This is a genomic window from Micromonospora sp. FIMYZ51 (genome assembly GCF_038246755.1).
Classification (GTDB): Bacteria; Actinomycetota; Actinomycetes; order Mycobacteriales; family Micromonosporaceae; genus Micromonospora.
In genome coordinates, this window is record NZ_CP134706.1 from 4,157,480 (window position 1) to 5,080,225 (window position 922,746).

General features: G+C 70.6%; 727 protein-coding genes, 1 tRNA gene, 15 pseudogenes, 1 CRISPR repeat array and 2 riboswitches (2 of these 746 only partly in view). Of the genes and pseudogenes, 319 read left to right on the forward strand and 424 right to left on the reverse strand.

Annotated elements, in window-relative coordinates; translation table 11 throughout:
- The 3 genes in view from QQG74_RS18950 to QQG74_RS18960 are tightly spaced (each overlapping or abutting the next) and all read right to left on the reverse strand, a layout consistent with a single transcriptional unit that may run on beyond the window.
- Positions 1-1,221, reverse strand: partial view of a beta-ketoacyl-[acyl-carrier-protein] synthase family protein gene (locus tag QQG74_RS18950; protein WP_341716100.1) — the 5' portion only. Its footprint begins 54 nt before the window's first position; only the first 1,221 of its 1,275 coding nucleotides appear in the window; the start codon lies at positions 1,219-1,221; the stop codon falls past the left edge of the window.
- On the reverse strand, positions 1,218-1,616 hold the full coding sequence (locus tag QQG74_RS18955) for a cupin domain-containing protein (protein ID WP_341716101.1): 399 nt from the start codon (positions 1,614-1,616) through the stop codon (positions 1,218-1,220). The genes QQG74_RS18950 and QQG74_RS18955 overlap by 4 nt, the downstream gene beginning before the upstream one ends.
- On the reverse strand, positions 1,609-2,373 hold the full coding sequence (locus QQG74_RS18960; RefSeq protein ID WP_341716102.1) for an SRPBCC family protein: 765 nt from the start codon (positions 2,371-2,373) through the stop codon (positions 1,609-1,611). The genes QQG74_RS18955 and QQG74_RS18960 overlap by 8 nt, the downstream gene beginning before the upstream one ends.
- A gap of 390 nt (positions 2,374-2,763) precedes the next feature.
- Here QQG74_RS18960 and QQG74_RS18965 point away from each other — a divergent pair, with 390 nt between their 5' ends.
- From QQG74_RS18965 to QQG74_RS18975, 3 genes are all read left to right on the forward strand, one after another.
- Complete coding sequence (locus tag QQG74_RS18965) at positions 2,764-3,573, forward strand: bacterial transcriptional activator domain-containing protein (protein WP_341716103.1); 810 nt, start codon at positions 2,764-2,766, stop codon at positions 3,571-3,573.
- A 199-nt stretch (positions 3,574-3,772) separates the two neighbouring features.
- Entirely contained in the window at positions 3,773-4,729 is a 957-nt protein-coding gene (locus tag QQG74_RS18970) for a helix-hairpin-helix domain-containing protein (protein WP_341716104.1), read from the forward strand.
- Between the two features lie 143 nt (positions 4,730-4,872).
- Positions 4,873-5,079 (forward strand): hypothetical protein, encoded by a 207-nt coding sequence (locus tag QQG74_RS18975; protein ID WP_341716105.1) that lies wholly within the window; start codon positions 4,873-4,875, stop codon positions 5,077-5,079.
- A 136-nt stretch (positions 5,080-5,215) separates the two neighbouring features.
- Here QQG74_RS18975 and QQG74_RS18980 read toward each other — a convergent pair whose 3' ends face one another.
- The 4 genes from QQG74_RS18980 to QQG74_RS18995 form a co-directional block, all read right to left on the reverse strand.
- On the reverse strand, positions 5,216-7,306 hold the full coding sequence (locus QQG74_RS18980) for an amino acid transporter (protein WP_341716106.1): 2,091 nt from the start codon (positions 7,304-7,306) through the stop codon (positions 5,216-5,218).
- An 85-nt stretch (positions 7,307-7,391) separates the two neighbouring features.
- Positions 7,392-7,787 carry a hypothetical protein gene (locus QQG74_RS18985; protein WP_341716107.1) on the reverse strand — a complete coding sequence of 132 codons (396 nt, stop codon included), beginning with the start codon at positions 7,785-7,787 and terminating at the stop codon, positions 7,392-7,394.
- Between the two features lie 157 nt (positions 7,788-7,944).
- Positions 7,945-8,715: a DUF5995 family protein gene (locus QQG74_RS18990; protein ID WP_341721282.1), complete on the reverse strand. Its 771-nt coding sequence runs from the start codon at positions 8,713-8,715 to the stop codon at positions 7,945-7,947.
- Between the two features lie 156 nt (positions 8,716-8,871).
- Positions 8,872-11,748 carry an AAA family ATPase gene (locus QQG74_RS18995; RefSeq protein ID WP_341716108.1) on the reverse strand — a complete coding sequence of 959 codons (2,877 nt, stop codon included), beginning with the start codon at positions 11,746-11,748 and terminating at the stop codon, positions 8,872-8,874.
- 200 nt (positions 11,749-11,948) lie between these two features.
- Between QQG74_RS18995 and QQG74_RS19000 the strand changes: the two are divergent.
- Positions 11,949-13,124: pseudogene (locus QQG74_RS19000) on the forward strand (adenylate/guanylate cyclase domain-containing protein); the annotation flags it as partial.
- A gap of 564 nt (positions 13,125-13,688) precedes the next feature.
- Here QQG74_RS19000 and QQG74_RS19005 read toward each other — a convergent pair.
- Both QQG74_RS19005 and paaI read right to left on the reverse strand, forming a co-directional pair.
- Entirely contained in the window at positions 13,689-14,255 is a 567-nt protein-coding gene (locus QQG74_RS19005) for a dienelactone hydrolase family protein (protein WP_341721283.1), read from the reverse strand.
- Positions 14,256-14,325: 70 nt separating this feature from the next.
- Positions 14,326-14,751: a hydroxyphenylacetyl-CoA thioesterase PaaI gene (gene paaI / locus QQG74_RS19010; protein ID WP_341721284.1), complete on the reverse strand. Its 426-nt coding sequence runs from the start codon at positions 14,749-14,751 to the stop codon at positions 14,326-14,328.
- Positions 14,752-14,993: 242 nt separating this feature from the next.
- Between paaI and QQG74_RS19015 the strand changes: the two genes are divergently transcribed.
- Positions 14,994-15,752: a class I SAM-dependent methyltransferase gene (locus QQG74_RS19015; RefSeq protein ID WP_341716109.1), complete on the forward strand. Its 759-nt coding sequence runs from the start codon at positions 14,994-14,996 to the stop codon at positions 15,750-15,752.
- A gap of 60 nt (positions 15,753-15,812) precedes the next feature.
- Here QQG74_RS19015 and QQG74_RS19020 read toward each other — a convergent pair whose 3' ends face one another.
- Positions 15,813-17,084 carry an MFS transporter gene (locus tag QQG74_RS19020; protein WP_341716110.1) on the reverse strand — a complete coding sequence of 424 codons (1,272 nt, stop codon included), beginning with the start codon at positions 17,082-17,084 and terminating at the stop codon, positions 15,813-15,815.
- 160 nt (positions 17,085-17,244) lie between these two features.
- Here QQG74_RS19020 and QQG74_RS19025 point away from each other — a divergent pair, with 160 nt between their 5' ends.
- Together QQG74_RS19025 and QQG74_RS19030 are read left to right on the forward strand one after the other, a co-directional pair.
- Positions 17,245-18,228 carry a LacI family DNA-binding transcriptional regulator gene (locus QQG74_RS19025; protein WP_341716111.1) on the forward strand — a complete coding sequence of 328 codons (984 nt, stop codon included), beginning with the start codon at positions 17,245-17,247 and terminating at the stop codon, positions 18,226-18,228.
- A gap of 120 nt (positions 18,229-18,348) precedes the next feature.
- Positions 18,349-19,065 carry an FAD-dependent monooxygenase gene (locus QQG74_RS19030; protein ID WP_341721285.1) on the forward strand — a complete coding sequence of 239 codons (717 nt, stop codon included), beginning with the start codon at positions 18,349-18,351 and terminating at the stop codon, positions 19,063-19,065.
- A 60-nt stretch (positions 19,066-19,125) separates the two neighbouring features.
- On the opposite strand, the gene QQG74_RS19035 is transcribed toward QQG74_RS19030, so the two are convergent.
- Positions 19,126-19,557, reverse strand: coding sequence for an NUDIX domain-containing protein (locus tag QQG74_RS19035; RefSeq protein WP_341716112.1), 432 nt, complete (start codon positions 19,555-19,557; stop codon positions 19,126-19,128).
- Positions 19,558-19,613: 56 nt separating this feature from the next.
- Between QQG74_RS19035 and QQG74_RS19040 the strand changes: the two genes are divergently transcribed.
- Together QQG74_RS19040 and yidC are read left to right on the forward strand one after the other, a co-directional pair.
- A complete protein-coding gene (locus tag QQG74_RS19040; RefSeq protein ID WP_341716113.1) occupies positions 19,614-19,895 on the forward strand; it encodes a DUF6412 domain-containing protein in 282 nt (93 codons plus the stop codon).
- A gap of 176 nt (positions 19,896-20,071) precedes the next feature.
- Positions 20,072-20,953: a membrane protein insertase YidC gene (gene yidC, locus QQG74_RS19045; RefSeq protein ID WP_341721286.1), complete on the forward strand. Its 882-nt coding sequence runs from the start codon at positions 20,072-20,074 to the stop codon at positions 20,951-20,953.
- A gap of 48 nt (positions 20,954-21,001) precedes the next feature.
- On the opposite strand, the gene QQG74_RS19050 is transcribed toward yidC, so the two are convergent.
- The 4 genes from QQG74_RS19050 to QQG74_RS19065 are packed head-to-tail and all read right to left on the reverse strand — an operon-like array spanning position 21,002 to position 26,537.
- Positions 21,002-23,332, reverse strand: coding sequence for a glycoside hydrolase family 3 N-terminal domain-containing protein (locus QQG74_RS19050; protein WP_341716114.1), 2,331 nt, complete (start codon positions 23,330-23,332; stop codon positions 21,002-21,004).
- Positions 23,333-23,368: 36 nt separating this feature from the next.
- Complete coding sequence (locus tag QQG74_RS19055; protein ID WP_341716115.1) at positions 23,369-24,235, reverse strand: carbohydrate ABC transporter permease; 867 nt, start codon at positions 24,233-24,235, stop codon at positions 23,369-23,371.
- Positions 24,232-25,230, reverse strand: coding sequence for a sugar ABC transporter permease (locus QQG74_RS19060; RefSeq protein ID WP_341716116.1), 999 nt, complete (start codon positions 25,228-25,230; stop codon positions 24,232-24,234). The genes QQG74_RS19055 and QQG74_RS19060 overlap by 4 nt, the downstream gene beginning before the upstream one ends.
- Complete coding sequence (locus QQG74_RS19065) at positions 25,227-26,537, reverse strand: extracellular solute-binding protein (RefSeq protein ID WP_341716117.1); 1,311 nt, start codon at positions 26,535-26,537, stop codon at positions 25,227-25,229. The genes QQG74_RS19060 and QQG74_RS19065 overlap by 4 nt, the downstream gene beginning before the upstream one ends.
- Positions 26,538-26,677: 140 nt before the next feature.
- On the opposite strand from QQG74_RS19065, the gene QQG74_RS19070 reads away from it, so the two are divergent.
- Positions 26,678-27,685, forward strand: a complete 1,008-nt coding sequence (locus tag QQG74_RS19070; protein WP_341716118.1) for a LacI family DNA-binding transcriptional regulator — start codon at positions 26,678-26,680, stop codon at positions 27,683-27,685.
- Between the two features lie 192 nt (positions 27,686-27,877).
- Here QQG74_RS19070 and QQG74_RS19075 read toward each other — a convergent pair whose 3' ends face one another.
- From QQG74_RS19075 to QQG74_RS19085, 3 genes are read right to left on the reverse strand one after another with little or no spacing between them, the layout of a single operon-like run.
- Positions 27,878-28,342: a hypothetical protein gene (locus QQG74_RS19075; protein ID WP_341716119.1), complete on the reverse strand. Its 465-nt coding sequence runs from the start codon at positions 28,340-28,342 to the stop codon at positions 27,878-27,880.
- Positions 28,317-28,949, reverse strand: coding sequence for a sigma-70 family RNA polymerase sigma factor (locus QQG74_RS19080; RefSeq protein ID WP_341716120.1), 633 nt, complete (start codon positions 28,947-28,949; stop codon positions 28,317-28,319). The genes QQG74_RS19075 and QQG74_RS19080 overlap by 26 nt, the downstream gene beginning before the upstream one ends.
- Before the next feature lie 22 nt (positions 28,950-28,971).
- Positions 28,972-30,291 carry a S8/S53 family peptidase gene (locus QQG74_RS19085; protein WP_341716121.1) on the reverse strand — a complete coding sequence of 440 codons (1,320 nt, stop codon included), beginning with the start codon at positions 30,289-30,291 and terminating at the stop codon, positions 28,972-28,974.
- Between the two features lie 190 nt (positions 30,292-30,481).
- On the opposite strand from QQG74_RS19085, the gene QQG74_RS19090 reads away from it, so the two are divergent.
- Entirely contained in the window at positions 30,482-33,091 is a 2,610-nt protein-coding gene (locus QQG74_RS19090) for a CHAT domain-containing protein (protein WP_341716122.1), read from the forward strand.
- 16 nt (positions 33,092-33,107) lie between these two features.
- On the opposite strand, the gene QQG74_RS19095 is transcribed toward QQG74_RS19090, so the two are convergent.
- Genes QQG74_RS19095 through QQG74_RS19120 form a run of 6 tightly spaced genes read right to left on the reverse strand, consistent with a single transcriptional unit; the run spans position 33,108 to position 39,020 of the window.
- Positions 33,108-34,010, reverse strand: coding sequence for a PmoA family protein (locus tag QQG74_RS19095; protein WP_341716123.1), 903 nt, complete (start codon positions 34,008-34,010; stop codon positions 33,108-33,110).
- Complete coding sequence (locus QQG74_RS19100) at positions 34,007-34,642, reverse strand: hypothetical protein (protein ID WP_341716124.1); 636 nt, start codon at positions 34,640-34,642, stop codon at positions 34,007-34,009. Before QQG74_RS19100 ends, QQG74_RS19095 begins: the two co-directional genes overlap by 4 nt.
- Positions 34,626-35,510, reverse strand: a complete 885-nt coding sequence (locus QQG74_RS19105; RefSeq protein WP_341716125.1) for a carbohydrate ABC transporter permease — start codon at positions 35,508-35,510, stop codon at positions 34,626-34,628. The genes QQG74_RS19100 and QQG74_RS19105 overlap by 17 nt, the downstream gene beginning before the upstream one ends.
- Positions 35,510-36,493 carry a sugar ABC transporter permease gene (locus QQG74_RS19110; protein WP_341716126.1) on the reverse strand — a complete coding sequence of 328 codons (984 nt, stop codon included), beginning with the start codon at positions 36,491-36,493 and terminating at the stop codon, positions 35,510-35,512. The genes QQG74_RS19105 and QQG74_RS19110 overlap by 1 nt, the downstream gene beginning before the upstream one ends.
- A 34-nt stretch (positions 36,494-36,527) precedes the next feature.
- Positions 36,528-37,871, reverse strand: a complete 1,344-nt coding sequence (locus QQG74_RS19115; protein WP_341716127.1) for an extracellular solute-binding protein — start codon at positions 37,869-37,871, stop codon at positions 36,528-36,530.
- Between the two features lie 18 nt (positions 37,872-37,889).
- The gene (locus tag QQG74_RS19120; protein ID WP_341716128.1) at positions 37,890-39,020 is read right to left on the reverse strand and encodes a LacI family DNA-binding transcriptional regulator; all 1,131 of its coding nucleotides are present in this window, start codon (positions 39,018-39,020) and stop codon (positions 37,890-37,892) included.
- A gap of 236 nt (positions 39,021-39,256) precedes the next feature.
- On the opposite strand from QQG74_RS19120, the gene QQG74_RS19125 reads away from it, so the two are divergent.
- From QQG74_RS19125 to QQG74_RS19140, 4 genes are read left to right on the forward strand one after another with little or no spacing between them, the layout of a single operon-like run.
- On the forward strand, positions 39,257-40,585 hold the full coding sequence (locus QQG74_RS19125; RefSeq protein WP_341716129.1) for a Gfo/Idh/MocA family oxidoreductase: 1,329 nt from the start codon (positions 39,257-39,259) through the stop codon (positions 40,583-40,585).
- 24 nt (positions 40,586-40,609) lie between these two features.
- A complete protein-coding gene (uxaC, locus tag QQG74_RS19130; RefSeq protein WP_341716130.1) occupies positions 40,610-42,037 on the forward strand; it encodes a glucuronate isomerase in 1,428 nt (475 codons plus the stop codon).
- Positions 42,034-43,335, forward strand: a complete 1,302-nt coding sequence (locus tag QQG74_RS19135; RefSeq protein ID WP_341716131.1) for an enolase C-terminal domain-like protein — start codon at positions 42,034-42,036, stop codon at positions 43,333-43,335. Before uxaC ends, QQG74_RS19135 begins: the two co-directional genes overlap by 4 nt.
- Positions 43,326-44,816 (forward strand): mannitol dehydrogenase family protein, encoded by a 1,491-nt coding sequence (locus tag QQG74_RS19140; RefSeq protein WP_341716132.1) that lies wholly within the window; start codon positions 43,326-43,328, stop codon positions 44,814-44,816. Before QQG74_RS19135 ends, QQG74_RS19140 begins: the two co-directional genes overlap by 10 nt.
- Here the strand turns inward: QQG74_RS19140 and QQG74_RS19145 are convergent.
- Positions 44,764-45,234 (reverse strand): hypothetical protein, encoded by a 471-nt coding sequence (locus QQG74_RS19145; protein WP_341716133.1) that lies wholly within the window; start codon positions 45,232-45,234, stop codon positions 44,764-44,766. The two genes, QQG74_RS19140 and QQG74_RS19145, sit on opposite strands and share 53 nt — an antisense overlap.
- On the opposite strand from QQG74_RS19145, the gene QQG74_RS19150 reads away from it, so the two are divergent.
- The 5 genes from QQG74_RS19150 (at position 45,215) to QQG74_RS19170 (ending at position 52,576) form a co-directional block, all read left to right on the forward strand.
- On the forward strand, positions 45,215-46,390 hold the full coding sequence (locus QQG74_RS19150) for a Gfo/Idh/MocA family oxidoreductase (RefSeq protein ID WP_341716134.1): 1,176 nt from the start codon (positions 45,215-45,217) through the stop codon (positions 46,388-46,390). The genes QQG74_RS19145 and QQG74_RS19150 overlap by 20 nt on opposite strands.
- A 211-nt stretch (positions 46,391-46,601) precedes the next feature.
- On the forward strand, positions 46,602-47,963 hold the full coding sequence (locus QQG74_RS19155) for a polysaccharide lyase family 1 protein (protein ID WP_341716135.1): 1,362 nt from the start codon (positions 46,602-46,604) through the stop codon (positions 47,961-47,963).
- A 154-nt stretch (positions 47,964-48,117) separates the two neighbouring features.
- Positions 48,118-49,683 carry a pectate lyase gene (locus QQG74_RS19160; RefSeq protein WP_341716136.1) on the forward strand — a complete coding sequence of 522 codons (1,566 nt, stop codon included), beginning with the start codon at positions 48,118-48,120 and terminating at the stop codon, positions 49,681-49,683.
- A gap of 95 nt (positions 49,684-49,778) precedes the next feature.
- Positions 49,779-51,536, forward strand: coding sequence for a hypothetical protein (locus QQG74_RS19165; protein ID WP_341716137.1), 1,758 nt, complete (start codon positions 49,779-49,781; stop codon positions 51,534-51,536).
- Positions 51,449-52,576 carry an AAA domain-containing protein gene (locus QQG74_RS19170; RefSeq protein WP_341721287.1) on the forward strand — a complete coding sequence of 376 codons (1,128 nt, stop codon included), beginning with the start codon at positions 51,449-51,451 and terminating at the stop codon, positions 52,574-52,576. Before QQG74_RS19165 ends, QQG74_RS19170 begins: the two co-directional genes overlap by 88 nt.
- A 103-nt stretch (positions 52,577-52,679) precedes the next feature.
- Here the strand turns inward: QQG74_RS19170 and QQG74_RS19175 are convergent, their stop codons facing one another.
- The 3 genes from QQG74_RS19175 to QQG74_RS19185 form a co-directional block, all read right to left on the reverse strand.
- Positions 52,680-53,003, reverse strand: coding sequence for a hypothetical protein (locus tag QQG74_RS19175; protein WP_341716138.1), 324 nt, complete (start codon positions 53,001-53,003; stop codon positions 52,680-52,682).
- Positions 53,000-55,189, reverse strand: coding sequence for an EAL domain-containing protein (locus tag QQG74_RS19180; RefSeq protein WP_341716139.1), 2,190 nt, complete (start codon positions 55,187-55,189; stop codon positions 53,000-53,002). The genes QQG74_RS19175 and QQG74_RS19180 overlap by 4 nt, the downstream gene beginning before the upstream one ends.
- Before the next feature lie 232 nt (positions 55,190-55,421).
- Positions 55,422-55,985: a restriction endonuclease gene (locus QQG74_RS19185; RefSeq protein ID WP_341716140.1), complete on the reverse strand. Its 564-nt coding sequence runs from the start codon at positions 55,983-55,985 to the stop codon at positions 55,422-55,424.
- A 580-nt stretch (positions 55,986-56,565) separates the two neighbouring features.
- Between QQG74_RS19185 and QQG74_RS19190 the strand changes: the two genes are divergently transcribed.
- Positions 56,566-57,375 carry a phosphohydrolase gene (locus QQG74_RS19190; protein WP_341716141.1) on the forward strand — a complete coding sequence of 270 codons (810 nt, stop codon included), beginning with the start codon at positions 56,566-56,568 and terminating at the stop codon, positions 57,373-57,375.
- Positions 57,376-57,389: 14 nt separating this feature from the next.
- Here the strand turns inward: QQG74_RS19190 and QQG74_RS19195 are convergent, their stop codons facing one another.
- Positions 57,390-57,938 (reverse strand): hypothetical protein, encoded by a 549-nt coding sequence (locus tag QQG74_RS19195; RefSeq protein WP_341716142.1) that lies wholly within the window; start codon positions 57,936-57,938, stop codon positions 57,390-57,392.
- 139 nt (positions 57,939-58,077) lie between these two features.
- On the opposite strand from QQG74_RS19195, the gene QQG74_RS19200 reads away from it, so the two are divergent.
- Positions 58,078-58,809, forward strand: coding sequence for a hypothetical protein (locus QQG74_RS19200; protein ID WP_341716143.1), 732 nt, complete (start codon positions 58,078-58,080; stop codon positions 58,807-58,809).
- 67 nt (positions 58,810-58,876) lie between these two features.
- Here QQG74_RS19200 and QQG74_RS19205 read toward each other — a convergent pair whose 3' ends face one another.
- Positions 58,877-59,545, reverse strand: a complete 669-nt coding sequence (locus QQG74_RS19205; protein ID WP_341716144.1) for a hypothetical protein — start codon at positions 59,543-59,545, stop codon at positions 58,877-58,879.
- 652 nt (positions 59,546-60,197) lie between these two features.
- Between QQG74_RS19205 and QQG74_RS19210 the strand changes: the two genes are divergently transcribed.
- Both QQG74_RS19210 and QQG74_RS19215 read left to right on the forward strand, forming a co-directional pair.
- Entirely contained in the window at positions 60,198-60,425 is a 228-nt protein-coding gene (locus QQG74_RS19210; RefSeq protein WP_341716145.1) for a hypothetical protein, read from the forward strand.
- Between the two features lie 201 nt (positions 60,426-60,626).
- Positions 60,627-62,069, forward strand: coding sequence for a cellulase family glycosylhydrolase (locus QQG74_RS19215; RefSeq protein ID WP_341716146.1), 1,443 nt, complete (start codon positions 60,627-60,629; stop codon positions 62,067-62,069).
- 183 nt (positions 62,070-62,252) lie between these two features.
- Here the strand turns inward: QQG74_RS19215 and QQG74_RS19220 are convergent, their stop codons facing one another.
- Both QQG74_RS19220 and QQG74_RS19225 read right to left on the reverse strand, forming a co-directional pair.
- Entirely contained in the window at positions 62,253-63,284 is a 1,032-nt protein-coding gene (locus tag QQG74_RS19220; RefSeq protein ID WP_341716147.1) for a sporulation protein, read from the reverse strand.
- Between the two features lie 189 nt (positions 63,285-63,473).
- Entirely contained in the window at positions 63,474-64,913 is a 1,440-nt protein-coding gene (locus tag QQG74_RS19225) for a glucose-6-phosphate dehydrogenase (RefSeq protein WP_341716148.1), read from the reverse strand.
- Positions 64,914-65,260: 347 nt separating this feature from the next.
- Between QQG74_RS19225 and pgi the strand changes: the two genes are divergently transcribed.
- The 8 genes from pgi (at position 65,261) to QQG74_RS19265 (ending at position 73,434) form a co-directional block, all read left to right on the forward strand.
- The gene (gene pgi, locus QQG74_RS19230; protein WP_341716149.1) at positions 65,261-66,895 is read left to right on the forward strand and encodes a glucose-6-phosphate isomerase; all 1,635 of its coding nucleotides are present in this window, start codon (positions 65,261-65,263) and stop codon (positions 66,893-66,895) included.
- A gap of 271 nt (positions 66,896-67,166) precedes the next feature.
- The gene (locus QQG74_RS19235; RefSeq protein WP_341721288.1) at positions 67,167-68,198 is read left to right on the forward strand and encodes an AAA family ATPase; all 1,032 of its coding nucleotides are present in this window, start codon (positions 67,167-67,169) and stop codon (positions 68,196-68,198) included.
- Positions 68,195-69,169, forward strand: coding sequence for a DUF58 domain-containing protein (locus tag QQG74_RS19240; RefSeq protein WP_341716150.1), 975 nt, complete (start codon positions 68,195-68,197; stop codon positions 69,167-69,169). Before QQG74_RS19235 ends, QQG74_RS19240 begins: the two co-directional genes overlap by 4 nt.
- Entirely contained in the window at positions 69,166-70,116 is a 951-nt protein-coding gene (locus tag QQG74_RS19245; protein ID WP_341716151.1) for a VWA domain-containing protein, read from the forward strand. Before QQG74_RS19240 ends, QQG74_RS19245 begins: the two co-directional genes overlap by 4 nt.
- A gap of 61 nt (positions 70,117-70,177) precedes the next feature.
- Positions 70,178-71,098 (forward strand): trypsin-like peptidase domain-containing protein, encoded by a 921-nt coding sequence (locus QQG74_RS19250; RefSeq protein WP_341716152.1) that lies wholly within the window; start codon positions 70,178-70,180, stop codon positions 71,096-71,098.
- A gap of 7 nt (positions 71,099-71,105) precedes the next feature.
- Positions 71,106-71,804 (forward strand): response regulator transcription factor, encoded by a 699-nt coding sequence (locus tag QQG74_RS19255; RefSeq protein ID WP_341716153.1) that lies wholly within the window; start codon positions 71,106-71,108, stop codon positions 71,802-71,804.
- Positions 71,801-73,006 (forward strand): HAMP domain-containing sensor histidine kinase, encoded by a 1,206-nt coding sequence (locus QQG74_RS19260; RefSeq protein ID WP_341716154.1) that lies wholly within the window; start codon positions 71,801-71,803, stop codon positions 73,004-73,006. Before QQG74_RS19255 ends, QQG74_RS19260 begins: the two co-directional genes overlap by 4 nt.
- A 128-nt stretch (positions 73,007-73,134) precedes the next feature.
- The gene (locus QQG74_RS19265) at positions 73,135-73,434 is read left to right on the forward strand and encodes a BON domain-containing protein (RefSeq protein ID WP_341721289.1); all 300 of its coding nucleotides are present in this window, start codon (positions 73,135-73,137) and stop codon (positions 73,432-73,434) included.
- A 118-nt stretch (positions 73,435-73,552) separates the two neighbouring features.
- Here QQG74_RS19265 and QQG74_RS19270 read toward each other — a convergent pair whose 3' ends face one another.
- Positions 73,553-74,095: an STAS domain-containing protein gene (locus QQG74_RS19270; RefSeq protein WP_341716155.1), complete on the reverse strand. Its 543-nt coding sequence runs from the start codon at positions 74,093-74,095 to the stop codon at positions 73,553-73,555.
- 210 nt (positions 74,096-74,305) lie between these two features.
- On the opposite strand from QQG74_RS19270, the gene QQG74_RS19275 reads away from it, so the two are divergent.
- On the forward strand, positions 74,306-75,412 hold the full coding sequence (locus QQG74_RS19275; protein ID WP_341721290.1) for an L-dopachrome tautomerase-related protein: 1,107 nt from the start codon (positions 74,306-74,308) through the stop codon (positions 75,410-75,412).
- Positions 75,413-75,519: 107 nt separating this feature from the next.
- A complete protein-coding gene (locus QQG74_RS19280) occupies positions 75,520-75,690 on the forward strand; it encodes a hypothetical protein (RefSeq protein WP_341716156.1) in 171 nt (56 codons plus the stop codon).
- Between the two features lie 7 nt (positions 75,691-75,697).
- Here the strand turns inward: QQG74_RS19280 and QQG74_RS19285 are convergent, their stop codons facing one another.
- Positions 75,698-77,290, reverse strand: coding sequence for a glycosyltransferase 87 family protein (locus QQG74_RS19285; RefSeq protein ID WP_341716157.1), 1,593 nt, complete (start codon positions 77,288-77,290; stop codon positions 75,698-75,700).
- 194 nt (positions 77,291-77,484) lie between these two features.
- Between QQG74_RS19285 and QQG74_RS19290 the strand changes: the two genes are divergently transcribed.
- Both QQG74_RS19290 and QQG74_RS19295 read left to right on the forward strand, forming a co-directional pair.
- Complete coding sequence (locus tag QQG74_RS19290; RefSeq protein ID WP_341716158.1) at positions 77,485-78,858, forward strand: PHB depolymerase family esterase; 1,374 nt, start codon at positions 77,485-77,487, stop codon at positions 78,856-78,858.
- A gap of 113 nt (positions 78,859-78,971) precedes the next feature.
- Positions 78,972-80,582, forward strand: coding sequence for an RICIN domain-containing protein (locus QQG74_RS19295; RefSeq protein WP_341716159.1), 1,611 nt, complete (start codon positions 78,972-78,974; stop codon positions 80,580-80,582).
- A 102-nt stretch (positions 80,583-80,684) separates the two neighbouring features.
- Here the strand turns inward: QQG74_RS19295 and QQG74_RS19300 are convergent, their stop codons facing one another.
- The 4 genes and pseudogenes from QQG74_RS19300 to QQG74_RS19315 form a co-directional block, all read right to left on the reverse strand.
- Entirely contained in the window at positions 80,685-81,278 is a 594-nt protein-coding gene (locus QQG74_RS19300; RefSeq protein ID WP_341716160.1) for a sugar O-acetyltransferase, read from the reverse strand.
- A gap of 107 nt (positions 81,279-81,385) precedes the next feature.
- Positions 81,386-82,842, reverse strand: a pseudogene (locus tag QQG74_RS19305) (endo-1,4-beta-xylanase).
- Positions 82,843-83,104: 262 nt separating this feature from the next.
- Positions 83,105-84,139, reverse strand: a complete 1,035-nt coding sequence (locus QQG74_RS19310; RefSeq protein ID WP_341716161.1) for an acetylxylan esterase — start codon at positions 84,137-84,139, stop codon at positions 83,105-83,107.
- A gap of 24 nt (positions 84,140-84,163) precedes the next feature.
- Entirely contained in the window at positions 84,164-85,195 is a 1,032-nt protein-coding gene (locus QQG74_RS19315; RefSeq protein ID WP_341716162.1) for a substrate-binding domain-containing protein, read from the reverse strand.
- Positions 85,196-85,517: 322 nt separating this feature from the next.
- Here QQG74_RS19315 and QQG74_RS19320 point away from each other — a divergent pair, with 322 nt between their 5' ends.
- The 5 genes from QQG74_RS19320 to QQG74_RS19340 all read left to right on the forward strand — a co-directional run bounded on the left by QQG74_RS19320 (position 85,518) and on the right by QQG74_RS19340 (position 92,349).
- Entirely contained in the window at positions 85,518-87,902 is a 2,385-nt protein-coding gene (locus tag QQG74_RS19320) for a glycoside hydrolase family 3 N-terminal domain-containing protein (protein ID WP_341716163.1), read from the forward strand.
- Positions 87,899-88,879 carry an ABC transporter permease subunit gene (locus QQG74_RS19325; RefSeq protein WP_341716164.1) on the forward strand — a complete coding sequence of 327 codons (981 nt, stop codon included), beginning with the start codon at positions 87,899-87,901 and terminating at the stop codon, positions 88,877-88,879. The genes QQG74_RS19320 and QQG74_RS19325 overlap by 4 nt, the downstream gene beginning before the upstream one ends.
- Complete coding sequence (locus tag QQG74_RS19330) at positions 88,876-89,811, forward strand: carbohydrate ABC transporter permease (protein ID WP_341716165.1); 936 nt, start codon at positions 88,876-88,878, stop codon at positions 89,809-89,811. Before QQG74_RS19325 ends, QQG74_RS19330 begins: the two co-directional genes overlap by 4 nt.
- A 48-nt stretch (positions 89,812-89,859) precedes the next feature.
- Positions 89,860-91,494: an extracellular solute-binding protein gene (locus tag QQG74_RS19335; protein ID WP_341716166.1), complete on the forward strand. Its 1,635-nt coding sequence runs from the start codon at positions 89,860-89,862 to the stop codon at positions 91,492-91,494.
- Between the two features lie 171 nt (positions 91,495-91,665).
- Positions 91,666-92,349: a DUF624 domain-containing protein gene (locus tag QQG74_RS19340; RefSeq protein WP_341716167.1), complete on the forward strand. Its 684-nt coding sequence runs from the start codon at positions 91,666-91,668 to the stop codon at positions 92,347-92,349.
- A gap of 17 nt (positions 92,350-92,366) precedes the next feature.
- Here QQG74_RS19340 and QQG74_RS19345 read toward each other — a convergent pair whose 3' ends face one another.
- The 4 genes from QQG74_RS19345 to QQG74_RS19360 all read right to left on the reverse strand — a co-directional run bounded on the left by QQG74_RS19345 (position 92,367) and on the right by QQG74_RS19360 (position 96,659).
- Positions 92,367-93,032, reverse strand: coding sequence for a methyltransferase domain-containing protein (locus QQG74_RS19345; RefSeq protein WP_341716168.1), 666 nt, complete (start codon positions 93,030-93,032; stop codon positions 92,367-92,369).
- 16 nt (positions 93,033-93,048) lie between these two features.
- Positions 93,049-93,888, reverse strand: coding sequence for an LppX_LprAFG lipoprotein (locus QQG74_RS19350; RefSeq protein ID WP_341716169.1), 840 nt, complete (start codon positions 93,886-93,888; stop codon positions 93,049-93,051).
- Positions 93,889-94,062: 174 nt separating this feature from the next.
- Complete coding sequence (locus tag QQG74_RS19355; RefSeq protein ID WP_341716170.1) at positions 94,063-94,557, reverse strand: DinB family protein; 495 nt, start codon at positions 94,555-94,557, stop codon at positions 94,063-94,065.
- A 47-nt stretch (positions 94,558-94,604) separates the two neighbouring features.
- Positions 94,605-96,659: an alpha-glucuronidase gene (locus QQG74_RS19360; protein ID WP_341716171.1), complete on the reverse strand. Its 2,055-nt coding sequence runs from the start codon at positions 96,657-96,659 to the stop codon at positions 94,605-94,607.
- A 175-nt stretch (positions 96,660-96,834) separates the two neighbouring features.
- On the opposite strand from QQG74_RS19360, the gene QQG74_RS19365 reads away from it, so the two are divergent.
- Positions 96,835-97,224: a DUF2267 domain-containing protein gene (locus QQG74_RS19365; protein WP_341716172.1), complete on the forward strand. Its 390-nt coding sequence runs from the start codon at positions 96,835-96,837 to the stop codon at positions 97,222-97,224.
- Positions 97,225-97,240: 16 nt separating this feature from the next.
- On the opposite strand, the gene QQG74_RS19370 is transcribed toward QQG74_RS19365, so the two are convergent.
- Both QQG74_RS19370 and QQG74_RS19375 read right to left on the reverse strand, forming a co-directional pair.
- Positions 97,241-97,648, reverse strand: a complete 408-nt coding sequence (locus QQG74_RS19370) for a roadblock/LC7 domain-containing protein (protein ID WP_341716173.1) — start codon at positions 97,646-97,648, stop codon at positions 97,241-97,243.
- Positions 97,649-97,953: 305 nt separating this feature from the next.
- Positions 97,954-99,219 carry a hypothetical protein gene (locus QQG74_RS19375; protein ID WP_341716174.1) on the reverse strand — a complete coding sequence of 422 codons (1,266 nt, stop codon included), beginning with the start codon at positions 99,217-99,219 and terminating at the stop codon, positions 97,954-97,956.
- A gap of 105 nt (positions 99,220-99,324) precedes the next feature.
- Between QQG74_RS19375 and QQG74_RS19380 the strand changes: the two genes are divergently transcribed.
- The 12 genes from QQG74_RS19380 (at position 99,325) to QQG74_RS19435 (ending at position 110,981) form a co-directional block, all read left to right on the forward strand.
- Positions 99,325-99,897 (forward strand): RNA polymerase sigma factor, encoded by a 573-nt coding sequence (locus QQG74_RS19380; protein WP_341721291.1) that lies wholly within the window; start codon positions 99,325-99,327, stop codon positions 99,895-99,897.
- Positions 99,890-100,624, forward strand: a complete 735-nt coding sequence (locus QQG74_RS19385) for a hypothetical protein (protein WP_341716175.1) — start codon at positions 99,890-99,892, stop codon at positions 100,622-100,624. The genes QQG74_RS19380 and QQG74_RS19385 overlap by 8 nt, the downstream gene beginning before the upstream one ends.
- Before the next feature lie 493 nt (positions 100,625-101,117).
- Entirely contained in the window at positions 101,118-102,302 is a 1,185-nt protein-coding gene (locus tag QQG74_RS19390) for an extracellular solute-binding protein (protein WP_341716176.1), read from the forward strand.
- Between the two features lie 10 nt (positions 102,303-102,312).
- Positions 102,313-103,335 carry a sugar ABC transporter permease gene (locus tag QQG74_RS19395; RefSeq protein ID WP_341716177.1) on the forward strand — a complete coding sequence of 341 codons (1,023 nt, stop codon included), beginning with the start codon at positions 102,313-102,315 and terminating at the stop codon, positions 103,333-103,335.
- Complete coding sequence (locus tag QQG74_RS19400) at positions 103,335-104,201, forward strand: carbohydrate ABC transporter permease (protein ID WP_341716178.1); 867 nt, start codon at positions 103,335-103,337, stop codon at positions 104,199-104,201. Before QQG74_RS19395 ends, QQG74_RS19400 begins: the two co-directional genes overlap by 1 nt.
- A gap of 95 nt (positions 104,202-104,296) precedes the next feature.
- Complete coding sequence (locus tag QQG74_RS19405) at positions 104,297-104,602, forward strand: DUF6403 family protein (RefSeq protein WP_341716179.1); 306 nt, start codon at positions 104,297-104,299, stop codon at positions 104,600-104,602.
- Positions 104,599-105,963 carry a hypothetical protein gene (locus tag QQG74_RS19410; protein ID WP_341716180.1) on the forward strand — a complete coding sequence of 455 codons (1,365 nt, stop codon included), beginning with the start codon at positions 104,599-104,601 and terminating at the stop codon, positions 105,961-105,963. The genes QQG74_RS19405 and QQG74_RS19410 overlap by 4 nt, the downstream gene beginning before the upstream one ends.
- Positions 105,960-106,868, forward strand: coding sequence for a hypothetical protein (locus QQG74_RS19415; protein ID WP_341716181.1), 909 nt, complete (start codon positions 105,960-105,962; stop codon positions 106,866-106,868). The genes QQG74_RS19410 and QQG74_RS19415 overlap by 4 nt, the downstream gene beginning before the upstream one ends.
- Before the next feature lie 60 nt (positions 106,869-106,928).
- A complete protein-coding gene (locus tag QQG74_RS19420) occupies positions 106,929-108,059 on the forward strand; it encodes a histidine kinase (protein ID WP_341716182.1) in 1,131 nt (376 codons plus the stop codon).
- Entirely contained in the window at positions 108,056-108,766 is a 711-nt protein-coding gene (locus QQG74_RS19425) for a response regulator transcription factor (protein ID WP_341716183.1), read from the forward strand. The genes QQG74_RS19420 and QQG74_RS19425 overlap by 4 nt, the downstream gene beginning before the upstream one ends.
- A gap of 99 nt (positions 108,767-108,865) precedes the next feature.
- Positions 108,866-109,555, forward strand: a complete 690-nt coding sequence (locus QQG74_RS19430; protein WP_341716184.1) for a DUF2306 domain-containing protein — start codon at positions 108,866-108,868, stop codon at positions 109,553-109,555.
- 208 nt (positions 109,556-109,763) lie between these two features.
- Positions 109,764-110,981, forward strand: coding sequence for an MFS transporter (locus QQG74_RS19435; RefSeq protein ID WP_341716185.1), 1,218 nt, complete (start codon positions 109,764-109,766; stop codon positions 110,979-110,981).
- Between the two features lie 64 nt (positions 110,982-111,045).
- Here the strand turns inward: QQG74_RS19435 and QQG74_RS19440 are convergent, their stop codons facing one another.
- Together QQG74_RS19440 and QQG74_RS19445 are read right to left on the reverse strand one after the other, a co-directional pair.
- Positions 111,046-111,840, reverse strand: a complete 795-nt coding sequence (locus QQG74_RS19440) for a TIGR02452 family protein (RefSeq protein ID WP_341716186.1) — start codon at positions 111,838-111,840, stop codon at positions 111,046-111,048.
- 112 nt (positions 111,841-111,952) lie between these two features.
- Positions 111,953-113,140 carry a Tat pathway signal protein gene (locus tag QQG74_RS19445; RefSeq protein ID WP_341716187.1) on the reverse strand — a complete coding sequence of 396 codons (1,188 nt, stop codon included), beginning with the start codon at positions 113,138-113,140 and terminating at the stop codon, positions 111,953-111,955.
- Between the two features lie 501 nt (positions 113,141-113,641).
- Here QQG74_RS19445 and QQG74_RS19450 point away from each other — a divergent pair.
- The 4 genes from QQG74_RS19450 to QQG74_RS19465 all read left to right on the forward strand — a co-directional run bounded on the left by QQG74_RS19450 (position 113,642) and on the right by QQG74_RS19465 (position 117,440).
- Positions 113,642-114,793: a helix-turn-helix domain-containing protein gene (locus QQG74_RS19450; protein ID WP_341716188.1), complete on the forward strand. Its 1,152-nt coding sequence runs from the start codon at positions 113,642-113,644 to the stop codon at positions 114,791-114,793.
- Between the two features lie 91 nt (positions 114,794-114,884).
- Positions 114,885-115,949, forward strand: coding sequence for a DUF2332 domain-containing protein (locus QQG74_RS19455; RefSeq protein ID WP_341716189.1), 1,065 nt, complete (start codon positions 114,885-114,887; stop codon positions 115,947-115,949).
- A gap of 127 nt (positions 115,950-116,076) precedes the next feature.
- Positions 116,077-116,409 (forward strand): PadR family transcriptional regulator, encoded by a 333-nt coding sequence (locus QQG74_RS19460; protein WP_341721292.1) that lies wholly within the window; start codon positions 116,077-116,079, stop codon positions 116,407-116,409.
- Positions 116,406-117,440 (forward strand): hypothetical protein, encoded by a 1,035-nt coding sequence (locus tag QQG74_RS19465; RefSeq protein WP_341716190.1) that lies wholly within the window; start codon positions 116,406-116,408, stop codon positions 117,438-117,440. Before QQG74_RS19460 ends, QQG74_RS19465 begins: the two co-directional genes overlap by 4 nt.
- Here QQG74_RS19465 and QQG74_RS19470 read toward each other — a convergent pair.
- The 5 genes from QQG74_RS19470 to QQG74_RS19490 form a co-directional block, all read right to left on the reverse strand.
- Positions 117,429-117,956 (reverse strand): AAA family ATPase, encoded by a 528-nt coding sequence (locus tag QQG74_RS19470; RefSeq protein WP_341716191.1) that lies wholly within the window; start codon positions 117,954-117,956, stop codon positions 117,429-117,431. The genes QQG74_RS19465 and QQG74_RS19470 overlap by 12 nt on opposite strands.
- Before the next feature lie 75 nt (positions 117,957-118,031).
- Entirely contained in the window at positions 118,032-118,892 is an 861-nt protein-coding gene (locus QQG74_RS19475; protein WP_341721293.1) for a hypothetical protein, read from the reverse strand.
- A gap of 111 nt (positions 118,893-119,003) precedes the next feature.
- Positions 119,004-119,717 (reverse strand): hypothetical protein, encoded by a 714-nt coding sequence (locus QQG74_RS19480; protein ID WP_341716192.1) that lies wholly within the window; start codon positions 119,715-119,717, stop codon positions 119,004-119,006.
- Positions 119,714-120,499, reverse strand: a complete 786-nt coding sequence (locus QQG74_RS19485; RefSeq protein ID WP_341716193.1) for a hypothetical protein — start codon at positions 120,497-120,499, stop codon at positions 119,714-119,716. Before QQG74_RS19485 ends, QQG74_RS19480 begins: the two co-directional genes overlap by 4 nt.
- Complete coding sequence (locus QQG74_RS19490; protein WP_341716194.1) at positions 120,496-121,212, reverse strand: ATP-binding cassette domain-containing protein; 717 nt, start codon at positions 121,210-121,212, stop codon at positions 120,496-120,498. Before QQG74_RS19490 ends, QQG74_RS19485 begins: the two co-directional genes overlap by 4 nt.
- A gap of 133 nt (positions 121,213-121,345) precedes the next feature.
- Here QQG74_RS19490 and QQG74_RS19495 point away from each other — a divergent pair, with 133 nt between their 5' ends.
- The 4 genes from QQG74_RS19495 (at position 121,346) to QQG74_RS19510 (ending at position 124,977) form a co-directional block, all read left to right on the forward strand.
- A complete protein-coding gene (locus QQG74_RS19495; protein ID WP_341716195.1) occupies positions 121,346-122,206 on the forward strand; it encodes a histidine kinase in 861 nt (286 codons plus the stop codon).
- On the forward strand, positions 122,203-122,892 hold the full coding sequence (locus QQG74_RS19500) for a response regulator transcription factor (protein ID WP_341716196.1): 690 nt from the start codon (positions 122,203-122,205) through the stop codon (positions 122,890-122,892). The genes QQG74_RS19495 and QQG74_RS19500 overlap by 4 nt, the downstream gene beginning before the upstream one ends.
- Before the next feature lie 153 nt (positions 122,893-123,045).
- Positions 123,046-123,570 (forward strand): SigE family RNA polymerase sigma factor, encoded by a 525-nt coding sequence (locus QQG74_RS19505; RefSeq protein WP_341716197.1) that lies wholly within the window; start codon positions 123,046-123,048, stop codon positions 123,568-123,570.
- A gap of 3 nt (positions 123,571-123,573) precedes the next feature.
- Positions 123,574-124,977, forward strand: a complete 1,404-nt coding sequence (locus QQG74_RS19510; protein ID WP_341716198.1) for a hypothetical protein — start codon at positions 123,574-123,576, stop codon at positions 124,975-124,977.
- 62 nt (positions 124,978-125,039) lie between these two features.
- Here the strand turns inward: QQG74_RS19510 and QQG74_RS19515 are convergent, their stop codons facing one another.
- The 9 genes from QQG74_RS19515 to QQG74_RS19555 all read right to left on the reverse strand — a co-directional run bounded on the left by QQG74_RS19515 (position 125,040) and on the right by QQG74_RS19555 (position 137,948).
- Entirely contained in the window at positions 125,040-125,663 is a 624-nt protein-coding gene (locus QQG74_RS19515) for a hypothetical protein (protein ID WP_341716199.1), read from the reverse strand.
- A 46-nt stretch (positions 125,664-125,709) separates the two neighbouring features.
- A complete protein-coding gene (locus QQG74_RS19520; RefSeq protein WP_341716200.1) occupies positions 125,710-128,121 on the reverse strand; it encodes a family 43 glycosylhydrolase in 2,412 nt (803 codons plus the stop codon).
- Positions 128,122-128,209: 88 nt separating this feature from the next.
- Positions 128,210-130,804, reverse strand: a complete 2,595-nt coding sequence (locus QQG74_RS19525) for a family 43 glycosylhydrolase (RefSeq protein WP_341716201.1) — start codon at positions 130,802-130,804, stop codon at positions 128,210-128,212.
- A gap of 151 nt (positions 130,805-130,955) precedes the next feature.
- On the reverse strand, positions 130,956-133,103 hold the full coding sequence (locus QQG74_RS19530) for a copper resistance CopC family protein (protein WP_341716202.1): 2,148 nt from the start codon (positions 133,101-133,103) through the stop codon (positions 130,956-130,958).
- Positions 133,104-133,233: 130 nt separating this feature from the next.
- Positions 133,234-133,368 (reverse strand): hypothetical protein, encoded by a 135-nt coding sequence (locus QQG74_RS19535; protein ID WP_341716203.1) that lies wholly within the window; start codon positions 133,366-133,368, stop codon positions 133,234-133,236.
- A gap of 162 nt (positions 133,369-133,530) precedes the next feature.
- Entirely contained in the window at positions 133,531-134,622 is a 1,092-nt protein-coding gene (locus QQG74_RS19540) for a hypothetical protein (protein WP_341716204.1), read from the reverse strand.
- 30 nt (positions 134,623-134,652) lie between these two features.
- Positions 134,653-135,780 (reverse strand): SPFH domain-containing protein, encoded by a 1,128-nt coding sequence (locus QQG74_RS19545; RefSeq protein WP_341716205.1) that lies wholly within the window; start codon positions 135,778-135,780, stop codon positions 134,653-134,655.
- Positions 135,781-135,920: 140 nt separating this feature from the next.
- The gene (locus QQG74_RS19550) at positions 135,921-137,354 is read right to left on the reverse strand and encodes a hypothetical protein (protein ID WP_341716206.1); all 1,434 of its coding nucleotides are present in this window, start codon (positions 137,352-137,354) and stop codon (positions 135,921-135,923) included.
- 12 nt (positions 137,355-137,366) lie between these two features.
- The gene (locus QQG74_RS19555) at positions 137,367-137,948 is read right to left on the reverse strand and encodes a LemA family protein (RefSeq protein ID WP_341716207.1); all 582 of its coding nucleotides are present in this window, start codon (positions 137,946-137,948) and stop codon (positions 137,367-137,369) included.
- Between the two features lie 187 nt (positions 137,949-138,135).
- Between QQG74_RS19555 and QQG74_RS19560 the strand changes: the two genes are divergently transcribed.
- The gene (locus QQG74_RS19560) at positions 138,136-138,462 is read left to right on the forward strand and encodes an amphi-Trp domain-containing protein (RefSeq protein ID WP_341716208.1); all 327 of its coding nucleotides are present in this window, start codon (positions 138,136-138,138) and stop codon (positions 138,460-138,462) included.
- A gap of 60 nt (positions 138,463-138,522) precedes the next feature.
- Here the strand turns inward: QQG74_RS19560 and QQG74_RS19565 are convergent, their stop codons facing one another.
- Positions 138,523-138,921: a hypothetical protein gene (locus QQG74_RS19565; protein WP_341716209.1), complete on the reverse strand. Its 399-nt coding sequence runs from the start codon at positions 138,919-138,921 to the stop codon at positions 138,523-138,525.
- A 140-nt stretch (positions 138,922-139,061) separates the two neighbouring features.
- On the opposite strand from QQG74_RS19565, the gene QQG74_RS19570 reads away from it, so the two are divergent.
- Positions 139,062-140,408, forward strand: a complete 1,347-nt coding sequence (locus QQG74_RS19570) for a glycoside hydrolase family 6 protein (RefSeq protein WP_341716210.1) — start codon at positions 139,062-139,064, stop codon at positions 140,406-140,408.
- Positions 140,409-140,447: 39 nt separating this feature from the next.
- Here QQG74_RS19570 and QQG74_RS19575 read toward each other — a convergent pair whose 3' ends face one another.
- Together QQG74_RS19575 and QQG74_RS19580 are read right to left on the reverse strand one after the other, a co-directional pair.
- Positions 140,448-140,747, reverse strand: a complete 300-nt coding sequence (locus tag QQG74_RS19575) for an STAS domain-containing protein (protein WP_341716211.1) — start codon at positions 140,745-140,747, stop codon at positions 140,448-140,450.
- Positions 140,744-144,898, reverse strand: a complete 4,155-nt coding sequence (locus tag QQG74_RS19580; protein ID WP_341716212.1) for a SpoIIE family protein phosphatase — start codon at positions 144,896-144,898, stop codon at positions 140,744-140,746. The genes QQG74_RS19575 and QQG74_RS19580 overlap by 4 nt, the downstream gene beginning before the upstream one ends.
- Before the next feature lie 337 nt (positions 144,899-145,235).
- Between QQG74_RS19580 and QQG74_RS19585 the strand changes: the two genes are divergently transcribed.
- Positions 145,236-146,192, forward strand: a complete 957-nt coding sequence (locus QQG74_RS19585; RefSeq protein ID WP_341716213.1) for a LysR family transcriptional regulator — start codon at positions 145,236-145,238, stop codon at positions 146,190-146,192.
- Here the strand turns inward: QQG74_RS19585 and QQG74_RS19590 are convergent.
- Genes QQG74_RS19590 through QQG74_RS19625 form a run of 8 tightly spaced genes read right to left on the reverse strand, consistent with a single transcriptional unit; the run spans position 146,153 to position 154,334 of the window.
- Positions 146,153-147,346 carry a VWA domain-containing protein gene (locus QQG74_RS19590; protein WP_341716214.1) on the reverse strand — a complete coding sequence of 398 codons (1,194 nt, stop codon included), beginning with the start codon at positions 147,344-147,346 and terminating at the stop codon, positions 146,153-146,155. The two genes, QQG74_RS19585 and QQG74_RS19590, sit on opposite strands and share 40 nt — an antisense overlap.
- The gene (locus QQG74_RS19595) at positions 147,343-148,170 is read right to left on the reverse strand and encodes an SRPBCC family protein (RefSeq protein WP_341716215.1); all 828 of its coding nucleotides are present in this window, start codon (positions 148,168-148,170) and stop codon (positions 147,343-147,345) included. The genes QQG74_RS19590 and QQG74_RS19595 overlap by 4 nt, the downstream gene beginning before the upstream one ends.
- Entirely contained in the window at positions 148,167-149,066 is a 900-nt protein-coding gene (locus tag QQG74_RS19600; protein WP_341716216.1) for a MoxR family ATPase, read from the reverse strand. The genes QQG74_RS19595 and QQG74_RS19600 overlap by 4 nt, the downstream gene beginning before the upstream one ends.
- On the reverse strand, positions 149,063-149,647 hold the full coding sequence (locus tag QQG74_RS19605) for a nucleotidyltransferase family protein (protein ID WP_341716217.1): 585 nt from the start codon (positions 149,645-149,647) through the stop codon (positions 149,063-149,065). Before QQG74_RS19605 ends, QQG74_RS19600 begins: the two co-directional genes overlap by 4 nt.
- Complete coding sequence (locus QQG74_RS19610; protein ID WP_341716218.1) at positions 149,644-150,513, reverse strand: XdhC family protein; 870 nt, start codon at positions 150,511-150,513, stop codon at positions 149,644-149,646. Before QQG74_RS19610 ends, QQG74_RS19605 begins: the two co-directional genes overlap by 4 nt.
- 10 nt (positions 150,514-150,523) lie before the next feature.
- Positions 150,524-152,914 (reverse strand): aerobic carbon-monoxide dehydrogenase large subunit, encoded by a 2,391-nt coding sequence (locus tag QQG74_RS19615; protein ID WP_341716219.1) that lies wholly within the window; start codon positions 152,912-152,914, stop codon positions 150,524-150,526.
- Complete coding sequence (locus QQG74_RS19620; protein WP_341716220.1) at positions 152,911-153,459, reverse strand: (2Fe-2S)-binding protein; 549 nt, start codon at positions 153,457-153,459, stop codon at positions 152,911-152,913. Before QQG74_RS19620 ends, QQG74_RS19615 begins: the two co-directional genes overlap by 4 nt.
- Positions 153,460-153,461: 2 nt before the next feature.
- Positions 153,462-154,334, reverse strand: a complete 873-nt coding sequence (locus tag QQG74_RS19625) for a xanthine dehydrogenase family protein subunit M (protein ID WP_341716221.1) — start codon at positions 154,332-154,334, stop codon at positions 153,462-153,464.
- A gap of 117 nt (positions 154,335-154,451) precedes the next feature.
- On the opposite strand from QQG74_RS19625, the gene QQG74_RS19630 reads away from it, so the two are divergent.
- The 3 genes from QQG74_RS19630 (at position 154,452) to QQG74_RS19640 (ending at position 159,206) form a co-directional block, all read left to right on the forward strand.
- Positions 154,452-155,525, forward strand: a complete 1,074-nt coding sequence (locus QQG74_RS19630) for an XdhC/CoxI family protein (protein WP_341716222.1) — start codon at positions 154,452-154,454, stop codon at positions 155,523-155,525.
- A gap of 73 nt (positions 155,526-155,598) precedes the next feature.
- Complete coding sequence (locus QQG74_RS19635; RefSeq protein WP_341716223.1) at positions 155,599-157,956, forward strand: helix-turn-helix transcriptional regulator; 2,358 nt, start codon at positions 155,599-155,601, stop codon at positions 157,954-157,956.
- A 104-nt stretch (positions 157,957-158,060) separates the two neighbouring features.
- Entirely contained in the window at positions 158,061-159,206 is a 1,146-nt protein-coding gene (locus QQG74_RS19640; protein WP_341716224.1) for a hypothetical protein, read from the forward strand.
- A 70-nt stretch (positions 159,207-159,276) separates the two neighbouring features.
- Here QQG74_RS19640 and QQG74_RS19645 read toward each other — a convergent pair whose 3' ends face one another.
- Complete coding sequence (locus tag QQG74_RS19645) at positions 159,277-161,679, reverse strand: CARDB domain-containing protein (protein ID WP_341716225.1); 2,403 nt, start codon at positions 161,677-161,679, stop codon at positions 159,277-159,279.
- Between the two features lie 53 nt (positions 161,680-161,732).
- Entirely contained in the window at positions 161,733-163,118 is a 1,386-nt protein-coding gene (locus QQG74_RS19650) for an alkaline phosphatase family protein (protein WP_341716226.1), read from the reverse strand.
- Between the two features lie 181 nt (positions 163,119-163,299).
- Between QQG74_RS19650 and QQG74_RS19655 the strand changes: the two genes are divergently transcribed.
- Genes QQG74_RS19655 through QQG74_RS19700 form a run of 10 tightly spaced genes read left to right on the forward strand, consistent with a single transcriptional unit; the run spans position 163,300 to position 185,560 of the window.
- A complete protein-coding gene (locus QQG74_RS19655; protein ID WP_341716227.1) occupies positions 163,300-171,549 on the forward strand; it encodes an SDR family NAD(P)-dependent oxidoreductase in 8,250 nt (2,749 codons plus the stop codon).
- 5 nt (positions 171,550-171,554) lie between these two features.
- Positions 171,555-176,225, forward strand: coding sequence for a beta-ketoacyl synthase N-terminal-like domain-containing protein (locus QQG74_RS19660; protein WP_341716228.1), 4,671 nt, complete (start codon positions 171,555-171,557; stop codon positions 176,223-176,225).
- On the forward strand, positions 176,215-176,511 hold the full coding sequence (locus tag QQG74_RS19665; RefSeq protein WP_341716229.1) for a phosphopantetheine-binding protein: 297 nt from the start codon (positions 176,215-176,217) through the stop codon (positions 176,509-176,511). The genes QQG74_RS19660 and QQG74_RS19665 overlap by 11 nt, the downstream gene beginning before the upstream one ends.
- Positions 176,511-178,136: an alkaline phosphatase family protein gene (locus tag QQG74_RS19670; protein ID WP_341716230.1), complete on the forward strand. Its 1,626-nt coding sequence runs from the start codon at positions 176,511-176,513 to the stop codon at positions 178,134-178,136. The genes QQG74_RS19665 and QQG74_RS19670 overlap by 1 nt, the downstream gene beginning before the upstream one ends.
- Before the next feature lie 12 nt (positions 178,137-178,148).
- Complete coding sequence (locus QQG74_RS19675; protein ID WP_341716231.1) at positions 178,149-179,000, forward strand: alpha/beta hydrolase; 852 nt, start codon at positions 178,149-178,151, stop codon at positions 178,998-179,000.
- Between the two features lie 3 nt (positions 179,001-179,003).
- Positions 179,004-179,942: an SDR family oxidoreductase gene (locus QQG74_RS19680; protein ID WP_341716232.1), complete on the forward strand. Its 939-nt coding sequence runs from the start codon at positions 179,004-179,006 to the stop codon at positions 179,940-179,942.
- Complete coding sequence (locus tag QQG74_RS19685; protein WP_341716233.1) at positions 179,942-181,255, forward strand: glycosyltransferase; 1,314 nt, start codon at positions 179,942-179,944, stop codon at positions 181,253-181,255. The genes QQG74_RS19680 and QQG74_RS19685 overlap by 1 nt, the downstream gene beginning before the upstream one ends.
- Positions 181,252-182,124, forward strand: a complete 873-nt coding sequence (locus QQG74_RS19690; protein WP_341716234.1) for a class I SAM-dependent methyltransferase — start codon at positions 181,252-181,254, stop codon at positions 182,122-182,124. Before QQG74_RS19685 ends, QQG74_RS19690 begins: the two co-directional genes overlap by 4 nt.
- On the forward strand, positions 182,124-183,470 hold the full coding sequence (locus tag QQG74_RS19695; protein WP_341716235.1) for a glycosyltransferase: 1,347 nt from the start codon (positions 182,124-182,126) through the stop codon (positions 183,468-183,470). The genes QQG74_RS19690 and QQG74_RS19695 overlap by 1 nt, the downstream gene beginning before the upstream one ends.
- A complete protein-coding gene (locus tag QQG74_RS19700) occupies positions 183,467-185,560 on the forward strand; it encodes a hypothetical protein (protein WP_341716236.1) in 2,094 nt (697 codons plus the stop codon). Before QQG74_RS19695 ends, QQG74_RS19700 begins: the two co-directional genes overlap by 4 nt.
- A 57-nt stretch (positions 185,561-185,617) precedes the next feature.
- Here QQG74_RS19700 and QQG74_RS19705 read toward each other — a convergent pair whose 3' ends face one another.
- Complete coding sequence (locus QQG74_RS19705) at positions 185,618-186,250, reverse strand: HNH endonuclease family protein (protein WP_341716237.1); 633 nt, start codon at positions 186,248-186,250, stop codon at positions 185,618-185,620.
- Positions 186,251-186,400: 150 nt separating this feature from the next.
- Positions 186,401-187,735 (reverse strand): hypothetical protein, encoded by a 1,335-nt coding sequence (locus QQG74_RS19710; RefSeq protein ID WP_341716238.1) that lies wholly within the window; start codon positions 187,733-187,735, stop codon positions 186,401-186,403.
- Between the two features lie 196 nt (positions 187,736-187,931).
- Here QQG74_RS19710 and QQG74_RS19715 point away from each other — a divergent pair, with 196 nt between their 5' ends.
- The 21 genes from QQG74_RS19715 to QQG74_RS19815 all read left to right on the forward strand — a co-directional run bounded on the left by QQG74_RS19715 (position 187,932) and on the right by QQG74_RS19815 (position 213,963).
- Positions 187,932-188,519, forward strand: a complete 588-nt coding sequence (locus QQG74_RS19715) for a response regulator transcription factor (protein ID WP_341716239.1) — start codon at positions 187,932-187,934, stop codon at positions 188,517-188,519.
- A gap of 208 nt (positions 188,520-188,727) precedes the next feature.
- Positions 188,728-192,447 (forward strand): VWA domain-containing protein, encoded by a 3,720-nt coding sequence (locus QQG74_RS19720; RefSeq protein ID WP_341716240.1) that lies wholly within the window; start codon positions 188,728-188,730, stop codon positions 192,445-192,447.
- Between the two features lie 4 nt (positions 192,448-192,451).
- Positions 192,452-193,078 (forward strand): DUF4255 domain-containing protein, encoded by a 627-nt coding sequence (locus QQG74_RS19725; RefSeq protein ID WP_341716241.1) that lies wholly within the window; start codon positions 192,452-192,454, stop codon positions 193,076-193,078.
- A gap of 5 nt (positions 193,079-193,083) precedes the next feature.
- Positions 193,084-195,189 carry an AAA family ATPase gene (locus QQG74_RS19730; protein ID WP_341716242.1) on the forward strand — a complete coding sequence of 702 codons (2,106 nt, stop codon included), beginning with the start codon at positions 193,084-193,086 and terminating at the stop codon, positions 195,187-195,189.
- A gap of 118 nt (positions 195,190-195,307) precedes the next feature.
- The gene (locus QQG74_RS19735; RefSeq protein ID WP_341716243.1) at positions 195,308-196,060 is read left to right on the forward strand and encodes a DUF4157 domain-containing protein; all 753 of its coding nucleotides are present in this window, start codon (positions 195,308-195,310) and stop codon (positions 196,058-196,060) included.
- 142 nt (positions 196,061-196,202) lie between these two features.
- Entirely contained in the window at positions 196,203-199,715 is a 3,513-nt protein-coding gene (locus QQG74_RS19740; RefSeq protein ID WP_341716244.1) for a hypothetical protein, read from the forward strand.
- A complete protein-coding gene (locus QQG74_RS19745) occupies positions 199,712-200,806 on the forward strand; it encodes a HEAT repeat domain-containing protein (RefSeq protein WP_341716245.1) in 1,095 nt (364 codons plus the stop codon). The genes QQG74_RS19740 and QQG74_RS19745 overlap by 4 nt, the downstream gene beginning before the upstream one ends.
- Before the next feature lie 208 nt (positions 200,807-201,014).
- Positions 201,015-202,544 carry a phage tail sheath subtilisin-like domain-containing protein gene (locus QQG74_RS19750; protein WP_341716246.1) on the forward strand — a complete coding sequence of 510 codons (1,530 nt, stop codon included), beginning with the start codon at positions 201,015-201,017 and terminating at the stop codon, positions 202,542-202,544.
- Between the two features lie 24 nt (positions 202,545-202,568).
- Positions 202,569-203,012, forward strand: coding sequence for a phage tail protein (locus QQG74_RS19755; protein WP_189047989.1), 444 nt, complete (start codon positions 202,569-202,571; stop codon positions 203,010-203,012).
- A gap of 4 nt (positions 203,013-203,016) precedes the next feature.
- Positions 203,017-203,466, forward strand: a complete 450-nt coding sequence (locus QQG74_RS19760) for a hypothetical protein (protein ID WP_341716247.1) — start codon at positions 203,017-203,019, stop codon at positions 203,464-203,466.
- Complete coding sequence (locus QQG74_RS19765) at positions 203,463-203,621, forward strand: DUF6760 family protein (RefSeq protein WP_341716248.1); 159 nt, start codon at positions 203,463-203,465, stop codon at positions 203,619-203,621. Before QQG74_RS19760 ends, QQG74_RS19765 begins: the two co-directional genes overlap by 4 nt.
- Positions 203,622-203,625: 4 nt before the next feature.
- Positions 203,626-204,225: a hypothetical protein gene (locus QQG74_RS19770; RefSeq protein ID WP_341716249.1), complete on the forward strand. Its 600-nt coding sequence runs from the start codon at positions 203,626-203,628 to the stop codon at positions 204,223-204,225.
- A gap of 20 nt (positions 204,226-204,245) precedes the next feature.
- A complete protein-coding gene (locus QQG74_RS19775) occupies positions 204,246-206,438 on the forward strand; it encodes a hypothetical protein (RefSeq protein ID WP_341716250.1) in 2,193 nt (730 codons plus the stop codon).
- Between the two features lie 136 nt (positions 206,439-206,574).
- Positions 206,575-207,012, forward strand: coding sequence for a phage tail protein (locus QQG74_RS19780; protein ID WP_204034411.1), 438 nt, complete (start codon positions 206,575-206,577; stop codon positions 207,010-207,012).
- Positions 207,013-207,016: 4 nt separating this feature from the next.
- Complete coding sequence (locus tag QQG74_RS19785) at positions 207,017-207,787, forward strand: LysM peptidoglycan-binding domain-containing protein (RefSeq protein ID WP_341716251.1); 771 nt, start codon at positions 207,017-207,019, stop codon at positions 207,785-207,787.
- Positions 207,777-209,519 carry a VgrG-related protein gene (locus QQG74_RS19790; protein WP_341716252.1) on the forward strand — a complete coding sequence of 581 codons (1,743 nt, stop codon included), beginning with the start codon at positions 207,777-207,779 and terminating at the stop codon, positions 209,517-209,519. Before QQG74_RS19785 ends, QQG74_RS19790 begins: the two co-directional genes overlap by 11 nt.
- Before the next feature lie 42 nt (positions 209,520-209,561).
- Complete coding sequence (locus QQG74_RS19795) at positions 209,562-209,843, forward strand: PAAR domain-containing protein (protein ID WP_341716253.1); 282 nt, start codon at positions 209,562-209,564, stop codon at positions 209,841-209,843.
- Positions 209,844-209,848: 5 nt separating this feature from the next.
- Positions 209,849-210,259: a GPW/gp25 family protein gene (locus tag QQG74_RS19800; RefSeq protein ID WP_341716254.1), complete on the forward strand. Its 411-nt coding sequence runs from the start codon at positions 209,849-209,851 to the stop codon at positions 210,257-210,259.
- Positions 210,259-212,214: a putative baseplate assembly protein gene (locus tag QQG74_RS19805; protein WP_341716255.1), complete on the forward strand. Its 1,956-nt coding sequence runs from the start codon at positions 210,259-210,261 to the stop codon at positions 212,212-212,214. Before QQG74_RS19800 ends, QQG74_RS19805 begins: the two co-directional genes overlap by 1 nt.
- Before the next feature lie 28 nt (positions 212,215-212,242).
- On the forward strand, positions 212,243-212,770 hold the full coding sequence (locus QQG74_RS19810; RefSeq protein ID WP_341716256.1) for a phage tail protein: 528 nt from the start codon (positions 212,243-212,245) through the stop codon (positions 212,768-212,770).
- Positions 212,771-213,216: 446 nt separating this feature from the next.
- Complete coding sequence (locus QQG74_RS19815; protein WP_341716257.1) at positions 213,217-213,963, forward strand: hypothetical protein; 747 nt, start codon at positions 213,217-213,219, stop codon at positions 213,961-213,963.
- On the opposite strand, the gene QQG74_RS19820 is transcribed toward QQG74_RS19815, so the two are convergent.
- Complete coding sequence (locus tag QQG74_RS19820) at positions 213,878-216,772, reverse strand: BTAD domain-containing putative transcriptional regulator (protein WP_341716258.1); 2,895 nt, start codon at positions 216,770-216,772, stop codon at positions 213,878-213,880. The genes QQG74_RS19815 and QQG74_RS19820 overlap by 86 nt on opposite strands.
- A gap of 275 nt (positions 216,773-217,047) precedes the next feature.
- On the opposite strand from QQG74_RS19820, the gene QQG74_RS19825 reads away from it, so the two are divergent.
- The 3 genes from QQG74_RS19825 to QQG74_RS19835 all read left to right on the forward strand — a co-directional run bounded on the left by QQG74_RS19825 (position 217,048) and on the right by QQG74_RS19835 (position 220,097).
- Complete coding sequence (locus QQG74_RS19825) at positions 217,048-218,394, forward strand: MFS transporter (RefSeq protein WP_341716259.1); 1,347 nt, start codon at positions 217,048-217,050, stop codon at positions 218,392-218,394.
- A gap of 135 nt (positions 218,395-218,529) precedes the next feature.
- Positions 218,530-219,723 carry a D-arabinono-1,4-lactone oxidase gene (locus QQG74_RS19830; RefSeq protein WP_341716260.1) on the forward strand — a complete coding sequence of 398 codons (1,194 nt, stop codon included), beginning with the start codon at positions 218,530-218,532 and terminating at the stop codon, positions 219,721-219,723.
- The gene (locus QQG74_RS19835) at positions 219,720-220,097 is read left to right on the forward strand and encodes a sensory rhodopsin transducer (protein ID WP_341716261.1); all 378 of its coding nucleotides are present in this window, start codon (positions 219,720-219,722) and stop codon (positions 220,095-220,097) included. The genes QQG74_RS19830 and QQG74_RS19835 overlap by 4 nt, the downstream gene beginning before the upstream one ends.
- Before the next feature lie 12 nt (positions 220,098-220,109).
- Here the strand turns inward: QQG74_RS19835 and QQG74_RS19840 are convergent, their stop codons facing one another.
- Entirely contained in the window at positions 220,110-221,357 is a 1,248-nt protein-coding gene (locus QQG74_RS19840) for a cytochrome P450 (protein WP_341716262.1), read from the reverse strand.
- A gap of 307 nt (positions 221,358-221,664) precedes the next feature.
- Complete coding sequence (locus QQG74_RS19845; RefSeq protein WP_341716263.1) at positions 221,665-222,306, reverse strand: response regulator transcription factor; 642 nt, start codon at positions 222,304-222,306, stop codon at positions 221,665-221,667.
- 64 nt (positions 222,307-222,370) lie between these two features.
- Here QQG74_RS19845 and QQG74_RS19850 point away from each other — a divergent pair, with 64 nt between their 5' ends.
- From QQG74_RS19850 to QQG74_RS19880, 7 genes are all read left to right on the forward strand, one after another.
- Entirely contained in the window at positions 222,371-223,147 is a 777-nt protein-coding gene (locus QQG74_RS19850) for a HAMP domain-containing sensor histidine kinase (RefSeq protein WP_341716264.1), read from the forward strand.
- Between the two features lie 84 nt (positions 223,148-223,231).
- Entirely contained in the window at positions 223,232-224,101 is an 870-nt protein-coding gene (locus tag QQG74_RS19855) for a manganese catalase family protein (RefSeq protein ID WP_341716265.1), read from the forward strand.
- 32 nt (positions 224,102-224,133) lie between these two features.
- Positions 224,134-225,465, forward strand: a complete 1,332-nt coding sequence (locus QQG74_RS19860) for a putative manganese transporter (protein ID WP_341716266.1) — start codon at positions 224,134-224,136, stop codon at positions 225,463-225,465.
- 222 nt (positions 225,466-225,687) lie between these two features.
- Complete coding sequence (locus tag QQG74_RS19865; RefSeq protein ID WP_341716267.1) at positions 225,688-226,800, forward strand: iron ABC transporter permease; 1,113 nt, start codon at positions 225,688-225,690, stop codon at positions 226,798-226,800.
- A 26-nt stretch (positions 226,801-226,826) separates the two neighbouring features.
- On the forward strand, positions 226,827-227,807 hold the full coding sequence (locus tag QQG74_RS19870) for an ABC transporter substrate-binding protein (protein WP_341716268.1): 981 nt from the start codon (positions 226,827-226,829) through the stop codon (positions 227,805-227,807).
- Positions 227,804-228,589 carry an ABC transporter ATP-binding protein gene (locus QQG74_RS19875; RefSeq protein WP_341716269.1) on the forward strand — a complete coding sequence of 262 codons (786 nt, stop codon included), beginning with the start codon at positions 227,804-227,806 and terminating at the stop codon, positions 228,587-228,589. Before QQG74_RS19870 ends, QQG74_RS19875 begins: the two co-directional genes overlap by 4 nt.
- A complete protein-coding gene (locus QQG74_RS19880) occupies positions 228,586-229,281 on the forward strand; it encodes a class I SAM-dependent methyltransferase (RefSeq protein WP_341716270.1) in 696 nt (231 codons plus the stop codon). Before QQG74_RS19875 ends, QQG74_RS19880 begins: the two co-directional genes overlap by 4 nt.
- A 21-nt stretch (positions 229,282-229,302) precedes the next feature.
- Here the strand turns inward: QQG74_RS19880 and QQG74_RS19885 are convergent, their stop codons facing one another.
- Complete coding sequence (locus QQG74_RS19885; RefSeq protein ID WP_341716271.1) at positions 229,303-230,856, reverse strand: helix-turn-helix domain-containing protein; 1,554 nt, start codon at positions 230,854-230,856, stop codon at positions 229,303-229,305.
- A 131-nt stretch (positions 230,857-230,987) separates the two neighbouring features.
- Between QQG74_RS19885 and QQG74_RS19890 the strand changes: the two genes are divergently transcribed.
- Positions 230,988-232,250, forward strand: a complete 1,263-nt coding sequence (locus QQG74_RS19890; RefSeq protein ID WP_341716272.1) for an FAD-dependent oxidoreductase — start codon at positions 230,988-230,990, stop codon at positions 232,248-232,250.
- 24 nt (positions 232,251-232,274) lie between these two features.
- On the opposite strand, the pseudogene QQG74_RS19895 reads toward QQG74_RS19890, so the two are convergent.
- Positions 232,275-232,454, reverse strand: a pseudogene (locus tag QQG74_RS19895) (hypothetical protein); the annotation flags it as partial.
- Between the two features lie 72 nt (positions 232,455-232,526).
- Positions 232,527-232,832: pseudogene (locus tag QQG74_RS19900) on the reverse strand (hypothetical protein); the annotation flags it as partial.
- 210 nt (positions 232,833-233,042) lie between these two features.
- Here QQG74_RS19900 and QQG74_RS19905 point away from each other — a divergent pair.
- Positions 233,043-233,309, forward strand: a complete 267-nt coding sequence (locus QQG74_RS19905; RefSeq protein WP_341716273.1) for a hypothetical protein — start codon at positions 233,043-233,045, stop codon at positions 233,307-233,309.
- A gap of 121 nt (positions 233,310-233,430) precedes the next feature.
- On the opposite strand, the gene QQG74_RS19910 is transcribed toward QQG74_RS19905, so the two are convergent.
- Positions 233,431-234,612, reverse strand: a complete 1,182-nt coding sequence (locus QQG74_RS19910) for a helix-turn-helix domain-containing protein (protein ID WP_341716274.1) — start codon at positions 234,610-234,612, stop codon at positions 233,431-233,433.
- A gap of 382 nt (positions 234,613-234,994) precedes the next feature.
- Between QQG74_RS19910 and QQG74_RS19915 the strand changes: the two genes are divergently transcribed.
- Entirely contained in the window at positions 234,995-235,228 is a 234-nt protein-coding gene (locus QQG74_RS19915) for a winged helix-turn-helix domain-containing protein (protein ID WP_341716275.1), read from the forward strand.
- Between the two features lie 72 nt (positions 235,229-235,300).
- Here QQG74_RS19915 and QQG74_RS19920 read toward each other — a convergent pair whose 3' ends face one another.
- The 7 genes from QQG74_RS19920 to QQG74_RS19950 form a co-directional block, all read right to left on the reverse strand.
- Complete coding sequence (locus tag QQG74_RS19920; protein WP_341716276.1) at positions 235,301-235,471, reverse strand: hypothetical protein; 171 nt, start codon at positions 235,469-235,471, stop codon at positions 235,301-235,303.
- Between the two features lie 285 nt (positions 235,472-235,756).
- Positions 235,757-236,950 carry a helix-turn-helix transcriptional regulator gene (locus QQG74_RS19925; protein ID WP_341716277.1) on the reverse strand — a complete coding sequence of 398 codons (1,194 nt, stop codon included), beginning with the start codon at positions 236,948-236,950 and terminating at the stop codon, positions 235,757-235,759.
- A 186-nt stretch (positions 236,951-237,136) separates the two neighbouring features.
- The gene (locus QQG74_RS19930) at positions 237,137-238,336 is read right to left on the reverse strand and encodes a helix-turn-helix transcriptional regulator (protein WP_341716278.1); all 1,200 of its coding nucleotides are present in this window, start codon (positions 238,334-238,336) and stop codon (positions 237,137-237,139) included.
- A 200-nt stretch (positions 238,337-238,536) separates the two neighbouring features.
- Entirely contained in the window at positions 238,537-239,031 is a 495-nt protein-coding gene (locus QQG74_RS19935) for an SLATT domain-containing protein (protein ID WP_341716279.1), read from the reverse strand.
- A 367-nt stretch (positions 239,032-239,398) separates the two neighbouring features.
- The gene (locus QQG74_RS19940; protein ID WP_341716280.1) at positions 239,399-242,302 is read right to left on the reverse strand and encodes an immunoglobulin-like domain-containing protein; all 2,904 of its coding nucleotides are present in this window, start codon (positions 242,300-242,302) and stop codon (positions 239,399-239,401) included.
- Between the two features lie 246 nt (positions 242,303-242,548).
- Positions 242,549-243,748, reverse strand: a complete 1,200-nt coding sequence (locus QQG74_RS19945; protein WP_341721266.1) for an IS110 family transposase — start codon at positions 243,746-243,748, stop codon at positions 242,549-242,551.
- Between the two features lie 182 nt (positions 243,749-243,930).
- Entirely contained in the window at positions 243,931-244,572 is a 642-nt protein-coding gene (locus QQG74_RS19950) for a disulfide bond formation protein DsbA (protein WP_341716281.1), read from the reverse strand.
- A gap of 294 nt (positions 244,573-244,866) precedes the next feature.
- Between QQG74_RS19950 and QQG74_RS19955 the strand changes: the two genes are divergently transcribed.
- Positions 244,867-245,175, forward strand: coding sequence for a metalloregulator ArsR/SmtB family transcription factor (locus QQG74_RS19955; protein WP_341716282.1), 309 nt, complete (start codon positions 244,867-244,869; stop codon positions 245,173-245,175).
- A 220-nt stretch (positions 245,176-245,395) separates the two neighbouring features.
- Here QQG74_RS19955 and QQG74_RS19960 read toward each other — a convergent pair whose 3' ends face one another.
- From QQG74_RS19960 to QQG74_RS19985, 6 genes are read right to left on the reverse strand one after another with little or no spacing between them, the layout of a single operon-like run.
- Entirely contained in the window at positions 245,396-247,795 is a 2,400-nt protein-coding gene (locus QQG74_RS19960; RefSeq protein WP_341716283.1) for an RICIN domain-containing protein, read from the reverse strand.
- 60 nt (positions 247,796-247,855) lie between these two features.
- On the reverse strand, positions 247,856-248,728 hold the full coding sequence (locus QQG74_RS19965) for a sugar phosphate isomerase/epimerase family protein (RefSeq protein WP_341716284.1): 873 nt from the start codon (positions 248,726-248,728) through the stop codon (positions 247,856-247,858).
- A gap of 6 nt (positions 248,729-248,734) precedes the next feature.
- Positions 248,735-249,916: an ABC transporter substrate-binding protein gene (locus tag QQG74_RS19970; RefSeq protein ID WP_341716285.1), complete on the reverse strand. Its 1,182-nt coding sequence runs from the start codon at positions 249,914-249,916 to the stop codon at positions 248,735-248,737.
- A gap of 13 nt (positions 249,917-249,929) precedes the next feature.
- A complete protein-coding gene (locus QQG74_RS19975; protein ID WP_341716286.1) occupies positions 249,930-250,913 on the reverse strand; it encodes an ABC transporter permease in 984 nt (327 codons plus the stop codon).
- Positions 250,914-250,915: 2 nt separating this feature from the next.
- Complete coding sequence (locus QQG74_RS19980) at positions 250,916-251,890, reverse strand: ABC transporter permease (RefSeq protein WP_341716287.1); 975 nt, start codon at positions 251,888-251,890, stop codon at positions 250,916-250,918.
- Positions 251,887-253,395 (reverse strand): sugar ABC transporter ATP-binding protein, encoded by a 1,509-nt coding sequence (locus tag QQG74_RS19985; protein ID WP_341716288.1) that lies wholly within the window; start codon positions 253,393-253,395, stop codon positions 251,887-251,889. Before QQG74_RS19985 ends, QQG74_RS19980 begins: the two co-directional genes overlap by 4 nt.
- Positions 253,396-253,739: 344 nt before the next feature.
- Between QQG74_RS19985 and QQG74_RS19990 the strand changes: the two genes are divergently transcribed.
- On the forward strand, positions 253,740-257,303 hold the full coding sequence (locus tag QQG74_RS19990) for a ThuA domain-containing protein (RefSeq protein WP_341716289.1): 3,564 nt from the start codon (positions 253,740-253,742) through the stop codon (positions 257,301-257,303).
- Positions 257,304-257,630: 327 nt separating this feature from the next.
- On the forward strand, positions 257,631-258,065 hold the full coding sequence (locus tag QQG74_RS19995) for a hypothetical protein (protein WP_341716290.1): 435 nt from the start codon (positions 257,631-257,633) through the stop codon (positions 258,063-258,065).
- A gap of 124 nt (positions 258,066-258,189) precedes the next feature.
- On the opposite strand, the gene QQG74_RS20000 is transcribed toward QQG74_RS19995, so the two are convergent.
- From QQG74_RS20000 to QQG74_RS20025, 6 genes are all read right to left on the reverse strand, one after another.
- Positions 258,190-258,999, reverse strand: a complete 810-nt coding sequence (locus QQG74_RS20000) for a methyltransferase domain-containing protein (protein WP_341716291.1) — start codon at positions 258,997-258,999, stop codon at positions 258,190-258,192.
- 66 nt (positions 259,000-259,065) lie between these two features.
- A complete protein-coding gene (locus tag QQG74_RS20005; protein WP_341716292.1) occupies positions 259,066-260,055 on the reverse strand; it encodes an aldo/keto reductase in 990 nt (329 codons plus the stop codon).
- Positions 260,052-261,263 (reverse strand): mandelate racemase/muconate lactonizing enzyme family protein, encoded by a 1,212-nt coding sequence (locus tag QQG74_RS20010; RefSeq protein ID WP_341716293.1) that lies wholly within the window; start codon positions 261,261-261,263, stop codon positions 260,052-260,054. Before QQG74_RS20010 ends, QQG74_RS20005 begins: the two co-directional genes overlap by 4 nt.
- Position 261,264: 1 nt before the next feature.
- The gene (locus tag QQG74_RS20015) at positions 261,265-262,089 is read right to left on the reverse strand and encodes a carbohydrate ABC transporter permease (RefSeq protein WP_341716294.1); all 825 of its coding nucleotides are present in this window, start codon (positions 262,087-262,089) and stop codon (positions 261,265-261,267) included.
- Entirely contained in the window at positions 262,089-262,991 is a 903-nt protein-coding gene (locus tag QQG74_RS20020; RefSeq protein ID WP_341716295.1) for a sugar ABC transporter permease, read from the reverse strand. Before QQG74_RS20020 ends, QQG74_RS20015 begins: the two co-directional genes overlap by 1 nt.
- A gap of 76 nt (positions 262,992-263,067) precedes the next feature.
- Entirely contained in the window at positions 263,068-264,333 is a 1,266-nt protein-coding gene (locus QQG74_RS20025) for an extracellular solute-binding protein (protein WP_341716296.1), read from the reverse strand.
- A gap of 148 nt (positions 264,334-264,481) precedes the next feature.
- Between QQG74_RS20025 and QQG74_RS20030 the strand changes: the two genes are divergently transcribed.
- Complete coding sequence (locus QQG74_RS20030) at positions 264,482-265,252, forward strand: FadR/GntR family transcriptional regulator (protein WP_341716297.1); 771 nt, start codon at positions 264,482-264,484, stop codon at positions 265,250-265,252.
- A gap of 89 nt (positions 265,253-265,341) precedes the next feature.
- On the opposite strand, the gene QQG74_RS20035 is transcribed toward QQG74_RS20030, so the two are convergent.
- The 5 genes from QQG74_RS20035 to QQG74_RS20055 all read right to left on the reverse strand — a co-directional run bounded on the left by QQG74_RS20035 (position 265,342) and on the right by QQG74_RS20055 (position 272,636).
- Positions 265,342-266,736: an RICIN domain-containing protein gene (locus tag QQG74_RS20035; protein WP_341716298.1), complete on the reverse strand. Its 1,395-nt coding sequence runs from the start codon at positions 266,734-266,736 to the stop codon at positions 265,342-265,344.
- Positions 266,737-266,956: 220 nt separating this feature from the next.
- A complete protein-coding gene (locus QQG74_RS20040; RefSeq protein WP_341716299.1) occupies positions 266,957-269,200 on the reverse strand; it encodes an ATP-dependent RecD-like DNA helicase in 2,244 nt (747 codons plus the stop codon).
- Positions 269,201-269,260: 60 nt separating this feature from the next.
- Complete coding sequence (gene katG / locus QQG74_RS20045) at positions 269,261-271,537, reverse strand: catalase/peroxidase HPI (RefSeq protein ID WP_341716300.1); 2,277 nt, start codon at positions 271,535-271,537, stop codon at positions 269,261-269,263.
- A 23-nt stretch (positions 271,538-271,560) separates the two neighbouring features.
- Positions 271,561-271,989, reverse strand: a complete 429-nt coding sequence (locus QQG74_RS20050) for a Fur family transcriptional regulator (RefSeq protein ID WP_341716301.1) — start codon at positions 271,987-271,989, stop codon at positions 271,561-271,563.
- Between the two features lie 161 nt (positions 271,990-272,150).
- Entirely contained in the window at positions 272,151-272,636 is a 486-nt protein-coding gene (locus tag QQG74_RS20055; RefSeq protein ID WP_341716302.1) for a MarR family transcriptional regulator, read from the reverse strand.
- Positions 272,637-272,668: 32 nt separating this feature from the next.
- On the opposite strand from QQG74_RS20055, the gene QQG74_RS20060 reads away from it, so the two are divergent.
- From QQG74_RS20060 to QQG74_RS20070, 3 genes are all read left to right on the forward strand, one after another.
- Positions 272,669-273,913, forward strand: a complete 1,245-nt coding sequence (locus tag QQG74_RS20060) for a MalY/PatB family protein (RefSeq protein WP_341716303.1) — start codon at positions 272,669-272,671, stop codon at positions 273,911-273,913.
- Positions 273,914-273,993: 80 nt separating this feature from the next.
- Complete coding sequence (locus tag QQG74_RS20065; RefSeq protein WP_341716304.1) at positions 273,994-274,596, forward strand: dihydrofolate reductase family protein; 603 nt, start codon at positions 273,994-273,996, stop codon at positions 274,594-274,596.
- A 14-nt stretch (positions 274,597-274,610) separates the two neighbouring features.
- Complete coding sequence (locus QQG74_RS20070; RefSeq protein WP_341716305.1) at positions 274,611-275,060, forward strand: GNAT family N-acetyltransferase; 450 nt, start codon at positions 274,611-274,613, stop codon at positions 275,058-275,060.
- Between the two features lie 67 nt (positions 275,061-275,127).
- Here QQG74_RS20070 and QQG74_RS20075 read toward each other — a convergent pair whose 3' ends face one another.
- The 3 genes from QQG74_RS20075 to QQG74_RS20085 form a co-directional block, all read right to left on the reverse strand.
- The gene (locus QQG74_RS20075; RefSeq protein ID WP_341716306.1) at positions 275,128-275,955 is read right to left on the reverse strand and encodes an SAM-dependent methyltransferase; all 828 of its coding nucleotides are present in this window, start codon (positions 275,953-275,955) and stop codon (positions 275,128-275,130) included.
- 216 nt (positions 275,956-276,171) lie between these two features.
- Positions 276,172-277,239, reverse strand: coding sequence for a lytic polysaccharide monooxygenase (locus QQG74_RS20080; RefSeq protein WP_341716307.1), 1,068 nt, complete (start codon positions 277,237-277,239; stop codon positions 276,172-276,174).
- A gap of 209 nt (positions 277,240-277,448) precedes the next feature.
- Positions 277,449-278,048: a TetR family transcriptional regulator gene (locus QQG74_RS20085; RefSeq protein WP_341716308.1), complete on the reverse strand. Its 600-nt coding sequence runs from the start codon at positions 278,046-278,048 to the stop codon at positions 277,449-277,451.
- A gap of 68 nt (positions 278,049-278,116) precedes the next feature.
- On the opposite strand from QQG74_RS20085, the gene QQG74_RS20090 reads away from it, so the two are divergent.
- Positions 278,117-280,108, forward strand: coding sequence for an acyl-CoA dehydrogenase (locus tag QQG74_RS20090; RefSeq protein ID WP_341716309.1), 1,992 nt, complete (start codon positions 278,117-278,119; stop codon positions 280,106-280,108).
- Positions 280,109-280,170: 62 nt separating this feature from the next.
- Here QQG74_RS20090 and QQG74_RS20095 read toward each other — a convergent pair whose 3' ends face one another.
- The 15 genes from QQG74_RS20095 to QQG74_RS20165 are packed head-to-tail and all read right to left on the reverse strand — an operon-like array spanning position 280,171 to position 293,388.
- Positions 280,171-281,025 (reverse strand): 3-hydroxyacyl-CoA dehydrogenase family protein, encoded by an 855-nt coding sequence (locus QQG74_RS20095; RefSeq protein WP_341716310.1) that lies wholly within the window; start codon positions 281,023-281,025, stop codon positions 280,171-280,173.
- Between the two features lie 11 nt (positions 281,026-281,036).
- On the reverse strand, positions 281,037-282,020 hold the full coding sequence (locus tag QQG74_RS20100; RefSeq protein WP_341716311.1) for an NADPH:quinone oxidoreductase family protein: 984 nt from the start codon (positions 282,018-282,020) through the stop codon (positions 281,037-281,039).
- A 30-nt stretch (positions 282,021-282,050) separates the two neighbouring features.
- Positions 282,051-283,184, reverse strand: coding sequence for a CaiB/BaiF CoA-transferase family protein (locus QQG74_RS20105; protein ID WP_341716312.1), 1,134 nt, complete (start codon positions 283,182-283,184; stop codon positions 282,051-282,053).
- Positions 283,181-283,462, reverse strand: a complete 282-nt coding sequence (locus tag QQG74_RS20110) for an acyl-CoA dehydrogenase family protein (protein WP_341721294.1) — start codon at positions 283,460-283,462, stop codon at positions 283,181-283,183. Before QQG74_RS20110 ends, QQG74_RS20105 begins: the two co-directional genes overlap by 4 nt.
- Positions 283,405-284,199 carry an acyl-CoA dehydrogenase family protein gene (locus QQG74_RS20115; protein WP_341716313.1) on the reverse strand — a complete coding sequence of 265 codons (795 nt, stop codon included), beginning with the start codon at positions 284,197-284,199 and terminating at the stop codon, positions 283,405-283,407. The genes QQG74_RS20110 and QQG74_RS20115 overlap by 58 nt, the downstream gene beginning before the upstream one ends.
- Positions 284,196-284,981 (reverse strand): enoyl-CoA hydratase-related protein, encoded by a 786-nt coding sequence (locus tag QQG74_RS20120; protein WP_341716314.1) that lies wholly within the window; start codon positions 284,979-284,981, stop codon positions 284,196-284,198. Before QQG74_RS20120 ends, QQG74_RS20115 begins: the two co-directional genes overlap by 4 nt.
- Positions 284,978-285,847 carry a 3-hydroxyacyl-CoA dehydrogenase family protein gene (locus QQG74_RS20125; RefSeq protein ID WP_341716315.1) on the reverse strand — a complete coding sequence of 290 codons (870 nt, stop codon included), beginning with the start codon at positions 285,845-285,847 and terminating at the stop codon, positions 284,978-284,980. Before QQG74_RS20125 ends, QQG74_RS20120 begins: the two co-directional genes overlap by 4 nt.
- A 12-nt stretch (positions 285,848-285,859) precedes the next feature.
- Complete coding sequence (locus tag QQG74_RS20130) at positions 285,860-286,738, reverse strand: 3-hydroxyacyl-CoA dehydrogenase family protein (protein ID WP_341716316.1); 879 nt, start codon at positions 286,736-286,738, stop codon at positions 285,860-285,862.
- Positions 286,735-287,976 carry an acyl-CoA dehydrogenase family protein gene (locus QQG74_RS20135; RefSeq protein ID WP_341716317.1) on the reverse strand — a complete coding sequence of 414 codons (1,242 nt, stop codon included), beginning with the start codon at positions 287,974-287,976 and terminating at the stop codon, positions 286,735-286,737. Before QQG74_RS20135 ends, QQG74_RS20130 begins: the two co-directional genes overlap by 4 nt.
- Entirely contained in the window at positions 287,973-288,785 is an 813-nt protein-coding gene (locus QQG74_RS20140; RefSeq protein ID WP_341716318.1) for an enoyl-CoA hydratase-related protein, read from the reverse strand. The genes QQG74_RS20135 and QQG74_RS20140 overlap by 4 nt, the downstream gene beginning before the upstream one ends.
- Positions 288,782-290,074 (reverse strand): CoA transferase, encoded by a 1,293-nt coding sequence (locus QQG74_RS20145; RefSeq protein WP_341716319.1) that lies wholly within the window; start codon positions 290,072-290,074, stop codon positions 288,782-288,784. The genes QQG74_RS20140 and QQG74_RS20145 overlap by 4 nt, the downstream gene beginning before the upstream one ends.
- A 24-nt stretch (positions 290,075-290,098) precedes the next feature.
- Positions 290,099-290,479 carry a MaoC/PaaZ C-terminal domain-containing protein gene (locus QQG74_RS20150; RefSeq protein ID WP_341716320.1) on the reverse strand — a complete coding sequence of 127 codons (381 nt, stop codon included), beginning with the start codon at positions 290,477-290,479 and terminating at the stop codon, positions 290,099-290,101.
- The gene (locus QQG74_RS20155) at positions 290,472-290,915 is read right to left on the reverse strand and encodes a hypothetical protein (RefSeq protein WP_341716321.1); all 444 of its coding nucleotides are present in this window, start codon (positions 290,913-290,915) and stop codon (positions 290,472-290,474) included. Before QQG74_RS20155 ends, QQG74_RS20150 begins: the two co-directional genes overlap by 8 nt.
- Entirely contained in the window at positions 290,912-292,591 is a 1,680-nt protein-coding gene (locus QQG74_RS20160; RefSeq protein ID WP_341716322.1) for an AMP-binding protein, read from the reverse strand. Before QQG74_RS20160 ends, QQG74_RS20155 begins: the two co-directional genes overlap by 4 nt.
- A gap of 35 nt (positions 292,592-292,626) precedes the next feature.
- Complete coding sequence (locus QQG74_RS20165) at positions 292,627-293,388, reverse strand: SDR family oxidoreductase (protein WP_341716323.1); 762 nt, start codon at positions 293,386-293,388, stop codon at positions 292,627-292,629.
- Between the two features lie 299 nt (positions 293,389-293,687).
- Here QQG74_RS20165 and QQG74_RS20170 point away from each other — a divergent pair, with 299 nt between their 5' ends.
- Together QQG74_RS20170 and QQG74_RS20175 are read left to right on the forward strand one after the other, a co-directional pair.
- Complete coding sequence (locus QQG74_RS20170) at positions 293,688-294,362, forward strand: FadR/GntR family transcriptional regulator (protein ID WP_341716324.1); 675 nt, start codon at positions 293,688-293,690, stop codon at positions 294,360-294,362.
- Positions 294,363-294,469: 107 nt separating this feature from the next.
- Complete coding sequence (locus QQG74_RS20175) at positions 294,470-295,243, forward strand: SDR family oxidoreductase (protein ID WP_341716325.1); 774 nt, start codon at positions 294,470-294,472, stop codon at positions 295,241-295,243.
- Between the two features lie 101 nt (positions 295,244-295,344).
- Here the strand turns inward: QQG74_RS20175 and QQG74_RS20180 are convergent, their stop codons facing one another.
- On the reverse strand, positions 295,345-295,704 hold the full coding sequence (locus QQG74_RS20180) for a hypothetical protein (RefSeq protein WP_341716326.1): 360 nt from the start codon (positions 295,702-295,704) through the stop codon (positions 295,345-295,347).
- On the reverse strand, positions 295,697-297,040 hold the full coding sequence (locus QQG74_RS20185) for an MFS transporter (RefSeq protein ID WP_341716327.1): 1,344 nt from the start codon (positions 297,038-297,040) through the stop codon (positions 295,697-295,699). Before QQG74_RS20185 ends, QQG74_RS20180 begins: the two co-directional genes overlap by 8 nt.
- Positions 297,041-297,232: 192 nt before the next feature.
- Here QQG74_RS20185 and QQG74_RS20190 point away from each other — a divergent pair, with 192 nt between their 5' ends.
- The gene (locus tag QQG74_RS20190) at positions 297,233-297,604 is read left to right on the forward strand and encodes a YciI family protein (RefSeq protein ID WP_341716328.1); all 372 of its coding nucleotides are present in this window, start codon (positions 297,233-297,235) and stop codon (positions 297,602-297,604) included.
- 22 nt (positions 297,605-297,626) lie between these two features.
- Here QQG74_RS20190 and QQG74_RS20195 read toward each other — a convergent pair whose 3' ends face one another.
- The 5 genes from QQG74_RS20195 to QQG74_RS20215 form a co-directional block, all read right to left on the reverse strand.
- Positions 297,627-298,835 (reverse strand): DUF6596 domain-containing protein, encoded by a 1,209-nt coding sequence (locus tag QQG74_RS20195; protein WP_341716329.1) that lies wholly within the window; start codon positions 298,833-298,835, stop codon positions 297,627-297,629.
- Positions 298,836-298,978: 143 nt separating this feature from the next.
- The gene (locus QQG74_RS20200; protein ID WP_341716330.1) at positions 298,979-299,779 is read right to left on the reverse strand and encodes an alpha/beta fold hydrolase; all 801 of its coding nucleotides are present in this window, start codon (positions 299,777-299,779) and stop codon (positions 298,979-298,981) included.
- Positions 299,780-299,784: 5 nt separating this feature from the next.
- Positions 299,785-300,720 (reverse strand): TauD/TfdA family dioxygenase, encoded by a 936-nt coding sequence (locus QQG74_RS20205; protein WP_341716331.1) that lies wholly within the window; start codon positions 300,718-300,720, stop codon positions 299,785-299,787.
- Positions 300,721-300,907: 187 nt separating this feature from the next.
- Positions 300,908-302,353: an MFS transporter gene (locus QQG74_RS20210; protein WP_341716332.1), complete on the reverse strand. Its 1,446-nt coding sequence runs from the start codon at positions 302,351-302,353 to the stop codon at positions 300,908-300,910.
- Positions 302,320-303,249: an ornithine carbamoyltransferase gene (locus QQG74_RS20215; RefSeq protein ID WP_341716333.1), complete on the reverse strand. Its 930-nt coding sequence runs from the start codon at positions 303,247-303,249 to the stop codon at positions 302,320-302,322. The genes QQG74_RS20210 and QQG74_RS20215 overlap by 34 nt, the downstream gene beginning before the upstream one ends.
- 19 nt (positions 303,250-303,268) lie before the next feature.
- Between QQG74_RS20215 and QQG74_RS20220 the strand changes: the two genes are divergently transcribed.
- The gene (locus QQG74_RS20220; RefSeq protein WP_341716334.1) at positions 303,269-303,514 is read left to right on the forward strand and encodes a pentapeptide repeat-containing protein; all 246 of its coding nucleotides are present in this window, start codon (positions 303,269-303,271) and stop codon (positions 303,512-303,514) included.
- On the opposite strand, the gene QQG74_RS20225 is transcribed toward QQG74_RS20220, so the two are convergent.
- The 8 genes from QQG74_RS20225 to QQG74_RS20260 form a co-directional block, all read right to left on the reverse strand.
- Positions 303,495-326,843 carry an amino acid adenylation domain-containing protein gene (locus tag QQG74_RS20225; protein WP_341716335.1) on the reverse strand — a complete coding sequence of 7,783 codons (23,349 nt, stop codon included), beginning with the start codon at positions 326,841-326,843 and terminating at the stop codon, positions 303,495-303,497. The two genes, QQG74_RS20220 and QQG74_RS20225, sit on opposite strands and share 20 nt — an antisense overlap.
- Complete coding sequence (locus QQG74_RS20230) at positions 326,840-331,882, reverse strand: amino acid adenylation domain-containing protein (protein ID WP_341716336.1); 5,043 nt, start codon at positions 331,880-331,882, stop codon at positions 326,840-326,842. Before QQG74_RS20230 ends, QQG74_RS20225 begins: the two co-directional genes overlap by 4 nt.
- Before the next feature lie 45 nt (positions 331,883-331,927).
- Positions 331,928-332,137, reverse strand: a complete 210-nt coding sequence (locus QQG74_RS20235; protein ID WP_341716337.1) for an MbtH family NRPS accessory protein — start codon at positions 332,135-332,137, stop codon at positions 331,928-331,930.
- Positions 332,134-333,168: a 2,3-diaminopropionate biosynthesis protein SbnB gene (gene sbnB / locus QQG74_RS20240; protein ID WP_341716338.1), complete on the reverse strand. Its 1,035-nt coding sequence runs from the start codon at positions 333,166-333,168 to the stop codon at positions 332,134-332,136. The genes QQG74_RS20235 and sbnB overlap by 4 nt, the downstream gene beginning before the upstream one ends.
- A complete protein-coding gene (sbnA, locus tag QQG74_RS20245; RefSeq protein ID WP_341721295.1) occupies positions 333,162-334,130 on the reverse strand; it encodes a 2,3-diaminopropionate biosynthesis protein SbnA in 969 nt (322 codons plus the stop codon). The genes sbnB and sbnA overlap by 7 nt, the downstream gene beginning before the upstream one ends.
- Positions 334,131-334,240: 110 nt before the next feature.
- Positions 334,241-335,593 (reverse strand): condensation domain-containing protein, encoded by a 1,353-nt coding sequence (locus QQG74_RS20250; RefSeq protein ID WP_341716339.1) that lies wholly within the window; start codon positions 335,591-335,593, stop codon positions 334,241-334,243.
- Positions 335,590-335,844, reverse strand: coding sequence for an acyl carrier protein (locus QQG74_RS20255; RefSeq protein ID WP_341716340.1), 255 nt, complete (start codon positions 335,842-335,844; stop codon positions 335,590-335,592). The genes QQG74_RS20250 and QQG74_RS20255 overlap by 4 nt, the downstream gene beginning before the upstream one ends.
- A 31-nt stretch (positions 335,845-335,875) precedes the next feature.
- Positions 335,876-336,823, reverse strand: coding sequence for a beta-ketoacyl-ACP synthase III (locus tag QQG74_RS20260; protein ID WP_341721296.1), 948 nt, complete (start codon positions 336,821-336,823; stop codon positions 335,876-335,878).
- Between the two features lie 189 nt (positions 336,824-337,012).
- Between QQG74_RS20260 and QQG74_RS20265 the strand changes: the two genes are divergently transcribed.
- A complete protein-coding gene (locus QQG74_RS20265; RefSeq protein ID WP_341716341.1) occupies positions 337,013-337,900 on the forward strand; it encodes an SDR family NAD(P)-dependent oxidoreductase in 888 nt (295 codons plus the stop codon).
- Here the strand turns inward: QQG74_RS20265 and fabG (QQG74_RS20270) are convergent.
- The 4 genes from fabG (QQG74_RS20270) to QQG74_RS20285 all read right to left on the reverse strand — a co-directional run bounded on the left by fabG (QQG74_RS20270) (position 337,872) and on the right by QQG74_RS20285 (position 341,477).
- Positions 337,872-338,618: a 3-oxoacyl-ACP reductase FabG gene (gene fabG / locus QQG74_RS20270; protein WP_341716342.1), complete on the reverse strand. Its 747-nt coding sequence runs from the start codon at positions 338,616-338,618 to the stop codon at positions 337,872-337,874. The genes QQG74_RS20265 and fabG (QQG74_RS20270) overlap by 29 nt on opposite strands.
- A gap of 12 nt (positions 338,619-338,630) precedes the next feature.
- Positions 338,631-339,080, reverse strand: coding sequence for a beta-hydroxyacyl-ACP dehydratase (locus QQG74_RS20275; RefSeq protein ID WP_341716343.1), 450 nt, complete (start codon positions 339,078-339,080; stop codon positions 338,631-338,633).
- Positions 339,080-339,448, reverse strand: a complete 369-nt coding sequence (locus QQG74_RS20280; protein WP_341716344.1) for a hypothetical protein — start codon at positions 339,446-339,448, stop codon at positions 339,080-339,082. Before QQG74_RS20280 ends, QQG74_RS20275 begins: the two co-directional genes overlap by 1 nt.
- Before the next feature lie 169 nt (positions 339,449-339,617).
- Positions 339,618-341,477: a BTAD domain-containing putative transcriptional regulator gene (locus QQG74_RS20285; RefSeq protein ID WP_341716345.1), complete on the reverse strand. Its 1,860-nt coding sequence runs from the start codon at positions 341,475-341,477 to the stop codon at positions 339,618-339,620.
- 267 nt (positions 341,478-341,744) lie between these two features.
- Here QQG74_RS20285 and QQG74_RS20290 point away from each other — a divergent pair, with 267 nt between their 5' ends.
- The 3 genes from QQG74_RS20290 (at position 341,745) to QQG74_RS20300 (ending at position 348,052) form a co-directional block, all read left to right on the forward strand.
- Complete coding sequence (locus QQG74_RS20290) at positions 341,745-344,798, forward strand: type 2 lanthipeptide synthetase LanM family protein (RefSeq protein ID WP_341716346.1); 3,054 nt, start codon at positions 341,745-341,747, stop codon at positions 344,796-344,798.
- The gene (locus QQG74_RS20295) at positions 344,791-345,027 is read left to right on the forward strand and encodes a hypothetical protein (protein ID WP_341716347.1); all 237 of its coding nucleotides are present in this window, start codon (positions 344,791-344,793) and stop codon (positions 345,025-345,027) included. The genes QQG74_RS20290 and QQG74_RS20295 overlap by 8 nt, the downstream gene beginning before the upstream one ends.
- A gap of 115 nt (positions 345,028-345,142) precedes the next feature.
- Positions 345,143-348,052, forward strand: a complete 2,910-nt coding sequence (locus tag QQG74_RS20300; RefSeq protein WP_341716348.1) for an AAA family ATPase — start codon at positions 345,143-345,145, stop codon at positions 348,050-348,052.
- Between the two features lie 32 nt (positions 348,053-348,084).
- Here the strand turns inward: QQG74_RS20300 and QQG74_RS20305 are convergent, their stop codons facing one another.
- Together QQG74_RS20305 and QQG74_RS20310 are read right to left on the reverse strand one after the other, a co-directional pair.
- Positions 348,085-349,230 carry a DUF6596 domain-containing protein gene (locus tag QQG74_RS20305; RefSeq protein WP_341721297.1) on the reverse strand — a complete coding sequence of 382 codons (1,146 nt, stop codon included), beginning with the start codon at positions 349,228-349,230 and terminating at the stop codon, positions 348,085-348,087.
- Between the two features lie 8 nt (positions 349,231-349,238).
- On the reverse strand, positions 349,239-349,646 hold the full coding sequence (locus tag QQG74_RS20310; protein ID WP_341716349.1) for a YciI family protein: 408 nt from the start codon (positions 349,644-349,646) through the stop codon (positions 349,239-349,241).
- Positions 349,647-350,001: 355 nt separating this feature from the next.
- On the opposite strand from QQG74_RS20310, the gene QQG74_RS20315 reads away from it, so the two are divergent.
- From QQG74_RS20315 to QQG74_RS20325, 3 genes are all read left to right on the forward strand, one after another.
- Positions 350,002-350,790, forward strand: coding sequence for a GntR family transcriptional regulator (locus QQG74_RS20315; RefSeq protein ID WP_341716350.1), 789 nt, complete (start codon positions 350,002-350,004; stop codon positions 350,788-350,790).
- A 144-nt stretch (positions 350,791-350,934) separates the two neighbouring features.
- Positions 350,935-351,060: a hypothetical protein gene (locus QQG74_RS20320; RefSeq protein WP_341716351.1), complete on the forward strand. Its 126-nt coding sequence runs from the start codon at positions 350,935-350,937 to the stop codon at positions 351,058-351,060.
- Entirely contained in the window at positions 351,057-352,202 is a 1,146-nt protein-coding gene (locus QQG74_RS20325) for a helix-turn-helix transcriptional regulator (protein WP_341716352.1), read from the forward strand. Before QQG74_RS20320 ends, QQG74_RS20325 begins: the two co-directional genes overlap by 4 nt.
- A 17-nt stretch (positions 352,203-352,219) precedes the next feature.
- Here the strand turns inward: QQG74_RS20325 and QQG74_RS20330 are convergent, their stop codons facing one another.
- Positions 352,220-353,116: a LysR family transcriptional regulator gene (locus tag QQG74_RS20330; RefSeq protein ID WP_341716353.1), complete on the reverse strand. Its 897-nt coding sequence runs from the start codon at positions 353,114-353,116 to the stop codon at positions 352,220-352,222.
- Positions 353,117-353,198: 82 nt separating this feature from the next.
- On the opposite strand from QQG74_RS20330, the gene QQG74_RS20335 reads away from it, so the two are divergent.
- Positions 353,199-354,215: an EamA family transporter gene (locus QQG74_RS20335; protein ID WP_341716354.1), complete on the forward strand. Its 1,017-nt coding sequence runs from the start codon at positions 353,199-353,201 to the stop codon at positions 354,213-354,215.
- A 44-nt stretch (positions 354,216-354,259) separates the two neighbouring features.
- Positions 354,260-354,469 (forward strand): hypothetical protein, encoded by a 210-nt coding sequence (locus tag QQG74_RS20340; RefSeq protein ID WP_341716355.1) that lies wholly within the window; start codon positions 354,260-354,262, stop codon positions 354,467-354,469.
- Here the strand turns inward: QQG74_RS20340 and QQG74_RS20345 are convergent.
- Positions 354,441-355,172 carry a DinB family protein gene (locus QQG74_RS20345; protein WP_341716356.1) on the reverse strand — a complete coding sequence of 244 codons (732 nt, stop codon included), beginning with the start codon at positions 355,170-355,172 and terminating at the stop codon, positions 354,441-354,443. The two genes, QQG74_RS20340 and QQG74_RS20345, sit on opposite strands and share 29 nt — an antisense overlap.
- A 194-nt stretch (positions 355,173-355,366) precedes the next feature.
- On the opposite strand from QQG74_RS20345, the gene QQG74_RS20350 reads away from it, so the two are divergent.
- Positions 355,367-355,795 carry an SRPBCC family protein gene (locus tag QQG74_RS20350; protein WP_341716357.1) on the forward strand — a complete coding sequence of 143 codons (429 nt, stop codon included), beginning with the start codon at positions 355,367-355,369 and terminating at the stop codon, positions 355,793-355,795.
- 80 nt (positions 355,796-355,875) lie between these two features.
- Here the strand turns inward: QQG74_RS20350 and QQG74_RS20355 are convergent, their stop codons facing one another.
- Positions 355,876-357,090, reverse strand: coding sequence for a hypothetical protein (locus QQG74_RS20355; protein WP_341716358.1), 1,215 nt, complete (start codon positions 357,088-357,090; stop codon positions 355,876-355,878).
- A 658-nt stretch (positions 357,091-357,748) separates the two neighbouring features.
- On the opposite strand from QQG74_RS20355, the gene QQG74_RS20360 reads away from it, so the two are divergent.
- From QQG74_RS20360 to QQG74_RS20385, 6 genes are all read left to right on the forward strand, one after another.
- On the forward strand, positions 357,749-358,243 hold the full coding sequence (locus QQG74_RS20360; RefSeq protein WP_341716359.1) for a hypothetical protein: 495 nt from the start codon (positions 357,749-357,751) through the stop codon (positions 358,241-358,243).
- A gap of 264 nt (positions 358,244-358,507) precedes the next feature.
- Positions 358,508-358,990: a hypothetical protein gene (locus QQG74_RS20365; RefSeq protein ID WP_341716360.1), complete on the forward strand. Its 483-nt coding sequence runs from the start codon at positions 358,508-358,510 to the stop codon at positions 358,988-358,990.
- 8 nt (positions 358,991-358,998) lie between these two features.
- A complete protein-coding gene (locus tag QQG74_RS20370) occupies positions 358,999-360,207 on the forward strand; it encodes an MAB_1171c family putative transporter (RefSeq protein WP_341716361.1) in 1,209 nt (402 codons plus the stop codon).
- A 21-nt stretch (positions 360,208-360,228) separates the two neighbouring features.
- A complete protein-coding gene (locus QQG74_RS20375; RefSeq protein ID WP_341716362.1) occupies positions 360,229-361,452 on the forward strand; it encodes a family 1 glycosylhydrolase in 1,224 nt (407 codons plus the stop codon).
- Positions 361,453-361,497: 45 nt separating this feature from the next.
- Positions 361,498-362,301 carry an SDR family oxidoreductase gene (locus QQG74_RS20380; protein ID WP_341716363.1) on the forward strand — a complete coding sequence of 268 codons (804 nt, stop codon included), beginning with the start codon at positions 361,498-361,500 and terminating at the stop codon, positions 362,299-362,301.
- A gap of 277 nt (positions 362,302-362,578) precedes the next feature.
- Positions 362,579-363,784, forward strand: a complete 1,206-nt coding sequence (locus QQG74_RS20385; protein ID WP_341716364.1) for a hypothetical protein — start codon at positions 362,579-362,581, stop codon at positions 363,782-363,784.
- Positions 363,785-363,827: 43 nt separating this feature from the next.
- Here the strand turns inward: QQG74_RS20385 and QQG74_RS20390 are convergent, their stop codons facing one another.
- Positions 363,828-364,604, reverse strand: a complete 777-nt coding sequence (locus QQG74_RS20390; protein ID WP_341716365.1) for a hypothetical protein — start codon at positions 364,602-364,604, stop codon at positions 363,828-363,830.
- A gap of 141 nt (positions 364,605-364,745) precedes the next feature.
- On the opposite strand from QQG74_RS20390, the gene QQG74_RS20395 reads away from it, so the two are divergent.
- The 3 genes from QQG74_RS20395 to QQG74_RS20405 all read left to right on the forward strand — a co-directional run bounded on the left by QQG74_RS20395 (position 364,746) and on the right by QQG74_RS20405 (position 367,883).
- Complete coding sequence (locus tag QQG74_RS20395; protein WP_341716366.1) at positions 364,746-364,964, forward strand: hypothetical protein; 219 nt, start codon at positions 364,746-364,748, stop codon at positions 364,962-364,964.
- Positions 364,965-365,144: 180 nt separating this feature from the next.
- On the forward strand, positions 365,145-366,542 hold the full coding sequence (locus tag QQG74_RS20400) for a DEAD/DEAH box helicase (protein WP_341716367.1): 1,398 nt from the start codon (positions 365,145-365,147) through the stop codon (positions 366,540-366,542).
- A 42-nt stretch (positions 366,543-366,584) separates the two neighbouring features.
- Positions 366,585-367,883, forward strand: a complete 1,299-nt coding sequence (locus QQG74_RS20405; protein WP_341716368.1) for an MFS transporter — start codon at positions 366,585-366,587, stop codon at positions 367,881-367,883.
- A gap of 36 nt (positions 367,884-367,919) precedes the next feature.
- Here QQG74_RS20405 and QQG74_RS20410 read toward each other — a convergent pair whose 3' ends face one another.
- Positions 367,920-368,759 carry a helix-turn-helix domain-containing protein gene (locus QQG74_RS20410; protein WP_341716369.1) on the reverse strand — a complete coding sequence of 280 codons (840 nt, stop codon included), beginning with the start codon at positions 368,757-368,759 and terminating at the stop codon, positions 367,920-367,922.
- 80 nt (positions 368,760-368,839) lie between these two features.
- The gene (locus QQG74_RS20415) at positions 368,840-369,280 is read right to left on the reverse strand and encodes a VOC family protein (protein ID WP_341716370.1); all 441 of its coding nucleotides are present in this window, start codon (positions 369,278-369,280) and stop codon (positions 368,840-368,842) included.
- Between the two features lie 308 nt (positions 369,281-369,588).
- Here QQG74_RS20415 and QQG74_RS20420 point away from each other — a divergent pair, with 308 nt between their 5' ends.
- The gene (locus QQG74_RS20420) at positions 369,589-370,368 is read left to right on the forward strand and encodes an SDR family oxidoreductase (RefSeq protein ID WP_341716371.1); all 780 of its coding nucleotides are present in this window, start codon (positions 369,589-369,591) and stop codon (positions 370,366-370,368) included.
- Between the two features lie 61 nt (positions 370,369-370,429).
- Here QQG74_RS20420 and QQG74_RS20425 read toward each other — a convergent pair whose 3' ends face one another.
- Positions 370,430-371,569, reverse strand: a complete 1,140-nt coding sequence (locus QQG74_RS20425; RefSeq protein ID WP_341716372.1) for a GDSL-type esterase/lipase family protein — start codon at positions 371,567-371,569, stop codon at positions 370,430-370,432.
- Positions 371,570-371,744: 175 nt separating this feature from the next.
- Here QQG74_RS20425 and QQG74_RS20430 point away from each other — a divergent pair, with 175 nt between their 5' ends.
- A complete protein-coding gene (locus tag QQG74_RS20430) occupies positions 371,745-372,344 on the forward strand; it encodes an MOSC domain-containing protein (protein WP_341716373.1) in 600 nt (199 codons plus the stop codon).
- A 93-nt stretch (positions 372,345-372,437) separates the two neighbouring features.
- On the opposite strand, the gene QQG74_RS20435 is transcribed toward QQG74_RS20430, so the two are convergent.
- Positions 372,438-372,944 carry a CGNR zinc finger domain-containing protein gene (locus tag QQG74_RS20435; RefSeq protein WP_341716374.1) on the reverse strand — a complete coding sequence of 169 codons (507 nt, stop codon included), beginning with the start codon at positions 372,942-372,944 and terminating at the stop codon, positions 372,438-372,440.
- Positions 372,945-373,032: 88 nt separating this feature from the next.
- Between QQG74_RS20435 and QQG74_RS20440 the strand changes: the two genes are divergently transcribed.
- On the forward strand, positions 373,033-373,899 hold the full coding sequence (locus QQG74_RS20440; protein WP_341716375.1) for an alpha/beta hydrolase: 867 nt from the start codon (positions 373,033-373,035) through the stop codon (positions 373,897-373,899).
- Between the two features lie 243 nt (positions 373,900-374,142).
- Here the strand turns inward: QQG74_RS20440 and QQG74_RS20445 are convergent, their stop codons facing one another.
- A complete protein-coding gene (locus QQG74_RS20445; RefSeq protein ID WP_341716376.1) occupies positions 374,143-374,856 on the reverse strand; it encodes a hypothetical protein in 714 nt (237 codons plus the stop codon).
- Positions 374,857-375,068: 212 nt separating this feature from the next.
- Here QQG74_RS20445 and QQG74_RS20450 point away from each other — a divergent pair, with 212 nt between their 5' ends.
- Entirely contained in the window at positions 375,069-375,209 is a 141-nt protein-coding gene (locus QQG74_RS20450; protein WP_341716377.1) for a hypothetical protein, read from the forward strand.
- Positions 375,210-375,302: 93 nt separating this feature from the next.
- On the opposite strand, the gene QQG74_RS20455 is transcribed toward QQG74_RS20450, so the two are convergent.
- A complete protein-coding gene (locus tag QQG74_RS20455; RefSeq protein ID WP_341716378.1) occupies positions 375,303-375,947 on the reverse strand; it encodes an alpha/beta hydrolase in 645 nt (214 codons plus the stop codon).
- A 405-nt stretch (positions 375,948-376,352) separates the two neighbouring features.
- Between QQG74_RS20455 and QQG74_RS20460 the strand changes: the two genes are divergently transcribed.
- Both QQG74_RS20460 and QQG74_RS20465 read left to right on the forward strand, forming a co-directional pair.
- The gene (locus QQG74_RS20460; protein WP_341716379.1) at positions 376,353-377,813 is read left to right on the forward strand and encodes an endo-1,4-beta-xylanase; all 1,461 of its coding nucleotides are present in this window, start codon (positions 376,353-376,355) and stop codon (positions 377,811-377,813) included.
- A 199-nt stretch (positions 377,814-378,012) separates the two neighbouring features.
- The gene (locus QQG74_RS20465) at positions 378,013-378,531 is read left to right on the forward strand and encodes a hypothetical protein (protein ID WP_341716380.1); all 519 of its coding nucleotides are present in this window, start codon (positions 378,013-378,015) and stop codon (positions 378,529-378,531) included.
- Positions 378,532-378,607: 76 nt separating this feature from the next.
- On the opposite strand, the gene QQG74_RS20470 is transcribed toward QQG74_RS20465, so the two are convergent.
- On the reverse strand, positions 378,608-379,975 hold the full coding sequence (locus tag QQG74_RS20470; RefSeq protein WP_341716381.1) for a hypothetical protein: 1,368 nt from the start codon (positions 379,973-379,975) through the stop codon (positions 378,608-378,610).
- Complete coding sequence (locus QQG74_RS20475; protein WP_341716382.1) at positions 379,947-380,690, reverse strand: hypothetical protein; 744 nt, start codon at positions 380,688-380,690, stop codon at positions 379,947-379,949. Before QQG74_RS20475 ends, QQG74_RS20470 begins: the two co-directional genes overlap by 29 nt.
- A 715-nt stretch (positions 380,691-381,405) precedes the next feature.
- Here QQG74_RS20475 and QQG74_RS20480 point away from each other — a divergent pair.
- A complete protein-coding gene (locus tag QQG74_RS20480) occupies positions 381,406-381,987 on the forward strand; it encodes a sigma-70 family RNA polymerase sigma factor (protein WP_341716383.1) in 582 nt (193 codons plus the stop codon).
- A 44-nt stretch (positions 381,988-382,031) separates the two neighbouring features.
- Complete coding sequence (locus tag QQG74_RS20485; protein WP_341716384.1) at positions 382,032-382,556, forward strand: hypothetical protein; 525 nt, start codon at positions 382,032-382,034, stop codon at positions 382,554-382,556.
- A gap of 40 nt (positions 382,557-382,596) precedes the next feature.
- On the opposite strand, the gene QQG74_RS20490 is transcribed toward QQG74_RS20485, so the two are convergent.
- Positions 382,597-384,030, reverse strand: a complete 1,434-nt coding sequence (locus QQG74_RS20490) for a S8/S53 family peptidase (protein WP_341716385.1) — start codon at positions 384,028-384,030, stop codon at positions 382,597-382,599.
- Between the two features lie 153 nt (positions 384,031-384,183).
- Between QQG74_RS20490 and QQG74_RS20495 the strand changes: the two genes are divergently transcribed.
- Complete coding sequence (locus QQG74_RS20495) at positions 384,184-386,901, forward strand: CHAT domain-containing protein (RefSeq protein WP_341716386.1); 2,718 nt, start codon at positions 384,184-384,186, stop codon at positions 386,899-386,901.
- A 54-nt stretch (positions 386,902-386,955) separates the two neighbouring features.
- Here the strand turns inward: QQG74_RS20495 and QQG74_RS20500 are convergent, their stop codons facing one another.
- The 37 genes from QQG74_RS20500 to QQG74_RS20680 form a co-directional block, all read right to left on the reverse strand.
- Complete coding sequence (locus QQG74_RS20500) at positions 386,956-388,602, reverse strand: DUF6345 domain-containing protein (RefSeq protein ID WP_341716387.1); 1,647 nt, start codon at positions 388,600-388,602, stop codon at positions 386,956-386,958.
- Between the two features lie 129 nt (positions 388,603-388,731).
- Positions 388,732-389,961, reverse strand: a complete 1,230-nt coding sequence (locus QQG74_RS20505) for an MFS transporter (protein WP_341716388.1) — start codon at positions 389,959-389,961, stop codon at positions 388,732-388,734.
- A complete protein-coding gene (locus tag QQG74_RS20510) occupies positions 389,958-400,703 on the reverse strand; it encodes an amino acid adenylation domain-containing protein (RefSeq protein WP_341716389.1) in 10,746 nt (3,581 codons plus the stop codon). Before QQG74_RS20510 ends, QQG74_RS20505 begins: the two co-directional genes overlap by 4 nt.
- 85 nt (positions 400,704-400,788) lie before the next feature.
- A complete protein-coding gene (locus QQG74_RS20515; protein WP_341716390.1) occupies positions 400,789-401,229 on the reverse strand; it encodes a lasso peptide biosynthesis B2 protein in 441 nt (146 codons plus the stop codon).
- Entirely contained in the window at positions 401,229-401,483 is a 255-nt protein-coding gene (locus QQG74_RS20520; RefSeq protein WP_341716391.1) for a lasso peptide biosynthesis PqqD family chaperone, read from the reverse strand. The genes QQG74_RS20515 and QQG74_RS20520 overlap by 1 nt, the downstream gene beginning before the upstream one ends.
- Positions 401,484-401,498: 15 nt before the next feature.
- Entirely contained in the window at positions 401,499-403,322 is a 1,824-nt protein-coding gene (locus tag QQG74_RS20525; RefSeq protein WP_341716392.1) for an asparagine synthase-related protein, read from the reverse strand.
- 258 nt (positions 403,323-403,580) lie between these two features.
- Positions 403,581-404,510: a hypothetical protein gene (locus tag QQG74_RS20530; RefSeq protein WP_341716393.1), complete on the reverse strand. Its 930-nt coding sequence runs from the start codon at positions 404,508-404,510 to the stop codon at positions 403,581-403,583.
- Positions 404,497-404,826 carry a hypothetical protein gene (locus QQG74_RS20535; RefSeq protein ID WP_341716394.1) on the reverse strand — a complete coding sequence of 110 codons (330 nt, stop codon included), beginning with the start codon at positions 404,824-404,826 and terminating at the stop codon, positions 404,497-404,499. Before QQG74_RS20535 ends, QQG74_RS20530 begins: the two co-directional genes overlap by 14 nt.
- On the reverse strand, positions 404,826-405,389 hold the full coding sequence (locus tag QQG74_RS20540) for a flavin reductase family protein (protein WP_341716395.1): 564 nt from the start codon (positions 405,387-405,389) through the stop codon (positions 404,826-404,828). Before QQG74_RS20540 ends, QQG74_RS20535 begins: the two co-directional genes overlap by 1 nt.
- A 24-nt stretch (positions 405,390-405,413) precedes the next feature.
- Entirely contained in the window at positions 405,414-406,616 is a 1,203-nt protein-coding gene (locus QQG74_RS20545; protein WP_341716396.1) for a PLP-dependent aminotransferase family protein, read from the reverse strand.
- Between the two features lie 38 nt (positions 406,617-406,654).
- Positions 406,655-408,649 (reverse strand): amino acid adenylation domain-containing protein, encoded by a 1,995-nt coding sequence (locus tag QQG74_RS20550; protein ID WP_341716397.1) that lies wholly within the window; start codon positions 408,647-408,649, stop codon positions 406,655-406,657.
- Positions 408,636-409,436 carry a hypothetical protein gene (locus QQG74_RS20555; RefSeq protein WP_341716398.1) on the reverse strand — a complete coding sequence of 267 codons (801 nt, stop codon included), beginning with the start codon at positions 409,434-409,436 and terminating at the stop codon, positions 408,636-408,638. The genes QQG74_RS20550 and QQG74_RS20555 overlap by 14 nt, the downstream gene beginning before the upstream one ends.
- A 120-nt stretch (positions 409,437-409,556) precedes the next feature.
- Positions 409,557-414,188 carry an SDR family NAD(P)-dependent oxidoreductase gene (locus tag QQG74_RS20560; protein WP_341716399.1) on the reverse strand — a complete coding sequence of 1,544 codons (4,632 nt, stop codon included), beginning with the start codon at positions 414,186-414,188 and terminating at the stop codon, positions 409,557-409,559.
- Positions 414,185-418,789, reverse strand: a complete 4,605-nt coding sequence (locus QQG74_RS20565) for an SDR family NAD(P)-dependent oxidoreductase (protein ID WP_341716400.1) — start codon at positions 418,787-418,789, stop codon at positions 414,185-414,187. Before QQG74_RS20565 ends, QQG74_RS20560 begins: the two co-directional genes overlap by 4 nt.
- A 46-nt stretch (positions 418,790-418,835) precedes the next feature.
- Positions 418,836-420,005: a pyridoxal-phosphate dependent enzyme gene (locus tag QQG74_RS20570; protein WP_341716401.1), complete on the reverse strand. Its 1,170-nt coding sequence runs from the start codon at positions 420,003-420,005 to the stop codon at positions 418,836-418,838.
- A gap of 122 nt (positions 420,006-420,127) precedes the next feature.
- Positions 420,128-421,888 carry an ABC transporter ATP-binding protein gene (locus tag QQG74_RS20575; RefSeq protein WP_341716402.1) on the reverse strand — a complete coding sequence of 587 codons (1,761 nt, stop codon included), beginning with the start codon at positions 421,886-421,888 and terminating at the stop codon, positions 420,128-420,130.
- Complete coding sequence (locus QQG74_RS20580) at positions 421,885-423,543, reverse strand: ABC transporter ATP-binding protein (RefSeq protein WP_341721298.1); 1,659 nt, start codon at positions 423,541-423,543, stop codon at positions 421,885-421,887. Before QQG74_RS20580 ends, QQG74_RS20575 begins: the two co-directional genes overlap by 4 nt.
- Before the next feature lie 186 nt (positions 423,544-423,729).
- Positions 423,730-425,043, reverse strand: coding sequence for an aspartate aminotransferase family protein (locus tag QQG74_RS20585; RefSeq protein WP_341716403.1), 1,314 nt, complete (start codon positions 425,041-425,043; stop codon positions 423,730-423,732).
- Between the two features lie 23 nt (positions 425,044-425,066).
- The gene (locus QQG74_RS20590; protein WP_341716404.1) at positions 425,067-425,318 is read right to left on the reverse strand and encodes an acyl carrier protein; all 252 of its coding nucleotides are present in this window, start codon (positions 425,316-425,318) and stop codon (positions 425,067-425,069) included.
- Positions 425,318-426,253, reverse strand: a complete 936-nt coding sequence (locus QQG74_RS20595; protein ID WP_341716405.1) for a 3-hydroxyacyl-CoA dehydrogenase NAD-binding domain-containing protein — start codon at positions 426,251-426,253, stop codon at positions 425,318-425,320. The genes QQG74_RS20590 and QQG74_RS20595 overlap by 1 nt, the downstream gene beginning before the upstream one ends.
- Entirely contained in the window at positions 426,250-427,077 is an 828-nt protein-coding gene (locus QQG74_RS20600; RefSeq protein ID WP_341716406.1) for an LLM class F420-dependent oxidoreductase, read from the reverse strand. The genes QQG74_RS20595 and QQG74_RS20600 overlap by 4 nt, the downstream gene beginning before the upstream one ends.
- A 42-nt stretch (positions 427,078-427,119) precedes the next feature.
- Positions 427,120-428,328, reverse strand: a complete 1,209-nt coding sequence (locus QQG74_RS20605; protein ID WP_341716407.1) for a hypothetical protein — start codon at positions 428,326-428,328, stop codon at positions 427,120-427,122.
- Between the two features lie 186 nt (positions 428,329-428,514).
- Positions 428,515-429,480, reverse strand: coding sequence for an alpha/beta fold hydrolase (locus QQG74_RS20610; RefSeq protein WP_341716408.1), 966 nt, complete (start codon positions 429,478-429,480; stop codon positions 428,515-428,517).
- Positions 429,481-430,923 (reverse strand): amino acid adenylation domain-containing protein, encoded by a 1,443-nt coding sequence (locus QQG74_RS20615; RefSeq protein ID WP_341716409.1) that lies wholly within the window; start codon positions 430,921-430,923, stop codon positions 429,481-429,483.
- On the reverse strand, positions 430,920-432,185 hold the full coding sequence (locus QQG74_RS20620; protein ID WP_341716410.1) for a cytochrome P450: 1,266 nt from the start codon (positions 432,183-432,185) through the stop codon (positions 430,920-430,922). Before QQG74_RS20620 ends, QQG74_RS20615 begins: the two co-directional genes overlap by 4 nt.
- Entirely contained in the window at positions 432,182-434,065 is a 1,884-nt protein-coding gene (locus QQG74_RS20625) for a CocE/NonD family hydrolase (RefSeq protein WP_341716411.1), read from the reverse strand. Before QQG74_RS20625 ends, QQG74_RS20620 begins: the two co-directional genes overlap by 4 nt.
- Entirely contained in the window at positions 434,062-437,580 is a 3,519-nt protein-coding gene (locus QQG74_RS20630) for an amino acid adenylation domain-containing protein (RefSeq protein WP_341716412.1), read from the reverse strand. Before QQG74_RS20630 ends, QQG74_RS20625 begins: the two co-directional genes overlap by 4 nt.
- A 21-nt stretch (positions 437,581-437,601) precedes the next feature.
- Complete coding sequence (locus QQG74_RS20635) at positions 437,602-438,360, reverse strand: alpha/beta fold hydrolase (RefSeq protein ID WP_341716413.1); 759 nt, start codon at positions 438,358-438,360, stop codon at positions 437,602-437,604.
- A complete protein-coding gene (locus QQG74_RS20640; RefSeq protein ID WP_341716414.1) occupies positions 438,357-438,599 on the reverse strand; it encodes an MbtH family NRPS accessory protein in 243 nt (80 codons plus the stop codon). The genes QQG74_RS20635 and QQG74_RS20640 overlap by 4 nt, the downstream gene beginning before the upstream one ends.
- 30 nt (positions 438,600-438,629) lie before the next feature.
- Positions 438,630-445,424, reverse strand: coding sequence for an SDR family NAD(P)-dependent oxidoreductase (locus QQG74_RS20645; protein WP_341716415.1), 6,795 nt, complete (start codon positions 445,422-445,424; stop codon positions 438,630-438,632).
- 244 nt (positions 445,425-445,668) lie between these two features.
- Positions 445,669-449,016: an amino acid adenylation domain-containing protein gene (locus QQG74_RS20650; RefSeq protein ID WP_341716416.1), complete on the reverse strand. Its 3,348-nt coding sequence runs from the start codon at positions 449,014-449,016 to the stop codon at positions 445,669-445,671.
- Positions 449,013-456,917: an amino acid adenylation domain-containing protein gene (locus QQG74_RS20655; protein ID WP_341716417.1), complete on the reverse strand. Its 7,905-nt coding sequence runs from the start codon at positions 456,915-456,917 to the stop codon at positions 449,013-449,015. The genes QQG74_RS20650 and QQG74_RS20655 overlap by 4 nt, the downstream gene beginning before the upstream one ends.
- A complete protein-coding gene (locus QQG74_RS20660) occupies positions 456,914-463,288 on the reverse strand; it encodes a MupA/Atu3671 family FMN-dependent luciferase-like monooxygenase (RefSeq protein WP_341716418.1) in 6,375 nt (2,124 codons plus the stop codon). The genes QQG74_RS20655 and QQG74_RS20660 overlap by 4 nt, the downstream gene beginning before the upstream one ends.
- Before the next feature lie 58 nt (positions 463,289-463,346).
- On the reverse strand, positions 463,347-464,501 hold the full coding sequence (locus QQG74_RS20665) for an acyl-CoA dehydrogenase family protein (protein ID WP_341716419.1): 1,155 nt from the start codon (positions 464,499-464,501) through the stop codon (positions 463,347-463,349).
- Between the two features lie 227 nt (positions 464,502-464,728).
- Positions 464,729-467,863 carry an AMP-binding protein gene (locus QQG74_RS20670; RefSeq protein WP_341716420.1) on the reverse strand — a complete coding sequence of 1,045 codons (3,135 nt, stop codon included), beginning with the start codon at positions 467,861-467,863 and terminating at the stop codon, positions 464,729-464,731.
- Entirely contained in the window at positions 467,860-468,585 is a 726-nt protein-coding gene (locus QQG74_RS20675; protein WP_341716421.1) for a hypothetical protein, read from the reverse strand. Before QQG74_RS20675 ends, QQG74_RS20670 begins: the two co-directional genes overlap by 4 nt.
- Before the next feature lie 668 nt (positions 468,586-469,253).
- Positions 469,254-472,544 carry a hypothetical protein gene (locus QQG74_RS20680; protein WP_341716422.1) on the reverse strand — a complete coding sequence of 1,097 codons (3,291 nt, stop codon included), beginning with the start codon at positions 472,542-472,544 and terminating at the stop codon, positions 469,254-469,256.
- A 145-nt stretch (positions 472,545-472,689) separates the two neighbouring features.
- Here QQG74_RS20680 and QQG74_RS20685 point away from each other — a divergent pair, with 145 nt between their 5' ends.
- Positions 472,690-473,160, forward strand: coding sequence for a hypothetical protein (locus QQG74_RS20685; protein WP_341716423.1), 471 nt, complete (start codon positions 472,690-472,692; stop codon positions 473,158-473,160).
- On the opposite strand, the gene QQG74_RS20690 is transcribed toward QQG74_RS20685, so the two are convergent.
- Genes QQG74_RS20690 through QQG74_RS20720 form a run of 7 tightly spaced genes read right to left on the reverse strand, consistent with a single transcriptional unit; the run spans position 473,128 to position 481,864 of the window.
- Positions 473,128-474,408 carry a HAMP domain-containing sensor histidine kinase gene (locus tag QQG74_RS20690; protein ID WP_341716424.1) on the reverse strand — a complete coding sequence of 427 codons (1,281 nt, stop codon included), beginning with the start codon at positions 474,406-474,408 and terminating at the stop codon, positions 473,128-473,130. The genes QQG74_RS20685 and QQG74_RS20690 overlap by 33 nt on opposite strands.
- Positions 474,408-475,079, reverse strand: a complete 672-nt coding sequence (locus QQG74_RS20695; RefSeq protein ID WP_341716425.1) for a response regulator transcription factor — start codon at positions 475,077-475,079, stop codon at positions 474,408-474,410. The genes QQG74_RS20690 and QQG74_RS20695 overlap by 1 nt, the downstream gene beginning before the upstream one ends.
- Positions 475,080-475,131: 52 nt before the next feature.
- A complete protein-coding gene (locus tag QQG74_RS20700; protein ID WP_341716426.1) occupies positions 475,132-476,400 on the reverse strand; it encodes a cation:proton antiporter in 1,269 nt (422 codons plus the stop codon).
- The gene (locus QQG74_RS20705; RefSeq protein WP_341716427.1) at positions 476,397-477,737 is read right to left on the reverse strand and encodes a cytochrome P450; all 1,341 of its coding nucleotides are present in this window, start codon (positions 477,735-477,737) and stop codon (positions 476,397-476,399) included. Before QQG74_RS20705 ends, QQG74_RS20700 begins: the two co-directional genes overlap by 4 nt.
- Positions 477,734-478,810, reverse strand: coding sequence for an alpha-hydroxy acid oxidase (locus QQG74_RS20710; RefSeq protein ID WP_341716428.1), 1,077 nt, complete (start codon positions 478,808-478,810; stop codon positions 477,734-477,736). The genes QQG74_RS20705 and QQG74_RS20710 overlap by 4 nt, the downstream gene beginning before the upstream one ends.
- Positions 478,797-480,359, reverse strand: coding sequence for an NAD(P)-binding domain-containing protein (locus QQG74_RS20715; RefSeq protein WP_341716429.1), 1,563 nt, complete (start codon positions 480,357-480,359; stop codon positions 478,797-478,799). The genes QQG74_RS20710 and QQG74_RS20715 overlap by 14 nt, the downstream gene beginning before the upstream one ends.
- On the reverse strand, positions 480,356-481,864 hold the full coding sequence (locus QQG74_RS20720; protein ID WP_341716430.1) for an aromatic amino acid ammonia-lyase: 1,509 nt from the start codon (positions 481,862-481,864) through the stop codon (positions 480,356-480,358). The genes QQG74_RS20715 and QQG74_RS20720 overlap by 4 nt, the downstream gene beginning before the upstream one ends.
- Before the next feature lie 63 nt (positions 481,865-481,927).
- Between QQG74_RS20720 and QQG74_RS20725 the strand changes: the two genes are divergently transcribed.
- Entirely contained in the window at positions 481,928-483,472 is a 1,545-nt protein-coding gene (locus tag QQG74_RS20725) for an NAD(P)-binding domain-containing protein (RefSeq protein WP_341716431.1), read from the forward strand.
- Positions 483,462-484,940, forward strand: a complete 1,479-nt coding sequence (locus tag QQG74_RS20730) for a fatty acid--CoA ligase family protein (RefSeq protein ID WP_341716432.1) — start codon at positions 483,462-483,464, stop codon at positions 484,938-484,940. The genes QQG74_RS20725 and QQG74_RS20730 overlap by 11 nt, the downstream gene beginning before the upstream one ends.
- A gap of 186 nt (positions 484,941-485,126) precedes the next feature.
- Here the strand turns inward: QQG74_RS20730 and QQG74_RS20735 are convergent, their stop codons facing one another.
- A complete protein-coding gene (locus QQG74_RS20735; protein WP_341716433.1) occupies positions 485,127-486,095 on the reverse strand; it encodes a glycoside hydrolase family 6 protein in 969 nt (322 codons plus the stop codon).
- A 269-nt stretch (positions 486,096-486,364) separates the two neighbouring features.
- Between QQG74_RS20735 and QQG74_RS20740 the strand changes: the two genes are divergently transcribed.
- The 5 genes from QQG74_RS20740 to QQG74_RS20760 all read left to right on the forward strand — a co-directional run bounded on the left by QQG74_RS20740 (position 486,365) and on the right by QQG74_RS20760 (position 495,284).
- Positions 486,365-487,378, forward strand: a complete 1,014-nt coding sequence (locus QQG74_RS20740) for a LacI family DNA-binding transcriptional regulator (protein ID WP_341716434.1) — start codon at positions 486,365-486,367, stop codon at positions 487,376-487,378.
- Between the two features lie 314 nt (positions 487,379-487,692).
- Positions 487,693-488,622 (forward strand): ABC transporter ATP-binding protein, encoded by a 930-nt coding sequence (locus QQG74_RS20745; RefSeq protein WP_341716435.1) that lies wholly within the window; start codon positions 487,693-487,695, stop codon positions 488,620-488,622.
- The gene (locus QQG74_RS20750; protein ID WP_341716436.1) at positions 488,622-489,344 is read left to right on the forward strand and encodes an ABC transporter ATP-binding protein; all 723 of its coding nucleotides are present in this window, start codon (positions 488,622-488,624) and stop codon (positions 489,342-489,344) included. Before QQG74_RS20745 ends, QQG74_RS20750 begins: the two co-directional genes overlap by 1 nt.
- Positions 489,345-489,351: 7 nt before the next feature.
- Positions 489,352-492,534: a permease gene (locus tag QQG74_RS20755; protein WP_341716437.1), complete on the forward strand. Its 3,183-nt coding sequence runs from the start codon at positions 489,352-489,354 to the stop codon at positions 492,532-492,534.
- On the forward strand, positions 492,531-495,284 hold the full coding sequence (locus tag QQG74_RS20760; protein WP_341716438.1) for an FtsX-like permease family protein: 2,754 nt from the start codon (positions 492,531-492,533) through the stop codon (positions 495,282-495,284). Before QQG74_RS20755 ends, QQG74_RS20760 begins: the two co-directional genes overlap by 4 nt.
- Before the next feature lie 154 nt (positions 495,285-495,438).
- Here QQG74_RS20760 and QQG74_RS20765 read toward each other — a convergent pair whose 3' ends face one another.
- The 3 genes from QQG74_RS20765 to QQG74_RS20775 all read right to left on the reverse strand — a co-directional run bounded on the left by QQG74_RS20765 (position 495,439) and on the right by QQG74_RS20775 (position 497,681).
- Positions 495,439-496,260 (reverse strand): alpha/beta hydrolase, encoded by an 822-nt coding sequence (locus QQG74_RS20765; protein WP_341716439.1) that lies wholly within the window; start codon positions 496,258-496,260, stop codon positions 495,439-495,441.
- Positions 496,261-496,279: 19 nt separating this feature from the next.
- Entirely contained in the window at positions 496,280-496,849 is a 570-nt protein-coding gene (locus tag QQG74_RS20770) for a DJ-1/PfpI family protein (protein WP_341716440.1), read from the reverse strand.
- 88 nt (positions 496,850-496,937) lie between these two features.
- A complete protein-coding gene (locus tag QQG74_RS20775) occupies positions 496,938-497,681 on the reverse strand; it encodes a GntR family transcriptional regulator (protein WP_341716441.1) in 744 nt (247 codons plus the stop codon).
- A 102-nt stretch (positions 497,682-497,783) separates the two neighbouring features.
- On the opposite strand from QQG74_RS20775, the gene QQG74_RS20780 reads away from it, so the two are divergent.
- The 7 genes from QQG74_RS20780 to QQG74_RS20810 all read left to right on the forward strand — a co-directional run bounded on the left by QQG74_RS20780 (position 497,784) and on the right by QQG74_RS20810 (position 506,202).
- The gene (locus QQG74_RS20780; protein ID WP_341716442.1) at positions 497,784-499,367 is read left to right on the forward strand and encodes an extracellular solute-binding protein; all 1,584 of its coding nucleotides are present in this window, start codon (positions 497,784-497,786) and stop codon (positions 499,365-499,367) included.
- Positions 499,368-499,417: 50 nt separating this feature from the next.
- Positions 499,418-500,314 carry a sugar ABC transporter permease gene (locus QQG74_RS20785; protein WP_341716443.1) on the forward strand — a complete coding sequence of 299 codons (897 nt, stop codon included), beginning with the start codon at positions 499,418-499,420 and terminating at the stop codon, positions 500,312-500,314.
- A complete protein-coding gene (locus QQG74_RS20790; protein WP_341716444.1) occupies positions 500,314-501,225 on the forward strand; it encodes a carbohydrate ABC transporter permease in 912 nt (303 codons plus the stop codon). The genes QQG74_RS20785 and QQG74_RS20790 overlap by 1 nt, the downstream gene beginning before the upstream one ends.
- Positions 501,225-502,292: an ATP-binding cassette domain-containing protein gene (locus QQG74_RS20795; protein WP_341716445.1), complete on the forward strand. Its 1,068-nt coding sequence runs from the start codon at positions 501,225-501,227 to the stop codon at positions 502,290-502,292. The genes QQG74_RS20790 and QQG74_RS20795 overlap by 1 nt, the downstream gene beginning before the upstream one ends.
- Complete coding sequence (locus QQG74_RS20800; protein ID WP_341716446.1) at positions 502,292-503,368, forward strand: ABC transporter ATP-binding protein; 1,077 nt, start codon at positions 502,292-502,294, stop codon at positions 503,366-503,368. The genes QQG74_RS20795 and QQG74_RS20800 overlap by 1 nt, the downstream gene beginning before the upstream one ends.
- A 21-nt stretch (positions 503,369-503,389) precedes the next feature.
- Complete coding sequence (locus QQG74_RS20805; RefSeq protein ID WP_341716447.1) at positions 503,390-504,850, forward strand: NAD-dependent succinate-semialdehyde dehydrogenase; 1,461 nt, start codon at positions 503,390-503,392, stop codon at positions 504,848-504,850.
- Between the two features lie 134 nt (positions 504,851-504,984).
- Entirely contained in the window at positions 504,985-506,202 is a 1,218-nt protein-coding gene (locus QQG74_RS20810) for an iron-containing alcohol dehydrogenase (protein WP_341716448.1), read from the forward strand.
- A 95-nt stretch (positions 506,203-506,297) separates the two neighbouring features.
- Here the strand turns inward: QQG74_RS20810 and QQG74_RS20815 are convergent, their stop codons facing one another.
- From QQG74_RS20815 to QQG74_RS20860, 10 genes are all read right to left on the reverse strand, one after another.
- Positions 506,298-507,326, reverse strand: a complete 1,029-nt coding sequence (locus QQG74_RS20815; protein ID WP_341716449.1) for a hypothetical protein — start codon at positions 507,324-507,326, stop codon at positions 506,298-506,300.
- A 195-nt stretch (positions 507,327-507,521) separates the two neighbouring features.
- Entirely contained in the window at positions 507,522-509,912 is a 2,391-nt protein-coding gene (locus QQG74_RS20820; protein WP_341716450.1) for an ATP-binding cassette domain-containing protein, read from the reverse strand.
- On the reverse strand, positions 509,909-510,853 hold the full coding sequence (locus QQG74_RS20825) for an ABC transporter permease (RefSeq protein ID WP_341716451.1): 945 nt from the start codon (positions 510,851-510,853) through the stop codon (positions 509,909-509,911). The genes QQG74_RS20820 and QQG74_RS20825 overlap by 4 nt, the downstream gene beginning before the upstream one ends.
- The gene (locus tag QQG74_RS20830) at positions 510,850-512,415 is read right to left on the reverse strand and encodes an ABC transporter substrate-binding protein (protein ID WP_341716452.1); all 1,566 of its coding nucleotides are present in this window, start codon (positions 512,413-512,415) and stop codon (positions 510,850-510,852) included. Before QQG74_RS20830 ends, QQG74_RS20825 begins: the two co-directional genes overlap by 4 nt.
- Positions 512,416-512,444: 29 nt before the next feature.
- Positions 512,445-513,248, reverse strand: a complete 804-nt coding sequence (locus tag QQG74_RS20835; RefSeq protein ID WP_341716453.1) for a class I SAM-dependent methyltransferase — start codon at positions 513,246-513,248, stop codon at positions 512,445-512,447.
- Positions 513,245-514,486 carry an MFS transporter gene (locus QQG74_RS20840; protein WP_341716454.1) on the reverse strand — a complete coding sequence of 414 codons (1,242 nt, stop codon included), beginning with the start codon at positions 514,484-514,486 and terminating at the stop codon, positions 513,245-513,247. The genes QQG74_RS20835 and QQG74_RS20840 overlap by 4 nt, the downstream gene beginning before the upstream one ends.
- Complete coding sequence (locus QQG74_RS20845) at positions 514,483-515,505, reverse strand: enolase C-terminal domain-like protein (protein ID WP_341716455.1); 1,023 nt, start codon at positions 515,503-515,505, stop codon at positions 514,483-514,485. Before QQG74_RS20845 ends, QQG74_RS20840 begins: the two co-directional genes overlap by 4 nt.
- Complete coding sequence (locus QQG74_RS20850) at positions 515,502-516,578, reverse strand: PLP-dependent cysteine synthase family protein (RefSeq protein ID WP_341716456.1); 1,077 nt, start codon at positions 516,576-516,578, stop codon at positions 515,502-515,504. The genes QQG74_RS20845 and QQG74_RS20850 overlap by 4 nt, the downstream gene beginning before the upstream one ends.
- A complete protein-coding gene (locus tag QQG74_RS20855) occupies positions 516,572-517,420 on the reverse strand; it encodes a DUF364 domain-containing protein (protein ID WP_341716457.1) in 849 nt (282 codons plus the stop codon). Before QQG74_RS20855 ends, QQG74_RS20850 begins: the two co-directional genes overlap by 7 nt.
- Positions 517,417-518,691: an ATP-grasp domain-containing protein gene (locus tag QQG74_RS20860; RefSeq protein ID WP_341716458.1), complete on the reverse strand. Its 1,275-nt coding sequence runs from the start codon at positions 518,689-518,691 to the stop codon at positions 517,417-517,419. The genes QQG74_RS20855 and QQG74_RS20860 overlap by 4 nt, the downstream gene beginning before the upstream one ends.
- A gap of 344 nt (positions 518,692-519,035) precedes the next feature.
- Here QQG74_RS20860 and QQG74_RS20865 point away from each other — a divergent pair, with 344 nt between their 5' ends.
- Together QQG74_RS20865 and QQG74_RS20870 are read left to right on the forward strand one after the other, a co-directional pair.
- Positions 519,036-519,641: a YdeI/OmpD-associated family protein gene (locus tag QQG74_RS20865; RefSeq protein WP_341716459.1), complete on the forward strand. Its 606-nt coding sequence runs from the start codon at positions 519,036-519,038 to the stop codon at positions 519,639-519,641.
- 258 nt (positions 519,642-519,899) lie between these two features.
- Positions 519,900-521,576 (forward strand): cellulose-binding protein, encoded by a 1,677-nt coding sequence (locus QQG74_RS20870; protein WP_341716460.1) that lies wholly within the window; start codon positions 519,900-519,902, stop codon positions 521,574-521,576.
- Between the two features lie 138 nt (positions 521,577-521,714).
- Here the strand turns inward: QQG74_RS20870 and QQG74_RS20875 are convergent, their stop codons facing one another.
- Together QQG74_RS20875 and QQG74_RS20880 are read right to left on the reverse strand one after the other, a co-directional pair.
- Positions 521,715-522,941 carry a hypothetical protein gene (locus QQG74_RS20875; RefSeq protein ID WP_341716461.1) on the reverse strand — a complete coding sequence of 409 codons (1,227 nt, stop codon included), beginning with the start codon at positions 522,939-522,941 and terminating at the stop codon, positions 521,715-521,717.
- Between the two features lie 215 nt (positions 522,942-523,156).
- Entirely contained in the window at positions 523,157-523,840 is a 684-nt protein-coding gene (locus QQG74_RS20880; RefSeq protein ID WP_341716462.1) for a TetR/AcrR family transcriptional regulator, read from the reverse strand.
- A 123-nt stretch (positions 523,841-523,963) separates the two neighbouring features.
- Here QQG74_RS20880 and QQG74_RS20885 point away from each other — a divergent pair, with 123 nt between their 5' ends.
- Positions 523,964-524,743: a glucose 1-dehydrogenase gene (locus QQG74_RS20885; RefSeq protein WP_341716463.1), complete on the forward strand. Its 780-nt coding sequence runs from the start codon at positions 523,964-523,966 to the stop codon at positions 524,741-524,743.
- A 76-nt stretch (positions 524,744-524,819) separates the two neighbouring features.
- Here QQG74_RS20885 and QQG74_RS20890 read toward each other — a convergent pair whose 3' ends face one another.
- Positions 524,820-525,593: an SDR family oxidoreductase gene (locus QQG74_RS20890; protein ID WP_341716464.1), complete on the reverse strand. Its 774-nt coding sequence runs from the start codon at positions 525,591-525,593 to the stop codon at positions 524,820-524,822.
- A 158-nt stretch (positions 525,594-525,751) separates the two neighbouring features.
- Here QQG74_RS20890 and QQG74_RS20895 point away from each other — a divergent pair, with 158 nt between their 5' ends.
- Positions 525,752-526,657, forward strand: a complete 906-nt coding sequence (locus QQG74_RS20895) for an AraC family transcriptional regulator (RefSeq protein ID WP_341716465.1) — start codon at positions 525,752-525,754, stop codon at positions 526,655-526,657.
- Between the two features lie 105 nt (positions 526,658-526,762).
- Positions 526,763-527,548: a hypothetical protein gene (locus QQG74_RS20900; RefSeq protein ID WP_341716466.1), complete on the forward strand. Its 786-nt coding sequence runs from the start codon at positions 526,763-526,765 to the stop codon at positions 527,546-527,548.
- Positions 527,549-527,586: 38 nt separating this feature from the next.
- On the opposite strand, the gene QQG74_RS20905 is transcribed toward QQG74_RS20900, so the two are convergent.
- The 6 genes and pseudogenes from QQG74_RS20905 to QQG74_RS20930 all read right to left on the reverse strand — a co-directional run.
- Positions 527,587-527,745 (reverse strand): hypothetical protein, encoded by a 159-nt coding sequence (locus tag QQG74_RS20905; RefSeq protein ID WP_341716467.1) that lies wholly within the window; start codon positions 527,743-527,745, stop codon positions 527,587-527,589.
- 436 nt (positions 527,746-528,181) lie between these two features.
- Positions 528,182-528,592: an arsenate reductase ArsC gene (locus QQG74_RS20910; RefSeq protein ID WP_341716468.1), complete on the reverse strand. Its 411-nt coding sequence runs from the start codon at positions 528,590-528,592 to the stop codon at positions 528,182-528,184.
- Between the two features lie 9 nt (positions 528,593-528,601).
- Entirely contained in the window at positions 528,602-529,234 is a 633-nt protein-coding gene (locus QQG74_RS20915; protein WP_341716469.1) for an arsenate reductase ArsC, read from the reverse strand.
- Positions 529,231-530,352: an ACR3 family arsenite efflux transporter gene (arsB, locus tag QQG74_RS20920; RefSeq protein WP_341716470.1), complete on the reverse strand. Its 1,122-nt coding sequence runs from the start codon at positions 530,350-530,352 to the stop codon at positions 529,231-529,233. The genes QQG74_RS20915 and arsB overlap by 4 nt, the downstream gene beginning before the upstream one ends.
- Position 530,353: 1 nt before the next feature.
- A complete protein-coding gene (locus tag QQG74_RS20925) occupies positions 530,354-530,716 on the reverse strand; it encodes a metalloregulator ArsR/SmtB family transcription factor (RefSeq protein ID WP_341721299.1) in 363 nt (120 codons plus the stop codon).
- Positions 530,717-530,761: 45 nt separating this feature from the next.
- Positions 530,762-531,064: pseudogene (locus QQG74_RS20930) on the reverse strand (metalloregulator ArsR/SmtB family transcription factor); the annotation flags it as partial.
- Positions 531,065-531,258: 194 nt separating this feature from the next.
- Here QQG74_RS20930 and QQG74_RS20935 point away from each other — a divergent pair.
- Both QQG74_RS20935 and QQG74_RS20940 read left to right on the forward strand, forming a co-directional pair.
- Entirely contained in the window at positions 531,259-532,980 is a 1,722-nt protein-coding gene (locus tag QQG74_RS20935; RefSeq protein WP_341716471.1) for an FAD-dependent oxidoreductase, read from the forward strand.
- Complete coding sequence (locus tag QQG74_RS20940; protein WP_341716472.1) at positions 532,977-534,251, forward strand: MFS transporter; 1,275 nt, start codon at positions 532,977-532,979, stop codon at positions 534,249-534,251. The genes QQG74_RS20935 and QQG74_RS20940 overlap by 4 nt, the downstream gene beginning before the upstream one ends.
- Before the next feature lie 472 nt (positions 534,252-534,723).
- On the opposite strand, the gene QQG74_RS20945 is transcribed toward QQG74_RS20940, so the two are convergent.
- The 11 genes from QQG74_RS20945 to QQG74_RS20995 all read right to left on the reverse strand — a co-directional run bounded on the left by QQG74_RS20945 (position 534,724) and on the right by QQG74_RS20995 (position 547,026).
- Positions 534,724-535,632 carry an ECF transporter S component gene (locus QQG74_RS20945; RefSeq protein ID WP_341716473.1) on the reverse strand — a complete coding sequence of 303 codons (909 nt, stop codon included), beginning with the start codon at positions 535,630-535,632 and terminating at the stop codon, positions 534,724-534,726.
- On the reverse strand, positions 535,629-537,260 hold the full coding sequence (locus tag QQG74_RS20950; RefSeq protein ID WP_341716474.1) for an ATP-binding cassette domain-containing protein: 1,632 nt from the start codon (positions 537,258-537,260) through the stop codon (positions 535,629-535,631). Before QQG74_RS20950 ends, QQG74_RS20945 begins: the two co-directional genes overlap by 4 nt.
- Positions 537,257-538,468 carry an energy-coupling factor transporter transmembrane protein EcfT gene (locus QQG74_RS20955; protein WP_341721300.1) on the reverse strand — a complete coding sequence of 404 codons (1,212 nt, stop codon included), beginning with the start codon at positions 538,466-538,468 and terminating at the stop codon, positions 537,257-537,259. Before QQG74_RS20955 ends, QQG74_RS20950 begins: the two co-directional genes overlap by 4 nt.
- A gap of 34 nt (positions 538,469-538,502) precedes the next feature.
- Complete coding sequence (locus QQG74_RS20960) at positions 538,503-539,465, reverse strand: hypothetical protein (protein ID WP_341716475.1); 963 nt, start codon at positions 539,463-539,465, stop codon at positions 538,503-538,505.
- Positions 539,462-540,934 (reverse strand): cell wall anchor protein, encoded by a 1,473-nt coding sequence (locus tag QQG74_RS20965; protein ID WP_341716476.1) that lies wholly within the window; start codon positions 540,932-540,934, stop codon positions 539,462-539,464. The genes QQG74_RS20960 and QQG74_RS20965 overlap by 4 nt, the downstream gene beginning before the upstream one ends.
- Positions 540,935-541,051: 117 nt before the next feature.
- Positions 541,052-541,194: riboswitch (cobalamin riboswitch) on the reverse strand.
- Between the two features lie 77 nt (positions 541,195-541,271).
- Positions 541,272-541,760, reverse strand: coding sequence for a hypothetical protein (locus QQG74_RS20970; protein ID WP_341716477.1), 489 nt, complete (start codon positions 541,758-541,760; stop codon positions 541,272-541,274).
- Between the two features lie 37 nt (positions 541,761-541,797).
- Positions 541,798-542,841, reverse strand: a complete 1,044-nt coding sequence (locus tag QQG74_RS20975; protein ID WP_341716478.1) for a peptidase — start codon at positions 542,839-542,841, stop codon at positions 541,798-541,800.
- A 95-nt stretch (positions 542,842-542,936) separates the two neighbouring features.
- A riboswitch (cobalamin riboswitch) is annotated at positions 542,937-543,073 on the reverse strand.
- Between the two features lie 135 nt (positions 543,074-543,208).
- Entirely contained in the window at positions 543,209-543,355 is a 147-nt protein-coding gene (locus QQG74_RS20980) for a hypothetical protein (protein ID WP_341716479.1), read from the reverse strand.
- 163 nt (positions 543,356-543,518) lie between these two features.
- Complete coding sequence (locus QQG74_RS20985) at positions 543,519-544,862, reverse strand: MFS transporter (RefSeq protein WP_341716480.1); 1,344 nt, start codon at positions 544,860-544,862, stop codon at positions 543,519-543,521.
- The gene (locus QQG74_RS20990) at positions 544,859-545,686 is read right to left on the reverse strand and encodes an SDR family NAD(P)-dependent oxidoreductase (protein WP_232511420.1); all 828 of its coding nucleotides are present in this window, start codon (positions 545,684-545,686) and stop codon (positions 544,859-544,861) included. The genes QQG74_RS20985 and QQG74_RS20990 overlap by 4 nt, the downstream gene beginning before the upstream one ends.
- On the reverse strand, positions 545,683-547,026 hold the full coding sequence (locus QQG74_RS20995; protein WP_341716481.1) for an NAD(P)-binding domain-containing protein: 1,344 nt from the start codon (positions 547,024-547,026) through the stop codon (positions 545,683-545,685). Before QQG74_RS20995 ends, QQG74_RS20990 begins: the two co-directional genes overlap by 4 nt.
- A gap of 126 nt (positions 547,027-547,152) precedes the next feature.
- On the opposite strand from QQG74_RS20995, the gene QQG74_RS21000 reads away from it, so the two are divergent.
- Positions 547,153-548,283 (forward strand): helix-turn-helix domain-containing protein, encoded by a 1,131-nt coding sequence (locus QQG74_RS21000; RefSeq protein WP_341716482.1) that lies wholly within the window; start codon positions 547,153-547,155, stop codon positions 548,281-548,283.
- Here QQG74_RS21000 and QQG74_RS21005 read toward each other — a convergent pair.
- Both QQG74_RS21005 and QQG74_RS21010 read right to left on the reverse strand, forming a co-directional pair.
- On the reverse strand, positions 548,210-548,497 hold the full coding sequence (locus QQG74_RS21005; RefSeq protein ID WP_341716483.1) for a hypothetical protein: 288 nt from the start codon (positions 548,495-548,497) through the stop codon (positions 548,210-548,212). The two genes, QQG74_RS21000 and QQG74_RS21005, sit on opposite strands and share 74 nt — an antisense overlap.
- Positions 548,498-548,615: 118 nt before the next feature.
- Positions 548,616-549,209 carry an SMI1/KNR4 family protein gene (locus tag QQG74_RS21010; protein ID WP_341716484.1) on the reverse strand — a complete coding sequence of 198 codons (594 nt, stop codon included), beginning with the start codon at positions 549,207-549,209 and terminating at the stop codon, positions 548,616-548,618.
- Between the two features lie 184 nt (positions 549,210-549,393).
- Between QQG74_RS21010 and QQG74_RS21015 the strand changes: the two genes are divergently transcribed.
- Positions 549,394-550,089, forward strand: a complete 696-nt coding sequence (locus QQG74_RS21015) for a TetR/AcrR family transcriptional regulator (RefSeq protein ID WP_341716485.1) — start codon at positions 549,394-549,396, stop codon at positions 550,087-550,089.
- A gap of 142 nt (positions 550,090-550,231) precedes the next feature.
- Here QQG74_RS21015 and QQG74_RS21020 read toward each other — a convergent pair whose 3' ends face one another.
- Positions 550,232-551,443, reverse strand: coding sequence for a serine hydrolase domain-containing protein (locus QQG74_RS21020; protein ID WP_341716486.1), 1,212 nt, complete (start codon positions 551,441-551,443; stop codon positions 550,232-550,234).
- 736 nt (positions 551,444-552,179) lie between these two features.
- Here QQG74_RS21020 and QQG74_RS21025 point away from each other — a divergent pair.
- Entirely contained in the window at positions 552,180-552,338 is a 159-nt protein-coding gene (locus QQG74_RS21025; protein WP_341716487.1) for a hypothetical protein, read from the forward strand.
- 849 nt (positions 552,339-553,187) lie between these two features.
- Here the strand turns inward: QQG74_RS21025 and QQG74_RS21030 are convergent.
- A complete protein-coding gene (locus QQG74_RS21030; RefSeq protein ID WP_341716488.1) occupies positions 553,188-553,715 on the reverse strand; it encodes a DUF6036 family nucleotidyltransferase in 528 nt (175 codons plus the stop codon).
- Positions 553,712-554,098: a hypothetical protein gene (locus QQG74_RS21035; RefSeq protein WP_341716489.1), complete on the reverse strand. Its 387-nt coding sequence runs from the start codon at positions 554,096-554,098 to the stop codon at positions 553,712-553,714. Before QQG74_RS21035 ends, QQG74_RS21030 begins: the two co-directional genes overlap by 4 nt.
- 102 nt (positions 554,099-554,200) lie before the next feature.
- Between QQG74_RS21035 and QQG74_RS21040 the strand changes: the two are divergent.
- From QQG74_RS21040 to QQG74_RS21065, 6 genes and pseudogenes are all read left to right on the forward strand, one after another.
- A pseudogene (locus tag QQG74_RS21040) lies at positions 554,201-554,572 on the forward strand (aminoglycoside phosphotransferase); the annotation flags it as partial.
- A 15-nt stretch (positions 554,573-554,587) separates the two neighbouring features.
- Positions 554,588-554,923, forward strand: a pseudogene (locus QQG74_RS21045) (IS701 family transposase); the annotation flags it as partial.
- A 141-nt stretch (positions 554,924-555,064) separates the two neighbouring features.
- Complete coding sequence (locus tag QQG74_RS21050) at positions 555,065-555,628, forward strand: CYTH domain-containing protein (RefSeq protein WP_341716490.1); 564 nt, start codon at positions 555,065-555,067, stop codon at positions 555,626-555,628.
- A gap of 120 nt (positions 555,629-555,748) precedes the next feature.
- Positions 555,749-556,366: a DUF6244 family protein gene (locus tag QQG74_RS21055; protein ID WP_341716491.1), complete on the forward strand. Its 618-nt coding sequence runs from the start codon at positions 555,749-555,751 to the stop codon at positions 556,364-556,366.
- Positions 556,367-556,427: 61 nt separating this feature from the next.
- Entirely contained in the window at positions 556,428-556,868 is a 441-nt protein-coding gene (locus QQG74_RS21060; RefSeq protein ID WP_341716492.1) for a DddA-like double-stranded DNA deaminase toxin, read from the forward strand.
- Positions 556,865-557,272: an Imm1 family immunity protein gene (locus tag QQG74_RS21065; RefSeq protein WP_341716493.1), complete on the forward strand. Its 408-nt coding sequence runs from the start codon at positions 556,865-556,867 to the stop codon at positions 557,270-557,272. The genes QQG74_RS21060 and QQG74_RS21065 overlap by 4 nt, the downstream gene beginning before the upstream one ends.
- Positions 557,273-557,568: 296 nt before the next feature.
- Here QQG74_RS21065 and QQG74_RS21070 read toward each other — a convergent pair whose 3' ends face one another.
- Positions 557,569-557,976 carry a DUF2267 domain-containing protein gene (locus QQG74_RS21070; RefSeq protein WP_341716494.1) on the reverse strand — a complete coding sequence of 136 codons (408 nt, stop codon included), beginning with the start codon at positions 557,974-557,976 and terminating at the stop codon, positions 557,569-557,571.
- 266 nt (positions 557,977-558,242) lie between these two features.
- Between QQG74_RS21070 and QQG74_RS21075 the strand changes: the two genes are divergently transcribed.
- Entirely contained in the window at positions 558,243-558,401 is a 159-nt protein-coding gene (locus QQG74_RS21075) for a hypothetical protein (protein WP_341716495.1), read from the forward strand.
- A gap of 218 nt (positions 558,402-558,619) precedes the next feature.
- Positions 558,620-561,097, forward strand: a complete 2,478-nt coding sequence (locus tag QQG74_RS21080; protein WP_341716496.1) for an ATP-dependent Clp protease ATP-binding subunit — start codon at positions 558,620-558,622, stop codon at positions 561,095-561,097.
- Between the two features lie 91 nt (positions 561,098-561,188).
- Here the strand turns inward: QQG74_RS21080 and QQG74_RS21085 are convergent, their stop codons facing one another.
- Both QQG74_RS21085 and QQG74_RS21090 read right to left on the reverse strand, forming a co-directional pair.
- A complete protein-coding gene (locus tag QQG74_RS21085; protein WP_341716497.1) occupies positions 561,189-561,485 on the reverse strand; it encodes a hypothetical protein in 297 nt (98 codons plus the stop codon).
- Between the two features lie 10 nt (positions 561,486-561,495).
- On the reverse strand, positions 561,496-562,155 hold the full coding sequence (locus QQG74_RS21090; protein ID WP_341716498.1) for a DUF1345 domain-containing protein: 660 nt from the start codon (positions 562,153-562,155) through the stop codon (positions 561,496-561,498).
- A 952-nt stretch (positions 562,156-563,107) separates the two neighbouring features.
- On the opposite strand from QQG74_RS21090, the gene QQG74_RS21095 reads away from it, so the two are divergent.
- The 3 genes from QQG74_RS21095 (at position 563,108) to QQG74_RS21105 (ending at position 567,412) form a co-directional block, all read left to right on the forward strand.
- Positions 563,108-563,527 (forward strand): hypothetical protein, encoded by a 420-nt coding sequence (locus QQG74_RS21095; RefSeq protein WP_341716499.1) that lies wholly within the window; start codon positions 563,108-563,110, stop codon positions 563,525-563,527.
- Positions 563,524-564,291: a hypothetical protein gene (locus tag QQG74_RS21100; RefSeq protein ID WP_341716500.1), complete on the forward strand. Its 768-nt coding sequence runs from the start codon at positions 563,524-563,526 to the stop codon at positions 564,289-564,291. Before QQG74_RS21095 ends, QQG74_RS21100 begins: the two co-directional genes overlap by 4 nt.
- Positions 564,292-566,401: 2,110 nt before the next feature.
- The gene (locus QQG74_RS21105) at positions 566,402-567,412 is read left to right on the forward strand and encodes a mechanosensitive ion channel domain-containing protein (protein ID WP_341716501.1); all 1,011 of its coding nucleotides are present in this window, start codon (positions 566,402-566,404) and stop codon (positions 567,410-567,412) included.
- Between the two features lie 1,248 nt (positions 567,413-568,660).
- Here the strand turns inward: QQG74_RS21105 and QQG74_RS21110 are convergent.
- From QQG74_RS21110 to QQG74_RS21140, 7 genes and pseudogenes are all read right to left on the reverse strand, one after another.
- Positions 568,661-568,885: pseudogene (locus tag QQG74_RS21110) on the reverse strand (ISL3 family transposase); the annotation flags it as partial.
- Between the two features lie 56 nt (positions 568,886-568,941).
- A CRISPR array of direct repeats spans positions 568,942-570,594; the repeat unit is 37 nt; unit sequence GTTGCGATCCTCGCCCGGCGCGGTGACCGGGCGCAGC.
- Between the two features lie 126 nt (positions 570,595-570,720).
- Positions 570,721-571,011: a CRISPR-associated endonuclease Cas2 gene (gene cas2, locus QQG74_RS21115; protein ID WP_341716502.1), complete on the reverse strand. Its 291-nt coding sequence runs from the start codon at positions 571,009-571,011 to the stop codon at positions 570,721-570,723.
- 28 nt (positions 571,012-571,039) lie between these two features.
- Positions 571,040-572,371, reverse strand: a complete 1,332-nt coding sequence (locus tag QQG74_RS21120; RefSeq protein ID WP_341721301.1) for an IS701 family transposase — start codon at positions 572,369-572,371, stop codon at positions 571,040-571,042.
- Positions 572,372-572,487: 116 nt separating this feature from the next.
- Complete coding sequence (locus QQG74_RS21125; protein ID WP_341716503.1) at positions 572,488-572,919, reverse strand: hypothetical protein; 432 nt, start codon at positions 572,917-572,919, stop codon at positions 572,488-572,490.
- Positions 572,916-573,290 carry a CRISPR-associated endonuclease Cas3'' gene (locus QQG74_RS21130; RefSeq protein ID WP_341716504.1) on the reverse strand — a complete coding sequence of 125 codons (375 nt, stop codon included), beginning with the start codon at positions 573,288-573,290 and terminating at the stop codon, positions 572,916-572,918. Before QQG74_RS21130 ends, QQG74_RS21125 begins: the two co-directional genes overlap by 4 nt.
- 1,555 nt (positions 573,291-574,845) lie before the next feature.
- Complete coding sequence (locus QQG74_RS21135; RefSeq protein ID WP_341716505.1) at positions 574,846-575,271, reverse strand: hypothetical protein; 426 nt, start codon at positions 575,269-575,271, stop codon at positions 574,846-574,848.
- A gap of 955 nt (positions 575,272-576,226) precedes the next feature.
- The gene (locus QQG74_RS21140; RefSeq protein WP_341716506.1) at positions 576,227-576,526 is read right to left on the reverse strand and encodes a hypothetical protein; all 300 of its coding nucleotides are present in this window, start codon (positions 576,524-576,526) and stop codon (positions 576,227-576,229) included.
- A 130-nt stretch (positions 576,527-576,656) separates the two neighbouring features.
- On the opposite strand from QQG74_RS21140, the gene QQG74_RS21145 reads away from it, so the two are divergent.
- From QQG74_RS21145 to QQG74_RS21160, 4 genes are read left to right on the forward strand one after another with little or no spacing between them, the layout of a single operon-like run.
- A complete protein-coding gene (locus QQG74_RS21145) occupies positions 576,657-577,523 on the forward strand; it encodes an ABC transporter permease (protein ID WP_341716507.1) in 867 nt (288 codons plus the stop codon).
- Between the two features lie 10 nt (positions 577,524-577,533).
- Positions 577,534-578,556 (forward strand): ABC transporter substrate-binding protein, encoded by a 1,023-nt coding sequence (locus QQG74_RS21150; RefSeq protein WP_341716508.1) that lies wholly within the window; start codon positions 577,534-577,536, stop codon positions 578,554-578,556.
- Positions 578,543-579,313 (forward strand): ABC transporter ATP-binding protein, encoded by a 771-nt coding sequence (locus QQG74_RS21155; RefSeq protein WP_204027326.1) that lies wholly within the window; start codon positions 578,543-578,545, stop codon positions 579,311-579,313. Before QQG74_RS21150 ends, QQG74_RS21155 begins: the two co-directional genes overlap by 14 nt.
- 2 nt (positions 579,314-579,315) lie before the next feature.
- Positions 579,316-580,200, forward strand: coding sequence for a TauD/TfdA family dioxygenase (locus QQG74_RS21160; protein ID WP_204014233.1), 885 nt, complete (start codon positions 579,316-579,318; stop codon positions 580,198-580,200).
- Here the strand turns inward: QQG74_RS21160 and QQG74_RS21165 are convergent.
- The 11 genes from QQG74_RS21165 to QQG74_RS21215 all read right to left on the reverse strand — a co-directional run bounded on the left by QQG74_RS21165 (position 580,167) and on the right by QQG74_RS21215 (position 592,872).
- On the reverse strand, positions 580,167-581,294 hold the full coding sequence (locus QQG74_RS21165; protein ID WP_341716509.1) for an LLM class flavin-dependent oxidoreductase: 1,128 nt from the start codon (positions 581,292-581,294) through the stop codon (positions 580,167-580,169). The genes QQG74_RS21160 and QQG74_RS21165 overlap by 34 nt on opposite strands.
- 13 nt (positions 581,295-581,307) lie before the next feature.
- Positions 581,308-582,375, reverse strand: a complete 1,068-nt coding sequence (locus tag QQG74_RS21170) for an LLM class flavin-dependent oxidoreductase (RefSeq protein WP_341716510.1) — start codon at positions 582,373-582,375, stop codon at positions 581,308-581,310.
- Positions 582,372-583,730, reverse strand: coding sequence for an NtaA/DmoA family FMN-dependent monooxygenase (locus QQG74_RS21175; protein ID WP_341716511.1), 1,359 nt, complete (start codon positions 583,728-583,730; stop codon positions 582,372-582,374). The genes QQG74_RS21170 and QQG74_RS21175 overlap by 4 nt, the downstream gene beginning before the upstream one ends.
- A 15-nt stretch (positions 583,731-583,745) precedes the next feature.
- Positions 583,746-584,954: an LLM class flavin-dependent oxidoreductase gene (locus QQG74_RS21180; protein ID WP_341716512.1), complete on the reverse strand. Its 1,209-nt coding sequence runs from the start codon at positions 584,952-584,954 to the stop codon at positions 583,746-583,748.
- Positions 584,955-584,966: 12 nt separating this feature from the next.
- Complete coding sequence (locus tag QQG74_RS21185) at positions 584,967-586,616, reverse strand: ABC transporter ATP-binding protein (RefSeq protein ID WP_341716513.1); 1,650 nt, start codon at positions 586,614-586,616, stop codon at positions 584,967-584,969.
- Entirely contained in the window at positions 586,613-587,503 is an 891-nt protein-coding gene (locus QQG74_RS21190) for an ABC transporter permease (protein WP_204014203.1), read from the reverse strand. Before QQG74_RS21190 ends, QQG74_RS21185 begins: the two co-directional genes overlap by 4 nt.
- 2 nt (positions 587,504-587,505) lie before the next feature.
- Entirely contained in the window at positions 587,506-588,441 is a 936-nt protein-coding gene (locus tag QQG74_RS21195; RefSeq protein ID WP_204014200.1) for an ABC transporter permease, read from the reverse strand.
- A gap of 1 nt (position 588,442) precedes the next feature.
- Positions 588,443-590,086: an ABC transporter substrate-binding protein gene (locus tag QQG74_RS21200; protein WP_341716514.1), complete on the reverse strand. Its 1,644-nt coding sequence runs from the start codon at positions 590,084-590,086 to the stop codon at positions 588,443-588,445.
- Between the two features lie 415 nt (positions 590,087-590,501).
- Positions 590,502-591,410: a zinc-binding dehydrogenase gene (locus QQG74_RS21205; RefSeq protein WP_341716515.1), complete on the reverse strand. Its 909-nt coding sequence runs from the start codon at positions 591,408-591,410 to the stop codon at positions 590,502-590,504.
- A gap of 68 nt (positions 591,411-591,478) precedes the next feature.
- Positions 591,479-592,012 (reverse strand): flavin reductase family protein, encoded by a 534-nt coding sequence (locus QQG74_RS21210; protein WP_341716516.1) that lies wholly within the window; start codon positions 592,010-592,012, stop codon positions 591,479-591,481.
- 32 nt (positions 592,013-592,044) lie between these two features.
- Positions 592,045-592,872: a DUF1684 domain-containing protein gene (locus QQG74_RS21215; RefSeq protein ID WP_341716517.1), complete on the reverse strand. Its 828-nt coding sequence runs from the start codon at positions 592,870-592,872 to the stop codon at positions 592,045-592,047.
- A gap of 765 nt (positions 592,873-593,637) precedes the next feature.
- On the opposite strand from QQG74_RS21215, the gene QQG74_RS21220 reads away from it, so the two are divergent.
- Genes QQG74_RS21220 through QQG74_RS21230 form a run of 3 tightly spaced genes read left to right on the forward strand, consistent with a single transcriptional unit; the run spans position 593,638 to position 597,387 of the window.
- Positions 593,638-594,417, forward strand: coding sequence for a GntR family transcriptional regulator (locus tag QQG74_RS21220; protein ID WP_341716518.1), 780 nt, complete (start codon positions 593,638-593,640; stop codon positions 594,415-594,417).
- A 3-nt stretch (positions 594,418-594,420) separates the two neighbouring features.
- A complete protein-coding gene (locus tag QQG74_RS21225; RefSeq protein WP_204014186.1) occupies positions 594,421-594,648 on the forward strand; it encodes a ferredoxin family protein in 228 nt (75 codons plus the stop codon).
- Between the two features lie 39 nt (positions 594,649-594,687).
- Complete coding sequence (locus QQG74_RS21230) at positions 594,688-597,387, forward strand: fumarate reductase/succinate dehydrogenase flavoprotein subunit (protein WP_341716519.1); 2,700 nt, start codon at positions 594,688-594,690, stop codon at positions 597,385-597,387.
- 61 nt (positions 597,388-597,448) lie between these two features.
- On the opposite strand, the gene QQG74_RS21235 is transcribed toward QQG74_RS21230, so the two are convergent.
- The 8 genes from QQG74_RS21235 to QQG74_RS21270 form a co-directional block, all read right to left on the reverse strand.
- Positions 597,449-598,513 (reverse strand): LLM class flavin-dependent oxidoreductase, encoded by a 1,065-nt coding sequence (locus QQG74_RS21235; RefSeq protein ID WP_341716520.1) that lies wholly within the window; start codon positions 598,511-598,513, stop codon positions 597,449-597,451.
- 168 nt (positions 598,514-598,681) lie between these two features.
- Positions 598,682-599,881, reverse strand: a complete 1,200-nt coding sequence (locus tag QQG74_RS21240; protein ID WP_341716521.1) for a vanadium-dependent haloperoxidase — start codon at positions 599,879-599,881, stop codon at positions 598,682-598,684.
- 74 nt (positions 599,882-599,955) lie between these two features.
- On the reverse strand, positions 599,956-601,020 hold the full coding sequence (locus QQG74_RS21245) for an aldo/keto reductase (protein ID WP_204014177.1): 1,065 nt from the start codon (positions 601,018-601,020) through the stop codon (positions 599,956-599,958).
- A gap of 20 nt (positions 601,021-601,040) precedes the next feature.
- Positions 601,041-602,372: an LLM class flavin-dependent oxidoreductase gene (locus QQG74_RS21250; protein WP_204014175.1), complete on the reverse strand. Its 1,332-nt coding sequence runs from the start codon at positions 602,370-602,372 to the stop codon at positions 601,041-601,043.
- Positions 602,373-602,375: 3 nt separating this feature from the next.
- A complete protein-coding gene (locus tag QQG74_RS21255; protein WP_341721302.1) occupies positions 602,376-603,092 on the reverse strand; it encodes an ABC transporter ATP-binding protein in 717 nt (238 codons plus the stop codon).
- On the reverse strand, positions 603,089-603,925 hold the full coding sequence (locus tag QQG74_RS21260; RefSeq protein WP_204014171.1) for an ABC transporter permease: 837 nt from the start codon (positions 603,923-603,925) through the stop codon (positions 603,089-603,091). The genes QQG74_RS21255 and QQG74_RS21260 overlap by 4 nt, the downstream gene beginning before the upstream one ends.
- The gene (locus QQG74_RS21265; RefSeq protein WP_341716522.1) at positions 603,922-604,986 is read right to left on the reverse strand and encodes an ABC transporter substrate-binding protein; all 1,065 of its coding nucleotides are present in this window, start codon (positions 604,984-604,986) and stop codon (positions 603,922-603,924) included. The genes QQG74_RS21260 and QQG74_RS21265 overlap by 4 nt, the downstream gene beginning before the upstream one ends.
- On the reverse strand, positions 604,987-605,499 hold the full coding sequence (locus QQG74_RS21270; RefSeq protein WP_204014169.1) for a flavin reductase family protein: 513 nt from the start codon (positions 605,497-605,499) through the stop codon (positions 604,987-604,989).
- Positions 605,500-605,970: 471 nt separating this feature from the next.
- On the opposite strand from QQG74_RS21270, the gene QQG74_RS21275 reads away from it, so the two are divergent.
- Genes QQG74_RS21275 through QQG74_RS21290 form a run of 4 tightly spaced genes read left to right on the forward strand, consistent with a single transcriptional unit; the run spans position 605,971 to position 609,484 of the window.
- Positions 605,971-606,996 (forward strand): amino acid ABC transporter permease, encoded by a 1,026-nt coding sequence (locus QQG74_RS21275; protein WP_341716523.1) that lies wholly within the window; start codon positions 605,971-605,973, stop codon positions 606,994-606,996.
- A gap of 11 nt (positions 606,997-607,007) precedes the next feature.
- Positions 607,008-607,760, forward strand: a complete 753-nt coding sequence (locus QQG74_RS21280) for an amino acid ABC transporter ATP-binding protein (protein ID WP_204014227.1) — start codon at positions 607,008-607,010, stop codon at positions 607,758-607,760.
- An 18-nt stretch (positions 607,761-607,778) separates the two neighbouring features.
- On the forward strand, positions 607,779-608,738 hold the full coding sequence (locus tag QQG74_RS21285; protein WP_204014164.1) for a transporter substrate-binding domain-containing protein: 960 nt from the start codon (positions 607,779-607,781) through the stop codon (positions 608,736-608,738).
- Between the two features lie 11 nt (positions 608,739-608,749).
- Positions 608,750-609,484 (forward strand): GNAT family N-acetyltransferase, encoded by a 735-nt coding sequence (locus tag QQG74_RS21290; protein ID WP_204014161.1) that lies wholly within the window; start codon positions 608,750-608,752, stop codon positions 609,482-609,484.
- A 3-nt stretch (positions 609,485-609,487) separates the two neighbouring features.
- Here QQG74_RS21290 and QQG74_RS21295 read toward each other — a convergent pair whose 3' ends face one another.
- The 9 genes from QQG74_RS21295 to QQG74_RS21335 form a co-directional block, all read right to left on the reverse strand.
- Positions 609,488-610,027: a DUF4395 domain-containing protein gene (locus QQG74_RS21295; RefSeq protein ID WP_341716524.1), complete on the reverse strand. Its 540-nt coding sequence runs from the start codon at positions 610,025-610,027 to the stop codon at positions 609,488-609,490.
- 171 nt (positions 610,028-610,198) lie between these two features.
- Positions 610,199-610,714 (reverse strand): NAD(P)H-dependent oxidoreductase, encoded by a 516-nt coding sequence (locus QQG74_RS21300; RefSeq protein WP_341716525.1) that lies wholly within the window; start codon positions 610,712-610,714, stop codon positions 610,199-610,201.
- Positions 610,711-611,880, reverse strand: a complete 1,170-nt coding sequence (locus QQG74_RS21305; RefSeq protein WP_204014154.1) for an LLM class flavin-dependent oxidoreductase — start codon at positions 611,878-611,880, stop codon at positions 610,711-610,713. Before QQG74_RS21305 ends, QQG74_RS21300 begins: the two co-directional genes overlap by 4 nt.
- A 4-nt stretch (positions 611,881-611,884) precedes the next feature.
- Positions 611,885-613,072 (reverse strand): SfnB family sulfur acquisition oxidoreductase, encoded by a 1,188-nt coding sequence (locus tag QQG74_RS21310; protein ID WP_341716526.1) that lies wholly within the window; start codon positions 613,070-613,072, stop codon positions 611,885-611,887.
- Positions 613,069-613,200 carry a hypothetical protein gene (locus QQG74_RS21315; protein ID WP_341716527.1) on the reverse strand — a complete coding sequence of 44 codons (132 nt, stop codon included), beginning with the start codon at positions 613,198-613,200 and terminating at the stop codon, positions 613,069-613,071. The genes QQG74_RS21310 and QQG74_RS21315 overlap by 4 nt, the downstream gene beginning before the upstream one ends.
- A gap of 124 nt (positions 613,201-613,324) precedes the next feature.
- The gene (locus QQG74_RS21320) at positions 613,325-614,041 is read right to left on the reverse strand and encodes an ABC transporter ATP-binding protein (RefSeq protein ID WP_341716528.1); all 717 of its coding nucleotides are present in this window, start codon (positions 614,039-614,041) and stop codon (positions 613,325-613,327) included.
- Positions 614,014-614,838, reverse strand: a complete 825-nt coding sequence (locus tag QQG74_RS21325; protein WP_239093667.1) for an ABC transporter permease — start codon at positions 614,836-614,838, stop codon at positions 614,014-614,016. Before QQG74_RS21325 ends, QQG74_RS21320 begins: the two co-directional genes overlap by 28 nt.
- Complete coding sequence (locus QQG74_RS21330) at positions 614,835-615,671, reverse strand: aliphatic sulfonate ABC transporter substrate-binding protein (protein ID WP_341716529.1); 837 nt, start codon at positions 615,669-615,671, stop codon at positions 614,835-614,837. The genes QQG74_RS21325 and QQG74_RS21330 overlap by 4 nt, the downstream gene beginning before the upstream one ends.
- A gap of 621 nt (positions 615,672-616,292) precedes the next feature.
- A complete protein-coding gene (locus tag QQG74_RS21335; RefSeq protein ID WP_341716530.1) occupies positions 616,293-616,868 on the reverse strand; it encodes a helix-turn-helix domain-containing protein in 576 nt (191 codons plus the stop codon).
- 99 nt (positions 616,869-616,967) lie between these two features.
- Between QQG74_RS21335 and QQG74_RS21340 the strand changes: the two genes are divergently transcribed.
- Entirely contained in the window at positions 616,968-617,894 is a 927-nt protein-coding gene (locus QQG74_RS21340; protein ID WP_204027301.1) for an NmrA/HSCARG family protein, read from the forward strand.
- 200 nt (positions 617,895-618,094) lie between these two features.
- Here QQG74_RS21340 and chrA read toward each other — a convergent pair whose 3' ends face one another.
- Positions 618,095-619,474 carry a chromate efflux transporter gene (gene chrA, locus QQG74_RS21345; protein WP_341716531.1) on the reverse strand — a complete coding sequence of 460 codons (1,380 nt, stop codon included), beginning with the start codon at positions 619,472-619,474 and terminating at the stop codon, positions 618,095-618,097.
- 172 nt (positions 619,475-619,646) lie between these two features.
- Positions 619,647-620,693: pseudogene (locus QQG74_RS21350) on the reverse strand (beta family protein).
- 531 nt (positions 620,694-621,224) lie between these two features.
- On the opposite strand from QQG74_RS21350, the gene QQG74_RS21355 reads away from it, so the two are divergent.
- The 3 genes from QQG74_RS21355 to prfH all read left to right on the forward strand — a co-directional run bounded on the left by QQG74_RS21355 (position 621,225) and on the right by prfH (position 624,769).
- The gene (locus tag QQG74_RS21355) at positions 621,225-622,592 is read left to right on the forward strand and encodes a recombinase family protein (RefSeq protein WP_341716532.1); all 1,368 of its coding nucleotides are present in this window, start codon (positions 621,225-621,227) and stop codon (positions 622,590-622,592) included.
- Between the two features lie 369 nt (positions 622,593-622,961).
- Entirely contained in the window at positions 622,962-624,164 is a 1,203-nt protein-coding gene (locus tag QQG74_RS21360; RefSeq protein ID WP_341716533.1) for an RNA ligase RtcB family protein, read from the forward strand.
- A complete protein-coding gene (gene prfH, locus QQG74_RS21365) occupies positions 624,161-624,769 on the forward strand; it encodes a peptide chain release factor H (RefSeq protein WP_341716534.1) in 609 nt (202 codons plus the stop codon). Before QQG74_RS21360 ends, prfH begins: the two co-directional genes overlap by 4 nt.
- A 274-nt stretch (positions 624,770-625,043) precedes the next feature.
- Here the strand turns inward: prfH and QQG74_RS21370 are convergent, their stop codons facing one another.
- The 3 genes from QQG74_RS21370 to QQG74_RS21380 form a co-directional block, all read right to left on the reverse strand.
- Entirely contained in the window at positions 625,044-625,496 is a 453-nt protein-coding gene (locus QQG74_RS21370; protein ID WP_341716535.1) for a SitI3 family protein, read from the reverse strand.
- 12 nt (positions 625,497-625,508) lie between these two features.
- Positions 625,509-625,919, reverse strand: a complete 411-nt coding sequence (locus tag QQG74_RS21375) for a hypothetical protein (RefSeq protein WP_341721303.1) — start codon at positions 625,917-625,919, stop codon at positions 625,509-625,511.
- 167 nt (positions 625,920-626,086) lie between these two features.
- Positions 626,087-626,617: a DUF6244 family protein gene (locus QQG74_RS21380; protein WP_341716536.1), complete on the reverse strand. Its 531-nt coding sequence runs from the start codon at positions 626,615-626,617 to the stop codon at positions 626,087-626,089.
- A 1,804-nt stretch (positions 626,618-628,421) separates the two neighbouring features.
- Here QQG74_RS21380 and QQG74_RS21385 point away from each other — a divergent pair.
- Complete coding sequence (locus tag QQG74_RS21385) at positions 628,422-628,592, forward strand: hypothetical protein (RefSeq protein ID WP_341716537.1); 171 nt, start codon at positions 628,422-628,424, stop codon at positions 628,590-628,592.
- Here the strand turns inward: QQG74_RS21385 and QQG74_RS21390 are convergent.
- Together QQG74_RS21390 and QQG74_RS21395 are read right to left on the reverse strand one after the other, a co-directional pair.
- A complete protein-coding gene (locus tag QQG74_RS21390; protein ID WP_341716538.1) occupies positions 628,587-629,507 on the reverse strand; it encodes a DUF5753 domain-containing protein in 921 nt (306 codons plus the stop codon). The two genes, QQG74_RS21385 and QQG74_RS21390, sit on opposite strands and share 6 nt — an antisense overlap.
- A gap of 1,155 nt (positions 629,508-630,662) precedes the next feature.
- Positions 630,663-630,911, reverse strand: coding sequence for a hypothetical protein (locus QQG74_RS21395; protein WP_341716539.1), 249 nt, complete (start codon positions 630,909-630,911; stop codon positions 630,663-630,665).
- A gap of 934 nt (positions 630,912-631,845) precedes the next feature.
- Between QQG74_RS21395 and QQG74_RS21400 the strand changes: the two genes are divergently transcribed.
- Complete coding sequence (locus QQG74_RS21400) at positions 631,846-632,157, forward strand: transposase (RefSeq protein ID WP_341716540.1); 312 nt, start codon at positions 631,846-631,848, stop codon at positions 632,155-632,157.
- Positions 632,154-633,101, forward strand: coding sequence for an IS3 family transposase (locus tag QQG74_RS21405; protein ID WP_341716541.1), 948 nt, complete (start codon positions 632,154-632,156; stop codon positions 633,099-633,101). The genes QQG74_RS21400 and QQG74_RS21405 overlap by 4 nt, the downstream gene beginning before the upstream one ends.
- On the opposite strand, the gene QQG74_RS21410 is transcribed toward QQG74_RS21405, so the two are convergent.
- The 8 genes from QQG74_RS21410 to QQG74_RS21445 form a co-directional block, all read right to left on the reverse strand.
- Entirely contained in the window at positions 633,067-633,837 is a 771-nt protein-coding gene (locus tag QQG74_RS21410) for a type II CAAX endopeptidase family protein (RefSeq protein WP_341716542.1), read from the reverse strand. The two genes, QQG74_RS21405 and QQG74_RS21410, sit on opposite strands and share 35 nt — an antisense overlap.
- 80 nt (positions 633,838-633,917) lie before the next feature.
- Entirely contained in the window at positions 633,918-634,136 is a 219-nt protein-coding gene (locus QQG74_RS21415) for a hypothetical protein (protein ID WP_341716543.1), read from the reverse strand.
- 81 nt (positions 634,137-634,217) lie between these two features.
- Entirely contained in the window at positions 634,218-635,108 is an 891-nt protein-coding gene (locus QQG74_RS21420; RefSeq protein WP_341716544.1) for a hypothetical protein, read from the reverse strand.
- An 86-nt stretch (positions 635,109-635,194) separates the two neighbouring features.
- Entirely contained in the window at positions 635,195-635,788 is a 594-nt protein-coding gene (locus QQG74_RS21425) for a GNAT family N-acetyltransferase (RefSeq protein ID WP_341716545.1), read from the reverse strand.
- A gap of 23 nt (positions 635,789-635,811) precedes the next feature.
- Positions 635,812-636,468, reverse strand: a complete 657-nt coding sequence (locus tag QQG74_RS21430) for a GNAT family N-acetyltransferase (protein ID WP_341716546.1) — start codon at positions 636,466-636,468, stop codon at positions 635,812-635,814.
- A 16-nt stretch (positions 636,469-636,484) separates the two neighbouring features.
- Positions 636,485-637,978, reverse strand: a complete 1,494-nt coding sequence (locus tag QQG74_RS21435) for an APC family permease (RefSeq protein WP_341716547.1) — start codon at positions 637,976-637,978, stop codon at positions 636,485-636,487.
- A 52-nt stretch (positions 637,979-638,030) separates the two neighbouring features.
- Positions 638,031-638,762 carry a GPP34 family phosphoprotein gene (locus tag QQG74_RS21440; RefSeq protein WP_341716548.1) on the reverse strand — a complete coding sequence of 244 codons (732 nt, stop codon included), beginning with the start codon at positions 638,760-638,762 and terminating at the stop codon, positions 638,031-638,033.
- A 226-nt stretch (positions 638,763-638,988) separates the two neighbouring features.
- Complete coding sequence (locus QQG74_RS21445) at positions 638,989-639,264, reverse strand: hypothetical protein (protein ID WP_341716549.1); 276 nt, start codon at positions 639,262-639,264, stop codon at positions 638,989-638,991.
- Between the two features lie 680 nt (positions 639,265-639,944).
- Here QQG74_RS21445 and QQG74_RS21450 point away from each other — a divergent pair.
- The 4 genes from QQG74_RS21450 (at position 639,945) to QQG74_RS21465 (ending at position 645,304) form a co-directional block, all read left to right on the forward strand.
- Positions 639,945-641,213 (forward strand): hypothetical protein, encoded by a 1,269-nt coding sequence (locus QQG74_RS21450; protein ID WP_341716550.1) that lies wholly within the window; start codon positions 639,945-639,947, stop codon positions 641,211-641,213.
- Positions 641,214-641,225: 12 nt separating this feature from the next.
- Entirely contained in the window at positions 641,226-641,942 is a 717-nt protein-coding gene (locus tag QQG74_RS21455; protein ID WP_341716551.1) for a creatininase family protein, read from the forward strand.
- Between the two features lie 485 nt (positions 641,943-642,427).
- Positions 642,428-643,903, forward strand: coding sequence for a toll/interleukin-1 receptor domain-containing protein (locus tag QQG74_RS21460; protein ID WP_341716552.1), 1,476 nt, complete (start codon positions 642,428-642,430; stop codon positions 643,901-643,903).
- Between the two features lie 18 nt (positions 643,904-643,921).
- Entirely contained in the window at positions 643,922-645,304 is a 1,383-nt protein-coding gene (locus tag QQG74_RS21465) for a hypothetical protein (protein ID WP_341716553.1), read from the forward strand.
- 913 nt (positions 645,305-646,217) lie between these two features.
- Here the strand turns inward: QQG74_RS21465 and QQG74_RS21470 are convergent.
- The 3 genes from QQG74_RS21470 to QQG74_RS21480 all read right to left on the reverse strand — a co-directional run bounded on the left by QQG74_RS21470 (position 646,218) and on the right by QQG74_RS21480 (position 650,090).
- Positions 646,218-647,180, reverse strand: a complete 963-nt coding sequence (locus QQG74_RS21470; RefSeq protein WP_341716554.1) for a hypothetical protein — start codon at positions 647,178-647,180, stop codon at positions 646,218-646,220.
- Between the two features lie 98 nt (positions 647,181-647,278).
- Complete coding sequence (locus QQG74_RS21475; protein ID WP_341716555.1) at positions 647,279-649,507, reverse strand: hypothetical protein; 2,229 nt, start codon at positions 649,505-649,507, stop codon at positions 647,279-647,281.
- Position 649,508: 1 nt separating this feature from the next.
- On the reverse strand, positions 649,509-650,090 hold the full coding sequence (locus QQG74_RS21480; RefSeq protein ID WP_341716556.1) for a toll/interleukin-1 receptor domain-containing protein: 582 nt from the start codon (positions 650,088-650,090) through the stop codon (positions 649,509-649,511).
- 961 nt (positions 650,091-651,051) lie between these two features.
- On the opposite strand from QQG74_RS21480, the gene QQG74_RS21485 reads away from it, so the two are divergent.
- Both QQG74_RS21485 and QQG74_RS21490 read left to right on the forward strand, forming a co-directional pair.
- Positions 651,052-651,936, forward strand: a complete 885-nt coding sequence (locus QQG74_RS21485) for a hypothetical protein (RefSeq protein WP_341716557.1) — start codon at positions 651,052-651,054, stop codon at positions 651,934-651,936.
- Positions 651,937-652,055: 119 nt separating this feature from the next.
- Entirely contained in the window at positions 652,056-653,429 is a 1,374-nt protein-coding gene (locus tag QQG74_RS21490; protein ID WP_341716558.1) for an IS4 family transposase, read from the forward strand.
- Between the two features lie 89 nt (positions 653,430-653,518).
- Here QQG74_RS21490 and QQG74_RS21495 read toward each other — a convergent pair whose 3' ends face one another.
- From QQG74_RS21495 to QQG74_RS21505, 3 genes are all read right to left on the reverse strand, one after another.
- The gene (locus QQG74_RS21495; RefSeq protein ID WP_341716559.1) at positions 653,519-654,298 is read right to left on the reverse strand and encodes a transposase family protein; all 780 of its coding nucleotides are present in this window, start codon (positions 654,296-654,298) and stop codon (positions 653,519-653,521) included.
- An 80-nt stretch (positions 654,299-654,378) separates the two neighbouring features.
- Complete coding sequence (locus QQG74_RS21500; RefSeq protein WP_341716560.1) at positions 654,379-654,741, reverse strand: hypothetical protein; 363 nt, start codon at positions 654,739-654,741, stop codon at positions 654,379-654,381.
- Between the two features lie 79 nt (positions 654,742-654,820).
- Positions 654,821-655,180: a class IV adenylate cyclase gene (locus QQG74_RS21505; RefSeq protein ID WP_341716561.1), complete on the reverse strand. Its 360-nt coding sequence runs from the start codon at positions 655,178-655,180 to the stop codon at positions 654,821-654,823.
- Positions 655,181-655,955: 775 nt separating this feature from the next.
- Between QQG74_RS21505 and fxlM the strand changes: the two genes are divergently transcribed.
- From fxlM to QQG74_RS21530, 5 genes are all read left to right on the forward strand, one after another.
- The gene (gene fxlM / locus QQG74_RS21510) at positions 655,956-657,194 is read left to right on the forward strand and encodes a methyltransferase, FxLD system (RefSeq protein ID WP_341716562.1); all 1,239 of its coding nucleotides are present in this window, start codon (positions 655,956-655,958) and stop codon (positions 657,192-657,194) included.
- 15 nt (positions 657,195-657,209) lie between these two features.
- A complete protein-coding gene (locus QQG74_RS21515; protein WP_341716563.1) occupies positions 657,210-657,356 on the forward strand; it encodes an FxLD family lanthipeptide in 147 nt (48 codons plus the stop codon).
- Positions 657,357-657,429: 73 nt separating this feature from the next.
- Positions 657,430-660,171 (forward strand): lantibiotic dehydratase, encoded by a 2,742-nt coding sequence (locus tag QQG74_RS21520; RefSeq protein WP_341716564.1) that lies wholly within the window; start codon positions 657,430-657,432, stop codon positions 660,169-660,171.
- Positions 660,168-661,244 carry a lanthionine synthetase C family protein gene (locus QQG74_RS21525; RefSeq protein WP_341716565.1) on the forward strand — a complete coding sequence of 359 codons (1,077 nt, stop codon included), beginning with the start codon at positions 660,168-660,170 and terminating at the stop codon, positions 661,242-661,244. Before QQG74_RS21520 ends, QQG74_RS21525 begins: the two co-directional genes overlap by 4 nt.
- A 15-nt stretch (positions 661,245-661,259) precedes the next feature.
- Complete coding sequence (locus QQG74_RS21530) at positions 661,260-662,051, forward strand: thiopeptide-type bacteriocin biosynthesis protein (protein WP_341716566.1); 792 nt, start codon at positions 661,260-661,262, stop codon at positions 662,049-662,051.
- A 91-nt stretch (positions 662,052-662,142) separates the two neighbouring features.
- Here QQG74_RS21530 and QQG74_RS21535 read toward each other — a convergent pair.
- Positions 662,143-662,247: pseudogene (locus QQG74_RS21535) on the reverse strand (transposase); the annotation flags it as partial.
- 700 nt (positions 662,248-662,947) lie between these two features.
- Between QQG74_RS21535 and QQG74_RS21540 the strand changes: the two are divergent.
- The 4 genes from QQG74_RS21540 (at position 662,948) to QQG74_RS21555 (ending at position 665,795) form a co-directional block, all read left to right on the forward strand.
- On the forward strand, positions 662,948-663,463 hold the full coding sequence (locus tag QQG74_RS21540) for a hypothetical protein (protein WP_341716567.1): 516 nt from the start codon (positions 662,948-662,950) through the stop codon (positions 663,461-663,463).
- A complete protein-coding gene (locus QQG74_RS21545; protein WP_341716568.1) occupies positions 663,421-664,464 on the forward strand; it encodes a pentapeptide repeat-containing protein in 1,044 nt (347 codons plus the stop codon). Before QQG74_RS21540 ends, QQG74_RS21545 begins: the two co-directional genes overlap by 43 nt.
- 195 nt (positions 664,465-664,659) lie before the next feature.
- Positions 664,660-665,547, forward strand: a complete 888-nt coding sequence (locus QQG74_RS21550) for a sugar phosphate nucleotidyltransferase (protein WP_341716569.1) — start codon at positions 664,660-664,662, stop codon at positions 665,545-665,547.
- A 122-nt stretch (positions 665,548-665,669) separates the two neighbouring features.
- The gene (locus QQG74_RS21555; RefSeq protein WP_341716570.1) at positions 665,670-665,795 is read left to right on the forward strand and encodes a hypothetical protein; all 126 of its coding nucleotides are present in this window, start codon (positions 665,670-665,672) and stop codon (positions 665,793-665,795) included.
- A 366-nt stretch (positions 665,796-666,161) separates the two neighbouring features.
- Here the strand turns inward: QQG74_RS21555 and QQG74_RS21560 are convergent, their stop codons facing one another.
- The 8 genes from QQG74_RS21560 to QQG74_RS21595 form a co-directional block, all read right to left on the reverse strand.
- Complete coding sequence (locus tag QQG74_RS21560; protein WP_341716571.1) at positions 666,162-667,469, reverse strand: hypothetical protein; 1,308 nt, start codon at positions 667,467-667,469, stop codon at positions 666,162-666,164.
- A complete protein-coding gene (locus QQG74_RS21565; protein ID WP_341716572.1) occupies positions 667,466-668,176 on the reverse strand; it encodes a GGDEF domain-containing protein in 711 nt (236 codons plus the stop codon). The genes QQG74_RS21560 and QQG74_RS21565 overlap by 4 nt, the downstream gene beginning before the upstream one ends.
- A gap of 217 nt (positions 668,177-668,393) precedes the next feature.
- Complete coding sequence (locus QQG74_RS21570) at positions 668,394-669,140, reverse strand: hypothetical protein (protein ID WP_341716573.1); 747 nt, start codon at positions 669,138-669,140, stop codon at positions 668,394-668,396.
- A gap of 101 nt (positions 669,141-669,241) precedes the next feature.
- Positions 669,242-670,243, reverse strand: coding sequence for a DUF4192 domain-containing protein (locus QQG74_RS21575; RefSeq protein ID WP_341716574.1), 1,002 nt, complete (start codon positions 670,241-670,243; stop codon positions 669,242-669,244).
- A 129-nt stretch (positions 670,244-670,372) separates the two neighbouring features.
- Positions 670,373-671,554 carry a hypothetical protein gene (locus QQG74_RS21580; protein WP_341716575.1) on the reverse strand — a complete coding sequence of 394 codons (1,182 nt, stop codon included), beginning with the start codon at positions 671,552-671,554 and terminating at the stop codon, positions 670,373-670,375.
- Positions 671,551-671,754 (reverse strand): hypothetical protein, encoded by a 204-nt coding sequence (locus tag QQG74_RS21585; protein ID WP_341716576.1) that lies wholly within the window; start codon positions 671,752-671,754, stop codon positions 671,551-671,553. Before QQG74_RS21585 ends, QQG74_RS21580 begins: the two co-directional genes overlap by 4 nt.
- Positions 671,755-672,061: 307 nt before the next feature.
- Entirely contained in the window at positions 672,062-672,916 is an 855-nt protein-coding gene (locus QQG74_RS21590) for a DNA methyltransferase (RefSeq protein ID WP_341716577.1), read from the reverse strand.
- Positions 672,909-673,370 carry a hypothetical protein gene (locus QQG74_RS21595; RefSeq protein ID WP_341716578.1) on the reverse strand — a complete coding sequence of 154 codons (462 nt, stop codon included), beginning with the start codon at positions 673,368-673,370 and terminating at the stop codon, positions 672,909-672,911. Before QQG74_RS21595 ends, QQG74_RS21590 begins: the two co-directional genes overlap by 8 nt.
- A gap of 395 nt (positions 673,371-673,765) precedes the next feature.
- Between QQG74_RS21595 and QQG74_RS21600 the strand changes: the two genes are divergently transcribed.
- Positions 673,766-674,539 carry a hypothetical protein gene (locus tag QQG74_RS21600; RefSeq protein ID WP_341716579.1) on the forward strand — a complete coding sequence of 258 codons (774 nt, stop codon included), beginning with the start codon at positions 673,766-673,768 and terminating at the stop codon, positions 674,537-674,539.
- A gap of 345 nt (positions 674,540-674,884) precedes the next feature.
- Positions 674,885-675,853, forward strand: a complete 969-nt coding sequence (locus tag QQG74_RS21605; RefSeq protein WP_341716580.1) for a hypothetical protein — start codon at positions 674,885-674,887, stop codon at positions 675,851-675,853.
- Positions 675,854-676,094: 241 nt separating this feature from the next.
- On the opposite strand, the gene QQG74_RS21610 is transcribed toward QQG74_RS21605, so the two are convergent.
- Positions 676,095-676,901 carry a hypothetical protein gene (locus QQG74_RS21610; protein ID WP_341716581.1) on the reverse strand — a complete coding sequence of 269 codons (807 nt, stop codon included), beginning with the start codon at positions 676,899-676,901 and terminating at the stop codon, positions 676,095-676,097.
- A 597-nt stretch (positions 676,902-677,498) separates the two neighbouring features.
- Between QQG74_RS21610 and QQG74_RS21615 the strand changes: the two genes are divergently transcribed.
- From QQG74_RS21615 to QQG74_RS21630, 4 genes are all read left to right on the forward strand, one after another.
- On the forward strand, positions 677,499-677,789 hold the full coding sequence (locus QQG74_RS21615; protein ID WP_341716582.1) for a pilin: 291 nt from the start codon (positions 677,499-677,501) through the stop codon (positions 677,787-677,789).
- Positions 677,790-677,803: 14 nt separating this feature from the next.
- Positions 677,804-678,724 carry a conjugal transfer protein TrbL family protein gene (locus QQG74_RS21620; RefSeq protein WP_341716583.1) on the forward strand — a complete coding sequence of 307 codons (921 nt, stop codon included), beginning with the start codon at positions 677,804-677,806 and terminating at the stop codon, positions 678,722-678,724.
- 61 nt (positions 678,725-678,785) lie between these two features.
- Positions 678,786-679,679 carry a PrgI family protein gene (locus tag QQG74_RS21625; RefSeq protein WP_341716584.1) on the forward strand — a complete coding sequence of 298 codons (894 nt, stop codon included), beginning with the start codon at positions 678,786-678,788 and terminating at the stop codon, positions 679,677-679,679.
- Positions 679,676-681,439: a DUF87 domain-containing protein gene (locus tag QQG74_RS21630; RefSeq protein WP_341716585.1), complete on the forward strand. Its 1,764-nt coding sequence runs from the start codon at positions 679,676-679,678 to the stop codon at positions 681,437-681,439. Before QQG74_RS21625 ends, QQG74_RS21630 begins: the two co-directional genes overlap by 4 nt.
- Positions 681,440-681,481: 42 nt before the next feature.
- Here the strand turns inward: QQG74_RS21630 and QQG74_RS21635 are convergent, their stop codons facing one another.
- Genes QQG74_RS21635 through QQG74_RS21645 form a run of 3 tightly spaced genes read right to left on the reverse strand, consistent with a single transcriptional unit; the run spans position 681,482 to position 684,658 of the window.
- Entirely contained in the window at positions 681,482-683,254 is a 1,773-nt protein-coding gene (locus QQG74_RS21635; RefSeq protein WP_341716586.1) for a hypothetical protein, read from the reverse strand.
- The gene (locus QQG74_RS21640) at positions 683,251-683,568 is read right to left on the reverse strand and encodes a helix-turn-helix transcriptional regulator (RefSeq protein WP_341716587.1); all 318 of its coding nucleotides are present in this window, start codon (positions 683,566-683,568) and stop codon (positions 683,251-683,253) included. Before QQG74_RS21640 ends, QQG74_RS21635 begins: the two co-directional genes overlap by 4 nt.
- 4 nt (positions 683,569-683,572) lie before the next feature.
- Complete coding sequence (locus QQG74_RS21645; RefSeq protein ID WP_341721116.1) at positions 683,573-684,658, reverse strand: tyrosine-type recombinase/integrase; 1,086 nt, start codon at positions 684,656-684,658, stop codon at positions 683,573-683,575.
- A gap of 188 nt (positions 684,659-684,846) precedes the next feature.
- Here QQG74_RS21645 and QQG74_RS21650 point away from each other — a divergent pair, with 188 nt between their 5' ends.
- The 11 genes from QQG74_RS21650 to QQG74_RS21700 all read left to right on the forward strand — a co-directional run bounded on the left by QQG74_RS21650 (position 684,847) and on the right by QQG74_RS21700 (position 694,724).
- Positions 684,847-687,309, forward strand: a complete 2,463-nt coding sequence (locus QQG74_RS21650; protein WP_341716588.1) for a DUF87 domain-containing protein — start codon at positions 684,847-684,849, stop codon at positions 687,307-687,309.
- Between the two features lie 207 nt (positions 687,310-687,516).
- Positions 687,517-688,374, forward strand: coding sequence for a replication-relaxation family protein (locus QQG74_RS21655; RefSeq protein WP_341716589.1), 858 nt, complete (start codon positions 687,517-687,519; stop codon positions 688,372-688,374).
- Between the two features lie 318 nt (positions 688,375-688,692).
- On the forward strand, positions 688,693-689,382 hold the full coding sequence (locus QQG74_RS21660) for a hypothetical protein (RefSeq protein ID WP_341716590.1): 690 nt from the start codon (positions 688,693-688,695) through the stop codon (positions 689,380-689,382).
- Between the two features lie 96 nt (positions 689,383-689,478).
- Positions 689,479-690,210 (forward strand): hypothetical protein, encoded by a 732-nt coding sequence (locus QQG74_RS21665; RefSeq protein ID WP_341716591.1) that lies wholly within the window; start codon positions 689,479-689,481, stop codon positions 690,208-690,210.
- Between the two features lie 13 nt (positions 690,211-690,223).
- Entirely contained in the window at positions 690,224-690,817 is a 594-nt protein-coding gene (locus QQG74_RS21670; RefSeq protein WP_341716592.1) for a hypothetical protein, read from the forward strand.
- A gap of 179 nt (positions 690,818-690,996) precedes the next feature.
- Positions 690,997-692,256: a helix-turn-helix domain-containing protein gene (locus QQG74_RS21675; protein ID WP_341716593.1), complete on the forward strand. Its 1,260-nt coding sequence runs from the start codon at positions 690,997-690,999 to the stop codon at positions 692,254-692,256.
- Between the two features lie 72 nt (positions 692,257-692,328).
- On the forward strand, positions 692,329-693,318 hold the full coding sequence (locus tag QQG74_RS21680) for a DUF932 domain-containing protein (RefSeq protein WP_341716594.1): 990 nt from the start codon (positions 692,329-692,331) through the stop codon (positions 693,316-693,318).
- A gap of 125 nt (positions 693,319-693,443) precedes the next feature.
- The gene (locus tag QQG74_RS21685) at positions 693,444-693,845 is read left to right on the forward strand and encodes a hypothetical protein (RefSeq protein WP_341716595.1); all 402 of its coding nucleotides are present in this window, start codon (positions 693,444-693,446) and stop codon (positions 693,843-693,845) included.
- Positions 693,842-693,964, forward strand: a complete 123-nt coding sequence (locus QQG74_RS21690; RefSeq protein WP_341716596.1) for a hypothetical protein — start codon at positions 693,842-693,844, stop codon at positions 693,962-693,964. The genes QQG74_RS21685 and QQG74_RS21690 overlap by 4 nt, the downstream gene beginning before the upstream one ends.
- Positions 693,965-694,060: 96 nt before the next feature.
- The gene (locus QQG74_RS21695; protein ID WP_341716597.1) at positions 694,061-694,285 is read left to right on the forward strand and encodes a hypothetical protein; all 225 of its coding nucleotides are present in this window, start codon (positions 694,061-694,063) and stop codon (positions 694,283-694,285) included.
- A gap of 91 nt (positions 694,286-694,376) precedes the next feature.
- Positions 694,377-694,724 carry a hypothetical protein gene (locus QQG74_RS21700; RefSeq protein ID WP_341716598.1) on the forward strand — a complete coding sequence of 116 codons (348 nt, stop codon included), beginning with the start codon at positions 694,377-694,379 and terminating at the stop codon, positions 694,722-694,724.
- Here QQG74_RS21700 and QQG74_RS21705 read toward each other — a convergent pair.
- From QQG74_RS21705 to QQG74_RS21720, 4 genes are all read right to left on the reverse strand, one after another.
- Positions 694,690-695,337 carry an IS3 family transposase gene (locus QQG74_RS21705; protein WP_341716599.1) on the reverse strand — a complete coding sequence of 216 codons (648 nt, stop codon included), beginning with the start codon at positions 695,335-695,337 and terminating at the stop codon, positions 694,690-694,692. The genes QQG74_RS21700 and QQG74_RS21705 overlap by 35 nt on opposite strands.
- Positions 695,338-695,632: 295 nt before the next feature.
- A complete protein-coding gene (locus tag QQG74_RS21710; RefSeq protein ID WP_341716540.1) occupies positions 695,633-695,944 on the reverse strand; it encodes a transposase in 312 nt (103 codons plus the stop codon).
- A gap of 560 nt (positions 695,945-696,504) precedes the next feature.
- Entirely contained in the window at positions 696,505-697,599 is a 1,095-nt protein-coding gene (locus tag QQG74_RS21715; RefSeq protein WP_341716600.1) for a hypothetical protein, read from the reverse strand.
- Between the two features lie 534 nt (positions 697,600-698,133).
- On the reverse strand, positions 698,134-698,466 hold the full coding sequence (locus QQG74_RS21720; RefSeq protein WP_341716601.1) for a hypothetical protein: 333 nt from the start codon (positions 698,464-698,466) through the stop codon (positions 698,134-698,136).
- Between the two features lie 194 nt (positions 698,467-698,660).
- On the opposite strand from QQG74_RS21720, the gene QQG74_RS21725 reads away from it, so the two are divergent.
- Positions 698,661-699,161, forward strand: coding sequence for an HAD domain-containing protein (locus QQG74_RS21725; RefSeq protein WP_341721304.1), 501 nt, complete (start codon positions 698,661-698,663; stop codon positions 699,159-699,161).
- A gap of 134 nt (positions 699,162-699,295) precedes the next feature.
- Positions 699,296-699,823 carry a hypothetical protein gene (locus QQG74_RS21730; RefSeq protein ID WP_341716602.1) on the forward strand — a complete coding sequence of 176 codons (528 nt, stop codon included), beginning with the start codon at positions 699,296-699,298 and terminating at the stop codon, positions 699,821-699,823.
- A 63-nt stretch (positions 699,824-699,886) separates the two neighbouring features.
- Here the strand turns inward: QQG74_RS21730 and QQG74_RS21735 are convergent, their stop codons facing one another.
- The gene (locus QQG74_RS21735) at positions 699,887-700,366 is read right to left on the reverse strand and encodes a barstar family protein (RefSeq protein ID WP_341716603.1); all 480 of its coding nucleotides are present in this window, start codon (positions 700,364-700,366) and stop codon (positions 699,887-699,889) included.
- A gap of 371 nt (positions 700,367-700,737) precedes the next feature.
- On the reverse strand, positions 700,738-701,664 hold the full coding sequence (locus QQG74_RS21740) for an aminoglycoside phosphotransferase family protein (RefSeq protein WP_341716604.1): 927 nt from the start codon (positions 701,662-701,664) through the stop codon (positions 700,738-700,740).
- A 345-nt stretch (positions 701,665-702,009) separates the two neighbouring features.
- Between QQG74_RS21740 and QQG74_RS21745 the strand changes: the two genes are divergently transcribed.
- From QQG74_RS21745 to QQG74_RS21760, 4 genes are all read left to right on the forward strand, one after another.
- Entirely contained in the window at positions 702,010-702,705 is a 696-nt protein-coding gene (locus tag QQG74_RS21745) for a hypothetical protein (protein ID WP_341716605.1), read from the forward strand.
- 94 nt (positions 702,706-702,799) lie between these two features.
- A complete protein-coding gene (locus tag QQG74_RS21750; RefSeq protein WP_341716606.1) occupies positions 702,800-703,273 on the forward strand; it encodes a hypothetical protein in 474 nt (157 codons plus the stop codon).
- Between the two features lie 236 nt (positions 703,274-703,509).
- Complete coding sequence (locus tag QQG74_RS21755) at positions 703,510-704,376, forward strand: tyrosine-type recombinase/integrase (protein ID WP_341716607.1); 867 nt, start codon at positions 703,510-703,512, stop codon at positions 704,374-704,376.
- Positions 704,377-704,496: 120 nt separating this feature from the next.
- Positions 704,497-704,676 carry a DUF397 domain-containing protein gene (locus QQG74_RS21760; protein WP_341721305.1) on the forward strand — a complete coding sequence of 60 codons (180 nt, stop codon included), beginning with the start codon at positions 704,497-704,499 and terminating at the stop codon, positions 704,674-704,676.
- Positions 704,677-704,707: 31 nt separating this feature from the next.
- Here QQG74_RS21760 and fxsT read toward each other — a convergent pair whose 3' ends face one another.
- The 4 genes from fxsT to QQG74_RS21780 all read right to left on the reverse strand — a co-directional run bounded on the left by fxsT (position 704,708) and on the right by QQG74_RS21780 (position 710,420).
- Positions 704,708-706,780: an FxSxx-COOH system tetratricopeptide repeat protein gene (gene fxsT / locus QQG74_RS21765; protein ID WP_341716608.1), complete on the reverse strand. Its 2,073-nt coding sequence runs from the start codon at positions 706,778-706,780 to the stop codon at positions 704,708-704,710.
- 92 nt (positions 706,781-706,872) lie between these two features.
- Positions 706,873-707,280 (reverse strand): hypothetical protein, encoded by a 408-nt coding sequence (locus tag QQG74_RS21770; protein WP_341716609.1) that lies wholly within the window; start codon positions 707,278-707,280, stop codon positions 706,873-706,875.
- 1,325 nt (positions 707,281-708,605) lie between these two features.
- Positions 708,606-708,938 carry a hypothetical protein gene (locus QQG74_RS21775; RefSeq protein WP_341716610.1) on the reverse strand — a complete coding sequence of 111 codons (333 nt, stop codon included), beginning with the start codon at positions 708,936-708,938 and terminating at the stop codon, positions 708,606-708,608.
- A gap of 570 nt (positions 708,939-709,508) precedes the next feature.
- Positions 709,509-710,420 (reverse strand): NAD-dependent epimerase/dehydratase family protein, encoded by a 912-nt coding sequence (locus tag QQG74_RS21780; protein WP_341716611.1) that lies wholly within the window; start codon positions 710,418-710,420, stop codon positions 709,509-709,511.
- 160 nt (positions 710,421-710,580) lie between these two features.
- Between QQG74_RS21780 and QQG74_RS21785 the strand changes: the two genes are divergently transcribed.
- Together QQG74_RS21785 and QQG74_RS21790 are read left to right on the forward strand one after the other, a co-directional pair.
- Entirely contained in the window at positions 710,581-710,874 is a 294-nt protein-coding gene (locus QQG74_RS21785) for a hypothetical protein (protein ID WP_341721306.1), read from the forward strand.
- A 613-nt stretch (positions 710,875-711,487) separates the two neighbouring features.
- The gene (locus tag QQG74_RS21790) at positions 711,488-713,224 is read left to right on the forward strand and encodes a recombinase family protein (protein ID WP_341721307.1); all 1,737 of its coding nucleotides are present in this window, start codon (positions 711,488-711,490) and stop codon (positions 713,222-713,224) included.
- On the opposite strand, the gene QQG74_RS21795 is transcribed toward QQG74_RS21790, so the two are convergent.
- Positions 713,180-713,263, reverse strand: a tRNA-Leu gene (locus QQG74_RS21795). The two genes, QQG74_RS21790 and QQG74_RS21795, sit on opposite strands and share 45 nt — an antisense overlap.
- Before the next feature lie 195 nt (positions 713,264-713,458).
- Between QQG74_RS21795 and QQG74_RS21800 the strand changes: the two genes are divergently transcribed.
- From QQG74_RS21800 to QQG74_RS21820, 5 genes are all read left to right on the forward strand, one after another.
- Positions 713,459-715,795, forward strand: coding sequence for a tetratricopeptide repeat protein (locus QQG74_RS21800; protein WP_341716612.1), 2,337 nt, complete (start codon positions 713,459-713,461; stop codon positions 715,793-715,795).
- Between the two features lie 273 nt (positions 715,796-716,068).
- Entirely contained in the window at positions 716,069-718,690 is a 2,622-nt protein-coding gene (locus QQG74_RS21805) for a fibronectin type III domain-containing protein (protein ID WP_341716613.1), read from the forward strand.
- 25 nt (positions 718,691-718,715) lie between these two features.
- On the forward strand, positions 718,716-719,711 hold the full coding sequence (locus QQG74_RS21810; RefSeq protein WP_341716614.1) for a MoxR family ATPase: 996 nt from the start codon (positions 718,716-718,718) through the stop codon (positions 719,709-719,711).
- A gap of 15 nt (positions 719,712-719,726) precedes the next feature.
- Entirely contained in the window at positions 719,727-720,911 is a 1,185-nt protein-coding gene (locus QQG74_RS21815; protein ID WP_341716615.1) for a DUF58 domain-containing protein, read from the forward strand.
- Positions 720,905-723,280: a transglutaminaseTgpA domain-containing protein gene (locus tag QQG74_RS21820; protein ID WP_341716616.1), complete on the forward strand. Its 2,376-nt coding sequence runs from the start codon at positions 720,905-720,907 to the stop codon at positions 723,278-723,280. The genes QQG74_RS21815 and QQG74_RS21820 overlap by 7 nt, the downstream gene beginning before the upstream one ends.
- Positions 723,281-723,385: 105 nt before the next feature.
- Here QQG74_RS21820 and QQG74_RS21825 read toward each other — a convergent pair.
- From QQG74_RS21825 to QQG74_RS21840, 4 genes and pseudogenes are all read right to left on the reverse strand, one after another.
- Positions 723,386-724,357, reverse strand: a pseudogene (locus QQG74_RS21825) (LLM class F420-dependent oxidoreductase); the annotation flags it as partial.
- A gap of 74 nt (positions 724,358-724,431) precedes the next feature.
- The gene (locus tag QQG74_RS21830) at positions 724,432-725,124 is read right to left on the reverse strand and encodes a maleylpyruvate isomerase N-terminal domain-containing protein (RefSeq protein WP_341716617.1); all 693 of its coding nucleotides are present in this window, start codon (positions 725,122-725,124) and stop codon (positions 724,432-724,434) included.
- Positions 725,125-725,147: 23 nt separating this feature from the next.
- Complete coding sequence (locus QQG74_RS21835) at positions 725,148-726,023, reverse strand: phosphatase PAP2 family protein (protein WP_341721308.1); 876 nt, start codon at positions 726,021-726,023, stop codon at positions 725,148-725,150.
- A 493-nt stretch (positions 726,024-726,516) separates the two neighbouring features.
- The gene (locus tag QQG74_RS21840; protein WP_341716618.1) at positions 726,517-729,417 is read right to left on the reverse strand and encodes a glycoside hydrolase family 48 protein; all 2,901 of its coding nucleotides are present in this window, start codon (positions 729,415-729,417) and stop codon (positions 726,517-726,519) included.
- A 965-nt stretch (positions 729,418-730,382) separates the two neighbouring features.
- Between QQG74_RS21840 and QQG74_RS21845 the strand changes: the two genes are divergently transcribed.
- From QQG74_RS21845 to QQG74_RS21855, 3 genes are all read left to right on the forward strand, one after another.
- The gene (locus QQG74_RS21845; protein WP_341716619.1) at positions 730,383-731,894 is read left to right on the forward strand and encodes a GH1 family beta-glucosidase; all 1,512 of its coding nucleotides are present in this window, start codon (positions 730,383-730,385) and stop codon (positions 731,892-731,894) included.
- 159 nt (positions 731,895-732,053) lie between these two features.
- The gene (locus tag QQG74_RS21850) at positions 732,054-732,185 is read left to right on the forward strand and encodes a hypothetical protein (RefSeq protein ID WP_341716620.1); all 132 of its coding nucleotides are present in this window, start codon (positions 732,054-732,056) and stop codon (positions 732,183-732,185) included.
- Positions 732,186-732,194: 9 nt separating this feature from the next.
- The gene (locus QQG74_RS21855) at positions 732,195-733,427 is read left to right on the forward strand and encodes an MFS transporter (protein ID WP_341716621.1); all 1,233 of its coding nucleotides are present in this window, start codon (positions 732,195-732,197) and stop codon (positions 733,425-733,427) included.
- 90 nt (positions 733,428-733,517) lie between these two features.
- Here QQG74_RS21855 and QQG74_RS21860 read toward each other — a convergent pair whose 3' ends face one another.
- The 3 genes from QQG74_RS21860 to QQG74_RS21870 all read right to left on the reverse strand — a co-directional run bounded on the left by QQG74_RS21860 (position 733,518) and on the right by QQG74_RS21870 (position 737,954).
- Positions 733,518-733,931 (reverse strand): roadblock/LC7 domain-containing protein, encoded by a 414-nt coding sequence (locus QQG74_RS21860; RefSeq protein WP_155218583.1) that lies wholly within the window; start codon positions 733,929-733,931, stop codon positions 733,518-733,520.
- A gap of 5 nt (positions 733,932-733,936) precedes the next feature.
- Positions 733,937-736,444 carry a nitrate- and nitrite sensing domain-containing protein gene (locus QQG74_RS21865; protein WP_341716622.1) on the reverse strand — a complete coding sequence of 836 codons (2,508 nt, stop codon included), beginning with the start codon at positions 736,442-736,444 and terminating at the stop codon, positions 733,937-733,939.
- 124 nt (positions 736,445-736,568) lie between these two features.
- The gene (locus QQG74_RS21870; protein WP_341716623.1) at positions 736,569-737,954 is read right to left on the reverse strand and encodes an FGGY family carbohydrate kinase; all 1,386 of its coding nucleotides are present in this window, start codon (positions 737,952-737,954) and stop codon (positions 736,569-736,571) included.
- A gap of 253 nt (positions 737,955-738,207) precedes the next feature.
- Here QQG74_RS21870 and QQG74_RS21875 point away from each other — a divergent pair, with 253 nt between their 5' ends.
- Positions 738,208-740,121 carry an anthranilate synthase family protein gene (locus QQG74_RS21875; protein WP_341716624.1) on the forward strand — a complete coding sequence of 638 codons (1,914 nt, stop codon included), beginning with the start codon at positions 738,208-738,210 and terminating at the stop codon, positions 740,119-740,121.
- A gap of 188 nt (positions 740,122-740,309) precedes the next feature.
- On the opposite strand, the gene wrbA is transcribed toward QQG74_RS21875, so the two are convergent.
- Positions 740,310-740,927, reverse strand: a complete 618-nt coding sequence (wrbA, locus tag QQG74_RS21880) for an NAD(P)H:quinone oxidoreductase (protein ID WP_341716625.1) — start codon at positions 740,925-740,927, stop codon at positions 740,310-740,312.
- A 230-nt stretch (positions 740,928-741,157) separates the two neighbouring features.
- On the opposite strand from wrbA, the gene QQG74_RS21885 reads away from it, so the two are divergent.
- The 3 genes from QQG74_RS21885 to QQG74_RS21895 all read left to right on the forward strand — a co-directional run bounded on the left by QQG74_RS21885 (position 741,158) and on the right by QQG74_RS21895 (position 744,240).
- On the forward strand, positions 741,158-741,745 hold the full coding sequence (locus QQG74_RS21885; protein ID WP_341721309.1) for an HAD family phosphatase: 588 nt from the start codon (positions 741,158-741,160) through the stop codon (positions 741,743-741,745).
- Positions 741,746-742,094: 349 nt separating this feature from the next.
- Positions 742,095-743,165, forward strand: coding sequence for a winged helix DNA-binding domain-containing protein (locus QQG74_RS21890; RefSeq protein ID WP_341721310.1), 1,071 nt, complete (start codon positions 742,095-742,097; stop codon positions 743,163-743,165).
- Between the two features lie 70 nt (positions 743,166-743,235).
- On the forward strand, positions 743,236-744,240 hold the full coding sequence (locus tag QQG74_RS21895; RefSeq protein WP_341716626.1) for a reductase: 1,005 nt from the start codon (positions 743,236-743,238) through the stop codon (positions 744,238-744,240).
- Between the two features lie 45 nt (positions 744,241-744,285).
- On the opposite strand, the gene QQG74_RS21900 is transcribed toward QQG74_RS21895, so the two are convergent.
- Entirely contained in the window at positions 744,286-744,666 is a 381-nt protein-coding gene (locus QQG74_RS21900) for a helix-turn-helix domain-containing protein (RefSeq protein WP_341716627.1), read from the reverse strand.
- Between the two features lie 129 nt (positions 744,667-744,795).
- Between QQG74_RS21900 and QQG74_RS21905 the strand changes: the two genes are divergently transcribed.
- Complete coding sequence (locus QQG74_RS21905; protein ID WP_341716628.1) at positions 744,796-745,215, forward strand: RidA family protein; 420 nt, start codon at positions 744,796-744,798, stop codon at positions 745,213-745,215.
- A 25-nt stretch (positions 745,216-745,240) separates the two neighbouring features.
- On the opposite strand, the gene QQG74_RS21910 is transcribed toward QQG74_RS21905, so the two are convergent.
- From QQG74_RS21910 to QQG74_RS21920, 3 genes are all read right to left on the reverse strand, one after another.
- Positions 745,241-746,101 carry an alpha/beta hydrolase gene (locus QQG74_RS21910; RefSeq protein WP_341716629.1) on the reverse strand — a complete coding sequence of 287 codons (861 nt, stop codon included), beginning with the start codon at positions 746,099-746,101 and terminating at the stop codon, positions 745,241-745,243.
- A 178-nt stretch (positions 746,102-746,279) separates the two neighbouring features.
- Positions 746,280-746,480 (reverse strand): DUF397 domain-containing protein, encoded by a 201-nt coding sequence (locus QQG74_RS21915; protein ID WP_341716630.1) that lies wholly within the window; start codon positions 746,478-746,480, stop codon positions 746,280-746,282.
- A complete protein-coding gene (locus QQG74_RS21920; protein ID WP_341721311.1) occupies positions 746,471-747,238 on the reverse strand; it encodes a Scr1 family TA system antitoxin-like transcriptional regulator in 768 nt (255 codons plus the stop codon). The genes QQG74_RS21915 and QQG74_RS21920 overlap by 10 nt, the downstream gene beginning before the upstream one ends.
- 425 nt (positions 747,239-747,663) lie before the next feature.
- On the opposite strand from QQG74_RS21920, the gene QQG74_RS21925 reads away from it, so the two are divergent.
- Positions 747,664-747,912 (forward strand): flavin reductase, encoded by a 249-nt coding sequence (locus tag QQG74_RS21925; protein WP_341716631.1) that lies wholly within the window; start codon positions 747,664-747,666, stop codon positions 747,910-747,912.
- 105 nt (positions 747,913-748,017) lie between these two features.
- On the opposite strand, the gene ugpC is transcribed toward QQG74_RS21925, so the two are convergent.
- From ugpC to QQG74_RS21945, 4 genes are read right to left on the reverse strand one after another with little or no spacing between them, the layout of a single operon-like run.
- Positions 748,018-749,223 (reverse strand): sn-glycerol-3-phosphate ABC transporter ATP-binding protein UgpC, encoded by a 1,206-nt coding sequence (gene ugpC, locus QQG74_RS21930; RefSeq protein ID WP_341716632.1) that lies wholly within the window; start codon positions 749,221-749,223, stop codon positions 748,018-748,020.
- 10 nt (positions 749,224-749,233) lie between these two features.
- Positions 749,234-750,064: a carbohydrate ABC transporter permease gene (locus QQG74_RS21935; protein ID WP_341716633.1), complete on the reverse strand. Its 831-nt coding sequence runs from the start codon at positions 750,062-750,064 to the stop codon at positions 749,234-749,236.
- Position 750,065: 1 nt separating this feature from the next.
- Positions 750,066-751,067, reverse strand: a complete 1,002-nt coding sequence (locus QQG74_RS21940; protein ID WP_341716634.1) for a sugar ABC transporter permease — start codon at positions 751,065-751,067, stop codon at positions 750,066-750,068.
- 28 nt (positions 751,068-751,095) lie between these two features.
- On the reverse strand, positions 751,096-752,385 hold the full coding sequence (locus QQG74_RS21945) for an ABC transporter substrate-binding protein (protein WP_341716635.1): 1,290 nt from the start codon (positions 752,383-752,385) through the stop codon (positions 751,096-751,098).
- 310 nt (positions 752,386-752,695) lie between these two features.
- Between QQG74_RS21945 and QQG74_RS21950 the strand changes: the two genes are divergently transcribed.
- The 3 genes from QQG74_RS21950 (at position 752,696) to QQG74_RS21960 (ending at position 759,652) form a co-directional block, all read left to right on the forward strand.
- A complete protein-coding gene (locus QQG74_RS21950) occupies positions 752,696-753,274 on the forward strand; it encodes a DsbA family protein (RefSeq protein ID WP_341716636.1) in 579 nt (192 codons plus the stop codon).
- A 101-nt stretch (positions 753,275-753,375) separates the two neighbouring features.
- Positions 753,376-758,808, forward strand: coding sequence for a LamG-like jellyroll fold domain-containing protein (locus QQG74_RS21955; protein ID WP_341716637.1), 5,433 nt, complete (start codon positions 753,376-753,378; stop codon positions 758,806-758,808).
- A gap of 130 nt (positions 758,809-758,938) precedes the next feature.
- Entirely contained in the window at positions 758,939-759,652 is a 714-nt protein-coding gene (locus QQG74_RS21960) for a VOC family protein (protein WP_341716638.1), read from the forward strand.
- A 10-nt stretch (positions 759,653-759,662) separates the two neighbouring features.
- On the opposite strand, the gene QQG74_RS21965 is transcribed toward QQG74_RS21960, so the two are convergent.
- Entirely contained in the window at positions 759,663-760,121 is a 459-nt protein-coding gene (locus QQG74_RS21965) for a MarR family transcriptional regulator (RefSeq protein ID WP_341716639.1), read from the reverse strand.
- Between the two features lie 31 nt (positions 760,122-760,152).
- Here QQG74_RS21965 and QQG74_RS21970 point away from each other — a divergent pair, with 31 nt between their 5' ends.
- Positions 760,153-761,235, forward strand: a complete 1,083-nt coding sequence (locus tag QQG74_RS21970) for a bifunctional NAD(P)H-dependent oxidoreductase/GNAT family N-acetyltransferase (protein ID WP_341716640.1) — start codon at positions 760,153-760,155, stop codon at positions 761,233-761,235.
- 70 nt (positions 761,236-761,305) lie between these two features.
- Here the strand turns inward: QQG74_RS21970 and QQG74_RS21975 are convergent, their stop codons facing one another.
- Entirely contained in the window at positions 761,306-762,022 is a 717-nt protein-coding gene (locus QQG74_RS21975; RefSeq protein ID WP_341716641.1) for a TetR/AcrR family transcriptional regulator C-terminal domain-containing protein, read from the reverse strand.
- A gap of 115 nt (positions 762,023-762,137) precedes the next feature.
- Here QQG74_RS21975 and QQG74_RS21980 point away from each other — a divergent pair, with 115 nt between their 5' ends.
- The 3 genes from QQG74_RS21980 (at position 762,138) to QQG74_RS21990 (ending at position 764,083) form a co-directional block, all read left to right on the forward strand.
- A complete protein-coding gene (locus tag QQG74_RS21980) occupies positions 762,138-763,127 on the forward strand; it encodes an NAD(P)-dependent alcohol dehydrogenase (protein ID WP_341716642.1) in 990 nt (329 codons plus the stop codon).
- 207 nt (positions 763,128-763,334) lie between these two features.
- Positions 763,335-763,766 (forward strand): hypothetical protein, encoded by a 432-nt coding sequence (locus QQG74_RS21985; RefSeq protein WP_341721312.1) that lies wholly within the window; start codon positions 763,335-763,337, stop codon positions 763,764-763,766.
- Positions 763,767-763,813: 47 nt separating this feature from the next.
- Complete coding sequence (locus QQG74_RS21990) at positions 763,814-764,083, forward strand: hypothetical protein (protein WP_341716643.1); 270 nt, start codon at positions 763,814-763,816, stop codon at positions 764,081-764,083.
- Positions 764,084-764,515: 432 nt separating this feature from the next.
- On the opposite strand, the gene QQG74_RS21995 is transcribed toward QQG74_RS21990, so the two are convergent.
- From QQG74_RS21995 to QQG74_RS22005, 3 genes are all read right to left on the reverse strand, one after another.
- On the reverse strand, positions 764,516-765,490 hold the full coding sequence (locus QQG74_RS21995) for an acetyltransferase (protein WP_341716644.1): 975 nt from the start codon (positions 765,488-765,490) through the stop codon (positions 764,516-764,518).
- A 274-nt stretch (positions 765,491-765,764) separates the two neighbouring features.
- Positions 765,765-766,541 carry a TetR/AcrR family transcriptional regulator gene (locus QQG74_RS22000; protein ID WP_341716645.1) on the reverse strand — a complete coding sequence of 259 codons (777 nt, stop codon included), beginning with the start codon at positions 766,539-766,541 and terminating at the stop codon, positions 765,765-765,767.
- Positions 766,542-766,715: 174 nt separating this feature from the next.
- Entirely contained in the window at positions 766,716-769,421 is a 2,706-nt protein-coding gene (locus QQG74_RS22005; protein WP_341716646.1) for a glucosidase, read from the reverse strand.
- Between the two features lie 42 nt (positions 769,422-769,463).
- On the opposite strand from QQG74_RS22005, the gene QQG74_RS22010 reads away from it, so the two are divergent.
- The 11 genes from QQG74_RS22010 (at position 769,464) to QQG74_RS22060 (ending at position 783,733) form a co-directional block, all read left to right on the forward strand.
- Complete coding sequence (locus tag QQG74_RS22010) at positions 769,464-771,395, forward strand: amylo-alpha-1,6-glucosidase (RefSeq protein ID WP_341716647.1); 1,932 nt, start codon at positions 769,464-769,466, stop codon at positions 771,393-771,395.
- Positions 771,396-771,535: 140 nt separating this feature from the next.
- Positions 771,536-772,867, forward strand: a complete 1,332-nt coding sequence (locus tag QQG74_RS22015; protein ID WP_341716648.1) for a glycosyltransferase family 4 protein — start codon at positions 771,536-771,538, stop codon at positions 772,865-772,867.
- A 60-nt stretch (positions 772,868-772,927) separates the two neighbouring features.
- Positions 772,928-773,587, forward strand: coding sequence for a DUF1707 domain-containing protein (locus QQG74_RS22020; RefSeq protein WP_341716649.1), 660 nt, complete (start codon positions 772,928-772,930; stop codon positions 773,585-773,587).
- A gap of 95 nt (positions 773,588-773,682) precedes the next feature.
- Positions 773,683-774,486 (forward strand): class I SAM-dependent methyltransferase, encoded by an 804-nt coding sequence (locus tag QQG74_RS22025; protein ID WP_341716650.1) that lies wholly within the window; start codon positions 773,683-773,685, stop codon positions 774,484-774,486.
- 176 nt (positions 774,487-774,662) lie between these two features.
- Positions 774,663-775,472: a metal-dependent hydrolase gene (locus QQG74_RS22030; RefSeq protein ID WP_341716651.1), complete on the forward strand. Its 810-nt coding sequence runs from the start codon at positions 774,663-774,665 to the stop codon at positions 775,470-775,472.
- A 278-nt stretch (positions 775,473-775,750) separates the two neighbouring features.
- Entirely contained in the window at positions 775,751-776,812 is a 1,062-nt protein-coding gene (locus tag QQG74_RS22035; protein WP_341716652.1) for a LacI family DNA-binding transcriptional regulator, read from the forward strand.
- Between the two features lie 77 nt (positions 776,813-776,889).
- A complete protein-coding gene (locus tag QQG74_RS22040; RefSeq protein ID WP_341716653.1) occupies positions 776,890-778,185 on the forward strand; it encodes an extracellular solute-binding protein in 1,296 nt (431 codons plus the stop codon).
- Positions 778,186-778,261: 76 nt separating this feature from the next.
- A complete protein-coding gene (locus tag QQG74_RS22045; RefSeq protein ID WP_341716654.1) occupies positions 778,262-779,233 on the forward strand; it encodes a sugar ABC transporter permease in 972 nt (323 codons plus the stop codon).
- The gene (locus QQG74_RS22050; protein WP_341716655.1) at positions 779,233-780,111 is read left to right on the forward strand and encodes a carbohydrate ABC transporter permease; all 879 of its coding nucleotides are present in this window, start codon (positions 779,233-779,235) and stop codon (positions 780,109-780,111) included. The genes QQG74_RS22045 and QQG74_RS22050 overlap by 1 nt, the downstream gene beginning before the upstream one ends.
- Positions 780,108-782,339, forward strand: a complete 2,232-nt coding sequence (gene yicI, locus QQG74_RS22055; RefSeq protein WP_341716656.1) for an alpha-xylosidase — start codon at positions 780,108-780,110, stop codon at positions 782,337-782,339. The genes QQG74_RS22050 and yicI overlap by 4 nt, the downstream gene beginning before the upstream one ends.
- On the forward strand, positions 782,336-783,733 hold the full coding sequence (locus QQG74_RS22060) for a GH1 family beta-glucosidase (protein ID WP_341716657.1): 1,398 nt from the start codon (positions 782,336-782,338) through the stop codon (positions 783,731-783,733). Before yicI ends, QQG74_RS22060 begins: the two co-directional genes overlap by 4 nt.
- Positions 783,734-783,844: 111 nt before the next feature.
- Here QQG74_RS22060 and QQG74_RS22065 read toward each other — a convergent pair whose 3' ends face one another.
- The 9 genes and pseudogenes from QQG74_RS22065 to QQG74_RS22105 all read right to left on the reverse strand — a co-directional run bounded on the left by QQG74_RS22065 (position 783,845) and on the right by QQG74_RS22105 (position 792,549).
- Positions 783,845-784,438 carry an NTP transferase domain-containing protein gene (locus tag QQG74_RS22065; protein WP_341716658.1) on the reverse strand — a complete coding sequence of 198 codons (594 nt, stop codon included), beginning with the start codon at positions 784,436-784,438 and terminating at the stop codon, positions 783,845-783,847.
- Between the two features lie 498 nt (positions 784,439-784,936).
- Positions 784,937-785,023, reverse strand: a pseudogene (locus tag QQG74_RS22070) (polysaccharide deacetylase family protein); the annotation flags it as partial.
- A gap of 101 nt (positions 785,024-785,124) precedes the next feature.
- Positions 785,125-786,759 carry a bifunctional 3'-5' exonuclease/DNA polymerase gene (locus tag QQG74_RS22075; RefSeq protein ID WP_341716659.1) on the reverse strand — a complete coding sequence of 545 codons (1,635 nt, stop codon included), beginning with the start codon at positions 786,757-786,759 and terminating at the stop codon, positions 785,125-785,127.
- A 105-nt stretch (positions 786,760-786,864) separates the two neighbouring features.
- Positions 786,865-787,260 carry a hypothetical protein gene (locus QQG74_RS22080; RefSeq protein ID WP_341716660.1) on the reverse strand — a complete coding sequence of 132 codons (396 nt, stop codon included), beginning with the start codon at positions 787,258-787,260 and terminating at the stop codon, positions 786,865-786,867.
- Positions 787,261-787,494: 234 nt separating this feature from the next.
- The gene (locus QQG74_RS22085; protein WP_341716661.1) at positions 787,495-788,427 is read right to left on the reverse strand and encodes a carbohydrate ABC transporter permease; all 933 of its coding nucleotides are present in this window, start codon (positions 788,425-788,427) and stop codon (positions 787,495-787,497) included.
- Between the two features lie 13 nt (positions 788,428-788,440).
- Complete coding sequence (locus QQG74_RS22090) at positions 788,441-789,352, reverse strand: sugar ABC transporter permease (protein ID WP_341716662.1); 912 nt, start codon at positions 789,350-789,352, stop codon at positions 788,441-788,443.
- 30 nt (positions 789,353-789,382) lie between these two features.
- The gene (gene ngcE, locus QQG74_RS22095) at positions 789,383-790,816 is read right to left on the reverse strand and encodes an N-acetylglucosamine/diacetylchitobiose ABC transporter substrate-binding protein (RefSeq protein ID WP_341716663.1); all 1,434 of its coding nucleotides are present in this window, start codon (positions 790,814-790,816) and stop codon (positions 789,383-789,385) included.
- 24 nt (positions 790,817-790,840) lie between these two features.
- A complete protein-coding gene (locus tag QQG74_RS22100; RefSeq protein ID WP_341716664.1) occupies positions 790,841-791,590 on the reverse strand; it encodes an SIS domain-containing protein in 750 nt (249 codons plus the stop codon).
- On the reverse strand, positions 791,587-792,549 hold the full coding sequence (locus QQG74_RS22105; protein ID WP_341716665.1) for a MurR/RpiR family transcriptional regulator: 963 nt from the start codon (positions 792,547-792,549) through the stop codon (positions 791,587-791,589). Before QQG74_RS22105 ends, QQG74_RS22100 begins: the two co-directional genes overlap by 4 nt.
- 187 nt (positions 792,550-792,736) lie before the next feature.
- Here QQG74_RS22105 and QQG74_RS22110 point away from each other — a divergent pair.
- The 5 genes and pseudogenes from QQG74_RS22110 (at position 792,737) to QQG74_RS22130 (ending at position 800,715) form a co-directional block, all read left to right on the forward strand.
- Positions 792,737-793,725, forward strand: a pseudogene (locus QQG74_RS22110) (BadF/BadG/BcrA/BcrD ATPase family protein).
- Between the two features lie 92 nt (positions 793,726-793,817).
- On the forward strand, positions 793,818-794,186 hold the full coding sequence (locus tag QQG74_RS22115) for a hypothetical protein (protein WP_341716666.1): 369 nt from the start codon (positions 793,818-793,820) through the stop codon (positions 794,184-794,186).
- Entirely contained in the window at positions 794,176-795,039 is an 864-nt protein-coding gene (locus QQG74_RS22120) for a pentapeptide repeat-containing protein (RefSeq protein ID WP_341716667.1), read from the forward strand. The genes QQG74_RS22115 and QQG74_RS22120 overlap by 11 nt, the downstream gene beginning before the upstream one ends.
- Complete coding sequence (locus QQG74_RS22125; protein ID WP_341716668.1) at positions 795,036-799,304, forward strand: hypothetical protein; 4,269 nt, start codon at positions 795,036-795,038, stop codon at positions 799,302-799,304. The genes QQG74_RS22120 and QQG74_RS22125 overlap by 4 nt, the downstream gene beginning before the upstream one ends.
- Complete coding sequence (locus QQG74_RS22130; protein ID WP_341716669.1) at positions 799,258-800,715, forward strand: acyltransferase; 1,458 nt, start codon at positions 799,258-799,260, stop codon at positions 800,713-800,715. The genes QQG74_RS22125 and QQG74_RS22130 overlap by 47 nt, the downstream gene beginning before the upstream one ends.
- Here the strand turns inward: QQG74_RS22130 and QQG74_RS22135 are convergent.
- Together QQG74_RS22135 and QQG74_RS22140 are read right to left on the reverse strand one after the other, a co-directional pair.
- Positions 800,687-802,177: a CoA-acylating methylmalonate-semialdehyde dehydrogenase gene (locus QQG74_RS22135; RefSeq protein ID WP_341716670.1), complete on the reverse strand. Its 1,491-nt coding sequence runs from the start codon at positions 802,175-802,177 to the stop codon at positions 800,687-800,689. The genes QQG74_RS22130 and QQG74_RS22135 overlap by 29 nt on opposite strands.
- Positions 802,174-803,484 carry an aspartate aminotransferase family protein gene (locus QQG74_RS22140; RefSeq protein WP_341716672.1) on the reverse strand — a complete coding sequence of 437 codons (1,311 nt, stop codon included), beginning with the start codon at positions 803,482-803,484 and terminating at the stop codon, positions 802,174-802,176. Before QQG74_RS22140 ends, QQG74_RS22135 begins: the two co-directional genes overlap by 4 nt.
- Positions 803,485-803,920: 436 nt before the next feature.
- Here QQG74_RS22140 and QQG74_RS22145 point away from each other — a divergent pair, with 436 nt between their 5' ends.
- Positions 803,921-804,880, forward strand: a complete 960-nt coding sequence (locus tag QQG74_RS22145; protein ID WP_341716673.1) for a hypothetical protein — start codon at positions 803,921-803,923, stop codon at positions 804,878-804,880.
- Between the two features lie 95 nt (positions 804,881-804,975).
- Here the strand turns inward: QQG74_RS22145 and murD are convergent, their stop codons facing one another.
- Positions 804,976-806,325 (reverse strand): UDP-N-acetylmuramoyl-L-alanine--D-glutamate ligase, encoded by a 1,350-nt coding sequence (gene murD / locus QQG74_RS22150; protein WP_341716674.1) that lies wholly within the window; start codon positions 806,323-806,325, stop codon positions 804,976-804,978.
- 119 nt (positions 806,326-806,444) lie between these two features.
- Between murD and QQG74_RS22155 the strand changes: the two genes are divergently transcribed.
- Positions 806,445-807,788, forward strand: a complete 1,344-nt coding sequence (locus QQG74_RS22155; RefSeq protein WP_341721313.1) for a hypothetical protein — start codon at positions 806,445-806,447, stop codon at positions 807,786-807,788.
- A 154-nt stretch (positions 807,789-807,942) separates the two neighbouring features.
- Here the strand turns inward: QQG74_RS22155 and QQG74_RS22160 are convergent, their stop codons facing one another.
- The 5 genes from QQG74_RS22160 to QQG74_RS22180 all read right to left on the reverse strand — a co-directional run bounded on the left by QQG74_RS22160 (position 807,943) and on the right by QQG74_RS22180 (position 813,679).
- The gene (locus QQG74_RS22160; protein ID WP_341716675.1) at positions 807,943-809,667 is read right to left on the reverse strand and encodes a PucR family transcriptional regulator; all 1,725 of its coding nucleotides are present in this window, start codon (positions 809,665-809,667) and stop codon (positions 807,943-807,945) included.
- 52 nt (positions 809,668-809,719) lie between these two features.
- Positions 809,720-810,529 (reverse strand): RNA methyltransferase, encoded by an 810-nt coding sequence (locus QQG74_RS22165; protein WP_341716676.1) that lies wholly within the window; start codon positions 810,527-810,529, stop codon positions 809,720-809,722.
- Positions 810,530-810,697: 168 nt separating this feature from the next.
- Positions 810,698-812,062 (reverse strand): cellulose binding domain-containing protein, encoded by a 1,365-nt coding sequence (locus QQG74_RS22170; protein ID WP_341716677.1) that lies wholly within the window; start codon positions 812,060-812,062, stop codon positions 810,698-810,700.
- 217 nt (positions 812,063-812,279) lie between these two features.
- Positions 812,280-812,819 (reverse strand): RNA 2'-phosphotransferase, encoded by a 540-nt coding sequence (locus tag QQG74_RS22175; RefSeq protein WP_341716678.1) that lies wholly within the window; start codon positions 812,817-812,819, stop codon positions 812,280-812,282.
- Positions 812,816-813,679 (reverse strand): LysR family transcriptional regulator, encoded by an 864-nt coding sequence (locus QQG74_RS22180; protein ID WP_341716679.1) that lies wholly within the window; start codon positions 813,677-813,679, stop codon positions 812,816-812,818. Before QQG74_RS22180 ends, QQG74_RS22175 begins: the two co-directional genes overlap by 4 nt.
- Positions 813,680-813,750: 71 nt before the next feature.
- On the opposite strand from QQG74_RS22180, the gene QQG74_RS22185 reads away from it, so the two are divergent.
- A complete protein-coding gene (locus QQG74_RS22185; protein ID WP_341716680.1) occupies positions 813,751-814,287 on the forward strand; it encodes a hypothetical protein in 537 nt (178 codons plus the stop codon).
- Here the strand turns inward: QQG74_RS22185 and QQG74_RS22190 are convergent.
- Positions 814,284-815,267 carry a helix-turn-helix domain-containing protein gene (locus QQG74_RS22190; RefSeq protein ID WP_341716681.1) on the reverse strand — a complete coding sequence of 328 codons (984 nt, stop codon included), beginning with the start codon at positions 815,265-815,267 and terminating at the stop codon, positions 814,284-814,286. The genes QQG74_RS22185 and QQG74_RS22190 overlap by 4 nt on opposite strands.
- A gap of 445 nt (positions 815,268-815,712) precedes the next feature.
- Here QQG74_RS22190 and QQG74_RS22195 point away from each other — a divergent pair, with 445 nt between their 5' ends.
- Complete coding sequence (locus QQG74_RS22195; RefSeq protein ID WP_341716682.1) at positions 815,713-817,623, forward strand: thiamine pyrophosphate-requiring protein; 1,911 nt, start codon at positions 815,713-815,715, stop codon at positions 817,621-817,623.
- A gap of 72 nt (positions 817,624-817,695) precedes the next feature.
- Here the strand turns inward: QQG74_RS22195 and QQG74_RS22200 are convergent, their stop codons facing one another.
- The 9 genes from QQG74_RS22200 to QQG74_RS22240 form a co-directional block, all read right to left on the reverse strand.
- On the reverse strand, positions 817,696-819,876 hold the full coding sequence (locus tag QQG74_RS22200; RefSeq protein ID WP_341721314.1) for a transglycosylase domain-containing protein: 2,181 nt from the start codon (positions 819,874-819,876) through the stop codon (positions 817,696-817,698).
- A 95-nt stretch (positions 819,877-819,971) separates the two neighbouring features.
- A complete protein-coding gene (locus QQG74_RS22205) occupies positions 819,972-820,361 on the reverse strand; it encodes a hypothetical protein (RefSeq protein WP_341716683.1) in 390 nt (129 codons plus the stop codon).
- On the reverse strand, positions 820,358-823,078 hold the full coding sequence (locus QQG74_RS22210; RefSeq protein ID WP_341716684.1) for a hypothetical protein: 2,721 nt from the start codon (positions 823,076-823,078) through the stop codon (positions 820,358-820,360). Before QQG74_RS22210 ends, QQG74_RS22205 begins: the two co-directional genes overlap by 4 nt.
- A 65-nt stretch (positions 823,079-823,143) precedes the next feature.
- Positions 823,144-824,640 (reverse strand): class I SAM-dependent methyltransferase, encoded by a 1,497-nt coding sequence (locus tag QQG74_RS22215; RefSeq protein WP_341716685.1) that lies wholly within the window; start codon positions 824,638-824,640, stop codon positions 823,144-823,146.
- 13 nt (positions 824,641-824,653) lie between these two features.
- Positions 824,654-825,535, reverse strand: a complete 882-nt coding sequence (locus QQG74_RS22220) for an L-histidine N(alpha)-methyltransferase (protein ID WP_341716686.1) — start codon at positions 825,533-825,535, stop codon at positions 824,654-824,656.
- A gap of 336 nt (positions 825,536-825,871) precedes the next feature.
- Positions 825,872-826,885 carry a hypothetical protein gene (locus tag QQG74_RS22225; RefSeq protein WP_341716687.1) on the reverse strand — a complete coding sequence of 338 codons (1,014 nt, stop codon included), beginning with the start codon at positions 826,883-826,885 and terminating at the stop codon, positions 825,872-825,874.
- A gap of 277 nt (positions 826,886-827,162) precedes the next feature.
- Positions 827,163-827,963 carry a hypothetical protein gene (locus tag QQG74_RS22230; protein ID WP_341716688.1) on the reverse strand — a complete coding sequence of 267 codons (801 nt, stop codon included), beginning with the start codon at positions 827,961-827,963 and terminating at the stop codon, positions 827,163-827,165.
- Between the two features lie 172 nt (positions 827,964-828,135).
- Positions 828,136-829,245, reverse strand: a complete 1,110-nt coding sequence (locus tag QQG74_RS22235) for an SPFH domain-containing protein (protein WP_341716689.1) — start codon at positions 829,243-829,245, stop codon at positions 828,136-828,138.
- Between the two features lie 4 nt (positions 829,246-829,249).
- Positions 829,250-829,720, reverse strand: coding sequence for an NfeD family protein (locus tag QQG74_RS22240; protein WP_341716690.1), 471 nt, complete (start codon positions 829,718-829,720; stop codon positions 829,250-829,252).
- A gap of 83 nt (positions 829,721-829,803) precedes the next feature.
- Between QQG74_RS22240 and QQG74_RS22245 the strand changes: the two genes are divergently transcribed.
- Entirely contained in the window at positions 829,804-831,123 is a 1,320-nt protein-coding gene (locus tag QQG74_RS22245; RefSeq protein WP_341716691.1) for a serine hydrolase domain-containing protein, read from the forward strand.
- A 4-nt stretch (positions 831,124-831,127) separates the two neighbouring features.
- On the opposite strand, the gene QQG74_RS22250 is transcribed toward QQG74_RS22245, so the two are convergent.
- Positions 831,128-832,417, reverse strand: a complete 1,290-nt coding sequence (locus QQG74_RS22250; protein ID WP_341716692.1) for an AI-2E family transporter — start codon at positions 832,415-832,417, stop codon at positions 831,128-831,130.
- An 86-nt stretch (positions 832,418-832,503) separates the two neighbouring features.
- Positions 832,504-833,316, reverse strand: a complete 813-nt coding sequence (locus tag QQG74_RS22255; protein ID WP_341716694.1) for a DUF3097 domain-containing protein — start codon at positions 833,314-833,316, stop codon at positions 832,504-832,506.
- A gap of 205 nt (positions 833,317-833,521) precedes the next feature.
- Here QQG74_RS22255 and QQG74_RS22260 point away from each other — a divergent pair, with 205 nt between their 5' ends.
- Positions 833,522-834,316: a hypothetical protein gene (locus tag QQG74_RS22260; RefSeq protein WP_341716695.1), complete on the forward strand. Its 795-nt coding sequence runs from the start codon at positions 833,522-833,524 to the stop codon at positions 834,314-834,316.
- Between the two features lie 10 nt (positions 834,317-834,326).
- On the forward strand, positions 834,327-835,103 hold the full coding sequence (locus tag QQG74_RS22265) for an alpha/beta fold hydrolase (RefSeq protein ID WP_341716696.1): 777 nt from the start codon (positions 834,327-834,329) through the stop codon (positions 835,101-835,103).
- Positions 835,104-835,268: 165 nt separating this feature from the next.
- Here the strand turns inward: QQG74_RS22265 and QQG74_RS22270 are convergent, their stop codons facing one another.
- From QQG74_RS22270 to fabG (QQG74_RS22285), 4 genes are all read right to left on the reverse strand, one after another.
- Positions 835,269-836,048, reverse strand: coding sequence for an HAD-IIA family hydrolase (locus QQG74_RS22270; RefSeq protein ID WP_341716697.1), 780 nt, complete (start codon positions 836,046-836,048; stop codon positions 835,269-835,271).
- Between the two features lie 39 nt (positions 836,049-836,087).
- Positions 836,088-837,119, reverse strand: a complete 1,032-nt coding sequence (locus tag QQG74_RS22275) for a ferrochelatase (RefSeq protein WP_341716698.1) — start codon at positions 837,117-837,119, stop codon at positions 836,088-836,090.
- A 114-nt stretch (positions 837,120-837,233) separates the two neighbouring features.
- Positions 837,234-838,001, reverse strand: coding sequence for an enoyl-ACP reductase FabI (gene fabI / locus QQG74_RS22280; RefSeq protein WP_341721315.1), 768 nt, complete (start codon positions 837,999-838,001; stop codon positions 837,234-837,236).
- 89 nt (positions 838,002-838,090) lie between these two features.
- Positions 838,091-838,795 (reverse strand): 3-oxoacyl-ACP reductase FabG, encoded by a 705-nt coding sequence (gene fabG / locus QQG74_RS22285; RefSeq protein ID WP_341716699.1) that lies wholly within the window; start codon positions 838,793-838,795, stop codon positions 838,091-838,093.
- Between the two features lie 429 nt (positions 838,796-839,224).
- Between fabG (QQG74_RS22285) and QQG74_RS22290 the strand changes: the two genes are divergently transcribed.
- The gene (locus QQG74_RS22290; RefSeq protein ID WP_341716700.1) at positions 839,225-839,383 is read left to right on the forward strand and encodes a hypothetical protein; all 159 of its coding nucleotides are present in this window, start codon (positions 839,225-839,227) and stop codon (positions 839,381-839,383) included.
- A 35-nt stretch (positions 839,384-839,418) separates the two neighbouring features.
- On the opposite strand, the gene QQG74_RS22295 is transcribed toward QQG74_RS22290, so the two are convergent.
- Together QQG74_RS22295 and QQG74_RS22300 are read right to left on the reverse strand one after the other, a co-directional pair.
- Positions 839,419-839,670, reverse strand: coding sequence for a hypothetical protein (locus QQG74_RS22295; RefSeq protein ID WP_341716701.1), 252 nt, complete (start codon positions 839,668-839,670; stop codon positions 839,419-839,421).
- 2 nt (positions 839,671-839,672) lie between these two features.
- Positions 839,673-839,984, reverse strand: a complete 312-nt coding sequence (locus QQG74_RS22300) for a hypothetical protein (RefSeq protein ID WP_341716702.1) — start codon at positions 839,982-839,984, stop codon at positions 839,673-839,675.
- Between the two features lie 448 nt (positions 839,985-840,432).
- On the opposite strand from QQG74_RS22300, the gene QQG74_RS22305 reads away from it, so the two are divergent.
- Positions 840,433-840,657, forward strand: a complete 225-nt coding sequence (locus tag QQG74_RS22305; protein WP_341716703.1) for a winged helix-turn-helix domain-containing protein — start codon at positions 840,433-840,435, stop codon at positions 840,655-840,657.
- A gap of 22 nt (positions 840,658-840,679) precedes the next feature.
- On the opposite strand, the gene QQG74_RS22310 is transcribed toward QQG74_RS22305, so the two are convergent.
- From QQG74_RS22310 to QQG74_RS22330, 5 genes are all read right to left on the reverse strand, one after another.
- A complete protein-coding gene (locus QQG74_RS22310) occupies positions 840,680-840,838 on the reverse strand; it encodes a hypothetical protein (RefSeq protein WP_341716704.1) in 159 nt (52 codons plus the stop codon).
- A 459-nt stretch (positions 840,839-841,297) separates the two neighbouring features.
- On the reverse strand, positions 841,298-841,921 hold the full coding sequence (locus QQG74_RS22315; RefSeq protein ID WP_341716705.1) for a DUF4145 domain-containing protein: 624 nt from the start codon (positions 841,919-841,921) through the stop codon (positions 841,298-841,300).
- 146 nt (positions 841,922-842,067) lie between these two features.
- Positions 842,068-843,018, reverse strand: coding sequence for a VWA domain-containing protein (locus QQG74_RS22320; RefSeq protein ID WP_341716706.1), 951 nt, complete (start codon positions 843,016-843,018; stop codon positions 842,068-842,070).
- Positions 843,015-844,022 (reverse strand): DUF58 domain-containing protein, encoded by a 1,008-nt coding sequence (locus QQG74_RS22325; RefSeq protein ID WP_341716707.1) that lies wholly within the window; start codon positions 844,020-844,022, stop codon positions 843,015-843,017. Before QQG74_RS22325 ends, QQG74_RS22320 begins: the two co-directional genes overlap by 4 nt.
- The gene (locus tag QQG74_RS22330) at positions 844,019-845,125 is read right to left on the reverse strand and encodes a MoxR family ATPase (RefSeq protein ID WP_341716708.1); all 1,107 of its coding nucleotides are present in this window, start codon (positions 845,123-845,125) and stop codon (positions 844,019-844,021) included. Before QQG74_RS22330 ends, QQG74_RS22325 begins: the two co-directional genes overlap by 4 nt.
- Before the next feature lie 238 nt (positions 845,126-845,363).
- Here QQG74_RS22330 and QQG74_RS22335 point away from each other — a divergent pair, with 238 nt between their 5' ends.
- The 4 genes and pseudogenes from QQG74_RS22335 (at position 845,364) to QQG74_RS22350 (ending at position 849,529) form a co-directional block, all read left to right on the forward strand.
- Positions 845,364-845,636, forward strand: coding sequence for a hypothetical protein (locus tag QQG74_RS22335; RefSeq protein ID WP_341716709.1), 273 nt, complete (start codon positions 845,364-845,366; stop codon positions 845,634-845,636).
- 153 nt (positions 845,637-845,789) lie between these two features.
- The gene (locus tag QQG74_RS22340) at positions 845,790-846,329 is read left to right on the forward strand and encodes a PH domain-containing protein (protein WP_341716710.1); all 540 of its coding nucleotides are present in this window, start codon (positions 845,790-845,792) and stop codon (positions 846,327-846,329) included.
- A gap of 432 nt (positions 846,330-846,761) precedes the next feature.
- Positions 846,762-848,075: a PH domain-containing protein gene (locus QQG74_RS22345; protein ID WP_341716711.1), complete on the forward strand. Its 1,314-nt coding sequence runs from the start codon at positions 846,762-846,764 to the stop codon at positions 848,073-848,075.
- 255 nt (positions 848,076-848,330) lie between these two features.
- Positions 848,331-849,529: pseudogene (locus QQG74_RS22350) on the forward strand (IS110 family transposase).
- A 45-nt stretch (positions 849,530-849,574) separates the two neighbouring features.
- On the opposite strand, the gene QQG74_RS22355 reads toward QQG74_RS22350, so the two are convergent.
- A complete protein-coding gene (locus QQG74_RS22355) occupies positions 849,575-850,639 on the reverse strand; it encodes a phosphatase PAP2 family protein (protein WP_341716712.1) in 1,065 nt (354 codons plus the stop codon).
- Between the two features lie 111 nt (positions 850,640-850,750).
- Between QQG74_RS22355 and QQG74_RS22360 the strand changes: the two genes are divergently transcribed.
- Both QQG74_RS22360 and QQG74_RS22365 read left to right on the forward strand, forming a co-directional pair.
- Positions 850,751-851,152, forward strand: a complete 402-nt coding sequence (locus tag QQG74_RS22360) for a hotdog domain-containing protein (RefSeq protein ID WP_341716713.1) — start codon at positions 850,751-850,753, stop codon at positions 851,150-851,152.
- Positions 851,149-851,979, forward strand: a complete 831-nt coding sequence (locus QQG74_RS22365; RefSeq protein WP_341716714.1) for an MBL fold metallo-hydrolase — start codon at positions 851,149-851,151, stop codon at positions 851,977-851,979. Before QQG74_RS22360 ends, QQG74_RS22365 begins: the two co-directional genes overlap by 4 nt.
- A 65-nt stretch (positions 851,980-852,044) precedes the next feature.
- Here the strand turns inward: QQG74_RS22365 and QQG74_RS22370 are convergent, their stop codons facing one another.
- The gene (locus QQG74_RS22370; protein WP_341716715.1) at positions 852,045-852,980 is read right to left on the reverse strand and encodes a PfkB family carbohydrate kinase; all 936 of its coding nucleotides are present in this window, start codon (positions 852,978-852,980) and stop codon (positions 852,045-852,047) included.
- Between the two features lie 383 nt (positions 852,981-853,363).
- On the opposite strand from QQG74_RS22370, the gene QQG74_RS22375 reads away from it, so the two are divergent.
- Positions 853,364-854,482, forward strand: a complete 1,119-nt coding sequence (locus QQG74_RS22375; RefSeq protein ID WP_341716716.1) for a lytic polysaccharide monooxygenase — start codon at positions 853,364-853,366, stop codon at positions 854,480-854,482.
- 68 nt (positions 854,483-854,550) lie between these two features.
- On the opposite strand, the gene asnB is transcribed toward QQG74_RS22375, so the two are convergent.
- The gene (gene asnB, locus QQG74_RS22380; protein ID WP_341716717.1) at positions 854,551-856,512 is read right to left on the reverse strand and encodes an asparagine synthase (glutamine-hydrolyzing); all 1,962 of its coding nucleotides are present in this window, start codon (positions 856,510-856,512) and stop codon (positions 854,551-854,553) included.
- Positions 856,513-856,646: 134 nt separating this feature from the next.
- Between asnB and QQG74_RS22385 the strand changes: the two genes are divergently transcribed.
- From QQG74_RS22385 to QQG74_RS22395, 3 genes are all read left to right on the forward strand, one after another.
- On the forward strand, positions 856,647-858,128 hold the full coding sequence (locus QQG74_RS22385) for an aminopeptidase P family protein (RefSeq protein ID WP_341716718.1): 1,482 nt from the start codon (positions 856,647-856,649) through the stop codon (positions 858,126-858,128).
- Between the two features lie 275 nt (positions 858,129-858,403).
- Positions 858,404-860,047: a right-handed parallel beta-helix repeat-containing protein gene (locus tag QQG74_RS22390; protein WP_341716719.1), complete on the forward strand. Its 1,644-nt coding sequence runs from the start codon at positions 858,404-858,406 to the stop codon at positions 860,045-860,047.
- A 323-nt stretch (positions 860,048-860,370) separates the two neighbouring features.
- Positions 860,371-862,044, forward strand: coding sequence for a hypothetical protein (locus tag QQG74_RS22395; protein ID WP_341716720.1), 1,674 nt, complete (start codon positions 860,371-860,373; stop codon positions 862,042-862,044).
- A gap of 82 nt (positions 862,045-862,126) precedes the next feature.
- Here QQG74_RS22395 and pulA read toward each other — a convergent pair whose 3' ends face one another.
- The 5 genes from pulA to QQG74_RS22420 all read right to left on the reverse strand — a co-directional run bounded on the left by pulA (position 862,127) and on the right by QQG74_RS22420 (position 870,558).
- On the reverse strand, positions 862,127-867,604 hold the full coding sequence (gene pulA / locus QQG74_RS22400) for a pullulanase-type alpha-1,6-glucosidase (RefSeq protein WP_341716721.1): 5,478 nt from the start codon (positions 867,602-867,604) through the stop codon (positions 862,127-862,129).
- Between the two features lie 145 nt (positions 867,605-867,749).
- A complete protein-coding gene (locus tag QQG74_RS22405; RefSeq protein ID WP_341716722.1) occupies positions 867,750-868,487 on the reverse strand; it encodes a cellulose binding domain-containing protein in 738 nt (245 codons plus the stop codon).
- Between the two features lie 91 nt (positions 868,488-868,578).
- Complete coding sequence (locus QQG74_RS22410; protein WP_341716723.1) at positions 868,579-869,337, reverse strand: hypothetical protein; 759 nt, start codon at positions 869,335-869,337, stop codon at positions 868,579-868,581.
- A gap of 92 nt (positions 869,338-869,429) precedes the next feature.
- Positions 869,430-869,819 carry a hypothetical protein gene (locus QQG74_RS22415; protein ID WP_341716724.1) on the reverse strand — a complete coding sequence of 130 codons (390 nt, stop codon included), beginning with the start codon at positions 869,817-869,819 and terminating at the stop codon, positions 869,430-869,432.
- Between the two features lie 37 nt (positions 869,820-869,856).
- The gene (locus QQG74_RS22420; protein ID WP_341716725.1) at positions 869,857-870,558 is read right to left on the reverse strand and encodes a hypothetical protein; all 702 of its coding nucleotides are present in this window, start codon (positions 870,556-870,558) and stop codon (positions 869,857-869,859) included.
- 19 nt (positions 870,559-870,577) lie between these two features.
- On the opposite strand from QQG74_RS22420, the gene QQG74_RS22425 reads away from it, so the two are divergent.
- Positions 870,578-870,766, forward strand: a complete 189-nt coding sequence (locus QQG74_RS22425) for a hypothetical protein (protein WP_341716726.1) — start codon at positions 870,578-870,580, stop codon at positions 870,764-870,766.
- A 5-nt stretch (positions 870,767-870,771) separates the two neighbouring features.
- Here QQG74_RS22425 and QQG74_RS22430 read toward each other — a convergent pair whose 3' ends face one another.
- The gene (locus QQG74_RS22430; RefSeq protein ID WP_341716727.1) at positions 870,772-872,445 is read right to left on the reverse strand and encodes a right-handed parallel beta-helix repeat-containing protein; all 1,674 of its coding nucleotides are present in this window, start codon (positions 872,443-872,445) and stop codon (positions 870,772-870,774) included.
- A gap of 671 nt (positions 872,446-873,116) precedes the next feature.
- Between QQG74_RS22430 and QQG74_RS22435 the strand changes: the two genes are divergently transcribed.
- Together QQG74_RS22435 and QQG74_RS22440 are read left to right on the forward strand one after the other, a co-directional pair.
- On the forward strand, positions 873,117-873,776 hold the full coding sequence (locus QQG74_RS22435; protein WP_341716728.1) for a C39 family peptidase: 660 nt from the start codon (positions 873,117-873,119) through the stop codon (positions 873,774-873,776).
- Between the two features lie 348 nt (positions 873,777-874,124).
- Complete coding sequence (locus QQG74_RS22440; RefSeq protein ID WP_341716729.1) at positions 874,125-876,980, forward strand: aconitate hydratase; 2,856 nt, start codon at positions 874,125-874,127, stop codon at positions 876,978-876,980.
- Between the two features lie 275 nt (positions 876,981-877,255).
- Here QQG74_RS22440 and QQG74_RS22445 read toward each other — a convergent pair whose 3' ends face one another.
- The 7 genes from QQG74_RS22445 to QQG74_RS22475 all read right to left on the reverse strand — a co-directional run bounded on the left by QQG74_RS22445 (position 877,256) and on the right by QQG74_RS22475 (position 885,354).
- On the reverse strand, positions 877,256-877,852 hold the full coding sequence (locus QQG74_RS22445; protein ID WP_341716730.1) for an ATP/GTP-binding protein: 597 nt from the start codon (positions 877,850-877,852) through the stop codon (positions 877,256-877,258).
- Positions 877,833-878,219 (reverse strand): DUF742 domain-containing protein, encoded by a 387-nt coding sequence (locus QQG74_RS22450; RefSeq protein WP_341716731.1) that lies wholly within the window; start codon positions 878,217-878,219, stop codon positions 877,833-877,835. The genes QQG74_RS22445 and QQG74_RS22450 overlap by 20 nt, the downstream gene beginning before the upstream one ends.
- A gap of 5 nt (positions 878,220-878,224) precedes the next feature.
- Positions 878,225-878,647 carry a roadblock/LC7 domain-containing protein gene (locus QQG74_RS22455; RefSeq protein WP_341716732.1) on the reverse strand — a complete coding sequence of 141 codons (423 nt, stop codon included), beginning with the start codon at positions 878,645-878,647 and terminating at the stop codon, positions 878,225-878,227.
- 83 nt (positions 878,648-878,730) lie between these two features.
- On the reverse strand, positions 878,731-881,376 hold the full coding sequence (locus tag QQG74_RS22460; RefSeq protein ID WP_341716733.1) for a nitrate- and nitrite sensing domain-containing protein: 2,646 nt from the start codon (positions 881,374-881,376) through the stop codon (positions 878,731-878,733).
- 95 nt (positions 881,377-881,471) lie between these two features.
- A complete protein-coding gene (locus tag QQG74_RS22465; protein WP_341716734.1) occupies positions 881,472-883,085 on the reverse strand; it encodes a prenyltransferase/squalene oxidase repeat-containing protein in 1,614 nt (537 codons plus the stop codon).
- The gene (locus QQG74_RS22470; protein ID WP_341721316.1) at positions 883,082-883,939 is read right to left on the reverse strand and encodes a terpene synthase family protein; all 858 of its coding nucleotides are present in this window, start codon (positions 883,937-883,939) and stop codon (positions 883,082-883,084) included. The genes QQG74_RS22465 and QQG74_RS22470 overlap by 4 nt, the downstream gene beginning before the upstream one ends.
- Before the next feature lie 77 nt (positions 883,940-884,016).
- Positions 884,017-885,354 (reverse strand): cytochrome P450, encoded by a 1,338-nt coding sequence (locus QQG74_RS22475; RefSeq protein WP_341721317.1) that lies wholly within the window; start codon positions 885,352-885,354, stop codon positions 884,017-884,019.
- Positions 885,355-885,933: 579 nt separating this feature from the next.
- On the opposite strand from QQG74_RS22475, the gene QQG74_RS22480 reads away from it, so the two are divergent.
- Positions 885,934-886,182 carry a DUF2630 family protein gene (locus QQG74_RS22480; protein WP_341716735.1) on the forward strand — a complete coding sequence of 83 codons (249 nt, stop codon included), beginning with the start codon at positions 885,934-885,936 and terminating at the stop codon, positions 886,180-886,182.
- A 225-nt stretch (positions 886,183-886,407) separates the two neighbouring features.
- Here the strand turns inward: QQG74_RS22480 and QQG74_RS22485 are convergent, their stop codons facing one another.
- Both QQG74_RS22485 and QQG74_RS22490 read right to left on the reverse strand, forming a co-directional pair.
- Positions 886,408-887,340 (reverse strand): RIO1 family regulatory kinase/ATPase, encoded by a 933-nt coding sequence (locus QQG74_RS22485; protein WP_341716736.1) that lies wholly within the window; start codon positions 887,338-887,340, stop codon positions 886,408-886,410.
- A gap of 169 nt (positions 887,341-887,509) precedes the next feature.
- A complete protein-coding gene (locus tag QQG74_RS22490) occupies positions 887,510-888,154 on the reverse strand; it encodes an HAD family hydrolase (protein WP_341716737.1) in 645 nt (214 codons plus the stop codon).
- 158 nt (positions 888,155-888,312) lie between these two features.
- On the opposite strand from QQG74_RS22490, the gene QQG74_RS22495 reads away from it, so the two are divergent.
- The 6 genes from QQG74_RS22495 (at position 888,313) to mug (ending at position 892,631) form a co-directional block, all read left to right on the forward strand.
- Entirely contained in the window at positions 888,313-888,885 is a 573-nt protein-coding gene (locus QQG74_RS22495; RefSeq protein ID WP_341716738.1) for a helix-turn-helix domain-containing protein, read from the forward strand.
- 92 nt (positions 888,886-888,977) lie between these two features.
- Complete coding sequence (locus tag QQG74_RS22500) at positions 888,978-889,907, forward strand: TIGR04222 domain-containing membrane protein (RefSeq protein WP_341716739.1); 930 nt, start codon at positions 888,978-888,980, stop codon at positions 889,905-889,907.
- Positions 889,904-890,722: a DUF692 domain-containing protein gene (locus QQG74_RS22505; RefSeq protein WP_341721318.1), complete on the forward strand. Its 819-nt coding sequence runs from the start codon at positions 889,904-889,906 to the stop codon at positions 890,720-890,722. Before QQG74_RS22500 ends, QQG74_RS22505 begins: the two co-directional genes overlap by 4 nt.
- A complete protein-coding gene (locus QQG74_RS22510; protein WP_341716740.1) occupies positions 890,719-891,123 on the forward strand; it encodes a hypothetical protein in 405 nt (134 codons plus the stop codon). The genes QQG74_RS22505 and QQG74_RS22510 overlap by 4 nt, the downstream gene beginning before the upstream one ends.
- Positions 891,124-891,222: 99 nt before the next feature.
- Complete coding sequence (locus QQG74_RS22515) at positions 891,223-891,984, forward strand: SDR family oxidoreductase (protein WP_341716741.1); 762 nt, start codon at positions 891,223-891,225, stop codon at positions 891,982-891,984.
- Between the two features lie 122 nt (positions 891,985-892,106).
- Positions 892,107-892,631, forward strand: a complete 525-nt coding sequence (gene mug / locus QQG74_RS22520) for a G/U mismatch-specific DNA glycosylase (RefSeq protein WP_341721319.1) — start codon at positions 892,107-892,109, stop codon at positions 892,629-892,631.
- A gap of 16 nt (positions 892,632-892,647) precedes the next feature.
- Here the strand turns inward: mug and QQG74_RS22525 are convergent, their stop codons facing one another.
- The 5 genes from QQG74_RS22525 to QQG74_RS22545 form a co-directional block, all read right to left on the reverse strand.
- Positions 892,648-893,853: an NAD(P)/FAD-dependent oxidoreductase gene (locus tag QQG74_RS22525; RefSeq protein WP_341716742.1), complete on the reverse strand. Its 1,206-nt coding sequence runs from the start codon at positions 893,851-893,853 to the stop codon at positions 892,648-892,650.
- 158 nt (positions 893,854-894,011) lie between these two features.
- Entirely contained in the window at positions 894,012-894,830 is an 819-nt protein-coding gene (locus QQG74_RS22530; protein ID WP_341716743.1) for a helix-turn-helix transcriptional regulator, read from the reverse strand.
- Positions 894,831-894,874: 44 nt separating this feature from the next.
- Positions 894,875-896,851 (reverse strand): ABC transporter ATP-binding protein, encoded by a 1,977-nt coding sequence (locus QQG74_RS22535; protein WP_341721320.1) that lies wholly within the window; start codon positions 896,849-896,851, stop codon positions 894,875-894,877.
- A 203-nt stretch (positions 896,852-897,054) separates the two neighbouring features.
- The gene (locus QQG74_RS22540) at positions 897,055-897,822 is read right to left on the reverse strand and encodes an enoyl-CoA hydratase/isomerase family protein (protein ID WP_341716744.1); all 768 of its coding nucleotides are present in this window, start codon (positions 897,820-897,822) and stop codon (positions 897,055-897,057) included.
- 46 nt (positions 897,823-897,868) lie between these two features.
- Positions 897,869-898,096: a helix-turn-helix domain-containing protein gene (locus tag QQG74_RS22545; RefSeq protein ID WP_007072022.1), complete on the reverse strand. Its 228-nt coding sequence runs from the start codon at positions 898,094-898,096 to the stop codon at positions 897,869-897,871.
- Positions 898,097-898,368: 272 nt separating this feature from the next.
- Between QQG74_RS22545 and QQG74_RS22550 the strand changes: the two genes are divergently transcribed.
- Complete coding sequence (locus QQG74_RS22550) at positions 898,369-898,968, forward strand: cadmium resistance transporter (RefSeq protein WP_341716745.1); 600 nt, start codon at positions 898,369-898,371, stop codon at positions 898,966-898,968.
- A 67-nt stretch (positions 898,969-899,035) separates the two neighbouring features.
- Here QQG74_RS22550 and QQG74_RS22555 read toward each other — a convergent pair whose 3' ends face one another.
- Entirely contained in the window at positions 899,036-900,640 is a 1,605-nt protein-coding gene (locus QQG74_RS22555; RefSeq protein ID WP_341716746.1) for an ABC-F family ATP-binding cassette domain-containing protein, read from the reverse strand.
- A 231-nt stretch (positions 900,641-900,871) separates the two neighbouring features.
- Between QQG74_RS22555 and QQG74_RS22560 the strand changes: the two genes are divergently transcribed.
- Positions 900,872-901,783: a neutral zinc metallopeptidase gene (locus QQG74_RS22560; RefSeq protein WP_341716747.1), complete on the forward strand. Its 912-nt coding sequence runs from the start codon at positions 900,872-900,874 to the stop codon at positions 901,781-901,783.
- A 34-nt stretch (positions 901,784-901,817) separates the two neighbouring features.
- Here the strand turns inward: QQG74_RS22560 and QQG74_RS22565 are convergent, their stop codons facing one another.
- Positions 901,818-902,375, reverse strand: a complete 558-nt coding sequence (locus QQG74_RS22565) for a hypothetical protein (RefSeq protein ID WP_341716748.1) — start codon at positions 902,373-902,375, stop codon at positions 901,818-901,820.
- Between the two features lie 134 nt (positions 902,376-902,509).
- Between QQG74_RS22565 and QQG74_RS22570 the strand changes: the two genes are divergently transcribed.
- The 3 genes from QQG74_RS22570 (at position 902,510) to QQG74_RS22580 (ending at position 905,341) form a co-directional block, all read left to right on the forward strand.
- Positions 902,510-903,736: a hypothetical protein gene (locus QQG74_RS22570; RefSeq protein WP_341716749.1), complete on the forward strand. Its 1,227-nt coding sequence runs from the start codon at positions 902,510-902,512 to the stop codon at positions 903,734-903,736.
- 77 nt (positions 903,737-903,813) lie between these two features.
- Positions 903,814-904,263, forward strand: coding sequence for a hypothetical protein (locus tag QQG74_RS22575; RefSeq protein ID WP_341716750.1), 450 nt, complete (start codon positions 903,814-903,816; stop codon positions 904,261-904,263).
- A 49-nt stretch (positions 904,264-904,312) separates the two neighbouring features.
- A complete protein-coding gene (locus QQG74_RS22580) occupies positions 904,313-905,341 on the forward strand; it encodes a hypothetical protein (protein ID WP_341716751.1) in 1,029 nt (342 codons plus the stop codon).
- A gap of 21 nt (positions 905,342-905,362) precedes the next feature.
- Here the strand turns inward: QQG74_RS22580 and QQG74_RS22585 are convergent, their stop codons facing one another.
- The 11 genes and pseudogenes from QQG74_RS22585 to QQG74_RS22635 all read right to left on the reverse strand — a co-directional run bounded on the left by QQG74_RS22585 (position 905,363) and on the right by QQG74_RS22635 (position 917,780).
- On the reverse strand, positions 905,363-906,019 hold the full coding sequence (locus tag QQG74_RS22585; RefSeq protein WP_341716752.1) for an acVLRF1 family peptidyl-tRNA hydrolase: 657 nt from the start codon (positions 906,017-906,019) through the stop codon (positions 905,363-905,365).
- A gap of 127 nt (positions 906,020-906,146) precedes the next feature.
- Positions 906,147-909,839 carry a M12 family metallo-peptidase gene (locus QQG74_RS22590; RefSeq protein WP_341716753.1) on the reverse strand — a complete coding sequence of 1,231 codons (3,693 nt, stop codon included), beginning with the start codon at positions 909,837-909,839 and terminating at the stop codon, positions 906,147-906,149.
- Between the two features lie 224 nt (positions 909,840-910,063).
- A pseudogene (locus QQG74_RS22595) lies at positions 910,064-910,827 on the reverse strand (LysE family transporter).
- A gap of 340 nt (positions 910,828-911,167) precedes the next feature.
- On the reverse strand, positions 911,168-911,548 hold the full coding sequence (locus tag QQG74_RS22600; RefSeq protein WP_341716754.1) for a metal-sulfur cluster assembly factor: 381 nt from the start codon (positions 911,546-911,548) through the stop codon (positions 911,168-911,170).
- Positions 911,545-912,021, reverse strand: coding sequence for a Fe-S cluster assembly sulfur transfer protein SufU (gene sufU, locus QQG74_RS22605; protein WP_341716755.1), 477 nt, complete (start codon positions 912,019-912,021; stop codon positions 911,545-911,547). Before sufU ends, QQG74_RS22600 begins: the two co-directional genes overlap by 4 nt.
- A complete protein-coding gene (locus QQG74_RS22610) occupies positions 912,021-913,325 on the reverse strand; it encodes a cysteine desulfurase (protein WP_341716756.1) in 1,305 nt (434 codons plus the stop codon). Before QQG74_RS22610 ends, sufU begins: the two co-directional genes overlap by 1 nt.
- Before the next feature lie 26 nt (positions 913,326-913,351).
- Positions 913,352-914,125, reverse strand: coding sequence for a Fe-S cluster assembly ATPase SufC (gene sufC / locus QQG74_RS22615; protein ID WP_341716757.1), 774 nt, complete (start codon positions 914,123-914,125; stop codon positions 913,352-913,354).
- Positions 914,125-914,469, reverse strand: coding sequence for a non-heme iron oxygenase ferredoxin subunit (locus QQG74_RS22620; protein ID WP_341721321.1), 345 nt, complete (start codon positions 914,467-914,469; stop codon positions 914,125-914,127). The genes sufC and QQG74_RS22620 overlap by 1 nt, the downstream gene beginning before the upstream one ends.
- The gene (gene sufD, locus QQG74_RS22625; protein ID WP_341716758.1) at positions 914,469-915,611 is read right to left on the reverse strand and encodes a Fe-S cluster assembly protein SufD; all 1,143 of its coding nucleotides are present in this window, start codon (positions 915,609-915,611) and stop codon (positions 914,469-914,471) included. The genes QQG74_RS22620 and sufD overlap by 1 nt, the downstream gene beginning before the upstream one ends.
- An 82-nt stretch (positions 915,612-915,693) precedes the next feature.
- Complete coding sequence (gene sufB, locus QQG74_RS22630) at positions 915,694-917,124, reverse strand: Fe-S cluster assembly protein SufB (RefSeq protein ID WP_341716759.1); 1,431 nt, start codon at positions 917,122-917,124, stop codon at positions 915,694-915,696.
- Entirely contained in the window at positions 917,121-917,780 is a 660-nt protein-coding gene (locus tag QQG74_RS22635; RefSeq protein ID WP_341721322.1) for a transcriptional regulator, read from the reverse strand. Before QQG74_RS22635 ends, sufB begins: the two co-directional genes overlap by 4 nt.
- A 225-nt stretch (positions 917,781-918,005) precedes the next feature.
- On the opposite strand from QQG74_RS22635, the gene QQG74_RS22640 reads away from it, so the two are divergent.
- A complete protein-coding gene (locus QQG74_RS22640) occupies positions 918,006-918,968 on the forward strand; it encodes a COX15/CtaA family protein (protein WP_341716760.1) in 963 nt (320 codons plus the stop codon).
- A 33-nt stretch (positions 918,969-919,001) separates the two neighbouring features.
- On the opposite strand, the gene QQG74_RS22645 is transcribed toward QQG74_RS22640, so the two are convergent.
- From QQG74_RS22645 to QQG74_RS22655, 3 genes are all read right to left on the reverse strand, one after another.
- Positions 919,002-919,949, reverse strand: a complete 948-nt coding sequence (locus QQG74_RS22645; RefSeq protein ID WP_341716761.1) for a hypothetical protein — start codon at positions 919,947-919,949, stop codon at positions 919,002-919,004.
- A gap of 120 nt (positions 919,950-920,069) precedes the next feature.
- Positions 920,070-920,405, reverse strand: a complete 336-nt coding sequence (locus QQG74_RS22650) for a hypothetical protein (protein ID WP_341716762.1) — start codon at positions 920,403-920,405, stop codon at positions 920,070-920,072.
- 304 nt (positions 920,406-920,709) lie between these two features.
- Positions 920,710-921,666 carry a heme o synthase gene (locus QQG74_RS22655; RefSeq protein WP_341716763.1) on the reverse strand — a complete coding sequence of 319 codons (957 nt, stop codon included), beginning with the start codon at positions 921,664-921,666 and terminating at the stop codon, positions 920,710-920,712.
- A gap of 267 nt (positions 921,667-921,933) precedes the next feature.
- Here QQG74_RS22655 and tkt point away from each other — a divergent pair, with 267 nt between their 5' ends.
- Positions 921,934-922,746: the start of a transketolase gene (tkt, locus tag QQG74_RS22660; RefSeq protein WP_341716764.1), read on the forward strand. 1,326 nt of this gene lie beyond the right edge of the window; only the first 813 of its 2,139 coding nucleotides appear in the window; the start codon lies at positions 921,934-921,936; its stop codon lies beyond the right edge, outside the window.

The following is a 922,746-nucleotide window of genomic DNA, read 5'->3' on the forward strand; positions in this document are numbered from 1 at the left end:
GCCGAAGCCGCTGCCGACCGAGAGCGCCACGTCGACCGGCACCTCCCGGGCGGTGTTCGGCACGTAGTCCAGGTCGCACTCCGGGTCCCGGGTGGCCCAGTTGGCCGTCGGCGGCACCACTCCGAACTCGATCGCCAGGGCGCAGGCGGCCATCTCGATCGAGCCGATGGCGCCAAGCGAGTGTCCGACCATCGACTTGATCGAGCTGATCGGCACCCGGTACGCGGCCGGCCCGAGGGCCCGCTTGAACGCGGCCGTCTCGTGCCGGTCGTTCTGTCGGGTGCCGGAGCCGTGCGCGCTGATGTAGGAGATCTCCGCGGGATCCAGCCGGGCCTGGCGCAGCGCGTCGGTGATGGCCAGGCCCATCTCCCGACCGTCCGGGCGCAACCCGGTCATGTGGTAGCCGTTGCTGCGGCTGGCGTAGCCGGCGACCTCGCAGTAGACGTGTGCGCCGCGCCGCCGGGCGTGACCGGCCTCCTCCAGCACCAGCACCGCCGCCCCCTCGGCCAGCACGAAGCCGCGCCGGTCCGCGTCGAAGGGTCGGGAGGCGTGCGCCGGGTCGGCGTTGTCCGGGCTGGTGGCCTTGATGGCGTCGAAGGAGGCGACGGTGACCGGGGAGATCGGCGAGTCGGCGGCTCCGGCGAGCACGATGTCCGCCTCGCCGTCGGCGATGAGCTGGTGGGCGTACCCGATCGCGTCGATGCCGGAGGTGCAGCCGGTCGAGACGACCTGGGCCGGGCCGTGCAACCCGTGCCGGCAGGCCACATCGGCGGCCAGGCTGCTGGGCACCAGCGCCGGATAGAGGTACGGTCCGCCGAGCGCGGCGTCGACAAGCCAGTTCCGGCCGCTGTCGCTGACCGTGACGTACTCCTGTTCCAGGGCCATGGTGCCGCCGACGGCGGTGCCGAGCACCACGCCGGCCCGGTCCCGCTCGGCATCGGTCAACTCCAGACCGCTGTCGGCGACCGCCTCGGCGGCACAGGCCAGCGCGAACTGCACGTACCGGTCGGCGCGTCGCTGCTGCTCGGGGGTGAGCCCGGCGGCCTGCGGGTCGAAGTCGCACTCGGCGGCGATCTGCGAGCGGAACGGCGCCGGGTCGAAGAAGCTGATCCGTCGGGTCGCCGTACGCCCCTCGGTGATGTTCTTCCAGAACCGGTCCCGGGTGCCGCCGCCCGGGGCGACCACCCCGATCCCGGTGACCACGGTGCGGCGGCCGGTCATGACCCGTCTCGCTGCTCGACCAGTTCGGTGTCGACGTGGCCGAGTTCCGGCCGGGGGGCCAGCGGTCCGAGGTGGAAGACCACCTCGGCGGGGTGGTCGCCGGTGTTGCGCAGCCGGTGCCGGACGTTGCGGGCCACGAAGAGCGCCTCACCGGCGACCAGCGGCACCGGTTCGTCGTCCAGGTCAACGGTGATCGCGCCGTGTACGAGGTAGAGGAACTCCTCGCTGTAGGGGTGGTAGTGCTCGGCGATCCGCTCCCCCGGCGCCATGCTGGCCACCCCCATGAAGCCGGAGGTGCTGCCGACGGTACGCGGGCCGAGCAGGACGCGCAGCTCGCCGCCGCGGCGCCGGTCGGCGGGCACGTCCCGGGCGGCGACCAGGGCCAGCTCACTCATCGTCGTCCCCATTCCGGTCGGTACGCGCCAGCCGCTCGATCCGCTCCTTGATCACCGCCAGCTGCACGACGCTGTTGGTGTTGATCCGCTCGGTCATCCCGACGTTGTCCACCGGCGCGGTCGGCTTCATCGCGAAGTCCTGAATCCAGGTCATCCGGACGCCCGCCGGCTCCTGCCGGTAGATCCAGTGGATGTTCATGTACTCGAACGGTCCGGTCTCCACCCGGCGGGCCCGCACCTGCCAGCTGGTCGGGTCGGGGGTCCGCTCGCTGACCCAGCTCCAGGCCACCCCGTTCTCGTCGGGATGCATGGTCAGCCGGAAGCGGACGGTGTCGCCGTCGCGGCTGATGATCTCGGCCCGCGCGTACTCGGTGAACAGCTCGGGCCAGCCGGCGACGTCGTTGGTGACCGACCAGACCAGCTCCAGCGGCGCGGCGATGAGAATGCTGTTCTCGGTGTGTCCGGGCGCGACGGTGGCCGGTGGATCGGCGGGCTCGGGCCGGGCCGCCGGTTCGGCACCCCGGGCGACCAGGTCGGCCACTGCGGGAATGCTCAGCTGAGTGGCCTGCTCGGGAATGGTCACCCGCCACCGGTCGGCGACGACCGCAGCCAGTTCGAGCAGCGCGAGGGAGTCCATCCCCAGCTCCTCCAGCGAGGCGGTCGGCGCGCGGGCGGCGACGTCCGGGTCCAGGCCGCAGTTGGTCACCAGGATGTCGGTTATCTCGCCGGTCAGCGAGCGGCCGTCCGTGACGGTCATCGGTCCTCCTCGGTTGTGGCGGTCACAACCGCCTGACAACTTCCGCCACGATGCGGCGGCCGGTGTCACCCGAGCGTCACCGCAAGACAGCGCGACGATCGCCAATGGTGACGCTACGTTGACGTAAACTGTGGATGGGCTGTGCGCTGAGCGCTCGCGTGATCGACAAGGTTTGTCCAGTTCAGAGCCGAACTCACGGATGATGAAGAGGTCGCCTTACCGACATCGACGTTGACTCAGAGTAATCGCTATTGATAATCTTCGCGACGGCCAGACCCGGCTGGCGCAGCCACCCACGCGCGGTCCAGCAGTGTCGACGGTGGCGTCCCGGCGGCCACGCCGGGACCCGGCCGAGACCCGCAGCCGACGTGTTTCGCAGGGGGTGCCTCCTTGGCCGCCGATCCGCCCGCCCCGACCACCGGAGAACGCCGGCACGTCGAGGTAGCCCTGCACCTGCTCGGCGGCTTCCGCCTGACGCACGGCGGCACACCGGTGCTGGTGCCCCGGGGCCTGCAACGGGTGATCGCGCTGATCGGGCTGCGGTCCGGCGCGACCCGTACCCACCTCGCCGGGTTGCTGTGGCCGGAGGCCACCGAGGAACGAGCCCTGTCGTCGCTGCGCACCGCGCTGTGGCGGCTGCGCCAGGACCCGTACTGCCCGATGATCATCACCGCCGACACCGTCCGGCTCGACCCGACGGTACGGGTCGACGTCGACGAGCTGGTCGCCACGGCGGCCCGGGTCCGCGACGGCCAGCCACCGGAGGACGCCACGCTGGCCCTCACCGCCGGCCGACACGACCTGCTGCCCGGCTGGTACGACGACTGGGTGCTGACCAACCGCGAACGGTTACGCCAGCTCCGCCTGCACATGCTCGAACAACTCGCCGGCCAGCACCTGGCCGCCGGACGGCACGGCGAGGCCCTCGACGCGGCACTTGAGGCGATGGCCGCCGAGCCGCTGCGGGAGACGCCGCACCGGCTGGTGGTCCGCATCCATCTCGCCGAGGGCAACGCCTTCGAGGCGGTACACGCCTTCTACGTCTACCGGGACCTGCTGCTGCGGGAGCTACGGCTGGAGCCGTCCCCGGCGATGACCGCGCTGCTCGAGGAGACACTCGGACCGATCCGGCGCGCGAGCCGGCCGGTACCCCGGCCGCCGGGGCAACCGTCCACCCGGCCCACGTCCCAGGCCCGCTGACCGGCCGTCACCGGGACGGCGTTCGCCGCACCTTTCCGCGTCCACACCGTCCGTCCCGTACCGGGCACCTGTGGTGACCCTCCCGGCCTGAATACGGACTGTTACCGAGCCTGCCTGTTGCCTCTGCGTCACGTGTGAAAAGCTGCGGCGAGCTTTTTTCGCGACGACGATCCGGACGTGACCTTCAGGGAGGTTTGCCGTGGGCGATTCCTTCGGAAACTGGCTGATACTGCTCGTGGTGCTGCTGGCCGGGCTGGCCGGCGGCTGGCTGTTGCTGCGCGGCCGGCGCAACGACGCGCCCGCGCCGACAAGTGACGCAACCACGCAGGCGAGCGCGCCGGCAGCAGCCACGACCACCGACACCCAGCCACCGAGCAGCACCAGCGCAGCACCCGCCGAGCCGGTCGCCGCCGAACCGACCACTGTGGAGCCGGTCGCCGCCGAACCGACAGCTGTCGAACCGGCCACCAGCGCCGCCCCGGCCACCAGCACGCCCGCCGCCACGCAGCCGGCTGCCACCGAGCCGATCGCGACCGTGGTGGACACCGCGACCGTGGTGGACACCGCATCGACGCCGGCCGTGGTCACCGAGCCCGTCACCACCGACGCCACGACCACGGACGCCACCACCGTCGACGCCACAGCCGCGGACGCCACGACCACCGACGCCATCGCCGCCGACGTCAGCACGCCGGAGTCCGCACTGAGCGAGTCCACCGCGAGCGAGCCGGCCGGGACCGCAGCGACGACCGGGACCGCAGCGGCGACCGAGCCGACCGAGAGCACGCCGACGACCGTCGATGCCGCCCCGGCGCGCCGCAAGCCGGCCACCAAGCGGGCTCCGGCCGCCAAGAAGACGCCGGCTGCAAAGAAAACACCGGCCGCCGCACCGACCGCCGCTGTCGAAGAGGCCGCCACGTCGGCCGCCGCCGTCGCGGAGGCCGCCGACGACTTCCGCCGCATCCAGGGTGTCGGGCCGAAGATGGCCGCCGCCCTGCACGGCGCCGGCATCCGGACCTTCCGGCAGCTGGCGGACCTGGACGAGGCCGGGCTGCGGGAAACCATCCGGGGCGCCGGGCTGCGGGCCACGGCCAGCGTGGCCACCTGGCCGCAGCAGGCGAAGATCCTGGCCGCCCAGGCCGGCGACGAGGTCTGACCAGGGTCGCTGAGCCGCCGCCGGTACGGGGGACGGCGAGCGCGCAGGCGGATGGTCGCGGCGCGGGCCGGTCATCGTTAGCCGGACGGCCCGGTTGGGTACAAGGCCCGTCACCTCGTACCCACCCTCGACTGGAGGACGCCATGCGTGGCACGTCGATATTCGGAGTTCTCGTCGTTATCTGGCTCATCATCGGCGCCGTCGCCGCCGGCCAGCGCGGCTACTACAACGACGAGGAGACCAACTGCGCCGAGTTCGGCACCATTCTGGTCACCATCGTCGCCGGACCACTGAACTACGTGGGCGCCAACCCGAAGGTCGACTGCGAGCTGCCCCAGCCCTCCCAGTGACGTGGGCGGGAAACAACCACGCCCGGCTCCGCCCGCCGCCGGTCAGCGCGACCGGCGGCGGGCGGGGATCTGGCCGGGCGGCGCAGGGCTAGCCCGGTTGACGTAGGGCTAGCCCGGACTAGCGGATTGGCGAGGGCTAGCCGCCGACGTGGATGCCGGGGCGTCGGGCCGGATCGGGCTCGGACTTGCGCAGGATCTCCCGAACCACCGGCGGAGTGTCGCCCCGGCCCAGGATCAGGTACCGCAACAGGTGCGCGATCGGGTTTCCCTCCGACCACTCGAAGTGCGCGTGCGGGCGGATCCCGGTGGCGTCGCGCAGCGCCAGCAGGATCGCCGCGATGGCGTTTGGCGCCGCCGGGCTGCTGGCCCGCAGCACCCGGTATCCGCCCACCTCGACGCCGCGTACCCGCAACACGTGCCGGAACCCGGACGGATCGAGCACGTCGATCTCCAGGAACAGCACATCGGTCGCCCCGGGCACCGGATTGAGCCCACGCTGCGCCCGCTCCTTGACGGTGTACTCCTTGACTGCGCCGCTGCGCGGCTTGTGGGCGATCACGTGCAACCGGCCGTCGTGGGCCACCGAGTCGGCGATGAACCGCCGCGCCGCCTCGTCGAACTCCACCCGCTCCGCCCGCAGCTCGGTCGTCCGGGTGACCCGGGAGACCAGCGACACCGCGATGATGCCGAGGATGAACAGGCCGGAGATGGCGATCCCGTCCGGCTTGGCGATCACGTTCTCGACAAGCGCGTACAACAGGACCAGGGTGAGGACGGTGAAGCCGGCGGCGACGCCGCGCTGCCGGTGCCCGGCGGCGGCGATCGCCACCGCCACCGCGGCGGAGACCATCATGGCCAGAATACCGGTCGCGTACGCCCCGGCCTGGGCATCGACGTCCGCCCGGAAGAGCACGGTCAACACGATGCAGACAAGCGTGTAGACGATGACCACCGGCCGTACCGCCCGCGCCCACTCCGGTGCCATCCCGTAGGCCGGCAGGTAGCGCGGCACGATGTTGATCAGACCGGCCATCGCCGACGCACCGGCGAACCACAGGATGAGGATGCTGCTGACGTCGTACACGGTGCCGAAGACCTCGCCGACCTGCTGGTGGGCGAGGTAGGCCAGAGCCCGACCGTTTGCGGCCCCGCCGGGGGCGAACTGGTCGGGCGGAATCAGCACGGTGGTGACGAAGGTGGTGCAGACCAGGTAGACCGACATGATCAACGCGGCGGCGGTGAGCAGCCGTCGGGTGTTGCGGATCCGCGCGGCCAGCCGCGCCTGCGGGTCCGGCCCGGCCCCGGCGACCAGGGGCATCATGCTGACCCCGGTCTCGAAACCGGAGAGGCCCAACACCAGCAACGGGAACGCCAGCGCCGCGGTCAGCGCCACCTCGCCCGGGCCACCGCCCGCCCGCAGCGTCCCGGTCCAGTCCGCCAGCACCCCCGGGTTGTCGAAGACCTCGCCCAGGGCCGCCGCCACGATCACCGCGTTCAGGACCAGGAAGGCCACGACCAGCGGCACGGCCACCGCCACCGCCTCCCGGAAGCCGAGCAGGAAGACCCCGCCCAGCACCAGCAGGAGCAGCACCGTGACGGCGACCGCGACCGTGCTCCCGCCGAACCCCGCCGGCAGGTACGGATTCTGCAACAGGTGCACGGTGGCGTCGGCCGAGGAGAGGGTGATGGTGACGAGCCACGAGGTGGCGACGAAGCCGAGCAGGACCAGCACGAAGATCTTGCCCCGCCAGAACGGCAGCAGCCGTTCCAGCATCGCCACCGAACCCTGACCGTGCGGGCTCTCCTGCGCCACCCGGCGGTACATCGGCAGCATGCCGAAGAGGGTCAACGCCACGATCAGCAGGGTCGCCAGCGGCGACAGCGCCCCGGCCGCCAGGGCGGCGATGCCGGGCAGGTAGGACAGGGTGGAGAAGTAGTCCACACCGGTCAGGCACATCACCCGCCACCAGGAGTGCGACCGCGCCTGCCCCTCGCCGGTCTCCGGACCGACCGGCTGCACCTGGTGCACCAGCAGCCAGCGGCGCAGTCGGCTCGGCGGGGCGGCGGTGCCGCGCGGGCCCACCGCCACCCGGTCCGGCACGCTCACCCGCCGCCCCGCCCGTTCACCCGGCCGGGTGGGATCCCGCGCCGCACGCAGCCCGGGATCCGGCGTACCGGACGCCAGCCGGCGTTCCCGGCCACGTCGCGCTCTGGTCCTGTCCCCCATGTCCCGCCCGCCCTCCGGCGTTCCTGCCCCGACCGTAGGCGGTCGAAGAACGCGACTTCGCCCGAACCGGGAAAGCGGACCGCGCTCAGCCGCCGCCCGGATCCGTCAGGGCGCGGGCCAGCCCGGCCGGGTCGGCGACGGTTACCGTCAGCCCCGGATGGCGCGGCCAGCCACCGGGCACCAGGGCGGGTACCGGCCGGACGAACCGTACGCAGAGCCCGGCGGCGACACTGCTGCCGAAGGTCACCCCGAGGTCGGAAGCGGACAGCCGGGGCCCGATCGCCCACCACCAGCGGTACGGCCCGCCGAGTTCGACGCCGGCCACGTTGTCCCGGCCGGTACGCAGCCGCCACGGCCCGAACCGCACCGCGAGATCGTCGGCGGCCACCCGAACCCAGGCGGTCGATGGTCGAACCCCGAGCAGCACCAGTAACGGGCGAAACTGCGGATCGAACCGGAACTCGAAGAGTTGTCCGGGCATGGCCGTCGGGTACCCCACGAGGACCGGCCGACACCCCCCGGGGCCGGCCGGCCCCCCTGTCCCCCGTGCGCTGTTCCGGGCGTCGCCGCCCGGTCGGGTCGGACCGCCCCCGCACTCCGCCGCTGGTGCGACGGAGCGCGGGGACCCCCCGTCCCGGCTACTGCAAGAACGCCCCGAGGGGCGAAAGCAGCAACCGACCGAGCGCCGCGGCTGCGTCGTCGAGCCGCTTGCGCTCGCGTTCATGCCGATGCGGATCGTGCCGGCAGCGCCAGATCCGCTGCGCGTTGCGCCAGGCCACGTCGCGGGTGTAGCCGATCAGCTCACCCTGGTACCAGTCGTCGATGTCGCCGTTGAGCATGTCGAAGAGCAGTTGCCACCGGTCCAGATAGCCGCGCCGCAGCTCAGGGATCTGGTCGGCGAAGATCTTGTTGATCTCCAGATAGTCGTGGTGCTGATCGCTGCCGTTGACCGGCTCGGACTCCAGGTGGTCGAAGGTGGTCACCAGCGCGAACGGCAGGTCGAAGTTGATGTGCGCGTTCACGCCGGCCGCCGCCGAGGGCAACGGTCGGGCGTCCGGACCGCACATCCGCTCGAACAGGCAGGCCCAGGCTTGCGGGATGGCAGGGCTGCGGTCGCTCCACAGTCGCAGCGCGTCGAAGTAGCGCGCGGCGAACTCGACGTCCAGCCGGGACAGAAAGACCGGGTCGACGAACCGGTCGGCGTAGAGGCCGTCCAGCACGCTGCTGGTGATGACGAGGTACAACCGGTTGAAGTCGGCCAACGGGCAACTGTCCAGCAGCGGCGGCAGCCGGACCAGCAGTTCCTGCAACCGGGCCAGCTGATCGACCACTGCGGGCACGTCGGTCGGATGCTCGGCGAGCAGGTCCACGACGTCCTGGTGCACCGGCCCCCAGACCGGCCCGGTCAGGTCGTCCCGTCGCTCCGTGTCGTCATGGGGCGCCACCGCGCCGAGCCCGGTGACTCGCTCACTCATGCCTGCTCCGCCCTGTCCGCCGACGCCGTCGTCGCTTCGTCGGCGCCGGACTCAGCCTTTCAGGCAGGCAACCCGGCGACATCAGTAGAACTACGTATCCGACACCTGCGGGCGGCTACGTAGGAAGATGGTGCTCGCCTGGACCCGGGTGCGCACCTGGAGCTTGTCGAAGATGTGCGAGACGTGGACACCGATGGTCCGCTCGCTGATGAACAACCGTTGGCCGATCTCCTTGTTGGTCAGGCCCTCGGCCACGGCGGCCAGCACCTCCCGCTCGCGGGCGGTGAGCGCGGTGAGTTCGTCGCCGGTCGGCGGCACCACGTCGGTGCTCCGTTCCTCAAGCGGAATCCGGGCCCGGCCGGCGAGGGTACGGATCTGGGCGCACATCGGCACCGCACCGAGTCCCTGCGCCGTCTGGTACGCCTGGCGCAGCAGCTTGCCGGCGGTCGCGGTCCGCCGCCGACGGGCCAGCAACGCCTCGGCCTGCCGCAGTCGGGAATACGCCGCCGGATACGGATGGTTGCGGCGGTCCCACTCGGCGGCGGCCCGCGCCCACAGCTCCGGATCCGCCCCGTCGAGTCGACTCACCTCGGCCGCGCAGAGCGCCAGGTAGCCCTCGACGACGTCGCGTACCGGCCGGGCCGCGTGTGCGCTCCTGCCGGCCACCCGGTCGGCGATCTCCCGCAGCCGGCGCACCGCGTCGTCGTCGACCGCGACGGTACGGCTGGCGTGCGCCTCGGCCTCGGCGCGCAGGCCGTGCCAGACCAGTACGGCGAGGATGACCAGGTCGTCGGAGCGGGTCTCGGTGAGGCCGCGGCGGACCGCCTGCCGGGCCACGTCATGGCGCCCCTGCCACATGGCCAGCCCGGCGCGCAGGGTGAGCAGGGGGATGACGTGCCGGGCGCCGCCACCGGCGAGCATGGTGGCCACCGCGTCGAGATCCCGGTGGGCGGCCTCGACGTCGCCGTAGCCGACCGAGAGCCGGCACCGGGCCAGCAGCAGCTCGACCGCGTCCGCGCCGGAGGGCCGGTACCGCAGCGCCGCCGCGACCACCTTCTCCGCCTCGGACCACTGCCCCACCCGGAACAGGCCGTTTGTCGCGATGGCCAGCAACCGGGTGCCGTAGCTGCGGCCCAGCCCCAGTTCGGTCACCCGTTCGGCACCCCGGCGGGCCACCACCACCCCCTCTTCGCAGGTGTTGAGGGGACCGGTGAGCAGCTCGGCCAGGTGCAGGTAGGCCAGCGCCACGTCCTCCGGGCGGCCGGCGCGTTCGGCGGTCGCCAACGCCCGGCGCAGCACGGTCAGGCCCTCCTCCGGATCCTGGCGGAACGCCTCGGAGAAGCCCAGCGCCATGCTGGCCAGTACCACCTCGGTGGTGGCCCCGTCGACCTGCTCGGCCAGGGCCAACGCCTCCCGTGCCCACTTGCCGGCGTCGGCGTACCGGCCCAGGTGCAGCAGCAGCTCCGCCAGGCGGGCGGCGGCGGTCGCCCGCTGCCGCGAGGTGCAGTCGGCAGCCGCCAGGGCGTGCTGGTACTCCGCCTCGGCAAGCGCCGACCGACCTGCGGCGGCGAGATAACGGGCCCGCCGGATGTGCAGCTCACAGGCGGGAAGTTCGGTGTCGGCCCCGGCCAGCTCCTCCAGCAGGGCCAGCGCCCGGGCGTACTCACCACAGTGGTGGGCGGCCTCGGCCGCGTGCCCGAGCAGGGTGGCCCGGTCGACACCGGGCAGGCCCTCGGCCAGCTCGACGGCGACCGACCAGTGCCGGTGCGCCTCGGCGTAGCCGTACAGCCGCTCCGCCTCCGCCGCGGCGGCCAGCGCCGCCGGCAGCGCCCGTTCCGGCTCTCCGGCCAGCCGCCAGTGATGCGCCAGCCGCGCCTGGTGCAGCTCGCCGGACGCCGAGGTCAACGCCTCGGCGTAGCGGCGGTGCAGCAGGGCACGTTCGGCCGGCAGCAGCTCGTCGGCGAGCACCTCCGCGACGAGCCGGTGGCGCAGCCGGTAACCGTCGTCGGAGCCGGCCAGCAGCCGGTGCGAGACCGCCGCGCGTACGGCGTCCAGCAGGTCGGACTCGGGTAAGTCGACGACCCGGGCGAGCAGCCGATGCGTGACCGGCTCCACCCCGGCGGCGACCGCGTGCACCACCCGGTGCGCCGGCCGGGGCAGGGCGTCCACCCGGGCCAGGAAGACCTCACGCAGGGTGTCGGAGAGACCGTCCCGCCCGTCGCGCAGGTCCCGGGAGAGCTCCTCGACGACGAAGGGGTTGCCCCCGCTGCGCCGCCACAGCTGCTCGGCCGCCTCGGGGGCCAGTGGACGGCGCATCACCGCCGCGGCGAGTTGCTCGGTCGCGGCCCGGTCCAGCGGGGCCAGGTCGAGCACCCGCACCGCCCGGAGCCGGCGTAGTTCGGTGAGCACCCGGCGCAGCGGATGCGCGCCTTGCAGCGACTCCGAACGCACCGCCGCGAGCACCGACAGTTGCAGGTCACCCAGGCCGGCGAGCAGGTAGAGCAGCAGTTGGCGGGTGGTCCGGTCGACCCACTGAAGGTCGTCCAGCACGAGCACCACGGGACGTCCCTGGGCGATCAGGCTCAGCCCACGCGAGACCCGCTCCAACAGCGCACCCGCGCCGTCCGGGCCGGTGACCTCCTCGGCGAACACCGCCAGCAGCGCCCGGACCGAGGCCGTGGCGGGCGGGGCCAGGTCGGCATCGAGCCGGCGCAGCGCCTGGCGCAGCGGGTGCAACGGTGAGGCGTCGCCGATGTCCAGGCAGGAGCCGGTGAGCACCAGGGCACCACCGTCGCGCAGCCCGGCACCGACCTCGTGCAGCATCCGGGTCTTGCCGACACCGCTCTCTCCGGTGAGGAAGACGGCCGCGGTGTGCCCCGGCACCACCTCGTCGAGCAGCGCGGCACGCACCGTCGCCACCAGATCGGCCCGACCGACGAGCGGTGTGGTGTCCAGGTCGCTGGCCATGGCTCGCAGCCTAGCCACCGGCTCCCTTCCCGCTCTAGCGCCGCGTCACCCCGTTCCTCCGGCTCGCGCCAACATTGCGACCAATGGCGGTGTACGGCCGACATACGTCGTTCTGCCGATCCGCCGTCGGACCAGGGGTGACAAGCTGCGGACAACGTCGACACGTACGGGGGGAGAGAGGCGGGTGCGTCTCCATGCCCATGTCCACCCTCGTCGCCACGCCGGCATCGGTCCGGCCGATCAGCTGGCCGGTCACCGAGGAACGACGGACCGTGACCGTCCTTTTCGTCGACATCGTCGGTTCGACCGGACTGGTCGAGCGGCTCGATCCGGAGGACGTCCGCGCCCTGCAACGGGTCTACTTCGGCACGGTCGCGCGGGTGCTGCGGCAGTGGCACGGCGCGGTGGAGAAGTATGTCGGTGACGCCGTGATGGCCCTCTTCGGCGCACGGGTCGGTGACGGATGGGAAGCGTACCGAGCGGTGCGAGCCGGCCTGGAGCTTCAGCGGGCGCTCGACCGCAGGCCGGTCGCGACCGCGCCCGGCCTGCGGGTCCGGGTCGGGGTGGCCACCGGCGAGGCGGTGGTCGATCTCGCGGCCGGACACGACGGCGGACACGGCATGGCCAGCGGTGCGGTCATCACACTGGCCGCCCGGTTGCAGGAGTACGCCCCACCCGGCGGCGTGGCGGTCTGCGCGGTCACCCATCGGGCCGTCGCCGGGCTGATCACCCAGCGGCGGATACCGGCGGTCACGGTGACCGGCAAGGCCCTCCCGGTGGAGGTATGGCATGCCACGGGCACCCGGCTGGCCCGTCCTGCCCGGCCGGACGGTCCGTTGATCGGCCGACGTGGCGAACTGGCCGCCGTACGGGAGCAGCTCACCGAGGCGGTTCGGGGATCCGGTCCGCAGCGGGTGTTCCTGACCGGGCCGGCCGGCAGTGGGCGCAGCCGGTTGTTGCACGAACTGGTACGCAGCACGCCCACGCTCGACGGGGTCACGGTCCGCTGGTGCCGGACAACCTGTCCGCCCTACCCGGACGGTCCGCTGGCGCCCGTCGCGGAGCTGATCCGTACGCTGGCCGGCGCCCGCGTCGTCGATCCACCGGAGACGGTGGGCCAGCGGCTGGCCGGTGCCCTGGACGGTCTGGTGCCGTCGGAGTCCCTGGCGGCGGTACCGGGCTGGATGCGCGATCTGGTCGCCACGGTCGGCACCGCAGCGGGCACCCGGGCCCTCGCCGGCTGGCGGGAGATGATGCTGAGCCTGGCCCGACGGCAACCCGTGGTGCTGGCGGTGGACGACCTCGACCGGGCCGCCCCGGGACTTCGCCGGCACCTGGACACGCTTGTCGACCGGGCCACTGCGGACCGCCTGCCGCTGGTGCTGGTCGCGACCGGCAGCCCGGGGGTCGACGGGCCGGCCCGAGCGGCGGCCCTGCTCCGGTTGCCGCCGCTGGACCCGGTGACCACCGGGCGGCTGCTGCGCCGGCTGCTGCACCGCGCCGGCCGGTCGGCCGCTCTGGTGCGGCAGTTGATCCCCCTGGTCGGCGGCAACCCCGGGCACGCCGTGGCGTACGTGCGGGCGCTCGACGTCGACGATCCGGCGCGGCTGCCCGTACCGGAGAGCGTCCGTCGGGTCGCCGAGGCCCGGCTGGATCGCCTCGACGGTCCGCTGCGGGCCACGCTGATGGCTACCGCCGCCCTGTCGCCGGGCTGCACCGCGCCGGAGTTGGCCCGGGCGCTCAACTGGTCGGTGGCGTACGCGAGGTCGGTCCTGGACGAGCTGACCAGCGCCGGTCTGCTCGTCGCGCAGTCCACCGGCGGGCACACCGTCGCCGACGAGACGTTGCGTCAGGTCGCCGGTGCCCGGCTGCCCCGGGCGGTACGCGCCGCCTTCATCCGTCGGGCCGCCACCGCGCGCCCGCCGCAGCCGGTCATCGAGTCAGTGACGATCCAGAAAGGCCAGGGCGCGGTCCCAGGTGAGGTCTGCGGCGACCGGGTCGTGATCGGCGACGGTCGGGTCGGTGAACAGGTGACCCGCCCCGGGATAGCGGTGCACCACCAGGTCGGCCCCGGCCGCGGTCAGCTCCCGCTGCCACTTGTCGACCTCCTCGGTCGGGTCGTAGGCGTCCGGATCGGCCAGGTGCAGCTGGACCCGCAGGCCGGGCCGGACCTTGGCGGGCGAGCCGCCGGTGCCGTGCAACAGCAGCAGACCGGCCGTGTCGGGGCGTTCGGCGAGCATCGCACCGGCCACCCCGGCGCCCATCGAGAAGCCCGCCAGCACGGTCTCGGGCGGCAGCCCGTCGAGCGCGGCCCGGGCCCGGTCGAGGACGGTCCGCTGACCGATCCGGTCGAGCAGGGCGAACCCCTCCTCGACGGTGTCGACTGGCGGCTCGGCGTACAGGTCGGGCGTGTGCACCTGATGCCCGGCGGCGCGGAGCCGGTCGGCGGCGGCCAGCACGGCCGGCCGCAGCCCGTACACGGAATGGAAGAGCACGACATGTCCCATCGGGACATCGTGCCGGACGGCTACGACCGAATGGTCCCGGCGCGCGGCGGGCCGGCCGCCGCCGGACCGGTCAGTTCCGGTCGCGGTCGACCGGCCCCCGCTTTCCCGGTGCCGAGGCGTCGGAGGTCGGCCGCAGGGCCCGGCTGTGTCCACGGAACTCGGCGATCACCTCCGCATCCGCGCGGGTCACGGTGACGTCGTAGATCCCACTGCGGCCGTACCGGGTGCGTTCGGCGGCCCGGGCGACCAGCAGGTCACCCTGGCGGGCCGGCCGGACGAAGGTGATCTCGCCGCTGGCGGCGACGGTGACCGGACCGTGGCTGTTGCAGGCCAGCGCGAAGGCGGTGTCGGCAAGCAGGAACACGAACCCACCATGCGCGATCCGGTGGCCGTTGACCATGTCCGCGGTGATCCGCATCTGCGCGACCGCCGCGCCGCCACCGGCGCTGATCAGCTCGATGCCGAGCCGGTTCGACGCGACGTCGGCGTCGAACATCTCGTGCGCGGCGGTGCGCTGCGGGTCCACGCTGGCTCCTGGGTCCGGTCGGCCGGGCAGTCGCCCGCCCTCGGTCGGACATCATGCCATCGCCGGTCCCGGTCACGACCTCGGCACGGTGTGGGGGCCGCCGAGCACTGCTTCGACGGCCCCGCGATCATCGCATCGCCATTCTCTCGCAATTGCCAATCCTTGGCAACAGGACTGGACAACCGCTCACCCAAGTAACTAGCGTGCTCGCTATGACTCCTTACATCGGCGACATCGATGCCTGGCAGGAAAGCTGGGATCGGCAGCAGGAGGCGTACCTGCCGGACCGGGAACACCGGTTCGCCGCCATGCTCGACGCGGTCGACGCGATACGCGACACCGGCCCACTGCGGCTGCTCGACCTGGCCGGCGGCACCGGCACCATCTCGCTGCGTGCGCTGCGCCGCTTCCCCGACGCCGAACTGACCCTGGTCGACCTCGACCCCGCCCTGCTCGCCCTGGCCACCGCCGCACTGCGTGACCGAGCCACCATCGTCACCGCCGACCTGGGCCGACCCGACTGGCACCACGCACTGCCCCACCGTCGGTACGACGCGGTGCTCACCGCCACCGCGCTGCACTGGCTGCCCGCCGACCGGCTGGCCACCCTCTACGGCGAGCTCTGTGACCTGCTGCGACCAGGTGGCCTGCTGGTAAACGCCGACTACATGCCCGACGACGCCCTGCCGGAGCTGACCAAACGCCTGCTGGCCCGCTCCCGGGAGCGCCGGGAGGCCCGCTACGCCGCAGGCGCCGCCCTTTCCTGGTCGCAGTGGTGGGAGCAGGCGGAGCAGGACGAGACGCTGCGCCCACTGGTACGGCAGCGGCACGGCATCTATCCCACCGGCCACAGCCCGGAGTGGAACCCGCCCGTCTCCTGGCACCTCGACGCCCTTGCCAAGGCGGGCTTCGCCGAGGCCGGCACCCTCTGGCGCGGTGGCCCGGACGCCGCCGTCGTCGGCCTCCGCTGATCCGGCCCCTTGCCGGCGGGTGGTCTTCGGCCGCAGGGGGCACCGCACCCTGCGGCGCGCCTACGCCTGCGGCCCGGGTGATGAGCCCGCCCGCACCGGCACCCCCGTGCTGCCGGTGGCGGGCGGGCGGACCGCGGGGATCAACAACAGCGTCGGCAACAGCAGCAGCGGCACGACCACAAGCGCCCGCAGCGTGCCGACGTGGTCGCCGAGCAGGCCGAGCAGCGGCGGTCCGGCGAGGAAGGCGGTGTAGCCGACCACGGCGACCACGCTGACCCGGACGTGGGCGTGCTCCTCCTCGTCGGCGGCGGCGCTCATGCCGACCGGGAAGCCGAGCGAGGCGCCGATGCCCCAGAGCGCCACGCCGACCACCGCTACCGGACCGGAGCCGGCGAGCACCGCCAGGCCGGCACCGACGATGGCGAGCACGATGGTGGTGGCGAGCACCGGGACCCGTCCCCACCGGTCCAGAGCCACCGTGCCGAGGGTGCGGCCAAGCGTCATACCGACGACGAAGAGACCGAAGACCGCCGCGCCGGCCGCCTCACTGAAGCCGTACCCGTCGATGAAAGCCACCGCGAGCCAGTCGTTGGCGCTGCCCTCGGCGAAGGCCGCGGCCAGCACCAGCAGGCCGATGAGCAGGGTGCGGGGCTCGCGCCACGCGGCGAGCAGCCGGCGGCGCCGGCTGGCCGGGGTGCCGGCCTCGGCACCCGGCTCGGCCGCCAGAAACGCCCGTGCCCCGAGCAGGGTGCCGGCGAGCACCAGCGCGGCGAGCACGCTGAGGTGTGCGCCGACCGGTACGGCCAGCCGGGCGGCACCCGCGCCGAGACCGGCACCGGCCACCGAGCCGAGGCTCCACGCGGCGTGGAAACGGGGCATCACGGTCCAGCCGAGCCGACGCTCGACGGCGGCCCCCTCGATGTTCATCGCCACGTCGCAACTGCCGGAGCCGTAGCCGACGGCGAACAGCCCCACCGCCACCCCGGCCAGCGAGCCGAACAGGCTGGCCGAGAGGCCGGCGACGGTCAGCCCGAGCGACAGGATCAGGGTGGCCAGCGCCACCGCCCGGGCCGCGCCGAGGCGTTGGGTGACCAGCCCGGCGGTGGGCATGGCGACGATCGCGCCGGCGGACATGGCGAGCAGCAGCAGGCCGAGCCGGCCGGGGCTGAGGCCCAACTCGTCACGGATCGCCGGGACCCGGGAGAACCAGGTCGCCACGGCCAGGCCGTTGAGGGCGAACACCACCGCGACGCCGTTGCGGGCGGACAGTACGGCGCGGGACGGTCCCGAACCGGGCGGGGGTGTCGCGGGGGCGGTGACTGCGGGGTCCACGTACGTTCCGGTCCTCTCCTCAGCGGCTGGTAACGATCAGACACCTGGGAGCGCTACCAGCACAATCTGTTTCAGGTGCTTACCGCGATGATGGCGGGCGCGGCATGATGTGAGCGTCCGCGCCCACCGAGGCGGACGACCGGTAACAGGGAGAAACATCATGACAACGGCACGCCGGCCGGCCACCCTCGACGACGTCGCCCGGGTGGCCGGGGTGTCCCGCTCGACGGCGTCGCGGGTCCTCGCGGGCAACGGCTTCGCGTCGCCGATCGCCCGCGAGCGGGTGCGTACCGCCGCCGACCGGTTGGGTTACGTGCCCAACCCGGCGGCCCGGGCACTTGTGCACGGCAGTGGCGTACGCCTGCTGGTCGCGGTGGCCGGCACCAGTCCGGAGGTCCTCGACGACAGCTACGTCGACCAGGTGGTCAGCGCCGTGGCCCGGGCCTGCGCGCCGCACGGGCTGGGCGTGACGCTCCAGTGGGTGCCGCTGGACGCGCCGGCACTGCTGACCCGGCTCACCGACGATCGGGCGGTGGCCGGCCTGGTACTGGTCAACACCACAAGCGCGCTGCTCGACCTGGTGCCGCGCCGGCTGCGGAGACGGACCGCGTCGATCGGGATCGGCTCGGCCACCGTGCCGTCGGTGGACATCGACAACGCCAGCGGCACCGCCGCACTCGTCCGGCACCTGTACGCCAGTGGCCGGCGACGGATCGTGATGGTCACCGGACCCCGCTGGCTGGCCTGCGCCGACCGCTCGTTGCAGGCGTACCGGCGGCTGCTGCGTGACGCCGGCCTGCCGACCCGGGAGGTGGTCGGCGACTTCACCGCCGCCCGGGGCCGGCTGGCCGCCCGGGAGGTGCTGCACCGCTGGCCGGACACCGACGCGATCGTCGGGATCAGCGACGCGACCGCGCTCGGGGTGATCGGCCAGCTACGCGCCGAACGGGTGCGGGTGCCCGACGACATCGCGGTGACCGGATTCGACGACATCCCGCTGGCCTCGGCCACGGACCTGACCACGGCGAGCCATCCGGTGCGGCAGATCGCCACGGCGGCGGCGACAATGGTGCTCCAGCGGTGCCCGGAGCCGGGCAGCAGCACCATGTTCCCGTCCGCACCGGTGCTCCGCGAGAGCGCCTGACCGACGCCGACCACCGCGCTCGATCCGCCACCGACGCCGCGCGGCGGACTGGGGTTTCCGGTGCCGACGTGCGACCGCCGGGGCTCAGGTGGTGAGCGCGCGTAGCAGGTCACGCACGAGCTGCACGCCGACCTGGTGGTCGGCGCCGACGGGCTGCGCAGCGCGCTACGGGCGGCGCTCTGGCCGCAGCTTCCGCCCCCGGCCTACGGCGGCTCGACCGCCTGGCGGGCCGCCATCGCCTACCACGGACCGCCGGTCGCGGCGGTCAGTTGGGGGCCCGCCGCCGAGTTCGGCATGGTGCCGCTCGGCGAGGGCCAGTTCTACTGGTACGCGGCGATCAGCTCGCCGCCCGGCCGGACCGCCCCGGACGAACTGGCGGCGGTACGCGAGCGCTTCGGCGACTGGCACGATCCGATTCCGGCGCTGCTCGCCGCGACCCCGCCGGAGGCCGTGCTGCGCAACGATCTCTACCAGCTGGCCGCCCCGCTGCCCAGCTTCGTGCAGGGCCGGGTGGCCCTGCTCGGCGATGCCGCCCACACCATGCTGCCCCACCTGGGGCAGGGCGGCTGCCAGGCGATCGAGGACGCGGTGACGCTTGGCGCGCTCGCCGACCCGGCCGGCGACGTGCCGGCGGCGCTGCGCGCGTACGACCGGGCGCGCCGACCCCGCAGCCAGGCCGTCGCCCGCGCGGCGGCCCGGACGGCGCGCTTCGGCCAGCAGCTGCGTCACCCGGCGGCGATCGCGGTACGCGACACGGTCATGCGGTTGACGCCGGCCCGGATGGCGCTGCGCGGGATGGCCCGCCACGCCGACTGGCACCCACCCCGGGCCGCCTGAACGCCTCAGGCGCCCGGATGCTCGCCGCCGGGTCGGATCCAGTCCGAGTCGTGGCCGGGCTCAGCCGGCGGCGGCCAACGAGGTGAGTTCGGCGTACTCCGGCGAGGCCAGGAAACGGGTAAGCATCTGGGCCGTGCCCGGGGTGTACGGTCGCCCGTCCAGCACCTCGTCGGTGGAGAGGAAGACCAGGGCGGCGCCCTCGCCGAGCACGATGTCCTGCTGGCGGGCCCGGGTGGGGGCGCAGAAGTAGTGCTTCACCCGATCCTGGTCGGGCAGTTCCTGGCGGGCGTACAACCGCAGTCCGTCCGCCACCCGCAGCCCGGTCTCCTCCTGCAACTCCCGACGGGCGGTCTTCTCCGGGGTCTCCCCCGGCTCCCCGTGCCCGCCCGGCAGACCCCACACGTTCGGTTGGTACGGGGCGTACTCGTCGCGCAGCTGCATCAGCAGCCGCCCGTGCCGGTCCACCAGGAGGATGCAGGAAATCGGAATCATGGCTACAAACTAAGTCCCCGTACGCCTCGGACTCCACTACCGGCTATGGTTGTCCAGTGATCGGTTTCGGCATGCTCTGGTACCTCGTCGGCGTATTGGCCGACGTCGGTGCGTCGAGCATGCTGTCCGGCACGGCCGCGGCGACCGGCGTACTGCTCAGCGTCGTGCTCGCCGCCTCGAATCTGCTGCACCGGGTGGTCACCGAACCCGAGCTGCGGATCACACGCCGGGTGCTGCGGGAACGCTCCGGACGCACCGGCATACCCCGGCATCGCGATCCCGATGCCGCCGGCCGGGCCCGCCCCAGGGCCCCGACGGCGACCCTCGCGGTCGCCTGAGCCTTCACTTCTCCCGCTCGCCAGCACGCCGCTGATCGGCGACCGCAAACCGACTGTTCTGCCCTTTTCGGTCACAGGTCGCCTTTCGAGGGGTGCATTTTGCCTAATTCATTGATTTTCATCGGTTGTTCGAACGCCACCGGGGTCGCCCGGTGAGTACGATCTTCAGCCCGCTGATGGCAGTGATCTACGGAGCCATCTCGGCAATCCTGCTTTTCTGGCACGCCGCCTGGCAGCTGCTCTTCGGCGACGCGATGGTGCTGGGCACCAACTGGTCGTGGGTGCTCGGCATCGTCTTCCTGGTGCTCACCGTCCGGACCGTCCTGTTCCCGGTCTTCGTCAAGCAGATCAAGTCACAGCGGGCGATGCAGGCTCTCCAGCCCCGGATCCGGGAACTTCAGGAGAAACACAAGGACGACCGGGAGACCATGCAGAAGGAGATCCTGGAGCTCTACCGCACCGAGAAGGCCAACCCGCTGATGGGCTGCCTGCCGATGCTGGTGCAGATCCCGGTCTTCCTCGGCCTGTTCCACGTGCTGCGGCACCTCAAGCCGACCATGCCCGAGCACATGAAGACGCTGTACGGCTGGACGGTCACCCAGTTCGACAGCGCGTCGTCGGCGAAGTTGTTCGGGGCCCCCATCGCCGGCAGCTTCCAGTCCACCGCGGAGCAGCTCGCCGTGCTCGGCGCCGACGGCGTCACGGTCAAGGTGGTCGCCGGGATCCTGATCGTCACGATGATCGTGACGACCTATCTGAGCAGTCGCCAGCTGATCCTGCGTACCGGCTGGGCCGAGGATCCGCAGCAGAAGATGGTGCAGCGGCTGATGCTCTACGGCATCCCGCTGTCGCTGCTCGTCTCGGGTCTGATCTTCCCGATCGGCGTGATCATCTACTGGGTGATCACGAACCTCTTCTCCCTCGGCCAACAGACCTGGGTGCTGCGCAAGTATCCGCCACCGGCCCCGAACGGCCCGCCCGCACCGAAAACGGTGCCGGACGCGCCGGGATCGCTCGCCCCACGAGTCGGCGCGAAGCCGACGCGCCCCAGGAAGTGACAGGCGATCCTGGTACGTCACGCGCGCGGTGACGTACCAGGATCCGCCTCAGTGGATCAGGGTCGTGGTCCAGCGCGGGGAGGAGTGGGTGACGGGGGCCGGGTCACCGGTCAGGGTGGTCGACGCCGCGGTGTCGCGCTGGGTGCTGGTGCCCACCCAGAGGTCCACGTCACCGGGCTCGACGATCCGGTTGAGGCTGCGGTCGGAGAAGGCCAGCCGGGTGGTGGGCACCGCCAGCTCGACCGTGACCGACTGACCCGGCGCCAGGTGGATCCGCCGGTAGCCGAGCAACTGCGCCACCGGCCGGGTCACCGAGGCCACCCGGTCGTGACCGTAGAGCTGGACCACGTCGTCACCGGCGACCGTACCGGTGTTGGTGACACGTACGGTCGCCCGGATCGTGCCGTCGGTGGGCACCGTGGCGGGCACCGACAGGTCCGCGTGCGCGAAGGTCGTGTAGGACAGGCCGTGGCCGAACGACGCCGGGGGCGTCGTCGCCAGGTTGGTCACCTCGTTGCCCTCGCCGAGCGCGGGATGCAGGTACGAGTACGGCTGAGCCCCGGCCGAGGCAGGCAGGCTGATCGGCAGCTTGCCGGAGGGGTTCACCCGTCCGGAGAGCACCCCGGCGATCGCGCCGGCACCCTCCTCGCCCGGGAAGAACGCCTGCACCACCGCCGCGCACCGCTCCAGCGCCCAGCCGACCGCGTACGGCCGGCCGGTGAGCAGCACCAGGACCACGGGACGACCGGTGGCCAACACCCGCTCGACCAGCTCCCGCTGGACGCCGGGCAGTTCCAGGTCGTCCCGGTCACAACCCTCGCCGACCGTGCCGCGCCCGAACAGGCCAGCGTGGTCGCCGACGACCAGGACGGCGACATCCGCGGCGGACGCCGCCGCGACCGCGGCACCGAACCCGGACCGGTCGTCGCTGTCCACGTCGCAGCCCTGCGCCGAGCTGACCAGCTCGGCACCGAACTCGGCGCGGACCGCGTCGAGCACCGTCGGCACCTCGATGCCGGTCTCCACGTCGGGGTGCTGGGCGAGTACGTGGTTGAGGAAGGAGTAGCACCCGAAGAGGGCGGCCTGCCGATCGGCGTTCGGACCGATGACCGCCACCCGCCGGCCGGCCGGCAGCGGCAGGATCTCCTGGTTGCTGACCAGGATGATCGACTCCTCGGCGAGGCGGCGGGCGATCGCCCGGTGCTCGGGCGAGTCGAGGTCGATCGACTGGACCGGCTCGTCGGTGAAGGTGGCGTCGAGCAGCCCGAGCTCAAGCTTCTGGCGCAGCACCCGCAGCACCGAGCGGTCGACGAGGGCCTCGTCGAGCCGGCCGGAGCGCACCGCCTCGACCAGGGTCAGGTACGCGTCGCCGGTCGGCAGTTCGATGTCGACCCCGGCGGTCAGTGCCTGCACCGCCGCCTCGGCGTGGTCCACCGCGACGTGGTGCAGCAGGTTCAGAAACGCCACGCCGAAGTAGTCGGCCACCACCGTGCCGTCGAAGCCCCACCGCTCCCGCAGCAGGTCGGTGAGCATCGTCGGGTCGGCGGCGACGGGCACACCGTCGATCTCGGCGTAGGAGTGCATGACCGACCGGGCGTCGCCGTCGAGGATCGCCATCTCGAACGGCAGGAGCAGCACGTCGGCGAGTTCCCGCGGGCCGGCGTGCACGGGGGCGAAGTTGCGCCCGGCCCGCGAGGCGGAGTAGCCGACGAAGTGCTTGAGCGTGGCGTGCACCCCCTGGGACTGCAAACCACGCACGTACGCCGTACCGACGGTGCCGACCAGGTACGGGTCCTCGGAGATGCACTCGTCGACCCGGCCCCAGCGCGGATCCCGGATCACGTCGAGCACCGGGGAGAGGCCCTGGTGCACGCCGAGCGCCCGCATCGACGCGCCGATCGCGGCGGCCATCTCGGTGACCAGTTCGGGATCGAAGGCCGCGCCCCAGGCCAACGGGGTGGGGAAGGTGGCCGCCTTCCACGCCGAGAGCCCGGTCAGGCACTCCTCGTGGACGATCGCCGGGATGCCCAGCCGGGTGCCCGTCACCAGATCCGCCTGGAACTTCCACAGCCAGGCCGCGCGGGCGGCGGCGTCGACAGGGCGGGTGCCGTAGGCCCGGGTCAGGTGGCCCAGCCCGTGCCGGGAGAAGGTCTCCAGCTTGCCGACGTCGCCGAACTCGCCCTGCAACGGGGCGACCGCCTCGCCGTCCTCCTTCTCCCAGAACCCGACGAGCTGCGCGATCTTCTCCTCGATCGTCATCCGGCCGAGCAGCTCGCGTACCCGTGCCTCCCCCGCCGCCCGGTCGGGCCGGTCGTGGCTCGGGCCCGGCTGGGCCGGCGTCGCCGCCGGCCCAGCCACCACCCCGTGGAGCTCAGTCATGCTGTGTATCCCCTTTGTTGCTCGTGCCGCTGTCGCTCAGCCCTTGACCGCGCCCTGGAGGCCACCGACGATCTGTTTCTCGGCGAACGTGAAGAAAAGTAGTGCCGGCAGCATCGCCAGCGACGTGAAGGCGAGGATCCCCGCCGTGTCGGAGGTGTACTGACTGGAGAAGTTCTGTACTCCCAGGGGCAGGGTATGCAGGCTGGCGTCACCGAGCACCAGTAGCGGCAGCAGGAAGGCGTTCCAACTCGCCACGAACGCGAGGATCCCGACGGTGACCATCGCCGGCCGCGACAGCGGCAGCACGATGCGCCAGAGGAAGCCGATCCGGCCGGTGCCGTCGATGGCGGCGGCATCCTCCAACTCGCGGGGAATGGCGGCCAGGAAGGGCCGCAGGATCACGATCGTGATCGGCAACTGGAAGGCGATCTGCGGCAACATCACCGCGTAGTACGAGTTGATCAGGTTGAGGTCGCGCAGCATGAGGTAGAGCGGCAGGATCGCCGCGCCGGCCGGGAAGAGCAGGCCCAGGGTGAAGAAGGTGAACAGCGCCTCGCGCCCTCGGAAGGTGTACCGGGCGAGCACGAAGGCGGCGCTGACCCCGAGCAGCACGACACCGAGCGTCGTACCGAGGGCGATCACCCCGCTGTTGAAGGTCTGCTCCCAGAAGTTGCTCTGCGTCAACACCCGCCGGTAGTTGTCCCAGACCCAGGGGTCGGGCAGACCGGCCGGATCCGCGACGATCTGCGGAGTGGTGCGGAAGCCGCCGACGATCACGTAGACCACCGGGGTGATCGACACGGCGGCGACCGCGAGCGCCAACGCGTAGGTCAGCGGGCTGCTCCACGCGAAGGGTCGGCGGGCGGTGGACGAGGACGGCATGGTGTTCGCGGTCATAGTCACTTCGCCCTTCCGGTGACGGCACCCTGGATGTCGCGGCGCAGCAGGAAGCGCTGGAAGAGCAGTGCCGCGACGAAGGAGATGACGAACAGGATCACGGCCACCGCGTTGCCGTAGCCCCACAGCCGGGCGAAGAACCCGTTGTCCACCATGTACGTCGCCATGGTGGCCGATGCGCCGAGGGACCGTACCGCAGGCACCGAGGTGACCCAGATGATGTCGAAGACCTGCAACGAGCCGATCATCGACAGGAACATCCAGATCCGGATCGTGGGGCCCAACAGCGGCAGGGTGATGTGCCGCTGGGTCTGCCACCAACTCGCTCCGTCGATCGCGGCGGCCTCGTTCAACTCCTGCGGCACGTTGGACAGACCGGCGAGCAGGAGGATGATGGCGAAGCCGACGTACTTCCAGGTGAGGATGAACAGCAGCGTCCAGATGACGATGTCGAGGTCGGCGAGCCACGCCTGCACCAGGCCGCCCAGGCCCAGCGCCTCCAGGAAGGCGTTGAACGTGCCGGCGTCGGAGAGCAGCAGCTTCCACATGATGCCGACGGTGACCTCGGCGAGCACGTACGGCACGAACGCCAGCAGCCGGAACAGGGTGCGCCCACGGAACTTCCGGTTGAGCAGCAGGGCCACGCCCAGCGCGACGGGGCCCTGGATCAGCAGCGACCCGAACACGATGATGGCGTTGTTGCGCAGCGCGTCGAGGAAGATCGGGTCCTGGAAGGCCAGGACGTAGTTGTCGAACCCGACGAAATCGGTGGGCGGCCCGACTCCCCGCCACCGGAAGAGGCTGTAGTAGAAGGCGAAGCCCATCGGCACCAGCACGAACATCACGTACACGATGACCGCTGGCGTGGTGAGACCGATGATCTCGTACCACTTGCGTCGGGTCTCGGCCGCGCGGTGTGGCGATCGCCTGGCGGGCCGGCGCCCCGCCGGCGGCGCGGTCGCGCCGCCGGCGAGGTCCAGGGTTGGGTTGGTGGAGGTCACTTGCGTGCGGCCGCCTTCATCGCCTCGACGACCTGTTCGGGCGTGCCGTTGCCGGCGAAGATGGCCACGATCGCGTCGTTCATCGCGTTGCCGACGGTGCTGCCGAAGGCCGTGTCCAGCCAGAGCTGCACGTAGGTCGCCCCGCTGGTGGCCTCCAGGATGGACTTCAGCGCGGGGTCGGCGACACCGGCCTCGGCGCCCTTGGTCACCGGCAGGCCGGTGCCGGTCTCGGCGTAGCCCTTCTGCACCTCGGGGCTGACGATGTACTTCAGGAACTCGACGCACTCCGCCGGGGCGTTCTTGGCGCAGGCGAAGCCGTCGCCACCGCCCAGGGCCGCCTTCGGGTCACCGGGGGAACCGCTGATCGCCGGCACCGGGAACCAGCCGATGAACTTGTTGAGCGCCTCCTTGTCGGCGGCGACCGTGTCCAGCGTGCCCTTGTTCCAGTCGCCCATCAGCTCCATCGCGGCCTTGCCGTTGGCGAGCAGACCGTTGGCGCTGGTCGGGTCGTTCTGGCCGGGGGTGGCGATGAAGTTGTTCTGGAACGGCTTGGTGTCGATGAAGGCCTTCAGGTCCTGGCCGGCCTTCACGAAGCACTGGTCGTCGAAGGAGAGGTCCGTGGAGGCCTTCTTCAGGGTGTCGACCGAGCAGGCACGCAGCGCGAAGTTGTACCACCAGTGCGCGGCGGGCCACTTGTCACCGGCGCCGACGGCGATCGGGATGACGTTTATCGCCTTGAGCTTGGTGACCGCGTCGTTCAGCTCTTCGAACGTGGTCGGCGGGGCGGCGATGCCGGCCCGCTGGAACATGTCCTTGTTGTACCAGATGCCCTCGATGCCCATCCGGTACGGCAGGCCGTACTGCTTGCCGTTGGCCTGCCAGATCTCGGCCGCGCTGCCGATGTTGGCAACCTCGTCCTTGACCTGCTCGGTGATGTCCTTGAGGTAGTCGGCCTCCACCTGCTCGCGGAGCTCGCCACCACCCCAGGACTGGAAGATGTCCGGCGGGTCGCTGCTGAGCAGCGCGGCAGGGAGCCGGGTGCGCTGGAGCTGGTTGGTCTCGATGCCCTCGACGTTGATCGTGACCGTCGGGTGCAGCGCGTTGAAGTCCTTGGCGACCTTCTCCCAGTAGGTCTTGCCCGGCCCGTCCTGGGAGGCGTTGTGCCACCAGGTCAGGGTTACCGGGTTCTTGAACAGTTCGTCTGCGGGTGGCGCCTCGCTCTCACCGCCGCCGCCACAGCCGGCGACGAGCAGTGCGGTGGTCAGGGACAGCGCTAGGACGGTGCCTGCGCGGCGCTTTATAGCCATCAGTGGTCTCCTCGACTAGGCAGTCGCGGTGCTCGGCCTGCGGGGGAGTTTTACAGCCACGTAACGCAGTGTCAATCGGTGTCGATAACGTTTTCGACTCGGCTGGGACACCGCCCGAACCGCCCTCTATCATCATCACCGTGGCGTTCCCGCAGCGTGTCAACATGTCGGACGTGGCCCGCGCGGCCGGCGTCTCCGTAGCCACCGTATCGAAGGTCGTGAACGGCCGGTACGGGGTGGCACAGGCAACCGTGGAGCGCGTTCAACAGATCATCCACCAGCTCGGTTACGAGGCCAGCCTGGGTGCGCAGAGCCTGCGCAGTCACCGCACAAACGTGCTGGGCATCCTGGTCGCCGAGTTCGAGCCCTTCTCCACGGAGCTGCTCAAGGGCGCCTCCAGTGCGGTGGCCGGCACCGGCTACCAGTTGCTGGCCTACTCCAGCGGCGACGTCGCCGGCACCGCCGTCGGCTGGGAGCGCCGCTCCCTGGCCCGCCTGTCCGGGACGCTCATCGACGGAGCCGTGATCGTCACGCCGACGGTGGTGGAGACCAAGCAGGGCTTCCACGTCGTCGCCGTCGACCCGCACACCGGCCCGTCGGGCCTGCCGACCGTCGACTCGGACAACTTCGCCGGTGCGGTCATCGCGACCAACTACCTGCTGTCGCTCGGGCACCGCCGGATCGCGCACATCAGCGGGCGGCCCGACCTCGAGTCGTCCCGCCTGCGGGAGGCGGGCTTCCGGCAGGCCATGGCCGACGCCGGGGTGGGCGTGGACGAGCGGCTGGTACGCGTCGGCGGGTTCCGGATCGAGAGCGCCGCCGGCACCGCGGGCGAACTGCTCGCCCGCCCCGACCGGCCGAGCGCGGTCTTCGCGGGAAACGATCTCTCCGCCATCTCCACGATGAACGTCGCCCGGGAGATGGGCCTCACCGTGCCCGACGACCTCTCCGTGATCGGATTCGACAACATCCCGGAATCTGCCCTGGTCAACCCGCCACTGACGACGATCATGCAGCCGCTGCAACGGATGGGCGCGGAGGCGCTGCGGCTGCTCGTAGACCTGATCGCCGGCGTGGAGCGCGACATCCACATCCGGCTGCCCACCGAGTTGGTCGTCCGCGCCTCCTGCCGCGCCCTGCCCGACTGACCGGGCTCACGCTGCTCTTCTCGGCCGGGGCCGCCTCGAACCGGGAGATCGCGTTCAACGTGACCCAGTTCGGGCCGGACACCTCCGGCGCCAGGCGGGCCGATCTCGGCGGTGTGCAGTATCCGCTCAGCACGCAGCGGCGGTAGCTGACACCCTCGCGGGGGTCGTGGGCCGTCCGGCCCGCGGCCCTCGTCAGCGTAGGCAGACCCAGTCGGTGACCACGGCGTGTCCACCCGCCTCGGCCCGCAGCTGGATCGGACCGGGCGGCGGTACACCCAGCGAGAAGAGACCCACCGCGTCGACCGGGGCCTCGTCGTAGGTGCCGCTGGCGGTGCGGGCGGTGACCCGTCCGCCGCCGGCCGGGGAGAGCTGGCCGACGATCCCGGCCTCGCTCACCTCGATCTCCACCAGCATCGGGCCGTAGCGGAAGGAGAGGGTCCGCGCGGAACCCGCCGACCTGATCCGCCCGACCGGCTCCGCCTCGCCCGCCGAGTCGAAGACCAGCTCGGCCAGGGCCAACTCGGCGTCGACAGTCCGCCAGGCGAATGCCGCCCGCCCCGCCGTGAGGTATTCCTCGGGAACTCCGCCGGCGTCCCAGAGCGCCGCGCCCAGCTCCGCCGTCAACCGGTCGTCATCGACCGGCGGCCACGGCTCCATCGCGGTCACCTCCCTTCGTCCCGGCGGTCCCAGCCGGGCTCAGGTACGGCGCGAGGGCCGGGCAGTCGCGCAGCCGGCGCAGGCAGCGGGCCTGGGTGGGCCCGATGCTGCCGATCGGTACGCCCAGCCGGTCGGCGGCGTCCCGGTAGCTCAGCGGCGGATCGGTCGTCAGCAGGGAGAGCAGTTCCTGGCAGCGCGGCGGAAGTTGGGCGAAGCCCTCCCGCAGCGCCTGTCGCCGCTCGGCCCGCAGCAGCTCCTCGTCCGGCGCGGCGACATCGGTCCAGCTTCCGTGGTACGCGTCGAGGGCGACATCGGTCGGGTCGACCGGTTGGGTGCGCCGACCGAGCCGGGTCATCCGGTAGCACTCTCGCCGGGTCGTGACGGCCAGCCAGGCGGCCAGCGCCTGCGGATCGCGCAGCCGGTCGAGGTATTCCACCAACCGCAGCCAGACGGTCTGGTTGACATCGGCCGCGTCGGCGCCGCCGAGATCATGGGCCCGGATCACCGAGTAGACCAGTGGGGTGTAGCGGCGGACCAGTTCGGCCCAGGCCGCCTCGTCCCCGCGTGCCGCGGCCGGAACCAGGACGGTCACGCTCCGGTCACTCATCACGGCACCGCCGTTGCGCGAATCATCCGACGAACACCCCGTAGTGGGGATGCCAGCGTGGCGCCGCGAGCAACGCCAGCCGTGCCGCGTCGGCGCTCATGTCACCGGCGGTCATCAGGGCGGCGAGTCGACCGGAGACGTGTGCGGTGGCGAACGAGGTGCCGGCCCAGCTGGCGAAGCCATGGAACAGCCGGGTCGGTCGGCCCGGCAGCGGCATCCGGCCCGCGACGTAGGTGCTGTCGCGCCGGCCGAGGGCGCAGGCATCGACCCACGGGCCGAAACCGCTGTAGGTCGCCGGCAGCAGACCGGCAACACCCTCGGTCACCGCCGCGACCGCCAGGACCCGGTCCAGGGCCGCCGGCCAGACCGGCCGGCTGGTCCCGGCGTTGCCCGCCGCCGCCACCACCGCGGTGCCCTGCGGCAGCGCGGCCACGGCGTTGGCCAGCGGCAGCGAGGGCTGATCGTCGAGGGTGAAGCCGCCCAGGGAGAGGTTGACCACGCAGACCTCCGGCGCCAGCCGGCCCAGGGCGGCCACCAGCATGGCCTCGTCGCCGACGCCGGTCGGGCTCAGCGCTGACTCGGGGTCGACGCGTACGCCCGGCGCGGCCTGCCGGACCACCCCGGCGACGAACGTGCCGTGGCCACCCTGCGGGGCGAGCACGTCGGCGTGCAGGTAGAGCGGGTCCTCGTCGTCGGCCTCCGGCAGGTACGCGCCGCCGAGCCATTGCGGGTGAACCACGCCGGCCTGCCGCCAGATGCCGGTGTCGCAGATGCCGACCGTCACCCCCGCTCCGTCGCCGCGCCGGTTCGGATCCGGCGGTGGTAGGGCGGCGACGGCCCTGGGTGGTCCGCCCGGATTGCCCATGATGTTGCCCAGCCCGAGCAGCACATGATGCGGTTGGACGGCGGGCACCCGCTGGCCGGGCCACTGCTGGGGGTCGCGCAGCTTCGTCACGATCGCGGGAATGTCGGTCTCCCCGGCGAACAGCAGCCGGGTGACGCCGGCGAACCGGTCGGCGAGGGTGGCCGGGTAGCCGGCTTCATCCAGCCAGGCGGCGACCCGCCGGGCATCGGCGTCGGCGGCGAGCAGTTGCCGGGGCCGGTAGAGGATCTCCTGGCCCGCGACGGTGTGCCGGCGCACGCCGCGATCGGCGCTCAGCGCTTCGGCGAACGCGAGTTGATAGGCCCTGTCGTCATCGGCGTCGCTGTCGCCGAACGCTCGGGCGGGACGCAGCCCGACGCCGACCGGCACCGCCACGGCGGCCAGGGTGGCGACCGCCAGTAACCGCCGTCGGGACAGCCGGGAACCAGCGCCGGGCGCGTTGGGGTAATCAGGAAGCACAGGGTCCTCCAGGAACTGTCCGGGCGGCGGCACGCGCTGGTGGTCGGCGCGGCGGATCTCCCCGGACCTCTTCGATTCTTCCAAATGATCGGCATATGTCAATGAGGTGACCGACCAGGCCGTTCCGGAAGTGCAGATAGGGCCAGTACGCGACATTGACGCCAGGCCATGGATGGTGAACTCTTTGTCCATGCCCGACAGCACCGATGCCGGTGCCGGGATCGCCCAGGCGGCGCTCGACACCGTCCAGCGCTGTCCGCGCGAGGCGATCGCGATCGCCCAGCGGGTGCTTGCCGCCAGATCCGCCGACAACGACACGAGGTCCACCGCCGACCGGGCCATCGGCCTGGCCCTGCGCGAACTCAACGATCTGCCCGGCGCGCTGCGCCACCTGCGCCGGGCGGTACGCATCGCCGACACTGCCCGGGCCCGCGCGCTGGCCCGGATGAGCCTCGGTTACGTACTGGCCAACGCCGGCAGCACCGCGGCGGCGCTGCGGGCCGTGACCGCCGCACTGCCCGAGTTGACCGCAGCGGACGCCGGGCGCGCCCGGATGCAGCGGGGGGTGGTGCTGCACTACCGCGGCCGTTACGACGAGGCGGTCCGCGACTACGGCCACGCCATCGACATCGCCCAACGCGCCGGTGACCTGCTGTTGGAGGCTCGGGCCCGGAACAACCGGGGCCTGCTCAACGCCCACCGGGGCAGCGTGAACGGCGCCGACGACCTCTCCCGGGCGGCGGAGGTCTTCCACGAACTCGGTCTGGACCTCGCCGCGGCCGACGCCCGCTGGAACGGCGGGATCGCGGCCGGCCGGCGGGGCGACATTGCCGCCGCGCTGCGATGCTTCGCCGCCGTCAGCGAGGAGTACCGGCGACTCGCCGTGCCCCGGCCGGCGTTGCTGCTGGACCGGGTCGAGTTGCTGCTGTCGGTGCCGCTGGTCGACGAGGCGGTGCAGGTCGCCGCCGTGGCGATCCGGGAACTACGCCGCCGAGGGATGGCCAGCGACCTCGCCGAGGCGCTGCTGGCCCAGGCGCGGGCCGCGTTGCTCGCCGGTGACCTGGACACCGCGACCGCAGCCGCAGCGGCGGCCCGGACCCGGTTCCGACGTCAGGGCCGCCGGACCTGGGCCGCCTTCGCCCGGCACGTCGAGCTGCGGGCTGAGTTCCGCCGGGGAACCCGCTCCCCCGCCCTGTTCCGGGCGATGGTCCGGACCGCCGACCAGCTCGACGCCACCGGCTGGCCGGATCCCGCCCTGACCACCCGCATCGATGCCGGACTGCTCGCCGCCGCGACGGATCGCACCGACCGCGCCATGGACCTCTTCGCCACGGCCGCCCGCACGCGCGGCCGGGGCACCGCACCACGGCGGGCCCAGGGCTGGTACGCCCTGGCGCTGTCGCGCCGACTGGCCGGTGACGAACCCGGTGCGGATCGGGCGCTGCGCCGGGGGTTGGCCGTACTCGACCGGCACCGCACGTCCCTGGGCGCCACAGAGCTGCGGGCCCACAGCGGGGCGTACGGACAGGAACTGGCGGCCGAAGGTCTCGACATCGCCGTCCGGGCCGGCGCGCCGGCCCGGGTCCTGGCCTGGGCGGAGCGGTGGCGAGCCAACGCGCTGCGGATGCGCTCGGCGCTCCCGCCCGACGACCCGGATCTGGTCGCCGCCCTCGCCGAGCTGAGGCTGGTCAGCAGTCTGCTGGAGGACGCCGTACTGGCCGACCGTCCGGTGCGCGCCTTGCGGGGCCGGCAGGCCCGACTTGAGCAGCGCATCCGTGACCTGGCCCGGCGGGTGCCCGGCGGTAGTGGGGTGACCGCCCCGCCTGCCGTACGCACCCTGGCCGAGCGGCTCGGCGGGCGGGTGTTGGTCGAACTGGTGGCGCACGGCGACCGCCTCCGGGCGGTGCTGGTCCGCGACGGCCGGGCCAGCCTGCACGATCTCGGCTCGCTCGCCGAGGCGGAGCGGCTGGCCCGCTGGCACCGGTTCGCGCTGCGCCGGCTGATCACCACCGGGGACTCGGCCACCGCGCGGGCCGGTGCCGAACACGTCGCGGCGGCACTCGACCGGCAACTCTTCGATCCGATACGGCGACGCCTGGCCGACCGGTGCATGGTGATCGTCCCGGTCGGCGTGCTGCACGGTGTCGGCTGGGCCGGGCTGCCGACCTGTGCCGGCCGCCCGGTCACGGTCGCACCGTCCGCCACGGTCTGGCTCGCAGCGGAGCGGCGCACCGCCCCGGTCGGGCCACCGGTCCTGGCCAGCGGCCCGCGCCTGCCGGCCGGGCAGGCCGAGGTCCGCCGGCTGGCCCGGGTGCTGCCGGGCGCCCGGCTGCTCACCGGGCCGGCCGCCACCGCCGACGCGTTGACCGCTGCCCTGGACGACGCCGGGATGGTGCACATCGCGGCCCACGGCAGGTTCCGCGCGGACAATCCCCAGTTCTCCACGTTGGAGTTGGCCGGCGGGCCGCTCTTCGCGTACGAGTGGGAACGGGTGGGCCGCCCACCCGGCTGTGTGGTGCTCTCCGCCTGCGAGTCGGGGCTGACCGGCCTGCGCCCCGGCGACGAGATCATGGGTTTCGCCGCGGTGCTGCTGGCGCTGGGCACCCGCTGCCTGGTCGCCACGGTGCTGCCGGTACCGGCCGAACCGACCACCGCGCTCATGCTGGACCTGCACCGACGGATGCGGGGCGGCGCCCGCCCGGCGCAGGCCCTCGCCGACGCCCAGCAGGCGTTCGTCGCCTCCGGCGACGGCACCGCCCGAGCCACCGCGGCGGCCTTCGTCTGCCTCGGTGCCGGCTGACCGACGCAGCGGCGGGTCAGCGGACGAGGGCGGCGGCGGTGTCGCGGTCCAGCGCCCCGTCGGCGATCACCACCCGGTAGCGGCCGGGCCGGCTGGTGCCGCCCGCGATGGTGGCGGTCCGCTCGAAGGCGAAGGCCACGCACACCCCGGGATACCTGCTGCTCCGCACGAACCACCGGTCGCCCGGCCCCAGGCCGGTGAAGACCAGGGTGTACGCGCCACCTGCCGGGGCCCGCCCACGCATCGCCACCCACGGCTCGGCGCAGCCGTTGACCGCCTCCTCGCCGTCACGCGAGGCGGTGAACACCTCGGGCGGCTCGGCCGCCACCGCCCGCCAGAAGAACCCGCCGTAGCCGGCCCCACCGGGCCGCCCGTTTGTCGCCGGGCTGCCCAGCACGACATCCCGGTCGGCGGGGGCGGTCAGCGTGCTGTCGAGGTCGAGCCGCCAGGCGTACGGGTGATCCGGCAGCGCCGAGGCGGTGAGCTTGCGCCGCTCGGTGAGCAGGACCGCGCCGGCCGGATCACACCAGTGCAGCCGGTGGTCGAGCCGGTCGGCCGACCGGTGTGCCCAGCCGGTGTGCACGATCCGGCCGTGGTCGGCGCGCCAGGTGTACCCGAGGTCGCGGACGTAGGTGCGCCCGCCCCAGAGGTTTGTGCCGTTGACGTCCTGCACGGCCAGCGAGGCTCCGAGGTGCCAGACGTGGTCGGCGGGCAGCGCGTCGGTGACCGGGGTGCCGGCAAGCGTACGCACCGGGTGCAGGTAGGGCCGGGGCCCGTGTTTGGCGTCCAGGTCGGCAGCGAGCACGTACCGGGCCACCGGGGTGTCGCCGACCAGCAGTTCCTGGTCGACGCAGGTCGGGTCGGCGGCGGTCGGATCGATGCAGGTCGGGTCGGCGGCGGTCGGGTCGGTGGCGGTCACGACAGTTCCGCCCGGACGACCGGCCGGCGGCGGGCCACGGCGTGCACGGCGGCCAGCGCGTACCCGGCAAGGATCGGCACCGCCACCGGGGTGACCAGCACCCCGAGCAGCGCCGCGACCACCGCGGTGCCGGCCAGGCCGGCCCAGGTCGCGGGGTGGTCGAGGCAGGCGCGGGCGGCCCGGATGGCCGCCGACCGCCACCCGGTGCCGCCGGTACGGCCCACCTCGACCACGAGCGCGGCGGCGTACCCGAGCAGGGCCGCCGCGACGACGGTGGTCAGGCTCAGCGCCACCGCCCCGCCCGGCACCCGGCCGCTGGCCAGCGCGACCAGGTCCGCGACGAGCAGGCCGACGACGGCCAGCCCGAGCAGGGTCGCCGGCAGGCCGGGCAGCAGGCCCCGGCCGAACCGGGCCAGCGTGCGCCGGGCGGTGGGCCAGGTGCCGGTGCCCAGCCAGTCGTGCACGGCCGCGCTGGCGGTGCCGACCGCGGCGCCGGCGGTCAGCACCGGCGCCGCGGCGAGCACGGTCAGGATGCCCAGCAGCGCCAGGTCGGCGGCGTCGCGGACGGTGTCCCGCCAGTCCCGGCCCGACGCCGCCGACCGGCCGGTGCCGGGTTCAGCCCTTGAGTCCACTGGTGTTGATCCCCTCGACGAGCATCCGCTGGAAGGCGACGAAGAACACGAAGACCGGCAGCAGTGAGAGCACCGCCATGGCGAACATCGGGCCGACCGCGCTCTGGCTGGTCGAGTCGATGAACAGGGTCAGTGCCACCGGCACGGTGTAGTCGCTCAGGTTGGACAGGAAGACCAGTTGCCGGAAGAACTCGTTCCAGGTCCAGATGAACGAGAAGATCGCGGTGGTGACCAGGGCGGGCCGGCTCAGCGGCAGGATCACGTGCCGGAAGATGCCGAACGGACCGGCCCCGTCGATGCGTGCCGCCTCGTCCAGTTCGCGCGGAATGCTCCGCATGAACTGCACCATCAGGAAGACGAAGAACGCCTCGGTGGCCAGGAACTGCGGGATCAGCAGCGGCAGGTACGGCCAGTCGCCGCCGACCAGGCCGAAGCTGCGGAAGAGGATGTACTGCGGCACGATCAGCACGTGACTCGGCAGCAGCAGGGTCCCGATCATCACGGCGAACCACACCTTGCGCAGCCGGAACCGCAACCGGGCGAAGGCGTACGCGGCCAGCAGGCAGCTCACCGCGTTGCCGACCACGGTGAGCAGGCTGACCATGGCGCTGTTGAGGAAGAACCGACCGAAGCTGACGTCGAAGTTGCCCCAGCCGTTGGTGTAGTTGCCCGGGGTGAATTTCTCCGGCAGCAGCCCGATGTTGTTGACGATCTCCTGCTGCGACTTGAACGAGGTGCCGACCATCCAGATCAGCGGGTAGAGCACGACCGTGACGATGGCCAGCAGGATCACCAGCCGCAGCCAGGAACGGCTGCGTGGGCGTTGCGGACGGGCTGACACGGTCGGGGCAACGGTGCTCGCCACCATCAGCGATCCTCCCCGTCGGAATAGTGCACCCAGAACCGGCCGGTGCTGAAGAAGACGGCCGTGATGAGGGCGATGGCGATCAGGAAGACCCAGGCCATCGCGGAGGCGTAGCCCATCTGTAGCTCGGTGAAGCCGGTGATGTAGAGGTTGAGCGTGTACATCAGGGTCGAGTCGACCGGCCCGCCGGTGCCGTTGCTGAGCACGAACGCGGCGGTGAAGCCCTGGAAACCGTTGATGGTCTCCAGCACCAGGTTGAAGAAGATCACCGGGGAGAGCATCGGCAGGGTCACGTTGACGAACTGCCGGAACTTGCTCGCCCCGTCCACCGAGGCGGCCTCGTACAGCTCGGTCGGCACCTGCTTCAATCCGGCCAGGAAGATCACCATTGGTGCACCGAACTGCCAGATGGCCAGCACCATCAGGGTCTCCAGCGCCCAGTCCGGGTCGTTGACCCAGGGCTTGCCCTCGATGCCGAACAGGGCGAGGAAGGAGTTGAAGGCCCCCTCGCGGTTGAACATGTTCACCCAGACGATGGCCAGCGCCACGCTGCCGCCGAGCAGCGACGGCAGGTAGAACAGGCCACGGAACAGCCCGACCCCGCGCCAGGCCCGGTTGAGCAGCAGCGCCACCCCGAGCGCCGCGGCGAGTTTCAGCGGTACGGCGATCAGCGCGAAGCTGAGCGTGACCCGCACCGAGTGCCACCACGACGGATCGTTCGTGAACATCCGCTCGTAGTTGGCCAACCCGACCCACTCCACCTCCGACCAGGGGGTGAGGATGTCGTAGTTGGTGAAGCTGAGGTAAAGCGACAACAGCATGGGTATCGCCGTGATGGCCAGCAGACCGATCAGCCAGGGCGACAGGAAAACGTAGCCGGCCAGACCCTCCCCGTGCCGGATCCGCCCGATCCTGCCCCGAGGGGCGGGAGGTCGGACGGATCCGGTGCCGCGGCGGGTCGGGTCGGGCGCCGTGGTCAGGGCCACGAACTGCTCCTCTCCGGGTGGTGCTGCGGCGGGGTCAAGAGGCGATTGCCGCCTTGCATGCCTCGACGAACTGGGCGGCGGCCTCGGCGGGGGTGGCCCGACCGTACTGGGCGTTCTCGGCGGCCTTGGTCAGCTCGGAGCGGACCTTGCTGTGCCCCTTGATCGGCACCTGCGGCGCCTCACCGAACGTCTCGGCCAGTTTGTTCTCGACCTCGATGGACTGCTTCATCGCCGGGTCGGTGGTGTCGTCGCTGACCACCCGGCGCAGGTCCATGTTCGAGGGCAGGCCGCGGTCGGTGCCGAGCAGCTTGACCGCCTCCGGGTCGTTGGCCAGGAAGTTGATCACGTCGACCGCCACCTCGGCGTGCTTGCTGCCCCGGAAGACCGACCAGTACATCGAGGCGCGGGCCCACTGCCCGCTCGGGTCACCCGGGTACGCGATGACGCCCAACTCGTCGGCGGTGTTCTTCTTCAGCTCCGGCATCTGGTTGACCCAGACCCAGGAGGTGGCCGACTTGCCGGTCACCACGAGCTGCTTGGTGATGTCGGTGGCGTTGCCCTCGTGGATGACGTCCGGGGTCGGCGTGGCACCCCGGTCCCGGGCGCCCTTCCACAGCTCGAACCACTTGGTCGCGTCCTCGGCGGTGAAGCCCAGTTCGTTGCCGGAGTACAGGTCCTTGCCCTGCTGGCGCAGCCACACCCAGAACGCCTTGTAGTCGGCGCTGGGGTCCTGGGTGCCCGGTACCTTCGTCTTCTTGCTGACCTGCTCCGCCCAGGCGATGTGCTCCTCCCAGCTCATCCCGGTGGTCGGCTCGGGCAGCCCGTTCTTGGTCAGCAGCGTCTTGTTGTAGACCAGGCCCTGGGTGTTCTCCCCGGCGGCCACACCGGCGAGCTTGCCGTCGACCTCGCCGTACTGGAGCAGGCTGGGCGGGAACTTGCTGGTGTCGAGGTCGCCGGAATCCTGGTACTTCTTCAGGTCCAGGGTCGCGTTGCGGGCGGCGTACTCGGCGAGGTAGTTGTCGTCGATCTGGAAGATGTCCGGCGGGTTGCCGCCGGCGGTCAGGGTGGCCAGCTTGTCGAAGTAGCCCTGGTTGGCCTGCCAGACCTTCTCGAACGTGACGTCCGGGTTCTTCTTCGTGTAGAGGTCCAGCGCCTGCTCGGTGAGCTGGGCCCGGGCCTCGCCGCCCCACCAGAAGATGGAGAGCTTGACCTTGCCGTCGGACGCGGCGTCGTCGCCGTCGCCGCAGGCCGCCGCCGCGCCGACCAGCGGCAGGGCGACGACGGCGGCGAGCAGGCCGCGCAGCAACCGGCGGCGCAGCAGGGGGGTACGGTAGGTGCGCCCGTCGGGGACGCTGGTGGGGGACGTTGCGGGGTGCATTGCGCTCACTCCTTGGCGTTAGGAGGCGACGACGTCACCGGCGACCACGTCCGGGGCGCCCGGGTCCGCACGGCGATGCGGGCCCGGGCCTACGGCAGTGGCACCGGGAACTTCCCGGCCGGCGTAGGGGCCCGGCGCGGTGGAGTCGCGGATGACCAACTCGGTCTGGAGCATTACCTGTGCAGTGGTGCGACGAGCGCCGACAGCCACGGCGGCACCACTTCCCCGCCCGGTACGCGGGAAGGCGGTGTCCTGTTGCAGCAACATGTCGACGGCCGTCCGGCCGGCGGCCGCGGTCGGCGTGGCCACCGTCGTCAGCTTGGGGCGGGTGAGTCGGCTCAGGGTGATGTCGTCGACCCCGACGACACTTATCTCCTGCGGCACCCCGACCCCTAGTGCGTCGAGCCCTTCGAGCAGGCCGATCGCCATCAGGTCGTTGTAGGCGAGCACGGCGGTGACGCCGGCCCGGCGGACCTGCTCCGCCTGGGCCAGGCCACCGGCCTCGGTGGGTGGGTTCGGGCCGAGCACGGTCAACTCGGCCCCGGCGGCCCGCGCCGCCGCACCCGCGGCCCGCCGGAGTTCCCGACTGGTCCAGGAGCCGCGCGGGCCGGCGAGCAGGGCGATCTCCCGGTGCCCCAGCCCGGCCAGATGCTCGATGGCCGACCGGGCGCCCTGCCCGACATCCATCAGTACGCAGGGCAGGCCGGCCAACTGGCGGTTGACCACCACCAGCGGAACCTCCCGGCTGAGCTGCTCGATCAGGCTGTTGCTCATCCGGGGGCTACAGAGCAGCACCCCGTCGACCTGCTTGGCCAGCGCGTGGACCAGTTCCTCCTCCACGGCCGCGTCCTCGTTGGTGTCGGCCACGAAGACGTGGTAGTCGCGGTGGCGAGCCTGACTCTCCGCCGCCTTGATCAGCGGCGGGAAGAACGGGTTGGCGATGTCCGCGATGATCAGCCCGATGTTGTGCGTACGGCCGGTGATCAGGGCGCGGGCGGCCCGGTTGGGCCGGTAGCCCAGATCCTCGGCGCACGCCAGCACCCGTACCCGGGTTTCCGGGTTGACCAGGTGGGGTGCGGAGAAGGTGCGGGAGACGGTGGAGATGTGCACGCCGGAGGCCCGCGCCACGTCCCGGATGGTGACAGGCATTCAGGCCCCCTTCGGCGGTGTGTCGGCGGTCACGGTGCCAGCAATTAATGCAAACGGTTGCTCCAGTGTCAACGGCGAATGGTTACAGCTGTGTTGCGGCAGCGCCCCCACCATGCCCTCTAACGATCACCAACAGGGACAAACGACGCGGATTCGCGATGCTTTGTTGACGCAGCAGGATCGATCGTGGTTACTTCACTGCAAAGGTTTGCACAAAGATCGAGGAGGATCGCTAGGTGTCACCGCAACCCGGCAGGCCCGCCCGGTACGCCGTGGTCGGCACCGGCGCCCGCGCCGAGATGTTCGTCCGCGCGCTGGTCCGCGACCACGCGGACACCGCCGAACTGGTCGCCTTCGCCGACGTCAATCAGCTCCGGATGGACGCCCACAACCGGTGGCTCGGCGCGCTGGGACACCCGGCGGTACCGACGTACCACGCCGGTGACTTCAGCGCGATGCTGGCCAAGGAGCGGGTCGACGTGGTCCTGGTGACGTCGGTGGACGTCACCCACGACGAGTACGTGGTGGCCGCCCTGGAGGCCGGCTGTGACGTGGTCACCGAGAAACCGATGACCACCGACGCACCGCGCTGCCAGCGCATCCTCGACGCGGTACGGCGTACCGGCCGGCGGGTGACGGTGGCCTTCAACTACCGCTACAACCCGCTGCACGAACAGCTGCGCCGGCTGCTCGCCGAGGGCGCGGTCGGCGAGATCGGCTCGGTGCACTTCGAGTGGCTGCTCGACGTGCGCCACGGCGCCGACTACTTCCGCCGCTGGCACCGGGACAAGGCCAGTTCCGGCGGCCTGATGGTGCACAAGGCCAGCCACCACTTCGACCTGGTCAACTGGTGGCTGGACGCGACACCCGTGCAGGTGTACGCCGCCGGCCGGCTGTTCTTCTACGGCGAGAACGGTAGGCGGCACGGCTACGCCCGGGACTACGACCGGGCACACGCCTCCCCCGCCGCCGACGACGACCCGTTCGCGTTGCGCCTGGCCGAGCATCCCCGGCTGCGCGAGCTGTACCTGGACGCCGAAGCCGCCGACGGCTACCAGCGGGACCGCAACGTCTTCGCCCCCGGCGTGAGCATCGAGGACGACATGGCGGTGCTGGCCACGTACTCCACCGGCGCGACCATGACCTACCACCTCACCGCGTACGCGCCGTGGGAGGGCTACCGGGTCATGATCAACGGCAGTCGCGGGCGGCTGGAACTGGAGGTCACCGAGAGCGAGTTCGTCAGCCCCGCCGCAGCCGGCGCGCTCAAGGGCGCCGCGCTGCACGGCGCCGAGGCCGCCGCCGAGGGTGGGGGCGCCACGCTGACCCTGCGCCCCTTCTGGTCAGCGCCGCAGCGCATCGAGGTCGACGGGTACACCCGGCACGGCCACGGCGGCGCGGACGCCCGGATGACCCAGGTGCTCTTCGGCGGCGTACCGGATCCGCTGCACCGCGCGGCCAGCGCCCGCGACGGAGCGTTGGCCCTGCTCACCGGCCTGGCCGCAAACCGCTCCTTCGACACCGGCGGACCCGTGCGGGTCGCCGACCTGCTCACCCTCGACTGATCTCGACCACAGGAGCCGCACCCCGTGCCCACCTCGACCCGACCCGACCTGCTCCTCCCCGCCGAACCGGGCCAACGCGCGCTGGCCCGGGAGCTGTACGCGCTGGTGGAGCGGCTACCCATCATCTCCCCGCACGGGCACGTCGACCCCGCGCTGCTGGCCGAGGACCAGCCCTTCCCCGACCCGGCCCGGCTGCTCATCGTGCCGGACCACTACCTCACCCGGATGCTGCTCAGCCAGGGCGTCGCCCCGGGCGAGCTGGGCGTACCAAGCCGCGACGGCAGCCCGGTGGAGACCGACGGGCGCCGGATCTGGCGGCGCTTCGCCGAGCACTGGCACCTGTTCCGGGGCACCCCGTCCCGGCTCTGGCTGGAGCAGACCCTCACCGAGGTCTTCGCCCTCGACACCCGGCTGTCCCCGCAGACCGCCGACGAGGTGTACGACGCGCTCGCCGCCAAGCTCGCCGAACCGGACTTCCGGCCCCGGGCGCTCTTCGAACGGTTCAACATCGAGGTCCTCGCCACCACCGAATCGCCGCTGGACGACCTGGGCCGGCACGCCAAGCTCGCCGCCGACGGCTGGGGCGGACCCGGCGGCCGGGTGGTCACCACCTTCCGCCCGGACAACGTGGTCGACCTGGAATTCGAGGACTGGTCGGCAAACGTCGACCGACTCGGCGAGATCACCGGCGAGGACACCGGGACGTACGCCGGCTACCTGGCCGCGCTGCGCGCCCGCCGGGAGGCGTTCATCGCCGCCGGGGCCACCTCGTCGGACCACGGGCACCGCACCGCCCGCACCCTCGACCTCGGCGCGGACGCGGCGGCACTGTTCGACCGGGCCCGCCGGGGCCGCGCCGAGCCGGGCGACACCGAGGCGTTCTGCGCGCACATGCTGCTGGAGTTCGCCCGGATGTCGCTCGACGACGGGCTGGTCATGCAACTGCACCCCGGCGCGGTACGCAACCACAACCGGTGGCTGTACGCCCGGCACGGCCGCGACGTCGGCGGCGACATCCCGCAGGTCACCGAGTACGTGCACGCCCTGGCGCCGCTGCTGGACGCCTACGGCAACGACCCACGGCTGCGGGTGGTCCTCTACACCCTCGACGAGGACACCTTCACCCGCGAGCTGGCGCCGCTGGCCGGCGGGTACGCCGCCCTGCTGCTCGGCGCGCCCTGGTGGTTCCTGGACTCCCCTGAGGTGCTGCGCCGGTTCCGGGAGACGGTCACCGAAACCGCAGGCTTCTACAACACCGCCGGGTTCGTTGACGACACCCGCGCGTTCTGCTCCATCCCGGTCCGGCACGACGTGGCCCGCCGCATCGACGCCGGCTTCCTGGCCCGGCTCGTCGCCGAGCACCGGCTGCCCATGGACGAGGCCGCCGACACCATCGTCGACCTGGCGTACCGGCTGCCCAAGCGGGTCTTCAAGTTCGGAGAGGCTGCATGACCACCATCACCGACGTGACAGTGCACGACGTACGGTTTCCCACCGCCGCCAGCGGCGACGGCTCCGACGCCATCAACCGGGGCGACTACTCGGCCACCTACGTGGAGCTGACCACCGACGACGGGCCGACCGGCGCCGGGTTCACCTTCACCAACGGCCGGGGCAACGAGATCACCTGCGCCGCGGTACGCGCCCTGGCCCACCACGTCCTCGGCCGCACCGTCGCCGAGCTCACCGCCGAGCCGGTGGCGTTCTGGCGCTCGCTCGTGGCCGACGTACAGCTGCGCTGGCTGGGCCCGGAGAAGGGGGTCATCCACATGGCCACCGGCGCGCTTGTCAACGCCGTGTGGGACCTGCGGGCCAAGCTCGCCGGCAAGCCGATGTGGCGCTACCTGGCCGAACTGCCCACCGACGAACTCGTCGCAAACGTCGACTTCACGCACATCACCGACGCGCTCACCCCCGACGAGGCCGCCGCCACCCTGGACAAGGGACGCGACGGGCTCACCGACCGGCTCGCCGTGCTGGAACGCGACGGCTTCCCGTCGTACACCACCTCGGTCGGCTGGCTCGGCTACCCGGACGACAAGGTGCGGGCGCTGACCCGGACCGCGTACGCGGCCGGGTGGCGGGCGATGAAGATGAAGGTCGGCGGTCCGCCCGCCGACGACCTGCGCCGGGCCCGGATCATCCGGGAGGAGATCGGCCCGGACGCGCTGCTGATGATGGACGCCAACCAGGTGTGGGACGTCGACGAGGCGATCGCCAACATGACCGCGCTGGCCGAGGTCGACCCGTACTGGATCGAGGAGCCGACGCACGCCGACGACATCCTCGGCCACGCCCGCATCGCCCGCGCGGTCACCGAGCTGACCGGCGGCCGGTGCCGGGTGGCCACCGGCGAGGTGGCCGCCAACAAGGTCATCTTCAAGCAGTTGCTCCAGGCCGAGGCGATCGGCGTGATGCAGATCGACGCCTGCCGGGTCGGCGGCGTCAACGAGGTGCTCGCCGAGATCCTGCTGGCCGCCAAGTTCGGGGTGCCGATCTGCCCGCACGCCGGTGGCGTCGGGCTCTGCGAGTACGTCCAACACCTGGCGATCTTCGACTACCTACGGGTCGGCACCAGCCTGGCGGGCCGGATGGTGGAGTACGTCGACCACCTGCACGAGCACTTCGTCGACCCGGTACGCACCCGCGACGGGCGGTACCTGCTGCCGACCGAGCCGGGCTACAGCGCCACCATGCACCCCTCCTCGATCGCCACCTTCCGCTTCCCGGACGGCCCGACGTGGCGGTGACCGTGGGCGCGTCCCGGCTCGACCTCGGCGCGCTGCGCCGGCTGCCGGCCGAGGCGCGTCCACTGATTCGGCCCGGCACGGCGGACGCCGGCGTGCTGCACCTGGGGCTCGGCGCGTTCCACCGGGCCCACCAGGCGGTCTACACCGAGCAGGCGATGGCCCTGGCCGGCGGCGACTGGGGCATCGTCGGCGTCGCCCCGCGCAACGCCGAACTGGTGCGGATCCTCGCCGCGCAGGACAACCTGTTCAGCGTGAGCACCCTCTCCGCCGCCGACCGGCACACCCGGGTGATCGGCGCGCTGGCCGGGGTCCGGCTGGCCGCCGCCGACCCGAACGCGGTGGTGGCGCTGCTGGCCGACCCGGCGATCCGGGTGGTCACGCTGACCGTGACCGAGAAGGCGTACCAACTCGACCCGGCGGGCGGGACGCTGCGGCCGGATCCGGCGCTGGTCGCCGACCTGACCACCGACCGGCCACCGGCCACCGTGCCGGGGCTGCTGGTGCGTGGCCTGCTGGCCCGCGCCGCCGCCGACGCCGGCCCGATCGCCCTGGTCAGCTGCGACAACCTGCCCGCCAACGGCCGCCGGCTACGCGGCCTGGTCAGCCAGGCGCTGGCGTACGCGGGCACGCCAGGGCCGGTGGTCGACTGGGTCGGTGCCCAGGTCGGCTTCCCCGGCACCATGGTCGACCGGATCGTTCCGGCCAGCACCCCGGACACCCTGGCGGCGGCCCGGCACGCGCTCGGCGTCGAGGACCTGGCCGCGGTGGCCGCCGAGCCGTACACCCAGTGGGTGATCGAGGACGACTTTCCCGGCGGGCGTCCCGCCTGGGAGCGGGCCGGCGCGGTGCTCTGCGCCGACGCCGGGCCGTGGGAGCGGCTGAAACTGCGTGCGCTCAACGGGGTGCACTCGGCCACCGCGTACCTCGGCGCGCTCGCCGGCTGCGAGACCATCGCCGACACCCTGGCCCTGCCGCACCTGGTCACCGTGCTGCGCCGGCTCATCGCCGAGGACGTGGCGACCAGCTTCACCCCGCCCGACGGCGTCGACGTGGTCGACTACGGCGAGCAAGTCCTGGCCCGCTTCGGCAACCCGGCGATCCGGCACCGCACCCTCCAGGTGGCCATGGACGGGTCGCAGAAGCTGCCGCAGCGGATCCTGCACACCATCGCCGACCTGCGCGCCGCCGGCCGCCCGGCACACTGGGCCACGCTGGTGCTCGCCGCCTGGATCAGGTTCGCCCAGGGCGCCACCGACGCCGGCCGCCCGCTCCCCCTGGACGACCCCCTCGCCACCCGGATCCGTGCGGCCCTGGCCGCCGCGCCGCAGACACCCACCGGCGCGGTCGACGCGATCCTCGCCCTCGACGAGGTCGTCCCACCCGAGATAGCCACCGACGATCAGGTCCGCGCCGACGTGACCACCTGGCTCACCGACCTCCAGACCCACGGCGTCCCAGCAACCCTGGCCAGCGCCACATGAGTGAAAGGAAGGGCCCCCTATTAACGTCTGGTGTAGAGGAAGGGCCCCTTATTAACACACCACACCCGCCGGGCACGCCAACGCCGCCGGGCACGGCGAAGCCGCCGGGCACGGCGAAGCCGCCGGGCACGGCGAAGCCGCCGGGCACGGCGAAGCCGCCGGGCACGGCGAAGCCGCCGGGCACGGCGAAGCCGCCGGGCACGGCGAAGCCGCCGGGCACGGCGAAGCCGCCGGGCACGGCGAAGCCGCCGGGCACGGCGAAGCCGCCGGGCACGGCGAAGCCGCCGGGCACGGCGAAGCCGCCGGGCACGGCGAAGCCGCCGGGCACGGCGAAGCCGCCGGGCACGGCGGGTGCAGGCAGCGCGCGGAGCGTACCGGGCGGTGGTGGCGTACCGCGGGTGGCGCTGGTCGGGGCCAACGGTCACGGGCGCTGGCATCGCCGGGTGATCGGCCCGCTGCACGACGCCAGCCGGCTGCGGCTGGCCGCGCTTGTCGACACCCGGCCGATCGAGCCGGAGCCGGCCGCACCGGTACCGGCCGGAACCCGGGTCTTCACCGATCATCGGGCGATGCTCGCCGAGGTCGCCCCGGACGTGGTGGTGATCTGCACGCCGCCGCACACACATCTGGCGATCGCCCGCGACGCGGTGACCGCCGGTGCCGACCTGCTGTTGGAGAAGCCGCCGGTGCTCTCCAGTGCCGAACACGAGGAACTGGCCGACCTGCTGGCCGACACCGACCGGGTGGCGCAGGTCGGTTTCCAGGCCCTCGGCTCGGCCGCGCTGACCGCGCTTACCGACGCCGTGGCGGCGGGCAAACTCGGTACGGTCACCGGCATCGCCACTGTCGCCGCCTGGCAGCGGCCGGACGCGTACTATGCCCGGGCCCCGTGGGCCGGCCGGCGCGTCCTGGACGGCCGCCCGGTGCTCGACGGCGCGCTGGCCAACCCGCTGGCGCACGCGGTGATGCAGTGCTTGGCGGTGGCCGAAACGGTGGCGGGTGAGCCGGTGGAGCCGGTCACCATCGAGGTGGAGCGGTACCGGGTCCGGCCGATCGAGGTCGAGGACACCGCCGTGCTGCGCGTTCGGCCCCGGCACGGTCCGCCGATCGTGGCGGCGGTGACGCTCGCCGGGGAGGAGTTCGTCGCCGGCGAGGTGATCGTCACCGGCGACACCGGACGGGCGGTGTTGGAGTACCCGACCGACCGGCTGCTGCTGCCCGGCGACGACAGTCCCCGCGAGATACCGGGCCGCCGCAACCTGCTGGAGAACCTGCTTGAGCACCGGGCCGATCCCGGGGTGCCGCTGATCGCGCCGCTGGCCCGTACGGCTGCCTTCACCGCCGTGCTGACCGCCCTACGGGCCGCGCCCGAACCGACGCTGCTCGACGGCGACCTGGTCGACGCCGTCGGTTCGGGCCCGCAACGGGTGCTCCGCATCCGGGGAGTCAACGCCGTGCTGCGCCGGGCCGCCGGGGCTGGCGCGCTGCCGTCGGAGTGGGGCCTGCATTGGGCGGTCGGGCCGTGGCAGGTGGCACCGGCGGATCGCGGGGGATCTCGGGAGACGACGGAATAGGAGAAGCGCAAAGCCACTGCAAACAACCGGTCCAACCAGGATCGACATCACGCCGATGACCAGTGGTTTCCCGACCCGAGCAGGTCGGGTCAATTCCGGCCGAAGTTAATTACTGCAACAAAGCTGCATATCATTAATATTGACCCAGATAAAACCTCAACCGTAACCTTCGTCACAAAGGCGAAACACGACGAAGGAACGGGACGAGTCAATGCACAAACTCGCCGCGGGCGCGGCATTGATCATGCTCATCCTTGCCGCTGCTCCCGCCCCGGCAGCGGCCCACCCGCCGGCCGGCGGAGGCGGCCCGGCAAAGCTGTCCCCGCTCGCCCGACAGCTCGGAAAGCAGCACCTACCGCCCGGCGACGGTTGGGCCGCCGCCGGGCCCGGCACCACCGGAGGCGCGGCAGCCACCGCCGACCAGATCCACGTGGTCACCAGCCGCACCGAACTGGTCGCCGCACTCGGTGGAAACAACGCCACAAACGCGACGAACAGCACCCCCAAGATCGTGTACGTCAAGGGCACCATCGACGGTTTCGAGGACACCGACGGCCGACTGCTCGACTGCACGGACCTGGCCGATCCCGGGTACTCGCTGGCGGCGTACCTGGCCGCGTACGACCCGGCGGTGTGGGGGCGGACGGCGCCCAGCGGGCCGGTGGAGGAGGCCCGGGTGCGGTCGGTGACCAACCAGACCCGACACACCCAGATCAACGTCGGCGCCAACACCACCCTCATCGGGCTGCGCGGAGCACGGCTGACCGGCCTGACCCTGATGATCGACCGGGTCTCGAACGTCATCGTCCGCAACATCACCTTCGACGACGCCCGGGACTGCTTCCCGGCCTGGTCCCCCACCGACGGCGAGACCGGCAACTGGAACTCCCAGTACGACCAGATCTCGGTACGTCGCAGCGAGAACGTCTGGGTCGACCACAACACCTTCACCGACGGGGACAACCCGGACAGCGCCCAACCAAGCTACTTCGGTCGCCCGTACCAGGTGCACGACGGGGCGCTGGACATCACCCACACCGCCAGCCTGGTCACCGCCTCCTGGAACCGGTTCGACGGGCGGGACAAGCTGATGCTCATCGGCTCCTCCAACACCGTCGGTCCGGACGTCGACCGACTCAAGGTCACCCTGCACCACAACCTGTTCGACGGGTCGTTGCAGCGGTTGCCCCGGGTGCGTTTCGGCCAGGTCGACGTCTACAACAACGCGTACCGGCTCGGCGGTGACGGCTACGAGTACGCCATCGGCGTCGGCGTGCAGTCCGCCGTGTACGCCGAGAACAACCACTTCACCCTCGGTGCCGGCCTGAGCCCCGCCGATCTGCTCTACGACTGGGGCGGCACCGCGATCACCACCCGGGGCAACTGGGTCAAGCCAGCCGGTGGGCCGGCGCGCCCGGTCGATCTGGTGGCCGCGTACAACGCCGTACACGACCCTGATCTGTCGCCCGACGCCGGCTGGACCCCGGCGCTGCGCCACGGCCCGGTGCTGCCGGCTCCGCTGGTGCCGCTCGTGGTCGGACCGCTCGCTGGCGCCGACCGCCTGCCGCTGTAACTCGCGGCCGGCCGACCCGCTGTTAAGAAGGGGCCCCTCCTATACACCAGGCGTTAAGAAGGGCCCCTTCCTTTCACCGCATCGCACCGCACCGCATCGCACCGCATCGCACCGCATCACACCACCAGCAGATTGAGGACGAGGTGAGACGAGGATGAGACGACCAGTCGCGCTACGGCTCCTGGCGGCACTCGCCACGGCAGGGATGGGGGCCACGGTCTTCGTGGCCGTCACGACGCCCCAGGCGTCGGCAGCCGTCGGCAGCGCCACCGGCTTCGCGGCCAGCAACGGCGGCACCACCGGCGGTGCCGGCGGGCAGACGGTACGCGCCACCACGGGTACCCAGATCCACGCGGCCCTGTGCAACCGGGCCAGCAGCAGTACGCCGATCACCATCCAGGTCGAGGGCACCATCAACCACGGCAACACCACAAAGGTGTCGGGGTCGAGCTGCAACACCGCCGCCGACGTGATCGAGCTGAAGCAGATCAGCAACGTCACGATCCTCGGGGTCGGTAACGGGGCGGTCTTCGACCAGATCGGCATCCACATCCGCGAGGCCAGGAACATCATCATCCAGAACGTGACCGTCCGGAACGTCAAGAAGTCCGGCTCCCCCACCTCCAACGGCGGCGACGCCATCGGGATGGAGTCCGGCGTCCGCAACGTCTGGGTCGATCACGTCACCCTGGAGGCGTCCGGTGGCGAGTCGGAGGGCTTCGACGGCCTCTTCGACATGAAGAACGACACCCAGTACGTGACGCTGTCCTACAGCATCATGCGCAACTCCGGTCGTGGTGGCCTGATCGGCTCCAGCGAGAGCGACCGCTCGAACGGGTTCGTCACGTTCCACCACAACCTGTACGAGAACCTCGACTCCCGCGTTCCCCTGCTGCGCGGCGGGGTCGCGCACATCTACAACAACCACTACGTCAACATCCGGGAGTCCGGCATCAACTCCCGCGCCGGTGGCCGGGCCAAGGTGGACAACAACTACTTCCGCAACTCCAAGGACGTGCTGGGCACCTTCTACACCAGCGAGGCCGGCTACTGGCAGGTCAGCGGCAACACCTTCGACAACGTGACCTGGTCGGCCCGCAGCGGCGACAACAACCCGGCCGGCCCCAACCCGACCTCCAACACCACCGTCAGCATCCCGTACTCCTACCGCCTGGACGCGGCCAGCTGCGTACCGAACGTGGTCAGCCAGACCGCCGGTGCGAACAAGGGCATCCGGACCTCGGACGGCAGCTGCACGCCGACCAACCCGACGACGGGGCCGACGACCGGCCCGACCACGCCCCCGCCCGGACCGACGAGCAGTCCCACCCCGGGCCCGACCTCGCCGCCGAGCGGCACCAACCTCAGCATCGGGGCCGGCTCCGACGGCTCCAGCAAGGCCAGCGGAACCAGCTACGGCGACGTGCGGGACGGCAACATGAGCACCGCCTGGTCGCCGTCGGGCGCGACCGGACAGATCTCCATCAAGTGGGACGCCGCCACCCGGGTGTCCCGGGTCAACATCCGTGAGGCGTCCGGTGCCGTCGGCAACATCCGGTCCTGGCGGCTCATCAACCACGACACCGGCGCGGTGCTCGCCACCGGCAGCACGGCCGGCGTGATCAGCTTCACCGCGACCTCGCTCCGCAAGATCACCTTCGACATCACCAGCTCGTCCGGCACCCCCCGGGTCGCCGAGTTCGAGACCTACGCCAGCTAGCAGCCAGTTCAGCTGGGGGCCGTCGATCCGGCGGCCCCCAGCCACGCTGTCCGGCCGGCTCCGACCATCAGCGCGTACGGCAGAATCTGCGGGCGATGCACGCGGCGGCCATCCTCACCGCGCTCGCCGACCTGGCTCCGGCCGGTGCCGAGCGGGTCTTCGACGTGTCCGGGACCGGCCGGCCACTGGTCTGGTTGCCGGAGCCGCACCGGGGCCCACGCGGCGCCCGGCTGGACCGGCTGGCCGCACTGGACGCGCTGCACCGCGAGGAGCGTCTGCTCCGCCGGGGCCTGGCCTTTCTGGTCGGCGGGGCAGACGTGGACGGGGGACGACGGCGGGTGCGGCTACCGCTGCTGGCCCAGCCGGTACGCCTGGAGCGCGGCCGGCGCGGCTACCGGGTGGTCCCCGCCGGTGACCTCGAACTGACCCCGCTGATCGCCGACCGCGACCTGGCCGCCCGCTTGGAGGCCGCACCCGGGCTCGCCGGTCCCGGCTGGCTGACCGCGCCCGGCACCACCGCATGGATCACCACGGCGGCCCAGGCGGCCGGGCTGAAGGTGGCCGGGGTGCTCGCGCGGCCTCCGCGCAGCATCGACGACGAGGCTCTGACCGGGGTCGCCGCGGCAGCGCTCTTCGTGACCCGCGACGTGTTCGCCGGCCGCCTGCGGGACACCCTGCTGAACTGGGCGGGCCGTCCCGGGCTGGCGGAAACCGCGCTGAGCCGGCTCTACCTCGGTACGCCCCAGCCACCCGTCCGCGCCGGTGACGACGAGGACGAGGTGCTCTCGCCGCTGCCACTCAACGCCGCCCAGCGGGACGTGGTCCGACGAAGCCGCACCGAGCCCGTGGTGGTGGTCTCCGGCGCGCCCGGCAACGGCAAGAGCCACGCCCTGGTCGCCGCCGCGCTGGACACCGTCGACCGGGGCGGATCGGTACTGGTGGCGACGCAGTCCGTCCACGCCGCGGAGGTGCTGGGCACGCTGTTACGCCGGCACCCCGGCCCCGCCCCGGTGCTCTTCGGCGACGCCGAGCGGCGCGAGGCGGTCGCCGCCGAACTCGCGGCCGGGGCCGCCGCCGGGGTGGACGCCGCGCAGTTGCGCACCGACGCCGCCGCCGTGTCCGCCGCCCGGCACCGGGTCGCCGCGACCCGAGCCGGCATCGCCGCCGCCCTGGACCAGGAACGCCGCGCCGCCGCACTGCCCGACTGGCAACCGCTGCTGCCGGCGCTGAGCCACGACGCCCCGGGACTCTTCGAACCGGACGCCGACCTGACCGCGATCCGGGGTGCGCTCGCCGACGCCGACCCGGACAGCGCGAACGCCGGCCCAGGCGGTGCCGGCTGGTGGCGGCGGCTGCGCCGATCGTCCGCCCTGCGGCGGCTGCGCCGGTTGACCGGCGCCGCTGCCGGCGTACCCTCGATCGGTTGCAGGCGGCGGTGCAGGCCGCCGAGGCGGTCCGGGCGTCGGCGGGACCACCCGCGCTCAACGGCACGGAACTGGCCGCCGCCTGGCGGGCGCTGGCCGAGGCGGACGCCGCGCTCGCCGAAGCGGTCGGCACGGCCATGCGGCACCAGGCCACCAGCGCCCGTCGGTGGACCGCAGCCGCCCGGCGCGCCGCCAGCGGGCTCGGCACCGCGCTGCGGGCCGGCCGGAACCGACGCCGGGAACTACTCGCCGGGCTGGACGCCGACGCCCTGGTGCGGGCCCTGCCGCTCTGGGTGGGCACGGTGGCCGACGTCGAAGACCTGCTGCCCCCGGTGGCCGGCATGTTCGACCTGGTGGTGCTCGACGAAGCAGCGCACGTCGACCAGTTGCGGGCCGCCCCGGTGCTGGCCCGGGCCAGGCGTACGCTGATCGCCGGCGACCCTCGGCAGCTGCGGTTCGTCTCCTTCGTCTCCGACGTGGACGTGACCGACACGCTGCACCGGCACGGCCTGGAGCGGCTCGCGGACCGGCTCGACGTCCGGCGCTCCAGCGCCTTCGACCTGGCGGCCGGCGCGGCACCGGTGACCTGGCTCAGTGAGCACCACCGCTCGGCACCGCACCTGATCGGCTTCTCCGCCGAACGGTTCTACGGTGGCAAACTCGAACTGGTCACCCGGCACCCGCGCAACGAGCGGACCGACGCCATCGACCTGCTGACGGTCCCCGCAGCCCAGGTGACGGACGGCGTCAACCAGGCCGAGGTGGACGCCATCATCGAACTGATCCGGAGGCTCGCGACCCGGCCACCCACGGGCGGGATCGCGGTGATCAGCCCGTTCCGGGCCCAGGCGGACGCGATCGAGGCGGCGCTGCTGTCCGCGTACGACGTCGACGAGATCGAACGGCTCGGCCTGCGCTCCGGTACCGTCCACGCCTTCCAGGGCAGCGAGGCGGACGTGGTGATCGCCTCCCTCGGGCTGGTCGACGACGACCCACCGTCGCGGCACCGGTTCCTGGCCGAACCGAACCTGTTCAACGTCCTGATCACCCGGGCCAGGAACCATCTCACCGTGGTCACGTCGCTACGCTCACCCGAGGGCATCGTCGCCGACTACCTCCGGTACGCCGACCGGCCACCGCCAGCGCCGTCGGGCCCGGGTAATCTCGCGCCAGATCCGTGGACCCGGGCCCTCGCCGTCGAACTCGACCGGATCGGGCTGCCGGTCCGGGCCGACTACCCGGTCGGCCGCTGGCGGATCGACCTCTGCGTCGGCGACGACGCGGAAGCGGTAGGCGTGTTCTGCCGGGTGCACCCCGACGGCGTGGCCGCCCACATCGAGCGGCACCGTACGCTCACCCGCGCCGGCTGGCACCTGCACGACGTGTTCGCCAGCCACTGGACCGACGACCCCATCCGCGCCGCCCTCGACCTCGCCACCCGAATCGCTGTCACAGATAGGCGAACCTGACCGGCCCGGTGCCGTAACCACCCATGCCGACCTGGTGACTGACCTCCTTGACAAGCAGGCGGACGGGGTACTCCACGGCGGTCGCCCACCGGGTGAGGTCAGCTCATCCGCGGTCTTCGAACAGCGGTCGCAGACATTCGAGCAGCATTGCGGTGTCGACGTTCCGGGGCAGGTCAACTCGAATGTCGACACCGCGACCTTTGACCGTCAACACGACCGTCGGGCGCTCGTCGCGCAGCCTCCAGTTGCGGATCGCGACGACAAGCGCGCTCAACTGTGGCTGCACGGCGGCGAGGGTGGCGAGATTGGCCATTACGGCAACCCCTTCGATGGCCAGCGTGATGGCGTCCACGCCACGGATGCCCTCGTCCGGCAGGTCGACCTCGTCCAGCACCTCCGGCGGCAACTTCAGCTTGACGACACTCATCGTTCTCCTTTGACCTGCGCGGCAATTTCCTCTTGGATGTCCCGGTCCAGGGGACGCAGGCTCGTCGAGGCGACCGCGTTGCAGAAGTACCCCTGGACGTGGTGGATGCCGAGATCCCAGATCTGCTGCAAGGTGACCGGCGCCTCCTCGTCGTAACCTTCGACCACAACAGCCCGCGGATATGGGGCTTGCCCTTGGTCTCGGGCATATCGGGCCACCTTCGTCACCAGCCGCAACTCGTCCAGGGCCAACGGGTGGTGCAGCACCGCCCGATCGACCTTTATCTGGGTAAGCCGTAGTTCGGCCATCCGCGCCAGCGATGCGTGTCCGACCCCGAAGTCATCGACAGCGAAATTGATGTGCAGCTTCGCAGCCAACTCGGTGAGCCTGCGGTGGAAGTAATCCAAGGGCTTCTGCGGCCAGTCCTCACCCGGTCCCGGCATGATGGGGTCCTGCTCGGAGATTTCGAGCGTGAGGATTCGCGGGTTGACATCCGCCTCGGTGAGGGCCTTGCTCACCTGCTGTAGATAGGTGTCACGGAGCAGCGAGCGGACCGCTACGTTCACCGCCAGTGGTTTTATTCCCTGCCAGTTGGCGGCAGCAGCGGCCTCGGCATACGAATGGATAGCCTTCGAGACGAGCAGTGCATCGCGTTCGATGATGAAGCGGTCGCCCCAGTCGTACGCCATCCGCAGAGCCGCCAGGGGCGCGCTGATCTCTCGCTCGTTGCGGCGGGCCAACGCCTCGAAGCTGTGCACGCCGACTCCAGCGGGATGTCTGCTCAGCTCCACCACGGGCTGGAAAACCATTGTCATCGAGTCGATGAGCTTCTGGTAGCTGGTGAACGCGTACTCATAGACCGGCGTGGGCAGACGCCCGAAGGCGTTGCGCAGCGCCGTCATCACGGCCATCTCCGACTCCACCGGATCAGCGACCGGGTCGGAGTCCCACACCGCCCGCAGGATCACCGCCAGCGGTTCCCCCATCTCCAGTTGCGCCGGAGCAGGATCGACTACCACGAGGGCAGCGACCCGCTCGTTCACATACTTGACGGGTACGCAGAGCATCCGCCGCCGGGCACCTTCGGAGACGACGTGGCCGGGCATCGAGGTGCGGTACTGCACGGCCTCGTCGGCGGCGAGTTCCAGCATCGGTCGCAGCAGTTCCCTATCGAACCGCGCGGTCCTGTCCAGCACACTGAAGTCGTCCCCGGCGAACTCCACCACGGCCACCGAATCCGCGTCGACGGCATATCGGACGAGTTCCACCCGCTCACCATGACCGCCCTGCTGGGCGTGGTGCCGCGGCCGGCTGGCGCCGCGGAAGATCCGACCGAGTAACTGCGTGATCGAGTTGCCGTGGTCCTCCAGCGGATTCTTGCATGGGCCGACGATGCCTGGGTTGGCCGGCGTGTTGAGTGCCTGCCGGTCATGCCGCGACACCGGCGGCTGGGTCAGAGGTATGGCGGGTCCGTAGGTCTTCACCCACTGTGCCGGCGGCGGGTCGATACCTTGCTCCGCCACGAAGGCTGCCATCCGCGCGAACGACACGCGGCGAGCCTCATCCGCTGCTTCGCCCCGCAACGCCCGCAGCACATGATGAGTCAGCACGCCGTGCCCGTAATCCGAATTCTCCCGGGCCACCGCACCCCTGGGACACGCCAGCAGGGCGCTGTGCCGGTCGACCTGGGTACGGTACGACTCCATTGCCGCGGCGTGCCGCCGGTCGGCGTCGGCGTAGATACCCGCCTGGCAGCAGTCCAACACCAGGAACGAGGTGCCGGTGAACGCCTCGAAGACATCCCGTTTGAGAAACGACATGCGCAGCCCGTTGTCCGGCTCCCGGGGTAGCACCTCCGGGTCCAGATCGGCGGTGACCAGGTACGCGTCGAGCTGGTCGTTCCATTCCGGTACCAGCGCGTGACCGGCGAAGTAGACCAGCAGCACGTCCGACGGCCGAGACTCGAAGGCGATTTCCCGCAGGTACGCCTTGATGTCACGCCACTTGGCCTCGGCCCCGATGAACATCTTGACGGCACCGTCGTCAAAGGTGCCATAGTCCTGGTCGAGCAGTACCCCCCGCAGGTCTTGTGCGTCGCTCTCGGCATAGCGCAGGGACGGTAGTTGCACGTCGTAGCCGCACTGATTGACCCCAATCAACACGGCCTGTCGCTTGCTCGGCGCCATCGCACACCCCCGAGGCGATCCGTCGGACGGTCACAAGGTGAAGTGTCGTCGACTCCGCAGGTGACCTTATCGGTTCGAGTGCACGAGGCGGCTCATCGTCAGATTCCTGTCAAACGCCCGGTTGGGTGCCGTCGCGCCGAGGATGCAATGCCACAGACGAGTCCGAAGACGGCCTGGCCCCGGTACGGCCCACCGCTGCTGGTCCGCTCGGCCGACTCCGTTGTGCATCTGGTCACCGAGGTAGGACTCCGGTAGGTGGTACTCCGGTCCAGGCCCACATCTCCAGCATGCTGCGGTCGACCAGAGTGATGTTGAGTTGGCGGGCCAACTGGGCACCGTCGCCGGTCGTAAAGAATCCGTTGGTCACGATCATGCAGATCTCGCCCCGGTGGACCTCCCGGCAGGTGCCGGCGAAACGTTGGATCGCGGCACTGCCGACCCGGTGATTGAGGCTGTGCCGCTTGCACTGCACCACCACGCGCCGTCCATCGGGCGCGAGCGCCGTGATGTCCGCTCCCCGGTCACCGGCACCACCGCAGACCCGCACCTCCCGGAAAGCCGAGGCGGCGAGAATCCTGGCGAACCACTGTTCGAACTCCGCTCCGCTCATCGCATCGGTCACCGAGATCAAGCGGTCCCGCTCGGCCTGCTCCGCTCGCACGCGAGCCCGCTGATGCGACACCGCGACGAGCACCGCGGCAGCCGCCACGAGCACGAGGAAGAGCAGGAACGCCGACCAGTACGGATGCCGTCGGACAAAGTCGAAAATGATAGCGACCAGCACCAATGCCAGCACGCCCCACAGCAGATAGTTCCCGCCGGCTCCCGAGTTCCCGGAACCGGAGGAGCGGCGGGCGGCTGACCTTCGGCGAGTAGCACCCGCACGTCGCCGACGATAATGCCCCCGGACGCGTGCGCCGCTCTTCCGGACATGCGATCTGACGTACGGCATGAGACGCTCCCGAGTCGAAGGGGAGCCTCAGTCTCACCTCGAGCTACGACACGTTCAACGCTCGACCAGCGATAACGTCGGCTTCCCGACAGCGACACCATCGAGGCGAGCACGACCGGGGCGTCAGCCGTTGGAACGGTACGCCGCTCGGGCACCAGGCCTGCGGCTGGCCAGCACGGCGAGGGTCTCCCGGCGTACCTCCTCGACCTCGTGCGCCAACCTGCGGTGGGGTGAAGCGGACGACCTGAATGCCGAGGGCAGCCAGCTGGGCGTCACGCCGCAGGTCGATCTCGCGCTGTCGCGGGTCACCGTGGGTGGTGGCGGCCCAAGGCAGCCGAGGCCCATCGGTCGGAAGCAGGGGGCAAGGCGGGGTGGGGGCGGTGGGTGGGGCCTTGGTGGGGGTGGGATCGGGTATAAGGGGCGGGTGGAGTTGCCGCCTTATCTGGCCAGTATGCCGATGCACGCGATCACCGAGATGTACGGGGAGGTCGGGCTGCGCGAGCGGTTCCGGCTGGAGATTGAGGTGTTCGAGGCGGAGGAGCGGGACCGGCTGGGTGAGGCGTTGGAGTTGGCCGCCAGGCTGCACCACGCAGACCGGCGGTCCCGTGAGCCGTACCTCAACCACCTGCTCCGGGTGGCGATCCGCATGATCCACTACTACGAGGTACGCGACGTCGACGTGATCGTCGCCGGGCTGTTGCACGACGCCGTGGAGGATCACCCGGTCGAGTTGGCGGGCGGAAGCGCACCGAGCGGAAGCGCACCGGGCGGGAGCGCACCGGGCGGGAGCGCACCGGGTGGGAGCGTCGAGGGCGGGAGCGTCGAGGGCGGGAGCGATCCGAGCGCGGCGGCGTTGGCGGTCCTCGGCGAACGGTTCGGGGGGCGGGTGGCGCGGCTGGTGGCGGCGGTGACCAACCCGACCTGGGATCCCGGACGCGACCGCAACGAGCAGTACCGCGAGCACCTCGCGGTCAGCCTCGACCGGGAACCGTGGGCACGGGTCATCAAGGTCTCCGACTTCACCGACAACGGGGTCGGCGTGATCCACTCGGTCGGGCCGAAGGTCGAGTCGTCGGCACGCAAGTATCGCCCGCTGGTGCCGCTCTTCCGGGACCTGGTCACCCGGCCGGACACCCCGCTCTCCGCGCCGGTTCGGCAGCACATCCTCGGTCAGCTCGACCTGGCCGAGGAGCGCTTCAGCGCGATTCTCGACCAGCCTGCCCAGCACGCCTGAGCTGGGCTGTCGGGTCAGGCGTTTGTGGAGGTGCTGGTCGGTGCGGTGGTCTTCTGGTAGAGGCGGCTCTCCAAGAGGCTGGCCTGGGCGACCGAGCCGCCGCCGACGCCGAGGCCGCTGCGAGCCGCGTGGTAGAAGTTGTCCCGCGCCTCGTTGGCCCGATGCAGCAGGTCGGGCAGTTCATGTTCGGACGGCATGCCTCGGGCGAGGCGTTCGATCGCCCAGACCGCATCGCGCCACGAGCGGGCCGCGGTCACCGTGGGGCCGTCACCGAGCAGGAGTACGTTCTCCCAGGCGATGGTGTGCCGGAAGGATGCCTCGGTCAGCGCGGCGTGCTCCTGTTCCCGGTCGAGGTAGCCGCCGATCATCCGGCTGGCGATCGTGTGCACCTCCTTGAGTGCCCGGGCGAACTCGGCGTACGCGTCCAGCCGCCGCTCGTCCCACCGCACCGTCTGGCGGCGACGCCACCGTGACCGGTCGGCGAGTGAGGTGGCGACGATCGTGCCGATGGTGCCGACCAGCACACCGAGCAGGGCCGGCAACTGTGTGACGAGGCTCCCCATGGCGTCAGCCTGCCAGCCGCCGGCAATCCCGGACGCCCGGCCCATCCGGCGTCTGATCCGGTGCAAGCCAAAACGGGATCACCGGATGCGTGCCGAACTCTTATTCTTGGGCGTTCGAATTTCTAGGGGGGGTTTCATCGTGCGTGTTGCACGCGTACTCGCGCCTGCCGCGATAGCGCTCGTCCTGCTCGCCGGCTGTGGTGACGACGGCGGCGATGCGGGGTCGTCCACCCCGTCCAGCACCGCACCCGCCAGCAACGGAATCGCGGATCAGACGGCGGAGGAGATCCTGGCGGCGGCGACCGGCGCGTTGGAGAAGGCAGGCTCGTACCGGGTCAGCGGCGAGGCAAAGGATGGCGGCGAGATCACGTCCATCGACTTCAAGGTCACCGGCGACGATCTGTTCGGCACGATCGGCATGGAGGGCACCTCGATCCAGCTGCTCATGGTCGGCAACAAGTCCTACTTCAAGGCGGACGCCGAGTTCTGGACGATGATGGGTGGTCCGGAGGGCAAGACGATGGCCAAGCTGATCAACGATCGCTGGGTCAAGGTGGCGCCGGACGACGACATGTTCTCCGGCATCTCCGAGCTCGCCGGGATGGCCGACCCGAAGTCGCTGCTCAAGCCGGACGGAAAGATCACCAAGGGCGAGGTCAAGGAGATCGAAGCCGGACCGGCCATCGCACTCGTCGACGAGTCGGACAAGAGCAGTCTGTACGTGGCGACGACCGGCGAGCCGTACCCGTTGCTCGTCGAGTCCTCCGACGGAGACGTGGCGATCAGCGGTTTCGGGGAGTCCTTCCCGGAGCTCAAGGAGCCGACCGAGAAGGAGATTGTCGATCTCAGCGAGATGACCGCCGGCAGCTGACCGCGCGGTAGCCGAAGACGAGCAGCGGCGGGGCGGGACTTCGGTCCCACCCCGCCGCTGTTTACCGTCAGGAGGTGAACTTTTCCAGGGCGAGTTCGAGGGCGGCGGTGTCCGGCTGGGCGTACGCCTTCATGGTCTCCTTGTTGTAGGAGACGAAGCTCGGGCAACGGACGGCCGGGGCGTTGATCCGTCCACCCTCGCCGATCTTCTCACCGGTCTTCGCCGCGTAGAAGGTAAGCGTGTAGCGCGAGGAGACGTAGTCGACGGTGACCTTCTTGTCGTCCCGGTCCTTGTACTCGCACTTGCGCGCTTCGCCCTCGCTACCCTGCTCGAAGGCGAGGCAGCCGACGACGGAGACCGAGGCCCAGTCCGAGGTCCGGGCGTGGTACGGCTTGTCGAAGCCGACCGACTTGCTCAGCCAGGATTCCGGCCGCTCCGGGGAGTTGGCGAAGGTGTAGACCTTGGCGCCCTTGGCCGCGGTGTAATCCGCGGCGTTCAGGATCGGGCTGCCCTCGCAGACCGCCGACATGTCGCTGGAGTTGCGGGCGGTGATGGCGTTGTTGTTTTGCGGCTGCTCCTCGGGCGACGGCGGGGCCGCGGGAGACTCGCTCGCGGCGGGCGAGCTGGTCCCGCCGGTGGTGACCGTCGGCTCGTCGTCGTCGCCGGAGAACACGAAGAAGCCGATCAGCCCGCCACAGGCGACAAGCACCGCCATCACCACCGCGCCGATGCCCACGCCGAGCCAGAGCCCGTTCTTCGAGGAACTCTTCGGCGCAGCAGCGTAGGACGGCGGCGGGAGGGGCGCACCGAACTGGGAAGGGTAACCGGGCTGGCCGGGCTGTCCGACCGGAGAGCCGGGAGGTAGGGGTTGGCCGACCGGGGAGCCGGGAGGTAGGGGTTGGCCGACCGGGGAGCCGGGAGGTAGGGGTTGGCCGACCGGGGAGCCGGGCGGGACCGGCTGACCCACGGGAGAACCGGGCGGGGTGCCCCAGGCGGCGTTCGGATCCGGCTGCCCTCCGTGCGGAGGGTAACTGTCACTCATGTGTGGCCCTTGTCAAAGTCGAGCGGTTCACTTGCACAAGATCAGAGCCAGGGTAGTGAGCGAGGCAAATCGGGGCGCCGGCTCCCCTCGGTCTTGTTCCGCAGCGTGGACACGGATGGTGACGAAGCCGGACCATCCAGACCTGAGTGCGCGCCGCCGACGGGTCTCGCTCCGCCCGTACCCGCCGGGTCTCGCTCCGTCCGCTGCCGGGTCTCGCTCCGCCCGTACCCGCCGGGTCTCGCTCCGTCCGCTGCCGGGTCTCGTTCCGCGCGCCGCCGCCCGGCGTCCGGTGTGGCCGGGCGGCGCAGCGGGTACCTGACCGGAAACCGGCGAGGAGGAGGACGAGATGACCGACCCGAGGTACACCCCGATCGCGGTCACCGCGGCCGGGCTGGTCGACGACGCCAGCGACGCGGACGGCGGTGCGGTGGTCGGCGCGGACGACGCGGCGGCCGACGCCGCCCGGGCGGGTGCCGACGTCGATCTCAGCGGCGCGCGGCGGGATGTCGACCCGACTCCGGTCGGCGCGGCCGACGCCGAGGCAGACCGGCGGCGCGCCGCCAACGAGGTGTGACGGCAAACTCGCAGTACGCGGCAGGTAGACGCCCCGGGACCGGATTACCGGGGCGTCGCCTTCTCGACACTTTGATAGATGGAAATATTGCGTGACTGTTTCGCGGCATCGTAGGCTGCCGTGGGAGCGCTCCCGGCCATTCCGTCCGACCGCGTGGGAGCTGCCGTACCCACCACCACGACCAGATTGCGACGGTCCCCCATGAAGCATCCTCCCCGCCGCACCCGCCGCCTGTTGGTCGCCGCCGGTGCCGTCGGTGCGCTGACTCTCGGCGCGCTGGCGTCGCTGCCCGCCACCAGCGCGATGGCCGCGACCGGCTGCTCCGTGAGCTACACGACGAACAGCTGGTCCGGCGGATTCACCGCGAGCGTGACGATCACCAACCTCGGCGACGCGGTTTCCAGCTGGAGCCTCGGATTCTCCTTCCCGGACAGCGGCCAGCGCGTCACCCAGGGCTGGTCGGCGACGTGGAGCCAGAGCGGCAACGCCGTCACCGCCCGGAGCGAGAGCTGGAACGGCTCATTGGCGACCGGTGCCCGTACCAGCATCGGCTTCAACGGCAGCTTCACCGGCGCCAACCCGGCCCCGACCTCGTTCACCCTCAACGGGACGGTCTGCACCGGCTCGACCGCTCCCACCACGCCAGCACCGACGACTCCCCCGCCGCCCACGACGCCCCCGCCGACGACTCCCCCGCCCGGCGGGCAGACTCCGGTGGCCATCAACGGACAGCTGCGGGTCTGCGGAGTCAACCTGTGCAACCAGTACGGTCGGCCGATCCAGCTGCGTGGCATGAGCACCCACGGCATCCAGTGGTTCGGTAACTGCTACAACAGCGCCTCGCTCGACGCCCTCGCCACCGACTGGCGGTCCGACCTGTTCCGGATCGCCATGTACGTGCAGGAGGACGGTTACGAGACCGACCCCGCCGGCTTCACCAACCGGGTGAACAACCTGGTCGAGGAGGCCACCCGGCGCGGCATGTACGCGATGATCGACTTCCACCTGCTCACCCCGGGTGACCCGATGTTCAACCTGGAGCGGGCCAAGACCTTCTTCGCCGCCGTCTCCGCCCGGCACGCCGCGAAGAACAACGTGATCTACGAGATCGCCAACGAGCCAAACGGGGTGAGCTGGTCGACCATCAAGAACTACGCCGATCAGGTCATCCCGGTGATCCGGGCCAACGACCCGGACGCGGTGGTCATCGTGGGCACCCGGGCGTGGTCCTCGCTTGGCGTCTCGGAGGGCGGCAACCACACCGAGATCGTCAACAACCCGGTGAACGCCAGCAACGTCATGTACGCGTTCCACTTCTACGCCGCCTCGCACCGGGACAACTACCGGGCCGAGGTGGAGCGGGCGGCGGCCCGGCTGCCGCTCTTCGTCACCGAGTTCGGCACGGTGGACTACACCGGAGACGGCGCTGCCGACCTGGCCAGCAGCACCCAGTGGCTGGACCTGCTGGACCGGCTGAAGATCGGCTACGCGAACTGGACCTTCTCCGACAAGGCCGAGGGCAGCGCCGCGCTGCGGCCCGGCACCTGCAACGGCAGCAACTACACCGGCACCTCGATGCTCACCACCTCCGGTGCCTTCATGCGGGACCGCATCCGTACCCCGGACGACTTCCCGACCAGCTGAGTCTGTACCACCACCACGGCGGCCCCGGCGTTGCACCGCGCCGGGGCCGCCCCCTGTGCCGATCAGGGGCGGGACCGCCCCCTGCGCCCGCCGGGACGGGACCGCCCGGCCACCAGTGGGGAGCCTGGTGGCCGGGCGGTCGGTACGGGGTGGTCAGCTGCTCGTGGGGACAGCCCGCGGGTCCTATTCCTCGCCGCCGTCCTCGCCCTCGTCACCGCCGAAGGAGTCGAAGACCTCCTCGGCGACCATGCCGCCGGCGAAGCCGAGCGCCGCGCCACCGACCACCCCGGCGGCCACCGCGCCCATTCCCGACCCCCGCCGCTCGTGGTGCTCCTCATAGTGCCCGTAGCCGGGCTGATGCGGAGGGTAGCCCATCGGCGCACCGTAGCCAGCCGGTCCCCGGTGGCCGGTCGGCGCACCGTAGCCGGGGTGCTGGGTCTGGTACTGCTGCAACGCCTCGCGCAGCCAGCGGTCGACCTCGGCGGCCCAGTCCAGCCCGTCGGCGTCGGCGTGCGCGACCCGGTATCGGCCGTAGGAGTCGTGGCTGCCCATGAAGAGCCCGGTCTGCCGGTCGAACTCCAGCACGATCTCCACGCCCTGCTCGTCGGCGAGGAAGGTCAGCTCGACCTGGTTGACGCCGTGGGCGTACTGCGGCGCGGCGAAGTACTCGATCTCCTGGTAGAAGGGGAGCGTCTGGTGCGCCCCGGCGATGTACCCGTGTTCCAGGTCAGCGCTCTTGAATCGGAAGCCGAGCTGGCCGAAGGCGGTCAGGATCCGCTCCTGCACCGGCAACGGGTGCACGTGCACCGGGTCGAGATCGCCCTTGTCGACCGCACCACGGATGGCGACCTCGGTGCGTAGGCCCAGGGTCATGCCGGGCAGCCGCTGCCCGTAGATGTCGGTCACCGGCGTCTGCAACGGGATCGGGAGCTGGAACGGAATCGCCAGCTGCTGCCCCTGCGCCAGGCGCAACCCGCTGGCGACCGGGACCCGGTGGAACTCGACGCTGGCGTCGTGGTCTGCCTCCGCGCCGTCGACCTCCACCCGGGTCACCAGCCCCAGCACGATCTGGTCGATGTCCGCGTCCTGGCTGCCGCCGGTGAGGTTCACCTGCCCGTCGAGCGTCAGGCCGGGACGGGTGTTCGGATTGGACAGGACCGTGTCGACGCTGGGCGCGCCGATCCCGAAGGCACCCAGCATCTTCTTGAACACCACGAGTCTCTCCCTCGACAGTGAGCGGGCGCGACGCACGGCAGAAACGTGAAACTTTCACGCACAACCCCTGCGCCACAACGGAATCAGCGCCGTCCATGATGGATTCCGTCGCGCCGGGAAGCTAGCACCGACACCTGAAAGATAGCTGAGAGAGATCAGGGTGTCACCATAAGTGAGTACGGCGATCGGTCAGCCCGGCACCGGACCGAGCAGCGAGTCGGCAGGCCCGGTGGAACCCGCGGGGTACTCCCCCAGCGGCACCGTGCCCGCCTTCCAGGCGGCCAGCACCGGCTCGACGATCCGCCAGCACTCCTCGGCGACGTCACCGCGTACCGACAGCGTCGGGTCGCCCTCGAACGCGCCGCGCAGCACCTCGCCGTACGCCGGCAGTTCCCCCGGGCCGAAGTCGGCCGTCAGCCGGACCCGGTCCAGATCGAAGGGGTTACCGGGACCGTTGATGTTGAGATCGAGGCCGAGGCAGTCCGGGCCGAACCCGATCCGCAGCCGGTCGGGATGCTGGTAGCCGATCAGCCCGTCGGGCACCCGGGCCGGCTGCTTGAAGGTGATGATCGCCTCCTTGCGCATCTCCGCCATGGCCTTGCCGGACCGTAGCCGGAACGGCACCCCCGCCCAGCGCCAGGTGTCCACGGTGAGCACCATCTCGGCGAGGGTTTCGGTGTGCCGGCTCGGGTCCACGCCCGGCTCGTCGACATAGTTGGGCAGCCCGCGCCCGGCGATCTCGCCCGCCGTGTAGCGGGCCCGCCGGCTGGCCGCCGCCGGGTCGTCGTCCCAGAGCCGGGTGGCCCGCAGCACCTGCGCGGAACGGCCGCGCAACTCCTGCGCTTGCAGGGTCGGCGGCGGATCCATCGCGAGCAGGGCGAGCACCTGGAGCAGGTGGCTCTGCACCATGTCGATCAACGCACCCGCGCGGTCGTAGTAGCCGGCCCGGCCCTCCAACCCGAGGGTCTCGTCGAAGACGATGTCCACGCAGGCCACGTGCGTGGCGTTGAGCAGCGGCTCGAAGATCCGGTTGGCGAACCGCAGGCCGAGCAGGTTCAGCACGGTCGATTTGCCCAGAAAATGGTCGATCCGGTGGACCTGGTCCTCCGGTACCAGGGTGGCCAGCAGGTTGTTGAGCGAGTGGGCCGAGATCCGGTCGACGCCGAACGGCTTCTCCAGCATCAGCCGGGTGCCGGGCGGCACGCCGATGCGGGCCAGCGCCGCCGCCGCGCGGGCGGTCACCATCGGCGGCAGCGCGAAGAAGATCACCACTGGCCCGGCGCAGTCGGCCAGCAGCCGTCGCAGGCCGTCCTCGCTGGTCACGTCGGCGGTCACGTACCGGCTGTTCCGGATCACCTCGCTTTCGGCGGGTCCGTCGGCACCGACGGTGGCGAACGAGTCGGCCACCCGGCGACGCCAGCGCTCGTCGTCCCAGTCGTCCATGCCACTGCCGATCAGGCGCAGACCGGGGACCCCGCCGCTGGCCAGCAACACCCCCAGACCGGGCAGCAGCAGCCGCCCGGTCAGGTCACCGCTGGCACCGAGCACCAGCAACGTCTGCCGGATGGGCCGGGTGGTGGCGGAACTCACGGGAGCGGCTGCGGGGGCGCTGGGAACCGGCGTCGTCATGCCTCCACCTTGCCCTGTGCCGATCAACGGCCCGGCACGGACCCCGCCGACCGGCCCGGCGCGGGACCCGACGGCCCGGCGCGGGACCCGACGGCCCGGCGCGGGAGCCGACGGCCCGGCGCGGGACCCGATGGCCCGGCGCGGGACCCGATGGCCCGGCGCGGGGTCGCTGACAGGTGCCGTCGAGCCGCGCGGCGTGGTCAGAGGCCGGGCGCTCGGCTGCCGACGGTTACCGGTCCACCGCGTCCGGCTCGCGCCACGATCTTCGTGTGGCAGGCTGGTCCTACCTCCGCCGGTGCACCACGACGCCGGCGACGCGCCGACCCTGCGAGGAGACGATCGATCCGATGGCTGCGGACGTCACCACCACCGACGAGTGGCAGGCCCTGCGCAAGCACGCCGACGAGATCCGCGCCACGCATCTGCGGGACCTGTTCGCCGCCGACCCCCAGCGCGGCGAACGGTTGACCGTCGAGGTGGCCGACCTCTACATCGACTACAGCAAGAACCTGGTCACCGACGAGACGCTCGGGCTGCTGACCGCGCTGGCCGAGCGGGTCGGGCTCACCGACCGGATCGCCGCGATGTTCGCCGGTGCGCACATCAACGGCACCGAGGACCGGGCCGTGCTGCACACCGCGCTGCGGCTGCCGCGCGAGGCCACGCTGACCGTGGACGGTCAGGACGTGGTGGCCGACGTGCACGGCGTACGGGAGCGGATGGCCGAGTTCGCCGAGCAGGTGCGTTCCGGGCGGTGGCGTGGGCACACCGGCGAGCGGATCCGCACCGTGGTCAACATCGGCATCGGCGGCTCCGACCTCGGGCCGGTGATGGCGTACGAGGCGCTGAAGGCGTACCGCGACGGCGGCCTCAGCTGCCGCTTCGTGTCGAACATCGACCCCACCGACATCGCCGAGACCACCGCCGACCTCGACCCGGCGACCACGCTGTTCGTGGTGGTGTCGAAGACCTTCTCCACCCAGGAGACCCTGGCCAACGCCGAGCAGGCCAAGCGCTGGCTGCTGACCGGGCTCGGCGTCGGCGAGGAGGCGGTGGCCAAGCACTTCGTCGCGGTGAGCACCAATGCGCAGCGGGTGGGCGACTTCGGCATCGACCCGGCGAACATGTTCGGCTTCTGGGACTGGGTGGGCGGGCGGTACTCACTGCCCTCGGCGGTGGGCCTGTCCGTGCTGCTCGCCATCGGGCCGGCCCACTTCGACGACCTGCTCGCCGGCTACCACGCCGTCGACGAGCACTTCCGCACCGCACCACCGGCCCGTAACGCGCCGGTGCTGCTCGGGCTGCTCAACGTCTGGTACGCCAACTTCCTCGGCGCGCAGACCCACGCGGTGCTGCCGTACTCGCAGTACCTGCACCGCTTCCCGGCGTACCTGCAACAGCTGACCATGGAGAGCAACGGCAAGTCGGTGCGTACCGACGGGCAGCCGGTGTCGTACGACACCGGGGAGATCTTCTGGGGTGAACCCGGCACCAACGGTCAGCACGCCTTCTACCAACTGCTGCACCAGGGCACCCGGCTGGTGCCGGCGGACTTCATCGGGTTCAGCGCGCCGAATCACGACATCGGCGAGATGCACGACCTGTTCATGTCCAACTTCCTCGCCCAGACCGCAGCGCTGGCCTTCGGTCGCACCGCCGAGCAGGTGGCCGCCGAGGGCACCCCGGCGGATCTCGTGCCGCACCGGGTCATGCCCGGCAACCACCCCACCACCACGATCATGGCCGAGAAACTCACCCCCGGCACCCTCGGCCAACTTGTCGCCCTCTACGAACACATCGTGCTCACCGAGGGCGTCATCTGGGACATCAACCCCTTCGACCAGTGGGGTGTGGAACTCGGCAAGGTGATGGCCAACCAACTTGCCCCCCTGCTCACCGGGGACCGGGCCGACCTGTCCAACCTGGACTCCTCCACCGCCGCCCTGATCTCCCGCTACCGCACCCAGCGCCGCCGCGACTAGGAAGTCGACCAGGAGGTTGTGGTCACGGCGCGCCGGTCCGCAACCTCCTGGTCAACTCCGGCGAGGGCGGCACGGCACGGTGCGCGGCCCGTTCGCCGCCTGACTCGATCTCGACCGTAGCCCGGCTGCGACCGTGGCGCTGGTCACGGGATTCGGCGTTCGGTTGTTTTTCGGTTCGCTCTGGCCCAATGGGTCACGAGCGGGTGCCCGGCCTGGGTCGGGTACCGCGTCCCTGACGCGACCGAGGAGCACGTGCGTGACGACGACCGACATCCGCGAATTCCACGTCATCGGCGAACGCGCCGAGGACACCAGGCTGCTGGAACAGACCCTGTTCGAGGTGAAGCGGGTCATCGTCGGGCAGGACCGGTTGGTGGAACGACTGCTTACCGCGTTACTGGCCCGAGGGCACTGCCTGCTGGAGGGGGTGCCCGGGGTCGCCAAGACCCTCGCGGCGGAAACCCTGGCCACCGCGGTGGGCGGCAGCTTCGCCCGGATCCAGTTCACCCCCGACCTGGTGCCCTCGGACATTCTGGGTACCCGGATCTACCGGGCGTCGAAGGAGAGCTTCGACGTCGAGCTGGGACCGGTGATGGCCAACCTGGTCCTCGCCGACGAGATCAACCGGGCACCGGCAAAGGTGCAGTCGGCGTTGCTTGAGGTGATGGCCGAGGGTCACGTCTCCCTCGGCGGCCGGACGTACCCGATGCCGACCCCGTTCCTGGTGCTGGCCACCCAGAACCCGATCGAGTCCGAAGGGGTCTACCAGCTGCCCGAGGCGCAGCGGGACCGGTTCCTGATGAAGGTCGTGGTGGACTATCCCACCGACGACGAGGAGCTGGGCATCCTCTACCGGATGGGCACCAGCGTTCCGGCCGCCCGGCCGGTGCTGGATCCGGGCCGCCTGGTGGCCTTGCAGGCGCGGGCCCGCGCGGTGTTCGTCCACCACGCCCTGGCCGAGTACGTGGTCCGGCTGGTGCTGGCCACCCGGGATCCGCAGCGGTTCGGGCTGGCCGACGTGGCCGCGCACCTGGCGTACGGTGCCAGTCCGCGCGCCACCCTCGGCCTGGTCGCCGCCGCCCGGGCGCTGGCCCTGCTGCGCGGACGCGACTACGTGCTGCCCGTCGACGTGCGGGAGATCGCCACCGACGTGCTCGCGCACCGGCTGGTGCTCTCCTTCGACGCGGTCGCCGACGACGTCGACCCGACCGAACTGGTGCGGCGCGTCGTCGAGGCCGTGCCACCGCCGCAGATCGCCCCCGCCCAGCAGGACCAGGGTCCGGGTCTGGGGGCGGCGGCATGAACTCCGACTCGACCCGGCTCGGACAGTTGGCGCCGCAGCGCCGGTTGCGTCGGCTGGAACTGACGATCAGCCGCCGGCTCGACGGCCTGCTGCACGGGCAGCATCTGGGCCTGCTGCCGGGGCCGGGCAGCGAGCCGGCCGGCAGCCGCGAGTACCGCCCCGGCGAGGACGAGGTACGGCGAATGGACTGGTCGGTGACGGCGCGGACCGCGGTGCCGCACGTGCGTACCGTCGACGCCGATCGGGAGTTGACCACCTGGACGCTTGTGGACGCGACGCCGAGCATGGACTTCGGCACCGCGGAGCTGGAGAAGCGGGAGCTGGCGGTGGCCGCGGTGGCCGCGGTCGGCTTCCTCACCGCCGGTGCCGGCAACCGGCTCGGCGCGCATGTGCTCGGCGCGGCCGGGGTACGCCGCTTCCCCGCCCGCACCGGCCGCTACCACCTGCTCAGCCTGCTGCGTACGTTGCTGGCGGTGCCTCGGGGCCGGCCGGCCAGCCAGCCGGTGTCGCTTGCCGACGCGATCGACGGGCTGCGCCGGTCGGCCAGCCGGCGGGGCCTCGCGGTGGTGGTCTCCGACTTCCTCGACGGCCTGCCCGACGAGGGGATCGGCGCCGCGCCGCCGGACTGGGAGCGGCCGTTGCGCCGGTTGGCCGCCCGGCACCAGGTGCTCGCCGTGGAGGTCCGCGACCCGCGCGAGTGGGAACTGCCCGACGTCGGCCTGATCACGCTTGTGGACCCGGAGAGCGGACGCCGCCGTGAGGTGTCCACCGGCAGTCGCCGGCTGCGCGAACGGTACGCGGCGGCGGCTGCCGCCCAGCGGCTGACGGTGGCCCGGGCGCTGCGCCGGGCCGGCGCCGCCCACCTGCCGCTGAGCACCGACCGGGACTGGATCGGCGACATCATCCGGCACGTGCACGCCCAACGCCGCCTGTCCCGCACGCCCCGACCCGCCAACGGAGGTGCCGCATGAGTTGGGCGTCGCCGGAACGATTGTGGCTGCTGGTCGGGGTGGCCGCCCTGACCGTCGGCTACCTGCTGAGGCAACGACGACACAGCCGGTACGCGGTCCGTTTCACCAACCTGCGGTTGCTGGACAAGGTGGCACCGGCCCGCCCGGCGTGGCGGCGGCACGTGCCGGCCGGGCTCTTCATCGCCATGCTGGCGCTGCTGGTGGTGGGCTTCGCCCGCCCGACCGACGACGTGCGGGTGCCCCGGGAACGGGCCACCGTGATCGTGGCGGTCGACGTGTCCCGCTCCATGCTCGCCGACGACGTGCCGCCGGACCGGCTGATCGCGGCCAAGGACGCCGCCCAGGAGTTCGTCGCGGACCTGCCGCAGGAGTTCAACGTCGGGCTGGTGGCGTTCGCCGGCAACGCGTCCGTGCTGGTGGCTCCCGGCGGCGACCGGGAGTCGGTCGCCGCCGGCATCGACCGGCTCGACGAGGGCATCACCAGTCTCCAGGGCACGGCGATCGGCGAGGCCATCCATTCGTCGCTGGAGTCGATCCGCAGCCTGGACGCCCAGGCCGTGGAGGAACCGCCGCCGGCCCGGGTGGTGGTGCTCTCCGACGGGGCGAACACCTCCGGGCGCGACCCGGTGTCGGCCGCCGCCGACGCGGTGGCGGCCGGCGTCCCGGTCGACACCATCTCCTTCGGTACGGCCGACGGCCGCATCGGCGGGGCCCAGCCGGTCCCGGTCGACGGGGAGACCCTGCGTACTGTCGCCGAGCAGGCGGGCGGCGGCTACTACGAGGCCGGCAGCAGCGACGAGCTGCGCGCGGCGTACGCCGACATCGGTTCCTCGGTCGGCTACCGGTTGGAGCGGCAGGACGTCTCGGCCCGGTTCATCGGCGCCGGCCTGGTGTTCGCCCTGCTGGCCGCCGGTGCGTCGATGCTCTGGTTCTCCCGCCTGCCCTGACGGCTGCTCCCCCGGCCGCTGCGACCAGGCCGCCGGACGTCCACCTAGGAGGGACATCGCCATGCCGAGCACGATTGCGGGCCTCGGCGAGCCGCGCGGGCCGCGGTTCGTCTCACCCGCCCTGACGCCCGAGGGCGGCCCAGCCGACCCGTACGGCGGACCTGATGGGATCGCCGGGCCCGACGACGTGCCAGGCGGGCCGGCGGCACAACCGCCGGACTCCCCCGGCCCGGCACGCTGGCCCCGGCTGCTGTTGACCGGGTTGACCCTGGTGGCGGTGTCGGCGGGGACCGGCGGCGTCGCCGGTCACCTCGCCGCCCGCGACGACCCACCGGAGGCGGTCGCCGGGGCACCGCCGGCCGTCGTACCGCCGGGAGCCGCCGGTGACCTGGTCGCCGCCGCCGACCGGGTCCTGGCCGGGGTGGTCTCGGTGCAGGTCTCCGGCAGCGGTCGGGGGGCCTCCGGGTCCGGGTTCCTGATCGACGACCGGGGGCACGTGGTCACCAACAACCACGTGGTGGCGCGGGGCGGCACGATCAACGTGATCGGCCAGGACGGTCGGCGGCTCACCGCACGGTTGATCGGCCGTGACCCGGGTACGGACATCGCTGTGCTGCGCGTCGATCCGGGCAACGGACTGCGTCCGCTGCCGTTGGCGGCGAGCGGTCAGCCCCGGGTCGGTGAACCGGTGCTCGCCGTCGGTTCGCCGCTGGGCCTGTCGGGCACGGTGACCGCCGGGATCGTCAGCGCCCTGGACCGGCCGGTACGTCTCGGTGGTGGTGCCCGGCAGCCGGCGGTGCAGACCGACGCGTCGATCAACCCCGGCAACTCGGGCGGCCCGCTGGTCAACGGCCAGGGTGAGGTGGTCGGCGTGAACACCGCCATCGCCACCCTGGAGGGCGGTGGCAACATCGGTATCGGCTTCGCCATCCCGATCGACCGGGCGGCACAGGTGGCGCAGCGGCTGATCGCGAGGGGATGAGGCGGACATGCGGCTACTCGTGGTGGAGGACGAGGAGGATCTGGCCGGCGCGCTGCGCGTCGGGCTGACCCGGGCCGGCTACGCCGTCGACGTCGCGGCCGACGCGGCGGAGGCGTACGAGTTGTTGCAGGTCAACGCGTACGATCTGATGCTGCTGGACATCAACCTGCCGGACGTGGACGGCTTCGCGCTGTGCCGGGCGGTCCGCCGCGGCGAGGTGGCGGTGGCCGGCGGGCCGGAGCTGCGGGTGCTGATGCTCACCGCCCGGGGCGCGCTGGGTGACCGGGTCCGGGGCCTGGATGAGGGCGCGGACGACTACCTGGTCAAGCCGTTCGCCCTGGCCGAACTGCTGGCCCGGGTACGGGCACTGCTGCGCCGGGACACCGGCGGCACGTCGGCGGTGCTCTCGGTCGGTGCGCTGACCCTGGACACGGCCCGGCACGAGGCCCGGCGGGGTACCCGCCGGCTGCACCTGACCCGCAAGGAGTTCGGGGTGCTGGAGTACCTGATGACCCGCCCCGGGCTGGTGGTGCCGGCGGAGGAGTTGCTGGAGCACGTCTGGGACGCCAACGCCGACCCGTTCACCGAGACCGTCCGGGTCACCGTCGGCACGCTGCGGCGCAAGCTCACCGCCGACGATGACGACCAGGCCCCGATCGAGACGGTGATCGGCCGGGGTTACCGCCTCCGGGAGGTGGCCGCGTGACGATCTTCCGGTCGATCCGGTTCCGCCTGACGGTGCTCTACTCGACACTGCTGTTCGCGCTTGCCGGCGCGGGTCTGCTGGTGGCGTACCTGGCAGTGGACCGGGCGGTCGACCCGAAGCCGATCACCGAGCGTTACCAGGCGCATCTGGTCAAGCTCAAGGCCGACGGTCGTACCGTGCCGACCGGCACCACTCTGGAGGTGGCCGAGGTGCAGCAGATCGAGGACGAGGTGAACCTGCGGCTGCTGGAGACGGTCCGGGACTATTCGTTGATCGCCCTGGGCGGGCTCTTCGTGGCCAGTCTCGGCATCGGCTGGGTGCTCTCCGGCCGGGCGTTGCGGCCGGTGGGCGCGATCGCCCGGACCGCCCGGGACATCCAGGCCACCGACCTGTCCCGCCGGATCCGGCTCGCCGGTCCCCGCGACGAACTACGCGACCTCGGCGACACCATCGACTCGATGCTGGACCGCCTGGACCAGGCGTTCCGCGCCCAGCGGCAGCTCATCGACGACGCCTCGCACGAGCTGCGCAGCCCGCTGGCGATCATCCGGGCCAACCTGGACGCGTCCCTCACCGCACCGGAGGCCACCGAGGCGGAGCGCGCCGCCGCCGTGGCGACCGTCGACCGGGCCACCACCCGGATGTCCCGGCTGGTCGAGGACCTGCTGGCCACCGCCCGGCGGGACGCCGACTCGATGGCCGACACCGACGTCGATCTGAGTGTCGTCGCCCGGGAGGCGGGCGAGGACTTCACGCCGCTGGCCGCCGGGCGCGGGCTGCGCCTGCGGTACGCGCTCGGCACCGACCTCACGCTCGTCGGCGATCCGGACGGGCTGCGCCGCGCCGCGGCGAACCTGCTCTCCAACGCGGTACGCCTCTCCCCGCTGGGCGGTGCCATCGTGGTGGCGACCGGCCGGGTGGGCGGCTGGCTCTGGCTGGCCGTGGTCGACGAGGGGCCCGGCATCGCCGAGCCCGACCAGGCGCGGGTCTTCGACCGGTTCTGGCGGGGCGAGGGTGGCCGGAGCGGCTCCGGCGACCGACGGACCGGGCTGGGACTGGCCATCGTCCGGCAGATTGTCGAGTCCCACGGTGGGCAGGCCGCGGTGCACTCCGTGCCGGGCGCGGGCAGCACCTTCGTGCTGTGGCTGCCGGCGGCGGACCGGGACGATGACGCTGCGCCACCGGCCGACTCGCCGTGGTGATGCCGCGATCTGTCATCCAACTGTCATCCAACCGTGCGGTCGACTCCAAGGTTGGTGCGCAAGGTGGTGGTCGATCGGGACGGCGCGTCTGGCCGCCGGCATCGACGACGAAGGAGACCGCTGTGGTGATGCCGTGGCCCTGGCCCATGCCCGACGACCACTCCTTCCGAGCGCTCTGGGACGAGCCGCAGGGGCACGACGAGGACGTCCGTCTCGCCGCCCTGGTCGCCCAACGACTCAGCGCCGACTGGACGACCCGGCGGCAGCAGATCACGGTAATGGTGCAGAACCGGGTCGTGATCCTCACCGGCCTGGTGGCCGGGGCCGAGACCCGGCGCGCCGCCGGTGAGCTGGCCTGGGACGTCGAGGGCGTACTCGATGTCTGCAACGCTCTGCGGCTGGCCGGTCACCGGCGCGGTCGCCGCTGACCTCCGGTCCGCCCGCGCCGCCCGGCACCGGTGGCGCGGGCGGACCGGCTCCTGCCGCTGAGATGGCGGGACGTCGCGTTGGCGCCGCCGCTGGCGGCCCCTCCGGCGGCGCGGGTGGTTACTGCGGCCGGTTCTCCAGCAGGGCGAACGCCTCGGCCCGGCTGCCGGCGACGCAGAAGACCTCGGCGAGGCGGGTGGCCTGGAAGACCTGCCGGATCAGCGGCGAGATCGTCACGACGCAGAGCCGCGCGCCGCGCTCGGCGGCGTGGCGATGGGCGCGGGCGAGCAACCCGAGGGCGGTGGAGTCGACCAGATCGGTGCGACCCAGGTCGACGACCACGTGACCGCCCATGTCGGCGGCGTGCCGGAGCGCCTGCCGCAGGGTGTCGCCGGTGTCGAGGTCGACATCACCGGCGACGGTCACCACCGTGACGCCGTCGACGTGCTCGATGCCGAGGATGCCGCCGGGTACGCCGCCGGTGGCCGGCCCGCAGTGGGCGCACCGGTGTGGTCCGGCGGCGAGCGGCGAGCCGCTCCAACCGTGCTCGGCGAGCAGGGTCCAGGCCACCTCGCCGTCGGACGGCACGCGGGGACCGGCGACGGTGTCACCGCAGCTGTCACAGGTCAAAGTGACCAGGTGATCGTCCAAGGCGACGGCCATGGCGTGCTCCTTCCCAACGTCGAGTGATCGGTCCCCCACCCTGCACCGGTCAGGTGGCGGAGACCGCGCGGGCAGATGACGGTTAAGTGACGAATTGATGTCCTGGTCCTTGGGTCGGATGCCCGACCGCCGACGCCAAACACGCCGCTCACCTAGGAATATGACGTAAGGGATTGATTCGATTACGTTACGCGACTGGAGGTGGCGGAGATGTGGACCCGGCTACCCACCGACGAACCCGTCGGCACTCTGGAGCTCGTCCACCGGTTCCGTGGGCCGATGCCGACCGGGGTGACCGTCGCACACCGGGGACGAATCTTCGTCAACTTCCCCCGGTGGGGTGACGAGGTGCCCGCGACCGTCGTCGAGTTGCGCCGTGGGCGCGAGATTCCCTATCCCGACCTGCGCTGGAACACGCCGTCCGGCAACGACGACCCGTCGGCTTTCGTGTCGGTGCAGAGTGTCGTGGTCGACCCCGCCGACCGGCTCTGGGCGCTCGACACCGGCAGCCCGTTGTTCGCGCCCACCACGCCCGGTGGTCCGAAACTGGTCCGGATCAATCTCACGACCGACACCGTCGAGCAGGTGATCACCTTCCCGCCCGACGTGGTGCTGCCCACGTCGTACCTCAACGATGTGCGGTTCGACCTGCGGCGCGGCGAGGCCGGGCTGGCATACCTCACCGATAGCGCCGACGCTGCCCCGAACGCCATCATCGTGGTGGACCTGGCGACCGGGGCGTCGTGGCGCCGACTGAACGACCACCCGTCCACCAAGGCGGAACCGCTCGCGGACTTCCGGCCGGTGGTCGAGGGCCGTCCGTTCCTGGTCCGTCCGCCGGACGGGCCGGCGCAGCCGGTGGGCGTCGGTGCCGACGGCATCGCCATCTCCGCCGACGGCGCCCGCCTGTACTACTGCGCCCTCGCCTCGCGGCGCTGGTACAGCGTCGCCACCGACGCGCTTGCCGATCCGGCGCTCGACCCGGACGAGGTCGCCGCGACAGTCGTCGACGAGGGTGACAAGGGCGGTGGCGCCGACGGGCTGGAGTCCGACGACGCCGGCCGGCTCTACCTCACCAACTACGAGCACAACGCGGTGCTGCGTCGGCGCCCGGACGGCGGGTACGAGACGGTCGTGCACGACCCGCGACTGCTCTGGCCGGACACGTTGAGTGTGGCCACCAACCGGCACCTGTATGTCATCGCCAACCAGGTGCACCGGCAGCCACCGTTCAACCGCGGCCGGGACCTGCGCCGCAAGCCGTACGCGCTGTTCCGCACCCGGATCGACGCCGGACCGGTACTGCTGCGGCCCTGACCCGGCCGGCGCACCCGATCGGGTGGTCGCGACGGCCGCCCGCAGTGCGGTGGCGGACCCGCCCCGTAGCGTCGGGAAGCAGTGGCCACGAGGTGAGGAGCGGGTCGGTGACCGAGCCGGAGGAAGACCGCGAGAAGAGCGCGAAGACCGATCCCGTGCTGTTCTCCCCCGACGGCGACCCGCACCACAACCTGGCTCAGGCGGCGCAGCCCGACGAACACCTGCCGCCGCGGTTCATCCACGACGGCGAGACCGAGATCGTCGACGACGAGCAGTAGCGCCGGCTCAGTCGTGCCGGGCCAGGGCGGCGGTCAACTCGTCGTCGTAGCTGGCAAGTTGACGCCCGTCCGCGGCGTACGCGATCAACCGCCCGTGGATCATGGTCGCCGACCGGAACGAGAAGGTCCGGACGCCCGGGTAGGCCGCCAGCAGCGGGATGGCGCGTGGTGGGCCGCCGGGGGCGGAGTGGTATTCGAGCCGGTCCACCTGCTCGGAGACCACACCGTTGACGCGTACCTTCGTCTTCTCGCTGCGGGTGTCGAAGGTGACCGGAGCGGCGGTGCCGAAGTCGGCGCACTCGGCCGGGCCCCGGCAGACGAAGAAGTAGCGCGGGTTGACCAGCTCCGCCGGACCGTACGCCTTGAAGGTGGGATCGGCCCCGGCGGGCAGCGGCTGCACCGCGAAGAACGCCAGGACGCCGGCAGCGGCGACGCCCACCCGCAGCCAGGCCCGCCGCAGCGCGGCCCGGCGGGCCGGCCGGGCGACGACCGCGACCGTGCCGAAGCCGGCCAGGCAGAGCAGACAGACGCCGAGCGTACGGGCGTTCTCGAAGAGGAACTGCACGCCGGGTCGCATCGAGACCGGCCCCAGCACCACTCCCAGGGAGAGCAGCATGCTGGTCAGCAGCGCGGCACCGGCCACCCGCCGGGTGACCCCGGCGGCGCCGATCAGCAGCATCGCGGCAAGCACCGGCCAGACCTGGTGATGCGTCCAGGAGACCGGGGACGCGGCCACGGTGGCACAGCCGACGAGCACCGTCGCCTGCCCGGTACGTCCCTGCCCGGCCAGTTGCCGGGCCCGGAGCAGGGCCACCGCACAGACGACGGCCACCAGCGCCGCCCAGACCAGTGGCAACGCGGCATCGGGCAGGCCGAGGCGGAGCAGCATGCCGTGCACGGACTGGTTGCCCAGCGACGCCAGGTTGCCGATCCGGGAGGTCTGGGTCACCGTGCCCGCCCAGTAGGTCAGGCTCTCGGTGGGCAGCACGATGAGGGCGAGCGCGCCACACGCGACGAACGTGGCGCCCGCGCGGGCGGCGTCGCGGTACCGACCGCAGACCAGGAAGTAGGCCACGAACAGCAGCGGGGTGAGCTTGATCGCCGCCGCCACCCCGATCAGCATCCCGCGTACCCGCGACGGCCGACCCATGCCGTCGAGCAGCGCCAGGAGCACGAGGAAGATGCTCACCTGGCCGAAGCGCAGGTTGCTCTGCACCGGTGCGGAGAGCATCAACACCACGGCCACCGCCGCCACCGCCATCGGGCGGCCGGCGCGCCCGGTGGCCAGCGCGCGACCGACGGGTACGGCGAGGGCGACCACGGCCGCGCAGGTCGCCACCATCCAGGCCGCCTCGACCACACCGAGCGGCACGGTGGTGATCGGCCAGAGCACGAGTGCCGCGAACGGCGGGTAGGTGAACGGCCCGCCGTTGGCGGCCACGTACTCGTAGAGCGGGCGACCGGCGCGCAGGTCGACCAGGGCACCGTGATAGATGTGCAGGTCGGACAGGCGATCCGGGCGGCGCAGCACCAGGGCGACGGAGACCAGGGCGGCCACCGCGAAAGCGACCCACAGCAGCACCAACCGACGATCCCGCATGGACCGAGAATAGGCAACGGACGTCGATCCCGACGCCCCCGCGCGGCCGGCGGCGTCCCAAGGTCAGCTGACGCCTTGCCGCGAGCCCCCGCCGACACTGACAATCATCTATGTTCCTGAGCCGGACGAGATCGGGCGCCGGGCAGCCCTCGATCGGAACACCGCCCTGTCCAACTCCGTCCGGAGGACATTTCATGAGCAAGACGATCAGACTGTGGTGCGCCGCCCTGGCGGCCGTCGCCCTGACCGCGCTGGCCGCGCTCTCGGTGCCGGGTCCGGCGTCGGCGGCGACGCTTACCGAGGTGACCAACTTCGGCACCAACCCCAGCAACCTGCGCATGCACCTGTACGTGCCGGACCGGGTCGCACCCCGACCCGGGCTACTGGTCGTGGTCCACTACTGCACCGGCAGCGGACCCGCGATGCACACCGGCACCCAGTTCGCCTCGCTTGCCGACCAGTACGGCTACCTCGTGGTCTACCCGTCGGTGACCCGCAGCAGCCGCTGCTTCGACGTCTCCTCGCCGCAGGCCCTGCGCCGGGGCGGCGGCAGCGACCCGGTGGGCATCATGTCGATGGTGGACTACGTGCGGGCGCGCTATCCCGTCGACCCGGCCCGGATCTTCGCCACCGGAACGTCCTCGGGCGCGATGATGACAAACGTCCTGCTCGGGCTCTATCCGGACGTGTTCGCCGCCGGTGCCGCCTTCGCCGGCGTGCCGTTCGGTTGCTTCGCCACCACGAACGGTTCGGAATGGAACAGCGAGTGCGCCAACGGGCAGGTCATCCGCACCCCGCAGCAGTGGGGTGACCTGGTGCGCAACGCGTACCCGGGCTACACCGGCCCGCGACCGCGGATGCAGATCTGGCACGGCACCAACGACGACACCCTGCGCTACCCGAACTTCGGCGAGCAGGTCAAGCAGTGGACCAACCTGCACGGGCTGAGCCAGACGCCGACCTTCACCGACAGCCCGCAGTCGGGCTACACCCGCACCCGCTACGGCAGTTCCGGAGGCAACGCTCCGGTCGAGGCGATCAGCATGCAGGGCGTGACGCACAACCTGCCGGTCGACGCCGCCCAGGCCGTCCGCTTCTTCGGCCTCAACTCCCCGACGCCGACGTCGTCGCCGACCCCGACGTCGAGCCCCACCCCGTCACCGAGCCCGACGTCGTCACCGGGCCCCACCCCGTCGCCGACGGTGACCCCGACCAGCACTCCGCCGCCGAGCCCGACCCTGCCACCGGGCACCGGATGCCGGGTCGGTTACACGGTCAACGCCTGGAACACCGGGCTGACCGCCTCGGTGACCATCACCAACACCGGCCCCACCAGCGTGAACGGCTGGAGCCTGGCGTTCACCCTGCCCGGCGGGCAGAGCATCACCAACGGCTGGAACGCGACGTACTCGCCGACCTCCGGCGCGGTGACCGCACGCAACGTCTCCTACAACGGCACCATCGCCCCGAACGCCTCGACCACCATCGGCTTCCAGGCCAACCACAGCGGCAACACCGCCAGCCCGACCTCGTTCACCCTGAACGGAAACCCCTGCTCGATCGGCTGACCCCCGGAACCACAAATCCGCGCTGCTCTATATATTTGGCTGGAAAGCGCTTGCCCCGTCCCGGTCTCCAGCGGGCAGGCGCGCCACCACCGACCCGTACCGGAGGAACCCGCATGCTGTTCCGGACAAGGACCCGACGACCACGCCGCTGGCTGGCCGTCGCCGGCACGCTGGCCATGCTCGGCGCCGCCACGGCGGTCGCCGCGCCAAGCGCGCTGGCCGCCACCGTCGACCCCAACGCCACATACGTGATCGTCAACCGACACAGTGGCAAGGCGATGGACGTGTGGAACTGGTCCACCGCCGACAACGCCCCGATCAACCAGTACGCCCGCAACGACGCCGCGGTGCAGCAGTGGCGCTTCGTCGACGTCGGCGGCGGCTACTACCAGATCCGCTCGGTGCACAGTGGCAAGGTCCTCGAACTGCCAAACGCCACCGACGGCGTACAACTGGTGCAGAACGCCTCGGCCAGCGGCAACAACCGCCAGCACTTCCGGCTGGCGGACTCCGATGCCGGCCACGTCCGCTTCATCAACCGGCACTCGAACAAGGCGCTGGACGTCTGGGGTTGGTCCACCGCCGACGGTGGCATGATCTCCCAGTACCAGGACGTCAACGGCGCCAACCAGCAGTGGCAGCTGATCGCCCTCGGCGGCGGCAACGGCGGCACCGGCTGCGGCAGCGGCGCCTTCCAGGCCGAGGCTGTGCTCAGCGGCGGCACGTGGACCGCCCGCAACGGCGGCAGCACGGTCTACACCGGCGGCGACATGCGGGCGGCCGTGCAGGCGGCGGTGAACAGCCTCAGCGCCGGGCGCACCAGCAAGCAGCGGGTCGTGGTACGCGGCTCCGGCTCGATCAGCGCCGGATCCCGGATCTCACTGCCCAGCTACACCACGATCGACGTGTGCGGCACGATAAACGTGACCGGCTCCGGCAGCGGCGACCAGGCACCTATCTACTCCCGCGGCACCACCCAGGTCGAGGTGCAGCACCTCACCGTCACCGGTTCCCCGTTGTACGGCATCTTCCTGCGCAACGTCACCGACGTGGTGCTCGGTCAGATCGACATGCGGCTCTCCGGCGGACTGGGCGTACGCATCGACAACCGGGGTGACACCAGTCAGTGGACCCGCAACGTACGCATCGACAACGTGTACGTCTCCGGCGCCAGTTCGCACGCGGTGGAGACGTACGGGGTGGACGGGTTGACCGTCGGCACCGTCACCGCCCGCAACGTCGGTGAGTCGGGGCTGCTGCTCAACCAGACCATCAACGCCACGGTGACCACTGTCGACGCCGAGAACGCCGGCAGCGGCACCGGGTACGCCGCCTTCCGGATCGCCAACCGGGCCGGCCGGATCGGCTCCGGCTACCCGACCAACATCCGGGTCGGCACCGTACGGGCGCGCGGCGGTGGCCGGGGCATCTTCTGCGTCTCGGAGTCCGGCGGGCTCGCGGTCAACCGGGTGGACATCGCCAACACCGGCAACAACGCGATCCTGCTGGAGAACTGCTACGGCGTGGACATCGCCGCGGGTGGCGGCACGATCAGCGGCGGCGGTGAGGTGCGGCTGGCCGCCCGCACCGAGTTCCCCGGCAACCGGGATCTGACCCTGCGCAACTTCACGCTGGTCAACAACCGGATCCTGGAGAACCCCTGCACCACCAACCTGACCATCAGCAACATCACCCTAAACAACGCCACCATAACCCGCTGCTAACCCCACCCCCCACCCCTCCCCTCCCCTCCCCCACCCTCCCCTCCCTGTTGATCATGAGGTTAGCGGCACTAGTTGATCTTCAAACTGCCGCCAACCTCATGATCAACGGGGTAGAAGGTGCCTGCGCTGGACGGCGCTTGTTGGTGTGACCAGGCTTAGCGGCGGCACATCCTTCGCGACAACGGCGCCCGCGCCGACGACCGAGCCCCGACCGATTGTCACTCCGGGGGTGACCGTGGCTGCGGCGCCGATCCACACGTCATCCTCGATGACGATGGGCGCGTGCGTGATGAAGTCGTACCGCTCGTTGAGCTCGACGGGGTGCCCGGCCGTGCTCAGAGTCACTCGGGGACCAATCAGGACGCGATCCCCGATGGTGATGCCGCCGTAGTCGAGGAGAAAGCATCCCTGGTTGATGAAGACCCGCTCGCCGAACGACGTTCCGAGCCCATAGTCGCAGTAGAACGGCGGCAGGATGGAGAGCGAGCCGGGGATGGGGCCACCGAAGATCTCGGCGAGCACCGTTCTGCGCGCGTCAAGGTCGTCAAACGGCAACGCGTTGAGGCGCGCGGTCAGGTTCATGACGAGCTGTACGCGCTCCGCGAAGGCTCGGGATTCCGGCGTCCGTGTTCGTAGCCGTTGCTCGTTGCGCACCAGGCATCTTGGCACGGCGGGCAGCGCACCGTTGGCCGCCATGGCGGTCAGGCGATCGATCCGGGTGCCGGCGCGGGCCAGTGGGGCTGAGGCGTTAAGAAGGGCCCCTTCCTATGCACGAGGCGTTAGGAAGGGGCCCTTCCTTTCACTTAGCTGCCGGAGCAGGTGGGGGTGGCGGAGGGACCGGTGCCGGTGCCCTGGAAGCCGAACTCGGTGGTGGTTCCAGCGTTGACGGTGCCGTTGTAGCTGACGTTGCGGAAGGTGACGTTGCCGCTGTTACCGGACGCCTGGGCATTCCAGGTGTTGGTGACACTGCTGCCACCGGGCAGCGCCAGGCCCACCGACCAGCCGTTGAGGTTGGCGGAGCCGGCGGTGACCCGGATTGTGGCGACGTAGCCGCCGTTCCACTGGTTCAGCGAGACGGTGGCGGTGCAGCCGTTGCCGCCGGGCGGCGGAGTCGTCGTCGGCGGCGGGGGCGGGGTGGTGGTGGGCGGCGGGGCGCGGTGGTGGTCGGCGGCGGGGGCGCCGTGGTGGTGGGCGGCGGCGGGTTGGTGCCGCCCGCGTTCAACGCCTCCAGGGTGGCGTTGTACGCCTGCTTCTTGTTGCCGTTGTTGTCGAAGAGCAGCGGGGTGCCGTAGGAGCGCCAGGAGTCGCTGTCCCGGATGCCCCACACGGTGATGCCGTTGCAGCGCGGCACCGCGAGGCAGTCCTGGACCACCCGGCGGTACGTGTCGGCCTGCTGGGTGCCGGAGCCCTCGATGTCCAGCTCGGTGATCTGCACGTCCACCCCGAGGGCGGCGAAGCTGGAAAGCGTGGTGCGGTAGTTGCTGTTGTACGCCGACTGCGCGTTGAAGTGCGACTGGAACCCGACGCAGTCGATCGGCACGCCCCGCTGCTTGAAGTCGCGCACCATCCGGTAGACGGCCTGGGTCTTGGCCCAGGTCCAGTTGTCGGTGTTGTAGTCGTTGTAGCACAGCTTGGCGCCCGGGTCGGCGGCCCGCGCAGCGCGGAACGCCGCCTCGATCCAGTCGTCACCGGTGCGCTGGAGGTTCGAGTTGCGCCGGGCTCCGTTGTTGCCGTCGTCGAAGGCCTCGTTCACCACGTCCCACGAGTCGATCTTGCCCCGGTAGTAGGTGGCGACCTGGGTGACGTGGTTGAGCATGGCCGAGCGCAGCGCTTGCCCCTCCATCCGCTCCATCCAGGAGGGCTGCTGCGAGTGCCAGGCCAGAGTGTGGCCCCGAACCTTCCAACCCCGGGAGAGGGCGTGGTTGACGATCCGGTCCGCGGTGCCGTAGGTGAAGACGCCCTGCTGCGGCTCGAGTGCGTTGATCTTCATCTCGTTCTCGGCGGTGACCGAGTTGAATTCGCGGTTGAGGATGCCCACGTAGGTGGAGTCGCTCAGCTTGTGCGCCGCGATCGCGGCCCCGAAGTACCGGCCGCTTTCCGCTGCGGCGGCACCCAGAGTGGTCGCCGCGCTTGCGCTGGAGGCCGTCACCACCACGCTGGCGGCGGCGAGAGAGACACCGACCACGGCCGAGATCAGCGCGGAGCGTGATCGCAGTCGGGTCGCCGGACGCCCGCTGGCGCGGGCGAACGCGTTGTTCATGGCATGAGCCTTTCGACGAAGCCGTGCTGATGGGAAGCCGGCCCCGACTACCGCCCAGCACGGTGGCCTTCCGTCACTCGCGCGGTCGCCCGGATGCCGCGCAAGCCGGTGCACTCAGCCGGCCACCATGAGTAGATCGAGGCTGTTCTATCGAAAACAGTATCGAAACACGTCCGTAAGCTCAACGTGCCCCGACCGTCTTCTGCGCGACCGGCGCACGCCACCGCGCCGGCTCGATCCGCAGTAAACCACAGCCGACTCCTCAGCCGGCCGTTATCGGAACGGCCGGAAGTTTCGGACCGTCCGCCGACTCGGTGAGCAGCGCGGCCAACCAGCTCAGCTGACGTCGGACGTGGGTGGCGTCGCCGTGCTCGTGACCGTTGAACGGGTACACGTGCATGCTCCGCGCCGGTGCCGGGCCGCCACTGGCCGCGCCGTACTGGTTGTACGCGGCGAAGCCGGTGCTCGGCGGGCAGACCATGTCGCGCAGCCCGATCCCGAAGTGTGCCGGCGCGGTGGCGCGACGCGCGAAGCAGACCCCGTCCATGTAGGACAGGGTGTGGCGCACCGCCGCTTCGACGTCCCGGTTGACCGCGAGGTAGTTGACGATCTCGCCGTACACGCCGACCTCGGTGATCTCGATGGCCCGTTGCAGGTGACAGAGGAACGGCGCGGTGGCAAGCACGGCGGCGAGATCCGGCACCAACCCGGCGACCGCGAGCGCCAGCCCGCCGCCCTGACTGTTGCCCGCGACGACCACCCGCTGCGGGTCGACGCCCGGCAGGGCACGGGCCGCCTGGACCGCCCGCACCGCGTCGGTGATCAACCGGCGGTAGTAGTAGCCCTGCGGCGACAGGATGCCCCGGGTCACCGGGCTGGGCCCGCCCGGCGCGCTGCCGTGCGGATCGGCCGTGTCACCCGCGCCGAACTGCCCGGACTGCCCCCGGGCGTCCATCAGCAGGTGCGCGTATCCGGCGACCGGCCAGGTCAACCGCTCGTGCGGCAACCCCCGGCCACGCCCGTAGCCGACGTACTCCACGATCACCGGCAAGCGGCCGTCGACGCCGGCCGGCCGGTGGTACCAGGCCCGGACCGGGTCACCGGCGAAGCCGGCGAAGGTGACGTCCCAGGTGTCGACCAGGCGCAGGTCGGTCGGCTCGGGACGGACGTCGACAAGCACCGGCAGCTTCGCCGCCGAATCCAGGGTGCTCCGCCAGAACCTGTCGAAGTCCGCCGGCTCCGCCACCGTGGGGGCGTAGTCGCGCAGTTGGTCGAGGGGCAGGTCGAAAAGGGGCATGGCTCCTCGCAGGTGGTAGGGCGGTCAGGTACGCCGGGGCGGCGCGGTGCTCTCGCGTACCACCAGCTCGGCGACCAGGTCGATCCGGCTGCTGGGCAGGGTCACCTCCCGCGCGAGATCGAGCAGCATCTTGGCGGCGGTGCCGGCCATGTCGCGCAGCGGCTGGTTGACCGTGGTCAACGCCGGCCCGATCCAGCGGGACAGCGGCAGGTTGTCGTACCCGACCACGGAGACGTCGGCGGGGACGTTGATGCCGAGCTGCCGGGCGGCCCGCAGCACCCCCACCGCCTGTAGGTCGGAGCCGGCGAAGATCGCCGTCGGCCGGTCCGGCCCGGTCAACAGCTCCATGCCCTGGCGGTAGCCGGCGTCGGTGTGGAAGTTGCCGGAGCGGACCAGCCGGGGATCGACGGGTACGGCGAACTCCTCGTGGGCGCAGCGGAAGCCCGCGGTGCGCGCCCGCGCGCAGAGCACGTCCCGGGGGCCGGAGATGATCGCGATCCGGCGGTGCCCGAGTTCCAGCAGGTGGCGGGTGGCGAGCAGGCCACCGTTCCAGTTGTTCGAGCCCACCGTGGGTACCGAGGCCGCACTGGCGCTGTCGGTGTCGACCACGACAACCGGGATCGCCTGGCGCCGCAACTGCTGTCGCTGCTGGCCGGTCAGGTTGCACATGACCAGCACGACCCCGAGCGGACGCCGGCCGATCACCGCGTCGAGCCAGGACTGCGGCGGCCGGCGGGCACCGCCCAGTTGCGACAGCACCACGTTGAGCCGCTCGGCGGCGGCCACGGCCTCGACCCCGCGGATGATCTCCAGCGCCCAGTCGGAGCCGAACTCGTGGAACACCAGGTCGATCTGGCCGTCGGCGGTCGTACGTCGAGCGCGGCGGCGGTAGCGGTGCCGTTCCAGGCTGGCCTCGACGCGCGCCCGGGTGCCGGCCGCGACGTCCGCCCGGCCGTTGAGGACCTTCGAGACCGTCGCCGACGAGACGCCGACCTCCCGCGCGATCGTCGCGATCGTCGCGGAGCCGAACGCCGTCGGCGGGCGGTCTGCGGTCATCGGAATCCCTGGAACCGGTCGGCGAAAATTTCGGGGAACTGTAGCACGCTGGCAACCTTTGCCGATGACACCGGTCGATGGCGAGGCGGCCACGGCCAGGCGACAGGAAATCGCTTGCCAGCTCCGCATCACCCGCGTGGTCAGTGTCTTTCCGGCTCTTGACACGGATTCATCAACGCCTTTAGGTTCCGGACACAGGTGTCGATCTGGTTTCCGAAATTTTCGATAACCGCCGTGCCGCACGGTGGTCGTTCCCACGTCGTCGTGACGGCGACTGGTACGGCCGCGGGGCGACCTCGCGGGCGCGGCCGGAGGGGTGCGCATGACAAGTCAGCTACCCGTCGATGATCGATTGGCCCCACCGGATGCCGATCGATGGCGTGACCCGACGCTGCGACCCGACGAACGGGCCGATGCGCTCATCCCGCTGATGTCGCTTGAGGAGAAGGTGGCCCAGCTGGTCGGCCTCTGGGTCGGCGCCGACGCCTCCGGTGAGGGCGTCGCGCCCCACCAGAACGACATGGTCGAACACACCCCACCCTGGCCGGAGGCGATCCGGCACGGACTGGGCCAGCTGACCCGGCCCTTTGGGACCGCACCGGTCGACCCGGCCCTCGGTGCCCGCTCCCTGGCCGCCTCCCAGGCCCAGATCGTGGCGGCCAGCCGGTTCGGGATTCCGGCCCAGGTCCACGAGGAGTGTCTGACCGGCTTCGCCGCCTGGCGGGCCACCGTCCATCCCGCGCCGCTGAGCTGGGGCGCGGCCTTCGATCCCACCCTGGTCGAGGAGATGGCCGGCTGGATCGGCCGGTCCATGCGGGCCGTCGGCGTCCACCAGGGACTGGCGCCGGTGCTGGACGTGACCCGCGACTACCGCTGGGGACGCACCGAGGAGACGATCGGCGAAGACCCGTACCTGGTGGGCACGATCGGCGCGGCGTACGTGCGCGGGCTGGAACAGGCCGGCGTGGTGGCCACGCTCAAGCACTTCGCCGGATACTCGGCCTCCCGGGGCGGACGGAACCTGGCCCCGGTGCCGATGGGCCCCCGGGAACTCGCCGACGTGATCCTGCCCCCGTTCGAGATGGCGCTGCGGCTGGGCGGCGCACGGTCGGTGATGCATTCCTACGCCGAGATCGACGGCGTGCCGGTGGCTGCCGATGAGCAGCTGCTGACCCGGGTGCTGCGCGAGCAGTGGGGATTCGGCGGCACGCTGGTGGCCGACTACTTCGCGGTGCGTTTCCTGGAGACCCTGCACGGCGTCGCCGCCGATGCCGGCGAGGCGGCCGGCCTGGCGTTGCGCGCCGGCATCGACGTGGAGCTGCCCACAACGGACGCCTACGGTGCGCCGCTTGTCGCCGCCGTACGCGCCGGTGCGGTCGACGAGGCGCTCGTCGACCGGGCCCTGCGCCGGGTGTTGATCCAGAAGGTCGAGCTGGGGCTGCTCGACGAGGAGTGGCCGGGGCGGCCCGCCGACCTTGACGAGGTGCGCCTGGACGACGAGGGCAGCCGGGAGACGGCGCTGCGGCTGGCCCGCCAGTCCGTGGTGCTGCTGCGCAACCGCGACGGGTTGCTGCCGCTCGCCGCCGACCGGCACGTCGCGCTCGTCGGTCCGGTCGCGGACGATCCGATGGCCATGCTCGGCTGCTACTCGTTCCCGCTGCACGTCGGGGTGCATCACCCGGAACACGGCGTCGGGGTGGAGATCCCCTCGCTGCGCGCGGCGTTGCAGCGGCGGCACCCCCGGCTCACCCATGTGCCGGGCACCGACATCACCGGTGACGACACCTCCGGCATCGCCGCCGCCGTCGAGGCCGCGGCCGAGGCCGACGTCTGCGTGCTCGCGGTGGGCGACCGGGCCGGCATGTTCGGCCGGGGCACCTCCGGCGAGGGCTGCGACGCGGCCGACCTTCAGCTGCCCGGGGTCCAGGCCGAGTTGGTACGCGCGGTGCTCGCCACCGGGACACCGGTGGTGCTGCTGGTGCTCTCCGGCCGCCCGTACGCGCTCGGCGCGGCGGTGGACGACGCGGGCGCCATCGTCCAGGCGTTCTTCCCCGGCCAGCTCGGCGGTCAGGCGCTGGCCGAGGTGCTCACCGGCGAGGTCAATCCGTCCGGGCGGCTGCCGGTCAGCGTGCCCCGGCACGCCGGGGGCCTGCCCGGCACCTATCTCGCCCCGCCGCTGGGCCGCCGTACCCGGGTGTCGTCGGTGGATCCGACACCCGCGTTCCCGTTCGGCCACGGCCTGAGCTACACCACCTTCGAGTGGTCCGACGCCCAGGTGACCGGGGGAACCGGCGCCACCGACAGACCGGTCGACTGGCCGGTGGACGGGGAGGTGACGGTCGGCGTCACGGTCCGCAACACAGGTGCCCGGTCCGGCACCGAAGTGGTGCAGCTCTACCTGCACGACCCGGTGGCGCAGACCACCCGACCGGTGGTCCGCCTGATCGGTTACGCGCGGGTGCCGGTGGCACCGGGCGCGGCGGCGCGGGTCACCTTCGTGGTCCCCGCCGACCTCACCTCGTTCACCGGCGTACGTGGCCGGCGCGTGGTCGAGCCCGGTGCGGTGTGGTTACGGCTCGGCCGGTCCAGCGGCGAGACCGTGGAAAGCCTGGCGCTGCGGCTGGTGGGCGACGAACGCGAAACCGGTCACCACCGGCAACTCGTCTGCCGGGTGAGCGTCGAGCCGATCCCGGAGCACCTGCGATGAGCAGCCCGACAACGCTGACGTCCGCGCCGGTGGCGGGCCCGCCGACCGCACCGCCCGCTCCCCCACGGGCCGCCCGCAACACCTGGCGCCGGGCGCTGCGGCGGGACTGGCAGCTCTACTCGCTGGCGATCCTGCCGCTGCTGTTCTTCCTGATCTTCCGGTACCTGCCGATGCTCGGCAACGTGATCGCCTTCCGCCGGTTCCAGCCCGGCGGCAACATCTTCGGCGAGTACTGGGTGGGTCTGCGGTACTTCAAGATGTTCCTGACCGACCCGACGTTCTGGAACGTCTTCACCAACACGCTGGTGCTTGGCGGGTTGACGCTGCTCTTCTGTTTCCCGCTGCCCATCGTGCTGGCGCTGCTGCTCAACGAGGTACGCACCGGCCGGCTCAGGCGCTTCGTGCAGTCCGTGTCGTACCTGCCGCACTTCCTGTCCATCGTGATCGTGGCCGCCATGGTCATGCAGTTGCTCGCCGTGGACGGCACGGTCAACCAGCTGGTCGGCGCGGCCGGCGGGGACGCCATCCCGTTCCTGCAACGGCCGGAGTGGTTCCGCACCATCTACGTCTCCTCGGAGGTCTGGCAGACGGTGGGCTGGGGCACCATCCTCTACCTCGCCGCGCTCACCACCATCGACGACGACCTCTACGAGGCGGCCCGGATCGACGGCGCCAACCGGTGGCGGCAGACCTGGCACGTCACGTTGCCGGGCATCCGGCCGACAATGGTGACCCTGCTGATCCTCAACATCGGCACCTTCATGGCGGTCGGGTTCGAGAAGATCCTGCTGCTGTACAACCCGCTTACGTACCCGACGGCGGACGTCATCTCCACGTACCTGTTCCGGGTGGGCTTCGCGTCCAGCAACTTCAGTTACGCCGCCGCGATCGGGCTGTTCGAGGCGGTGATCGGGTTGATCCTGGTCCTGTCGGCGAACCTGATCGCCCGACGCACGGTGGGGACGAGCCTGTGGTGACCATCGACGCCGCCGAGCACCCCACCGAGACCGTTCCCCGTCCGCGTCGGCGGCGCGGCATCCGGGAGACCCGCGGCTACCGAGCGTTCCAGGTGGTGAACGGGATCATCCTGACCGTCGTGGTGGTGGTGACGCTCTACCCGTTCGTCAACATCGTGGCCCGCTCGATGAGTCACGAGGCGTACATCATCGCCGGCGAGGTGAACCTCGTGCCGCGCGGGTTCACGCTTGACACGTACCAGTTGCTGATGTCCGATCCGCTGTTCTGGACGAACTACCGCAACACGGTGTTCTACACGGTGACCGCCACGATCATCTCGATCACGCTCACCACCTGCTACGCCTATGTGCTCTCCAAGAAGCAGCTCAAGGGACGCAGCGCGCTTGTCGGCATCGCGGTGTTCACCATGTTCTTCACCGGCGGGCTGATCCCCAACTACGTGCTGGTCACCAGCCTGGGACTGAAGAACAGCGTGTGGGCCATCGCGCTGCCCAACGCGATAAGCGTGTTCAACCTGCTGGTGATGAAGGCGTTCTTCGAAAGCCTGCCGAACGACCTGGAGGAGGCCGCGGCGGTGGACGGCCTCAACACGTACGGCATCCTGCTGCGCATCGTGCTGCCGCTGTCGAAGGCGATCGTCGCCACGATGGTGCTGTTCTACGCGGTGTCCTTCTGGAACTCCTGGTTCGCGGCCTTCCTCTACATGGACCGGCAGGAGCTGTGGCCGGTCACCGTCTACCTGCGCAACCTGATCGCCGGTGCCACCGGCGCGGAGAACGTCGGGACCATCTCCGAGGCCAACGAGGTGCAGGCCGAGGCGACCCTCAAGGCCGTGACCATCGTGCTCACCACCCTGCCCATCCTGCTGGTCTATCCCTTCGTCCAACGGTATTTCGTCCGCGGCATCATGCTCGGCGCGGTGAAGGGCTGAGACGGGCACCCACCCCCCTCCCACCATCGAAATTCGAAAGGACCCGCCATGTTCCGCAGATCGTGGCGTCACGCGGCGGCAGCCACCGCCGCGCTGCTCGCCCTCTCCAGCGTCACCGCCTGTGGCGACGATCCGTCCGAGAACCTGTCCGAGAACCGGGCTGGCGCGATGGACAACTACGCCACCGGTACGCAGTTCAAGGCCACCGAGCCGGTCTCCTTCTCGGTCCTCTACAACAACCACCCGAACTACCCGCTGAAAAACGACTGGCTGTTCTGGTCGGAGTTGAAGTCCCGGACCAACGTCACGCTCGAACCGGTCGCGGTGCCGCTGAGCGACTACAACCAGAAGCGCAGCCTGCTCATCGGTGCCGGTGACGCGCCGATGCTCATCCCGAAGACGTACCCGCCGGACGTGCACGCGTACGTCTCCTCGGGGGCGATCCTGCCGGTAAGCGACTACCTCGACCTGATGCCGAACCTCAAGGACAAGATCGAGAAGTGGAACCTCCAGCCTGAGCTGGACACGCTGCGCCAGGCGGACGGCAAGTTCTATCTGTTGCCCGGCGTGCACGAGAAGCCCTGGCACGAGTACTCGCTTGTGGTCCGCACCGACATCCTCGACGAGCTGAACCTGGAGATCCCGAAGACCTGGGACGACGTCTACGCCATGCTCAAGGCGATGAAGGCGAAGTACCCGGACGTCTACCCGTTCTCCGACCGGTACAGCCAGCCCCACCCGGCCGGCAACCTGCTCAACCTGCTGGCCGTGTCGCATGGCCTGGAGGGCGCGGGCTGGAACTTCCAGCACGTGAGCTGGAACGCGCAAGCGCAGAAGTTCGAGTACACCGGGGCGACCGAGCACTACCGGCACATGTTGGAGTACCTCAACAAGCTGGTCGCCGAGAAGTTGCTGGACCCGGAGAGCTTCACCCAGACCGACGACCTCGCCCGGCAGAAGCTCGCCAACAGCAAGTCCTTCGTGATCAGCGGCAACGCCCAGGCACTGGTGAACGACTACCGGCCGGACCTGGCCGCGACCAACCCGAAGGCGAAGGTCACCAAGATTCCGCTGCCGGTCGGTCCGGCCGGGGAGATCAACCCGGCCAGCCGGCTGGAGAACGGCATGATGATCTCCTCGAAGGCCCGCGACAGCAAGAACTTCGTGGCGATGATGCAGTTCGTCGACTGGCTCTGGTACTCCGACGAGGGCCAGCAGTTCGCCAGGTGGGGCGTGGAGGGCACCACCTACGTCAAGGACGCCGCCGGCAAGTCGAGCCTCGCTCCGGACGTCGACATGATCGGTCTCAACCCGGGCGCGCCCAAGCACCTCCAGAAGGACTTCGGCTTCGCCAACGGCGTCTTCGCCTACGGCGGCAAGCCCGAGCTGGTGCAGGCCTTCTTCTCCGCCGAGGAGCAGGAGTTCCAGCAGGTGATGAACGCCCGTACGCCGAAGTCGCCACCGCCGCCGTACCCGCTCAGCGACGAGGAGCGCGAGCAGGTGTCGCTCTGGGAGACCCCGCTGAAGGACCACGTGTACCAGGCGACGCTCCAGTTCGTCCTGGGTCAGCGTGACCTCGCCCAGTGGGACACCTACGTGGCGGAGCTGAAGAGCAAGAACATGGACGCCTACCTGGAGACGGTCAACAAGGCGTACGAGCGCTACCGCGAGGAGCACAGCTGAGGTCGGGCCGGTCCGGTCGAATCGGCGTGACCGGACCGGCCACCCTCTCCGCACCCCCGCTCACCCGCCGCAAGCGATGAGGACACCGATGCGCATCACCGTTGCCGAGCAACCCGACGGCCGGCTCTGCGAAGCGTGGCGGTTCACCGTCCGCACCGGCGCGGGGCCGTCATGAGCACCGCCACCCGTCGGGAGTTCGGCGCCGGGCCGCTGTCCCGCGTCGCCGCGCTGGTCTACACGCTGCTCGTGGTCGAGCTGCTGCTGTTGCTCTGCGCGGCCCCCGGTCTGGTCGCGCTCTTCGCGTTGGAACGCCACGTGAGCAACCTGCCGCTTGTCGCCGTCTGTGCGGTGCCGCTCGGTCCGGCGCTCGCCGCCGCGCTGTACGCGCTGCACCACCAGCGTCTCGACCTGACCGAGCTGCGCCCGGCGCGGCTGTTCTGGCGCGGCTACCGGGCCAACCTGGCCGGGTCGCTGCTGGTCTGGGTGCCGATGCTGCTGTGGTTGACCATTCTCGCGGTCAACCTGGTCAACCTGCGGTCGGCCGGGCTGTCCGGGTGGTGGGCGGTGCCGCTGGTGCTGGTCGGCGCGATGGTGGCGGTGGTCGGGGTCAACGCCCTGGTGATCACCTCGCTCTTCACCTTCCGGTTGCGCGACGTGATCCGGCTGGCCCGATACTTCGTCCTGCGTACCCCTCAGGTCGCGGTCGGCACCGCGTTGCTGCTGGTGGCGGCGACGGTGCTCACCCTGGTCGCCTCCGAGGCCGCACTTGCCGCGTTGGCTTCGGTGCTGGCGTTGGCGCTGGTCCGGGGCAGTGCGCCGATGACCACCGCGATCCGGCAGGAGTTCACCCGATGACGCTGCCGGCGACGGCGTCACGCCTGGTCAGGATCTGAGACGTACGCCGGTGCGGGCTTTGTGGCGTGGACGCGCTCGATCAGGCCGGCCTTCGATCGATCGGTCTCCTCGATCCGGAAGCCGGCGGCCCGTACCAGCGGCAGTTGGCGGCGGGTGAAGTGTTCTCCGGCGGTACGGATGGTGAACCGTTCGACCAGCCATTGCAGCGCGTACACCGGCGGCCAGGTGCTGCCGACATGGTCGAGCAGGAGCAGCCGGCCGCCCGGGACGAGGACCCGGTGCATCTCGGCGAGCGCCGCGGCCGGTTCCGGGATGGTGCACAGCGACAGCGCGCAGACGGCGGTGTCGAAGGAGGCGTCGGGGAACGGCAGCCGTTCCGCGTCCCCCTCCCGCAGGTCGACGCGGCGGCCGAGGTCGGCGGCCCGCTGCCGGGCGATGGCGAGCATTTCCGGGCTCAACTCGATGCCGGTGATCTCCACATCCGCCGGGTAGTGGGGCAGGCTGCGGCCGGTGCCGATGGCCACTTCGAGGACCCGGCCGTGGGCACGGGTGCCGAGCCACTCCCGCGCACCGGCGAACAGGTGCCGTTCGGCGAAGCCGATCTGCCGGTCGTAGCTGTCGGCCATCCGGTTCCAGACACGCCGCTGCCGGGCGGTCGGGTCTTCCTGTCGGCCCTGCCTCATGCCTGCCCCACCAACCTCAGTCGTTGCCGGGGTTCTGCATTTCCTCGATCATCTTGGCCAGATCGAGAGTCTCCGCGTCCGGCGGCGTCTCGATGGTAACCGCCTTACCGTAGTCGCTGTAGTCGATCGTCATGTCGGTCACCGTGCCCATGACCAGGGCCGCCCGCCGTGGCCGGTACTGCTCGTCGACCCAGAGATCGATCTTGATTTCCTTGACGCCCTGCTCGGTCAGCTGCCCTTCGACGGGCCCGCGCAGCTTGGGATCGACCTGCTCGAGGTACTTCCCCAACGGGGTGGTGACGGTGTAGTGGACGGTGGGCGTGCCGTCCAGCGTCTCCTCGCCGACGACCTTCACGCCCTCGCTGGCGAGCAGCGCCTTGACCTGCTTGGCCGGGTCGACGTCATCCAACTGCTTGCTGAACTCCAGGCCCTGCTGCTCACCGCTCGCGGTAGGGTCCATCTTCATCCAGCTCTTGCCGTTCATGCTCGCGCGCTGATCCGCCGGGATCTCGACGAAGACCACCGTGTCGATGATCCGGACGGTGATCGTCTCGTTCTCCGCACTGGTGGTAATCAACTCGGCCTTGATCGGATCGCGCAGGTCCACCGCGCCCTGTATCGAGACCTTCTCGCCGCCCACGTTGCCCTGCATGGCCAGGGTCACCGAGTCGCTCTTCTCGGTGCTCTCGACCGTTTTCTGCAACGAGCCCTTGAGATCGGTGGCAAGCAGTTCCAGCACGCTGGACTGCGCCGGTGCGTCGGCATCCGCGTCGGACTCAGCGCCGCCACAAGCGGTCAACGCGGCGGCCGTGACGACGGAGACCGCCAGCAGGGCGGGCCTCTTCCAAACTGACATGTACAGCCTCTTCCCAAATCAGTGTGGCTCTGCGCAGGCGATTCGAGCAGCACGCTATGTCAGGCCGTCAAGCGCGGTGGGTGCCGGGCCCCGAGCTCGCTGAGCCCACCTGCCGGTTGCCGTACCCGGCCTCTGTGTCGGCCGCTGAGGCGCTCGCGTCGAGCCCGGCCCGTCTCACCGCGGCCCGAGCCCGGTCCGTCCGTCGATGAGTTCGCGTGCCACGTCGAGGTGACCCGCGTGCCGGGCGGTCTCCTCGATCATGTGCAGGATGATCCGGCGCAGGTCGGTGGTCTGTGCGGCCAGCGGCTCACCCGGATGCCGCCCGGCCGGTGACGCCGTCAACGCGGTGACCGCGATGATCCGGTCGGAGAGCTCGCACTGGTCGCGGTAGAAGTCGAAGACCACTGCTGGCGAGCGGGACGTGGTCAGCGGCGCGTCGCCGGTGTCGGGCCAGGGCAGCGGCGCGACCGAGCCGGTGAGCACCTCCTGGAACCAGTGCCGCTCCGCGTGCGCCAGGTGCTCGACGAGCCCGAGCGGCGTCCAGCCGGAGGGAAGCACCCGCATCCGCAGCGCACGCTCGTCGAGACCGGACAGGATCGCCCGGACGCTGTCGCGTTGGCAGGTAAGGAATTCGTGCAGTGCCGCCTTCTCCGCATCGACATCGACCATGACGTCACGCTAACGAGTGGGACCGACAGCGCCGCTCGGGCAGCTGCTCAATACAGCGGACGGCCACGGGCGTCGGGGGTGCCGGACTTGCGGTGGAAGTAGGCGTTCACCTGGTCGCGCCACTCCCGGGCGCAGCGCAGCTGCTCGGTCAGGCGTTCGGTGACCTGGGCGTGCAGGTCGGCATCGACCAGGCCGGCGAGACGCTGCCAGCGGGCGGCCATCTCCTCGACCTCCCGTACGCCGGCGAAGTGCGTGTCGTAGATGTGCTGGATGACCGTGCTGCCGCTGTGCAGCACGTGGTCGTACGGCACGTGGTGGAAGAAGAGCAGCAGCTCGTCGGGGCACCGGTCGAGCGACTCGTAGACCTCGGACCAGGGCGACGGGTACTGGCCGGTGAAGCCGGTGCCGGTGGCCCGGGTACGGTCCACGCCCACCCCGTCACGGTCGGCGAAATGGTAGGTGCCCCACGGGGTGTACTCGTACCCGTCCACGTCGGGGCCGTAGTGGTGGCCGGGGCGGACCATGAAGCCCACGCCCAGCGGGGCGGTGTACCGCTCGTAGGTAAGCCACGAATCGTCCATGATCTGGTGCAGCGTGGTACGCAGCCGCACGGGATCGGCCGACGCCGTCGGATCGAAGGTCAGGTCGATCCACTCGTCGAGCACCGTCTCGGGATCCAGCCGGGGGTCCCAGGCGAGCCGGCCGAAGGCGTACAGGTTGGCCTGGGCCAGCGGGTGCCCGGTCCAGAACCGGTCGTCGCCCACGTTCGAGACCGCGACCAGGTCGGCGGCCACGTCGGCGACCGACCGGTCACCCTCGCCCCAGGGGGTGAACCGCAGCACCTCGCTCCACCAGGGGGCCAGGTAACAGACGTGCCGCTGCTGGCCGGTGTACTCCTGGGTCACCTGGAACTCCACCGCCAGCCGGGTGCCGGGCATCGCGGCGATCACCGGCGAGACCGGCTCCCGCGGCTGGAAGTCGATCGGACCGTACTTGACCTGCACGATCACGTTGTCCCGGAACTGGCCGTCGAGCGGGGCGAAGTGGTCGAAGGCGGCCCGGGCCCGGTCGGTCGACCGATCCCGCCAGTCCTGCCGGTGGTTGTAGACGAAGGCCCGCCAGTGCACCACGCCACCGTGCGGCGCCAGCGCCTCGGCCAGCACGTTCGCCCCGTCGGCGTGGTCCCGGCCGTAGCTGAACGGCCCCGGTTGGCCCTCCGAGTCGGCCTTGACCAGGTAGCCGCCGAAATCCGGGATGCGGGCGTACACCCGCCGGGTGGTCTGCGCCCACCAGGCGCGGACCGCCTCGTCGAGCGGGTCGGCGGTGGGCAGGCCGGCGAGGACGACGGGCGCGGCGAAGGTGACCGAGAGGTGCAGCCGGATGCCGTACGGCCGCAGTTCGTCGGCGATCTCGGCGACCTCGTCGAGCCGCTCGGTCAGCAGCCGCGCCTCGGTGGCGTGCACGTTCACGTTGTTCACCGCCACCGCGTTGATCCCGCACGCCGCCAGCAGTCGCGCGTACGCCCGCAGCCGGGCCCGGTCGCGTCGGGGCCGTCCGTCCCGCCAGAAGATCGACCCCCCGGCGTACCCGCGCTCGACCTGCCCCATCACCGGATGCACGTCGACGTTGTCCCAGTGGTCCAGCATCCGCCGCCGCAACGCCGGACGGTGCACGCGCACCGGCTGCGGCGCACCGAACGCCGCCGCACCGATCCGGACCACCTGGAACAGCCCGTAGACAAGCCCGGCGGGCGCCTCGGCCAGCACCACGGTGACCTCGCCGGTACGGGTCAGCGCGAAGCCCTCGGCACCGAGCGGCCCGGCATCGGCGGCGACGAGTTCGGCGTGCGCCACCCGCACGACGTCGAGATCGTCGTGTGAGGTCAGCGCGAGCACCAGGTCGGTCGGCTGGCCGTCGGGGTTGTCGGGCGCTCGCCGCACCGTGCCGCCGTGTTCGGCGCAGGCCCGCTCGACCTCCCGGAACACCGTGTCGACGAGCGTCCCGGCACCGAGCACGAGGGTGTGCCGGGCACCGACGGCTCGAAAGGCCGATGGCGGCAGCCAGGCCGGATGCGCGTCGGAGGCGGGGACAGGGGCGGTCACGGGCACTCCCGGCGATACCGTCGCATTGCGCAGATCGTAACGATTCCCGCGAATGCGTCAAGGTGCTTCCGGAAGTCCCGTCCCGCCCCCTCCCCCCGCACGACCGGCCCTAGGCCGTTTGGCGGGGCCCGGCACGGGTAGACGCACCATCCGTGGCGAGAAGGGGGCCGGCGAGGTGGACGACAACCAGTTCATCGACTCCGTGGCGGACCGCACGGGTGCGTCAGCCGAGCAGGCCACCGCGATCGCGCGGGCCACGCTGACCACCCTGGCCGAACGGATCGACGGCGGCGAGGCACGGGACCTCGCCGACCGGCTGCCCGAGGCGCTGCGGGCGTACGCCTTCGCCTCCGGCGAGACCGCCGAACCGTTCGGACTCGACGTGTTCGTGCAGCGCGTCGGCGGCCGGGCGGACGTCGAGCCCGACCTGGCCGAGGCCGGCATCCGGGCGGTCTTCGACACCATCCGCGACACCATCGGGGCGGGCGACTACGACGACGTCATCGCGCAGTTGCCCGCCGAGCTGTGGCAGGTGGCCGACCCGAACCCGCCGTACGACGGGTAGCACCTCGGGACGGGGCCTACGGAAACGCCGGTTCCAGGTACACCGGCAGATGGTGTCCGGCTTTGGCAACGAACATGGCCACCTCGTAGGCCATGTCGCCGACCTCGGCGTCACCGTCGATGCCGACGGCGAGGATCGCGCCGTTGCCGGTCGTCGCGTGGAACAGAAACGCCCGCGACATCTGCACCACGACCTGGTGCAACTCGCCGTCACCGCAGACCCGGGCGGCGGCCAGGCCGAGCGACTGGAGGCCACAGACCATGCTGGACAGCTGCGTGGCGAGTTCGTCGTCGATGTCGCGGGACGCTCCCAGCAGGATCCCGTCCGGCGAGAGCACCACCGCGAACTGGGCACCCGGTACCCGGTCGACGATGTCGTCGAGCGCGCGACCGAGGTTGTCGGCGGTGGCCACAGCAGGGGTCATGGGCTGTCCTCTCGTTCGGGATCGGTGACACGCGTTCTCGGGCGTCCGGTGCGGCCGGAGCCAACGGTCACGGCGCTCGGCCGGTTCGCCGGATGCTCCCACTTTCGTACCAGAGTCACTCCGGCATCAGGAGCCCCAACCACCGCCAATTCCGCTCCTCGCTCCGCCCAACGTACGACGTCCCTGCTCACCCCGATCGGACGGGTCGGACCTTTTGCTCGTTCCCGCGCGTCGGCGTGCTCACGGTCGGTAGCACGAGCACGTTCACGGTGGGTAGCGCGGTCCGGTCGATGCGTGGCGTGCCGTCAGAGCGATCGGGCCGGGCCGCGCAGCCCCACCAGACCCGGCACCGTCACCCGGCCGAGTTCGCCGCCGGTGGCCGCCGGGTCGTGCCAGCTCACCGCCGCCCGCTGGCCGACGTAGAGCCGGTCGGCGGCGGGGCTCAGCGCGAGGCCACAGACCGGGTCGGCCACCGACCATTCGGCGACGCTGCCCAGTTTTTCGAGGTCAGCGGTCCACACGGCCGGTCCGGCGGCGACGAACAGCCGGTCGGCGCCGGCCACCGCGTACGCGGGGCCGGTGCTGGCGACGAAGCTGGCGGTGCGGCGTACCGTCAACTCCTCGGTGGAGATCTCGGCGACGCGACCCGAGGTGACGTCGACGACGTGGAGCCGGCTGCCGTCCGGGGTGATCGCCATCGCGTGCCCCTCGGCCGGGCCCTCGCCGAACGGGTGCGGCAGGTCGACGCAGTACGCCCAACGCTGCTCAAGGTGCAGGGTGTGTACGAAGGCGTGCACGTCGCTGCCGGGCCGCCCACTGATCCGGTCCCGGGTGTGCCGGTGGTCGGGCTGGTGGGTGTAGAGCGTGTAGAGCACGGCGCGGTCCTGGTCGAGCACCGCCTGTCGCCCGTCGCCGCGCATCTCCTCCTCGGCACCGGGCGGGATCGGCTGCTTGAGTCGGGTGCCGAGCGGGCCGGCGGTCCCGGTGGCGAGATCGACCTCCCGGACCCGGTAGCGGTCCGGCGCGTTCGGCGGCAGCCACTCCAGCACGAAAAGCCCGTTGTGGTCGCTGGTGAACGCCTCCGGCACGACGTTGCCCGGCAGTGCCAGCCGCCGCCCGACGCCGTCGCCGTTGACGATCAGCACCGGAGTGCTCTCCCGCCCCGGCGGGCGTTCCTTCGTGACGCTTACCTTCTCGGTGGTCAGCGCCACAATCGTCCCGTCGGCAGAGACGGTCTGCGGCACCCATCGGCCGGGCAGCCGCACCCGGTCGGTGGCAGTGCCGCTGACGGCCTCGACGCGCCACAGCGCGGTGTCGGCACCGGCGGGTTCGCTGGCGTGGATCAGCCGGCCGTCGGCGGTGGCCACCGCCGACCGGATGGTCTGTCGGCCGGTACCGCGCAGCACGCCGAGTGCGCCGTCGACCTCGATCAGCAGCGGGTCCGGGAGCGGAACGGCAGCGGTGGGGGCCGCCGGGCGGCGAACCGGATCGCAGCCGGCCAGCGCCGCGGCCCCCGCGCCGGCCAGGGCGGTCAGCAGGGTACGGCGGGAGAACGTGCTCTTCGGCATCATGCCCCGGTGACACCACCGGACGCGCCGAGGTTCCGTGCCGCGAAAGCCGAGGTTCGGTGCCGCGAAAAGTGGAACCGGCGGGACGTCGGCGGTGTCAAGACAGTGATCGCACCGGAGGTTCCCCTGGACGACGAGGAGTTCGTCAGCCGAGCTCAGGCCGGCGACCTGGCGGCGTACGAGTCGCTTGTCGCCCGGCACACCGCGTCCGCGTACCGGACCGCGGTGCTGCTCGGCGCGGGTTCGGACGCCGAGGACGTCATCCAGGAGGCGTTCGTGAAGGGCTACCGGAAGCTGTCCCGTTATCGGGGCGACTCGTCGTTTCGCTCCTGGCTGCTGGCGATCGTGGCGAACGAGACCCGCAACCTGCACCGGTCCCGGGACCGGCGGCACGGCCTGGTGTTGCGGGCGGCGCGGGTGGCACCGGGTGCCGAGGTCGGCGAGGACTCGGCGGTCGGCAGCGTCCTCGCCGGGGAGCGGCGGGCGACGCTGGTGCGAGCCCTGCGGCAGCTTCCGGACCGGGACCGGGAGGTGATCGTCTGCCGGTACTTCCTCGACCTGAGCGAGGACGAGACCGTCGCGATGCTCGGCTGGCCCCGGGGGACGGTCAAGTCCCGGACCTCGCGCGCTCTGGTGAAACTGCGCGCCCTGCTCGACGTCGAAGCGGTCCGGCATGGATGACCTGGAGCGGGAGCTGCGCGAACTGTCCGGGTGGCTGGCCACGCCCGAGCCGCCCGACGTCACGGCCCAGGTACGCGCCCGGATCATCGCCCCACCCCGCCCGGCCGTCGACAACCGGCGACGCCGATGGCGGTACGCGGTGGGCGCGGCGCTGGCCGTGCTGCTCGTCGCGCTGCTGCCGCCCGGCCGGGCGGCCGTCGCCGACGCGGTCACCGGGCTGCTGCGCTTCGCCGGGGTCACCATCACCACCTCTTCGGCACCGGTGCTGCCGACCGGCTCCCCCGCGCCGTTGCCCGGACAGCGGCCGGCCGGGCTGGACGAGGCGCAGCGCGCGGTCCGGTTCCCGATCCGGGTGCCGGCGGCGCTGGGCCCACCCGAGCGGGTGCTGGTGGCCGATCCCGACGGCACCGGCGGTCACCGGGTGGCGAGCCTGCTCTACCGCGGCGGCACCGTACGCCTGGACGCCTTCGACGGTGGGCTCGACCCGGTCTTCTTCAAGCAGGTCGCCGGGTCGGGTCCGGAGTGGACGCAGGTCGGTGCGGCGTCGGCGATCTGGATTTCCGCACCGCATCCGGTGTCGTACGTTGATCGTGCCGGCACGGTACGGCAGGCGGACGCCCGGCTCTCCGCCGCCACCCTGATCTGGGCAGACCTGGGTGTTACCTACCGGCTGGAGGGCGAGCTGACCAGGGCCGAAGCGGTCGCGATCGGCACCTCGTTGCGCTGAGCGGGCTACGGATCGACGCCGAGTAACGCTTACCGGGATTTTTCCGATAGGGAATCATTCCGATTTCCTGACACAGAGACGCAAACTGGACCCCAGCCCCACCGCGCCACACTCTCACCCGCTGCCAACATGCTCGACAATCGCGGGTGGAAGTTTCGGAAACGTGTCTTGTTTTTTTCGGTTCGGTCTGCGACTGTTTTGGCCGTCGGTGGCCCGGTCTTTCCGGTCGACCGCGATGCGAGCGACCGCGAGCCAAGCCCGGACCAGCGCCTGTCGGCAGTGGGACGCCCTCCGTCCTCCGTCGATGAATGCCCTGGTCGGTAGCTCCGTTCGCTGGAGCGAGCGACAGCTGGACAGTCTCGGCAGGAGAGGAAGTCTGATGAGGGCGAGAAAACTACTGGCCGTATCGGTAGCTCTGGCAACGGGCGTGCTGGCCACGGCCGCTTGCGGGGCCGGCGATTCGGAGAACCGCGACAGTGACGGCAACGTCACCATGAGCTTCTGGCACAACGCCTCCACCGGGCCCGGCAAGGCCTTCTGGGAGAAGACCGTCGCCGACTTCGAGGCGGCCAACGGGGGCGTGAAGATCCAGATCCAGGCGATTCAGAACGAGGACCTGGACGGCAAGCTCCAGACCGCGCTGAACTCCGGCGATGCCCCCGACGTCTTCATGCAGCGCGGCGGCGGCAAGATGGCGGCGATGGTCAAGGCCGGCCAGCTGCTGGACATCACCGACTCGATCACCGAAGACACCAAGAAGGTGATCTCGGAGGGCTCGTTCACGGCGCAGACGATCGAGGGCAAGGTCTACGCGATGCCGGTGGCGGTACTGCCCGGCGGCTTCTTCTACAGCAAGGACCTGTTCGCCAAGGCCGGCATCACCGAGACGCCGACCACGCTCGCCGACCTCCAGGCCGCCGTGCAGAAGCTGAAGGCGGCGGACGTCCAGCCGATCGCCCTCGGTGCCAAGGACGCCTGGCCGGCCGCCTTCTACTACTACTTCTTCGCGCTGCGCGAGTGCAGCTCGGACACCATCACCAAGGCCGGCCAGACGATGAACTTCGACGACCCGTGCTGGTTGAAGGCCGGTCAGAGCGTGCAGGACTTCGCCGCCACCCAGCCGTTCAACAACGGCTTCCTGACCACGTCGGCGCAGCAGGGTGCCGGCAGCTCCGCCGGTCTGCTCGCCAACCACAAGGCGGCGATGGAGCTGATGGGCGCCTGGAACCCCGGCGTCATCGCCTCCCTGACCCCGGACGAGAAGCCGCTGCCCGACCTGGACTGGTTCCCCTTCCCCAGCGTCGAGGGCGGTGCCGGTGAGCCCGGCGCGATCCTCGGCGGGGTCGACGGGTACTCCTGCTCGGCGCAGGCCCCCAAGGCAGAGTGCACCGCCTTCCTGAACTACATGGCAAGGACGGACGTGCAGAAGGCCTACTACGAGGCGTTCAACGCGCCGCCGGTGAACAGCGAGGCGCAGGCCGCGGTCGAAGAGCCGCACCTGAAGTCCATCCTCGCCGCCTACAACCAGGCGCCGTTCGTCTCGCAGTGGCTCGACACCGTCTACGGCCAGAACGTCGGCAACGCCCTGAACACCGCAGTGGTGAACATGCTGGCCGGCAAGGGCGACCCGCAGAGCATCGTCGACGCGGTCAAGACCGCCGCCAAGAAGGCGCAGTAGTTCAACCGCCATGTCTGACACGCAACACGAGAGCGTGCGACTCGCGCCGGACCCGGCGCCGGGTCTGACGAAGGTCGGGGGTGACACGCCGGTCGTGTCGCCCCCGGCCGGGCGCCGCAAACGCAAGGGCATCGGCTGGCCGGCCCGGCTGGAAATCGCGCTGATGACAGGGCCGACACTTGTCGTGTTCCTGTCCTTCGTGATCCTCCCCGTGGCGATGGCCGCGTACTACGGCTTCTACAGCTGGCAGGGGTTCGGCCCACCCACCGAATTCGTCGGCTTCCGCAACTACGTGTTCATCTTCGAGGACGGCACCTTCCTCGCCGCCCTGCGCCACAACGGCGTGATCGTGGTGCTGTCGCTGCTGCTCCAGGGCCCGGCAGCCGTCCTGCTCGCCCTGCTGCTGAACCGGCAGATCCGGGGGCAGACCCTCATCCGGGTGCTCGTCTTCATCCCGTACGTGATCTCCGAGGTGGTCGTCGGCACCGGCTTCAGCCTGATGCTGCACTGGGACGGCGTCGTCAACGCCGCCCTCGGAAAGATCGGGCTGGGCTTCCTGCAAGCCGAGTGGCTCTCCGATCCGAACATCGCGATCTGGACGCTGATGGGCATCCTCACCTGGAAGTACATCGGCTTCGCCGTCATCCTCTTCCTCGCCGGGTTGCAGGGCATCCCCGAGGAGCTGACGGAGGCGGCGGCGATCGACGGGGCGTCGTACTGGCAGATCCAGCGTCGGATCACCCTGCCACTGCTCGGCCCGACGCTCCGGATCTGGGCGTTCCTGTCGATGATCGGCGCGCTCCAGCTGTTCGACCTGGTCTACATCATCTGGGGCCAGTACATCGCGGACACCGCCGGCACGTCGACGATGGCCACCTACATGGTCGCCAACGGCCGAACCGCCGGAGAGTACGGGTACGGCAACGCGGTCGCCGTGGTGCTGTTCTTCGTCTCGCTCGTCGCCGCCCTGTTCTACCAGCGATTCATCCTGCGCCGGGACACCGAGGGCGCGATCACCGGAGGGAGGAACTGATGGCCGCGACTGCCGTGTTCGGGCGCCGGGCGAGGCGACCCCGCCAGCGACTGGCGTGGGGCAACCCGTCGGTCTACTTCGTCGCGCTGCTGCTCATCGGGACGATGCTGGCCCCGGTCATCTACATCATCCTCGGTGGCTTCCGCACCAACGCGCAGATCACCACCGACCCCGCCGGCTGGCCCAGCCCGTGGCGGGTCGACAACTACCTCGACGTGCTGACCGGCACCACGTTCTGGCGTCAGGTGTTCAACTCCACCCTCGTCGCCCTGTTCACCACGGCGGGCGTGGTCATCCTCGGCCTGATGACCAGCTTCATCATCGCGCGGTACAAGTTCCGAGGGCGGGGGGCGATGTACTCGCTCTTCGCCGCCGGCCTGATGTTCCCGCTGACCGTGGCGATCACCCCGCTCTACATCCTGGTCAAGAGCCTCGGGCTGATGAACACGCTGCCGGGGGTGATCCTCCCGCAGATCGGCTTCGGCATCCCGATGACGATCATCATCCTGGTGCCGTTCGTACGGGCCATCCCCGACGAGATCCAGGAGGCCGCCTCGATCGACGGGTGCGGCCGACTGGGCTTCTTCTGGCGGATGGTGCTCCCGCTGGCCATGCCGGGAGTCATCACCGTGGGCATCCTGACGTTCATCCAGAGCTGGAACGGCTACCTGCTGCCGCTGTTCATCCTGAACCGGGAGGAGACCTTCACGCTGCCGCTCGGCGTACAGGCCTTCGCGTCGCAGTACTCGGTCGACACGGCAAAGGTGCTGGCGTTCACCTCGCTGTCGATGATCCCGGCGCTGCTGTTCTTCAGCCTGTTCCAGCGACGGATCGTCGGCGGCCTGACCGGCGCCGTGAAGGGCTGACCGACCGAGCGCTACCCAGGGGGTGAGGTGCGGGCACTGGCACCGTTCGACTAGACAGGTAGCCGTACCTGATCTTCCTCGGACGGCGGGAGCGCATGTCACCATCCCTGCTCAGCTGGCTGGCCGGCGGTGTGCTGCTGCTGGCCGCCGGCCTCGTCACCACCCTGCTGCCCCGCCGCCGGGCCCGCGCCGAGCGGGCCCGGTTGGCCTGGTCGACCGCGCGGGCCGCGATCGACAGTGCCACGGTCAGTCGCGACGCCAGCCCGGCCCGGATACCCGAGGCCGAACGCCTGCTGGCCCGCGCCGAACTGCTCGCCGCCGAGCGGGGCGGCGCGGCGGCGGCCAGCGCGGCGGCCGAGCACGCCCGCCGCGCCGACGAGTTGTGGCAGGCGCGGTCATGACGGCCCGATTTCCGGTACGCCGCCTTGACCTGCTGCGGTGGGCGCTGCTCGGCGTGGCCGCGGTCGTCCTGGTGGTCTTCCTGCTGGCCCAGCGGCAGAGCGTCGACGTCAGCTACGGCCGGTCCCCGGCACCGTCGGCCCGCATCGAGGAGGGCTCGGCCGGGGAGTTGAGCGACGCCACGGTGCCCTCGACTCAGGAGATGACCGCGCTGGTGGCCGCCGACCCGGTGGTCCGGCTGCCCGGTGCCGTGGCCCGGTGGGACGAGCAGCGGGTCCGGGACGCGATAGGCGACGACGACATCCGGATCCTGGTCGCCCCGCCCGGTCTCGACGAGGCCGAACGCAAGCGCGTGCGGGAGGTCGAGAACGCCACCGTACGGGTGGTCGGCACCCAGGTCGGCGGCGGCGCGTACCTGGCGACCCCGGACAGCCTCGACGGTTGGCGGGCCCAGTTCGCCAACCGCGACGTGACCGGCCAACTGGTCACCATGATCGCCAAGCTGCGGGACGTACCGGCCGACGCCGACCGGGACGAGCCGCAGTGGCGTGACCCGTCCGACGCGGAGCTGGCCACCGTGCTGGCCGACCTGCGCGCCGACGGGCTGCACATCGGCCCCGGTGCCAGCCTCACCCAGCTGCCCGAGGAGGCCAGCCGGTCCGCCTTTCCCGACGGGGCGTGGTACGTCGTCCTGCCCGCCCAGCCGTACGGCGAGCCGCTGCCCGGGTACGGGCCGGCGTTGACCCGGCTCGCGCCGGACCGCCCGATCCTGGTGATGTACGGCGAGTGGATCGAGTACCACGGCCCGGCCGCCGCGGAGTTCGCGGAGCTGGCCGGGGCGAGCTTCTACGCCCAGTTCGGCGACCGGCTCAGCCGGTACGACTATCCACAGCAGAACGTGCTCGGCGCGTACCTGGGTCGGGTCACCGACATCAGGTACGCGGGCCTGTTCGACCGCCCACTGCCGTACCGGCCGCTCGACCCGCTGCGGGTGGCGCTGCCGGCGCTGCCCTGGATCTTCGCGGCCTGCGTGGCGGGTTTCGTGGTGCTGTCGGTCCGCTCGCTGCACCGCTCCGGCGTGCTGGGCGGTGGCCGGCGACAGGCGGCCAGCCCGGCCCGACTGGCCGGCCTCACCGCGCTCGCGGTGGAGGTGTCGCTGCTTACCGACGCCCGCAGCAACCCGGCGCTGACCCGGGGCATCGGCAAGCTCCAGGCCGCCCGCGCGGCGCTGGAGCAGGGCCTGCCCGCACCGCACGTGAGCCGGCTGCTGGACGACGCGACCGCCGAACTGGACGAGACCGCCCGGCTGGTGGGCATCTCCAGCTATCGGCCCGACCACTACCTCCAGGGCAGGCTCTCGTGACCGCCACGCTGCGCCGCTGGCTCGGCAACCTCGTCGGTACCCGGTTCGGCCGTGCCGTGCTGGCCTGCCTGGCGCTGGCCGGATGGGCGTTGTGGACCGGCGGGATCTTCGACGGCCCGATCGCCCGCGAGGTCCGCTCCTCGTCGGTGTACGTCGCGCCCGGGGTCGACCTGGACCGGGCCGCCGCCGAGCGGGCCATCGGAAACCGCCGGCTGGTGGTGCTGCTGATGGCACCGGGGGACGACCTGCGGGCCGCCTGCCGGCAGACCGAGCGCGCCGCAGCGGGCACCGTCGTGCTGGTCATGAGCCGCGCCGGGGACGACTGGGACACGTACGGCTGCTCCCGCATTGCCCAGCACGACGACCGGGACCTGGGCCGGGCGATCGTGGTGGAAACGACGATCGGCCAGGGTACCGACGCCTTCGTCGACCAGCCGGTGGAGGCGGTGAAGATGATCGTGCTCAACTACGACCGGTTGGTCCGGGCCGGCATCGTCCCCGACGGCGCCCGGACGATCAGCCCGTCGTTGCCCCGGTACGTGCTGGCCGGCGCGGCGGTCGGTGGCGTGGTGGCCGGTGCGACGATGCTCTGGCTCATCGGACGCCGGGCCGGCCGGCTCGCCGACGCCCAGCGGGCCCGCCGCACCGCGCGGGCCGACGACCGGGCCGCGCTCACCGCCGCCACCGCCGCCCTCGCCCAGCAGATCATCGACCTCGACCAGCGGTACGCCAACCGCCCAGGCGGCGACGCCCGCCCGGCGTTCCTGCGGCTGGCCAGCGACTACACCCGACTGCTCGACGATGTCACGGCGGTCGACGGCGACGACGAGACCGCGGTACGCCAGCTCCGCCGCCAAGTCGACGCGATCAGCCAGCGGGCGGCCCGGCTGGCCGGCGAGTCCTGAGCACCCTGGCTCGTACTTTGGGCCGATCCGGGCTGCGGTGAGGATTCCTACCATTGGTGCGTGCCCGCTCTGCTGCGCTCCGTGTGGGACGAGCCGCGCCCGGCCGGCGCGCCCCGCCGCGGTTGGCGGGACTGGCTGCTGCTCGGCCTGCTCGTGCCGGCCGCGCTGCTCGAAGGGCTGCTCCGGCCGGAGCTTGCCTGGCGGAGCGGCACGGTGATCGTGACGGTGGCGCTGATCCCGACGCTGCTGTGGCGACGGACCCACCCGCTGCTGATGGTGGCGCTCGCCTTCGGGCTGCTCGGGCTGTTGCCGCTGCTGACCGGCCCGGAGGTTACCGACCTGGCCGCCGGGGCGTTCGTCCTGCTGCTGGCGTACGCGCTGTTCCGCTGGGGATCCGGGCGTGAGGCGCTGCTCGGTACGGCGATCATCGTGGGCAAGGTGTGCCTCGGCGCCGCGATCGGGCAACTCGGGCTCGCCGACCTGGTCGGCGGCTTCGTCGTCCTCTTCGCGGTACTGGCCGCAGGGGCCGCGCTGCGCTACCGGACCGGTGCCCGGCAGCGCGAACTCGACGCGGCCAAGCTGCTCGAACGGGAACGGCTGGCCCGCGACCTGCACGACACCGTCGCCCACCACATCTCGGCCGTGGCGGTCCGCGCCCAGGCCGGGCTCGCGGTCGCGGCGACCCGCCCGCAGGCGGCCACCGAGGCACTGCGGCTGATCGAGGTCGAGGCGTCCCGGGCGCTCGCCGAGATGCGTGGCCTGGTCCGGGTGCTGCGCGACGGCACGCCACCGGAGCTGACGCCGACTCCGCAGGTGTCGGATCTGGCCCGCCTCGCCGAAGGTGCACCGGCCGAGCCTGCCGTGCACGTGGAGATCGTCGGTGACTCCGCAGCCCTTGATCCGGCGGTCGGCAGCACGGTCTACCGGCTGGCCCAGGAGTCGGTGACAAACGCCCGCCGGCACGCCCGGCACGCGACCCGCATCCAGGTCCGCGTGCAGGTCGACGAGCGCACGGTACGGCTCCAGGTGACCGACGACGGCGAAGCCGCCGGCCGATCCGGCGGCTCCTCGGGGTACGGGCTGGTCGGCATGACCGAACGGGCCGGCCTGCTCGGCGGCACCTGCGAGGCCGGTCCCGGCCCGGAGCGGGGCTGGCTGGTCGTCGCGGTACTGCCCCGGACGGCGGCGTGACCGGCCCGCCGCCCGGCGCACCGGTGCCCGCCGGTGAGCGGCCGATCCGGGTGGTCGTCGCGGACGACCAGGAGATCGTCCGGACCGGGCTGGCGATGATTCTCGACGCCCAGCCCGGCATCGAGGTCGTCGGCCAGGCAGCCGACGGTAGGCAGGCGGTCGAGCTGGCCCGGCGGTTGCGCCCGGACGTGTGCCTGTTCGACATCAGGATGCCCGGCGTCGACGGCATCGAGGCCACCCGCCAGCTCGCCGGACCGGCGGTGGCCGAACCGCTCGCGGTCGTCGTCATCACCACCTTCGACCTCGACGAGTACGTCTACGCGGCGCTGCGCGCCGGTGCCCGTGGTTTCCTCCTCAAGGACGCCGGCTCGGCCCTGCTGGCCCAGGCGGTGCATGCCGCCGCCAACGGCGATGCGCTGATCGCCCCCAGCGTGACCACCCGGCTGTTGACTGCCTTCGCCGACAGTGGACCGACCACACCGCCGCCGCAGCCGGTCGATCCGCTCACCGACCGCGAGGAGCAGGTGCTCACCGCCGTGGCCCGGGGACGAACCAACAGCGAGATCGCCGACGAGTTCCACATCAGCCTCAGCACCGTGAAAAGCCACCTCGCCAGCCTGATGGCCAAACTCGGGGCCCGGAACCGGGTCGAGATCGCGATCTGGGCGTACGAGACGCGCCGGGTGTCTGGCGGTGGCCGGCGCTGACGTCGGACTTTGGTACGACGACGTCCTCGCACCATCGGCCGGGACGGCCGGAGCCTGCGCGCCGATGAGTTCAGGCCGCCGGGATCGCACGATCGGGGTATGTCCGCGAAGCGTCTCGGTCGCCGGGAGTGGCTGATCCCCGCCGGCCTGATCCTGCTCAGTCTCGTACCGGTGGTCGCCGGTGCCGTCCGCGTCGTCCAACTCTCGGTCGGCGTCGCGGTGACGCCGGAGAACGCCCGGTTCGTCGGTGACCCGGCACCGGTCGTCGTGCACATCGTCGCCGCGACCCTGTACTGCCTGCTCGGCGCGTTCCAGTTCGTCCCCAGCCTGCGCCGTCGGCATCCACGCTGGCACCGGGTCGCCGGGCGGCTGCTGGTCCCGGCCGGCATCGCCGCCGCCCTTGCCGGGGTGTGGATGGCCCTGTTCTACCCGCTGCTGCCGATCGACGGTGCGCTGCTCATCGGGCTGCGGGTGAGCTTCGGCGCCGCGATGGCGGTGAGCATCGTGCTCGGCTTCGTCGCGATCCTGCGGCGTGACCTCGTCCGGCACCGCGCCTGGATGATCCGGGGGTACGCCATCGGCCAGGGCGCCGGCACCCAGTTCCTGACCCACCTACCGTGGCTGCTGGTGATCGGCCCGCCGAGCGAGCTGACCCGGGCGCTGTTGCACGCCGCCGGCTGGCTGATCAACATCGCGGTCGCCGAATGGATCATCCACCGCAGCACCGCTCGCCGGACGCCCGTGCCGCCGCGTCGCTCGCAGCCGGTCGTCCACGCCGCACCGCAGTGACGGAAGCTAGGCAACGCCATATGCTGCCGACGTCATCGAGCCACAGATGGGAGCCACGATGCGCCTCGACATGGTGACGGTCCCCGCTTCGCCGCGAGAGCACGCCGGGCGCTGACCGGTCCGCCGCCGGGCCTACCGGCGGTGCGCTGCTCCTCGCCGCGAAGCGGTCCGGTGTCGACCGTTTCCCTTCCTGGCTCGAGGAGCATTCTTGCCTGCCCTGTCATCCGCGCGTCTCGGCGCGGACTTCACCAGACTGTGGGCCGCTTCGGCGGTCTCCAACATCGGCGACGGAGTCACCATGGCGGCCGGTCCGCTGCTGGTGGCCGCCGTCAGCGACGACCCGGCCCTGATCGCCGGTGCGGTCTTCGCCCAGCAACTGCCCTGGCTGCTGTTCGCCCTGGTCAGTGGCGTCTACGTGGACCGGCTCGACCGGCGTCGGCTGGTCGTGGCGGTCAACCTGCTGCGGGCCGCCGCCCTCGCTGCGCTGGCCCTGACCGTCGCCACCGGCACCGTCACCGTGGCGGTGATCTACGCGGTGGTCTTCCTGCTCGGCACCGGGGAGACCCTCGCCGACACCGCGCTGGGCGCCCTGCTGCCGTCAGTGGTCACCGCCGACCGGCTACCCGCCGCCAACGCGCGCCTGGCCGCCACCTTCACCATCGGCAACCAGTTCGCCGCCAAACCGCTCGGGGCCTGGCTGTTCGTCATCTCCGCCGCCGTGCCGTTCGGCCTCAACGCGCTGACCTTCGCCGTCTCGGCGGCGTTTATCGCAACCCTGCGGCCGGCGCAGGCTGAGCCGATCAGGCCCGCGCACGTCCCGCCGGTGGGGTCGCTGCGCGGCGACATCGCCGAGGGCATGCGGTGGCTCTGGCGACACCGCCTGCTGCGGACCCTGGCCGTGAGCATGGGCCTGGCCAACGTCGCCTTCTGCGCGGCGTTCGCCGTGTTCGTGCTCTACTGCCGGCAGCGACTCGGTCTGTCCGATCTCGGGTACGGCTTCCTGCTGACCACCTTCGCGGTCGGCGGCCTGGCCGGCACCACGGTCGCGGCCCGGCTCGGGCGGACGTTCGGCAATCCGATGGTGCTGCGGACCGGCCTGCTGATCGAGGTGGCCACCCATCTGGTTCTGGCGGTCACGACGACGCCCTGGGTGGCGGCGACCGCCATCGTCCTGTTCAGCCTGCACGGCATGGTCTGGGGCATCACCGTCGCGTCGATCCGGCAGCGACTGGTGCCCGATGCACTGCGCGGCCGGGTGGGCAGCACGTACGCGCTGCTGGACCTGGGCGGCGCCGCACTCGGTTCCCTGCTCGGTGGCCTGCTCGCCAGCGCCGGGACGGTCACCACGCCGTTCTGGATCGCCGCCGCGACGGTGGCGGTCGTCGCCGCCCTCGCCTGGCGTCCGCTCGGCGAAGCAGCCAGGTAATCACCCGAGACCCGGCCCGCGAGCAGGCTCACCCCTCCTCGCGGGCCGGGCCGCACGGCCCGAATCAGCGCAGCGCATCGGCGAACGCGGCGTACGTCGGGGTGCCGGATTGGCGGTCCAGGACGGCGAACACCACCTCGTCGAACCAGGGCATGTCGCGCAGGGCGGTGGCGAACGCGGCGGCGACCGTGCCCGGCTCGTTACCGAACACCCCGCAGCCCCAGGCACCCAGGACGAGCCGACGATGGCCGTGGGCGGCGGCGACCTGAAGGATCCGGGCGGCGCGGCGGGCCAGCACCGCCGGCAGGTCGGGAAGATGCTGCGGCTGGTTGCGGACGATCGCGGACCGGTTGGGCGCGGCGGCGGTCAGGAACGACACCGGATACGGCGCCGGCAGCAAACTTCCGCTGTCGTCGCGGAAGACCGGCACGGCCGGCGAGTAGATCACCCGGTCGCTGTAGGTCAGCTCCGGGTGGCTGCGGTGATGGGTGTAGAAGTCCTCGGCCGCCCGCAGGCAGGGGTAGAGCGCCGACGAGCGGGCCACGCTCTCCTCCTGGGCCTGGGCACCATTGAGGAAGCCGCCACCGGGGTTGCGCGCCGAGGCGAAGACGAGGCAGGCGAGGTCGCCGCCGAGCCGGCTGGTCGCCGAGAGGGTCGACTCGTTGGTCACCTCGACCGCCGGCACGGTGTCGGCCGGCGCGGGCGCCGCCAGGGCGTCCGTCGGCAGGTACAACCGGGTACCGGCCACCGCCCGCACGACCTCGGCGGCGATGGAAACCTCGCCGTCGGTCGTACGGTAGGCGCCACGCTCGGCGATGGCGACCGTGTCCTCGGCGATGGCGCGCAATCGGCTACTCACGACGCGACAGCCTGCCCGACATCCCTGCCGAACCGCGAGCGAAATACCTCCGACACTGTCGCCTGCCTAATACCTGAGCCGGGGATCGTGGTGACGGCTCGGTGGCATTCCCTCAGGTTCGTTCACCACCTCGCCGGCCTGCCGCGTCATTCAGAAAGACCGCAGCCCGCCGATCGAGCTGCTTCGCGAATACAGGCAGGCGGGAGCCGAAGCTGCCGAGACGGGTTCGGATGTTCCTCACGGCGACCGCCGCTCGGCCGGATCTGACTCCCGCCATCGCATCGATGGCATGGTTCCAGTTCTCGGTCGCCTCGTGGAGTCGTCCTTGGGCGCATTGCACATCAGCGAGGTTGGCCAGGGTCAGGCTGTGGATGCGCCGATACGCCTCAGAATTCCGGGTGGCGATCGACCGCCGGAATTGGGCTTCGGCCGCAGGCAGGTCACCGAGATCGCGAAGGGCCTGGCCGGCTTGGCTGGCCAGGGAGGTCTCAGTGAACCCGCTGGTCCGGATCCAGATCGGCTCGTCGTCGGGCTCGGCGTTTGCGAGGTGAGCCTCGGCCGCCGTTATCGCCGCCGAGGTACGCGCCTTGTCGTCCGTCGCTGCGTGACCCCGCGCAGTCAGGACGGTGAAGAGCGCAGTCGCCGCCGGGGTCGCCCTGCCCCTCGACCATTCGAGCGATGAGGTTGCGAGTCGCAGCGCTTCCTGTCCATGGCCGAGGTCAACGGCCTGGTGTGCCATCGCCCGCAGCGTGAAGCCGGCGAGCGGCCGGTCGTCCGCCTCGTTCGCCAAACGCAGCGCTTGGACGTAGTACCGCTGGGCCAGCCCGTGTAGCGACGAATCGAAGGCTTTCCAGCCGGCAAGGTAGGTCATCTCGGCCGCGACACTGAACATGGCCCTGCGGTCCTGGTCGGAGGAGAAGCGCCCCTGAAGAAAGCCCGCCACGTCGGAGGTTAGGTACTGAACAACAGCGAGGCGAGCATGACCACCGCCGAACCGCTCGTCCGCCTTGCTGAACACCGCCAGCATGTCCCGTACGGCGTCGATCTCGCGATGGCCCACGGCGATCCCCCCGCCCCGAGCCTGCCGCCCCCGGTCCGCGATCTCCTGCCATTGGTCAAGCGGTACGGCCAGCGCTGCCAACGAGTACAGGGCGCTAAGCCCGAACTCTCGTCGCTCCAAGTCGGCCCTCCCGACTGTCAGGAGATCGGTGACAGGTGCATGCTCCCACCAATCCAGGCCGCCAAGGTCGGGCTCCAGATTACCGCCTTCGAGTAGGCCGAGATCGATCGGATTCATCACCCGGCCGAGTCTGCGAGAGATCGCTTCGGCCAGGAATCGGCAGGTCCTGCCATGGGGCTTCACTCCGGCGACCCAGTGTCCGATGTGGGACCGGTCGCAGGACGAAAGATCGTCCCCATTCTCACGAGCGACCACTCGAAGGGCTGCGGCACAAGCCTCGTACGACCACCGACAGTCTCTGATGGCTGCCAGCAACTTCTCGTTGCGCTGCCTGGGTGCCCGCGCCATCCGCTGGCCTTCCCTCTTGAATCTGGCGTTCAACACGTTCAACATGCCCGCTGGCCCCTCGGGCTACCGAGGAACCCAACGAGCCACTTCACTTTATGTAGACATTACGACACAGGAGGTGAGGGTGCTCGTGGCTGCCAGGGCCGTGTTGGTGGTGCTCGGTGGGCTGCTGCCGGGCTTCTTACTCGGGCTGTTCGCGTTTCGGATCAAGTCCCGCTGGTGTCCACGCTGTGGGGAGTCCACTGCGGCCATGACACCGGTGGAGTGGAAACGATGAACCGCCCCCACCGGCGCGATCACAACGCGGTTCCACTCGGGCGGCGGGTGGCCGAGCTACGCGCCCGCCGGGGCATGAGCCAACAAGCCTTCGCCGACCGACTCGGCAAGTCGAAGAGCTGGGTCGACAAGGTCGAACGCGGCGTACGCAGGCTCGACCGCTACTCGGTGATCAGGGAGATCGCCGTCGTGCTGCGCCTCGACCCGGAGATCCTGCTCGGCCCCCGCCATCCTCCACCGCCCACGACGGCTGGCCTCGACGGGGTCGACGCCGTCCGCGCTGCGCTGGCCAGCTACCACCACCGATCGGAGCGAACCGGCACGGCGGACCAGGCCCGCCGGCAGGTGGCGCACGCCTGGCTGAGCTACCAGCACGCTCGCTACCCGCAACTCCTGAACGCCCTGCCCGCCCTGCTCGACGCCACCCACGGCACCCGAAGTCTGCTCGTGGCCACCTATCGGATCACCGCCGCCGTGCTTGTCAAACTCGGCGAACCCCACCTCGCCTGGCTCGCCGCCGACCGCGCCGTGACGAACGCTGCCGGCGGCCCAACCCTCATCGGCACCGCCAGCATCGCCGTCAGCGCAGCACTCCGCGCCCTCGGGCAACACCGCCTCGCCCTCACCGCCGCCCTCGCGGTGGCGGACGCCGTAGACGACGACGCCGTACGCGGCAGTCTTTTCGTCCAGGCCGGACTCGCCGCCGCCGGCACCGGCGACCGCCGCAACACCCATGACCTGCTCGATCACGCCGCAGATCTCGCAGACCGGCGTCCCAGTCATCCGGATCCGCAGCACACCGGTTTCGGCCGCAGCGCCGTCCAGTTGGCCCGCTGCCTCGCCGCACTTCACCTCGGCGACCTCGGCGACGCCATCCATCGGCATGAACACGCCATCCGCCAGCACGGCTGGCGACACCTACCACCCGAACATCGAGCCGCCCACCTCATCGAGGCTGCCCGTGCCTACCTTGATACCGGCGACGTCGGCAAGGCGGGACAGAAGCTGGTCGAGGCAGACGGCGTTGCTCCCGCCGAAGTCCGCTGCCGTCCCACCGCCCGTACGCTTCTCGCCGAAATCACCCAACGCGGACCGGTACCAGCCGACGTCGCCCGACTCGGCACTGTCCTCCACGACCGGCCCTTATAAATCTTGGACGGAATACGCCCTTCCGAGGGCGGTTCTGGACCAAGATCCATTCGGCAGCGGATGGAGCGGACGGCTCGGTTAGGGTCGGGGGGTGCAGGACCTCGACGGGGTGGCGGAGGCGTTTCGGACGGCGCGGGGATTCGGCAGCTCGGCGCTCTACAGTCATCTGCTTGCGGTGGTCGCGGACGATCCGGGGCTGCTCGAACTGGCGGCGCGTACCCGGGCAGGACAGCAGCCGACGTTCGCGCTCTTCGGTGCCGTCCATCATCTGCTGTTGGGCGGCACCACCGACCCGCTGGCCGAGTACTACCCCTCCGTCGTCGGTGACCGGGCCAGGGCGGTCGACGGGGAGACCGGCCCGGCCTTCGCCCGGTTCTGTGCGGCGTACGCTGCCGAGATCGCGGCGCTGCTCGCCACCCGGCTGGTGCAGACAAACCAGGTGCAGCGCGCCCTGGTGACGCGGCTCGGGTTGGCGCTGCTGCGCCGCGCGCACCCGGGGCCGGTCTGCGTGGTCGAGGTGGGGTGCAGCGCGGGCCTGAACCTGCGCGCCGACCGCTACGCCTTCACCGTGGGCGGCACGACAATCGGCGCGCCCACCGCGCCGGTGCGGATTCCGGTCGACGTGCCGGACGCCCACCTGTTGCCGGCGCTGGACGGGGTGCCGCGCATCGTCGACGCCGTCGGCGTGGATCTGGATCCGCCCGATCTCACCGATGCGGCCGACCGGGCGTGGCTGCGTGCGCTCGTCTGGCCGGAGAACGCGCACCAGGCAGCGTTGCTGCGGGCGGCGATGGCGGCGGTGGCCGCTGATCCGCCCCGGGTGCTGCGGGGCAACGTGATCGACATCGGTGCCGACGTCGCGGCGAGCCTGCCGCCGGGAGTGCCACGGCTGGTCGTGCACACCGCGACCCGGATCCACGTGCCGGTCGAGCAACGCCCGGCCTTCGACGCGGCCATCGCCGGCTTCGCGGCGGGCGGGCCGATGCTGCACCTCGCGCTGGAGGACGACCAGCGCACCGCACCCTCCGGACGGCCGGGCGTCGGGCTGACCGCGACCGATTCGACAGGCAGCCGGACCATCGCGGTCGCCGACGGTCACCTGGCCTGGCTGGAACCGCTGCCGGCGATGAGCGAGCTAGGGCTCGTCCGGCGATGAGCGAGCTAGGGCTCGTCCGGGGATGAACGAGCTACGGCTCGCCTGGGAGTGACCCGGGACGACACCTGGTCGCGTCGTCACTATATCTTGCGCGGCAAGATATAGTGATCGCATGAGCTCCCGGGCAATGAGCGAACCCGCGTTCTTCATCCTCACCGCACTTGTCGACGCCCCCCGGCACGGGTACGGCATCGTCGCGGAGACGACCGAACTCTCCCAGGGCCGGGTACGGCTGAAGATCGGCTCCCTCTACGGGGCCCTGGACCGGCTCGTCGGTGACGGCCTGGTCGAAGTGGACCGTGAGGAGGCATGGCAGGGGCGGTTACGTCGGTACTACCGGCTGACCGAGCGTGGTCGCCATGCGCTCGATGCGGAGGCCCGCCGGCTGGCCGCCAACGCGCACCTCGCCTCGGCCCGACTGGCCAACTCTGGCAGACCGGTCACGGGAGAGTCGTCGTGAGCCGCCTGGAGGAGCGCTACCGCCGGGTGCTGCGCCTGCTGCCCGCCGCGTACCGGCAGGAATGGGAAGACGAGATGGTCGCCGCCTTCCTGGAGAGCATGACCACCGGCGATCCGGAGACCGACGAGTATCTCGCGGACTACGGCCGGCCGAGCCTGCCGGAGGTCGCCAGCGTGCTGTCGCTGGCCGCTCGGCTGCGGCTCGGCGGCGTCGGTGCACCACCGCGGGCGTACGCCTGGGGCCAGGCCGTGCGACTGGCGACGCTGATGGGGGTGCTGGCCAATGCCGTCATGGCCACCGCCGGGATCAGCATCATGCTGTGGCTTGCCGGGCGGATCCCCGGGTTGCCAGCACCGGAGGCGACCCTCACGGTGCCGGCGCAGAGCTGGCACACCACCTGGCAACTCGCGAGTTACGCCTGGCTGCCGGCCTACCTCGCGCTCGTCCTGGGGCACCGACGGGTGGCCCAGGCGGTCGCCCTGATCGCCGTCGTCCCCCCGGTCATCACCGCCGTGATCGAGGCCGTCGGCGCCTCGCCATTGTCCGTGACGACCTGGGCCATGCGGATCACCGACATCGTGCTGCTGCTGGCCATGTCGACCTTCCGCCACGACTCCCCTGCGGTGCCACGCCGTCCCTGGCTGCTCGCCGTGCCGGTCGGCATCCTGCTGGTCCCGGTGCCACTGTTCGTCGTCCAGACCAGCACACCGGCGCTCCACCTGCTGGACTGGCCGGGCCTGGCCTGCCTGGTGGTGACCGCCGCCATCGCGGTCCACCTGGCGGTGCGCGGGGTCGGTCGATCGCCCGGCGCCGCGCCCTGGTCGCTGGCGTTCAGCCTGCTCGCCACGGCAACGCTCATCGTCCGGGTCGCGACCCTGCTCGACTACCGCAACCAGGTGCAGCACGTCGCCCTGGCCACGCTCGGCTCGATCGAGGCGGTCGCCGTGGTGGCCGTCGGCGTGCCCGTCGCCGTACTCGCCGCCCGAAGGTTGCGCCAGCTGCCACCGGCCAGCACGGTGTCAGCGGGGTAGCCCGGCCAGCCAGCGCTCCAGCGCCTCGGGGGTGTCGACGAGCAGCACCGGTGGCCCGGACGGGTCGGCGTGCCAGGCCCGCATCCGCCGCCGTTCCCGGGCGTACCCGGTGAGGTGCCAGCGCAGCACGGAGTCCCAGGAGAGCACGCTGCCCAGCGACTCACGGTTGCCGTTGCAGATCTCCTCCCCGGTGCGCAGCCGGCGCATGGTGCGCCGCCACAGTCGACCGAAGGAGAGCCCGCGCGGGTAGTCCAGGCCGATGACCAGGTCGGCGCGGGCCAGCGGGACGTCGCGCCAGCCGTGGTAGGCGCCGTCGAGGATCCAGCGGTCCCGGCGGCAGATCGCCTCGATCCGGCTGCGCTGCACGGCGACCGGCACCTCGACCCAGCCGGGCTCCCAGAGCAGGTCGTCGACCGGGTACCAGGGCACGCCGAGCCGCTGCGCCAACTGCTCCGCGAGGGTGGACTTACCGGAACCATGCACCCCGTAGACGAGGATGCGAGACGGCGCGTTCATCGGGCGGCAGCCTAGACGCTCCGGTCCGGGATCCGCCGGGCGGCCGGTGGGCAGGTCGGCCGCCCGGTACACCGGTCAGCTCTTGTTCGCCAGGTCGCCGCAGTCGGTCTCGTCGGGCAGCAGCGGGCGCAGGGTGACCGTCCACCGCTTGCCCTCGGACACCCACGGGGTGAGCGCGTTGGCGCTCGCGGCGGCGGTAAGCATCTTCCGCGCCTGGTCACCGGTGACCGTCACACAGCCGATCCCCAGGTCCTTGCCGAGTTCCGCGCCGGGCAGGGCCGGGCCGGGCCAGGCCAGCTCGGGCTGCTCGCCGAGTTCGTCGTTGGCGACCCACGGCTCGGCGACGGCCGCCACGGCGGTCGGTGCGTACGCCTCGGTGGTGGTGTGTGCCGTGCCGAGCGGACCTGACTCGCTGGTCAACGACTCGGCGAATTCGCGTAGCTTGTCGCGGGCCGTCCGCTGGTCGGCGGTCAGACCCGCCTCGGCAGCCGGGTCGTCGGCACCGCCCATGGTAAGGGCCTGCACCTCCAACTCCTGCATCCCACCGGTGTCGAAGACGGCGAACCGGGTGGACGGGACGTCGGCGACCGGTGGCGTGCCCAGGTCGCTCACCGTGCCGACCCCGGCGGCGTGCGCCGACTCGACAAGCTTCTCCACCTCCTCGGCGCTGATCGTGCCGAGCTGGAGGTTGGGCAACGCCGGACCGGGATAGGCCAGGGTCATCGGCCCTTCGGTGATCACCCGCCCGTCGCCGTAGACGCTTATCGCGGGCAGGCGGGCGGCCCGCATGGTCGGCGTCACGAACCCGCCGACATGATCCATGCGAAAGACCACGGTGTCGGCCGAGTAGAACCGCTCGGCAGAGCCGGTGTCACCGGCACCTGCGGAATCGCTCTGCTGGCCACAGGCCGATGAGGTGAGCATCAGCAGGGGCAGCAGAGCCAGCCACCCACTTCGGGAAGTTCTCATGCCGCTTGGACGTACGCGGACCCGACTTGGTTGCGTCCGCGTACGGGTCGTCGGCGGGGTGCGGTGCCGTGGGTACGCTCAGGCGTCCCGGTGCAGGAAGGCCACCACCGCCACGGTGCCGACGGCCAGTATCCACCCGAGCAGCACGAGCAGGCCGGTGGCCGGGGTGAGCACGTCGTCCGACCCGGGCCGGTAGAGCAACTCACCCGCGCCCGGCAGATAGCGGGCGTGCCGGGTGACCCCACGCAGCAGCGGCGTCAGGATCAGAACCAGGCAGAGCATGCCGATCAGGGCGGGTAGGAGTCCTCGGGTGAGCACGGCGAGGAACTGGGCGAGCAGCCCGATCAGCACGAGGTAGGCGATCGCGCCGACGACCGGCCACGAGGTGCCGGTGGCCGGAACGCCCCGAGCGGCCAGTACGACGTGGGCGGTCAGCCACCCGGCGAGCACCGCCGCGATGGCGGTGCTGCTGGCCCAGGCCAGGTAGGCGAGGGTTTTGCCGCTCAGCATGACCCAGCGGTCCGGTACGCAGGCCAGGCTCGTCCTGATCTGGTCCCCGGTGTACTCCGTCCCGACGGCCAGCACGCCGAGCAGGATCGTGCCGGCCTGTAGGTACGGCACCGCCTGGAGCACGATCGCGGTGGCCCGCTCCGCCCCGACCTGTGCCCCGGCCAGCGCCGCGGTCATCACGATCGCGGCACCGACCGTGCCGAGCACGGCGGCGACGACGGCCGGCAGGCCACCCAGCTTGACAAGTTCCGCCGTGACCGCCTGCCGAAGCACCCGGCTCATGCGTCCCGCCGAGCGAACACGACACCGGCGAGGACGAGCAACCCTGCCGTCCAAGCCGCCATGACGAGACCACCGGCGAGCGGGGCGAGCGCGTTGTCCAAGGCCAGCAGGTCACCGGCGAACAGGCTGGCGCCCGCGAGGTCCGGCAGGTACCTCGCCAGCGGGGTGAGGTGGGACAGCAGGTACGAGACGGAGACGAGGGAGCTGTTGGCCACGAGCACGATGACCGGGATGATCCCGCTGCGGGTGAAGACCGTCACCGCCAGCGCGATCAGCGCCGTGAGCGCCCAGTAGACACCGGCGCCGACCAGACGGGCTGGGGCGTCGGCCGGACCGGGTGTGCCGTCGGTGCCGAGGATCCCGCCGGCCAGGGCCAGGGAGGCGGGAATGGCCACGACGGCCGCTGCCGCGACGAGCAGCACGACTGCGGTGGCCTTCGCAGCCAGCACGGTGACCCGGCCGGTAGTGGCGGTGAGAGTGGTGGTGATCTGTCGTCCACCTCCCGTCCTGGTGCTGTTCGCGGTGTACTCGCTGCCCATGGCGACGACGCCGAGCACCACGGCGCCGACCGCACCGAGCGGGACGGCGGAGAGAACCGCCTCCGCGGCCGTGCTGTAGGCGGTCAGCTCGGGCCGTCCGGCCCGCAGCACGCTGCGGATGGACAGAGCGTTGAGCAGCGTTACCCCGGCCGGACCGAGCACCGCGACGGCCAACGCCACGAGGGCCGCGGGCAGGGTCAGGGTCTTGCGTAGCTCGGCCGCGACGACGTACGGGAACCTCATCGGGCACCCGCCGTCGGCTCGGTGTCGGTGAGTGCGAAGAAGGCCGCTTCCAACGTCGGATGTCCCGCCGTGACCTGGTCGATCGGGCCGGCGGCGACCACCCGGCCACGGGCGATGACGACGAGATCGTCGGCGATCTCGGCGACCTCGCCCATCAGGTGACTGGAGAGCAGCACGGTGCCGCCGGCGTCGGCGTGTCCACGTAACAGTTCCCGCAGCCAGCGGATGCCCTCTGGGTCCAGCCCGTTGACCGGCTCGTCGAGCACCAGCGCCTCGGGTTCACCGAGCAGTGCGGTGGCCAGCCCGAGGCGCTGTCCCATGCCCAGGGAGAACCGGCCGACGCGGGTACGGCCGGCGGCGCCGAGACCGACCTGTTCGAGCAGATCGGCCACCCGTCGCCTCGGGATGCCGTTGCTGCGCGCCACCCAGGTGAGGTGGTTGCGGGCGGTACGGGAGCGGTGCGCGCCGGAACCCTCCAACATCGACCCGACGGTGCGCAGCGGGTCACGCAGCGACCGGTAGGGCCGACCGTTGACCAGCGCCGTACCGGCGTCGGCCCGGTCCAGGCCCAGCAGGATACGCAGGGTGGAGGACTTTCCCGCGCCGTTGGGTCCGAGCAGGCCGGTCACCCGGCCCGGTACGGCCCGGAAGGTGACGTCGGTGAGGATCTGGCGGGAGCCGCGCCGCTTGGCCAGGCGTTCGACTGACAACATGACCACCATGTCAGTCCATGGCCGGGGTCGGCGTCATCGGGCCGTGGCCCGGACTCCGCCGCCGCCACCCCGACCGGGGGCGCTCCGACCTAGGTCCGATGGCATGCGAGGGGTTGTTTCCTAGACTCGTGACGTGGCACCTGGCGAGCGTCCGGCACGGCGACCCTGGCTGTCCGTCGTCGCCGCCACGGTGCCGGCGGGCCTGGTCCTGTGCCTGGTGACGACGGGTGCCGAAGGGCCGGTCGGGGTGCTCCTGCTGGCAGTGATCACCGTCCTCGCCGTCGCGGCGTCGGTGTGGGCGCTGGTTCGTGCCCGGCGTCAGCACCGGCGGTACGAGGACCGACTGACCGCCTGGGCGGCCGAGCGGGCGGCCACCGCGGAACGTCTGCGCATCGCACGTGAGCTGCATGACCTCGTCTCGCATGGACTCGGATTGGTCACGGTGCGGGCCGCCACTGCGGCGCGGCTCACCGGTCCGGCCGGCGAGACCGAGCGGCTGACCGCGTTGGCCGACATCGCGCGGGTCAGCCGGGAGACCACCGCCGAGTTGCGGCGCATGCTCGACGTGCTGCGCTCGCCCACCGGTGAGCCCGCTCCCCTGCGGCCGATCGACACGCTCGACGCCCTGCCCACGATCCTGCGTGAAGCGAACGACGCCGGCCTGGCGGGCACGCTCGACGTACGCGAGGTGGGGGCGGTATCGCCCGGCGTTCAGCTGGCCGTCTGCGCGGTCGTCCGGGAAGGGCTGAACAATGCCGCCCGGCACGCGGGCCCGACCAGGGTGTGGGTGAGTGTGGCCCGCGACGGCGACGCGGTCGTGGTCGGTGTCCGCGACGACGGCCCGCGCGACGGCTGGCGGTCCAGTCCGGGGGCGGGTCGAGGGCTGGACGGGCTACGCGAACGGGTGTCCACTTTCGGTGGGAAGGTTTCCGCTCGGCCAGCCGGGCCAGGTTGGCATCTCACGGCGCGCCTGCCTGATCGGGAGCCCGGATGAGCGTCGAGCCGTCGGGGCGGCAGCACAGCGACATCCGGGTGCTCGTCGCGGATGACCAGCAACTGTTGCGGCACAGTCTCGCGATCCTCATCGACAGCACCCCCGGCCTCGCCGTGGTGGGCCAGGCCGCCACCGGCGACGAGACCGTGACGCTCGCCCTGGAACGCCGGCCGGACGTCATCCTCATGGACATCCGGATGCCCGACGGCGACGGCATCGAGACGACCCGCCGCATCACCGGGCACGCCGAGCTGCGTCACAGCAGTGTCGTCGTACTCAGCATGTTCGCCCTCGACGAGTACGTGTCCGCCGCGCTGCGGGCGGGAGCCCGTGGCTTCCTGCTCAAGGATGCGCACCCGGACCGGCTCATCGACGCGATCCGTCGGACGCATGCGGGTGAATCTCTCTTCGCCCCGAGCATCCTCACCCGCTTCGTCACGCACTATCTCGACCGTCCCGGCCCACCCACGGGTGGACGGATCGGGGTGCTCACCGTGCGCGAGACCGAGGTGCTGTCGCTGGTGGCGCGCGGCCTGTCCAACGACGAGATTGCGCGATCGCTCACCATCTCGGTCAAGACCGTCAAGACCCACATCGGCAATCTGCTCACCAAGCTCGGTGCCCGCGACCGGGCGCAGCTGGTCATCGCCGCTTATGAGAACGGTCTGGTGGCGGCGGCGCGCTGATCGGCGGTCGGTAGCTCCTCGGCGACCGGATCGGTGGCCGCTCCCTGGCCGGGAGACGTTGATCGGGAGAAGCCACGAGCCCGGCGAGGCAACCTTTTCCGTCGTCCCCGGCTCTTCCTTTCGTCGGTGACCTCCGAGGACTGGAGAGTGCAGGTGACGGATGACAGTTTCCGTGAATTCGTCGAGATCCGGTACGCGGATCTGGTCCGGACGGCGTACCTGCTGACCGGTTCGCGGCACTCGGCCGAGGATCTGGTGCAGAGCGCGCTGATGCGGGCGATGCGCCGCTGGCGGCAGGTCAACGACCCGATGGCGTACGTCCGCCGAATCATGGTCAACGAGCGGGTCAGCCTGTGGCACCGGTTCGGTTCCCGGGAGTTCCTGGCCGGGGTGACCGGCGCCTGGCGGCTGCACGCCGACCGGGGCCGCGGTGCCGACGTGGCGGACGGCGTCGTGGTGCGCGACGAGGTACTCACCGCGTTGCACAGCCTGCCGCCCCGGATGCGGGCCGTGCTGGTGCTGCGCTACTGGGAGGACCTCTCCGAGGCGCAGATCGCCGACACGCTCGGTTGCTCGATCGGCACGGTGAAGAGCCAGACGTCGCGGGGGCTCACCCGGTTACGCGCGGTGCTGCCGGCCTCCTCTGCCGAGCCGGTCACCACGAATGGAGAGGTGTGAACGATGGCTGATGACATCAGGCAGGCATTGACGAGGCTCGCCGAGCCGGTGGTTCCCGGTCCCGACCCGTACCAGCGGCTGCTGGCCCGGGTGCGTCGGCGCCGGCAACGGCGGGTGGCCGTGCTGGGGGTGGCCGGCGTGGTGGCGGCGGCGATGGCCCTGCCGGTCTTCGGCGCAGCCGGCCGGCTGACGGTCACCGGCGTGGCCTCCTCGCCACCGCCAGCGGCCGGGACCTACCAGCCGGCGAGCCCGATCGACAAGCCGATGGCGCGGCAGTTGCTGGACTCGCCGACCCGGGGCAACCTGGCCGACGACCGGACGCTGATCGCGGAGATCGAGCGGCAGTACCGGGCGTCCCGCGCCGAACTGCTGGTCGACCCCACGCTCGACGAGGTGAAAGTGCTGCTGGCTCACGACATGCCGGACTCCCGGACCGTGGTGGTGGCCTTCCTGGACGCCTCACACGCGTTGATCCGCAGAGGAGACGGGCAGGCCGGGGCGTCCGTGCCGGAACTGCTACGCAAGACCGGCACCCCGGTCGAGCCGCAACCCTTGGAACCGTACGTCTTCCTCAGTCGACACTCGCCGGTGAACGGCGGCCGCGTCACCGACCTCACGGCCGGGCTCGCACCTGCCGGGTGCCTCGTCGAGGCTTCCACCGACGGCCGGCTCCAGCCGGACGGATCGGTCGCCCGGAGCTGGCAGGTGGTGAGCACCGAGGGCTACGTGGTCCGGGGCCCGGGAGAGGGTGCCGAACGGTGGCGGTTCACCTGCCAGGGCGTAGTGCGATACGACGGTCCGGCAGGCGGTGGGAGCATGATCGTCTACCCGGAGGAAGCGGCTCCGCCGGTTCCCACCGATGGTGCACGCGGCTCGGTGGACGCCACGCTCGCCGCCACCGCAGCGCGCGAGTTGGACCGCGAAATGAAGGGCCAAGGACTCCTCGGACCGGTGCCACAGGTGATCTGGGGCGGGCAGTTGCCCGACTGGGTGCCCGGCGCACCGGCTGCCGTGCTGGTACGTTCCTGCTCGACCGACGCCGGCTGCGCCGCAATGCTCAGGGTCGAGGTCGAGCCCGGACGGTCACCGCAGCAGCCGGGCTTAGGGGCTCCGTCCGACTACTGGACGACCAAGGGGGGCCCTGACCTGACCGTCGTTCCGGTGCCGGGAGGCAGCGGCGGTGTGCTGGTCTTCGGGCCGGAGTCGGCAACCGACGTCAAGTTCCTCGACGGAAAGAAGAAAACGATTGCCAGCGGCCGACTCGACAGCGGGGTGGGCGTGATCCACATCGACCCTGACCAGGTGGCTGAGGTGCAGGTCTTCGACAAGGGCGGCCAGCTTCTGGAGACCGCGAACCTTCGCGCCGACTTCGGCCAGCTCGGTGAGCCGACGGTATGGGCCTGGTGACGCCGGCCCGTTGAACGCGACAGGTGGGGGCCACCCGCTCGGGCGGCCCCCACCTGTGCGACTCACTCGAACAGGGAGAGGGTCAACGTCGAGGCGTACTCACCGGCCGCGACATCAGCCGGCGTACGCAGGAACAGCTCGGCGTTGACGGTGAACTCGCCACCGGCCACGGCACCCGAGTCGAAGGTCGAGACCAGCAACTCCTGGTCGACCAGACCCACGTTGTTACCGGGCTGCGTCGGCTCGTCGACCACCGTCACGACCTCCTCGCCCTCGCTGACCAGACCGGTGTCCCCACCGTCGAGCAGCTTCGGCCGCCAACCCAGATGCCCGGCCCCGATCGGCTCCTGACCATCGGCACCGACGAAGTCCGACGCCGAACCCAGCACCGCCCACGCCGAACCCGCCGGCACCTCGTCGGCGGTACGGGTGTCGGTCACCGTGACGGTCGGCAACGTGCCGACGAACTGGCGGACCAGCAGCGTCGACCCGTCCTCCGACAGCGCCACCGAGTCGGCCGCCACCGACATCGCCAGCACCCCCGGCTCCTCGACCTCCTCGATGTCGACGGTCACCTCGACATCGGCGTTGTCACCCGGCTCGGCCGACGCCGGTGCGGCCATCGCCACCGAGCCGACCACCATCGCCCCGGCGGCCACCGACGCGAACAGCTTGCTTCTTTTCATCCCCACGCTCCGTTGTCAGTTTCCTGGTTGCTGGACAGGGTGCCGGTCAGCCGGCGCAGTTGACGCCGGAGTAATTGGCGGTGACGATCCTCGTCACGTCCCGGCCATCGACCGACCCGCTGGCGCGTACGGTCACCGAGCCGGCCGCGACCTCGGCCGTGCGGGTTGCGAACTGCTGGTAGGCGTTGCCGCCCGGCGCCACGTCCGCGAAGGACCGCTCGCCGTACGCGGTCTCCACGGCGATGTCCACCGGCGCGTCATGGGTGTTGCGGGCCTGCACCGCGACGTACGCCTTACCGGCGACGCAGCGCGCCTGCGCGCTGACCTCGACCGGCAGTTCGGCGGCGGAGGCCGCCTCGAAGGCCCAGGTGTCGATCTCGAAGAGATCGCTGCCCTGCGGGCCCGAGTAGGTGAAGTAGACGTCGTGCACGCCAGCCACGCCGTCGAGCGAAGCGGTCAGCTCCGTCCACTCGCCGATCGGCGCGTCGACCGGGATGGTCCCGACCACCGGTCCGGTGACCTCGTCCAGCCGGATCTCGATCTTCCCGCCGGCCGCCAGCGGGCGGACCTTCGCCGTCACGCTGCGGGCACCGTCACCGAAGTCCACCGACGACAGGGCCGTCCAGTCGCCGTTGTCGATGTCACGGACCACCAGGTTCGGTGCCGTCGTGCCGAATTCGGCGGACGGGCCGTCGATCTTCGCGGTCGCGACGCCCTTGCTCCAGCCGAACGTCTCCGCCTCGAACACCCGGTACGGGTCGAAGTCGCGGACCTGCGAGGCACCGGCGTAGGTGCCGACCACCTGCTGGATGGTGCCGTCGGCGTTGAACGCCAGCTCCTGGATGTGCGGGCTGCGGTAGCCCTGGGTGGTGTTGCCGTTGATCCGCTTGTTCAGCGTCGGGGCGTGGTACGTGAAGTAGTACTTGCCCTCGTACTCGAAGGCGGACTGGTGGTTGTTGCCACCGGTGCCGGCGCCGAAGAACTGCGACTGGTTCGGGAAGAGCACACCGGCGTAGGTCTCCTTCGGCCACGACATCGGGTCGTCGGAGATCATGTAGCCGATCTGGCCACCGCCGGGGTAGCCGGGCAGCGGCGTCTGGTTGCCGCCGAAGTCGTTGCCGCCGAAGTGCGACGAGTACGACAGGTAGTACTTGCCGTCACGCTCGAACACCTGGGCCGCCTCGAAGGCCACCGGGGCGTCCACGACCGCCGCCGTGCCCTCGGTCGACACCATGTCGTCGCCGAGCTTGATCGCCCGCAGGTTCTTCGGGTTGTTGAACCGCTCGGCCGGCGGCATGCTGGTCGACGCCGGTCCGCCACCGAAGTAGAGGTACGCCTCGCCGTCCGAGGTCACCAGCGGCGCCGGGTCGAACTTCCAGGCGACGGCCTCGGCACCGGGGGTGCGGCCGTCGATCAGCGTGCTGGTGCGCTCGCTGGTCCACGGGCCGACCGGCGAGGCGCCCGTGATCACGTTGCTCGAACTGCCGTTGTTGGCGTAGTAGAGGAAGAACTTCTCCTCGCCGTTGACCACCTTCTTGGCCATGCCGGGCGCCCACGAGTTGGTGGTGAAGGGCGCCACGCCGTTCGGGCCGGCGACCTGGATCTCACCGTGGTCCGTCCAGTTCACCAGATCCGTCGAGGAGATCACGGTGATCTGGTTGATGTGGCCGTAGTTGATGCCCGGCGAGACGCCGGTGACCGGGTCGGGCGCGTAGCCCTGCGTGTCGTTGGTCATGTACATGTAGACCCGGCCGTCGTGCACGAAGCCGAACCCGTCGGCACCGAACTTGTGCCCGATCAACGGGTTGTGCTCGCCGGGCAGCTTGCCGACGACCTCGATGGTCTTCGACGGCGGCGCGGGTGGTGCGGCACCGACGACGGAGACGTCGTCGAGCTTGAAGTCCATCAGGTGAACCCCCGGGTCAGTCGACGGCGTGCTCGTCCAGGGCGTCTCGAAGAAGAGCCGCGCCGTCGTCACGTTCTGCCCCGCCGGGATGGTGAACTGACCGTTGAACTGCGCCCACTGCCCCTTGGTGGCGGTCACGCTGACCAGGTTGGTGTAGGTGCTGCCGCCGTAGTGCATGGTGGCGAAGAACTGCTTCGTCGCAGGGCTGTCGGGGTTCTCGTACTTTATTCGGGCGGTCAGGGCGTACGTCTGCCCGGCCTGCACCTTGCCGGAGAGGTCCTGCATCGGGCCGGAACCGGTGGTCTGCCGGTTGGTCACCAGCACGGCGCTGGATCCGGAGTAGGCGTCCGTGGTCGGCGAGAGGGTGGCGCCGTCGGTCGCGTTGCCGTTGTTCACGAACCAGTTGGCGAGGCCGTTCTCGAAGCCGCCGTTGACGATGAGATCGGTCTCGGCGGCGTTGGCCGGTGCCGCGACGAATCCGGCCAACAGCAGGCCGGCCGTCGCGATCGCGGCGATGCGTCGTCGGGTCGGCCTCCGTAATGTCCTTGTCACCAATGTCCTCCTTGGTCAATGACGGGATGGGATCATCGGACCCCGGGGCCGGCATGTGATCCGGCCCCGGGACAGATCGGATGGGTTGTCAGCCGCCGCAGGTCGCGGCGGGGTATTCGGCCGTGCGGACGGTCGTCACGGCTTTGCCGTCGACCGTTGCGGTGACCCGGACGGTGGCCGTACCGGCCGGCGCCGACGCGGTCCTGGTGGTGAACTGCTGGAAGGCGTTGGCCCCCGGCGCGACCCGGGTCACCGACCGCTGGCCGTACGGCGTCTCCAGCGTGATGTCCACCGGCGCGTCATGGTCGTTGCGGGCCTGCACCGCCACGTACGCCGTACCGCCGATGCACCGCGCCTGCGCGCTGACCGTGACCGGCACGTCGGGCGTGGCGGACCGGAGCACGCCGAGCCGGGCCAGTTGGTAGCTCAGCGCCCGCTCCGGGGCGTCGATCTGGTTCTGGGTACCGAACTCGCCGGCCCGCGCCGCCGTCGCGTCGGCGAGCGCGGCCCGCATCGCCGCCCAGGCGTCCGCCGGGTAGTCGGACTCGGTGAGCGTGCCCGCGTACGCGATGGCCGCTTCGAGTTCGCCGGTGTCGAGCGGCCGGTTCTGCGCGGTGAGCGTGTCGCTGAGCAGGTAGTGGTCGAAGTCGACGTGCCCGCCCGTGCCCTGGGTGGCGTAGTTGAACAGGCCGACCCGGTGCCCCATGAAGTGCGCGAGGCTGCCGTCGAGGGTCTGCGGGCCGACCCGGTTGCCCAACTGGGTCCAGGTCAGCCCGTCGAGGCTGTAGTAGAAGGTCGTCCAGAGTTGGCCGACCGGTGCGGCGAAGTCCAGGTCCGCCTTCAGGTGCACCTCGCGCGCGTCGCCCAGCGACACCGTCGTGCCGGGCAGGAAGTTCTCCAGCGTCGCCTGGTCGAGGTCGACCGCGAAGGGCTGTCCCCGGTTGACCACGCCGAGGGTGTTCGTTCCGCCCGAGCGCTTGACCGCGACGTAGGAGAAGCCCCGGTTGTAGGCGGCCAGACCGGCCACGTCGCCGTCGCGCATGCCGGAGATGTCGAGCTTCGTCTCCACCGACTGCCGGGGCCCGAACGTACGCTGCGAGAGCGTGTTGCGCGCTTCCTCGAACCAGGCCAGCTCGGCCCGGTTGGACAGCTTCGTGTAGACGTAGTTGCCGGTGACCACCTTGCCGTTGGTCAGCCGCAGCCAGCCGTCGCGGTCGGTGAGCGACCAGTACCGGTTGTCCGGGGCGTGGTTCCACTCCCAGGCCATGTCCAGCCGCGACCCGTTGGGCGCGATCTCGGCCGCGACCGCCGGGTCCGTCGTGGTCCATTCCTCGTCCAGGTACGCCTTGTGCGGGGCGTCGTTGGCGAAGTCGTCCGAGGCGACGATGCTCTTCTGGCGTTCGAGGAGTTCCTCGGCCGGGCTGAGCCGGATCGGCTTGTCGAACAGCCCCTCCACCGGCACCGAGCCGTTGTTGCCGAAGGTCGGCCAGCCGTCGCGCCAGGTGGCGGGGATGAGCGCCGGGATCCGCCCGATCGGGAAGGTGTCCCGGAAGAACATGCCGTACCAGTCGAGGTCGCCACCGGAGCGCTCGATCGGCACCAGGCTGCCCTGGGCGAAGCCGTTGGAGTTGAGCACGCCCCGGGCCTCGTAGGTGTTCACACCGCCCGAGGTGTGCCGCCCGAGCAGTTCGGGCGAGCGGAGCATGACCACCTGCCGACCCTGACCGGACGGCCAGGTGATCACGACGACGTAGTAGTGCCCGTCGATGTAGTAGAACTGGGCGCCCTCGAAGAGGCCGCCGATGAAGGGCTGGCCGGCGTAGTCGTTGGCGCTGAACACGTTCGGGTAGTCCTGCACGATCGCGGTCAACCCGGCGTTGAGGCGTACCGCGCTGATGGTGCCGTTGCCGTAGAAGATGTACGGCGTACCGTCGTGGTCGAAGAAGAGCGACGGGTCGTGCAGCCCGCGCCCGAGGGCGGTCCGCTGCCAGGCGCCGTTCTCGATGTCGTCGGTGCGGTAGATGTACGCGCCGCCGAGGTTGTTGGTGTTGAAGGCGACGTAGAACGTGCCCTCGTGGTAGCGCAGCGAGGACGCCCACTGGCCCTGGCCGTACGAGTTCTGGCCGTTGCGCAGCGAGAACGAGTCACCGATGCTCGCCCGGTCGAAGACGTAGTTGACGATCTCCCAGTTCACCAGGTCGTAGGACTTCATGATCGGCGCACCGGGGCTCAGGTGCATGGTCGTGCTGATCATGTAGTAGATGTCCCGGCCCTCGGCGTTCTCGGCGGCCGGCACCCGTTCCACCCCGATGTCCGGCACGTCGGCGCGCAGCAGCGGCACGGAGTACCGGCCGTCTCCCAGGTCCGTCGAGGTGTACGCCGAACGGGGCGACCACTCGTCGGCGGCGGATGCCGCACCCTCGGTGGCGGCGTGCGCCGCACCCTCGGTGGTGGCGTGGCCCGCACCCTCGGTGGTGGCGTGCGCCGCGCCGCCGGTGGCGGCCACGCCCGCGCAGAGCAGCGTGCTGATCGTGGTGAGCGCGATGGTGCGGCGCCGCCGACGCGGGTTCAGCGCGGCGGCCAGCCTTCTCAGCGTGGTGGTGAGCGCCGGCCGCACGGTTGCCGCGCGGGCCGGTCCGGTTCGGGAGCGTGGGTCGGAGGCAGCAGCGGTGGACACCTGCATGGAAGTCTCCAGATGCGAGTGTTGGGGTCCTCCATATTTGTGAGCGTTAACATTGACCGTCAAGACCTTCGCCGAGACTCGTCCGAAATATCCCTGAAACACCCGGCCCAGCCGCGCAGCCGAGCCCTCCCCCGGCGCTCGCCGAATCAGGTCAGGTCAGGTCGATCGTGTACGTGGCGGTGTGCACGGTGCCGTCCACCTGGAAGTCGAAGAAGGCCCGGTACCGGCCGGGGCTCGGCGCGGTCAGCCAGAAGGTCACCGCGCCGTCGACGAGTTCCGGCTCCGGATGGACGTGCACGTACCCGAGGTCGCCCTCGCGTACCACGACCAGGTGCCCGTACGCGCCCAGGTAGGGCTCCGGCTGCACCGGGGCGAAGGTGCCGGCCCGACCGATCCGGAAGGTGATCGGCGCGCTCACCGCGACGGTGGGCGTACCGTCCATTGTCACCTGGAACGGCCCGCCGGTGGCCTGCGGCTGCGGCGGCGGGAGCGCGGCCGGGGCGTACCCGCCCGGTACGTGATGGTCGATGCCGAGCACCAGGGGCAGTGCGGTGCCGTCGGCGGTGATCACGGAGAAGTCGGCGTAGACGCGGTAACCGCCGGGCCGGGCCAGGTTCAGCGGCACGCTCCAGGTGCCGTCGGCGGCCATGCTCGGGTGCAGGTGCTGGTATCCACCCAGGTCGCGACCGACCACGATCAGGTGCAGCGGTCGCTCGTGGACGGTGGCGAAGGTGGTAGCCGGTTGCCGGTCCGGGCCGACGATCTGAAACCGGTAGTCCGCGGGTACGCCGACGCGCTGGGACCGCCGCACCGGTTGCAGGGTGTAGCCGGCGGCGCTGGTCCATGCCCCGGTCGCCTGCGTCTGGTCCGCGCCGTCGCCGGGGTGGGTGTGCGCCCCGGTCCCCGGCGCGTGCTGGTGCCCGTCCCCGGCCGAGACCGGCGCACCGGCGCCGGCCACCGTGCTCGGTCGCGCGCCGGTGCTGCCGCCCGCCGGATCGTCGGTGCCGAGCCGACCCAGCCCGAACCCGGCCAGCAGCGCGACCACAAGCCCGCCGACGAGCAGCCCGAGCCGGGCGTTGCCCAGCCGGGCGGCGGGTGCCGGAGCCCCGGCCTCCGCCCCGGACGCCGCCGTCGCATCAGCCGCCGTCGCACCAGCCGGCGTCGCATCAGCCGCCGTCGCACCAGCCGCCGTCGCACCAGCCGGCGTCGCATCAGCCGGCGTCGCACCAGCCGGCGTCGCACCAGCCGGCGTCGCACCAGCCGCCGTCGCACCAGCCGGCGTCGCACCAGCCGACGATGCGGCGGCCGAGGAGGCCGTGACCGGTGACGTGACAACCGATCCCCCAGCAGCCGACGTGGCCGGTGCCGTGGGCTTGGCCTTCGCCCCGGCCGGCCGCCCGGAGCCGGCCTTCGACGTGGCCGGCCGGCCGGAGCGGGCCTTCGACACGGCGGCCCGTCCCGAGCGGCTTTTCCGCGCCCCGGCACCGGGGCGGGCGCCGGTCCGAACCCGGGCGTTGGGTCGGCGGGCTGGCCTGCTCGACAGGCCGACCCGGCCGAGGATCGTGGCCACGGCGGCCGGCTGCCGCCGCCAGGCGACCAGGGCGACCAAAGCGAGCCCGAGCAGCACCGCACCGGCGGCCCAGACCCATCCGGGCAGCCCGTCCTCCTCGACGGGCATCGGCACCGCGGCCACCGGCGGCGGCGCGGCCCCGGACGGCGCGGCGGATTCCTGGGTGGATCCCGCGTCGTGCCCATGCTGCTCAACCGCCGCCACCAGCGCCGGGTCCGGCTGGTCGGTCGGCGGACGCCAACCCTGCGGCGCGGCGGTCACCGGGCCGGCGTACTGGAAGCTCATCGTGCCCCGCACCGGCTCGCCGTCCGAGGCCACCGACAGGTAGCTCACCGTGTACTTCCCCACCGCTGGCAGGTGCGCCACGGTCACCACCGCCGGGAAGCCGGTCGTGTACTCGCGCGGCTCGAACTTGCCGTCGACCAGGAAATACTCCCGTACCGGCCGGTCCAGGGGGCGGGGCTGTCCGGGCGTCCAGCCATTGTCGACCCGGCCGCCACCCGGTGCGCTTACCGTGAAGTAGGCGTTTGGCACCACCTGCTCGGTGAAGTAGAGCTGCACGGTGGTAAGCGGCTCGGAGACCGTGGCGTCCGCCGCCGGAGTGGACATCGCCAGGCCACCGTGCGCCGACGCGGGCGAGGCGGACCCGAACAGGCCGACCGCGGCCACCACGATCAGCGCGAGCAGACCCGACACGACGCGCCCGGGGCGCGGAGCGAGATGGCGCATCGGATCAATCCTCCCGACAATGCGGCTTCGGGCAAGAGGCGGTCATCTTTCCGCCCGGATGGCAAAAGTCATGGTGCTACATGACTCAATCGCAGCACCATAGATGCGAAACCCTCTATTTGTTCGGCGGTCAGCTTCCCACCGCAGTGGCGGCCGGCGCCACCACCGTCGGCCGGCTGCGGCGCAGTCCCGGGGTGAGCAACAGGGTGCTGACCAACGACATCCCGGCCAACACCGCCACCTGGGTCGGCAGGAGATCGGCCACAGGAACCGCCCGACCAGCACGTCTCCGGTGAGCATGCCGAGGGCACCGGCGGCGAAGAGGAAGCCGGCCCGGTCCCCGGCGTACGGCAGGAACAGCGCCTCGCAGCCCACCACCAGACCGTTGGCAGCCAGAGATTGAGGTAGAGCGAACGCCGGCTGAGCGCTATCCGGCCATCGCGAAGGCCACCACGATCGCCGCGATCACCGCCAGCGCGGCCAGCACCGCCGCGGCGATCTTGGCCTTGCTGTACGGGCGCTCGCCGATCACCTCGCCGGTGCGGGCGTTGACCAGGACCTGGTACGACCGGCCGGCGTGCAGGTAGGCGGCGATCCACACCGGCAGCAGGAGCAACTTGTACGTCACCGCCGAGTAGCTGGTGTCCACGGAGTTGACCTGCTGTTCGTCGCCGCCGATGTCCGAGCGGCAGTCCCGCTCGATGACCGGTGCCATGCGGGCCTTCGCCTCCGTCAGCCCGGCCTCCGGCTCGGTGTCGTAGCGCAACGCGTGGTAGCCGGCCAGGTAGTCCCGGTCGAAGGCGACCGCCTCGCCCAGCGGCCACGGGGCCAACTCGTCGAGTTGCTTGGTCGGCAGGTGCGTCGTGGCGGGCACGAGGACGTCGTCGAAGTCCCGGCGCACGGTGCCGCTGGCCGGATGCCACCGGGTGTGCCGTACCTGGCGGGTGCGGGTCTCCGCCTTGCCGTCCACCGTCACCGTGTACGTCTCGGTGACGTAGTAGTGCTCGCCCCGCTGGCCCCGGTAGTCCGAGACGGTCCGCGCGTCGAACGTCCAGTGCGGCAGGTAGGTGCCCTTGAGCGTTTCCGCCTCGCTCACCTTCTTCAGGCTGCCCGGGGCGAACCAGCGGCTGCGGCACCACGTGCTCAACGCGGTACGCACGCCGGCCCGGTCGACGGTGAACGGCAGCACCGCCTCCGGCGCGATCAGCTCTTCCGCCGCCTGCTGCGGCACCAGCGGGGTGGCGCAGAACTGGCACCGCTGGGCGAGCGCCTCGCTCTCGGTCTGCGCGCCGCAACCCGGACAACCGAAGACGTACGCGCCGACGGTGGCGGCCGGTTTGCGGGGCAGGGTGGCCAGTTGGTCGTACGAGTGCTCGCGCACCTCACGCGCGGCAGCGGCGATCTGGTGCTGGTGCCCGCAGTAGGGGCACTGCAACACGGTGGTGCCGGGTGCGTGTTCCACCCGGGCACCGCACCCCCCGCAGCCGTACGACGGCAGGGCGACAGCGGCGTCACTCATCGGCGTACCCTTCGATCCCGTACCGGATGGTCACTGCGGCGGCAGCGGCGGCGGAACGCTTGCCAGCACCGAGGCAAGTTCCGGAACCTGCCCGGCCGGCTGCCACTGGGCCATGCCGGCCCGCCAGATCAGCGTCTCCGGGCCGAGGTTGCCGGCGCCCACCTGCGCGGCCAGCCCACCGAGGTCGAACGGGCCCTGTCGCTGCCCGCCCACGCCGATGAACCACTGCGTCTGGTTCGGTAGCGGCGGCGGCTCGGCAGGTGGTGCGGCGGCCGGTGGTGCGGCAGGTGGTGCGGCGGCCGGCTGTGGCTCGCCCGACATCGACCTGGCCATCTGCTGGCCCAGCGCCATGCCCATGCCCATGCCGATGCCGGCGCCCGCCTCGCCGCCCGGGTTGTTCGCCGCCGCCTCAAGCGCGGTGGCCGCCTGGTAGCGGGTGAACCGGTCCAGGTCACCGACCGCGCCCATCTCGGTCCGCTTGTCGAGCGCCCGCTCCACCTCCGGCGGCACGGAGACGTTCTCGATGACGAACTTCGGAATCGCGATGCCGACCTCGGCGAGTTCCTCGGTCAGCACGCCGGCCAGTTGCCGGCCGATCGCGTCCTGGTGGGCCGCCAGGTCCAGCAGCGGCACCCCGGCCCTGGCCAGCGCGCCGCCGAGTCGACCGACGATGAGCTGACGCAGGTACTCCTGCACCTCCTCGGTGCGGAACTGCGGGTCGGTGCCGACCAGCTCACGCAGCAGCCGTTGGGCGTCCACCACCCGGGCCGCGTACGCGCCGAACGCCCGCACCCGGACCACCCCGAACTCGGGGTCGCGCAGGATCACCGGGTTCTGGGTGCCCCACTTCATCTCGGTGAACTGGCGGGTGTTGACGAAGTACACCTCGGCCTTGAACGGCGAGTTGAAGCCGTACTTCCAGCCCTTGAGGGTGGCCAGGATCGGCATGTTGCGGGTCTCGAGCGTGTACGTGCCGGGCGGGTAGACGTCGGCGACCTGCCCCTCGTTGACGAACACCGCCGTCTGGGACTCGCGGACGACCAACTTGGCGCCCATCTTGATCTCGTTCTGGAAGCGGGGGAAACGCCAGACGATCGTGTCCCGGCTGTCATCGAGCCATTCGACGATGTCAACGAACTCGCTCCGCAGGCGGTCCATCAACCCCATCGCGTCCCCCAATTCCGAGATCAACTGTGTGGCGGCGACGATAGCAACCCCTCGCCACCTGCGGTTCCACCTGCCGTCCGGCGGGAATGAGCCGCTTGGCGAACCGAGGGCCGGCTGATCGGCCCGCAGGCTCACCTGGTATCCGACCCGCTCAGGCGGCGCGTTCGGCGGTGGCCTACCACCGACAGGCTCACCACCCGCCGGCTCCACGGGCGGACCCGGATCGTCACCGTGTCACCGTCGTGGCAGTCACCGGCCCACTGGCTCGGCAGTCCCCAGGCGGTCGTCCGGTCGCCGCTGCCGTCGTCCACCGCCACGTAGTGCAGCCAGGGCCGGGACGGCTGCCCCTCCCCCTGGGCTTTCGACTTCCACACCTGAACCCAGAGCAGCTCACCGGTGATCGTGCGCTCGGTGACGAGATCACCGAGGCCACGCAGCAGCGTCCAGGCCCCGGAGAGCAGCACCCACACCGCCACGACCACGATGCCGTCGACGACCAGGGTGAAGGCCCGCACGAACGGGTAGCTGGCCGAGGGGCTGAGGTCGAACGACGGGCCGAAGACCTTCAGCAGGAAGCCACCCACCACCAGCCTGATCACCGCGCTGAGCAGCAGCCTCGGCATGCTCTGGCCGTAGCGCGGCCAGAACCACGGGTAGCGCACCCGTACCCGGCGCCAGACGCCGCCGTACGACGACCACACCCGCGTCCGGTCACCCAGACCCAGGTCGAGCACGGCGCTGGTCAGGCGGGTCGCACCGACGGCCGCGCCGTACCCGAGGTAGCGATCCCAGACCGCCACCGAGGCCGGCGGCAGCTGTTCGAACTGCTCGTGCCCGCGCAGCCAGTCCCGCACCCCGAGCCAACGGGCCGCCACCTGGCGGCCGAGGGGCGTGTCGCGCTCTCCCGGCGAGAGCCCGGCGATGCTTGACAGCACGGCGAAGGTGATGAAGCCGACCGCGAGACCGCGATTGTCCGCAGCCTGACGCCAACTGCCGTGGTGTCCGGCGGCCAGACCGACGATCACCCCGGCGACCAGCGCGGCGGCGGCCAGCAGGCTGCCCACCCGCGGTCCGAAGCGACGCCGGGACAGCCCCGCCGCCCGGGCGTCCGCGATCACCTGCGCACTCAGCCGCTTGTTCCACTCCTTGGCCCGCGCCGGGTCTCGGAAGGTCAGCGCGGTGATCGGCAGCACGCCGTGCACCGCGAGGCCGCGTATCCGGTCGAGCACCTGGCGCTCGTACGGCCGCAGCCCGCTGTCGTCCGGCGGCGTCGACGGCAGGTGCAGGGTGGTCTCCATCGGGTCGTCGCCCGGCTGGCGCAGCTCGACGAAGCCCCGCGCGGCGAGGTCGAGCAGCGTCGACTCGGCCGCGTCCTCGGTGACCGACCAGCGGTTGACCAGCAGGCTGACCACGGCGGGCGGTTCGGGCCCGAGTTCCATGGTGGCCGGTGCAGGCGTCGCGGTGACCGGCCGGGTGACCAGCCGGACGACGCCGTAGGCGGCGAACCAGCCGGCGAGCGCCAGCGCGCCCACCGCCAGGTCGAACAGCAGGCGCGAGTCAATCATCGGCCGGCGCCATCAGTAACGCACCCGGACGGTTGCGCGTTCGCCGTCCAGAGCCTGGAAGAAGTCGGTCGCCCGAAACCCGCCGAGCCCGGCGATCAGGTTTGTCGGGATGGTCTGCACGCTTGTGTTGAAGGTCTGCACGGCGCTGTTGTAGAACTGCCGGGCGTACGCGATCTTGTCCTCGGTCCGGGTCAACTCGCCCTGCAAGGCGGCGAAGTTCTGGTTGGCCTTGAGCTCCGGGTACACCTCGGCCAGCACGAACAGCCGCCCCAACGCCTGGGTGAGGACGTTCTCGGCCGCCTCCCGACCAGCCACCCCGGGGGCGCCGGCGGCGGCGATCGCGCCGCTGCGGGCGGCCATCACCGCCTCCAACGTGCCGCGTTCGTGCCCCGCGTAGCCCTTGACCGTCTCCACCAGGTTCGGGATCAGGTCATGGCGCCGCTTGAGTTGCACGTCGATCTGCGCCCAGGACGCCTGCACCTGGTTGCGCTGCCGGACCAGCCGGTTGTAGGCGACCAGCGCCCAACCCACCGCAACCACCGTCAGCAGGCAGCACAGCCCGCCGACCAGGCCCAGCATGAGTCGTACGTCCAATTGCGCCCCCGCCCCTGGATCATCGTGCTCGGATGATGCGGGGCCCGCGCCACGCTACGCAATCAGGCAAACGGCCGGCACCCGGACGTCGGCGGGCAGCGCCGGCGCGCCGCGCCGTCCACTCTCCGGGTGGGGCGACGGCCGACCCTACCGGCCGAGCCGTCAGGCGGGATGTCAGCATTGCGGCATGGATATCTACGAGGACGAGCGGACCGTGTCGCGGGCGGACCTGGCCGCGTGGTTGCGGCAGGTGGCGAGCCAGTTGGAGACCGGCAAGGTCTTCTACGGCGCCGCCGGCAGCATCGCCGTCGCCGATCAGGTGCACTGCGAGTTGGAGATCGAGCAGGAGGGCAAGGACGAGTTCTCGATCGAGATCGAGTTCTCCTGGGTCAACCCGAAGGCCGCCGCGCCGGCCGAGGCCGCCCAGGAGGCGGAGCAGGCCGACGAGGCCGAGTCGGCGGAGACGGACGCGGACGAGGAGCCGGCAGCGATCACCTCCTCCCCCGCCGCGTAGCGGCGCCCGAACCGCTCGGGGCGGCCGACGGGCCCGCCCCGGGCGGAACCTGCGGCACGGTCAGCGCAGCCGGCGACCGCCGCCGAGCCAGTCGCGGGAGGCGCGGGTGTTGAGCGCCCAGAGCACCCAGGCCAGCAGGGCCAGGCCGACACAGGTGATCGTGCCGAACAGACCGAGCGAGGCCGCGGCCAACAGCCCCGCCAGGGCGTACGCGGGATAGGGCGCCCAGCGGCGGCCGGCGGCCAGGCTGAGTGCCACAAGCGCGCAGGCCACCGCCAGCACGGCGAAGAAGACGACGGCACCGAACGAGCCGCCCTCGGCCACCAGGCGGTGCACCGTCGCCAGGAGGAACAGCAGCGAGAGCAGCGCGAAGACGAGCACGGTGACCCGGAGCGGGGTGGGCATCGCGGGGTACCGGAACATGTCCCCGTAGCCGCCGCCGGGGGCGCGTACGACCATACGGACAACGATGGGCGGCTATCGGCACGCGCGGGTGGCACTGTCGGAAAGGCGACAGTACGCTCTCGGTCCGGACCCACTTGCGCTCATTTCAGCGATAGCAGTCAATGGATGGAGTGGATCGGACACGGGGAGTTCACATGCCTGCCACGGGGAAGACCCGCCGCCTGCTCGCCGCCGCCACGGTCGCGACCCTCATCGGCGCCGCGGTCGTCGCCGGACCGGCCCGGGCCGGCGCCCGGGCCCCGCACGTCGACAACCCGTACGCCGGAGTGTCGGGGTACGTCGATCCGCAGTGGCGGGCCCGCGCGGAGAGCGTGCCGGGTGGACACCGCGTGTCGGGCCACCCGACCGGCATCTGGCTGAACCGGGTGAGCCAGATCGCCGGCGAGCCGGGCGAGTTGGGACTGCGCGCCCACCTGGACGCCGCGCTGGCCCAGCGCGCCGGGTACGTGCAAGTGGTGCTGAACAACCTGCCCGCCCGCGACTGCGCCCGGCTGGCCCCGCACGGCGAGTTCGCGGTCGGCGAGGTGCGCCGCTACCAGCGGGAGTTCGTCGACCCGATCGTGGCGATCGAACGTGACCCGAAATACCGCCGGCTACGGATCATCAACGTGGTCGAACCCAACGCGGTGCCCGCCCTGGCCACCACCATCGGCCTGAGCGCGCGATGCGCGGACGTGGCCCGCAGCGGCGACTACGTCGAGGGCATCCGGTACGCGCTTGACCGGTTGCGCCCCTACGCCAACATCTACACCTACCTGGGCTCCGGGCACCACGCGGAGCTGGGCTGGGACGAGAACCGGTCGACCGGGGTGCGCCTGATCACCGAGATCGCCGCCGGCAGCCGGGCCGGCGTACGCGGCCTCGACGGCGTCATCGTCAACACCGCCGGGTACGGCGCGCTGGTCGAGCCGTACTTCACCGTCAACACGACGGTCAACGGGGTGTCGGTGCGGCAGACCCGCTGGGTGGACTGGAACAACTTCGTCGACGAGCTGCCGTACGCCCAGCGGCTGCGGCAGGATCTGGTCGCCGCCGGGTTCCCGGAGCAGATCGGCGTGCTGATCGACACGTCCCGCAACGGGTGGGGCGGCCCGCGCCGGCCGACCGGCCCGGGTGTCGCGTCCAGCGTGGACACGTTCGTCGACCAGTCCCGTGTCGACCGGCGTACCTCGGCGGTGAACTGGTGCAACCAGTCCGGTGCCGGCCTCGGTGAGCGGCCGGCCGTGGCGCCGCAGCCCGGCGTCGACGCGTACGTCTGGATGAAGCCGCCCGGCGTCTCCGACGGCGCCAGCGACCCCGCGCAGGCCGCCGACCCGCGCAGCGGTTTCGACCCCAAGTGCGATCCGGACTACCGGCCGCCGACGGGCTCCGGATGGCCGCCCACCGACGCGCTGCGCGGCGCGCCGCCGGTCGGTGCCTGGTTCCCCGCACACTTCACCGAACTCATGGCGAACGCCCACCCGCCGCTGCCGGCGACCTGACCGCCCTCCGGCGGCACCGACCAGCGGTGCCGGCCCGACTCACGGTCGGTGCACGGTGGTGAGGTCGGCCAGGCCGGAGATGGTGAGCAGCGGCTCCAGCAACGGGGTGACGACCAGCTGAATGCGTTCGGCGTGCGGAAACAGGGCGGCCAGGCCGGCACTGTCCAGGTACTCCACCTCGGTGAGGTCGACGACGAGCGGGGTGCCGTCGGCGTCCACGGCGTCGGCCAGCCCGGCGGCGAAGGTGGCGGCGTTGCTCATGTCGATCTCGCCGGTGACGGTCAGGATCCGCGTACCGTCGGAGCGCCGACTGGTGGCGAGGGAGAGCGCGGTGGTCATCGGGTAATCCTTGCCTGCATGTCGACAGTGGTGCCGGACGTGCCGGCGGTGACGGTGATCTTGTCCATCAGGGCCCGCATGAGGACCAGTCCACGGCCACGGTGGGTGTTGGCCGCCGGCTGCGGCGTCCGCCACCGGCCGGTGTCGGTGATGCTCAGGCGCAGGTCGTCCGCGGTGGCGGCGGCGCGCAGCAGGATCCGCCCGCCGGGCGAGTCGCGGTTGCCGTGCTCGATGGCGTTGGCGCAGGCCTCGCCGGCAGCCACCAGGACGTTGTATGCGCTCGCCGGGGCCAGCCCGCAACGGTCGAGCCAGTTACGCAGCGCGCTGCGCACCGGGGCCAGATGGGTCGACTCGGCGGGAAACTCCAGTTCCAACGGCCCGGGATGGCGGTAGAGCAGCAGCGCGACGTCGTCGTCGTAGCCACCGTCCGGTGCCATCTGCTCCATCACCTCCGTGGCCAGGTTCTCGATAGGTGCGGTGCGGCCGGTCTGGACAGCGGCGGCGGCGTTCGCGATGCCGACGCTCAGCGGTTGGCGGCGCCGTTCCACCAGGCCGTCGGTATACAGCAGCAGGGTGGCCCGCGCGGGCACCACGCAGGCGGCCTCGGGCCGGTCGAGACCCGGGCGGACGGCGAGCGGACGGGAACGTCCCTGGTCGAGCAGGTTGGTGGTGCCGTCGGAGTGAGCGATCACCGCCGGTGGATGACCGGCGCTGGAGTAGCGCAGCTCGCCGGTGAGGAGGTCGAGCACGCCGCAGAACACGGTGGCGCAGGCGGCGCCGGGCAGCAGCGCGGCGAAGCGGTCGAGCGCCATCAACGTCTGGGCGGGGCTGGCGTCCTGGAGCAGCAGTGCCCGGCAGGCACTGCGCAGCTGGCCCATGACGGTGGCGGCCTGTAGGCCGTGGCCCACACAGTCGCCGACCACGATGCCGATCCGACCGTCGGGCAGTTCGACGGTGTCGTACCAGTCGCCGCCGACCTTCAGCGGGCGGGTGGCCGGCGCGTACCGCACCGCGAAGCCGGCGGGCAGCTGCGCCGGCCCGAGGATGGCCCGTTGCAGCGCCAGGGCCGTCTCCCGCTGCTGGTCGATCTGGTGGACCCGGTGCAGCCCCTGACCGAGGTGCCCCGCCAGCAGGGCCAGCAGGGTCTGGTCCTGGTCGGTGAAGGGCCGTTTCTCCCCCAGGTCGATCCAGATGGCCATGGTGCCGTGCGGGTGCTCCACCGCGATGCCCGCGCCACCCGCCGGGTCGGCGACCGGGGTGAGCAGCGGCCGGTCCGGTAGCTCGGTGAGGCCGCGACGCCGCTGCTCGGTGAGCCCGTCCCAGCGCAGCTGCGGGTCGGTGGCGGTGATCACGGGAGCGTGGGAGCCGTCGAACACGGCCGCGAGGACGCTTGCGGCCCGCCAGAGCTTGCGCAGCTCGTCCAGGACGCCGTGCAGGGCGTCGGTCAGGTCCTCCGCCTGCGACAGGCGCATGCTCAGCGCCGCCAGGGCGCTCTCGCGCTGCACGGCGTAGTGCTCGGCGGTCACGTCCCGGAAGGTACCGACGATCATGCGTCGGCCGGTGTCCGGGTCGTCGACCTGGTTGAACGTGGCGGCGACCCACAACCGGTGCCCGTCGCGGTGCGTGACGGGCACGGTGTAGCTGCCCTGGGTCTGCCCGACCAGCACCTCGGACGCCTCGATCACCTGGCGGTACGCCTCCGGTTCCGCCTCCTGGTCCGGCCACCACGGCTGCGCCGGACCGCTGCGCAGATCCTCCGGCCCGTAACCGAGGATGTCGGTGAACGCCGCGTTGATCTCGATGACCGTGCCGTCCTGCGCACAGACGAAGAACGCCTCCTGCAACGAGTCGACAAGCGCCGTACGCCAGCGGGCGTGGTGGTTGCGCAACCGCGCCAGTTCCACGTTCGCGCGTACCCGGGCCAGCAGTTCGGCCGCCGAGAACGGCTTCACCAGGTAGTCGTCGGCACCGGCCTCCAACCCCTCGATCGAAGCCTCCTGCCCGGCGCGGGCCGACAGCAGCAGCACCGGCGTACCTGCCGTTCGGGGGTCGGCGCGTAGGGCGGCGACCAGCCGCAGGCCGTCCAGGCGGGGCATCATCACGTCGCTGACCACCAGGTCCGGGGTCTCGGCGCGAGCGGCCTCGAGCGCGTCCAGCCCGTCGGCCACCGCGTCCACCCGGTGGCCGGCGCTGCGCAGCAGCCGGGTGAGGTACTCCCGCATGTCGGCGTTGTCGTCGGCGACCAGCACCCGGGCCGGCGTGGCGGTACGCAGATGCTCGACCGCGGGCGGGTGGTCGGGTGCCACCTCGGTCCCGGGCTGCGCCACGCCGGGCAGCCAGCGCATGGCCTCCTCGACGAACGGTTCGGCGGAGGCGGACACCCCCACCGTGCTGGTGACGGCGGGCACCAGGGAGTTGGCGGGCAGGTGTCCGGTGCCGAAGGGCAGCCGGATCGTGAACACCGTGCCCTCGCCGAGGGCGCTGTCGGCGGTGATCGTGCCGCCGTGCAGCGCGACGAGTTCCTTGACCAGCGCCAGACCGATGCCGCTGCCCTCGTTCGACCGCGACTGGGCGTTCTCGATCCGGTGGAACCGCTCGAACAGCCGCGGCATCTCCTCCTCGGGTACGCCGATGCCGGTGTCCGCGATCCGCACCACCGCCTGCCCGTCCTCGGCGCGCAGGGCCACCCGCACCGAGCCGTGGAAGGTGAACTTGAGCGCGTTGCTGAGCAGGTTGAGCAGGACCTTCTCCCACATGCCCCGATCGATGTGCACCGGCTCGGGCAGTGGCGGGCAGTCCACCTCGAAGGCCAGGCCGGCGCGTTCGATCGCGGAGCGGAAGACGCTGGCCAGGTCGACGGTGGCTGCGGCCAGGTCGACCGGCTCGTAGCGCGCCTGCATCCGGCCGGCCTCGATGCGGGAGAAGTCCAGCAGGCTGTTCACCAGCTTGCCCAGCCGCAGCCCGTTGCGGCGGATGGCCTCCAGTTCCTCCTGCACCGGCTGCTCGGCGTCGTGCAACCGGTGGCGCAACTCCTCAAGCGGACCCATGATCAACGCGAGAGGGGTGCGGAACTCGTGGCTGATGTTGGAGAAGAAAGCGGTCTTGGCCCGGTCCAGCTCAGCCAGTTCCTCCGCCCGCCGCTGCTGGGCCTCGTAGCTGCGGGCGCTGGCGATGCCCGCCGCCACATGCCCGGCCGCCAACTCGATGAACCCTCGGTAGCCGTCGCCAAGCTCTCGGTAGCGGTTCGTCCCGGCCACCAGGAAGCCGTACGGCGCGCCGCCCTGGCGCAGCAGCGGCACCAGCAACGCCTCGGCGGGCGGCTTCGGCCAGTCCCCCGTCGGCAGCTCGGCGAACGTCGCCTCGTCCAGCGCCACCCGCGCCGACTCGCCCGCCAGCAGCGTCCCCGCCGGCCACCGGGCATCCGGATCGGTGCTGGACAGGGTCTGCGGAGCGGCGGGGTGCCCGGCCGCGATCCCGGTGGCGGCGGCCAGCCGGGCCGGCCCGTCCTCCTCGAACAGGTAGGTCAGGGTGAACGGCAGGTCCCGCTGGTTGCGCGCCAACTGCCGCCCCGCGAAGGCGAGCATCTCCTGCTCGGTACGGACCACGCTGGGGTCCGACCCGAGGTCCCGCAACGTCGCCATCCGGCGCTCGCCGATCACCCGGTCGGTGTCCTCCCGAACCACACAGAGCATGCCGACCAGCGCACCGGCGTCGTTGCGCAGCGGGCTGTAGGAAAACGTGTGATACGTCTCCTCCCGGTAGCCGGACCGCTCCAGGAACAGCAGCAGCGCCTCGTCCCAGGTCGCCTGCCCGGTGGTCAGCACGGTGTCGATCCGGGGACCGATGTCGTCCCAGATCTCCGCCCACACCTGCCGCGCCGGGCGACCCAACGCCCACGGATACTTACGGCCCAGCGTGTCGCGCCGGTAGGCGGCGTTGCAGAAGAAGGTCAGCTGCGGCCCCCAGGCCATCCACATCGGGAACCGGGACGACAACAGGATGCGGACCGCCGTCTGGAGGCTCTGCGGCCAGTCGGCCGGCAGCCCCAGCGGCGTCTGGGCCCAGTCCACCCGGGCCAGATCGCGACCGATCTCCTCGTCGACGGCGAACACGTCGGCATTGCCGCGCGGCTGCCGTTCACCACTGCTCATCGCGTCGACGTCTCCCTCAGCCTGAACCTGCGACGTTCCGCCGCCACCCGCCCGCTGCCCCGCCTGCAAAATACGTCGTCAGATGCGTTCCGGCATCCTGGCCAGCGCCCTGGCCCGCACCTGGTCCCCACCGAGCACCTCGGCGGGCCGCATCAGCACGATAGCCGCGGGCACCGAGACCAACCGCGCGAGGCTGCTCCACCCGGTACCCTGCTGCGGCCTGCGCCACTCGTGACCGTCCGCATCGACGGGGTAGCGGTGGGGCGGCGGAGCGGGCATGATCGAACGTCGTTCGCGAATAGTCGTTTCGATCGGGGTGGGAAGAGGTCCGACGTCGATGACCCCGGCACAGCTGCGTGCGTACGTCGCGGTGGTCCGGACGGGCTCCGTCAAGCAAGCCGCCGCGCAGCTCGAGGTCTCCGAATCGGCCATCTCGCTACACATCGCCCAGTTGCGCAAGGAGTTCGGCGACCGGTTGTTCTCCCGCACCTCGGTCGGGCTCGCGTTCACCCCGGGTGGCCTGCGGCTGGCCAGCCGCGCCGCCGAACTGCTCGGCCTACAGGACCGTACGGTGGCGGAGGTGAACGCCGCGGCCCGGGGGCGTCGGCTGTTGCGGGTCGCCGCCTCAAGCATGTTCGCCGAACTGGCCGCACCGGGGCTGATCGAGCTGTTCACCAAGCGCGCCGCCGACCTCGACGTCGAGTTGAGCGTACGCAGCCCGCGTTCGTTCGAGACGCTGCTACTCACCCGCGCCGCCGACCTGGCGATCGGACCGCAGGCACCGGTCGTCGACCAGGCGATCGTGTCCCGGCCGGTGATGAACTACCGGTTGGTGATCGTCGTCGGGCCGGACCATCCGCTGGCCGGCCAGCGGGCCTCGGCCGCCCAGTTGCGCGAGCAGACCTGGCTGCTCGGGCCGTCGGCCGCCACCGAACAGGGCGCGGTCCAGGCGATGTTGCGCCGGCTCGCCGTACCCGACGACCGGCAGCAGATCTTCCAGAGCCACGCGGCCGCGCTCGGTGAGGCGAAACGTGGCAAGGGGGTGGCGCCGGCCCTGTCGTTCACCGTCGCGCCGGAGGTGCGTACCGGCCACCTCGTGCTGCTGGACGGCCCGCACACGACGGTCGAGGCGGTCTGGCACTCGCTGGTGCTCACCGGCCCGGGCGCGCTCTCGGCCGCCGCCGAGCTGTCCCGGTTCGCGTGCACGTCGCGGGCGATCCAGGCGATGATGCGCGGCACGGGAGTCAGCCTGGGTCACTTCCGGCCGGCGGTGCACGTGACGCTCTGGAGCTGACCGGCGGCGGCCAGCAGTTCCTGGAACGTGCCGGCCGGCAGGAGCCGGTCGCAGTAGGGCAGGGCCGCGGCCATGCCCGCCACCCGGGGCGCGAAGCCCGGCACCCCGGCCCGGGGGTTCAACCAGACGACGAGGTGCGCCCGGCGGCGCAGCCGCGCCATCGCGGCGGCGAGTTCGGCGGGCGGATCGCTGTCCCAGCCGTCCGAGCCGATCACCACCACCGCGCCCCGCAGCGCGTCGCCGTGCCGGGAGCCGAGGAGCGTACGCAGGTTCGTGGCGATCCGGGTGCCGCCGAACCGGTCGGTCACCACCGCACCGGCCTGGGTGACCGCCGCGACGGGTGAGGTGTGCCGCAGCGCCACCGTGAGTCGGCTGAGCGTCGTACCGAACGCGAACACCTCGGCGTCGGCGACCGCCGCGAACGCCCGCATCAGGTGCAGGTACGCCGTCGCCTGCGCCCGCATCGACTCGCTGACGTCGCAGAGCAGGACGACCCGACGGGGTCGCCGCACCTGTCGTTCGCGTACCACCTCGACGGGTTCCCAGGCGGTGCGGCGGGCGCGGGCGATCGTCGGCCGCAGGGCGAGGCGCCGGCCGGAGGGGCGCACCGCGTGTCGCCGGGTACGCCGGGTCGGCCAACCGGTGACCGCCGCGCGCAGGGCGTCGCCGAGCAGCGCCACCTGTGCCTCGTCGAGTTCCTCGAACGGCCGGTCGGCCAGCCCGGCGAGCGCGGCGGGACGCCGCTCGGGAAGCCGCAGGGCGCTGTCACCCTCAGCCGCCTCGGCCACGGCCGGTGGCAGTGTCGCCCAGGGCAACCCGCCGCCGGGTCCCGCCTCGGCGTTGGCCGCCGGCACCGGGACGTGCACGTCGTCGCGGCGGCCGGGCGGTGCCGCGGGCCGCGCCGGTGGCGGCGCGGGCGTCTCGGCGAAGACCGCCGCGAAGACCCGGTCGAATACCTCGATGTGCTCGTGCCGGCGGACCAGGCTGATCCGGGCGGTCCAGTAGAGGGTGGACCGGCGTACCGGTGGATCGGCGGCGAGCGCCCGGACGAAGTCCTCGACCTGGGTGAGCCCGGCCGGGACGCCGGCCCGCCGCAGCCGCTCGGCGAGCGCCACCGCGAAGGCCGCCAGGTCGATGCCGCCCAGCCGGCTCACCGTCGGGCGACCAGCCAGGCGATCACCGCGCCGACCGCGACGACGCCGACCAGTACCGGCACGAGCCGCTTGGCCACCGAGCCGCCCGCGACGTCGAGCAGGTCGAGCGCCTCCGGCTCGGCGGCCGGTTCGGGCCTGGCCGCCGTACGCCCGGCCGGCGCGGCGGCGGGTGCCTCCGGGCGGCCCGCGACGGCTGCGGCGGACGGCCCGCCCGGCGACTTTTCGCCGGCGGCGCTGGCCGACGTGCCGGAGCTGCCAGCGGAGGCGGAGGTGCCGGCGATGGCCGACGCGGCGGAGGTGCCCGAGGCGGTAGCGGTGGCCGAGGTGGCCACGGGCTCGACCGGCGCGGCTGCGGTGGGCAACGGCTCGACCGGCGCGCCTTCGGTGGCGAGCTTGGCCTCCAGGTTGGCGACGAACTGGGCGAGCAGTTTGCCGGACACCTCCTTGATCATTCCGCTGCCGAACTGGGCCAGCTTGCCGGAGATCTTCAGGTCGGTGTCGACGCTCACAAGCGTCCGATCGCCCTCCGGCCGCAGCTCGGCGGTGATCACCGCGGCGGCGTTGGCGGCCGACCGGGCGTCGCGGCCCTTCGCGTCGATCACCGCGCGCCGCCGCACGTCGTCCTTCTCGACGAACCGGGCGGTGCCCGCGAACTCGGAGACGACCGGACCGACCTTGACCTTCACCTTGCCCTTGTGGACGTCGCCGTCGACCCCGGTGAGCTGGGCGCCGGGCAGGCAGGGCGCGATGCCTTCCAGGTCGGTGAGCACCGTCCAGGCCCGCTCGACCGGGATGTTCACCGCGAACTCGTTGATGATCTTCATGGTTGACTCTCCTGATGGGTGCCGAGGGCGGCGGCGACGGCGGCCCGGTCGTCGGGGGTCTTGGCGATGGCGCCGATGGTGCGCGGCACCTCGGCGGCGGCAAGGTCGACGACGCCCAGCACGGACAGCGCGGCGACCCAGTCGATCACCTCGGCCATCCCGGGCGTCTTCTCCAGTTCCAGCTCACGCACGCCGCCGACGAACGCGGTAGCGGTACGGATCAACGGCTCGACCGCACCGGGCACCGCCCGGCGGACGATCTCGGCCGCCCGGGCCGGCTCCGGGAACTCGATCCAGTGGTAGAGGCAGCGGCGGCGCAGCGCGTCGTGCAGTTCCCGGCTGCGGTTGGAGGTGAGTACGACGATCGGCGGCGTACGCGCGGTGAAGGTGCCGAGTTCGGGGATGGTGATGCCGGACTCGCCGAGGAACTCGAAGAGCAGCGCCTCGAACTCGTCGTCGGCGCGGTCGATCTCGTCGATCAGCAGCACCGGCGGTACCGGCCCGCAATGGCGTACCGCCCGCAGGATCGGCCGTTGCTGGAGGAACTCGGCGCTGAACAGGTCGGCGTCGGTGAGCCGCTCCTGCTGTGCCTCGGCGAGCCGGATGGCGAGCAGCTGCCGCTGGTAGTTCCACTCGTAGAGCGCCTCACCCGCGGTCAGCCCCTCGTAGCACTGCAACCGGATCAGCGTGGTGTCCAGCGCCCGGGCCAGGGCCTTGGCCGCCGCCGTCTTGCCGACCCCGGGCTCGCCCTCCAGCAGCAGCGGCTTGCCCAGCCGCAGCGCCAGGAAGAGCGCCATCGCCATGCCCTCGTCGACCAGGTAGTCCACCGCGTCGAGGCGGCGGGCGACGGCGGCCGGATCGGGCAGGGTGACCCGCCCGGGCGCGGAGTCGTTCATGACACCTCGCCGGTCAGCAGCCGCTGGTAGTCGGCGCGGGTGTCCACGTCGATCGGCACCGGCCCGTCGACGGGCACCTCGGTGACCGGGTGCCGGCCGGAGTGCAACAGCTTCCACACGGCCTTGTCGCCGTGCAGCTCGGCCAGCTGCGGAAAAACCTCGCGGGAGAACCGGAACGGATGGCCCAGGCCGTCGGCGTACCGGCAGACGGCTAGCGCGGTCGGTGCCCCGGCGACCCGCCGCACGTCGGCGGCCCGTACGCCGGGCTGGTCGCCGAGGAGCAGCACCAGCCCGTCGGCGCGCGGGTCGACCTGCCGCACCGCGCTGCGGATCGACGACCCGCAACCGGTGCTGAACTCGGTGTTCTGCACCACCTGGACCCCGGTCAGGTCGACCCGGGCGCGGACCTGCTCCGCCGCGCCGCCAAGCGTCACCAGCAGCTGGTCGAAGCCGCACGAGCGGGCCAGGTCCAGGGTCGCGTCGAGCAGCGTGCGTCCCCGGTACGGCAACAGCTGTTTGGCCTCGCCGAGGCGCACGGACGCGCCGGCGGCGAGCACCAGGCCGGTCAGGAACACCGTCATGCCGCCGTGAAGGCCGCGCGGCAGCCGGGACAGCAGAACCAGTGCTCCTGCCCGTCCCGCGAGACGTGTGGCGTCTCCGCCGCGATCATCACGGTCATCCCGCACACCGGGTCCACCGCCTGCCTCGGTCGTGCCGTGGGCGAGGTGGCGGGCGGCGCCAGGCCGTCGCGCCGCACCGCCCGGACCACCTCGGCCAGGATGGACAGGGCGATCTCCGGCGGCGTACGCGCGCCGATGTCCAGCCCGGCCGGCGAGTGCACGCGGGCCCGCTCGGCGTCGGTGAGGTCCATCTCGTCGAGCAGGGCGGCGGCGCGCCGGCCGCTGGCGACCAGCGCGACGAAATCCACCCCCGCGTCGAGCGCGGCCCGGATCGCCTCCGGTTCGCCCTTGCCGAGCCCGGCCACCACGACCGCGGTGGCGCCCGCGAAGTCACCGGAAGTGCAGACCTCGAAGTCGAGGAACCGCGCCAGCGTCGCCACCGCGGCGCTGATCGGGGTGTCGCCGGCCAACCCCAGCACCGGCGCCGGCAGCACCGGCCGCAGGAAGATCTCGATCGCGCCACCGGAGTGGCACGGGTTGACCACCACCCGCGCCCCCGGCGTCTCGGGGAACGTGGCCGCCCCGTCGGGCAGCACCCGCAGCAGCAGCGGGTCACCGTCGCGCAGCAGGTCCAGCGCGGCGGCGCGGACCGAACTCTCCGCGCACGCCCCGCCCACGAAACCCTCGATCGTCCCGTCGGCCAGGATCAGCGCGGCGTCGCCCGGCAGCGCCGAGGTCGGCTCCTGGGCGCGGACCACTGTGGCGTGCACGTACGGCTCGCGGGCGGCGGTCAACTCGCGTACCCGCTCGGCGATTGTCGGCGACATCCCGGCCTCCTCAGATCGGCGGTCGGGCCTGGCCGCGCATCGCGTCCCAGACCCGCGACGGCGTCAGCGGCATGTCCGCGTGCCGTACGCCGAAGGGCTTCAGGGCGTCCACGACCGCGTTGACGATCGCCGGGGGCGAGCCGACGGTGGCCGACTCCCCCACGCCCTTCGCGCCGATCGGGTGGTGCGGCGAGGGGGTGACGGTGAAGCCGGTCTCCCAGTCGGGTACCTCAAGCGCGGTCGGGATCAGGTAGTCCATCAGCGACGCGCCGAGGCAGTTGCCGTCCTCGTCGAACGCGATCATCTCCATCAGCGCCATGCCGACCCCGTCGGTGAGCCCGCCGTGCACCTGACCCTCGATGATCATCGGGTTGATCCGGGTGCCGCAGTCGTCCACCGCGATGAACCGCCGCACGGTGACCTGCGCGGTGCCGGGGTCGACGTCCACCACGCAGATGTACGCGCCGTGCGGGTAGGTCAGGTTCGACGGGTTGTAGCAGATCTGCGCCTCCAGCCCGCCCTCCACGCCCTCGGGCAGGTCACCGGCGCCGTGTGCGCGCAGCGCGATGTCCTGGATCGTGACGGACTTGCCCGGGTCGCCCTTGACGTGGAACGCGCCCTTCTCCCACTCCAGGTCGGCGACGGAGACCTCAAGCATCCCGGAGGCGATGATCCGGGCCTTGTCGCGGACCTTGCGGGCCACCAGGGCCGCCGCCGCGCCGGAGACCGGCGTCGATCGGCTGCCGTACGTGCCGAGGCCGAAGGGGGTGTTGTCGGTGTCGCCGTGCACCACGTCGATGTCGTCCGGCGGGATGCCGATCTCCTCGGCCACGATCTGCGCGAAGGTGGTTTCGTGCCCCTGCCCCTGTGACTGCACACTGAGCCGCACCACGGCCTTGCCGGTCGGGTGTACGCGCAGCTCGCAGCCGTCGGCCATGCCCAGCCCGAGGATGTCCATGTTCTTGCGGGGGCCGGCACCGACCGCCTCGGTGAAGAACGCGATCCCGATGCCCATCAGCTCGCCCCGGGCCCGCTTCTCCGCCTGCTCGCGCCGCAGTTCGGCGTAACCGGCCAGCTCCATCGCCAGCCGCATGGTGGGCTCGTAGTCGCCCGAGTCGTAGACCCAGCCGGTCTTCGTGGTGTAGGGGAACTGCTCGGGCCGGATGAAGTTCTTCAGCCGCAACTCGGCCGGGTCCATGCCCAACTCGTCGGCGAGGCAGTCGACGATCCGCTCGACCAGGTAGACGGCCTCGGTGATCCGGAACGAGCAGGCGTACGCGACGCCGCCGGGCGCCTTGTTTGTGTAGACCGCGGTCATCTTGCAGTACGCGGCCTCGATGTCGTAGCTACCGGTGAAGACGCCGAAGAAACCGGCCGGGTACTTGACCGGCGCGGCGGTGCCGTTGAAGGCGCCGTGGTCGGCAAGCACGTTTGTGCGGATGGCCAGGATCCGGCCGTCCCGGGTGGCCGCGATCTCGCCGCGCATGATGTAGTCACGGGCGAACCCGGTGCTGATCAGGTTCTCCGACCGGTCCTCCATCCACTTCACCGGCTTGCCGGTGACGATGGAGGCGACGATGGCGCAGACGTACCCGGGATAGATCGGCACCTTGTTGCCGAAGCCGCCGCCGATGTCCGGCGAGATCACCTGGATCTTGTGCTCGGGGATGCCGGCGACGATCGCGTACAGGGTCCGGTGCGCGTGCGGCGCCTGGGTGGTGGACCAGAGCCGCAGCTTGCCCTCGACCGGGTCGAAGTCGGCGACCGCGCCGCAGGTCTCCATCGGCGCCGGATGCACCCGTGGGTAGACGATGTCCTCGCGCACCACCACGTCGGCGCGGGCGAAGACCGCCTCGGTGGCCGCCTCGTCGCCGGTCTCCCAGTCGAAGCAGTGGTTGTTCGACTTGCCTTCGAGGTCGTCGCGGATGACCGGCGCGTCCGGGGCCAGGGCCCGGCGCACGTCGATCACCGGGTCGAGGACGTCGTACTCGACGTCGATCAGTTCCAGGGCGTCGCGGGCGGCGTAGCGGTCCGCCGCGACCACGAACGCCACCTCCTGCCCCTGGAAACGCACCTTGTCGGTGGCGAGCACCGCCTGCACGTCGTTGGAGAGGGTGGGCATCCAGGCCAGGTTCTGCTCGGCGAGCATCGCCCCGGTCACCACCGCCTGCACCCCGGGCGACGCCTCGGCGGCGCTGGTGTCGATGCTGACGATCCGGGCGTGGGCGACCGGTGCGCGCAGGATCGCCAGGTGCAGCATGCCGGGCAGTTGGACGTCGTCGACGTACCGGCCCCGGCCCCGGACGAAGCGCGGGTCCTCCTTGCGCAGCATCCGGCCGTACCCGACGGGCTTCTGGTCGTTGTCGTGGAAGGTGTCCACGCGCTCGTGCACTGTCGTCATGCGGGGCTCCCGGCGGGTTGGCCGGCGTTGTCGATCGCGCCGGCATCGGGTGCTTCGGTGGTCTCGGTGACCCGGGCCGCGGCCTGCTGCTCGTGCACGGCCGCCCAGCGCACCGAGCGCACGATCGTGGCGTAGCCGGTGCAGCGGCAGATCTGGCCGGAGATGGCCTCCCGGATCTCCGCCTCGCTGGGATCCGGGTTGCGGTCCAGCAACGCCCGGCAGGTCATCATCATCCCCGGCGTGCAGAAGCCGCACTGGAGGCCGTGGCACTGCATGAAACCCTGCTGGATCGGGTCGAGCTCCGCCCCCTTGGCCAGCCCCTCGACCGTACGCACCTCGTGGCCGCCGGCCATCGCGGCCAGCACGGTGCAGGACTTCACCGGCTCGCCGTCCAGCCAGACCACGCAGGTGCCGCAGTTGCTGGTGTCGCAGCCCCAGTGGGTGCCGGTCAGGCCGAGCACGTCCCGCAGGAAGTGCACAAGCAGCAACCGGCCCTCGATCTCCCGGGTGACCTCGACGTCGTTGACGGTCATCGTGACCTGCATCTTCAACTCCTCGCCCGCGCGGTGGCCCGGCGCAGGGCCCGCTTGGTCAGCTCGGCGGCCAGATGCCGCTTGTAGTCGGCGCTGCCCCGCTGGTCGGTGACCGGGTCGCAGCTTCGGGCCGCGATCTCACCGGCCCGCTCGAAGAGGCTCTCGGTGGGCTCCTGGCCACGCAGCGCCGCCGAGACCGCCGGGATACCTGTGGTGTTCGGGCCGACCGCGGCGAGCCCCACCCGGGCGTCGGCGATCACGCCGCCGTCGAGCCAGACGGCCGCGCCGGCCGAGACCACGGCCCAGTCGCCGGCCCGCCGCTCCACCTTCTCGTACGCGCTGCCGCCGCCCGGCCGCACCGGCAGCCGGATCTCGACAAGCATCTCCGCGTCGCCGACCGCCGTCTCGTACGGCCCGACGTGGAACTCCTCCATCGACACGATCCGCTCGGCCCCACCCGGCCCGCGGATCACGCAGCTCGCGTCCAACGTGGTGCACACGGCGGAGAGGTCCTCGGACGGGTCCGCCTGGCACAGCGAGCCGCCAAGCGTGCCCCGGTTGCGTACCACCGGGTCGGCGATCACCCGCTCGGCGTCGGCGAAGATCGGGAAGGTCGCCGCCAGGTCGGCCGACTCAAGCAGCTCGCGGTGCCGGGTGAGCGCACCGATCCGCAGCTCGTCGGGCCCGGGTCGGATGTAGCCCAACTCGCCGTGCAGATCGTTGATGTCGACCAGATAGTCGAAGTTGGCCAGGCGAAGCTTCATCATCGGCAACAGGCTGTGCCCGCCGGCGATCAGTCTCGCCGAACTGCCCAGCCGCTCCAACAGGCCGATGGCCTCGTCCACAGTCGTGGCTCGTTCGTACTCGAACGGCGCCGGAACCTGCATCTCGCACCTCCGCGGTCCCGGCAGACCCTGGTATCAAGGTCCACTCAAGTCAACGTCGAGTTAAGGGATCGCTTAGGTCGACTTGACGAGCCGCCGCCCCGCACGGATCGTGCTGGGATGCGGGAGATCGCCGACGGGCTGGTGGCCTGGCGCGCCAGCGGCGTCGGGTACGCCGTGGCGACCGTCGTGCGGACCTGGCGGTCGGCGCCCCGGCAGCCGGGCGCCACCATGGCGGTCTCCGCCGACGGCGAGGTCCTGGGCAGCGTCTCGGGTGGCTGCGTCGAGGGCGCGGTCTACGAGCTGTGCCGGGAGTCGATCGAGACCGGCAAGACCCGGACCGAAACCTACGGCGTCAGCGACGACGATGCCGTGGGTGTAGGCCTGACCTGCGGCGGAACCCTCGAAGTTCTGGTGCAACCGGACGTGGCGCTGACCGAGGCGGACGAGGTGCTCGCCGCGATCCGGCAGGGTCGGCCGGTGGCCACCGCGTCGACCGGCGACGGCCAACTGGTGCTCTGGCCGGACCGGACCGCCGGCAGCCTGGGCGACCCGGGACTGGACCGCGCGGTGGCGCAGCAGGCGGCCGGGATGCGCGCCCTCGGCGCCACCGGCCTGGTCCACCTCGGTACGCACGGCGAACAGCGCCGCGACGAGGTGGCCGTCTTCGTGCAGTCCTACCTGCCCCCGCCCCGCATGATCGTCTTCGGCGCGATCGACTACGCCGCCGCAGTGGCCCGGATCGGCCGGTTCCTCGGCTACCACGTCACGGTCTGCGACGCCCGCCCGGTCTTCGCCACCCGCAAGCGGTTCCCGGACGCGGACGAGATCGTCGTGCAGTGGCCGCACCGTTACCTCGCCTCGACGGTCGTCGACTCCCGGACGGTGCTCTGCGTGCTCACCCACGACCCGAAGTTCGACGTACCGCTGCTCGAGGTCGCCCTGCGGACCCCCGCGCGCTACATCGGCGCGATGGGCAGCCGGCGTACCCACACCGACCGGCTGCGCCGGCTCCGCGAGGCGGGGGTGGCCGAGGCGGCGCTGGCCCGGCTCTGTTCGCCGATCGGGCTGGACCTCGGTGCCCGTACCCCCGAGGAGACGGCCGTGGCGATCGCGGCCGAGATCATCGCTCGGGCCGGCGACGGCTCCGGCCGACCGCTCACCGAGCTCGACACCCCGATCCACCGGCACTGATTCTTCGGTCGTTGGTGGACGGTGCGCCCACCGGTGCCAGGTGCCGCAACATGGCCATGGCATCATCGGCCCCATGCCGCATGTGATCGACTCGTCACGCACCGCGCCGACGGGCCACCGGCCCGACCTCGCGCGCACCGAGCCGAACCGCTTCGGTCTGCTGCTGCGCCGGCACCGCACCGACTCCGGCCTGACCATCGACGAGTTGGCCGCCGCCTCGGGGGTAAGCGTCCGGGCGATCAGCGACATGGAGCGCGGCCGTAGCCGGGTGCCGCAACGGCGTACGGTCGAGGCACTGGTCCGGGCGCTGAACCTACCGACCGGCGCGGCCACCGCCCTGCGGGACAGCGCCCGCGCCGGGCGACGCGACGGGCGACCGGCACCGGCGCTGGCGCCGCCGCGCACCGTCGCCGACTTCACCGGTCGGCACGGCGAGCTGGCCTGGGTGGGCGACCTCGTCGCCCGTGGTGCCGAACCGGCCGACCGGCCCGACGCGCCTGTGGTCGCGGTCGTCTCCGGGCCACCTGGCCTCGGCAAGACCGCGCTCCTGGTGCAGGCCGCGACCCGGTACGCCGAATCGTTTCCCGACGGGGTGCTCTTCGTCGACCTGCGCGGACTGGACGCCGACCCGCCCCGCCCGGACGATCTGCTGCTGCGGCTGCTGATCGCGCTCGGGGTTCCGGAGAGCCGGGTGCCAGCCGACCAGCATGCCCGGGGCGCCCAGTACCGAGCCCTGCTCCGCGAGCGGCGCAGCCTGCTGCTGCTCGACAACGCCGCCGACGAGGCACAGGTCCGTCCGCTGCTGCCGGGCGCCGGCAACACCATGACGATCATCACCAGCCGGCGGGCGCTTGCCGGTCTGGAGGCGGTCGACCGGCTCACCCTGCCCGCCCTCACCGCGGGTGAGGCGGTCACCCTGCTGCAACGGATCATCGGGCCGGCCCGCGCCGACGAGCCGGAGGCCATGCTGCTCGGCCTCGCACGCGCCTGCGGGCACCTGCCGTTGGCGTTGCGGATCGCCGGTAACCGGCTGCTCAGCCGGCCGGACTGGAGCATCGAGTACCTGCTGTCCCGACTCGCCGACCAGGACAACCGGCTCGACCTGCTGGTTGCCGGGGACCTCCAGATCGCGGCACCGTTCATGCTCTCCTACCGGCAGCTCTCCCCCGCCGCCGCGCAGACCTTCCGGCGGCTGGCGGTGCTACCCGGCCCCGACGCCGGAGGGGACCTGGCCGCGCAGGCCGCCGGGCTGGAGCTGCGGGAAACCGAGACCGCGCTTGAGGAACTGGCCGAACTCGGGCTGCTCCAACCGGCCACCGATGGCCGCTACCGGTTCCACGACCTGATGCGCCTCTTCGCCCGGGCCCGGCTGGCCGCCGAGGAGACCGCGGCGGCCCGGCAGCAGGTCGAGGCGCGGGTGATGACCTGGTTGCTGGAGACCGCGGTCGCCGCCGGTCGGTGGTTCGAACCGGCGTACGCCGCCGCGCCCGATCCCGCAGCGGTACCGGCCCCCGGCCGGGGTTGGCGCACCGCCCAGGATGCCGGGCGCTGGATCGAGCAGGAGAGCGAGAACTGGTTCGGCGCCCTGCGGTTCGCCGTCGCCGCCGGCCGGCACGCCGAGGTGCTGGCCGTCGCGGATGCCATGCACTGGTTCTCCGATCGGTGGGTGCACTGGGAACACTGGCTGGCGGTCTACCAAATGTCGGCCGACTCGGCCGAGGCACTCGGCGACCCGCGCGAGCGGGCGATCCACCTGAACTACCTGTCCTGGGCGTACACCACCTGCGCGCATCGTCCCGATCTGGCCGAGCCGCCGGCCCGCGAGGCACTGCGCCTGGCCGCCGTCGCGGGCGATCCGGGTCAGCAGGGTTGGGCCTGGACCTACCTCGGACTCGCGGCCCGGCGACAGGGCGACTACGCCGGGGCCGAGGCGGCAGCCAAGAAGTCGCTGCCGCTCTTCGAGGCCGGCGCGGACTGGGACGGGTACGCGCAGGGGCTGGCCCTGCTGGCCGGCAGCCTCGCCGCCGCCGGCCGGCACCGGGCGGCCATCGTCCGGTACCGGCGGCTGGACGCCCTGCTGACCGACCCGGACCGGGCACCGTCCCCACTGGTCGTCGAGGTGACCGCCGGTCACGCGCACCTCAACATCGGCCTGAGCCTGCTGGCGCTGCGACGCTGGCCGGCCGCCGCGGCGAGCTTCCGGACCGCCCTGCCCCGGCTGCAACGGTCGGGCGTACGGCAGAGCGAGGCGCGCTGCCGCTGCGGTCTGGGCGACGCGCTCGCCCGGATGGGCCGCCCGGACGAAGCCCGCACCGAACTGCGCCGGGCGATCCGCATCGCCCGCCAGGTCGGCCCGGCGGATCTGGTGGACACCGCGCTGCACCACCTCGCCGAGCTGGGTGAGTCGCGGGGTTCCGCGCACTGGCGGTGACCCGGCCGGCCGGGTGACCGCCGGGAGGGCGCGGTTCGCGCTGTTCTGGTTTTCGTCGCGATCCGCGCTCGGACACCCTCCGCTGCGGCGGGCATACTGACCGTATGCGGCATGATGTGCACAAGCACGGCCGGGCCGGTCGTTCGGCAGCGGAGACCCGCGAGCCACGCGATTCGGCGACCACCCCAACGCGGACCGTCGACGGTCATCACGCCATCGAGCGACGCCACCTTTTCGCCGAGCACCGCTTCGACGCCGCCGCGCACCTGTTGGCCCTGCAACGCGCGGTGGGCAACCGTGGCGTCGGCGAGTTGCTCACCGCTCAGCGGATGGACCAGGGCCAGAGCCAGGGCCAGGCCGCCGGGTCGGGACCGGCTCCGGCGGTCACCCCCACCGAGGTCGAACAGCTCCGGGCCTATCACCAGACGACCACGAATCCGCAGATCCGGGCGCTGCTCGGCGAGCTGATCGGGCACCTTGGGCGGGTCGCGACCTGGACCCCGGGACCGGGCAGCGGCGGCGGCCACACCCGCAACCTCGGCCCGAACCCGGCCGGCGGTGCCCAGTACGAGATCAGCTATGCCGGCGGCGGCACGGCCTCGGAGCGGATCGGGGTGCTGGTGCACGAGCTGACCCATGTGGCCGTCAACGAGTCCTACGACTCGGACATGCTCAACTATCCGGTCGCGCCGCTACCGGCGGGCTCGACCGCGACCGGCGAGGAGGCCCGGCAGAACGAGCGGATCCGGGCCACCGACCAGAGCCAGCTAAACGCATTCCAGGCGCACGCGGTGCGCAACGCGGCCGACCTGTTGGAGCTGCTGCCGACTGCGGGATTCCGGCCGACCAGGATGCAGGAGGTGGCAAACAAGCTCAGCGGCCACACCGCCCAGAAACCGTTGCACGAGTACGACGCCGTCCTCAGCCACCTGCTGGTGTGGGCCGACCGCGACGGGGTGTCCCGCACCACGCAGTTCTACCAGCGGCTGACCGCGTTCGTGGCCGAGGCCACCGGATGGCGGCAGGCCGGCGCGATCAACCCGACCGCCGCCGCCGACAGCCTCGACGAGGAGCGAACTCGGGCCATGAACGCGCGGCTGGCGATCCCGGCCCCGACGCCCGCGCCGGCTGCGGGTGCCGCGGGCCCGAGCACCGCCGGTCCGGCTGCGGCCCACCGTTCCATCCGGGAGCAGGCGAGGAACACGCTCACCAGACTGGCCGGACGGCTCACCCGAGGCGACGGGAGCTGATCGCCGGACCGGAAGGTCCGCGTCGGCAGGGGGCGGCGGCCACCAGCCGCCGCCCCCTTTGATCGGTCGGTCACTCGCCGCCGGTGCCGGCGGGCCGGGACCGCTTGTCGAGTACGCGCTGGAACTCGGCAAGCGTCTGCTTGTCGGCCCGGTCCAGGGAACCGGCCTTGTCCAGGGAACCGGCCGTGGTGCCCGCCGTCGCGGGCAGCCGCTGCGCCAGGGTCGAGGCCGGCACGTTGCTGCTCACCACAGTCACCTGGAGGGTGGCCTGGAAGCAGCGCGGTGCGGTGGCGCAGTCACCCTGCTGGCCGTCGATCGTCTGGCTGCCCAGGGTCCGGTACGCGGGCGGGAACGACACCAGGCTCGCGAAGCCGAGGAACTGCGGCGCCAGCGGGCTGTCGTCCTCAAGCACGGTCACCACGGCGGCCAGCGGAGCCAACTCCTCCAGGGTGACCACTATCGAACGGTTCGCGGGCAGGTTGACCGCGGAGTTGTCGTCGACGTCGTTGTCGGCGAAGGTGAAGCACCGCACGTTGCGGACGGTCTGGCCGAGCACGTTGCAGCTGGCGGTGGGGTCGAGGACACCGACGATGATCGGGTCCCACTCCCCCGTGCCGGCGAGGCCCTGGTCGCCGTCGGCGAAGGAGCGCATGCTGGCCAGAGTGACCCGCAGCGTCGTCCGCTGCGGCACCACGTTTGCCGCCCGGGTCACCGTGTTGTTGTTCTCTGCGCCGCCTGGCTCCACCACCTCGTTGAAGACATCCACGATGGCCGAGGTGGTGACCGCACCGGCCTGGAAATAGGTGCCCTGGAGGGTCACCGTCTGCGACTCACCGGCGTTGAGGCCGTTGACCCGGGCCGTCGGGCCGAACGCGTCGCTCTGCCGCAACCGCCACTGCACCGAGAACGGCCCGGCCGCGATGGGCCCGTTGTTGCGTACCGTGATGCGGGCGGTGGTGGGCACGCCGCGTACCGGCTCGACCGGATCGAGGGTGAAGCTGGTGATCACCAGGTCGATGGGGGCCGGCTGCACCGTCACCGCGCGGACGAAGCGGTTGTTTGCCTCGTTGGTCTCGGCGACGTTGTTGAAGGCGTCCACCAGCGCCACCGTGCTGAAGTTGCCGGCCCTCGGGTAGGCGAAGGTGAAGGTGATCGTGGTCGTCGCACCGGCGGCGAGGCCGTTCACCTGCCGCGAGACGGTGGACAGGCTCGGGGTGCTGACGTAGAAGGCATCCGGGTTCCACTCGACGAGGAACGGACCGGCGGCGGTGTTCCCGGTGTTGCGGACCCGGATCGACACGGTCGCCGGTGCCGCCTGGGTGGGCGACGACGGGGCGATCGTTACGTCCTCGATCAGCAGGTCGACGGTGTTCGGCGCCACCACGACCTGGAGCTGGAAGGTGTTGTTTGCCTCGTTCAACTCGGCGACCTGGCCGTCCGGGTCCACCGTCACCGTGCCGGGGAACGTGCCGGCGAAGGGGAAGGTGTACGCCAACTGCACGGTGGTGCTGGCACCGGCGGCGAGGTCGGCCACCCGGATGGACACCGGCGGGGCGAGCAGCCGGGGTCGCCACAGCACCCGGAACTCGGTCGCCGCGGTGTTGCCGGTGTTGGTGACCGTGATCGACGCGGTGGTGCTCTGACCGACGACCGGGGCGGTGGGCGACAGGACGACCGCCGAGACGACCAGGTCCGCGCGGGGCGGATCGACGTTCACCGTACGGGTGAGGGTGTTGTTGCCCTCGTTGCTCTCGCGTACGGCGTTGCTGCTGTCCACGGTGACCGTGCTCGCCCAGGCACCGGCGACCGGGAAGGTGAAGTCGATCGACACCACTGTCGACGCTCCGGCGGCCAGGCCGCCCACCTGCCGGGTAAGCGTGGCGGCCAGCGGCCACGGTCGCCAGGACACCAGGAACGCGCCGGCCGCGCTGTTGCCGTTGTTGGTGATGGTGATCCGGCCGGTGGCTACCCGCCCGGTGACCGGCCGGGCCGCAACGGTGTCCAGGGCGCTGACCACCAGGTCGACGGTGGCGGCCACCACGGTCACCGGCAGCAACGCCAGGTTGTTCGCCTCGTTGGTCTCCGCCACGCTGTTCGCCGTGTCCACGACCGCGACCGTCTCGAAGTTGCCGGCGGTCGGGAAGGTGAAGGCGAAGGTCAGGTCTACCGAGGTGTTGGCCGCCAGGCTCGCCACCGGGGTGGACGGTCCGCTCGGTGCGAAGGGATTCTGTCGCCACTGCACGACGAACCCGGTCGCCGTGCAGGTGCCGGTGTTGCGTACGGTGACGGTGAAGGTGGCGGGTTGGCCCTGGACGGGTTGGCTCGGTGTGACGGTGAACCCGGTCACGCTGAGATCCGCGCAGGGTGCCTGGGCCTGTGCCGCCTGCGGGACGGTCAGCGCTAGACCGAGCCCGAGCAGCACGGCTCCGGCCGCCCCGAGCAGGCGACGCAGCGGGCCACTTTGTCCTGACATGATGCACCTACCTCTTTTGGTGCCGCCCCGCGGTGGTGCGCCGCCTGCCGTGCTCAGGCCAGCGCCCGTCCGCGTTGCTCTGGAACTGCGGGAAGGCCCAGCAACGACTGGATCGTCGGGGCCACGTCGAGAAGTGACATTCCGGCACGGTAACCGGCATCGATCCGGTCTCCGGCCAGGACGAGGACGCCCTGTTCGGCGTGGTTGGCGTCGTCGGGGCCGGTGTCGTTCTCGAAGCTGTAGAGGTCGGTCGTCGGCCCGATCGTGCCGGCGGCCCGCCAACGCAGGTCACCGAAGTACACGATCAGGTCCGGCGGGACGCCTTCCACCTGGGGGTACACGTCCTCCGGCCGGATCACCCGGGTGCCCATCGGCCGCCCCCGGTGATCGGCTAGCGCCGCCAACTCGGTGCTGAGCAGGTCGCGGACGTGTTCGTACTCGCTCGGCGGGACGGTGCCCTGCGGCTCGCGTCCCGCCACGTTCAGGAAGATGCGACCGTAGTAGCCACCCTCGGCCCAGGCCGTCGTCCGCCGCCAGTCCACCCGGCACTGCGAGATCGGCACGGCCGTGGGGGGCTGCTCGGCGAGGACGAGCAGGCCCCGGCGCCGCAGCCACTCGTTGACGTGGAAGCCGCCCACCATCGGCTGGGCGCCGTGGTCGCTGGCGATCACGACGGTGGTGTCGTCGTCCAGATCGGTCAGGAAGGCCGCGAGGTGGCGGTCCAGCGCCCGGTAGTAGTCGCGGAAGATCGTTTCGAACGGGTTGCCCGGCCGGTAGGCGGGATGTTCCGGGTCGCAGTACCGCCAGAACCCGTGGTGCAGCCGGTCGGGACCCATGTCGACGAAGGAGAAGAACGTCCAGGGGCGGGTCCTGGCCAGGTATCGGGCCACGGTGAACCGCTGTTCGGAGAGGTCGAAGATCTGCTGGCTGATCCGGGCCTTGTCGTCCGTCCGGAAATCCGTCACGTCCAGCAGGTAGCCGTTGGTCAGCCGGTGGATCTCGGCACCCAGTTCCGTCGGCCAGGTGTAGTCGGTTTCGGTGGACGGCGCGAGGAAGCACGAGACGAGGCAGCCCTTGACGGCGCTCGGCGGGTACGTCCCGGGCACCCCGAGGACCACGCTGTCGCCGCCCGCCGCCCCCACCATGTCCCAGATCCGGGGTACCCGTACGGACCGGGACGTGGCGATGCTGAGGCGCTCGTAACTGTGATCCGCCCGGTTCCGGAAGCCGTAGATGCCGATCTCCCCGGGCGAGCGGCCCGACATCATGCAGGACCAGGCGGGCACCGTGATCGGTGGGACGACGCTGGTGAGTGGGCCCCACAGCGACCGCGACCGCAACGCCGTCAGGGTGGGCATGTCGTCCGCGTACCGGTCGAAGATCAGCTGGGGCGCCACGCCGTCGAGCCCGATCACGGCGAGTCGACCGGTCCTGCCCATCACTGCCTCCGCATCTCCCGCCCCGCCTCGACGGCGCGGGTCGCCGCCGCTCACCCTGACGTCCGGAACGTGATCCGCCCGTCACCGCGCCCCGGCCCGCCGCGACGACGCGGTGACGGGCCGTGAGTTTGCTGGGCACCGACCTGCGATCACGTTGTCCTGCCAGGCATGGGGTGGTGGCGTGCCAGCCGAGACGTACCGAACAGCCCTCGATTTCCTCGTCTTCTCGCCGCCCGGATTCTCGGATCCGGCACTCGCCATCGCCGCTAGTCGCGCCGGTGCCATCGGGGTCCTTGACCTCCAGTTCACCGCCGACCTCGACGCGGCTCGGGCCGGTGCGCGGCTGCTCGCCGGCCAGGCACGGGGCCGCTGGGGTGTGCTCGTCGACGACCCGGCAACCCTGGTCGAACCGCTGCTCGGCCCGCCTGACCAGCGGCCGGACGTCGTGGTGCTGCCGGCCGGCGTACCGGAGCTGGCGGCCGTGGTGGCGGCGGTCCGCGCGGCCGGCTCGGCGGCCTTCGTGGTGGCGACCGACCTGGCGGCGGCCGAGCAGGCGGCGGGCGCCGAGGCCGACGCCGTGATCGCCAAGGGCAACGAGGCCGGCGGTTGGGTGGGCGAGGAAACCTCGTTCGTGCTGGTGCAGCGCTGCCTGGCGGCGCTGCGACTGCCGGTCTGGGTGCAGGGCGGGATCGGCCGGCACACCGTGGCCGCCTGCCAGGCGGCCGGCGCGGCCGGCGTGGTGCTCGACGGCCAGGTCCTGCTGGCCCGGGAATCGTCGCTGCCAACGGCCTGGCGCGCCCGGCTGCGGTCGGCCGACGGCGCGGAGACGGTGTGCCTGGACGCCGCGCTCGGCAAGCGGTTCCGCGTCCTGGGCCAGGGGCCCCCACCGGCGGACCTGCTCCGCGACGTCGCGGCGTGCGCCGGGCGGCCGATGGCGCGCGACGGGGTCCTCGCCGTCGGTCAGGAGGTCGCCTTCGCGGCCGACCTGGCCCGACGGTTCACGACGGTGGGCGGGATCGTCGGTGCCCTGCGCGACGCCGCCACGGCCCAGTGCCGCACCGCACGCGCCGACAACCCGCTGCGGGCCCAGAGCCCGCTGGCGCGATCCCACGGCACCCGGTTCCCGTTGGTGCAGGGACCGATGACCCGGGTCAGCGACCGGACCGCCTTCGCCGCAGAGGTGGCCGAGGCCGGTGGCCTGCCGTTCCTCGCGCTGAGCCTGATGCGTGGACCGGACGTCGCCGCGCTGCTGGCGCAGACCCGCGCCCGGCTGCCCGACCGTCCGTGGGGCGTGGGCATCCTGGGTTTCGTTCCTCCGGAACTACGCGCGGAACAGTTGGCGGCGATCATCGCCGACCCACCGCCGTTCGCCCTGATCGCTGGCGGCCGACCGGACCAGGCCCGCGAGCTGGAAGCCCACGGCATCGCCACCTACCTGCACGTGCCCTCCCCGACGCTGCTCTCGATGTACCTGCGCGACGGGGCCCGACGCTTCGTCTTCGAGGGCCGCGAGTGCGGTGGCCACGTCGGCCCACGCAGCAGCTTCGTGCTGTGGGACCTCGCGGTGCGCACACTGCTGGCGGAACTGCCCGCCGCAGCCGACGCCGGGGAGTACCACGTCCTGCTGGCCGGTGGTATCCACGACGGCAGGTCGGGGGCGATGGCGGCGGCGATCGCGGCCCCGCTTGTGGCACGCGGCATCCGGGTCGGCGCCCTGATGGGCACGGCGTACCTGTTCACCGGAGAGGCGGTCGACTCCGGTGCGGTGACCGCGGACTTCCAGCAGGCGGCGCTCTCCTGCCGCGGCACGACCCTGTTGGAGACCGGCCCCGGCCACGCCACCCGGTGCGCGCCGTCGCCGTACGTCGACGACTTCGCCGCCCGCAAGCAGCAGTTGCGGCGGGAGGGGGCCAGTCCGTCGGCGTTACGGGACGAACTGGAGCGGCTGAACGTGGGCCGGCTGCGCATCGCCACCAAGGGGCTGGATCGCCGGCCCACCGCCGACGGGGTGGGCACCGAGCTGAGCACGGTGGACGCCGCCGAGCGATGGAGCCGGGGCCTTTACATGATCGGGCAGGTCGCGGCGCTGCGTACCGAGGTCGGCACGGTCGAGGAGCTGCACCGCGAGGTCGCCGAGGGCAGCGCGGCACAACTCGGGTCGCTGCCGGCCGCGCCGGCCCGCACCGAACCCGTACCGGCGCCGGTGGAGGTGGCGGTCATCGGGATGGGCTGCATCCTGCCCGGCGCCGCCGACCTGCCGTCGTTCTGGGCCAACATCCTCGACAAGGTCGACGCGATCACCGAGGTACCGTCGCGGCGCTGGGACTGGCGCCGGTACTACCACCCCGACCGGGCCGCCCGGGACCGGGTGTACTCCCGGTGGGGTGGCTTCATCGACGAGGTGCCGTTCGACCCGGTGGCCTTCGGTATGCCACCGCACTCGCTGCCCTCGATCGAGCCGTTCCAGTTGCTCGGGCTCGTGGTGGCACAGGCGGCGCTTGGCGACGCCGGCTACCTCGACCGGCCGTTCGCCCGGGACCGTACCGCAGTGGTGCTCGGTGCCGGCGGTGGTGGCGCCGACCTCGCGGGCGGCTACCTGGTGCGCTCGGCGCTGCCCGCGCTCTTCGGCGACGACGCCGCCCGGATCACCGCCGCGCTCGGGACCGCGCTGCCCGAGTGGACCGAGGACAGCTTCCCGGGGCTGCTGGTAAACGTCGCGGCCGGCCGCATCGCCAACCGGCTCGACCTCGGCGGCAGCAACTACACGGTCGACGCGGCCTGTGCCTCGTCGCTCGCCGCGCTCCATCTCGGCGTCCTGGAGTTGGCCGACCACCGCAGCGACCTGGCCGTCGTCGGTGGGGTGGACGCGCTCCAGAACCCCTTCACGTACCTGTGTTTCAGCAAGACCCAGGCGCTGTCGCCAAGTGGTCGCTGCCGCCCCTTCGACGCCTCGGCCGACGGCATCGCCATCAGCGAGGGTTTCGCCGCGGTCGTGCTCAAGCGGTTGGCCGACGCCGAGCGCGACGGTGACCGGATCTACGCCGTCATCCGGGGGGTCGGCTCGTCGAGCGACGGCCGGGACCGCAGCCTCACCGCGCCGCGACCGGAGGGGCAGATCCGGGCGCTGCGCCGGGCGTACGCGCAGGCCGACGTCGCGCCGGCCACCGTCGGGCTGGTCGAGGCGCACGGTACCGGCACGGTCGCCGGTGACCTGGCGGAATCCCAGGCGCTGACGACGGTGTGGCGCGAGGCCGGCGCCGACGCGCAGTCCTGCGCCGTCGGCTCGGTCAAGTCGATGATCGGGCACACCAAGGCCACGGCCGGGGTGGTCGGGCTCATCAAGGCCGCGCTCGCGCTGCACCACAAGGTGCTGCCGGCCACGCTCGGCGTGACGGCACCGAACGCCAAGGCCGACCTCACCACCGGCCCGCTCTACGTCAACAGCGAGAACCGGCCCTGGCTGGCCGCGCCGGACGGCACCCCGCGACGGGCCGGGGTCAGCTCGTTCGGCTTCGGCGGCACCAACTTCCACCTGGTGCTGGAGGAGTACACCGCCGGTTTCCTGCCCCCGCCGCCGGTACGCGAGCGCTGGCCCGCCGAGCTGTTCGTCTGGCGCGGTCAGCACCGGGCCGAACTGACCGAGGCGGTCGGTGCCCTGCTCGGCCGGCTCGACTCGCTGCCACCGGCCGAACTGCCCCGGCTCGTCGACCTGGCCGCCGCGCACGCCCGCCACCACCGGACCCCGGGCGCGCCGGTGAACCTCGCGCTCGTCGCCACCTCGCCGGCCGACCTGATCGCCAAGCTGCGCCGGGCCCGCGAGGTCCTGGCCGCGCCGGCAGTACGCGTACACACCGCCGATGGGCTGCACTTCGCGGCCGACGGCGGGCTGCTGGGCGACGGTCGGCTCGCCTTCCTCTTTCCCGGGCAGGGCTCGCAGTACGTGGACATGGGACGCGACATCGCGCTGCTCTTCCCGACGGCACGGGAGAGCTTCGAACACGCCGACCGCCTGTTGGCGCAGTGCTGGGACGGGCCGTTGAGCCGTACCGTCTTTCCGGTACCGGCCTTCACCGGCGAGCAGGCGGGGGCACAGCAGGCCGCCCTCGCGCGTACCGACGTCGCCCAGGCCGCGCTGGGCGCGCTGGAGTTGGCGTACCTGGCGTTGCTGGGTCAGGCCGGTGTCGAGCCGGACCTGGTCGCCGGGCACAGCTACGGCGAGTTCGTCGCGCTGACGGCGGCGGGCAGCCTGCCGGCGGACGACCTGCTGCGGCTCTCCGAGGCCCGGGGACGGTTCATCCGCGAGGAATCCACCGCCGTGGACGGCGCGATGGCGGCAGCCCGGGCCACACCTGACGACCTGCGGCCCCAGCTGGACGGATCGGACCTGGTGGTGGCGAACCTGAACGCGCCGACGCAGACCGTCGTCTCCGGCCGGCGGGCAAGCGTCGAGGCGTTCGTGGCGCGATGCCAGGCGGCCGGCCTCGCCGTGCACATGCTGCCGGTGTCCTGTGCCTTCCACTCGCCGCTTGTGGCACCGGCCCGGCAACGCCTCGCCGAACTGCTGCGTACCACCGCCTTTGCCGCGCCTCGGATCCCGGTCTACGCCAACAGCACGGCCGCGGCCTACCCGCAGGACCCGGCGACGCTTGTCGACCTGCTCGCGGATCACCTGGTGCGCCCGGTGCGCTTCGTCGAGCAGGTGGAGGCGATGTTCGCCGCTGACGCGCGGGTGTTCGTCGAGGTGGGGCCCAGGAAGGTCCTCTCCGGTCTGGTGGCCGGCATTCTCGGCGACCGGCCGCACCTGGCCGTACCGGTGGACGTGCCGGGCCGCCCGGCAGTGGCCACCATGCTCGGCTGCCTGGCGGCGCTCGCGGCGGAGGGCGCGCCCGTCGACGTACGCCCGTGGTTCGCCGGGCGTTCACCGGGCGACCTGGACCTCGCCGCGCTCGCCAACCGCCCGGCAGCCCGTCCCGGCCGATGGCTGGTGGACGGCGGACGGGCCCGACCGGCGTCCACACCGACGCCACGGCAACCGGCGGCCGGCAGCGCCGACCGTCTCGATCAGCTTGATCCCGGAGGGCAGCAGGTGACCCAGATCGTGACGCCGTCGTCGAACGGCAACCGGACCGACAACGCAGTCCCGTCCCGTCTTCTCGGCCCGCCGGTCCCCGGCCCGGCAGCCCGACCGGCGGCTCCCGCCGAGCCGGCCGGTACGCCGGCCACCGGCCGGGCGGAGCAGGTGATGGACTCGTACCACCAGGTGATGCAGCAGTTCCTGGAAACCCAGCGCAACGTCATGCTGGCGTACCTCGGGGCGGGAACCGACCTGCCCGGCCCGACCGAACCGGTGGTGCTGCCCAGCGCCACTCACCGGCCGCCGACCAGCGACGAATGGCCGGCGATCACCGGAGCGGCCGGGACCGACCCGGCCGAGCCGGGCCAGACCGGGGCCGCGCCCGTACCGGCAGTGCCCGCGCCGGTCGCGACCGTGCCAGCGGCGGTCGTACCGGCGGTGCCGGCCGCGCGGCCCGCCGCCGATGGGGCACCGGCGGACGAACCCGGCCGGGCCGAGTTGGGCCGGGAGGAGCTGACCCGGCGGCTGCTCCAGGTGGTCAGTGACCGCACCGGCTACCCGGAGGAGATGCTCTCCCTGGACGTCGACCTCGAAGCCGACCTGGGCATCGACTCGATCAAGCGGGTGGAGATCGCCGGCCTGATGCTCCAGTCCCTGGCGCTGCCGGAGGGCACCAACCCCGACCTGGAGAGCATGCGGACCGGCCGGACCCTGCGGGAGATCGTCGCGGCGATCGAGGAGCTGACCGGGAGCAGGGAGCAGCGCCCTTTTGAACAAGTGCCGACCGAGGACCGGCGGATCGGTCGGCACCTGCCCCGGGCGGTCACCGCACCGGACCCGGGTACGCCGGGCGGGCTGGCGGACGGAGCGCTCGTCGTGGTCGACGGCGGTTGCCCGATCGGCGCCGCGACTGTCGACCGGCTGCGAACCGAGGGGCGGCAGGTGGTCCGGGTGGTCGTCGGAGCGTCCGGTACGCCCGGGGCCGACCTCGCCCTCGACGAACCCGCCGACCCGGCCGCCGTGACGCGGCTGCGGCACGACCTCCGGCAGCACGCGGAGCGCATCACCGGGCTGGTCCACCTCGTCGCGCTCGCGCCGCGCGAGCCGGCCGGTGCCGCGCAGGACCTGCCGGTGGACCGGGTCTGCGGGCTGTTCCTGCTGGTCCGCGAGCTGGCCGCCGAGCTGGACACGGCGGCGCAGGCCGGCGGCAGCGTGGTGCTGGCCGCCACCGCGCTCGGCGGCCACCTGGGCCTGGACGGCACCGGTACGGGCGGCGCCGCCGACGCGGCCCTGCTCGGCTTCGTCAAGAGCCTGGCCCACGAATGGCCCGCGGTGCGGGTGAAGGCCGTGGACCTGGCGCCGGGGCCGGCGGAGCAGGCCGCCGGCCACCTGCTCGCCGAGTTGACGGCGGACGACGGCCTGGTCGAGGTCGGCTACCGCGACGGCGTACGCACGATGGTCGCCGTGGCACCGGCCGAGTTGGTCGACCGGGAGCGCACCGAACCGCTCGGTCCCGACGGCGTGCTGCTGGCCATCGGCGGAGCCCGCGGGATCACCGCCGAGACGGTGTCGGCGCTTGTCGAGCACGCTGCCGGCGGCACCGTGGTGCTGGTCGGGCGGTCACCGGCCGCCGCCGAGGAGCCGGCCACGGCGGGGCTGACCGACCCGCGCGAGCTGCGGCGGGTCCTGCTGAGCCGGCTGCGCGCCGCAGGTGAGCCGCATCCGCCGGCTGCGGTCGAGGCGGCGTACCGGAACCTGCTCGGGCAGCGCGAGGCCGCCGCCACCGTGCGGCGGCTGCGCGCGGCGGGTGCCCGGGTGGAGTACATCGCTTGCGACGTACGCGATCCGGCCGCGTTCGGCGCACTCATCGACGACGTGTACGCCCGACACGGGCGCATCGACGGCGTCATCCACGGCGCGGGCGTCATCGCCGACCGGTTGGTACGGGACAAGCAGCCGGACGCGCTGCGGCAGGTGCTGGCCACCAAGCTCGTCCCGGCCGAGGTGCTCGCCGCCCGGCTGCGCCCCGACACGCTCCGCTTCGTGGTGTTCTTCAGCTCCGCCGCCGCCCGCTACGGCAACGCCGGCCAAGCCGACTACGCCGCCGCGAACGAGGTGCTCAACAAGCTCGCCACCGACCTGGACGCGCGCTGGCCGGCCCGCGTGTGCGCGGTCAACTGGGGCCCGTGGGAGTCCGGGATGGTCACTGCCCAGCTGCGTCGACGGTTCGCCGAACGCGGTATCGCGCTGATCCCCGCCGAGGTGGGACGCCTGCGGTTCGTCGAGGAGTTGAGCTACGGGCGCAAGGGCGAAACCGAGGTGCTTATCGGTGGCGTCGGCTGGCACCCGACCCCGGTCACCGGGACCGACGCCCGCCGGACGCCTCCCCGGCCGCTGCTCGCCCGGTCGACCGTCGACGGCACCGGCCTGCGGTACGCGTTCGACCTGACCCACGACACCTACCTCGCCGACCATCGACTCGACGGCCGGCCGGTCGTGCCCTTCGCGATGGCCCTCGAACTGGTGGCCGAGGCGGTGGAGGCGAACTGGCCGACCCGGACCGTGGTCGGCGTGCGGGAGATGCGGCTGCGGCAGGGCATCCGGCTACCCGCCGGACCCGAGCCCACTCCGGTCGAGGTACTTGTCACCGCCGGGCTGAGTGCGGCGGCCGAACCGCCCCAGCGCTGCGCCGGGCAGCCGAGCCTACCGAGCGCCGGTGTGCTCACCGCCGAGGTGACCGTCGCGGCGGCGGCCCAGCCGACGCAGGTGTACTACCGCGCGACGGTGGAGCTCGCCACCGGGGTGCCACCACCGCCCGTCGAACCCCCATTACCGCAGCTGGGTACGTTGCCCGCGTTTCCGGTCGAGGTCGCCGAGGCGTACGCGACGATGCTGTTCCACGGCCCCACCTTCCACGGCATCGCCGAGATCCACGGCATGGACCGGCGCGGTGCCCGCGCCAGCCTGCGCCCCTCGACCCCGGCCCGCTGCATGCGCGCTGCGCAGAGCGCCCGCTGGCTGCTCGACCCGATCCTGGTCGACGCCGCCCTTCAGGTGCAGGTGCTCTGGGCGCGGACCCAGTGGGACCTGACCCTGCTCCCCACCGAACTGGGCCAGCTGCGGCGCTACGCCGACCTGACACCGGACGGCGACCCGGAGACCGCCGCACCGGTCCGGCACGAACTGCGCATCCGACCCGCGAGCCAACCCCCGCTCTGCCACGCCGACCACTACTTCCGCGACGCCGACGGCCGGCTGCTCGCCGTCGTCACCGACATGGTGGGCGTCGGCAGTCGGGCGTTGCACCGGCTCGCGGACACCCCGCACGACGCACCCGCCGCGACGACGGTCGGCTGAGCCCGATGGACCGTCGCGACGACAAGCGGACGCAGGTGACCGAGGTAAACGCCGAGCAGGTGGACGCCGAGCAGGTGGACGCCGAGCAGGTGGACGCCGACGGGCCGCCCGGTGTCGCCATCATCGGCATGTCCTGCACCTTTCCGGCCGCCCCGGACCTGGCGACCTACTGGAGCAACATCCTGCGCAAGGTCGACGCGGTGACCGACCCACCGCCACAGGCCTGGGACAGCGGCATCTACTACGACCCCGACTTCGCCGACGAGGACAAGGTGTACTGCCGGCGCGGCGGCTACCTGGGGCCGCTCGCCTCGTTCGACCCGCTGGCGTACGGCGTACCGCCGGTGGCGGTGGGCGGCGAGCCGGACCAGTGGCTGGCACTGCGGCTGGCGCGGGACGCGCTTACCGACGCCGGTTGCACCGAGCTGCCGGCGGAGGTACGGCACCGCACCGCGGTCGTGCTCGGCAAGGGCACCTATCTCAACGGTGGTAACGCCACCGCCATCCAGCGTGGCCTGATCGTCGGGCAGACCATCGAGCTGCTGCGCCAGCTGCACCCGGGGTGTTCCGTCGAGTGGTTGCAGCGGCTGCGCCAGGAACTGCAACGGGTCCTGCCGCCGCTGGGACCGGACGTCGTACCGGGGCTGATCCCGAACATCATCGTCGGTCGGATCGCCAACCAGCTGGACTTCATGGGTCCCACCTACACGGTGGACGCCGCCTGCGCCTCCTCCCTGGTGGCGGTGCAGCTGGCGATGCGGGACCTGCTGGCCGGCGAGTGCGACCTGGCGCTGGCCGGCGGCTCGCAGGTGTGGATGCCGGTTCCCGCGCTCAACGTGTTCTGCCGCCTCGGCGCGCTCTCCCCCACCGAACGGATCCTGCCCTTCGACGAGGACGCCGACGGCACGCTGCTCGGTGAGGGCATCGGCATGCTTGTCCTCAAGCGGGTCGCCGACGCGGTCCGCGACGGCGACCGGATCTACGCCGTGATCCGGGGCGTGGGGGTGGCGAGCGACGGGCACGCGGTGAGCGTGATGGCGCCCCGGGCCGACGGCGAGGAGTTGGCCCTGCGTCGGGCGTACCAGCAGGCCGGCGTCGATCCCCGCACGGTGGGCCTGATCGAGGCGCACGGCACCGCGACGCCGCTCGGCGACGTGGTGGAGGTGCAGGCGCTGCGTCGGGTCTTCGGGCACCGGACGGCCGGGCGGCCCTGGTGCGCCCTCGGCTCGGTCAAGTCCATGATCAGCCACACCATTCCGGCGGCCGGGGTGGCCAGCCTGATCAAGGTCGCGTTGGCGCTGCACCAGAAGGTGCTGCCGCCCACCCTGTGCCGCAAGCCCAACCCGAAGCTCGGCCTCGACGACAGCCCGTTCTACCTCAACACCGAGACCCGCCCCTGGGTGCACGGCGGACCGCAGCCGCGCCGGGCCGGGGTCAACGCCTTCGGCTTCGGCGGCATCAACGCCCACGCCGTGCTGGAGGAGGCGCCGGGCGAGGCCGATCCGGTGCGGCTGCCGGCCTGGGACAGCGAGGTGTGCGTCCTGGAGAGCGACTCACCGCGCGGGCTGGCCGAGCTGGCCGCTCAGCTGGCCGGCACCCTCACCCGTGCGCCGGCACCGTACACCCTCACCGATGTCGCCTACTCGTTGAGCACCCGGCTGGGCCGCATCGAGCGGCCGGTGCGGCTGGCCGTGGTCGCGACCTCGCTGGCCGACCTCGCCGGCAAGCTGACCAAGGCGGCCCGGCGGCTGGCCGAGCCGGACTGCCTGCGGATCCGGACCGTGACCGGCAGCTACTTCGCGGCGGATCCGCTGGCCCGCACCGGTACGCTCGCCTTCCTCTTCCCCGGCGAGGGCGCCCAGTACGCCGGCATGCTCGCCGACCTGTGCCTGAACTTCCCGCAGGTGCGGGAGGTCTTCGACCGGGTCGACCGCCGGCACGGCGGTGCCCCGGACGGCGAGCGGCCGAGCGACCACATCTTCCCGCGTCCCGCGTTCTCGGCCGCCGAACGGGCCGCCGCCGACGCCCGCCTGAACGAGCTGGACACCGCAGTGGACGCGGTCCTCGCCGCAAACGCGGCGCTGCTGGTACTCGCTGGCCAGCTGGGTCTGCGGCCCGACGGCGGATGCCTGGGCCACAGCTCGGGCGAGTACTCGGCGGCGATCGCCACCGGCGTCCTCGCGGTACGCGACGAGGCACGGCTGGGGCGGTTCGCCGCACGACTGCGGGCCCTCTCCGCGCAGGCGCGGGCCCGCGATGAGCTGCCGCACGCGGTGTTGCTCGTGGTCGCCACCGACCGGGACCGGGCGGTGCGACTCGCCGCCGAGGCGGGCGGCCTGCATCTGGCCATGGACAACTGTCCACACCAGGTGGTGCTGGTCGGCGACCGGGCGGCCACCGACCGGGCCCGGGAACTCGCCACCAGGGCGGGGGTGCTCTGCGACGAGTTGCCGTACGACCGGGCGGTGCACACTCCCCGCTTCGCCCCGTACGCCGCCGGGCTGCGCGACGTCGTCGCCGACCTGGAGATCGCCGCGGCGCACGCACCGCTCTACTCGGGCGCGACGGCGGCGCCCTATCCGACCGACCCGGAGGAGGTACGCCGGCTGCTGGTGGAGCAGTGGGTCCGGCCGGTCGAGTTCCGGCGCACGGTGCACCGGCTGCACGCCGACGGGGCGCGCATCTTCGTCGAGGTCGGACCGCGCGGCAACCTCACCTCGTTCGTGGAGGACATCCTGCGCGGCCGACCGTTCTGCGCGGTGCCGGCGGACCTGCCGCGACGCACCGGCACCACCCAGCTCAACCACCTCGTCGGGATCCTGGCCGCGGAGGGGGTGGCGGTGGATCCGTCGATCCTCTACGCCCGGCGCGGAGCGCGGCTTGTCGACCTCACCGCGCCCGAGGCGCCGCTTACGGCACACGCGGTGGTGCCGCTGGCGACGGGCTGGCCGATGCTCCGGCTGCCCGCCGAGGCCCTCGCCGCGCTCGCCGACGTGCCCGGCGGCCCGGCGACGCCGGTGTCGACAGTCGCGTCGCGGCCCGCTGCCCCGGCACGGGTGGCACCGCCGCCCCGGCCCGGACCGGCGAGATCCACGCCGCCGCCCGGACCGACACCGGCACCGGCAGCGGCAGCGGCAGCACCGATGGGGCCGGTGCCGGCCGGCCGGCGGGCGGATGCGGTGCTGGCCGAGCACCTGACCACCATGCGGCGGTTCCTGTCGGTAAGCGAGCAGGTGGTGCGGACCTACCTCGGTGACCCGAAGCCGGCCGGCGGCGGGCGGCAGTGGCGGCTGCTCGGCACGCCGGTGCGCTGGTCGACCGGTCGGGAACTCGTCGCCCGGCGTGCGGTGGACCCGGCGCGCGACGAGTACCTGCGCGACCACGCCCTGGGCGGGGCGGTCTCCGCGCTCGATCCCGGCCTGCGCGGGCTGGCCGCCATGCCGCTGACGATGAGCCTGGAGATCCTGGCCGAGGCAGCCGCCCGCCTGGTGCCCGGCCAGACCCTGGTCGGGCTGCGCGACGTACGCGCCCGCACCTGGCTGGCCTGGGACGACCGGCCGCAGACGCTTGAGGTGAGCGCGCGGCGGCTGGCACCGCAGCACGGCCACGAGCGGGTCGAGGTACGGCTGCGTGCCCTGGACGGCAGCGGCCCGGAGCACCGCCCCGCCGTCGAGGGCACGGTGCTGTTCGGCGTACGCCATCCGCAGCCGCCACCGGCGCTCGGCCCGCCGCCGGACGCCACCGCGTCCCGGTGGCGGACCGACCAGCTCTACACCGACGGCATGTTCCACGGTGCCTGCTGGCAGGGGGTCGCGGCGATGGAGCTGACCGCCCGGCGCGGCTCGGTCGGCCGGCTGCGGGTGCTGCCCCTGGGCCGGCTGCTGCCCGACGCCCCGGAGCATCCGTTCCTGCTCGATCCGGTGGTGCTGGACGCCGCCGGTCAGGTGATCGGCTTCTGGGCCGCGGAACAGCTCGACTGCGCGGCGGTGGTCTTCCCCTACGAGGTCGCCGGGCTGGACGTGTGCGGACCGCGCCCGCCGGTCGGGACCCAGCTGCGCTGCACCGCCCGCACGGAGCTGGTCGGCGACCGGGTGGTCCGCTCCGACATCGACGTGAGCACCGAGCGGGGCGAGGTCTGGTTGCGCCTGACCGGGTGGGCGGACCGCCGCTTCGAGCTGCCGTCCGAGCTACGTCCCCTGCTCCTGCCACCGGACCGGGCCGGCCTGTCCCACCCGTGGCCGCAGCCCGGGCTGGGCGACACCGCGACCTGCCGGCGCGTGTCGGCGATGCCCGGCGGCGACCGGGACTTCTGGCTGCGGGTCTGGGCGACCCGGGTACTCGCGCCCACGGAGCGCCGCCGCTTCGCGGCGCTGCACCTGCCGGCGGGCCGCCGCAGCGAGTGGCTCGCCGGCCGGACCGCGGCCAAGGAGGCCGTCGCGCAGCTGCTGGCCGACCGGTTCGGCATCCGGCTGCTGCCGGCCGACATCGAAGTGGTGACGGATCCCGAGGGCCGCCCGCTGGTGCGGGGCGGCTGGCAGCAGGACGTGCCGGCGGTGCCGGTCGTGTCGATCACCCACACCCCGGAGGGCGCGGTGGCGGTGGCCACCCTGCCGGAGACCGCCACCGGCTCCTCCGTTGCCGTGCACCACGCCGAAAGGGAGTCCGATGTCCGCTGACCCACGCATCCTCGCCGATGTCATCGCCCTCGTGGCGGAGCTGGCGGGCGACTGGGAGTACGACGACCCGATCACCCCCGACACCCGGTTCCTCGCCGACCTGGGCCTCGAATCGCTGGATCTGGTGGTGCTGGGCACCGCGCTCCAGCACCGGCATGGGCCCCTACCGTTCGCCGAGTTCCTCGCTGAGCTGGGCGAGCGGCCGGTCGACAGCCGGGACGTCACCGTCGCAGAACTCGTGGACTTCCTCAGCGCGCACCAGCCGGTGCCGGGGGGTGCGCTCTGATGGTGCAGACGCTGCTGATCGGCCTGGACGGGGCCACCTTCACCGTGCTGGATCCGCTGATGCGTACCGGGGTCATGCCGACCCTGCGGGACCTGGCCCAGCGCGGGGTCCGCGCCCCGCTGCGCAGCGTACTGCCGCCGCTGACCCCACCCGGCTGGACGTCGCTGGTGACCGGGCAGCGTCCGGGCCGCCACGGCGTCTTCGACTTCTTCCGCAAGGAGTCGGCCGACAGCGAGTACTTCCGGCTCACCACCGCCCAGGACATCGCCACGCCCACGATCTGGTCGCTGGCCAGCGCGTACGGCAAGAAGGTGGTGGCGCTGAACTTCCCGGTGATGTTTCCGCCACCGGCGGTGCACGGCTACGTGGTGCCCGGCGGCTGGATGCCGTGGCGGCAGTTGCGCCTGGGCTGTCACCCACCGGACCTCTTCGACCAGCTGCGCGAGCTACCCAGCTTCAACCCCCGGGAGCTGGCGCTGGACATGGCGCTGGAGGCCAAGACGGTGGAGGGCTGCCCGGACGACGAGTACGCGGACTGGGTGGACCTGCACGTCCGGCGTGAGCAGCGGTGGTTCGAGGTGGCCCGGCATCTGCTGACCCGCGAGCCGGCCGACCTGGTGGGCGTGGTCTTCGACGGGGTGGACAAGCTCCAGCACCTGTGCTGGCGGTTCCTCGACCCGACCGCACAGGCGACGCCGCAGGCCGGGTGGGAGGCGGACATCGCGGCGCGCTGCCTGCGGTACTTCCGGGAGTTGGACGGGCACATCGCCGCCCTGCTGGACCTGGCCGGTCCGCAAGCCACCGTCGTGCTGGCCTCGGACCACGGCTTCGGCCCGACCACCGAGATGTTCTACCTGAACGCCTGGCTCGCCAAGGCCGGCTACCTCGGCTGGGCCGACCACGCCACGCGCCCGGACGGCACCGCCCCGCGCGTCGGTTTCCACGACATGACCCGGCACGTCCAACTGCTCGACTGGAACCGGACGCTCGCCTACGCGGCGACACCGAGCAGCCAGGGCATCCACATCGTCGCCCGGGAACCCGGCACCGACCGGCCGCTGCCGGCGCGGCGGCGCCGACAGATCCGGGACGACCTGATCGCCGATCTGCGCGCCGCCCGGCATCCGGTCACCGGCGACCCGCTCATCGCGCGCGTCTGGGCCGCCGAGGAGGCGTTCGCCGGACCGTTCCAGGAGCTCGCACCGGACGTCTCCATCGAGCTGTACGACGGTGCCGCGATCTCGATCCTGCGGTCCGACACGGTGATCCGGCCGCATCCCCAGCCCAAGGGCAACCACCGGTGGGAAGGCATCTTCCTGGCCTGCGGCCCGTCGATCCGCTCCGGGCTGACCGCACCGGAGCTGTCGATCGTGGACGTCGCACCTCTCGTGCTGCACAGCCTGGGCGTGCCGGTCCCCGACGACCTGGACGGCCGGCTGCCGGCGGCGGTGCTCGTGCCGGGCGCGGCCACCGCGCAACCCGCGCCGCCCACCGCTGCACCACCGCTCGTCCCGCCCCCGGCGCAGCCGGCGGCAGCGGAGTCGGCGGCGGCCGAGCCAGCCTACGACAGCGACTCGGAACTCGTGATCGTCTCGCGCCTACGGGCGCTCGGATATCTGGACTGACGGAGGGCTGACATGCCGAAGGTATCCCTTCCGAGCGGAATCAGGCTGCACTATCAGCGGATCGGCTCCGGGCCCGACGTGGTCATGGTGCACGGCCTCACCGGCAACCTCGCGGTCTGGCACCTGCGCATCGCGTCCCTGCTTGTCGACCGCTTCCGGCTGCTCACCTACGACCTGCGCGGGCACGGCTACAGCGACATGCCGCCCGCCGGTTACAGCCTCGACCAGATGGCCACCGACCTGCTCGACCTGCTGGACGCGCTCAACATCGAGCGGCCGTACGTCGTCGGGCACAGCTTCGGTGCGGACATCGCCCTCTACTTCGCCCACCACCATCCCGAACGGGTCCGCGCCGTGGTCGCCATCGAAGCCGTCCTGCCGGCCATGATGTACCTGCGGGCCGGGGACGACTGGCAGGGCTGGGCGGACTGGGCGGACGTGCTGGAACGCTCCGGTCATCCGGTTCCGCCGGAGCGTCGTACCGACCTGGGTTATCTGCTGCGGCTGAGTCTCAAGGTGCCGAAACGGTGGGGGCCGTTGCAGGGCCTGCCGCGCAATCCCGCGCCGTTTTTGCGGCTGCTCGACGGCACCAGCATGGCGACCGAGGTCGCGCAGGTCGGCGGGCTGCCGGCGGAGGCCATCCCGGAGATCCGCAGCAGCGTCACCCTCGTCTACTGCGAGGGCTCCGCCCTGCTGGGGACCTTCGACTATCTGCGCGAGCGGCTGCCGGACGTGCATCCCGTGCTGCTGCCGCGCACCGACTGGGGACATTTCGGGCCGCTTGAGCAGCCGGACGAGGTGGCCCGACACATCCTCGGCGCCCTCGATCGCGCCGAACCGTCGACCGCGACCGCGCAGGGCTGAGCCATGCGCGGACGATCTCAGCAGCGCAGGACCGGCCCGGTCCTGGTGACCGGCGCGTCCGCCGGACTGGGCCTGGAAACGGCACTGTACCTGGCGGAGCAGGACCTGCCGGTGTACGCGACGGTACGTGACGACGCCGCCCGCTCCGACGTCCTGCGGGCGGCGGCCGACCGCAACGTCGCGCTGCGCGTACTGCGGCTGGACCTGACCGATCCGGCAAGCATCGACCAGGCCGTACGCACCGTGCTCGACGAGGCGGGCGAGATCTACGCCCTGGTCAACAACGGCGGCGTCGGGCTGCGCGGCTGTCTGGAGGACCTGTCGGACGACGAGATCCGGCACCTGTTCGAGACGAACGTGCTCGGCACCCTGGCCGTGACCCGGGCGGTGTTGCCGCACATGCGCGCCGCGGGCCGGGGCCGGGTGGTGACCATCTCGTCGGTGGGCGGACGGATCTCGTCCTTCGGGGTCGGCGCGTACTGCGCCACCAAGTTCGCCCAGGAGGGCCTCGGCGAAGCGCTGGCCCTGGAGTTGGCCCCGTTCGGGATCCGGTCGGTGCTCATCGAACCGGGGATGATCAAGACGACCCGGTGGACCACGAACCGGGCGACCTCGGCCGGTGCGCTGGATCCGCGCAGCCCGTACCGGGAGATGTTTCTCGCCGCCGAGGAGTTGGCGGACCGGATCGTCGGTCGAAGCCGAACCCGCCCGGTCGACGTGGCAAAGGCCGTGCAGCGCGCGATCACCGCCGAGCGCCCGAGGATGCGCTACGTCGTCGGCCGGCCGGCGTCCGTGGTGATCCGGATGCGCCGGTTCCTGCCGGAGCCGCTTTTCGAACGCGTCTACTTCGGCCCGTTCCTGCGGCGGCTGGAACGGGCGCGGACCAACGGCGCGCCGCCACCGGCCGGGGAGCGCCGGGCCGGCGCGCGAGGAGGTGTGTGATGGGCCGGTTCCTGGTCACCTGCTGGCCGTTCGAGGGGCACGTGTTCCCGCAGTTGAGCATCGCCGTGGCGCTGCGCGAGCGGGGCCACGAGGTGGCCTTCTACACCGGTCAGACCGCCCGGTCCACGATCGAGCAGGCCGGCTTCCCGGTCTTTCCCTTCGACCGGCTCGCGGCGGATCACTGGCACGCCGTACAGGAGATGGAACGGGAACGCGACACCCGTCGCCAGTCGCGCCGGGTGGCGTACCAGGCGTTCCGGCACTGGTTGGTGGAGTCGATCCCCGACCAGGTGGCCGACCTCGAACCGCTGCTGCACCGCTGGCAACCCGACGTGCTGGTCACCGACCTGTCCATGTGGGCACCAATCGTGATCCTCTGGCAACGCGACCACATCCCCGTCGCCCTCTCCAGCACGATGATGGGCCCGATGATCCCCGGACCCGACGCACCACCCTGGGGATTCGGACTCACCCCCGCCCACAACACCTGGACCCGACTACGCAACCACACCCTCAACCGACTCACCGACCTCGCCGCCACCGGCGTACGCCGCCGCATCGACACCATCCGCGCCGAACACGACCTACCCCCACTCGGCCAATCAGTGAACGCCTTCACCGCCCAACTACCCCTCTACCTCGTCGGCAACATCCCCCAACTCGACCACAACCGCACCGACCTACCCCCCACCGTCCACTACGTCGGCCCCTGCATCTGGCACCCACCCACCACCCACACCGACACCACCTGGCTCGACACCATCCCCACCGACACACCCTGGATCCACGTGACGGAGGGGACCTCCCACCATCAACCGGAGCCCTTCCTGCTCCGGGCGGCGGTACGCGGACTCGCCGGAGAGCCCGTCGAAGTCATCGCCACCACCGGCGCCCACCGCGACCCCGACACCCTCGACCTCGGCCCCACCGCACCCAACATCCACCTCACCCGCTGGCTCAGCCACACCCACCTCCTCCCCCGCTGCGCCGCCGTCATCACCACCGGCGGGCCCGCGACCATCATGGCCGCCCTCCAACACGGCAAACCCCTCATCATCACCCCCACCACCTGGGACAAACCCGACAACGCCCGCCGCATCACCAACGCCGGCCTCGGCATCCACCTCAACCCCAAACACTGCACCCCCCACACCCTGCGCACCGCCGTCCAAGAACTCCTCACCAACCCCACCTACCACCACAACGCCCACACCATCGCCCAACAACTCGCCACCACCAACGGCCCCACCCACGCCGCCCACCTCCTCGAAAACCTCACCACCCACCGCAGGACGGAGGCGTCCCGGCCATGACCACACAGGACCCGACCCGCACGACCGCACCGCAGCCGCGCCAGCAGACCCCGGTGGGCGTACGCACCGGCGGATCGGCCGGCGCGGGTGGCGGCTCCGCGCCGACCGCGCCGGAGCGTGGCCGGCCCCGCCTGCTCTCGTACGTCGCCCGGTGGGGCCGGACCCGGCGCTGGCTGCCGCCCGAGGCGCGACTGGTGCTGGACGTGGGAGCCGCGTTCGGTTACGGCACGGCCGCGGTGCAGGGCCGCAGCCGCCATCGGCGGGTCGTCGGGGTCGAGCGGGACCCGACGCACGTGGCGGAGGCGGCCCGCCGTCTGCCGCACATCGAGATCATCTGCGCGGACGCCGCAGCGCTGCCCTTTCCCGACGGCTCCGTCGACGCCGTCGTCCTGCTGGACGTCATCGAACACGTCGCGGACCCGCCGGCCGTGCTCGCCGAGGCGTACCGGGTGCTTCGTGCCGGCGGCTGGCTGGTGGTCAGCGTGCCGCACCGTGGCCTGCTGGCACCGCTGGACTCGATGAACGTGTACCCGGCGCTTCGCCGGCGCAGACCGTCGTGGCTGCCGCTGGAGTCTGCCGAAGGCTCGGACGCCGGCCACCACCAGCACTTCACCCTCGACGAGGTGCGGCGGATCCTGGGCCCGCGGTTCGCGGTGGACCGGGTGGCGCGTACCGGCCTGGGGCTGGCCGAGGTGTACCACCTGGCCATTCTGGTGGTCTTCAAGGGCCTGCTCCGCTGGCCCCGGGTGTACCAGGTGCTGCTGCTGGGCCACCTGGCCGCGTACGTGCTGGACGATCTGCTGCCGCTCGGCCGGGCCAGCTACTACCTGACGGTGCGGGCGTGCGCGGTCGGCGGGGGTGCGGGCTGATGGGCCGCTTCCTGGTCACCTGCTGGCCGTTCACCGGGCACGTGTTGCCGCAGCTGAGTATCGCCACGGCGCTGCGCGAGCGGGGTCACGAGGTGGCCTTCTACACCGGCGAGACCGCCCGGGACACGATCGAGTCGGCCGGCTTCCCGGTCTTCGGGTTCTCCGCCGTCGACGAGCGACTGGCCTACTCGCTTGTCGGGATGTTGGAGCAGGGTTGGCCCGACAGCCGCCCAAAGCCGGGGCTGCTCCGGGACACCCTGCGGCGCTGGTTGGTGGAGACCATCCCCGACCAGTTGGCCGACCTCGAACCGTTGTTGCACCGCTGGCAGCCGGACGTGCTGGTCACCGACCTGTCGATGTGGGCACCGATCCTGGTGCTCTGGCAACGCGACCACATCCCGGTCGCCCTCTCCTGCACCTTCATGGGCCCGCTCATCCCCGGGCCGGACGCGCCGCCGTGGGGATTCGGGCTCGCCCCCGCACACCACGGCTGGACCCGACTACGCAACCACATCCTGCACCGACTCACCGACCTCGCCGCCACCGGCGTACGCCGCCGCATCGACACCATCCGCGCCGAACACGACCTACCCCCACTCGGCCAATCAGTGAACGCCTTCACCGCCCAACTACCCCTCTACCTCGTCGGCAACATCCCCCAACTCGACCACAACCGCACCGACCTACCCCCCACCGTCCACTACGTCGGCCCCTGCATCTGGCACCCACCCACCACCCACACCGACACCACCTGGCTCGACACCATCCCCACCGACACACCCTGGATCCACGTCACGGAGAGCACGTTGCGGCACGGGGACCCGTTCCTGTTACGGGCGGCGATCCAGGGTCTCGCCGGCGAACCGGTCCAGGTCATCGCCACCACCGGCACCCACCGCGACCCCGACACCCTCGACCTCGGCCCCACCGCACCCAACATCCACCTCACCCGCTGGCTCAGCCACACCCACCTCCTCCCCCGCTGCGCCGCCGTCATCACCACCGGCGGAGCCGCGACCATCATGGCCGCCCTCCAACACGGCAAACCCCTCATCATCACCCCCACCACCTGGGACAAACCCGACAACGCCCGCCGCATCACCAACGCCGGCCTCGGCATCCACCTCAACCCCAAACACTGCACCCCCCACACCCTGCGCACCGCCGTCCAAGAACTCCTCACCAACCCCACCTACCACCACAACGCCCACACCATCGCCCAACAACTCGCCACCACCAACGGCCCCACCCACGCCGCCCACCTCCTCGAAAACCTCACCACCCACCGCAGGACGGCACCCGAGCCGCAGCGCCGGAGGGCCCCACACGCCAGGAGAGAAACATGAAGGCGAGCCGAGAACTGCTGTCGGTGCTGCTCGTCGTCGCCATGGCCCTCGGGCTGGCACCGGTCACCCCCGGCCGGGCCGCGCCCGCTGGCTCCGAGAAGATCGCCGACCATGGCTTCGGCGATTTCCGCAACAGCTTCGCGTGGTCCATGGCGTGGTTCAAGGGACGGCTCTACGTCGGCACCGGCCGCAGTCAGGTCTGCGTGGAGAAGGCCACCCTGGACTTCTACTATCCCGGCCGCGGCTACTACCAGCCCGAGCCGGTTCGGGGGGTGACCTGCCCGGCCGACCGGTACGACCTCGACCTGCGCGCCGAGATCTGGGAGTACACGCCCGAGACCCGACGGTGGCGGCTGGCCCTGCGGTCACCGGCGGACCTGCCCAATCCGCGTGCGCCGGGCAGGTTCGTGGCCCGTGACATCGGCTTCCGCGGCATGCAGGTGCACACCGAACCCAGCGGCAAGCAGGCGCTGTACGTCTTCGGCGTCACCGCGAACGAGTACATCCCCGAATTGGCGACGGTGAGTCCACCACGCATCCTGCGGACCACGGACGGCACCAGCTTCACCCCGTTGGCCGGCGGTCCGGGTCTCCTCGCCACCCCGTTCGGCCGGCAGCGGGCCATGGGGTTCCGCGCCCCGGCGGTGCACCAGGGGCGACTGTTCGTGACCGCCACCGGCGGCCTCACCGGCGACGGCGTCGTCGTCGAGATCAAGAAGCCGTGGAGCAGGAAGCCCCAGTACCAACAGATCAGCCCGGCCACGCTGAGCATTTTCGACATGAAGACGTTCAACGGGAAGATCTACGTCGGGGCGGGCGACGCGGATGCCGGCTACTCGGTGTGGCGCACGGACGCGGCCGGCCGCTCCCCCACCTTCACCCCGGTGGTGACCGCCGGCGCGGGACGGGGTGCGGCGATCACCTCGGTGGTGTCCATGCAGGTGTTCCAGCAGCGGCTCTACGTCGGCGCCAGTGGCTGGTACTCCTCGTTCTTCCCGGCCTCCGAGCTGATCCGGATCAACAAGGACGACAGTTGGTCGCTGATCGTGGGTAACACCCGGACCACCGGCGACGGTGCGTTCCGGTACCCGCTCAGCGGGCTGCCCGACGGGTTCGGCAACATCTTCAACGCCCATTTCTGGCGGATGCAACCACACGGTGGTGCGCTCTATCTCGGCACCAACGACTGGAGCCACACCCTGCGGTGGTTGCCGGTGCTGGCCCGACGCCTGGCCGGACAGTTCGGCTTCGACGTCTACGGCAGTTGCGACGGGCGCTACTGGTGGACGGCGACCACGAACGCCTTCGGTAACGGCCCGTACGACTATGGCGTACGGACGATGGCGTCCACTCCGGCCGGTGCCTTTCTGGGCAGCACCAACGACCTGGCCGGCGCCGGGGTCTGGCGTGACTCGGCGGTCACACCGTGCGCCACCACGCCGAACTCCGCCACGGCGTCCGCCGAGTCGGCGGCCCGGCCGCCGACCGGGCTGACCGCCTCGCCCACCCGCTGCGGCACCGTGCTGAGCTGGGAGCGGGCCGCCGCCGGTGCGAGCTACACGGTCGAGCGTGCCGTCCTGCACCGGGTCACCGGCGTCGGCGTCACGCCCCCGCCCCGGTTGCCCACCGGCTTCCGGCCGGCGGCGGCACCCCGCGTGGTGCCGACCCTGTCCGGGCCGTCGTTCACGATCCCGGAGTCGTTCGAGGCCGTCGGCGTCTCGACCGGTACCCGCTTCGTCGACCGGACCGCCGTCGCCGGCAGCGCCTACCTTTACCGGCTGGTGCCGCGCGGCTCCGGATCGCGGCTCGCGGCGACCGTCGGCATCCTGCCGCAGGCCGAGGCGCCGACCCCGGCGGCCCTGGGCAGCGGGGTGCGGCGTCTCGTCCGGCGCGAGCAGCTGAGCCGGTCGGTGGAGCAGTTGCTTGTGCAGTTGGCGGCGAGCCTCACCGGTCGCGCACCCCGCTACGGCGACCTGCGGGCCGTGCTCGACGGTCCAGCACTGCGGCAGGTGCGCGACTCGGCGGCGCGCGACGACCTCGCGCACGGCGCGCTGCTGCGGGAGCGGCACCAGGCGGCGCAGCGCTGCTGACGGCCGGTGCGGCGGTGGGTGGGGCGGTGGCCGGTCCGGTCCACCGCCCCACGGGCGTCAGCAGGTGTTCAGCATGCTGTTGAGCGCCGACTTCTCCGCACTGTCCACGGAGAGGCCGTAGTACCACTTCACCTGGATCCAGGCCCGGGCGTAGGTGCAGTGGAAGGCGGTACGCGGCGGCTTCCACGCGGCCGGGTCCTTGTCGCCCTTGGCCGAGTTGATGCTGCCGGTGACCGCCCACAGTTCCGGGCCACCGAGGTCGTTGGCGTAGCTCTGGCGCCGGGCCGTGGTCCAGGACCAGGCGCCGGAGCGCCAGGCCTCGGCGAGCGGCACCACGTGGTCGATGGAGATGTCGGCGGGGTTGGTACGGGTCACCCCGTCGTACGGGCTGTACCAGGACCCGGAGGTCGGGTAGCAACTGGCGTTCACCACGACGTTGCTGCCGTCGCGCTTGAGGACCTGCTCCCGGGTGTTGCAGGTGCCGGTGATCGTGATCCAGTGTGGGAACAGGTCGCGGTTGTAGCTGGACTGGTGCGACTCGGCGGCGACGCTCAGCGAGTTGAGTCGGCTCACCGCCGTGCTGTGCGACGGGATGTTGGGCGGGGTGGCCTGGACCGGGGTCGGGACCACCAGGACGGAGAGGACGACGGCGGCCACCGTGGCGAGGGCGGCCTTGGGTACGCGAGCCACGTGACGACTCCTTGCTGTCGCCGGCCACGGCGGGTGGGGGAGCCCGACTGACGCATGGCAGGCGACAACACGGATTGTCGCAGACATCGTGATCATTGAATCAAATCACGTGGCACGGTGCCGTGAACGGCGGTTGAAAGGGCGGCGGCGTCAGGGCGCCGGGGTCGCGGTCGGACTCGGGGCGACCCGGCGAATGTAGCCGTTGAGCAGGGCGAAGTCGCGGCACTGGCCGCCACCGCCACCGGCACCGTCAAGTGCGGTGCCCGCCTGCCGGCAGTTGACCCGCAGGCTCACCACCGCCCCGGCCGGAATCTCGATCGGGGAGACCATGTGGTAATCCAGATCGCGGAAGTTCTGCAACGCGACGGTCTGCACCGTCCGGCCATCGATGATCAGGTCGAGCCGCCCCTCGTCGCCCTGCGGGTTTTGCAGGAAGATGTCGGTAAGCACGAAGACCCGCCGGGACGGCACCGTGTACTGGTCGGTGCGAGTGGCCCGGGCCGGCGCGGTGACGGCGAGCCGCCGGCTGAACGAATCGGCGCCGGGCGGCAGCACCGGCACGCCCACCTCCGGGGTGCGACTGGGCGTGGGGTTGGGCCGCGGTGGGGCCGAGGTGGCGCCGGCCGCCGCCGCCACCGCCTGGTCGGCCTTGCTCTGTGCCTCCTGCGCCCGGGTGTCGGCGGCCTGGGCCTGCTGGGCCACCGGCGCGACCTGTTCCTGGGCGGCCTCCTCGGCCAGCGACTTCACCGACGGGCGTAGCAGCGCGTACCACAGGCCCGCACCGAGCAGCGCCAGCACCACCAGCGCCGCAATCACCCGGCCGATGCCCTGGGGCAGGATCGGCTCCTGCACCGTGGCCGCGTCGAGCCGAGCTGGCGGCACGTCGTCGGTGACCACATCGACCTGGAACGGCAGCGTGACCGGTTGCCCCTGCCACAGCAGCTTGCGGGACCGGGCGCGGACCTGGACGAACGCCGCCTCGCCCGGGGCGATGACGAGTTCCGCCGGGCGGATCGCGACGGCGAGCCGATTGTTCGGGTCGCTGCCGGCCAACGCCACGCCGAGTGGGATGTTGCCGACGTTTGCCACCGACACCTCGTGCCGGCCGGTACGCCGGCCCCGCGAGGTGCGCGGCAGGATCTCCGGCGTGATCGCCGCGAACGGCAGCACCCGCACGGTGCCCTCCGGCACCACCTGCGCGTCCGGGCTCTCGGCCGGGGTGACCCGCACCGCGAACGGCCGGTCCCCGGCCACCACCTGCGCGGAGCGGGGTGGCTGGAAGCGCACGACGGCCGACCCGGTGTCGCCGGGGTAGACCGTGACGAGGGGCGGGTCCGCGCTGGCCCAGCCGGCCGGCTCGCCGAGCACCTCGATCGCGTACGACTCGACTATCGATCCGGTGTTGCGGATATCGAGCCGGCAGGTCGACTCGCTGCCCGGGCTGACCTCGACCAGGTCGGCGTCCAGGTAGGCCTCGGTGGTCATGGCGCGACTCTAGGAGCGGTCCGGCCGATTCAATCAGGCATTGAGGAAGACCTTAGGGCAACCCGTGAGGGCTGTTGAGCCCACGTTGACTGCACGATTGGTGCGCGCAGCGATACTCGGCGCGACGTGTCGTTCGACTGTGCGCTGCTTGGGGGAGCCAATGCGACGTCTGCCCGTCCATCTCTACTCCACTGACGTGATCTCACGTGCCGGCGTGGTCAGCCAACTCCGGCCCCGCCCGGAGGTGTTGCTGCTCGACGAGTCCGAGGCGGATCAGGCGGCCGTCGCGGTGATCGTCAGCGACAGCATCGACGAGCCGGCCCTGCGTACGCTGCGTGCGCTACGCAGCCGGAGCCGGGCCGCCCTGGTGCTGGTGGTGACCCAGGCCGACGACGCTGGCCTGGTGGCCGCCGTGGAGCACGGGGTGGCGGGGATCGTGCGCCGCTCCGAGGCGAGCGCGGACCGACTGGTCGCGGTGATCCAGTCCGCCGCGGCCGGTGAGGGCGCCGTGCCACCGGACCTGCTGGGCCGACTGTTGCAGCAGGTCGGGGCGTTGCAGCGGGAGGTGCTCGGGCCACGCGGGTTGACCTTCGCCGGGTTGGCCGAGCGGGAGGTGGAGGTGCTGCGGCTGGTCGCCGACGGCTTCGACACCGCCGAGATCGCCACCAAGCTGTCCTACTCGCAGCGGACGATCAAGAACATCCTGCACGACGTGACGAACCGGCTGCATCTGCGCAACCGCTGCCACGCGGTGGCGTACGCGTTGCGCAACGGCCTGATCTGAGCGGCGACCGGCCCGCAGTCGGGCCCGGCTGGACAGCGTCGGCGGGATCCCCCGACCTCCGTTGCCCGGCTGGACAGCGTTCGCAGGGTCCCCCGACCCCCGTTGCCCGTTTGGGCAGGCCGCGCTGCCCGCAGACCGGCCCGCACCGGCACCACCCCGCCGGGCCGCGACGGCCAGGGTGATGGCACGTGTGTCCACGGGAGGTGTCGTGCGCTGGGGCAGCCGCCGCTGGGGAGTCATGGTGCTCGGGCTGCTGGCCGGGCCGGCCGTGGTCGCGCCCGAGCCGGTCGCACCGGCACCGCCGCCCGCCGCACCTGCGGCACCTGCGGCCGAGGCCGACTACCGGCTCGGCTACACCAGCACCGAACGGCCGACGCTGCTGATCGGCCAGGAGAGCAGCCGGGCCCCGCGACCGCTGCTGACCGAGGCCGAACGCGGCGACGCCGAGCAGGACGCCGACCTGCGCGCCGGTCGGGTGGTCTGGGTGGGACGCCGGGCCACCGCCGGTGGCGCCGACCTGGCCGGTAGCCTCTGGCTCCGCCGGCCCGGGGCGGCACCGGTGCGGCTGGTCGGCGGCCCCGGCACGGTCGCGCATCCGGCGCTCTCCCCCGACGGGCGGCGGGTCGCCTTCACCAGCGACCGCGCCGGCAACGCCGACATCTGGGTGATCGGCACCGACGGCTCCGGGCTACGCCGACTCACCGACCATCCGGCCGAGGACAGCTGGCCGACCTGGTCGCCCGACGGCACCCGGGTCGCGTTCGCCAGCACCCGGGCCGACCTCGCCGGTGACCTCTGGGTCATGTCGGCGACCGGCGGCGGGCAGACCCGGCTGACCGACGGCCCCGCCGCCGACGGGCAGCCCGCCTGGTCGCCCGACGGACGCCGGCTGGCCTTCACCACCACCCGCTTCGCGCCGGCCAGCACTCCCGGCCTGCGTACGGTGGCCACCGTGGCCGCGACCGGCGGCGCGGTGACCCGGGCGGTGCCCGGCCCGGGGGACGCCGCCGAACCGGCCTGGTCACCGGACGGCACCCGGCTCGCCTTCACCACCACCCGCACCGACCCGGCCGGCGACATCCACGTGCTGCGCGACGGGCGGGTCACCGCGGTGGCCACCGGCCCGTTGCCCCAGCACCAGCCGGTGTGGCGGGGCGACGACCTGATCTGGACGGCGACCGACACCGAGCGCACCAGCGACGTGTGGAGTGCCGACGCCACCGGCGGTGACCGACGGGATCTCACCGCCCGGCCGGGGCGTACCGAGAGCGCTCCGGCGTTCAGCCCGGACGGCACCCGGCTGGCCTACAGCGCCGAGCAGCCGGACGGCGGCGCCCGCATCGTCGTCGCCGACGCCACCGGCGCCAACCCGCAGGTGCTGGCGCCGCCGGGCACCACCGGCACGGACCACGACACGGACCCGACCTGGGCACCGGACGGCACGGCCATCGCCTTCACCCGCCACTCGTCGGACCAGCGCCGGCCGTCGCGGATCCTCGCCGTCTCGGTCACCGACGGGCGGCTGGTCACCGAGGTACCGATGCCGTGGTTCCTGCGCGGCGCCGACACGCAGCCCTCCTGGTCACCCGACGGGCGGCAGCTGGCCTTCACCCGGAACTCCTGGGCCCGCGACAGCGAACTCGAATGGCCCGTGGTGGACCGGCCCGCGCTGCCCGGCACCACGATCGACTTCACCCAGTCGGTGCGTACCCCGCCGATCCCGCCCCGGCCGGACATCGTCTTCCTGGTCGACGACACCGGCTCGATGGCCGAGCCGGGTGAGGGCGGCGCCAGCGTCATCCAACAGCTGCGGACCCGGCTGCCCGAGGTGATCGCCGATGTCCGGACCAGCGAACCGGACGCCCGCTTCGGCCTGGCGACCTTCAGCGGACGCGGTGGCAACGGCCAGTACGACCCGCTCATGTACTACCCCCGCCAGGAGGTGACCGACAACAACGACCTCATCAACCGGGCCGTCGCGGGCCTGACCGCGCAGAGCGGATTCGGCACCGAGAACTGGTTCTACGCGCTGCGGCAACTCGCCCGCAACGACCGGATCGGCTTCCGCCCGGACAGCAGCCGGGTGGTGGTGCTGATCAGTGACACCGACAGCGTCGACAAGACCGCTCCGCCGCCCGAGGAGGGCGAGATCGGCGAGGCCAGCCTGATCAGCGAGCTGCGGGCCGCCGGGATCGCGTTGATCGGCGTACCCATCGTCGGTGCCGACTTCGAGCGCGGGCTCAACTTCGACGGGGCGGCCGGGCGGATCGCCACCGCCACCGGAGGCCGGCTCACCGCCGACAGCTCCCCCGCCGGAATGATCGAAGCGGTGCAGCGCGCCATCCGCAGTCTCACCGTCACCGTCGACCCCGAAGCCACCTACTGCGACGACGGTCTCTCGGTCACCTTCGACCCCGACCCCGCCCAAGTGGAGGCCGGCACCCGGGCCCGGATCCGGGAGATCATCACCGTCGCGCCGGACGCGGTCCCCGGATCGGTGCTGCGCTGCACGATCAATTTCGACCTCGATCCGGCGCAGCCCAACCGGGACGCCGTACAGGAACTGATCGTCCGCGTCGCCCAGCCCGGCGCGCCCTTCGTCCGCATCGACGACGTACGGGTGCCGCCCACCGGGCCGGACGGCGCGCGGGTGAACTACCAGGCGTCGGCGGTGGACGGGGTCGGCCGGCCGCTACCCGTACGCTGCCAACCGCCGCCCGGTTCGCTCTTCCCGATCGGGCAGACCGTGGTGACCTGCACGGCCACCGACCGCGACGGCCGGACCTGGTCCGACCCCGGGCTGATCATCGTGACCGACCCGGCGGTCCAGGGCAGCCGGATCTGGCTGGCCCGCCTCGACGGCGACCTGGCCGGCACGGTGACCGTCACCGACCAGTGGGACCTCAGCGCCCGGGTCGGGCCGCCGTGCCCGAGCCGCTCCGCCGACCGCGCGCCGGCCTGGTCACCCGACGGCGGCAGCATCGCGTACGCGGACAGCTCCGATGACCTCTGCGTGGTGCGACCGGACGGCACCGGTGCCCGGCACCCGCTCGCCCCGGCCGACCGCGCCGGCCGTACCGTGACGGACCCGGCCTGGTCCCCGGACGGCCGACGGATCGCGGTGGCGTTGAGCCCTGCCCCGGCGGACGAGCCATCGGCGGCCGACGCCTCGGACATCGTGGTGCTGCCCAGCGGCGGCGGCCCGGCCAGCACGGTGATCCCGGTGGTGGGCCGCGAGCCGGCGTTCCAGCGCCTGCCGGTGCCCGACCTGAGCCTGACCGTCTCGGTGAACGCCCAGCCCGGCTACCTCGGCGGCGACCCGAGCACGGTCACCTTCACCGTGCGCAACGCCACCGCACTACCGGCCGACAACGTCTGGTTGGACATCACCCCGCCCGCACCACTGCTGCCGCTGGTCAGCACCGACGCACGCTGCGACGTCGGCCGTCGACTCTGCCGGCTCGGCACCCTCGGCCCCGGCGCCCAACAGGTGATCAGGGTGGTGCTGGTGCCACGCGCGGCGGTCGCGGCCCCGGTCGTGGGCCGGCTCACCGCGACCGTCCGGCAGGTGCCGGCGACGCGGACCGCGCAGGCCCCGGTGCGGGTACTGGCTCCGAAGGTACGCGTCGACCCGGCCATCGGTCCGCCCGGCTTCGTCACCGCGGCGATCGGCACCGACTTCCCGCCCGGGGCACGGGTGCGGTTGACCTGGTCGCCGGGGATCACCACCACTCCGGACACGGTGGTCGTCGGCGCGGACGGCAGCTTCCGCACCCAACTCCTGGTGCTGCGCAAGGACACCCTGGGTCCCCGCGACCTGACCGCCGAGCGGGTCACCGGTCGCGCCTTCGCGCCGGTACGCGCACCCGAGCCGTTCCTGGTGGTACCGCGCGGGCTCGGCCCGCCGCTGTTCAACGGGCGGGGGTGAGACGGTGATCCACGAGATCGACGACGCGCTGCGTCGGCTGGTACGCGACGAGGCGCTGCCCGGGTCCGGCGTGGAGATCGTGCTGGAGGCGCCGACAAAGGAGTGGGCGGCCCGCCGTAACGCGCCCACCGTGAACCTCTACCTCTACGACATCCGCGAGGACCTGCGCCGCCGCTCCCGTGGCCTGATCAACGAGTACGACGAGCGGGGCCAGGTGAGCCGCCGGGTCATGCCGCCCCGCTACATCAAGCTGTCCTATCTGGTCACCGCCTGGACCCAGCGGCCGGAGGACGAACACCGCCTGCTCTCCTCGTTGCTCCTGTGCTTCCTGCGCTTCGACGCCGTACCGGCGGCGGTGTTGACCGGCTCGGTGGCCGCGATCGGCATGCCGGTGCCGATGACGGTCGCGCTGCCGCCGCCGGAGGACCGGGCGTTCGCGGATGTCTGGACCGCGCTCGGCGGCGAGTTGAAGCCCTCGCTCGATCTCGTGGTCAGCACGCCGGTGGAGAGCGGTCGCGAGGTGCCGGTCGGGCCGCCCGCCTACGAGGGCATGGTCGCCGAGGTCGCCGACACCACCACCGACGACCGGGCCGACCGGGTCGGGCACCGCCCGGCCCGGTCGGGAGGTTGACCCGCGTGGCCGGCGAGATCCGATCGTTGCTGCATCGCCTGCAACGCCTGGAACTGGCGGTACGCGCGGCCGTGGCACGTCGGCGGGAGAGCGACCCGCAGCCGGACGACCCGTTCCGCGGGCTCTACCTTTCCGACGAGGCGGTCGACGCGGCCCTGGCCACCGCCCGCGAGCCCTTCGAGCCGTGGCCCGCCGGCCCGGAAAGCAACGGACCAGAGGCCGACGAATCGGCAGGCACCAGCCGGGCGGCCAGCGGACCGGAAGGTGTCCGGGCATCGGCCGGCGAGCGGTCGGCGACACCGGCCGGCGACCGGTTGGCGGCGCTGGCCGGCGCGGCCGGGCTGACCCCGCTGGACGAGGCGCTGCTGCTGGTGGCGCTCGCCCCCGACGTGGACAGCCGGTTCGAGCAGTTCTACGGCTACCTCAACGACGACGTGACCCGCCGTCGCCCCTCGATCGGCCTGGCGTTGCGGCTCTGCGGGCTGCCCGAGGCCGCCGCGTCGGCCCGACTGCGGCTGGCCGCCGGTGCGCCGCTTATCGACCTGGCGCTGCTGCGGGTGGACTCCCCCGACCGGCCGGTGCTCAGTCGCGGGCTCTGGGTACCGGACCGGGTCAGCGGGTGGCTGCTCGGCGCCGACGCCCCCGAGCCGCTGCTGGTGGGGCTGGCCGCACCGGTCGCCCCGTGCGGTCCGCCGCCGGTCGAGGCGGCATCGCTGGGGCGGGCGTTGGACCGGGCCGGCGCACGCCTGGCGTACCTGCGGGAGCGTTCCGGCGGCAGCGCGACGGCGCTTGCGGTGGCCGCGCTCGACGGCGCCGGGCGGGCTGCCCTCGCGGTCGATCTGCCCCGGCTGACGGCCGATCCGCAGCCGGCGGAGCTGGCCACCGCGCTGGTCCGGGAGGCGTTGCTCACCGGGGCGGGGCTGGTCGTCGGGCCGGTGCAGGGCGACGAGCCGTGGGCGGTCTGGGCCCGGCTGACCGCTGGTGAGGTGCCGGTGCTCGGGTACGGCACGCAGCCGTGGGATCCGGCCTGGACGGCCCGGCCACCGTTGCAGGTGGAGGTCGCGCCGCTGACCGTCGAGCAACGGGCCGAGGTATGGCGGTCCGCCCTGCCCGACGGGCTCGCCGACGGGCTCGATCCGGCCGCCGCCACCGCCCAGTTCGTGCTCGGCGCGCCGGCGATCCATCGGGCCGCCTCGGTGGCCGTGCAACTCGCCACAGCCGCTGGCCAACCGGTCGATGAGGCACACTTGCGGGCGGGTGCGCGTACCCAGAACGCGGCCGGCCTGGAGCGGTTGGCCCGGCGGATCACCCCGGAGGTCGGCTGGACGGATCTGGTGCTGCCACCCCCGACGCTGTCGCTGCTGCACGAGCTGGCCGGCCGGGCCCGGCACCGGGACCGGGTGCTGCGCGAGTGGCGGATGCGCCCCGGTGGCGGGCGCGGGGTCGGGGTGACCGCGCTCTTCGCCGGTGACTCGGGCACCGGCAAGACGATGTCCGCCGAGGTGGTCGCCGGCAGCCTGGGATTGGATCTGTACACGGTCAACCTCGCCACGGTGGTGGACAAGTACGTCGGGGAGACCGAGAAGAACCTGGAACGGATCTTCGGCGAGGCGGCCGGCGTGAACGGGGTGCTGCTCTTCGACGAGGCGGACGCGATCTTCGGCAAGCGCTCCGAGGTCCGCGACGCCCACGACCGGTACGCCAACATCGAGAGCGCGTACCTGCTGCAACGGATGGAAACCTTCGACGGGCTGGCGGTGCTGGCCACGAACCTGCGGGCCAACCTGGACGAGGCGTTCACCCGACGGCTGGACGTGGTGGTGGACTTCCCGGTACCCGACGAGGCGGCCCGGCGGGCCTTGTGGGACCGCTGCCTCGGCGACCGGGTGCCCCGCGCGGCCGATGTGGACCTGGACTTCCTGGCCCACGCGTTCGAGCTGGCCGGCGGCCACATCCGCTCCGCCGCGGTGACCGCCGGCTACCTCGCCGCCGGGGCGGGCCGCCCGGTCGGCATGGCGGAGCTGATCGGCGCGGTCGGCCGCGAGTACCGCAAGCTCGGCCGGCTGACCCTGGAGAGCGAGTTCGGTCCCTACCTCGGCCTCGCCGGTTGACCGGCAGCCGCTGCCCCTTCGGGCAGCGCTTGTTGCCCTTCCTGCGGCGCCGACCGACCCGGTGGGAAACCTCGGTCACGGTGCACGGTCGAGGTGAACCTGGCGGCAGGGGGTAACCATGCGCGGACACCGCGAGTTCGATTCCGATTCGGCCGTACGCCCGGCCGGTGACCGCCCGACCGGCGCCGACCGGGACACCGAGTCCCTGACGTATGCCGCGGCGAGCGCCGGTCGCCCCGACGTGCTCGGCGCGTCCGGGCTGCTCGGCCTGCAACGGGCGGTGGGTAACCGGGCGGTCGGTGAGCTGGTCGAGCCGGATTCCTCGCCCGTGCACAACGTGGTCAACTCAGGTGGCGGGAGCCCACTGGCCCCGGAGGTGCGGGCGGACATGGAGTCCCGCTTCGGCGGGCAGGACTTCTCCGACGTCCGGGTGCACACCGACGGTGCCGCGCACGAGTCGGCGAAGTCGGTGAACGCGCAGGCGTACACCGTCGGGTCGAACATCGTCTTCCAGCGCGACAGCTACGACCCGTCCTCGGCCGGTGGTCAGCACATGCTCGCCCACGAGCTGACCCACGTGGTGCAGCAGCGCAGCGGGCCGGTCGACGGCACGGACCACGGCGGTGGGGTGAAGGTGAGCGACCCGTCGGACCGCTTCGAGCGGGAGGCCGTCGCCAACGCCGACCGGCTGATGTCCACCCCGGCGGCGCCCGCCCCGGCGGCTGCGATGCAGCGGGCCGTCGAGCATGCCGGGCACGACCACCCGGTGGCGCAGCGCGAGGAGGAGATGGCCGAGGAGGACGAGTCGGCACAGACGTACGTGCAGCGCCAGGAGGCCGGCGAGGAGGAAGAGGAAGCTCCGGCCGCCTGAGCTCCGACGGATGGGCAGTGCCCGATCGGGCAACTTTCGTGGCACTTCCGAGAGGCTGCCCGGTCAGTGACCAGTGACTCCCGGTGCCGGAGTCTCGTTTTCACGGTGAATTGAGTGGCGTTGCCCGGCCCGGGAGGTGCAGGTGAAGGCGCCGGCCGAGGAACGAGGGGCGCAACGCCCTGCGGTGCGCCCGGCCACGCCGCCACCGACCCGGCCCGCCGACGATTTGGACGCGGCGACCGCTGCGGACCGCCGGACCGACAGTCGCCCGTTGAGCCCCGCCGCCGCCCAGCGGTTACAGGCGGCGGCCGGCAATCGCGCGGTGTCCGCGCTGGTGGCGCGACGCAAGGCAGCCGCACCGGCCGCACGCCGACCGACCGCCACCGCCCGACCGGCGTCCGGCGGCACACCCACGCAGACCGGTTCCACCCCGTCGTCGGCTACGGCTCAGCTGGCCCCGGCACCCAGCACCGACGGCGCCGTTGTCGAGCCGTCGGTTCCCGTACCGGTGCAACGCCTGGCTCCTGGCGCGGACGCCGCGACCGGGCAGCGGCCCGGGCCCAACGCGGACCCGAAGTTCACGGCGCTGAAGGCGGACGTGCGCGGCAAGCAGAAGCTGCTGGCCGCACACCCACCGGCGAAGGCGGAGGCGGCAAAGGCGCAGGGCGCGGCGAAGCCACCGCAGGACGACAAGGAGGCACAGGGCAAGGCGGCGAACGCGGAGAAGATGAACGCCGCAAAGCCGGGTGAGTTCGACAAGGCGGCGTTCGTGCGGGCGGTCAACGAGGCGATCGCCGCGCAGGCGCCGAAGAACCTCGACGAGGCCGACAAGTTCGGCGACTCGGGTAAGGCCGACGCGGTCAAGGGCCAGGTGCAGGGCCAGGTGACCGACGGCAAGAAGGCGTCGGCGAACGCGATCGAGACCACCACCAAGGCGCCACCGGACACGGCGGCGGCGAAGGAGAAGCCGGTAACCCCGCTGGTGGCGGAGAAGTCGCCAGGCACGCCGGGTGCTCCGGATGCGGCCAAGGCGATACCGGACAAGGCACCGCCTGCGGCGACCGATTTCTCAGCCGGGCCGAAGCAGGTCGACCAGCAGATGGCCGACGCGCAGGTGACCGAGGAGCAGCTGGCGAAGTCCAACGAGCCGGAGTTCACCGGGGCGTTGAAGGAGAAGAACGCCGTCGAGCAGCACGCCGCCACCGCGCCCGGGCAGGTGCGGGCGGCGGAGGCGAAGACCCTGGCCGGGGCCAAGGCGGCGGCCGGGCAGGCCGGTGCGGCGGCGATGACCACCCTCGCCGGTGACCGTAAGCAGGCCGGTGCGCAGGTCGGGGCGGGCAAGGAGCAGGCCAAGTCCGCCGACGAGGTGAAGCGGGCGAAGGTCACCGCGATCCTGCAAAAGGTCTTCGACGCGACGAAGAAGGACGTCGAGGACATCCTCTCCGGGCTGGACAAGAAGGTCGACGCCCAGTTCACGGCCGGGGAGAAGGCGGCACGGGACGCGTTCACCGCCGAGCACAAGCGGCGGATGGACGAGTACAAGGACAAGCGCTACTCGGGCATCACCGGCGCGGGCCGGTGGATCAGGGACAAGTTCGCCGGGCTGCCCGAGGAGGCCAACCAGATCTTCGTGACGGCCCGCAAGGGCTACGTCGACCGGATGCAGCAGGTCATCTCGTCGGTGGCCGACACCATCGGCGCCGAGTTGACCCGGGCCAAGCAGCGCATCGCCACCGGCCGCAACGAGCTACAGGCCGAGGTGCGCAAGCTCCCCGCCGACCTCCAGGCGCTGGGCCGCGAGGCCGCCGCCGATTTCGCCGGCAAGTTCGACGAGCTGACCGAGTCGGTCAACAACAAGGGCACCGAACTCGTCAACACCCTGGCGACGAAGTACAACGAGGCGCTCGCCTCGGTGGACGAGGAGATCGCCGCCGAGAAGGAGAAGAACAAGGGTCTGGTCGCCAAGGCCGTCGACGCCGTCGGTGGTGCCATCAAGACCATCCTGGAACTCAAGGACATGCTGCTCGGCGTCCTGGCCAAGGCCGCGAGCGCGGTCGCGGCGATCATCAAGGACCCGATCGGCTTCCTCGGCAATTTGGTCAGCGCGGTCGGCGCGGGCCTGAAGGCGTTCATCGCCAACATCGGCGAGCACCTGAAGAAGGGCCTGGTCGGCTGGCTCACCGGCGCGATGGCCGGCGCCGGGCTGGAGTTGCCGGCCAAGTTCGACCTGCGCGGCATCGTCATGATGATCGGCTCGCTGTTGGGGCTGACCTGGGCGTCCATCCGTGGTCTGATCATCAAGCGCGGCGTGCCCGAGCAGGCCATGGGTGCGGTGGAGAAGTCCGTGCCGATCGTGCAGAAGGTGCAGTCGCAGGGCCTCGGCGGCATCTGGGAGGAGATCAAGGAGAAGGTCGGCGACCTCAAGGCCAACCTCTTCTCCAAGATCAGCGAGTACCTGATCCCGACCGTCCTGATGGCCGGCATCACCTGGATCCTCAGCCTGCTCAACCCCGCGTCGGCGTTCATCCGCGCGGTCAAGATGATCATCGACTTCGTCTCGTTCATCATCAACCAGGGCGCCCAGATCATCGAGTTCGTCAACTCGGTCCTCGACGCCATCATCGCCATCGCCGGCGGCGGGGCCGGCGGCGTGCCGGCACTTATCGAGAAGGCCCTGGCCCGGTCGGTGCCCGTGCTGATCGGGGTGCTCGCGGCGGTGATGGGCATCGGCGGCATCGCGAGCAAGGTCAAGAGCTTCTTCGCCGCTCTCGGCAAGCCGGTGAAGAAGGCGGTCCTCTGGATCGTCGACAAGGTCGCCGGCCTCGGCAAGAAGCTCTGGGCCAAGCTCAAGAGCAAGTTCGGCAAGAAGGACAAGCGCAGCCCGCAGGAGCATGAAAGGGCTCTGGACGCCGGCCTGCGCGACGCCCGACTGCTCGTTCGCCCCGGCGCCACGATCCCGGAAATTCAGAGTCGTCTTCCCGCCATTCAGCGCCGACACCGCCTCACCTCGCTCACTCTCGTGGTGGAAAACCAGAACGAGACCGAGAAGACGGTACATTTCGAGGCGACGGTCAATCCGAGAAAGAAGAGTCCGCCCGACAAGATTACTGGCGGCGGGCCAGGGCTCTACAAGGCCACCAAGACAGGACCCAACGCCTTCACCGGCAGTTTCGCCAACCTGGTCTCGGCCGCCTGGCAGCGGTACGACTCACTCACCACAGTCGACAAGCATCCCGGAAATGTGTTCCTGGTGCGGGCCGACGGAAAGGTGCCGCGACCGGCCGGCAACTATGCCGTACCGAGCGGCGGGACCATGGGAGCCGTCTACACGAACACCTGGCGAGCCGAGCTGACCCGACAGAAAGATCTCGAGAAGCGTAAGCTCCAAATCCAGAATCCGGAGTGGACGAAACCGGGCCTTCAGCACTTGGCGGAGAATGGGGCCAAGCGCGTCATCGAACAGCAACACGGCATGGGTTGGCTCGACCTGAACCTGCACAAGGGGAGGTGGGAAGAACACCACGTCAAGCCGGTCAACTGGGGCGGAGACAACTCACTCAACAATCTGATCTTCATCCGCACGGGGCAGCATACGCCAATCACGAATTTCTTCGAGTACTGGCTGAAACCGGAGATCATGAAGGACATAAAGTGACGGACGCCAACGGCGAGACACAGCGACTCATCCATGAATCCCTGGTCGCAGACAATCCGGAGCGGTTGATCAACGAACTGGTCACCAGCGGGCCCGACGCTCTTCAACAGGTCCTCGCCGCCGCGCACACGAAGGCAAATCGCTATCTTCCGAGCCTGTACGAGGTGGTGCGGCGCAGCACCTACCCGGCAGCCGTCCCCGTGTTGCAGCGGAATGTCGACATCGGCAATTACGCGACAGTCAGCAGTGTTCTCTGGGCTCTCGCGCATAACGACGAGGCGAGTGCGTTGGACATCGCGCTCCAACACCTCACTGATCCTGGGGCACTGTTCACGACCCGAGCGGCGGCGGCCAGTGCGCTCTACGGCGTCAAACAGCCAGCCGCCACCCAGGCTCTGCATGCCACTCTCGCGGAACAGCAGACCGACCCGGACAATCCGGAATTGCCGTTACTACTGGTCAACACGGCCACCGCCCTGGCCACCACGAACGACCACAGCGGCGCCCCCGCCCTCTACCGGCTGATGGAGAGCGATCACGAAACTGCTCGGTCACTGGCCACCACCGCGCTCCGTATCGTGATCGACCAGGATGCCCTACGACAACTGGCGACCGCTCTGGCCGATCCGAGTGCCGAGGTGCGAGGCGCTGCGGTCGATCCCGTTTTTCTGATCGGCTCACCCGCAGCCGCCGAATTGCTGCTACGCCGCGCCGAAGACGATTCGGACGACACCGTGCGGCACAACTCGCTCCTCCGATTCGGCGACATACTGGGACTGGCACTCGGCGGGTTGGACGACCTCTCGTTCGCGCAGGACGAGTGGGCAACGACGCGGTCAGAGCTCGATCAGGATGTGTGCTATCGCTTCGGCGAGGCGATCACCCTGGAGAACCTCGTGGAAGAGTTCACCGAGGAGGAGCAACTCCGCGAGAGAGTCGCCGAGGAGCTACAAATAGTCACCGGCATCGACGTACCGTCGATCTTCAAGCAAGGCGGCATCGACGCCGTACGCATCGCCACCGCCGAAGCGTCGATCAGGCCGGGCCGCGTCCACAAATGGGGATACGCACAGCCGTTGCCCCAACGGTGAGGACCGTGCCGGGCGGTCCGGGATCGACGCTGCCGACGACTGTTAATAAGGGGCCCTTCCTATACACAAGGCGTTAATAGGGGGCCCTTCCTTGCACTCGGTGCGCTTAAGGGCAGCGAAGGGTTCCCGATCATGCGGCCGGGTGGACGTTTGAAGCTCGCTGCGCAGGCGGGACGCTCGACTCGATCCCGAGGGACGAGGAGGCGTGATGCCCAACTACCTGGCGCCGGGTGTGTACGTCGAGGAGGTGGAGTCCGGCTCCCGCCCGATCGAAGGCGTCGGCACGGCGGTCGCCGCGTTCGTCGGCTTCGCCGCGCAGGGGCCGTTCAACACCCCGACGCTGGTGACCAACTGGAGCCAGTACTCGCAGATTTTCGGTGAGTTCGCCCCGGACTGCTACCTGGGCCACGCCGTCTACGGGTACTTCATGCAAGGCGGCGGGGCCGCGTACATCGTGCGGGTCGGCGGTGACCGGGCCGAGGAGGCATTGCCCGCCGCGTCCGCGCCGGCCGCCGTGCTCGGCACGTACAAGGTGGTCGCCCGGGCCCTGCCCGAGGGCACCCCGGAGGACGTCAGCGTCGAGGTCGCCGATCCGCCGGAGGGTGCCGGCGAGGACCGGTTCAACCTGGTGGTCAAGCGCGGCGGCCAGGTGGTCGAGACCTTCGAGTCGGTGACCACCAAGCGCGGCAAGGACAACGTGGTGCACGTGGTCCGCGAGCGCTCCAAGCTGATCACCATCGAGGAGGCGGCGCCGACCGGGCAACTGGCCCGGCCCAGCGGCGGCGAGGTGGCGCTGACCGGCCCGGAGCCGGCTCCCGCGCCGGGCAACGTCTCGGCCGACGAGTACGTGGGTGACGCGGCGGAGCGTACCGGCTTCGGCGGCCTGGAGGCGGTCGACGAGGTGACCATGGTCGCGGTGCCCGACCTGATGGGGGCCTACCAGCGCGGCGCGATCGACCTGGAGTCGGTGAAGACGGTCCAGTCGGCGATGATCGCCCACTGTGAGCTGATGGGTGACCGGATGGCCATCCTGGACCCGCCGCCCGCGCTCAGCCCGCAGCAGGTCAAGGAGTGGCGCACCGACCAGGCCGGCTACGACTCGAAGTACGCCGCGCTCTACTACCCCTGGATCAAGGTGTTCGACCCGGTCAGCGGCACCAACCGGTTCATGCCGCCCTCGGGCCACCTGGCCGGGGTGTGGGCGCGCAACGACGGGTCGCGCGGGGTACACAAGGCACCCGCCAACGAGGTGATCCGGGGTGCGGTCGCGCTGGAGACCCAGTTGACCCGCACGGAGCAGGAACTGCTCAACCCGCTTGGCGTCAACTGCATCCGGGCCTTCCCCGGCCGGGGCATCCTCGTCTGGGGCGCCCGGACGCTCTCCTCCGACCCGGCGTGGCGCTACCTGAACGTGCGGCGGCTCTTCAACTACCTGGAGGAGTCGATCCTCAACGGCACCCAGTGGGTCGTCTTCGAGCCCAACGACGACATGCTCTGGGCCAGGATCCGGCGCACGGTGAGCGCGTTCCTGGTCAACGAGTGGCGGCGCGGCGCACTCTTCGGCCTCACCCCTGACGAGGCGTTCTTCGTCAAGTGCGACCGGGAGACCAACCCGGCCGAGAGCATCGACGCCGGCCAGGTGGTGTGCCAGATCGGCGTCGCACCGGTCAAGCCCGCCGAGTTCGTGATCTTCCAGCTGGCGCAGATGTCCGGTGGCACCAGCCTGGTCAACGAGTAGTCCCCGTAGCGTCAGGAGGCAGTCGTGCCGCTCCCCGATTTCGACTCCGCCGTCGGCCACTCGTTCGGGCTGGAGGTGGACAGCATCGTCATCCGTCAGATCACCGAGGTCACCGGCCTCAAGATGGAGCAGGACGTCATCGAGTACAAGTCGAACACCGCCGATGGCAAGTTCGCCGTCCGCAAGGCGCCCGGCGCGCCGAAGGCCGGCGAGGTGACGTTGACCCGAGGGCTGACCGCGGACAACAGCTTCGAATCGTGGATCAAGGATTGCCGGTTCGGCAAGATGGGCCAGGCCCGCAAGGGTGGGGCCATCATCGTCTTCGACTACGAAGGCATCCCGATCAAGCGATACAAGCTGACCAACGCCTGGCCGAAGAGCCTGGAGATCAGCTCGCTCAAGGCCGGCGACACAAGCGTCCTCACCGAGAAGCTCGTGGTGACGTACGAGGCGATGGAGGTCGAGTAACCCCATGCGCCGTACGTCGTCCCTCGTTCCGCCGCCCGGCACCGAGGCGGCCGAACCGCCCGCCGTCGCGCCGCGCCGCGAGACGCTGCGCACGGAGTTCCCGTTCGAGCTGCCCCGCGGCTATGTCGACGGCTCCGGCACGGTGCACCGGGACGGCGTGATGCGGCTGGCGACCGCCCGGGACGAGTTGGTGCCCCTGCGCGACGACCGGGTACGCGAGAACCCGGCCTATCTGACCGTGGTGCTGCTCAGCCGGGTGGTCACCCGAATCGGCACGGTGGTGGACATCCATCCCGGTGTGGTGGAGGACCTGTTCGCCTCCGACCTGGCGTTCCTTCAGGACATGTACCGGCGGATCAACAGCGAGGGGCACACCCGCGCCAGTGTGGTGTGCCCGGAGTGTCAACACCGCTTCGCAGTCGAGATCGCCGGTGGCCGCCTGGGGGAATCGTGACGTACGCGGCCGACCGCATCTACTCCGAGGTCGCGTACGTCGCCTACCACTTCCACTGGTCACTGGACGAGATCCTCGACCTCGAACACGGCGAACGGCTGCGCTACGTGGCCGAGATCGCGAACATCAACAATCGCATCAGTCAGGGACGGTGACCCGATGTGGCGGTGGCCGTGGCGCTCGCAGCGGACCGTGCAGCGGTCCACCGCGCAGGACGGCACGCCCGACACCGCCTCGACCGGCGAGCACGCGGCCGACACCGCCGACGACCGGGTGGCCGAGACCGCGACCGGCGACCGCTCGGCCGAGACGGCGAGTGATGTCGCGCCGCACCGGCGTAGCGAGCCGCCCGCCTGGCAGGCCCTGCCGCCGATCCAGCGGATCACCCCCGACGAGCCACGGTTGAACCTGCCCGACACGTTCACCGGCACGCTGGCGTCCTGGCGCGATCCGTCGTACCTCGCCCCCCTCGGTCATCTCGTCTCCGGTGCCGAACCGGCCGGTGTGCTGCACGGCACCGCCGAGCCGGTGGCCACGCCAGCGCAACCGGACCCGGTCGGGCAGAGCGCCGCACACGAAACGGCACCGATGCCGCTCGCCACGCCGGCCGCGCCGACACCGCAGCGCACGGCTTCGCTGCAACGCTCGGTGCTCGGCACCGCAGCGTCCGCGCCCATGCCGGCCGCCGCGCGCCCTCCGGCCCGGCCAGCCCACACAGTTCCGGCTCCACCACCCCACCCGGCCCGGCCAGCCCGGTGACGAGCCACGGCGCCGGCCCGGTGACGAGCCACGGCGCCGGCCCGGTGACGAGCCACGAGCCGGGCGCGGTCAGCGCGTCCGATCCGGGGCCGGGCACGTCGCCCGCGCTTCGCTTGCCGCCGGCCGAGCTGCCGGGGCCGGCGCCGGAACTGCCGCTGGCGACGCCGACGCGGCCGGTACCGCTGGAGCCGGTGTTGGTCAGCCGGCTGGTGACCGCGCCACCACCACCCGTGGAGCGGCACCTGCCCACGGTCAGTTCGCCGGCCGCCGAGGCGCAGCACAGCGGCGCACCGTCCACCGCCGAGCCGGTCGAGGTCGCGCAGCCAGGCGGCGGATCAGCCGACTCAGCCGACGTGCCCACGCTGGGCCGTGAACCCGTTGATCCGGTGTGGTCCGCCGGTGACCCACCCGCCGTCGAGGATCCGGGCCGCAGCGCGTCGGCGGACCAGGCCGAACCATCGGGAGCCTCCGGCGGGCCGCCGCTCGACCTGGCCGTGCAGCGGAGTTCGCCGGACGTTTCGCGACCGCCCCGCCGGCTCGGTCTCGGCGAACCCATCGTCTCGCCGCTGTTCCCACCGCGCGAGGCCACGTCGCCGGCCGCACCGGTGCAGCGCGTGCCGGCCGACAGCCCATCCCCGCCCCCGCTGGTCCACCGGCCGGCCGCCACCGACCAACCGGCCACCGGCCCGAGCACCGACGCCGGTCAGCCGGACGGCATCGACCGGGGGACGACCGAGAGCGGTGCGGGCCCCGGCGACCAGGCGGGACTGGTCGGAGAGACGGTCGTCGCGCGCCTCGCCGCCGATGCCGACCCCGGCGGTTCCGGCAGTTCCTCCCCCGGCTCTTCCCCAGCCGACGTCGGCTTCGACGCCGACGCCGGCCCCCGTACCGACGGCGGCGACGAGCTACCGGTCGTCGGCGCACCAGCGGCCCGGAGCGCGCCGGGCGGCGGGGCTGGCGCGTCGGCAAGTGTGCAGACGTTCGTGCCGCCGGAGGGCGAGCGGCCCGCCGAGGCGCAGCTGGCGCCCCTGCTCGGCCAACCCTCCACGGCGACGCCGGCCAGCGGCGGCGAGCCGGCACCGCCCCGGGTCGCCCCACCGGGCCCGGCCGGCACATCCGACCGGGCACCGGACTCCGACGTCGGCAGCACCGCCGGGAGTGCCGAACTGCCGGTGGTGTCCCGGCTGGCCACGCCCGTTTCCGCAGCCGATTCCCCGGTCCGGCCGACCGGTGGTGGCGCGAGCGCCACCCCGACCGGCAGCGCCACCCCGACCGGCAGCGCCATCCCGACCGGCAGCGTCACCCCGACCGGCAGTGCGGCAACGACCGGCAGCGCCACGTGGCAGGCACCTGCCAGCTTCGACGGCGGCACGGCCGCCACCGTCGGCACGGACGCGCCCACCGACGGCATCGCGCAGTCCGGTGCCGGGTCCGACACCGTCGGCCTGGTTGGTGGCTACGGCGAACCGCCGGATCAGCCGGACGGTTCGAGTGGGCAGCCCGACGCCGCACCGGCGGCACTGCCCCTGGTGGTGGCCCGGTTGGTCGGCGACCGCCCGATCCGGTCGCTTACCGGCGAGCTACCCGAGCCGGCGGCTCCCGCCGGTCCGAGCGTGCAACGGGTGAGCTGGCAGCACCACGAGGCGCGGGCGGATGCCGTCCCGCTCACCGCCGCCGCGCCGGACCACTCCCAGCCGCGCACCGAGGCACAACTGCCGGCCGCCGTGGGCGGCTCGGCTCCCGGCGGGGCGGGCGGCGGCGGCACGCCGGTCCAGCGCTGGGTGGGTGCGCTGCCCGGCTCACCGCCCCCGTCCGGCCGGTCCGGTTCGGGCGTCGGCAACACCCCGGTCAGCGGCGGCACCACCCCGGTCACCAGCCTCACCAGTTCCGGCGGTGGTGGCACCCCGATGACGTTCTTCACCGGCCCCGGCAGCGACGGCGCCCCGATGACGTACCTCGTCAGCTCCGGGGCGGGCGGCGTTGCGGCGGCGTACTCCGAGGGCCCGGGCGGCTCGTTGCCCGTGCAGCGGGCCGACTCGACGGCGGCGCCAACCGGCGACCCGCCCCGGCGGATTTCTCCAGCCCGCCCCCGCCCGACCCGCCGGCCGTGCCGGCGACCACGGCGGCACCGCCGCCCGGTGACGTCCCGGCGGCCGGACAGTCGGCCACGCCGGGCGCGCCCGGCGCCGGACTGGAGCCCGAGGAGCTGCTGAAGAAGCTGTACGACCCGCTGCTGCGCCGGTTGAAGACCGAGTTGCGCCTCGACCGGGAGCGGCACGGGGTGCTCGGCGGACCCGGCTGACCGCCCCACCGCGTCGCGAACCAGCGCCGAACGACCAGGAGGAATGGATGACCAAGGACGAGGTCGCCGTCGCGATCGCCTTCGTCGTCAAGATCGACGATCAGGATCTCGGCGCGTTCAACACCTGTGACGGGCTGGGCTGCGAGGTGGTGGTGGAGCAGCGTGAGGAGGGCGGCAACAACGGCCACGTCTGGCAGTTGCCGACCCGGATGAAGTTCTCAAACGTCAAGCTCTCCCGGCCGATCACGGCGGACAGCACCAAGTTGATGCGCTGGTTCTCCGGCATGGCCAACGGGATCACCCGCAAGACCGCCACGATCGAGGCCCGCACGTTGGAGGGCACCGTGATCGCCCGCTGGGGACTGCTCGACGTCATCCCGGTGAAGTGGTCCGGGCCGCAGCTCAGCCCGGACAGCCCGAAGGTCGCCGTGGAGACCCTGGAGCTGGCCCACCACGGCTTCTTCGGCCCCGGGGCCGGGGGGTGAGACCGTGAGCGCCTCACCTGTCACGTTCACCGCCGCCGGCAGCCCCGCCGGCCGGGGCGGCGGGGCACCGCCGCAGTTGACCCACGCCTACCTCCAGTTGCACGAGCCGCCCCGCAACGGCGGCACCGCCTCACCCGGGCCGAAGCTGAGCCAGATCCCGTTCCAGTTCAACCCCAAGGAACTGGCGCTGACCAAGACCGCCAAGTGGAAGCGGGACGCCCAGCGCAACGCGAAGAAGAGCGGCGTGCCGGAGTTCACCGGGTCGGATCCGTGCAAGCTGAGCCTGGAGATGTTCTTCGACGCCACCGACACCATGGACAGCTCGGTGGTGAAGCGGGTCGAGGAACTCTTCGCCTGCTGCGTACCGACCGACGCCAGCCGGCAGCAGAAGAAGGGGTCGCCGCCGTGGGTGGTGTTCCACTGGGGCGGTATGGTCGGCTTCCCGTCCTTCGTGGCCAGTGTCAACGCCAAGTACACCCTGTTCACCCCGGGTGGGACGCCGGTGCGGGCGCTGTGCACGGTGACGCTTGAGGAGATCTCCGGCGAGCAGCCGGGGCAGAACCCCACCTCCGGCGCGCTGGCCGCCCGGGACATCCACGTGGTCGTCGCCGGGGACACCCTGCACTCGGTGGCCTATCAGGCGTACGGGCGGGCGGGGCTGTGGCGGCAGATCGCCGAGGCGAACGAGATCGACGACCCGATGCGGCTGCGTCCCGGCACCGCCCTGCTGGTGCCCGCACCCGAGGAACTGACGGACGGTGCCCGTGGCCAATGAGCAGTTCGCAAACGCCCTCCTGGTCGAGGTGGCCGGCAGCCCGTTGCCCGCTGAGATCGCGGCGCTGCTGACGTACGCGGCGGTGGACGACAGCCGCAACCTGCCCGACCGGTTCGTGCTGCGCTACCGCGACCCGGACCGCAGCGTGCTGGCCAAGGGCGGCTTCACCATCGGCGCGCCGGTGCGGCTGAGCGTGCAGACCTCCGACCCGGGTGGTCCGGCGCTCCTGCTCAGCGGCGAGGTGACCGCCCTGGAGTGCGAACTGGACACGACCGGCACGTTCAGCGAGGTACGCGGCCTCGACCTGGCGCACCGGCTGCTGCGCGGTCGGCGGGTTGCCGCGTACCCGGGGATGAGCGTGCCCGACATCGTGCGGAAGGTGGCGCAGCGGGCCGGGCTGAAGGCGGGCCGGATCGACCCGGTGGCGGGCATCGGCGGCGAGCCGGAGACACAGCTCAGCCAGGACAACGTCAGCGACTGGGCCTTCCTGCACCGGCTGGCGGAACTGGTCGGCGCGCAGGTGATGGTGCTCGACGGCGAGTTGCACCTGCGGATGCCCGAACCACCGGCCGGCGCGCCCGACCCGTCCGCGCGGGCCACCCAGGACCCGCTGGTGCTGGAGGTCAACCAGAATTTGATCGCGCTGCGCGCCGGGGTCACCGCTACCGCGCAGGTGCCCGAGGTGGGCGCACGCGGCTGGGATCCGGCCACGAAGCGGGCGGTCAGTTCGACGGCGACGCCGAAGGTGCCCGGTGCCGAGGGGATCGGGGTCAACCCGGCCGAGCTGGGAAAGAAGGTCGGCAGCCCGCCGTACCTGGTCGCCGATCCGACCCTCGGCACGGACGCCGCGGTCCGGACGGTTTCCGACGCGCTCGCCGGTGAGCTTGGTGCCGGCTGTGCCGAGATCGAGGGGGTGGCGAAGGGGAACGCCCGGCTACGCGCGGGCACGGCGGTGGCGCTTGCCAACATCGGCGAACCGTTCCAGGGCAGGTACGTGCTGACCAGCACCCGGCACGTCTTCAGCGAGCAGGCCGGCTACACCACGGCGTTCACCGTCTCCGGCCGCTCCGACCGCTCGCTGTACGGGCTGACCGCGGGCGGGGCGGTGCCGGACCGGCCTGCTCAGGGCCTCGTTCCGGCGGTGGTCAGCGACGTGAAGGATCCGAAGAAGCTGGGCCGGGTCCGGCTCACCCTGCCGTGGCTGGACGAGAAGTACACCACCGGTTGGGCCCGGGTGGTGCAGCCCGGTGCGGGCGCGGACCGGGGGGCGGTGCTGCTGCCGGAGGTGGGCGACGAGGTGCTTGTCGGGTTCACCGGCGGCAACCTGGACGCCGCGTACGTCCTCGGCGGGCTGCACAACGGCAAGGATGCGCCGCCGAAGCTGGACACCGACGCGGTGGACGGTGGCAGCGGCCGGATCGCCGCGCGGGCGCTGGTCTCCCGCACCGGCCACCGGTTGGAGTTGCTGGAGGCCGGCAGCGGTCCGGACGGGGTACTGATCGCCACCGGCGACCGGAAGTTCACCGTGCGGTTGGACCGCACCGGCAAGCAGATCGAGATCGTCAGCGACGGCAAGGTGAGCGTCCAGGCTCGAAACGGGATCAGCCTGGACGCCGGCACCGGGTCGCTGGAGCTGGCGGGGCAGCGGGTGACGGTCTCGGCAAAGGGTGACCTGAGCGTCGAGGGACAGGGCCCGGTCACCGTTCGTGGCGCCGTGGTCCGGATCAACTGAACAACCCGGCCGACGGGTCGGCCGCACCGAAGGGAGAGGGCCGTGCCACCAGCCGCACGCGTCGGCGATCCGACCGCTCACCCGGGGACGATCGGCGGCCCCGGTGTGCCCACCGTGTTGATCGGCGGGCAGCCCGCGGCGACCGTCGGCACCATCCACACCTGCGCCTTCCCGGGCGTCCCACCGCATCCGCCGTCGCCGCTCGTGCCACCCGGCTGTCCCACGGTGCTGATCGGTGGGCGGCCGGCCGCCCGGGTCGGTGACCTGAGCGGCTGCGGCGCCCCGATCATCGTCGGCTGCCCGACCGTGCTGATCGGCGGGTGAGGCGGATGGCCACGGATTTCGTCGGCGCCGGTTGGGCGTTCCCACTGCGTACCGACCCGACCGGCGGGATCGCGCTGGTCCGGGGGGACCGGGAGGTGGTGGAGAGCATCCGGCTGATCCTCGGCACCGCACCCGGTGAACGGCCCGGCCGGCCCGAGTTCGGCTGCGCCATCCACGAGTTGGTGTTCGCGCCGGCCGACCCGTCCACCGCCGGTCAGGTGGCCTACCAGGTACGGCTGGCGCTGGAGCGGTGGGAGCCGCGCATCGAACTGGACGACGTGCTTGTCGACTTCGCCGACGCCGCCCGGGGCACCCTGCACATCGACATCCGCTACCGGCTGCGCCAGGACAACGACCCGCGCAACCTGGTCTTCCCGTTCTATGTGATCCCCACGCACGATCCCGGAGCCGAGTGATGGCCCTGCCCGCACCGAACCTCGACGACCGCCGGTTCCAGGATCTGGTGGACGACGCGAAGCGCCTGGTGCAGCGGCGCTGCCCGGAGTGGACCGACCACAACGTCTCCGATCCGGGGGTGACCCTGATCGAGACGTTCGCGTACATGGTCGACCAGATGCTCTACCGGCTCAACCGGGTGCCGGACCGGCACTACGTGAAGTTCCTCGACCTGCTCGGCATCACCCCGTTTCCACCGGCGGTGGCCTCCACGGACGTCACGTTCTGGCTCTCCGCGCCCCGGGACGCGCCGGTCGTGGTGCCGGCCGGCACGCACGTGGCGACCGTCCGGGCGGAGAACGTCGAGCCGGTCACCTTCGAGACGCTGCGCGAACTGGCCGTGCCACCGTGCCGGCTGCTGCGGGTGGTGACGGTGCCGGCTGGGGGCCAGCCGACGGACCGCACCGGTGAGCTGCACGGCCCGGACCGGCTACCGGCTTTCGCCGACCCGCCGGTGGCCGGCGACGCGGTGCTGTTCGGGCTCGACGAGCCGGTGCCGGGCTGTGCGGTGCTGCTCACCATGGACTGGGAGGTCGCCGGGCGCGGCGTGGACCCGACGAACCCGCCGCTGGTGTGGGAGGCGTTGACCGACGAAGGCTGGGTGGAGTGCCCGGTGGAGCGGGACAGCACGGGCGCGCTCAACCGGGCCGGCGAGGTGGTGCTGCACGTGCCGACCGGACACAGCGCTTCGGTGGTCGCGCGGCACCGCGCCGGCTGGTTGCGCTGCCGGCTGCGCCAGCCCACACCGGGTCAGCCGTTCTTCAACGCCCCGCCCCGGTTGGGCCGGGCCGAGGCGGCCACCGTCGGCGGCACGGTGGAGGCCTGCCACGCGGAACTGATCGCCGGGGAGAACCTGGGCGCCTCCGAGGGGGTACCCGGTCAGCGGTTCTCGGTCCAGCGGGCACCGATCGTGGCCGCCGACGGCGCGATCGAGATCGAGGTGAGCAGCACCGACGGCTGGCAGATCTGGCAGGAGGTGCCGACCTTCGCCGACTCGCGGCCGGAGGATCGGCACGTCTGCGTGGACCGGGCCACCGGGGAGATCCGCTTCGGGCCGGCCGTCCGGCAGCCCGACGGCACCATCAGCCAGTACGGGGCGGTGCCCCCGAAGGGCGCGGTGGTCCGGATCCCGGCCTACCGCACCGGCGGCGGCCGGTCGGGCAACGTGGCGGCCCGCACGCTCAGCGTGCTGCGCGACCCGGTGCCGTTCGTGTCGACGGTGACCAACCGGGCCGCCGCGACCGGCGGGGTGGACGGCGAGTCGCTGGCCGAGACGTCGGTACGGGGGCCGCTGACCCTGCGGACCCGGGAGCGGGCGGTCACCGCCGAGGATTACGAGCAACTGTCCCGGCAGGCTGCGCCGGAGGTGCAGCGGGTGCGGTGCGTACCGGCGGGCGAGAACTCCGCGGCGGTGCGGGTGCTGGTGGTGCCCGCGTTGGGTGAGCACCGCGACGCCGACGACGACGCGGCCCGGTTCGCCGCGTTGCGCCCCCGCGACGAGATCCTGGAGCGGATTCGGAGTTTTCTCGACTCCCGCCGCTGTGTGGGTGCCCGGGTGCTGGTGGAGCCGCCGTTCTACCAGGGGGTCACGGTGGTCGCCCAGGTCCGCGCCCGGTCCCGGGCCAGCGGTTCCGGCGCTGACCTGCGTCGCCGGGCGGTGCGGGCGCTCTACGACTACCTGGATCCGGTGCGGGGCGGCCCGGAGGGCACCGGCTGGCCCTTCGGGCGGCCGGTGCAGTCCGGTGAACTGCATGCGGTGCTGCAACGTGTCGCCGGGGTCGACCTGGTCGAGGAGGTACGCCTCTTCGGCGCCGATCCGACAAGCGGAGAACGCGGCGAGGCCGTGCAACGCCTCGAACTCGACGTCAACGCGCTCGCCTTCTCCTACGGCCACCAGGTGCGGGTGACCGGGTGACGGGCTGCGGCGTGGAGGTCAGGAGGGGATGATGCGGGGTTCGGTACCGGGGCTGGTCAGCCCGCACCCGATCGGGCAGCAGTTGCCCGCGGTCTACCTGGAGGACGACTTCGCGCAGCGGTTCACCGCCGGCCTCGACGAGGTGCTGGCACCGATCCTGCTGACGTTGGACTGCCTCGACGCCTACTTCGACCTGGAGTTGACGCCGCCGGACTTCCTGGACTGGCTGGCCGGCTGGGTCGCCGCGCCGTCGGACGGCAACCGGCCGGCGCAGGCCCGCCGCGAACTGGTCCGGCATGCGGTGGAGCTGCACCGTTGGCGCGGCACCGCGCGGGGCGTCGAACTGGCGCTGCGGGTCGCCACCGGAGCCCGCGTGGAGGTCACCGACAACGGTGGCGTGAGCTGGTCGGCGACGCCGACCGGCGAGCCGCCGGCCGAGGAGGCTCCACAGGTCCGGGTACGGGTCCACGGTGACGTCGACGAGGCATTGGTGCGCCAGGTGCTGACCTCCGCCGTGCCGGCCCACGTCCGGGCGACCCTGGAGATCCTGCCATGATCACTTGTGCCGAGTGCGGCGCGACAAACGAGGCCGGCGCCCAGTTCTGCGGGACGTGCGGCGAGTTCCTGTGGGACAGTTCGTCGCGGGCCGAGCAGCCGACCGAGCGGGTACGGACGAAGACCCCGCCCGGCCAGCAGGATCAGGCCGGGCACGAGCGGCGGCCCGCGGCAACCCCGCCCGACGCACCCCGGCAGGGACAGCCCGCCGGGCCGCCCGCCGCGCCGGAACCGGCACCACCGGACGCACCGAAACCCGGGCAGTCCGCGGCACCGAAACCAGTGCCACTCGACGCACCGAAACCCGGGCAGCCCGACGCGCCGAAACCAGTCCAGCCTGACGCGCCGAAACCAGTCCAGCCCGGGGCGCCGAGACCCGTGCAGCCCGGGCCGTCGGAGCCCGCGCCGGATTCGGCGCAGAGCACGACACGGCCGCCGGACGCCCGGGTGACCTGCCCGAATTCGGCCTGCGGCGCGCTGAACGACCCGGGCCGGCGGTTCTGTCTGCGCTGCGGTACGTCGTTGGTCGTCGCGGCGGCCACCACCGAACGCAAACGCACCTGGTGGCAACGGTTCTGGGACTGGTTGCGTGGGCGGGGGTCCCGCCGTCGCCGAAGCCTGCGCGACGAGGAACGCCGGGTCGGCGCCGCCGCCCGCCGGATCCTGCTGATCATGCTGGCCGTCTGCCTCGTGGCGGTGCTGGCCGTGGTCGGGCCGCCCCTGGCCCGGCGCGGACTGGAGGCGATCCGCGACCGCACCCAGAATCCGACCTCGCTCGTACCCACCTCGGTGGTCGCCTCGTCGGAGGCGCCCGGCTCGGGCGCCAACCGGCTCACCGACGGGGCGAGCAACCGGTACTGGGCACCGACCGGCAAGGCCGTCGACTCGTGGGTGGAGGGACGCTTCAACGAGCCGGTACGGCTGCTCACGGTGGTGATCACCCCGGGCGTCAGTCCACGACGGCAGGCCTACCTCGCCGCGGGACGCCCCCGGGAGCTGACCGTGATCACCGTGGACGCCGAGGGCGAGGAGCAGAGCACCGACATCGAGCTGGTCGACGAGCCCGGCGAGCAGCACTTCGAGGTGCCCAGGCCGGACCTGGTGCGGATCAGGCTGGTTGTCCGCTCGACGTACGGTCCCGGGCTGATCCCGGCCGTGGCGATCGGGGAAGCGGAATTCTTCGGTCGGCGGTGATCGTGACCGGCGACGGGGCACCCGCCACCACGGCCGGGTCCAGCCCGAGCGAGACGAGCACGTCGGCGTACCGGCGGCGGGCGTGTGCCGCCGCAGCGGCGTTGCCGGCCCGGTCGTGCGCGGCGATCAGCGCCCGCCAGCCGGCATCGTGGCAGGAGTCGATCTCGACGCAGCGGGCCGCCATCGCCATCGCCGACTCCACCTCGTCGCCGCGCAGGGCGGCCTCGGCGAGCCGGGCCGCCGCGTCGGCCGCCTGGCGGCGCAGGGTCTCCCGCTCGGCCACCACCCACTCCGCCGGGCCGTCCTCGGGCAGCAACTCACCGGCGTACGCGGCCATTGCCGCCCGCAGGTCGTCCAGGGCCCGGGGGTCGGTGGGAGCGCGCCGGGCGACCCGCTGCACCGCGCGCCGGAACTCGCTGACGTCACACCACGCGTCCGGTGGCAGCGCCAACAGGTACGCGTCGCCGTCGCGGTGCAGCAGCGTCTCCCGGTCGCCGTGCGGCAGTTGGGTGTCGAGGAAGCGACGCAGGCTGGAGAGGGCGACGTGCAGGCTCCGGGTGGCCGTCGCCGGGTCGGTGTCCGGCCAGAGCGCGTCGAGCAGCCGGTCGCGATGCACCGGTGCGGCCCGCATGGCGAGCATCCGGGCCAGCGCCCGGGCCCGGGGACGCAACGGAGTCCAGTTCAGCGGCTCGCCGCGCAGGCAGATCTGGAACCCGCCGAAGCAGCGTACGGTCAGCGGGGCGGTGCGGGGCACGGCCGCCGACGGCGGGGCCTCGGGGGTGAGCCAGGCGGACACCGCCGCCTGGGGCAGCCCGGCGTGCTCGGTGGCGGCGTGCAGGGCGGTCAGCGCGTTGCTGCGGCCGGGCCCGGCCGGCACCCCGGCCGCGAGGGCGAGCACCCGTGCCCCCGGCACTCCGGCGGCCCGCGCGGTACTCTCCGCCCGCCGGACCTCGACCTCGGCGTCCGGCACCCGGGTACGCACGGCGGCCAGCGCGAGCAGGGACTGCGCCCAGGCGGCCAGCACTCCGGCGTCCAGCGCGCGGGCCCGGTCGAGCAGCCGGGTCGCCTCCTCCGGTGCGAGCCCGCCGTGCAGCGACCGGGCCAGTGTCACGCATCCCGCCGCGAGCAGTGCGCCCCACGGGTCACCAAGCCGGTCGCACTCCTCCACGACCGCGGCGGCCTCCTTCAGGTCAGGCTCCGCCCCGCTCAGCGCCGGTACCGCCCGGGCCAGCCGGACCAGCCAGGGCAGTCCCGCGCGGTCGGCGGCCAGGCCCACGGCGGCGACCATGGTGACCGCCCGTGGCTCGGCGCGGGCCACCGCGACGGCGGCCCGTAGCAGCCGGCCGGCGAGCCCCACCAGGCCGGTGTCGGCCCAGGTCTCCTGCTCCAGTACGCGCAACGCCTCGGTGACGTGCCCGGCCAGCAGCGAGGCGGCGGCTCGGACCAGCACGTCCTCGGCGCCGGCCAGCCGCTCCGCCTCCCCGACCACGACTGCCGGGTGCCGGCGGGTGGCGGTACGCAGCCAGCCCGACCAGTGCCCGCGCCAGTGCGGCGTGTCCGGCAGCCAGGCCGTCACGTCCGCGCGCAGGGATCGGCAGCGGGCCGCACCCGGACCGGCGCCGAAGAGTTCCTCGGCCCGACGCAGCAGTGGTGCCGCCGCCGCCAGTTGTCCCTCGTTGATCCGGTGCTGGGCGTCGGCCAGCACCAGCCACGGATCCTCCGCGATGAACCAGGCCGGCAGCACGTCGGACCACGGGTCGAGACCGTGCACGGCGACGGCGCTGCCGGCGGCGTCGAGCAGCCGGTGCACCTCGGGCCACCGCTGGGCGCGGGCGAAGCAGCGCGCCGCCTCCAGCGTCGCGCCCTCCTCGGCGAGCAGTCGACCGGCGCGGGCATGCCAGTCCCGGGCCCCGACCTCCCCCTTCTCCTCGGTCAGCACGGCGGTGAGGTGGCCCCGGAGCACCTCGTGGTAGGTGAAGGACCGGCCGCCGTCGTGGGACACCGTGAACGCCTGGCGCCGTTCCAGTTCTTCCAGCGCCACCTGCGCGCCGCCGCTGTCCAGCAGCCGGTCGCACCGCTCGGCGGTAACGATCTCGAAGACCGAGGTGAGGACGAGGAACCGGTGCAGCTCGGGGGCCAGTTCCGCAAGTACGGTACGGGTGAGGTAGTCGCGGGACAGCGCCGAGCGGACCTTCAACGTGGCCACGGCGCGGCGCCGGTCGGACAGCGGCTGGCCCTGGGTGGAGAGGTGGTAGAGCTTCAGCCCGGCCGCCCATCCGCCGAGTCGACGGGCCAGTGCCGCCACGTCGTCGGCGGGCAGTGGTTCCCGGTAGACGTCCCGCAGCAGCCGCTCGACCTCCCAGGTGCGGAAGCGCAACTGCTCGGCGTCGACGACGACGCTGTCGGAGAACTCGTGCCGGGTCAGGATCAGCGGCGAGACCCGACGGGTGCCGATCAGGACGCTCAGGCCCTCGCCGGTCAGGGCGAGAGCCCGTTCCAACAGCACCGACTCCCCCGGCGAGCCCTCGATCAGGTGCAGGTCGTCGACGATCAGCAGCCCGTCGTCGCCGTTCGGCCGGGCCGCGTCGACGCGGGCCAGTACCAGCGCCGGATCCGCGTCCGCCGGCACGATCCGTAACCAGCGCACCGGCCCGTCGACCTGGTCGGCGTACTGGGCGAGCAGGGTGGTCTTGCCGCATCCGGCGGGCGCCACGACCAGGCCGAGCGACCGCGGTCGTACGCCCAGCGAGGTGATCAGCCTCGATCGCATGAGGCCCCGCGACGGGATGCGGGCAGACTCCGTCGACATCACGTACACCTCCCCCAAGGCCGCCCATGAGGACACGTTGCCGTGACCGCACCACCGCTCATGGTAGTCAGGGAAATCGCATCGTAGCTTTCGGTAATCCGACCCAGACCGTCGGATTTAAGTCGATTGACATCGATCACCTTGCCCTTCAGGTCGTCCGCGCCCGTACCGAGACGCTGCTGGCGTCCCTGCTCAACCGAGGTTTCCCGGCGGACCGGCCCGGCCGAGGACCGACGTGCGCGTTTGTCCGGCCCAGTCGGGGTACCGATGTGACGATGGCCGAGGACCGATCCCCCCGTGCGGACGCGTCCGAGCCCGGCGGTGTGCCGCCGGGCTCGGACGCGGTGCTCGTGCCGCCCGCCGGTGGGGTGCCCACGCCACCCCAGCGGGTCCGCTGGGCCGGCGCGGTGGCGGCGTTGCGCTGTCCGCCGTTCCGGACCTTCTGGGCGGGCTCGGTCTGCGCCAGCACGGCCACCTGGATGCTCAACCTGACCGTGCCGCTGCTGCTGTACCAGGCCACCGGTCGGGCCCTGTGGGCCGGGCTCGGCGCCTTCGCCCAGTTCGTACCGGCGATGCTCGGCTCGCCGGTCGGCGGGCTGCTGGCCGACCGCTACCCACGTCGGGCCGTGCTGGCCGTCTCGCAGGCCGTCACGTTGCTCGTCGCCCTGGTGCTGGCGCTGCTCAGCCGGGCGGACGCGGCGCCACCGGCGGCGTTGCTGACCCTGATCGCCCTCGCTGGCGCGGCGAACGGGGTGCAGACCCCCGCCTGGCAGAGCCTCATCCCCCAGTTGGTGCCCGCCCGTCACCTGCTCAACGCGATCTCACTCAACGCGATGCAGGCCAACCTGGCCCGGGCGCTGGGTCCGGTGCTGGCCACGGCGGTGCTGGTCCGGGCCGGTAGCACCGCCGCCTTCCTGGTGGCCGCCGCAGCCAACGTCCTGATGCTGCTCGCCCTCGCGGCGGTACGGCCCCGCCCGATCCAGGGCCCGACGTCGCGCAGGTCGATGCTCGCCCGGCTGCGCGACGGCGTGCGGTACACCCGCCGGGTGCCCGGTCTGCTGATCGCGGTGCTGCTCGCCGGCAGCGTGTCCTTCGTCAGTACGCCGATCGTGCAGCTCGCGGCGGTCTTCGCCACCGACGTCTACCACGCCGGTACCACCGGCGCCGGCCTGCTCGCCTCCGGACTGGGCACCGGTGCCGTCATCGGCGCGGTGCTGCTCAGCGTCTACGGCACCGGCCACCGGCGGGCCCGGGTCGCCGGGCTGGCGCTTACCGTGCACGGGCTCGCCACCCTCGCCCTGGCCGCGGCCCCGACGCTCTGGTCCGGGTTCGCCGCGGTGCTGCTGCTCGGGGTGAGCTACCTCGCGGTGCTCTCCAACGCCAACGTGACAATGCAGGTGCTGACGCCCGAGGCGTTGCGCGGCCGGGTCGCCTCGCTGTACTGGATGGCCTTCGCCGGTGGCTATCCGGCCGGTGCCCTGGTGCAGAGTTGGCTGGCGGACCTGATCGGGGTGCGGTGGGCGGTGGCGCTGACCGGGCTGGCACTGGGCCTGCTGGTGGTGTGGCTGCGGCGACGCCGGCTGCTGGAGGCCCTGGACGGTCCCGCACCACCCAGCCGGTGAACCGTGCCGGGCCCCACCTCACCCGGCCGGTGAGCGATCTTGTTTATCCGCGCAGGTCGCCGGGTAGCACCCCGGTTCACCAGCAGCACCGAGCCCGGCGTCCGTGACGCCGGGCCGTCGTTAGGAGGTGACCGCGTGCCCCGGGAATGGCGCAACTGGTCCGGCAGTATCCGGTGCACTCCCCGCGACGTGCTCACCCCGGCCGACGAATCCGAAGTGGTCGAGCTGGTACGGCGGGCCCGCGACAGCGGTACGACGCTGCGGCCGGTCGGCTCCGGACACTCGTCCAGCCCGCTGGTGCGTACCGACGGGTGGCTGGTCAGCGTCGACCGGCTCGCCGGTGTGCTCGCCCACGACGCCGAGCGGCGACGCGCCACGGTCGGGGCCGGCACCCGACTTGAGGACCTGGGCGAGGGCCTGTTCGACGCCGGGTTGGCGATGGAGAACCTCGGCGACGTCGACTACCAGACCATCGCCGGCGCCACCGCGACCGGCACCCACGGCACCGGTCCCCGGTTCGGCAACCTCTCCACCCAGATCGCCGAGGTACGCCTGGTCACCGGCACGGGTGAGGTGCTGGACATCTCGGCGCAACAGCACCCCGAACTGCTGCCGGCGGCCCGGCTCTCGCTCGGCGCGCTGGGCATCGTCACCCGCCTCACCCTGGACGTCCAGCCGCACTTCGAGGTGGTCCGCCGCACCTGGTGCGCGCCGGTGGAGTGGACGCTTGAGCACCGGGAGGAACTCCAGCAGCGGCACCGCAACCTCGACTTCTACTGGTACCCGCGCAGCAACCTGACCCAGGTACGCGCCCTGGACGATCGCCGCGACCCGCCCGAGCCGAGCTGGACCGGACCGATCCGGGAGTTGGAGAGCGGGCCGCTGCACCACAAGCTGCCCCAGGACCGTGACCTGCGGTTCGAGGAGATCGAGTACATGCTGCCCAGCGAGGCGTTCGAGGAGTGCTTCGCCGAGGTACGCCGCCGCGTCCTCGACCGGCACCGGGTGGCGGTGGCCTGGCGACTGCTGGTACGCACCATCGCCGCCGACGACATCTACCTGAGCAACGCCAACGACCGGGCCACCACCACCATCGCCTGCCTGCACAACGTCGGCCTGCCGCACGACGAGTACTTCGCCGACATGGAGTCGATCTTCCGGGACTTCGGGGGCCGCCCGCACTGGGGCAAGAAGCACTCGCTGACCGCCAAGGAGCTGCGCGGGCTCTACCCGGACTGGGACACCTTCGCCGACATCCGCCGCCGGCTCGACCCGGACGGCGTACTGCTCACCCCGGACCTCGCCCGGCTACTCGAGGAGGATCGATGACACCGATCGGCGCGACGACGTGGGTGGTACCCGGCGGACGCATCCCCTTTCCCAGCCACGGCGAGGAGCCGGAGTTCACCGGCTTCGACCAGCTCTGCGTGCTCAACACCGGCGACCGCCCCGCCGAGCTCGAACTGACCATCTACTACGAGCAGCAGGAGCCGGTCGGCCCGTATCCGCTGCGGGTGCCGGAGCGACGCATCCGCCACGTACGCCTCAACGACCTCGTCGATCCGGAGGCGATCCGGCTGGCCCGCCCGTACGGGATCGTCCTCACCTCCTCGGTACCGGTGGTGGTGCAGTTCCAGCGGCAGGACACCCGCCTGCCGGGCATGGTGGCGCTTACCGACGTCATCGCCCACCCCGGCGGCTGACCGCGACGCGGCTCAGGGAACGGCGACCGTCGCCGGTACGGCGAGCACGACACCGCTTGCGGGTCGGGTCGGAATGCGGTGCAGCGGGATGTCCAGATCCTGCTCCGGCACGTGGTAGTCGAGCCGGGCGAGCCGCACGGAGAGCGCCCGCAGCAGGGCGACGGTGATCTGCTCCCCCGGGCAACGGTGGCCGGTACGCGGGTCGCCACCGCCCTGCGGTACGAGGTCGAAGGGGCCGATGGGTCGGCCGATGAAACGCTGCGGGTCGAACCGGTACGGGTCGGGCCAGACTCGCGGGTCGTGATTCTGCCCGTACAGGTCGAGCAGGACGATGGCCCCGGCCGGAATGCGGGTGCCCTGCCAGGTCAGGTCGGTCGCGGCCCGACCGCCGACGAAGGGGGCGAACGGGTAGAAGCGCCGCACCTCGTGCGCGAACGCCTCGCTGAAAGCGGGATCGTCGGCGCGGAGCCGGTCGCGGTACTCCGGCCAGCGATGCAGCGCGTGCCCGGCGAACGCCACGAACCAGGTCACCGCGACGGTCGGTCGGATGACGTTGAGGATCTCGACGGCGGCGGTCTCCGCGTCCAGCAGCCGGCCGTCGCTGTCGCGGTGTTCCGCCACCGCCGCCAGCACCGACCCCTGCGGCGCCCGGACGTCGCCCGCCCTGATCTGGCGGACCAGGTCGGCCAGCCAGCGCTCCCGACGGCCCCGAGCCAGGCGTGCCTTCCAGTGGCGGGGTCCCGCCGTGGCGAAGCCGTCCACCATCGCGATCAGGTCCTCGGCGAGCGCGGGCAGGTCCGCCTCGTCCACCGCGATCCCGGTCCAGTCACAGACCGCGCGGGTCAACACCGCAGGGACCTCGTCGAAGAGCACGACCCGGCGACCCGCCCAGGAGTCCACGGCGGCGTCCCACGCCGCCTCGGTCCGCTCCACCAGGCCCTCGAACCCGCCGTTCATCAGCAGCGCGGTGAACATCGCCTTGCGGACCCGGTGCGGTTCGCCGTCGAGGGTGTGCACCGCGTCCTTGCCGAACAGCGTCCCCTGGAGCGGTTCCGGAATGGCGCCCGAGCGCCGGACGTGGCGTTCGTCGTAGAAGAACCGCACCGCCTCCGGGCCGTGCAACGCCACCGCGGTCTGCCCGAGCAGCCGGGTACGGTACACGTCCCCCGGCTGGCGGCGCATCCGGTTGGGCAGCCAGCCGTATCCCTGAATCGCGACGGTGAGGGTGTCGTCTACCCGTCCCAGCAGATCAAACAGCATGTGTTGGTGCTGCCCACTCCACCGCCTTCGAAACAAGGAAGGGCCCCTTGTTAACGCCTCCGGTAGTAAAGGGGCCCCCTCTTAACATCCGCAGCCATCGGCCCGCTCCGGTAACCAGGTGGCAACAGCCGAGCCGGGCAGCCTCCGGGCCGCTCGGCTCGTACCGGGTCGTTCGTCCGACCGACGCAAGTCAGTCGTTGTGTGGCTGGCGCCAGTCGCGTACCGCGTCGCGCAGGCAGCGGGAGCTGTCGGTGGTCCGCGCCGGCCATCCGGCGCAGCTTCTGCCGGCGGCGGGGTCGGTTGTTTCTCAATCGCTCAGCAGGCCCAGTCGGCCGGCGAGGGCCGCCGCTTCCGCGCGGCAGGACACCCGCATCTTGCGCAGCAGCGCGGCGGTCATCCGTTTCACGGTGCGCTCGGAGACGTGCAGCTGATCGGCGATCTCCAGGGTGCCCCGGCCGGCGGCGATCGACCGGAGCAGGGCGCGCTCCTCCGGGTCCAGGTCGACCCGGATGCCCGGACCGGAGCGGAGCAGGCCACGCAGCAGCTGCGCGGGCAGCACGGCCCAACCGTCGAGGACGGCCATCAGTGGCGGCAGCAACGCCTCCGGCTCGGCGCTCTTCGGCAGAAACGCCTCCGCACCGGCCCGCAGCGCCTCCATCGCGGGTGCCGGATCGTCGTCGCCGGACATGGCGACCACCCGCACCCGGGGCGTCGTCCGCCGGATGGCCGCCACCGCCCGGATGCCTCCGGGCGGCGGCATGTGCAGGTCGACCAGGGCCAGATCCGGCAGACACCGGCTCATCAGCGAGGCCGCCGCCGCCGCGTCACCGGTGGAACCGACCACCTGCGCCCGGGCACCGGTGGCCGCCGGCAGCAGCAGTTCGAGTCCGCGGACGAACAGCGGATGGTCGTCGACGACAGCCACCCGGAGAGCCGGGGACTGCACCATGCCTGTTCCCTTCCCAAGCGGGTACCGATCATGCGGTACACGGCGATCGGGGGGAGCCGGGCAGATGCGGGGACGGTACGGGCTCGCACGGCTGTTGCGGACACTGGGCCGTACCGGCGGGCGGATCGGGCCGGGAGGGCTGGGCCACACCGGCGGGCGGATCGGGGACGATGATCCGCCGGGCCCGGCCGCTCCCGCCGATCTCCTGCTGCGGGTGCTCTGCCACGAACTCCGTACGCCCGTCAGCAGCCTGACCGCGCTGACCCGGGCGCTCGCCGACGAGACCGCAGCACTGACCGAGGATGACCGCCGGGCCGTTGTCGCGCTCGCCCGCGACCAGGCGACGCACCTGGCGGCGCTGCTCGACGAGGCCGCGACGAGCGTCAGCGGGCTGACGCTCGCCGCCCGCCGGGACGAGCCGAGGGCACCGCTTGTGGAGATCCTGCCCACCGTCGCGGCCCTCGTGCCGGCGGAACGGCGACGCATCCTGGTCACCCCGCAGGCCGCGAGGTGTCCCGCGCCGGCCCGCCGCACCCGGCAGGTGCTGGGCAACCTGATCGAGAACGCCCTCCGGCACGGCCCGCCCGCCGGCCGGATCGGCATCCGCGCGGTACACCGCCGGGGTGGGCTGAGCCTCAGTGTCACCGACGAGGGGCGGGCGGCGGACGCACTCGTCGAGGCGCTCCGCCGGCCCCTACCGGCCGTCGGCATGTCCGGTCTCGGGCTGTGGATCGTACGCGAACTCGCCGCCGCCGACGGCGGTCAGCTGCGGCTGCACCGGCTGCGGCCGTACGGGATCGCGCTGGAGGTGCTGCTGCCCGGCGTACACCCGATCAGGTGACCCGGCCGGGCCACTGGTTGGCCCGCCCGGGTCGTCATGGTGGGAAGGCCCTCGGTGTCAGGTACCCAACACCGAGGAGGGCACGTGTTCACCCACATGAAGGACTTGCAGTTCGAAGCCAAGCCGGACGGACCCGACGCCGCCTTCGCCCGCCGCCTCCAGGAGATCCTGGGCGGCAAGTGGGGCGAGATGACCGTCGCCAACCAGTACCTCTTCCAGGGCTGGAGTTGCCGGCTGCCCGGCAAGTACAAGGATCTGCTGCTCGACGTCGGCACCGAGGAGATGGGCCACGTCGAGATGATCGCCACGATGATCACGCGGCTGTTGGAGAACGCGCCGCTGTCGCTCCAGGAGGCGGCCGAGGACAACCCGATGGTGGCTGCGATCTACGGCGGGTCGAACCCGGCGCACTTCATCCACAGCGGCGGCGGTGCGCTGCCGGTGGACAGCGCCGGTGTGCCGTGGAACGGCAATTTCATCACCGCCAGCGGCAACCTGATGGCCGACTTCCAGCTGAACGTCACCGCCGAGGCGCAGGGCCGGCTCCAGGTGTCCCGGTTGTTCAACATGACCGACGATCCCGGTGTCAAGCAGATGCTGCGGTTCCTGCTGGCCCGCGACACCATGCACCAGAACATGTGGATGGCGGCCATCGAGCAGCTCAAGGAGGACGGCCTGGAGGAGATGCCGGTGCCGGACGCCTTCCCCGACTCCGCTGACTTCACCGAGCAGTTCAGCTACACGTATCTCGACTTCTCCCCGGACGGCGACGCCGCACAGGGCCGCTGGGCCGCCGGTCCGGCACCGGACGGCAGGGGCGAGTTCCGCTACGACAACAGCCCACGCGCGCACGCCCCCGAACCGGTTCTGCCGCCGGGCGACCCGCGCCTGTACGGGACCAACCCGGGCCTGGCGAAGGGCATGGTCAACACGGTCAAGAGCAAGATCAGCTGAGCGGGTGGAGCCGTGAAGGAGGTGTCTGACAGATGACCGAGCTCGTGCTCCGCCCGCTCGCGGACGCGTTCATGCAGGTGGGCGTCTACGTCGCCGTCATGGTGGCATTGTTCGGGTGGTTGCGCTGGCGCTACGGTGACCGGGTCAGCGATGGCCTCACCCGACACCGCCGGCTGGGGCCGCTGGTCGGGGCGTTGCTCGGTGTCAGTCCCGGCTGCGGCGGCGCGATCATCCTCATGCCGCTGTACGCACGCGGCAAGGTCAGCTTCGGCACGGTGGTGGCCGCGCTGGTCGCCACCATGGGTGACTCGTCCTGGGTGGTGCTCGCCTGGAACCCGGTCTTCGCGCTCAAACTGCACGCGCTGCTGTTCGCCGTCGGCCTGGCCACCGGGTACGTCATCGACGCTCTCGGTATCGACCCCGCGTGTGCCCTGCGCCGGACGCCGGTGCTCGCCAGCGCCCCGCCGAGCCTCGCCGGGGTCGCCTCGACCAGCCTCGCCGGCAGCACCTCCACGGCCGGCCCCAGCGGCACCTCGGCGAGCGGACCGGGCAGTACCTCCGCTCGCCGAGGCGGCGGCGAGGCGGCGAGCGGACCCGGCGGCGTGTTGACGAGCGGACCCGGCGGCGGATCAGCGAGCCGGCCCGGCAGCACCTTGACGAGTGGGCCCGGCGGCGGCTCAACCGGGCGGCCCGGCGGCGGCTCAACCGGGCGGCCCGGCGGCGGCTCCGATCTCACCTCGCCCCGAGGTCCGCTGCCCCGGATCTCCGCCTGCACCGCGTTCTGGGGGCTCACCACGCCCGCCTTTGCCGTCTCCGTGCCGGTGCTGTTCCAGCTCGTCGATCCGAACGCGCTGACCCGCCTGCTCGGCGGGGTGGACCCGTATCTCACGCTCGGCGTCGTCGGCACGCTTGTCGCGGCGCTCATCTTCGCCGCCGGCCGGGGACGACTGGCCGACGACACGCTGGAAACCGCACACGCCCGGTCGATGGCCGCGACGTTCCGGCACAGCGCGCACGAAGCGTCCTTCGTCACCGTCTGGGTCGCCGTGGCCTATCTCGCCTGGCAGGTGCTGACCACCACCACCGGCTTCGACGGGTCCCAACTCGCCGTCGCCGGCATCGTCGGCGTACTTGTCGGCGCGGGGATCGGCCTCATTCCCGGCTGCGCCGTGCAGATCGTCTTCACCGGCCTCTACGTCAGCGGCGGGCTGCCGCTACCCACCCTCGTCGCCAACGCCATCAGCCAGGACGGCGACGCGCTCATCCCGCTTGCCGCGTTGCGCCAGCGCTCCGCGGTCGTGGCGACCGTCATCACCACGATCCCCGCAGTGGTGGTCGGCACCGCGCTGGTGCTACTCCTGTGACAAACGACGAGGCACCGCGGACCCGGCCGGACGACGCATCGCGGACCCGGCCGGACGGGGCATCGCGGACCCGGCCGGACGGGGCATCGCGGACCCGGCCGGGACGGGGCGTCCGAGTCCCGGCCGGGTGAGTAGCACCTCACCGTCCTTCCGGTCCCCTGATCTTGCTGGTAGCTTGTCGCCAAGAGTTTGCAAGAGCAAGGGGAATGCAGATTGGCTTCGGTGACCGCCATCGCCCCGCCCCGAGGGAAGCAGCCGGAGGACCAGCAGAGTCAGCCGGACCTGCTCGGGGTCGCCGCGCAGCGACGCCGCACGGCGCTCTGGCTGCTCGCGCTGACCGCCGGGCTTGTGGTGACCGGGATCGTCGCGGTCGGTACCGGCGCAATCGGGATCCCTCCGCTGACGGTGGCCCGGATCATCGGCCACCACCTCGTCGGCCTGCCGGGCGAGGCGACCTGGACGCCACCGCAGGAGGCCATCGTCTGGCAGGTACGACTGCCACGGGTCCTGCTCGGCATGCTTGTCGGCGCCGGGCTGGCGGTCTGCGGTGTGGCGTTGCAGGCGATGGTGCGTAACGTGCTGGCCGACCCGTACCTGCTCGGGATCAACTCCGGGGCCTCCAGCGGCGCGGCTGCGGCGATCCTCTTCGGCGCCGGTGCCGGTTTCGGCCAGTACGCCCTCTCCACAAGTGCGTTCCTCGGCGCGCTCGCGGCGTCGCTGCTGGTCTTCCTGCTCGCCCGCAGCGGCGGACGGGTGACCTCGATCCGGCTGCTGCTCTCCGGCGTCGCCGTCGGCTACGCCCTCTACGCCACCACCAGTTTCCTGATCTTCGCCTCCGGCTCCGCCGAGGGTGCCCGGTCGGTGATGTTCTGGCTCCTCGGCTCCCTGGGGCTGGCCCGCTGGGACGCCCTGCTGGCGGTGGCCGCGGTCGTGCTGATCGGCATGATCACCTCCCTGACCGTCGCCGGGCGGCGGCTCGACGTGCTGGCCATCGGGGACGAGACCGCGCAGACCCTCGGCGTGTCGCCGGACCGGTTCCGGCTGCGCCTGCTCGTCCTGGTCTCGCTGAGCGTCGGCGTGCTGGTCTCCGCCGCCGGCAGCATCGGGTTCGTCGGCCTGGTCGTCCCGCACCTGGCCCGCCGCATCGTCGGCGCACCGCACGTCCGCGTGGTGCCGGTGGCCGCACTGCTCGGCGCCATCCTCCTGGTCTGGGCCGACGTGCTCGCCCGGGTGCTGCTGGCCCCGCAGGAGATCCCGATCGGCATCATCACCGCCCTGCTCGGCGCGCCCTTCCTGCTGATCCTGATCCGTCGTCTGCACGCCACCGGCGCATGAGCGCCCACCGGAGTCGAGGAGTACCAATGAAGGCAGCCCGTCTCGCCGCCGCGTCCGCCCTCCTGCTGGTGGTCGCCGGGTGTGGCGGCGGCACCACCGGTGCGCCGGCCGCCAGCGGACCAGGCTTCCCGGTCACCGTCACCAACTGCGGCGTGGAGGTGACCTTCGAGGCCGCTCCCGAGCGGGTCGTCCTGCTCAAGAGCGCCGCCGTGCCGTACCTGCACGCGCTCGGCGTACTGGACCGGGTCACCGCCCGCGCCGGCCAGTATCCGACGGAGTACTACGACGCGGCGACCCTCGCCGAGTTGGACCGGATCCCGCTGCTGACCGACAAGACCGACACCAGCGGCCACCTTCAGATCTCCAAGGAAGTGGTGATCAGCCAGCAGCCGGACCTGGTCCTCGGCGAGGTGGACAACCTCTCCCGCGACGCCCTCTCCGCGGTGCAGATCCCGCTGCTTGAGGAGCCGGCGATGTGCCCGGACAGCACCGCCGTGCCGAGCTTCGACGACATCTACCGGCAGATGGAGACGTACGGCCGGGTGTTCGGGCGCGAGGCCGAGGCCACGACGGCGGTCACCGCGCTCCGGGACCGGATGGCCAAGATCCAGACCGCGACGGGTACGGCGTCCGGGCGCAGCGCGGCGGTGCTGTACCCGACGATCGGCGGCGGCACCACGTACGCCTACGGCACCGCCAGCATGGCCCACCCGCAACTGGAGGCCGCCGGTTTCCGCAACGTCTTCGGTGACGTGACGGACCGGGTCTTCGAGGTCACCGTGGAGGAACTGCTCGGCCGCAACCCCGACGTGCTGATCCTGCTCTACGGCGACGGCGACCCGAAGGCGGTCGAGCAGGCGCTCACCGGGCTGCCCGGCGCCGAGAAGCTCGCCGCGGTCCGCGACGGTCAGGTGATGACCCAGCTGTTCAACTTCACCGAGCCGCCGACGCCGCTGTCGATCGACGGCCTGGAGCGGATCGTGCAGCGTTTCGGGGACGACACGTGATCACCGCGACCGGGGTCTCCTGGCGCTACGGCGCGAACCCGGTGATCGACGGGGTAAGCGTGACCGCCCGGCCGGGCCGGGTGCTCGGCCTGATCGGCCCGAACGGCAGCGGCAAGACCACCCTGCTGCGGCTGCTCTACGGTGCGCTGCGCAGTCCCACCGGCGAGGTCACGGTCGACGGCGACGGGTTGGCCGCCCTGCCGGCGCGGGAAGCCGCCCGCCGGCTGGCCGTGGTGGTGCAGGAGACCGGCGGCGAGACCGCGCTGACCGTGGCGGAGTTGGTGCTGCTCGGCCGGGGGCCGCACCTGTCGACGTTCCAGCGCACCGGGCGCACCGACCACGAGATCGCCGCCCGCTGCCTGGCCCGGGTCGGTGCCGCGCACCTCGGCGGGCGGGCGTTCGTCCAGCTCTCCGGCGGGGAACGGCAGCGGGTGCTGATCGCCCGCGCGCTGGCCCAGCAGGCCACCCACCTGCTGCTCGACGAGCCCACAAACCATCTGGACATCCGCTACCAGCACGAGATCCTGCACCTGGTACGCGCCCTGGGCACCTGCGCCGTGGTGGTGCTGCACGATCTCAACCTGGCCGCCCGCTACTGCGACGATCTGGTGCTGCTCGGCGCGGGTGGGGTGGCCGCCGCCGGCACCACCGACGAGGTGCTCGATCCCGCCGTGCTGGAGCCCGTCTACGGCATCGGCATCCAGCGCCTGGATCTCGACAACGGGATCCACCTGCTCTACCACCCGATCGACCAGACCATCGCACAAGGGAGCTTGGCGTGAGCGTGCAGGAACGGATCAACGACTACTGGACCGGGCGTGCGCCGGACTACGACGCGTACCAGCAGCGCCCCGACCGGTTCGCCGACGACCAGGCGGCCTGGTCGCGGATCTGGGCGCAGGCCCTGCCGGCGGCACCGCTGGACGTGCTCGACGTGGGCACCGGCACCGGGCAGGTCGCCATGGTCCTGGCCGGACTCGGGCACCGGGTCACCGGCATCGACCTCGCCGAGGGCATGCTCGACCAGGCCCGCCGGCACGCCGCCACCATCGACAACGGCCCGGTCATCACGTACGGCGACGCCGTGGCCCCGGACTTCCCGGCCGCCAGCTTCGACGCGGTGACCAGCCGCTACCTGATGTGGACGCTGCGCGAGCCGCAGACCGCCGTGGCGAACTGGGCGCGCCTGCTGCGGCCCGGCGGCACCATCGCCGTGGTGGACAGCACCTGGTTCCCGAACGGTCTGGACAACGCCTCGGAGAACTTCGCCGAGCACTACGACCCACAGGTGCAGGCGGCCCTGCCGCTGGCCACCGCGACAAGCATCGACAAGACCGTCGCGGTGCTGGCGGAGGCCGGCCTGACGAAGGTCACCGTCACCCCGCTGACCTCGATCTACGAGCTGGACCAGCGGTACGGCGTCGCACCCCACCACGAGCACCAGATGCAGTACCTGATCACCGGCACGGTCTGAGCCGTACCCGGCTGTGTGGCGTCAGGTTCCCGGGCGCAGCGCGGCCAGCTGGATCTGCAACGCCAGCCGGGTACGCGGCGAGTCGAGTTCGACCGGGACGACCTCGGCGAGGCGGCGCATCCGGTGCCGGAGCGTGTTGGGGTGCACGTGCAGCTGACGGGCGGCCTTCGTCGGGTCGCCCCGCTGGTCGAGCCAGGCGGCGACCGTGGCGACGTACTCGGTGCCGTGCTTGCGGTCGTGTGCGACGAGGTCGGGCAGCGGACCACCGACCAGCAGGTCACCCTCGGGCACCGCGCTGATCACCCGGTGTACGACCACCTCGGCCCAGACGTCCTCGAAGCGCAGCAGTGGATCTCGCGTCCGGGTCGAGCGGTGCAGCGTCAGCAGCTCGGCCGCCTCGGCGCGGGATCGCGGCAGGTCCGTCAGCGTCGTGGCGACGCTGCCGGACGCGGCGCGTACCCCGGGATCGTGCAGGGCGATGTCGTTGATCAGTTTCTCCAGCCAGGCCCGGGAGCCGGGCGCCTCACCCGGGTCGACCACGACGGCGAAGAGGACGTCGCCGACATCGGCGATGAGCGGCTGACGCCAGCCGTGGCGGCGGGTGATCGACTCCCACAGCGCCAGGTTGTGCACCAGCTCCCCCGTCCCGCCGTGCGCCCCGAGCGCGACGACCCGCCACGGCCCGGTGGGTAGGCCCAGGTCCTGGCCGGTCGGGACCGGACCGCGCAGCGCCATCCGCAGGCGGTCGGCGGACGCCCGGCGGGCGACGTCGGCCTGCACCCGCAGCCGGAGCAGGTGCAACGCGAGTACGCTTGCCGCGCCCTGGAGGTCACGCAGACGCTCCGCCGGCACCCGGGCTTCGACCACGGCCCAGATCGAGCCGAGCAGCTCACCTCCGGCCCGGATCGGGATCACCAGCCGGGGCAACGTCCCGTCCGGCCCCTGCGGCACGAAGATGGGCACACTGCCCACGGCAAGCTTGCGGAAGACGCCACGGGACCGGAAGTACGCGATCACGTCACCCGGTACCCGTCGTCCGACGATCGTGGAGACCCGGGCGGGGTCGGTGCGGTCCTGCCGGGACGAGTAGGCAAGCACCCGGGACTGGGCGTCCTCGATCGTCACCGGCGCGTCGACGATGGCAGCCGCCGCGTCGGCGAGGGCGAACAGTTGGTCGTACACCCCGGCTTCGCCGGTCTCGGGTGAGCCGGGCACGGCGGCCGTGTCGATCACTCCCCGCAGCAGCCAGACCAGCTGCGTCCACGATCCGTGGCTGCCCAGCTCGACCAGGGTCAGCTGGCGCTCTGCGGCGGCCGACGTCACGTCGGGATGCGTGGCCAGCGGAGGCTTGAGCACGAGGCCGGCCGCTCCGGTCTGCGCGCAGCGCCGGATCACGGCGAGCGCCTGGTCGCAGGTGGCGATGCCGGCGCCGAGAACCAGGTCGCCGCTCTGGCCGGACGACGCTTCGTCGAACTCGGTGAGGGTCACATCGCGGACCTCCACCGCCTCGGCCGGTACGACGATCTTGAGTAGCGCGGCACCGACCGCGTCCACCACCCCAGCAACGGTGATCATGATCGGATTATCCCTCGGCGTTGTTCGTTTCGACCAACAGCCGATACGAGTATTGGCTGCTCAGGACAATGACGGCCCGACGCAACCGGGCCAGGATTGCCGCAACCTCGGTTGCGTCGAAGGAGAGAACCATGCCTGCCGTCGAGTCCGTACCCGCCCCCCGGCACGTCGCCGTCATCGGCGCGGGGATGGTCGGGCTGGCGACCGCCTGGTTCCTCCAGGAGCGCGGGGTGCAGGTCACCGTGCTCGACCGTACCGGCGTCGCGGCGGGCGCGTCGTGGGGCAACGCCGGCTGGCTCACCCCCGGCATCACCACTCCTTTGCCGGAGCCGGCGGTGCTCCGTTACGGGCTGCGCGCCGTGCTGAGCCCGTCGTCGCCGGTGTACGTGCCGCCGCGCGCCGACCCTCGGCTGCTGAAGTTCCTGGCGGGCTTCGCCCGGCACAGCACCGCGGCCAAGTGGAAGATCGCGATGCGGGCCTTCATCCCGATGAACCGGCGGGCCTTCGAGGCGTTCGACGACCTGACCGCCGGTGGGGTCGCGGCGGTGACGAACGAGGCGAAGTCGTTCATCGCGGCGTACCGGACCGAGGCCGAACGCTCGGTCCTGCTTGACGAGCTGGCGCACATCCACGCCGCCGGCCAGGGGATCGAGTTCGACGTGTTGACCGGAGCCGAGGCCCGTGAGGTGGAGCCCTCGCTGTCGGACGCGATCGGCGCGGCCATCCGCCTGCACGATCAGCGTTACCTCAACCCCGGGCAGTACGTCGAGGCGCTCGCCGACGCGGTACGCGCTCGCGGCGCGACCCTGGTCACCGGGGCGGACGTGGTGCGGGTGCAGGACGAGGCCGCCGGGGTCCGGGTGGTGACCGCCGACGGTGCCGACGAGCGGTACGACGCGGTGGTGCTGGCGACCGGCACCTGGCTCGGTGAGCTGGCCCGACGATTCGGGGTGCGGACCGTCGTACAGGCCGGCCGGGGGTACAGCTTCAGCGTCCCGATCGAGCACGTGCCGACCGGTCCGGTGTACTTCCCCGCCCAGCGGGTCGCCTGCACGCCGCTGGGCGACCGGCTGCGCGTCGCCGGCATGATGGAGTTCCGCAGCGCCGACGCACCGCTGGACCGCCGCCGCATCTCCGCCATCGCCGAGGCCGCCCGGCCGCTGCTGCGCAACGCCGACCTGGACGCCCGGGTCGACGAGTGGGTCGGATCCCGCCCCTGCACCCCGGACGGGCTGCCACTGATCGGCCGCACCAGGTCCCCACGGGTGCACGCGGCCGGTGGCCACGGCATGTGGGGCATCACCCTGGGCCCGCTCACCGGCAAGCTGCTCGCCGAGCAGATCACCACCGGCCGGCAGCCGGCGGAACTCCGCCCGTTCGACCCGCTGCGCTGAGCCTTGACCGTACGCGGGGCCGGATCAGCCCTGCGTACGGTCGTCGATCTCGGTGTCGGACTCGCCGGGACGCGCGCCGATCGCCTCCTCGGCGGCCTGCCCGCCGGTGGTCTCGTCACCCAGGTTGAGGCCGCTGCGCGGCAGGCCGGCGAGGTGGGCCGGGTCCGCGTCCTCGCCCTGCACGGAGCGGGCGTCCTGGGCCAGGTCGGGGATGGTCGACTCGCCGCGTCGCCCACCGACCGCCTCTTCGGCGGCCCAGCCGCCGGTGCTCTCGTCGCCCAGCGACAGGTCACTGCGGGGCAGACCGGCCAGTTGGGCGGGATCCCGGGTGGGCTGGTCGACGTACTCGGCCCCGGTCTGCGCCGCCGGCCCGCCCGCCGACTCGCGCCGGCCGACTCCCCGCCCCTGGTAGCGTCCGCCGGATTCGGCCCGCGCGGGGCCTCCGTCCGGTTCCGCCAGTCCGGCGCGACGCAACATGTCGACAAGTTCGTCGTGCGGCATACCCTCCGGGTCCGGTATCCCGGCACCCCGAGCGATGGATTGCAGCGTCAACAGATCCTGGTCCCGAAATGTCTCGGCCATGCCGCTGGCTTCCCCACCGGCCCCCGCGAAAACCTGCGGCCTCCGCCCCGGCACCCAGCCTCGGGGTCGGCCTCGGTGGTCGGCCTCGGTGGTCGGCCTCGGGGTCGGCCTCGGGGTCGGCCTCGGTTCCGCCGGAATGGCGGTGTCCCGCCGTCCCGGATGCCGCCATTCCGCCGATCTGGTGTGCAGTCCGACCGCTTGGGCGTCGGCGTGATCCTGCCGCGGCGGCCGGTGTGCCGTACGCGCAACGTGGACGGCGCACCGACACCGCGCTGGAGTTGCTGCCGGACCTGCTGGCCGGCAAACCGGTCCAACTGCGCCGCCACCATCCCGATCACGGGTACGCCGCACGACGCGGCCCGGCGACTGGCCGCCTACCACCGCGCCGGGGCAGACCATCTCGTCATCGGCTTCTCCGGCGGCGACTGGCGGCGACAGTGCGAACTTCTCGCCGAGGCTCGCGCCCTGCTCGACTGAACGCCGCCCCGCAGAGCGGGCAACGCTCCTGCTGCCCGCTGTGGTCACGCTCGGAGCGTCGGGCGGCGAGGGTCAGCCGGTTGCGGATCTGAGCCAGCGACAGGAACGGCGCGGTCACCACTCACACCAACCCGAGACCCAGGGCCAGTTCGGCGATCGTCGCCGGGGCGTGCGGATCCCGGGCCACCTGGGCAACCAGGTCCCGGCCCGCCGGCCGACGACGCACCTCGTACGGCGCGACGACCTCCGCCGCAAGCAACACCCGCGCCGCGTTGCCCGGATCATCGGTGTGCAGGTACGCACGCGCCGCGTCGATCAGATGCGCCGCCCGATGCTCCACCGGCAACAACCGCCACCCGTCCCGCCGGACCGCCTTCTCGTGCCACGCGACCGCCGCCGACCCGTCACCCGACTCGACGGCGGCAGCACAGCGGGCCAGCGCGACAGCGGTCGGCCCGAACGCCGTCCGGTGCAGGTCGTGCCCGTCCCCGACCCGGGCCGCCAGCTCAGCGGCCTCGTCCAGCAGGTCACCGGAGGCACGTTCGTCACCGCACCGGGCCGCCACCAGCCCCGCCTGCACCAGCAACGCCCCACACAACGACAACTCCGGTGGAGAACCGCTGTCGAGATCGGCCGGTGCGATCCGGTACGCCGCCGCCAGCAACACCGACCGGGTCCACGCCGACGCGCGTAGCACCTGACCGAGTTGCACCGCCGCAGCCGCCACCAACACCGGATCACCGGCTGCGGCAGCCACCGCCCGATCCGCCGCCAACCAGGCCAGATCCGAATCGTCCAGCTTCACCAGCAGCGCCGCCGTCACCCGGTACGCCTCCACCACCGCCACCCGACCCGCCACCGGATCGCGGACGTAGGCGCGCTGCACATCGCTGAGCAGCCTCGGCAACAGCTCGACCACCTGCGGATACCGGGCATACTGGTAGGCGGTCCAGACGTACCCGACCTGTCGGGTGAGACGTTCCACCGGCACCACCGGCGCGGGCCGATCACGCACCATCTCGTACGCCGACAACGCTGCCCGGACCCGCACGAGGTCCTCGCTCTGCTCGCCCGCGTCGACGGGCTGCGCGTCGCGACCGAGCAGCGTCGCGGCATCGACCCGCAGCACGGCGGCGATGTCGCGGATCGTCGACACCCGCTCCAGGCTGCGGACGCCACGCTCGACTTTGTCGACCCAACTCTTCGACTTGCCGAGACGGTCGGCGAACGACTGCTGCGACAGCCCCCGCCGCACCCGCAGGTACGCCACCCGCCGGCCGATCGGCACCCGGTCACCGCCCATCCGGCACCCCCCAGTGACCACGGTTCACCGGAACCCGAAGCCGATCCCGACACGGCAGATCCGCCCCACATCGACAGACCCGCCGCCGCCTCCGCCACGACCACACCGGCCGATGCCCGGTAGGTGTCATCGCAGGCGCTGACCACCACGATGGTCTGGTCACCATGCCTCCCGCCGACGCTCCGAGACGCCGTGGGCACCCGGCCAGCCACGTGCAACGACGGGGCACCCACGGCAGGGAGACCCGGCCGCCAAGCTGGGCACCCCCAGAAGCAACTTAAGACGCAATGTGCGCAGGGTCAACACTGACAGCACATAGCGTTGCAAGTTTCGGCGGCGGCGTGATCTGCTTATCCCAGCCGCCAAGCTGGGAGCACCACCTATGTCAGAAGCCGCATATCTGAAGGTCGCCCGCGACATCCGCGAGCAGGTCAGCTCCGGCCAGCTGAAGCCGGGCGACCAACTGCCGTCCTTCGCCGCCCTCTGCGAGCAGTACGACGTGAGCAACACCGTCATCCGCGCCGCCATGCTCATCCTCAAAGCCGAAGGACTCATCGACGGCCGACAGGGCAAGGGCGTATACATCGCGGACCCACTCCCCGGAGCACCCCGGTAACGACCTGGCCGACCGGTGGTCAAGATCCGGCAGCCCAACCCGGTACGCGGGGCCAGCAGCACCCGCACCCGGTCACCGCTCACGACGCCGCTGCCGATCAGGGATGGCCTGGGTCGTGTCGTCAAGGGGCGTACGCTCCGCCTCCGCCTGGTCCAGGATCCGCTGCTTGGCGGCTTCGTGCTCGGCAGCCTGAATGGCAGGCCCACGCTTCGGTCGATCGGCGTCACGGTCACGCTTGCTCACCGCGCTGGTCCCTTCTCGCGCAGACCGCTGGCGCGAGGTGTCAGCCGAGCCCTGACAAACGCCAGCTCATGACTCAGGGTGTGTTGCGCGGCGCGGCCCGGAGCCTGAGTCATGGGCTGGCGGTGCTTTCGGCGTCGCATCGGTCGGGACGCCCAGCAGACGAGCATCATCGGTGTCGCCTCCTTGATGTGAGGCGGCGGCGATGCTCGTGGGACCGATGGAGGAAGGCACCGCCGCCGCACTTGAATCGTCAGCGACAGTTGGTGCCTGTTTCATAACAGGTTGTTAGGTTGTGCTGGCATCGGGGTCGAGCGGGTCGATGCCGAGCCGCGCCGCCAGGTCGCGCAGTTCTGCGGATCCACGGCGTCGAGCGTCACGCACCATTTGGCCGGTGATCTCCTTGACCATCGCCCTGGATCGCAGTTCATGGGCGGAGATGTCGTCTGCTGCCAGGAACTGCCGCACCGCCTTGTCGGGATCGCCAGCCATGAAGTGGCCCCGACCAGCATCGATGTGCAGCCGGGTCCGACGCTGAGCGTTGCGCAGAGCAGCCCGGTCGACCTTCCGGGCATACTCTGGCGCTCGTTCCGGCTCACCATTTTCCAACGCGATGGCCACCCGCCACGTCGCTACGTTCGCCGGCCCAAACTCCATCCGCCACCGATCCGGGCCGTCCGCCCGACGCAGCGCACCCTCGGCCTCGGCGTAATGAGCGGCAGCATCATCACCACGCCCCAGCGACGCGGCGGAGATTGCCGCGTGCAGGTGCAACAGCCCGTACCAGGAGGCCATGCTCCCGGTTGCCGTGTCGCCGACCTGCTCGGCAGCAGCCGCAGCCAGGGTCAGGGAGCGGCGCTGCGACCCGCCGGTCAGGGCGACCTGTGCGGTGGCAAAGTCGGCCGCCGCGATCTCGTCGGGTTCACCGAGCAGCCCGGCCGCGAGCTGGGCGCGTTCGGCAAGGCGCATCGACAGGTCCACGTGACCGAGGCTCTTCATGCCGGTCGCGCCCGCGAACGCCGCCTTCACGAACAGCGCCAACCCCTGCCGCTCGGTGCGAGGCTCGGCGGCGAGATGCCGGGTGGCCGCGATCAGGCCAGGCAGCAGCGCGGCATACGCCACGTAATCGCAGGCCATCCGCGTCCGCATCACCTCTTCGGCACGACGGGCGACGTCGTCGAGGTCCGGCGGCGGCCCGTCCGGATCATCGTCGAGTGCCCGCCGGATCCCAGGCGCGGCACTGTAGATCGCCAACTCGGAGGCGTCCCGAGGCTGGACTGGCTGAGCGGTGAGGTCTTCGACCCGTACACCCAACGCAGTGGCCAGGGCGATGATGAGGCTCCGCTTCGTGACGGCGCGCTTGCCGCCTTCGATCATCGTGATGTAAGCAGCGGAAACGCCGACCCGATCGGCAAGCTGTTGCTGGGTCATCCCGGCAGTAGCTCGCCACCGGGCGATTCGGAGTCCGATGTAGTCCGCCATAGTGCCCTCCCACACGAGGGATGCCCGACATCGACTCGGTCCGGCACAGTAATGCGCACGGTACGCGCTGTGACCGATGCCTGCTACTCCGCCCCACGTAAGGGAGCATGGCAGCCTCCCAGGTAGCGGCTGGTCCCGAATCGGCCGGGGCCGGTTGCGCCCGCCGACAGCGCTAGCGTGAGAGGGCTACCCCGTCATTCCAATGGCGAGAGCCAACTCCCGTGCGTCCTCACCGATCGTTCCCGGTCGGTTCGACAGTTCAAGTGCGGCAGAGCGGGCGTACGGGTGGTGCCGCACGGTGTCGACGCTCTCCCGCAGTGCCCGCCCGAGCAGATGCACCGCCGCGACCTCTCCCCGCGCCAGCATGTGTGCCCGAGCCGCTTCGATCAGCGCGCCAGCCCGCCGGGTGTGTGAGGGCAGTGCGCGGTAGTCAGTGGTGTCGGCTCGCCGCACGGCTTCGCCCGGCCGACACAGGTCCGTCTCGATGGTGACCGCGTACGCCGCGCAGGCCGCCGGCCCGAACATCAACCACGGATGGGCGTAGCTGCTGCCGAGGCGACCCGCAGCCGAATCTGCGGCATCCCACGCACGCCAGGCCCGCCCCGCCCGACCAGCCTTGCTGTGGGCCAACGCGATGCCGAGTTGCGTCTGGCCCCACCGCGCCAACTGCTCGTCACCAGCCGCCGGGTCGACCAGCCCAGCGACATCGACCAGCACCTGCTCGGCGGCGTCGGTCTGGTTGGCCCCCCGGTAGACGTGGGCGTAGTACCAGGCGGCAACCGCCATCGCGGCGGGGTCGTCAGCCTCCTGAGCCGCAAGCATTCCTCGGTCGGCGGCAAGCCACACCAGCTCCGGGTACGGCTGGTGGGCCAGGTACAACTGCACCAGGTGGTAGACCCGCGCCAACTCGACAAGCGCCTGCCGACGGGCCGCACCGTCCAACCGTCGGGCGCTACGTTGCGCATCCCCCAACAATCCGGGAAGCACCGCCGCCACCGCCGTACGCTCGGTTGTCGACCGATGCCACAGAGCCCACGCCTGGTCAACCAGCGCTCGCAGCACCTCGACCGGCGTCACCGCGCCGACCGGCACGGAAGCACGCCGCATGGCGGCTCCCACCTTGCCGACATCGGAATGCCCGGCGCTGGTCACCGACGCCACCGGCAACGACTGATCACCGGTCAACTCGGCAAGATCGGAAATGTCGAGCACCTCCGCCAACCGCAGCAGCATCGGTAGACGAGGCGGAAGAAGGCGGCCATTCTCCAGAGCCTTGACCCACTCCGCGCTGCGTCCGACAAGCCCGCCAAGGACCGGCCGAGTCTTTCCCGCACGCTCGCGATACGCACGAAGACGCGCACCAAAGGTTGCCGGATCGGTCACCATCGCCTCCCAGGTAGCGGTCTGGGCGGCGGACCGCTGGACGCTACGACCAGCAGACCGCCACAGTCGACGGTACGCGCATCGCCCACCCCGATGCGCCCCGGCGCGACGGTGACGACCGGCCCAGAGCACCGGCTGGACCAAGAAGTTGCACCAGTGCCGGTCGCAGGCCCGAAATGGCCCGACGCGCGTTGGGAAAGGTCTCAATGGGTAGCTGATCCTGAGCGCCTGTACTCCTGCCAGCGAGAGCTTAGGTCGTCCCAAATTTTTTGGTATTGATCGAACAACTCCCGCACTTTTTCTACTTCGATCTGACCTGGCTGAGTCGATGCGATGTAGTACATAACGTCATCCCTCAGTCGGTAGAATCTGTACTGACTCTCCTCCATCAGCACCCACCGCGCTCGCCATGCGAAGAACGGCTCGACCGTGTTCACCACGGTTGCCACAGCTACCAGCGCAAAGCCGAGCCCTGCCCAGAAGTCGAGATCCTGCAATCCGAGAATGATGGTCGATGCGACGGAAAGTGCTACGGCAGCAATCCGCATAATTACCGCCCCTCGCCTGAAAGCCTCCTTCCGCAGCCTGACGTAGTCATTGCCACGCTCGATCCGATGCAGAAGATCAAGAGCAAGAGCGAGAGGATCGAGTCCTGGGCCTGCAAATTCCGACTGTATTGGCTCCTGCGCATTAGGCATACCTGCGCAGCATACTACCTCCATCAATGCGTAAAATAGGTGGTGGCGACTGAGGTCAGGGCCGGGTGATGCGGTGCCTGGGTTGGTAGCGGGGCGGGGTGGACTGCTCGACGAACCCATAGGACACGCCGCCTCCGAGCACCCGCGAAGGCTGCGCTGAGGTCCTCGACGGTCTTCTAGGCGATGGCCGCGAGGGCCGGGATCGCTTGGTCTCGACGCGCTCGGATCGGGGCTCGCCTGGCAGGTAGCAGGCGGCGAAGTCTTCGAGGTGCTAACGGCGCAGCGGGTTCTACTGGGCGTGGAGTGGACCTCGAGTATGGAGCGGGCGAGATCGATTGATCTCGCCCGCTCGCTGTGTTTCGGCTGGCTACCGCACTGTCAGGTTCTGATAGTTGGCGGCGTGACCCTGGTAGGTCGGGTTGCCGGAGTAGGCAACGTGGACCCGGTACGTCCCGCGTGGCAGGTCGGCCGTCGGCAGTTCGACGACGGCCTTGCCGTCCGCCAGGGGCACGACCTGCGCGGTGCCGGCGAAGGTGACGGTGACCTCGCCGGTCGGGGTCGGCGGGTTCTTCTTCGGCCCGCCCTTCGGCTCGACGGTCACGTTCAGCTTGAACGGTTTCCCACGGACGACCGATGCCGGCGCGGCCTTCGCGTGGACCTTTACCGCGTTCGGGCCGGCGGGCACCTTTACCGACGCGCTGCCCTGCGACGCCGTGAGGTAGTCGAAGCCGAGGTATTCGGCCTTGATCGTCCGGGTGCCCGCAGGCAGACCCGCCGGCAGCGTAACGGTGGCCACGCCGTCGGTCAGGTAGGCCAGCTTCGACCACGAGCCGACGCTGAACCGCACCTGGCCGCCGGTCTCGAACCCGTCGGCCGCCGCGACGGTGGTGCTGGCCGTCGTCGTCTGGGCCCCGCTCGCGTACGGCTCGACAGCCACCTCGGTGGTGGTGGCGACGTCGCCGTTCGGGATGCCGCGAATGTCGTTCCATTCGCGCAGCGTCAGCGGGATCACCGTGCCGTGACGCGGACGGACGACACCCGCGTTGGTCATCGTGATCGCCTTGGCGTTCCAGGTCGGCGCCTCGATGTTCTCGTGGCATGCCGCCTGGTAGCCACCGCCGTTTGTGTACCGGTCACCCCAGAGGTAGAACTGACCGGGGCAGGCGGTGTCGCCAGGGTTGGCCTTGAAGATGACCGGCCCCTCGTAGCCCTGGTTCGGATCCCAGGTGGTGCGGCCCAGCGCCGGCGCGAGCATCGTCCAGTTCTCGACGTTGCTGTCCATGAAGTCGGTGTGCTTCTCCGAGAAGATGTCCGAGCCCTGGTTGCCGGCCTCGTTCTTGGTCACCCGGTAGTAGTGGTCACCGACCTTGATCGCGGTGGTGTCGATCCGCGACAGCGGGGCCGGGTCCTGCCAGACCTGGGGCGGGGAGAAGGTCTGGAAGTCGCGCGTCGTGGCGTACCACATCTGCGCGTTGCCCTGCCCGGTGCGGTTCACCGGGTCGTCCCAGAGCGACTGCGCCCAGAACACGACGTAGGCGCCGATCTCGTCGACCCACAGCGACTCGGGGGCGAAGGCGTTGCCCGCGTCGTCGGGCGCGACCTTCACGTGCCGCTGCGGAGTCCAGTTGACCAGGTCGTGCGACTCGAAGACCTCAATGTACTGGGTGTCGTTGATGGCGTACCCGCCCTGGTCGTACCAGTTCAGGTCGGTGGCGATCATGTAGAACGTGTCGCCGTCGGGCGAGCGGACGATGTGCGGGTCACGAAGGCCCTGGTCGCCCAGCTGAGAGATGAGCGACGGCCGGCCCCCGGTCAGCCCGGTCCAGTCCAGCGCGGTGTTTCCGTTGGACGTGGCGAACATGATCTGCTCACCGTCGGCGATTCCCTCGCCCTTGAAGTAGCCCATGAAGTACCGCTCGTACTCCTCGGACCGGGGCATGGCGGTGATGGTCACCGGGAACGACTTGGTCTTCGAGGCCGAACCCTTGGCGATGGTGGCCGTCAGGGTGGCGGCGACATCCGGGCGGCCGAAGGCCGGGCGGGTCACCTCACCCGTGGCGGTGACCAGGTCGGTGGTCGACTTCCAGGTGATCGTGGACCCGAATGCACCGGTGGCGGGGAGGTTGATGTTCCCGCGTACGTCGTCGGTGGCGTACAGGGTCAGGTCGGAGGTGTCCCGGTCGACCGCCTGCGCGTCGTCGAACTCGGCCTTGACCACGATGGGGATGTCCCTGGTGACGACCTCGTCGGCACCCTTGCGGACGGTGGCCGTGAGCGTGGCGGTGGCATCGGGCTGCCCCTGCGCGGGCCGGGTGATCCGGCCGGTCACCGGCACCTTGCGTGCGCTGGGGATGGCCGGCGGGGTGTAGACCTCGACCACCGATGGATCCGAACTCGTCCAGGTGATCGCCGAGCCGGCCACGGAGCCCACCTTGGGCAGCCCGATGTCGCGGACGATCGCGCTGGTCAGGCCGAGGTCGATGGCGGCGGCGTCGGCCCGGACGCCGGTGGCGACGGTCCGCTGCGCCAGGGTGAGCGTCTCGTCGGGGCTCACTGCCCGGTCGTAGACCCGGAAGTCCCGGATGGTGCCACGGAACGAGTAGTGGCCCGAGGTCTGCGAGCGAGCGAGGAAGTTGCAGTTGGTGCCGGCGGCGTTCACCGACGGCGGCGTGGTCAGGTTCGTCGCCGTCGCGTGCAGCACGCCGTCGAGGTAGAGCCGGCCGGTCCAGCTTGTGCCGTCCGAGTTCAGTGCCTGGGTGTACGTGACGTGCGTCCACGCCCCCTCGGTCATCCGTACCCGGTTCTGTTGCAGGTTCACCGAACCCACTGCGACCCGGAACCGCTGGGTGTTCGACGCGAAGATGGCGCCCTGGGCACCGGTGTCGACGTCGCACGAGCCGGACTTCGCGCCGAAGCTCCACATCTGGTGCTCGCCGACGTTCGCCGGGTCGATCCACACGTCGTAGTCGACGGTGAGGTTCGACATGCCGGCGGTGAGGTTGTTCGGCAGCTTCACGTACGCGCCGTCAAGGGCGCTCTCGTACGAGTCGGGATTGAACCTGACGCCGTCGCCGGTAAGCGTCGCCTTCTCCGGATTGACGAGGGTGGCGTTTGCCGCCGAGCCCGCACTCCCCGAGTTGATCAGTGTCGTCCCGCTGGTCTCGTCGAGGGCGAATCGGTGCACCAACCCCTCGGTGAGCTGGTTGTCGACAGCGTGCGAGGGCGTCGGTGCGATCGTGGCCGCGAGGAGCGCACTCAGTCCCAGGGCCACGACGGCGCTACCCTTCCGACTCGGCCTGCGCCGTGCTCTTCGCTGTTCCCATCCCAATTGGTCCCTCCCTTGGTGGTGGCGGGTGTCCTCTAAAGTGGACGAGTTTGTTAACGCTAACTTCGACGATCTTCCACGTCAACGACCACCCCCCAGGTTGTTGATCATGAGGTTGGCGGCAGTTTGAAGATCAACAACTGCCGCCAACCTCATGATCAACCAGGGTGGGGGGTGTCCCTATGGGTTTCGTCAAGCGGGGACGGGGCTGGTCGGGCGGGGTTGGTAGGGGATCTTGTCGCGGAGCATGGCGTATAGGACGTCGCAGCGGCGTCGGGCGAGGCAGATGAGGGCGGCGTTGTGGCGTTTACCTTCGGCGCGTTTGCGGTCGTAGTAGGCGCGGCTGACGGGGTCTGCGAGGGATGCGAACGCGGCGAGGAAGAACGCGCGTTTGAGGTTCTTGTTGCCGCCTCGGGGTGGGTGCTCGCCGCGGATGCTGGTGCCGGAGCGTCGGGTGACGGGGGCGAGGCCGGCGTAGGCGGCGAGGTGGCCGGGGGTGGCGAAGGCGGTGCCGTCGCCGACTTCGAGCAGGATCCGGGCGGCGGTCCTGACGCCGATGCCGGGCATCGATGTCAGGACCGGGGCAAGAGGGTGTGCATCAAGCATCCTCTCGACCTGGTCGGCGACTTGGTCGCGTTGGTGTAGGACGTCGCGGAGGCTGTCGGCGAGACGGGGCAGGATCGTCTCGGCTGCTTGGGTGCCGGGGACGGTGACGGTCTGTTCGTCGAGGGCTGCCATGAGCTGTTCGATGAGCCGTTCACCCATGCGGGGTGCGTGGACGGCGGCGATCGAGAGTAGTTTGCGGCGACCGGCTTTGCGGAGTCCGGCCGGTCCGCCGCAGCGCGACAGCAACTCCAGCACGGCCTTGTGGTGCACCTTCGGGCCGAGAACCCGTTCCAGGGCGGGATGAATCTGGGTGAGTAGTCCCCGGATACGGTTCGACACGCGCGTGGCCTCGCCAGCGAGGTCGTCGTCGAAGCCGACGAGGACCTCCAACTCGGCCAGAGCCTCATCTCCGACGTCGACCCGCCGCAGCGTGTGCGGCAGGGTGCGGGCGGCATCAGCGATGACATAGGCGTCGCGGGCGTCGGTCTTCGCGCTTCCGGGGTGCAGATCGGCGATCCGGCGCATCGCCAGGCCGGGCAGGTAGGCCACCTGATGACCGCATGCCCGAGCCACCGCGACCGGCAGGGCGCCGATCGAGGCGGGCTGGTCGACCACCACCAGCACCCGACCGTGGCCGGCGAGTTTGTCGAACAACTGCCTCAGCCGAGCCTCGGTGTTCGGCAACGGTGCGTCGTGCAGCCGCTTGCCGTCCGGCGCCAACCCGACCGCGTGATGATCACCCTTACCGACATCCAACCCGAGGTAGACGCCGTATCCGCCGTGCACCACACCCGCCTCCACGCATCGTCCGTGGCCTCGGCCACAGGTCCAGGCGTCGGACTGCCGGCACCCACGTTACGAAGAGACCAACCCCAAACAGGGCGGCCGTGTCCCTATCAGCGGTCCGCCGACGCCACCCGACCCGGCGACAACACCCCCCGGATCATGCCTACGACAGGGGCAGGAAGTCATACCGGGCCGGGCGACCGAGGAGTCCCCGGCTGGGGACGATCAAAAAGGTAACGGGTGGGTGGGGTGGACAGTTCGTGGAAGCCGGGGGTGGCGGCGACCAGGAGGGTGCCGTCCCAGAGGCGAGCGGCGGCCTCGCCGTGGGGGATGCGGGAGATGACCGGGCCGAAGAAGGCCACTTTGGCGCCGGTGTCGTCGGTGGTGGCGATGATCGGGGTGCCGACGTGGTCGCCGACGAGTGCGATGGCCTCGGCGTGCGAGGCGCGTACCGCCGCGTCGAAGTCCGACGTCTCGGCCGCGTCGGCCAGGTCCCGGGGCAGGTCCGCGTCGGCCAGCGCGTCACCGAGGTCGCACCACTGGCCCCCTTCGTGGACCCGCAGGCCGTACGCGGTGAAGAAGCGCGCCAGCCCGTCCTGGCCGTACCGCTGCCGCACGGCGGCGCAGACCCGCACCGGACGCCACAGCCAGCCCTCGGTGTCACCCTCCGGGTCCACCTCCCGGCCCTCGTTGAGCACGGAGAGACTCATCACCTGCCAGCGCAGGGCGAGCGGTCGGACCGTGGCGACCTCAATCAACCAGCGCGAGGTGATCCAGGTGTACGGGCAACTCGGGTCGAACCAGAAATCCACGGTTCGTGTCATCGGCGCCCTCCTCGCCGCGCGATCCGTGCACGCGCTCAGCTCGATAGGGGCCACCCTGCCACAGGGCCGCCGGAGATGCTGGTCGCCAATCCCGCCCGCAGAGCCCATAGCGGCTGTCGATCATTAACACTATTCGCATCCCGCCTGGTCACGGGCCAGGTGAAAGGTGGTTCTGAGATCGATCCGGCACTTGTTCTGTTTTTGCCACTAATCGACCGATTTCTTGGAAAGATAGCGGGCGTGAAAGCTGTGAATTCTGCTGCGCCTGCTGTCTCGCCACTCGCTGGCGAGCCGATGAAGCGTGCCGACGCGGAGCGACTCGCGGGAGTGCTCAAGGCCTTCGCCGACCCGGCTCGACTCCGGCTGCTCAGCCTGATCCAAGCCGCTCCCAACGGTGAGGCATCCGTCAGTGACCTCACCGCCCCGCTTGGCCTCTCCCAACCGACGGTGAGTCATCACCTGCGGATTCTCACCGAGGCCGGCCTGCTCGAACGCGACAAACGCGGGGTCTGGGCGTACTACCGCCTGGTGCCGTCCACGATCTCGGCGATCGCCGAGCTGTTGACGCCGCCCCGCAAACGGGCCACGAGGCGGGCGCGCTGAAGGGGCCACGAGGCGCTCCGGTGGCACCGCGGCGTTCGCCGACCCGGTGCCGGCGACACCGCTGAACGGGCCACGAGGGGGGCGCGCTGAACGGGCAGCGAAGCGGGCGCGCTGAGCGGGCGGTGGTGAGCGGGGCTGGGCTCGACCGGGGCCACCCCGCGCACGGCTCACCAGTGAGCCGTGCCGGCAGAGCGGCCCCGGGTCGGGTCGGGCGACAGTGTCAGCCGGTCAGGTTCCACTGCTGGTTGGTGCCGCCGTGGCAGGCCCAGAGGTGCACCTTTGTCCCGTTGGCGGTGCCGTAGCCGCTGGCGTCGAGGCAGAGCCCGGACTGTACGCCGGTGATGGTGCCGTTGGCGTTCACGTTCCACTGCTGGTTGGACTGACCGTTGCAGTCCCAGATGATCGCCAGGGTGCCGTTGGCGGTGCCCTGGCCGGAGGCGTCGAGGCACTTGTTGCCGTACACCATCAGTTGCTTGCTCGCGGTGTAGGTCCAGCGTTGGTTCGTGCCGCCGTGGCAGTCCCAGAGCTGCGCCTGGGTGCCGTTCGTGGTGCTCGACCCGCCGATCTCCAGGCACCGGCCGGACTGGCCGCCGACGATCTGCCCGGCAGGCGGTGGCGGTGGTGCGGTGCCGCCCTGCGGACCGGCGGCGGACATCACCGCCTGGGCACCCGCCGGCCAGTTGCCGTTGGTCACCGTCACGTTGCCGGAGACGACGTTGCCCCGGTCGCCGTTTGTCACGTTGGTGCTGCCGTTCGTCGACCAGTTGTTGGTGACGGTGAAGTTGCCCATGTTCTCGGCGTACCAGTAGTTGGCGGTGGCCCAGGTGCCGGTGGCGGAGAAGACGTTGTTGCGGGCGGTGTAGTGGCGGGAGCCCTCGTCGAAGTAGAGCCCGAAGTGGCCGTTGGCCCGTAGGCAGTAGTTGTCGCTGATCAGCGCGCCCGGGTTCGCCGACAGGGTGTAGATGCAGCCGCCGTCGTTCATCTGCTGCATCACGTCGTGGATGTAGTTGCCGATCAGCCGGTTGTTCGACGCGGTGGTGGCGGTGCTGTAGCGGGGCTGGTAGTTGTAGAGGCCCCGGCCGGCGTAGTGCTCGCTGCCACCGGCGTCGTTGGAACCCCAGCCGTAGCCGAGGGACATGCCGGTGTACGGCATGTTGTAGACCTCGTTGTACGAGACCGTGGCGTTTGTGACGTAGGTGGTGAGCACCGAGACGATGCCCCGGTACTCGATGCCCAGGTCGTGCAGGCGGTTGTGGCTGATGGTGATGTCCCGGTTGACCATCCGCTGGTCGCTCGGGTGATGGGCGTCGGCCCGGACGCCACCGACCACAATGCCGCCGGCCGAGTTACGGGCGATCTCGGAGCGGGTGACGGTGATGTTGCTGGCACCGAGGCCGACCCCACTGCCGTGGGCGTTGGCGTCGTTGCCGATGCCGATGGCCGTCTGGCCCAGGTTGACGAACTGCGAGTCGGTAAGGGTGACGTTGTTGGCGGCGGAGATCTGCACGGCGGCCGGCATCTGCTGCCAGTTCGGCCGGGTCGCCTCGAACTGCGGGCAGCCGTTGTGGCAGGAGGTGAAGCTGGGCCAGTTCCAGTTGCCGTAGATGTACGCGCCGGTCTGCTGGTCCACGTACCCCTGGTTGCTGCTGGCCCCCAGCCAGCTGGTGCCGGTGAAGGTGATCCCGCTGAAGGTGACGTGGTGCGCCGGTGCGGCGTACGTCCCGCCGATCTGGACCAGGGACTGGAGGGTCGGCAGTTCCACGCTGACGTTGCTCATGTTCTGCCCGGCGAGCGGAATGTAGGAGAGCGCACCGGTGCCCGGGTCGAGGTACCACTCCCCCGGCGCGTCCAGGAACTCGTAGGCGTTTGTCAGGTAGAGCGGTCCGGGCCGGTGCGGGCTGGTGAAGGTGTCGTACCCGAAGTTGTTGTTGCTCCAGCCGGGCTGCTGCATCCGGATCAGGTTTCCGCTGATGCTCTGCACCGAGACGTACCGGTCGGTGAAGGAGTTGATGCTCTCCAGCTGGATCCGGCTCTGGTTGGCCAGGTTGTTCAGGTAGTTCAGGGCACCGCTGGTGAACCGCATGCCGGTGCTGTCGGCGGTGAAGTCGGCCCGGTTGACCTGGGTACGCGCCCGGGTGGCCACGGCACCGTTGACGTAGAGCTGCCGGGTGTCGGTCCCGGCACCGACGTTGGCCCGCCAGATGTTGCGGCCGGCGTCGACCAGGGACCAGCCGGTGACCGCCCGGGCACCGCTGATCACCGGTCGGGCCGAGGGCGCCGCCTGCCAGATCACCCGGTAGCCGTTCGTGCCGGAGTCGGCGGCGGTCAGCCGCAGCGGCGACGCCAGCCGGTACACCCCGTCGGCGAGCTGCACGACGATGTCACCGGACATGGAGCTGTTCAGCCCGCGTACCGCCGTCTGTGCGCCGGTCAACGAGCAGGGTTGGGCCGCGGTGCAGCTGCTGCCGCTGCCGTTCGGGGAGGCGTACAGGGTGGTGGTGGCGGCGAGTGCCGGGGTGGCGGCCGTGGCCACCACGGCGGCGCTGGCCACGACGGTAAGCGCCGCCGCCACGACCGTGGCGAACGCCCGGCTGGGTGCGGGAGCTGAAGGTACGGACACGGGGGTCTCCTTACCTGAGCTGGGGTGGTGTGGGGTGGGGTGGGGTAGCAGTTGCTCCGGTCACGGCTGCGCCGCGCCGGCCGACGCGAGGAGCGCACGGAGGTAGGCCAGTCCGTCGAGGGCCAGCCGGTCCTGCGACGGGGCCAGTGGCCGCCAGATCGACGCGGCGGTGGCGATCGTCTCGTTCTCGGCGGTGAACGACTCGATGCAGACCGCGCCCCGGTAACCGGTGGCGGCCAGCGCGGCGAAGAAGCGGGGCCAGTCGAAGTGGTCCCGGCCGGGCGCTCCCCGATCGGTGCCGCTGACCTGGACGTGCTTGAGGTGCGGCCCGGCGACGGCGAGGGCCGCGTACGGGTCGGACTCCTCGATGTTCAGGTGATAGGTGTCGAGCATGATGCCGACGTTCGACGGCAGCCCCTCGATCAGCTCCACCGTCTGCTCGACGGTGTTGACGACGCTCGTCTCGTACCGGTTGAGCGCCTCCACGCCGATGGTCACGCCCCGCTCGCCGGCATGGTCGGCGACCGGGGCCAGCGCCCGCCGGAAGTCGGCGTAGCAGGCGGCGCGCTGCGCCGGGCTCATCCGCCAGCTCCGGCCCACCGAGGCGTAGACCGGACCGCCGACGCACGGCGCGCCGAGGGCCGCCGCGCTGTCCACACAGCCCTTCAGGTACGCCACGGTCGCCGCGACCACGTCCGGCGCGGCGTCGACCAGGTCCCGGCCGGGCGGGGTGACCGCACAGACGCCGGCCGCCGCGAGCCCGTGCCGGGCCAGCAGGTCACGGGTACGGATCGGATCCCAGTCTCCGGGTTGCTCGATCGGCAACTCGACCGCGTCGAAGCCGAACCCGGCGATCCGGGGAATCAGCTCGGCCAGGGCCCGGTCGTCGACCGGGGACGCCCACACCCACGGGTTGACACCGATGGCGTACACGGCGGCCTACTTCCAGCGCTGCGGGTAACCCGGCAGGTCGGTGCAGCCGCACATCGCGTAGTGCAGCGGCGGCATGTCCGGGTCGAGGTAGCTGTCCAGGTTCTCCTGGGTGATCGTCGGCTGCGGCAGCTTCCACGGATTGGACACCTGCTCCCCGTCGAGGATCCGCAACGCGGCGATGATCGGCGTACGCCACTGGTAGGTCGGATAGGTCGGGGCGATCGCGGTGAGCCCGTCGTCCTTCCACATCTTGAGGAAGTCGAGCTGGTCCTCGCCGTTGATCGGCGGCACCGGCTTGCCGGCGTCCTGGAACGCCTCGACCGCCGCGACCGCGACCGCACCGGCATCCATCCAGACGCCGTCGATGGTGCCGTGCCGCTGGATGTAGTCGTCCACGATCTTCTTGGTCTTCGCCGGGTCGCCGTCGGTGAACTCGACGCCGACGACGTCGACCTGCGCCTTGTCGAAGACGACCTTCGCGGCGGACCAGCGGGTCTCCAGCACGTCCACCCCGGGCAGGATGCGCAGGGCGAGCACCTTGCCGCCGGGCTTCATCCGCTGGCTGACGAACTCGGCGCCGACGTGGCCGAAGCCGTACCCTCCGATGGGGTTGATGAACGTCACCGGGCAGTCGGTGTCCACGCCACGGTCGAAGACGACGACCGGCAGGCCGGTCTTGCAGGCCGCCTCGACGGCCGGGGTGAGCGTGGCGGTGGTGTTCGGTGAGACGATGAGCGCGTCGCAGTCCTTGCCCAGCAGGTCGTTGATGTCCGCGATCTGTTTCTGGTCCTTGCCTTCGGCGTCGACGTGCACGAACTCCTTGATCCGGCTGCCCTGCGCCTCGACCTCGGCCTGCATGGTCTTGAACCCGACCTGCCGCCACGGGTTGTTCAGCGCGGCGTTGGAGAAGCAGATCTTGTGCGGGCCGGCCTTCTTGAACTTCGTGGTGTCCACCGGCGTCGGGTTGAGCACCTGCTCCCACGGCTTGTCGGCCGGACCGGTCGGGGTGGCACCGAGCAACGCCAGCTCGGCGTCGTAGTCGGCCTGCACGAAGAACTTCGACTGTTCGCCGGTGCCGGACCCCTCGGCCGAGGCGCTCCCGGACGGGCTCGCGTTCGGCTGGTCGGTGGCACAGCCGGCGAGGGTGAGCAGGGTGACGGCGGCCAGCGCCGCCATGGAACGTCGCACGGTATTTTTCCCCTTATCTCGACGAAGATCGCGGTGCGGAAACCGCCACGGCGAGCAGGATGATCGCGCCCTGGACGGTCGATCTGAGGGCGCCGGAGACGCCGTAGAAATTCATGAGGGCGAAGAGCAGTTCGAGGGTCAGCGCACCGAGCATCGCGCCGACGACCGAGCCACGGCCGCCGCCCAGCGCGACCCCGCCGAGCACGACCGCGGTGATCGCGCCGAACTCCAGGCCGGCACCGGCCTGGAACGACACCCCGCTGTAGCCGCCGATCAGGATCGCCGCGACGGCCGCCGCCACTCCACTGAGGACGAAGGCGATGGTCCGGCTGCGCCAGACCCGCACCCCGCTCAGCTCGGCGGTACGCGGATTGTCGCCGACGGCGACAAGCGTCCGCCCGAAGTCCGAGCGGGTCAGCAGCACCGCCAGGGCGGCGAAGACCAGCAGCACGATCAGCGCGTACGGGACGCGGCCGAGCAGCGGCAGGTCCTCGATGGCGCGCCGGCCGAGTCGGCGGAACTCCTCGGAGAGCCCACCCTTTGGCGCGCCGTCGGACCAGAGGTACACCGCACCGAGGAGGATCAGGAACATGCCAAGCGTGGTGATGAACGACGGCACCCGCAGGCGGGTGGTGATCAGGCCGTTGACCAGCCCGACGAATGCACCGAAGAGGAGCAGCAGCCCCACCACCGGCCAGGTACGCGACGGGTCGCTGTCGATGAGCCGGGCGGCGACGACCACCTGCGCGGTGACCAGGGAGCCGACCGACAGGTCGAACTCGCCGGAGACGATCACGAAGTACTGACCGGCGGCGAGCAGGATGATCGGTGCCGAACGGCCGAGGAAGGACATCAGCGACGGCGGGGCGAGGAAGTCGGGCTGCCGGATGCCGACGAGGAGCAGCAGCACCGCGAGAATCACCAGGATCGGCAGGAGGCCGCCGGGACGTACCCGCACCGGGCCCATCGACCGCAGCGGACGCGTAACGATCTGCATGATCAGGAATCCGCCTTTCGCAGGGCCCGGCGGGCGTAGACGGCGACGGCGGCGATGATGACGGCGCCCCGGATCACCTGCTTGAAGAAGGCGTCGACCTCAAGTTGGTTGAAGATGGCGTCGATGCTGGCGAGCAGCAGCACCCCGCCGACGGTGCCGACGACCCCGCCGCGCCCACCGGCCAGAGCGGTGCCGCCGAGCACCACGGCGGCGATCGACTCCAGGTCGTAGAGGCCCTCGGTGCCCACCCGGGGTGCGCCCGCGCCGAGCCGGCTGGCCAGGTAGATCCCGGCCAGCCCGGCGCAGAGCGAACAGAGCACGTGCGCGGTGACCAGGACCCGACCGTTGCGTACGCCGGAGAGGCGGGCCACCTCCGGATCGCCACCGACGGCGACGAGGTGGTGGCCGAAGCGGGTCCGGGAGAGCGCGAACCAGGCCAGCGCCGTGACGACCACCAGCAGCACGAACGACAGCGGCACCGGGCCGATGCGCTGATAGCCGAGGCTCTGCACGAGTGCCGGCGAGGTGGTCCCGGCCGGCCCGTCGTACCCGTTGTCGAGGTAGCCCTTGAGCAGCAGCCCGACGCCGAGGGTGGCGATGAACGCGTTGATCCGTAGCCGGGTGACGAGCAGCCCGTTGAACAGCCCGATGGCGGCGCTTACCGTGAGGGCCAGGCCGATCGCCGGCAGCACCGCGCCGTCGCGGCCGTTCATCGTCTCGGCCGCGATGAGGGTGCTCAGGCTGATCACGTAGGCCACGGAGAGGTCGAGCGAGCCGCCGAGGATGACCAGGGTCTGGCCGACCGCGACGAGCCCGAGCCCGGCGGCCACGTGCAGCAAGCTCACCGTCGTCGACTGGTTGAACAGCTGCCCACCGTCGATCAGCACGATCAGCCAGCCGATCGCGAGGGTGAGGGCCAGGGCCACGAACACGCCCGGCACGTTCCAGCGCGCCGGGCGCAGCGAGAGCACACTCACGCGACCGCCCCCACCGTGCCGACCGCCAGCGCCATTACCTCTTCCTCCGTCGCAGCGGCGGGCAACTCGCCCGCGATCCGGCCGTCGCGCAGCACCACGATCCGGTCACTCATGCCCAGCAGCTCCGGCAGATCGGAGGAGATCATCAGCACCGCGGCACCCTCGCTGGCGAGGCGGCGGACCAGATCGTGGATGGCGGACTTCGCGCCGACGTCGATGCCCCGGGTCGGCTCGTCGAAGAGCAGGATCCGCGGGTTGAGCAGGAGCCAGCGCGCCAGCACCACCTTCTGCTGGTTGCCGCCGGAGAGAAAGCGGATTTCCTGGTCGTCGCCGGCCGCGCGGACCTGGACGGCGGCGAGCAGTTCCCGGATGCGTACGGTCCGGGCGGCGCGACCGGACCGCGCCGCGACGGCGGCCCGGCCGGCGAGCAGCGCGTTGTCCAGCACCGACTGCCGGGCGACGATGCCCTCGCCCTTGCGGTCCTCGCTGACGTAGGCGACCCCGGCCCGCATCGCGGCACGTGGCGAGCGCAGCCGGACCGGTACGCCGTCGAGGGTGACCGTACCTGTGGTGAAGGGCGCCACCCCGAAGATCGCCCGGGCCAGCGCCGAGCGTCCGGAGCCCTGGAGCCCGCCGATGCCGAGCACCTCACCGGCGCGCAGGTCCAGATCGATGTCGCGCAGTCGCCGGTTGCCGCCGCCGCGCACCGTGAGCCGGACCGCGCCGAGATCTTCCGGGGCGGCCCGGTCGGGGTAGTAGCTGGACAGTTCCCGGCCGACCATGTGCCGGACCAGTTCGTCGGCGGTCGTCTCGGCGGTGCGCAGGGTGCTCACCCGGCGACCGTCCTTGAGTACGGTGATCCGGTCGGAGAGGTCGAACACCTCGGTGAGCCGGTGCGAGACGTACAACAGCCCGATGCCGCGCTGCTGAAGCCGGCGCACCAGCCGGTAGAGCAGTTCGACCTCGTGGTCGGCAAGCGCTGCGGTCGGCTCGTCCATGATGAGCAGCCGCGCGTCCAGGGCGAGCGCCTTGGTGATCTCGACGACCTGCTGCTGGGCGACGCCGAGCCGCCCCACCTTGGCGTCGGCGGGCAGGGTGGTTTCGCCGATCGAGGCGAGCAACTCCCGGGTGCGGTGCAGCATCTGCCGACGGTCGACCAGACCACGGCGTACCGGTTCGTGGCCCAGGTGCACGTTCTCCGCGACGGTGCGCTCCGGCAGCAGGGTGAACTCCTGGTGGATGATGCCGATTCCGGCCCGCTGGGCGTCGCGCGGGCCACGGAACGCGCGCGACTCGCCCAGGAACTCGACGGTGCCCTCGTCCGGCACGTGACCGCCCGAGACGATCTTCATGAGGGTGGATTTGCCGGCCCCGTTCTCCCCGACCACGGCATGCACCTCGCCGGGCGCGACGTCGAGGTCGACGCCGTCGAGAACGCGTACGCCGAGGAAAGACTTGCCGATGCCGCGCAGGGCGAGCAGCGGCACCGGCCGGAGATCTGACATCGCGGACAGCCCTTACAGGTAGTGGTCACCGATGAGGTTCGTGCCCGCGCCGCCGGGCTGATCCAGCGGCGCGGGCACGGCGGACATTCGCAGGACGTAGCGCGACTTACGTTCTTATGTGGCAAACATTCTCTTGACATGACCGAAACATCACACGTATGAAGATAGATGTTTCGATGCGGCTACGCAATCCTCCGCCTGAGCGGCCACTCATCCGGCCGCGATCGACAGCGGCTTGCGGCCGACGGAACCACACACCCCCACCCACCTCAGGAGAGACATCGGATGTTGATCATGACATTGATGATCGTCGATTGAGTGCCAAGCCTGACCTAGGAGACGGCATGCGTCGCAACACATCGATCATCGGGCTGATCGCGGGCCTGTTGCTCTCGCTCGCGCTCGTCCAACCGGCATCGGCCGCCCCGGCCTTCCGGGCCCTGCTGTTCACCAAGACCGCCGGCTACCGGCACGACTCGATTCCCGCCGGGGTCTCGATGTTCCAGCAGCAGGCGGCGGCCAACAACTTCGAGCTGGTGCACAGCGAGGACTCGAACGTCTTCACCCCGGCCAACCTCGCCACCTTCGACGTCCTCATCATGTTCCAGACCTCCGGCATGGTCTGGACCTCCGCCGCCCAACGCCAGGCCGTCGAGGGATTCCTGGCCAGCGGCAAGGGCATCGTCGCCATCCACAACGCCACCGACATGGGCATCGAAGCCGAGTACCCGTGGTGGGACCAGACCGTGAACGCCGGGGCGCACATGCCCGAGCACTCCCCCGGCGTACTGCCCGGCACCGCAATCGTCGCCGACAAGAAGCACCCGTCGACAGCCAGCCTGCCGGACCGCTGGAACCGCAGCGAGGAGTGGTACAACTTCGACAAGAACCCGCGCGGCGACGTGCACGTCCTGGTGACCGCCGACGAGCGGACGTACAACCCGGGTTCCCGGGCGATGGGCCCGGACCACCCGATCTCCTGGTGCCGCAACACCGCTGGCGGCCGGGTCTGGACCACCGCGATGGGCCACGCCGCCGAGTCCTACAGCGAGACCCACTTCCGCAACCACGTGCTCGGCGGGGTCAAGTGGGCCGCCGGCAACGAACCAGGTGACTGCGGCGGCACCGTCTGGGGCAACTTCGAGAAACGCACCCTCGACAGCAACACCGTCGACCCGATGGCGCTCGCCGTGGCACCCGACGGTCGGGTGCTGTACGTCCAACGCGGTGGCCAGGTCAAGATCTTCAAGCCGAGCACCAACAGCACGGTGACCGCCGGCACGCTAAGCGTCTACACCGGCGGCGAGGACGGCCTGACCGGACTGGCGCTGGACCCGAACTTCGCGACAAACGGGTACGTGTACCTGTACCACTCACCGGCCAGCAGCTCCACCGACGTCAACCGGGTCTCCCGCTACACGCTCAGCGGCGACACGCTGAACATGTCAAGCGGGGTCACCATCATCGACATTCCGGCGTACCGGGACCGGACCTACCCCGAGCCCGGCCACACCGGCGGGTACCTCGACTTCGGGCCGGACGGCAACCTCTACATCGGCACCGGTGACGACGTCGCGCCGAACCTCGACCCCAACTGGCAGGGCTACGCCCCGCTGGACTGGCGGCCCGGCAAGCACATGCTCGACGCGGCGCGTACCGCCGGCAACACCAACGACCTGCGCGGCAAGCTGCTGCGCATCCGGCCCTCGGCCAGCGGCGGCTACACCATCCCGGCGGGCAACATGTACGCCCAGGGCACGGCGCAGACCCGTCCGGAAATCTACGCGATGGGCTTCCGCAACCCGTTCCGCTTCTCCATCGACCCGGCCAACGGCTGGGTCTACCTGGCCGACTACGGGCCCGACCGGAACCCCCCGACCACCAACCGAGGCCCCGAGGGGCTCGTCGAACTCAACGTGATCAAGGCTCCGGGCAACTACGGCTGGCCGTTCTGTCACGGCGACAACCAGCCGTACGCGCCGTACAACCCGGACACCGGGGCGGTCGGCGCCAAGTTCAACTGCGCCGCACCGGTGAACAACTCGCCAAACAACACCGGCCTGACCAGCCTCCGGCCGGTCGTCGCGCCCAACCTGTGGTACGGCTACGGCAACTCGCCGAACTTCCCCGAGCTGGGTTCCGGCGGCTCCGGACCGATGGGCGGGCCGGTCTACCGGTACAACCCGGCGAACCCGTCGGCGACGAAGTTCCCGCCGTACTACGACGGGGTCCACTTCTTCTACGAGTGGTCGCGCAGCTACCTCAAGGAGGTGCACTTCGACTCGGCCACCGCGGTCACCCGCACCAACGCGTTCCTGCCCACCAGCCGGTTCAACAAACCGATGGACCTGGAGTTCGGGCCGGACGGTTCGCTCTACCTGCTGGAGTGGGGCACCAACTTCGGTGGCGGCAACAGCGACTCCGGCCTCTACCGGATCGACTACGTCCAGGGCGGCCGGTCCCCGATCGCCACGGCCACCGGTACGCCCACCAGCGGCAACGCCCCGCTGACCGTGCAGTTCTCCAGCGCCGGCTCGATGGACCCCGACCCCGGCGACACGATCAGCTACCACTGGACCTTCGGCGACGGCACCACCTCGACGGCGGCCAACCCGTCGAAGGTCTACACCAGCAACGGCAACTACACGGCGCAGTTGAGGGTGACCGACAGCTCAGGCAAGACCGGCTTCGCAAACGTCCAGATCACCGTCGGCAACACCGCGCCGGTGGTCACCATCACCACCCCGGCCAACGGCGGCATGCTCACCTTCGGTGACCGGGTGTCCTACCAGATCACCGTCTCCGACCCGGGCGGCGCACCGATCGACTGCACCAAGGTCTTCCTCAACCCGGCGCTCGGGCACGACGACCACGCGCACGAGACCACTGACTATCCCGGTTGCTCCGGCACCATCCCGACCGACCTGCTCGGCGGGCACCCGGACGGGGCGAACCTGTTCTACGTGCTCAACGCCCGCTACACCGACAACGGCGGGGCGGGCGGCGCGAACCCGCTCACCGGCCACGCGCAGGTGATCCTGCAACCCAAGCACAAGCAGGCCGAGTACTACAGCAGCCAGTCCGGCACCCGGGTCATCGACCAAGCCGGCGCGCAGAGCGGCAAGCGGATCGGGGACATCTCCAACAACGACTGGATCGCGTTCACCCCGATGAGCCTGACCGGCATCAACACCGTCAGCTACCGGCTGTCGTCGCCCTCCGGCGGCGGTTCGATCGAGCTGCGCGCCGGCTCGCCGACCGGCACGCTGCTGGCCACCACCCCGGTGCCGAGCACCGGTGGCTGGGACAACTACCAGTCCACGCCGCCGGTGAACGTCACCGCCCTGGCCGGCACCCACACCCTGTACCTGGTCTTCAAGGGCAGTGGGAACAACTGGTTCGACCTCGACTCGCACACCTTCGGCGGTCCCGGCGTCGGCACCGGCGGCCCGGTCACCCCTCCGCCGGGTGACGGGATCGCCGGCCGGACCTGGACACTCGCCGCGCAACACAGCAACAAGCTGATGGACGTCAGCGGCGTCTCCACCGCCGACGGCGCCCAGATCCACCAGTGGGCGGCGACCGGCGGCAACAACCAGAAGTGGCAGGCCGTCGACGCCGGTGGTGGCGCCGTCTACCTGAAGGCGGTGCACAGCGGCAAGTGCGCGGAGGTCATCGGCGGCTCCACCAGCGCGGGTGCCTTCCTCCAGCAGGCCACCTGCAACAACGGCAACCAGCAGAAGTTCACCGCCACGGCGACCGCTACCTCCGGGGTCTACACGGTGAAGAGCGTACCCAGTGGGCTCTGCCTGGACGTCAACGGCGGCGCCACAAGCGACGGTGCCCGGCTGTTGCAGTGGACCTGCCACGGCGGCACCAACCAGCAGTGGCGGTTCAGCCCGGCCTGACCCGGCCACAGCTGACCGGTGAACACCTCCGATCGGGACCGGCGTCGCACCACGGCGCCGGTCCCACGTCCCTTCCGGAGCATGCGGGCCGGCGACGGCAGCAGGCGGACGTCGGCTTCGCCCGCGTGCGGCCACGCCTGCCTCGGAGCTAGGGCCTGTGTCGAAGGCAGCGGCCGGACCTGGGCTGCCGCCGCGCGCCGCTCGCGGCAGATGCGTGCGCCTAACCATCGCCACCTGTCGCCGACAGGAGCGCAGCAGGGCCACCGACCATTCCTATGCAGCAACACCCGGTTGCTACGTCGCGCGGGGGGCTGCCACACTACCGCAGTGTCCAACAATGCCCGAGTTCACGGCCCCGTTTCCTCGTTCTTTCTTGCCTGGTCCCGATGGTTCGAGCGAGTGCCGCGATGGTTGCGTCTGACGATGTACACGCCGCTAGTTGCCTTAATGGCTTTCAGCTTGGGTAGTCGCCGTGGGTGGACCATCGGAATGGCAGCCGGGCTTTTCTACGGCATTTTGTTCGTTGGCTACGCGATTTCCCCGCAACATATTCAGGAATGGTCGAAGAATCACGCATACCTGGATGCAATGCTTTTCATACCGTTCTTGTTCTTTGCCATGTTGCTCCTGCTACCCCAAGCTCCGATATGGATCTTGGCGCTCGTGGCTGTGGGGATCGGCGGCGCTACCGTGCCGCTCATGGTTCGTAGACGCCGCCAGTTCTGGGCACGTGAAGCAGCTGAAATCAAGCGTCAGCCCTAGGCTCTGGTCGGGCCGCTGATTGCTCGTCGCTCGGAGCGGAGGGTTCACGTCGTCGGTGGCCGCGTCAGTCACCGCCGGCGGTTGGGGTCGACGACGCATGTCCTGGCCGAGCGAGCGTCGCTCCTTAGGCCCGGCAGACGATCTCGCCGTGCAGCACGACGAACCAGGCATCCGCCGCTTCGGCCCATTCCCGCCAGCCGTCCGAGATGCCGCGTAGGTCCTGCGCCGTGGCGGCGCCTGAGGTCAGCACCTGTCGGGCCAGGTCCGAATTCAGGATCCGCTCGGCCCACATCCCGCCCCACCACCGCCTGTCCTCCGGCGTGGCGAAGCACCAGGTGCTCGCCGTCGCCCTGACGTCGGTGAACCCGGCGGCCTGCGCCCAGGAGAGCAGCCGCCGGCCGGCGTCCGGCTCGCCTGCGTTGGCGCGGGCGGCCTGCTGGTACAGGGCGAGCCAATCGTCCAGCGCCGGCACGCGAGGAAACCAGGTGAACGCGGCATAGTCGCTGTCCCGCGCAGCGACGATTCCGCCGAGGCGGCAGACCCGGCGCATCTCGCGCAGCGCCTGCACCGGATCGGCGACATGCTGAAGCACCTGGTGGGCGTGGACGACGTCGAACGTACCGTCGGGGAAATCCAGCGCGTGGACGTCAGCGACCGCGAAGTCGATGTTGCCCTGGCCACGTGCGTCGGCCTCCGTGCGGGCGAGTTGGAGCGCGTCGCCGGTGATCTCCACGGCGGTGACGCGTCCGGGTGCGACACGGGCGGCCAGGTCGACGGTGATGGTGCCCGGTCCGCATCCGACGTCGAGCACCGACATGCCTGGCGTGAGGTGCGGCAGCAGGTACGCCGCCGAGTTCTCGGCGGTACGCCACCGGTGCGAGCGCAACACCGACTCGTGGTGCCCGTGGGTATAGACGTTCGGTGCGGCTGGCATGCGCGAATCTCCTCGACCGGGTGCAGCGACCGTAGCCAACCCGTCCCGCAATTCGGTAGGAGAATCCTATATTTTGGGAGACGGTGCCGCGAGCAGCCCGGCCGAGGCCAGCGCGGCCCAGAGTTCGTCCGGTACGTCGACCGCCGAGCGCCGTACGGTCTCCACCATCTGGGGCCCGTTGCGCACACCGACCACCGTCGACACCACGGCCGGGTGCCGGCGGACGAAGGCCAGCGCCGCCTGCGGCAGGGTGACGCCGTACGTCTGGCAGACCTCGGCGATGCGCCGGGCTCGGGCGATCAGCTCCGGCGGTGCCTGCTCGTAGTTGTACGAGGCGTCGGCCGGGGGGTGGTCCCGGGACAGCAGCCCCGAGTTGTAGACGCCCGCGATCACCACGCCCACCCCACGCCGCTGCGCGGCGGGCAACAGGTCGTCCGCCGCGCCCTGTTCGAGCAGGGTGTAGCGGCCGGCGCACATCACCACGTCGATGTCGGTCTCTTCGACGAACCGGGCAAGCATCGCCGACTGGTTCATGCCGGCCCCGATGGCACCCACCACGCCCTGGTCCCGCAGCTCGACCAGGGCGGGCACCGCCTGGCCGGTGGCCTGCTCCCAGTGGTCGTCGGGGTCGTGCAGGTAGGCGATGTCGATCCGGTCCAGGCCCAGCCGGTCGAGGCTGGACTCGATCGAACGGCGCACCCCGTCGCGGCTGAAGTCCCAGACCCGGCGGTGGCTGGCGGGGACATCGAACCCCTCGGGGTCACGCCGATGCGCGTCCTGCGGCGACGGCTCCAGGAGTCGTCCGACCTTTGTCGACACCACGTACTCGTCGCGCGGTCGGTGCCGCAGGGCCGCGCCGAGCCGTCGCTCGGACAGCCCGAGCCCGTAGTGCGGCGCGGTGTCGAAGTACCGTACGCCCGCCGCCCAGGCGGTGTCGATGGCCGTGCGGAACTCCTCGTCCGTGGTCGCCCGGTACAGGTTGCCGCCCTGAGCGGCACCGAGGCCCAGGTCGGTGAGGCGTACCGCGGGACGGCGTGGCAGTGGGCGGGCGCTCATGACATCCCCAGGCTGGTGACGTGCCGGGCGGCGGCGACGGGCAACCGTCGGGCGGGAAAGGCGCCGTCGGACTCCGCCAGCAGGCGCCGTCCGGCCGTCTCCGGCCGGACGTTCGGGCTGTCGGACGCCGGGACGGGCTGCCGGTCGGCGGCCCGGGTCCGCTGCTCGTCGACTCGGATGCCGAGCCCCGGCGAGTCGCCGAGGACGAAGGCACCGTCCTCGACGTACAGGTCGATGGCGACGCCGACCGGTGGGTGCAGATCCTGGAGTTCGCTGGTCAGATGGTTCGGCACCGAGGTCGCGGCGTGCAGCAGCCCGACCGGGCTGTTGCCGATCGGACTGACCGGCAGGTCGTACGCGTGCGCCAGGGCCGATACCCGCAGGAAGTGGGTGATCCCCCAGACGGCGGCCATCTGCACGATGTCGACCGCCCCGGCGGTGATCAGCGGACGGTACTGTTCCAGCCCGGTGAGGTTCTCCCCGGTGGCGACGGAGGCGCGGATCCCCCGACCGACCGCGGCGAGGCCCTCGGCGTCCCAGCGCCGCACCGGCTCCTCGATCCAGATCAGGTCCAGGACCCGTTCCAGTTCGGCGACGTGCCGCACGGCCTGCTTACGGGTCCAGGCCTCGTTCACGTCGAGCATGAGGCCCGGCCGTAGGCCGTGCCCCGCCTCGGTGAGCAGGTCCCGGACCAGGCAGAGACGACGCCGGTCGTGCTCGATGTCGAGGCCACCCTTGAGCTTGGCGGCCCGCAGGCCGTGCCGGGCGTACGCCTGGTAGGCCGAGACGAGTTCGTCGTCGGTCAGCCCGATGTCGAGGCCGGAGGCGTACGCGGGCACCACCCGGTCGCGCCCACCGAGCAGCCGCCACAGCGGCTCGCCGGCCGCCTGCGCCTTGATGTCCCACAGGGCGGTGTCGAGCGCGCCGATGGTGCCGAAGACCGGGCCGGCATGGCCCGCCTTGAACGTGTGCCGCAGCATGCGGTCGTAGAGGGTGGTCACGGCACGGGGGTCTTCGCCCTCGATGGCCGCGAAGATCCGCTCGATCTCGACGTACGGGCCGAGGCCGACTCCGGAAATTCCCTCGTCGGTCTCGACGATGACGATCGACACCGGGACCACCCCGTCGGCGAAGACGCCATTGGCGTCGCCGACCGGTCGCCCCCACTCCTGGACCGTGGTGAGTGTCCGATATCCGGTGATCCGCATGTCAGCCCTTCGTGGAACCGGCGGCGACGCCGTCGGCGATCTGGCGCTGGAGAAAGAGGTAGACCACCAGGACCGGGATCGCGGCGATCAGCACCCCGGAGGCGAAGGTGGGAATGTCGTCGGAGTACTGCCCGCGCAGTGAGGTCACGCCGACCATGAGCGTCCGGTGGTCGGCCGAGGGCATCATCACCAGCGACATGAGGACGTCGTTCCAGCAGAACAGGGCGTTGAGGATGCCGACCGAGAGCAGCGCCGGGGTGCCCAGCGGCAGCATGATCCGGCGGTACACGCCGTACACGCTGTTGCCGTCGATCCGGGCCGCGTCGATGATCTCCGGCGGGATGGTCTTGTAGTAGCTCGTCATCAGGAAGACGGTGAAGGGTAGGAACTGGGCCACGTAGACGAGGATCAACCCAGGGTACGTGTCGATGAGCGCGGTGTCGGCCATGATCCGGGCGAGCGGCACCATGATCACCTGAAACGGCACGAAGAGTCCCGCCAGACAGCCCAGGAACAACGCCGACGAGCCACGGAACCGCAGCTGGCTCAGGGCGAAGCCGGCCATCGACCCGAGCAGCAGCAACAGCGCCACCGAGCAGGTCACCACGAGCAGCGAGTTGACGAAGTAGCGGCCCATACCGACGCTTGTCCACGCCGTGCTGATGTTCTCCCAGCGCAGCGCGTCGGTAAGCGAGAACCGGTCGAGGATGTAGTCCCGCCGCGTCTTCATCGCGACATTTGCGGTGAACAGCAGAGGATAGATCGTCGCCAGCGCGAGCAGCGACATCGGGATGGCGATCAGCCAGCGGCCACGGACCCGGGTCATCAGTCCTCTCTCCCCGCCCGCCGGAGCAGTTTGATCTGGAGCAGCCCCACCACGAGCATGATCGTGAAGAGCACCGTCGACGCGGCCGACGCCAGCGCCGGACGGTTCATCTGCCCCTGCTGGATCCAGATGTAGTACTCCGGCAGGTACGTCGATCCCTCCGGACCGCCGCTGGTCATCACGTAGAGCAGGCCGAACATGGAGGTCAGCATCCCGATCATCGTGGTCACGAAGACGAACTGGATGGTGCGGGCGAGACCGGGAACGATCACATGGCGGATGACCTGGGGTAGCGACGCACCGTCCACCCGGGCGGCGTCCAGCAGCGCGGCGTCGAGGGTGGCGAACCCGGCGAGGAACACCACCAGGGCCATCCCGAAGGTCGCCCAGACATGCACGCCGACCACCATGAACATGGCGATGTCGGGGTCGCCGAGCCAGTCCACCGGGGGAATGCCTACCGACCCGAGGGCGGCGTTGAGTGGGCCGTCGAAGGCGAGCAGCAGGTTGTAGATCGCGCCGACGATCACCGGGGAGAGCACCGCGGGGAAGAAGTAGACGCTGCGGTAGAACCGGTGACCGGGCACCCGCAGGTAGATGAACGTCGCAAGCAGGCCGGGAATCGCCACCGCCACCGGAAGCAGCAGCACCAGCAGTCCGACGTTGCTCAGCGCGATCCGGAACAGCGGGTCGTCGAAGAGTTCGAGGTAGTTGTCGAGACCGACGGGCATCCCGTTGCGCTCACCGTCGCCGGTGAAGGAGAAGTTGACCCCGAGCAGCAACGGGTAGAGCCGCAGCAGCACGATGACCAGGACGGCCGGGGCGACAAGCAGGTAGGGGGCGAAGCGTTCGGTCCGCGCGCCGCCGCCCCGGCGGGGCCGGCCACCGCGGCGCTCGGGCACGCTGGCGGGCCCCCCGCCGGTCCGTCCGGTTGGCGCTGGACGGACCGACGGTTGCACCTTTCCGATCGGCACGAGGTCAGCCCGCCTGGTCGGAAGCGGCCAACTGCTTCACCACCTCATCGACGCTTGTCGACCCGCTGAGCAGCTGCTGGGAGAGCCGCCCCATCAGGTCCAGGGTCTTCGAGGAGAGCGCCACGTGCAGGGCCGGCTTGCCGTCCTTGAGCCCGGAGACGATCGTGGCGACGCTGGGACCCCCCGCCGACACGTCGACGGTGGTGTCGGCGGCGATCGCGCCCGCGTCGGCGTAGAACGCCTTGAGCGCGTCGGTCGAGGTCAGGGAGCGGACCAGGTCGGCGGCGACCTTGGGGTCCTTGGTCCACTTCGCCACGCCGTAACCGATGCCACCGTCGTAGGCCAGGCTCGGGGTGGTGCCGGGGGTGACCACCGGCGCGTTCATGACCCCGAGCTTGTCGGCGGTCAGGAACTCGCTGAAGTCCTTCCAGTGCCCGACGTCCGACATCAGGCCGATGACGTGGGCGGCCTTGCCGGACTGGAAGAGGGCGAAGGAGTCGTTGAACATCGCGGTCGAGTTGGCCCCGTCGTTGTTCAGGCCCGCGTCGCCGGCCTCCTTCCAGAGCTGGAAGACCCGCTTGACGTTCGGCGAGTTCCAGTCGCGCTTCCCGGCGATCCAGTCGTCGTACTCCTGGCCGGTGAAGATGCCCGACCCCAGGCCGGAGAGCCAGAACTGGATGCCGGCGCCCTCCTTGTTGCCGAGGGCGAAGCACTTGGCGCCGGCCTTGGCGATGGCGGCGCAGTCGGCCAGGAACTCGGTCCAGGTGGTGGCCGGGCTGGCCGGGTCGAGACCGGCATTCTCGTAGAGCGTCTTGTTGTAGTAGATGGGGTGCCCCTGTAGCGTCACCGGGCCGGCATAGATCTTGCCGTCCTTGGTGAAGGCGTCCCAGCCGGCCAGCCGCTCCCGGTCCGGGGCCAGGTACTCGTCCAGCGGCACCAGCGCGTCCACCCGGTCGCGGAGCTGGCCGCCGCCGTTGAACAGCATGACGTCCGGCCCCTTACCGGACTGAATCGCCGCGCCGAGCAGCGTGTAGTACTGGTCGAACGGTTGCGCGACGAACTCGACAGTCACGTCCGGGTGTGTCTTGGCGAAGTCGGCCTTGGCCTTTTCCAGGTAGCTCGCGGCGGACGCCTCGCCGGACTTCCAGTCCCAGACGACCAGTTTGCCGGCGGAGCCGCCGGCCGAGGGGTTGTCGCCGGTGGCACTTCCACAGCCCGTCAACGCCAGTCCCACAACGAGGACGGCTGACCATAAGGCTCGCTGTTTCATCGTTTCACCTCTGCCCGGGAATGGCTGACGGACCAGCCGCCAGGCCAATAGTGATCAAAAACGTAACTCGTATGACGTTTGACGTCAACAGGCCGCCCGTACACTGACCTTGGACGCCGGGTAGCACGGCGAGCCAATCGGAGGGGACATGACGTCATCGCAGGAGACCGCGCCGGAAGCGGTGGCCACACCGGCCTGGGCGCGACGGCCGACCAACCTCGCTCGCGCCGTCACCGCCGAGTTGGTGGAGCGCATCGTGCGCGGTGTGCACCCGTCCGGAACGGCGTTGCCCCCGGAACCGATCCTCTGCGAGACCTTCTCCGTGAGCCGGACCGTCGTCCGGGAGGCGGTGAAGATCCTCCAGGAGAAGGGCCTGGTGCAGGTCCGCCAGGGTGCGGGGACCATGGTCACCCCGGCGTCGATGTGGGACATGCTCGACGAACTGGTCCTCGCGGCCACCATCGCCAAGGACGAAGACCTGGCCATCCTCGACGACCTCGTGGTGACCCGGCGACTGCTGGAGTCCGACATGGCAAACGTCGCCGCCCGCCGCGCCGATCCGCAGACCATCGACCGGCTGCGCGCCCAGGTGGACCGGATGGACGAACTCGTCGATGACCACGTCACGTACCACGAGCACGACCGGGCCTTCCACGACACCATCATGCAGACCTCCGGAAACCGCATCGCCCGCGCCGTGGTACGCGCGCTGGAGAGCCAGGTGGTCAACACCGCTCGATACATGGGCCGCACCGAGCGGGCCCTGTGCGTGGCGTCCAACCGGGGACACCGGCGCATCTACGAGCGGATCGCCGCCCACGACCCGGACGGTGCCGCCGAGGCGATGTTCCACCACATCACCGAGGCCTGGCTCGTCCGGCGCGGCGGCCCGGACGAGCCGACCCGCCTGCAACGCTGACCCGCCCGGAGAACAGCCGGACAGCCGCCACTGCCAGGTTCGCAAGTGGCGGCTGCCGCCGGCTGCGACCTCAGCCGCAGTCACCGAACTCAGGAGAACTGCGCGAAGAAGCGCCAGATCTCACCCTTGGTCCAGGTCGTGACGCCACTCTCGGCGTACGTCCCGTCCACCGGACCGGGCATGTGCCCGTTGTCGAACGCCGCCCACTGCACCGGGTACCCGGCCCGGCAGCCCGAGTAGGTCGTGGTGATGTGCGTACGGCTACCCGCCGCCGGCTCGCGCGGGCTCTGCGCGGTGCAACCGTTGTTGCGCACGAAGGTGTCCCGCAGTCCACGTCCCTGACCGATGCTCAGCACGTTGTCCGAGATGCCGTGCAGCCCGAAGTACGCGATCGGCTGGTTGCCGCCGCTGCACCCGCTGATCTGCGCACCGGCGATCACCGCGACGGCCCGGAAGACGTCGGCCCGGGCACAGGCCAGGGCGTAGCTCATCCCGCCGCCCCAGCTGAAACCGAGAGCGAAGCGCTGCCTCGGGTTGACACACAGGTCACTCTCGATCCGCCGGATCATGTCGTCGACGAAGGTGACGTCCTCGCCGCCGGCATTGCCCCAACCGTTGCCGAGCCCCTGCGGCGCGACGAGGATCGCACTGTTGTTTGACTGCTCCTGCTGGCCGTAGTAGGACCAGGCGGCCCCGCTGGTGCCACCGTTGGAGATCTCCTGCATGGTGCCGCCACGCCAGTGGAAGGCGAAGATCAGCCGGTACGGGTTGTTGCTGTTGTAGTTGGCGGGTACCCGCAGGATGAACTGGCGGCTCTTGCCGTTGCTCTGGATCGTGTGGGTACCGCTGGACAGCGTCGGCGCCTTGCCGCACCCGTTGCCGCCCGTCGGCGGCGGCGTCGGGTTGCCGCCCCCGTCGACGCGGACCAGTTGCCACTGCTGGTTGGCGCCGTTCCAGTCGGCGTACTGCACGATGTTCGCGCCGTCCGCCGTCGAGGCGCCCTGCACCTCGACGACCTTGCCACTGTGCCGGCTGACCAGCCGGACGTGACCGCCGTCGGAGTCGGCGAGCCGGAACTGCTGGTTCGTGCCGTTGGTGTCGGACCACTGCACGATCGAGCCACCGTCGGCGGTCGAGAAGTTGTAGACGTCGAGCACCTTGCCCGAGTGCCGGGACTTCAGCCGGTAGTAGCCGCCGCCGGAATCCACGAACTGCCACTGCTGGTTGGCGCCGTTGTTGCGCGTCCACTGGCTGATCCGCGCGCCGTCGTTGGTGGCCAGGCCGTACACGTCCAACGCCTTGCCGCTGTTGCGGTTCACCAGCACGTACCACGCGTTGGTGTCCACAGTCGCCGCTGCCGCGGGCACCGCGTTCGCCACGACGAGCGTGCCCGCGGCCAGGACCGCGGCAGCCGCCGCAGCCAGCCCCGAGCGCCACCGTCGTCTGCGCGGAGAGGCGGGACGAGCCTCACCCATCGCCTTCATGGTCCACTCCTTCGATCGGGGCACGCGCGTGCCCTGCGTGTGTGCCGGCGTCTGGTGGTGGCGTCCAGCACGTCTGGGGGTGTGTCCTGCGGAGATCGGCCGCCGTGCCCTGCGGCGGCGCTCGGGTCAGGCTCCCGGCAGCCGCGCGACCCGCTGCTGGGAAGTTAGCGCTAACAACGTCATACGTCAAACGACAGAGGTCTATCTCCGCGCCGCCGGATCAGGACGGTACGAGGCGGTGGTCAAGGGCGGTGTGCCGCCGGCCCGCGCCGACGGTGCGCACGGCGGCGGCGAGCGCCCGGCGGGAGCCGACCAGCACGACGAGTCGTTTGGCACGGGTGACGGCGGTGTAGAGCAGGTTGCGTTGCAGCATCATCCAGGCGCTTGTGGTCAAGGGAATGACGACCGCGGGATATTCGGAGCCCTGGGAGCGGTGGATGGTCATGGCGTAGGCGTGCGCAAGTTCGTCCAGCTCGTCGAAGTCGTACTCGATGCTCTCGTCCTCGTCGGTGCGGACGGTGAGGGTCTGCTCCTCGGCGGAGAGCTGGGTGACGATGCCGAGGGTGCCGTTGAAGACGCCGGCCTGGCCCTTGTCGTAGTTGTTGCGGATCTGGGTGACCTTGTCGCCGACGCGGAAGACCCGGCCGCCCGCACGCCGTTCCGGCTGGCCCTCGCGGTGCGGGGTGAGCTGCTGCTGGAGCAGGGTGTTCAGCGCGCCCGCGCCGGCCGGGCCGCGGTGCATGGGGGTGAGCACCTGCACGTCCCGGCGGGGGTCGAGCCCGAAGCGGGCCGGGATGCGGGTGCAGGTGACGTCGACGGTGAGCGCGGCGGTGGCGTCGGTGTCGTCGCTGGCGAACATGAAGAAGTCCGGTAGACCCTGGAGCAGCGGCGGGCGGCCGGCGTTGATCCGGTGCGCGTTCGTCACGACGCCGGACTGGGCGGCCTGCCGGAAGATCTGGGTCAGTCGGACCCGCGGGATGCTCGGTGCGGCGAGCAGGTCGCGCAGCACCTCCCCGGCACCGACCGAGGGCAGTTGGTCGACGTCGCCGACCAGCAGCAGGTGCGCGCCCGGCGGGACGGCCTTGACCAGCTTGTTGGCCAGGATGAGGTCGAGCATTGAGGCCTCGTCCACCACCAGCAGGTCGACGTCGAGTGGGTTGTCCCGGTCGTAGGAGGCGTCGCCGCCGGGACGCAGTTGCAGCAGTCGGTGCACGGTGGCGGCGGGGTGGCCGGTGAGTTCGGCGAGCCGCTTGGCGGCGCGGCCGGTGGGCGCGACGAGGGTGACCTTCGCCTTCTTCGCGGTGGCCAGTTCGACGATGGAGCGGACCGTGAAGCTCTTGCCGCAGCCCGGCCCGCCGGTCAGCACCGCGACCTTCGAGGTGAGCGCGAGACGGACCGCCTCCTGCTGCTCGGCGGCGAGATCGTGACCGGTGCGGGCCTTGAGCCAGGTCAACGCCCGGGTCCAGTCGACCTGGTGGAAGTGCGGTAGCCGGTCGGCGCGGTCGCCGAGCAGCCGTAGCAGGGAGTTCGCCAGGGACTGCTCCGCGCGGTGGAAGGGCACCAGGTACACCGCCGGCAGTTCTCGTCCGTCGCCGGCGGGTAGCGTCTCCCGGACGACACCCTCCTCGGCGACCAGATCGCCGAGACAGCGGGCGACCAGGTCGGCGGGCACGTCGAGGATCTTCGTCGCGTCCGCGACCAGGTTCGGTTCGGGCAGGTAGCAGTGCCCCGCGTCGGTCGCCTCCGACAGGGTGTACTGCAAGCCCGCCATCACCCGCTGCGGGCTGTCGTGCGGGATGCCCACCGAACGGGCGATCGTGTCGGCGGTCTTGAACCCGATCCCCCACACGTCCGCGGCCAGCCGGTACGGCTCCTTCGTCACCACGTCGGTGGCGGCGTCGCCGTACTGCTTGTAGATCCGTACCGCAAGCGAGGTCGACACCCCGACGCCCTGGAGGAAGACCATCACCTCCTTGATGGCCTTCTGCTCCGCCCACGCCGCGGTGATCTTCGCCGTACGTTTGGGACCCAGGCCGGGCACCTCGACCAGCCGGGCCGGTTCCTCCTCGATGATCCGCAGGGTGTCCAGGCCGAAGTGGGCCACGATCCGCTCGGCGAACACCGGCCCGATCCCCTTCACCAGGCCGGAGCCGAGGTAGCGCCGGATGCCCTGGATGGTCGCCGGCAGCACGGTGCGGTACGAGTCGACCTCGAACTGCCGGCCGTACTGCGGATGCGACGACCAGCGGCCCTGCAATCGCAGGCTCTCCCCCGGCTGCGCCCCGAGCAGCGCCCCGACCACGGTGACCAGGTCGCTGCTGCGGTCGGTGGCGACCCGGGCGACCGTGTAGCCGGTCTCCTCGTTGACGTAGGTCAGCCGTTCCAACACGGCTTCCAGCGTGGCGGACGGCCGAGGGGACACTGCGGTGGTCACGCCACCATCCTGCCCGCTGCCCCCCAACATGCCGGACGAGCCCCGGCCGATCGGAGATCGGCCGGGGCTCGTCGGTCAGGTCAGGTCAGGTCAGGACAGGTCGAACCGGTCGAGCTCCATGACCTTGGTCCAGGCGGCGACGAAGTCGGTGACGAACTTGTCGCGCGCGTCGTCGCTGGCGTAGACCTCGGCGAGGGCGCGCAGCTGCGAGTTGGAGCCGAAGATGAGGTCGACCGCGGTGGCGGTCCACTTCACCTCGTCGGTGGCCAGATCGCGGATCTCGTAGACGTGCTCCTCGGACTCCGACGCCTTCCACCGGGTGCCCGGGGAGAGCAGGTTGCGGTAGAAGTCGTTGGTCAGCACGCCGGGCCGGTCGGTGAGGACACCGTGCTGGCTGCCACCGACGTTTGCGCCGAGCGAACGCAGACCGCCGATGAGCACGGTCATCTCGGGCGCGGTCAGGTTGAGCATGTAGGCGCGGTCGATGAGCAGCACCTCCGGCTGGGTCTTCTCGCCGGCCCGCAGGTAGTTGCGGAACCCGTCGGCACGCGGCTCCAGCACCCGGAAGGACTCGACGTCGGTCTCCTCCAGGCTGGCGTCGGTGCGGCCCGGACGGAACGGCACGGTCACCTCGACACCGGCCTCGCGCGCCGCCTGCTCGACGGCGGCCGAACCGGCCAGCACGATCAGGTCCGCGAGCGAGATCTGCGCACCACCAGCGGCGTTGAATTCCTGCTGGATGCCCTCCAGGGTGGCCAGCACCGTGGCGAGCTGCTCGGGCTGGTTGACCTCCCAGCTGCGCTGCGGTTCGAGCCGGATCCGGGCGCCGTTGGCACCACCGCGCTTGTCGGTGGAGCGGAAGCTGGCGGCCGAGGCCCAGGCGGTGGCGATCAGCTGGGCGGTGGTCAGGCCGGACTCCAGGACCTTCGCCTTGAGGGCGGCGATGTCGGCGTCACCCACCAGCTCGTGGTCGACGGCCGGCACCGGGTCCTGCCACAGCTGGGCCTCCGGCACCCACGGCCCGAGGAAGCGGCTGACCGGGCCCATGTCGCGGTGCAGGAGCTTGTACCAGGCCTTGGCGAAGGCCAGCGCGAACTCGTCCGGGTTCTCCAGGAAGCGCCGGGAGATCTTCTCGTACGCCGGGTCGACCCGCAGCGACAGGTCGGTGGTCAGCATCGTCGGCTTGTGCTTCTTCGACGGGTCGTGGGCGTCCGGGATGATCGCCTCGGCGTCCTTGGCGACCCACTGCTTCGCCCCGCCGGGGCTGGTGGTCAGCTCCCACTCGTAGCCGAAGAGGATCTCGAAGAAGCGGTTGCTCCACTGCGTCGGCCGGTCGGTCCAGGTCACTTCCAGACCGCTGGTGATCGTGTCCCCGCCCTTGCCGCTGCCGTAGCTGCTCAGCCAGCCCAGGCCCTGCGCCTCCAGCGGGGCGGCCTCCGGCTCGGGGCCCACGTGCCCGTCGGCCGGCCCGGCACCGTGGGTCTTGCCGAAGGTGTGGCCGCCGGCGATGAGGGCGACGGTCTCCTCGTCGTTCATCGCCATCCGGGCGAAGGTCTCGCGGATGAAGTGCGCCGCCGCCAGCGGGTCCGCGTTGCCGTTCGGACCCTCCGGGTTGACGTAGATCAGACCCATCTCGGTGGCGCCGACGCCGGCCGTCATCTCCTTCTCGGAGACGTAGCGCTCGTCGCCGAGCCAGGTGTCCTCCGGACCCCAGAAGATCTCCTCCGGCTCCCAGACGTCCTCGCGGCCGAAGCCGAAGCCGAAGGTCTTGAAGCCCATCGACTCCAGGGCGACGTTGCCGGCGAGCACGAGCAGGTCGGCCCAGGAGATCTGCTGGCCGTACTTCTGCTTGACCGGCCAGAGCAGGCGGCGGGCCTTGTCCAGGTTGGCGTTGTCCGGCCAGCTGTTGAGCGGGGCGAAGCGCTGACCACCGTCGCCGGCACCGCCGCGACCGTCGTGGATGCGGTAGGTGCCCGCGGCGTGCCAGCTCATCCGGATCATCAGGCCGCCGTAGTGGCCGAAGTCTGCCGGCCACCAGTCCTGCGAGGTGGTGAGGACCTCGGCGATGTCCCGCTTGAGGGCCTCGACGTCGAGCTTGGCGAACTCCTTGGCGTAGCTGAAGTCCGCCCCCAGCGGGTTGCCCTTGGGCGACTGGGCGTGCAGCACCGACAGGTCGAGCTGGTTGGGCCACCAGTCCCGGTTGGTACGCGGACGACCGCCGGTCTTCGGGGTCGGCGAGTCGATCGCCGGGTTCTCGCTCTCGCTGCCGTGCGCGGTCACGGAGTCGTGGGCGACCGGGCAACCGGCTGCCGCCTTCTTGTCCACGCCCTGTGCGCTGACGGGCGCGTTGTCCTCGATGTCGCTCATCTGTTTCCTTCCGAACTGGCGGATCACTGGGAGGTGCGTGCGGTCGCGCACTCGGGGCAGGTGCCCCAGTAGACGACCTCCGCCTCGTCCACCACGAAGCCGTGGTCGTCGGAGGCGGTAAGACAGGGAGCCTGACCGACGGCGCAGTCGACGTCGGCGATCGCACCGCAGGAGCGGCACACGAGATGGTGGTGGTTGTCCCCCACCCGCACCTCGTAGCGGGCGGTGGCCCGAGCCGGCTGGATGCGCCGCACCAGGCCAGCGTCGGTGAGCGCACGCAGCACGTCATAGACCGCTTGGTGGGAGATTGTGGGATGATCCGCCCGTACCAACGCGATCACCGTGTCGGTGTCGACGTGCGGGTGGTCCCGCAGCGCGGCGAGCACCGCCAACCGGGGCCGGGTCACGCGCAACGAGACCGTCCGCAGCTGGGTCTCGAAGTCGGACGTCACGCGACGACCTTAGCCCAGTCTTTTGGAATTATTCAAGTTTTGCGCCAGGCCCAACCCACACATTTCACCGCAGATCGGTCACCCAGTACTGCGAAACCGATGCCTTTCTCGCACCGACCGGCAGCCCGCCCCGACGCCCCGCAGGCGGTCGGGCCGGCGGGTCAACCGCGCCGCGACTCCTCCGCCGACGCCTCGTTGATCCGCTCCATCACCCGGCAGGCCACCTCGCGCAGCGCGGTCACCTGCTCCTCGGTCAATCCGTCGATGACGTAGCGGCGTACCGCGGCGACATGCCCCGGCGCCGCGGCGACCACCACGTCCCACCCGGCATCGGTCAACACCGCCCTGGTGTAACGCGGACTCTCCGGGTCGGGCGCCCGGTAGAGCAGACCTCGCCGCTCCAGCCGCTTGACGACGTTCGACAACCGGGACAGCGAACTGCTGACGTGGGCGGCCAGGTCACTGAGGCGCAGGGCGCGCCCGGGGACCATGGACAGGGTGCTGAGCACGAAGTAGTCGAAGAGCGTGAGGTCGTTGTCGCGCAGCAACTGCCCATCGAGCGCGCCGGGCAGCTTGAACATGAGGCTGGCCAGAGCGAGCCAGGCCTCGGTCTCACATTCGTTCAGCCAGCGCGGTTCCTCCGACACGCGGCCCAGCGTACGCGCCTAGGGTGGGCGGCATGGCCAACGATCTTCTCGGCACCGGCGGTTCGGCGACCCGGAACCCGCTGACGCTGCTCACTGTGGACGAGCTGCGGCAGCGCACCAGCACGAAATGGCGGATGCACCCGCCGGACGTGCTCCCACTCTGGGTTGCTGAGCAGGACGTACCGCTGGCCGCACCGGTGGCCGACGCGCTGCGCCGGGCGATCGACCTCGGCGACACCGGCTATCCGCACGGGACCGCGTACGCCGAGGCGCTCGGCGACTTCGCCGCCCGGCGCTGGGGCTGGCACGACTTCCGGGTCGCGCACACCACAGTGGTGCCGGACGTGATGATGGGGATCGTCGAGCTCCTGCGGCTGGTGACCGATCCGGGCGACGCGGTGGTGATCTGCTCCCCCGTCTACCCGCCCTTCTACTCCTTCATCAGCCACGCCGACCGGCAGGTGATCGAGGCGCCCCTCGGGCCCGACCTGCGGATGGACCCGGCCGCCCTCGACGACGCCTTCCGTCGCGCCCGAGCCGCCGGCCGCAAACCGGCCTTCCTGCTGTGCAATCCGCACAACCCGACAGGCGTCGTGCACCGCCGCGACGAACTCGAGACCGTCGCCGAGTTGGCCGACCGGCACGGCCTGCGAGTGATCTCCGACGAGATCCACGCCCCCGTCGTGCTCCGCGGCGCCCACCTCACCCCGTACCTCACCGTGGCCGGTGCCGAGAACGCGTTCGCCGTCACCTCCGCCTCGAAGGCGTGGAACCTCGCCGGCCTCAAGGCGGCGCTCGCCATCGCCGGGCCGCAGGCCGCGGCCGATCTGGATCGGATGCCGGAGGAGGTCGGCCACGGGCCCAGCCACCTGGGCGTGCTCGCGCACACCGCCGCGTTCGACGCCGGTGAGCCGTGGCTCGACCTGCTCCTCGACGGTCTCGACGCCAACCGCACCCTGCTGGGGCAGCTGCTGGCCGAACAGCTTCCGGCCGTCACCTACCACCGCCCCGAGGGCACCTACCTGGCCTGGCTGGACTGCACCCGGCTGGGCGTACCGACCGAGCCGGTCGCCGAGCCCGGCGTGGCCAGCCAGCTGGTCGGGCCGGCGAAGATGTTCCTCGACCGGGCCCGGGTCGCCGTCAGTGCCGGGGAGGTCTTCGGTACGGGCGGGGCCGGCTTCGTCCGCCTCAACTTCGCCACCTCGCCCGCGATCCTCACCGAGGCGGTGACCCGGATGGGGCGTGCCGGGCAGGCGTACCGCCCGGCGACGGACTGAGCCAGGTGGTTGCAAACTGCCATCACTTTACCTAGCGTGTTCGACAGGCAGTTGCAGATCGCTATCACCGGGGAGACCGCATGGGTCGGTTCGTGTACTGGATGAACGTCTCCGTCGACCTGCGGATCGAGCACGCCCCGGGTGAGGAGGGCGGCGGCAGCTGGCTGCGCATCGGCGAGTCGCTGCATCGGGAGTTCAACAGGCGGGCGCGGGCGATGTCGCTGTTCGTCGAGGGACGCACGATCTACGAGACGATGGAGTCGTTCTGGCCGGCTGCCCGGGACGACGAGTCGCTGCCCGACTTCCTGCGCGAGTACGGCGAGATCTGGACGTCGACGCCAAAGGTGCTCGTGTCCCGGACCCGGGACAGCGCCGGCCACCGCACCCGGATCATCGGCGGTGACGACGCGATCGAGCAGCTCGCCACACTCCGGGCCGAGGTCGACGGCGACATCGGGGTCGGCGGCGCCACCCTCGCCACGCAGCTGCTGCGCGCCGGTCTACTCGACGAACTCCTGCTCTTCACGCACCCCGTCATCCTCGGCACCGGCCGGCCACTGTTCGATTCGGACCACGTACCGGTCGAACTCGACCTGCTTGAGCACGCCTCGTACGACGCGGGCGTCACGCTGCACCGGTACGCCATCCGAGCCGCCGGCAGCACCGGCCCGACGGCCGGCTGAACGGAGGGAGCGCCGTGATCCGCCCGGCCGAGCAGACCGACGCCGACGCCATCACCGAGGTGTTCCTGGCGTCCAGAGCGGCAGCGATGCCATACCTGCCGCGCCGGTACGACGACGAGCAGACCAGGGCCTGGATCACCCACGTGGTGCTACCCGGCTGCACGACCTGGGTGGCCGAGCACCCGAAGACCGGCCGGCTACTCGGCTTCGCCGCACTCGACAGCGACCTGCTGGAACACCTCTACCTGCGACCCGAGGCCCGCCGGCAGGGCATCGGCACGGCCCTGCTCGAACAGGCCCGGCGGGCCAGCCCCGGCGGGCTTCGGCTGCGGGTGTTCACCCGCAACACCGAAGCCCGGTCTTTCTACGAGCGGCACGGCTTCCGGCCGGTCGACGAGAACGACGGCAGCCGCAACGAGGAGAACGAGCCGGACCTGACGTACGCCTGGCAGCCGTCGCCCTGAGGCGGGCCGCTGCCGCACCGGCCGGAGCGGCGGCGGCGCCACTCGGGTGCGGCAGTGGCACCCGAACTCAGGGCTTGCGGGCGAGGATCCCGACGAAGGTGTGGTAGGTGTCGGTCTGCTCCGGCGCGGCCGAGCCCGGCTCCGGACGCCACTCGGCCAGCGGCACCAGCCCCGGCTCCAGCGGCGTCAGGCCGTCGACGAAGGTGAGGATCTCCTCGTCGGTACGCCAGCGGCCGGTGCCGAGCGACTCGTTGAAGATCCGCTCGACCTCGCGCGCCTTGCGGGAACCCTCCGGGTCACGCTCACCCGGGTCGCGGAAGTGGGAAACCGCCACGTAGCTGCCTGACGGCAGGGCGTCGATCAGGGTCGCGGCCAGCCCGCGCGGGTCCTCGTCGTCACCGATGTGGTGCAGGATCGCGAAGAGCAGCAGGCCGACCGGGCGATCGAAGTCGAGGAACCGACGGACCTCCGGGTTGTTCAGGATCTCCTGCGGCGACCGGATGTCCGCCTGGATCACCGTCGCCGTGCCCTCCTCGGCGAGCAGGGCCCGCCCGTGCGCCAGCACGATCGGATCGTTGTCCACATACACCACCCGGGCCTTCGGGTTGTGCTCGGTGGCGACCTCGTGCACGTTGCCCTGGGTGGGCAGCCCCGACCCGATGTCGAGGAACTGGTCGATGCCCGCCTCGGTGACCAGGAACCGGATCACCCGGCGGAGGAAGGCCCGGTTGGCCTGGCCGGCTGCCGGCCCGTCCGGGGTGATCCGCAGGGCGTGCTCGGCGACCTTGCGGTCGATTTCGAAGTTGTCCTTGCCGCCCAGGAAGAAGTCGTAGACCCGGGCGATGCTGGGAACACTCGTGTCGATGCCGGGCGGTGCCGCCTTGTCACGGGTCACAGGGCGTCTCCATTCAGGTCGGTCGGCGCCCGCCGGAACCTGCGGACGGTCCCGGCGCTGCGGGGAGTGTATCGATCCCAGCGCCGCCGGTGGTACCGCTCCCAGCGCAACCCCTCGTGACCAGGGCAGGCGTCGACCGCTACGCCGATCTGCCGGGTCCGAGGCGGCGAGCGCCGACGGAGGTGGCGGTCGAGCCACCCCCGTCGGCGCCGCTGGTTACCGGGCCGTGCAGGTGAGGGTGGGTGTGGAGTTGGTGCCGTTCCAGGAGCCGTTGAAGCCGAAGCTGGTGCTGCCGTTGGCGCCCAGAGCGCCGTTGTAGCCGGCGTTGGCGGCGGTCACCGACGACCCGCTCGACGTTATCGAGGCGTTCCAGGAACTGGTGATGCTCTGGCCGTTGGGCCAGGTCCAGCTCACCGTCCAGCCGGAGATGGCGGCGTTGCCGGCCCGGACGGTGACCTCGGCGCCGAAGCCACCGGACCACTCGTTGGTCTTGCGGTAGGTGGCGGTGCAGCCACCGTTGCCCGCCGGCGGCGGGGTGGTCGGCGGCGCGGTGGTGGGCGGCGGGTCCGAGGGCGGCGGGGTGGTCGGCGGTGCGGTGGTGGGCGGCGGGTTACCGCCACCACCGAAGATCACGTCGCTGCACAGGTAGTACGGCTGGTCGAGGTGGGACGCCTGCCAGATCGTGTAGACGACGTGCCGGCCGGTCCGGTTACCCGCGTTCACGTCGGCCTCGTAGAGCCCGGTGGTCGGGTAGCTGCCGGTACGCAGCACCAGTTCCAGGCTGTTCCAGGTGAGCGGTTGGGTGGTCGGGTCGAAGCCCTGCTTGGTGATGTAGATGAGCATGTAGTCCGCGCCGTGTCGGGCACCGTCGGTGAGCGTCAGCCGGAAGTTGTTGGGCATCGGCTTCGCGGTCCACGCCCCGACCGCGTCGAGCGAGGCGTACAGGCCGCCCTGGGTGCGACCGCCGCTGCACAGCTGACCGTCCGGGACGGCGGCCTGGTGGTTGCCGCCGACGTTCTCGCGGTACAGGCCGTTCCAGTTCCACATCGTGTTCGGGTTGGCCTGCCAGGCCTGCCAGCACATTGGATCGCTCTGGGCCATGGCGGGGTTGAGGTGGTCGGATCCCCAGCGCTCCCAGCAGCCGTAGTTGCGCGACGGCGGGTTGGTGACGGATCCGTGTGCCGAGACCGGGCCGGCCTGGCTGACGACGACCATCGTGAACGCGGCGGCGAGTACGGTGACCGCGCCAAGTCCGAGACGGCGTGCTGTTCGTGAGAGTCTCATCGATGCTCCGGTTTGTTCCGCCGACGCCGAGGTCGCTCACCGGGATGCCCAACCCCGGCGAGGAACCCGCGCCGGTCGGTTGTGGACGACTCAGGTCCGCAGGGGCAGAGGCCCGGCCTGCGGTGGTGTGGCGGCTCCCAACCGCGATCGTACTCTACGCATCGATGCGGCTGAGTCTTTCCGGTCAAGATGACGCCGCCGACCGGCGATTACTCCGCCATCTCCGCCACGACCCGCCAGACCTGGGCGGCGAGCCAGTCGGTGAGCCGGCTCCGCCCGACCTCGTCCTGGTGGTCGAACCACCAGATGATGCCGGCGTCGACCAGGCCGACGATGCTTGCCACCACGTACGCGGGCAGCCGCGCCTGGTAGCCGGCGGCGCGCAGGGTGGCGATGGCGGCCTCGGTGAGCTCGGGAACGGCCTGCGCGGTGCGCAGGCGCGCCCGGAACCGGTAGAGGTTCGGGTGCTCCACCGCCCAGCTCAGCACCCGGTCGATGACGCCGTGCACCACCTGCGGCGGCGCGCCCGGGGCGGACAGCGACGGGCGGATCCACGCACTGAGCAGGCGTGCCGCGTGCCGGGCGACGGCCTGGTCGAGATCGTCCTTGCTGGCGAAGTGGCGGTAGACGTGCGGCCTGGGCAGCCCGGCCCGGTCGGCCACCGCGCCCAGGCCGGCGATGGTGCCGTGCTCCTCGACGACCCGGATCGCGGCTTCCACGATCAACTGACGCCGCCGGGCGCGCTCCTGCGGGATCCCGGCGGCCCGGCGCGCGGCGATGGTGTCCCGTTTCACTGCGGCGTCGCCCACGCGGCCACTCTAGCGGGCCGGTAGTCTTGCTTGGGTACAGGCTGTACCCACGACCGTGCGAGGTAGCCATGACCAGTTCCGCGCCCGAGTCCATCGACCTCGCCCGCCTCCAGGAAGTCCTCGACGGGCCGTGGGCCGAGGTCCGCAACGCGCACCGGGAACAGCTCGACGAGCGATTCCTCCCGGTTTACGGCGAAAGCGGCGACCAGGCACGGGAGCGGATCAGCGGGCTGCTCACCGCGCTCCCCGTCGAGCTGGGTATCGCATCGGGCTTTCCCACCGAATACGGCGGCCGAGCCGACGTCGGCGCCTCGATCGTCGCCACCGAGATGCTCGCCCAGGTCGACCTGTCGCTGATGGTCAAGGCCGGCGTCCAGTGGGGCCTGTTCGGCGGCGCCGTGGCGGCCCTGGGCACCAAGCGGCACCACGACGCCTACCTACGGGACATCATCTCCGGTGCGCTGCTCGGCTGCTTCGCGATGACCGAGACCGGCCACGGCTCCGACGTCCAGCAGCTGCGCACCACCTGCACGTACGACCCGCAGACGCAGACCTTCGACCTGCACACCCCGCACGAGGCGGCCCGCAAGGACTACATCGGCAACGCAGCCCGCGACGGCCGGATGGCGGTGGTCTTCGCGCAGCTGATCACGGAAGGCCAACGGCACGGCGTACACGCCTGGCTGGTCCCCATCCGCGACGCGCAGGGCAACCCGCTGCCCGGGGTGACCATCGGCGACGCCGGCCCGAAGGCCGGCCTGCTCGGTGTGGACAACGGGCGGCTCAGCTTCGACCACGTCCGGGTGCCCCGGGACATGCTGCTGGACCGGTACGGTCAGGTCGCGGAGGACGGCACGTACACCAGCCCGATCGAGGACGACTCACGGCGCTTCTTCACCATGCTCGGCACCCTGGTCCGGGGCCGGGTCAGCGTGGGCGGTGCCGCAGCGGCAGCCACCAAGTCGGCGTTGACCATCGCGGTCCGTTACGGCGACACCCGCCGCCAGTTCCGCACACCCGACGCGGAGCGCGAGGTGCTGCTCAACGACTACCTGGCCCACCAGCGCAAGCTGCTGCCCGCGCTGGCCACCACGTACGCGCTGCACTTCGCCCAGGCCGAGCTGGTGGCCGCGCTGCACGAGGTGCAGGGCACCGACCAGCCGGTCGACGAGCACCGGCAACGCGAGCTGGAGTCCCGGGCCGCCGGGCTCAAGGCCGCGCAGACCTGGCATGCCACCCGCACCATCCAGACCTGCCGCGAGGCGTGCGGCGGGGCCGGCTACCTGGCCGAGAACCGGCTACCCGGCCTCAAGGCGGACACCGACGTCTTCACCACGTTCGAGGGCGACAACACCGTGCTGCTCCAACTGGTGGCCAAGGGGCTGCTGACCGGCTACCGGGACGAGTTCGGCTCGCTGGACGGCTGGGGCCGCGCCTCCTTCGTCGCCGAACAGGTCCGGGAGATGGTGCTCGAACGCACCGCCGCCCGCTCCCTCATCCAGCGGCTGATCAGCGCGGTGCCCGGCCGCGACGAGGAGGTCGCCGTCACCGACCGCGGCTGGCACCTCGCGATGTTCGAGGACCGCGAGAAGCACCTGCTGGAAACCGCAATCCGCCGCCTGCGGGGCGGCGCGGCCACCAAGAAGGACCGGCCCTTCGACATCTTCAACGACGTACAGGACCACGTCCTCACCGCCGCCGCCGCGCACATCGACCGGGTCACCCTGGAGGCGTTCGTCGCGGGCATCGAGCGCACCACGGACCCGGCGGTCCAGGCCCTGCTCTCCCGCGTCTGTGACCTGTACGCGCTAAGCGTCATCGAGGCCAACAAGGCCTGGTTCCTGGAGCACGGGCGACTCACCCCGGCCCGGTCCAAGGCGATCACCGTCGTGGTGAACGGCCTGCTCAAGGAGCTGCGCCCGCAGCTGCGTACGCTTGTGGACGGCTTCGCCATCCCCGACGCCTGGCTGCACTGCGCCATCCTGCGCGAGGAGTCCGACCGGCAGGAGGCGATGGCGAGCCACGACGCCGCCGGGGATCCCCAGCCGGTTCCGGCATAGGTTTCGACGGTTACCGGGAGCGGTGCGGACCGATCCGATCGTCTCCCGGACCGTCGTCCTTCTCACCAGTCGTAGAAGCCCTTGCCGGTCTTGCGCCCGAGGTGCCCCGCCGCGACCAACTCGCGCAGGATGGCGGGTGGCTCGAAGCGGTCGCCCAGCTCGCGAGCCAGCTGCTCGGCGATGGCGAGCCGTACGTCGAGCCCGACGACGTCGGTCGTCTTCAAGGGTCCCAACGGATGCTTGTAACCGAGCGTCATGGCGGTGTCGATGTCCTGCACCGACGCCACGCCCTGCTCCACCATCCGCATCGCCTCCACGGCCAGGGCCACCCCCAGCCGGCTGCTGGCGAACCCCGGCGAATTGGTCACCGTGATCGCGGTCTTACCGAGCGCCGCCACCCAGACCTGCGCCTGCTCGACGAGGTCCGGCGCGGTCCTGGCGCCGACCACCACCTCCACCAGCTCGCTCGCCGGCACCGGGTTGAAGAAGTGCAAGCCGACGAAGCGCTCCGGGCGGGCCAGGTGTCGCGCGAGATCGTCGACCGACAGGCTGGAGGTGTTGGTGGCGAGCACGGCGTCGGTGGCCACCTGCTCCACCTCGCGCAGCACTCGCCGCTTGAGGTCGAGGTCCTCCGGCACGGCCTCGATCACCAGGGCACACGCCCGCAACTGGGCGGCGTCCGTGGTGACGACCAGCCTGGAGAGGATCTCGGTTGCCGACGCCGGCAACGTCCCGCGCTGCTCGGCCTTTGCCGCACTGCCGGCCACCCGGCCACGGGCGGCCTCGACGGTCTCGGCGGAGGATTCGATGATCCGTACTGTCGCGCCGGCCAGCAGGAAGGCGTACGCGATGCCGGCGCCCATGCGCCCGCCGCCGTACACCCCCACGGTGGCCGGAACCCGGTCGGACTGACTCATGCCCACCCTCCTCAACCCCGACCGGTCGTCAACACGACCTTGCCCTTGACCCGGCCGTCCTTGACGTACTGGAGGGCATCGCCGGCCTGGTCGAGTGGGTACCTGGCGTCCACCGCCGCATCGACCTTCCCGTCCACGAACAGTTGGAACACCTCGGCCATGATCGAGCGCATCACCTCCGGCATCCGATCGCGGTAGTCACTGCTTTGCAGCCCCACGATGCTGATGCTCTTGACCAGGATGTGTCCCGGCTTGATGGGGTTCTGGCCACCCGAGGCGAAACCGACGATGACGACGCGGCCCTCCCAGGCGGTCGCCCGGATGACCTGGGTGAGGAAATCGCCGCCGAGCATCTCGAGGACCACGTCCACCCCCCGGCCCTCGGTGGCCGCCAGCAGGTCGTCGCGGAGCGTGTCCGGGGTGGAGGTGAGCACCACGTCCGCACCCTGCCGGCGGGCCAGCTCCGCTTTGGCGGCGTCCTGGGCCAGCGCGATCACCCGCGCGCCGTACGCCTTGGCGAGCTGCACACCGGCGGAGCCGACGCCACCGCCCGCGCCGGTGACCAGGACGGTCTCCCCGGCCTTGAGCTGACCGCGCCGGAACAGCCCGAAGTAGGCCGTGGAGTAGACCAGCCCGGCGGCGGCTGCCGACTCGTAGGAGATGCCGTCCGGCAACTCCATCACCAGTTCCTCGGGAACCCGCAGCTGCTCGGCGTAGCCGCCGAACTCGACAAGCGCCAGAACCCGCTGACCGACCCGGAGCCGCTGAACCCCCTCCCCGACCGCCACCACCCGCCCGGCGGCCTCCTTGCCGGGGCTGAACGGCCGCTCCGGGAGGTTCTGGTAGGTGCCCTCGACGACGAGCAGGTCGGGGAAGTTGACGCTTACCGCGCCGACCTCGATCACGACCTCACCCGGGCCGGGCACCAGGTCGGGCAGGTCCGCGACGACGAGGGTGGACGGGGGGCCGAACTCCGTGACGAGCACAGCACGCATGGGGATCTTTCTCCTTCGGTTTGGCGGGCCTCAGGACCAGGGCGAGTCGTCGCCCAGATCGACGAGTGCGGGGTACGGCACCGTGCCGGGGCCGTGACGTAACGCCGGTGCGATGGGGCTGGGCAGGGTGGCGAACGAGTCCTGCGTCCCGGGTGCGGACACCCGCTCCGGCGCGGCGATGTCGACCAGGTTCGCCTGGACCGCCTCGTCCCAGGTGGCGACGACGACGGTGCACACGTCTGCACCGTCGAGCACGGACCGCCAGTGGTCGGCCGACCTGGCGGCGAACCGCTCGGCCAGCGCAGCGATCACGACCTGTTCCCGGCCGTGGTCGTCGTGGAACTCCGGATCGAGCCCCACCAACTCGACCAGGCGGTCCCAGAACTTCTGCTCCAGCGCCGCGCAGGCGACATGACGCCCGTCCGCGGTGCGGTAGACCTGGTAACGCGGGCTGCCGCCGGTGAGGAGTTCGGCACCGGGGCGGGGCCAACCACCGCCGGCCTGCCGGGTGGCGAAATAGCCGTACGCCAGCACCTGAAGGTTGTGCGTCATCGAGATCTCCAGGTGGACCGGCTCACCGGTGAGGTCCCGCTGCCGCAGCGCCAGCAGGATGTTCACCACCGCGGGATAGGTGCCGCCGGCGATGTCGGCGAGCACGGACACCGGCAGCCCGGGTGCCCCCGTGCGGTCGGTGACCACGCCCAGCAGCCCGGACTCGGCGAGATAGTTGAGATCGTGACCGGCCCGGGTGGCGCGGGGGCCGGTCGGCCCGTACCCGCTGATGGAGCAGTAGATGACGTCGGGGTTGACCGCGCGCACGTGCTCGTACCCCAGGCCGAGCCGGTCGGCGACGCCCGGTCGGAACTGCTCGATCACCACGTCGGCCTCGGCGGCCAGGCCGAGCGTCCGGTCCCGCTGGGCCGGGTCCTTGAAGTCGACGGCGTACGCCCGCTTGCCCCGGTTGAGCACCGCATAGTTGGCGCTCGCCTCGCCGAAACGCGGCTGGTAGGTACGCATCTCGTCGCCACGGCCCGGCCGTTCGAGCTTGACGACATCGGCGCCCGCCTCGGCCAGCAGCAGGGTCGCCAGCGGACCGGGCAGCAGAGTGGAGAGGTCCAGCACCCGCACACCGTGCAGGGGAAGCTGCCGCTGTGCGCTGGTCATGACGCCTCGTCCGGGAGGGTCGACGCCACCGCGTGGGTGTCTGCTGCGGCACGCAGCGAGACCGCGTCCCGCAGGTACCGTTCCACCGGATACTCGGTCAGGTAGCCGTAGCCGCCGTGTGACTGGAGCGCCGCGGCGGCCACCTCGATCGCGGCGTCACCGGCGTGCCGCATCGCGGCCAGCGTCTGCACCGGGCCCCCGGTCGCGGCCAGCGCCGCCGTCAGCGCCACCGAGGTCCGGGTGGCCTGGTCCGACAGCGACTTGCGGACGGCCGGCAGGGCGGTGAGGGGCCGCCGAACTGGTGCCGCTGCGCGGCGTAGGCCGCTGCGGCGTCGGCGGCGGCTGCGGCGATTCCGGCGGCGACCGCCGCAGCGCCTCGGCGCAACCGGATCCGCGCCGCGTCGACGTCGACACCGTCGAGCCGGTGCACGGTGCCCGCCGGTACGGAACCGGTGAACCGCACCGATCGGGTCAGGGCACCGGCCAGCCCGGTCCGCTCCAGTGGTCGGCTGCTCGTCACCTCCGGTCGCACCAGCACCGCGCGGTGCGCACCGAGCAGCAGCAGGTACGGCGCCTCGGCGGCCGGGTCGATCCGGTCCACCGAACCGTCGAGCGTCTCGCCCGACCAGAGCAGTCGCGCCTGCCGCGACGTCGCGTCGACGACAGCGACCGCTGCGGCAGCCGAGTGCACCGCGTCGACCAGGTCGGCGAAGCGGTGGTCACCGCCGAGCACGTCGACCGCCGCGTGCGCCTGGGTGGCCGCCCAGCCGAGGGCGGGCCAGGCCCGGCCCAGGCGCTGCATCGCCACGGCGGTGGTGACCGGGTCCGCTCCCCCGCCACCGTGCCGCTCGTCCGTGCCGACGGTCCAGATGCCCAGCTCGGCGAGCTCGGTGGCGAGGCCGATGACGACGTCGGCGTCGTCGGAGAGCAGCACGTCACGGTCGGCGGCGAAAGCGTCCAACATGGCCGCCAGGTCGCGTTGCTCGTCGTCGAGGGCGGGGCCGAGCCAGCTCACGACCAGAAGCTTTCGGGATTCGGATCGCGCCGCTCCCGGAACGAGTCGCTCAGCTCGTGCGCCTCGCGGGTTTGGAGGTAGAGGCTCAACTGCTGGTCATGGGCCATCCGGGCCTGTCCGGAGACGCCGTTGTGGCGGGCCGAGAAGGCGGCCTTCAGACCGGCGATGGCCATCGGGCTACGGGAGGTGAGCTCACGCAGCACCGCGCCGACCCGGTCCCGGAACTCGTCGACCGGCACCACCTCGTTGACCAGGCCCATCGTCAACGCCTCGGCGGCGGAGTACTTGCGGTTGAGGTACCACATCTCCTTGGCCCGCTTACGGCCGATGGTGTCCTCCAGATACCAGGACCCGTAGCCGGCGTCGAAGCTGCCGACCATCGGCCCGACCTGCCGGAACACCGCGTTCTCCGCGGCGATCGTGAGATCGCAGACGGTGTGCAGCACGTTGCCGCCGCCGACCGCGAACCCGTTCACGGCGGCCACCACCGGCTTGGCGATGGTGTCGATCGCCTGGTAGACGTCGACGATCGGGAGAACCTGCGACTGGTCCAACGACGTGACCGGGTCGTGCTCACCACCGATGCAGAAGAACTTGTCCCCGGCCCCGGTGAGGACCGCAGCGCGCAGGCCGGGATCGAGCCGGAACCGTTGCAGCGCGTCGCACAGTTCCAGACACGTCTGCTGACGGAGTTTGTTCCCCGCCTGCGGGCGGTTGATGGTCAGCGTGAGAACCGGGCCGTCGCGGTCGACGAGAATGTCGTCGTAGTTCGGTGCGGTCACGTGATGTCCTTTTCTCCGGTGCGGAAGCCCTTGCCGTTCTTGGTGCCGAGCTGACCGGCGGCCACCATCTGCCGCAGCAGCGGCGGCGGGGCGTACCGGTCGTCCGACGTGGCGGCGTACGCGTTCTCGGTGGCGTGCAGGTGCACGTCGAGGCCGACCATGTCGAGCAGTTCGAGCGGGCCGGACTTGTAACCCAGGCCCAGCTTGAGCGCCAGGTCGATGTCCTCGGCGGTGGCGAGCCCGTCGTCGTACTCCTGGATGACGTCGTTCAGGTACGGCAGCAGCAGGGCGTTGATCAAGAATCCGGGACGGTCCTTCACCACGACGGGTTGTTTGCCGTCCAGGTCGTTCACCAGCGCGACCAGCCGGTCGACGAGATCCTGGTCCGTGTGCATGGCGCGGACCACCTCGACGGTACGCATCACCGGTGCGGGATTGAAGAAGTGCAGCCCGGCGACGCGGCCGGGGTTGGGCACCGCGGCGGCGAGTGCGGTCACCGATAGCGCCGAGGTGTTGGTGACGATCGGGGTGGCCGCGCCGACGACGTCGGCGACCACGGCGAGGAGTTCCCGCTTGGCCGCCAGGTTCTCGGTCACCGACTCGACGACGAGGTCGACGTCGGCCAGGTCGCTCAGCGACGTGCTGGTGGTGATGCGGGCGAGGGTGTCCTGCTGCGCGGCCACGCTCACCTTGCCGCGGGCCACGCCCGCGTCGAGGAAGGCGGCGATGGCGCTGCGGCCCGCTTCGGCGCGGGACTTGTCGGTCTCCACGGCGACGACGTCGCGACCGGACGCGGCGAACACCTGGGCGATGCCGCTGCCCATGGTGCCCAGACCGAGTACGGCGATCCGGCGGAACTGATTCATCGTCTGCCTCCCTCAGGATCCGAAGAGCCGGGTGTTGTCGTACTCGTAGAAGCCGCGGCCGGTCTTGCGGCCGAGGTCACCGGCGGCGACCATCCGGTCGACCATCGGCGGCGGGAAGAAGCGCGGATCGCGCAGTTGCTCGTACAGCCGCGTCGCGACCTGCTGGTGGATGTCGAGGCCGACGATGTCCAGCAGTCGGAAGGGCCCCATCGGGTGACCGAGGGCGCCGCGCACCGCAGCGTCGATGTCCTCCTTGGTGGCCACGCCGGCTTCGAGCGCCCGGATGCAGGAGTTCTCCCACGGGATCAGGAACCGGTTGACGATGAACCCCGGTCGGTCCTTGGTGACCACCGAGACCTTGCCGAGGGAGCCGAGGAACTCCTCGGTCGCCTGGTGCGCCCACCCGCCGGTGTGCCGGCCGTCGGCCACCTCGACGAGTTTCATCAGCGGCGCCGGGTTGCAGTAGTGGGTGCCGACGACCCGCTCCGGACGACGGGAACCGGACGCGATGGCGGTGACCGACAGCGTCGAGGTGTTCGTGTGGAACAGCGTCGTGTCCGACACGATCTCGTCGAGGCGGCCGAACATGTCCTTCTTCAGTTTGAGGTCCTCGAAGACCGCCTCGACCACCACGTCGCAGGGCGCCAGGTCGACAAGGTCGGTGGTGCCCACGAGGTTGTCCTTGGCCGCCTGCCCGGCAGCGGCGTCCAGCTTGCCGAGTTGGACGCTCTTGTCGAAGAAGCCGTGCACGGTCTCGATGCCGCGCTTGAGGTTGTGCTCGTCGATGTCGAACAGGATGGTCCGGTGACCGGCCCGGGCCATGACTGTGGCTATGCCGGAGCCCATCGTGCCGGCGCCGAGCACGGCGACGGTCTTGTTCTTGTTCTTCACACGCTCTCCTTGCGGTCGCTCCAGCACTCCAACGCGCGGGTGATCTCGCGGCCGATCAGGATCCGCTGGATCTCGTTGGTGCCGTCGTAGATCTGGGTCACCTTGGCGTCACGCAGGCAGCGTTCGACCCCCAGCGCGGCGAGGTCGCCGTACGGGCCGAGGATCCGGGTGGCCTCGACCGCTGCGGCGAAGCCCAGGTCGGTGCAGGACTGCTTCATCATCCCGATCTGCCCGGTCGAGATGTCATCGGCGTGGTCCGCCTGACGCGCCACCGCGTGCAGGAGCAGCCGGCCCTGAAGGATCCGGCCACGCAGGTCGGCCAGGGCGCAGAGGTGTTCGTCGGGCAGCCGCGTGCCGTGCATCCGGGTCAGCGTCGCAAGCGTCCGCGCGTAGGCCGCTCGGGCCAGCCCGACGCCCTGCGCGGCGGCGCTGATCCGGGACTTCACCACCGAACTCATCACCACGCGCCAGCCCTCGCCTTCGGCACCCAGCCGGTGGCCGGTCGGCACGCGTACGTGGTCGAAGAAGAGTTCGGCGGTGCTGGAGCCGTGCATGCCCAGCTTCTGGAACGGCTGACCCGCTCGCACGCCGTCCCAGCCGCCCTCGACGACGAAGGCGCTGACGCCGCCGCGGCCACGAGTCCGGTCGGTGGTGGCGAAGCAGACGATGACGCCGGCCCGGTCCCCGGTGGTGATGAAGGTCTTGGCCCCGTTGAGCAGGTAACCGTCCGGTGTCGGGCGGGCGGTGGTGCTGAGGCTGGACACGTCGCTGCCGGCGTCCGGTTCGGTGATCGCCAGCGATCCGTACACCGAGCCGTCGAGCAGGCCGGGAATGTACCGCGCGGCCAGGTCGTCGCTGCCGGCGATCATGATGGGGTACGCCGCGTGCGTCTGCGTCATGAAGATCAGCGAGGTGGCGGCGCAACCGGCGGTGATCTCCTCCATGGCGACGGCGTAGGCGACGTTGCCGTCCCCGCTGCCGCCCAGGCTCGGCGGGAAGATCAGACCCATCAGGCCCGCCCGGGCGAGCGCCTGGACGCTGTCGTGCGCAAAGGTGTGCGTACGGTCGATGTGGTGCGCCCGTGGTGCCACCTCGCGGGAGACCACCTCGCGCGTGTGGGCGCGTACCTCGCGTTCCCGGGCGCTGAGCGCGGCGTCGACGACGGGTTCGTCGAGCCGCTCGTGCAGGGCCAGGTACGCCGCCGGGTCGCTGTCGATGTCGAGTGGCTGCACGCTCATTCGGCCTTCTCGGACGCGGGTGCCGGGTCGGTGAACCGGGGTGGTCGCCGTTCGAGGAACGCGGCGATCCCCTCGGCGGACTCGACCCCGGCGACGGCGAGGGCCGCCAGGCCGGTTTCCAGTTCGAGGCCGGCGTCGAGCGGGGCGTCCCGGCCGGTGTCCAGGGCGGTGAGGATCGCGCGTACGGCGGCCGGTCCCTGGGCGGCGATCTTCTCCGCAAGGGCCGACACGGTGGCCATGAGGTCGGCGGGGTCGACCGGGGGCACCGGGCTGAGCCCCAACTGGTAGGCGCGCTGGGCGTCCAGTCGCGCGCCGGTGAGCATGAGGTGCGCGGCGGCGGGGGCACCGATCACGCGGGGCAGGCGCTGGGTGCCGCCGTAACCGGGCATCAGGCCGAGACCGGACTCGGGCAGGCCGAGCGACGCCCGGGTCGACATCACGGCGAAGGTCGAGGCGAGGACGAGTTCGAAGCCGCCGCCGAGCGCGACGCCGTTGACCGCGGCGATGACCGGGATCTTCGCCCGCTCGACGTCCCGCAGCACCCGCTGTCCGGCGTGGAGCGTGCGGTGCGCGCGGTCCGCGCCCATGCCGGCCAGTTCCTTGAGGTCGGCGCCGGCACAGAACGCCTTCTCGCCGCTGCCGGTGATGACGACGGCGCGGATCGCGGGGTCGCCGTCGGCGTCGCGGACCGCGGCGTGCAGCCGGCGCAGCACCTCGGCGTTCAGCGCGTTGTACGCCTCGGGCCGATTGATGGTCACGGTCATGATCGAGCCGGCCCGCTCGACGACGACGGACTCGGTTGCGCTCATACGGCGACCTCCGATGCGGCCAGGCCCACGGCACCCGCTGCCGCCAGCTCGCCGATCTGCTCCTCGGTGTATCCCAGGTCCAGCAGGGTCGTACGGGTGTCCGCCCCCAGGACGGGGAAGCGTTCGTTGCGGGGTGTCTGCTGCGAGGCCAGGCGGAAGGGGCTACGGATGCTGACCAGGCTGTCCGGGAAGCCCTGAACCGGAAGGATCGCCCCGCGCGCCACGACCTGGGGATCCTTGACGACCTCGGCGAGGGTCTGCACCAGCGCAGCGGGCACGTCGACCTCGGCGAACAGCCGCAGCCACTCGGCCGCGGGTCGGGTGGCGATGCGTGCTGCCACCAGTTCGGTGATCCGGGCGCGGTCGGCCCGGCGGCCGGCGTTGTCCGCAAGCGCCGGGTCCGCGCTCAACTCGGGCAGCTGAACGACGGCGCAGAACCGCTGCCACATGGCGTCGTTGCCGATCGCGATCACGATGGTCCGGTCCTCGGCCTCGAACGGCTGGTACACGGCCAGCACCGAGTCGGTGCCGCCGCTTGGCGCCGGCTCCGGCTCGCCGGCGCAGTAGGCGGCGACCCGGGGTGCCATCAGGGCGAGGTCGGTGTCCAGCAGGGACACGTCGATGAGTTCACCCTGCCCGGTGCGGCACTGCCGGACCAGCGCGGCGTTGACGGCGATCGCCGCGGCCATGCCGGACGCCACGTCGGAGAGCGCGGTGGAGACCCGCTGCGGCGCTCCGCCGCGCTCGCCGGTGACGGACATCAGCCCGGAGCGCGCCTGGGCCACCAGGTCGTATCCGGGTAGTTCCCGATCGGGACCGGTGAGGCCGAACCCGGACATGGCGCAGTAGACAAGTCGCGGGTTGCGGCGGCGCAGGGTCTCGCCGTCGATGCCGATGCGGCTGAGCTTCGCGGGGTTCATGTTCTGGAGGAAGACGTCCGCGGTGTCGAGCAGCCGCAGCAGCGCCTCGCGACCCGCGGCGGCCCCGAGGTTGAGCACGATCGACTGCTTGTTGCGGTTGGCGGAGGCGAACCAGGCCGAGGCGCCCTCCACGAACGGCGGGCCCCAGGACCGAGCGTCGTCACCTCCACCGGGACGCTCCACCTTGATCACTGTGGCTCCCAGGTCGGCCAGGTACATCGCGGCGGTCGGACCGGCGTAGGAGGTGGTCATGTCGACCACACGTACGCCCGCGAGGGGTCCCGCCGACCCGGCCGCAGATCCATTGCCAGTGTCCAAGAGAGTCACCCCATAATAATGTTGGACATTTGTAGATTGGTCAACACTCACCGGCTTTCGTTCGGCTTTCCGCTGCTACGACCGCTCGGGCGTCAGCACGGCCACCCCGGACAGCACCAGGCGATCCGCCTGGTGGGCGTCGACCCGTACGGACCCCCGAGTGTCGCCCCGGGCGAACCGTACGCTGATCGGCACCGCCGGCAGCATCGGCGCCTGGAACCGGCATTCGAACGAGCTGAGGCGTCCGCCGTGCGCAACCGCGTGACGTCCGAGACAGCTGGCCACGTATCCGTAGACGTACATGCCGTGCAGGATCACGCCGGGCAGGCCGACCCGCCGGGCCACTGCCGGGTCGAGGTGCACCGCGCTGTGGTCCCCGGAAACCTGTGCGTAGTCCTGCGGCACGTTGGTCGAGGGTGCCCAGACCACCGGCGCGGGCACCGGGATCTCACTCATGACGCAGCGCATGCGTGCTGGTGCCGCTCAACCACAGCTGACCGTCCCGGGTGCGGGACTCGGTCTCCACGTCGAAGAAGACCGCGCGGGTGGTCGACTTGACCCGGCCGATCCAGGCCCGGGTCTCGATCGAGGCACCGAGGGTGACGGGCGCGTGCCACGCCAGGGCTTGCGATGCGTGCACGTTGTGGTCGAAGGGCAGGTCGAGTCGGCGGTCGTGCAGGACCGTCAGGACGGCGCGCATGGTGAGGGCGGCGGCCAGCGCGGGTGACACGTCCCCGCTCCCCTCTAGCCGGTCGACCGGGGTGCCGTCGAGATCGGCGTGGCCGAGCACGCCGGCCGGATCGATCGTCTCGTAGGTCCGCCACAGCCCCCGCCGTCCCCGCAGTCGCACGAGTCGGTCGAGCACCGGGGCGGGATCCCAGGTCCCGGTCACGACGCTGCCGTCTGCACCGACGCCAACTGCTCGCGGAGTTCCACCTTGCGGATCTTCCCGCTGGGCGTCTTGGGCAGGCTCGGCACCAGCACCAGGCGCTCCGGCAGGAAGTGCTTGGAGACGCCGTTGTCGAGAAGATGCCGGACGAGGTCGGCGAGGACCAGCTCGTCGGTGCGAGCATGCACCACCGCGCAGGCCCGCTCCCCGAGCCGCTCGTCGGGCACACCGACGACGGCCACGTCGATCACGTCAGGATGGGTGTAGAGGACGCTCTCCACCGCGACCACGGGGATGTTCTCCCCGCCCCGGATGATGATGTCCTTGCTGCGCCCCTCGAGGTAGACCAACTGGTTCTCGTCGATGCGGGCGGTGTCGCCGGTGTCGAACCAGCTCTGCGCGTCGATCTCCGCACGGGTCCGCTCGGTCAGGCTCTCGTACCCGAGGAAGAGTCCCGCGCTGCGGACCTGCATCCGACCCGGCGTGTTGGTGGCCAGCGGCTCGCCGTCGGAGCCGACGACCCGGACCTCGACGCCGGGCACCGCCCGGCCGTCGCTGGCGAGTTCGGACTCGGACATGCCGGGTCGGCAGGAGACCCCGATGCCGATCTCGGTCATCCCCCAGGCAGAGCCCACCCAGCAGTTGAAGGCTTCGCGACCGGCAGCCGGCAGCGACCGCGGGACCGGCGAACCCGTGGTGATGACGGCCCGCAGCGCGCCGCGCGGGTCACCGACGAGGTCGGTGGTGAGCAGGTCCTGGAGGAATGTCGGGGCACCGAAGAACACCGTGGCCCGCTCCGCGCGCAGGAAGGCCGCCGCCGCCGGTGGGTGCCACTTCTCCAGGTAGGCGGCCGTGCCCTGGAGGTACGTGGTCAGCAGCACCCCCCACAGGAAGCCGCTGTGGTGACCGACCGGTGAGACCACCGCGTTCACCAGCGGGGCACCGAGGTTGTCCGCCCCGAAGTAGGCCACCCAGTTCCGCAGCACCGCGATCAGGGTCTGGTTGGTGTTCATGACACCCTTGGGTGCGCCCGTGGTGCCGGAGGTGAAGCCGATGTGGCAGAGCCCGCGCGGGTCGACGGTGGGCAGGTCGGCGTCGGCGGTCGGGACCGCCAGGTCGGCGAAGGCGAACTCGCCCTCGGCCAGGTCCGCCGCGCCACGCACCGCGATCAGCGGCTTCGCCGCCGGGCACGAGGCCCGTACCACCGCCAGCGGGGTGGCGCTGGCGACCTGCTCCTGCGTCACGACCACCTTCGCCCCGGTCGAAGCCAGGATGTGCCCGACCTCCTTGGTGCCGTAGGCGACCGGGATGCCGGTGTAGACGGCGCCGGCTCGGTTGATGGCGAAGATGAGCGCGGCGAACTCGATGCAGTTCGGCAGCATCACCACTACCGAGTCACCTGCGGCGACTCCCCGCGCCCGCAGGCCCACGGCCAGGTCGGTGACGTAGGCGTCGAACTGCGCGTAGGTCAGGGCGCGACGGCTGCCATCCGGCCCAGCGGAGTCCACCACCGCGAGCACGTCGGGCCGGGCGGCAGCCGCATCGGTGAGCAGGGAGGCCAGGGTCTGAGCGGTCCACTGGCCACTGGTCTCGTAGGCTTGCGCCAGTTCGGGCGTCAACCTGCTGTCGGGGCGGATGCCCGGGTGCCCGCTCACCGCGGCTGTTTCCGGCAACGTCACGATGCCCTCCTCGTTGGTTTGTGTTGCTCGGCCGCTCAACGCGCGGTCTCTCCCCCGTCGACGGTCAGCACCGCTCCGGTCAGAAACGTGCTGCTGGGGTCACAGAGGGGTCCCATCGCCGCCACGACGTCATCGACCGCTCCGAACCGCCGCGCGGGCACCGCCTTGACCACCCGGGCGCTGCGGTCCGGGTCCGCGCGGATGGCCGCGTTCAGATCGGTCGCGATGAACCCGGGGGCGATGGCGTTGACCTGGACGCCGTAGCGCGCCCACTCGACCGCCATGCTGCGGGTGAACGAGACGACGGCCGCCTTCGACGCGCAGTAGGCGGCGTGCTCGCTGACGCCCTTGAACGCGTAGTTCGAGGCGACGTTCACGACCCGGCCGTGGCCCTGGGCGGTCAGGATGGCACCCGCCGCGCGGGTGACCCGTACCGTGCCGAGGACGTTTGTCTGCCATGCCAGATTCCACGGATCGTCACCGGCGGCGAGCAGCGCGCCCGGAGTCAGCACACCCGCGCAATTGACAAGCAGGTCCAGCCCGCCGAGGTCCGCCACCGCCGCAGCGACGAAGCGCTGGATGGAGGCGTGCTCCGTAACGTCCACGACGTGGGGGTAGGCATCGCCGCCACCAGCGGCGATGCCGTCAGCCACCGCGCTGAGCGCGGTGGCGTCCCGACCGCCGACCGCGACCCTCGCTCCGGCTGCCGCCAACGTCTGGGCGATCGCTGCGCCGATCCCCCTGCTGGCACCGGTGACGATGGCCCTGCGGCCGGCCAGATCCGGGAAACCTGACATCTGCTCCTCCTCGCGCAGGGCCGCGCCCGGGGCCCTGCCTTCGAACGGGTCGACCGCGCCCGCGAGACGCGGAGACCAGTACGCACGCCATAATGTCGAACATTCGCCGACTGGGCAAGTAGTGACGACACGGCTTGCCGCCCCGCATGCAGCACGCGGGAACCGGTAGACTTCCGGACCGATGGCTGACTGTCGGACAGCCTGGCGCTGCCTTCTTCGACAAGGACGTGAGGCCCGTCTTGGAAACCACTGGTAAGGCCCGCGCTCTCGGGCATGCGGTCGCTCGTCCGCGTGAGCAGGTGGAGGACCGCATCCGTCGGGCGATCCTCGACGGCGAACTCAAACGCGGCGAACGCCTTCCCTCGGAGGCCGAACTCGCGCGCCAGTTCAAGGTGAGCAGGACGACGGTACGGGAAGCGCTGCGCTCGCTGTCCACGCAGAACCTCATCGAGAAGGTGCCGGGCGCCGGTGGCGGCAGCTTCGTTCGGGCGGTGGACCACGAGGCGCTCGGCGAGATCCTCTCCGAATCCATGAAGAACCTGCTCAGCCTCGGCAGCATCGCCGCCGACGAGGTGCAGTCCGTGCGCGAGTACCTTGAGGTGCCGGCGGTCCGCCTGGCGGCCGGGCACCGCGGTCCGGATGACCTGGCCCTGCTGCACGAGATCATCGAGCGGCAGAAGTCGGTTCGGGTGACGCATCCGTCGGTGCCCCAGCTCGACGTCGACTTTCATTCGGCGATCGCTCGCGCGTCCGGCAACCGGGTCCTGGGGTCGTTCGTCCAGGCCCTGCACGAACAGACGATGCCGGTACGCTTTCTCGATCTCTCCGAAGAGGTCGGTGCCGAGACCGTGCTTCAGCACCTCCAGATCGTGAAGGCGATCGAGGCGGGTGACGCGGACGCGGCCCAGGAGGCGATGGTGACCCACCTTCGGTACCTACAGGCCCACCGCGCCGGGCCGGTCGACCGCGCCTGACTCCGGGGCCGGGCCGGGGGCCCCGGCCCGGGGCGCATCCTTGTCGTCGCGACAACTGTCCGACAATAATCAGGCAGTTCTCGAACAGTCGACGCAGGGAGCAAGCGATGGGCACTTTCCAAGGACGGGTAGCGGTGGTGACCGGCGCGGCAGGCGGACTGGGCGGCTCGATCGCGGGCCGGTTCGTCGACGCCGGCGCGAACGTCGTGCTCGTGGACGTGCAGGCCGACCGGCTGCGCAAGGTTTCCGAGCAGCTCGGTGCCGCTGAACGGGTCCTGGTCCATGCCGCCGACCTGACCGACGAGGAGGCCGTGACCGGTCTGGCGGAGGCGACCGCCAACAGGTTCGGCACCTGTGACGTACTGGTGAACAACGCGGGCATCCTGGGCACCCCCGAGCCGCTGGCGACGCTGTCCACCGCGGCGTGGAACCAGACCATCGCGGTGAATCTGACCGCCGCCATGCTCTGCACCCGCGAGTTGGGCCGGCTCATGCTCGACCAGGGCCGCGGCGCCGTCGTGAACATCGCCTCGGTGGGCGCCCACTCACCGAACACCTCCCCCACCTACGGTGTCTCGAAGGCGGGCCTGATCGCGCTGACGCGGCACACCGCGGTGGAGTGGGGGCCGCTCGGCGTGCGGGCGAACGCCGTCAGTCCCGGCTTCGTACGCACGGAGATGTCGGCCGCGCACTACGCCGACCCGGATCTCCTGGCGATGCGCACCAAGCTCACTCCGGTGGGCCGCATCGGCGTCCCGGCCGACATCGCAAGCGTGGTGGCCTTTCTGGCGAGCGACGACGCCGCGTTCGTCAACGGCCAGGAACTGTTGGTCGACGGCGGTTTCCTGGCCGCCCCGCTGACGCACGTACAGGCCCGCTGACCGGCCGGGTTCCCGGGTCGACGGGGCCACGACCAACGGTGGCCCGGGGCGACGAACACCGCCCCGGGCCACCGCGTCGGTCCTGCGTAAGCGTCTGAAGCTCAGTCGCCGGTCTCCGTCCGGAGTGGCTCACCACGCTGGGTCAGGCCCGCCGGTCGAAGGATCTCCCGGGTGCGTACGACTCCCTCCGGCCACCGGGCGTCGAAGTCATCGAGCAGCGGTTGCAGCCTCGGCGACCCCACCGACTGCACAAGCGCGTCGAGGTCGTCGAACTCGTACTCGGCAAAGTGCACGCCGGGGCTGGTGACGCTCCAGCAACGCCGGCCCGACCTGGCCCCGAGCGTCTTGATGACCAGCGGGAGATGGTCGGTCTCGTACCAGTGGTCGAAGCTGTCCCGCAGATCGTCCCGAACCTCGGCCCGGACCAGGAACACTCCCGGGCCGGTGGTGGCCTCAGACATTGTTCAGGTCCTCGTCCTTGTGGGACACCCCGTGCCGGGTGAACAGGATGGTGAAGAACGCGATCACCGAGATGCAGGCGGCGAAGATCGAGATCGGCAGGGTGCTGCCGTAGTGGTCCATCAGCGCGACCGCAAGCGCCGGGGTGATGCCACCACCGATGACCGCGGCGATGGTGTACCCGAACGAGACGCCGGTGTAGCGGACCTGCGTGCCGAACAGCTCGGCGAGCCAGGTGCTCATCGGGCCGAAGAGCGACCCCAGGAAGATCAGGCCGACCGAGAAGGCCATGCCCGCCAACAGGTGGTTCTGGGTGGCGATCAGCGGGAACAGCGCGAAGACCCAGATCGCGAAACCGACGACCCCGACGAGCATCGGGGGGCGGCGGCCGACCTTGTCGGAGATGTGCCCGGAGAGCAGGATCGCGAAGAAGTAGAAGACGGACGCGATAAGGACCATCACCAGGCTGGACGTGGCGGTGAAGCCCACATCGTTACGGGCGTACGCCAGGGCGAAGATGATCGACAGGTAGTAGCCGGCGTGGATGCCGAGCGCGGCGCCGATCGAGGAGAACACGCTGCGCGGGTAACGCTTGAACATCTCGATGAACGGGATCTTGACGACCTCGGGAGTCTTCGACTGCTCGACGACCTCCTTGAAGGCCTGCGACTCTTCCAGCGACATGCGGATGTAGAGGCCGACGATGACCATGACGGCGCTCAGCAGGAACGGCACCCGCCAACCCCACGAGTTGAACGCGTCCTCGGGCATGAACGCCGAGGTCAGGGCGATCAGACCGGCGGCGAGGATGTACCCGATCGGCGAGGCGCTGCCCATCCAGGCGCCGAGCAGACCACGGCGGCGGGCCGCACCCTCGTGCTCGACCACCATCAGCACCGCACCGCCGTACTCGCCGCCGAGGGCCAGGCCCTGGATCAGCCGCAGGACGACGAGGAGGATCGGCGCCGCGATGCCGATCGAGGCGTAGGTCGGGAGCAGGCCGATGGCGAACGTGCCGATACCCATCATCAGCAGCGCGAGGACCAGCGCCTTCTTCCGGCCGTAGCGGTCGCCGAAGTGGCCGAACACGACGCCGCCGAAGGGGCGCGCGATGAACGCGACGCCGAACGTCGCAAGCGAGAGAAGCGTGCTGGTCAGCGGGTTTGACGAGGGGAAGAAGAGCGGCCCGAGGACGAGTGCCGCCATGGCGCCGAAGAGGTTGAAGTCGAACCATTCGATCACGGTGCCCACCATTGAGGCGACAGTGACCTTGCGGACGGAGTCCTTGCTGGCGGGAGGAGAAGCGGTGTCGGCGGTGGCAGCGGCGGTGTTTGTCATACCGGCTTCCTAATGTTCGACATTCGACGGGACGGTCGGACCATACCGCCGGGCCGTGATGAAGGCAACAGTCCTCCGGGCCAGCCCAGCCTTCGTCCGTCCGGGCAGCTGACCGCAGCGGGGTTTTTCTCCGGAACCTGTCGAGAGCCGGTGCGCGCCGTTCGTTACCCGGACGACACAGCAGTTCCCACCATGAGGAGCACGATGAAGTACGCGATGCTGATCTTCGGCGACGACCACGAGTGGACCGCACTCTCCCCGGCCGAGGAGGAGGACGTGATGGCACAGATCTACGGGTGGTACGAGCGGTGGCAGCCGACCGGCAAGATCGCCGAAGGTGGTGCCGAGTTGCAGCCCCGGGAGACGGCGAAGACCGTACGGGCCGGCGGAAACGGCCAGCCGGTGATCACCGATGGGCCGTACCTGGAACTGAAGGAGGTCATCGGCGGGGTCGTCATGCTGGAGTGCGACGACCTCGACGAGGCCGCCCGGATCGCGGCCACCTGGCCGCTCGGCACCGGCATGAGCGCGCTTGAGGTGCGCCCGGTGATGAGCCGCGAATAACGGCGACGCGGGGGCGCCGGTCTCACCGCCGGCGCCTCAGCTCAGCCACCCGGCGCGACATCAGCTCCCGCTCGGCCGGGTTCGTCGCCAGTTCCAGGGCCCGCTGCGCGGCCGTCAGCGCCTCGGCCGGACGGTTGAGGCTGGCCAGCAGGTCGGCCCGAGCGGCGTGCCACAGGTGGTAACCGGCGAGCCGGTCACCGAGCGCATCGACCTCGTCCAACGCCGGAGCCGGGCCCACCGCGAAGCGGGTGGCCACGGCCCGGTTCAACAGCACCACCGGCGACGGGTCCAGCGCGTACAGCCGGTCGTAGAGGGCCCGCACGTCGGCCCAGTTGGTGGCCGCGTACGAGGGTGCCAGGGCGTGCAGCGCGGCGATGCCGGCCTGCAACTGGTACGGCCCGGGACGGCCCTGGCGCACCGCCGCCCGCAGGCGCAGCGCCGCACGTTGGATCGCCGCCCGGTGCCAGAGCCGCCGGTCCTGCTGGTCGAGCAGCACGATGCGGCCCCACGAGTCGAACCGGGCGTCGGCGCGGGCGTGGTGCAACTCCAGCAACGCGGCCAGCCCGGCGGCCTCCGGCTCACCGGGCAGCAGCTCGGCGACCTGCCGCGCCAGCTCCACGCCCTCGCGGGCCAGCTCACGCCGCTGGGCGGACCGGCCACTGGACAGGTACCCCTCGTTGAACACCAGATAGATCACCGCGAGCACCGCCGGTAGCCGGTCGACGTACTCGTCCGGTTGGGGCACCTCGACGCGGATGCCGCGCTCCCGCAGCTGGCGCTTGGCCCGGGCGAGCCGCTGCGCCATCGTCGGCAGCGGCACCAGGAACGCGGCGGCGATCTCGGCGGTGCTCAGGCCGCTGGCAGCATAGAGCGTCAGCGCGACCCGGGCCGGCTCGGCAAGGTCCGGATGGCAGCACGCGAAGATCATGGCCAGCCGGTCGTCCACCCCCGGTTCCGGCGGCGGTTCGGCGGCCAACCGGGCCAGCTTGCCCCGGCCGACCGCGTCACGGCGCAGCCGGTCCAGCGCCTTACGCCAGCCGGTGGTGACCAGCCATCCGGTGGGGCTGGCCGGCACCCCCTCCGCCGGCCAGTGCTTGAGCGCCTCGGTCAGCGCGTCCGACAACGCCTCCTCGGCCCGGTCGAAATCGCCGAGCCGCCGGCTGAGCGCGCCGAGCATGCCTGCCGACTCCGTCCGCCAGATCCGGTCCAGCAGTTGCGCCACGTCGTCCACCGCACCAGAGTGCAGTACGCGCGGCAGGGCAGCGCCCGGTTCACTGGTCAGCTCAGCCGGGCAGCGCCCGGTTCACTGGTCAGCTCAGCCGGGCAGCGCCCGGTTCACTGGTCAGCTCAGCCGGGCAGCGCCCGGTTCACTGGTCAGCTCAGCCGGGCGGTAAGCGCGGCCACCACCTGCTCGTATTCCGGCACCAGATAGAAGTGGTCGCCGGGGAAGCTGGTCGACTCGAAGCCGCCGATTGTCAACTCGGCCCAGGCCCGCACCGTGTCGACGGTGCAGGTCGGGTCGTCGGTGCCGAGGAAGGCGGCGATCGGGGCGTGCACCTTGGCCGGCTCGCTCGGCAGGTAGCGGTAGAGCATCCGCAGGTCCGCCCGGAGCGCGGGCATGATCAGCTCGCGCAGCTTCGGTGAGCGCAGCAGCACCGGGTCGACCTCGCCGAGGGCGCCGATCCGGCCGAGCAGGTACTCGTCGTCGGCCAGGTCCGGGTCGAGTTCCACCTGCGAGATGTGCGGCGCGCCGTGCCCGGAGACGAAGAGCACGCTCGGCGTGAAGCCGTACCGGGACTCCAGCCGCAGGGTGACCTCGTACGCCACCGAGGCGCCCATGCTGTGGCCGAAGAACGCCAGCGGCCGGTCCAGGTACGGCACGAGCACGTCGCTGATCCGGTCGGCGAGCACGTCCATCTGCGCCACGCACGGCTCCGCCAGCCGGTCCTGCCGGCCGGGGTAGCAGACCGCAAGCAGGTCGGTGGCGTCGGGCAGCAGGGGCGCCCACGGCAGGTAGACGTTGGCGTTTCCGCCGGCATGCGGAAAGCAGACCAGCCGCAGGTCGGACCGCTCGGCCCGGCGGTAGGTCCGCAGCCACCGGCCGCGCGCCTCCACCCCGTCCATGTCACTTCCTTCCTCGGCCGCCACCGGCGCCCGCTCGACCGGCGGTGCCACCGCGGTCAGTCCGACATCGCCACCAGGATCCGGCGGTCACCGGTGTACGGGCGCCGGCCGTGCGCCACCAGCACGTTGTCGATCAGGAGCAGATCACCGACCCGCCAGTCCACGTCGATCGCGGCGTCCAGCCCACGGTCACGGATCTGGAACACGTACTCCTCGGGGATCGGGCTGCCGTCGGCGAAGGTGACCGACTGGGGCAGTTCATCCTGCGTCATCACCTGGGTCATCACCTTGGCGACCTCGTCGTCCAGGCCGGCCGGGTGCCACTGGTCGGTCTGGTTGAACCAGACCTCCACATCGGTCACCGGGTGCCGGACGGTGGCCGGGCGCAGCTGACTGACCCGCAGGCCGTCGGCGGTCCACTGCCAGGTCGCCCCGGTCCCGGCGAGAAACGCCTCCACCTCCGCGCGGTCCTCGGTCTCGAAGGTCTGCTGCCAGCTCTTGCCCAGCCCCATGCCGTCGTGCAGGTTCTGCTGGTAGCACACGCCGTCGGCGAAGGCGGCGCGTACCTCCGGGTCCAGCGACTCCAACCAGAGCCGGGCGTCGACCACCGGAGTGGCGCCGCCGGTCTGCGCGGCGATCTGGCAGTAGAAGAGCAACCGGGCCGGCCAGTGGGCGGCGTACGACAGCTCGTTGTGCATGGAGATGGTGTACTGCGCCGGGTATTCCGTCGAGGTGTAGACGTTGCGGCCGACCTTGGTACGCGGCGAGTTGCCGTGCACGTAGGCGAGCCGGTTGGGCAGCAGCAGGTCCATCACCTGGTCCAGTGCCGCCGGCTCGACGTTGAAGCCCCGGAACACCAGCGCCCCTTCGGCGGTGAGCAGCTTCGCCAGATCCAGCTCCCGCAGGTGCCCGACCAGCCCGTCCACGCTGGCCGCAGACCCGACGTCGCCGGGTGTGATCTCGTACGGCTGCCAGTCACCCTGCTCGCTCATCAAAGCCTCCTCAGGCTCGCCACTACTGGCAGCCACCCTCCCGCCCGCCCCCATATTTCCTCGATATCCCCACCCCCACCCCACCCCACCCCCACCCACCCACCCACCCACCCCAACCCCCTTTCCGCCGCGTTGATCATGAGGTTGGCGGCAGTAGTCGATCTTCAAACTGCCGCCAACCTCATGATCAACGCGGGGGCGCGGGGCGCGGGGCGCGCGGGCGCGGGGCGCGCGGGGCGCGGGGGCGGGGGCGCGGGCGCTGGGGCGCGGGGGCGCGGGGGTGGGGGTGGGGGTCAGCGGGGGTGGGGGTGGGGAGGCGTTCGGCTTCGGCGGCGGCTTCGGCGGCGGCTTCGGCGCGTTCGGCTTCGGCGGCGGCGCGGGTGCCGAAGGCGAGCACCGCGAAGATCGCGATCACCACCATCGTCGCGCCCACGATCACCAGGGCCACCTCGATGCCCAGGTGGTCGAGCAGGAAGCCGGCGAGCAGTGCCCCGGCGGCGTTGGCGCCCGAGGCGAGCAGCGTGAAGATCGAGCCGGCTCGACCGCGCAGCTCGTCCGGAGCCGTCTTGAGCAGGTAGAGCATGCCGGCCACGTTGCCGATCCCGGCACCGTAGTTGATCAGAGCGAGGATCGCGCTGACCACGATCAGGCCGGGCGCCACCACCAGCAGCGGCATCAGTACCGCCCAGCCGACGTTGATGCCGATCATCATCCGGCGAATGCCCCAGCGACGCAGGTAGACGTTGCTGGTCATCGCGCCGAGCATGCCGAAGACGCTGTTGACCACCAGCAGCAGACCCACCGTGGCGGGCTCGCCGCCACGCTCCTTGACCAGCACCACCAGGCCGAGCCCGAGGATCTGGAAGAGGATGTTGCTGGCCGCGAAGAGGCAGAGCGCCCGCCGCAGGTAGAGCTGGCCCCAGACGAAGTCGAAACCCTCTTTGATCTCGGCGAGCAGCCGGCCGGGTGCGGCACCGGCCGCCCGGGGTGCCCGCAGGTCCCGCCGCATGAACAGCAGGGTGACCAGCGAGATCAGGTGCGCCACGGTGGCGAAGAGGAAGGGCGCGAAGCGGGCCACGGAGTACAGCACGGTGCCGGCCGGTTGGCCGAGGATGCTTGCGGCGTTGGCCCGCGACTCGTTGGCCGCCGTCGCGGCACCCAGCTGGTCACGCGGCACCACGCTGCCCACCGCCGCCCGTTCCGCAAGCGTGTAGCAGATACCGAGGGTGGCCTCGACGAACGCGACAAACATCAGGTGCGGCAGCCACACCGCGTCGAGCAGCACCACCACCGCGACGCTGCCCACCCCGGCGACCCGGACGACGGTGCAGGCCAGCATCGTGGTACGCCGGTTCCACCTGTCGACAAGCGCACCAGCCGGCAACTGGGCGACCAGGTTCGGCAACAGCGCGGCGAAGGTGACCAGGCTGGCCGCGGTGGCCGACCCGGTCGACCAGAAAACCAATAGGGTGTAGCCGATGGAGGTGGCCCGGGCACCGAGCGCGGAGAACCCGGAGCCGATCCAGAGCAGCAGGAAGTCCCGGTTGCCGGCCAGACCCGTACGTCGACGAGCGGGGCGGGCCGGCGCGTCGGAGACGGTCATCTTGTCGTACCCGCCGCGGTGGCCTGGCACCAGTCGAGCACCGCCATGGCGCTGTAGCACTTGTTCTCCGCCTGGGCGAAGGCGATGCTCGCCGGCCCGTCGAGCACCTCCGCGGTGACCTCCTCACCGCGGTGTGCCGGCAGGTCGTGCAGGAAGACCGCGTGCGGGCTGCGCTGCCAGAGCGCCTGTTCGACCCGGAACGGAGCGAAGATCCGACGCCAGTCCGGGTCCGGCTTGCTGGTGCCGGTGGTCTGCCACCGGGTGGTGTAGATGGCGTCGAGGTCACCCGGCAGGTCGGACATGTGGTGCCGCTCGACGACGCTCGCTCCGCTGACCTCGGCCTGTCGGGTGGCGTCGGCCAGGATCTGCTCGGGCAGGCCGTAGCCGGGCGGGGTGCGCAGTTCCAGCTCCACCCCCGGAAACCGGGTGAGCGCCAGGGCGAGCGCGGTGGCGGTGTTGTTCGCCTCCCCCACGTAGAGCAGGCGCAGCCCCTCGATCCGGCCGAACTGTCGCAGCAGCGTGGTCAGGTCCGTCAGCGCCTGGGTGGGGTGCTCCTCGGCGCTCATCGCGTTGAGCACCGACATCCGGTCCTGGACCGCCCAGGCCCGCAGCTCGGCCGGGTCACCGGCGGTACGCGCGACAAGCACGTCGAGCATGCCGGCGAGTACCCGGCCGGTGTCCTCGCTGGTCTCCCCGGTGTTCGTCTGGAGGTCCTGCGGCCCGTACTGGATGACGCCCGCGCCGAGCCGCAGCGCGGCGCTGGTGAAGGCGGTCCGGGTCCGCGTCGAGGTCTTGAGGAAGTACGCGCCGACCACCCGCCCGGCCAGCGGGTTGCCGCGCTCCCCCGCCGCGTACGCGGCGCCGCGGGCGACGATCGAGTACAGGTCCCCGTCGGTCAGGTCGCGGATGGACACCAGGTGTCGCACCGGCCGGGCGGACGGGTCGGTGCGCGATGCGAGGCTGTTCGGGGCATGGCTGCTCGGTGCAAGGCTGCTCGGTGCAAGGCTGCTCGGTGCAAGGCTGCTCGGTGCGATGCTGCTCGGTGCGAGGCTGTTCGATGCAAGGCTGCTCGGTGCGATGCTGCTCGGTGCATGGCTGCTCGGTGCATGGCTGCTCGGTGCATGGCTGCTCGGTGCGAGGCTGTTCGGTGCGAGGTTGCTCGGTGCGGCCGTCATCGGTTCTCCTCCGTGATTGCGGTGTCGGAGAGCAGCAGCGAGAGGACCTCGTCGCCCGCGTCGCCGTTGGTCAACAGCACCAGTCCGGAACCCTGCGGGAACCGACCGGCGGTGAGCGCCCGGTACCCGGCGGTGCGGCCCCGGTGGCTGAACTCCACCCGGGCGCCGGTGGGCGCGTCGATGCGGTCCACCAGGCAGCCGAGCCCGAAGACCCCGCCCGGCCCGGCGGTCAGTTGCGCCTGCACCAGTTCCTGACTGAGCAGGCCCGGCGCACCCCGGTAGGCGAGGTGCAGGTCCCGGGTCAGTTGGGCCAGGTCGGTTGCGGTGGTCCAGAGGCCGGCCGCCGCCAGGTCGGCCCGCAGCTGCCAGCCTCCCGGCAGTGGCTCGCCCCGCTCGTCATGTCCACCGGCCACCGGCCGGCCGGATGTCTCCGGGAAGCTCTGGTCGAAGCTGCTGCCGGTCATGCCCAGGGGTACGAAGACCAACTCGGCCATCAACTCGGCGAAGGGCGTCGCGGTGACGTCCTCCATCAGCTGCTGCACCACCACGAAGTGGCTGTTGCGTTCCACTGCCACCGGGTCGGGCGCGGCGAGCGCCCGTACCGCAGCGGTGGGCAGGCCACGGCCGTGCAGCAGGTCCGACAGGGTCGGCACCGGGCCGCCTCGGGGCGCTCCGGTGCTGCCCGTGGCGGTCAACCCGGCGACGTGACCGAGCAGTTGCCGCAGGCTCACCGGCCGGTCGGTGGGCAGCTGCCAGCTCTTGAGGTAGCCGTTGACGTCCGCGTCGAGCTGTAGCGTCCCCCGGCCGACCAGGATCAGCGCACCCACCGCGGCGACCAGCTTGCTCACCGAGCCGACCTGGAAGATGGTCGCCGGGGTCACCGGGTCGGCACCGCCGGCCGTACGCCGCCCGACGGCGCGGACCTCGACCAGTTCGCCGTCGGCGAGCCGCGCCAGCGAGGCACCGGGCACCCGCTGCTGCGCGAGCAGCGGTTCGAGCTGCGGTAGCGCCCCAGCCGGGGACGTGACCTGCACCGGGCCGGCCGCAGCGGTCGGGGTGAGCGCGCCGGCCAGGTCGGCCAGCGGCCGATCCAGCATGGCCTGTTGCAGGGTCAGCGGCAGGCCGGCCTGCCGGGCCGCGGTGACCACGGGCACCACCAGCAGGGAGTGTCCGCCGAGCGCGAAGAACCGGTCCTGCCGACCGATCGCCGCCACCCCCAGCACCTCGGCCCAGATTCCGGCGAGCAGGGTTTCGGTCGGGCCCTGCGGCGGGACGGCCGCCGTCCCGGCCCGCAGCGGCCCGGCCGGCAACGCCCGCACGTCCACCTTGCCGTTCGGGTTCAGCGGGATGGTGTCGACCGGCACGAAGGCCGCCGGGACCAGCGCGGCGGGCAGCCGCCGGGCGCAGTGTCCGGCCAAGTCGTCGGCGTCGCCCACGTGGTACGCGACGAGCTGGTTGCCCCCGCCGGGCGCGGGTCGGGCGACCACCGCCGCGTCGCGTACCGCGGGATGGTCGAGGAGCACGGCGCGGATCTCGCCCGGCTCCACCCGGTGTCCCCGGATCTTCACCTGGTCGTCGACCCGGCCGAGCAGGTCGAGTTGCCCGTCCGGCAGCCAGCGGCCCCGGTCACCGGTGCGGTACAGCCGCCCGCCCGCCGGCCCGTACGGGTCGGGCACGAACCGGTCGGCGGTCAGTTCCGGTCGGCCGGCGTACCCCCGGGCCAGTCCCGGTCCGCCGAGGTAGACCTCGCCGACCGCGCCCACCGGCACCGGGTGCAGCCGCGCGTCCAGCACGTAGCTGCGCATCCCGCCGAGCGGGCGACCGACCGGCGCCACGTCGCCGGTCACCGCGCCGGTGACCGGGTAGCGGTTGACCGCCACCGTCGCCTCGGTCGGCCCGTACTCGTTGAGCAGCACGGTTTCCGGCGCGAGCTGTTGCCAGCGCGCACAGCTGCGCCGGGTGAGCGCTTCGCCGCCGAGCACCAGCATCGGGCTCAGCGCCGCCGCCTGCTCCCCCGTCAGCTGCCCGGCGAGCAGGTCCAGGTGGCTCGGGGTCAGCTTGACGAAGCTGAACGGTCCCGCCTCGGCCAGCCGGGCACCCAGCTCGTCCAGTCCGGCGTCGGCCGGCAGCAGCCAGAGCCGCTGGCCGGCGACCAGCGGCGCCCAGATGGTGGTCACCACCATGTCGAAGGCGACCGAGGAGAAGAGCGGCGCCCCGCCCGACCGATCGGCGACGAGTTCGCGTACCGCCCAGTCCAGGTAGCCGGCGAGGCTGCGGTGGCTCACCTGTACGCCGTTGGGCCGCCCGGTCGACCCGGACGTGAAGATCACGTACGCGAGCTGGTCCGGGTCGGTCCGGCCGGGCGGGCGCTCATCCGGACGGGCGGCGATCTCCGCCGCCTCGACGTCCAGCAGCACCCGCTCGACGCCGCTGCACCGCTCGGCGTAGCCACTGCTGGTGACCACCACGGTGACCCCGGCGTCGGCAAGCATTGACGTTATCCGGGCGGCCGGGTACGACGGGTCGATCGGCAGGTACGCCCCGCCGGCCTGCCAGATGCCGAGCAGCGTCGTGACGAGGTCCACGCCCCGGTCGAGCAGCACCCCGACCACCTGATCCGGTCCGACGCCCCGCCGCCGCAGGTGCCAGCCGAGCCGGTTGGCCGCCGCGACGAGGTCGGCGTAACTGCGCCCGCCGACCGCCTCGGTGTCGCCTGCGGCGGCGGCCCGCGCCTGCACCAGGTCCGGCACCAGGCCGGGCGACTGCCCTCCGACCGCCGCCGAAGCCGCTCCGCCGGGCCGCACCCCCTGGTCGGTCGCCTCGGCCCAACCCACAAGCACGTCGTGCCGTTCGGCCTCGGGCAGCCGGACCGCACGGGGATCGCCGCCCGGGTCGGCCACCATGGCGGCCAGCACGAGCCGGTACATCGCGGCCAACCGTTGCACCTCGGCCCGGTCCAGGTGGTCGCTGTCGCTGCTCAGGTGCAGGTGTCCGGCGACGGCGGAGACCGCCAGGGCGAACTCCGAGCTGGCGGCGGCGTAGCCGGTGCCGGTGGCGGCCCGCTCGCCGATCACCTCGTCGAAGTCGAGGTAGCTGAAGTAGACGTCGACCAGGCGGGTACCGGCCACCGCCGGGCGGATCGCCGGTGCCGGGTACCGCCGGTGCGGCCACATCTCCACCTCCCTGGCGTGCACCTGGCGTACCAGGTCGGTCCAGCTGCCGGCGGCGCGGTCGTGCGGGAACGGCAGGGTGTTCAGCGACATGGCGTAGACCCGCTCGCTGCCCACCAGGTCCGGCCGGGTGTGGCAGACCAGGCCGCTGTAGAAGCGCGGCTCGTCGGTGAGCTGGCCGAGCACGGTCAGGTGCGCCGCGTGCAGCACCGCCTTGAGCGAGACCCGCGCGGCGGTGGCCAGCTCGCGCAGGCCCGGCGCCAGGTCGTGGAAGGGCACCCGCACGGTGTGGGCGGTACGCGCCGACGGCTGCACCGCCGGCCGCCACCCGGTGGGCAGGGTGAACTTCGCGTACCGGTCCACCAGGTCCTGCCAGTACCGCTGGTCCGCCGGGGACTCCAGGGCCCGGCGTTCCGCGGCGACGAAGTCGGCGAAGCGCACCTGCGGCAGGGGTACCGGCTCGGGTCGGTTGCCGGCGCGCAGCGTCCGGTAGTGGTCGAGGATCTCGGCCACCAGCGCGTGCAGGCTCCAGCCCTCGATGATCACGTGGCAGATGGTCAGCATCAGCCGCCAGCTGCGGTCGGTTTCCTGGCAGGCGGTGAAGCGCAGCAGCGGCGCCCGGCCGACGTCGAACGGCGAGGTGTACTCCACCGCGACCAGCCGGCGCAGCTGCGCCGCGCGGTCGGACTCGGTCAGTTCGCGCAGGTCCCGCAGGACGACCGGCACCTGCACCTGCGCGTGCACCAGCTGCATCGGCACCGAATAGCCGGTCGGGTCCACCGAGGAGCGCAGCACCTCGTGCCGGTTCGTCACCAGCTGCACGGCCGCGCGCAACGCCGACAGGTCCACCGGGTCGTCGGCGTCGACGAGGAAGGAGGCGACGTTGTGGTAGTGGTGCCAGCCGTTGTCGGCCACCATCTCCAGCAGCATGCCGAGCTGCACCTGGGACAGCGGGTACGCGTCGGTGAGGCCCGCCGGCAGCAGGGCCTGATCTGCGGGGGTGACCAGCTCGAACGGTCGTACCGGGCGGTCCACGCGTACCGGTGTGGTGCGTTCGGCCAGCGCGGCGCAGAGCCGGGCCACGGTCTGTAGGTCGATGACGTCCGCGACGGTGACGTCCAGGCCCTCCTCGCGCAGTGCGCTGGCCAACACCAGCGCCTTGATGGAGTGCCCGCCCAGCTCGAAGAAGCCGTCCTCGACGCCGACCGCCGGCAGGCCCAGCACCCGGGCCCAGATCCCGGCGACCCGGGTCTCCAGCTCGGTACGCGGCGCGACTGCGGCACGCCCGTCGCCGGGATCGCCGGCCGTCGGCGCGGGCAGCGCCCGCCGGTCCAGCTTGCCGCTGTTGTTGCGGGGCAGCTGCTCCAGGGTCACGAAGGTCGACGGGATCATGTACTCCGGCAGGGTCCGGGCCAGCCCGGCGCGCAGCTGCGTGACCGCCGGCCGGATGCCGGGCGCACCGACCAGGTAGCCGACCAGCCGTGGGTCGCCCGGAACGTCCTCGCGCAACACGACCGCGGCCTCGGTGACCTCCGGCAACGCGCTCAGCGCCGCCTCCACCTCGCCCAACTCGATCCGGTAGCCGCGCAGTTTCACCTGGTCGTCGAGGCGACCGACGAACTCCACGCTGCCGTCGGGCAGCCGGATCCCCTGGTCACCGGTGCGGTACATCCGGGCACCGGCGGGACCGTACGGGTCGGGCAGGAATCGTTTGGCGGTAAGCGCCGGCTGGTGCAGGTAGCCCCGGGCCACGCCGTGGCCGGCCAGGTGGATCTCGCCGGGCACGCCGAGCGGCGCCGGATGGCCGTGTTGGTCGAGCACGTAGAGCCGCAGGCCGGGCAGGGGACGGCCGATCCGGCTGCCCACGCCGGGCGCCAGGTCGGCCCGGGTGACCCGGTGGTAGGTGGAGTAGACCGAGGTTTCCGTGATGCCGTACATGTTGATCAGGGCGATGCGGGCCAGCCCGAGCCGGTCGACCCAGCCGGCGAGGTCGGCGAAGTCGAGGCGCTCGCCGGCCAGCACCACCGCGCGCAGCGCGAGCCCGCGCAGCCGCGAGTCGCCGTCGGCGGCCAGCCCGACCAGGCCACGGAACGCCGTCGGCGTCTGCGCCAGCAGGGTCACCTCCTGCTCGACCAGCAGGTCGAGCAGGTCCTCCGGGGAGCGGGCCACCACCCGGGGGACCATCACCAGCCGACTGCCGTGCAGCAGCGCACCCCACAGCTCCCAGACCGAGACGTCGAAGGCGTACGAGTGGAAGAGCGCGACGACGTCGGTCTCGTCGGTGGCGAAGTGCTCCTGGGTGCTGGCGAGCAGCCGCAGCACGTTTGCGTGGCTGACGCAGACGCCCTTCGGGCGGCCGGTCGAGCCGGAGGTGTAGATGACGTAGAGCGGGTCGTCGGCGTCGTTCACCGCAACCGGGTCGGTCTGCGGGTGACGGCTGAGGTCGGTGCGGTCGAGCAGCACCACCTCCCCGTCGTACCCGCCCAGCGCGTCGGCCTGGTCGCTGGTGGTGACCACCGTGCGGGCCCCGGCGTCGGCGAGCAGGTAGGCGATCCGCTCGGCCGGCTGCGCCGGGTCCAGCGGCAGGTACGCCGCACCGGCCTTGAGTACGCCGAGCAGTGCGGGAACCAGTTCCGCGCCCCGGTCCAGGCAGACCCCTACCACCGTGCCCCGGCCGGCACCGAGCGTCCGCAGGTGCCCGGCCAGCTGGTTGGCGTGCGCGTTTACCTGTGCGTACGTCAGCCGGGTCGGGCCGGCCACCACCGCCACCGCGTCGGGCGCGGCGGCCACCCGGGCCTGGAACGCCTCGGCCAGGCTGCCGGTGACCGACTCCTCGACCCCGCTGTCGACCACGCCGAGCAGCCGCTCCCGCTCGCCGCCGGGCAGGCAGACCGCTTGCGCGTCGCCGGCCGGGTCGGCGACCATCGTCGCCAGCACCGCCCGGTACATGCCGGCCAGCCGGCCCAGGTTGGCCCGGGAGAGCACGTCGCTGCGGCTGGAGAGCTGGTAGTTGCCGCGGTGCGCGAAGACCGACAGCTCGAACTCGGTGGCGCCGTCACCGGCGCTGCCGACCACGACCGGTTCGGTGCCGGTCGCGGTCGCACCGGCTGCGGCCCGGGAGAAGTCCTGGTAGTTGAACATCACCCGGAGTAGCCGCTGGCCGCTGTCGCGTTGGATCTCGGCCAGCGGGAACCGCCGGTGCGGCCAGAGTTCGACCTCCCGGTCGAAGACGGCGGTGACCAGGTCCCGCCAGGTGCGGGCGGTGCGGTCGTAGCCGAACGGCAGGGTGTTGAGGTACATGCCGTGCACCCGCTCGGCGCCGAGCAGTTCGGGCCGGGCGTCGCAGACCAGACCGGCGTGGAAGCTGTCCTCGGTGGTGAGCTGGCTGAGCACCTTCAGGTGCGCGGCGTGCAGCACCGCCTTGACCGAGACGCCGGATTCGGCGGCGAGTCGCGCGACGGCCTCGGCCAGGTCGGCGATGTCGACGCCGGTCGAGACCGGCATCGGGTCGCCGGCCTCGCCCCAGCCGGTGGGCAGGGCGAACGGGCTACGCCCGTCGATCGCCGTACGCCAGTAGTCGCGGTCCTCGTCAGCGGCGAGCGAGGCGAGTTCGGCGGCGATGAAGTCGGCGTAGCGGACCGGCGGCCGTTCGGTCTCGGTCGGCTGCCGGCCGTCAACCAGTTCCGCGTACGCGGTGAGCAGTTCGGCGAGCAGTTGGGCGCTGCTCCAGCCCTCGGTGACCGCGTGGCAGATGGTGAAGGTGAGCCACCAGCTTTCGGCGCTGTCCCGGTGCGCGGCGACCCGCAGCAGCGGCGCGGCGGCCAGGTCGAAGCGGTCGGCCCGCTCGGCGGCGACGAACTCCTCGAAGAGGCGCTGCTGCTCGTCGGGCGGCACGTCCCGGCCGTCCACCACGGTCACCTGCGGGGTCACCTGGGCGTGCACCAGCTGCATGGGCACCGAGTAGCCGGTCAGGTCGAACGAGGTACGCAGGATCTCGTGCCGGGCGACAACCGTGGCGACGGCGGTCCGCAGCGCGTCGGCGGAGAAGGGCCGCCCGTCGCGGACCTGGTGGGCGATGACGCTGTGGTACGCCGCCCGGTCGCCGCTGGTGGCCAGCTCGACGAGCATGCCGAGCTGGGTCTGCGACGCCGGATAGGCGTCGGTGAGCCCGGCCGGCAGCAGCACCCGATCGGCCGCACCGATGAGCGCGAACGGCTCGACCGGCGTCCACTCCTGCCCGGTGCCGCCGCTCAGCGAGGCGGCGAGCCCACGCACCGTCCGGTACGCGAACACGTCCCGCACGCTTGTCGGATAACCCGCCGCCCGCAACGACCCGACCAATGTCACCGCCAACATCGAGTCCCCACCGAGGTCGAAGAAACTCTCCTCGACACTCACCGACTCCCGACCCAACACCCGAGCCCACACCTCGGCTACCGCCCGCTCCACCACCGACACCGCCGCCACGAACACACCCACCGGCACGTCACCGGCCCCCGGCACCGGCAACCGCCGCCGATCCACCTTCCCGTTCGCATCCACCGGCACCGCATCGATCACCACGAACGCCGCCGGCACCATCGCCTCCGGCAGACTCCCCCGCACCAACTCCCGCAACCCGACCGCATCCAGCTCGACACCAGGCTCGGGCACCACAAAGCCGGCCAACACCCGCCGACCCTCGACCTCCGTCACCGCCGCCACCGCATCCCGTACCCCCGCACACGACCGCAGCGCCGACTCCACCTCGCCCAGCTCGATGCGCACCCCGTGCAACTTCACCTGCGCATCCAACCGACCCAAAAACTCCAAGCTCCCGTCCGACCGCCACGCCACCAGATCCCCAGTCCGATACAACCGCGACCCCGCCGACCCAAACGGATCCGGCACAAACCGATCCGCCGTCAGCTCCGCAGCATTCAGATAACCCCGACCAACCCCAACCCCCGCCACACACAACTCACCCGGCACCCCCACCGGCACCAACTCCAACCGCTCGTCGAGCACGTGCAGCCGCAGGTTGGGGTGGGGTCCGCCGAGCGGTACCCGGTTCAGCTCGGCCAGGGCCTGCGGGTCGCAGCGCCACGCGGTGACGTCGACCGCCGCCTCGGCGGGCCCGTACGTGTTGTGCAGCTCGCAGCCGGGCAGCGCGGCCAGGAACGCCCGCGCCACGTCGACCGGCAGCTCCTCGCCGCCGACTCCGACGGAGCGCAGCGAGGTGCAGTCGCCGAGCCCCTCGGCAAGCATCGCGGCAAGCATGGTCGGTACGAAGTGGACGGTAGTCACCTGCTCGGAGATGATCAGCTCGCGGAGGTACGCGGGGTCCCGGTGCCCGCCCGGTCGGGCCACGACGAGCCGCGCGCCGGCCGACAGCGCGGCGTAGATCTCGGCCGGCGACACGTCGAAGCCGATCTCGGTCTTCTGGAGCACCACACCGTCCGCGCCCAGGCGGTAGACCTCCGGTAGGACATGGTGGGTGCGGTTGACCAGGCCGGCGTGGGTGACCACCGCACCCTTCGGCCGACCCGTCGAACCCGACGTGAAGATCACATAACAGGCGTTCTCCGACCCGACCACCACCGGCAGATCGGCCGCCGACTCACCCGCCCACACCTGCGGACGATCCACCAACACCGCCCGCGCCGACGACTCCGGCAACACCGCCACCAGCGCCGACGACGTCACCACCACCGACGCCCCCGCATCGGCCACCATCACACCCAACCGCTCCGGCGGATACGACGGATCCAACGGCACATACACACCACCCGCCTTGTGCACGGCCAACATCGCCACCACCTGCTCCACCGACCGATCCAGACACACCCCCACCAACACCTCAGGGCCCACCCCCATCGAGCACAGATGACGGGCCAACCGATTCGCCGCCGCACTCAACTCCCCATACGACAACGACACCCCACCACCGGAGACCGCCACCGCATCCGGCCGCGCGGCCACCTGCTCCTCGAACGCCGAGAACGCCACCCCCGACACCGGCACCACCACACCGGCACCCACCTCCGACAACCACGCCGCCTCACCCGACGGCACGAGCGCCCTCCGCGCATCGCCGTCCGGATCCGCAACCATCGCCTCCAACACCAACCGGAACATCCCCGCCAACCGCGACAACCCACCACCACCAAACACCCGCACATCCCCGACCAGGCGGATCGCCGATCCGCTGGCACCGACGGAGAGGACGAACTCGGTGGCGGCTCCGTCCGCGGCCACAAGCGACCGGGTGCCGCTGGCGGTCGGGCCCTCGGTGGTCAGCGCCTGGCTGCTGCTGGCGGTCGCGTCCCGGGTCACCGATGCCTCGGCGGCATCCTCGGTCCAGGCCGCCGCAGGGCCACTGGCCGGCGCGGTCGTCCCGGCGGTGTCGGACTGGCCGGTGCTGGGTTCGGTGTAGTTGAAGACGACGTCGATCGGGTGTGCGTCCACGCCGGTCAGTCGGCGTACCGCCGGCAGCGGGTAACGCCGGTGCGGCCAGAGTCCGACCTCCCGGTCGAAGACGGCGGTGACCAGCTCACGCCAGGTGCGGGCGGTGCGGTCGTGACCGAACGGCAGCGTGTTTATGTACATGCCGTGCACCCGCTCCGCGCCCCGCACCTCCGGGCGCGCGTCGCAGACCAGGCCGCTGTGGAAGGCCGGCTCGTTGGTGAGCTGGCTCATCACCTTCAGGTGCGCGGCGTGCAGGACCGCCTTGACGGGTACGCCGAGACTGCTTGCGAGCCGGCGCAGTGCGCCGTCCAGGTCGGCGAGGTCCAGCTCGGTGCGGCACACCTGTCGGGGGCCGGAGTCGCTGGTCGGGGTGCCCGGCAGGGTGAGCTTCGGCCGCCCGGTCACCACCTGCCGCCAGTAGTCGGTGTCCTCGGCCGAGTCGAGCGCCGCCAGTTCGGCGGCGACGAAGTCGGCGTACCGGACGGTCGTCGGTTGGGCGGGGGTGGGCTGCTCGCCGCGCCGCCGCCGGTGGTAGCCGTCGAGCAGGTCGGCCAGCAGGAGGTTCAGGTCCCAGCCGCCGGTGACCAGGTGGCTGACGGCGATGGTGAGCCACCAGGAGTCGGCGTCTTCGCGGTGCACGGCCACCCGCAGCAGCGGCGGTGGTTGCGCCGGGTCGAAGGGGCGCTCCCGTTCGGCGGCGACGTACGCCGCGAGGCTGGCCGCCTCGGGGTGCACGGCGACCGGCACTCGGGCCTCGGCGTGCACCAGTTGCATGGGCACCGAGTAGCCGTCGAGGTCGAACGAGGTACGCAGCGTTTCGTGCCGGGCGACCAACTCGGCGAGCGTGGCGTGCAGCGGCTCGACGTCGAAGGGCAGTTCGTCGGGTACGCGCATGCTGTGCACGATGTGGTACGGCGTGCCGGCCTCGTCCCTGGCGATCTCGACGGCCATGCCCACCTGGGCCTGGGTGGCCGGGTAGGCGTCGGTGAGCCCGTCCGGCAGCAACGCCCGGTCCGCCGCACCGATGAGCGCGAACGGCTCGACCGGCGTCCACTCCTGCCCGGTGCCGCCGCTCAGCGAGGCGGCGAGCCCACGCACCGTCCGGTACGCGAACACGTCCCGCACGCTTGTCGGATAACCCGCCGCCCGCAACGACCCGACCAATGTCACCGCCAACATCGAGTCCCCACCGAGGTCGAAGAAACTCTCCTCGACACTCACCGACTCCCGACCCAACACCCGAGCCCACACCTCGGCTACCGCCCGCTCCACCACCGACACCGCCGCCACGAACACACCCACCGGCAGATCAGCGACCCCCGGCACCGGCAACCGCCGCCGATCCACCTTCCCGTTCGCATCCACCGGCACCGCATCGATCACCACGAACGCCGCCGGCACCATCGCCTCCGGCAGACTCCCCCGCACCAACTCCCGCAACCCGACCGCATCCAGCTCGACACCAGGCTCGGGCACCACAAAGCCGGCCAACACCCGCCGACCCTCGACCTCCGTCACCGCCGCCACCGCATCCCGTACCCCCGCACAGGACCGCAGCGCCGACTCCACCTCGCCCAGCTCGATGCGCACCCCGTGCAACTTCACCTGCGCATCCAACCGACCCAAAAACTCCAAGCTCCCGTCCGACCGCCACGCCACCAGATCCCCAGTCCGATACAACCGCGACCCCGCCGACCCAAACGGATCCGGCACAAACCGATCCGCCGTCAGCTCCGCAGCATTCAGATAACCCCGACCAACCCCAACCCCCGCCACACACAACTCACCCGGCACCCCCACCGGCACCAACTCCAACCGCTCGTCGAGCACGTGGAGGGTGAGGTTCGGGAAGGGGCGGCCCAGCGGCACCCGGGCGAGGCCGGTCAGGTCGTCGGCGGTGCAGCGCCAATTGGTGACGTCGATTGTGGTCTCCGCCGGCCCGTACGTGTTGTGCAGCTCGCAGTCGGGCAGCGCGGCCAGGAACGCCCGCGCCAGGTCCACGGGCAGTTCCTCGCCACCGACCGCCACCGAGCGCAACGAGACGCAGCCGGTGATGTCCTCCGCGAGCAGGGCGGCAAGCATGCTGGGCACCAGCTCGATCGCGGTCACCGACTCGGCGATGATCAGCTCCCGCAGGTACCCGGGGTCGCGGTGCCCACCGGGCCGGGCGATGACGAGCCGCGCTCCGGTGGAGAGGCCCGCGTAGATCTCGGCCGGGGAGACGTCGAAGCCGATCTCGGTCTTCTGGAGGATGACGCCGTCCGGGCCGAGACAGTTGATTGTGGGTGCGACGTGCGCGGTCCGGTTGACCAGGCCGGCGTGGGTGACCACCGCACCCTTCGGCCGACCCGTCGAACCCGACGTGAAGATCACATAACAGGCGTTCTCCGACCCGACCACCACCGGCAGATCGGCCGCCGACTCACCCGCCCACACCTGCGGACGATCCACCAACACCGCCCGCGCCGACGACTCCGGCAACACCGCCACCAGCGCCGACGACGTCACCACCACCGACGCCCCCGCATCGGCCACCATCACACCCAACCGCTCCGGCGGATACGACGGATCCAACGGCACATACACACCACCCGCCTTGTGCACGGCCAACATCGCCACCACCTGCTCCACCGACCGATCCAGACACACCCCCACCAACACCTCAGGGCCCACCCCCATCGAGCACAGATGACGGGCCAACCGATTCGCCGCCGCACTCAACTCCCCATACGACAACGACACCCCACCACCGGAGACCGCCACCGCATCCGGCCGCGCGGCCACCTGCTCCTCGAACGCCGAGAACGCCACCCCCGACACCGGCACCACCACACCGGCACCCACCTCCGACAACCACTGCGCCTCACCCGACGGCACACACGCCCTCCGCGCATCCCCATCCGGATCCGCAACCATCGCCTCCAACACCAACCGGAACATCCCCGCCAACCGCGACAACCCACCACCACCGAACACCCGCACATCCCCGACCAGGTCGAGGAAGCCGCTGGCCGCGGTGACCTGGAGGGTGAACTCCGTGCCGCCCTCACCGGCGACGGCCTCGAAGCCGACCTGTTCCTCGCTGTCGGTGTTGGCGCGGCGGAACTCGGTGTAGTCGAAGACAACGTCGACCGGGTGCGCGTCCGCACCGGTCAGTCGGCGTACCGCCGGCAGCGGGTAACGCCGGTGCGGCCACAGTTCCGCCTCGCGGTCGAAGACCGCCCGGACCAGTTCCCGCCAGGTGCGGGCACCCCGCTCGTAGCCGAACGGCAGGATGTTGATGTACATGCCGTGCACCCGCTCCGCGCCCCGCACCTCCGGGCGCGCGTCGCAGACCAGGCCGGTGTGGAACCGCCGCTCGTCGGTGAGCTGGCTCATCACCTTCAGGTGCGCCGCGTGCAGGACCGCCTTCGGAGACACCTCGTACGCCGAGGCCAGGGCACGGATGCGCGGGTCGAGATCCTGGTAGCTGAGCCGGTGCCGGACCGTACTGGTCGTCGCGGCCGGTTCGCCCCAGCCGGTGGGCGGGGTGAACTTGGCGTACCCGGAAATGATCTTGTGCCAGTATGCCTGGTCCTCCCGCGAGTCCAGCGCCGCTCGTTCCCCGGCGACGAAGTCGGCGTAGCGGACCGCGATCGGCTCGGCCGCCTCCGGTGCCATGCCGACACAGCGCCGCTCGTAGCAGCTGAGCAGCTCGGCCAGGAGGGCGTTGAGGTCCCAGCCGCCGGTGACCAGGTGGCTGATCGCCACGGTGAGCCACCAGCCGCCATCGGCGGCGGCGTGGGCGCTGACCCGCAGCAGCGGCGCGGGGTGCTCCGGGTGGAACGGCCGGGCCCGCTCGCCATCGACGTGCTCGCGCAGCTGCGCCTCGGCCCGTTCCTGGTCGAGCGGCAGGATCCGGACGTCGACGGGCGCCTCGGTGTGCACGAGTTGCAGCGGCACCGAGTAGCCGTCCAGGTCGAACGACGTGCGCAGGGTCTCGTGCCGGGCGACGACGTCACGCACCGCAGCGGTCAGCGCCTCGGCGGAGAACCGCTGACGGCTGTGCACCCGGAAGCAGCGGACGATGTGGTACAGCGACCGCTCCGGGGCCTTCTGCATCTCGACAAGCATGCCGAGCTGCGCCTGGGCGATCGGGTACGCGTCGTCGAGGCCGGTGGGCAGGGCGGCCCGGTCGGCGGCGTTGAGCTGCGCGAAGCGGGCGACCGGCTGGAACTGCGGTTCGGCGGCCTCGCTCTGCTTGGCGGCGAGGTGTGCGGCGAGCGCGGCGACCGTGCGGTGCACGAACACGTCGCGTACGCCGACCGGGAACTTGGCCACCCGTAGCGCGCCGACAAGTGCCACCGCTCGGAGCGAGTCGCCACCGAGGTCGAAGAAGTTGTCGACGACGCTCACGGTGTCGAGCTTGAGCACCCACGCCCAGATCTCGGCGAGTTGGGCCTCCAGGTCCGTACGCGGTGCCACGTGCACCCGCTCGGTCACCGTCACCGACTCCAGCAGCGCCGCCCGATCCACCTTGCCGTTGGCGTTGAGTGGGATGGTTTCGACGGCGATCAGGTCGGCCGGGATCATGTACTCCGGCAGCCGATCGGCACACTCCTGCCGTACCCGCTGCACCAGGCCCGCATCCGGGGCCTCGGGCACGTAGAAGGCCAGCAGTCGGGCCTCGTCGGTCTGCACGAGGGCCACCGCGTCCCGCACCCCGGCCACGGCGCTGAGCACGGACTCGATCTCGCCGAGCTCGATGCGGTAGCCACGCACCTTCACCTGATGGTCCACCCGACCCAGAAACTCCACCACACCATCAGGCAACCGACGGGTCAGATCCCCGGTCCGATACAACCGCGACCCCGCCGGCCCGAACGGGTCCGGCACGAACCGATCCGCGGTCAACCCCGGCTGACCCACATAACCGCGAGCGACACCGATTCCGCCGACATACAACTCGCCCGTGACCCCGACGGGCACCGGCTGCATCCAGCCGTCCAACACATACATCCGCATGCCCGGCAACGCCCGACCGATCGGCACCACCGGCAACGTCTGCTCCACCCGCACCGGGAACACACACGTACCCACCGACGCCTCCGTCGGCCCATACTCATTGACAAAATTCCCCGGACCCAGCAGGCCCAGCCACCGGTTCGCCACCGCCGCCGGCAAACCCTCACCAGCAACCACCACCACCGACGCCAACCCCGCCAACCGCTCATCCGCAAGCTGCCGACCCAAAATCTCCAAATGACCCGGCGTCAACTTCAAGAAACTGAACGGACCCGCCACATCCAGAACCACACCCAACTCCGCCAGGTCCACATCCTGATCCACCATGAACACCCGCTGACCCGCCACCAACGGCGCCCACAGGTTCGGCACCTGCAAATCAAAAGCCACCGACGAGAACACCGCACAACCAGCCGAACCACGACCCGCCAACTCCTCCGCCGCCCACCGAATATGATTCGCCAAACCCCGATGCGTAACCTGCACACCCTTCGGCCGACCCGTCGAACCCGACGTGAAAATCACATACGCCACATCATCCAAATCCACCACACCCGGCAACACCACCGACTCACGCGAAACCACGTCCTCCACGGCCAAGACCTCGACACCGGCCGGGAAACGATCCGCATAACGAGCCGACGTCACCACCCGGGACACACCCGCATCCGCCAACATCGAACCAATCCGACCCGCCGGATACGACGGATCCAACGGCACAAACGCCGCCCCCGCCTTCCACACACCCAACAACGCCGCCACCAAATCAACACCCCGATCCAACAACACCCCCACCACACCACCACGACCCACACCCCGCGACACCAACCAACCCGCCAAACCGGCCGCTCGCGCATCCAACTCCACGAACGACTCCCCATTTACCGCCTCACCCGACGGCACCACACCCACCTGACGCTCAAAACCGTCCAACACCGACCACGACACCGGCTCCACCACACCCGCGCCATCACCCAACACCACCGACACCTCACCCGACGGCAAACACACCACCCGCGCATCCCCACCCGAATCCGCCACCATCGCCTCCAACACCGCCCGATACATCCCACCCAGGCGGAGGACGTTGGGGTAGCTGACGACGTGTGGACGGCTGAGGATGCTCAGCGTTCCGTCGAGGGTGGAGACGTGCAGGTCGAACTCGCTGGACGCTTCGTAGATGGCCTCGCCGAAGCCGACCCGGTCGGTGTCGACCTGGGCGAAGTCGAGGAAGTTGAAGAGGATCTCGATGGGCCGCTCGCCGCCGGTGAAGCGTTGCACCGCGGGCAGCGGGTAGTGCCGGTGCGGCCACAGCTCCAGTTCGGCGGCGAAGGTCTGCCGGATCAACTCCGCCCAGGTGGCGGCGGATCCCTTGTGCACGAACGGCAGCGTGTTGAGGTGCATGCCGTACACCCGGTCCGCGCCGGCCACCTCGGGCCGGCCGTGGCAGACCAGGCCGCTGGTGAAGGTTTCCTGGTCGGTGAGCTGGCTCATCACCTTCAGGTGCGCGGCCAGCAGCACGCTCTTCAGCGACGTGCCGGTACGGCTGGCCAGGCTCTTGAGCCCGTCGAGCAGGTCGTGCAGCGGCACCCGGGTGCCGCACTGGAACTCGGGGTCGCTCTCCGGCGCACCCCAGCCGGCGGGCAGGGCGAAGCGCGGGTAGTCGACAACGCCCCGCCAGTACGCCTCGTCCTCGGCCGAGCGCAGGGCGGCGAGTTCGGCGGCGACGAAGTCGGCGTAGCGGACCGGCAGCGCGTCGAAGGGTACGGGCGCGTCGGTGTCCCGCAGTCGCCGGTAGTTGTCCAGAATCTCCATCAGCAGCGAGTGGTGGCTCCAGCCTTCGAGGATGCCGTGCGACATGGTCAGCACGAACCACCAGGCGTTGCCCGCACCGATCGCGCCGGCGACGCGGATCTGGGGATACTCGTGCGGCGCGAACGGGGTGGCCCGCTCGGCGGCCATGTACGCGCGCAGCCCCTCCTCGGCGTCGGTGCCGCGCAGGTCGAGCACGGTCACCTCGATCGGCACCTCGCTGTGCACGAGTTGCAGCGGCACCGAGTAGCCGTCCAGGGCGAACGACGTACGCAGGATCTCGTGCCGGTCCACGACGGTCTGCACCGCGCGGCGCAGCGCGTCGGGGGCCAAGGGCTGCTCGTCGTGGATCGGGAAGGCCGAGACGTTGTGGTAGGTGTGCCGGTCGGTGTCGGCAAGCATCTGCACAAGCATGCCGAGCTGCACCTGACCGATCGGGTACGCGTCGTCGAGGCCGCTGGGCAGGGCGGCCCGGTCGGCGGCGTCGAGCTGCGCGAAGCGGGCGACCGGCTGGAACTGCGGCGCGACAGCCTCGGTCTGGGCCGCCTGGATGTGTGCGGCGAGCGCGGCCACGGAGCGGTGCACGAAGATGTCCCGCACGGATGCGGGGAACCCGGCCGCGCGCAGCGCCCCGACGAGGGCGATCGCGCTGATGGAGTGTCCGCCGAGGTCGAAGAAGTTGTCGACGACGCTCACGGTGTCGAGCTTGAGCACCCGCGCCCAGATCTCGGCGAGTTGGGCCTCCAGGTCCGTACGCGGTGCCACGTGCACCCGCTCGGTCACCGTCACCGACTCCAGCAGCGCCGCCCGATCCACCTTGCCGTTGGCGTTGAGCGGGATCGCCTCCACCGCGATCAGGTCGGCCGGGATCATGTACTCCGGCAGCCGATCGGCACACTCCTGCCGTACCCGCTGCGCCAACTCCACATCGGGTGCCTCGGGCACGTAGAAGGCCAGCAGTCGGGCCTCTTCACCCTGCACGACCGCGACCGCCTCCCGCACCCCGGCCACGGCGGTGAGCACGGACTCGATCTCGCCGAGCTCGATCCGGTAGCCACGCACCTTCACCTGATGGTCCACCCGACCCAGAAACTCCACCACACCATCAGGCAACCGACGGGTCAGATCCCCGGTCCGATACAACCGCGACCCCGCCGGCCCGAACGGGTCCGGCACGAACCGATCCGCGGTCAACCCCGGCTGACCCACATAACCGCGAGCGACACCGATTCCGCCGACATACAACTCGCCCGTGACCCCGACGGGCACCGGCTGCATCCAGCCGTCCAACACATACATCCGCATGCCCGGCAACGCCCGACCGATCGGCACCACCGGCAACGTCTGCTCCACCCGCACCGGGAACACACACGTACCCACCGACGCCTCCGTCGGCCCATACTCATTGACAAAATTCCCCGGACCCAGCAGGCCCAGCCACCGGTTCGCCACCGCCGCCGGCAAACCCTCACCAGCAACCACCACCACCGACGCCAACCCCGCCAACCGCTCATCCGCAAGCTGCCGACCCAAAATCTCCAAATGACCCGGCGTCAACTTCAAGAAACTGAACGGACCCGCCACATCCAGAACCACACCCAACTCCGCCAGGTCCACATCCTGATCCACCATGAACACCCGCTGACCCGCCACCAACGGCGCCCACAGGTTCGGCACCTGCAAATCAAAAGCCACCGACGAGAACACCGCACAACCAGCCGAACCACGACCCGCCAACTCCTCCGCCGCCCACCGAATATGATTCGCCAAACCCCGATGCGTAACCTGCACACCCTTCGGCCGACCCGTCGAACCCGACGTGAAAATCACATACGCCACATCATCCAAATCCACCACACCCGGCAACACCACCGACTCACGCGAAACCACGTCCTCCACGGCCAAGACCTCGACACCGGCCGGGAAACGATCCGCATAACGAGCCGACGTCACCACCCGGGACACACCCGCATCCGCCAACATCGAACCAATCCGACCCGCCGGATACGACGGATCCAACGGCACAAACGCCGCCCCCGCCTTCCACACACCCAACAACGCCGCCACCAAATCAACACCCCGATCCAACAACACCCCCACCACACCACCACGACCCACACCCCGCGACACCAACCAACCCGCCAAACCGGCCGCTCGCGCATCCAACTCCACGAACGACTCCCCATTTACCGCCTCACCCGACGGCACCACACCCACCTGACGCTCAAAACCGTCCAACACCGACCACGACACCGGCTCCACCACACCCGCGCCATCACCCAACACCACCGACACCTCACCCGACGGCAAACACACCACCCGCGCATCCCCACCCGAATCCGCCACCATCGCCTCCAACACCGCCCGATACATCCCACCCAGACGGCGCAGGGCGTCCGGACCGATGTGGCGCTGGCTGGCCTGGAGCGTGAGGAAGCCGAGCCGGCTGAACACGCCGAGCGGGAACTCGGTCGGGCTGTCGTCGATCGATTCGGAGTAGTCGATGTAGTCGGCGTCGATCTGGTGGAAGTCGTGGTAGCTGAACCGCACGTCGAGCAGTCGGGTGTCCTGGCCGACCTCGCGTTGCAGGGTGGAGAGCGGGTAGCGGCGGTGCGACCACAACTCCAACTCGGTCTCGAAGGTCCGCCGGATCAGCTCCGCCCAGGTCGCGGGCGAGCCGTCGTAGCCGATCGGCACGGCGTTCAGGTGCATGCCGTACACCCGGTCCGCGCCGGCCACCTCGGGCCGGATGTTGCAGACCAGACCCGTGTAGAACCGTCCCGCGTCGGTGAGCTGGCTCATCACCTTCAGGTGCGCGGCCAGCATGACCGACTTGAACGGTACGCCGAGCCGGCGGGCCAGATCCCGCAGCGGAGCCTCCAGGTCCTGGAGCGGCACCCAGTGCTCGTGCTTGGTCCCGTCCGGCGCGTCGGCGTCGCCCCAGCCGGTCGGTAGCTCATGCCGGGTCCGGCCGACAAGCGCACGCCGCCAGAACTCGCGGTCCACCTCGGCGGCGATCGACCGACGCTCGGCGGCGACCGCGTCGGCGAACCGCACCGACGGGGTCTGCTGCGGCGCAATCGGCGCCCCGGCGCGGATCCGGTGGTACTCGCGGAGCAGTTCCATGATCAGGGAGTGGTAGCTCCACCCGTCGAGGATCGGGTGGCACTCGGTCAGGGTGAGCCACCAGCTGCCGTCCGGGCAGGTCCGGGCGTGCAGCCGCAGCAGCGACGGCCGGTCCAGGTCGAACAGCCGGGTCCGCTCGACGGCGATGAAGTCGCGCAGTTCCCGGTCCAGCTCGGCCGGCCTGGTGGCGGCGGTGTGGTCGTGGCCGACGGTCAGCTCGGCGGTGGCGTGCACCAGCTGCATCGGCACCGAGTAGCTGGTCAGGTCGAACGAGGTACGCAGCACCTCGTGCCGCTGCACCAGCAGCGTCGCGGCGGCGCGCAGCGCGTCCAGGGAGAACTCCCCCTCGCCGCGCACCCGGTAGCTGGTCACGTTGTGGTAGTGGTTCTGCTCGGTGTCGGCCAGCAGCTCGACGAGCATGCCGAGTTGGCCCTGGGTGCACGGGTAGGCGTCCACCAGGCCGGCGGGCAGCGCGGCCCGGTCCGCCTGCTCCACCAGCTCGAACGGGGCGACCGTCGGCTCCGGCTCGGCGGCGGGCCGGGCGGTGAGCAACTCGGCCAGTTCGGCGATGGACCGCCGCTCGAAGAGGTCGCGGACCTCCACGTCGAAGTGCGCCTCGCGCAGCGCGCCGGCCAGCGCCACCGCGCGGATGGAGTCGCCACCGAGGTCGAAGAAGCCGTCGTGCACGCCGACCCGGTCCAGCCCGAGGGTGCTCGTCCAGACCTCGGCGAGCTGCTGCTCCACAGTGGTGCGCGGGGCCGCGTACGGGCGGTCCACGGCGGCCACCGAGCGGTCCGGGGTGGGCAGCGCGGCCCGGTCGAGCTTGCCGTTGTTTGTCAGCGGGATCCGGACCAGCGGCACGAACGCCGCCGGGACCATGTAGTCGGGCAGCGTCCGGCTCAGCGCCGCGCGCAGCTGCGACGGGCGCAGCAACACCGCGTCGTCGCCGGTCACCAGGTAGGCGACCAGGCGCTGGTCACCCGGGCTGGGCTCGTGCAGCACCACGACGGCCTCCCGGACGCCGGGCAGGGCGGTAAGCGCCGCCTCGATCTCGCCCAGTTCGACCCGGTAGCCACGGATCTTGACCTGCTGGTCGGCGCGGCCGAGGAACTCCAGTCGCCCGTCGGCGTGCCGCCGGGCCAGGTCGCCGCTGCGGTACAGCCGGGACCCGGGCGGGCCCCACGGGTCCGGGACGAACCGCTGCGCGGTCAGTTCGGGGCGGCCGAGGTAACCCCGGGCCACACCGGGACCGCCGACGTGGATCTCGCCGGGCACGCCGAGCGGCACCGGTCGACCGTCGGCGTCGAGCAGGTAGACGCCGAGGTCGGCCAGGGGTTCGCCGATCGGGCTGGCCGTGCCGCCCACCTCGGCGGCGGTGACCCGGTGGTGCGTGGTGTGCACGGTGGTCTCGGTGATCCCGTACATGTTGATCAGTTGCGGTGCGTCCAGGCCCCGGCGGGCGACCCAGGGCGCCAGCTCGGCGAAGTCCAACTTCTCGCCGCCGAAGGTCACCACCCGCAGGTCGAGCCGGTCCACTCGCGGGTCGCCGTCGGCAGCCAGGCCGACCAGGGCGCGGAACGCCGAGGGCGTCTGGCTGAGCACCGTGACCCGGTGTGCGATCAGCTGGTCGAGCAGTTCCTGCGGCGCACGGATCACCGCGCGGGGCAGCACCAGCAGCCGGCCGCCGTGCAGCAGGCAGCCCCAGATCTCCCAGACCGAGAAGTCGAAGGCGTACGAGTGCAGCAGCGCGAAGACGTCGTCCGGGCCGTACCGGTAGTCGTCGGCGGTGACGGTGAGCAGCCGCAGCACCTGCCGGTGCGCCACCGCGACCCCCTTCGGGCGGCCGGTGGAGCCGGAGGTGTAGATGACGTAGCAGAGGTTGTCCACCGCCACCGGCACGGCCGGGTCGCTTACCGGCTGGGCGGCCAGTTCGGCGGCGAAGGCCGGGTCGTCCAGCAGCACCACGGTCCCGCCGAAGGTGGCGAACCGGTCCTGCGTGGCGGTGGTGGTCAGCACGATCTGCGCGCCGGCGTCCTCGACCATGAAGTCCAGCCGCTCGGCCGGCGAGGCCGGGTCGAGCGGCAGGTACGCCGCACCGGACTTGAGCACGCCGAGCAGGGCCGGCAGCAGTTCGGGGCCGTGGTCGAGGTGGACGCCGACCAGTCGCTCCGGGCCGGCGCCGTGGCCGCGCAGCCAGTGCGCGAGCCGGTTGGCGTCGGCGTTCAGCTCGGCGTAGCTGCGGGTGGTGTCGCCGACGGTGAGTGCCGCCGCTTCGGGTTGCGCGGCGGCGACCGCCTCGAACCGGCCGTGCACGGTGCCGGTGACCGCAGCGGCGGTGCGCGGCCCCCGGGTCACCAGGGCCGCTTCGGTGTCGCCGAGGAGTTCCAGCGTGGAGAGCCGAGCCGTCGGGTCGGCCGCCACCTGGTCGAGCAGCCGCACCAGGTGCTCGGCGACGCGCTCGACGGTGGCGGCGTCGAAGAGGGCGGTGGCGTACTCGAACCGGCCGCGCAGCCGGCCGTCGGCGCCTTCCACGACGTGCAGGGTGAGGTCCACCTTGGCCGAGCGCAGGGGCAGCTCGACCGGTTCCACGGTCAGCTGCCCGGTCCAGTTGCTTACCGGCGGGTCGGACTGGAGGGTGAACCCGACCTGGTAGAGCGGGGTACGGGACAGGTCCCGCTCGGGCTCCAACTCGTCGACAAGCAGGGCGAACGGGGCATCGGCGTGGTCGAAGGCGTCAAGCACGGTACGCCGGGTCAACTCCAGCAGGTCGGTGAACTCAGGGTCGCCGTGCCACCGGCTGCGCAGCACCAGGTTGTCGATGCCGTACCCGACCAGGTTGCGCAGTTCCGCGCGGCTGCGCGCGGACGACACCGTGCCGACCGCAAGGTCGGTGCGGCCGGTGTAGCGCGACAGCAGCACCTGGAAGGCGCTGAGCAGGGTGACGAAGACGGTGCTGCCGGCGGCGCGGGCCACGCGGCGCAGCGCGTCGGAGACGTCGGTGGTCAGCGTGAACGGCACCGACGAGCCGCGCCAGTCCCGACTCTTCGGTCGGACCCGGTCGGCCGGCAGCTCCACCGGGGTCAGCCCGGCGAGCTGGTGGTGCCAGTAGTCGAGCGAGCGGGCCACCGGCTGGTCGCGCTGCCAGGCGGCGAAGTCGGCGAACTGCACGGTCGGTTCCGGCAGTCCGGCGTCGGTGCCCGCGCGCTGGGCCGCGTACAGCTCGGCCAACTCGCCGATGAGCACCGCCACCGAGGGTGCGTCGCAGGCGATGTGGTGCAACACCAGGGTCAATACGTGCTCGTCGGCGGCCAGCCGGACCAGCCCGGCCCGGATCGGCCACTCCTGGGCCAGGTCGAAGCCGGTCGCCGTGGTCTCGTCGAGCACCGTGTCCAGGGCTGCCGCGCGCTCGGCCGCCGGCCGGTCGATCAGGTCCGTCACCGGCAGCTCCCGGTGCGCCGGCGGGTCGATCACCTGCACCGGGGCGGTACCGGCGAGCGCGTAGCGGGTACGCAGGATCTCGTGCCGGGCGACGAGGACGTCGAGGGCGCGACCCAGCGCGCTGACGTCGAGCCGGCCGCGCAGCCGCAGGGCGCTGGCGACCAGGAACTCCGCGCTGGTGGGGTCCATCCGGTTGTGGAACCACATCTGCTGCTGGCCGTGCGAGAGCGGCAGCGGCGCCGACCGGTCGGCGGTCGGGATCCGGTTACGGCGACCCGTACGGCGGCCGGCCAGCCGGCGCTGGACGAGTTCTTCACGCAGGTTCGGCTCGTTGGCGATGCTGGTCATGCCGGGTACTCCTCGGATCGCGACAGGTCGTGGGCGAGATCGGCGGCGGTAAGCGCGTCGATTTCGGCCCGGATCAGGTCTTCGATGGCGACCGCCTGGGTGCGCACCGTGGGGTGCTCGAACACCAGGCGGATCGGCAGGTCGAGATCGAACTCCTCTTGCAGGCTGGCGATCAGCCGGGCGGCGAGCACCGAGTGCCCGCCGAGGAGGAAGAAGTTGTGGGTGGCACCGATCCGGGCGTCGAGCAGCTCCGCCCAGCAGGCGGCGATGCGTTTCTCGACCACGGTCTGGGGTGCGACGAACTCGGTGGCGTCGGCGGTGCCGTCGGTGAGTGCCGCGTCGAGCCGGCGGCGCAGCGCCGCCCGGTCGACCTTGCCGTTGGTGTTGAGCGGGATCCGCTCCACCGGCACGAACAGGCCCGGCACCATGAAGTCGGGCAGCTGCCGGGCACAGTGCGCGGCCAGGTCGGCGGCCTCGCCACGATAGAAGGCGACCAGCCGGTCCTGGTGGGCGAGGACCACGCAGTCGCGTACGTCGGGATGTTGGGCCACCACGGCGGCGACCTCGCCGGGCTCGATCCGGTAGCCGCGGACCTTCACCTGGTCGTCCACCCGGCCGACGAAGGCCATCGTGCCGTCGGGCAGCCAGCGGCCCAGGTCGCCGCTGCGGTAGAGCCGGGCACCCGGCGGGCCGTGGGGGTCGGGTACGAACCGGTCCGCGGTCAGCTCCGGCCGGCCGGCGTAGCCGGTGGCCAGGCAGGTACCGCCGATGTACAGCTCGCCGACCGCGCCGACCGGCAGCAGCCGCATCGCGTCGTCCAGGATCCGCACCACGGTGTTCGCCATCGGCGCTCCGATCGGCACGATCTCGCTGTCCTGCGGGGCCACCACCGGGTACGCCGACATGATCACGGTGGTCTCGGTGGGACCGTACGAGTTGATCAGCCCGCCGGGACCGAGCAGTTCCCGCCACCGGTTCGCCACCGACCCGCGCAGCACCCCGCCGGCCACCCAGAGTTGGCCGGCCAGCCGCTGTGCCTGTGCCCGGTCGACCTGTTCGGCAAGCAACTCCAGGTGCGGCGGAGTCATGATGAACCGGTCGTACGGCCCGGCGGCCAGCAGCAACGCGCCGAGTTCGGTGAGGTCGAACTCGGGCGGCAGCAGGGTGACCGGCTGCCCGGCCACAAGCGGTCCCCAGAGGTTGGAGATCGACAGGTCGAAGGCGATGGTGGAGAAGAGCGGCGCGCCGCCGCCGGCCGGGCGCCCGCCCCGGTCGCCGAGCGCCTCGGTTTCCGTCGCGCAGGCCAGGAAGTTCGTCACCGCCGCGTGGGAGAGCAGCACCCCCTTGGGCCGGCCGGTCGATCCGGAGGTGAACAGCACGTACGCCGGCTGCGCCGGATCGAGGTCACGGGGCGGCGTGTCGGTCGGTTCGGCACTGACCATCAGCCGGTGGGTGTCCACCTGGAGGGTGGGCACCCGGAACCGGTCGGCGTACCGCGAGTCGGTGATGGCGAGACCGGCGCCGGCCGTGTCGAGCATGTAGCCGATCCGCTCGGCAGGGTACGCGGGATCCAGCGGTACGCAGGCCGCGCCCGCCTTCCAGCACCCCAGGATCGCGGCGACCAGGTCGGGTCCCCGGTCCAGCAGGACGGCGACCGCCGCGCCCGGCGCGATGCCTGCGCGGCGCAGGTGGTGGGCGAACTGGTTGGCCCGGCCGTCCAGCTCGGCGTAGCTGGTGGTCACGCCGACCTGGCCGGTGGCCACGTCCGTCTGGCTGGTGGGCGTGCGCGGGCTGGTCGGGCGCAGCGCGACGGCCTGCGGTGCCGCCGCCCGGCGTGCCTCGAACAGGTCGACCACGGTGCTGGCCGGCCGGGGCACCGTCGGCCCGTTCCACTCGTGCAGCAGCCGGCGCCGCTCCTGCGCCGAGAACGGGTCGAGTTCGTCGAGGCGGGCGTCGGGCCGGTCGGCGGCGGCGGTGAGCAGCCGGACGAAGTGGTCGGCCAGCCGCTGCGCGGTGGGTTCGTCGAAGAGGGCGGTGGCGTACTCCACGGCACCGGCGAGGGAGCCGTCCGGTTGCGGCCAGAGGTGCACGGTCAGGTCCGTCTTGGCCACGGTGGCGGCCTGCCGCAGCGCGTCGACCGCCTCCGGGTCGTCGGCCGTCCGGCCGGTGATTCCGCCCTCCTGGTAGTTGAGCATCGCCTGGTAGAGCGGGGTGCGGGCGAGGTCCCGCTCGCCGAGCAGGTCATCCACCACCCGGTCGAAGGGCAGGTCCTGGTGGGCCAGGGCGGTGACCACCCCGGCGCGGACCGTACGGACCGCGCGGTCGAAGTCGGTGGCCGGATCCAGCGTGCAGCGCAGCACCACCGGGTTGAGGAAGATCCCGGCGATCTGGTCGACCTCGGGCGGCCGGTGCCCGGAGGTGGGTGTGCCGATCGGCACGTCCCACTGCCCGGTGTAGCGGGCGAGCAGGGTGGCGAAGGCGGTGAGCAGCGGCACGAACGGGGTCGCCGCGCAGCGCCGGGCCAGCTCGGCCAGGGCAGTGGCGACCTCCGCCGGCACGGTGAAGCCGAGCATCGCGCCGTGCGCGTTCCGCACGGCGGGGCGCGGGCGGTCCACCGGCAACGCCAGCTCCGGCAACCCGGCCAGCGCCTGCCGCCAGTACGCCAGCTCCCGCTCGACCACCTCGTCGGTGAGCTGCCGGTGCTGCCAGACCGCGTAGTCGGCGTACTGGACCGGCAGCGGGGGCAGGTCGGCCGGGCGTCCGGCCGCTTCGGCGAGGCAGAGTTCCCGCAGGTCCCGTTCGAGGACGAGGGCGGTGCCGGCGTCGGAGGCGATGTGGTGCACGGCAAGCACCAGCAGGTGGTCGCGGCCGGCCGCGGTGGCCAACCCGGCCCGCCACAGTGCTCCGGTGCGCAGGTCGAAGCCCTGGCCGAGCTGGGCCGAGACCAGCTCGGCCAGTCCACCGTCGCTGACGTCGCGCACCAGGAGCGCGGCCGGTCCGGGTGGCGCGACCTGCTGCCGGGGCAGGCCGTCGACGACCAGGTAGCGGGTGCGCAGCGGTTCGTGCCGCGTCTGGAGGGCGTGCAGGGCCGCCCGGACGTGATCGGGGTGGACGGTGGCGGGCAGCCGCACGTAGAGCGGGACGACCCATTCCTTGCTGCCCGGGTCGAGCTGATCGAGCATCCAGAGCCGATGCTGGGCGGCGGAGAGCGGCAGCGGCCGGTCCCGGCCCACCGGTAGCACGGGCGCGGCCGGGGTGGCCGCTGCCACCAGCCGGGCCTGAGCGGCCACGGTGGTCGCGGTGAGCAGGTCGCGCAGCGCCACCGTGCCACCCGCCGCCGCGCTGAGCCGGCTCTCCAGCAGCAGCGTCTCCAGGGAGGTGCCACCGAGCTGGTAGAAGTCGTCGTCGACGCCGACTCGGTCGACGCCGAGCAGGTCGCCCCAGATGGCGGCGACGGCGCGTTCCGCGCTGCTGGCCGGGGCCCGGAACGTCGACCGGTCGACCGGTTCGATGGCCGGCAGCGCGGACCGGTCGATCTTGCCGCTGGCGGTGAGCGGGAATTCCGCCACCGGTTGGAACACGGCGGGCACCAGTGCCTCGGGCAGCCGGCCGACGCAGAAGGCGCGCAACTGCGCCGGGGTGGGCGCGGGCCGGCCGGCGACGTACGCGGCGAGCTGGCGGCGACCGGCCGGGTCGGTGTGCCCGACCACCACCGCCGCGCGGACATCCGGATGGGCGACCAGCACCGCCTCCACCTCGGCCGGCTCGATCCGTACGCCGTTGACCTTGAGCTGGTGGTCGACCCGCCCGACGAACTCCAGGCTCCGGTCGGCGCGCCAGCGGACCTGGTCCCCGGTGTAGTAGAGGCGGGCGCCGGGGGGCCCGTACTCGTCGGGGACGAACCGTTCGGCGGTGAGGTCCGGCCGGTTGAGGTAGCCCCGCCCCAGGTTGGCCCCGCCGACGTAGAGCTCGCCGACCACGCCCACCGGCACCGGTCGCCGGTCGGTGTCGAGCACCTGGAGCCGGACGTTTGGCAACGGACGCCCGATCGGCACCGGTCCGCTGCGCTGCTCCGGGTCGACCGGGTGCGCCGTCACGTCGATGGCGCACTCGGTCGGGCCGTAGGTGTTCCAGATTCGCACGTCGGGCGTGACCGCCAACCGTCGGCACAGTTCGGCGTGCAGCGGTTCGCCGGCCGAGAAGACCAGCCGCAGGCTGGTGCAGTCGGTCCAGCCGGGTTCGTCGACCAGCCGCCCGTAGACCGACGGCACTGCCTGTAGCACGGTGATCCGGTGCCGGGCGACGGCGGCGACGAGCGCCGCCGGGTCGCGGTGCGCGCCCGCCGGGGCCAGCACCACGCTGCCGCCGCTGGCGAGCGGGGCGAAGAACTCCCAGCCCGCGGCGTCGAAACTGACCGAGGTCTTCTGGAGCACCCGGTCGGCGGGGCCGAGGTGGTGTTCCCGGATCGTCCAGGTCACCCGGTTGCCGATGCCGCGATGCGTGATCAGCACTCCCTTCGGGCGGCCGGTGGAGCCGGAGGTGTAGATGGCGTAGGCGACGGAATCCGGATCCGGTGCGGCTACCGGTGCGATGGGTGGCGCGGCGGCGATCCGCGCCCGCTCGGTGTCCAGGCAGACCACCCGGGCGGGTGCCGCCTCGTCGCGCAGCGCGCTCACGGTGAGCAGCAGGTCGGCATCGCTGTCGGCGAGGATCGCCTGCCGCCGGTGCGCCGGGTGGGCCGGGTCCAGCGGCAGGTACGCGGCGCCGGCCCGCCAGATCCCCAGCAGCGCGACCACCAGGTCGACGCCGCGGTCCAGGTTGACCGCCACCAGCGACTCCGGGCCGACGCCCAGCCCGGCCAGGTGGTGCCCGAGCTGATTGGCCCGCCGGTCCAGCCCGGCGTAGTCCAGCCGCTCGGCGTCGCCGCAGACCGCCGTGGCCGTGGGGGTCAGCGCGGTCTGGCGGGCGATCAGTTCGGTGAGGGTGCCCGCCCCCGGGGCGGCTGCGGTTGCTGGCGCCGCCAGCGGGACGATTGTCATCGGTGCTCCTCTTTCAGCGGCCGGGCGCGGGCGTCGGGTCGTGGGTCAGGCGCTGGCCGCCTGGGCGGCCATCCGCTGGCGCAGGCTCAGCGGTCGCATGTCGGTCCAGATCTCGCCGATCCGGGCCAGGCACTCCTCGCGGGTGCCTTCGGTGCCCTCGGCCCGCCAGCCGGCGGGCAACTCCCGGTCGGTCCACCAGACCGAGTACTGCTCCTCGTCGTTGAGCACCACGCGGTAGCTGCGGTCGTCGGTCATAGCCACTCCTTCGGTGATCCGGCGTACGCCACGGTGGCGTCCGGCACGGGTAGGAAGTCGTCGACGCGGACGCCCAGGCCCCGCCGCTCTGCGGTGGCGCGGACGTGTTCGGCCAGCACGAGGTCCAGCACCCCGAGGCCGAACGGGGACACCACCACCGGTACGTCGTCGGCGGGCAGCCGGACCCGGCCGTCGGCGAGTTGCGCGATGGTGGCGGCGATGAAGTCCCGGCCGCCGGTGAGCTGCTCGGCCAGGTGCAGCGAGGTGCGCTCGCGGCAGACGTGGTCGGCGTCGTCGACCACGTTGCGGGCTGTCAGCAGTGCCTCGGCACGCAGGTCGCGCAGGGACAGGTGCAACAGCACCGTGCCCGGTCCGCAGGCGTCCAGGCCGAGGTGGGGTTCGGTGGCCGTGGTGGCGATGGAGACCAGCCGGTGCGCGGCCATCGCCTCCTCGGCGCTGCCGACCACCGTGGTCGGCACTCCGGGTAGCAGCGCGCGGGCGGCTTCGGCGAAGGCCACGGCCCGGGGCCGGTCGGTGTCGAAGAGCGTCAGGGCCGGCGGCGGGGCGACCGTGGCGGCCACGAACCGCAGCACCTGCCGGTTGATCAGACCGCAGCCGATCAGGGCCAGGCCGTCCGGGCGGCGCTGCGCGGTGAGCAGGCCGGCCGCGAGCGCCGCGCTGGCCGCGGTGCGGCGGGCCGAGACGACCGATCCCTCGATCAGGGCCACCGGATGGCCGGTACGCATCGAGTTGAGCACGATGGCGGCGCTGGCCCGGGCCAGGCCCAGGTCCAGGTTGCCGGGAAAGGAGGAGATCCACTTGATCCCGGCCACGGGCGGGTCGGCGCCGAGGTAGGCGGGCAGGCCGATGACCCGGTCGCGGGGCCGCTCGGGGAAGCGCAGGAAGACCGAGTGCGGCAGGCTGCTGCGGCCCTGCTCGTGCAGCAGGTACGCGTCCCGCACGAGCGCCACGACCCGGGCGTCGTCGCCGTCGAGGATGTCCCGCACCACCCGCTGGCCGATGATCAACATGACTCGTCCTTCCACAGGTGGGTGATCTCGCCGAAGTGCCGGACGACCCATTGATCGGAATAGATCGTGTCGAGGTAGCGGTCGCCGTTGTCCGGCAGGATCAGCACGGCGGTGGCGCCCGCCGGGATCTGCCCGATCCGCCGACGCAGCGCGGCGACGGTGGCGCCGGAGGACCCGCCGGCGAGGATGGCTTCCCGGTTGAGCAGCAACCGGCACCCGACCACGCAGTCCAGGTCGGAGACGTGCACGATCTCGTCCGGTGTCGCGTGGGCCGCAAGCGGCGGCACGATCGACGCGCCGTGCCCGGGGATCAGCCGGGACTCCGGCTGACCACCGAAGATGGCGCTGCCCACCGCGTCCACCGCCACCACCCGGGTGGCGAGTCCCTCGTCGCGCAGGTACCCGACGCAGCCGACAAGCGTCCCGCAGGTCCCGGTGGAGCAGAACAGGTAGTCGACCTGCCCGTCGAGCGCGGTCACGATCTCGGCCATGGTCCGCCGCTGGGCGGCGGCGTTCAGCGGGTTGGCGTACTGGTCCGGGCGGTAGGCGTACGGGATCCGCTCGCACAGCTCGCGGACCCGGCGCTGGCGCACCGGCAGGTACTCGCCGGTGACCGGGTCGGGGTGCTCGACCATCTCGATCTCGGCGCGGTACGCGGTCAGGATCGCCAGGTTCTGCCGGGTGGTCTTCGGGTCGACCACGCAGATGAACCGGATCGCGTAGTACGCGCAGACCTGCGCGAGGCCGATCGCCAGGTTGCCGGAGCTGGACTCGATGACCACCGACCGGCCGGGTACCAGCTCCCCGGATTCGATCTTGTCGCGCAGCATGCTCAGCGCGGTGCGGTCCTTGATGCTGCCGCCGGGATTGAAGCGTTCGAGCTTGACGAAGATCCGGGAGGGAAGCTCCGGGAACAACCGGACCAGCTGTACCAGCGGGGTGTTCCCGACCGTCGAGAGGATGCCCTCGCGCACCGTTCCTCCCTCCACAAGTGATCTTTCAGTGCCACGAAGTTGTCAAGCGGCGCTATACCGCCGCTATATCGGTGCCGCGCGGGACGCCGCCGCGACGGCTAGCTGGTGCCGAGCGCCAGCAGGTCGCGCAGTTCCGTCTCGTCGACCATCGCCGCCCGGGACACCACCGTCTGCGGTGCCGTGCAGGCCACCCGCAGCAGTTGGATGAAGTGCCCGGCCAGCCGCCGCACGGTCGGCTCGTCGAACAGGTCGGCGTCGTAGCCGAACTCCGCCTCAAGCCGGCCGTCGTGGTACTCGGTGAGGGTCGCCGAGAGGTCGAACTGGCCCTCGTCGTAGGGGATGTCCAGCAGCCGGATCCGGTGCCCGACGAAGGGGTGCCGCGCGCTGGCGAATTCGTCGTCATGCTGGTGGACCAGCAGGCTGACGGTCGCCCGCACCACCGGCTGGTGGCGCTGGCCCGCCTGGACCAGCGGGAACGGGTAGGCGGCGTGGGCCACGCTGTCGGCCAGTTGCCGGCTCGCGGCGGTGATCGCCGCGGCGAACGTGGTGTCCGCGGCGAACGACGCGCGCAGCGCGATCGTGTTGACAAGCAGTCCCACCACCCCGCGCAGCGCCCGCCCCCGACGCAGCGTGGCGGGACAACCCACGGTGAACTCGCCGAGTCCGGTGTAGCGGTACATGGTGGCCTGGAACGCGGCGAGCACCACGCTGTACGGGGTCACGCCGGCCGCGGCGGCGGCCTGCCGCAGCCGGCCGGCGAGATCGTCCGGTAACGCCTGGCTGAACGCCCCGCCACGGAACGAGCGCACCGGCGGGCGGGGCCGGTCGCTCGGCAGGGTGACCGCGGTGGCGCCGTCGCAGACCCGGTTCCAGTAGGCGCTGAGCCGTTCGCCCCGCTCGCCGGAGACCGCCGCCTGCTCCCGGGCCAGGAAATCGTCGTAGTTGCCGGTGACCGGCGGCAGCGCCACCGGCCGGCCGGCCTGCAACGCCGCGTACGCCTCGGCCAACTCCTGCCAGACGATCCGCTGGGAGTGGAAGTCGGTGGCGATGTGGTGGACGACCAACACCAGTACGCAGTCGGTGCGCCGCCGCAGCAGCGCCACCCGCATCGGACCGTCCTGGCCCAGCCGCAGCGGCCGGTCGCCGTACTCCTTGCAGCGGCGCAGCAGTTGGTCGTCGTCCAGGTCGGGCACGTCGAGGACGTCGACCTCGCCGGGCAGGTCGGGGTCCACGACCCGCACCGGTCCCTGGTCCGTCTGCACGAACCGGGACCGGAGCAGGTCGTGTCGTGACCGCACCGCCGTCAGCGCCCGGCGCACCAGGTCAGGATCGAGTGCCGGCTCGACGTGCAGGCCGTGCACCACGTTGCTGGCCGGGCTCTCCGGCGCCAGCCGGTGGATCAGCCACAGCGCCCGCTGCCCGACCGACAACTGCCGGACGTCCTCGGTCACACCGAGGACCTGGCGGCCAGGACGAAGTCGGTGAGGTCCTGGACCTTCGCGAAGTTGCCGACCTCCTCGTCCGGCACCTCCAGGTCGAAGTGGTTCTCCACGGCCGCGAGCAGGTCGACGAGCTTGAGGCTGTCCAGGCCGAGGTCGACGAAGGTGTCCTCGGGGTTGATCGTCCGGTCGACGTCCTCGGTCATCAGCTTGCGGGTGAGCCGGACGACGTCGAGGGAGACCTGGTTCACGGTCATCGTCATGGTGCTGTTTCCTTCCGAGAGGTGGGTGTGGTCAGGGCATCCGGATGAGCTGGCCGGCATAGGCCAGTCCGGCGCCGAAGCCGAGCAGCAGTACCCGGTCGCCGGGGGCGGTACGGCCGCTCTCGTACAGCCGGCTGAGCGCCAGCGGCACCGACGCGGCCGACGTGTTGCCGGTGTCGACGACGTCCTTGGCGACCTTTTCGGCCGGGATCTCAAGGATTTCGGCCAGTTGGTCGATGATCCGCAGGTTCGCCTGGTGCGGCACGAACCAGTCGATGTCCGCCAGCTCGACACCGGCGTTTGCGCACACCTTGCGGGCCACCCTCGGCACGTTCTTGGTGGACCACCGGTAGACCAGCGGACCGTCCATCTTGGCGAACTCGCGGCCGTTGGCGTCCCATTTGGTGCCGAGGATGTCGGCACGCCGGCCGTCACTTCCCCACACCACCGGGCTGATGCCGTCGGTCTGCGCCGGGGAGACCACTGCCGCGCCCGCACCGTCACCGAAGATGACGTACGTGGCGGGGTCCTCCGGGTCGATGAACCGGCTCAGTTGCTCCGCCCCGACGACGAGTACGTTGCGGGCGCCGCCCACCCGGATCTCGTTTGCCGCGATCCCGATCGAGTACGCGAAGCCGGCACAGGCGGCGTTCAGGTCGAACGCACCGGTGGCGGTGATGCCGATCCGGCTGGCCACCTCGGGCGCCCCGCCCGGGATGCGGTCCTTCTTGGTCGCCGAGGCGAGGATGACCAGGTCCACCTCGGCCGGATCGACGTTGGCCATGGCCAGCGCCTTTCCGCCGGCCTCGGCGGCCATCATCGTCACGGTCTCCTCCGGCCCGGACCGGTAGCGCGACCGGATGCCGGTCCGCTCCTCGATCCACTCCGGAGTCACCCCGGTCTCCTTGGCGATCTCCTCGTTGGTGATCAGCCTGCTCGGCCGGTACGCGCCGAGCCCGGTGATTGCCGCGCCAGTCATCTGTGCCATCGCTCCCTCCGCCCCACGCCGGTCGGCGTCCTGGTGACACCGTCTGGAGGGAGTGTTCGACGGCGTCCTCATAACTTCTCTACATCGCCTCCGGTATGGAAAAGAGATAGCCCGTTTCGCGATGGTTCGGCGGGAGCCGTGTCGGCATGGGACGGCCCGCCCGATCGAAGGGGTGCGTGAATGAAGGATTTCCGGGGCAAGGTTGCCGTCGTCACGGGAGCCGGTTCGGGGATCGGTCGGGCGCTGGCGGTCGAGCTGGCCGCCCAGGGTGCCCGGCTGGCCCTCTCCGACGCGGCAGCGGACGGCCTGGCCAAGACCGCGGCGAGTTGCGCGCAACGGGGTGCCGAGGTGCGCACCTACCGGCTGGACGTGACCGACCAGGCCGCGGTGCAGGCCCACGCCCAATCGGTTCGCGCCGACTTCGGCGGTGCCGACCTGGTGATCAACAACGCCGGGGTCAACCTGCTGGCCTCGGTCATCGAAGCCAGGTACGAGGACATGCGCTGGGTGCTCGACGTCGACTTCTGGGGCGTGGTGCACGGCACCCGGGCGTTTCTGCCGCTGCTCGTCACGTCCCGGGGGCACCTGGTGAACATCTCCAGCATGTACGGGCTGACCACCGCGCCGGCGCAGTCCGCGTACAACGCGGCCAAGTTCGCCGTCCGCGGCTTCACCGAGGCGGTGTGGCAGGAGATGCGGGTCGGCGCGGTGCCGGTGACGGTCAGCTGCGTCTACCCGGGCAACGTGCGCACCGACATCTTCAGCAGCGCACGCACCGGTCGAGGGCTGGGCTACGAGGGGGTCCGGGAGCGATTCGCCCAGGAGGCGGCGACCTCGGCGGAGCGGGCCGCCCGGCTCATCCTGCACGGGATCCGGCGCAATCGGATGAAGATCATCATCGGGGCGGACGCCCGGCGGGTCGACCTGTTCTCCCGGCTGCTCGGCACGCTCTATCCGCGGATCACCGCGCACCGGGCCCGGACGCGGGCGAGCCGGCTCCGCCTGGAGATCATGCGGAACCGGCTCGCCGCGCAGCGGCTCAGAACGTCAGACCACCGTCAACCGTGACCACCTGACCGGTCAGGTAGGAGGCCCGCCCCGACAGCAGGAACGTCACCACCGGGGCGATCTCCTCCGGCTGGCCGAGCCGGCCGAGGGCGGTCCGCTGCCCGACGCCCTCGGTCAGCCCGGCCGGCAGGTCACTGAGCATGTCGGTCTCGATGAACCCGGGCGCCACCGCGTTGACCCGGATCCCGTACGGGCCAACCTCCTTCGCCAGGGCCTTGGTGAAGCCGATGATGCCGGCCTTGGACGCCGAGTAGTTGGTCTGGCCGGGGCTACCGGTGATGCCGGCCACCGAGGAGACCGTCACGATGGCCCCGCCGCGCCGCCGCATCATCCGGCGGATCGCCGCCCGGCACACGTGGTAGACGCCGCCGAGGTTGACGTCGATCACCGATCGCCAGTCCTCGTCGGCCATCATCGCCACCGGCCGGTCCCGGATGATCCCGGCAACCGTCACCACGGCGGCCACCTCGCCCAGGTCCTGCTCCACGCCGGTGACGAAGTCGCGTACCCGGGCCGGGTCGGCGACGTCCACCTGGCGGGCCAGCACCCGGGCACCGACCTCGGCCGCCTCCGCGGCCACCTTCTCGGCGGCCTGCTTACTGCTCTGGTAGCAGAAGGCCACGTCGTACCCGTCTGCGGCAAGTTGCCGGACCACGGCCCGACCGATGCCCCGGGATCCTCCGCTGACCAGCGCGACCGGTCGTCGGCTCTCACTCATCTGTCGACTCCTTCACCTCGGTTGCCCCGGCCGGGCGGCCGGGCGCAGCGCGGCGGCCGGACGTACCGCGCCGACCAGGCGACCGACCCGCATGACCACCTCGGACCCGACCACGCTCTCGCCCCGTACGAAGCCGGTGTCGGCGATCAGCCGGATCAGCTCCACCCGGTGCTCGACCGTCTCGCCGGGGCGCACCGGCCGGCCGAAGCTGATCTCCTCGAAGGCGCCGGCGACCGGCACCCCTCCGGTCAGCACGTCGGGCATCGGCCGGTCGTGCCGGATCAGCACCAACGCGGCCTGCCCCCACGACTCCAGCAACAGCACGGCGGGCAGCGGCCGGGTCCCGGTGACCGTGTAGCTGCCCACCAGCCGACGCCGGGGCACCAGCTCGCTGACCCGGTCGACAAGCAGCATCGGCGGCCGGTGCGGGATGAGCCGCCGGATATCGTCGCCGTCGAGCATCACTCGCCTCCGTTCTGATAGCGCAGCACCACCTCGGCGGCCGGACCGCCGGCCACGGTGACCGTGCCCCGGCGCAACCCGCCGTCGCGGCGAACGGTGATGACCAGCTCGTCGTCGAGGTCGACCGTCTGGAGAAACCGGCAGGACACCAGTTCGGTGAGGACCGCTGCCGGCATGCCCGCGAGCACGGTGCGGTGCACGTACTCCACGATGTACACGCCCGGCAGCAGGGGGAAGCCGGGATAGTGCCCGGCGAAGACCGGATCGTTGCGGCCGGGGCGCACCCGCGCGACGATCTCGTCGCCGGTGCCCTCGGTCAGGTCGATCCGCGCGGTGGTCGCGCACTCGGGCGGGATCAGGCTGCTCACCAGCTGACCGTGCCGGTGCCGGCTATATCTTCTCCATACCGCCGACCACACCCGCGACCCGCAGGCGGGCACGCGGCAGCACCCCTCAGCTGGCACCACGCGACAGCACCCCCTCAGGCGGGCACCACGCGACAGCACCCCCTCAAGCGGGCACCACGCGACAGCACCCTCAGGCCGGCACGCGGGACAGCGCCGAGAGCGGGAAGCGGCCGGCTATCGTCCGGCGATCCACCGGGTCGGCCTTCTCCCGGGCGAAGACCCGTACCAGGTCGTGGAAGCGGTGCCGCTGCCGCCGTGCGCCGTCCGAACCGGCGATCTCCAGCAGCCGGGCGTCGACCAGGCTCTCGGCCACCTCTTCCCCCACCCGGTGCGGCACGCCGAGCACCCGGGCGGCGGCGCCGATCGGGAACTCGGCCGTCTCCAGCAGGGCCAGCCGGCGCAACGCCACCTGGCTCTCGGCCGCCAGTTCCTGGTAGCTGCCGTCGAGGCGGGCCCGGACGTCCAACGTTCCCAGCCGCAGCTCGTTCAGGCGGAACCGCTCGTCGGCCAGCCGCTGCGCGAGGTAGTGCAGGGACCAGTGCGGGCGGGCGATGAGCCGGGCGGCGGCCACCCGCAGGCCGATCGACAACCGTCCGCACAACTGCACGATCCGGTGCGCGGCGGCGAGTTCGGCGGTCACCCGACGCGCACCGACGATCGTGGCGAACAGCTCCAACGCCTGCGCCGGCTCAAGGATGTCCACCTCGACCCGGGTGGCGCCGGGCAGCTCGGAGAGGCGGCCCCGGCAGGTCAGGATCACCCGGCACGACGGGTCGCCGGGCAACAGCGGCCGGACCTGCGGGTAGCTGGCGGCGTTGTCGAGCACCACGAGCACCCGGCGACCGGCCAGCTGGCTGCGGTAGAGGCACTCGCGTTCGTCGAGCCGTCGCGGAATGGCCTGCTCGGCGTTGCCCAGGCTGCGCAGGAACCAGCCCAGCACGTCGCCCGGGTCGATGGCGTTGCCCCGGGTGCCGCCCAGGTCGACGTAGAGCTGCCCGTCCGGGAACTCGTCCCGGGACAGGTGCGCGGCCCGCAGCGCCAGCGCCGTCTTGCCCACCCCGGCCATCCCGGTGAGCAGTGTTCGCGGTGGCGCGGAGGGTGCCGGCCCGGCGAGCAACGCGGCCACCTCCCGCAGCTCCGCCTGTCGGCCGCAGAAGTCCTGCGCGCCGGGGGGAAGCATCGCCGGGCGTACGTCCCGCCAGCCCGACTCGCCCCGGGCCGCCACCTCGGCGACGGGCGGGCCGGGCCGGGCCAGCACCGTCCGGTACGCCTCGGTAAGCGCCGGCCCCGGGTCGACACCCAGTTCGTCGGCGAGCGCACGCCGGCCCTCGTGATAGACGGCCAGCGCGTCGGCCTGCCGGTCGCAGCGCAGCAGGGCGGTCATCAGCAGGCCACGTAGCTGCTCGTGCAATGGCTGCGCGGCGACCAGGTCGGTCAGTTCGGGCACCAGCCCGGCCTGCCGCCCCAGCATCAGGTCGGCCTTGATGCGGTCCTCCAGGGCCGCCATCCGCGCCTCGGCCATCCGGTGCGCCTCCGCCTCGACCAGGTGGTCGGTGACGTTCGCAAGCGTCGTGCCGCGCCACAGCCCCAAAGCCTCATGCAGGCAGCGGGCGGCCTGCTCGGGTTGGCCAGCACGCAGCGCGTCCCGGCCCAGCGCGGCCAGTCGCTCGAACTCCTCGATGTCGAGTTTGCTCTCCCCCAACCGCAGCACGTACCCGGACCATTGCCGCAGGATCTCCACCTCGGCGCCGAGGTACTTGCGCAGCCGGGAGACGTAGTTGTAGAGCTGGGCGGCGAAAGTCGCGGGCGGGTGCTCGTCCCAGAGCAGCTGACAGAGTTGGGTGTCGGCGACGGTGCGCCCCCGGGCGAGCAGCAGCGCGGCCAGGACCGTGCGCTGCTTGGCACCGTCCAGCGGGATCTCGGCACCGTTGCGCCAGGCGCGCACCGGCCCCAGTACGCAGAAGTCCACAGTCGCTCCGATCCGTCGCATCGAACTGGTCGGAGATTCGGCCACCAGCGCACACCGGCGCATGTGTACGCGACACCCAAGTTGCCCCGCCCGAGCACGCGGGTTGGCACCGGGGCACCGACATCCGACGCCGGGGCGCCTTCCCGGGTACCGACACCGGCAAGCCGGCACCCGCCGTGACGAACCCGCAGGTCAGGCCGTGACTGACCGCCCGACCAGCCGGGATGGCGAGAATTTGGGTGGATCCCACGCATGAATTCGTCGGTGTCGCTTGGCAACCTCTAAGCGGTGAACAGCACGAGGGCCGACGGCCCACACAGCCGAGTTCCAGGGCAGCCACCGCGGCTCCCCCGGGGCTGGTGGGCGCGCGGCCTGGCACGGCACGAGCGGGTGGCCGCCGGCACCGACCCGGTCGACGGCGCACGGCTCGACCCGCCGTGCTGGGTGGAGCCGGTCGAGTGGGCGGTCCGCACCGCCGGGCCGCTGCCCACATCGGTGCCGGTGCCGACGGACTGGCGGGCCGCGTTCGCCCTGCCGTTGCGCCCGCTGATCGACCACGCGACGACCTGCTTCCGCCGCGACACCCGGCTGCTGCCCGCCGCCGCACAGGTCGACCTGGCCGCGTTGGAGACCGAGCTGGGCGGCACCCTGCAACGGCAGCTGACCACGCTCGCCGTTCGCACCTTCGTCGCGGAGCTGCACCGCCAGCGGGCGGCCGGGCAGCTCACCGGCGTCGACAGCCGCGCCCGGTTCGCCGACTTCGTCCGCCGGCTGGCCGACCCGGCGGGGCTGGCCGCGCTCTTCGCCGACCGCCCGGTGCTGGCCCGGATGCTCGGCCAGGCCACGGTGTACGCCACCGAGGCTCGGCTGGAGCTGGTCGGCCGGTACGCCGCCGACCGGGCCGAGTTGGTGCGGACCCTGCTGGACGGCACCGACCCCGGCCCGCTGGTGGCGGTCGAGGACAACCAGGGTGACCCGCATCGCGCCGGTCGGAGCACCGCCATCCTCCGGTTCGCCGACGGTCGGCGACTTGTCTACAAGCCCCGCGACCTGACCCACGACACCCGGCTGAGCGCCTTCGTCGACTGGCTGAACCGGACGGTTCCCGAGGTGGGTCTGCGTACGGCCGCCTGCCTGGTCCGCCCCGAGTACGGGTGGACCGAGTTCGTCACGGTCGCGCCACTGACCGGCCCGGACGGCGCGGACCGCTTCTACCGGCGACAGGGCGCGCTGCTCGCCCTCGCGCACGCGCTGAACACCACGGACCTGCACTACGACAACCTGATCGCCAGCGGCGAGGACCCGGTGGTCATCGACGTCGAGACACTGTTCCGGCCGCGCTGGGAGACCCCGACCGACAGTGGCGACCCGGCCAGTGACCTGCTCGCCGCCTCGGTGCAGCGAACCTCGCTGCTGCCGATGATCGTCGTCGGCGAGCAGGGCATCATGGACCTCTCCGGTTCCGGCGGCGACCAGGGCCGGCAGAGCCCGGCCAGCCAGGTCGACTGGGCCGACCCGGGCACCGACCGGATGCGTCTGGTACGCCGCGCGGGCACCTTCGACGGGGCGTCGAACCGGCCCCGGCTCGGTGACCGGGTGGTCGATCCGGAGGACCACGCGGAGTCGATGCTTGCCGGTTTCCGGCTCGGCTACGACGCCATCGAGGCACACCGCGCCGAGTTCGGTCGGCTGGTCGAGGGGTCCTCGGCGATGACGGTGCGGCTGGTCGTCCGGCCCACCTGGACGTACCGGATGCTGCTCGACGAGTCCACCCACCCGGATCTGCTGCACGACGGCCTGGACCGGGACCGCTTCCTCACGCAGCTTTTCGGCCAGGGACAGCTCGCCGACGCTTCGGCCCTCGCGGGTCATGAGCTTGCCGCGCTGTGGCGCGGCGACGTGCCCTACTTCCACGCCCGAGCCGGGGACCTGACCATGTGGGCCGACGGCGAGCCGACCACGATGCCGCTGCACCGCAGCGGTGTGCAGGCCGCGCTGGAGCAGATTGCCCGGTTCGGCGAGGCCGACCGGCAGGACCAGGAGTGGATCATCTTGGCCAGCCTGGCCACCCGCCGGCCGGTCGGCGGGCACCGGGACGCCGCTGCGCTGCCCGGACCGTGGCACGGCACGGCGGCTCCCACCGAACGACTGGTCGCGGCGGCGTGCGCGATCGCCGACCAGCTCGTGGCCCGGGGTGCGCCGGGCCGGCATCGAGTGAACTGGCTCGGCCTGGAGCTGGTCGACGACCGGCAGTGGCTGCTGCTGCCGATGGGCGCCAGCCTGGCCAACGGGTACCTCGGCGTCGCCCTCTTCCTCGGCCAACTCGCCCAGGTCACCGGCGTGAACCGGTACGGCGAGGTGGCCCGCCGGGCGATCACCGCCACGCCCCGGCTGCTCGACCTGCTCTCGGCACGGCCGGAGCTGGTCACCGCGATCGGCTGCGGCGGCCTGCACGGCCTGGCCGGGGTGGCCTACGGCCTGGCCCGGCTCGGCGTCCTGCTCGACGACCCCGCGATCGGGCGGTGGGTCGACCAGGCGGTGGAGTTGGCCGAGGTGGCCGCCGCCGACACCGCCGCCGACGACTGGGCCACCGGCCGGGCCGGCTGCCTGGCCGCGATGTCCTCGATCCACGCCGGGCTGGGCCATGACCGGGCGGCGGCGTTGGCCGACAGCTGTGCCGACCGGTTGGCCGAGGCGGTGGACGGTTTCGACACTCCGCAGCGCCCGACCGGCTTCGCGGCCGGCACGGCCGGCATCGCGTACGCCCTGCATCGGTACGCCGACACCGGCGCAGGTACCACCCGGCACGCCGACGCCGCGCGGGTGGCGCTGCGGCACGCCGTACGGCCCCCGGCTGACTCTGCCGGGTGGTGCGCCGGCAGTTCGGGCCTGGCCCTCGCGCTCGCCGGCCGGTACGACGCAGCCCGGGATCGCGGCGAAACCTCCCCCCTGGACCCGCCCGCGCCGGCGGAACTGGTCCGCCGGCTGGCCGACCGGCCACCGTCGCGCGACCTCAGCCTCTGCCACGGCGAGGCGGGCATCGGCGAGGCGCTCACCGCGCTGGCCGCCGGGCCGGCCGGGCCGGCGGCAGCCGCCGCGCTACGTCGCCGGGCGACCCTGATCCTGGACGTGCTGCAATGGCAGACCCGCTACTGCGGTACGCCCGACGGGGTGCTCACCCCAGGCTTGCTGACCGGGCTCTCCGGCATCGGCTACGGGCTGCTGCGCTTCGGCCTGCCCGCGCGGATACCGTCCGCGCTGCTGTTGGAACCCGACCCGCGGTCAGCCGAATCCGCTGACCGTGCACCAACCCACCCGATTGAGGAGAACGAACATGTCTGACGAGCTCGCCGCCGACCTCACCCGTATTGACGGCACCCCCGACGCGCACCCGGTCGGGGAGCCGCGGACCAGCCCGCTGGTCGCCTTCGGGCTACGTACGGCGGCGCTGGCCGGTCTCGCCGTTCCGGTGGGTCTGCTGGTGGGGCAGCTGATCGCCGGGGACGCCGGAGGTGGCGCCGACGTGTCCGCCGCACCGGTGATCACCTGCTGCCCCACGTTCGAGATGTAACGGCGAAAACCGTCCACTCAGCGCGGCGGTCCGTCCGATCGCGGTGGAAATCCGCCTGATCGGGTCCACTGTCGACCATGGCCAACACACGGGCCGCCTCGCTATCGTTACCGCCGTGCAGTGCCGATCCCGCATCATGGTAGGTCGCGATGCGGAACTCGGCGTGTTGCACGGCCTGCTCGATTCTGCCCGCGCTGGCCGCGGCGGAGCGGTCTTCGTCGTCGGAGAGGCCGGCATCGGCAAGTCGCGGCTGGCCGCGGCGGCGGTCGAGCTGGCCTACTCCGCCGAGATGAGCCTGTTACGGGGGCGGGGCAGCACGCTCTGCACCGGGGTACCGCTGCGACCACTCACCGAGGCGGTGCTCTCCCTGCTGCGGTCCGCCACCGTGGACGTCGCCGCGCTCGGCCCGTACGGTCCGGTACTCGGGCGGCTGGTGCCCGACTGGGGCACCGTGACCCTGCCCGACCAGGAGAACGGGTCGGTGGTGATCCTCGCCGAGGCCGTACTCCGGCTCACCGCACACGCCGGCCAGGACCGCGGCAGCCTGATGGTCCTGGACGATCTCCAGGATGCCGATGCCGAGACGCTGATGGTTGTCGAATACCTCATCGACAACCTCGACCAACAGTCCACGCTGTTGCTCGGCACCATCCGGGCGGACGACTCCCCGGCGCTGGAGGTCGCCCGCGCGGCGGCCCGTCGGGGTCGGTGCACCCTGCTGACGCTGGACCGGCTCGACCCGGACGACCTGCGTGAACTGGCCGGGGCCTGCCTGAACGTGCCGGCCGAGGAGCTGCCGTCAGCCGCGACCGAGCTGCTCTGGGGCGGCAGTGGCGGCAACCCGTTCCTCATCGAGGAGATCCTCGCCTCCATGGTGGAGGACGGTCTGCTCAGGCGGGGTGCGCAGGGATGGCAGCTGGCCTCGCAGCCGCCCGCCGCACTGCCGGCGGCGTTCACCCGCAGCATGGCTCACCGGATCGAGAAGCTGGCCCCACCGGCCCGTCAGCTGCTCTCCTGCGGCGCCCTGATCGGGCAGCGTTTTCCGGTGACCGTGGTGCAGGCGGCCACCGGCCTCACCGACCGTGACCTGCTCAATCATCTCAACGGTGAGCTCGTCGCCCAGCTGGTGACGCCGGACGACCAGTTGACCGACTGGTACGCCTTCCGGCACCGGGTCACCCAGGAGTCGCTGCTGGCCCTGATCGGCTCGGTCGAGCGGCAGGAGTTGGCCCGCAGCGTGGCCGACGCGGTGGCGAAGGTCCATCCCGAGCTGCCCGGCGAGTGGTGCCAGATCTCGGCCGCGCTGCGCCTGGACGCCGGTGACACGTTGTCGGCTGGTCAACTTTTCGCCGAGGCCGGCCGGCGGGCGCTGGCCCAGGGTGCCGCCACCTCGGCTGTCGCCCTGCTCGACCAGGCGTGGGAGTTGCAGGCCGGGTCGTCGGCCGAGGCCCGGGCGGACACCCTGGACACGCTGTTCCAGGCGCTCGCCGAGGCCGGGCTGGTCGGGCGGGCCCTGGACCTGGTCAACAGCCCGGAACAGGTCGGCGTCCTGCCCGCCCGACGGCGGGCCCGGCTGCACACCCGACTCGCCTGGACCGCGATGGTGGCCGGGCAGTTGACCGACGCGCTGGGCCAGGTGCGGATCGCCCGCGAGCTGCTCGGTCCGACGCCAGCCCCAGAGGACGAGGCGCCGATCGACATCGTTGCCGCGCACCTGGCCCTGGACACCCCCGGCAAGGACCAGTTGGAGGTCGCCGAGACGCTGACCCGGCGGGCCGCCACGGTCGGCGCGGCGGTGCCCCTGCCGGTGGTGGCCTGCCAGGCGTGGCAGCTGCTCGGTGCGCTGGTCCGACACCGCGACCCGGCCGAAGCGACCCGCTGCCTGGAGCGGGCCCGGTCGATCGCGGCCGAACACGACCTACCGATCTGGGAGGTCCACTCGCTGATCCGGCTCGGCAACGACGACGCGTTGCTGCACGGCGCGCTGGACCGGCTCGAACAGGCCCGGGAACGGGCCCGACAGGCCGGCGCGGTGACCGCCCGTCAGCAGGCCGAGGCGAGCATCGCGCTGCACCTGATCATGCGGGGGGCGTACGACCAGGCGCAGGACCTGATCGACCAGGTGCTCACCGCGACGACCCGCCTGAAGCTGATGGAGACCACCCAGTACACGCTGCTGCTGCGGGCGGTGCTCGCCGCGCACCGGGGTCAGCGGACGCAGATGCGGGACGCGTTCACCGAGTTCCAGCGCTGGGGCGGCGACGAGAGCCTGCACGTTCAGCGGGTGCACGGCCTCGCCGGTGCGTTCTGTGCACTGCTGGAGGAGGACCGCCCGCAGGCGCTTGCCGAGTTGTCGCTGGCGGTCCGGGCGGAGGAGACCAGCCCGACCGTGTTCCACCTGAGCGGGCGTCTCGGCCTCGATCTGCTGCTGCGGGCCATGGCCGACGAGGTCAGTTGGGCGGAGTACGAGGAGATCACCGCCACTCCCGCGAGCCAACTGCGCTGGGATCGGCAGTTCGCCCTCTTCGCGCGGGCGGTGCTGCTCGGCCGCGCCGGCCGGCACGAGGCCGCCACCGCCACCATGGTCGAGGCGATCCAGGTCGCCTCCCTCTACGCGATGGGGCGGCATCTCGCCCTACGACTGGTCGCCGAATCGGCGCTCGCCGACGGCTGGGGCAGCCCGGTGGAGTGGCTGCGGGCCGCCGAGGACTACTTCCACCAGGCGAACGTCGCACCTGTCGCCCACGCCTGCCGTACGCTGCTGCGCCAGGCGGGCGCGCGGGTGGCCCAGCGGCGGCAGGGCGCCGGGGAGATTCCGTCCACGCTGCGGGCGGTCGGCGTCACCGTACGCGAGTTGGAGGTGCTGCGGCTGCTCACCGGCCGGTTGAGCAACCGCGAGATCGCCGAACGGCTGCACCTGTCGCCGCGTACCGTGGAGCGGCACGTCTCCAGCCTCATCGTCAAGACCGGTCTGCCGAACCGGATCGCGTTGAGCGACGTCGCCGCCGAGATCGAGAAGGACTGACCCGCGACTGTCGACGCCGCAGGCCCGACCCGTCAGCGGGCCCGGCGGGCGTTGACCCGGGCGGCCTGGCGCGTCAGGTGGTCGCGTTCGGCGAGGTTGGCTGCCTTGCCGGCCGCCTCGGCGTACAGTTGCGCCGCCGTCGTCAGGTCACCATCACGCTCGTGCAGGTACGCCGCCACCGCCGCGTAGCGCGGCAACGTGTCGTCAAGCGCCGCGAGCGCCGCCAGCCCGGCGCGCGTCCCGTCGGCCTCGCCGACGGCCACCGCGCGGTTGAGCCGGACGACCGGGCTGTCGGTACGGCTGACGAGTTCGTCGTACCACTCGACGATCTGCACCCAGTCGGTCTCCTCGGCCCGCTGCGCGTCGGCGTGCAGTGCCGCGATCGCGGCCTGGGCCTGGAACTCGCCCAGCCGGTCGCGGGCGAGGGCCGCCTGGAGAATCTGCACCCCCTCGGCGATCAACCTGGTGTCCCAGCGGCCACGGTCCTGCGCGGCGAGCGGCACCAGGCTGCCGTCGGGCGCGGTCCGGCTGGCCCGCCGGGCGTGGTGCAGCAGCATGAGGGCGAGCAATCCCGCCACCTCCGGGTGGTCGATCGCGGCGGCGAGTTGCCGGGTGAGCCGGATGGCCTCGGCGGCGAGGTCGACGTCACCGGAGTAGCCCTCGTTGAAGACCAGGTAGAGAATCCGCAGCACGGTGGCGACGTCGCCGGGCTGGTCGAACCGTACGCCGGTGACGGTGCGCTTGGCCCGGCTGATGCGCTGCGCCATGGTGGCCTCGGGCACCAGGTATGCCTGGGCGATCTGCCGGGTGGTCAGCCCGCCGACGGCACGCAACGTGAGCGCGACCGCGGAGGACGGGGTGAGCGACGGGTGGGCGCAGCGGAAGTAGAGCTGGAGCGTGTCGTCCACCTCGGGCACGGGCCCGGCTGGCGGCTGTTCGTCGACGAGATCCTCCCGCCGACGACGGGCCGCGTCCGCCCGGGCCGCGTCGAGGAACCTGCGCCAGGCCACCGCGATGAGCCAGCCCTTCGGGTCCCGTGGCGGGTCGGCCGGCCAGGACCGGACCGCCTCGACCAGGGCGTCCTGTACGGCGTCCTCGGCCGCCGCGAAGTCGGCGCCGCGGCGGACGAGGACACCGAGCACGCTCGGGGTGAGGCTGCGGAGCAGGGCCTCGTTCATCGGGTCGGTCACTCGGTGATGGTGGGCGGCGCGGCCAGGAAGGGACGCAGCTCGATCCACTCGTGGATCGGCTTCCCGCCCGCCCCGGGCGCGGCCGACAGTTCCCCGGCCAGTTCGACGGCGCGCTCGTAGCTGTCCACGTCGATCACCATCCAGCCGGCGATGAGATCCTTGGTCTCGGCGAACGGGCCGTCGGTGACCGGCGGTTGTCCCGCGCCGTCGTACCGGACGAACGTCCCTTCGGGGGCGAGCGCCTGAGCGTCGACGAACTCCCCGCTCTCCTCCAGCCGGGTCGCGAAGTCGTGCATGTACTGCACGTGCGCCGAGATCTCCTCCGGCGTCCACTTCTCCATCGGCACGTCGTTCGCCGCAGCCGGAGCGCCCCGGTAGTGCTTGAGCAGCAGGTACTTGGCCATCGTTTTCTCCTCGGTGCTGGTGCGACCCATTCTGGTCACTCGCACCCCTGGGACGGAGCCAACCACCGGTCTTCGACATCGCCGGCAAGAACTTGCCGGACTATTTTCCCGCCATCGCTACGGAGGGTCCGGCATCGGCCGCACGCCGGGGTTGCCCGGCCAGCAGCACATCCTGAACTGGCGTGATTTCAGCCTGAAATCAGCGTCCCGACGACCATCGCCCCCGTAGACAAATTGTCTGTAGACAATCGGGGTGACATGGGATAATATGTAGGGATTTGCTTGACCCTAAGACCTGACCCACGTCGCAACCGAGCCACAAGTAGCCTTCTGTCAGACGACAGTTGGAGATCCAGTGGACAACGCGAGCGACCCGACGAAGAAGCACAGCGCCGAAACCTTCGCCGCCGAACTCAGGCGCAGGATCAGAGAGGGTGTCAAGGGCTACGAGGCTGGCGCGAAGCTCCCTACGCTACGTGAGCTTGCTACAACCGAAGAGGGTGTGGCACGTGGCGTTGCGGAGAAGGCTATCGATCGCCTGCGCGCTGAAGGACTGGTCGAATCACGCCGAGGTTCCGGAAGCTACGTTCGGGCAGGCCGGATCCCTCGCTCCTCGCCAGGCCGATTGTCGCTGAAGCAGTGGGGACGCGGGCTGTCCATTCAGTCGCACGACGCGGCAAACCCGCCGAAGGCGGTAGATGTCGCGGTGGGTGATGTCGTGCCACCACCGCATGTTGCCGAGGCGCTCGGGGTACCACCCGGCGAGGCGGTGCTGTCAAGGTATCGCCGGTTTGTGCGAGATCGACGCTCCGTCCAGCTCGCCACCGCCTACCTTCCTACGGGTTTGACCCGTGGAACTCGCATCGAACACACGGACACCGGACCGGGCGGGACGTTCGCCCGACTTGCCGAGCAGGGATTTGGGCCAACGAGGTTCGTGGAACGGGTTATCAGCCGTGCACCCACTCCGGAGGAGATCGATGGGGTGGACGGCCGCGAGGGGCTGGGTCTGCGTCGCGAGGGGAGCCTGGTCTTCGAGATCACCAGGTACGCCTACGCAGGTGACCGCTGCGTCGAGGTTTCGCTGATGGTGCTCGACGCCGAGGCGTACGAGCTGGTGTACGCATTTCCAGCCGAGGGGTGACCCGGGGAAAAATTGTCCGATGGACACTTGATTGTCTGCTGACAATCCGCCACGCTTAGTCCTGTAGGGACAGCCCACATCGGTAGTCGGACCAAAGAGGCCCGGTGTGGAAGCCAACTCCCGAAGGGATCTGAGGTGGTGGTGATGATGCTCAGTGGAGTGCTGCTGGGGTTCCTGGCCGGGTTGTTCGCGTTCAAGGTGAAGTCGCGGTGGTGTCCGCGCTGCGGAGAGGCCACCCACACCATGCCGCCGGCGCAGGGGGAACGATGAACCACCGGCGCGATCACAACTCCGTGCCCCTCGGCCGGCGGGTCGCCCAACTACGCGCCCGCCGGGGCATGAGCCAACAAGCCTTCGCCGACCGGCTCGGCAAATCCAAAAGCTGGGTCGACAAAATCGAACGCGGCGTACGCCGACTCGACCGCTACTCCGTCATCCGGGAAATAGCCGACGTGCTGCGCCTCGACCCCGAAATCCTCCTCGGCCCCCGCCAGCCACCCCCAACAGCACCCAGACTCGACGGCGTCGACGCCATCCGGGCCGCCCTGGCCCGCTACCACCACCAAGCGAACCGGACCGTCACGGCGGACCAGGCCCGCCGACAGGTCGCCCACGCCTGGATGAGCTACCAACACGCCCGCTACCCACAACTACTCAACGCCCTACCCGGCCTGCTCGACGCCACCCACGGCACCCGAAGCCTGCTCGTGGCCAGCTACCGGATCACCGCCCACGTCCTGATCAAACTCGACGAACCCCACCTCGCCCGGCTCGCCGCCGACCGCGCCATCACCACCGCCGCCAACAGCCCCACCCTCACCGCCACCGCCACCATCGCCGTCGCCCAAGCCCTGCGCGCCCTCGGCCACCACCATCTCGCGCTCACCGCCGCCCTCGCGGTGGCGGACGCGGTAGACGACCACGCCGTACGCGGCACCCTCTTCCTGCAAGCCGGACTCGCCGCCGCCGGCACCGGAGACCGCCGCAACACCCACGACCTGCTCGATTACGCCGCAGATCTCGCCGACCGACCCACCCACCACACCGACCCGCACCACACCGGATTCGGGCCCAGCGCCGTCCAGGTGGCCCGTATCCTCGCCGCCCACCGCCTCGGCGACATCGCCGAGGCCATCCACCGGCACGAACAAGCCATCCGACACCACGGCTGGCGACGCCTACCACCCGAACACCGCGCCGCCCACCTCATCGACGCCGCCCGGGCTTACCTCGACACCGGCGAACCCACCACAGCCGGACAAGCACTCCTGCACGCCGACCGCATCGCCCCCGCCGAGATCCGCCACCGACCCGCCGTCCGTACCCTCCTCGCCGAGATCACCCAACGCGGACCGGCAGCGGCCGACGTGACGCGACTGGCCACCATCGTCGGCCTGACCCGACAGCCCTGACCCGCCCGACTCGGCTGCTACTGCGGGTTCGTGTTCGCCGCCTCACGGAGGGCGGCGAGCGCGGTCTGCACCGCCGGGGTGTGCTCGACCGCATCGTGCACCACCATGTAGATCGACCGGATCGGCGTGGGGCGGAGCAGCCGGACGCAGGTCACGCCGTCGGGCAGCCGGGCCGCGCCGAGGGCGGGCAGCACCGTGAGCCCGATGCCGGCTGCGACGAAAGCCAGCGCGGTCGGGTAGTCGTGTGCCTCGACCTGGAAGACCGGGCTGAAACCCGCAGCGGTGCAGGCTTCGATGAGGTTGGTACGGCACCAGCCGCGAGCAAAATCGTTGTCGATCCAGCGTTCGTCGGCGAGGTCGGCAAGGTCCACCTCCTGCTGATCGGCGAAGCGGTGCCCGGCGGGCAGCACGGCGACGTAGGGGTCGTCGAGCAGATGGTGGGCGGTGAAGCCCGAGCCGGCGTCGAAACCGGTGGGTCCGACCATCACCTGGACGTCGGCACGCTCCTCGCGGCTGTCCGGGATGTGTTCCCGCAGTTCCAGGTCGAGTCGCACACCGGGCAGATCGGTGAGGATCCGTCGCACCACGAGCGGCATCCAGGCCGCACCGACCGAGGCGAAGTACGCGATGGACAGCGCGCCGGTGCGACCGGAACGCAGGTCCGCGACCAGTGCCTCGGCCTCGCCGAGGCGGGCGAGCACCCGGTCCGCCTCGGCGGCGAGGGCATGTCCGGCGGCGGTGGGCCGCAGGCCCCGACCCGCCCGGGAGAGCAGGGCGAGACCGGTTTCGCGCTGTAATGCCGCCAGGTGCTGGCTGACCGCCGAGGGGGTGTAGCCCAGGTTGGCGGCAGCTGCCTGGACAGAGCCGGACGCCACGACGGAACGGAAGACCCGGAGGCGGTGCACGTCGAGCATCCGACAACTATAAAGCTGCACTTAACTGTCGTAAAGAAATAGTCGCTGGCACTGAACAGTCGCCCCGGATGAGAATCACCCCATGACCTACCTGGAGACCGTTGCCGGGGGCCCCGCCCCCACCCGGGGCACCGCCAAGGAGGCCCGGACCCGCGCGCCTGCCCCACCCGCCGGGCCGCCCCGATCCTGGCCGATCGTGGCTGCCGCCGGCACCACGGTGCTGCTGTGGGCGTCGGCCTTCGTCGGCATCAGATTCGCCGGGCACGACTACTCCCCCGGCACCATGGCGCTGGGCCGCATGCTGGCGGCGTCCATCGGGCTGAGTGCGTTCGTGGCGGTCACCGCCGCCCTCCGGCGTCGCGGCGGGCGATCGCGGGCCGGCACGCCGGAGGCGGACGCGCCGGCCCGGCGGCCGGGCGCACCCCGGGGCCGCACGCTGGGGTTGATCGCGCTCTGGGGCGTGGCCTGGTTCGGCGGGTACAACGTGGCGCTCAACGCCGCCGAGCGGCTGATCGACGCCGGAACTGCCGCGTTGCTGGTCTCGGTCGCGCCGATCCTGGTCGCGGTGGCCGCGGTGCTCGTCCTCGGCGAGCGGCTCACCCGCCGACTCGGCGTCGGGGTGACGGTCGCCTTCGCGGGCGTGGCTTTGATCGCCGCCAGCGGCTTCACCGGGCAGGCCGACGAGATGGGCGTCGCGCTGGCGGTGCTCTCCGCCGTGCTGTACGCCTTCGGCGTACTCCTTCAGAAGCGCCTGCTGGCCCGCGTGGACGCGGCGACCATGACCTGGCTCGGCGCGCTGGCCGGCACCGTGGCCCTGCTGCCCTTCGCCCCGGCGCTCCTCGACGAACTGGCCACCGCACCGACGGCGGCCACCCTGGGCATGCTCTACCTGGGTGTGTTCCCGACCGCGATCGGTTTCCTCACCTGGGGTTACGTGCTGTCCCGCTGGACCGCCGGCCGGACCACCGCCGCGACCTACCTGGTGCCGCCGGTGACCGTCCTGCTGTCCTGGACGTTGCTGGGCGAGGTGCCGGCACTACTCGCCCTGCTCGGCGGCGCGCTCTGCCTGACCGGCGTGGTCCTCGCGACCCGCCGCTGACAGCCGTCCGGCCGAAACGGCGATCCGTCCACCACAATCGGCTGGTGAAGATCAGGGAAATCGAGCCCGGCGACGACGAGCGGCTGGCGCAAGCGCTGCTCTCGATACAGCATGCGGCGTACGCGGTGGAGGCGTCGATCATCGGCGACGACCGGATCCCGCCCCTGCATGAGACGCTCGACGGGCTGCGCGCCGCGCCGCTGCGTTGGCTCGGTGCGTTTCAGGTCAGGTCGGCGCCGAGCCCTGCGCGTTGAGGTCGCGCAGCGCGAAGCGGAGGTGCTCCCACTCCTCGTGCAGGACCACGTGGAGGCAGCGCACGACCGACACCTCCTGCTCAGGTGACCAGGGGTGGACACGGGGCTCAGCGAGTTGCTCCGGCGTCACGCTTGCCAGAAAGTCGCGCACCATGGCCTGCCGGTCGGCGCGCAGGTCGAGCACCTCAGTCAGACTCGGCTGCCGCGTCGCGAAGATCGACATGTCGAAGCCATCCGTCTCGTACTCGGCGTACGGCAGGCCGAGCGGATGGAAGGGCTGCGGCCGGCGCAGGATCGCCTTGCCGAGCCACACGTCGGTGGCGCACGCGAGGTGGCGCAGGGTCTGCGCGAACGACCACTCGCCGTCGACCGAGACATCGACGGCCTCCGGGTGCATGGCTGTGGCCTGGTCGATTGCCGCCGCCCAGGCCCGTTCCAGGGCCGCCCACGCCGACCGCAGGCCCGCCGGATCCGGTGCCTGTCGCAGCTCGCGCCCGGCGAACCGGCGGTTGAGCTCAGCCTCCACCAGCGGCGCGACGTCGACGCCGTTGACCAGAAGCGGGCCGTCGGTCAGCCACGGGGTGTCGATGTCCAGCCCGACCACATCGACGCCGCGCATCACCGCCCCGGTCAACGTGGAGTTGCTGAACCGCGCCCCGCGCAGGTCTCGGTCGACGAACGCGATGACCTCGCCCGACGCCACTGATGCCCCCTCCCGTCGACGGATCGCCGCGATGCTAGCGCCCGCCTCCGACAACGCTGCCACGCCGCTGACCACAACGCTGCCACGCCGCTGACCACAGCGGTGCCACCTGCTTACCGAGTTGGCGGTCCGGACGCCGGCCGTCGAGTGGGCCAGCGGCGCGGCCAGGAGCGGATCTGCGTACCATCCGGGACATGGCGATAACCGTCGACCGCCTCATCGAGGCGGATCGCGCCGCGCTGTGGCGGGTGATCAGCGACCTCGACCGCTGGGCGGAGTTCCTTCCCACGGTGGACGAGATCGAGCGACTCGACGGTCCCGGGCCGATCACGGTCGGCAGCAGTTTCCGGATTCGCCAGCCGGGTCTCATGGCGGCCACCTACCGGATCACCGAGTGGCATCCCGAGGCGGACTTCACCTGGGTGGCCCGAAGCCCCGGGGTCCGGACCACGGCCACGCACCGGTTGCGCCCGGCCGGCTCCGCCGTGTCGTTGCAGCTCGGCATCTCCTGGGCCGGTCCGGGCGCCGCACTGGTGCGACTGCTGTTCGGCCGACGGACCCGACGGTTCCTCGATCAGGAGGCCGCGGCCTTCGCCCGGCTGGCCGAGCACCGCGACAGCTAGCGCCTGTGTCAACAACAATCACCGCGCGCCTCGGCCGGCCGAGGCGCTGCCGCAGCTGGCCGGGTGATCGGTGGCAGGTGTCACGGCACGGCCTCGGTCAGGCGCGGCACGGGCACGGGGTCGATTCGCCGGTGCCGACCCGGCTCGGTGAGTCCGAGGAGGCGGTACATGCTGCGACGTAGCAGCGTGCCGGCCTGTCCCGGGTGGTCGGTCAGTGCGGCAAGCACCGCCTGCTTGTCGAGTGCGCGGGCTGCGCCGAGTTGAGGTACCAGCACCTGGTCCGGATCCAGGCGGGAGGCGGTGGCGGTGACCAGGTGTTGGGGCGACCCGGCGGCGGGCGCCGACCGCCGGCCGGGCAGCACCAGGATCGACCGACCGACGGCTGCCGCGTAGGCGGTGACCGAGCCGTGGTCACCGATGACGTGGTCGGCGGCGACGACCAGGGCGCGCCAGTCCTGGGTGGGGTCGGGCAGCAGTAGCCCCGCCTCGCAGCAGTGCCGCAGCCACGCTCTGATTTGGCGGTGTCCGTGCGCGGCCCAGACGGCCGGGTGCAACAGTGCGGCTATCCGGTAGCGGTCGGCCGGAAGCTGGGTCATCAGCATGGGCAGCAGGTCGGGCCGGTGTCCGAACAAACTGTCCGGGCCCCAGGTGGAGCTGACCAGGACAAGCTCCTGATGGTCCTCGACGGCCAGGCCGTGTCGGTAGTCGCGGCGCAGCGGGAGGCTGGCGACGAGGCGGTCCAGGCAGGGATCGCCGACGACGGTCGCGACTTCGAGGGCCTCCGGGCACTGGGTACGCAGCACCTCCAGTTCGTGGCCATGAGAGAGCGCGAGGGCGGTCGGCAGCACCCGGCCGCCATGGATCAACCGCTGCGGGTCGAGGCCGTAGACCGCAGGCTCGGCAAGTGCCGGGCCGCCGTACGGTCCCGGTCGCACCCGCTTGCTGCGGCCGGCGCCGTGCGCCATCACCAACAGGGGGGCGTGCACCTGGGGCAACCCTCCCCAGGAGGCGGCGACGCCGAGGTCGAATCGCTCCCGGACCGCCTGCTGCCAGGGCACCAGCAGCGCACCGAGCCGTTCCAGGTGGCGGTGCACCTGCTGGTTGAACACGTCCGGCGCCACGGTGAAGACCACCTGCACCCGGGAATCCCCCTCGACGTAATCGATCACGTCGAGCAGCCGGTGGCAGCTGGCGATCGTGTGTGCCACGGCGAGCACCGTTCGGCATCCCGCGCGGGTGACCCAGTTCTCGGCATCGATGCCAACCGGGGTGGACAACCATTCCAGTGACGTCATTTCTTCCCTCCCCTGTCGCGAAGCGGCGAGGAGGTCATCGTCGAAGGACAGACCTGCGATCACATTGCCAGCGACGCGGCAACCGGCTATCCCTCACACCAGACAGACTGCGGCACGACGTACCGGCATTTCACCAGGGGCACGCCGCTCTCTTGTCCGGGTTGGCATCCGAGTCGGCTTTTCTCGCTGCCGCTCCGGCAAATCCCACGGCCGGAGCGGCAGCGAACCCCCGTTACTGAACGACCTGGTGCTCGCGTCCGGGACGGGCCCGGACGCCCCCTGCCTGCACCGTCGTCCTTGGACACCGCAGAACCAGCTGCGGGCCGACCTCATCATAGGGCCCAGCCCGGACAGCCTGTCAACGTCCGTTTAAGGAGATCAGAAGTCGCTACACGAACGTTTATGCCCTACGCCCCGATCCGGCACCCCGCACACGCCCGTGAACGTGCAGTCAACGGCAGATTCCCGGTTCGGGCGGCGCGCCACCACTCCCGCTCAATCAAACAAACGTTTATCCTGCCTGCTGGACGCGCTACGACTGTTGCGCGGCCGGTCACGGGCCCAGCGCGGGGCGACGGTAGGGTGGCCTACGCGCAGGCGCAGGACGCGGCGCGCACGCACGGCTGTCTCGCGCCGACACGAGGCTGAGGAGTGGGTGATGGTCGAGGATGTCCGAGGGGAGGGCGGGCCGCCGTCCCTCGACACGCTCGCCGACAAGTTGAACTACCTGTTCGACAAGATCCGGCCGACGCGGGACGAGGTGGGCGCCGACGAGTTCGGCCGCGCCTACACGAACAAGGAGATCGCCGACAAGATCAACCGCAGGTCCGCGGCTTCCGGCGTCACGATCAGCGCCGCCTATGTGGGAGAGCTGCGGCGCGGCGTCGCCGACGACCCACGGACCTCACACGTCCGCGCTCTCGCTGCCGCCTTCCAGGTGGACCCGGCCTTCTTCGTCGACGACAAGGTGACCCAACGGGTCCAGGAACAGATCACGATGCTCACCCAGCTGCGGGAGATGAAGGTGCAACAGGTGGCGCTGCGTACCGTTCTCGCCGACACCGGGCTCTCCCCGGCGAGCGCCCTGGTGGTCGAGCAGATGGTCGCCCGGCTTCAGGAGGTCGAGCGGGGCCGGGAACAACCACCGTCCTGATCGCCTCAGCCACGCAAGACCCGTCGTCCGGCGCCTGCGGGCAACGACGACCCAGCCACCCTTCACGTTCCGCCTCGACACCACTGCTCACGGTCGTTAGGATCGCGCGGCACCACGACGACAACGGCAGCTGCGGCACGTCGAGGACCACCGTCCGAGTGTGACTCGGTCGATGCGACGCGGAGCAGCCCGAGCGCGCGGTCGAACGGGGAGGAGACGGGGAGCGTGCACGGCCGAGATCTGCACAGTTTCTGTGGCGAACAGGTGCGGCGCCTCGAGCGCGAAGTAGGCATACCGGACCCGTTCATCCTCAGCACGCTCCTCCAGCGCATCTCGACGTGGCGCGGTCGCCCCATCCACCTGCTGCCCTACGATCACGTGGCCGGCGCGATGTGCGGCCTGTGGCTGGCCCTGCCCGACGCGGACGTGATCGGTTACGCGCGCACCACCCCGTTGCTCGAGGAACACACGGTGCTGCACGAGTTGGGACACATGCTCTGCGATCACCGGGGCGGCGGCAGCCTCGGTGCCGACCTCGCCGCGCTGCTCGCACCGAATCTCGACCCGGCGCTGGTGACCCGGTTTCTGGGTCGCGGCTCGTACTCCGACCGGGACGAGCAGGAGGCCGAGCTGATCGCGACACTGATCATGAGGAAGGTGGCGGACAAGCGACCCCGCCCCGCCGCACCGGCCAGCCAGCAACTCGGCGCCGAACTGGACCGGCTGCTGTCCACCTTCGAGGGGTGAGCTGAGACGTGCAACGAGCCATCATGGTCACCGCCGGGTTGATCTCGCTGGTGGCCGCCCTGCTGAAGCTCCGGACGGTACGCCGGCAGCCGGACGCGCCCGCTCCGAAGGCCATGTGTCTCGGGCTGCTGGCCTTCGGCACGGCCTTCCTGGTCCTCGCACCGCCGCACACCGTGCTCATCAGCGAGTTCCTGCGCGTACCCAACAGCGGGCGTCTCCTGGGCAACCTGCTCACCCTCACCTCCGCCGGCGCCATCCAGGTCATGATGCTGCACCTGGTGCACCCGCCACCGGTGGCCCGGCAGCGGGTCCGGCGGCGACTGATCCTGCTCAGCCTGGTCGCGGTCACCATGACGGTGCTGCTGACCACCGCACGCACGGAGAACGTCACCAACTTCGTCGAGCGGTACGCGACCTCCACCCCGATCGCGATCTATCAGCTGCTCTACCTCAGCTGCCTGGCGGCGGCGGTGGTCGACCTGATCCACCTGTCCATCCGGTACTCACGACACGTGGCGCCGATGCTGCGTACCGGCCTGCGGATGGTCGCCACCGGCGGGGTCGTCTACGCCCTGCACACCGGCTACAAGATGGCACTTATCGTGTCGGCCTGGTCGGATCGGGAGCTGCCCGGTGACGAGTCGGCCATCTCCACGTTCCTGGCGGCGTTCGGCGGCATCCTGATCGCCCTCGGAACCACGCTTCCGATCTGGGGGCCACGCGCGCTGGTGCCGTGGCGGCTGCTGCGGCAGTACCGGTCCTACCGGCGGCTCACCCCACTGTGGCGGGCGCTGTCCGCAGCGGTGCCCGAGGTCAGGCTGACGCAGCCGGACGCCGCCACCGACTCCTCATCCTGGACGATGGACCTCCGCCTCTACCGGCGCGTGATCGAGATCCGCGACGCCCAACTGCTGCTCCAGCCGTACAGCGACCCGCAGGCCGTCGACGCCGCCCAGGAGGACGCCCGGCGCAGCGGCCTACACGGCGAACAGGCCCAGGCACACGTCGACGCCGTCGCGCTGGTGACCGGGTTGCAGCGGTGGCGCTCCGACGGCACCGGCGCGGCACCGGTGGTGCTGCCGCAGCGCAACGTCGGTGACGCCAGCCTGACCACGGAAAGTCGGTACCTCGAACAGGTCGCTGCCGCCTTCTCCCGCGTCGCGGCACGCCGCGCGCCGCAGCAGCGCGGCCCGCGACAATCCGGACACACCCGCTGACCACACCACGGAGGAACCACAATGGCCGACCACGTGCCAGCACCATCCCGGGTCGACCGGCCGATCCGATGGTGGGGCACCGCCAGTTCGGCGGTGCAGGCCGAGGGCGCGTACGCCGCAGACAACTGGTACGCCTGGGAGCAGGCGGGACACGCCCCGAAGTCGGCGAACGGCAACGGCTTCGCCGAGCGCTACCGCGACGACCTGGAACTGCTCGCCGGCTGGGGCTTCACCGACCACCGGTTGTCGATCAACTGGGCGCGGGTGCTGCCCGAGCCGGACCGGGTCGACCGGGCCGCCGTCGACCACTACCGGGAGGTGCTCTCCGCCGGGCGGGCCGCCGGCCTGCGGATGTGGGTCACCCTGCTGCACACCGTGCTCCCCCAGTGGATGGCCGAGCAGGGCGGGTTCCTCGGTCCCGAGGCCGGCGAACACTGGCGACGGTGGGTGCATCGGGCGGCCGACGAGTTCGGTGACCTGGTCGACGGCTGGATGCCGGTGAACAATCCCACGAGCTTCGCGCAGAAGGCGTACCTCACCGGCACCTTCCCACCCGGGATGCGCTCGCTGCCGGAGTTCCTCCAGGCGCTCATGGCCGTGCACCACGCCGACTTCGAAGCGGCGTCGTACCTGCGCGGGTCGGGTCGTCCGGTCTGCTCCAACGCATCGCTTACCCACCTGCTGCCCGCCGACGACACCCCGGAGGCGGCGGCCGCCGTCGCGCAGTGGGACGCGGTGGTCTGGGACTCCTGGTTGACCCTGGCCCGCAGCGACGAGTACGCCGACGCCTTCGACCACTACGGCTTCTCCTACTACGCGGCGACCGCCGTCGACGGCAGCGGCCAGTCCCGGCCGTACCCGTTCGAGGCGTCCCCCGGGCCGCTGGGCTACGTGCCCTGGGCCGATGGTCTCGCCGAGGTGCTGTCGCGGTTGGCGCGCGAGCTTCCCGGGCGGTCGTTCGTGGTGGCCGAACTCGGCTACGGCGGCGACGACGACGCGGCACGCGTCGACTACCTGAGCCGCGCACTGCGGCACGTCGACGAGGCTCGGGCCCGTGGTGTCGACGTCGACGGCGTCTTCTTCTGGACCGGCATCGACAACTACGAGTGGCTTGCCGGCGACGGCGTGCCGTTCGGCCTCTTCGACCGGGAGCGTCGCCCCCGGCCCAGCGCCGAACTGGTGCGCCGGATGGCGCCGGGTGCCCAGCGCCGGCCCGACGGTGGCGTCGGCCCCGCCGGAGACTGAGATCCGGGCAGTCCGCGCCGTACGCCGGTTGGTAGCGTGTCGCTCATGTCGGTGGCACTGGTGACCGGAGCTACCGCGGGCATCGGCGCCGCCTTCGCCCGCCGCCTGGCCCGCGACGGCACGGATCTGGTCCTGCTGGCCCGCGACCGCGACCGGCTGGCGTCGGCCGCCGACGAGCTGCGGCAGGCCCATGGCGTCAAGGTCGAGACCGTCGTCGCCGACCTGTCCACCGAGGCGGGGCTGTCGGTGGCGGAGCAACGCGCGGCCGAGGGCATCGACCTGCTCGTCAACAACGCCGGCTTCGGCCATCAGGGCTGGTTCCTCGACGCGCCACTCGACGTCGAGTTGACCACCATGCGGGTGCACTGCGAGGCGGTGCTGCGGCTGACCTACGCCGCGCTGCCCCACATGCTGCGCCACGGCACCGGCGGCGTGATAAACGTGGCCTCCATCGCGGCGTTCGTGGCGCGGGGCACGTACGGGGCGTCGAAGGCGTGGGTGGTCAGCTTCAGCGAGAGCGTCGCGGCGGAGATCGTGGGCAGCGGCGTGCAGGTCACCGCCGTCTGCCCCGGCTGGGTCCGGACCGAGTTCCACCGCCGCGCCGACCTCGATGTCAACGACGTACCGCGCTACCTCTGGTTGGAGCCGGAGGCCGTGGTCGACGCCGCGCTGCGCGACTTCTCCCGGGGCGTCCGGGTGAGCATTCCGACCACCAGGTACAAGGTCATCGTCGGGCTCAACCGAGCGGTGCCCCGCCGACTCGCCGCGGCGATCTCCGCGCGGGTCGGCTCGCGGCGGACGGGGCGCCGTGCTGCCGCCCCGACGGGCCGCGAGCACGGCCCTGGTTGAGGTCCAGGCGACCAGCCCTACGAGGAGACGTCGTCCCGGCGTGTCGGGACGGTTCGCCCGGCACGCCGGACGATCCGCCGTTGACGGGTGCCGACCCTCGCGTCATAGTGCGTTGATTCGGTGCTGGGCCGCCTCACCCTGGAGGTCAGCCGTGCGGGCTGAGGACGTTGCGCAACCATCGATGCGCAGACCGACCAGAGGCGGGAAAGCTGGGTCGGGACTCAGTGGAGAGGCGCCACGTCAGGCGGCTGCCTACCGCCCCGTGCCGGCGGCACTCGTGAACCTGCAACGGCAGGTCGGAAACCGGGCGGTCACGGCATTGCTGAGCGGCAGCCGCACCCGCACACCACCGGTGTGGCGCCTGCCCACCACCGCCGTGGGCGCCGAGGTCACGACCGCGCTGCGGGTCGAGGACAGGCCAGTCACGACCTCCGGCCCGGAGGTGATCGCCGCCGATCCGCCCCTCGTGCAGCGTCACGTGGGTCTCGCGAAGAAGAAGACCGCCAAGGCGTACGCGACGTCGACGGCGAAGGCGTTCCGCCACCCCGGGGTGAGCCCGAAGTCGTTCGACGACGTGCTCAAGGCCCAGCAGCTGGCGCTCGACGAAGCCCTACAGAAGCATCAGATTCCCCCCACCACCCTCGTCGCCGTACAACAGGGCGCAAACGGCGTACGAGCGGGCTTCGTGCGTAAGGATTGGCGGATCGAGGTGAACCAGGACGCCTTTCCGGAACCCATCGATGCGACGAAGGTCAAGAAACTGGCGGCCACCGTCTACCACGAGGCGCGCCACGCCGAGCAGTGGTTCAACATGATCCGTCACGTGGTCCTCAGGTTGCGCGACGAGAAGGGGTTCCAGGGCGACGACCCGGCATCGGTGCAGAAGGAGATCGCCGCACCGCTTCCGATCATCAGCAGAGCCATCGACAGTCTGAGCGACAGCAACTGGATGCGTTCCACCGGCACCGCCAAGCCCATCCGCAAGGCGGAGCTGAGGTGGGCCGGGGACCTCTTCGACGCGACCATCGAGACGGCGAACACGGCCTTCAAAGGTCATCCCAGGCTCGCCCTGAAAGCCGCCGAGCAGGCACCCGTACACCTGGCGCAGGTGTACACGGAGCTGTTGCGCCAGAAGGAACGGCTGGGCGAGGTCAGGTCGCGCGGCGAGGTGCCCGCCGAACCGTTGGACACCAACCACTGGCCCGCGTCGGCAGAGCAGGCCGTAGATGACCTCTGGCAGCTCCTGGCCAAGGCGCTGGAAGCAAGCCCGTCGGGAACCCCCGGAGGCCCTCTGCACGCCACAATCAAAGAGGCCAACGACAACTACCTGAGGAGCTACGGGGATCTGCTCGCCCGACGCCTGGACGCCACCGAGAAAGAACATGCGCAGGCCTACGAGAAATATCGCAACCTGCCGATCGAGGCCGACGCCTTCGTTACCCAGGGTCGAGTGGAGAAGTTCCTCGACAAGGAGCTGAAATGACGGCGGCCCCGTCCGGTGCTCAGGCTCTCGGTGCTACCGCCGGTCAGCAGCCGAGGCGCGTGCTGGAGAGCGCGATGTCGTCGATCCAGAGGTCGAACGCCCCAGGCGTGGTGCCGCCCTGGTAGAGCTGCCAGCCGATCTTCACGGTGTTCACCGTCGGCAGGATGAAGGGCACGTCGTTGCCGCCGTGCTGGTGGGTGGAGGCGGTCAGCTCCGGGTTCGCCACCCCGTCGATCCAGACCGTGACGCGGTTGTCCGTCGGGTCGAGTTTCCACTCGAAGCACTGCCAGGTGTCCTCGACGACCGGGGCGGACTCCCGCCAGTTGGTCCAGTCGCCGGTGGGCCCGCCGTCCGCGCCCACGCCCCAGAAGATGCCGGGGACCGTGGGCGCGTACTGGCCGCCGATCGGGCGGACGATCTCCGAACTGCCGCTGCCGGTCGCCTCCACGAGGGTGAAGTGCGCCCAGTCGGGGGCGGTCGGGAAGGCGTCCACGCGCAGCCGCATCCGGCCGTAGAACCGGTTGCCCGGTGCGGCGAAGTCGTCGACCCGTAAGAAGGCGCGCCCGTTGTCGACGGTGTGAATGTGCAACACCTGGTTGCCCCGGTGGGCCCGTTCCACGGTGAGCGTGCCGTTGCGCGTGTCGACGCCCCAGTTCAGGCTGCTCGGGCCGCCGCGCGGCAGTCGCTCGAAGTCTTCGCAGAAGAGCATGTGGCGGGTGCAGGAGCCACGCTGGGCGGCACTTGCCGCGTCGGACGGGACGCTGCCGGCCGTGCCGCCGAGGATCAGTGCGGCGGTCACGGCGGCGAGGACGTTGCGCATGGTTCTCCTTCGATGGATAAGACCCCCACGGCGTGGAAGCGTTCCCATATATAGCAGAAGTTAAATGTCTCTGCGTGCGCATCGACGGTTCACAAGATCGCCAAGGTTTCCCTCGCGGACCTCGTGTTATACGGTCGGGGGGTGAAGACTGAGCGCCACTGGTGGAATGGCAACCGCACCGCACGAGGGCGTCGCGACGTGTACATCCGCACTGACGGAGAGTCGTGGGAGGTGGAGGCGCGAGCCGGCGGCGACACCGGCCGCTCGAAGATCCACTCGTGCCCCGGCCGCCAGTCGGCAGAGATCCTGGCCCAGGCCTGGATGGGCGGGCAGAGCCGGTGGCAGATCGAGACGCCCTGATCGGCCGACACCGATTCGCGTCCCCCGCCATTTCGGCTGGCAGCGAGATCCGGCAGCGCTTCGAGTAGACTGACGGCACGGCCCGCCCGACACGGCGGCCGGGTTCGATGTCCCACGCCACGCGCCGCGGCCAGCACGGTCAGCGCCGGGCGGGACGTCCCTTCGACGTTCGGAGCCTTCATGGCGGCACGCCGCCCACGCCAGATCACCTCGCCAAACACCCTCACCTTCGCCGACCTCGGCGTGCCCGACGCGCTGACCGGCGTGCTGGCCGCGACCGGGGTACACCGGCCGTTCCCGATCCAGGCCGCGACCCTGCCCGACGCGCTCGCCGGGCGGGACGTGCTCGGCCGGGGCCGCACCGGTTCGGGCAAGACCTATGCCTTCGTACTGGCGGTGCTCACCCGCCTGGCCGCCACCGCCACGCCACGGCGGGCCGGACGCCCCCGGGCGCTGATCCTCGCACCCACCCGTGAACTTGCCACCCAGATCGACAGCGTGATGGCGCCGCTGGCGCAGGCGCTGTCGCTGCGCACGATGACCATCTTCGGTGGCGTCGCCGCCCGGCCCCAGGTCACCGGGCTGCGCGCCGGGGTCGACGTGCTGGTGGCCTGCCCGGGCCGGCTCGCCGATCATGTCGACTCCGGCCACGCGATGCTGGACGCCGTCGAGATCACCGTGCTCGACGAGGCCGACCACATGGCCGACCTCGGCTTCCTGCCCACCGTACGGCGGCTGTTGGCGCAGACCCCGCGCGATGGGCAGCGGCTGCTCTTCTCCGCCACCCTGGACGCGGGCGTCGATGTCCTGGTGCGGCGGTTCCTCACCGACCCGGTCGTGCACAGCGTCGACTCGACGCTGTCGCCGGTCTCCGCGATGGCACACCACGTGCTGCACGTCAACGCCGACGACCGATTCGCCGTACTTGTCGAGCTGACCGCCGCACCGGGCCGGACCGTGGTGTTCACGCGCACCAAGCGGGGCGCGAAAACCCTCGCCCGCCGGTTGGTCGCCGCCGGGGTGACCGCCGTCGAGCTGCACGGCAACCTGGCTCAGGGCGCACGCACCAGGAACCTGCGGGCCTTCTCCGACGGGGAGGCGCACACGCTTGTCGCCACCGACATCGCCGCGCGCGGCATCCACGTCGACGACGTGGCCCTGGTCGTGCACGCCGACCCGCCTGTGGAACACAAGGCCTACCTGCACCGTTCGGGCCGTACCGCCCGGGCCGGCGCGGCCGGGACCGTCGTCACGCTGATGACCGACGGTCAGGTGCCCGAGGTACGGGAACTGACCCGCAAGGCGGGCATCACGGCGACCACGACCCGGCTGCGCCCGGGAGACGCGCTGCTGCGCGAACTCGCTCCCGGGGAACGGACGCTGGTCCCCCAACCCATCCCCCAGCCGGCCCCCCGGTCCGCCGCCGTACGGCACGAGGCGCAGCCCGCCTCCGGCGGGCGGAGCCGACGCGGCAGCAAGCCGGCGTCGAGCACCGCCACCCGATCCGCACCGGCGCGATCCGGTGCAGCGGCCTTCTCCACCCGGGCCCGGCCAGGCAGCCGCCGAGGTGGTCGCTGACCGGCACCTGACGGAGCCTGACAGCGACACGGAGGGCAACCGATGCGCGGCCCTGCGCAACCGCCGGAGCCGGTGACCGTAGCTGCACCACGGGCGATCGGGGCGTTGATCGCGCTCTCCGTCTCGGCGTTCTGCTACGTCGCGATAGAGACGCTGCCGATCGGCATCCTCCCGCTCATCGCCACCGACCTGAACGTGTCGCTGTCGCACACCGGCCTGCTCGTCACCGGCTACGCGGCCACCGTCGCGATCGTCTCGGTCCCGCTTACCTACCTCACCCAGCGGATACCGCGTCGCCGCCTGCTGACCGTCCTGCTGGGTGTGCTTGTCGTCGCCACGGTGGTCTCGGCCGCTGCCCGCGACTACCAGCTGCTCTTCTCGGCACGCGTGGTCGTCGCGCTCACCCAGGCGTTGTTCTGGGCCATCGTGGCGCCCGTCGCGGCGGGCATGTTTCCGCTCCGGGTACGCGCAAAGGTCACCGCGGTCGTCTTCGCCGGAGGCTCCCTCGGCCCGATGCTCGGCGTGCCGGCCGGCACCTGGCTCGGACAGCACCTTGGTTGGCGGGCGGCGTTCCTGGCGCTAGCCGCGCTGGCGCTCGCCGCGTTCGGGGCCATCGTGACGTTGCTGCCTGCGATCTCGGATACCAGCACCCACTCGTTCACCGGCACCAACCCGAACGCCCGCCGCTACGCGACGGTCGTGATCGCCACCGCGCTGTCGGTGGGCGGGCTGTTCACGGCGTTCACCTACACGGCCGTGTTCCTGACCGACGTCACCGGGTTTCCCCCGGCGGCGGTCGGCCTTCTCCTGCTGGTCCGCGGGCTCACGGACCTCGCCGGCATCACCGTCGGCGGAATCGCGAGCGACCGCAACCAGCGCGTGACGATGGTGGTCTCGGTTCTGCTGCTCGTGCTCGCGCTGGTCGGGATGTTCCTCCTGGCCGAGTCGACGCTTGCGGTGGGGGTGCTACTGGCCCTGTCGGGGTTCGCCATGGGCTCGCTCACACCGGCTATGCAGAACCGGGTCCTCGAGGTGGCTCCGGGACGTTCCGACCTGGCGGCGGCCGGCAACGCCGCCGCCTTCAACGTCGGCATCGCCGGAGGTGCCCTGCTCGGTGCCGCCCTGCTGCCCGAGTTCGGGGTACGCAGCACGGCGCTGGCCGGCGGTCTGCTGGCCGTCGCGGCGCTCGTCGTGCTGCTGGCGGAACCGCCGGATGCCACGCCAAGGCGGCTGCCGCGCCAACGCGCGGACGGGTCGAGACGACCCGGTCCGGGCGGTCACCGCCGGCCCGAGGGCACCCTGACGTCCGATCCCGCCCCAGCCGAGCGTCAAGGTGACTGATCCGACCGTCGGTGCCGACACCGGCACCCGTCGTCGTCACCGTCGAGTGCCGTCAGGACCGGACACCGCACCGGACGTGCCCGCCAGCGGGTTGCCCTGTGGAAAGAATGCGCGCAGCTCGGTGGGCGTCAGGCCGGACATGGCGCGGATCTCCCGGGTGAAGTGCGGCTGGTCGGCGTACCCGCAGTCGACCGCCGTCCGCAGCAGGCCAGCGGATCGGGTGAGCATGTGCACGGCGCGCTGAAAGCGGGCGATCCGCACGACAGTTCCGGGCGACAGACCGATCTGTCGCTGGAAGCGAAGTTCGAGGCTGCGGCGGCCGATGCCGAGTTCGCCGGCCACCGTGCTGATCGGCAGCCGACTCGCGGATCGCTGAAGGCGCCACCAGGCCCGCATCGTCAGCCCGTCCGGCCGCCTGTCGACGGCGAGCCGAGCGGTCAGGTACGCATCCAGCACCCCGAACCACGCCTGCCGGTCCGGTGCCTCCCGAAGCCGCTCGACCAACTCCACCTCCCGGTGGCCGAGGAGGTCCGCCAGCCGCAGGGTGCTGCCGGTCAACTCCGCCATCGGTACGCCGAGCAGCGCGATCGCTCCGGCCGGTGTCAAGCCGACGCAGACGCCGTCTCCCCAGGCGGTCTGCTCGCAGACGAGAGGGCTGCTCCGGGGCCCGGTCACCACCCTGCTCGGCCCGGCGAAGTCGACGATCATCGTCACCAGGTTCATCGGCAGGACCCGGTGCCGCACGGCCGCTCCCGAGCCCGAACGGAATCCCCCGTAACCGGCGACGTACGGCCGCAGTCGCGGATGCGGGAGGCCGGCGATCGTCTCGCAGGGCTCGGAACGGATCCGCACCGGTACGGAGTGCACCTGGCTCACGGCAACCATCATGCCCGCGCACGGGTGACCCGGTCAGCACCGCGAGTGCTCGGCCCGGCTCCCAGCGGCCCCCGCAGACGTCAGCTGAGCTGTTCGGCAAGTCCGACGATGATGCCCTCCGGGCCCCGGACGTAGCAGAGCCGATAGAGGTCCTCGTACTGCGCCAGCTCACCGACGAGTTCGGCACCGTGGGTACGCAGGCGGGCCACGACGGCATCGAGGTCGTCGACGGCGAACATGATGCGCCGAATGCCCAGCGTGTTGGCCGGTGCCTCGTTCGGTTCGGTGCTGATCGCCTTCGGCGTGTGGAACATCGCCAGCTCGATGCGGCCGTGGCCGTCCGGGGTCCGCAGCATCGCAATGTCCTGTCGCACGCCGTCGATCCCGATGACCCGTTCAACCCAGCGTCCCTCGATTGGCGTCCGACCCTCCAACTCCATGCCGAGTTCGACGAAGAACGCGATCATCGCGTCAAGATCGTCAACGACGATGAGGACGTTGTCCATCCGATGGATCGTCATGCCGGATCTCCCTGGGCTCGGGCAGCCACGGTGGGTGGCCGCTGCACTGCTGGGACGGAGCTGGCGGGGCGTTCTCGACAGAGCGTGCGCCGTCTGCCGCGGAAACCTCCGCCGGCTGCGCCCGCAGCGCACGCCGGTGTCCGCTTCCGCCCGGCGGGGCCGTCCGGCGCAGTGAACGTCCCATCGTGGCCCACCTGAGCAGATCAACTCCCCTGAACGCGCGGGCCCCCCGGTCGGACCCGTTCGGTTAGGGCGGCGGCGATCGGGTACGCGCGGCCGGTGGCGAGAGCGACGGAGGGAGCATGCTGATGACCGGACGACTGGCAGGAAGGACTGCCCTGATCACCGGCTCCGACTCGGGCATCGGGCAGGCCACCGCGATCGAGTTCGGTCGGGAGGGCGCCGACGTGGTGGTGCACTACCTGCACGACCACGCGGGTGCCAACCACACGAAGGCCGAGATCGAGGCCGCTGGCCGGCGGGCTGTCGTGGTGCAGGGCGACATCAGCGTCGAGCACCAGGTGGAGGCGATGTTCGACGAGGCCCTCGCGGAGTTCGACCGGCTGGACATCCTGATGAACGACGCGGGCGTGGACGCCTCCGGCATTCCGGTGGCCGACCTGGACACCGCCACCTGGGACCGGGCCATCCGCACCAACCTGTACGGGATGTTCTTCTGCTGCCGACGGTTCATCCAGCACCGCCGCGACCAGGGCGGACATGGAAAGATCATCAACATCACCTCGGTACATCAGGAGGTGGCCCGGGCCGGCGGCTCCGACTACGACGCCAGCAAGGGGGGCATGCTGGAGTTGGCCAAGAGCATCGCCCTGGAGGTCGCCCCGATGCACATGAACGTCAACAACATCGGCCCCGGCATGGTGCTCACCCCGTTCAACCAGCGAGCGATCGACGACCCGAAGTACCTCGAAGAGCAGGTGCAGTCCATCCCGTGGAAGCGGGCCGCGCAGCCGGCAGAGATCGCCAAGCTCGCCGTCTTCCTGGCCAGCGACGACGCCGACTACGTCACCGGCTCGACGTACTTCATGGACGGCGGGCTGATGCAGAACCAGGGCCAGGGCGCGTAGCCGCCACCGGCCGGCGACGGGACCGCGTCATCGGCCGCCACCGGCCAGTGCCGGGACCGCGTCATCGGGCGAACGGGCCGGTGCCGGCGAAGGCGTACTCGGCGAATCGGGTACCGATCCGCTGGTGTGCCTCGGGGCTCGGATGCAGGCCATCGGGTAGCGGGAGTTCGGCGGCGTCGGCTGAGCCGTACAACGAGGTGCCGTCCAGATAGTGCAGGTTCTTGTCGGCCGTCCGACGCTCGGCCAGGGAGCGCAACTCGCGCCGGACGACCTGGAGGGTCAGGCGGCCCAGCGCGACGTCCCCGGGCGTTCCGGTCGCCACGAAACGCACCTGGTCGGAGCCGATCGAGACCGGGTCGATCGCACCCGGGCCGGGGGTGTCCTCGTGGATTCCGCAGAACAGCGGCGAGATCAACACCAGTGGGACTTCCGGATGACCGTCGCGGATCGTGTCGAGGAAGCCGTGGACGGCGGGGACGAAGGTACGCAGCCGCATCCCGTCGAGGTTCACGACGTTGATACCGAGCTTGACGCTTATGTAATCGGCTGGCGCGTCGCGGATCACGCGGGCCAGGAACGGATCGACGAACGAGCTGCCGCCCAGCCCGAGATTGCGCAGCTCGACGCCGGCACGACGGGCGGCGACGGCCGGCCAGATCTCGCTGGGCGCCAGCGCGTTCGAGCCCTGACTGATCGAGCTGCCGTGATGCACCCACAACGGCAGCCTGGCGTCGTCCGGCTCGATCGGGGCGTCGGCACGCAGCTCGATCAGGTCGACGGTCTCGTTGTGCGGCAACCAGACCTCGATCCGGTGACGGCCGGCGGGTAGACCAGCGACCCTGGTCGTGTGCGCCGCCCCGGGATGGAAGGCGGTCTGGCCGCTGGCCAGGTCCACCTCGAACCGGTCGCCGCCGTCGAGTTCATCGCGGACGATGAGCTGGCCGGCTGCGTACACGTCGAGGCGCCCGCGTGGTCGCTCGGCGCCCAGGTAGGCGATCCGGGTCGGGTGGGTCACCAGTTCGACCTCGCTCGCCGCCGTCTGGAACACGAGGCGTACGCCGGAGGACTGACTCTCCATCGCAAGCAGCTGTCCGTCCGGGAACTGCTCCCGTACCCAGGCAGGCAGCCGGTGCGGCCGGATGCCGCGCTGGGTGACCTCGACCTCGGCGGCACCACGGAGCAGTTCGGGCCGGACGGGCATCAGCGATTCCTCTCGGTCGGTCAGCAGCGGAAGATCGAGCGCAGGCGGCCGAAGCGAGCACCCACCGCATCCTGATACCTGCGACGCAGCCCGGCAAACCGAAAACGCCTCATCCTGATCTCGTGCTGCGAGAACTGTTTGGACGCCACGTACGTGCATGGCGCACAGTCGGACCATGGAGAATTCCAGCACGGTACGGCATCGCTCGATGGACGAGATCATGGAAGGGCTGCCTCTCGTACGGCGGTCCCCGCCCGGGATCGGCACCCTGGAGCTGGCCGTACGCCGGCCGGCCGTCGACGCCCGCGAGGTGTTGTCCCGAGCCGAACTGGACCCTGCCACCGGGCTGCTCGGCGACAGCTGGAGTCAACGACCCAGCAACCGTACGAGCGACCGGTCACCACACCCCGACATGCAGCTGAACGTCATCAACTCCCGGTTCATCGAGCTGATCGCCGGTCCCGATCGGGACGCCTGGGCGCTTGCCGGCGATCAGCTCTACGTCGACCTCGACCTGAGCGTCGACGCCTTGCCGGCCGGTACCCGCCTGGCGATCGGCGAGCGGGCCGTCATCGAGGTGACCGAACAGCCACACAATGGTTGTGCCAAGTTCGCCGCCCGGTTCGGACGCGACGCCCACAAGATCGTCTGGACCGAGGAAGGCCAGCGACTACGGCTGCGCGGCCTCAACGCCCGAGTGCTGGTCGGCGCGACAATCGAGGTGGGCGACACCATCCGGCAGCTTCCCGCAGCCGACGGGGCTTCCGAGACGTGACGACTGTGCTGGCACCCTGGCCGCAACGTGGCTGCCGCTCGTGCGTCCGGCCGTCGAGGGCCTTACCGTCTCGGGCGCCGGCTACCACCCCGGTCAGGGTTGCGTGCGGGCCCTGCGGTAGTGCCGACGGGCTTTGAGGCGGTTGCCGCAGGTCGCCATCGAGCACCAGCGGGCGGTGTTCGCCCGGCTGCGGTCGACCAGGAAGCGGCGACACTCGTCGTTCGCGCAGGGCCGCAGCCGGTCGGGGGCGGTCTCGCGCAGGCCGGCCCAGGCGATGACCGCCCGCACCACGCACTGCTGATCTGGCGGAGCCGTCAACGACCAGTCGAGTCGCGTGGCCGTCAGGTGGGGGATCTGCACCGCGTCCGCCAGGAGCGGCGCGAGTGAGTCGGCCGTCAGCTCAGCGCGGGCGACGCCCTGCAAGAGGGGTCGAGCGGAGCGCACCGCTTCCCACTCCTCGCGGGTGCCGGTGCCGCCGAACTCTCGCAGGGTCGAGCAGGCCGAGGTGGGATCGGCAAGCAGGTCGCGCGGCTCACCGTCGACCACCGGGGTGCTGTTGAGGATGAACAGCAGGAGATCTTCGTCGGTCGAGACCGCCACCACGCCCCCTAACCATCAAAAGCAGTTTGACAGGTTAGAAGTCTACCAGTAGCTTCCTAACCATCTAAGAAAGTCATGGAGGTTAGGCATGCGTGTGTTCCACCGGTACGCCACCGTCGAGAGGCAACGGCTCTTCTACCGGGAGGCAGGACCATCCGACGCCCCCGCCGTCGTCCTGCTGCACGGCTACCCCACCAGCTCGTTCATGTTCCGCGACCTCATCCCGCGCCTGGCCGACCGCTACCACGTGATCGCGCCCGACCATCTCGGCTTCGGCCAGTCCGACCACCCCACGGTCGACGAGTTCGCCTACAGCTTCGACTCGCTCGCCCGACTCACCGCCGGGCTGCTCGACCAACTCGGCCTGAACCGGTACGCCATCTACGTCCAGGACTACGGCGCGCCGATCGGCTGGCGACTCGCCCTCCAACCGCACTCCCCCGTCACCGCCGTCATCACCCAGAACGGCAACGGCTACGAGGCCGGCTTCGTCCCCGACTTCTGGGCGCCGGTCTGGGCGTACGCGGAAAACCCGAACGCCCAGCACGAGGCGGCCATGCGCACCGCCCTCGGACTCGATGCGATCGTCTGGCAGTACACCCACGGCGTACCGGACCCCGACGTGATCAGTCCCGACACCTGGACCCTGGATCACGCACTGCTCCACCGACCCGGCAACGACGAGGTGCAGCTACGTCTGTTCCGCGACTACCCGACGAACCGGGCGCTCTACCCCCAACTCCAGAAGCACCTGCAAACCAACCGGGTACCCGTGCTGGCCGTATGGGGCCGCAACGACCAGATCTTCGCACCGGCCGGAGCGACCGCCTTCGGCGAAGACCTGCCGCACGCCGAGGTCCATCTCCTCGACGGCGGACACTTCCTGCTGGAAAGCCACCTGGACGACGTCGCCGACCTGATGCTGGACTTCCTCGGCCAGCGGCCGGTCAGCTGACGCTGGCGTTCAGCACGGGACAGCAGACCGAGCCCGGCCGGGCAGCGTAAATCGCTCGCGGACGGATCCGCCCGCGCGGCCAAGCAGCATCCCCGTAACCGGCGCCGGTAGGCACCTGCATCCGAGCAAGCGTGCCTCCCGGGCCGGCCCGGGGCGCCGGCAAGACCAGCCAGGCGCTCCAGGACCGTTCGGCCTACCGCACAGGTTTAGTAGCACGACCGGGATCCGGCGGGCGGTCGTCGCTCAGGACAGCAGGGCCGGCCTCAGCTCCGCACCGAGATTGAGCCCGCCGACCACCCGGTCACCGGCCGGGTCGAACACGTCCATTGTGTTGTTGCGGCGCATCAGTTCCCGCACCGGCTGTGGCAGCGGCGGCGGATCCGACAGCGCCGCGTTGATCTGCCGGGCCGCCGAGATCAGCCGCAGGGCCAACTCGGCGCCATCGGTGTCCGGCCGCACCCGGCCGTACTCCCAACCGGCGGTGGTGAGGTCGAACAGCTCGAAGACGGCGGCCAGGACCGGGGTGGGGTCAGTGGTCTTCACGACCCGGGACGCACGGTCGCCGATGACCGTGACCGCCGCAGCCACCTGCACGTACGGATGCAGGCCGCCCGGCGGGTCGAACAGCGGCCAGCGCAGCGCCGCCCCGGCTTCCCGCCACAACGAGCGATAGTTGCGACGATCGACCGCAAGCCGGTAACCGGTACGCCGGTACACGTCGGCAGCCTGGGACTGAAGATCTGTGTGGGCTCCGTCGGCGACCTCGCGCACGATCCAGGTCGCTACGAGGAGACCATCCTCATCGTCCAGCAGTCGCGTGATCGCCTCGATCTGATCGCGGGGGCGGACCTGCACACGGATGCCGAAGCGGTGCCGGACCTCCTGTAGCAGCGCCTCCTGTCGGCCCGGATCGTGCTCGACCCGTCGCCCACCCAGCACACGCTGGAGCCACCCCATACCGCCTCGTCTCCGCAGCCACCCTCAGGACGCGGCAATGTTAGCCTGCCGCGCCCGATGCTTCGCGTTGTCGCCTGAGGGGTGTTTCGATCTGGGCCCATCGGGCGCCACCGGCCTGCGTGGAGCGTGCGCCCGGCTGTGACGACCCGGTGAGGTGACACCTTCGGACCACACCCAGATCGGCCGGGCGTGCGGTCCGTCCCACGGACTGAATGGGCATCACCCACTTCGTGCTCTCCGACACGCCCGACCTGCGGGAGATCAGGCGTCAGGGCGACCAACTGCTGCCGCTGCTGCGGTGCGGCGCGGACGTCGGGCAGCGTCCGGCAGCCGCCGGTGACCCTGGTCGGTGACGGGCGGGACGCGCCCGCCGGCCCAGCGGTCGTCGCCCGCCCCCTGCGGATCCGACCGCTGGTGCCGCCCTGCGGATCAGACCGTTGGTGCGGTCAGTGCCGCAGGTAAGCGGTCAGCTGCTCGGCGAGTTGCCTCGGGTGGCTGAGGGTCACCGCATGGCAGCCGTCGATCTCGTCCGGAACGACGCCGAGCCGGTCGGCGGCCACCCGGCGCTGGAACTCCGCCGGGAAGAACCGGTCGTCCCGGGCGATGAGCACCTTCGTCGGCACCGCCGGCCACGCCGCAAGCGGCCATGGCTCGTTCCACTCCGCACTTACCTGCTGCCGGACGTGCGCCGCAGCCTCGGCGACGACCTCGGCCGGGACGCCGTCGAAGAACTGCTCCTGCTCGGTGAGCCCCTCCGTGCCTCGGTAACCGGTGTTGTCCCACCACTCCGAGGGCCGCTCGCCGGGCTTCGGGACCATCGGAGTGAGCAGGACGATCAGCCGCACCGGCAGGCGGTCGGCAATCAGCGGCGCGGTGAACGCCCCGTATGACTGGCCGACGACCACAAGGTCGCTCCGGTCGCCGATCGCCTTGACCACCGTCTCGCGGAACTCGGCGAAACCCGCCGTGTCGTCCCCGATCGGCAACTCCGGTACCACCACCTCATGGCCCCGGCCGGCCAGCTCAGGGGCCAGCAGATGCCAGTCCCAGGCGCTGCCGCCACCGCCATGGATCAGAACGAAGGTCGCCATGCCCCGAAGCCTGGCACAGGGCTACGACAGTCGGCTGTGACTCGACCGCCACGGGGACCTCACCATCGACCCGGCGCTCCACAGAAGCCGCACTCTGGAATGTTTCGGTACCGGTGACCTCGATGATGGGCGCGATCGGGTGTCGTTCTCCTGCCTGAGTGAGACGGCACGGTCGCGCCCTTCTCCTAACTGCATAAACATGCATTCGTCGGTTTCCCAACCCCATGATAGTTTCCGGAACATTTCCGGAAGTTGTTGACCGTGCGGCGAACTGGTATTGATACTGACCCCCTAAGACATGCAGGTACGTCGATTTGTGGCGTCAGGCATCGAGGAGGTCCCGTGAACAGCGGCCTGAGACGGCGCAGGAAAGTTGCTCGAATAGCCTTGCCGACGGCGGTGTTGATGCTGCTGGGCAGCGCTGTGACGGTCCAGTCCATCGGTCCGGCCGCCGCGGCCGAGACCACGCTGCGGGCCGCAGCCGCCAAGGCCGGGCTGTTCTTCGGGGTCGCAGCCTCACCCAACCGGCTCTACTCGATCGTCGGTCAGGAGTTCAACCAACTGACGCCCGAGAACGACATGAAGCCGGACAGGATCGCCACCTCCAGCGGTGGGCTACAGAACACCAGCGGCGCGGACACCCTGGTCAACCACGCCCAGAGCAACAACATGCTGGTCCGTGGCCACACGTTGGTGTGGCACTCGCAGGCCGGCGCGTTGCAGGGTGCCAGCCAGGCGACGCTTAACAACTTCATCGGTAACGCGATCAACCGCTGGGGCAGCCGGATCGCCTACTGGGACGTCGTCAACGAGGCGCTGGAGGACAACAACACCGGCCGGCGTCGCAACCAGTGGCCGCACACCATGAACCGGGACGCCAACGGCGACGGTGACTTCTTCGATGCCGGCGACACCGACGTCATCCGGGACTCGTTCATCCGGGCCAAGCAGGTCGTGCAGGCCGGCGGACTGACCACCAAGCTCTGCATCAACGACTACGACGTCGAGGGCCTGACGGTCCAGGGTGGCGCCCCGAACCGTAAGGCCAACGCGCTGTACGACATCGTCCGTAACTACCGGCAGTACATCGACTGTGTCGGGTTCCAGGCGCACTTCAACGACAACCCGAACAGCATCATCACAAACGATTTGCAGGCAAACATCCAGCGCTTCGCCGACCTCGGTGTCGAGGTGCACATCAGCGAGTTGGACATCGACGACGACCTGAGCAACAACGACATCGGCACGGGCCAGGCGGAGAACTACCGCAAGGTCGTTCGGGCCTGCCTGAACGTCGAGAAGTGCACAGGCATCACCGTCTGGGGCATCTCCGACAGCGAGTCGTGGCGCTCCTCGGAGCGGGGCCTGCTGTTCACCGGCGGCAACGGAAGCTACCAGAAGAAGGCCGCCTACCACGCGGTGCTCGACGAGCTGAACAAGGGTCGGAACTCCACCCCACCGCCGACCACCCCGCCGGTCGACCCGACCACGCCACCGCCGACCACCCCACCGGTGGACCCGACCACCCCGCCGCCGACCACACCGCCGGTCGACCCGACCACGCCACCGCCGACCGCGGGATGCTCGGCGACGGTCTCGTTGAACTCCTGGACCGGCGGCTTCGTCGCCACCGTGCGGGTCACCGCCGGCTCCGCGCCGATCAGGGGATGGAGCGTCCGACTCACCCTGCCGTCGGGGGCCTCCGTGACCAACACCTGGAACGCCAACCCAAGCGGCACCAGCGGCACCGTGCAGTTCAGCAACGTCAGCTACAACGGCTCGGTGAACGCGGGCCAGACCACCGAGTTCGGTTTCCAGGGCGTTGGGACGGCAAACGGCCTGACCCCGGTGTGCACCGCCACCTGAGCCCCACTGTCCTGGACGGGCGGCCTGCGCCCGTCCAGGACAGGCAAGAAATCAACTGTTTGAATTGTTTTCACGATGACTCGGGCGCGTTCCCTGAATCACGGACCAGCATGTCCTGTTTTGCAGTATCGGCGCACAGTAAAGCGTCGGTTGCTACCCTCGGCCGAGGCGGCGGGTCTGCGTCAAAGACCGTCCGCTCATGGAGAGGTCTGGCTTGGCACCGCCCGTGCCGCTGAACGATCACATCGGCACCTGCGAGACCGACAGGAGGAAGCCGATGGGCACAACGTCTATTCAGGCGCTGAAGGACGAGTACCGGAGAAGCGGCGCTCGGACGGGGATCCGGCTCAGCGATGAGGAGATGCGCAGGGCGATGTCGTTCCTTCCGCAGCAGGGACCGGTCGTGAAGACACCGGCCGAGGAACTCCGATATATCGAGGGTCTGCTGCGGCTCCCGCTCGGCACTATCACCGAGTTCTCGGTCATCCCCGCGTCAGGCCGGTCGTCATGTGTTTGCGGTCGCACGCCGACCGCGATGGACATCGTCGCCTACGCCGTCGAGCATCGGGTGCACGACGAGCGCCTCCTCCGCGACACCGTCCTTGGCGTGCACAACATCTTCGAGTTCGCCGACGAGGGACGTGCGGCGCCCTGCCACAACTGTGGACGTGAGTTCCTTGCCGGCTCCTACTGGACGCACGCCTACATGTATGCCTGACAACCGTGGCCGTCCTGCCGAACCGCGTTCTCGACGACCGCGCCGTTGGCGAGACAGCGTCGAGTCCGTTCATCGCTCATCCTCTGAGTCGTGTGCGATCGAATACCGCAGAGCGCCAGGGCGGGCGCAACGGAGCCGTTTCCGGGCCGGATAGTTGACGGTGGTGTGTCTCCTCTTCGCGGTCGCCATACAGCATGGTGACGTTGACCCGGAGGTTTTCGTAACCGGGGCGGAAGTGCACCATGTCCGAGGCGTGGAACAGGTCCGAGTTGAAGATGACCGCGCGGTTCTGCCGGTACGGAATCACCATGCGGCGCGCCTGCCGCTGTTGCAGGAAGGGCCGGATCAGGTCGGCCCGGCCGTTGTAGGTGTCAAAGTCCCACGACAGTGGCGCGTCGATGTCGTGTACCACGAGGCCGCCTGAGGTCCCGTGCAGATTGGCGTGGTCCGGCGTGATCCAGAAGTTCACGTTGACGGCCGCAAAGTCGGCGTGTGTGGTGGCGTCGGCGGGCAGTTCCGGGCCGCATTTGAAACCCCACATCTGCCGCAGCGGATAGCGGACACCGATGAGCCGGGGCAGCGCCGCGCGAAGTTCCTCGGCGATCTGCATGAGCAGCGGGCAGCTGAAGCCGTCCTGGAGGAACGCACCCAGCCGGCCGTGGGCGTAGCGGTTGCCTGACCAGATCGTCGATTCCAGACAGAAGTGGTACAAGCCTTCCAAGGCTTCATCGGCGAGGAAGTTGTCGACGTACACGACCCCGGGCGGATTCGTCAGGTACTGCTCCTCGACGGCGGACGGGTCCCAGCATTCGGAGAGGGCTCGCGCCACCCGTGGCACATGCCGAACATGATGAAGCCGGTTGTAGGCGTCGGCAAAACCTGGATCGCCATGGGGGTCCAAGGGCTCCCGAGCGTCGGGCCCCCGGCGCGCCAACCGATCATGCACAGTCTGGTACGCCTCGATCAGCGTCTCGTAATCCCTGCCCAGCAACCCGAGGCGCCGAAGATAGCGGAACTGTTCGATGTCATGCCAGAGTTTCGGGACGCTCAGCGGTATCTCAGCCCGCTCGGCGGATATGGAGGAATCACCCCACCGGGCCTGAGCGGTGAGCACGGCGAAGTCACCGGCAAGGGTCAGATCAGGGCGTTCCAGGGCCGCCTGAAGCAGATCCTGCATCCAGGACAGGCCACTTTGGCCGCTGCGAAGCTCGGCGCACCACAGCGGCAACGCCTCGTCCCGGCGTCCTGACGCGACAAGTAGTACGGCCAGTTCCCGCCGGACATCGGTCAGTGAGGAATCGGCGAGCAAGGCCGTCTTGAGCAGATCTTCCGCTTCCTCCCGACGGCCGTCACGCAACAGTGCCCTGGCGGAAGCAAGCACGGCTGGGGAGTCGAGACGTGTGCTCATCGTCTGGTCAGCAGAGGCCGAAGTCGCCGCGCTCATGTAGCTCAGCGGCGTAGCTGGCAAGAGCGTTCAGGGTAACTGCGGCATAGAGAGGAATGAACGGGCCGGCGACGACGTTCCCGTCCGCTTTTCGCATGGACACTCTGGTGATCGGACTACGGGTCGCCACCCCCGTACCGGTGCCGGTGCCGGTCCCGGTGGTGTAGGTGGTCCATGTCACGGCGGTCAGGGTGCCGCGCGCCTCGTTCTCCTGCGGTACCGCGATGCTGTCGTGCTCTGCCTCGTCGACCGCCGCCCCCTGGTCGAGCATGTCGTCGCCACTGAGTACCTGCGCGGCGTGCAGGTTGATCAGGTAGTGCAGGAGATCGCCGCTCAGACCATGCACCCCAGTGCCGGCCACACAGGCCGCCATCAGAGCGCTGACTACGGTCCGACCCTCGTGGTCGACCACCGCCGCGCAGAAGTCTGCGAGAAACCGCGCCGGGGATGGCACGTCGTCGATGTGATCGTGGGCGTAATCCTGGAACCACTTCAGCAGCTTCTTGTTCGCGAACACCGAATAGATCAGTCGGTTGGTGACTGCGGATTTCTCCGCCGTGATGCGCCCACCTTTCAGGTACTCCGCCAGGATCTCGGAGGGGCCGGTGATGAACTGCTCCCGCAACAGAGCGTCGGTCTGCATCGCCCGGAAGAGCGCGTCGATCCGACGTACGACCCGGGCGCGGGCCATGGTCTGAGTTGGCGTTTCGCTCATGCTTTCCCGCTCTCGATTGGGACGTCTACGTCGGCTCGGGATTCCAGTGTTGGGTCGACGGTAATTGAGGTTGCGCCGCAACCCTCGATCCTGCTGGTCCGCGAGTTCCTGCCGGCCGGGGTCCACCAGTATCGCGGCTCGCTTTCGAGCGACGGCGCGAGCTTCTGCCCGTTTCGCGTGAAATGCATTCGCCTTCATCCTCATCGCGACTAGCGGCTTCTCCACGGGTCACCCGGCGCGAGAATAGCAATCACCGCTTCGCCGACACGGCCGAAACGCGGCCCTCGACATGCCGTTGACAAAGCCCGACCGGATCGTGAGGGGAATTCGACATGTCACGAACCATCGAGGGACCGCGAATCGATCGACCGGTGACAGGTTTCCTAGCTGCCATCCGCCGGAATGCAGCCGGGTGGCACCGGCAGCGCTAGTCCTGACGGGACCGGAGCAGATTCACCGGCGTCTCGCGCTGGGTTCGGTGCCCGCGCCGGGGCCGCCGAGAATCCGGTGGCGCCGGGGCCGCCGAGAATCCGGTGACCGGATCCGCTCGTAGTCCGCTGGCGACCACCACATCCGATAGGATCCGCTGGTCTGCTCAGCTCTCACGTCGATGTGTGCGCGGCCGGAGGCCGGCCCGCCCACAAACAGGCTGCGCGGCCGGCACGTCGGAAGGCTTCGCATGAGAGAGACGGGTTCGCCGCACCCGGTGCCCGCTGTGCGGGATGACATCGCGCACCAGCTGCGGCTCGCCGCCGCCGGCGACCAGGTCGCCTGGAACAACCTCGTGGAGCGGTTCAGCCCACTGCTCTGGTCCATCTGCCGGCACTTCGATCTGAGTGCAGCCGACGCCGCTGACGCGTTCCAACTCACCTGGCTTCGACTACTGGAGCACCTCGACAGCATCCACGATCCCGCTCGCCTGCCCGGCTGGCTCGGCACCACCTGTCGCCGGGAGTGCCTAGGTCTGCTCCGACGCAACAAGCGGGTCCAGCCCACGGATGACCACCGGTTGCTGGACCGCTTCACCGGAGCGTCTACGTCGGCCGACCAGCCGGCGCTGATCGCGGACCGGAACGCACGGCTCTGGCGCGAGTTTGGCCGGCTCGACGTCCGCTGCCAGAAGATCCTGCGACTGCTGCTTGTCGAGCCGGACGGCGACCGGGTCTCCTACGAGCTGGTTGCTGCGGCACTCGACATGCCGGTGGGTAGTCTCGGCCCGATCCGGGGGCGGTGCCTGGCAAGGCTACGCGGCCTACTTGACGCCGGGGGTATCAGTGACGCGCTGCGCGACTCGTAGGAGAAGAAGCGGTTGACGGCAACCCGAGGACTGAGGGAGGAATCGTGGACGACGAGCACGCGGGGCCGCAGACGCCAGCTCCGGGCGCGGACGATCGGCTGCTGGTCCCTCTCGGCGAGCTGATCCGGGCGGAAGACGCGCCGCCGGCCGCGGCGGTGGAACTGGCCAAGCAGAGCTTCGGTCTGCGCCAGGTGGACACCGAGTTGGCGGCGCTGGTGGCCGACTCGGCGGTGGACGCGGTCGGGACCGCGGTACGCGCCGGTGCGGGGGAAACCCTGCCACGGCTGCTCACCTTCGAGTTCGAGGGCCCGAGCGGGACCGGTGCGCCGCAGGCGGTCGAGGTGGAGGTAAGCGGTTCCGGCCGGTACCGTCGGCTGCTCGGTCAGCTGCATCCGCCAGGCGCGGCCAGGATCGAGGTACGGCAGCCCGAAGGCGACGCCGCCCGTCAGGTGGACGCCGACGACCAGGGGCGATTCGTCGTGGCGGCGGTCGGTGTCGGGCTGATGCGGCTGACCTGGCATCGCCCGGGACGCAACGCGATCACCACGGCCTGGGTCAGGCTGGACTGACGGTGCCGGCCGGCGTCACGCCGGCCGGCAGCTGTGGTTCTCAGACCGCAGTACCAGGAAGTATCCGCAGCACCCGCCCGTAACCGGGGATTGTGCGCCGCCCGGCCAGCAACGCGTCAAGTGCGTCGCGTGGGGTCAGGCCGGGATCATCCAGGCAGGCCCTGGCGACCATGCCGCTGATCTGCGGGGCGGAGAACGACGTGCCGCTCCAGACCGCCCAGGAGTTCGCCGGAAACGAGTAGTCGGTTACCGCCGGATCCGGCACCGGCGGCAGCGTGCCGGACACGAACGTGGCGACCACCCCGAGGCCGACGCAGGAGCAGTCGACCCAGTCGCCGTGGTTGGAGAACGGGGCCGGTAGCAGGTCCTCGGTCAGCGCTCCGACCGCGACCACGCCGTCGAAGGCCGCCGGATACATCGGATCCTTGCTGGCGTTGTTTCCGGCGCTCGCCACGATCAGGACCTCCGGGAACCGATCCGCGATCATCCGCACCGCGCTCTTCAGGGCCAGCGGTGGCACACCGTCGATGGCGGGCGTGCCGATCGAGGCGTTGATGATCAGCCGTACGCCGTCGGCGGCTGCCTCGTCCGCGGCGCGCAGCATCGCCTCGGCGGCCTCCTGGTCGGTGCCCAGCCCGTCGCTGCGGGTGAACCGGTAGGCCGTCACCTCGCACCGGGGCACCACCCGCTGCACGATGCCGGCGGCAAAGCTCCCGTGCCCGGCCGACCAGTCGAGCCGGCCGTCCCCCGCGCGACCATCGGTGACCGGCAGCACGTCGAGGAATTCGGTGTTGTCCGCCCGCCGGACGATGGTGTCCAGCCAGCTGTCGGTCCGGTCCTCCGGGGTGATGCCCGTGTCGATGACCGCCACGCGTACCGCCGGGACGCCCGGCTTGCCCCCGGCGGCGTCCGGCGGAAAGTCGCCGAGGGTGGCGGTGGCGAACGGGTAGTCGTCGCCCTTGATGATGTGGCCGAGCGGTACGACCAGGTGCGGCGCGGCGGTGATGCCCAGTTCGGCCAGCTTCCGGACGTCACCGGCCAACTCCTGCGGACGCTTGCGGCCTTCATAGACCGCGATACGCTCTTCATAGACCGCGATACGCTGCTGCGCCGACGGCACCGCCCGCTTCAACGGCCGGTAGCCCAATGTGCGCAGCACCTGCTGCGGATCGGTTTCCGGTCCGGCCGAATCGAGCTCGACCACCAACTGACCCCGCGCGACGAGGACGTAGGTCGGTCGGCCGGCCAGGTCGGTCACCGGGTACCGGTCGAACGGCAGGGCGAAGCGCCCCGGCGCCCGGTCCTGCCGGGCCTGCATCTGGTCGATGATCTCGCTGGTTCGCCCCTGTCCCGCGTCGGCGGTCAACACCTCCAGTTGGCGGCGTACGTGGGCGCCATCGATCTTCAACTGCTTTCTGGACCGGTGCTCCGGGAACTCGTCCGGGGCCGGCGCCGAAGAGGACCTGGTCTTCATGTTCACAGTGATGCTCCGATCGAGGATCGTGGTGATGTCCGCTGCCGTGACGGCAGTCAGCGTCGACCACGCTCATCGGTACCGCCAGCAACAACCTGACGTTCGGTGTGGATAGACTGCAAACATCGACGTACGGCAGCGAGCGGTCCCACGATGACGGCTGAGCTTGGCACTGACCTCGTGGCAGAGGCGGATGCCGCGTACTCCAGAGTCGTCCTCGACCCCGCGAGATACACCGCCGCGGCGACGGAAATCGTCGAACTGGCCCGCCGGACAGGAAACGACGAGGCACTTGTCGCCGGTCTGCGTGCGGTGGCCTGGACCCGCCACGCGGTACTTGACAACGAGGCGGCCAAGCGCCTGCTGGATCAGGCAGCCCGGCTGGCCACCCGCAACGGCCTGGGCCGCCGGCTCGGCGAGGTGCTGCTGACCCGCTCGGTGGCGCTACAGGAACTCGGCCGGTACGCCGCAGCAACGCGCGACCTGCGGCGAGCAGCGAACCTGGTGTCCTCGCACCAGCGTCCCGAACTGCTCATGCAGCTCGCCATCCTGGACCACAACGCCGGTCGGGTGCTCGCGGCCGAGCGTCAGTACCGGCTGGTGCTCGCCGAACCGGCCTGCCCGCCGGCAATCTGGGTGAAGGCGGCAAACAACCTCTCGTACGCGCAAACTCAGCTCGGTCGTCCGCAGGCGGCGCTGGCTCACCTGGACCGGGCCGCCGCGCTCGCGAGCGAGCTGGGACCGATGCTGTCGGCAGTCATCGAGAACAGCCGAGCCTGGTCCAGCTTCCATGCCGGCAGGTTCACCGAGAGCCTGCGCCGGTTCGAGGAGGCTGGCCGGCTCTACACCGCAGCCGGACTGCCGCTTGGCGAACACTACCTGGACTACGCCGACGCACTTGCCGAACTGCGACTGCTTGACGAGGCCGCCGTGGTCGCCCGGCTGGCGGCGACCGACCTCGATCGACACGGTGCCCGGCTGATGGCCGCGGAGGCGCGGCTGCGCTGTGCCCGGCTGGCGCTTGCGCTTGGCGATATCGACACGGCCCGGGCCGACGCGAACAGCGCCGTGCGGGACTTCCGGCGGCAGCGCCGGGCCGCCTGGGCGGCGTCCGCCGTGGTCACCGTCGCCGCGGCGGACGCTGTCGCGGACGGTTTCACCACCCTTGCCGTACGCCGACTCGGTCACGCGGCGGCTACGCTGCACCGTCTCGGTCTGCGGGCCAACGCGGTGGAGGCGCACCTGATGGCCGGGCGGGCGGCGTTGGCCACGGACGACCACCGGCGGGCGAAGCGCCACCTGACCGCGGCCGGCGCACTGGCGTGCGGGCAGCCGCTGCTGGTGCGGTTGCGTGGACGGTTGGCGCTGGCGCTGCTGGCGGACGCCGCGGAGCAGGCCGCCCAGCGCGCAGGCGCCGCCGCGAGCGCTCGACGCCGCGCGGCGTCGACCGTCCGGTACGGCCAGCGGGTAGCGGCTCGCCGGGCGGCGCCCGGCGCAGGTGCAGCGTTGCGGCACTGCGGAGCCGCACTGGCCGACCTCGCCCGCCACCGGGCAGCGCTGCCGTCGGTGGAACTGCGCGTGCTGGCCGCTGGGCACGGCGTGGAACTCGGCGACCTCGGTCTGCGCCACCTGCTGCGCACGGCACCCCCGAGCCGGATTCTGCACTGGCTGGAACGCACCCGAGCGGCTGCCCTGTTGACCGTGGAACCCGCCGCCCACGATGACATCGACGATCTCGTGATCGCGCTGCGCACGGTCGAGCAGGAACTGCGGGCGGCGCAGCGCGAAGGTGGCCCGCAACCGCATCAGCTGCTGGCCCGCCAGGCCGCGCTGGAGACGCAGATCAGGCGACGATCCTGGGGCCGCGAAGGAAAGACGACCCGGTCGGCCGAGATCGTGACCGCAGGCGAGCTGCGTGATCTGCTCGACGGCGGATGGCTCGCCGAGTTCGCGACGGTGGACGACGCGGTCGTCGCGGTCGTGGTCGGGCCGCGCCGGACCCGCCGGATCCGGCTCGGCGCACTGTCCGTTGTGCAGCGGGAAACCGCCGCGCTGCACTTCGCGCTGCGGCGGCTGCTGCGCGGTGGTCGCTACACCGACCAGGCCCGGTCGGCTGCCCGGACCTCCCTGGACATCCTCGCCGAACTGCTCATTGCCCCACTCGGGGTGCCGCCGGGGGCACCGCTGGTCGTGGTCCCGCCCGCGAAGCTGCTGCGGGTTGCCTGGTCTCCGCTGCACCGGGGGCCGGTGTCCGGCGCGCCGTCGGCCACCATGTGGGCGCGCAGCCGGCGGGCGGCCCGGTCCCGGCGGCCGGCACCGCAGGTCGCGCTGGTGGCCGGGCCCAATCTGACCGACGCCGTGGCCGAGGTTCAGGCCCTCGAAGCCCGGCACCCCCAGGCGGCGACGCTGCTGCCACCGACCAGCACGGTCGAGGCCGTCGTCGCCGCACTGCGACACGCCGACCTCGCGCACCTGGCCTGCCACGGCCACCTGCGCTCGGACAGTCCGCTCTTCTCGGCACTCGAACTCAGCGACGGTGCGCTCACCGTGTACGAGCTGCACAGCCGCGCCGTCGCCCCGCACCGGGTGGTGTTGGCCGCCTGTGACTCCGGAGTCGAGCGCGACTACGAGGGCGACGAGGTGCTGGGCTTTGTCAGCGCGCTGATGGCGGGCGGTGCGGCCGGCGTGATCGCGTCCGGCGTACCGCTGCCCGACGGCACGTCGCTGGCCCTGATGCCACGGCTGCACGACCGGATCGTGCGCGGCGAATCGCTTGCCGACGCGCTGTGGGCCGTGCGGGCCGACGAGCCGCCGGCCGCCCCGGCCGATTTCGTCACCTGGTGCGGCCTGACCGCCTACGGGGCGGCCTGATCGAGCGCGCCGGGGGCCGGGGCATCGCCCACGGCCCCCGGTGCGGTCAGCGACTCAGGAGGTGCCGGTGATGTACCACCAGCCGGTCAACGACGACGCGGGCACGTCCGGGCCGACACTGCCCTTGCCCCAGAAGTAGTCGTCGAAGTTCACCAGACCGCCCGGCCCGACCGGGCCCATGGTGGCCCACACCACCGACGCGGGCTGGTCGTCGATGGATGCCTGCGCCCATGCCTTACGCACCGACATCGGCTTGTTCCACCAGAGGAACGGCGAACGCAGCATGTAGTTGGCGAACGTTCCACCGTGGCTGGCGCTGTGGTACGACACGGTGTGGAAGCTGTTGATCTGGTGCAGGCCGTCGAAGGCGCCACCCCAGCGCTGCCACCACCGCTTTCCGCCGGACTCGTTGGCGAGCACCAGGCAGGTGAACAGGCTCATCCACTCGACATCGCCGTTGCCCCAGCGGGCCTCGGTGTTCGCCAGGAACGTGTCGTCCTTGCTGCTGCACCCGGCGAAGCTGAACCCGGTGGGCGATCCGTGCCCCTGCCAGTAGGTCATGTCGACGTGGTCGGTCCAGGTGCTGTCGGTGCCACCGTACTTCGGGTCCTTGAAGTCCCGCTCCCAGGCGCTGGCGTTCAACCAGCTGAACTCGACCGGGATGCCACGGGAGGTGAACTGACCGTTGAACGAGGCGAGATTGTTGCCGGTCCACGGCAGACCGGAGCACGGGCCGGTGCCCTCGCTGCCCACATCGACGACACCGTAGGCCTGCACCCGCGGTGCCGCGAGCGCCGTCGTCGGCCGCCGCGGCGGCACCGGTGACGGCGTGACCTCGGGCAACTCGGCGTCCACGGCCGCCGGGACGAAGGTGATCTGAGCCGCTGAGCCGTCGGCGTTCACCCCCGAGCAGCGGAAGCTCGGCTCGATGCGGTCCAGCTTCGCGTCGAGGGCGGGCGCCGCGTAGGTGTAGTCGGCCTCTTCGACCCGTACGACGCCGTGCAGCGCCTTGGCGCACCGTTCCCGACCGGCTTCGGGGTCGAGGACCCGCACTGGGTCGCCCTGCGCCAGGACGCGCGTGCTGTAGGACAGTTGGGTGACCGCGCCGTCGGGGCCGAAGCCGACCCTGATCTTTGCGCCCGGGCCCTCGTACGGGAGCCCATCGAGGTGGAACGAGAACGACACGGTGGTGTCCAGCGCCGCCGAGACCGTCTGCTCTCCCTTGGCGTCGACCATCTCCAGGGTGGTGTGACCGACGGTGGGCCGGGCCTGCTCGGGGTAGAGGCCGGCGCGGGTCAACGCCTCGCGGGTCAGGCTCAGCGCCTTGTCGGCGTCGATCGGACGCAGGCGAGCCAGCGCCGCCTCGTCCAGGACGCTGCCGACCGTCGGGTTGCCGTCCTCGTCCTTACCCGTCTCGCCGACCGTGATCGACGGGATGTTGAGGAAGCCCTGCTCGTCGGCGAACCGTACGCTGCCATCCTGCGAGCGGGACAGACGGTCGATGCCGAACGCCTTGCCCAGCGCGGCGGCCTGGGCTTCGCTGATGCCCGTGGCGCGGATCTGGTAGGTCGGCAGTTCAGCGGTCGCGGCGGCGGCGACCGGGACGCCGGACGCAACGAGGGTTGCGGCTCCGGTCGTGCCGGCGACGGTCAAGCCGACGCCGAGCCGCCACCACCGGCTGCGAGAACGTGGATGTGACATGGGGCCTCCCGTTTCGACGAGGGCGCGCGAACCGCGCCACAAGCAAGACGACGGAGGTCGCCACGGGATACACCGTTGGCATGTCGGCTACCTGACTGGTGATCTCGAACTGCGGCTGGCGGCTGCTGATCAACTCGTCGGGGTCCGGCCGACGTCCGCACCGGCCCGGGCGCAAGAGTGGCGAACCCACAGCAGAAACGTGCCAGCGGCGACAATGACCATGGTGTGGAAGGCGGCCACTACCGGCAGTGGCGATGCCTGCTCCAAAGCGAGCGCGCAGGTAAGCATGCCGACCCCGAATCCGAACGTCTCGGCGGTGGCGGACAGTCCGAACAGTCTTGCGCGTACCTCTTCGGGGGCAGCCTGCAACCGTGAGGTGTAGGCCAACTCGGTAATGCCATCCGCCAGTCCGGCCACCAACGGAATGACGATGACCAGGGGTGCGGGTGGCCCGGTGAACGTCGCCACGAACGCCAGGGACATCACGCAGGCCGCTACGGCGAACACCCGCTCGTCGAGCGACCGACCGGCTCGCCGGAGCCAGAACGTGACCAGCCAGTGGGTCAGCAGCATCCCCACGGCCCACGCCGTCCAGAACTGGCTGAGCAGCGCCGCGGGGTTGCCCGGGTTCGTGGCGCTTGCCAGGATCGGCAACGCCACGTTGTGCGACGCGGACGCCCACGCGTCCACGCTGCGTAATGCCACCATGCCGCCGAGGACCGGCACGCTGACGAGCACTGTCCGGAAGGTGCGTCGCAGGGCACGAACGCTCCCGGCCGGGTCCGCAGCGGCCCCGACGCTACGGAACGACAGCGGCAGGCAGGCAAGAGCGACAGCGGACACCACAAAGCTTCCGGCGTTGACGACGAACGCGGACTGGAATCCAAACGCACCGATCATCGGGCCCGCCGAGGCGAAACCGAGCACCATCGCCACCGACTTGCCAGTGATCAGATAACCGTTGCCCCGAACACGTTCCGCGGTGCCGACCAGGTCCGGAATACTCGACCTGAGCGCCACCGTGAAGAACGTGTTGCCGCCACCGAGCACCACCGCGACCACATACAGCACCGGCACGCGCCAGACCGAGGGCGCCACCAGCAGTAACACCATCGCCGCAGCCTGCGCGGTGTCCGTCGCGATCATGAGAGCCCGCCGGTCGTGGCGGCTGGCCATCCCGCCGGCGATCGGTCCGGCGAGGAAACCCGCGGCCAGCCGGACCGCCATCAGCAGGCCCATCTGCAAAGCGCTGCCGGTCAGCTGGTAGACGTACAGGTTGAGTGCCAACAGATTGAGATAGTTGCCGAAAGTCGACACCGAGTAGCCGGCGACGAGGACGGCGAACAACGACCGCCTCAACGGGGCATTTCGCCGATCTCGTCGTACGGTGCGCCGACGACCCTGCCGAGAACGGCGACGAAGTCGCTGGCCCAGCCGGCAACCGTGTGTTCGGTGAACAGGTCCGTCGAATACTCGAAGACGGCCTCGATGCGATCCCCAGTGGGCACGAGCACGACATAGAGTTCCGTCCGAGCCGTACCGGTCACCGGCAGGCTCTCTATCTCGGTCGTGACCCTCGGCAGGTCAATTACCGGTGGCGGGGTGGTCACCACGCTGAACAGCACCTGTGGGGTCGGCAGGCTTACTCCGAGTGCCTCCGCGACCTGGCCGAGTGGGAGGGCATGGTGGTCGAGTGCGACGAGGGTCCGTTCCGTCACGGCGCGCACGACTTCGTCGAATCGCAGACCGGTGGAGAGCGTCACTCTGACCGGCAGCGCCTCGCCGACCGGACCGACGACCCCGACGTGCTCCGAGTGGAGACGGTTTGCACTGGACAGCGCGATGACCAGATCACGCTGCCCACACAGGCCCGCCATCCATACCGCGAAGGCGCCGGTGAGGACCGCAGCCGGCGTACTGTCAATTGCTCGGGCCGTCGTCTCGACGAGCTGGGCCACCCGCGTCGGAATCTCGAACCGGTGCAGCGCGCCGTTGCCGGAAAGCTTGCCCGGGTGGGGCCGGTCGACCGGCAGGTTGACGCGAAGCGGTACGTCCGCAAGTGCGGTGCGCCAGAACGCGACAAGGGCGTTGCGGCGCTCCCCCTCAAGTTGCGCCGCCCGCCAGCGCGCGTAATCGGGATACCCGACCGCAGGCGGCAGCTCGACGGTCTCGCCCCGCACCAGGTCCGTATAGATCGAGGAAAGCTCCCGCCAGATGACCCCCATCGACCACCCGTCGCAGATCGAGTGGTGCAACACCAGTACGAGCACCGAGCGCCGTTCACCAAGGCGGCCCAACTGTGCCCGCCACAGTGGGGCCTCGTCCAACGCGAAGGCCCGCTCCACCAGGTCCTGACACCAACGGTCCACCCGGTCCGGGCTGCCGGACAGATCGTGCACGGGTAACTCGACGGGCACGTCGGTCCGGACCTCCTGGCGCAGTTCGCCGGCCTCGGCGACGAACCGCGTCCGCAGTGCGGCATGTCGGCCGACAAGCGCACCGAGGGTGTCCTCCAGAACGGCGATGTCGAGATCGCCGTCCAGCCAGATCCGGTGCCCCACGTTGTAGACCGCTGGCTTCGGGTTGCTGTGGTGCAGTCGCCACGCCCGCTGCTGCACGCTCGTCACGGCAGCGGTGTCCGACACCCTTGCGGCCGTGATGCGTTGCGCCAGGCTCCGGATGCTCGGAGCGGCGAACAGGTCGCTGACCTGAAGTTCGACGGTGAGTCCGGCACGTATCCGGTTGACGAGTTCGACAGCGGTGAGCGAGTGCCCGCCGAGCGAGAAGAACGACGCGTCCACCGGTACGTGCGCCACCCCCAACTGGGCGGACCACATCTCGTGCAGGGCACGCTCCAGATCTGTGGTGGGACGGGCCCCGGGTTGGGTACGCCACTGCGGCTCGGGCAGGCGCGCTCGGTCAAGTTTGCCGCTGACATTCACCGGCAGTTCGTCCATCTCGACGAACCGCGAGGGAATCAGGTAGCCCGGCAGGGTGCCCCTCAGCTGAGCCTCGAAACCCGCGACGACATCGGCGGGTACGTCGGCGACGAGTACCACGTACCCGACCAGGCAGGTGTCCCCGCGCGGGTCTCGAATCGCCACCACGGCGGCATCACGCACCCCCTCCAACGCGAGCAGGGCTCGCTCCGCCTCTTCGGGCTCCACCCGATAGCCCCGGATCTTGACCTGCTCATCGACCCGGCCGAGGTACTGGAGGCTGCCGTCAGGCAGCCACCGCCCCAGATCGCGGGTCCGATAGAGCCGGGCTGCGGGCACGACCGGATCGGGTACGAACGCCTTCGCTGTCTCGTCGGAGCGGCCCACGTACTCTCGGGCCAGGCAGGCACCGCCCAGGTAGATCTCACCGGTGGCGCCGACCGGCACCGGGCGCCCCTGGCCGTCGAGGAGCCGGACCACGACGTTGTCGACCGGACGACCGATTGGCGGCCGGTCACCCGCCGCCGGATCGACGTGCTGGACGGTCGCGATGATGGATGCCTCGGTCGGGCCGTACTCGTTGTAGAGCAGACAGTCCGGGTGGGCCGCGAGGAACCGACGCAGCGGCGGGGTCACCGTCAGTTCCTCGCCGGCCGAGACCAGTTCGCGCAGCGACGGCATCGCCGACACGGATGCCATCAGGTACTTCAGGGGGGTGAACGGCATGAAGAGCCGCTCGACCTGGTGCCGCCGAATGGTCTGCGCCACCACTGCGGGTTCGTAGCGGGCCGAGTCGGGGATCAGGACCAGCGCGGCACCGGACGCGAGCGTGGTGAAGATCTCCTGCACGCTCACGTCGAAGCTCACGGAAGTCCACTGGAGGGTACGTAGCGCGGGCCGGTGCCGCAGGTAGAAGCCGACCAGGTTCGCCGGACCGCGATGCGGCACCGCGACCCCCTTGGGCCGGCCGGTCGAGCCGGAGGTGTAGATGCAGTACGCGAGGCTGTCCGGCCCGCTCTGCGTCGGCGGTGCCCGGTGCGCCCGCGGATCGGCATGCGGCACGGTGAGCGCTGGCACGCCAAGGCGGGAGGCGAGCTTCTCGTCGTCGGTGACGAGCAGGACCGCCCCGCTGTCGCTCACCATGAAGGAAAGCCGGGAGTCGGGCAGGCTGTGGTCCAGCGGCAGGTAGGCCGCTCCCGCCTTGTGTACCCCGAGCAGCACCACGATGAGGTCCACCCCACGGGACAGGCACACGCCCACGAACTGGTCCTGCCGTACCCCGCGGTCGTGCAGGTGCCAGGCCAGCGCGTTCGCCCGCCGGTCCAGTTCGCGGTAGGTGACCTGGACGTCCCCGTCGAGCAGCGCGATCCCGTCGGGCGTCCGCGCCACCTGCTGTTCCACCAGTTCGTGCAGGCAACTCGTCGGGGCGTCGCGGTACTCTCCGGACCATCGACTGATCGCGTCCCGGTCCACGTCGGTCGGCGCGGTCAAGGCGGGCAGGTCCAGGTCGGGTGTGCCACACGCGCGACGCAGGACCGTCTCGACGTATTCGAGCAGGCGGCGTACGAATGCCTCGTCGAACAGGTCGGTGCTGTATTCGACAAAGCACTCGATGTGATCGACATGATGCGTCAGGTAGAGGGTCAGGTCGAGGGGTGCCCGGTCGCTCGGCACGTCGAGCAGCGTGGCGTGCACCGCTGGCGGATCGAAGTCGACGGTGGCAGCCGACTCATACTCGACCAGGATCTGGAACAGCGGGTTGTGACTCGGGTCGCGCTCTGGATTGACCGCGGCGACCAACTCGTCGAAGCCGACGCCCGCGTGGTCGAACGCCTCGACGCTGGTGTCCCGGATCCGTTGTACGACCCGGTCGAAGGAGGGCATCCCGGATAGGTCGATGCGCAGGGGCACGGTATCGATGAACAGACCGATCAGGTGCTCTGTGCCGGGCGGGCGGTTGGTCAGCACCGTTCCCAGCACCACGTCGTCCTGACCGCTGAACGTGCCCAGCGCTACGGCGATTCCGCCGAGCAGAGTCATGAAGGGCGTGACCCGGTGCCGCTTGCCGAATCGTTCGACAGACCTCGTCAGATCGGTGTCAAGGTGGTGCACGAGCGCGGCACCACGCCCAGTCGTGACCGCCGGCCGCGGCCGGTCGGTGGGCAGCCGGAGCACCGGTGCGTCGCGGAGGTTCGACGACCAGTAGTCGAGATGCCGCCGTCGCTGCTCGGGGGTCGCGAGCCGCTCGCGCACGTGGTCCGAATAGCTGAGCGACAGCGGGGCGAGCGCCGACGGGTACGCCGGCCAGGACCGGTAGAAGGCGGCAAGGTCCTGGACCAGGACTGCGGTGGAGAACGAGTCGAAGACGATGTGGTGGGCGACGAACACCAGCACGTGATCGTCCGGCCCGAGGTGGATGAGTCCGGCCCGCAGCAGTGGTCCGGTGGCCAGGTCGATCGGTTCGGCGGTGAGACCGGCCACCGTCCGCCGGATCGCCTCCTCCGCCGGGATACCCGTCTCGTCCAACAGCGGGCAGTCCACCTGCACCGACGGCCGGATCAGTTGATACGGTTCGCCGTCGCTGTCGTGGATCACCGTACGCAGTGCCGCCTGGCGCTCGATCACCTTCGCCAGTGCCCACTCCAGGGCGGTGACGTCGAGCGGACCGGTAAGCCGGATCGCCTTCGGCTCGTGGTAACTCGCCCGCCCCGGGTGCAGCTGCTCCAGGAACCACATACCACGTTGGGCGGCGGAGAGAGGCGCACGGCGATCAGGTTGCTCGTCACCAGCGGGGCGCTGGTGACGCTCGCGCGCCTGGTTGACCAGGTGCAGACTGCGGAGCATCTGCTCGGCCGTCACTCCGAAGTCGACGAAGCAGGCGATCTCGTCGGCGCCCGCCGCCACCAGCTGGTTGATGATGGGAGCGGCGCTGTCCGCCGTTCCGATCAGCGCGCGTTCCTCGCAGTAGCGGATGTAGGCCCGTTCGAGCAGGAACTCGACGTCCTCCTCCGGGGTGTCGCGGTCGATCTGAAGGCCGAGGCTGTTGGTGACGCCACCCAACAGCGACAGCGACGAGCGCAGGTAATCGCAGAAGGGCTCGAACGCCTCGGCACGGGCACGCTCCAGGTCGGTACCCAGGTAGGTGTGCACCAGGACCGCCACCCGCCCACCATCCGGGTCCAGCCCGTGCGCCTGCCGGGTTCGGCGGTAGAGCGAGATGTTCTCGGCCAGTTGTTCGATCGACTGCATCATGAGGTTGGTGACCACCCCCAGCCCTCGGGCGGCGGCGGATCGGTAGGTGTCCGGGTTGGCGACGGCGGCGACGAACATCGGCGGCAGAGCCTGTAGCGGCCGTGGAAAGACCTGCACGTCGATCTGTTCACCGCTGCCGGACCGGGCGGGCACCGACGCTCCGGTCCACAGGGCCTGCACGGTGTCCAGGTGCTCATACATCAGGTCCCGATGCCGGCCGAACGCATCCGGCCGGAGGGCGAAGTCGTTCGCGTGCCAGCCGCTCGCGACGCAGAGTCCGACCCGGCCCCCCGACAGGTTGTCGACCACGGACCATTCCTCGGCCACCCGGATCGGGTCATGCAGCGGCAACACCACCGAACCGGCGTTGATCCGGATCCGGGAGGTCTCCCGGGCGACCGCAGCCGCCAGCACGACCGGGTTCGGAAACAGCCCGCCGAACGCGTGGAAGTGCCGCTCCGGGAACCACACGCCGTGGAAGCCGTGCTTGTCGCCGAACCGGGCGGCTTCGAGGATCGCGCCGTACTTGTCCTGCTGGCTCTGATCCGGATAGCTGCCGAAGAAGTACAGGCTGAAGTCGCAGGTACCAGCCTTCGCCCGGTCGGCAACCGATGGCGACGCCGGCCGGGCTGGCTCAGCCGTCGGCGGGAGAGGCGTCGTGGTAAGTGGTGTGGGGTGCGAGGGCCCCCGTGCCGGTGCGTCAACCTGCACCGTCAGCATGCTCAGTTGTTCGCGGATGATGCCGGTGACCTCGCCGACGAGCTGGCCGGCGAGACGGAGCTGCCGGTCGATGACGTCGAGCACCGGGGCCGAGGCCGCAGTGGGAACCGTCGAGGGTGCCTCCAGGGCCGGCTCGGCGCAGACCGGCGCCACCGGAGCCGCCACGGTGGCGGGCTGCGGGCGCACCCCCTGCCGCGCTGCGGCCGGCAGCTGGTCGGCGATCATCGCGGACAACCGTCGCGGCGTGTCCGAGTCCGTGAACAGCTCCCGGGCCGTGAGCGTGACCCCGAACGACTGCCGCACCTCCTGCACCACCCGCAGCATGGTCAGGGAGTCCGCGCCGAGTTCCAGGAACGTCCGGTCCGGGTGCACGTCGGCCGGCGGGGCACCCAGTTGCCGGGCCGTCAACTCACGGATCCTGGCCAGGACGTCGGGTGGCCGATGTGCCGGCTCGGCAGCCGGGGAATCCGCCTGCTCCGGGAGACCACCCTCGGCGGGATCACCCACCCCGGCGGCGGCGCGACGGTGCAGCTGGGCCGCACCGCCGCCGACGGTCGCCGTATTCGCCGCGCCGGCATCGATCCAGTACCGCCTGCGTCGGAACGGGTAGCTCGGCAGGGCGACCCGTCCTCCGCCGCCGGCGACGGCCGCCCAGTCCAGGGCGCAACCATGGCGATACAGCTCCGCGAAGGCATGCTCGGTCGCGCGTACCGAGGAGACACCGCGGCGCTGCGCGGGCACCCACAAGGTGCCGGCGGCGGAGCGCCGTCCCACCCCGCTGAGCACGGCGTCCGGACCGATCTCCAGGAAGAGTCGGCACTGTTCGGTCACCACCGTGCCCAGCGCGTCGGCGAACCGGACCGGTTGACTGATCTGACTGGTGAGGTAGCCGACGTCCAGCACGGTTCCGGGTGCCAGCAGACGACCGGTCACCGTGCTCGCCATGGGAATGGTCAACGGTGACATCGACACCATCGCGGCCTGGTCGGCAAAGGCGTCGGCGACCGGTGTCAGCCCGGCGCTGTGGAAAGCGCGGTCGACCGTCAGCCGGCGCCACCCGATGCCCCGCCGATCGAGCCACCCGGCCGCCTGCCCGACATCGGCCTCCGATCCGGCGAGGACGTACTCCTCGGCACCGTTGATGGCGGCCAGGCCGACGCCGGTCGCCGCGCACAGCTCGTCGACGGCGGCACGATCGGCCAGTAGCCCGATCATGGCACCCGGAGGCACGAGGTGCTGCATCAGCTCCCCGCGCAGGATGGTGAGACGCATGCCGTCGGCGACGGAGAGTGCACCAGCGACACAGAGCGCCGCGTACTCGCCGATGCTGTGCCCCAGGACGACGTGCGGTTCGATACCGAGCGTTCGCCAGAGCTCGGCGAGGGCAACCTGGTACGCGAAGAGCGCAGGCTGTGCGGTCTCCGTCGGCCAGTCCTGCTCGTCGTGCTGTCCGCACAGCAGCGCGAGCAGGCTCCCGCCCTGGTGGCCGGCGTACATCCGCTCGCAGTCGTCGAGTACCCGACGGAACGCGGGGAAGGCGGCGTAGAGGTCGCTGGCCATGCCGAGACGGGCGGCGCCCTGCCCCGTGAAGGCAAGTGCGACGGACGGGGACCCGGTGGCCGGTGCCTCACCTGCGGTTGCCGCACCGAGCGCAGTCGCGAATTCGGCCGTGGAGTCGGCGACGACGGCGATGCGGTGTCGCAGATGCGGTCTACCGACGGCTGCGGTGGAGATCAGGTCCGCGACCGGTAAGTCAGGATGCGCACGCAGGTGCTCACGCATCCGGCCGGTCAGCTCGACGAGTGCCTGCGGGTGTGCCGCGGACAGCGGCAGGACGTGCAGCATCGGCCCGGCGGGCTCGCGCTGCGGCGAAGCCGGCGCCTCTTCGAGAACGACGTGCGCGTTGGTACCGCCGACACCCAGGGCGCTGACCCCGGCCCGCAGTGGCCCGCCGTCGGTGCGCCACTGCCGCAGCGTGTCGCTCAGCACGAACGGGCTGCCGTCGAGTTCGAGTTCCGGGTTCGGCCGACGCAGATTCACCTGCGGCACCAGGGTGCGATGGGACAGCATGAGGACGGTCTTGATCAGCCCGGCCAGGCCAGCGCAGCTGTCCAGGTGACCGATGTTGGGCTTGACGGAGCCGACGGTGCAGAACCCGACCCGGTCGGTCCGGTTCCGCAGCGCCTGGGACGCCGCGCGCAGTTCCACCGGGTCGCCGAGCGGTGTACCGGTGCCGTGGGCCTCGAGGTACGAGATGGTCTCGGCCGGCACGCCCGCCTGGTCGAGCGCCCGCTCGATGACGTCGACCTGCCCGGCCACGCTCGGCGCGGTGAACCCGACCTTTCCCCGGCCGTCGTTGTTTATCGCCGACCCGAGGATGACCGCGTGGATGGTGTCGCCGTCCGCAAGCGCTCGGTCGAGACGCTTGAGCAGCACCGCCGCGACACCGTTACCACCCACGGTGCCGTCGGCGTCGGCGTCGAACGCCCGGCACTGCCCGGTCGGCGACAGGATCGAGCCGGGGTACGGGCGATAGCCGGTGACCTGCGGGACGTGGACCGCCGCGGCGCCGGCCAACGCGAGGTCAGCATCGCCGGTACGCAGCGCCTGGCAGGCCAGGTGAACGGCGACCAGCGAGGTCGAGCATGCGGTCTGCACTCCGACCGCAGGACCGGTCAACCCCAACCGGTAGGCGACCCGGGTGGCAAGGAAGTCCGGCTGCGTACCGATCGCGGTCTGGATGGCTCCCACCGCATCGTCGCGAGCGCCGAGCAGATTGTTGAGCAGGTAGTTCTGGTGCGTGTAGAGATTCATACCGCTGCCGGCGAACACCCCGATCCGGGCGCCTGCGGCGCTGCCGGCATATCCGCCGTGCTCCAGCGCGTGATAACAACACTCCAGGAAGAGCCGGTGAGCGGGATCCGTCACCTCAGCTTCCGCCGCGCTGATTCCGAAGAATTCAGCGTCGAAGGCGTCGACGTCGGCGAGTGCACCGGTGACCGGAACGAAGCCGTCGTCGACTGACAATCCGGCCGCCACCAGTTCCTCCGGGTCGAAGTGCCGGACGCTCACCACACCCGCGGCCAGGTTGGCCCAGTAGGCGTCCAGGGTTTCCGCTCCGGGCAGCCGGGCCGCCATGCCGATGATGGCGATCCGTTGCTCGGCGACGGTGCCGGCCGGGGTGCCCGGCAGCCGCGTCGGTGCCGCGTCGAGCGAGCGCAGATGACTGGTGAGCGCAGCTACCGACGGGTGTTCGAAGAGCGCCAGCTTGCTGAATTCGAGACCGAGTTCCCGTTGCAGTCGGGTGTGCAGTCGGACCAGCGCCACGGAGTCGATGCCCAACTCGTGGAAGGGTGCGCGTTCGTCGATGTCGGCGTCGAGCACCGCGCGGAACACCGCCCGGACCCGGTTGAGCAGTCCGACGGGCACCTCGGCGGTGGCCGGTGCGGTCGGTGCCGGGGTGAACTCGCCGTCGATGAAGCGCTGGCGGAGCAGCGAGCGCTGGATCTTGCCACTCGGCGTCCGCGGGAACGCCGCGAGCGGCACCGCGACCGCGCGGGCGGACAGCCGCGATCGGGCGAACAGCACCCGCTGGACCTCTCGGAGGGTCTCGCCGGGAGCGGCGTCGTCGGTGCCGAGGAACACCACCAGGTTCTCGGTGCCGGTTCGTTCATTCGGTACGCCGCACGCCGCCACCGCGCCGGGCACCACACCGGGCACCGTCGCGACGAGCGTCTCGATGTCGTGCGCGTAGTGGTTGTGCCCGTTGAGAATGATCCGATCGCCCTGCCGACCGGCGATGACGATCTGGCCGTCCTTGCCGAACGCCAGATCACGAGTGTCCAGCCAGGTACGCAGGCCGTCATCGTCGGGAACGAACGCGGCCCGGTCCGCGGCCGGGTTGCCGAAGTATCCCGGCGTGACTCGGGCCGAACACACCTGAAGCCGTCCGATCCGCCCTTCTGGCAGTACCACGTTGTCGTCATCGACCACGCGCAGCGACGCACCAGGTGCGGGTGCCCCGACCCCCACGAACGTGAGGCAGTCGCCCGAGTCGGCCTTCTCGTCCGCCCAATCCAGCCCGCCGTCCGACTCGGAGCGCCCGACCCGGTACACGTTCGGGGTCAAACCGGGGCGCGCGAAGCTGATGGCGGTCACGGTCTCGGTCATGCCCCACGCCGGCACCAGCACCTCCGGCCGGATGCCGAAGGGCGCGGTCACGCGCAGGAACTCCGCCATGACCGGAACCGTGATCTGCTCTCCCCCGTTCACCATCGAGGCAACCGACGACAGGTCCCAGTGCCGGTCCGGTTGTGCCGACAGTGCCTCGTTGACCAGCTGATAGCCGAAGTTGGGTGACCAGGTGTGGTTGACCTGGTACTCGGAAATGAGGTCAAGCCAGCACAACGGATCAGCGAGGATCAGTTCGGTGGGTGCGTGCACGTTCGTGCCGCCGACGAAGACGCCGAGCAGGTGGTAGAGCAGAAATGCTCCACTGTGGTCCAGTGGGAGCCAGTTGAGTGTGGTGTCGCCCGGCCGGATCGGCAGCAGTGCAGGGGTCCCAGCAGCGAACTCCACCAGACCTCGCACCGTCAGCTGGATGAGTTTCGGCGGTCCGGTGCTGCCGGAGGACATCATCAGCAGAGCCACATCCTGCGGATCCGGCTGATGTGCGTCCATGGCGGGCGGGAGTTCGCCGTACCGGGTGGTGTCGAGGACAACGAGGTCGTCCGAGAGTTCCGCCGGTGCTGCGTCGTCACACAGGATGACCGGGCTGTCGAGCAGCCGCACGGCGTGGTCCATCCGGTCGCTGACGGCGGCACGTGCCGCCGGATCGGTGGGGCGGGCCACCAGGAGCGGACGGAACCCGCCGAGCGCACATGCCCAGAACATGGTGAAGAAGTGCAGTGGCTCAGAGCTGTACACCACGACGTGGTCACCTGCGGTCAGACCGCGTTGGCGCAACCCGGCGAGCAGACGGCGGGACCTGTCGAGGAGTGTCGGGTAGGAGACGAACTCGGCGTTCCCCGGTGCAGCGACGGCAACCGTCCCCGAATCGGGGAACCTTTCGGCCGCCCGACACAGAGCCTGGGACGGACACCGGGGGTAGTCCGCCGGGATATCCAGTTCCGGTCCGTCGTAGCTCGCCAGTCTCTTCACGAAGTCCCCTCGAAGGTCGGGATTCGGCACACCTCACCCACCCGCACCACCCGATCAACCTGCGGCGGCGGAGTGTGTGCACCGTGCGCGGCAACAACGCAGACCACGACCGTGATCAGCGGCGGCCGGTCCAGCCTGGTGATCCGTAGGACGGCACCACGATGACCGGCCGGTAGTGTCCCGGTGGGTGCGGTTCGTCAACTGGAACGCCGTCGGCCACGACCCACGCGTGCGCCGCGAATGGCGCGGTGCGCACGCCGGTGCACCAGGTCGGCCACGTACCGCGCATTCTGCACAGCAGGACCGTGGCGAGGGAACGCGGTAGGCAGCCCTCACCCGCGCACAGCGCGCTGACGGCGGTGACCGCGCGGCGTGCCGCGCTGGCCTCCGCGACGGTCGCCGGTCGTGCGCCGCGGCGTACCAGCAGCAGGACCGACCGGATCCACCGCGGTGACCGGCGGGCGAGCAACCGAGCCGCTGCCACCGCGACCAGCGCGGCCAGCCGCTCGCGCAGCGGCAGGGATCCGCCCTCGGGGAGCGCCATTGACGAACTCATCACCGCACCAGCCCGGCCGCACGTAGCCCGGACACCAGCGCGCGAACGTCCGCCAGCGCCCGCTCGCCGTCCACCGGATAACGATCCATCAGCGCGGTCGCGGCCTGTTCCACCACGGCGCCCGACAACAACATCGTGAGCAGCAGCGCGCCGCTGCCGTTGAGCTGCCAGTACCGGCCACGACGCTCATCAAGCAGCACGGCACCGTCCTCAGTCTCGGTGAGCAGGACGTGGTCGTGCAGGCGGACAGTCATTCCGATCCTCCTCGATCATCCTGGCGCGGAGCTGACGGCACGCAGCCACAGCTCGACCGCAACCGTCCGTTCCACCGCCATTGACACCCGCCCACCCGGGTCGAGGCCCAGACACGCGGCACGCAGACCGTCCGCGTCCACCAGACCCAGCCGGGCCAGCGCGAGATCGTCGCAGAGCTCGACCAGAAACCGGAGATGCCGACGCAGGCCGTTCAGCCCTTCGGCTACGAAGAACCCCTTTGTCGACCGGCCACACAGCTCGGCCGGCAGCACCGGCCGAGCCGCTTCCGCCAGGACCGCCTTGTATCGCTTCGGGGTGCCCCGTTCGGCCAGCGCCACCGCGAGCGCCGCCTCCAGCACGGCGTCGTCGAGGTATGGCGCAGCCAGCGTCAGCCCGCCCTGGTCGAGCACGGTGCTCACCTGGCGGGCGGCTTGGGCAGCCGCCCACACCGACATGATGGCCCGGTGCTGAGCGCGCGTCGCGGCCAACGGCTCGGTGGCATCCGCCAGAGCCAGCAGCCGCTGCCGGACCATGCTCGTCGCCAGCACGGTAGCCCAGGGCGGGAGACGCACCGCGGCGCCCCAGCCGAGTTGCGGGCCCGAATCCGGCCGCCGCGCGTCGGTCAGCCCGTCGGCGACATCGACGATCCACTCGGCGAGTGAGCGCCGGTCGGACAATGCCCGCAGCACCGCCGCCCACGACCAGCGCCGCAGCGCACGGTGTACGGGCAGATGCGCCGCCACCAGCCGGGGCTGGCTGCCGAGCAGGTCGCGTAGATACGCCCGAGAAACGCCGAACACCTCGTCACCGCCGTAGCCGCCGAGGTGGATACGGCTACCGCGGCCGGACAGCAGCCCAGTGACGTGCCGTAGCACGGCAATGCTCGTCACCCCGCCGACCGGATGCTCGCCGCCACCGAAGGCCGCGGCGCCCACGTGCATATCGAACGGCGCGGACATCGCCTGAGCCGGATCGACGATCATGTGCTCGGCACCGGCCAGCCGACCGGCGGCGCGTACGGCCCACTCCGGGTCATCGTTTGCGGCGTCGAGCGCACCGACCCGCATCGTGATCAGCTCCGGCTGCCGCTCGGCGAGGAAGAAACACAGGGCCGTCGAGTCGACGCCGCCGGACAGGTCCGCACTGATCGGCATGCCGGCCCGCGTGCGCAGCTCCACTGCGGTTCGCAATGCCGCCCGCACCCGCGTCGCGCCCTCGGCCAACGGCACCACCGGTTCTGGTGCACGCCACCAGCGGCGGACCCGGGCCGCTCCGGAGCTGTCGATGGAGACGAAATGATCCGGCTGCACCGCGTGGACGGCCGTCCACAGAGCGGCAGGATCGAGGGGATACGGCACCGCGGGCATCAGCAGTGCCGCCGCGACGGCGCCCGGATCAGGGCCACCGCCGGCCGACTCGGCGAGCAGCCGGGCACGGTCGGCCGCCACCGCGACGCCGTGCACGGTGGTGTGGAACACCCGCCGCAGTCCCGAGGCCGTGCCCCGGGCGATGACGGTGCCGTCAACCGACGCGACGAACGAGTGCGACCCCGGCAGTTGACCGGCAGCGCGGCACAGCTCGGGCAACGCGGTGCCGGTCGCCGTCGCGACCAGTGCCCGCAGCGCAGGCTCGGGCGACGGGCACGGGCCGATGACTGCGGCCAGGTTTGCTCCGACGCGAACCACGGCCAGCTCGTCGGTCCGCCAGCGACCAACCAGCCAGGGTCGGCCGGAAGCGTGCGGGATGACGTGCTCGGCGCCGACGGCGAGGGACTGTGCTGCCGCGGTCGCGGCAGCACAGTCCGGAATCGCGGCGAACCAGGTGGTCCCGCCGGTCACGCGGCTCAGATCAGCCAATAGCCGCGCGAGAAGTACGGGAAGTCGCTGGGTCCGTCTTCGGCTCCCCTGGTGACCTCAGCGAACGAACCGACCTCGACGAGGACGGGCGGCTCGTAGATGGCCCCTGGTTCCTCCGGCGACTCGGCACGGACTGACGGTTTGTGCGTTGACATGTCTCACCTCTCCATGGTTGATCGACACGTTGCGGTGATGTCATCCGGAACGGTGCGGCCGATGCTCCGTCCACTGCCGCCCGCGTCACCGCGCCGCGAGCGACGCCAGTACGTTCGCCGGATCGGCGAACAATAGGTAGCTGCCCACCGTGGCGACGCTGAACGGGATCAGGCGGACCGGCAGCACGGCGGTGAACGCCGCGTGCATCAGCGCGCCGACCACCACCGAGGCCAGGTACGTGCCGGGAACCAGCAGCGTGACCGGGAGCAGCAGTTCGACAACCACCGTCGCGACAGCGGCCCACCGCCACCGCTTACGTGCCACGGTGACCGGCACGTCGATGAGGGTGCGCACCATGACCGGCGGGTACCAGGTGTCGCGGTACCGCTGGGCGTGCCGGTCCGCGTGCAGACTCGCGGTGAAGTCGTGCAGGGCGCCGCCGGTCATGAAGTGTGCGCTACGCAACTTCCGATAGGCCGAGCTGAGATACATCTGGACGGTCAGCAACACCAGGAGCACCTGCGCGAAGGCGTCCTCACCGGTGCGACCCGCCTCCTCCCACAGCACCTCTCGCGGCGGGTCACGAAGCACGGCCACCACGGTGTGGTAGGTCAGCGCGTCGCCGAGCACCGGGCTGGCCGCGAGAAACAGCGCGCACAAGCCGAGATAGGCGGTGTGGAACTTGCGGTCGTAGCAGAGCTCGAAGAAGAACCAGAGCGCCGCCACGACCGCCGCCACCCGTGGCAGGACGCCGACGAGCAGGCAGCCGGCCGCCACGAGTTTCGCCCCGTAGAGAACCCGGTACCACCGCTGGTCGATCGGCAAGCCCGGGTGCTCACGACGGAAGCGAAAGTACACGTACGAGTCGGGGGCGAAGTACCGCCAGGCACCACGGTGGTGCTCGTAGGCGAACTTGACAAGCATCGCGGTCGCCAGCACCACCCGGAACGCACAGATCTGGATGGAGGCGTACGGGTAGCGGAACCCGTCGGCGACGGCGTCAAGCCACCACATGGCCGTCCCGTACGGTGAGGGTGTGCCGGCCGACATGGTCGACGAGCGTCACCGTGCCCTCGGCCCGTACTCCCCGCACCTCTCGCAGGTAGGCCAGGTAGCAGGCCAACTCGCGGGCGTTCATGCCGGGATCCTGGTGCACGATGTCCTGCCACGGGTTGATCGGCCGGTCGTGCTGGTCGCGTAGCCGCATCAGGCAGTGGCTCACCCGGGAGAACATCGGCCAGGTGAACAGCCGAGGCGGCCCGAAGAAGCCGGCCCGCACCATGCGCACCACAAGCAGGACGAAGATCACCCAATGGACCGACTGGATCATCAGGACTGCGACTCCGTTTCCGAGTGGAGCGGATGCTGCCGCCGCCGGTGATGCACCAGGGCCGTGGTCGGCGGGGCGAGACGGGTCCACTCCACCAGCCCGATCAGCAGGGTGTGGTCCCACGCCGGCACCGAGCGCTCCAGCCGGCAGACCAGCGTCGCGGCAGTGCCACCGAGAATCGGCACACCGGCGTGCTCCGCGTACGGGACGCGGTCGAACCTTCGTCTCGGGTCGGATTCGGCGAACTGGTACGCCAACGTCCGCTGCGACCAGTTCAGCAGGTTCACCGCGAAGCGCCCGCAATGGTCGATGTGCCGTTCGGTACGGCCGCCGCTGGCCAGCGACACCAGCACGCTTACCGGATCCAGCGACAGCGCCATCACCGCGTTTGCGGTGCATCCGGCGGGGCCGGCCACCGTCGCCACGGTGATGACCGTCACGAACGTCGGGAACTCGGCCATCACTGCCCGGAAGCCGGCGGCACCGACCGATGTCGGCCGGCTCACCGCCAGGCCCTCGGCGCTGCCGGATGCCGGGTCGGTGCCACGCTGAACAGCGCCCATCGACGTCTCCGATCCTCAGGTGGCCTACTGGCGCAACGCCTCGCGGAGCCGACTCAAGCCCGTGCTGATCTGGTCCGGGGTGTTCGTGGTGAAGGACAGTCTGAGCGTCGCGTGATCGGGATCGACCGGATAGAACGCCGAGCCGGGAACGAAGGCGACGCCCAGGTCGACCGCCCGGGTCAGGACGTGGCTGGCGTCCGCGCCGTCGGGCAGCCGCACCCAGACGAACATCCCACCCTCGGGGCTGGTCCACCGACTGCCCGGCGGCAGCACCGAGGGTAGTTTGTCGAGCATGGCCGAACAGCGGTCCCGGTACTGTGCCACGACCGCTCGCAGGTGCCCGTCGAGATCAGCAGTGCGCAGATAGACCGCGGCAGCCGCCTGATCGACGGTGGAGCTGTGTAGGTCAGCTGCCTCCTTGACCAGCATCAGCGTCCGCCGCAGCGATCCCGGTGCCCGGACCCAGCCGAGCCGGAGCCCGGGTGCGGAGGTCTTGGAGAAGCTGCCGACGTAGACCGTGGCCTCGCCGGCCTCGGGCAGCGCCGCCACCGGTGGCAGGTGCTCACCGCGGTAGCGCAGTTCGCCGTACGGGTCGTCCTCGACAATCCAGACCGAATGGCGGCGAGCCACCTCGGCCAACTCTCGGCGCCGGTCGAGCGGCATGGTGTGCCCGGTAGGGTTGGCGAACGTCGGGATCAGATAGAGCAGGCTGGGACGGTACCGCCGGCACGCCTCGGTCAGGGCGTCTGGCGCGATCCCGTGCGCGTCCCCGGCGACCGGCACCACCCGCGCCCCCGCCAGGTGGAAGCATTGCAGTGCCGCCAGATAGGTCGGCGCGGCGACCAGCACGACATCGCCCGGATCGACGAGCGCGGTGGTGAGCATCGTCAGGGCCTGCTGGGAGCCGTTCGTCGTCAATAGGTCGCTCGCGCCGGTGGACAGGCCCCGGCGGGTGAGCCGCTCGGCGAGCAGTTCGCGTAGCTCGGCGTTGCCCTCGGTCGCGCTGTACTGGAGGTTGCGGCGCACCGACGGATCGGCCAACGCCTCGGCGAAGCCGGCCCGGAGTCCGTCCACATCGAACAGCTCCGGCGCCGGAAAGCCACCGGCGAACGAGATGACGTCCGGCCGGGCCGACAGGGCGAGCAGTTGGCGTACCGGCGAATGGTTCAATCCGGTGACCCGGCGCGCGATCACCGGTCCGGCGAGCGGAAGTTGTTCGGCATACACCTCAACAGGCCCCAATCGGTCGATGCACTATGGCCGTCTCACGGAACGGGCGTGCTCCGCTGGGCCCGAAGCAGGTCAGCCAGCTGGCCGAGGACGGTCACGGCCACGGCGTCCCGCACCTCGATCGCGAGACCGAGATCGGTCGTTATTCGGCGACGCAGGCGGAATGCAAGCAGTGAGTTGCCGCCGAGCGCCGAGAAGTCGTCGTTGACGCCCACCTCCTCCACACCCAGCAGTTCCTCCCACACCCGCGCCAGGTACCGCTCGACGTCGTCGCGCGGAGCGACGATGTCGCGCCGGCGGCGCAGTTCCTCGCGCGCCATGGCGAGCAGCCGGGCAGTATCCCGCTTGCCGTGGTCATTGGCCGGGATGGCCGCCACGGCAGCGAACGCCGTCGGCACCAGGTAGTCCGGCAGCAGCTCGGCGGCATGGCCGCGCAACTCCCGCAGGGACACGCCCGGGTCGACGGCGACCAGGGCGACGAGGTGCTTGCCGTCTCCCTCACCGCTCACCACCACGGCAATGTCCCGTACGCCCTCGAACCGTCCCAGCACCCGCTCCACTTCCCGGGGTTCCACCCGGTAGCCGCGAATCTTGACCTGGTCGTCGGAGCGACCGACGAACTCCAACACTCCGTCGGCCCGGCGACGGGCCAGGTCGCCGGTGGCGTACATGCGTTGGCCGGCCATCGCGAACGGGTCGGGCAGGAATCGGGCCGCGGTGAGCGCGGGCTGACCCAGGTAGCCACGGGCCACCCCGGCCCCGCCGATGAACAGCTCGCCGACTTCGCCGTCGGCGACCGGCCGCCGGTCAGGGTCGAGGAGGTAGACGTGGGCACCGGTCAGCGGAGTACCGATGGGCACGCTCGTCTCGTCCGGACCGACGGCGGAGATCCCGTACGCGGTACAGGCCGTGGTGCCCTCGGTGGGACCGTAGAGGTTGAAGAAGCTGCCGGCGAAGGAACTGGCGAGCAGTTGCCGGCAGGCGGCGGGCGAGACCACGTCGCCGCCGGTGTGCAGGATCCGGATGCCCGTGAAGGCGTCCGGGTCCTCCTGAGCGATGTGGTTGACCGCCATGGTCGGGGCCAGCATCGCCGTGATGCCGTGCCGCCGCAGCTCGCCCCGGGGATCCCGAGCGATCAGATCGGGCAGGGTCGGTAGCACCACGATCGCCGCGCCACTGGCCAGCGCACACCACGCCTCGTAGTTGAACGCGTCGAACGACAGACTCGACACGTGGGCCACCCGGTCATCGGGCCCGATCGCGGGCAGCGCCGGATTGGCCGCGAAGTATGCGAGGTTACGGTGCTCCAGGACGATCGCCTTCGGCACACCGGAGGACCCGGAGGTGAAGAGCACGCACGCCGCCTGGCAACCGGCGTGAACCGGCCGGCCCTCCGTCGTGCCCTCCGATGATGTGATCGAGGTGAGTTCGGCGACGGTCACCACCGCCGACCCGACGCCGACCAGTCCCGCCCGCAACTCGGGCGCGCTGATCACCAGACGGGCGCCGCTGTTGTGGATCATGAGGTCTCGGCGGGCATCCGGATACCGGGTGTCGACCGGCACGTACGCGGCCCCCGCCTTCAGGATCGCCAGGATCGCCACGAAGACGTCCACGCCGCGCGGCAGGTAGACCGCCACCCGGTCCCCGTCACCGACACCTCGGCCACGCAGGGCGGCGGCGAGGGCGTCGGACTTCCGCGCCAGCTCACGGTATGTCAGCCGGCACTCCGCCTCGATGACAGCGAACCGGTCCGCGTGTTGCCGGACGGCCTCCGCGACGAGGTCGAGGATGCTCGGTCGGTGCGGGCAGCGCGCCGGATCGCAGGCGGCGAACGCCCCAGCCGGCGACTGCGCGAGGTCTTCGACAGCGGCCAGGCAGCCCCGGTAATCGTCTTCGACGCCGACCGCCGTCCAGCCGTCCGGCAGGTCACGCTCCGCCGGCCACACGCTGAGGTGGCCCTCGCCCGAGCGGACCACCGCGCACCGCTGACCGCCGGTCTCCCACCCCACGACGTCAGGCTGGACCATCGTGCGCCTCCTTGAGGATCGAACGGACGACGTCCGCCACCTCGGGATGGCTCAGCAGCTCCACCCGGGAGGCTTGGACCCGAATGGTGCGTGTCTGCGCGGCACCCGGCCACTGCGGCGGACAGGGCTGATCACGCGAGACGATCTGTACCGCCGGCCCACCCCACGCCGGCCAGGACGAGTTGTGCGCGGCCACCAGATGGCATAGCCAGTCCAGGTAGAACTCCGTCACCGCCTCCGCGTCGGCGCGGGCGGCATCCGGGTCGTCCGAACCACGCGTCACCGCCCGCCCACCCAGATCCAGCAGGCCACGGCGGATCCGCCGCACCGCCTCGGCCGGGTCGTCACGCAGCAGCGAATCGTCGAAAGCGGGCGGCGGCGTCCAGTCCGCCTCGTCCAGGTTCAGCAGTGCGCCGAGATTCGCGCCGGCCGCCCGGTACTGGCCGGCAATGTCCTCCACCGTGGCTGGCTCGCCGTCGAACAGCACCAGCGGCGGCCCGACACCGTTTGCGGCACCGAGCAGGGCCGCCACCTCCTGCGCGATCGGCCCGGCCATGCAGTACGCCAACACCGCCCGCACCCTGGGGAACGGACCGTACCGGTCCAGCAACCGCTCGGCGTACGCCCGTGCCGTCAACTCCCGCACATGCGGCGGCTCCAGCAGATGCCGAACGGTGTAGCCGCTGGCCTGAAGGTCCAGCGACGATACCGGCGCCTCAGCCCGCCGACCGGGGTAGTCGAGCACCAGCACCACGCCGTTGCGGTCCATCTGTCGCTCTGCACCCATCCGTCGTCCGCCCTACCTCGTCGTCCGGTGCCGTGCCTCGCATCAGCGGTACGAAATTCGTCGGCGGCGGCCGAGCCGCCGTGGTCCGGCGTGCCCACGGTCGAGGGCACGCCGATCCGGTCAGCCCGGACGGCGTGCCCTCGCCCGCGCCACCCGGTCGGCCTGGTGCTGCCGACGTGAGCGGGCACGACTCTTCACCTCGTCGAGCGAACGGCCCGACGGCGCGGCAGGCTCAGCTTCCGGGCCATCGATCAGGGCTGCCAGCCGGGCCACGGTCAACGCCTCGTACAGCTGAGCCACGGTAAGCGTCGCGCCGACCGTCCGGTTGACCGTCGAAATCAGCTGGATCGCGATAAGCGAGCTGCCGCCCAGGTCGAAGAAGCTGTCCTCGGCGCCGACCCGGTCAACGCCGAGGAGTTCCTGCCAGATCTCGCACAGCCGCCGCTGCGTCTCCCCGCGCGGCGGGGCGTACGCGGCGGCCAACTCGGGTCGGGCGTGCAGGGTCCGTGGCGTGCCGAGTTTCGACAGTTGTTCCTGCCCGCCGCCCGTATCGGCGGTCATGCTGAAGGCGCTGTCGATCAGCTCGTTGACATCGGTCGGCGACACGATCAGCTGGGGTGGTCCGGTCGTGCCCAGCGCACGCTCCAGGGCCTGGAGTGCGTCGGCGGGAGCCATTCCCCGGGCCGCCACGTCCGCCCGGCGTACCCGGGCCAGTTGCTCCGGCAGGTCGGCGTTCACCGCCATGCCGACCTCCTGCCAGGGCCCCCAGTCGAGGGTGAGCACCCGCTGGTGCGCGGCGCGAGCATGCGCGTACGCGTCGAGGAAGGCGTTTGCCGCCACATAGTCCACCAGGCCGAAGTCGCCCACGTTTGCCGCGTTGGACCCGAAACAACAGACGAAGTCGGGGCGCTGTCCGGCCAGTACCCGCTCCAGGTTCAGCGTGCCGAGCACCTTGGGGCCCATGACCTCGGCCGCCGCCACGACCGTGCGCAGCTGGATCAGGCCGCCACCGGAGAGTCCCGCGGCGTGGAACACGCCGTCGATCCGTCCCCACCGGGCCACGACCTCGTCGACGGCGGAGCGCAACCGGTCCTCGTCGCAGACGTCGGCCTGGACCACAAACACCTCGGCTCCGCCGTCGCGCACCTCGCACAGGCGCGTCACGAGCGCGGCCGTCGGGTCCGTGGCATCACCATCGCGCCAGCGATGCCACTCCGACTCCGGCGGTACGGGCCGCCGGGACAACAACGCGAACCGACGTCCGGGTCGGGAGAAATGCTTCGCCAGGGTCAACCCCAACCCGCCGGTACCACCGGTGATCAGGTAGACCCCGTCGGGACGCAGGACCGGCACATCGTCGGGCGGCGGGAGCGGTGCCGGGACGTACGCCTGCGTCCAGCGATGCGGCCCCCGGTACGCCACCGCCGCGTGACCGGGTGAGACAGCGAACTCCCCCAGCAGGTGGTCAACGGTCCGCTCGACCGGCGTACCGGCGAGGGTCACGTCGACGCTGCGGCAGGCCAGCCCGGGATGCTCGCGTGGGATGACCCGGCACGGACCCAGCACGGTGGCCTTGAGCGGGGTCAGCCGCTCCATCCCGGTCACGTCGTACAGGCCGTCGGTGACCACCCAGATCCGGCAGTCCGGCTGCCCCGGGTTTCCGTTGAGTGCCTGAGCCAACAGCAACAGGCTGTCGAACGCCAACCGGAGGGCCGCCGACACCCCGGCCGCGTCGGTGCCGTGTTCGGCCGATCGGTCGGTCTCGCCGGTGACGTTCCAGCAGTGAGCCACCCGGGTCACCGGCTGCTCCGCCCCCACGGACCGCAGCAGCATCCGGTAGTGGTCGGCGTCGCCGGGGTCGATCGTCACACCGTCGCCGTCGGCAATCCAGCGCTCGCCCGCCGCAACCGTGGTCACCCGGACACCGTCCCGGCGGAGCCGGCCGGCCAGGGCGTCACCGAGACCGAGCCGATCGGTGAAGACCAGCCAGTGCTGGTTCCCAGCCGGCACGGGGGCCGGCGGTGGTGCCGTACGCTGCCAGGTCGGCAACTGGAACCAGCTGCCAACATCGCCCCGCCGCCGGGCCGACCGGCCGCCGACCACCGGCTCCGAGCGCTGAGGTAGCCGGTACTCGCGTCGCTCGAACGGATACGTCGGCAGCGGCACTCGGCGACGACGCTCATGCTGGTAGAAGCCGGCCCAGTCCGGTGCCACGCCGGCCAGCCACAGCTGGCCCAGCGTGCGCTGGACCGCCTCCGCCGACGATCGCCGGTCCCGCCGGTGCGGCAGCGTCGCGGCGACCAGGCGCGCCGGCCCGCCCGCGAGGGTCCGCCGGGCCAGGCTGGTCAATGTCTGACCGGGCCCCAGCTCGACAAACACCCGGCCCGGGTCGGCGGCCAGCTCCCGAATCCCCTCGGCGTACTCCACGGGGGCCAGCACCTGTCGTCCCCAGTAGGCCGGGTCCTGAGCCTGCTCGTCGCTGATCCAGGTGCCGGTGACGTTCGAGATGAACGGGGTGTGCGGCGGTTGGCGCGGCACTGCGGCGACCGCGTCCACGAACCGGTCGACCATTGGCCGCATCAACGCGGAGTGGAACGCGTGCGAGGTGTGCACCGGTTGGGTGGTGATCCCCCGGGCGGTCAACTGCTCCACGAGGCGTGCCACGGACTGCTCAGGTCCGGACAGCACGCAGTCCTCCGGGCCGTTGTGTGCCGCCAGCGACACGTCCTCGGGTAGCAACGACAGCACGGCGGCGCGGTCGGCGACGACGCCGACCATCGTGCCCGTCGGCTGCTCCCCCATCAGCCGACCGCGCAACGCGACCAGGTCCAGCGCGTCCTGGAGCGAAAACACGCCGGCCAGGCAGGCCGCGACCAGCTCACCGAGGCTGTGACCGAGCATTGCCGCCGGCCGTACTCCCCACGACGCCCACATCTGGGCCAGCGCGTACTCCAACACGAACAACACCGGCTGCGCCACGGAGGTCTGGTGCAACGCCTGCACCGCGTCGGCCGACTCCGCGTCGCCGAGCAGGTGGCCCAGCACGTCGACCTCGACCGCGCGAGCAGCCAGCAGACTCACGCAGGAGTCGACCGCGTCGCGGAAGGCCGGCTCCTGCGCGTACAGCTCGCCGGCCATGCCGGGGTACTGGGCCCCCTGCCCGGCGAGCAGGAACACGACGGACGGCGGGGCAGGTGCGGCCTGGCCGGTGGTGACCCGCGCCGGCTCGCCCGACTTCAGGGCCGCCGCGACCGAGGCGGCGTCCGGACCGGTCACCGCGCGCCGGAACGGAAAATGATGTCGGCCCACCGCCGTGGTGTAGGCGGCGTCGGCAAACGCCAACTCGTCATCGGTCAGCCGCGTCGCCATCCGGTGGGTCAGCTCCTCCAGCGCCTCGGCACTGCGCGCGGACAGCAGCACCAGCTGGGCGCCGCGTGCCGAGCCGGTGGCCGCTTCGGTCGCTGGCGCCTCCTGGAGAATCACGTGCGCGTTGGTACCGCCGAAGCCGAATGCGCTCACTCCGGCGGATCGCGGTGCCTCCGTTCGGGGCCACGGCGCGGTTTCCCGCTGCGGCACGAACGGGCCAGCGGCGAAGTCGATGTCGGGGTTCGGCACGGCGCAGTGCAGTGTCTGCGGCAGCGTCGCGTGCCGCAGCGCGAACACCGTCTTGACGATCCCGGCGACGCCGGCCGCCGCGTCCAGGTGCCCGATGTTCGACTTGAGCGAGCCCAGTGCCACCGTCCCCGGCCGGACGTCGGCGTACGCCCTGGTCAGCGCCCGCACCTCGATCGGATCGCCGAGCGGGGTGCCGGTGCCGTGCGCCTCGACGTACCCGATCTCGCTGGCCGACATCCCGGCGTCGGCGAGCGCGTCACTGATCACCCGCGCCTGGCCGGCCACGGCCGGCGCGGTGAAACCGACCTTGACCGCGCCGTCGTTGTTGACCGCGGAACCCTTGACCACCGCGTGGATGGTGTCGCCGGCCGCCACGGCGTCCCCGAGCCGCCGGAGCACCAGCACGCCCGCCCCGCTGCCGAACAGGGTGCCCGCAGCGTCCGCGGAGAACGGCCGACAGTGCCCGTCGGGCGACAGGAACGAGCCCTCCTGATGCAGATAACCCTGATCCTGCTCCAGGTTGAGAAAGACCCCGCCGGCAAGCGCCAGGTCACACTCCCGGTCGCGCAGCGCCCGGCAGGCGAGATGCACGGCCACCAACGAGGTGGAGCACGCCGTGCGCAGCGAGACGCTCGGCCCCCGCAGGTCGAGCTTGTACGACACCCGGGTGGACAGGAACCCGAGCTCGTTGCCGAGCAGGATCTGAGTGCGGCCGGTGGACTCCACGATGTCCGGATGGGAGTACACGTGGGCCAGGTAGCCGTTGCTGCCGGCGCCGGCGAACACTCCGACCTCGCCCGGGACCCGCGCCGGGTCGTACCCGGAATGCTCCATCGCTTCCCACGCCGTCTCCAGAAAGATCCGGTGCTGTGGGTCCATCACCTCGGCCTCGCGGGCGGTGTAACCGAAGAACTCCGCGTCGAACGCCCACAGGTCGGCGAGGCAGGCACCGGCCCGGACGAACGACGGCTGCGCCAGCTCCTCCGCCGAGGTGCCTGCGGCCAGCAGTTGCTCGTCGGTGAGGATCGCGACCGACTCCACTGCGTCCCGGACGTTTGCCCACAGCCGGTCGACCGTTGGCGCGCCCGGGAACCGGCCGGCCATGCCGACGATTGCCACGTCCCGATCCGGCCTCACTCGATTTCCTCCAGCAACCTGGCCAGTGACCGGACCGTCGGACCCTCGTACACGACGGTCAACGGAACCGCCCGTCGAAGCTCGCTGCGTAGCCGGTGCACCACCTGCAAGCCGAGCAGCGAGCTGCCGCCCAGCTCGAAGAAGTTGTCGTGCACCCCGACCTGCGCCACCCCGAGCACCTCCGACCAGATTCCGGCGAGCTGACGTTCCAGGTCGGTCGCCGGCTCGACGTACGGATTCACCAGGGTCGGTCGGGCATGCCGACGGCCCGGTGGTTCAGCGTCGCGCACCGGCGCGGTCCACTGGCTGACCCGCAGTGGCAGATCCGTGGTGGAGACGATGACCTGCGGGCGTGCCACCGAGGCGAGGACCCGTTCGAACACGGCCCGGCCCTCATCCGGGCTCATCGCCACCTTGTGCACGGCCGCGCCGATGCCCACGCCCGGGTCGGCGTCGTCCGCAAAATGCCACGCCTCCCAGTTCAGCGAGGTCCAGCGGACGCCATCGGGCGGCACGACGCGCCGGGCGTGGGCGTCCAGGAAGGCATTCGCGGCAGCGTACGCGGTGAACCCCAGCCCACCGAGCAACGCGGCCACCGAGGAGCAGAACACGGCGAAGTCCAGCGGTTGCCCGGCGAGGAGACGGTCCAGGACGTGCACGCCGTGCAGCTTCGAGTCGAAGTGCCGGAAACACTCCTCGTCGGTCAGCTCCGCCAGCACCCGGTGTGCCGCCGGCCCGGTGCTGCCGGCCGCGTGGATGACCCCGTTCACCGGTCCGAACTCGCTCTTCACCCGGTCCAGGAGGTCGGCCATCGCCACCGGATCGGCGACGTCCGCCGCACCGACCAGGACCCGTGCACCGGCCGCCTCAAGTTGCCGGACGGCCCGCCTGGCGCGGGCGACCGAGTCGCACTCATGCTCCGCGTTTTCCTGCTCGGGCAGCCCCGTGCGGCCGACCAGCACCAGCCGCGCGCCGGGTGCCGCCTCCGCGATCGCCCGAGCCAGGACCAGACCCACCCGGCCCAGTCCTCCGGTGATCAGGTAGACGCCGTCGGGCCGTATCGTCGGCGTCTGAACGGCGGTCAGCGGCGCCGGCACCGGCTGCTGCGCCCATCGCCCGGCGCCTCGCAACGCCACCGCGCCGCCGTCGGCCGGGCTGGCCAGTTCCAGCAACACCCGGTCGGCCAGCGCGTCGAGGTCGACCGGTCCGGAGCCCGGCGGCGGCAGGTCGAGCTGCCGGCAGCGTAGTGACGGATACTCCTGCGACGCCACCCGGCACACGCCCTGGATGGTGGCCTTGACCGGGTTGACCGGCTCGTCGCCGAGCACCGCGAACACCTCGCTGGACACCACGTCCCACCGTTGCGGCGTCACCATGAGTTCGGGCCCGACGGCCTGGGCCCACCGCACGAGACTGAAGAATCCCCGGTTCAGCTCGCCGTGCGCGACGGTAGGCTCGTCGCTCACCGGTCCCGGATCCGCCGTCCAGCAGTGCACCACCCGGTCGGGGACGGAGCCTGCCGCGCGGAGTGTCTCCGCGAGCCAGCGGTAGTGCTCCGCTACGGCCGGATCCAGCACGTAGTGGTCCGGTCGCACGGCTTCCCAGCGCGTGCCGACGGCCACGGTCACCACGGACACGCCCCGACCGGCCAGCCGCGAGGCCACCCGCGCACCGACGCCGCCCTCGTCGAGGAAGACCAGCCAGACCCGGCCAGCAAGGTCGTCGCTGCGCTCCACCGGCTCCAACCGCCGCCAGGACACGTCGTAGAACCAGTCGTCGAGCGCGGCCCGCCCCTGCTCCGTCAGCGCCGGAACGGCACCGGGTTCGAGCCAGTAACGGACCCGGCTGAACGGGTACGTCGGCAGCGGCAACCGGCGTCGCGCGCCGACCGGATGCAGCCGATCCCACGACGGCGTGACTCCCGCCAGCCATAGCCGGGCCAGCGACCGCAACAGCGTGCCGCGCGCGGACCCGGCGGTGAACGCGTCCGGCAGCGACCGCACCACCACCCGGTCCGTCGGTGCGGCCCCGGCGTGGTGCAACGCGGCGGAGCCCAGCGCCCCGCCGGGTCCCACCTCCACCAGCACCACCTCCGGCAGCTTCCATACCGTCGCCATGCCGTCGGCGAACCGGACCGGCTGTCGCAGGTGCCGCGCCCAGTACCCGGGGTCGGTGGCTTCCGCGTCGGTGATCCACGTGCCGCTGATGTTGGACACGAACGGTATCCGCGGCGGGTTGAGCCGCACCGTCCGGACGATGTCGGCGTAGGCGTCGACGATCGTGTCCATGGCCGGGGAGTGGAAGGCGAACCGGGTGTTGAGCCGACGGCTGACCACTCCCGAATCCCGCAGCCGGGCGACCAGTCCTTCGATGGCGGCCTCCGGGCCGGACAGCACGCACGTGCCCGGGTCGTTGACCGCCGCCACCGACACGTCGTCGGTCAGGTACGCACGCACGTCGTCCTCTGCCATGGGCACGGCGAGCATCGCGCCGTGCCCCACCGCGCTGATCAGGCGGGCCCGCTCGACCACCAGGCGCAGCGCGTCGGCCACATCGAACACGCCCGCGACGCAGGCAGCCACGTACTCGCCGAGGCTGTGGCCGATCATGGCCTCCGGCCGGATGCCCCAGGACTGCCAGAGTCGGGTGAGGGCGTACTCGGTGGCGAAGACGGCCGGATATCCGACCAGCGGCTGGTCCAGCGGGTGGTCACTGGGCTGGGCAGCGGCAAGCATCCGACGCAGGTCCGGTCGCCCGCTCCCCTGGCGTCCGTCCGCCCCGGCCGACGGGTCGCTCGCGGCGCCCGGCTCACCCGACCCAGCGGGGGGCGATTCCAGCAGCGCCTCGCGGATGTCCGAGCCGAGCAGCGGCGTCACCAGCTCGGCGCACTCGTCGAGGGCCGCCCGGAACTCCGGCTCCTGCTCGTACAGCTGCCGGGCCATCCCCGGGTACTGCTCGCCGAAGCCGGTGAACGCGAACGCCACGCGACGATGTCCGTCCCCGGTGCGGACGGCAGTGAGCAGCCGACCGTCGTCGCGGACGTCGAGCGCCTCCGTCACGTCCGCGGTACGCGCCGCGACCAGCGCCCGCCGATGACCGAACGTACGGCGTCCGACCTGCAAGGTGTACGCGAGGTCCGGCAGCGGCGTGTCGGGGTGCCGCCGCAGGTGGTCAGCGAGCCGGTCGCTCATGGCCTCCAGAGCGGTCTCGTCGTTTGCCGACAGCACGATCAGCTGCTCGCCTGCCGTCTCGGCGGGCGCAGGGCGCGGCGGTGCCTGTTCCAGCACCACGTGTGCGTTGGTGCCGCCGAGCCCGAAGGAGCTGACACCCGCGCGGCGCGGCCCCTCGATGGCGGGCCAGCCGCTCAGCTCGGTGTTTATGACAAACGGGCTCGCGGTCAGGTCGATGCGCGGATTGGGCCGGGTGAAGTGCAGCGTCGGGGGAATCTGTCCGTGCTCGACCGCGCAGACGGCCTTGATCAGGCCGGCGACACCGGAGGCCGCGTCCAGGTGACCGATGTTCGTCTTCACGGCCCCGAGCAGGCACGGCCCCTGCCGGTCGGAGCCGGCGCCGAAGGCCGATCGCAGCGCGGCGAACTCGATCGGGTCGCCGAGGATGGTGGCCGTGCCGTGTGCCTCGACATATCCGATGCTGTCCGGGTCGACATCCGCGCCGGCCAGCGCCGTGGCGATGACCGACGCCTGGGAATCGACACTGGGCGCGGTGAACCCGACCCGGCGGGCACCGTCGTTGTTAAGCGCGGAACCCTTGATCACGGCGTGGATGTGGTCGCCGTCGGCGATCGCGTCACCGAGGCGCTTGAGGACCACCAGGCCCACGCCGTTGCCGCCGATCGTGCCACGGGCCTCCGCGTCGAACGACCGGCAGTAGCCGTCGGGTGAGAAAATTCCGTCCGCGGTGTACAGGTAGCCGTCGCGCCTGCTGGCGTCGATCGCCACGCCGCCGGCCAGTGCCATGTCGCACTGAAAGGAGAGCAGGCCCTGACTGGCCAGGACCACCGCCACCAGCGAGGTGGAGCAGGCCGACTGCACGTTGACGCTGGGTCCCTCCAGCCCGAGCTTGTACGACACCCGACTGGTCAGGAAGTCACCGCTGTTGCCGATCATGACCTGGCCAGTGCCGACGGTGTCCACCACTCGGCGGTTCGCGGCGATGTTGTGCATCAGGTACGTGTTCGAACCCGCGCCCGCGTACACCCCGACGAGGCCGTCGTAGCCCGACGGGTGGTAGCCGGCCGATTCCAGAGCGGCCCAGGCGCACTCCAGCAGCACCCGGTGCTGCGGATCCATCAGCTCCGCCTCGCGTGGCGAGTAGCCGAAGAACCCGGCGTCGAACTTGTCCACATCGGCCAGCTCGTTGACCGCAGGCACGAAAGCCGGGTCACGGACCAGCTTCGGATCCACCCCACGGGCCAGCAGTTCCTCCGCCGCAACGAAGCTCACGGCGCACCGGCCGTCCCGGACGTTGCGCCAGTAGGCGTCCACGTCCGGTGCCTGCGGAAACCGGCCGGCCATGCCGACCACGGCGATATCCAGGCTGTCCGCGTACTCCTCCGGCCGTTGTTGTTCCACACTGCTCACCGCCGCACCCCGCTCATCGTGGTCTCCCTCGTGCCCGGTGGGTCGGTCACGCCGCCGGGGCCCGGCCGCGCCCGGTCAGGTTGACCAGCACCGTCTCGTCCCGGCCGATCCGACCTGCGGCCGCCTCCCGGCGTACTCCCGCCACCGCCGCCGCCGAGGCGTAGCAGACGTCCACTCCTTCCAGCGCCGCCAGCATGCGCCGGCTCTCCACCAACTCCGCCGCCGAGGCCGAGACGATCGCGCCGGCCGTCTCGGTGGCGATGCTGTGCAGGTACGGGTAGTAGGGCGCGGCGTCGCCGAGCAGGATCGCGGTGGCCAGGCCGGTGGGCCGGTCGATCCGGTCAGCCGCGGTGAGCGACGCGCGACCCTCCTGCCAGGCGGTCGCGGCCGGCGCGCAGGTGTCCTCCTCGACCATCAGGAAGCGCGGCATCTCGCCCAGCTCGCCGAGTTCCAGATACTCGCGGAGCCCCTTGTGCGCCGCCACCACACCCATGCCGCTGCTGATCGCCTGGACCACGACGTCGGGCCGACGGTCCATCTGGTCGAACGCCTCCAGATAGGCCAGCTTCAGTCCCTCGCGCCGGGCCCAGTTGAAGAATCCGGCGTCCAGGTGCAGATCGTTCTCGGTGGCGAACCGGCGCGCCGCGGCCCCGGCGTCGGCGTAACTGCCCGGCACGACCGTCAACGTGATCCGGTCGTCCTGGCCCAACGCGTGGCTGGACACGAATTCCTGGCCACAGAAGAAGTGCACGCGCATGGCGGGGTCGCGCTGCACGGCGCGGGCCAGGGCGGTGGCGCTGTTGCCGGTGCTGGAGGCGACGAACTCGCGGACCTGGAACTGGCGGAGCACGGCCAACACCGTGGCGGCGAGGCGATCCTTGGTCGTTCCGGTGAACTGATCGCACTCCTGCTTGACCCACAGGTCGGGCACGCCGATCGCGGCCCCGAGCTTGGGCGCCGGCCGGCATGCCGTACGCCGGGTGAGCCCGTCGTCCAACAGCTCCGGGTCGCCCAGTGGCAGAAAGTCGAAGTAGACCCGTTCCGGAAACCGCGACCGGTGCCGGGTAGCGTCGGCAAGCGAGTAACGCGGTTCGAGCGCCCCCGAACACTCTGGGCACCGGTACACCAATGCGGCGTCGAGCACGGCGTCGCACCACATACACGCGAGCCGGTACTTGGCGCGTACGGCCACGGTGGTTCGGTCAACCGCATACACGGGCACCCTCCTTTGTCGAAGGAACTCCTTGTGCGGTGCCGAAAGGGCTGGCACCGGCCCACGCAACGCCCGACCCTGGGTGGGCGTTGCGGTGACGCCCGATCCCGGACGGGCGTTCCGGTCTAGTCGGTCCCGTTCCAGGACCGCCACAGCGCCGCGTACGCGCCGTTGGCCGCGACGAGTTCGTCGTGCGTCCCCAACTCGGTGATCCGGCCGGACTCCACGACGGCCACCCGGTCCGCGTCCCGAGCGGTCTGTAGCCGGTGCGCGATGGCGATGACGGTGCGGTCCTCGCGGACCACGGCCATTGCCCGCTCGGCGTGCCGGGCCGTCGTCGGGTCCAGCAGCGCGGTGGCCTCGTCCAGGATCACCGTGTGCGGGTCGGCGAGCTCCACCCGGGCCAACGCCAGTTGCTGCGCCTGGGCCGGGTCCAACTCGACGCCACCCGCCGCCACCAGCGTGTCCAGTCCATCGGGCAGCTCACGCACCCAGTCCGCCTCCACCCGCGCGAGCGCGGCCAGGATGGCCTCGTCGTCGGCGTCGGGCGCGGCCATGATCAGGTTGTCCCGCAGCGTACCGATGAAGACGTGGTGTTCCTGGGTGACCAACACGATGCGACTGCCCAACTCGCCCGCCGCGGCAAGATCTGCCACCGGCACCCCGCCGACCCGCACCGATCCGGACCGCGGCGTGTCAAGGCCAGCGATCAACCGACCCAGCGTGGACTTGCCAGCACCGGAGGGACCGACAAGCGCCAGCCGCTCGCCCTGCCCCACCGCCAGGTCGACGCCGTGCAGCACATCGTGGTCGTCGACGTAGGCGTAGCGCAGGTCACGCACCTCGATCCGGTCGTCGGCGGGAACGTCGACCCGGGCTGGCGCCGCCGACTGGACCAGCCCGACCCCCTTGATCCGGGCGAACGACGCGCCGCTGCTCTGCAACTGCTCCATCCACGACAGGATGCGGTCCAACGGGTCGACCAACTGCCACATGTAGAGGCTGCCGGCGATCACCGCGCCCAGGCTGATCGTGCCGTTGAGGTACCCGAGCCCACCGGCAAGCAGCACCAGGGCCATCGGCAGGAAGTGCGCGAATTCCGTGACCGGGAAGAGGATGGAACGCAGGAACAGGGTGCGTCGCCGCGCCCGGTAGGACTGGTCCACGGCGTTGTCCGCATCACGGATCCGGCGCTCGCGCAGGTCGAACGTTTCCACGGTGCGGGCGCCCTCGGCCGTGGTGGCCACGATCTCCGCCACGTCGGACGAGGTCTCGCCCTCGACCAGGTACGCCGCCCGCGCTCGAGCCAGGTACCAGCGGGTCACCCACCAGATGAGCGGAGCACCGACCAGCGCACACAACCCGATGAGTGGGTGCAGTACGAAGACCGCGACGTAGATGAAGAGCGCCTGCACGGCGGCGAGGAACACGTCCGGCGCCGCGTTGCGCAGCGTGGTGCCGACCGTGGCCACGTCGGAGGTCGACCGGATCAGGAGATCGCCCGTACCGGCTTCCTCCACCACCCGGATCGGCAGCCCGAGCGCCCGATCCACCACCTCGCTGCGGAGCCGGGCCAGGGCCCGCTCGCCGAACCGGTGCGAGAAGTACCGGGCGTACCGGGTAAGCACCAGTTGGGCCACGGCGCAGCCGACCACGATCAGGGCCAGCCGGTCCACCGCCGCGACGGTGGCGGTGCCGTCCTCGATCCGGTTGACGATCTGGCCGAGCACCCATGGACCGGCCAGGCCAGCCGTGGAGGCCAGGCCGGTGAGGAGCACGACGGACACCAACGCCCGCCGGTCGCCACGGAGCAACTCCCACGTTGCCCGGCGTACCTGCGCCCGGTCCGCGATCGGCAGCCGCGATCCCCTGGCCGTCCCGCTCATGCGTGCGCCCCGTTCGGGACCGACACCGACTGGTCGACCGGATCAGCGTCGGCCCCTCGGTACACCAGGGCCCGGTAGCCCGGCTGCTCGGAGATCAGTTCGGCGTGTGTGCCGACCGCGACGACCTTGCCGGCGACCAGGTAGCAGACCTGGTCCGTCCGGTCGAGCAGCAGCGGTGACGTGCCGACCAGCAACGTGGTGCGGCCTTGCCGGGCAGCACGGACCCGGTCGGCGATGGTGGCCTCGGTGTGCGCGTCCACCGCGGATGTCGGCTCGACCAGCATCAGCACCTCCGGGTCGGCGAGCAACGCGCGGACCAGTCGCAACCGCTGTCGCTGGCCGCCGGATAGGTTGCGTCCCTGACCCGCCAGGTGCGCGTCGAGGCCCTCCGGCAGAGCCTCGATGATGTCGTTCGCCGCAGCCGTCCACACCGCCCGTTCGATCTCCTCGGTCGTTGCCACGGCGCGGGCCGAGACGGCCTCGCGGATCGGGCCGGCGAACAGATGCGCGTTGTTGTCGGCGACCAGAATCCGCCGGCGCACCTCGGTCAGCGACAACTCGGTGAGCGGCACCCCGCCCCAGGTGACCGCCGAGTCCACATAGCGACCCATTCGGTCCACCACCGCCCGGACCTCGTCCGAACGCGCGCCGACCAGGGCCGTCATCCGGCCTGCGGGTAGCCGCAGACCCGACTCGGGATCGAACAGCTCGGCTGGTCCGCTCGGCGCCGGCACGGCCACCGCGGCGTCACGCACCTCCGGGGTCAACGTCAGGATGTTCACCACCCGACGGGCGGCCACCAGACCGCGAGGCAGGTCATCGGCACCCTCCATCAGGAACGTCACCGGCACCAGCAGCGCCGCGACGTAGCCGTACACCGCCACCATCTCGCCGACGGTGATCGACCCGCTGGTCACCATTCGCGCCGCCACCCAGGTGACCGAAGCCAGGAACAGCACCGGCAGCCCGCTGCCGGCAGCCTGCACCCAACTGGTAAGCGCGCCGACCCGGTAGCCGGTGTCCCGCACGTCGGTGGACATCGCGTGGTACCGACCGGCGAACGTCGCCCGCCCGCCGATACCGGAGAGCACTCGCAGCCCGGAGACGATGTCCCCGGCGCGCGCGGTGAGCGCTCCCTGCTGCTGCCGGTAGGTGGATTCGACGCCGCGCAGTCTGTTCAACAACGGCCCGACGACCACGGCCAGCACCGGAACGCCGAGCACCACCAGGCCCGCCAGCACCGGCGAGATCGTGAACAGCAGCACCGCGATCGCCACGTACGCGACCACCGCGCCGACTCCCGGACCGGTGATGGTCAAGGTCTGGGCGATCACGCTGATGTCGCCGGCCTGGAGATAGGTCAGCTCGCCGACCGACACCCGCCGGGACAATGTGGCCCCCAGCGCGGTCATGTGCCGCATCACCACCTGGACCGTCCGGTACGCGGCGTCCACCCGGACCATCGTCATCGTCCGGTGCCGCAGCAGCCCGAGGAGCGCGATGGCGGCGCCGAGCACGACGAGCACCACTACCCAGAACACCAGCCGCGACGTGTCCCGGGCCCGCAGCCCCTCGTCGATGGCGCGGGCCAGCACATATGGGGGCAGCATGAGCGCACACATCCAGAGGCTGCCCCAGAGGGCACCGCACAGCACCCGCCCGGGCTGCATCCGGACCAGCCACCACAGAAAGCGCCAGGGAGCCCGATGGTCGGGCGAGCCGGGATCGGAGTAAGGCACCCGGCGGGTGAAAGTCTCGGCGGTTTCCTCGGTCACTACGCACGTCCTCCAGGATGTGAATGGCGCCAGCCGCGGTATCCGTGACGTACGGAATCCGCTACCTCACGACAGGTGCGCATCGCCGATTGACAATACTTCGTCGAGGATCGACAAACCTTCTCCGATTTCCTCGTCGAGGATGTTGCACGGCGGCGCGACGTGGAGCCGATTGGCGACAACCATCGGCCACAACCCCTTGCTACGACAGGCGGCCACGATGGCGTGCATCGGGTCCGCTCCGGTATGGCCCGCCGAGCGGTCGCCGAGCGGTCGCCGGGTGCCCTGGTCGCACACCAGCTCGATTGCCCAGAAGGCACCCAGGCCGCGCACGTCGCCGACGCACGGATGTCGCCTGGCGAGTTCGGCCAGGCCGGGGCCGAGCACGTCGCGGCCGACCCGGGCCGCGTTCTCCACCACACCCTCCGCACGCATCGCCTCGATCGCAGCGACGGCCGCGGCGCAGGCGAGCGGATGCCCGGCATAGGTCAGACCGCCCGGATACGGCCGGTCGTCGAACCGGACGGCCACCTCCTCGGTGATCAGCACGCCCCCGAGTGGCACGTAGCCGGAGTTGACTCCCTTGGCGAAGGTGAGCAGATCGGGACGCACCGCCCAGTGGTCGACGGCCAACCAGCGCCCGGTCCGGCCGAAGCCACACATCACCTCGTCCGCGATCAGCAGGATGCCGTGCTCGTCGCAGAGTCGCCGCACCCCGGCCAGGTAGCCGTCGGGCGGGACGAGGATCCCGGCCGTTCCCGGCACCGGCTCCACCAGCACCGCGGCCAGCGTCTGCGGGCCTTCGGCGTGGATGACCTCGGCCAGATGCCGCAACGCCCGGCGACACTCCTGCTCGGCACTGCTGGCGTCGAACGGCGACCGGTACGGGTAAGGGCCAAAGAACCGGGCCACCCCGGCGGCGCCGGTATCCACCGGCCAGCGGCGCTGGTCACCGGAGAGATGCAGGGCGGTCTGGGTGCCGCCGTGGTACGAGCGGTAGGCCGTCAACACCTTCGGTCTCCCGGTCACCAGGCGCGCCATCCGCACCGCGTGCTCGTTGGCCTCTGCGCCGCCGCCGGTGAAGAAGACCTTGTTGAGCTGTCCCGGCAGCAGGCCGGCGATCAACCGGGCCGCCTCCGACCGCTTGTCGTTCTCGAAGACGGGCGCGACGGTGCAGAGCCGCTCGGCCTGCGCCCGGATCGCGGCCACCACCCGGGGGTGCTGGTGGCCGATGTTGAGGTTCACCAGTTGCGAGGAGAAGTCGAGATACCGCCGCCCCTGGTCGTCCCAGAAGTACGACCCGGTGCCCCGGGTCACCGTCAACTGGCTGACGTCGCCCTGCGCCAGCCAGGGATGAAACACGTGCGCAGCACCGTCCACCGCGAGCGACTCCCGTGTCGTCGTCAGGCCGCCGCCGCCGACTTCGCCTCCACCAGCCGGGCGATCGCCTCGATCGACTGGAAGTTCTCGATCTCCAGGTCACTTGACTGGACCTCGATCCGGAACTCCTTCTCCACGAACGCGACGAGCTGCATGGCGAACAGCGAGTTGACGTAGCCAAGCTGGAACAGGTTGTCGTCGTTCCGCAGCTCGTGGGTGCCGAAGTGCGGCTCCAGGAATTGGCGCACCCGCGCCCGCGCATCGTCCCGCGTCATCAGCTCTTGTCTCCGTTTCCGTCGATCCGATAGTCGTAGAAGCCCTGCCCGGTCTTGCGGCCGAGCAGCCCCGCGTCGACCATCCGGCGCAGCAGGGGCGCCGGACGGTACTTGGAGTCGTTGAAGCTGTCGTACATCACGGTGATCGAGTTCAGGATCGTGTCCAGCCCAATGAGATCGGCGGTTTCCAGCGGCCCCATCTTGTGCCCGAAACAGCCCTTGAAGATGCGGTCGACGTTCAGCGCCGAGGCGACACTGTCCTGGACGCAGAAGACCGCCTCGTTGATCGTCAACATCAGCACCCGGTTGGTGACGAAGCCCGGTAGGTCGTCGACCACGACCGGCTCCTTGGCCAGCCGCGTCAGCAGCCCGGTGGCCACCGCCATGGTCTCGTCGGATGTGTGGTGGCCGCGGATCACCTCCACCATGCGCATGAGCGGTACCGGATTCATGAAGTGCATCCCGACGAGCCGGTCCGGCCGGCCGGTGACCGCCGCCAGTCGGGTGATCGGGATCGCCGAGGTGTTCACCGCGAACACCACCTCCGGGGCGCAGATCCGGTCCAACTCCTGGTAGAGCCCGCTCTTGATGTCCCAGTTCTCGGTGACGTTCTCGACCACGAAGTCGACGTCCGCCAGCTTCGCGACGTCGGTCTCACACGTGATCCGTCCGAGCACGTCGGCATCCGGCCCGACTCGGCGTACGCCGGTCAACAGTGGCTGGGTCCGCAGGTCCGCTGCTATCTGGCTGATCGCGCCGTGGAGCTGCTCGGCGCTCGTATCGACAAGCACGACATCCATGCCCTTTTCGGCGACCGCCTGGGCCACCCCGCGACCGATGGTGCCGGCCCCGACCACGCCTACCTTCTTGCTGTCCATCCGCCTCGCCTCATGGCTCGTGACTGCCTGCTGTCCCACCGGTCGGCGACTCGTCACCGTGACGAGGCCGTGTCGACCAGTCGCGCCTTGTTCATGTCGTCCCGAAAGTCGAGCCAGTCGCGCACGGGTGCCGGGTCGAACCGGGGTGACTGCGCCACCAGCGTGAAGAACCGGGTGCCGGCCTCCAGCAGCCCCTCGCCGACCTCGTCCGGACCGCGTCGGAACACCCGGGTCGAGCGCTCGATCGCGCCCGGGTCCCGGCCCACCTTGGCGCACCACTCGTCCAGGACGCGGTGCTTGTGGGCGAGGACGGCCGCGTCACCGAAACCGTGCCAGATGTCCGCGTGCATCGCGGCCAGCCGCAACGTCTTCTGCTCGCCGTTACCGCCCACCAGGATCGGGATCTTTCTGGTGGGCGGCGGGTCGAGGCGCTGCCAGCGGCGCTCGATGCGGCGCAGTCCTTCGCCCAACGACGCCAGTCGGCTGGCCGCAGTGCCGAACTCGTACCCGTACTCGTGATAGTCCCGTTCGTTCCAGCCGGCACCGATACCCAGGAACAGTCGGCCGCCGCTGATGTGGTCCACGGTGCGCGCCATGTCGGCAAGCAGGTCCGGGTTGCGGTACGAGTTGCACGTCACCAACGGCCCGATCGTCACCTTGGAGGTGGCCTCCGCCCAGGCACCGAGCATGGTCCAGCACTCGTAGTGCGCGCCGTCGGCGGGACCATAGACTGGAAAGAAGTGGTCCCAGTTCATCAGCACGTCCACACCGAGTTCCTCGTACATCGCCGCGGCTCGCCGAATCTCGGCGTAGCTGCAGTACTGCGGTTGGATCTGCACACCGATACGCACCGGGTACGTCGCATAAGGCAGTTCGGACACAGCGGGCTGCTCCCCTCGAAGGGCGACAGGTGGTGGGGTAGGTCAGGCGCGGGCCACCGGCAACCGGTCACGTACCGCCGCCGGCCACCCGGCGGGGTCCGTGCCGTGCTGGCAGCAGAACGCGTACGTCAGCCGCTCCAGGCCGAACCCCGCGCACGCGGTGCTGACCGGCTCGCCGTCCGCCCCGCTGATCTCCATGCTTTCGCTGAAGAATCGATCGTGGTAGTTGAACGACGCTATTGCGCTCGATCGACCTTGCGCCACGTCGGCCCGCAGCTCGTACTTGAGCTGAAGCAGGCGCTGCGACATGACCTTGTCTGGCGTGTCGTCATCGCAGAAGAACGGGTCGTTGCCCACCTCGCACCAGCCGGTCAGGCCGATCTCCGTAACGAACTGGAACACGTCGGCCATCAGCTCTTCCCTGGCGCGCAGGACGAACTGCCGGTCGCCGAGGAAGACGACCTCCCGGATCGTGAAGTCCCACAGCCGTTCCAGCGAACGCGCGTACCGGGACTCGAATCGGAACGACTTGCCCTTCGCGGTGATCACCCGCTGCCCTTCCGCGTCGAGCGAACGGCCGGCGAGCTGGTGGAAAGTGTGGAAGCACATGGTCGGTGGCAGGCAGTAGTCAACGTCCGTGCAGTGACCGAGCAGGGCGTCAGCCATCCGCTCGCCGCGCTTGGCGCGGGCGACCACCGCACGATAGACATCGGTGTCGCTGTGCAGCCGGGTGACGAACATCAGGAACTGCGGGAACGAGTTGAAATAGCCCACCTTCTCCAACACGCTGGTGGGCAGCAGCGTCGGATAGCGGTACTCGACGGCGCCGAACCGCGCGTCGACCAGATCGGTGATCGCCGCGTCCAGGGCGTCCATCAGCGCCATCATCGTTCGGTCGAGGACCACCTGACCCTCACCCGCCTCGCTGACCCGCCCCTGTGCCAGCAGTTGGTCGTAGACGTCGGGCAGGTTCGCCGGTCGTTCACCGGCCGAACGCCAGATCACCCGCTGCGGCGTGAGCCCCCGGCCGGCCACGTCGGTCTCCACGAGGTCGGCGACCTTGCGGCGCAGGGCGTCGCTGTCGCCGATCGGCCCGGCCGACATCAGCACGATCTCGTGCAGACGGTCGCCGTGCTCCACGATTGTGAAGTCCACGATGTCCGGCGACACGAAGAACAGTCGACGTTCGATCTCCGCGCGGTACTCACTGCCGATCGGCGAACGCAGAGCCACCCGGGTCTGGACTACCATGCAGCCTCCAGCGGTTTGACGGATCAGCATGGCTCGACGATCGGTACGCGGGCACGGTCAACCAGCGACGATCGTCTGAGCAGGAAGCGTGAGGGATACGCCAGCGGCGTCAACCCGGGCGAGCGCGCCGGACAAACGCGGGCAAACAAAATGCTGACATGAAATGCCAGCGTGCTAAGAATCTTCTTAGCGATTGAGGTCGCTGTCAAGGTGTGCCGCCACTTTCGCGACGAGTTCCGCCTCGGCACCGTGCAGGAAGAAGTGATCACCGTTGACCTCCTCCACGGTGACCGGCCGGTCGCCGTAGCGGCTCCACTCACCGATGGCGCCAACGGTCACCTCGGCGTCGTCGCGACCGTAGAACGCCGATATCGGGCAACCCAGCGACGTCGGGGCGGGCGCCCGATAGTGGTCAAGGATCGTGTAGTCGGCCCGGATGACGGGGATGTACAGCTCCATCAGCTCGTCGTTGGCCAACAGTTCCTCAGGCGTACCGCGCAGGCGTCGCAGCCGGCGGGTGAACTCCGCGTCCGACAGGTCGTGCGTTGTCTCCGCCGGGGTGGCCAGGTGTGGCGCCGGGCAGCCGGAGACCAGCAGCCGGCGCGGGCTCGGCAGACCTGCCGCCCGCAGGTGCCGCACCAGCTCGAAGGCGACGATCCCACCGAAGGAGTGACCGAACACGACGTACGGTCGTGCCGTGTCCATCGCGGCGGACAGGTCAACGAGCAGGTCCGGCAGCCGCGCGACGGGCGGCTCGGACCAGCGCGACCCGCGGCCCGGGAACTCCAGCGGCCGGACGGTCACGCCCGCCGGTAGCCGGTCGGACCAGCCGTCGTAGACGCGCGCGGAAGCTCCCGCGTACGGCAGGCAGTAGAGATCCAGGCCGGACGCAGGTGCCGACGTCGGCACCTGCTCGACCGAGTGCCGGGCGGCAAGCCCGAGTATCCCGTCCACGGTCGGCTGGTCGTGGATCCGGCGCAACGGCAGGCGGTAGCCCAACGCGGTGGTCAACCGGCGTTGCAGCGCCACGACCAGGATCGAGTTACCGCCCGCGGCGAAGAAGTTCTCGCCGTCCGAGGCGGGATCCCGCTCCAGCGTCTCCCGCCATGCCTGCCGAACGGCGGCCCGCCGGGCCTGGTCGCCCGCGTCCACTCAGGTCTCTCCCAGCTCGATCGCGGCTAACCGGACCCGGTCCACCTTGCCGGAGGTGGTGCGTGGCAGGGCCGACACCACCTCCACATGGTGCGGGCAGTGACTTGCCGGCAGGCGGGACAACAGCCAGGCCCGCACCGCATCCGGTCGCAGATCCTCACCTGCCACCACGTACGCGGCCAGATAGCAGCGCTCGGGCCGGTCCGGTTCCCGCAGCAGGGCCACCGCCTCAAAGATCCCGGGATGCTCCTCCAACACCGCCTCGATCTCACCCAGCTCGATCCGGTGACCGCGCAGCTTGATCTGCCCATCGGTACGCCCCAGATAGCGCAGCGAGCCGTCGGACGCCAGCCGACCCCGATCCCCGGTCCGATACGTACGACGCGGACCGTGCGGGGTGTCCCGGAGCACGAACCGCTCGGCGGTCAGGTCCGGCCGCCCCAGGTATCCCGCCGCCAGCCCGGCACCGTAGAGCAGGATCTCCCCGTCCGCGAGGAGCACCTCGGCCCCGGGCAGCGGATGCCCGAGTGTGATGGGCTCGGGTGACTCGACGCGCGCCGCGGTCGCCCAGATCGTCGCCTCGGTCGGTCCGTACAGGTTCCAAAGCTCGTCGCAACGGTCGAGCAGGGCGCCCGCCAGCGCCGGGGTGAGCGGCTCGCCGCCGCACCAGATCCGACCCAGCCGGGGCACGCTGTCTTCGCCCGCCGCCAGCAACAACCGCCAGAAGCTCGGGGTGGCTTGGACGACGTCGGGCGCGTATCGCTGCACCACCTCGACGAAGGCATCAGGATCGGTACGTGCCTCGACCGGTACGGCGACAAAGCTGCCGCCCACGACCAGCGGCACCAGCATCTCGGCCAGCGAGATGTCGAAGGACAGGGCGGTCATCGCGAGGATGCTCTCGCCCCGCCGCAGCCCTGGGATCCGAGCCATCGCCCGGATCCGTGAGGTGAGCGCGGAATGCGGCACGAGTACGCCTTTGGGCAGCCCGGTGGAGCCCGAGGTGTACATCACGTACGCCAGGTCGGCCGGCAGCCCCGACGGCGGTCCGGCCGCCGCAGCCGGCGGGTCGGACAGTTCGAACGCTCCCTCCCGGGGCGAGCGCAGCACCGCCGCCGGTCGGGCGTCCAGCAGGATCCGCGACCGGTGTGCCGGCGGGGCCTCCAGGTTCATCGGCAGCACCGCGCAGCCCGTTCGCGCCGCGGCCAGGATGGCGATCGCCCCGCTGACCGGGCTCGGCGTCTCCAGGGCGAACATGGAACCCGGCGGACAGCGTTCGGTGAGGACGGCGGCCAGGTCCGTCACGCGCCGGGCCAGATCGCGGTAGGAGTAGACCCCCTCCTCCCCCACCGCCGCTGGCGCACTCGGCGCTTGGGCTGCCTGTTCCCGGACCAGATCCCAGACCGTTTCCACCGACCGGAGAGCCGCCTGCGTTGTGCTCATGTCGATTCGCTCCCGTTCGTGCGTCGCGCCGCCCCGGTGCCGCTCGCGACCCCGGCGTGCAGCCGCAACTCGAGATGTTCGAACGAGGTGACGCCGTGGTGTGGCCGCAACACCGGCGCTGCGGCCAGTTCGACCTCGCCCCACCGGACTTTCAGTTGTCGCAGCGCGGTGCCGACCTCCAGCCGGGCGAGACCGGCGCCGAGGCAGTAGTGAGCGCTGTGCCCGAAGCCAAGGTGCCGGGCGGGCGGACGGGACAAATCAAGTAGATTCGGCCGAGCGAACGCCTCGGGATCGCGGTTCGCCACGCCCAGCATCAGCAGCACCAACTCGCCCTTTGGGATGCGGTGTCCGGCCACCTCGACCGGGGCCACCGTCAGCCGGGCCACCTGCTGCACCGAGGTGTCGAACCGCAGCAACTCCTCGACCGCAGCCGGAACCGCCGCCGGAGTCAGGGCGGCCCACTGGCCGGTGTGCAGCAGCGTCCGGACCGCCTTGCAGAGAAATGTTGCGGTGGTCTCGAACCCGGCGAACACCAGCAGGCTTGCCGTGGCGGCCACGTCCAGCTCGTCGATCTGGCCGGCGGTCTGCGCCCGGCGCAGGACCGCGAGCGCGGTGCCGTCGGCCGGCCCGGCTCCGGCCAGTGCCGCGCGGACCACTGCGGTGATCTCGGCCAGCGCAGTGGTTCCCCTGCGCACCACGTCGGGGAGATAGTCCGCTACCAGGAGAGCGGCGATGTCCAGCGCCCATCCTGGCAATCGGGGCGCGGTCTGCGGCGGCAGACCCAGTAACCGGCAGATCACTCGGCTGGACAGCGGTACGGCGAGGTCGGTCACCACGTCGAGCCGATCCGTCACGCCGTCGAGGAGTTCGTCGACGACTGCCTCGACGTACGGCTGGAACTCGGCCACCCGCCGGGCGGTGAACAGCGGACCGATGATGTTGCGCAGCGCCCGGTGCCGCGGCTCGTCGGCGAACATGAACCACCGCCGGACGGGGTCGGCGGTGCGGGCACCCTCGGTGTCGCCGTCGTGCAACTGGGTGCGGCCCTGTTCGGGCCAGGCCGAGGAGAGCGCGGGATGGCCGAGCAAGCGGGTCACCTCGGCGAACCCGGTGACGATCCAGACCCCCAGGTCGTCATTGCGGCTTACCGGTTCCGCGCTCGCCAGCGCCAGGTAGTCCTGGCACGGATCCACCGTCAGCAAGCCGCCGGCCCGCCCGTACGGGCAGCCATTCTCCACCGTCACCACCGGCCCCGACCTCATGGCGACGGCATGATCGGCAGGACCACCCGGGACAGGTACCGCGCGCTGCGGTGAATCCGCACGACCGGGGGCGGAACCCGGCGGGGGGTGTCGGCGTTGTCCCGGTCGCAGCCGGTCACGCTTACCCGCAACCGCCGGCCGGCCACGAAGACGTTCGAGGTGGGATGCAGGTCGGCCACCAGCTCGACCGGCTCGGCGGGCAACGGCTGCACCGATTCCGTCACGCCCGGCAGAAACGGCAGTCCCATCGTGTCGTACGGGGCGGGCCCGCAGGCGCGGTACGAGGCACGGATGACGGCCTCGCTGACATAGTGCGACTCGCCCCGCTCGTCGACCTCCTCAAGGTAGACGAAGAAGTCGGCGTCCGGCTGGTCGGCGGAAACCCACAGGTGCACCACCGGGTGCCCGGTCACCTCGACATCGCGGGACAGCACCGGCGTGGTGTAGGTCAGCGCCTTGCGGTCGTTCGGGGTCAGGTGATAGCGGAATCCGCCACCGTATCCGTCCGCCCAGCGGGTGGTCCGGCCCGTCGTGGTGGTGTAGTCGACCCGGTAAACGTCGACGCCGTCCGGGTCGGTCGGCGCGACCGCGGTCAGCAGCCCGTCGTTGACCGAGCTGATCGTTGCGGCCGGGCCGGCGCGAAAGAAGAACTCCGTGGGCCGCACCTGCGCCGGCGGCCACTGGGCCGAACTGCGCCACTGCGTTCCGGGCGGGGCACTCATCGTGAAGTACCGGACCGGCGGTTCGTCCGTCACCCCGTTGTCGATGTCCTTGAGCCAACGGTCGTACCAGCGCAGATGCTCGGTGGCCAGAAAATCGTTGCCGCAACTGTTATGGCTCCACGGACCGATGATCATCCGTTGCGGGTTGGTCAGGTTGCGGAACCACAGGGTCGTGTCCCGGACCCAGATGTCGTACCACCCGGAGAGGTGGCAGATCGGCACGCCGGAAGCGCTGATCCGGGCGATCGCGCCGGCCGGATTCAGCTCCTCGTAGAGCGTCCGGCCGGTCGCCTCGTCCCGACTGTCTCGGCACTTCAGCCGGGCGGCCTGGGCGAACACGTCGACGTTGTGCTGGTGCGCCGCGACGGTGGCGGCGACGTCCGTGCGCGCATCGGCGCGAGCCGCACCCGGCTGGGTGTCCAGCCGGTGAACCAGTTCGCTCCAGGCCCGCGCGAAGTTGTCACGAAAGACCCCGCCGGGTCGCAGGAACGCGAACAGATCGAACAACGCCATCTGCGGGACGATCGCGGCCAGGTGCGGCGGTGCGGCGCCCGCGGCCAGCAGTTGAGCAACCCCGCTGTACGACATCCCGAACATCCCCACCCGGCCGGTGCACCACTGCTGCGCGGCGAGCCACTCGGTGACGGCGTACGCGTCCTGGGTCTCCTCCACGGCGAATTCCACCGGACGCACGCCCTCCGATGCGCCGCTGCCCCGAACATCCACCACCACGACGACGTACTCGTGCCGTAACAGCTCCTTCAACCACGGCTGGGCGTCCAGCTTGGTCATGATCCCGCCGGCCACGGCCTCGGCGCGGCGGTAGCGCTCGTGGCACCAGATCACCGGCAACGGCTCGCTGATCGTCACCCCGTGCCGCTTGGGCCGGAACACGTCGGCGGCCAGCCGGACCCCGTCCGGCATCCCGATCCACACGCTCGTGCGCTCGGCGACGTCCGCCTCCGCCAGAAAGGCGATCACCTCGGCGCGACGCTGCGCCACCCGCTCCCTGATCTCGTCGGTCATCACCCCCGCCGGTGCCTCGAAGCGCAACCGGCCCTGCTCCGTCCAGAGCACCACGCCAGCCTCGCGCAGCCACAGCAGCAGATCCACCACGCCGTCCCCGAGAGGTGGCGGGTCGGCAACCGCTCGGCTCACAGCTCACCCCGCTCGCGCGGACCGTCACCCGGTACCGGTGCCTCCTGCGACCGCAGCACCCAACGGAGCTGATCGAGCTGCGCCGCCAGGCCGGCGATCGTCGGCGTGTTGAGCACCGCGCGCACCGGAATATCCAGCCGCAGCCGCTGCCGCAGCTGCTCGACGACGGAGAGCAGCAGCAGCGAATCCCCGCCCACCTCGAAGAAGTTGGCGTGCACGTGCACCACGTCGAGCTTGAGCAGCCCGCTCCACACCTCCGCCACGATCCGCTCCATCTCCGTGCTCGGCGCGACGACCGCCTCGACCGCCACCGCGGCCGTCGCAACGGCGTCCGGCGGGGGCAGCCTGCGGCGGTCGACCTTTCCGGTCGGCGAGGTGGGAATCGAATCCAGCCAGACGATCGCCGAGGGGTGCATCACGCTCGGCAGCTTCGGTGCCAGGTACGCGCGCAGGGCCGCCTCGTCCCGGGTCGCGCCCGGGACGGGCACCAGGTACGCCACGACGGCCTGCTCCGGAGTCAGCGTCACGACGGCGTTGGCCACCTCCGGATGGGCCCGGAGCACCGACTCGATCTCGCGCAGCTCGACCCGGACACCACGGATCTTGACCTGGTGATCGGTGCGACCAAGGAACTCCATGTCGCCGTTCGCGAGCCAGCGCACCAGGTCACCGGTGCGATAACGACGCCGCCCGGGCTCCGCCGGATCGGGGGCGAACCGGTCGGCGGTGGCATCGGGTCGGTTGTGGTAACCACGGGCCACCCCGTCGCCGCCGATCCACAACTCGCCCGGGATGCCGATCGACTGCGGGTTTCCCCACTGGTCCAGCACGGCGCAGGTGGCGTTGGCGATCAGCCGGCCGAGCGGCATGGCCGCCCGGTCGACCGACGCCTCGCCCATCGGCCCGGCCAGCGCCACACCCGCGGTCTCGGTCGGACCGTACTCGTTCCAGATCCGACAGGCCGGCGAGACCACCTGCCGGGTCCGGACGACCAGGTCGCCGTCGAGGTTCTCGCCGCCCATCGAGACGTCACGCAGCGACGGCATGGCGATCCCGGCCGCGGCCAGCCCGCGCATCTGGGTGGGGGTCAGGTACAGCATATGGATCTCGTGGTCGTTGATGAAGCGTGCGGTGTGGCGCGGATCGATCCGCGCCTGCCGGGAGGGCATCACCACGCAAGCCCCACTGGTCAGGGCGTGGAACATCTGCTCCACCGACCAGTCGAAGTGGTAGGAGAGATTGTGCAGGATCCGCGTACCGGGGCCGATCGGCCGAACATCCTGCGCCCATCGGATCCACGGCGTCACCGCGCTGTGCGGCAGCACCACGCCCTTCGGCTGCCCAGTGGTGCCGGAGGTGTACATCATGTAGACGAGCTGTGCCGCATCCACCGCCGACTCCGGCGCCTGCCGGTCGGTACCGCCGGTGTCCGGGTCCACGTCGTCGGCGTACCGGACGACCAGCCCGCCGACCGCTGCCTGCGGCAGTTGGGGATGCAGATCCGTGGTCGTGACCAGAACCTTCATGCCACTGTCGGTGACGGTGAACGTCATCCGCTCGGTCGGCATCACCGGGTCCATGGGTACATAGGCGGCTCCCGCCTTGAGCGTGCCGAGGATGCTCACCAGCAGCTCCACCGATGGCTCGACACAGAGCCCGACGAAGTCGTCAACGGCCACGCCGGCCGCCGTCAGCTGGGCCGCCAGCACATCGGCGCGGGCGTCCAGCTCCCGGTAGCTCAGCCGGACCTCGCCGCACCGGACCGCCTCCGCGTCCGGCGTCCGGCGCACCTGCTCCTCCACCATCCGGTGCAGGAACTCGTCGGTCCGGTACGGGCCGCACTCGGCTGCCGACCAGCGCGCGATCTGGCGACGCTCGTCGTCGGAAAGCATGTTCAGCTCGGACACCGGCGTGTCCGGTCGGGCGACCGCACCCTCCAGCAGAATGCGCAGGTGCTCAAGCATCCGCGTCGCCCGGTCCGCCGCGAACAGGTCGGTGTTGTACTGCAACGCGATCCGCAACGATTCCGCCTCGGTGACGGCGAACAAGAGATCGAACTTGGCCTGCTCGGCGTCCAGCTCCACGTTGGATATCCGCAGCCCGGGCAGCTCCGGCTCCGGCAGCTCCGGCTGCGACACCACCATCACCCGGAACGGTCCCTGCTGCACCGAGCGGTCCGTCATGACCGCCTTCACCACACGCTCGAAGGGCACGTCCTGGTGGGCGTACGCGCCCAGCGCCCGCTCCCGCACCCGACCGAGCAGCTCGCGGGCGGACGGATCGCCGCTGAGGTCGCAGCGCACCGCCAGGGTGTTCAGGAAGCAGCCGAGCATCTCCTCCAGCTCGGGCAGGTCACGGCTGGCGCTGGGCATGCCCAGCACGATGTCGGACTGACCGGTGTACCGGTGCAACAGCACGTTCACCGCAACCAGCATGGCCATGAACGGGGTCGCGTCGCTGGCGCTTGCGAGTTCCCGCAGTTGCCGAGAGAGGGCCCGAGGCAGCTCGATCGAGACCGTGGCAGCACGTCCCGTCGGCTGTTCCGGCTCGTGGTGATCGGTGGGCAGGTCGAGCACCGGCAGCGGCCCACGCAGAACGTCCGCCCAGTAGTCGAGCTGCCGTCCGAACGCCGCCTCATCGACGGTCTGCTGCTGCCAGGCCGCGAAGTCGGCGTACTGGACCGCAGGCCCCTCCGCCTGCGGCGGCGGCCCGGTCACGGCAGCCGCGTAGAGCCGCAACAGCTCGGCCACCGCCAGCTCGAAGGAGCGGATGTCCGTGATCAGATGGTGCAGGTTGAACAGCAGCACATGCCAGTGCTCGTCCATCCGGAACAGCTCCACCCGCAGCAGCGGGCCACGGGCGATGTCGAACGGTCGGCGCGCCGATGTGAACAGGCGGTCCAGCAGCACCTCGCCGCGCTGGTCCAGCGGCACGTCGGTCAGGTCGACGACCGGTAGAGCCACCGTCAGTTGGCCGGCGACCAGCTGATGCGGTACGCCGTCCACGACGTCGATGGTGGTGCGGAACACCTCGTGCCGGTCGACAAGCGCCTGGAGCGCCGCCCGCAGCGCCGGCACATCCAGCGCCCCCTCGATGTCCACCGCCGCCGGCACGTTGTAGCGGGAGCTGGGGCCATGCAGATGTTCCTCGACCCACATTCGCCGCTGTCCGAACGACGCGGGCGCGGTCAGGCCGCCGTCGGCCTGCCGCGGCAGCCGTGGAATGGTCGACCGCGGCGCGACGGACCCACCACGCAGCGTGGCAATGGCAGCGGCCAGCGAGTCGACCGTCTGGTTCTCGAACAGCAGGCTGAGCGGGATGCGTACGGCAAACTCCTCGCGCAGCCGGCCGATGACCCGGGCGCCCTGTAGCGAGTTGCCGCCGAGGGCGAAGAAATTCGCCTCCGGCCCGGGCACCGGCGTACCGAGGGTCTCGGCCCAGACGGCCGACACCACCTCCTCGTCGGGTGAGAGCGGGCGGGCGTGCTGGGGCATGGTCTGGGCCTGCTGTGTCATGTCGCTCCATCACTTCCGTGGTCAGCGCGGCGTGCTGGCGGTCGCGCCGGTCAGCCGGGCGACGATCTCCGCGACCAGGGGTTGGCGCTCGGGGTGGAGATAGAAGTGGTCTCCGGGAAACATCCGCAGGTCGAACTCGCCGGTGGTCAGCTCGGCCCAGCGCGCCAGCACGGCCCGGTCGACCCCGTCGTCCTCGGTACCGCCGAAGGCGGTGACCGGGCAGCTCGGCAGCGGCGAACCACGGAACTCGTGCGTTTCGAGCACCGTGAAGTCGGCCCGCATTCCCGGCAACAGCAGGGCCATCAGCTCGGGGTCGCGCAGCACCGCCTCGGAGGTGGCACGCCAGGACCGGATCCGCTCGACCAGGTCCTCGTCCGACAGCGTGTGGACCGGAGGTTCCGGCACTTCGCGTACCTGCGGGGGGGTGCTCGCCGAGACGAACAGGTGGGTCGGCGCGCCGACCTCCGCCTGTTCCAGCGACCGGGCCAGTTCCCACGCCACCAACGCGCCCAGGCTGTGGCCGAAGAACCCGAACGGCCGGTCCAGCAGCGGCACGAAGGCCGGCACGAGCGCGTTGAGGATGTCGGTCATCCGGTGGAACGGGGGGCTCAGGAGGTCGTCCTCGCGGCCCGGCAGTCGGATGGCCCACGGCTCCACATCCGGTGGAAACTCGGCAGCCCAGCCACGGAACGCAGCCACCCCGCCCCCGGCGTAGGGGAAGCAGAACAGCCGGATCGTCGCGTCCGGTCGGGCGGCGAGCCGGCGGAGCGACCCGTTCATCGCCCGCCCGCGTCCGCCATGGCGCGGCGCAGGCTCAGCGGGCGCATGTCGGTCCACACCTCCTTGATGTGTGACAGACACTCCTCTTTCGAACCTCGGGTGCCGTCTTCCCGCCAGCCCGGCGGCAGTTCCCGCCCCTCCGGCCAGATCGAGTACTGCTCCTCGTCGTTCAGCACGACCGCGTACCGCTGTTCATCGGTCTCCTCCACGTGCGGAACTCCTCCCTGAATAGGCACCATGCCCCGACGGCATGGCAGGCGGTGCGGGGGTCAGGCCGGCCCGCCCGGTGCCCGCGACACCAACGACCGCAGCCTGCTCGCCCGAGGCGCGGGTGCGGCGCTGGCTCGCTGGGCCTGCCGGATCGGCTCGGCCAACGTCAGCAACGTGCCGGCGGGTTCGTCCACCACCCGTGCCAGCACGGCCAGGAACCCGGCCTGAATCTCGGCGACCTCGGTCGCGGACAGGCGCTGCGAGTTGTAGCTGAACCGCATGGCGAGCCCGTCCGAACCGGGCCGGCCGTACAGGCAGATATCCAGTTGCGACGTCTGGTACGCGGGCGGCAGGAACTCGGTGAACTGGAACGCGGCCGAGAAGATCGGGTTGTGTCCGGCCCGGAACGGCACCGGCACCTCGTCGACCAGACGGCTGAATGGGTAGCGGCTGTGCGCGTACGCGGCCAGGCTGGCTCGCTGGGCTCGGTGCACGACCGCCTCGAACGGGTCGGCATCGGCCATGCGCAGCCGTAGCGACAACGGGTTGACGAAGATCCCGACAAGCCCTTCCAGTTCCTTCGTGTCGCGCCCGGAGAACGGCACGCACATCACGATGTCGTCGTCGCCGCTGATCCCGCGAAGTGTCACCAGATAGGCGCTGAGCAGCACGACGTGTCTCGTCACGTCGAGACGCCTGGCCAGCCCGGCAAGCCCGGTCGCGAGCGAGGCCGGTACGGTGAAGTCCACCGACTCGTTGACCACGTCCTGCACCGGCGCCTCGTAGTCGCCTACCCGTAGCCGAGGCAGCGGCGGTGCCAGTTCGCGCAGCCAGTAGGAGCGCATCGCCTCGCATTCGCCGCTGGACAACCAGCGCAGGCGGTCGCGGAGGTATTCCTCGAACGTCATGGGCAGCGGGTCAAGCCGCGGTTCCCCGTCGGCAAGCGTTGACTCGTACGCAGCCGCCAGCTCACGCAGGAACAGGCCGATGCTGGTGCCGTCGGACATGATGTGGTGCATCTTGACGTACACGGTGTGGTGCTCCGCGCCGAGCCGGAACAGCCGCACGGTGACCGGCGGCCTCCCCAGGTCGTCGAAGGCCGTCCGGTTCTCGGCTTCGATGAGGCGTCGCACCTCAGCGTCGGGGTCGGCGGTGCCGGTGAGATCGACAAGCGGCACGTCCAGGTCGTACACCGGCAACACCGCCTGCCGGGGGCCCTGTGGGGTGTCCCGGAACACGAGCCGGAGCGCGTCGTGCCGCTGCACCAGATAGGCGACCGCACGACGGAAGGCCGGCACGTCCACCGCCTGGTGCACGTCCTGCCAGGCCGGCAGGTTCAGCTCGGCCCGGCCCTCCGCCAGCTGATGCTGGAGCCAGAGGCCGATCTGCACGTTCCACAACTCGAACCAGTCGGGCTCGGCGGGCTGGTCCTGCGCCACCACCGTCGGCTGGTCCTCCACCGTCCCCGTCGGCTGGTCCTGCGCCGCCGGGTCTTCCAGGTGTGTCGCCAGGTCGGCGACCGTCGGGTACGCGAACAGGTCCGCGATGGTCAGCCGCACCCCGAGCGTCTGCTGAATGCTGTTCGCCAGCCGCAGCGCGAGCAACGAGTCACCGCCGAGGTCGAACAGGGTCGCCGACACGTTGATCTCGGGCACCCCGAACTCGGCCGCCCAGAGCCCGCCCAGCGAACGTTCCAGGTCGCGGTACCGCCCGTCGGCGCGTCCCACCAGGGTGACCGGCATCGGTGCCGACTTCCTGGACTCGGCGGCAGATCGCGGTCGGGTGACGATCCGTTCCCGGATCGCCGCGCCGAGCCGAATCGGCGCTGCGGCCATCTGGGTGTCCCGGACGGCCGGGTCCAGCGCGGCCAACGCCGGGTAGTTGACCTCACCGACGATCACCTGCCGAGCCGACGACCGCACCACGGCGCGGAAGCTCTCGATCGCGTCGTCGATCTCGATGGATCGGAAGAATCCCTGGTCACGCTGGACGTCGAAGTCGGCGGCCATCCCCGTGCCCAGCCAGTCCGTCCAGTTCACCGTGATGGTGCGCCGTCCGCGCCGACTCCGCCACGCGGCGAATCCGTCGAGGTACAGGTTGGCGGCGGTGTAGTCACTCTGGCCGGCGCTGCCGAGCAGGGCCGTGGTGGAGCTGAACAGGATCATGGTGTCGGGCGGATCGTCATCGGTCACCGCCTCCAGCACCATCGCACCTGTCACCTTCGGGGCCAGGGTGGCCCGGAACACCTCCGGTGGCTTCCGGACGAGGAATCCGTCCCCTGCGGTGCCGGCGGCGTGGACCACGTCAGTGATCCGGCCGAATCCTCGGCGCACTGCCGCGACCACCCCCGACATCGACGCCAGGTCCGCGACATCCGCCTGGTAGCAGCGCACCTCGCAGCCGCGCCGCTCGATCTCCTGGAGCACCCGGACCTGCCCGGCCTGCCGGTCGTCACCCTGTTCCAGGATGTCGTCCCACCGTTCCCGCGGTGGTGCCGGCCGCCGGCCGACCAACACGAACCGCGACCCTGGTGCCGTCTCGCTGATCGACAGCGCCACCTGTAGGCCGAGGCCGCCGAGGCCGCCGGTGATGAGGTACACCCGCTCCGGACCGGGCTCCGGGGGCTCGGCTCCGCCGGCTCCGACCGAGGGCTCGGCGACCGTCCCGGCCTGGTCGAGATCCACCTCCACCAACTCGGCGACGTAGCGGTCGTCACCCCGCAGAACCACCTGCCCGACCGGATCGCGCCCGATGATCTCTGCGGCGACGGCAGTGGCGGACACCCGACCATCGACGTCCACACATCGGCAGACGGTCTCGATGTCCTCCTGCCCGATGACCTTGGCCAGCCCGAACAGCGCCGAATGCGCCGGCACCGGGGCGGGCTCCTCGCCGGTCACATCGTTGACGTGCCGGGCGACCACCGTGATCCGCCGGGCCTGCACCGCTCGCGTGCTCAGCGATCGGGCGAATCGGGCCAGACTCAGGACCCCCGCCTCCAGCAGGCGATCCTGGGTGGCCAGGTCGTACCGGTCCGGGTCACCGTCGGGTGCCACGAAGATGATCTCCGGTGGCAGATCGGCGTTCGTGTCGACGGCGTCGTCCAGTGCGGCGACGGTCACGGCGATGTCGGCATCGCGCAGTGCCGAGGCGACCGTCTCGCGCAGCGCCGAGGGCTCCCCGACCACGAGCGCCCGGTCGATCCGCCGGACCCCGTCCGGCGCCCGCCGGGTCCGGACCCAGCGCAGGGTGTGGTGCGGCGCGGCCGGACGTGCCTGCTGGATCGTGCGGCGGGGGTTGTTGACCCGCTTCGCGGTGAAACCGGCGACGTCCAGCACGAGGTCGCCGTCTTCGTCGAGCACCAGAACGTCGACCTTGCGGATCTCGTCACGTTGGCTGAAGCCCTCGGTGGGCCGGATGAAGCTGACGCACCGGGCGGGCATCGGCCGGTGGATGCTCAGCCGGTCGTACCCGATCGGCAGATAGAAGTCGCCGTCCGAAGCGTTGGCGTCAGACTGCTCGTTCAGCATTGCCCAGCGGTGGAAGCCGGTGGCCAGGTCCAGCAGCGCCGGGTGAAGTGCGTACGCGCCGATCTCGTCGCGGTAGCGGTCGGGCAGGCGCAACCGGCCCAGTGCCGCGTACGCGCCGACGTCGACCACCCGCAGGCTCTCCCGCCAGCGTCCGCCGAACTCCATGACGTCGTGCTCGTCCTGCGCCCGGCCGACGTCGACGCTTGCCGACGTGCAGCGGGCGGCGAGATCGGTCACATCGGTCCGCGGTGGTGCGGCCAGCGGTCGATCGCTGAGCCGGCCACGCGCGTGCACCGACCACCGCTGGCCGGCGGCGGCCGGATCCCGGCTGACCACAGTGAACTCCAGTTCACTGGCGTGGGTCCGCCGCACGGTCGTGTGCACCACGCGCGGATGCCCGGCCCGCACCAGCAGCGGCACCTGGAACTCGACCGCCGACAGCTCCGTGACCGGCGTGTCCACCAGGACGGCTCCGGCGGCCCGGGCCATCTCCAGGTACGTCGTGCCGGGCACGATCGCCTCGGCCAGCATCCGGTGCTCGCTGAGCATCCAGTGCCGCTCCAGATCGAATTCCGTGCGGAAGACCACTTCGTCGATGCCGTGCACCAGCAGCTCGTCAAGCAACGGATGGATGGGCTCGGCCGGCACCCGGGCGGCGGGATCGGGGGCCGGGGCCGGCTCCAGCCAGTACCGCGACCGCTGGAACGGATAGCTGGGCAGCGCCACCCGCCGTGGGCGTTCGTGCCCGTGATAGCCGGTCCAGTCCGGGCGTACGCCGGCCAGCCAGAGGCGGCCGAGTGCTCGCTGCGTCGTGACCAGCTGTCCCCGTCGGTCAGCGCGGTGCGGCAGGCTGGCCACCGTCCGCGCGTCGTCCGGGATCACCCGGCGGGCCAAGTTCGTCAAGGTCTGTCCCGGCCCGACCTCAAGCAGCACGACATCCGCCTCGGTCGCAATTGTCGCGAGCCCGGCGGCGAACTCGACGGTCGCCCGCGCGTGCCGACCCCAGTAGGCCGGATCGGTGGCTTGTGCACCGGTGATCCAGTCGCCGGTGACGTTGGAGACGAAAGGCACCTGCGGCTCGTGCCGTGGCACCCGCGCAACCGCGGCCACCAACGGCTCGACCATCGGTTCGACAAGTGCCGAGTGGAAGGCATGCGAGGTGGCTACGCGGCGGGCCGTCAGCCCACGCCGGGCCGCCTCGGCCGCGAACGCCGCCACCGCTTCCACCCCGCCGGACACCACACAGTCGGCCGGCCCGTTGTGTGCCGCGAGCGCCAGTCCCTCCGGCAGCAGCCGCTCGATCTGCGCCCGGTCGGCGGAGACGCTGAGCATCGCGCCGGGCGGCAGCTCCTGCATCAGCCGACCGCGCAGCGCCACCAGATGCAGCGCGTCGGCCAGAGCGAACACACCGGCCCGGCAGGCGGCAACATACTCGCCGACGCTGTGCCCGAGCATCGCTCGTGGGGTGATCCCCCAGGACGCCCAGAGCTCGGCGAGCGCGTGCGACACGGTGAACAACGCGGGCTGGGCGAATCGCGTACGGGTCAGCTCGCCGGCCGCCGCCGGGTCGTCTGCCCCGCCGATCAGCAGCGCCCGGAGATCGATGTCGAGCTCCGACCGGAGCAGGTCAGCGCAGTTGTCGACCGCCGCGCGGAAGACCGGCTCCTGCCGGTACAGGTCGGCGACCATCCCCGGATGCTGCGCACCCTGGCCGGGAAACAGGAACGCGACCGGCGGTTGGCCCGTGCCGGCCCGACCGGTGCACACGGTGGACGGGTCCCCGGCGGACAGCGCTCGCGCCGCCTCGCCTGCGGTCGCGGCGACCGCGATCCGTCGGTGCGGGAACGCCTGGCGCCCCGCAGCCAGCGTGAACGCCACGTCGACCAGAGACTGGTCCTGCCGATCAAGGCGGGCGGCGAGCCGGCTGGTGGCCTCGTCCAGGGCGTCCGGCGTACGCGCCGAAATCACCAGCAGCTGGGATTCACGGGCCGACACCGGTGCGGCGGCCGGCGGTGCCTCCTCCAGCACCACGTGCGCGTTGGTGCCGCCGAACCCGAATGCGCTGACGCCCGCCCGGCGGGGGAACTCCGTGCGCTCCCAGGCGGTCAGCTCCCCCTGCACCCGGAACGGGGTCCGCTCGAAGTCGATGTCGGAGTTGGCGCCGGTGAAGTGCGGGGTCGGCGGCAGCATGCCGTGTCGCAGGGCCAGCACGGTCTTGAGTAGCCCGGCGATGCCGGCAGCCGCGTCCAGATGCCCCAGATTGCCCTTCACCGAGCCGATCACACATGAGTCCGTGCGGTCACTGCTCTGCCGGAAAGCTCGGGTCAGGGCTTCGACCTCGATGGCATCACCGATCTTGGTGCCGCTGCCATGTGCCTCGACGTACCCGATGCTGTCGGCCGACAGGCCGGCCAACTCCAGGGCCTCCAGCACGACCGCCGCCTGCCCGGCCACCCCGGGCGCGGTGAAGCTGGCCTTGTCCGCGCCGTCGTTGTTGACCGCGGTCCCCTTGATCACCGCATACACCGTGTCGTTGTCGGCCACCGCGTCGGAGAGTCGCTTCAGCACGATCGCGCCCGCGCCGTTGTTGAACACGGTGCCCTGGCTGTGCGCGTCGAAGGGCCGGCAGTGCCCGTCCGGCGACAGGATGCCGCCCTCCTGGAAGGTGTAGCCCGTGCCCGGCGGCACTTTGAAGGACACCCCGCCAGCGACCGCCGTGTCGCACTCGCGGTTGAGCAGGCTCTGGCAGGCGAGGTGCACGGCAACAAGCGAACTCGAACAGGCGGTGTGTACGGGAATACTCGGGCCACGCAGATTCAGCTTGTACGACACCCGAGTAGTGAGGAACGCCAACTCGTTGCCCACGCCGACGTTGGCGTCGCCGATCGCCGCACCGCCCTCCAGGTTGGCGAAGACGTTGGCCAGGTATGCGCTGGTGCTGGCGCCTCCGAAAACGCCGACCGCTCCCGGGATCCGGTCGGCGGCGTAGCCAGCGTGCTCGATGGCCGCCCAGGCCGTCTCCAGGAACACCCGCTGCTGCGGGTCCATCACCGTGGCCTCACGGGGGGTGTAGCCGAAGAACTCGGCGTCGAAGAGGTCGAACCCGGCCATCCGGGCGCCGGCCCGCACATAGTCGGGCCGGGAGAAGCGCTCCCGCGGCACCCCGGCGGCCAGCAGCTCATCGTCGGTGAAGAAGCTGACGCTCGCCACCCCGTCGTGCAGATTTCGCCAGAACTCGTCGAGGTTCTCTGCGCCGGGAAAGCGGCCCGCCATCCCGACGATTGCGATGTCGCACCCGGACTCGTGCACTTCGGAGTCGTCCACGTGGTCACCCCAATTCGTTACGGGATCCGGCACGCCGCATCACGTCGGCGTGACACGCCGACGGGCGGGAAAGGGACGAGGCACAGCTGGGCCGACGAAACACGAGGGCGCAACAGAGGTGGGCCATCCAACGTGGCCAGACGACCAGGGCCTCGACTTGACATGGTGCGCACCGCAGCAGCGGACAATACGGCACCGTGAAAAGAATCCTCTTAGCTCGATCGCGTAGTTGTCAAGAGGGTCGTCACGGTCGGCGTTCCGATTGGGCGCCCTGTCGGCGGCGCAGCTGCCGATGCTGCAACCGGCCTCGCTCGATCGCCCGGTCGACGCCGTCGGTCCGAGCGGCGGCCCCCTTCAGCGCAGCCTGCGCACGCACTGTGGTGGACCGGAACAACTCGATCAGCTCCACCTGGAGGCCGACCTCGGACCAGAGCCGCTGATGCAGCGTGATCAGCAACAGCGAGTCACCCCCGAGGTCGAAGAAGTTCTGGTCGATGCCGACCCGTTCGGCGTCCAGCAGATCGCACCAGATAGCGGCGACCGCCCGCTCGGTCTCGTCCCGGGGATCGGTGATCGGCCCCGCGTGGTCCGGCGGTGGTGGCAGGGCGTCCCGCTCCACCTTGCCGTGCGCGGAGAGCGGCAGTGCGGCCAGGGGCACCACCGCAGCCGGCACCATGTGCGGCGGCAACCGCTCGCGCAGGAACTCCAGGAGCGCGCCGTCGGCCATGTTCTCCTCGGCACCGACGACGTACGCGATGATCCGCGGCTCGGCACGCCGGTCCCTGCGCACCACGACCGCCGCCTCGCGTACCAGTGACGAGCTGGTCAGCACACTCTCGATCTCGCCCAACTCGATCCGGAAGCCGCGAATCTTCACCTGGTCGTCGCGCCGGCCGAGAAACTCCAGCCCGCCGTCGGGCCGGATCCGCACCACGTCACCGGTCCGGTACAGCCGACCGCCGGACAGCCGATCACCGCCGGCCCCGGCGTGCGGGTCAGGCACGAACGCCGCCGCCGTCAGGTCGGGGCGCCGCAGATAGCCGCGCGCGACGTTGGCGCCGCTGACGTACAGCTCGCCGGGAACACCGATCGGCACCGGCTGTCCGTCGTGGTCGAGCACCTGCCCACCAGTGTTGGCCAGTGGTCGTCCCAGTGGTGTGCCGGCCGTGTCCGGCTGCCGGTCCGTGACCCGGTACGTGAACACGCCGACGGTTGTCTCGGTGGGGCCGTAGTGGTTCTCCACCTGGCACGTCCCCATCGCGGCCACCTCACGCAGCCAGGCCCAGTTCGACGCCTCGCCGCCGACGACCAGGTGCCGCCGGGGCAGCAGGTCCGCCTTCCGGCCCGCGCCGAGCAGGGCTTTGAGATGCGAAGGCGCGATCTTCAGGCAGTCGACCCGGTGCTCGACCAGGTAGTCGGCCAGGGCGTCCGCGTCGAGGGCCCGCTCCCGGCTGATCAGGTGCAGCACGCCGCCGGTGATCAACGGTGGCACCAGCATGGTGAGGCACGAGTCGACCGTCAGCGGCTGCACCATCGCGTAGCTGAGTGGCTCGGTGACACCCAGCCGGTCCAGTATCCCGAGGGTGTAGTTGACCAACTGTCGGTGCTCGACGACCACCCCCTTCGGCGCGCCGGTGGAGCCGGAGGTGAACAGGATGTAGGCGGCGTTGGTCGGCTCGGCCGCCCGGCCGGTGGGCGGGGCGGCCGGCGGTGCCGTCGCGGCCAGCCACGAACGGTTCAACTCGATCGCGTCCACCCCGGCAGGTGGTTCGATCGCGGGAGTGTGGACGAGGACGGTCGCGCCGGCCTCGCGCAGGATCGCGGTCCGACGGGCGGCGGGCTCCGCCGGGTCGATCGGCACGTACGCGCCGCCAGCCTTCAGCGTTCCCAGCACGGCGACCGCCAGCGCCGGAGACCGGTCCACACAAACGCCGACCGGGTGTTCGGGCCCGACCCCACGCTGCTGAAGCAGGTGAGCGAGCCGATTCGCCAGCCGGTCCAGCTCGGCGAAGGTCAGTCGGGCATCCTCGGCGCGTACCGCGATCGCGTCCGGCGTCCGGGCCGCCTGCGCGGCGAACAGCTCGTGCACGCACGTCCCACCGTCCGGCCAGCTCGCCGAGGGACCAGCCAGGTCGGCGATCGCCCGCCGGTCAGCGTCGCCCAGCATCGGCAACCTCGCGACCGGCGTGTCCGGTGCGGCCACCGCCGCCGCGCACAGCCGGCGCAGGTGATCCGCCAGGCGCACGATGGTGTCCCGGTCGAACAGCGCCGTGTCGTACTCCAACTGGCCGCTCACCCGGTCGCCCTGCTCCACCAGGTTGAGCGTGAGATCCCGCTTGCTGGTGCCGTTGTGGACCGGGAAGTCGGTCAGCCGCAGGTCCCCCATGCTCGGAAGTGTCGGAGCGGCGCGCATGGTGCACATGACGAGGAAGTGTGCCGCGGCACCACCGGCGGCCCGGTGTGCGCGCAGCGTCTCCACGACCTTCTCGAACGGCACCTCTTGGTGGGCCAACGCCTCGGCCGTACCGGCGCCGACCTGTCGGAGCAACTCCCGGTAGGTGAGCCGACCGGTGACCCGGGCGCGTAGCAGCACCGTGTTGACGAACAGGCCGACCATCCGTTCGGTCTGCGGATGTCCTCGGTTGGCCACCGACGTGGCCACCGTGATGTCCGAGGCCCCGGTATAGCGGTACAGCAGCACGTCCAGGGCGGCCAGCAGAGCGACGAACAGCGAGGTGCCCTGCCCGCTGGCCAGCCGCCGTAGGCCGCGCACCACGTCCTCGCCAAAGTCGAGATCCACGACCCCGCCGTTGAAGGCGGGTACGGCCGGGCGCGGACGGTCGGTGGGCAGTTGCAGCGGCGGCGGCGAGCCAGCCAGTCGCTCCCGCCAGTACGACAGCTGGTCACGCAGCTCCGGTGTCTCGACCCGATTCCGCTGCCAGCGCGCCACGTCCCCGTAGTGCGCGGCAGGATGATCGCCGCTGGGGCGGTCACCGCCGCGTATCTTTTCGTAGCCGGCCGCCGTCTCGTGCAGCAGCACGCCCCAGCTCCAGGCGTCCCCGACCAGGTGGTGCATGGTCAGCAGCAGCACGTGGTCCGCCGGCGCCATCGCGATGAGGTGCGCCTCGACGAGCGGGCCGGCCACGAGATCGAAGCGCCGGGAGGCCAGCGTGGTGGCCAGGGCGCGAGCCCGCTCCTCCCGGTCCGTCGCCGGCTCGCCCGTCAGGTCGTGCCGGCGGATCGGGCACCCCTGCCCCCGCTGGTCCCCGAAGCGCTGCTCCGGTTGACCGTCGACGAGCGCGAAGGTCGCCCGCAGCACGCCGTGCCGGGCCACCGCGGCGTCCAGGGCCGCCTGGAGCGCCGCCACATCCAGCGGACCGGTGAGACGGACCGCGGCCGGTACGTTGTAGGCGCCGGTGCCCGGAAACATCTGCTCGAACAACCACAGCTGGTGTTGCGGGTACGACAGGGGCGCGGCGCGCCGGTCCGGATGCGGCTCGATCGGTGCCTCGGCCCCATCGCGAAGCCCACGCTCGGCCAGCAGACGGCGCAGCGCGTCGCGTCGCCGGCCGGCCAACCCGGCATCGTTCATTGTCGCCCCCCTGGCTCGGCGAGGAGCCGATCGAGCTCCTCCTCGGACAGTGCGGCCACCTGCAACACAAGCGCCGCACGTTCGTCCAGCTCCGGTCCGGCCTCCGGATCGGCGCGCAGCGCCGCCGCCACACCGGCGATGGTGGGCGCGGTGAAGAACCGCTCCAGCGGCAACGCGGCACCGAAGGTCTCCCGGACCAGCACCACGAACCTCGTCGCGAGCAGCGAGTAGCCGCCCACGGCCCAGAAGTTGTCGTGCACCCCGACCGGACCGTCGATGCCAAGCGTTTCCCGCCACAGGTCGGCAAGCGCGCGTTCCGCGTCGTCGCGCGGCGCCACGAGTGGGATGGTCCGCGCCTGTGGCTGGCGCTCCGCCCGGGCCAGGGCGAGCCGGTCGACCTTTCCGCTTGGTGTCAACGGCAACCGCTGGCACCCGACGAACACGGTCGGGACCATGTACGGCGGCAGCCGGTGGCTCAGGTGTTCGCGTAACTCCTCCGGGTCCACCGCCCGGTCCGGATCCGTCACGTGGTGGGCCACCAGGATCTCGCCGTCGGCGACGACCACGGCGTCGCTGACGGCTGGATGCGCGCACAACGCGCGTTCCACCTCAGCGGGCTCCACCCGGAAACCACGGATCTTGACCTGGTGGTCGGCCCGGCCCAGGTACTCCAGCACTCCGTCGGCCCGGAACCTGCCCAGGTCGCCCGTGCGGTACAGGCGATCGCCCGGCCGGTCGGAGAAGGGGTCGGGCACGAAACGCTCCGCCGTCAAGTCAGGACGACCCACATAGCCACGGCCGAGCGGCAGCCCGCCGACATGGAGTTCGCCGGGCACACCGGGCGGCACCGGTCGCAGCAGTCCGTCGAGCAGGTAGACGCAGGTGCCCGCGATCGGACGGCCGAGTGGCACCCGCCCGGCATCGGCGTCGGCCGGTGTCGCCAGGTGCCAGGTCACGTCGGCGGAGATCTCCGACGCGCCGTACAGATTGACAAGTCGGCGGCCGGGCAGCGCCGCATGGAACGCCGCGACGAGGTCGGCCGTGAGTGGCTCGCCGCTGCTGACCCAGAGGTCCAGCTCCGGTACGACGTCGGCGAGGTCCGGCACGGTGTCGAGGATGACCCGCAGTAGCGACGGCACCAGCACGAGCCGGGTCACTCGGTGTTCGCCGAGCGTGCTGACCAGCGCCGGCACGTCGGCCACCAAACGCTGGGGCAACACCACGAGCGGCACGCCGTGGCACAGCGGTCCGAAGATCTCCCAGAAGGAGTCGAGGAAACTCAGCGAGGTCTTGTGGCAGAGCACTTCGGGGCCGCGGAACGGGAACTCGCGCCACATCCACGTCAGCCGGTTGACCATCCCGCCGTGCAGGCCCACCACGCCCTTCGGGGTGCCGGTGGACCCGGAGGTGTAGAGCAGATACGCCGGCCACGTCGGGTCGATCCGCAGGCCCAGAGGAGACGGATCCCGCTCCGCGCAGGAGCGCCAGAGTTCGTCGAGGCTGACCACGGGCGCGGGCACCGGACCCAGCCGTTCCCGGTGCTCCGTGGCCACCACCGCCAGGTCGACAGCGGCGTCGGTGACGACGAACCGCAGCCGCTGCCGGGGATAGCCCGGGTCCAGGGGCACATATGCCGCCCCGGCCTTGAGGATGCCGAGTAGCAGCACCACGGTGTCCGGGGACCGCTCGACGCACACCGCCACCCGCGACTCGGTGCCGATGCCGCGGCGACACAACTCCCGGGCGAGCTGATTGGATCGCTGCTCGACCTGGCCGAACGTCAGCGTGGCCGACGGATCGCCCGCGCAGCGCAGCGCCGTGCGGTCCCATCCGGCCAGTGCCCGCTCGCGGAACAGCTCCGGCAACGTGGCCGGACCGGTGCAGCCGGCCGGACCGTGTGCCCAGGCGCCGGTCACCAGGGCGCGTTCGCCCGCGGACAACACGTCCAACTCGCCGAGCGGCCGGTCCGGTTCTGTCACGGCCCGGTTCAGCAACTCGGTGAAATGCGCGCCGATGCGGCCCACCGTCTCCGCAGTGAACAGGTCGCTGGAGTACTCGATCATGCCGACGGCACCGTCGGCCGTCTCGCGGAGCATGACCATCAGATCGAACTTGGCGTTGACCACCGGCATCGGCACCTGCTCCAGGCGCAATCCCGCCAGTTCAAGCGGCGGCAGTGGCGCGTTCTGCAACACGAGCACGTTCTGGAAGATCTGGCTGTGGCCGAGGCTGCGTTCCGGTGCGACCGCCTCCACCACCAGCTCGAACGGCAGCTCCTGGTGGGCGTACGCAGCCAGGGTCGTCTGCCGCACCCGGCCCAGCAACGCGCGGAACGACAGGTCGGGCTCGACCTGCGTCCGCAACGCCAGCATGTTGACGAAGACCCCGATCAGGTTTTCGACATCGGGATGCGTCCGCCCGGCGATCGGCGAGCCGACCACGACGTCCGACTCGCCCGAGTAGCGGTGCAGCAGGTACGTGAAGCCGGTCAGCAGCGTCATGAACAGGGTGGCACCCGCCTCCGCGCCCAGCTGCCGCAACTCGTCAAGCAGCGACCTGGGCAGGGTCAGCGGGATGGCCGACCCAGCGAAGCTCTGGGCCGTCGGCCGGGGACGGTCCGGTGGGAACTCCACAAGCGGCGGCGCACCGGCCAACGCAGCGCGCCAGTACGCCACCAGCCGGTCCAGCTTGTCGCCGCGCAGTTGGGCGCGTTGCCATGCCGAGTAGTCGGCATACTGCACCGGCAGCGCCGGGGGCGGCTCGGTGGACACGCCCAGCTCGCGGGCGTAGTGAGTGCCGAGTTCGGCGACCAGAACACCTGTGGACCAGGCGTCCGAGACGCTGTGGTGCATGGTCAGGAGCAGCAGGTGCTCCTGCTCGTCGACGCGCAGCAGCGCGGTGCGCAACAACGGTGGCCGGCTCAGGTCGAACGGCCGGGTGGCCTCGGCCAGCGCCAGTTCCTCCGAGCGCCGCCGGCGCTCTGCGGCCGGCAGGTGCCGCAGGTCGGTGACCGGCATCGCAACGGAGACCGACGGGGCGACCCGCTGCACCGGCCGGCCCTCGTCGTCCACACCGAAGGAGGTACGCAGTGCCTCGTGCCGGGCCACCACCGCGTCGACCGACCGGCGCAGCGGACCGGGCTCCAGTGGCCCCTTGATCCGCACCACGTCAGGGATGTTGTACGCGGGATTGCCCGGTGCCAACTGGTCGATGATCCAGAAACGTTGCTGGCCGTACGAGAGTGGAATTGGCCCGTCCCGGTCCACAAGCGGGACGGGATCAGGGCCAGCCGCACTGCTGCTCGGCCCGTCGGCACCCTCCCGTACCCGCTCGGCCAGCCCTGCCACGGTCGGCGACTGGAGCAGGTTCAGCAGGGACAGCTCACCCCCCAGCGCCGCACGGGCGCGGGAAACGATCTGCGTGGCCAGCAGCGAGTGGCCGCCCAACTCGTAGAAGTCGTCGTCGCGTCCCACACGGTCCAGGCCGAGCATGTCCGCCCAGATGGTCGCGATCGCCCGCTCGACGTCATCGCTCGGCTCGACATACTCCGTGCCCAGGACCGGGCGGGGTTGCCGTGGGCCGCCGGCCGCGCTCGGGGCGCGCCGGGCCCCCTCCGGATGGCGGATCCAGCGGTCCAGCCGTTCCTCCAGATCGCCGGTGACGATCGTGACCACGCCGGGATCCGCGCTCTCGGCGATCCGGCAGAGCAGCCGGACCCCGTCGGCGACGCCTATCCCGTAGCGGGTGACGCTGGTGGTGGGGCGTGCCATGCCGCCCTCCGGGATCCAGTCCTCCAGGTCCACGCTGATCCAGCGTGGCCCGGGTCGATCGGCCATCGCCTGCGCGAACGTGTCCAGGTACACGCTGCCCGCCGTGTACGCGGAGGTGCCGAGGCCACCGAGCACGGCGGCGTTCGAGGAGAACAGCAGCACGAAATCCGGTGCCCGGTCAGCCAGCGCCCGGGCGAGAGCACGGGTGCCCTCCACCTTGGCCCGCAGCACGCCGTCGAGCCAGGGAGCGTCGACCGAGTCGATCGGGGCGAAGGCCGGCCCGCCGACGACGCCAGCGGCGTGAAACACCCCGGCGATCGGTCCCAAGCGCTGTTCGACCGCCGCGAACGCGGCCTCGATCTGCTCAGGGTCGGCCACGTCGGCCTGGATCACCTCGACCCGGGCGCCGCGAGCCCGCATCGCCCGCACCCGCGCGATCCGACGCCCAGTGGGGTCGGCGTCGCCGTGCCGGCGCAGCAGCTCATCCCACTCCCCCTCGGCCGGCAACCCGGACCGGCCGACGAGCGCGACCGCGACCGATTGCCCAGTCAGGTGGTCAGCCAGGTCGAGGCCGATGCCACCCAGCCCACCGGTGATCACGTACGCCGCGTCCGGGCGCAGTGGGTCGCGCGCCGATCCCAGGGTGAGCGGCTCGAAGGTCGGCACCCACCGCCGCGAGCCACGGTACGCGAGCAGCCGCTCCGCAGTTGGCTCGGCGATGACGTCGAGCAGCCGTCCGGCGAGGACTCCGGCAGCAGGCCCGGCCGTCTCCTCGGGCGTGACGTCGACGCAGTGCACGCCGATGCCTTCGTACTCCTGCGGCACGCACTTGGCCGCGCCGAGCAGCGTCGACGCCATTGCGCGCGGCACGTCCGCCCGCTCGATCCGGGCCAGACCGGAGGTGATCACCCACAGGTCCACCGCCGGTCGGTCGCCCGGCTGAGCCAGCGCCCGGGCCAGCCACAGCAGGCTGTGCATGCCGTACGACCTGGGATGCGCAGCGGCGTCCGGGTCACGCAGGCTCCACATGTGCAGCACCCGCGTGGGCCTACCGTCGCCGGCGACCTCGGCCAGCAGCGCGGGATACGCCGCGAGGTCCTCCGGATCGATCCGGTAGCCACCCTCGGGCAGCCGCTCGACGCCGGACCTGGCCCCGGCCGGCGCCGGCTCCACCAGGCTGACCCGATGCCCGGCGGCCACCGCTCGCTCGACCAGGTCGGCAGTCAGTCCGTGCCCCGGACCGCTCGGCGCGAAGATCAGCCAATGCTCCGCATCGCACCAGGGCCCGGCCGGCGGCGGCATCGGAACCGACCGCCACGATGGCGCCAGCAGCCAGGCGTCGGGGTCGTTCACCCGACCGGGCACCGACGCCCGGACGGGACTGGCGGCAGCCGGCTCAAAGCGGCACCGCTGCCGCTCGAAGGGGTACGTGGGCAGGCCCACCCGACGGCGTGCACCGCGCTCGCTCGTACCGGCGAAGTTCACCGGCACGCCGGCGCTCCACAGTTTTGCCGCGCCATCGAGCAGGTGGGCCGGCTCGTCCGGATGGCGCCGGTCGTACGCGGCCGGCAGGGAGGGCACGATCACCGGCTGCCCGTCGGGGCCGGCCGCCGCCAGATGTTCGGCGGCCAGCGCGCTCAACGACTGCCCCGGTCCCACCTCCACAAGCGCGCGATCGGGATCGGCGCACAGCGTGGCGAGCCCATCCGCGAAGCGGACGGTGCTGACGCTGTGCCGAGCCCAGTACGCCGGGTCGGTCGCCTGCTCGGCGGTCATCCAGGTACCTGTCACGTTCGATACCAGAGGAATCTGCGGTGCGGCGAGCGACACCCCGGCCACGATCTCCGCCAACGGCCCGGCGACGCCCGCGACCAGCGGAGAGTGGAAGGCCCGCTCGGCGGCCAGCCGACGGACCGAGATCCGCTGCTCGGTCAGGCGCCCAGCCAACCGGTCGATCTCCTCGGGCAGGCCGGAGACCACGGTCAGCGTCGGTCCGTTGACCAGCGCAACGGAGAGCGAGCCATCGAGGTGCAGGGCCGTGCGCTCCCGGCTCAGCGGCACGGCCAGCATCGCGCCGGGCGGCGTCCGCTCGAACAGCCGTGCCCGTGCCACCACGACGGTAAGCGCCTCCACCAGCCCGAATACGCCGGCCACCGTAGCGGCGACGTACTCGCCGAGGCTGTGCCCGAGCACCGCGGTAGGCCGTACCCCGAGCGACCGCCACAGCTGGGCCAAGGCGTACTCGACGACGAAAAGCGCCGAGTGAGCCAGCGCGGTGCCGTGCAGTCCGCCGTGGGACCCGGTGCCGCGCACCATGGCACGCAGGTCCAGACCCGTTCGCCGGGCGGGCGGCGCGACGTCGGGATGCACCGCCAGTTCGCGCCGGAAGTCCGGACCCAGCAGCGGGTCGAGCACGGCACAGCACTCGTCGACCGCGGCCCGGAACACCGGTTCGGTCCGGTACAACTCACGCCCCATGCCCGGGTACTGGTCGCCCAGCCCGGCGAAGAGGAAGGCGACCGGCGTCTCCTGCCGCGAGTCCACCCTGTCGTGCGCGCCGCCCTCGGCGGAGCCGGCCAGCGCGGCGACCGCCGCGGCGGGCTCCCGGCACACCAGTGCGCGCCGGTGGTCGAATCGCCCGCGCCCGCTTTGCAGGGTGTGCGCGACATCCGCCAGCTGAAGTTCGGGATGCCGGCCGAGGTGGTCGGCGAGCCGATTGCTCATCGCGTCCAGGGCCGCCGCCGATTTGGCGGACAGCACCAGCACCTGCGGCCGGTCCGGCGCGTCGGACGGACCGGACGACGGCTGCCCCGGCGCCTCCTCCAGCACCACGTGGGCGTTGGTGCCGCCGAACCCGAACGCGCTGACCCCGGCCCGGCGCGGGGTGCCGTCGGCGGGCCAGTCGACCAACGAGGTGTTCACGTAGAACGGGCTGGAGGCGAAGTCGATCTGCGGGTTCGGGGTGGAGAAGTTCAGTGAGGGTGGGATCCGGCGATGGTGCAGCGCCAGCACGGTCTTGATCAGACCGGCAACACCGGCGGCAGCGTCCAGGTGACCGATGTTGGTCTTGACCGAGCCCAGTGCGCAGAAGCCGATCCGTTCAGTGTCACGCCGGAAGACCTCGGTCAGCGCCGCCACCTCCACCGGGTCACCGAGCTTGGTCCCGGTGCCATGGGCCTCGATGTAGGAGACCGTCGCAGGGTCCACTCCGGCCACTGCCTGAGCCCGCAGCACCACCTCGGCCTGGCCCTCCAGGCTGGGCGCGGTGAAGCCGACGCGGTTCGCGCCGTCACTGTTCACCGCGGAGCCCTTGATGACCGCGTAGACGGTGTCACCGTCGTCGAGGGCGTCGGCGAGTCGCTTGAGGACGACCACCCCGGCCCCGGAGCCGAAAACGGTGCCGTCGCCAGCCGCGTCGAAGGCCCGACACCGGCCGTCAGACGACGCGGTGCCGCCCGGAACGTGCAGGTAGCCGGTGCGCTCGGGCATCACCATGCTGCTACCACCGGCCAGCGCGAGGTCGCACTGGTAGCTCAGCAGCGCCTCGCAGGCCAGGTGGGTGGCGACCAGCGAGGTCGAGCAGCCGGTCTGCACGGCCATGCTCGGACCGCGCAGGTCGAGATGGTACGAGACCCGGCTGCTGAGGAAATCCTTGTCGTTGCCGAGCATCGCCAACTGCGCATCACTCTCGCCGACCTCGGGATGGTTGAGCAACGTGTAGAGCAGGTAGGTGCTCAGCCCCATGCCGGCGTACACGCCGATCATCCCGGGATGGTCGGCCGGGTGGTACCCGGCATGTTCGATCGCCGCCCATGCCGTTTCCAGGAAGTGGCGTTGCTGCGGGTCGAGCAGCGCCGCCTCGCGCGGGGAGTAACCCCAGAAGCGGTGGTCGAAGCTGTCCACGCCCTCGATGGGCGCCCCGGCAGGTACGAAGTTCGGCGCGCCGACGATCTCCGGCGGCACCCCCAGCGCGGCCAGTTCCGCCGGATCGAAGTTGCGGATCGACTCCACGCCGGCACACAGGTTGGTCCAGAACGTCTCGACGTCGTCGGCGCCGGGGAACCGGCACGCGAGTCCCACGACGGCGATGTCCGCGGCGTTGTCCTCTGGCACCGGGGGCACGCTTGTCATGCCCGGTCCCTTCCGCCGGCTCGGCGCGGGCGCCGCCGGCTGTCGCGCTGCCGGTGAGCCCGTTCGGCGCTGGCCGAGAACGCCGCCACGCGACGGGACGTGCCGGTGTCGCTGAGGTACGCGGCGAGCGAGCTGACCGTCGGATGCTCCAGCAGCTTGATCAGCGGCAGGTCACCGCCGACCGTGCGTTGCAACCGATCGTGCACCTGCACCATCAGGATCGAGTGTCCGCCCAGATCGAAGAAGTTGTCGTGCAGCCCCACCGAGTCGACCTGCAACACCTCGCTCCAGACTGCGGCGATGTCCCGTTCCAGGTCGGTGACGGGTGCCGCCTGTCCGCCGCCACCGGCGGCGGACCACTCCCGGGCGGCCAGAGCAGCCGTGTCGACCTTGCCGTTCACCGTTCGGGGCAGGTCGGGCAGCACCACGACCCCCATCGGGATCAGCGGTTGAGGGAGCCGGTCGCGCAGGTCGCGCCGTACCTCCCGGTCGGTGGGCCGGGCATCGTCTGCGGCCACGACGTACGCCAACAGGCCGACACCCCCGCCCGCGTCCGGACGGGCCACGACCGCCGCCTCCCGGATGTCCGGTCGGGCCGTGAGCGCGGCCTCGATGTCCCCGAGTTCGATGCGGTGTCCGCGTACCTTGACCTGGCGGTCGAGCCGGCCAAGGAACTCCAGTCGGCCATCGGAGCCGTAGCGGGCCAGGTCACCGGTGCGATACAGGCGGCCGCCGGGGACCGTGCCGAAGGGGTCCGGCACGAACCGCTCGGCGGTGACCGCCGGCCGACCCCAGTAGCCGCGCGACACGCCGGCCCCACCGATCACCAGTTCGCCCGGCACGCCCCGGGGCACCAGGCGCATCATCTCGTCCACCAGGTAGATCTGCGTGTTGGCGACCGGCCGCCCGAGCGGAACCGCGCCGGCCACCTCGGTCACCTCGTGGACCGCCGACCACACGGTGGTCTCCGTGGGGCCGTACATGTTGAACAGCCGGGCGGGCAGGTCCCGACGGAGTCTGGCGGCCAGGGCGGGAGGCAACGCCTCGCCCCCGACCAGCAGGGCACGCAGGCAGGTCAGCTGAGCCATGGCCGCGTCGTCCAGGGTGATCATCTGCATCGCGGACGGCGTGGCCTGCAACAGCGTCGGCTGCCACTGGGCTACCTGCTCGGCCAGCGTGGCGGCGGTCGGTTCGGCCAGCGCGAGGTTGGTCTGCTCACGTACCCGGGCGAGCAGCGGCAGCCCGGCCAGCACCTGGTCCCGTGGCAGGCCGAAGTCCACCAGACAGGCGATCTCGTCGACCCCGGCCTCGACGCAGCGATCGACAAGTGGCCGGACGGCGTCGGGGGTGCCGAACAGCGCGCTCGTGTCGTAGTACCGGTTGAACGCGAAGTTCAGCAGGTCGTCCAGATCGGTTTCGCTCATGCCCGCCAGGTCGACCGGCAACTGCAAGCTACGCACCAGGTTCTCGATGAGTCCCACCGAGGAGCGCAGGTAGCGAGTGAACGGCTCGCGGACCGCGTCCCGCACCGCGGCGCTGTCCTCGCCGAGGAACGTGTGCAGCATCAGGGTCACCGTCCCGCCCGCCGGGTCGTGCCCGTGCGCCGCCCGCGCCTCCCGGTATCGGCGGATGTTGCCGGCGACCTGCTCGACGCTCTGACCGAGCAGGTGCGTGAGCACATTGGCACCAAGTGCCCCGGCCCGGCTGAAGGTCTCCGGGCTACCGGCCGCGGTGATCCAGGTGGGCAGCGCCGGCTGAATCGGCGCGGGATGGATTCGGACCTGCACCGGCGTGCCGGAGCCACCGGGCAGCGATACCGCCTCGCCCCGCCAGAGCCGGTGCACCGTCTCGATGTCCTGGAACATCCGCTCCTTGCGGTCGGGGTACCGCTCGGGGAAGAAGACGAAGTCGTCGGCGTGCCAGCCGGAGGCGAATGCCACGCCGACCCGGCCGCCGGAGATGTTGTCCACAAGTGCCCACTCCTCGGCGACCCGGACCGGTGAGTGCAGCGGCAGCACCACGCTGCCGGCGCGTACCGCGATGTTGCCGGTGAGCGCGGCGACGGCCGCCGAAAGCACCGACGGGTTCGGGTACAACCCGCCGAACTCGTGGAAGTGCCGCTCGGGCGTCCAGATGGCGGCGAATCCGTGCGCGTCGGCAAACCGGGCACCCTCGAAGACCAGGCCGTACCGGTCGGTGGTCGGCTCCGCCGCGGTGTCGGTGCTGGCGAAGTAGAACAGGCTGAAGTCGACCGGCCGGCTCCGCGCGGCCACCGCGCGCTGCCGGAACGTCTCCTCGGCCAGCACCACCCGCGCGCCCCGGGCCAGCGTCCACAGCAACTCGAGGACGGAAATGTCGAACCCGACATTCGTCACCGCGAGCATCGTGTCATCGGGCCCGCAGCCCACCCGCTCGTCCATCGCCAGGAAGAAGTTGCCGACATTGCGGTGGCTGACCACCACGCCCTTGGGCACGCCTGTGGAACCGGATGTGTACAGCAGGTAGGCGGCATTGTCCGGACGAACTCCGCTGCTCACGCCACCGACGCGCCGGTCCGGCGTGGCGAGGACCTCGTCGATGTCGAGCAGCGGCACGCCGGCCTCTGCCACCACGTCGCTCACCGGCCGGCGGGTGATCACCAGCGCGGGCCGGGCGTCGGCGATCACCATGTCGATCCGAGCTCGCGGGTGCGTGGGGTCGAGGGGCACGTAGGCGCCGCCCGCCTTGAGGATGCCGAGCATCGCGATGATCAATTCCGGCGAGCGGTCCAGGCAGAGGGCCACCCGGGTCTCCGGACCGACGCCGTGGTCGGCCAGTTCGCGCGCCAGCCGGTCGGAGCGCTCGGTCAACTCCGCATAGCTGAGCCGGGTGGACCGGAAGGCGACCGCCACCGCGTCCGGTGCGCCCGCAGTGGCGATCACCTCGTGGATGCACCTCTCGGGAGGGCCGACCACGGCGGTATCGTTCCAGCCGCGCACCATCCGCTCCCGCTTGGCCACATCGAGCAGCGGCAGTTCCTCGATGGCGCGGTCCGGATCCCCCGTGATCTCCCGCACCAGCGTGCCGAAGTTGTCCGCCAGGTCGGCGATGCTGCTCCGGTCGAACAGGTCGGCGTTGAACTGGATCCGCGCGACCAACCCGTCCGGATCCTCGGCGACGATCATGGTGAGGTCGAACTGGGCCGTCCGCTGCGGCACCGCGACGGGTTCCAGCCGCAACCCGTCGATCGTGAACGGGCGAGTGGCATGACCAACGGCCACCGAGCCGAAACCGTCCGGCAGCCGCGACGGCGTCTGGTGGTGGATGAACATCACCTGGAAGACCGGCGACCGGGCCGGATCCCGCACCGCCTGCACCTGCTCGGCCACCAGACCGAACGGGTAGTCCTGGTGCCGCAGCGCTGCCGCGACGGTGTTCGAGAGCCGGCCGAGCAGGTCGCGGAACGTCGGCGCGCCGCCGAGATCACCGCGCATGACCACCGGGTTGACCAGGTAGCCCACGGTGTTGACAAGCGACGGGCTGCTGCGGCCGAAGGTGGGCGTGGCGACCAGGATGTCGGTCTGTCCGCTGTAGCGGTACAGCAACACCTGAAACGCGCACAGCAGCGTCGTGTAGAGGGTGGTGCCCTGGCTGCGCGCCAACGCCACCAGCCGGTCGAGTAGCTCAGGGGCGAGGACGAAGTCGTGGCAGTCGCCACGGTACGTCTGCACCGGCGGCCGGGGACGGTCGGTGGGCAAGTCCAGCACGGGCAGCCGCCCGCCGAGCTGCTGCCGCCAGAACTCCGCGCTGGCCGTGCCGGTCGGCCCGTCCAGGTATTCGCGCTGCCTCGCGACGAAATCCGAGTAGCCACCGGCCGGGGGCAGCGCGGGGTCGATGCCGCGCCGGTCGGCGGCATAGCACCGGGCAAGTTCGTCGACCAGCAGGGACATGGACCAGAAGTCGCCGATCACATGGTGCATGACCACCAGCAGCACGGGGCCGCTCAGCTGCCCCGTGACCAGCCGCACCCGGATCAGCGGGCCGGTGGTCAGGTCGAACGGCTCGGCGACCAGCTCAGCCAGGTGCTCCGTCAGGGCCTGGGGCGACCGGTCGACCGGCGGTTCGACCGTCAGCTGCAACTCGGGCTCTGCGGCGACGTGGCGCACCGGTTGCCCGTCGCGCAGCGGCAGCGAGGTCCGCAGCGCCGGATGGCGGCGGGCCAGCGCCTCGACGGCGCGACGCAATGCGTCATGATCCACGTCGACCGGCAGGCGTACGGCACCTGCCATGTTGTACGCGGCACCGCAGCCGGTGATCCGGTCCAGATACCACAGCCCCCGCTCGCCGGGCGTGAGCGCGTCCGGCTCGACGGAGGAACCGGTCGTGGACTCCCGGACGGCCGAACGGCGTGCGGTCACGGCGGCGGACAGCTCGGCGACCGGCGTGTCGTGCCACGCCTCCAGCTCCACCGGGACCCCGAATGCCTGCTCCACCTCGTGCTGAAGCTCCAGCATGCCGAGAGAGTCCAGGCCGAGCGCCGGGCCGGGCAGCCCGAGGTCCAGCGCGGCTGGCGCGACGCCGGTCCGGGAAGCGATTCGCTCGCGCAGGAACTCTTCGACCGAGCCGGGCGGACCGGCGACGCCGGTGGCGGGCTCGCCCAGGGTGGCCGACGACGCCGACCCGACCGGATCCGGGCCGGCGAAGGTCCGGGCGGCGAGCGCGGGTAGCGTGCCCTCGGCGTACTGCGCCCGGGCCGCGTGCCGCTGGATCTTGCCGCTGGAGGTTCTCGGTAGCCGGCCCGGTTTGACAAGCACGAAGGCGTACGGCTGGACCAGGTGTTCCGTGCCGAGCGCGGCGCGGACGGCAGCGGCGATCTCGTCCACGTCGGCTGCCCGGTTCGGGCGGTCCGCCTCATGGGTCACCACGAGGCGCTCGCGGCCGTCAACCACGACAGAGAAGCAGGCGCCGCCGTTGGGCCGCAGCGCCGGATGCGCCCGGAAGGCGCTGTATTCCAGATCCTGCGGGTAGTGGTTCACGCCGTTCTGGATGATCAGATCCTTGATCCGGCCAGTGACGTACAGATCGCCGTCGAGCACCCGACCCAGGTCTCCGGTGCGCAGGTACGGGCCGTCGTCGGTGTCGGCGATCCGCCCGTGGAACGTCTCAGCCGTGGCTGCCGGCTGCTGCCAGTAACCGCGCGCCACGCTCGGCCCGGCCACCCAGATCTCGCCCACCTCGCCGTCGGGCCGGCGCAGCCGGGTGTCCGGGTCGACAATGGCCAGGCGCTGGCCGGGCGCCGGACGGCCGCAACCGACAATCGGTTCGCGCGCCGGATCGTCCGGCTGACGCAGGACCGGTCCGCTCTTCGGGCTTCCGCCCGTCACGATGAGGGTCGCCTCGGCCAGTCCATAGCACGGGTGGAACGCCTCCGGGCGGAACCCGGTGTCCGCCACCAACTCCGCAAACGCCGTCATCACGTCGGCGCGCACTGGCTCTGCGCCGTTGAACGCCACCGTCCAGCAACTCAGGTCCAGCCCCACCAGCTGATCCGGCGTGATCTTGCGGACACACAGTTCGTACGCGAAATTGGGCCCGCCGCTTACCGATGCCCGATGGTCCGCGATGGCGCGCAGCCACCGCAGCGGTCGCCGCGCGAACTCCGTCGGCGACATCAACACCGTCTGGTAGCCGGTGTAGAGCGGCTGAAGGATGCCACCGATCAGCCCCATGTCGTGGTACGGCGGCAGCCAGATCACGCTCTTGCTGGTCGGGGTGAGTCCGAAGAACCGTTCGATGTCGGCGCCGTTGTGCAGCAGGTTCCCGTGGCTGACCATCACTCCCTTCGGAGCGCCGGTCGAGCCGCTGGTGTACTGGAGGAAGGCAAGGTCATCGCGGGTGGCCGGCATCGGCTCGTCGTCCGGACCAGCCGGTGGCAGGAGATCCACCGAGATCCAGTCCAGCATGCCGAGAAGTTCGTTCGTCCGGGCGAAATCGGCACGCTGCGTCGCGACCGCGTCGACGGTCAGCGCCACGGTCGGCCGCGCGTCGGCGACGATCCCCGCCAGCCGGCCCAGGCTGCGTACCAGACCCGAGCCCTGCGGCGGGTACACCGGCACGGCGATCGTGCCGGTGTACAGACAGCCGAAGAAGGCCGCGACGTAGTCGAGTCCTGGGGGGAGGATCAGCACCACCCGGTCGCCGGGCGCGCAGCGTCGGCGCAGCGCGGCGGCGACCTGTCGGGCCCGGGCGTCGAGGTCCGCGTAGGTCCAGCTTCGCTCGTCGTCGCCGGCGACAAAGGTGTACGCGGTGTGGTCCGGCTGCTCGGTGGTGCGCCACCGCAGCAGGTCCACAAGCGATTCGGTGTGTGCGGGCAGGGTCGGTTGAGCGTGCATCACACGCGCCCTCTCGTGTCCGAAGGTCAGCTTGGCAACCCGTGCCGGTCGCGCCGGTTCACCGGCGCCGGATCACCTGGCCGGCGTACCTGCCCAGCAGGGACTGCTGGATCTGCGTGGTGCCTTCGATGATCTCCATCACCTTTGCGTCCCGGTAGTGGCGCTGAACCTGCGCCTGCGCGCCCACCCCGGCGGCGCCGTGGATCTGCACCGCGTCGTCGGCCGAGCGGTTGGCCAGCACCGATGCGCGGTACTTCGCCATCAGCGTGAGGTTCACCGCGTCCGAGGAGCCGTGCTCCTTCGCCACACCGGCCTCGTGGCAGAGCAGCCGAGTGGCGGTGATGTCGGTGACCATGTCGGCGAGCATCCGGCGGACCAGCTGATGGTCACTGATCGGTACGCCGTACTGCTCTCGCTCGTCGGCGTAGCGCACCGATGCGTCCAGGCACGCGTATGCCAGACCCACCGAGCCCCAGGCGGTGCTGTAGCGGCCGAGATCCAACGCGGCGGAGGCGACGAAGGTCAGTCCCATCCCGGGCCGGCCGATCATGGCGTCGGCCGGCACCCGGCAGTCGTCCAACACCACCTCGCCGAGCATCGAGCCGCGCAGGCCGAGCAGGCCGCGGATCGGCGTCACGGTCAGGCCGGGGTTGTCCCGCTCGACGAGGAACGCGGTGTGCTGCCCGTCGAGCTTGGCGAAGACGAGGAACAGGTCGGCGAGCTGCGCGTAACTTATCCACTTCTTCACGCCGCGCAGCGTGAACCCGGTCGCCCCCGCCACGGTGGTTTTTTCGGCGAGCGCCTCGATGGCTCCGGCGTCACTGCCGACGCCCGGTTCGGTGAGGGCGAACGCGGCCACCTTCTCGCCACGCCGGATCGGGCCGATCCAGCGTTCCCGCTGGGTCGGCTCGCCCCACCGCTCGATCGAGTGCGCCACCATGTCCTCGACCGCGACGAAGTTGCGGATGTTCTGGCATGCGCGACCCAACTCCTCGGTGAGCAGGCCGTACGCCACCCAGTCCAGACCACCACCGCCGTGTCGCGCGGCCACCGGCGCGGCAAGGTGACCGGCCTCTGCGAGCGAACGCACGACCCGGTCGGAGATCGCCTCCTCCTGGTCGAACTCCGCCGCGTACGGCGCGACCTCCTTGTCGGCGAAGGCCCTGAAGCGGTCCCAGGCCGAGCGCTGCTCCGGGCTCAGTTCGACGATCATTCGCACCACCTGTCGTTCGGACGACGGGCGCGCCAGGTTGCGGTAGCGGGCTCCTGGTGTTGTCGGCTAGCGACGTCCCGGGAAGACCGCACTGAACGGCGCGGGGAAGGAGAATCGCGATCGCGGACCTCGGCCTGATCGGCTCGGCTCAACGCAGAATCGCGCAACGTGGATTTCATCCTCTTAGCAATCCGTCGCTGAGTCAAGACGTTCTCGTTCGCTGGATCTCACGGTCGCCCGGCACCGGCATGACCCGCCGCGGCCAGCGCGGACAGCTCCGAGATCAACTGTTCGCGCAGTGTCGAGGCGGTCTCCGCGTCGAGACCGTCGTCGCGCCAGGCGATGACTACTGTCCACCGTCCGGCGTGGTCCGGGATCGCCTCGATGGTCAGCTCCCGGGAGGTACGCGGCGGCCGGATCCGGATCGGCCGCAGCCGCACCTCGTCTCCGAACCAACCGGCCGGTGGCGCTGCCTGGAGCACCACCCATGCCTGGAACCAGGGATGCCGCCCACGCTCCGGCCCGAGCCGGCTGACCAGTTCGTCGAAGGGCAGGCCCGCGTGCTCCAGCGCACCGACCAGCTCACCGCCCGCGATGCGCAACCGCTCGATCGGGTCGGCGCGCTGGATCCCGCGCAGCGGGATCGCCAGCGGATTGACCAGATAGCCGACCAACGCCTCGCTGGCCGGGTCCACTCGCCCGCCGCTGACCGTGCCCAGACAGAGCCGCTGCACATCGAACGTCCGGGCCAGTGCCGACGCCGCGGCGCTCAGCAGCGTGGTGGAGGGCGGCACGCCGCATCGACCGGCCACCGACAGCAGGCTCGCCACCGTGCCGGGATCCACCACGTGCGTCAGTTCCCGCCGCTGCGCCGTGACGGTGCCGGTCGGCCGGGGTAGGAACGGTGCGATCTCTTCACCCAACCGGACCTGCCAGTACGGCAGGTCCACTTCACGCCACCGGTCGAGCTGCCGCCGTTCCCAGTTGGCGTAGCCGATGTAGCTGTGCTGGACCCCCAACTGCGCAGCCGCACCCACCGCTCGCGCCCGGTACGCCCGGCCGAGATCCCGCACGAAGATCGTCTCCGACCATCCGTCGAACGCGATATGGTGCACCCGCAACGCCAGCAGGTGTCGATCCTCCGCGATCCGGCAGACCCTGGCCCGCACGGACAGCTCCGTGGCCAGGTCGAGGTCGGCGAGCCACCAGTCTGCGGTGAGCTGCTGCGCCACGGACTCCGCGCCACGATTCCCGGGCGGTGCAGGTACTCGCACGATCGGCGCCACCTCCTCCACCGGAATCACCCGCTGTACCGGCAGATGCGCGTCCAGCTCCGGATAGGTCGTGCGCAGGACCGGATGATGTCGGACGACGTCCACGAAAGCCTCGGCCAGGGCCGTCAGGTCCAGCGGACCGACCAGTTCGTAGCAGAGTACGACCAGATTGTCGGGATTGCCGGGAGTCATGGTCTCCGCCAGCCAGAACCGCTGCTGCGCGTGCGAGAGCGGACCGTCTTTCGGACCGGCATCCGCAGTGGCGGCGTTCGCGGCGGCAGCGTTCGCGGCGGCAGCGTCGACGATCTCCGGTATCCCGGGCGACCCGGCGCAGTCGGCCAGGATCCGCTCCAACGACCGCCGCCGGTAGACATCCGCGGCCGTCACCCGGGCGCCGGTGTGTGCCGCGATCCTGGCCGCCAGCCGAACGGCGTCCAGTGAGGTGGCACCCGCCGCGAGCAGATCGTCGGTGTAGGTGAGTCGGTCGTCCCGGAGCAGTCGCCGGGCGACGCCGACAAGATCCTCCCGGTCATCCGCACCGCCCTGCGTGGTGGCGGAAGGCACCGCGGCCGGCTCGTCTCGGCCCTCCGCGCGCGGTTCGACAAGCGACGAGACGGCGGCTGCCGGATCCACCTTCCCGTTGGCGTTGAGCGGCAGCCGGTCGATCCGGCGCAGCCGGGTGGGCACCATGGCGGAGATCAGCATTCGCTCGGCGTAGTCGCGCAGGGCCGGCTCGTCCGGCGGTCCACCGTCGACGGTGGTGTAGAGGCATCCCAGCACCGGCGGAGCACCGTCGCCAGCAGGCAGCGGCGACACGAATGCGGAGGCGACGCCGGGATGGCCCTCCAGCACCGTCTCGACCTCACCCGGCTCGATCCGGACGCCACGGATCTTGAACTGGCGATCCGCCCGGCCGCGGTAGCGCAGCTGTCCGTGTTCGTCCAGCTCGACGAGATCACCCGTCCGGTAGAAACGCACGCCGTCGGCCTCGAAGAACCGCCGCGCCGTCTCCTCCTCGTCACCGAGATAGCCGAGCGCGAGGCCGTCGCCGCCGACCGCGAGTTCACCGCTTTCGAGGATCTTGACCAGCGTACGGGGTACGGGCCGCCCGATCGGGATGTCCGTCACGCCGTCGGCCACCTCGTCGGGCCGGATGACGTGGGTCGTGGTGAAGATCGTGTTTTCCGCGGGCCCGTAGCCGTTGACCACGCGTAGCCCCGGCGCCTCGGTGAACACCGCGCGCACGTGGCCAGGAGATACCCGTTCCCCGCCCACCACGAGCAGCCGGATCCGCCGGAAGAGTTCGGGACACTCCTCGGCGAACACGTTGAACAGCGAACTGGTCAGCCAGAGTGTGTTCACCCCGCCGTCGATCGCTGCCCGCAGCAGGTCGGCGTCCAGGAACTGCCGGCCGCGATCGAGCAGTACGCATCGACCACCGTTGAGCAACGGTCCCCACAACTCGAAGGAATGGACGTCCCAGGGCAGCGCCACGGACTGGAGGAACACCGTGTCACCGCCAAGCGGGATTGCCGGGCAGTCCACGGTCGTGCGGATCGTCCCGCGATGCGGTGACAGCACCCCCTTGGGCCGTCCAGTGGACCCCGAGGTGTAGAACACCGACGCCGCCGCCGTGCCGTCGGTAAGCGGCGGCAGGTCGGTACCGCCCTGCGACATCAGCAGGTCGGGCACCGTGTCAGGCGTGATCACCACAGGTGAACGAGTACCGCTGATGACATCCCGCAGCCGCGCCGCCGGCCACCCGGGATCCAGCGCGGCGTACGCGGCGCCCGCGGTGAGTACGCCCAGCAGCGCGACCACGCAGTCCGGGGATCGTTCGATGATGACCGGGACACAATGCTCCGGACGCACCCCGGCGTCGCGCAGGCCGCGGGCGACCGCCTGTGCCCGCTCAACCAGTTCCCCGTAGGTCAGGGTCACGCCGGACTGCGTGAGCGCTTCGGCATCCGGATCCCGGTGGGCGTGGAACTCGATGATTCGTTCGATCCGCTCGCCGAACCGGTACGGATCCGAATCGGGCGTCGGCGGCAGCACCGAACCGAGGCCCGCCAGCTCGCGGGCGGTCATCCTACGGACTCGACGACGTCGTGCTCGTAGTAGAACACCCGCCGGCCGCTCACCCGCCGGCGCCAGTTGTGCACCGAGGCGAGGCGGTACACATTGCTCGTGGAGAGTTTCCACAGCTGCGCGACCTCCGCGACGGTCAGCCACCGGGCCGCGCCGATGCTGTTCACCCGACGGTCCAACTCGCGCCACTGGTGGGCGGGCCAGACGTGCTCAGGGTTGGCCTCGCAGCGGACCTCACTGGGGAGCAGCCGGTCGTTCGACCGGATCACCGCGAACAGGTGACCGCCGCACCCGGGCTCGACACACCCTCCGACGCGGAACTTCCGGCTCCAGCGCGGGTAGGCCGCGCTGCGCGCCTCCGCGGCGGTCTCCGCGATCTCGCAGACCGCGTCGGAGGCCGCACTGTGCGCGCAGAGCCACCGGGTGTGCCGCAGCAGGAACCCCGACAAAGCCGGGATAGTACGCTCTGGCGGCGTGCACTCGCGCTCGTCGACCACCAGGTCGGCCCAGGACGACAGGCGGGCGCGAACGAGGTCACGAGCGTCGACTGCGATGAGATTCAGCGATATCCCGTAACCCGGGGATCGGGTGACCCGTTCGCCCTTCGACACCGGCGTGGCGAGCACTTTCTCGCACAAGCCGTAAAGCTCGGGAAGCGCCGTCAGGTCCCGTTCGAAGCCACGTCGACACTCGGCGCAGACGCGCAGTCCGTCCTCCGCCATACGACCGCCGAGTGTGTCACCCCGGTCGTCGCGGGCACAACCCTGACGTTGACAAACAAGTATTGCCACAAGAATCCTCCGATTGCATGGGCGCGCAAAATCGCTTCACCAAGCAGGAACCGCGCCAAGGCAGGACACACCGCAGGCAGGCGCGCGGCAGACGACTCCCTCAGAATGTGAGGGAAGACGAAAAGATCAGCTAGCGGACAGCTGAAATGAATACAGCCTCATCGACACAACAAAGAGTCGGATGCAGGCGAGCACAATAATCCATTAGATCCCCGTTTCATACACACCCCGTGTTGGGCATCGGGCGAAACCGGAGTCCGATTTCGTCCATTGATCCCGCCTACCAAAGTAGCAAACTTCGATGCGAGCGCAAGGGGTGGCGAAGATCGACGAACGGATCCGGGCGACGGACCAGGCCAGCGCCGATCGACGGTCGACACGCAGCGGATCGACGCGAACACCCTACGCACATGGCCGACACCCGCAGCCACCGCCGACCATCGCGGGGGCGGGGACCACCCCGGACGGACTCCAGTCAGTCAGCTCCGCCCCGTCGGGCGGGCGACGGCTGCCATATCGGCGTCAGTCCTTCCGAGATACGGATCGACGCGGCACCGCCGGTGACGGGTATGTGCGGCGCGGGAATCGCCGGCTCGATGTCACGGGGTAGGCGGTGGACTGTCGCCGAAATCCTGGGTAATTCGCAGGACCAGGCCGGGTTCCAGTTCGGCTAGCGTCGGAAGCGGAGTCAGCCACGACCCAAGGATGAATGCCTGCGCGTAGAGGTGTCGGCCCGCCGGTAATCCCACGACATGAGCGATCTCCGCAAGCGTCTCGGCACGCCGGTCCGGTTCAGCGATCGTGGCGGCCACGGCTTCCGCTCGTTGTGGGTCGTGGGAGGCGATGGCCACGGCAATCGCCGCCAAGGCACGGTCCTGACCACCGAAATCCGGCTCAACGCGGCGCGCGAGCCGTTCTGCCCGTACGCTGTCGCCCCGGGCCGCAGCCAGTCGCGCGATTTCGGTCAGCTCTGCTGAGCCAAGGTTCAAATGGTGGGAGTTGATGACGTTCTCGGCACGGTCGCAGTAGCCGGCCGCAGCCAATTCGCGGGCTATCTCAGCCAAGATGTCCCGCGCATTTCCCGAGTGAGTCATTGTGACCGCGATCCGAAGGGCGAAGTCGACATCATTGGCAGCGACGAGAGCACCTGCAACATCCATCAAAGCCGATGTCTTATGACGCCCGTGCGGAGAGGAAGCAATTTCCCCGGCGGCTCTTGCGGCCAACTCCCGGCCACGCGACTGATCGCCCGCCAACGCCAGCGCCTTGGCCGCCAGGGCCATGGCTCGGGTCCGTCGGTGACGGGCGATGACGGTCCGGGCTGCTTCCTCGGCCATGCGCGCCATGCTGAGGGCACGGTCCGGGCGCGCTACCGGGACGACCGCAACGAATGCGCTCACCCGATCGGCCGGATCGGGTATGCGGCCGACGATCGTCTGCGCGTACTCGCAGTCGCCGGCCAGCGCAGCCGCTCGGGCGGCAGCGGTCAACGCCTGCGCCTGCTGGGACGCCGCCGGGATGGTCAGTGCGGCCCGCTCAGCTGCCCGGGCCAACGTCGCGGCGCGCGTACGTTCACCTGTTCCCGCCACGGTCTCGGCAATCGCCGCGAGGGTCAGCGCTCGCCGGTGAACCGCGGGGATCGTCCCTGCGATGCGCGCCGCCCGGTCGGGGTCACCGGCGGCGGCTGTGGCGACCTCCGACAGTGCCTGGATCCGCCCATCCGGAGTGGCCACTGCGCTGGCGATCCGTTCCGCCCGGTCGGGGTCACCCGCGATGGCCACTGCCCGGGCGAGGGCCGCCAGCGTCGCGGCATCCCGGGTGGAACTCGAGATGCCGCGAGCGATCCGCTCGGCCTGCATGGCCAGGTTCCGGGCGCGCTCGTGGTCCTCGGCCGCAGCGGCCAGGGCAATCGCCGCAAACGCCTGCGCTTGCTCACCTGGCTGGCTCAGGCCAAGGGCCACCTCTTCAGCTCCGCCCGGGTCGCCAGCAGTTACCGCCGCCGATTCCAGCGGCGCTACGCCCGCCCCGCCAGAGCCAACGAGGGCCGTACGGATGCGGGAAACAACCTCGATCGTCTGTGACCGGAGGCTACGGACCGTCACGGCGGCGGCGATCAATTCCGCCTGGTCGATGGCGCCCGCGATGGCGATCGTGCGCGCGATCTCCGCCAGTGTGTCGTCACGGCGGGTATATCTGGGTACCTCGATGGCCGCCCGCCGCGCGGCCTGGGCCCACCTGTCCGCCTCCGCCCGATCATCTGCGGCCATCATCGCACCGGTGACCTCGGCGAACGCCCTCGCTTGCCCAGCGGGATCGGTGACCGTGAGCGCCACCTGGGCGGCATCGGTGGCCCATCGGGCGGCACTGTCCCGGTCGCCAGCGACCGCGCAGGCCCGGGCTGTCTCCGCCAGGGCCTGCACCTGCTTGTTCTTGTTCGGGATGCTGTGCGCGAGTGATTCGGCGCGGACCGGTTGACCGAGCCTCGCCCACAGCGCTGGCAGGTTGGGCGGAATAGCGGCGTTACGCGCCTGGAGGGCAGCCCGGTGGCGGGAAAGTCGCGCCAGCGCTGCCAGATCCGGCTCCGGCCGGGCCATGATGAGACTCTGTGCCTCGAGAATCTCGTTCAGCACAGCGGCGTCTCCGCCACTGAGATCGAGCATCCGGTCCTGCCTGGCGGGATCGGTCGCCAGTGCGACCAGCCGATCGATCTCGCCGATCTCGGCAAGCATTCGTGGGTAGTCCCGCAGCAGGTATTCGGGGGTGTGTGGCGGCCACGGTGTGCCGCCGTCGCGACCGCGATAGGTGTCAGCCCACGCATGCAGCCGCTCGCGGTACGCGGCAAGGCGGTGCGCGCCGAGATAATCGACGGCGGTCCGCTGGAGTTCCTCGTGACCAAGCAGGTAGACCTCGTCGGCTTCGGCCGACCACACGCCGCCTCGGCGGGTGAAGGTCCGACCGGCCACGGTATGGAGGACGTCCTCGACGGTCAGCAGCTCCGCACCGGCGAGTTCACGCAGATCGGCCTGGGAAAGACCGCCGCGCGAGGCGGTCAGTAGACCGAGCAGATCCCGCTCGACGTCCGACCCCTTCAAGATGCGGCGAAGTTCGGCCCGGCTGAGCCGCCCCTTGTCGTCGGCGTGCCGTGACGCGTCAAGCCGGCAGATGATCGTCGGATCGCGCAACGGATGTGAGCCCGGCACGTCGGCGGGAAGGGGCGGATTCGGTCGGCCCGCGACGATGACCCGCATGCCGTGCGGCGGGTCAGCCGGCAGCAGCCCGGCGATGCTGTTGGCGTACGGGCTGAGGGAGGTGTCGCGCTCCTCATCCAGGCCATCGACGATAAGGACAAGCCTCCCACCGGCCGCCTGCCGCTCCGCTGCCGCCTCGCGAAGCAGCGTGAGCATCAGAATTTCCCGTGTGCCGTCGTCCGTCACCGCCGGAAGATCCTTGCCGGTCAGCGAGCACAGCTGGCCGAGTACGGCCTTGGTGAACGACTCACGGGTGTCCTGCCCGGCCTGCCAGGCGGTGATGAAGAACGACACGAGCTGCACACCAGCGGCGGTCAGCGCGGCCGGTGGGTGCAACACGAACGTCGACAGCAGCGCGGATTTGCCGGCCCACGCTCCAGCGCGCCACCAGGCGTACGGTCCCCGGTCGGGCTCGGTGCAGAAGGCTGTCAGCTCGGCCAGCTCAGCGTCGCGGTCAAGTAACTCCGGAGGCACGATGCGTCGCACCTGTTCCAGGTAGACCGGTTGCGCCGCCCGCCGGGCGTCCAGCCGAGTGAACTGGAAAACATTTGTCGTGATCGGCGCGGAGTTGTCCCCACCCACCGAGACGGCGCCATCGCCCACTGCTTGCGGCGCGGCCGGTCGGCGTCTGCCCAGAATCACGACTGCTGGCTCCACGAGGGTCAAGCGTGCGGCAGCGGGTCTTCGAGCCTATGTGATGCCGTCCACCAGGGACACCGCCACCGCGCCAGCTCAACCGACTGAACCGCGTTCCTATACTGATTACAGCCGTCGGAGGAAGGTCGCCATGGCGCACAGGGGTCGTCGCTGGTTGTGGGCCGGACGGCTCGTCTGCCTCCTGCTGGTGGGCGGGCTGGCCACGTATCTGATGTCGGCGGGCCTGGACAAGGCCGACAAGGTCGCGAGTGGCATTGGCGCGGTGGTGGCACTGCTGGCGCTGCTCGCGCCGTATCTCATCCCTGCCGGTCGCATTGACGATGCCCCCGATGTACGCGCCAGCGGGGCTGGCGCGGTGGCGATCGGCGGGACGAACACCGGCCCGGTGATCGCCGAGGCCACGGGCGCCAGCCCAGCTGCGGAGCCGGCTACGGACGGTGGGGTGAGCGCGAGCGGGCCGGCCTCCGTGGCTGTCGGCGGGAAGAACACCGCGCTGATCCGTACCAGGTTCACCGGTCGGCACCAAACTGGGCGAGCACCTGGAGAAATCACGAATCCGGACCGGTGCTCACGTACCGGCTCCGAGCTGCCGGATCCGTAGGTTCCTCAGCCGCGAGGCCCGACCCGTGGTGATCGGCGATCGCGTGGTGGGAAGGCGCACCGTGAAGCGGGCGCCCCAGGACGGATGGCCCTCGGCCTCGATCGTGCCGTGGTGGCTCGTGACGACCTCCTGGAGCAGGGCGAGGCCCAGGCCGAAGCGGCGGTCTCCGGAGCCCGCGCCGCGGTGGAACCGGTCGAAGATCCGCCGGGCGTCCGCCTGGTCGAAACCTTCCCCGGTGTCGGCGATCACGAGTTCCGCGAACTTGTCGACGGCCCGGAGCGTCACGTTGATTCGGCCTCCTGCGGGGGTGTGCGCCAGCGCGTTCGCGAGTAGTTCGCAAACGACCCGGCGCAGGGCCGACTCGACACCCGGCACCGGCAGTGGGTCGCCGGGGATGTCCAGGGTGAGGGTGACCTGGCGCTCGGCGGCGCGTTCGGTCTCGGCGGCGGCCGTCGTCCCGATCAGCGAGGTGAGGTCGACAGGCGGATCTGGTGTCCGGTCGGCGGGTGCGGCGGCGAGCCGGGCCGAGAGCAGCAGGTCGTCGACGATCTCGCCGAGTCGGCGGGTGGTGGCGACCAGTCGTTCGAGGTCGTCCAGGTTCGTGGCGGTGCCGTCGTGGTGTGCCCGCCGGGCGATCAACTGGGCTCGGGTGTGCACCTGGGCGATCGGCGTGCGCAGTTCGTGGCTGGCGTCCGCGACGAAGCGGCGCTGTCGGGTCAGTGCCTCCGCGAGCGGTGCGACGGCTCGACGGCCGACGAGCACACCGGTAAGCATGGCAGCCAGCAGCCCGACCGCCGCCGCGAGGCTGAACGCGAGCAGTAGGTGCTGGCGGTCGGACAGCTGGAAACGGGCGTCGAACACCGCCTGGACCACACCGTCACCACGGGCCTCGGTGCGCACGTGGTAGGTCGTGCCGTTACGCGCGACCGTGGTGATCTCGGTGGTCCGGGTGGCCGCCACGGTATTCAGCGCATCCCGCAACGGGAAGCCCGGTGGCGGCGGGTTGGTGCCGGTGTGCACGGTGGTGCCGTCGTACTGGAAGATCCAGCTACAGGCGGGCGGGCCGGCGATCGTGCCGTGTTCGGTGCCCCATTTCAGCTCGCGCTGGATCTGCGCCTCCTGGCTGCGGACCAGGACCGCGTACGAGATGGCGCCGGCCAGCAGCAGCAGGGCACCGATGGTCAGGCCGACGAGCAGCCCGATCCGTAACCGGGCCCGTCGGACGATCGCCTGTTCGGCCGCCTCCATCAGAGTGTTCCGAGGCGGTAGCCGAGCCCGTGCACGGTGCGTACCACCGCCCGACCGAGTTTGCGTCGCAGGTAGTAGACGTAGGTATCCACAATCGACGCCGCGGCGGCCTCCTCGAAGACCCGGCGGCGTAGCACGGCCCGTGGATGTACGGTGTTCGGCCGGGCCGCCAGCACCCGCAGCAACTCGAACTCGCGGGCGGACAGCGCCACCCGGGTGCCGTCGGCCAGTACCGCGTCGCGGGGCGCCAGGTCGAGTAGCCCGGCGCCGATGCGTAGCACGTCTGTCGACTCGGATGTGCGTCGGCACAGCGCCCGGACCCGAGCGCTCAGTTCGTCGAGGTCGAAGGGCTTGACCAGATAGTCGTCGGCGCCCGCGTCCAGCCCGGCGATCCGGTCGTCGACAGTGCCGAGCGCGGTGAGCATCAGGGTCCGGGCCGGGATCGCCCGGGCGCGGAGCCGGGTGACCAGGTCGAGACCGTCGAGGGCCGGCAGCATCCGGTCGATGACCATCACGTCGTAGGAACGGGTCAGCCCGAGATGCAGTCCACGCTGGCCGTCGGCGGCCCGGTCGACGAGGTAACCTTCGTGTCCCAGCGTCTCGGTGAGTAACTCCGCCAGGTCCGCGTCGTCCTCGACCAGCAGCAGCCGGTTCGATTTTCCGCCCCGCATGGGTCCACAATCGCATAGATGAGTGCCGATGATAGCAGCAGTAGTTGTCTCTTCAACTATTTGAAATCACCAGCGCGGGCGGGCGGGCGGCACCGGTCCGTCGCGCCTCCCGGCGCTCGATCCAGCTCAGCGTCGGCGTCGTCATCAGCGTGGTGACCAGCGCGACCAGGACCAGCACGGTGAACAGGGAGCGGTTCACGATGCCCGCCTCCAACCCGACGTTCAACGCGATGAGCTGCATCAGGCCACGGGCGTTCATCAGCGCCCCGACCCGCAGTGCGACGCCCGACGGCTCCCCGCGAAGCCGGGCCGCCGCCCAGCAGGCACCGAACTTGCCGACAATCGCCGCCGTCACGCAGGCCAGCGCGAAGAGCAGCACCGGCAGGGAACCGAGCAGTCCGAATTCCGTACGCAGCCCCGAGTAGGTGAAGAACAACGGCAGGAAGAGCGTCGCAGCGACCGGGGTGAGGGTATCCACCACCTTGTCGGTGTTGTCGGTACGGGGCATCACCACGCCGACGGCGAACGCGCCGAAGACCGCGTACAGCCCGATCTCGTCGGTGTACCAGGCGACCAGGAAGAGCAGGGCGACCGTGCCGAGCAGCCGGGCGCGGTCATTGAGGCCGCGGTGGGTCATCAGCGCGGTGGTGATCCCACGCCCGCCGAGCCAGAGCACCAGTCCGAAGATCACCGCCCCACCCGCGGTGACGATCGCGGGACCGGCCCGGCCGGAGGCGAAGGCCAGCACGACCGCCAGCATGATCCAGGCGGCCATGTCGTCGATCGCGCCACTGGCCAGCGAGAGGGTGCCGTGCCGGGTGCCGGCGTGCCCCTTCTCGGTGATGATCCGGGCCAGCATCGGGAACGCGGTGATCGCCAGGGCGACGCCGACGAACGCGGCCGAGACCCCGAGTGACGTCCCGTCGGCCTGGATCGGCACGGCGTCGGCCGTCACCAGGACCAGCAGCACCCCCAGCAACAGCGGCGCGGCGACCCCGGCCAGGGAGATCACTCCGGCGGTACCGACGAGCCCGGCGACCCGATGGGCGCTGAACGCGTACCCGGCCTGGAACATGAACAGCACCAGGCCGACCTGACCGACGACATAGAGGACTGGCAGCAGAGGGGCCGGGAACAGGGCATTCTGTACGTCCGGCAGGAGCAGCCCGAGCAGCGACGGGCCGAGCAGTACGCCGGCGAGCATCTCGCTGACCACGGCCGGCTGGCCCGCCTTGCCGAGTAGCCAGGCGACCCCTTTGCAGAAGATCAGGATCACCGTGACCGCGATGAAGAACCGTGGTGCCAACTCGGTGGGGGTCATCGGACAGACTCCTCGAAGTAGTTGGTGCACAACCTCTTCCGTCGGGCGTCGACCACCATCCAGGTGCCGAACACCAGTTGCCGGAGACTGCGGCCCACGTCGGCCCACCGGTCCCGCAGCCGCATCGCGGCCAGCCGTAGCCGCCCCGGACCGGTGCACCCGGCCGGTGTCAGATAGGCCGGGCCCCGGCTGGGCAGCGACCGGGTATGTGCGGCCGAAGAGGTCAGGACGGAACGGCGCAGCACCTCACGGGTCGCGGCGCGCATCATCACCGGCGCGATCCCACGCGCCGGACAGGCCCGGTTCGCGGCGATCCCGTACGGGATGAAGTGCGCGTCGCCGCGCTTGAGCGTCAGCCACCGGTCCGGGTCGAACCGGTCGTCGCCGGCGGCTCCCCCTCGGTGGAACGCCAGATAGTTGAAGAGCAGCACCGATCCGGCCGGGAGGGACACCCCCGTGGGCAGCGTGATCGGCGCCGACGTGATCCGGTGCGCGACACCGAAGAGCGGATACACCCGCAGCGTCTCGTCGATGACCCGGTCCAGCGCGGCGTCATCGTCGAGACCACGCTGTAGTTCGGGATGCGTGGCGAGGGCCAACAACACGTGCGCCATCGCCTCGGACATCTGCACGACCGCCGTGTTGAAGAACGCGCCCTGGAGGTACCAGGCCGTTTCCTGAGCGGAGAACGGCGGCGGCAACGTCACCGGACACGTTCCCGCCTCGACCCGCTCGCGCAGATATCCGGTCAACCGCTCGCGCCGATCCATGTGCCGCAGCCCGGTGCACTTCAGGGCGGTGACCACGTCGTCCGCGTTGGCGACGATCAACGCCCGGGCGGTGGGCGTACCCACCTCGTCGAAAACCAACTCGTGGTAGACCTCGGCCCACACCGGCATCATCAGGTCGCGCAGCCGGACGTGGCTGATCCGGTCGGTCGGCAACTGGTCAAGCACCCGCCGGGTGGCGGCGGTCGCGAGCGCGTCCGCGCGTTCTCGCCGGATGGCGAGTACCCGCCTGGTGGTGGCGGCCACCATCCGGTAGCGCTCCCCAGGCTCCAGATGTTCCTGGTGCATGTGCGGCCCGGGTGCCAGCCAGTACCAGAACAGGTCCGACAAGCCGGCCCCCCGGCTGCGTCCGTCGGCCGCCGGATCGGCGTACACCCGCTCGAAATGTTCCATGCCGACGGTGGGACCCGGCACCGGAATGCCCTCGACGCCGTTGACTCTGGCGAAGACCCACTCCCGGAGCCGGACGACGGCCGACGGCAGCCAGTACGGGACGGTCCAGGCCGCGCCGCCCACCGCCAGGACGGTCAGCACGGTAAACGTGCTCATCCGGATGCCGCCGTGGCGACGAGGTCGCCGCTCAGGTCACCCGGCCCGGCGGCGCCGGCCAACGCCAGCGCCCGGTCCAGGTCGGCCCGCAGCAGGTCGAGCACGTGCCGTACCCCGGCGACGCCGCCCACCGCGAGCCCCCAGAGCACCGGACGCCCGACCAGCACCGCGCTCGCGCCAAGCGCCAGCGCCACAAGTACGTCCGTTCCTCGGCGGATGCCACCGTCGAGCAGCACCGGCAGCCGGCCCTCGACGGCCGCCACGATCCCGGGCAACGCATCCAGGGTGGCGACCACTCCGTCGAGCTGCCGGCCCCCGTGGTTGGAGACCACCACACCGTCGACACCGTGCGCGACGGCCAGCCGGGCGTCGGCCGGATGCAACACTCCCTTGAGCAGGATCGGCAGCGTCGTCAGCTCACGCAGCCAGGCGATTCGCTCCCAGTCCAGCCCGGCGTCCATCTCGATGTCGCGGAGCCGGCCGCTCGGGTCGCGCATGTTCTCGCAGGCCAGTCCGGGCGGCAGGTCGACGAAGCGGTGCCGCAGATCGCGTTCCCGCCGACCGAACACCGGCGAGTCGACCGTGACGACCAGGGCACGGCAGCCGGCGGCCTCGGCCCGCCGTACCAGGGCCGAGGTGAACCCGAGATCCGACTGTGGATAGAGCTGGAACCAGAGCGGCCCGCCGGCTGCGGCGATCTCCTCGACCGACCGGGTGGCCGCCATGCTGACCACCATGATCGTGCCGGCCTCGGCGGCGGCCCGCGCGGTGGCCACCTCTCCCTCGCAGTGGGCCAGCCGGTGGAAGGCGGTCGGCGCGATCAGCACCGGCATCGACAGTCGACTGCCGAGAAGCGAGATCCGCAGGTCGCGTACCGGCACCCCGCGCAGGATCCGGGGCAGCACCCAGCACCTGCCGAAGGCCTCCTCGTTGGCGCGGAGCGTACGCTCGTCGCCGGCCCCGCCAGCGAAGAAGTCCCAGTGCACCGGGTCCAGGCGACGCCGCGCGCCGTCGGCCACGTCGGCCAGGTTCAGTGCCGCGTCGTCCAGCCCGAGCATCTCAGTGCTCGACACTGCTCAGGCAGCGGCCGAGGAACGCGGTGAGCGGCGCGACGTGGACATCCGGCCGGTCCCATTGGTTCTCCAGGTTCTCCGCTAGGTGGTGGGTGGCGACGACCTGCCCGGCCCGGTGGTGACGGACGACCGGGTGCAGGTAGGCGGCGGCGTGGGCCTGACCGACGACGTTCTGGGCCACCCGGGCGACCGTGATGTCGAACGGATCCACCTGGTCGTGGTCGGGGCCGTACTCCAGGGTCACGACGAAGGCGTGCCGGTAGTCGTGGTCGGCGGTGCGCAGGCCGGTCTGGGCGAAGTATTCGACCGGTACCTCGTCGTGGTAGCGCGCGTCCGGCCCGGCCACGGTGACCACGTCGCCGAGGAAGCTGAACTGCTGCCACAGGGCGGAGGTGCGGTTGACCCGGGCGACGATGGCCTCGGCGATCGACTCCGCGGTGGCGTCCAGCTTCTCCGACGGCCACGGCGTCTCGTAGTACCGTCGTTCGAGGATTTTGTGCAGGGCCCGTACGCCGTACCGAAAGCCGTGGATGAAGCCACTTGTCGAGCGTTTGAAGTCGCGTTCCTGAGAGATGGTGCCGGCAAAGTACAGGTCTGTCACGTTCACCGACTCCCACTGCGGGGTCTGGGCCGGAAAGCGGTCCTTGATCGCGAGTTCCGGACGGCAGCTGTCGTCGAAAATCGACGGGTCGAAGGCGAATCCGGTGCAGGCGAGCACCCGGTCGTACCAGAGTTCCTTGATCACCTCGTCCGCCCGGGAGAACGCGAACGTCACCTTGAAGCCGGTGCCGTCGCGCTCGATCCGGCTGATGGTGCCGTCCAGGATCGCGTTCGCCGACTTCAGCTGGTAGGTGTCCAGGAAGTTGTTGTTGACCGCGCGCAGATGCCCCACGTAATGGGTCCGCCAGGCCATCCGGATCGAACTCGGGCCGGCGAGGTGGATAAGTGTGGTGGTCTCCATCAGGTTCTCCGCGGTTTCGAACGCGGAGTTTCCCTTGCCGATGATCAGCACCTTCTGGTCGAGGTAGTCGCGCGGGTCGACGGACATGTCCGCGTACTGTTCCGCGAGTTCCAGGCCCGCAATCTCCGGAAGGTACGGCCTGGAGACACCGGTGGCGACGATCAGCCGCCGCGCCCGGAAGGTCTGCCCGGCCCGCACCTCGAACAGCCCGTCCACCTTGGCCACCGACGTCACCGGCGAGTTGTACCGAACCTTCACCCCTGTCTTCGCGGCGAAGTCCGCCAGGTAGCGGACCATCACGTCGGCGTGCGGGAAATACCGTTCCGTGTACCCGGTGAACCGCAACGCCGGATCGTCGCTGAGCAGCGAGTTCCAGTCCAACCGCAGGTTCACCTCGGGGTCGTCCGAGCCGGTGTGCGGCTTGTTGATGGAGATCAGTTGGCGGTGCCGGGGGTAGCGGGCGAAGAAGGCCCCCGGAATGCCCGCGCGCTCCAGCACCAGGTAGTCGCGCTTACCGTCGGCCTCCAGCAGGGCGGCGAGTTGCAGCCCGGCCGGCCCGGCTCCGATGATCAGGTAGTCAAGCGTCACAGCGGCCACCCCACGGCAGAGATCGAAGAGACATCGAAATTCGCGATGACATCGGCGGCGCGCCGTACGTCACCGTCCAACGGCCGGTCCGGGTCGACCGGTGGTACGCCCGCAGCCACCGCGGCCAGCACCTCGGCGCAGCCGGGCGCGGTCGGCGGACGCGCACCCACGTACGCGGCCTGGCGCAGCCCCACCGCGAGCGACCCGACCAGCAGGTGCAGCAGCCGGGCCTGGTCCAGCGCCCGCAGCGCGGCCTGGGTGCCGAGCGGGATGACATCCTGGTTGTGCAGGTTGGTCGGCAGGCTCTGCATGCTCGCCGGTACGGCGTCGCGGCGGATCTCGGCGACAAGCGCGGTCGACGCCAGTTGCACGCCCTGGAGACCGTGCTGCTGTCCCGGTCCGGCGGCCAGCATCGGCGGCAGACCGCCGTTGCGGTTCGGGTCGACGAGCAGGTCGAGTTGCCGTTCGGCGAGGTTGCCCACCTGCGCCACGACCATCGACAGCAGGTCGGCGGCGAACGCGGCCGGCTGCCCGAAGAAGTTGCCGCCGTGCACGACGAGATCCTCGTCGGGGAAGAACAACGGATTGTCGCTGACGCTGTCGAGGTCGGCCGTGACGACGGAGTCGACGTAGCGCAGCGCGTCCTCGGCCGCGCCGAGCAGCTGCGGTGCGCAGCGGATGCTGTACGGCTCCTGAAGCGGACGCTTGCCGGAGGCCACGAGTCCAGCGCTGACCCGGCGCATCTGCGCGCCCACGTCGATCGCGCCCGGATGGCCGTACGCCCGCAGCAGCCGGGCATCGAGAAACTGCGGGTCACTGCCGAGCAGATCGGCGAGCAGGCAGGTGAGCAGCTGGACCGCCCGGTGCGAGGCGCGTGCCGAGTCCAACGCGAGCGCCGCCGCCGCAGTGGTAAGCGACGTGCCGTTGACAAGCGCCAGGGCATCCCGGCCGTCCAGGGGCAGCGGTTCCAGACCCGCCCACGCCAACGCCTGGGCCGCGGGCAGCCGTACCCCGTCGAGATAGGCGTACCCGCGGCCACGTAGGGCCTGGGTGGCCGCGCCGAGCGGGATCAGGTCGCCGCTGGCCCCGACCGAACCGAGCCGGGGCACGGCGGGAACGAACGTGGTCGCGAGCATCGCCGTGAGGGCGTCGATGACGTGCGGAGACGCCCCCGAGGCGCCCCGGGCCAGCGACCGGGCCCGGATCAGCATGGTCGCGCGGACGACCTCCGGTTTGAGGTCCGGGCCCTGCCCCGCACCGAGGTGAGCGAGCGTGTTGTCGGCCTGATCGCGCAGCTCGGCCCGTCCCGGATACCCCACCAGAGCGCCGAAGCCGGTGGTGGCGCCGTACACCGCGCGGTCGTCGCCGAGCACCTCGGACAGGAACGTGCGGGCGGCAGCGACCCGGTCCCGGACCTCCGGCCCGACCACGACCTTGACCGGGTCGCGAGCGGCAGTCAGGTCGGCGATCCGCAGCGGGACCGCGAGATCTACCTCTCTCGTCATGCGACCGCACCCTAGAGACGGAATCTCAGAACGCTTTGAGATCGGGCCGTTACGTTGCGCCACATGACGCTCGATTACCTGATCATCGGAGCCGGACCGGCTGGGCTCCAGCTCGCCGCCCTGCTGGAGCGCGACGGTCGTGACTATCTGGTGCTGGAGGCCGGAGCGGCACCGGGCACCTTCTTCGCCACCTATCCCCGGCACCGGCAGCTCATCTCGATCAACAAGATCTGGACCGGTTCCGAGGATCCGGAGTTCAACCTCCGCGCCGACTGGAACTCGTTGCTCACCGACGACCCGGCGCTGCTGTTCAAGAACTACAGTCGGCGCTACTTCCCCGACGCGGCCGACCTGGTGCGATACCTCGCCGACTTCGCCCGCGGCCTGCGGGTCAGGTACCACACCCGGGTCACCCGGGTAGCCCGCGACGGGGAACTGTTCACCGTCGCCACCGCCGACGACACCCTTACCGCCCACCGGGTCGTGGTCGCCACCGGCGTCTCCCAGCTGTACGTTCCGCCGATCGAGGGCGCCGAACTCGCCGAACGGTACGACACCGTAAGCGTCGACCCGGACGACTTCGTCAACCAGCGCGTGCTGATCATCGGCAAGGGCAACTCGGCGTTCGAGACCGCCGACGCTCTGGTCGAGACCGCTGCGGTCATCCATGTCGCCGGCCCACACTCGATCAAGCTGGCCTGGCAGTCCCACTACGTCGGGCACCTGCGCGCGGTGAACAACAACTTCCTCGACACGTACCAGCTCAAGTCGCAGAACGCGGTGCTCGACGGCACCGTCGAACGGATCACCCGGCGCGGCGACGGCGGCTACCGGATCGACTTCCGATACGCCCGCACCGTCGAGTCGATCCGGCACCTCGACTACGACCGGATCATCCTCTGCACCGGGTTCCGGTTCGACGCGAGCATCTTCGATGCGTCAGCCAGGCCGCGACTGGTGTTCAACGACCGCTTTCCGGAACAGACCTCGGCGTACGAGTCGGTGAACGTCCCGGGCCTGCACTTCGCCGGCACCCTCACCCAGCAGCGCGACTTCAAGCGCTCGACAAGTGGGTTCATCCACGGCTTCCGGTACGGTGTGCGCGCCCTGCACCGGATTCTCAACGCCCGCCACCACGACTCGCCGTGGCCGTGCACGCCGCTGGACAGCACTCCGGAGGCGATCGCCGACGCGATCATCGCCCGGCTCAACCGGACCTCGGCGCTGTGGCAGCAGTTCGCGGTCCTCGGCGACGTCGTCACCATCTCCGGTGACACCGCGCTCTACCACGAGGAGGTGCCGGTCGACTACCTGCGCGACGGCGGCCTCGGGCCCGAGCCGTTCGCCTTCGTGGCCACCCTGGAGTACGGACCGGACCACGACCAGGTCGACCCCTTCGACATCACGGTCCCCCGGATCGCCGAGAACGACGCCGAACACGCGCACGATGCCAGCTACCTGCATCCGGTCGTGCGGGTCCACCGTGGCGGCCGGGTCGTCGCGGTACACCATCTCGCGGAAAACCTCGAGAACCACTGGGATCTTCCCGTCGTACACCAGCAGCCGCTCGTACTCTTCATCAAGGGCGTCCTGTCCGATGCCGGCTGAGATCTGGCCACAGCCCGTCCTGGACCTGCTCGCCACCGGCGGCGACCGGCCGGTCTTCTGCGACGGCGACCGGACGGTCACCGCGGCGCAGATGTCCGGGCTGGTCTGCCGGATCGCCGCCGGGCTGCGCGCCGCCGGGGCCGGACCCGGCGTCGGGGTGGCCCTGCGGCTCGGTGTCACCGCCGAGGCATTCGCCACGATCATCGCGGCCTTCGCGGTCGGCGCCCGGGTCTCCGGGATCCGCCCCGACCTGCCCCGGACGCAACTCGCCCACCAACTCGGCGACAACGCACTGCTCGTCGACGACACCCGAGTCGCCGAACTGGCGGCGACAATCGACCACACGACCACGCTTGTCGCCGCCGGGCGGCCGAGCGATGTCGCCCGGATCACCTGGACCAGCGGCAGCACCGGCAACCCGAAGGGCTGCGCACAGACGTACGCGGCGATGAGTGCGGCCTGGGCCCCGTACCCGGACCGCTGGCCCCCGGCGGTCGCCGATCTCGCCACCCGGCTTCAGCGCTTTCTCGTCTTCGGCTCGCTGAGCAGCCAGGTGATGCTGGAGTACGCCATCCTCGCCCTGACCGCAGGGGGCACCCTGATCGCGGACCACTCCCCCGGGTTTCCTGCAATGATCAGCCGGAACCGGGCGACCGCGAGTGTGATCACCGTTGGCAAACTGCACCAACTCGTCCAGGACCAGCGCACCGATCCGACCGACCTGAGCAGCCTACGGGCGCTTCTGGTCTCCGGCTCCCCGCTCGCACCGGGCCGGCTCGCCGAGGCGCTCGACGTGCTCGGCCCCGTGATCTTCCACGGCTACGGCCAGACCGAAACCGGCATGATCACGATGCTGACGCCGGCCGAGATGCTTGCGGTCCCGGCCACGCTCGCCTCGGTCGGCCGACCACCCCCGGTGACCGAGCTGTCCATCCGGGACGCCGACGGCCAGCCCGCCACGGAGGGAGAACTCTTCGTGCGGACACCGGCGCAGGCCGCCGCGTACTGGGCGGATCCGGCCGAAACCGCCGATGTGTTCGTCGACGGCTGGGTCCGCACCCGCGACCTGGCCCGGCTGGACAACGACGGCTACCTGCACCTGCTCGGCCGGATCCGGGACGTCATCATCGTGCACGCAAACCTGGTGTACGCCGGCCCGATCGAGCGAGTTCTCGCCGCTGACCCCATGGTTGCCGAGGCGTACGTCGTCGGCCGTCCCGATGACGTCACCGGGGAGGCGGTGCACGCCTACCTGGTGCCGGCCGCCGGTCGCGCACCGGATGCCGGACGGCTGCGTACCCTGGTGGCGCAGGCGCTGGGGGAACCGTCGGTGCCGCAGACGATCCAGGTGATCGACCGGGTCCCGGTGGGGCCGAGCGGCAAGCCGGACAAGCGCGCCCTGGCGCGCAGCTCCGCGCTCATGCAGGCCCGCACACTCCTAGCTGGACCAGATGCGTCAACTGGCTAGGCAGCGATGGCCGGGTCCGCGTTCCCGACGCGACATTCGCGCCATCGAATTCCGGTGCCCCGTTTCGTCGTCGCCAGATGCTCGGCGCCTCTCTGGTCCGGATGCCCGGACACAGAGAGGCGCCGTTGGTTCGGTAGGGCCGGTGGCATCGGACCCGCGCGGTGCCGATGCCCGCCGTGCGCGGCGCTAGTAACCGTAGATCATCTTGTAGGCCACCTCGGGGAGGAACTGCCCGGCGCTGGTCCCGCCGCCGACTCCGCAGTTGCCGTCGGACTCACCCGGCGTCTTGAGCCACAGCAGCATTTCCGCGCCGCCGCCCGTCCGGCTGGGGGTGCCGATCCTGCGACCGCCGGGGTTGCACCATTGGCCGTTGGAGCCGTTGCCGTTGCGACTGGTGTCGATCACGTACGGCTTGCTGTAACCGAACCTCTGTAGCGCGGCGGCGACCTGGTTGCCGTAGTTGGTGTTCTCACCGGTGGTGAAGTAGTTCGAGACGTTCAGCGCGAAGCCGCGCGCGTTTGCCACGCCGGCCATGTTGAGCCGCTGCGCCATCGTCTGGGCGTCGACCCAGCGGGGATTGCCGGCGTCGATGTAGGTCCAGGTGTTGGGCGCCTTGGACCGGAACTGGCCGACGGCGCGGGAGAGCATGCCCACCCGCTCGTTGATCTGCGCCTGGCTCATGCAGTTGAAGTCGCCGAGGGAGTCCGGTTCGAGGACCACCACGGCGGGACGGCTGCCGATGGCGGCGGCGAAAGAGGCGATCCATGAGTCGTACGCGCCGACGCTGCCGGCGCCACCACCGGAGTGGCCGCCGCACGCGTCCCGGCCGGGAAGGTTGTAGGCCACCAGCAGCGGCAGCTTGTCAACCGCGTCTGCGGCTCCCACATAGCCCCGGACCGCGCCTGCGATGTCGCCACTCCAGTTGCCGAACCATCTGGCCATCGGCTTCTGCGCGATCTCGGTGCGGATGGCGGCGGCGCGTCCGTCGCCCGGGTTTGCCGCCGCCCACGCCGCCGGACTCGAGTTGGGGTCGACGTAGAAGCCGCTGGTCTGGCTGATCGGATTCGCGTGCGCAGCTGGTGCCCCGAGCAGGATCGCGGGAACCGCCAACGCCAGCGCGGCGGCAAGTCCCCAGGGGCGGGTCCGTCGTCTCATGAACAGTCTCCTCCGGGAAAAACTGGAAGCGCTTCCAGCGATATTCGTCCATGGGTTTCGGTCCGATAATCGGAAAGTGTCGGGCAGATGTCAAGTGGGGCCGACCTTGCGGCAGGGCTGATCTTCCAGCTTTCTGGGACCGCTTCCAGCCTGCCCGGGCGACTGTGGGCCACCTCGACGCCGTCGAGGCCGGCCGATACGATCGGTAAGCGACAAACGGCCGGTGGTAGCGGCTGCCCGACGTCGGACGGGAAGGACTCGGCATCGCGATGGCAGCGCAGAAGCCTCGGCGGCAACCGACCCTCGACGAGGTGGCCGAACGCGCCGGCGTGTCACGTTCCGCCGCGTCCCGGGTCATCAACAAGGCGCCGCATGTCAGCCGCGCCACGCGCGATGCCGTGGAGCGCGCCATCAAGGAGCTGGGCTATCTGCCCAACCGCACCGCCCGTGCGCTGGCCACCCAACAGACGGGGATCGTCGCGCTCGCGGTCTCCCATGACGATCCCGAGTTGTTCGCCGACCCGTTCTTTGCCCAGGTCATCGTCGGCGTGTCCGCAGTGCTCGAGGAGACCGACCTGCACCTGCTGCTGTGCCTTGCCAGCTCCGGCCGGGGCCGGTCCCGGTTGACCAACCTGCTGCACACGCGCGGCGTCGACGGCATCATGCTGATGGCGCTGCACGGCGACGATCCGCTGACCCACATCGTGCGTCGGGCCGGCCTGCCCGCGGTGTACGGCGGCCGGCCATTGAATTTCGAGCCACAGTGGTACGTCGACTCCGACAACCTCGGCGGCGCGCGACTTGCCACCGAACATCTCATCGGCCTCGGCCGAACCCGGATCGTCACCATCACCGGCCCGATGTCGACCGACGTCGGCCGCGCTCGCCACCGCGGCTACCAGGAAGCAATGATCATGGCTGGGCTGACCCCGTACGCGACGGCAGAAGGCGACTTCACCGAGACCGGCGGTGCCGCAGCGATGAAATCATTGCTTGACAGCCATCCCGATCTCGACGCCGTCTTCGCCGCCAGCGACGACACGGCGGCGGGCGCCCTGCGCGTCCTCATCGACTCCGGTCGGTCCGTGCCAGCCGACGTGGCAGTGGTGGGCTTCGACGACCTCGGCACCGCCGAACGAACCGATCCGCCGTTGACCACCGTCCACCAGTCGGTCCAAGCCCTGGGCAAGGAAATGACCCGGATGCTCGTCGGACTCATCGCGGGGCACGAACCCTCGTCCATCATCCTGCCCACGAAGTTGGTGCTCCGCGACTCGGCATGATCCGCGACCCAAACTCATACCCCGGAGACGGCCGACGTTCGGCGCGCGGGCAGCGCCATCCCCTGCGCCGCCGGCCCGCCGCAACGTTCAGGAGCAGACCCTCGTCCAGGAACGCAGGAAAGCCGCCCCGGGCCATGGTCAACGGAGCCGCCGGTTGCGAAACTGCTTCAAGCTGCGTCAGCACCGGCAATCGAGACTCTTGACGCATTGGGCCACCATGCATGCCGGCCAGGCGACACCGCGTACCCGATCGGTGGGGCCTGACCGCTACCCCACGCAGGCCCGCCATCGGCACGACCCGGACGGAGGAAGGAATGTCCAGCGCCCCGCTGTCCCTGCCGCAGCCATCCGCGCGGGCACCCGAGTTCGGCCGGGACGCGCTCATCGTCTGCGAGAACCTGGTGCGGATCTACCAGACCGGCTCGATCGAGGTGCAGGCACTGCAGGGACTGGACCTAGCCGTGGAGAGCGGTGAGCTGGTCGCCGTCGTCGGTGCCTCCGGATCGGGCAAGTCGACGCTGCTCGCCATCTTGGCCGGCATCGACGCCCCCACCGCCGGGCGGGTCCGGGTCGACCGGTGGAATCTGCTGGCGATGTCCCGCGCGGACCGGGTGGACTACCGGCGGCACACCGTCGGGTTCGTACGGCAGCAGACCGCGAGCAACCTGATCCCTTACCTGAGCGCCCGGGAGATGGTGGACCTGCCGATGACGGCGGCCCGTATCGCGAAGCGGGAGCGCCGGGAGCGCGCGGCCGAGTTGCTGGACAGCCTCGGTGTCGCCGACTGCGCCGATCGACGCCCCGGGCAACTCTCCGGAGGGCAGCAGATGCGGGTCGCGATCGCGGTGGCGCTGGCCAACCAGCCGCGGGTCCTGCTCGCCGACGAGCCGACCGGCGAGCTGGACGCCGCCACGTCCGCGGAGGTCTTCGGCGTGCTGCGGGACGTCAACCGGCGGTACGGCGTCACCGTTGTCGTGGTGACCCACGACCCGGAGGTGAGCGGCCAGGTCGAACGGACCGTCGCGATCCGGGATGGACGCACCAGCAGCGAGGTGCTGCGCCGCACCACCACCGACGCGGAGGGCGACACGCAGCTGATCGCCGAGGAGTACGCCGTGATGGACCGGGCCGGGCGGGTGCAGGTGCCCCGCGACTTCCGCCAGGCGCTGGCGCTGACCCGACGGGTCCGGCTGGCCCTGGAACCCGACCACATCACGATCCGCTCCGACTCGGGAAGCGGCTGATGAGCAGCGAACCGCTGCTGCGCGTGCGCGACGTGCACCGGCGCTTCCGCACCGGGCCGACCGTCGTACACGCCCTGCGCGGCGTGTCGTTCGACGTGGCCGCCGGTTCCATGGTGGCGCTCGTCGGCCGGTCCGGCTCGGGCAAGACGACCCTGCTCAACACCATCGGCGGCCTGGATCGCCCGGACGCCGGCACGGTGCACGTCGACGGCACCGCCGTCACCGCGCTCGACGAGGACGGCCTGGCCCGGCTGCGGCGCGAGAAGGTGTCGTACGTCTTCCAGAGCTTCGGGTTGATCCCGGTGTTGTCGGCCGCGGAGAACGTCGCCGCCCCGCTGCGGCTGGCCCGTGTCGCCCCGGCCGAACGCGAGCGGCGCGTCGAGTTGCTGCTGGAGCTGGTCGGCCTGGCCGACCACGCCCGGCAGCGGCCGGCTGAGCTGTCCGGCGGCCAGCAGCAGCGGGTGGCGATCGCCCGCGCGCTGGCCGCCTCGCCCCGGCTACTGATCGCCGACGAGCCCACCGGCCAGCTCGACGCGGAGACCGGCCTGTCGGTGATGGCCCTGCTGCGCGGGGTGGTCGAATCCGAAGGCGTCACCGCACTCGTGTCCACCCACGACCCGGTGATGATGGCACTGGCCGACCGGGTGATCCGCATCCACGACGGGCACCTCGACGAAGAGGCAGCCGGGCAACCCGACGAGTCCGTGCCGGACGCCAGGTGACACGCCGATGCTGAGGCTGGTCGGCCGGCGCGCCCGCGCGCAGTGGCCGTTGCTGGCGGCCCTCATCGGGGTCGTCACGGTCGGCGCGACCCTGCTGGGCACCTGCACCCTGCTGAGCACCCGCACCGCCGAGCGGGCGCTGGAGGTCGCCATGGCCCGCGCCGCCCCCGCCGCCGTCGACGTGACCGTCTACACCGGCACCGTCGAGGGCCCCGACGCGCTGTCCGTCGCCGCCGACACCCACACCGTGGTGGCCGCCGCGCTCGCACCGTTCCCGGTGACCACGACCGCGCGGGCGTCGACGGTGCTGCGGGCGCTGCCGCCCGCGCTCGCCCCGGGCACCACCGTCGGAGCCCAGGCGTACCTGTCCGGGCTGGACGATCTGCCGGCCCGGGCCGAGCTGGTCACCGGACGCTGGCCGCACGACCGTGGTGACGCTGTGGTGCTGGAGTCCACCGCCCAGCTGCTCGGCCTCACCCCCGGTCGCCGGGTACGCCTCGGCGCCGAACTGGCCCACCCGCCCGTCCCGGCCATCGACGTGACCGTCGTCGGTGTGGTACGCCCGTTGCCGGGGCGCGGCTGGGACCGCGACCGGCTGGCTGCGGCCGGCTCCGCGACCGACTACCAGGACGGCCACTTCCGGCAACCGGTCAACGCCTACGGCCCGTTCCTCGTCGACCTCGCCGACCTGCTCAGCACCGGCGCCACCATCAACCGGATGGAGGTCACCGCTACTCCGGACCTGTCCCACACCAACCGCCGCGACCTGGAGACCGTGGCCGGGGCCGTCCGCAGTGCCGACCGACGGCTGGCCGGCACCCTCGGCGACCGCGTCCGGCTCGCACGTGTCGCCTCCGACCTGCCGCTGACCCTGCGGTCCGCCGACGACCAACGGCACGTCACCGCCGCCGTGGTGCTCGCCATCGCCGTCCTCGGCGGTGTCCTGACCGCGACGGCACTCGTCCTCGCCGGCCGGCTGACCGCAGGCATACGCGCCGACGAGACCGCCCTGCGGTCCGCCCTCGGCACCAGCCGCCGCCAACTCGCCGCCACCGCCACACTCGAGGCCGGGCTCGTCGCCGCCGTCGCCGCCGCGCTCGCGATACCGGCCTCGTCGGCCCTGCACGCCGGTCTGACCCACCTGCCGCCGCTGGACGGCGCCGGCCTGACCGCCCGACCGGCCATCACCGGTGCCCAGGTCCTCGCGGTCGCTGGCGGCGCGCTGGTACTCGCCGCTGTCCTCACCATCCTGGCGGCCCGGCCCGGCCCGGCAGCCGGCGACCGGCGCACGCGCCGCGAACTGCTCGCCCGATCCGGCACCGACCTGCTGCTCGCGGTATTCGCCGCCGCCGCATGGTGGCAGTTGTACGCGCAGCCCACCGCCGCCAGCCCACGCGCCGACGCGGTCCGGGTGCTCGCGCCGGCGCTGCTGCTCACCGCAGGTGCCGCCCTGGCGCTGCGGGTGGTGGTGCCTGCCCTGCGCGGCGCCGACCGGCTGGCGTACCGCGCCCGTGGGCTGGCGCTACCACTGGTGGTCGCCGAGGCCGCCCGCCGGCACCAGGCGGTCGCCGCCGGGCTGCTCGTCGGGCTGGCCTGCGCAGCCGCAACCTTCGGCCTCGCCTTCGACACCACGTGGCACCAGTCGCAGCGCGACCAGGCGGCGCTTTCCGTCGGCACCGACCTGACACTCACCCTCAGCACGGCGCCGGTCGCCGGAGACGGCGCGGTCGTCGGCGCGGCCACCGCGGGGACCGTGAGTCCAGCCCTCGACCGTGGTACCGCCGTCGGTCAGTGGCTCGGCACCGCCGGTGATGCGCCGCGCCTGATCGCCGTCGACACCACCCGCGCCGAGGCGCTGCTACGCGGGCGACTCGACCGCGACCGCACCTGGACGGACGTGGGAGCGAGGCTCGCCCCACCGACCCGCGTCACCGGCCTCACCGTTGCCGCTGGCGCCCCGCTCGTGCTGAGCGGAACCACGACCGGTGACACCTCGCTCGCCGTGACGCCCCAGCTGCTGCTGCAGGACGCCACCGGCCTGCGCATACCCTGTACCGGTCCGCCCGTGCCGCTCGACGGCCGGGAGCACCGCATGCCCGAGTGCGCGACCGGGCACGGACTGCGCCTCGTCGCAGTGTCTTTGCCGGTCGCGGCCGGGCCGGATGCCGGGTCCTCGGTCGGCGGACGCACCGCCATCGCCGTCACCCTCACCGTGCCGCCCGCCGGATCCGCGGACGGATCCGCGGACGGATCGGACTGGACCGCCACGTCCGCGCCGCCGGTCCCGAGCAAGGTGAGCGACCCGAGCGTCGTGGTCTCCGCGACGCCGACGGGGGCGGCGCTGCGGATGGCGGCAACCGTCGACCTCGGCGGCGCCCCGGACGCCGCCCACACCCTCGTCGCCACCGCCTTCCCGGACCCCGGCCCGGTGCCCGTCGCCGTCTCCGCCCGCTTCGCCAGCGAGGTCGGTGCCGAGGGCGGCAGCCAGCTCAGCGTCACGGTCGGTACCACGCCCGTCCCGATCGTCGTCACCGAGGTCGTGCCGACCGTACCGTCCGCCCCCGGCGCCGTCGCCATCCTGGCCGACCTGGACACGCTGTCTCGCGCCCGCGCCGTCGCCGGCGACCTGACGTTCCCGGTCGACGCCTGGTGGGTCGGCCACCCAACCGGTCCCGGTGTCGCCGAGCGGGCCACCGCCCTGCACCTGGGCACCGTCACGACCCGCGAGGCGGAGACCGCCCGTCTCATCGGCGGCCCGCTGCACGCCGGGCTGCCGGCCGCGCTCCGGCTCATCGTCCCGGCTGCGGCCCTGCTGCTGCTCGCCGGCGTCGTCCTGCACGTGACCTGCGATCTACAGGTCCGCGCCGTCGAGGTAGCACGGCTGCGCGGCCTGGGGATGTCCCGGCGCGGCATCCGGGCCGTGCTGCTCGGCCAGCACGTCGGCGTTCTGCTGCCCCTGCTCGCGGCGGGCACGGCCGTCGGCGCGCTCGCCACCCGCATCGTCGCTCCCCTGCTCGTACGCTCCGACACCGGCGCCGCGCCCGTCCCGGCCGCCCAGCCACACTGGCCGTGGCCAGCCGAGGCCGCGCTGCTCGCCGTACTGCTGGTCGGATGCCTGCTGGCGGTCGCCGTTGTGGTCACCGTCCAGGTCCGCCGGGCCGACGCCGCGCACCTGCGGGTGACGCCGTGAACCGGTGGCTGACCCGCCGGTGGCCGGCACCGCACTGGCCCAGCGTCCGCGGCCGTGGCCGTACCGACGCCGGACCGTTGCTGCTCACCGCCGCCGTCATCGCCGCCGTCGCGCTGCTCGCCGGGGCCGTGCCGGCGCTGCTACGTGCCGCCGCCGACAACGCCGTCCAGGACACGATCCGCCGCGCCGGCCACGGCTCGAACGTCCTCGTCCACGCCAACTGGGAACGCGACGACGGCCCGACCGGCGGGCGGATCCGGATATCCCGCCTCGCCGAGGACGTCGAAGACTTCCGCGCCCGGGCGGTGCACGCACTCGGGCCCGACCTGGACGCCGCGCTGCTCCCGCCCATCGCCGTGGTCAACGGCCCGATCCTCAGCATCACCGACGGCAGCGTGCCGCGTACCTTCCAGCTCACCTACCTGGCCGGTGACCTTGGCGGCCCGGAGTTGACCTGGATCGCCGGCAGCGCGCCCGGCCCCACGATCCCCGAACCGTCCATCGAGATCCCCGCCGACGGACCGCCCTGGCCGGTGCAGGTCGGCCTCTCCGAGGCGGACGCCGCCGCACTCGACCTCGGCCCCGGCGATCGGATCCCGGTCCAGGACGGCCAGGGCCGCGACAAAGACGTCCGGATCAGCGGGATCTACCGACCCGCGGACAGCGCCGACCCCGCCTGGCGACTCGCCCCGGCGCTACTGCGCCCCGTGCCCGGCGCCGACGGCGTGGGCACCACCCGGTTCGCCGGCCTGCTGTCGGGCGAGTCGCTGCCGGACGCCCGGCTCGCCTTCGACGAGGACCAACTGCGGCGCACCGTCCACTTCGCTCCCGAACCCGACGCGCTCACCTGGGACGCCACCGCGACGCTCGCCAGCCAGGTGGTCAAGCTCAAGGCAACCTCCGGCTCATCAGGCGTCCGCGACCAGTCCCTGAAGTGGGAATCGCAGCTCGACACCGTCCTGCGCGCCGCCCGTACCCAGATCAGCGCCGCGTCCGCACAGGCCGCCGTCCTGCTCGCCGGGGTCCTGACGGCCACGGTACTGGTCCTGCTGCTCGCCGCCGACCTGCTGGTCCGTCGCCGAACTCCGGCGCTGAGCGCCGCCCGGCAGCGTGGTGCGGCGCTACCCGACCTCGGTGCGGAACTGCTCATCGAGTCCATCGTGGTGTCGCTGTCGGCCGCTGCCGTCGGGCTCGCGCTCGCCCGCGCGGTAGCTCCGGGCGTCTGCTGGGCCTGGACCGTTCCCGTGGTCCTGGCCGGTGCCGTCGCCGGGCCGGCGTTCGGCACCCTCGCCGCGGCCCGCGCCAGCCGCGACCGGCGCCAACCCGCCAACCCGGCCGCGCGGCGCTGGATCCTGGCCACCGGCCAGCTGCGCCGCGCCGCCGTGGAGGCCGCTGTTCTGATCGCCGCGGTGGCTGCCTTCGCCACCCTGCACCAGCGCGGGCTGCTGCCCGCCGACGGCGACACCGGTGAGCTGACCGGCGACCTGCTCCTACCGATCAGCGCCGTCGCACTGGGCGTGCTCGCCGGCGCGCTCGTCCTGCTGCGGCTGCTGCCCGTCGGGGTGCGGATCGCGCTCCGACAGGCCCTGCGCTCACGCCGCTCGCTTGCCGTGTTCGGCGCCGCCCGGGCCGTCGCAACGGCCGGACGCGTGCTGCCGCTGCTGGTTCTGGTCAGCGCCACGGCGCTCGTGTCGTTCGCGCTTGTCGTCGGCACCACCATCGCCCGGGGTCTGGCCGACGGCGCGTGGAACAGCGTCGGCGCCGACGCCCGCCTCGACGTCAGCACCGACGCCGAGGCCGCGACGCCCGCGCTCGCCGAGCGCATCGCCGCCGCGCCCGGGGTAGGACAGGTCGTCGTCGGGCAGGTGACCGACTCGGCGCGCGTCTTCACCGAATCGACACTGCTCACTCCGCGCCTGGTCGTCGTGGACGCCGCCGCGTTCCAGCGCCTGCTGGCCACCACCCCGCTGCCCGACGCGCCGGCGCTGGCCCGGCTCACGGCACCCGGTCCTGGTCCCGTGGCCGTTCCCGCGCTGGTCCGATCGAGCGACGGCGACCTGCGGACCGGCACGCGGCTACAGCTGACCCGGGACGGCGCCCCGGCGATCCGTCTCACCGTGGTCGGTACCGCTCCCGCCGTTGGTGGCGCCAGCGATGTCGTCATCGTGGACGCCGCGGCCCTCGCCGACGCAGGGCTGCCCGCCGTTCCCAATACCGTCTGGGTGACCGGCCCCGGCGCGGCGCGGGCCGTGTCGAACAGCGGCGTCGCCGCCGACGTCGTGCTGCGCGCGGACGTCCTGCGGGCACAGCGAGTGGCTCCGCTGACCGCAGGGATACTACGGCTGGCGTGGACGGCCGCCGTGGTGTTGCTGGCGCTGGGGCTGCTCGGCCTCACGCTCGCCGCCGCCGCCGGTGCGTCGGAGCGGTGGCAGACCCTGACCCGGCTGCGGACCCTCGGCCTGCGGCGCCGCGACGTCCGCTGGGTCGCTGCCGGCGAGCTGCTGCCGCCGGTCGTGGTCGCCGCGATGTGCGGCCCGCTGCTCGGGGCCCTGCTCGCCCGCCTGACGCTCGGCCCGCTCGAGCTACGGCTGCTCACCGGTCAAGCCGCCGAGCCGGCGGTGGTTCTGCCGTGGTGGCTGCTCGCCCTGGTGAGCGTGGCGCTGCTGGGGGCGGCTGCGACGGTCGTACCTGTCGAGTCGGCGTTGCGCCGCCGCGACCGGCTGAGCGAGGTACTCCGCGCCGGTGAGTGACCGGCTCGGGCTCGCGCTCGCGCTCGCGCTCGCGCTCGGGCTCACCTACGGCCATCGGGCAGGCTGGCGCCCTCGTCGGTCCGGTCGAGAATCCCGCTGGGTGGCTTTGACCCCTGTCGCGCTAGCGAACCGCCGCCGATGCCTGCCACAGCAATCAGTGACCTCGGTCCCGACGGAGGAAGGACGACAGCAGTTGCCTGAACTCGTGCGGGTGCTCGATCGCCGGCACGTGCCCGCATCGGCCGAACACGTGCAGACGGACATCGGCCAGGTGTTCGAGCAGGGGCACGGCCGCCGTCCCGAGCGGAGTGACTCGGTCCTCGGCGCCGTGCACGAGCAGCACGGGCGCGCGGATCGCTGCAAGCGTCTGCGCCGAGAGGGTGAGCCCGTCGGCCCACCGCGCCCTCGGTGGCGGGAACAACGACGCGAACGCGACCGCCCCCGCTCGCATCGCAGCGGCACGGGCATCAACGGCTGAATCGGTCACGAGTGTCTGGTCGAAGACGAGGCGATTCAGCATGTCCCGTGCGCCGAGCGGGCCGGCGGGGGCGGCCCAGATCGCGTCGAGGTCGGCGGAGAGCGGCGCTCCGGGGGCACCCATCGTCGAGACCGCCACAACACGGGTGACCTGCTGGGGGCGCGTGGCCGCCAACGACAGCGCCACGGCACCGCCCATGGAGTGGCCCACCACGGCGTAGTGCTCGATACCGAGAGCAGCCATCAGGCCGGCGGCCTGCTCCGTCCACAGCCGGAGCCCACCGGTGGAGCCCGCCGGGACAGGCGTACGGCCGAACCCCGCCTGGTCAGGAGCCACCAGGTGCCAGGACGCGCCAAGCGCCTGCACTGTGGTTGCCCAGGCTCCGGACCCGGTCGTGCCGGGTCCGGAGCCGTGCAGCATCAGCACCGTGGGCCCGGTGCCGCTTTCCAGGACGTGGACGGGGGAGCCGTCGACTGTGACGGTCCGAAGTGCGGTCACCGGGGCACGTCAGGTGTACTCAGGCCGACGCGGGGCCGACGGACTTCGAGAACAGCTCCATCATCGCCCTGCCGAACTGCGGCATGTCGGGCCACCCCCGGCAGGAGACGAGGTTGCCGTCCACCACGTCGGGGGCGTCGATGACAGTCGCGCCCGCGTTCTCCATGTCACCGGTGATGGGCGGGAAGCAGGCCGTCTTTCGACCCTTCAGCAGCCCGTACACCGCTGGCACCTGCGCGCCGTGGCACACCAGCGCGACGGGGAGGTTGCGGGCGAAGAAGTGCTCGGTGATGCGCCGGACGTCGGCGTCGACCCGGATCCACTCGGGGGCCCGTCCGCCGGGGATGATGAGGGCGTCATAGCGCTCGACGTCGACCTCGGCCCAGGGCACGTCGACCGGCAGCTTCCGGCCGTTCTTCTCCACGTAGGCGTCGGAGTTGGGGTCGAACTCGTGGATGACCAGCTGCACGTCGCGCGTCGTCCGGGACGAGACGTCGACGTCCCAGCCGCCCTCCTGCACGCGATAGTAGGGGTACATGGTGTCGAGTTCCTCGGCGGCGTCGCCGGTCAGGAGCAGCGCTCTGGGCACCTGCTTCTCCTCGCATCTGGGGACGGGCGAGATAGATCCAATACGATCCGATCCGATCGGTTCAGCATTCCTCGACCCGGTCCGCCCGTCAAGCCTCTACTGCCACTGCGTCCGCGTCCTTGAGCTCGTCGAACAATCGCCGGAAACGCTCGCCGGACCGCAGGATGTGCCGACGCATCGCGTACGCGGCGGCGTCGGGGTCGCGCGCGGCGATCGCGGCCACCACTTCCTCGTGCTCGGCCATGGCCAGGTGGGTGACCTGGGCGTCGTGGTGCAGCCGGAAGAGGTGCACGTGACTGTGCAGGCGAGCGAGCGCTTCCCGGATGACCTGGTTCTCCGCACTCTGGGCGACGAGATCGTGAAAAGCGGCGTCGCGTAGACCGAAGGCGCCATAGGCCGCGGGCCCGTTGCCCCCTTCCAACTCCGCCATCTCCCCCAGCATTCGTCGCAGACCGGCCACCTGCGCCAGGGAGGCGCGTTCGGCGGATCTGCGCGCCGCCGCCGGTTCGAGGAGCAGGCGGACCTCAAGCATGTCTTCGAACCGATGACGGGTGATTTGAGGAGGAATGCGGTAGCCGGCATGGGGCACCCGCACGACCAGACCCTCGGCCTCCATGCGGTTGAGCGCGTCCCGGATCGGCGTCTGCGAGACCCCCAACTCTCGCGCCAGGACGTCGATCGTGACCCGGGAGCCAGGCTCGATCCGTAGCGACATCAGCTGTCCGAGCAGCGTGTCGTACACCTCGTCGGCAAGCCGGCCGCCAGCTCTTCCCGACGACGTTCCGCCCGTCACGACCCTGCGGCCCCGCGCGCTCATCGCTTCGTCGTCCATCGTGACCTGAGGTCCTTCCTTGCGCCTCGGGACGCCTATTGACATCAGTCGCTGCACTGCGACATGCTGACGCCCCACTGGATCGTATAGGAAATGCGGCGGATGATCGCCCTCCTGCGCCAGATCGCAGCGCGCCCGGTCCGCGGGTCGGCCTCCGCGACAGCCCGGCAACACGCCTGGACAACCAAGCAACCAACCGGCGAGGCACATAGCGAGGCCCTAGAAGTCCGAACCCAGAAGGCAGGCAGGAACATGCGGCATTCAAAGCGAATGGGACGATCGTCCGCTCCCGGGCGAAAGGCACAGCTGGCGACGGCGGCCATGCTGCTGGTGGCCACGACCGCAGCGGCGTGCGGCGATGGCCAGGACGACGGCGCGCAGGCGAGCGCCCCCAAGGCACCGGCGACCGTCCCGGAGCTCACCACGGACCCGCTGACCCTCAGCTTCATCTGGTTCGACTGGCCCCCCGCCCAGGCACTTGAGGACTTTGCGAACGCGGAGTACAAGAAAGAGCGGCCGAACGCGACCATCAAGGTCAACACCGTGCCGAACGCGAACTGGCACGACGCCATGTTCACCCAGTTCGCCGCGCGCAAGACCGACTTCGACATCGCGATCCTGGACTCGCAACACATCGGCGAGGCCGTGACCAACGGCAACATCCTCGACATCACCGACTTCGTCAAGAACAACATCGACGTCGCGGCCTACAACCCGTACCTGCTGGCGGCCTACGGCCAGTTCCCGCAGGCGGAGACCGGCAAGCGCGACGAAAACGCCAGCCTGTACGGACTGCCGCTGCTCGGCGACACCTGGACGATGATCTACCGCAAGGACCTGATCGGCGACCAGCCGCCGCAGACCTGGGACGAAATGATCTCAGTCGCCGAGAAATGCCAGGCGGACCATCCTGGCGTCAGCGGGCTGGCTTTCCACCAGGCCAACGGCTCCGACGCCGCGGCCGTAACCTACAACACGGTAAACGGCGTCTACGGCGGCAACCTCTGGGACCCCAAGACGCGCAAGATCGACGGCGTTCTCAACGACGCTGCCGGCCAGGAGGCGATGGACGTCCTGGTCAACAAGATGAAGCCACTCACCGCCAAGGGCTCCGGCAACTGGTTCATCGACGAGGTGAACGCGGCGGTCGCCCAGGGCAAGGCATGCATCGCGTTCAACTGGATCGCCGCGAGCGGCGGCCTGCTCGATCCGAAGCAGTCGACGCTCGGCACCACGCGGGAGCAGATTCTCGACAAGCTGGGTTTCGCCACCCTGCCGACCCAGAAGACAAACCTGGTCCCGCTCGGCGGCATGGGAATGCACGTGTCGGCCTACTCCGCCAAGGAGAACCAGGCGGAGGCCCTGAACTTCATGAAGTGGTTCGAGCGGGCTGACATCCAGAAGAAGTGGGCCGCGGCTGGTGGTGTGCCATCGCGTACCGACGCCCTGGAGTCGCCCGAGTTCCTCAATGCCGGGCCGTTCAACCAGGTGTACACCGACTCGGTGCCGCGGATGCGGGACATGTGGAACGTGCCCGAGTACGCACGCCTCGTCGACATCGAGAACACCAACGTGAACGCCGCCCTCAACGGCGCGAAGAATCCGAAGCAGGCGCTCGACGACATCGCCCGGGAGCAGCAGAGCGTGCTCGACTCCAGCAGCCGCAAGGGTGGCGGCGGACTGTGAGTGACCCCGTACCGCTGACGACCGATCGCCCCGGGCAGGTGGCGGCTGCGATGCCACCTGCACCGGGGCGGTCCCGCCGGCTGAGCGACCGCGGACTCGCCGCCGCCTTCATCTCCCCCGCGCTGCTGCTGTTGCTCGCGATGTCGGTGTTCCCGTTGCTGTGGGCGCTGTACCTGTCCTTCACCAACTACTCGGCCACCCGCGGCGGGCCCGCCGAATTCGTCGGGTTCGCGAACTACACCGCCATCCTGACGTCGGCGCAGGTGCACCAGCGGGCCTTGACGACGTTGATCTACGTGGTCGGCGCGGTCGCCCTGCAAACCGTGCTCGGTTTCGGCATCGCCTACCTGATCTCACGGCGTACGCACGGGCGAGGACTGCTGACCACTCTGTTCCTGGTCCCGATGATGTTGTCGCCGGTCGTGGTCGGGTTGTTCTGGCGGTTCATGCTCGACGCGCAGTTCGGCGTGATCAACAGCATGCTCGGCTCGCTCGGTCTGGGGCAGGTGGAGTGGCTCACCCGGCAGCGAACGGCCCTGATCTCCCTGATCGTGGTCGACACCTGGCAATGGACGCCGTTCATCATGCTCATCGCACTTGCCGGGCTCACCGCGGTGCCCAAGTACCTGTACGAGGCCGCCTCGATCGACCGGGCGTCCGAGTGGTTCCGGTTCCGCACCATCACCCTTCCGCTGGTGTGGCCGCTGCTCCTCATTGCCGTGTTGTTCCGGGCCATCGAGGCCTTTCGGCTGTTCGACCTCGTCTACATCCTCACCAACGGAGGTCCGGGCGTCTCCACCGAGACGTTGTCGTTCCACGTCTACAAGGTCGCGTTCCTGGGCTTCAACACCGGAACCGCCTCGGCGTACGGGATCCTCATGGTCGTCGTCGTCATCGTCCTCACGCAGCTCTACCTGCGCTACCTGAACAAGCTCAAGGAGGGCTGATGGCCGTCTCCGTCGACGAGGCCGTGTCCGCAGGTCCGGCCGGGGATCGCAGGCCCACCGTGCGCCGCCGGGGCGGCCGGGGCCGCGCCATGCTGGAGATCGCGCTGCTGACCGTGCTGGCCGTCGTGATGCTCTTCCCGGTGCTGTGGATGATCGAGACATCCATCAAGGAAAACCGGGACGTCTACGCGATCCCCGCCGAGTTCATCGGCTTCACGGTCACCATGGAGCACTTCAAGGACGTGTTCGTCGGTCCCGACGGTGGTCGCTCGGCCTTGTCCGTCGCGTTCCTCAACTCCGCTCTGGTCGCCGGGCTCTCCACCGTGCTGGCCACCCTGCTGGGGGTCCCGGCGGCCTGGGCCTACTCACGCTTCGCGGTGAAGGCCAAGAAGGACCAACTGTTCTTCATCCTGTCCACCCGTTTCATGCCGCCCGTGGTGGTCGTGATTCCGATCTTCCTCATGTACCGCCAGATCGGACTCATCGACAGCAAACTCGGCCTGATCCTCATCTACACCGCGTACAACCTCCCGTTCACGATCTGGATGATGAAGGGTTTCGTCGACGAGGTGCCTGCGGAGTACGAGGATGCCGCCATGCTCGACGGCTACACCCGTTTGCAGGCGTTCCGACGATTCACCCTTCCCCTGCTCGTGCCCGGCATCGCCGCGACGGCGGTCTTCGCACTCATCTTCTCGTGGAACGAGTTCGTGTTCGCCATCTTCCTCACCTCCAGCGACAGCGTGCGGACGGCCCCACCCGCCATCGCCGGGCTCATCGGGGGCACCACGACGGACTGGGGCCTGGTGGGCGCCGCCTCCGTGGTGTTCGCCCTACCGGTGCTCGTCTTCGCCTACCTGGTGCGCAAGCACCTCGTCGCCGGTGTGACGCTCGGGGCGGTGCGACGCTGATGGCGGGCATCGACGTGAGCGCGCTGCACAAGCGCTACCCGGACGGGACGGTCGCTGTCGAGCACGTGGACCTGTCCATCAAAGACGGCGAGCTGTTCGTGATGCTCGGCCCTTCGGGTTGTGGCAAGACGACCACGCTACGAGCCATCGCCGGTCTGGAGCGGCAGACGACAGGCGACATCCGCATCGGCGACACGCTGGTGAACGACCTACCGCCGGCCGAGCGCGACATCGCCATGGTGTTCCAGTTCTACGCTCTCTACCCGCATCTGCGGACCCGCGACAACCTGGCGTTCCCACTGCGGGCCGAGGGACTGCCCAAGGCAGAGGTACGCGAGCGGGTCGACCAGGCCGCCCGGCTGATGCGGCTCGGTCCGCTGCTGGACCGGCGACCGCGCCAACTGTCCGGCGGAGAGCAGCAGCGCGTCGCGCTTGCTCGCGCCCTGGTGCGACGACCGCGCGCATTCCTCATGGACGAGCCGCTCACCAATCTGGACGCGGAGCTGAGGGCGGACATGCGCACGGAGATCAAGCACCTCCAGGGAGAGCTGGGGACGACGATGGTCTACGTCACCCACGACCAGGTCGAGGCGATGTCGCTCGGTCACCGAATCGCCATCCTCAACAAGGGCCGCGTCGAGCAGATCGGCACGCCGCTGGAGGTCTACGACCGTCCGGCGAGTCTCTTCTGCGCCGCATTCATCGGCTCCCCGCCGATGAACCTGATCGAGGTGGAGGTGGCCGACGGGAAGCTGCGCAGTCGGGGCGGCCTGGTCCTCACGCCACCGCCCGGCCTGCCGCGCGACCGTTGCCTGGTCGCAGGTGTCCGGCCGGAGGCGCTGGAAGTCACCGCGCCAGGGACGCAGGGTTCGGTCCCGGCCCGGGTGGTCTCGGCGGAGTGGCTGGGCGACGAGATCATCTACGTGGTGGACCACGGCGGCCAGTGCGACGTCCGAGTTCGGATGCCACCGACGGTCCGTTTCGCCGCTGACGCACCGGTCGGGCTACGACACACCGGCGGGACCCCGGCGGTCTACGACGTGCGCACGGAAGAGCTGGTGGCCTGATGGGAACCGTGGCAGTGCACGGGCTGTGCAAGTCCTTCGGCAAGGTCCAGGCCCTGGACGGGGTGACGCTTGACGTACCGGACGGCTCGTTCTTCGTCGTGCTCGGACCCTCCGGGGCAGGCAAGACGACGACCCTGCGAGCGATCGCCGGCCTGGAGAAGCTCGACGCCGGGTCGGTGCATCTGGACGGCAGGGACGCGACCGGTGACGCTCCGGCCGCACGCGACCTGGCCATGGTCTTCCAGAACTACGCTCTCTACCCGCGACACACGGCGTACGAGAACATCGCTTCGCCGCTGCGGGCACGCCGCTGTTCTCCGAGCGAGATCGCCGCTGCCGTCGCACAGATGTCGAGCCTGCTGCACATCGAACGGCTGCTGCAACGTCGTCCCGCGCAGTTGTCGGGCGGTGAGATGCAGCGTGTCGCCCTGGCCCGGGCGCTGGTCCGTCGCCCACGCGCGTTCCTGATGGACGAGCCGCTGACGAACCTCGACCTCAAACTCCGCGTCGAGATGCGCACCGAGCTCACCCGCATCCACCGCAGCCTCGGCGCGACCTTCATCTACGTGACAAACGACCAGGTCGAGGCCCTGTCCATGGCCGACCAGGTCGCGGTCCTCAAGGAGGGGACTGTGCAACAGGTCGGAACGCCGACCGAGGTGTACGAGCGTCCCGCCAACAAGTGGGTCGCAGGATTCGTCGGGAGCCCTCCGATCAGCCTGCTCGCCTGCCACGCCGAGGGAGATCGTCTGGTCGGTGCCGAAGGCTGGACGCTGCCACGGCCTCGCTGGACCACGGCTGAGGACGGTCGTGCGCTGCTGCTGGGCCTACGGGCGGAGGACCTCTCCGTCGAGCAACGGGGGGACGCGTCGTTGTCGGGCGAGCTCTACGGGATCGAACCGCTCGGTGACCGAACTGTGGTCGACGTCCGGGTGGGGACGACGATCCTCAAGGTCAAGGCACGACCCACCGTCACCGGTACGCCGGGCCAGCGGCTGCGTGTGACGGTCGACCTGGACCGTGCGCACCTGTTCGATGCGGGCACCGGGCTGTCGCTGTCTGAGGCTGGGCGGTAGAAGATCACAGGAGGCGACGCGATGAGTGACCCGATGAACGTCCTGGCCCCCGAGCACCGGCGACTCCGGATCGGCGACGCCTGGCGCGACGCCGCAAGCGGAGCCACCTTTGCCGTCGAGGACCCGGCCACCGGCAAGACCATCGCCGAGGTGGCGGACGCCGACGTCGTTGACGGGCTCGCCGCTCTGGACGTGGCGAGCACGGCAGCGGCGGAGTGGGCGGCGACCCCGCCGCGGAAACGGTCAGAGTTGCTGACCGCGACGTACCGGGCACTTACCGCCCGATCCGAGGAGGTCGCCCGGCTGATCACACTCGAGATGGGCAAGCCGCTCCCCGAGGCGCGGGCAGAGGTGGCCTACGGCGCCGAGTTCTTCCGTTGGTTCGCCGAGGAGGCGGTACGCGTCGAGGGGCGCTACAGCACCGCTCCCGCAGGTGGGTATCGCATCCTCACCGTGCCGAAGCCGGTCGGCCCGTGCGTCCTCGTGACGCCCTGGAACTTTCCGTTGGCCATGGGTGCCCGCAAGATCGCTCCTGCGCTGGCTGCGGGCTGCCCGACGATCACCAAGCCAGCCGCTCAGACGCCACTCACCATGCTGTTCCTGGCCCGCATCATGGAGGAGGTGGGCGTACCGCCGGGGGTCGTCAACGTGGTGACCACCAAACGGGCGGGCAAGGTGGTCTCGGCACTGCTGGCCGACGGTCGAACCCGCAAGCTTTCGTTCACCGGGTCGACCGAGGTCGGCCGCGTGCTGCTCCGACAGGCTGCGGACAACGTGCTGCGCACCTCCATGGAACTGGGCGGCAACGCTGCCTTGATCGTGTGTGCCGACGCTGACCTGGACGTCGCGGTCGACGGTGCCATGGTGGCCAAGATGCGCAACATCGGGCAGTCCTGCGTCGCGGCAAACCGGATCTACGTCGAGGAACCGGTACGCGAGGAGTTCACCGCCCGCTTCGCCGAGCGGATGGGCGCGCTTTCGGTGGGCCCTGGTCTCGACGACGGCGTGGACGTCGGGGCGTTGATCGACGAGGTCTCGGTCACCAAGCTCGACGAGCTGGTTGCCGACGCGGTCGATCGCGGCGCCCGGGTCCTGGTCGGCGGCGCGCGTCCGGATGGGCCGGGCCACTTCTACCCGCCTACCGTCCTCGTCGACGTGCCCGACGATGCGCGGATGCTGGCGGCTGAAATCTTCGGCCCGGTGGCGCCGATCATCTCGTTCACCTCCGACGACGAGGTGCTGGCGAAGGCAAACGACACCGAGTACGGCCTGGTCGGCTACGTCTTCACCCGTGATTTGCAGCGGGCGCTGCGGTTCACCGAGGGGCTGGATGCGGGAATGGTCGGCATCAACCGTGGGCTGATATCGGACCCGTCAGCTCCGTTCGGAGGCGTGAAGCAGTCCGGGATCGGCAGGGAGGGGTCGCACGAGGGCATCCTTGAGTACCTCGACCTCACCTACGCAGCGATCGACCTATCGTGACCGGCCTGCTGCTCGGGGCCCGGCGCACGCCTGCGCCACCCGGGCGGCCAACCTCGCCGACGCCGTCCCGGTCTCGCAGGTGACCTGGACGTCCGCCACGCAAATCGCCGCCGACGTTCCGGAGAGGCCCTGACATGCTTGAGACCGTCCGCGGACCACGCCAGCTGATAGTGGGCGAAGGGGTCGCGCAGAACATCCCACGAGTGGTGGCCGAGAGCGGCTCGCGAGTGCTCATCGTGACCGACCAACTGCTGCTGAGGCAGCCGGGCGTGGCCGAGATCGTGGCCGCCGTACGCGAGAAGGTCGAGGTCGTCGCGGTGTTCTCCGACGCGACTGCCGACGTGCCACTCACCGATGTCACCCTGGCCGTCTCGGTCGCCGCCGAGGTGGACGCCGACGTGATCCTCGCCATCGGGGGTGGCACGGTGATCGACCTCGCCAAAATCGTCGGCGTCATCCGGCGCCACGGCGGGACTCCGCGCGACTTCTACGGCGAGTCGAAGGTGCCAGGGCCGACGCTTCCTCTCGTCGCGGTCCCGACGACCTCTGGCACCGGCTCCGAACTCACCCCCGTCTCGGTGTTGACCGACCCGGACCGAGAGCTGAAGGTGGGGGTTTCCAGCGTCCACATCGTGCCCGACTTCGCCATCGTCGATCCCGAACTCACCTACACCTGCCCGGCGACCGTCACCGCCCACTCCGGCATCGACGCGTTCTGTCACGCGGTGGAGAGCTACACCGCGCGACCCCGGGCCCACGGACCGCGCGACCCGGTGGAGCAGGTGTTCCTCGGCCGCAACCCGATCACCGACCACTACGCGCTGCGGGCCGCCGAGCGGATCGCCCGCAGCTTGCGTCGTGCGGTCATGGACGGCGGCGACACGGCGGCACGCGCGGACATGTCCTACGGGTCCGTGCTGGCCGGGCTCGCCTTCTCCCACGCGGGCAACGCGGCCCCGCACGCTCTCCAGTACCCCATCGGCGCAGCCACCCACACGCCGCACGGCCTGGGCGTCGGGCTGCTACTGCCCTACGCGCTGGACGCGGCCAGGGATGCCATCGGCGACCGGTTGGCCACCCTCGCCGGGGTGTGCGGGCTCGACGTGACCGACGCCTCGGATGCCGAGGCCACAGATACCTTCCTCACCTGGCTCGACGGGCTCCTTGCCGACATCGGCATCCCTGCCACCTTGGCAGACATCGGGGTGGCACGCGCCGACCTTCCGCGCTTCGCGGAGTTGGCCAGTGGCGTCACGCGCTTGATCCAGAACCATCCAGGCCCGACCGACACCGCCAGCCTGACCGCGATCCTCGAAGCGGCCTGGAGCGGGGAGCGGTCGCGACGGTCCTGACACCGAGCAGCGACCGGGACCGGACGCCGTGCCCGCTCATGCCGCCACCCCTTGGCCACGTACCGCCGGGAAGAACGGCCGCCGACTGGCAGCGGTCAATACTTCCGCGACGGCTCCGCCGGCCCGGCGCCCGGCACGCTCGCGGGCAGCGCCGGTTGCCGGGCCTCCAGCGCCCGGCTGACGCCCAGGCCGACGAGGACCGCCAGCGCGAAGACGACCGCCGACAGCCACCGGGGGCCATCCGCGACGAGGATGGTCATCTGCACCAGGCTCAGCAGGACGACCCCCAGCACGGTGCCCGCGAAGCCGCCCCGCCCGCCGGCCACGCTCACGCCGCCGAGCAGGACGGCGCCGGCCACGAACGCCAGCTGGCCGATGTCGACCGATAGGGTTGTGGCGCCGATCCGGCCAGCGAGCAGGATTCCGGCTGCGCCCGCGATCAGGCTGGAGCCGCCCAGGCCGATGACCGCGCCCAGCAGCCGTGCGCCGAACGGCGACGGCGGCTCCCCGGCGACGACCCGGTTGCCGTTCAGCGCCCGCCGCACCGCCGGGATCGACCACACCACCGCGCCGCCGATCGACAGCAGGAGAAACAGCACCAGCCACCCCGCCGCCGCACCGTCGGACCGGATCCAACCTTCCCTCGCGAGCCGCTGCGGACCGCCGCTGCCGGTGGCGGCGAGCAGGATGCCCTGCGTCAGCGCCAGCCCGCCCAGCGACACCGCCCACCCGGGCGCCTGCAGCAGCCCGGCGACGAGGCCCATCCCGAGACCGATGAACCCCGCGGCGGCGATCGCGGCGACCGCCGCGACGAGGACCGGTACGCCAGCGTCGAGCACCTCCGCGTACGTCAGGCCAGCGAGGGCCGCGACAGCGACGACCGCGAGGTTTGGCGTGGCAGTGCGCAGCGACAGCGCGAAAGCGGTCGCCAGCAGGCCGGCGGAGGCGATGTTGAACACCAGCGGCGACAGCCGCGACTCCTCCTGGGAGTACCACACCACCGCGGCGACCACGGTCAGCGCCAGCAGCACCGCCTCCCAGAACAGGTGCGGCCGAAGAAAGCCACCGGAACGGGACGTGACCGGTCCGGCAGGTGCCGACGGTTGTGCAGGCGTGAAAACCACAGCGATTCCTCCCATGTGCGGACGCTGACACTAACCCGCACGTCACCGCGGTAGCACGAGCCCGGATACCTAGGACGGGCCGGGGTCGAGTGCTCAGCCTGCCAGATCTCGACGAGGACGCCCGCGAGGGAGGTGGTGGCGTCCGCGGCCGGTAAGGTCGGCGGTGGCGCACCGGGTGGGGGTTCAGCGCGGCGGTCATCGGTCTGACGGTGCTACGGCGGTTGCCGGGTCGGTGTGGAGAAGCGCGCGGGTCAGCGGGTGGTGTGCGTGGGTGAGCAGGGCGTCGGCGGGGCCGCGGTCGACGGCGGCTCCGTGGTCGAGAACGACGATGTGGTCGGCGAGGTGAGCCACCACGTCGCGGTCGTGGCTGATCACGACGACGGCCAGTTGGAGGCTGCGCCGCAGCTCGTCGAGGAGCGTAAGGATGCCGTGCTTGGTGACGCTGTCGAGCCCGGCGGTCGTCTCGTCGCAGATGAGGACGCGGGGTTCGCTGGCGAGAGCGCGGGCGAGCGCTGCGCGGTGCAGTTCGCCGCCAGAGAGCCGGTCGGGACGCTGGGTCACGGTGTGTTCGGCGAGGCCTACCCGTTCGAGCAGGCGTAGGGCGGTGCGGCGGGCCTGCTCCGATGTGGCGTTCCGCAGGCGGTGCGCGGGGCTGGCGGTCTGGTCGAGGACTGGCCGGTACGGGTCGAAGCTGGCGCGTGCGTCTTGGAACACGTACTGGATGGCGCCGAGTTCGTGCCGCTGGCGCCGGTCAAGGTGAGCGGCGAGGTGGTGCCCACCGAGGGTCACGTGGCCGGTGCGGGCGGGGTGCAGGCCGGCGATGCAGCGGGCGAGGGTTGTCTTGCCGCTTCCGGATCGTCCGACCACGGCCAGGCACTGGCCGGCGGGGACGGCCAGGCTGACGTCGCGGAGCACGTCGCGCTGCCGACCGCCGTCGCGGTGGGTCGCGCTCAGGCCGGTGACCTCTAGCAGCGGCCTGTCCTCGCGGACCGCCGCCATCGGCCGGGTCGGTGGCGCGGCGAGCAGCTCCCGAGTGTCCCGGTGTCGTGGCATGGCTAGCACCTCGGCCGCCGGGCCGTATTCGATGGCGGCACCCCGGTGCAGCACGAGGATCTGGTCGGCGACGGCTCGTACGAGGTGCAGGTCGTGGCTGAGCAGGATGACGGCGATGCCCTCGCGGGCGAGTTTCGTCAGTTCTCGGGCGACGTCGTTGCGGGTGAGCGCGTCCTGTCCGGTGGTGGGTTCGTCGGCGATGAGCAGGACGGCCTGGGCCAGCAGGGCGTGGGCAATGACGAGGCGTTGTTGCTGGCCGCCGGAGAGCTGGTGGGGGAAGCGGCGCAGGAACCGGCGGTCGGCGGGCAGGCTGACGCGTTCGAGCACGGCCGCCACGGTGCGCTTGTGGGTGCTGCGGCTGTCGCCGGGTGCCTGGTGCCGGGCGATCTCGTGGAGCATGGCACCGATGCGGCGTACGGGGTTGAGCGCAGCGACGGGTTGCTGGGGCACGTAACCGACGGTGCCGGGCTTGGGCGGGGTGGCGCTGGTGACGGGCCGGCCGGCCAGGGTGATGGCGCCGGTGAGGCTGACGCCAGGTGTGACCTCGCCGAGCAGCGCCCGGGCGGTGGTGGTCTTGCCGCTGCCCGAGGCGCCGATGACGGCGAGGATTCTGCCGGCGGGCAGGCTGAAGGAGACGCCGTCGACCAACACCCGGTCGGCGGTCGTGGCGGCGAGGTCCTGCACCTGGAGGAGAGGCTCGGTCGCTTGCGGGCGATCTCCGGTCGTGGCTGGCTCGGGCGGTGGTGATGGGCTGGGGTTGCTATAGGTGATCAGCATCCGGTCGGTGGCCAGGTTGAGACCGACGGCCAGGGAGATGATGAGCGCGGCCGGCACGGCGACGGCCCAGGGCTGTAGGAACAGGCCAGCGCGATTGCGGTCCACCATGACGGCCCAGTCCGCAGCATCGGGTGCGACGCCGATGCCCAGGAAGCTCGCGGTGGCCACCAGATACATGGCGCCGATGAACCGGACTCCGGCATCGGCGAGCAGGATCCGGCGGATGCCGGTGCCGACGTAGCCGGGGCCGCGCCGCCACCAGGTCTCGCGGTACAGGCGCATCGCCTCCATGGCTGGCCCGTGGGCCAGCGGCAGCGCGGCGGCGCGGGTGATCCGGGCGATCTCCGGCAGTCCGATCAGCGCGACGATCCCGACGAGGGTGAGCTGCCCGGGCGGCGCGGTGGCGGCCAGCAGGATCAGCAGCAACAGCGACGGCACGGCCAGAGTCAGGTCGAGCGGGCGCATGAGCAGTTCATCGACCCATCGGCGGCGGGTGGCGGCGGCCACCAGGCCGACCGGCACACCGACGAGGTACGCCAGCAGCGTCGCGCATACGGCGACCACGACGACGGACCGGCCGCCGAGGAGGACCTGTTGTCCGACGTCGCGGCCGACGAAGTCGGTGCCCAGCACACCGTCGCCGGAGAAGGGGAACGTGCGGTCGCCCGGCTCGCCTGCCAGCAGCGGGCCGAACACGGCCAGCGCGAGCGGCACCGCGAGCAGCACCGCCCCGGTCAGGATACGCAGCCGCCTCATCGCACGGCCTCGATCCGTGGTGCGAGGCGGAACGCGACCAGGTCGGCGGCCAGGTTCACCGCCACTGTGGTGACGGCGACGAGGACGCACAAAGCCTGGACGGTGGGGATGTCGCGGGTGGACACGGCATCGACGAGGGCGGTGCCGAGCCCGGGGATGACGAACACCGCCTCGACGACGATGACGCCGCCGAGCAGCCAGTCGGTGGTTCGGGCGAGTTGCTGCACGACCGGCGCCAGAGCGCCGGGCAGGGCATGGCGAAGCCAGAGCCGGCTGCCGGCGATGCCGAGCCGTCGGGCGTGGCGCACGTACTCGCCGTGCAGGGCGTCGAGCATGCCAGCGCGGGTGAGTCGGCTGATGGTGCAGATCGGCCGGGCGAGTAGCACGAGCATCGGCAGCACGAGCACGGACGGCCTGGTGAGCAGGTCGACGCCGAACGCGGTGGGAGGTAGCCAGCCGAGTCGGACGCCGAAGACGGCGATGAGCAGAATCGCCAGGGCGAACTCGGGCACCGCGTAGAGCGCGACCGACACCGCGGACACCGCCCGATCTAGTCGCCCCCCTTCTCGGCGGGCCGCCAGCATGCCCAGTGCGATGGCGAGCGGTATCAGAACGAGGAGAGTCACCGCCGCCAACAGGAGGGTGGTGCCCGCGCTGTCGGCGAGCCGGTCGACGATCGGCCGCTGCGAGATCAGCGAGACGCCGAGGTCGCCGCGTATCAGGTCGGTCAGCCAGTCGAGGTAGCGCTGCCAGGCCGGTCGGTCGAGGTTCAGTTGCGCTCGGATCGCGGCGATGCGGGCCGGATCGGGGTGGTCGCCGGCGATCACCACCGCGGCGTCACCGGGCAGCGCCTCGGTGAGCACGAACACGATGGTGGTGATCCCGGCGACCTGCCCGAGGCCGAGCAACAACCGCCCGGCGGCATAGCGGGGCAGACTCACCCCAGCCAGACCTTGTCGAAGCGGGCCCAGTCGAGGGTGTTGGCGGGGGCGTTGGCGGACACCCCGCCGACGCCGGGCGCGGTGGCGACGAGGAAGTCCGCGAAGCCCCAGATCAGGAATCCACCCTCAGCGTGCAGGGTGCGCTGCATGTCGCCGTACGCCTGTCGGCGGGTTGCTTCGTCGGCGCTGGAGATGGCCTTGGCGTAGCGGGCGTCGAACTCGGGGCGGGCCCACCGGGTGGCGTTGGTGGTGGAGTTGGTCAGCAGCCGCTGTGCGATGTGCGTTTCGATGGGCATGGCCCCGGAGCGGTACGAGGCCAGCACGCCGGAGTTGAGGATGTCCTTCCAGTAGGTGTCCTTGTTGCCCATCGCGGTCTCGATGACGAGGCCGGCCTGCTTGGCCTGTTCGGCGAAGACGCTGGCGGCCTCGACGAAACCGCTGGCGACAGCCGCCGTGTCGAGCGTGATGCGCAGGCCCTTGGCGCCGGCCTTGTCGATGAGGAACCGGGCGCGGTCGAGGTCGCGGGTGCGCTGGGCGATGTCGTCGGCGTAGTACTGGTAGCCCTTGCCGAACAGGTCGTTGCCGACCTGACCGGAACCGGCGAGGACGGTGTCGACCAACTGTTGGCGGTCGGTGAGCAGGAACATGGCTTCGCGCAGGTCGCGGTTGTCGAACGGTGGCCGGTCGACCTTCATGGCGAACGACTGCATGGTGCTGTTCGGCATCCGGGTGACGGCCATTCGGCCGCTGTCGGCGTGGGTACGCGCGGTGGTGGGCGTGATGTCGTGCGCGTAGTCCACCTGTCCGGCGAGCAGGGCGTTGACCCGGGCCGATTCCTCGTTGCTGATCAGATACTCCAGCTCGTCGAGGTGCGCGGCGCCCTCCCAGTAACCGTCGTACCGCTTGAGTAGCAGCGACCGACCGGGCTGCCAGGAGTGGAAGGTGAACGGCCCGGATCCGACGGGCCGTTCGAAGCTGTCGGCGCCTTCGGGGACGATGTACGCGCCGAACGCGGCCAGGGCGTTGGGAAATTCGGCGAAGGGCCGTTTGAGGGCCAGTTCCAGGGTGCGGTCGTCGACGGCGTGGCTGTTGGGCAGGTCGAGTAGTTCGAGGCTGGCCTTGGCGCGGAACGCCCGCTTCGGGTCGGTGATCCGGGTGTAGCTGTAGAGCACGTCGGTGGCGCGGACGGGCTTGCCGTCGTGGAATGTGGCCGGGCGCAGGGTGATGCGCCAGCGGGTCAGGTCGCTGCTGGGCTCCCAGCGTTCGGCGAGGCGGGGTTGGATGGAGACGTCCGGGCCGTAGTCGGCGAGCTTGTCGAACATCGCCTTGGCGCGCGACGCCTCGTTGAACAGGTTCGCCTGGTGCGGGTCCAGCGTCTCGTTGACACCGCCGCCGGCGAACGCCGCCCGCAGCCGGCCGCCGCGCCGGGGCTGTCCCGCCGAGATGGCGGCCGGGTCGTCGCCCGGGCCGCAGCCGGTCAGCAGGGCGGTGGAGATCGCGGCGGCGCCGCCGAGCAGGCCGCGGCGAGACACTCTCGACGCGGTGACGGACGGGTAGACCATGATGAATGTCCCTTCGGTGAAGGTGAGGGTTACGCCGCGTCGTTGCGGCGGCGGGCGACCAGGTGCAGGCGGTCACCGGACAGGACGCTCGACAGCACGGCTGCGGGATGCCAGGGCGGGTCGGTACGTGGGCCGGGGCTGTCGAACAGGGCCACGACGTCGAACCCGGCGGTGTCGAGCAGGTGCCGCAGCTCGGCGGGGAACAGCAGCCGCCAAGCCGAGGTCTGCACCAGCGGTTGCGGGCAGGCCGGCCAGGTCCAGACGCGCTCGCGGCGCAGCAGCTGCTCGCGGTGGTCGATCCAGAGCCTGGTGATTGAGGTGTACGTGACGTCGCGCCAGGTCACGGTGCGGGTGCGAGTGCCGTCAAGTAGTTCGGTGTTGCCGAGGAAGAACGCACCGTTGCGCATTTCCGCAAGCAGTAGTCCACCGGGACGTAGGTGCCGGTAGCAGCGCTGGAGGAACGCGGTCAGGTCGGCGTTGCGGTGGCAGTACAGCAGCGCGCTGTCCAGGCAGGTGACAACGTCGAAGCGGTCGGTCAGCTCGAAGGTGCGCATGTCGGCGCGAAAGAACCGGACCCCAGGGTGGCGGCGCCGCGCGTAGGTCAGCATCGGCACCGACGTGTCCAGCCCGGTGGCGGTGTAGCCGAGGGTGGCGAGGTGCCCGGCGTCGCGGCCGGTGCCACAACCGACGTCGAGCAGCCGGGGCCCGGCGACGGTCCGGTCGGCAAATCGGCGTACGACGTCGTCGACGAACCGAGCAGCGACGCGACCCGGATCGGGGAACTGCTGTTCGTACAGCTCCGGGTTGTCGGTGAGGAGGTTCTCTCCATTCATGACACACCCGCCGACACCGGGGCCGGGGCGGGGGTGAGCAGGCCACCGCGGCGCAGCAGCCACACCGCACCAGCCGACGCCACCCCGACGCCGGCAGTGAGCAGCCATGCCGCCGCGGGCACGCCCGCGCCTGCGGAGGCGCCCACCGCCGCGCCGACGGCGGCGGTGCAGCCGGCGGCGAGAATCCCGGACACCAGGTAGAACAGGCCGAAGTAGGTGCCGGTCAGCCCGTGCCCGGCGAAGGCGGGGATCAGCTCCAGCACGAAGGGTTGGGCGATCATCACCCCGAGAGTGAGCAGGACCGCAGCGGCCAGCACGGGCACCAGGCGCAGCACCGGTGGCGCCGATTCCACGCGCAGCAGCGGCACCAGGAAACCGGCTCCCATGACAGCCATACCTACGGCGATGCTCGCGCCGCGGCTCAAGCGCCCCTTCAGCCAGCCGGTCAGGGGCATTTGCAGGGCGAGCGTCACGACGGTGGAGACGATGAACAACACGGCGACCGCCACGGGCTGTCCGGTGACGTGTTCCGCCTGCATCGGCAGGATCAGGTACAGCTGGGTCTGCAACGCGAACATGCCGGCCAGCGCCACGCTGAAGGCCAGGAAGCGACGGTCGGTGATGCCGGTACGCCAGTCCTGCCAGACGGTTGCCTCGGTGGAGGTGACCGGTTGGGCGGGCAACCAGATCGCCTGCGCCACGGTGAGCGCGGCGAACACGGCAGCGGCGGCCAGCGCGGCCACCCGGAAGTCGACCAGCAGCAGGGCGGAGCCGAGCAGTGGCCCGAGCAGCGCGCCGGCGCTGGCGAACACGTTGAACAACGCGAACGCCTCGGCCCGCCGGTCGGCAGCGGCCTGCGCCACGTAGGTGCGCACGGCCGGGTTGAACAGCGCCCCGGCCAGCCCGGACAGGATCGACGCGGCAAGCAGTATCGGCAATGACGTGCTGAGGGCGAACAGTCCGAAGCCGACGGCGCGCAGGGCGCAGCCGGCGATGATGACGCTGCGGGCGCCGAGCCGGTCGGCGGCCGAGCCGCCCAGGAGGAACAGGCCCTGCTGGCTGAGGTTGCGTACGCCGAGCACGACGCCGATCACGGCGACCGACAGACCCACGTCGTCGGCCAGGTAGCCGGCGAGATAGGGCACCAGCAGGTAGAAGCCGATGTTGACGCCGAGTTGGTTGACCACCAGCAGCCGGATGGACAGCGGGAAGCCGCGCAGGGTGACCCAGGTGTTCATCGGGCCGCCCGCACGCCGAGTCCGGGTTCGTCGGTCAGCCGCAGGATGCCGTCGTGGCCGCCGATGCCGGTCCACGGATCGTCGGCGAGCAGCAGGTGTCCGTCCAGGTCGATCCAGCGGGCGTCGCCGGTGAGGTGCACCGCTGGCGCGATCCCCAGCGAGCTTGCCACCAGGCAACCCAGCATGAGATCCATGCCGTAGGCGCTGGCCGCGGCGGCGATCTGCTGCGCGGCGTGGATACCCCCGCACTTCGCGATCTTGATGTTGATGCCGGCGACCGTGCCCGCGAGGGCGTCGAGGTGCGCCACCGTGGCGGCATCCTCGTCGGCGATGACCGGCACGTCGGTGCGTGCGCTGATCCAGGCAAGCAGCTGCGGTGTTCCGGGCGGGATGGGTTGTTCGACGGCGTCGATGCCGTGCGGGCGCACCGCGTCGAGCAGCCGTACGGTCTGTTCGGGTGTCCAGGCTCCGTTGGGGTCGAGTACGAGCCGGGCATGCGGCATGGCGGCACGTACGGCTGCGATTCTGGCCGGATCCGCGGCGTCCCCGCACTTGACTTTGATTAGCCGGAAGCCGCGCCGGGCCAGTGCCCGAGCGGTGGTGGCAGCGTGGTCAGGCGCGACGAGGCCGATGGTGTAGGCGGTGGGCGTCGGTGAGCAGGCGGGCCGGCCGAGCCACTGATGCACGGGCATCCCGGCTCGACGGCCTAGCAGGTCGTGGACGGCGGCGTCCAGTGCCGCCAGCACACCGGTGGGCAGCTCAGCAGCGAGCGCAGGCAGGTCCGCGAGCAGCGCCTCGGGTTCGGCATAGCCGCGCACTCGGTATCTGAGCCTGGTCAGGGAATCGACGATGGCGGCCAGGTCGAGGCCGAAGTAGACGCTCGTGACGACCTCGCCGTGACCGGTGACACCGTCATGGGACAGGTCGACCTGGACGGCGTCGCGGCCTGGCATCACCGAGCGGGAGATACGCAGCGGCTCGCGTAGCCGCAGCGGATAGGTGCGCCAGCCGAGCCTCATGCCGGCACCGCCAGGCGGCGCAGCGGGTCGAGGACGGTTCGGCAGCGACTCCACCGGGTCACCTCGACGGCGTTCGGGTACGGAATCTCGATCGGATGGCCCGGAGCCGGGGAGAACAGCCCGTGGGTGGCGCAGAACGCGTCGTCGAAGATCGAGTCGAGGTAGCGGTACGGACCGTCCGGGAAGATCGTGACCACCCGAGCATCGGGCTGCATGCGGCTGATCCACGCGGCGACCCGGGCGACGGCGCCGGTGCTCCAGCCGCCGGTGACGAACGCCGAACGCGCGAGCCGGCGGCAGGTGTCCACCGCCTCCACCGCACCGACCCAGTGCACCTCGTCGAAGGCGGCGTAGTCGACGTTGCGGGGGAAGATGCTGCTGCCCAACCCGCGCATGAGCCGCGGCCTCGCGGGCTGGCCGAAGATGGTCGAGCCGACGGTGTCGACGCCGACGAGCCGCATCCCGGGCCAGTGCCGCCTGAGTGCCCGGGCCAGGCCGGCACTGTGCCCACCGGTGCCGACGCTGCACACCAGCACGTCCACAGCCTCGACCTGTCCGGTCAGTTCCTCGGCGAGGGTGCGGTAGCCGGTGGCGTTGTCCGGGTTGTGGTACTGGTCGGGCCAGTAGGCGCCGGGGATGCGCGCCAGTACCTCGTGCAGCCGGTCCAGGCGGGCCTGCTGCCATCCGCCGACCGGATGCGGCTGATCGACCTCCTCGACCGCCGCCCCGTAGGCGGTCAGCAGCGCCCGCATCGGTCGTTCGATCTCGCGGTCCACCACGAGGACGACCGGGTGGCCCAGGGCCTGCCCGGCGAACGCCAGCCCGATCCCGAGCGTGCCGCTGGTGGACTCCACCACGGTGGCTCCCGGCCGAAGCTCGCCGCGCAGCCGGGCGGCCCGCAGCATGGCCACGGCGGCCCGTGCTTTCATGCCGCCTGGGCTCAGGTATTCCACCTTGGCGTGGAAGCCGCGGTGCGGGTGCGGCAGCGGGGTGTCGATGAGCGCCACCGGGGAGCGCCCCAGCAACCCCAGCAGGTGCGGTGCGCACGTGGCCGGCGCGGAGGCGGTCAGCACGGCGCTCCGGCGGCGGCACGGTAGCGGTAGAGCGTCGTCGGTCCGCCGTCGAGCCAGAAGAATGGGTACGGCTCGGCGGACACGGCGCTCAGTCCTGAACCGAGGAAGCACGGTAGGACGGCGCTGCCGGTCTGCGCGAAGGCCACCATCGGCTTGCCGGTCGCGCGGGCGTGCCGCAGCAGCGGCTCGAACGTGCCGTTGCTCAGGGTCATGCCGGACACCAGCAGGGCGTCGCAGCGCTCCAGCAGGGCAGTGGCGTCGGGTAGGCACGGCTCGCCCCACTCGGTGCTGCCGCCCGCCAGATCGCAGGGCAGGTAGCTGACGCCACGGCGGCGCAGCTGTTCGAGCAGGGAGTTCACCACACCGACGACCAGGACGCTCTGCCCCGGGACGACCGGTATCAGCTCCACCACCGCCGCGGCCCGGACGGTCGACTTGGCAAGCGAGGTGCCTGCGGGGATCGTCACCGTGTCGTGGGCGCCGTGCACGTGTGGGCGGATCGCCGCGAGGTAGGCGTCGAGAGCCGCGACGCGGGCCGCCGGCACCGGGTGGGTGAGTAGTTCTGCGACGCTGCGCCCCACACAGTCGTAGGCGACATCGTCGGTCAGCTCATCGGGCTCGACCGCGCACGAACCGACGGTGGCGCCCATCCGAAGGCTCAGCACGTGGTTGCGGTAGCCGCGGACACGCCCGGCGTGCCGGGCACCTTGCCGGGTGGTGAACGCGACGCTGATCTTTTCATCGGCCGGGTCGGGCCCGAAACGGGCAGCGCGGACGGCCTCGATCAGATCTGTCACCGACGTGAACGGCTCACCGGTCTTGACCGGCGTCGGCGTCGTCACGCGAGGGCCCCCGCCATGTCGTCGGCGTACCGGACGCTCAACCCGGCAACCAGTTCCTCGGCCCGGGCCCGGGCGCCCAGCCCTGCGGTGTCCACCGTCATGACATGGCCGAGGTAGTTGTTGTTGCTCACCGCGTCGCCGGTGCGGTGCCCGGCGGGCTTCACCGCCCAGTCCACCACGTCGGGAGCCGCGGTGAGCGCGGCCGAACCGTCGATCCCGGCAACGGTTCCGGCGCGGGGCGGAAGCAGGAACGAGATGGCCGCGCTGCGTACGCCCGTGTCGGCCAGCGCGATGTCCGGCTGCTCCCCCAGGGCGAGTTGGGCGTACACCATGGGCAAGTCCACCCCGGTCGTCCGCCGCACCAACTCGGTGATCTGGTTACCCGCCGGGCGCGGGTTGATCTCCACCACCCGCGGCCCGGCTGCCGTCAGCCGCAGCTCGGTGTGCGCCACCCCTCGGTCGAACCCGACCGCGGCGAGGGCTGCGACCGCCATGTCACACACCGCGGTGACCGTCGCGGCATCGAGCGCGGCGGGGAACATGTGCCCTGTCTCCACGAACCACGGCTCACCGGCCAAGCTCTTGTCCGTCACGCCGAGCACTGTCGTCGCCCCATCGACGGTGACGGTCTCGACGCTGACCTCCGGCCCGACCAGAACCTCTTCCAGCAGCACCAGCGGCGAGCGCCGCTGGCCACGGGCATTGACCGGGTACTCGTCGAGGGCATCGAACGCCTCGCGCAGTTGTGTCCTGTCGGCCACCAGCCGGACGAACATCCCCGCGCAGAGGTCGACCGGCTTGATGACCAGTGGGAAGCCCAGCCTGCGCGCGGCGGCCTCGGTACCCGGCCAGTCCTCGGTGATCGCGAACGCCGGACCGGGCAGGCCGGCCGCCTGCATCCGCTGCCGCGCCGAGTCCTTGCGGTAGGCACACTCCACGGCTTCCGGCCGCGCACCCGGCAGACCCAGATGTGCGGCCAACTGAGCTGCCGTGCCGAGGTAGTAGTCACACGACGTGATGACCCCGTCGAACCGCAGAACCTCGTGCAGCCGCTGGACCTGGGGCAGCAGGATATCCAGGTCGTTGGTCTCGCAAGTGATCACGTTATCCGCGGTGAGCAACGGGTGCACCCCTTCGCCGACGCCCTGGCGCAGGTAGTGATGCAGGTTCCTGGTCAAGAACGTGAACCCATGCCCTGCCTCCCGGATCGCCCGAGGCAGCAGGGTGCTCATCGCACCGACCCAGCTCTCGACCAACAACACATGCCCCACCACGCACTCCCGACGTTCGATGGATCCCGGACCAGTAAACGATAACGGTTGTCATTTGCGATGGCTAGGTCGGTCCCATCGGAAGACCGAGGCCGTTACCGCCGCAGCCCGCCGGAGAGCCTGCGCCGACCACGGCGCAGCCAGCCCGACCTCCTGGCCGGATGGCTGCACAGCGTGCGCCCCCGGGCCCGAGGGCATCAGCTACTGCGGGCTCTCGGCTTCCTGCGGTTCGCGTTCCACGGACGGATCTCCACCGCCGGTCGCCGGACGATCCACTGACCGAACTGGCCAGGCTCGGGGCACGGCACCGGTAATCGGTCACAGGTGGTGGGTAGCCTGCCGTCATGGGCAGCGCCGAACTGGATGAATTGATCGTCGCGGACGCCGAGGCACTGCGCGCGTGGTTGTCGGACCACCACGCCACATCGCCGGGTGTCTGGCTCGCCCTGACCAGGAAGGGCGGCACGGTCACCACGCTGACCTGGCAACAGGCGGTCGACGAGGCGCTGTGCGTCGGCTGGATCGACGGGCAGGCCCGGAAACGAGATCAGGAGTCCTCCTGGATCCGGTTCACCCCGCGCCGGCCGCGCAGTGCCTGGTCGCAACGGAATGTCGCGCACGTGGCCCGACTGGAGGCGCAGGGGCGGATGCTGCCGGCGGGCCGCGTCGCGGTGGAGGCGGCGAAGGCGGACGGGCGGTGGGCGGCTGCCTATGCTCCGCCCTCGGAAGCCGAGGTGCCGGCCGACCTGCTCGCCGCCATCTCCGCCGATCCCGCCGCCCAGGCCATGTTCGACGTGCTCACCAAGACCAACCGGTTCGCCCTCATCCATCGACTCAACGCGGTGAAACGGGCGGAGACCCGGGAGCGGAAGATCGGCGAATTCGTCGCCATGCTGGTCCGGCACGAGACGATCCACCCGCAGAAGGCGAAGCCGCCGCAGTCGCCGTGAGGCGTGGGGCACGATCCCGAGTCCTTCGCACTGCCGGGCTGCCCGTGTCTCCTCGGCTCGACGAGCGGCTGCCCGGAATCCTGCAACAAACCTGCACATCGCTACGCTTGCCTTGTTGGCAAGCGCTTTCCTAGCCTGATATTACATCGATGTTTCGCTCTATAGCCGGGCTGATGACACGAACATGTAGCCACTCTGCGGTGTCGGGCCGTGCACGAGACGCCTCGCACCGTGCTCACTCCCCCGAGGAGACGAACAGTGAGAACTACAGTGCGACAGAGGCTGCTCGCCGGCGGCACCGCCGTGGCCGCCGCAGCCGCCGTTGCCGCGGCGCTGCCGGTGTCCCAGGCATCCGGCGCGGCTGACGGTTTCGCCGCCGCGCCGGTAAGCGCCAACGCGACAAACCTCAGTCTCGGGGCCGGCTCCGACGGCTCCAGCAAGGCCAGCGGCACCAGCTACGGCAATGTGATCGACGGCGACATGGGTAGCTACTGGTCGCCGACCGGCACGACCGGTCGCATCTCCGTCAAGTGGGGCGCCCCAACCACTGTGGCGTCGGTGAACATCCGGGAGGCGGCCGGCGCGGTAGGGGTCGTCGGCTCCTGGCGACTCGTCAACAACGACACCGGCGCCACCCTGGCCAGCGGTACCGGGGCCGGGGTCATCAACTTTCCCGCCACCTCGCTGAAGAAGATCAACTTTGAGATCACCGGCGCGAGCGGCACGCCGAGGATCGCCGAGTTCGAGACGTACGCCTCAGGTGCGACGCCCGGGCCGACGACCCCGCCGCCGACGACCGGACCGACCACCCCGCCACCGAGCACGCCCCCACCCACAAGCCCGCCCCCGCCGTCGAGCGGCACGCTGTACGTGGCGCCGACCGGCACCGACGGCGCGGCCGGCACGCTTGCGAACCCGACGACGCTCACGTCCGCGATCACCCGGATTCCCGCCGGCGGGACGATCTTCCTGCGCGGCGGCACCTACCGCTACGTCCAGACCGTCACCATCGCTCAGGGCAACAACGGCACGTCGAGCGCACGCAAGAACATCTTCGCGTACGCGGGTGAGACCCCGATCCTGAACTTCTCAGCGCAGAGCGAGGACCCGGCCAACCGGGGCCTGGCGGTGGGCGGATCGTACTGGCACATCCGCGGCATCATCGTCGAGCGGGCCGGCGACAACGGAATCCTGCTGGCCGGCAACAACAACATCATCGAGCGGGTGGTGACCCGCCACAACCGGGACTCCGGCCTGCAACTCTCCCGGTTGATCGCCGACGCACCCCGGGACCAGTGGCCCGCCAACAACCTGGTGTTGAGCACGGTGTCGCACGACAACGTCGACTCCGACGGCGAGGACGCGGACGGTTTCGCCCCGAAGCTCACCGTCGGCCCCGGCAACGTCTTCCGTTACACGGTGGCCCACAACAACATCGACGACGGCTACGACCTCTACACCAAGAGCGACACCGGGGCCATCGGCGCGGTGACCATCGAGTCCTCCCTCGCCTACCACAACGGCACCCTGAGCAACGGTGGTCAGGCCGGCAACGGTGACCGCAACGGCTTCAAGCTCGGCGGCGAGGACATCGCGGTGAACCACACCATCCGCGGCAACATCGCCTACGCCAACGGCAAGCACGGGTTCACCTACAACCGCAACCCCGGCACGATGACGGTGTCGAACAACGCCAACATCGGCAACGCCGAGCGCAACTTCAACTTCGACGGTGGCTCCTCGGTGTTCCGGAACAACACCTCGTGCAACGGCGGCTCGAACGACCGGGTCATCGGCAACTCCGACAGCTCGAACCAGTTCTGGTCCGGCACCAACGGATCCCGGTGCTCCTCGTACACCGGCGCTCTGGGCTGGTCCTTTGCTTCCGACGGTCGGCTGGTCGTGACCTTCGGAGGCCGCGTGGTCACCCCGTAACGAGCGCGGCCGATGCCGACGTCACCTCGGCGGTGACGCCGGCATCGGCTCTGGTCCACCGAATCAACGCTTGCTTTCGTGCTGCCGCCGATGCGGCAGCGGCGGAGACCGACAGCACCGCTGGATCACCGTTGGCGGTCAGCCCACCTGTACCGGGGTTGATCGGTGGGTGGTGGTGCCGTCGCCGAGTTGCCCGAACGAGTTGTCGCCCCAGCACCACAGGCTGTCGTCGGTGCGCATCGCGCAGGCGTGGTAGGACGCGGCGAGGTTGTCCGTCCAGGTGGTGGCGCTACCGACCCGGGTCGGGGTCGACCGGTGGGTGGTGGTGCCGTCGCCGAGTTGCCCGTACGAGTTCTTGCCCCAGCACCACAGGCTGCCGTCGGTGCGGGTGGCGCACGACGAGTCGATGCTCGTCTCGACCCGTGCCCAGGTGGTGGTGGCGCCGACCTGGAGTGGGGTGGCCTGGGAGCCGACGCCGCCGCCCACCTGGCCGTACCCGTTCTCGCCCCAGCACCACAGCGTCCCGTCGGTGCGGACGGCGCAGGTGTGCACGTACCCGGCCGTCACGCTGGTCCAGGTGGTCGCGGTGCCCACCTGCGTCGGTGTCGCCCGGTATTCCCGGATGCCGAGTCCGAGCTGCCCGTCCGAACTGCTGCCCCAGCACCACAGGGTCCGATCGGTGCGGGTGGCACAGGTGTGGGCGTACCCGGTCGTGACGCTTGCCCAGGTGGTCGCCGTGCCGACCTGCACCGGGGTGGTCGCCAGATAGGGGGTCAGGCCGGTGCCGAGCTGCCCGTGGCGGTTCTCGCCCCAGCACCACAGGGTGCCGGTGGTCTGGACGGCACAGGTGTGATTGGTGGCGGCGCTGACTGCGGCCCAGGTGGTGCCGTCGCCGACCCGGACGGGGCTGCTCCGTTTCGTGGTCGTTCCGTCGCCGAGTTGCCCGTTGTGGTTGCTGCCCCAGCACCACAGCGTGCCCTCTGTGCGTACCGCGCAGGTGGTGTTGATGCTGGCGTCGATGCTCGCCCAGGTAGTGGCGTCGCCGATGCGGACGGGGGCGGTCCGCTGCGTGTTGGTGCCGTCGCCGAGCTGGCCGTAGAAGTTGTTGCCCCAGCACCAGAGCGTTCCGTCGGTGCGGATCGCGCAGGTGTGCAGATCGCCTGCGGCGACCCGGGACACCGGCGCGGCGGCGGCAACTGAGGCGTTCGGCGTACCCCGGTCGGCAAAGCTGACGCCCGCCGTTGCCGCACCGGCGGTCATCCCGGCGACTAGCACGGTGATCCCGGCAGCGGCCGCTGCCGCGACGGCGGTCCGGGCCGCCCGCCGCCATCGCATCCGTAGCCGCCCCTCCCGATGTTCGTTCATGAGCTGTCTCCCTACACATCGTCGGTTGGGTCCGTGGGAGCGGCGTTGCCCCGATGGGTCACCAGCGACCCCAAAACTTCACATCGATGAAACCCTACATTGACTCACGTCAGTTTCTTCCTCGGGGTCTGCCCCGGTTGGGACCTACGTCGAAACCGGATGCCGCCATCCGTTGAGGGCCGGCCTGGCTGAGCGTCACGACCTGCCGAGACTTCTCAGCAGTCCGGCGCGTTCTCTACAGCAGGTGCGGTAATAACCTCGCGGTTCGGGTGGTGAGCATCGGTGCCGTACCGGGCGACCATGGTTCGGACGGCTTCTTCCACAACCGCTGCCGTGCGGGCCGGGGCCACCGTCCAGTCCGGGAGCAGAAGGCTCGGCCAGAACAGGTAATTGGAGATCATCCCGAGGAACTGTGTAGCGGCCATCTCCGGGTCGGCGATGTCTGCGGCTCCCGCGTCGCGCTCGGCCAGGAGGTAGCTCCGGACGGACTCGAAGTACGGCATTTTGCCCTGCGCGAAGTGCGCCCTGGCCAGCTCGGGAAAGCGTGGCAGCTCGGCGATGACGATGCGAAACAGGTCGACCATCTCCGGTTGGCTCAACAGCGTCGCGTAGCGCCGTCCCAGAGTCGTCAGGCCGGCCGTCAGGTCACCGGCGGACGGCACGTCGGCGGCGACGTCGTTCTCGGCCCACGAGTCGATGATGATGGCATCGAACAACGCCGCCTTTGTCGGGAACTGCTTGAACAGCGTCGCTTTCGACACGCCAGCACTGTCGGCAACACGCGCCAGTGACGCCCGGTCGTAGCCCAACTCGAGGAAAAGCTTGGTGGCGGCCTGCACGATGAGCGCCCGCTTCGCTGCCGCCACGCGCTGGTGATAGGCCGACGGCGCTGGAGTCATGCGCCCATCATAGCGAGGTGAGTGGGTTGACTCACCACTCCCAGGGGCGTAGCTTCGGAAAGGTGAGTCGAGCGACTCACCACCCGGTCTCGGGTTGTCGTGCTAGTCCTCTCGGAGGATCTGATGTCCCGCTTCGCTGATCAGACCGTTCTCGTGACCGGCGGTGCCGGTGGGATGGGGGCCAGCCACGTTCGCGCCCTGCATGCCGAAGGCGCCAACGTCGTCATCGGTGGCATCGATGTCGAGCGCGGGGCTGGCCTCGCCGCCGAGTTGGGAGACAGGGCTCGTTTCGTCCACCTCGACGTGTCCCAGGAGGAGTCGTGGGCCGCCGCCGTCGCGGCGACCGAGAAGGCATTCGGTGCGCTCACGATCCTGGTCAACAACGCCGGGGTGCAGAACCCACCGGCCCTCATCGAGTCCACCGACCGGGCCACGTGGGCCCGCATCCTCGACATCAACCTCACCGGCACTTTCCTCGGCATCAAAGCCGCCGCCCCGGCGTTGCGGCGCGCGGGGGGAGGAGCGATCGTCAACATCGCCTCCACCATGGGCATCGGCGGTACTGCCTTCTACGCTCCCTATGTCGCCAGCAAGTGGGCGGTTCGAGGGCTCACGCAGACCGCTGCCCTTGAGTTGGGCCGCGACAACATCCGGGTCAATGCCATCCACCCCGGCGTTGTCGCCACCCCGTTCATCACCGAGCCAGCGGCCGGCAGCGACGCCCCGATCGCCGACTTCTACTCGCCCGCGCCGTTCGCCATTCCGCGACTCGGACAGCCCGCCGACATCACTGCGCTGCTGTTGTTCCTCGTCTCGCCGCACGCGACCTTCATCACCGGCGCCGAGTACGTCGTAGACGGCGGACTGCTCCTCGGCCCCGCACTGCAAAAGGACGCCGCATGAACGAACCCCCGCAGACCCATCGTCCCCATCAAGCTCGGCCCCGGGGGCCCCGGATCAGGCAAGTCCGGCTGGAGGATTAAAGGTCGTAGCCGCCGGAAACCTCGATGTTCTGCGCGGTGATCCAGCCACCCGTCTCACCGAGCAGGGCGGCGACGACTCTGCCGATGTCGTCGGGTTCGCCGATGCGGCCGAGAGCGGTCTTCGCGGCGAGCACCGGGATCACCTCCGGGTACGCCTCGAAGCCCACGACACCTGATGCGTCGGAGAGCCGGGTACGCGTCGGCCCCGGCGAGACGGCGTTGACCCGGATGCCACGAACGGCGAACTCCTTGGCCATGTAGCGGGTCAGTACGTTCAGGCCGCCTTTCATCGTGGCGTACGCGGAGTAGCCGGCGTCCACGAGGCCGGTGGGCAACGCCGAGTTGCTGCTGACGTTGACGATGGCGCCACCGTCGGCGAGCAGTGGCAGCAGTGCCTGGGTGAGAAAGTATGGCCCCTTGAGCAGAACCCGCATGAACCGGTCGAAGAGTTCCTCGGTGGTGTCCTCGAACATCGCCATCCCACCGAAACCGGCGTTGTTGACCAGGTAGTCGAAGGTGTCTCGCTGCCAGGTGTCGCGCAGTGCGATGACGATCTGGTCGCGGAAGGCGGGGAAGGTCTCGCTGCGGCCGACGTCCAGCCGGAGCGCGACGGCGGTGCCGCCCTCCTTCTCCACGGCCGCCACGGTGTCCTGCGCGCCGGCCTGGTTGCCGCTGTAGGTCAGGATGACGCCCGTGCCGCGCCTGGCGAGTTCGATTGCCGTGCTCTGGCCGATACCGGAACTGGCACCGATGACGATTGCGACCTGCATGCTATCCACCTGTTCATTCGTGGAGCCTCTGTCAGCCCTCAGCGATTTAGATAAGTCCATTTGACCGTCACCACCAGGCAATCTGCTAGACGGATACTCCTGGCCTCTTGCCTGATCCTCTACTTCTTGGGAGGCCGTGGCTGTGCTTGAATCGTCGGGTGTCGCTTGACGAACTGAGGTCGTTGCTGGCCCGTCACGCCCGCCCTGACGCCACCACCGCCATCGACGGTGTCCTGATCGGCAAGGCCGAGCAGGCGCACCTTTCCTCGGCGTCGATGTCCGGCACGGTGCTGGCACTCATCGCCCAGGGCGCGAAGACCCTCGCCCTCGGCGACCGGGTGTACGAGTACCGTGCCGGCCAGTACCTGATCGCCTCGGTCGACCTGCCGGTCACCGGCCACTACACCGAGGCCAGCCGCGAGCGGCCCGCCCTCGGGTTCGGCCTCACGCTGGAGCCGGCGCCGATCGCCGAACTGCTGTTCGACACACCACCGGGAACCCTTCCCCGCGCCCACGGCGCGCCGTCCGCGCTCGCCGTCAGCGACGCCCCGGTCGAGTTGCTCGACGCGGCGGTACGGATGCTGCGGCTGCTCGACAAGCCGCGCGACATTCCGGTGCTCGCTCCCATGATCAAGCGGGAGATCCTGTGGCGTCTCGTCACCGGGGAACAGGGTGAGACCGTCCGCCAGATCGGCCTGGCCGACAGCAACGTCGCGCATGTCAGCCGCGCGGTGCGCTGGATCCGCGACAACTACCGGGAAGCGTTCCGGGTGGAGGAGGTCGCCCAGCTGTCGGGCATGAGCCTGTCCGCGTTCTACCGCAACTTCCAGGCGGTCACCGCGATGAGCCCCATCCAGTTCCAGAAGCAGATCCGCCTCCAGCAGGCCCGGCTGCTACTGGCCACCCACCCGGACGACGTCACCGGTGTCGGTCACGCGGTGGGGTACGACAGCGCGTCACAGTTCAGCCGCGAGTACCGCCGCCACTTCGGCGTCCCACCGAGCCAGGACGCGGCCCGGCTCCGGCGCACCGCGCTCACCGCCGCGCCCGCCATGCCGTGGTGAGGAGACCAGCGAGATCATTCAGCTGATCATCGCCCGCAACTTAGCGGTGCGTCGCCCGCGCTCGCCAGGCGTCGAGGCGCGTACCCGCGATGCGCCGGGTACGCCGTGCGGGCCGCCCGGTCCCGGGGGCTGGGCGCCCGGGTGCTGCCGTACGTGCTCACCGGCGTCGCGCTGACCGTCCTGTTCACCGTTTTGGGGCTGCTGGCACGCCTGTACTTGGCCGACCCGGTGCCCACCCATCCGTTCCCGTCCTGGGTGATGCTGCTGGACCGTCTGGTCGCACCGGCGGGCGCGATCGGGGTCGCGCTGCTGGTGCTGGCCTGGCTGGAGCGCCACGTCGCGCTGCTGGTGCTGGCCTGGCTGGAGCGCCACGTCGCGCTGCTGGTGTTCACCCTCGGATATCTGGCGGTGTGGGCCGGGCTCGGCTTCGACGGCCCGATGCAGTCGGTGCCACCGGTCGCCGGGATCGACCGGCCGTTCATGCTGATGACCGCGGAGTTCACCCGGGCCACAGAGCCGAGCATCGAGCAGTTCTGGTCGAACCTGTCCGGATGGCGGCTCAACGTACAGGCCGACGGCGCGGCGCACTCGTCGTACTGCGACAACCAGTGGCTGATCCCGCAACTAGCGAGGCTCATCGGGATGAGCGACGAGGACCTCGCCGGCTGGATCGGCACCCTCGACCCGGCCCGGGCGGTGCGGATCCAACAGGCGTACCCGCTTGCCTTCTTCAACCTGCACCTACGCCACCAGCGGCAGCGCCTGCTCGAAGGTCCGAACCCGGCCTTCCCGAAGTGCAGTACATCGTCTGATACCCGTACCGCGCTCACCGCACCGGACGCAGCACCGCCACGGCCGGCATACCGACAGAGTTATGGGCGAGCCGCTTGAGGGAGCAGTTTGAAGGCCGGCCCGGGGTGGCAAGGCTGTCAGCCGGCGGCCAGGGCTCGCTTGATGGCGTGCGGTCCAGCGGAGTCCACCGCGTGCCGCATCACCTCGTCGGGGTCCACATCGGGTGCGGTCGGCGGAGCGGCGCCTCCGATCGCCGGAGCGTACCCGGCGGGCGCGATGGCCGCCCAAGCCGCCACCGAGGGACGGTTCCTCGGTGGACGGCCGCCCTACGGCTACCGCCTCGTCGACGCCGGCCCCCATTCAAACCCGAGCGTGGCAGTCGACGGCCGGCGACTACACCGCCTGGAACCCTACTCCTGCGGTGTGCATGAAGGATCACTCGTCGATCCGCCCCAGTTACCTGGTGAATCCCGAACGGCCCGCCGCAGCAGAGGAGGAGGATGTCTTCCCGTTACCTGACCTCTGAAGGTCTCCCACAAGTACCGGGAGCCGTCGAGTTCTGACCTGCGAAGACAGGATCCGTGCGAGTCGGTGGAATCGCGAACGGCTCATGGTCGCGACGGCCGGATTCGAACCGACGACCCCTGGCGTCGATCCTGACCTGCTCGTCAACAAGCACGGCGTACGAGCAGGCTGCCCGCCCCGGGTACGCCGGGGTGGTTGACATCCCGTCTACCGGTAGCGGCTCAGCAGGTCGGCGAGCAGGTGCTCGATGCGGGCCTTGATCTCGTCGCGAATCGGGCGGACAGCGTCGACGCCCTTGCCGGCGGGGTCGTCGAGCTTCCAGTCCTCGTAGCGTTTGCCGGGGAAGACGGGGCAGACGTCGCCGCAGCCCATGGTGATGACGACGTCGGAGGCTTCGACGGTGTCGTATTCGAGGAGTTTGGGGATCTGGTCGGTGATGTCGATGCCAACCTCGCGCATGGCCTCGACGGCGGCGGGGTTGATCGTTTCGGCGGGGGCGGAGCCGGCGGAGCGGACCTCGACGGCGTCGCCAGCGAGGTGGCGTAGCCAGCCGGCGGCCATCTGGGAGCGGCCGGCGTTGTGCACGCAGACGAACAGCACGCTGGGCTTGTCAGACACGGGTTTCCCTTATTGGTCGGTGAGGTCGGCGAGCAGGGCTCGTACGCGGATGTCGATGTCGTCGCGGACGGCGCGTGCGAGGTCGAGGTCGTCGCCGGTGGGGTCTGCGAGGTTCCAGTCGAGGTAGCGTTTGCCGCTGATGACGGGACAGGCGTCGCCGCAGCCCATGGTGACCACGACGTCGGCGGCGCGCAGCACGTCGTCGGTAAGCGGTTTGGGGAACGCCTCGTCGAGGTTGATGCCGATCTCGGCGAGCACGGCCGCGGCGGCGGACACCGTGGCGCCGGGCGCGGACCCGGCGGAGCGGACGTTGACCCGGCCCTGGGCGTGGTGGGTCATGAGCGCGGCGGCCATCTGGGAACGGCCGGCATTGTGCACGCAGAGGAACAGCACTTCGGGTATGGGCTTGTCGATGGCGCCCTTGGCCTGTGCGAGTGCGGTGAGCCGGTCGGTGGCGAAGCGTTCGGTAAGCGCGGGCAGGTGCTGGTTGAGACGTGCTGTGCGGTACAGCGCGACGTAGGACTCGTTGACGTAGCGGCTGATGGTCTCGGGGTTGAAGATGCCGGAGAACTTGTCGGCCAACGTGGTGGCCACCCTTTCCAACACGGCGTCAACGGTGAGCAGCGACGGCATCTGGTTCATGATCGGCTCCCGGAGCTGGTGGCGGGCCGGACCGTGGCTTCGGCCGGGAACAGGCGTCGGCGCAGGGCGAGGCTGACGTAGACCAGGGCGACGAGCACGGGCACCTCGATGAGCGGGCCGACGACACCGGCGAGGGCCTGTCCGCTGGTGACGCCGAACGTGCCGATGGCGACGGCGATGGCGAGCTCGAAATTGTTGCCGGCGGCGGTGAACGCGAGGGTGGTGGTGCGCTCATAGTTCAGGCCGATTGCCCGGCCGAGGGCGTAGGAGCCGGCCCACATTACCGCGAAGTACACCAGCAGCGGCACGGCGATCAGCACGACGTCCCACGGCTGCGAGGTGATGGCGTCGCCCTGGAGGGCGAACAGGATGACGATGGTGAACAGCAGTCCGTAGAGGGCGACCGGTCCGATCTTCGGCAGGAAACGGCTCTCGTACCAGGTCCGGCCCTTCGCGCGCTCACCGAGGCGGCGGGTGAGGTAGCCGGCGAGCAGGGGGATGCCGAGGAAGATCAGCACGTTGGCGGCGATGTCCCACCCGGACACCTCCAGCCGCGCCCCGGACAGGTTCAGCCACTCCGGCAGCAGGGACAGGTAGAACCAGCCGAGCAGGCCGAACGCGAGGACCTGGAACACCGAGTTGAGGGCGACGAGGACGGCCGCGGCTTCGCGGTCGCCGCAGGCCAGGTCGTTCCAGATGATGACCATCGCGATGCAGCGGGCCAGACCGACGATGATCAGGCCGGTGCGGTACTCGGCGTGGTCGGCGAGGAAGATCCAGGCGAGGGCGAACATCAGGGCCGGGCCGAGGATCCAGTTGAGCAGCAGCGAGGACACCAACAGCCGCCGGTCGCCAGTGACGGTGTCAAGCCGGTCGTAGCGGACCTTGGCCAGCACCGGATACATCATGATCAGCAGGCCGAGGGCGATCGGCAGGGAGATCCCGCCGATCTTGACCGCTTCCAGGACGGTGTTCAGGCCGGGGATGAGCCGGCCGAGCAGCAGGCCGGCGGCCATGGCCAGACCGATCCACAGCGGAAGGAACTGGTCGAGGCGCGACAGTCGCGCGACGACCGCCGGCGGCGCGTCACCGGCGGTGGAGGTGGCGGTGCTCGTCATGTCAGCAGGTCCTGAAGTTCTCGGAGTGGGCCAGGGCCCGCGCGGCGAGGTCGGCCAGGTGCAGTGCCGCACCCTGCAAAGCGTCTGGGATGAGCCGGTAGTAGGTGAAGCGCCCGCGGGGCTCGGCGGTCACGACGCCGGCCTCGCGCAGCAGCTTGAGATGTCCGGACACGTTCGGCTGCTTCGCGCCAGTGTCCGCGACCAAGTGCGACGTCGTCGCTGGCCCCGCAGCGAGGATCTGCACGATTTGCGCCCGCAGCGGGTCCGCCAACAACCGCACCACATCAGGATTAGCTGATATCAGCGCGCCCTGATGCAAGTCGAGATGAGTGCCCGGGGCTTCGGACGCGGTGACGGCCGGCATGCCGGTGTCGCTGGTCAGCAGGTTGCCGAGCAGGTTCAACGCCTCCTGGCGCACCCAGTAGTAGACCCAGGTGCCCCGGCGCTCGCAGTCGACCATGCCGGTCTCGCGCAGCACCCGAAGGTGATGCGAGATCGTCGCCCCGGTCACGTCGAAGGCATCGGTCAGGTCACAGACACAAATCTCCGTGGTGGAGGCGATGAGCGACAGCAGCCTCAGCCTGACCGGGTCGCCCAGGGCCTTGAACAGCGGCGCCAGCTCACCGGCGACCTGTGGCGCGAGAGGCCGCACTGACAGGGGCGGGCAGCAGCCCTGCGCCGCCGTGGTGTCCAACACGGGAAGAACCGACATGCGTCTAGCTTGACAGGTGTCTAACAGCGATGCAAGGTAGGGACGTCGGTTCGACAAGGTTCGAGACACCGATCAGTGAGGGCTGATGCCTGCCCTGAAGCGGGTCCCGGCTGTCGGCCGGCTTGCGTGATCGCCTGGGCGCGGTGTCCGGCGGAACGGTTTGCCCACGTCAGGAAGCAGGGAGAGTCGCCATCATGAGCGAGGATCAGAGCGCCGGGCCGTGCTGCGGCACCGCGCAGGCCGCCGAGCAGGCCGATGCCTGCTGCGACCCGGGCGCGAAGACCGAGGCGGTCGCCGCGGGCGCGGGCTGCTGCGGCACCAGCGACGCATCATCCGTCGCTGATGACACCGTGGCGGCGCGGACGACCGGGGTGACCGGTCAGACCGGGCGGGTCGACGGGCCGCACTCGGTCGTGGTCATCGGCGCCGGCCCGGTGGGGCTGGCGGCGGCGGCGCACCTGCACGAGCGGAGACTGCCGTTCACCGTGCTGGAGGCCGGGCCCTCGGCCGGGGCGGCCGTGGCCGAGTGGGGGCACGTGCGGCTGTTCTCGCCATGGCGCTACAACGTCGACCATGCCGCCCGCCGACTGCTCGAGGCCGCGGGCTGGGCCGCCCCCGACCCCGAGACGCTGCCCACCGGCGCGGACCTGGTCGAGGCGTACCTGCAACCCCTGGCCACGCTGCCGCAGATCGGCCCGCACGTCCGCTACGACGCGCCGGTCGCGGCGATCGGCCGCGTCGGCGTGGACCGGGTCAAGACCGCCGGCCGCGAGTATGCGCCGTTCGTCGTGCGGCTCGCCACCGGCCAGGACGTGCTCGCCTCGGCGGTGATCGACGCCTCCGGCACCTGGCGCACCCCGAACGTGCTCGGCGCCAACGGCCTGCCCGCGCACGGTGAGACCGACCCGCAGACCGCGACGCTGATCGACGGCGCGCTGCCCGACGTGCTCGGCGCCGACCGCGATCGGTTCTCCGGCCGGCACAGCGTCGTCGTCGGCGCGGGACACTCCGCCGCGAACACGCTGCTCGCGCTCGCCGAGTTGGCCGAGCAGGAGCCGGGCACGACCATCACCTGGGCCACCCGCGGCGGCTCGGTCGATCGGGCGCTCGGTGGCGGCGACGCCGACGCGCTGCCCGGCCGTGGCGCGCTGGGCACCGGGATCAAGCTGCTCGTCGACTCCGGCCGCGTCCGGTTGGTCACCGGCTTCGCCGTGCACGCCGTCACCGCCGTCGACGGGCACGCCGAGCTGACCGCCGCCGACGGGCGTACCCTGGCCGCCGACCGGATCATCGCCGCCACCGGCTTCCGGCCCGACCACACCATCGCCGCCGAGCTGCGTCTCGACCTGGACCCCGCGCTGGGCTGCACCCGGACCCTCGCGCCGCTGATCGACCCGAACGAGCATTCCTGCGGCACCGTCCGCCCGCACGGCGTCGACGAGCTCACCCAGCCGGAGCCCGGCTACTTCGCCGTCGGTATGAAGTCCTACGGCCGCGCCCCGACCTTCCTCATGGCCACCGGCTACGAGCAGGTCCGCTCCATCACCGCCGCCCTCGCCGGGGACTGGACCGCCGCCCGCGACGTGCAGCTCGACCTACCCGAAACTGGCGTCTGCTCCGCCACCCAGGGCTACCAGGCAATGCTCGACGACGCCGCCGCCCGATACGGCCTCGACCCGGACATCCCGAACCGGCTCATCTCCGCGGCCCTGCGCCACCTGCCCACCGCCGGCACGGTCGCCGCCGCCACCCGCGCCGCCGCCGACGAACTCAGAGTCGACCCCGACGTCGCACTGCAACTCGCCGCCCTCGCCGGGAACCAGTTCGACACCAGCCAGGACACCACAGAGGCCGCTCTGCCGCGCGCCGAGGTCGGCCTGGTCGCCGTCTCCTCCGGTGGCGGCTGCTGCGGGTGACCACCAGCCCTGCCACCGACGTCCCCGCCGGCCACATCGACGCCGGCGGGGACAGCCGCGGACGGACCATGGTCGCCGCGCTCGCCATCACCCAGACCATCGGCTACGGCACCCTCTACTACGCCTTCGCCGTCCTGCTCATCCCTCTGGCAACCGACCTGCACACCAGCACCACGACGGTCACCGGAGCATTCACCGCCAGCGTCCTGACCGGCGCCATATTGGCCGTGCCGGTCGGCCGGTGGCTTGACCGCCACGGTGGCCGTGCCCTGATGACCACCGGCTCCGCAGCCGGCGTCGTCCTGCTACTGCTGTTCAGCCGCATCGACACGGTATGGCAGCTCTACGCGATACAGATCGGCATCGGCATCGCCTGCGCCGCCAGCCTTTACGAAGCCGCGTTCGCCGTCGTCATCGCCTGGTTCACCCCCCAGCAGCGCGCCACCGCACTGCTCGCACTGACCGTGGTGGCCGGCTTCTCCAGCACCATCTTCCTGCCCCTGACCGGCTGGCTGGTGGCCACCCACGACTGGCGCACCACCCTGCTCGTCCTCGCCGCCGTGCAGGCAGCCACCGTGCCACTACACGTCCTGACCGTGCGCCGGCCACCCCGCATCCCTAACAGCCCGACCGCGAGCCCGCACCAGGCCGACGGCACTCGCGCAGGGACGTTCGCTGTACGGGCGGCACTGGCCGACCGCGCATTTTGGCTGCTGGCCGCCGGATTCACCGCGCACACCGCCGCGATCAGCGCGCTGACCGTGCACCTGGTCGCCGCGCTCGTCTCCTTCGGCCATCCGCCCGCGTTCGCCGCCGGGATCGCCGGACTACTCGGGGTGCTGTCCGTGGCCGGCCGGCTGGTCACCACCGGGCTGCAACGCCGCTATCCCACCACCATCGTCACCGCGACAGTGTTCGCCGTCCAAGCAGCCGCCGCGCTGGCCCTGCCCGTCATCGGCGCCAGTACCGGCGGCGCGATCGGTGCCGTCATCGGCTTCGGCATCGGCTTCGGCGTCGCCACCATCGCCAAGCCGGTGATCCTCGCCGAACGCTACGACACCCGCCGATACGCCACCCTGGCCGGCGTCCTCGTCGTCCCCATGACCCTCGCCAAAGCCGCAGGTCCCCTCGCGGCGGCGGCCCTGCATGCCACCACCGACAGCTACACCCCGGTCCTGGCCGCCGTCGCGACCTGCTGCGCCATCGCAGCCGCCGCCATCGCCACCGTGATCTCCCACCCGGCGGCCAACCGCCAGGCCACCGGGCCGTGATGACGCGAACGCGCATCAGGGACGCCGATCGGCGGGCGTACGCAGCGGAAGCCGTAGGACTGCACCCCGCCATGGTCGGTGGCGGCGAACTCGTCGAGTTGATCCCCGAAGTACTGGACCATGTCGTTGCGTTCCGGTTCGCCGTGCACGAGCACGTCCAGGCCCAACCGCTCCTGCCACCGCGTGCGCGACCTCCGCGCGCATTCGCTGGACGTAGGTCGGCAACGAAGGCAGCGGGTCGCCAGGCATGGACGTGCATGCCTGCGAGCGGGCGTCGCGGGCACGTCGCGGTGGTTCGCAGCCTGGCCTGGCAACTACTCCTGCGACCTGTGCGCGATCGACGACCTCGACGCCCCGTGCGGTCGGGATAGTTCACGACCAGGAGCGCACCGGCCTCGCCGAGCATGAGCAGCAGATCCGCCTGGCAGCCGTCTGATGGCGGTCGCCAAGGCGACCACGCCGAGACTGTCGGCTACCGCCCGGCTGGTGATGCACCACCCTCGACGCAAGATTGCTGTCCAGCCCCCCGCCGCCGCATGCCACAGCCGACATCCGGCGCGGAGGCGCTCCGTGCAGGCATTGGTCTCGTGGCGAAGGTGACCGGTGCGTCGAAGGCTGCGCGGCGGGCGGCGCGGCGGAGGGCGGCCAGGACGGCGGGTCCGACCAGGACGATTGCCACAGTGGTGGTAACGGCGCGGCCGGTGTCCCAGCCGAAGGTGGAGGTGACGGCGGTGAACACGGCGAAGCGGTGCAGGTTCTCCAGGACCGGTGCCCCAGCGACGTAGGAGAGTTGGGTGTCCGCGCCGGTGCTGAAGGGCCAGAACCACAGGTTCATCAGCAGTCCGTAGCCGTAGGCGGCGATCGCACCGTAACCGGCCAGCACAGCAATCTCGGCCCGGCCCCGTAGCCGGGCCGGTAGCAGTCCAGCACCGAGGCCAATCCAGGCGGCGGCCAGCATCTGGAACGGCAGCCACGGGCCTACGCCGGCGGTGAGCAGGGCGGAGGCGAACAGCGAGGTGGCGCCGAGCAGGAACCCGAAGCCGGGCCCGAACACCCGGCCGGCGAGGACGAGTAGGAAGAACACCGTCTCGATGCCGGCGGTGCCGGCGCCGAGGGGGCGTAAGGCGGCGTTGACGGCGGCGAGCACGCCGAGCATCGCCAGGGCCTTGCTGTCGATGCCGCCGGAGCTGAGTTCGGCCAGGACGATGGCCAGGAGTACGGGTAGTACGGCGACGAAGACCAGCGGCGCCTCAGTGGTGCGGGCCATGCTTTCGGGTTGGGCTGGCACGAAGAACGGCCAGCTGAAGGTGGCCAGCGCGGCGACGGAGGCCAGAGCCAGGACGACGGCCGTACGCGGGGCGACCCGCAGGGCGGTCGTCATCCCCGTGCTCCGGCGTCGGCCAGCACGGCGGTGACCTGCTCCACGGTCAGCCAGGCCTGAGGTGCCAGAACCTTGGCGACCTGCGGGGCGAACGCGGGTGAGGCGAGCATGACCTCGGCGGCGGTGCCGTCGGCCACGATCTCCCCCTGTGCCATCACGACGACCCGGTCGGCGAGCGTGGCGACGAGTTCGACGTCGTGGGTGGCGACCACGACCGCTCGGCCTTCGGCGGCCAGCCGCCGGACAATGGCGGTGAACTGCCGTTTGGCGAGGTAATCGAGTCCTCGGGTGGGCTCGTCGAGCAGCACGACCGGTGGTGTGGCGGTGAGCTGGACGGCTAGGGCGAGGGCCAGCCGCTGCCCTTCCGACAGGTCGCGTGGGTGCTGGTCGCCGGGCAGCCCCGGGGTGAGCTGGTCGAGCAGGCCACGGCACGTGCCCGCCGGAGCGTCGGACTCGCGTTCGGCCTGGACGCATTCGGCGTCCACCGTCTCCAGATAGAGCAGGTCTCCCGGGGTTTGCGGGACCAGTCCGACCTGTCGTCGGGCCCGGCCGGCGGCAAGTGTCTTCGGGTCGGTGATGCCGTCGGGGCCGGTGACGGTGACCGTGCCGCCCTGTCGGGGCCCGCTGCCCTGTAACGCCCAGAGCAGGCTGGACTTACCGGAGCCGTTGCGGCCCATCAGCGCGACGACCTGGCCACAGTGCAAATCGAGGTCGACGCCGGCAACCGCGACGGTGCCGGGGTAGCGCACCACGATCTGGCGGGCGGTCAGCGCCAAGAGGCCATCAGGTGCCGACGCCACCGGCGGTGGAGTGGCGTCGGCGAGCCGCTGCCGCAGGTCCGATGCGCGGCGGCGGGCGTCGCGTACGGACAGCGGCAAGGGTGCCCAGCCCGCGGCACGGCCCAGTTCGACAAGTGGTGGGGCGAGGTCGATGTCGGCGAGGACGGCAGCCGGTTCGCCGTCGACGACGGTGCCGTCGCCGGGCAGGTAGAGCAGCCGGTCGGCGTACTGCACGACACGTTCGAGGCGGTGTTCGGCCACCACGACGGTGACGCCGAGGTCGTGGACCAGGCGGGTGACGGTGGCCAGCACGTCCTCCGCTGCGGTGGGGTCCAGGGCGGAGGTCGGCTCATCGAGAACGAGCACCTGCGGGTGGCTGGTGAGCACCGCGCCGATGGCAACCCGCTGCTGCTGCCCACCGGAGAGCGTCCGCAGTGGGCGGTCTCGCAGCTCCGCGATGCCGAGCAGGTCGAGGGTCTCCTCGACGCGCTTACGCATGACCGACGCGGGCAGGGCGAGTTGTTCCATGCCGTAGGCCAGTTCCTCTTCGACGGTGTCGGTGACGAAGCCGGCGAGCGGGTCCTGGCCGACGACTCCGACGACGTCGGCCAGGTCGCGTGGAGGGTAGCTGCGGGTGTCGCGGCCCTGCACGGTGACGGTGCCGTACAGGGTGCCGCCGGTGAAGTGCGGCATCAGCCCGTTGATGGCCCGCAGCAGGGTCGACTTGCCGGCACCGGTGCGGCCGGCGACCAGGCACAGCTCTCCCTCAGGGATGTGCAGGTTCACCTCGCGCAGCATCGGTTCGCGGGTCTCGGCGTAGTGGACGGTGACACGGTCAAACTCGATCATCGGCGCGCCTCCGGCTGCGTGGTGTCGCGGCTCGGTGCGCTACGGGCCGTACGGTTCAGTGGTGGGGTGGACGGCAGTCGCGAAGCAGGGCTTGCCGCCAGCGTCGGCGGCGGTGCCAGCCAGGCCGGCGCCACCGCGACCACCACGGCCAGCAGCATCAGCGAGGTCAGTTCAGGCCAGGTCAGCGGGCTGACCGGCGGGTAAAGCCGGGACGGGTCCACGGATCCGGCGCCCATCATCACCGCGGCGCCGGCCACCCCGCAGCCCGCGACGGCGAGTTCCGTGATCCGCCAGCGATCCGGCCGGTAGCGGCTACGGCGGACCCGACGGCCGGCCAGCAGCATCCCGATGACGGCCGCCGCCAGCCCGGCGAGCAACATCGGCAAGCCGAGGTAGCCGGGCACGGTGGCATCGAGCAGCCCGTACGTGCCAACGCAGACACCGACCAGCCCGACGAGCACCAGCCCACCGGTGAGAGCTCGCTGGCCGGCCGGTATCGCGGCGGTGCGGCCGTAGCCGCGGGAGTCCATAGCCGCCGCCAGGACAAGGGATCGGTCCAGGGCGTCGGCCAGCACCGGCAGGGCGATGCCCCGCAGGGCGCGCAGACCCTGTCCGGCAGCACCACGCAGCCGGCGGGCCCGGCGTACCCGCAGCACGCTCTCGACCAGTTGCGGAGCCACCGACAGCGCGACCACCACGGCTGTGCTGACCGCATAAAGGGCGCCGGGAACCGCCTTGAGGAGGCGCTTCGGGTTGGCCAGGGCGTTGGCGGCACCGAGGCATACGAGCATCGCCGCCAGGCGCAGTCCGTCGTAGAAGCCGCCGAGAAGTTGTTCGGCGGCGACCGGCCCGAACAGTCGGATGCCGGCCGCCCATTCCGGCAGCGGGATCGCCGGCAGGTGAAACAGAATGAACTCACCTTGTCCGCCGCCGAAGACAAGGCGGAACACCACCCGCATGGCCACGATCACCGCGCCGAGCACCAGGTACAGCCGGAACGCCAGCGCCCAGGGAGCGTCGCCGCGGCGGCGGACGACCACCAGCGCGGCGGCGGCGATGAGCAGCGCCAGAGGCAGCGGGTTGGTGGTGTGACTGGCGGCGGTCGCCAGGCCGAGCGCCCACAGCCACCAGGCGCCCGGATGCAGCAGCCGCGGCAGCCGTCCGGGCCCCGCCGTATCGGGTCGGGTCGCCAACCGTGCCACCGACATCCGCTGGACTGCGCCGCTGCCAGCGGCGACCTGCTCAGTCATCCGGTTCGGCGGCCCGCCGGCGGCGAGCCGCGACGACCCCGCCACCAGCGAGCGCGACCAGTAGGAGCAGCCCAGCCAGGGTGCCAAACGGTAGCCCGTCGGTGTCGCGGGCGGCGGTTGTCTCGGTCGGCGGGAGCGAGTTCGTCGACTCGGCCGATGATGCTGCGGGCGCGGCCCCGAGTGGCGGGCCGCCCGCCTCTGTCGGCGATGCCTCCGTCGCTGGGACAGGCGGGCTTCCGGAGAACGTCGCACCAGCGGCGGCGGTGGCTGACGTGCCCACCGCTCCGGTCGGCGCGCTGCCGCCTGGCCCGGCCGACCCGACAGGGGCACCGGCGACCGGTGGTGGGACGTTCGGCGGCGAGGAGGAACGGGCTGGAGACGCCGGTGCCGTGGTACGCCCAGGCAGGGCCGGTGGTGTGGTGCGGGAAGGTGGTGCCGGTGGCGTGGTGCGCGGCGGAGGTGCTGGCCGGGTGGGTGCCACCGCCGGTCGGGGGGCGTTGTCGGAATTGCGGTTCAGGGAGAACGACCAGCCTTCGAAGCTGCCTGCCGGTGGCTTGCGGTTGAGCACACCCTTGTCGCTGTACGTCCAGCTGCCGCCATTGGGTGCGTGCCAATACGACCAGTAGGCGCTGGCCGGGGGCGTATCGACGCATTTTTCCTCGCTGGCCGAGGGTTTGCCCCCGATCCGGCAGACGAACCCCTCGCCCCAGCGCAGCGTGCCCGTGATTTGAAAGCCAGCGTTCTTCAACGCTGCCAATCCGGTGGTTTGGTCGCCGAGGGCACACCGGACGACCGTGCCGCCACCGAGTTCCTTGAAGTCCACCACGACGGTGACGCCGCCGGTGTCCGGGCAGTAGCCGGCGCTGCCGGCAGCCACAGCCGGCCTTGGCCCGACCAGGACGGTGGTGGCGGCCAGGGCGAGAACGAACGCGGTCCGGGTCGCCCGGGTGCTCATGTGGCCCGCCGGCGGCCGAGCACCAGCAGCACCGCTCCCCCACCGAGCAGCAGCAGCGCGATGAGCACGTACCCGCCGATCGCCGCACCGGTGGTCGGCAGGCGACCCGGCCCGCCTGCGGCGGGACTGCTGACAGGGGAGGTGGGAGTCGACGCTGTCACGGTCGGCGTGGGTGTCGACGGTACGACGCTCGGCGTCGGACCGCCGGTGGGCGAGGTGGTCGGCGTGGGTGACGCGGTCAGGGTCGGTGAGCCAGAGGGCGTTGGTGCGGCGGTGGGCGTGGGCGACCCCGTCGGCCTCGGTGGCACGGTTGGCGACGAGGTGGGTTCGCCGGAGGGCGGCAGATCGAGGCCGATCCGGCCCAGCGGTATCTGGGCCAGCCCGAGGAGCGCCTGGGCGGTGGCGCGGCGCCACTGATCCCGGAAGTTCGCGGCGATTCCCTCGCGTACCGCCTCGGTCAGCGCGTCGCTGGCGTAGGCGACGGCACCGGCATCGGCCGCCGCGGCGCCGCCGTTGGCGGTGGTGAGCTGCAGCGTCGCCAGGGCCTGCGCGGCCCGCGCCGCCTCGGCGTCGCGTCCCGCTGCGGCCAGCGCCTGCCCAGCGAGGCCGGTGCTATTGGAGTTCGCGCCACTGGTCGGCCCCGACCCGCCGAACGATCCGTCGGTGCGTTGCTGCGTCACCAGCCAGTCCGCGCCGCGCTGTGCGGCCTCGTCCGCGCCGGTGACGTCGGTCGCGAGCAAGGCTTGAACGGCCATGGCGGTCGAGTCGACGTCGAGGGTGGCGTTGGCCTGAGCGTCGCAGGACGGCGACGGCGCGCCGTCCGCGTCGGGATAGAGCCGGAAACCGCCGGCCGTGCACTGCTGCCGGATGAGGAAGTCGACGGTCTGCTGCGGCACGCCACCGCTGCGGGCCAGGCCCAGCACGGCAAAGGACTGGTCGAAGGTATTGCTCGGGTCCGGGCCGGTCGCCTCGGTGGTCCGGCTGGTGATCCGGCCGTGCTGGTGGCCGGTGCCCGCCCCGGAGATCAGGGCCAGGGTCTCGGCGCGTAGGTCCCAGCCGCCGAAGTCGGTGGGGTCGGCACCGGCGGCGGAGGCGGCGTAGAGCAGTTTCGCGGTGGCGCCGCCGTCGGTGAAGCTCTCGATGCCCCAGTCGTCGTAGCTGTTGTAGGACCGCACGTGCATAGCGATCTGCGCCGTCGCCGCCTGCCGAGTCGAGCTAGCTACACCGGTGGCGGCGAGGGCGATCACTCCGTCGATGCTCAGCCCCCAGTCCTCGCCGCCGAAAGGGCCTGGCAGAACTCCGTCGGCGTACTCACCAGCGAGCCAGGTCGCGGCGTCGCGCGCGGCGGCGGTGTGGATCGGCGACGGCGCGGCAGTCACGCCGATGGGGGTGGCCGCGACGATGGCGAGCGCCATGGCGGTGGCGCTGCCGAGACCGGCGCCGAGGCGCCGGAGCGGGAACGTGGGCATGCGGGGTGCCTTTCGCAGAGCGGTCGGTGAAAGCTCCGGAAGGCACCGGCGGAGGACAATCCACGACGGATTGCCGTACCTCGGTTGCCCGGACTCCACCCTGTAGACCTCGACAGTGGAAGCCGCTCGTCCTGTGCGGGGCATTCCGGCTCGCGAGACAGGTCTCGCTCACGGTTGCGGGTCAGCGCCGGCTTCTACCGGCTTCCCCCCGAACAGGACGTATTCAGTTGTGTACCCGGCGCACCGGGTGTCGCCACCGTACCGCCTGGTCGCCTCTCGGCGCCAGCGTGGCGGTCGACACCCGGCACGTCAACGGTTCATGGCGGACATAGCCACGTCAGGGGGCGGTGATGCTGGGTGCCGCGCCGGAGCCGAAGGACCAGCCCTCCACCGTGCCCGGCGCCGGGTTGTAGCTGGTCGCTCCCGACGTGCTGTACGTCCACGCGGCACCGCTGCCGGAGGCGTGCCAGTACGACCAGTACGCGCTGACCGGCGGGGTATTGACGCAGGGTTCCGTCGCGGCGGTCGGCTGGCCGTTGATCCGGCAGACGAAGGCCAACCCCCACCGTTGCGTACCGGTCACCGTGAAACCAGCACCCTGTAGGGCGGCCAGCCCAGTGGCCGGGTCGCCGAGCGCACACGCCACCTGGACGCCGCCGCCGAGTGAGCCGTAGTCGACCACCACGGTGACTCCGGACGTCCCGGTGCACGCGGCGGCCTGGGCAACCTGCGGAGACGGCTCGACAGCGACCAGCCCGACGGCGACGACACCGGCCGCCACAAGGCTCGCGAGCCACCGACGGACGGGATTGTGGACACGGAACATGGACACTCCTTCGGTGGTACGGGTTGTGTCGGAGGGGTCAGCGGCAGACAAGAGTGGGTGCGCCGGTGGTCGCGGTGGTGGTGGAGAGCCGGGCGTATCCGGTACCGGTCAGCCCCAGGACGGCTTGAGCGGTGGCGCGGATGGCAGTGCCGGGGTCGAAGGCGCCGCCGTCGAAGTCGACCGCTCCCCGATTGGCCGGGGGCGCGGTGCAGCCGACCTGCAATCCGGCCAGGAACACGCGAGCCCGCAGCCAGGCCAGCGGCCGGCCACCGTCGCGCAGCGCCTGCGCCGCCAGCCCGGTGCTGTTGGCGTTGGCTACTCCGTCGATGTTGGTGAACCCGCCGTCGGCACGTTGCACGGAGACCAGCCAGCGCAAGCCAGCCGCAGCGTCGGCCCATCGGCCGGCGGCCCGCAACGCCTGCACCACCAGGGCGGTGGCATCCACATCGGAGGTGCATACCGGTTGCGCGGGCAGCAGGGGGTAGCCGCCGTCCGGGCACCGGGTGCCGGCCAGCCAGCCGGCGGCGACCGCCGGCACACCCTGCGCGGTCCGCTTCAGCGCAAGAATCGCGAAGGACTGGCTGAAGGCGTTGCTGAAGTCGCCCCACGCTGACTGGTCGGTGAACCGGCCACCGGGTGTCTGAAGCGATCGCAACCGGGCGATGAGGTCCACACCCCCGACGTCGGTCGGGTCGCCGCCGCGTACCGCGACGGCCAGCGCGAGTTTGGCGGTCGCGCCCGCGTATGCCTCCGTGGTGCCGTCGCCGATGTACCCGTCCCGGACACTAGGCTGGCTAATCCAGGCGAGTGCCGGTGCGCCGAAGTCGTCGGCGACACCGGCAGCGGCAAACGCGAACACCGCGTCGAGAGTCAGCCCTTGGTCGGGATACGCGACGCCGTCAAAAACGGCCTCGAAGCGTTCCCCATCGACCAGTTGGCGGGCCAACCAACCTGCGGCCGCATCCGAGCGGACGGCACCCACCGGGATGGGGGTGGCAAGCGCCGGTGTGGCGAGGGTGAGGGCGGCGACGACACCGCAGAGTAGGGCGAGCAGGCGGTGCCGGCTCAGGCGAACGACCATCGGAAGCGCCTTTCCGGCCCGGCGGTCGTCAGAACCCGGCCGCCCGTGAGGACACGGTTGACCGGCCTCCGACCCGTGGGCCACGACGGGTGAGGAGCAGGACTCACGGGTACGGCAGGTATTCGGGCTCGCCACCGGGAATGCGCCCCGGTGGCCTACCGTTGCGGGCCAGCGCCGGACTTGGACCGGACTTCCCCCGCACGTACACGCGGCTGTTCAGTTGTCGCGCCAGTCTCGTTCGCCATACGGCCGCTGTCAATCCGCAACCGAACAAACACCTTATGTCACTTCTCCGCGCTGGTTCCGCTGCGCACACAAGGTGTGTGCCCCTCACCTCTCGAACCTGCGACAGGTCCGAGTCCGGCCGCTACCGAACGTCGTGCCGCGCATCGTCGATGGTTCGACGCCATGCCGGGTCATCGCTCCAGGCGTCGGCGAGCCAGGACGGCGGGGTGACCAGGGGATCGAGGGCTTCGATCGCCAGTTGGTCGAGAAACCCCGGAAACTGGGGCATGGGCGTGGACGGACCGTAGTCGGATCGTACGGGCGCACCGGCAGGTGATTGTGCGGCGACCAAAGCGTTGGGCATTCTGGCTGCTGGCTCCCGGCTCGATGCTCGGGACGCTGGCCATGCGAGCGTTCGCTCGGCGACCGGTGCCGGCCTGAGCACGCAACGCTCAACCGGTGTGGCGTGTCCGGTCCAGCTTCCAGCGCACTTGGAATGTCAGCGCCGCGGCCATCAGCACCGCCGGAACCACGGTGAAGCCGATCAACAGGGCGGTGTGGGCGGACTCCGGCTGCGTCACGGTCTGCCCCTCGGTGGTGGAGATGAAGCCGCCTAGGGCGAGCACGGCCGAGTACACGTAGGGGCCGATTGCGGTGCCGGTGGCTTCGGTGGCAGTCCAGACACCGGTGTAGGCGCCAGCCCGGACGGTACCACGCTGCTCGGCGGCCGCGACCGCATCCGGGACCATCGAGAACGCGAACAGCTGTAGCCCGGCGAACGCGACGCCCAGGACGCCGACCACCGCGACAGCCGGCCCGGTGCCGTAGCCGAGCAGCGGCGCCAGCGAACCGGCCACGAAGACCGCCTGACAGATCAGCAGGCCAGGCTGCTTGCCGATGCGCCGGGACACCTGCATCCACACCGGACCGGCGACGACCGCTGGACCGAGGAACGCCCCCATGAACACGGCGGTCAGCCCAGAGTTGTCGAAGACGTACTTGGTGTAGAACGGCAGCGCTGCGAGGAACAGGTGAGTAGTGGTGCCGGTGAACAGGTAGGACAGCACCAGCGCACGGAAGTCGGGGTCCCGCCAGGCGACCGCGATGTCACCGATGGTCGAGTGGGCCGCCTGCTGGTCGGGCATCCGGAAACCGGCGTGGGCAGTGAGACGCCGTACCCCGGTCAGTGCGACCAGCCCGGAGATCACCATGACGCCGGAGAGCAGCAGGGCCATCCAGCCGTAGTCGCCGCGCTGTCCCGACTCCACCAGCGCCGGTGCGGCCACACCGGCACCAAGCAACCCGAAGGTGAGGAAAAGCATCCGGAACATGAACACCCGGGTGCGCTCGTGGTACCCGACTCGAAGATCGGACGGGGTGGTCAGGTAGGGCACCTGGAAACACGCGAAAAGCAGGTTGCCGGCGATGAACCAGCCGCCCACCCAGAGCGCCGCCGATGCGCCGGAGAAACCGGCGGGCACCGAGAACATCGCCACCATGGCCACCGGAAGCAGCAGACCGACCCGCAGCATGCCGAGCCGGTGTCCGCTGCTGCGCGCTTCCCGGTCGGATCGGCTGCCCAGCATCGGATGCACGATGATGTCGATGATCTTCGGCAGCAGCAGGGTGAGGCCGGCCAGGAACGGCGAGACACCGAGCGTATTGGTGAGGAAATAGAGCAACAGCAGGCCGGGAACGGTCACCCAGACGCCCATCCCGACCGAACCGGTGGCGTACGCGATCAGGTCACCTGCCCTGGTCCGCACCTCGCCCGCCGCCCCGCGCAGCGCCGTCATCGGGTCGCCTCATGCCGTGCGACCACACCCGCGGCCAGCTCGGCGCCCTGGAACGCGCCGGAGCGGACCCGGCCGGCGAGGATGCGCGCCACGATCCGATCGGTAAGCGCGGGCAGGTGACGGGCCAGGAAGAACTCGACCGCGCCCCGCCGGGTGGTGGGTAGATCACGGCGAGGACGACGACTGAGCGCGGCGCGCAGCACGGTCCGGACCACCCCGTCCAGCGGCTCGTACTGGCTCATGCCCTCCAGCGAGAGCCCGGCCGCGGCCGTCGAGTCGTGGATCGGGCTTCGTACCGCCGACGGGTACACGCAGGTGACGCCGACATGGGTGCCGAGCTCCAGACGCAGCGCGTCCGCGTACGCGACCAGAGCGCGCTTGGAGGCACCGTACGCAGCGGCCAGCGGCAACTGCATGACGGCCATCCGCGAGCTGAGCATGACTATCCGGCCACCAGAGGCGACCAGCGCGTCCACACATGCGGCGGTGACCCGCCAGGTGCCCAGCAGGTTGATGTCGAGCTGGCGGCGTACTTCCGCGCCCGGCGCCAGTTCGGCCGGGGCGGGCCCACCGATCCCGGCGTTGTTGATCAGCAGGTCGAGCCCACCGAGCTGGTCGATTGCTTCGCGTACCACCGCCGGCACCGCGTCGTCGTCGGTGATGTCGCAGGCCAGGACCCGGACCGGGTCGTCGGCACGGGGGGCCAGGTCCAACCCGACGACCTGGGCCCCCAGCTCGTCCAGCCGGGCACAGATGGCCCGGCCGAACGTGCCGGAGGCACCGGTGACGAGGACACGCAATCCGCGGGGGTCTCGGGCGCTCAAACCACTCTCTCCTCGGCGGTGAAGGTGCGTCCGCCCCGGGCGAGGCGCTTCCGGCCAGCCGCGATCTCCCGGGGCAGGTCGGCGACGTACCGGTCGAAATCGATACGCATGTGCGGCCGGGCGTTCGTGCCCCACCGCTCGATGGCGGCGCGCAGGGCTCGCTGCACGGCGTGCTGCTGTTCGTCGATGCCGGGCAGGGCATAGCCGCCGGAGAGATACGCGGCGACCAGTTTGGCCTGGACCTCCACGACCGGCAGCGCGGCACCGGTGGACTGCATCAGACCGACGAATGCCAGGCTGGGGTCGTCGAGATGGAAGACTCGCTGGTACAGCGGCAGTTGCTGGGGGTCGGGGCCCAGCCATTGCGGGGACAGGAACGGGATACTCACCCGGTACCCGGTGGCCCAGACGATCACGTCGACCGGGTCGGCGCTGCCGTCGGTGAACATCACCCGTTCCCCGTCCAGCCGTTCGATGCCGGGACGTGAGGTCACCTCGCCGTGGGTGAGCCGGTGCAGGATCGTGTCGCTGATCGTCGGATGGTTCTGGAACAGGCCACCGGCCGGGGCGGGTAAGCCGTACCTCTGCGGGGTCCCGACGGCGAGCCGCAACAGGGTCTCGGCGATGCGCTGCCGCAGCCGCCACGGCAGGGCGGCGAGGGCGCCGCCGGTCGCGTCGGCCGGGCGGCCGAACAGGTACTTGGGGACGATGTGGACGCCGCGCCGGGCGGAGAGCAGGACCGGCCCCCGAGCGACGTGCGAGGCGTCCACCGCGATGTCCATGGCCGAGTTGCCCATGCCGACGATCAGCACCCGCCGATCCAGGAAGACGTCCGGAGTGCGGTAGTCGTGGGCGTGCATCTGGGTGCCGTGGAACGTCCCCGGATAAGCCGGATCCGGATAGCGCGGATGCCAGTTGTGGCCGTTCGCGACCACCACGGCGTCGTACCGCTCGGTGTCACCGGACTCGGTCGTCACCGCCCAGAGCCGGTCACGCTCGACGCGGGTGACCGTGCTCCCGAACCGGATGTGCGGAAGGAGCCCGAACGACTGCGCATAGTCGGCCAGGTAACTGGCGACGCGACTGGCCGACGGATAGTCGGGCCAGTCCGCGGGCATCGGAAAATCCGCGAACTCGGTGCGGCGTTTGCTGGTGTTCAAGTGCAGGGAGGCGTACGCCGGAGACAGGCCGCTGCTGTTGTCCCTGACCCACAGGCCACCGGGCCGGTCACCCTTTTCGTACGCCACCACCGCACAACCGGCGTCGAGCAGCGCCTTCACCGTGGCGAGACCGGCTGCTCCTGCACCGATCACCGCCACCCGACTCGAAGAAACGGCCATGGTGCTCCTCGACGGTTGTAGCTTCCGCCAAACCGTAGGGCCTGGCACGGGGGCGAATACATGGCGTGGACCACGCAGTTTCGGGTTCTTGTTGTAGCGCGCCACAACGGCGGGGAGCATGACAGGATGACGCATCCGGACGGCTGGACGACGGTGGTGGACCTGATCGAACGCGTCGTGGGCGATGACGAACTGCTGCCGTCGGTGGTCGCCGGAGTCCGTACCACCGTGCGGGAGGTCTCCGCACTGCCCACCTCCGACATCGCCGGGCACACCCGCGCTCTGCTGGTGGCCGCAACCCGCGCATTGGTCGCACGGCGCGGCCCCACCGAAGCTGAGCTGTCGTTCGTCGCGGACCTCGGTGTCACCCGTGCCCGGCAGGGCGTGCCGATCGAATCGGTGCTGGGCGCGATCCACTTCGCCGAGCGCGCGATCTGGGCCCGGGCCCGGGAACTCGCCCGGGACCAAGGCGTCAGCGCCGAGCAGCTGCTGGACGTCCGGGACCTTTACGACGACTGGGCCGAGGCCGTCCGGGCCCGGCTGATCAGCGCGCATCGGGCTACCGGAGCCAGCACCGATCCGCTTCCCGGGCGCCGGGACACGGCACTGCTGCGGCGGCTGCTCCAGGGTGGTTCGGCGGCCACGCTGGCAGCCGCCGAGGCTGGCCTTCCGGTCACCGACGGGCTGTGGGTGCTCGTCGCCCGGCCCGGGGACACCGCCGCCGGCATCGAACGAGCCGTGCGCGAGCACCCGCCGGTGCTGTGCGCAACCGTGGACGACCTGATGGTCGGAGTTCTGTCCCGGGCTCCGTCCGCCCGCCTGAAGGGGACCGGGACCGTGGCAGGGCTCGCCGGTCCGGCCGAACCGGAGAAACTCGCGCCGGTGCAGCGGCTCGCCACCGCAGCCCTGACCGCCGCCGAGTCCACCGGCCGCACCGGACTGATCCACATTGCCGACGTGGCCTGGCTGGCGGCGTTGGCCGAGCGGGCAGACCTGGCAACGGTGCTGCTCGACCGGTACGCGCCCGCTTGGGCGACACTCGGACCGACTGCCCAATCGGTGGCGCACGCCGTGCTCGCCTGGCTGGAGAGCGACCGCGATGTCGACCTCGCCGGGGCGAGACTTTTCGTGCACCCCAACACGGTTCGCAATCGGGTCCGGCGCTTCGCCGCCGTCACCGGCATCAACCCGGCGGGCACCTTCGATGCCATGACCGCCTGGTGGCTTTGCCGAACCTGGCTGCACGACGCGACCTGATCTCGCACCGTGCGGCGTGTCCGCAGGTCACGACCTTGATCTTTTGCGCGCCCGAAGGGAGCCCGTCCGGGCTGGCGAGGAACGCCACCACAGCGGCCACGTCGGCTGGCTTCGCGTAGTGGCCGACGGCGGTGAACCCGTTGATCGTGTCGGCGTTGGGGCCGTCGGCCGGGTTCAGTTCGGTGTCCGTGGCTCCTGGATTCACCAGATTCACGGTGATCGCCCTGCCGCCAAGTTCGCGTCCGAGTGCCTTGCCAGGCGCAGAGCCACCGCGGCGCCAATGCCACGACCACCACCTGTAACGAGAGCTACCTTGCCGTCAAGTGCGTTGTTCATGACGGAAAGCCTTGTCGACAAAAGGCCAGCCGTCTGGCGATGATCTCTTCTTCGTACTGGCTCTCAGGCCGCAGGGCTTGCACAAAGGACACGAAGTTTGGTGCCAGCACTGTCACCTGGTAGTCCCACTCGTGGTCGACGTGGACTACTCGCGGTTCGCCGTCGGGCCCGCTGTCCCGGTAGTCGAACGCGATCATGTCGTGTCCGGCGGACGGGCAGGTGGCGAAGTAGACGCCGATCGCCGGGTAGCCCCATTCCTCGATCCAGAAGCGGCTACCTGCCTCGCCTGCCAGCGAGTAACGCCTCTTTCGTCCGATCCCCATGATGCCGTCCACCGCGACGTGAGTTTCAGCCCACGTGGTCCGGCTCGGCGCAGGACAACACCTGTCGTGCGGCATCCCCCCGTTATGCGACCGCATCAACGCCACGTACGACGCCGGCAGCCGGTAACCCAGATCCGCCTCCACCGAATCGATCAACGCGGGCGACGGGGGCACATCGACGTATGCGCCGAGCGCGTACTCGTTGTCATCCCAGAAGGTGTCCGGGTCACGATCCGGAAAAATCCCCCGATCAGGCCCCTCGAACATGACCCTCCCTACAGTCGGTTCGACACCGTACTCGGCCCGAGTCATCGCACCGATCGTGGAGGTGACACTGCCCGCCATCCGACTTGCCACACGGATGCCTTGTGGGCGTGGCGGGCCTACGGCCACGCGCTGGCCCTTCCGGGACGACGCCGTCGGGGCGCCGTCTTCGCGGAGGTCAGCGGCAGTGCAGCATGATGGGGTCGTGCCGCGATCCATTTCACCGCAGGGCCGCGCCGGTCGGCCCCCATTGACCTCCCGCGCGCAGATCCTGGGGGCCGCCCGGAAGATCATCGATCGGGACGGCTGGGAGAAGCTGACCATCCGCCGGCTGGCGGGCGAGCTGGGCATCGGGCTGGCGACGCTGTACCACCATGTGCGCGACAGAGAGGATCTGCTGGTCGAACTGCTCAACGAACACGCCGAGCAGACCTTGCGCGGTGACCTGCCCGACACGCCCCGCGACCGCATCATCGCGGCGATCACCGCGATCCACGACTCACTTGCCGCATGGCCGTGGGCGGCGGAGGTTCTCACGACCGACGGCTTCCTCCGCCGCCTCGGCCAACCGGCCCTGCGGATGGTCGAAGCCGTCGTAGGCGGAGCCATCGACCACGGGTGCACGCCCGAGCAGGCGGTCCACGTCTTTCGAAGTCTCTGGTACTACACCGTCGGCGAGATCCTCGTTCGCGCCCATTCCGAGGGCCGTCGGCACGGCGACGGCCCGCCCGCCCAAAACGACACTTTCTTCACGGAAATTGATACATCGCGATTGCCGCTCCTGGCGGGCGTCGGCGACCGGTGGCCGGCACTCGCCGCGCAGGACACCTACCCGCAGGCACTCCGCGCGTTCGTCGATGGGCTGCTCGCGCAGGCCACGTAGCCCGACGTCGATGGGCTGCTCGCCAAGGTGACTGTCGCCCGGCGTCGAAGCGCGGCACGTCGCCCGGGGCAACCATGAGCCGCCGCGGGGCTGCCGGAGACGTCGCCGTCTCCTCGTCCACCAGCATGCCCCGGGCGTTGCGTCAGTCGCAGACCGCTTCCTTCTGGAAGGCCGACAGCGCGTCGTCGATGGGGTGGTGCTGCGGCCGCCCCGAGGCGTCCAGCTTGTTCCACCGCACGAGGTTCATCGCGATGGACATCTGCCGCTTGCCGTCGACGCTGGTCATGGACAGCGTCTGGGCTCCCCAGACGGTGCCGTCGTGGCCCCAGAAGGTGCCGCAGCCCGCAATCGTGTACCTGTGCAGCCCCAGGCCGTAGTCGACGATCTCGCCGGTCTGGCTGATGACCGGGACCGTGCGCTGCATCTGCTCCAACGACGACCGCTTGACGATCCTGCCGGCGAGCAGCATCCCGTAGAAGCGGTTCATGTCATCGACGGTCGACACCAGGCCAGCCCCGGTCGACACCCACGACATGTTGTAGACGGTGTAGTCGCGCGGTGGGTTGATCAGGCCGAAGAACGCCTCGTAGATCTCTGCGTGCGGTCCCTTGATGTTCGTCCCGGTCGGGAAGCCGGTGTTTCGCAGACCGGCGGGTTCGATGACGTTGCGGGTGATGTACTGCTCGGCCTCGACGCCGCTCACCTTTTCCAAGAGTTGGCCGAGGAGCAGGTAATTGGTGTTGGAGTAGGTCCCGGGGGCGACACCGGGCTCGTCGGCGGGAGGCGCCGCCAAGCCCATCCTGATCAGCTCGACCGGGTGCCATTGCCTGAACCGGTTGTCGTCCAGGCTCTTGGTCGAGCCTTCGGCAGGAAAGTTCTGCAACGAGGGGAATGCGTAGGGGAGGTAGTCGGGCAGGCCGCTGGTGTGGTTGAGCAGCATCCGGACGGTGATCCTGCGACCGCGTTCCCCGGGAACCAACTGGGGCAGGTACCGGCCGATCGGCGCGTCAAGTTCGATGCTTCCCTGCTCGACCTGCTGCATTACGGCGACGGCGGTGAACGTTTTGGTGATACTGCCGACGCGGTGCCGCATGTTGGGCGTGACAGGACGGCCCGTCTTGACGTCGGCGACGCCGGCGGCGTCACGCCAAACCCGGCGGTCATCGCGCACCTCCGCGTACACACCCGGCATCCCCGCACGGTGGATGCCGTTGATCGCGGACTTCAGGTCCCTGCGGTCGAAGCGCGTCGACGCCTTCGCGCCGTCGCCCGTCGCGGCCTCCGCCGCAGATACGGGAACCGTCGCGCCTGCGCCGATGCCCAGCACGGCGACGCTCGCCCATGCTGCCGGCAAGATTTTCCACGATGTCCGCCCTCCATGAACGGTCTGGACGTGCCCGCTCCGCTGGACGGCGTACCCATTTTCGAACATGTTCGGAAATCTAGCACACGCAAGCACGCCGAGCGCGGTCAGCACCGCCCCCGTGCGCTCGCGGAAGCGCCATCGACGACATCTCGGCAGCGAGCGCCACGACGAACTGCCCCGACGAGCCGGGCGCGTCGTAGGGTGCCTGCGCCCTCTGGGTCCCGGTGCGCCAGCAGCTCCAGGTCCGTGGCAACCTCCGCCCGTGCCGGGTCGGTCGAAGCTACCGGTGCGGCGTCCGAGCCGAGCAACGTCGTGGCCGTCGCGCCGACCGGCGGCGACAATTACCCACCCGGCAGCTGCACACCGCCGCCAACATCCTGGCGAATCGCCTGCCACGCCGCGCCGTCCTCACCCAAACTGGCTGGCAACGCCGGCGGCTGCGCCGCGGCTGCGTCGTCGGCGCCGGCCCTGCCTGCTACCGCCGCTGCCGCATGTACGCTGCCCGGCGGAGGCTGCGTCGCGGCTGATCCGCCGGAGGCGTACGGCGTCGACGGCCAGGAGCAGGCCACCCCACGTGCAGCCGCGCACGTCCGACAGCGGCTCGCGCCTACCGTGCGTGCCCTCATCGTCGACGAGGTCTTCGAAGCCAACGACCTCGACATCGCGATCACCGAGGCAGCGATTCAGGCGGGTATCGCGGTCACACTCGGTCGAACTGCCGCTCGTGAGCCACCGGGACGGCCTGACCGACGTCCATGTCGATGTCGTGCTCTCGCTATGGTGGAAGGACCTGTGGGACCTGGGCGGCGCCGTACTTCCCCTCGCGTTCCATGCGTTCAAGGGCGGCTACGAGGAGGCGGCAATCGGGTCAGTGCTGCTGTAGTGCGTCCGGCTGATGGCTGGGACGATATCGGCTTTTAGCGAGCCGCTAAGCTTGACGCACTTGTCGCCGAGGCTCACCCGCCCGGGAAACCCTCGCCACCTGCGCCACCCGCCTGGACCGCTACCGCGCCGCTCTCGACAGCGGCACCGACCCGGCCATCGTCAGCCGCTGGATCAGCGAAGTCCAAGCCGAACAGGTCACCGCCGAAGCCACCCTGCGTCGCCTCACCGGACGCCAGACCATGACCCCGGACGAGATCCGCCGACTCGTGGAAGCACTGGGAAACCTCATTACCGTGCTCCGCGAAGCCGACCCCGCAGACAAGGCGGTGATCTATCGCGAATTGGGGCTCAGGCTCACCTATCAGCCAACGGCCCGGATGGTGTCCGCCCAGGCGATCCCAAATGGATCATGTACTAAATTGTGTCCGAGGGGGGATTCGGCCACAGACATCCAGCACACCTGCCGGAAACAGGTGTTCATGCGTTGCACAGTAGAGTCCAACGCCCAGGCGGTCAATCAGAGGCTATCGGGCTGTGTCCGGCGCCGCGGATGCTTGAGCTGATCGATGTGCTCTTGGCTGGCGACGTCGGGCACCTCTAGGCGATGGCGGTCGGCGGTGTACCGATGGCGGCATCGCCATCTGGAGTTCCTGCCGGATGGTGTCCAGTGCCTGGGTGACGTGGATCTGGACGGTTCGCCAGGCGTGACTGAAGTCAGTGATGGGGTAGGTCAGGCCGAGTAGCGGCAGTGATCGGGCAGCGCCGAAGAGTCCGGCTCACGCCTGGTGCAACTCCACCAGAACTGGTGTCCGAGGCGCGCGGCGAGTGCTGGGACCGCTGCGCAGGCTCATTCGAAGAGTTCGCGGATGACTCCCATGGCCCGTGGTGAAATCACCTCGTCTGGGTAGAAGTCACTGCACAGGCGTACGGCGTCGTCCACCGTCGCGACGCCGGCCAGCGCCGCCAAGGTACGGAGATCGTCCACGTCGCGGGCCCGGGCCGCGAGTGCTTTCATCGCGAAGATGTGCTCCGGCGAAGCCGCCATGACGCGCAGCCCGGGATGGTCGAAGACCCGCCGTCGGCCCGGGTCGGTCTTGCCGGAGACGTAGACGCTGGCTTGCTCATTGAGCCACCACGGGGGCAGTCCCAGATCGTCGGCCACCGCACGGGCCTCGTCGAGAACGACGCCGTGTGGGACGAACATCGCATCGACGTCTCGGGTCACCCGCTTCGCATCATAGGCCAGCGCCATCGCGGCACCACCCACCACGAAGATGTCAGCGACGACGCCACGGCGGACGAGCCGCTCGCCCAGGCGGGCGAACGCGCGTTCCAGTTCCGCGCGCCCCATCAGGACGCCGTCCGACCCGCTCACGCCGCCGCCAAATCGTGTACCGACACGTACACGCCATGTTTTCGGAACGCCGCCGGCGCCCACGCCAGGGCATCGGCGCGGTGGATGGCCAGCTCGGCCGGGAACCAGGCCCGGTGCAGCACCCGGGTCTCGACCCACGCCGGCGGAGCAAGATCCGCCTGCGCGAGCAGATGCTCTGCGAGCGCCGCCAACAGCGCATCCCACCGTACGTCCCCGGTGGGCCCAGGCTCATCCTGCAACAGACCTACCCTGGTGTCGGCTGGCTCCCATCGGTACTCCTCCAGGAACTCCCACACCAGCTTCCAACGGATCCGATCGCTGTCCGCGGACGCGAGATGGGTCGCCAACACCGCCAGGCTCATCGGTTCGTAGCCGGTACCCATAGCGCGCACCTCACCTCCGAACCCCAGGGCATTACCGGTTGCAGCCTATCGCCTCCCCCGCTGGCGAGCCCCGCAACGCCCTACCGCTGACCGCCCCGACCAGTCCTTGTCGGCGACGCCCACCCCAGCAACCTCATACGCGACGCCACCGGCAACACCGTGCTGTGCGACTTCGACGCCAGCAGCCTCGGCCCCTGGCAGGTCGACCTCGTCGCCGTACCCGTCGGCGAAGCCCGCTTCCACCGCGCCGGACAACACCGACGCCTCGCCACCGCCTACGGCTACGACATCACCACCGACCCGCGCTGGTCACTGCTCCGCGAAGCACGCGAACTCAAAATGATCGTCGCAGCCGTACCACTCCTTAACAGCAGCCCCGGCATCGCCGACGAATTTGCCCTACGCCTTCACACAATCACTACCGGCGACGACCAGACCCGATGGACCCCCTTTGCTGACCTGCCCCGCCGCTGATCAACACCGACGCCCACCTTGAAGGACCTCGCCCTCGCCCACGGCGCCCACGCAACAAGCTTGGTGCGCTGGCGTGCCCGGCTACCCACAGCCGACCGCGCCCCGGGCCGGCCTGTCGCTGAGCTCTCCGGGCACTTCTGCGCCCTGCGGGTGCGCCCCGCCGGCCGGGCCATCCGACGCGGCCCGCACCGCGGCGACGACGGTGTCCTGCCCCAATGCTGGCTGCTCGTGCAGTGGCCTCCCAGCCAGGACGAGCCCACCGACTACTGGCTGTCCGACCTACCCGCCGACACGTCACTGACCGCCCTGGTCCGCCTGATTAAGAGCCGCTGGCGCGTCGAGCACGACTACGCAAACTCAAAACCGTCTTCTAGCCGAATCCTGTAGTGATCGGCAGCCCTGCCACCCGCCGGGCCCGGCCGGTGTACTTCGCCGCCGTGCTGCGGTGCGCATGCCCATGCGGCGGGTTGCTGGCGACTAGGCTGCTGCGACGTGACCGCTATCCCAGAAGCAGTGCATGAGGTCGAGGTCAAGTATCGCGTAGGTGACGAGGCAGCGCTGCTGGCGGCTCTGGCAGCTCACGGGGTTGTGCTGTCCGACGCGGTAAGCCAGGACGATCAGGCATACGCGCCTTCGGCGTGGCGGTACGGCATGAGCAAGATCGGGGTACCGTTCGCACGGCTGCGCACCCAGGATGGCCGGCACCTGTTCACCGTCAAGCGGCCGGTGGACAACGAGATGGCCTGTCTGGAGCACGAGACCCTGGTGGCCGACCGGGGGCAGATGCACGCCGCACTGGTGACGATGGGCTTCACGCCGACGGTACGAATCGTCAAGAGGCGCCGCACCGGCCGATGGGGTGAAGTGTCGTTGTGCCTGGACGCCGTCGAGGGGCTGGGCACGTTCGTGGAGGCAGAGGCGTTCATCGGTACCGACGAGTCCGGCCGCGCCACGCAGGAGCGTCTGGACGGCCTGATTCGCTCGCTCGGGGTGCCGGCGGCGCGCACAACGGACACGTACGACTCGTTGCTGCGGAGCGCGGCGGCACCTGGTTAGAACAGCGACGTGGCGCCGAGCCCCAGGCACCTTGTGTTCGAGGTGGTTGTGTCCCGTCGGTGTGCGTCTCTACGCTGCCACGGTCCGCTGTGAATGCGAGGCGTTGAGCGGGGTAGTGGAATGTCGCTGACCGACAGCATCGGTGTCGACGTGCAGTCGATGACGGCGGGCGTGGCTCGGGCACAGCAGGAGGCGGCAGCGGCCGACCATGGTGTCGAGCAGATCGCCGCTCGGGCAGTGGCCTCCGGTTTCGTCGGCATCACGGCGGGGCTGGCTCGGGTGCGGCAGATGATCGGGCAGGCCCGATCCCGGCTGGCAGAGGCCACGGACGTTCTGGGTGAAGCGTCCCGGGCGGTGAGCTCGGTGGGGCGGCAGCCCTCACCGCAGGAGACCATCGCCGCCCTCACACCGGCGATCGCGGCGTTGACGACAGCCGAGGGCAGCGTGACGGCGGCGGCGTCCGCGGTCGACGATGCGCGGCGGCTGGCCACGACGGCGCTACAGGGCGGGCAGCCCGGCCCGACGCTGGCGCGCCTGCAACAGATACTGCAGATCCCGGCCGCCGTCCGCCCCGAGGAGCTACGGCCCGGCAACACGTCGACGCGGCACTGGCACAGGCCAGACAGGTCGGTGACCTGGGAAACTAGGGCTGGGCGGCGGAAGCGACACCAACCGACCGCCCGCCACGTCCCCAGCAGCCGACGATGCGACACGACCCCAGCAAGATCCCCGTGGTGACGCGGGTGGGCCGAGCGGGCAACCGACGGCGGATGTTCCACGGCCGGTCGGCCCCGACTGGGTGCCAGCCGATCCGGCGACCCTGCCCGAACGCGTACGCCACGCCGTCGACCATTTCCAGACTCGCCCCGCCGGCGCCACCCGGCCCACCCTCGGCGTCTTCAACGGCGAGGAGATCTACTCAGGAGGCGGCGACCGGTCCCTGGCCGCCGACCTGGACCACGATCCGCTACGCGGACCACCAGTCACCTTCTACGACCACGCAGAGTCCAAAGCCGCCGCGCGAATGCGCCACACCAACGCCCGGGAAGCCGACCTCGCGATCGACAACACCGTCTGCGGCAGCAACGACCGCGACCAGACCTACCCCTGGACCTGCGACAAGATGCTTCCCGCCATCCTTCCGGCGGGTAGCCGCCTCCGCGTGTGGGTCACCCGCGACGGCGGAACCACATGGTGGCACCGTGTTTACACCGGCACCGGAGAAAGGACCACCCCGTGACACTGCTGCTACGCGACTACCACGGTCACACCTACGACGCGACCAGCCCCGACGACGCCGGACACTGGTTCGACGAACAGACCCAGACGATCATGCCCCATGGAGGATGCGGACAAACCCTCACGATCAGCACAGACGACAAGCCGGTCCTCCGCATCGACATCGACATCGACGCCGACCGCGCAGCAGTGCAGTGGCTACCCGACGGCAGCTACGCCACCGAACACGAACCCGACACACCAATCACCGTCTACGAATCACCCGACACCGGCCTGATAGACATCTCCCCCGAACTCGCCCGAGTCACCCCCGCAACAGCCCGAGCAGCCCTCATCGAATACGCCACCACATGCCAACGACCCACCAACATCGACTGGAGCCACCGAGACCAGTCCCCTTCATGACCCGCCGCATGCTGGGCGAATCGGCATACGCCGCGTCTCACACATTCAGGACACCCCGGCCCCTGTCGTAGGCTCCCTCGCCTTGCACGCCAGCGGCCTCACCGCCGTGACACCGTTTGGCTGCGCGAGCACCGAGGCCTGGGCGTACCGGCGACGTCTGGGTCTCCGACTTCGCGCCGAGCCCATTCTGGCCGCAGGTGGCGTCCCTCGCCGCCGATTCCAGCGACCGGTAACGGCGCATCGGCGCCCGCTACCGCCCAAGCTTTCTGGCGGGGTTCGCGGACACCCTAGCTTAGCTAGGTGCCAACCCTGCGGGTCTGGAGCCGTTCAGCCCTCGGCCCGGTCAACTGCCAGAACTCCTGCGGCAACTGGTCGACAACGTCCCCGTACTCCTTCGCTCTGACCGACTCACGAAGGGTGTCCAGCACGGCCCGTGCTCCGTCGGTGGCCACCTGGCGATCCACCCCGGCCCGTGACTGCACCCGTTCGAAGAATTCGGCCAGTCCGAACCGTTCCGGATCTTCGGTGGGCCTAGCCACCAGCCCTCGTAGTTCCTGAGGGAGTTGGGAGGCGAGGTCCCTCGCCTGGCCGCCTGTGATCCTTTCTGCCAACGTCTCGAGCGTGGCGCGGGTGATCGGTTCCGCCTGTCCCGGTGGCACCTTCGGTCGGGCTGCCACCGACTGGATGAACTCGGTGTAGTTCACCTCGGATCCCCCTTTCGAACGGATTACGGCGGGTACCCGCGCCCGTCGGGGTGAAACGGCGGCTCGCCCGCCCGCAGCCGGGTGGTGGCGGGGCGCGATCCCGACGAGGGCTCCGAGCCGCTCGAGGGGGAATGACCCATCCCTGACCTGCTCCTTCAGCAGGTCAGGGCTGGCGGGCTGGGTAGTGGTACAACAAACAAGACGCGCACAGCAACGCGCCGATCAGCCGGTAGAAGGCAACGGCCAAACGCTGGTCCCATGTTGGCGTGCTTCTGCAGGGCGTCGGGCCCGACGATGGTCTGAAGCGGCAGCAGCGCCGTGGTGAACAGCACGAACAGGTCGGTCCATTACAGGCCGCGATCGATTGCTGGGTGCAGTCGATCGCCGCCTTGAGGTTGAGCCATACGACGGGCACGTACGAGTAAGAGGGCAAGGTGAGCGACGTGCTCGGGCACGAGAATGCCGAAGGTTTTACGGCGGTGGGTGACGACGGCGACCATGTCCACCCGCCTCCGCAGCGAGTACAAACCCTGACCTCCCTCGCAAACCAACAAACCAAAAAAGCCGCCTTGGCTAACGAAAGGTGCGTAGCGTTCAGGTGGGCCTGTGCCGAGGACCCACCCCGCCGACAGGAAGGCATGAGATGTCGCTCGACGCGTTCCGCATCCCTGGCGGCTCCTTGGATGACCTGATGAGTCGGTTCTTCGGAGGGGATCCGTTCGCGGGACGTCCGGTGGAGCGGGTCGACCTGTCCCGGCTGCTCTCCACCGAATCGCGGCAACTCCTGCAACGGGCAGCCGAGCAGGCTACGGAGTGGGGCAGCCCGTACCTCAACGTCGAGCACCTGCTGTGGGCCGCTGCCCAGTCCGACCCCACCCGCCGGATCCTCGACGCGAGCGGCGCCGACTCCGACGACCTGGCTCGCCAGATAGAGTCGGCCGTCCCCAGGGGCAGGCCACGCGAGGACACGCCTCCGCTCGCGCCGGCGGCGAAGCGCGCCCTGCTCGACGCGCACCGCGAGTCGCGACGGTCCGGCGCGACGTACATCGGCCCCGAACACCTCCTACTCGGCATCGCCGCGAACCCGGAGACGACTGCGGGCCGGGCGTTGCGGGCCCTCGGTGGGGCCGTCACCGGGCCCACGCCGCCGGCTGGCGGCGCCGGTGGGCGCGGGGCCAGCACCACCCCCACCCTTGACCAGTACGGGCGGGACCTCACCGAGGACGCCCGGGCCGGGCGGCTCGATCCGGTCGTCGGGCGTGACGACGAGATCGCCGACACGATCGAGGTGCTCTCCCGGCGTACGAAGAACAATCCGGTGCTCACCGGCGAGCCGGGCGTCGGCAAGACGGCGATCGTCGAGGGCATCGCGCAGCGCATCATCAACGACGAGGTGCCCGAAACCCTGGCCAACCGGCGTGTGGTCGCACTCGACCTGTCCGGGATGGTGGCGGGCACCAAGTACCGCGGTGAGTTCGAAGAGCGACTGAAGAACGTGATCCAGGAGGTGACGGCCGCCGAGGACGAGCTGATCCTCTTCATCGACGAACTGCACACCGTTGTCGGCGCGGGCGGCGGTGGCGAGGGGGCGATGGATGCCGGCAACATGCTCAAGCCCGCCCTGGCCCGCGGCGAACTGCACGTGGTCGGCGCGACGACACTGAACGAGTACCGTCGCTACATCGAGAAGGACCCGGCGCTGGAGCGCCGGTTCCAGCCGATCCTGGTGTCGGAGCCGAGCGTGGAGGACAGTGTCGCGATCCTCAAGGGCGTACGCGACCGGTACGAGGCGCACCATCAGGTGCGCTACACGGACGAAGCGCTGGACGCCGCGGCTGAACTGTCCCACCGCTACATCACCGACCGGTTCCTGCCGGACAAGGCCATCGACCTGCTCGACCAGGCGGGGGCACGGGTCCGGCTGCGTTCCCGCACCCCGGCTCCGGACAAAAAGGAGATCGAAAAGCGGCTGTCCCAGCTGCGCCGGGAGAAGGACAGCGCGGTGGCGAACGAGGACTACCAGCGCGCGGGTGCGCTGAAAGCCGAGATCGGTGCGGCCGAGCGGGACCTGGCGGCGGCGCAGGAGGGCACGCCTCCGGTGCCCGAGGTGCACATGAGCGACATCGCCGAAGTGGTCAGCCGCCGTACCGGTGTTCCCGTCACCCAGCTCACGGAGGTAGAGAAGCAGAGGTTGAGGCGCATCGAGGAGCAACTGCACGAGCGCGTGGTCGGCCAGCACGAGGCCGTACGGGCTGTGGCGGCCGCCGTACGCCGATCGCGCTCCGGGCTGAGTGACCCCCAGCGACCCGACGGGTCGTTCCTCTTCCTTGGACCCACCGGCGTCGGCAAGACCGAGCTGGCCCGAGCCCTCGCCGCGGCGCTCTTCGGCGACGAGTCCAGCATGATCCGCTTCGACATGAGCGAGTTCCAGGAGCAGCACACAGTCAGCCGACTGGTCGGAGCGCCCCCGGGCTACGTCGGGTACGAGGAGGCCGGCCAACTCACCGAGGCGGTCCGGCGCCGGCCATACTCGGTGCTGCTCTTCGACGAGGTGGAGAAGGCGCATGCGGATGTGTTCAACGCGCTGCTGCAGGTGCTCGACGACGGTCGCCTCACCGACGCGCAGGGTCGCACGGTCGATTTCAGCAACACCATTCTGATCATGACAAGCAACATCGGCGCGGACCGCATTCTGGCCGCGCAGACGGCAGGGCGTCCGGTCAGCGACCAGCGCGAGGAGCTGATGGGGCTGCTGGGGCAGCGGTTCCGGCCGGAATTCCTCAACCGGATCGACGAGATCATAATCTTTACCGGCCTGGACCGGGACCAGCTCCTCGAGATCACCGGCCTGCTGCTGGACCGCACCCGCCGCCGGTTGCACGCACAGGACATCAACCTTGAGGTCAGCCCGGACGCCACGCAGTGGCTGGCCAACCGGGGCTACCAGCCCGAGTACGGGGCGCGGCCACTGCGGCGCAGCATCCAGCGTGAGCTGGAAGACCGGCTGTCGATCCTGCTGCTCGAGGACGGGGCGAATCCCGGCGACACCATCGAGGTCAATGTCGTCGGCGGCGAACTCGACCTCTCGGTCCGGCCCGCCGCCGCGCCGGCCGGCACATGATGCCCGTCCCACCATCGTCATCGAAAGCCTGAGGATCAGCTCACGAATGACCTGCTCCTTCGGGCGTCGCGTCCACCATCTGCAGCACCCTCTAATGCCGATCCCACAGCGGTGACGCTTCGACGAGCCGCCTCGCCTCGGCGCGGAGGTCGTCCGGGTCGGCGGTCTGATCGACGTGGAGCCAGGTCTCGCCGATCACCCGCGTCTCGTGCCGGATCCAGTTCTGGAAGGGGTGCTCGGTGAACCAGGTGGTGAGCAGGTTGAGCATCCGGTCGTCCCAGGGCCGGATCACAACGTTGGTCAGCTTTATCTCCTCGGCGCGCCCCACTGCCCGTGGGTCCCGCGCCGGGGTACGCGCGGATCCGTTCCAGCAGCGGGCGCATGCCATGCCACGTGGATCACGACTGGCCCAGGTTGGTGACCAGGTTGACGGCGACGGCCAGGATGCCGGTTCCGAAGGTATACGAGAGCAGCGCGTGCCCGAGCGCGATCCGGCGCATACAGTGACTCGTCGGTTCGTTCTCGCCCGGGGCGTAGGACATGCCGACCGTGAAAGCGACGTACGCGAAGTCGGCGTACGCCGGTGGATCCTCCCGCTTGAAGTCGATGCCACCGCCGTTGTCGCGGTAATACAGCCGGGCGTACTTCAACGCGAAGACCGTGTTCACCAGCACCCACGCCAAGACCACCCCGACGACGCTAAGGATTACCAGCGCCACAGCCACCATGTCCTGCTGGTTCGAGGCGCGCACGAGCGCCTCGCCCACGACGGCGAGACTGACAACGGACGCGATCAGGATCGCCGAGTCAGTGGAACGGGAGTGCCGCTCCGCCTCGGCAAGCTGCTCGGTACGCTTCGGGCTCGCCGACCAGCAGGCCCGCCACACCCAGATGAGGATCGTGCCCGCCGCGATCGTCCAGATCACCAGCGGCGTCAACTCCGGCGCCCCGACCAGCGCGGCGGCCGCCCCGGCGACGACACCGACGGCCAACGACCACAGCGCACGCCTGACCGACAGCAGGCGTCCCAGCGCCGGTCGTCCCGATCGCTGCTCCACCCATTCAGCGTTCCGGATCAACCGGGTCGAGCAGCGGAAACCCGGAGCCATCACCGGATCGGGCTGCGCGAAGGTGGCGAGTCGACGGCGATCCACGCTCAAAAGCGGCTCGCGGCTGGTCCCGCATACGATGCTCGATGAGCCAGACTGTCGCCGTCCGGGCGCCGATGAGACGGCCGGCAGCCGGACAAAGTCATCCGGCAGTTGCGCTCACGGGAGAAGTGCCGAGCAGGAGGCTGGCCGGCCAGTAACAGCCTGCGTCAGGGCAGTGGAGCCTGCGGCGAATCCCGGAATGGCCATCGGACCAGTCCGGTTTCGCGGAGAATGTGCTGGCGAACGAGTAGGCCCGGATCAAATGCAGGGAGTCGACGTAGCGTCGGTGACGGCGGCGCTGCGTGGCGAAGATCCGATGATCCGCGACCCGCGAGCCGGATGAAAATGGGTGTTCAGCGGCACGACTGCCGGTGACAGGCCAGGACAGCACGAAGGACTCCACTTGGTACGCCCGGACGAAACGAAGGCGCCGCGCGACCGCAGCGCCAGAGGCGGAAGAGCGGCAGTGCGGTACGAGGACGACCTGCCAGCTCAACGGCGTGTTTCAGTGCGCCGGCACGGCCGTCGCTGCCAATCGGAACGGTTCCAACAGCATGGACACGTCGCATCGTCGGGCCGCAGGCTCCGGTGCGGATTGGGAGTCACGGATGTGGGCTGTCGCCGCCGGCGTTGACACACTACGCCTGATCACGGTCATTGAGGCCGCCGCAGGCTTCGGACTGATGCCCGCAGCCATCACCTACGTTCTGTCGATCTACCCACTCACTCACAGCTCAGTAACGCGGCCCGTAAGGTGCAGACCCAAGCCGACGAACCAGCGCTTCCCGTTCCTTTACTACTTCCGGGCGAGGGAACCGTCGGCCACACTCCACACGTTCATCCGTGGCACCGCCATGGTATGTCTGCAGGCACGGTGGTGCATCTCCACGGACGCCGCCCATACGCCCGTGTGCAGGGGCGCGAACTGCAGCTTCGTCTTCAGCACTCCATCGACCATTACGCCATCGGCTTCCTGATGCGCGACCCCCGGTGCCTGCGCCGGCCGCTGGACGCCGACGACGCGCGTCGCCGCTGGCAGAGCTTGACTGACGCAGCCGGCAACTGGGGCGTGGACCGCCCTGGGGAGGACGAGACGGATCTCGACGAGTTCGCCCGGATCGTCGGATACTGCCAGACCTTCCTGGATAACCTGGCCGAGCAACATCTTTACCCGCCCGCGCAGCCTCCAGGGCGCGGGTGGCTTAACGTTAGTAGTCGATGGGTGAGCGCCAGTCGCCGACGAAGTGCCGGCGGCATTGACCCTCGCACGCTCCGGTGACACTGACCCCGGCGGGCAGCCTGTGGGCGACGCTGGTGATGGCGTTCGTTCTGGGGGCACTTCACCTGCTCGCACCGTACATCCGCCGGAGGCTGCCGGTGCCCACCCACGCGGCGGCCTCGCTCGGTGGCGGCATCGCCGCAGCGTACGTCTTCCTATACCTGCTGCCGCGCCTCGCCGAGGGCAACCAGGCCGTGGCCCACGTGCTAGAGGAAAAGGTCGACGTCACCCCGGCGCGCGGATTCATCCTGTTCTTCGTGGCGCTGGTCGGCTTTTTCACGTTCTACGTGCTGGAACGCGCCACCCATCGCTCAAGCGGCCACAAGCAGGAGCCAACCCGGGTGGTCTTCGCGTTCCAACTCGGCTTCTTCGCCCTCTACAGCGGGCTGATCACGTACACCCTGGCGACCAAGCTGCACGCCGGGCTCGGGCCGGCGGTGCTGTTCGCCGTCGCCATGGGGCTGCACGTGCTGGCCACCGACGGCGTGCTGGCCCAGCACTTTCCGGTCAGCCTCACCACCCGGTGGCGCCTCGTCCTCGTCGCCGGTGCCGGCACCGGCTGGCTGACCGCTGTCGTCGCCCAGCCGACCGGCCTGCTGATGAACCTGCTCACCGCGTTCCTGGGCGGCGGGATCCTGCTCAACGTCTTCGTCGACGAACTAACACCCGAGCGTCACTCCAGCCTCACCTGGTTCACCGCCGGCCTGGCCGCCTACTCCGGCCTTCTCGCGATCGCAACCTTCACCGGTACGGGCGCCGCCTGAGGGCGGCGACTCACATCGCCGCACGCCCGCCCCCAGTGCCTCGACCCACCAGCGAGGTATCGCGCCCGCCATGCCCGCACCTTCCGCCGGGCTTACACCAACCCCGGCAGCCGAGCCTGGCGATCTACCACGTGACTTTCGCCGTCAGCAGGCCGCCGGCGCCTTCGTCTGGGGCTGGTGGCCGACGCCGCGGTGCTGGTGACAGTGGCCTCGGCGTGCCTCCTCCCGAGCGGCAGCCGGAGTTCATGAAAGCGATGGAGCTGGTCCGCAGCTACCGGCAACGCCCCGGGATTGTGCGCTGGGGACTGTTCCGCGAGAGGGAGTCCCGGGAACTGACCGACGAGCGCGCGGAAGAGAGGTAACCGCGGGTCAGGCCGTACCCTGGCGGTTAACCCGCCCCTCCCCGGCCGCCTTCGACCGACCATGGTCGCGCTCGGTGCCGGCCGATCCGGTTGCGGTGCGTTCGTGCCGCTGGTCCGGCGAGTGCTCCACGGTGGCCCCTTGCCGGCCCCGCGCTCCGCTGCCCGGGTGCCGGCGGCCCCGCGCCGACACGCCGCCGCTGTCATGCTGGTTGCGCTTGTGGCTACCCATGCCCGGTGGGTACCCGGCACCTGGGCCGCCCATGCTTTCGAGCGGACGGCTCCGACGAAGGATGCCGAACTTGCTCGGTTCGCCGAGCTCCTCAAGACGGACACGGACGGCGGGCCTTCCATCATCTGCACCGCTATCGGGCCTGCGGGCACCGCCGCCGGAGTCGATAAACCCTGACCCCACCCACACTTGGGCAAGCCCTCCCTGGTCCAGAATAGGGGTGAACCGCCCTGAAAGCGACACAGCGAAAAAAACCTAACAAAGTGCTATTACGCACCACGACAGATTTCGATCAGCTCTGCTGATGTTGCCCCTGTGGCCCTACCAGCCGCGCCGTGACCTGCCTCAGCGGCGGGCTGCTGGACAATCTTCTTCATCCTTTGCCAGGCCGCTCGGGCCGGAGATCCGCCCAGACCCCACCGCCACCAGCTGCTGCCACCCGGCTCTGCGACCGAGATGCCGACCCGCGTCCAGTCCGTCACGCTCACGGAAGACGAATCCGAAAGAGCGGCACCCGCGTTCGACAACGCCGCCGAACTCGCAGCAGCACTGCGGTGACTCACCACACGAACGCCTCCCTCATCTCGGCGTGCAGTTCCCAGTGGCAGCACCGACGACCTCAACGTTTCACACACCGTTACTCAACACGGGCAAGATCAGCACAGGTAGGGCCAGTATGGCCGTCCTCGTGGAGCCCTGTTCGTCCGTCATAGCCAGCCGAGCGGGGCTGCGGCCGCACTGCACCCCGTGAGGTCGCCCTACTGGGAGGACGCCGTACCGCCACCATGGAACTGTCGTCACCGTCACCGGTGCCCGCCAAGGCACAGGATTGGGGTCCGAGGAACTTGCCAAGATCGGACATCCGCTATTCGGCACGTCCGGACGCTGGGTGGCCTCGGGAGCAGTCACCGTCCGCGGCACGCGGTCGGCGGCAGATCGGTGCGTCTGTCACGGCCAGGGATGAGGCCGCAGAGACCGCTCGGCGGACCGAACACAACCGTGCCCGTCTATATCTTGCGTGTGGGCCGCGTTCACCTTGCCCGCGTCCTGCGCCCGGCCCGACAGCACCCGGCCGCAGTAATGCGAGTCGGCGATTAGCCAACGCTCGTCGTGCGGTGCCTCGGCGGGCGCGGGCTCGCCCGCGAAGTACGCCGCCAGCGCCGCGTCCCCTGCCCCGGACAGCCAGCGCTCGGCCGCGCGCAGCCCCTGGGGGAGGGCACCGCATGGTCCGGCACGCCCAAGAGCAGCTGATAGCGCTGGCATGAGGCGCCACGGCAGGTCGGCGACCGGCCATAGGGTGCCGAATCACGCATCCTGCGCCGGCTCGTAGGAAGCCTGCGGGCAGGCCGAACATTCGGCAGCCGCCGGACGTCGGTGACGGCCGTCCGGCATTCCCGATATCCGCCGCTTTGCCGCCGAATCTGATGACACCCTGAACGCGGGCACGCCTGCGGGGTACACAGGGAGTGCGGTCGCGAGCCAGGAGAGGCGGCATCAAGATCACGGTGAACGGCTTCTGATGCGTACCGCGCTGATCGTGTTGGCCGCGCTGGCGGCGGCCGTGGTCGTGGACCTGGTCTCCGCCGTGCTGATCCGTTGGGGTGCCCTTGGCCGCTACAAGTGGCTGCTGGAGCCGCTGCGGCAGGCCTGCCGCCGCCCGGCGGCCGCGGTCCTGCTGGTCGGGGCGCTGTACTACGCGCTGCCGCCCGGACCGGCCGAGTGGCAGCGTTATCTGCGGCACGCCATCCTGCTGATCCTGATAGGCGTCAGTGCGTGGCTGGTGATCAGGGCATTGAACGTTTCCGAGGCGGTCGCGTTCAGCCTGCTGCCGAGCGATTTGGCCACGAGCCGGCGGGTCCGGCGGGCCCGGACCCAGATTCGCCCGATGCGGCGGCTCACGGTGGCCGTTGTCACGGTCCTCGCAGTCGGCCTGATCCTGATCACCTTCCGGCCGGTACGCCTCGTCGGCATCTCCATTCTGACCTCGGCCGGGGTGGTCGGCGCGGTGATCGGCCTCTCCGCCCGAACTGCGCTCGGCAACGCGTTCGCCGGCATCCAGGTCGCCTTCGCCGACGGGCTGCACGTCGGCGACGTGCTGGTGGTGGACGGCGAATGGGGCCGGGTCGAGGAGGTGAAGCTGACCAACGTGGTGATCCGACTCTGGGACGAACGGATGCTCATCCTGCCGACCACGTACTTCACCGAGCGGCCGTTCCAGAACTGGACCCGGAACGAGTCGCGGGTCATCGGCAAGATCCAGCTACATGTCGACCACACCGCCGACCTGGACGACCTGCGCCGGGAGGCACGCCGACTGGTCGAGTCCTCACCGCTGTGGGATCGAAACCGGTGGGTGCTTCAGATGGTCGACGCCACCCCGCAGACCGTGGTCATCCAGGTGCAGGCCTCGGCCGCGGACGGCGCCAGCGCCTGGGACCTGCGCTGCGACCTACGCGAGGGACTGATCCGCTACCTGCGCGACCAGCACCCCCAGTGGCTACCCCGCACCCGCAGCCAGTACCAGCCCTGACCGGCAGGTCGGGCGTGGTCGTCCCGGGCGCCGATGAATGAGTTGGCGCCTACCGGGGGCCAGGGACCAGTCGACAGGGACGGGAGGCGGCGATGGGCGTCGACCTGAGCCACATCTTCCCCAGAACCGGGCACTCGCCGCCAGGAACCTTCTGACCGCACTGTACGTGAAGATCGATCACTGGCTCGGGCCGCCTCGAAGGACCGGTAGGCCACCGAAGCTTTCCGATGCCGAGTTGCTCACTCTGACTGTCGCGCAGGTGCTGCTCGGCGTGCATTCCGAGGCCGGGTGGCTGCGGTTCGTTTCCGGGCATCTGCCCGGGGCATTTCCGTACCTGCCCGGACAGTCCGGCTACAACAAGCGCCACGGGCGGCGTTGCCACTGCTCAAGAGCGCTATCCGGGCGGTCGCCGCAGACACCGACATGTGGTCGGACACGACGTGGGTGGTCGACTTCACGCCGGTGGAATGCGCTCGGTCGAGGCCGACGGTGAAACGGTCGGCTCTGGCGGGGCGGGCCGGGTGCGTGCGGCTACTGCGCTTCGCACTCGCGGTTCTCTTGGGGTCTGCGTCTGCGGCAGGTAACGCCTGCCACACGCCTTCGAGGAGATCATCAAGACATGCGGCGCGCAGACCGCAAGGTTGTCAGGGTCGAGGCGGATCGCAACGGCCGTGGCGCGCTCGGGCCACCCGGTATCCCAGCAACCGAGAACAGGAGGACAACGACTCGAATCGCCGCCAAACGCACGCGGACTGACCGGCACCGCCCGGGACCCGACGGGACGGAGGGGATGCTCGTCGCACGAGCACCCACCGAGCACCCAACCGACCACAAGGGACAGAAACATAAAGGCGTCTGACCTACACTTCCGCAGGTCAGACGCCTTTGATCTTGCGCGCCCGAAGGGACTCGAACCCCTAACCTCCTGATCCGTAGTCACATGCTTCAATGTATAAATCATCTCGTCCAGCCCAGTGCAGCTCAATACAACGCGATCTGAATACGTTATAGCAGGTACGGGGCCAGGGCGGCTCTAATCGATATATAATCCACTTAAAAGTAGGGTCGGAAATCCGGCTCACTCCAGTCCGTCCGGGCCAGGTCCCCGACGTCCGAGCACCCACGGAGCACCCCTGATCATCTCGACCAGGGCCGATCAGGACGGAATCCGACAGCTACCCATCGCCGTGCTGGAAGCCGGATCCTGTGAGGGACGGCGGTATGGCGAAGAGCAACAAAGCAACCCCCGCCGGCCAGATGGACCACCGCAGCCACCTGGGCGATCAACCGGGATGTCCGACGCTGGTAACGCTCCAGAACTCCCGGGACCTGCTCCCCGAACGTCTGACGGCATCCCCGCGTCGGAAATACCAGACGGCGTACGCGTACCCGCACCACCATCGACCGAGCATCGACCGACACGTCCGCCAGGGTCCGCTGGTGATATCCGTGCACCCGGCCCGTCACGGCCGCGGTGGCCGGGCGCAACGTTTGGGCCACGGGTGGCGCCGCCTGCGTCCGGGTCACTCGTTGCGATCCTCGCCCGACGCGGTGGCCGGACGCAGCGTGGTAGTAGACCTGCTCCGGTTGTTGCGATCCTCGCCCGGCGCGGTGGCCGGGCGCAGCCACCACCGGCCTGTCCGGGCCCGGCGCGCACGTCAGCTCGTTGCGATCCTCGCCCCGCGCGGTGGCCGGGCGCAGCGCGGTGGCGGGCGGCCTACCGGCCGACGAGGGTGCGGTGGTTGCGATCCTCGCCCGGCGCGGTGACCGGGCGCAGCAGCCTTCACCGGTCGCCCGGTCGCGGCACTCCGCGGTGTTGCGATCCTCGCCCGGCGCGGTGACCGGGCGCAGCGGTCGACGTCGGTTTCCCAGTAGGCAACGTCGCTGAAGTTGCGATCCTCGCCCGGCGCGGTGACCGGGCGCAGCGTGACCTTCAGCCCATCGCCCTTGCTCGCGTCCTCGGCGTTGCGATCCTCGCCCGGCGCGGTGACCGGGCGCAGCGCATCAGCAGCGCCAACCGCAGATGCTCCGGCCAGGAGTTGCGATCCTCGCCCGGCGCGGTGACCGAGCGCAGCTTCCGGGCGGCGTTCAACTTCATTTCCCGGGCCTGGTTGCGATCCTCGCCCGGCGCGGTGACCGGGCGCAGCATTGACGCCCGTCGGGCCCGGCGGGCCCGCGCCGGCAGGTTGCGATCCTCGCCCGGCGCGGTGACCTGGCGCAGCGTCGGAGTCGGTCACCCTCATGCGGCCGTCGATCGCGTTGCGATCCTCGCCCGGCGCGGTGACCGGGCGCAGCTCCGTCAGGTACGCGGCACTGTGACCACTGCTCAAGGTGTTGCGATCCTCGCCCGGCGCGGTGACCGGGCGCAGCGCCAGTACGGTCTGGTGGCGGTCACCGACACCGGCCCGTTGCGATCCTCGCCCGGCGCGGTGACCGGGCGCAGCGCCAGTACGGTCTGGTGGCGGTCACCGACACCGGCCCGTTGCGATCCTCGCCCGGCGCGGTGACCGGGCGCAGCGCCCCCGCCGCCGGGGGGCCGCCGCCGCCCGAGGCGGTTGCGATCCTCGCCCGGCGCGGTGACCGGGCAGCGCCGTCGTCCCGGTCACGTAGAGGTACGCCCCGCCGAGGTTGCGATCCTCGCCCGGCGCGGTGACCGGGCGCAGCACCAGCAATGCCGCACTACCCGCGCCCTCACAGCCCCGTTGCGATCCTCGCCCGGCGCGGTGACCGGGCGCAGCACACAGACGCTGGTCGAGATGATGCACCCCGAGTGGGAGTTGCGATCCTCGCCCGGCGCGGTGACCGGGCGCAGCTCGGCAGCCTGTAGCGGGGGAGCCCCGTACGTACCGGCGTTGCGATCCTCGCCCGGCGCGGTGACCGGGCGCAGCACATACCGGACCCTGACACGTCAACCCACGACGGCCGGTTGCGATCCTCGCCCGGCGCGGTGACCGGGCGCAGCCCGCGCCACCTCCGGCGAGTGATGCGCGCCGCCACCGATGTTGCGATCCTCGCCCGGCGCGGTGACCGGGCGCAGCGACATGCCCAACGCCCAGCGGCGCGGCATCGCGTGGTTGCGATCCTCGCCCGGCGCGGTGACCGGGCGCAGCCTCTCCGGTGGCGGAACGACGACGCCGACGCCCCGGTTGCGATCCTCGCCCGGCGCGGTGACCGGGCGCAGCGGCTCGTGAGCAGGAAAGATAGTGATTCGACGTTGTTCGCCGCATCAACTCACGGTCCGTTTTAAGCATTTGATCCGCATTTCTAGGTTCGGAACCTCCCGGGGGTTCCGTGGTCACTGGAGGTTCCTAGATCACCAAGGCTCCTCGCGGGTCTATCGGCCGGGGCTTGCCGAGATGTTCGACATCGTCGAGCGCATAGGCCGGTAGCCGGTAGATGCGGATGCTGTCTTGGGTGGGGTCGATGGCCTCCTGAAGCGCGGCGATGAAGCGCACCTTGTCGGTTTCGCGGCAGACGACTTCGAAGACCGACTTCTGTACGCGGTGGCCGTACGCTTCGCATATCTTGGCGACCTTGCGGAGTCGGCGTTGTCCCTTCGGGGTGGCGGTTTCGACGTCGTAGGTGACAAGGAGGTCCACGGCTTAGTACGGCAGCCGCCGTTCGGGATCATGGCTGAAGTTCGAGGTTGAGTCGGCGTGTGTAGTGGGCTTGGCGGGCTCGGGCTTGATGCCGCCGCCGCCAGCCTGACCAGTGCAAACGGTGGGCGAGGTCGGTGATCGGACGGATGAGGCAGGCGTTGATCAGGCGGCGGATCTCGTTGACGGTCAGCGGGATCAACTTGGTGTCGCTGGGCTCGTCGGTCGTGTCGGCGGCGCTGATCGCGAGGACGGCGAGGGCGGCCAGGGCCAGGGTGGTGAAGCGGTGCCAGGAGTCCCAGCGGCGGACCTGGTGCTGGTCCAGGCCGACTTGGCTCTTGGCGGCCTGGAAGGCTTCCTCGACGGTCCAGCGGATGCCGGCGACCCGGACGAACTGGGCGAGGGTTGCTGGCCTGGGTGCCCAGCAGCGATAGAAGGCCAGCTCACCGGTGGCGGTGTTCTTCCTGATCAAGATGCTGTCTGCGAGTCCAGGGTCGCCACGTAGCCCAGCGCCCGCGGCGAGCAGCTCGGCCAGGGCCGGCCGGTCGGTTCGGCCGCCGTCGTCGGGGTCGGCGTCGGTGCAGACGTCGTCGAGCCAGGCCCAGTCGTAGAAGCGTGGGCCCTTGGATCCGGCGCCGGCCGATCGGCGTTGCCACGCCGTGGCGGGCAGGTCAGCGGCGATTCGGTCGGCACGGACCCGAGTCTTGCCGCCGTCGATCGGGACCAGGTGGCTGCGGGACACGGCCAGGACGTAGCCGACCTCGTGCTCGCGCAGCCCAGCGCGGAAGTCGGTGTTGTTGCCGTAAGCCTCGTCCGCGGCGGCCCAGCCGGCCGGCACTCCAGCGTCCAGGGCGGAGGTGATCATCTGAGCGGCCAGCTCCGGCTTGGTCGCGAACTCGACCTCGTCGGGCACGCCGGCGGCCTGGCAGCGGTCCCGGTCGTCGGTCCACGACGCCGGCAGATACACCCGCCGGTCGATCAGGGTGTGCCCATCGGCGCCGGCGTAGCCGAGGAACACCCCGACCTGGCTGTTCTCGATCCGCCCCGCGGTGCCGGTGTACTGGCGTTGCACTCCGACCGTGTGTATGCCCTTCTTCAGGTCACCCGTGTCGTCAACGACCAAGACCGCATCGGGGGCACCGAACCGGGCGGTGATCAGCTGCCGCAGGTCGTCGCGGACGGCGTCGGCGTCCCACACCGCCCGGTACAGCAACCTTTGCATCGCGTCCGGCCGGGCATGCCCGGCCTGCTCGGCCAACTGCCAGCACGTCTTGATCTCGATGTCGGCCAGCAGCCCGGTCACGAACTGTCCCGCCGCCCGGCGCGGTTCCACCCGCCCGAACCGGCCCGCGAAGCAGCCCAGCACCTCGGCCAGCACCCGCTCCCACCGACCAACCGCTACGCTGTGGCACGCGGCCACCGCCAGATCTGATGTTGTGTCCACAACGCACAGACGATCACGCGGTGGCCGTCTCGCGTTCACCCCGGTTCACCAGCAAGATCCCGAACGGCGGCTGCCGTACTAGCCAACGTCTTCCCAGCACCGGTCGGCGCAGCTAGACGGAACACCCCACGCTCCCCCTCAGCCGCCGCGAGACAGTCTGCGTAGACCTGCTCCCGCAGGCTGCCGATCGGCGTACCACCACGCCCAACGAACTCGTCACGCCGCCGCTGCTCGAACACCTTGAACAAGTGGCCGAAGTCGGCGTCCGGACGTATCCGCGGCTGGGCCAGCCTCTGAAAGTGTGCGCTGGTGTCCAGGCTGTCGGCGTCAACCAGCGCGCTGTAGCACAAACGCAACGCCATTTCACCCACCAACGGATCCGCTCGCCAAGCCGCCGGCACCATCTGGTCCAACCGGCCTGGCAGATCCGGCAGCAGACCAGACAGCTCACGCTCGGCGGAAGTCACGTTCCCGGCGCATCATTCAGCCTGCGCTGGACCTGGTGCCACAGCGTTGGCGAATCGATCAGCCCACCATGATGCCCGAAAATCGCACCGGCGAAAGCGCCGAGTCCACGCTCATAAGCGATTCGAGTGCCGAGCGACTTGTGGTCAATGCCAACTGAACTACCAGTCGATGCAACAACGGCGAGCCTGCCCTGCCAGGCGCAGGCCGCCTTACCCACATCATGCAGCGCGCCCAGCCAATACGCCACCTCGCCACCACCGAACGGACCGGCAAACCGGCGTGCCAGCTCGCCGGTGCCACGAAGATGATCAGCAAGAAAATGCCATCGGTCGCCGCCAGGAGCGGGACTGTGGGCCCACAGAGTACTCACAGCAGAAATCAACGCCTTTCACCAGGTCGTACCGACTCCGGGTCCTTCGGTGCCGCCGAGTTACGATCCTCGCCGGGCACGGTGGGCACAGCGACGCGCTCGCATGCGCCGATGCACGCGTACGTATCCAGGCGCTGCGGACCGGCACAGGGGACACGGGCCCAGCCGGCCGGCCCCATACGTCGATACACCTTCTCCGTACAGTTGTGATCCTCCCCTGGCACGGTGGCCGGGCGCAGCCAGGACGCCGCCGGCGGCCGGACCATGGCCCTCGGCTCGTTGCGATCCTCGTCCGGCACGGTGGCCGGGCGCAGCCTGGCGGTTCGCCGCCGGCGAGGATCTCAACCACTCGTCGCGGACGTGGTCGGGCATGAGGACGTCGGCCCGGCGCTGGCGGTTCGCCGTCGGCGAGAATCTCAACTGACACCCAGGAAACAGGCAGGGGGGCGTGGTCGGGCCGGCGCTGGCGATCGCGACAAGCAACGCAGCGCGAACCTGCGGCTCGGGGACGGCACCGTGCATCGCGGCGGCCCGCTCGTGCCGGGGTATGTAGCGCACGTCGTAGAGGTTCGGTTGGCAGACCCGCCGCAGCGCGGGCTCGGCGATCTCCACGATCACCATCTCGGTACGGTCGCGGCGAGTAGGTGGCTGGTGTGGGCGTTGGCGCTGCGGCCCCGAGAGTCACCCTTTTCGATCAACATCATTCTGAGGACCGCCGGCATCCTGGTAGCAAGTTGGACAACGGCGTTGATGCTGCCAGGGTCTGCCGGAAGGAGTAGACCGATCAGCGACCACCTTTCCCGACGTCGGTGGGTGACCCGAGTGCCTCGCCTGGGTGTGTGGCGACAAGGCTGGGCTGTTTCAGTACATGCCGGCTCAACTGCTCGGTCTTCTCCGGGTTGTTGCTCCGTAAGGGCCACCTCGGTGTTGGCCGCGACACTCGTTCTGGCATCGAGCGGTAAGACCAGGACGCTCGATGAGAGAGCCGCGAATTCGGTACACAGCACGGTTAGGTAGCGGACGTATGGAGGCGGTAGCTCTTCACGCTTCGTCAGTCGGGTGAGGATCATGTCTAGCCCTTTTGGCTGCCCCGGTGGCCGAAGCTCTATCGATATGCAGGCTTGGACACCGATGAGGTGGCGTACGTGCTGTTCGAGCTGCGTACGGTGCTGGTCGATGGACGGACTGGGTAGCTGCGGGTTGTCGGGCGCGGGACTTCCGGTCTTGTGGTGGGCCAGCGCAGAGCAGGTCACCGTCTTCGGGCCACGGTCGATGAGCACAACGTCCTGGGCCTGTCGGGTTTCGGCCGTCGTGATCAACCACTCGATGCGGCGTGTCTTGGCTTCGAGTAGTGCATGGGCGATCTGGATGCCTGGTGTTGTCTGCACCCAGGGCCCGAATTCTTCCGGTGCGGACAGCTCGTCCAGATAGGTCCACAGCGGTGGCGCGTGCGTGACGGTACGCCCGTCTGCGACCAGGGCCGGGTCGAGGTGCGCGATGAGGGTGGACTTGCCGCTGCCGTCGGGGCGTCGATGAAGACGATCATCGTCGCTGCTCAGGTGGCCTGGATCGTGGCGCTGCGACCGTGGTGGGCGACTACGAGATGGTGCAGTTCCTCCAGCGCTGGAGGCACCTGACTGGCGAGCTGCTCGGCTCGGATGAGGTCGGCCGCACCCGTGCGGCGATCGGCGTCGTAGTCGTCGAGGAGCAGCGCAGCCTCAGTGCCGGGCCAGTGCTGGTCGAGGGTGGCCACGACGTTGGGCAAGCGGAGCAATGCCTGGGCGTCGAGGGCGAGAATGGTTTGACGGACAGCACTGGAGAGCACCGCCAAGCTACGGCGAGCGCGATCAGTGCGGTCGATGGCGGTGGTGGGTGTCGCCGCCTGGCGCTGGCGAGCGAAGTCGAGCAGATGACCGATATCGGCAGCCAGATCGGCAGTGTGCGGCTCTTCCGGCAGTGGTGGTGCGCTGGTGCCGGCCACGATCGGAAGCTGTCGAGCACCATGCCGGCCAGTTGCAAGCCCTGCTCCCCGCGCACGCGGGGGTGATCCCACGGCAGCGTCAGCTGAGGCGATGGCGGCGGCCTGAACGGCGTACAGCAGCAGTTCAACCAGGGGCTTTGCGCAGTCGCCTGAGGGTGCTCTGACCTGGACGTATGTGGTGTCACCCGCCCGTGTGGAGGGTGATGTGGGACGGGTGTGGTCCGTCGGTGAGCATCAGGTTGCTGAGACAACATGACACCGATAAGGACCACACCCGAGCATGTCATCATCGCCGATCAACGTGATCCGTCAGCACGCCCCCGCCCCGACCGACACCACGGCTGCCGCCCGTGAGGTGTGTGGCCTGTTGACAGCCCTGGCACGAGTTCCTGATCGAAAGTCTCCGAGCTACCGCGGGAAACTCAAGGGCTAAGGCCACCATCAGCAGGATGGCCGCGTGCCCGCACCGGCGGCCCGAAGCACCGGCTCTACGTCTGACCCGAAAAGACTGCCGAAAGGAAGCTCGTGCTGGGCGAAAGCCGGCGAAGGAAGGCAGCCGCCTGCGCCCGGTCAACCCCGTCGCGATCAAGGGCAGCCAGGGAAAGCGACTGTGACCCGGTGACGAGCGGCCCTCGCACCCTCGTCGCCCCCAGCTCGACCGCTACCGCGCCGCCCTCGACAGCGCGTCAGCCGGCTTGCGCCGGCAATGGGCAAGAATCGATACAGAAATAGCAATCACTAGTGCACGCGCTGCTCTAAGCAGCAGCCTGTAGTATCAGCGCATGCGCACTCAAAGTGCGCACCGATGCGGAAAATCTGTGTCCGAGGGGCAACACAAGCCAAAACCCAACCGGGTCCGACGCTGTCGGCGTTGATCCCGTTGGCCTAACGGTGATCATCGGCGGTGTTCCACGTCGACAACTTGCGGTAGAAGCAGTTGGTGGGGCACCGCCTGCTAGGCCCTGAATGGATGCGTGTTTCCTCGCAGGTGTCCGGTCGGTGCGGTGACGCTTACCTCGGCGATGTCCTGCCAGAGCCGGGAGTCGTCGATCGCGTCAGGTGCCTGCTCGCGGCTGACCGCCTGCACCTCAACAAGCCCGGTGTGAATGCCCGCGTAGGCCGAGGCCCCGTGCCCGCACGGATGGACCAATCCGTTGCCCTGGCCGTGATCGTCCAGGGGCCAGCCATCTCCATCCACAATCCCGAGAGTGTGATACGTGACGAACATTCGTCCGCTGTCGATGTGCCTTTTCATCGCCTCTGATCCTGCCGCGGGCGTGGAGACCAGCCAGGCCGGCTGGACCCCACGGGTGGCCGCACCCCGCCGCCGTCCCGCCCTTCGATCTCCGCTTGCCTATCTCCTACTTGTACTATAGGAAAACTAGGTGACTGCCACAGTCCCCGCGCCACCCGCTGCGGAAACCTCGATCGGTGCGTCGACGGCCGCCCGGGGGTCACTGGCACCTCGTGGCGGACGACGACGCCGGGTCCTCCTGCGGCTATTCGCCCTTGTCGTGCTCTACGGCCTCTGGGTAGTCGCCGCCCGGGCCACGAGCAATCCGACCTTCATCCCCTCCCCCGGTGCGGTGTGGCACCAGTTGGTCCAGACGTCGACTACCCACGATGGCATTCGCGGCTACAGCGGGTACCTGCTCATCGAGCATCTCGGCGTCAGCCTGCGGCGCATCCTGATCGGGTCCGTGATCGGCGTGGCCGGTGGGGTGCTCCTCGGTGTCGTGATGGGAACTGTCGGTTGGATCCGGGTGGTGGTCGAACCGGTCGTGACCTTCGTTCGGGCCCTTCCGCCGCTTGCCTACTTCAGCCTTTTCATCATCTGGTTCGGCATCGACGAGACTCCGAAGCTCTGGTTGCTCTCCATCGCCGCATTGCCGCCGGTGGCGGTCGCGACCGCGGCAGCCGTCTACTCCGCACCGACCGGGCTGGTGGAGGCCGCCCGGGCGCTGGGCGCCGGTCGTGCTCAGGTGATCCGCGACGTGGTGCTACCCCACGCGCTACCGGAGATATTCACCGGCATCCGGATCGCGGTCGGGGTCGCGTACTCCTCGGTGGTCGCCGCCGAGACGATCAACGGCGTGCCGGGCATCGGTGGCATGGTCCGCGACGCCCAGCGCTACTCCCAGACCGACGTCGTCATTCTCGGCCTCTTCGCCATTGGCCTGTCCGGCCTCATCATCGACGCCCTGCTACGGACCGCCGAAAACCGGCTCATTCCGTGGCGGGGCCAGATCTAGGAGACAACAGATGCGCAAGATAGTCGGCCTGCTGGCAGCCGTGTCCCTACTGTTGGTTGCCTGCGGCGACGGCGCCGCCAGCGGTGGCGATCCGGGCCGCAAGACCATCCGAATCGCCTACCAGGCCTTTCCCAGCGGCGACCTCATCGTGAAGAACCAGGGACTTCTTGAGGATGCGCTACCCGACTACCAGATCACCTGGACCAAGTTCGACTCCGGCGCGAGCATCAACACCGCCTTCGTCGCTGGCAGCGTCGACATCGCGGCGATCGGGTCGAGTCCGGTGGCGCGCGGTCTCTCCGCGCCGCTGAACATTCCGTATCAGGTCGCCTTCGTCCTCGACGTGGCCGGCGACAACGAGGCCTTGGTGGCCCGCAACGGCTCCGGCGTCACCGACGTCGCTGGCTTGCGTGGCAAGAAGGTGGGGACCCCCTTCGCCTCCACCGCCCACTACAGCCTGCTGGCCGCCCTGGATCGGGCCGGCATCAAGGAATCAGAGCTCACCATCGTCGACCTGGAGCCCCAGGACATCCTGGCCGCCTGGACCCGGGGCGACCTGGACGCGGCCTACTCCTGGTTGCCATCGCTGGATGAGCTCCGGAAGACCGGTACGGTGCTGGTCACCAGTCGCGAACTCGCCACCGCCGGCAAGCCCACGCTGGACCTCGGCGTCGTCGCCACGGACTTTGTTCAGGCGCACCCTGCTGCGGTCGACGCCTGGCGCAAGGCTCAGTCCCAGGCCCTGAACCTGATCCACGACGATCCCGCCGCGGCAGCGAAGTCGGTCGGCGCCGAACTCAACCTCAGCCCGGAGGAAGCGCAGCGGCAACTTTCGCAGGGTGTCTTTCTCAAGCCCGAGGATCTGGCCAGCCCCGACTGGCTCGGCACCTCCGCAGCCAAGGGCAGGCTCGCTGACAATCTCGTCAGCGCGGCGCAGTTCCTCAAAGATCAGCAGAAGATCGACGCTGTGCCGGACCTGGCGACCGTGCAGGCAGCGATCTACACCGAAGGACTACCCGATGCCCTCGGCTGAATCCGGTGACACCGCGGCGATCACCGTCACCGACGTCGAGCACAGGTACGGCGATGTCGTCGCCCTCGGCCCCATCGATTTGACGGTGCCGCCGGGCGAGTTCCTCGTCCTGGTCGGCGCGTCCGGGTGCGGCAAGAGCACACTGCTGCGGCTGATCGCCGGCTTCGAGCGGCCCACCACCGGCACGGTCCTGACCGGCGGCGTACCACCGATCCCGGGGCGCGGCGCCGGCCTGGTTTTTCAGCAGCCCCGGCTCTTTCCGTGGAGAACCGTCGGCGGCAACATCGAGTTGGCCCTGCGGTACGCCGGGCAGCCCACCGACGGCATCGACGCGCTCCTCAACCGGGTCGGGCTGCACGACGTGGCAAAGCGCCGCACCTGGCAGATCTCCGGCGGCCAGCAGCAGCGAGTCTCCATCGCTCGGGCCCTCGCCGCCGACCGCCCACTGCTGCTGCTCGATGAACCGTTCGCGGCGCTCGACGCGCTCACCCGCGAGCGCCTCCAGGAAGACCTTCGCTCGGTCAGCACCGCGACCGGGCGCACCTCGATCTTCGTTACACACAGTGTGGACGAGGCAGTCTTTCTCGGCAGCCGGGTCGTGGTGCTCAGCCCTCGTCCCGGCCGGATCGTCCTGGACCTGCCCGTCCACCTACCTCGCACCGGCATCACCCCGAACGATCTGCGAGGCCTGCCCGATTACGCCGCCCTGCGTGCCGAGATCGGACACGCCGTCCGAAGCGAAGGAGCATCCGCGTGACCATGGTCCATACCCAGCTCGACCTCGAACCGCTGGGACCACACTTTGGTGCTCTGGTCCACGGTCTGGATCTGGCCATCGCCACCGACGAGGAGGTCGTGGCGCTGCGCGCAGCGCTCGTCGACCGCAAGGTGCTCTTCCTGCGCGGTCAGCGCCTCGACGACGATGGTCAGGTGCGTCTGGGACGCCGGATCGGAGAACTGACCGCATCCCACCCCGTGGTCGGCGGCGTCGATGACGCACACCCCGAGATCTACGCCCTCGACAGCACGGACAACGGCTTCGCCGACGTCTGGCACACCGACGTCACCTTCATGAAGCGACCACCACTCGGCTCGATCCTGCGCGCCGTCATCCTTCCGCCGACCGGCGGAGACACCAACTGGGCCGACGCGCAACTGGCGTACGAGTCGCTCAGCGCACCGGTACGGCAGCTTGTAGATCAACTCACGGCGGTACACGACGGCACCCGCGAGTTCGGTTACTACCTGGCCCAGCGCGGGGGCAACGTGTGGGAGGGCCAACAGGTGTCCCGGCTGGACCCGGTCGAGCACCCGGTCGTCCGGGTCCATCCCGAGACCGGTCGTCGAGGAGTCTTCGTGAACCCGGGCTTCACCTCGCACATTGTCGGCGTGTCCGAGGTCGAGAGCCGGGCCATCCTGGACCTGCTCTACGCCCACCTCACCAAGCCGGAGCACATCGTGCGACACCGCTGGTGTGCAGGGGACGTAGCGCTCTGGGACAACCGCAGCACCGCCCACTACGCCAACCGCGACTACGGATCCGCCCGGCGGGTCATGCACCGCATCACCCTGCGCGGCGACATTCCCTACGGCCCGGAGGACCAGGAACGTCACCCGTGCCATTCCTTGGCCAGCAGCTCGTAGGAGTTGACCCGGTCAGCGTGTGAGTGGGTGATGGTGGTGATGAGCAGTTCGTCGGCAGAGGTGACGTCGCGCAGCGTCCGCAGGTGGCGCGCGACGGTGCTGGGCGAGCCGGCGAACTGGGTGTCAACCCGATCCGCCACGAGGTCCGCATCCTCCTGGGTCCAGGTGTGCGCTGCGGCCTGCTCGGGGCTGGGGAACGGGATCGCCCCACGTCCTCGGCGGATGCTGCGTACCCACAGGCCGTAGGGCGTGGCGAGGTGGCGGGCGGTGGCGTCATCGGGTGCGACGACAACGTCGGCGGAGACGATGACATACGGCTCGGTCAGCGTCGCCGAGGGCCGGAACGCCGCCCGGTACGCCTGCACCGCGTCGAGCACGGTGGCCGGGCTGACGTGGTAGTTGGCGGCGAACGGCAGCCCGAGCGTTCCGGCGAGTTGGGCGCTCTCACCCCCGCTGCTGCCCAGCAACCACACCTGTACGTCGGCACCCTCACCGGGTGTTGCGTGCGCGTCGAGGCCGTCAGCGTCGCGGTAGTCGCCGCGCAGCAGGGCGAGCAGGTCTCCGACCTGCTCGGCGAAGGCCGGCGGCTGGGCACCCGGTTGCTGCAGCAGCGCCGAGTGCAGCGCGGCACGCGGTGAGGTCAGGATCTTCGCGAACGAGAACGGGGGCGGGATGAGTAGTCCGTCGACCACCCGCGACTCGGCAGCGGTGGGCGGGGCGTCGGCGGCGAGCTCCCGGACCGCCTCGGCCCGCCGCTGACCGGAACGGCCGAGACCGAGATCGATCCGGCCCGGGTACAGGGCGTCGAGGGTGCCGAACTGCTCCACCAAGGCCAGCGCGGTCTGATGGCCGAGTTGTACGGCTCCCGAGCCGACCCGGATGTGGTGGGTGGCGGCGGCGACCTGCCCGATCAGCACCGCCGGGGCGGCGCTGGCCACTCCCGGGGCGAAGTGGTGTTCGGCGAGCCAGTACCGACGGTAGCCGAACTGCTCGGCGCGGCGGGCGAGGTCGATGGTGTTGCGCAGGGCCTCGCCCACGGTGCCGCCTGCGGGCACCGGGGACAGGTCGAGCACGGACAGTGGAGTCGATGGCATGGTGTTCCCCGATTCAGCTCAGGCGCTGGTGGCGGACGACGCGGTGCAGGGGGCGGCTGGGGATCGCTCGACGCAGCGCGGGAGCGATCTCGGTCTGGAACAGTTCGAGGGTCTGCCGGTGCTGCTTGTCGGTGAGGCCGTCGGAATCGGCCTGCAGATGGATCACCTCGTGGCCGAACCGTTCGTGGTAGCGCAGCACCTTCTCGATGATCTGAGGCGGGCTGCCGACCAGGATCGAGCTGCGTTCGATGGCGTCCTCAAGGCTCTCGAAGACCGGCCGTACGCCGGCCTTCCGGAACGCCGCGACCCGCGCGTCGAAGATCGGCCGATAGGTCTCGACCGCCTCCTGTGAGGTTCCCGCCGCGTAGAAGCCGGCGGTGCCGGCGCCCACCAGGGCATCGGCCGGGTCGTGACCGTAGTGCACCCACCGCTCACGGTAGTAACGGATCAGCTCCGCGTACGGCTCGATGGGGTTTGTGACGTTGGCGGAGAAGATCGGGTCGCCGTAGCGTGCTGCCAGGTCCACGGACTCGCGACTGGTGGCACTACCGTGCCAGACGCGGATGGGCTGTTGCAGGGGCCGGGGCCAGGTCTCGGCGTCCACCAGCGGCGGCCGGAACCGGCCGGACCAGGTGACTTTCTCCTCCCGCCACAGCCGCCGGAACAGCTCGTAGCCTTCCCGATTGCGCGCCCACTGGTCTTCCGGGGTGACGTGGAACAACTGAGCCTGGGCGGCACCGTTGCCCTTACCGATGATCAGGTCCAGTCGGCCACCGGACAGGTGGTCCAGGGTGGCGTAGTCCTCGTAGGCCCGCACCGGGTCCAGCAGGCTGAGCGTGGTGACCGCGGTGAACAGCCGGATGGTGGACGTGCGCGCGGCGATGTGGCTGAGCACCACCGGCGGCGACGAGGAGATGAAGGGCCGTTCGTGGCGCTCACCGACGCCGTACCCGTCGAAGCCCAACTCCTCGGCGAGTACCGCGTTGTCGACGACCTGGCGGAACCGTTCGGTGGTGCTTCTGCGCCGCCCGGTGACCGGGTCGGGCAGGTGGGTGATGAGGGTGATGAGGAGGACCTTCATGCCGACGCCACCGTGGGTGAGACCGGACGAGCAGCACCCAGACCGAGGTGCTCGCGCAGGGTGGTGCCGGTGTAGCGGGTGCGGAAGACACGCTTTTCCTGCAGCAGCGGCACTACCTGGTCGACGAACTCGTCAAGACCGCCCGGGGTCAGGTGGGGCACCAGGATGAACCCGTCTGCGGCATCGGACTGCACGAAGTGGTTCATGCGCTCGGCGACCTGCTGCGGGGTGCCGACGAAGGACTGCCGGCCAGCGACCTCGATGATCAGATCACGGATGCCGAGGCCCTTCTCCTCGGCGAGGGTACGCCACTGGCGCGCGGTGGCGACCGGGTCGGCGTGTATCCCAGCGCGGCCACGACTGATCGCTTCGCCGGAGACGTCCGGATCGATTGTCGGCAACGGCCCCTCCGGGTCGTGTCCGGACAGGTCGCGGTTCCACAGTTGCTCAAGCAGCAGCAGGGCCGTATGCGGGCTGAACTGTTGACGGCGGATGTGGTGGGCCTTCTCCTGGGCTTCGGCGTCGGTGTCGCCGAGGACGACAGTCACCCCGGGAATGATCTTCAGGTCATCCGGTTGGCGGCCGTGGCGGTCCAGCCGGGACTTGACGTCGCGGTAGAACTCCTGCCCGGCCTCCAGCGTACCGTGGCGGGAGAAGATCGCGTCGGCGCTGGCGGCGGCGAACTCCCGCCCGTCGGGCGAGTCGCCCGCCTGCAGGATCACCGGGTGTAGCTGCGGGCTTCTCGGCACCGTGAAATGGCCCGCGATGTCGAACTGGTCGCCGTGGTGACTGAAGGTCCCCGGGTCGGCCGTGCTGAGGTAACGACCACTGGCGCGATCACCGACCACGGCATCGGCCGGCCAGGACTCCCACAGCTGGCGGGTGGCGCTGACGAACTCCGCCGCACGCTCGTAGCGCAGGGATCGGTCCAGGAAGCCACCACGGCGGAAGTTCTCCCCGGTGAAGGCGTCGGAGGTGGTGACCACGTTCCAGGCGGCCCGCCCGCCGGAGAGGTGGTCCAGGGTGGCGAGTTGGCGGGCCAACTCGTACGGCTCCCGGAAGGTCGCATTGAGGGTGCCGGCGAGGCCGAGGTGTGTGGTGACGGCGGCCAGGGCGGCCAGCACGGTCAGCGTGTCAGGGCGGCCCACCACGTCCAGGTCGTGGATGCGGCCACGCTGCTCGCGCAGCCTCAGTCCTTCGGCGAGGAAGAAGAAGTCGAACAGACCGCGCTCGGCGGTACGGGCAAGGTGGACGAAGGAGGCGAAGTCGATCTGGCTGCCGGAGTCGGGATCGCTCCACACGGTCGTGTTGTTCACGCCGGGAAAGTGGGCGGCGAGGATGATCTGTTTGGGCACGGGGATCTCCAGTGGTCAGGCGGTGGCCACGGCGGCGTAGCGGCTGGCCGGCCGAGGCAGGCCGAGCAGGTCACGCAGCGTCCCACCGGGGTAACCGGCGCGGAACAGATTCCGCTCGCGCAGGGCCGGGACCAACGCCCGGGTGATCGCCGTGAGATCGTCGGGGAGCACGGCGGGACGCAGCCGGAACCCGGCCAGGCCGCTGCGCTGCCACTCCTGGATGAGGTCGGCGAGCTGTCCGGGGGTGCCGGTGAACGTGGTCGCGTCGGAGTGCAGGTCAGTGCTGGCCAGGTCGTTGAGGCGGGCCCGACGCCCGCGCGCCAGGGCCGGTGTCTCGTCGAGCAGGACCAGCAGGTCGGCGAGGATGCGCAGCGGCGGCCCGGTGCGGCCGACGATCTCCTCGGCGGCACGGATCTCGGCAACGATGGCGGCGGCGTGGCCGGCGTCGGCGGGGGTGACGAAGACGACGTCGGCGTGCCGGGCGGCGAAGGCGTACGGCACCGATGAATGAGCGAGGGCGGCCACCACCGGCTGGCCCTGCGGTGGACGGGGCACGATGGACGGCCCCTTCACGGAGAACCACCTGCCGGTGAAGTTGATGTAGTGCAGCCGGTCCCGGTCGACGAAGCGACCGGTGGCGACATCCCGAATCTCGGCGTCGTCCTGCCAGCTGTCCCAGAGCCGCCGGACGACCTCCACCGCGTCGCCCGCTTCGGCGAACAGGTCGCCGATCAGACGTACCGTTTCCGGGTCGTCCAGCTGGGTCGGATCCAGGATGGGCAGGTCGCGGCGGCCGAAGTGGCGCGCCTCGGACCGGCGCGCGGAGACGCGGGGTCGCCAGCCGGCCCTCCCGCCGCTGACATGGTCGAGGGTGGCCACCGCGGTGGAGACGTGGAACGGTTCGGTGTGCGTGACGCTTGTGGTCGGTACCAGCCCGATGTGCCGGGTCAGGGGGGCGATCCGGGCGGCGACGAGCAGTGCGTCCAACCGTCCGCGCATCTGGTCGGTGTGGCCGTCTGGCCCGTCGGCCGCGCCTGATTGCAGGTCGAGACTGTCTTCGAGGGTGACCATGTCGAGCGCGGCGCGTTCGGCTTCGCCAGCCAGGGTGGCCCACCAACGGGGGGACAGCGGCGCGGCAGGCTCGGCGGGTGAGATACGCCAGGCAGCCGGGTGCCAGCCGAGGCCGTCGAGGGCCACGGCCAGGTGGAGAGTGGAGTCGGACATCGGTGCTTCCTCCTACGGTCGGCCGTCGGTGACGAGGTCTGGCAGCGCGTCGAGCAGCGATCGGGTGTAGTCGTGGCGCGGGTAGGTGAAGACGTCTCCGACCGGGCCGTCTTCGACAATCTCGCCGTCCTTCATGACGAGGACCCGGTCGGCGAGGTGGTGCACGACGCCCAGGTCGTGGGAGATGAACAGCAGCGCGGTGCCGTCGGCGGCGCGCAGGTCAGCCAGCAGGTCGAGGACCTGCGCCTGGACGGAGACGTCGAGGGCGGAGACCGGTTCGTCGCAGACGATCAAGGTGGGTCGGGGGGCGACAGCGCGGGCGATGGCGACGCGTTGGCGCTGGCCGCCGGAGAGCGACCGGGGGTGCCGGTCGCGCAGGTGCGGTTCGAGGCCGACGCGGCGCAGCAGTGCCGTAACGTCGTCGACGCGTGCGGCGCGGGTGAGTCCAGGGTCCAGGTTCTCGGCGATCAGCTGCCCGACGGTGTAGCGGGGGTCGAAGGAGCTCATCGGATCCTGCGAGATCACCTGGAGCCGGCGTCGTAGTGGACGGCGGCGTCGTTCCACCGCGGCGGACCATGGGGTGCGTTCGAATGTGACGTCGCCGGCGTCGGGGGGCAGGAGACCGGCGACGATCCGGGCGAGGGTGCTCTTGCCGGAGCCGGACTCCCCCACCAGGCCGAGCGTCTCGCCGCGGGCGATGGTGAACGAGACGTTCCGTACGACTGTGTGTTCCCCGTACCGCTTGGTCAGGCCGGCCACGCTGAGCACCGGCTCTCCGGCACGGACCGGTTGGCGGGCCGGCAGTGTCGCTTGGACCCGCACCACAACGGTGCGGCCGGGACCGCGACGGGCGGGTGTGCTCAGCCGGCGTCCGCGTGAGGAGGCCGACGGCACCGCGTCGAGGAGCTGCCGGGTGTACGGGTGGTTCGGGGCGCGCAGCAGCCGGTCAGCCGGTCCCTGTTCGACGACCTGACCGTCGCGCATGACCAGGATCCGGTCGGCGATCTGGCCGACGACGGCAAGGTCGTGGCTGACCAGCAGGAGGCTCTGCCCAGCGGCCCGGCGTTCGGCGAGCAGGCTCAGGATCTGTGCCTGCACGGTGACGTCCAGAGCGGTGGTGGGCTCGTCGGCGATCAGCAGGGCCGGTTCCCCGGCGATGGCCGAGGCGATCAGGGCGCGCTGGCGCAGGCCGCCGGAGAGCTGGTGGGGGTACTGGCGGGACCGACGTTCCGGTTCCGGCACATGGACCTGGTCCAGCAGGTGGATGGTGCGGCCGGCCCGTTCCCAACGGTTGACGATGTCATGGGTGGCGAGCACCTCGGCGATCTCCGCGCCCACCGTGCGCAGCGGGTCCAGGGAAACCAACGCGTCCTGGAGTACGAGGCCGGCGAGACGGCCCCTGATGCGCCGCCAGTCGCGGGGGCGGTGACCTCGTACGTCCTGGCCGGCCAGTTCGAGGCGGGTGGCCTTGACGCGGGCGCCTGGGCCGGGGAGCCCCACGAGGGTACGGACGGTGACGCTCTTGCCCGAGCCGGACTCACCGACGATCGCGACGAATTCACCACGTTCGACAGTGAGGTCCACACCCCGTACGGCCCGGACCTCGCCGCCCTTCGTGGCGAAGGTGACGTGCAGGTTCTTGACGGCGACCAGTTGGCTCATCGGCTCTGCCGTCCGTCGAAGCGGGCCTGCCAATGCCGACCGAGGACTGTCAGCGCCACCACGGTGAGGGTGATCGCGACACCCGGTGGGATGGTGATCCACCAGCCCACCTGTAGGTAGTTACGGCCCTCGGAGAGCATCGCGCCCCACTCGGGAGAGGGTGGTTGCGGACCCATGCCGAGAAAGCTCAGACCGGAGGCGGCGAGAACCGCCTCGCCGAGTCCGATCACGGCCAGCACCGGGATCGGGCCGAGGACGTTGGGTAGGACATGGCGGGCGACGAGCCGGGTCGGGGACAGGCCGAAGGTCACGGCCTGCTCGACATATCCGGCGCGGCGCACGAGCAGCGTCTGCGCCCGGACCACCCGAGCGTGGTGGGGCAGGGTCGCGATGCCGATGGCGACGATGAGGCTTGTGGTGCCCGGACCGACGACGGCGATGAGCAGCAACGCCAGCAGCAGCATCGGGAACGCGGACAACGCGTCGAAGGAGCGGCTGAGTCCTTCGTCGGCGATCCGGTGCGCGAGTCCGGCGAGCAGGCCGAGCAGCACTCCTGCGGTGACCGCCATGGCGGTGGCGGCGACGCCGATGGTGAGCGAGTGCCCGGCGCCGTGCACCACCCGGGTCCACACGTCGCGGCCGAGGTGGTCCGTGCCGAGCCAGTGCGCCGCACCGGGTGGGGCGAGCACCGTGAGCGGATCGGCGGCGAGGGGGTCGCCGGGGGCGAGCAGGCTCGGGCGGACCACGGCCACGAGCAGCAGAAGCAGAAACCCACCGGCGACCAGCGGGCCTGGGCGCGGCCGCCGCCGACGCACGACCGGATGGAGAGATTCACCGTCCAGGGCTGTGGTGGACTCGGCGGGCACGCCGGCCAGCGTCACGGTCATCGTCAGCTCCTTCGTAGGCGCGGGTCGACGAGCAGGTATGCGAGGTCGGCGGCGGTGTTGACCACCACGTAGACCGCGGCGGAGAGGGTCACCACGGCAAGGACGACGGGCATGTCCTTGCCGGTCACCGCGGCGAGGGTGACCTGGCCGAGTCCGGGACGGCCGAAGACCTGCTCGACGATGACGGCCCCGCCGAGCAGGGTCCCGAACAGCCAGCCGGCGAGTGTGATCGTCGGCAGCAGCGCGTGGCGCAGGGCGTGACGCAGCAACACCGCGCTCTCCCGCGTTCCCCGGGAGCGGGCGGTCAGGACGAACGGTTCGTCCAGCGCCCGGTCGAGCGCGTCACGCAGGATCTGGGCGAGCAGGCCCGCGATGGGCAGGGCGAGGGTGACGGCGGGGAGCACCAGGGCGGCGACGCCCTGATCGCCGGCCACCGGGAAGAGGCCCAGCCGGAACGAGAAGACGGTGAGCAGCACGATGCCGATGAGGAACGTCGGGGTGGAGACCAGCACCAGCTCGAGCCCGGAGCTGGCGCGCCGCAACCAGGGCCGACGATGGCCGGCGGTCGCGGTGGCGAGGGCGATGGCGAGCAGCACGCCGAGCCCGGCAGCGGTCACCGCGAGGGTGAGGGTGGCGGTGAGCTGCTCGCCGATCACCTCCGCCACGGGACGTTGCAGCAGGTAGGAGCGGCCCAGGTCGCCTTCGGCGAGGCGGCGCAGGTAGTCGAGGTACTGGACGGCCGCCGGCCGGTCCAGGGCCCACTCGGTGATGATCTCTGCCCGGATCTGCGGGGTGTCGGCGCCGTCGCCGACGATGGCGTCAACGGTGTCGCCGGGCGCGGCCAGCAGCGCCAGGTAGGCGGCGCTGGTCGCGGCCCAGAGGACGACGAGTCCGGTGCCGAGCCGACGGGTCACGGCGCGCAGGCGGGGCTGGCGCATGTCAGTTGCCGATCCACAGGTCGTAGGCGCTTGCGGGTACGCCGGCGGTGGGTTCGAACCGGACGCCGCCGACTGTGGTGCTGGCGGCGATCTGGTCGGCCGGCGCGTAGAGGGGCAGCAGCAGGGCCTGGTCGACGACGACGCGTTGTTGCAGGTCGGCGTAGATCGAGGCGCGCCCGGCGGGGTCGGCGGTGGCCTGGCCGGTGTCGAGAAGCTGATCGATGCGGGGATCGTTGACCCTGGTCCGGTTGATGCCGCCCTGGCTGTGTAGGAGTAGGTTCAGCGCGGCCCCCGCGTCCGTGTCGGCGCGGGAGTTGTCGAACACCTCGTACTGGTTGGTGTCGAAGGCCTCCTGGGCGGTGCCCTGGTCGACGAGGGAGATCTTGAGGTCGATGCCGGCGCTCTGCTTGACGGCCGCCTGGATGGCCTGGGCCAGCACGTCGCGGCGGTCTCTGACGAACGGGGCGGCCTGTACCAGCCGAACCGTCAGCCGCCTGCCGTCCTTGACCCGGTAACCGTCCGCGTCGCGCCGGGTCCAGCCGGCCTGGTCCAGCAGGGCGTTGGCGGTGATCGCGTTGCCGCCGTAGCTGCCGTCGAGGCGCTTGTCGTACAGCGGACTGGATGGGCTGATGACGCTCCACGCGCGGACGGCGGTGTCGCGGTAGACCGCCTTGAGCACGGTGTCGACGTCGACGGCTTCCCGGAATGCCCGTCGTACCCGCAGGTCGTCGAAGGGTGTCCGGGAGGTGTTGAAGTAGTACGAGTAGGCAGATCCGGAGTTGAGCTGCCGGATCAGGCGCAGCCTCGGGTTGGCCGTGATCAGCTGTTGGTCGGTGGCAGGCACACCTTCGATGAGCTGGACCTGGCCGGAGGTGAGGGCGCCGATCCGGACGGCGGACTCCTTGAGGAACCGGTAGGTGATGCCGTCCAGGTACGCGGGGCCGGTGTGGGTGGCGCTGGGCGGCGCCCAGTCGTAGCCGGGGTTGCGCTTGTAGTGCAGTTCCTGGCCGGGCACGTAACGGTCCAGGACGAACGGGCCGGTGCCGGCGAGGTCGACGCCGCCGGCCTTGAGGTTCTTCGCCTCGCGCAGCGATTTCGGGGACACCTGCGCGCCCTGCGGAGAGGCGAGGAAGTCGAGGATGAGCACGTCCGGGTTGGTGAGGGTGAGCCGTACCGTGCGCGCGTCCACCACCTCGACGGTGTCGAGGTTGCGTAGCTGCACGGCGGCGACGGCCGGCGCGTACCCGGGTTCCCGGAGCTTGTCGATGTTGGCCTTGACGGCCGTGGCGTCGAACGGGGTGCCGTCGGAGAACGTGACCTTGTCCCGGAGGGTGACGGTGTAGGAGCGACCGTCCGGCGTCGTTTGCCAGCCGGTGGCCAACCAGGGCACCAGCTTGCCCTGTTGGTCGTAGCTGAGCAGCGACTCGAAAGTGTTCCAGACCAGCAGGCGGGCCTTGGCCTGGGCGTACAGATGCGGGTTGAGGGTGATCGGCTCGGTTTCGATGGCCCAGGTGAGGGTGCCGCCGGAGCGGGGTTGGCTGGCGGCGTCGGAAGCCGGGGCGGCGTCCGTCGAGCAGCCGGTGACCCCGGCGAGCAAAGCGACGAGGGCGACGGCGGTCAGGGTACGAAGGTGGGGCGCGGGCATGCGGAAGTCTCCTGTCCAGGCAGGCAGAAGCGGGTACGACGAGGCCCCACGCGTCGGTGGCGCGGGTCACGGTGCGGTGCGGGCGGTCGGCTCGACGGTGAGCCCCACCTCGGTGGGCCGGTGCGGCGCAGCGGGTGTGGGTGCCGGTCAGCGCAGACAGGAGCTGGACCACACTCGACCGAAGTCGATGTGGCCGCGGGAGGTCAACCGCAGCTCACTGGACATGAGTCGAGTTCACTGCTCGGCGACGGGGATGTCAACGGAAGCGCCGGTGGATGTCGTCTTTCGCACCCCGGGCCGCCGATCCGTTGACCAAATACCTATTAGACCTATAGGCTTTATGGGCTTGTGGCAGGCGGGCGGCTCATGATCCCCACGCTTGAGCCGCCCCGCCTTTCACACTTTCGAACCGCAGTCAGTCCACGTCGAGCAGTACCTTGCCGGCCACCCGGCGACCGAGCAGCGCCGCTGCGGCCTCGTCGAGGCGCCGCCAGGAGCCACGCCAGCCCACCGGCGCCCGGAGCGCACCCTTACGCACGAGGTCCATCAGGTGAGCCAGATCCTCGCCCGGCGAGGTGACATCGCCGAAGGACCGCAGGGACCGCGCAGCCCCGAAGGCGAAGGTGGAGTTCACCGGAAAGGTGGCGGGCTCACCGGAGGCCCACCCGATGCTGTGCAACACGCCGCCCGGAGACAACAGCCGCCAGGCGGCCGGCAGGACGACTCCACCCACCGTCTCAACGACCACGTCGACCTCATCGTCGATGGCGTCGATGCCGACCACGACCTCGTTCGCGCCGAGCGACGCCAGACCGGCAGCCCGACTGGCGGACCCGACCACCGCGATCACCTCAGCACCCACACCGCGGGCCAACTGCACGGCAATACGACCCACTCCCCCGGACGCTCCGGTCACCAGCACTCGCCGCCCCTGAAGTGGGCCGGTGGAGCGCAGCGCGCGCAGGGCGGTCACCCCGACGGTCGGCAACACAGCCAACTCGGCGACGTCCATACCGGATGGGATCTCGGCAACGGCGTCGACATCGACGGCCACCCGGTTGGCCCAGGCCCCGGCGCCCAGGGCGACCACCCACGCGCCGACGCGCGGACCAGCGCCCGTCTCGGCGGCGCGTAGCACCCGCCCGACGGCGTCATGGCCGAGCACTGCGCCCGACGGAAACGCTCTGGCGTAACGAACCTCGCCGTGATTGACCGACACATGCTCGACGTCGATCAGGACCTGATCGGGGCCGGCGACAGGCTCGGGCACCTCGTCCGGCCGATATCCCGGGTCGGCGTCAGGGGTGGCGATGATCGCGCGCATGAACTCCTCCAGGCCATCTGCAACGATAGTGCGCCTCGGCCAGTTTCGTGGCCCGGTGCGGCAACGGATCAGGCCGCCCGGCAGGCAGAAGGCTCGACGTGTTCGGCCAGGCCCGCGTACCGGCCTCGGTGGTAGAGCAGCGGTGAGCCGGCACCGTGCCGCAGCAATTCCGGCTCGGCGAGGACGATGGCATGGTCTCCGACGGCCACCCGGTCGACAACGCGGCACAGCAGCCAGGCGAGAGTGCCCTCGATCAGTGGCACCCCCTCGGGGCCGACCCGCCAGCGGGTCGGCGCGGCGAAGCGGTCGACCCCGCTTGTCGCGAACGTCCGGGCCACCTCCTGCTGGTGGCGGCCGAGCAGGTGCACCCCCACGTACCGGCTGCGGGAGACGGTGGGCCAGCTCGACGACCGCAGGTTCAGGCAGAACGAGACGATCGGTGGCTCCAGCGACACCGAGGTGAACGACGTGGCGGTGAAACCGACCGCCGGAGCGCCGGGCGCGGTGACCACGGTGACGGTGCTGGCCTGATGGCGCAGCAACGTCCGCAGAGCCGCCACGTCGGCGTCGACCGGTTCCGGGCTGTCGGCGGGTTGGTTCATGGCGTTCCTCCGCGGGGTCAGCTGAGCGCAGGCTACGACCGGGAGGTCGCGAGCCGCTCGTACGGGATCTTCTCGCCGGCCTCGACAGCCACCGGCAGACGGTTCTCGGCAGGCGGTAGCGGACAGGTCGCGAAGTCGGTGTAGGCGCAGGGCAGATTGCTGGCCCGGTTGAAGTCGAGCGTCACCTCACCTCGGTCGCCGGGCGCGTCCACGGCGAGGGAGCGGACCGCCGGGTAGGTGGTCACTCCTGCGGTGGTGTCGGTGAACAGGACCGACAGCCCGCCCGGCGTCGCGCCGGTGAACGCGGTCAGGCTCAGCGGAAGCCCGTCGACCTCGAAGTCAATCCGGCCTGTCGCGTCGTAGATGTGCTCAAGACCTTCGACGGCGGCGGCCACCGTGGTGGCTCGGGGCACGTCGAAAGGCACGTACCGGCCGGCGAGGACCCACCTGAGGGTGGGCGGGTACGCCGGAGTGCCCCGGTACGCGGTACGGAGCGAGTGGTCGGGCCAGCGGGGCCGGAGGATGTCACGCCCGCCACGGCGAGCAATCTCCACCACGCCGCCGCCGCCGACGACGCCGACGACGACAGAGGCCCGCTCCGCGATCGGTTCGAAGGTGTGCCGGCCGGTCACCCGCTGACCGTCGACGATGATCTCCTCGCCCGGGACGAGCACGACGACCACACCACCGTCGTCGTCAACATGCCACGCTCCGGGGGCATCCGGGAATCGCTGAGGTGCCGGGCCGAGCCAATGCAGTCCGGTCACCGCAAGGAAGCCGTGCGGATCCGCAAGAGTCGCCTCGTGGCGGCGGTGCCAGTCATGCCACTCCCGCACGAACGAATCGGTGTCGACGGTCATCGGGCGCTCCTTGGGCTAGCTGGCGAGGTGGACCGGTACGGGCACCGTCAGCTGGGCACACCGCCGTGAGTGTGGCCAGGTACGCGACGGTTCACTGCTCATGACCGAGCCGACTACCATCGATTTTCCTATCTACTCGATAGGAGATCAAGGCTTCATTGAGGGTCATGAGTGCCCGGCGTCGGGGTGCCGACGCCGGGCACCCACGGGCACGACACATCGCCGGTCAGGCGACACATCGGCGCGTAATGGCGACTTCTTCGGCGCGGCGCACTCTGCCGCCGATGGCCGACCCACGGCCAGTCGAGCGGGCGACACGATCACAAAGTAAGCCTGCTGTCGGGTGAGGTGCCGCGACGGGGGACGGCATCGTCGACCTCAACAGGCGCAGGTGCACACCCGGAGGAAGTCGACGAAGCGACGCCGGATGAGGCGCGTGCTCCGGTTCATGTGGCGACAGTAGAGGCCAGGGCGGCATCCGGTCAGCACCACCGTGGCCCGCATCACATATATTTCCCATCGGTCAGGAGCACTTTGGCCCTCCCGAATCCTGCGAGGAACCCTCGGGGGTGGTACATGCCCGGCACCCGTGTCTCGACATGCGGACCCCCGTGGTGGCGCAGCACCTGCCCGGGGCGGCCGTCGGCGCAGCTCATCCACCACAGCCGGAAGCCCCCCGGTGGCGGAACCCGTCACACCTTCCGCCTATTCCTATCTTCTTAGTAGGTTCTGAGAGCCAGTTACCGCACGGCCGAGGAGGGGCGCTTGAACGCCGCCCAGTCACCGCCGGGCCCCACCCTGCTCGACGTGCGTCGACGCCGGGCGGATCAGGCCAGGCAGGTCGCCGATGTCCTACGTCACCAGGCACTCACCGGCTCATTCGGCACCACCGCGCTGCCCCGGGAGGAACAACTCTGCCGGGAGTTCGCCGTCTCTCGGAACACCGTCCGCGAGGCGCTCGCCCTGCTGGTCGCCGAAGGGCTTGTGGAGCGGGTCCCGGGCATCGGCACCACAGTGGTGACCGGCAAGTATCCCCACGGGCTGCACCGGCTCATGGGTCTGGCCGAGACCCTGCACGAGCATGGCGAGATCCGCAACGAGGTACGTGCGGTCGCCGTCATCCAGGCACCGTCCGCGGTCGCCCATCGGCTCCGGCTGCCCGAGGGAGACCAGGTCGTCTACATCGAGCGTGTCCGGCATCTCGCCGGCGCTCCCCTGTCGCTGGATCTGACCTACCTGCCCCGGGACATCGGCGAGCCGCTGCTGGTCGCCGACCTGAACCACCGCGACATCTTCGGCCTCATCGAGCAGCTCACCGGAGGACCGCTGGGCACCGCCGACCTCTCGTTCGAAGCGGTGAACGCCGACCCGCACACAGCCGCCCTGCTCGACGTCGCCGACCGGGCTGCGCTGCTGATGGTCGAACGCCTGACCCACCTCGCCGACGGTCGTCCGGTCGACCTGGAGTGGATCCGGTTCCGCGGCGACCGCATCACCATGCACGGCCCGATCCGTCGCGCCCCAACCATTCCACCCGAGGAGTAGGCCATGCCGCTGGTCCCGCAACGCCTCGATGTTCCGGTAACGATCGACGCCAGCCGGTGCATCGACGGCTGCACATTGTGCGTCGACATCTGCCCGCTGGACTCACTGGCCATCGATCCCGCCACCAACAAGGCGTACATGCACGTCGACGAGTGCTGGTACTGCGGACCGTGTGCCGCACGCTGTCCCACCTCCGCGGTGACCGTCAACATGCCGTACCTGCTCAGGTGACGGACCCATCGCCGTAATCACCGCCCGGGAGGTAGAACCATGCAGGTTCCGTCAGTTACCGACCGCCTGGAACTGAGCTGTGACGTGCTCGTCGTGGGCGGCGGCACGGCCGGCACGATGGCGGCGATCTCCGCTGCCGAAGCCGGCGCACGGGTCCTGGTCCTGGAGAAGGCTCACGTACGCCACTCCGGGGCGCTCGCCATGGGCATGGACGGGGTCAACAACGCGGTGATCCCAGGCAGAGCCACACCCGAGGAGTACGTCGCCGAGATCACCCGCGCCAACGACGGCATCGTCAACCAGCGCACCATCTACCAGACCGCCAGTCGCGGCCACGACATGATCCGCCGGCTGGAACGCTACGGCGTGAAGTTCGAGAAGGATGCCCACGGCCAGTACGCGGTCCGCCAGGTGCACCGTTCCGGCAGCTACGTACTGCCCATGCCCGAGGGCCGGGACATCAAGAAGGTCCTCTACCGGGTGCTGCGGGAACGCTCCATGCGGCAGCGGGTGCGCATCGAGAACCGGGTCATGCCGGTGCGCGTGCTCACCGACGCGGGCCGCGCTGTCGGAGTAGCCGGTCTGCACACCCGCACCGGCGAATTCGTCACCGTGACCGCCGGCGCGGTGGTCCTGGCCACCGGAGCGTGTGGCCGCCTGGGACTGCCGGCGAGCGGCTACCTCTACGGCACCTACGAGAACCCGACAAACGCCGGCGACGGCTACTCCATGGCCTACCACGCCGGCGCCGAGCTGTCCGGCATCGAATGCTTCCAGATCAACCCTCTGATCAAGGACTACAACGGCCCCGCCTGCGCATACGTGGCGAACCCCTTCGGCGGCTACCAGGTCAACAACCGTGGCGAACGGTTCGTCGACTGTGACTACTGGTCCGGGCAGATGATGGCCGAGGTCGCCCGCGAGATCGCCTCCGCACGTGGCCCCATCTACCTGAAGCTCACCCACCTGCCCGAGGAGACCATCTCCGCGCTCGAAGGCATCCTGCACAGCACCGAACGTCCCACCCGGGGCACCTTCCACGCCGGCCGCGGCCACGACTACCGCAGCCACGACGTCGAGATGCACATTTCCGAGATCGGACTCTGCGGCGGGCATTCTGCCTCCGGCGTATGGGTGGACGAGCACGGCGCCACCACCGTCCCGGGTCTCTACGCCGCCGGCGATCTCGCCTGCGTCCCACACAATTACATGATCGGCGCATTCGTCTTCGGTGATCTGGCCGGAACCCACGCCGCCGGCTCGTTCGTCACGCCGGCCACCCTCCCGGCCGATCAGGTCGCCGAGGCCCACGCGCTTGTCTACCGTCCCCTCGCCAACCCAGACGGGCTACCGCAGCCGCAGGTCGAGTACAAGTTGCGCCGGATGGTCAACGACTACCTGGCCCCGCCGAAGACCGCAGCCAAGCTCGACATCGCCGTCGAGACCTTCGACCGGATGCGCGCCGAGATCGCCGCGTTGGGTGCGCGGACGCCACACGAGCTGATGCGCTGCGTCGAGGTGACCTTCATCCGGGACTGCGCCGAGATGGCGGCCCGTGCCTCGCTCGTCCGGACGGAGAGCAGATGGGGTCTCTACCACGACCGGGCCGACCTGCCACACTGCAACGACGACGACTGGTTCTGCCACCTCAACCTCAGCCGGGACGCGCAGGGCACCATGCGATTCCGCAAGCGGCAGGTCGCGCCGTACCTGGTGCCGGTTGAAGGGTTCACCCCACCGGCCGCCGGCATCGAGGAGGTCATCGCGGTTCAGCCGGACCGGCCAGGACGCTCCGACCAGCACACCGTTGCCCACGGCGAGCCGGCTCCCGTACCCACCTCCGACGGCGCGGTGCTGGCCGTGCTCCGCCTCGCCGAGCAGCAGCCGAGCCTTGAAGTGCTGGAGCCGTACCTACGCGACCCGGACGCCGACGTACGGCGCACCGCGTTGCTGACCCTCACCGAGTCCGCACCCGAGGGCACCGCGCCGGCACTCGTTGCCGCGCTCGCCGACGACGATCCCGCGGTACGCGCCGCCGCCGTTGCCGGCCTGCGGGAACTCGCCGACATCCTGCCCGCCGACATCGGGCAGTCGCTGCGCGCGTACACCGCCAGCCCGGACGTCACCGTCCGCACTCTCGTCGTGGAACTGCTGCGGGTCACCGGCGCTGGCCAGCGCGCCGACTTCACCGCCGCACTTGTCGACCAGGCCGCTGGCGTACGCACTCAGGCCGTTCGTGGCCTGGTCCGCCACCGCGACACCGCGAGCCTCGCATCCGCCGTCACGGATCCGTCCCGGGAGGTACGCATCGCCGTCGCACACGCCCTTGGCGACCTCGCAGATTCGGCCGCGATCCCCGCCGTGTCGCGGCTGGCCGCCGACCCGGAGGTGCTCGTACGGGCGGCGGCGCTACGCGCGGCGGCCACGCTGCGCTGCCCCGAGCCGCTGACCGCCATGGCGGTCGCCGGCCTCACGGACCCGACGTGGCAGGTGCGCGAGGGTGCGGTACTCGGCCTCGCCGGGGCACCCGCCTCGGTCGCCGTGCCGCCGCTGCTCGACGCGGCGCATGACGGCAACCTCGACGTCCGGCGGGCCGCGGTGCGGGTCCTCGGTAACTGGACGGCCCGACCCGAGGTCGCCGCGCTGCTCCGGGCCGCCGCCGACGGGGACACCGACGCCGACGTCCGCGCCTACGCACGCCGAGCCCTGACCGCACCGGCACCAGTCGCACCCGGCTGAGATCCGGACTCGCGGGCAGGCCGCCGCCGGTGGCCGGAAACCACAAGCGGCGTGCGGTTCGTCATCCGCGCAACAGCGGCAGAAGCTGGTCACCCTGGCGTTTGATTTCCGGCAGGTAGGGCGTGTCGGAGAGCACGAAGTGGGAGATGCCCAGCCCTCGGTACTTGCGCAGCGACGCCGCCACGTCCTCGGCCGAGCCCACCAGCCAGGTGCTGCCCGCACCGCCGCCGCCGAACCTGCCGGGCGTGGTGTAGAGGTTGCCGTCGAGCACCTCGCCCCGGGCGGCGAGGGCGAGCAGCCGCTGCTGGCCCACGGCAGCCCGCCAGCGCGGAGAGCCGTGGATGTTCCCCACCCGGTCGGCGAGCTGCGCGACCTTCGCCTCAGCGTCGGCCCATGCTTGTTCGGTGGTGTCCCGCACCAGCGTGGTGATCCGTAGCCCGAATTCCAGCGGGGCGTGCTCGCGCCCGAGGCTGTCACTGAGTTGCGTGAGCCGCTCGATCCGCTCGGCGACTCCGTCGAGCGGCTCACCCCAGAACAGCTGGACGTCGGCCTCAGTGGCGGCGACCTTCTCGGCGGCGGGCGAGGCGCCGCCGAAGTAGATCCGCGGGTGCTTTCGGTTTCCGTGGACGACCGGTCGGGGCAACACGGTGGAGTCGGCGACGCTGAAGTGCCGGCCCTGGTAGGTGACGTTCTCCTGGTTCCACAGCTTGCGCACGAGCTGGATGAACTCCTTGGTACGGGCGTAACGGTCGGCCTGGTCGCCGTCGCTGTCGCCGTATGCTGCCAGGTTGTCCTTGCCCGACACGATGTTGATCAGCACTCGTCCACCGCTGAGCTGGTCGAGCGTCGCTGCAGCGGAAGCGAAGTTCGCCGGGCGCCAGTAGCCGGGACGGATCGCGATCAGTGGTTGAAAGGTCGTGGTCCGGGCGGCCAAAGCGGTGGCGACCGTGAGGGTATCGGGCCGCCCCCAGCCGGTCCCGATGAGCGCGCCGCCCCACCCGTGGTCTTCAACCGCCTGCGCCTGCTTGGTGAGGGTGTCGAGGCTGTTGTGGTTGTCGACGATGTCGTCGCCGCGGTGCCCCGGCTCGACCTGGTTCGGGATGTACCAGAGGAACTCGACGCTCATCAGCGGATCTCCTTGCCCTGTCGACGGTCGCTGTGGGGCTTGTGTCGAAGGCCGTCACCGGCCTGCGCGCGCGGACGACGACCGGCGGTTCGGGGATTGGTCCGGCTGCGACAGCGCGCCGGACCAATCCCCGTGGTGCTGGCCGCCCGCCCGGGCGTCGACACCGCCCTAGCGGAACAGCAGTGATGCGTTGCGGACGGCGTGCGCGGCGACGTCACGGCCGAGTTCGACGCCGGCCTCGTCCGCGGTTCGGGTGTGAATCCCCGACCAGACGCGGGCGTCGACGTTCTCCAACGTGGGACGCCGCCAGTCGCGGTAGGTCCGGGTGGCGCCGGGTTGGCTGGGGCTGCCGATCGTGTACGGCTCCCGCGCTCGCGGCCCGATCAGGGCGGTGAGCACCTGCTCGGCGGCACCGGAGTAGGTGTTGTGTCCGCTCGGGTAGTCCGGGTGCGCGGGCGTCGTGTGCAGTGGCGTCCAGTCCGGGTCGGCGCCGGCCCGGATGGCGGTGACAGGTCGCCAGCGTAGATAGGCGTACTTGGCATCGGAGGTCGCGAGCTGGGTGTCGACGAGCGCCACGTGGAAGACGGCTACGAGGCTTGCCCGCCAGGCGACGGGCCGGGTGGACTGCGCGAGTGCGGCGCGGAGGATCCCCGTGTAGAGAGTCAGGGACGACCCGAGCCAGAAGGTGGCCGTGTCGGTCTGTTGCGGTGTACGTACCACGCTGTCGGCGGCACCGTACGCGCGGACCTCGGCAAGATCCGTGCGGTAACGCTCCGAGTCCAGCGCGGGCGGTGGAGCAGGCCGGTAGCGGTCGACCCGGTCGAGCAGGAACGGCGTGGCGAAGCGGTTTCCGGCCTGCTGGGCGGCTCCGAAGCTCGGTGGGGTGGGTTGCCAGATTCCGGGTGCCGGTTCGGGCGCTGGGTACGCCGGGTTGACCGAGGCGGGGTCGAGACCGTCACCGGCCCGCTGGGTGAGCAATGACCGCGCTTGCGCCTGGCCGGCGGCGATGCCTCGCTCCTCGGCGCGTCCGTCGGGGATCCGGCTCAACGTGGCCTGTAGGGCCGCGTCGAGGGTTGGGGCGGCCTCAGGTATCAGACTGCTCAGCGCGGTGTGGATCGCGGACGCGAGCGCGGCGTCCTGGTAGTGGTGTGCGGTGCCGATGGGCACGGTGCGTACGGCGCGGGCGGCGGCGAGCCAGCCGATCGCCCACGCCCGGCTGTTCGTGACCTGCGGACGGGTACCGGTTGCGACGGCGACCGCAGTGACGTCGTACCACTCCAGAACGGTGTCGACCTTCTTGGTGGCGGAGGCAGCCGGTGCGGCGGCGGGTAGACCGGTGACAAGCACGGCGGCTGCGATACCGGCCACAGCACGGCGCCAGGCGCCTCCCGCCAGAAATGTCATGACTCTTTCACTGCTTCGGGAAGTGGGGGAAAGGCTGGTCACTGGGCTCCTCCAACGAGGGCCGCCGACCCGGGACCGCGACGGCGCACCCCCGGATCGGTCAGCGACGGCGGCTGATAGCCGGCGTCGGCGGGGTTCAGGGTGGTGCCGGGAGGAACGATGACGTCGATGCGGTCCAGCACGTCGCGGGACAGCGTGACCTTGGCGGCGTCGAGCTGCGATTCCAGGTGGGCCAGGGTGCGCGGTCCGATGATCGCCGAGGTGACCGCGGGATGTTCCAGGACGAACGCGATGGCCAGGTGGATGAGTGAGAGCCCGGCCTCGTCCGCGAGGGCCGCAAGCTGGTCGACGGCGGCCAGCTTGGCGGCGTTTGCCGGCAGGGTCGGGTCGAACCGGGCCGGGAACCGGTCGGCGCGACGGGAGATCGGGGCGTCCAGCCCACCGTGGTAGCGCCCGGACAGCCAACCGCCGGCGAGTGGACTCCACGGAATCACCGCCAGCCCGTACCGCTGGGCCACGGGCAGCACCTCGCGTTCGATCCCACGCGCCAGGATCGAGTACGGCGGCTGCTCGCTGACCACCCGCTCGCGGTTGCGTCGCTGCGCGATCCACTGGCCTTCCACGATGGCCGACGGCTCGAAGGTGGAGGTGCCGATGTAGCGGACCTTGCCCTGGCGCACCAGGTCGCTGAGCGCGCCGAGGGTGTCGTCGAAGTCGGTGTCGGGCTCCGGTCGGTGCACCTGGTACAGGTCGATCCAGTCGGTGTTCAGCCTGCGCAGGCTGTTCTCCACGGCGCGGGTGATCCAGCGGCGCGAGTTGCCCCGGTGGTGCGGGTTGTCGCCGACCTGGCCGTGGAACTTGGTGGCGAGAAAAACGTCGTCCCGACGTCCGCCGGCGAGGGCCTTGCCGACGATCTCCTCGGATTCGCCGTGCGAGTAGACGTCAGCGGTATCGATGGAGTTGATGCCTTCGTCGAGCGCCCGGTGGATGATGCGGATGCCGTCGGAGTGGTCCGGGTTGCCCCGTTGACCGAAGTTCATCGCGCCCAGCGTCAGCGTGCTGATCCGCACGCCGGTGCGTCCGAAGGGTCGATAGTCAACCATGAGCTTGTCCTTTCTGCGGCTCAACGCGAGACGGCGGCGAGCTGTTTGCTGTACTGGTTGGCCGGTCGGGGCAGCCCGTAGTGCTCGCGCAGGGTCGTTGCGGTGTACTCGGTGCGGAACAGCCCGCGGCGTTGCAGGATCGGCACGACGTGGTCGACGAAGGCCTCCAGCCCGGACGGCAGCACCGGTGGCATGATGTTGAAGCCGTCGGCAGCGCCGCTGCGGTACCACTGCTCGATGGCATCGGCGACCTGCTCAGGGGTGCCGGCGAAGGTGCGGTGCCCGCGCCCGCCGCCGAGCCGACCGATCAATTGGCGTACCGTCAGCCGTTCCCGTCGGGCCAGTGTGACGATGAGGGTGTAGCGGCTCTTGGCACCCTCGATCTGGTCCTCGCCGGGCAGGTCGGCGGGGAGTTCCTTGTCCAGGTCGAGGTCTTCCGGGTCGACCCGCAGCGTGGTGGCGAGTTGCTGGCGGGCGTACTCCGGTTTGATCAGCCGGTCGAGTTCGTCCTCCAGCGCGCGGGCCTCGGCCTCGGTGGCGCCGATCGCCGGGACAATGCCCGGCAGGATCTTGAGGGTGTCCGGGTCGCGACCGGCCTGCTCGGTACGCCGCTTCAGGTCGCGGTAGAACTCCTGGGCCTCGCCCAGGGTCTGCTGGGCGGTGAAGACGGCCTCGGCGTAGCGAGCGGCCAGTTCCTTGCCGTCCTCCGACGACCCGGCCTGCACCAGCAGCGGGTAGCCCTGCGGCGAGCGGGGAACGTTGAGCGGACCGGCCACCCGGAAGTGTCGCCCGACATGCTCCGGTGGGTAGAGCAGGTCGTCGTCGCCCCACCGGCCGGCGTCCTTGTCACCGAGCGGCGCGGCATCGTCCCAGCTGTCCCAGAGCTTGAGCGACACCTCGACGAACTCCGCAGCCCGCTCATACCGGTCCCGGTGGGCGGGCAACTCGTCCAGGTTGAAATTGCGGGCCGCCTTCTCGCCCGCCGTGGTGACGATGTTCCAGCCGGCGCGGCCACCGCTGATGTGGTCCAGCGACGCGAACCGACGGGCCAGGTTGAACGGCTCGTTGTACGTCGTCGAGGCGGTGGCGATCAGGCCGATGTGGTTGGTCACGCCAGCGAGCGCGGCGAGGAGCACTGTCGGCTCGAGCGTGCCGCCCGGCCGCCGGCCGATGCTGTTCCACAGCACCGGGCTGTCGGCAAGAAAGAGCGAGTCGAGCTTGCCGCGTTCGGCGATCCGGGCGAGACGCTTGAAGTGCTCGACCTCGGTCTGCGCGAACGGGTTGCTCTCCGGCAGCCGCCAGGCCGCCTCGTGATGGCCGACGCCCATCAGGAAGGCGTTGAGGTGCAGCATGGGTCATCCTTCCGAGTGGTTGACGCCGAGGGCTCGCAGCAGCGTTTCGCGGTACGCGAGGAACTGCGGCTGCCGGTGCGAGCGCTGCGCCGGGAGATCGATGGTGAGGTCGACGGCTATCCGTCCGCTGTCGAGCAGCAGCACTCGGTCGGCAAGCGTGACGGCCTCGTCGACGTCGTGCGTGACGAGCAGCACCGTGGGCCGGTGCCGGGCGTACAGTTCGCGCAGCAGATCGTGCATGCGCAGCCGGGTCAACGCGTCAAGCGCGCCGAAGGGCTCGTCGGCCAGCAGCAGTTCCGGCTCGGACACCAGGGCCCGGGCCAGTGCCACCCGCTGCTGTTCGCCACCGGACAACTCGTTCGGCCAGGCATTCTCCCGCCCGGCGAGGCCGACCTCGGCGAGGGCCGCCCGGCCGCGCTCGTGGGCATTGGATCCGCGTAGGCCGAGAACGACGTTGTCCAGCACGCGCTGCCAGGGCAGCAGCCGGGCATCCTGGAACACGACCGAGGACTTCTCCGGCACCTCGATCACGCCTGAGCCGTCGACGTCGCTGTCCAGGCCGGCGAGTGCACGCAGCAGGGTGCTCTTTCCCGAACCGCTGCGGCCCAGCAGGGCGACGAACTCGCCTGAGCCGATCTCCAGGTCGAACCCGTCCAGGACAGCCCGGCTTCCGAAGCCGCGCACCAGCCGGTGGACCCGTACCGTCCCGGTGGCGGTCAGTCCGCCAAGGTTCGTCGCCACGACAACGCCCTCCTCTGCGCGAGCCGGACGGCGCCGTCGGACAGCAGCCCGAGAAGGCCGTACAGCACGAGCCCAACGATGATCACATCGGTCTGGCCGTACTCACGGGCCAGTTGCATCATGTAGCCGATCCCGCTTGTCGAGTTGATCTGTTCGACGACCACCAGGGCGAGCCACGCGTTCACCACCGCGAACCGCATGCCGAGCAGGAAGCCGGGCAGCGCGCCGGGCAGCACGATCCGGCGGAGGAAGACCGCCCGCGGCAGCCGCAGCGACTCGCCCAGTTCGACGTAGCGGCTGTCGATGCTGCGCAACCCGTTGTGGGTGTGGATGTAGACCGGCACGAACACGCCGAGCGTGATGGTGATGACCTTCATCTGCTCGCCGATGCCGAACCAGAGGACGAGCAGCGGCAGCAGCGCGAGTGACGGGATGGCCCGCTTGATCTGGATGGGGCCGTCGAGCAATGCCTCACCCCACCGGCTGAGGCCGGCGACCACCGCGAGCACGGTGCCGATGACGGTGCCGATGACGAGCCCCAGGCCGGCCCGCTGGGCCGAGATGGCCAGGTTGTCCTGTAGCCGGCCGTCGGCGATCAGGTCGCCGGTGGTCGTCACCACGGTCCAGGGTGCCGACAGGGTGCGGGGGTCGATCCAGCCGGCCGCCGAGCCGGCCGCCCACACCGACAGGAGCAGGAACGGGCCGATCGCGGCTCCGAGCGGGATAGGACGGCCCGGCTTCAGGCGGCGACCCGGTTTGCGGACGGACGGGGTCGTCGTGCCCTGGGGGCGGGCGAGAACCGAGGCCGTCACCTGAGGTTCTCCGTGGCGAGCGCCTCGGCGGCCACCGACTCATACCGCCTGTCGTACAGGTCCGCGGCGTCGAGCCTCTTGTTCCCGGTCTCTCTGGCTAGCAGGTCGATGGTTTCCTGGTGTCGGGCGATGGCCTCGGTCCAGCTCGGCGGGATGTCGGCCACACCGGCGTTCTCGACCAGCCACTTGCCGTCCTCGGCGCTCAGTCCCTGGTCCTTGACGTAGTAGCGCTCGATCCACTCGTCCGGGTTGGCCTCCCGCCACCGCCAGGCCCGCGCCCACGCCTGCACGTACTCGCGGATCGCGGCCGCCTTCCCCGGATCGGTGAGGACGGTGGCCGGCACGTACAGGTGACCTGGATCGTCCCGCAGACCGTGGGCGATGGTGGTGGCGCCGTCCCGGCCGTACTTGGTCTCGTAGCGTTTGACCTGCACGCCCCCGATCGGGGCGACGTCGACCTGATGACTGGCGAGGGCGGTGGCGTAGACGTCACCGGTGCTCGGCAGTTCCACCAGTTTCACATCCTCCTTGGCCAGTCCGGCCTTGTGCAGGACCCGCAGCACCAGCGCGCCCTGTGCCTGTCCCGGGCTGTACGCGACCTTCTTGCCACGGATGTCAGCGAGGGTGGTGACCGTGACACCGGGTGCGACGCCGAGACGGTAGATGGGGTGGTTCAGTGGGTCCTGCCGAAACTTCGAAGCGACGATCTTGGTCGGGATGTTCGTCCAGTGGGAGTGGATCGGCGGGATGTCGGCGACCGAGCCGATGTCGAGGGCCTTGGCCCGGAACGCCTCCAGGGTTTGCGGGCCGCCGCTGATGTTGGCCCACTCCACCTCGAACGAGAACTTCTCCGCCTCGCCGGAGAACTCGATCGCCTTCTGATGTTCCTTGTCGCCGACGACGAGCTTGGTGCCCTTCGGCACCGAATCGGGCAGCGGTGCGCCCAGGGCGAGCGCCGCCTGGGGCGTGTCATCGCCGGCGCAAGCGGTGACGCCCAGTGCGACCGCGCCGAGGGCGGCGGACAGCAACGCCCGACGGTCCAGGATGATTGGCGGCTTCACCTACGACTCCTTCGTGGAGGGGTTCAGGGCGGCGTACCGCCCCTCGTGGTACAGCAGGGGGGTGCCCTCGCCGTGGCTTCCGGCCACCGGCTGGGCCAACACGATCGCGTGGTCACCGGCGACCACCCGCTGGTGCACCCGGCACAACAACCAGGCGATCGGCTCGTGCAGCAGCGGCACCCCGTGCGGGCCGTACTGCCACTGGGAATGGGCGGCGAACCGGTCGATGCCGCTGGTGGCGAACGTCCGCGCGACATCCTGCTGGTGCTGACCGAGCAGGTGCACCGCCACGTGCTCCGCTGTGGCGACGGTCGGCCAGCTCGACGACGATCGGGCCAGGCAGAACGACACGAGCGGTGGGCGCAGCGATACCGACGTGAACGAGGTGGCGGTGAACCCCACCGGCGGGTTGCCCGCAACGGTGATGACGGTGACCGATGCGGCCTGTCGCCGCAGCAGGCCACGGAAGGTTTCGGGATCGACCGGAACGTCCCGTTCGACAGTGACAGTCATGGCGTCCTCCTGTTGAGGTACGACGAGCCCGCGCCGGGCAGGTGTGAGCGCGACGCGATGCGGGGGCGAGCAGGTGTGCGCAGAGGTGGCCGGACGTCGTCGAACCGGCAGTGCAGCGCTGGAGCGGATCAGGATTGCGCGTTCAACGGCAGCAGCCGCGCGCGCCGGTCCAGCCACGACAGCATCCCCGCGACACCGCGACCGCGGTGCCGTCGAGCGGGGTGCGCTGGCTGACCATGCCGTTCACGATAACCCCTAAAACCTACGGACTAAATAGGGATTTCAGTCACTGGGACGGCACACCGCCGGCACGTAGCCCGCTCGCCGCACGTGAGGTGATCGGGCGCAGCCCATCCAGCGGCCACTCCGCCGCAGCTGGGAGACGAGCGCCGTCGGCCAGAGCCCCGAATCATGCTCCAGATCCGGCCAGGGGTCTTGATTTCCTAGTTATCCGGTAGAAACACTAGGTACATGACGGTGGATGGCAAGCCGGCGACCCGCGGGTTCTCCCCGATCGGGACAGCCGACGCGGAGCCCGGCTCCGAGGTCGCGAGCCTGCGGGTGGTGCCGGCCCGTCATCCCTGGCGGTGGGTGGCCAGCGGCGTCACGGCTGTGCTGCTGGCGATGGCGCTGCACGCGTTGGTCACCAATCCGGCGTGGGAGTGGCATGTCGTCAGCCAGTACCTGTTCTACGAGACCATCCTCCGCGCGGTCGGCGTCACCCTGCAGCTGACCGCGCTCGGCATCCTGATCGGATTCGCGCTCGGCACCGTGCTGGCGCTGATGCGGCTGTCCCCCAGCCCGCTACTGCAGGCGTTCGCGTGGGGGTACGTGTGGCTGTTCCGTTCCGTACCCCTGATCCTGCAGTTGCTCTTCTGGTTCAACCTCGCCCTGCTGTACGACCGCATTTCCCTCGGCATCCCCTTCGGGCCCTCGTTCTGGGAGTTCCGGACGCAGGACCTGGTCGGGCCACTGACCGCTGCCACGCTGGGCCTGGCGTTGCATCAGGCGGCCTACTGCGCGGAGATCGTCCGCGCCGGCTTCCTCTCCGTCGACCAGGGCCAACTGGAGGCGGCCGCGGCACTCGGAATCCCTCGCCGCCGGCAGATTCGCCGGATCCTGCTGCCACAGGCGATGCGAACTATCATCCCGACCGCCGGCAACGAGATCATCGGGCTGGTCAAGGGCACCTCGGTGGTCTACATCATGGCCATCCCCGAGCTCTTCTACCAGGTACAGGTCATCTACGCGCGAAACGGCCGGGTGATCGCGCTGCTGCTCGTGGCGGCGATCTGGTACCTGCTGCTCACCACCGTGCTCTCCATCGCCCAGTTCTACGTCGAGCGCTACTACGCCCGAGGCGCCGTGCGGATGCTGCCGCCCACGCCGTGGCAGCGGGTACGCGCCGCCGCTGCCCAGCTCGACGCGGAGCGCCGCCGGCGCCGCTCCGACCGCCAGCGGCTCGACGCCGAGTTGACCGGAAAAGAGGCACCGTGACCACGACGGCGATGGTGGAGATCAAGGGCATCCACAAGAGCTTCGGGCCCGTCGACGTGCTGCGCGGGGTCGACCTACGGGTCCGCGCCGGTGAGGTTGTCGTCATCCTCGGGCCGTCAGGCTCGGGCAAGTCGACGCTGCTGCGCAGCATCAACCACCTGGAGAGGCTCAACAGGGGTTACGTACGCATCGACGGCGAGTTGATCGGTTACCGGCGCTCCGGCGGGCGGCTACGTGAGCTCAAGGAGCGTGAGGTGCTGCGCCAGCGCACCCACATCGGCTTCGTCTTCCAGAACTTCAACCTCTTCCCGCACCTGACCGCGCTGGAGAACGTCGTGGAGGCGCCCGTCGCCGCCCAGCGAAAACCACGCCGGGAGGCGACCGAAAAGGCGCTGCTGCTGCTGGAGCGGGTCGGCCTGTCCGATAAGGCCAACGCCTATCCGCGCCGCCTCTCCGGCGGCCAGCAGCAGCGGGTCGCGATCGCCCGGGCGCTGGCGCTGGAGCCGAAGGTCGTCCTCTTTGACGAACCCACCTCGGCGCTCGATCCCGAACTCGTCGGCGAGGTCCTCGACGTCATGCGCGATCTCGCCCTCCGCGGCACCACCATGATCGTGGTTACCCACGAGATCGGTTTCGCCCGCGAAGTGGCCGACACCGTCGTGTTCGTCGACGACGGGCTGATCGTCGAGCAGGGCCCGCCAGCACAGGTACTCGACCATCCGCGTCACGAACGCACCAAGGCCTTCCTCGCCAAGGTCCTCTGACCCGCAAAGGAGTCCGTCATGTCCAGACGCCTCGCCGCCACCGCACTCGTCGCCCTGCTCGCGCTGACCGCCTGCGGTACACCGGATGACATCGACGCGGTGGCCGTCGACGCCCCCGACGGCACCACCCAGAAGATCAACACAAGTCCCGACCAGAAGCGGATACGGGCGGCGAAGGTCGACGCCATCGCCGTCCAGGTGCCCGAGGCGATCCGCGCCGACGGCAGGCTCGCGGTGGGTGTGAGCGGGGAAGGTTCACCGCCGCTGGCCTTCCGGGCCGACGACGACCGCACGCTTATCGGCGTCGAGCCGGACATCGCCCAACTCGTCGCCGACGTGCTGGGCCTGGAGCTCGACCTGCGCCCCACCTCGTGGGAGAACCTCTTCCTGGTGATCCGGTCCGGTCAGGACGAGGTGGGCTTCTCCAACATCACCGTCACGGAGGAGCGCAAAGACATCTACGACTTCGCCTCCTACCGGGTCGACTCGCTGGGCTGGGAGGTGAAGAAGGACGGCGCTATCGAAAAGATCGACAAGCCGGCGGACATCGCCGGGCTGACCGTCTCCGTCGGTTCCGGCACCAACCAGGAGCAGGTGCTGCTGCGCTGGGACGCGCAGAACAAGGCTGCCGGCCTCCCGGCCGCCAAGATCGTGTACTACCAGCGTCCCACCGAATACCAGCTCGCGCTCCGCTCCGGCCAGATCGATGCCTACTTCGGCCCGAACCCCTCGGTGGTCTACCACGCGGCGGTCAGCGGCGAGACCAAGGTGGTCGGTGTCGTTCCCGGTGGTGGACAGGTGCCCGCGCAGATCGCCGCGATGACCAAGAAGGGCAACGGCTTCGCGACCGCCCTCAGCGAGGCACTGAACACCGTGATCCGGGATGGCCGGTATGCCGAGGTGCTCAGGCGCTGGAACTTGTCCAGCGAGGCGATTCCCACGTCCGAGGTGAACCCGCCCGGTCTCCCCCGCACGTGAGGAACCAAGTGATGACGACACGGTACGGCCCGAAGGCGACGACGCACGTGCTGGACAACCCGGTGTGGGCCGCGCTGAACGGCCCACAGGCACACCTGGGCGAAGTGCGCGGACGGGCCGCCCGGTTCCACCCGGACATCGCCGGATTCGCCACCCTGCGTGCTGAGCCGGACCGACGCGCCTGGGCCGACTTGGGCGAACTGGCCGGCCCTGGCGCCGAGGTGGCGCTGCCGGGCGTCACCTCGGCGCCGCCGTCGGGTTGGCAGGTCATCTTCACGATTCCCGGCGTCCAACTCGTCGACACCGGGCTGCGCGCCGAGCGCGACGTCGAGGCGGTGCCGCTCGGACCGGCCGACGTACCGGAGATGCTCGACCTGGTCGCCCGCACGGCGCCCGGCCCGTTCCGCAAGCGCACCATCGAATTCGGCACCTACCTCGGCATCCACCGCGACGGGCAGCTGGTGGCGATGGCGGGCGAACGCCTCCACCCGCCCGGCTGGACGGAGATCAGCGCCGTCTGCACCGACCCGAACCACCGTGGCCAGGGCCTGGCCACCCGGCTTGTCCGCGCGGTCGCCGCCGGCATCCGGGCCCGCGGCGAGACCCCGTTCCTACACACCACCGCCGACAACTTCGCCGCTATCCGACTCTACGAACACATCGGCTTCACCCTCCGCCGGACGACGAGCTTCCGGGCGGTACGGATTCCCGGCGCGCCGCCGGCCGGACAGGCGGCCGACCCATGACCCTCAGCCCGCTGAGGTGGTCGTGGAGCGCTCCGTTCCGTCAGTCGCTCCGTCCGCCGGCACGCGGCTCCAGATGTCGTTGCACTCGGCGCAGACCGCCTCGGGGATCCATCCGGTCCGCATGAGCCCCGCGAAGATCGCGCAGCCCACGCAGAACGCGAACACGGACTCGAGTGTCGCCGCCACGATCACCGCACCGAGGACGAGATATGCCGCGAGGTGCTGTCCGAACCCGAGCGCCAGCACAGCGGCGGTCAGGGTCAGCACAGCGCCGATCCCTTGGGCGAACCGCTTGGGCGGTCCGGCGACGAGCTTGGCCCGCACCGGTAGCCGCGGCGTGATCACCCGTGTGACGAGCAGGCCGAGAGGACTGAGCCTGGGACCGGCGAGCACCCTCGCGACGAACCCGTACGCGATCAGCACGGTCAGCCAGGGCTGATCCAGCACGATCGTCACCGTGGACAGGATGACCACCCCACCGGCGACGAGCCGGGCGGACACCTCGTTCACGGGGTTGGGGAAACTGAAGAACGCGCTGGTCACAGGCGAGACAATATCTCCTATTCCGATAGATTGAGTAGTCTGATCGCCGGGAGCCGGTCGGACGGCTGCGCTGACAGACCAGCGGCGAGGTGTCGACCAGCCCGCCACGGACGGCATGCAGCCGCAGCAGCACCTGGCGGGGTCGCCGGCGAGCATCGTCGCGTCACGCTGTCATGTGGTTGCCTCGTGGCGGGCCCTGAGGAAAGCCGCGACGACCGGGCGCGTGGCCGTCAGCCAGTCAGCGTAGGCCGCAGGCTCGTCGTGCTCACGGTCGATGACGAACAGTCCACGCCCGGGGACGGTCGCGCCGATCTCGGTGAGCACCGGCCGCAGGGTGAGCTCCGCGGCCAGGTGATGCTGCGGGGCAGCGCCGACCAGCAGCGGGACGGCGAGCCCGCGCAGCCCGGTCCCGCCAGCGAACCGGTCGAGGAAGAGCTTGAGCAGACCCGTGTAGGTGCCCTTGTACGTCGGGCTCGCCACCACCACGAGATCGGCCGCACCAACCTCGGCCACCAGGGCGGCCACGCCGGAATCGTCCCAGTCCAGCAGGGCCGGACCCAGGGTGGCGAGATCGACGGTCAGATCCGGCTCGCGGCCGGCGAGCTGCCGGGCGACGTACCTCGCCGCGGCGAGGGTTCGGCTGGCCGATCGAGGGTTACCGACCACGACCGCGATCCGGGCGTTCACCGCGTCACCGACTTCTCCGCGACCGGTGCCGCGCCGAAGGGTACTGCGGGTGCCGCCTGCCGGACGGGCGCCGGGTGCTGCCAGTGACCGCGGCGGGACAGCTCGGGCAGCACGCCCTCGCCGAACTGGTACGCCTCCTCCAGATGCGGGTAGCCGGAGAGCACGAACTCGCTGATCCCCGCCTCGACGTACTGCTCGATGAGGTCGGCGACCTGCTGATGGTCGCCGACGAGCGCGGTGCCGGCGCCGCCGCGTACCAGCCCGACACCGGCCCACAGATTCGGATGGATCTCCAGCCCGTCCTTGGTGCCGCCGTTGAGGGCGAGCATCCGGCGCTGGCCCTCGGACTCGCTACGGCGCAGGCCTGCCTGGACCTGGCGGATCTGATCGTCGGAGATGCCGGACAGCAGCCGGTCGGCCTCCGCCCAGGCCTCCTCGGCGGTGTCGCGGGCGATGGTGTGCACCCGCAGACCGAAGGCGAGGGTCCGGCCCTGCCGCTCGGCGAGCTCGCGGACCCGGCGCACCTTCTTGGCCACGTCGGCCGGAGGTTCACCCCAGGTCAGGTAGACATCGACGTGCCGGGCCGCCACGTCCAGAGCCGCCGGTGACGAGCCGCCGAAGTAGACGCGTGGCACCGGGTCGGGGATCTGGGTCAGGACCGCGTCGGCGAGCTGGAAGTGGGTGCCCTCGACGTCAACGGGCTTGCCCGACCACAGCGCGCGGACGATCTCCAGGAATTCTCCGGTGCGCTGGTAGCGGGCGTCCTTGTCGAGGAAGTCGCCGTACATCCGCTGCTCGTGGCTCTCGCCCCCAGTGACCACGTTGAGCAACAGTCGGCCGCCGGAGAGGTTCTGGAAAGTGCCGGCCATCTGCGCGGCGAGGTACGGCGACGTGAGGCCGGGCCGGAACGCGACGAGAAACTTCAACCGCGCCGACACGCTGCTCAGCATCGCGGTGGTGATCCAGGCGTCCTCGCACCAGGCGCCGGTGGGGGTCAGCGCGGCCTCGAAGCCCAACTGCTCCGCCGAGCGGGCAATCTGCCCGAGGTAGGCGACAGAGGCTGCCCGGGCGCCCACGTCGGCCGGGGTGCCGTGTCCGCCGCCGACAATCTGCCGGCCGTCGCCGCCGTTCGTCGGTAGGAACCAATGGAACTTCAGATCGGTCATGAGCTCACACCTGTCCGTGGTTGGGGGGTGGGGTGCCGTCGACGGCCCAGCGACCGAGGTGTTGGAGCTTCCACGCCGCAGGATCGTGCAAGGTGTGGGTACGCGCGTTGCGCCAGTGCCGGTCAAGGTTGTGGCTGGCGCTTGCGGACCGGGTGCCGGCCACCTCGAACAGGCGGCTGCTCGCCTCCAGGGCCGCGTGGGTGGTGGCCGCACGGGCCGCAGCGACAGCCAGAGACGCGGCCGTCGCGGACTGCGCGGTCAGGTCGGCATTGGCCCGGTCGATGGCCCGGGCCGCCTCGGCCAGCAGCGCCTCGCTGCCGCGCACGGCCAGCTCCACCTCCCCGAAGGCGCGTACCACCAGGGGGTCGTCGGCCGCCCGGTCGACGTGCGCGTCCGGGTAGGGTCGGCTCTTCTCCCGCACGAACGACGCCGCGTCGTGCAGTGCCGCCCGGGCGATTCCGGCGTCGATCGCCGCGTGCAGCACCTGCGCGAACGCGCCGTAGGTCTGCGGCTTGTCGAAGGTGAGCGCGAGCGGCGTGACGAGGTCGTCGGGTACTGCCACGTCGCGCAGCACCACCGACCCGCTGGCGGTGGTGCGCTGGCCCAACGCGTTCCAGTCGTCGATCACCTCGACGCCCTCGTCGTGGCGGCTCACCCACGCGACGTGCAGCGGACCGTCCGGCCCGAGGTGAGCGAGGACGGGAATCCGGTGCGCCAGCAGAGCGCCGGTGGCGTAGAACTTGCGGCCGTTGAGCCGCCACCGCCCGGGGGCCTCAGCCGTCAACGTGGTGGTGATGTCGCGGACGTGTCGGGTGTTGGCCTCCGACTGCGCGTTGCCGAACCGGCCGCCGGTCAACACCTCGCCGAAGAGGAGCTTCTGCTGGCCGTCGGTGCCCCGCAGTCGCAACTGATTGACGTAGACGAAGTGGCTCTGCGGGATCTGGCCGATGTTGGGGTCGCCGGCCGACAGCAGCCGGAACACCTCCACGACCGTCTCCACCGGCAGGTCGGCCCCGCCGTGCCGGGCGGGGACGGTGATGGCCAGCAGCCCGGACCCGCTGAGTCTGTCGACCTCCGCCAGCGGCAGGACGCGTCGCGCGTCGCGGTCGGCCGCGTCCCGGGAGAAGTCGGCGGCGAACTCGGCGGCGAGCGCGATCGCCTGCGCCGAGGACAGGACGGGAACATTCGTCATGCCGACTCCCATGGCACCGCGGTGCAGAACCACTGCGGGTACTGATGCCGAGGGGCTGCGATGACGTCCTCGCTGGTGCCGTGCTCGACGATCCGGCAGTCCTTCGTGACCGTGATGCGGTCGCCCATGGTGATGGATCACTCCTTGGTCGTCTGAGATGGGGGTGGCGCATGCCCTGCACGGCAGTTGCGGGCGAACGTGCGTGCACCACCGCTGCCGGCCCTTCACGGAGTGACCACCCGATGCCGGCCGTCAGGCTGCGGCCGGTACACCGAGGCAGTCGAGCAGGTGCCGGCGCAGCGTGCCGAAACCAGGGTCATCCGGCGCACGCGGATGAGTCATCGGCACCGGTGTGTCGTCAACGACCCGGCCCCCGGCCAGGACCAGCGTGCGGTCCGCGAGCAGCAGCGCTTCCTCGACGTCGTGGGTGACCAGCAGCGCGGCGAAACCGTGCTCGGCGCGCAACCGGCCGAACAGTGCCTGCATCCGCAGCCGGGTCAGCGCGTCCAGCGCACCGAACGGTTCGTCGAGCAGCAACAGGTCCGGCTCGCGGACCAGGGCCCGGGCCACCGCGACACGCTGGGACTGGCCGCCCGACAGTTCGGCCGGCCAGGCCCGCTCCCGGCCGGCCAGGCCGACCTCGGTCAACGCCGCAGCCGTGCGGCGCTGAACATCGGGGCCGGGCACACCGAGCGCCACGTTGTCGGCAACCCGCTTCCAGGGCAGCAGCCGGTGCTCCTGGAAGACCACCGCCAGGTTGCCGCGCACCTGCCAGTCGCCTATCGCGTCCTGGTCGAGGCCGGCGAGTATCCGCAGCAGGGTGGTCTTGCCCGACCCGCTGCCGCCGAGCAGTGCGACCACCTCGCCGGAACCGATCGTCAGGTCGATGCCGTCGAGGACCACCGTGTCCCCGAAGACACGTCGTACGCCGGTGGCGGTGACTACGTCGCCTGTAGGCCGCGTCGCCACGTCAGTGTCCTCCTCTCGACCGTCCGCAAGATCAGATCCGACAGCAGCCCGAGCAGGGCGTAGATGAACAGGCCGACGAGGACGACGTTGGTCTGGCTGAACTCGCGGGCCTCCATCATCAGGAAACCGATGCCGCTCTGGGTGGCGACCGTCTCGCCCACCACCAGGCTCAGCCATGCGGCCCCGGTCGCCAGGCGCAGTCCGAGGAACAGTGACGGCAGTGTGCCGGGAAGCACGACGTGACGAATGCGGGCCACGGCACCGAGGCCACAGGTGCGTGCCGCCTCGACCAGCCGCTCGTCGATGTCACGGATGCCGGCGTAGAGGTTGAAGTACATCGGATAGAACACGCCCAGGGCCACCAAGGTGACCTTCAGCGACTCGCCGATACCGACCCAGATGATCAGCAGTGGCACCAGCGCGAGGTGTGGCAGCATCCGGGCCATCTGCACCGGCGGGTCGACCAGATCATCGCCGAGCCGCAGCAGACCCGCGATCGATCCGAGCACCAGCGCGAGGCCAACGCCGATCGCCAGGCCGGCACCGGCCCGGGTCAGCGAGTCGAGCAGATGGGTGGCGAGCGTGCCATCCTCGGCAAGCTGCCATCCGGCGCGTACCACCTCACTGATCGGGGGGAGTTTCTCCTCCGGTAGCACGCCCACCCGCGACGACGTCTCCCAGAGCACGACGAGCACGACGGGGGTGGTCAGGCGCCGCCATCGCCTACGGTGGGGCCGTGCGGCCGGTCGCGCGGTCTTCGGCACGGTGACCGGCGGTCGGGTGGCCAATTCCGTCATGTGAAGACCCCGGTGAACTCGGTGTCGACGCGGGCCTTGATGTCGATCGGCTCGGGGATCAGCTTCAGTTCGGCGAAGCCGTCGGCGATCGCCTGCAACTCGTCGCCGATCGCCGGCGATACTGGGGCCAGCGACTTGGCGCTGCGGTCCAGCGAACGTTTTGCCACGTCTTCGGGGATCTTGAGCTCGGGCGCGAGCACCCGAGCCCGCTCCTCGGGGTTGTCGATGCCCCACTCGGTGGTGGTGTTGAGCCTGGCCAGTAGGTCGCGTACCTGGTCTGTCTTCTTCTCGACGGCGTCTGGCGCGGCCAGAATGTACTGCCGGTTGCTCGCCAGCCCGGTCGCGTCGGCCAGCACCTTGACGCCGGGCTGCTCGGCGAGGGCGAAGTAGGGATCCCAGATGATCCAGGCGTCGACCTGCCCGGCGTCGAAGGCGGGTCGCCCTTCGGCGGGTTTGAGGTACTGGACCGTGATGTCCTGCAAGGTCATGTTGTTGGCTTCGAGCAGCTTGACGAGCAGCCAGTGCACGTTGGAACCCTTGTTCAGCGCGACCGTCCTACCCTTGAGATCGGCGAACGTCCGGAACCCGCTGCTCTCCTTGACCAGCACGGCCTCGCCCTGCGGCACCTCGTCCGACGTCGCCACGATCTTGAAGGGAATCTTTCCGGCGGCCGCGAAGATCGGCGGAGCCTCCCCGGTCTCACCGATGTCGATCGACCCAGCTTTGAGCGCCTCAGTGAGGGCCGGTCCGCTCTCGAACAACGACCAGGTCACGCCAGGCGCCTCGTTGCGGGCCTTGAGCAGGCTCAGACTGCCGTAGCGCTGGTAACCCACTCGCAGCTGCCCATCACCGCCCCCGCTGTCCTCCGCATCTCCGCAGGCAGTGAGCGCCCCGGCAGCGACCAAGATTGCTCCGAACGTGGCGAGCGCGCGGCGGCGCCATAGGGACCTGTGCATGGCGCAAAGTCTACTGAACCTATGGGAAAAATGGGAGGTGCGTTCGCCTCGCAGCGTTTCACCAGTTCAGCGCCGGTCAGCCGGATCCGGCTCGGCCCGAGTCCAAACAGTCGGAGGTTGTCGGCCGCGCTGACGGTGGAGGCCGCGCTCGCTGAGGTCCTGCCCTACTCCCAACCCGGACGACATTCTCGGCGTCGACGACCAGGAAGGCGCACTCCGCTTCCCATGACCGCCGTCACCCCACGCTTCGGCGCGCGGTGTTACCGGCCGCTGCCACCGACCAACAGTCCCTCATGCAGGTCCGCTGCGCGATCAAGCCCCGCCTCAACCTCCCGGGACGGCTCAGCTGACCGCTGCCGTGGCTTCGTTGATGAGTGCGTCGACGCGGTCTGACTGGAAAGCATGACCGGGTGAGGAGGCGTCGGTGGATCAAGGCTGAGTGCCCGAATGGCCGGTCGGTCGCAGGGGCCAATGGTCGGATCGACCCGAGCGACCCTGTCAACGGGTCTGGGGCGTTGGGCTGATCCCTTCTATCGCCAGGTTCAGCAGCCGGTCCGTCTCGGCGGCCGGGTCCGGGTGGTGTTCGGTCGCCAGCGCGAGACCGGTGACCAGTGTGAGCAGGTCCGTGATGGTCACGCCGGCCGCCACCGCGCCGTCCTGGGCGGCGCGCCGTACCAGTGGGTCACCGGCCTCGGTGAGTTGCGCGGAGGCGCAGTGCGCGTGCGCCGCGCCGGGTTCGGTCGCGCAGCTGCGGGCCAGCGCGACCGCCAGTCCCCGGATGGTCGCGGCGGAAGCTGCGACGGTGCCCAGCCAGGTGAGCAGCGCCGTTCGGGCGTCGGACGAGTCGGCGAGATCGCGGGCGCGGTCGCGGAGGGTCTCGATCCGGGCGCGGAAGACCGCCTCCAGCAGCGCATGCCGGTTGGGGAAGTGCCGACGTACGGTGCCAGATCCCACCCCTGCCCTGCGGCCGATCTGCTCCATGGACGCTTCAGCGCCGTACCGGGCAATCTCCTCTTCGGCAACGGCGAGTAGGAGCGCGTAGTTGCGCCGAGCGTCCGCTCGCTGACAGGGCATGAGGCACCTCACGATTGCTAAGTGGCGGGGCCCGCCGTATCGCACCAGGAGTAAACGGCGTTCCCCGCCGTTTAGCTTGACCTGCCACGAGGAGACCATGTGTCCATCGATTCCGCACCGGTCCTGGTCGTCGGTGCCACCGGACAGCAGGGTGGAGCCACAGCCCGCACCCTGCTCGCCGCGGGCGTACCCGTCCGGGCGCTGGTCCGCGACCCCGCCACCGAACGGGCCAAGACCATTGAGGCGCTCGGCGCCGAACTGCGTACCGGTGACCTGGACGACTGCGACTCCCTGACCAGTGCGGCCCAGGGCGCCCGAGCGGTCTTCTCGGTCCAGAGGCCCCCGATGAAGGACGGCGGACTCGACTTCCCCGGCGAGCACCGCCAGGGCGTGAACCTGATCGAGGCCGCAATCGCCGCGGGCGTACCGCAGTTCGTGCAGACCACGGTCTCCGCCGCCGGGCAGCACACCGAGTTCCCCGGCTGGGCGGAAGGCCGCTGGGCACCCATGGAGCCCTACTACACCGCCAAGGCGGGAATCCAGGACCGGGTACGCGAGGCCGGTTTCACACACTGGACGCTCCTCAAGCCGGGCTTCTTCATGGAGAACCTGCTGCCCGCGGCGGCGTACCTGTTCCCGCGCGGCGTCGAGGGCGGCCTGGTGACCGTGCTGAAGCCGCAGACCCGACTCTCCCTCGTCGCGGTCGAGGACATCGGCCGGGCCGCCGCCGCGACGATCGCCGAACCAAAGCGGTTCGACCGGGTCGAGTTGGAACTGGCCAGCGACTACCTGGCGATGAGCGAGATCGCCGAGATCCTCTCCCGCGCCCTGGGCATCGAACTGACCGCGCCCGACATGACGGCCGAGGAGGCTGTCGCCGCGGGCATGCCGGACTGGGCAATCATCGGGCACGAACTCACGGAGGCTGTGGGACAGCCGGCCCGTCCCGAGTACGCTCGCGCACTCGGCATCCCGCTCACGACCTTCGAGGAATGGGCGAACCGACACCTACGGTCCGCGCCCTGACCGACAAGACCCAGGGTTGCCGCCACGACCGCAGGTCGCGGACCACTGGAGCTGTGGGACAACCTCGCCGAGGCTGGCGCTCCAGTTGATCTATCCATTCGGCGATCCGCGCGAATGACGCGGCTCGTGGACCAGGGTCTGGCCAGGTGGTGTGCACCGACGGTCGCGCTGGTGTCCTGGTCGGCCAGTTCTGTGGCTGGTCAGGTGATAGGTAGGCCGGCCAGTCCGGCGGCGAGGCCGAGAAGGGCGCTGACTCCGAGTACGCGCAGCACGGACCACTTGAACCGGAAGATCAGCACACCGGCGATAACAGCGATGCCCAGAGGTATCCACCGCACCGTGGCCATCTCCGGCAGTTCCAGGCGCAGCGGCCCACCGGTGACCGTGCGGCTGTCGACGAACAGGGTATGCACCGTGAAGTACAGGCCGAGGTTGGCGATCACGCCCACGACGGCGGCGGTGATGCCGGTCAGCGCGGCGGAGAGGCTGTGGTTGGTACGCAGGCGTTCGACGTAGGGGGCGCCGAGCAGAATGAACAGGAAGCAGGGCACGAACGTGACCCAGGTGGTCAGCAGCGAACCCACGACTCCCGCGACCCACGGGTCGAGGCTTCCCGGGTGATGGTAGGCGCCAAGGAACGCGACGAACTGCACCACCATGATCAGCGGTCCGGGGGTACTCTCGGCCAGCGCCAGACCACGAACCATGTCTCCGGCGGAGAGCCAGCCGTAGTCCTCGACTGCCCGTTGGGCTACGTAGGCCAGGACGGCGTAGGCACCGCCGAAGGTGACCACCGCCGTGCCGGAAAAGAACAGGCCCTGCTGGGTGTAGACGCTGCCGATGCCGGTGGTGGCGGCGACCAGCGTGACCGGGGCGAACCAGGCGACGAGCCCGACGGCGAGGATCGTGGCGGCCCGCCGGGCGGACGGGCTGTCGTGGTGCAGGGCGTCGTCCCGGATCAACGGCGCCGGGCCGTCGGTGCCGTTGCCGCCGTGCCCACCCGCGGTGACGAGGTGCGGTCGCCATCGGTGCACGGCCCAACCGGCGAGCGCGGCGAACGCGATGACGACCGGGAACGGCACGCCGAACGCGGCGAGGGCGACGAACGCGACGACGGCGAAGCCCACCAGAACCTTGTTGGTGAGGGCTCGGCTGCCGACCCGCCACACCGCCTGAGCGACGATTACGACCACGGCCGGGGCGAGGCCGGCGAACACGGCGGTGACGGCGTGGGTGTCGCCGTAGCCGACGTAGACCGCCGACAGGGCCAGCAGCGCGACCAGCCCGGGAAGCACAAACAGGGTCCCGGCGACCAATCCACCCCGGATGCCGTTGAGTAGCCATCCGACGTAGATCGCGAGTTGTTGGGCCTCGGGACCGGGCAGGAGCATGCAGTAGTTCAGCGCGTGCAGAAACCGGCGCTGCCCGATCCAGCGGCGTTCATCGACCAGGTGGCGCTGCATGACGGCGATCTGCCCGGCCGGGCCGCCAAAGGTCTGCAAGGAGATGGTGAACCACGCCTTCACGGCCTGGCCGAAGGGTACGACGTCACGGGTTGCCGGTGGTTCGGTGGTCGTCACCGTGGATCCTCCATCTCCATCGGGATGGCCGGCAGGGCAGCGGAGAGGCGAGCAAGGTATAGCACCCTCGGTCGGCATCGCGTGGAAGCGGCGTGAGCGGGGCTATGCGGGCGTGCGTCCTAAGAGCAGCGCGCGGCGGTGGTACTCGTAGAGCCCGTCGAACTGCGGCCGGTCACAAGTTGGAGCGCAGGTCGGCATGACCGGATCTTTGGATTTGATCTATGACCTGTGCGAGGTGGTGCGAGGTAGCCCATGCGTGCCAGTTTGAGGCGTTGCCGGGCCCGCCGACGCCCTCCGCCCGCGCCGCAATCTGATGGTCGCCTCAGGAAAAGTCTCGTCCTTCTGGATGCCAGTGGTCGGAGGCCACCAGCGCGTTGCACAGGTCGTACATCGCAGGTCTGTCGGTCTTGCCTTGTGGCCAACGGTAGATCCACCACACCTCATCGTGGGTGTAGCGCAGACTCGGCATAGGTCGCCAGGCAGCTCCGGCCGCTCCTGGATGGGCGATACCGTAGTCCGCGTAGTGGATGCCGAGGTCCCACACGCGCTGCCACAGTTGCAGGTCCCAGCGCCGCAGCGGTGTGGGCGTGTAGACCGGGAGGTGCGAGATGCTCTGCGGCATGGCACCGGCGGCGACCGTAATCGAACGCCAAGGGTAGCGCAGAGCCCAGGACACGCATTTGCGGACGATCGGCTCGACTCTGGTCAGATCGCGTTCGGATCGCACCTCGAACACGTCAAGGACCAGGTGGCAATGCTCGATGGTCAGGCCCATCTCATTACGAAGGCAATGCAACGCCTCCTCGGCTTCCCCGTCGTCTGGGTCGCGGGTGTCGCTGCCCAGCCGGAGAAGGGTGTGGCCGCTATGGAGGTCGGCCGCGTGCCGCACATCGGCCACCCGCGCCTCAGTGTCGTGCAGGTGTAGGACTGGCAGCATCGGGATTCCCCAGGCCGCGAGGTCGTCGGCGAGGTCGCGCATGGGCCGGCGCACGCTCTCGGTTGGATCGGCGAGACGCCGAACATCAACCGCGATCGTCAAATCGGCAGGCACCGACTCGCATACCTGTTTGCCGAATCGGTAGGCATCCTTGGTCGGGCCGTTGACAGTCGGGACCACCTCAAAGATCGGCAATACATTCCGCACCAGAGCAGCGGGCAGGTGCGCGAACGCCCTGAACTCGCCTTCCCGGCCTTTGAGGATGGGCATGTACGTGACCATGAGTCCGTTCCTGCCGGCCTTGCCCCCAGTCAGTCACCTCTATCTATGGTCAACGTTAGGTGACCGATTGACAACTCCCCGTCCTTGCTCTGGCGGGCAGTCGAGACGTCGCGAGCCCAAGGACTTTCGTTCACCACGAAAGCCGATTGAGTCGGCCTCGGCCCCGCGAGACGTTTAAGCCAACGGCCACTGGCACATCCCGGAGCCAAACGTCGGGCGCGCGATGGGTCGAATTTGATCTTTGAGTCCGCTGTTCACGGCAGTGAGCGACTCCGTTAGCACGGGGGTGGTCAACAGCGAGGTTGCTGAGGTGTCCCTGCTGTCGTAGAGCGGTTGATGTGTTTCCCGGTCTGACTGGTCCAGACAGGTCATCGGTACGTGCGTGGTTCGTTGAACAGGATGAGGTGTCGCATCGAGGTGATCTCCATGGGCGCTACGGCGAGAGTCAACCAGCCCGACCTCCTGGCCGGATGGCTGCACAACACGCAACCCCGAGTCCGAGGGCACCGGCCACCACCTACTGTCGGCGGTTTGCGGTTCGCGTTCTACGGGCGGATCTCCACCGCCGACTACCAGGACGCCGCCTCGTCACGGGCTTGGCAACTCGACTCGGCACATCGGACCATCGCCTACCAGGGGAAGATCGTCGCCGAGTACTTCGACATCGGCTGCTCCCGGCGGGTGCCGTGGCACGCCCGCCCGCAAGCCGCCGCACTATTGACCGCCGCCACCGGGCAGTGCCGGATGTTCGACGCGGTGATCATCGGCGAGTACGAACGCGCTTTCCACGGTGACCAACTCACCCACGTCGCCGCCATGCTGGCCGCTCACGAGATCCAACTGTGGCTCCCCGAGACCCGCGGACCCATCGACCTGAACGACCCCACCCACCAAGCCCTGGCCATGCTGCTCGGACATCAGTCGAAACGGGAGGTCCTGCGCGCCCGGTTCCGCACCACGATGGCCATGCGCGCCCAAGCCCGCGACCAGGGCCGCCACCTCGGCGGACGGCCACCCTACGGCTACCGCCTCGCCGACGCCGGACCCCACCCCAACACCGCACACGCCCGCTGGGGACGCCGACTACACCGACTCGAACCCGACCCGATCACCGCACCACACGTACAATCGATCTTCGCCCAGCGGATCGCCGGAACCAGCGCCGCCGGCATCGCCCGCACCCTCAACCACCAGGGTGTGCCATCCCCATCGCAGTACGACCGCACCCGCAACCCGCACCGGACAGCAGAAGGCTGGACAGTACGGACCGTCGCCGAAATCCTCGCCAACCCCCGCTACACCGGACGGCAGGTGTGGAACCGGCAGCACACCGACCACCAGGAAACAGAGCCCGGAGACCGGCGCACCAGCCGAGGATCGGTACGGCGATGGAATCCACGAGACCAGTGGATACTGTCCACCCGGTTGGTGCACCCGCCGCTGGTCAGCGAGACGGACTTCGTCCAAGCCCAAACCGTCAACGCCGTCGCCACACCCGAGGACGGCCAACCACGCCGGTACCTACTCACCGGACTGGTCATCTGCCGAACCTGCGGCCGACGGGCCGACGCACACTGGATACACGGACGATCCGGCTACCGGTGCCGACACGGCCACACCAGCGCCAGCCCACCACAACCTGGCCGGCCCAAACCGCTGTACCTACGCGAAGACCTGCTCCTCGCCCGCATCGCACGGCAACTCCACGACCGAACGACAGAAGCCGACGACGGCCCACGAGCCATCGCCGCCTATCTGCGGGCGAACCAGATCACCCTCACCTGCGATGCCGACACCATCACCCTCGGCCGCCAGCCGTCGCCAGCAGGAATCCCGCGCCAAAAGCAACGACTCCCACCCGAACCGCTCGAAAACATGAACGGCTTTGGTGGGGGTTAACGTGTCCGAGTCGTCCACGAATCCATGATCGCCGTTCGTGGCGAACTGCAACTCAGGTCTAGATCAGCGGGTCAGCCGATTGGTGGCGCCCCTGTCCCGACTCGTCTTCGAGGATCGACGCGGCAGCGACCCGGTCTGCGCATTTTCGGCGCCATTGCGCTCGTCCGAGAGTCAGCTTAACTAGCTGGGCCGGGCGGGGACGTTCTCGGGCGGCGGGGTGGTTCGCTTGGACGGACCCGAAAGTCTGTTGCCGGCGACTATGAGTTCCGGGACGCTGGTGGCATGACGTTCTGAGGGAGCACCTTCGTCGCCGCCACGCCATCGCGCTCGGCGGCCGTCCATCCCCCCTTTGGCGAAAAGCGAGCGTCCTTGTCCGTTAAGCCTTTCCGGCAGAAGTCGCTGCCGGCACCTACTCCTGCCACCGTTACCGTCTTCGCCTCCCCGGCCAGCTGGGTCAAGTCCGACGCCGTCGACCAGTGCCACCAGGTGGCCACCCTCGACGGCATGGTCCATGTCGCCGGCATGCCGGACCTGCACCCCGGCAAGGGTGCCCCTATCGGCGCCGCCATGACCTCGACGGTGCTCTACCCGCACCTGATCGGCTCGGACATCGGCTGCGGCATCGCCGTCTTCCCGATCGCGCTGAAGCGGGTCGTGCCGGAGCGGCTCGCCGCCCGCTTCCCCGACCTGGACCGCCCGCTCGACCCGGATCGGGACGCCGACGACCCGGCCTGGTCCGTGCTGGACGGTGACGTCCCCGCCGGCCACCTCGACGGTCTCGGTACCGTCGGGCGGGGCAACCACTTCGTCGAGCTGGCCCGCGTCGGCGAGATCCTCGACCCGGGCCACGCCGCGCGGCTCCAACTCGCCACCGGCGACACAGTTCTCGTCGTGCACAGCGGGTCGCGCGGCCTCGGCGAGCGGATCCTGCGTGAGCACACTGAGCTGCGAGGCGCCGGTCCCGCCGACGACCCGGCCGGGTACCTGGCCCGACACGACGACGCTGTGCGCTGGGGTTCGCTCAACCGGCGGCTGCTGGCCGCCCGGACCGCGATCGCGCTGGGCGCCAAGCCGACAGCACCGATCGTCGACCAGTGCCACAACCTGGTCGAGATACGCGACGGCCACTACCTGCACCGCAAGGGCGCGGCCCCGGGCAACGGCCGAGACGTGCTCGTCGCCGGCACCCGCGGCACCCCGTCGTACCTGGTGGCCGCGCACGCGGGCGCGCAGGCCAACCACTCGGTGGCACACGGGGCGGGCCGCAAGATGTCCCGGGCCGACGCGCTGCGCCGGGGCCGGGCCAAGCACACGGTCGACGAGCTGCGCCGCACTCCGGTGGGTTCGCTGGTGGTCTGCGGCGATCGGCAGCTGCTGTTCGAGGAGGCCCCGACCGCGTACAAGCGAATCGAGCAGGTGATCGCCGACCTGGTCGGCCACGGGCTGGCAACCCCGGTGGCGACCACGGTCCCACTGGTCACCTACAAGACGCCGGACGTGGGGGCCGCGGCCCGCAGCGACCGGCGACCCGAGCGCCGGCAGGCCGAGCACCGGCGGCGGGGGCGGCGGTGAGCCCGCACCTGCTGCTGTCGGCGGGCCGGGGCCCGCAGGAGTGCGCATGGGCGCTGGCTCGGCTGCTGCGCCGACTGGACGCCGACGCCACCCGGCACGATGTGGGCGTAGTACGGCTGGAAAGCGTCGCCGGCGACCGGCCCGGCACCTACCGGTCAGTTCTGATCCGGCTCACCGGTGCGGGTGCGGAGACGTTCGCCGCCGCCTGGACCGGGACGTTGTGCTGGCAGGCGCCCAGCCCCTACCGTGCCGGCCACGGCCGGAAAAACTGGTACGTCGCCTCCCGGCGCTGCGAGGTCGACGCCACGGTCAACCCGTTCACCGAGGCCGACGTGAAAGTGGTGGCCATACGCACCGGCGGGCCCGGCGGCCAGCACCGCAACAAGGCCAGCACCGCAGTGCGGGCCACCCACCGCCCGACCGGCACCGTCGTGGTGGTCGACACCGAGCGGCAGTTCAGCCTCAACCGGAGCATCGCGCTGCGGCTACTGCGGCAACGGCTCGCGGCCGGTGACGAGGCGGCCGGGCGGGCGGTCGTTGCCGCCCGATGGCGCGTCCACGACGAGCTGGTCCGCGGCGATCCCGTGCGCATCGAACGCCCCTGATCCCCCTTCGCGCCCCCGCCCACGGGACGACACACAGAGGCGTCCTGAGCCTCTCCCGACTTGAGGCAACGCGCGTCGCTCTCACTGTCATCGCCACCACCCTCCGCAACCCGCTCCAGGAACACCCCCGTTACCTTTTTGATCGTCCCCAGCCTGAGACCCTCGGTCGCCCAGCCCGGTATGACTTAAGACCAACAGCAGCACTGACCGCCAGGCCGGGCCGCGCTGAGACGACACCCACCTGCGGACGTCCGCGTCCCCGACGCGGTGAAGGTCAGCCGATGACGGACCGGTCGAGGTGGTAGTGGTGCCACCAGTCCGGGCGGTAGGTGCGGATGACACCGTCGGTGCGGGTCAGGAGAAGGTAGTTGCCGTCCTGCACCAACGCCGCGTCCTCGTCACGGCCAGCGAGAACCCTTCCGACCGCCGCCATCATGTTGGGGATCCCCTTCCCGGCGATGTCGTCGGCGCGCATGGAGAAGGTGACGGACACGTACGTTGCGGGTTTCCATTCCCACCGTTCCTCGTCGTCGGTTTCGGCCTCCCAGTAGCCGTCTTTGCCGGCGCGGACGGTGATGGCGTAGCCGCGTTGGTCGTACAGGCGGGCGGAGAGCAGGGCAGGGTTCGATGTGGGGCGTGGGACTTCGCGGGGGTCGGCAGCGGTCAGGGCAGCTACCTCGGCGACGGGCGGGTCACCGGCCAGGACCAGGCGGAACTCCACGGCCATCAGTGTGCCCTCTCAGTCTCGCCGGACGATCTGACGGATCGTACCGTCGCGGGTTACCACCGCCAGTTCCTTCAGCCCATCGATCGGCCACTTGTCGAACTGCCGCCGTAACGCCACCACGTCACCTTCCCAATCTTTCAAGTTGAGCACCACCCGCTGGGTCTGCTCATCGTCGATCTTCTCCCGGACCTGGCTCCACACGTTGCGCACCGATGTTCGGGCCTGGGGCGAGTAGCAGTCGAAGACGTGCCCTTCGATCAGATAGTCCGGGTCCTTGTCCGGGTTACCACGGTCACCGGTACGGTCACGGGCGTCGCCGACCTGCTCTCCCGTGGGATTCTGATGCACCCGATAACCCTTGCCGGCGACGGTGTCGGCGCACTCGTTCTCCAACTCCAAAGCACGCCGGGTGCTGTCGTCGATCTTGGCGCCGACTCGGGTACGCGGACCCGTCGGCGTGCCGTTCTCGACCCCCGTGGCTCTTCTCCCCCACGCAGGAAGGTCGTCCTGTTGCTGCTCGGACACGACGCGAGGCGTGTCGCCGCGGGTCATGGGCGCAGGGCTGGCTGGCGTGGGAGGACCAGCCCCGATCAGTTTCCCGACGAACCCAGCCCCCGCGCCTGCCCGATCGCCGCTTCCGCAGCCTGCTGCACCGCGCCACAACGCTGCACCACCAGCACCAGGACCTGCTTCACGCCGTCGAGAGACTGCAGAAGCGGGCCCGGCTGCCCGCCCCGCAGCACCGTACCGACGAGTTGCCGGGCCTGATCGACATGACCGATCGTCGCAGTTGTGGCTTCACGGGCACCGGCAATCGCCTGCTGCACCTGCGCCAACCTGGAGATGGTCTCCTGCGGAGTGGCAGCCTCCCGAGGCACACTCGCGGCAGCGGTAGCCGCCTCACCCACCGTCCCGGCGGCCCCACCCAGCCCCGCCTGAACAGCGGAAATCGAGACACGAACCCGCGTCATCCCCGCCGCGACCGCCGCGAACCCCGCACCCACCGCCCGGGCAGCGACCTGCTGAACCTGATGATCAGCCGCCGCGGTGAGACTCTGCGCCCGCTCCAGACCCGCAGTCACCGCCCGCACCTCGCCAGAGACCTCCTCCACGCTCGACACGAATCAACCACCCCAACCGAGAACCGACTCCGAACCCAGCAACCTACCCGGCCACATCACCTCCCGGCGATACACCGCCATCGAACAACTGACCGCAGCCATGCCGCCTCCTCCCGCTTCAGACTGGCCGAGCCAGTAGGAACTTCCAGCACCGGGATGCCGACAGCGAAGGTCGGGCTTAGGGCTACATGTTGAACCAGCTCACCGGGGCCGGTCAGCTCGCGCCATCGGAGCACCACACACGGGTCCGTCTCCCCGAGGACGCAGCCAAAGTGGACATCCGAATCGCACGCCGGCGATCTACGCTGAGGGCTGATGACTCGGGCTTGCGGGAGGGTGAATGCCTACGGCGGCGGACTATCTCGCGATCACCCCGTCCGCAGCCCGTGCCCAATGGCACTCGATCGTCGTACGCCCATGGGCGGCCGAGGGCCGTCGGCAGGTCGCCTTCACCCCGGTGGAGACGCTGCTGTGCTTGGCCGCGAGCCTGCTGGTCGACCACCGCCGCTACGGCGGTTCGACGGCGCACCGTGCCGAGGAGCCGGTCCCCAGCCTCATCGCCGCAGGCGAATCCCAGACAACGGAATTCAAGTCCAGCGCCCGATGGAACCCCCATACCAGCCAGTACGAGGATGCTACTACCAGCGAGCCCGATTTGGTCGCCAGGGGCATCGACATCTTCCACTTTCTTCTTGGCGTCCTTGCCGGGCGGTTGTCAAGCGTCCACCGCACTCCCTGCCATCCTTGCAGGGAGTTATTGGTGTCAACTTCATCCACTCGACCCGCCTCGCTTTCGCCGGTCGTAGTCCGCTGGTCCAGGGGGCCAACCTCCGGCCCGGCGCAGCCCGTCCGGCAGCCGGTTCGCCGGCGGAGCGGTGGCCATGGGCGCTCTGATTGGCAGCGGCGTGGCGGGCGTCGCCGGTGCTCCATAGCCCCTCCTAGCCTCCGGAGCGGTGCTGGCCGGCGTGGTCAGCGTGTTCCTCAGGAGTCCAGCGACCGGCTCCAGCTGTTTCTTGCGGTGCTCAATCCGTGCGGTGGTGGTCCGAGCGCCGCGATCGCAGGCGGCGAGACAGCGCGAAATCCCAGCGCTGCGCCTGCTGTGTGCCGAACCACCTTCGGTCGACTCGGGGGCAGCGTTCATGAGGCCGCTGACGGGCGGTGACAGGGCACCGGAACAACTGCACCCAGCCGGCGGTAAACCGGGCTGCCTACACGAACACGCATGTCGACGGCCGCGGCGCTGCCGGTCGTGATCATTCCCTCTTGAGATTTGGCTGAACCACCCGCTCAAGACAGGTGTGTAGGCCCAACGGTCGATGCGAGCGCTACAGATCGCCCTAGATGGGTCTCGACTGAGGAACGATCACGACCTGTGAATTCACCTCGTGATCTCAATACTGTCGGGAGCCCGATAGCGGGAGGCCGTAACCTCCACTATTTCCCCTGATCAACCGCCATATGACGACAGACGATCTTGCGCATGCGCAGGTGGCTTACGCCTGGTGGACTTGCCAAAGGTGATGCTTATCTTCAAGCTTCGTAACGCATCGCACGCGGTCCGGAACGGAATGTGAAGGTGACTCAGAAGATGGCGCATAGTCGAATGGACGTTCGCCGAGGTGAGAGTCGTAACGGCGCAGGCCGTGATGGGCTCGGAGACGAGTTGCTGGTGGTGACGTTGCGCTGGAGGAGGGCTCTCCCGCGCCACAGGCGGCTCTCAAGGCCAAGCCGTGGTGGAGGCTGGAGGACGGGTGCCGCGCCGGCGCTCACCCACCGGGCCATCTGCGTAGTCCTCATTGCGCAGATGACCACGAAGCCTTGGGTCGGCGCACTCGGCGCCTTGGCGATCACCCTCCCCGTTTTCGTCGGGCGGCTAAACATTCGGATCATCGCAGTGGCCGACGACCCGACGCTGCCTACGTCCGAGAGCGAGTCGGATTTTCTTGAGAAGGCGACGACCAACCTCGACTCATAGCCCCGGTCTCGCGACTGGCCTCATGGTGAGAGAAGTCGTCTGTCCCGAAATGCTTTCCAGCATCTCGGTTAACGATTGGCCGGCGTCCCCGTAACGATCTGCCGTCCGTCGTAGGTTCTCAAAGGTCGCCTTGTATTTACTGACCGCAGATTTCTCATCGACGAAGGCCGTGTCGTTTCTGGCGTTGTCCAGGTAGACGATACTCGCGTCTTCCGGCGAACTAAATTCGAGTATCGAGAAAGGCCCGTTCATGCCGATGTGGCCGTCACTTGTGTCCGGAACGACAACGATTGTGGCGAGGTCCCGCTCCAGGATTTGGATGAGATGTTGTAGCTGCTCGCGCATGATCTCAATATTTCCCAGCGTGCGGCGCAGCGCCGACTCGTCAATCGCCACCCGCAGCTGCGAAGCATCGAGTCTGCCGAGGACCCGGGCTTGCCTCTGCTGCCTAATCTTCACTCGCGAGGCGATCTCGTCAGGGTGCAGCTCCGTTGTGGCAGTGGCTTCGATGATCGCGTGCGCGTACGCGGGCGTCTGCAGGAGTCCCGGCACGTACAGGGGGTGGAAGTGGCTCGCTCTCACGGCGGCGTCCTCGTACCCGAGGAACTCCATGTAGGCCGGCGTCAGGAGGTCCCGATGTTCACCAGCCCAGTGGTGTTGTCGCGCCTGGCGGGCGAGTTCCAGCATCTCGCGTACCTCGTCGGCGTCCGTCACCCCGTAGTAGTCAAGAAGATACCGGAGGTCATTGGCGGCAATACTAACGAATCCGCTTTCGATCCGGACAAGTTTGGAAATCGACCATTCCATCCCTCGTCGGACCTGTTCGAGGGTGTATTGGTTCTCTTCGCGGAGTTTGCGCAGCCTTAGCCTAAGGCGTCGGCGTGCGATTGTCGCCCCAAGATTTTCTGTCGCCATGCGCACACCCCTTGCTCAGGCTTTATGCAAGTTGCAGTACGGAAATACGTTCTGCACTTGAGGTCGTGTAGGTAGCAAACTGCGTATGTTCTTGTTGCTTTAATCTATCAGAGCATGGTCGACGGCCTTTAGGCTGGTGGCCGTAAACGATAGACGTTAAATCCAAAAATCTTTATCCGCTGATATGCTCGAAACAAGGGCGCCGCTGCGGGGAATATCCAAGAAGACTGCCTGGCGGACTGAACTCATGAACCGTAAGTGCAGAGTCCCGGAGTCGTGGAACTTCCATTGTCTAGCGGAACCGGCGGCTCGACGGTCAGGGTTAACCCGGAGGAGGGTTTCGTGAAGGACAACAGCCCGCGTTGGAGGCGGCGCAGCTCCCGATGCCAGCAGGAGACATGCGTCTACGTGACGGGGTACGACACTCACGTGGAGGTCGACAACGGCCCCGATGACACCGCAACTCTCCGCTTCAGCGCCTCTTCCTGGAGTGGCTTCGTCCGGGCCATCCGAGCAGGCGAGATGCTCCGCCGGCAGATTCACTGACGCCACCTCCCATGTCCTCCGAGGCGCCCGGCGCCGAGCACAACGTTCTCGATAGCTTCCGGTGCCCGGGAGCCTCCCGCCACGTTTGGCCCGGACCAGGCGGTTTGGCTCGTAACCCTAGGCGCTAGGCAAGGTGGTCACAAGGCAGCCACGGCTGATGCGCACTCGCATTGATTGGCCTCCTAGCCTGACGAAAGATTCTGCTGTCGGTCCTGGACATCCGTGACTTCTATTCGCGCGGACTCAACGCACAGATGCGGCTCTCGCTGCCACCCGGGACGAACCTCCTTCTGGGTCGATTCGGCAGGACAGGAGGGCCGCGTCTGGCGAGGAAGCCGCCGCCCCAGAGCTCGCATAACGACAACGGACCGCTCTCAGGTCGCGCCGCGCAGCGTCACCGCGAGATGATGTCGGATATCTGACTGGAGAAAGTGATATTGCCGGGGCGCAGTATCAAGAAGCTGAGGCCGCCGACTTGTGACCCAGGCGCACTTCTCGTTCCGTACGAGTCGCGAACCCGGGTGTCTGACGACAACGACATCCCCTCACAACCAGCAGCTCGCCTCACGAGGGTGCCGAGTGCTGGAAGTGCCTAGCCTGCTTCCTCGTTCACCTCGTCAAGGCAATGCGGTGTCTGCGGAAAAGACTGTCGAAGAAGGCCGTGACCAGCGGGCGCGCCTGGCCCTCGTCGTGGAGTTCGTTCGTGCCGAATCGGTACACCTCGTAGCCGGCGAGGGTGAGGTCACGGCTGGCTGCCATCGTGCGGGCGTACTCGTTGCCGTCCGGGAGCCAGCGCCGCTGGCCGTCTGCGGCCTCACGCTCGCTTGCGTAGTGCGTTTGCCCGTCGACCTCCAGCACGATGCGGGCACCTGCCGGGGCAAGTAGTAAGAAAGTCCATGCGGAACTGCGCCAGCGCGTCCTTCCCGCGGGTCTTCACGGTCTTCGGGTCCCAGTGGCGCCGCACCTCGGGCAGGAGAGCCGGAAGTTTCCTGCAGGGTGGAACGGTAGATCTCGTGGTACAGCTTGAACAAAAGCAGCTGATGCCTCGAGCCTGGCGGCACGCTGCTGCCGAGCCGTTGATACAGCTCCCGCTTGGCCTGGTGATCGTCCTTGACCTGGCGGGTGTCCGACCACCAACTCTGCAGATCACACCAACGCAGGCCCCCGGACCCGACAGGTCGGTCGTAGACGAGGACATCCCCGGTGGGATCCACCACCTCGACATCGCTGTCGATGACGTCGATGAGCCGCAGATCCGGCTTTCTCGCGCACGCGAAGATGAGCTGCTTGGGCCTGCCGGCCCTCGACCCAGTGGCTACCAGGTGGAAGGTCGCGTGTGTGGTGGTGACGACGACGTTGAGGGGGAGCCGAGTTGGTTGATCAGCCAGGTCCACCGCTCCACGGCGATCGTGTCGTCTGGCTTCGGCACGCATCAGCCGCGAGGGCTGGTTGGGCGGGTCGGCTCCACCTGCTCGTTGCCGTCGTCAGTGTCGTGCTGAAGGTGAGGGCGTCCGGCGAGCGGGTACGGCATTTGTCCTGTGTGGTGGGTGATGCCTATGGCGCGGGCTATCAGATTGGTGGTGAGTGTGTAGATGGCGACGGTGGCGGCGATGCCGGCGGCTATGGGCCAGGGCGCTGCGGTGGCGTTGATGGTGGGGTCAGTGGCTGCGGCAGTTCCGGTGGCGAGGGCGAGGACGGCGGTGAGGGCGTTTTGGGTGAGGTGGTAGGTGAGGTTCCCCCGGTAGCTCGGAGGCTTTCGATCATGCTCTGATGGAGCTGAAGGGAGTCATCCGTGGCAGCACCGAAGAAGTACCCCGATGAGCTGCGTGAACGTGCGGTGCGCTTGTATCGGGAGTCGGACCCGAAGCCCGTGATCCGCCAGCTGGCCCGCCAGCTTGGGGTGCATCACGAGGCGTTGCGGAACTGGATCCGCCAGGACGAAGCCGACCGTGGGCAGCGTGACGACCGGCCCACGACCTCCGACTTGGAGGAGCTGCGCCGCCTGCGGCGGGAGAACGCCGAGCTGAAGCGCGCCAACGAGATACTGAAGGCCGCGTCGGCTTTTTTCGCCTCGGAACTCGACCCAACCCGGCGACGGTCGTGACGCTCGTCGACGAGCTGCGCGATCGCTTCGGGGTCGAGCCCGTCCTCCGGGTCCTGGGCGTAGCCGTCTCCACCTACTACGGCTGGCTCGCCCAAGCCGCGAATCCGTCCGCTCGGCGCCGCGAGGACGCGGAACTGGCGGTCGAGATCGCCGAGATCCACGAGGTCTCCGGCGCCACCTACGGCAGTCCGCGGGTGCACGCCATGCTGCGCCGCCAAGGCCGCCAGGTGGGCCGCAAGCGGGTCGAGCGGTTGATGCGTACCGCCGGACTGCAAGGGGCGTTCCTGCGCAAGAAGTGGCGCATCCCCTCGACCCGGTCGAACCCAAAGGCGACACCGGCACCGGATTTGGTCAACCGGCAGTTCACCGCTGCGGCACCGAACCGGCTGTGGGTCGCCGACGCCACCCGCATCCCCTGCGGCGAGGGCGTGTTCTGGCTCGCCGCCGTGCGGGATGTCTTCTCCAACCGCATCGTGGGCTGGCGGTGTTCCGACCGCTGCGACACCGACCTGATCCTCGGCGCCCTCGAATACGGCATCTGGTCGCGTGACGTCCGCGACGGGCAACTGATCCACCACTCGGACAGGGGCTCGAACTACACGTCGTTCCGCTTCGCGCAACGCCTGGCTGACAACGGAATCTTGCCCTCGATGGGGTCGGTCGGCGACAGCTTCGACAACGCCCTGATGGAGAACTTCTGGTCGACGTTGAAGATCGAGTTGGTCTACCGCAACTCGTGGCGGACCCGCGACGAGGCGGAGAACGCGATCTTCAGCTACATCGACGGGTGGTACAACACCCGGCGCATCCAGAAAGACCTCGGCTGGCGATCCCCAGACGAGTACGAAGCCGCCTGGCACACCCGCCCGCAAGGCCCCGACGGTCACCAGGCCCAGCAGGACGAGGCAACTATCGTTCAGCCTGAGCCCACCGGCGCCAGGTAACCAACCCTCCGGCCAACCGGGGGAACCTCAAGGCGAGGGCGGCTTCGAGTCCGCCGGTGCGGGTGGTGAGCCAGCCGAGGGCGATGCCGATGGTCAGTACGGCGAGGGTGCCCCATGGTCCACCGTTGGTGCCGTGTAGCGCGGTGAAGATGACGGCTTGCACGCTGATGGCGGGCCAGGGCGAGTGGGTCAGGCGGCCGATCGCTTGGAGGATGACGCCTCGGGCGACGTACTCCTCGGCGGCGACCTGGGCGACGATGAGTACGAGCAGGATCGTGAGGATGGTGAGGTAGGGGCCGGGGCCGGTCCAGGTCGAGGGTTGCTCCTGCGCCGGTGCGGCTTCGATGCCGACGATGACGGCGGTGAGGCTTCCGAGGCAGGCCGCGAGGACGATGCAGGTGGCGGCGATAGCCAGGCAGAGAGCTAGCCAGGGCCAGCGTAGCCGTCCGGTGACGCTGCTCAGGGTGCCGATACGACGTCCCTCGCCGCAGCGGATGATCAGCAGGGTCACGGGCAGGATGCAGGCGATCGCGGCGAAGGACAGGACCAGTTCGGTGTAGTGCCCCAGGACGGGCAGCCCGTCCGGGGCAACACGCTCCATGGTCAGGATGAAGGTGAGCGGGACGATCTGGGTGGCGACCAGCACGGCCAGCGCGGTCAGCAGTGACCGGCGTCGGGAGATGTGGTGGGTGAGCCGGTGGTAGGGGGTGCCGGCCGGCGGCACGAACGAGCGCATAGCTGACGGTTCTCCATGGTGCTGATGGGCGTGATCTCGGTCCGGTGATGTCCGGGTGGTGACGAGCAGGAGTGGGCCGATCATGGGTCGGCGCCGCCTGGTGGGAAGCCGGTGTTGTCGGCGGCGGGTGGGGTGGTCATGACGAGGTGTCGTACGGCGCAGCGCACGCAGGGCAGTGCCGTGTCCCGTCGGGTGTCGGCGATGTGACGTCCGATGCTGGTCGGGTGCGGCGGGGTGGGCTCGTCGGCGAGGTGCAGGTGTAGGGCGATCGCCGCGATGACCGCCAAGGCGTGGAACACGAACGGGATGGCCTTTCGGACAGTGGTGACCGTCGGCGGGCTCAGCGCTGCGGGCGGCGGCCGGCCGGAGGGTGGCGGCGTCTATCGGACTCGGGTCTGGTCTGGCGTGGCCGGTGTGACGGTGGCGGTGTGTTCTCGGTGGAGGATCAGGACGTAGGAGAACAGGCCGGGTCGGGGTCCGGTGAGGTGTTCGTGGGCGGCCAGTAGTTCGCCGGTGGTGGGGTTGATGAGCAGCGTGGTGGTGGAGTCGTCGGCGGTCACTTGGAAGGTGTGTCCGGTGCGTCCGGCGGGGTCTGTGCTGTCTCCGCGGTAGGTGATGCCGGGGATCGTGGCGAGGACGCGCAGGGTGGTGGCGCGGTCCTGGTGGTGGAGGTATTGGTTGGTGGCGAGTGCGGCGATGCCGGTGGCGACCAGTCGCGGGTAGGCGGCTTCTCCGGCGAGTTCGGGTGGGGCGAGCAGGGCGGTCAGGGTGTTCGGGTCGGTGGGCAGTGGTTCGGGTAGGTAGGGGCGCAGGGTGCCGGCGGGGTGTCGGGTGGTGGTGGGTCGGGCCTGGGTGAGCTGTGTGTGTTCGGCGGGGGTGGGTTGGTGGTGCAGGTGGGGCAGGTCGGGGGTTCGGCGGGTGATGTCGTGGCCGGAGCCGTTGGTGTGGTGGCGCCAGCGGCGTAGGTCGGTGCGGGTGATGGTGGTGGTGGCGCGGGCCCAGGTCTGGGTGTGGAGGTAGGTGTAGGGCAGGTCGTTGGGCTGGTCTGTGCGCAGTGTGCTGATGCTGTCGGCGAGGGTGTGCAGGCGTTGCCGTGCGGTGGGCTGCGGTGTGGTGTCCACCGTGCCGGGCGTGGGGCTGTCGGGTTGGGGTGCGGGCGGGTTCGCCGCAGGTGTGAGTGTGGGGTTGGGGGGTGTGCTGTGGCAGCCGGCGAGCAGGACGCCGCCGAGGGCGGCGGCGGCCACGCGGGCCGGCGCGGTCGATGTGGGCACGGGGTTCCCTTGCTCTGGTGGTAGGACGCCGCAGGAGGGTCGGCGTGGTGGAGGCAGCCCTGCTCGCGGGCGGGCCGGTGGTTGGTTCAGTCGGCCGTGGTGAGTGGGACGGGTCGGCCGGCGCGGCGTAGCGGCCACAGCCGTGGGCTGCCGGGGGTGTGGAGGGGCAGTCCTGGGTGGTAGCCGTGTCTGGTCAGGAAGTCGCGTGTCCTGGTGGTGGTGACGACGGTGTCGATCGGGAGACCCTGGCGGTCGGCGAATCGGTGGTGGTGTTCGAGCAGCGCCTGGCCGATGCCGTGGCCGCGGGCGGTGGGGGTGACGTGCAGCCAGGCGAGCCAGTGGTGTGCGGCGGCGGAGCGGTACCGGCCGAGCAGGGCGTGCAGTCGTTGGAAGCGCAGGAGGGCGCGGTCGGGGGTGGTGTTGAGGTGGTGGCGGAACAGTGGGGGTGTGTGTGGTGTGGGGTGGTGGTGCCATACGGCGACGGCGCTCATATCGAGGGTGACGTCGACGGTGCCGGATTCGACGGCGTGGTCGATGTCCATGGCGAGCAGTGTGTGGAAGGTGGCGTGGCGTTCGGCGGGGTCGGGCAGGAGCCATGCGGCGACCGGGTCGGTGGTGGTGGCGTCGGTGAGCAGGGCGGCGATGGCGGCCACGTCGCTGGGCTGCGCGGGGCGGATCATCGGCGCAGCTGTGGTGGGGGCGTTCACAGTGACCGCCGGCTGGTGCGGCCGGTGCGGGCGGGCGGGAACGCTGTGCGGCTGCCGGTGGGGGTGGTGGTGCCGCGCCACATGCGCCAGATGGTGGGTCCGCCTGCGGGCAGGGTGAGGGTGGGGCCGGTGGTGTAGCCGCGGCGCAGGTACAGCTGCCGGTTGCGCGGGTTGGTGGCTTCCAGGTAGGCGGGTAGGGCGAGGTGGTCGAGGTGGCGGTGGTGGTCGGTGAGTAGGGCGGCGCCGATGCCGTGGTTTTGGCGGGCGGGGTCGACGGCGATGTAGGCGAGGTAGTGGTGGGCTTCGGCGGGGTGGTAGGCGGCGAGTATCTGTTCGAGCAGCATGAACCGTTCGGCGTGGATGCCGGCGATGGCTTCGAGTTGTTTGTCGCGGGTGCGCGGGCGGGCGGGGGTGGGGTGCAGGCGGGGGTACCAGATGGCGGCGGCGGACTGGTCGCTAGTGGTGTAGACCTTGCCGTGGGTGAGGGCGTGGTCGAATGCGTCGGCGAAGTAGCGGTAGTAGACGCTGCGTCGGCCGTCGGGGTCGGGTACGAGCCAGTCGGCGACGGGTCCGTGGTGGAAGGCTTCGGCGAGGACGGCGATCAGGGGGCCGGCGTCGGTGGCGGTCGCGGGTCGGACGGTGACGGTGGTCAAGGCTGCGGCTCCTTGCTCAGGCGGGTTGGCGGGTGGGGTCGGGAGTGCGGGCGCGTCGGGTGGCGCTGTCGGCGCCGAGGCCAATCGAGGCGTAGGCGAGTGGGTGGGTGGTGCGCAGAATCAGCGCCCAGGCGATGCCGGCGAGTGCGGCGGCGGCGTAGGCGGCGGGCAATGCCCAGCGCAGTGGTGAGTCGGGGGTGACGCCGAGGAGGGTGGCGAACTCGCGCAGAGTGGCGGTGAGGATTCCGCCGAGCGCGAGCGTGGCGATGCCGGGCGCGATGAGGGTGTGCCACAGGCTGTCGGTGCGGGTGCTGCGCCGGTAATAGGCGACGACGGCGGCGGAGGTGACGGTCATGAGGATGAGGACGCCGAGGCCGCCGGTGACGGTGACCCAGAAGAACAGGTACACGATCGGGTCGGCGCCAGCGGCGGCGTAGCCGGTGATGACGGCGAGGGCGAGGCCGCTCTGGGTGAGGGAGCCGATTTTCGGGGCGCCGGTGCGGCGGCTGGTGTTACCGAACACCGCCGGTAGCACGCCTTCGCGGCCGAGGGCGAACAGGTAGCGGGCCACCGTGTGGTGAAACGACAGGATCGCGGCGAACAGTGAGGTGATGAACAGGATGCGGGCGATGGTGATGATGCTGTCGGCCAGGTGCGGCGACACCAGGTGGAAGATCAGGTCGGTGCCGTCCGTACGTGCTGCGGCCACGATGTTGTGCGGGCCGGTGGCGACGGACATCGCCCACGCCGACAGCCCGTACAGGATGCCGGTGACCGCGACCGCGATGTAGGTGGCGCGGGCCACGGTCCGCCGTGGATCCTTGGTTTCTTCGCTGAACACGACGGTGGCTTCGAAGCCGACGAAGCCGGTGATCGCGGTGACCAGCGCGGCGCCGATACCGGCGGCGAGGATGTGTGACGGGGCGAGGGTGTCGAGGCGGACCTGCCCGTCGGCGGGATGGGTCAGCATGACCGTGTCGAACAGCAGCGCGACGGCGCATTCGGTGACGAGCACGACGGCCAGGACGCGTCCGTTGATGTCGATGCGCGCCACCCCGAGACCTGCGACCACGGTCCAGATGGCGAGGGCGCACACCCACCAAGGCAGGGGCCAGCCGTAGCGGTCGTTGAGGAACTGGGCAGTGACGGCGCCGGCTCCGCCGTAGAGGCCGACATGCATCGCGCTGTACGCCACCAGCGCGACCATCGCCGCGCCGACGCCGGCCGGACGACCCAGGCCGTGGGTGACGTAGGTGTAGAAGGCGCCGGCGTTGACGATCCGCCGCGACATGGCGACGTAGCCGACCGAGAACAGCGCGAGCACGGCGGCGACGAGCAGGTACGCCACGGGGATGCCGGTGACGCCGGTGACCGCGTAGCCGGTGGTGGCGCCACCGGCGATGACGGTGAACGGTGCGGCGGCGGCGATCACGAAGAACAGCACCGACACGGTGCCGAGCCGTCCTCGGGCCAGCACAGCGGACACGGTGTCGGGTCGGGTACGGGGCATAGCGGTACCTCTCGCAAGCGGTGGGGATGGTGGATGGGGTGGCCCGGGCGGGTCAGGTACGGTGGGCCAGGACGCTGGCGTCGACGACGCTGCCAAGATCAGCGAACAGGGCGCGCAGCTGCGGATGAGCACGCTCGACCTGCCGGCGCAGGAACACGCGGGTCGTCGACGACGCGCCGTCGAGCAGCAGCGAATCCAGGTGGGTGTGGACCGCCAGACCGGCCAGCGTCACGTCGAAGTCGTTGAGCTGCTGCCCGGTACGCAGCGCGTGTGACAGCCGCGCCCACGACCAGGCGGCGGTGTTCGTGTCCGCCGGCACCCACACGGTGCGCTGCCACCACCACCGGCCCTCGTGCTGCGGCGCGATCAGCCCGCCCTGCCACATGCGTGTCGCGACCTGCTCGTAGGCGGTGTTGGCCAGAAACATCAACCAGGTGCGGGTGGCGGTATGCCGGGACTCGGCGGCCAGCCGGTCCAGCACGAGATGCTGCAACCAGTCCCGCGGCGTCGACTGAGCGGTCACGCGAAGGTGCTGACCGACGAACGTGACCCGCCCGTCCCAGCACAACTCGGCCAGCAACGCCGCCGCCAGACCGTGCGCCATCGCCGGATCGAACAGTCGAGGCCGACCGGACTGGTCGTCGTGGGCCAGGAAGAAGAACTCGTCGGCCAACCGCATGGTCTGCGCGACCCCGCGCACCGGCCGACTCGACCGCACCTGCGGCGGGTAGACGGGAACCGGCCGGGTGTCGTCGTCGGCGGCGCCAGGATGTGGGAAGTTCACCGCAGCGGGCCTTCCTCAATCGATCGGTCAACAGACAGCGGCAGGCCGAGCTGCCGCAGAAGGTCACGACCACCGCGGTGACGGGCCAGTTCCTCGAACGCCCACGCGTACTGCCCACACCCGTCGTCCCGACAGTGGAAACAGCTACGGTCGCCGCGATGCGCAAGCACCGTGGCCCGCGCCGAAACGAACCGGTCGACGGGCCGGTCGCTTTCCTCGCTACCGGTCACGGCATACGGCAGTGCCGGTGCAACGCGGAGAGTCTGGCCCGTACCTCCATACACGGCGGATGCCGCTCGACATGCGGGTAGTCACACTCCGGCCGGTGGCCGAGCACCCAGATCCACTCCTCGCTCCGGTTCGGCAGATCACGCAGAGCAGCGACGGCCACCGCTACCGCCGTGCCGGGGGTCAGGTCACGGCCGTAGGACCAGTCGTTCGCCGCCAACCGCAGCACCGTGCCCACCGCCAGGTCAGGCACGGGTACGGGACTACGGTTCATGACCCCGCCCTCCCCCACCCTGCGACGCGGTAGCCGGCCGGGCGGCCGACGGCGGCACACGCGACCGCACCGACCTGGTCAGCCATCGCCTCGACTCCTGCGGGGACGACGACTTCCACCCGGCAGCGCCCACGACCGCCGTCCCGCACCGGGACCCACACACCCGGACGGCGTCGCGTCCGAGGGCGTAACGGCAGTACCCTCACCGTGCACCTCGACAGGATCCGCGATCAGCGTCGCCGCCGGGCCCTGTTGATCCTCGACCCGGGTGGTCCTGCTGCCGGAGGAAGCGCAACCGAAAGGATTGAACGGCCGATCATCGGCCGGCACGAACCACTTCACGCCGGCGCACCCTCCCCTCACCTGACACCCGCCAGTGACGAATAGCTCCTCGCGAATCAACAATCACGCAACCCGCGAGAATCGGGAATGCCGACCTACGGACCGACCTCACGTACCGACTTACGGTCCGACCAGCACGTAACCAGCCAACACGACAGCTATTCGGATTCGTCAGAACCGTCAGCCCGGTTGGTGGGGTTACATTGAACGCATCCGACCGGCGGAACACCGCCGACCGAACATGAGCGACCCACGGCGGGAATCCGAACAGGACCTTCCCCGTCTACCGCAGCTACACCTCGGCTACCACTCGGGATGGAACTCGGAGGGAGGTCTCGATGCCGCGCCACCCCGACACCGTCGTCACTCCCAACGCGCTGCTGGCCGCAGCACGGCATCGGCGGCACTCGCCGCGACGTCCCGGTCAACACCTGTCCCGAGCAGAGTTGGCCGACGCCGTCAACGCCGCCCTCGACCGCCTCTACCCCGCACGAAGCCTCACCGCCCACTACGTCGACCACCGCTGGGTCGGCAAACTCGAACGCGGCGAGCACCGCTGGCCCAGCCGCGAACGCCGCAACGCCTTACGCCAAGTCCTCGGCGCCGCCACAGATGCCGACCTCGGCCTCTATAACCCACGACGTACGCCTTACGCCCCTCCACTCCCCCAGCTACCGGATCAGATTGCTACCGTCCGAGCGATAGGCAGACACGTCGACGACGCACTCCTCCACGGCGATCCACAGGCCTGGCAACGAGCACTCGATCACCTGACCGCCCAGCCCACCCGAACCTGGCCCCAGCTCGGCGTTCGCGTACAGCAACATCTCGACATCCTCGACCGTCTTCAGCGCGACGGCACCCGCCCGCACCTCGCACGTATCGACGCCCAACTGTCAGAATTCATGAGCTGGATCGCTGACAACACCACCACCTCAACCGACGGTGCCAGGTGGCTCGACCGATCGCACCAACGAGCAACAGAAGCTAACGACCAGCCACTGACCGCCTACGCCTTCATGCGACAAAGCCAGCGCGCCCTCGACAACGGCGACATCCGCACCGCGATCGTCCTGTCACGCCGGTCCTTGTCATCCGGCCCGGTGCCCGCCCGCACCCGCACGCTATGCCTCACCCGCGTGGCCGAGGCTTTGGCGGCCAGCGGCAACGACGAAGACACCTTCACCGCGATCACGACCGCCCGCCGCGAACTACTCAACACCACCACCATCGACGCCGACGACGACCAGTTCGCCCGGCACTGCGACCCGCACTACGTTGCCGCAGTCGACGCTCGCTGCCGGCTCCTGCTCGGCGACCCGTCCTCCGCCGCCACGATCCTCACCGAACTCCTCAACGACCAAGCCCTCATCACCTTGATCGACACCGGACTCTGGCACGCCCACCTTGCCGAGTGCTACCTGCACCAAGACCCTGAACGCGCGGCAGACCACGCCACGGCCGCGCTGCGACTCGCGGACGAAACCGCGTCCTACCGCGTCATCCGCGCCACCCAACCAGTCGCGGTAGCGCTACGCCGCCACAAAGCCCTGCCCGCGGTACGGATCTTCATCGACAGGTACCGCACCGCAGTGACAGCCCAGTGACAAGATGACCGAATGGACCTGCTTCCGACCACCACAAGCACCGACGTCGCCTCCCGCACACCGGAGGTAGCGGTTCTCCCCGTCGGCAGCTTCGAGCAGCACGGTTCATTCCTGCCGCTGACCACCGACACGATCGTCGCCACGGCCATCTCCGCAGCCATCGCGCGACGGCACAATGTCCTGCTCCTACCGCCGATCACGCTGTCGTGCTCACACGAACACGCCGCCTGGCCCGGCACCGTCAGCATCACCCACCAGACCCTCACCGCAATCATCGAGGACACCCGGGCCTCACTCGCCGCGAGCGGAATCACCCGCCTGGCCATCGTCAACGGCCACGGCGGCAACTACGTGCTCTCCAACATCGTGCAGACCGCCAACGCCGTCACCCCGGGCTCGATGACCCTGTTCCCCACCCGAGAGGACTGGCACAAAGCCCGACAGGACGCACGCCTGGACAGCGATGCGCACCACGACATGCACGCCGGTGAACTGGAGGTATCCATCCTGCTGCACGTCCAGCCACACGCCGTCAGCGACGACTTCACCGACGGCGACCACGCCGCAGACAACCGTCCAATGCTGCTCGTCCACGGCATGAGCGCGTACACAAAAACGGGCGTCATCGGCCGGCCCTCAGCAGGCACAGCAACCAAAGGCCATGATTTACTTATGAGCCTCGCGCAGTCGTTCGACGATCACCTCGCCATTCTGCTACGAAAGCATTAACGCGAACACGTTCAATCAGACCCGCCTGTGCTGGGAGCCCAGGATGCCGCGGCACCCCGACACCGTCATCACCCCCACCGGCACGACCGTCAACGCCTCGACCAGACTCGGCCGGGATAAGGCAGGCAGCGACACTCCAACATGATCCGCGTGCACGGCGAGCACACCGATCAGCGTTGATGTTCCCAACGGGCGTGGTCCTCGGATGATCTTTCGGCTTCGACACCTGGATGTTCACCGAAAGACCGCGCCCGGCCTACCACCATGATCAGGAGCGTCCGCCCCAAAACACCCACGACGGGCATATCGCTACCTTGCCTGAGCCCTGAGCTAACGACGGTTCAGGGTTGAAACGCCCTGTCGTTCCTCGATGATTGGCCATCCAGCGTTTCCTGTTTCCTCTTTGGCGCCGGAAGGGCTAGAGCCTTGCGAACGGCCGGCAGCGATGCCACCCTACGACTTGCCTGAAAGGGGAATCGGAGTCCATGTCATTCCGAATATTTATCAGTTACCGCAAGTCTGATCAGTTTGCGGCTGCAATACTGCTTGACGAATCAATGCGAGCACGTTTCGGAAACGAGGCAGTCTTCCGAGACAGCCGCAGCATCCCGCTCGGCGCGGATTTTCGATCGCGGCTCTGGCAGGCGCTGAGCGAGTCCGACGTCCTGCTCACCGTGATCGGTGAGCAGTGGTTGTCCGCCGAGCAGGATGGCGTGCGTCGGCTGGATATGCCGGACGACTATGTACGGCTGGAGATCGCCTACGCTCTGCGGTTCGGCTTGAACGTCGTTCCCGTGCTAGTCGGCGATACGCCCCTGCCGTCTGAGGGCGATCTGCCGCGCGATCTGCGGGAGCTGGCATACCGCCAGTACATCCGCATCGACGTCCGGACCGCCCATCAAAGCCTGGACATGCTCGCTGACCAGATCGCGAGGATCATCAGTGATCAGAACGGCGGGACACCCCCGCCCCCAGCGATCCCGCAGCACATGAGCGGCGAGAGTCAATACACTGTGGTCGCCATCCGCATTGACAAGTACATCGACCGGCCCGATCCGGAACAGGGCGCCCTACGCGCGACGATGTACGAGCAGTTGCTCCTCGCAGCCGCCGATGCAAGCCTCCCGTGGAGCGACTTCGCGGTCCAGGACTACCTCGGCGGAGTCCACCTCTTCGTACCCGGATTTACCTCGCCCGCGGCCATCGTGGTGGACTACCTGGACTCACTCGAAAAGCGGCTGGCACACCTGCCCGCAGCAGGGCGAAACCGCCTACGTCTGCGGGTCGCCGTCCACCTTGGAATCGCGAGCCGGGATCCGCATGGCTGGGCCGGTGCAGCTCTTGCCGTCGCCGACCGGATGGTAACGGCCGCCGTTCTCGCCGACGTACTGACAGCCCGGCCACGAGACCGGGTCGCGCTGATCGTCTCTGAAGGCCTCTACGAGGCTGTGGTAAGGCCCGGATACCGCGATGTGGATCCGGACAGTTTTGCCGCTGTCGACATCAAGACGGCGGGCCACCCGACCACCAAGGCGTGGGTGCGGAACGCGTCTGCCATGAAGCCGGCGCAGCGGCAGCGTTGGCCATGGCGGTTGACCACCGGGCTCGGTGTGTGCCTCGGCCTCATCGTTCCGCTCGCCTTCGTACTGTTCGATGGTCGCGCCGACCCGCGCTCACCGGGAGGAACGACGGTCCAACTCACGGACAACCGAGCAGGCACCCCCGTTTTCAGCGACGTGAACGGCACTCCCGCGGACGCCGCACGCATCCCCTTCGGCACATCGGTTCACGTCTCATGCAAGGTTCGAAACACCGTCGGTGGGATGACCAGCGTTCTGTATTGGTACCGCCTAGAGAGCGAGTGGCGGGGACTGTACGCGCCTTCCGACACCTTCGCCAACGGCGATGTTCCCGGTACGGGCGGCAGCACGAGAGTGGATGCCAATGTGCCGGACTGCTGATCCCACTAAGGAGCGGATGTGAAGATTACCACCGCCCGCACGGTTCCGGTCGTCGTCCTGGTCGCGATCCTTGCCGTACTGCTGCTCGGTACGGATCTGGTGCGGGCACGCCAGGGAGCCGCTCCGGCCGAACACCGTGCGGTTCTCAACTCAGATCTCGGCTGGATCAACCTCCGCCAGTGCACCAAGGCCACCTGCGTCGTGCTCGACCAGCCAGACAACGGCACCGTCGTCACCGTTCGGTGCTGGATAAGGGGGCAGATCGCCGACCCCGACGGTCATCCGGGACTCGACCGGTGGTACCTGGTCACGAAAATCGACGGACGCTACGTCGGATCCTCAGGCTACGTCTACGCCGCACTGCTCAACACACCACCCGAAGGGCTGCCGGGGTGCCACAAGCGGGAAGGCATGACCGAGATTGGCACCCGCTACCCGCTCATCCCCGAGGCCGGTCACGCGGTCACACTCGCTCGCGGACCCGCTGCGCCAGAGGGCTACTGGTACGCAATCACGGTCCGCGGGCTGCGTCCGCACACGACGTTCGAGGTGCGGTGCTTCGACTCGGAGGACAACACCCCCACCGACTTCCTACCTGACAAGCGCGGATTCCGCCGCTATCCGATCCGAACCGATGCGAACGGCAACGCCTACAGCGAGAGGGGCTGCTACTCCGCCGTGAACGGCAAGCACACCGTATCGGTCGACGACTGGTACTCAAACAGCGTGCTGTGGGGCGCCTCGCCAAGTAAGGACCCGGCCCTCACCAATGCTCCCAGGGCGCCTACCGTGGCACCCCGTACACCAGGGTTAGGCGGGGAGGACAGCCCGGTGGTTCGGCTCGCGAAGGGCCCCGCAGCGCCAAAGGGATACCGGTACGCGATAACTCTACGCGGCTTTCCCGCCATAAGCATGATTAACATCACCTGCTACGACAGCGTCTCGTCTGCCGGCTTCCACAGGTTTTCCCTGCGTACCGACAGCGAAGGAGGTGCCAGCACGACGAGCCAATGCTACTCGGGCGACGGGCCGGATCACTGGGTCGCGGCGAACGGCGTCGAGTCGAATCACGTGACTTGGTCCGGTGAATCGAAGGTTTCAGTACCATTGCCTTCTCCTGCCCCGCCCCCACCTCCGCCACCCAGCCCTGCCGTCTACCTGGCACAAGGACCGGCGGCGCGGGCTGGTTACCGCTACGCAATTACGTTAGACGCCTTCACACCGCACACGAGCGTGACATTGACCTGCCACGACTCAGTCGACCCGGACGGTTTCTACGCATTTAGCCTGCGAACCGACGGCAATGGTCACGCGTTCACCCAGAGCTACTGCTACTCCGGCGATTACCCAGACCACTGGGTAAGAGCGAACGGAGTCGAATCCAACCATGTCCACTGGTAGAGACGCCTTGGTCGTTGCCCGGCGCACCCCTGGGTCTTGGTCACGGCGACAGCGGCATCGTTCGCGCTCGGCGGTTGCGGCCGCGAGCGGACGGCTGAGCCGCTGTGGGCCGCAACTTCAGCTTCTGCCGTGACAGCATCAGCCCCGACGGCTTCAAGACCGAAACCCTCAGGACCGACAATGGGGTACCGCCGCCTCGGAGTCGTACTGCTACTCGGGCGAAGGCGAGGAGCACTGGATCACTGCCAACGGACAGGACTCGAAGGGGTTTGGTGGGCCTGACTCATCCGCCTCACTGTCCGCAGGCAACGTTCGCGCCGCGCAGGACACGGTCGCGGCGTCCGGCTACTGCTACCCAAATCTATAGCGGCGTGCTCGGCAGAGGTTGATTCGTTGCTCATGGTGCCGACGATGACCCGCTCGATGACGATGCCGCTGCTGGTGCCCAGCGCGGCCAGCAGGTGTACTGGGCTGCCGTCTGCCCGGGAGCGTCTCGCACGGCTTGCCGTCGATGGCGACGACCTGCCGGTACCGCCGTCGCTGGGGCTGATCCTGCAGCGAGGTGCGAACGCAGCCAGCTCGCGAGAACCGTGGACAGCAGGGGGCGCCCAGACGGATCAGCAGCCGTCACATCATGGTCGTGGCCGGTACCCCCGCGTAGGAAGCCGAGCCGTGCCTGGGCGATATTGTCCAGGTCGTGCCGGCAGACACCCCCGATCGCGACCATCGAGCGTGCCCCGCCATCACCGCCTACACTGCGGGCAACCCGGCCAGCGGGTGACGAAACCACGCGTTTGTGAGGGTCCGTTACCGTCGCCAGCGCGTGCAGCAAACCTGCTTGTTCACGTCGGGCACCGGAGATAGCGCAGATGGTAACTGCGGACAGTACCTGCATCGGGCATGTCGGAGACGCTCACAGACGTCGGGCTCCATTGACCGACGACCCGTCGGCACCGGGCCGGGGCGGCGGCACCGTACTCGCGCGTCCCAGTTTCACCGGCGAGAGAACGGGAGGTTCCGTCCAAGCAGCAGGGGTAGGGCTTTTGCGTGACACCGCCTCACGGATGCGATCGGTGAGATCGTCCCGGAACCGCTCGATGTCGACAGCCTGCAGCACGCCTTTATCGATGAGATATGTCAGCAGCTCCGACGAGCGCACGTCGCGTGCTTCGTCGCGATCAACTCCAGTCTTCCAAACCTGCATGATGAGGTCGAAGGTTCCCTCTTTGTCCTGCGGATTCTCGGCTAGGTGCGCGAGTAGTAGCTGGTAGGGGTCCAAGTCCAGTCCACGAAGGGTTGTCAGGGCTTCCTTGTGTCTTTCCAGCTCGCCGGAGTGTTCGATCCTCTTGATCTCGTTTGCACGCATGGCGGCCAACTTGGCCTGCTCGTGCCGCTCGACTTCAAGTTCCCTACGGCGATGCGAATCTCTGCGGTCGGCCAGATACTCACGCGCGGCGAAATCGGGAGTGAGTTGTGCGCATACATAATAGATCTTGATTCCTTCAGGAAGAGTGAAGCCTTCGGCGCATTCGCGGTTAAACCGCTCTTCGGCGAGGTGAGTCTCATCGATTTCAAATTCACGGACCGTGGCCCTCAGCGCGTCCCCGACGTAGTTGAGGATCGCGGAGTCGCCGTAGGTGATATTGCGGCGCACCACTTCGGCCGGATCCGTCACACGGAATCCAATGTTCAGTGTCGCCTCCAGATAATGAGCGCGCCTTGCGGTTGGCAGGTCCATCCCTCCCAATTTCGCGATTCGCCGATGATCGGCCACGTCTATCTCGTATCGCGTCCAGCCGAAAACTGGGGCCTGACGACTCCACTTGAACCGGACGCTATCCGGATAGCTCACCTCGCCTGCGGCGTTCGAGTACACGACGGTCACCCCCGGCCGGGAGGCAGGAGTACGCTGCCACCCAGGCCAGGCGATAGGTGCAGAGCGAATGATTGGCTGGAAGCCACGTGCCATTTCTTCTACTCCAGGTTCGTGGTCTCTGTCTCGAGTTGGCCGAGGTATCCTTTGACGGCGCTCGCGGTTCTTGTCAATGGTTGTAAGTGATCAGGGCTGCGCCATTGATCAACCAAGTGGCGTACGGTATGCCGCATCCGCTCGTCTTGCTGATATACGGCGCCAATCAGATATGTGAACGCCCGCCGCATCGTCTGGTTCTTCTCGGCCATGGCAGCCCAGTCGGTGAGGGTTGTGATGGCTTGGTCACGGAAGGTCCAGGACTGTAAGGAATTTGCCCACAGGAGGCACAGCGTGCCCCGCAGCCGCCGGTCGCCATCGGCGAGGACGAGCAGGACCGGCCACAACTCCGGTACTCCGCGGTGGTCGTCATCCGTCTCGGCGATCAGCGACCTTGCTGCATCGAGGAACGCCCACTGCGCCGCCGGCTCGCGCCGGTAGTTGGGCAACCACTCGCAGAGCGCCGACAGGATCGGGCTCACGAGTCGACAGTCAGCCCGCCCAGCGAGATCGGAGAGGCTGCGTGCGACAGAGAATCGGACCTCGCGCCTGTCGACGACGGCAAGTCTGCCGAGCCGATCGATCAACCACGTCGGGTCCGTCGAAGCAAGACTTACGCCGTAGGCCCGGGCCGCCGTGGCCCGCGTCCATGTATTGCTCCGGATTCCGCCGTGCCATTCCTCGACGAGACGCACGACGTTTGCTGCCGTGGAGGTGGTCGCCGCGGGGACCCGGAGGGCGTTCGCGACCGCCTCCCGGCGCAGGTAGTCCTCGTCTCGCGCCCAGGGGGCGAACATTCGGTGATGCAGATGGTCGAAGTTTCGAACGGATAGCAGTCCGAGGGCTGTCGCTGCACGAATCCGGACGCGCTCCGGCTGCTCCTTGGTCGATGCCAACTCGAGCAACCAGTCGGTGATCGCCTCGGTAAACCCGACCCGACGCCAGAAGTGCTGGATGACGCGCCGGGGATATGTCCGTTCAGAGTACTCGACGGCTTGGACGACGGTGCGGCCGAAGGAGCCCCGGGTATACACTTCCCGCAGGCACGCGCGGAATTCTTCTAGTCGATTTCGGTCACCAGCCCGACCGACGTCTATTGATTTGCTTCTCGTGATGTCTAGTTTTGACAGCAGCACGCTCCCCATTTCCGTAACCTTTTCATGGGGCATTCCGTCGAGTACCGCAAGGGCGACGGCAAAGCAAATGTCCTCGGGGTCCGTGAACCCGTCGAGCCAAATGGTGAAGTCGTCGGCGTTTCGTCGCGCCATTCTGTCCCGCACGAGCGTTATGTTGGTCTTGCCCTCCTGGGTAGCGCGCTGGACGAGTTCGGCGAAAGTGGCTGCCCGTCTGCGCGGCAACCGTGGCACTAGGTCGTCGATGGCCCGACCCACTTCATCCTGCTCGAGCACCTGCTCCGCCTGGTTGCCGAGGCGCCAGCGCAGGTGGCTCTCGACTATGGCCCGATGCGTCGGAGGATCGAATCCTGGAAGGCGGTGGTCGAGCGCCTCCTCGTCCGCGAGCCGGGTATCGGGACCGACGATGATGACGAGCCGCGCCTTGGCCTCCATGAGAAGGTGGTCCAGGTTCCGCAGTTGGCGCCCGGAGACAACCATCGCTACCTCCGGTTCGACTACGAGACCGGCGCCCCTGATTCGGCCGTCCGGCTGCCGCCGCTCCGCCTCGATTGCATCGGCAAGTTGCACGATATCCACGGCGGGATCCAAGAGGTAGATCGTGTCATGGGCCGCATCCAGCAGCAGTCTGATCGCTAGTGTGGTTCTGCCGTGGCCAGCCGAGGCCTGCATGAGGGAGGTGTTTCGAGTCTCGAAGTCTGCCTGCAACTTTCCCATGACTCGGGGCGGTACGAACGCGGCGCGGGCCGGCTCCAGCAGCAGGGGAGACAGACGGTGCATTCGCGCGGGTGTCTCGCTCCGGCCGAAGGTAATCATGTATTTGTCGCCGCCAACCAGGTCGCCTTGGATCAGCACCTGCTCCGCTTCTTCCAACCACTGTTGGCGCCGAGTCGCGTCTCCAGGGTCAGTCTCTGTCGCGTCGGCCGGCGCAGTTTCTGTACCGGCCGGTCCCACACGACCATTCGCCTTATCCGCGCCGCCGGTCTTACGGCCCGCCCCTGAGGCAGCGGTCTCGGTGCCGGCGGGGGTGGCTGTCTCCCGGTGCGGGCCCCCCGCGTCCGGTCCAGGATCGTCCGCAGTGGTATCCGGCTTCTCACTCATCTCAGGTCACGTACTTGGAGCCGTTGACGATGTCTCCGCCCACTCGTACGCGTCCGTTGAAGGTAATGCCGCCGGTCCCAGCTGGGTTGTCCGACCGCTTTGCGCGGGTGTCGGGACCGCTGCTGGCCAACACAAGCTCGTCGAGTCGGTCGAGCAGGCATCCGAGGTCCCGATCCGCGCTACGATGACGCAGGGTGAGGTACTGCTTGTGCTCAAGCGCGGCGAGCGAATCCGGCAGGACGCCGCCGGACGGCTTTGCGGCACCGCCCACGAGAACAGGAATGATCGGAATTTCGATCTGGAGGGCAAGTTCAATTTCCTGTCGCACGAAGTCATCCATGAGATCTACACGACGTTTGCCCTCCGCATCGGGAGCCAGCCATTTGGGGCCGACGACGACAACCATCGCCAAACATTTGGCAAGCTGACCCCACAGTATAGGCCGGAAGTCGACTCCGAGTGGAATGGACCTGCTGTCGAGGAAGGACGCACCCTCCCCCAGTCGCTCATCGATGCTCTGCGCCAGCAGCACGGCAGCCGATGGATCATCACTGTTCCGATAGCTGATAAAAACCTTTGCCATTGCGCTCTACTCCAGAGGTGGATTTGCATCTACGCCAGGGGCCCCGGATTGACATTCGGCAGAGTACTCCTCGGGCGCCCACTTGGGTATGCGCCAACGCTCGGCCTGCCCTGTCGAACGCACACGTATGGATGATCGGCTCGCAGAGGGGGGAAGTCCAGACGATGCCCGTTGCCCGCCAAGAGAAAAACGGGATACCTCGTCCGACATCCCTAAACCTCTGGTCCTCGATCGCACCCCGACGACCATGCCCGCTGCAACCATCCAGCCGAACGCGACCGCAGATGCCAGTTCAGGCCACTGCAGGGCCGCCGAGGTGGCAGTGACGCCGAGAGCAACAGCACCACAACGTCGTATCAAACTAAGGCCAATGAGCTTCGTCGCCATCGTCGTCCAATCGTTGGTATCGGTCACCGCTTTCGGCTCTTCCATCGAGTTGAATGCCTCGTGTAGCCTCGCCTCAGCAGGTCGCCAATAGCAGCATGCACCGCCACGGGGTCAGCGGACAGTTGTTGCCCAGCCAGTCACTTCCCAGGCAACGGGAGACGAAATGCCTCGAAACGCCGAAAAGAAAACACAGTCATTCGGAACTGCGTTGCGGGAGCGTCGTAACGCCGCCGGGCTGTCGCTCACGGAGCTAAGTCAGCTGGTTCATTACAGTAAGAGCTACCTCAGCAAGATCGAGACTGGGTTGAAAGTTCCGAGCCTGGATCTGGCGCGCAGGTGCGACGCGCAGTTGGGTGCACGTGGAGCCCTAGCCGCGCTCGCGCCGGAGACGCGACCGAGCCCCTCGCCGCCTCCGGCAGGCACGGCGGATGTCTGGACGATGGGTCTCAGCCCTGACGGACACAGCGAGTTCAGTGGCCGGCACCGACAAGGCCCTCACACAACCGGGGTAGCCACCGTTTACACGTGGAGGCTGCAGCCGACCTCCGGCCCGCGACACACCGAAGGCGAAACCTTGCCCGCCTTCCTGACGATATTCCAGGAGTCACGCCGTCTCGGACAGACCATCGCACCAGCGGCACTGATCCCGATGCTGATCGCGCAGACCAACGCCCTCCGCGTCATGGCGCCGCAGGCGAGGTCCGACGATCGGGCTCGCATACTCACCCTCGCCGCGCGCTTCGCCGAGTACACGGGCTGGATGGCCCAGGAGGCCGGCGACGACGGGGCGGCGATGTGGTGGACCGATCACGCTTGCGACCTCGCCGAGGCAGCGGGGTACCACGATCTAGCGGCGTACGCACTGGTCCGACAGGCGCTGATCACGATGTACCGACACAATGCTCCCGGCACCGTCGAACTTGCGCAACTAGCTCAGGAGCAGACTGAGAACCCCAGGATCTGTGGGCTGGCCGCGCAGCGTGAAGCCCAGGGACATGCCATCGCCGGTGATTACGACGCCTGTCTGAGGGCTCTCGACCGCGCCCGCGATCTGCTGAACGTGCCCGGTGAAGACGACGAACCCATCATCGGCACGTCAACCGTCGACGATCCGGTCACCCTCGCGACCGCTTGGTGCCTTCATGATCTTGGACGTCCGGAAATGGCGGTCGAACTCTTCGATGCCGCAATCCGCCGTATCCCCGTACACGCTCACCGAGCGAGAGCCCGCTACACGGCTCGGTGGGCGCTTGCGTTGGCCGCCGCCGGAGAGACAGAGCGGGCATGCCACGAGGTGAAGCCCGTCCTAGAAGCCCTCGCCCGCGCGGACTCCGCCACAATCCGCGTGGACCTCCGTCGGCTCGCCCAAGAACTTGCGCGGGCACACCACAAGGCGGCGGTTCGGGAACTGGCCCCCCGCCTTGCCTCGGCCCTCCACGCCGGCGCCCTCCACACTTGATCGACTGTCGATTCAGGCCACCCGGTTGATTGAGGTGCGACACCAGCGCATCGGCTACCTGGGCTGGATCGGGCCCCGAACTGTAACGCGGGTAACAGGTCGTTGACGAGTACCACGACGTGCCGCAGAATGGATCGCCCCCGCGTGCGCGGGGAGCACGTACGGTCACGGTAGCTGCCGGGCCGTTCGCCGCAGGTCATCTCGGTGAACTGACCCGTCTGCTGCCGTTCGAGATGGTCGATGACGTGCTGGCCGCGACTCGGCGTACACAGCAACGGGTCCGTCTGTTGCCGGCCCGGGTGGTGGTGTACCTGCTGCTGGCCGGTTGTTTGCTCGCCGATTGCCGCTACCGGCAGGTGTGGGCGAAACTCGTCGCCGGTTTGCGCGGGCTGCCGATGCCCGATCCCAGTGGCAGCGCGTTGCGACAGGCCCGGCAGCGACTCGGAACTGCCCCGTTACGGGCGTTGTTCGACTTGCTGCGCGGCCCTGCGGCTACCGGTGCTGTCGCTGGAGTGTGGTGGCGGGGTCTGCTGCCGGTCGTCATCGATGGCACCGTGCTCACCGTCGCGGACTCGACAGCAAACCTGCGTCGCTACGTCAAACACCGGTGCAACAACGGCGGCTCCGGCTACCCGCGACTGCGGCTGAGCGCGCTGCTGGCCTGCGGCACTCGCTCGGTCATCGACGCCGTGTTCGACCCGATCGCCACCGGCGAGACCGTCCAGGCACGGCAGCTTGCCCGCAGCCTACGCGCCGGGATGCTGCTGCTGGCCGACCGCAACTACTGCGCCGCCGACCTGATCACCACGTTCACCACGACCGGAGCGGACCTGCTGATCCGCTGCAAGACCGGCCGCAGGCTCCCGTCGCTGCGCCGCTACCGCGACGGCTCCTGGCTGTCAGTCATCGGCGGCCAGCACGTCCGCGTGATCGAGGCCCGGATCAGCATCACCACCACCAACGGCACCCACACCGGCGACTACCGGCTGATCACCACCCTGCTCGACCCGCACCGCTACCCGGCCGCCGACCTCGTCGGCCTCTACCACCAGCGGTGGGAGATCGAAACCGCCTACCTCGAACTCAAATCCACCGTCCTCGGCGGCAAGGTCCTACGCGCCCGCACCCCCGACGGCATCGACCAGGAGATCCACGCCCTGCTGATCGTCTACCAACTACTACGCACCGCCATGGTCGACGCCACCGACAGCCGACCCGGCCTCGACCCCGACCGCGCCAGCTTCACCACCGCCCTCAACGCCGCCCGCGACCAGGTCGTGAACGCCGCCGGTGTCATCGCCGACACCGTCATCGACCTGGTCGGCGTCATCGGCAAACGCGTCCTGGCCAACCTGCTGCCTGACCGCCGTATCCGCACGAAAACCCGCATGATCAAACGCTCGAACTCCAAGTACCAGGCCCGCGGGCCGCACGTCGACCGCCGCACCTACAAAGCCACCACCAGCATCGACGTCATCACCAACGACCCTTGACCAACCAGCCATCGCCCTAACTGAACGGCGTTGGTTCTAAGGGACGTCTCGTAACTAGGTGCAGGCGTTGCCCGGCACCGGTTCAGCGGTCAGCCGGTGAGGATGATGTTGTGCAGGTTCGCGATGCCGGAAGCGGCGTCGGCCAATGTGTGGGCGGCGCGGCGGTAGTCGCGCAGGATCTTGAAGCACTTCATCCTGGCCAGAGCGTGTTCGACCCCAGCCCGAACAGTGCGATGCTCGACGTTCAGGGCTTGCTTCCAGTCCGGAAGGTCGCTGCCGTCGGAGGGCTTGCGGTACGGCATGATCACTTCGGGATTGCCACGGTAGCCGCCGTCGGCCATCACCGGCCGTCCGTCCAGCTTCTCGGCGATGCCCGAGCTGCGGTAGACGATGGTGTCGTTGCGGTTGCCGGGCTGCGGTTCGCCGACGGCGATGACCAGGCGGGTGGAGGCGTCAATGGCGACCTGCAGGTTCGTCGAGTACCGGTAGTTCTTGCTCCGGGCGGCCAAGCGGTGGTCGCGGGTCGGGACCAGAGTCCCGTCGACGATCGCTATCTGCGCGACCGGCCGTTTACGCACTGGCGCCAGGGCCAGCAGCGGCGCGAGGGTGTCGATGACCCGGTGTGCCGCGGAGTGCGACACCCCGAACAGCGGGCCGATCTGGCGCATCGTCAGGTTCGTCCGCCAGTACGCTGCGACCAGCAACAGCCGATCCGGCAGGTCGAGAGCCCACTGTCGGCCCGGCCGGCCATCAGCGATGCTGTCGCCGCCACGCTCGGCGACCAGCCGGACTAGCGTGCGGAACTGGGCGGGCTGCAGCCCGGTGAACGGAAAGATCCACTCCGGGCGGGCTGCCGTGATCACCTGCACCCAGGCATCCTGCGCCACCATCCTCAACAGACAGACTCCGGGGCTACGAGGTGTCGCTTTGCAGAGTTTTCGTCAGTCAGTCAGTCAGCGCCTGCGCCGGCCCGCCTTGCATAGCCGCATACGTCGTGCACCCAGTAGTCCAGATACCTGGCCACGTCCTCGCGATCGGCAAGGTCCAGCGATAGCCACTCCCGCGCCGCCCGGACCATCTCAGCTGCGGCCTGCTCATGCTCGTCAGGCTTGAGCTCCACCCAGTCGGTAAGTTCGCCCCAGATGAGGTACACGTAGCCGGCCGGATCCACCTCGATCGACGCATGCGCAGACACCCCGTGGATGTCCAGCGCTACCTCGTAGGGATCCTCCGCGGCGATGAGACTCTCGGCCAGCGCGGTGACCTCCCGCATGTATGCCACCTCGGCGTCATCCTGCGCTGGGCCCGTCATGCCCCGAGGATCGCATCCGGCTGCGAACCTCGCTCGGATTTACGAGACGTCTCTTAGGACAGGGTCTGCGCCGCCCGGATCAGCGAGTCGTAGGTGTCGGTGGTGTCAGTGGCACCTCCAGCATCGTGGCGAACCGGTGCATCTCTTCCTGAACTTGCTCATTGCACTCGCCGCCGTCCACCAAACGCTCGATCTCCAGGAAGATGCCGATTCCGTCGACCTCGTCCACACACAACGACATCTGCCCATATGTCGCTGTGCGGCGTGTCTTGCGGATCCGGACCGTCGGGTAGAAGCCCATCTGCTGGACGGCGGCGTGCATCTGTGTCCGGTCGGCTACCTCGGTCTCGTGCTCTACACCGAACAGCTCGTTGGCCACCGGCGTTTTCACGGTCAGCAGATGCCGGCCGCGCTCGGTCCGCAGACGCGCGAACGGCACCCCAACCTTGGGCTGCCGTACTCCCAGCCGATCCGCGCGTACGCCTGATCATCCTGTGTGACTGGAGTCGACAAGACGATGTCCCGCGCTGCCAGCGCAGTCTCCAGGGCACCAAGATCCGCGACCCGGTACTTGACCTCCACCTCGCAAGCGACCACCGCCGTCATCTGCGCCCGTGGTACCTCGATGCCCGTCACGGCGTCGCAGCCTACGACCCGCACCGCTCCCCTACACCGCGCCGCGCCGGCAGCACGTCAGACCAGGCTCGCCTCGCGTCGCTGCCTGGGTGGATCGTGTCGAGCGCGGCGTTGACGGCATCGGTCAGTTCGGTGCGGGACATGCTTTGGCCAGGTCGTACCGGCGAAGGCAGACGCTGCCGGGCAGCGATGAGGACGCTGCTCGGCCTGATCGTGGTCTCCGGGTGACGAGGCACGGGTCTCTCCCCTCAGCCCCAGCGTGCCGGCCCTGCCGACTACGCCACCGACCATCCAGATCATCTACGTCCGACGCCGTGGCGCGGGAGCCGGGACGGGCTGACCGGAAGGTCGGACCGCAGGTCGGTATTCCTCGGCTAGGTCACGATGGGTGATTGTGTAAAGCGTAGTCAGTGAGGTCGGGCGGCAGGTGGCCGCTCTACCGTCTGGGCTCGTCAGCCTGGATCACTTGCGGGCTGGTGGCTGTGTTGCCGAAGTCGTGTGCACCCCTCGGGCGACTCTGCCGGTTGGCGGTCCGGTCGGGTGGAGCGGCTGTAATGAATAGGGAGAGTGGCGCGTCCATGGGTGTCGACACGGTGAGCAGCGAGAGCCTGCGTGGTGCGATGGTCGACCAACTGGTCGCTGATCATGAGGCCAAAGGGTTGACGATGCGGCCCGAGGTGGAGGCGGCGTTGCGGGCAGTGCCCCGCGAGTTGTACACGCCGGGTGTCTCGGCCGAGGAGGCGTACCGCAGCGACATCGCGGTGGTCACCAAGCGGCGTGGTGACGAGTCCGTCAGCTCGGTGTCGGCGCCGTGGTTGATCGCGGAGATGCTCGGGCAGGCGGTCGACGCCCTCGACGGCGGCTTGCGGGGCCGGCATGTGCTGGAGATCGGGTCGGGTGGCTACAACGCGTCGTTGCTGCGCGAGTTGGTGAGCCCGTCGGGTTCGGTCACGACGGTGGACATCGATCCCGAGGTCACAGAGCGGGCGGTGGCATGCCTGGCGGCGGCAGGATACGGCGACGTCACGGTGGTGTGCGCTGACGCGGAACAGCCGATCACCCCGAGCCGACGCTTCGACCTGATCATCGTCACCGCCGGGGCGTGGGACATTCCTCCAGCCTGGATGGCGCAGCTCGTCGACGGCGGCGTGCTGGTCGTGCCGGTGCGGACGTTCGGGATGACCCGGTCGTGGGCGCTACGCCGCGTGGGCGACCGGCTGGTCAGCGACAGCCATCGCCTGTGTGGGTTCGTAGCGATGCAGGGCGCCGGGGCGCACGAGCTGCGGTACGTCGACGTCGCTGAGGGTGTTCACCTGCGGCTTGACGAGGGCCAGCAGGTCGACCCGGGCTCGGTCGGCGGGCTGCTGTCCCAGCCGCGCGAGCAGGCATGGGCTGGGTTGAGCCTGCCGCCTCGTACCGTCCTGGCCGACCTGGACCTCTGGCTGGCGGCTCGTCTCGCCGGGGAGGTGGACCACTTCGTGGTGCTCTCGGCGCAGCAGGAGGCCGTGGATGCCGATCTCGTGGCCCCCGCCTGGCGGTTCGGGACGCCCGCCGCCCTGCACCAGGGCACCTTTGTCTACCGGTCGGCACTGCGCTGGACCGGCGACACGTTCGATGTGGGCGCGTGCGCTCACGGGCCGCAGGCTAGTGCGGCGGCCAGGCGGATGGTGGCGCAGATGCGCGCATGGGTGGACGGCGACGAGCCGGCACCGGTGCTGCACGTCGTCCCTTCAGGTACTCCCGACGGCGACCTGCCGGCCGGGACGGTGCTGGACAAGCGGCACAGCCGCTTGGTCCTCACCTTCACCCCCGCATAGGAAGGAAAAACGCGAGTGCAGAACACGGAACTCGACGAGTTCGACCTGGACATCACGCTGGTGGATGCCGGTCCCGCCGCCAGCGGGTACGCCACCAGCACCGACGACGGCTGCGGCTCGGGTAACACGGGCTCGAACGCCTGCTCCGGCGGCGGCAAGTAACCGACCTTCACCCCTCCCGAGGGCCCGGCGTCCCCCGACGCCGGGCCCTCCCCTTCCCCCTGGGTGGTGCATCGTGGTTCCCGCAGCTGGTGCGGCGCTGATCAGAGTCGCCGCCTACCCGGACAATCTGATCCTGCCCGCCTGGCCCGACCTGACATGCGATCAACCGGAGCAGTGGCAGCAGTGGCTGACCACGGTGTGGGCGCTGCCGGGCTTCGCAGCAGCGGTGGCCTACGCCACCCCGCAACTGGCCACACGGATCACGCGGGCGGTGACCGGTGAGCCGGTCCCGCAGCACCGATCACGGCGTGTGGTCGAGTCAGCAGTGCGGTACCTGCTGAGGTGGACCACCCGGGCGACACCATTCGGCACCTTCGCCGGAGTCGCGCCGGTCGAGTTCGGTGCCCGCGCGAGCGTCCGGTGGGGCGAGGCCCACCGGGTGGTCGTCCGCCCCGATGGGCAGGTCATCGCCGAACACGTCGCGCGTGCCGAGGAGGACCTGGCGGTGCTTCGCCGCGTCGCGGTGGTGACGAACTCGGTGGGATACCGGCGCGGCGAGGTGTGGGTGCTGCCCTGCGCCCACGCCGACGACGATCGCCGGTGGGATGTCGAGATCCGCCTGACCAGGGCAATGCGGGCCGCGATCCAGGCGGCGATGTCTCCCATCCCGTTCGGTGTGCTCGCCGCGCGTCTCGCCGGACCGTCGGGTGCAGTGGAGGCGGTCGAGCGGCTGCTGGCGTCGCTGGTCCGCGCGGGTGTGCTGCTGTCGGCGCTGCGGCCGGCGATGACGGTCACCGACCCGGCCGCTCATCTGGCCCGCCATGTCCCAATACCCGGCGATGGCGATCGGGTCGCGGTTGACCTGAGGGTCGACACCTCGGTGACCCTGCCGCCGGCGGTGCTGCGAGAAGCCGGCCGTGCCGCGTCGACGCTGGCGGCGTTGGCGCCACCGATGGCCGCCTGGGTGGAGTATCACCGGGCGTTCATCGAACGGTGGGGTCCGGGTGCCGCCGTGCCGCTGCGCGATGTGCTGCACGTGCTGGGTCTCCCCGCCGGATACCGAGGTTCCATCCGGCGCGTACCGCCGGTGTTCTCCGCCCGCGATAGGCTGCTCGCGCAACTGGCCCAGCAGTCGGCGTTGCACGGCGGCGCGGAGGTGGTCCTCGACGACGAACTGATCGGCCGCCTACGAGCCGGCGACGAGCGGCCACCGATCCCGCACACCGAATTGCGGTTCGCTCTCGCCGCGGCGACGCCGCAGGACCTGGATCGGGGTGCGTTCACGTTGACGGTGCTCAGCGGAGCCCGCCACGCCGGAGTGTCCGCCGGCCGGTTCCTGCACCTGCTCACCGACGCCGAACGGGCGTCGTTCCGGCACGTCTACCGCAACCTGCCGACGGCCCTACCCGGGGCGGACACGGTGCAGCTGTCCGGCCCGCCGCTGGACGCCCGCCTGACCTCGGTCGCCCGGACACCCGACGTGCTGCCCGTCCTACCCATCGGCGATTTTCATCCCAACCCGCAGTGGACGCTGGACGATCTCGCGGTGACCGGCGACGGCCAACGCCTGTGGCTGGTGTCGCGCACCACCGGCCGACCGGTCGAGCCGCTGCTGCTCAACAGCGTGCTGCTGCCCGGTCTCCAGCAACCGCTGATGCGGTTCCTGACCGAGATCTGGGCGGCAGGGACGGCGCCGTGCAGCAGATTCGACTGGGGACACGCCAGCAGTTTGCCGTTCCTGCCCCGCGTCCGACACGGACGCAGCGTCCTGCATTCCGCCCGATGCATCATCGACCAGTCCGCTCTTGCCTCGCGTGCGGTGCCCTGGCCGCGGTGGCGCGACGCCTGGCAGCGATACCGCGAACACCACCGGCTCCCCACCGAGATCCTGGTCGGCGACGACGACACGCAGCTGCGCCTGAACCTCGACGACAGCGCCCACCTCGTGGTGCTGCGCAGGCACCTGGACCGGCATGCCCGTACCGTCGTCACCGAGGCCCCCGGCCCGGCCGGCTGGATCGGCGGCCGACCCGCCGAACTCCTACTCACCCTCACCGACAGCACACCGGCCATAGGGCCGCGCCGGCCGGTGCGGGCCGCGACCACTGTGCGGCATCGGCCCGGGCCGTCACCGTGGCTGGAGGCCAGACTGTACGGCCGATGCGACGACATCCTCACCAGCCTCGCCCCACAGGCCGATCATCTTCTGCCTGCAGGCTGGTGGTTCCTGCGGTACCCCGACCCCGAACCCCACCTGCGGCTACGCATCCCACTGCGACACGCCGACCAATTCGCTGTCACCGCCACAAGCCTCGCCCAGTGGGCCCACGACCTGGAACACGACGCCGCGCTGCACGACTACCACCTGCACACCTACCGACCCGAAACCCGCCACGGAACCGGACCCACTCTCGGCGCCGCCGAGGCGGTGTTCGCCGCTGACTCCCGCGCCGTCCTGCGGCGGCTGGCAGGCGACCGTCAGGCCACCACCGCCGCCACGATGATCGCCATCGTCGACGCCTTCACCAACGACGGATGGCGCTGGCTCACCGCACACATCCCCCACCACCGCGGCCCGCGACTCGACCCCACCCAGCTTGCCCTCGCCCGCATCCCCTACCGCGACGACGGCCTGCACACGGCGCTGACCACATACCGGCACCTGGCACACGCCGACGATCTCGACCCCGACCACGTCCTGGCTGACCTGCTGCACCTACACCACGCCCGCATGATCGGCGTCGACAGCGACTCCGAACGACATTGCCTGCGCCTGGCCCGCGCCGTCGCCCGCACCCACCAGGCAACACCATGACCGCAGCACAATCCCTCGCCGACGGTGCCGCCGGCGTCGCCCTCCTCCACCTGGAAACCGGCAACCGGGCCGCCGCGTACGCCGCCCTGCGGGCCGCCACCGCCGGCGGTGTCAGCATCGCCGCCGGCGCGAGCCTCTTCTACGGCGCCCCCGCCCTCGCCTTCGTCCTCGCCGGAACCCACCACCCCGGCGTCGACCGGGCACGAACCATCGCCGCAGCCGGAACCGACACAGTGACCCGCCGGCGGCTGGACGCGGCACACCGCCGCATCGACTCCCGCCAGCAGCCGCACTACGCCGAGTACGACCTCATCCGCGGCCTCACCGGCCTCGGCGTCACCCTGCGCCGGCTCAACGAACACCACCTGCTCCGCCACGTCCTGGAATACCTGGTCCGGCTCACCGAACCCCTCAACGACCTCCCCGGCTGGTGGTGCGTCAACGGGCCCGACCGCAACCAGCCACCACCCGCCGGAGGCCACGCCAACCACGGCATCGCCCACGGCATCACCGGCCCCCTCGCGCTCCTCGCCCTCACCCTCCGCGAAAACGTCACCGTCGACGGACACGCCGCAGCGATCAAACGAATCTGCCGATGGCTGGACACCTGGCAACAGGACACCGTGAACGGCACCTGGTGGCCGCAGACCCTCACCCTCGACGACCTTCACCACCGCGCACCGGCACAACAACAACCACTACGTCCCTCCTGGTGCTACGGCACCCCCGGCATCACCCGCGCCCAACAACTCGCCGCCATCGCCCTCGACGACACCACCCGCCAACACCTCGCCGAGACCGCGTTCACCCGCTGCGTCAACGACCCCGCACAAATCCGCCGCCTCACCGACCGCAGCCTCTGCCACGGCACCGCCGGACTCCTCGCCACCGGCCGCCGCATCACCACCGACGCCCTCACCCCCACACCCCTCGACCAGCTGACGCGCCTGCACCAGCACACCACCCCCGCCGCCGACGAACCAGCTGGACTCCTCGACGGCGCCGCCGGCTGCGACCTCGTCACCGCCTCCACCACCTCCACGTCGTGGGATGCCTGCCTCCTCCTCAACTGACCGAAAGGCCCGGTGATGGAACAGACGAACTGGAAACAGATCAACATCCACTACCCGGGACACAGTCGACAAGAACGCGAACACCAGGCGATCCCCCACCTCAGCCAGGTGCTACCCGACGCCGAAACCGCCGGCCTCATCACCTCATGGTGGTTCATCCGCAAAGGATCATGGCGCATTCGCTACCTACCCACCCCGAGCAACGACCACAGCCCCGCCCCTGACCTGATAGCCAAGGGAATCCCCTGGACAAGCGACATCTACGAACCCGAAACCCACGCCTTCGGCGGACCCAACGCAATGGACACCGCACACACCCTGTTCCACCACGACAGCCGCCACATCCTCGACTACCTCCACCACCACCCGACCGACCGGCGGGAACACTCACTCATCCTCTGCACCACCCTCATGCGCGCCGCAGGACTGGACCTCAACGAACAAGGCGACGTGTGGGCACGCATCGCCACCCGCCGCAGCGAACACCCCAACCGGCCTCCTGCCCCCCGCACTGATGCCTGGGAAGCCTTCACCAGCAGAGTTCACCACCTGCTAGTCGGCACACCCCGCAACATCAACGACTGGCACAAAGCATTCGAGGACGCCGGAGCGGCCCTTCAACACCTACGTGAAACGGGCAAACTAACCCGCGGAATCCGCACCGTCATCACCGAACACGTGATCTTCCATTGGAACCGAATCGGAATACCCGCCGCCACCCAAGCCACACTCGCACAAGCAGCCACGGACGCCATCCTCGGCAGCCCTTCGGCATCGTGCAGCAGGCAAGCTGGCCAGCTTTCGTAGACGCAGTCCCGGATCAGGTTGAAAGCGTCGCGGAAGTCAAGGTCGAAGAACTCACGGTCCTTGCCCACCCGGTAGGGCCCCCGGCCGGGCATATCAGCGCGTTGACGTAGACGATCGGGTAGACCTCGTCGAGCGGACGGTGCTGCCACGTCTTGACCTCATCGAGGACCTCGTCGGCGATCGCCGAGATGGTGTCCAGGCGCGTCCTCCGCCCGCAACACCGCGTTCTCCCGCCGCAACCCGGCGTTGTCCCGCTCCAACTCGGTGATCCGCGCCTCTAACCGGGCAAGCCGCTCAAGCAAATCCACGATGGACGGCAATCCAGACCTCCCACCGAAATCCAACCCGAATGCCCCAGGTCAAGCCGACCTGCCGACGAGCACCTGACCATCACCTTCGGCCTACTGCAGAACAACATCCTCTCAGAGGCCACGTCAGGCAAAGAGGAGATCGCTAGCGCCATCGCGAGAAGCTCGAAGAGCGAACCTGCAGCCCAGAGCAGCGACAGGGTTCGGCCTGCACCCCGGCCCGCACGGTTGTGCGGCTCTGCGGCGACCTCAGCGGTCTCACGGAGTGCCGTCGCGGTGGCCTGGTACGCTGTGGACAGAGGTTACCCACATCGCGGTGGGCACAGAGGAGCGATTGTCATGTACCCGACTGCGCTCACCGCCGTTGTTGAGCCGATCGCAAGCGCTAGCCCGTAGGTCATGGCTGTTGCTGTCGCCGTGCGGTCGCAGAAAAGATCATCATCACCGCCTTGGCTCTTCGTGGCGCCGATCCGAAGGACCGGCCCGGCATCATCAAGGCTGTGGCCGAGCTGTCGAAGCGGACGATCGCACTGGGGATTAAGCCACCCGGGCGGCCCCCGGCGCTGGCCAGATATAGGGTGTTCGGCTATGCCCCGGCATAAACTGCCAGCGAAAGACAAGATCGATTTGTCATCCACGCGAATCGAGACGCTTCGTCGTCAGATCATCACCGAGAAGCTCGGTGATAAGTTGATCATATATCTCTGCTGGACCTGGCTGGCTCCGCTCGCCGCCATTGTCGCTGGTTCACTCGGAGGCATCGAAGCGATCAAGCCAGCAGCCGTATACACGTTTAACATGGGTGTCGTCCTCGCCGGTGTCGGTGAGCTCTTGACGAAGAGTGCCGAGTTGCATAGGCGGATGCACGTCCTCCTTTTGTGCAGTATGTGCTTGTTGATTTCATTGATGGTGGTATGGGTGAAGGCATCTAGCAACGCCTCTGGCACCGGCCTTGCCTCCGAGTGGCGGTCCGTCATGGTCGCAAGCGCGTTGACCGCGACCGTTGTCGGCGCCGACATAGTCATCGGCGTCACCCGCGACGCGTACGAGGAGGTGAAGTCATGGACAAAGGAAGCATCGCCGCCTTCGTCGCCGGCCTCGTAGGACTTCTCGCGGCGATCGTCTCCCTCGTCCTCAGTCGCAGTGCGATAAAGCAGGCGGAGCTCAGTCGGCGGGACTTCGCTGCGATCTTCAGACGGGCGCTCGGAGCGGACGCTCACCAAGAGTTTGTCGGCCAGTATGCGAAGTCGATAGAACAACTAGGATCTAACATGGCGGCCGCCCGGCTCGGGGGATTGCACGCCCTTGAAGCACTGGCAATTAAATATCCCGACGAGCGGCAGACGATTGTGTCAGTCCTCTGCGCATATCTTCGAATGCCCTTCGATTTCGATCCATCGAGCCCTCGGGGCGGTAGTGAAACTGAAGAACTTGCAGTCAGAACTTCAGCACAACGGATCATCACGACCCATCTCCGAATGCCTGGCACCGAATCGGCCGGCGAGGTTGGGAGCGTTACGCCACACGATTTCTGGCCCGACATAGAGCTCGACCTTACCGGGGCCGTCCTTCAAGACTGGAACCTTGAGTTCTGTGATTTGCGGCGGGCAACATTCGCTGAAGCGACGTTCCTGGGCCCGGCCCGCTTGTCAGGTGCTTCCTTCTTAACTGGCGTTGTATTCGACGGCGCACTATTCGTCGAAAGTGCCGATTTTGATGGTGTTGCGTTCGGTGGTGAGGCCCGATTTAACGGTGCCACCTTCTCCCAAGAAACCGGGTTCCGATCGGCGAGTTTCCGGGGCGATGCAGGCTTTCAAGGGGCGACCTTCAACGGGGACGCGGATTTTCGCGGTGCCAAATTCGAGGGATACGCCCGCTTCCAGGGTGCCGCCTTCGTCGCGAACGCAATCTTTGACGGAGCTTCGTTCGCTGGGAGCGCACGCTTCCTCGAAACGTCGTTTTCTCGCCACACGTCATTCGTCGGCGCGAAGGTAAAAACCGGCGACGGCCGTAACGATGCCTGGCCGCCTGGTTGGGGTATCAGTTCGGGTGACCAGTCCGGAACTGCAAAGCTGGTCCAGCGAGGCCAAGCGCTTGGACCTTAGCCAACCAGGGAGAATGAGAAGAAGCAGACCAGCGTCAATTACACCTAAGGGACGTCTCGTAACTCGGTGAAGGCGTTGCCCGTGGCCGGGTTGGTGCTCACCGCGCCAGGGCGATGTTGTGCCATGAAGGGTCCAAAGGCGCCCCGACAGAAATCAACCCCGATCCGTCATACATGTGCACCCGCTACCCGCCCCTTGCGTACACTGGCGATCTACGCAGCCAGAAATCGCGAAGGGGACGACCAACCCGTGGTAACGAAAGCCATCATCGCCGTTGCTGGATTCGGCAGCAGAATGCTTCCCGTCGCGAAAACCATCAACAAATGCATGCTGCCCATCCTCAACAAACCCGTCGTGCAATATGCCGTCGAGGACTGCGTGCGCGCCAACATCAACCAAATCGCCATCGTCACCGCGCCCGGCCAAGCCGGATCGCAGGTACGCCACTACTTCACCGCCGACCCCGACACCGAGGCGTACTTCCACGAACGCGGCTGGGACGACAAGTGGGCCCCCGCGGCCCACCTCCAGGATCTCGCCGAGTTCACCTTCATCGAGCAACCCCGCGATGACCGGTACGGCACTGCCGTGCCCGCGATGATCGCCCGAGACTTCATCGGTGACGACGATTTCCTGCTCCTGACCGGCGACGACCTTCTTCTGCGCCACGACGGCGGCAGCGACCTCGCCGATCTCGTTGCCCGCCGCCAACAAGCCGGCACACCGGCCGCGCTCGCCGCAGCCACCGTCGACGGCAGTCAAGCCCACCGATACGGTGTCCTGTCCACCCGCAACCACGACGCCGAGACGCACATCCTCATCGGCATGATTGAGAAACCCCAGGACTGGCCGAAGCCCATCTGCTACATCAACATCAGCCGTTATCTTCTGCCCGGCGAAATCACCAGCTACTTCGACCAACTCACGCCGAACCCCGTCACCGGCGAATATCAGACCACCGATGTCATCGAGGCGTACGCCGCCGAACATGACATCCTCGTTTCACCCACCACCGGCAGCTACTACGACTGTGGCAACCTTACCGGCTGGCTCGCGGCGAACAACGCAGCCGCCAAACTATAGGAACACCCACAACACCGCCGCAGAACGTCTCTTACTCGACCCCCATTCCAGCTCGGAATCGCGACAGCATGTAAACAGGGGCGCGGGGAGGTAGCACGTTGTGGCACGCGCGACGTTCGACGATGCGGATCTGGTGTCGTGCCGGCCTCGTTCCGGTGATGCGCCTGGCCCAGCAGGCCGGCCTGTATGACGCGGTCGCGCAGCGGGTGAGCCGGCCGGCGGACAAGGGCGCGAACGCGGCCGGGTAGGTCGCCACCATCGTGGCGGTGCTCGCGGGCGCGGACAGCATCGACGACCTTGACATCGCGGGGTGGCAAGCGCTCGCTGTTCGGCGGTGTGTAGGCGCCGTCGACGCTCGGGTCGTTCCTGCGCACTCTCACCCACGGGCACGTTCGCCAGTTGCAGGCGGCCGCCCGCGACACCCTGATCGGCCTGGCGAGGGGGGTGCCGATTCTGGCCGGTGTACACCGGTACAGCAGTAAGGTCGTCCTTGGTGCGGCTCGTCCGTGCGGAGAATCTTCGGCCCTCTGAAATGCAGAAAGATCAGTTCCTTGCGGGGTTGAGCCCCGGAGGCATAGGCAGTTGCGTCTACGCCTCCGGGTTCTGTTCAGGTGTCAGCTGTGCTCAGTGCCGTTTCGGCGGGTGGTTCCGAGGATTCGTACGGTCGTGCTGGCTTTGATGGGTTTGTCTTCGGGGCCGCGGATCTGGGGGTCGAGGTAGATCAGTCGGCGTTGGGTGCGGCCGGGGCCGTAGGGCTGGTTGCGCCAGTGGCCGCGTACCCACCAGCGGTACTGGTGTTCGCGGCCGGGTTGGTTGGTGGGTTGTCGGTCGGTGTGGGTGTTGGCGGTTGTGGCGGTGCCGCGGATGCGGACGAGGCGTACCTCGGGGGCGGGTCTGCCGGTGCGTTGGTATGCCTTGCGGATGGCCTTGTCCGCGGTGACGGTGGTGGTTTCGGTGAGTTTCTGGCCGATGAGCAGCCAGGTGGCGATGACGGCGCTGGCCGGGCTGGTGGTGTCGATGACGTCGTCGGGTCGTAGGTGCGTGGTGTAGTGGGGTAAGAGCCAGCCGACTTGTTCGCGGAGTCGTTGGAGTGGGCCGGCTGACAGGCCGGTGCCGATGCTGCGGTAGCAGATGATGCGGATGCCGTCGGGGTTGGTGGTCCAGGTTGCGGCGGTGAGGTCGGCGCGGTGTCCGACGGGTTGTGCCCAGGCGATCAGGCCGTGTGGGGCGGGTGCGTCGGCGGCGGTGACCGTGGTGGTGGGTAGCGATGCTGCCGCGTGGGTGGTGAGTTCGGTGAATTCGCGGTCGATCCAGTAGAGCCGGGCGGCGTCGAGGCTGGCGGCGAGTTGGTCGCGAAGGTCGGTGTTGTTGAGGCCGAGTGGTAGTTCGTCGTGGCTGCGGATGAGTTGGGCGAGTCGGTCTCGGATCTTCGGCAGGATCGGTGCCGGTAGTGGTGTCGGTTGCCAGTGTCCGATCGTGGCGAGGGCGCGGCCGGGTAGGACGCTGTCGACGACGGCCTGTTGCATCGTGTGGAGGTTGTCGATCACCTGTGGGTCGAATGGCACTCCGGCGCGCATGATCCGGGCGGAGAGGCGGGGTACGTCGCGGGCTTGGACGAGGTCGGCGCATTCGATGCAGGCCGACCAGTTGGAGCCGTAGCGCTGGATGAGTTGTTCGGTGTCGGCGATGACGACCATCTCGACCGGGTTGACCCGGAACGTGTACACGATCTTGTCGTCCGAGCAGAAGTCGCACACGTGGTGGGTGTCGATCTGGTCGGCGGGTACCGGGTCTGGATCGTGGTCGGCCCGTTCGGAGGTGGGGTGGGTGTAGTGCGCTTGGCCGGTGTCGAGGTCGAGGTAGCGGTTGAGCAGTCTGCCGCAGGTGCGGCAGGCGATCTGCTGGGCCGGATCGATGCTCATTGGGCCGCCTCTGCGCCGGGCTGCCCGTCGTTGTCGGCGGGACGTTGGTCCCGGCGGCGTAGTCCGTATCGTTCGGTATTGCGGGGCATGCGCATCTCGGGGCGGTAGATGCGGTGAGTGCCTCGCTGCTGTTTGGCGTGGTACATGGCGATGTCGGCTCGGTGTAGGGCGGTGTCGGTGAAGCCGTCGGTGCTGTCGACCAGGGCGACGCCGATGCTGGCGGTGACGTTGATGACGGTCAGGTCGCCGTCGACGAAGAGGCGGGTGGGTGCGGCGATGCCGGCGACGAACCCTTCGGCGGTACGGGCGGGCTCGTGGCCGTGAGCGGGGAGCAGGACGGCGTACTCGTCGCCGGCGAGTCGGGCAGCCACACCGCCGTGCAGGTCGGCGAGTTCTTCGATGCGGTCGGCAATCTCTACGAGGAGGTCGTCGCCGGTGTCGTGGCCGTGGGTGTCGTTGACGGCTTTGAAGCCGTCGAGGTCGATGAGGATGACGATGATCGGTTGTGGGGTGGTGGCGAGGTGGGTGTGGGCGGCGGAGAGGCCGGCGCGGTTGAGGAGTCCGGTGAGGGGGTCGTGGGCGAGTTGCCAGGCGGCGTCGGTGAGCGCGGCACTCAGACGCCGCGTCTCCGCGATCATGTGACGGGCCCAGGCGCCGAAGGCGAGCGCCACGGCGATGGTGGCGATCACGGCCAGGGTGGTGAACACTGGGTTCCTCCATTTCTGGTGGAGAACCCGGGACGCGCACGTTGTCTAGGCGCTGGCGTCCCGGGTCCAGATACGACGACGGCCCGCCGATGGCGGGCCGTTTCGAGTCAGGCCGGGTGGCCTGAGGTGGGGTGTGCGTGGGGTGCCGGCCGGATCGGTCCGGCCATGCCCGGTGGTGGGGTGCGCGGTTCGGGCGACAGGGCCCAGTGAGGTGTGGTCAGGTCGGTAGGTCGCGCAGGAGGTGGTGGGCCAGCCAGCCGCGTGCGGTGGGCAGGACGATCACGTAGGTCGCGCCGGCGCGCTGGGCGGGTTCCCACAAGCGGTCGGTTGGTGGGTTGACGGTGGCGACGATGACGAGGCCCCGGCAGGTCAGTGGGCGGCGGATCCGGGTGAGGAGGTCGGCGCCGATGATGATCAGTGGTCGGCGGGTGGCGTAGCGGCGGCCGTCAGGGACGGAGTCGGCGTAGTCGAATTCGCAGCCGGCGTCTTGTTCGACGGCGTGCAGTTCGGCGCGCAGCAGCCGGCTGCCGGTGATGGCGACGGCCGTGCACCTGTGTCCGGAGGTGCTGGGTGACCTTCGTACGGTGTGGTTTTCGTGCTGCGTGGCCGGCGGGTGGAGGGTCGTGGTGGGTGCGGCGCGGCCGGCCTGTCGTGGCGTCGGTATGTCAGCGAGGCCGAGGGATCGGGCGCGTCGGGTCGGGTGGGTGGCCTGGTCGGTGTGGAGTGTGGTGGCCAGGTCGTCGGGGATGACGGCGTAGGGTTCGACGGCCCGAAGCACCTCGGCCGGGTCGAGGATCGTCTCGATCAGGCCGAGTTGCAGCGTCTTCGGCTGGTTGTCGGGGTCGGCGGGCGGGTCGGTGGCGTGGTCGACGAGGGTGGCGAAGTAGGTGCGGTGCGGGTTCCAGCCGACCTGGATGGTGTAGCGCTCGTATCCGGCTTTGGGTGTGAGGGTGTAGAGGCTCATGGCTTCCTCTCTGAAGGTGTGCGGAGGTGTCACGCGGGTGACGTCACGGCCGGCGCGCCGTGCCTGCGGGTGGTCGCGGGTGTGCGCCGGTGTGGTGCGGGTCACGGGTCAGAGCGGTCGGTACGGGCCTCGGCGATGGCCTGCTCCAAGAAGGTGGGTGCAAGTCCGGCGTGCAGCGCCTGTCGCAGCAGGCCGGCAAGCCGATACGTGGGGTCGATCTGGAGAGCGTGTTCGGCTGCCATGGCGGCCAGAGCGCCGTTACCGCAGCGCCACGCGGTGAGGGCGAGCAGGGTCGCCGGTGCCGGCACGAGTAGTTCGTCGGCGCGGCGGGTGACATCAGCCCAGAAGGTGACGTGCTGGTCGGTTGGTTCAGTGAGGTCCACGGCAAGATCCCGTACGGACGGCCGCGCCAGCAGCATGCTCAGCCAGGCGGTCTCGTCATCGGTCAGTGGCTTGTCGTGCTGCCGCAGGGCGTCTCGGAGCGCCTGCGCGCCGGCCTCGTCGACGGCGGCCATACCGGCTGCGAGCAGCCTCTCCATGCGCGTGGCGGCGGCGTCGGTGGCGCGTCGCATGCTGTCGCGGGCGGCACCGTCTACGGGTGCGAACCGGGCGGCGACGGCGGTCCGGTCCGGGAAGGCGACCAGCCCGACAGCGGTGGCTTGGGCAGCGATCAGTGAGGCGGTCGGGTCGAACGGGGTCCCGTCCGGTGGGCAGCAGGCCGGGTTGTCGCAGATGAGGGTGAAGAACCGGGTGCCGGTCACCCGGATCAGTTCCCGCACGGTCATGCCGTCGGTGGTGAACGTCTCGTCGATGGTGTGCAGGGCCGGGTCGATGCGGTCGGCGGCACCGTAGCCGACGATGATGACGTCGGTGATCGCCTGTTGCCGCCGCACGACGGGAACCATGTGGCCGGCAAGATCGACGATCTGGTGCGCGGGAGCGTCGGGGGCGGGCAGGTCGGAGCGGGCGGCGAAGACGACCCGGTGGCCGCTGGTGGCGATGATGACGATGCTGTCGTCGTCGGGGCGGAAGCCGAGCAGGTACGGCACGGCGGCCACCACATCGGCCGGCGAGCGCAGGGTCAGCTTGTCGGGAAACGACACGAGAGACTCCTTGAGTTTGTCGGTGCGGAACATCGATGGGCGGAAGAGAGGGCCGGGCGAGGCTGGGCGCGGTACATCGGTCAGCGCGCCCAGCACTGCCCGACCGCGTTGGTGCGCGGCTGCGGATGTTCAGTCGCGGTCGGGATCGAGGTACGGGTCGATGACGACGGTCTCGACGGTGGCGGACACCGCGATCAGCTGATGGCTGACGCCGGCCAGCGGCCCGTCCAAGCTGGCGTGCACGAGGGCTTCGGCCGTAGCGGCGGCATCGGCTGACGTGGCCTGGTCACGTAGCCGCATCTCGTACTCGTGCCGCCACGGCACCTGCCAACGGCCCTGGTCGAAGCTGGCCTGCTCGGCGCTGGTCCACCCGTACCCGGTCCACGGCCGATGCTCGTCCGGCCCGTCGGTGATGACCGCCCGCATCGTCTTGCGCACCGTTTCGCATGCCTGCCCGGCGGTGCCCGCGTCGACCGTCAGCATCAGTTGCACGACCACCAGGACGTGGTGCACCCGAGGCAGGGCGTCGAGCCCGAGACCGGTCAGGAAGCCGTCGACCCGCTGCGCGATGCGCTGCTGGCTGCCACCAAACTCGTCGTAGACCAGGGCCTGGATCGCGCGGGCCCGGATGCGGCGCACCAGGCTCGCCAGCGCGTCGAGTGCCGCGTCCCGCGCCGCCGTCGCCGCAGCGAGGTCATCGCCCGGCGGTGCTGTGCCGTCCGTGGAACGCGTGTCGATGCCGGTGTCGTCCGCCGGAGCGTCGTCGGGGCTGTCAAGGGGATGCCAGGTCAGGTCGGTCAGCGTGATGTCGGCGGCGGCGAGCGTCGACAGGTGCTGTTGCATCGCCGCGCGGGCGGCGGCGTGCGCGGCCGCCTCTCGGGTCGCCGTGGCCCACGTCTGGACCCTGACCTGCACGGTGACGCGGTAGCGCCGCACCGCCGGCTGATCGTCGCGGTCAGGTAGGCGCGTCACGTCCACGACCTGTCGCGGGTAGAGCGCCACCACGGGATCCAACGCCCGCACCTCATCCGGTACGCCGAACGGTGCCTGCTCGCCGGCCTCCCGGTCATCGGCATGCGCCCGCGTGTACGACAGCAGCGCGTCCGCGCAGACCGTCCACTGCTCCGGCAACGGCTCCAGACCCCACACGGCGAGGGCGTCCTCGCACCCAGGCCGGCAGATCAGCCTGCTCTCCATCGCGGCGATCAGCGCGGCCCGCGCCTCGACGGCCAGAGCCTGCCGCTGCGCGATCGCGGCTGTCGCTTCCAGGCGCAGCACCCGAAGCTGCTCCGCCAAACTCGCGTCGTTCATCGCGCCACCGCCCGCCAGCCGGCGACGACGTGCAGACCAGTCGCAGTCGCCTCGGACGGCGCCAGCCGTAGGCCGGCACCAAGAGACGCGCTGCCGCAGCTGAAGGGGGTGGTGACACCGCCACGCCGCTCGGGTGGGGTCGCGGTGCGACCGATGGCGAGGAGACCGCCCTCGGTCAGATGTCGGTAGGGGTAAAGCATGTCGTCCTCCTGAGGACACGACGAAACGGCGGCCACCGGGTGGGGACCGCCTGACGGATAGGGGTTGGTGCCCCGGCCGCCGGAGCGGCGGCAACATGGGCAGCTGAGAGTGCTGAAGCTCTGAGGCGGGTCGACGGCGGCCGACCGGGAAGGGTGGGCGCGATGCCGTCGCGAACGCGTCAGATCAGCACGAGCAAAAAGAGAAGAGCCTTCAGGCTAAGCGCGTTGCTGCTGCTCAAGCGGGGTTGTCAGGTTCCGCCGTCTGGCAGACCCTGACAACCCCGCCGCTCTCCCTTGTCGTCAGCCCTCAACCGGCGCGCGGGCCTCGTCGGAACACCAGCACGTCCTCGTGGGCGATGAGGTGCACCGGTAGGCCCTCGGCGCGGGACTTGCGTACGGCCATGAGCCCGAACATCGACGCGCGGTGCACGATCTGCCCGTCACGGACGGCGGCAAGCATCGCCGCGCACCGCTGGACCGGAATCAACCCCACCGACCGAGCCACCGCCAGCAACTCGCCAGGGAGGTCGATCAGGTCGTCGCGGTGGCGGCGCACCGGCCGGCAGGTGATGACCACGGTGCCGCCGAGACGCAGCAGCCGGTTGCTGGCGGCCAGGATCGCGGCGAACCCGTCGAGCAGACGCCACCATCCGCCGTAGGCGAGATTGCCGGACTCCCGATCCCCGTACAGATGGTGGCGTTTGCGGACGCCGCTGTCCGTCACCCGCACCAAGCCGTGCGTGCCACGCCCGTACGGCGGTGAGGTGAGCACGAGCGCCACCTGTCCCACCGCGGACGTCGGCACCAGGTCCAGCAACCTGGTGGCGTCGCCGGTGAACACCTGCGCGATGCCGGCCGCGCCCTGCGACGCGGCGAGGGCGATGTTCGCGGCGGCCAACGCGGTGAACCGGGGCTCGATGTCGATCCCGATGCTGTGCCGGCCCAGATGCATGGCCTCGACCAGCGTGGTCCCGGATCCGCACATCGGATCGAAGACCAGATCCCCCGGCGCGGTGTAGGAGCTGATCGCGTGCGCGGCCAGGTGCGGCAGCATCTTGCCGGGATGGCTGGACGTGGCCGGCACGTACCGGCCTCGCCGTTGGTCGCGGGCCGGTTGCTGGCAGGTCAGCCACATTGAGGTAATCGGTAGGGATTCAGGCATCGGCGCCGCCGGTGTCCGTCTGTGCGCGAGTCAGGATCAGCACGTCGGTATGAATGTCGAGCTGCGTCTGCTGGCCACGTCGGGGCGGTCGGTCGGCCGCCACGACGTGCTGCAGGTACGCCAGCCCGGCCCGCTTCGCGGCGATGACCACGTCGACCGGCAGGACGACGTCGCCGTGCGGCAGCAGCACCGCCACGCAGCCGCCAAACACAAGGCTTTCGCGGCAGCGGACGAAGAACTCCAGCGGCGAGGTGGTGTCTGCGAGCGGCCAGCCGGTGACGATCAGCGTCGCCGCCTCCCGGCCCCAGCCGACCTGCCGAGACACGTGCAGGTGGCTGCGGCGGCGGGCCGCGATGACCGCGCGGGCCAGCTGCGGCCCGCCAGCCAGGTCGATGATCAGATCGGACGGGTGGGTGAGGTTGTGGACCAGCCGCACACCCATCGCGTTGGACATGGTCTCACCCCGGTTCGGAGCGGGGACCGGCCAGACGGTGATCGGCACGGGCGGGTCGCCGGGCACCACATCCCCCACAGGGGCCGGCGCGCGGCGCGGGTTTCTATCGGTCATAGGCACGGTGGCCCCCGGACCGGCGGGCGTACTGACGATCCCCAGTGCGCCGCTGACAGGCCGATCGAACCCACCCCGCCCCTGACAGAACCCGTCACCCCGGCCGCCTGACAGCCACGTGACCGGGCATGCGGGCCATCCTGATAGGACGGAACCTGACAGGACCGGACACCACCTGTCCCGGTCCGACAATCGCCTCTGGTGTCAGGTCGAGCTGCCCCAATCGGTGCTCTCGGAGCCTTCACACAAGGCGGAGTGCTCCGCGTCGAGGGGACATCACCATGGCAACCATCAGCCACACGAGGACTGCCGACACCGCACTAGCCACCGCCGAGAAGGCATTCGAGCTGCTGACGTGCGAACCCGCGCCGCTGGTGTTCGACGCACGGCCGGTGCCGGGCCTGCCGGACACCACGATGCCGCTGGACAAGCTACGCCAACTGCTCATGTTCGAGCGCTACGACAGCACCACCACAGACGAGCTGTGGCGGCAACTCGCCCACCACGCCCGCGAATGGGGACCCGCCTGGGTCGTCGGCGCAATCGGCGTAGCGGTGCCCGCGTTGACGCACCTCGCAGCGAAGATCAGCCGCGGCTACGCCCGGCACGCCGACGACGTGGACTCCGAAGTCCTCGCCGGGTTCCTCCAGGCACTGCGCACGGCGGACCTCGCCCCGCCCCGGCTCTGGCTGCGGCTGTGCTGGGCGGCCTACCGTGCAGGCGTCGCGGTCATCAAGGCAGACGACGCCGAGGAGCTGCCACCCGACCTGTCCAGCGGATCGCGCTCACCACGGATGCCCTACGGACACCCGGACCTGCTGCTCGGCCGAGCAGCCGCCACCGGCCTGATCACCACCGACGCCGCCGAACTGATCAGCGCGACCCGATTCGGCGACGCCCTGATCGAGCACCTAGCAGCCGAGCAAGGCGTGACCGCATCGGCCCTGCGCATGCGCAGAAGACGAGCCGAGCACATCGTGGCCACCGCCATCACGCGAGGCGACCTCTCCAGCCCGATCCACTCGTCCAGCAGCCGAGAAGGCATGGCGGCCTGACAACGCCCCACTTCCGCCACGAGGCCGCCCCGGCTTTCGCCCGGGGCGGCCTCTCTCGGCGTACAGCTCCGAGTGCAGAGGTAGCGGCTGCAAGTGCACAGCGGCACCGAGTTCGATCTACGTCCGGCGACCCGTCGCCTGACCTCACGGCGAACCGAGTCGGTGACGTTGGGTGATGCTGATGCTGAGCCCAGCCGTCTCCTCGGCGCGCGGATTTGCCGAGGCGAGTGCGCGGGTGGCCGCCCTCGACGCCGTTCTGGTGGTTGGTCGACGGCCGCGGTTGAGGAGCGGTTCGCGGCGAGCTCATTACGAAGAACTGTCGGACCTCCGTGGCATGCTTCCGTCGTGACAGCGAACTTGCCCACAGGCGTCAGCCGCGGATTGAACCTGACCGAGGCTGGCTGCACCGTGTCGCCCGACTGGCGCGACGCTATGGCGCAAGGCCTTTCTGCCGTTAGGGCGCTCGACACGCCGGTGATCGCCACCGATGACTTCGTCCGTACGGTTTCCGACCTCCTCGGCAGCGACTCGTACCACGCCGACCGCGGCGGCGGGGTCGTAGCCGCAAAGACGCTTCATGGTCCGAACGGACCGACAATCGTCGTCAACTACACCGCGGTCGCCGGCGAATCGACTGCCCTCGTCGAGCGACTGCTGGCGCACGAAGGAGGACATGTACTGCTCAATCGGCGGGGCAACGAGGAACTGGGAGGCCACCGGAAAAACGCCGAATCGGACTGGGAATGGATGCTAAAATGCGTGGCGGGGCTGGCAATAATCGAGTTCCGCATCGAACTCATGCTGGCCGAGCTGGGATACCCTCCCGCCCCCTCGGCGACGGTCGACAGCATCGATGAGCACCTTGGCGTAACTAATGCCGAAACCTTTGCAGCTATCGTCAACCCTGCCAACCAGGAACCCGCGCACTTGCGCGACTCCATCATGTCCATCATGGACCATTCGACCAAGCTGCTTGCCTATGTCGCAGCTCCACATATTGCCGGAACGGCGAAATTTGATCCGGATGCACTGCCTGCAGATGGGAAGGAGGATTGGGCTGATTACTTCGCATCAACTTGGCCGAAGCGACTCCGGCTGTGGGGCTCCATTCCGCCCGCCGACCAACCGGTTCCCGTTGACGCCTGGCGCAACAAGCTGCGAAAAGGTGCGGCCCTCGAGGTGCAGCAGCTCCGCGACTTCGGATTCGCGTTCACCACCCACCGGGACGGTGGAGAGGCTTTTAACCGGATCGCGAGAGACGAGGTGTTCCATCAGCGCCTCGAGCGAGCGCAGAGGCGCTGGCCCACGAGCTGACCGTGTGGCACCAGCGACCCAGTTGGCCGCGCCGGCTGGCCCTGTCATCGCCATGCGAGCGGAGAATTCTTACCGGCACCTCGAGGGACCGCATGCCCGACACGGACGCAGTAATCTGCCGTCGTCCGCGCGCGGCCCAGCGCAAGCCGCCGTCACGCGCCGTAGCTGGCTTTGCCCATCGCAGGACGCGCACTTCTGCCGAGTTGAGCGTATGCAGCGTGGGTAGCCGGTGGCATCCTTGTCACCGGCTCGCGCGAGGAAACTCCTTCCGCTCGTGCTTATAGTCAAAGGTGGTCGACATTTCTGGAAGCCACTTAGTTCGAACGAATGGCCATCCATCGACATCCTCACCCACGAGGATGTCGCCCGCCGCACTGGGGCCGCAAGCAGTTAGCCAAAGTACCCCCAGGATGTCATATATTCGCGCTAGCTCGTCGACGAGCTTGGTCAGATCACTTACTGCCTCGAATCCGATTGGCGCGTCCCGCCGTGTGCGCTGGATGATGATCTGAATCTGATCTACAGATGGGTGAATAAACTTTGCCATCTGAGACCATGCGTTTTTTGCATCACGGCGGAATTCCTGGAGCCGGTCTGCGGGCAGGTATACGCTCGTACTCCATATAGGCTCTATGGACGACCTGTCGACTTGGTTCCTCAGATAAGACAAGCGGGCGGATCGGTCGTGCTCAGAGGCGCTCGGGAGTTGCTGGTCAACGTAGAGATGCTTGACTGCCTGCTCCAGCATAAATCGACACTCACGTCTGGCGACGTTCTGCGAACCGTGCGGCACCAGCGCCTGGATTGAGACGAGCGATTCTATCGCATAGTCGGTTCCTGCATACATCAGGAAGTTATCCACGATCGGCCGATGCCTACTGCTTTGAGCCCACGATTGCCAAATCAGGCTAAGGAGCCCCGAAGTCAATCGGTCCAGGCGGCGGACTTGGCCTTGGAAAGGATCACTTTCCCTTAGAGTCAGGTGTGCGCGCGCTTTCTCGCTCAGCACGCTTGACATGTACTCGCCCAGGGCTCCGCTGTCGTCCATCTGCGGATCCTCTCACCTTGTGAGCCGCATCAAATCGAAGAGCCCTCAGGCTTGCATGCGGCAGATGGCACCGCTCGTCTGCCGCTGAGTGCACGCCGCGCGGGGCTCTCTCACTTGCCGAGCATCGAGTGCCGGAGGATGCCTACGGAGCGTAAAGCGGCTTCAGCAGTCGACCGAGCCGCGCCGGCATGCGGTGGGATTATGACGATATGAGTGGTCTAGATGAGGAGCAGATGCGCTCGTCCATTGAGCTTGCAGCTGCGATTGGCGAACTGCGTCTCGATGACACTGGGCAGCGCATCGTGAAGCGGTGGCAGCGACGTGAGCCGCTGTCCGATCTTGTCAGGGCGTGACAGGCGTGTGGTGGGTTCGATCGGCCTGACAGCCGGGATCTGGGCGGTGCATGTCATCCACGGCATGCCCGCCCGGTGGGGACCGCTCCTCCGGCGAGACCGATGGTTCGGCATGGCTGGCGCGGCGTACTGACACTGCGATCCCTTCACCGCTGGTAAGGGAGGAGCGCCCCCAACCGGACCTCACCGGCCTCTCCTTCTGGTCCCCACCGTGGCGGCCCCGCAGATCCTGTGGAGCCCCGCAATGCACGCGACTCTCACCGTTCTGTCTGACCTCGCCGCCATGCCGCAGCCGTTGGCGGTCAACAGCATCAACCAGGTCATCTCCAACATCACTGGCTGGATCATGGGCATCATCGCGTTGGTCGCGACGATGTTCCTGGTTATCGGTGGTCTGCGTTACATGGCGGCCGGAGGTGACCCGGCTCAGGTCGAGCAGGCCAAGGGCAACTTCAAGTCCGCGCTGATCGGGTACGCCCTGGCGGTGCTGGCCCCGGTGGTCCTGCAGGTGTTGCAGGGCATCCTCGGCGGCTGAGGCGGCCCCGAGTCATGGTCAACTGGCTGATGAACGGCCTGGTCGGCTGGCTCGCCGAGATGGTCAACGGCCTTCTCGGCGGGCTGCTGGCCTTCCTCACGTCGTCGATCTTCGTCTCGCCGGACGTCACGGTCCTGCCGCAGGTGCGATCGATCGCCGGCAACAGTGCGCTGGTCGTCAGCGCCTGCTTCGTCCTCGCGGTCATCGCCGCCGGTATCGCCGTGATGCTCGGTGATTCCGTCGAAACCCAGTTCCAGGTCAAGCAGCTGGTACCCCGGCTCGTGGTCGGGTTCGTGCTGTCCGCGTTCGCAGTCCCGCTGACCGGCGTGCTCATCAGCATTGCCAACGCGTTGACAGTGGCGATGGCCGGTGAGTCCGCACCGACCACCGAGGCGATCGCCTTCGTCCGCGCGCGCGTCGCGTCGGCGATGGCCGATCCGAGCAACGCCCTCCTGATTGCCGTTATCGGGCTGCTCATCGTGGTGCTGATGTTCATGCTCATCGGCACCTGGCTCGCACGGATAGGGATGCTGGTCGTCCTGGCGGGGATCGCGCCGGTGGCGTTGGCCTGCTACGCCACCCCGTGGACGCAGGGGGCCGCCACGCTGTGGTGGCGGACTCTGCTGGGGTGCCTGGCCACACCCGCGTTGCAGGCGGTCGCGTTCTCGGCGGGCATCAACCTGCTGGTCGACCCGACGTCGAACCTGCCGATCCTGCTCGGCATACCCGGCTCGGACGCGCTGAACCTGCTGATGGTGATCGTGGTCCTGTGGACCACGGTCAGGATCCCGAGCCTGATGAGCCGGTTCGTCACCCAGCAGGGCCGGGCCCCGAACATCACCGGACTCATCCTGCGCACCGTCGCCTTTCAGGGAATGACTCGCGGCATGGGTCGGCGGACGCCAACGCCAGTACGGCCAACCGGGTCGATATGAGTTCGCACACCCACCACCACTACCGCCGGATGCGCAACGTCTACCTCAACCGGAGTGACACATGACCAACCTCGATGACAACCTTCCGCGCGCCGTCGTGCCGGCCAATGTCAACGAGCCGGATCGCATCGCGTTCGGCCTGACGTTCCGGCAACTCGGCATCATCGGTGGCGTCGGCCTGGCCGGGCTCGGGATCTACCGCACGTACGGGCACCTGCTCCCGCCGGTGGCGTGGATCGTGGCCGGGGTCCTCGTGTTCGCTGTCGCGGTCGTGGTAGCGCTCGGCCGCCGCGACGGCCTGCCCCTGGACGTGTGGCTGCGCCACGGCCTCGCGCTGTCCCACAGCCGGCGCACCCTCGCTGCGGGTACCGCGCGGGCCAGCTCGGTCGCGGCCGTCGCCGGTAAGCCGAGCGTCCCGGCGCCGCTGCGCTCGCCGGTCACGGCGGTCAGCTCGACCGGCATTCTGACCAGCGAGGGCAGCGACAAGGTGTTGATCGCCTGCGGCACCACGAACATCCACCTGCGCACCGGCGGTGAGCAGGGCGCGCTGGTGGACGGGTTCGGCCGTTTTCTCAACAGCCTGACCGGGCCGGCGCAGATCGTCGTTGCCGCGCAGCGGCACGACCTGACCGTCTATGCGCAGGCGACCGTCGATCACACGCCGCGCCTGCCACACGCGGCGTTGCAGGCCGCCGCCGGCGACTACGCCGAGTTCCTCCTCGACCTCGACAGCGAGCGGGATCCGTTGCGCCGCCAGGTCCTCGCCGTCGTCACCGGCGTTCACGCCGCCGACAGCGCCGTACGTGCCCTGTCCGGGCTCGGTGTCGAAGCCGCTGCCTTGGACGGGCCGGCCGTCGCCTCGGCCCTCGCGAGCGCGGTCGATCCGTTCTCCCCACCGGTGCCTGGCCCCCGCGCGGTGCCCGGCGCCCCGATCACCTCACGGAGCACCTCATGAACCTGTGGAAACCCAAGAAGAGTGTCGCGGCCGGGGAGGGCATGCCCTGCCCGGCCGCGTTGTCGGTCACCCCCTGGCATGTGCAGGTCGGCGACGGGTACGCCGCCACCTACGCGGTGTGCGGCTACCCGGCCGAGGTCGGCCCCGCCTGGCTCGATCCGCTGCTGTCCTACCCCGGACGGGTCGATGTGGCGGTGCACGTGGATCCCGTCGCGCCGCAGCTGGCCGCGCCGATGCTCAAACGCCAACGCGCCCGCCTCGAATCGTCGCGCCGCCTGGATGCCGACCAGGGACGCCTCGGTGACCCGATGGTCGAGGCGGCAGCCGCCGACGCCGCCGACCTCGCCGAACGGGTCGCCAGGGGCGCGGCGAAGCTGTTCGACACCGGCATCTACATCACCGTCCACGCCCGGACCCTGGACGAGTTGCGCACCGTCACCGCGGGTGTGAAGTCCGCCGCCGCCAGCGTGCTGCTGGACCTGCAGCCGGCGACGTTCCGCCACCAGCAAGGCTGGGTGACGACGTTGCCGGTCGGGGTGGACCCGCTGCGGATGCGCCGCATCCTCGACACCACCGCCTTGGCAGCGGCGTTCCCCCTCGCCTCGGCGGACCTCGCCGCCCCGGCCCCGGGTACCGTCGCCCCACCCGAGGGCGTGCTCTACGGGGTCAACACGACCAGCAACGGGGTGCTGATCTGGAACCGGTGGGCGCAGGACAACCACAACAGCGTCGTGCTCGCCCGCTCCGGTGCGGGCAAGAGCTACTTCGTCAAGCTCGAAGTGCTGCGCAACCTGTACCAGGGCACGACCGTCAGCGTGATCGACCCGGAGGACGAGTACGCGCCCCTCGCCGCACACGTCGGCGGCACCGTCGTGCAGCTCGGCCAGCCCGGCGTCCGCATCAACCCCCTCGATCTACCCACCGACAACCGGCCCGACACCCTGACCCGACGCGGCCTGTACCTGCACACGCTGATCTCGGTCATGCTCGGCGTGGCACCGCCACCGGCCGAACGCGCCGCACTCGACCGGGCCATCACCACCACCTACGCCACGGCGGGGATCACCGGCGACCCGGCCACCTGGACCAAACCCGCCCCGTTGCTACGCGACCTGGCCGCCACCCTCGACGCGGACGACGACCCCGCGGCCGGACAGCTCGCCGCCCGGCTCGCCCCCTGGACGGTCGGTAACTTCGCCAGCCTGTTCGACGGGCCGACCACCACCACCCCGACCGGACATCTGGTGGTGTGGTCCCTGCGGCACCTGCCCGACGAACTACGCACCGTCGGCACGCTCCTGGCCTTGGACTCGATCTGGTCGGCCATCGACACCCCGACGACGAGTTCACGCCAGCGGCGCAAGCTCGTGGTGGTGGATGAGGCGTGGCTGCTGATGCGCGACGGCGAAGGCGCCCGGTTCCTGTTCCGCATGGCCAAGGCCGCCCGGAAACGGTCCGCCGGCCTGTGCGTCATCACCCAGGACGCCGCCGACGTGCTCTCCACCGACCTCGGCCTCGCTGTCGTCTCCAACGCCGCGACCCAGGTCCTGATGCGCCAGAGCACGCAATCCATCGACTCGGTGAGCGAGGCGTTCAACCTGACCGCCGGAGAGTCGCGGCTCCTGCTGTCGGCACCCAGGGGCGAGGGGCTGCTCGTCGCGGGCCGATCGCGGATCCCCTTCCGCAGCGTCGGGTCGGCCTCAGAGCATCGGATCGCGGTCACTGGCCTGGAGTTCGCCGATTCTCAAGGAAATTTGTGAGGGAACTCCGGGATGTTCGAGTGGTGGTTGGGTCGTGGAGGGTCAGTTCGAGGAAGTCAAGGGTGCGTCGTGATCGGTGACCTGGTTGACGGTGCTGGCGTAGCGGGCAGCGCTGGCGATCGACAGGCCGAATAGGTCGCAGAGGGCGCGCATGTCGCCGCCGTTGGCGTGGGCTTCGTCGAGGATGCGGTCTTGGCGGATGCGGTCACCGGAGGTGCCGAGTTGTTTGCGGATCCACCAGTTGGTGCAGGGCCGGGCGTTGGTCCAGTTGCGGGCGTGGATGAACATGTGCGGGTTGACGCTGGTCGGCCAGGTGTTGTGTCGGTGCTCGAGGTAGGTGTTGAGGCGTTCTCGGGCGGGTTCGGCGAGCAGGATGACGCGGTCGTTGATGTGCAGCCGGCCGTCGTGCAGGTCGGTGAGTTTCAGCTCGGCGAGCTGGTAGATGCGAACGGCATGGAAGGCGAGCAAGGCGGTGAGGGCTTCGGTCGCGGGACGCCCGTCGACGAGGTTCGCGCGGACCTGGGCGAGGTCGATGGCGATCGGCGCGGTCCTGATGTTGGACGGGTTCCGGATCCGGGCGGTGGGGTTGACGAAGACGGCCTTGCGGGCCTTGAGGATCCGGAAGATCGACCGGAGGCCTTGCAGCATGGTGGCGCGTGGTGTGCCGCCGGTGGGCAGGACCGCGTGGACGTGCTTGGCGTCAATCTCGCGCAGGGACTGGTGGTCGGTGGCCCAGTGGCGGATGGCGGGCAACGCCCACCGCAGCTGGGTGCCGGTGGTGCCGTCGTGCCGAGGGCGCCGTCGCGGGGCGGTGACCGAGCCGTGCCGCATGACGTCGAACCAGATGCCGAGTTCATCGCGCATGGGTGCAGGCAGGTCGCCGGTGGCGGCCAGGAACCATCGCTCGATCGCGGGGGTGCGGTCTTCCTCGAGCATGCCTGCCTCGTGCAGGACGTCCGCGACGACCTGGGCGGAGTGTTTGATCCGGCTCAGCAGTGCGACGTCGCTGCGAAGGATCGGCGCGCCGGGGGTGTCCTGGATCGCGAGCATGATCCGCACGGCGCGGCGGGTGCGGTCGGCCTTGGTGCGGGGCCAGCCGTGGCGGTGGGCGTGATCACCGACGAACTGCATCAGGGCCGCTTCCAAACCAGGGAGCGGCGGTGGTAGCAGCTGCAGGCCGGGATGGGCGGCGAGATCACGGTGGGCGTCGAAGAAGACCAGCTGGCGATGCCCGACCGGACGCAGCAGGCTCATGTCGGCCGCGACGGTCGTCTTGACGTAGGGCTTGCGGGGCCCGGAACCGGTCCACATGCCGGCGAAGAACAGTTGCTGGCCGTGGCGGTTGGCGTCGGCCATGCTCACCCGGTCGGGACGCTCGCCGTGCAGACGGGCGATCATGCTGCGTTGCCGGAAGCAGAGCCGGCAGTGTCCGGCTTCGCCCAGGTGGGCGCGCCGCCGGCAGGTCGGGCAGTCCCCGAGTTGCGGGAACTTCTCCGCCCAACTGCGGCAGGCCGCGCACTGCCAGCCGTAGGTTCGAGTGACACCCCACCCGAAGCAGTATGGGCAGGAGTCAATGATCACCGGAGTGCTGGCCAGCGGGCCGGCTTCTCGCCAGACTGGCGACCGCTGGCCGGGGGCGTGCCGATGGCAGCGGGCGCACAACCCGCTGGTGTAGTAGTCCTCGGCCGAGCCACATCTGCGGCAGGGCGGCGGACAGACCGGGCCGCCGGGCCAGCACTGGAAGCAGAACGGCACCTCTCGCATCGCCGGCGGCCGGACCCGGCAGACCGTGCACGGCTTCGGACGTCGCGTCATGCCGGCGGTGTGCTGCGTTGCCGGCCCAGCCGCACCACCGGGGCGGGTGCCTGGTCACCGACCGCCTGCTCGCGGCGCGGCCGTCGCGCCGCGACCTTATCCGGCTCGCGGATCAGCAACTCGGCCGGGCTGCAGTCGAGGACCGCGCAAATCACGTCAAGGTCATCGAGCCGGATGGTTGTCGGCGTTCCGGTCCAGAGCCCGGACATCTTTCCCGAGCTGATCTCCAGACCGGCTTCGGCCAGGAGCCGACGCATCTCGGTGGACTTCCAAATGCCCTTTTCGGCGGCGCGCAGCCGCAGATTCCACCGCATCGTTTCAGCCTCCCAACCCCGCGAGCCGCGCTGCGGTCCGCTCGTTCGCCGCGACCCACGCCCGTTCCACGTGTTGCGCGGGCACATGCACATAATGCGTCGTCGTCGACAGCCAGGAATGGCCCAACAGTTCCTGGATCGCTTTCAGATCGACGCCCTGGCGATACAACGACGACGCGCAGAAATGCCGTAACACGTGCGGTGTCAGCCGGCCCTTCCATTGCGGCAGCCATCGCGCCACCGCCTCGGCAAGCCCGTCACGCAACACCTGATCCCCAGCCCGGCGGCACAGCCCGGTCACAGGGTCCGGCTGACGCTCGGTCGGCAGCAGCGGCGCATCAAGGCGCTGGTAGTCATCACCAAATTGATGCCGGACATCGGCTACCCACCAATCCAGCAGCGCCCCGGCTGAGTTGATCGCCGGTATCAACCGCGTCTTCGGGCCCCGACCACGGCTGCCCTTACCGAACCGCACATGCACAGACCCGAACTCACCCAGATCTCTACGCCAGTCCCGAAGGTCGAGCATCCGCGTTTCCTGGATCCGTAAACCCACCCGCCGCCACAACGACGCCGCCAGATAACACCGCGCCGCCGGCAAATACTTGCGGGCGCTCGGCAACCAATCGCGCCACGCACCGAAAAGCTCATCGATTTCGTCTTCGCTGGGCGGCACCCGGGCAGCGCCGTAGTCCGAGCGGCCCGGCCTGTTGAACTCATCGATCACCTGCGCCACGACCACGCCGGTCAACGCCACGATGTCGCCCTGATACCGCTCGATGACGAAGTCGAAGAACCTGCCGATCGAGCTGGCCTTGTGCTCCACCGTCAGCCGGGCCCGCCCCAGCGACCGCTGCTGCGCCAGGAACCTGTCGGCATCACTCGCCTGCGCCGTCCACACCGGACGACCCAGGAAACGGATGAACTCGAACAACGCATACCGGTCCGCCGACACCGTGCTGTCGCACGAACCGGCAGCGACGCCGCACAGCAGGAACTGATCCACCAACTCCTGCTCGAAGTCTTCCGCGTCCTGCTCCGTCGCAAGGCGCCGCGGCCCATGCAACGACCGCACTGCCGCGAGCCCCATGAGCACCTCGGATCCGAGAACTCGACCAACCACCACGAACATCGGAGATCGTTCATGAATCCCGACGCCAAGTCAACAAGACCCCGGCAACCAAACCCCCACCCACGAGCTCACCAAAGGCCCCAACACCACACCGCGCGACCCAAGGAACTTCAGACAAGTCCGGTAACCGGTGTCGGGGAGGACGAATGATGACCGCCCCGACCTGGCCTGCCGAAGCCTGGCAGTGGGTCATCGCCCGGCCGTGGCTCGGCGTCCTCGCCGCCGCCGCGATCGTCGGCACGGTGTTCGCCCACGATCAGGTGCTCGCCTGGCGGCACCGCCGATTCACCGCCGGCGCGCGGTGGCTGACAATCGCCGCACCGCCGCAGGTCACCGCCGAAGCCGCCGCCGCGTTCTGGACCACCCTCATGGGTGTGCTCACACCCTCGGTGTGGCGGCGCAGGGTGTTCGGCTACCCCCACGTCGGGTGGGAGTACACCTGGACCGGCCGCGCCCTGACCATCCGAGTCTGGGTGCCCGGGACGGTGCCGCCCGGCGCGGTCGAAGCCGCCGTCCGCGCGGCCTGGCCCGCCGCCACCCTCACCACCGCCGACGCCGCCGCGCCGATCCCCGCCCAGATGGGCGAAGAGGTGGGCGGGGCGCACTGGCCGCAACACACCGACGTGCTGCCGCTGCGCGCCGAGCACGACACCGATCCGCTGCGGGCGCTGCTCGCCGCCGGGGCCGAGGTCCGCCATCGGGAGCACGCGTGCGTGCAGATCCTCGCCCGCCCGGCACCCGCCCGGCGCGTACGGGTGGCCCGGCGGGCGGCGGCGAGCACCAGCACCCATCCGCACGGGCAGCCCGACGTGGCCGCCCGCGCCGTCTCCGGCGCGGCCCGGTTGGCGATCGAGCCTCTGCTGTGGCTGCACGACGCGTTCACGCCCGGCCCGGCCCGGACCCGCGCACCGGCCACGGCGCGGCGGATAGCCGAGCGGGACCCGGTTGCCGGCGCGGACGCCCGCACGGTCGTGGACAAGGCGGTGCGGGTGCCACACTTCGAGATCGCGGTCCGGTTCGCCGTCGCCACCGACCCGGACAAGACCCCACCGGACGCGCAGCGGGCGAAGCAGATCCGCGAACGCCTGGTCGGGCTCGGGCACACGATCGCCTCGGCCGCCGCGGCGTACACGGGCCCGAACCGGCTGCGGCGGATGAAGATGCCGCAACCGGTCGCCACGATCGCCGGGCGCAGGTTGCGGCGGGGGTTTTTGGCCACCGTGCCGGAACTCGCCGCCATGGCCGCGCTGCCACTGGACCTGGCGGTGCCGGGCCTGGACCGGGCGCGGGCGAAGGCCGTACCGGCGCCGGTGCAGGTGCCCTCCGGCGGGCGGGGGGTGAAGGTGTTGGGCCGGTCGCAGATCGGCCACCACAGCGTCGGCCTGACGGTGACCGACGCCCGCCAGCACGTGCACGTGGTCGGCAAGACCGGCGTCGGCAAGTCCACGCTGCTGCTGAACATGATCCTCGGCGACATCAAAGCCGGACGCGGGACGGTGGTCATCGACCCGCGCGGGGACCTGATCACCGACATCCTCGACCGGCTCCCCGCCTCCCACGCGAGCAAAATTGTGATCATCGACCCGGACCAGGACAACCCGGCCTGCTTCAACCCCCTCGATGACGGGGGCGATCGGCACCTGGCCGTGGACAACCTGGTGGGCATCTTCGCGAAAATCTTCCAAGGGCAGTGGGGTCCCCGGATGGACGACACCATGCGGGTGGCATGCCTGACGCTGATGCGCCACGCCAAGCCGACGCTGAGTCTGGTCCCGTCGCTGTTGCAGGAACGAGAGTTCCGAGGCCGGTTCACCCACGGCCTGGACGACCCGGACGGGCTCGCCGGGTTCTGGATCTGGTACGACGGCATCAACGAGCAGTTCCGCGGCCAGGTCATCGCCCCCGTCCTCGCCAGGCTCAGGGCGTTCCTGCTGCGCGACTTCGTCAAGAGCGTCATCGGCAACGCGCACAGCTCGTTCGACATGGGCAAGATCCTCGACGGCGGTGTTCTGTTGTGCCGACTGCCGAAGGGCATCCTCGGAGAGGAGACCAGCCGCATCCTCGGGTCGATGATCGTCGCCCGCGTGTGGCAGGCCGCCATCGCCCGCGCCGCCATCCCCGAGGACCAGCGAAAAGACGCCAATCTATACATTGACGAATGTCAAAACTTTTTGACGTTGCCGGGCAGCGTTGGAGACATGCTGGCCGAAGCGCGCGGCTTCCGGCTCGGACTCGTGCTGGCGCATCAGGACTTGGCACAGTTGCCCCACGATGTGGCGGCGGCGGTGTCGGCGAACGCGCGCAGCAAGGTGTTCTTCAACGTCGACCCGGCCGACGCGCGGGAGCTGTCCCGGCACACCAAACCCGAGCTGGACGAGCACGACCTCGCCCACCTCGACGTCTACACCGCCGCCGCCCGGCTGCTGGTCGGCAACCGGGAGCTACCCGGGTTCACCTTCGTGACGAACCCACCGGCGCCGGTCGTGGGTGAGGCGACCGCGATCCGGCAGGAATGCGCCGCCGCCCACGCCCGCGCGGACGACGAGCCGCCGATGCAGCAACTCGCCCGCACCGCGATGAAGCGGCGCATGAACTCCCGCGAGCGCTGACCACCGACGCCGCTCGTTCGGTGCCTCGGCTGGGTGCGGCATCGGGGGCTCGTTTGGGGGTGTCCACGACACGAGGCCCCAGACGAGCCCCGGCACCCGGCCTGTCAGGTGTCTGGCCTGCCCAAACCGGCCTCACGACGGGTCCATACGCAAGATCAACCTATCCAGACTCCCTACGGGACTCTCTCTGCACGGGGTGACCCATCTATGCCGCAATCACGCTCGACCAGTCTGCTGGCCATCTATCCCCACATCACCAACCGGGACCGTCTCCTGCTCCAGCTCCTCGACGACCACCAGGTCCTCACCACCGACCAGATTCACCGCATGCTGTTCCACGCCCGCCGGACGTGTCAGATCCGGCTCGGTGAGCTGGCCGCCCTGGGCCTGCTAGACCGGTTCCGGTTCGCCCGCGACGGCGGCGGCAGCCACCCGTGGCACTGGACGCTCGGCCACCACGGGCACCGCTTCCAGGCCGCCGCCCACCAACGGCCCGAACCCACCCTTCGCACCAGCCGGCAGACCGCGCAGCGACTCTCGGCGAACCCACACCTGACGCACCTGCTCACCGCGAACGAGTTCTTCGTCCGCCTCACCGCCTACGCCCGCCAGCACCCAGAGGCGCGGTTGGACCGGTGGTGGTCCGAGTCGCTGACCACCAAGCAGTTCCGGACCATCACCGCCGACGGACACGGCCTGTGGAGCGTCGGCGATGCCACGGTGGGGTTCTTCCTGGAAGTCGACACCGGCACCGAACCCCTGCGCAGCCGGGTGGTGACCAAGCTCGACCGGTACGCACGCCTGACCCGGCGTGGCGGACCCCGCTACCCGGTGCTGTTCTGGCTCGGCAGCGAACACCGCGAAGAACACCTCCACCAGCTCCTACGCGGCGATCACGACGATGTTCCGGTCGCGACCGCCACCCACACCAGCGAGCCCGCCGAAGCGGTCTGGCTCCCGACCGGCGCCACCGGTCGGGTCCGGCTCATCGAGCTGCCCAGCGACCACGGCAAGCCGGTAGCGGACAACCCGAACTACCAAGACGACGGGGACTTCGTCTGCTGACAGACCCTGACAGGCACACGGCGGGTTCTGTCACCGCAGGTCAGAGGCATAGTCGTGGTCCTGATAGGGCTGGTGCTGTCAGGTCACGACGCTACGGTGCAGCTTCTTGTCTTTGCTCGCACCGCCGCCCGTCTGTTTTCCCTTTCGGATCTGCCCGCGCCAGCGGGATCACCCACAGCCCACCCTCCGGTCGGCTCGTGATCCACACCTCGCGCCCAACACGGCAGCTCTCCTGGTCCAGACGCCGCGATCCGGTGGCACCACCCCTGCACACCCAACCATCCATGCCCCGCCCTGTCGCGAAGGGAGCACTCCGCCATGCCCAAGCCCACGCCGCTCACCGACAAGGTCGTCACCGTCTGCTTCGCCCCCGGCGAAGACGCCGACTGGTTCGCCGCCTCGGAGAAGGTCAACGACCTTCTGCACGCCAACGGCACCCCGGCCCGCCGCTACCGCGTCCGGCACCGCCGCTTCATCGGCTGGCTGACCCGGTTCCTCGGCTACTACCTGCTCGACGCCGCCCGCCGCTTCGGCGCGGTCACCCTCGCCGCTGGAGGCCGCAAGAGCCGCCTCGACCTGACGGGCACCACCACCCAGGCCGCCCACGCCGCTGCCCTTCGCTGGCGTGCGTGGAACACCCACATCAACGCCACCACCCGGCCCGCCCGCCCGTGGGAGGACTACCTCGCCCAGCACCACGCCGACCCTGGCAAGGTCACCCTGAACGAGGCCCGCCGCCGCTTCGAGCAGCAGCCCCGCGTCCTGGCGATGCTCGCCGCCTCGTTCGACCCCTACGAGCTGTCCGTCTACCAGGCCGGCGAAGCCACCTACGTCGGGCTCCACTGGCGCATCGCGCTCATCGGCGACGCGCTGATCACCACCGAGGGCCGGCTCCTCGCCCCGGCCAGTGACTCTGTCGCGGACCGGTTCCGGTTCCTCAACGAGGCGTGCGCCTACCTGCGCGGCCTGCGCTCCGACGCACGCCTGTGCGCCGTCGCCATCGCCTAAACCCCGTATCGCCTGAAACCTCCGAAGGCCGGTCGCAGCCCCCGCTGCGACCGGCCTTCGTCATGCCCACAACCCGACCAGAGAAGGAGTTCCTCGATGTTCCTGACCGATCCGGTGTTGCGGCGTATCGCCGCCGACACCAACGACGTCCTGGCCGAGCAGCTGTGGCGCCACGACACGGCCGCCCTCGACGCTCTCGGTGACCTCGCCCGCGTCCTGCACAAGACCGCCCGCGACTTCACCGACAGCGCTGCCACCCTCGACCAGTCCCTCGTCCGGGTGCGTGACCTTGCCGAAAGGGCCCGGCAGGGATTGGCTGCCCGCGCCGGCCTGCACATGGCCGGCTACGGGCAGGCCCTCACCGGCGCGCTCGTCGCCCGCGAGCGGCACATCGTCCTCGGGGTCGCGCTCGTCACCGCGTACCGCGCGTGGCGCAACCACCGGTCGATCGGCGACCGCGACGAGCGGCACCTGCTCCTGCGACGCGGCGACCCGTCGCGCGGCGTGGCGACACTACGGCTCAAAGACCCGGGCACCTGGCTGGTGGTGCCCGACGCCGAGGCTGCCAGCGCCTTCACCATCCCTTACCCCGATCGTGTCGTCGGCGAGGTCGCCGAGACCGAGCAGGGGTGGGCGCCGACCGCGTACACCGACCCGCAGCATCGCCAGATCCAGTCCGGCATGGCGTATCCGCTTCCGGTGTGCGACGACCTCGCCTCGGCCTGCCGGTCGCTGCTGCGTTGGTGGCACCTGCGCCACTCCGACGCCTGGCGCAGCCGCACCCCCGCGCAGCTCACGCCAGCCGAACTCGCCCACCTCGCCAGCTAGATCGGGGATGCTGATGCTGCACCTCGACATGATCGGGCGATGGGTCGCTCAGGCCACCGGCCGCACCCTTGACCAGCACGCCGCCGACCCGATCCCCGCCGCCGCGCACCTGCCAGAGGCCGCCGCCACACTGCGGCACCTGCGGACCGAGTTGCTGCTCGCGGTAGACCGGCTGCGCACCCTCCTGATCAACGAGGACGACCTGACCGGTTCCGTCAGCACGGTCACCGGCCCGCTGGAGACGATCCAGGAGCTGGCCCGCGAGTACCGGTACGCCCGCAACTGGATCGACACCCTCATCGGCGACGAGGCACGGGCCGCGTACGCGCAGACGCATCCAGGCCAGACGGTACGACGGCGCTACGTCAACCCCGGCGACACCGTCCTGGTCGTCCTGCCACACACCGACTCCTGCCGCAGGCAGAACCTCGCCGGACACACCACCCGCATCCGGGTCGGCACGTCCGACGCCACACTCCGCCCACCCGGCAGCGTCAACCCGCTGCGGCTGTCCCACGCCGACGCCGGCATCTACCGCGACCCGACCGAAGACCGCCTCTACATCCTCCACACCGGCGCCGACGAGACCACCGGCGCCGGCCACTAGCCCCCTCGCCGCATCACGCAGCCCGAGGCCACCGGGCCGCAGTCCCCGCAGCGCCCCACACGGCTGCGCACCGCATCCACGTGCCTGCCGCGCTGGCCGCTGCCCGCGACCCGGCGCACCACCGCCCGGCCACCACCCCGTGCCGGGCATCCCCAACCACTAGTCCCAAGGAGGCACCGATGGAAAACCTGTCCCTGACGCCTGCCACGCAGGCCGTCCTCGACGCCCTGACCGAACTCGGTCAGGGCAGCGTCCACGAACTGGCCGACAAGGCCGGCAAGGCCCGCTCGACCACCGACAAGGCGATCAAGACCCTCGCCGACGCCGGACTGATCGCCGCAAAGGACACCGACGCCGACCCGGCCGAAGGCACGCCCACCCGGTGGACCCTGGCCACCCCGACGGAGGCCACCGACGCCGCGCCGAACGACACCACCGACCTCGGCGACGAGCACACGACCAACCCGGACGAGACCGCGCAACTCAACGGCACCGACCCCGACAACGCGGCCGACGAGCCGGACACCGGCGACACCGAGCCGGCCGACCAGACCGGCAACGAGGTCAACGGCGACGAGGACGCAGACGAGGAGCCCGACGACACGGCGGACGAGACCGACCGGGACGACGCCAGCAACGAGGGCCCGGACGACGAGGACAGCGGCGCGGACGACGCGGGTCGGACGGTCGCCGTGGTACAGCCGACGCGCCCCGGTGACCGCAAGGTCATGGCCATCAAGGGAGTCCTGGCCGACTACGGCGACGACGGCGCGACCCTTGACCTGATCGTCGCCGAAAGCGGCATCGGACACGTCACCGCTACCCGGCTGCTGACCGCGATGGAGCAGGCCGACGCCGCCCGCCGCCTGCCCGGCCAGCCGCAGCGGTGGATCCCGGGCCCGACCAAAGCCAGCGAGGTCGACCCGAACCCGGAACCGCCCCGCTGCCCGCTCTGCCTGCAGGTCATCCGCGGCCTGGCGACCACGCCGAGCGCCACGGCGGCCGTGCAACCGCTGATCCGCCCGGACGGCACCCTGCACGTCGTCGGCCCGGACGGTGAGACCCACGTCGTCACCCTGCCCACCCGCACCACCCCTCGCGCGGCGAGCACCGCCCGCACCGTGGCCCGCAGCGGCGACGGGACCGTCAACGCCGACGGCAACCAGCCGTTCGGTCGGGGCGAGTTGGAGAAACTCACCCTCGACTATCTGGCCGCCAGCCCCGACCGTCAGATGACCCCGCAGGAGATCGCCACCGCGCTCGCCGCGCAGCTGGGCCGGGCGGTCAGCAACGGGGCGGTGCGCAACAACCTCACGAAGGCCGCCGCCGGCGGGCGCATCCTCCTGGTCTCCGACAACCCGCTGACCTTCGTCCACCCGGCACCGACCGACAGCGGCGCCGCCGCCGAGGCCGACGCGGGCAGCACCGAGCAGTCCTGACCCACACCCATCCCCGCTGCGGGGGCCGAGCCGCGCGCTCGGCCCCCGCAGCCGCATCGAGAGGAGCAACCCGTGCCGCACGAACTGGAAACGTTCGCGGACGGAACCACCGCCTTCGCCAGCGCCCGCCTGTCGGCCTGGCACCAACTCGGCACCGTCACCCAAGACACCATGCGCGCCGAAGAGATCATGGCCGCCGCCCGGCTCGGCGACTGGGGGGTACGCACCATCCGCACCGTCGGCATCGACATCGTGGATGGGGTCGAGGTGCAGATCCCCGCCGACGACAAGCGGATGACCGTCCGCCGCAACCCGGTAACCGGCGCCACCGAGTATCTGGGGATCGTGGGCACCGACTACACGGTGGTCCAGAACGAGCAGTGCGCCGAAATGCTGGACCGTCTTGTCGACCAGGTGGGTGGCGCGCACTTCGAGACCGCCGGGAGCCTGCGTCGCGGCAAGAGCGTGTTCGTGACGATGAAGCTCCCGGATGCGATGCAGATCGCCGGCGTCGACCGCCTGGACCTGTACCTGATCGGTACCACCTCCCACGACGGCACCGCCGCGCTGCGCGTGGACGCCAGCCCCATCCGGGTCGTGTGCGCGAACACCCAGCGGGCCGCGTTCGCCAACGCGGTCGGGCACTACACGTTCCGGCACACCTCCAACGTCAACTCCCAGATCAGCCAGGCCCGCGAAGCCCTCGGACTGATGTGGAAGTACATGGAGACCTTCGAGAAGGCCGCCGAGCGGATGCTCCAGACCGAGATGACCATGCGCGAGTTCGAGCAGGTCGTCGGTCAGGTGTGGCCGGTCAAGGACAACGCGTCCGAGCAGACGAAGAACAACGCCAAGCAGCGGCTCGGCACGCTGAAGTACCTGATCCGCGAGGCCGACACCCAGAAAGCCATCACCGGCAGCCGGTGGGCCGGATTCCAGGCCATCACCGAGTACCTCGACCACTACCAGCCCGCCAAGAACGAGATCGCCCGCGCCAACCGGGTGCTCACCGGCAACGTCGGCGACCTGAAGGTGGCCGCCTTCGACCTGCTCAAGGTCTGACCACACCTCGTCCACACCGCCGGGGCGGCGGCCACCGTGCCGCCGCCCCGGTCAGCGAAGAAAGGGACACGCCCCATGGCACCACCGAGCACAACGAAGTGGGGTTCAGACCGGGCGGGCAGCCGATGAGCGGCCACATCCGCCACCCCCGCGACCGACGGCAGTCGGTGTGCGGACTCTTTGCCGCCGACGTGCAGCGGTGGGAGACCGAGAACCCGCCGCGCATCGACTACACCTGCGAGGACTGCTACACCCTGCTTCCCGAGGCCCAGCGACCCGATGACGCCCACCACCCTCCCGGCGACGCCACGCTCATCGACACGCTGCGGCGCATCGTCGCCGAGCGCCAGTGCGCCAAGATCGACGGCGTCATCGTGGACGTGTGGTCCGCCGCCGTCACCGTCCTGATCTGGGACCGGCTTCGTGACGACAAACGACAGCGGCTGCTGACCGTGCCGTCACACGAGCTGATCCTGCGCTGCGTCGCGATCTACACCCGCCTCACCAGAAACGGAGGCGACACGTGACCCGCCCACGGCAGCCGCAGTGGTTCCACTTCGGGCCATGGGTGTTCTCCATCGACTCAGCCGAGGCGCTGATCGCGGCGACGCCCCGCGATACCCAACCCCTCGATGTCACGACCTAGGCGACCGCGTACGGCCTGACCCGGCTCGACGACCCGCACCAGCGGGCGGTCAGCCTCATCGGCCCGACCAGCACCGCACTCGACCGGGCCCACGCTATGACCACCGACCTGACCAAACCCCTGATCGTCGCCCAACTCGACATCACCGGGCACCCACCCGCCCCACTGCTCATCGACGGAACCCATCGCCTCTACCGCGCCTGGCGCGAGCACGTGCCACGACTGCCGGCCTATCTGCTCACCGTCGAGGAAACCCGCCAGGTCCAGGACAACGTCCTCCTGGGACCCGGCCGCACCGCCATCACCCCGCCGCCGACCTGAGCGACGGACCACCCCACCACCGCGTACACCTCGGAAGCTGCCCACCGCCGGCGGCGACCAAGGCGTGCGCGTAGACGTTCGGAGGAACCCGATGGCCTACATCCAGCCGTGGCAGCGGCTCTGCGACTGCCGCTGCCTGGTCCACCACCACCGGCCCCGCACCACCTACAACGACCCCGACTGCGCCTGCACCATCACCTGCACCACCCAACCCCTCACCCTCCTGGCCGACCCCTGGGGCTGCGCCCTCTTCCTCGACTCCGGCGGCGACCTCTGGCACGTCCCCGCCATGACCCACGGCACCTTCGACTGGGCATACGCCGCAGAAATCGACAGCCGCCACGAGCACTACGACGCCAGCCGGCACATCGAGCTGAGGTTCCCCCGGTTGGCCGGAGGGTTGGTTACCTGGCGCCGGTGGGCTCAGGCTGAACGATAGTTGCCTCGTCCTGCTGGGCCTGGTGACCGTCGGGGCCTTGCGGGCGGGTGTGCCAGGCGGCTTCGTACTCGTCTGGGGATCGCCAGCCGAGGTCTTTCTGGATGCGCCGGGTGTTGTACCACCCGTCGATGTAGCTGAAGATCGCGTTCTCCGCCTCGTCGCGGGTCCGCCACGAGTTGCGGTAGACCAACTCGATCTTCAACGTCGACCAGAAGTTCTCCATCAGGGCGTTGTCGAAGCTGTCGCCGACCGACCCCATCGAGGGCAAGATTCCGTTGTCAGCCAGGCGTTGCGCGAAGCGGAACGACGTGTAGTTCGAGCCCCTGTCCGAGTGGTGGATCAGTTGCCCGTCGCGGACGTCACGCGACCAGATGCCGTATTCGAGGGCGCCGAGGATCAGGTCGGTGTCGCAGCGGTCGGAACACCGCCAGCCCACGATGCGGTTGGAGAAGACATCCCGCACGGCGGCGAGCCAGAACACGCCCTCGCCGCAGGGGATGCGGGTGGCGTCGGCGACCCACAGCCGGTTCGGTGCCGCAGCGGTGAACTGCCGGTTGACCAAATCCGGTGCCGGTGTCGCCTTTGGGTTCGACCGGGTCGAGGGATGCGCCACTTCTTGCGCAGGAACGCCCCTTGCAGTCCGGCGGTACGCATCAACCGCTCGACCCGCTTGCGGCCCACCTGGCGGCCTTGGCGGCGCAGCATGGCGTGCACCCGCGGACTGCCGTAGGTGGCGCCGGAGACCTCGTGGATCTCGGCGATCTCGACCGCCAGTTCCGCGTCCTCGCGGCGCCGAGCGGACGGATTCGCGGCTTGGGCGAGCCAGCCGTAGTAGGTGGAGACGGCTACGCCCAGGACCCGGAGGACGGGCTCGACCCCGAAGCGATCGCGCAGCTCGCCGACGAGCGTCACGACCGTCGCCGGGTTGGGTCGAGTTCCGAGGCGAAAAAAGCCGACGCGGCCTTCAGTATCTCGTTGGCGCGCTTCAGCTCGGCGTTCTCCCGCCGCAGGCGGCGCAGCTCCTCCAAGTCGGAGGTCGTGGGCCGGTCGTCACGCTGCCCACGGTCGGCTTCGTCCTGGCGGATCCAGTTCCGCAACGCCTCGTGATGCACCCCAAGCTGGCGGGCCAGCTGGCGGATCACGGGCTTCGGGTCCGACTCCCGATACAAGCGCACCGCACGTTCACGCAGCTCATCGGGGTACTTCTTCGGTGCTGCCACGGATGACTCCCTTCAGCTCCATCAGAGCATGATCGAAAGCCTCCGAGCTACCGGGGGAACCTCACCTGGTGGGCCATCCACCTCACCGGCCACACCCTCCGACTCGCCTTCCCCGGTCTCAGGGCAACCATCCAGGCAATCATCAATGGCCGACCCGCCACGTAAGCACAAACCGACGCACCGGACGTCCCTCTCCGAGGCACCGGAGTGGCTGTCACGCATGGCGGGCTGGTGTCGGGGTACCGGCACAAATACCAAGCCAGATACGACTTGAAGCGCAGACCCTGGGCACGTCAGCCCACCCCCGGTGATCGACTATCTTTGCCGACCATCGAATCTCGCGCGGCCTCCCCGACGATAACCCTGCGTAACGAACCTCTCCGAGTGTCGAAAGTCGGTCGCTTCCGGATCTGCCGATGAGCGTGCGTCCCTCCCATGCCACCAGACAGCGACAGTTTGCGGTGATTATATTCTGCGCTACACGTGATCCGTGCCGTTTACCGAAACGCGAGTGCCGTAATCGCCAAGGCGTCCGAGAAGTTGTCGCCCCACACCAGCGACTACGGACGCCACCTCGCCAAGAACTCTGCGACCACCGCCGTAACCTCACCCACATCCGACGCGAATGATTCCCAGGTATGCCCCGGCAGCAGGGCTTCAACTAGGCCACACATTGGCATCGTCAAGTCAGGTTGAAGCCTTGGATCGTTCATTTCATAGTGAACACATCGGTTTCGGATCTTCAGGCCCGCGGTCGAAACTATTCGTTTGGCTGGATCGCCGTCAAGTATTGTCTGCAGCTGCGTGATCGCTGGTGACACTAAGTCTGGATACAAGCCAGCAATTCGGCGAAGTGCGGTCAGGCAGTGGTACGCGGTTATCGTCTGCGCTCGAAAGACTGCCCCCTGGTGCCCGTGGGCAGTAAGTGGAAGAACAAGTCTAGATGTATTGAGATCTGCTTCGATTAGAAGCAACAACATCTTCAATTCCAGTGGAAAAATGGTCTCGAACCGGCCGGCAAGGTATCGATGCGCTCGGCAGTCACGTGTGCGGATCGTCAGGCTGGAGAAGTCGATGGTGGCCTCGGGCTCGTCAATGACGAATGTGGCACCGCACATCACGGCGACTGCACCACCCCATTCACTTGAGACTTCAGCTAGCGCCTGGCCGATCTTGTTGAGATCCTGCTCGCTTGGATTTATCCCCAGCCGATACGAGGCTGGCACTGTAGCGCCTATGAGTGAGTCGCCAAGGAAGTACAGGCCCAGGTCCGTCTCTGCCCAGCGAACCCACCACCGAGCCTTACCGGTGAAGGCATCTCGATGCATGGCCAGTGCGTCGCGGAACTCCGCCAGCACATCGGGCAGAGTCTTCTTATTATCGTCCGGGATCTTAGTAGTATGCCGGCTGCGCGCAGTTATCGCCGCGTATTTATCAGACAGTTGGGCGGCGAACTCCGGGATACCCACGTACCTGGAGGTGGAACGGATAGCCGTCGCGCCCTCGTGTGCGATGCGTACGAAGTGGTGGCTTAAGAATAATCCTGCGTAGCCTGTGACAAGATTATCTAATGCTGTCGATCGGGCGAGGTCGGCTACCCATCTCCCGTCCTCGTACATCAGCTTTCGCGCCGCCCAGCCGCGAAGCTCATCCATGTCTATTCCTGGCCCTGGACGGATCGGGACATGGAGCGGAAAGGTCGTCCCCTGAGCCGGGTGTAATTCGGTCATCGCGACTCCTAAATTTGGCGGCTCGTGGCATGTGCCCACCTTCAGACCGGCAGGCTCCGACTAGTGTTCCTGGCGGTCCGTGGATTGAGGTGACGCCTATAGTGCTCGGCGAGCAGAGATCGCCGCTGCGCTCTGTCGAGCGCCAGAATGGATGCCGGGCCTGCTCTGCGCGGCTGCCGCTTGGCAATAGGTAGACCTACGGCTGAACAGCCTGCTAATTATAAGACCATCGACAACAACGCCCCTAGACCTTTTTCGGGTCAATGTCATGAATGACCTCCGCAGGTTCGTTACCCTCCAGGTCGGGCAGACTATCCGCCTACAGCGTCAATCGCTACCGAGTTAAAACTCACGCGAGTCGTGACGGCGTACTGATCTGCCACAAAGGAGGCGTGGCGATCCGAGCAGGTCCGACACACCTATCTGGTCCTGCCAGCTGGGCATGCCGGCCTTCGCTCTTTAGGAGGCCGCTTCGTAGCAGCGCTCGCGTTCCTGCTGCCACAACTCGTCATCGCTCAGCGAAACATACTCGGGTCGCATCTTTCGAGCGAGGCCGTAGAAGCCCGAACTCGGTCGGTCGGTGCTGCGGGAGACGACCAGCGCGCTCCACAGCGGCTCACCTTTGTCGAACGCTCGACGGGAGACTCTATCGAGCGGCTGGCTCAGGAAGTCCGGCCTGGTTTCCACCCGCTTTGCGAGGGGGCCATAGCCGATCAGTCCCTTCGCTGTAGCGACGCCGAAAAGGATGTCCGCGATGCTGTCAACTCGGTCGACCTCGAACGTCTCAGCCATCCGGCCACGGTAGAGCAAGTCTGACCTGTGACGGTTCAGCTGATCCGCCAGACATATGGCCATCCGGATGCTTTGAAGTGTCCCCTTCTGCCGCGCCCGGTGCGCTGCGTCACGTACGGGGCGGCTGACGCCGAGGACCGCTGACCGCCAATGAGCGGTACGGTTCGGCGGTGTCTGCCACCGACAGGCAACCGTTGATCTTCATTGACATCGACGGTGTGCTCATTCCGCTGCGGGCCCGACCTATCGGTGCCGGCCGTCAGCGCAGCGGCAGCGTGGGCGACGGTCGCGACTGTTACGGCAATCCTCTGCTGGATCGCCTCGAACCCGACGACGGTCGCCGGCTACTGGCCCTGCCGGGTGACTTGGTGTGGGCGAGTACGTGGATGGTCGAGGCGAACGAGGTGGTGGCACCTCGGCTCGGCCTACCCGCCCTGCCCGTGGTCGACTGGATCGACGACGACGAACAACCACCGTACGGCGTGCACTGGAAGACCGCCTCGTTGGCGCGGTGGGCGGCGGGGCGTCCGTTCGTCTGGCTCGACGACGAGATCACCGACGCCGACCGGCGATGGGTCGCCGCCCGCCATCCACACCCGTCGCTGCTGCACCGCATCGACCCGCACCTGGGACTGACCGACACCGACCTGACGGCAGTGCGGCAGTGGCTCGACCACCGTGACAAGGCAGCGTGATCCGCTGCGCTGTCCATCGTGAGATCGGCTCGTCGGCTCATGCCCGCGAGCCGCCCGCTGTGCAGCGTCCCGCCGGGCCGGTCCTGGTTCCGGTCCGGACGTGGCCGATGGGCGTGCGTCGTATCGTGTTGGCCATGATCGAGGCCGTTGCGCCGAGGACGCGTAATCGCAGAGGCACGATCGCCCTCGTGTTGGCGTGCGTGAGTCTGCTTCTGTCGCTGATCGCGTGCGGCGTGGTGGGGCTGTCCGTCGGTAGCGACGGAATAGATCTGCTGCCAGTGCAGTCCGGGCCGGAGGTCGCCAGCGCGGCTCAGGTGGAAGCCATCGCTCAGGTGACCCTGCCGCCCGGCAGCGTGCTGCTGGTCGCGGTGTACCGCAACGGGCTGGAAACCCAACTCTCGGCCAAGTTCCGCATACCCCGCACCGAACTCGACGCCTTCGTCGCCACGGCGAATTTCACGGCGGCTCTCGCACCAGGGCTTCGGGCAGTCGACGCCACGCACAACATCGGTGGCGGCAACACGTGGGATCCCGAAACCGCCACGATCATTGCCGGCCTCGACGAGGAGCAGCCACTCGCGGACGGCACCCGCCGAGCGCTCCTGGTCGACCTCGACGCACCCGATGCAGTCACCGTCTACCTGTACGCCAGCCGCGGCTGAACCCCTTCAGGAATACCCTTCGCCGCAAGCAGCGGACGCCGGACACCGGGTACGGTTCGGACTTCAGTGCCCACCGGACAGTGCCTGCGTGATGTCCTGCCGTAGCTGCACCGCTTCGTCGTCGCCGTCGACCAGCAGCAACACCGTGAACGGGGTCACCTGCCCTTCCGGTCGGCCGAGCGGGCTGGCCCAGTGGCGAACTGCCCGGGCGAGGACACGGAGGAGCGTGTGCCGGTCCTGGATGCTGTCCGACAACAGCTGGGGCGCGTTGTCGACGATCACCAGGTAGCCGTCCGCCGGCAGCCAGTGCAGATCTCGGAGGCAGTCGGACAGTGCGTTCCAGTTCCAGCCGAAGTAGCTGGGGAAGAACAACGCGTCCGAGAAGTCGTAGAAGACATGGCCGGCATCCGCCATCCTCGTGCCGTCAAGGCGGGCGACGACGAACCTGCCGGACGTCGGTAACACCGCCGCCAACTCCACCACGAAGCCGCGTGAGCAGACCAGGAGCGGATCACTCAAACCGTGCCACGCGTGGTCTGTCATCCTGTCCACCTCGATCGACGTCCTCCCCAGCTATCGCGGCCCCATGGTGTCACCGGCGTCCGGATCTGCCGCTCCGGGGGCCGGCGTTCATCGCCGGTGGTGACGCATGGTGATGCATGACCATCTCCCCTGCTTCAGCTTCCGGTGTCGTACCTGGTATCCAACTCGTTGTGCGAGCTGCGGTGTCGGCCTTCCTGGGCCACTACCGGGGGCAGACACGCGTCATACCGAGTCCGACCTGCAAGTCTTCCTCCGCTGGTGCACCATGACCAAGACTCTCACCCTGAGCTTGAAGCAATCGGCGTTAGGTGACGGCTGAACAACTCCGCTTCGGTGTGGGGCGGTGGGAGAACCTGCACCGGGCGCTGGGGTCACCGCCCCGGTGGCGTCGCGTACTCGGAGACGATGTCATCGATGACGCGGTGGGCCTCTGCAGCCACAGCCCGGTCGTCGTGTACTGCGCCTGCGTAGACGATCAGAGCTTTCCACAGCGCCCAGGCCCGTCCGCGGGCCCAGGTCGCCGGGTCGACATCGAGCCGGGCGCGGAAGGCCTCACGGCTCGGGCCGGACAGCAGCGTCCACGCGATCGCCACATCGCACGCCGGGTCGCCAACACCGCAGGTGCCGAAGTCGATGACGGCGGCGAGCGCGCCGTTGCGGATCAGCAGATTGCCTGGGGCCACGTCGCCGTGGAACCACACCGGGCGACCGTCCCACACCGCCCCCAGCGCCGACCGCCAGATCTCGGTGACGATCTCGCGGGGTATCCGGCCGCCCAGGACCTCGACCGCCCAGCGGACCTGAGGGTCGTAGACGCGCAGCGGCCCACCACGAAACCAGTTGTGCAGACCCGGCTGCGGACCCTCGGTCGGATCGACGCGGCGCAACGCGACGAGAAACGCGGCCAGAACCTCCGCGAACCCGGTCAGGTCACCGATGCCATCGAGACGAGCGGGTTCCCCGTCGATCCACTCGTAGACCGACCAGCCGAAGCCGTACCCGTCGGCGGGCACACCACGCGCCACCGGCACGGGTACCGGCAGCGGCAGCCGCGGCGCGAGTACCGGCAGCCAACGATGTTCCTTCTCAACTGCCAGGGCGTACTCCTGCGCGGTGGGCAGCCGTACCGACAAGCGCTCACCCAACCGGAACGTCTGATTGTCCCAACCATCGCACGGCACAGGCCGCACGGGCAGATCGGCCCACTGCGGAAACTGACTCGCCACCAGCCGGCGCACCACCGCTGCGTCAACGAGGCGGCGAACCGGTACCGGAACGGTATCTGGATCGGCGCTCACACCCCCAACCTCACAAAACGCACCAGCGGTGACAACCGATTTTCACCCCGCAACGCGCGTTCATGGTGCAGCTACCTCACGATGACATGCTGCCGAACAACCTGCGGAAAGACGGCGTCCGCTTCTGCCGCCAACCGAACGCTACGTACCGTTACCGGCAAATAAGTGCCGACACGCTCGGTTGCTCTAACTGACGAGTGCGCATCATTCCCCAGCCGATGACTTGCCCGCAACCTTGTCTCTACACCAGTAGGTTTTCTACTCGGCCTTCAACATCGCAGTGCAGAGCTACCCGGTGTTGAGGCCGTGCCCTAGCCTGAAACCACCGACTGCGGAGGGAGCGCAATGGGCATTCCTGGCGGCGGCGCGTCTGCATCGTTGTTAAAGCGAAAAGTGCGGATCCGCCAACTTAAACCCGATCAGACTGCGCAGGGCGACGCTGCGATCATGATCGCAATGTCAGAGATTAACAGCACAAGAGACTTTCTTGTGCTCGGCAACACTCAGGCGGGATCGCGTTTCAATTACTATTTACTGCTGTTTTCGGCCGGGTACGCTGGTGCAGGGGCGCTGATTGGCTCTCCATCCGCCGATCGGCACTTGAACTTGACGATCCTGGTCAGCGTCTCGGCCGCCCTGCTTGCTGTCGGCCTCTTAACCTTTGAGCGACTCGCCAAGTCTGATGTAACTCGCCTCGAGTACCTGGTAATGATTGATCTTTACCGAGAATTCCTATTGACAAAGGCGCCGGAGTTGAGGCCGTACACATTGCTGCCAGTGCAGATGCCCGGTGCTCCCATTCGGGATTGGAAGGTCCAGTCTGCGTACAAAAATCTTGCGACCACAACTTCAATCATGAACTCGCTTGCGGCTGCGGTCGCGGTCGCAGCCATAGCGCAAATGCCGGAAGGCGACTTATTCTTGACTATTGTATTCTCGCTTCCAATTCTCGCGCTATCCCTCGCCGTGCAGACACTTTGGTTAAGAAGAACCCGCAGGCGGGGCGTCGCTGATTTAGAACGACGAATTAGGGGTCAATAGGGCAGCTTTTCGCTGGCTGCAAACAAGAGCAAATCAGATCGCAGCAACCTAATTCTTGGTCAAAAAGATACTTGGCGACCTTTTGGCGGTTTAAATGAGCGAGCTTGAGATTGTCGCAGCAGCAACTTTGGCCGGAGTGTCGGTAGCATCGATAGCAATATCGATCACAGCGCTTATGTACTCCCGCCGCGCCAACAAGGAATCCCGGCAATCCCGCAACCTTCAGGCGATCCTCGACCTGCACACGCGCCATATGTCCGAGGACATGATGCAGGTGCGGGGAGACCTAATCTACACAAGCAGGTATGACGATCTGCATGAGGCGGAGTACGGACGAGAACACGAAGCCCTGCACAGACTGCTGGGGATCTACGAGCTTCTGGGTGCCGTAACTCGCCGCAACCTTGCCGATAAGGATCTAGTCTTCGACCTTTTTCCGATCTCTATCGCGGCTTGCTATGAGCGATCCGCGAATTATATTGAAAATTATCGAGCGCGCTCGAGTAACCCACGCTTCATGCACAATTTCGAATGGCTAGCGAAGGCATTCGAAAATGCGCGCCAATAAAGTGCCCTTGCGGCTCGACTTTGGGTGCGCCATTGGAGGCAGGGGCTGCTTCAGCTGCCGGCCCTGCGGCGTACTCATCTGCCGCTCCGGGTGGACTGGTGTTCGTCACCGGTGGTGACGCACGGTGATGTATGGCTACCTCTCCTGCTTCGACTGCCCCTGTTGTACCGGCCGATCAACTCGTTGTGCGCGCCGCGGTGTCGGCCTTCCTGGGCCGTTACCGTGGCCAGACTCGCGTGCACACCGAGTCCGACCTACGCGTCTTCCTGCGCTGGTGCGCCGATCACGACCTGGACCCGCTGGCTGCGGTGCGGGTGGATATCGAGCGGTACGTGCGCTGGCTGCAAGACGTCCGCCGGTACCAACCCTCGACAGTCTCCCGCCGGCTGTCGGTCGTGGTCGGGTTCTATCGGGTCTGCGTCATCGACGCGATCCTGGAGCACTCGCCGGCCGACTACGTCCGCCGACCCACCGTGCCGGCCGAGTCACCGACCCTCGGACTCGGGCACCTACAGTTCGAAGCCCTGATCACCACCGCCCGCAAGTCCTCGAACCCGAACGACTTCGCCCTGGTCGCGCTCTTGGGTCTGCTCGGGCTGAGGATCTTCGAAGCGTGTGGGTCGAATATCGCCGATCTGGGCGAGGAACACGGCCACCGGGTGCTACGCGTACGTGGTAAAGGCGGCAAGGCTGTCCTCGTCCCGCTACCACCTGCGGTGGCCCGAGCCATCGACCGGGCCATCAACGAGCGCATCAGCGGGCCGATCCTGCGCAACACCCACGCTCGGCGGATGGACCGACACGCCGCCACCCGCCGACTCAAACACCTCGCCCACGCTGCGGGGATCCGGATGCCGAGGATGCACCCACACATGCTGCGCCACACCTTCGTCACCACCATGCTCGACGCCGGCGTCAGCCTCCGCGACGTGCAGATCGCCGCCCGCCACGCCGACCCGAGAACCACGATGCGCTACGACCGCGCCCGCAAGAACCTCGACCGACACCCCAACTATATCCTGGCCGCGTACATGGCCTCCGGGACTAAGCAAGCGCTCGCGGCTTTGCCGATGTGCGCGCACCTGATAGTGGTGACCGATTAATACGGATCTTGCTTGGAGGGGCCGCCAACCATTTCCATCCGGCCGGACTGGTCGCCTTTACAGGCATACTCGACGACGTGTAGTCTGCCTCGTAGGTACGTTGGAAGGTAGGGAGGAATGATGGCGTTGGTTTCCTTCATACGTTCTTCGAAGTGTGACCATTGCAACTGTGTTGAAGTGGGACATGCTGCTCAAGACGGGGCCGTGTACGTTAGAAACTCGAAAGAGCCAGATTGCGTTCTAAAGATCGAACCGCTAGCCTGGAATGCGTTCCTGGCATGGCTAAAGACGCCCTATTGACGGACCTGCAGTTCTCCGAGCGGCGTAACTATTAACCCGCATGGGCTCCCGTCTCCGGCAATCGGCGTCTAAGTCGATTAGCGGTCGCCTTGGTGTCCGCATGTTCTGCCCCAAGGACTTCTACCTGCTTGTCGAGTGCGCTTTCCAGCAAGCGCCGTGAGGCATATAGCTCTCCAAGAGTCTCGAAGCTATCAGCAAGATCCACCGCTGTTTGCAGCGTATCGGGATGATCCCACCCGAGCGTCTCTTGATATCGATCGAAAGCATCTCGTAGGAGCCTGTGCGCCGATTCGTTGTCGTTTAGCCCCCTTAAGGATGTGGCTAGATTTTTCGCCGTCCATAGCGTGTCTGGATGGTTCTCGCCCAGCACCTCGCGTCGGCCATTATGTGTGGCTTCTAGAATTTCTGATGCTTGCACGAACGCCAGCAGGCAATTGAGCATCTCGCCCAAATTGTTGGCGGTCCGCAGCGTTTGAGGACTGTCCCCCCGTGCACTTTTCCGTCGCCGGGTTAGGGTGTCTTCGAGCAACTCGGCGGCCTCTCGGTACTTGCCGAGCCCACCCAGCGCCACACCAAGGTTATTCGCAGTCTTTAGCGTTTCCTGATGATCATGGCCGAGTGCGTGCCGTTGCACCTTGAGAACGCTAGAGAATATGAGACGCGCCGACTCATGTTCGCCTAGGCCGGTCAGCAGGGCTCCGAGTCTGTTTCGCGCCGTAAGGACGTCCTCGTCTTCAGGCCCAAGTGCGCCAATCCACCTATGCGGTAGCAGGACGGCGAGGTCGCGTCCCGTTTCGTATTGACCGGATGCGTAGAGAAAGCGGCATACTTTAAGCAAAAGGTGACGGAAGGTCGGAGAATCGCATCCCGTGAGAGTGTCGCTTGATATGTTGCCCACCACGGCCATTATATGCGGCAACAGTGTCCGATAGGCTAGCCAGCTTTCCGGATCCTCCGGATCGCACCCAGATCCGGATAGGAGTTCGGCAAGTGCGTGCGTCGCGGCGCCTGCTCCGCCAAACCTGTCCTCCGCAATGGTGGCCTCGCGGACCGCCCGCTGGACTAAGCCGTGCACTCGCATGGTAGCAGTCGCATCGTCGACGGTGGCTAAACTAAAGCGGTGCAGTAGTTGAACGGCGTCTCGCGCATCAGTGCTGTCCACGACTCGGTCGAGACGGGTCGCGAAGTGGCCGAGGGCGGCTGCGCTCGTGAAAATAGTGATCGGAATACTGTTCGCGTCAAGCAAGGCTGCGATCTCCATCGTAGGCCTCGCTACACCAGCCGGTTCTAATCCGTTGGCCAAGTCAATGGACAGTAACCAGGTCCTGGCAACAGGAGCCTGATAGTCGTCCGGCAGCACCTGTGGGGCAAGTCGGGCCAAACGACGATGCGCCGACCGCCGACGATATTCGGCGCAGGTTAAACCTTGATCCGCTAGATATGTTGCAGCTTGCGCCAATGCCAATGGAAGAAAGTCCAAATCGACAGCAAGTTCATCCACCGCGTCTAGCCGTTCCGGGTGTGGTGCTAGCTTGTCGCGGAGGTATCGGCGCGCCTCGTCTGGTGTGAATGGACCAACGTTGACGACCTGTCGGCCGTCAAGCAACGCTGCGTCTCGACGCCGCGTGGTCACGACGGTATGGCCAGCGTTTGCAAGCGGTGGCCACAGGCCGTTTAGGTCATTTGGATCATTTAGGTTGTCCAGCACCAACAGCCATCGCCTACCGTGCGGCTCGGAAAGCCACTCGAGAAACCGACGTGCCGCATCCTCGGTATCCGCCAAATCTATACCGGTTACCGCAGCCGCCGCTTGCGCATACCCGTTCACCACTCGTGCTCGCGACGTCGCGCTAATCCACACCAAAAGATCCAATTCATTGGCGCTCCACAATCGGTGCGCCAGGCCAGCGGCCACCTGCGTCTTTCCTACCCCGCCCAAACCGGTAATAACTTGGCAAATCACTATCGATTCGCCAGCTGCTATTGCGGCTCGCAGGGCATCGTCAGCGGGTCGATGTTGGCGGCAATCTGCCAACATCGGTAATACTCCGATCAGGCGCGGCCAAGACACCCGCATCCGACCAGATAAGTAGTTGTTAAGCACCGTAACGGGGGCGTTGAATACACCGGCAGGCCCGTACGCGGTGCCGACCGGGACAGACTCTGGGCCGGGCGGATCGCCGGAAGTCCGTGGCCCTACAGGACTGCCGGCGGTGTTGGGGGGACCGGTGCCTCTTGCAAGCTTTGGTTGAAGGTCACCGGGGCGTGGAACTCGCCGATCGCTCCGTGGTTTGCGTCGACGTTGATGTTGAAGGTCCTCGCGCGCTCCAAGTCGGCCAGGGCAAGCAGTCGGCGTGCCGCAGCCAGCACGGCGTCGTCGTCGACAGCACCCGATTTGGTCAGATCGACACGAAGCCGCAGCTGCCACACTTCGGATTCGGTTTCATCGGCGTCCAACGCTAGTCGCGCCTCATCGCGCATCCACGGCCGGAGCAGCCGCTTCAATCCGGCATACGCGTCGTGCACCGCGGTCGACGTAGTGTCCTTCAGCCCCGCGCCCGCACCAGCAGCCAACGCCGCCGCAATCAACTCAACCGCCGACATGATCTACTCCCGCCTGTCGAAGACACCCTATTCTGACTGACAGCTACCAGCTGCCGGACCGTTCGCGAGATATCGCCGAATATGACGTATATATGCCTCGACATCTTAGATGTAGATACCAAACCCGACCGATCTTGTCGAGCCACGGTGAATCCCACAACCCCGGTGACCTGTCGACGCCCATCTCAAGCGACAACGCTCGCCGTGCGGCGCTCCGCCAGCCATTGGCCGGATTCACGTGCGGCGCCGGTAGGCCGCTGGCGAGGTGCCTGGTTCGTCCCAGGTCCTTTTCCAGCGGCCCCCGGCCCGAACCCGCCGTGCCCGCTTTCCGAGCAACGGGCTCTCCAGTGACCGTCCCATGGGCGCCGTGGCGCTCACGATGGACACCAACGACCGTTTCGGCGTTCCGCATTACGCGTACCTCCCGGTCGCCGTGGTGTCCGGTCACCTGGCCCCCTTCGCCCTGCGTCCGGCTCTCCCGGACCCCTTGGCAGGTCGTGACTCCTGCGACTACTACGAGGCCTCCGTCGCCGTAGGACTCGCGTCCCGTAGGCGATCCCGCGTTCGTCCCTGGTGTACGTGTCGAGCGGAACGTAGGCGGCCCACTCATCTCCTTGAATGTCCTCACTGGGCATCGCCCTGTACCCCGGAGGTTGCGCCGGCAGATGTGCGATACCAGCGCAGGGCACGGCACCGGTTCAGACGTCTTTCCGGTGGATGGCGGCTTGAGCCACCCCCGCTTTTATGGAGCTTCTTGATCATGGTCTGATGGCCGTGGGGAGGAAGTCGTCCGTGGCAGCAACGCAGCCCGCCTGCGACAACGATGCCGATCACCAGGCACGCTACAGCCGCGCCCACGAAGAAGAACGCCACTCGCAGTCGGTATCCCCGGCGGACGTGGGGTGTCCCAGTGGCGGCCAGGCCGGCTATGCCCGCGTGTTCGCCCACCCGAGCCGACCGCCACCAGGCAGATCACCAAGCCGACGATGACGCCCAGCAACGAGTCGCACGCGGTACTGCGCAACGCCCTGGAAAGCGGCGGGTCAGGGAGGCCCGACTCCCACTGAAGATGAGACGCCCGGCTCGGCCGTATGTCCAACCCTGCACCACCGAACCCGCAGGCTGCGACTCGCGCTGCCCGGCGGCATCGGTATCTGCTTCCATCAGCCCAGTGTCAGCCGCCCATCAGCCGATGTCGACCATGCCGACGCAACCGAACTCCGCCGCACGTGACTAGTCATCCGCTCATGCCGCGGATCGGGCTCGATGCATTGGCCAAGGCGTCACTCCCCGGGTGGCCGCCGGGCTGCCTCAGGCCTGTCTTCTCATCGGAAGCCGGCGCTTCTGATGTCTCCGTTGCTCACCAGCTCTCGGATCGCCGCAATCATCGCTGGTAGACCCGGGTCCAGCACGATCAGCTGATCAACGGTCCAGAAGTAGCTGCCCTTCGCAACCTCACCTGTCTCCTTCCAGCGCGCCAACAGTCGGCTGACCTCATCGATGGTAAAGATTGTCAGCGCCCACGTGGAGCCATCGGGAAGGTCGACGAACGCGTCAACGTTGGCCACCGTGTCCACGGTGTCCGTGGCCGGATCGAGTAGGAACCGTGCCACGAACGTCGGCTCGGTGATGGTGGTGTACGGATCGCCGCTGCCCATGGCCGCCAATCATGGCGCACGGCCTGCAGCATCCTCATCTGCCGCAGACCGCGCGCCAGGTCAGCGTCCACTCGTGGCCGATGTTGCGGGCGGTTCGGCTGGTACGAATGCCGTTCCTACACCTACGGCTCTCTGCTCGGCCACGGGACGGTCTGGGTAGTTCGATGTTGCGGTGACCCCTGACGAGCTTTCGGTGGCCCGGCTGGAGGCGCTGCGCCACTCGGCACGGGATGGCCACGCCGGGGCCCTGATCGCGCTGGGCCGGTACCCGGAAGCCGTCGGAGACCTGACCAGGCAGGCTGGTCGAGGAGGAGCCGTACGACGAGGGCGCCGGCCAGCTGCTTGCCTCGGCGCTGCATGGCCTGCGCCGTACGGATGAGGCCCGCCCGGGTGTGCCGCTCCGGACTGACGTTGCTGCGGGGCTGTGGCCTGGAGTACGACGTGGAATCGGGCCTGTTGAGAGCGCTCGTGCCGCCGCGTAGCCGGGCCGGGAGCCAGCGTTGATCGCCGACAGGGCTCCGAAGTGGCGCAGTCGAGGGCGTCGGGGCATCCCGGCGACGGCCGTCCTGGCTACGGGGCGGGGAAGGTCTCGCGCAGCGCGGGGTCCAGCGGGCGGCCGGTCGTCGGTTCAATGAACAGGTCGGCGAGGAGCAGGTCGGCCAGGTAGGTGGGGTTGATTCCGGACTCCTTGCCACCGAGAGCCTGTGCCGCGCCGCCCAGGCGCAGGGCCGCTCGCGCCGCGGCGGCCGGCAGCCGGGTGACCCGGCGGCGGCGACCGACCGCCTCGGCGACGCGGGTGAGCATGTCGGTCCAGGTGAGGTTGACGTCGGCGACCGGGATGTCCGCCCCGCTGGCCCGCTCCAGGGCGTCCACCGCGATCTCGGCCACGCTGCGCGCCGAGGTCGCGGCGGTCCCGCCGGTCGGGGCTACCAGCGGGGTACGCGAGCGCGCCCACCGGTCCAGCGGCCCGGCCCAGTTGGGCAGCCGGTCACCGGCCCGACCGAAGACGAAGGGCAGTTCGAGGACGGCGACCGGCAGGTCCGGGCCGGCCGCCGCCCGCCCCTCGCGGGCCTGCTCCAGGCGGCAGCGGATGTACGTGTGCCGCTCGGCGAGGCGCCACTGCGGGTGGAGCCGGTCGAAGTAGGTGTAGTACGAGCCCATCACGACGCCCCGGGTGAGACCTTCGCGGCGGGCCGCGGTGCACAGGCGTACCACCGGGTCGACGTTGTCCCGACGAAACGTCGGATAGATCGGTTTGGGCAGCGGCCGTTGCTCGTCGGTGCGGGTGGCGTACACCATGCCGTCGTGCCCGGCGAGCAACCGCCGCAGGTCGTCGACCGAGGCGGACTCCACGTCGAGGCGGTGGTCGACACCGTCCCGGGCGGTGCGGGCGACTGTGGTCGCGTCATGGCCGTGTTCGCGCAGCACCGCCACCACGCTGGCGCCGATCAGGCCGCTGCCACCGATCACGAGAATCCGCATGCCGCATCGTCCACTCCGGAGGCGGGTGGGTGTCAAGAGTGCGAACCACTCGACCCGGGGCGTCGCCGCGGATACGACGGTGCCGTGGTGCGGCCGGAATGGCGTTCGGAGGTGATCGGGGACGGCCGACCAACAGCGCGTGCCCAAGCTGTGCTCGGCGGTGCTGGACAGCACCGACGCGAGGGCGCTGGCGGAGTTCTACCGGCAGTTGCTCGGCTTCGTCTACCGGCCCGGCGACGAGCCCTCGGCGGACGGGCGTGACGACGAGCGGGGTCGCGACCCCACAACCTGCACTCCTACACCGCGTCGACCCGCACATCGGACTGACTCACATCGACCTCGCGGCGGTGCGTCGATGGCTGAACCATCGACACGAAGTCGGCTGATCGCCTGCGCACATCTGCCGCGAGTCGCGTTCGTCCCTTCGCCCCGTTCGGTGAGTCAACGTAGTTAGATCAGGCAGCCGTCCTGGCGTATGACAGCGTCCCTCGTGGCGCCCGACGTCGTATCCATCGAATTGTGGATCTTTGTAACTCATCGTGTACCTGGCTCTGCACCCCAAGCCGTACCCCGACAGCCGGGGTTGAAAGCGAACCTCCAGCGTCTGACCGGGTACCCAAACCAGACGTCGAAATAGTCAGCTAACAATTCTCAGCGAAGGCTCCACCGAGTACTGGCACTCGGTGGAGCCTTCGCTATTTGTCCATGCCCCCTGCCCAGGGACACACCCCGCCGAGCTAATGCTCCATGGGCTCCTCCATCTCTGAACACTCAACTCCACGAAGGGAAGACACCCGATGAAGCTCTCGCATCAAGCCACTCGAACGGTGGCCACCACCCCTCGGAGCGCCTATGCCATCACACGAACCAGATATCCCAACTTCCCGCGAATTCGAATACAATCAACCCAACGAACAGGCAGTACATAAACAGGACCACCAGCGGCCGACGGTGATCGGGCCAGCTGATCCGCCTGGCCTAAATCAGGCCGCTGCACGCGCACTTCTACGGATACTGCTCGCCGCACATCAACGACGTCACTACCCCAAGAACGAGGAAGCATGACAATGGAATGGGCAAACAAGAACCATAGCTCCGCCAAGCGTCCCCCTAACCCTAAGCCGACTCGTTTCGCCTTCTACGGGCGGGTCTCGACCGAGGACCAGCAGGACCCGGAAGCATCCCGGTCCTGGCAACTGTCCCGGTCACGAGGGCTGATCGAGCCCGCCGGCGGGCAGGTCGTCACCGAGTTCTTCGATGTCGGCCTGTCCCGCTCAGTGCCGTGGAAACGTCGCCCCGAGGCGGCTCGCTTACTCGCCGCGCTGCGCGACCCACGACGCGGCTTCGACGCCGTGGTCATCGGCGAGCCACAGCGTGCCTTCTACGGCAACCAGTTCGGACTCACGTTCCCTCTGTTCGAGCACTACGGCGTCTCGTTGTGGGTACCGGAGGTCGGCGGAGCCGTCGACCCAGGCAGCGACGCACACGACCTCGTCATGGCCCTCTACGGCGGCATGAGCAAGGGCGAGCGCAACCGCATCAAGGTACGGGTGCGCAGCGCGATGGCCGCCCAAGCCGCCACCGAGGGACGGTTCCTCGGTGGACGGCCGCCCTACGGCTACCGCCTCGTCGACGCCGGCCCCCATCCAAACCCGAGCAAGGCAGCCGACGGCCGGCGACTGCACCGCCTGGAACCCGATCCGCTGACCGCACCCGTCGTCCGACGCATCTACGCCGAGTACCTCGCCGGAAACGGCTTCTTCGCCATCGCCGAAGGCCTCACCCGCGACGGCATCCTCTCCCCCTCCGCCTACGACCGACGACGCAACCCGCACCGCAGCACCGACGCATGGAGCAAGAGCGCCATCCGGGTCATCCTGACCAACCCCCGCTACACCGGCCGCCAGGTCTGGAACAAACAACGCAAGACCGAAATCCTCATCGACGTCGATGACGTCGCCCTCGGACACGAGACAAAGATGCGCTGGAACCCCACCGAGGACTGGATCTACTCCGGCGCCCGGGCACACGAACCCCTCGTCGACGACGAGACCTTCACCCGCGCGCAAGCCCTCATCGCCACCGCCGGAAGACGACCCGACGGGATCAGGAAGCCACGCGCCAGCAAACGCCACTACCAACTGTCCGGCCTGCTGCACTGCGGCATCTGCCAACGACGCATGATCGGTAGCTTCAACAACGAACGCAACAACTACCGCTGCACCTACCCCGCCGAGTACGCCGACACCAACCGCGTCCCCCACCCCCGCAGCATCTACGTCCGCGAGGACCACATCCTCGAACAACTCGACCCGTGGCTCGCCCGAGCCTTCTCCCCCGCCCGACTCACCGACACCGTCCAGGCCATGGCCGACGCACAACACCACGACGCCGACCACCAAGCCATCAAGGCAGCCCGGGAAACCCTCGCCACCTGCGCCACCCGCCTGGACCGCTACCGCGCCGCTCTCGACAGCGGCACCGACCCGGCCATCGTCAGCCGCTGGATCACCGACGTCCAAGCCGAACAGGTCACCGCCGAAGCCACCCTGCGCCGACTCACCGGACGACAGACCATGACCCCGGACGAGATCCGCCACATCGTGGAAACCCTGGGAAACATCACCACCGTGCTCCGCGAAGCCGACCCCGCAGACAAGGCACTGATCTACCGCGAACTGGGGCTCAGGCTCACCTATCAGCCAACGGCCCGGATGGTGTCCGCCCAGGCGGCCCCAAATGGATCATGTACTAAATTGTGTCCGAGGGGGGACTTGAACCCCCACGCCCTATACGGGCACTAGCACCTCAAGCTAGCGCGTCTGCCATTCCGCCACCCGGACTTGCTCGCCCAGCCTACCGCGCCGGCCTCGGTGTTCCACCACCTGTAGGCCGCCCGGCGGGCCGCACGGGGAGTTACTGTACACGCCGCTGGTGGATCATGCACACCGGCGTCCGGGAGCCGGACGGGCGGCTGGACGGGGACCGGGAACTGCGGCGGGTAGCGGCGAGCGTCCGTACCCGGCAGCATGGCCACCGTGCCCCAAGCTTCTCCCTTGGCCGTCATCCAGCAGCGGGCCCTCGCGCTGCGTGGGGCGGGTAACCTCGCCGCCGCCCGTGACCTGCTGACCGAGGCGGTCGAGTCCGCTCGCCCGCCGTTCGGCAAGGATCATCCCGACGTACTCAGCACCGCGCATCTGCTGGCTCGGCTGCACCGGGAGGCGGACGATCCGAGTGCGGCCCGCCGGGTGTTGGAGGAGGCGTTCGCGGACGGGGAGCGGCGGTGGCCGCACGCGGACCCGTTGATGTTGGCGTTGTCCTACGAGTTGGGATCGGTCGCCGATGAGCTGGGCAACCGGCACGAGGCCCGCCGCAACTACACCCGGGTGGCCGCCGCCGGCCCCGCCGTGCTCGGTGCCGATCATCCGGCGGTACGCGCGGCACGCGAGTACCTCGGTGACGCCGCTCCCGCGCCTCAGCCGCCGCCCGTTCCCCCGGTCGCCCCGCCGGTACCGGCGCCGGCTAGTCAGTCGCCGCACGCTGCGCTGGTCGAGCCGACGGTGTCGCTGGCCGTGTTGTCGACCGCTTGGCAGCCGCACGATGCGGCAGCGGCAGCGCCCACCCGCCCGGCGGTCACCCCCGCGTCCGGGCCTCCGGCCGCTCCCCCGGTCTCCGGACCGCCCGGAATGCCGCCCGCACCGGCCTCGCCGGCCGTGCCGACCACGCCGGCTGTACCGCCCGCTCCGCCCGCGCCTGCTGTCGTTCCGGCACCGCCGAGGGTCCCGCCGCCCCCGGTGGTACCTCAAGCCCGGGTGGCGTTCCACGACCAGGCCGCCCCGGCCCTGCCGCCGAGCGAGTCGAGCGTGGCGGTGCCGCCAGCTCCGGCGCTGCCAGCAACGCCGGCGGCCCGGCCCGCCCAGGAGATTTCCGGTACGCCGTCCGCGCCGCCGTCTGCTCCGCCCGCGCCTTCCGTACCGCCCGTAGCGGTGCCGGGTCAGCGCGGCACCGAGGAGGTGACCGGGGTGGTGGCGGTATCACCCGATGCCGAAGGCGGGTCCTCGCCGGGCGGTGGTGGCAGTGGGTCGCCGTCCGATCCGGGGTGGGCCCGGCCGACGATCCGGGTCCAGCAGATCGGCCCGTTGCTGGCCGAGGAGGCGGCCAGGTCCGGGCATCGGTCCCCCGGTACGCCCGCAGCTGGCACCCAAGCATTCCCGGTGAGCGGACCACCGCTGAGCGGACCACCAGTCAGCGGACCACCGGTGAGCGGACCACCAGTCAGCGGACCACCAGTCAGCGGACCACCGGTGAGCGGACCACCGGTCAGTGCAGCGCCAGTCAGCGGCCTCCCGGTGAGTGGATCACCCGTGAGCGGAGCGCCGGTCAGCGGACCACCAGTCAGCGGCCTCCCGGTGAGTGGAGCACCGGTCAGTGTGCCGCCAGCCCTCGGGCAGCCGGTCAGTTCGCCGCCGGTGAGTGGACCGCCGGTCAGTTCGCCACCTGCGGTCGCCGGGCTGTCGTACCAGCCACCGGTGTCGGGCGTACCGGGGATTCCGGCCCCGCCCGCGATGCCGCCGGCTGGGGCCGACCCCGTGACCGCCCGGCTGCCGCAGCCCGGCCCGGCGAGCGCGCCGCCCTCGCACCATGGGCCGATCAGCGCGCCGCCCTCGCACCATGGGCCGATCAGTGGGCCGCCCTCGTACCAGGATGGGATCGGCGGCGGGCAGTACGGCGGCCCGCAACAGCACGATGCGCCGCAGCAGTTCCTCGGCGGGCACCCGCACGGGTCGGGCCAGCCGAGCGTGCCCGCACCGCCGGCGTACCCACCGCCGCCATCCAGCGGTGCCGCGTCGTCCGCTTCGCCGGGTTGGGGACAGCCGGCGGGGCATCCGCCGGTCGCCGCGCCCTATCAGAGTCCGCTGGTGCTGCCGCCGCCGGAGCCGGAGCCGGGCCGCAGCCGTACGGCGATCGTGGTGGCGCTGGTCTCGGTGGTGGTCGCCGTCGCCGCGGTGATCGGGGTGGGGCTGCTGCTCCTGGACCGCCGGTCCGCTGCGCCCGGGGATGCGACGCCCGGCACGGCGACGGAGTCGCAGGCACCTCCCACGGACCTGGCGCTGCGCGACGACGCGACCACGATCACGTTGACCTGGGTCGATCCTTCCGGCGGGTTGGTGCCGTTCGTGGTGGCCGGCGGGCGGGCCGGATCGACGCTGCGGATGATGGCCACGGTCGACGCGGGACAGACCACGTACACGGTGAACGGGTTGAGTTCCCGAGTGGACTACTGCTTCACCGTGCTGGCCGTCTACGACACCAACCAGCTGGCCACCTCCGGCCAGGCCTGCACGTCCCGAGAGGACGACGGCACGCCAGGCTGATCCGAGAGCAGAAACCGTCACAGGGGTCGACCCGAGAGCGACGGCGGCGCGTCAATCCAACCGGAAAGCGCGCCGCCGGATGATCTACCCGGTCGGGGAAGGAGCCGGCCATCGTGGTCGGACACGCCGACGACACGCCACGCTGGGTGTCCACAGCCGGACAGTGCGGGTTCCGGGCGTCCGCAGCGTGACCATATGATGGCTCCCGGCTCAGGGGAGGGGTTGCCGTCACGGGGGCGCCACCTGCCAGGACGACACGGGAGGCAGCCAGCTGTGGCGAGCATCGACGAGGCCGGTCCGATCCGCACCACCCGCCCCCGGTCGCGGCTGCGCGGTGGGCTGGTCACCGTGGGCACGGTGTTGGCGCTGCTGGCGGCGATGGGTTTGACCGTGCTCGGTCTCGGGGCGGCGGACAACGCGGTGGCCAGCTACGACGCGAGTTCGTGGCTGTGGAGCGCGGCGCGCAGCGAGTTGGCCCGGGTCAACGGGGTGACCGCCCGGGTGGACACCCGGATGGAGGTGGGCGGCGCGCGGCGGCATCCGATGCAGGTGGTGCAGACCGACCGGATGCTGGTGCTGCGGGATCTGCACACCGGCCAGATCAGCGCCCTGGACCTGGCCACGTTGCAGATCACCGCGACCACGCCGACGACCCCGGGGCTTGGGGTGAGCGTGGCGTTGCACGAGGACGCGGCGTTTGTGGTGGACGCGGTGCAGGGCGTGGTCCGGCAGTTGGATCCCCGGACGCTGGCGCCGGTGGGTGACCCGGTGCAGTATCCACCGGGGATCACCGGCGGCACGTTCGACGGCGCGGGTCGGCTGTGGATCGCGGTGCCGGCCGAGGGCACCGTTTCGGCGATCACTGCGGCGGTGTTGCCGTCGGAGTCGGCCGAGCGTACGCAGGTGAGCCCGAAGCAGGTGGAGACGCACGACGTGGCGGAGCCCAGCCACGAGCTGGTGGTTTCCGCGCTTGACGACGGGGTGGCGGTGCTGGACCGTACGGCCGGCACGCTGGTGACGGTGGTGGCCGGCGCGGTGCGGCGTACCGCGTTGGCGCAGACGTTGACCGGGCCGGGGACGTTGCCGGCGCGGACCAGCGGTCCGGTGGTGCCGGTGACGGTGGTCGGGCAGCGGCAGGTGCACGCCATCACCGACGACGGTGCGGTGCGCTCGTTCGTGGTGCCCGGCGAGGGTGACCGGCTCAGCCCGGCGGTGGCCTGGTCGGGCCGGTTCTACTGCGCGGACGAGGCGGCGGGCGTGGTGTATGCGTTCGACTCGGCCGGGCAGTTGGTGGACACCATCCGGGGCCGCTGGCGCGGTCCACTGGAGTTGGAGGTGCGGGAGAACTACCTGTTCATCAACGCTCCGGAAGCGTCCACCGCCCGGGTGGTCAACGACCGGCACGAGGTGCGGGAGGTCGACAAGTACGCAAACGACGTGCTCGGTGGCGACCCGCCGGCCGAGCCTCCGCCGCCGCCTCCGCCGCCGAAGAAGCCGGAGGTCCGCAAGCCGGGTGCGCCGCGCAACGTGACGGCCGCCGCCGGTGACGCGCAGGCGCGGGTGAGTTGGCGGCCGGCCGCCAGCAACGGCGCCGAGATCATCCGGTACGTGGTGGAGGGTGCCGGGCAGCGGTTGGAGGTCGGCGCGAACCAGCGGTCGGTCGAGGTCAAGGAGCTGACCAACGGCGAGACGTACCGGTTCTCGGTGCACGCGGTGAACGCCAAGGGTGCCGGGCCGGCACGGAACAGCAACCCGGTGACGCCGACGGCGGATGTGCCGGACGCGCCGGCCAGCGTCACCGCCGAGGCGCGGCCGGACGGCACGGTGGTGGTGAGCTGGCCGGAGGCGAACGGGCAGGGCAACGCGATCGCCCGGTACGCGGTGACCGCCACCTCGGCCGGCACGAACGCCCCGGCCGGCGAGGCGACCGGCACCGAGTTGACCATCAAGGCGGGTGAGCTGGAGTACGGCACGCAGTACGCCTTCACGGTGGTGGCGGTCAACGACAAGGGTGCCGCCTCGGAGGCGTCGCCGGTGAGCAACACGGTGGTGCCGTTCACGGTGCCCGGTGCGCCGGTGGAGCTGCGTGCGAGCACGGTTGCCGACCAGCCGGGGACGGTGGCGGTGCAGTGGTCACCGGCGGAGGCCAACGGCCGGCCGGTGAGCGGGTACGTGGTGCTGGTGGGTGACCGGCGCAGCGAGGTCACCGACACCGGCACGACGGTGACCGGCCTGGGTGACGGGCAGAACGTGACCGTGCGGGTCCGGGCGGTCAACGAGGCCGGTGAGGGTGCGGAGGCGACGGCGACGGCGCGGACCGTGGCGCCGCCGCGGGTGGCGGTCACCGGCTCGTCGGCGACCGCGACGGAGGCGACTGTGTCGTTCACCGTGGACGCCGGGGGCGGCAAGGCCACCTGCACGTTGAGCCGGTCGGGTGAGCCGGCCAAGAGCGGTCCGTGTTCGAGCATCACGATGACCGGGTTGACGCCCGGCACCAGCTACACGTTCACGGTGACGGCGACGAATGCCGCCGGCAGCGGCAAGGACACCCAGGCGCAGACGACGCAGGCCCTGTACGGCATCGCCACCTGCGTCAACGGCAGCGAGCCGGAGCAGCGTACCTACTGCAACAAGGACGTCGACGGTCGTAACGGCAACGAGATCTTCTCGGTGCCCCGGCAGGACAACGACCGGCAGGTCGGCTGGGCCAAGCCGGGTACCCGGTTGCAGACGCACTGCAAGATCCGGGGCGAGGAGGTGTACGCGTACGTCTACAACGACCACAAGAAGAGCACCTGGTGGGTGCGGGTCGACTACAGCGGGCGCAACTACATCCCCTGGGCCTGGCTGAACCTGGAGGGCGGCGACAACATCAACGTCCTGCCCACCTGCTGATCCACCTCAGGCAAGGAGCACCACCGTGACAAGCCACGAGCCGCTCACCCAGCAGGAGGTGCAGGGCTTCGCCGCCCTCGCCGCCCGGCTGGCCGAGAACGTCAACGCGGTGGTGCTCGGCAAGCCACAGGTGGTCCGGTTGGCGTTGACCGCGTTGTTCGCCCAGGGGCATGTGCTGCTGGAGGACGTGCCGGGGGTGGGCAAGACGACCCTGGCGCGGGCGATCGCGGCGACGGTGCAGGGCCAGTGGCGGCGGATCCAGTTCACCCCGGACCTGCTGCCGTCGGACGTCTCCGGGGTGACCATCTTCAACCAGGCCACCCGGGGTTTCGAGTTCCATCCCGGTCCGGTGTTCGCCAACATCGTCATCGCCGACGAGATCAACCGGGCGTCGCCGAAGACGCAGTCGGCGCTGCTGGAGGTGATGGAGGAGCGGACGGTCACCGTGGACGGGGTGCGGCATCCGGTGCCGCAGCCGTTCCTGGTGGTGGCGACGCAGAACCCGGTGGAGATGGACGGCACGTACCGGCTGCCGGAGGCGCAGCTGGACCGGTTCCTGGTGAAGCTCTCGGTCGGGTACCCGGACGAGTCGGTGGAGGTGGAGGTGCTGCGCGGGGCGACGGTGCGCTCCCCCGAGGCGCTCAGTGCGGTCACCGACACGGCCACCGTCGGTGAGATGGTCCGGATGGCGCTGCGGGTGCACATCGCCGAGCCGCTGTACGCGTACGCGGTGCGGCTGGCCGCGGCGACCCGTACCCATCCGCAGGTGCGGGTCGGGGTCAGCCCGCGTGGGGTGATCGCGTTGACCCGGGCGGCGTGCGCGTACGCGCTCATCGACGGCCGGGGCTGGATCATGCCCGAGGATCTGAAGGCCCTCACCGAGCCGGTGTTCGCGCATCGGCTGCTGCTCACGCCCGACGCCCAGGTGCGCGGGGTGACCGCCGCGGACGTGCTCCGTCAGGCCGTCGCCTCGGTGCCGGTGCCGTTGCCGTCGGGCCAGCCGGCCCCGGCGCATCCGTAGCTGCGGCGGGCTGGCGTGGGAATCACCGCTCGGGGCATCGGTCTGCTCGTCGTCGCCGTCGCGCTGCTCGGTGCCGGTTTCCGGTTCGGCTATCCGGAGCTGACGCTGCTGGGTGCGGCGGCCGGCATCGCTGTCGCGGTGGCCGTGGTCATCGCGGCCCGCCGTCCCCGGCTGGCGGTGCACCGGCAGGCGGATCCGGACCGGGTGGCCCGGGGTGAGCCGGCGGCGATGACGTTGACGCTGCGCAACGCGGGGCGGCTGCGGGCGGCGAGCCTGCTGGCCACCGACCGGTGCGGCGACCGGGTGGTGCCGGTGCCGGTGCTGCGGTTGCGCCCGGGTGCGGACACCACGGTCCGCTACGACGTGCCGACGACCCGCCGGGGGGTGGTGCCGGTCGGCCCGCTGCGGGTGACCCGCCGCGATCCGCTGGGCCTGGTGGTGCTGGCCCGCTCCTACGGCGGCAGCGTGCCGGTCTGGGTGCATCCGCGGATCCATCCGCTCAGTGCGGTGCCCACCGGTGCCGGTCGCAGCCTCGACGGCCGGGTCGACGCCGTACCGCACGGCTCGATCACCTTCGACTCGCTGCGGGAGTACGTGGTCGGCGACGAGTTGCGGCGGGTGCACTGGCGGACCAGCGCGCGGGTCGGCGAGCTGATGGTGCGGGAGAACGTGGACACCAGCCTGCCACGGATCGTGGTGCTGCTGGACAATCGGGCCGCCGCGCATCCGGACCGGGCCGACGGGGTGGCCGAGTCGTTCGAGGCGGCGTGTGAGGCGGCGGCCTCGGTGGTCGCCGCGGCGGTGCGGGAGGATCTGCCGGTGGCGCTGCTTTTCGTGGCCGCCGCCGAACCGGCGGCAGCCGCCGCACCCGCATGCGGCAGCGTGGATCTCGACGGGCCGGGGGTCGGGCCGCTGGACCGGTTGGCTGCGGTGACGCTCACCGACGAGGGCACCTTGGAGGCCGCGACGGGGCGGCTGCGCCGCGACCGGCTCGGTGACACCCTGGTCGTCCTCACCGGCCCGGGTGGCCGCGCCGACCTGGGTTACGTCGGCGCGTTGCGGGGCGCGTACCCGTCGGTGGTGGTCGGGGTGTTCGGCTCGGCGGAGCCGACGCCACCGGACGCCGCCGGCCTGGTGGTCGTCGACGCCCCCGACGGGGCGGCCTTCGCCGCCGAGTGGGACGGGGTACGCCGGTGGTGAAATCGCTGCGGGCCGTGCCGGCGGCGCTGGCCGGCCTGGTCGTGCCGGCGGTGCTGGTCACCATGGTCACGCTGGCCGGGCTGGCGCTCGACCGGGTGTACGCGGGCTCGCTGCTGACCGGGCTGGTGGCCGGCGCGGCTCTCGGTTCGGTGCTGGTGAGTGTGGTGGCCCGGCGGCTGCCGTCCTGGCTGGTCGCGCCGGTCTCGGTGCTGGCGATGGCCGGCTGGACGGCGTGGGGGCTGCGGCTGGCTGCCGACCGGGCCGCGCTGCCGGGCGGGTTCGCCGAGGTGGCCGTCGATGCCGCCCGCAACGGCATCCCCCGGCTGTTGACCGCGATGATTCCGGTGGAGCCGACCCCGGACACCGTGCTGGTGCCGCTGGTGGGGGCCTGGCTGGCCGGGCTGGCCGGCGCGGAGGTGGCGCTGCGGGCCGGGCGGGTGTTGTTGGGCTACCTGCCGCCGGCCCTGCTCTTCGCCGGCGCGGTGTACGTGGTCGGCCCGAACGCCGAGCCGGCCATCGGTGCGACGGTGGCGCTGGTGGCGGTGGCGGCGCTGGGTCTGGCGGCGTCGGGGCGGGCGGGCGGCGGTGATCCGGTGGAGGGGCTGGCCCCGGCGGCGCGGGCGGGGATGCGGGTCCGGTTGGCGGCGGCCTCGGCCGCCGGCACGGCGGTGGTGGTGGGGCTGGCCGCGCTGCTCGGCCCGGCTCTGGCCGCGTTTGTGGACACCCGACCGGTGGATCCGCGCCGCTATGTGGAGCCGCCCCAGGTGGAGACGCTCGACGAGAATCCGCTGATCCGGATCTCGGGCTGGGCGCTGAACCCGGACCAGCAGCTGTTCCAGGTGAGCACGCAGGGCAGCGCCCCGGCCGACGCCGACACCGACACCGACACCGACACCGACACCGACGACAGTGACACCGGCGACAGCGATCCGGTTACCGACGAGCAGCCGACGGCCGCTGCGGGCGGGGTGCGGATCCGGCTTGCCGTGCTCAGCGACTACGACGGGGTCACCTGGCGGGTCGGCGCCACCTACCGCAACGCCGGCCGGATCCTGCCCGTCGTGGACCCGCCGCCGCACGCCACCGTGCGGACGGTCCGGCAGGAGATCACGATGGGCGACCTCACCGGCCGGCTGCTACCGGCGGTGGCCACCCCGCGCGAGGTCAGCGGGGCGCGGGTGGCCTACGACCCGGACACCGGCACGCTGATCCGGCCGGACGGGCTCAGCCCGGGACTGCGGTACACGGTCACTTCCGCGCAGGAACGCCCCGACCCGAATCTGCTCGCCACCGCGAACACCCCGGCCGGCGACGAGGTGGCCCGGGTACTGCACGTGGCCGACGGGGCACCCGAGCAGTTGCGTCGGCTCGCCGCCCAACTGGCCGAGGAGAACGGCGCCCCGTACGCCCGCGCGGCGGCGATCGAGCAGTGGCTCTCCGAGCATTACCGGCTGGTCGCCGACGCGCCGAGTGGTCACGCGTACCCGAATCTGGCGTTCTTCCTGTTCGGACCGGTGAACGGCGGCGGGCAGCGCGGCACGTCCGAGCAGTTCGCCGCCGCCTTCGCGGTGCTGGGCCGGATGGCCGGGCTGCCGACCCGGGTGGTGGTCGGTTTCGCCGCCGGATCGTCCGGGCCGGTACGGGCCGCCGACGCGTACGCCTGGCCGGAGGTGCTCTTCGACGGGCTGGGTTGGGTGCCGTTCGATCCGCTGCCCCGCCCCGACGAGGAGCCGCGACCGGTCGAGGAGGACTTCCGCCCGAAGCCTGACGATCCGCCGCCGTCGGAGCAGCCGGAGCCCACCCTGGAGCCGACCGCCTCGGCGCAGGCGCAGGCGGCACCCGGTGGTCCCGCCGACTCGGGCGGCCCGTCGACGCCGGTGCTTGTCGCCGGCACCACCGGCGGCGTCCTGCTGCTGGTCGTGGTGGTGCTGGCCACCCTGCTCGGGATGCGTCGCGCGCTTACCCGCAACCGGCTGCATCGGGGCGACCCCGGTCAGCGGATCGCCGGCGCCTGGCGGGAGGTGACCGACGCGCTGCGGCTGGCCGGGCAGCCGGTGGCCGTCGACCTGTCCGCCACCGAGGTCGCCGAGCGGGCCCGGCACACCCTCACCGAGGCGGCCCGACCGGGCACCTCAGATTCCCGGACGCCCGCGTACCGCGCCGTCGACGACCTGGCCCGCCTGCTCAACCAGGTTGCCTTCGCGCCGGGCACGGCCACTGCCGAGCAGGCCGGTACCGCCGCCGAGGCCGCCACCGTCTACACCGGTGCGCTACGGCAGGCCCGTCCCCGCTGGCGGCGGCTGCTCTGGTCGGTGCATCCGGGTCCGTTGCGCTGGCGTCCCCGCCGCCGGCGGTCAGCCGAGCGTTGACGCGGGCCGGGTCGGTGCGCCGCCGCCGAGCGTCGATGCGGCATTCGGCGGGTCGGGCGTCGATGCGGCGTCCGGCAGGGCCGCCGTCGGCGCGGCGTTCGGCGGCTGCTCGACGCCGAGTCCGAGCCGGGCGACCAGCGTGACCAGGGCCGCCGGGTCGCCGGTGGTCACCTCCGGGGTGGGCAGCAGGGCCAGCACCGGCACGTCCACGCCGGCCGTGACGTACTTGCCCACCTGGGCGCGGCATCGCTCCGGCGAGCCGTGCAGGATCAGCGCGTCGACCACCTCGTCGGGCACCGCCGCCAGCGCCGCCCGCCGGTCGCCGGCCGCCCACGCCTGCCACATGCCGGCCAGTGCCGGCTCGCGGCCGAGCCAGCGGTGGAACTGCGCGTACGCGGGCACGGTCAGGTAGCTGGCGATCAGCCGCCGGCCGAGGGTGCGGGCGTAGCCGGCGTCCTCGGTGGGGCAGACGAAGATTCGGGCGACCACCTCGAACTGGGGGCGCCGCTGTCCCAGCTCGGCCAGTGCGCGGGGTACGTCGGCGGCGGCGAGCCAGTTGAGGATGACTCCGTCGGCCTCGGCGGCGGCCAGGCGCAGCATGCCGGGGCGCAGCGCGGCCAGCAGCAGTGGCGGCGGCACCACCGGCGGCCGTTCCAGGGTGAACCGGCGTACCGCGAAGGTGTCGAAGGCACCGTCTACGGTCTCCCCGCGCAGCGCCGCCCGCAGGAACCGCAGTACGTCCCGGGTGCGCCGGTACGGCTCGGTGAACTGCGTCGCGTTCCAGTCGGCGACCACCGTCGGCGATGAGGCGCCGATGCCGAGGGCGAACCGGCCGGGGGCGACGTCGGCGAGCGCGGCGGCGCTCATCGCCAGCAGGCCGGGCCCCCGGGTGAACACGGGGGTGATCGCGGTGCCCAGCCGCAGCCGGGGCTGCCAGGCCGCAGCCAGCGCCAGCGGAGTGAACGCATCGGCACCGTTGACCTCGGCGGACCACACGTCGGTGTAGCCGGCGTCGGCGAGGGCCGCGTACACCGCGGCGTGGTCGGCGAGCGGGACACCAGCCAGCGGGACCGTCATCGCCCATCTCGTCGTCATCGGTCGATGGTGCCCGCCGTACGGTCCGGCGAGCAAGATCCTGTCGGCTTCCCGGTTCAGCCGGCGAAGGCGAGCAGCCGGATCCCGGCGGCGTCCAGGACGGCCTGCTCGGCAGTGCTGCGTGGGCGGCGGCCGGTGGCCTTCTGGATCAGCGTCAGCCGGTCCCAACCCAGTTGCGGTGGCACCGGACGCCCGCCGGTGAGCAGGTCGGCGATCACCTGGCCGGCCGCCGGGGTCAACCACGGCTCGCGGTCCAGCGCCGCGGCCAGGTCCAGGCCGTGCACCCCGACCTCCACCACCCGGGTACGCAGGAACTCCGGCACCGTCATCGCGTCGCCGTGCCGGGTGCGTACGACCCGGTCCGCCGGCTGGGCGTCGACCGCGTCGAGGGTGGCCTGCCAGGCCCGGTCGAACTCCACGGCGAGGGTCGACGGGTCGGTGCCGCCGCCGGCCTGGGCCCGCGCGGCGTCGATGCGGTCGGTGTCGACCTGCGGGGTGAACTTGGCCGCGCCGAAGTAGCCGGCGGCGTCGACCTGGGCCCGGCCGGGTGCCGGGGCGGCCAGCATGTCGGCCAGTCGGGCGACGCCGGTGCGGACGTGGGCCAGCAGCTCGGCGACCGTCCAGGGCGGACAGTCGGTGGGTCGGTCCAGATCCCGCTGGTGGATGGTTCGCAGCACCTGCCCCAGCCGTGCGCACTCGTCGCGGAAGGCGTTGCGCGGCGGAGTCAGCAACTCTCGCGCCTCGGTCATCTGTGCTGCCCCCGCTTTCCCGGTCAGCCCTGCTCGCGGGGGACGATGCGGTGCACGGCGGCGAGCACCAGCGCCATCACCACGCCCATCGACCCGGCGATGCCGGCGGCGCTGCCGGCGTAGCCGAGGAACAGTGGCCGGCGGCCCAGCTCGGCCGCCGGGGTGTCGCGCTGGCCCAGCAGCCACCACAGCGCCAGCGCGCAGCCGGCGATCGCGAGCAGGCCACCGAGGCCGAGCAGTAGCGGGGTGAGCCGGTGCGCGTCGGCCGAGGCGACCTGTGCCCGCTCCCGCTGGGTGGTCAGCAGCAGCAGCCCGGCCAGGGCCGCCCAGACCCCCACCACGAGGTACGCGGCCACCGCGTCGCTGGGCCGGTGCCAGCTCGCGGAGAGGGTGGCCACCCCGGCGATCGCGGCGTAGCCGGCGCCGAGCACGGCGGCGAAGCCCCGCACCTTGGGCGGCAGCACGAGCACCAGCGCCACCGCCACCGAGGCGGCGACCGTGGTGTGGCCGCTGGGCAGGCTGTTTCCCACGAACGCCCGCTCCGGGTCGATGCCGTAGTCCGGTCGGGTCAGCACGTACTTGAGTGCCTGGGTGGTGACGTTGGACCCGGCGATCAGCAGGGTGGCCGCGACGGCAAGCGCGACCCGGCCCCGGATCAGCGCGATGAACCCGATCATCACGGTGGCCGCCAGCAACGACACCACGGACATCGCGTTGAGGATGCGGTTGACCGGTTCCTCGATGCGGTCGCGACCGATCCGGTTGCCGGTGAGGGCGACCGTGTCGATCCACTGCCCGGTGCCGGTGTGCAGTGCGTATCGCCAGACGACGATGAAGGCCGCCGCCTGGACGAGGGCCAGCACGACCAGCCAGACCGCAGTTCCACCCCTCGGCGTCATCCGCACCCGGACAACTTAGCGGTCCGGGCGAACCGGACAACCGGGGGCCCGCCGGTGGCCTCGGGATGCCTCGGGCGCAGGTGCGGGAGGCGATGGTGACCGGTACCTCGGAGCGGGCGTCACGAACCCGACTGACCCTCGACCCGTCCGCGCCGGCTCGGCCGGACCGTCGAGCGCCCGGCGGCGAAGGGTTGCGGCGACGGGCACAAAAAGGGAGAGGCCGCCACGGGGGGAGCGGCCTCTCCGGTGATGTACGTTACTCCGTCCCCGGCCGGGTTGTGATCCCGGGGCGGCTACTTTTTTTCGCGATCTGCGTGGTAAGCCCGACGGTTCGGGCGCGGTGGGGTGGGCCGACCGCTCCGCTGCGTCGGCCAGAGGGGCCGACCCACCCCGGCCTGACCGTGGGCGTCAGGCCGCCGGCCGGACCTGCCTGTTACCCCCGAGGTCCGGCCGAAGCCTCCGGGTGGGTCAGCTCCCACCCGGAGGAGTTCGCTCAGCCGTTGGGGAACAGCTTTCCGTAGTCGGCGTACGCCATGGCGATGTCCGCCTGGGCCCAGAACCGGTGGTAGCGGAACTCCGGCTCGGGTCCACCGTCGAGGTACGCCTGGACCTTGGGCCACGCCGGGTCGTTCTTGTAGAACGACCGGATGTCGACGAAGCTCTTGCCCGGGGCGATCTGGTCGCCGTTGGGCATCCGGCCGGTCCAGCCCGGCGGGACGTAGAGGCCCTGCCCGGTGGAGGCGTCGTAGACGTCGTCGAAGCGCCGGTAGTCGCCACGCTTCTCCACCGTCGACACGCCCTGCGCGTCGCTGTTCGCGTGCAGCGCGTCCAGCAGACCCTTGGCGGTGGTCTTCGCCGCCGTGTTACCCGACTTCGCCGCGTACGCGATGAGCGTGCGGGCGTAGGCGGAGGCGACACCGACGTCCTGCCCCTGCGCCGTCACCTCGACGTGCAGGTTGGTGTTTGGCTGCGGGCTGGTCGGGTTCCAGTTGGCGGGCTGGCCGGTCCACTTCAGGTCCGACGGGATGGACCAGTCCTCGCCCAACGTGGTGTTGGCGATCGCCCACGGCACCCACTTGTCCAGCAGCGCCTTGGCCCGGGCGTTGCCGGTGACCATGTACAGCTCGGCGATGCGCTGCATCGACCAGACCTGCATGCCGAACCACTGGTTCGACGGCGGGTCGTTGTAGACCGGGTCCACGTCGTAGAACATGCCGTAGAAGGTGGCCGTGCCGGCCGGCGGCGTGCCGTAGTGGCCGCCCCAGCTGTTGGTCGCGCCACCGGCGATGCCGCCCTCGGCGGACTGGAGCCAGGTGTAGAGCTCCATCTGCCGCTCGAAGCTCTTCTCCCAGTCCGAGACCGCGGTCGGCGACTGGGGCTTGAGCTCGGCGACGTTGCTCATCGCCCAGGCCGCGAACGGGTTCTGGTAGCCGAAGTGGCTGTGGCTGGAACCGATCCGCCACGACCAGTTCTGGCTGGTCTCGTACGCGCCACCCCAGGCGTAGTACCAGGAGAGCAGGTAGTGTGCGGATTCGCGGTTGTTACCGGCCGGGCAGGCGCTGGCCCCGACGCAGTTGCCGATCCGCTTGAAGTACTTGTCGAACAGCGCGTACCGCAGGTAGTCGCCCATCTTTGCGGCCTTGGCCACGGTGGCGGCCACGTCGGCCTGCTTGTTCTGCTCCTTGGCCCAGGTCAGGGCCCAGTACGCGGCCTGCACCGCACGGGCGTCGGCGTCCGGGGCGTTCGTGTACTTCCACTGCTTGGCCGGGGTGCCGGACTCCTTGATGAACAGGTCCAGGTAGCCGTACTGACCGCCGTGGGCGAAGGTGTCGCAGGAGGGCTGCGGGATGGTCTCCCACACCGACTCCTGGGTGCCCCGCTGGAAGGTGTTGATGTACGCCGGCCGGGTGGTGCCGTCGCCGCAGCGGCCGTAGCCGTAGACGTTGTCCACGTCCAGCAGCCAGTGCATGCCGTAGATCGAGCCGGTGCCGTAGGTCTGCTGCAACTCCGCGCGCAGCGGGTCCTTGCCGACGGGCACGTTCGAGTCCAGCTGGGACGGGTACTGGCTGGGCAGGTCGTGCTCGGCGGCGTAGGTGGCGTCGCCGGCCGAACCGGCGGTCGGCTGGTCGGCCGCGGACGGGATGATGTACTTCTCCATCACCGTCCAGGCGTTGTTGAACGGTGCCCAGTTCTGGGTCACCCGCCCGTAGTACGCCTCCAGCCACAGCCAGAAGCTGAACGCCTCCGACGTGGTCTCGTGCCCGTGGTCCGGCGCCTCGACGATAAGCGTCTCGATCGAGTGGTAGGGCACGCCCTCGGGGCTGAAGTAACCCGAGTTCTTGATCTTGTTGTACTGGGTGAGGAAGCGCTGCACGTACTCGCCGTCGCCACCGGGCACGTCGTTGTCGATCTCGGTGACGGTGACCGTCGCCGGGGTGTGGCCGCTGGCCGAGGCGGTGATGGTGGCGGTGCCGCCGACGGTGTCGGCGTCCTCGGCCGCGTTCACGCTCACGTTGACCCCGGTGCTCCAGTTGCTCGGGGTGAGCGTCGCCGTGGTCGGCGAGACGGTGATGTCCGTGTCGCCCGTACGCGCCAGGGTCACCGCGACGTTTGCGGTGGGTGCCCTACTCAACTTGATGTTGAGCGGCGAGCTGCCGCCCTCCGGCACGGTCAGCGCGGTGGGGGTGGCCACCACGGCCGGCGCGGTCGATCCGGCGACCGTGAACGACCGCTCGGCGATCGCGGAGAGACCGCTGTTGTCGTACGCCCGGGCCTGCACGGTGTAGTCACCGGCCGGCAGGTTCTCCAGGGTGTACGCGTACGGGGCGGTGGTGTCGGTGTTGACGAGCAGCCCGTTGCGGTAGAACTCGACCCGGGCGATCGTGCCGTCCGGGTCGCTGGCGGTGGCGGTCAGCGGCACCGTCGCCGGGGCGGTGAACGGGCCGGCAGGCACCGACAGGCTCACCGTCGGCGGCTGCTGCGCGACTCCACCACAGGTGACCCCGTTTACCGAGAACGACGTCGGCTTCGGGTTGCTGCCGGTGTAGGAGCCGTTGAAGCCGATGTTCACGGAGGAGCCGGTGGCCAGGTTGCCGTTGTAGGACTCGTTGGTGGCGGTGACCTGGTTGCCGGACTGGCTCCACCGGGCCGACCAGCCCTGGGTGACCCGCTGGTTGCCGGGGAAGGCGAACCGCAACGTCCAGCCGTTGATCGGGTCACCGAGGTTCTTGAGGGTCACGTTGGCGGTGAAGCCGTTGCTCCAGTCGTTGGTCGTATAGACCACGTCGCAGGCCGGCGCGGCCTGCGCGGCGGCGGCGGGTACGGTCACCCCGCCGAGCGCCAGTGCCGCGGCGGCGAGCCACGCCAGCCGGCGACGTCTTGCCAGATTTCTCATCTGCGCGGTGTCTCCTCGGACCAGGCCGGGGGCGGTGCCGCCCCGGCGTGACGCGCACGCCGGCCGGAAGGTCGCGTGGCGCCAGTGGATGGTGGTCTCTCCGGCCGGATGGCCGGTGGCGGTGGGGGCCGGGCAGGAACGGCGGCAACGCCCACTGCTTGCAGGGACGCCGTACCGGACGCACCGGATGCCCTCGGCGACCCGCGCTCGCGCGACAAACATGGCTCCACGCGGTCGATCGACAGTCTGACATGGAAGCGCTCCCAACACCAGAGACAGCACTTCCGGAAACACTCAGTTGTTTCGATCTCGTTTTGGGGCTTTCACAAAGCCGTGACGGGCGTTACAGTCGCTGCAACGTCGATGGGAGCGCTTCCATCGACAGAGTTCCAACCAGAAGATCGCCCGATGTCGTGCCCACGGCACCGGGGACCAAACCCACAGGCCGACGGCGGGCCAGCCCGGACACCGCCGTCAGCCGCCGCCCCACACAGTGGAGGGAGGTGGATCCTCAGCCACTCGCGTGGCCCGGCTCCCGCGCGACACGCACGACTGGGACGCCAATCCGCACGTGCGTGTACCGCAACATGGTGGGGACGGGGGTTGCCCTCCCCCGTCCCCACACTAAACCCCCGTTCACGATGGGAAAAGAGGCCGACGGGTCAGACGCGCATCACCCGCGCGCACCGCACGGCAGTCGACCCGCCCGCCGACCGCCATCCGCGCCGCCCCGCCGACCGCCCGGGCGTGCGCCACGGTCCGCCCGCGGCCCTCGGCGTACCCGGTCCCGCCGCACCCGACGCCCGACCGGCACACGCCCACCCCCTCTCACCTGCCATCCCCCGCCACCGCGGGCTGTTCGGCCCTCTGCGACGATCATGCCCTGGCGGCTACCGCCCACGCCTTACCCTTTATTGGGAGCGCTCCCGGGCTCCGGCGGTCAACCCCATCCACAAGGAGAACCCATGTCGATGCTCACCCGGCGTCACCTGCTGCGCCGTGCGGCGCTCTCGGCCGCCGCAACCCAGGCCGGTCCGGCACTCGGCGGCACCGCCAGCACGGCCGGTGCCACCGCGGTCGCCGCCACGGCCACCGCCGTCGGCGCCGCCGCCCTCACCGGCTGCCAGTCCGACCGCACCGACCCGGCCGCAACTCCCGCCGCCCGGTTGCCCTTCCCGCCGAACTTCGGCTGGGGCGCGGCCACCTCCGCGTACCAGATCGAAGGCGCCACGAAGGAAGACGGCCGCGGCGAATCAGTCTGGGACACCTTCAGCCACACGCCCGGCCGCATCCGCAACGGCGACACCGGCGACGTCGCCGCCGACCACTACCACCGCTACGCCGAAGACCTCGATCTGATGCGCGACCTGGGGCTGCGCAGCTACCGGTTCTCCATCTCCTGGCCGCGCATCCAGCCCGACGGCACCGGCGCCGCCAACCAACGGGGGCTCGACTTCTACCGCCGCCTGGTCGACGGGCTGCACGAGCGCGGCATCGCCCCGATGGCCACCCTGTTCCACTGGGACCTGCCGCAATCCCTGCAAGACGTCGGCGGCTGGGAGTCCCGCGACGTGGCGCACCGCTTCGCCGACTACGCCGCCATCGTCTTCGCCGCACTCGGCGACCGGGTGCCGGTCTGGCTCACCATCAACGAGCCCAAGACGGTCGTGCAGAACGGCTACCTACAGGGCCACCACGCCCCCGGCCGGCAGGACCCGGACGCCGCGTACCTCGTCGCGCACCACCTGCAACTCGCCCACGGCCTCGCCGTCCGGGCGCTGCGCGCCACCGGCGACGGCCGGATCGGCCCGGCCTTCAACCTGCACCCCTGCTACCCCGCCGACGACTCCCCCGCCGCGGCGGAGGCGGCCCGCCTGTACGACGGCTACGAGAACCGGCTCTACCTCGACTCGGCCTTCAAGGGCAGCTACCCCGAGGACGTGCTGGCCGACCTCGGGCCGAGCAGCCGGATGGTCCGCGGCATCCAGGACGGCGACCTGAAGATCATCTCCTCGCCCGTCGACCTGCTCGCGGTGCAGTACTACACGCCGATCTACGTCACCGCCGACGGCGGCACCGTCCGCCGCTGGCCCACCTCCGAGGCCAGCTGGCAGCAGATCTACCCGGAAGGGATGTACGACATCCTGACCCGGGTCACCCGCGACTACGGCCCCGTTCCGCTCACCGTCACCGAGAACGGCCTGCCCACCCCCGACGTACTCGCCGCCGACGGCACCGTCGAGGACACCGGGCGAGTGGCCTTCCTGCGCGACCACCTCGCCGCCGCCCACCGAGCCGTCACCGACGGAGTACCGCTGGAGAGCTTCCACGTCTGGTCCCTGCTGGACAACTTCGAGTGGGCCGAGGGCTACGACCAGCGCTGGGGCCTGATCTACGTCGACTACCCCACCCAACGCCGGGTGCTCAAGCGCAGCGCCCACTGGTACCGCCAGGTAATCGCCGACAACGCCCTCTGAGGTGTAAGGAAGGGCCCCCTATTAACGCCTCAGGTAGAGGAAGGGCCCCTTCTTAACACTTGCGCCGAGCGGCCCGCCGCGCCCGCTCGCCGGCAGCCTCCGATCGCCGGCGAGCGGGGCGCGTGCGCCAACCGGATGAGAGGGCACGGCGCCAACCGGGTGAGAGCACGGGTGCGCGAGGCGGCATTCGGCATCCAGCTCGACGCCGCGTTCCGCAACGCCGATCTGCACTCCCCGGTGCGGGCGCGAGGCGGCAACGGGTGGGCGTACCCACGGTGTCTGATCTATTAGAGTCGCCACGTGGAGAACCAGGCTCACTCGCTCGGACGACCGTTCTGGACGTTCTGGAGCGCCGCCGCGTTGGCCAACCTCGGCGACGGCATCCGGGTCGCGGCATTCCCGCTGCTGGCCGCCGCGCTCACCGATGATCCGCTGGCCGTGGCCGCCGTCGCCGCCGCCCAGTTCCTGCCGTGGCTCGTCTCCGGCCTGTTCGCCGGTGCTCTCGCCGACCGCCGTGGTGCCCGTACGCTGCTGGCCGCCGCCGACACCGGCCGGGTGGTCGTGCTGGCCACCCTGGCCACCGCGGTCGCCCTCGGTTGGGCCACCATCGCCCTGGTCGTGGCCGCCGCGTTCCTGCTCGGCGTCGGCGAGACCGTCCGCGACACCGCCGCCCAGACCGCCGTACCCAGGTTGGTCACCGACGCCCAACTGGAGAAGGCCAACGGTCGGCTGGTCGCCGGCGAGATCGTCGGTAACGAGTTCGTCGGGCCACCGGTCGGTGCCCTGCTGTTCGTCCTCGGTGCCGCCATCCCGTTCGCGGTCAACGGTGCGACCCTGGCCCTGGCCGTGATGCTCGTACTCTCGCTGCCGTTGACCCTGGCCCACCGCGCCACCGCCACCAGCGGCGACAGCCCGGCCCCGCAGCGCGACGGCATCCTGGCCGGCCTGCGCTGGCTCGTCCGCCAGCCCATGCTGCGTACCCTGGTCCTGGTCAGCGCCGCCGTGGCCGCCGCCGACACCGCCTGGTTCGCGATCTTCGTGCTCTACGCCCGGGACGCTCTCGGCCTCGGCGCGTTCGGCTTCGGCCTGCTCCTGGCCACCGGCGCGGGTGGCGGCCTGCTCGGCTCGTTCACCGCCGACCGACTGATCGCCCGGTTCCGGCACCGCATCGTGCTGACCTGGTCGATGGCGATCACCGCCGGCGTACCGGTCCTGCTGGCGGTCGTGCCGAACCGGGCCGCCGCAGTGGTCGTGGTGGTCACCACGAGCGCGGCGTTCGCCGTGCTCAATGTCGCCGCCCTTTCCGTACGCCAGCGGCTCGTGCCGACCGGGTTGCTCGGCCGGGTCATCGCCGCCGCCCGCATGATCACCTACAGCAGTACGGCGTTGGGTGCGCTTGCCGGCGGCGCTCTGGCCGCCCGCGCCGGCATCGAGGCGCCGTTCGTGTTCAGCGGCGTGGTCGCCGTCGCCGCGACGGTCGCCTGGTGGCTCGCCTCCCGGCCGGCGGCCCCCGACGCGCTCGGGCTGCGCTGACCGGAAGCGTCAAGGCTGCACTGGACCGGAAGTGTTAAGAAGGGGCCCCGCTACTACCGCAGGCGTTAATAAGGGGCCCTTCCTTACACCTCAGCGGGGGAGGGCTTGTTGGAGTTCGGCGCGTAGGGCGGGGGTCAGCATCTCCCCCGCCTGCTTGGCCAGCCGGGCCATCTCGTAGCCGACCACACCGATGTCGGCGTCCGCCGCCGCCAGGGTGGCCAGGATCGAGCCGTCGCGTACCTGCATCACCAGGAAGTAGCCGCGCCCCATCTCGACCACGGTCTGCTTGACCACGTCACCGTCGAACATCTGGGCGGCACCGGCCGTGATGCTCATCAGGCCCGAGGTGACCGCGGCGAGCTTGTCGGCATGGTCTCGCGGCAGGTGGTCGGAGATCGCCACCAGTAATCCGTCGGAGGAGACCACTACCGCGTGCGCCACTCCCGGCACCCGCTCGGCGAACGCGCTGACCAGCCAGCTCAGGTCCCGAGCCTCCTGCGACAACGTGGTCACTGCTGTCCTCCTCTGTTCGACATCCTGGGCGGTGGCACGGGGATCTCGGTGGTCTCCTCAGCCTCTGCCCGTCGCACACCGCTGTACAACCTCGACAACATCCCGCCGACCGCCTCCGGGTTCGGTTCGTGCCGGGCCGACTGCTGCCGTTGTGGGTTGGCCGGCTCGGTGACGGCGCTCAGCTGCGCCATCGGTACCCGTACCGGCAGGCCCCGCTCGTTGGTGCCGGCGGTCACCGGTACCGCTGGTGGGGCCGGGCTACCGGCGCCCATCGCCGGCACCGCCGACGACGGGCCCTCCCGGGACCACCAACCGCCGCCGGCCGCTGGTGCCGCCGGGGCGAGCACGTCCTCCGCGCGTACCGGCACCGGATGGGCCTGGCGGGGAACCGTGACCGGTCGCCGGCCGGCGACCGGCAGGTCCGCCGGATCCGGGTTGCTCGGTATCTCCGCCCGGGTCCGCCCGGCCGGCAGTCCCCGGGGCGACGGCGGCGGGTCCAGACTCGGTGGCGGGGCCGCCGCCAACAGCGCGCCGGGCAGCCGTACCCGGGCCACCAGGCCGCCGACACCGCCGTGCAGCCGTACCTCGATGCCGTGCCGGGCGGCCAGGTGGCTGACCACGAACAGGCCCATCCGCTCGACCGTGGCCACGTCCGCGGCCGGCGGGGTGGCCAGCACCTCGTTCGCCTCGGCCAGCGCCGCCGGACTCATGCCCAGGCCCTGGTCGGCGACTTCGATCACCGCCCCGGTGCCGTCGGCCCGCGCCATCACCTGTACGAAGGTGTCCGGCCGGGAAAACGCGGTGGCGTTCTCCAGCAGCTCGGCGAGCAGGTGCACCAGCTCACCGACGGCGTGCCCGACGACATGCAGTTCGGCCACCGCCTCGTGTCGGATCCGCTGGTACTGCTCGATCTCGGCGCTGGCCGCCAGCAGCACCGCGCTCAGCCCGATCGGCCGGTTCCACCGACGGGTCGACTCGGTGCCGGCCAGCACCAGCAGGCTCTCGTCGTTACGGCGCATCCGCGCGGCGAGGTGGTCCAGCTTGAACAGGTTCTCCAGCTGGTCGGGGTCGCTCTCCTCACGTTCCAGGTCGTCGAGCAGCTCCAGCTGCCGCTCCACCAGCACCTGGCTGCGCCGGGCGAGGTTGACGAACATCGCGTTGACGTTGCGCCGCATGGTCGCCTGCTCGACCGCCACACCGACCGCGCTGCGGTGCACCGCGACGAACGCCTCGGCCAGTTCACCGATCTCGTCAAGTGAGCGGACCACCGCCGGGGAGACCTCGATGTTCGGCACCCCTCCGGACACCGACCGCAGTCGGGCCAGTGCCTCGGGCAGCTCGATCTGCGCGATGCGCAGTGCCTGCGACCGCAGCAACCGGATCGACCGGGCCATCGACCGACCGATCAGCACGGAGATCAGCACCGCCCCCAGCAGCACCGTGATGATCACACCGACCACCAGCAGCGTCTCGCGCAGCTGCGCGCTGCTGACCGTGTCGGCCTGGTCCGCCGACGTCCGCAGCACCTCGGTTTCGAAGTTGCGCAGCAGCTCGTGCCGCGCCTCGCTGGCCGTCCACCATTCCTCGGGCGGCAGCAGCCTCGGCGTGGCCGCGCCCTGGCTGAGGGCCCGCTCCTCCAGCTGGGCCGCTTTGACGAAGGCCGGATCCTGGCTCACCTGGTCGTAGCGGGCCACCTGGTTGTTTGTGGCGGCGATCCGGAACGCGCCCAGGGCGGTGAACTGGCGCGACCGCAGGTCGGTGAGCGCGGCTGCCGCGCCGGTGTCGTACTCGCGGGCGCGGGAGGCCGCGTACAGCTCCGCGCGCAGCCGCGAGGAGAGTTCCTTGGCCCGGGCGAACTGCACGTAGCGCAGGGTCGCGTCGGACAGCTCCGGCCGGTCGGCACCGGGTGACGGCTGGGCCAGCAGGGTCAGCAGCGAGTCGATCGCCCGGTGGTAGTTGCCCAGGATCGTCTCGTCGCTGAGCACCACGGTGGCCAGGGTTTCCCGGATGTAGTTGACCTGCTGGTATGCCTGCGAGGCCACCGCGTAGCTGCCGCGCCAGGCGGTGTCGTCGTCCGCCACCGGCTCGGCCGCCTGTTGCAGGGCCTGCGCCGCCTGGTCCGAGGCGTCGCGGAACGGTCGCAGGGCGGCCAGCGTCTGGTCGATCCCCTCCTGGCCGACGACGCGCAGCGCGAACAGCTCACCGGCCGTGCGGTCGCGTTCCGCCTGCAACCGGTGCACCAGCTCGGTGATCTCCTGCCCGATCCGGACCTGCGCGGTGAAGTTACCGAGCGTGCTGGCCTGCCCGACCAGGCTCTGGGTCTGCACGCCGGCCAGGACCAGGAAGGCGACCGACGGGATGATCAGCACCGTGGCGAGCTTGGTGCGCATCCGCCAGTCCTGAAGGCGCAACGGGGAGCGACGCCGGTGCGGCACCACCCGGACGTCGAACCGACGCCGACGGTGGTGCGGCACCGCGTGCGTCCGGTCCGGTCCTACACCCACGCGTTCCTCCTCCCCCTCGCGTCCTCCGCGATCCGGGGAGCGCCGTCCATCCAACCAGCCCCCGGAGCAGTGTCAACGGCTCGCCCTTATGAAAGGTTCAGGAAGGGTACCGCCGGCCGCCACCCTATGCTGTGGTCGGCGAGGCTTGATCATCCGTCCGGCCGATGTCGGCCATCATCGCGGCGTCGGCGATCCGGCCGCAGGCGACCAGCGCCGCACCTGTCGCGCCGATCTCCGGGTACCGCCCGAAGCACACCCGCCGGGGAGCCAGCACATCCTGGAACGCGTGGCGCCACCAGGGCGAGGCGGCCATCGCGCCACCGCCCAGCACCACCTCCACCGACTGACCCACGGTGGATTCCAGCGCCGCCAGATCGTCCACCACCTGCACGCACACCCCGCGCATCAGCCCGGCCAGCAGCTCCACCGCGCTGGTGGCGAAGCCCAACCCGCGCAGCTCGCCCGAGCCGGCGGGCCGCAGCCCGGGCGGTCGGTCGCCGCCGAAGCCGACGCCCGCCGGCTGCACCGTGTCCGGCGGCAGCGCCGCCAGCGCTGCGTCCAGCGCCGTGCCGCCGGGCAACCGCAGGGTCCGCTCGGCCCAGGTGAACAGGTTCCCCCCGGAGGAGTACGCCGCCCCGGTCACCACATGGTCGTGGTCCACCCGGTAGCGCCACAGCTGATCCGGCAGCGGCGGCAGCGGCGCTCCCGCGGGCATCCGCTGGACCAGGCGTACCGCCGACGAGGTGCCGACGGTCACCGCCGCCCGGGTCTGGTCGACGCAGCCGGAGCCGACGTTCGAGGCGGCGCCGTCCCCGATCGGAGGGGCCCACCGCGCCCCCGCCAGGTCCGGCCAGCGCCGAGCCGCCTCGGTACGCAGTCGGCCGTACCAGCCGGGCGGCGTCAACTCGGGCAGGTCCGTGCCGCGTACGCCGGCCAGCGCGCAGGCTTCGGCGTCCCAGTCCAGGGTGCACAGGTCCAGCAGGCCGGTGCCGGACGCCTGGGACACCGACATCGGCGCGTCGGTGAGCAGCTCGCCCAGCACGTACTCGACCAGGCCGACGAAGCGGGCCGGCGGCGTGCCGAGGTGGGTGCGCAGCCAGGGCAGCCGCACCGTCCAGTAGCAGCGGTGCCACCAGGTGCCGGTGCGCTGGTGGAAGGCGTCCGGGTCGACCGGGCCAGGCTGCGTCACGGGCGACTCGGACCGGGTGTCCAGCCAGGTGAGCACCGGGCCGAGTGGCTCGCCGGACGAGCCGAGCGGCAGCACCGAGTGCCACTGGGCGCTGATCGCCACCAACTCCACCCCGCGCAGCCGACCCCGCTGGCTCAGCTCGTCCAGGCACTCGGCGAGGCAGGCCAGGTAGTTGCGGGCGTCCACGGTGCCGGTGCCGTCGTCCTGCGCGGTAAGCATCACCCGGCGGCGGGCCAGTACGCCCGGCATCGGCCGGGCGTCGCCGTCCAACACGAGCCCGCGTACCGAGGAGGTGCCCAGGTCGAGCGCGAGAATCTTCATCGCGGGTCAACGTACCCGCTGGCTCCGGCGACACAACCGCAGCGCGCACCAGGTACGCCGATCGGCTTCCGCGCCGAAGGTCGGGCGCGTACAGTGACCGCATGCTTGCGCGACTGACCTGCTGGTGGCCCGCCGACCCGGCGGCCCATCCCCGCGCGTAGCTTCCCCACGCGGCCGCCCGACGAGGCGGCCGCCGGTCACTTCCCGGCCCGTGGGCCGCCGACGACGGCGGCACCCGGCCCAGAGGAGACCGATGACCCCGCTTACCGACCTGCTCGCCACCCTCGCCACCGGTGCCGATCCGGGCCCGTTCGCGCTGGTGCGCCGAGAGGGCGCCGACCACCTGGAGCTGTTCACCGGTTCGGTGCACGTCGTCGACCGGCTCGCCGACATCCCGCTGCCCACCGGTGCACCCGGCCCCGCCACGCTGGCGCTGGTGCCGTACCGGCAGGTCGCCGAGCGGGGCTTCGCCTGCGTTGACGACGGCGTGCCGCTGGAGTGCCTGCGCATCGCCGGTCAGCACCGGCTGCCGCTGGCCGCCGTGCTGGACGCCCTGCCCGCCACCCCGGTACGCACCACCGGCGCGGCGTTCGACGTCACCGACGACGAGTACGCCGCCACCGTCGCCCGGGTGCTCGCCGAGGAGATCGGCCGGGGCGAGGGCGCCAACTTCGTCATCCACCGCGCCCTGCACGCCCGGGTGCAGGGCGCGCCGGTGACCGCCGCGCTGGCCGCGCTGCGCGCGTTGCTGCTGCGTGAACGCGGCGCGTACTGGACGTTCGTGCTGCACACCGGTACCCGCACGCTTGTCGGCGCCAGCCCCGAGCGGCACGTGAGCGTCGATGACGGGCTGGTCATGATGAACCCGATCAGCGGCACCTTCCGGCACACCGGGGCCAGCGTCGACCGGGCCGCGCTGCTGCGCTTCCTCGCCGACACCAAGGAGACCGAGGAGCTGTACATGGTCCTCGACGAGGAGCTGAAGATGATGGCCACCGTGGCCGAGCAGGGCGGGCAGGTGGTGGGGCCGTACCTGAAGGAGATGTCGCACCTGGCGCACACCGAGTACCTGCTCGCCGGGCGCGGCTCGAAGGACGTGCGGGAGGTGTTGCGGGAAACGATGTTCGCGCCGACCGTGACGGGCAGTCCGATGGAGAACGCCTGCCGGGTGATCGCCCGGCACGAGCCGGCCGGGCGTCGCTACTACGGCGCGGTGCTGGCGCTGCTCGGTCACGACGAGGCCGGCCGGCAGACCCTGGACGCGCCGATCCTCATCCGCACCGCCGAGATCTCTCCCGCCGGTGAGCTGCGGGTGCCGGTCGGAGCGACGCTGGTACGCCACTCCACTGCGGCGGCCGAGGTCGCCGAGACCCACGCCAAGGCCGCCGGGGTGCTGGCCGCGCTCGGCCTGGGACCGCAGGCGGCGGCGACCGGCCCGGATCCGGCGGTACGGCTCGCCGACGATCCCGACGTACGCGCCGCGCTGGCCGCCCGCAACGCGCCGCTGGCCCGGTTCTGGCTGGACCAGCGGCCCCCGGGTGCCCACACGGTGCCCGGGTTGGCCGGTCGTCGGGTGCTGATCGTCGACGGCGAGGACACCTTCACCGGGATGCTGGCCCACCAGCTCGGCGCGCTCGGACTGGCGGTGACCCTCCGGCCGTGGCACGACGCCGCCCCGGTGTCCGGGTACGACCTGGTGGTGGTGGGGCCGGGGCCGGGTGACCCGACCGAGCACACTGCGAAGATGACCGCGCTGCGCGCACTGCTGGCCACGCTGCTGGACAGCGGGCAGCCGACCCTCGCCGTCTGCCTGGGTCACCAGCTCCTCGCCGGGCTGCTCGGGCTGGCCGTGCACCGCCGTGCCGCGCCGTACCAGGGGCTGCAACGCACGGTGCCGCTGTTCGGTACGCCCCGGCGGGTCGGCTTCTACGCCACCTTCACCGCCCGCGCCGCCGCCGACCGGCTGGACGGCCCGTACGGTCCGGTCGAGCTGGCCCGCGACGAGGTCGACGGTGCGGTGCACGCGCTGCGCGGTCGGGGCTTCGCCGGGGTGCAGTTCCACCCGGAGTCGGTGCTCAGCCCGGACGGCGTGGCGGTCCTGGCCGACCTGCTGCGGGCCCTGCTGCCGGCGCCCGCCGGGAAGTTGTCGGGCAACGCGCCGGCATAGTCGGACCGATCCGGGGTAGCGCTGTGACAGCCGGCGGTCCGGGCGGGTTTGAGAGCCCTCGCCCGGACCGCCGGCCCGCTTGGTCGGCCGCCGGATCCCGGACCGCCGGTCCGCTCGGTCGGCCGCCGGATCCCGGACCGCCGGTCCGCTCGGTCGGCCGCCGGATCCCGGACCGCCGCGCACCGGCTTCAGCCGGCCATGCCCTGCTTGAGCGCGGCACCGATGCGCACCGCCCGCTTGGCGGTCAGGGCGGTCGCCGACAGGGCGACGTGGTCCGGGGCGATCTCGCCGTTGTTGCTGGTGTGCGACGCGCCGTACGGGTTTCCGGCGACGAACTGGCTCGGGTCGGTGTAGCCGGGGGTGACCACGATCCCGCCCCAGTGGTAGAAGACGTTGAACAGCGACAGCAGGGTGGCCTCCTGCCCGCCGTGCTCGGTCGCCGTGGAGGTGAAGCCCGAGTACACCTTGTCGGCAAGCATTCCCTGCGCCCAGAGGGGGCCGGTGGTGTCGATGAACTGCTTGAGCTGGGCGGCGACCATTCCGTACCGGGTCGGCGAACCGAAGATCACCACGTCGGCCCAGCTGAGATCGTCCGGCTCGGCCTCCTCGACGTCCTGCGTTTCCAGCCGGTGCGCCTCCCACCCGGAGTTGGCGCGGATCGCCTCGTCCGGCGCCAACTCCCGCACCTTGCGCAGCCGCACCTCCGCGCCTGCCTCACCGGCGGCCTCGCAGGCTGCCTGCGCCATCTGGTAGGTGATGCCGGTCGCGCTGTAGTAGATCACCGCTACCTTGACCTGTGCCGCCATCGCACGTCCTTTCTGATTTGGGTCAGCTTCGGCGACTACCCGGTGTTTGCGACGGCAAACATCGACAATTCCCCCCTTTGCTGCCATCTGCCCTGCTCACCGGCCAGATCAGCGTGCTGTCTGTCCACCGGTCGACGGACAGCGGCGTTCCGTCCACCGGTCCCCGGCGCCCTCTGAAGCGGGCGGCGGATCATCGCTGATCGGCGCCGGCCGATAGCCTGGGCGGCGTGATGCTGCCCCTGCCCACCGGCGAGTTCCAGGCGTACCTGTTCGACTGTGACGGCACCATCGTCGACTCGATGCCGCTGCACTACACGGCCTGGCGGCAGACCCTCGACGAGTGGGACTGCCCCTTCCCCGAGCACCTCTTCTACGCCTGGGCCGGGCGGCCGACCGCCGACATCGTGGCCGACCTCAACGATCGGCACGGGCTGGACATGCCGCTGGCGGCGGTCGTCGCCCGCCGGGAGGCCCGCTACGAGCAGCTGCTGCCCACCGCGACCGGCATCCCCGGGGTGCTGCACCACATCGACGACGCGCACGGACGCATCCCGTTCGCCGTGGTCTCCGGCAGTACCCGGGCGGCGGTCACCGCCTCACTCGACGCGCTGGGCATCCTGGACCGCTTCGACGTGCTGGTCTGCGCCGAGGACTACACTCGGCCCAAGCCCGACCCGGAACCGTTCCTGCGCGCCGCCGAACTGCTCGGCGTACCGCCGCGCTCCTGCCTGGTCTTCGAGGACGCCGACCTGGGCATCGCCGCCGCCGCCGCAGCCGGCATGGCCGCGGTACGGGTGCCGCAGCCCCGCCAGGGCTGACCCGGCCAGCTGCCCGTCACTGCGTACTTGCTCAAGTTATCCGCAAGTTGCCCCGAGCACAGTTCTCGGCCGGGCTGGAAAGCGCCATCCTGGTGACACCGGTGCCGGCGACCCGATCGCCGCCGGCGCACCGGCGAACCTGAACGGGGGATCGCGCTCCGCCACCAACGGCGTTGGCGTAGCGCGATCAGGGGCGGAGTCGGGCGCGGTCGGCGTACCGATGTCGGTGCCCACGCTTATGCTGCCGTCGACCTGTTGCAGGAAGGCGGCCGATCTCGTGACACTCACCGGTTCGACGGCACCCACCGGTTCGACGGCGCTCACCGGCGCCGAGGCGCTCGCACTGCGGATGTGCAGCCTCCGGCTGCGTCCACACCCCGCCGCCGCACCGCTGAGCACCGTGGCCGAGGTGGTGGAGTGGTTCGGCGCCATGCAGGCGCAGGACCTGGCCAGCGGCATGTGGTCGCTTGGCGTACGGCTGCCCGGGTCCACTCACGCGGACGTGCACGCCGCGCTTGAGCGCCGGGAGGCCCTGCGGACCTGGCCGATGCGCGGCACCATCCACCTCGTACCGGCCCGCGAGGCCCGCTGGATGCTGGAGCTGACCGGCGTACGCGCCCTGGCCGGCGCGGCGCGACGGCGCGAGTTCCTCGGCCTGTCCGAGGCCGACGCGGATCGCGCGGTCGACGTGCTTGGTCAGGCGCTGGCCGGTGGCGGCCGGCTGACCCGCACCGAGTGCGTGGCCGCATTGACCTCGGCCGGCATCGACGGCGCCGGCCAACGCGGCTACCACCTGCTCTGGTACGCCAGCCAGCGCGGCGTCACCTGCATCGCCCCCAACGTCGGCACCGAGCAGACCTTCGCGCTGCTCGACGAGTGGGCACCCGGCCAGCGCCAGCTCGACCGGGACGAGGCGCTGGCCACCCTGGCGCTGCGCTACTTCCGCAGCCACGGCCCCACCAGCCGGCAGGACTTCGCCGGTTGGACCGGCCTGACCGCGACCGACGCGAAGCGCGCCATCGCCGCCGCCGGGGACGAGCTGGCCACGGTACGCCTCGACGGGGTCGAGGCGGTGCTGCCCGCGCCGCTGCTCGACGCGCCCCGCGCAACCGTCGACGACGTGCTGACCCTGCCCGGCTTCGACGAGTACCTGCTCGGCTACAAGGACCGCGCGCTGATGGTCGACCCGGCACACAAGCAGGCGATCATTCCTGGCGGCAACGGCGTCTTCCAGGCCACCGTCGTGCTCGGCGGCCGGGTGGTCGGCACCTGGAAACGCAGCCTCGCCAAGACCCGGGTCACCCTTGCCGTTGCGCCCCTGGTCGACCTCGACGCCGTACGCCGCAAGCAGGTCGAGCAGGCCCTCGGCCGGTACGCCGACTTCCTCGCCCTGCCACCCCGGGTCACCTGGAGCAGGTGAGCCCGGTCGTGGTTCTGCCCACGGCGAAGATCCTTGGTGGTGTCGGGTCACCGCTGCTTGGCTGGTGGGCATGGAAATGCTGGTGCTGGGTGGGACCGCGTGGTTGGGTCGGGAGGTTTCCCGGCAGGCAGTCGATCGGGGGCACGCGGTCACCTGCCTGGCCCGGGGCGAGAGCGGCGAGGTGCCGCCCGGCGCGGTCCTCGTCGCCGCCGACCGGACCGAGCCCACCGCGTACGACGCGCTGCGCGGCCGGGACTGGGACGCCGTCATCGAGGTGTCATGGCAGCCGGGCTTCGTCCGGGACGCCCTGCGGGTGCTTGGCGACCGGGCCCGGCACTGGAGCTACGTCTCCTCGGCCAGCGCCTACGCCAAACACGACACGCCCGGCGCCGACGAGTCCGCCGCCACCCTGCCGGCGACGACCCGGGAGGTGGTCGGCCGCGAGGCGTACGGCGAGGCCAAGGTCGCCTGCGAACAGCTCTGCGCGGCCGAGGTGGGTGACCGGTTGCTGGTGGCCCGCGCCGGGCTGATCGGCGGTCCCGGTGACCACACCGGTCGTTCCGGCTACTGGGTGGCCCGCGCCGCCCGCGACCCCGACGCACCGATGCTGGTCCCGCGCACTCCCGACCTGCCGACCCAGGTCATCGACGTACGCGACCTGGCGGCCTGGCTGCTCGACAGCGCCCAGGCCGGCACGGTCGGCACGTTCAACGCGGTCGGCCCGGTGGTGCCGTTCGGCGAGTGGATCGCCCGGTGCCGTGCCGTCGGTGGGCACACCGGCCCGGTGGTGGATGCCGATCCGGACTGGCTGCTGGCTCAGGGGGTGGCGCAGTACATGGGCCCGGGGTCGCTGCCGATGTGGCTTGTCGAGCCCGACTGGCGGGGCTTCTCGGCGCGCAGCGGCGCGGCGGCCAGCGCCGCCGGGCTGCGGCACCGACCGCGCGCCGACCTGCTGGCGGAGACCCTGGCCTGGGAACGTGCGGCCGGGCTGCACCGCCCACGGCCCGCCGGGCTGAGCGCCGCCCGCGAGGCGGAGTTGCTCGCCACCATGCCCCGGTCAGCCGGTACGGCCTGAGGCACCGGGCACGGCACGCTCCCGCGCCTACCGGGCCTCGCCCGCTCAGGAGCCGAAGCTGTGGCGTGCGCTCTCGATGTGCCCGATGTTGCGACGGGTCCACTCGCACATCAGATCGACAGTGGCGCGCAGTTCGCGGCCGGGGTTGGTGAGCGTGTACTCGACCCGTGGCGGGACCGTCGGATGCACGGTGCGCTCGACCAGGCCGTTGCGTTCCATCATGCGCAGGTTCTGGGTCAGCATCTTGTGGCTGATGCCTTCGAGCGCGTCGCGCAGTTCGCTGAAGCGCAGCGTGCCGTCACCCAGGGTCTCGATGATCAGCAGGGCCCACTTGTTGGCGACGTCCGAGAAGATCTCCCGCGCCAGGGTGCCGGCCCGCATGATGTCGTCCTGGGCGGGATCGCCGGACCGGGTGGTGGTCACCATCAGGTTCCTCCGTCACCGAAAAGTGCCTTCTTCCATGTTCGCTCGCACTCTCCTACGGTTTCTAAGTAACCGCAAGTGACCACGGGGTCGGCACCGACGATCACGTGGCGAAAGAGGGAGCGACACATCATGGCCGTCACACTCACCAATCCCCAGGGACTCCCCACGAGCCCCGTGTACCACCATGTCGCGGTCGCCACCGGTGGCCGGCAGATCTTCGTCGCCGGTCAGGTCGCCTGGGACGCCGACGGCGTCACGGTCGGCGTCGGCGATCTCGCGGCCCAGGTCGAGCAGAGCTACGCAAACGTCGCCACCGCCCTGGCCGGGGTCGGTGCCGGGATCGACGATGTCGTGCGACTGACCGTCTACGTGGTGGACTGGACGCCGGACAAGATGCCTGCCTTCCTGGACGGCGTGGCCCGCGCCGCAGCCCGGCTCGGCAGCACTCCGACGGCACCGGCGACGTTGATCGGCGTCGCCGCCCTGCACACCCCGGAACATCTGGTCGAGGTCGAAGCGACCGCAGTCGCAAGTGCACCGGCAAGCTGATCCGGGATGTCGCGTTGCAGGTCGGTCAGGAGGCCGGGTCGGTGGCCAGAAAGGCGCGGATGGCTTCGGTGATGGCGGGCCAGTCGGCGGCGAACTCGTAGAAATGGTGGTTCGCCTGGCTCTCGACCAGCTGCACTCGGGAGATCCCGGCGACCAGGGCCTCGGCGTGCGCGAACGGCACGGCACCATCGCGGCGGCTGGCGATCACCAGGGTCGGCTGGCTGACCTGACTGGTGAGATCCTCGCTCGGCCGCATGTCGTTACGGAATCCTGAGCCGGAGCGCATCCGGGAGAAGAGCCAGACCAGTTGCGTACGCTGCTGCGGGCTCAGTTCCGCAAGCGCCCGATCCGGCGGCAGGGCGGAGAGGCCGGCGAGCAACTGCCGCAGGCCCCGCTCCGGCGAGCGGCGCAGCAGCGCCCGCATCCCGCCCCAGGTCACTCCCTCCGTCCACGGCGAGAACATCAGGCCCGCCAGGAGGCGGGTGCGGGGGTCCGGGTAGGGCAGCGGCCCCACCGCAGCCTGTGTGATCAGCCGCTCGACCAGAGCCGGATGACGGGCGGCCAGGGCCACCGCCGTCGGCCCACCGGCCGAGATGCCGACCGACGCCGCGACCCGCTCGATGCCCAGGTGCCGGCAGAGTTCGGCGATCACGTCGGCGAAACCGGACACGCTCGTCCCGGTGCTGAGCGGGGTGCGACCGTACCCGGGACGTGAGGGTGCCAGCACGCTGACGTCCGCTTCGGCGTACACCCGCTCGTCCAACGTCAGGCCGGCCCGCATGTGCCCGCCGTGCAACATCACCACGACGGGGCCGCCCCGACGCTCCAGCCGATATTCCACCTGGCCTGCGGATAGCTCCACAATGGTCGTCGGACGCTCCGTCATCGGGATCACCATACGAAGCGTAGGGCACCACGCCGCAGAGCGATGTCCGGCTCAGCCCGAGGCACGGCTGCTCGGGTGCCTGACTCTCGCCCCACAACAGCGAGAAGCCCTCGGCCAGGTTGCCGAGAGCTTCTGCGGACGGACGTTCGGTCAAGTGATCGCGCGGACGAGCGTTCGGTCAGGTGGTCGCGCCGCCGGCCTTGGTCAGCTCGACGAAGCTACGCCACGCCGCCGGAGCGAAGGCAAGGGTCCCACCATCGCGGTCCTTCGTGTCCCGAACCAGGACAACACCCGAAAGATTGTCGGCGACCTCGACGCAGGCACCGCCGTTGTTGCCGCTCTTACTGCTCTTGCGCCACTGCGCGCCGGTCATGTCCATGCTGCTGCCGCCTCTGTGAGGAGTGCCAGGGACTGGGCTCGCGGTAGGGCTTCCCCGGATATCCGCGCCCATCTGCGTTCCAGGGTAGCGAGTTCGGCGCGCTGCTCCACGATCTGCGCCTGCCCCTGACCGTCGATGTGCGCGATCCGGCTGCCGTCCGGCAGGCCCGCCAGAATGAACGCTCCGCCGTAGCCGGGATGCATGCCGGCACTGGCCGGCACGATGTGCAGTTGCACGGACGGCATCGCGGCGCAAGCCACCAGGTGCTCGCACTGTTCGCGCATCATCGCCCGGTCGCTCCCGGCCGTCCGGCGGAGCGCCAGCTCATCCACTATCGCGACCAGCAGCGGTGGGCGGTCGCGGTGCAGAATGGCCTGTCGGGCAAGGCGACCGGCCACCAGGTCGTCGACCTCGCCCGGGGTGAGATCTTCACCGGCGAGGGTGGCCCGTGCGTAGGCCTCGGTCTGAAGTAGGCCCGGCACCCAGGCCAGCTCGAACCAGCGCAGCGAGACCGCCTCACGTTCATGGGCGGCCCAGGGCCGAAACCAGACCGGCTCACGTCGTTTCAGGACGTCCGGCCACAACTCGGTGATCTCGCGCCCGAGCAGTCGGGCGACCTGGGCACGGTGCCGCGTCTGGGGGATGCGTCCCGGGTTTGCCCAACGGGCGGCGGTCTTCGGATCGACGCCCGTTTCGGCGGCGAGCGCGTCGGCGGTCAAACCAGCCTCGGTCATGGCCTCGATTACCAGGTGGTTCATCCTCTGCCCCTTCAGGACGTCCCAGATACTCGCCACCCATCCTGTTACGGGGTGTGTTTGATTGGCAACCCTCGGCAAGGTATTTGTCAGACGGCAGTGCCGGTGGAGGCAGCCGAGGCCCGCCGGTCCTGCTGTCGGGGGCCGCCCCAGAAAGGCGAGCACCTCCGGGGCGGCCCCCTCCCACAGCCTGTGTCGACTCGAGGAGGCTCCGGTGCCCCGGCAAAAGCCCGCGAACGCCGCGCCACAGTCCCGCTGGTCCGGCCGGTTCAACCACAGCCATGTCCGGTGACCGCACGCCTGAGGGGCAGGGGCAGGAGGCGGCAGTTGTGCGTGATGCCGGAGGGTCTGCGCCCGGTGAACGTACCGCCGCTCCGGTACGCCGCACGGCGCTCCCCGCGCCGCTCCGGCGGCGTACCCGTGGGCGGATGAGCCCTGGGCCGGACGGGCATGTGGCTTCCCGGCCCAGCTGGCGCTGCGCGGCGTGTGGGAGTGCCTGGCCGTGCTCGTCGGCGAAGCTGCGCCTGCTCGCGGAGTATCGGGGCAACAGGCCCGGCCTGCTGGTCTACCTCGCGGCGCTCTGGGAGGAGGCTGCCGCGCAGCTCGCCGATGTGCACGACGGCGAGCCGCCGACCGACCTGCACCGGCGCTTCATGGCCTGGGTCCCGGACCGGTAGCCGACCGTCTCGTGCCCGCGACGCTCCTGTGTCGCGGGCACGAGACGATTGAACTGTTAAAAGGGGGCCCTTCCTCTACACCAGGCGTTAATAAGGTGCCCTTCCTTACATCAAGGCGCCGGCGGCGCGGCCTTCGTGGAGGGTGAGGTTGCGGCCGTCGGAGGGGTTGAACAGGTGGATTTTCTCCAGGTTGAACCAGACCCGGTGGTTCTGGCCCTCGCTGACGGTCGACTCCGCGGACAGGCGGGTGACCAGGTTGGTACCGGCGCCGGTGAAGTCGGCGGCCCCGGCGTCGGCGGCCAGCTCCTCCAACTCGGCGGCGGTGGCCCGCTCCCCCTCGACGGTGAAGTAGACGTACTTGTCCGAGCCCATCGACTCCACGATGTCCACCGGTGCCTCGAACTCCATGCCCCGGCGGCGGGTCTCGTCGTCGATCAGTTCGGCGTCCTCGAAGTGCTCGGGGCGGACGCCGAGGATCAGCTCGCGGGGCGCATCCGCACTGTCCAACTCGCGGCGGATCCGGTCGCCGATCGGCACGTCGCCGAGGGCGGTACGCAGTTTGCCCTCTTCGACGGTGGCGGTCAGGAAGTTCATCGACGGCGAGCCGATGAACCCGGCGACGAAGAGGTTGCGCGGGTGGTCGTACAGCTCCTGCGGCGGGCCGACCTGCTGCACCGCCCCGCCCCGCATGATCACCACGCGGTCGCCGAGGGTCATCGCCTCGGTCTGGTCGTGGGTGACGTAGACGGTGGTGGTGCCGAGCTGCTTCTGCAACCGGGAGACCACGGTACGCATCTGCACCCGCAGCTTGGCGTCCAGGTTGGACAGCGGCTCGTCCATCAGGAACGCCTTGGGCTTGCGGACGATCGCCCGGCCCATCGCCACCCGCTGCCGCTGGCCGCCGGAGAGGTTGGCCGGCCTGCGGTCCAGCAGCGGCGTCAGCTCCAGGACCTTGGCCGCCTCCTCGACCTTCTGGTTGATGGTCTCCTTGTCCAGCTTGGCCAGCCGGAGCGGGAAGGCCATGTTCTCCCGCACGGTCATGTTCGGGTACAGCGCGTACGACTGGAAGACCATCGCGATGTCCCGCTCGCGTGGCGCCTTGTCGTTTACCCGTTCCCCGTCGATGCGCAGCTCACCGGAGCTGATGTCCTCCAGCCCGGCGATCATGTTGAGCGTGGTGGACTTGCCGCAGCCGGAGGGGCCGACCAGGATCACGAACTCGCCGTCGGCGATTTCCAGGTCGACGTCCCGCACCGCAGTGGTGCCGTCCGGGAACTTCTTGCTCACCTTGTCGAGCACGATGTCAGCCACGAGTACTCACCTATCCCTTGACGGCGCCGGAGGTCAGGCCGGAGACGATGCGGCGCTGGAAGAAGAGGACGAACAGGATGATCGGTACCGTGATCACCACGGCGGCGGCACAGATCGCCCCGGTGGGGTCCTCGAACTGCGATTCGCCGGTGAAGAACGACAGCGCCACCGGCACCGTGCGGGACCGCTCGGTGGAGGTCAGCGAGATGGCGAAGAGGAAGTCGTTCCAGCAGAAGATGAAGACCAGGATCGCCGTGGTGAACACGCCAGGTGCGGCCAACGGGGCGATCACCCGGCGGAACGCCTGCCCCTGGGTGGCACCGTCCATCTTCGCGGCCTTCTCCAGGTCCCAGGGGACCTGCTTGAAGAACGCCGACAGCGTGTAGATCGCCAGCGGCAGCGCGAAGGTGATGTACGGCAGGATCAACCCCGGCCAGGTGTCGAAGAGTCCCAACTGCCGCTCGATCTCGAACAGCGGCGAGACCAGCGAGACCTGCGGGAACATCGCGATCAGCAGGGCGACGCCGACGAGCAGCCGCTTGCCGGGGAAGTCCAGCCGGGCGATCGCGTACGCGGCCATGGTGCCGAGCACGACGGCGATCGTGGTGGCGATCAGCGCGATGCCGATGGAGTTGATCAGCGCCCGGACGAACTGGTCGGTGTTGAAGATGTTTCGGTAGTTCTCCAGCGTCCACTCGCGTGGGATGAAGTTGCCGTCGGTGAGGGTGGCCGGTGTCTTGAACGACAGCGACATGATCCACAACACCGGGATCAGCGCGAAGACGACCACGATGGTGTTCATTACGCCCCACTGGAGCTTGGCTCGGGTGGTGTCGGCCATCTCAGCGCCTCTCCCCGTCGTCGCTGCCGGGGGCAGCGGTACCGAACAGCTTCACGAAGATGAACGCGATGATCGCCACGGTGATGAAGATCAGCACCGACATGGTGGAGCCGATGCCGAGGTTCAGCCCGCGGATCAGGTTGTTGTAGGCGATCATCGACACCGACGAGGTCTCGTTGGCCCCGTTGGTCAGCACGTAGATGTTGTCGAAGACCCGGAACGCGTCCAGGGTGCGGAACAGCAGGGCGACCAGGATCGCCGGCTTCATCACCGGCAACATCACCTTGGTGAACCGCTGCCACGCGGTGGCCCCGTCGGTGGAGGCCGCCTTGAGCAGGTCCTCCGGCACCAGCGCCAGGCCCGCCATCAACAGCAGCGCCATGAACGGGGTGGTCTTCCAGATCTCCGCGAGCATGATGATCGCCAGGGAACTGGCCCGCTCGGTCAGCGGCGCGCCGTCGGAGAAGAGGTTGGCCAGGTATCCGGTGCCCGGTGTCCACGCGTACCGCCAGGAGAACGCGGCGACGACCGTGACGATGCCGTACGGGATCAGCGCCGCGGTGCGGACGATCCCCCGGCCGACAAGCGTACGGTGCATGATCAGCGCCAGCCCCATGCCGAGCACCAGCTCGACGGCGACGGTGACCACCGTGATCAGCATGGTGACGCCGAACGCCGTCCACCAGAAGTCGTTGGTCAGCACGGTGACGTAGTTGTCCAGGCCGACGAACTCGCGTTCGTCCGGAAAGCGCAGGTCGAAGCGCTGCAACGACAGCCACACCGAGTACAGGATCGGATAGCCGGTCACCGCGACCATGACCAGCGCGGCCGGTGCGCAGAGCAGCCAGCCCAGTTTGCGCTCGGCCCGCTTGTTCTCGCTCAACGGGGCCCGGCGGCGTCGGTTGGCCCGCTGGGCGGGCACGGCGGCGTGCTGCCCCCCGGTACGGGGGTCGGCCTCGTCGGCGGCCACGTCGGCACCGGCCGGGGTGGCGTTGATGCTCATGCCCTCACCTCCCGGTGGATCGGCTCGCTCACGGCAGGACCCCCCTCGACTCCAGGGCGTCGGCGATGGCGTCGCGCAGCTCGTCGGCGGTGGCCTGCGGGTCGATCGCCGACGGCGGCGACAGGATCGCCGACATGACTGTGGAGATGCTCTGGTACGCCGGGGTCAACGGCCGCACCGCCGGCTCCCGCAGCTGCTCCAGGATGGTCTCCTTCATCGGGTACGCCTCGTCCATCTCCGGGTCGTCGAAGACGCTCTCGATGGTCGGCGGAACTCCGTCGTTGATCGCGGAGAACTTCTGGTTCTCCGCGCTGCGCAGGCACTTGGCCGCCGCGAACGACTCCTCGGGGTGCGGGGAGAACCGGCTGACCGCGAGGTTGATCCCGCCGATGGTCATCCGGCTGGGGGTGTCCGCGTCGACGCCCGGCACCCGCGCCCACCGGACCCGCTCCGCCAGGTCCGGGTTGGCCTCCTGCATCGCCGGATAGACGAAGGGCCAGTTGATCTGGAAGGCGCCGTTTCCGGCCTGGAACTCCAGCCGCATCGGGTCCTCGGTGGCGTTGCTGAACGACGGCGACGTCACGCCCGACGTGGCAAAGTTCGCCAGCACCTCAAGCGCCCGCACCGCCCCCTCGTCCAGCACCGACTCGGTGCCGTCCGGGCTGAGGATGTTGCCGCCGGCGCTGGCGACCAGGCTGTTGTAGAGCACCACCAGGCCCTCGTACTGGGCGCCCGTGGCGAGTACCTGGTACGGCTGGCCCTGCCCCTTGAGGTCCTGGGCGATCGAGATCATCTCGTCCCAGGTGGCCGGCGGCTCGGGGACCAGGTCGGTGCGGTACCAGAGCAGCTGGACGTTTGTGTGCTTGGGCGCCCCGTAGAGCTTGTCCTCGTACCGGGCGGTGTCCAGCGGGCCTTCGAGGGTGCCCTGCTCCACGTCGGACCGGTGCTCGCCGGTCCACTCCAGAATCCAGTTCGCACCGGCGAACTCCTGGGTCCAGGTCACGTCCAGACCGAGCACGTCCATGCCGTCGTCCTCGGCCGCGAGCCGCCGCACCAGCTGCACCCGCTGCTCGTCGGCCTCGCGCGGCAGCACCCGGTTGACGATGCGGTACCGCCCGTCGGCCTCGGTGTTGCACCTGTCGACCACCTGCTGGAGGTTCTGCTCCGGCGGGTAGTACAGGTTGATCGTGGGTACGCCGCCGTCGCCGCCGCCGGTGGAACAGGCGGCCATCGGCGCCACAAATGTCAGTGCCGCGGCGGTCGCGGCCACCCGTACCCGGGCTCGCCGCCGGGGCCGGCCCTGGTCACGCCCACTCATGTCGACCCCCCGCTGCGCTCCGCACCGCCATGAGGCACCCGCACGCTGAGCCGGATGTGTCGCTCGCCACGCTCGCTCATGACCCCTCCCCTCGCACTTCGGCAACCACCCGGGGAAGGTCTCCGTGCCCCGGCGCACGGCGCGACGGTCAAGGCGGCCACCTGCTGGTTTCCCGCCCGTCACGTTTCGTGGCTGCAACACTGCCCGAGCTGCGAAGTCGCGAAACCTCACCAGAATGAGACGACTTAAACATGCAATTCGCGTCACGCTCCGCGCTGCCGAGCGTCGCCGTCGGCGTTAACCTCGGGCGGTGGACGTCACCTTCTTCTTCGACCCGATCTGCCCCTGGACCTGGCGGACCTCCCGCTGGCTGGTGGCCGTCGCCGATCCGCGCGACCTGCGCATCGAGTGGCGGGCGTTCAGCCTGGCCATCCTCAACGGCGGTGACGTGCCACCGGAGTACGCCGAGGCGATGACCGCCTCGGGGCGGACGCTGCGCCTGGTCGAGGCGTTGCGCGCCGAGGGCCGCCACGCCGACGCCGGGCGGTTCTACGCCGAGTTGGGTGCCCGTACGCACGACGCCGGCAATCCGCCGAGCGACAAGCTGGTGTCCGCAGCCGTCGAGGCGGCCGGGCTCGACACCATGGCGACCGCCCTGGACGACGAGGGTTGGGATGCCGCCGTGCACGCCTCACACGCGCTGGCCTTCGGCTCGGCCGGGCCGGACATCGGCTCCCCGGTGCTGATGGTTCCCGACGCCGAGCGGGGCCTGCACGGGCCGATCCTGACCGAGGTACCCGAGATCGGCGACGCGCTGACGATCTGGGACAGCATCGTGCCGCTGATGCGCCTGTCCGCCTTCCACGAGATCAAGCGCGGGCGCCGCTGAGCGCCCGATCTCGACCCGCATTGCTGCCGTCGAACCTGGCTGACCAGTGGATTCGAGATTCACACAAGGTATGTTCCAGCGGCTGAATCGACGCTGGACGCATGCTGAAAATTCCCATGTTCGGGTGCGCGATGGCGCTGACGGTGACACTGGCCGTCACGCTGGCGACAGTACCCGCGGGTGCCGCGCCGCCCGACCCCACGTCAGCTGACCAGAGAACCAACTCCGGACTCGGCGCCGCCTGGGCCAAGGCGGCCAAGGCGGGTGCGCCCGTCGAGGTTCCCGACCGCTTCACCGAGACCATGAAGGTCTGGGCCGAACCCGACGGCAAGCACCTGCGGGCCCAGTTGCACACCCGGCCCATCCAGCTCAGAAACCCGGACAGCGGAGTCTGGGAACCCATCGACACCAGCATCGTCGCCCGCGACGGCGAGCTGCGGACGGTACGCACGAAGACGCCGCTGACCTTCGGCGGTCGCGGCAGCAAGCAGCTGGTCTCGGCGGCCGGGCCGCAGGGCACCGCTGGGCTCAAGGTCCGGCGGGCGCTGCCGGAGCCGAAGATCTCCGGCAGCACGATCACCTACCCCGACGCCGTGGCGGCCGGTGCGGACCTGGTGGTGCAGTCCCAGGCCGACGGCTTCGTCTCCCGGGTCGTCATCCGGCGCAAGCCGACCGGCCCGGTGACGGTGCGGCTGCCGCTCACGCTGCCCAAGGGCGCCACCTTCGGCAAGACGTCCGGCGGGCTGCCGCAGCTCAAGGACGCCAAGGGTAGGGCGAAGGCCGCGCCGGTCGTACTGACCGCGGTGGACGCCAAGGCGGAAGCCTCCGCCGAGGCAGGCAGGAGCGCCCCGGTCACCACGCGGGTGGAAACCTCCGGAGCAAAGTCGGAGCTGGTCTTCACGCCGGATCCGAAGTTCCTGGCCGACCCGGCGGTGACCTATCCGGTGACGATCGCCGCCGCCTCGGAATGGTTCGGCGGCGGAGTTCCGGACGACGCCTGGGTCAGCAAGAACGACCCCTACAACAACCACGCGGCCGACGGCTGGCTACGGGCGGGCACCACCCAGACCAGCGCGGACATCGCGCGGGTGTACCTCAAGTTCAACACCGCGGCCCCGGAACTGAAGGGGGCGACGGTCGTCAAGGCCGACCTGATCATGTGGAACTACAAGTCCGGCGGCCCCAACGGTGCCCTGTGCGGGGATCCGCTGGGCGCGGGCATTGTCGCCGCCCGTGTCTCCTCCTCGTGGAGTTCCTCCGGCCTGAGCTGGTACAACCAGCCCTCCACCGCCGGCAGCACCGAGGGGCTGAACCGGGCCGGCTACAACTACGACGCCACCGGCACCTGGTGCGCCAAGGACGAACAGCTCTGGCATCGGGTCACCGGCATGGCCCGCGCCTGGATCGAACAGGACGTGCCCAACCACGGGCTGGTGCTGCGAGCCGCGAGCGAGACCGCAGCGATCAACTGGCGTCAGTACTACGCCAGCGAATACAGCGGCAACCCGTACCCGGGCTACCGCCACCCACCCACCCTCATGGTCGAGTACACCCCGCCGCCCACCGAGACCCAATGGGTGAAATTCGAGGCGGACGAGCTGACCGAGTTTCCCACCTACCAGCAGGCCAAGGCGCTGGCAGCCGAGCCCCTGGACGACGCCGCCAACTGGTCGCTGACGACCCAGGAAGCCGACGCGATCGAGCAATTGGGCCAGGGTGTAGCCAACGAGATCACCTCCGACCAGCTACAACCATCACCGAGCGACGTCGAGGTCGACCCGGCCACCATGGATCCCGACGAAGCGCCGGCCGGTAGCCTGCCCAGCGACGAGACGCCACCAACGGTCGTCGAGGTGCGGCCCGCTGCCGACAGCGTCGACGTCCCGGTAGGCGCCACCGTCACCGTGACCTTCAGCGAACCCGTCTGGGAACCACAGGTCACCATCAAGGACATCGCCGGGGCCGCGGTCCCGGGAACGACGGCCATGGACGCCACAAACACGGTGGCCACCTTCGCCCCTACCCAGCCCCTGAAGTCCGGGACCGTCCAGAGCGCGGAGGTGAGCGAGGCCTACGACGCGGACGGCAACGAGATGGTCCCGCATTCCTGGCGCTTCACCACCGAGAACGACACCACGCCACCGGTCGTCTCCGCGAACACCCCGGCGGCCCAGGCGACGAACGTGCCCGTCACCACCCCGGTAACGGTGACGTTCAGCGAGCCGGTCACCGACGCCCGGTTCACGCTCAAGGGCCCTGCCGATGCGGTGGTTGCCGGAACGTCGGCCATGGACGCCACCCAGCGGGTGCTCACGTTCACCCCCGCCGTGCCGCTGGCCGACACCACCGCGTACACCGCCGAGGTGTCCGGGGCCAAGGATGCGGCGGACAACACCATGGTCGCGGCGCACACCTGGTCGTTCACCACCGGCGTACGACCACCCACCGGGCTGGTGGCCGCCTACGGCATGAACGAGGGCGCCGGGACAGGCGTGGCCGACTCCTCCGGCCAGCACAACACCGGAACGGCCGCCGGCACGACCTGGGCCACCAACGGCAGGTACGGCAAGGCATTGTCGTTCAACGGCACCAGCAGCCGGGTCACCGTCGCCGACGCTCCTTCCCTGCGGCTCAGCCGCACGCTGACCATGTCCGCATGGGTGCGACCCAGCACCGTCACGAGTTGGCGGACCGTCGTCGGCAAGGGACTCACCCAAGGGCAGGGGGCGTCCTACATGCTGTACGCCGCCAACGGAACCGCGCCCTCGGGCTGGCTGGAAAGCGGCGGCCAGTCATATCAGGTGAACGGCTCGACGCCACTGCCCACCAATGCCTGGAGTCACCTGGCGGTCACCTACGACGGCAGCACCGCTCGGCTCTACGTCAACGGGACCCGGGTCGCTCAGACGTCGCTCACCGGGGCGCTCGACGTCGATGGTGGGGCGGTCACCATCGGCGGCAACGAGGTCTGGGGCGAGTACTTCAGCGGCCTGATCGACGAGGTACGCATCTACAACCGCGCCCTCGACGCGGCTTCGATCCAAGCCGACATGAACACTCCCGTCGGCGCTTCCGACCCCACCCCGACTCCCACCCCCACCCCGACTCCGTCACCGACGCCCACAGGCCCGCCGACGCAGGTGCCCGGACTGGTCGCGGCGTACGGCATGAACGAGGGTGCCGGCACCACGGTGTCGGACTCCTCCGGGCGGAACAACGCCGGCGCCGCCGCGGACACGACCTGGGCCACGAATGGCAAGTACGGTAAGGCGCTGTCGTTCAACGGCAGCAGCAGTCTTGTCGACGTCAGCCACACGTCCTCGCTCCGACTCACCGGAGCGCTTACCCTCTCGGCCTGGGTCAAACCCGATGACCTGGACGGCTGGCGCACGGTGGTGCTGAAGAACATGGCGTCCGGATACGGCGCCTCGTACGGCCTGTACGCCTCCGAGGGCAGCGTGCCCGCGGGCTGGCTCACCACCACCGGGGATCCCTTCGGGCCCTCGGGGTCGTCACCGCTGCCGACGGGCACGTGGAGCAATGTGGCGCTCACCTACGACGGGAGCCGGGCCACCCTCTATGTCAACGGTGCCAAGGCCGGTGAGGTGGCCGCCACCGGCAGCATCTACGACGACGGTGGAGCGGTCACCATCGGCGGCAACGAGATCTGGGGCGAGTACTTCAGCGGCCTGATCGACGAGGTGCGCATCTACAACCGTGCGCTGACCGCCGCTCAGATCCAGAGCGACATGAACACCCCGATCGGCGCCGCCCCGGCCGGCACCGCCCAGGTCGCACCACAGACCGCGGCCACCAGCACCGGGCCGGAGATCGCGAAGCTGGCGACAGCCACCGGCAAGGGCACCACTCCGACGTTCACCACCTGGGTGACGGATCCGCAGGAACGTCCGGCGACGGTGCAGGTGCAGGTGGCTCCGCAGCCGACCAAGTCACCGAAGGCGAAGTGGGCGGCGGGCAAGGAACTGACCTGGTCGGGGACGGTGACCGGAAAGCGCGACGGGCTGCACGCGCTGCGGATGCCGTCCGGCAAGCTCAAGCAGGGCCAGTGGATGCGGTGGCGGGCACGTCCGACGGTGGCCGGCGCAACCGGCGAATGGTCCGGCTGGCAGACGTTCCGGGTCGGCGACGAGCAGTCGGTCGGGAAGCTACCCGCGCCGACGACGGTCGCCGCGTCGGACCCGAACACCGGCACGCCCTTCGACTACCAGCGGATGAGCCGCACCGACTGCAACAACGCGCGTCGGAGTTCACCCCGGCCGTACCACGGGTTCGGCTGGACCGTCCTGCACCCCTACTCGGCCTGCTACAGCAGGATCCTGGGCTGGGGTGACTGGGAGGTGGACCTCATCACCGGCCTGCCGACCAGCCGATGCCCGAAGTCCCAGGGCGTGATGATGACGGCCAACGTGATCGTGTACACCAACCTGGGCACGAAGAACGGCTCACCAGTGGTCGGCGGCGAGAGCACTCCGAAGCTGACGGCCCGGGACATCAGCCTCTGGACCAGCATCACCGAGATCCAGACAGTGGGTCCCAACTGCACACCCACGAACGCCTTCGACGGCGACACGATCCAACTCCGGGTCGGCGCCCAGGGGTCCGACAACTCCAACTGCACAAAGAGCGAGGGAAGGGACCGGACCGCGACCATCGGGGACTTCAAGCGCAACGGCGAGGACGCCTTCGTCTTCCGATCCGAGGGAACGGTGTGGGGAAACTGCACGCTGCGCCCCAAGCTGTACCCCGGTAAGAGCTTCCTTTTCCTGGATCCCACGCCGTTCCGCCTGTGGCAGTACCTGACCACGGAACAAGGGGCTCCGACCAGGGCGGGCGATCTGCCCTTCGTCGCCAGGTGCGACAGTCGGCGCATCAGCTATCCCATCGTCAGGAGCAACGGGACGTTCGGCTGGGCCGGCAACACGGGAGGATGCCGGTTCCTCGGCGCCGACCGGGTCTACACGATGTACACCGGCGACCCGCACCGCGGAGAAGTGGCCCGGCACATCCAGTCCGCCTTCCGAAACCCGCAGGACACGGACCCGAAGGTGGACAAGCAGGGCAGACCGATCGCCAAGAATTTCCCCGGAAACTACGACGCGTGTGTGGGAGCGCCCCCCGGCTCGCGATGCAAAAAAGCTCCCCTGACCAGAAGGGTCAACAGTGAGCGCGCCCCCGACGGCGTGTTGTTCAACTCCAAGAACAGAAACCTTCGCGACAAGTACTGCAAGGACCTGCCCGGACGCGACGATCCGAACAAGCAGTGCGACGAGTATCCGTTCCGGTCCACCTTCCAGGCGATCGGCGTCGACGGCAAGCTCGACAACGACGTCTGGGTCCCGTCCCTCAACGCCTCACTGCACATGGTGAGTACGGCGCACAACCAGGCCGCCGGACGTGACCTGGGCGCCTTCTACGCCCGCTATCGCGTGTTCACCAGTGGCACCCCCGAAGGAGGATTGTCGAACCTGCCCGCCAACGCCTTCTTCGTCAGGATCAAGGACGGCACACCGTAACCCTGCCCAGCTGACCGTGAGCCGACCCTGAACGACGGGACCGTGAGCCGCCTCCGCGACGAGGCGACTCACGGTCCTTCGCGGTGGCGGACCGGATGCGGATGTCGGGGGCGGCGGGCATGATCGGCGCATGATCGCGCGCTTCAAGGACATCTGCCTGGACGCCGCCGACGCCCACGCCCTCGGCGGGTTCTGGGCCGGCATCCTGGACGGGAAGCTTGTCGACACCGGCGACGGGGACACTCGGGTGCAGCCGGCGGCGGGCCGCTCCGGTGCCGAGTCGATCTGGGTCAACCGGGTGCCCGAGCCGCGTACCGTCAAGACCCGCGTACACCTGGACCTGCGGCTGGCCGAGGCGAGCCCGGCGGTGCTGCTGGCGGCCGGCGCCCGGCTGATCCGGGAGCCGGACTCGGAGATCAGCTGGTGGGTGCTGGCCGACCCGGAGGGCAACCTGTTCTGCGCCTTCGCCCCCGGCGAGGAGACCCGGCCGGGTCCGTTCGAGCTGGTGGTGGACTCGGCCGACCCGGTGGCCCAGGCCCGCTGGTGGGCCGGCGTCCTCGGGGGCGAGGTCGACACCAGCGAGAAGGGGTACGCCTCGGTGGTCGGCGCGGCCGGCTTCCCGTGGGACTACTGGGTCTTCGACCCGGTGCCGGAGCGCAAGACCGTCAAGAACCGGCTGCACTGGGACGTCGACCTGACCGGTTCCGAGCCGAGCGCGCTGATCAGGGCCGGTGCCACCCTGCTGCGGGAGCCTACCGACACCGCACGGTGGTGGGTGCTGGCCGACCCCGAGGGCAACGAGTTCTGCGCGTTCGCGCCGGCCGTGGCTGCCGCCGAGGACTGAGCGGGGCCGGCTAGGGTTCGGCCAGCCTGCGGGCGAGCTGTTCGACGGCGGCGAGATCTCGCGGGGCGAGTCGGTCGATGAAGTGCCGCCGGACGGACTCGACGTGGGCCGGTGCGGCGTTCGCGAGCGCGTCCAGACCTTCGCTGGTCAGCACGAGCAGGCAGCCTCGGCCGTCGGACGGGTCGGGCTCCCGGCGCAGCAGACCACGGGTTTCCATCCGGGCTGCGTGCCGGGACAGCCGGCTGCGCGACCAGCCCATCTTGTCGGCCTGTTCGCCGAGGGTGCTGGTGTGCGCGGGGCGCTCCGACAGGGTGCTCAGCACCTCGTAGTCCGCTTCGGAGAGCCCGATCGCGGCCAGGTCGCGTGCGGTGCCGGTCTGGACCGCGACCATCACCCGCCGGAAGGCCCGCCAGGCCCGTTCCTCGTCGGGCGTGAGCCAGCGTACGCCGCCCGTCGACTTCGTTGACATGTAATCAATCTACCATCTAGGCTTCGTTTCCATGTCAACGAAACCGCTCCGCGTCCTCGTCCTGATCGCCAGCACCCGCCCCGGCGCCCTCGGTCCCGCCGTCGGCGAGTGGTTGATCGAGGCGGTCGGACCTCGGGCCGAGAAACTCGGTGTCGAGGTCGTACCGGTGCCCCTCGGCGAGTTGGACCTGCCCTTCCTCGACGAGGAGGAGCATCCGTCGTCGGGCGTCTACCGGCATGAGCACACCCGGCGGTGGAGCGGGCTTGTCGACGCGGCGGACGGGTTCATCGTGGTCACCCCGGAATACAACTTCGGGATGCCGGCGACGCTGAAGAACGCGCTTGACTACCTCAGTGCCGAGTGGGCCTGGAAGCCGGTCGGCTTCGTCAGCTACGGCAACACGTCGGCCGGCACCCGGGCGGTCCAGCACGCCAAGCAGGTGGTGACCACGCTACGGATGGTCCCGCTGGGCGCCACGGTCGCGATCCGCATCGGCGAGTCGGTGCAGCAGGGTCGGCTCCGGCCGGACGGCACCCGGGACGCGGCCGGTGTCGCACTGCTGGACGAGTTGACCCGGGTCGCGCACTGCCTGCGCCCGATGCGCGTACGCCAGCGGGCCGAGACCCGCTGCGGCCCGCTGCCCGGCTCCTGGGCGGCGCGACTGACCCCACGCGACGCGCCAGAGGTCACCGTGCTGCAACGCTGCTGCTGGGTCGAGGAGGCCCTGACCAACGACACCCTCCGGATACCGGCGCTGCACGAATCGCCGCAGGAGGTGAGCGAGTGGCTCGCGAGCTGGCAGGCCACGGGTCTCTGGCTCGACGGCCGGCTGCTGGGCATGGTGCGGACCCGCCGCGTCGGGACGGACCTGCACCTGGGCCGACTCGCCGTGGTGCCGGACCTGCGCGGCCGAGGGCTGGGGCGGTGGCTGCTGCGTACCGCTGAGGCCGCCGTGGGGCCGCAGTGCCGGCGCATCGTGCTGTTCACCGGCGCCAAGAGCCTGCACAACATCAGCCTCTACCAGCGCGAGGGCTACACGCTTGGGTCACCCGCCGGGTCGGACGGCGTGGTCTCCCTCGCCAAGGACGTGGTCGGGTCGCCGGTGCCCGGCTGAGGACGTCCAGCAGGGACGTGGTCGGGTCGCCGGTGCCCGGCTGAGGACGTCCAGCAGGGACGTGGTCGGGTCACCGGTGCCCGGCTGCGGACGTCCAGCCCTGCTGCCGCAGCCGTTCGATGCCGTCCAGCAGCAGGTCCAGCGCGAACTCGAACTCGAACTGGTCGTCGCAACCCTGCCCCACCACCGACTCGTCGTCGTGCGAGGCGGCCAGGGCGATCGCCGCGACGTGCGGGAAGCGGGCCGCGACCTCCGGTGGCAGGGGTGCCGGCGGCTGCGGTTCGCTCGCGCCGGTCCGCCCAGCGCGCCGGGCGTCGTCGAACAGTTCCTGACTGAAGCCCAGCACCCGGCTGCCCAGCGCGTGCATGACGTGGTGGGCGAGGTCGACGGTGAACCCGCCGGCCAGCAGGATCCCGATCGTCGAGTCGAGGTAGGCGAGCACGGCCGGGGTGGCCATGTTCCGTGACTCGATCGCCAGCGGCGCCCAGGGGTGGCGCAGCAGCACCTTTCGCGCCGAGAGGATGCGCGCCCGCACGGCGATCTGCCAGTCGACCTCCGGCATCGGCGGGTCGATCTCGCCGACCACCACGTCGATCATGCCGTCGAGCAGTTCGTCCTTGTTGGCCACGTGCTTGTAGAGGGCCATCGGCACGACGCCCAGATCCTGGGCGAGGTTGCGCATGCTCAGTGACTCGATCCCGGCCTGATCCGCGAGCGCGACGGCGGCACGCAGGACGCGATCCCTGCTCAGCGGCGCCCGGCGCAGCGTCCCAGCCTGCTCGGCCACATTCCCATCCTCGATCGTCGGCGGCGGTTGAACCATAACCGCCTTGACAGGTGTACGGCGTACACCTAGTTTCTTTCCTATCAGGTGTACGCCGTACACCTGGAGGGGAGGAACAATGAAAGCGATCGTCCAGGACCGGTACGGCCCTGCGGAGACGCTCCGGCTCGCGGAGGTCGAGACCCCCGTGCCCGCCGCCGACGAGGTGCTCGTCCAGGTCGAGGCGGCCTCGCTCAACGCGTACGACTGGCATGTCATGCGCGGCGACCCACGGATGGCGCGGCTGACCTTCGGCCGCTCGGCGCCCCGGGCGCGCATCCGCGGCCGCGACTTCGCCGGCCGGGTCACCGCCGTTGGCGCCCAGGTCCAGGAGTTCCGCCCCGGCGACGCCGTCTTCGGCGACCTCGGCGACGCCAACGGCGCCTTCGCCGAGTACGTGTGCGTGTCGCCGGCTTCGGCACTGGTCGCGCCGATGCCGGCGAACCTGACGCCTCAGCAGGCCGCCGCCCTGCCGCTGGCCGGCATCACCGCACTCATGGGACTCTGCGACGCCGGGCAGGTCGAGCCGGGCCAACGCGTCCTCATCAACGGTGCCTCCGGCGGCGTCGGCACCCTCGCCGTCCAGTTGGCCAAGGTGCTCGGCGCGACCGTGACCGCAGTGTGCAGCACCCGCAACGTCGACCTGGTGCACTCCCTCGGCGCCGACCACGTCGTCGACTACACCCGCACCGACTTCACCCGCACCGGCCACCGCCACCACGTCGTGTTCGACCTGGTCGGCAACCGTTCACTAAGCGCACTGCGGCGGGCGCTGGCCCCGACCGGGAGGCTGGTGCTCTCCGGCGGCGGCGTGTATCGCGGTGGCAGCCTGCTCGGACCGGCCTGGCTGCTCACCCGTGGCCGACTGCTGGCACCCTTCGTCCGGCAGCGCATCCGCACCACCGCCGCGGCACCCACCCGGCAACACCTCGACACGCTCCGTGCTCACGTCGAGGCCGGCCGACTCACCCCGGTCATCGACCGGAGCTATCCGCTGCCCGAGGTGCCCGAGGCCATCCGGTACCTGGAAGGTGAACACGCCCGGGCGAAGGTGGTCGTCACCATCTGAGCATCATCAGATGTCTGCGCCGGTGCTACCGAGTGATCGCAGGGTGCACTAGCGTTTACCGGAGCATCGCCGCCAGCGCGTACGCCGTCGCCGTCGATACGCCACCGGCCGACCCCGACCCGCCCGATCGGTTGGTTCTCGCGGGAACAGCCCCTCACCGGCTTACCGGTTGGGCAGGATCGTCCCCAATGAGGAGGTGTCGTCGTGGTGCAGGACACCCGCGCTCTCACCCTGACGTTCGAGGTAACTGGCCTGCCGCCGGTCAAGACCGAGGCATTGTCCATCTTCGCCGCCGGGCACCGGCAGGCGACGAGAGTACGCGGCCTGCTCCGGGCCGCCTGCGAGGCGGCGCAACAAACCGGCTGGACCCCGCTGTCCGGGCCGATCGAGGTGGACGTGACGCTGCGCTGCCCACCCGGGCACCGGACCGCCGACGCCAGCACCCTGCTCGGCGGGGTCTGCGCGGTGTTGCAGGACAAGAAGCGGATCGCCAACATCGGCCTGGCCCATCTCGGCGTTCTGGTCGACGTCGCCGTCTACGACGACGACAAGCAGATCCGCCGGCTGTCGTACGTCGAAGAGCCAGCGGAGGAATTCTCGTATCAGGTACGTGTCACCGCCGTCGCACAGGCGGTTTGACCGCCGGCCGTCGTGGGGTACGGCAGCCGCCGACGAAGGGAGCGCCGATGTCGGAGCCACATGTCACGCTGGAGCCGCGCGATCCGGTTCAGGAAAAACTGCGTGGCCCCCTGGAGGAACAGTTGACCTCCGCCCTCCAGGCAGCCGCCGACCGGGTCCGGGACAGCTACGCCGGTGAGCCGGTGGAGCAGGTGTGCCAGCGGCTGCTCGACGAGACGCGGGTCGGCCTGCACCCCGACATCGCCGCCGGCTTCGAACCCGACATGGACGAGTTCTGCCGGGTCGCCGTCGCCATCGTGCGCGGCGAGACCACCTGAGCGAAACCGGCAACCGAACTGGCGAGCTGCGGCGCACGACTGGCGTACCGGTCTCGCCAAGCCGAGATCCTGGTATGGAAGGGTGCTCCCATACCAGGATCTCGGGTCAGGGCCGGATGTGCGCCCGACCCTGACGCCGGTCCGGCGTGAGCAGCGGGCCAGGCCAAGCGCTGGCGCGGCGTGTCGACCAGCCCCAGCACGGTGCCAGCCCGCCTCGCACTCAGCTCCACGGTGCCCCACACACCGAACTTCGGCGCCGCGGCCCACCCCGGCGGGCTGCGGCGCCGAGGACGAGGCTAGGTCCCGTCCTGTCAGCTGACGAAGGTCGGGCCGGGCGATTACCGGCAGGGCGCAAAAACGGCAGCCTGGTGTAACACCGCACCGACCAGCAGCGCCGATCAAGATCGAGGGCAGGGCTCCCGGTCGGCGGGCTCAGGCCGGCGTGAAGACCACCCGGGAGCGCAACCGCCGGAAGCCGGTCCGCTCCAGTTCCGCCACCACGGCCACCCGGTGCGCGTCCACGTCGGCGATCACCTCGTACGCCCCGGCGTCGGCCAGAATCGCGACCGCGTCGACAAGCAGTTCACTGCGGGCCGCCGCGTCGAGCAAGCCAAGGTAGGCGATCATCGGATAGCAGGCGTCACCGACCGGTGCGGCCAGCCCGACGGGTTCGCTGCCGTCGAGCGCCACCCGCCAACCCGACGCCGGCCCGGTCAGCCGGGCCAGCGGATCACGGGCCAGGTCCACCCCACCGACCATCCGTGCCGTCTCCGCACCGGTAAGCAACTCCGGCTCAGCGATCCGGGCGGCCAACGATCTGATCTCCGCCGCGTCGGCGGCCGGCCGGATCGAGAACCGACCGGCGACGACCGGCAGCAACGACGACCGGACGGCGGAGGCCGCATCGGACGAGGGCCGGGCGGCGGGGGCGGCGCCAGACGACGACCGGTCTGCGGAGGTCGGCAGTGGACCGCCCGTCCACGAGCACCGGAGCCGCTCGCCGCCCTCGACCAGGCCCGCCAACCGGGCCGCCGCCATCGTGGCCTCGACCGTGGCCCGCACCTGCGGCTGCCGTCGCCAGTACGCCGGCGCCGAGGCGTAGTACGTCTTCGGCCCGCCGAGCGCCGCATGGGCGGTGCGCAGCAGCGCGCCACCCACCGCCGGCTCGGCGGCCAGGTCGAAACGTTCCAGCCACGGCTCCCCCACCGATCCGGGCGGCAACAGCCAGGCGGCCCGGCCGACCACCCGGCCGGCGCGCAGCGCGATCCAGGTGTGCTCGGGGCGGTAGCCGCCACCGGCGAGCCCGTCGGCGTAGCTCACCTGCCGCAGTTGCGGCAACGGGTCGGGCATCGAGTCGAACAGTGCTTCCTCGCCCGCGACGAGCGGACGGATGACCAGATCGGTCATGAGCGGATCCTCCGGGTACGCGGCGCCCCGGTCAGATCCGCGTGGACGCCGGGCCGCGGAGGGGGCGCAGAACGTTTGACATCGTCCTGACCTCCTTCCCACTCGACGGCGTGCCGCGACCCTACCCCCACCACCACACCCCCGTCACGCCCAATCAACTCGCCGATCTTGCACTTTCCGCCCCCGCAAATAGCAGCAAAAGGGGTACCCCGGCGACCGAAACTGCAAGATCGGCGCGGTGGGGTGGGGTGGGGTGGGGCGCGACGCGGGTGGGTTAGGGAGGGGGGAAGAGGTTTGTGGTTAACAGGTGTTCGCGTTGGTCTTGTGCCTCGGGGCGGAGGCGACCGCCTCGGGTGAGCATGACCAGGCCGTGCAGCAGGCTCCAGCCCAGCTCGGTCAGGGTGTCCGGGTCCCGACCGGCAGCCAACGGGGCCAGCGCCGCACGCAGCTCGTCGAAGGTCGCCGCGACCGTCTCGGGGACCTGCTCGGCACCAAGGGTCAGATCCGGGGTGTACGCGAACATGGCGTCGTAGATCTCCGGGTTGGCGTACGCGAAGTCCAGGTAGGCCGTCATCACCGCCGGCCACATCTCCGGCGGCCGGTCGACCGCCGTACGGGCGGCGGTCAGGGCGGCGGCCAGGTCGGCGAAGCCGCGTACCGCGACTGCGGCGAGCACCGCGTCCCGGTCGGCGAAACGCTGATAGAGCTCGCCGAGATCGACGTCGGCCCGCTCGGCCAGCCGGCGAGCGGTCACCGCAGGCCAGCCCTCGGCCTCGGCCAGCCGCCAGGCGGTGGCGACGATGGCGTCCCCGCCGATGCCAGGACCGTCCCCGTCCCGGTCGATGCCCGGCCCGTCCCCGCCGATGCCAGGACCGCCCCCGTCCCCGCCGATGCCCGGCCCGTCCCCGTCCCCGCCGACGCCCGGCCCGTCCCCGTCCCGGTCGATGCGCGGGTCACCCCTGCCCTGCTCACTGCCGGGACTGTCCCCATGCCGCTCGGTGCCCGGTTCGCCCTCGCCCTGCTCGGTGTCCGGGTCGTCTGCGCCCACCACGCCGCCGATGCTAGCGGCAGGCAACTCAGCGTGACCACGCGGCGACGGATTGACGACTCCTCGCGTTGGACAGCCGCGAGCGACTCCTCGCGTTGGACAGCCGCGAGCAGCTTCGCGTGACAGCCACGAACGGTTTCGCGTGGACGGCGGCTAGCGGTTTCGCGTGGACGGCGGCTAGCGGCGGAGGGTGAGGATGAGGTCGGCGACCAGGGCGCTCCAGCCGGTCTGGTGCCAGGCACCGAGGCCGGCGCCGTTGTCGCCGTGGAAGTACTCCGGGAAGGCGATCAGGTCGCGCCAGTCCGGGTGGGTCTGGAACAGCTGAGCCGCCCCGTAGATCGGCCGGCGGCCCCAGTCGTCCCGGGTGAACAGCGCGATCAGCCGGGCGGAGAGGTCGTCGGCGATCTCGTCGAGGGTCTTCTTCACCCCGGACCGGGTCGGGTACTCCACCTGAAGGTCGTCGCCGAAGAACGCCGCGTAGTCACGCAACGCGCTGATCAGCAGGAAGTTCGTCGGCATCCAGATCGGACCGCGCCAGTTGGAGTTGCCGCCGAAGAGGCCGCTCGTCGACTCGGCCGGCTCGTAGCCGACGCAGAACTCCTGTCCGCCGAGGGTCACCGCGAACGGCTTGTCCAGGTGGGCCCGGGACAGCGTGCGCAGGCCGTACTCGGAGAGGAACTCCTCGGTGTCCAGCATCCGGGCCAGCAGCCGCACCACCTGCTCCGGCCCGCACATGGAGAGCAGGCGCTGCTGGCGACCGTCCGGGCCGAGCCGCCGGGCGCCGACCACCGAGGCGTACTCGGGACGGTTGGTCAGGAACCAGCGCAGCCGGGCACCCAGCTCGGGCAGCCGGTGCAGGGTACGTGCGGTCAGCCGGGTCACCGCGGCCAGCGGCAGCAGCCCGACCACCGAACGTACCTTCAACGGCACCTTCGTGCCGTCGGCGAGCCGCAGCACGTCGTAGAAGAACGCGTCCTCGTCATCCCACAACCCCTGGTCGTACGCGGCTGCCGCGATGTACGCGAAGTGCTCGAAGAACTTCGTCGCGGTGTCCACCCAGGTGCGGTCGTGCTCGGCCAGCACGATGGCGATGTCGAGCAGGTTGAGCGCGTACATCGCCATCCAGCCGGTGCCGTCGGACTGCTCCAGCACCCCGGCCACCGGCAGTGCCGCCGACCGGTCGAACGGGCCGACGTTGTCCAGTCCGAGGAAACCGCCCTCGAAGACGTTGTTGCCGCCGGTGTCCTTGCGATTGACCCACCAGGTGAAGTTCATCAGCAGCTTGTGCATCATCCGGGCCAGGAAGTCGTGGTCCCGGCTGCCGTCGATCTCGAAGACCTTCAACGCCGCCCAGGCGTGCACCGGCGGGTTGACGTCACCGAACGCCCACTCGTACGCCGGGATCTGGCCATTGGGATGCAGGTACCACTCACGGAGCAGAAGCAGCAGTTGCTCCTTGGCGAAACCGGGGTCGACCCGGGCGATGCTCACGCAGTGGAAGGCCAGGTCCCAGGCGGCGTACCAGGGATATTCCCACGGGTCCGGCATGGAGATCACGTCGAAGCTGGTCATGTGCCACCAGGCGCTGTTGCGCCCGTGCCGGCGCCCGGCCGGCGGCGTCGACCCCGGATCGCCCTCCAGCCACCGCTTGACGTCGAAGTGGTAGAACTGCTTGCCCCACATCAGCCCGGCGATGGCCTGCCGGGCGATCAGCGTCTCGTCGGCGCTCGCCTCGGCCGGGATCACCCCGGCGAAGAACCGGTTCGCCTCGGCCCGCCGGGCCCAGACCACGGCGTCGAAGCCGGCGCCCAGGTCGGCCGGTGGCGGGTCGCCGTCGCCGGGCGGCGGCGCGGTACGGGTCAACCGCAGCCGGATCTGCCGCTGCTCGCCGGCCGGCACCTCCAGCACGTAGTGCAGCGCTGCCTTGGTGCCGGTCAGTTCCGGGTTCACCGTCGCCGCGCCGGTGACCACGTGGTCGTTGATGCCGTCCTTCGGGTACGGCGTGCGGCTGGGCAGCCCCCACAGCCGCTCGGCGTTGGTGTCGTTGTCGCAGAGCAGGGGCGTCGGCGCGCCGTCGCCTTCGAGCACGAGCTGTCCCAGCACCCAGTGCTCGCCGACCAGCCGGCCCCCCTCGCCGACGATCCGCGGCACCCGGTCGTCCGTGCCGGGCAGCCCCCACGCCCAGGTGTTGCGGAACCACAGGTGCGGCAGCACGTGCAGGGTTTCTGGCCGGTCGGCCCGGTTGGCCACGGTCACCACGACGCAGAGGTCCGTCGGGCTGGCCTTCGCGTAGTCGACGGTCACCGCCCAGTACCGGTCATCGTCGAAGATGCCGGTGTCGACAAGCTCGTACTCGGTGTCGTCCCGGCCGCGCAGCGCGTTCACCGCGACCAGTTCGTCGTACGGGAAGGCGGTCTGCGGGTAGTGGTAGCGCCACCGCATCCACGAGTGGGTGGGCGTGGAGTCCTCGTACCACCAGTATTCCTTGACGTCCTCGCCGTGGTTGCCGCTGTCGCCGCCGAGGCCGAACATCCGCTCCTTGATGATCGGATCACGGCCGTTCCAGAGAGCGAGGGCGAAACAGAACGTCTGCCGGTCGTCACAGACGCCCGCCATGCCGTCCTCGGACCACCGGTACGCTCGGGAGCGCGCGTGATCGTGGGGAAAGTAGTCCCACGCCGTGCCGTGTTCGCTGTAGTCCTCCCGTACCGTCCCCCACGCCCGCTCGGACAGATAGGGGCCCCATGCGCGCCAGTCCTGCTCGCCGGCGTCGGCCTGGGCCAGCCGAATGCGCTCGGCGTCGGGAGCCGGGGCGGAGGGCGTACCGTCGGTGATCACCTGACCATTTTCGACGCCGCCGGGGTACTTCACCACAGCGGCCATTGTCGTCGTGTCCTGTTACACCTCGCCGCCGGTGGAGGAAAGTTGAGTGAGATTCGCTTCGGTTCCCAGGTCTGTGGCGAGCTGACCAGCGCCGCCGGTCGGGAATGGCTGGTGCCCGACGGCCGCGGCGGCTACGCCATGGGCACCGTCGGCGGGTTGCGCACCCGCCGCTACCACGGGCTGCTGGTGGTGCCGGGCGAAACCCCGGCCGCCCGCAAGGTGGCACTCGCCAGCCTCGACCCGGCGGTGCTGCTGCCCTCCGGGGCCCGGGTACGCCTCGGCGCGCACGAGTGGGTCTCCGGCGATGTCGACCCGCGCGGCTTCGAGCTGCTGGAGCGCTTCGACCTGACCGACGGGCTGCCCCGCTGGCGGTGGCGCATCGGCGACGTGGTGATCGAGCGGGAGCTGGCGATGCTGCCCGGCCGCTCCTGCGTGGCGGTGTTGCACCGGCTGGTCAGCGGCGGTCCGGTGGAGCTGGAACTGGCTGCCGCCGGCACCTGGCGCGACGCGCACGGCGAGCGCCGGGCCGACGGGCCGCCGCTGCGGATGGACCCGGTCGACGGCGGCGCGATCATCGAGGGGGCGTACCGGCTGGCCGGGCCGGGCTGGACGCCGCACGGCCACTGGTGGCGGGGCGCCTACTACCGCGAGGAGGCGGCGCGCGGCCTGCACCCGGAGGAGGACCTGTGGTACGCGGGCCAGTTCCGGGACACCCTGCGCCGCCCCGGCGACACGGTGTCGGTGCTGGCCTGGGCCGACGACCTGGCGCAGGAGCCGCCGCCGGCGGCGCAGGTGGTGGCGGCGGCCCGGCAGCGCAACCGGGCGGTGGTGGCGGCGGCCAAGCCGACCGATCCGGTCCAGGCGACCCTGGCGTTGGCCGCCGACGCGTTCGTGGTGCAGACCGCCACCGGGCCGGACGTGGTGGCCGGCTACCCGTGGTTCGGTGCCTGGTCGCGGGACACGATGATCTCCTACGAGGGGCTGTTCCTCTGCACCGGCCGGGCCGACCTCGGCCGGGAGCTGCTGCGCTCGTACGCGGCGACGCTGTCGGAGGGAATGCTTGCCAACACCGCCGACACCGGCCGGGTCGAGTACAACACCGTGGACGGCACGCTGTGGTTCCTGCACGCGGTGAGCCGGCACGTCACGGTCACCGGCGACACCGACCTCGGTGACGAGCTGCTGCCGGCACTGCACGCGGTGATCGACGCCCACCTGGCCGGCACCCGGTACGGCATCGGCGTCGACCCGGCCGACGGCCTGCTCACCGCCGGTGCCGCCGGTGCCGCGCTGACCTGGATGGACGCCCGGGTCTACGGGGTACCGGTCACTCCCCGGCACGGCAAGCCGGTCGAGGTGAACGCGCTGTGGATCAACGGCCTGGCCGGGATCGCCGAGCTGGCCGAGTTGGCCGGGCGGGACGCCGACGCGCTGCACCGGCTGCACGAGCGGGCGACCAAGGCGTTCCGGGACCGCTTCCCCACCCCGGGCGGCTGGTTGCACGACGTGGTGGACGCCCCCGCGCCGGCGTACCCGCTTGGCGGCGCGGCCTACCACGACGACGACCTGCTCCGCCCCAACCAGCTGTTGGCCTGGTCGCTGCCGTTCGCACCGCTGGAGCCGGACCCGGTGACGCTGGGCCGGGTCGGTGCCGGGCTGCTCACCCCGCTCGGCCCGCGCAGCCTCTCCCCCGACTGCCCCGGCTTCATCGGCCGGCACGGCGGCGGTCCGGCCGAGCGGGACAGCGCGTACCACCAGGGCACCGTCTGGCCCTGGCTGATCGGCCCGTACGCCGACGCCAGCCGCCGGGCCGGGTTGCCTGTCGACGAGCTGTTCGTCGGTCTGGAGGCGCATCTGGGCGAGTACGGTCTCGGCTCGGTGAGCGAGACCGCCGACGGTCTCGCCCCGCACACCGCCACCGGCTGCCCCTTCCAGGCCTGGTCGGTGGCGGAACTGCTGCGCGCTCGCCGGTAGCGCTTTACACCCCCGCAACGGGTACGTCTCCGCAGGTTATCCAGGTGCGACAAGGATTGGTCCCGATCCACCCGCGATACCAACGCCGCCCGCCACGGGCCGGCTGGCGGCTGCGCGGAGACAAGTCAAAGGGGGCGCGTATGTCACCGAACGCCGACGTGATCGACATCAACCCCGCACGGTCGCAGCGGGTGCTGCTGCTGTCCTGGGAGTACCCACCCGTCCTCGTCGGCGGTCTCGGCCGACACGTGCACGCCCTCTCCGTCGCCCTGGCCGCCGCCGGTCACCAGGTCACCGTCGTCACCCGGCACGCCGACGGCGTGCCGTTGGAGGAACACCGCGACGGGGTACGGATCATCCGCGCCGCCGAGGACCCGGTCACCTTCCCGCTGGCCACCAGCTCGCTGCTGGCCTGGACGATGGCGTTCAACCACACCCTGACCCGGGCGGCCCTGCGCGCCGCCGACACCGGCGACTACGACGTCATCCACGCGCACGACTGGCTGGTCGCGCACACCGCGATCACGCTCGCCGAGCACCTGCACCTGCCGCTGGTGACCACCATGCACGCCACCGAAGCGGGCCGGCACCAGGGTTGGCTGCCCGAGGAGATGAACCGCACCATCCACGGTGTCGAACACTGGCTGAGCAACGCCTCGACCCGGCTGATCGCCTGCTCCGGCTACATGCGCGAGCAGGTGAACATGCTCTTCGACGTGCCCGGCGGCCGGGTCGACGTGGTACCCAACGGCGTCGACGACCGGGCCTGGCGGGCCCGCCCGCGCGCGGTCGCCTCGGCCCGCGCCCGCTTCGCCGGGGACGGTCCACTGATCGGGTACGCCGGCCGGCTGGTCTACGAGAAGGGTGTGCAGCACCTGGTGGACGCGGTCCCGCAGCTGCGCGACCGGCACCCCGGGCTGCGGGTGCTGATCGCCGGCGACGGGCCCTACCGGGGCGAGTTGGAGGAGCGGATTCACCAGCTCGGGCTCGGCGGCACCGTACGCTTCACCGGGTTTCTCGACAACACCCAGCTCCCGGCGGTGCTCGGCGCCACCGACGCGACAGTCGTACCGAGCCTCTACGAGCCCTTCGGCATGGTGGCCCTGGAGGCGGCGGCGGCCGGCGCACCGCTGGCCGTGGCGCGTACCGGCGGCCTGGCCGAGATCGTCGAGCCGGGCGTCACCGGGGTCACCTTCCCGCACAGCGACCCGCCGGCTCTGGCCGGCGCGGTCGACCAGTTGCTCGGCGACGAGGTCTTCGCCCGCCGGGTCGCCCGTCAGGCCCGCAGCATGGTCGGCCGGCGGTACGGCTGGGCCACCATCGCCGCCCGCACCGCCGAGACGTACGCCACCGCCCGCCGCGACTACGCGCCGACGCGCACGCTGCACGCCACCGACTTCGTACCGGCGCCCCGCCGGCCGATCGCCATCCCGGACGGCAACCTCCTCGCACTGAGCAGCGCCGCCTGTTGACCAGCCGACCACACGTACGGGCGTGGACCCGGGGGCCGGCAGTGGAACTGCCGGCCCCGGGTGGTCGCCGTCGCCGCCGGCCCCAGCTGGCTGGCTCCCGGCGTGGTGCGCAGCGCCAGTAGGCTCGGGCAGGTGGAGTTGGAACGGCACAACGACGATGACCGGCTGCGCGTCTCCGACCGGGAGCGGGAGGAGGTCGTGGAGCTGCTCGGCAAGGCCACGGCCGAGGGCCGGCTCACCCTCGACGAGTACACCGAGCGGGCCGGTGCCGCCCACGCCGCGCAGACCCGTGGCGAGCTGGCCCGGCTGACCACCGACCTGCCGGGCGCGCCCGGCCGCTCACCCGCATCTGCGGGCGGTGCGCTCGCCCCGGCGTCGGAGAAGCTGCTGGCCGTCTTCGGCGACGAGGTACGCAAGGGCGCCTGGCCGGTGCCGGAGCACATCGACGCCCGCGCGATCTTCGGCGACTGCCGCATCGAGCTGCACGAGACCCGGATGCCCCGGCAGTCGATCACCGTCGACGCGGAGGCGATCTTCGGCAACGTCACGATCGTGGTGCCGGAGGGTACGGACGTCCGGCTCACCGGCAGCGCTGTCTTCGGCAGCAAGAAATCCAAGCTGAACGGCCCGGTCATCCCCGGTGGCCCGGTCATCGAGGTGCGCTGCCGCGCCATCTTCGGCGACATCACCGTCCGCCCGCCGCGCAAGCGCTGGTGGTGACGCCGGCATCGACCTCGACGTGTCCCACCCGTACCAGCACCCCGGACGCATCGACATCGGTAATCCCATTGCCGACTTTGCCGCATTCGCGTTGAGTGAAGGCCGTGCAGTGGGTACGGGATTTCTATTCGCGGACCGGAATGTGGTGGGGTCCGGCCGAGGCGCGGATCGGCGAAGGCGATCACAATCGCGTGTCGCTGCTCCATCAGCACGCCGGTGCCGGCCCGGCTCGGGTGTTGGAACTGGGCAGTGGTTACGGAACCACGGCTGCCCTGACCGCGCGGGCTGGTCATGCGGTCACGGCGGTCGACATCAGCGATCGGGTGGACTTCGCCGCCACGCTGCGGGCTGACGTTGCCCCGGGGTCCCTGACCATCATCAAGGACGATTTCTACTCGGTGGAGTTGTCGGGCCAGTTCGATGTCGTCTGCTACTGGGACGGCTTCGGAGTCGGGTCCGACGCCGACCAGCGCAGGCTCCTCCACAGGATCGCCAGCCGGTGGCTGAGGCCGGGCGGTACCGCTCTGATCGACGTCTACAACCCCTTCGTCTGGGCTCGGTGGGACGGCGACGAGGAGCACAAGCTGCCGAACCGCGACCTGGGGTACGAGTACGAGCTGTTCCACCGCGTCAGCTTCGACCCCGTGACGTGCACCGCGACCGGCACCTGGTGGGACGCCGCCCACCCGGATGAGAAAATCAGCCAGCGGCTTCGCTGCTACACGCCCGCAGACCTCGCGCTCCTGCTTGCCGGCACCACGTTGGCACTTTCTGCGATCACGGCGGGGGAACACACATTTCGTCCAGCACACCAGCCGGACGACAGCGGCCTGCTCCGTCAGCACCATTCCTATCTCGCCGTGCTGCGTCACCAGTCGGCCGACGCTCCGGCACCGTGAGCGTGGCGTCCCGACGCTTGTACAGGTGGCCACGCACAGCCGGCCCGAACTCCGCGCTCCGCCGACCACAACCCGGTGCCGTCCGTTGTGGACGATCCCGGGCATCCCCTGCGCTCCGCCGCAAACTACAGTGACGTAGTTTTGGCGCTCAAGATCCCTGGGGAGGGCGAGCCGAGATGATGGGACCGTCGCACGCGCTGTCCGGCGCGGCGGTATGGCTGAGCGGGTCCTGGGCGCTACAGCACTTCTACGACTACGAGCAGTCGCCGCTGGCACTGGCCGTCGGTACGGCCGTCTGCGCCGGTGGCGCGCTGCTGCCCGACCTCGACCTGTCCGGCAAGGTGACCCGCAACAAGGGCGGCGCCACGGTGGCCCGTACGTTCGGGGTCTTCTCGCTCTTCATCGCCGAGGTGGTGGAGAAGATCTCGCTTGGCGTCTACTACGCCACCAAGCTGAGCCGCGACCCGAAGCGCAACAACGGCCACCGCACACTGACCCACACCATCCCGTTCACCGTGCTGCTCGGGTGGGGCACCACCACCCTTTGCGCCAACTACGGCAAGTGGGCGGTGATCGGCATCCTCTTCTTCATGATCGGCCTGGCCCTGCGCGGCCTGTTCGACAAGTGGGCCGAGCGCGCCGGCTGGCTCATCGTCACCCTGGTCTCGGCCGGCGCGGCCGTCTTCACCGCCGCCAACCTGCCCGGCGATCGAGGCTATCCGATGATCGGCCTCGCGGTCGGGGTGGGCGCCTTCGTGCACATCATCGGCGACATGATCACCCGGGCCGGGGTGCCGATCCTCTGGCCGATTCCGATCAAGCGCCGGATGTGGACGCCGATCAGTTTGCCCGACAAGATCGCGCTGCGCGCCGGTGGCCGGGTGGAGATCGTCTTCGTCCGCACCGGCCTGACCATCGTCTCGGTCCTGTCCGCCCTGGGCCTGGTCGCCCCCTCCGTACTCCAAAAACTAACCCAAGACCTCTAACCCCACCCCCACCCCACCCTCACCCCCACCCCACCCCACGCTTCGTCGATCTTGCACTTTTCGTCGGGACAAAAGCCTCCCAAGCCGGCATTACGGCGACCGAAAGTGCAAGATCAACGGGGCGGGGTGGGGCGGGGAGCGGGGCGGGGAGCGGGGGTGGGGTGGTTTTGTTATGGGCTATTGACGTGGTTGTAACAGGTGGCCTAGTTTTCCAGTCGAAGCGTTTCGACTAAGCGCTTCGACTGGCACCCCGGGACGACGGCGAGGGGGAGGTGCCGATGGCCACCATGCACGACGTCGCGCGGCTCGCCCGAGTCTCGGTCAGCACGGTGTCGTACGTGTTGACCGGTGCCCGCCCGATTTCCCAGGCCACCCGGGACAAGGTCCTCGCCGCCATGGCCGAGCTGGACTACCAGCCCAACGCCATGGCCCGCGGGCTGGCCAGCCGGCGCAGCCGGATCCTCGGGCTGCTGCTACCGATGGACGAGCGGGGGCTCGGTGCCACCGAGACCGCCTTCGTCACCGGCGCGGCGGCGGCCGCCAGCACTGCCGGTTACCACCTGGTGCTCTCCCCGATCGGGGTCGGCGATCTCAACGAGTTGCGCCGGTTGGCCAGCCAACGCATGTTCGACGGCGCGCTGCTGATGGAGGTGCAGCTGCACGACCCCCGGGTCGACGTGCTGCGCGAGGTGGGCGTGCCGTTCGTGTTGATCGGCCGCACCGCCGACACCACCGGCCTGTCGTACGTGGACATCGACTTCGACCAGACCGTCCGGGCGGCGGTCGGTCACCTGGTGGGCCTCGGCCACCGCCGGATCGTCTACGTCAACCACTCGGCCGGCACCATCGCCGAGGGTTACGGCCCGGCGCTGCGTACCCGCGACGCGTTCACCGCCGCGATGGCCGAGCGCGGGCTGGAACCGCTGATGATCCCGGCGGAGGACAGCGCGGCCGGCGGCCGGGCGGCGTTGGCCACCGCCCTGCGCCAGGCACCCGACCTGACCGCGATCCTGGCGATGAACGAGAGCGCCGTCTTCGGCCTGCTCGGGGAGTTGACCGCCCGGGGTCGCCGCGTGCCGGGTGACGTCTCGGTCGTCTCGATGGTCACCTCGCCGCAGGTCGCCGAGTTGGCCACCCCGGCGCTTACCGCGATGAACTCGCCCGGCTCGGCGCTGGGCCGGATCGCCATCGAGACGCTGCTGCGGCACGTCGACGCCGGCAACGGCGAGATCCACGAACAGCTGCTGCCCTGCACCTTGGAGGTCCGTGGATCCAGCGGAGCACCACGTACGGGGGGCGGGGCAGCTGGTTATCCGGGGGCGGACGGCCCCCGACATTGAAAGCAGCCCGTCGCCGCGCTGCCACGCGACGACGGGCTCACGGAGTACCGGCTCGATACTCATCAGGGAGACTAGCAATGCGACGATTTCGCAGAGTAGCCGTGGTGGCGATGGTGGCCGCGCTCACGGCGACCGGCCTGGCCGCCTGTGGCGACGGCGACGACAGTGGTGACGCCAACGTCCTCAAACTCTGGCACTACGAGAGCGCGAACAGCGCGATGGGGATCGCCTGGGACCGGGCCATCGAGATCTTCAAGGAAGAACACGAGGGCGTCGAGGTGCGCTTCGAGCGCAAGGCGTTCGAGCAGATCCAGCAGAACGCCGGCATGATCATCAACTCGTCCGAGGGCCCGGACATCATGGAGTACAACAAGGGCAACGCCACCTCCGGCCTGCTCTCCTCGCAGGGCCTGCTCACCGACCTCACCGAGGAGGCCACCAAGCGGGGTTGGGACACGGCGCTGAGCCCCAGCCTCCAGACCACCGCCCGGTACGACAACGGCGTGATGGGCTCGGGCAACTGGTACGGCGTGCCCAACTACGGCGAGTACGTGATGGTCTACTACAACAAGGAACTCTTCGCCGAGCACGGGGTGCGCGTCCCGACCACGCTCGCCGAGTTCACCTCGGCAATGGACACCTTCGTCGCCAAGGGCGTCACGCCGCTGGGCATGGCCGGCGCCGAATATCCGGCCGGCCAGCTCTTCTACCAGCTCGCGCTCTCCCGCGCCGACCGCAGCTTCGTCAACGACTACCAGCTGTACGCCAACCCGGTGGACTTCAAGGCCGACCCGGTCAGGTACGGCGCGGAGACCTTCGCCGAGTGGGTCGGCAAGGGCTACCTCGCCAAGGACTCGGCCAGCCTGAAGGCCGAGGACATGGGTACCGCCTTCATCTCCGGCAAGACGCCGATGATCGTCTCGGGCAGCTGGTGGTACGGCCGGTTCAAGAGCGAGATCACATTCGACTGGGACAGTTTCCTCTTCCCCGGCAACACCCTGCACGCCGGCTCGTCGGGCAACCTCTGGGTGGTTCCGGAGACCAGCAAGGCCAAGAACCTGGCGTACGACTTCATCGACATCACGCTGCGTCCGGAGATCCAGGCGTTGATCGGCAACAACGGCGGCGTACCGGTCTCCGGTGACCCGGCCACGATCAGCGACGCCAAGGACCGCCGGCTGATCGAGAACTTCAACGCCATCAGTTCCCAGGACGGTCTGGCGTTCTATCCGGACTGGCCGGTGCCCGGCTACTACGACGTACTGGTCTCCGGTTTCCAGAGCCTGATCAACCAGTCCAAGACGCCCGATCAGGTCCTCGACGCGATCGCCAAGCCCTACCAGGACGGCGTCGCGGAGATCAAGCGCGACTGAGCGGCGGCCTGGGGTGGGCGTCCACCGGACGCCACCGGCGCGCCGGTACGCCCGCCCCAGGCGTGGAAGGACCACGATGGCAGTCCCTGACAGCGTCGCCGCCAGCCGGCCGACGACCACGTCACCCAAGACCCCGGCGGCCACCACGAACCGCCGCCGTCCCGACGCCGCCTACTGGCTCTATCTGCTGCCCGGCGCGCTGCTCTTCCTGCTCGTCATCGGCGGCCCGCTGGTCTACACCGGCTACCTCTCGCTGACCAGGTGGTCCGGCGTGGGCGAGCCCAGCTTCATCGGCCTGGAGAACTACCGCACCCTGCTCACCGACGACGTCTTCTGGACCTCGTTCCGCAACACCGTCGCGATGATCGTCGCGATGGTGGTGGTGCCCACCCTTGTCGGGTTGGTGCTCGCCGCGGTTCTCTTCGACACCATCGGTCGCCGGTTCCGCCCGCGCACCGCCGCCGCGCTGCGGGCCGCGTTCTACCTGCCGCAGGTGCTCCCGGTCGTGGTGGCCGGCATCGTCTGGGGCTGGATCCTGCGACCGGACGGCGCGCTCAACGGGTTGCTCGACGCGATCGGGCTCGGCGCGCTCAGCCACGACTGGCTCGGCGATCCGGGCACCGCGCTGCCGGTGGTGATGGCGGTGATGATCTGGGTGCAGATCGGCTATCCCGTGGTCGTCTTCATGGCCGCCCTGGAACGGGTGAATCCGGAACTGTACGAGGCGGCGGAGATCGACGGTGCCGGCTGGTGGCGGCGGTTCCGGGCGATCACCCTGGCGCAGATCCGGCCGGAGACCTTCGTGGTCGGCCTGACCTGCACGATCGCGGCGATGAAGGTGTTCGGCCCGATCTACGCGCTGACCCGGGGCGGGCCGGAGAACGCCACGAACGTGCCGTCGTACTTCGCGTACTTCACCTTCTTCAAGCGGCTGAACGTCGGCTACGGCTCGGCCATCTCGATGGTGCTGACCTTGATCATCGTGGTGGTGGCGGTGCTGTTCATCCGGGCGCAGAACCGGGCCGAACGACGGGACGGAGCACTCTGATGGCCGTCACCCTCGCCACCCCGCCCCGGGTCACCCGACGACCGGCCGACCGGCACCGGCGCGGGGTCGGCCGGTGGATCGTGCTCGCCCTGGTCGGCGCCGCCGCACTGGTCATGCTTGTGCCGTTCGCGTTCATGCTGCTCAACGCCTTCAAGTCGCCCGGTGACTACTCGACAAACGGCCCGCTGAGCTGGCCGACCGAGTTCTACACCACGGGCCTGCGGACGTACTGGGAACAGGTCGACTTTCCGGTCAAACTCTGGAACTCGATGGTCATCTCCGGCTCGGTCGCGGTGCTCGCCGTGCTGGTGTCGCTGCTCAGCGCGTACGCCCTCGGCATCGGCCGGGTCCGCGGCCGGCTCTGGATCATCGGCCTCTTCCTGCTTGCCAACATGCTGCCGCAGGAGGCGTTGATCTATCCGCTCTACCACTTCGCCAAGGAGGTCGGGCTCTACAACACCCGGCTGGCGGTGATCATCATCTTCACCGTCATCCAGGCCGCCTTCGGCACCTACCTGCTCGCCTCGGTGCTCGGCACGTTCCCCAGAACGTTGCTGGAGGCCGCCGCGCTCGACGGCGCCGGCAGGTGGCGGATCCTGTGGCGGGTGGTGCTGCCCAACATCCGGCCCACCATCTCGGTGCTGCTGGTGTTCTTCTTCATCTGGACCTGGAACGAGTTCCTCATCCCCCTGGTCATGCTTATCGACAACCAGACCCAGACCGTGCCGGTCGCGCTCGCGTCGTTGCAGGGCGACCGGCTGATGGACGCCCCCACCACAAACGCCGGGTCACTGCTCAGCCTGCTCCCGGCGATCCTGTTCTTCCTCGTCTTCCAGCGCACCCTCGCGCGCGGCATCACGGCAGGAGCCGACAAGTGAAGTTCACCGACGGGTACTGGCAACTGCGTCCCGGCGTCACCGTGCTGCGTCCCGGCACGGTCGAGTCGGTCGAGCCGGACGAGCGGGCGGTCACCGTGTTCGCGCCGATCGGAAAGATCACCGGACGCGGCGACACCCTCAACCGGCCGGTCGTCACCGTACGCTTCTTCTCCCCCGCCCCCGGCGTGGTCGGGGTGACCGTCGGGCACCACAGTGGTGGGCTGCCCAAACAGCCGCGTTTCAGGCTCGCCGAGCGCACCGACCATCCGGTGCAGGTGGAGGTGACCGGGCTCAGCGCCCGGTTGGCCACCGGCGAGTTGACCGTCCGGGTCGCGCTGACCGGCCCCTGGCGGGTCGACTTCCTGCGCGGCGACCGGCTGGTCACCTCGTCCACCGAGCGCAGCATCGGCGTGGTCACCGACGCCGAGGGCGGCAAGTACGTGCACGACCGGCTGGCCCTCGGCGTCGGTGAGACGATCTACGGGCTCGGCGAGCGCTTCGGGGCGTACGTCAAGAACGGCCAGACCGTCGACATCTGGAACGCCGACGGCGGCACGGCCAGCGAGCAGGCGTACAAGAACGTGCCGTTCTACCTGAGCAGCGCCGGGTACGGCGTCTTCGTCGACCACCCGGAGCACGTCTCCTTCGAGGTGGGCTCCGAGGTGGTCTCACAGACCCAGTTCAGCGTGCCGGGGCAGTCGCTCACCTACTACCTGATCGACGGCCCCACCCTCAAGGACGTGCTGCGCCGGTACACCGCGCTGACCGGCCGCCCGGCCCGGGTGCCCGCCTGGTCGTACGGGCTCTGGCTCTCCACCTCGTTCACCACCTCGTACGACGAGAAGACGGTGACCGAGTTCATCGACGGGATGGCCGAGCGGGACCTGCCGCTGTCGGTGTTCCACTTCGACTGCTTCTGGATGCGCCAGTTCCACTGGGTCGACTTCATCTGGGACCCGGCCACCTTCCCCGACCCGGAGGGGATGCTGCGCCGGCTGCACGAGCGCGGCCTGAAGGTGTGTGTCTGGATCAACCCGTACATCGCCCAGCGGTCGTACCTGTTCGAGGAGGGACGGCAGGCCGGTTACCTGGTCCGCAACCCGGACGGGTCGATCTGGCAGTGGGACAAGTGGCAGGCCGGCATGGCGCTTGTCGACTTCACCAACCCGGAAGCCGCCGCCTGGTACGCCGGCAAGCTCAAGACCCTGCTCGACATGGGGGTCGACTGCTTCAAGACCGACTTCGGCGAGCGCATCCCGACCGACGTGGTCTGGCACGACGGCTCCGACCCGCAGCGGATGCACAACTACTACTCGTACCTCTACAACAAGACCGTGTTCGAGTTGCTGGCGGCGGAGCGCGGCGAGGGCGAGGCGGTGGTCTTCGCCCGCTCGGCGACCGCCGGTGGGCAGCAGTTCCCGGTGCACTGGGGCGGCGACTGCGAGTCCACCTTCGTGGCGATGGCCGAGTCGCTGCGCGGCGGGCTGTCGCTGGCCGCCTCGGGGTTCGGCTACTGGAGCCACGACATCGGCGGCTTCGAGGGCACCCCGGACCCGGCGGTGTTCAAGCGGTGGATCGCCTTCGGGCTGCTCTCCTCGCACTCGCGGCTGCACGGCTCCGGCTCCTACCGGGTGCCGTGGGCGTACGACGACGAGGCGGTCGACGTGCTGCGCCGGTTCACCCGGCTCAAGCTGAGCCTGATGCCGTACCTGGCGGCGGCGGCCGAGGAGGCGCACCGCGAGGGCGTACCGGTGATGCGACCGATGGTGCTGGAGTTCCCGGACGACCCGACCACGGCCTACCTCGACCGGCAGTACATGCTCGGGCCGGACCTGCTCGTCGCGCCGGTGATGAGCGCCGACGGGCAGGTGACCTACTACGTGCCGGCCGGTGCCTGGACGCATCTGACGACCGGCGGGCAGGTCACCGGGCCGGGTTGGGTGACCGAGAAGCACGGCTTCGACAGCCTGCCGGTGTTGGCTCGGCCCGGCTCGGTCATCCCGTTCGGCTCGGTCACCGACCGGCCCGACTATCCGTGGGCCGACGGGGTCCGGTTGCGGCTCTTCGCTCCGGCGCCGGGCCAGCGGACCCGGGTCCGGATACCGTCGCCCGATGGCGGCCCGGGCACCGAGTTCGACGTGCACTACCAGGACGGGACGGCCACCGCCGAGGTGGTGGCCGGCGAGTCGTCGGGATACCGCTGCGAGGTCACGGAGGTGACGAAATGAACGACGTCGTATTTCCGCCGGGATTTGTCTGGGGTTCGGCGACGGCGGCGTACCAGATCGAGGGCGCGGCCAAGGAGGACGGCCGAGGACCGTCGATCTGGGACACCTACAGTCACACGCCGGGCCGCACCCTGAACGGGGACACCGGCGACGTGGCGGCCGACCACTACCACCGCTGGGCCGACGACCTCGACCAGGTGGCCGCGCTCGGGCTCGGCGCGTACCGGTTCTCCATCGCCTGGCCACGGGTGCAGCCCGGCGGGTCGGGGCCGGTCAACCAGGCCGGGGTGGACTTCTACTCCCGGCTGGTGGACCGGCTGCTCGAACTGGGCATCCGGCCGGTGGCCACGCTCTACCACTGGGACCTGCCGCAGGAGTTGGAGGACGCCGGGGGTTGGCCGGCGCGGGACACCGCATCACGCTTCGCCGACTACGCGACGAAGATCGTCGGGGCGCTCGGCGACCGGGTGCACACCTGGACGACGTTCAACGAACCGTGGTGCTCGGCGTACCTCGGTTACGCCTCCGGGGTGCACGCGCCGGGCCGCACCGAACCGGCGGCGGCACTCGCCGCCGTACACCATCTGAACCTGGCGCACGGCCTGGCCGGGCGGGTGGTCCGCGACCTGGCACCCGCCGCGCAGCTGTCGGTCACGTTGAACCTGCACGTGATCCGTCCGGCGTCGGATTCGGTGGCCGACGCCGACGCGGTACGCCGGATCGACGCGCTGGCCAACCGGGCGTTCCTCGGGCCGATGCTGGACGGGGCTTACCCGGCGGACCTGCTCGCCGACACCGCCGGGGTCACCGACTGGTCGTTCGTCCGCGACGGCGACGAGCGGACCGCGGCCGTGCCGCTGGACATGCTCGGCGTCAACTACTACTCGACCACGTTGGTCCGCACCTGGGACGGCGCGTCGCCCAAGTCGGACTCGGACGGGCACGGTCGCTCGGCGCACTCGGCCTGGGTCGGCTCGGAGCAGGTCGAGTTCCTGCCCCAGCCCGGCCCGTACACGGCGATGGGCTGGAACATCGAGCCGGCCGGCCTGACCGAGTTGCTGCTGCGGCTGCACCGGGAGTACCCCGACCTGCCGCTGATGATCACCGAGAACGGCGCCGCCTTCCCGGACGAGGTCTCCCCCGACGGCGCGATCCACGACGACCGGCGGGTCGACTACCTGCGCCGGCACATCGCCGCCACGGCCGCGGCGATGGCCGCCGGTGCCGACGTGCGGGGCTACTTCGTCTGGTCGCTGCTGGACAACTTCGAGTGGGCGTACGGCTACGACCGCCGCTTCGGCATCATCCGCGTCGACTACGACACCCAGGCCCGCACCTGGAAAGACTCCGCCCACTGGTACCGCCGGCTGACCACCACCAACCGCCTCCCCTAGCCCGCCCGCCCAGCCTCGTCGATCATGGAGTTTCCGTCCCGGCACAAGGGACAGCAGGGTGCATTTCGGCGACCAGAACTCCATGATCGGCGAGAGCAGGGCGGGGTGGGGTCAGGCGCCGACGCGCTGTTCGGGTACGGAGAGGCCGTAGAGGGCCATCAGTTCGGGGCTGTCGACCCGGTTGCCGTCGGCCACCGAGTCGCAGGCGATGTCGACGATCTGGTCCTTGTGCGCCAGCAGGTAGGGGCGGGCACCGACGTCGGCGCTGGCCAGGGTGGCGATCCCCGGCCAGTGCCGGCGACCGAACAGCATCGGGTAGCCGCGCAGTCCGTGGTAGGTGGCGCAGACCAGCACGTCGGGGAAGGGCAGCGCGGTCACCCGGCGGACCGCCGCAGCGGTCAGCCCCGGCATGTCGACCGGTACCACCACCACCGCCTCGACCTCCTCGTCGTCGACGCCGGCCAGACCGGCGCGGATGGACGAGCCGACCCCGGTACCCCACGCCCGGTTCACCACCACCGTGGCGCGGTCCAGGTCGGCGGTGGCGCGGACCTGGTCGGCCGCGGCACCGAGGACGACCACGATCTGCCCACAGCCCGCCTCCGTCAGTGTGTCGATCATCTGGTCGACCAGCGGCTTGCCGCCCTGGTGCAGCAGGGCCTCCGGGCCGCCGATCCGGCGGCCACCCCCCGCGGCGATGATCATTCCTGCGATCCGGTTCAGAGCCCGCGCTCCCTCCAGCGTGGGGACCGGCAGGCACCGTGGCGCTGTCCGTCCCGTCCGACGCACACCGTGAGCAACGATCGCGGCTGCGGGAGAGTGGCGGGGCAAATAACATAAAATTGGGCACAGCGGACGACTCGGGTCAGCAGCCGTTCCCACCGCACCCCGGGGTAGTCACCGTGCTCACTCAGGAACTGGTCGAACTCGTCGAGGGTGAGCGACTTGACGCAACGGGAACCGTGTCGACCGCTACGGATTCGATCGATGCAGCTGCCGTCCGAGCCCGGGGAGGAACCGGCCGACCCGGGCGGCGTACGCGCTCCACGCCTCGCCGTGCACCCGGGCCAGGTAGGGCTCCTCGACCGCGCGGACCTGAAGTTGGAGCGCCGCGACGAGCGTGCCGGCCGCGGCGAGGCTGACCGGGTTGGGCACCATGGCGGCCAGTCCGACGGTGGTGACCGCCACGCCGCCACCAGCGCGCACCGCGCCCGGCGTCAGCACCCCGTACGGGGGCCGGTACCAGCGCGGCAGTTCGCCCGTCACCGCCGCGGTCCGGTCCCGGGCCCGGGTCAGCAGCCGCAGGAAATGCAGTACGGCCGCCGGGTTACCCGCTCCGATCGAGATCTGGCCCGGTGTCCGGCTCGCCGGACAATGCGCGGCGACCCGGCTCAGGTCGCGTCGGCGTAGCAGCGCACGACCGACAGATCCAGCGGGAAGCGCACCGCGGTGGCGCCGAAGAGCAGCGTGGTGGCTCGCTGCCCGGCCCGCTCGACCGCTTCGGTGACCCGCTCGGTCTGCTCGGCCGGACAGTGCACCAGCACCTCGTCGTGCTGGAAGAAGACCAGCTCGGCGTCGGTGCCGGCCAGCTCACCCCGGAGCACCGCCAGCAGCGTCGAGGCCCATTCGGCGGCGGTGGCCTGGATGACGAAGTTGCGGGTGAACCGGCCCCGGGAACGGGCCGCCCGGGCCCGCGGTGAGCGGGGATCATGCAGCGGCTCCGGTTCGGCACCCTCGTCCGCGGCGAAGCCCACCGTCCCAGGTGGGCAGGTACGGCCGAGCCACGAGCGCACCAACCCACCGGCCTCGCCGGTCCGCGCCGCCGCCTCCACGTAGCCGAACGCGGTCGGATAGTTGCGCCGCAACACCGCCAGGGCCGGCACCGCCGCCCCACCGGTCTGCCCGTACATCGCCCCGAGCAGGGCCACCTTGGCCCGGCCCCGGTCGCCGCCGAACGCGTCCCGCGCCAGCGCGGCGTAGAGGTCACCGGTCGCGCCCGCCCGAGCCAGCCCGACGTCGTTGGAGACCGCCGCCAACACCCGCGGCTCCAACTGCCCGGCGTCGGCCACCACGAACCGCCAACCCGGGTCGGCCACCGCAGCCCGCCGGATCACCTTCGGGATCTGCAACGCGCCACCGCCCCGGGTCGCCCACCGGCCGGAGACCACCCCACCGGGGACGTACTCGGGGCGGAACCGGCCGTCGCGGACCCAGGCGTCCCGCCAGGTCCAGCCGTGCGCCGTCCAGATCCGGTACAGCTCCTTGTACGCCAGGATCAGCGGGACCGCCGGATGGTCGACCCCGCGCAGCACCCAGGACCGGGTGTTGGGCAGGTCGATACCGGCCCGGGAGAAGGCGCGCAGCAGCTCGGCCGGGGAGTCGGCATGCAGCTGGCGTACGCCGAACGCCTCGGCGATCCGGGCGGCCAGGTCGGCGAGTCGGCGCGGTGGCCCGCCCACCGGGGACGGCTCGCCGAGCAGCTCGGTGAGGATCGTGTCGTGCACGTCGACCCGCCAGGGCAGCCCGGCCGCCCCCATCTCGGCGGCGATCAGTGCCCCGGCCGACTCGGCGGCCACCAGCAGGCGGAACCGGCCGGGATGCCCGGTCGCCGCGATGCGGTCGAGTTGGTCGGCGTACACCCGGGTCAAGGCGGTGATGTCGGGGCCCGGCGGCCCGGGCACGGCCTCGAAGAGCGCGGCCTGCCCGGCCCCGGGTGGGGCGGCGGCCCGCGGCGGCGGATCGGGCGGCACCGGGGCGCCGGTCAGCCGGGCCCAGGCCGCCGCCAGGGAACGCGGCTCACCCCAGCGGCCGGCGTGGCCGAGCAGCAGGGACTCGGTCAGCTCGACGTCGTGACAGCGCTCGACCCGGACTCCGGCGCGCAGCAGGCCGGGGTAGAGGGTCGTGCCGGAGGCCCAGACCCAGCGGGGCCGGTCCGCGACCTCCCGCGCGGCGACGGCGGCGGCGAGGTCGGTGACGGGCTCGGCCGGACCCGCGCACCGCCCGTCCGAGCGCAGCGGGCAGAGCACGCCCGCACCGCCCTCCCCGCCACCACCGCGACCAGCACACCCCCATCCTGCCCGTAGCCACCGACACGCTCCCGCGCCTCGGTTCGCCCGGGCGGGGCTACGGGATCACCACACGCAGGGCTGCGTGTGGACCTTCACCTTCGTCACGATCCCGGGCCAGTACGTGTCCTGCCCGTTGCCGGGGGTGAGGCAGATGGTGAAGGGGCCCCACGGCGAGTCATGCCTCCAGCGGAAGGTGATGTCGACGTTGCGGGAGGTGTTGTTGTAGAACAGCCCTCCCGGGACCTCGCCGGACCAGTCGGTGCTGGTCGCCAGGGCCGGCGTCACCCATGGGTCCCATTCGGGCCAGAGGCAGAACACGCCCTGCGGGCAGTTCCCGGACGGCCAGATTCCGTTTGACGCCTGAGCGGGGGCTGCCGAGGCGGGAGGGGCGGCGACCAGCACGCCAGCGACGGTCGCGGCGACAGCGATGGTCGCGGCGACAGCGATGGACTTCAGCACGCTTCACCTGCTTTCCGTGAGACAAGTATCGACGTCCATCGAACTTACTCGTTAAGATATTGACGAGTCAAGCACCTGATGTCGGTTCACTCACCACGGATGAAGCGCGACGACGGGGCTGCGAAACCGTTTCGGCGCCATGGCGACCCACCCCCGCCGGACGGGCCGCACTACGGCATCACCTGGCTCTCGTCCTCGATTGATCAGCCAAGGATGAGCTGGCGGGGCGTCGCGCTACTTGACCGCGCCGGCGGTGAGGCCGGACTGGATCTGGCGCTGGAAGAAGGCGTACACCACGATCATCGGCAGGATGGAGAGGGTGAGCGCGGCGAACAGGGCCGCCCAGTCCGCCTCGTAACCGGCCGAGGTGGAGATGCTGGCGATGCCCTGGGTGAGCACCCACTTCTGCTCGGCGCCCCGGCCCTGCATGAGCGCCACCGGCAGCAGGTACTGGTTCCACTGCCCGATGACGTTGAAGATCGCGATGCTGACCAGGGCCGGTCGCGCCATCGGCATCATGATCGAGAAGAACAGCCGGGTGTGTGAGGCGCCGTCGATCATCGCGGCCTCGGCCACCGAATGCGGCAGCGTCTTGAAGAACGCGGCCAGGAAGAAGACGGTGAACGGCAGCGAGTACGCGATGTAGACCAGGATCAGGCCGGTGTAGGTGTTGAGCAGGCCCAGGTTGTTGACCACCAGGAAGAGCGGTACCAGGGCGAGGAAGACCGGGAAGGCCAGCCCGGAGACGAACAGGTAGTAGACCACCCGGTTGCCCGGGAACGGATAGCGCGCCAACACGTACGCGGCCATCGCACCGAACAGCATGGTGCCGGCGGTGCTGAGCGTCACCACGAAGACGCTGTTCAGGAAGTACCGGCCGACGTTCGCCTCGCTCCACGCCCGGGCGTAGCTGTCGAAGTTGAACGTGCCGGGCAGGGCGAACGGGTTGCCGAGGAAGATCTCGGTGTTGGTCTTGAACGAGGCGAGGATGGTCCACAGCAGCGGAGCGATCACCAGGATCGCCCAGACCAGCAGGGCCAGGTGACCGAGGCCGCTGAGCACGCCCACCTCGGAGTCGCGGCCCCGACGGCCCAGCCGGCCCCGCCCCGGACCGGGAGGATTGGCGGCCGGGGCGGCGGGGGCGCTGGGTGCGATGTCGGTCGTCATTGCGGGTCCCGCCTTACAGCTCGATCGTTTCACGCCGGCTGACGCGCAGGGTGAGCGCCGCGAACGTGATCGTCAGGAAGAACAGCGCCACGCCCATGGCCGAGGCGTAGCCGAACTGGGAGTAGCTGAACGCGTTGCGGTAGATCTCCATGCCCAGCACCGTGGTGGCGCCGTCCGGGCCGCCCTGGTCGACGGAGAGCACCTGGACGATGGCGAAGGCGTCGAACGCGGCGATGCCGAGGTAGACCCAGGCCACCTGGAGGGTGTTCCACAACAGCGGCAGGGTGACCCGGAAGAACATCGCCACCCGACCCGCCCCGTCGATGGTGGCCGCCTCGTAGATGTCCTTCGGCACCGAGGCCATCCCGGCGGAGAAGAGCACCACGTAGAAGCCGACGGACTGCCAGACCAGCACCGCGATGATCGACCAGAGGGCGATCTTCGGGTCGGCCATGAACAGCACCGGCTCGATGCCGACGGCGCCGAGTGCGCCGTTGATCAGGCCGCTGTCGTCCGGGGCGTACACCCGACTGAAGATCACGCCAACGATGACCACCGCCAGGACCTGGGGGAAGAAGAACACCAGGCGGTAGAACTTCGACCCCCAGACCCCGGTCATCACGCCGCCCCGGCCGCCACCGCCGACGTTGAGCATGAAGGCGAAGAAGAGGGCGATCGCGATGGTGAGCAGCGGCAGGGCGAGCAGCAGGAGCCCGTGGTGCCGGACCGCCTTCCAGAACACGTCGTCGGTCAGCAGCCGCTCGAAGTTCTCCAGGCCGATGAACGTCGGGTTGGCGCTCACCCCTCGCCAGTTGGTGGTGGCGAGGTAGAAGGCCTGGGCGTACGGCCCGATGACGAAGGTCACGTAGATCGCGACCGGTACGGCCAGAAAGCCGACGATGAACGGGTACCTGCCGTGCCGCATGGTGATCTCTCCGCTCGTCCTACGCTCGACTCAGCGGCTGAACTTCTCGATGGAGGAGTCGCTCTTCACCGCGTCGGCGACCTTCTGCATCCGGTCACAGAACTTCTGGGCGGTGCCGCCGGAGAACATCAGCTCGTTGGTCGCGGCGCGGGCCTCGTCGTCGAGCTTCTTGTACCAGGTGTCGAAGCGGTAGCTGAAGTAGTCACTGCCGGCCGCGGCCAGCATCTTGTTGCCGCTGGTCAGGCCGGGCGAGATCTCCACACCGTCGACCGCGCCCTGGACCACGGTGAGCACCTTGGTCAGCTCGGTGAAGCCCTTGGCACCGGCCTTGGAGAGCATGTGCCGCAGGTACTCCATGCCGCCGCGCGGGTTCTTGCCCTTCGACGCGACGAAGTACATCTCACCGGCCGCGGCGTAGATCGCGGAGGCCGGCAGCGCGTCCGAGGTGGTCACGCTCGGCACCGGCATGACGGCGTACTTGAAGGTGGGCGGGGTGTCCTTGGCCTGCTCGTTCTCCAGCCAGGAACCGCTGGGGTAGAACGCCACCTTGCCCTGGTTCTGCTGGAGTTGGATCTCGGTGTGCTTCAGGCCCAGGTGCGCCTTGTTGCCGTACTTGGCACCGATCTCGGCCCACGCCTCGGCGGCCTTGCGCACCGGCTCGGCCTGCCAGGCACCGTCCTCAAGGTTGTCGATGTTCTTCAGCACGTCCGGGCCGCCGATCTTGGCGGCGCTGGTCAGCAGCACCAGGTACTGGTAGTACGCGGCGTTCGCTCCCGCGTACGAGTACGGCGTGATGCCGGCCGCCTTGATCTTGTCGCAGAGGGCGGTGAAGTCGGCCCAGGTGGTCGGGGCGGCCCACCCGTTCTTCTCGAACAGCGCGCTGTCGTACCAGAGCCCGAAGACGGTGAAGGCGTAGTTGAGCACGTACGGCTTGCCGTTGTAGGTGCCCTGCTCGACGGTGCCCGGGATGAGCAGGTCACGCACCTTCTTCGACGGGTCGTCGAGCGACGGCGCGTCGAACAGCTCGGTGAGGTCCTGCACCTGGCCGGCCTGCACCAGCGCGCCCTGGTCGAGGAACTTCGAGCCGGCGTTGTTGATCATGTCCGGCGGGGTGTTGCTGGCGAACCGGGGTTGCAGGACGGTGCCGATCTCCTCGGTCGAGGAGAACTCCACCTTGGAGTCCGGGAACTTCTGGTTGTACGAGGGGATGTGCACGTCGGTGGCGTACTTGGTGCCGAGGCCGCCGTTGAAGATGACCACCTCCAGCGGGGCGTCCGCCTTGACGCCAAGCGGGTTCTCCGCCGACTTGTCGCCCTCGGCCTGGTCGGTCGGCTCGTCGCTGCCACCGGTCACGCAACCGCTGAGCAGACCCGCGGCCGGGGTGGCCAGCAGGCCCACCGCAGCGGCCCGGCGCAGCACCGTCCGCCGGGTCAGATCGGCCGGGTTCTCGGGCATAACAGACATCTGGAACTCTCCTTGTGGTGTCGGTCAGGCGGTGCGCCGGAGACGCCCGGCGTACCGCGACTCGAGGGCGAGGTTGTGCTCGTCCCCACCGGGGACGTTTGCGGAGAGATAGATAGGGGGTACCTCTCCGGCCTGGTGGAACCGTCGTACGACCTCCGCGGTCAGCAACTGCGCCAGCAGCGCCGAGGTGACTGAGGAGACCGCACAGACCGCGCCGCCGCCCTCGAGCGGCAGCAGTGCGTCGCCGTACGGCGCGCCGTTGTCCAGCACGACGTCGGCGAGATCGACGAGCCGCTGACCGGACGGGTGGCGCGGAGCGACCCGTCCGGTGTGCTCGACCGAGGTGACCGCGATCAACGGGTGACCGCGCCCGGTGGCCAGCAGGGCCAGTTCGACCACCGAGCCGTTGATGCCGGACTGGGACGCCACCACGAACACGTCCCGCGGCTGGGGTGCGGCGATCTCGTAGAGCTGGTGCGCGATGGCCGGGTCGCGTTCCAGCTTCGGGTCGGTGAGCAGGCCACGCGGGGCGTCGCCGTGCAGCACCAGGTCGTGCAGGGAGAGTCGGTTGGCGGGGACCAGCCCGCCGGCCCGGGCGACCAGCTCGGCGGCGAACGCCTCGGAGTGCCCGGCACCGAAGGCCTGGAGCACCCCGCCGTCGCGCAGGCTGCCGGCGATCAGGTCGGCGGCCCGACCGATCGACTCGGTGCCCCGCTCGACGACGCGGTCGAGCACCGGCCGGACCGCCTCGGCGTACCCCCGGGCGCTGATCATGCGGTGGCTCCTCTCGCGGCCTTGTGCCCGTCGACGGCCTGGGCGGTACGCCGGAAGGCCGCGTGGGCGCGGTCGTGGGTGCGTTGGGCGACCGCGATGTAGAGCAGGTCGAGCACCACCAGCTGCGGATGCCGGGCGGACAGCGCATCCGGCCGGAACGTGGTGGCCTGGCTGGCGGTGAGCAGCACGATGTCGGCCAGCTCGGCCAGTGGCGAGCGGCGGAAACCGGTGAGCGCGATGGTGGTCGCGCCCCGGCTGCCGCCCTCGGCGAGCATCTCGATGGCCTCCCGGGTCTGGCCGCTGTGCGAGATGCCAAGCGCCACGTCGCCCGGGCGCAGCAGCGCGGCGGCGGCCAGTCCGGAGTGCACGTCGTTCCACGCCCACGCGGCCACTCCGATGCGGTGCAGGCTGAACTGCATCTCCTCGCCCACCAGGGCGCTGCCGCTGGCACCGAAGATGTTCACCCGACTGGCTCCGGCGATGGCGACCGCGGCCCGTTCCACCTCGGCGAGGTCGAGCAGCGCGGCGGTGTCGTGCATGGCCCGGGTGTCGGCGGCGATGATCTGCTCCAGCACCCGTTCCAGCGGGTCACCCGGCTGGATCTCCCGTCCGATGTCGACGGTCCAGCCGGCCGAGCGGGCCCGGCCGGTCTCGGCGGCGATGCCCAGTCGCAGGTCGGCGTAGCCGTCGAAGCCCATCGCCCGGCAGAACCGGGTGACCGTGGCCGGCGAGGTGCCGCTGCGTTCGGCCAGCTCCACGATGGTGGCCCGGGCTGCGGCCTCGGGATCGCTGAGCACGTGCTCGGCGACCCGGCGCAGCGCACCGGTCAGCTCGGCGGCGCCGGTACGCACCCGGGCCAGTATCCCGTCGGAGGCGACGCCCGGGGCGCCCCGCCGGTCGACCCCGTCGGCGTCGGCCACCGCGGTGCCCGCGGGGGTGTCCGCCTCGTGATCAACCATGGGCAGCCCTTTCGGAAAAGACTGTTTACTGTTAGTGGTAAAAGTTCTTACTAAAGCCACCTCCATGTCAAGACCGTGGGCGAAGTTTTCAAACTGTTACCTGGCGCATACTCCTGGAGACGACCCATCGCTTGCCTTCGAAGGCCGCCGCGACCAGCATGAACATTGATCAATAAGGAGGTGGTCGATGGCTGGCGCCGTCGTGGTCGGGCTCGACGCCGGCGGTACGTCCACCCGCGCGCTCGCGGTGACCATCGACGGTGAGCGCCTCGGCACCGGACGGGCCGGTGGTGGCAACCCGACAAGCCACGGACCCGAGCGGGCCGCCCGCGAACTCCTGGCCGCCCTGCGACAGGCGCTCGCCGATGTCGCACCCGACCGGGTACGGGCCGGCGTGATCGGGCTGGCCGGAGCGGGCCGGCTGCACGCCGATCCGGCCGGCCGGGCGGCCTTCGACGACGCCTGGCGCGCGGCCGGGCTGCGCTGCCCGTACGCGGTGCACGCCGACGCGCTTGTCGGTTACGCCTCCGGCACCGCCAGCCCGACCGGCACCGTCCTCGTCGCCGGCACCGGCGCGATCGCCGCACACGTACGCGACCTGCGGCTGGACCGCGTCGCCGACGGGCACGGGTGGCTGCTCGGCGACGCCGGATCCGGCTTCTGGCTCGGCCACCAGGCGGTACGCCGGCTGCTCGCCGCCCTCGACGCCGACGAGGACCCGGGTGATCTCGGCCGACGGGTCCTCGCCGAGGTGACCGGCTCGGCCGAGGTGACCGACCCGTCCCGGCGAACCGTCGACGGGCTGATCCAGACCATCACCCGGCGGCCTCCGGTGGAACTGGCCCGGCTCGCCCCGCTCGTGCTGCACGCCGCCAGCGTCGGCGACCCGACCGGCGTGGCGCTCGTCGACGCGGCCTGCGCCCGGCTGACCGCCACGGTCCGCCGCATCCGGCCGGCCGGCGAGGCCACCGCGATGGTGCTCGGCGGTGGGCTGTTGGTCGGCGACACTCCCTGACCGCCGCCGTCGGGGCCATGGCCCGACGGCACTGGCCGGACGCGCCGGTGTGCCGGGCCGGCGACGGCGCCGCCGCAGCGGCCTGGCTGGCCGCCCGCGACCTGCCCGAGGTGACCGACCCGAGCGCCCTGCACGCCCGCCTCGTCCGCCCACCCGGATGAAGCCCACCCTGGCGGAGGATTCGGCCGGATGGCGGGTCGGTTAACGTTCAGACTCGACGTGCTTGCTGGCCGTAGTCCATGTTGGAGATGTGGTGCCGGATATCCCCCTGACCGATGCACTGGCCGCGCTGATCGAGGATCTTCGCCGATTGCCGTCCGGCCACACCGTCGGCGGCGTGGAGGTGGAACTGAGCCTGGTGGTACACGAGGATCGCGGCCGGGTCCGATGGCAGGTCGCGAGGCCCGGGGACACCGGGACGCAACGGATCCGGCTGACGGTGCAGCCGTGGCGGCAGCAGCCGTGGCCGGAACCGCCGCGGCCGGAACCGCCGGCCCGGACTCGCTACCCGGACCTCGACGAGACCCAGGTCGGCCTCGACCCGAAGCACGTCGGCAGCGCGAACCTGCCGCCGATCGTCCGACCCAAGCCCGGCGTGGACGTCGAGCGCGATGCTGACTGACGAGTCCGGCAACGACACCGATCCCCTCCAGCTCGGCAACGACCGGATCCGCGACGCGGCGAAATGGCTTGTGGCCAGCGCCGCAGCGGTCGGGGCCGCGATGCTGGCCGGCAGCCAACTGTCGAGCATCGGCGAACTCCCCCTCGGCGTACCCGATTCGGTGGCGCACGCCCGGTTGTGGGTGGCGGTGCTCGGCGCGGTCGCCGGACTCTCCACCGTGGTGTACGCCATCTGGACCGCGGTGCAGATCCTGCTGCCGAAGCTGGTGCTGATAAGCGATCTCGACGAGGCGTGGCCGCAGCGACGGTCCGAGCTGGCCCGGGTGGCCGATCATTTCCGCCGCAATCCGAAGTACCTACAGGGATTCGCCACGCCGGCCGATGTGATCAACGCACGCGAGGAACTCATCGCCGCGCAACGCGACCCGTCGACCGGGGACGACGTGCGGGAGCAGCTGACGACCCGGATCGCTGATCTTGACGAACGGATCACCGCGATCGAGGACACCGCCACCCACGAGGCGCTGAAGGACCAGTTCAAGCGGGCCCTGCACAAGCTGATGCTGGCCACCGCCGTGGGCGCGGTCGGCATCGTGGCCTTCGCCTGGGCGGCCAACCCCCCGGCCGACCAACCCGCTGCGGACCTGCGCAACGCGCGCCTCGTCGACGCGTACCTGCGCGACGCCGACCTGCGCAATGCCAGGCTGGACCACGCCGACTTCAGCAACGCCGACCTGACCGGCGCGGACCTGACCGGCGCGTCGATCAACGGAGTCGTCTGGCGGAACACCATCTGCCCGGACGGCACCAACAGCGACGACAACCGCCACACCTGCGCCGGTCACCTGTCGTGACCGGGCTGGAGCCGCACGTCCAGCGGGTGGTGAAGGTGCGCGGCACGCTGCTCGGCTCCGGGTACGCCGTCGGAGTGGACCTGGTCCTGACCGCCGGTCACGTCGTCGGTGCCCGTGGCGAGGCCGCCTGGCTCTCCCGCAGCGACAGTCCCACCACAGCGGAGCAGCGGGCGACGGTGATCTGGCGGGGCGACGGCATCGGAGCCGACGCGGCCCTGCTCCGGCTGGATGTGCCACTCTGGACGGTCGAGGAGACCCACACCCGCTACGGTGAGCTCCGGGGACACCAGCCGGTGCCCTGCCTGACCGTCGGCTATCCGTGGGTCCAGGTCAGCCGGGACGGTCGCCGCCGCCTCGACGAGCTACCCGGCCACGTCATGCCCAGTCTCGGCTTCGAGGATCACCGGTACGCGCTGGACTCGACCCGGATCGCGCCGAACCCACCGCAACCCCGACGGGACGCGACCGGTGCGGTGGTGCTCGACGAAGCCGGCGCGCCGGTGTGGGACCCGCACCCGCACAGCGGCTACTCGGGTGCGCCACTGCTTACCGCCGGCGAGCGCCAGCTGCTGGTCGGAGTCGTGCTGGCGGTGCCGTCCCGGTACGGTCCCGGCCGGCTCGACGCGGTACGGATCAGCCAGTTGCTTACCGACCCCACCTTCGCGGGCCTGCTCGGCACCTCGCTCGACCAGCTCGAACGGGTGCCCGCGCAGCTGCTGCCGACCGGGGTCGTCGAGCACGACGAGGCCCTCACCGGGCTGGCCGACCATCTGCGCGGCGATCTGCTGCCCTACGTCCCGCCCGCCGATGCCGGCGCGGCGACCCACCCCGGGCGCCTGCTGGAGCGCCTCGACGAGCTGGCCGGCACCTGTGGCCTGCTGCTGGTCGGCCAGGCGGGGATCGGCAAGACCCGCACCTGCTTCGAGGTCGCCAACTGTGCGGTCGACGCCGGCTGGCGGGTGCTGCACGTACGTCCCGGTGAACCGCTGGTCACCACCGAGCAGCTCCTCGACGTGGTGACCGGAGCCACCGACGAACGACTGCTGATCATCGTCGACTACCTGAACCTGAGCGGCCTGGACTACCCGGCGATCCGGCACCGGCTGCTGCCCGCCGCACGGGCCCGCGGCATCCGGCTGGCGCTGCTCGGCTCCGCCCGGCCGGGCTGGTTCCACCAGAAGGACAACACCCCCCTCACCGAGGTCTTCAAGCCCGTCGAGCTGCGGCCCGAGGACGAGCACCTGGACCGGATCCGACACCAGATCGTCACCGCCCTGGCACCCACCGCGCGCACCATCCTGGGTGAGGGACGGCTGGCACACCTGTGTGGTCGGCGTCCGGTCATCGCCACCCTGATCGCCGCCGAGGCCGAGGCCCAGGCGGTACGGGGGCGGCTGTCCGCGGCAACCGGCGACCTGCGACCGGAGTACCTGCTCGACTGGCTGGTCCGCCGGCTCAACGAGGACGATCTGCTGCACCAGGCCGCGCGGCTGGACGACGAGCGGGATCCCGACCTGCGGCTACAGATCTATGCCGCGATGGCCGCCGCCACCCCCCAACCCCGCCCCGCCCTGATCGCCTGTGGTGGGCGTGTGGCGGGCAACGACGACGCACGGGCCGAGCACCTGCTCGACGTCCTGCTCGCGATGGGTTGGATGATCACGACGGCGGACGGGTTGGCGCCGGTGCACGACATCGTGGTCGACCAACTCCTGGAGCACTGCGCCGTCCGGGCCGGGCTCAACACGGTCCGCACCACGGCCGCCAACCGGATCCTCGATGCCAGCCTGACCAGTGCCCGCACCATCGGCCGGTACGCCATGAACTTCGCCCGGCTGCTGCGCGACCTGGCGCTCCAACAGCGGGACGGTCCGCTCGCCGCGCACAACACGGCCTGGTTGCGCGGCAACGCGACGGCCGCTGGCGGGTTGCTCTCCAGTCAGCAGGACGAGGGCGCCTACGCCCTCGGTGCGGTGCTGGACAATCCGCCCTGGGCACAGGCGCTCTTCCAGCACTGGCCGCAGCTCGGCGCTCCCTGGCTGAGCACGCACGGCGCGTCCCTGCCCGCGCGACACATTCTCTACAAGGGACTGCGCACCGTCGCCACCGCGCAGGCGAGTCAACTGATCGACGTGGCAACCGCGTGGCTGGGCCTGCACCAGACGGCGCTGGAGGCCAGCTTCGTCATCGCGCCGTTGTTGGGCCGGGCTGACCTGAAACCGGAAGACGCCACCCGTGGGATCGACGCCAGCCTGCGCTGGCTCGACCGGCACGGCGACCTCACCGAAGCCAGCTTCGTGCTGTATCAGTTGCTGGGCCGCAACGACCTCACCCCCGAACACCTCCACCAGGCGGTCCCCGCCGCCCTGCGCTGGCTCGACCGGCACGGCGACCTCACCGAAGCAGGCTTCGTACTGCCGCCCCTGCTGGGCCGAAACGACCTCACCCCCGAACACCTCCACCAGGCGATCCTCCCCGCCCTGCGCTGGCTCGACCGGCACGGCGACCTCGCCAGAGCTGGCTTCGTACTGCCGCCCCTGCTGGGCCGAAACGACCTCACCCCCGAACACCTCCACCAGGTGCTCCCGCCCACCCTGCGCTGGCTCCAGCACCACAACGACCTCGCCACGGCACAGTTCGTGCTGTACTCGTTGCTGACCCGCACCGACCTGCCAGCCGAGGCCGCCCGAACCGCGATCACCGCCGCCCAACACTGGCTCGGACACCACGGCGACCTGGTCGAAGCCCAGTTCGTGCTGAAAGCACTGCTCGGACGAACCGACCTGCCAGCCGAGACCGCCCAAACCGCGATCACCGCCGCCCACCACTGGCTCGGACACCACGGCGGACTGCTCGACGCCGGCTTCGTGCTGCACCCGTTGCTGAGCCGCACCGACCTGCCAGCCGAGGCCGCCCTGACCGCGATCACCGCCGGCCAACACTGGCTCGGGCAGTACCACGACCTGGTCGATGCCCAGTTCGTGCTGAAAGCACTGCTCGGGCGGACCGACCTGCCAGCCGAAGCCGCCCTGACCACGGCCACCGCCGCCCAACACTGGCTCGGACACCACGGCGACCTCGCCGCGGCACAGTTCATGCTGAAAGCACTGCTCGGGCGAACCGACCTGCCAGCCGAGACCGCCCGAACCACGATCACCGCCGCCCAACACTGGCTCGGACACCACGGCGACCTGGTCGAAGCCCAGTTCGTCGTGAAAGCACTGCTCGGGCGAACCGACCTGCCAGCCGAGACCGCCCAAACCGCGATCACCGCCGCCCACCACTGGCTCGGACGCCACGGCGGACTACTCGACGCCGGCTTCGTGCTGCCCTCGTTGTTGGCGCGGGCTGATCTGTCGGCGGAGTCGCTGAATCGGGGCATCGAGGCCGCCCTGGACTGGCTGCAAACATACGGCGACACCGACGACGCGGGTTACGTTCTGCCGCGCCTGCTGGCCGTACGCAGACTGGCCGAGCTGCCGGAGTGGCTGCCGGCGCTTGTCGACCGTTGGGCGGACCGGCATCGGTCGGGGACGGAGATCGTCTTCGTCAGCAAGCATCTCGCGCGCCAGAACGCCCTGACCGAGACCACCGCCGACGTACTTCTGCAATGGGCCGCCGACCATCCGTACGACGCCGACGTCCCCTGGCGGGTGGTCGGCGTCGCCACCGCCATCGACCGCTTCCCGGCGCTGGCCGGCCGACTGTTGCGGTCCATCGAGAACTACCTGGACGGGATCGAGCAGGAGCCGACGAAGCCGAACCAGCACGGTGAGGTCGACAGTCTCATCCAGTCCGTCTGCCGGCCACGGACCCTGTGCTGCGGGCTCGCCGGGGCCCGCGTCGACGACATCGTTCTCCGCTGGCTGACCCACCCGGCCGCGCTGAATCCGAGGTGCCCGGAAGGCATCCAGTTCAAGGAGACGGTGAGCCGCGCCTGCGCACTGGTACGCGCCGGCCGCCTGTCCCACCAGGGCGCGGTCGGTCTGCTGTCCCGACTGCACGCCTGGATTCCCCGATGGCGCCCCACCGAGCGGCAGCTACCCCTGCGGGAGAAGGCGCGCGAAAACGTGGCGGCACTGCTCGCGTACCTGCGCCAGAGCACGGAGCCGGCGCCGCCCGAGGCACCCGCGCCCAGCTCGCGCCAGCCCGCAGTGCCGGTGCAGGCCGCTCCCGACTCCGGCGGCGGCACCCTCCCGGCTGACATAGCCTCAGGTCATGCGCCGTCTGGCCCGCCTCGCCGCCCGGACCCCGGCCGACCGTGAGCGCTACCTCGACCTGCTCCGGGCGCTGGCGATCCTGCTGGTCGTCCTCGGTCACTGGACGATCGCCAGCATCTACTACGACCGGCACGGCCAGCCCGACGGCCACTCGGCCCTGCCGGCGATCCCCTGGGCATACCCGCTGACCTGGGCGGTCCAGGTCATGCCGGTGTTCTTCCTGGTCGGCGGGTACGCCAACGCCGCCTCGCTGGCGGCGCACCGGAGCCGGGACGGTGACTGGGGCGGCTGGCTGCTGGGCCGCAGCGCCCGGCTGCTGCGCCCGACCACCGCGCTGGTGCTGATGCTCGCCGGTGCTTCGCTTGTCGCGCGGTTGGCCGGGGCCGAGCCGAGCATGGTCCGTACCGTCGTCTGGTTCGCCACCATCCCGCTCTGGTTCCTCGCCGCCTACCTGGCGGTGGTGCCGTTGACCCCGCTGATGTACGCGCTGCACCGCCGCTTCGGGCTGGTCGTACCGGCGGTGCTGGTGCTGCTGGTGGCCGTCGGCGATCTGGGGCGGGCGCTCGGCCCGGCCGACCTGGCGCTGGCCAACTACCTGCTCGGCTGGCTCGCCATCCACCAGCTCGGATTCGCCTGGTACGACGCCCGCCGGGGCAACTGCCGGCCGGCCGGCAACGGGCCGGTCGGGCTCCGCAGCCGGTGCCTGCCCATGTCGGCGCGGGCCGCTCTGGTGATGCTCGCGGGTGGGCTGGCCGTCGCGGTGCTGCTCACCGCCGTCGGACCGTACCCGGTGAGCATGATCAACGAGCCGGGGCAACGGATGGCCAACGCCGCACCGCCGAGCGTCGCCCTGCTGGCGGTGGCCACCGCCCAGCTCGGGCTGATCCTGCTGCTGCGCGAGCGGGCCGAACGCTTGCTGCACCGCAGCCGCCCGTGGCAGGCGGTCATCGCCGTCAACGCGGTCGTGCTCACCGTCTTCCTCTGGCACCTGAGCGCGGTGGTGCTGCTTGTGGGTGCGCTGCACGGGCTCGGCCTGCTGCCCACCCCGCAGGCCGGTTCGGCGGCCTGGTTCGCCTGGCGGCTGCCGTGGGTGCTGATGCTGGCCGGGGTGCTCGCCGCGCTGGTCGCCGTCTTCGGGCCGATCGAGGCCCGCACCGGCCGGACCACCGCGAGCCGCCCGCCGGCCACCGACACCGACCGGGCAGGCGGCACCGACACCGACCGGGCAGGCGGGGCCGGCCGCTCGCGGGGAGACGAACGGCCGGCCGGCCGGCGCGCCCGGAACGTGCTCACCGTCGCCGGGTTCGCCGCCGTCGGCTACGCGCTGGTGACCAACAGCGTGACCGCCAAGGCGGCGGCCGAGCCGCTCGGGCTGCCCGTCGCCGCGCTGCTGGCCTACCTGGCCGGGGCGGGCACCCTACGCCTGCTCAGGTCTGGGTGGGGAAGCCGAGGTTGACTCCGCCGTGGCGGGGGTCCAGCCAGCGGCTGGTGACCACCTTGCCGCGGGTGAAGAAGGCGACCCCGTCGGCGCCGTGCGCGTGCAGGTCGCCGAAGAGCGAGGACTTCCAGCCGCCGAAGGAGTAGTACGCCATCGGCACCGGGATCGGCACGTTGACGCCGACCATGCCGACCTCCACCTCGTGCTGGTAGCGCCGGGCGGCACCGCCGTCGTTGGTGAAGATCGCCGTGCCGTTGCCGTACGGGCTGGCGTTCACCAGCCCCACCGCCTCGTCGTACGAGCCGACCCGCAGCACCGACAGGACCGGACCGAAGATCTCGTCCGTGTAGATCGACATCTCCGGGGTGACGTGGTCGAACAGGGTCGGGCCGAGCCAGAAACCGGCCGGGTCGCCGTCGGGTGTCACCTCCCGCCCGTCCACCACAAGCAGCGCGCCAGCGCGTACCCCCGCCTCGACGTACGACCGCACCCGGGCCGCGTGCGCGGCGGTGACCAGCGGCCCCATGTCGCAGCCGCGCCGCCCGTCGCCGGTCCGCAGCCCGCTGATCCGCCGCGCGATCCGGGCCACCAGTTCGTCGGCGACCGGCTCCACGGCGACTAGTGCGGAGATCGCCATGCAGCGCTCCCCCGCCGAGCCGAACCCGGCGTTGACCGCCGCGTCGGCGGCCAGGTCCAGATCGGCGTCGGGGAGCACCACCATGTGGTTCTTCGCCCCGCCGAGCGCCTGCACCCGCTTACCGGCGGCGGTGCCGTGCTGGTAGACGTACCGGGCGACCGGGGTGGAGCCGACGAACGAGACCGCCTTCACCGTCGGGTGCGCAAGCAGCGCGTCGACCGCCTCGGCGTCGCCGTTGACCACGTTCAGCACCCCGTCGGGCAGGCCGGCCTCGGCGAACCACTCGGCCAGCAGCAGCGCCGCACTCGGGTCCTTCTCGCTCGGCTTGAGCACCACCGCGTTGCCGGCCGCCACCGCCACCGGGACGAACCAGAGCGGCACCATCACCGGGAAGTTGAACGGGCTGATCACCGCGACCACCCCGAGCGGCTGCCGCAGACTGTACGAGTCGACCTCGGTGGAGACGTTCGCGCTGAAGCCGCCGCGCAGCGCGGCGGGGATGCCGCAGGCGTACTCGATGACCTCCAGCCCGCGCTGCACCTCGCCGGCGGCGTCGGCGAGCACCTTGCCGTGCTCGGCGGTGATCACCTCGGCGAGTTGGTCGCGGCGGGCGTGCACCAGCTCACGGAAGGCGAACAGCACCGCCGTCCGCTTCGCCAGCGACGTGTCCCGCCAGGTCCGCGCCGCCCGCTCGGCGGCGTCGACCGCGACCGCGACGTCCGCGGCAGAGGCCAACTCCACCTGGCCGGTACGCCGCCCGGTGGCCGGGTCGAAGACGTCGCCGCGCCGCGACGAGTCGCCGCTGACCCGCTTGCCGTCGATGAAGTGCCCGATGCGGTTCACGCGCTCACCTGCTCGACCTCGATGCCGGCGCGGATCGCGTCGACGAGGATGGCCAGGCCCTCCCGGGCCTCCTCCTCGGTGAGCGTCAGCGGCGGACCCATCCGGATCACGTTGCCGTACAGGCCGCCCTTGCCGACCAGCAGGCCGCCCTCCCGGCAGGACTCGAAGACCCGGGTGGCCAGCGCCGGGTCCGGTTCGGCGCAGCCCGGCCGGACGAACTCGACCGCGAGCATCAGCCCCTTCCCGCGTACCTCGGCGACCTGGGCCAGCTCGCCCACCGCGGCGCGCAGCCCGTCGCCGAGGATCGCGCCGACCCGCTCGGCGTTGGCCTGAAGGTCGTGGTCGAGCAGGTAGTCCAGGACCGCGTTGCCGGCGGCGGTGGAGACCGGGTTGCCGCCGAAGGTGGAGAAGCTGATCGCCGGCACCGCCTCCAACACCTCGGCCCGGCCCACCACGCCGGCCAGGGCGAAGCCGTTGCCGATGCCCTTGGCGAAGGTGAGCAGGTCCGGGGTGACGCCGTGCGCCTGGTAACCCCAGAAGTGCTCGCCGGTACGCCCCCAGCCGGTCTGCACCTCGTCGGAGATCAGCAGGATGCCGTGCTCGTCGAGAACCTTCTTCCAGGCCGCGAAGAGCCCGTCCGGGCCGTGCACGAAGCCGCCGACGCCCTGGATCGGTTCGGCGATCAGGCAGGCCACGTCGCCTGCGGTCTGGGTGGCGAGCACCTCGCGCAGGTCCTCCACCGCCGCGTCCAGCCGATCGGCCGGGTCCAGGCGGGCCAGCAGACCGCGCAGCCGCTCACCGGAGTGCAGCCAGGCCACCTGGAGCGGGTTGAGCGCGCTTGCCGACCAGCCCCGGTTCCCGGTCACGCCCATCGCCGCGTACGACCGGCCGTGGTAGCTGTTGCGGACGGCCAGGATCTGGTGCGAGCGGCGGTGATTGGTGGCGACAAGCAGCGCCGCCTCGTTCGCCTCGGTGCCGGAGTTGGTGAAGAAGACCCGCGCGTCCGGGATGCCGGAGACCCGGGCGATCTTCTCGGCCAGCTCCACCTGCTGCCGGATCAGGTACAGCGTGGAACTGTGCACGATGCCGGTGTCCAGCTGCCGCTGCACGGCCTCCCGGATCTCCGGGATGTCATAGCCGATCATGTTGGTCAGCACGCCGCCGAAGAAGTCCAGGTAGGTGCGGCCCTGAGCGTCGGTGACCCGACGACCTTCGCCGGAGACCAGCTCGATCGGCTCGGCGTAGTAGAGCGGCATCCAGGACGGGAGCACGGCCCGGTGCCGGGCCAACAGATCGTCGGAGGTCATGTCGCACCCTTCGGTTCGCGTAAGGCGCACGCTTCCATCACCGTCGCTGCCCGGACAAGTGCCAAAGTGTCGGGCGATGGCCCGCGACCGTTGACAACACGTCAACGCTTTTCGTCGCCGGCCCGTTCTTTGGTCACGCTTTCGGTGATGGGAACGCGCGGCGACCCGCGTTTTTCGCGCCCGAGGCTGCTCGCGTCGCTTGTCGGCTGGCTGAGCTGACGGCAGCACCCCCGCAACCGGGCCGACGCCCACCGGCCGGGCCGAACACGACGAGGTCCGACCGGGGCGGCGCGACGGCCGTTAGGATCCGGGCGCGCCCGAGCGTCCCGCCCCATCGCCCGGCACCACCGGGTCGACCAAGCCTCCTGCGCCCACGCCCGGTACGGGCCGGTATGCATCGCGGTCGAGCGGGGTTCCGGTCGCCCCGAGCTACCCGATGGTGGCCCTGCCCCGGGCGGTGCGCACGGCCGACGCCGGGACGACCGTGGCGGGGATCGGCGACTGGGTCGACAGCGCACCGCTGCGGGATCTGGTGGCCTGCTTCGGCGGCCGGTGGCCCACCGGCGACCTCGGTGCGGTGCTCGCCGGGCTTGACGAGTTCTCCGCCCGACACTGGGATTTCCGGGCCGGTCGGGAGCGGCCCGACGCCCGGGAGCCCGACCTGGATCCGGTCACCGCCGGTCGGGCCCGGGCCGCCGCCATCGCGCTCGGCATGGTCCGGCCGCTGCCCCCGGCCCGCCCCCGGTACGCCCACCTGGTGGTGCTCGGCGGGTTGGCGCACGCCTGCCTGCGCCGGGTCGCGTACGCGGCGGACCTGCTGCGCCGTGGCCTGCGGGTGACTGGCGAACTGGCCGTGCTGGGCAGTTACCGGCCGCTGTCCGACGTGGAGCGGCGTACCCTCGCCGAGGCCGGCGTGACCGGTTGCGACACCGAGGTGGACGCGCTGGACGCGGCGGTCCGGTGGACATTCGACGTTGCCGGCCCGGACGCCGAGGACGGCCTGGACGCCGGTCACCCGCACCACTCCTGGTCGTCGCGGACCTACCGGATCTCCGGCCGGCCGCCGGTGCGGGTGCTCGCCGCGCCGTCGAGCGAGCCCGAGCGGCGCCGGGCGCACACCGCCGACACCCAGCGGTTCTGGGCCGGACACGTCGACCTGGCCGGCGGCGACCAGGTGTTGTTGGTGACCGCGCCGATCTACGTGCCGTTCCAGCACTGCGACGCACTGCGTACGCTGGCCGTGCCGCATGGCTGCGGGGTCGACACCGTCGGCGTCGATCCCACCCGCCCGGATGTCGCCCGGCTGCCGGAGCCGACCTTGACGCCGGGGCGCTACCTCCAGGAGACCCGCTCGGCCATCCGCTCGATGCGCACCCTGCACACCGCCCTGGCCTGACTGCCGGCCCCCTGCACTCCCGCGTCGACCATGAGGTTGACGGCAGTGGTCGGCCGTCGGACTGCCGCCAACCTCATGATCAACGAAGGAGCGGGTCAGACCGGGGCGGTGGTGCGGACGGCCTCGGCGAACACCTCGGAGCGGTGTTCGAAGTTGCGGAACCGGCCATAGCTGGGGGCGGCCGGCGACAGCAGCACGACCCCGCCGGCCGGGGTGACCTGCCGGGCGACCCGCACCGCCTCGGCCAGGTCCTCGACCAGTTCGGTACGCACCTTCGGCAGCCCGTCGAGCGCCTCGACGATACGCGGGCCGCTGTCCGGTATGCCGATCACGGTGAGTTCCCGCTCGGCCAGGTGGTCGCGCAACGGCGTGTAGTCGACCCCTCGGTCGTTGCCGCCGACGATCACGGTCAGCGGTCGCCCGTCGTACGCGTCGATCGCGTGCATGGCCGCGTACGGGCTGGTGGCCAGGGTGTCGTCGACGAAGGTCAGGCCGGACGGGTCGGCGATCTCGGTGAGCCGGTGGGCCAGCCCCTGGAACTCGGCCACCGCCACGGCCAGGGTGTCCTTGCGGTCGACCAGGTCCACACCGAGCGCGTCGAGCACCGCCAGGGCCACGCAGAGGTTGCCCTCGTTGTGCCGCCCGACCAGCGGCAACACCGCCCGGGGAAAGAGCGGCCGGTCGACCAGGTGGAACCAGGGACGCCCGTCCGGCCCGGTTGCGACGTTCACCGAGTCCGCCGTGGCGGCACGTACCGCCGCCCGGTCGCCCAACTCGACGAGCAGCCGGGGATCGGTGCCGTTGACCACCACCGTGCGCGGCCCGTACGCCAGCAGGTTCAGCTTGTCCCGGTAGTACTCCCGCTCGCCGCCGTGCGCGTCGAGGTGCTCGGGGAAGAGCGCGGTGACCACCGCCACCCGGGGTGAGTCGGTCAGGTCGCTGCACTGGTAGCTGGACAGCTCCAGCACGTACAGCTCCGCCTCCGGCAGGTCCAGCGTCGGTACGCCGATGTTGCCACCGAAGACGTTCGGCCGGTCCACGGCGATCAGCAGGTGGCTGATCAGGCTCGACGTGGTGCTCTTGCCCTTGCTGCCGGTCACCCCGACGGTGCGTTCGCCGTGATCGGCCATCCAGAGCGCGGTGCCCTGGGTGACGGTCACGCCCCGGCGGCGCAGCTCCACCAGCCACGGGTGGGTCTGCGGCACGCCCGGTGAGCGGACCACCACGTCGGCGGCGGCCAGCCGGTCGAAGCCCTCCTCGCCGGTGATCAACGGGGCGGCCTCCGCCAGCGGCCCTTCCCAGGGCAGCGAGAGGAAGTTGGCGCTGTCGTCCACGGCGACCAGGTCCGCCGGGCCGTGGGCGGCGATCGCGGTCACCGCAGCCCGCCCCTCCCGACCGGCCCCCCAGACGGCGACGGTACGTCCGCGCAGCTCAGACAGGCGCACTAGCTCTCCTCGGAATCGACGGCATGACACTGGCGCGGTCCGGCGTCGCCAGCCCCGCACTCGCGTCGGTGCACGGCGGAGCCGGGCACGGCCGGACGAACCAGGGCCTAGTATGGCGTGTGCCCAATACGCAGCTGGCGCGGATGGACGCCTTCACCTTCCCGTCCTACTCGATCGACCTCTCCACCGGGGAGGCGTTGTTCGACTACGCCCTGACCGGCCCCGACGGCGAGCAGCGATTCACCGAAGTGATCACGCTTCCGGTGCCCGAGGAGCCGCCGTCGGCCGCCGCCGTGGCCGCACTCGGCCGGGTGCTGGAGCTGTTGCACGTGGTGGCCGGGGTCAGCTACTACAAGGCCGCCGCGCCGGGGCAGCTGCTGCTGCCGGCACCGCTCGGCCCGGCCGCCGCCGAGTTCGTCACCGCCCTCTACACCAAGGGCCTCGCCGAGTACGCGTACCGCAACCAACTGCCGTACGTGCTGGAGTTGGCCCCCCGGATCCCGGCCGGCCGGGTGCCGCCCGCCGCCGAGTACGACAACTCCGACCGGCGCCCGCTCTCGGCGGTCGGCGGCGGCAAGGACTCGATCGTCAGCCTGGAGGCGCTGCGCCGCGCCGGCCTCGACCCGGTGCCCTTCTCGGTCAACCCGAACCACGTGATCGACGCCGTGAACGCGGCGTCCGGGCTCACTCCCCTCGCCGCCCGGCGGCGCATCGATCCGGTGCTGTTCGAGCTGAACGCGGCCGGTGCCCGCAACGGACACATCCCGGTCACCGCGATCAACTCGCTGATCGCGGTCGCCACCGCGGTGCTGCACGGGCTCGGCCCGGTGGTGATGTCCAACGAGCGCTCGGCGTCGGACCCGAACCTGATCTGGAACGGTCACGAGATCAACCACCAGTGGTCCAAAGGGGTGGCGGCCGAAGGGCTGCTGCGGGCGGCGCTGGCCGAGCACGCCGGGCTTGTCGAACCGTACTTCTCGCTGCTGCGGCCCCTGTCGGAGCTGCACATCGCCCGGCTGTTCGCCACCATCGACCGCTACGACGACGTGGTGACCAGTTGCAACGCGGCGTTCAAGCTGCGCAACGCCAGCGAGCGGTGGTGCCGCGACTGTCCCAAGTGCCGGTTCGTCTTCCTCGCCCTGGCGCCCTTCATGTCCCGCGAGCGGATCACCCACATCTTCGGCGGGGACCTGCTCGCCGACGAGACCCAGCTGCCGGGCTACCGGGAACTGCTCGGTGTGGACGGGCACAAGCCGTTCGAGTGCGTCGGCGAGGTGGAGGAGTCAGTGGTGGCGCTCAGCCTGCTGGCCCAGCAGTCCGACTGGCGAGAGGCCCCGGTGGTACGCGCCCTGGTGGCTGCCCTGCCGGACGCCGCCTGGTCCACCGCCGCCACCTCCGACACCTTCACCCCCACCGCCCCCACCCACATCCCCCCACCTACCTCAAAGCCCTCAACGCCCTAACCCCTAACCCCCTCCTCCCTCGCCGCCCCCTTCCCTCCCTCGATCTTGCACTTTCCGTCGCCACAAAAGCCCGCAAAAGGCGCAAAGGGGCGACCGAAAGTGCAAGATCGGCGGGGCTTGGATGGGGGTTCGGGACGTTGGGGAGGGCTTCGGGTCAGGGGGTGCGGATGGCGTCCAGGGCGAGCAGGGCCACGTGCAGGGAGAGGCAGGCGTCGACGGAGTCGAGGTCGACGTCGAGAATCCGGCCGATGCGGGCCAGCCGCTCGTAGAACGCCGGCCGGGACAGGTGTGCGGCGCTGGCCGCCGCCGACTTGTTCCGCCCCTGTTGCAGGTACGCCCGCAGGGTGCCGAGCAGTTGCTCACGCGGATGCCGGGCGTCGTACGCCAGCAGGGCGCCCAGCTCGCGCTCGACGAACGTCTGTAGCCGCGGTTCGTCGCGCAGCAGGTGCAGCAGCCCGGCGAGCCCGACGTGCGGCAGCCGGAAGATCGGCAGGTCCCGCCGGTCCCGCCGAGCCGCCTCGGCCACCTGCCGGGCCTCGGTCAGCGACCGTCCCGCCTCGCGCAGGCTGCCCACCCCGGAACCGGCCGCGATGATCAGGTCCCCGGCGACCCGTGGGCGGTTGCGGCGCAGCGCGGCGGCGAACGCGGCCAGCGCCCGTTCCTCCGCCGCCGGGTCGGGCAGGGCCAGCAGCGCACCGACCGCCTGATCGTCCACCGCGCTTGTCAACCCGGTCAGGTTCGCCTCGATCAGCGCCTGCCCCACCGCCTCGGCGAGATCCCGCAGCCGGGCCGGCCCGGGATCGCCACCCGTCGGCGCCCAGTCGGCGTCGCCACCGGAGTCTGCGATCGGGCCACCGTCGCCCGCCGGCTCGTCGCTCCGGTGCCGGACCACCACGCCGACCAGGTGCCGGCGTTCCAGCACCAGCCCCAGCCCTCGGGCGCGCAGGGCCACCTCGTCCACCGGCCGGGAACGGTCCAGCAGCGCGGTGAGCAGGGTGCGGTGGACCTGGCGGACCAGCCCTTCGGCGTCGCGCCGGATCAGCCGCCCCAACGCCAGCGCCGAGGCGGCCCGCTCCACCAGGATGGTCAGCCGGGTGGGTGGCGCGCCCGCAGCGCGCATCGCGCCACCCGGCCCGCCCAGGTCACCACCACCGGGCCAGCGCAGCAGCAGCCGACCCCAGTCCTCGCCCCGGGCACCGACCATGGTCACCAGCCAGCCGCTGTCCGGGTCGTACGCCGTACGTCCGGCCGGCCGGATCCGTCGCGAGTGCTGTTCCCACCCGTCCAGCAGCAACTCCGCCGGTTCCCCCGCCGGGTCGTAGCCGAGCACCTGGCGGGACAGGTTCTCCAGCACCACCGGACAGCCGGACAGCTCGGCGGCCTGCCGGATCACCTCCGGCGGGTCGGCGCCCTCCACCGACAGTTCGGTGAACCGCTGGTGGATCTCCTCGGTGGCGCGCAGCTCGGTGAGCTGCGCGTCGACGATCAGCGCGTGCACCGCCTCGGTGATCCGGACGAACGGGGTGACCCGGCGCAGCTCCACAAGCGGCAGGCCGTGCCGCTGTGCGGCGGCGACCATCACCCTCGGTACCCCGGACAGGTAGCGGCGGCCAAGCTCGACCACCAGCCCGGAGACGGCGACGCCCGCCAGGTCACCGATGAAGGCCCGCAGCCCGGCGTCGTCGCCCGGCAGCCCGATGCCGGTGGTGAGCACCAGCTCACCACCGCCGAGCAGGGTGGCGATGTCCGGCACCTCGGCCACGTGCACCCAGCGCACCGGCCGGTCCAGTCCGGCCTCGCCGGCGACCAGGCGCGGAGCGCCGTGGCGGACCGGAGGCAACGCCAGGACCTCACGGACGGTAGGGAACACGCGCGACACGCTACCGTCCGTGACGCTGATCCCGGTAGCCGCAGGCCAGTGGCCGTACTGCTCAGGCGGGGTCGTCGCGGCCCAACTCCCAGCAGGCCACCGCGCTCGCGGCAGCGACGTTCAGCGAGTCGACCCCGCGACGCATCGGGATGACCACCCGTACGTCACTGGCCGCCATCGCGGCGGCGGTCAGCCCGGCACCCTCGGCACCGAGCAGTAGCGCCGCCCGGGCCCGCTGGTCCGCGGTGAGCCGCTGGATCGGCACCGCGTCCGGCGCCGGGGTCATCGCCAGCACGGTGAAGCCGGCCGCCCGCACCTGCGCCAGCGCCGCCGGCCAGGGCTCCAGTTTCGCGTACGGCACGGCGAAGACCTCGCCCATGCTGACCCGTACGCTACGCCGGTAGAGGGGGTCGGCGCAGGACGGCGAGAGCAGCACCACGTCCACCCCGAGCGCGGCGACCGCCCGGAAGATCGCCCCCAGGTTGGTGTGGTTGTTGACGTCCTCCAGGATCACCACCCGGCGGGCGCTGGCGAGCACCTCGGCGGCGGTCGGCAACGCCTTGCGCCGGAACGACGCGAGCACCCCCCGGTGCACGTGGAACCCGGTGGCCGCCCGCAGCACCTCCTGGGTGGCGGCGTAGACCGGGGCGTCGCCGGTGTCCAGGTCGGCGAGCTGGTCGACCCGCTTGGCGTCGACCAGGTACGACCGGGCCGGGTAGCCGGCCCGCAGCGCCCGCCGCAGCACCAGCTCACCTTCGGCGATGAACAGCCCGTGTGGCGGCTCCCACCGGGTTCTCAGTTCCACGTCGGTAAGCGCGCGATAGTCGCCGATCCGCTCATCGTCCGGCTCGGTGATCAGCTCAAAACCCACCCGCCGAGTGTAAGGAAGGGCCCCTTCTTAACGTCTGCGGTAGTAAAGGGGCCCCTTCTTAACACTTCACGCAAGACGTCCCCGGGCGGCTCCCGCCCGGGGACGTCTCGACGGCATCCGGTGGCGTACGCCATCGCGGAGATCCGGCGATGGTGCGCCCGCTACCGGTCAGGCAGTGGTGCAGGTGGATCCGTTGAGGGTGAACGAACTCGGTCTGGCGGTGTTGCCGGTGTGGGTGGCCTGGAAGCCGATGCCGACCGACGCGCCGGGTGCGATCGTGCCGTTGTACGACATGTTGCGCGCGGTCACCTGGCCGGAGCTGGGCGAGTAGCTGGCGTTCCAGCCGCCGGTGATGGTCTGCCCACCGGGCAGGGTGAACACCAGCGACCAGCCGTTGATCGTGCTGTTACCGGTGTTGGTGATGGTGATGTCCTCGGTCAGGCCGTTGTTCCAGGCGTTGACGTTGACGGCGACCCGGCAGGCGCTGCCGCCCGGCGGCGGCGTGGTCGGGTTCGGCGGCGGCGTGGTCGGGTTCGGCGGCGGCGTGGTGGGGTTCGGCGGCGGGGTGGTCGGGTTCGGCGGCGGGGTGGTGCCGCTGGTGAACTGGGTGAAGAACTGCCAGGTCTCGGCCGGCAGGAAGGTGTAACTGCTGCCACCGTCCTGCGGCGAGGGGGTGTGGCCGCCGTCGAAGGCGATCCATCGCACCGGGTAGCCGGCCGCGCAACCGGAGTAGTCGGTGGTGATGTGGGTGCGGCTGTTCACCGCCGGCTCCGGCGGGTTCTGCCGCGTACATCCATTGTTGGTGACGAAGCGGTCCCGCAGCGTCCGGCCGCCGGAAATGCTGAGCACGTTGTCGCTGAGGCCATGGGCGCCCAGGTACGCGATCCGGCCGGTGCCGCCGCTGCATCCGCTGATCTGCCCGCCCGCGTACACGGCGACCGCCCGGAACACGTTCGGCCGGGCACAGGCCAGGGCGAAACTCATCCCACCGCCGTAGCTGAACCCGAGCGCGAACCGCAGGGTCGTCTCGATGCACAGGTTCGCTTCGAGCAGCCGCAGCATGTCGTCGACGAACGTCACATCCTCGCCACCGGAGTTCGCCCAGCCGTTGTTCAGCCCCTGCGGCGCCACGAAGATCGTGGTGTTGTTGGCCAACTGCCGCAGCCCGTAGTACGACCAGACGTCCCGCTGCACGGTCTGCCCGGTGTCCACGTCCACTGCGGTGCCGTTCAGCCAGTGGAAGCCGAACACCAACCGGTACGGGTTGTTCTGGTTGTAGTTGTTCGGCAGCCGCAGGATGAAGCTGCGGTTCTTACCGTTGCTCTGGATCGTGTGCGTACCGCTGTTCAGGCCGGGCGCTCGACCGCACCCGGCCGTCGCCGCGAGCGTGCCGACCTCCCCGGCCGCGAGGGTGGCGGCCTTCGGTGCCGAGGCGGTGGCGCCGGTGGTGCTGGTCAGCCCCACGGCGCCTATGCCCAGGACGAGCAGTGCCGCGAGTGCGGCGGGAGCGAAGAGCGATCTGTTTCTCACCATCGTGTTACTCCATTCCGCGTCGGGGACGACGCGCAGGGTGGTGCGATGCACCGTGGTGGTGGTGTCGTGATGAGCCCGAAAAACCAAACCACGACAAACGAGCGCGCCCCTGGCTCCACTTTGCAACGTATCCCGTGGGCCACCACATATCAAGACATGTGGATATCCAGCGGCCGATCCGACCCGCCACCACCACGCCCGAGCGACCGGCCCGTCGTCACTCCGGCAGGGCGATCCAGTGCGGCGGCACCCGGCTGGTCAGCCAGACGCCGTTGGCGGCCCGATAGAAGGTGCAACCGCCCGCATGCATGCCGGCGGCGTCGATGCTGAGCACGATCGGATCGCCGCGCCGGGCACCGACCGCAGTCGCGGTCGCCACGTCGACCGACAGGTGGACGTGGGTACGACCACGAGGCCGCAGCCCGTCGACCCGGATGCCGGGCAGGAACCGGGCCACGGTGCCGTGATAGAGCAGCGGCGGCGGCGTGACCGGTTCGAGTTGCAGGTCGACGTGGATGGAGTGCCCCTGCGCCGCCCGGATCCGGCCGTCGCGAAGCTCGAAGCGTTGCCGGTCGGTGCCGGCCACCAGCCGGTCGAGCAGTTCCGGGTCGACCGGCCTGCCGTGCCGGACCAGCGCGGCGCAGAGCACCTCCACCTCGACCCAGCCGCCGTGGTCGAGGGTGATGCCGACGGCCTCCGGATGATGCCGCAGCACGTACGCGAGGAACTTGCTGGTCGAGGTGAGCCGGCGCGTCACGCGCCCGGCCCGAACTCGTCGAGCAGGTCCCGCACCAGGTGCGCCCGGGGTGCTCGCCAGGCGGCCCAGTAGCGGATCCGGGGCAGGCCGAGAATCGGCACGGCGCACAGCCCGTCGGGCAGCCCGACGCAGCCGTTGACCACGGTGGCGCCGACGCCCAGCGCGGCCAGGTGCACCAGCAGGTCCCAGCCGTCCACCTCGGCAGCGACCTGCCAGCGTACGCCCGCGTCGAGCAGCGCGCGGTCAAGCGCCCGGCGGTGCGGGCGACCGGCCGGCGGTACCACCAGGTCCAGCCCGTCAAGATCACGGAGCCGGACCTGCTGGCGGGTGGCGAGCGGGTGCTCGTCGTCGATCACGAGCACCTGACCGTACGCGGCGATCTGGAGCGCCTCGACCGCCCGGGTGGGCGGGTCGTGCGCGATCACGGCCAGGTCCGCCCGACCGGTGGTGAGCGCGGTGAGCGCCGCGTCCCGGTCGGCGGTGATCACCTGCACCCGGCGCCCCTGCCGGCCGATGCGTCGGATCGGCTCGCCGATCACCCAACGCAGCGCGCCCCGGCCGGCCGCGACGGTGAGCGTGGGCGCCGATTCGTGGTGCAACTCCCGCAGGAACTCGTCGGCCCGCCGGCGCGAGTCGAGCGCGTACGCGGCGAGACGCTCACCGGCGGCGGTCAACGCCAACCGGCGGCCGTCCCGTTCGTACAGTTCGATCCCGAGCGCCGCCGCCAGCTTCCGGATCTTCACGTGCAGGGCCGGTTGGCTGATGTGCAGCGCTGCCGCGGCGGCGGTGAAGTTGCGATGCTCGGCGAAGACCGCGAAGGCGCGCAGCGCGTCGGCCTCCAGCAGCTCCCGCCCAGTCATAGTGCAGAACTATAGAACGCCGATCAAACGATAGTTCCGCGCCCGCTGCCTCGGTGCGCATGCTACACCGCATGAACCACGACCTTCCCCGGCTCGGCATCGACATCGGCCGAGTCATCATCGGCGGCCCCGCCCACCCGGGCGGCGGCGACACCGCCTTCTTCAGCGGCGACGAGGCGACCATGCTGGCCACCCCCGAGGTGCCCGGCTCCGTCGAGACCATCGCCCGGCTGGTGCCCCGCTTCGACGGCCGGGTCTGGCTGGTCTCCAAGTGCGGCCCGCGCATCCAGGCCCGTACCCTGCGCTGGCTGGACGCCCACGACTTCTACCGGCGCAGCGGCGTCGCCCGCGACCACGTCCGCTTCTGCCGGGCCCGGGTCGACAAGCGGACGCACTGCCTCGACCTCGCCCTCACCCACTTCGTCGACGACCATCCCGAGGTGCACGCCGCGATCCGCGGCACCGTCGCGCACCAGTACTTCTTCGGTCCCCAACGCCGTCCGGTGCCCGACTACGGGCGACCGGCACCCACCTGGGCGGACGTCGAACGCCTGGTCACCACCACCCTTGTCGCGGACTCGACGCCGGGCGTCCGGTCCTCGGCCTAGCCGAGCAACCCGGTCGGCGGCCGGACGTCACCGGCGAGCAGGTGCACACCGAGCGGGGTGAGCCAATGCACCTTTGCCCCGCCGGACCGCTCGCTGTCGATCAGCCCGGCGGCGCGTAGCGCGGCGGCGTGCTCGGAGGCGGAGGAGATGCTGACCCCGACCCGCCGGCTCAACTCGGTGGTGGTGTGCCGGCCCGGTTCGGCGAGCTGACGCAGCACCGCGGCACGGGTGCCGCCGAGGAGTTGCGCCAGCGGGTCGATGCTGGTCGAGGCCCGTTTGGTAAGTATCTGCACCGGATACACCAGCAGCACCGGGCCACCTGCCGGCACCAGCACGCGCGGACGCAGACCGGCAAAGGGCCCGGGAATGAGCAGCAACCCCTCGCCATTGCCGGACAGCTCCGCACTCCACCAGCTGTCGATTTCGAGAATCGGCGGTCGCCACCGAATCGCCGGATGCAACTCGCTGAGCAACCCGTCCACCCCGCAGCGGGCGTACGTGCGGGCGCGGTGCTCGACGTGGCTGCGGTGGGTCAACGTCAGTTGGGACCAGACCGGGGCGAGCACCTCGTCGAAGTAGCGGTGCACCGCAGCCATCAGCAGATCCAGCACCTCCGGGTCAGCGGCCACCAACCGCCTCCGCCAGAGGCTGGGCGGCAGGTTGGCGTACGTCTCGGTGAGTTCAGCGGTGATCCGGCGGCGCGGGGTGGCCCGGATCGACTCGATGCCGGCGGCCACCGAATCGATCCCGCTGTACGGCGTGAGGAAGTCGGGCAGCAGACCCCGCGCCGGCAGCAGGTGCCGCAGTGCGGCGGTGCTCGCCGACGCCGCCTGCGCCCGTGCGGCCAGGTCGGGCATGCGCGCAGCCAGCGCGGGATCCCGCAACGTCTGGCTGGCCAGGATCGCGGTGCCGACCGGGTGGGGGCGACTACCGAACCGGATCCGGGCCAGATCCGCCGGGCCGAGCCGCAAGGTAATCACAGCTGCAAGGTTGCCAGCCTTCCGGCGTACGCCGAAAGGGTTGTCTCCGAGCGGGACCGGCGGCGAGGGTGGACGCACCAACGGCCGGAAGAAAACCGGGTGCGTCGGGTGATCGGGTGGTGTGTGACGGCTGGCCTGCTGGCGGGGGCTGCGGCGTGTGGTGGTGGCGAGGTTGAGCCGTCACCCACGTCATCGGGGGCAACTCCCGCCGTCCCGCCTGGCCCGGGGCAGCACGTGTTGACCCGGGAGCATGGGGGTGAGCCGCAGCTTCCGGCTGCACACACCACCCGACTACGACCCGGCCCGGTCGGTGCCGGCATCGAGGGCGGACAGCTGGGCCCGCTGAGCCGCGCCCGCCGGGCGTCGATCAGCAGCGGCCGGGGTTTTGCCGGGTACCGGGCGGGAATGCCGGGCCACTTCGTTGGTAGCCCGGAAGGCAAATCAGGTGAGCACAGATCCCGCCGGCAGTTCGGTGCCGGCCGACCCGTGGCCCCTGCCCCGCAACGCCACCGTCGCGGACCACATCGTGCAACGGCTGGCCTGCTGGGGCGTCCGCCGATACTTCGGCTACCCGGGCGACGGCATCAACGGCATGACCTCCGCGCTGCAACGCACCCCCGAGCGGACGCAGTTCATCCAGGTACGCCACGAGGAGACCGCAGGCTTCGCCGCGTCGGCGCACGTGAAGTACGGCGGCGGGCCGATCGGCTGCGTCCTGGTGACCAGCGGGCCGGGTGCGATCCACGCGCTCAACGGGCTCTACGACGCAAAGTTGGACCACCAGCCGGTGGTGGCGTTGGTCGGGCACACCGCACTCACCGCCGAGGGCGGCGGCTACTACCAGGAGGTGGACCTGCTCGCCCTCTACAAGGACGTCGCGGCGGCGTTCCTGGCCCAGCTCGACCACCCCTCCCAGGTCCGGCACCTGGTCGACCGGGCCTGCCGGACCGCGCTGGCCCGGCGTACCGTCACCGCACTGGTCCTCCCGCTGGACGTGCAGGACCTCGACGCGATGCCCAACCCGCCACACGCACACGGCTTCTACCACACCAGCAGCGTGCCGAGCAGCGGACCGGCCGTGCCGCCGGAGGCCGACGTCCGGCACGCCGCCGAGGTGCTGCGCGGCGGCGAGCGGGTGGCCATGCTTGTCGGCCAGGGCGCGCTCGGTGCCGAGATTGAGGTACGCGAGATCGCCCACCGGCTCGGTGCCGGAGTGGCCACCGCGCTGCTCGGCTTCACCGTCGTGGACCACCGGGAGCCCTGGGTCACCGGTGCCATCGGCCTGCTCGGCACCCGGCCCAGCTGGCAACTGATGAAGCAGTGCGACCGGCTGCTCATCGTGGGCAGCAACATGCCGTACTCGGAGTTCTATCCGCCGCCCGGCCAGGCGCGGGCGGTGCAGATCGACCACGACGGCACCCAACTGGGCCTGCGCTACCCGACCGAGGTGAACCTGACCGGCGACGCCGCGCCCACCCTGCGGGCCCTGCTGGCCGCGCTCGGTCCCGGGCCGGGACCGACCCGCTGGCGGCAGAGCGTCGCCGGGACCACCGCCGCCTGGCGGCAGTCGCAGCGGGAACTGGCCGAGCAGGACGCCGACCCGGTCAACCCGCAGTTGCTCTTCGCCAGCCTCAGCGACCGGCTGCCCGACGACGTCATGCTCGCCGTGGACTGCGGCACCACCACCGCCTGGTACGCCCGGCACCTCAAGGTCCGCCCGGGGATGCTGGCCAGCCTCTCGGGCACCCTGCTCTCCATGGGCGGCGCCATGCCGTACGCCCTGGCCGCGAAGTTCGCCCACCCGGACCGTCCGCTGGTGGCCCTGATCGGCGACGGGGCAATGCAGATGAACGGGGTGAACGAGCTGATCACGGTGGCGAAGTACTGGCAGGGCTGGCGCGATCCACGCTTCGTGGTGCTGGTGCTCAACAACCGGGACCTGGCGTTCGTCAGCTGGGAGCAGCGCTCCAGCGAGGGCACCCCGATGTTCGCGGACAGTCAGCAGCTACCCGACATCGGCTACCACCGCTGGGCCGAGGTGCTCGGGCTACGCGGCGAACTGGTCGACGACCCGGCGCAGGTGCCCGACGCCTGGGACCGGGCCCTGAGTGCCGACCGCCCCACGGTGATCAACGCCCTGGTCGACCCCGCCGAGCTGATGATGCCGCCACACTTCACCGCGGAACAGGCCCGCAACACCGCCGCCGCGATGCTGCGCGGCGACACCGACTGGGCCGGCATCATCCGCCGCGGCCTCCCCACCGCCCTAACCACCTACCGCCCCCGCCCCCACCCCGCTAACACCCCACCCCTTCCCCGTCGATCTTGCACTTTCGGTCGCCGATATGAGCTATAAGCCCTGATATGTGACGACCGAAAGTGCAAGATCGCGGAAGGTGGGGCGTGGGGTGGGGTGGGGTGGGGTGGGTCAGCCTCGACCACCGAGCCAGCGGCGGAACTCGGCGAGAGGCGAACCGGGGTCGGCTGACGGGGCGCGCTCCACAGGGCGGCGCGGATCGCCGACCAGGGCACGGGTGGGTGGGGTGAACGCCTCGGCCGGGTCGCCGTCGACGGCGGTGGCGATGATGCGCGCCACCGCCTCGATCACCCGGGCCTGCACTGCCGCGCCGACCGAGTCGGTCGGATCGTCCGGGTTGGCGGCGATGCCGGCCACCGCGACCTGCGGGGTGAAGCCGACGAAGCTCTCCGTGGCGGCCTGGTCGGAGCTGCCGGTCTTGCCGGCCACCGGTCGGCCGTCGAGGATGCGGTTCACGGCCGTGGCGGTGCCACCGTTGCACTGCCCGAACGCGGACTGCTGGCCCACCGGACAGCGGGCCGCGTCGGTGGCCGCCCGGGCCACGTCGGGGTCGAGCACCTGCCGGCAGGACGGGTCGCCGACCGGCAGCCGCTTACCGTCCGGCGCGGTCACCGACAGCACCGGCACCGGCGAGCAGTACGTCCCCTCCGCCGCCACGGTCGCGTACGCGTTGGCCAGGTCGAGCGGGGTGGTGGCGGCCACGCCGAGGGTGAACGCCCCCCAGTTTGCCGCGTTGTCCTGCGCGAACCGGGCGTCCGCCTCGGCGCGGAAGGTGATGCCCAGCCGCTGTGCCATCTCGACCACCTTGTCCTGACCGACCTGCTCGGCCAGCCAGACGAAGTACGTGTTGACCGAGCGGCCGAAGCCGTCCCACATCATCCGGTAACCGTCCATCCACTGCGGGTTGGCATTCGCCGGGCACCACCGGCCGGCGCAGCTGCTGTCGTCCTGGCCGGCGGCATAGCGGGTGGGCAGCCGGCTGGGCGCGTCGAAGCCGGTCGCGAGCGGCCGGCCGGACTCCAGCGCGGCGAGCATGGTGAACAGTTTGAACGTCGAACCGGCCTGGTAGCCGGCGACCCCACCGCCGCCGGAGATCAGCGGGTTCACGGTGTTCGGGTAGTTGACCTGTCCGTCGGGGTTGGCATCGACGCTGTAGTGCCGGTTGACCGCCATGGCCAGGACCCGGCCGGTGCCGGGCTCGACCGCGGCGATCGGCAGGGCCCGCGGGTTGTCGTACCCGTAGACGCTTGTGGCCTGCTGCTGGGCGGTTTTCTGCACCTGCGGGTCGAGCGTGGTGACCACGGTGTAGCCACCCCGGCGCAGCGCCTGCTCGCGCTCCTCGGCGGTGTCGCCGAATTCCGGCTGGGCCAGCCACCAGCGGCGCAGGTAGTCGCAGAAGAATCCCCAGCCGTCCCGGGCGCTTGCGGTGGCGGCGCACCCGTTGGGCTGCGCGCTGGGCTCCAGCGTCAACTCCTCGGCCTTGGCCCGGGCCGCCTGGTCGACGGTGATCGCCCCGGTGGCGACCATGGAATCCAGCACGTACGCCCGCCGGGCCAGCGCCGCGTCGGCGTCGCCGTCGATCGGGCTGTACGCCTCCGGCGCCTGCACCAGGCCGGCGAGCAGCGCCGCCTCGGCGAGGGTCAGCTCGGCCGGTGCCTTGGAGAAGTAGCGCTGACTCGCGGCGGCGATGCCGTACGCCCCGGAGCCGAAGTACGCGATGTTCAGGTAGCGGTTGAGGATCTCGTCCTTGCCGAGCCGCTGTTCCAGCGCGTTGGCGTACCGGATCTCCTGGAGCTTGCGCCCGATGGTCTGCTCGGTGGCTGCGGCCCGCTGCTCGGCGGTGCGGTTCGGGTCGGTCTTGAGCACGTTGCGTACGTACTGCATGGTCAGCGTCGAGCCGCCCTGCTCGGTGCCGGAGGTGACGTTTGTGACCACCGCCCGCAGCATGCCGCGCAGGTCGACCCCGCCGTGGTCGTAGAAGCGCCGGTCCTCGGCGGCCACGATCGCCTGCCGCATCACCGGTGCGATCTCCGCCAGCGCCACGTCGGTGCGGTTGACGTCGAAGAACGTGGTGATCAACGTCTTGCCGTCGTTGGCGTAGAGGTAGGAGCGCTGCGGGGTGGTCGGGGTGCGCAACGCATCCGGCAACGCGGCGTACTCGCGCAGGGCCGCCTGGGCGGTGAGGCCGAGCAACAGGTTGCCCGGCAGCGCGGCTACCGCCAGCACCAGCCCGGCGAGCACGCCGGCGAGCAGGACGGTGAACAGCCGCGATAGCGGCGTCGGAGTGGCCATGGTCACCAGGATTGCCGCGAAAGCCACCTTCCGGCCACCTCGGGCGGCCGGTTGTCAGCCAATTCACGGTCAGTTGGCAGCAGCCTTTGTGCTGGTCAGCCCCCGAAGAGCTGATGCCAGCTGAGCAAACCCGGCAGCAGGAGCACCGCGCCCACCAGGGACAGCACGGTCAGTACCAGCGGTAACCGGGCACGACGCAACGCGCGACTCAGATACTCCTGCCGGATCTCCTGTTTCTCTGCCTCACTGAAGTCACGGTCGATGTAGAGATCCGCCTCCCGCTCCGCGGTCTGGAACAGGTGCGCCGCCCAGGTGGTGAAGGCTGCGGCGACCACCCAGAGCGCCGAGTCCAGCGCCACCTTCGCGGTGGAAACCTGCGGGTCGGGCGGCCCCGTCGACACCGACGTCAGCATGTTGATCCCGGCTCCGGCGAAGAGGCCGGCAAGGAAGTTCAGCGTCGACGGCGCCGGGATCCCGACGCTCACCGGTCCGACTCCGGCCAGGGCAGGTCGGGCCAGGCCGTACCGCAGATCCGCTTGCCCAGGGAGTCGATGCGCTCCAAGAGGTCCAGGCTGACGCTACCGTCGAGTTCGGCGGCAAGCGCGGTGAGCTCTGTCCGGTAGGTCACCAGTTCCTGGACCTTCTCCAGCACCGCCGGCGTCTGCACCGTCGCATCCCGCTTGGCGATCTGGTCCCGGATGGTGCCCTCGATCTGGTCGACGCCGCGCCGCCAGGCGCGCAGTTGACGGGAGGTCAGCGGTACACCGGTCCAGGTGGGGGCAGTCTCGGGCAGCACGGGTTGGGTGCGGGGTTCGGCCGGATCAGGCCGCCCGTGGTTGAGCACCTCTCCGATGAGCTTGAGACTCTCCATCTGCACGATTCGCCAGACGATGTCGGCCAGCTGCGCGGCCACGAACGGCACCCGCAGTCGCTCCTCGGGGGCGGTGGGCAGCAGGGTCGGGCTCCGCATCGCCCGCAGCACCCGCTCGAACAACGTCTGTAGGTGTTCCCGGGTGCCGGTGGCGGCCTCGGTGCAGAGCAGATTCGCCTCCAGCACCTGCGACAGGTCGATCTCGCGACCGGTCACGGTCCACTCCTGCTCCCGCGCCATCAGCCAGGTGTGCGCGGTCTCCATCGCCTGGTGCATCGGCATCCCCGCGCGGACCAGCGCGCTGAGGCACATCGCGGTGGTGGCCTCCTCGCGGTTCCAGGTGCCGGTGCCGCTGCGCCACCAGTTGTCGAACGGCCCGCCGTCGGCCACCCGGCGCAGCAGCCAGTTGCAGGCGTCGCGTACCACCGGATGATCGATCCGCAGGTTTGCCTGGCACAGCCCGAGCACGATCCGGGCCGTCACCCAGGGCACCCGCGCCGGATAGAAGTTGCCGTCGGCCTCCTGCGCCCTGGCGGCCACCTCCACCAGCTGGTCGATGCGGTTCTGTTTGCGAGACAGGGCCGGCGCGGAGCCCTCGAAGCCGAGCAGCAGACCCAGTACCCAGTTGCGGTACATCCGATCGGGGTCCAACTCCTCGGCGGTCATGCCCGCCAGGTGCGGCGCCCCGCCCAGCAGCTCGTCCTCCTTGGCCATCGACCGCTGAATCTCCTCGAAGTCGGCGAAGTCGGCGGTCACCTCCTCCACCGGCTCCGGAAGAACGCAGCCCGGGTCGTGGTAGCGCCACCGGGCCCGGACCCGACTGGCGATCGCCCGCCACGCCTCGTCATGACTGAGCTGGTGCAGGGCACTGGCGGCGAAGATCGCGGCCCCCAGGTTGTCCTCCCAGGTCGGATCGTCGGCGCTGCGCTGCCGCAGGGACCGGCCGAGCCGGCTGAGCGTTTCCCAGGTGGTCACCAGGTAGAGGCTGTCCCGACGGGCCTCGTCCGGGGAGATGAGGCTGTCCAGCCGGCTCAGCGTGGCCTTCATCAGCCGGTCGCCGCCGCGTTGCAGGTGCAGCCAGACGATCCGCTCCGGGCGACGCCACCGCCGGTCGGCGTCCCACTGGTTGCGGGCCCGGTTCATCACCAGCTGCGCACGTCGGCGCGACCCGATCTGGTACGCGCCGTCGATCTGGAACACCAGCCCGGCGTCGCGCAGTTGCTGCAACGGCTCCCGCAGATGCCCTGCCTCCCGGACCGCCATCTGCAACTCCAGCATGCCCAGGCAGGCCAACCGGTACAGCGCCTCCTGCTGGCCCGCCCCGGTCACCTCCCGGGTGTAGTACTCCTCCAGATCCGCCTCGGTCGGCACCCGGGCCAGGGTGTCGGACAACTCGATCGCGGTGAGCGCGATGTGCGCGTCGTCGCGCGCCAGCGACCGGATCCTCGGCCAGAGCGCCTCGTCGATGTCACTGTCCACCAGCAGCTGATTGACCAGCTGCCGGCCCTCCGCCAGCACCGGGGTCAGCGCACGGGCCGGCTCGCCCCGACGCAGGATCTCCGCCGCCGACTTCCAGCTGGTGGCCAACACCTGAAGGCTCAGGCCGAAATCGGTACGCAGCCGCTCCAGGCAGTCGAACAACTCGTTGCGCACCGGCAGGTTCGCGTGCAGGTTCTCCAGCACCACCAGGTACCCGCCGGTCCGACTGCGCTCCTGCTCCAGCAGCGCCAGCACGATGGACGCCGGCCCGTCCGCCGGATCGCTGAGGTTCAGCCACACCACTCCGTCGCCCTGGGCCAACCGCTGTTCGACGACGTTGGCCACCAGAGCCGACTTGCCGCACCCGTGGTCACCGACCACGACCACGTCGTGCTTGGCCTCCAGCATCTCGTCGGTCTTGATCGAACTGGAGGTGATCCGGTGCAGGCGAGCGTAGTACTCCAACGTGGTCTGGTTCGGCAGCTGTGCGTGCCCGACCCGCTTGGGCTGCCACCAGTCGCCAAGCGTCTCGCCCCAGGCGATCAGGGCGTAGCTCAGCAGCACCAGCGGGGAGACACCGACCGACGCGGCAGCGATCCGGACCGCCGCCTCGGGAAGCCACACCTGCAACGGCTCGCCCGGCGTCTCGACCCGCACCATCAGGCCATGCACACCGTTGACGAACTGCCGGGTCACCTCGTTGGAGACGTGCAGCGCCGCACGCCGGCCATTCGGCAACGCGGTCTGCGCGAGCAGATCCAGCCGCGCGGCATCGAGCAACTCAAGGATGCTGGCATCCGAGGCGAGGGCGCTCACCGCTTTCCAGCCGGCTGGTGGTTCGACCGTCGTCACCGGCGTACCCCCTTCTGCGGCGGCTCACCCTGGGTCAACCGGCGATCACCGGGACACTGTCGATGCTAACCGCCGAGCCGGGCACTGTCGTCATGAGACAGCGCAGCGCAGAGCCTGAGGTACTTGGTGCGGACCAGTTCGCCGTCGACCTCGCCGACGTTGCTCTCGGCGAGCGAGAAGCCCCGCCGGCCGAACGCGGTCCGAACCTCGTCGGCGTCGCCCAGATCGTGGCTCATCATCCGGGTGGCGTACCGGCGCACCGCCGCGGACAACTCCTCCAACTGCACCTGGAGCAGCCCACGCCAGCCGGCGGCACGCTCCCGGAACCGCAACTCGAAGTCGTCGACCAGGTCGGTGACCTGATGCCGGTCATCCTGCTCGTCGACGCTTGGCCACTCGTTGCCGGGGTGCAGCCGCACGGTGGTGACGACCCGGCCGCCGGGGCGCAGCAACGCCGACCAGCTGTCCAGCACGGTGGACGCCATGGCCCGGTCGAAGCGGGTCAGGAAGGCGTCGGCGACCACCAGGTCGAACTTTCCGGCCGTGGTCAGCTGCCGGACCGCGTCCGGGCAGGTGATATCGGCCTGATGTCCCTGGATCTCGGTACCCACCTGTCTGGCGTACCACTGACAAGCCAGTAGTGGAGTCTGACACCTGTCCACCACGTGCACGTCCAACGTGCCCGGCAGCTCGCCGGTCGCCGTACGGATCGCGTCGAGCACGAAGGCGAGCGTCGTGTAGTCGGCGGTGCCGCTGATCAGTACCCGCCGGGCGCCGCCACGGACGGCCTCGACCAGGCGTCTACTGTAGAACTCCGCGTGCCACTGCGGACTGCTCACCATGTTGAACAGGCGCAGATACTGCCAGGCCGAGTGGTACCAGGAGCAGTTTGTGCTGTCCTGATGCGACGGTCCGCACGACATCGGCGCCATCGCGTAGAGCATCTTGGCCGACTGGAGCAACACGCTGGTCAGTTCCGGTCCGGGTGCGGACTGCTCCTGGTTGGCCGGAGCCCGCCGCATCAGGGCATCCCAGAGCAGCGCAGCCCGTTGTACGTCCTCGGCGTGCTGGCTGACCACCCAGGAGGTCATCCCGTCGCGGCCCAGCTCCTGGCGGACCACCACCTGGCGGTCGATCAGCCACATGCCAGTCATCGGAACCTGGGTGGCCTCACCGCCGATGCGTACCGCCACCTTCACCGGGTGCAGGTCATGCTGGCGGTCCTCGTCCACCTGACGGTCGATCTCAGCGCTACCCACATCCTCGCCGGGCACGAGATACATCCGGCGGACCGTGGCGCGCCGCGCCAACTGCCGGAACACCGCGCGGGAGAACAGGTCCGCCGGCCGGCCGACTGCGGAGTACGGCACGATCTGGCACAGTTCCTGGTGCACGCCCGAGGCCAAGCCCTGGACCAGTTCGTCGACCGCCGCGCCGGGCAGTCGTACGCTCTGCGGGTCGGTGCCCTCGTACGACGCCCGGAAGAAGACGTTCGCTCGACGGGCCCGCTCGATCAGATCGGCAGGCGACGCTGGTCTCGTGGCACTAACCGGCTCGGTCATCCCGGCCCCCTCCTCACCGCCGCGACGCGGTCACGACCAGGTGGGTGCCACCTGGCGGTTGAACCGCGTCGCGGACCTGCCAACCCGCCTCCCCGACGGCGACGATGACGTCACGGGGACGGAATCTGCGGGACTGGAAGCAGCGGATGCGATGCCCTGCGGGCAGCCGACAGCCGTCCAGAGGCACCGGTCGGCGCAGCACCGCCTCGCCCACCACCGCTTCGTCGCGCCAGCTCAGCACGAAATCCAGATCGGTCTCGGCGACACCGGCGGCCAGCAGCGGTTGCAGGGCGGCGGCACGGAACTCCGCAGACCGGTAGGGGGCCAGAACCGCCTCCGGGGCCGGGCAGTCCGCCGTACCGAGAGCGACGCTGAGCAGCAGCACGTCACCGGTACGCAGCGCGTCGTAGATGTTCGCCAGCACCTCGACGGGCCGCTCGACGTTGCCGAGGGTGTGCCCGAGCAGGCATCCCACCACGGGGTCCGGGCCCACGCGCCACCGCTCCACGTCCCGGCAGGTGCCGTGCTCAATGTCCCACACCTGTGAGTCAACGCTCATCCGGTCGCCGGCGAAGCGGGCGAGCCGGGCACAGGCGATGCCGAGCAGGGTCTCGCTGAAGTCGAGTGCCAGATATCGCTGACAGGGTCGTCCCCGGTTGGCCAACCGGTCGAGGAAGGCTCGGCTGCGACCGCCGTTGCCCGGCCCGATCTCGACCAACGCGAGCGCCCCCGCGGCCAGCACATCGGCTGCCACCAGGGCATCTGCCTCCTGTTGGGCCGAGGTCAGCATGCTCAGGTAGTCGGCGGAGCGGGCGTACGCGTCGTGGGTGCGAGCGGCGCTGCCGGCGTACGCGAACTTCAGCGGCACCTGGCCGACCCGGATGGCCTTCAGCACCGCCGCCCGATGCGGCTCGCGCTCGAAATAGGGGGAATCCAGGTGAGTCGAGAACGGTCGGCGGCCCGCGCACGACGAGGATGAACGAAGCGTCCCGGTGCCAGCCGTCGCACCATTCCCGCATCTCACCTCTGCCACAACGCCCCTCCGACGAGGTCAGAGCCCACGGCCGATTACCTGACGATAAACGTAAGCCGCAACCCGCGCATCGCCTCCGGCTCCCCATTTCGCAATCTGCAATCAGCGCACCCGCATGGAACTATCTAACACGGGTGAGCAACAATCAGCTCCATCGATCAGTCGACCAATTTTCGGCCGAACGGAGGATGGTTGGATTCACCGGGATTCGCTTGCACCGTCCGACCCGTCTGCGCGCCCGCTGCGTTCCAGCAGTTGGGCGACCGCGTCGCGAGCCGCAGAGGTGAAGGTGGTCGGCGTGAACACGTGCCGCTGCCAGTCCCCGTGCAGCCCACCGATGTCGTCGACACCCTCTTCCACGAGCAGCACCATGTACTTGCGGTACGCGAGCGCAGCACCCTTCTCTTCGATCAACCACGCGCTCGTGGCGTACCTCTCCTCGTCTCCGGCGAACCGCCGGGCTCTGGTCATCAGCGACACGAAGAACTCGCAGTCGCGGATCCGGTTGAGCACCGCCGCGCCGACGTACCCGTCGGCCCGACGGCCCGTGACCACTGTGAATCCCCGATCCGTCAGCAGCCCGGACAGCCCGCGCACGTAGCCGTCCTCCTCGGCGAACCGGTACGACAGGAAGACGCTCGCGGGCGTACCGGTCGACCGCGCCGATCCCGGGCGCGCCGCCGCCAGGCTCTGGGTCTCCTCGACGTCCTCGACCAGCTGCTCCAACTTGTCATCGCCGGTGTCGGCGGCGATGTCCCGGACCCGGTCGAGCAACCGGTCGGTGCGCGAGGCGCCGGTGGCCCGCAGCCGGAAATCCCGGCATTTGACAAGCATCGCCTCGGTCTCCGCGGCCAACATCTCCGGCGGGGTCCGCTTGTCGAGGGTGTACATCTCCTTCAGCCCGGTCCGGGTGCCGCGGTAGAACATCGACGCGTGGTCTTCCACCGTTGCCAGGTCGACGTGCAGCACGACGGCCATGCCGGCCGCCGACCAGCCGAGCGCCAGATCGCCGGCACGGCCCAGCCCGGTCACCAGCGGATCGATAATCACCACGTCGAAGGCGTCGTTGGCGACGGCGCGCTCGGCCTCGTCAAGGCTCTCCTCCACCACCACCCGCTCGACCAAGGGGCTGTCGGTCAACTCCTGATAGAGCCGTCGGACGGCGGGAACGGAGTCACACAGGAGCACGGTCAGTCGGGACAGCGTAGGCACAGCACGGGCTCCATGAATATCTCGCCGGTGGGAAATGAGCACCCATGATGCCACGGTGATGAATGAGAACACCTCGGCGAGATGTCCGCCGACAACAGCCGAACGGCCCTACACCTATCGGGCCACTTCTCTGTCTGATCAACCGTTTCTGTTTCCGGCCCTCGGAGATTCACCGCGACTGCCGAAGCGACGAAAGGCTGCGGGTCCGGAATCCGACAGTTCCCGCGCGGCGCTCGCGTCGATTTCACTCCGCTATTCGCCACGCCATTGGCGGTAGTCAGGCCGTGCCCAACGGTCCGGGGCCACTCGGTTCGGCCGGGCCGGCGGTGGCGACGCTGGCGCTTGTCGCGTCGCGGAGGATCTCCCGGGGCATCAGGCGACCCGACCGGTAGCAGATGCCGATGCCGGCGATCAGCACGAAGATCGCCCCGAAGGTCTGCAACGAGCCGATCAGGGCACCACCGAGGCCGAGCAGCGGGCTCGCGATCATCAGCATCGTGCCGTCCCCGATGCTGAACATTCCCGAGCGGGCCACCGCCCACCCGGTGAGCAGCCAACCCACGCTGTAACAGGTCGCACCGACAAGCACCAGCGACCGGGCGGTGGTGCCGAACACCGGGGTCTGCTCGGCGAGCCCCGCGAAGGGCAGCATGAGCACCGTGCCGGCGATGCTGACCAGCAGCCCCGCCACCGCGGCGTGCCGGCTACGGGTGGCGGCGAGCAGGCCCGCCAGGCCGAGCAGGGCCAACAGGCCGAGCCAGACCGCGAGCACCCAGCCGACCAGGTACAGCGGTCGGCCGTCGGCCGGGTACGGGTCGTTGCCGACCCCGCCGTCGCTGGCCATCGCCACCGCGCAGTAGAGAATCGCGTACGCCGGCAGCAGCCAGACGGCGGCCCGGGCGAGCCGGCGCAGTGACCACGCCCAGCTCGCATTGGTCGCCGGTCCCGGCGGGGCCGGGTCGTCGACGAAGGGCAGTACGCCGAAGCCCCCACCGGTACGCCGGGTGCCGAGCGGTCCGGCGGGATCGTGTGCCCCCGGCACCTCCGGCGCAGACCACAGGCGCTTCAGCGGTTCCATGCGTCACCTCGCTCGTCCACGAGCGGTGCTCAGGACGCGCCGAGGCGCCCCGATGCCTGGTCACCACCCGCACTACGACCGATGGTGGCAGGCACCGGAGCGCCTCATGAGCATTTCTCGCATTTGCTCCGGCTGACCCGGACCGGTGTGACCGGTCCGGGTCAGCCCGGGATCAGCCTCGCTCGCGCTGGTCGGCCGGGTCGTTGACCAGGCTCTCCGCGGAGATCGGCTCCGGAGCGGGCAGCCCCTGCGGCTTCTTGCCACCGGTGGCCTGCGCCTCCGCCACGCGTACCTCGTTGTGGATCTCCTCCGCCGCTGCGGCGGCGGCCTGCGCCGCCTCCGCGGCCTCCCGCTCGACCGCGCTGGCGTCGTCGGAGGCCTGCGGGCTCGGCGCGTCGCCGACCATCTGGCTCAGCCCACCGAGCGCACCGCCCATCCCCTCCAGGGCCTTGGTCAGCTCGGCCGGCACGATCCACACCTTGTTGGCCGTGCCGTTGGCGATCTGCGGCAGCGCCTGGAGGTACTGGTAGGCGAGCACCTTCTGGCTCGGGTTGGCGGTGTGGATCGCGTCGAACACGGTCCGGATCGCCTTCGCCTGGCCCTCGGCCTGGAGGATCCGGGCCTGCCGGTCACCGTCGGCGCGCAGCACCGCCGCCTGCTTCTCACCCTCGGCGGAGAGAATCTGCGACTGCTTGTGCCCCTCGGCGTTCAGGATCGCGGCCCGGCGGTCCCGCTCGGCGCGCATCTGCTTCTCCATGGAGTCGCGGATGCTCGGCGGCGGCTCGATCGCCTTGATCTCGACCCGGGTCACCTTGATGCCCCACCGGCCGGTGGTCTCGTCAAGCACACCGGAGAGGTGCCGGTTGATCTCCTCACGGCTGGTCAGCGCACGCTCCAGGTCGAGCGAACCGATCACGTTCCGTAGCGTGGTGACGGTGAGCTGCTCGATGGCCTGGAGGAAGTTGGAGATCTCGTAGGTGGCCCGGACCGAGTCCACCACCTTGAAGTAGAGGACGGTGTCGATCGACACGACCAGGTTGTCCGAGGTGATCACCGGCTGCGGCGGGAAGCTGACCACCTGCTCGCGCATGTCGACCTTGGTGCGTACCGCGTCGACGAAGGGCACCAGGACGTTGAGGCCCGGATTCAGGGTGCGCTTGTACCGGCCGAGCCGCTCGACCACGTCCTGACGCTGCTGCGGCACGATCCGCACGGCCTTGGCCAGGGTGACCACTGCCAGCAGGGCCACGGCTATCAACAGGACGGGGAACACGAATTCCATCCGTTCACCTTTCCGCTTCGGGTAGCTCACCGGGCGTCGCAACGTCCCGCCAGACCAGGGCTACCGCTCCCTTGACCTGGATAACCTGCACCCGTTCGCCGGGTGCCAAAACCTGGGTGGCGTCGTAGGCGCGGGCGCTCCACGTCTCGCCATCAATCTTCACCACGCCCTGGTCCGCGTCGACCTGTTCCAGCACCAGGGCGGTCGACCCCTCGATCGCCTCGACACCGAAGACGGTGCCCCGATCCTCCGAGGAGGTCTGCTTGTGCCGCTGGATGACCGGCCGCGCGGCGAGCACGGTCAGCGCCGACACGGCAGCGAAAACCACCGCCTGCACCGGCACCGAGGCACCGAGAGCGGCGGCACCGGCAGCGGCGAAAGCGCCGACCGAGAACATGATCAGGAACAGCGTCGCCGTGAAGATCTCGGCGACCGCCAACACCACGCCCAGCACGATCCACAACACGGCTTCCATGTAACGATCGTGACACGGCAATGCACGTGTCATCGAACTGTCATGATCGAGCCCTGGCGACCACCACCACCGAGGGAGGGTTCGTGCCCCTGCGTCCGGAAACTACCCGCCGGATCGACGCGCTGGTGGCCGACGCGCAGTCCGCCGGCCGCGTTCCGTCGCTTGTCGTCGGGGTGGTGCGCGACGGCACGCTGGCCCACCTGACCGGCGCCGGCACCCGCCCGCAACCCGATGCCGACCTGCAATACCGGCTCGGCTCGATCACCAAGACGATGACCGCGGTGCTGATCATGCAGGAACGGGACGCCGGCCGGCTGGCCCTGGACGATCCGTTACGGCGGCACCTGCCCGAGGCCGCCGCAGCCGGCCCGGTCACCCTGCGCCAGCTCCTCGGGCATGCCGGTGGCCTGCAACGCGAGCCCGACGGGCCGTGGTGGGAACGCAGCCCGGGCGTCGACCTGACCACCCTGTTGCAGGGCTTCTCCGCCGCGAAGGTCGCGTACCCGCCGCACCACGCGTTCCACTACTCCAACCTGGCGTACGGTCTGCTCGGCGGGGCGCTGGAGCGGATCACGAAGACGCCGTGGCCACAGCTGCTGCGCGAGCGGATCCTCGACCCGCTCGGCCTGGACCGCACCACGTACGCGGCCACCGAGCCGTACGCCCCCGGCTACGTGGTGCACCCCTGGCACGACACGCTGCGGGAGGAGCCGCGTACCGACACCGGGGCGATGGCGCCGGCCGGGCAGCTCTGGTCCACCGTGGCGGACCTGGGCCGCTGGGCGGCCTTCCTGGCCGACCCCGACCCGGCGGTGCTCGCCCCGGGGACCCTGACCGAGATGTGCGCCCCGGTGATCCTCACCGACCCGGACACCTGGCGGGGCGGGTACGGCCTCGGCATCGAGTTGATCCGCGAGGGTGACCGGGTGTACGCCGGACACGGCGGCTCGATGCCCGGCTACGGCGCGATGCTGATCGTGCACCGGCCCAGTCGTACCGGCGTGGTCGGCTTCGCCAACTCGTACACCTTCCGCTCCGGCGGGCTCCGCCCGCTCACCCGGCAGCTGCTCGGTTACGTCCTGGACGCCGAACCCGTGCCGCCCCGGCCGTGGCGCCCGGCCGACGCACCACCACCTGCCGACGTCGCGGCGCTCACCGGCCGGTGGTGGTGGATGGGCAGCTCGCTCGACCTCAGCTGGGACGCGGCCACCGACGAGCTGATCGGGGTCACCTCGGGCGGCAAGGTCAGCCGCTACGCGGCGCACGGCCCCAACCGCTGGCGGGGCGTCGGCGGCGAGGAACACGGCGAGGTGCTTGCGGTGCTCCACGATGCCGCCGGCACCCCGGTCGCCCTGGACATCGCCACCTTCGTGTTCACCCGCACCCCCGACGACCTCCCCTGACTGCTCACGGAGGGGTGGCGCGGACGACTACCGCTTCGGGGACCGGTGGCGGTGGTCCGGGTCGCTCCCGGGCCAGGCGGCGGACCGCGGTGTTGAGCACGGCGATCACCGGTACCGCGATGAGCGCGCCGAAGATGCCGTCGAGTACCACGCCGGCGGTCACCGCCAGCACCACGGGCAACGGGTGCAGCGCCACCGCCCGGCCCATGATCCACGGCTGGAGGACGTTGCCCTCCACCTGCTGGACCACGATCACCGCACCGAGGACGGCCAACGCGGTGACCCAGCCGCTGTCGACCAGGGCGACCAGGACCGCCACCGCTCCGGAGAGCGTCGCACCGACGATCGGGATGAACGCGCCGAGGAACACCAGCGCGGCCAGCGGGAAGGCGAACGGCACGTCGAGCAGTACCAGCGCGACCCCGATGCCCACCGCGTCGATGAACGCCACCAGCACGGTGGCCCGGACGTAGGCCACCAGGGTCAGCCACGAGGCACGGCCGGCGTCGTCGGCCCGCCAGCGCGCCGCGGCCGGGAACATCCCGACCAGGAACCGCCAGATCCGGTCCCCGTCGCGCAGGAAGAAGAACGTGGCGAACAGCACCAGCAGGGTGCCGGTGAACACCTCGAACACCGTGCCGGCGGTGTTGATCGCGCCGCTGGTCAACGACTGGCTGTTCTCGTTGATCCAGTTCTGCCCGGCCTCGACGTACCGGTTGAGCTGCCCGTCGGAGAGGCCGACCGGCCCGTCGCGGAGCCAGTCCTGGATCTGCCCGATGCCGGCCGCGGCCCGGGTACTCAGGTCGGGCAGGCCGACGATGAACTGGTTGACCACCATGGTCAACGTGCCGACCACCGCGGCCAGCCCGCTGATCAGCACCACGGCGGTGGCCAGCGTGCGCGGGACGCCGACCCGCAGCAGCCACCCCACGGCCGGTGCCAGCAGGGCGGCGAGCAGCAGGGCCACCAGCAACGGCACGATGACGATGCGGATGGTGCCCAGCAGGCGCAGCAGCGCCCAGCCGACCACCCCGATGACGATGAGTCGCCAGGACCAGGCGGCGGCGATCCGCAGCGCCCTGGGCACGTCGGAGTCGTCGCGGCTCGCCGTCGAGGCGCTACCGTCGATCGGCGGACCGGGCCGGTGCACCGGTTCGGCAAACCCGGAATCCGCCGCTTCGGCGGCGCGGCTCACCGACCGTGCGCGCTGACGCTCACGGGCCGTGCGAACCGCCGCGCGGCCCGTCTCGTACGCCTGACGCAGCCGCTGCCGCGACCGCTGGAACCGACTCAAGCAGCACCCCCCGGGGTGGTAGGGATCAGGCCGTCCACGCTAGCGCCCAGGCCCGCCGGCCGATCGGGGGCACGGGCCCGGCCGGATCAGCCCGGCTCGGTGACGAAGTCGATCAACCGCTCCATCGCGTTGATCAACGGCGTCTCCACCTCGGCGTAGGTGTTCACCCGGGACAGGATGTGCCGCCACATGGCGGCCGGCTCGGCCACCCCGAGCGCCGCGCAGACGCCCTCCTTCCAGGGCCGTCCCGGCGGCACCACCGGCCACGCCCGGATGCCCAGCGCCGCCGGTTTCACCGCCTGCCACACATCGACGTACGGGTGCCCGGTGACGAGCACGTGCGGCGAGGTCACCCGGGCCACGATCCGGCTCTCCTTCGAGCCGGGCACGAGATGGTCGACGAGTACGCCGAGCCGCCGATGCGGGGCGGGGCCGAACTCGCGTATTGCGGCGTCGAGTTCGTCGATGCCCGCCAGCGGTTCCACCACCACGCCCTCGATGCGCAGGTCGTCGCCCCAGATCCGCTCGACCAGGGCGGCGTCGTGCACGCCCTCCACCCAGATCCGGCTGGCTCGGGCGACCCGGGCGGACACCCCGTCCACCGCGATCGACCCGGACGCGGTACGCCGACGCGCCGCCGGCACCGGTGCGCGGGCCGGCCGGCGCAGGGTGACCGGCTGGCCGTCGAGCAGGAACGCGGCCGGGAGCAGCGGGAAGTTGCGCCGCTTGCCGTGCCGGTCCTCCAGCACCACCGCGCCGGACTCGAACCCGACCACCGCACCACAGAAGCCCGAGTCGACGTCCTCGACCACCAGATCCGGTTCGGCGTCCACCTCCGGGGTCACCTTCCGTCGCCGCCAGTCCCCCGCCAACACGTCCTCGCCATACCGCCGCCCCATGCCACCACGCTAAATCCAGTTCTCCCCCAGCCCTCGCCGACCCGCCGCGCGGTGCGTTCCGGACCCGTCGATCATGCAGTCGCCGCCGGCACATAAGCCGCAAAAGCGGATGAAATTGGGACTCAGGCTGCATGATCGAACGGGCCGGAGGGCGCAGGGCGCGGCAGCCGAGACACAGGCGGGCGTCAGCACGTACTCTTTCGGCATGTCCACCCCCGCTGCGGGTGCGGCCATCCTCGCGCCGCGCCGGTCGAGCCGGTTCGTTGCCTGGGTGCGCGCGTGGCGCGCCGGGCTGGTGCCGTTCGACGAGGTCGCCGACGCGGTCGCCGGCGACGAGGAGCACCTGGTCGCGGACGCGCCCGGCACCTGGACGGACGTGCCGCTCCCGGCGGCGCTGCCCACCCTGGCCAAGCTCTCGCCCGACGAGATCCGGCTGGTGCTTCCCGCACCCGGCGATCCGCGCGGCCTGCCCGGCCCCGGAGACTTCGCCGGCACCGCGCTGCTCGCCGGCGAGGCGGTGATCGCCGGCACGATGGGCCTGATCCCCGAGGTACGGGTGCACACCTCGGGCTCCGGGGACACCTTCGAAACGGTGCTCTGGCGGGTCTACCCGCTGCCGGCCGACGCGCCCGCCGCGTCGCTCACCCTGCCCGGCGCCGCCGAGGCGGAGGCGGAACTCGCCGCCGCGCTGGCCGACACCACCGCCGCGCTCACCCGCCTCGACGTGGCCCAGTGGCGTCCCGAACTGGCGGGCGCCCTGGAGGCGCTGCGCCGCCCGGACGGCACCACCGACCTGCCACCCGGCTTCGATCCACGAGCCCGCCGGCTGTTCGCCCGCGCCGCCGTGCTCGACCGGGTACTCGCCCTGGCCGGGCACGCCGCGCCCGGCGGCGCGGTGAACAACTACGAAGCCCAGCAGCGGGACGCCGCCCTGCGCCCGCTGACCGCCGCCTGCCGCCAGGCCCTCGTCGCGGCCTGCAACGCCCCGCTGCGGCCGTAACGGACGAGAGATGCCCTACGTCACCTCCCGCGACGGGACGCGGATCGCCTACCAGCGCGACGGTGCCGGACCGCCGCTGATCCTCATCGACGCTGCCGGGCACTTCCGCGCCAACAGCCCGCTTGCCGAACTGGCCGACCTGTTGGCGGCCGACTTCACCATCTACCGGTACGACCGGCGCGGACGCGGGGAAAGCGGCGACCTGGGACCGTACGCCCCGCAGCGCGAGGTCGAGGATCTCGCCGCGCTGATCGCCGAGGCCGGCTCCGCCGCAGCGCTGTACGGCTACTCCTCGGGCTGTCTGCTCGCGCTGCACGCAGCCGCAGCCGGTCTGGACGTGCACCGGTTGGCCCTGCTGGAGCCACCGCTCACCCCCGACGACGACTCCGCCGAGCAACGCGCCTTCACCGCGAAGCTGCGCGAGCTGACCGGCGCGCAGGCGGTGACGTTCTTCCTGACCAGCATCGGCGTACCGGATCAGCTGCTGGCCGGGATGCGGGACACCCCGCACTGGGCCGCAATGGTCTCGATCGCGCACACCCTGGCGTACGACAGCCTGCTCAGCGAGGCGACCGGGGCGACATTGCTCGGCCGGGTGACCACCCCGACGCTGGTCCTGCACAGCGCCGGCAGCACCGGTGACCTGACCGCAATGGCCGCCACCACGGCCGCCCTGCTGCCCGCCGCCGAACAGCGCAGCCTGCCCGGCGAGTGGCACGGCGTACCGGCAGCGACCCTGGCCCCGGTGCTCGCCGACTTCCTCCGCCGCGACGCGGCGCACGCCTGACCGGCACGGACCTCGACCACCGGCACGGACCTCGACCACCGGGACGGACCTCGACCGGCACGGACCTCGACCGGCGCGGACCTCGGGCGGCGCGGACCTCGGGCGGCGCGGGAGCGATTCGGCGCGCGACCGGCGCGGCGCGGGACAACCGGTCGGCCGGCGGGGTCAGATCTCGTCGATCAGGTCGGCGATGGAGTTGACGATGCGCGACGGGCGGTACGGGTAGCGCTCGGCCTCCGCCCGGGTGCTGATGCCGGTGAGCACCAGGATGGTCTCCAGACCGGCCTCCAGACCGCAGAGGATGTCGGTGTCCATCCGGTCACCGATCATCGCGGTGCTCTCCGAGTGCGCGTCGATGGTGTTCAGCGCCGAGCGCATCATCATCGGGTTGGGCTTGCCGACGAAGTACGGCTCGACGCCGGTCGCCTTCGAGATCATCGCGGCGACCGAGCCGGCGGCCGGCAGCGCACCCTCCACGGACGGGCCGGTGGCATCGGGGTTGGTGCAGATGAAGCGGGCCCCGTCGTTGATCAACCGGATCGCCTTGGTGATCGCCTCGAAGCTGTAGGTCCGGGTCTCCCCCAACACCACGTAGTCGGGCGCGAAGTCGCTGAGCACGTAGCCCACCGCGTGCAGGGCCGTGGTCAGCCCGGCCTCCCCGATCACGTACGCCGTGCCGCCCGGCCGCTGGTCGGCCAGGAACTGGGCGGTGGCCAGCGCGGACGACCAGATCGCCTGCTCCGGCACCTCCAGGCCCATCCGGGCGAGGCGGGCCTGGAGATCACGCGGCGTGTAGATCGAGTTGTTCGTCAGCACCAGGAACGGCTTGCCGGAGGCGCCCAGTCGCTTCACGAACTCCGGGGCGCCCGGCACCGGCTGGCCCTCGTGCACAAGCACGCCGTCCATGTCGGTGAGCCAACTCTCGACGGGCTTACGGTCCTGCATGATCGTCATTCCCTGGGGGTGTCGGGTGCGCCGGAGCGGTCAGGACGGGCGGCGGGGCGGTACGCAGCAGACCGTGGGACAGGAGTCCCACATCGGCAGTTCGCCGAGGCGGCGGCGCAGGTTCGCGCCGTCCGGATCGATCCGCTCCTGGACCAGCTCCCGCACCATGGTCACGAAGCGCGGATCGACGCCCGGCGTGCCGGCACGCACGAAGTCCAGGCCGAGCTGCTTGGCCGTGTCCAGCGCCTCGGTGTCCAGGTCCCAGACCACCTCCAGGTGGTCGGAGACGAAGCCGATCGGGCTGACCACGACCCCGGTGACGCCCTGGCCGGCGAGGCTGGCCAGGTGGTCGTTGATGTCCGGCTCCAGCCACGGTACGTGCGGCGGGCCGGAGCGGCTCTGCCAGACCAGGTCGTACGGCAGGTCCGGGGCCGCCGCCGCGTGCACCAGCCGGGCCGTCTCGGCGAGTTGGGCGGTGTACCGGCCGCCGTGCGGGCCTGCGGTGTCAGCCATCGAGACGGGTACCGAGTGTGCGGTGAAGACGAGCCGGGTGCTGTCCCGCCGCGCCGGATCGAGCCGGGCCAGGGCCGCGCGTACCGCGTCGGCGTGCGGCTCGATGAAGCCGGGATGATCCCAGAACTGGCGCAGCTTCTCGATCACCGGCGCGTCCGGGCCGACCGCCGCTCGGGCGGCGATGATGTCCTCCTGGTACTGGCGGCAGGAGGAGTATCCGCCGTAGGCGCTGGTGACGAAGGCCAACGCCCGCCGTACGCCGTCGTCGCGCAGCTGCGCCACGGTGTCGGCGAGCATCGGCTTCCAGTTCCGGTTGCCCCAGTACACCGGCAGGTCGAGGCCGTGCTCGGCGAAGTCCGTCCGGATCGCCGCGAGCAGTTCCCGGCACTGCTGGTTGATCGGCGAGACGCCACCGAAGTGCTGGTAGTGCTCGGCGACCTCGGCCAGCCGCTGCGGCGGGATGCCCCGCCCCCGGGTCACGTTCTGGAGGAAGGGCAGCACGTCGTCCGGCCCCTCCGGGCCACCGAAGGAGACCAGCACCACCGCGTCGTACGACATGGTCCCATTCTTGCCGGTGGCCGGCGGCGGTCCGGCAACGCCCCCGGGTCTCGGGCGTTAATAAGGGGCCCTTCCTATACACGAGGCGTTAAGAAGGGGCCCTTCCTTTCACCCTCAGGCGCCGAGGGCGTGGTAGCCGCCGTCGACGTGGACGATCTCGCCGGTGGTGGCCGGGAACCAGTCGGAGAGCAGCGCCAGGCAGGCGCGGGCGGCCGGTTCCTGGTCGGTGAGGTCCCAGCCCAGCGGGGCACGATCGGACCAGGCGTCCTCGAACTGCTCGAAGCCGGGGATCGACTTGGCGGCCATCGTCCGCAGCGGCCCGGCCGAGACCAGGTTGCTGCGGATGCCCTGCTTGCCCAGGTGCAGGGCGAGGTAGCGGGAGGCGGACTCCAGCCCCGCCTTGGCCACGCCCATCCAGTCGTAGACCGGCCACGCCTTGGTGGCGTCGAAGGTCAGCCCGACCACCGCGCCGCCCGGCGACATCAGCGGCAGCGCCGCGACCGCGAGGGACTTGTAGGAGTACGTCGAGACGTGCAGCGCGGTCGCCACGTCCTCCCAGGAGGCGTCGAGGAAGCCGCCGCCGAGGCAGCTCTGCGGGGCGAAGCCGATCGAGTGGACCACCCCGTCCAGGCCGTCGACGTGCTCGCGAACCTTGTCGGCCAGCCCGGCCAGCTGTTCGGGGTTGGTCACGTCCAGCTCGATCACCGGGGCCGGCTCGGGCAGCCGCTTGGCGATCCGCTCGACCAGCGAGAGCCGTCCGTACCCGGTGAGCACGACCTGGGCGCCGTTCTCCTGGGCGAGCTTCGCCACCGAGAAGGCGATGGAGGCGTCGGTGATGACGCCGGTGACGAGCAGCCGCTTACCGGCCAGCAGTCCGGACATTGAACTCATTCCTCCATGCTCAGGTTCAGTGGCCGAGGGCTTGCGCGGCCGTCAGGTCGGTCGGCCCAAGGGTTCGTCGGCCCAGCGGGTCAGTGGCCCATGCCGAGGCCGCCGTCGACCGGGATGACCGCGCCGGAGACGTAGCCGGCGCTGTCGGTGGCCAACCAGGTGACCACCGCGGCAACCTCCTCCGGGCTGGCCATCCGGCCGGCCGGGATCGACCTGATGATCTCCGCCTTGCGCTCCTCGGGCAGCACCGCTGTCATGTCGGTCTCGATGAAGCCGGGCGCGACCACGTTCGCGGTGATGTTGCGGCTGCCCAGCTCCCGGGTGATCGAGCGGGCCACCCCGACCAGGCCGGCCTTGCTCGCCGCGTAGTTGACCTGGCCGGCACCGCCGGAGAGGCCGACCACCGAGGAGATGAAGATCATCCGTCCCCACTTGGCCCGCAGCATCTTGCCCGAGGCCCGCTTGGCGCAGCGGTACGCGCCGGTCAGGTTGGTGTCCAGCACCCGGGTGAACTGCTCCTCGGACATCCGCAGCAGCAGCGTGTCGTCGGTGATGCCGGCGTTGGCGACAAGCACCTCGACCGGGCCGAACTCCGCCTCCACCGCCGCGAAGGCCGCGTCCACCGACGCGGCGTCGGTGATGTCGCACTGCACGCCGAAGAGCCCCTCGGGCGCCCCGCTGCCCCGGTGGGTGATCGCCACCCGATCGCCCTGCTTGGCGAAGGCCTGGGCGATGGCCAGACCGATCCCGCGGTTGCCGCCGGTAACCAGCACAGTTCGCGACACGGTGCGTCCCTCCAAAGATCGCTGCGGGTTGGAGACTAGGCGTTACCGCACGGTAATCCCTAACCCGCCGCACGTCGTACCGGGGTACGAAACGGTGGATGGAGCTGCGGGAGTGGCCCGTCCGTCGACCACCTCCCGGAGCGGACTGTCCGGCCGTTCGGCCGGGTGCGCCGGACACCCGCGCCGGGTGTACGATGATCCGCGTTTGCGGGCCGCTCGACGGTCCGTTTCGCCCCGGAACCCGACCGCAGGAGGTGATCGCTGTGCCAGACAGTGATCCTCCCAGTCGTGGCCGGGCCGATCGCCAGCCACGCTGAGCCATCCCGCTCCGCCTGAGCTGGCACCGCTCCCCGCACCCGTCTCACCGCCCGGCGCAACGACGCCGCCCCGGTCCACGGGTGCCACCGGAAGCCGTCCGGTCACGACTTCGTGTGTGCGCGTCCCGATCCACCCCACGCGGTCCGCCCTGCCCCGGGCCGCCGTCGCCACTCCGGAGCTGTCATGAGCCGCTACGTCGCCCCGCTGGGCTTCACCCTCGCCGCCGTCTGGGTGGCCGTCCTCTTCGTCCTCGCCAGCGGCACCAACTGACCCCCTACCGGGAACAGAGCATTTTCCGCTGATCTCTACGGTTCGACACCTCGGCCGTGGCGGCGAAGGCAGCTGTCGTAGATGGGCACCTGCGTCCTCGGTCGGTCCACCGGCAGTCGGCTCTGCTGGCCGTACAGAAACAGCCGCAGGGCGACGTGCAGCGTCTCCATGTCCACCCGCGTCAACTCGGGAAACCCATGCCGCAGGAGCGTGGTTCGCACGTCCACCAGCAGCGCGATCGACAGCCGCTGGTCGCTCTCGTGAAACGGAAGCGGGTAGGTCGGCACATTCACTCCCCATCCTCCGGCGACTCGGACAGTTGCGACTCCCGATCCATCGACAGGAACTTTGCGAACTCCTTGTCGGACAGCCCTCGCTGCGCCTCTGCCAGTTGAGTGACGGGGGTCGAGCCTTCTCCCGGTAGTTGGTCGTACCAGGTGGTGTGCTGGGCGAGACGCAGCAATCCCGTTATCCCGCGAGACAGGTCGCCCGCCTGCCGGATCGACAGTGGAAAGGTATCGGCCGGCTGCCTCACCTCCGGATTGGTGTCGTAGGTCTCCACCATGACCAGCAGCGGCGCATCCATCGGAGTATGCGCCATGCTCAGCACCAACCGGAGGTCTATGACCTCATGACCACAGGCGGAGATCGTGATCGGACGTGACAGGTGCGATCGCGTTGGGTGATCAGGAGTGACCTGGCACCCTGGTGCACACCATCGTGGGTGCAACATACGGTTGGTCATGGGTCCACCCCTTCGCAGTAGATCGAGGTTCGGGCCGGAGATCAGGCTGTGGCATTTCAACCACAGGGCTTGCCAACTCGCAAAGTGCGCCGGGGCGGCGCACGCCGCGCCTCGGTGCCGCGCACCGCCCCGACCACGGGCGCGAAGCGTCGGTTCCACGTCCGTGGGACTGCACGTCCGGTTGCCAAACCTGGGAGCGCTGTCCACCTCGCAGCTTGCCATGGTTACCACGGTAAGCCTGGTCACCGTTGCAGGAGACACGCAGCCGGTGATCTACTGGACGCGCCAAACTTGGGAGCGCCAGATGTCTACCTACAAGCCGGATTACCAGCGGATCGCCGATGACCTGCGGGAACAGATCACCGATGGACGACTGAGTCCCGGTGACAAACTGCCCAGCAAGCGCGAGTTGCGCGACATTTATGGCACCAGCGCGCAGCCGGTCGAGGCAGCGCTGTTCCTACTGCGTGCCGAAGGTCTGATCGAGGGCCGGCAGGGCAAGGGCACCTTCGTACTCGAACGCGAGTAGGGGTTGGGACAAGCAGAACCGTTCACACCAGCACTCCGACAGGCGAGGCGTGGACAGCGCTGTCGATGTCTGTTCGAGCTTGTCGCCCCTGACAGTCGTCGACGCGACGTTGCAGCTTTACAGTCAATGGCCAGCCGTCGACCGCCACGACACGACGACCCATGCCGGCCTCGGCGCGCATCTTGCGGATCTTGGCTCGATCCCGACGGACCGTGCATCGCACATACCGGCACAACCCTTGCGGTCGCCACCTCATCCACGAGTTGACAAAGCCTCCCAGGCGGCTGTGGACCAGGCGATCGCCGAGGCAACGACGAAGGCTCCCGCCGACCACTTGCGCGCTGCCTGGGCCGCCGCATACGGCCTCAACCTGGAGCCGGACAGAATCTCTGACGAGGCCATCAGCGTGGTTGAACGTCTTTCCTCACCCCTTCAACCAGCCTCACGACGGGAACCGCGAACCGGTCGACGGCCGGGCCGGGCGAGTTGGCCGAACGGAGTTACGCCGGCCGCTCACGGCTCCGAGGTGGGGAGGAACTGAAGGTGAGAAAGGAGGCGGAGGGCGGCCCGCTAGCGGTGTTGCTGGTGCAGTGGCTGTCGACTGGGATCCTTCGCAAGAAGTAGTTCTCGGCCACGTGAATCAGGATGTGCTGGCCTGCTTCTTGGCGTCTCGGGCCGCCCTCGCTCGGGCGACCTTGGCCGGAGACTGAAACACCTCGGCCAGAACCTCACTCATCAACGCCAGGACCAAGTCGGCGTCCTCCTTGTCTACCGGATCAACGAAATCACCGTGAGCCATGTCGTTTCCTAGGTGACGGACTTCGTGCGCGCCTTCCTTGATGTGCTCCCGGATCAGACCCCGCTCGTGCATCTCATCAACTTTTTGCCTCAAGCCGCCGTTCAGGACATTCTTAGCCTTGGCAGTCGCCTCAATCACTGACCGCGCCAAAAGGACGGCTGCCCTTAGGTTCTTACTGTCGGCACACCGGTATGCCTCGGATGCCGCTGCCCCGATGTGCTCAGGCACATCCGGGAATCCCCTGATCCCGGAGGTGCTTGGAGACCACTGCAACAGGTCTCGATGATCGCCCAAGAAGGACAAAAGCGCCGTAATGCTTTCGTGATCCTCATAGCCGTCGGTGACTACCGAGGCAATCATCAGGCCAGCACAGCCGTCGCACTTAAAGCAGGCCATGGTTGTCGTTTCCACCGTCTCTGGATCGATAAACCACGCTGCCGCACGTGTACCGTCAACATAAGCCATGTGCGCGTATCGCCCGCACCATGCGCAGTAAGCTCCCGCCACGCAGGGACCCTACGTCCCAGCCCTGACAACTCCCTAGCCCGAGCCAGCTCGCGCCGCATAGCTGCTGGGCCGGGACCGCTGGACCACGGCCGAGAACCGTCGGATCAGAGCAGGCGGGAGGTCCAGAGCAGGCTGAGGCCACCGGCACAGAGCGCGAGCAGCAACCCGAGCCCGGCGTACCACTGGGTGATCTCCCTTGGCTCGGTCCGGAAGCCGATCGAGCTGCCCATGTCCTGGTAGACCTGCTTCAGCTCGCTGACCGTGGCCGCCTCGTAGAAGTAGCCCTCGGTGTTCTCGGCCAGGTCGGCGAGGGCGAGCCGGTCCACCGGCACCCGCTGCAACTGGCCGCCGATGTCGACGTGGCCGGTGTCGGTGCCGAAGGCGATGGTGGAGACCGGCACGTTCGCCGCCTGCGCTGCTGCCGCCGCCTCCTCGACCGACCTGCCGGCCGTGCGGTACCCGTCGGAGAGCAGCACGATGCGGGCCGGCGGAATGCCGGCCGCGCCGTCGGCCGGCACCGACCGGATCGCCTCCAGGCAGGTGAAGACCGCCTCACCGGTCGCCGTCGCCTCGGCCAGCACCAGCCCGTCGATGGCGCTGGTCACCGCCGCCCGGTCCTTGGTCGGCGGCACCAGCACGTTTGCCGACTTGGCGAACGAGACCAGCCCCACGTTGTAGGTCTCCGGCAGCTCCGCCACGAACTGCTTGGCCGCCTCCTGGGCCGCCTCCAGCCGGTTCGGCGGCACGTCGTCGGCCTGCATGGAGAGCGACACGTCGATGGCCAGCATGATGGTGGCCCGCTCCAGCGGCTCCCGGGTGTCGATCGCCGGTCGGGCCAGCGCGCCGGCCAGCACCAGCAGGGCGAGCAGGAAGGCAGCCGCCGGTATGTGCCGGCGCCAGCCCAGCCCCTTCGGCGCCACGGTACGCAGTAGGTCCACATTGGTGAACCGCAGCGCGTACTCCCGCCGGCGCAGTTGCCGCCAGACGTAGAGCGCGGCCAGGGCGAGCACCGGCAGCACGGCCAGCAACCACCACGGTTGCAGCAGTCGAATCATCTCATCGTCCCTCGGGTGCGGGCGTGCCGTTGCGCGGCCACGAAGCGCACCATGTCCAGCAGCCAGTCTCGGTCCGTACGCAGTCTCAGGTGCCCGGCACCGGCGGAGCGCAACGCGGCGGAGATCTCCGCCCGCTGGCTGGCAGCCGCCGCCGCGTACCGATGCCGCAGGCTCGGGTCGGCGGTCTGCACCTCGTGCAGTTCGCCGGTCTCCGGGTCGATGACCGGAAGCACTCCGACGTCGGGCAGTTCCAGTTCCCGCGGGTCCACCACCTCGATCGCCAGCACGTCGTGCCGGACCCGCAGCTTGCGCAGCGGCCGGGACCACTGGGCCGGCGGGGCGAGGAAGTCGGAGATGATCACCGCGACGCCGCGTCGGCGGGGCGGCCGGTTGAGCATCTCGACAAGCGCGCCGAGGTCGCCCCGACCCGGCCGGATCTCGGTGGCGGCGATGGCACGCAGCATGCCCTGCGCCTCGCGGCGCCCCGACCGGGCGGGCAGCCGGACCAGCCGGCCCGGGTCCGACGCGGGCACCGCCCGGCGGCCCCACCGACGCGGGCGCGGGGGTAGGTCGCCGCCGCTGCCCACGACCGCGCCGATCCGGTTACCGCCCCGCACGGTCAGGTGGGTGATGGCCGTCGCCGCCGCGATCACCACGTCCCGCTTGAGCCACCGGCCGGTGCCGAAGTCGAGGCTCGCCGAGAGGTCCACCGCCAGCCAGGTCTCCAGCTCACGGTCGGCCACCGTACGCCGTACGTGCGGCGTCGTGGTGCGGGCGGTCACCGGCCAGTCCATCCGGCGTACGTCGTCGCCGGGGCGGTACTCCCGGGACTCGCCCGCCTCGCTGCCCGGCCCCGGCAGCAGACCGGCGTAGTCGCCCTGCAACAGCCCGTCGAGTTTGCGGGTGACCAGCAGTTGCAGCCGGGACAGCACCGCGCCGGAGCGGTCGGTGACCGCGTCCGGCTGGCCGTCCCGACCGCCGGGTCGAGGGGTGGTCGAGGTCACGGCCGCTGCCCGGGCCACCCCGAGGTCGGCGCCACCGCGCCAGGCGGTGTCGCCTGCTGCCGGGGCGCCACCGAGGGCAGCGGGATGGTCGCCATCACCCGGTGCACCACGTGGTCGGCCGGCACGTCGTCGGCGAGCGCGTCGTAGCTGAGCACCAGGCGGTGTCGCAGGATGTCCGGGGCGATGTCCTGTACGTCCTGCGGCAGGGCGTAGTCACGCCCGCGCAGCAGCGCCAGCGCCCGGGTCGCCCGGACCAGACCGAGCGAGGCGCGCGGGCTGGCGCCGTACTGGATAAGTTGCGCGACGTCGGGCATGCCGTGCTCGGCGGGGGCGCGCGTGGCCAGCACCAGCCGGACCGCGTAGTCGATCAGGGCATTGTGTACGAACACCTGGTCGGCCTTCTGTTGAAGGGCGATCAGGTCGTCGGTGCCGAACACCGGGGTGGGCTCGGGTGCGGCCACCCCCATCCGGTAGACGATCTCCCGTTCCTCGGCGTCGGTCGGATAACCCACGATGATCTTCATGAGGAACCGGTCCCGCTGCGCCTCCGGCAGCGGGTAGACCCCCTCCTGCTCGATCGGGTTCTGCGTCGCCATCACCAGGAACGGGTCCGGCACCCGGTGGCTCTCCCCGCCGATCGAGACCTGCCGCTCACTCATCACCTCGAGCAGGGCCGACTGCACCTTCGCCGGTGCGCGGTTGATCTCGTCGGCGAGCAGAAAGTTGACGAAGACCGGCCCCAGCTCCACGTCGAACTTCTCGCTTGACTGCCGGTAGATACGGGTACCCATGATGTCGGCCGGCACCAGGTCGGGGGTGAACTGCACCCGGGCGAACGACCCGCCGACGACCCTGGCCAGGGTCTCCACCGCCAGGGTCTTGGCCACCCCCGGTACGCCTTCCAGCAGGCAGTGCCCCCGGGCGAGCAGCGCCACGAACATCCGCTCCACCATCCGGTCCTGCCCGACGATCACCCGCTTGATCTCGAAGAGCGCCCGCTCCAGCAGCCCGGCGTCCTGTGCCGGGGTGGTGGTCGGTGCCGAGGGCGGCTGCGGCTGCGTCCCGTTCGGCGTCGGAGCGTCGGGCATGGTCGGCTGGGCCACCGGTCCTCCACAGCATGATTTGGTCGTCGTGGCGTGTGCGTTACCAAGCCTCGCATGCCCGGCTGAGTACGGACGTGGGGAGCGACCGATTTTCGCCACGCCGTCCCGCGCCAGGCGAAATCGCCAAACGTGAGTGGACAGAAGCGGCCCCGGCGTGTGTACCATGCATTCGTCGCCGGGCGGCTTCCCCCGTGGCCGCCCGGCGCTCTATCTCTCCCGTCGCCCTAGACTGGCCGGGATGAGTGATCTCGACACCCCAAGCCAGCCGCTGATCTGTTCGGCCCGCGGGTGTCGCGCCCCGGCCGCGTGGTCACTGCGCTGGAACAATCCTCGAATCCACAAGCCCGAGCGGCGCAAGACGTGGCTCGCCTGCGACCTGCACCGTCCACAGCTCGGCGACTTCCTCACCGCGCGGGGCTTCCTGCGCGAGGTCGCCCCGCTGGCCGGATCGCCTACGCTCGAAGGGTGGACGCGGACAACGGAACCCCAGCTCGGTGAGCGCGAGGAGTGAGCTTGCGAGCCCCGCAGTCGCGAACGAAAGGCCCAGCTCGGTGAGCGCGAGGAGTGAGCTTGCGAGCCCCGCAGTCGCGAACGAAAGGCCCAGCTCGGTGAGCGCGAGGAGTGAGCTTGCGAGCCCCGCAGTCGCGAACGAAAGGCCAGCTCGGTGAACGGTGACGGACCGGCCGGCCCGCAGCCGGCGCCCCCGGTGGCACAGCCCGGCCCACTCGAACCCTGGCCGGACACGGTCCGCTGGCAGTCGATCTCGACCGACCTGATCTGGGTGGAGTTGCTGCGACTCGCCGCCCTGGTGGCCGTCGTCTCGGCGGTACTCGGGGTCAGCTGGGCGGTGACCGGTTCCTGGCCCTTCGGCCTGGGGCTGGGTGTCCTCGTGCTGTTCGCGGTGTGGCGCGCGGTGACAATCGTCCGGGCGGTACACGCCTGGGGCTACGCGGAACGCGAGAACGACCTGCTGGTGCGGCACGGTCTGCTGGTGCGCCGGCTGTCCATCGTGCCGTACTCCCGGATGCAGTTCGTCGACGTCAGCGCCGGTCCGCTGGAGCGGGCGTTCGATTTGGCCACCGTGCAGTTGCACACGGCCGCCGCAGCCAGCGACGCCCGGGTGCCCGGGTTGCGGCCGGCGGAGGCGTCCCGGCTGCGCGACCGGCTCACCGCGCTCGGCGAGGACCGGGCGGAAGGGCTGTGAGCGGCCCGACCGGTTGGGGTCCGGAGCAGCCCGCACCGCCCCCCGCCGACGCACCACCTCCCGAACCGCACGCTCCACCCGCCGGCCACGCCCACGACACCCCACCCCAGAGCGCCCCACCACCCGGCTACCCCCACGGCGCTCCCCACCCGGCTATCCGCCGGGGCGCCCCCACCCGGCTACCCCCACGGCACGCCCCCACCCGGCTACCCCACGGCACGCCGCCGCCCGGCTACCCCACGGCACGCCGCCGCCCGGCTACCCCACGGCACGCCCTACCCCCACGGCGGGCCGCCACCCGGCTATCCGCCCGGGGCGCTGCCGCCCGGGCCGCCGCCGGGGTTTCCACCCGGGTCGCCGGGCTTCCCGCCCGGTGGGCCGCCTCCGCCGTACGCGACCCATCCGCATCCGACGGGCTCGCCACCGGATCCGTTGCACACCCGGCAGCGACTGCATCCGTTGAGCCCTGCGCTGCACGGCGCCAAGTCCCTGGTCGTGGTGATCGCCGGGCTCTCCTGGTCGACGCTGTCCCGGGTCGGGTTCGGCTGGTTCGTGACGATGGTGATCGTGATCGCTCTCGGCGCCACCGTGCTGGCGGTGGTCAGTTGGTACAACACCGGCTTCCAGGTGGTCGGCCGGGAGCTGCGGATCTACGAGGGGCTGCTCTGGCGCCGGACCCGGGCCATCCCGCTGGAACGGCTTCAGGCGGTCGAAGTGGTACGCCCGCTGCTCGCCCAGCTCACCGGCCTGGCCGAGCTGCGGTTGGAGGTGGTCGGCGGCGGCAAGACCGAGGCGCCGCTGGCGTTCCTCGGGGTCGCCGAGGCGTCAGCCCTGCGGCGACGCCTGCTCACCCTGGCGGGTGCCCGGACCGTCCCCGTGCCGGGCACCGAGCCGGCACCGGCGACGGCACCGGCCGGGGAGCCGCCCGTGCCACCCGGCCGGCCGCTGCACGCGGTGCAGAACCGGGACCTGTTGATCAGCCAACTCCTCACCCCACAGGCGTTCCTGCTGCCCTTCGGCGCGATGTTCGTGGCCGCGCAGTTCCTGTCCGAGGGGTCGTGGTCGTTCATCGCGGTCGCGAGCACGCTTACCGCGATGGCCGGCATCCTGCTGCAACCTGTCCGCCGGGTGCTCGATGACTGGCGGTTCCAACTCGCCCGCGACGAGGACCGGCTGCGGATCCGCAACGGTCTGCTGGAGACCCGGGTGCAGACCGTGCCGCTGCACCGGGTGCAGACCGTGGGCGTGACCTGGCCGCTGCTCTGGCGGATGAAGGGCTGGCTGCGGCTGCGCCTGGAGGTGGCCGGCTACGCCGCTGGCGAGTCCGACCAGCGCAACCGGCCGGATCGCCTGCTTCCCGTCGGTGACCTGGCCACCGGCGAGCGGATCGTCGCCGAGGTGCTGCCCGGCGTCGACCTCTCCGCGTTGCCGCTGAGCCCGCCGCCGTCCCGCGCCCGGTGGGTCAACCCGCTGAGCCGCCAGGTGCTCGGCGCCGGCCTGACCGAGCAGGTCTTCGTGGTCCGCTCGGGCCTGCTCACCCGCCAGCTGACCATCGTGCCGTACGCCCGGTTGCAGAGCGTCCGGGTGGTGCAGGGACCGGTGCAGCGCCTGCTGGGGATGGCCACCGTGCACGCCGACACCGCTGGTGGAGCCGGTGCCGCAGCGGTGGACCGGGATCTCGCCGAAGCCTGGGCCCTGGCGGCCGAACTCACCACCCGCGGCCACACCGCCCGCCGCCCCACCTAACAGCCACCCCACCCCTCGTTACCTTTTTGATCGTCCCCAGCCGGGGACTCCTCGGTCGCCCGGCCCGGTATGACTTCCTGCCCCTGTCGTAGGCATGATCCGGGGGGTGTTGTCGCCGGGTCGGGTGGCGTCGGCGGACCGCTGATAGGGACACGGCCGCCCTGTTTGGGGTTGGTCTCTTCGTAACGTGGGTGCCGGCAGTCCGACGCCTGGACCTGTGGCCGAGGCCACGGACGATGCGTGGAGGCGGGTGTGGTGCACGGCGGATACGGCGTCTACCTCGGGTTGGATGTCGGTAAGGGTGATCATCACGCGGTCGGGTTGGCGCCGGACGGCAAGCGGCTGCACGACGCACCGTTGCCGAACACCGAGGCTCGGCTGAGGCAGTTGTTCGACAAACTCGCCGGCCACGGTCGGGTGCTGGTGGTGGTCGACCAGCCCGCCTCGATCGGCGCCCTGCCGGTCGCGGTGGCTCGGGCATGCGGTCATCAGGTGGCCTACCTGCCCGGCCTGGCGATGCGGCGGATCGCCGATCTGCACCCCGGAAGCGCGAAGACCGACGCCCGCGACGCCTATGTCATCGCTGATGCCGCCCGCACCCTGCCGCACACGCTGCGGCGGGTCGACGTCGGAGATGAGGCTCTGGCCGAGTTGGAGGTCCTCGTCGGCTTCGACGACGACCTCGCTGGCGAGGCCACGCGCGTGTCGAACCGTATCCGGGGACTACTCACCCAGATTCATCCCGCCCTGGAACGGGTTCTCGGCCCGAAGGTGCACCACAAGGCCGTGCTGGAGTTGCTGTCGCGCTGCGGCGGACCGGCCGGACTCCGCAAAGCCGGTCGCCGCAAACTACTCTCGATCGCCGCCGTCCACGCACCCCGCATGGGTGAACGGCTCATCGAACAGCTCATGGCAGCCCTCGACGAACAGACCGTCACCGTCCCCGGCACCCAAGCAGCCGAGACGATCCTGCCCCGTCTCGCCGACAGCCTCCGCGACGTCCTACACCAACGCGACCAAGTCGCCGACCAGGTCGAGAGGATGCTTGATGCACACCCTCTTGCCCCGGTCCTGACATCGATGCCCGGCATCGGCGTCAGGACCGCCGCCAGATCCTGCTCGAAGTCGGCGACGGCACCGCCTTCGCCACCCCCGGCCACCTCGCCGCCTACGCCGGCCTCGCCCCCGTCACCCGACGCTCCGGCACCAGCATCCGCGGCGAGCACCCACCCCGAGGCGGCAACAAGAACCTCAAACGCGCGTTCTTCCTCGCCGCGTTCGCATCCCTCGCAGACCCCGTCAGCCGCGCCTACTACGACCGCAAACGCGCCGAAGGTAAACGCCACAACGCCGCCCTCATCTGCCTCGCCCGACGCCGCTGCGACGTCCTATACGCCATGCTCCGCGACAAGATCCCCTACCAACCCCGCCCGACCAGCCCCGTCCCCGCTTGACGAAACCCATAGGGACACCCCCCGCCCCACGCCACGCCACACACTTCAGCGATCTTGCACTTTTTGCCTGGGCGAAGGTCGCGAAATACGCATATCGGCGACCGAAACTGCAAGATCGCGGCGCAGTGGGGGTGGGGTGGGGGTGGGTTGGGGGCGGCGGGACTTGCGGCGGGCCCACCAGCGCTCGGCCAGGCCGACCGCCAGGAAGGTCATCCCGACGTAGGCCCAACCGACAAGCACGTCGATCACGTAGTGCTCACCGCTGTAGACAAGCGTGAAGGTCATCGCCAGCGGATACGACAGCAGCAGCGGCCACCAGCGACGCCGGACGTTGCGCAGGAAGAACACCACCACGAAGAGTGCGAACGCGGTGTGCAGCGACGGCATCGCCGCCACCGGGTTCGAGGCCAGCTGTCCGGCGTTGAGCAGGTTGCCGGCGCCGTGCATGCCGAACGCCTTCCACCCCCGGGTGGAGATCCGGGCGACCTCCTCCAGCAGGCCGTTCTGCGCCGCCCACCAGGGCGGCGCGGCCGGGTAGAGGAAATAGGTGATCAGGCCGGTCGCGCAGAGGAAGAACCAGCGGCGCATGAAGGCCGCCCAGCGGCTGCGCTCGCGCATCCAGAGCACCGTGGCGGCGGCCAGCGCGGCCACGAAGTGCGAGAAGTACACCCAGCTGACCAGGACGTCCCACCATCGCACCTCGGGGCGGTACAGGTGCTGCTGCAACCAGACCGTCGGCACCTGGCCGTCCATGGCCCAGCCGAACATCAGCCGGTCCGCCAGGATCAACTCGTACGCGTGCGGGACCGTGCCGTCGTGGTACGCGAAACCGCGGGAGAGGTTGTAGGCGACAAGCAACAGGACCACCGGCACCCAGTCCCGGGCGAAGCGCAGGTGACTGCGCCAGGGGCGGGCCGAGTTCCAGGCAATGGTCCCCGCCCAGATCCAGAAGAAGGCGTAGAGCGGATCGGTAGGCAGCCCGATGACGAGCCAGCCCACCACGAAGGCGACGCTCCACACCGACATCGCGATGACCCGACGGCGACCGCCGTCGGGTGAGACGGGCGGCTCGGTCGGAGCGGCGGGCTGGGGGTCGGTCACGGCAGACATCGCGGACAAGGTTAACGGGTGTGCAGGAAGGGTCCCCGCGCAACGCCTCGGGCACGCCAAAGGGTCACCTCCTGACCTCCCCGGCGCCCGGTGAGCACCTACGCTGTGGCCATGCAGGAGCAGGACCAGACCCTGACCCCGGGGTTGACCGCCCGGGTCGAGTTGACCGTGACCGACGCCGACACCGCGCAGGCGGTCGGCTCCGGCGACGTCCCGGTGCTCGGCACCCCCCGGGTGCTCGCACTGGCCGAGGCGGCGACCGTGGCGGCGACCGCGCGGGAGTTGCCCTCGGGGTCCACCACCGTCGGCACCCGGGTCGAGCTGCACCACCTGGCCCCGACGCCGGTGGGTCGTACGGTAGCGGCCCAGGCCCGGCTGGTCACCGTCGACCGCCGCCGGCTGGTGTTCGAGATCACCGTCACCGAAGGTGAACAGACCGTGGCCACGGGCGAGGTGGAACGGGTACTTGTCGACCGGCACCGGTTCGTCGAACGCGCCGGACAAGCGTCATGAGCCGCTTCGTCGAGGTCGCCGACCGGGTGCTGGTGCTACGGGAACCGCTGCTCGCGGTCAACGTGACGCTTGTGCTCGGCGACGGCGAGGCACTGCTTGTCGACACGCTCTCCACCGCGCGGCAGGCCGCCGAGCTGGCCACCGCGGTCCGCGCGGTCACCGGCGACCCGCTGACCCTGGTCAACACCCACCACCACTTCGACCACTGTTTCGGCAACGCGACGCTAGCCGCCGATCCGCCCCGCCCGATCTGGGCCCACGAGCTGGCCGCGGCGGCGTTGCGCGACGAGCCGGACCGGCTTCGCCAGGAGGCGTACGCGGAACTGCGCGACGGCCGGCCCGAGCTGGCCGCCGAACTTCCGGACACCATGCTGCTGGCCCCCACCCACACCGTGCACACCGAGGCGACGCTCGACATCGGCGGTCGTCAGGTGCTGCTGCGTCACCCCGGTCACGGGCACACCGACGCCGACCTCGTGGTGCAGGTGCCCGACGCCGACCTGCTGGTCGCCGGTGACCTGGTCGAGCAGGGCGGGCCGCCGGCGTTCGAGGACTCGTACCCGTTGCAGTGGCCCGACACGCTGGCCGAGCTGCTGCGCTGGACCACCGCCGACACGGTGGTGGTGCCCGGCCACGGTGATCCGGTGGACGCGGATTTCGTCCGGGCCCAGCACGCCCAACTCGTCGAGCTGGCCTGGTTGATCCGGGCCGGACACACCGGTGGCGCGCCGCCGGAGCGGATCGTCGCCGACGCACCGTTCCCGGCCCGGCCGGCCCTGATCGCCGTTCGACGCGGCTACGCCGAACTGGACGGCACCGCCGGCTGACCCGCTCAGCGCCGTCGCTTCGGCCGCCGCCACGGTCGCGGCGCGGGTGCCAGCAGCGATCCGGGTCAGGTGGGGAACCGCTCGGTCACCTCGGCCCGGGTGGGCATGGCGACGGCGCCGCCGGCCCGTTCACAGACCAGCCCGGCGACCCGCAAGGCGAAGGCGACCCGCGCGTGCCAGCCGTCCGGGTCGGTTGGCGCACCCTCGGCGAGCAGTTCGGCGACGAGCGCGGCCATCACCGAGTCGCCCGCCCCGGTGGCGTCGACCGCGGTCACCTTCGGCGCGGGTACGCGTACCGGATCGGCATCGGCGGCGGCAACCACCGCGCCGTCGGCACCGAGGGTGACCACGACGGTGCCGGTGCCCAGCTCCCGCAGGTACGCCGCCACGCCCTCGACCGGTTCGCCGGGATAGAGCAGCTCGGCGTCGGCCGCGCTCAGCTTGACCAGGTGCGCCCCGGCGGCGAACTCGGCGACCACCGCCCGCAGCCCGGCCAGCGCCGAGGGACCGTCCAGCAGTCGGGGCCGGACGTTGGGGTCGAAGACCCGCAGCCCCGGGCTCAGCGACCAGGCGCGGCGGGCGGCGGCCAGCGTCGCCGGGGCGAGCAGCACGATCGAGCCGCAGTAGAGCACGTCCGCGCCCTCGACCAGGGCGACGTCGAGATCCTCGGGGGTGAGCAGGGCGTAGGACGGCGGATCGCCGTAGAAGCGGAAGTCCGGCTCGGCGCCCGAGAAGGTGGCCACGGCCAGCGTGGTCGACACGGGCGCGGTGACCGCCCCGGCCAGCCCGACGTCGTGGGCGGCGAGGAAGGCACGGATCCGGTCGGCGGGTACGTCGTCACCGAGGGACCCGACGAACTGCACCGCGCCGCCGAGCCGGGCGATCCCGACCGCGACGTTCAGTGGGGCACCGCCGATGGCCTGCCGGTAGACCGGTGTCCCGTCGCACTCGGTGTCGAGCAGGTCGACGAGCGCCTCGCCGAGCACCACCGCGTATCCCATCTGGGGTCCTCTCCGTTGGCCGGTACGTGACGCTCCAGGCTGGCACAGCCGACGCCGCTGCGGCGCGTGAAGCCACGCTATTGGCGCGGACCGGTCGACGCGAGCCGGGCCGATCGCACATATCGAGTGATGACTATTGCGCCGATGCGTCAGGCGTGCTGGGATAGCAATGTCGGATGGCGCGGGGGCTGCGCGCCATCGGCGCCGGGTTCACAGCACGCGAGGGCATCCACAACGCGTCGACAAATCACCGGCGACACTGCCTGGGCGCAGGTCGCCGCATCGTCGCATCCGTCCCACCAGCGGGGGGCGGTCTCTCTCGCCACCCGCTCGTTCCGGCGGGGCCACTTGTCCAAGGGTGCCCCGCGAGTCAGGAGAAACCCGTGCACCGTCCTCGTCTGGCCGCGATATTCTTCGCGGCCGTCACCCTCGCCGCGAGCGCGGTCGTTGCCGTGACCGCGAGCCCCGACCCGGCCGCCGCGCACGGCGCGGCGATGACGCCGGGCGCCCGTACCTACCTCTGTTGGCGCGACGGCCTCACCCAGACCGGGGAGATCCGCCCGCAGAACCCGGCCTGTGCCGCCGCGGTCGCGCAGAGCGGCACGAACTCGCTCTACAACTGGTTCAGCGTGCTGCGCTCGGACGCCGGCGGCCGGACCACCGGCTTCATCCCCGACGGCCAGCTGTGCAGCGGCGGCGCCACCGGTTTCCGCGGCTACGACCTGGCCCGCAACGACTGGCCGCTGACCCACCTGACGGCGGGTCGGTCGATGGAGTTCCGGTACAGCAACTGGGCCCACCACCCGGGCACGTTCTACTTCTACGTGACCAGGGACAGCTGGAGCCCGACCCGCGCGCTGGCCTGGAGTGACCTGGAGGCCCAGCCGTTCCTGACGGTGACCAACCCGCCGCAGCGCGGCGCGGTCGGCACCAACGACGGCCACTACTACTTCACCGGCAACCTGCCGTCGAACAAGAGCGGCCGGCACATCATCTACTCGCGCTGGGTCCGCTCGGACAGCCAGGAGAACTTCTTCGGCTGCTCCGACGTGGTCTTCGACGGTGGCAACGGTGAGGTGACCGGCATCGGCACCGGTGGCACGACGCCGCCGCCGAACCCGACCACCCCGCCGCCGAACCCCACCACCCCGCCGCCGAACCCGACCACGCCCCCGCCGAACCCCACCACCCCGCCGCCGGGCACCGGTGGCTGCTCGGCCACCATCAAGGTGACCAACAGCTGGTCCGGTGGGTTCCAGGGTGAGGTGGAGATCAGGAACACCGGCAGCTCGGCGTTGAACGGCTGGACCGCGAACTGGACCTGGCCCAGTGGTCAGCAGATCAACCAGGTCTGGAACGCGACCCACACCACGTCCGGATCGTCGGTGACGGTAAGCAACGTGGCGTACAACGGCGCTCTCGCGGCCAACGGCAGTACGACGTTCGGCTTCCTCGCCAACGGCAGCAGTGCAACGCCGACGGCGACCTGCTCCCGTAGCTGACGCGAGCAGCTGTTAAGAGGGGCCCCCTGCTATACGCGAGGCGTTAGCAGGGGGCCCTTCCTTACTTCTCAGCGCACCATCGAGCCGACGACGGGCTTGGTGAGCAGGGCCGACTGGTTGCGCTGGATGCCCGGGTCCAGAGTCTTGGCCACGAAGATCGCGTGCCAGACGCAGAAGATCAGCACGGTCCAGACCTTGCGGGAGTGGTCGAACTCCTCCCGCTTGTGCTCCTCCAGCAGGCGCAGCGCGTACGACAGGTCGAGCAGGTCACCGGCGCCCGAGGTGGTAAGCACGTGCCGGGCCCACTCGTACATCTCGCCGCGCAGCCAGACCCGGGTCGGAGTCGGGAAGCCCAGCTTCTTGCGGTTGACGATGGCCGGCGGCACCACACCCTGCAACGCCTGCCGCATCGCGTACTTGGTGGTGTCCGAGCGCGGCGGCAGCTTCAGCTCGACCGGGATCTTCGAGGCCACCTCGAACACCTCGCGGTCGAGGAAGGGCACCCGCACTTCAAGCGAGTGCGCCATGGAGATCCGGTCGGCCTTGACCAGGATGTCCCCGCGCAGCCAGGTGTAGAGGTCGACGTACTGCATCTTGGTGACGTCGTCCAGCTCGGTGCACTCGGCGTAGATCGGCGCGGTGACGTCGGTGTAGCGCACCGAGGGGTCGTAGCGGCGCAGCAGGTGCTGCTTCTCCTCCTCGGTGAACATCCGGGCGTTGCCGTAGTAGCGCTCCTCGATCGGGGTGGTGCCGCGCTCCAGGAAGCTCTTGCCCTTGACGCCCTGCGGGATCGCCTTGGAAACCGCCCGCAGGCCCTTCTGCACCCCGCCGGGCAGCCCGTTGACGCCGCTGAGCGAGAGCGGCTCACGGTAGATCGTGTAACCGCCGAAGAACTCGTCGGCGCCCTCACCGGAGAGCACCACCGTGACGTGCTCGGCGGCCTTCTTGGCCACGAAGTAGAGCGGCACCAGCGCCGGGTCGGCCACCGGGTCGTCCAGATGCCAGACGATCTTCGGCAGCGCCTCGATCATGTCCTGTGGCCCGATCTTGGTCGGGATGGTGGTCACGTCGAGGTGGCGGGCCGACTCCTGGGCGACGTCGATCTCCGAGTAGCCCGGCACGTCGTAGCCGACGGTGAAGGTGAGGATGTTCGGGTTGAACTCCCGAGCCAGGGCGACCACGGCGGTGGAGTCGATGCCGCTGGACAGGAACGAGCCGACCGGCACGTCCGAACGCATGTGCATGCGTACGCTCTCGCGCAGCGTCTCCCGGATCTCGTGGTAGAGCTTCTGCTCGTCGGAGACCGCGGCGGGCCGGAACACCGGCCGGTACCAGCGGCGCACGTCGATCCGACCGCCCGGGGTCCAGGTGAGGTACTCCCCCGAGCCGATCCGGCTGATCCCCTTGTGCAGGGTGCCCGGCTCGGGAACGTACTGGAGGGTCAGGTAGTGGCTGAGGTTCGCCGTGTCGACCCCGGCGTCCCCGGCGTACGCGGACTGCGCGAAGGGCAGCAGCGCCTTTTTCTCCGAGGCCAGGTAGAGCCCGTCGACGGTCTCCAGGTAGTGCAGCGGCTTGATGCCGTAGTAGTCGCGGGCGCCGAACGCGCGGCGTTGCTGCCGGTCCCAGATGACGAAGGCGAACATGCCCCGCAACCGGGTGAGCACCCGCTCGCCCCAGTAGTGGAAGCCGGCGACGATCACCTCGCCGTCGCCGTTGGTGGCGAACCGGGCGCCGTGCTCGCGGATCAGCTCCTCGCGCAGCTCGATGTAGTTGTAGATCTCACCGTTGAAGGTCAGCAGGTAGCGACCGTCGGCGTACGGCAGCGGCTCGTGACTGAGCGCGACGTCGATGATGGCCAACCGCTTGTGGGCGAACACCCCGTCCGCGTACTGACCGGAGGCGTCCCCGACCACCTCGACACCGGTCTCGTCCGGTCCTCGATGGTGCAGGCATTCCAACGCTCCGGCGATGTTGTCGCGGTGGGCGGCGGCGTTGCCGCGCGCACTGAAAAAGGCCAGGAGTCCGCACATGGTCGTCATCTTTCCACGGGTGGCGATCGGGCGAAGCGGCACCGCTGCCCTCGCCGGTGACCCGCTGGCGGGCTCGGGCTCCGCGTCCGTCACGCGGTACCGTCGGAGCAGCAGTGACGCGAAGGGAGCGGGGCATGACCGAGGAACGCACCGACGGCAAGCCGGCCGATGGCACGGAGTCACACGACCCGGATTTCCCACCGGCGTTCCTGTCGTTCATGCGGCAGGGCTGGCAGGACAGCACCCTGCCGGTGGGCCCACGACCGGAGGTGCCGAACTACGCCAAGCGCCGGGCCGCGCTCTCGGCGGCCTTTCCGGGCGAGACGCTTGTCATCCCCACCGGCCCCGAGAAGGTACGCGCCAACGACACCGAGTACCGGTTCCGGCCGGGCAGCGACTTCGCGTACCTGACCGGTGACCACGATCCGGACAGCGTCCTGGTGTTGCGGCCCAACGGCTCCGGCCACGACGCCACCCTGTTCATGCGGCCCCGCTCCTCCCGGGAGAGCGACGAGTTCTTCCGCAGCCGGCACGGCGAGCTGTGGGTGGGCCGCCGGCACACCCTGGCGGAGAAGTCGACCGAGCTGGGCCTGCCCACCGCCGACCTGACCGAGCTGGAAGCGGCGCTGGCCGGGCTCGCACCGGCCCGGACCCGGGTGCTGCGCGGCTTCGACGCGGGCGTGGACGCCGCCGTACGCCCGTACGACGGCGTGCGGGAGGAAGGCCAGCCGGCCCGCGACCGCGAGTTGGCGATCACCATTTCCGAGCTGAAGCTGGTCAAGGACGAGTGGGAGATCGGCCAGCTCCAGGACGCGATCGACGCCACGGTGCGCGGCTTCGAGGACGTGGCCCGCGTGCTGCCGGCCGACCGGGGTGTCTCGGAACGGCTGTTGGAGGGGATCTTCGCGCTGCGCGCCCGGCACGACGGCAACGACGTCGGCTACGGCTCGATCGTCGGTGCCGGTGAGCACGCCACGATCCTGCACTGGGTGCACAACCACGGGGTCACCCGACCGGGCGAGCTGCTGCTGATGGACATGGGTGTGGAGGGACGCAACCTCTACACCGCGGACGTGACCCGGGTGCTGCCGGTGAACGGCCGGTTCACCGCCCTTCAGCGCCAGGTCTACGACATCGTGTACGCCGCGCAGCAGGCCGGCATCGAGTTCATCAAGCCCGGTGTGACGTTCAAGGACGTCAACCGGACCTGCATGCGGGTGCTCGCCGAAGGGCTGGCCGACCTGGGGCTGCTGCCGGTGAGCGTGGACGAGGCGATGGACGAGTCGTCGACCGTCTACCGGCGCTGGAGTCTGCACGGCTTCGGGCACATGCTCGGCATCGACGTGCACGACTGCTCGAACGCCCGCAAGGAGGCGTATCGGGACGGTGCGCTGGGTGAGGGGTACGTGCTCACCGTCGAACCGGGCCTGTACTTCCAGCCGGAGGACGAGTTGGTGCCCGAGGAGTTGCGCGGCATCGGCATCCGGATCGAGGACGACGTCCTGGTCACCACCGACGGCGCGGTGAACCTGTCGGCGGGCCTGCCCCGGCAGGCCGACGAGGTGGAGACCTGGCTGGCCGAGCAGCGCGAAGCCGGCCCCCGCCTACCCGCCTGACCCGCCCTCCCCCTCCTCTCCCCACATTCACCGGTTGATCAAGAGGTTTGCGTCGGAAAACGCCCGGCTGGCGGACGCAAACCTCTTGGTCATCGGACCGACCGAGCGGGTAGCTCTGCCCGGTTCGGGTTGAATGTGGGGTTTTTTCTTATAAGTCTTCCTAGTGAGGATCCTTCTCATACGGTGGCAATCAGAGCTGCAACCCATTTGTAGCTGCTCGCACTCCTTTGGGCGGTGCGAACCAGTCTGGTAGCAGGAAAGGGCGGAAGGCTCTGATGTCCAGTGATGTAACGGCGTACTACGGTGGGCCGCCTCCGGTGCCACCGGAACCATCGAGACCAGGCCGACGCAAACTCTGGGTGGCCGCAGGCGTGGCCGGCCTGACCGGCGTCGTCGGCCTCGCCGCGCTTGGCGGCCTGGCCGCCCGCGAGCAGAAGTCCGGCGACCAGGACCGCACCTCGGACGCGCAACCGGCGGTCGCGCCGCAACCGGAGGCCGCCGCCGGCCCCATCGACAAGGGCGCGGCGAAGGGTGAACGCGGTGCGGGCTGGAGCGGTCGCGACGGCCCACCGGCGCACCGGGACGCCGGCAAAGCGGCGAAGCGGGTGCCCTGCGACAGCGACAAGCTCATCGAGGCCATCACGTACGCCAACGCCAATCAGGGCGGGGTGCTGGAGTTGGCACACGGGTGCACCTACGAACTGACCCGCGCCGAGCGCGGCGACGGCCTACCGGTGATCAGGCAGGCGATCACCCTCACCGGCCGGGACACCCGGATCACGCGGGCGGCGAACGTCGATCCGTTCCGGATCCTGCACGTCGGCCGTGGCGGTCACCTGACCCTTCGGCAGGTGACGATCAAGGGTGGCCAGACCCCGGCCGATCTGATCGCCCTCCCGGCCAGGCCGAAGAACCTGATCGGCCCGTTCGGCGGCCCGACTCCGACGACAAAGAAGCCGGCAGCCACACCACAAGCGCCGGCGGCGGCCAAGCCGGCAACCCCGAAATCCGCAGCCCCGAAAGCGGCAGCTGCGGCGGCCGTGGCGGGTCCGAGCGACGGCGCGGGCCTGCTCGTGCAGCGGGGCGGCCGGGCCGACATCGAGCGCAGCGAGTTCTCGATCAACCACTCCGGCGGCAACGGCGGGGCGGTGGCCAACTTCGGCACCACCCGGCTCACCCACACGCTTGTCGAGCGGAACAGTGCCGCCGGGTCCGGCGGCGGTGTCTTCAACGCCGGGGTACTGCGGGTGGAGGACACCCGGATCGCGGGGAACAGCGCCCAGATCGGTGGCGGCGGCATCGGCAACGGCGCACCCCCGGACGGCACTCGCCGGTCGGGCGGCACCGTCTGGCTGTGGCGGAGCGCCATCAGCCACAACCGCACCGCCGGGGTCGGTGGCGGCATCCTCGACGTGCTGGGCACCACCACGGTCGGCCAGAGCGAGGTCGTCGACAACACCGCGAGCGAGGGTGGCGGCGGGATCGTCGCCTACCACGGCACCAGGCTTGCACTTCAGCGCGTCCTGGTGGCCCGCAACTCCACCGACGCAGACGCCGGCGGGGTGGCCGTCAGCCTGGAGAGCAGTGCCGTGATCGAGCAGAGCGTGATCACGGAGAACGTCGCCGGCGGTGTGGGGGCCGGTCTCTACGTCTGGCTTGGCGACGTGCTGCTGCGGGACACCGAGGTGGTGGCCAACCAGGCGGTCGGCCAGGACTCGGCGGGCGGCGGCATCGTCAACAACCTCGGCCGGGTACGACTGGAACGGTCGAAGGTGGCGCAGAACGTTTCAGTGTCGGCTCCGGGAGGAATATCCACAAACAACGATGGGGTCACCATCGACCGGGCTTCCGCCGTCACCGGCAACCGACCGACCAACTGCATCGGCAGCACGATCATTCCGGACCGTTGCTTCGGCTGACCTGACGCCGAGCAGCGAGCAACACGGACAGCACCACCACATAGCAGGGGCTCCTCCGCACCGGTGACGGCAGGGAGGAGCCCCAACCGTTCCCGGACCACCCCCTCGTCACCGGGATCCCGCAGCTCACGGGCTGGGTCGATCTGGTGCTGGTTGGACATCGCCGGCCTCCCACACCCCGAATGCGGGGTTATTTCGTATATGAGCCCGAGGCGAGGATCCTTCTCATACGGTGCATCTGGGAGCTACAACCGATTTGTAGCAGGGGACGCTCACCTGGCGTGACGACCCTGTCTGGCACGACGAGAGGGCAGAGAGCTCCGATGTCCAACTACCTAGCTAAGAACAACGCCGCCGAGCCGGCGGCGGCGTCCAAGCGGCGCCGCAAGCTCTGGCTCGCCAGCGGCGTCGCCGGTCTCACCGGCGTGGTCAGCATCGCCGCCGTCGGTGTCGCCACCGGCGCCGGCGCGGTCGGTTCCGAGGGTCTCCGCTGGTCCACCACGCAGCAGGTCAGCAGGGACGGCGGCCCGGGCGCGGGCGAGCACGAGGGCAAGCGGGACGAACGCGAAGGAGGCCAGGGCAAGGACGAACGCGACGCAGGCCACGGCAAGGGCGAACGCGAGGGACGCCACGGCAAGGACGAACGTGAGGGTCGCGGAAAGGAGGTGCCCTGCAACTCCGACAAGCTGATCCAGGCGATCATCTTCGCCAACGAGAACCACGGCGGCGTGCTGGAACTGGCCAAGGACTGCACCTACACCTTGACCCGGTCCGACGAGCACGGCAACGGCCTGCCGGTGATCAAGGAGAACATCGTGCTCAAGGGGCACGACACCAAGATCGTCCGGGATGCCACCGCCCATCAGTTCCGGATCCTCACCGTGGGCCGGGGCGGGCACCTGACCGCGAAGGGTCTGACCATCAAGAATGGCCAGACCGTGCGGTCCCGCCTGCTCGGCGAGACCGCTGAAGCAGCGTGGTCCCGGTTCTCCAACTCGGTCGAGGCGACCAAGGCCGCCCAGGCCGGCCAGGACTACCTGCCGTTGTTGCAGGCCAAGCCGAAGGGCGAGGCGCTCAAGGCCGCGCACGCCAAGAACGAGGCGACGACGCTGCTCGACGGGGGATCGCACGCCGGTGGCGGCGTCCTGGTGCACGCGGGCGGCACCGCGAAGTTCGAGGAGACCCACATCGTGGGTAACCAGGCCGGCAGCCTCGGCGGCGGCCTCGCCAACTTCGGCCGGACCAGCCTGCACCACACCACGGTCGCCGACAACACCGCCTTCTTCTACGGTGGCGGCATCTTCAATGCCGGCGTCCTGGAGGTCCGCGAGTCGCGGGTCAGCAACAACGACGCCGCCATCGGCGGCGGTGGCGTCGCCAACGGCGCGGCGTTCATCTTCGGCCCGGACATCGACGGCGGCACCGCCTTGATCGAGCGGAGCGAGATCAAGGACAACGAGACGCTCGGCTTCGGTGGTGGCCTGCTCGACATCGAGGGCACCACCGCGGTCAAGCACACCAAGGTCGCCAACAACACGGCGGGCCTGGCCGGCGGCGGGATCACCGCGGCGGGTGACAGCAACTTCGAACTGTCGCACGTCGAGATCGTCGACAACGCCACGGTCGGCGTGGGCGGCGGCATCGCCCTGGCGCTCGGCTCGATCGCAAATGTCGAGGAGAGCAAGATCGTCGCAAACAAGGCAGGCTTCTTCGGCGGCGGTGTGTTCGCCGTCCTCAGCGAGGCCACCTTCCGCAAGAGCGAGATCAGCGGCAACCGGGCAGTCGGTCCGCTGGGTGTCGGCGGTGGCGTGTTCAACGTCCTCGCCGAGATCGACCTCGACCAGACGCGGGTCGCGCACAACTTCGCGACTCTCCGCCCGGGCGGCGTGTTCAACTTCCTGGGTCGCGTCGAGGTGGACGACAAGTCGGCCATCACGGCCAACAAGCCGACCAACTGCGAGGGCACGCTGACGCCGGTCCCGCGCTGCTTCGGCTGATCGCCGCAGGCGTGGCCACCGGCCACACCTGCGGGGCCACCGGCCCCCTCCCGCACCAGCGGGAGGGGGCCGGTTCACCTCGTTAGCGCTGCACGAAGACGGCCACGCTGCGGCCCGGCACGGTGAACGTGCCGCTCGACGCATCGAACGCCGCGCTACGCAACACCGGGTCGGCCGAGGCACGCAGCACCGGGTGCAGTGCCACGTCCGCACCGCGCAGTCCGGCGACCCGCTGCGTCGCGGCCTGCGGGGTGCCGTTGAAGACCACCGTTACCGACTTCCACGCCCCGCCGAGCCCTCGGGCGTCGAGGGTCATGGTGAGCACGCCCGGCATCTCGGTCGGGCCGGCGAGCGGGAAGGCCACCCGCCGCTGCACCTCACTCGCGCTGGGCAGGCCGAACACCGGCGTGGTAGCCCGGATCCGCAGCAGCTCGGCGTACCGGGCATCGGTCAGCTCGATCGCCGCGCAGTCCGGCACCAGCTTCCGGTCGGCCAGCAGCGGCCGGGCGTACGGCCACTTGTCCCGGTTGTCCTCGGCCGGCGGCAGGCCGATGCCGAACCCGTTGCCCTGGGCGCAGTCCCAACGGATCTGGTTGAACCAGTCCCCCGAGTTGTACGAGTTACGGTCCAGCGACTTCGACCGCAGCCGCTCGGTGCCGGTGGTGACGAAACCGGCGCCCTGGCCCAGCACCACCGTGCTCAACGCCAGCACCTGCATCCGGGCCCGGTCCGTGGCCGAGGTGCCCTGCGGCAGTTTGTACGCCAGCGCGTCGTACAGGATCTCGTTGTCGTGCGCGTCGACGTAGGTGATCGCCTCCCCCGGCGCGTCGGTGTAACCGGCGGGCGAGCCGTTGTAGTCGACCTGTTCGCCGGTGACCGTCCGGCCCGCCGAGTCGGTGAACCGGTAGCCGCGCAGGTTGCCGGCCAACCCGACCTTGATCAGGTCGTGCTGGTGCAGCAGCCGGGCCCGCTGCTCGGCGGCCGAACCGTTCACCGGGTCGCCGTTCGGGTCGGTGAACAGCCCCGAGGCGAAGCCCTGTTGGCGCGGGTTCTCGTCGAACGGGCCGCCGCCGCGTACCGCGTCGCGCAGCCGGTCGTTGAAGGTGCCGATTCCGGTGCCGGCCATGTTGGCCTGGGTGGCCTGCACGAACCGGGCGTCGTCGGCCACCTCGCCGAAGTTCCAGCCCTCGCCGTAGAGCAGGATCCGCTTGCCGTCCACACCGTCGCGGGCCACGGTCAGCTTGTCCAGCGCCTTTCGGACAGCCAGGATGTTCGCCTTCGGGTGGTGGCCCATCAGGTCGAACCGGAAACCGTCCACCTTGTACGCCCTGGCCCAGGTGACCATCGAGTCGACCACCAGCTTGCCCATCATGGCGTGTTCCGGCGCGGTGTTCGCGCAGCAGGTGGAGGTGGCCACCGTGCCGTCGTCGAGCAGCCGGTGATAGTAGCCGGGCACGATCTGGTCGAGCACCGACTTGGGGTCGGTGCCGGCCGCCGAGGTGTGGTTGTAGACCACGTCCAGCACCACCCGCAGACCCGCCTTGTTCACTCCGGCCACCATCTGCCGGAACTCGGTGGTACGCCGGGCCCCCTCCGGGTCGACCGCGTACCCGCCCTCCGGGACGGTGTAGTGCAGCGGGTCGTACCCCCAGTTGTAGCCGTCGGTCTCCCGCACCGCCGCGATGCACTCCTGCTGCCGCGGCGAGTCGGGCGGCAGGGCGGCCAGGTCGCAGTCCGGCTGCCGCTGGTCGGCCCGCCGCTCGGGGATAGTGGCGAAGTCGAACGCGGGCAGCAGGTGCAGGTGGGTCACTCCGGCGTCGCTTATCGCCTTGAGGTGTCGCATGCCGGCCGTGCCCGGGTCGGTGAAGGCGAGGTAGGTGCCCCGCCGCTGCGCCGGCACGGTGTGGTCGGCGATGGAGAAGTCGCGTACCGACAGCTCGGAGATCTGCACCCTGGCGTCCGGCACGGCGGCCGGCTTGCGCAACGTCGCCCAACCCGCCGGGGCCAGCTTCGGGTCGGTGAGGTCGACGATCTGGCTGTGCGTGGAGTCCGCCGCCAACGCCACCGAGTACGGGTCGGTCACCGAGGCGGTCACCAGCTGCTGTGCCGCCGGCTGCCACGCCTGCACCCGGTAGCGGTAGTACTTCCCGGTCCAGTCGCGCGCCCCGCGTACCGACCAGACGCCGGTGCGGTCGTCGCGGCGCATCGGCACCGTCCGCGGCGTGGCGGTCGGCGAGTCGAACAGCTCAAGCGACACGGTCCGGGCCGTCGGCCCCCAGACCGCAAGGGTCGGTACGCCACCGGTGAAGGTGGCGCCGAGCTGGGCGGTGGTGGCCGGGGCGTACACGTCGTCGAGCACGCCGGGAAGCTGCACGCCGGTGGCGGCGAGCAGGGTGCCGTCGGCAGCCCGCTCGGTCACCAGCAGCTGTCCGCGCAGGGCGGCCGGCACCTTGGCCAGGTCCCGCCGGTCCAGGGTGAAGGTGCGGTGGTCCCACAGGTGCGGGAAGGCCGCGCGCTGGGCCTCGGTGAGCCCGTTGCGCTGCGCGGTCAACGGCAGCGAGGTGTACGTGCCGACCAGCTCGCCGTCGACCACCCGCACCCCGCCGGCCGGCGCGCTCACCAGCGCGTACGCCTTGCCGTCAGTGGGGCCGGTGCGCCAGGCGACGGTGGACCGGTCGATCCAGTGCGCCCGCTGCTTGTCGATGTCGGTGTCCGGGCCGGCGCCGGTGGCCGTGGACGGCAGCAGCCGGCCCGGCGTCGCGGCGAGCAGCCAGACCTCGCGGCCGGCGTCGGTGAAGTCGAGCCGCTGGTCCTGCGGCAGGTCCTTCTCGTCGCCGGAATGGATGATGTAGCTGAGCCCGGTCGCGCCCTCGGCCAGCGGCACCCGGAACTCGGCGCCGAACGAGTCGATCCGGGTCGGCGGCAGCGGCCGGGACCAGTCGGTGGGGCTGGCCGCGCCGTCCCAGACGTGCAGGCCCCAGCCGTCGTAGTCGCCGTCCGGCCGGTGGTAGTGGAGCACCGCCACGCCCTCCTCGACCGGCGGAGCCGGCTCACCGGCGGCCTCCTCCCGGCTCTGGTAGGTGGCCGGGTCGCCCTGCTTGACCCAGACCTCGCCGGTCTGCGTGACGTCCACCGTCCGGTCGTTCTCGACATCCTTGTTGCCGTCGGCGTCGACCACCAGGAAACCGACGGACTTGGCGCCCGGCTTCAGCTTGACCCAGGCGAACCGCCCGTACGCGTCGGTGCCGGCGAACGGCTGGCCCTGCGGCCACTCGGTGGCGTACGCCGGGTCGATGTCGCCCCAGGCGTACAGCCCCCACTCGGCGTAGTCGCCGTCCGGCCGCTGGTGGTGCACCACCAGCCAGTCCCGGGACGAGCCGACCTGCTCGGGCGTACCGACTGTGGTGGTGGACCGGGCGGTCGCGGTGCGGCCCCGGCCGTCGCGGACCGCCGCCAGGTACTCGATCCTGGTGCCGGCGGCCAGGCCGGTCAGGTCGTGGTGCACGGTGTACGGCGCGCGGTGCGCCGAACCGAGCAGGGTCCACTTTCCGCCCGCGACCCGGGCCGCCATCGTGACGGTGGCCAGCGGATCTCCGGTGACCTGGGCGGTCACCTCGGCCCGGGTGGCCGGCGGCGCGTCCGGGGCGGTGATGGTGACGGCCGGCTTGGCGCCGGGCAGCGCCACCGGCTTGCCGGCCCGGTGCACCACCGCCGACAGCGGCGGCACGGTCAGCGTCAGCTTTCCGTCGCCGGCAGCGGCCGACCGAGCGGTGGCGCCGTGAATGCCGGTGAAGGTGGCGCCGGGCGACCAGGTGTCCACCGTGACAGTCTGCGCGGTCGCGGCGTTGTTGACCGCCACCAGGTACTCGGTGCGGTTACCCGGATCGAACCGGGAGAAGGCGAAGACGCCGGGGCCGTCGGCCGCGTACCGGGTGACCTGCACGCCGTCACGCAGCGCCGGGTGTGCCTGGCGCAGCCGGCCCAGCTCGGCGATGGTCCGGTAGATCGGGTGGGTGCGGTCGAACTGGTCCTGCGCGTGGGTGCGGTCGGTGCCGAGCAGGTCGTCGTCGAGGTAGTCCGGGGTCCGCGCGGCGAACATCGGCTGCCGGGCGTCCTTGTCCCCACCGGCGCCGGTGAAACCCTGCTCGTCGCCGGAGTAGATCACCGGCTGGCCACGGGTGAGGAACATCAGCTCGTGGGCGAGTTGGTCGCGGCGCAGGTGGGTGGCCGGGTCCGTGGGGCCGCTGGCGATGAACGAGCCGATCCGGCCCATGTCGTGGTTGCCGAGGAAGGTGGTCAGCCGGCCGGCGTGGGTGTCCCGGGCGGCGTACAGGTCGTCGCGGGCGTACAGGTCGGCAAGCGCCTTGGCGGAGCCGTTGTTCGCCGTGTAGCCGCGCGCCGCCTCCTGGAAGCCGAAGTCCAGGGTGGCGTCCAGCCCACCCTGGCGGACGTAGTCGGAGCTGATCTCCGGGTCGGCGCTGTAGACCTCGCCGAACATGAAGAAGTCCGGCTTGCCGGCGCGCGTCGCGGCCTGGTTGATCCCCTGGCTGAACTGCGGCCAGAAGTCCATGTTCACGTGTTTGACGGTGTCCAGCCGGAAGCCGTCCACCCCGGTGTCGCGTACCCAGTCGGCGTAGATCTTCGTCATCCCCCGGACCACCTCGGGACGCTCGGTCCACAGGTCGTCCAGGCCGAAGAAGTCGCCGTACTCGCTGTTCTCGCCGACGAACGTGGAGTCACCACGGTTGTGGTACATGGTCGGGTCGTTGAGCCAGCCGGGCACCTTGACCTTCGCGTCGGCCGGGGTCGCGAACGTCGGGGTGTACGGGAACGAGTCCCGGTTCACCTGCGGAAATGCCCTGCTGCCGTCGGCGTGGTTGCGGTCCTCGAAGGGCCGGCCCGAAGCGTCGCGGTACGGCGCGGTCGCCTTGTCGACGTAGCTGTACCGGTCCTGCGCGTAGGTGATGACGTCGGCGGTGTGGTTGACGATGACGTCGAGGTAGACCTTGATCCCGCGCCGGTGCGCGAGCCGGACCAGCTTCTTCAGCTCGGCGGCGCTGCCGAAGTGGGGGTCGACCTGGGTGAAGTCGGTGATCCAGTAACCGTGGTAGCCGGCCGAGACGTCGTCGCCCTTGCCCTGTACGGGTCGGTTCTTGAACACCGGGGCGAGCCAGATGGCGGTGGTGCCGAGCCCCTCGATGTAGTCCAGCCGGTCGATCAGCCCCTTGAGGTCGCCGCCCTGGTAGAAGCCCTTGTCCGTGGGGTCGTAGCCGGTACGCAGCCGGTCTCCGGTCAGGCCGCCCCGGTCGTTGCGCGGGTCACCGTTGGCGAACCGGTCCGGCAGGACGAAGTAGAACTGCTCGGCCCGTGCCCGGTTGGCGCCGGCCGCCAGCAGCGCGGCAGCGGAGGGCTGAGTGGACCAGGTGACGGCTCCGGTGGCAGCGGGCGCGGCCTGGGCGGGACCGGTCGGATGCACCGCCACCGGCGTACCGACCAGGGTGAGGGTGAGTAGGAAGACGAGGGCGAGCACGGCCTTGCGGGGTATCGGCGGGGGTTTCATCGACGGCCTTCCTCTGGTCGCTGATTGGCCCGCACGCTAGCTCTTGCCGAAACATTCTGCAATACCTTGCAAACACGGCCGCAACAACGCAGGTTCCTTGCGCAAGACGACCGGCTCGGGCCCGCTCCCTTGGCGTGCGCGCCGGTCAGCGGAGGATGCAGCTACGCCCGGAGACCGCGCAGCTCGCCGGGCGCGAACCGGCGGATTCGATGTGGAAGCGCAGCAGCACCGAGGAACCGGCGGCCAGGTTCGGGCCGCTGCGGTAGGTCAGGGTGCCACGCCGGTCCCTGAAAGTCCCTTGTGGAACACCTTCCAACCACGCCGTGACCACCCGGCCACCCGGGTACGCCACCCGCGCCTCCCAATCCAGGTCGGCACGGGAGACGTTACGAATCGACAGCTCCCCGATGAAGCCCCCCGGGAACGTCTGGATCACCTGGTACCGCGCTTCCAGCGGCGGAGCGGCGGGCGGCGGGGCAGCCGGCGGCGGGGCGGCGGGGGCCCGCGTCGAAGGCTGCTGCGGTGGCGGCGCAACGCCGCTCGGAGGCTCGGGCACGACCGACGGCTCGGGCAGTGCCGACAGCGTCGCCGACGGGTTCGGCAGATCCGTCCGGCGCGGCGACAGGCCGGGCACGGCCGGTGCCGCCGCCTCCGCCTGCTCCTGCCCGGTGGAGGACGCCCGCTCCGCCGGCAGCGGCGGGGCCGCCCGCGGCGGTTCCGGCGGACCGGGATCGAACTCCGGTCCGGGAGCCCGGTACACGGTGGCCGCGATGACGAGCAGCACCATCATCGCGACGACTCCGACCGACACCAGGATCCAGGGTGAGAAGGCAACGGTCGAGCCGTGCGGGAAATCTCGCGGAGCGCGGCGCATACCGGACATGTCTCTCCTCAGCAGGCGGCCCGGCCAGCGTAACGATCAAGAGCAGCACCCGGAAGTACCGGACGAAAACCCAGGATTCCTAACAGTACGCTCAGCCCGCCCCGCAGGCAGCCCCGTTGACCGTGCATTGTGTCGGGTACTCCCCGCCCCCGGTGCGAGTGACCCGCAGCTGCACCGTCTGCTGCGTTCCGGCAGCCAGCGACCTGCTGCCGCTGAGCAGGTATCTTCCGCCACCCTTGATGCTCACCGAGACGCCGGGACCGCTGGAGGCACGCAGCCCGGCCACCTCGGCGGTGAAGGCCAGATCGACCCACCAGTCGACCGACCGGCCGGTGCCGTTGCGTACCACCAGCTCGGCCTGGAACGAGTCACCGTCGACACTTTGTAGTCGATAGCTGGCGGTCAGTACGCCCGAGCCGGTGGCCGACGGCGCAGCTGCGGGAGCGGTGGCGGCCGGCGGCCGACCAGCGGCCGGCGTCGGCGACCCGGTGCCGGCCGACGCCCGGGCCGACGGCGACGCCGTTGCCGAGGTGGTCGACGCGGTCGGTACCGCCGAAGGGCTGCCCGTCGGGACGACCGTCCCCGTCGGCGCCGCCGCGTCCGACGGGTCGACGGAGCCCGTGGCGTCCGGCGGGGCCGGGAGAACCATCGGCGGCCCGGGTGCCCACGCCGTAGGCCGCTCCGGTCCCCGGAACGACAGCATCGCCACCACCAGCAGCACCGCCAACACCGCGACACCCACCAGGAGCACCACCCAGGGCGCCGAGGCGATCATCCTGGGCAACGCCCACCGGTGGGTCGTTTCGTCGGTCACTTCACCGGTCTGGTCGTCGGCCGGCCGCTCGGACATAGGTCCCCCTGTCGTCACCGACGCGCAGCCTAGTGGACGGGCCGATCTCCGGGACAACTTGCGAGCACCGGCCGCAGCACCGGCACGCCGGCTCAGCCCGTCCGGAGCACGGTGCAGATGAGCGGTCCGTCATCGGTGCTCCGCAGCAGGTAGCGGTAGCGCTCACCGGGCACCGACCGGCCCTGGCTGTCCAGGAACTCCCACCGCACGGCGACCATGGTGAGCAGGGCGGAAACCTGGTCCACCTGCTCGATGTCGGCGTGCGCGGCGACCAGTTCCCGCTCGGCGTACTCCGGTGCAGCGCCCACGAAGGACAGTGCCACCGCTGCCGGTGAGGTGAACGAGAAGCTGTAGGTGTCGGCGACCACCAGCCCCGGCAGGGCATAGCAGCCGGCGATCGCGGGAAGGTCGCCAGCGGTCAGGGCCACGCCGTACCGGTCGAAGAAGTCGGTCAACGTGTCGAGGTCGGTGGAGGCAGTCACGCGGCAAGCAATTGCCGGCCGCCGCGACGGTCAAACCTCAGCGGGGCGGAATCCGCACCTCGATCTCGCTGCCCAGCCGGGCACCGCCGGCCAGACCGAGGTCGTCACCGCTCCAGAAGCGTCCCGGGTCGTACCAGTTCGGCCGGCGGCCGGCGGGCAGCAGTCCCATCGCCTCGTAGGTGACCGCGACGACCTCGGCGCAGTACGCGGTCTCCAGGGCCCGGTCGGCCACCGGCTCAGCGTGCTGCCGGGGACCGGCCCCGGCGCGGTCCGGCCGCCGCAACGGTCGCGGCAACCGTGGGCTCGGCAACCGTGGGCTCGGCACCCGTCCGCGCAGCCACCGCCAGGCCAGCTGCGCGGTGGACGGGAAGGGCATGCCGTCCAGCCGGGCGATGGTCCGCAACACCGAGCCTTCCATCTCCGGGTCGGCAGGCGGGTCGAGCTGACGCAGCCAGGCCCGCTGACCGTACCGGTTGGCCCAGACGCAGACCGCGTCCCGCAGGTCGTGCAGCTGCACACCGCGCTGGTGGGTGCCGGTCCACAGATCCGGCAGCGACCTGCCCAGCTCGGCGTGCCACATCAGCGGCGGCATGTCGTCAAGCACGACCGCCATGCCCACGTGGTTGACCGGGCTGTTGGTGGTCAGCTGGATGGCCCGATCGGGCACGCTGCGCCCCCGGAAGACCCACACGTCGCCGGTACGGGTCAGCTCCACCGCCTCGTCCAGGCTGATGCTCATGAGGGACTACCCTATGCGCATGCGGCAACGGATGCGGTGGTGGAAGGTCCTCGGTCTGGCCGGACTGGCCGGTGTCGCGGCGTCCGGCGTGGTGATCGCGCGGGCCGAGCGGCGGCGGCGCGCGTACACCCCGGAGGAGATCCGGGCCCGGCTGCGCGACCGGCACGCCGAGGTGACCTCGACCGCCCCGGCCGACGACGCCGACTGAGGCGCTCAGTCCACTTCGGTGTGATTGCGGTGCCAGCGACCGCCCTCCGGCCGCTGGTCCAGCCGCAGCGCTCCGTCGGCGTTGCCGGCGAGGTCGTTGTCCTCGACCCGGCAGGAGACACAGCTGCCCCGCTCGGTGACCCAGATGCCGTAGCTCTGGGTCGGTTCCGGACGGTTGTCCCAGATCCGGTTGCCGCGGATCGTTGCCGACTCCAGGTGCGCGTTGACGGTGATGCCGGCCCGGATCGGCGCTGCGGCGGGTAGCTCGTACGTTGCACCGGGCGGCGGGATGTCCTCGTTCCACGCGTTGTTCGCGTCCGGCCGCAGGTCAGCCAGGGCCAGGTCGGTGTCGGTGTTGCTGACCACCACCGCGACCCGGGAACCCACCCGCAACGTCTTGCCCCGGTGCCCGTCGGTCCGCCACGAGGCGGTGCGGTCCGTCATGCCGCGGCGGGCGTACCAGACCGAGTCGCCGGCCCCGGTCGCGGCCGGGTCGCACTGCCGGCCGTTGTTGCGGATCCGGTTGTCGACCACCACCGCGTCGATCATCGGCCGGTCGATCCGGATCGCGTCCAGTCCGTTGTCCCAGAAGTCGTTGCCGTCGATGACTATCTCCGAGGCCGGGAACTGATAGCCGTCGCCCAGGTTGTGCTGGTGATAGCCGTGCCCGCCGTTGCCGCTGATCCGGTTGCCCCGGATGGTGTACGAGCCGGGCGTGTTGCCCACGCTGACCCCGTCGCGTACGTTGCGGTCGATCACGCAGTCGGTGAGGATGCCGCCCCGGCCGGCGACGCCCGCAGTGCCGTTACCGGAGATGTCGAAGCCAGCCTCCAGGTTGCCGGTGACCGTACAGGCCGAGACGATCAGGCCGTCGGCGCCCCAGTCGGAGATGCCGAACCGGTTGGCCTGGCTGTGGCAGCCGATGATGCGGTAACCACGCGGTGGCTCCCAGTACGGCTTCTGCAACTCAAGGAAGATCCCGTTGGTGCCGTTGCCAAGCGTGGTGCAGTTGGTGATGGTGCACCGCTCCACCGCTCCCCAGCCACCGATGCCGATGCCGATACCCGCGCCGCCCATCTGCTCACCGTTGTCCAGCCGACCGCAGCCGACCACGACCACCCCGTCGATCAGGCAGTCCTGGAGGAAGTCACAACCCAGGCCGGTGGCACCGGTGTGGTGGATGTAGAGGTTGCGGAAGACTCCCCGGACCACGTACTGAAGGCCCAGCCCCTTGGCGAGATAGTTGTACTCCGCCATGGCCACGCCGGAGCCGTCGATCTCGAAGTCGGCGAAGGTGCAGTCGGCGATGTGCCGGTCGCGGTCGGCGCCGTGCTGCACGGTGGTCCAGAAGGCCAGCGGCGTCGGGTCGGCCCGGTTGCCCTCGTTGCTCAGCATGAACCGGGTTGCTCCCGCTCCCGCGCCGAGCAGGGATACCCCGCTGCGCCAGACGGTGCCCGCGTCCCGGATCGAGTAGATCCCCGGCGGGCAGTAGATCACGCGCGCCCGCCCGTCGGCGGCGTACCCCTCCCCCAGGCGCTCCACCAGGGCCGACAACGCGGGCTGGTCGTTGGCCACCCCGTCGCCCTGAAGGCCGTAATCGCGCGCGTTGCACCACAGCGGCGCACCGGCGACCGGGGCCGGGCGCTCACGGCTGGCGGCGAGCTTGGCGTGCTGCCACATCCCACGTCCTCCCCCGCGTCAACCGCCCCGACCCGGCCCGCTTTCCCCCTCCTCCCACACGAAAACAGCCCTCATCCGCACGCATCCCGGGACGAAACACCCAGGCATGGGACACTTCCGCACCAAGACCCACGCGATCGGTACCGCGCGGCTGCGCCGTTCGGGGCGACGGCCAGCGCGGGACAGCTGCCTGTGCGACGGCGGGCGATTGACCGGTGCGGAGCCGCTGCCTGTGCGATGTTCAAGGCGATTGACCGGTGCGGAGCCGCTGTCGTGCGATGTTCGGGGCGATTCACCGGTGCGGAGCCGCTGTCGTGCGATGTTCGGGGCGATTCACCGGTGCGGAGCCGCTGCCTGTGCGATGTTCAGGGCGATTGACCGGTTCGGAGCCGCTGCCTGTGAGCCGGTGCACCCCGGCGGTGGAATGATGCCCCAGCCCGGGGCGTTGTACATGGCATACCGCGAGGGCTCCCCCGGCCCCGCCGCGCCACCTCCCGGAACCCGCTGGAATGCGGGACCCCCCGGGATCGTTACATCCCCCTGGACGCCCGAGCACCCCCCGCCAGGCGTACCCCCTGATCTTTCCCCGCACGGCAGCGCAGATCCCCATCCCCCACCGGACGGGTCGATCACCTGCCGCCACACCCCCGAACGGAAGGCGGAACCCCATCATGCGTACCACCATGCTGCGTAAGACCGCCCTGACCATCGCCGCTGCCGCCGCCACCGCCGGAGGCATCGCCGCACCCGCCATCGCCGCCCAGGCCACCCCCGCCGCCGTGCCGGCCGCCGCCGTGCAGGCCGACCGCAAGCCCAACGGCGAGCGCCAACTCGACGTGCGCTACCAGGCCCAGGACACCTTCTACTACTGCGGCCCCGCCGCCGCCCGCAACGCCCTCAGCGTCCAGGGCAAGAACATCGACCAGCACGACATGGCCAAGCGCATGGGCACCACCGAAGCCGGCACCAACTCCATCAACGACATCACCCCCATCCTGAACAAGGAAACCGGCAAGAACGTCTACAAGTCCGTCGAGATCCGCGACCCCAAGGCTGACCACAAGCAGACCGACAAGCTGCGCGAAGACATCGTCCGCACCATCGACGACGGCCGCGCCGTGGTCGCCAACATCGCCGGCACCACCACCGACACCAACGGCACCACCCACAGCTTCGAAGGCGGCCACTACGTCAGCGTCACCGGCTACCGCGACGGCGGCGACCAGGTCAAGATCGCCGACTCCGCCGACCCCAACCAGGCCGAATACTGGATCACCACCGACAACCTCGCCGACTGGATCGCCACCCGCGGCTACAGCGCCACCAGCTGACACCCCGAACACCCGCAGGGCCGACCCCCACCCAGGGGTCGGCCCTTCACCCACCCCCACCCCCACCCCCACCCCCACCCCCACCCCCAACCCCTCCCCACCCCCGCCCCCACCCCGTTGATCATGAGGTTGGCGGCAGTCGTTGATCTTCAAACTGCCGCTAACCTCATGATCAACGGATAGGGCGGGGGGTGGGGGTGGGGTGGGTTGCTCGGCGGTTGGGTTGACCTGATAGCAAGACGGACGTACGGTTTTGTTGACAGCGAGAATCGGCGGTAAGTGTTGCCTAAGCTCGGCGGCGCTCCGGCCGGTGCGACAGACTGCTCAGGACTACTCACGGTCGCTGGTGTGAAGGAGTACGACGTGGCGAGCCTCGACACCTTCGGTGCGAAGACCCAGCTGCGCGTCGGAGACGCGAGCTACGAGATTTTCAAGATCAGCAAGGTGGAGGGCCACGAACGGCTCCCCTACAGCCTGAAGATTCTGCTGGAAAACCTGCTACGGACCGAGGACGGCGCGAACATCACCGCCGAGCACATCCGCCAGCTCGGCGCCTGGGACCCGAACGCGGACCCGAACGTCGAGATCCAGTTCACCCCGGCGCGGGTGCTGATGCAGGACTTCACCGGCGTACCGTGCGTGGTCGACCTGGCCACCATGCGGGAGGCCGTCCGGGAGCTCGGCGGCGACCCGACCAAGGTGAACCCGCTCGCCCCCGCCGAGCTGGTCATCGACCACTCCGTGATCGCCGACCTGTTCGGCCGCGAGGACGCCTTCGAGCGCAACGTCGAGCTGGAGTACGCGCGCAACAAGGAGCGCTACCAGTTCCTGCGCTGGGGCCAGAGCGCCTTCAACGAGTTCAAGGTCGTCCCGCCCGGCACCGGCATCGTGCACCAGGTCAACATCGAGTACCTGGCCCGCACCGTGATGGAGCGCGGTGGCCAGGCGTACCCGGACACCGTCGTCGGCACCGACTCGCACACCACCATGGTCAACGGCCTGGGCGTGCTGGGTTGGGGCGTCGGTGGCATCGAGGCCGAGGCGGCGATGCTGGGCCAGCCGGTGAGCATGCTGATCCCGCGGGTGGTGGGCTTCAAGCTCGCCGGTGAGATGCCGGCCGGCACCACCGCCACCGACCTGGTGCTCACCATCACCGAGATGCTGCGCAAGCACGGTGTGGTCGGCAAGTTCGTGGAGTTCTACGGCCCCGGCGTGAGCGCGGTGCCGCTGGCCAACCGGGCCACCATCGGCAACATGTCCCCGGAGTACGGCTCCACCGTGGCGATCTTCCCGATCGACGCGGAGACCGTCCGCTACCTGGAGCTGACCGGCCGCGACCCGCAGCAGGTCGCGCTGGTCGAGGCGTACGCCAAGGAGCAGGGGCTCTGGCACGACCCGGACGCCGAGCCGGAGTACTCCGAGCACCTGGAGCTCGACCTGGGCACCATCGAGCCCTCCCTCGCCGGGCCGAAGCGCCCGCAGGACCGGGTGCCGCTGGGCAACGCCAAGACCCTGTTCCGGGCCGCGCTCACCGACTACGTCGCCGCCGACGAGACCGGTGGCGACCCGGGCCGCAAGCCCGGCGTACCGCAGCAGGAGAAGCCGTTCGGCGCGGCCGGACCGGCCGACGAGGCCAGCGCGGAGTCGTTCCCGGCCAGCGACCCGCCGGCAAACGACGTGAGCGACCCGGCCGACGCCCCGCGTGACCTGGTGACCGCGGCGGTCGGTGCCGGTGGGCGGGCCACCAACCCGATCCGGGTCACCGGCACCGACGGGGTCGAGTACGAACTGGACCACGGCGCGGTGGTGATCGCCGCCATCACCTCCTGCACCAACACCTCAAACCCGCAGGTGATGATCGGTGCGGCGCTGCTCGCCCGCAACGCGGTGGACAAGGGCCTGAACCGCAAGCCGTGGGTGAAGACCACCCTCGCGCCGGGTTCCAAGGTCGTCATGGACTACTACGAGCGCGCCGGCCTGACGCCGTACCTGGAGAAGCTCGGCTTCCACCTGGTCGGCTACGGCTGCACCACCTGCATCGGCAACTCCGGCCCGCTGCCCGAGGAGGTCTCGGCCGCGGTGAACGAGGCCGACCTCGCCGTCGTGTCGGTGCTCTCCGGCAACCGCAACTTCGAGGGCCGGATCAACCCGGACGTGAAGATGAACTACCTGGCGTCGCCGCCGCTGGTGGTCGCGTACGCCCTCGCCGGCACGATGGACATCGACCTGGCCAACGAGCCGATCGGCGAGGACAGCGAGGGCCAGCCGGTCTTCCTGCGCGACATCTGGCCGAGCACCGCCGAGATCCAGGACGTCATCGCCTCGGCGATCGGCGCCACCGGTTTCAGCGCCGCGTACTCGGACGTCTTCGCCGGTGACGAGCGCTGGCAGTCGCTGCCGACGCCGACCGGCGACACCTTCGCCTGGGACGGCGAGTCCACCTACGTCCGTAAGCCCCCGTACTTCGAGGGCATGGCGCAGCAGCCGGCACCGGTGGCCGACATCGCCGGTGCCCGGGTGCTCGCCAAGCTGGGCGACTCGGTGACCACCGACCACATCTCCCCGGCCGGTTCCATCAAGGCCGACTCCCCGGCCGGCGAGTACCTCGCCGGGCACGGCGTGCCGCGGCACGAGTTCAACTCGTACGGGTCGCGCCGGGGCAACCACGAGGTCATGATCCGCGGCACGTTCGCCAACATCCGGCTGCGCAACCAGCTGGTCCCGGGCGTGGAGGGCGGCTTCACCGTCAACCACCTCACCGGCGAGCAGACCTCGATCTACGACGCCGCCATGGCCTACCAGGACGCCGACATCCCGCTGGTCATCCTGGCCGGCAAGGAGTACGGCTCCGGCTCGTCGCGGGACTGGGCGGCCAAGGGCACCATGCTGCTCGGGGTCAAGGCGGTGATCGCCGAGTCGTACGAGCGGATCCACCGCTCCAACCTGATCGGCATGGGCGTGCTGCCGTTGCAGTTCCCGGCCGGCGAGACCGCCGACTCGCTGGGGCTGACCGGCACCGAGACGTTCACCATCACCGGGGTCACCGAGCTCAACGACGGCTCGACCCCGCGTACGGTGAAGGTCACCACCGACGGCGGGGTGGAGTTCGACGCGGTGGTCCGCATCGACACCCCCGGTGAGGCGGACTACTACCGGCACGGCGGCATCCTGCAGTACGTGCTGCGGCGCATGATCGCCAGCTGACGTACCCGAACTGAAGGGCTCCTTCCCGCGCCAGTGCGGGAAGGAGCCCTTTGTCGTCTGCGGGCCGCTACGGCCGACGTGGCGGGCGGATCGTCGCCGACCGCCGATCCGGTCGGCGTCGGCGGCCCGGCGGCCCGGCGGGTCGGCCCGGCGGCTCGGCGGCCCGGCGGGTCGGCGGCCCGGCGTCAGTCGGGTCGGCGGCCCGGCGTCGGTCGGCCGGCGGCCCGGCGTCAGTCGGGTCGGCGGCCCGGCGTCGGTCGGCCGGCGGCCCGGCGTCAGTCGGCCCGGCGGCGGGCGTCCCGGATCTTCATGGCGTGCTCCACCAGGGTGATCAGCACCTCCTTGGCCGACTCCCGGTTCCGGGCGTCGCAGAGCAGCACCGGCACCTCGGGATCGAGATTCAGCGCGGCCTGCACCTCGTCGAGCCGGTACGTGCGGGCGCCTTCGAAGCAGTTGACCGCGACCAGGAACGGTGTGCCCCGTCCCTCGAAGTAGTCGATGGAGGGGAAACAGTCGGCCAGCCGGCGGGTGTCCGCCAGCACCACGGCACCGATCGCGCCGAGCGCCAGCTCGTCCCAGACGAACCAGAACCGGTCCTGCCCGGGGGTACCGAACAGGTACAGCACCAGATCGTCACTTATGGTGATCCGACCGAAGTCCATCGCCACGGTGGTGGTCTGCTTCGCCTCGACGCCGGAGAGGTCGTCGATGCCGACGCCCGATTCGGTGAGCACCTCCTCGGTGCGCAACGGACGGGTCTCGCTCACCGCACCGACCATTGTGGTCTTGCCCACCCCGAAGCCGCCCGCGACCAGAATCTTGATCGCCGTGGGCAGTGCGACGGCCGGCCGCTCAGAGTGCCCGTAGTCCATTGATAACCGCCTCGAAGATGCTGTGGTCGGGAACGCCGACGGTGCTCTGCGGCTCCCGGATCCGTACCAGGTTGCGTGCCACCAGGTCACCGAGCAGGACCCGCACGGTGCCTACCGGCAGGTCCAGATGTGCCGCGATCTCGGCGACGGACTGCATCCGCTGGCACAGTCCGACGATCGCCAGATGCTCCGGGCCGAGACCGATCTCCGGAGACACGTCCTTACGGGTCGCCGTCACCAGGGAGATCAGGTCGAACGTGCCGGTGACCGGGCGGGCCCGGCCGCCGGTCACCGCGTACGGACGGACCACCGGACCAGCATGGTCGTCAACCCACTGATGTTCGGCAGATTCTCCCTGCACCGTCATACGTACTACTTCTCCCCGTTTGTTTGCTCGGCTGACCGAGACGGCGAGGCAACGTACTTGCCGACCCGGGTCACCAGCATGGCCATTTCGTAAGCGATCAGCCCCACGTCGGCGTCCTCGCTCGCCAGCACCGCGAGACAGGCGTTGCGACCGGCGGCTGTGACGAACAAGAAGGACGACTGCATCTCGATGATTGTCTGCTGCACCTGCCCGCCACCGAACCGCTTGCCCGCGCCCCGGGCCAGGCTCTGGATGCCGGCCGCCATCGCCGCCAGGTGCTCGCCGTCGTCGCGGCTGAGCCCCTGCGAGGAGGCCATCAGCAGGCCGTCGGCGGACAGCGCGACCGCGTGCTCGGCCTGCTTGACCCGGCCGACCAGATCGTCCAGCAACCACGTCAGGTCGGCACTCGAAGCCGTCTTCTGCGCCACTTCGTCGTCCTCTTCTCCCCCGGCTCATCGCCGTGCTCATCTGGGCCTGACCAGCGGTCATGCGGATCGCCGCACAGGACCGGTCAGGTCGCCTGTTGGCCAGCGCCGTCGGACTCGCCCTCGTCAGCCGACCCACCGCCACCGTCGAGCAACCGGGCGGCGTCGGAGCGTCCGCGCCGGGTGCCCGTCTGGTACGAACTCATCATGCGCCGCACCTGCTCGGGTTCGCGGATCACGTCCTCGCTCTCCTCCGGGCTGTCCGGCTCGGCGCGCAGCGCCGGTGCCAGGCTGGCCTGGCGGATCCGGACCGGTAGGCCCGACTCGGTGCGGTCCGACTCCGCCGCCGCACCGGCGGCACCGCCCGGCTCGGTCGCCGCCTCGGTACCCGGCAGCGGAACACCACTCGCCGTACTGTTCGCCGGTGGCGTACCGGTCGCGGTCGCCCCGGGGTTCGGCAGCGCAGCGCCCGGCGCAGGCACCGCGTCGGCCGGCTCGCCGGTCGCGCCCGGTCGGTGCGGCGGGCGCGGTACGCCCTCGCCGCGCGGCGTCGAGGTGACCGGCAGCGCGATCGGGATGGTCGGTCCGTCCAGAGCGGAGTGACCGGGTCGACGCCGGGACCGGGTCGGCAGCCCAGCGCCGGAGTCGTCGGCGAGGTGAACCTCGGTCGGTGCGTCGGTACCGCGCTCGGCCCCGGCTCCCGTGCCGGAGTCGGCCTCGGCTGGGCGGGGTGCGGGCGGACCCGCCGGTGCGGCGAGGGCGACCGGGGCACCCGATCGTTCGACGCGACCGGCCGGGGCCGGGCCGCTTGCCACGTTCTCGGTCCGGGCACCGGCCGGAGCACCCGGCTCGGCACCCTCCGTGATGATCAGGTCACTCGGGATCAGAACGACGGCGGTGGTGCCGCCGTACGCGGACTCCTTGAGCCGTACCCGCACCCCGTGCCGGTCGGTAAGCCGGCTCACCACGTACAGGCCCAACCGGGACGCGTCGGCGAGGTTCAGCTCGCTGCGGTCCACGATGCGGTGGTTGGCCGCGGCGAGATCGTCCTCGGTCATCCCCAGGCCGCGGTCCTCGATCTCGATGGCGAAACCGTTGGCGACCAGTTGCCCGCGCACCTCCACCGTGGTGTGCGGCGGGGAGAAGGACAGCCCGTTCTCGATCAGCTCGGCGAGCAGGTGGATCACGTCGCCGACCGCTCGCCCGGCCAGCGACACGCCGCTGATCGGGAGCACCTGGACGCGGGTGTAGTCCTCGACCTCGCCGACCGCGCCACGGATCACGTCCACCATCGGCACGCTGCGCCGCCAGGCCCGGCCCGGGGTCGAGCCGGAGAGCACGATCAGGTTCTCGGCGTTGCGCCGCATCCGGGTGGCCAGGTGGTCGACGCGGAACAGATCCTCCAGCTCCTCCGCGTCGTGTTCCCGCCGCTCCATCGCGTCCAGCAGGGTCAGTTGGCGATGCACCAGGGCCTGGGTACGCCGGGCCAGGCTGAGGAACACGTCCCGGACGGCGCGACGCAGCTCGGCCTGCTCCACCGCGGTCCGTACGGCGGTTTCCTGCACGACGTTGAAGGCCTTACCCACCTGGCCGATCTCGTCGTCACCGAACTGGAGCGGCGGCGCTTCCTTGGCGACGTCCACCTGTTCGCCGCGCCCGAGCCGGTCCACCACGTCCGGCAGTCGCTCGTTGGCGAGTTGGAAGGCGGCGTCACGCAGCCGCTGCAACTGCTGGACCAGGGCCCGCGCGGTGGTGATCGAGACGACCACCGAGGCGATGACCGCGAGCAGGCCGAGACCGGCGGCGAGCACCAGTCGGACGATGACCCCGATCGCGACCGGGGTGGCGCTCTTGACGATCTCGTCGCCACCGGCCAGCACCACATCGCCGATCTCGATAAGCGCCGGACCCGTGGCCTCGGCCCAGTCCTGGCTGGTGAAGGGCGGCCGGGAGGAGTCCGACTCCACCATGATCTCGTTTTCCAGCGCGGCCAGGCGCTGGAAGTTCGGACCCGCGATCATCTGTGCGTAGCGCTGCTGGTCGGCATCGGGCAGCCGGACGACCGCCTGCTCGGCGACGAACTGACGAGCGCCCACGACCCGGGTGAACTCCGCCCGCTCGGCGGCGGTGATCCGGCCGGCGGCCAGCACACCGGCGAGCATGGCGTCGCCCTGGGACAGCAGCTCCCGGGCCCGGTTGAGCCGGATCAGCTGGGCGGTGTTCTCGGCGACCTCGTCGTCGTCGAGGTTGCCGAGCTCGTCGTAGACCTGGTAGATCGCCTCGATGAGTTCGGTGAACGCCACCCCGGCCTCGCTGCGGCCGATGTTGCGTTCGTCCACTGCGGTCCGCGTTTCCGCCAGCTCGTCCAGCCCGCGCTGGAGCAGCGTGATGCTCTCGTGTAGATCCTTGCTGCCGAGCAGGCTCACCTGCCAGTTGTCGACCGACTCGGCGAACTCCGCGGCCAGCTGGTCGGTACGCTGACGCAGCTGCGCCAGCTCGCCACGCAGGGCCTCGTCCGGTCGACCAAGGTAGACAAGCGAGCTGCGCCGTTCCAACTGGAGCTGAAGCAGCAGTGGCTCGGTGGGGTCGAACACCCGCACGTCGAGCGCCTGCACGCCGATCAGGTTGACTCCCTCTCGGACGGTGACCCATGCGGTGAAGCTCCAGAGCGCCACCAGCGATGCCAGCAGAGCCACGACCTTGGTACGCAGATTCGAACTGCGGGAACCCATTACACCGTCCCTGGCCCTGAACGAGTTGATCTGTCAGTCAGCGGTGCGTTACGCGCACCGACCCCGGCGCACGCTAACAGCGTCACCGCAGCAACTCAAGCGGTCGTGATCATGCCCTGGTCGGCCCCCTGTTGGCGTGGGATCGGTCCGCTGCCGTGGGTCGAATCGGTGATCGCGAGCGCCAGATACCGCGCCGCGAGCACCGCCGCCCGGACGATCAGCAACGGTGCGTAGAGATCCTTGTCGTGCCACAGTGGAGGGTGTTCGGCCGGCTCGGTGTGCAGCGGCTCCAGCGCCCGAGCGACCGCCGCCCGCACCTGCGGCCGGAGCGGACGACCCGGGCCGAGCAGCACCTGCACGGCGTACGCCGTCTCCTCCACGGTGGTCGACCAGCGACCCCAACCGCCGTCGTCGCGTTGGGTGGCCAGCACCCAGTCCGTCGCGCGGTCGACGGCCGGGTCGGCCACGTCGGCCGGCGCGTGACCGGCAAGCGCCAGCGCTGCGCAACAGGTGGCGTAGTACGGCGAGGCGTGCCACCGGTCCGTCCACCGCCCGTCGGACTGTTGGCTGTCGCGCAGCCAACCGGCGAGCCCGGTCACCCGGGTGCCGTACCGCTCGGCACCGTCCCGGGTGTGCCGAACGTGCCAGCCCAGCGCCTCGAGCACGTGCGCGTTCGTGGTGACCGACTGGCCGTCCTCCCCCTGCCAGGTGCAGAAGTGGCTGCCGAGGTCGTAGTGGAGCAGGCTGACCGGATCCACCGGGCGGCCCAGCCCGGCGAGCGCGTACAGGGTGGCCGAGGTGGTGTCGGCGTCGGTCGGCAGCCCAGGGCCGGTCGCCGCACCGGTCGGCCCGAGCGCGGCGGTCAACTGCGCCACCAGACCCGGCGGCGGAGTGATCGGCAGCCCAACCCGGACCAGCGTGGCGACGGCCCAGGACCGCTCGAAGGTCGTGATCGGGGTGCAGCACGGCACGGGACCTCCGTGCCGGGCCACCACGGCGTCGAGATACGCCCGCGCCGCAGGGTCCGCGGTCCGCCGGTGACCGAGCCAGGCCGCGGTGGCGGCCGGGGAGGCACCCACCGCACCGTCGATCGGGGCGACGTCGGCGCGGCGGGCGGCGGCCGGCCCGAGCACCTCGTAGGCGTGCCAGAGCTTGCTGGGCATCGGGCGGTCCGTGGCGAGCAGGGCGTTCACCGTGTCGATCCGCCACCGGTCCACCGTCGGCAGCGCCGGACCGTATCCGCCGTCCAGTTGCCGCAGATGTGCGCCGATCCGGTCGGCCAGCGCCGGCACGATCAGGTCGGCGGCCGGGGTGTCCGGCATGGCCGTACCGGCGGCGAGCCGCTGGGCCAGCGCGGCCAGGCCGCGAACGGCGGCGGCCGGCAACTCGGGACCGCTGGTTGCCGCCGGACCGGTCGGACCGCCCCGGACCAGTTCGGCGAGCAGGGCCTCCACCGCGCTCGCCGTCGGCACCAACGCGTACCCGCCGGGCGGGCCCCAGCTGCCGTCGGAGCCCTGCCGCGCGAGCAGGTACGCCAGCCGCTTGCCGTGTCCGCCGAGCCACGGGGCGTCGGAGACGAGTCGCCCGGTCTCGTAGACCGAGTTGCTCACCTGTCCGGCCGGTTCCCGGTCCAGGAACGCGAGCAGTTCGTCCGCGCCGGCCGGTGCCGATCCCTCCCCCGTCTGCCTGCTGACCGCCGCGGCGGTCACGACACGCCCCAGAAATCGGTGGACCGGTAGAAACCACTGCTGAACCCGATCTGTCGGGCCAGGTAGTCCGCCTGCACCGGACAGCTGTCCCGCAGCGGCTCAAGCATCGTGCCGGCCTCGGTGACCAGCTCGGCGATCCGCTGCTCGACCTCGGCCCGGGACACCAGCATCAGCGCGTTGAGGTCTCCCCAGCGCCTGTCGCGTTCGTACGTGCCGAGGTCGTTGACGAGTCGAAGGATCCGTTGCACCTGATCACTCGCGGCCAGCAGCGCGTCCAGCTGCGCCAGTGTCGCGGGGTCGTCGGTGTGGATCCAGTGCACGACGTTCACCACGGTGCAGGCCAGGTTTGCGGCGTTGTCCAGGTACTGCGCGAAGTCGGGTAACGTGCCGGCGTTCTGTTTCCAGTCCCATTCCCGGGCCATCGCGGCGAGTACCTTGCGGATCTCTTCCCGCAACCGGTCCCGGTACGCGGCGAAGGCCGGCACGGTCGCGAGTTCGTCACGCAACTCGGCGAGGAAGATACCGAGGGCGTCGTCGCTCTCCGGCGGCGCGCCGTCGGCCACGGCGAGGCAGCGTGTGGTCAGGCGGTCGATCTCGTCGCGCGATCGCGCCTCGTGGTCGATCAGCCAGTCGACGGCGAACCCCCAGAGCACCGCGCGGTTGGTGATCCGTAGCTGAGCCGGATCACACCAGGGGGCACCGAAGGCGATGGCCATCGCCACGTTGCCGAAGAGCGCCGCGTCGAACGGCTTGTCGGGGAACAGGTCCGGATGGGACGCGGCGACTTTTGCCAGGTCACGCTGCCCCTGGGCGACCAGGGCGCAGATCCGCCCCTGCTCGGCGGCCACCATCATCTGATCGACCGTGGGCTGGCCCTTCGGGGGCGCCGCGCCGGCTACGTCGCCGGTGGCTGGCGTCTCGGTGCGGGCGGTCACGCGGCGGCACCCGGCAGCCGGTGCAGGGTCGCCTCGACCCGCTCGAGTGGGCGCAACGCCGCCGCCACCTTGATGCCGGGCAGGCTCGGTCGTTGCAGCCGGAACCGGAACCGGCTCAGCAGGGTGGCCACGATCAGCGTCGCTTCCAGGTAGAACAGGTGCATCCCGAGGCACTGGTGCGGGCCACCGCCGAACGGGAAGTGCGCGTACCGGGGGCGGCTGCGGACCAGCTCCGGGCTGAACCGGTCGGGGTCGAAAACCTCGGGCCGGTCCCAGAACATCGACATGCGCTGGGTGATCAGCGGGCTGACCACCAGGGTGGCGCCGGCCGGGACGCGCACTCCGCCGATGACGTCCTCTTCGACCGCCATCCGGGGGAAGAGCCAGCCGATCGGGTAGAGCCGCAGCAGTTCGTCGAGCACCTGCCGGGTGTAGCGCAGCTCGCGCAGGTGCTGGTGGCGTACGGGCTGGTCGCCGACCACCCGGTCGAGTTCTTCGAACAGCCGGGTGGCGATCGCCGGGTCGCGGTCGAGGTGCGGCCAGAGCCAGGTGAGCACGCTGATCGTGGTTTCGGTGGTGGTGGCGACCATCGCCACCGTGTCGTTGCGGACCTGGCGCTCGTCCAGCTGGCCGCCGTCCTCGGTGCGCCCGCGCCACAGCGTGGAGATGATGTCGTCGTCGCCGTCGCGAGCGGTGTCGCGGGCCGCCCGGATCGTCGGCAACAGCAGGTCGTCGATGAGCTGCACGGCGCGCCGGAACGCCCGGTCGCCGGGCATCGGGGCGGCCGTCGGCGCCCACGGCACGATGATCCGGGGCATCACCGACCAGGCGATGGCGTCCTGCGCCTCCATGATCCGCATCGCGTCCGGCACGGTGATCTTGTCGGCGAAGAAGACCCGCATGATCGCCGAACAGACGATCTGGGCCTGCACCGTGCCCATGTCCACCGGCTGGCCGGTCCGCGCCGGCTCCTCCAACTCGTCGATGGCCTCCTCGATCGCCACGGCGAGGCGGTCGACCAGGCCGTCGATGCGTCGGGCCGTGAACAGCGGCTGGAGGATGTGTCGGCTGTTCGTCCAGTGCTCGCCGTCGCTGAGGATGCCCTCACCGAAGAGCCGCTTCAGGGGTCGCCACTGTAGACCGTCGCCGGCCCGGACATAGTTGTCGGCCTTTTCGCGGAGCACGCGCTGAAGATGCTCGGGATGGGTGATGAGGTAGGGGCGGAACGAGCCGAGGTTCAGCCGGACCACCTCCCCGCCGGATCGCTCGCCGAATCCGACCAGGGCCCGTGCCGGTTCGCGGATCAGGCTCGGCACCACATGCCGCAGAGGTATCGATCCCACTCGTCTGGTTTGGACGGACATGTCGTGGTCGACTCCCACCTAGAGAGGCCCCGGGGGTAGGGGACCTTACTCTTCGAATTGCTATGGTCGCAAAGAGCATGACATTGCGGTGGCGGTCCAAACTAGTCGCATAACGAGAAATCTTCATGGTCGACATTCCCACTGTCCACAACAGAGCGAGGCTGCTCAGCCGGCTCGGCCGCACCGCGCCAGGCCCGCCACGCTTGGCCGCAATAGCCGAGCGTTGCCACGTTTCCCCTGCTCAAATGCGGGGTGCCGGAGTCGGCGGAGGGTGCTGGACCAGCCGACCGGGACACGCCCTCAGCATGCGACGCGGCCAGCACCGCCGCCTTGGTGATCTTCGCCATTCGGCTGCTGGCCGCGCCCGGCGAAGCGCCGGACGACCACACCAGGCGGCACCCGACCAGGCGCGCCGCCAGGGTTCCGGGCCCGCCCCGCCTCGCTGGGCCAGGCGCGCCACGCGGATTCCGGGCCCGCCCCGCCTCGCTGGGCCAGGCGCGCCGCCAGGATTCCGGGCGCGCCCCGCCTCGCTGTGCCAGGCTCAGAGGCATGGACGACAAGACCATCCTGAGCCGGATCTCCGATCTGGTCGACGAGGAACACCGGCTGCGGGCGGCGGCCCAGGCCACCGAGTCCGGCACCGACGACGAGGCCCGTACCCGGTTGCGCGAGCTGGAGGAATCCCTGGACCAGTGCTGGGACCTGCTGCGTCGCCGCCGCGCTGCCCGCCAGGCCCACGGCGACCCCGACGCGCAGGGCGCTCGCCCGGTGCCGGAGGTCGAGCGCTACCTCCAGTAGGTACGCCCAGCAGCGGTGACCGGTGCCGGCGGCGCACGAGCACGGGCGGGCTCCGGGCCGGGTGCTCACCCCCGCCCGGAGCCCACCATCAGGCCCGCCCGCCCTACCCGAAGCCGATCAGGCCCCGCCCGCCCGTAGCGCGGGTCCGCCCGCCACCGGGAGTCACCGCGAGTCACCGGGTCGGGCCGACCCGGGCGGGGCTCACCGCCGGGCCGGCCAGGCCCTTCAGCGCAGGCCCGCCTCGCGGCAGAGCAGCTCGGTCAGCGCGGTCGGATCCGCGAGATCCGGCGGCAGTCCGCGAGCCGTGAACCAGCGGGTCACGATCCCCACGTCCCGGGCCAGGAAGTCGCGCCCCTGCGGGTTCGCCACCACGTCGACCACCTGCGGCAGGTCGATCAGCACCAGTCGACCGGCAGGCACCAACAGGTTGTACGGCGACAGGTCGCCGTGCGCGTAGCCCGCCCGGGCCAGCACGATCAGGGCGTCGACCAACTGCTCCCACAGCCCGCGCAACTCGGCCGGGTCCGGGCGCAACTCGGCCAGTCGGGGCGCGGCGCGTCCCTCGTCGGGATCACCGACGAACTCAAGCATCAGCTCGGTGCCCCGCAACTGCACCGGATACGGGACGCTGATCGTGCCGTACCGCGTACCGATCTCCCAGAGCCGGGCCAACGCGCCGAACTCCGCCGCCGCCCACTGGCCGGCGATCATCTGCCGGCCGAACGCGGTCCGGCCGGTCATCGCCCGCATCTCCCGGGACCGGCGGACCCGCCGCCCCTCCAGGTAGCCGGCGTCCCGGTGGAAGAGCCGATGCCGGGGGTCGCGGTAGCGCTTGGCCGCCAGCAGGCAGGACCGGTCGGTGTCGGGAACGGCTCGGCGGACCAGGTGCACGTCCGCTTCCTTGCCGGTCTTGAGCACCCCGAGTTCGGTGTCCCGCGCGGCCAGTTCGGTGACCAGCCAGGCCGGATACGGTTGCGGTCCGTGCACGGCGTCGTCCCAGGAGGACCAGGCCGGGCCCGGATCAGGGTCGGGTTCGTCGGCGGGGGGTGCGGCAGCCTCGGCCGGCCGCCCCCGCTTCAGGAAGTGTGGTTCGTCGTCATCGAAGCGGCGTCGGCCGCGGCCCCGGCGTTCCCACGCCGAGGAATCTTGATCGCGCATCGCGCTTGTCGTCCCTTTGTCGAGAAGGTGCGTGGCGGCAGGAATCGGCCTGCGAAGACGGCCATGACCGACCCCCTCTCCTCGACCGGGCGCACGCCCGGCACGCACGGTGCGCGCCGACCATGCTCGTCGTACTCCGGAATGCTGGTCAACCGGTTTTGCGGCAGCGTCAGGCGCCCATGATCGTGGCGATGGCGGCGATCACCGTGTCCACCGTCGCGGTGGGTGCGAACCGGGCGTCCGTCCACGGCCGGCCCCGGTGCAGCCAGACGCTGGGCAGGCCGACCGCGGTGGCACCGCCGATGTCGGCCTCCGGCCCGTCGCCGATCACCCAGGCGCCGCGCAACGGCATCCGGGCCCGCTGGGCCGCCAGGGCGAAGATCCGCGGATTGGGCTTGCTGACCCCGACCTCCTCGGAGATCACCCAGTCGGCGACGTACCGGTCCAGTCCGGTACGGCGAATCTTGGTGTCCTGCTGGCGCACCGCGCCGTTGGTCACCACCACCGGCATCCAGCCGGCGTCATCGGCGATCCGCAACGCGCAGGCGACCAACGGGTCCAGCCGGGTGTACTCGACCACCCCGTCGTGCAGCTCCTCGACCAGGTCGATGGAGGGGATCCGGAGCCGGTAGCGGTCCCGGATGGCGTCCGCGACGTCCCAGCGGTCGGTCAGCCCGTCGGCGTCGATGGAGAGCAGCCAGTCGATGTCGTCCGGCGGCGCGCCGATGCTGTCCAGGAAGCGCACTGCCCAGGTACGGAACGGCCCGGCCCGATCGAGCAGGGTGTTGTCCAGATCCAGCAGGAGCAGCGGCACTTGGGCACCTTACGGGAATTGGGTACTCGCCCGACAGGTCCGGGTGTTACGCGTTCGGTTCGATCCGTCACCACGCGGCCGAGGAGTCCCGGCCCGACCACATTTCCAAGCCGTACGTACGGTTTGCGTCACGCCAGGTGAGCTGACACGATCGTGACGTGCCCAGAGTAAGTCAGGACCAGCTTGACGCCCGCCGGCAGGAAATTCTCGCTGCCGCCCGGGGCTGCTTCGCCCGGCACGGCTACGAGGGCGCCACCGTACGGCGCCTGGAGGAAGCGACCGGACTGTCCCGGGGGGCGATCTTCCACCACTTCCGGGACAAGGACTCCCTCTTCCTGGCGGTGGCCGAGGACGACGCGGCGGTGATGGTGGAGACCGTCGCCCGCAACGGTCTGGTCCAGGTGATGCGGGACCTGCTCGCCCGGGCGGTCTCCCCGGACACCACCGGCTGGCTGGGCAGCCAGCTGGAGGTGTCCCGGCGGTTGCGTACCGACCCGGCCTTCGCCAAGCGCTGGGCCGAACGCTCGGCGGCCATCGCCGAGGCGACCCGGGACCGGCTGGCGCGCCAACGCGAAGCCGGTGTGCTCCGCGCGGACGTACCGATCGACGTGCTGGCCCGCTTCCTCGAACTGGCCTACGACGGCCTGGTGCTGCACCTGGCCATGGGACGTCCGGCCGGTGACCTGGGCCCGGTGCTCGATCTGGTCGAGGAGGCCGTGCGGCGAAGGTAACGGCCGGATAACTGGGCCGCCCGGACGAGCATCCGTTGGCATCGTCACTTCACAATGAAGCCGCGTTTCCCTCCGCGCGACAGGAGCAGGCCATGACGGGGCTCGCGGCAGATTTCGACACCTGGGGCATCCCCAGCAGCACCTTCCTCGCGTTCTACCTGACGGTGGCCGTGGTGCTCACCGTCGGCGTACTGATCCACCGCCGGACGCTGCTGGCGGGCCGTGCGGCACCCCCGCCCGACCAGCTCAATCCACAGCAGGTCGCCTACCTCAACGGCCGGGAGGACCTCGCGGTCTGGACCTCGCTCGGCACCCTGCGCAGCCAGGGCGTGATCGGGGTGAGCGCGGACCGTCGGCTCACCGTCGACGGTCCGCTCCCGCCCGCGGCCAGCCAGCTCGACCGGGCCATCCACTACGCGGCCACCCAGCGCGTCCACGGCCGCGACCTGCGGCGTACCGAGTGGGTCGAGCGCGCCCTCACCGAGCTGCGCGACGGGCTGGACCGGCACGGCCTCCTGGTCGGCCCGACCCGGCGGGCGGCCCTGCGACTCGGCCCGCTGCTGCTGGGCGCGTTGCTGCTGCTCGGCATCGCCCGGATCGGGGCGGGCCTGGCCAACGCTCGCCCGGTCGGGTACCTGGTACTCGTCGTGAGCGGGCTCGCGGTACTCACCGGGCTGCTGTTCGTCCGGGTGCCCTGGCGGACCCGGGCCGCCAACACCGCACTCGGTACGCTCCGCGCCCGCCACCGGCACCTGGCTCCGGGATCGAACCCGGCGTACGCCGTCTACGGTGCCGCCGGGGTGGCCACGGCGATGGCGCTCTACGGCACCGCGTCGTTCTGGGCGATGGATCCCGCCTTCGCCGAGCAGGCTGAGATCCAGCTCGGGGCGAAGGAGGCCGGTGGCTACTACGGCGCCGGTGCCTCGGGTACGACCGGTGGCTGTGGCGGCGGAGGCTGCGGTAGCGGAGGTGACGGCGGCGGAGGTGGCGGCGGCTGCGGCGGTGGCGGATGCGGCGGCTGACCGGCCCGGCCGGGGTGGGCATCGGCTGGCGGCCGGAGATCGCCGGTTTCATCGCCGAACTGCCCGGGCTGCGCTTCGTCGAGGTGATCGCCGAAGCGGTTGCGGCGACCGGTCCACCGCCACACGGGCTGACCGAGCTGCGGGAGCGCGGCGTGGCCGTGGTGCCGCACGGCGTACGGCTCTCCCTCGGTGGCGCGGAGCCGGTCGAGCCGGCCCGGGTGGCCCACCTGGCGGCCGTCGCCGAACTGGTCGGGGCGCCGCTGGTCAGCGAGCACATCGCCTTCGTACGCGCCGGTGGTCTGGAGGCGGGACACCTGCTGCCGCTGCCACGCACCCGGGAGGCCGTCGACGTGGTCTGCGCAAACGTCGCGCGGGCGCAGGCGGAGCTGCCGGTGCCGATCGCACTGGAGCCGATCGCGGCGCTGTTCGACTGGCCGGACGACGAACTCGACGAAGCGGCGTTCCTCGGCGAGATCCTGGACCGCACCGGTGCGCTGCTGCTGCTCGACGTCGCAAACGTCCACGCAAACGCGCGCAACCGGGGTACCGACCCGCTCGCGCTGCTGGCCGCCCTGCCGTTGGAACGGATCGCGTACCTGCACGTCGCCGGTGGCGCGGAACGCGACGGGCTCTACCACGACACGCACACCGACCCGGTCCCGCCCCAGGTGCTGGATCTGCTCGCCGAGCTGTGCTCCCGACACCACCCACCGGCGGTGCTGCTGGAACGCGACGGGCACTACCCGCCCGCCGCCGACCTGCGCGCCGAACTGGACGCCGTGGCCCGGGCCGCCGGCTTCCCGGTGGTGACATGACCGCCGCCGACCGGCCCGACGGACTGGCCGAGCGGCAGGCCCAGCTGGTGGCGGCGCTGGTGGCCGGCGGCCCGCTGCCAGCGGGCTTCGCACCCGCCCCGCTGGCCGCCGCCCGCGCCGCCCTGCTGCGCAAACGTGCCGGCGAGGTCGCCCGGCACTGGCCGCTGCTCGCCGCCGGCCTCGGCCCACGGTGGTCCGCGACCTTCGCCGAATGGGCGGCGGACCGGCCCACCCGGGGCGGACTGCGCGACGGCTGGGACCTGGCCCGCACGCTGCGTGACCGCGGCACCCTCCCGGCCCTGGGTGCCCGGGAACTGGCCACCCGGGAGGCACACTTCCGCTACGACGGCACAAACCCCCCACGCCACCGCCGCTGGTGGCAAGGAAGGGCCCCCTTTTAACGCCTGCGGTAGAGCAAGGGCCCCTTTTTAACAACACCGCCGGCCCGCCGCCGAGGTGCGAGGATGCCGCGACGGAACCGGTGCGGCAGGATCGATGGCATGGATCTCGGACTGACCGACCGGGTGTACGTACTCACCGGCGCCTCCCGCGGCCTCGGGTACGCCACCGCGCAGTGCCTGGTGGCCGACGGGGCCCGGGTGGTCCTCTCCGCCCGCCGGGATGACGCGGTGGCCGCTGCCGTGGCCGGTCTCGGCGGGCCGCAGCGGGCGATCGGCATCACCGCCGACCTGGCCGACCCGGCCACCCCCGAGCGGCTGGTCGTCGCCGCCAAACGCCACTTCGGCCGGCTCGACGGCGCCCTGGTGTCGGTGGGCGGGCCACCGCCGGGCAGCGCCGCCTCGGTCGACGACGAACAGTGGCGGCAGTCCTTCGAGACGGTCTTCCTGGGCAGCGTACGCGCGGTCCGCACGGTGGCCACCGCGTTGCCCGACGGCGGCGCGATCGCGCTGGTGCTCTCCACCTCGGCGCGTAGCCCGGTGCCCGGGCTGGGCATCTCCAACGGGCTGCGTCCCGGCCTGGCCGGCGTCGCGAAGGACGTCGCCGACGAGTACGGCCCCCGTGGCGTACGGGTGGTCGGGCTGCTACCGGGGCGGATCATGACCGACCGCAACCGGGAGCTCTTCGCGGCCTCCGGCGACCCCACACGGGCGCGGGCCGAGGCGGAGGCCGGCATCCCGCTGCGTCGCATCGGCGACCCGGCCGAGTTCGGACGGGTCGCCGCCTTCGTCCTCTCCCCCGCGGCGAGCTACCTCACCGGGATCACCATCCCGGTCGACGGCGGCGCGCTGCGCGGCCTGTGACGACCGGACCGGGCGGCGGCGACCGGCGAGCCCGCCGCCCGGGTACGCCCCACCGGCCCAACCCCCGACCCGGCAACCCGGCCACGCCCCGCCGGCCCAACCCCCGGCCCAGCCGGGAGGAGTTGGCCGCGGCTGCCGACCGGACCCTGCCGGACGTCATCGCCCCCGGGCTGGACGTACTCTTCGTCGGGATCAACCCGGGGCTGTGGTCGGCCGCCACCGGCTGGCACTTCGCCCGCCCCGGCAACCGGTTCTGGCCGGCCCTGCACCGGGGTGGGTTCACACCGCGCGTGCTGCACCCCAGCGAGCAGGACGAACTGCCCGCACTGGGGCTCGGCATCACCAACCTGGCCGCCCGGGCCAGCGCCCGGGCCGACGAACTGACCGCCGCCGAGTTGGTCACCGGTGCGCAGACGTTGACCGCCAAGGTGGCCCGGTACCGGCCCCGCTGGGTGGCGGTGGTCGGGGTGACCGCGTACCGGATCGGGTGTGCCCGGCCGAAGGCGGCCTTCGGCCCACAGCCGGAGCCGTTGGCCGACGCCCGGCTCTGGGTGTTGCCCAACCCCAGCGGCCTGAACGCGCACTACACGCCGCAGAGCCTCGGCGCAGCCTTCGCCGAGCTGCGCGAGGCGACCCTGCGGGAGTGACGGTGTCTCCTCCGCGTCAGGCGGGTGGTCGCTCCGTCGCGGCCGACGCCGCCCAGTCGATCGTGTAGCGCTGTTCCGGGCCGAGCGTCTTCTCCGGCCGCATCGCGACCTTCATCAGCATCCGCATCATCACCGGCATGACCACCCGGGCGACCGGCCCGGGCGCCTTGGCGTGGTTGATCCGGGCCGCACGGGCGGCGACACCCTCCACCCGGGACCGGCGCAGCCGTTCGTACGCGGCGAACGCCGCCGGTACGTCCGGCAGGTCGCGCAGACAACGGGCGAGTTGCACGGCGCTCTCCACCGCCAGCGACGCGCCCTGCCCGGAACTGTTGGACGGTGCGTGCACCGCGTCACCGATCAGCACCATCCGGCCCCGGTGCCAGCGCGGCACCGGGGGCATGATGTGCAGTGATCCGGAGACCTGCAACTGGTCCGGATCACTGGTCCGGATCAGCGCGGCACCCGGGTCGTCGTCGCCGTAGACGGCCCGCAGCCGGTGCCGCCATTCGTCGGGGCGTACCGTCCTCGCCTCGGCCAGGCTCATCGGCCGGTCCTGTGGCAGGTTGGCGCCCCACCGGGTGCCGCCACCCGGCTCGGGCCAGTAGAGGTAGTAGCCGCGCCGGCCGAAGGTGAAGGTCATCGTGCCCGGGGCCGCCGCGACCGGGTGCTCCGCCACCGACTCGATCCCGAGTACGCCGGTGTAGCGCGGCCCCGGCGCGGCCGGGTCGATAAGTGTGCGCACGGTGGAGTGCACCCCGTCGGCACCGATCAGGATGTCGGCGTGGGCGGTGCTGCCGTCGGTGAACTCGGCGGTGACCCCGCCGTCGGTCTGTCGCGCGGTGGCCAGCCGCTTGCCGTACGCGACGCGGACGCCCTCGGTGACCGCCCGCTGGTGCAGGACCCGGTGCAGGGCGTTGCGGTGCACCACCCGCAGCGGCCCGACATCGCCAAGCGCCGGTAACTCGATGCGGTTGGTGCCGATCGCCAGCACGGTCCGGTCGATCGGGGTGGCGATCTCGGTCACCGGTTGGTCGGCGCCCACGATCCGCAGGGCCGCCACGCCGTTGGGCGCCAGCGCCAGCGTGCCGCCGATGCCGTCGGCGGTGCTCGGATACCCCTCGTACACGGTGGCCGCGATGCCCGCCCGGTGCAGCGCGAGCGCCGCGACCGGGCCGGCGATGCCGCCGCCGATGATGATCGCTGTGCGTACGTCGGTCATTTGTCCCCTCCCAGGGTTCGGTGCGTGCATGGCGAACCGCCCTGGGAGGGAACCCGGCTATGCTCGTTGGTTGCCGCCTCGTGCCGAGCGCCTGCCCAGGTGCGGTGTGAGGAAGTGGCCCCGGCGCGGTGTTGGCCCACCGCGCCGGGGCCGGGTCGTCATTCGGGTGGGTCGCCGGTGCCGCTGCTCCTTTCCGCTGCGCCGACCGGCGGCGAGCCGCCCGTCGGTCCCAAGGTGCTGGTCGACGGCGGGCTGGCCGTCTTGCCCGAGGTGCTGGTCGACGGCGGGCTGGCCGTCGGGCCCGAGGTGCTGGTCGACGGCGGGCTGGCCGGTTGCGGGGCGCTCGTGCGATCCGCGAGGGCGGCCAGTTCGGCCGGGAGTTCGCCGGTGTCGTGGAATGCCCGCCACTGGTCGAGACCGGGGAAGGTACCCGCGTCCAACTCGGCGAGGACGGCACGGATCCAGGTCGCCTCGGCCTCCCGCAGCGCCAGGTCGTACTCGGACTCGACCAGGAACAGCCGGGGCACGTCGCGGGCGTGCTCGGCAAGCGCGGCCCGGGCCGCGGCGACGTTCCCGGCCACCTGGTCCAGCCGCTGGCGCAGCAACTCGACTGCCTCGTCGGGATGCAGCGCGGCCAGGACCGACAGCCCGGCGCGGAACCGCGGGTACTCGGCCATCGGGGTGGCGAGCAGCTCACGGGCCCAGTCGACCAACTCGGCCCGACCGGCGTCGGTGATCCGGTACACGGTGCGCTCCGGGCGACGGCCAGCGCGCACGCTCTGCACCGCCGCGATGAAGCCGTGCCGGTCCAGGTTGCCGACGACCGTGTAGAGCGAGCCCCACTTGATCGGCATGTCCTGGTCCTTGCCCCAACCGCGCAACGCCGTGGCGATCTCGTAGGGGTGCATCGGTCGGTGCGCCAGGACGGAGAGCACGGCAAGCGCCATCAGATTGTTGACCTTGCGCCGCCTGGCCATCCGATCCCATCCTCGCCCGCGATTACTCGCGAACGAGTATATAGCTAGTTGGCGGCGGCGGGCGGCAGCGCCTCGTCGGCGACGTACTCGCGGGTCGGGATGATCACCGGCTCCGGCACGGTCGCGTCGGCGTACGGCGACGGCGAGTCGGCCACCGCGAACTGGGTGCGGTACAGCTCGGCGTAGAGACCGCCGACGGCGACCAGTTCCTCGTGGCGGCCCCGCTCGACGATCCGCCCCTCGTCGAGGACGAGGATCTGGTCGGCGTCGCGGACGGTGGACAGCCGGTGCGCGATCACCAGCGCGGTACGCCCGGTCAGCGCCACCGCGAGCGCCCGCTGCACCGCGGCCTCGCTCTCCGAGTCGAGATGCGCGGTCGCCTCGTCCAGGATGACGATCGACGGTGCCTTGAGCAGCAGCCGGGCGATGGCGATGCGCTGCTTCTCGCCGCCGGAGAAGCGGTAGCCGCGCTCGCCGACTGTGGTGTCCAGCCCGTCGGGCAGCGACCGGACCAGGTCGGCGACCTGCGCACCGGCGAGCGCCGCCCACAGCTCGTCGTCGGTGGCGTCCGGTTTGGCGTACCGCAGGTTCTCCGCGATGCTCTCGTGGAACAGGTGGGAGTCCTGGGTGACCACACCGATCTCGTCGCGCAGCGACGCCAGGGTGGCGTCCCGCACGTCCACCCCGCCGACAAGCACCTGGCCGTCGGTCACGTCGTAGATGCGCGAGATCAGCATGGACAGCGTCGACTTGCCGGCGCCGGAGGGGCCGACCAGGGCCACCATCTGCCCCGACTCGACCCGGAACGAGACGCCCTTGAGCACCGGTTCGTTCACCGTACGGTCCAGCGCGGCGACCTCCTCCAGCGACGCCAGCGAGATCTCGGCGGCGCTGGGGTAACGGAAGCGGACGTCGCGGAACTCCACCGTGCCAACGTCCCGGGGCACCGGCACCGCGTCGGGCCGCTCCTTGATCGCCGGCTCCAGGTCGAGCACCTCGAAGACCCGGTCGAACGAGACCAACGCGCTCATCACGTCGACCCGTACGTTGCTCAGCGCGGTGAGCGGGCCGTAGAGCCGGGTGAGCAGCAGGGCCAGGGTGACCACCGTGCCGGCGCTGACGTCGCCGGTCACCGCGAGCCAACCGCCGAGCCCGTAGGTGAGCGCCTGCGCCAGCGAGGCCACCAGCAGCATCGCCACGAAGAACGTCCGCGAGTACATCGCCGAGGTGATGCCGATGTCGCGTACCCGCTCGGCGCGGGCGGCGAACCGGGCGGCCTCCGCGTCCGGTTGGCCGAAGAGCTTCACCAGCAACGCACCGGCGACCCCGAACCGCTCGGTCATTGTCGCGTTCATCTTGGCGTCGAGGTTGTACGACTCACGGGTGATCTCGGCCAGCCGCCGGCCCACCCGCCGGGCCGGGATGATGAACACCGGCAGCAGCACCAGCGACAGCGCGGTGATCTGCCAGGAGAGGGTGAGCATCACGGCGGCGGTGAGCACCAGTTGGATCACGTTGCTGACCACGCCGGACAGCGTCGAGGTGAACGCCCGCTGGGCGCCCAGCACGTCGTTGTTGAGCCGGCTGACCAGCGCGCCGGTCTGGGTGCGGGTGAAGAACTGGAGCGGCATCCGCTGCACGTGGTCGTAGACCCGGGTGCGCAGATCGAGGATGATGCCCTCGCCGATGCGCGCCGAATACCACCGTTGGGCGAGCGAGAGCAGTGCGTCGGCGACCGCGAGCGCGGCGATGAACAGGGCCAGCCGGATCACCAGCGCGCTGGCCTCCGGGCCGCCACGGGTGATCGCGTCGATGACGTCACCGGCGAGCAGCGGGGTGGCCACGCCGATCACCGCGGCGACGACCACCGTGATCAGGAAGACGACGATGTCGCGGCGGTAGGGTCGGGCGAAGGCCACGATGCGGCGACCGACACCGCGCTGCAATCGGTGACTGGAGACCTCGTCGCTGCTGCGCATCGACCGGAGCATGCTCCAACCGCCCATGCCGCCGGCGGTCATGTGGTTGGACACCGTCACCTCCCGGTCGCGAGGCCATGGACCGGCCCTCGGGTCAATTCTCCCGATGGCTACGACAACCTCGCGAGTAACCGGAATCTTCCCGAACGGTCCTTACAAATTCGTTCCGCGCCGCGCCGGCCCGCACGCTCGACTCCGGCGCCGGTCCGGTCCCGCAGCGGACCGGCCTCCGGTCGCCGCCGCGGCTACTCCCCGCGCCCGGCGAGATCGCGCAGGCGGCGCGTCTGCGCCTCGCGCTCGGCCCGTTGCTGCTCGGCATGGGTACGCCCGGCCGCGCCGGCAAGCAGCGCCTTGATCTCCACGACGGCGTCCCGGTTGTTGGCGAGCAGCCCCGCGACAAGGTCACGCACCGCATCGTCCAGGTCACTTTCCGGTACGACAAGCGTGGCCAGACCGATACGGTCCGCCTCGGCGGCGTCCATCCGCCGGCCGGTAGCGCAGATCTCCAGCGCCCGGGCGTAGCCGACCAGCTCCACCAGGCGCTTGGTGCCGGCCAGATCCGGCACCAGACCCAGGGTCACCTCGGCCATGGACAGCTTCGCGTCCTGAGCCAGCACCCGCAGGTCACAGGCGAGCGCCAGCTGAAAACCGGCACCGATGGCGTGCCCTCGCACGGCGGCGATCGAGATGATGTCCGGCCGGTGCAGCCAGGTGAACCCGCCCTGGAGCTCGGCGATCAGGTCGGCGCTGTCCGCTTCCGGCAGGGCGGCGAGCTCGGCGAAGGAGCCCGGGCCGGTGGCACCCGCGACCGCCAGATCGAGGCCAGCGGAGAAGGCCCGCCCCTCGCCCCGGACGATCACGACGCGCACGTCCCCGGGCAGGCTGCGGGAGAAGTCGCTCATAGCCCGCCACATCGCCGGGGTCTGGGCGTTGAGCACGTCGGGCCGGCACAGGGTGACTGTGGCTACCGGCCCGTCGTATTCCAGCCGGACCCCGGTCGCCTCGGCGGTCACCGGGCGGCCCGGGTCACGGGTGTGGTGGGCAACGCTGGCGGGCGCGTCACGCCTTCTTGCGACGCCGGGCGCCGCCGCGCTGCCGTAGTTGGACTCCGGACTCGGTGAGCACCCGGTGGATAAAACCGTAGGAGCGGCCGGTCGACGCCGCGAGCGCACGGATGCTCTCTCCCCCGGTGTACCGCTTGACCAGGTCCTTGGCGAGCGTCTGACGCTCGGCTCCGACGATCCGGCGACCCTTCTCAGTGCTGGTGGCTGTGCCCGTGGCTGCCATACTGTGTCCTCACGTCCCAGACTGTGCGGTTCGGATACGGTCCCACCTATTAGACCGCCTCGAACGATCATGCGCCAGATATCAACTATTCGCCAACCGACACGCTATGCAATGTCAGGTTCCCGATAGGTGATGCCGCCGACCCGGTCCGCCCCGGTTTGGTCGGGCTGGGCAGCGCTCCCGCCAACCACGGTGCGCGACAGCGCGCTCCGCCCCTGGCAGCGGCCGACAGCGCGGCGCATCGACCGGCGTACGCCCGGTAACCTGCTGCGGTGCTCGACCTGATCGGCACCGTTGCCGCGGCTGCCGCCGTCTTCATCGCCACCGACATCGACGACATCGTCATCCTGACGCTGCTCTTCATCACCGCCCGCACCACCGGTCGACCCGGCAGCTGGCAGATCGTCGCCGGCCAGTACCTCGGCATCGGCGCCCTGGTGTTGCTGAGCGCCGTGGTCGCGGCCGGGCTGCTGGTGGTGCCCGACGAGTGGACCGGCCTGCTCGGGCTGCTACCGATCACCCTCGGCGTACGCGCGCTGCGGCGACACGACGACGAGGAGGCACCCCCGGTGGTGGCCGGCACGCTCGGTGTGGCCAGCGTGACGGTGGCCAACGGGGCCGACAACGTGGCCGTCTACGTGCCGGTGTTCCGTACGCTCGGCGCGGCCGACACCGCCGTCTTCGTGCTGGTGTTCGTGGTGCTCATCGCGGTGTGGTGCGCGGCCGGCCGCTGGCTCGGCGGGCACCCGAGGGTGACCCGGCTGGTCGAACGGGCCGGCCGCTGGCTGGTGCCGACGGTCTTCATCGCCATCGGCATGGTCATCCTGGCCACCTCCGGCGTCGTCGGCGCCCTGCTCGACCTGACGCGCTGATCCACCAACTGTTAAAAGGGGGCCCTTCCTCTACCGCAGGCGTTAATAGGGGGCCCTTCCTTGCACGTCAGGCGAGTTCGACGAGTTCGAGGAGGTCGTCGCTCCAGGCGTCCTCGTCGCCGTCGGGAAGGAGGATGGCGCGGTCGGGCTTGAGCGCGAGCACCGCGCCGGGGTCGTGGGTGACCAGCACGATCGCGCCGGGGTAACGGGCGATGGCGTCGAGCACCTGTTCCCGGCTGACCGGGTCGAGGTTGTTCGTCGGCTCGTCGAGCAGCAGCACGTTGGCGCCGGAGCAGACCAGGGTGGCCAGGGCCAGCCGGGTCTTCTCCCCACCGGAGAGCACCCCGGCGGGCTTGTCGACGTCCTCGCCGGAGAAGAGGAAGGCACCGAGGATCTTGCGCAGCTCGGTGTCGGTCTGCTCGATCGCGGCGGCCCGCATGTTCTCCAGCACGGTCCGCTCCACGTCCAGCGTCTCGTGCTCCTGGGCGTAGTAGCCCAACCGCAGCCCGTGACCGGGGTGCACCTCGCCGGTGTCCGGTTCCAGCAGGCCGCCGAGCATCCGCAGCAGGGTGGTCTTGCCGGCGCCGTTGAGGCCGAGGATGGCCACCCGGGAGCCCCGGTCCACCGCCACGCTGACGTCGGTGAAGATCTCCAACGAGCCGTACGACTTCGACAGGCCGGTCGCGGTGAGCGGGGTCTTGCCGCACGGTGCCGGTGCGGGGAAGCGCACCTTGGCCACCTTGTCGGCGACGCGTACCTCCTCCAGGCCGGACATCAGCCGCTCGGCGCGGCGGGCCATGTTCTGCGCGGCGACCGTCTTGGTGGCCTTGGCTCGCATCTTGTCGGCCTGGGCCAGCAACGCGCCGGCCTTCTTCTCGGCGTTGGCCCGCTCTCGGCGACGCCGCCGCTCGTCGGTCTCCCGCGCCTCCAGGTACGCCTTCCACCCCAGGTTGTACATGTCGACCACGGACCGGGTGGCGTCGAGGAACCAGACCTTGTTGACCACCGACTGCAACAGGTCGCCGTCGTGGGAGATCACCACCAGCCCGCCCTTGTGGTTGGCGAGGAAGCCGCGCAGCCAGGTGATCGAGTCGGCGTCGAGGTGGTTGGTGGGCTCGTCGAGCAGCAGGATGCCGCCGCCGTTCTCGCCCGCGTCGCGGAACAGGATCCGGGCTAGCTCGATGCGTCGACGCTGGCCGCCGGAGAGGGTGCCGATGGTCTGGGCCAGGGCCCGGTCGGGCAGCCCCAGGTTGGCGCAGATCCGGGCCGCCTCGGCCTCGGCCGCGTATCCGCCCAGGGCAGCGAACTGGTCCTCCAGCGCGCCGTAGCGGCGGACCAGCTTCTCGTCTCCGTCGTCGGCGAGCCGCTGTTCCAGCTCCTTCATCTGCGCCATCAGCACGTCCAGGCCGCGAGCGGAGAGCACCCGGTCCCGGCCGGTGACGTCCAGGTCGCCGGTACGCGGGTCCTGCGGCAGGTAGCCGACGGCACTGCGCCGGTCGATCTGCCCGGCGTACGGCTGCCCCTCGCCGGCGAGCACCTTCAGGGTGGTGGTCTTGCCGGCACCGTTGCGGCCGACCAGGCCGATCCGATCACCCGGCTGCACCCGCAGCGTGGTGTCGGAGAGCAGGATCCGGGAGCCGGCGCGCAGCTCCAGGCCGGTGGCAGTGATCATGTCGGGTACTCGCTCTCGGGGTCCGAAGGGCTGACTCAGGGCACACGAAAGCGCCGGCGGGTCCCGGTCGACCCGTCGGCGCGGGGCGTTCAGCCTTCGCAGCGCAGCACGCGGCAATTGTACCGGGGCCCGGCCGACAGCCACCGGGGATTACCGATCAAGATCGACGGGTACCGGACTCGCCATCCGGAGCGGTTGCGGCCCGAGCGCCACGTACTGATCGGGGTCATCATGGAGCTGAACGAGAACGCCCGCATCGACACCAGCCAGGTGCAGGATCGACGGGGCGGAGGTGGGGGCGGTGGACTGGGCATCCCGATCCCGATCGGCGGCGGCGGGCGGGGCGGGATCGTCGGCATCGTCATCGCCGTGCTGGTGGCCCTGGTCGGCGGCGGATTCGGCCTGAATGCCATGACCGGCGGCGAGGAGCAGGGCGACAACGCCGCCCTGGAGCAGCGCTGCGCGGCCCCGGACGCGCTGGAGCAGCTGGACTGCCGCAACACCCTCTACGTCAACTCGATCCAGGCATACTGGCGTACCGCCCTGCCCCAGGCCCTCGGCGAGCAGTACCGGCCGACCCGGACCGTGTTCTTCAGCCAGGGCGTCAACACCGCCTGCGGACAGGCCGACTCGGGTGTCGGCCCGTTCTACTGCCCGGCCGACTCGCTTGTCTACATCGACCTGTCGTTCTACCAGGTGCTGGCCGAGCAGCTCGGCGCCAGCGGCGAGTTCGCCCAGCCGTACGTGCTGGCCCACGAGTACGGCCACCACGTGCAGAACCTGCTCGGCACCAACGAGCAGGTCCGCCGCCAGCAGCAGCGCGACCCGGGCGCCGCCAACGAGCTGTCGGTACGCCTGGAGTTGCAGGCCGACTGCTACGCGGGCGCCTGGGCGAAGAACGCCACAGGCACCGCCGACGACAGCGGCCAGAAGATCTTCACCAGCATCACCGAGCGGGACATCGCCGAGGCGATCGACACCGCCGAGGCGATCGGTGACGACGCGATCTCCAAGCGCGCCAACCGACCGGTGAACCCGGACGAGTTCACCCACGGCACATCCGAGCAGCGCAAGCAGTGGTTCGACCGGGGCTACTCCACCGGGGATCCGGCCTCCTGCGACACCTTCAGCGGCGCGCTCTGACCCGACGGCGGGCGCCCGCCACCGCAGGCGCCCGCTACCGCGCCAACTGGTCGGTCAGTTCCCGCCACCGGCGCGGGATACCGAGGTCGAAGTATCTGGCCTTGATCAGGATGATCTTCTGTTCCCGATCGGCGAACAGGGCCCGTACCGCCGAGTGCAGGTCGGCCAGGAAGCCGTGCTCACCGAGCCGGCGCAGACACCCGCTCTCCAGTTGGACGGACCAGCCCGCCATGCCGGTGGTGCGAATCCGGACGGCCCCCGAGGCGGACACCCCGGTACCCTCCACCGTGGCCAGATCCTCGGCGTACCGCTCGCGCCGGGGATCGCGCGGCTTCTCCTGGGCCAACTGGACGACCTCCTGCTGGGTCAGGCCCTGCGCGACGCGGTACGCCTCGGTCCGGGCCCGCTGGGCGGCCACCCAGGCCAGCATGCCCAACCGGGACAGCTGATAGCTGAGTTGGTTCTCGTTGTAGGTCTCGAAGGTGCCGGGCTGGAATCGCACCTCCACCTGACCGTCGGGCGACACCCGGGCCTCGATGTTGTGGTCGGGTGAGACGGCCCGTGCCGTCCGCTGCTGACTGTCGAAGGGCATGGCTCTCCTCCTCGAAGGCTTCCGGTGCATTGTCCGGAAAGGCTTTCCACTCGGTGCACCGCACCGCCCAACCCCGGTCGCCGGTATCCGAACCGCGGCCAGACCTGGGCAATATCGTGTGGTAGACATGCCCGGTGCTGACGATCCGGGGAATCGCCACGACGCTCACCGCCCTCGTCGCGGGCACCGCGACCCTGATCTCCCCTGCGGGAGCCGGGCCGGATGCCGGATCGCCGGTGCTGATCGCCGGCAGCGGCACCGCCGGCAACTCCGGTGACGGCGGACCGGCCGGAGCCGCCGAGCTGAACACGCCCACCGGGATCGCGGTGGCCCCGGACGGCACGGTGTACATCAGCGACACCGGCAACCGTACCGTCCGGGCGGTCTCACCCGACGGCACGATCAGCACGGTCGCCGGCAGCGGCCGGGCGGGCAGCCCGGACGACCGTCTTCCGGCCGATGCCCGCGGCACCGAGGTGGACCTGGGCAGCCCCGGCAACCTGGCGCTCGGTCCGGACGGGACGCTCTACCTGGTCGACGGCGCGCTGTTCCGGATCTTCGCGCTCGCCCCGGACGGCGCGATCTCGGTGGTGGCCGGCACCGGGCGACCCGGCTCGGCCGGCGATGGCGGCCCGGCCACGGCCGCCGCGATCAACCAGCCCGGTGGCCTGGCCGTGGCCGCCGACGGCACGCTCTACCTTGGGGATCTGGCCAACCGACGGGTACGCGCCATCACGCCGTCCGGCACCATCGACACCATCGCCGGCAACGGGGCGAGCCAGCTCACCGCGGCGGGTGGCCCGGCGACCGAACTGCCGCTGCCGGCCGTGAACAGCATCTCGGTCGCGCCCGACGGCGACGTGTGGCTCGCGGACGCGCTGGTGCTGCACCGCCTCCGCGACGGCGAGATCGCCACCGTGAGCAGACCCGGTGACGCGGTGACCGACGACGGGCCGTGGACGCTGTCCACCTCGGCGACCTGGCCGCCGGCCGAGCCGCCGCTGAACAACGTCGCCGCGATCGCCGCCAGTGCTCGGGGCGTCCACCTCTACGACCAGGGCGAGCGGAAGATCCGCCGGCTGGGCCCGGACGGGGTGGTACGCACCGTCGCCACGCTCGACGCGCAGACCGTCGGCACCGTGGTGCCCCAACTCGCCGCGAACGGCTCGGACACGGTCTACCTGCTGGCCACCAGCGAACACCGGGTGTACGCGGTGCACGACGACGGCGGCGGCGCAGCGTCGCCACCGGACGACGACGAGGCCGGCGGCGCAACCCGCTGGTGGCTGCTGGCCGCCGGGGCTGGCGTGCTGGCCGTACTGGTGGCCGGCTGGGCGCTGACCCGGCGCCGCCGATCCTGAACCCGGGCGGCTGCCCGTACGACCGCCCCGTCGGCCCCGGCCGGCGCGGAACCGACACCTACCGACACAGGGACGGGATGATGGCTGAAGTTGTTGGTGGTGACCTCTACCGCCTGTGGCGGGTCTCGGAGGTGCACCTCCCCCGGATCGCCGACGTCTACTACGACGCGGCCCGTACGGTCGCCGGGGCGCGCGGTTCCGGCTCGTCAAGCGACGCCGACGCGTTTCGGGACAGCACGCCTGTCTACCCGGGGTCGAGTGTGCTGTCCAGCCCGGTAGGAGCTGCCTGGGCCCAGCTGCGCAACGAGTTGCAGCACATGTACACCCAGATCGGCGACACCGTCCAGCTCGCCGGGGACGGCATCCGGGACGCGACTCAGGCGTACCTCGACACCGACCAGGTGAACGCCGACGCGCTGCGGCTCTACCTGAACGACCCCCGCAACCACAACCTGGACGATCCGGCGTCCAACCCGCCGGCCGTGGGCGACGACGACCACCCCGGCACCGCGCCGCCGCTGCCCTGACCGGCAGCGTCACCGACCCCGAACCGGCAGCCAGAAGGACACCCCTGCGATGACCGACACCGTGACCACCCCGGCCGAGCTGCGTGGCGGCAGCTACGAGAGCACCGTACGGACCAAGGCCGAGCAGTTGAAGCAGGAACTGATCCGGCAGACGCTCGACGACATCGAGTCGTGGCGCAAGGCCGTCGACGTGCAGTGGCAGCAACAGCACGGCCCCGACGCGGTCCCGCTGTCGCCGATCCCGCCGGAGGAGATCGAGGGGTATCGCCAGACCGTCCGCGACGAGTACTACCAGTGGGTGGTGCCCGCGTTCGAGCGGCACCTGATGCCGGACCCGGACGCCATCAACCCGATGATCGACGGCCTGCGCACCATCGAGAGTTCGTTCCAGGGCAGCCAGGACAACGCGGGCAACTTCGTGCCGGCCAGCGCCGCCCTCTCCCGGATCAACGACGTCCGGTCGGACATGAACCACTGGGAGGGCGACCTCCAGGTCAACTTCATCGACAACTTCCTCACGCCGTTGCAGAACGTCTCGGTAAACCAGGCGGCGGTGGCCAAGGTGGTCCGGGAACAGCTCGAATGCAGCAAGGTCATGTACATCCGCTACCGCAAGGCGGTCGTGCAGCTGCTCGACCAGTCCATCGCCGCGGTCAAGGAGTTGAACAACAGCAAGGACCCGAAGAGCTTCACCTGGGGAACGCTCGTCGGCATCGCCGTCGGCACCGGGCTCACGCTCGCCACCGGTGGGGTGGCCGTCGCCGGTGCCGTCCTGATCATCAGCAGCACCATGGCGCAGGGGCTGGTGCCGGACCCGCCGAAGACCAACGAGCTGAGCGCGCCGACCGCCCAGGAGGTGGCGGTGAACATCAGCGACGCGCTGAGCAAGCTCAGCGGCGACGTGTTCGAGGAGGAACGCAAGGTCCGCGACGCCTTCACCAACATCTGCGACACCATCGCCACCTCGCGGGCCGCCTCGATCAGGAGCAACACCTCCGGCCCGCTCGCGGTCGCCACGCCCGCCGTGAGCAACGCCCGGCCGTCCGAGATCACCGACGGCTCGCTGCGCCCCTCCTGAACGAGGCCGGTCGCGGTTTCGTCAACCGTCCGGCTGCGGTTCGCGTACCAGGATGCGGACCGCGCGGGCGGCGGCGACGGCGGCCAGCAGCACCGCGTGCCGGGGCTCCGGCACGTCCAGCAGCCGATCGGCGCGCAGCGCGGCCAGCGGCGCGAGCCGGCGGTCGGCCAGGACGGTGTCCACGGCCCGCCGGTCCCCGCCGGCCACCACCGCGTCCAGCCGGTCGACCTGCGGCAGCAGCAGCCGGGCCGCCAGCTCCACCGCGTCGGCAAACGCCGCCTTGGCCTGGTTGTCCCGCCGCCGGGCGAAACGCTGCTGCGACCAGCCACCGGCGGCGGTACGCCCCTGCACGTAGCGGGTGTCCACCTTGTGCACCGGCAGCCGCTCCCCCTCGGCCACCCCCACCGCCACCGCACCCTTGCGGGCCAGCAGCAGGCCGATCCGGTGCGGTGCCGTCGCGGCGGCCACGAAGGTGGCCAGATCCGAGGTGGGCGGCGCGCCCGGTGGGGTGTGCAGCTCGGCGGTGGCACCGTCCGGGGCGGTCAGCCGCAGCCCGTACCCCTCGACGGTGGTGGCGGGCGGGCCGTGCCGGTCGGTGAAGCCGGCCACCCAGCGCGCGACGCGGGCCGGTTCGACCTCCACCCATCGGCCACCCCCGGCCGCCGGCCTGCTGCTCATGCCACGACCGTACGACACGGGCCGACGACGCCGCCCGGCGGGAAACGAGTGACGCGGCAGGACACCCGGGTGGATGTCCTGCCGCGTGCGGTCCTCGCCGGTCAGTACACGGTGCGGTTGCCGCCGGTCAGTGCACGGTGAGGTTGCCGCCGGTCAGCTTCACCTCGCCGGTACCCGCACCCGTCCAGTCGGACGAGAGGAGCAGCCGACCACCCTGCCAGAGGGTGAGCCCGACGCTGTCGTTGCGGCCCGGCGCACCCCGGTCGGTCACCGTGACCGTCAGCGTCAGACCGTTCGCCACCAGCTTGCCCTTGCTGTCGTGCAGGCTGGCCCGGTAGCGCACCTGAGCCGTCTTGCCGGCGGAGGTCACGCCGAGGCCGTCGATGCTGGTGGCCTTGACCTGATAGGTCTTGCCGCCGGAGCGGAACTCGATCTCGGCCTTGCCCGAGGCGGCCTTCTTACCGGTGGCCGGCTTGGCGTTCAGCTCCACGGTGACCTTCGAGTTCCGGTCGGCCGGGTACGCCCCGGCGGACCGGTCGACGCTGAGGTGACCGCCACCGGTGAGGAACCCGCCGTCGGAGCCGGCCACCCGCACCGTGGCGGTGGTGCTGCCGGTGTAGTAGCCACCGACCGTCGCGGTGACCTGGTGGGTGCCCGCCGGCAGGGTGGCCTCGCAGGCCGCCGAACCGGTGGTGGTGGCGGTGGCGAGCAACTCCACCGGTGCGGTGCAGAGCGTCGCGCCGCCCGCAGTGAAGGTCACCGTGGCGTTGCGCAGGTCACCGCCGGTGGTGTCGGCCGCCGAGGGCAGCACGGAGCTGTCCCGTAGCACCGCCCGCAGCAGGGTCCGGCTGGCGTCCCCACGGTTCGCGGTGCTCACCAGCGTGTCGCCGGCCCAGGTCGCCGCCGCGTCCTCTGGGGTGACCCGGATGGTGAACGAGGTGCTGCCGGTCAGGCCGGTGCCGTCGGAGACGGTGACGGTGACCGGGTAGTCGCCGGGGGCCGCCGTGGTGCTGCCGGTGACCGTCCAGCTCCGGTTGCCGGGCCGGGTGTCGGTGCCGGTGGTGCTCGCCACGGTCAGTGCCAGGCCGGCCGGCAGACCGGTGGCGGACGCGGTGAGCGCCGCCCCGGCACCGTCGGCATCGGTTGCCGTGATCGTCACCGTCGGCGAGAGCGCGTCGCTGTACTGGACGCCGACCCCGCCCGCCGGGGCGTCGTCGGAGACCTCGGGGGCGGAGCGGATGGTGAACTCGGCATCGTTGACATCGAAGAAGATGTTCCCGACCGCCTCGATCTTGAGGCGGGCCTGTCCGGTCGCCACGTTCGGCAGGTGCACCGTCGCGCTACCGGTGTTCGGGGTGCGCTCGGCCAGCACGTACGGGAAGGTCTCGCCGCCGTTGACGGAAAGCGTGATCTTCACGTCGCCGACGTTCACCGGCGCCAGGTCGGTGCCGGCCACGTCCCAGGTCACGGTCTGGGCAGCGCCGCCGTCGACGACGGCGGCGCTGCCGTGCGAGGTGACCAGGAACGGCCCGGCGTCCGGTGCCAGGGTCACCGCGACGTCGGCGCTGCCGACGCCACCGCCGCCCAGCCGCCCGTCCCGGGCGGTGAGCTTGAAGTTGAGGGTCCGGTCGTTGTTGACGCCGACCCAGTCGCGGGTGGGCAGGAACTCCGAGTAGCAGTCCAGGATCTCCGGCGGGACGTTCGAGGCGCTACCGCTGGCCGGCGGAGCCGGGGCGGCCGGGCAGGTGCCGGTCGCCGCGTTTGTGTTGCCGGCCAGGATCTGCTTCAGGTCGGGGAAGACCCGGGTCGAGTTGGTGGTCACCGCGTTCTGGCCCGGCGAGTGGTACTTCAGGGCGTCCTCCGGTGACACCCACGCCGGCTCGCCGAAGACCCGGAACAGCGGGCCGTTGGTCTTGGTGTTGTTCATCAGCGCGGTACCGGCGGCGGCACCCCGGTCGTTCTGCTCCCACAGGTAGGTGAGCGTGTCCCGGTCGGCGTCGGTGGCGCTACCGGTGAGCGCGAACGGGGTACGCACCGGAATGGTGACGTTCTCCGGCACGGTGACCACGGGAGCGTGGTTGGTGGTCTGCTCAACCAGGTGGCCGCCGTTGTCGACGGCACCGCCCTTGGCGGTCTCACCGACGAAGCCGGTGACGCCGGTGAGGTTGCTGAGGGTGAGCGCGGCGACGTTCGTGGCGGCCAGGGTGCCACCGAAGGTGACCTGGAAGCCGGTGTCGTTCAGGGCGCCGCTGCCGCCGAAGGCGGCCACGGTCACCGTGGCGCCCGCCGGCCAACCGGGGATCGCCTCGATCGCCGCCTTGATCCCGGCGGTGGTGTAGTTGACCCCGCGCACGATCGGCGCGGAGTCCGCGCCGCCGTAGTTGACGGTGAACGAGTCACCGTCGGTGTCGAAGTCGCGCAGCGACACCGTCTGTACCTCGTTGATCGCCGGCCGGGTCGAGGTCACGAAGTTCGTGATCTCGGTGTAGGTGCGGTGCGACCAGTACGGGTCGGTGTGCGGCTGGAGGTTGTCCTGCTGGCAGATGCCGGCGTACGCCATGATCGACGAACCGCTGCCCGGCTCGTACGAGTTGGCCGCGCTGCGGTTGCCGCCCGAGCAGTTCCACTGGTTGCCGTTGAAGGTGTGGTTGCCGGCAAACTGGTGGCCGATCTCGTGCGCCACGTAGTCCACGGCGAAGTAGTCGCCGACCGGGTTCGGCAGGCCGGTGCAGCCACGCGCCTTGCCGTCGCCACCGACCACGCCGAGGCCGGCGACGCCGCCACCGCTGAGCCCCAGGCCGATGTGGCCGACGTCGTAGTTGCCGGCACCGATGAGCTGGCCGAGCACGATCCGGTTACGGTTCAGCAGGCCGCTGGTGCAGCCGCTGAGCTGGGCCGGGGTGTAGCAGGCGGCGCCACCGCACGGGCCGTTCGGCTCGGTGGCCAGCGCCGGGGTGTTCAGGTTCGTCTTGTCGGTGTCGTTGACCAGCACGAGCCGGATCGCGGTCTCGTCCTCGTAGATCTGGTTCACCCGGTTGATAAGCGTCACCTTCGCCGCGGTCACGTTCTCCGCGCCGAAGTAGTTGGCGTACGACGGGTCGGTGACGAACGCGAGGCGGTAGGTGCGCAGGGTGACCAGCGGCCCCACCACCGGCTCGTCGTGCGCCTCGTGGATCTCGTCGTGCAGCGCGTGGGCGGCCGATTCGACGTCCTCGCGCTCGACGAAGTCACCGCTGCGGTTCTCCAGGTCGCGGGCGAAGTAGCTGGCGTACAGGCTCTGGTCGCGCTGGTAATAGGGGTCGATGTACCAGACGCCGTCCGCCGAGCGGACCGAGGCGTGGAAGCCCAGCGGGGTCAGGTCGGCCCGGATCGTCGCGGTCGGATCGTCCAGGCCCCGGCCCGCGTACGTGTTGATCTCCGGATGCTGCGCCGCCAGGCCCGGCTCCATCACCTGTGATTTCACCAGCTCGAAGCGCTGGAAGGTGCCGTCGGGCGCAGGCAACGAGACGATCTGGCTCGCCTGGCGCAACGCCCGGCGGTTCTCCGTCGGCGCCTTGTCCAGCACGCCCTTGATGCCGGCCCGGTCCAGGGTGTAGGCGCTCAGTCGCTTCGCCTTGATGGCGGCCGACCGGCCGGACTTGGTTGCGGCGGGCTTACCGTCCACTTTGCGCCATGGCCCGTCGGCCGAGGGTGCGGCGCCGGCCGGCGCCGGTGCCGCCAGGACCGGCAGCATCGCCGCGGTGAGCGCGGCAACCAGGACGCCGGCCAGTCGGCCACGCCGGGACCGGCCACCTGATTGGTGGGTGCGGGGGATCCTCAAGTCAGCTCCCTGATCGTGAAGGGTGAGACCGAACCGCACCGTCCGGGTCGGCGGAACGGACGCGGATGATCTACGGACCTGACAGCACCCTAGGCGGACGGCGGATGCCGAACATCCACCGAACAGCGGAAGAAGCTCTGGCACGACGGCCGGGCAGGCGAGTCGCAACACGACGGTCGCGGGTTCTTCACATGTGGAGCACCGACAGTGGACCGAGTGACCCGTCAGTGACTGAGGAGGGTGGCGACGGCGAGTGCCGCGATGATGGTGCTCGACAGCAGGGCGGTGACCAGGCGACCGCGGTCGCTGGTGAGCACCCGGCCGACCACCGTGCCGCCAGCGGCGATCAGCAGTTGCCAACTGGCCGAGGCGAGGAACACCCCGAGGGTGAACAGCGTCGCGATGGCGGTCCCGGAGCCGCCCAGGTCCGCCCGGCCGAGCACCAGCGCCGTGAAGTAGACGACGGTGGCGGGGTTGAGCAGGGTCAGCGCGAGGACCCCGACGAACGCCCGCACCGGCGTCTCCAGACCTCGCCGCCCGGCCCGGCCACCCGACCGCCCCGCGCCGTCCGCCCGCCCTCCTGCGCTCGGCTGACGCTCGACGTCCGCCTGGCCTTCGGCGCTCGGCTGGCCCTCGGCGCCCGGCTGACGCTCGATATCCGCCTGGCCCTCGGCGTGTGCGGTCGGCCGGGCGGGGCTGCGGGGCCGCAGGGCCCGCCACGCCCCGTGCCCGGCGAGGCCGAAAGCACCGCCGCCGCGACCAGCCGCAACGGCGTGGCGAGCGGCGCCAACCAACCGGCGACGACGGCCCCGCCGAACGCCGCCACGCCGGCGTAGACCCCGTCCGCGGTGGCCACCCCGAGCGCGGCGGACGCGCCGACCCGGAACGAGGTGCGCGCGGCGAGCCCGAGAATGAGTACGGCGATCGCGCCCACCGGAATCGCGACACCGTAGCCGGCGACCAGGCCGGCCAGGAACGCGGCGGTCACGAACGTACGCGACGCGGTGAGAGCGGACCCGCAGCCCGGCACTGTCGACGCGCGGCGGTGGCCACGGCGACAGGAGACGGCTGGATCATCGGGTACGTCTCACTCACGCCGACATCCTGCCCGCCCCCTGCCGCCAGCCGCCACTGGTTATGGCTGGCCGAGCTTGGTGTACGGCGAAAGCCGAAGACGACTATTCGGGTCACCGACGGTGGCCAGCGCGAAGGGACGACCGCGGCAGAGCGCAGGACAGGTAGACATCGGGCGCGGCACCTGGTGGGTGCCGCGCCCGACGGGGAGCTCGTTTCTGGATGGGCGGTCTGGCCGGCCGCGGCGCGACAGGTCAGACGTTGAAGCCGAGGGAGCGGAGCTGATCGCGGCCCTCGTCAGTGATCTTGTCGGGACCCCATGGCGGCAACCAGACCCAGTTGATCCGGATGTCGTTGACCAGTCCGCCGCCGGGACCGGTGGTCAGCGCCTGGCGGGCCTGGTCCTCGATCACATCGGTGAGCGGGCAGGCCGCCGAGGTGAGCGTCATGTCCAGGGTGGCCACGTTCTCGTCGTCGACGTGCACGCCGTAGACCAGGCCGAGGTCGACCACGTTGATGCCCAGCTCCGGGTCGACGACGTCCTTCATCGCCTCTTCGACATCGGCCACAGCGGCCTTGCCGCCACCGGTGGCCACGGCCCCGGTCTCCGGCGTGGTGGCAGTTTCCTCGGTCATGCCTTCACCTCCGTCGGGCTCACGCCCACCCCGGCGCGTGCCGCAGCGTCCTTGAACGCCATCCACGGCAACAGCGCGCACTTGACCCGGGCGGGATAGCGGGCAACTCCCTCGAACGCCACCCCGTCGCCGAGCACTTCCTCGTCCGGCGTGACCTGGCCACGGCCGGACATCAACGTCACAAACGCCGCGTGCACCGCAAGCGCCTCGGCGGCACCCCGCCCGGTCAGCAACTCGTGCAGCACGCTCGCGGACGCCTGGCTGATCGAACAGCCCATCCCGTCGTACGACACGTCGTGCAGGACGTCGCCGTCGGTGGCGACCCGGACGGTCACCTCGTCGCCGCAGGTCGGGTTGACGTGGTGCGCCTCGCCCACCTGGTCGGCCGGGTCGGCGGCGTCGCGCAACCCGCGACCGTGCGGGTGCTTGTAGTGGTCCAGGATGATCTCCTGGTAGAGCGACTCAAGCTGCATCAGCCGAACACCTTCCGCACCTGCGCCAGGCCCGCCACCAGGGCGTCGATCTCCTCGGTGGTGGTGTAGAGGTAGAACGAGGCCCGGGTCATCGCCGGCACCCCGAACCGGGTGCAGACCGGCCGGGCGCAGTGGTGACCCACCCGGACCTGCACGCCGAGGGCGTCCAGCACCTGCCCCACGTCGTGCGGATGCACGTCACCGAGGGCGAACGAGATCGTGCCGCCCCGGCCGACCGGTACCTCCGGCCCGAAGATCCGCAGGCCGGGCACGCTGCCCAGGGCATCCAGGGCGTACGCGGTCAACTGCTTCTCGTGCCACTGGATCGCCGGCATGCCGAGGCCGGTGAGGTAGTCCACCGCCGCGCCGAGCGCGACCGCCTCGGCGATCGGCGGGGTGCCGGCCTCGAAGCGGGCCGGCGGCGCGGCGAACGTGGAGCCGCCCAACGTCACGGTCTCGATCATCGAGCCGCCACCGAGCACCGGGGGCATCGCGGCGAGCAGCTCGGCCCGCCCCCAGAGCACCCCGATGCCGGTCGGGCCGCACATCTTGTGCCCGGTGAAGACGATGAAGTCCGCGTCCAGGTCGACCACGTCGATGGGCATGTGCGGCACCGACTGCGAGCAGTCCCACAGCAGCAACGCGCCCACCTCACGGACCCGGGCGGTGATCCGCGAGGTGGCGTTTACCGTGCCGAGGATGTTGGACATGTGCACCAGCGAGACGATCTTCGTCCGCTCGTTGACCAGATCCGTCAGCCCCGACTCGTCCAGCCGGCCGGCCTCGGTGACCGGAAACCAGCGCAGCGTCGCGCCGGTGCGCTCGGCCAGCAGCTGCCACGGGACGATGTTCGAGTGGTGCTCCATCTCGGAGATGACGATCTCGTCACCGGGGCCGAGCCGGAACCGGGGGTCGGCCCCGGTGCCCAGCGAGGCGTTCGAGAAGGCGTACGCCACCAGGTTGATCGCCTCGGTGGAGTTCTTGGTGAACACCACCTCGTCCACGCTTGGCGCGTTGACGAAGGCCGCGATCTTGCCCCGGGCCGCCTCGTACGCCTCGGTGGCCTCGGTGCCCAGCGTGTGCACCGACCGGGACACGTTGGCGTTGTGCCGCTCGTAGTGCTCGCGCAGCACGTCGAGCACCTGGCGCGGCTTGTGCGAGGTGTTGGCGCTGTCGAGGTAGACAAGCGGATGGCCGTTGATCTCCCGGTCCAGGATCGGGAAGTCGGCGCGTACCGCCGCCACGTCGTAACGCGGCACGTCGTCGTACTGCGGCATCCCCGGCGGGATCGCGATGGTGGTCATCGTCGTGACCGGCCCTTCCTCGGAATTCAGGCCCGCGCCGAACCGGCCCCGGCCACGTACCGCTCGTAACCCTCTTCCTCGAGCTTGTCGGCCAGCTCCGGGCCGCCCTGCTCGACGATCCGGCCGGCGACGAAGACGTGCACGAAGTCCGGCTTGATGTAGCGCAGGATCCGGGTGTAGTGGGTGATCAGCAGCAGCCCGGTGTTGCCGGTGTCGCGGACCCGGTTGACGCCCTCGCTGACCACGCGCAGCGCGTCCACGTCGAGACCGGAGTCGGTCTCGTCGAGGATGGCCATCTTCGGCTTGAGCAGCTCCAGCTGCACGATCTCGTGCCGCTTCTTCTCGCCGCCGGAGAAGCCCTCGTTGACGTTGCGCTGGGCGAAGGCCGGGTCCATGTGCAGACGCTCCATCGCCCCGCGCAGCTCGCCGCCCCAGGTACGCAGCTTCGGCGCCGCGCCGTCGATCGCGGTCTTGGCGGTACGCAGGAAGTTCGCCACCGACACCCCCGGCACCTCGACCGGGTACTGCATGGCCAGGAAGAGGCCGGCGCGGGCCCGCTCGTCGACGGAGAGCTCCAGCACGTCCACCCCGTCGAGGGTGACCGAACCGCCGGTGATCTCGTACTTCGGGTGGCCGGCGATCGAGTACGCCAGAGTCGACTTGCCGGAGCCGTTCGGGCCCATGATGGCGTGCGTCTCGCCGGAGCGCACGGTCAGGTCGACACCGTGCAGGATCGGCTTGAGCTCACCCTCGGGCAGCTTGACCGACACCTGCAGGTCACGGATCTCCAGGGTGCTCATTATCGGGTCACTCCATTACTCGGCAGCGGACGGCCGTCGCCGTCCACGGAAAGGTAGATGTCGCCGTCGCGGACGTCGACGGGATAGACGGGTACGGGTTCGGTGGCGGGCAGCCCGGTCGGCTCACCGGTACGCAGGTCGAAGCGGGAGCCGTGCAGCCAGCACTCAAGCGTGCAGCCCTCCACCTCGCCCTCGGAGAGGGCCACGGCGGCGTGCGAGCACTCGTCGTGCACGGCGTAGAACCGGTCGTCCTCGCCGTGCACGACGGCGACCTGGGTGCCGTTGACGTCGGCGCTGATCACGGTGCCCTTCGGCACGTCCTCGACGGCGCAGATGCGGATCATCACGCGCCGGCCTTCGTCAGCCGGGCCTCGATCGTCTCGCCGAGTCGCTCGCGCAGCCCCTCGACCGGGATCTTGTTCAACAGCTCGGCGAAGAAGCCGCGTACCACCAGCCGGCGCGCTTCGGCCTCCGGGATGCCCCGGGCCATCAGGTAGAACAGCTGCTCATCGTCGAAACGGCCGGTGGCGCTCGCGTGACCGGCACCGGCGATCTCGCCGGTCTCGATCTCCAGATTCGGTACGGAGTCGGCCCGCGCGCCGTCGGTGAGCAGCAGGTTCCGGTTGATCTCGTACGTGTCGGTGCCGGTCGCCTCGGCCCGGATCAGCACGTCGCCGACCCAGACCGTGCGGGCGCTCTCGCCCTGCAACGCGCCCCGGTAACCGACGTAGCTGCGGCAGTCCGGCACGGTGTGGTCGACCAGCTGGCGGTGCTCCAGGTGCTGGCCGGAGTCGGCGAAGTAGACGCCGTACAGCTCGGCCTCGCCGCCCCGGTCGGTGTATTCCACGGTGGTGTACTGACGGACCAGGTCGCCGCCGAGGGTGACCTGGACGTGCAGCACCCGCGCGTCCCGGCCCAGCCGCACCTTCAGGTGCTGGGCCTGCACCGCGTCGTCGGCCCAGTCGGCCACGGTGACCAGGGTCAGCTTCGCCCCATCGGCCACCGTCACCTCGACGTTGTCGGCAAGCGTCGTCGAACCGACGTGCTCCAGCACCAGGATCGCCTCGGCGAACCGGCCCACCTCGACGAAGGTGTGCCCGAAGGCCACCCCCTCGCTACCCTCGCCGACCGCCCGCAGGATGGTCGGGCCACTCACCACGGCGTCCTGCGCCACCCGTACCAGCAGCGCCTCCGTGGCACCGCCGTAGGCCAGCGCGCTGACCCGGTCGACGGGGGTGAGCACGCTGCCCACCCGCGGGTCGTCGGTGCCGACCCGCTGGACGGAGACGCCCTCGGGCAGCTCGTCGTGCTCGTGCCGGATCGTGCCGGTGGCGGTGCGGTCGTCGCCGACCAGCCCGCGCAGCCGCTTGAGCGGGGTGAAGCGCCACTCCTCCTCCAGGCCGGTCAGGGCCGGGAAGTCGGCGACGTCGTACGAGCGCAGCGCCTGCGACTTGGTGCTGGGCGGCGCGGAAGCCTGGGTAGTCATCTCGTCCTTGGTCTGTTCTTGCGACGACGGTTTGGTGCTTCGGTGGCGGGCCGGCCCGGGCCGACCCGCCGGTCGAGGCGGGTCAGCCGACCGCGCCCTCCATCTGGAGCTCGATCAGGCGGTTGAGCTCCAGGGCGTACTCCATCGGCAGTTCCTTGGCGATCGGCTCGATGAACCCGCGCACGATCATCGCCATCGCCTCGTCCTCGCTCAGACCCCGGCTCATCAGGTAGAAGAGCTGGTCCTCGCTGACCTTGGAGACGGTCGCCTCGTGCCCCATCGACACGTCGTCCTCGCGGATGTCGACGTACGGGTAGGTGTCGGAGCGGGAGATCGTGTCGACAAGCAGGGCGTCGCACTTGACCGTGCTGGCGCTGCTGTGCGAGCCCTCCAGCACCTGCACCAGGCCCCGGTACGAGGTCCGGCCGCCACCACGAGCGATCGACTTCGACACGATGGTGCTGCTGGTGTGCGGTGCCGCGTGCACCATCTTGGCGCCGGCGTCCTGGTGCTGCCCCTCACCGGCCATGGCCACCGAGAGCACCTCGCCCTTGGCGTGCTCGCCGGTCATGTAGACCGCCGGGTACTTCATGGTGACCTTGGAGCCGATGTTGCCGTCGATCCACTCCATGGTCGCGCCCTCGTGGCACACGGCGCGCTTGGTGACCAGGTTGTAGACGTTGTTGGACCAGTTCTGGATGGTCGTGTAGCGGCACCGGGCGTTCTTCTTGACGATGATCTCCACCACCGCGCTGTGCAGCGAGTCGGAGGAGTAGATGGGCGCGGTGCAGCCCTCGACGTAGTGCACGTACGCACCCTCGTCGACGATGATCAGCGTCCGCTCGAACTGGCCCATGTTCTCGGTGTTGATCCGGAAGTAGGCCTGTAGCGGGATCTCCACCTGCACGCCCTTCGGCACGTAGATGAACGAGCCACCGGACCACACGGAGGTGTTCAGCGCGGCGAACTTGTTGTCGCCGACCGGGATCACCGTGCCGAAGTACTCCTTGAACAGGTCCTCGTGCTCCTTGAGGGCGGTGTCGGTGTCGAGAAAGACGACACCCTGCTCCTCCAGGTCCTCACGGATCTTGTGGTAGACCACCTCGGACTCGTACTGCGCCGCGACCCCGGCGACCAGCCGCTGCTTCTCCGCCTCCGGGATGCCCAGCTTGTCGTAGGTGTTCTTGATGTCCTCGGGCAGGTCCTCCCAGCTGGTGGCCTGCTTCTCGGTGGAGCGCACGAAGTACTTGATGTTGTCGAAGTTGATCCCGGTGAGGTCCGCACCCCAGGCCGGCATCGGCTTGCGGTCGAACAGCCGCAGGCCCTTCAGGCGCAGGTCGAGCATCCAGGCCGGCTCGTTCTTCTTGGCCGAGATGTCCCGCACCACCGCCTCGTTGAGGCCACGCTGGGCGGAGGCACCGGCGACGTCCGGGTCGGCCCAGCCGTACTCGTAGTTGCCCAGGGCGGCGAGCTGCTCCTCCTGGGTCAGGGGCTGGACGATCTGCTCGGTCATCTATCTGTCCTCACAGTGGTGACGGTCTTACCGGACTGGGCAGGCGGCGGGCCGGGAATGTGCGTGGTGCACACCCCGTCGCCGTGCGCGATGGTGGCCAGGCGCTGCACGTGCGTGCCGACCAGGCGGGAAATCACCGTGGTCTCGGCCTCGCACAGCTGAGGGAACTCGGCGGCCACGTGCGCCACCGGGCAGTGGTGCTGGCAGAGCTGGCCGCCGGAAGCGATCGTGGACGCACTGGCAGCGTATCCCTCTGCGGTCAGCGCCGCGGCGAGTGCCTCCGCCCGGGCCATCGGATCGTCTCCGGCGTCGGCCAGAGCGGCCTGGCAGCGGGCCTCCAGGGCGGCCACCTGCTCGGCGGCGAACTCTGCCACCGCCTGCGTGCCGCCCGTGCGGGCGATCCAGCGCAGCGCGGCGGTGGCCATGTTGTCGTAGTGGTGGGTGCCACAGCGACTGCGGGCGGCGTCGGTCAGCAGGAACACCTTGGCCGGCCGGCCCCGCCCCCGGTGACCGCGGACGACCTGTTCGTTGGCAATCACGTCGCCGTCGGCGAGCATCGCGTCGAGGTGCCGGCGGATCGCCGCCGGGCTGAGCCCCAGCGCGGCACCCAACTGGGCGGCGGTGGCGGCCCGGCGCTCCAGCAGCAACTGGGTCACCCGGTCCCGGGTCGAGACGTCCGCCGACGCGGCACGGTTCTCCCCCGCAACCCGGGCGGACTGGGCCGCACCGGCGGCCGGACCGGCCGTCGGTCGGTGCCCAGGCAGCGCCGCCGCGTTTTTCACAACGCCAACGTTACGTAATTCGCGGGGGCCTCGCAAACTCGGGGTAGGGGTGATCCGAACCACCGGCGTGGCGGATCCGCACACGGCTCGATCACTACGATGCGTAGGATTTGCGCCGTGACGACCTCTGCCCGGTCTCCCGTCTCCACCACTCTGCTGCGTCGACTCGCGTTCGCGTCAATCGTCGCGAATGTCGCAATCGTCGGCACCGGCGGGCTGGTCCGACTGACCGCCTCCGGCCTGGGCTGCCCCACCTGGCCCCGGTGCACCGACGAGTCGTACGTCTCCACGCCGGAGATGGGCCTGCACGGGGCCATCGAGTTCGGCAACCGGCTGCTCACCTTCGCGGTCGGGGCCATCGCGCTCGCGGTGCTGGTGGCGGTGCTGCTGCACCGGCCCCGGCGGCCGGGACTGCTGCCGCTGGCCATCGGCGTGCTGTTCGGCATCCCGGCCCAGGCCGTGATCGGCGGGATCACCGTGCTGACCAACCTCAACCCGTGGGTGGTCGGGCTGCACTTCCTCGCCTCGATGGTGGTCATCGCCGTGGCGTACGCCCTCTGGCGGCGGATCAAGGACCCGGACGGACCGGTGGTGCCGACCGTGCCCGCACCGCTGCGCACCCTGGCCCGGCTCACCGTCGCGGTGAGCGCCTCCGTCCTGGTCGTCGGGACCTGGGTGACCGGCAGCGGACCGCACGCCGGCGACCACGGCGCGGCCCGCAACGGACTCGACCCGGAAACCATCTCCCAGGTGCACGCCGACGGGGTCTTCCTGCTGCTCGGCCTCTCCGTGGCGCTGGTCTTCGCCTTCCGCGCGGTCGGTGCCACCCGGGCCGCCCGGGCCGCCACCGTGCTTGTCGCGGTGGAGCTGGGCCAGGGCGTGATCGGCTTCGTGCAGTACTTCACCGACCTGCCCGCCTTGCTGGTCGGCGCGCACATGGTCGGCTCCTGCCTGGTGCTGCTGGCCTCCCTGGGCATGCTCTGGTCGACCCGGGAACGCCGCCCGACCGCCGTCACCGAGTCGTCCCGCCCCAGTCCCGCCGAGGTCCCGGTCCCCGCCTGAGCCCGCGCCCAGCCGGCCCCGGCGAAGACGTTCTCAGCCGGGTCGGTGCAGGTGGGTGGCGATCGCGTCGGCCAGCCGGTCGGGGGCGCCGTCGGCGTGGCCGAGGAACAGCGACGGCTCGGTCAGCTCCAACTCGACGAGCACGGGCGCACCGTTGTCGCCGGGCAACAGGTCCACCCGGGCGTAGAGCAGCCGCTCCGCCGCGCCGGGCACCGCCGCCAGCGCCTTCTCGGCCACCGCCAACTGCTCCTCGGTGGCGGTGCGCGAGCTGATCGTCTCCGGCCGGTACAACCCGCCCAGGCCGAGATCGGGGCCGGTCAGCAGGGCGTCCTTACGGATCGCGTGGCTGAACCTGAGCCCGCCCGGGCCGGCCAGAAAGAGCAGGGCCGTCTCACCGACGGTGTCCACCGCCCGGAGGTACGGCTGGATCATGGCGGTCCGGCCCGCCTCGGTGAGCCGGCGCACGTGCGCCTCGGCCAGCGTACGGTGCTCCGGGTCGGCCAGGTCGTAGCGGCCGGTGTCGGCGGCGCCCGCGCTTACGGTCGGCTTGATGACGTACTCGCCGTGCCCACCGCCGGGCCGCCAGGACCGGCCGGGGGTGACCCACTCGGTCGGCACGGTCGGCACCCCGGCGGCCGAGAGTTCGTCGAGGTAGCGCTTGTCGGTGTTCCAGCGGACCACGTCGGCCGGGTTGACCAGCCGGGGCACCCGCTCGGCCCAGGCGAGGAACTCGTCCCGGCGGGGCGCGTAGTCCCACGCGGAACGGAGCACCACCAGGTCGTACCCGGCCCAGTCGACCGTCGGGTCGTCCCAGACGGCCGGGGTCACCGGGATGCCGCGGGCGGCCAGCGGCGCGCACACCAGCCGGTCGTCCGCCTCCAGGTCGGCGAAGTCGGCGCAGGTCACGAGAGCGACCCGGGGGGTCTCCCGGGCCGGCAGGTGCTGCGGTGCTGCGGACGTGGCGGGCGGTTGTGCGCTCATGGCGTCGCTATCTCGGTGGAACGTGGCCACCAACTAGGGCGGTCGCAGCGGCCAGGCGGGCCACTGCGACCGATCGGATACGGGTCAGCTATCGCTATCTCGACGAACTGTCGGGCTATGTCAGCGGGCCATCGTGCGGCGGGCCATCGAACGCCAGAGGTCGTTGCTCGGACGCATCTGGTCCATCAGTTCCCGTTCCCAGGCGTTCTCCACGGCGACTCCGGCCTGCGCGCAGGCCTCCCGGGCCACGACCGTGTCCTCCGCGAACTGGTCACCCCACGCGCCGTCGGAGCCCACCAGGACGATCCGCGCGCCGCGCTTGCCGACGTACTCGATGACCGCCTTCGCCCCGCCGTGCTCGGCGGCGAACGACTTGATACCCGCCACCACGCCGCTGGGGGCCTGACCGGAGGCGGTCTGATCAGCCGTCAGCGTCGTATCGGAACCATCTGCCATAACCCGAAGCCTAAGCAGAGCAGCACCCGTACGGGGGGGAACCATGAACCTTTTGTGATACCGATTACGCCGTGGTTTAAGCAGGCAGCAAGGTGTTTCGCCCGTATTTTTCCGGGCACAACCGGTCGAAATAACGCCCTGAATGCCAGTAATCGGATCATCGTGCCCGATCAGCCTGATCAGCGGACCAATCCCCCACCGGGTCGGTTGTGCCGAGAAAGCCGCATCGCAGGGCATCTGCTGGCTGTTAGTAAGGGGCCCTTCCTATACACCAGGCGTTAAGAAGGGGCCCTTCCTTACTGCTCTACAGCAGGGCGTCGAGGGCGGCGGCGGCGAAGACGATGGTCAGGTACGTCGTCGACCAGTGGAACAGCCGCATCGGCTTGACCGCCTCGCCCCGGCTGGCCCGGCCGGCGAGCTTGTGCGCCTCGACGAGGAAGATCGCCCCGACCACCAGGGTCGGTACGCCGTAGATCGGGCTCAGCCCCAACGCCCAGACGGCCAGCGAGGTGAGCACGGTCAGCCAGGCGAACAGGATGATCTCGGCGTTCACCCGCCGGACCGAGGCCACCACCGGCAGCATCGGGATGCCGGCGCGGGCGTAGTCGTCCTTGTACTTCATCGCCAGCGGGTAGAAGTGCGGCATCTGCCAGAAGAAGACCACCGCGAAGAGCGCCCAGGCCACCGGCGACAGCGATCCGGTCACCGCCGCCCAGCCGATCAGCACCGGAGCCGCCCCGCAGGCCCCGCCCCAGAAGGTGTTCGCCGCCGTGGTGCGCTTGAGCCAGAGCGTGTAGACCACGTCGTAGTAGACGATCGCGGCCAGGGTGAGCCCGGCGGCGAGCAGGTTGGTGAAGGCCGCCATCAGGGCCAGCGAGACCGTCGCCAGCACCAGGCCGAAGATCAGCGCGTTGCGGGGGGTCACCGTGTGCGCCGGCAGCGGTCGGCGCTTGGTCCGCCGCATCACCTGGTCGATGTCCCGGTCGATGTAGCAGTTGAGCACGCTTGCCGCGCCGGCCGCGAGCGAGCCGCCGACGAGCACCACGGCCATCAGCCACAGCGACGGCATCCCGCCGTGCGCCAGCATCATCGCCGGCACCGTGGTCACCAGCAGCAGCTCGACGATCCGCGGCTTGGTAAGCGTCACGTACGCCGCGACCACCACCCGCAGGTCCCGCGAGCGGACCGGGGTCTCCTCCGCCGAGCGCACCGGCGACTGTCCGGCAGGGTTACTGACCGGGCGCTCGGTGATCATGCTCACGGATTGCCACCTTCCGGCGTCGGCAGGGGAGTCTTCCGGCGGCCGAACCCGGCTCGGGCCGGCACACCGCCCCACACACTACGCGCTGTCGTTTTGGCTGCCCGGGCGACCCGGCAACGGTGCGGGCGGTCACACCGACGGCTGAACCGCTGCGCCGAGGAAAAACGTACAGACCAGCATGCTGAGATCCTCGGGCACACGTTTAGCGTCGCTCGATAGGGTCAGCAGTGAGGGTTCCGCCCATCTCGCCGAGGAGCATCAACCACCGTGGCAGCCAACCGATCCGCGCACCCCGCACTCGACTGGACCGACCTCGACCGCCGTGCCGTGGACACCGTCCGCGTCCTGGCCATGGACGCCGTGCAGAAATCCGGTAACGGCCACCCGGGCACCGCGATGAGTCTCGCCCCCGCGGCGTACCTGCTGTTCAACCGGGTCATGCGACACGATCCCGCCGATCCGCTCTGGCCTGGCCGGGACCGCTTCGTGCTCTCCGCCGGTCACTCCAGCCTGACCCTCTACATCCAGCTCTTCCTCGCCGGTTACCCGCTGAGCCTGGACGACCTGAAGTCGCTGCGTCAGTGGGGCTCGCTCACCCCGGGGCACCCGGAGCACGGGCACACCCCGGGCGTGGAGACCACCACCGGGCCGCTCGGGCAGGGGCTGGGCAACGCCGTCGGGATGGCCATGGCGGCGCGCCGCGAGCGCGGCCTCTTCGACCCGGAGGCCGAGGGCGGCGAGTCGGTCTTCGACCACCACATCTGGTGCATCGCCTCGGATGGTGACATCCAGGAGGGCATCAGCCACGAGGCCAGCGCCCTGGCCGGGCACCAGCAGCTGGGCAACCTCTGCGTGATCTACGACGACAACGAGATCTCGATCGAGGACGACACCCGCATCGCGATGAGCGAGGACGTGGCGGCCCGCTACGCGGCGTACGGCTGGCACGTGCAGACGGTCGACTGGCGGCGCGGCGACGCCGACCAGGGCGACTACCACGAGAACGTCGACGAGCTGTACCAGGCGCTGCTGGCCGCCAAGGCGGAGACCGGCCGCCCGTCGTTCATCGCCCTGCGCACC

Excerpts from the sequence above, each read along its gene's own strand:
- QQG74_RS18955 (WP_341716101.1), bottom strand. The coding sequence starts at position 1,616 with ATGAGTGAGCTGGCCCTGGTCGCCGCCCGGGACGTGCCCGCCGACCGG.
- QQG74_RS18960 (WP_341716102.1), bottom strand. The coding sequence starts at position 2,373 with ATGACCGTCACGGACGGCCGCTCGCTGACCGGCGAGATAACCGACATC.
- QQG74_RS18975 (WP_341716105.1), top strand. The coding sequence starts at position 4,873 with ATGCGTGGCACGTCGATATTCGGAGTTCTCGTCGTTATCTGGCTCATC.
- QQG74_RS18980 (WP_341716106.1), bottom strand. The coding sequence starts at position 7,306 with ATGGGGGACAGGACCAGAGCGCGACGTGGCCGGGAACGCCGGCTGGCG.
- QQG74_RS18985 (WP_341716107.1), bottom strand. The coding sequence starts at position 7,787 with ATGCCCGGACAACTCTTCGAGTTCCGGTTCGATCCGCAGTTTCGCCCG.
- QQG74_RS18995 (WP_341716108.1), bottom strand. The coding sequence starts at position 11,748 with ATGGCCAGCGACCTGGACACCACACCGCTCGTCGGTCGGGCCGATCTG.
- QQG74_RS19005 (WP_341721283.1), bottom strand. The coding sequence starts at position 14,255 with ATGGGACATGTCGTGCTCTTCCATTCCGTGTACGGGCTGCGGCCGGCC.
- paaI (WP_341721284.1), bottom strand. The coding sequence starts at position 14,751 with ATGTTCGACGCCGACGTCGCGTCGAACCGGCTCGGCATCGAGCTGATC.
- QQG74_RS19015 (WP_341716109.1), top strand. The coding sequence starts at position 14,994 with ATGACTCCTTACATCGGCGACATCGATGCCTGGCAGGAAAGCTGGGAT.
- QQG74_RS19025 (WP_341716111.1), top strand. The coding sequence starts at position 17,245 with ATGACAACGGCACGCCGGCCGGCCACCCTCGACGACGTCGCCCGGGTG.
- QQG74_RS19035 (WP_341716112.1), bottom strand. The coding sequence starts at position 19,557 with ATGATTCCGATTTCCTGCATCCTCCTGGTGGACCGGCACGGGCGGCTG.
- yidC (WP_341721286.1), top strand. The coding sequence starts at position 20,072 with ATGGCAGTGATCTACGGAGCCATCTCGGCAATCCTGCTTTTCTGGCAC.
- QQG74_RS19050 (WP_341716114.1), bottom strand. The coding sequence starts at position 23,332 with ATGACTGAGCTCCACGGGGTGGTGGCTGGGCCGGCGGCGACGCCGGCC.
- QQG74_RS19065 (WP_341716117.1), bottom strand. The coding sequence starts at position 26,537 with ATGGCTATAAAGCGCCGCGCAGGCACCGTCCTAGCGCTGTCCCTGACC.
- QQG74_RS19075 (WP_341716119.1), bottom strand. The coding sequence starts at position 28,342 with ATGGAGCCGTGGCCGCCGGTCGATGACGACCGGTTGACGGCGGAGCTG.
- QQG74_RS19080 (WP_341716120.1), bottom strand. The coding sequence starts at position 28,949 with ATGAGTGACCGGAGCGTGACCGTCCTGGTTCCGGCCGCGGCACGCGGG.
- QQG74_RS19090 (WP_341716122.1), top strand. The coding sequence starts at position 30,482 with ATGCCCGACAGCACCGATGCCGGTGCCGGGATCGCCCAGGCGGCGCTC.
- QQG74_RS19105 (WP_341716125.1), bottom strand. The coding sequence starts at position 35,510 with ATGGTGGCGAGCACCGTTGCCCCGACCGTGTCAGCCCGTCCGCAACGC.
- QQG74_RS19115 (WP_341716127.1), bottom strand. The coding sequence starts at position 37,871 with ATGCACCCCGCAACGTCCCCCACCAGCGTCCCCGACGGGCGCACCTAC.
- QQG74_RS19120 (WP_341716128.1), bottom strand. The coding sequence starts at position 39,020 with ATGCCTGTCACCATCCGGGACGTGGCGCGGGCCTCCGGCGTGCACATC.
- QQG74_RS19135 (WP_341716131.1), top strand. The coding sequence starts at position 42,034 with ATGACCACCATCACCGACGTGACAGTGCACGACGTACGGTTTCCCACC.
- QQG74_RS19155 (WP_341716135.1), top strand. The coding sequence starts at position 46,602 with ATGCACAAACTCGCCGCGGGCGCGGCATTGATCATGCTCATCCTTGCC.
- QQG74_RS19160 (WP_341716136.1), top strand. The coding sequence starts at position 48,118 with ATGAGACGACCAGTCGCGCTACGGCTCCTGGCGGCACTCGCCACGGCA.
- QQG74_RS19165 (WP_341716137.1), top strand. The coding sequence starts at position 49,779 with ATGCACGCGGCGGCCATCCTCACCGCGCTCGCCGACCTGGCTCCGGCC.
- QQG74_RS19170 (WP_341721287.1), top strand. The coding sequence starts at position 51,449 with ATGTTCGACCTGGTGGTGCTCGACGAAGCAGCGCACGTCGACCAGTTG.
- QQG74_RS19175 (WP_341716138.1), bottom strand. The coding sequence starts at position 53,003 with ATGAGTGTCGTCAAGCTGAAGTTGCCGCCGGAGGTGCTGGACGAGGTC.
- QQG74_RS19180 (WP_341716139.1), bottom strand. The coding sequence starts at position 55,189 with ATGGCGCCGAGCAAGCGACAGGCCGTGTTGATTGGGGTCAATCAGTGC.
- QQG74_RS19195 (WP_341716142.1), bottom strand. The coding sequence starts at position 57,938 with ATGGGGAGCCTCGTCACACAGTTGCCGGCCCTGCTCGGTGTGCTGGTC.
- QQG74_RS19210 (WP_341716145.1), top strand. The coding sequence starts at position 60,198 with ATGACCGACCCGAGGTACACCCCGATCGCGGTCACCGCGGCCGGGCTG.
- QQG74_RS19215 (WP_341716146.1), top strand. The coding sequence starts at position 60,627 with ATGAAGCATCCTCCCCGCCGCACCCGCCGCCTGTTGGTCGCCGCCGGT.
- QQG74_RS19225 (WP_341716148.1), bottom strand. The coding sequence starts at position 64,913 with ATGACGACGCCGGTTCCCAGCGCCCCCGCAGCCGCTCCCGTGAGTTCC.
- pgi (WP_341716149.1), top strand. The coding sequence starts at position 65,261 with ATGGCTGCGGACGTCACCACCACCGACGAGTGGCAGGCCCTGCGCAAG.
- QQG74_RS19240 (WP_341716150.1), top strand. The coding sequence starts at position 68,195 with ATGAACTCCGACTCGACCCGGCTCGGACAGTTGGCGCCGCAGCGCCGG.
- QQG74_RS19245 (WP_341716151.1), top strand. The coding sequence starts at position 69,166 with ATGAGTTGGGCGTCGCCGGAACGATTGTGGCTGCTGGTCGGGGTGGCC.
- QQG74_RS19250 (WP_341716152.1), top strand. The coding sequence starts at position 70,178 with ATGCCGAGCACGATTGCGGGCCTCGGCGAGCCGCGCGGGCCGCGGTTC.
- QQG74_RS19255 (WP_341716153.1), top strand. The coding sequence starts at position 71,106 with ATGCGGCTACTCGTGGTGGAGGACGAGGAGGATCTGGCCGGCGCGCTG.
- QQG74_RS19265 (WP_341721289.1), top strand. The coding sequence starts at position 73,135 with ATGCCGTGGCCCTGGCCCATGCCCGACGACCACTCCTTCCGAGCGCTC.
- QQG74_RS19270 (WP_341716155.1), bottom strand. The coding sequence starts at position 74,095 with ATGGCCGTCGCCTTGGACGATCACCTGGTCACTTTGACCTGTGACAGC.
- QQG74_RS19275 (WP_341721290.1), top strand. The coding sequence starts at position 74,306 with ATGTGGACCCGGCTACCCACCGACGAACCCGTCGGCACTCTGGAGCTC.
- QQG74_RS19285 (WP_341716157.1), bottom strand. The coding sequence starts at position 77,290 with ATGCGGGATCGTCGGTTGGTGCTGCTGTGGGTCGCTTTCGCGGTGGCC.
- QQG74_RS19290 (WP_341716158.1), top strand. The coding sequence starts at position 77,485 with ATGAGCAAGACGATCAGACTGTGGTGCGCCGCCCTGGCGGCCGTCGCC.
- QQG74_RS19295 (WP_341716159.1), top strand. The coding sequence starts at position 78,972 with ATGCTGTTCCGGACAAGGACCCGACGACCACGCCGCTGGCTGGCCGTC.
- QQG74_RS19300 (WP_341716160.1), bottom strand. The coding sequence starts at position 81,278 with ATGGCGGCCAACGGTGCGCTGCCCGCCGTGCCAAGATGCCTGGTGCGC.
- QQG74_RS19310 (WP_341716161.1), bottom strand. The coding sequence starts at position 84,139 with ATGCCCCTTTTCGACCTGCCCCTCGACCAACTGCGCGACTACGCCCCC.
- QQG74_RS19315 (WP_341716162.1), bottom strand. The coding sequence starts at position 85,195 with ATGACCGCAGACCGCCCGCCGACGGCGTTCGGCTCCGCGACGATCGCG.
- QQG74_RS19320 (WP_341716163.1), top strand. The coding sequence starts at position 85,518 with ATGACAAGTCAGCTACCCGTCGATGATCGATTGGCCCCACCGGATGCC.
- QQG74_RS19325 (WP_341716164.1), top strand. The coding sequence starts at position 87,899 with ATGAGCAGCCCGACAACGCTGACGTCCGCGCCGGTGGCGGGCCCGCCG.
- QQG74_RS19335 (WP_341716166.1), top strand. The coding sequence starts at position 89,860 with ATGTTCCGCAGATCGTGGCGTCACGCGGCGGCAGCCACCGCCGCGCTG.
- QQG74_RS19340 (WP_341716167.1), top strand. The coding sequence starts at position 91,666 with ATGAGCACCGCCACCCGTCGGGAGTTCGGCGCCGGGCCGCTGTCCCGC.
- QQG74_RS19345 (WP_341716168.1), bottom strand. The coding sequence starts at position 93,032 with ATGAGGCAGGGCCGACAGGAAGACCCGACCGCCCGGCAGCGGCGTGTC.
- QQG74_RS19350 (WP_341716169.1), bottom strand. The coding sequence starts at position 93,888 with ATGTCAGTTTGGAAGAGGCCCGCCCTGCTGGCGGTCTCCGTCGTCACG.
- QQG74_RS19355 (WP_341716170.1), bottom strand. The coding sequence starts at position 94,557 with ATGGTCGATGTCGATGCGGAGAAGGCGGCACTGCACGAATTCCTTACC.
- QQG74_RS19370 (WP_341716173.1), bottom strand. The coding sequence starts at position 97,648 with ATGACCCCTGCTGTGGCCACCGCCGACAACCTCGGTCGCGCGCTCGAC.
- QQG74_RS19375 (WP_341716174.1), bottom strand. The coding sequence starts at position 99,219 with ATGATGCCGAAGAGCACGTTCTCCCGCCGTACCCTGCTGACCGCCCTG.
- QQG74_RS19385 (WP_341716175.1), top strand. The coding sequence starts at position 99,890 with ATGGATGACCTGGAGCGGGAGCTGCGCGAACTGTCCGGGTGGCTGGCC.
- QQG74_RS19390 (WP_341716176.1), top strand. The coding sequence starts at position 101,118 with ATGAGCTTCTGGCACAACGCCTCCACCGGGCCCGGCAAGGCCTTCTGG.
- QQG74_RS19395 (WP_341716177.1), top strand. The coding sequence starts at position 102,313 with ATGTCTGACACGCAACACGAGAGCGTGCGACTCGCGCCGGACCCGGCG.
- QQG74_RS19400 (WP_341716178.1), top strand. The coding sequence starts at position 103,335 with ATGGCCGCGACTGCCGTGTTCGGGCGCCGGGCGAGGCGACCCCGCCAG.
- QQG74_RS19405 (WP_341716179.1), top strand. The coding sequence starts at position 104,297 with ATGTCACCATCCCTGCTCAGCTGGCTGGCCGGCGGTGTGCTGCTGCTG.
- QQG74_RS19410 (WP_341716180.1), top strand. The coding sequence starts at position 104,599 with ATGACGGCCCGATTTCCGGTACGCCGCCTTGACCTGCTGCGGTGGGCG.
- QQG74_RS19430 (WP_341716184.1), top strand. The coding sequence starts at position 108,866 with ATGTCCGCGAAGCGTCTCGGTCGCCGGGAGTGGCTGATCCCCGCCGGC.
- QQG74_RS19450 (WP_341716188.1), top strand. The coding sequence starts at position 113,642 with ATGAACCGCCCCCACCGGCGCGATCACAACGCGGTTCCACTCGGGCGG.
- QQG74_RS19460 (WP_341721292.1), top strand. The coding sequence starts at position 116,077 with ATGAGCGAACCCGCGTTCTTCATCCTCACCGCACTTGTCGACGCCCCC.
- QQG74_RS19470 (WP_341716191.1), bottom strand. The coding sequence starts at position 117,956 with ATGAACGCGCCGTCTCGCATCCTCGTCTACGGGGTGCATGGTTCCGGT.
- QQG74_RS19480 (WP_341716192.1), bottom strand. The coding sequence starts at position 119,717 with ATGAGCCGGGTGCTTCGGCAGGCGGTCACGGCGGAACTTGTCAAGCTG.
- QQG74_RS19485 (WP_341716193.1), bottom strand. The coding sequence starts at position 120,499 with ATGAGGTTCCCGTACGTCGTCGCGGCCGAGCTACGCAAGACCCTGACC.
- QQG74_RS19490 (WP_341716194.1), bottom strand. The coding sequence starts at position 121,212 with ATGTTGTCAGTCGAACGCCTGGCCAAGCGGCGCGGCTCCCGCCAGATC.
- QQG74_RS19500 (WP_341716196.1), top strand. The coding sequence starts at position 122,203 with ATGAGCGTCGAGCCGTCGGGGCGGCAGCACAGCGACATCCGGGTGCTC.
- QQG74_RS19510 (WP_341716198.1), top strand. The coding sequence starts at position 123,574 with ATGGCTGATGACATCAGGCAGGCATTGACGAGGCTCGCCGAGCCGGTG.
- QQG74_RS19515 (WP_341716199.1), bottom strand. The coding sequence starts at position 125,663 with ATGAAAAGAAGCAAGCTGTTCGCGTCGGTGGCCGCCGGGGCGATGGTG.
- QQG74_RS19525 (WP_341716201.1), bottom strand. The coding sequence starts at position 130,804 with ATGCAGGTGTCCACCGCTGCTGCCTCCGACCCACGCTCCCGAACCGGA.
- QQG74_RS19530 (WP_341716202.1), bottom strand. The coding sequence starts at position 133,103 with ATGCGCCATCTCGCTCCGCGCCCCGGGCGCGTCGTGTCGGGTCTGCTC.
- QQG74_RS19540 (WP_341716204.1), bottom strand. The coding sequence starts at position 134,622 with ATGAGTGACGCCGCTGTCGCCCTGCCGTCGTACGGCTGCGGGGGGTGC.
- QQG74_RS19545 (WP_341716205.1), bottom strand. The coding sequence starts at position 135,780 with ATGGACCGCCTGCGGAGCGAGTTCGTTGACATCGTCGAATGGCTCGAT.
- QQG74_RS19550 (WP_341716206.1), bottom strand. The coding sequence starts at position 137,354 with ATGATTGACTCGCGCCTGCTGTTCGACCTGGCGGTGGGCGCGCTGGCG.
- QQG74_RS19560 (WP_341716208.1), top strand. The coding sequence starts at position 138,136 with ATGGATATCTACGAGGACGAGCGGACCGTGTCGCGGGCGGACCTGGCC.
- QQG74_RS19565 (WP_341716209.1), bottom strand. The coding sequence starts at position 138,921 with ATGGTCGTACGCGCCCCCGGCGGCGGCTACGGGGACATGTTCCGGTAC.
- QQG74_RS19570 (WP_341716210.1), top strand. The coding sequence starts at position 139,062 with ATGCCTGCCACGGGGAAGACCCGCCGCCTGCTCGCCGCCGCCACGGTC.
- QQG74_RS19575 (WP_341716211.1), bottom strand. The coding sequence starts at position 140,747 with ATGACCACCGCGCTCTCCCTCGCCACCAGTCGGCGCTCCGACGGTACG.
- QQG74_RS19580 (WP_341716212.1), bottom strand. The coding sequence starts at position 144,898 with ATGAGCAGTGGTGAACGGCAGCCGCGCGGCAATGCCGACGTGTTCGCC.
- QQG74_RS19585 (WP_341716213.1), top strand. The coding sequence starts at position 145,236 with ATGACCCCGGCACAGCTGCGTGCGTACGTCGCGGTGGTCCGGACGGGC.
- QQG74_RS19595 (WP_341716215.1), bottom strand. The coding sequence starts at position 148,170 with ATGAAGATCATCAACGAGTTCGCGGTGAACATCCCGGTCGAGCGGGCC.
- QQG74_RS19600 (WP_341716216.1), bottom strand. The coding sequence starts at position 149,066 with ATGAACGACTCCGCGCCCGGGCGGGTCACCCTGCCCGATCCGGCCGCC.
- QQG74_RS19605 (WP_341716217.1), bottom strand. The coding sequence starts at position 149,647 with ATGACGGTGTTCCTGACCGGCCTGGTGCTCGCCGCCGGCGCGTCCGTG.
- QQG74_RS19610 (WP_341716218.1), bottom strand. The coding sequence starts at position 150,513 with ATGTCGCCGACAATCGCCGAGCGGGTACGCGAGTTGACCGCCGCCCGC.
- QQG74_RS19615 (WP_341716219.1), bottom strand. The coding sequence starts at position 152,914 with ATGACGACAGTGCACGAGCGCGTGGACACCTTCCACGACAACGACCAG.
- QQG74_RS19620 (WP_341716220.1), bottom strand. The coding sequence starts at position 153,459 with ATGCAGGTCACGATGACCGTCAACGACGTCGAGGTCACCCGGGAGATC.
- QQG74_RS19625 (WP_341716221.1), bottom strand. The coding sequence starts at position 154,334 with ATGCAGGTTCCGGCGCCGTTCGAGTACGAACGAGCCACGACTGTGGAC.
- QQG74_RS19630 (WP_341716222.1), top strand. The coding sequence starts at position 154,452 with ATGCGGGAGATCGCCGACGGGCTGGTGGCCTGGCGCGCCAGCGGCGTC.
- QQG74_RS19635 (WP_341716223.1), top strand. The coding sequence starts at position 155,599 with ATGCCGCATGTGATCGACTCGTCACGCACCGCGCCGACGGGCCACCGG.
- QQG74_RS19640 (WP_341716224.1), top strand. The coding sequence starts at position 158,061 with ATGCGGCATGATGTGCACAAGCACGGCCGGGCCGGTCGTTCGGCAGCG.
- QQG74_RS19645 (WP_341716225.1), bottom strand. The coding sequence starts at position 161,679 with ATGTCAGGACAAAGTGGCCCGCTGCGTCGCCTGCTCGGGGCGGCCGGA.
- QQG74_RS19650 (WP_341716226.1), bottom strand. The coding sequence starts at position 163,118 with ATGGGCAGGACCGGTCGACTCGCCGTGATCGGGCTCGACGGCGTGGCG.
- QQG74_RS19660 (WP_341716228.1), top strand. The coding sequence starts at position 171,555 with ATGGACCGTCGCGACGACAAGCGGACGCAGGTGACCGAGGTAAACGCC.
- QQG74_RS19665 (WP_341716229.1), top strand. The coding sequence starts at position 176,215 with ATGTCCGCTGACCCACGCATCCTCGCCGATGTCATCGCCCTCGTGGCG.
- QQG74_RS19670 (WP_341716230.1), top strand. The coding sequence starts at position 176,511 with ATGGTGCAGACGCTGCTGATCGGCCTGGACGGGGCCACCTTCACCGTG.
- QQG74_RS19675 (WP_341716231.1), top strand. The coding sequence starts at position 178,149 with ATGCCGAAGGTATCCCTTCCGAGCGGAATCAGGCTGCACTATCAGCGG.
- QQG74_RS19680 (WP_341716232.1), top strand. The coding sequence starts at position 179,004 with ATGCGCGGACGATCTCAGCAGCGCAGGACCGGCCCGGTCCTGGTGACC.
- QQG74_RS19685 (WP_341716233.1), top strand. The coding sequence starts at position 179,942 with ATGGGCCGGTTCCTGGTCACCTGCTGGCCGTTCGAGGGGCACGTGTTC.
- QQG74_RS19690 (WP_341716234.1), top strand. The coding sequence starts at position 181,252 with ATGACCACACAGGACCCGACCCGCACGACCGCACCGCAGCCGCGCCAG.
- QQG74_RS19695 (WP_341716235.1), top strand. The coding sequence starts at position 182,124 with ATGGGCCGCTTCCTGGTCACCTGCTGGCCGTTCACCGGGCACGTGTTG.
- QQG74_RS19700 (WP_341716236.1), top strand. The coding sequence starts at position 183,467 with ATGAAGGCGAGCCGAGAACTGCTGTCGGTGCTGCTCGTCGTCGCCATG.
- QQG74_RS19710 (WP_341716238.1), bottom strand. The coding sequence starts at position 187,735 with ATGACCACCGAGGCCTACCTGGACGCCGACCTGGTCGAGGTCAGCCCG.
- QQG74_RS19735 (WP_341716243.1), top strand. The coding sequence starts at position 195,308 with ATGCGCGGACACCGCGAGTTCGATTCCGATTCGGCCGTACGCCCGGCC.
- QQG74_RS19750 (WP_341716246.1), top strand. The coding sequence starts at position 201,015 with ATGCCCAACTACCTGGCGCCGGGTGTGTACGTCGAGGAGGTGGAGTCC.
- QQG74_RS19760 (WP_341716247.1), top strand. The coding sequence starts at position 203,017 with ATGCGCCGTACGTCGTCCCTCGTTCCGCCGCCCGGCACCGAGGCGGCC.
- QQG74_RS19770 (WP_341716249.1), top strand. The coding sequence starts at position 203,626 with ATGTGGCGGTGGCCGTGGCGCTCGCAGCGGACCGTGCAGCGGTCCACC.
- QQG74_RS19780 (WP_204034411.1), top strand. The coding sequence starts at position 206,575 with ATGACCAAGGACGAGGTCGCCGTCGCGATCGCCTTCGTCGTCAAGATC.
- QQG74_RS19800 (WP_341716254.1), top strand. The coding sequence starts at position 209,849 with ATGGCCACGGATTTCGTCGGCGCCGGTTGGGCGTTCCCACTGCGTACC.
- QQG74_RS19805 (WP_341716255.1), top strand. The coding sequence starts at position 210,259 with ATGGCCCTGCCCGCACCGAACCTCGACGACCGCCGGTTCCAGGATCTG.
- QQG74_RS19810 (WP_341716256.1), top strand. The coding sequence starts at position 212,243 with ATGATGCGGGGTTCGGTACCGGGGCTGGTCAGCCCGCACCCGATCGGG.
- QQG74_RS19820 (WP_341716258.1), bottom strand. The coding sequence starts at position 216,772 with ATGTCGACGGAGTCTGCCCGCATCCCGTCGCGGGGCCTCATGCGATCG.
- QQG74_RS19825 (WP_341716259.1), top strand. The coding sequence starts at position 217,048 with ATGGCCGAGGACCGATCCCCCCGTGCGGACGCGTCCGAGCCCGGCGGT.
- QQG74_RS19835 (WP_341716261.1), top strand. The coding sequence starts at position 219,720 with ATGACACCGATCGGCGCGACGACGTGGGTGGTACCCGGCGGACGCATC.
- QQG74_RS19840 (WP_341716262.1), bottom strand. The coding sequence starts at position 221,357 with ATGCTGTTTGATCTGCTGGGACGGGTAGACGACACCCTCACCGTCGCG.
- QQG74_RS19845 (WP_341716263.1), bottom strand. The coding sequence starts at position 222,306 with ATGGTGCAGTCCCCGGCTCTCCGGGTGGCTGTCGTCGACGACCATCCG.
- QQG74_RS19850 (WP_341716264.1), top strand. The coding sequence starts at position 222,371 with ATGCGGGGACGGTACGGGCTCGCACGGCTGTTGCGGACACTGGGCCGT.
- QQG74_RS19860 (WP_341716266.1), top strand. The coding sequence starts at position 224,134 with ATGACCGAGCTCGTGCTCCGCCCGCTCGCGGACGCGTTCATGCAGGTG.
- QQG74_RS19870 (WP_341716268.1), top strand. The coding sequence starts at position 226,827 with ATGAAGGCAGCCCGTCTCGCCGCCGCGTCCGCCCTCCTGCTGGTGGTC.
- QQG74_RS19885 (WP_341716271.1), bottom strand. The coding sequence starts at position 230,856 with ATGATCACCGTTGCTGGGGTGGTGGACGCGGTCGGTGCCGCGCTACTC.
- QQG74_RS19890 (WP_341716272.1), top strand. The coding sequence starts at position 230,988 with ATGCCTGCCGTCGAGTCCGTACCCGCCCCCCGGCACGTCGCCGTCATC.
- QQG74_RS19910 (WP_341716274.1), bottom strand. The coding sequence starts at position 234,612 with ATGGGCGGTGACCGGGTGCCGATCGGCCGGCGGGTGGCGTACCTGCGG.
- QQG74_RS19915 (WP_341716275.1), top strand. The coding sequence starts at position 234,995 with ATGTCAGAAGCCGCATATCTGAAGGTCGCCCGCGACATCCGCGAGCAG.
- QQG74_RS19925 (WP_341716277.1), bottom strand. The coding sequence starts at position 236,950 with ATGGCGGACTACATCGGACTCCGAATCGCCCGGTGGCGAGCTACTGCC.
- QQG74_RS19930 (WP_341716278.1), bottom strand. The coding sequence starts at position 238,336 with ATGGTGACCGATCCGGCAACCTTTGGTGCGCGTCTTCGTGCGTATCGC.
- QQG74_RS19935 (WP_341716279.1), bottom strand. The coding sequence starts at position 239,031 with ATGCCTAATGCGCAGGAGCCAATACAGTCGGAATTTGCAGGCCCAGGA.
- QQG74_RS19950 (WP_341716281.1), bottom strand. The coding sequence starts at position 244,572 with ATGACACGAACCGTGGATTTCTGGTTCGACCCGAGTTGCCCGTACACC.
- QQG74_RS19955 (WP_341716282.1), top strand. The coding sequence starts at position 244,867 with ATGAAGCGTGCCGACGCGGAGCGACTCGCGGGAGTGCTCAAGGCCTTC.
- QQG74_RS19975 (WP_341716286.1), bottom strand. The coding sequence starts at position 250,913 with ATGCAGATCGTTACGCGTCCGCTGCGGTCGATGGGCCCGGTGCGGGTA.
- QQG74_RS19985 (WP_341716288.1), bottom strand. The coding sequence starts at position 253,395 with ATGTCAGATCTCCGGCCGGTGCCGCTGCTCGCCCTGCGCGGCATCGGC.
- QQG74_RS19990 (WP_341716289.1), top strand. The coding sequence starts at position 253,740 with ATGCGTCGCAACACATCGATCATCGGGCTGATCGCGGGCCTGTTGCTC.
- QQG74_RS20000 (WP_341716291.1), bottom strand. The coding sequence starts at position 258,999 with ATGCCAGCCGCACCGAACGTCTATACCCACGGGCACCACGAGTCGGTG.
- QQG74_RS20005 (WP_341716292.1), bottom strand. The coding sequence starts at position 260,055 with ATGAGCGCCCGCCCACTGCCACGCCGTCCCGCGGTACGCCTCACCGAC.
- QQG74_RS20010 (WP_341716293.1), bottom strand. The coding sequence starts at position 261,263 with ATGCGGATCACCGGATATCGGACACTCACCACGGTCCAGGAGTGGGGG.
- QQG74_RS20015 (WP_341716294.1), bottom strand. The coding sequence starts at position 262,089 with ATGACCCGGGTCCGTGGCCGCTGGCTGATCGCCATCCCGATGTCGCTG.
- QQG74_RS20025 (WP_341716296.1), bottom strand. The coding sequence starts at position 264,333 with ATGAAACAGCGAGCCTTATGGTCAGCCGTCCTCGTTGTGGGACTGGCG.
- QQG74_RS20030 (WP_341716297.1), top strand. The coding sequence starts at position 264,482 with ATGACGTCATCGCAGGAGACCGCGCCGGAAGCGGTGGCCACACCGGCC.
- QQG74_RS20035 (WP_341716298.1), bottom strand. The coding sequence starts at position 266,736 with ATGAAGGCGATGGGTGAGGCTCGTCCCGCCTCTCCGCGCAGACGACGG.
- QQG74_RS20040 (WP_341716299.1), bottom strand. The coding sequence starts at position 269,200 with ATGTTGGGGGGCAGCGGGCAGGATGGTGGCGTGACCACCGCAGTGTCC.
- katG (WP_341716300.1), bottom strand. The coding sequence starts at position 271,537 with ATGAGCGACATCGAGGACAACGCGCCCGTCAGCGCACAGGGCGTGGAC.
- QQG74_RS20060 (WP_341716303.1), top strand. The coding sequence starts at position 272,669 with ATGGCCAACGATCTTCTCGGCACCGGCGGTTCGGCGACCCGGAACCCG.
- QQG74_RS20065 (WP_341716304.1), top strand. The coding sequence starts at position 273,994 with ATGGGTCGGTTCGTGTACTGGATGAACGTCTCCGTCGACCTGCGGATC.
- QQG74_RS20080 (WP_341716307.1), bottom strand. The coding sequence starts at position 277,239 with ATGAGACTCTCACGAACAGCACGCCGTCTCGGACTTGGCGCGGTCACC.
- QQG74_RS20090 (WP_341716309.1), top strand. The coding sequence starts at position 278,117 with ATGACCAGTTCCGCGCCCGAGTCCATCGACCTCGCCCGCCTCCAGGAA.
- QQG74_RS20095 (WP_341716310.1), bottom strand. The coding sequence starts at position 281,025 with ATGAGTCAGTCCGACCGGGTTCCGGCCACCGTGGGGGTGTACGGCGGC.
- QQG74_RS20100 (WP_341716311.1), bottom strand. The coding sequence starts at position 282,020 with ATGCGTGCTGTGCTCGTCACGGAGTTCGGCCCCCCGTCCACCCTCGTC.
- QQG74_RS20105 (WP_341716312.1), bottom strand. The coding sequence starts at position 283,184 with ATGACCAGCGCACAGCGGCAGCTTCCCCTGCACGGTGTGCGGGTGCTG.
- QQG74_RS20125 (WP_341716315.1), bottom strand. The coding sequence starts at position 285,847 with ATGAATCAGTTCCGCCGGATCGCCGTACTCGGTCTGGGCACCATGGGC.
- QQG74_RS20135 (WP_341716317.1), bottom strand. The coding sequence starts at position 287,976 with ATGAGCGTGCAGCCACTCGACATCGACAGCGACCCGGCGGCGTACCTG.
- QQG74_RS20140 (WP_341716318.1), bottom strand. The coding sequence starts at position 288,785 with ATGAGCGCAACCGAGTCCGTCGTCGTCGAGCGGGCCGGCTCGATCATG.
- QQG74_RS20150 (WP_341716320.1), bottom strand. The coding sequence starts at position 290,479 with ATGAGTGAGATCCCGGTGCCCGCGCCGGTGGTCTGGGCACCCTCGACC.
- QQG74_RS20165 (WP_341716323.1), bottom strand. The coding sequence starts at position 293,388 with ATGTCAGGTTTCCCGGATCTGGCCGGCCGCAGGGCCATCGTCACCGGT.
- QQG74_RS20175 (WP_341716325.1), top strand. The coding sequence starts at position 294,470 with ATGGGCACTTTCCAAGGACGGGTAGCGGTGGTGACCGGCGCGGCAGGC.
- QQG74_RS20180 (WP_341716326.1), bottom strand. The coding sequence starts at position 295,704 with ATGTCTGAGGCCACCACCGGCCCGGGAGTGTTCCTGGTCCGGGCCGAG.
- QQG74_RS20185 (WP_341716327.1), bottom strand. The coding sequence starts at position 297,040 with ATGACAAACACCGCCGCTGCCACCGCCGACACCGCTTCTCCTCCCGCC.
- QQG74_RS20190 (WP_341716328.1), top strand. The coding sequence starts at position 297,233 with ATGAGGAGCACGATGAAGTACGCGATGCTGATCTTCGGCGACGACCAC.
- QQG74_RS20205 (WP_341716331.1), bottom strand. The coding sequence starts at position 300,720 with ATGAGCGAGCAGGGTGACTGGCAGCCGTACGAGATCACACCCGGCGAC.
- QQG74_RS20225 (WP_341716335.1), bottom strand. The coding sequence starts at position 326,843 with ATGACCAGCATCGCCAACGAGCCGAACCTGCGTGAAGAACTCGTCCAG.
- QQG74_RS20230 (WP_341716336.1), bottom strand. The coding sequence starts at position 331,882 with ATGACAATCGTCCCGCTGGCGGCGCCAGCAACCGCAGCCGCCCCGGGG.
- QQG74_RS20235 (WP_341716337.1), bottom strand. The coding sequence starts at position 332,137 with ATGACCGACGACCGCAGCTACCGCGTGGTGCTCAACGACGAGGAGCAG.
- sbnB (WP_341716338.1), bottom strand. The coding sequence starts at position 333,168 with ATGTTGATCATCGGCCAGCGGGTGGTGCGGGACATCCTCGACGGCGAC.
- QQG74_RS20255 (WP_341716340.1), bottom strand. The coding sequence starts at position 335,844 with ATGACGATGACCGTGAACCAGGTCTCCCTCGACGTCGTCCGGCTCACC.
- QQG74_RS20260 (WP_341721296.1), bottom strand. The coding sequence starts at position 336,823 with ATGACTGGCGCGGCAATCACCGGGCTCGGCGCGTACCGGCCGAGCAGG.
- QQG74_RS20265 (WP_341716341.1), top strand. The coding sequence starts at position 337,013 with ATGAAGGATTTCCGGGGCAAGGTTGCCGTCGTCACGGGAGCCGGTTCG.
- fabG (WP_341716342.1), bottom strand. The coding sequence starts at position 338,618 with ATGAGTGAGAGCCGACGACCGGTCGCGCTGGTCAGCGGAGGATCCCGG.
- QQG74_RS20275 (WP_341716343.1), bottom strand. The coding sequence starts at position 339,080 with ATGCTCGACGGCGACGATATCCGGCGGCTCATCCCGCACCGGCCGCCG.
- QQG74_RS20285 (WP_341716345.1), bottom strand. The coding sequence starts at position 341,477 with ATGCGACGGATCGGAGCGACTGTGGACTTCTGCGTACTGGGGCCGGTG.
- QQG74_RS20295 (WP_341716347.1), top strand. The coding sequence starts at position 344,791 with ATGTCTGACGAGCTCGCCGCCGACCTCACCCGTATTGACGGCACCCCC.
- QQG74_RS20305 (WP_341721297.1), bottom strand. The coding sequence starts at position 349,230 with ATGAACGAGGCCCTGCTCCGCAGCCTCACCCCGAGCGTGCTCGGTGTC.
- QQG74_RS20310 (WP_341716349.1), bottom strand. The coding sequence starts at position 349,646 with ATGGCCAAGTACCTGCTGCTCAAGCACTACCGGGGCGCTCCGGCTGCG.
- QQG74_RS20320 (WP_341716351.1), top strand. The coding sequence starts at position 350,935 with ATGATGCTCAGTGGAGTGCTGCTGGGGTTCCTGGCCGGGTTGTTCGCG.
- QQG74_RS20325 (WP_341716352.1), top strand. The coding sequence starts at position 351,057 with ATGAACCACCGGCGCGATCACAACTCCGTGCCCCTCGGCCGGCGGGTC.
- QQG74_RS20330 (WP_341716353.1), bottom strand. The coding sequence starts at position 353,116 with ATGCTCGACGTGCACCGCCTCCGGGTCTTCCGTTCCGTCGTGGCGTCC.
- QQG74_RS20335 (WP_341716354.1), top strand. The coding sequence starts at position 353,199 with ATGACCTACCTGGAGACCGTTGCCGGGGGCCCCGCCCCCACCCGGGGC.
- QQG74_RS20350 (WP_341716357.1), top strand. The coding sequence starts at position 355,367 with ATGGCGATAACCGTCGACCGCCTCATCGAGGCGGATCGCGCCGCGCTG.
- QQG74_RS20355 (WP_341716358.1), bottom strand. The coding sequence starts at position 357,090 with ATGACGTCACTGGAATGGTTGTCCACCCCGGTTGGCATCGATGCCGAG.
- QQG74_RS20360 (WP_341716359.1), top strand. The coding sequence starts at position 357,749 with ATGGTCGAGGATGTCCGAGGGGAGGGCGGGCCGCCGTCCCTCGACACG.
- QQG74_RS20375 (WP_341716362.1), top strand. The coding sequence starts at position 360,229 with ATGGCCGACCACGTGCCAGCACCATCCCGGGTCGACCGGCCGATCCGA.
- QQG74_RS20380 (WP_341716363.1), top strand. The coding sequence starts at position 361,498 with ATGTCGGTGGCACTGGTGACCGGAGCTACCGCGGGCATCGGCGCCGCC.
- QQG74_RS20390 (WP_341716365.1), bottom strand. The coding sequence starts at position 364,604 with ATGCGCAACGTCCTCGCCGCCGTGACCGCCGCACTGATCCTCGGCGGC.
- QQG74_RS20400 (WP_341716367.1), top strand. The coding sequence starts at position 365,145 with ATGGCGGCACGCCGCCCACGCCAGATCACCTCGCCAAACACCCTCACC.
- QQG74_RS20405 (WP_341716368.1), top strand. The coding sequence starts at position 366,585 with ATGCGCGGCCCTGCGCAACCGCCGGAGCCGGTGACCGTAGCTGCACCA.
- QQG74_RS20415 (WP_341716370.1), bottom strand. The coding sequence starts at position 369,280 with ATGACGATCCATCGGATGGACAACGTCCTCATCGTCGTTGACGATCTT.
- QQG74_RS20420 (WP_341716371.1), top strand. The coding sequence starts at position 369,589 with ATGACCGGACGACTGGCAGGAAGGACTGCCCTGATCACCGGCTCCGAC.
- QQG74_RS20425 (WP_341716372.1), bottom strand. The coding sequence starts at position 371,569 with ATGCCCGTCCGGCCCGAACTGCTCCGTGGTGCCGCCGAGGTCGAGGTC.
- QQG74_RS20430 (WP_341716373.1), top strand. The coding sequence starts at position 371,745 with ATGGAGAATTCCAGCACGGTACGGCATCGCTCGATGGACGAGATCATG.
- QQG74_RS20440 (WP_341716375.1), top strand. The coding sequence starts at position 373,033 with ATGCGTGTGTTCCACCGGTACGCCACCGTCGAGAGGCAACGGCTCTTC.
- QQG74_RS20445 (WP_341716376.1), bottom strand. The coding sequence starts at position 374,856 with ATGGGGTGGCTCCAGCGTGTGCTGGGTGGGCGACGGGTCGAGCACGAT.
- QQG74_RS20450 (WP_341716377.1), top strand. The coding sequence starts at position 375,069 with ATGGGCATCACCCACTTCGTGCTCTCCGACACGCCCGACCTGCGGGAG.
- QQG74_RS20455 (WP_341716378.1), bottom strand. The coding sequence starts at position 375,947 with ATGGCGACCTTCGTTCTGATCCATGGCGGTGGCGGCAGCGCCTGGGAC.
- QQG74_RS20460 (WP_341716379.1), top strand. The coding sequence starts at position 376,353 with ATGCTGCTGGGCAGCGCTGTGACGGTCCAGTCCATCGGTCCGGCCGCC.
- QQG74_RS20465 (WP_341716380.1), top strand. The coding sequence starts at position 378,013 with ATGGAGAGGTCTGGCTTGGCACCGCCCGTGCCGCTGAACGATCACATC.
- QQG74_RS20470 (WP_341716381.1), bottom strand. The coding sequence starts at position 379,975 with ATGAGCGCGGCGACTTCGGCCTCTGCTGACCAGACGATGAGCACACGT.
- QQG74_RS20475 (WP_341716382.1), bottom strand. The coding sequence starts at position 380,690 with ATGAGCGAAACGCCAACTCAGACCATGGCCCGCGCCCGGGTCGTACGT.
- QQG74_RS20490 (WP_341716385.1), bottom strand. The coding sequence starts at position 384,030 with ATGAAGACCAGGTCCTCTTCGGCGCCGGCCCCGGACGAGTTCCCGGAG.
- QQG74_RS20495 (WP_341716386.1), top strand. The coding sequence starts at position 384,184 with ATGACGGCTGAGCTTGGCACTGACCTCGTGGCAGAGGCGGATGCCGCG.
- QQG74_RS20500 (WP_341716387.1), bottom strand. The coding sequence starts at position 388,602 with ATGTCACATCCACGTTCTCGCAGCCGGTGGTGGCGGCTCGGCGTCGGC.
- QQG74_RS20515 (WP_341716390.1), bottom strand. The coding sequence starts at position 401,229 with ATGAGTTCGTCAATGGCGCTCCCCGAGGGCGGATCCCTGCCGCTGCGC.
- QQG74_RS20520 (WP_341716391.1), bottom strand. The coding sequence starts at position 401,483 with ATGACTGTCCGCCTGCACGACCACGTCCTGCTCACCGAGACTGAGGAC.
- QQG74_RS20530 (WP_341716393.1), bottom strand. The coding sequence starts at position 404,510 with ATGTGGTGGCTTGACGCCGTCGCCGACGGGTTCCGCTACCCGTACGCC.
- QQG74_RS20535 (WP_341716394.1), bottom strand. The coding sequence starts at position 404,826 with ATGATCCAGTCGGTCCATTGGGTGATCTTCGTCCTGCTTGTGGTGCGC.
- QQG74_RS20540 (WP_341716395.1), bottom strand. The coding sequence starts at position 405,389 with ATGGGCGCTGTTCAGCGTGGCACCGACCCGGCATCCGGCAGCGCCGAG.
- QQG74_RS20550 (WP_341716397.1), bottom strand. The coding sequence starts at position 408,649 with ATGGTCCAGCCTGACGTCGTGGGGTGGGAGACCGGCGGTCAGCGGTGC.
- QQG74_RS20555 (WP_341716398.1), bottom strand. The coding sequence starts at position 409,436 with ATGGGTGCAGAGCGACAGATGGACCGCAACGGCGTGGTGCTGGTGCTC.
- QQG74_RS20575 (WP_341716402.1), bottom strand. The coding sequence starts at position 421,888 with ATGAGCGGGACGGCCAGGGGATCGCGGCTGCCGATCGCGGACCGGGCG.
- QQG74_RS20590 (WP_341716404.1), bottom strand. The coding sequence starts at position 425,318 with ATGACGCGGGACGATGCGCGGGCGCGGGTGCGCCAATTCCTGGAGCCG.
- QQG74_RS20605 (WP_341716407.1), bottom strand. The coding sequence starts at position 428,328 with ATGGTAGTCCAGACCCGGGTGGCTCTGCGTTCGCCGATCGGCAGTGAG.
- QQG74_RS20615 (WP_341716409.1), bottom strand. The coding sequence starts at position 430,923 with ATGAGCACAACGCAGGCGGCTCTCCGGTCGGTGGAAACGGTCTGGGAT.
- QQG74_RS20620 (WP_341716410.1), bottom strand. The coding sequence starts at position 432,185 with ATGAGGTCGGGGCCGGTGGTGACGGTGGAGAATGGCTGCCCGTACGGG.
- QQG74_RS20630 (WP_341716412.1), bottom strand. The coding sequence starts at position 437,580 with ATGACACAGCAGGCCCAGACCATGCCCCAGCACGCCCGCCCGCTCTCA.
- QQG74_RS20635 (WP_341716413.1), bottom strand. The coding sequence starts at position 438,360 with ATGAACGGGTCGCTCCGCCGGCTCGCCGCCCGACCGGACGCGACGATC.
- QQG74_RS20640 (WP_341716414.1), bottom strand. The coding sequence starts at position 438,599 with ATGGTGCCTATTCAGGGAGGAGTTCCGCACGTGGAGGAGACCGATGAA.
- QQG74_RS20650 (WP_341716416.1), bottom strand. The coding sequence starts at position 449,016 with ATGAACGATGCCGGGTTGGCCGGCCGGCGACGCGACGCGCTGCGCCGT.
- QQG74_RS20655 (WP_341716417.1), bottom strand. The coding sequence starts at position 456,917 with ATGACAAGCGTGCCCCCGGTGCCAGAGGACAACGCCGCGGACATCGCC.
- QQG74_RS20660 (WP_341716418.1), bottom strand. The coding sequence starts at position 463,288 with ATGCACGCTCAACCGACCCTGCCCGCACACACCGAATCGCTTGTGGAC.
- QQG74_RS20665 (WP_341716419.1), bottom strand. The coding sequence starts at position 464,501 with ATGATCGTCGAACTGAGCCCGGAGCAGCGCTCGGCCTGGGACCGCTTC.
- QQG74_RS20670 (WP_341716420.1), bottom strand. The coding sequence starts at position 467,863 with ATGACCGCCCGCGAGCTGGCGGGCCTCGGTTCGGTGCTGCCGCCGACG.
- QQG74_RS20675 (WP_341716421.1), bottom strand. The coding sequence starts at position 468,585 with ATGGCGGAGGACGGACTGCGCGTCTGCGCCGAGTGTCGACGTGGCTTC.
- QQG74_RS20685 (WP_341716423.1), top strand. The coding sequence starts at position 472,690 with ATGGCGCACAGGGGTCGTCGCTGGTTGTGGGCCGGACGGCTCGTCTGC.
- QQG74_RS20690 (WP_341716424.1), bottom strand. The coding sequence starts at position 474,408 with ATGGAGGCGGCCGAACAGGCGATCGTCCGACGGGCCCGGTTACGGATC.
- QQG74_RS20695 (WP_341716425.1), bottom strand. The coding sequence starts at position 475,079 with ATGCGGGGCGGAAAATCGAACCGGCTGCTGCTGGTCGAGGACGACGCG.
- QQG74_RS20700 (WP_341716426.1), bottom strand. The coding sequence starts at position 476,400 with ATGACCCCCACCGAGTTGGCACCACGGTTCTTCATCGCGGTCACGGTG.
- QQG74_RS20705 (WP_341716427.1), bottom strand. The coding sequence starts at position 477,737 with ATGAGCACGTTTACCGTGCTGACCGTCCTGGCGGTGGGCGGCGCGGCC.
- QQG74_RS20720 (WP_341716430.1), bottom strand. The coding sequence starts at position 481,864 with ATGACGAGAGAGGTAGATCTCGCGGTCCCGCTGCGGATCGCCGACCTG.
- QQG74_RS20725 (WP_341716431.1), top strand. The coding sequence starts at position 481,928 with ATGACGCTCGATTACCTGATCATCGGAGCCGGACCGGCTGGGCTCCAG.
- QQG74_RS20730 (WP_341716432.1), top strand. The coding sequence starts at position 483,462 with ATGCCGGCTGAGATCTGGCCACAGCCCGTCCTGGACCTGCTCGCCACC.
- QQG74_RS20735 (WP_341716433.1), bottom strand. The coding sequence starts at position 486,095 with ATGAGACGACGGACCCGCCCCTGGGGACTTGCCGCCGCGCTGGCGTTG.
- QQG74_RS20740 (WP_341716434.1), top strand. The coding sequence starts at position 486,365 with ATGGCAGCGCAGAAGCCTCGGCGGCAACCGACCCTCGACGAGGTGGCC.
- QQG74_RS20745 (WP_341716435.1), top strand. The coding sequence starts at position 487,693 with ATGTCCAGCGCCCCGCTGTCCCTGCCGCAGCCATCCGCGCGGGCACCC.
- QQG74_RS20750 (WP_341716436.1), top strand. The coding sequence starts at position 488,622 with ATGAGCAGCGAACCGCTGCTGCGCGTGCGCGACGTGCACCGGCGCTTC.
- QQG74_RS20755 (WP_341716437.1), top strand. The coding sequence starts at position 489,352 with ATGCTGAGGCTGGTCGGCCGGCGCGCCCGCGCGCAGTGGCCGTTGCTG.
- QQG74_RS20775 (WP_341716441.1), bottom strand. The coding sequence starts at position 497,681 with ATGGACGACGAAGCGATGAGCGCGCGGGGCCGCAGGGTCGTGACGGGC.
- QQG74_RS20780 (WP_341716442.1), top strand. The coding sequence starts at position 497,784 with ATGATCGCCCTCCTGCGCCAGATCGCAGCGCGCCCGGTCCGCGGGTCG.
- QQG74_RS20785 (WP_341716443.1), top strand. The coding sequence starts at position 499,418 with ATGCCACCTGCACCGGGGCGGTCCCGCCGGCTGAGCGACCGCGGACTC.
- QQG74_RS20790 (WP_341716444.1), top strand. The coding sequence starts at position 500,314 with ATGGCCGTCTCCGTCGACGAGGCCGTGTCCGCAGGTCCGGCCGGGGAT.
- QQG74_RS20795 (WP_341716445.1), top strand. The coding sequence starts at position 501,225 with ATGGCGGGCATCGACGTGAGCGCGCTGCACAAGCGCTACCCGGACGGG.
- QQG74_RS20800 (WP_341716446.1), top strand. The coding sequence starts at position 502,292 with ATGGGAACCGTGGCAGTGCACGGGCTGTGCAAGTCCTTCGGCAAGGTC.
- QQG74_RS20805 (WP_341716447.1), top strand. The coding sequence starts at position 503,390 with ATGAGTGACCCGATGAACGTCCTGGCCCCCGAGCACCGGCGACTCCGG.
- QQG74_RS20810 (WP_341716448.1), top strand. The coding sequence starts at position 504,985 with ATGCTTGAGACCGTCCGCGGACCACGCCAGCTGATAGTGGGCGAAGGG.
- QQG74_RS20820 (WP_341716450.1), bottom strand. The coding sequence starts at position 509,912 with ATGAGGCGGCTGCGTATCCTGACCGGGGCGGTGCTGCTCGCGGTGCCG.
- QQG74_RS20830 (WP_341716452.1), bottom strand. The coding sequence starts at position 512,415 with ATGGTCTACCCGTCCGTCACCGCGTCGAGAGTGTCTCGCCGCGGCCTG.
- QQG74_RS20835 (WP_341716453.1), bottom strand. The coding sequence starts at position 513,248 with ATGAATGGAGAGAACCTCCTCACCGACAACCCGGAGCTGTACGAACAG.
- QQG74_RS20840 (WP_341716454.1), bottom strand. The coding sequence starts at position 514,486 with ATGAACACCTGGGTCACCCTGCGCGGCTTCCCGCTGTCCATCCGGCTG.
- QQG74_RS20845 (WP_341716455.1), bottom strand. The coding sequence starts at position 515,505 with ATGAGGCTCGGCTGGCGCACCTATCCGCTGCGGCTACGCGAGCCGCTG.
- QQG74_RS20865 (WP_341716459.1), top strand. The coding sequence starts at position 519,036 with ATGGGCAGCGCCGAACTGGATGAATTGATCGTCGCGGACGCCGAGGCA.
- QQG74_RS20875 (WP_341716461.1), bottom strand. The coding sequence starts at position 522,941 with ATGAACGAACATCGGGAGGGGCGGCTACGGATGCGATGGCGGCGGGCG.
- QQG74_RS20880 (WP_341716462.1), bottom strand. The coding sequence starts at position 523,840 with ATGACTCCAGCGCCGTCGGCCTATCACCAGCGCGTGGCGGCAGCGAAG.
- QQG74_RS20885 (WP_341716463.1), top strand. The coding sequence starts at position 523,964 with ATGTCCCGCTTCGCTGATCAGACCGTTCTCGTGACCGGCGGTGCCGGT.
- QQG74_RS20890 (WP_341716464.1), bottom strand. The coding sequence starts at position 525,593 with ATGCAGGTCGCAATCGTCATCGGTGCCAGTTCCGGTATCGGCCAGAGC.
- QQG74_RS20915 (WP_341716469.1), bottom strand. The coding sequence starts at position 529,234 with ATGAACCAGATGCCGTCGCTGCTCACCGTTGACGCCGTGTTGGAAAGG.
- arsB (WP_341716470.1), bottom strand. The coding sequence starts at position 530,352 with ATGACGAGCACCGCCACCTCCACCGCCGGTGACGCGCCGCCGGCGGTC.
- QQG74_RS20925 (WP_341721299.1), bottom strand. The coding sequence starts at position 530,716 with ATGCCGGCCGTCACCGCGTCCGAAGCCCCGGGCACTCATCTCGACTTG.
- QQG74_RS20935 (WP_341716471.1), top strand. The coding sequence starts at position 531,259 with ATGAGCGAGGATCAGAGCGCCGGGCCGTGCTGCGGCACCGCGCAGGCC.
- QQG74_RS20945 (WP_341716473.1), bottom strand. The coding sequence starts at position 535,632 with ATGACGACCGCCCTGCGGGTCGCCCCGCGTACGGCCGTCGTCCTGGCT.
- QQG74_RS20950 (WP_341716474.1), bottom strand. The coding sequence starts at position 537,260 with ATGATCGAGTTTGACCGTGTCACCGTCCACTACGCCGAGACCCGCGAA.
- QQG74_RS20955 (WP_341721300.1), bottom strand. The coding sequence starts at position 538,468 with ATGTCGGTGGCACGGTTGGCGACCCGACCCGATACGGCGGGGCCCGGA.
- QQG74_RS20960 (WP_341716475.1), bottom strand. The coding sequence starts at position 539,465 with ATGAGCACCCGGGCGACCCGGACCGCGTTCGTTCTCGCCCTGGCCGCC.
- QQG74_RS20965 (WP_341716476.1), bottom strand. The coding sequence starts at position 540,934 with ATGCCCACGTTCCCGCTCCGGCGCCTCGGCGCCGGTCTCGGCAGCGCC.
- QQG74_RS20970 (WP_341716477.1), bottom strand. The coding sequence starts at position 541,760 with ATGTTCCGTGTCCACAATCCCGTCCGTCGGTGGCTCGCGAGCCTTGTG.
- QQG74_RS20975 (WP_341716478.1), bottom strand. The coding sequence starts at position 542,841 with ATGGTCGTTCGCCTGAGCCGGCACCGCCTGCTCGCCCTACTCTGCGGT.
- QQG74_RS20980 (WP_341716479.1), bottom strand. The coding sequence starts at position 543,355 with ATGCCCCAGTTTCCGGGGTTTCTCGACCAACTGGCGATCGAAGCCCTC.
- QQG74_RS20985 (WP_341716480.1), bottom strand. The coding sequence starts at position 544,862 with ATGACGGCGCTGCGCGGGGCGGCGGGCGAGGTGCGGACCAGGGCAGGT.
- QQG74_RS20995 (WP_341716481.1), bottom strand. The coding sequence starts at position 547,026 with ATGGCCGTTTCTTCGAGTCGGGTGGCGGTGATCGGTGCAGGAGCAGCC.
- QQG74_RS21000 (WP_341716482.1), top strand. The coding sequence starts at position 547,153 with ATGACGCATCCGGACGGCTGGACGACGGTGGTGGACCTGATCGAACGC.
- QQG74_RS21010 (WP_341716484.1), bottom strand. The coding sequence starts at position 549,209 with ATGTTCGAGGGGCCTGATCGGGGGATTTTTCCGGATCGTGACCCGGAC.
- QQG74_RS21035 (WP_341716489.1), bottom strand. The coding sequence starts at position 554,098 with ATGGGTACCGGCTACGAACCGATGAGCCTGGCGGTGTTGGCGACCCAT.
- QQG74_RS21055 (WP_341716491.1), top strand. The coding sequence starts at position 555,749 with ATGTCGCTGACCGACAGCATCGGTGTCGACGTGCAGTCGATGACGGCG.
- QQG74_RS21080 (WP_341716496.1), top strand. The coding sequence starts at position 558,620 with ATGTCGCTCGACGCGTTCCGCATCCCTGGCGGCTCCTTGGATGACCTG.
- QQG74_RS21085 (WP_341716497.1), bottom strand. The coding sequence starts at position 561,485 with ATGGCATGCGCCCGCTGCTGGAACGGATCCGCGCGTACCCCGGCGCGG.
- QQG74_RS21095 (WP_341716499.1), top strand. The coding sequence starts at position 563,108 with ATGTCTGCAGGCACGGTGGTGCATCTCCACGGACGCCGCCCATACGCC.
- QQG74_RS21105 (WP_341716501.1), top strand. The coding sequence starts at position 566,402 with ATGCGTACCGCGCTGATCGTGTTGGCCGCGCTGGCGGCGGCCGTGGTC.
- QQG74_RS21140 (WP_341716506.1), bottom strand. The coding sequence starts at position 576,526 with ATGAAAAGGCACATCGACAGCGGACGAATGTTCGTCACGTATCACACT.
- QQG74_RS21150 (WP_341716508.1), top strand. The coding sequence starts at position 577,534 with ATGCGCAAGATAGTCGGCCTGCTGGCAGCCGTGTCCCTACTGTTGGTT.
- QQG74_RS21155 (WP_204027326.1), top strand. The coding sequence starts at position 578,543 with ATGCCCTCGGCTGAATCCGGTGACACCGCGGCGATCACCGTCACCGAC.
- QQG74_RS21160 (WP_204014233.1), top strand. The coding sequence starts at position 579,316 with ATGGTCCATACCCAGCTCGACCTCGAACCGCTGGGACCACACTTTGGT.
- QQG74_RS21165 (WP_341716509.1), bottom strand. The coding sequence starts at position 581,294 with ATGCCATCGACTCCACTGTCCGTGCTCGACCTGTCCCCGGTGCCCGCA.
- QQG74_RS21170 (WP_341716510.1), bottom strand. The coding sequence starts at position 582,375 with ATGAAGGTCCTCCTCATCACCCTCATCACCCACCTGCCCGACCCGGTC.
- QQG74_RS21180 (WP_341716512.1), bottom strand. The coding sequence starts at position 584,954 with ATGTCCGACTCCACTCTCCACCTGGCCGTGGCCCTCGACGGCCTCGGC.
- QQG74_RS21185 (WP_341716513.1), bottom strand. The coding sequence starts at position 586,616 with ATGAGCCAACTGGTCGCCGTCAAGAACCTGCACGTCACCTTCGCCACG.
- QQG74_RS21190 (WP_204014203.1), bottom strand. The coding sequence starts at position 587,503 with ATGACCGTGACGCTGGCCGGCGTGCCCGCCGAGTCCACCACAGCCCTG.
- QQG74_RS21195 (WP_204014200.1), bottom strand. The coding sequence starts at position 588,441 with ATGCGCCAGCCCCGCCTGCGCGCCGTGACCCGTCGGCTCGGCACCGGA.
- QQG74_RS21200 (WP_341716514.1), bottom strand. The coding sequence starts at position 590,086 with ATGCCCGCGCCCCACCTTCGTACCCTGACCGCCGTCGCCCTCGTCGCT.
- QQG74_RS21205 (WP_341716515.1), bottom strand. The coding sequence starts at position 591,410 with ATGCGCGCGATCATCGCCACCCCTGACGCCGACCCGGGATATCGGCCG.
- QQG74_RS21210 (WP_341716516.1), bottom strand. The coding sequence starts at position 592,012 with ATGAACCAACCCGCCGACAGCCCGGAACCGGTCGACGCCGACGTGGCG.
- QQG74_RS21215 (WP_341716517.1), bottom strand. The coding sequence starts at position 592,872 with ATGACCGTCGACACCGATTCGTTCGTGCGGGAGTGGCATGACTGGCAC.
- QQG74_RS21225 (WP_204014186.1), top strand. The coding sequence starts at position 594,421 with ATGCCGCTGGTCCCGCAACGCCTCGATGTTCCGGTAACGATCGACGCC.
- QQG74_RS21230 (WP_341716519.1), top strand. The coding sequence starts at position 594,688 with ATGCAGGTTCCGTCAGTTACCGACCGCCTGGAACTGAGCTGTGACGTG.
- QQG74_RS21235 (WP_341716520.1), bottom strand. The coding sequence starts at position 598,513 with ATGAGCGTCGAGTTCCTCTGGTACATCCCGAACCAGGTCGAGCCGGGG.
- QQG74_RS21245 (WP_204014177.1), bottom strand. The coding sequence starts at position 601,020 with ATGGTTGACTATCGACCCTTCGGACGCACCGGCGTGCGGATCAGCACG.
- QQG74_RS21250 (WP_204014175.1), bottom strand. The coding sequence starts at position 602,372 with ATGCTGCACCTCAACGCCTTCCTGATGGGCGTCGGCCATCACGAGGCG.
- QQG74_RS21270 (WP_204014169.1), bottom strand. The coding sequence starts at position 605,499 with ATGACTGTCACTGTCGAACGGGACGTTCCGGTCGATCCCGAAACCTTC.
- QQG74_RS21275 (WP_341716523.1), top strand. The coding sequence starts at position 605,971 with ATGACGGTGGATGGCAAGCCGGCGACCCGCGGGTTCTCCCCGATCGGG.
- QQG74_RS21280 (WP_204014227.1), top strand. The coding sequence starts at position 607,008 with ATGGTGGAGATCAAGGGCATCCACAAGAGCTTCGGGCCCGTCGACGTG.
- QQG74_RS21285 (WP_204014164.1), top strand. The coding sequence starts at position 607,779 with ATGTCCAGACGCCTCGCCGCCACCGCACTCGTCGCCCTGCTCGCGCTG.
- QQG74_RS21290 (WP_204014161.1), top strand. The coding sequence starts at position 608,750 with ATGACGACACGGTACGGCCCGAAGGCGACGACGCACGTGCTGGACAAC.
- QQG74_RS21305 (WP_204014154.1), bottom strand. The coding sequence starts at position 611,880 with ATGACCGATCTGAAGTTCCATTGGTTCCTACCGACGAACGGCGGCGAC.
- QQG74_RS21310 (WP_341716526.1), bottom strand. The coding sequence starts at position 613,072 with ATGACGAATGTTCCCGTCCTGTCCTCGGCGCAGGCGATCGCGCTCGCC.
- QQG74_RS21315 (WP_341716527.1), bottom strand. The coding sequence starts at position 613,200 with ATGGGCGACCGCATCACGGTCACGAAGGACTGCCGGATCGTCGAGCAC.
- QQG74_RS21325 (WP_239093667.1), bottom strand. The coding sequence starts at position 614,838 with ATGACGGAATTGGCCACCCGACCGCCGGTCACCGTGCCGAAGACCGCG.
- QQG74_RS21335 (WP_341716530.1), bottom strand. The coding sequence starts at position 616,868 with ATGCCCTGTCAGCGAGCGGACGCTCGGCGCAACTACGCGCTCCTACTC.
- QQG74_RS21370 (WP_341716535.1), bottom strand. The coding sequence starts at position 625,496 with ATGGCCGTGGAGTTCCGCCTGGTCCTGGCCGGTGACCCGCCCGTCGCC.
- QQG74_RS21385 (WP_341716537.1), top strand. The coding sequence starts at position 628,422 with ATGACCACGAAGCCTTGGGTCGGCGCACTCGGCGCCTTGGCGATCACC.
- QQG74_RS21390 (WP_341716538.1), bottom strand. The coding sequence starts at position 629,507 with ATGGCGACAGAAAATCTTGGGGCGACAATCGCACGCCGACGCCTTAGG.
- QQG74_RS21410 (WP_341716542.1), bottom strand. The coding sequence starts at position 633,837 with ATGCGCTCGTTCGTGCCGCCGGCCGGCACCCCCTACCACCGGCTCACC.
- QQG74_RS21425 (WP_341716545.1), bottom strand. The coding sequence starts at position 635,788 with ATGATCCGCCCCGCGCAGCCCAGCGACGTGGCCGCCATCGCCGCCCTG.
- QQG74_RS21435 (WP_341716547.1), bottom strand. The coding sequence starts at position 637,978 with ATGCCCCGTACCCGACCCGACACCGTGTCCGCTGTGCTGGCCCGAGGA.
- QQG74_RS21445 (WP_341716549.1), bottom strand. The coding sequence starts at position 639,264 with ATGAACCGTAGTCCCGTACCCGTGCCTGACCTGGCGGTGGGCACGGTG.
- QQG74_RS21450 (WP_341716550.1), top strand. The coding sequence starts at position 639,945 with ATGCCGCGCCACCCCGACACCGTCGTCACTCCCAACGCGCTGCTGGCC.
- QQG74_RS21455 (WP_341716551.1), top strand. The coding sequence starts at position 641,226 with ATGGACCTGCTTCCGACCACCACAAGCACCGACGTCGCCTCCCGCACA.
- QQG74_RS21460 (WP_341716552.1), top strand. The coding sequence starts at position 642,428 with ATGTCATTCCGAATATTTATCAGTTACCGCAAGTCTGATCAGTTTGCG.
- QQG74_RS21475 (WP_341716555.1), bottom strand. The coding sequence starts at position 649,507 with ATGAGTGAGAAGCCGGATACCACTGCGGACGATCCTGGACCGGACGCG.
- QQG74_RS21480 (WP_341716556.1), bottom strand. The coding sequence starts at position 650,090 with ATGGCAAAGGTTTTTATCAGCTATCGGAACAGTGATGATCCATCGGCT.
- QQG74_RS21500 (WP_341716560.1), bottom strand. The coding sequence starts at position 654,741 with ATGACGGGCCCAGCGCAGGATGACGCCGAGGTGGCATACATGCGGGAG.
- fxlM (WP_341716562.1), top strand. The coding sequence starts at position 655,956 with ATGGGTGTCGACACGGTGAGCAGCGAGAGCCTGCGTGGTGCGATGGTC.
- QQG74_RS21525 (WP_341716565.1), top strand. The coding sequence starts at position 660,168 with ATGACCGCAGCACAATCCCTCGCCGACGGTGCCGCCGGCGTCGCCCTC.
- QQG74_RS21530 (WP_341716566.1), top strand. The coding sequence starts at position 661,260 with ATGGAACAGACGAACTGGAAACAGATCAACATCCACTACCCGGGACAC.
- QQG74_RS21540 (WP_341716567.1), top strand. The coding sequence starts at position 662,948 with ATGCCCCGGCATAAACTGCCAGCGAAAGACAAGATCGATTTGTCATCC.
- QQG74_RS21545 (WP_341716568.1), top strand. The coding sequence starts at position 663,421 with ATGGACAAAGGAAGCATCGCCGCCTTCGTCGCCGGCCTCGTAGGACTT.
- QQG74_RS21555 (WP_341716570.1), top strand. The coding sequence starts at position 665,670 with ATGCGGATCTGGTGTCGTGCCGGCCTCGTTCCGGTGATGCGCCTGGCC.
- QQG74_RS21560 (WP_341716571.1), bottom strand. The coding sequence starts at position 667,469 with ATGAGCATCGATCCGGCCCAGCAGATCGCCTGCCGCACCTGCGGCAGA.
- QQG74_RS21570 (WP_341716573.1), bottom strand. The coding sequence starts at position 669,140 with ATGAGCCTCTACACCCTCACACCCAAAGCCGGATACGAGCGCTACACC.
- QQG74_RS21580 (WP_341716575.1), bottom strand. The coding sequence starts at position 671,554 with ATGAACGACGCGAGTTTGGCGGAGCAGCTTCGGGTGCTGCGCCTGGAA.
- QQG74_RS21585 (WP_341716576.1), bottom strand. The coding sequence starts at position 671,754 with ATGCTTTACCCCTACCGACATCTGACCGAGGGCGGTCTCCTCGCCATC.
- QQG74_RS21590 (WP_341716577.1), bottom strand. The coding sequence starts at position 672,916 with ATGCCTGAATCCCTACCGATTACCTCAATGTGGCTGACCTGCCAGCAA.
- QQG74_RS21595 (WP_341716578.1), bottom strand. The coding sequence starts at position 673,370 with ATGTCCAACGCGATGGGTGTGCGGCTGGTCCACAACCTCACCCACCCG.
- QQG74_RS21600 (WP_341716579.1), top strand. The coding sequence starts at position 673,766 with ATGGCAACCATCAGCCACACGAGGACTGCCGACACCGCACTAGCCACC.
- QQG74_RS21610 (WP_341716581.1), bottom strand. The coding sequence starts at position 676,901 with ATGGACGACAGCGGAGCCCTGGGCGAGTACATGTCAAGCGTGCTGAGC.
- QQG74_RS21615 (WP_341716582.1), top strand. The coding sequence starts at position 677,499 with ATGCACGCGACTCTCACCGTTCTGTCTGACCTCGCCGCCATGCCGCAG.
- QQG74_RS21620 (WP_341716583.1), top strand. The coding sequence starts at position 677,804 with ATGGTCAACTGGCTGATGAACGGCCTGGTCGGCTGGCTCGCCGAGATG.
- QQG74_RS21625 (WP_341716584.1), top strand. The coding sequence starts at position 678,786 with ATGACCAACCTCGATGACAACCTTCCGCGCGCCGTCGTGCCGGCCAAT.
- QQG74_RS21630 (WP_341716585.1), top strand. The coding sequence starts at position 679,676 with ATGAACCTGTGGAAACCCAAGAAGAGTGTCGCGGCCGGGGAGGGCATG.
- QQG74_RS21635 (WP_341716586.1), bottom strand. The coding sequence starts at position 683,254 with ATGACGCGACGTCCGAAGCCGTGCACGGTCTGCCGGGTCCGGCCGCCG.
- QQG74_RS21640 (WP_341716587.1), bottom strand. The coding sequence starts at position 683,568 with ATGCGGTGGAATCTGCGGCTGCGCGCCGCCGAAAAGGGCATTTGGAAG.
- QQG74_RS21645 (WP_341721116.1), bottom strand. The coding sequence starts at position 684,658 with ATGGGGCTCGCGGCAGTGCGGTCGTTGCATGGGCCGCGGCGCCTTGCG.
- QQG74_RS21650 (WP_341716588.1), top strand. The coding sequence starts at position 684,847 with ATGATGACCGCCCCGACCTGGCCTGCCGAAGCCTGGCAGTGGGTCATC.
- QQG74_RS21655 (WP_341716589.1), top strand. The coding sequence starts at position 687,517 with ATGCCGCAATCACGCTCGACCAGTCTGCTGGCCATCTATCCCCACATC.
- QQG74_RS21660 (WP_341716590.1), top strand. The coding sequence starts at position 688,693 with ATGCCCAAGCCCACGCCGCTCACCGACAAGGTCGTCACCGTCTGCTTC.
- QQG74_RS21665 (WP_341716591.1), top strand. The coding sequence starts at position 689,479 with ATGTTCCTGACCGATCCGGTGTTGCGGCGTATCGCCGCCGACACCAAC.
- QQG74_RS21670 (WP_341716592.1), top strand. The coding sequence starts at position 690,224 with ATGCTGCACCTCGACATGATCGGGCGATGGGTCGCTCAGGCCACCGGC.
- QQG74_RS21675 (WP_341716593.1), top strand. The coding sequence starts at position 690,997 with ATGGAAAACCTGTCCCTGACGCCTGCCACGCAGGCCGTCCTCGACGCC.
- QQG74_RS21685 (WP_341716595.1), top strand. The coding sequence starts at position 693,444 with ATGAGCGGCCACATCCGCCACCCCCGCGACCGACGGCAGTCGGTGTGC.
- QQG74_RS21695 (WP_341716597.1), top strand. The coding sequence starts at position 694,061 with ATGACCACCGACCTGACCAAACCCCTGATCGTCGCCCAACTCGACATC.
- QQG74_RS21700 (WP_341716598.1), top strand. The coding sequence starts at position 694,377 with ATGGCCTACATCCAGCCGTGGCAGCGGCTCTGCGACTGCCGCTGCCTG.
- QQG74_RS21715 (WP_341716600.1), bottom strand. The coding sequence starts at position 697,599 with ATGGATGAGCTTCGCGGCTGGGCGGCGCGAAAGCTGATGTACGAGGAC.
- QQG74_RS21720 (WP_341716601.1), bottom strand. The coding sequence starts at position 698,466 with ATGGCTGAGACGTTCGAGGTCGACCGAGTTGACAGCATCGCGGACATC.
- QQG74_RS21730 (WP_341716602.1), top strand. The coding sequence starts at position 699,296 with ATGATCGAGGCCGTTGCGCCGAGGACGCGTAATCGCAGAGGCACGATC.
- QQG74_RS21735 (WP_341716603.1), bottom strand. The coding sequence starts at position 700,366 with ATGACAGACCACGCGTGGCACGGTTTGAGTGATCCGCTCCTGGTCTGC.
- QQG74_RS21745 (WP_341716605.1), top strand. The coding sequence starts at position 702,010 with ATGGGCATTCCTGGCGGCGGCGCGTCTGCATCGTTGTTAAAGCGAAAA.
- QQG74_RS21750 (WP_341716606.1), top strand. The coding sequence starts at position 702,800 with ATGAGCGAGCTTGAGATTGTCGCAGCAGCAACTTTGGCCGGAGTGTCG.
- QQG74_RS21760 (WP_341721305.1), top strand. The coding sequence starts at position 704,497 with ATGGCGTTGGTTTCCTTCATACGTTCTTCGAAGTGTGACCATTGCAAC.
- QQG74_RS21770 (WP_341716609.1), bottom strand. The coding sequence starts at position 707,280 with ATGTCGGCGGTTGAGTTGATTGCGGCGGCGTTGGCTGCTGGTGCGGGC.
- QQG74_RS21775 (WP_341716610.1), bottom strand. The coding sequence starts at position 708,938 with ATGGGCAGCGGCGATCCGTACACCACCATCACCGAGCCGACGTTCGTG.
- QQG74_RS21780 (WP_341716611.1), bottom strand. The coding sequence starts at position 710,420 with ATGCGGATTCTCGTGATCGGTGGCAGCGGCCTGATCGGCGCCAGCGTG.
- QQG74_RS21790 (WP_341721307.1), top strand. The coding sequence starts at position 711,488 with ATGGAATGGGCAAACAAGAACCATAGCTCCGCCAAGCGTCCCCCTAAC.
- QQG74_RS21830 (WP_341716617.1), bottom strand. The coding sequence starts at position 725,124 with ATGACCGAGGCGCGAGAGTTGCTGACTCCGCCGCGCAACGCCTTCCGC.
- QQG74_RS21835 (WP_341721308.1), bottom strand. The coding sequence starts at position 726,023 with ATGACGCCGAGGGGTGGAACTGCGGTCTGGCTGGTCGTGCTGGCCCTC.
- QQG74_RS21840 (WP_341716618.1), bottom strand. The coding sequence starts at position 729,417 with ATGAGAAATCTGGCAAGACGTCGCCGGCTGGCGTGGCTCGCCGCCGCG.
- QQG74_RS21845 (WP_341716619.1), top strand. The coding sequence starts at position 730,383 with ATGTCGATGCTCACCCGGCGTCACCTGCTGCGCCGTGCGGCGCTCTCG.
- QQG74_RS21870 (WP_341716623.1), bottom strand. The coding sequence starts at position 737,954 with ATGAAGATTCTCGCGCTCGACCTGGGCACCTCCTCGGTACGCGGGCTC.
- QQG74_RS21875 (WP_341716624.1), top strand. The coding sequence starts at position 738,208 with ATGACCCCGCTTACCGACCTGCTCGCCACCCTCGCCACCGGTGCCGAT.
- wrbA (WP_341716625.1), bottom strand. The coding sequence starts at position 740,927 with ATGGCGGCACAGGTCAAGGTAGCGGTGATCTACTACAGCGCGACCGGC.
- QQG74_RS21885 (WP_341721309.1), top strand. The coding sequence starts at position 741,158 with ATGCTGCCCCTGCCCACCGGCGAGTTCCAGGCGTACCTGTTCGACTGT.
- QQG74_RS21890 (WP_341721310.1), top strand. The coding sequence starts at position 742,095 with ATGTGCAGCCTCCGGCTGCGTCCACACCCCGCCGCCGCACCGCTGAGC.
- QQG74_RS21895 (WP_341716626.1), top strand. The coding sequence starts at position 743,236 with ATGGAAATGCTGGTGCTGGGTGGGACCGCGTGGTTGGGTCGGGAGGTT.
- QQG74_RS21900 (WP_341716627.1), bottom strand. The coding sequence starts at position 744,666 with ATGGTGACCACCACCCGGTCCGGCGATCCCGCCCAGGACGACATCATG.
- QQG74_RS21905 (WP_341716628.1), top strand. The coding sequence starts at position 744,796 with ATGGCCGTCACACTCACCAATCCCCAGGGACTCCCCACGAGCCCCGTG.
- QQG74_RS21910 (WP_341716629.1), bottom strand. The coding sequence starts at position 746,101 with ATGACGGAGCGTCCGACGACCATTGTGGAGCTATCCGCAGGCCAGGTG.
- QQG74_RS21915 (WP_341716630.1), bottom strand. The coding sequence starts at position 746,480 with ATGGACATGACCGGCGCGCAGTGGCGCAAGAGCAGTAAGAGCGGCAAC.
- QQG74_RS21920 (WP_341721311.1), bottom strand. The coding sequence starts at position 747,238 with ATGAACCACCTGGTAATCGAGGCCATGACCGAGGCTGGTTTGACCGCC.
- QQG74_RS21925 (WP_341716631.1), top strand. The coding sequence starts at position 747,664 with ATGAGCCCTGGGCCGGACGGGCATGTGGCTTCCCGGCCCAGCTGGCGC.
- QQG74_RS21935 (WP_341716633.1), bottom strand. The coding sequence starts at position 750,064 with ATGGCCGACACCACCCGAGCCAAGCTCCAGTGGGGCGTAATGAACACC.
- QQG74_RS21940 (WP_341716634.1), bottom strand. The coding sequence starts at position 751,067 with ATGAGCATCAACGCCACCCCGGCCGGTGCCGACGTGGCCGCCGACGAG.
- QQG74_RS21945 (WP_341716635.1), bottom strand. The coding sequence starts at position 752,385 with ATGAGTGGGCGTGACCAGGGCCGGCCCCGGCGGCGAGCCCGGGTACGG.
- QQG74_RS21955 (WP_341716637.1), top strand. The coding sequence starts at position 753,376 with ATGCTGAAAATTCCCATGTTCGGGTGCGCGATGGCGCTGACGGTGACA.
- QQG74_RS21960 (WP_341716638.1), top strand. The coding sequence starts at position 758,939 with ATGATCGCGCGCTTCAAGGACATCTGCCTGGACGCCGCCGACGCCCAC.
- QQG74_RS21965 (WP_341716639.1), bottom strand. The coding sequence starts at position 760,121 with ATGTCAACGAAGTCGACGGGCGGCGTACGCTGGCTCACGCCCGACGAG.
- QQG74_RS21970 (WP_341716640.1), top strand. The coding sequence starts at position 760,153 with ATGTCAACGAAACCGCTCCGCGTCCTCGTCCTGATCGCCAGCACCCGC.
- QQG74_RS21980 (WP_341716642.1), top strand. The coding sequence starts at position 762,138 with ATGAAAGCGATCGTCCAGGACCGGTACGGCCCTGCGGAGACGCTCCGG.
- QQG74_RS21990 (WP_341716643.1), top strand. The coding sequence starts at position 763,814 with ATGTCGGAGCCACATGTCACGCTGGAGCCGCGCGATCCGGTTCAGGAA.
- QQG74_RS21995 (WP_341716644.1), bottom strand. The coding sequence starts at position 765,490 with ATGACCGATCTGGTCATCCGTCCGCTCGTCGCGGGCGAGGAAGCACTG.
- QQG74_RS22005 (WP_341716646.1), bottom strand. The coding sequence starts at position 769,421 with ATGGCCGCTGTGGTGAAGTACCCCGGCGGCGTCGAAAATGGTCAGGTG.
- QQG74_RS22015 (WP_341716648.1), top strand. The coding sequence starts at position 771,536 with ATGTCACCGAACGCCGACGTGATCGACATCAACCCCGCACGGTCGCAG.
- QQG74_RS22030 (WP_341716651.1), top strand. The coding sequence starts at position 774,663 with ATGATGGGACCGTCGCACGCGCTGTCCGGCGCGGCGGTATGGCTGAGC.
- QQG74_RS22035 (WP_341716652.1), top strand. The coding sequence starts at position 775,751 with ATGGCCACCATGCACGACGTCGCGCGGCTCGCCCGAGTCTCGGTCAGC.
- QQG74_RS22040 (WP_341716653.1), top strand. The coding sequence starts at position 776,890 with ATGCGACGATTTCGCAGAGTAGCCGTGGTGGCGATGGTGGCCGCGCTC.
- QQG74_RS22045 (WP_341716654.1), top strand. The coding sequence starts at position 778,262 with ATGGCAGTCCCTGACAGCGTCGCCGCCAGCCGGCCGACGACCACGTCA.
- QQG74_RS22050 (WP_341716655.1), top strand. The coding sequence starts at position 779,233 with ATGGCCGTCACCCTCGCCACCCCGCCCCGGGTCACCCGACGACCGGCC.
- QQG74_RS22060 (WP_341716657.1), top strand. The coding sequence starts at position 782,336 with ATGAACGACGTCGTATTTCCGCCGGGATTTGTCTGGGGTTCGGCGACG.
- QQG74_RS22065 (WP_341716658.1), bottom strand. The coding sequence starts at position 784,438 with ATGATCATCGCCGCGGGGGGTGGCCGCCGGATCGGCGGCCCGGAGGCC.
- QQG74_RS22085 (WP_341716661.1), bottom strand. The coding sequence starts at position 788,427 with ATGACGACCGACATCGCACCCAGCGCCCCCGCCGCCCCGGCCGCCAAT.
- QQG74_RS22090 (WP_341716662.1), bottom strand. The coding sequence starts at position 789,352 with ATGCGGCACGGCAGGTACCCGTTCATCGTCGGCTTTCTGGCCGTACCG.
- ngcE (WP_341716663.1), bottom strand. The coding sequence starts at position 790,816 with ATGTCTGTTATGCCCGAGAACCCGGCCGATCTGACCCGGCGGACGGTG.
- QQG74_RS22100 (WP_341716664.1), bottom strand. The coding sequence starts at position 791,590 with ATGATCAGCGCCCGGGGGTACGCCGAGGCGGTCCGGCCGGTGCTCGAC.
- QQG74_RS22105 (WP_341716665.1), bottom strand. The coding sequence starts at position 792,549 with ATGGTTGATCACGAGGCGGACACCCCCGCGGGCACCGCGGTGGCCGAC.
- QQG74_RS22120 (WP_341716667.1), top strand. The coding sequence starts at position 794,176 with ATGCTGACTGACGAGTCCGGCAACGACACCGATCCCCTCCAGCTCGGC.
- QQG74_RS22130 (WP_341716669.1), top strand. The coding sequence starts at position 799,258 with ATGCGCCGTCTGGCCCGCCTCGCCGCCCGGACCCCGGCCGACCGTGAG.
- QQG74_RS22140 (WP_341716672.1), bottom strand. The coding sequence starts at position 803,484 with ATGACCTCCGACGATCTGTTGGCCCGGCACCGGGCCGTGCTCCCGTCC.
- QQG74_RS22145 (WP_341716673.1), top strand. The coding sequence starts at position 803,921 with ATGGTGGCCCTGCCCCGGGCGGTGCGCACGGCCGACGCCGGGACGACC.
- QQG74_RS22170 (WP_341716677.1), bottom strand. The coding sequence starts at position 812,062 with ATGGTGAGAAACAGATCGCTCTTCGCTCCCGCCGCACTCGCGGCACTG.
- QQG74_RS22180 (WP_341716679.1), bottom strand. The coding sequence starts at position 813,679 with ATGACTGGGCGGGAGCTGCTGGAGGCCGACGCGCTGCGCGCCTTCGCG.
- QQG74_RS22185 (WP_341716680.1), top strand. The coding sequence starts at position 813,751 with ATGAACCACGACCTTCCCCGGCTCGGCATCGACATCGGCCGAGTCATC.
- QQG74_RS22200 (WP_341721314.1), bottom strand. The coding sequence starts at position 819,876 with ATGGCCACTCCGACGCCGCTATCGCGGCTGTTCACCGTCCTGCTCGCC.
- QQG74_RS22215 (WP_341716685.1), bottom strand. The coding sequence starts at position 824,640 with ATGACCGAGCCGGTTAGTGCCACGAGACCAGCGTCGCCTGCCGATCTG.
- QQG74_RS22230 (WP_341716688.1), bottom strand. The coding sequence starts at position 827,963 with ATGGAACCGCTGAAGCGCCTGTGGTCTGCGCCGGAGGTGCCGGGGGCA.
- QQG74_RS22235 (WP_341716689.1), bottom strand. The coding sequence starts at position 829,245 with ATGGAATTCGTGTTCCCCGTCCTGTTGATAGCCGTGGCCCTGCTGGCA.
- QQG74_RS22240 (WP_341716690.1), bottom strand. The coding sequence starts at position 829,720 with ATGGAAGCCGTGTTGTGGATCGTGCTGGGCGTGGTGTTGGCGGTCGCC.
- QQG74_RS22255 (WP_341716694.1), bottom strand. The coding sequence starts at position 833,316 with ATGGGGCGGCGGTATGGCGAGGACGTGTTGGCGGGGGACTGGCGGCGA.
- QQG74_RS22260 (WP_341716695.1), top strand. The coding sequence starts at position 833,522 with ATGTCCACCCCCGCTGCGGGTGCGGCCATCCTCGCGCCGCGCCGGTCG.
- QQG74_RS22265 (WP_341716696.1), top strand. The coding sequence starts at position 834,327 with ATGCCCTACGTCACCTCCCGCGACGGGACGCGGATCGCCTACCAGCGC.
- QQG74_RS22270 (WP_341716697.1), bottom strand. The coding sequence starts at position 836,048 with ATGCAGGACCGTAAGCCCGTCGAGAGTTGGCTCACCGACATGGACGGC.
- QQG74_RS22275 (WP_341716698.1), bottom strand. The coding sequence starts at position 837,119 with ATGTCGTACGACGCGGTGGTGCTGGTCTCCTTCGGTGGCCCGGAGGGG.
- fabI (WP_341721315.1), bottom strand. The coding sequence starts at position 838,001 with ATGTCCGGACTGCTGGCCGGTAAGCGGCTGCTCGTCACCGGCGTCATC.
- QQG74_RS22300 (WP_341716702.1), bottom strand. The coding sequence starts at position 839,984 with ATGGCGCATACTCCGATGGATGCGCCGCTGCTGGTCATGGTGGAGACC.
- QQG74_RS22305 (WP_341716703.1), top strand. The coding sequence starts at position 840,433 with ATGTCTACCTACAAGCCGGATTACCAGCGGATCGCCGATGACCTGCGG.
- QQG74_RS22310 (WP_341716704.1), bottom strand. The coding sequence starts at position 840,838 with ATGCGCGCCGAGGCCGGCATGGGTCGTCGTGTCGTGGCGGTCGACGGC.
- QQG74_RS22315 (WP_341716705.1), bottom strand. The coding sequence starts at position 841,921 with ATGGCTTATGTTGACGGTACACGTGCGGCAGCGTGGTTTATCGATCCA.
- QQG74_RS22320 (WP_341716706.1), bottom strand. The coding sequence starts at position 843,018 with ATGATTCGACTGCTGCAACCGTGGTGGTTGCTGGCCGTGCTGCCGGTG.
- QQG74_RS22335 (WP_341716709.1), top strand. The coding sequence starts at position 845,364 with ATGAGTGATCTCGACACCCCAAGCCAGCCGCTGATCTGTTCGGCCCGC.
- QQG74_RS22355 (WP_341716712.1), bottom strand. The coding sequence starts at position 850,639 with ATGTCTGCCGTGACCGACCCCCAGCCCGCCGCTCCGACCGAGCCGCCC.
- QQG74_RS22360 (WP_341716713.1), top strand. The coding sequence starts at position 850,751 with ATGCAGGAGCAGGACCAGACCCTGACCCCGGGGTTGACCGCCCGGGTC.
- QQG74_RS22365 (WP_341716714.1), top strand. The coding sequence starts at position 851,149 with ATGAGCCGCTTCGTCGAGGTCGCCGACCGGGTGCTGGTGCTACGGGAA.
- QQG74_RS22370 (WP_341716715.1), bottom strand. The coding sequence starts at position 852,980 with ATGGGATACGCGGTGGTGCTCGGCGAGGCGCTCGTCGACCTGCTCGAC.
- asnB (WP_341716717.1), bottom strand. The coding sequence starts at position 856,512 with ATGTGCGGACTCCTGGCCTTTTTCAGTGCGCGCGGCAACGCCGCCGCC.
- QQG74_RS22385 (WP_341716718.1), top strand. The coding sequence starts at position 856,647 with ATGACCGAGGAACGCACCGACGGCAAGCCGGCCGATGGCACGGAGTCA.
- QQG74_RS22390 (WP_341716719.1), top strand. The coding sequence starts at position 858,404 with ATGTCCAGTGATGTAACGGCGTACTACGGTGGGCCGCCTCCGGTGCCA.
- QQG74_RS22395 (WP_341716720.1), top strand. The coding sequence starts at position 860,371 with ATGTCCAACTACCTAGCTAAGAACAACGCCGCCGAGCCGGCGGCGGCG.
- pulA (WP_341716721.1), bottom strand. The coding sequence starts at position 867,604 with ATGAAACCCCCGCCGATACCCCGCAAGGCCGTGCTCGCCCTCGTCTTC.
- QQG74_RS22405 (WP_341716722.1), bottom strand. The coding sequence starts at position 868,487 with ATGTCCGGTATGCGCCGCGCTCCGCGAGATTTCCCGCACGGCTCGACC.
- QQG74_RS22410 (WP_341716723.1), bottom strand. The coding sequence starts at position 869,337 with ATGTCCGAGCGGCCGGCCGACGACCAGACCGGTGAAGTGACCGACGAA.
- QQG74_RS22420 (WP_341716725.1), bottom strand. The coding sequence starts at position 870,558 with ATGAGCATCAGCCTGGACGAGGCGGTGGAGCTGACCCGTACCGGCGAC.
- QQG74_RS22425 (WP_341716726.1), top strand. The coding sequence starts at position 870,578 with ATGCGGCAACGGATGCGGTGGTGGAAGGTCCTCGGTCTGGCCGGACTG.
- QQG74_RS22430 (WP_341716727.1), bottom strand. The coding sequence starts at position 872,445 with ATGTGGCAGCACGCCAAGCTCGCCGCCAGCCGTGAGCGCCCGGCCCCG.
- QQG74_RS22435 (WP_341716728.1), top strand. The coding sequence starts at position 873,117 with ATGCGTACCACCATGCTGCGTAAGACCGCCCTGACCATCGCCGCTGCC.
- QQG74_RS22445 (WP_341716730.1), bottom strand. The coding sequence starts at position 877,852 with ATGGACTACGGGCACTCTGAGCGGCCGGCCGTCGCACTGCCCACGGCG.
- QQG74_RS22450 (WP_341716731.1), bottom strand. The coding sequence starts at position 878,219 with ATGACGGTGCAGGGAGAATCTGCCGAACATCAGTGGGTTGACGACCAT.
- QQG74_RS22460 (WP_341716733.1), bottom strand. The coding sequence starts at position 881,376 with ATGGGTTCCCGCAGTTCGAATCTGCGTACCAAGGTCGTGGCTCTGCTG.
- QQG74_RS22470 (WP_341721316.1), bottom strand. The coding sequence starts at position 883,939 with ATGATGGTGGCCGCCGAGCAGGGGCGGATCTGCGCCCTGGTCGCCCAG.
- QQG74_RS22480 (WP_341716735.1), top strand. The coding sequence starts at position 885,934 with ATGGACGACAAGACCATCCTGAGCCGGATCTCCGATCTGGTCGACGAG.
- QQG74_RS22485 (WP_341716736.1), bottom strand. The coding sequence starts at position 887,340 with ATGCGCGATCAAGATTCCTCGGCGTGGGAACGCCGGGGCCGCGGCCGA.
- QQG74_RS22500 (WP_341716739.1), top strand. The coding sequence starts at position 888,978 with ATGACGGGGCTCGCGGCAGATTTCGACACCTGGGGCATCCCCAGCAGC.
- QQG74_RS22510 (WP_341716740.1), top strand. The coding sequence starts at position 890,719 with ATGACCGCCGCCGACCGGCCCGACGGACTGGCCGAGCGGCAGGCCCAG.
- QQG74_RS22515 (WP_341716741.1), top strand. The coding sequence starts at position 891,223 with ATGGATCTCGGACTGACCGACCGGGTGTACGTACTCACCGGCGCCTCC.
- QQG74_RS22525 (WP_341716742.1), bottom strand. The coding sequence starts at position 893,853 with ATGACCGACGTACGCACAGCGATCATCATCGGCGGCGGCATCGCCGGC.
- QQG74_RS22530 (WP_341716743.1), bottom strand. The coding sequence starts at position 894,830 with ATGGCCAGGCGGCGCAAGGTCAACAATCTGATGGCGCTTGCCGTGCTC.
- QQG74_RS22535 (WP_341721320.1), bottom strand. The coding sequence starts at position 896,851 with ATGACCGCCGGCGGCATGGGCGGTTGGAGCATGCTCCGGTCGATGCGC.
- QQG74_RS22545 (WP_007072022.1), bottom strand. The coding sequence starts at position 898,096 with ATGGCAGCCACGGGCACAGCCACCAGCACTGAGAAGGGTCGCCGGATC.
- QQG74_RS22555 (WP_341716746.1), bottom strand. The coding sequence starts at position 900,640 with ATGATCACTGCCACCGGCCTGGAGCTGCGCGCCGGCTCCCGGATCCTG.
- QQG74_RS22560 (WP_341716747.1), top strand. The coding sequence starts at position 900,872 with ATGGAGCTGAACGAGAACGCCCGCATCGACACCAGCCAGGTGCAGGAT.
- QQG74_RS22565 (WP_341716748.1), bottom strand. The coding sequence starts at position 902,375 with ATGCCCTTCGACAGTCAGCAGCGGACGGCACGGGCCGTCTCACCCGAC.
- QQG74_RS22575 (WP_341716750.1), top strand. The coding sequence starts at position 903,814 with ATGATGGCTGAAGTTGTTGGTGGTGACCTCTACCGCCTGTGGCGGGTC.
- QQG74_RS22580 (WP_341716751.1), top strand. The coding sequence starts at position 904,313 with ATGACCGACACCGTGACCACCCCGGCCGAGCTGCGTGGCGGCAGCTAC.
- QQG74_RS22585 (WP_341716752.1), bottom strand. The coding sequence starts at position 906,019 with ATGAGCAGCAGGCCGGCGGCCGGGGGTGGCCGATGGGTGGAGGTCGAA.
- QQG74_RS22600 (WP_341716754.1), bottom strand. The coding sequence starts at position 911,548 with ATGACCGAGGAAACTGCCACCACGCCGGAGACCGGGGCCGTGGCCACC.
- sufU (WP_341716755.1), bottom strand. The coding sequence starts at position 912,021 with ATGCAGCTTGAGTCGCTCTACCAGGAGATCATCCTGGACCACTACAAG.
- QQG74_RS22610 (WP_341716756.1), bottom strand. The coding sequence starts at position 913,325 with ATGACCACCATCGCGATCCCGCCGGGGATGCCGCAGTACGACGACGTG.
- sufC (WP_341716757.1), bottom strand. The coding sequence starts at position 914,125 with ATGAGCACCCTGGAGATCCGTGACCTGCAGGTGTCGGTCAAGCTGCCC.
- QQG74_RS22620 (WP_341721321.1), bottom strand. The coding sequence starts at position 914,469 with ATGATCCGCATCTGCGCCGTCGAGGACGTGCCGAAGGGCACCGTGATC.
- sufD (WP_341716758.1), bottom strand. The coding sequence starts at position 915,611 with ATGACTACCCAGGCTTCCGCGCCGCCCAGCACCAAGTCGCAGGCGCTG.
- sufB (WP_341716759.1), bottom strand. The coding sequence starts at position 917,124 with ATGACCGAGCAGATCGTCCAGCCCCTGACCCAGGAGGAGCAGCTCGCC.
- QQG74_RS22640 (WP_341716760.1), top strand. The coding sequence starts at position 918,006 with ATGCGTAGGATTTGCGCCGTGACGACCTCTGCCCGGTCTCCCGTCTCC.
- QQG74_RS22645 (WP_341716761.1), bottom strand. The coding sequence starts at position 919,949 with ATGAGCGCACAACCGCCCGCCACGTCCGCAGCACCGCAGCACCTGCCG.
- QQG74_RS22650 (WP_341716762.1), bottom strand. The coding sequence starts at position 920,405 with ATGGCAGATGGTTCCGATACGACGCTGACGGCTGATCAGACCGCCTCC.